This window comes from Terracoccus luteus (genome assembly GCF_003635045.1).
Taxonomy (GTDB): domain Bacteria; phylum Actinomycetota; class Actinomycetes; order Actinomycetales; family Dermatophilaceae; genus Terracoccus; species Terracoccus luteus.
In genome coordinates, this window is the sequence record NZ_RBXT01000001.1 from 3,368,298 (window position 1) to 4,023,595 (window position 655,298).

Genomic DNA, 655,298 nt, shown 5'->3' on the forward strand with positions numbered 1-655,298 from the left:
TGAGCAGATAGCCGGAGGCACCGGCCATGACGGCTGCGAACAGGGCCTCGTCGTCGTCGTAGCTGGTGAGGATCAGGCAGCGCGTGGCCGGGGACGTGGACCTCACGGCCCGGCAGACGTCGATGCCACTCCCGTCCGGGAGTCGGGCGTCGAGCAGGGCGACGTCCGGCGCGGCGGCGGGGATGCGCCGTAGGGCTTCGGCGGCCGTCGACGCCTCTCCGACGACGAGGAGGCCGGGGTGGGAGTCGATGAGCTCGGTCAGGCCTCGGCGCACGATCTCGTGGTCGTCGAGGAGGAAGACACGGATGGGGCCGGTCTCGGCAGGCGAGGATGTGCGGCTCCCGGTCATGGCGCGGTCCCGGTGTCCGGACCCGCAGCCGTCGCGCCGGAGCCGTGCCCGCCCGCACGGTCCGGGCGTGCCTCGACTTCTCCGCCCGCCACGACCACCAGGCCGGCGGGTGGACGGTCCTGGGCCATGCCGGCGGCTTTCACGACCGATGGTGGCGCGAGTGTCGCGGTCCAGCGCAGCGTGGTGCCCGGCCGTGGCGCCGTGTCGTCGCCGGCGGCGACGGCACAGGTTCCTCCTCGAGCGACGGCTCGGGCGGCGAGGTTGGCGAGACCGGACCGTCGCTCGGCCTCATGACGGGTGAGACCGACGCCGTCGTCGCTGATCCGGACCGTGACGTGGGTGGGTTCGATGGTGATGGTCACGGTGGCGGCGGTGGCCCCTGCGTGTCGGGCGACGTTGGTCAGTCCTTCCCTGACGACCGCCTGCACGTCCGCCAGCAGCGCCTCGTCCGTCAGCAGGTGGCTCGGCCCGTCGACCTGGAGGGTGGGCTCGAACCCGAGCGCGGTAGCAGCAGAACGGACCGTGGTGGCAACTCGTCCGGCCAGCCCGTGGGGCTCGACGTGCTGCAGCTCGAAGATGGTCTCGCGAATCTGCCTGATGGTCAGGTCGAGGTCGTCGACGGCACGGATGATGAGTGGACGCAGGTCGTCGGGCGCACGTTGAGCGGCCGACTGCAGGCTCAGCCCGGTCGCGAAGACCTGCTGGATGACGTGGTCGTGCAGGTCGCGCGCGATGCGGTCGCGGTCCTCGAGCAGCACGAGGCGTTCGTTCTGTGACCGTGACTCGGCGAGGTCGAGGGCGATGGCGGCGTGTCTCGTGAACGACTGCGTCATCTCGAGGTCGGTGGTCGTGAACGACCTGGACCCCTTCACCCGGCCGACCATGGTCACCCCCAGCATCTCGCCGCTGCCGATGAGTGGGCACGCCATGACAGGCCCGACCTCGATCGCGTGCTGCAGATGGACGGGGTAGGAGTTGCGCGCTGAGGACGGTGACCGGAGTGGCGGCGCGACGGCTCCGTCCTCGTCGTGGCTCCGGGTGCCGTCGTGGTCGAGGATGACCGGGCGCCCGGCGTCCAGCACGGTTCCGGCCAACGAGCCCTCTCGCGGGTAGACGAAACCGACGAGCTCGTCGGCCTTCTTCCCCACGGCCACCCGCACCTCCAGCTGCGCCCGTGCGGGCGTCGTCATCGTCGGCCGGGCGTACCGGTGGTGGGGAAAGACGACGGTGACGAGGTCGGCGTCCGCGAGACGGAGGACGGCGGAGGCGATGTCGCGCAGGACGAGGTCGGGGGGCTCTTGCCGAAGCAGCGCCCGAGAGGTGTCGGCGGTGGCCAGCAGCCACTCCTGCCGGTGACGGGACTCCTCGTAGAGGCGTGCGTTCTCGATGGCGATGCCTGCGGTGGCCGCCATTGCGGTCAGCAGCTGTTCGTCCTGCTCGCTGAAGTCGCACCCGTCTTCGCGGTCGGCGAGGTACAGGTTGCCGAACACCTCGCCGCGGACGTGGACCGGCACCCCCAGGAAGGTCCCCATCTGAGGGTGACCCGGGGGGAAGCCCACGGCTCGAGGGTCCTCCTGGATCCGGTGCAGCCGGATGGGGGTGGGGTGCCGGACCAGCGCGCCGAGGACTCCGCGCCCCGAGGGAAGGGCGCCGACGCCGGCGACGGTCGCCGCATCCATCCCGGCGTGGATGAACTCATCGAGCACTCCGTCACGTCCGATGACGCCGAGGGCGGCGTACCGCGCCGAGGCGACCTCCCGGGCGGAGTCGACGATGCGGCGCAGCACCGCGGGGAGCGACAGCTCGGAGACGATGGACTGTGAGGCGTCGAGCAGGACCTGGAGACGGTGGTCGTCCCGCGGAGGCGTGGCCGGCAGCGGGTTGCTCGACACGCCGGAGAACGGCTGGTCCGTCGGTCCGCTGGCGCGGGGACGGTGACCTCGGGTCACGGGCTCAGGCTACTGGGGGCATGCCCCGCCCGTACAGTCCCGACTGGGTGCACATCGTCCGTCAGTGCGGGCGTGAAGGCCGGCCTCTGCGGGGCGAAGACCCGACCCGTCAGCTGGTCGACCGCGATACCGATGAAGAGGTTGCGAAGACCCGGCGCCCACGGGTCGACGCCGTCGACGGTCCACAGGCGGGTGAGCTGGGCAGGCGAGGCGATCGCGCCGGCCTGCCCGCGGGCCAGGACGCTCCATCCGGTGTGACCGTCCATCTGCAGCTCGTCGATCTCGAAGACCACGGAGGTGCGTCGGGTCAGCTCGGACAGGATCCCGGTCGGAGAGGTGCGGAACACGATGAGGTCGTCGCACCAGGCGTAGCTGACCGGGAACAGCTGCGGCCCGTGCGCGGAGTTCCAGGCCACGCGGCCGACCTCACCGGCCCTGATCTTCTCCTCGCACCTGCGGTCGGAGAGCGTGCCCACCCGGACCCGATGGGCGTTGTGTCGCGCCGCGTCGGATCCCACCCAGGAGGGCTGGTCCGCGCCCCCGCTGCGCTGCCGCGGGTCTGTCGCCGAGCGCGGCCTCTCGGTCATCGCAGCCACGGGAGCCGTCGAACCAGCCGCGTGTTCTGCCAGCGGCGTCCGAGCCCCCAGCTGTGGCCGGCGAAGGTGGCGGCCAAGGTGATGGCGGTCACGGCGTAGATGAGGTGGTAGTCCACGAGCGGGTTGACCGAGCCACTGGGTTCACCGGCGCCGGTGAACCGAGCCGGTGGCCACTCGGCCGCCCACATCATCACCATCATGATGCTCGTGGCCCAGGCGGTGACCACCATGGCGACGCCGCCCAGCAGCGCCAGCCCGATACCGAGCAGACCGAGCATGAACAGCCAGTCGACGAGCGCGTTGCCCGCCAGGGTGTGGAAGGTGTCGGTGAAGGGGCCCACCTCGACGTTGGCGAGGAAGCCTCGTGTGGGTGAGCCGCCTCGGATCCACGCCCGTTCGGAGGGAGTGGACCAGCCCAGGCCGAGGGTCTTGTCCGCGAAGGCCCACAGGAACACCAGCGCGAGGGCGATCCGGGTGACGGCGAGCCAGCGTGCCCCTGCGCCCGACGCGGGAAGGGCGGTGGTGACGAGCGTCTCCGGCGGGGCCGCGGTGGCCGTGGGTGCGTGGGTCACGGGAACCTCGTGACCTGTGGGTCCGTGCACGTGCCCGCCGCGTCTCCGGTCGGTGCGGCGCATGGCCCCGTCGTGATCGGCGCCGTGGGCGCCAGGGTTGCCGGTGGTGTGGCTGGTGGTGGACATGACGTGGTCCTTCCTTCGGGGTGAGGCACCGACGGGTCGTCGGAGCCCCGGTCACCATCAGCGTGGATGCCGTCACCTGGCCGGCGCCACGGCCGGTCGACCCGGGATGTGTAGGACCTTGGTCCCGGTTTTCCAGGGACGAAAAGACCTGTCACCGGTGACTACTCGACGCCACGCTTGATGACGTGCACCAGCAACCGGCAGCAGCCACCCCGGCCGTCCCGCTACGAGCCAGGGTCGATGACATGGCCGAGTCGGCCCTGTCGCGACAGCCCGAGCCGGAGGCCGAGTCAGCTCTGGGCGCCGCGCCGTCGCCCCCATGGAAGGAGAGACGAATGAGCACCGAGGCAGGCGAATCCACACTCACCCCCGCATCAGTTCCGGAGGTGAGTGACCTCAGCCTCGGCGTCCTCGTCGGGGTCGACGGCTCACCCGAGAGCCGGCTGGCGTTGGCGTGGGCGATGGACGAAGCACTGTCCCGAGGAACCGGCCTCACCGTGCTGGCGGTGTGGCACGTGTACCCGCTGGCCGAACCCACCGACGTCGGCTCGACCACGTGGTTCACCGCCGACCCTGCGGCCGCCACCGGTCAGTACCTCAGCCACGTCGTCGAGGACGTCAGAGCGCAACGCGGCACCCCCGGAGCGACGAAGCACTCCGCCGCGGACCTGACGGTGCGCCAGCTCATCCGGTCCGGCAGGGCTGACGACAACCTCGTGGAGCTGTCCGCTAAAGCGGAGGTGGTGGTGGTGGGTGCCCGCGGGCACGGCCTGAGCGGGCTGCTGGTGGGGTCGACCAGCACCTCGCTGGTGCAACGCAGCGCCTGCACCGTGGTCGTTCCGCGCTCACCGCGCCATGCATCCCGCGATGCATCCCGCGATGCCGGACGTGGATTACCGTCACAGCCGGACGAACCGGCACCGGCACCACCCGACCCAGCCGCCGGCCCGGCCCGATCCGGGCAGGCCGGGGACACCTCCGGTGACGGTCATGACCCGGCGCGGACGGGCGCCCTCCATTCCGGTCCGGACCGGGCGCGAGTCGACGACCACACCCTGGTGGTGGGCGTGGACGGGTCGCCCGAGAGTGTCGCCGCCCTGGAGTGGGCCTGCACGGAAGCGCGTCTGCGTCACCTCACCGTGGTGGTGGTGGCGGTGTGGAACATCGTCCCGGTCACCGTGGAGCCACTCCTGGGTACCGCTGCCTACGCGGCCGCCGACGCCGAGAGGACGACGAGGCAGACGCTCCGTCGCCTCGTCGTCGAGGCCGCCGAACGGCATCCTGACGTCGAGATAGCCGGTCAGGTGGCCGTCGGCCACCCCGCCGAGCAGCTGATGGCCATCGGGGCACCCGCAGCCATGCTCGTCGTCGGAGCCGTGGGCCACGGCGGCTTCCTCGGCATGATGATGGGCTCGACCAGCCGGACCGTGCTGGCTCACAGCCACACCACCGTCGTGGTCGTGCGGTGATGGACGAGCACCCGAGCCCCGACGCGCCCGTCCGGACGAAAGGTCGGGCGTGTGGGGCGGGCACGAACGTCCTCGTCGTGCCCGCCCCAGCCGGCTGCGGTGTCCCCCACCGTCAACCGGCTCATCGTGGACCAGAAGAGGGGGGCGGCCCCTCATCACTACCCTGGCGGTCCACGACTCTCCCTCCCCGGTCACGCCCGGTCAGCCGGGCGCTTTCCCCAGGCGGGAAGGGACGATCGCCACGGGCCGGTGGGCCCCCGTCATCACCCGCAGGCTGACGGAGCCGAGCAGCAGCCCGGCGAACCCGCCACGACCACGGGTTCCCAGCACCAGCAGCTCGGCCCGGTCCGCTTCCTCGGTCAGGACGCTCACCGCGTTGCCGTGCACCAGCACGGTCCGCACGTCGACATCCGGGTACTTCTCGCTCCAGCCCGCGAGCTGCTCCGAGACCAGCCGCAGCTCCCGGTCGTGCAGGTCGGGGTCCCACCCGTACCCTTCGGCGCCGGCGAGGTAGGCCCCACCCTCCTGCCACCACCAGCACGCCACTGCCGTCAGACCGGAACTGATGCGGCTCGCACGGTCGAAGGCGAACTCGATCGCACCGGAACACGATTCGCTCCCGTCGATGCCAACCGCCACCCGGCGCGGGGGCCTGTCCACGTCCTCGACCCCGTCCTGATCCGACGGGTCGCCCGGTTCGTCAGGCACCACGATGACCGCGCACCGGCTGTGGGCGGCGACTTGTGGTGCGGTCGCTCCGACCAGGACCGCCCTGCTGGCGTGGTGTCCGTGCCCGCCGACGACGACCGTGCTGGCCCGCTCGGACAGCCGCAGCAGCCGACCGGCAGCGTTGCCGGTCCGGGTCTCGCACGAGACGTCGACGTCCGGGGCGTGACGGCGCACGTACGCGACGCCGGCGGCGGTCGTCTCATCGTCATCTTCGTCGATGGCCAGGTTGACGACGATGTCCTCCGGCCACGCGATCATGTGCACCAGGTGCACTGCTCGACGGGCCACTCGCGCCTCACGCGTGGCCCACGCCAACGCGACCCGGCTGGAGACGCCCCCGTCGTAGCCGACCGCGATGGCACCGGCCGGCATCTCGTGCTTGACGCTCATCGTGCTTCCTCTCGGTTCATGACGACCCAGGTTCCGGCGTCTCAGGCGACGACGGTCAGGCGGTTGAGGACCCCGGTCACCCCCGGGGTGCCCCAGGCCGTGTTGGCGGCCTGACGGAACTCCGACCAGGAGTGCACCGTGCCCGTCAGCACGATCTGGGTGCCCTGGACCGAGACCGTGATGGTGCTGGCGTCCGTCTCGGCGTTGCGCACCAGCGCCTCGCGGATGTGGGTCCGGGCCTGGCCGGCCGCGAACGGCAGGTCCGGTTCCAGGACGACGTCGCTGCTGACCGACAGGACCCCGGGAAGGTCCTTCACGGCCCGGCGCGCGGCCTCACGCTGGTAGTTCCACGCGACCAGTCCCGTGAGCGTGATCCGGCCGTGGTCGACCGCAGCCTTGACCGAACCCGGCGGGATCGTGACGGTCGACTCGAGCGCGCGTGCCGCCTCCCGGGCGATGTCGACGTCCTCCCGGCGCCCACCCAGGTGCATCACGACGATGTTGTTCGCGACGGCGGTCACGCCCTTGACGCGGAACGCAGCAGCCACCGCCGCGTCCTTCTCCGGATAGGTGGGCACCTCCCCGGCCAAGGTCACGGCACCGTCGGTCACCGACACGCCGATGCGGTCGGCCTTGACGTCCGGCGACCATCTCAGCTCCTGCTCGAGCGATGACTTCAGGTCGCGGTCGGTGCGGTGCAGTGTGTCGCTCATGGAGCGATGGTGACCCCGACGCGCTCCGGTCGGCAGGGCCGAACGGCCCGTACCCGCAGGACCATCGACCCTGTCGCGAGCCGGGGAGTGGCGACCATCATCGATGTATGACCGTCCACACGCCCCCGCCCCGCTCCACCCCTTCCGGTGCCCCGACGCCATCGCACTCCCGGAGCACGACGCAGCCCACCGCGCCGGCCGTCACCACAGAGGTGCTGACCGTCCCCGAGTGCTGGACGCTCCTGCGTGCCGGAGTCATCGGGCGCCTCGCGGTCGCGACCGACGACGGCCCGGACATCTTCCCGGTCAACTACACGGTCGAGCATGGCAGCGTCGTCTTCCGCACCGACGCCGGCCGCAAGCTCACCATGGCCAGACATCAGGCGGTGGCCTTCGAGATCGACAGCTACGACACCACTACAGCCACCGCCTCGAGCGTCGTGCTGCGGGGCCGCGCGGACGAGATCCGGGACACGGACGAGATCGTCGAGGCCATGGCCCTGCCCCTGCTGCCCTGGCAGGACGGCCCGAAGGCGCGCTACGTGCGCATCGTGCCCCACAGCACCACCGGGCGACGCATCCACGTCGCCGGCGTCCTGCACACGCCCTTCTCGCGCTGAAGCCGAACCACCCGCTCTCCGTGACCGCCCCCCGGTCGACGCGTCACTCCGTCGACACACCCCGAGGGCGCGATGCCGAACATCCGGGGCCTCGGACCGGCGCCGAGGGCGTCCATGTCGAGGCCGGCGTAGACGCCCGACGCCCGTCGCCCGACGCCCGACGCCGACGAGTTCGCCGATGGGTTCCAGTGAACTCAGGGGGCCGAACGACGTCCCACAGAGCCTGGACGTGGCGCACGTCGGTGCCGCAGCAGCCACCGAGCACGTCGACGTTCGGCAGGGCGGCGAGCAGCGGTCCGTGGTCGCGGGCGAACTGCACGGGGTCGCCCTCGTCGAGCTCGGTGGCCTCGTCGAGCTCGGCGTGCGAGCGGGTCGAGGCGTTGCACCGCAGCCCGGTCACCCGCGTGAGCCACACCCCACCCGCGGCCAGGGCCGGCACGACGTGGGTGGGGTGCGCGCAGTTGACGAGGTACGAGTCGGGCGGGTCGCTCTCGTCGAGGGCGGCGATCGCCTCACCGACGGGCGTGCCGTCGGGTAGCCGGCCGTCGGTCTCGACGGTGAAGGAGACCTCGACGCGGATGCCGACCTCGCGCGCTGCCCGCACGACCCCGGCCGCCTCGCCAGGCTCGGCCAACGTGTAGACCGCGACCGAGTCGGCCCCGGCCGCGGTGAGCGCCTCGACCTGCGGCCGGTGGTAGCGCCGGGCCTCCTCGGGCTCGACCGCGCCGTCGCTGCGGTAGCCGTCACCGCGCGGGCCCATGGTCCCGACCACGGTGACGTCACCGATCGCTCCCGTGTACCGCTCGCGGTACGACTCGCGCAGCCCGGCGAGCAGCCGCACGGCGTCGCCGTCGGCCTGCGCCAGCGCGGCGGCGTCGTGGCCGAGCCGCGCACCCCAGTCGGGGTTGGCGCGCCAGGTGGGGGTCTCGAGGCGCAGGCCCGCGCCCGCTCGCGCGGCCACCGCGGCGTAGCCGTCGTAGTAGTCGACGAGCAGCCGTCGCCCGCGCTCCGACTCGAGCATGGGGTATGCGGCGAAGTGCGGCAGGTCGACACCGTGGTGGAAGATCAGGTCGGTCTCGAGACCGCCGTCGGTCACCGTCCATGCAGGCATGGGGCCTCCCTCGCCGTCGTCTCCAGTGTGGTGGCAGGCGGGGCCTCCGCGATACCTCGTGACGGATGCCGGTCGGCTCGCGACGGGTGAACGGCGCCGCCAGGGGTACAGGGCCAGCGACCGGCAGGGCGCTCGCTCCCCGGACCACCGCGTCCGAAGGGGTGCACCGTGACCGAGGACCTCGACGACACCCGGGCGACTCGGCCGGCCGATGGCCGGGGCGCAGCTGCGGACGGTTCGCCCACCGGCGCTGCGGTCGCGTCCGGGGCGCCGACCCCTGGCCCGACGGTCGCACGAGCCCCAGCAACGGGGTCACGGCGCCTCTTCCCCGACCTGCTCGGCGACGCCGGTGACTGACCGGACAGCTGGCCGGTGACCGGCCGGCGCGCGAAACCGGTTGACCCGCGACCGCCCGCCGTGATGAGGATGGTCTACCGTCCGCGACCGCGGGCGGCTCGTCACGAGGAGCGCGACCCGCGCGGAGAGCGAGGCTGCCATGAGGGCATGCTCAGCGACCACCGCCCCCGCACACGCCTCGCGCGGTCTCTGAACCGCGCCCCACGGCATCCGACGTCGTGGCGGACGGCCCTACCGTCACGCCCGCGCCCGCCGTGGCCGAGCCGACCCGGAGCGGGCTGCCCCCGGTCCGCGGGTGCGTGATGCGGGAGACGCCGCCACTCCCGACCCGGCGACCGGCCGACCGGTCGACCCCGCCAGGCACCCTCCGACGAGAACGAGACCCTCATGCTCCCCCTGACCGAGGTGCAGATCCGCGCCAGCTTCGTCAACTGCTCCCGCCGTGAGGCGGCCCAGGCCCGGGCCCCGGCCGACCTCGAGAACCTCCCGTGGGACGACCTCGACCTGCTCGGCTGGCCCGACCGGCACAACCCCGACCGCATCAACCTCGTGCTGCCGGTCGACGACGGGGCGGTCGGCATCGTGCTGCGACCGGCCGCCGCCGGCGCGAAGAAGCGCGCGCTGTGCTCGTGGTGCGAGGACGTCGTCGCCACCGGCAACGTGCGCCTGCTCGTCGCGCGTCGCGCCGGGGCGGCCGGTCGCAACGGCAACTCGATCGGCGTGCTCGTGCACGACGACCTCAGCTGCTCGGCCCACGTGCGGCGCCCCCCGACCACGCTCGAGGGGGGCGTCGACGCCGAGGCCATGGTCGAACGCCGGGTGGCCGAGCTGCGCTCTCGCACGAGGGCGTTCGCCGAGCACGTGCGCTACGGCTGACGTCCCCGGATGCCGGTGGGTCGTGTGCGGTGGCACGGGTCGGGGCGCGGACCGACGCACTCAACCCCACGGCATCCGGCACCCTGCGGCACGGTTGACGGGTCGGTGCCCCGTCAGGTGCCCTGCGTGGGCGGGGCTCCGCCGGGCCCGCCGCCACCGGGGGCACCGCCACCTCCGCCGGGGGCGCCACCCCCGGTGGTGGTGGTTCGGGTGTCGACCGGGACGGTGAGCGAGACCGTGTACCCGGACGTGACGTCGCCGCTGACGGTGGCGAGCTGCCGCGCCCCGCCGTCGTCGCCGAAGACGTTGTCGCTCGTGAGGCTGACCTGCTGCAAGTTCGCGACGGACGCGGAGTACCCGTCGGTGGCATATACGGTCTCGCACGTGGACTGCGGCAGGGCCACCTGCGACGTCGCGACGAGGCTGGCCGTGTCGGTGATGGAGGCCTGGTCGGGGTAGACCTCGAAGTGGATGTGCGGCCAGCGGCTGGAGTAGCAGGCGGGGACGATGCTCGTGAACCTCACGACGCCCGAGTCGTCGGCCACCTGCACGCCGCGCAGGTAGTTCTCGCCGGTGATGCCGTCGGAGTAGAGCGAGTAGCGCCCCTCGCGGTCGCAGTGCCAGACGTAGACGGCCACGCCCGCGAAGGGGGCCCCACCGTTCGCGAGATCGGTGACGGTCAGCTCGAGGGTCATCGGCACCCCCTCGGCCGTCCCCGTCGCCCCGCCGAAGCTCGAGCGGATGTCCTGCCGTACGACGCCGCTCTGCTCGAGCACGTCGGCGCCGTTCGAGCCGTCACCGGGATAGGGGCCGGCGGTCTCGTCGGGGATCTCCGTCGACGTCGAGCCGGACGTCGACGAGGCCGAGGACGCAGACGACGCAGTGGTGCTCGGTGTGCCCCCGACGGCCGTGCTGCAGGCGGCCAGGCCGACGGCCGACGCGCCGAGCCCGAAGAGGCGAAGGGCGTTGCGACGACTGACGATCGTCACCACGTCGAACTGCAGGCCCTGGTCGACGAGCTCCTCGTCGGGCTTGGGCAGGCGCCGGCCCTCGTAGGTGGGCGGGCTGGTGACGTCGATCGGTCGAGCGTTCATGGCGGGTACTCCATCGGTCGGGCGTGGATCACTGGTGGGTGGCTGTTGACCCGACCCTGACCGTCGGCCGTGTGCCGGGTGTGTGCCCGTCCTGTGCGCCCTCTGTGGCACCCCCGGCCCGAAGTGGGCGCTACGCCATCTCCACCTACCCACCGAAATTCGGGTGAATTTTGCAAACTGCGCCAATCGGTCACGACCGCTAGTGTTCGTGGAGGCGGGTGCATCGTCGCACCATCGGGGTGACGGCGGCGCCGCCTCTTCTCGTCAGGAGAAACCGCATGCGCACCAGGACTTACCGCCTCGCCGGTGCCACCTTCGCCTCGGCCGCAGTTCTGGCCCTGACCGTCGGGCCGGCCTTCGCCGCCGACAACGCCTGGGTCAGCGCCAACCTCAAGCCCGTCGTAGAGAACGGCGTCAAGGGCAGCGGCACCGCCATGGTCGAGGTCGACGGCACCACCATCACCGTCACCATGGCCGCCATGGGCCTGCTGCCCGACGCCCCCCACGCCGCCCACATCCACTTCTCCGCCGCCGCCCGCCACGAATGCCCCGCCGTCACCGACGACAAGAGCGGCGACGGCACCATCAACACCACCGAAGGCGGCCCCGCCTACGGCGACATCGTCGTCTCCCTCACCAAGACCGGAGACACCAGCCCCGCCAGCGGCCTGGCCGTCGACCGGTTCGACACCGCCCCCGGCGGCAAGATCAGCTACGAACGCGGCAGCATCAAGGTCTCCCAGGGCGTCGCCGACGCCATCACCAAGGGCCAGTCCGTCGTCGTCATCCACGGCGTGGACCACAACCACGACGGCAAGTACGACGGCGACACCAAGAGCGACCTCGACCCCAGCCTGCCCACCGAGGCCACCGACCCCGCCCTCTGCGGAGCCCTGCGCGTCGCCCCCGCCGGCGGCATGCACACCGGCGGCGGCCAGATCACCGGCCAGACCGGACAGGACGGCACCAACACCGGCATGCTCGCCCTCGGCGGCGGCCTGCTCCTGGCCGCAGCCGGCACCGGAGCCTTCGCCGCCAAGCGCCGCAACACCGCCCGCGCCGGCGCCTGAGCCCCACCGGGGCCTGCGGTCGGGCGTGAGTCCGACCGCAGGCCCTGTCACGAGGTGACCACCGCCGCTCCACGGGGGCCGCGGTGGTCACCTCCCGCTCGGAACAGCGCAGCACCGCTCGGCTCGACGACACCGTCGCCGACGACGAGGCTGGGTCACCCCCGGGGTCGGTCCTCCCGCTCCCCCGATGAGAGAGCGCTGCGTAGGCGAGCCGCCTGCCGGGTGAGGTGGTCGCGCTCGGCGGTGTCGGTCGCGAGCCGCGCCGCCTCGGCATAGAGGTCGGCGGCGAGGGCGGTGCTGCCGTCCTTCTCGTGCACGTGGGCCAGCGCCGCCCGGTAGCGCGGCAGACCGGGGTCGAGCGCCGCCAGCGCGGCGAGACCGGCGCGCGGCCCGTCGGCCTCGGCCCGGGCGACCGCGCGGTTGAGCCGCACCACCGGGCTGTCGGTCAGCCGCACCAGCTCGTCGTACCAGGACACGATCTGCACCCAGTCGGTCTCGTCGACGTGGCGGGCGTCGGCGTGCAGGGCGGCGACCGCGGCCTGCGCCTGGTACTCCCCGAGCCGGTCACGGGCGAGGGCACGCTGCAGGATACCGACGCCCTCGGCGACGAGGTCGGTGTCCCACCGCGACCGGTCCTGCTCGCGCAGCGGCACGATCGCGCCGGCCGGCGTGCGGCGCGCGTCGCGGCGGGCGTGGTGCAGCAGCATGAGTGCGAGCAGGCCCGCGGCCTCCTGCTCGTCGGTCAGGTCGACAACCTGGCGGGCCAGACGGATCGCCTCGGCGGCGAGGTCGACCTCGCCCCCGTGGCCCTCGTTGAAGACGAGGTACAACACCCGCAGCACGGTCGCGAGGTCGCCCGGCCGGTCGAGGGGCACGTCGCGCACGGCCCGCTTCGCCCGGCTGATGCGCTGCGCCATCGTGGCCTCGGGGACGAGGTACGCCGTGGCGATCTGACGGGTGGTCAGCCCACCGACGGCTCGCAGGGTCAGCGCGACCGCCGACGACGGGCTGAGCGACGGGTGGGCGCAGAGCGCGTAGAGCCGCAGCGTGTCGTCGGTCGACGTGACGGGGCCGGCCTCGGGCTCGACCCCCACCCGCTCCTCCCGTCGACGCCTCGACGACTCCGAGCGGGCCTGGTCGACGACCCGTCGCCACGCCGCGGTCACGAGCCAGCCCTTGGGGTCGCGGGGCGGGTCGTCGGGCCACGAACGCCACGCGGAGACGAGAGCGTCCTGCACGGCATCCTCTGCCGTCGCGAAGTCGACGCCGCGACGGCAGAGGACGCCGATGACGGCTGGCGTCAAGGTGCGCAGCAGCCCTTCGTCGACGACGCCGCCGGCCGCGCTCACCCGGCCGTACTCACTCGTCGATGGTCGTCGGGTTGTCGAGGAACGGGCGCACCTCGAGCCACTCGTAGAGGGGCTCGCCGCCGCGTCCGGGCGCCGCCGACAGCTCGCCCGCCAGCTCGAGGGCGCGGTCGTAGGAGTCGACGTCGACGACCATCCAGCCGGCGATGAGGTCCTTCGTCTCGGCGAACGGCCCGTCGGTGACCGGCGGGCGACCCGGGCCGTCGTAGCGCACGAAGGTGCCCTCCGGCGACAGCGCCTGGCCGTCGACCCACTCGCCCGTGCCCTCGAGCCGCTTGGCGAAGTCATCCATGAACCCGATGTGGGCATCGACCTCCTCGGGGCTCCACTGGTCCATCGGGGCCGCGTCGCCGTAGGGGGCCGGGTTGCCGCGGTAGTGCTTGAGGATGAGGTACTTCATGGTCTGCTCCTTCGTCGGTGCGGCCGGTCCGACCGCGTACACCCCTGGGACGGGGCCGCCTCGCCGTTCTCGACATGACCCGGCGAACTCGTCGCGAGAAGTCTCTTGCGAGTCTGCGCCCGACGGCCGCCGGCCGGCCCGTCAGACCTCGAGGCCCCCGTCGCGCAGCTCGCGCCGGTAGTGCTCGCTGAGGGCCGGCTCGTAGTCGGCGAAGTCGACCGCGGACACGTCGGCACCGGTCTCGGCGGCGACGAGCCGGTCGAGGTAGTAGTCCCACCCCGGGCCCACGCTGAGGGCGAGCTCGGCGCCGGTGACCTCCTGGGCGAAGGTCAGGGTGGTCACGCCGTCGGACTCGGCGAGGGTCAGCTCCCACCGCCAGGGCGCGTCCTCACCGGGTGGCATCGAGCGCATGACGAGCCGGGTCGGGCGCTTGCAGACGTCGACCCAGATCGTCTCGTCGGGCACGTCGTCGCCCTCGGCGGTCATGCGGAAGGTCACCCGGCCGGTGGCGGGGTCGCCGGTCCACGTGCCGATCCAGCGCTCGAGCCGCTCGGGCTCGGTGACGGCGTCCCACACGTCGTCGATCGGTGCCCGGAAGGTGCGCTCGAACTCCAGCAGGGGGATGCCGGTGCGCCGGGTCAGCCGTCCGGTCGCCGTCGGGGGTGCCTGGGTGGGTGGCTGGGTGGGGGGCTGGGTGGGGCTCATGCGGTCTCCTCTGTCGTCGTCGTCGCCGCCGCCGTCGTGCGTCGGGCGGTCGGTCGGCCGTGGCGACGGTCGGCCCCGGTGCGACGCACCTCGAGGTCGAGCCCGTCGAGATGGCCCTCCGTGAAGCGAGGTCGGGGGGCCGACCCCTGCGCGGCCCGGGCGTCGGTCGACGCCGCGCCGTCGTCCGCGGCGAGCTCGTCGAGCAGCCGACGGACGGGCTCCAGACCCGCCGGGAGCAGCCGGTAGTGACGCTCCCGACCCCGGTCGTCGGCAGTCGTCAGCCCCGCCTCGGTGAGCACCCGGAGGTGGCGGCTGATGGCCGGCCGGCTGATGTCGTGGGCGGCGGCGAGGTCGACGACCCGAGCCGGACCGTCGACCAGACGACGCAGCAGGTCACGTCGCACCGGGTCGGCCACGGCCTCGAACACGTCCACCCTCGTATTGGTAACGCAATCGTTACGAGACGTCAAGGGTGGCGGTCTCGGTGACGCGACCGACCGGCATCCGGGCCGCTCGTCAGGAGGGCGGTGTGTACCGACCGTCGATCGCGGTCCACCCGCCGTCGACGAAGAGCTGGCTGCCCGTGACGAAGCTCGAGGCGTCGGACGCGAGGTAGACGACCGCGCCGGCCAGCTCGTGGGCGTGCGACCAGCGACCGAGGGCGCTCTTGCTCGCGTACGCCTCCGACCACTCGGGCACGGCCCGGATCTGCGCGGTCAGGGGCGTGTCGACGACGCCCGGGGCGACGGCGTTGACGCGCACCCCCGAGGGGCCCAGCTCGACCGCGGCGGCGCGCAGCAGCTGGACGAGGCCGGCCTTGGTCGCGGCGTAGACGCCCTGCCCGGGCTCGACGCTCACGGCGCGGATGGAGCTGAAGCCGACGATGCTGCCGCGGCCACGCGCGGCCATGCCGGCCCCGAAGGCGCGCACCAGCTCGAACGAGGCCCGGAGGTTGAGGGCGACGACGCGGTCGAACTCCTCACCCGAGTAGTCGAGCAGCCGCTTGCGCACGTTGGTCGCGGCGGTGAAGACGAGGACGTCGACGCCGCCGTCGGCGTCGAGGTCTCGGGCCGCGCGGGCGACGGCATCCGCGTCGAGCACGTCGAGCTGCAGCGCCCGCGCTCCCCCGCCGAGGTCGACGGTCGTCTGCGCCGCCGCCACGTCCCGGTCGGCGCACACGACCTCGGCGCCGTGGGCGGCGAGGGCGAGGGCGCACTCGCGGCCGATGCCGCTGCCGGCCCCGACGACGACGGCCCGCCGCCCGTCGAGGCGGAACAGCCGGGTGTAGTCGATCGCCTCGGTCGTGTCGGTGGGTTGGGTCGTGTCGGTGGCTGCGGTCGTCTCGGTCGTGGCGGTGGGCTCGCTCACGGCGACCTCCTCGTCGTCGGGATGGGTGGTGGGACGGGCGACGACGCGAGTCAGCCCGTGGTCGGCCGGATGACGGCCATGCGCGTCACGGTCAGCTCGTCGATGGCGAAGCGCGGGCCTTCGCGACCGGTGCCGCTGTCCTTGACCCCGCCGTAGGGCATGACGTCGGAGCGGAACCCGGGCACCTCGTTGACGATGACGCCGCCGGTCTCGATGCGGTCGACGGCCTCGAACGCGGTGGCGAGCGAGGCGGTGAAGACGCTGGCGTGCAGGCCGTAGCGCGAGCGGTTGACGACCTCGAAGGCCGTGTCGAGGTCGGGCACGGAGCGCACGGCGACGACGGGCCCGAAGATCTCCTCGTCCCACGCCGACACGCCGTCGGGCACGTCGAGCAGCACGGTCGGCACGATGCTGGTGCCCTCACGCGTGCCGCCGCCGACGAGCCGGGCTCCGGCGTCGACGGCCTGCTGCACCCACTCGAGCACGCGCCCCGTCGACCCGTCGTCGATGAGGGCGGAGACCCGCGTCGCCTCATCACGCGGGTCTCCGACGACGACCTCGCCCATGCGGGAGGTGAGCCGTTGCAAGAAGGCCTCGCGGACGGCATCCACGACGACGACCCGCTGCACGCTGATGCAGGCCTGGCCGGAGGCGTAGTAGCCACCGCGCACGACGGCGTCGGCGGCGGCGTCGAGGTCGGCGTCGGCGGCGACGACGAGGGCGGCGTTCGAGCCGAGCTCGAGCAGCACCTTGGTCGGCGCCGCGTCGCGGGCGATGCGGTGGCCGACGGCCGCGGAGCCGGTGAACGAGACGGCGCCGACGCGACGGTCGGTCGTCAGCGCCACGCCCACGTCGGGCCCGCCGGTGACGAGCTGCAGCGCGGCCCGGGGCGCACCGGCCTCGTGCAGCGCCTCGCGCACGACGTGGACGAGCCAGATCGTCGACAGCGGCGTCTGCGGGGCCGGCTTGACGACGACCGGGCACCCGGCGGCGATGGCCGGGGCGATCTTGTGGGTGGCGAGCAGCACCGGGTAGTTGAAGCCGGCGATGCCGACGACGACGCCGATGGGCTTGCGCACCCAGAACCCGAGCAGCCCCTCGCCGGAGGGCAGCAGGTCGAGCGGCACCGTCTCGCCGTGCAGCCGCGCCACCTCCTCGGCGGCGGTCTGCAGGGTGAGGAGAGTGCGGGCCACCTCGACCCGGCAGTCGACGAGCGGCTTGCCGGTCTCGGCGACGAGCAGTCGCTCGAGGTCGTCACGGTGCCGCTCGACGGTGTCGTGCGCCGCTTGCAGCGCGCGCCGGCGCACGTGCGAGGGCAGTCGGCCGACCTCGTCACGCACGGCGAGGGCCTCGTCGAGCGCGCGGTGGGCCAGGGCCTCGTCGCCGACCGGGGCCGTCGCGACCACCGACCCGTCGTAGGGGAAGCGGACCTCGGCGGTCGAGGGGGCGGACAGCCACCCGTCGCCGATGGGCAGTCCGTCGGGGTGGTCGAGGCGGGGCTGGCTCATGGGTGGGCGGACTCTCCGTCGTCGGTGTCGGTGGTCGCGTCGGTGGTGGTGTCGGTGGTTTCGCTGGTGGTGGTCGTGGTGTCGAGGATGCCGGTCGGCCCGGACCCCACGGACGCGAAGGCCGACGGGTAGGCGTCGCGGTACGAGAGCCACTGTCCTGCAGGGGTGCTCACCGACTCGGCTGCCAGCATGGCGTGGCCGACGGCACGGGTGAAGCAGTCACCGGCCGCGTCGAGCAGGGCGTGGAAGGCGGCGGCGTCGGGTGCGGGCGTCGCGCCGGTCGCGAGGGTGAAGACGGTGTCGCCGTCGAACATCGTGTGCACCGGGCGGATGCCGCGGGCCATCCCGTCGTGCGCGATGCCGGCGATCTTGGCGCACTGCGCCTTGGTGAGCGTGCGGTCGGTCGCGAGGACCCCGATGGTGGTGGCCCGGCCCGGGCCGAGCCCTGCCTTCGCCGCGAGCTCGGCGGCGCGGCGACGGGCCTGCTCGACGTCGTGCGCGTCTGGTCGCCGCAGCGGGGGGAACTCGCCCGGCATCCCGAACGACAGCGCGTAGAGCTCGCCCGTCTGCGGGTCGACGCACGACCCGAACGCGTTGACGACCGCGAGCGCCGCGACCGTCGTGCCGTCGGGCAGCACGACGCTGGCCGTGCCGACGCCGCCCTTGAGGCCGCCGGCCAGTGCGCCTGTTCCGGCTCCGGTGGCGCCCTGGACCACCGGACCCGCTGGCGCCGACTGCGCTGCCGTCAGGGCCTGTTCGCCTGTCGAGGCATCGGGGCGGGCGGTGAAATCACCCCCGCGGCCGAGGTCGAAGACGACGGCGGCCGGCACGATCGGCACCACCTCGCCGGGGCCGCCGACCTGCAGGCCGGTGCCGTCGGCCGCGAGGCGACGCATGACCCCGTCGGCAGCCGCGAGGCCGAACGCGCTGCCGCCCGAGAGCACGACCGCGTGCACCCGCTCGACCATGTTGCGGGGGTCGAGCAGGTCGGTCTCGCGGGTGCCGGGGCCGCCGCCGCGCACGTCGACGCCGGCGACGGCGCCGCCCGGCGGGCAGAGCACGACGGTCGTGCCGGTGAGCCAGCCGTCGCCGGTGCGGCTCGCGTGGCCGACGCGCAGCCCCTCGACGTCGGTGAGGCCGTTGGTGGGGCCGGGGCGCGCGGCGGCCGTCGCGGCATCCGTCGTGCTGCCGTTCACGTCCCCCGTCACCTCGCTGGTGAGCTCGCTCGTCACGACGCCTCCCCCCGGGTGAGGTCGGCGGCGGTGGCGCCCGCGAGGGCCTTGGACAGCGTCGGGACCGCGGCGATGAGGGTGCGGGTGTACGGGTGCTGCGGGTCGTCGTAGACGCTGTCGACCGGCCCGGTCTCGACGATCTCGCCGCGGTGCATGACGGCGACGCGGTCGCAGACGTGGCGCACGACGGAGAGGTCGTGCGAGACGAAGACGAGGGTGAGGTCGAGCTCGTCGACGAGGTCGGTCATGAGGTTGAGCACCTGTGCGCGCACCGACACGTCGAGCGCGCTGACCGGCTCGTCGGCGACGAGGATGCGCGGCCGCGGCGCGAGCGCGCGGGCGATGGAGATGCGCTGGCGCTGCCCCCCGGAGAACTGGTGCGGGTAGCGGTCGGCGGCGTCGGCCCGCAGGCCGACGGCCTCCAGCAGCTCGACGACGCGGTCGCGCGACGGGCCGAGCCCCTGGGCGACGAGCGGCTCGGCGACGATGTCGCGCACGGTCATCCGTGGGTCGAGCGAGCTCATCGGGTCCTGGAAGACGAGCTGCAGCCGGCTGCGCAGGAACCGCAGCTGGCGGTCGTTGCGGCCGGTGAGGTCGGTGCCCTCGACGTGCACCGAGCCGGTCGTCGGCTGGTCGAGCCCCGAGATGATGCGCAGCAGCGTCGACTTGCCGCACCCGCTCTCACCGACGATGCCGAAGCGCTCGCCCGGCGCCACGTCGAAGCTGACGCCGCGCAGGGCGCGCACCGGCTCGCCGGCGCGCAGCAGCGACGGCCGCGGCCGGCGGTAGTCGCGCGTCACGTCGCGCACGCTCAGGGCCGGCGCGTCGGGGTGAACGGGTGGTGCCTGCGTCGTCATGCGCGCTCCTGCTCGCCGTCGGGGGCGGATGCCGGGTGGCCGGCGGCGTCGGTCGAGCCCGCCGGGTGGAAGCAGGCGTAGCCCGAGTCGGGGCCGGTCGCGGTCCACGGCGGGCGCTGCTCGCACGCCGACGTCGCGTGCGTGCACCGGTTGCGGAACACGCACCCCGCCGGGAACGTGCCGGCCGCGGGGACCGACCCGGCGATGGTCGCCAGCCGGCCGCGGTCGTCGACGACGGTGAGGTCCGAGGCGCCGAGCAGGCCCTGGGTGTAGCGGTGCCGCGGCCGGGTGAAGACCTCCTGCACGGTGCCCGTCTCGACGATGCGTCCGCCGTACATGACCATGACCCGTTCGCAGACGGTCGCCACGACGGCGAGGTCGTGGGTGATGAAGACCATCGCCGAGCGGCGGTCGACGACGCCGCGCACGATGAGGTCGAGCACGAAGGCCTGCACCGTGACGTCGAGGGCGGTCGTCGGCTCGTCGCAGACGAGCAGGGCCGGGTCGTTGGCGAGGGCCAGCGCGAGCACGACGCGCTGCCGCTGACCGCCCGAGAGCTGGTGGGGGTAGGCCTTGGCCGTGGCGGGCGGGTCGGGCAGGCCCACCTGGTCGAGCAGCTCGACCGCCGCCGCCTCGGCGGCCTTGCGGTCCGGTCGGGTCCGGTGCACGAGCATGGCCTCGGCCACCTGGTCGCCGACGCGCATCGTCGGGTTGAGGGCGGTCATCGGCTCCTGGAACACCATGGCGATGTCGCGGCCCCGCACCCGTGACATCGACCGCTCGTTCGCCCCGACGAGGTCGTGGTCGACCCCCGCCACGCGCACGGACCCGGTCGCGGTGAGGCCCTCGGGCAGCAGCCCCATGAGGGCGAGGGCGGTGAGCGACTTGCCCGACCCGGACTCGCCGATGAGGCCGACCCGTTCGCCCCGCCGCACGCTGAAGCCGACGTCCTGCACGAGCGGCTGGCCGTGGGTGCCCACCGTGAGCCCGTCGACGACGAGCACGTCGGGCTCGCGGCCGCCGGCTTCCGCCTCGCGCACCTCGGTCTCCCGCACGTCCGTCCCGCGGGTGTCGGTCACGGTCGTGTCGGGCGTCGGTCGGGTCGTCATCGGCGGTCGTCCAGTCGGGGGTCGAAGCGGTCGCGCAGGCCGTCGCCGAGCAGGTTGAAACCGAGCACCGCGACGGCGATGGCGACGCCGGGGAAGATCGCGAGGCGCGGCGCGGAGAAGAGCAGCTCCTGGCTCTCCTGGAGCATCCGCCCCCACGAGGGGGTCGGCGGCGGGGTGCCGAAGCCGAGGAAGGACAGGGCCGCCTCGGCGATGACGGCGATGGCGAACGACACCGACGCCTGCACCGTGACGAGGCTGCTGACGTTGGGCAGCACGTGGCGCAGCCCGATGGCGAAGGGCCCACGCCCGGCGGCCCGGGCGGCGAGCACGTACTCGGTGTTGAGGACCTGCAGCGTGCCGCTGCGGATGAGCCGGGCGAAGTTGGGGATGGTCGCGATGCCGATCGCGATCATGGCCACGAGGGTGCTCGCGCCGTAGACGGCCGCGAACATGATGGCGAGCAGCAGCGCCGGGAAGGCGAGCAGCAGGTCGTTGCCGCGCATGAGTAGCTCGCCGAACCAGCCGCGGACCATGCCCGCGACGATGCCGAGCGGCACACCCACGAGCGCGGCCACCCCGACGGCGACGAAGCCGACGAAGAGCGTGGTACGGGCCCCGACCATGATCTGGCTGAAGACGTCGCGGCCGAACTTGTCGGTGCCGAACCAGTAGTCGCCCGACGGCCCCTGCAGCCGGGTGGCCGCGTTGACGAGCGTCGGGTCGTGCGGCGTCCAGACGAAGGAGACGAGGGCGAGCGCCACGACGAGCCCGACGAGCACGCCTCCGACGACGAGGCTGCCGTTCGTGCGCCGACGACGACGGCGACCGGCGCGCGCACCGGGCCCACCGGCATCCACGGCGGGTGGGGTGGGCGTCGGCACCTGGCCACTCGACGGTGCAGGGGTGGTGGTGGGCAGGTCGGTCATCGGGCACCCGCCCTCAGTCGGGGGTCGATCACGAGGTAGAGCAGGTCGACGACGAAGTTGACGACGAGCACGGCGACGACGAGGAGCATGACGACGTCCTGCACCACGATGAGGTCGCGCTGGCTGACGCTGTCGAGCAGCAGGCTGCCGAGGCCGGGGATGACGAAGACCCGTTCGACGACGACCGCGCCGATGAGCAGCGTGGCGAGCTGCAGCCCGAGCACCGTGACGACGGGCACGGCCGCGTTGCGCAGCCCGTGCCGCACGAGGGCCCGGCCGGGCGTCAGGCCCTTCGAGCGCGCGGTGCGCAGGTAGTCCTCACGCAGGACGTCGAGCACCGCGCTGCGCACGTAGCGCGTCAGCACCGCGGCCTGCACGAGCCCGAGGGACAGGACCGGCAGGATCAGCTGCTTGACGAACATGACCGGGTCCTGCGCCGGCGGGGTCCACCCGTTGGCGGGCAGCCAGCCGAGCGTCACCGCGAAGACCGTGATGAGCAGGATGCCGGCGAGGAACCCGGGGACGGCCACGCCGAGCTGCGCGACGGCCGAGAGGGCCAGGCCCGACAGCTTGCGGTGCCGTACCGCCATCACGGTGCCCATCGGCACCGCGACGACGAGGGCGAGCAGCATGGCGACGCCGACGAGGATGAGCGTCACCTGCAGCCGGTCGACCAGCTGCGGTGCGATGGCGATGCCAGACACGTACGACGTGCCGGGGTCGAACGTCACGAGACCGGTGACCCAGCTGACGTACTGCACCGGCAGCGGCCGGTCGAGACCGAAGTCGGTGCGCAGCTGCGCCACCGCCGCGTCGGACGCGTTGACGCCCAGGGCGACCCGGGCGGGGTCGCCCGGCAGCACCGCCATGAAGGCGAAGACGACGACGGAGCTGACGACGAGGCTCGCGACGAGGATGCCGAGCCGGTTCAGCAGGCGAAGGAGCATGGGCGCGACGACCGGTCAGGAACCGGACAGCCCCGTCACGTCGAAGGACTCGGAGATCGCGTTCTTCGGCAGGCCGGTGACGCCCTTGTCGGCGACGATGATGTTCGGCAGCACGAACAGCCAGTCGGCCGCCGCGGTCTCGGAGAGCAGCTTGGCGGCCGCCTTCATGTCGGTGACCTGCTCCTGCTCGGTGCCGGCGTCGGCCTTGGCGAGCAGCGCGCTGAACTCGGGGTTGGTGTAGCGCGTGTAGTAGGTCGGGTCGCCGAAGACGGCGCCCATGTCACGCGGCTCGACGTGGGCCACGATCGACATGTCGTAGTCGGCGTTCTTGAAGACGGTCGTCAGCCAGGCGGCGGGGAACTCGAGCTGGTCGAGCGCGACCTTGAAGCCGGCCTGCTCGAGCTGGCTCTTGACGACGGTGCCGCACGCGGTGGCGTACGGGAGGGTCGGGATGCGCAGGCGCAGCGTCTGGCCGGCCTCGCCCGACTCCTGCAGCAGGGCCTTCGCCTTGGCGACGTCGTAGGGGTAGAGGCCGGTGAGGTCCTCGTACCAGGGGTCGGTCGGCACCGACATGCTGCCGATGAGCGTGCCGCGGCCCGCCCAGCACGTGTCGACGAGCGCCTTGTGGTCGATGGCGTAGCGCACGGCCTGACGCATCTTCTCGTTCTTCATCGGCCCGCTGCCGTTGTTGAACGAGAGCACCACCTCGCCGTTCGTCGTGCCCTCGATGACCTGGTACTTGTCGTTGTTCTCGAACTGGCCGAGCGACTCCGGGGTCTGGACCGTGCCGATGACGTTGATCGTGCCGGTGAGCAGCGCGTTGTTGAGGGCGGTCGGGTCCTTGAAGTACTTGAAGGTGACCGTCTTGTACGCGGGCTTCGTGCCCCAGTAGGCGTCGTTGCGCACGAGCTGGATCGAGTCGCCGCGGGTCCACGTGCCGACCGAGTACGGGCCCGTGCCGACGGGCTTCGCGGCGAGGTCGTCGACCCCGGTGCGGCTGAACATCGCGCCGACGCGGGTCGTCATGCGGTACAGCCAGTCGTTGCTCGGCTTGGACAGCACGACCTTGAGCTGGGTCGGCGAGACGACGGTCGTGCTCGCGACGACGTTCATGGCCGACTTGAGCGAGACGGTCCACGCGCTCTTGACCCGGTCGATGGAGAACTTCGCGTCGTCGGCCGTGAAGGGCGCACCGTTGGTGAACTTCGCATCGGAGGCGAGGTCGAACGTGTACGTCTTGCGGTCGTCGGAGACGGTCCACTTCGTGGCCAGGCCCGGCTTGATGTCGCCGTTCTGGTCGAGCTGCACGAGGCCCTGGTAGACGTTGTAGAGCAGCACCTGCGGGATGGCGGCGCCGTCGGTCTTGGTGAAGTCGAGGTTGGCGGGCTCGGCGACGAGCCCGATGCTCAGGGCGCCGTCACCGGCGTCGCCCGTGCCGCCGCTGCCGGGGCCCCCGTTGCCGCCGGAGGTGCCGCCGGACCCCGCGGAGCAGGCGGCGAGCGCGAGGCTCCCCGCCGCCACCGCAGCCACGACGGCGAGGCTCGTCTTGCTCTTGGTGTTCCTCACGTCAGATCTCCATCCGGTCGAGAACGGCAGCCGCCAGGTCGGTTGTCGTGGCGCTCCCCCCGAGGTCGGGGGTGTGGTGGGTCGGGTCGAGCAGGGCGGCAGAGACAGCCTGCCGGATGCCGGTGGCGGCGACGGTGTGACCGAGGTCCTCGAGCAGCAGGGCGCCCGAGAGGAGGCACGCGACGGGGTTGGCGACACCCCGGCCGGCGATGTCGGGGGCCGAGCCGTGTACCGGCTCGTAGATGCCGGGCACGTCACCGCCGGGCAGGACGTTGGCGCTGGGCGCCATGCCCATCCCGCCGGCGAGCACGGCGGCGAGGTCGGAGAGGATGTCGCCGAAGAGGTTGCCGGCGAGCAGCACGTCGAGCGAGCGGGGCGACTGCACGAGTCGGGCGGCCATCGCGTCGACGAGCACCACCTCGAGCTCGACGTCCGGATGCTGCTCGGCCACCTCGCGCACGACGCGGTCCCACAGCGGGTAGCCGTGCCGCATCGCGTTCGACTTCGTCACGAGGCTGAGCCGCCCGGAGCGCCGGCCGGCGAGCTCGAAGGCGTGCCGGGCCGCGCGCTCGATGACCCGGCGGGAGTGGACGGCCACCTCGATGCCGATGTCGTGCCCGGTGCCGGCGTGGGCGAGGCCACCGGCGCCGACGTACTCGCCCTCGGTGTTCTCGCGCACGATGACGAGGTCGACCCCGTCGGTGTCGACGACGCGGGTCGGGACACCGGGGAAGGCGTGGACGGGACGCACGTTCACCGCGAGGTCGAGCTGCTGGCGCAGGCCGATGATGAGGCCCCAGACGAGTTCGTCGTCGGGGACGTCGGGGCGGCCGACGGCACCGAAGAGGACGGCGTCGTGGGCGCGCACCACGTCGGCGGCGTCGGCCGGCATAGCCGCACCTTCGCGCAGGAAACGCTCACCGCCCCAGTCGAGCTCGGTCACCTGGAGGTCGAGGCCGGTGCCCTCGGCAGCGCGCTGCAGGACCGGCACGGTCGCCGCGACGACCTCGGGGCCGACCCCGTCACCCGGGATCACGGCGAGGCGCACGGGAGCCACGGTCGTCGTCACCGTGCCTCCTCACCGCCGGGGTGGAACCAACTGGTCTGACCAGTGGACTTCCTGATGATTGTCGCTACCCTGACGACTGCGCCAGTTGTTGTCAAGGCCTCCGAGCGGGGCGGCTGGCGGCGGTCCGACCGAGGGAGCCGAATGCCCGGGGATGTTGACGTGGCCACGCTGTCCGCCACCGAGATGACGGCGGCCTTCGCCGCCGGCTCGGTCTCACCGGTGGAGGTCCACGACGCCGTGCAGGAGGTCGTCGAGCGCCGGGAGCCGGTGCTCAACGCCTTCTGGGAGCGCGACCCCGACCGCTCGCGGGCGGCGGCCGTCGGGAGCGAGTCACGCTGGCGTGCAGGCGAACCCATGGGCCCGCTCGACGGGGTGCCCGTGACCGTCAAGGAGAACCTCGCGCGAGCGGGGGTGCCGATGCCGTCCGGCAACGCCGGCGTCGAACCCGTCGTGCCGACGGCCGACTCACCCGTCACCGCCCGGCTGCTCGAGTCGGGCGCGGTCGTGCTCGGGTCGACGGTCATGCCCGACTGGGGCATGCTCTCGTCCGGTGTCTCGAGCCTTCACGGCATCACCCGCAGCCCATGGGACCCGACCCTGACGACGGGCGGGTCGAGCTCGGGCGCAGGGGCGGCCGCGGCCGGGGGCTACGGACCGCTCCACGTCGGCACCGACATCGGCGGCTCGATCCGCCTGCCCGGCACGTGGCTCGGCCTCGCCACCCTCAAGCCGAGTGCGGGCCGGGTGCCGCTCGACACCCCCTACCTCGGCCGCTGCGCCGGGCCGTTGACGCGTACCGTCGCCGACGCCGCCCTGCTCATGGAGGTCATCTCACGGCCCGACCCACGCGACTGGACCAGCCTGCCCCCGCAGGAGATCCGGTGGCGCGACCTCGACGGTGACGTCGCCGGCCTCCGGGTCGGCCTGCACCTCGACGCCGGCTGCGGCGGCGCCGTCGACCCCGACATCGCCCGCGTGGTCGAGGCGGTCGGGGCGACCTTCGCGGCCGCCGGGGCCCACGTCGAGCCGGTGCCGCCCTTCATGACCCCCGAGCTGCTCGACGCCCTCGACCTCTTCTGGCGGGTGCGCTCGTACAAGGACCTCGCAGCGCTCCCGCCCGAGCGGCAGGCACTCGTGCTGCCGTACGTGCGCGACTGGTGCCTCGTGGGGGCCGGCGTCACGGGGGCCAGGGTGCTCGAGTGCTACGAGCTCGTCATGCGCATGCAGGCGGTCTCGGTGGCGGCGACCGCGCCTTATGACGTCGTCGTGTCGCCGGTGGCGCCCGTCGCGGCGTTCGCCGCCGAGCAGCCGATGCCCTACCCCGACGACGGCCGCGGCATGCGCCACATCGGCTTCACCGCCCCGTACAACATGACGGGCCAGCCGGCCGCGACGGTCAACGCGGGGTTCCTCGCCGACGGCCGCGCCGTCGGCGTGCAGCTCTCCGGCCGCCGCTTCGACGACCTCGGGGTGCTGCGCGCCGCGCACTGGTACGAGGCCAACCGGCCGGCCGGCGCCGTACCCGACTGGCCCGACGGCATCCGGTCTGGTGTCGACAGCGGTGCCGGTGGGCGCGCGTCGGTGCCGGCACGGGTTCGGTGGGCTCGTGAGCGCCCCCGCCCCGTTCGAGCAGGTGCGCCCGGTGCGCCTGTACGAGCGCATCATCGAGCAGATCGAGGGGGCGATCGCCAGCCGCACGCTGCGCCCGGGCCAGCGGCTGCCGAGCGAGCGCGAGCTCGTCACCCAGTTCGGGGCCAGCCGCTCGACGGTGCGCGAGGCGCTGCGGGTGCTCGAGAGCAACGGGGTCATCCGCTCACGGCCCGGCGACCCCAACGGCCCGGAGATCCTGCCGTTCTCGAGCCAGGCCCTCTCGACCCAGCTGACCCGCCTGGCCCGCGTCGACGGGGTCGACCTCGGCGAGCTGATCTCCTTCCGCATGGTGCTCGACAGCTCGGCCAACCTGCTCGCCGCCCGCTTGCGCACCGACGCCGAGCTGGCCGAGATCGAGGCGACCATCGAGGTGATGCGCGGCGCCATCGACCTCGGCTACGAGGAGTTCAGCGAGGCCGACGTCGCCTTCCACGAGGCGATCGCCCGCGTCAGCAGCAACAGCCTCGTGCAGGTGTGCAACCAGGTCGTGCGCGGCGTCGTGCTGTCACTCATCTCCGACAAGATCGCCCGGTCGCGCAACAGCCAGGCGCTCATGCGCGAGTCGCTGCGCCACCACGAGGAAGTGCTCGAGGCGATCCGCGCCGGTGACGGGCCCGCGGCGGCGCGCATCTCGCGGCGCAACCTCTACGACTACTACGCCGGCTACCTGCCCAAGGCCGAGCGCGAGCCGCTGCGCGCGCTCCTCGACGCGCACTGAGGTCACGGTGCCCGGGCGCACCCGCCGCCGGACGCGTGGACCGGCGCCGCGTCGCCCCACCGCGCGTCCGGCGGTGGGGCGACGACGGCATCCGGTGTCAGCGGGGCAGCGGAGTCACCTGCAGGGCCTGGCGGGCGTCGTCGAAGAGGCGAGGGGTCATCTCCTTGGCGGGCCCGGCGGCGCGCCACTTCGCCGCCTGGGGGACGTCCGCGCACGCGGACGGGTAGCGGTCGCAGTAGCTCGTGATGCCACCGACCGAGTCGGCCGAGAGCATCGCCTTGGCGATGGCGCGGCTGAGGGTGTCGGCGCCGGCGCCGAAGATGGCGTTGAGCTGGCGGGAGTCGGCCGGGTCGTTGATGCGCAGCGGCTCACCCTGCCCGGTCGAGACCGCGAAGACGGTGTCGCCGTCGGCGAGGGTGTGGATCGGCCGGATCGCCCGGGCCATGCCGTCGTGGGCGTTGCCGGACATGCGCTGCGCCGCCGCCTTCTCGAGCGGGGCGTTGGTGACGACGACGGCGATCGTCGTGTTGAGGTCGTCGCTCTTCGCGGCACTGGCGACGGTCTGGCACTCGGCCTGGGTCGGGGCCTTGAGCCCGGCGAACTCGTCGCCGATGCCGAACTGGGCGCCGAGCAGCTGGCAGGTCTTCGGGTCGACGGGCGACCCGGCGGAGTTCACGACGACGACGGCGCCGACGTAGATGCCGTCACCGAGGTAGACGCTCGCGGTGCCGACGCCGCCCTTGAGGCCGCCGGCGCGGGCGCCGGTACCGCCGCCGAACGCGCCCTGGCGCACCGCCGCGCCCGCGACGTTGGAGGCGGCGACGTAGCCCCACTCGGGGCCGGTGCGGGCCTTGATGTCACCGCCCCGGCCGAGGTCGTAGATGTCGGCCGCGGGGACGATGGGCGCGACGCCCACCGACCCGAGGGGGACGCCCTCGCCGCGGTCCTCGAGCCAGCGGATGATGCCGTCGGTCGCGGAGAGGCCGTACATGCTGCTGCCGCCGAGCTGGACGGCGTTGACGCCGGGGTTGCTGTTGAGCGGCGAGAGCAGGTCGGTCTCCTTCGTGGCCGGCGCCCCGCCCCGCTGGTCGACGCTGGCCACGGCCATGGTCGGGAAGTAGAGCACCGAGGTGCCGGTGAGGAACGGCGAGGTGCGGTTCTGCACCTGGCCGACCTGCACGCCGGGGACGTCGGTGACGGCGTTGCGCTGGCCGGGCAGCCCCGCGGTCGGGGTGAAGGCGGCGGGCGCGGCCGGGGCGGCGGCGGGCGCCGCCACCCCGGTGACGGGGTCGGCCGCCGCACCGGCGAACCCGGCCGAGGCGAGGCCGAGACCGGCGACGAGGGCGGTGAGGCGTAGGACACGAGGAGCGCGCATGACGGATCCGTTCGGGTCGGGGGTGTGAGTCCGACCACTGTGGACCGTCGTCGGCGCCCTGTCGAGACGAATCTCGTTGTACGACAGTGGTTCTCATGCTTGACGACGGTCTCTTCAGCGCGCTCACGGGGGCGGCTGGGCCCGCCCCACGGCATCCGGGCCCTGCGGCCGTGACCGGCCACGGTAGGGCGCGCAGCGGACGGCCGGTGGAGGGTTGTCGTCGCCGGGGCGACGCAGACCCTCCACGGGCCACCCGCCGAGGGCGTCAGGCGTCGCTCGCCTTGACCGCGAGGACCGCGCACTCGGCGTCGAGCAGGATCTGCTGGGCCGTGCTGCCGGTGACGAGCTTGCCCACGGGCGAACGGCGCCGGACCCCGATGACGATGAGGTCGGCCCCGACCTCGCCGGCCACGACGAGGATCTCGTCGGCGGCCGAGCGACCCTCGGTGGGCTGGCGCACCTCGTGCGGGATCTCCGCGTTGGCCAGCTGCAGGTCGATGGTGTCCATGTCCTGCGCCGTCGCGAAGGCCGGGTCGGCGTAGTTGCCGTTGTGCCCGGTGTTGACGACGGTGACCCGCCCGCCCGTCAGGCGGGCCAGGTTCACGGCCGCCTCGAGGGCGGCCACGCCCTGGGGGGTGGGGATGTACCCGACGACGATGTTCTGCACGGTGTGCTCCTCGGTCGCGCTCGTGGTGGTCGCTGTGGTCGTTGTGGTCGTGCTGGGCGGGCTGCTGGGCTGGTGGGGGTGGGTGGGGCCGCCGTCTCGGACACCGGCCCCACCCACGTCGGTGGGCGGTCAGGCGCTCTTCGGGAGCGTCATCGCGCCGGTCATGATGCCGACGCCGTCGGTCATCGAGTGCGACTGGGGCGTGATCACCCCGGCGCGACCACCGAGCCGCTGGATGTGGATGCGGTCGGCGACGTCCCACACGTGCGGCATGTTGTGGCTGATGAGGATGACCCCGAGCCCGTTCTCGCGCAGCTGCTTGACCATCTGCAGCACCATGTTCGACTCCTTGACGCCCAGGGCGGCGGTCGGCTCGTCGAGGACGACGACCTTGCCGCCGAACGCGGCGGCCCGGGCCACCGCGACCGCCTGGCGCTGCCCGCCCGAGAGGGTCTCGACGGCCTGGCCCATGTTCTGGATGGTCTGGATGCCGAGGTCCTGCACCGCCGTGCTGGCCCGGTCGCGCATCCCCTTCTTGTCGAGCATCCGGAAGACCGAGCCGAGCACCCCGGGCCGCAGCTCCTCGCGCGCGAGGTAGAGGTTGCTCGCGATGTCGAGGGCCGGGATGACGGCGAGCTGCTGGTACACGGTCTCGATACCGGCGTCGCGGGCGTCCTGCGGCTTGCGGAAGCTGACCTGGCGGCCGTCGAGCTCGAGGGTGCCCGAGTCGGGGACGAGCGCCCCGGTGAGGCACTTGATGAGCGTCGACTTGCCGGCGCCGTTGTCGCCGATGACGGCGAGCACCTCACCGGGGTAGAGGTCGAGGTCGACCCCGTCGAGGCCGATGACACGACCGAAGGTCTTCACGAGGCCGCGGGCCGACAGGACGGGTTCCCGGGTGCCGCCGGCCGCGCCGGAGGTGTCGCGGGCGGCGTCGGGCGCGGTGCCGTGCGAGGTGGCGGTCATGCCTTCACCTTCCTGATCCACTGGTCGATGGCGACGGCCACGATGACGAGGATGCCGACCGCGAGGATGCGGTACTGCTGGTCGACGCGGGCGAGGCTGAGACCCACGGTGAACGACTGGACGATGAGCGCCCCGATGAGGGTGCCCACGAGCCGGCCGCGACCACCGAAGAGGCTGGTGCCCCCGATGACGACGGCCGTGATGCTCTCGAGGTTCGCGTTCGTGATGGCGTTGGGGCTCGCCGCCCCGGCCCGGCCGATGAGGACCCAGGCACCGATGCCGTAGATGAGCCCGGCGACGGCGTACACGCTGAGCAGGATGCGCTTGCTCGGGATGCCCGAGAGGCGTGCCGCCTCGGGGGCGTCACCGACCGCGTACACGTGCCGTCCCCACCGCGTCTGGCTGAGGACGTAGCCCATGACGAGGTAGAGCAGGACGACGATGACGACGCCGACGGTGAGGCGGAACGGCCCGACGGAGAACCCGGTCGAGGTCCAGTTGAGCAGATCGGGGAGCACGTTGTTCTGGTAGCTCTTGCTGCCCGAGTAGAGCAGGGCGACGGCGGTGAAGATGCTCAGCGTGCCGAGGGTGACGATGAACGGTGGCAGGTTGATGCGGGTCACGAGGAAGCCGTTGAGCAGGCCCGCCGCCGCCCCGAGCCCGACACCGATGAGCAGCGCCACCGGGGCCGGCACCCCGTTCTCGACGGAGATCTTCGCCATGACCATCATCGCGAGGATGACCGTCGCGCCGACGGCGAGGTCGATGCCGGCCGTGAGGATGATGAGCGTCTGTCCGATGGCGAGACAGGCGACGACCGCCGTCTGCTGGATGAGCAGCGAGAGGCTGGCCGGGTTCGCGAACCGCGGGTTGACGATCGTGAAGGCCGCTGCCGTGACGACGAGGATGAGCAGCGGGCTGATGAAGGGGTAGCCGTGCAGCAGGTGCTGCACGCGCTGAAGCGGGCTGTGTCGACGACGCGCCAGCTCCGCCGCAGCGGCCGAGGTGCCAGCGGTCATCGGTCAGCCCCAGCAGATCTTCGACGCGGCGGCCGAGTCGATGCTCTCGACGCCGTCGGCCTTCTTGTCGGTGACCAGGGCCACGCCCGTGTCGAAGAAGTCGAGACCCTCGGTCACCTTCGGCTTCTCGCCGGTGCGGGCCAGCTTGGCGATGGCCTCCATGCCGAGCGTCGCCATCTTGAGCGGGTACTGCTGGGCCGTCGCGCCGATCACGCCGTCGGTCACCGACTTGACGCCCTGGCAACCACCGTCGACGGACACGATGATCGCGTCCTTCTCCTTGCCGGCGGCCTTGAGGGCGTTGTAGGCGCCGACCGCGGAGGGCTCGTTGATGGTGTAGACGACGTTGATGTCGGGGCTGTTGGTGAGGCAGTTCTCCATCGCCGTGCGGCCACCGTCCTCGGAGCCCTGGGTGGGCTCGTTGCACGCGATCGTGTAGTCGCCACCGGTGTACGTGCCGGTCTTGTCCTCGTCGCCGTTCTTCGTCTTGTCCTTGGTGTCGATGCCCATGCCGGTCAGGAAGCCCTGGTCGCGGTTGTAGTCGACGGAGACGATCTTGTCGTTGAACAGGTCGAGCAGGGCGATCGTCGCCTTCTTGCCAGCGAGCTGCTTCTCGGCCCACTGGCCGATGAGCTCGCCGGCCTTGAAGTTGTCGGTGGCGAAGGTGATGTCGACGGTGTCGGCCGGGTCGGGAGGGGTGTCGAGCGCGATGACGAGCAGCCCCGCGTCGCGGGCCCGCTTGATCGCGTCGTTGACGCCCGGGCCGTTGGGCGTGATGAGGATGCCCTTGTCGCCGGCCGAGATCGCGTTCTCGATGGCCTGGATCTGACCCTGCTCGTCGCCGTCCTTGGCGCCGGACGCGACGGTGAGGTCGACGTTCTGCTTCGCCGCGTCGGCCTTGGCGCCGTTCTGCATCGCGACGAAGAACGGGTTGGTCGAGTCCTTGGTGATGAGCGAGACGCCGACGGCCTCCCCGCTCCCTCCACCGGCAGTGCCGCTCGCGCCGGGCGTGGTGGTGTCGGACCCGGAGTCGCCACCGCAGGCGGCCGTGCCGAGCACGAGGGCGCCGGCGGCCACGAAGGCCAGGGCGCGACGCACGGAGCGGGACCGGTGGACAGTGGTGCTGCGCTGCATGGGACAACCTCTCTGTTGCACATCGTCATCTGACAACGTTGTCAACAGACGTTATATGGTGCATCGTGTACTCACGTCAAGCCATCCAGGCCCCGGCGACCAACGAGGAAGACAACGATGTCATCACGACGGGCGGTCACCCGGTGACCGCCGCACCCCCCGGACCACGCGCCGGCGGTGTCCGGCCCCCCGGCACGGCGCGGGCCACGATGAAGGACGTCGCCGCCCTGTCCGGCGTCAGCCTCAAGACCGTCTCCCGGGTCGTCAACGACGAGCCCGGGGTGTCGCCCGACCTGCGTGAGCGGGTCCGCCGGGCGGCCTCGCGCCTCGACTACAGCCACAACGTGCAGGCCAGCAACCTGCGGCGCAGCGACCGGCGGACCGGCACGGTCGGGGCGTTGCTGCAGGACGTCGGCAACAGCTTCTCGGCCGCCCTGCTGCGTGCGCTCGAGGACGTGTCGCGCGAGCACGCCACCGCCGTCCTGGCGGCGAGCCTCGACGAGGAGCCTGACCGCGAGCGCGAGCTGGCCCGGGGCCTCGTCGCGCGCCGCGTCGACGGGCTCGTCATCATGCCCGCGACCGAGCGGCAGGACTATCTCGCCCACGAGCTGCGCTCGGGGCTCCCCGTCGTCTTCGTCGACCGCGAGCCCCACGGGGTCGAGGCCGACTCGGTCACCGTCGACAACGCCCTGGGCGGCGAGCTCGGTGCGCGGCACCTGCTGCGTCGGGGCCACCGCCGCCTCGCCTTCCTCAGCGACCTCGTCAGCATCCAGACCGCCGAGCGGCGTCGGGCCGGGTTCCGCCGCGCGGTCTCGACGGTCGCGGGCGCCGAGGTGGTCGAGCGCACCGACCTGCGCACCGCCGCGGCCGCCGAGCGCGAGGTGCTCGGCCTCTTCGCGAGCGGCGACGGACCCACGGCGGTCTTCGCCGGCCGCAACGAGATGGCCGTCGGCGCGGCGCGGGCGCTGCGCTCGCTCGGCCTCTCGCACCGCGTCGCCCTCGTCGGGTTCGACGACTTCCCTCTCGCCGACCTGCTCGACCCGGGCCTGACGGTGGTGCGCCAGGACGCCGCGAGAATCGGGTCGGAGGTGGGCCGGCTGCTCTTCCAGCGGATCCAGGGGGATGCCGGGCCGCCCCGGCGCATCGTGCTCGAGCCGACGCTCGTCGAGCGCGGCTCGGGCGAGATCCCGCCCTCGGACTGAGGGTCCGGAACTGGTCGACCCCGGCGGGTGCGGCGGGTGCGGCGGGTGCGGGCAGCTCGGCAGGCAGCTGCGCGGACCGAGGCCCGGCGTGCACCCGGAGAAGTCGACCACCCGTAGGGGTGTTGACCGCATATATCCGTTTTGTACAGTTTACGGGTATTGCGAACTGCTGCACCCCACGCCGTGACCGAACCACGGCCCTCATCAGGAGACGCTCGTGAGCCACCAGCAACCCACCCACCCCGCCGACCCCTCGCCTCGACCGCGCCGCCGACGCGGTGGACTGCTCGCCGTCCTGACCGGGCTGGTGGGCGTCGTCATCCTCGCCCTGTCGATGAACTCCACCGTCGCAGCGTTCACGGCGTCGATCACCAACTCCGTCAACAGCGCCGGCGCCGGCACCCTGATCATGCGGGAGCAGAACGCCGCCGGCACCGTCACGTGTCTCAGCACCGACGGCGCCGCCAACAACGTCACGAACAACGCCGCCACCTGCACGACGATCAACAAGTACGGCGGCGCCACGACCGTCGTGCCCGGTCAGACGGTGTCGACGACCGTCACCATCACCAACGTCGGCACCGCACCGGCGTCGACGTTCACCCTCGCGCCCGGCACGTGCACGCAGTCGGGCAACGTCACCGGCAGCGCCACCGACCTCTGCTCCCGCCTCGGCATCGTCATCACCCAGACGGTCGGAGGCACCTCGACCACCGTCAGCCCGGCCAGCTCGACCCTTGCCACCCTCGCCACCGCCGGGCCCATCACCCTCAGCTCGCCCGTCCCGCCGAACACGACGATCACGTTCACCTTCGCGGTGACGCTGGCCGCCGCGGCCGGCAACACGTACCAGGGCCTGGCCGCGTCGCAGCCCCTCGTGTGGACCTTCACCTCCTGAGGCGGCGCCCCCCGCGTCATCGCGGCGTCCGGTCGGACCCGGGCGGCAGCGCCGCCCGGGTCCGACCGTCTGCGCTCCCGTTCGTCGCCGGCGCGGTGGCCGTCGCCCTCGTCGTCCTCACGGTCGGCGCGGCGGCGGCATGGCGCCTCTCGGGCGGTCACTACGCGGTCATCGTCACGCCCTCCATGGGTGAGGCGGCGCCCGTCGGCACCCTCGTCCTCGTGCGCGCGGCCGAGGTCGACGCGGTCCGGCTGGGGGACATCGTCACCTACCGCCCTCGCAACCTGCCGGACCAGCTGGTGACCCACCGGGTCGTCTCGCGTGACGACCGCGGCCACCTCCACGTCCAGGGCGACCTCAACGGCTCCCCCGACCCGCTTCCCGTCGGTCAGGACGATCTCGTGGGCGTCGTCTCGGCGTGCTGGTACGGCGTGGGTTGGCTCGTGCGTGCTGCGCCGGTGCTGGTCCTGGGCTGGCTGGCGATCATGCTGCTGAGCGGCCGTCTCGTGCGACCCCGGTGGCGCTCGACTGTCCGGGTGCTCGGCACCTGCCTGCTCGTCGCGGTCACGTCCCTCGTGCTGCGACCGCTCGTGGCCCCGGTGATCCTCGGGGTCACGACGTCCGAACCCGCCGCGCGGACGGCGACCGCGAGCGTCGTCTCCGCCGGGCTGCTCCCGAGCCGTGTGGTCGGCGCGGACGACCGGTACGCCGACGTCCGGCTCGGTGAGACGGCGGCCCTGCCGGTCGTGTCCACGGCCCCCGGCTCGCCGATGACGGTGAGCGCGAGCGCCCACCTCAGGGGATGGTGGCTGCTCGCCGTGACGCTCTGCTGCCTCGCCCCACTGCTGTGGACCAGCACGGTGGGTCTGGCGCAGGACGGGCGGTCGACCCGTGGCTGAGCGTTTCGCGCCGGCGCCCCGCACCCGTCGGCGGCCACGCGCCATCGTCGTCGCGTGCGCGTCGGCGGCGGTGGCCCTGGGTGCACTGACCCAGTCGACCCCGCTGTCGACCGCTGCCTTCTCGGCCTCGGTCCGCAACAGCACCAACACGATCGGCACCGCGGCCTCGTTCACCACCGCCACCTGCGCCGGTGTCTACCGCGCCTCGGCCCCGGCCATCTGGTACCGCCTCGACGAGCTCACCGGCACGGCCGCCACCGACTCGTCGACCGCCGGCACCCGCACCGGGACCTACCAGGGCAGCCCCACGAAGGGGGTTCCGACCGCGTGCCCTCGCGACACCGGGTACGCGGTCACGTTCAACGGCAGCACCGACTACGTCAGCTACACGACCGCTCTCTCCACGCCGCTGACCTACAGCGCCGAGCTGTGGTTCCGGACCACGACGAACCGTGGTGGTCTGCTCGTCGGCTTCGGGGCGTCACCCACGGGGCTGTCGACCGACGTCGACCGCATCCTGTACCTGACCAACTCGGGCCAGGTCGTCTTCGGGGTCAACACTGCGCTCAAGAATGCGATCACCAGCCCGGGCACCTACCGCGACGGCGCATGGCACCACGTCATGGCCACCGCCGGCCTGAACGGGCTCCGCCTCTACGTCGACGGCACCCAGGTGGCGTCGTCGGCCCTCACCCTCAGCGTGACCTTCACCGGCGCGATGCGCGTCGGCTTCGACAACCTGGCCGGGTGGCCGTCCGCGCCGACGAGCAACTTCCTCGCCGCCACTCTCGACGAGGTGGCCGTCTACAACAAGACGCTGACGGCGGCCGACGCCGCGGCGCACTACTCAGCCGGGCAACCCTGAGAGGGATGCCGGTCGCCCCCCGAGGCGACCGGCATCCTTCTCATCGTGGGTTGTTCAGAGCACCTGCGACAGGAACCGCTGCAGGCGCTCGCTCTCCGGGGCCTCGAAGACCCGGCCGGGCTCACCGGACTCGACGACGCGGCCCTCGTCCATGAAGAGCACCTGCTGGGCGACCGAGCGGGCGAACCCCATCTCGTGGGTGACGACGAGCATCGTCATGCCCTCCGACGCGAGCTGCGCCATGGTGGCGAGGACGCCCTTGACGAGCTCGGGGTCGAGGGCCGAGGTGGCCTCGTCGAAGAGCATGACCTCGGGCTCCATCGCCAGCGCCCGGGCGATGGCGACCCGCTGCTGCTGACCGCCGGAGAGCCGGCCCGGGCGCACGCCGGCCTTGTGCTCCAGGCCGACCCGCTCGAGGTGGCGCAGGGCGTGGGCCTCGGCGTCGCCCTTCGACAGGCCCTTGAGGTGGGTCAGGCCGAGGGTGACGTTGGCCAGCACGGTCTTGTGCGGGAAGAGGTTGAAGTGCTGGAAGACCATGCCGACGCGCTGGCGCAGCCGGTCGGGGTCGTCGGTCAGTACGCTGCGGCCGCCGAGCAGGACGTCGCCGCGGTCGGGCTCGATGAGCCGGTTGACGACGCGCAGCAGGGTCGACTTGCCCGAGCCCGAGGGCCCGATGACGCACGCCGTGGTGCCGGCGTCGACGTGCAGGTCGATACCCCGGAGCACCTGGTTCGCGCCGAAGGCGAGGTGCACGTCACGGGTGGCGACGGAAACCCCTGTGACGCGGTCGGATCCGCCCGAGGCGACCGGCTCGTGATCGGGGGTGGAGGCGGGCGTCGAGGTGGTCACCGGGTCTCCTGCGTCAGGGTGAGGGGGTCGGCGGGGGTGGCGCGCTCGGTGGGCTCCGGCGCCTCGCCGCGGTCGGCGCGACGACCGTCACGCAGTCGCCGGTCGATGGCGTTGACCGCGTGGGTCAACGGGACCGTGATGGCGAGGTAGAACAGGCCGGCCAGCACGAGGGCCGACTGGTTGCCGCTGTTGGCGGCGGAGTCCTGCCCGATGCGGAAGAGGTCACGCTGGCTGGCGAGCAGCCCGAGGAAGTAGACGAGCGAGCTCTCCTTGATGAGCGCGATGAACTGGTTGACGAGCGCCGGCAGCACCCGCCGCACCCCCTGCGGGATGACGACGAGGCGCATGCCCGAGGTGCGGCTCAAGCCGAGGGCCCGGGCTGCCTCGAGCTGGCCCTGGTCGACGCTCTGGATGCCGGACCGGAAGATCTCGCCGATGTACGCGCTGGCGATGAGCGACAGGGCGAGGATGCCGAGCGGGTAGGGGTTGGTGCCCCAGATCTGCAGGCCGACGGGTGAGAGCCCGACGCCGATGAGCAGGATGGTGACCGCCGCCGGCAGACCGCGGAAGACGTCGGTGAACACTCGAGCAGGCCACCGCAGCCAGCGCCGGCTCGAGAGCCCGCACACGGCGAGCACCATGCCGAGCACCGTGCCGATGACGCCCGAGCAGATCGCGAGCAGCAGCGTGTTGCGCAGCCCGACGGTCAGCAGCTCGGGCAGCGCCTCGCGCATGGCGCCCCAGTCGAGGAACGTCTCGCGCAGGGTGTTGAGGATGTCCATGCCGTGTCCTTCGCGGTCGGTCGGCGGCGGATGCCGTCAGGGCGCGGTCGTCGAGGACGCCGCGGCCGCGGAGGAGGCGCCCTTGCCGCTGCCGGGGACGAAGTCGGCGGGGATCTCACGGCTCGGGTAGTACTGCTTCTGCAGCTTCGCCCACGTGCCGTCGGCGACGACCTCGTCGATGCCCGTGTTGATCGCCTCGCGCAGCGCGTCGTTGTCGGGCGCGACCGCGTAGGCGATGCCGCCGGGGTCGAGCTGCTTGGCGACGGCCTTGATCTTGCCGCCGGAGTCGCCGGCGGTCTTCTCGCCGATCTCGGCGGGGGTGATCCACGCGTCGGCGGTGCCGGCGCGCAGCTGGTTGAGGGCCGCGTTGTAGTCGGGGACCCGCACCGGGTCGAGGTTCTCGCGGGTGGCGTAGTCGTCCTGCACGGTGCCCTGCACGACGGCGACGCGCTTGCCGGCGAGCTGGTCGAACGAGGTGATGGCCGAGTCGGCCGGCACGTCGAGGCCGAGGAAGCCGAAGTCGTACTTGTTGGTGAAGTCGACCGTCTTCTTGCGGGCCTCGGTGATGCTCACCGACGACGACCCGATGTCGAACTTGCGGGTCTTGACCTGGGCGAGCAGCGAGCTGAACTCGGTGCCGACGAACTCGACCTTGAGGTCGAGCTTGGCCGCGACCGCGGTGAGCAGGTCGTTGTCGAAGCCGGTGAACTTCCCGTCCTTGAGGTAGACGTTCGGCGGCGCGTCGGTGAGCGTGCCCGCGCGCAGCGTGCCCGGCGTCTGCAGGCCGTACGGGTTGGTGGCGTCGGCGGTGCCGGACCCCGCGTCGGACCCGCCGCCGCAGGCGGTCAGGGCGAGGGCGACGACGGCGCCGGAGGCGAGGGCCAGGGAACGGGAGCGCAGGGTCATGGTGTCCTTCAACGGGTGGCGGTCGGGGCGTGCGGGATGGGCGGGGCGAGCGCCGACGGGCGCCCGGGCAGCGACGAGGGGCCGGCCGGATGCCGGGGGGCAGGCTCGGGGTGACGGCGGCGACGGCGTCGGTCGGACGGGGCGGGATGAGGCCCGCCGGTCACGTCAGGACGTTATAGGAACTAAAACGTCAGGTGATAATCGGTCCGACCGGTGAGTGTCTCACCCCAGGTCGACGGCGTCGGCATCCGCCCCGATGAGCCTGGCCGGTATCGCCGTGACGGGTGCGATCGGCGGTCAGCGGCGTGAGCCGCCGACCTCGGGCCAGGGCCACTCGACCTCGACGGATCCGCCCACGGCCAGCGCCTGCCACCGGGTCGAGAGCTCGTCGAGGTCGGCCAGGGCGAGCTCGAGGTCCCGGGTGTCGAGGTCGCCCTCGGGGAGGGTCGAGGTGGCCGCGGCGTGGGCGGGGTCGGGGGCGAGTCCTCGCCGGCGCAGCCACACCGGCAGCACCGCGGACGCCAGCTGCTCGGAGCGACCGATCTGCGTCCCGCGGGCGCGGTTGCGACGCTCGACCCGCCTCGCCCAGGCTCGGGTGCGCTGCTCCTGGGTCGGTACGAAGGTCCACGCGTTGCCGCCCGCGGCCAGCTGCCCGAAGATGCCGTCGCGCAGGCCGAACCGGTGCTCGACGACGAGGTGGACGAGATCGTGGGGCACGAGGTCGTTCCACCCGGGAGCGGGGCTCATGAGCAGGTCGGTGGCGAGCTCGCGGTGGACGCGCACCTCGTAGCGGCGCACCCCGATACGGGCGAAGACGACGAGCATCCCGTCACCGTAGGAGGGCAGGACGGGGCGGCGCGCGCTCTTTTCCGGGCCACGGCGCGGTTCCGGACAGCGCTCGGTGGCCGCACCCGTCCGGAACCGGGCCGCGGCTGGATTCCGAGCAGCGCGTGCACCTTTCCCGCCACGGCGCGGTTCCGGACAGCGCTCGGCGGTCGCGCCCGTCCGAAACCGGGCCGCGGCGGGATTCGGGGCAGCGGATGCCGGCCCGCCCGGCTCGCGCGCCCCTGACCTCAGCCGCGCAGGCGCGACATCGACGGGTCGTAGACCGGCTCCGCGGTGACGGTCGCCTTGACGGCATCCCCGAAGTACTCGATCTCGACGGCGTCACCCTCCTGCACCGACGCGGGCAGGTAGGCGTAGGCGATGGGCTTGCCGATCGTGTAGCCGAACGCGGCGCTCGTGACGTAGCCGACCGCCTCGCCGTCGACGCGCACCGGCTCCTTGCCGAGCACGACCGACCGGCCGTCGTCGACGGTGAGGCAGCGCAGCCGTCGGGTGGCGGTCTGCTCCGAGCGGCCCTCCAGTGCCTCCTTGCCGACGAACGCCTCCTTGGTCGCCTTGACCGCAAAGCCGACCCCCGCCTCGAAGGGGTCGTGCTCCGTCGTCATGTCGGCGCCCCACGACCGGTAGCCCTTCTCGAGCCGCAGCGCGTTGAACGCCGAGCGGCCGGCCGCGACGACGCCGTGCGCCTGACCCGCCTCCCACAGCACGTCCCAGAGCCGCTGGCCCAGGTCGGCCGAGGTGTAGATCTCCCAGCCGAGCTCGCCGACGTACGACAGCCGCATGACGGTGACGGGCACGCCGCCGATGGTGGCCTTCTTGAGCCGGAAGTACTTGAGCCCGTCGTTGCTGAGGTCGTCGTCGCAGATGGAGCCGACGAGGTCGCGGGCGAGCGGCCCCCAGAGCCCGATGCAGCACGTGCCGCCGGTGATGTCGCGCACCTGCACCCACTGCGACGGGTCGGCCTGTCGCTGGTGGCGCGCCTCGCGCGTGAGGTGCACGAGGTCGAGCTGGCCGTTGGCGCCGACCTGGTACGTCTCGTCGTCGAGGCGGGCCACCGTGATGTCGCTGCGGATGCCGCCCGCCTCGTCGAGCAGGAGCGTGTAGGTCACGGCCCCGGGCTTCTTCGAGACGTCGCCGGTGGTCAGCCGCTGGAGCAGCGCCTCGGCTCCGGGCCCCGAGACCTCGAGCCGCTTGAGCGGGGTCATGTCGTACATCGCCACCGCGGTGCGGGTCTTCCACGCCTCGGCCGCCGCGATCGGCGAGTAGAAGCGCGAGGCCCATTCGTCGCGGGGCACCGGCTGCCACTCCTCGGGCAGCTGCTCGACGAGGGGGGCGTTGGCCTCGAACCAGTAGGGCCGCTCCCACCCGGCGCCCTCGAGGAAGCGCGCGCCGAGCTCGCGGTGCCGGGCGTGGAAGGGGCTGACGCGCAGCCCGCGCGGCGACTCCTTCGGCTGGTGCGGGTGCAGGATGTCGTAGATCTCGACGAAGTTCTGCTGCGACGTCTCGCTGACGTAGGCCTTGGTCGTCTGCACGTCCTCGAAGCGGGAAAGGTCGAGCTCGGCGAGGCTGACCTGCGAGCGCCCCGTCGTCAGCACCTCGGCGACCGCGCGGGCGACGCCGGCGGAGTGGGTGACCCACACCGCCTCGGCGACCCAGAACCCGTCGACCGTCGGCGACTGCCCGACGACCGAGCCGCCGTCGGGGGTGAACGAGAAGATGCCGTTGAAGCCGTCGTCGACCTGCGCCTCGCGCAGCGCGGGTAGCAGCGACTGCGAGGCCTCCCACGCCGGCGCGAAGTCGTCGGCGGTGAAGTCGAGCCGCGAGGGCATGTGGTGCTCGTCGACCTCGTCGGGGGTGCGACCGAGGTCGGCGGCGACGACGGGCATCGGACGGTGGCCGTAGAACCCGATGCCGTAGCGGTCGCCGTGCTCGCGGTAGTAGAGGTCCTGGTCCTGGTGGCGCAGGATCGGCAGGGTCGCCCCGTTCGGCACGTCGGTGCGCCCGGCGAGCGCGGGCACGGGAGTGGTCTTGACGTACTGGTGCGCGAGCGGCAGCAGCGGCACGTCGAGCCCGACCATGGCGCCGATCTCGACGCCCCAGAAGCCGGCGCACGACACGACGACGTCGGCGGGGACGACCCCGTCGGGCGTCTGCACGCCGGTGACGCGACCGTCGGCCTGCTCGATGCCGGTGACGGGCGTCGAGCCGAGGTAGGTGACGCCGGCCTCGGTCGTGCGCTCGATGAGCAGCTGGACGGCGCGGGCGGCGAGGGCGAGCCCGTCGGTCGGGATGTGCAGGCCGCCGAGCACCTGCTCGCGGTCGAGCAGCGGGTAGAGCCGCAGGCACTCCTCCGTGTCGACGAGGCGGGCGTCGACGCCCCACGACGCGGCGTAGCCGGCCTTGCGCCTCAGCTCGGCGACGCGCTCGGGGGTGGTGGCGACCTCGAGGCCGCCCACCTGGTCGAAGCACGAGCGCCCGTCCTTCGTCAGCGACAGCAGCTTCTCGACCGTGTACTGCGCGAAGAGGGTCATCGCCTTCGACGGGTTGGTCTGGAAGACGAGACCGGGCGCGTGCGAAGTCGAACCACCCGGCATCCCGAGGGGTCCCTGCTCGACGACGGTGACGTCGGTGTGCCCGCGGGCCACCAGCTCGTCGGCGAGGTTGGTCCCGACGATGCCGGCGCCGATGATGACGATTCGTGGTGCGGCCATGGTGATCGAGCCTTTGCTGTGGTCGGGGGCGGTGGTCGGGGCTGTGGTCGGGGGCGAGGCAGGCAGGACGGGGCAGGCGGTCCGACGTCAGCGGAAGATGACGGTGCTCGAGCCGTGCAGCAGCACGCGGTGCTCGCAGTGCCAGCGCACGGCGCGCGAGAGGGCGAGGCACTCGGCGTCCTGGCCGACGGTGGCGAGGCGGTTCGGGTGGTGGCCGTGGTCGACGCGGATCACCTCCTGCTCGATGATCGGGCCCTCGTCGAGGTCGGGTGTCACGTAGTGCGCGGTGGCGCCGACGAGCTTGACGCCGCGCGCGTAGGCCTGGTGGTAGGGCTTGGCGCCCTTGAACCCGGGCAGGAACGAGTGGTGGATGTTGATGGCCCGCCCCTCGAGCGACCGGCAGAGGTCGTCGGAGAGGATCTGCATGTAGCGGGCGAGCACGACGAGGTCGATGTCGTGCACGGCGACGAGCTCGAGCAGCCGCGCCTCGGCCTCGGCCTTCGTCGCCGCCGTGCTGGGCACGTGGACGAAGGGCAGGCCCGCCGCCTCGGCCATCGGGCGCAGGTCGGGGTGGTTGGAGACGACGAGGGCGATGTCGCCGCCGAGCGTGCCCGCGCGCCAGCGGAAGATGAGGTCGTTGAGGCAGTGCCCGAACTTCGACACCATGACGAGCAGCCGCGGCTTCTCCTCACCGTGGAAGGCGAACGTCATGCCGAAACCGTCTGCGACGGAGGCGAACTCGCGCTCAAGGGTGGGCACGTCGAGCACGTCGTCGGCCGCGAAGGCGGTGCGCAGGAAGAGGGTCTCGCGCTCGCTGTCGTCGAACTGGTGGTGCTCGACGATGTCGAGCCCGTGCTCGAGCAGGAAGCTCGTGACGGCCTGGACGATGCCGGGGCGCTCGCGGCACGTGAGCGTCAGCACCCCCCGCGGGCGACCGGATGCCGCGGGGCCGGCAGCCAGGGGTGCGCTCAGGGTGGCGGTGGCGGAGTCGGTCGGCACGAGGCCTCCTCGGGATTGGTATCCATCTAATATATTTGGCCGGACCGTACACGCCTGTTCCGAGGGCCGTCAACGGGTCGACCCGCCGGGTGGACGCGGGGTGGACGCGGGGTGGACGCGGGGTGGTCGACCTCTTGACGCCGCCACCGCCGAGCCGTCATCGTTGCGCAGAACGCACGCAGTCGCACTGGATGCAACGACGCACCGCAGTGAGCACCGGCTGGCCGGGCGCCGCCCCACCACGATCCGCACCTGCTTCTCCCGCCTGTCTGCACCTCGTCTGCACCCGTCGACCCGTCGATCCCAGGAGTCCGCGAGCCATGTTCCCCGCCTGTGCACGCTCCGCCATCGAGCCGGGAGAGGGGCTGCGCATCGACGCCCCGGAGACGGACGGCATCCCCATCGCGGTCTTCCACACCGAGGACGGCGAGTTCTTCGCCGTCGACGACACGTGCACCCACCAGGACGCCTCGCTCGCCGACGGCTGGCTCGAGGGGTGCGAGGTCGAGTGCCCGCTGCACGCCTCCCGCTTCGACCTGCGGACCGGCCGGGTCGACGCCCCGCCGGCCAAGGTCGGCATCCGCACCCACGAGGTCACCGTCACCGACGACACCGTCTACGTGACGATGTCGACCGAGGCCCCCAACCTGCCTCCCGGGGTGCGTCCCGGCGCGACCGCCTCATGACGACGGCGCAGGCCCCCACGCCCACCGGCCCCGAGCACGTCGTCGTCGTCGGCGCCTCCCTCGCCGGCCTGTCGACCGCGCGGGCCCTGCGCGCCCGGGGGTTCGCCGGGCGGCTGACGGTCGTCGGCGACGAGCTGCACCGCCCGTACGACCGCCCGCCGCTGTCGAAGGAGTTCCTCGGCCACCTGCACGCGCAGGTCGAGCTCTCCCTCGAGGCCGAGGACGAGAACCTCGACGCCACGTGGCGGCTCGGCGAGCGGGCCGTCGGCCTGACCCCCCTGCCCGGCGGCGGTGCCCGCGTCGAGCTCTCGGGCGGCGACACCGTCGAGGGCGACGGCGTCGTGCTCGCCACCGGCGCGTCGGCCCGCTGCACGCTGCCCGGCGTCGGGCTGCCGGGGGTGCACGTGCTGCGCACCCTCGACGACGCCGTCGCGCTGCGGGCCGCGCTGCACGCCCGTTCCGACGACGGCGGCCGCGTCGTCGTCGTCGGTGGTGGCTTCATCGCCTCGGAGGTGGCGGCCACCGCCAGCGGGCTCGGATGCCGGGTCGCCCTCGTCGTGCCCGACGCCCTCCCCCTCTCCGCCGCCCTCGGCCCCCTCGCCGCGTCGGTCACCCGGCTGCACGCGGAGCACGGCGTCGAGGTCGTGGGCCGGGCCCGCGTCGTCGGCGTGCGACCCGCGGATGCCGCGGACGCAGCGGGGGTGGCGGACGCGGCCGAGGGCCTCGTCGTCGAGCTCTCCACCGGTGAGAGGGTGCCGGCCGCCACGGTCGTGCTCGGCGTCGGCGCCGACCCGACGACCGGCTGGCTGCGCGGCTCGGGCGTGACCCTCGACCCGGCCGCCAAGGGCGCGGTGCGCTGCGACGGCACCGGTGCCACCGACGTGCCCGGCGTCTACGCGGTCGGCGACTGCGCGGTGTGGTTCCACCCCGGCCTCGGCCACCACCACCCGGTCGAGCACTGGACCTCGGCGAAGGAACGCGGCGCCGTCGTCGCGGCCGCCCTCACCGGCGCCGACCGGCTGCCGCCCTCCCGGCCGCCGTACGCGTGGTCGGACCTGTACGGACGACGGCTGCAGCTGGCCGGCTACACCTTCCTCGCCGACGACCTCGAGACCGGAGGCGAGCTGCAGGACGGCGCGACCCTCGACGACGCCTCCTTCACCGCGGTGTTCCGTCGCGGAGGCGAGACCGTCGCCGTCGTCTCCCTCGACCAGCCCCGCGTCTTCGCCGGCATCCGTCGGCGCCTCGCGGACCCCGCGCCCGTCACCGCCCCGGCGGTCCCGGCGGTCCCGGCCGACGCGACCGTGGCCACCCCCGCCTGACCCGCTTCACCCCTGGACCGGGCCCACCGGCATCCGGACGCCTCCGACACCACGCCCGCGAAGGAGCCCACCCCATGACCATCACCGAGCCCACCGTCGACCCGGCGATCCTCGAGCACGCCGGCGAGTCGATCTCGGAGAGTCTCGTGCGCACCCTGCCGGGGAGCGCGTACTCCTCCCCCGAGGTGTTCGCCCGCGAGCAGGAGCGCATCTTCGAGCGCATGTGGTTCTGCGCGGTGCGCTCGAGCGAGCTGCCCAAGCCGGGCGACTTCAGGACGGTGCAGGTCGGCCGCGAGAGCATCATCGTCAGCCGCAACCGCAAGGGGGCGGTGCGGGCCTTCTTCAACGTGTGCCGCCACCGCGGTGCGCGGGTCTGCAGCACCGACGGCGGCACGGGTGCCCGCTCGTTCCAGTGCCCGTACCACGCGTGGACCTACGACCTCGACGGCAAGCTCATCGCCGCCCCCAACCTCACGAAGATGCCCGACGTCGGGCGCGAGCAGTACGGGCTGCACACCGCCCACGTGCGGGAGTGGCTCGGGTACGTGTGGATCTGCGTCGCCGACGAGGCGCCCTCGTTCGAGGAGACCGTCATGAGTGCGGTGCGCAGCCGGCTCGGTGACATCGAGTCGATCGACCACTACTCCGTCGACACCCTCGAGGTGGGCAAGCGGATCGTCTACGACGTCAAGGCGAACTGGAAGCTCATCGTCGAGAACTTCATGGAGTGCTACCACTGCGCGACCATCCACCCCGAGCTGACCGAGGTGCTGCCCGAGTTCGCCGACGGCTTCGCGGCGCAGTACTTCGTCGGTCACGGCGCCGAGTTCGGCTCGGACGTCAAGGGTTTCACCGTCGACGGGTCCGAGGGCGTCGACCGGCTGCCCGGCGTCACCGACGACCAGGACCGCCGCTACTACGCCGTGACGATCCGCCCCAACGTCTTCGTCAACCTCGTGCCCGACCACGTCATCTTCCACCGGATGATCCCGATGGCCCCCGACCGTACGATCGTCGAGTGCGACTGGCTCTACCTGCCCGACGTCGTCGCCTCGGGTGTCGACCTCGAGAAGTCGGTGCGCCTCTTCGACCTCGTCAACCAGCAGGACTTCGACGCGTGCGAGCTGTGCCAGGCCGCGACCGACTCGTCGAAGTACGCCGACGGTGGCGTGCTCGTGCCGAGCGAGCACCACATCGCCGAGTTCCAGGCGTGGGCCACCGAGGCGGCCGCTGACTGACACCTGGTGCGGTCGACTGCGGTCTGGTGGCGGTGTGCGGGCGTCGTGAGGATGCCGGGTGGCGGTCACGGGGTGATCGCCACCGGGCGGTGGTCAGCGGGCCGTGGTCACCCGGGCTGTCGTCACCGGGTCGCCGACACCAGTGAGGCGCTGAGACCGTCGAGGGCGCCCGGGACGACGGCGTAGTAGGCCCACCGCCCGCGCTGCTCGCGGGTGACGAGGCCCGCCTCGGTGAGCAGGCGCATGTGGTGGCTCACGGTGGGCTGCGAGAGGCCCACCACCTCGGTCATGTCGCAGATGCACGCCTCACCGCCGTCGGCGGCTGCGATGAGCGAGAGGAGCCGGACCCTCGTCGGGTCGCCGAGCGCCTTGAAGGAGCGGGCCAGCCGCTCCGCCTCGGGCGCCGACAGGAGGCCGCGGGTGACGCTCGTGCAGCACGCCTGACCTGGGGCCTCGGTGGCCGTGCCGTTGTGGCCACCCGGGACAGCCTCGCCGGTCACTGCAGTGCTCATGGGGCCAGCATGCCACGCATTGACAGCCATCGATGGATGGAGCATCGTTCTCGCATAGACGGTAATCGATGCGAGGAGTGGGGATGAGCACCGACGACGAGCTCCGCGAGCAGGTCAGAGCCCGCTACGCGGACGCGGCCCGGGCAGTCGCGGCCGGCGCGACGAACCCGTTGGCGGTCGTGGAGCAGGCAGCGCCGTCCGACTGTTACGCGCCCGTCGACAACGCGTCCTGCTGCTCTCCGGAGACGACCCCGCAGGTGGACGAGGCGTTCGGCGCTGGCCTCTACGAGACGTCGGAGCGAGGCGAGGTCCCGGCCGAGGCGTTGGCGGCCAGCCTGGGCTGCGGCAACCCGATCGCGGTCGCCGAGCTGCGCGAGGGCGAGCGGGTGCTCGACCTCGGCTCCGGTGGCGGCATCGACGTGCTGCTCTCAGCGAGGCGGGTCGGGCCCACCGGCTTCGCCTACGGGGTCGACATGACCCCGGAGATGCTCGAGCTGGCCGAGGCCAACCGTGCCAGGGCCGGGGCCACCAACGTGAAGTTCCTGCGCGGCACCATCGAGGACGTGCCCCTCCCGGACGGGTCGGTGGACGTCGTGATCTCCAACTGCGTGGTCAACCTGTCGACCGACAAGCCGGCCGTGCTGGCCGAGATGTTCCGCGTGCTGACCCCCGGGGGCCGGATCGGTGTCTCCGACGTCGTGGCCGAGGACCACCTGACCCCGGCCGACCGGGCCGAGCGCGGCTCCTACGTCGGCTGCATCGCCGGCGCGCTCTCCCGCAGCGAGTACCTGACCGGCCTCGCGGCGGTCGGGTTCACCCACGCGACCGTCGAGTACACCCACGAGGCCGCCGCGGGGATGCATTCCGCCATCGTGCGAGCCAGCAAGCCGGTCGACTCGACGGGGGTCACCGCGTGAGCACCACAGAGTCGGCCCGGCCGACCGAGGCGCCCGTGATGGGTCGGCTCTCACGGCTGGACCGCTGGCTGCCGGTCTGGATCGGGCTCGCCATGCTCGCCGGGCTGGCCCTGGGCAGGCTCGTGCCCGGTCTCGGTGAAGGGCTGGCCGCCGTGCAGGTCGACGGGGTGTCCCTGCCGATCGCCCTCGGGCTGCTCGTCATGATGTACCCGGTGCTGGCCAAGGTCCGCTACAACCGGCTCGGGTCGGTCACCGGTGACCGGCGGCTGCTGGGCTCCTCGCTCCTGCTCAACTGGGTGCTCGGGCCTGCCCTCATGTTCGCGCTGGCCTGGACGTTCCTGCCCGATCTGCCCGCCTACCGCACCGGGCTGATCATCGTCGGCCTCGCCCGCTGCATCGCCATGGTCGTCATCTGGAACGACCTGGCCTGCGGCGACCGTGACGCCGCCGCGGTGCTCGTCGCGCTCAACTCGGTCTTCCAGGTGGTCGCCTTCGCCGCCCTCGGCTGGTTCTACCTCTCCGTCCTGCCCGGCTGGCTCGGGCTGCAGCAGGCCGGGCTCGAGACCTCGACCTGGGCCATCGCGCGTTCCGTGCTCGTCTTCCTCGGTGTGCCGCTGCTCGCCGGCTACCTCACCCGCCGGTACGGCGAACGGGCCCGCGGGCGCGACTGGTACGAGACGACCTTCCTCCCCCGCATCGGTCCGTGGGCGCTGTACGGGCTGCTGTTCACCATCGTCATCCTCTTCGCCCTGCAGGGCGAGGCCATCACCTCCCGCCCGCTCGACGTCGTCCGCATCGCGCTGCCGCTGCTGCTCTACTTCGCGCTCATGTGGGGTGGTGGGTTCGCGCTCGGCGCCCATCTCGGCCTGGGCTACGCCCGCTCGAGCACCCTGGCCTTCACCGCCGCCGGCAACAACTTCGAGCTCGCCATCGCCGTCGCCATCGCCACCTACGGCGCCACCTCGGGGCAGGCCCTCGCCGGCGTCGTCGGACCCCTCATTGAGGTCCCCGCCCTCGTCGGGCTCGTCTACGTCAGCCTCGCGCTGCGCCGCCGGTTCACCACCCCTGACGAGGCCACCGACCCCCGTAGCGCCGACCGGAAGGCCGGCTCGTGACCCACGACGACGCGTCCGACCTCGGCCTCGCCGTGCCGACGGTGCTCTTCGTGTGCGTCAGCAACGCCGGCAAGTCGCAGATGGCGGCCGCCCTGCTGCGCCAGCTCGCCCGGGAGGGGCAGGTCGACGTGGAGATCCACTCCGCCGGGACCCGCCCCGGCCCCGCCCTCAACGCGGGGTCGGCCGCTGCGGTCGCCGAGGTCGGCGCCGACATGAGCGGTGGGCACCCGAAGGCCGTCGACCCGGGCCTGCTCGCCCGCGCCGACCGCGTCGTCGTGCTGGGCACCAGCGCCCGGCTCGACCCGGTCCCCGGGATGCGGTCACCCGGCATCGAGGTCTGGGCGACCGACGAGCCCTCCGACCGTGGCATCGACGGGCCCGACCGCATGCGCCTCATCCGCGACGACATCGCCGCACGCTGCCGCCGGCTGCTCGACGAGCTCGCCCGGGGGTAGCCGTCGGGCGCGGGTCACCGCGCGGTGGAGGAGCACCCCGGACTGACGGCCACGTCGGCGAAGCGGTCCGACGTCCAGGCGAGCAGGTCGGTGACGGCGGGCGAGTCGGGCGCGACGAGCTAGACGTGACCACGCCCTTCGTACGTGCGGTAGTCGACCTGGTACCCCGACCGGCAGCGGGCCCGGACGTACGCCGCCTGGGCGGTGGGCACGACGAGCGTGTCCGCGGTGCCCTGGGCGACGAGCAGGGGCGCCTCGACGGGTCCGACGGGAACGTTCTCGTGGAGCCGACGGCCGAACGCACCGGAGTCCGGGTCACCCGACCACACGGGCTTGTCCAGCGACAGGGCGGTCAGCGCCGAGACCACGACGCTCCGCTCGGCCAGGCACCGGCCAGCCATCTCGTCGACGAGGATGCGCGCCCCCGGTCGCACGACGTCGGACGACCTCACGTCGGGGTAGGTGGCGGCGTACGCGGAGACGGCGAAGCCGGCGAACAGCGCCCCGCCCGTCACCTCCCCCGGGCCGTCGACGAGGCCGGGGAGGCCGCTGGCAGGGGCGAGGGCGACCACGCCGTCCACCCGGACGTCGGGCGCGTAGGTGGGAGCGAGGATGCCGGCCCACAGCGCCGCGTGCCCGCCCTGCGAGTGGCCCCACACCACGGTGTCCTCGGCCAGGTCGACGGTCGTGAGGCGGTGAGCCGCCCGCACCGCGTCCAGGCCCGAGCGGCCCTCCCCCTGACCGATGAGGTACGGGTGGGGGCCGGGGGTGCCGAGCCCGACGTAGTCGGTGGCCACCATGGCCCATCCCCGCTCGACCACGAGGTCCTGGATCGTCATCGCGCCCGCGGCCAGGCCGCCGGTCAGGATCGAGGGGGCGCAGCCGGTCGCGAACCCGGTCGTGCCGTGGGCCCACGCGACGACCGTGGCCGGCCGGGCCCCCTGCCCTCTCACGGCGGAGACCGGGGCGATGACGAGGCCGGACGCGGTCGCCGGGCGCCCCTCGTCGCGGGTCGTGGTGTAGAGGATGCGCCATGCCGCGGCGCCGGACGGGATCTCGGCGCTGGTGAACGGCTCGCTCCGCAGCAGACGTCCCGGCTGGGCGAGCGTGGCGGCCGAGACGTCCTCGGGTGTGTCGTAGAACGCGTCCGGGTGGGGCACGTTGCGCTGGAGGGCCACGGACACGACGACGAGCACGACGGCGACCGCGGCACCGACCACCGAGCCCGTCAGTCGCAGCCACCCCCCTCGTCGGCCGGCACGCGGACGGCGGGCCGCGAGCTGCGGCACGCGGTCACCCCGGATGCCGGCGACGACGAGCCGGGCACCGGCCATCGCGACCCGGGCACCGAAGAGCACCGCGACGACCAGCACGCTGACGTCCGGCCAGGCGAGCGCCAGCACGCCGAGCACGACAGAGGTCGCGCCGCCCACGACGGCGTCGTACCGGGCCGTCGCAGTGAGGTGGCGCGCCGCGAGCAGGTCCGCCGCCCCACCGACGAGCAGGGCCGCGGCCACCGCGACCGCGATGACCCGTATCGTCGCCCCGGGCCAGGCCCGGACCACGACGGCGGCCATCAGGTGGGCTCCCGCGCCGACCCGGCGGTGCCGGCCGCCGGGAGAGTCGCGTCGGAGCAGCTCACCGCCACCCGCCACGACGAGGGAGGCTGCCACGAGGACGAGCAGCACCACCAGCGAGGCGAAGGGCTTGAGCGCCAGCGACAGGCCGAGCAGGAGCAGCAGCACCCCCACCGCCAGCCGGAGCCTGCGGGAACGAGCCCGCAGCTCTCCCACGCGACTCGATGCAGGCGTGGCGGGGACGATGGTCGGCCCCTACGCCTCGTCGCCCCAGTAGCCGAGGCGGCGGCTCAGCTGCGCGGCGGTCGCCCGCAGCGGCGCCACCTTGTCGGTGAGGTGCTCGGGGCTGAGCCTGTACACCGGCCCGGACGCGCTGAGGGCGGCGATGACGTCGCCGTCGGCCCCGCGGACAGGCACGGCCACGGCGTTCAGCCCGACCTCGAGCTCACCGTACGAGGCGGCGAAACCCTGTTGTCTGACGGCGTCGAGCTCGGCGCGCAGGGCCTCGACGTCGGTGTGCGTGCTGGGGGTGTAGCGGTCGAGGGAGCGGGCCAGCAGCTCCTCGCGCTCGGCCGCGCCGAGGTGGGCGAGCAGCACCTTGCCGCTCGACGTCGCGTGCAACGGGGTCAGCTGGCCGATCCAGTTGTGGCTGACGACCGAGCCCTGCCCGCGCGACTGCACGACGTTGACGGCGAAGTGCTCGCGCAGCACGGCGACGTTGATCGACTCCCCGAGGAGGGCTGCGAGCTGCTCGGTCAGCGGCCGGGCCTGCTCGTCGAGGTCGAGCTGGACGTTGACGCGACGGGCCAGCCGAACCAGCCCGAAGCCGAGGCGGTACTTGCCGCGTTCGGTCGTCTGCTCGACGAGGTCGCGCGCCTCGAGGGCGTTGAGCAGCCGGAAGGCGGTCGACTTGTGCACGCCGATCTCGTCGGCGATCTCACTGACACCGGCGAGCTCCCACTCGGCGAGCAGCTCGAGCACCTGGAGGGCCCGGTCGACCGACTGGAGACCGCCACCGGACTCGGAACGGGCGATCGCCATCGGTCTCCTCCCCCGCGACTCTGGTCGACGCTGTTGCGCCTGACGCACACACTCGCACACCGGGCACTGGGCGGGTAGGCCCACCCCGTGACCTCCACGAAGCCGGATGCCGGGTAGCCGAGGCGTCGCCGTCAGGTGACGGCGACGCCTCGGTCCCCACGGATGCGACGGTCAGGTGCGCTGGTCGGACCCCGACGGCGCGGTCACGGAGGTCACGTCCCCGGCATCCTTGTGCGGCTTGACCGAGAGACGGAACTCGTCGCCGTACTCCTTGGTGCCGAAGTCGACGGCCTGCTCGATGGCCGTCTCGCAGCGGACTCCGCGTCGGACCAGTGGATCCTGACGAAGCTCCTTGAACAGAGCGAGGCACATCGCGACCATGACGACCGCGAACGGCGCCGCCATGATGATCGTGATGTTCTGGATGCCGGACAGCGCGTCGCTGCCGCCGACCACGAGCATGAGGGCAGCGATCGCGCCCATCATGACGCCCCAGAAGATGACGACCCGCTTCGACGGGTGGATGGTGCCGCGCTGCGACAGCGTGCCCATGACGATCGAGGCCGCGTCGGCGCCCGAGACGAAGAAGATCGCGACGAGCGTCATGGCGATGATGCCGAGCACCGCGCCGAGCGGCAGGGTGTCGAGCAGTCCGAAGAGCTGGCCCTCGATGGGACGCTCGGCGAGGTTCGTGCCGTTGTCCTGGGCGCTGATGGCCGCGCCACCGAAGATGGCGAACCACACGAGCGTCACGGTGCTCGGGATGAGGATGACGCCGGCGACGAACTCACGGATGGTGCGACCGCGGCTGATGCGCGCGATGAACATTCCGACGAAGGGGGTCCACGAGATCCACCACGCCCAGTAGAAGATCGTCCAGCCCGAGAGCCACGTGGCGGTGGCGTCGCCGCCGGAAGCCGCTGTGCGAGAGGCCATCTCAGTGAGGTCGGAGAAGTAGTCGCCGATCATCGTCGGCAGCAGGTTGAGGATCATGATCGTCGGGCCGCCGACGAAGACGACGAGGGCGAGCACGACGGCGAGCACCATGTTCGTGTTCGACAGCCACTGGATGCCCTTCGAGACGCCCGACACGGCGGAGGCGACGAAGGCGGCGGTGAGCACCGCGATGATGATGACGAGCAGCGGTGTGCCGACCGAGGTCATGTAGCCGCCGGCGATGAGGCCGCCGCCGATCTGCAGCGCGCCCAGACCGAGCGAGGCGGCCGAGCCGAAGAGCGTGGCGAAGATGGCGAGGATGTCGATGGCGCGGCCGAAACCGCCCTCGACGCGCTCGCGACCGAGAAGCGGGGTGAGGGTGGCACTGATGAGCTGGCGGCGGCCGCGGCGGAAGGCGCCGTAGGCGATGGCGAGGCCGACGACGGCGTAGATGGCCCACGGGTGCAGGGTCCAGTGGAAGAGCGTCGTCGCCAAAGCGACGTCGATCGCCTGCGGGGTGCCGGCGGACACGGTGTTCGGCGGTGGCGAGGTGAAGTGCGCGAGCGGCTCGCCGACGCCGTAGAACATCAGGCCGATGCCCATGCCGGCGCTGAACATCATGGCCACCCACGACACGGTGCGGAACTCGGGCCCCTCGTCGTCGCGACCGAGCGGGATGCGGCCGTAGCGGCTGAAGGCGAGCCAGAGCGCGAAGACGACGAAGCCGCTCGCGACGAGCACGAAGCCCCAGCCGGCGCCGGTGATGATGCCCTTGAGCACGCTGCCGGCGACCTCGCTCAGGGTCGTGGCGCTGGTGAGGCCCCAGGCCAGCAGCGCGACGACGAGCGCGGCCGCGACACCGAAGACGACCTTGTCGGTGGGGTAGCGCTGCTCGGCCGCCTCGGCACTGGTCAGCGGCTCGGACGTCGGGTCGGTGGGGGCGACGAGCGCGGGCGGTGCCGACGGTGGGGTGACCCCGGGGACCGGCTCGGGCCCGCTCCCGTCGGTCGGGTCGGTGACAGGTCTGACGTCGTTGGCCATCGTCTGACGGCCTCCCTCCTGGTTGTCGCGAGACCGGCCCGCGCGTGGGCATGCCGCCGCACGGCGTGGTCGCCGTGGGGAGGTCTGCCTGCGGCGCTCGGCGGCTGGAGGGGCCCGCCGACAAAGGGGTCGGTGACGCGAGGCGAAGACGTGCGTTCAGGTGGTTCCGGACCTCTGGGCCGCGCTCGGTCACCCGCTGCTCGTGGCGGCCGGGCGGCCGTTTGTTGCGTATGGCGCGACCTATTGTGCTGTGGAGAACAATGCACCGCCCTCGGGATGCCGTCAAGGGTGGTTCCGCTGACGATCCGGGCACGGGCCAGCGCCGGCTCCACGACTGCGGCGCCCGGATCGGGCCGCGGCCCGGTTCCGGACACGGTTCGTCGCGCCGCCCGTCCGGAACCGCGCCGCGGCCCGATCTCGGACGTCGGGCACGCGCGATCCTGTCCATTTCCGCGCCATGGCCCGGTCAGCGCCGAGGATGCCGGGGCGTGCCCGGCCGTCGATACGTGGCCACTCGACGGCATCCGGGCTCGGGGTCAGGACGTGACCTTTCGACGGGGTCTATTTGGCCTCTCGACGGGGTGAGCGCGGGTGCGGTCAGAGGACGGAGCGGATGGCGGCCTCGAAGTCGGTGACGTGGGCGAGCGCGAGGCGGGCGGCCTCGTCGGGGTCGCCGTCGGCGATGGCCTCGAGCAGCACCCCGTGCTCGCCCACGTGGCAGGCGAGGTCGGGCAGCTTGTCGATGACGAGGCACCAGATGCGGGTGGCGAGGTTGTCGTAGCGGACGAGGACGTCCTCGAGGTGCGGGTTGCCCGTGGCCCGGTAGATGAGCTTGTGCACCGCCATGTCCTCGGCGATGAAGCCGGCGCGGTCGCCGTCCTGCACCTCGAGCCCGCGCACCTCGACCGCCCGTTCGCGCATCTCGGCGCGCATCGGCGCGGTCGCGTTCTGCGCCGCCCGGCGGGCCGCGTGCGGCTCGAGCAGCTGCCGGATCTCGCTGATCGCCCCGAGCTCGGTGGCGTCGACGCCCGTCGCGAACGTGCCGCGACGGTTGTACGAGACGACGAGGTGGTCGGTCTCCAGGCGCTTGAGCGCCTCGCGCACCGGGGTGCGCCCGATGCCGAGCTCGGCAGCGACCGCGACGTCGTTGATCGGCTCGCCGGGGCGGATGTCGAGCATGACGAGACGGTCCTTGAGCCGGCTGTAGGCGAGGTCGGCGAGGGAGACGGCGGTGCCGCGCTCGTCGTCGTGGGCGGGCAGCAGGTGGATGCTCACGGGGTCTCGCTCTCGTGCGGGTGGGCCGGTTGACAACCCTGATCGACGGCCAGCATACTCGTGATCGCCAGTTGATATACCAGTCACATACCAAGGGCCGCAGGGCCTTGAGGAGTCACCGTGGGACACGAACTGACCGCCCCGCTCGGCGAGACCGACCCCGAGGTCGCCGCGGCCGTCGACGCCGAGCTGCAGCGCCAGCAGGGCACCCTCGAGATGATCGCCTCCGAGAACTTCGCGCCCGTCGCGGTCATGCAGGCCCAGGGCTCGGTGCTGACGAACAAGTACGCCGAGGGCTACCCCGGCAAGCGCTACTACGGCGGCTGCGAGCACGTCGACGTCGTCGAGCAACTCGCCATCGACCGGCTCACCTCGCTCTTCGGGGCCGAATACGCCAACGTGCAGCCGCACTCGGGGGCCCAGGCCAACGCCGCCGTCATGGCCGCGCTGCTGCAGCCGGGCGACACCATCCTCGGCCTGTCGCTCGCCCACGGCGGGCACCTCACGCACGGCATGAAGATCAACTTCAGCGGCCGCCTCTACGACGTCGCCGCCTACGAGGTCGACCGCGAGAGCATGCGCGTCGACATGGCCGAGGTCGAGCGCCTCGCCCTCGAGCACCGGCCGAAGCTCGTCATCGCCGGCTGGTCGGCCTACGCCCGCCACCTCGACTTCGCCGAGTTCCGCCGCATCGCCGACCTCGTCGGCGCCTACCTCATGGTCGACATGGCCCACTTCGCCGGCCTCGTCGCCGCGGGCCTGCACCCGAGCCCGGTCCCCCACGCCCACGTGACGACGTCGACGACGCACAAGACGCTCGGCGGCCCGCGCGGTGGCGTCATCCTCACGAACGACGAGGCGCTGGCCAAGAAGCTCAACTCCGCCGTCTTCCCGGGCCAGCAGGGCGGGCCCCTCGAGCACGTCATCGCCGGCAAGGCCGTCGCCTTCAAGCTCGCCGCCGGGACCCCGTTCCGCGAGCGCCAGGAGCGCACCATGCGCGGCGCCCGCATCCTCGCCGACCGCCTCCTGCAGGACGACGTCGCCGCCGCGGGCGTCTCCGTCGTCAGCGGCGGCACCGACGTGCACCTCGTCCTCGTCGACCTGCGCGACTCGCAGCTCGACGGCCAGCAGGGCGAGGACCGGCTGCACTCGATCGGCATCACGGTCAACCGCAACGCCGTCCCCTTCGACCCGCGCCCGCCGATGGTCAGCTCGGGCCTGCGCATCGGCACGCCGGCGCTCGCCACCCGCGGCTTCGACGACGCCGACTTCGCCGAGGTGGCCGACGTCATCGCCACCGCCCTGCAGGCCGACCTCGGCGACGACGTGCGCGACGCCCTCCGCGCCCGCGTCACGGCCCTCGCCGCCCGGCATCCGCTCTACGCCGATCTCCCCCGCTTCTCGGGCGCCGTCGGCTCGCAGACCGAGCCAGAGACCGAGTCGGATGCCGACGTGGTGCCCGCCGCCGAGCTCGTGGGCGCCCGCTGATGGCGCCTCTGGCGGGGGCGCCGACGCAGGCGCTGCCCGAGCACCCCGAGTTCCTCTGGCGCAACCCCGAGCCGAAGAAGTCGTACGACGTCGTCATCGTCGGCGCGGGCGGCCACGGGCTCGCCACCGCCTACTACCTCGCGAAGAACCACGGCATCACCAACGTCGCGGTGCTCGAGCGGGGCTGGCTGGCCGGCGGCAACATGGCCCGCAACACGGCGATCATCCGCTCGAACTACCTGTGGGACGAGTCGGCCGCGATCTACGAGCACTCCCTCAAGCTGTGGGAGGGCCTGCCCGACGAGCTCGAGTACGACTTCCTCTTCAGCCAGCGCGGCGTCATGAACCTCGCCCACACCCTCGGCGACGTGCGCGAGTCGGTGCGGCGGGTCAGTGCGAACCGCCTCAACGGCATCGACGCCGAGTGGCTCGACCCGAAGCAGGTCAAGGAGCTCTGCCCGATCATCAACATCGGCGACGACATCCGCTACCCGGTCATGGGGGCGACGTACCAGCCGCGGGCGGGCATCGCCAAGCACGACCACGTCGCCTGGGCCTTCGCCCGCAAGGCCGACGAGTACGGCATCGACCTCATCCAGAACTGCGAGGTCACCGGCTTCGTCAAGGAGGGCGACCGCGTCGTCGGCGTCGAGACCAACCGCGGCACGATCAACGCGGGCCGCGTCGGCCTCTGCGCCGCCGGGCACTCGAGCGTGCTGGCCACGCTCGCCGGCGTCGAGCTGCCGGTGCAGTCGCACCCGCTGCAGGCCCTCGTCTCCGAGCTGCACCTACCCGTGCACCCGACCGTCGTCATGAGCAACCACGTGCACGTCTACGTCAGCCAGGCCCACAAGGGCGAGCTCGTCATGGGCGCCGGCGTCGACGGCTACACCGGCTACGGCCAGCGCGGCGGATTCCACGTCATCGAGAAGCAGATGGCAGCGGCGGTCGAGCTCTTCCCGATCTTCGCCCGCGCGCACCTGCTGCGCACGTGGGGCGGCATCGTCGACGTGACGATGGACGCCTCGCCGATCATGGACCGCACCCCCGTCGACGACCTCTTCGTCAACTGCGGCTGGGGCACCGGCGGCTTCAAGGCCACCCCGGGGTCGGGCTGGGCCTTCGCCCACACGATCGCGACCGGCGCACCGCACCCGCTCAACGCGCCGTTCTCGCTCGACCGCTTCACCACCGGCGCCCTCATCGACGAGCACGGCGCCGCCGGCGTCGCGCACTGACCCCCAGCCCAGCCCAGCCCAGCCCACGACACGACACGACACGGCACGACAGGAGAGACCGATGATCCTCATCCCCTGCCCGGAGTGCGGGCCCCGCGACGAGGTCGAGTTCCACTACGGCGGCCAGGCGCACGTCGCCCACCCCGAGGACCCCTACGCCCTCACCGACGAGGAGTGGGGCCGCTTCCTCTTCTACCGCGAGAACCCCAAGGGCCTGTTCGCCGAGCGCTGGGTGCACGCCTCCGGCTGCCGCACGTGGTTCAACGTCGTGCGCGACACCGCCACCTACCGCATCGCCGCGGTCTACCGCCTCGGCGACCCCCGCCCCGTCCTCACCGGAGGGACCCCGTGAGCACCACAGCGAGCAACACGAGCTGCACCCCCACCGCCCAGCCGAACCGCCTGGCCGAGGGCGGCCTCGTCGACCGCTCGACGACGCTGACCTTCACCGTCGATGGCGAGACCCTCACCGGCCACCCGGGCGACACCCTCGCCTCCGCCCTTCTCGCCCACGGCCGGGTGCAGGTCGGCAGCTCGATCTACCGTGGCCGGCCCCGCGGCATCCTCTCGGCCGGTCTCGAGGAGCCCAACGCGCTCGTGCAGGTGCGCCGGCCGGGGCACTCCGTCTCGGAGTCGATGCTGCCCGCGACGGCGATCGAGCTCGTCGACGGGCTCGAGGCGACCTACCTCTCGGGCGTCGGCGAGCTCGACCCCGAGCGCGACACCGCCCTGTACGACAAGAAGTACGTGCACGCCGACGTGCTCGTCGTGGGTGGCGGCCCGGCCGGCCTGTCGGCCGCCCTCCAGGCCGCGGCCTCCGGTGCCCGCGTCGTGCTCGTCGACGACCAGCCCCGCCTCGGCGGCTCGCTGCTGTCCGACCCCGGCGCGACCGTCGACGGCCTCCCCGCCGGTGAGTGGGTCGAGCAGACCGTCGAGCGGCTGCACGCCCACCCCGAGGTCACCGTGCTGACGCGCACGAGCGCCATGGGCAGCTACGACTCGCACTACGTCAACGCCCTGGAGAACCGCACCGACCACCTCGGCGCCGACGCGGCGTCACCCGACCTGACCGGTGTCTCGCGCCAGCGGCTGTGGAACATCCGGGCGCAGCAGGTCGTCGTGGCCGCCGGGGCGCACGAGCGCCCCCTCGTCTTCGCCGACAACGACCGCCCCGGGGTGATGCTCGCCTCCGCGGTGCGCACCTACCTCGGCCGGCACGGCGTGGCTGTGGGCTCGCGGGTCGTCGTCGCGACGACGAACGACAGCGTCTACCCGCTCGTGCACGAGCTCGTCGCCGCCGGCGTCGAGGTCGCGGCCGTGGCCGACGCCCGCACCGCGCTGACCGAGCCGGCGCGCGTGGCCCGTAACGCCGGCATCCGCGTCGTGACGGGTGCCACCGTCGTCGGCACGTCCGGCGACCCCCGCGTCGAGAGCGCGACCGTCAGCGCGGTCGACGACGACGGCACCCCCGTCGGTGAGCCCGAGCAGGTCGACTGCGACCTCGTCGCCGTCTCGGGCGGCTGGAGCCCGGTCGTGCACCTGCACTGCCACCGCCAGGGCAAGGTCCGCTGGCACGACGAGCTGGCCGCCTTCGTGCCCGCCGACACGGTCGAGGGCCAGCAGGTGGTCGGCGCCGCCCGCGGCGTCTTCACCCTCGACGGGTGCCTCGCCGACGGCACCCGGGCCGGCGCGGCCGCCGCCTTCAACGCGGGCTTCGTCAGCGAGAGCGGTGCCGAGGCGGCCTCGGCCGTCGTGCCGGATGCCGTGGCGCCCGGCCCCACGCGCCCCCTCTGGGTGGTGCGCGGCGAGGACGGCGAGCTCGACGGCCTCGACACGCACTTCGTCGACCTGCAGCGCGACCAGACGGTGCGCGACGTCATGCGCGCGGCCAGGACCGGCATGCGCAGCGTCGAGCACATCAAGCGCTACACCTCGATCAGCACCGCGAACGACCAGGGCAAGACGTCGGCGGTCAACGCCATCGGCGTCATCGCCACGGCCCAGGGCGGCTCGAGCCCGGGCGAGGTCGGCACGACGACGTACCGCGCCCCGTACGCGCCCGTCGCCTTCGCCGCCCTCGCCGGTCGCGACCGCGGCGACCTGTTCGACCCCGCCCGCGTCACCTCGGTGCACCCGTGGCACGTCGAGCACGGCGCGCAGTTCGAGGCGGTCGGGCAGTGGCTGAGGCCCTGGTACTACCCGCAGGGCGAGGAGTCGATCGACGACGCCGTCCGCCGCGAGTGCGCCGCCGTGCGGGCGTCGGTCGGCATGATGGACGCGACGACGCTCGGCAAGATCGAGGTGCGCGGCGCTGACGCGGGCGAGTTCCTCAACCTCGTCTACACGAACGCCTTCAAGAAGCTCGCGCCCGGATCGGCCCGCTACGGCGTCATGTGCACGCTCGACGGGATGATCTTCGACGACGGCGTCACGCTGCGGCTCGACGACAGCCGCTACTTCATGACGACGACGACCGGCGGCGCCGCCCGGGTGCTCGACTGGCTCGAGGAGTGGCACCAGACGGAGTGGCCCGACCTCGACGTCACCCTCACCTCGGTCACCGAGCAGTGGACGACGATCGCCGTCGTCGGCCCGAGGTCGCGCGAGGTGGTCTCGCGCATCGCGCCCGACCTCGACGTCGACAACGACGCCTTCCCGTTCATGACCTACCGCGAGGTGACGCTCGCGTCGGGCATCCCCGCGCGGGTGTGCCGCATCTCGTTCTCGGGCGAGCTCGCCTACGAGGTCAACGTGTCCGGCTGGTACGGCCGCCAGGTCTGGGAGGACGTCGCCGAGGCCGGGGCGGAGTTCGACATCACGCCGTACGGCACCGAGACGATGCACGTGCTGCGCGCCGAGAAGGGCTACCCGATCGTCGGGCAGGACACCGACGGCACGGTCACCCCGCAGGACGCCGGCATGGCCTGGGTGGTCAGCAAGGCCAAGGACTTCATCGGCAAGCGCTCGTATCTGCGCAGCGACACGGCACGCCCTGACCGCAAGCACCTCGTGTCGCTGCTGCCGGTCGACCCCGCGCTGCGTCTGCCCGAGGGGTGCCAGCTCGTCGAGGCCGGCGCCACCGCCGACCCCGACACCGGCATCGTGCCGATGCTCGGACACGTCACCTCGAGCTACCACAGCGTCGCCCTCGGCCGGTCGTTCGCCCTCGCCCTCGTGCGGGGCGGCCGTGACCGCATCGGCCAGACCGTCACCGCCGCCGTCGGAGACGACTTCGTCGACGTCGTCATCGGCGACACCGTGCTCTACGACCCCGAAGGGACCCGCCGCGATGGCTGACACCACGACCACCCTGACCGCCACCCGCCCCCGCCCCGACACCGCCCGACCCGGCGCGGGAACCCCGGGAGCCGACGGCCCGGATGCCGACGGGGCCGGGTCGGTCTCGACCGTGGCCGCCGCGTCGGCCCGGGTGGGCGACCCCGTCGCCCTGGGGGCGGTCAGCCCTGCGGCGCACCTGACGGAGGCGTTCACCGCCGCCGCCGTGTCGGGCGACCGCGGGGTCACCCTGCGCGAGGTCCCGTTCGTCACGATGGTCGCCGTGCAGGTGGCGCGCGGGTCGGACGTGGCCGCCGGCGTCGAGCAGGCCCTGGGCCTGCTGCTGCCCGAGCGGTGCGGCCAGGTCTCGGCGGGAGACGGTGCGTCGGTGCTGTGGTTCGGCCCGGGCGAGTTCCTCGTCGTCGCAGACGGTTTCGCGCCCGAGCTGCCCCCGCGGCTCGTCGCGCCGGTCGAGGGTCTCGCCGGCGCCGTCGTCGACGTGTCGGCCAACCGCACCACGCTCGAGCTCTCCGGCCCGTCGGCGCGCCTCGTGCTCGAGAAGGGCTGCCCGGCCGACCTGCACCCGCGCTCGTTCCCGGTCGGCACCGCGATCCTCACCCGCGTCGGCTCGGTCAACGTCGCCCTGTGGCGCGTCGCCGACGACACATGGCGCCTGCTGCCCCGCTCGTCGTTCGCCGACCACCTCGGTCGCTGGCTCGTCGACGCCATGGGCGAGTTCGGGGCCCGCCGGCCCGGCGCGCGCGGCTCGTCGTGAGGCCGCACTGATGGCGCTCAGCACGCTCGACATGTTCACCGTGGGCGTCGGCCCGTCGTCGTCGCACACGGTGGGCCCGATGCGGGCGGCCCTGCGCTTCGTCACGACGCTGCAGGACACGGGTGAGATGGCCCGCGTCGACCGGGTGCAGGCCGAGCTGTACGGCTCGCTCGGCGCGACCGGGCGTGGGCATGGGTCGGACCGGGCCGTCGTGCTCGGGCTGCAGGGCAACCGGCCCGAGACGGTCGACACCGACCGGGCCCAGGCTGACGCCGACGAGGCCCTCGTCGGCGGCAAGCTGCGCCTGGCGGGCGGTCCCACCGTCGTCTTCGAGCCGAAGGTCGACCTCGTGCTGCACCGTCGCCAGAGCCTGCCGGCGCACCCGAACGGCATGACGCTGCGGGCCTTCGACGAGGCCGGCGGGCTGCTCGAGCAGCGCACGTACTTCTCGGTCGGCGGCGGGTTCGTCGTCGACGAGGACGCGGTGGGCGCCGACCGCGTCGTGCTCGACGAGACGCCCCTGCCCCATCCCTTCACGACGGGCGATCAGCTGCTCGCGACCTGTCGTGAGACGGGGATGAGCATCAGCGACGTCATGCTCGCCAACGAGCTGACGTGGCGCACCGAGGAGCAGGTGCGGGCCGAGCTGCTGCACATCTGGGCCGTCATGAAGCAGTGCGTGCAGGCGGGCTGCACCCGCACCGAGCTGCTGCTGCCGGGCAACCTGCGGGTGCCCCGTCGCGCGCCGAGGCTGCTCGCCGCGCTCGAGGCCACCGACGACGGCACCGACCCGATGCGGGCGATGGACTGGGTCGGGCTCTACGCCCTGGCCGTCAACGAGGAGAACGCCTCCGGTGGGCGCATCGTCACGGCCCCGACCAACGGCGCGGCCGGCATCGTGCCCGCGGTGCTGCACTACTACGACACGTTCGTGCCCGGCGCCGACGACGACGGGGTGGTCCGGTTCCTGCTCACCGCCGCGGCCGTCGGCATCCTGTTCAAGATCAACGCGTCGATCTCCGGCGCCGAGGTCGGCTGCCAGGGCGAGGTCGGGTCGGCGTGCGCGATGGCCGCCGCCGGGCTCTGCGAGGTCATGGGCGGCACGCCCGAGCAGGTCGAGAACGCGGCCGAGATCGGCATCGAGCACAACCTCGGCCTCACCTGCGACCCGATCGGGGGGCTCGTGCAGATCCCGTGCATCGAGCGCAACGCGGTGGCGAGCAACAAGGCCGTCAACGCCGCGCGCATCGCGATCCGTGGCGACGGGAGCCACAAGGTCTCGCTCGACAAGGCCATCCTCACGATGCGCCAGACCGGCGCCGACATGAAGAGCAAGTACAAGGAGACCTCGCGCGGCGGCCTCGCCGTCAACGTCGTCGAGTGCTGAGGGCCGGGCGTCCGGGCCGGTGGCGCTGGGCCGACGTCAGGCGCGACGTCTTCGGCTGGGGCGGCTCAGGCTGGGGCGGCTCAGGCTGAGGCGGTTCAGGCGCGGCGGCGGAGCCGGCGCAGCTCGCGGCCGAGGTACGGCCTGGCCCGGCGCTGCCCGCCGCGGTCGCGGATGGCCCGCTCGAGCTCGAGCAGCGCGCGCAGCAACCGAGCCTCGTCGGGCTGCCAGCCGCGGCGGACGCACTCGTCGAGCCACTCGACCGGGGAACGGTGCCCGCGCTCGCCGTTGCACCGTCGGCAGGCCAGCACCTCGTTCTCGAGCCAGGACGGACCGCCCTTGACGCGGGGGACGACGTGCTCGGTGGTGGCCCGAGCGAGGGGCCCGAACGGCCGCCCGCACCAGATGCACATGGCACCGTCGCGGGCCTCGAGCAGCACGCGGCGCCGCGACCGGTCGGGCGCCGGCGAGGACACCGTCACCCCCGGCCGCACCCGCCCCGCCGTCAGCGACGGCCGAGGCGCTCCCTAACGTTGTCGACGAGGGTGCGGCCGGCCGAGACCGGGTCGAAGGCGCGGGCCGCGTCGGTCAACGCCGACTGCTCGTCGTCACGCAGCTCGAGATCGGCTGCGGCAGCGTTGAACTCGAGCTGCTCGACGCTGGACGCACCGGGGATGACGACGACCTGCGGCAGCCCGAGCAGCCAGGCCAGCGCGACCTGGGCCGGCTTGGCGTCGTGGGCGTCGGCGACCTCGCGCAGCACCCGCAGCAGGGGCTCGGCCCGGCGCAGGTTCTCGGTGCCGAAGAGCGGGTTCATCGCGCGCACCCCGCCGGGGCGGTGGTCGGCGTCGTACCGGCCGCCGAGCAGACCCTGGGCCAGCGGGCTGTAGGCGATGACGATGCGGTTCTCGCGCTCGGCGAAGGGCACGAGGTCCTCGAGCGGCCCCGGCGTGGCGAGCGAGAACTGCACCTGGTTGCTCACGACCGGCTGCCCGAGGGCGGCGTCGGCGGCCTGCCAGCGCTCGAGCGAGTAGTTGCTCACGCCGACCGCACCGATGCGCCCCTCGTCGAGCAGCCGCCGCATGCCGCGCATAATGACGGTGTCGGGCACGAGCGGGTTCGGCTGGTGCACCTGGTAGAGCGGCATCCGGGCCAGTCGGAGCCGCTTCGCACTCCCGTGGGCGCGGCCCACGACGACCGGCGGGAACGGCGCGACGGGGAAGATCTTGGTGGCCACGACCACCTCGTCGCGGCGGTCGCCGAGCGCCTCGGAGAGGATGCGCTCGCTGCGGCCGAAGGCGTAGGCCTCCGCGGTGTCGAAGAGCGTGACGCCGAGCTCGAGCGCCCGCGTGACGATGGCGGAGGCCGCCCCGTCGGCGTAGTCGTCGCCGTAGCCCCACTCGCGGGAGCCGAACTGCCACGTGCCGAGACCGACCCTGCTGACCCGGCCGAGACCGGGGACGTCGAGGTTCTTCATCACCCCACCATGCCCCCTGGGCCGCCCGGGCGAACGGGCCGGGGGGCCGGGCGGCATGCTGGCGGGATGCGCAGCGCCCTGACCCACCTCGAGTGCTCCGACTGCGGCCGTCAGCACGAGGCCGACCGACTGCAGAACCTCTGCGAGTGCGGCGGCCCCCTGCTGGCCCGCTACGACCTCGCGTCGGTGACGGCCACGCCCGAGGAGGTCGGGCGCCGGCCGCGCGGCATCTGGCGGTGGGCCGAGCTGCTGCCCGTGCACGACCCCGACCGGCGACGGACCCTCGGTGAGGGCGAGACCCCGCTGCTGACGGTGCCGTCCGTCGGCATCCCCGGTCTCGTCGTCAAGGACGAGGGCCTCAACCCGACCGGCAGCTTCAAGGCCCGCGGCGCCGCCGTCGGGGCCGCCCGCGCGGCCGAGCTCGGCGCGACGCACGTGGCCCTGCCCACCAACGGCAACGCCGGGGCGGCGTGGGCGGCGTACGGCAGACGCCACGGCCTCGGCGTGACGGTGGCCGTACCGGCATCCGCGCCCGCCGTGACCCGCCAGGAGGCGCTCGTGACCGGCGGCGAGGTGAACGTCGTCGACGGGCTCATCGGGGATGCCGGTCGGCTCGTCGGGCGTGCGGCCGCGGCCCGCGGGTGGTTCGACGTGTCGACGCTCAAGGAGCCGTACCGCGTCGAGGGCAAGAAGACGATGGGGCTCGAGATCGCCGAGCAGCTCGGGTGGCGCGCGCCGGAGGTCGTCGTGTACCCGACCGGCGGTGGGGTCGGGCTCATCGGCATCGCCAAGGCGTTCGACGAGCTGCGCGAGCTGGGGTGGCTGACCGGGCCGCGCACGCGCTTCGTCGCCGCCCAGTCGACGGGGTGCGCGCCGGTGGTGCGGGCGTTCGAGCAGGGCGAGAGCGACGTCGTGCCCTTCCCCGACCCCGAGACCGTCGCCTACGGCATCACCGTCGCCGGGCCGCTCGGTGCGCGGCAGGTGCTGCGTGCGCTGCGGGCCGGTGGCGGTACGGCGGTGGCCGTCGACGACGCCGACGCGCTGGCGACGCGCGACGAGTGCGCCGCCGTCGACGGGCTGCTGCTCTCGCCCGAGGGAGCGGTGGCCGTGCACGCCGCGCGGGTGCTGGCCGAGCGCGGCTGGGTCGAGTCGGACGAGCGGGTCGTCGTGCTCGGCACCGGCAGCCCGCTCATCCAACCCGAGCTGCTGCCCGTGCCGCACGGACTCGTCGCACGCGACGGCGAGCTGGCCTGAGGCCGCTGGGTGGAGGTAATGGGCGACCACCAGAGGTCACGCATCACCTCCACCCGCGAGAGGCCGACGCCGGTGGAGGTGATCGGCGACTACCAGAGGTCGCGCATCACCTCCACCGGCACGAGCCGTCGTCAGGCGGAGGCTCAGCCCCAGACACCCGGGGAGGTCATGGACGTGTTCGAGTAGAAGAAGCCTCGCGTCTGGTACTTGGTGCCGCTGACGCGCTTCGAGGAGCAGCTCCACGCCCTGGTCTCGCCCGGGGCAAAGGTGTGCTCGACATTGCCCTTGCAGTCCGCGAATGCACCACCGATGATCTTGTACGACCTGACCTTCGAGGTTGCCCAGTAGGAGTTGAGGTTCTGCACGAGTGTCTTGTGCTCGATCTGCGTGGACGAGATCGCCTTGGTGCAGGCCCGGGCACGGAACCCACCGCCGTACTGGAACGAGCTGCACTGCCACTCCGCCGCCTGGGCCGGCGCGGCGGAGACGGTGAGCATCGTGCCCATGGCGAGCGCCGTCGTGGCGACCGCGGCTCGAATTTTCGTGGTGGCCCTCATGGTTGTCCCCTGTCATCGAGGCACGGCCTCCCGACCGCACCGCCAAAGCCTTTGTGGCAGCAGGACCCTAACAACGACATGGCCTCGGACGGGGCTGACGCGTGGAGGTGATAGGTCGCGGCGGGGCGCGAGCGAATACCTCGAACCGCGCTGTCCGGCATCCGGTCGAGGTGTTCCGTCGCGGCAGGGCGCGAGCGATCACCTCGACCCGGGGCGGTCACTCGCGGCCGCGCTGCTCCCACCAGTCGACGAGCTTGGCGCGGGCGGCGTCCTTGCCGATGGGACCGTCGTCGAGGCGCACCGACAGCAGGTACGTGTAGGCCTCACCGAGCACCGGCCCGGGCTTGATGCCGAGGGCCTCGGCGATCTCGTTGCCGTTGAGCTCGGGGCGCACGGCGGCGAGCTCCTCCTCCTGCTGCAGGCGGTCGATGCGCACCTCGAGGTCGTCGTAGGCGCGCGAGAGTCGCTGGGCCTTGCGGACGTTGCGGGTGGTGCAGTCGCTGCGGGTCAGGCGGTGCAGGCGCGGCAGCAGCGGACCGGCGTCGGTGACGTAGCGGCGCACGGCGGAGTCGGTCCACTGCCCCTCGCCGTAGCCGTGGAAGCGCAGGTGCAGCTCGACGAGGCGGGCGACAGCCTTGACCGTCTCCTTGTCGTAGCGCAGCTCGCGCAGGCGCTTGCGGGCCAGCTTGGCTCCGACGAGCTCGTGGTGGTGGAAGCTGACGCCGCCCGCCGGCTCGAAGCGACGCGTGGCCGGCTTGCCGATGTCGTGGAGCAACGCGGCGAGACGCAGCACGAGATCGGGCCCGGGCACCGACTCGGGGGGTCCGTCGGCCGGTCCCTCGAGGTCGATGGCCTGCTCGAGCACGATGAGCGAGTGCTCGTACACGTCCTTGTGGCGGTGGTGCTCGTCGACCTCGAGGCGCAGCGCCGGCAGCTCGGGCACGAAGACGTCGGCGAGCCCGGTGTCGACGAGCAGGGTCAGCCCCGCCCGGGGCGCCGGGGCGAGCAGCAGCTTGCTGAGCTCGTCGCGGATGCGCTCGGCCGAGATGATCTCGAGGGTGCCGGCGCGCTCGGTCATCGCGGCGCGCACCTCGGGCGCCACCTCGAAGCCGAGCTGGGCGCTGAAGCGCGCGGCGCGCAGCATGCGCAGCGGGTCGTCGGCGAACGACTCCTCGGGCGCCGAGGGGGTGCGCAGGCGGCGGGCGACGAGGTCGTCGAGGCCGCCGTGCACGTCGACGAACTCGAGGCTCGGCAGGCGGATGGCCATGGCGTTGACGGCGAAGTCGCGGCGCACGAGGTCGGCGGCGAGGTCGTCGCCGAACATCACCTCGGGCTTGCGCGACGTCCGGTCGTAGGTGTCGGCGCGGTAGGTCGTGATCTCGACGACGTGCGTGCCCTTGCGCAGCCCGATGGTGCCGAACTCCCGCCCGATGTCCCAGTGGGCGTCGGGCCAGCCCTTGACCGCGGCGAGGATGTCGTCGGGGCGGGCGTCGGTCGTGAGGTCGAGGTCGAGCGACGTCCGGCCGAGGAAGGCGTCACGGACCGGCCCGCCGACGAGCGCGAGCTCGTGCCCCCGCGCGGCGAAGCGCTCGCCGAGCTCGGTGAGCAGCGGCAGCACGGGCGCCAGCCGCGCGACGGCCGACTCGAAGAGCGGTCGGCGGTCACCGGCATCCGGGCTGGTGGCGGGGGTCGCGTCGGGCACCGCACAAGGGTAGTGAGCGACGACCGGATGCCGTGAATCGCGAGCGCGCGCTTGCCGGACCGGCAACAGGGCATGCTCACGAGGCAAGGTCCGACCTACCGTGTCGGCATGACGGACGAGCAGACGCAGCGGCAGCACGACGGGCACGCACATGGGCATGGGCATGGGCATGGGCACGGTCACGGCCACTCGCACGGCGGCGGGGCCGACGGAACCGGCGAGCTGAGCGACCTGCTCGACCTCGACGGGGCGGTGCTGCACGACTACTGGCACGCCGCCCTCGACCTCGTCACCGCGACGGCTCGCGGCGTCGCCGAGCCGCACGACGGCCCCGACCTCGTCGTCGACCTCGGCGCGGGCACCGGCACCGGTGCGCTCGGCCTGGCCCGCCGCTGGCCCGATGCCGACGTCGTGGCCCTCGACGTCGAGGCGGAGCCGCTCGCGCGCATCTCCCGGAAGGCGACGGATGCCGGCCTGCCGGGCCGGGTGCGCACGGTCGTCGCCGACCTCGACACGGGGTGGCCGGCCGAGCTGTCACCGGTCGACGTCACCTTCGCGTCGATGTCGGTGCACCACCTCGCCGACCCGTCGCGCTCGTTGCGTCAGCTGCGCGCGCAGACCCGCGAGGGCGGTGTCGTGGCGCTGGCCGAGTTCGACGAGCCGCTGCGGTTCCTGCCCGACGACCTCGGCGTCGGCGAGCCCGGCTTCGAGACGCGGGTCATGGAGGTCATGGGCCGGGCGCACGAGGAGTCGGTGCCGGCCATCGGGTCGCCGTGGGCCCGCCTGCTGACGGAGGCGGGGTGGACGGTGCTCGTGCAGGAGGACCTGCGCATCGACGACCGCGCCCCCCGGCATCCGCTCGCGGGGCGGTACGCGAGGGCGTGGTACGAGCGCCTGTCGGAGGGGGTCGGCGACCGGCTGTCGGCCGACGACCGGGCCACGCTCGCGGCGCTGCTCGACGACGACGGACCGCACGCGCTGCTCACCCGCGGGGACCTGCACCTGCACGGGGTGCGCACGGTGACGGTCGCGCGCGCCTGACCCCCACCGGGCGGTGAAGGCGGGCGAGGGCAGGCGTCGGTCGGGACGGGGCAGGGGTATGAGACGGGTGCGGGCAGCCGTCCGCGACAGCGACTCGACGAGGAGCCACGATGTCCAGCCAGGTGCCCATGCCCCCCGACCTGCCCGCGCACGACGACGAGTTCGACGACCGTCAGACCGACCAGGGCGTGCCGGTGGGTGACGCCGACGTCGAGGCCGACCGCCGCAACGCCTCCGGCGACGAGGACGGCTCGGAGGGCGTCGACCTCGCCGCGCTCGACGAGCAGACCGAGAGCGACGGCGGCCCGCTGCACGACGCACAGGCCGTGAGCTCGGACGACGGTGACGCCGTGGGCCGCGCCGACCTCGACGCCGACCGTGAGGCGGGGTCGGGCGACCGCTGACCGACCGGCCGTCCCGGCCGAACACACCGAGCAGTGTCGAACCCACCGAGTTGCAGCTCGGTGGGTTCGACACTGCTCGGTGTGTTCGCGAGCCGGGTGGATGCCGGGTGGATGCCGGGCGGCGGGGTCGGGCGGGGCGGCTCAGTCGTCGACGGGCCGGCGGCCGAGGAAGGCCATCGTGCGGGTGGTCTCGTCGGCGTCGGCCCAGGCCTCGACCTCCGGGCCGAAGCCACCGGGCGAGCGGGCGAGGTCGGCCATGCGGGTGACGAGACCGCGGGCCCAGGCGAGCTGGTCGCGAGGGACCGTGGCGTCGAGCCCGGCCGCCTGGGCGAGGTCCCACCCGTGCACGACGAGGTCGATGCTGTGGAACATCCCGACGGTGTCCTCGAGCGGACCGCGGCCCGCCCGACCCGGCACCTCGCGGCGGGCGCGGGCGGGGTCGTCGAGCACCTGCTGCACGCCGTCGCGGGTCGCCGCCCAGGCACCCGCCGGGTCGTCGTCGACCCACGGTCCGGCCGGCAACGGGTCCCCGGCGCCCTCGAGGAAGCCGCGCTGCGACTGCACGACGTGGGCCACGACGTCCCGGGCGGACCAGCCGTCGCACGGGCTCGGCGATCCCCACCGGTCGTCGGACACGGCGCCGACGATCTCGGTGAAGCGGGCGGCGAGCGCCCGGTAGCGGTCGGCAGGCGGGAGGTCGGCGATCGGACTGGTCATCGGCTCATGGTGGTCCGTGGGGCCCGACCGTGTCGACGGGCCCCACGTGGCACCCGCGGTTACGCCGGCATCCTCTCGCCTTTTGGAGGACCGTTGTCATAAGCCCGTCCACTCTCCTACGCTCGGCCGCACCGCGACCCGCGCCTCCCTGCCGGACCACGTCGTCGGTCCGCACGTCACCGCCGACGAGGAGCCCGCCATGTCCGTCGTGGACGACCCTTCCCTCCCGACCACCACGGCGCCCGACCGCGCCCACAGACCGTCGACCCGACCGTCGACCGTACCGCGAGGCACGCGACCCGGCCGCCGGGCCGACACCCGCCCGAGCGGCCTGTTCCGGGCGTTCTGGCGCTGGCACTTCTACGCCGCGGTCGTCGTCGTCCCCGTGGTGCTGACGCTCGCGGTCACCGGCCTCGTCTACCTCTTCCGCTTCCAGATCGAGCCGATGGTGCACGGCGACCTCATGCGCGTCGAGCACGCACCCGGCCAGCTGCTGCAGCCCTACGAGACCCAGCTCGAGCAGGTCGAGGCAGCGAACCCCGGCGCCACCGTCGTGTCGATGACGGAGCCGAAGACGGCCGACGAGTCGACCCGCTTCACGATCGAGACCGCCGAGGGTGCGACCCGGGACGTCTTCGTCGACCCCTACACGGTGCAGGTGCTCGGCTCGCTCGACCCCGACTCGACGATCAGCGGCACGGCCGTGCGCATCCACGCCGACTTCATGGCCGGGGTGGTGGGCGACACGGTGATGGAGCTCGGGGTGTGCTGGGCGATCGTCATGGCCATCACGGGCTACGTCATGTATTTCAAGGGGCTCAAGGCGCGGAGACGCCAGCGGGCGGCCGGCGCGCCGTCGGCGAACCTGCGCACCACCCACGCGCGGGTGGGCGCGGTGCTCGGGGGCGGCATCCTGCTGCTCGTCGTGTCGGGTCTGCCGTGGACCGGCATCTGGGGGGCGCAGACGCAGAAGCTCGCGACGAGCGCGGGCACGTCGTTCTGGAGCGAGGACCACGGCGCGCTGTCGAACCCGACGTCGACGCTCGACGAGTCGCTGCCCCACAGCCACCACGTCGTGCCGTGGGCGCAGGAGAAGACGCCGGTGCCGGGCTCGACGCTGCCGGCCGACCTCACCGACGGCGCGAACGACGCGACCGTCGACACGGCCGTCGAGGTCGCCGACCGCGAGGGCCTCGCGCACCCGCTCACGATCGCCCTGCCCGCCGAGGAGACCGGCGTCTACTCGGCGATCGGCTACGCCTTCGACGACCCGGGGCAGGAGCGCACCGTGCACGTCGACCGGTTCGGCGGCCAGGTCGTCAGCAGCTACGGCTACGACCAGTACCCGACCCTCGCCAAGGTCGTCGCCCAGGGCATCTCGGTGCACGAGGGACGCCGGTTCGGGGCCGTCAACATGTGGCTGACGACCGCGTTCTGCATCGGCGTCATCGTCTCGTGCGTCACCGGCCCCCTCATGTGGTGGCGCCGCCGGCACCGTGGCACCGGTGACGTCGGCGCACCCCGGGGCCGGATGCCGCTCGCCACCTCGCCGTTGCTCGCCGTGGCCGTCGTCGCGCTGGCCGTCTTCCTGCCGGTGTTCGGGGCCTCCCTCGTCGTCGTGCTGCTGCTCGACCGGTTCGTCGTCTCGCCCAACGCGCGCCTGCGCCGGTTCGTCGGCTCGACCGCCCGGACCTGAGGCGTCGCTGCCGCCGCGCGGCTCGGGCTGCGGACCTGAGACGCTAGGGGGGTGAACGAGCAACCGCTGGTGCTGGGCATCGAGTCGTCGTGCGACGAGACGGGGGTGGCGGTCGTGCGCGGCCACGACCTGCTCTCGAACGTCGTGTCGAGCAGCCTCGACGAGCACGTCCGCTACGGCGGGGTCGTGCCGGAGGTCGCGTCGCGCGCGCACCTCGAGGCGATGGTGCCCGCCGTCGACCGCGCCGTGCGCGAGGCGGGCGTGGCCCTGCGCGACCTCGACGCCGTCGCTGTCACCGCCGGCCCCGGTCTCGCCAGCGCGCTCATGGTCGGGGTCGGGGCGGCCAAGGCGCTGGCCGTCACCCTCGGCACGCCGCTCTACGGGGTCAACCACCTCGACGCCCACATCGCCGTCGACGTGCTCGAGCACGGCCCGCTGCCCGAGCCCACCATCGCCCTGCTCGTCTCCGGCGGTCACACGTCCCTCGCCCTCGTGCGCGACATCACGAGCGACGTGTCACTGCTCGGCGAGACGCTCGACGACGCCGCCGGCGAGGCGTTCGACAAGATCGCCCGCCTGCTCGGGCTGCCCTACCCGGGCGGTCCGATGATCGACCGCGCCGCGGCCGACGGCGACCCGACGTCGCTGACGTGGCCGCGCGGGCTCGCAAACGCCCGCGGTGGCCACCGGCCCTACGACTTCTCGTTCTCGGGCCTGAAGTCGGCCGTGGCCCGCTGGGTGCGCGAGCGCCGCGAGGCCGGTCTCGACGTCCCGGTCGCCGACGTCGCCGCGTCGGTGCAGGAGGCGATCGCCGACGTCCTCACCTCCCGCGCCGTGCAGGCCTGCCGCGACCTCGGCGTCGCCCACCTGCAGGTCGGCGGCGGCGTGGCCGCCAACAGCAGGGTGCGCGCCCTCGCCGAGCAACGCTGCGCCACGGCCGGCATCGAGCTGCGGGTCCCCCGCCGCGGGCTGTGCACCGACAACGGGGCCATGGTCGCCGCCCTCGGCAGCGAGCTCGTGCGCAAGGGACGCCCCGCCAGCGACCTGTGGCTCGGCACCGACCCGTCACGCCCCATCGGCGAGGTGCACGTCGTGCCGGCACCCCGCGAGCGTGTCACCGCCTGACCGCCGCTCGGTGGGCGGGTCGAGCAGCCCGACGAGGTCGGCGAAGGCGCGGTCGACACGGTCGCGGTCCCCCGTCGCCGCGAGGTCGAGCAGCAGCCCTCGGATGCCGGCCAGCACGAGTGTCGCGAGCCCCGGCCGTTCCAGCGTGGCCAGCCCATCGGACAGCGGCTGCAGCCAGTCGGTCGTGGCCTGCCGGGCGAACCCCGGCCACCGCTCGTGCACCGGGGTCTCGGGCGTGCGGCCGAACATCCGGAGGTAGGGCTGCCCGTCGGCGCCGGAGATCGTCCGCCAGGCGCGAAAGAGCGTCGTCGCGTACGGCTCCCCCGGCCGCGCCCGCAGCACGTCAGTGAAGAGGTCGAGCTGGCGTTCTCGGGCCTGCTCCAGCACGGCGCGCAACAGGGCGTCGCGCGTGCCGAAGTGGTAGAGCAGCATCCGGGCCGACGTGCCGGTCGCGCTGACGAACGGCTCGAGGCGGTCGGGCAGGCCGTGCGCGAGGGCGTGGTCGGTGCAGGCGTCGAGAAGCCGGGTGCGGATCTGTGGCTGCGGTCGTCGTCCCACCATTTGATTTTTTCGCGTAACTGTCGCTACGTCTACCGTCAGGACGGACGAACCAGGGCGAACGACGGAGGCGTGATGAGAGTGGTGTTCGTGCACGGGGCACGCGTGCGGGACGGTCGGTGGTGGTGGCACCGGACGGCCGCGCTGCTGGACGAGCACGGGATCCAGAGCGTGGCGGTCCCCCTACCGAGCTGCGGCGAGACGGGCGAGTCCCCAGGGGCGGACGGCCCCGGGCTCGTCGAGGACGCCGCCGCCCTCGCGTCGGTGCTGAACGGCGGCGCGGGGGACGAGCCCACGGTCGTCGTGGCGCACAGCTACGGCGGCATCGTCGTGGCGCAGGCCGCCGCGACCGTCGACCCGTCGCGGAGCGCGGTGCGCCACCTCGTCCTCGTCTCGAGCTACCTCCCGACGGTCGGCCAGAGCCTGGGCGACTTCGGGGGCGAGGCGCCGGCGCCGTTCCTGCACCTCGACCTGGTCGGCGGGACGTTCGGGGTGGTTCCGGACCTGCTCGCGTCGACCTTCCTGCAGGACTGCGACGACGACGTGAGGGGCGCCGCGCCCGGCCGGCTGGCCCGGCAGAGCCTGCACGTCGTCACGACGCCGGTCGCGTCGGCGCCGTGGCCGGACGTGCCCACCACTTACGTCGTCTGCGCCGACGACCGGGGCACCCCGGCAGCCGCGCAGCGCGAGTTCGCACGACGGGCCGACCGCATCGCCGAGGTGGAGGCCGGCCACCACCCCTTCCTGTCGCAGCCCGAGGTGGTGCGTGACCTCCTTCTCGGGCTTGACACCGCGACGGCGTCCTGACCATCGCAGCGACGGCGCGCACGACGCGTACGGCGCCGGGTCGCCGAGCGTGGGTCCGCCGGGAGCGGGCACACCGGCATCCTCAGTCGATCGTCTCCCCGGCGAGGGCGCGCGCGGCGAGGCGCTCGTCCTCGCTCGCCTCCCAGACCTCCCACGCCGCGTGCAGCCCGAGGGCGATGATGGCGGCGCCGAGCACGAGGTCGGGCCACCCGGAGCCCGTGGCGGCGGTGACGACACCCATGACGATCACCGCGACGTTGACGACGACGTCGTTGCGTGCGGACAGGAAGGCGGCCGCCGTGAGCGAGCCGCCATGACGCCGGATGCCGGTGAGCAGCAGTGCGCTGGCACCGTTGACGACGATGGCGCCGAGCGAGGCGAGGACGACCGGGGCGACCTCCGGCGGGCGCGGGTCGCCGAAGCGCTGTACCGCCGCCCACCCGGCGGCCACCGCCGGCACGAGCAGGACGAGCACCATGAGCCGGCCCACGACCGCCCGTCGGCGCAGCGACCACCCGAGCGCGAGCGCGATGAGCAGGTTGATCGCGGTGTCCTCGAGGAAGTCGACGGAGTCGGCGAGCAGGGCCACCGAGCCGGCCGCGAGCGCCACCGCCGCCTAGACGAAGAAGTAGGCGAAATTCAGGGCGCGACGTCGAGCACGACCCGCCGCAGTCGGCGGGTGTCGAGGGGGGCCCTCGGGCCGGGGTCGGTGGTCACGCGATGCTCACCCGCTGATCCTGACAGGCGCGGCGGCGCAGGGGGCGACACTGGCACGGTGGGACGACGGGACGCGCTGCCGCAGCCGCGGGTCGACCCGAACGTGGACGTGCTGCTGGCGTCGGCGCGCGAGGTCGCACGCTCGCTCACCCCGGGCGACTGCGACACCCTCGGCCAGGCCGCCGCCGCATACCGCGGGGAGACGGCTGACGACGACTGGGCCGAGCGTGGGGAGGCCGTGGCGTCGCTGCGCGACGCCCTGCTGACCGGCATCCGGGCGGCGGAGGGGCACGCCACCGGGCACGACGCTACGGCCTGACCGTTTTGTCGGATACCAGGGCAGGAGTGGGTACGGGCCCGTCGTCCCGCCCCACCACGCAGAGGAACCCCGTGAAGCTCACCCGGACCGCCGGCCTGCCCCTCGCCGCCGTCGCCCTGTCCCTGTCCCTCGCCGCCTGCGGTGGTGGCTCCGACTCCCCCGGCGGCTCGGGGGGGAGCACGCCGAGCGCGTCGTCACCGGGCTCTAGCCAGCCGCTCGGCGGGTCGACGATGACGAGCAGCGACGGTATGACCGCCATGCCCACCGAGAGCATGACCGAGAGCATGACGTCCACCATGACCGGCGAGGCCACGCCCACGGACATGATGACGAGCAGCGACGGCGCCACCGCGTCGTCGTCGGCTCCCGGCTCGGCCCTGGGCACCCCGGCACCCGAGGGCGCCGTGATCAAGGCCGGCGCGTCCGGCTCGCTGCCGGCCGAGGTCAAGGGCTGGGCCAAGCAGTCGGGCTCGGGACCGGCGACGATCTACAGCAAGAACGGCGCGCTCATCTCGATCAGCTTCCTGTCCGGCTCCAAGGTCGACTCGCTGGTGTCGAGCCTCACCGCCGAGCAGACCCGCGCCGGCACCGGCCAGTGCGGCCAGGCCGGCAGCGCCGACAACCTCACCTGCTACCTCGGCGCGGCCGACGGTGTCTACAACCTCAGCGCCGACGCGGGCGAGGTGTCGCTCGGCGACCTCGTCGCCTTCACGAACGCCATGACCGAGGCGGCCGGCACCAGCTGACCCGGCCACCCGGCATCCGCGACGAGGTGTGCGCGGATGCCGGGTGGCTCGGCGCCGAGGGCACGCCGAGGTCGGCGCCACCCACTGCCGAGGCCGTTATGGTGACAAGGTGAGTGCGCAGCCGGCCCCCGACCCCGCCCCGGGTCGCCGCCTGCCCTCGGTCGAGGAGCGTTCTGCCGGCGGCATCGTCGTCGACATCCAGGGCGGCCGGGCCCTCATCGCCGTCATCGCCCGACGCAACCGGGCCGGTCGGGTCGAGTGGTGCCTGCCCAAGGGCCACGTCGAACCGGGCGAGACGCTCGTCGAGACCGCCGCCCGCGAGGTGGCCGAGGAGACGGGCATCGAGGGGCGCGTCCTCATCGAGCTCGGCACCATCGACTACTGGTTCGCGACCTCGACGAAGCGGGTGCACAAGTTCGTGCATCACTACCTGCTCGAGGCCACCGGCGGCGAGCTCTCGATCGAGAACGACCCCGACCACGAGGCCATCGACGTCGCGTGGATGGCGCTCGACGAGGTGCACCGCCGCCTCACCTTCCCGAACGAGCGCCGCATCGCGCAGGCGGCGTGGAACCGGTTGGCGGGCACGGCGTGACCCCTCGGCGGTCCGGCCGGTCGGCCCCCGGCCGTCGGCCTCGCCCTGCCGTGCGGGCCGGGCTCGTGCGTGCCCTCGCGGCCGGTGCCGTGGTCGCCGCGACCGTCGGCCTGACCGCCGTCGTGCCCGCGGTGGGAGCGCCGGCGACCGCCCGGGCCGTCACGAGCGCCACGCCGGCCACCCTCACGCCCTCCCTCACGCCCGCCGCGACCCCCGACCCGACCCGCGCCGTCGTCACGCTGCGGACCGTCACGCCCGCCGTCGTCGCGCCGGGCGACACCGTGACCGTCGCCGGGACCGTCACCGCCCCGAGCAGCGGACCCCTCACCGGGGCCACCGTCCGTGTCGTCGTCGACCGGCAGCGCCTCGACGAGCGGGCGCAGGTCGCCACCTGGGCGGCGAGCACCGACCCCTCCGACGGCCGTACCGTCGGCACGGTCGACATCGCCGACGTCCCCGCCTCGGGCCGGACCACCTTCACCCTCACGATGGATGCCGGGGCCGTCCGGAGCGACCGCGTGTTCGCCGCGCTGCCGGTGTCGGTCGAGGTCGTGCAGGAGGGCGCGAGCACCCCGGTCGGCGTCACCCACTCCTTCTTCTCCTGGCACGTGCGCAAGGAGTACGACCGGCTGCAGGTCGCGACCGCGGTCCCACTCACCCTCGACCCCGACGTCGACCTGTACTCCGGCGACCCGACGACCCGCGACGCGGCGTGGACCGAGGTCATCGGCCCGACCTCGCGCGTGCAGCGCATCGTCGACGGGACCAAGGGGGCGCAGGCGACCCTCGCCGTCGACCCCTCCCTCTTCGGCCCGGAGACCCCGCCCGCCATCGGGACCCCGTCCGGCAGCCCGTCAGGCACCTCCACGACACCCACCCCTTCCACGTCGGCCCCGTCGGCCCCGTCGACACCGCCGCCGTCCGGCGCGACGAGCCCACCGGCATCCGCAGCGCCGACCGGCACCTCCACCGGCACCGCGACCGGCGGCGCCGACGGTGGCGAGGGGGCCCGTTCACGCACCGAGGCGGCGCTCACGTCGGCGCTCGCCGGCAGCCTGCGCGGGCGCGAGCTCTGGGCACTGCCCTACGCCGACGCCGACATGGCCGCGACCGTCGACTCCGACGACACCAACGGGCTCGTGCGCGACCTCGTCGACCGGGCCCGCATCGTCTCCGACACCGTGGGGCAGCCCGTGCGCGACGACGTCGTGTGGCCCGTCGACGGGCTGCTGCCCCCGGGGCGCGAGGCGGCGCTGCGCACCCTGCTGTCGGGGACGGCCGTCGGCCGGGCGGCCGGGGTCGTCGTCGACGAGCGTGCCGTCACCTCCGACAGCACCCCGACACCGTCGGCGCGGCGGGTGGCGTCCGGCGGCACGCGACTGCTCGCGTACGACCCCGTCCTGTCGTCGCTGCTGCCGACGCGCGCCGACGCTGGGTCGGCCCTGCCCGTGCAGCGCTACCTCGCCGAGACGCTCGTGCTGCTCGGGGAGCGCCCCGGCACCACCCGGTCGGTGTTCGTCACCGCCCCGCGCACCTACGACCCGGACCCCGCCACGCTGAGCGCGTTCCTCGCCGCCGTCTCGAGCGCGCCGTGGGTCGACCCGGTCGACCCGGCCGCCCTGCTCGAGGACTCCGGGGGCGACCAGGCGTCGGCCGCCGAGACGCCCGTGCAGCCGGTGGCCTCGGCCGCCCCCAAGCCCACGCTCTCGGCCGGTCGCCTCGCCAACCTCGCCGCCCAGCGCTCCCGGCTGCAGGACGTCGCCGCCGTGCTCGCCGACGGGCAGGCCTTCGAGCGCACCTACCGCGAGGTGCTCGACGAGCTGGCCAGCACCCGCTGGCGGTGGCAGCCCGACTCGTGGGACGTGCTGAGCAACACCGTGGCCCGCGAGACGACGGCCGCCACGAGCGCCATCACGGTCGCCGACCAGAGCGTCAACTTCCTCGCCGAGCAGGGCAGCCTCCAGGTCACGGTCGAGAACGGCCTGCCCTTCGCGGTCGCCGGCGTGCGGCTCGTGCTCGCGCCGACCAACCCCCGCATGCAGGTCGTCGAGCAGCCCGGCGCCATCACCGTCGCCCCGGGCTCGAAGCGGACCGTGCGGGTGCCGGTCGTCGCCGTCGCCGCCGGCCGCGCCGACATCCGCGCCTACCTCACGACCGAGGACGGCACCCCGATCGGCTCCCCGGCCGTCATCTCGGTGTCGGCCAACCCCTTGGACGGCCGCATCTACTGGGTCGGCGGCGCCGTAGTAGCCCTCGTGCTCGTCGCCGGCGTCGGGCGCGCCCTGCTGCGCGGCACCTCCCGCATCGACGAGATCGCCGACGAGGCGGGCCCCACCCCGCCGACCGGCCCGACCGGAGGGTGACGCGAGCGCGGCGCGGCGTGCCGCGGGTGCAGCCGGGTATCGGAGCGGTCTCCGCCTAGGATGACCCGCAGAGTCCGGATGCCGGGCCGTGCCGTGAGCGCGTCGACGCCGACGACGTGCCGGCGACGACAGCGGGAGAGGTGGCGCACGTGCAGGGGGTCGGGCCCGGTTCCACGCTCGGCGGACGGTACGCCGTCACGCAGCGCATCGCCGTGGGGACGCACCACGAGCGGTGGCGTGCCGACGACCGCACCCTCGACCGCGAGGTCGTGCTCGTCTGCTTCACCACCGGCACGTCGGTCGCCGCGGGCGCGCTCGACGCCGCCCGCCGTGCCGCCGGCATCGAGGACCAGCGCCTCACCCGGGTGCTCGACGTCGGCGCCGACGGTGACGTCTCGTTCATCGTCGAGGAGCCCCTCACCGACGCCGCCACGCTCGGCGAGCTGCTCGACTCCGGCGGCCTGCCCGCCGAGGAGGTGCGCCGCCTCGTCGGTGAGACCTCGAGCGCGCTCGACAAGGCCCGCCACCGCGGCCTGCACCACCTGGCCCTCACCCCCGACAGCGTGCTGCGGATGCCGGACGGCGCGGTCAAGGTGCGCGGGCTCGCCACCGACGCCGCCCTCGTCGGCGTCGACGACGCCAGCGACGCCGAGGCCTCCCGGCGCGACGCGCTCGGGCTGGTCAAGCTCGTCTACGCCGGCCTCACCGCGCGCTGGCCCGTGGCCCGCGGCGAGCGCGCCGCCCTCGCCTACGACCGGCTCGAGGGTGCCCCCTCGATGGTGGGCGGCCCCGCCGCCCCGTCGGAGATCGTCGTCGGCGTCCCGAACGACCTCGACCTCATCTGCCGGATGACCCTGCGCGACGACCGTGGCCCGGTCTCGCCCGGTGACCTCGCCGTGCAGATCGCCCCGTGGCCGTCGCGGCCGCCGGCCGGTGACGGAGCCGGGGGCCTGCAGACCTCGGCTTCGCCGCGGTCCGGCAGCCGACGGCCCGCGGGCGACCGCGCCGGTCGGGCCGGTGCCGCTGGAGTCGGTGGTGCCGCCGGTGCGGCCGGGGTCGCCGGTGCCGCCGCTGCGGGCACCTCCGACCGCTCGTCCTCCGGCGACCGGGGCGACGGCACCCGGGAGCTGGAGCCCATCACGGCCGAGCACGGTGTCGACGTCGCCCCCGGCGCCGTCGCCGTCGGCGAGGGAGCCGGCCCCGCCCCCACCGACGACGACGCGACCCGCGACGACGGCATCCGGGCTGGTTCGGACGGCAACGAGAGCACCAATGGCACAGACGTGCACGGGGTCGACGAGGTCGACACGCGCTCGCGCACGGGGGGCATCGCGGCCGCCGGGGCCGCCGCGGCCGGGGCGGCGGGAGCCATCGGCGACCGGGTCGGCTCCTTCGCGCGTGCGGCGGCCGAGCGGGCCCAGGCCCGGGCGGCCGAGCGACGCGCGTCGCACGCCGAGCGTGACGGCGGCCGTACCGACGACCCCGACGACGACGGCTACGACGACGACATCTCGTTCGAGCAGGCGCTCGACGAGGCTCCGCAGACGGAGATCGACCCGCCGCTGCCCGTGTTCCACAACGACGCCCCCGAACGGCCGTCGCAGGCCGGCTCGCGCATCGCCCTCGCGGTCATCGGCGCGCTCGTCGTCGTCGGCGGCGTCATCGGCGTGCAGAACGTGCTCAAGATCGGCCAGAGCGACGCGGCCGCACCCACCCCGGTGCCGACCGTGACCTCGACCCGGCCGACGGCCCCGGCCCCTAGCTCGTCGGCGGCGCCGACCACGACGACGCCCGCGGCGGCCAGCGAGGTCGAGATCGCCGGCGGCACCGGCTTCGACCCGCAGGACGACGGCACCGAGGCCGACCAGAACGTGGGGCGCGTCTACGACGGCGACGACAGCACCGGCTGGCGCTCGCGCTGGTACGGCACCGACGACTACAACGGCAACAAGGACGGCGTCGGTGTCGCCCTCGACCTCGGGTCGTCGGTCACCGTCACCGAGGTCACCCTCGACCTGCCCGCCACGCAGGACGTCACGGTGTACGTCAACACGAAGGAGTCGCTCGACGGCGCGCAGGAGGTCGGGTCGGTCAAGGACGACGACGGCACCGTGAAGCTGACCGCACCGTCGGGGCTCAAGCCGGGCGACGTGCTGCTCGTGTGGGTGACCAAGCCGGGCCTGACCGCCGGCGAGGCGCCGAACCACTACCGGGCCCAGATCAACGAAGTGACGGTGCGCGGAACGTGACCGCGCAGGGCCACGGCGCGACGGGGACGGCGCTGCGGCTGGCCGAGCTGAGCGACGCCGAGCTGCTCCAGCTGCACGTCGACGGCGACGACACCGCGTTCGGCGAGCTGTTCCGGCGGCACAAGGACCGGATGTGGGCGGTCGCCCTGCGCACGTGCCGCGACCCCGAGCTCGCCGCCGACGCCGTGCAGGACGGCTTCATCGCCGCGTTTCGCCGGGCGTCGTCGTTCCGGGGCGAGGCGGCCGTGACGACGTGGCTGCACCGCATCGTCGTCAACGCCTGCCTCGACCGGCTGCGCCGCCGCAAGCCGACGAGCGAGCTGCCGGAGTTCGAGCTGGCCGACCGCCACGACGACCACGCCTCGACCGAGGTGCGCCTCGACATCCAGGAGGCGCTGGCCGCGCTGCCCGACGGCCAGCGCGCGGCCCTCGTGCTCGTCGACATGCATGCCGTGCCCGTCGCCGAGGCCGCGGTGATCCTCGGCGTCGCGGAGGGGACGGTGAAGTCGCGCTGCTCGCGCGGTCGGGCCGCCATCGCCGCCCACCTGGGCCTGACCCCCGGCCGCCGCCCGCCCGCCGAACCCGACTGAGGGCATGGTCGTACGCCACGACGGCGTCCACACCGTCTCCCGTGGAGGGTCGTCGCTGCCCCGACCACCGAGAACCTCCACAGGCCCGCGAAAACGGGTCGGGGCACCGTGGAACCGGACGGCCGACACCGCACGTCGGAGGTTCCGCGGCCGGTCTACCCACCGCCCGGCACCGCCGAGTTACCCCCCAGCACCACCGCAGCGCCACGCCAGCACCACTGCCGAAGGACCCCGATGAGTCCGTCCGACCCGACCGCGCCCGACGCCCGCGAGAACGACGTCGAGGCCGTCGGCGACCCCACGGACGAGCACAACGATGACCCCAGGGACCAGCTCACCGACGAGCTCACCGCCGACCTCGGCCCCCTCGACCCGGCCGTCGAGGCCCGCATCACGGCGCTGCTGGCTGCGGCCCCACCGGCCGGGCCGATGCCGACCGACGTCAGCGAGCGCCTCACCGACGCCTTGGCCCGCGAGGCCGACCTGCGCGTCGACCGCGCCCCCACCGCGGCCGGATCCGGCGCCAGCGTCACGCCGCTGTTCCGCCAGCCCCGCGAGCGCCGCCCGTGGATCGCCGTCGCCGCGGTCGCCGCCGCGGCGGCCATCGTCGCCGTCGGCGGCTCGGCCCTGCACCTGACGAAGCGCACCGACGGCGCCGCGGTCATCGGAGACGGTCGGGTGACCGGCTCGGCCGGCCCCACGGCATCCACGCCGACGACGAGCACCCCGCCGGGCACCCCGACCGTGCACATCCAGGTGAGCACGACCAACTACACCGAGCGCACGTTCGTGCCCCAGGCCACGACCCTGCTGCAGAGCCCCGGCCCGACGCTCGACCCGCTCGCCGCCGAGGCCCCCGCGATCGGCCCCATCGGCACTGTCACCGGGCTCGAGTCGTGCCTCACCGGGCTGGGGGTCGACGCCGCCGGGCTGATGGCGGTCTCCACCGACATCGCGAACTGGCAGGGCGCGCCGGCGGCCGTCGTCGTCGTGACGCAGGACGGCGCCCGCCGCGCATGGGCCGTCGAGCGCAGCTGCTCGCGCGACGCCCCCGGCCTGCTCTCGGGCCCCACCGACCTCCCCTGACCCGCGGGTGCGTCGACGAGGCTGGCTGCCGCCCGGCCCCCACGGCGCGACCGGATGCCGGGAACAACCGGCCCGTAGGATCGGTTGAGAAGCGTGCACCGGCCCGCACACGCCCGACGGGGCGTGACCGCGTGGCCCACGCACCGGCATCCGCCGGTCGACCACCCCGTGTGCTGAGGAGCAGAACCACCCATGTCGGACGTCCGCAACGTCATCATCATCGGTTCGGGCCCGGCGGGCTACACCGCCGCCACGTACGCCGCGCGCGCCAACCTGCACCCGCTCGTGTTCGAGGGTGCGGTCACGGCCGGCGGCGCGCTGATGAACACGACCGAGGTCGAGAACTACCCCGGCTTCAAGGACGGGATCATGGGCCCCGACCTCATGGACGGCATGCGCGCGCAGGCCGAGCGCTTCGGTGCCGAGCTCGTCACCGACGACGTCACCGCGGTCGACCTCAGCGGCGCCGTGAAGACCGTCACCGACGGCTCCGGCACCGTGCACCGCGCCCACGCCGTCGTCCTCGCGATGGGCTCGGCCTACCGCGAGCTCGGCCTGCCCCGCGAGAAGGAGCTGTCGGGCCACGGCGTCTCCTGGTGCGCGACGTGCGACGGGTTCTTCTTCCGCGACCAGGACATCGCCGTCGTCGGCGGCGGCGACTCCGCCGTCGAGGAGGCCACCTTCCTGACCAAGTTCGCCCGCTCGGTGACGATCGTGCACCGCCGCGGCGAGCTGCGCGCCAGCAAGATCATGGCCGAGCGCGCCCACTCGAACGACAAGATCCGCTTCGCGTGGAACTCCGAGGTCGCCGAGATCCACGGCGAGGGCAAGCTGTCGGGCGTCACGCTGCGCGACACCGTCACCGGCGAGACGCGCGAGCTGGCCGTCACCGGCCTCTTCGTCGCCATCGGCCACGACCCGCGCAACGAGCTGCTGACCGCCGAGGCAGCAACGGGCCCGGATGCCGGTGGGCTCGTCGAGCTCGACGACGCGGGCTACGTGCTCGTGCAGGGCCGGTCGACGCGCACCAACGTGCCCGGTGTCTTCGCGTGCGGCGACCTCGTCGACCACACCTACCGCCAGGCCATCACCGCCGCCGGGTCGGGCTGCTCCGCGGCCCTGGACGCCGAGCACTACCTCGCCGCGCTGGCCGACACCGCCACCCCGGAGGCCGCCCAGCAGGAGGCCACCGAGATCGACGAGGCCGACCCCGTCGAGACCCCGGCCGAAGGCAGCCTGCCCACCGAGCCTGTCGGTGCCCGCGCCTAGTCTCGGCGCACCACCGGCGCCACGGGGGTCGCTCCGCCGACCGGCGGACGGCCCGACCGGCGCCCCACCCGCACCACCGCCCCACCCCGCAGGAGAACAGGAAAGACCATGGCCCTGAAACAGACCACCGACGCCACCTTCGCCGACGACGTGCTCATGAGCGAGAAGCCCGTGCTCGTCGACTTCTGGGCGACGTGGTGCGGCCCGTGCCGCAAGGTCGCGCCGATCCTCGAGGAGATCGCCGAGCAGCACGGCGACAAGATCGAGATCGTCAAGCTCGACACCGACGCGAACCAGGACACCGCCGCCCGCTACGGCGTGACCTCGATCCCGACGCTCAACGTGTACGTCAAGGGCGAGGTCGTCAAGACCATCATCGGCGCGCACCCCAAGCCCAAGCTGCTGCGCGAGCTCGAGGACTACATCGGCTGACGGGCCGACCGAGCCACCCGGCATCCGCCGCGGTGACGGTGGGGGACGCCCTGATCGCGCCCCGACCGCCATCAGCGGCGGTGCCGACACACCGATGGCGCGCACGCCCGCGGGCCTGCGCGCCGTCGGCGTACTAGCCTGAGCCCGGCTCGAGGGCGTGTCCCGTCGTCGGGCTGCGCCCGGCCCGGAAGGAGTGACCGTGACGCCACCGTCTGCCATCGCCATCCGCCGCGGCGACCGCGGTTCTGCCGTCGCCGCCGTGCGTGAGCGCCTCGTCATCGTCGGCGAGCTCGACGCCGACGGCTCCGACGACGTCTCCGAGGACGCCGTCCTCGAGTTCGACGACCGGGTCGAACGCGCGGTCAAGTCGTTCCAGCAGCGACGCGGCCTGCTCGTCGACGGTGTCGTCGGCACCGCGACCTACGCCGCCCTCGACGGCGCGCGCTACGCCCTGGGCGACCGCGTCCTGCGGCACCAGCCCGGTCATTTCCTGGAGGGTGACGACGTCGCCACGCTGCAGGGGCGGCTCGTCGAGCTGGGGTTCCGCCCGGGCAAGGTCGACGGCATCCACGGACCGCTGACCGACGAGGCGGTGCGCGCCTTCCAGGCCGACGTCGGGCTGGTCGGTGACGGCACCGTCGGCCCGGAGACGATGCGCGCGTTCCAGGCCCTGCGCCGCTCGGTGCGCGGTGGCTCGGCCAACGCCCTGCGCGAGCGCGAGCACATCCGCCGCTCGGGCCACAGCCTGAGCGGGCGCACCATCGTCATCGACCCCGGGCACGGCGGCGACGACCGCGGGGCCGAGGGGCTGAAGGGCCTCGTCGAGGCCGACCTCTCGCTCGAGCTGGCCCGCCGCATCGAGGGGCGCCTGTCGGCCCACGGAGTCAACGTCGTCTTCACGCGTACGAACGCCACGACGGCCGGCACCGACGACGACCGGGCCGACTTCGCGAACGGTGTCGAGGCCGACCTCGTGCTGTCGCTGCACTCCGACCACTCCCCGTCGGGGTCGGCGCACGGCGTCGCGACGTACTTCTACGGCCACGACGCCCGCGGCGCGACCGGTGCCAACGGGTCCGGTGGCTCGGGAGCGCACGGCGCGCGCTCGCTCATCGGGGAGCGCTTCGCCGACGTGCTGCTGCGCGAGGTCGTGGCCCGCACCGGCCTGACCGACTGCCGCACCCACGCCCGCACGTGGACCCTGCTGCGCCGCACCCGGATGCCCGCCGTGCAGCTCGACGTCGGCTACCTCGACCACGAGGGCGACGCCGGCCTGCTGTCACGCCCCGAGACGCTCGACCGGGTCGCCGAGGCGACGGTCGTGGCCCTGCAGCGGCTCTACCTCGGCGAGAACGACACCGCGCAGACCGGGGTGCTGCACCTCGGCGACCTGCGCCGACACCTCGAGGCGCTGCGGTCCGGGTCGACCGGGGCCGAGGTCGGCGCGACCGGCTGAGGTCCGGCCAGGTCCATGCACTCGGCGGCCCGGTGGACCGGCAGGCCGGCGGCCGGTGCGAGCCGCTACTCGTGCCGACGCCGGGCGCGGGTCGCTCCGTCGGGCCGGGTCTCGGGCGCCGGCCGCAGCCCGGGCAGGCGGGCGAGCCGGGACGCGACGTAGGCCGCCGCCTCATCGCGGATGGTGACGACGGTGCGCAGGTCGAGCCGCAGCCGGGGGTAGGTCGGGTGGTCACGCTCGACGTGGAAGCCGAGCCGGTCGAGCCCGGACACCTCGAGCACGCACCCGTGCCGCCCGACGGCCAGCGGCCGGGCCGCGACGACGTCGATGGACCGGGCGCCGTGGGCGAGCGCCTCCTTGGCCGCGGCCTGCATGAGCAGTCGCCGCTGCCCGTTCGTGCCGAGGGCGGCCGTGACGAGCACGACGGCCGCCGGGTCGGACGGCGCGGTGGCGAAGGTGGCGAGCCGCGGCACGAGCCGGGCCGGCGCGAGCACGACGTGCCCGACCGGGGCGTCGTCGACGTAGAGCACCCGTCCCGGGGGCCCCCACTCGGCGCCCACCTGCTCGACCCACGCGCGGAGGGCCTGACCGGCATCCGACCCGTGACCGCCGTCGCCCTGCGGCCCCGTCTGCCAGAACGCGCACGGCGAGCACGCACCGAGCAGGTCGCCGACGCGGTCGGGCGTCAGGGGGTGCAGCGTGCGCATGCCGCCATTCTGGTGCGTGGACGGATGCCGTGGACAGCCGGGTGAACGCGGCCCTGAGGCTGCCGGCCGACGCGACGGTGCCAGACCATCTAAAGTTCAACCATGGGCGACAGCAGCGGTACCGACACGGACGAGCGTCAGGGCGAACAGGGCTCGTACGTCGAGGAGAGCTTCGAGCGCGACACGAACTACATCACGACCCGCATCACCCGTGACGCCCGTGACGGCCACCGGGTCGAGGCGGGGCGCTACCGGCTCGTCGTCGCCCGCGCGTGCCCGTGGGCGAACCGCACCATCATCGTGCGTCGGCTGCTCGGGCTCGAGGACGCCATCTCGATGGGGATCTGCGGCCCGACCCACGACAGGCGCAGCTGGACCTTCGACCTCGACCCCGGCGGCGTCGACCCGGTGCTGCAGATCCCCCGCATCCAGGACGCCTACCTCAAGCGGTTCCCCGACTACCCGCGCGGCATCACGGTGCCCGCGTTCGTCGACACGACGACGGGCGAGGTCGTCACCAACGACTTCAAGCAGATGACCGTCGACATGGAGACCGAGTGGCGCGAGTTCCACCGCGAGGGCGCGCCCGACCTCTACCCCGAGCACCTTCAGGACGAGATCGAGAGCGTCAGCAAGCCGATCTACACCGAGGTCAACAACGGCGTGTACCGCTGCGGCTTCGCGGGCACCCAGGACGCCTACGACAGCGCCTACGAGCGGCTCTTCACCCAGCTCGACGTGCTCGAGGAACGCCTGCGCACGCGCCGCTACCTCGTCGGCGACCACATCACCGAGGCCGACGTGCGGCTCTTCACGACCCTCGCGCGCTTCGACCCGGTCTACCACGGCCACTTCAAGTGCAACCGCAGCAAGCTCGACGAGATGCCGGTGCTCTGGGCCTACGCCCGCGACCTCTTCCAGACCCCGGGGTTCGGTGACACGACCGACTTCGCGCACATCAAGGCGCACTACTACGTCGTGCACCGCGACGTGAACCCCACCGGCATCATCCCGTCGGGTCCGGACCTGTCGAACTGGGCCACCCCTCACGGTCGTGAGGAGCTGGGCGGCTCGCCCTTCGGCGACGGCACCCCGCCCGGACCGCCGCGCGAGGTCGTCCCCGCCGACCACAACCCGGTGCTCGCGCTGCTCTGACCCGGCCCTGGGGCGGTAGGCCCCGCGCTGCCCCAGATCTCCCCGGTCGGCGACCGGGATTCTCGTCCGGTGATCAGCCGGTTCGCTTGCGGGAGAACACCTCTCGGCGTTCGTCCTCGGGGACGGCGGCCAGGTACTCGCGGACGGCGTCGGTGAGGACGGCCCACGTCGGGTGGTCGGTCACCGGTGCCACCGTGCTGACGACGTCGTCGGGGTAGACCTCGACGAGGTTCCACGACTGCGGCCCGTCGACCCCCATCATGAGCTCGGGTGGGACCGCGATGTCGTCCGCGTAGCTGACCCCACCGGCGACCAGCACCGGGATGCCGGCCAGCGTGCCGAAGCTCGTCACGTGGAGGTGGCCGCTCAGCACCGCCCGCACGTCGGTGCCCGCGACCGCGGCGCCCAGCCGGCCGACGTCGTCGAAGTCGAGCAGGGTCATGGTCGGGGAGCGGTACGCGATGGGCGCGTGGTGCACGACGAGGAGCGTGCCGTGCTCGGCCGGTTCGGCGAGAACCGTTGCGAGCCAGGCGTACTGGGCGTCGTCGAGGCCCCCGTGGTGGTAGCCCGGCACCGCGGAGTCGAGGGTGACGACGCGCAGCCCTCGGACGTCGTGCACGCGGTCCTGCGGGGCGTCGGTGTCGAGACCGTGCAGCGCCGCCGCGAGCGGGCGGCGCTCGTCGTGGTTGCCGCCGGTCGTCACGAGCACAGCTCCCAGCCGTTCGACGACGGGGTCGACGATCTCGCGGAACAGGGCGTAGGCGCGGGGGTCGGCCGTGTCGGTGAGGTCGCCCGAGACGACCAGCGCGTCGATCGGTTCCGCCGACTGCTCGACGCGCGACAGCGCCTGTCGCAGCTGGGCGCCCGTGTCGACGCGACCGTGCAGCAGCTGTCCCGGTGCGAGCAGGTGGGTGTCGCTCAGGTGGGCGACGACGTGGGTGCGCGAGGCACGACGGGTGGACGCAGCCATGACGTCAGCGTAGCCGCGGGCCGCAGCGCTCCACGGGGCCGAGGTCGTGCGCTCGGCGCCTGGCGACACCGACGACGGAGGGCGCTGATACCGCCCGAATCCCACTGGGACACAACGGCATCCGGGCCGATGCGCACACCCGGCTCAGTGTCGGCGCTGGCAGTTGGCGCACCAGTAGAGGCGCCGACCGGCCACCTCCTGCTCGCGCACCGTCTTGCCGCACCGGGGGCACGCCTGGCCGGTGCGCTTGTACACGGCGAAGCGACGCTCGAAGTAGCCCCCGAGACGCTCGCCGGTCGAGCCCTCCGTGATGGGCCGCGCCGAGCCGTCGGCCACCATCCGCTGCGCCTCCTCGACCTGGTCGTCGAGGGTGAGGATCTGTGAGAACGCCACCCCCAGGGGGAGCAGGCGGACGAGGTCGTCCCAGACGAGACGCCACGAGGCGGGCTTGAGCTCGACACCGAGGGTGAAGGGGTTGATCCGGTGCCGATGCAGCACCTCGCACCGATAGACGTTGCCGACCCCGGCGACCATCGACTGGTCCATGAGCAGCTCGGCGACCGACCGGCGGCGGGTCCTGATGAGCTGCCACGCCCGGTCGCCGTCCGCCTCGACGTCGAGGGGGTCGGGGCCGAGGGCGGTCTCGATGCGGCCGACGCGCTCGTCGTCGACGAGCTCGCACGCGATGGGCCCGCGGAGGTCGGCGACGTGGTGCTCGGTCAGCAGGCGCAGCCGCAGGGCTCCGCGGGGCTCCGGTGGCAGCGCCCCGTGCAGCGGCAGCACCGGCAGGGAGCCGATGAGACCGAGGTGGATGTGCAGCGTCTCGTGGGGGTACTCGACGAAGAGGTGCTTGCCGTTGGCCCGGGCGTGCTCGAGCACCTGCCCGTCGATGCGGGCCGCCTCGAAGGCGAACCGACCCTGAGGGCTGCTCGCCTGCACCTCCAGGCCGGCGAAGGCCCGGTTCAGCCTCGCCGCGAGGGCGTGGATGGTGTGACCCTCAGGCACGACGGCTCACGATGCCGGACCGCGGCTGTCGCCCGGTGGCGTTCACGGCCGCGCGAGGGCGTGCCCGTCGATGGTCGCCCCGTCCGAGGCCCCCTCACGCTCACGCTCGTCGATGCCCATGAGGGCCAGGATGCGCTCGAGGTCCTCGACGGAGGCGAACTCGACGGTGATCTTGCCCTTGCGTCGACCGAGGGCGATGGCCACGCGCGTCTCGAGGTGGTCGGCGAGGTGGGCCGAGAGGTCGTCGAGCTGCGGGTGGCGCGCACCGGCTCGGGGGCGACGCTGACGGGCGGGCGTCTCGTCGTCGCCGAGCGTGACGATCTCCTCGACGGTGCGCACGGACAGCCCTTCGGCGACGATGCGCTGCGCGAGCCGCTCCATTGCGGCGGCGTCGGCGAGGCCGAGCAGGGCACGGGCGTGTCCGGCGCTGAGCACACCGGCCGCCACGCGCCGCTGGACGAGCGGCGGGAGCCGGAGCAGCCGGAGCGTGTTGCTGATCTGGGGGCGGGAACGGCCGAGGCGGCCGGCCAGCTCGTCGTGGGAGCAGCCGAAGTCGTCGAGCAGCTGCTGGTAGGCCGCTGCCTCCTCGAGCGGGTTCAGCTGGCTGCGGTGCAGGTTCTCCAGCAGCGCGTCACGCAGGAGATCGTCGTCATGGGTCTCCTTGATGATGGCCGGGATCGTGGCCAGCCCGGCCTCCTGTGAGGCGCGCCACCGACGCTCACCCATGATGAGCTCGTACCGGACGCCGTCGTCGCCATCGGTGTCAGCGGTGGACGGCGTGGCGGGGCGGACGACGACGGGCTGCAGGACGCCGATCTCGGCGATGGAGTGGACGAGCTCGGCGAGCTGGTCCTCGTCGAAGACGGTGCGCGGCTGCCGCGGGTTCGGCCGGATGGCACTGATGTCGACCTCGGCGAAGGTCGCACCGGGGACGGGGGCCAGACCTGAGCTGGCGCTCTCGTCGACAGCGGGGGCCGACTGCTCGGATACGGCGATGTCGTCGCGCTGGCCGTCGGCGGCGTCCGAGGTCGCCGGGCTCGCAGCGCCGTTCGACGCGTCGGTGAGATGGGTCCGGCTGTCGTCTGTACTCTGCGTCACGGCCGATCGGGTGGCGGCGAGGTCGTCGGCCGCCGGCGAGGCTCCGGGCGTCCCCACCTGGTCGGGCGTGGGCGACACCTCGGGAGCGGTCGACTCGCGCGGGGCCGTGGGGGCGGCGGACCGGTCCCTAAAGAAGACGTCGACGGGTCGGTCACCCGGCGTGGCCGGGGCACTTGGGATGAGTGCTCCCAGACCGCGGCCCAGGGCTCGTCGCTTCTCCGCCATGACACTCCTTCGTAGTGGTGCTGTGAGTCGTGCTCAGTGGTCGTGCCCGGTGAGTCCGGGTGGCGGCCACGTCGTCTTCTGTCCTGCCCGCTTGGCTGACCGGGTTCCGTGTTTCACGTGAAACCCTGGTGTTTCGGTGGACAACGCGTGATGTCTCACGTGAAACGCCTCACCCCTTGTTTCACGTGAAACGCGTAGTCACGTGCCGCCCTGCGCCCCACGGTCGGCGATTTCGCTCGCGGCCTCGAGGTAGGCCAAAGCTCCCGTGCTCGCGGCGTCGTACGTCATGACCGTCTCGCCAAAGCTCGGTGCCTCACTGATGCGCACCGACCTCGGGACTGTGGTGCGCAGCACCTCGGCCGGAAAGTGGGCGCGCACCTCGTCGGCCACCTGTGCCGACAGCCGGGTGCGGCCGTCGTACATGGTAAGGAGGATCGTCGACACGTGGAGATCAGGGTTGAGGTGTGACCGGATGAGCTCGATGTTCTTGAGCAGCTGCGACAGACCTTCGAGGGCGTAGTACTCACACTGGATCGGGATGAAGACCTCGCTCGCGGCCACCATCGCGTTCACCGTGAGCAGGCCGAGGCTGGGCGGGCAGTCGATGAACACGTAGTCGAAGGCCAGCCCGGCTCGGGTGGCGGCCTGGAGGGCACGGCCGAGACGCATCTCGCGCGCCACGAGGGACACGAGCTCGATCTCTGCGCCGGCCAGGTCGATGGTCGCCGGAGCACCGAAGAGTCCGTCCACCGTGGGGCACGGCTGGACGACATCCGCGAGTGGTGTGCCTTCGACGAGCACGTCGTAGATCGAGGGGACCTCGGCGTGGTGCTCGATACCGAGGGCCGTGCTCGCGTTCCCCTGGGGGTCGAGGTCGATGACGAGCACCCGGAGGCCGGACTGCGCCATCGCCGCGGCGATGTTCACGGTGGTCGTCGTCTTGCCGACGCCGCCCTTCTGGTTCGAGACCGTCAGCACCCGAGGTCCCGTGGGCACGGGGAAGCGTCGTCCGGTGAGCGCGATGCGGCGGCGGGCGTTGTCCGCGAGCTCGCGGGCGAGCGGGGTGTCACCGTCCATGGGCGGGATGACGGAGGCCACCGCAGCGCGGGACGTGTCGTCGTCGGGCGCCGCCGGGTCTACCGACGCGGGGACAGGCTCGGCGGGCGAGGATGCCACCGGCTCGACAGCGGTCTCCGCGACCGCGGACGCTGCGGCGGGACGCGCATCGCCGACGGCAGTGGTCTCCGGTGCGGTCACCATCGTCGTGTTCACCGTCGTCAGGGCCGGACCCGGCTCAGCCGGCCTCGCTGCGTTGTCTCGTGACGGCTCGACATCGGCCACGGTCCCCTGGGGCGTGGGGGCCAGAACGCGGTCGCCGTCCGAGGCACGGTCGCTCACACTCGGCGCCACGACATCCCCGGCGTCGTCCGCGGCGGTCGGCGACGCCGTGTCGGTGGTGAGGTCGGACGTCTCGTCCGTCGCGGCCCGACTGGCGGGGCTGTCCACGGCCCGCTCCCGTTCATCCGTAGGCGGCATCGACGACACGACCGACGACACCACCGACGACACCACCGACGGCACCGCCGGGTGCGAAACGTCGGTGTCCGCGTTGTGGCGAGCGGTGTCTCCGGCGGCCGACGTCTCCGTGACGAGCCCTCGGTCGCGTGTTTCACGTGAAACCGCCCGCAGGGACCACCCCAGCAGCCGCCGTGCCTCGTCGGGCTCCGGCTCACTGAGCCACCCCAGGCGCTGCTGCTCACTCACGTCGGTGCTACCTCCGGTCGACTGCGATCGGGTGCCACGACAGCGCCCGCCCGTAGCCTTTCACGGTGACGAGCAGGCGCGCCAACGCGGTGCACACGCGGCGACCGGGACGGCCCTCAATCACCGTCCGGTCGGACGCACCATTGGCGACGAAGGGTCTTCGCCGGGCTGTCCCCGGGGAGAAACGCCGTCAAGACGACGTACCCGGATCGCCTTTCGGTCGTCGACCGGGCGACGTCGAACCGCCGCGGGACCGCCCGGAGCCGCGGGTCCCGGCGGGGCGGTCCGCCCGACGCCGCGCGGACCCCGCGCTTCCTGGGGCCTCACGAGCAAGCCGGACGCGGTCGACCGCGGCGCCCACCCGCAGGGTCACGAGGTGCGTCGGTTCGATCAGCTCCTGTCCGACGAGCTCCGACGACATCTCGACGACGCCCAACGCGGCGAGGGAGGCTCGGTGCTCCTCCAGCTCCGTGGCGGCACGCTCACCCTTGAGGGCGAGGAGCCGGCCCTGCGGTTCGAGCAGCGGTAGGCACCACAGCGCGAGCTGACGCAGGTTGCTCACGGCGCGTGCCGTCACCCACGGGGCCGACACCTGGCCCCAGAGTGACTCAGCCCGAGCGGTGTGCACGGTCGTGTTGTCCAGCCCGAGCGCGGTGACGGTCTCGGACAACCACGTCGTCCGGCGCGCCAACGGTTCGACGAGGTGCACGTGCAGGTCCGGTCGGGCGATGGCGAGGACGACCCCGGGCAGCCCGGCGCCCGACCCCACGTCGATGAGCGGCTGCGTGGTGTCGGTCGTGGGGATGACCCGTTCCACGACGGCACAGTTGAGGACGTGCCGCTCCCAGAGCCGGGGTGTCTCGCGGGGCCCGATGAGCCCGTGCGAGGTCCCGGTGTCGGCGAGGATCTCGACGAACCGTTCGGCCAACGACAGACGCCCGCCGAACACCAGAGCGGCGTCGGCGGGCGTCGGGGGAAGTTCCACGTGAAACCAGCGACTCGGGGTCCGGCCTCAGGCAGGCAGGATGACGATGTGACGGCGGGGCTCGACGCCCTCCGACTCGGAGACGAGACCGGCTGCCGACACCTCGTCGTGGACGACCTTGCGCTCGAACGCGGTCATGGGATCGAGGCTGCGCCGCTCGCCCGTCTCCTTCACCTCGGCGATCGAGCGGTGGGCCAGCTCAACGAGGGCCGTGCGGCGCTCGGCCCGGTGGCCGGCGACGTCGAGCATGAGGCGGCTGCGCTCGCCCGTCTCGACCTGGACCGCGAGCCGGGTCAGCTCCTGCAGGGCCTCAAGGACCTTGCCGTCCGTGCCGACGAGACGACGGGGTACGCGCCCCTCCTCGGAGTCGACGATGGCCACCGCGGCGCGGTCACCGTCGACGTCCACGTCGATGTCGCCGTCGAGGTCCGCGATGTCGAGCAGCGTCTCGAGGAAGTCGGCGGCCACCTCACCTTCGCGCTCGAGCTGCTGCACCCGGGTCTTGCGCTTCGAGGGGGCGGTACCGTCCACGCCCGCCTCGGCGTCTTCCCCGTCCGCAGCGTCGTCGTCCGCGTCGTCGAGATCGCCGGCGGCCGGGCCCGCGGAGTCAGCGGCCTGCGCCGACTCCGCTGACTCCGCTGACTCCGCCGAGATGGTGTCAGTCTGCTCCGGCTGCGGCGTCGCGTCCGTGGTCGGCGACGTCGGGCTCGCCGCCGAGTCGGTCAGGTCGACCGGCTCGGCCGACGACGTCTGCTCTGCCGCGGGTGACTGGGTGTCCGTCACGTTCGTCTCCTTCGTTCACACGCCGTCCACATCCTGTGGAGAACCGCTGCGCTGCGGTGCCGGCCTGTCTGATGCGTCCTCGTCACCGAGGTCGCGGGTGGTTGGTGGGGGTCGGTCGGGGCCGCAGGCGCCGGCAGCAGACACTGCCGCTCCGCCCGGGGCCACCGGCCCAGGGGTCAGCGCGGGCTGGAGCCGCGCTTGCGCTTGCGGCCCGCCTGCGACTGGCGGGGAGACGTGGCCGTGCCGGGCCGAGCGGCACGCGAGCCGGGCGAGGTCGCCGAGGTCGCCGAGCCACCGGACCGGGATCCCGAGCTCCCCGTCGTCGCTCGGGCGCCGGCGACGGCCCCGTCACGGGTCGGGTCGGGCGCGGCGCCGTCGGCCACCAGGTCGGCATCCTGGCCGGCATTCTGATCGACGGCCACGTCAGCCCCGTCGGCATCCGAACTGGTGTTCGACGAACCGTTGGCGCCCACGACACCGGGGCGGGCCCCCTTGGCGCGCTTCTTGCCCTTCGGCTGCTGGCGCTGACCCGAGCGGGGCGCGTCGTCCTCGACCTCGTCGACGGCGGTGCCGAGGCCCGGGACGACGAGCTCCTTGACCGTCTTGCCCTTGCGCTTCATCCGCTCTCGCTGGGCCTTCTCCGCCTCCGAGCCGGGCGCCGGCATGTTGCGGATGACGTAGAACTGCTGGCCCATGGTCCAGAGGTTGGTGGTCAGCCAGTAGAGCAGGACACCGATGGGGAAGTTGATGCCGGAGATCATGAAGAAGAACGGCATGAGGTACAGCAGCACCTTCTGCTGCTTCGCGAACGGGTTGTCGAGCGCCGCCGCGGGCATGTTCTTGCGCATCAGCTGGTACTGCGTCGTGAACGTCGTCGCCGACATGAGCACGATGAGCACCGCGGTGAAGATCTTGACGTTGACGTCGGGGCTCGTCATGAAAGCGTCGGACAGGCGGGCGCCGAAGATCGTCGAGCTCTCGATCGTGCGCGCGACCTCGTTCGTGATCGGGCCGATACCGGGCTGCTTGCCCTCGGACTGCGCGCGCAGGTTGTTGAGCAGCTGGAAGAGGCCGAAGAAGAACGGGCTCTGGATGAGGATCGGCAGACAGCTGCTGAACGGGTTCGTCCCCGTGCGTCGGTAGAGGTCCATCATCTCGGCCTGCTGGGCCTTCTGGGACTCCGGGTCGCGCTTGCCCTTGTACTTCTTCTGGATCTTCTGCATCTCCGGCTGGATCATCTGCATCCGCCGTGAGCTGTGGATCTGCTTGACGAAGAGCGGGATGAGCAGCAGACGCACGACGACCGTGAGGCCGACGATCGACATCGCCCAGGCCCAGCCCGTGGGCAGCCCGACGAGGTCGAAGAGCCAGTGCCAGGCGTACATGACCCACGCCTCGCCGAGCTTGATCGGGTAGAGCAGGGTCTGCAGGAAGTCGAGCAAGGTCAGTCCTCTGTCGTTCGGCGGGCGGCCGCGCCGCTCACCACTGTGGGCTCATCATGCCGGATGCCGGTGGGCTCGCTCGGCGGAGCGGCCGCACCGGGCCGGAAGTCCTCGGGGTGGACGTCGTGACGTCCGGCCCACGTCGAAGGAACGGGGTCGACCCCGCCCGGGTTCCACGGGTGGCAGCGCCCGATGCGCCGGGCCGCCAGCCAGGTGCCGCGCACCGGTCCGAAGCGGGTCAGGGCCGTCACGGCGTACGCGGAGCAGCTCGGGTAGAAGCGGCAGGTCGGGGGCCGCATCGGTGAGATGACGCGCTGGTAGGACCGCACCCCGAGCACGAGGGGGCGGGCCAGCAGCCTGCCGACCCGGCCGGCGCCGTCATGGGCACCGACCTCCGGGGCCCGGTCCGCGCTCATCCGGCCGGTCCGGTCGCGGCGCGTCCATCCAGGCTGGTCGTCCGGCTCGTCGCCGGGCCGGCGGCCCGCGTCCGCTGCTCCAGCTTGCGCACCGCCGACTCGAGCTGCGTCGCGAGCGACGCCTCCAGCTCGTCCCAACCGGCTTGCGCCGAGGCGGGGTTGGCCCGCACGACGACGTCGACCCCGTGGGGGATGCCGGTCAGCCGGCTCGCGGTGGCCGCGCGCAGTCGCCGCTTGGTGCGGTTTCGCACCACGGCGTTGCCGACGGCCTTGGACACAACAAAACCGACGCGCGGCGGAGAGTCCGCTCGCGCATCGGCTCGGTTGGCATGCACGACGATGAGTCGCCCGCCTGCTCTGACGGCGCCACTCCCACGCACCGCCGACGTGAAGTCCGCCCGCTCACGCAGACGGTGCCGCGCCGGCAGCACGCCGGGGGCTCAGGCCGAGAGCTCGGCGCGACCCTTGCGGCGGCGGGCGCCGAGGATGGCACGGCCCGCGCGGGTGCGCATGCGCAGGCGGAAGCCGTGCGTCTTGGCGCGGCGGCGGTTGTTCGGCTGGAAGGTGCGCTTGCTCACGAGGTTCTCCGTAGTCTTCGTGCGTGTCTCGGTCCGCGTCCGACGCGAGCGGGTGCTGCTGCTCGCCGGAGCCTGGAGACGGGGGCTGTCGCGTTCGCCTGACGGATCGTCCTCCACCCGTGACGCGTCCCCGGCCCGACGGTGTCGGATGCGGTGGCTCCGTGTCGGAGCGCTGCGTCGCGGGCATGCGGAAGCCGCAGACACGCTGGGGCCACGATACGGGAGCCCGGGAAGGGGGGTCAAACCAGCCGTCCGGAGCCGAGGCCACCGCGGCCCGTGCGTCCCCGACTCTCGCCCGACAGCCGGCCGTCGCCCTCCGGTCGGCCGCGGCGGCGCGTCGACGAACCGCCCACCGTGACGCATCCTCGCCAGGACACAAGCCGACACGCCGGGAGGTCGCGAAATGATCACGGCACGCGGTTGTCACCGGCGCCCGGGTGTTGTTAGGTTCTGTCCTCTTGCATCGGGACGGTTCGTACACAGGTGTGGAGAAGCTTGTGGACAACTCTCGGTCTCGACGATGCGACCGGCATGATGTGGTCACCGGCCACGCCGGTCGTGCTCGCCTCGGGCGGTGAGGCGGTACCCGGTGGATGACGTGTGCCGACGCAGCGGCTCCCCCGGGGGCAGCCGGTCCGTCGTCGTTGGCCGCTACCCGTGGGTGGTCGGCCGCCGGGGACGTACCGTGTCGTGGGGCAGTCGCCGGGACGTCGTGGAGCCGGCGCTCGTCAGGATCGACGACAACGACAGCCACCACCGGCAGGGGCACGAGCACGACCGATCGACCGCAGGGCCAGGACGGACCCGGACCCGCGCAGCACGGCAACACAAGCAGCAGTCAGGGACAGGTGACCAGGTGGCAGAAGGGGACGTCGACTACGCAGACGTCTGGCGACAGACGATCGGCACCCTCGAAGCCGTCGGGGTCTCCAACCAGGAGCGCGCCTTCGTGCGCCTCTGCCGGCTCGTCGGGGTGCTCGACGGCACCGCCCTCGTCAAGGCACCCAACCCGATGACGAAGGGCGTGCTCGAGACGAAGGCCCGCGAGGCGGTCGTGCGCGCGCTGTCCGACCAGCTCGGCGGGCCGATGCAGCTGGCCGTGTCGGTCGACGAGTCGCTCGAGGTCGACGCGCACGCCGCCCCCGGATTCGACGGACTGCGCCAGCAGACGGGCGGCCGGTACGACGACGCCCCTCGCGACCGTGGGGGCCTCGACCCGGCCGACACCCGCGACCCGCGTCCGCTCTACGCCGTCGGTGGCGCCCAGGACCGGTTCGACCAGCAGTCCCACCAGCAGTCCCACCAGCAGTCCCACCCTGGCCAGTTCGGTCACGGGAGCGGGCCGGCCGGCATCCCCGGTCAGTCGAGCCCGGTCAGCGACCCGCTGCGCGACCTCGCCGACTCGGCCCCCGACCTCGACGGGGCGGACCTCGACGGCGCCGACGTCAACGGTTTCCACGGGTTCGGCGGCCACGGCTACCTCTCCGACCGCCACGACGCCCGCTACGGACAGCAGGGCCAGCCCGGCACGAACGGCTACGGCGACGGGAGCCGGCAGGGCGGCATCCCCGACGGCCGTGACCCGCGGTTGCACCACCTCACCGGCAACCCCCTCGACGACCGCCTGCGCGGCGGCGAGAGCGGTCCGTTGCGGCACCGCCCCGAGCCCTCGGCGCCGGCCGACACCCGGCTCAACCCGAAGTACACCTTCGACACCTTCGTCATCGGGGCCAGCAACCGCTTCGCCCACGCCGCCGCGGTCGCCGTGGCCGAGGCGCCGGCGAAGGCGTACAACCCGCTCTTCGTCTACGGCGAGTCGGGCCTCGGCAAGACGCACCTGCTGCACGCGATCGGGCACTACGCCCGCTCGATGTTCCCGAACGTGCGGGTGCGCTACGTGAACTCCGAGGAGTTCACCAACGACTTCATCAACAGCATCCGCGACGACAAGGCCAGCGCGTTCCAGGCGCGCTACCGCAACGTCGACGTGCTGCTCATCGACGACATCCAGTTCCTCCAGGGCAAGCTGCAGACCCAGGAGGAGTTCTTCCACACCTTCAACACGCTGCACAACGCGAACAAGCAGATCGTCATCACGAGCGACCTGCCGCCGAAGGAGCTCTCGGGCTTCGAGGACCGCATGCGCACTCGCTTCGAGTCGGGCCTGCTCACCGACGTGCAGCCGCCCGACCTCGAGACCCGCATCGCGATCCTGCGCAAGAAGGCGATCCAGGACCGCATGTCGGTGCCCGACGACGTCCTCGAGTACATCGCGACGAACTTCAGCACCAACATCCGCGAGCTCGAGGGCGCGCTCATCCGGGTCACCGCGTTCAGCAACCTCAACCGCCAGCCGGTCGACCTGCCGCTCGCCGAGATCGTCCTCAAGGACGTCCTGCCCAACGAGACGCCCAACCAGGTGACGGCGGCGACGATCATGGCCGTGTCGGCCGCCTACTACGCCGTGACGATGGAGGACCTCTGCGGCTCCTCCCGCTCGCGCCAGCTCGTCACGGCGCGCCAGATCGCGATGTACCTGTGCCGCGAGATGACCGACCTGTCGCTGCCGAAGATCGGTCAGCTCTTCGGCGGCCGCGACCACACGACGGTCATGCACGCGAACAAGAAGATCCGCGAGCTCATGAGCGAGAAGCGCGCCATCTACTCGCAGGTGACCGAGCTGACGAACCGGATCCGCCAGCAGTCGCACTGACCTCCCGCGCTCGGCACGACGTGCGGATGCCGGGTGGCCGGCGAGGGGCGGACGCCCCGTACCGTGGGGGTGTGAGCATCGTCGACGTCACCGTGAGCGAGAGCCCGATCCGGCTCGGGCAGTTCCTCAAGCTGGCCGGGCTCGCGGAGCACGGCGGCCACGCCAAGGCGCTGCTCGAGGCGGGCGAGGTGCGCGTCAACGGCGAGATCGAGGCGCGCCGCGGCCGGCAGCTGCAGCCCGGTGACGTCGTCGACGTCGGTGGCCAGCAGGCGCGACCCGTCGCCTGACGCGGGAGAGACGGCCGAGCCGGCCGAGCCGGCGTCAGGCGCCCGACGCCGCCCGCTCCCTGCCGACGAGCGCCTCCGGCCCGACCCGGTCGGCGATCGTCTCGGTGAGCACCTGCTCCCACGGGGTCGCGGTGAACCCGAAGACCCGCTCCGCCTCCGACGCGTCGAGCACGAACGGGCGCTCGAACTGGTGCCGGGTCTCACGCACCTCGCGGAAGAAGGGGATGACGAGCCCGAGCGCCGTCCCCACCGGTCGCGGCAGCCGAAGCACCCGACGCGGCCGGTGACCCGTGAGCCGGGCGACGTCGTCGGCCGCCTCCTGCACCGTGCGCGCCGCCGGGCTGGGCACGTGCCAGGGCCGGCCGAACACCTCCGTCCCCGAACCCGACTCCGCTCCGGACCCCGCTCCCTCGCCCGCCCGGGCGCACACGAGGGCGGCGAAGCGTCCAACGTCCGGGATGTAGGTCCACGTGTGCGGGACGTCGGTGCGACCCACCGGCATGAGCGCCCGCCCGCCCGCCGCCACCCGGTCGACGACGACGTCGCCGAGGTAGCTCGTCATCCGCGTCGCCCCCGGGCCGACGTAGTCGCTCGAGCGCAGCTCGGTGACCCGCACCCGACCGGCGCGCTGGGCCTCGAGGGCGGTCAGCCACATGTCGGCGCGCAGCCGGCCCTTGCTGCCCGTCGCCGCGAGGGGCGTCCACTCGGTCATCGGCCCGGCGACCTCCCCGTACTGGTAGAGGTTGCCGATGACGACGAGGGCGGCGGCGGTGCGCTCCGCCGCTTCGAGCAGGGCGGCCGCGACCGGCGGCCAGTCGGCGTCCCAGCGGTCGTAGCTCGGGGGGTTGACGGCGTTGACGATGCTGTCGGCCCCCCGCGCCAGCTGGACGAGCCGCTCCGCGTCGCCGGCGTCGGCGGCCACGACGGTGACAGCCTCAGTACCCCCGGGCTCCTGCTCCCACGGTCGCTGCGTCACCCGCCCCGAGCGGGAGGCGAGGGTGACCGTGTGGCCCAGCGCGACGAGGTGGGCGGTGACCGACCGGCCGATGCCGCCGGCCCCGACGACGAGGTGGTGTCCCATGACTGCTCCTTGAATAAGTGTGAGCACCGCTCACACTTTGATCATGCACCCCGGACCGACGAAAGACAAGAGCACTGCTCACATTCACTGGTCGGATGCCGGTCGGTGTGGCAGCGTGGCCGCGTGACCGACGACGACGCGCAGACCTCCCCCGCCCCGGGCAAGCGCGCCCGACAGCGTCTCGAGATCGAGGCCGGCATCCTGCGGGTGGCCCGTGAGCACCTCGCCCGACAGGGGCCGGCGGGCCTCAGCCTCCGCGCCGTCGCCCGGGACCTCGGGATGGTCAGCTCGGGCATCTACCGCTACGTCGAGAGCCGCGACGACCTGCTCACGCGCCTCATCGTCGACGCCTACACCTCGCTCGCCCACGACGTCCTCGCCGCGCACGACGCGGTCGACCGCGACGACCTGTCGGGCCGGTGGCACGCCATCGGCCGGGCCCTGCGCGCCTGGGCGCTCGCGCACCCCCACGACTTCGCCCTCGTCTACGGCACCCCGGTGCCCGACTACGTCGCCCCCCGTGAACGCACCGTCGAGCCGGGGACGGCGGTGCTCGCCGCTCTCGTCCGGCTGCTCCACGACGCCCACCGGGCGAGGCGGCTCGACACGTCCGGCTGGGGCCGGCCTCCACGGGCCCACCCGGACGACGCCGACGCGCCCGGCGACCTGCCCCGTCGGGCGGTCGGCTGGATCCTCGACGACCCGATGCTGGCGGAGGTGGACGTCCCGGCCGCCGGCCTCGTCCGGGGGGTCGCCGCCTGGACCCTGCTCATCGGGGCGGTGACGGGAGAGCTCTTCCACCAGCTCGGCCCGGTGCCCGATCCCGAGGCCCTGTTCCACTGCCAGCTCGACGTCGGGGAGCAGCTCGTCCTCACCCCACCCCCATGATCCACAACGTTCTCCACAGTTGTGTGGACAACGTTGTGGACGGCGTCTCAGGCCGTCGTGAGCGGGACGACCGCCCCGACGACCCCCACCTGTGGACAGACCCTGTGGACGGCTGAGCGTGACGACCCCGTCGACGGCCGCGGCGCCGTCCACACCCCACCTCCTCACCGCAGGCGACGCACGCGACGGCCACCCACGAGTCCCCACACCCCGTGGGGACCGCCTGGGGCCGACCCCTCCCTGCCTGTGGAAAACCCGAGCCGGGATGGGGAGCCACTGGGGGCGACGACTCGCCGTCCACAACCCGACCCGGACACCGGTCCGTCGTCCACACCCGCATCCACAGGGCGAAACGCGACGCGACCTGCGACGACGGCACTTCTCCCCACCGTCCACACCACCGATGACCACGACGAGACCCCAGAGATGGAGCGAAGCCCCGAGAACGACACCCGACCGACCCGACATGACCCGACCCAGCCGCAAGCCATGACGACGACCCCGCCTGGACAGCCGCCTGACGGCCGACGAATGACAAACGAACGCCCGACGAGGGTGGACGCCCGTCCACGCGTTGCCGCGGTCCCGTGGTGCGCGTGCTCCCGCACCGGATAGGGTCTGAGCCCCATCTGTCGTTGTCGTGAAACGAGTGCACCGTGAAGTTCCGCGTCGAGCGTGACGTCCTGGCCGAGGCCGTGACCTGGGTCGCCCGCGGGCTGCCCGCCCGCCCGCCGGTGCCCGTCCTCGCCGGCGTGCTCATCGAGGCCTCCGACGACGGGTCGCTCACCCTCTCGGCCTTTGACTACGAGGTGTCCGCCCGCATCACCGTCGCCGCCGACGTCGCCGAGAGCGGCACGGTGCTCGTCCTCGGGCGCCTGCTCGCCGACATCTCGCGCAACCTGCCGAACAAGCCCATCGACATCGCCACCGACGGCACGAAGGTCAACGTCACGTGCGGCAGCTCGCGCTTCAGCCTGCGCGAGATGCCGGTGTCCGACTACCCCACCCTGCCCGCCTCGCCCGAGGCGAGCGGCACCATCGCCGGTGACGTCTTCACCCAGGCGGTGGCCCAGGTCTCCGTCGCCGCCGACCGCGGCGACACCCTGCCGATCCTCACCGGTGTGCGCATGGAGATCGAGGGCGAGAAGGTCACCCTGCTCGCCACCGACCGCTACCGGCTCGCGATGCGCGAGCTGACGTGGAGCCCGTCGGCCACCGACGCCAGCCACGTCGCGCTCGTCCCGGCCCGCCAGCTCTCCGACACGGCCAAGTCGCTGGGCGCCTCCGGCTCGGTCGAGCTCGCCCTCGGCCAGAACGGCGACGGGCTCATCGGCTTCGAGGCCGGGCGTCGTCGCACGACCACCCGCCTGCTCGACGGCGAGTACCCCAAGGTCACCTCGATCTTCCCGACCTCCGTCGACACCGAGGCCGTCATCGAGACCGCCGCCCTCGAGGAGGCGGTCAAGCGCGTCGCCCTCGTCGCCGAGCGCAACACGCCCGTCCTGCTCAAGTTCACCGACGGCCAGGTCGCGATCGAGGCCGGCACCGGCGACGACGCCCAGGCCTCCGAGGCGCTGGAGGCGACGTTGACCGGCCCCGACATCCAGATCGCGTTCAACCCCCAGTTCCTCCTCGACGGCCTCCACGCCGTCGGCACCCCGTGGAGCCGGCTCTCGTTCACCCAGCCGAGCCGCCCCGCCGTGCTCACCGGCCAGGCGGAGGCCGACTCCGAGGCCGACGCCTCCTACCGCTACGTCCTCATGCCCGTCCGCTTCGCCAGCTGACCGGCGTCCACTGCTCCCACCAGCGATCCCACCCAGCCGCCCACCCACCGTCACCGACGCACCCGCGCAGCTCCCGGCATCCGACACCGACGCCCCGTCGGTCCGGATGCCGGTGGGCTGGGTAGCCTCGGGGGCACAGTCCCGCGCGAAGGAAGGCACCACGATGCAGCTCGGTCTGATCGGTCTCGGCAAGATGGGCGGCAACATGCGCGAGCGGCTGCGCCGCGCGGGCCACGAGGTCGTCGGGTACGACCGCAACCCCGACGTCGCCGACGTGCGCACCCTGCCCGCCCTCGTCAAGGCGCTCGAGGCGCCCCGCGTCGTCTGGGTGATGGTGCCCGCCGGCGACCCGACGCGCGAGACGGTCGCCAAGCTCGGCGAGCTGCTCGAGCCCGGTGACCTCGTCATCGACGGCGGCAACTCCCGCTTCACCGACGACGTCGAGAACGCGAAGATGCTGGCCGCCAAGAAGATCGGCTACGTCGACTGCGGCGTCAGCGGCGGCATCTGGGGCCTCGAGAACGGCTACGGCCTCATGTGCGGCGGCGACAAGAAGTGGGTCAACCGAGCCATGCCCATCTTCGACGCGCTACGCCCCGACGGCCCGCGCGACGAGGGCTTCGTCCACGCCGGAAAGGTCGGCGCCGGGCACTACACGAAGATGGTGCACAACGGCATCGAGTACGGCCTCATGGCCGCGTACGCCGAGGGCTTCGAGCTGCTCGAGAAGAAGGACATCGTCACCGACGTCCCCGGCGCGTTCAAGGCGTGGAGCCGCGGCACCGTCGTCCGCTCCTGGCTGCTCGACCTCATGGTCGACGCGCTCGAGGAGAACCCGCACCTCGACGACGTCTCCGACTACACCAACGACTCCGGCGAGGGCCGCTGGACCGTCGAGGAGGCCATCGCCCTCTCGGTGCCGATGCCGGTCATCAGCGCCTCGCTCTTCGCCCGCTTCGCCTCGCGGCAGCAGAGCTCGCCGACGATGCAGGCCGTCGCCGCGCTGCGTGGCCAGTTCGGCGGCCACCAGGTCATGTCGGTCGCCGAGGGCGAGAGGCTGCGTCAGGGCGAGGTGCCCGCGACCGCGAAGAAGTCGGCCGCCAAGGAGTCGCCGACGAAGCAGGCGGCCAAGCGTGGCTCGGCCAAGCGCGCGAGCAGCAAGGCCGCGGCGACCGCCTCGAAGGCGAACGTCGCGACCGCGCGCAAGAAGGCGTCGACCCGCGGCGCGACGTCGACGCAGCCCACCGACACCGTCGACTCCGCCCAAGGGCAGAAGCGCGCGGCGAAGCAGGCCTGACCGGGGGCCTTCGCCGCGCAGCCGACCGTGCACGTCCGTCACCTCACGCTCAAGGACTTCCGCAGCTACCCCGAGGCCGAGCTCGCGCTCACCCCGGGGGTGACGACGCTCGTCGGCCTCAACGGCCAGGGCAAGACGAACCTCGTCGAGGCCGTCGGCTACCTCGCCACGCTCGGCTCGCACCGCGTCGCCACCGACCAGCCGCTCGTCCGCTTCGGGGCGGCGCAGGCGATCGTGCGCGGCGCGGTCGTGCGCGACGGCCACGAGACGATGGTCGAGCTCGAGATCACGCCCGGCCGGGCCAACCGGGCCCGGCTCGGTCGCTCCCCGGTGTCGCGGCCGCGTGACGTCCTCGGCACGGTGCGCACCGTGCTCTTCGCCCCCGAGGACCTCGCCCTCGTCAAGGGCGACCCGTCCGAGCGGCGGCGCTTCCTCGACGAGCTGCTCGTGCAGCGCCAGCCCCGCTGGGCCGGGGTGCGCGGCGACTACGACAAGATCGTCAAGCAGCGCAACGCCCTGCTCAAGTCGGCCGCGCCGGTGCTGCGCCGCGGTGGGCGCCGCGGCCCGGCCCGCCCGCCCCGCCCCGACGAGCCACCCGTCGACGAGGCCCGCGCCTCCGCCCTGCACACCCTCGACGTGTGGGACGACCACCTCGCCACCGTCGGCGCCCAGCTCGTCTACGCCCGGCTGCGGCTGCTGCGCGACCTCGTCCCCGACCTGTCCGAGTGCTACGACCAGGTCAGCGCCGCCGCGTCGAACGCCCGCGCCACCTACCGCAGCTCGCTGCACGAGCAGCTGGCCGCGCGCATCGCCGACGGCGAGGTGCCCGAGATCGACGAGCTGCGCGCGGGCATGATCGAGAGCCTCGCGCAGGTGCGGGGGTCCGAGATCGAGCGGGGCATCTCGCTCGTCGGCCCCCACCGCGACGACCTCGTGCTCTCGCTCGGCGAGCTGCCGGCCAAGGGCTACGCCAGCCACGGCGAGTCGTGGAGCTTCGCGCTCGGCCTCAAGCTCGCGGCCTACCGGCTGCTGCGCCGCGACCTCGGCGACGACCCCGTACTCGTGCTCGACGACGTCTTCGCCGAGCTCGACTCCGGTCGCCGCGAGCGCCTCGCCGCGCTCGTGTCGGGGTGCGAGCAGGTGCTCATCACGGCCGCCGTCGGGGCCGACGTGCCCGACGTGCTGCGCGAGCAGGGCTCGACCTTCGAGGTCGTGCTCGGTCAGGTGCAGTCGGCGGGCGGGCTGGACGACGAGGTCGTTGAGGGTGTCGACGTCGACGCCGACGCCGACGCCGACGGCGCGGAGCCGGTGGACGGTGACACCGGTGCCTAGGCGCCCGGATGCCGGTGGGCCGCCTCCCGAGGGCGGTCCCGCCGACGACGGGGCGGTGCCCGAGGCCACCGGACCGGACGCCGGCTCGGCCCCCGCCGACGACGGGGGCGCCCCGGACGGCGGGCCGGGCGGACCGGCATCCGACGAGGCGACCCGCATCTCCGACGCGGCGGCGTCCGCCCTGGCCCGGGCGCGTGCGTCGGCGGCCGAGAAGGGCCTGCGGCCCGGCATGCGGCCCAAGAAGAAGAAGTGGGCCCCGGGCGTCGCGCCGATGCTGTCGGGGTCGGCCCGTGACGGCCGTGACCCGGCGCTGCTCGGCGACCAGCTCGACCGGCTGCTGCTCGACCGCGGCTGGAAGGTCGACGTCGCCGTCGGGTCGGTCATGGGGCGCTGGCCCGACATCGTCGGGCCCGACGTCGCCGGGCACGTCGAGCCGCTCAGCTTCACCGACGGCGTGCTCACGTTGCGCGCCGACTCGACCGCGTGGGCCCAGCAGATGCGGCTGCTCGCCTCCTCGGTGCTCGCCCGGGTCGAGGAGGAGATCGGGCCCGGCCAGGTGAGCGAGCTCAAGGTGCTCGGGCCGAGCGCACCCTCGTGGCGGCACGGCGCGCGGCGCTCGCCCGACAGCCGCGGGCCCCGCGACACGTACGGGTGACCGGTGCGCGTGGGCCGGCCGCGGCCCACGCCGCTCGTCCACAGGGGCAGGGTCCGCTCCCCGCCGATTGTCGGTGAGTCGGAGCAGACTGCTGCCATGACGACGACGAGCCCGACCCCCGCGACCGGCCACGAGGCACCCCACAGCTGCACGATCGTGCCGCCCTACGTCCTCGAGGCGCTGGCCTCGAGCGACGAGCCGGCGGTCGCCGAACGGGCCCGCGCGGCGCTCGAGCGCGACCGGGCCATCCGCTCGGCCCGGCGCTCGCCCGAGGCGGGTCGCGGCACGGCGACGGGGGCGCCCACCCCGGCCGACCAGAGCGGCGAGGGCCCGTCGGAGGGGGCCGCGGGCGAGGGCCCGAAGCGCACCATCGGCGACGCGAAGAGCTCCGAGACCACGCCCGGCACGACGGTGCGCGCCGAGGGCGGGCGGGCGACCGGCGACCCCGCCGCCGACGAGGCCTACGACGGTCTCGGTGACACGTGGCAGCTGTGGTGGCAGGCGTACGAGCGTGACAGCCTCGACGGCAAGGGGATGCCGCTGCTCGCCACCGTCCACTACGGCACGAACTACGACAACGCCTTCTGGGACAGCACGCAGATGGTGTTCGGCGACGGCGACGGGGTGATCTTCGAGCGCTTCACCAAGAGCATCGACGTCATCGGCCACGAGCTGGCCCACGGCGTCACCGAGCACACCGCCGGCCTCATGTACTCCGGCCAGTCGGGTGCGCTCAACGAGTCGGTCAGCGACGTCTTCGGCAGCCTCGTCAAGCAGTTCACCCTCAAGCAGGATGCCGCGTCGGCTGACTGGCTCGTCGGGGCCGACCTGCTCGCGCCCGGCGTGAAGGGCCGCGCGCTGCGCGACATGCGCAACCCTGGCACCGCCTACGACGACCCGCGTCTGGGCAAGGACCCCCAGCCCGCCCACATGCGCGACTACGTGCGCACGAGTGACGACAACGGGGGCGTGCACATCAACTCCGGCATCCCCAACCGGGCGTTCGTGCTCGCGGCCACCACCATCGGGGGCAACGCGTGGGAGGTCGCGGGCGCGATCTGGTACGCGGTGCTGAGCGGTGACGGCATCAGGGCCGACTGCGACTTCGCCACCTTCGCCGGCCTCACCGTCGACGCCGCGGCCGCGGCCCACGGCGACGGTTCGGCCCAGCAGGGCGCCGTGCGTCAGGCGTGGGTCGAGGTGGGCGTGCTCGGCATGGACGGTACTGACGATGCCGCCGGTGGCGCCGCGGTGCCCGGGTCCGCCGACCCGTCGAGCGAGACCCCGAGCGGCGAGGCCCACGGCGACGTGCCGTCGGCCGACACCCAGGTGCAGCTGCGCCGCACCGGTGGCTTCGCGGGTCAGGTGCGTGAGCGGCAGGTGCTCATCGGCGAGCTGCCCGAACCCCTGGCCCGCGGTTGGCAGAGCCTGCTCGTCGAGCCGACCCTGCAGCGCATCGCCGCCGTGGCCGACCAGCCCCGGCCCGACGCGTACTGCTACTCCGTCGTCTGCCAGCCGGTCGACCTCGACGTCACCGTGGCCGAGCCACACCTGCCCGAGTCGATCCACCAGCTCTTCGAGCGCACCCTCGACATCGACTGACGGTCGCGCCGCACCAGGCCGAGGCGCGAGCCCATCCGACGGGCTCCGGAAGGGGCCCGCAGACCCGCTGGAGGGCCCGGTCCCGATCCCCCACACGGATCACGGGGTGGCACGACGGGAAAATGGCCGTGTGGGGCCTCCTGAGGCGGGTTCTCGGCCCGGGGACCGGTACGATGGAGGCAGAAACGGCTCGACCCCACCCACCCCGGGTCGGGCCGCATCGCTGCCCATGAGGAGAGACGTGTCCGAGGCCGACCTGCCCGACCAGCTGCGCACCGACACCGAGGGAGGCGCCGCCCCCGAGAGCGTCCTCGATGACGCGCCCCCGCCCACCGGCATCCCCCAGACGAGCGAGCCCGCTGGGCCCAGCACCCCGATCGCCGACGACCGCCCCAACGGGGTCGACTACGACGCGAGCGCGATCACCGTGCTCGAGGGCCTCGAGGCCGTGCGCAAGCGCCCCGGCATGTACATCGGCTCGACGGGCGAGCGCGGCCTGCACCACCTCGTCTACGAGATCGTCGACAACGCGGTCGACGAGGCGCTCGCCGGCTACGCCGACACCATCGACGTCACCCTCCAGGCCGACGGCGCCGTCCGGGTCCGCGACAACGGCCGCGGCATCCCCACCGACATCCACCCCGTCGAGAAGATCAGCGCGGTCGAGCTCGTGCTCACCCAGCTGCACGCCGGCGGCAAGTTCGGTGGCGGCGGCTACAAGGTCTCCGGCGGCCTCCACGGGGTCGGCAGCTCGGTCGTCAACGCCCTCTCGACCCGGCTCAAGGCGACGGTGCGTCAGAAGGGCCACGTCTTCCGCATGAGCTTCAGCAACGGCGTCCCCGACGGGCCGCTGGAGCAGCAGGAGGCGACCGACGAGACCGGCACGACGATCACGTTCTGGGCCAACGCCGACATCTTCGAGACGGTCCACTACGACTTCGAGACGCTGCGCGCCCGTATGCAGCAGATGGCCTTCCTCAACAAGGGCCTGCGCATCAACCTCGTCGACGAGCGTGTCGAGGCCGCGGACGCCGGCGAGGTCGACCTCGACGACCTCGACGGCGAGCTGACCGAGGTCGAGAGCAGCGCGGCCGACGACGACGGCGCCGCAGCGGGCACCGAGGCCGGCGACCCGGCATCCGGGAAGAAGACCGTCACGGCCAAGAAGGTCAGCTACTGCTACGACGACGGGCTCGTCGACTACGTCAAGCACCTCAACAGCAGCAAGCGCAGCGAGCCGGTGCACCCCGACATCATCTCGATCGAGGTCGAGGACGAGGCCCGTTCGCTCAGCCTCGAGCTGGCGATGCAGTGGACCAACGCCTACAGCGAGTCGGTCCACACCTACGCCAACGCCATCAACACCCACGAGGGCGGCACGCACGAGGAGGGCTTCCGGGCAGCGATGACCAAGCTCGTCAACGAGTTCGCGCGCAAGCAGAGCCTGCTCAAGGACAAGGACGAGAACCTCACCGGCGACGACGTCCGAGAGGGTCTCACCGCCGTCATCAGCGTCAAGCTCGGCGAGCCCCAGTTCGAGGGCCAGACGAAGACGAAGCTCGGCAACTCGGAGGTCAAGGGCTTCGTCCAGCGGGCCATGACCGACGAGTTCGGCCACTGGCTCGAGGCGCACCCGAGCGAGGGCAAGGACATCGTGCGCAAGTCGGTGCAGGCCGCCGCCGCACGCATGGCCGCCCGCAAGGCCCGTGAGGCGACCCGGCGCAAGGGCCTGCTCGAGTCCGGCGGCCTGCCCGGCAAGCTCAAGGACTGCCAGAGCAAGAACCCGGCCCTGTCCGAGGTCTTCATCGTCGAGGGCGACAGCGCCGGCGGCTCGGCGACGCAGGCGCGCAACCCGCACACGCAGGCGATTCTCCCGATCCGCGGCAAGATCCTCAACGTCGAGAAGGCGCGCATCGACAAGATCCTCGCCAACCTCGAGGTCCAGGCCCTCATCTCCGCCTTCGGCACCGGCATCGGTGAGGACTTCGACATCGAGAAGGCCAGGTACCACAAGATCGTGCTCATGGCCGACGCCGACGTCGACGGCATGCACATCCGCACGCTGCTGCTCACGCTGCTCTTCCGGTTCATGCGCCCGCTCATCGAGGCCGGCTACGTCTACCTCGCGCAGCCGCCGCTGTTCCGCCTGCGCTGGAGCAACGCCGACCACCAGTTCGCCTACAGCGACCGCGAGCGCGACGGCCTGCGCCAGCTCGGCGAGAGCAAGGGCTGGCGTCTGCCGAAGGACAACCCGATCCAGCGCTACAAGGGTCTCGGCGAGATGAACTACCAGGAGCTCGGCGAGACGACGATGGACCAGAGCACCCGCACCCTCCTGCAGGTGACCCTCGACGACGCAGCCAAGGCCGACGAGGTGTTCGCCGTCCTCATGGGTGAGGACGTCGAGAGCCGCCGCAGCTTCATCCAGAAGAACGCGCGCGACGTGAAGTTCCTCGACATCTGACCCACCCTCCCGGATGCCGGTGGGCCCGTTCCACGTGAAACGAGCCCACCCCCGGCGGGGCGACGCACCCGCGGAGCCGACCGGCATCCACCCGCACGACCGAGTACTGCCTGCACCGCCTGCACCGCCTGCACGACCTGCGAACTCGACTGACACGACGAAGGATCCGACGTGAGCGACGACCTGCCCCCCATCGACGGCGACGAGCCCGAGCAGCCCGACCTGCCCGACGGTCTCAGCGACATCCTCGGTGACGACGACGCCACGGGCGACGACAGCGACCTCGACGCCCTCGGCTCCTCGTCCGGTGACGACGCCGCAGCCGGTGGCGGCGTGCTCGCCTCCGACGAGGGTGACCCCGACGCCCGCGCCGTCGTGCCGGTCGACCTCCCGCAGCACGACCGCGTCGAGCCGATCGACCTCAACACCGAGATGCAGCGCAGCTACATCGAGTACGCGATGTCGGTCATCGTCAGCCGTGCGCTGCCCGACGTGCGCGACGGCCTCAAGCCCGTGCACCGCCGCATCGTCTACGCGATGTACGACGGCGGCTACCGTCCCGACCGCGGCTACAACAAGTGCGCGCGCGTCGTCGGCGACGTCATGGGCCACTACCACCCGCACGGTGACACGGCGATCTACGACGCCCTCGTGCGCCTCGTTCAGGACTGGTCGCTGCGCTACCCGCTCGTCGACGGCCAGGGCAACTTCGGCTCGCGCGGCAACGACGGCGCGGCCGCCCCCCGGTACACCGAGTGCCGGATGGCCTCGATCGCCATGGAGATGGTGCGTGACATCGACCAGGACACGGTCGACTTCGTCCCCAACTACGACGGCAAGACGATGCAGCCGGCCGTGCTGCCGAGCCGCTTCCCCAACCTGCTCGTCAACGGCTCGGCCGGCATCGCCGTCGGCATGGCCACGCAGATCCCGTCGCACAACCTGCGCGAGGTCGCCGAGGGGGCGCAGTACTACCTCGACCACGCCGACATCGGGCGCGAGGAGCTGCTCGAGGCGCTCCTCGGCATCATCAAGGGCCCCGACTTCCCGACCGGCGCGCTCATCATGGGCCACAAGGGCATCGAGGATGCCTACCGCACGGGCCGCGGCTCGATCATCATGCGCGCGGTCGTCGAGGTCGAGGAGATCCAGAACCGGCAGTGCCTCGTCGTCACCGAGCTGCCGTACCAGGTCAACCCCGACATGCTCGCCCTGAAGATCGCCGACCTCGTCAAGGAGGGGCGCGTCTCCGGCATCGCCGACATCCGCGACGAGACGTCGGGCCGCACCGGCCAGCGCCTCGTCATCGTGCTCAAGCGCGACGCCGTGGCCAAGGTCGTGCTCAACAACCTCTACAAGCACACGCAGCTGCAGACGACGTTCGGCGCCAACATGCTCGCGCTCGTCGACGACGTGCCGCGCACGCTGCCGCTCGACGGCTTCATCCGGCACTGGGTCGACCACCAGATCGAGGTCATCGTCCGGCGCACGCAGTTCCGGCTGCGCAAGGCCGAGGCCGACATCCACGTGCTGCGCGGCTACCTCAAGGCCCTCGACATGCTCGACGAGGTCATCGCCCTCATCCGCGCCTCGCGCACGGTCGAGGACGCCCGCACCGGCCTCATGTCGCTGCTCGACATCGACGAGGTGCAGGCCCAGGCCATCCTCAACATGCAGCTGCGCCGCCTCGCCGCCCTCGAGCGCGAGCGCATCCAGGAGGCGCACGACGAGCTGCAGCGGATGATCGACGAGTACCACGCGATCCTCGCCTCGCCGCAGCGCCAGCGCGACATCGTCTCCGAGGAGATGGCCGGCATCGTCGAGAAGTACGGCGACGAGCGCCGCACGACGATCCTGCCCTTCGACGGCGACATGGCGATGGAGGACCTCATCCCCGAGGAGGACGTCGTCGTCACCATCACCCGGGGCGGCTACGCCAAGCGCACCCGCGTCGACCAGTACCGCTCGCAGCGGCGCGGCGGCAAGGGTGTGCGCGGTGCGAGCCTGCGCGGTGAGGACGTCGTCGAGCACTTCTTCACGACGACGACCCACCACTGGCTGCTCTTCTTCACCAACCTCGGCCGGGTCTACCGGGCCAAGGCCTACGAGCTGCCCGAGGGCTCGCGCGACAGCAAGGGCCAGCACGTCGCCAACCTCATGGCCTTCCAGCCCGGCGAGCAGATCGCCCAGGTGCTCGCCATCCGCGACTACACCTCGGCCGACTACCTCGTGCTCGCCACGCGGGCCGGCCTCGTCAAGAAGACCCGCCTCGGCGACTACGACTCGCCGCGCTCGGGCGGGCTCATCGCCGTCAACCTGCGCGACGGCGACGAGCTCGTCGGTGCCGGCCTCGCCAGCAACCGCGACGACCTGCTGCTCGTCTCGCGCAAGGGCCAGTCGGTGCGCTTCACGGCGACGGACGCCGTGCTGCGCCCGATGGGACGGTCGACCTCGGGCGTCACCGGCATGAAGTTCCGATCCGGCGACGACCTGCTCGCGATGGCGGTCGTCGAGGAGGGTGAGAGCCCCGACGTGTTCGTCGTCTTCGAGAACGGCCTGGCCAAGCGCACCCCTGTCAGCGAGTACCGGCTGCAAGGCCGCGGCGGCCTCGGCATCCAGGTGGCCAAGCTGAGCGACAAGGGCGGCGACCTCGTCGGCGCCCTGACCGTCAGCGACACCGACGAGGTCATGGTCGTCATGGAGCGCGGCAAGATCGTGCGCTCGCGGGTGAGCGAGGTGCGCCACACCGGCCGCTCGACGATGGGCGTCATGTTCGCCTCGCCCGACAAGGGCGACTCGATCGTCGCCGTCGCCCGCAACGCCGAGACGGTCGTCGAGGCCGAGCTGGCTGAGGCCGAGGGCGAGGCGGGTGACGGTCCGGACACGGGTGCGTCCGAGCAGGGTGCGCCCGCTACGGTTCCGGCGACGGATGCCGTACCGTCGGACGGGACCTCATCTGAGCAGGGCACTCCGCCCGAAAGCGACAACGGAGATGACGAGTGAGCACGACCAGTTCCCGCAGTTCGGTCGGCACGTCCGGCTCGTCCGGCTCGTCTCAGTCCGGTGACGGCGGCACGGCTCTCTCCCGCGGTGCGATCACCAACCGCACCGCGCCGCAGCCCCAGGTGAGCAGCGGCTCGGGCTCGTCGGGGTCGTCCGGCTCCTCGTCGGCCTCCGGGACGCAGACCGCGCCCCGTCAGGGCACGGCCAAGGGCTCGTCGGCCCCGCGTCGCAAGGGCCCGCGGCGCGTCCGCCTCGCGGTCGCCCGGGTCGACCCGTGGTCGGTCATGAAGATGAGCTTCCTGCTCTCGGTCGCCCTCGGTATCGCGGGCGTCATCGTCACGGCCGTGCTGTGGATGATCCTGTCGACGATGAACGTCTTCAACGACGTCGAGACGGTGCTGCAGTCGCTGCAGAGCACGACGACGTCGGCGCCGTTCTCGATCCGCGACTACGTCGGCTTCGGCCGAGTCGTGTCGCTCTCGATCGTCATCGGGGTCATCGACATCATCCTCATGACGGCCGTCGCGACGGTCATGGCCTTCCTCTACAACATCTGCTCGGCCCTCGTCGGAGGCCTGCAGCTCACCCTCACCGACGACTGACGCACCACCCGCCGAGGCCTCGTCAGGGCCCCGGTCACCCGCCGACGGATGCCGTCGTGCCCACCCGGGCGCGACGGCATCCTCGCGTCACGGGCACATCACGGGGACCTCAGGACGGGTGGGCGGGGCCGTTTTGGAACCGGCCCCGGGCATCGGGTAACGTTGCGCCTCGCGTCGGGCTTTCGGGCCCGGTCGTGCAAGGGTGCGATGGGCCTATAGCTCAGACGGTTAGAGCGCTTCCCTGATAAGGAAGAGGTCGGAGGTTCAAGTCCTCCTAGGCCCACCATCACCACCCACCGAGAGGGATGCCGATGCTCAAGCGCCTCGTGCTCGTGGCCGCCACCGCCGCAGCGGCCGTGTTCGTCCGGCAGAAGGCCAAGCAGCAGCAGGCCGAGCAGGACCTCTGGACGCAGGCCACCGACGACGTCCGGGCCAGCTCGACGCCGACGCCCATGTCGGCACCTACCCCGTCGCCCGCGCCCACCGCGCCGATCGACGAACCGCCGGCTCACTCCTGAGCCACCGGCCCGCCCCGGCGGGCCACCCGAGGGGCCATGGCGCAATTGGTAGCGCACCTGCTTTGCAAGCAGGGGGTTAGGGGTTCGAGTCCCCTTGGCTCCACCACTCATTTCCCACGGCACCGAGTTGCTTGTGGCGCGGTCATCCCACCTACTTTCGCGATCACCTTGATGGCGTTCATGTTCCGTCGGCGTCGCTGGACCATTGCCATGGCGCCGCACTGATGATGGTCGGCGGCCGGCGTCGCGTTAGCTTCTCGCCGATGCGACTGCGAAGCTTCGTCAGTGGACGGCTACCGGCGGCATGCGCAGACGATGATTCCTACGGAATATGCGCTCGAATTGGCCGCCGTCGACGCCCTCGCCCTTCGCTTGGCCAGCCACATCACCGAGACGCGCGACGATATCGCAGCCATCCACGTCCACAACGCCAAGAGCCTGGCGGTGCAGTCCCACTTCTCCAGGCTCCTGCGTCTCGAGATGGGGTTCGGTGAGGAGGTCGTGCTGACGCCGCAGAGCGGCTTCGTTACCCAGGCTCGACCGGACTTCTTCTTCCGCTTGTCACCGGGCAGGGGGGTCATCGCCGAGGTGGAGCGGGGTGGTACGACCACCAACAACCACGACCTCAAGGACTTGTGGAAGGCACACCTGTCGCCGGATTCGCACCACCTCTTCCTCATCGTCCCGTGGAACAACTGGAAGGCCGACGGTACGGCCCGAGAGCGACCATTCCAGCTGGTCGCACGTCGCATCGGCGCCTTCTTCGGTGACCCCCGAAGAGAGATCGACGTCCTGAGTGCTCACATATTCGCGTATTAGTCGTCGACTTTCGTCACCGGAAATGGGGCTCATGCATGACGGTGAAAGATCGTGGTCACCTCATCTCACTTGACGAGAGGGACCCCGCAGCACTGTCACGGCAGATGGAAGGTGATCGTCTTGCTCTCCCCGCGACCAAGGGTGACGGGCGTGGCGTCGTCCTGGGACGTCGCACCGTCGTACCAGTAGTTCTGACCGGTGGCGGGGTCCTGCAGCTGGATGACGAAGGAGCCCCCGGGCAGGGCGTTCGACGTGCACATGCTCGAGTTGTAGATGTCGAAGTCGCCGATGTACTCGCCGCTGCCGAGCCTGACGAAGCCGATGAAGGTGCGGGTGGTGGGCCGACCGTCGGCCTCGATGACGGCCACCGTCAGATGGCCACCCGGGGCGACCTGGAAGTCGACCGTCGCCTGGCCGCCACTCGTGACCGTCACCGGTGTGGCAGAAGCCAACGAGTCCGCGTCCCCCGCCCACTCCGGGGCGAAGGCTTCGTAGTCGGCCGCGTACACGAGAGGACGGTAGGTGCCGGGCTCGACCCCGGTCTTCGTGAAGCGACCGTCGGCATCCGTCTCGACTGCCAGTGGTCCCTCGCCCGCGCCCGCGCGCCCAGGGAACCGTCCGGTGAGGTCGACCCAGGCGTTCGCGACCGGCTGCCCCGCCGCGTCGGTGACCCGGCCGGTCACCGTGCCCGCCGAGGCGAGGGCGACGTCGCGGACCGTCCTCGTGCGACCGACGCCCACCCCGATGAGCGTGGCGTCGGCCTGGCTCGACGCGCCGAAGGCCCACGTCGTGTAGCTCGTCCCGCGCAGGTTGAACGCAAGGGCGAAGCGACCGGCGGGCAGACCGGTGAGCCGCCAGCGCCCGTCGGCACCGGTGCACGTCGAGACAGCCGTCACATAGTCGCCGGCCCACCCTCGCAAAGCGGACGCGCAGACTCCCGCCAGCGGGCTCCCGCTCGCCGCATCCACCGCTCGCCCGGTGAGGGTGGCGCCGGGCGCGAGCGAGGCGTTGAGGGAGGTCGACCGGTTGGCCCGTACCGCGAAGGTGGTCGCACCGCCCAGGGTGATGCGGCCGTCGTAGAACTCCTCGGCGAAGCGGCCGGCGTCGTCGGTGAACCGCGCGGTGTAGCGCCCGGTGGGCACGTCCGCCGAGAAGGTGCCACTGGCATCCGTGCACCCTCCCCAGAGCCCGTTCCACAGCTGTGGGTCCGGCAGCGCGAACAGGGTCACGCACACCCCGCCGACCGGTCTGCCGGTCGCGTCGGCGCGCACCACACCCGTGACCGTGCCGGTCGCCGGGGTCGCCGTGTCCTCCGCGTGAGCGAGGGTGGGGGCGGCCAGGCCGGTGGCAGCGAGCAGGGAGGTGACGACGGCAACCCCTGCCCGCCTCAGTGCTGTGCGCATCGAGGCGTCCTTCATGTCGACGGTGACAGCCCGACGGTCCCGACGAGCGAGCCGAAACGTAGCAGCGGAGGGCGCCTCAGCGACAGACCCACGACACACACACGGGAGACGAGCGACGGATGCCGTCATGCCGTGACCCCCACGCACCGCCAACTGTCGGTTGTGTCCGGTTTTCAGACACCTCGACCTGAGAATCCGCGGCGAGGTCGTACAGATTTCACTGAATATCTCGCGCAGTCGTGTGACTCCTGCGTATAGTCGTGCCTGCGAAGGGTTGGGCCCGCACGAACCGCGCCCAGCCCTTCTGCATGTGTCGGCTCGCACTGCTCCCCTGTCTGTGCGAGCCGGCTCATGCGAAGAGAGGGCCCGGATGCCGTTGGCATCCGGGCCCTCTCTCTGTCTCGGCCGGTTCAGCCGGCCCTGCTCGTGACGAGCGTCAGTTGGGCTTGACGTCGCCGAACTCGCCACCGACCCGGCGGGGGGCCGCGTCGCCGGTCACGGCGTCGGCGCCGGTGTCGCCGGGGGCGTCCGTCGTCTCGCCCTCGGTCACGTCGTCGCTGGGGTCCGACTGCGCCTTCGCCTTGGCCTCCTCGGCCTTCTGCTTGGCGTCGGCCGCCAGGTCGTCGACCTTGTCGTTCGCGTCGTCCACGAGCTCTCCTGATCGGTCCTTGGCGTCGGCGAGCGCCGACTGCCCCTTGGCGGCCAGGTCGCCCGCCTTGTCCTTGGCCTTGTCGGCCGCGTCGCCCAGCTTGTCCTTGGCGTCGTCGAGGGCTGAGCCGGCCTTGTCCTTGAGCGACGCACCGGTGGTGGCCGTCGAGTCGCCGGCCGAGCTCCACGTGCCCGACCCGTTGTCGAGCGGGGTCGCCCACGGGTCGTCGGCCTGACGCTGCTTGCGGAACGCGGCCGCGCCGGCGAGCAGGGCGGCGCCCAGACCGATGACGATGAGCCACTTGCCCTTGCCGGAGCGCGGCTTGGCCACCGCGTCGCCCTTGAGCACGTGGTACGCGCCGCGGGCGCGGTCGGAGCCGACGTGCGCCGTCTCGCGCGCGAGGTCGAGGCGGGGGGCCGCCACGTCCTTAGCCTGCTCGGCGCCGGCCGTGAAGGCGGTCACCGCAGCGGTGGCAGCGGCGCCGAGCCGGGGCACGACGCCCTTGCTCCACGTCGACTGCGCCGAGTCACGGGCGTGCTCGAGCTTCGGCTTGGCCCGGTCGGCGGCCTCCTTGGCCCGCTCGGCCGCCGCCTCACGGGCGGCCTCGCTCGCCGCGGCGAGCCGCTCCCTGGCCGCCTCGGTCGCGTCGTGCAGCGCGGGGCGGGCGTTCTCGCGCACCAGCTCATAGCGCTCCTTCGCCGCCTCGGCGGCGTCGTGCAGCACGGGCCGGGCGGCGTCGCGGGCCGCCTCGTAGCGGTCGCGGGCGAGGTCCGCGGCGTCGTGCAGGACGGGCTTCGCGGCATCCTTCGCAGCGTCCTTCGCAGCGCCGTAACGGTCGGCCGCGGCCTCACGGGCGTGTGCGGCCTCGTCGGCCGCCAGCCCCTTGAGCGCGTCGTACCGGTCAGCCGCCGTCGAGCCGAGGTCGGACGCGGCGCTGCGCACCTGGTCCGCCGCGGCCTCGGTGCGGGACTGCTTCTTGCCGAACATAAAGCCTCCTAAGGTCTGCTCGTTGATACCCATCCTGTCAACAACGGTCACGCGCCGCCGTCACGGGTCGACCCTCGGTCGGTCGGGTCCGACCGGGCCGTGGGCCACCCCCGTGACGGGGCGCGCGTCGTCTCAGGCGCCGGCCGGCGGCCGCGGCGCCAGGGGGTCGGATGCCGGGGGAACCTCGGTCAGCGGGTCGGTCACCGGGTCGGCGAGCGGGTCGGTGCGCGGCGCCGTCTCCGGAGGCAGGTCGTGACCCGCGACGGGCTCGGACACCTCGGGCGGGTTGACCGAGCTCGGCGTCGCCCCGGCATCCGTCATGCCGGCACCGGTCGCCCCGGCGGCGCCCGGGGCGGTGTCGCCCTCGGCCACCTTGTCGACGCCCTTGCCGATCTGCTCCTTGGCCTTGGCGATCTTGTCCGTGTACTTGCCCTCGGTGCGCTGGTCGATGGCGGCGCCGGCCTTGTCGACGACGCCGTCGATCTTCTCGCGGTTCTCGGCGGCGAGGCTGGCCGCCTTCTCGCGCGCCTGCTCGGCCTTCTCGGTGAGGCCCATCTCGTCGGCCTTCTGCTTCATCTTGTCCAGGAACGACATCTCGGTTCTCCCATCGTCGGTGCTGGTCGTGACGACCCGATCCTTCACCCGCACCAACGCCCGGTCCACCCCTGCCGTTCCGAGCCGCCGCCGTACGGTCCACAGGACGAGCCGCCGCCCCACCGCAGGGCGGGCAGGCCGGCCCTCCCGTGCGAGGATTGGGCCATGAAGGCAACCCTGCACACGAACCACGGCGACATCGTCGTCGACCTCTTCCCGCACCAGGCGCCGAAGACCGTCGAGAACTTCGTCGGCCTCGCGAAGGGCGAGAAGGAGTACAAGGACGACGCCGGTCGCACCAACCCGACCCCGTTCTACGACGGCCTGATCTTCCACCGCATCATCCCCAACTTCATGATCCAGGGCGGCTGCCCGATGGGTCAGGGCTTCGGTGGCCCGGGCTACACGTTCGACGACGAGATCAGCCCCGACAAGGACTTCACCAAGCCCTACGTGCTCGCCATGGCCAACGCCGGCAAGCGCATGGGCAAGGGCACCAACGGCTCGCAGTTCTTCATCACCACCGCCGCGACCACGTGGCTGCAGGGCAAGCACACGATCTTCGGCGAGGTCGCCGACGCCGCCTCGCGCGAGGTCGTCGACACGATCGGCGCCGTCGCCACCGGTGCGAACGACAAGCCGGTCCAGGACGTTGTCCTGGAGTCGGTCACGATCGAGGACTGACCTCCCGCAGCCGGTCTCGGCTGCACCCACCAGCACCACCGCCTGACCCCGGGCCGCCCCGGCGGCCCGGGGTCAGGCGTACCACCACCCGGTCGAGCTGTGCGAGCCGCTCGCCGGACCATCCGACCCAGAAGGACGAGCGTTGTCCGACAACGGAACCGGCGGCCAGCCCCCGACGGGCGACGGGAACACCGGCCCCGGCGTGCCCGCCCCCGCCCCCTCGGTGTGCCCCCGTCACCCCGACCGCGAGTCGTACGTGCGCTGTCAGCGCTGCGGCCGCCCCGCCTGCCCGGAGTGCCAGCGCCCGGCCCCCGTCGGCATCCAGTGCGTCGACTGCGTGCGCGAGGCCGCCCGCACCACGCCCGGCACGACGACCGTCTTCGGTGGCCGCGTCACCGACGGCCGACCCGTCGTCACCTACGCCATCATCGCCGTCTGTGCCGTCGTCTACCTGCTGCAGCGGGTCGACCCCGGCATCACCGACCGCTTCGCGTTCCTGCCCGCCCTCGGCTGGACCGAGCCGTGGCGCTTCGTCACCGCGGCCTTCCTCCACTCGCCCTTCACGTTCTTCCACATCCTGCTCAACATGTTCGCGCTCTGGTCGCTGGGCCAGTACCTCGAGCCGATGCTCGGGCGGGCCCGCTTCGCCGCGCTCTACCTCATCAGCGGCATCGGGGGGCAGGTCGCCGTGACGCTGCTCGCCGGATCCCCGACCATCGACGGCCTCAACGCCGGCATCGACCAGTCGTGGCTCACCTCGGTCGTCGGTGCCTCGGGCGCGATCTTCGGCCTCTTCGGCGCCCTGCTCGTGCTCAACCGCCACCTCGGCCGCTCGTCGTCGGCGATGTACGTGACGATCGCCATCAACGCCGTCTTCGGCTTCCTCTACCCGGGCATCTCGTGGCAGGCCCACCTCGGCGGCTTCGTTACCGGCCTCGCCTGCGCCGGCGTCATCGTCGCGCTGCGGTCTCGGCAGGTGCGACACCTCGTCTGGGCCGCGCTCGGCGGGGTGCTCGTGCTGCTCGTCGTCATCACCGTCGGCAAGTACCTCACCCTGCCCGACGCCGTCCGCCTCATCAGCAGCCGCGACTTCTCCTGAGTCGTCGAGGCTGTGCCCACAGCCTGTGGACAACCGTGTGCACCGAATGACACCGGTGTCGTTCGTGCACAGGTTGTGCACGACCTGGGGATAGTTACACCCGTGTCATTCGTCCCCAGCTGTGGATGGGTCTGTGGACAACCCGGGGACGCGCGAGACCCCGCCGACCGGCCGCCACCGCCCCGCAGGGGTTGACGACGACCGCTCGACGGGGCCGGGCCCTCGGTCGCGAGGACTCGAGGGAAAAGGTGCGGGGCGTCAGCGCCAGCGCATCGTCATGATGAAGCCGCCCATGAGCAGCACGAACCCGATGCCGAGGTTCCACACGCCGATCGAGCCGATCGGGTAGCGGTACTCCGACACGTAGTAGACGACGATCCAGAGCAGACCGAGCACGAGCAGGGTGATGAACGTCGGCGCCCACCAGGTCGGGTTCGGCTCGGCGGCCTTGCTCCGGGGCGGGGGCGTGTACGCCGCGACCTTGCGGTCACGACCCTTGGACTCAGGCACAGCGCTCTCCTTGCGTGGCGTTTTGCGCCAAGGGTAGCCGCCGCGCGCGCCACGCCCACCCGGGGCGTCCGGTCGTGGGCATTTCGCAACCTGTCCGGTCCCGACGAGAATGAGGGCGGATGCCGGTGAGCCCGGTCATCGAGAAAACGCGAGAGACGCGAGGGACGCGAGAGGTGGTGACGCAGGTGGAGGGCGAGGAGACGACCCGCGGCGCACGACACCGACGCCGCGCCCGGCCGCTGTGGACCGTGCTCGTGCCCGTCGTCACCGCCGGCGCCGGGCTGATGTTCGCGATGAGCTTCCAGGCCGCGCAGGGCAGCGACCTGCGCGCCGACCGCGACCTGCCCCAGCTCATCGTCGCCGGCGACGCCCGGGTCGAGCAGCGCGCGCAGCAGCTCGACGCGCTGCGCCGAGAGGTCGACGCCCTGACCAAGGCCGACGCCCCCACCGACACCCGGCTGGCCGGGCTGACCTCGACCGCGGAGCGGCTCGCCTCCACCGCCGGCACGACGGCCGTCAGCGGCACCGGCATCGAGGTGACGCTCGACGACTCGAACCGGTCGCTCGACTCGCTCCCGGGCTTCACCGGCGACGACGTGGTCGTGCACCAGCAGGACGTCCAGGGCGTCGTCAACGCCCTGTGGCGGGGGGGGCCGAGGCGATGATGATCCAGGACCAGCGCGTCGTCTCCACGAGCGCCGTCCGCTGCGTCGGCAACACCCTCATCCTCCAGGGCCGGGTCTACGCGCCGCCGTACACGATCAGGGCGATCGGCGACGTCGGCGCCATGCAGCGCAGCCTCGACACCGACCCCACCGTGGCGCTCTACCAGCAGTACGTCGAGGCAGTCGGGCTCGGGTACGACGTCCAGACCCCCGGCACCGTCGAGCTGCCCGCCTACTCCGGCTCCGTCGACCTGCAGCACGCGACGCCCCTGTCATGACCGCCCCCGACCCAGACCAGGACTCCTCGTGAGCGACACCAGCGACACCACCACCGGCGCCACCACCGCGCCCCGCATCCTCGTCGTCGACAACTACGACAGCTTCGTCTACACGATCGTCGGCTACCTCGAGCAGCTCGGCGCCGACTGCCACGTCGTGCGCAACGACGCCGTGTCGGCATCCGAGGTCGGCGGCTACGACGGCGTGCTCGTCTCGCCCGGCCCCGGTACGCCCGAGGACGCCGGGGTGTCGACGGACGTCATCCGCGAGTGCGGGCGGCGCGGCGTGCCGATGTTCGGGGTGTGCCTCGGCCACCAGGCACTCGGGGTCGTCACCGGCGCCGTCGTCGACCGGGCGCCCGAGCTGCTGCACGGCAAGACCTCGCTCGTGCACCACGACGGCACGGGCGTGCTCGCCGGGCTGCCCAGCCCGTTCACGGCGACGCGCTACCACTCGCTGACGATCGACCCCTCGACCCTGCCGCCAGAGCTCGTCGTGACGGGCCGCACCGACTCCGGCGTCGTCATGTCCGTGCGGCACCGTGACCTGCCGCTGCACGGGGTGCAGTTCCACCCCGAGAGCGTGCTCACCGAGGGGGGCCACCGGATGCTGGCCAACTTCCTCGAGCTGTGCGGAGACACCGGGGCCGTGGCCCGCTCGGCCGGTCTCAGCCCGCTCGTCACCGCCGGCTCCTGACGCGGCCCGGGAGCGTGAAGGGTCCGAGCCCCTCTGGGGGCCCGAACCCTTCACGACCTCGGTTCCGGCTACTGCTCGTCGTCGCCCTGCGGGTCGGTCGTGCGGCCGAGGCTCGGCGTCGGGCTCGGCTCGTCGACGGCCTGCTCGCCACCCTGGCCACCTGAGCCACCCTGCTGACCGGTCGGGTCGGCGGCCGGCGGCGGGGTCGTCGGCGTGTCGGTCGACGGCGGTGGGGTCGTCGTCGTCGAGCTCGGGGTCTCACTGGGGGTGTCGCTCGAGGTCGGCGTCTCGGTCGGCGTCTCGGGCGGCGCGGTCACCGTCGTCGTGACGGTCGTCGGCGGGGTCGTCGGGGCGGCCGCGACGGTCACCTCGATCGTGCTCCCGACCGGTACGACCTTGCCGGCGTTGGCGACCTCGAGCACGGTGCCGGCGGCCGTGTCGGCCGCCTCCTTCTCGACGCGCGAGTACTTCAGCTTGAGGTCGTTCAGCTGCACGGCCGCGACCGAGAAGTCCTGGTCGACGAGGTTGTCGGGCACCTGCACGTTGCCGGTGGCGACGAAGAGGGTCACCTCGGCGCCCTTGCCCACCGTCTCGCCGGCGGCCGGGTCGGTCTTGGTCGCCACGCCCTTGGCCTGGTCGGGCGTGTTCTCCTCCTGGACCTCCTTGACCGACAGGCCGGCGTCGGTGAGCAGCTTCTGCGCCGCGTCCTGCTTCTGGCCCGCCACGGCGGGCACCGACACCGAGTCGGGCCCGGTCGACACCTGGTACTCGACGACGCTGTTCTCGGCCACCACCGCGTTGGCCCCGGGGTTCTGCTCGACGACGTCACCCGCGTCGACGTCGGCGCTCGCCACCTTCGTCGCCTCGCCGCGCAGCTTGCGCTCGGTCAGGGTGCGCGCGGCCGTCTGCTCGGCCATCCCCCGCAGGTCCGGGACGCTCACCTGCGCGACCTCCGGCGTCTGGTTGCCGAGCAGCGTCACCCCGCCCCAGCCGGCCAGGGCGAGCAGCCCGAGCACGAGCGCGGTGATGAGGGCGATCTTCCCGCCGCGGCCCCTGCGCTCCTCCGGCTCCTCCTCGCGCCCCACCGCCGGCATCCCGGCCGTGTTCTCCCAGCGAGCAGCCCCCGCTGCGCCCGCTGCGCCCGCCGCGAGCGACGGCTGCACGACCGTGGGCGCGCCGGCCTGGGCGTACGGCGCCGGCATCGTCTGGGTGGGCGCGGCGCCGACGGCGTCCGCCGTCCCGAGCGCGGCGTCGCTGATGGGCCGGCCGAGACGCACGTTCTCGAGGTCGCGACGGAACGACCCGGCATCCTGGTACCGGCGCTCGCGGTCCTTCGTCAGCGCGTGCAGCGTGACGGCGTCGAGGTCGCCCGCGACGGCGTCGTTGAAGATGCTCGGCGGCTGCGGGGTCTCCCCGACGTGCTGGTAGGCGATGGCGACGGGCGAGTCGCCCTGGAACGGCGGCCGGCCCGCGAGCAGCTCGAAGAGCAGGCAGCCGGTCGAGTAGATGTCCGAGCGCGCGTCGACGACCTGCCCCTGCGCCTGCTCCGGCGAGAGGTACTGCGCGGTGCCGACGACCGACTGCGTCTGGGTCATCGTCGCGGCGGTGTCGGCGATGGCGCGCGCGATGCCGAAGTCCATGACCTTGACGACGCCCTCGCGGGTCATCATGACGTTGGCCGGCTTGATGTCGCGGTGCACGATGCCCATGCGGTGGCTGTAGTCGAGCGCGTCGAGGATGCCCTCGGTGACCCGCAGCGCCTCGGTGGGCTCGAACTGGCCGCGCTCGGTCAGCTGCTCGCGCAGCGTCTGGCCGTCGACGTGCTCCATCACCATGTACGGCAGCCGCGAGACGCGCCCGTCGCTGCCGGGCTCGAGCGTCTCCTCCTCGCCGGAGTCGAAGATCGCGACGATCGACGGGTGGTTGAGGCCCGCCGCCGACTGGGCCTCGCGGCGGAAGCGCATGAGGAAGCTGGGGTCGCGGGCGAGGTCGCTGCGCAGCATCTTGATGGCGACCTGCCGCCCGAGGCGGGTGTCGTGGCCGAGGTGCACGTCGGCCATGCCGCCGTGGCCGATCAGCTCGCCGACCTCGTAACGGCCGCCGAGGATCCGGGTGTGACTGCTCACTGCTTCAACCTCTGGTCGGTGGTGCGGTCGATGGTCCCGACGGGGGTGCGGGCGCGTGACGCGCCGCCCCCCGTCTCCCCGAAGCTCGTGTCGTGCCGGATGCCGGTCACTGCAGCACCGCCTCCATGACGGCCTTCGCGATGGGCGCGGCCACCCGACCTCCACCGACCTCACTACCCGTGACGCCGCCGTCCTCGACGACGACGGCCACGGCCACCTTCGGGTCGTCGGCGGGGGCGAAGCTGATGAACCACGCGTGCGGCGGCTTGCCGGGGTCGTGCTGTGCGGTGCCGGTCTTGCCCGCGACGGCGACGCCGCTGATCTGGGCGCGGGCGCCGCTGCCGTTCTCGACGACGCCGACCATCATCGTGGTGAGGATCTGAGCGGTGCGCTCCGACACGGCCTGGCTCAGCTCGACCGGCTGGGGGCTGCCGCTGATCGTGTCGAGGTCGGCGCTGCGGACGCTGTCGATGAGGTACGGGGTCATGACGCGACCGCCGTTGGCGATGCCGGCGGCCACCATGGCCATCTGCAGGGGCGTCGTGCGCACGTCGTACTGGCCGATGGCCGACTGCGCCGCCTGCGGGGCGTTGAGGTCGGCCGGCACCGAGCTCGGCGTGACGCGCAGCGGGACGTTGAGGGTGTCGCCGAACCCGAACTTCGCGGCCTGGGCGCGCAGCTTCTCGCCACCGAGCTCGAGCCCGAGCGAGCCGAAGGCGGTGTTGCACGAGATCTCGAGGGCGCGCAGCAGCGTCGTGCGGTCGTCCGGCCCGCACGCCTGGCGGTTCTCGTTCGGCAGGTTGGTGTCGGTGAGGGGCAGGTCGAGGGTGGCCGGCCCGGGCACGCTCGAGTTCTCGTCCTGCACGAGGCCGTCCTCGAGGGCGGCGGCGGCGGTGACGACCTTGAAGGTCGACCCCGGCGGGTAGAGGTTCCCGCCGATGGCCCGGTTCGTGTAGGCCCGGTCGGGGTCGGTCGACAGCGTCTTCCACGCCGAGGAGGCGGTGCCGAGGTTGTGGCTCGAGAGCGGGTTCGGGTCGTACTCGGGGTGGCTGACCATGGCGAGGATGGCGCCGGTGCGCGGGTCGAGCGCGACGACCGCACCGCGGCTGTCGCCGAGCGCCTCGTCGGCCGCCTTCTGCGCCTTCGCGTTGAGCGTCAGCTCGATCGTCGCCCCGGCCGTGCGGCGGCCGGTGAGCAGGTCGGTCACCCGGTTGACGAAGAGGCTGTCGGAGTCGCCCGAGAGCAGGTCGTTGCTCGCGTGCTCGAGGCCGTAGGGGGCGCCGACGACGTAGGAGTAGAAGCCGGTCACCTGCGAGTAGAGCGGGCCCTGCGGGTAGCGGCGCAGCCACTGGTACTGGTCGTCGACCGGCACCGACTCGGCGATGTTCTGGCCGTCGACGACGATGGCCCCGCGCTCGCGGGAGTAGTCGTCGAGCAGGGTGCGCTTGTTCGCGGTCATCTGGCCGAGCGAGCGGGCTTGCACGGCCTGCAGCACGGTGGCCGAGACGAGCAGCGCCGTGAAGAGCAGCGCGATGAGCACGGAGATGCGGCGGATGGGGGCGTTCATCGCATCCTCACCACCTCGGTCGGCGCGGCGGCCGAACCGCTGGCCGACCCGCTGGCCGACCCGGCAGGCGTCGTCTCCGGCTCGGGCAGCGGCCGTCGGGCCTGGTCCGAGATGCGCAGCAGCAGGGCCATGATCATCCAGTTCGCGAGCAGGGACGAGCCGCCGAGCGACATGAACGGGGTGGTCAGGCCCGTGAGCGGGATGACGCGGGTGACGCCGCCGACGACGATGAACAGCTGGAAGGCGACGGAGAACGACAGGCCGAGCGCGAGCAGCTTGCCGAACCCGTCGCGCACGCCGAGAGCCGTGCGGATGCCGCGCTCGCAGAAGACGAGGTAGAGCAGCAGGATCGCGATCGAGCCGACGAGCCCGAGCTCCTCACCGAGGCTGGTGAAGATGAAGTCGCTCTCGGCGAACGAGGTGAGCCACGGCCGTCCGGCGCCGAGGCCGGTGCCGGTCAGGCCGCCGGCCGCCATCCCCCACAGGCCGTTGGCCAGCTGGTTCGACTGGTCGAGGTTGGCCTGGGTGAAGGGCTCGAGCCAGAGGTCGACGCGCCGCTGGAAGTGGGCGAAGGTCGACAGCGCGAAGGCCACGGCGGCGGCGAAGAGCAGCAGCCCGATGGCGATCCACGACACCCGCTCGGTCGCGACGTAGAGCATGGCGACGAAGAGGCCGAAGAAGAGCAGGGCCGAGCCGAGGTCCTTCTCGAAGACGAGGATGAGCAGGGCCAGCACCCACGCGACGAGGATCGGCCCGAGGTCGCGCCCGCGCGGGAAGGTGAACCCGAGCACCTTGCGGCCGGCCAGCGAGAGCACGTCGCGGGTCTGCACGAGGTAGCCGGCGAAGAACACGGCGAGGGCGACCTTGGCGAACTCGCCGGGCTGGAAGCTGAGCGGGCCGACGCCGATCCAGATCTGCGAGCCGTTGACGGTGCGCCCCAAGCCGGGCACGAGCGGCAGCAGCAGCAGCACGAACCCGGTCGCCATCGACACGAAGGTGTAGCGGCGCAGGAACCGGTGGTCGCGCAGCACGACGAGCACGGCGACGGCGAGCGCCACCCCGAGGGCGGTCCACACGACCTGTCGCGCTGCGTCGCTGTCGACGCCGCTCTGGCCCTTGGCGAGGTCGAGCCGGTGGATCATGACGAGCCCGAGCCCGTTGAGCACCGTCGTGATCGGCAGCAATAACGGGTCGGCGTAGGCCGCGCGCCACCGCACGACGAGGTGCATGACGACGACGAGGGCGGTGAACCCGCCCGCCACCGGCACGATGTTGGCCGGCACGGTGCCGCGCAGGTTGAGGTCGACGCTCACCCACGCGAGCAGCACGATGCCGACGGCGAGCAGCAGCAGCAGCAGCTCGAGCCCCCGCCGGGTGGGCGGGCTGAGGCGTTCGACGATCGTCGTCATCGCGCCACCGCCGCCGCGGTGCTCGTGGGGCCGACCGGGCGGGTGGATGCCGGTGAGCCCGGTGCCGTCGTCGCGCCCGGCGACGTGGTGGCCGGGGTGGTCGCGGGTGTCGTCGGCAGTGTCGTGGGCGCTGTCGTCGGCGAGGTGGAGGGGGTGGCCGGGCTCGTCGCCGTCACGGGGACGGAGCCGCACGGGGTGCCGGTCGAGGCGACGACCCGGCAGCGCACGGCCTCGGCGCGCAGCATCTCGACCTTGAAGCGGGCGTCGGTCAGGTCGTCGGCGACGATCGACCGCTCGACCGAGCCCTGCAGGTCGGTCGGCAGGTCGGCGACGAGCACCGAGGTGACGTCGTCGACGCTCGACAGGCGCAGCGGGCCGACGTCCTGGGCCACGCCGCGGTAGATGGCGACCCGGCCGTCGTCGGCGGCGACGTAGTACTGCGTCTTCGTCCACGCCCAGGCGGCGTAGGCGCCGATGCCGAGCACGGCCAGCACGACGAGGCCGCCGAGGGTGCGCCGCACGATGCGCGCCCCACGCCCTCCTGTGCCGTTCTCGGCGATCTCGACCCCGTCGGCATCCGGGGCCGGCTCGCCCCCGCCACGCGCGGCGGCGGCCTCGCGGGTCAGGGCGGCGGCCTTCTCGGCGGGGCTCGTCGGGATGGCGCGGGTGCGGGTGCGCAGGCGCTTGGCCGCGGCGCCGACGACCTGGGGCGCCGTGCTCGGCAGGTCGTCGCCGTCGGCGTCGACGACGTCGGCCACGATGACGGTGACGTTGTCACGGGTGCTCGCCTTGAGCGCCACCTCGATGCACCGGTCGGCCGCCGCCTCGGGCGTGGGCGCCTCGCGCAGGATCTCCTCGATGACGTCGGCGCCGACGAAGTCGGACAGCCCGTCGGAGCAGAGCAGGAAGCGGTCTCCGAGGCGGGTCTCGCGCAGCGACGTGTCGGGCTCGTCGTCGGGCTGGCCGGTCATGACGCGGGTGACGACCGAGCGCTGCGGGTGGGTGCTGGCGTCCTCGGGCGAGAGCCGGCCCTCGTCGACGAGCTGCTGCACGAAGGAGTGGTCCTTCGTGATCTGGCTGAAGCCGTCGCCGCGCAGGAGGAAGGCGCGCGAGTCGCCGATGTGGGCCATGGCGATCTTCGTGCCGGTGCGCAGCATGGCGATCGTCGTGCTGCCCATCCCGGCGAGGTCGGCGTTCTCGCGCATGGCCGCGGTGAGGCGCCGGTTCGCCTCGTGCAGCGCCCGCTCGAGCACCGCGACGGCCTGGTCGGCGCCGACGTCCTCGTCGTCGAGCGGGGCCAGCTCACCGACGATCATCGAGCTGGCGACGTCGCCCGCGGCGTGCCCGCCCATGCCGTCGGCGAGCACGAGCAGGTTCGGGCCGGCGTAGCCGGAGTCCTCGTTGCGGGCCTTCGGGCCGAGGCCGAGGTCGGAGCGCGCCGCGTAGCGCAGGGCGATGGCCATCTCAGCCCCGCAGCTCGAGGACCGTCTTGCCGATCCGCAGCGTCGTGCCCACCTCGACGGGCTGGGGCGAGGTGAGGCGGTCGCGGCCGATGAACGTGCCGTTGGTCGAGCTGAGGTCCTCGACGAGCCAGCCGTCGCTGCCGGGGAAGAGGCGGCAGTGGCGGCCGGAGGCGTAGTCGTCGTCGAGCACGAGGGCGCACTCGGGGTTGCGCCCGATGAGGATGCCGTTGCCGCGCAGGGGCAGGGACGTGCCGGTGAGCGGTCCCTCGGTCACCGTCAGCGTCGTCGGCACCCGACGACCGCGCCGCCGCGGCGGGTGCGCCTCGATGGGGCTCGACGGGGCGGGGCCGGACGACGCGGCGGCCGCCGCGACGGGGGCGAGTGGCTGGGCGGGAGCGGTCCGGGCGGCCTGCCTGGCCTGCTTCTCCTGCGCCTTCTGGGCCCGGCGCTGGGCGCGGCGCGACACCGTCGTGCCGTAGATGTCGGTGCGCAGCACGCCGACGACGCTGAAGACGAACAGCCACAGCAGCGCGAGCAGGCCCAGCCGCAGCAGGGTGAGGGTGAGCTCAGACATCAGGCACCGGCATCCGGCTCGTCGGTGGTCAGGCTGCGCGACGGGGCGCCGGCGGACGGGGGCACGGGGTCACCGCCGCCCGGCGCGGAAGACCGCCGAGGTGCGCCCGATCGTCACGCGGTCGCCGTCGTGCAGGCGCTGGCTCGTGATGCGCTCGCCGTTGACGAAGGTGCCGTTGGTCGAGTTGAGGTCGCGGATCGAGCTGACGAGGTGCGGGCCGTCGGTCGTCACGCGCACCTCGCTGTGGTGGCGCGAGACGCCCGGGTCGTCGACGACGACGTCGGCGCTCGCGTCGCGCCCCAGCGTCGTCAGGCTGCCGATGAGCGGGTAGCGGTCACCGGCGATGTCGAGCCACGGGCGAGCGGAGGGGTTGACGCGCGGGGCCGGCGCCGCGACGGGGGCGGCAGCCCGGGTCTCGGCGGGCTCGCGCGACCACGCTTGCTGCTGCTGACGGTCGGCCTGACGCTCGGGCTGGCGGGGGGCGGCCTCGCGCGGGGCGGGCTGGCGCGCCGCGGGGCGGTGCACCGGCTGCTGCGGCGCGGGCTCGGCGCTCGTGCGGCGCGCGGTGGCCGGGCGCACCCGGAAGACGCCGGTCTCCAGGCCGTCGCCCTCGACGAGGCTGACCTCGAGCGGCCCGCCGGGCTGGTAGCCCTGCGAGTCGGCGTGCTCCTGCGCGGCGGCGACGAGGTCGTCGGACAGGTCGTCCTCGTAGTCGCCGAGCCGCGCGTAGTCGGTCTCGCTGAGCTCGATCGTGTAGACGTTCGGCACCATGGCGCGGCCGTGGCCGAGCAGGGCCGCGCGGTCGTCCATGGCCCGGCGGATGGCGGAGGCGATCTCGACCGGCTGCACCTCCGACTTGAAGGCCTTGGCGAAGGCGCCGTGCACCGCCTTGGCGAGCCCGTGCTCGACCCGGTTGATGAGTCCCACGCCTGCCTCCCTCGGTGTTGGTCGGTGTTGGTCGGGTGGTCGTGCCGCTGGTCTGTCGTCGGTCGTGCACGCCGGTCGCGTGCCCGCCGACGGGCGCTTCATCGTAACCGGGTCGCCGCGGCCCGATCCCCTCCGACGGGCCGGGCGGGCCGACCTTGAGCAGACCTTGAGGCGCTGCGCGTGACACGATGCCTGCTGCTCCGCGCACGGTCACCGACCGGCGCGGGGTGGATACCCGCAACCCCGAGGAGCCCCGATGAGCGACGACCACGTGCCCGGTGACGAGACCGGCACGCCGACCGGCATGCCCGGCGTGGCGTCGAACCGGTCGGTGCCGGGTGGGTTCGTGCTGCCCCTCCCGGGGGCGTCCGACGAGCCCGAGCCGACGCCCGACGAGGGCACGGACGCCGCCGCGGCGGCCGACCCGTGGTCGTCGGCCTGGGACGATGCGTCGTGGGCCGAGACCGAGGAGCCCCAGCCGGATCCGGAGCCCGAGCCGGCGCTCGAGCCGGAGCCCGAGCCGGAGCCCGCCGGCTGGACCCCGGCCACCTCGCCCCGCCGGTCGACCCGCGGCAGCGCCCCCTCGAGCACGTCGAGCACGTCGAGCACGTCGAGCACGTCGGACACGCCCGAGACCGCCGCCGACGAACCCACCCCTGAGGCGGCGTCCGAGCGCCCCGAGGCGCAGACCCGGACCGAGGCGGGCACCCGGTCCGGCGCGCGGGCGGGAGGCGGCTCCCCGGCATCCGTGCGACCGAGTGCCGACACGCTCATGGCGGCGCGCTCCACGGGGGAGCGGCGGCGCACCAAGGCGACGACGGGCTGGCGCAAGGCGCTGGGGCTGGGCCCGGGGGCGGCCGAGCGGCTCGAGCGCGAACGGCTCGACCGCATCGGGCGGCCGCTGCAGGGGCGCAAGACCGTCATGGTCATCAACACCAAGGGTGGTGGCGGCAAGACGCTCGTCACGCTGCTGCTGGCCAACTACCTCGGGCGCTACCGCTCGGGCTCGGTGCTCGCGTGGGACAACAACGAGACCGAGGGCACCCTCGGCATGCGCGCCCCGTCACAGCCGCACCACCGCACCGTCGTCGACCTGCTCGGGGCGCTCCCGACGATCACCGACGACCCGAACGTCGGCACGTCCGAGCTCGAGCACTGGGTGCGCGAGCAGCGCGGCCTCTCGTTCGACGTGCTCGCCTCGGCCGACGACGACGAGGCGATGCGCATCATCGGCGAGGACGAGTTCGAGAACCTCCACACGCAGCTGTCGCGCTTCTACCGGATGATCGTCATCGACACGGGCAACAACCGGCTCGCCCCGAACTGGCTCGCGGCGGCGGCGCGGGCCGACCTGCTCGTCTTCGCCACCTCACTCAAGGACGACACGTCCGTCGTCGCGGCGAAGAACCTCGACGCCCTCGTGTCGATGGGCCGCGAGGACCTCGTGCGCAACGCGGTCTGCGTCATCTCCCACACGGCCGCGCGCGGTGTCGACCTCGGCGCGGGCGTGCACACCCGCGAGCACTTCGAGCAGTGGGTGCGCCAGGTCGTCGACATCCCCTACGACCCGGCGCTCGCGCCCGGTCTGCACCTCGACCCGAGCAAGATCGACAGGCGCACCCACGACGCCTGCCTCGAGCTCACGGCCGCCGTCGTCGACGGCCTCTGACCCGTCGAGAAGGCGCTTGGGGGTCGTCGAGTGGTCACCCGGGGTCGGGGGCGGGCGGCGTGGGTCGCCGTCACGCTCGCGGTCGTGGCCGGGGTGGCCGGGTGCACGGGTGCGACCGACGCCCCGGTGCCGCCGGTGCCCACCGGCTCCCTCCGTGACGGGTCGGTGACGGCTGCGCCCACGGCGACGACGGAGCCCACGCCCGTCCCGTCGCTGACCCCGGTCGACACCCTGCGGTGCGCCCGCGAGGTGCAGCGGCCGGGGCCGGGTCCGCTGCCGGGCAGCGTGCTGCAGGACGCCGTGCCCGCCGTGCGTTGGGGTGGTGGCCTCTCCGGTGCGGTCGAGACGGTGCCCGGGCCGGATGCCGGTCGCTGCGCCCCGGGGCTCCCCGCGGTGCGGTGCGCCGACCGGCCGCCGTGGCTGTACCCGCCGACCACCGACCTCTTCACCGCGTCGGGGGCGACGCGCGCGCTGCGGGGTCAGGTGATGGGACAGGTGCGACGCACGACGTCGGCCGGGGCGACCGTGCTCGACCTGCAGTCGGCGACGTGGGCGAGCCTGACGCTGGCCCCGGCCGACGCGGCGAGGGCCGCGACGTACCTGCGCAGCACGGTGGAGCGGTGCGCCGACGGCTCGCCGCAGACCCTCGGTGGCCGCCGGGTCGACGTCGGCATCGCGCCGTCGCAGTACCGACAGGGCCCCGCCACCGTCGTCGTGCTCACCGGTCCGGCCGCCGTCGGCTGGCTCGTGCTCGACGGCACGACCGCCCTCTCGACGTCCGAGCTGGCCCGCCTCGTCGCTGCAGCGGCCCCCCGCCTCGTCCCCACCCGCTGACCCCCACCACCCGTCGAAAGGCCAGATAGAGGTCACCGAGAGGCCAACCGGGCGGCACGGCATCCGGTCGGCCGAGGCCGCCCTCGGACCGGGCCTCAGGACTCGGCGGCGTACCGCGCGTAGGCGGCCGTGGCCGCCTCGACGTAGCGGAGGATGGCCGCCCGCTCGGCGTCGTCGAACTCCTCGGTGATGGCGTCGAGGGTGTCGAGCAGCTCGGCGAGCTGGCCACGGACCTCGGTGGTCGCGGCGTCCGTCGGCACGAGCTGCACCCGACGCCGGTCGGCGGTGTCGCGACGGCGCAGCAGGTGCCCCGCGGTCTCGAGCCGGTCGACGACGTCGGTCATCGCGGCGGGGGTGATGCCGAGCCGCGTGCTCAGCTCACGGGGGCCGAGGGGGTCGCGCGCGTAGGCGATGTGGCTCATGGCGGCGAGGTCGGTGGGGTGCATCCCCATCCGCCGGGCGAGCGCGCCGGCCGCCTCGTCGGCCGCGGTCCCGAGCGCCCGCAGGGCCCGCGTCTCGGGCTCGTGCGTCGGGTGGGCCCGCGCTGACGGTCGACTTGCCATGGCGTCATCGTACTGCTTCCATATAGTTAGACCACCGAAAGATATGGAGGGCGAGAGATGACCACTGACAGCCGGCCGGATGCCGGGCAGCCGGGTGGGCGTGGAGGTGAGCGCCGCCGGTGGTTCGGGCTCGTCGCCATCAGCGTCGCGGTGGCGCTGATCATCGTCGACTCGACGATCGTCAACGTCGCCATCCCGAACATCGTCGGCGAGCTGTCGCTGACGAGCTCGCAGGTGCAGTGGGTGCAGGAGAGCTACACCCTCGTCTTCGCCGCCACCCTGCTCATCTGGGGCAGCGTGGCCGACCGCATCGGCCGCCGCCGGATGCTGCTCATCGGCGTCGTCGTCTTCGTGCTGGCCTCGGGCCTGGCGGCGGTCGCCGGCTCGGGCGGCGCCCTCATCGGGGCGCGGGTCGTGCAGGGCTTCGGCGGGGCGATGATCCTGCCGACGACCCTGTCGCTCATCAACGCCGGCTTCACCGGCCGCGACCGCGGCATCGCCTTCGCCGTCTGGGGCTCGACCATCGGCGGCATGGTCGCCGTCGGGCCGCTGCTCGGCGGCTGGTTGACGACGTCGTTCTCGTGGAGGTGGGCGTTCGGCATCAACCTGCCCCTCGGCATCCTCATCGTCGCCGGCGTGCTGCTCTTCGTCGACGAGTCGCGCTCGCGGGCGAAGGAGCGCATCGACCTCGTCGGCGCCGCCCTCTCGGCCGTCACGTTCGCCACCCTCGCCTTCGGCCTCATCGAGGGCCGCACGTACGGCTGGTGGTCGCTGCGCCGCCCGTTCGAGGTCGGCGACGCCGCCTGGACGTGGTCCATCTCTCCCGTCGTGGTCGCCTTCGCCGTCACGTTCGTCGCGGGCGCGGTCTTCGTGGCCCGCACGCTGCGCCGCACCCGCCGCGGCCTCCCGACGCTGTTCCGCTTCGACCTGTTCTCGATCACCTCGTTCCGCAACGGCAACATCGCGGCGATGATCGTCAGCCTCGGTGAGTTCGGCATCGTCCTGTCACTGCCGCTCTGGCTGCAGAACGTGCTCGGCTACTCCGCCTTCCAGACCGGCCTCGTGCTGCTGGCGCTGGCGATCGGGTCGTTCGCCGCGAGCGGCCTGTCGGCCTCGGTGCTGAGCCGCACGATGACCCCGGCGGCGGTCGTGCGCATCGGCATCGTCGCCGAGATCGTCGGGGTCGCCGGCCTCGGCCTCGTCATCGGCCCGTCCACCTCGTGGCTCGCCGTCACCCCGTTCCTCTTCGTCTACGGCTTCGGCGTCGGTCTCGCCACGGCCCAGCTGACCGGCGTCGTGCTCGTCGACGTCCCCTTGCAGCGCAGCGGCGAGGGCTCCGGGCTGCAGAGCACCGCCCGCCAGATCGGTTCGGCCCTCGGTATCGCCGTACTCGGCACCGTCCTGTTCACCACCGCGGGTGCCCGCCTCGAGAGTGGACTCACGGATGCCGGTGTGCCCGCCACCGCGCAGACGCAGGTCGTCGACGCCGTGGTCGAGAGCTCGGGTGGCGCCATCGCCGGGCTCGCCGCCGACCCGGCGACCGCGCCCGCGGCCACCGTGGCCAGGCAGGCGTTCTCCGACGCCACGCAAGCCGCCGCCTTCACCGCCGCCGGGTTCCTCGTCCTCGGCCTGCTCGCCTCGCTGTCCCTCGGCGGGTCCTCAGCGGCGCCCGCCGGTCGGGGGCGGGAGGACGAGAAGGCCGGCGTCCGCACCACCTGAGCCGACCGGCATCCGTGCGGCCCACCCGGTTTGGCGATCGGGTGGGCCATGCACCACACTGTCTCCTTGTCACTGCGCGAGTGGCGGAACGGCAGACGCGCTGGCTTCAGGTGCCAGTGTCCGAAAGGGCGTGGGGGTTCAAATCCCCCCTCGCGCACCAGAACCCCCGAGCCCCCGGCTCGGGGGTTTCGTGTTCGCACGGCATGTGCCAACGTCGGCAGATGGACGAGACCGACCACGCCGCCGACGACACCCGACTGGCCCGGGGCATCCTCGACGCCGCCACCTACGTCGTGCTGTCCACCGCGGATGCCGACGGGGTGCCCTGGGCGACGCCCGTCTGGTTCGCGGCCGAGCGGTACCGGTCCCTGTGGTGGGTGTCGCGGCCCGGTGCACGACACTCGCTCAACCTGGCCGCCCGACCCCGGTTCGCGGCGATCGCCTTCGACGGTGCCGCGCGACCGGGCACCGGGCAGGGCCTGTACCTCGCCGGTCGGGCGACCGTCGTGACCGCGGCCGACGACGCCACCCACGGGCTGTCCCTGTTCACCGCCGAGCTGGCCCGGCAGGGCGCCGACCCCTTCGACCCCTCGCTCGTCGGCGAGGGCGCCGCGTTCCGGCTCTACCGGGCGGTCGTCGAGCAGGCGTGGATCCTCGACCCCCGCACCGGCAGCGACGTGCGCGTGCCCGTGACCCTCTGACGGCCCCGCGGCACCGGCGGCGCCCCGACGCGAAACCGCTGCGGATGCGAGACTTGCTGTGTGCCAGAGCTGCCCGAGGTGGAGAGCGCCCGAGCGGCGATAGAGCGAGCCGGTCTCGAGCGGCGCATCGCCGACGTCGACGACGCCGACACGTACGAGTGCCGACCGCACCACCCGGGGGAGATCCGCGAAGCCCTCGTCGGTCGCTCCCTCACGGCGGCCCACCGGCAGGGCAAGTCGATGTGGTGCGACACGTCCGGCACCGGGCGCTCGCAGACACCGGGCCCCGAGCTCGGCATCCACCTCGGCATGAGCGGCCGCATCGTCATCACCCCGCCGACCGTCGCCGACGCGGACGCCGACTCCGTCGTGGCCAGGTCGACGACCGGCGGCGACTACCAGGGGACCCGCAGCTCGAAGTCCGTCGTCAGCCCGCGCAACCCGGCCTGGAACCGCTTCACCCTCTTCTTCGAGGACGGCGGCGAGCTGCGCCTCTTCGACAAGCGCCGGCTCGGGCGGGTGCGGCTCGACCCCGACCGCTCCGACCTCGGCCCCGACGCGCAGGACATCACCCTCGCCCAGTTCCGCCAGCGCATCGGCAAGGGCAAGGCGCCCCTCAAGGCCCGCCTGCTCGACCAGTCGGCCATCGCCGGCATCGGCAACCTGCTCGCCGACGAGACGCTGTGGCAGGCCCACCTCTCACCGCTGCGGCCCTCCGGTGAGCTCGACGACGACGAGCTCGCGGCCCTGCGCCGGGCCCTGCGCACCGCGACCCGGGCCGCCATCAAGCACGGCGGCGTGCACACCGGCACCTTCATCCGGCACCGCAGCCGCGACGGTCACTGCCCCCGCTGCGGTGCCGAGGTCAAGCGCGCCACCGTCGGCAGCCGCACGACCTACTGGTGCCCGGACGAGCAGCAGTAGAGCCCATCGCACCTCGGGCGCAATCGACTGCAGCAGAGGCGAATCAGGACAACCCCGCCCCAGTCGACCGCGCTGGTCGACGATGCATCCGACCCTGCGAAACAGCCCCGAACTGGCTGGGTGAAACCTGCCAATATTGATTCCCTATACATCTGTTCAGAGGCCGATCGCGCGGCGTAGGTTCCGAGAGCCGGGCCCCCACCAGCGGGCCCAGGGGCGGCCGACCACGCCGCCGGAACGACCTGAGGAGATGCATGTGAAGCGCGTTTTCGGCAAGGCGGCGATCGGCTCGATCGCCTGTCTCGGACTGGCGGTCACGACCGTCGGCATCACGGCGGCAGGGCCCGCCGGCGCCGCCACCAGCAGCACGAACGGCACGAGCGGCGCGAACGCGGGTGCCCGAAAGGTCGTCGGCGCCGCCCCCTCGTGGACCGCCCGGGCCCGGCGCACCGGCGCCACCCCGAGCAGCACCCGGCTGCACCTCGCGGTGGTGCTCAACCTCCGTGACGCCGCCGGCGCCGAGGCCCTCGCCGCCGCGGTCTCCGACCCGAGCAGCTCAGCCTACGGCCACTACCTGACACCGGCCCAGTGGCGTTCGCGCTTCGCGCCGACGGATGCCGACGCGGCCGCGGTCAGTGCGTACCTGCGCTCCCAGGGCTTTACGGTCACGGGTACCCCCGCCAACCACCGCTTCATCGACTTCGACGGCTTTGCGGCACAGGCGAACTCGGCCTTCGGCGCGCAGCTGTCGACGTACGCCGTCGGCAGCGGCGACGCCACCGCGCCGAGCGCGACGGTGAGCGTCCCGGCATCCATCGGCAGCCTTGTCGTGGGCGTCACCGGGCTCGACAGCACGGCCGTCGCGACCCCGCTGCACGTCGGCGCGGGCGGCGACGTCGCGCCTGACCACGCCCTCACCGACTTCTCGAAGGTGACGACGGCACAGGCGAACCCGGCTCCGTCCGACACCCTGCCCCCGCCCCCCGGCGTCTTCAAGAACGCCGGACCGTGCTCGGCGTACTACGGCCAGAAGCCCGCCACCGGCCTGCCGCAGATCGTCAAGGACCCGCAGTCGTACGCCGTCTGCGGCTACAAGCCGGCGCAGCTGCGCGGCGCCTACGGCACCGACCAGGCCCTCGCGCAGGGTGTCGACGGACGCGGTGCCACCGTGGCCGTCGTCGACGCCTACGCCTCGCCGACCATCGCCGCCGACGCCAGCACGTACGCGAGCCGCAACGACCCCAGCCACCCGCTGCGCGGCTACCAGCTCGCGCAGTCGACGCCGGCCACGTACACGTACACCGACGAGTGCGGCGCCTCCGGCTGGTACGGCGAGGAGACCCTCGACGTCGAGGCCGTCCACGCGATGGCCCCGGCCGCGAACATCCTCTACGTCGGCGCGCAGTCGTGCCAGAACGACGACCTCGCCGCCGCCGTCAACACGGTGCTCGACAACGGCCTCGCCCAGGTCATCACCAACTCGTACGGCAGCACGGGCGAGCCCGGCTCCGTCGCCGAGGTGCAGGCCGAGCACCAGTCGGCCCTGCAGGCGGCCGCCCAGGGCGTGTCGCTGATGTTCTCCTCGGGCGACTCCGGTGACGAGGTGCACGCCACGGGCACCCGCCAGGTCGACTACGAGGCCTCCGACCCCTACGTCACGGCCGTCGGCGGCACCGCGCTCGCCGTCACCGCCTCGAACGGCTACGGCTGGGAGCAGGGCTGGGGCACCGGCAAGTCCGTCCTGACGAACGGCGCATGGTCGCCGAACCCGCCCGCCTACGTCTACGGCGGCGGCGGTGGCACGAGCCGCCTCTTCACCCAGCCCGGCTACCAGAAGGGCGTCGTCCCGAGCAGCATCAGCGACTACTTCGGCACCGGCGCCCACCGCGCCGTCCCCGACGTGGGCATGCTCGGCGACCCGCAGACCGGCTTCCTCGTCGGCCAGACGCAGACGTTCCCGAACGGCACGGCGAAGTACGCCGAGTACCGCATCGGTGGCACGAGCCTCGCCAGCCCGCTGTTCGCCGGCGTCATCGCCCTCGCGAACCAGAACCGGGGTGCCTCGCTCGGCTTCCTCAACCCGCGCCTCTACCGCAAGGCGGGCACGTCGGCCTTCCGCGACGTCACCCACACCCGCGGCGTCACCGACGCCGTCGTGCGCGTCGACTACGCCAACGGGGTCAACGCCAAGGACGGCACGATCACGTCGCTGCGCACCATCAACCAGACGCAGTCGATCTGGGTGCGTCCCGGCTACGACGACGTCACCGGCGTCGGCTCGCCCAACGGGGTCGCCTTCCTCGCCGCGATGGCCCGCTGACCCACCCCGGTAGCGCCGTCCCCCGACCCGGCCGACCGGCATCCACGCGGATGTCGGTCGGCCGGCTCGGGTGTCCAACCATCGTGACCGCGCCGCAACGTCGGTCACCGCGCGGTAAGGGGTGGGCTCCCTAGGCTGGGGTGATGGCGTCCCTGCCGCTCTTCCCGCTCGGGACCGTGCTCATGCCCGGTGCCCAGCTGCCCCTGCAGATCTTCGAGCCGCGGTACGTGCGCATGCTGCGCGACCTCGTCGACGCGCAGGACGAGCGGCCCCCGGTCTTCGGGGTCATCGCCATCCGCGAGGGCTTCGAGGTCGGTTCCGACGGGGTGCGGGCCCTGCACCCGATCGGGTGCGCCGCGCGACTGACGCAGGCGGCCGCCATCGCCACCGACCGCTTCCTCGTGGTGTGCCGCGGTACCGACCGGTTCACCCTCGAGGGCATCGAGCCCGCGGGCACCGACTACTTCACCGCCTCCGTCTCCTACCTCGACGAGTCCGACGGCGACACCGACGCGGTGCCGGCCCTCGCCGACCGGCTGCGCCGCGAGGTGGCCGCCTACCGGCGCAGCACCGCCTCCGCGATGTCGTCCGCCGTGTCGCCCGACGGGGAGCAGGGCGAGCCGGGCGAGGTGGCCGAACCGCCCGACGACGGCCGCGAGCTGTCGTACTGGCTGCCCGAGGCGGTCAACCTCGACCTCGCCGAGCGGCAACGGCTGCTGGCCTGCCCCGACACCGCCGCCCGGCTGCGGCTCGCCCTCGGCATCGTGCGCCGGGAGCGCGCCCTGGCCGACACGCTCGGGGCCTTCGCCCCGCCGCCCGACCGGCCGTTCAGCCTCAACTGAGCCGCTCAGCGCAGCACGAGGGCGACCTCGCGCACGACCACGGCCGTCGACACCGCGCAGACGAGCACGAACGAGGCGTTCCACACGACTCGGGGCACGTGGGTGAGCGCCGCGAGCACGCCGGGGTCGCTCGAGCGGCTGCGGTCGCGCAGCACCGCGGCGAGGTGGCGCCAGGCCCCGACGACGAGCACGACGCCGGTGCCGACGAGCACCTGCTGCTGCACGACGTCGTCGCGCCGCCACCACAGCAGACCGGTCGCCGCGATGGCGACGAGCACCACGAGCAGGGTGAGGGGCGAGCGCACCCGTGCCACGGCGAGCACGAGCACGACGAGCACGACGGATACCACCGTTGCGGCCCACCCTCGCCCCGCGAGCCACACGGCGACGGCGCCGACCACCGCCGGGGCCGGGTAGCCGAACCACGTCGAGGCGACCCGACCGACGCCGCGCGCCGGCCCGTGCGTGACGGCGTGGCCCGACATGTCGCCGCGCAGCACGAAGCCGGTGAAGCGCCGCCCGACGAGCACCCCGACCCCCGCGTGCCCGAGCTCGTGCACGAGGGTGACCGCGAGCCGCACGACCCGCCAGACGGGCGGCACCGCGACGGCCACGAGGGCGAGGGCCAGCACCGTGAGCAGGGCCGGCACCGTGAGCGACGACGCGGATGCCGTGGGGGCCAGTCGCGCGACGAGCGCGTCCGCCCAGCTCACGTCGTCTCGGCCGAACCGGCCCGGCCGGTCGAGGCGGTCAGGTGCATGCGCTCGCCCTGCTTGCCGAAGAGGACGAGGCACTCGGCCCCGTGGTCGTCGGCGGCGCCGAACCAGTGCGGCACGCGGGTGTCGAACTCGGCCACCTCGCCGCTGCCCATGACGATGTCGTGCTCGCCGAGCACGAGGCGCAGCCGGCCCGCGAGGACGTAGAGCCACTCGAAGCCCTCGTGCGTCTGGGGCGTGGGGGTGGCGCGGGAACGGGCGGGCGGCAGGATGAGCTTGTGAGCCTGCAATGGGCCCGGCATCTGGGTCAGCGGCACCTGCGTCATGCCGTGGCGGCGCACCGGCCGCAGGTGCACGCGCGGGTCGCCGGTGGCGGGGGCGCCGACGAGGTCGTCGAGCGGCACCCGGTGGGCCTGGGCGAGCGGGAGCAGCAGCTGCAGCGTGGCCCGGCGCTGGCCCGACTCGAGGCGCGACAGCGTGCTCACCGAGATGCCGGTCGCCTCGCTCAGCTCGGCGAGGGTGACGCCCCGCTCCTGGCGCACCCGGCGCAGCCGCGGGCCGACCGCGGCCAGGGTCGCGTCGACGTCGCCGCCGGTGGCGGGGGGCTCGGGGACCATGCGGCATCCTCTCGTTCGCCGTTCTGGCAAACAATCTTGCCATGTGTTCGTGGCGTGTCGCATCGTGCGGGGGACGAGCGGCCGCATCGAGCTGCACCGAGGACGAGGACCAGCCATGGACGACCTGACCACCACGAGTGGACCCATCGAACCCGCCGACCCGACGGGTGATGGCGTGGCCACCGCCGCGACCCGCACCGAGTACGACGTCGTCGTCGTGGGCGGCGGCGCCGGAGGCCTCAGCGCCGCCCTCACCCTGGGCCGGGCGCTGCGCAGCGTCCTCGTCGTCGACGGCGGAGAGCCCCGCAACGCCCCGGCGGCGCACGCGCACAACTACCTGACCCGCGACGGCGTCCCCCCGCTCGAGCTGCTGCGCCTCGGGCGGGCCGACGTGGCCCGCTACGGCGGCGAGGTCGTGCGCGACGACGTGGTCGAGGCCCACCGGGTGGGCGCCGACCTCGCGGACGGCTTCGTCGTCCGCCTCGCGCGCGGCGGCGAGGTGCGGGCCCGGCGCGTCGTCGTCGCGACCGGCCTGCGCGACGTGCTCCCCGACGTGCCCGGCCTCGCCGAGCACTGGGGCACGGGCGTCCTGCACTGCCCCTACTGCCACGGCCACGAGGTGCGTGGGCAGCGCATCGTGCTGCTCGGGGCCGTGCCCGCCTCCGCCCACCAGGCGCTGATGTGGAGCCAGTGGACCGACCACCTCACCTACCTCGAGCACGACGCCCCCCTCGACGCCGCCCAGCGCGAGCAGCTCGAGGCCGTCGGTGTCACCGTCGTGGCCGGTCGGGCGCTCGAGGTCACGGGCGCACCCGGCACGCTCACCGGCATCCGCACCGGGTCGGGGCACCTCGAGGCCACCGCGGTCGTCGTCGGCGCGCGTGTCGAGGCGCGGCTCGGGGGCCTCGACGGTCTCGGGCTGGAGGTCGTGCCGTTCGTCATGATGGGCGCCGACATGGGGTCCTACCTGCCCGCCGAGCCCACCGGTGCGACGGACGTCGCGGGCGTGTGGGCGGTCGGCAACGTCACCGACCCCGCCGCCCAGGTCGTCTCGGCCGCGGCGGCCGGGGTGCGCACCGCGGGGATGCTCAACATGAGCCTCATCGTCGAGCACGCGGATGCCGCCGTGGCCCGGCGTCGCGCTGGCTAGGCTCGGGTCGTGACCGAGACGTCCGCACCGGGGACCCTGCCCAGCCTCGACGCGGTCGAGCAGCGGGTGCTCGGCAGCCTGCTCGAGAAGCAGGTGACGGTGCCGGCGAGCTACCCGCTCACGGCGAACGCGCTGCGCACGGCGTGCAACCAGACGAGCAGCCGCGAGCCGGTGACCGACCACGACGAGCCGACGCTCGAGCGAGTGGCCCGGGCGCTGCGCGACCGGGGTCTCGTGCGCATCGTGTGGTCCGACACCGGTCGCCGCACCCTCAAGTACCACCAGACCCTCGACGAGGTCGTGCCGCTCGACGCCGAGGAGCGGGCGCTGTTGACGGTGCTGCTGCTGCGCGGGCCGCAGGCGCCGGGCGAGCTGCGCAGCCGCACGGAGCGGCTGCAGGCCTTCGCCGACCGTGACGCGGTCGAGGAGGCTCTGACCCGCATGGCGTCGCGGCCCGACCCGCTCGTGCGCCGGCTCGAGCGGCGTGCGGGCGAGCGCGACCACCGGTGGCTGCACCTGCTCGGCGACGACGCGTCGACGGAGGCTGCGGCGCGTGTGGCGGGCGCGGTAGGAGCGGCGGGGGCCGACGGCCGGTCCGGGGTGACCGCCGTGGGGCAGCGCGACCACGAGCTGCCGCTGCGCGACGGAGCGGCGGCGCGCGACGAACGGGTCCGTCACGCGTACACCGCGATCGCACCCGCCTACGCCGAGGCGCTCGCCGGTGAGCTCGACGACCTCCCGTTCGAGCGCTGGCTGCTCGGGCTCGTGGCCGAGCGCGCCGGCGGCCTGCCGGTCGTCGAGGTGGGCTGCGGTCCCGGCCACGTCACCGCCCACCTCGCCTCGCTGGGGGCCCCGGCGACCGGCGTCGACCTGTCGCCGGAGATGGTGCAGCAGGCGCGCACCCTCTTCCCGGCCGGCCACTACGAGGTCGGCGACCTGCGACGGCTGCTGCGACCGACCTCGGCGCCGGGCTGGGGCGCGGTGCTCGCGTGGTACTCCCTCATCCATCTGGCTTCGTCCGAGCTGCCCGAGGCGATGGCGTCGCTGACGCGGCCGCTCGCTCCCGGGGGGTGGCTCGTCATGGCGGTCCACTCGGGCACCGGCACGCTGCACTCCGACGAGTGGTTCGGTGAGCAGGTCGACCTCGACGCCGTGCTGCACGAGCCGGCCGAGCTCGCCGCTCTCGCCCGGTCGGCGGGCCTCGTCGACGCCGAGTGGTACAGCCGGGGGCCGGTCACCGGTCGGGGCGAGACCACCGAGCGGCTGTACCTGCTTGCCCGCCGCCCCGACTGACGGTCGGCGGTGCGGCGCAGGTGCGGGTGCTCCCGTCAGTGGGCGGGCACCGGTGCCGTGACGCCGGGGGTGGCGGCCATGGTCGTCACTTCGGGGTCGGTCGCCGGGTCGATGAACTCGCGCAGCCACAGCTCGACGTTGACGAGCCGCCAGAAGACCATGGAGTCGAGGTCGTCAGAACCCTCCACCCACCGCTCGAAGGCCGCGAGCACGGCCGGCTGGTCGAAGTAGGGGCGGCCCGCGAACGACGCCGAGGTGAGGACGTCGCGCAGCAGGTCACTCTGCTCCCGGAACCAGTCGTGCTGGGGCGTCGTGAAGCCGATCTTGTTGCGCCGCAGCCGGATCGAAGCGGGTAGCCGACCGGTCATGGAGTCGCGGAGGATGCGCTTGTTCCAGCCGTGGTGGATCACGGCGTCGTCGGGCAGGGCGAAGACGGCCCGCACGAGGTTCGGGTCGAGGAAGGGCACCCGGCCCTCGATCGAGAAGCGCATGGTGTTGCGGTCCTCATAGCGCAGCAGTGCCGGCAGCGACCCGACGTAGAGGTCGTGCACGAGGCGCGAGCGCAGGTCGTCCCCCTCGACGCGGTACCCGTCCTCGCGGTGCGAGGCGGTGAATCGCGGCGCGAGGAGGTCGGTCACCCCGGTTCGCCTGCGCCGCAACGGGTTCGGGCGGGTGGCCAGCAGGTGGCCGACGACGTCGCGCGAGGACCACAGGGCCGGCAGCGCGGCCCACCGGTGCGTGCGCACGAGGGAGCGCAGGTGGACGACGAGCTGGGGCACGTAGCCCGCGAGTAGCTCGTCGGCGCCCTGGCCGTCGAGCATCACGGTGACGGCGCAGCTCGCGTCGCGCATGACGCGGTACTGGGCGTACGGGCCCGTCGAGATGACCGGCTCCTGCTGGGTGCGCACGAAGTCGAGCAGGTCGCGACGCAGCTCGTCCGAGGTCGGGCGCGTCTTGTGGGCCGCGATCGGCCGGGTGCACGACGCCACGGCGTCGTCGACGTAAGACTCCTCGTCGTTGCGGTAGCCGGGGAAGACGGCGGAGAAGGTCGACTGGCGCGGCCCGACGGCAGCGGTGACGTGGTCGGTGCGAGGCCCTGCGTCACCGCGGCCTGCGTCACCGCGGCCTGCGTCGCCGTCGCGCTCGTGCAACAGCCGGTCGATGGTGACGACGACGGCCGAGCTGTCGAGGCCGCCGCTCAGCGACGTGCCCACGGGAACGTCCGAACGCAGCCGCAGCGCCACGGCATCCGTGAACCGCGCACGGAAGTCGCGCACCGTCTCGTCGTCCGTGCCGTGCTCGGCCGGGCGGGTGCGCGTGAGGTCGTCGCGCAGGGTGCTGAAGTTGCGGCGCTCGACGCCCGTGGGGGAGATCGTCACGACCTCGGCGGGCAGCAGCCGCTCGACGCCGGCGAAGAAGGTGGGGCGTCCGTCGTCGTGCACGCGGTGACGCAGGTAGCGGTAGACCGTCGTGTCGTCGGGTGCGGCGGGCACGAGCCCGGTGGCCAGCAACGCGGGGATCTCGCTCGCGAAGAGCCAAGCGCCGGAGGCGGTTCGGGTCACGTGCAACGGCTTGATGCCGAAGTGGTCGCGGGCGAGCGTGAGGGTCTGCGTGGCGGCGTCCCAGACCGCGAGGGCGAACATGCCGTTGAAGCGGTCGAAGGCGTCGGCCCCCCACTCGGCGAACGCCTCGAGAACGACCTCGGTGTCGCACCGAGTGCGCAGGTGGTGGCCGAGGTCGGTCAGCTCGGCCCCCAGCTCGGCGTGGTTGTAGACCTCGCCGTTGTAGACGATGGTGTAGCGGCCGTCGGCCGTCGTCATGGGCTGCGCGCCGGCGTCGAGGTCGATGACCGACAGTCGGCGGTGCGACAGGCCGACGGGGCCGTCGACGAAGATGCCGTCGCCGTCGGGCCCCCGGTGCGCCTGCGCCCGCCCCATGCGCTCGAGCAGGTCCGGGTCGGGCGCCAACCCGAGGTACCCAGCGATGCCGCACATGCCGTGCCTCCCACGTGCCGGTGGGCGTCGCTGGTCGACGCCACACCCCAGTTATCGACCGTCGAGTCGAAGGTCGGCTGGGGGTCGGCCGGGAGGACGCTGGGGGCGGTCAGTCCTCGTCGTCGAGCGACTCGACCCAGCGCCGCCCCGCGTCGCCGCCCCACGCGTCCCAGGCGACGCGACCGGCGCTCGGGTAGCCCTCGTCGCCCGACGAGAAGCCCTTAGCGTCCGTGTCCTTGTGGTGCCGCGAGAAGTAGGCGCGCATGCGCTTCACGACGTCGTCGCTGACCTTCTCGCCCTTGGCCAGCTGGGCGGCCCGCTGGCGGCCGACGTCGGTGAAGCTGTCGCCCGCATTGCCCTCGTCGATCCACGTCTGGGCCCGCTGTGCGGCCTGCTGCACACCCTTGGGCGGCTCGTGCGTGCTCATCGCGACCTCCTCGGCGGGCCCGTCCGTCGCGCCCGGTGCTGCCGTCGTACCCGCTGCGCCGTCGGATGCCGTGTGGCCCGGTCGCGTCCCGTGGATCGTTCGCGCGTCGGCGGGTTTCCACCGGGTGGCGGTATGGGACGGGTGCCGTCGTCACCGGTCGATCGGCCGTCGGGCACCGCTGCGCGGCAGTGAGTTTCGGCTGTGGATGGCTCTGGCGTGGATGCGTGGATTCGGCTAGAATAGAACACATGTTCGACGACGATGCGGCGGTGACGGCGGGAGGGCTCGAGGGCCTGCTCGCGGTTCTCGACCGCGTCGAACCGGCGCGTGGCGCCGAGGCGACCGCCGACGGTCCGCAGGCCCCAGCTGCGACCGCGCCGTCGATCGGTTCGACGTGTCTGAGCGACGTGGAGCGCATCGACGTGCTGTCGGCGTTGGAGCGGGTGAAGGCGGCGGTGGGGGCGGCTCAGGTGCGGGTGACGGCGGGGTTTGTCGCGTCGCAGGAGCGGGTGTCGCTGGCGTGGCGGTCGGAGGCGGAGGCGGCCTCCGGGGCGGGGGATTTCGACGGGTGGCGGGCGGCGCGGGAGAAGGCTGACCTGGCCTCGTGGGCGGCGGCGCTGGAGTTCGGCGCTCACCCCGACGCCCGCTGGAAGGGCACAGCCGACCCGTCCGACTCGGGCTCATCCAACACCGGCAGCTCATGCGGCGACACCGACAGCGGCGGCGGCGGCGGCGCCGGTGGCGCGGCGCCGAAGACGCGAGGTTCGGGGGAGCCGGAGCGGCCGGTGTCGTCCTCGCGGCGTAACACGATCGCCAAGGGCGGCGTCGCGGCGCAGGTGGCGTTGGCGCGGCGGTTGTCGCCGTTCAAGGGCGCCGAGGGCGTCCGCTTCTCCCTCACCCTGACGCACGACATGCCGCACACCCTGGCGCTGCTCGAGGCGGGCGTGTTGAGCGAGTGGCGAGCCCTGTGCATCACGAAGGAGGCCGCTGTCCTCTCTCCGGAAGACCGGCGCCGGCTCGACCAAGAGCTGCACGACACCTACGGCGACCGCCTCGGCAGGCTGGGGGACCGGGAGCTGAACCGTCTCGTCCGGGCCGTCGCGTACCGCCTCGACCCCGAGAGCGTGGTCCGGCGGGCGCGGAAGGCAGAGTCCGAACGACGTGTCACCTTGTGCCCCGCCCCGGACACGATGGCCTACCTGACCGCGCTGCTCCCGGCCGCCGAGGCCGTCGCGGCCTACGCCGCCCTGACCGGTGCTGCTGCCAGTGCGAAGGCGGCCGGGGACGAGCGGGGCAAGGGCCAGGTCATGGCCGACACCCTCGTCGACCGCATCCTCGGCCGCGCCAGCAGCGAAACTTCCACCCCCGACGCCACCAGCAAGTCGCACGCCACCAGATCTGACGCCGCCGCCTGCGGCGGCGAGGCAGCCGATGAGGCGGGTTCCGCCGGGTCGTCCAGCCCGACGGACGGCGTCGCTGATCAGGGCACCGGCGCGTACGCCGCGACGGATCCCGGCGTGGAGGTCCGCGACGACGCAGCCCACGAGCCCATGCCCCAGGACACTCAGGCCACCGCCACCAGTGAGCCTTGTCCAGCGGCGAGTCATGACGGTCGGGTCGATGACCCGGCCGGTAGGGCCGGGGTGGACGTCGAGGTGCAGCTCGTCATGGGTCTCGACGCACTCTTTGGTACCGGCGAGGGCGCAGACACGCCGGCGCAGCTCCTCGGCTACGGCACCGTGCCCGCCGGGTGGGCCCGCGATTTCCTCCGACCCGACGACGATGACGTCGCAGACGCAGCCGCTGGCGCGGGGGCTGCCGACGGACGGGGCGGCAGTCCGCCGCCTGAGCGTGGGGGTGGTCTGTCCCGCGCTGGGCGGGTGTGGATCCGCAGGCTGTTCGTCCGGCCCGGCACCGGTGAGCTCGTCGCCATGGACTCCCGACGACGCCTGTTCAGCGACGGGCTGCGACGGTTCGTCCTGACCCGCGACGCCGCGACCTGCCGCACCCCCTGGTGCGACGCCCCCGCCCGACACATCGACCACGTCACCCCCCACGCCGACGGCGGCCCCACCTCGGCGGCCAACGGACAGGGCCTGTGCGTGGCGTGCAACCTGACCAAGGAACACCCCGACCTCACCAGCACCACCCTGCCCCCGAACCGCCACGGAGCAGGCGGCCGCACAGGCCGAAACACGCACAGCGGACACACCGTGCGGGTCACCACCGGCACCGGACACACCTACGACTCCGAAGCCCCACCCCTGCTCCCCGGCGCCCCGCCACCCCCACCGAAGCGACCCCGCGACTCGGGGCACCCGTTCCCGACCCTTCTGTGGCCGTTGCCCGTCGACCCCACCCGGTTCACGACCGCACCCGAGAGCGGCCTCGAGCGATGGCTCGAGCAGCTCATCGCGGCGGCGGCGCACAACCGAGGCTGACCGCCGCACAGGCGCGGCCTCCGGCGCCGGAATGACGACCCTTGCCCCGTCGTTGTCCCGACCATGAAGGCCATCAGCTACGCCGAGTACGGCGACCCGAGCGTCCTGTCCCTGACCGAGGTCCCCGACCCCAAGGTCGGTCCCGGCGAGGTGCTGATCCGGGTACGCAGCGCATCGGTCAACCCGGTCGACTGGAAGATCGTCGCCGGCTACCTCGACCCGCTGATGAACGTCGACCTCCCCGCCATCCCCGGCTGGGACGTGTCGGGCGTCGTCGAGCAGGTCGGTCTCGACACCCCCGAGTTCGAGGTGGGCGACGAGGTCATGGCCTACGCCCGCAAGGACTGGGTCAAGGGCGGCAGCTACGCCGAGCTCGTCGCCGCTCCCGTCCGCACGGTCGCCAAGAAGCCCGCCGCCCTCGACTGGCACCAGGCAGCCGGGCTCCCGCTCGCCGGCCTCACCGCCTACCAGCTGCTCACGCGTCTGGGCACGAAGTCCGGCGACACTGTCCTCGTCCACGCGGCCGCCGGCGGCGTCGGCATTCTCGCCGTGCAGATCGCCAAGGCGCTCGGCGCCCGCGTCATCGGCACCGCCTCCGAGCGCAACCACGACGTCCTGCGCGACCTCGGCGTCGAGCCCGTGACCTACGGCGAGGGCCTCGCCGACCGCGTCCGCGAGCTCGCTCCCGACGGCGTCGACGTCGTCACCGACTTCGTGGGCGGGGTGCTCGACGTCACCACGGCCGTGCTGGCCGAGGGTGGCCGCCACGGCTCCGTCGTCGAGGGCGAGGTGCAGCAGAGCGGTGGCCTCTACATGTGGGTCCGCCCCGACGCCGACGACCTCGCCGCGCTCGGTGCGCTCGTCGACGAGGGCAAGCTGACCGTCCCGGTCGCGTCGGTGTTCCCGCTGGAGCGGACGGCCGACGCCTTCACCGAGAGCGCCACCGGGCACGTGCGCGGCAAGGTCGTCATCTCCGTCAGCGAGTGACGACGAGTGACGACGAGTGACGACGCTGGTGACCCGACCGCCCGGTCGGGTCACCAGCCCCAGGAGCCCGGCCCGCCCTTGAACGGCCCGACCACCCGGTCGGTCACCCAGCCACCGTAGAAGCCGCCCTCCTGGGGCCGCACGACCTCGCCGTCGACGGTGCACACGTCCATCTCGCCCGGCATGACCGCCACCATGTCGCGCAGCCGGGCGTACGCCGCCACCGGCTCGGGGTAGCGCCACGCGGCCCGCGCCGCCCGGCGGCCGCCGGCGACGACGTCGAAGTAGGCGGCCCGCCCCTTCCACTCGCACACGCTCGAGCCGTCGACCGGGACGAGCACGCCGTCCGAGAAGGCCTCCAGCGGTAGGTAGTAGGTCGGCGGGTGGCTCGTCTCGAGCACGCGCACGGTCGCCCGGCTCGAGGCGACGAGCACGCCGCCGAAACGGATCTCGACGAGCTCGTCGCTCTCGTCGAGGGCCGGGGGCCGGGGGTAGTCCCACACCGACTCCTGCCCGGGGCCGGCGGGGAGGGGGGTCACGGGCGGTCGCGGTGTCACCGCCCCATGACACCAGAGACGGCCGACAGCCGCTCGCGGCCACTTGTTGCCACGTCACCTTTTGCCTGTGCCCACGCCAGGCCCTCTGCCACTGTGTGCCGGGACGGGGCCCACCGCCTCGGGTGAGGGAGCGAGAACCTCCCTCACGCAGTCAGCACAGGGCAGCGGCCGCCCGTCCGGGTGGCCGGCGAAACAGGGGAGAACGACATGCGCAAGATCACGGTTGCAGTGGTGGTGGCGGTCCTGGGGCTTCTGGCCGTACCGGGCGCGGCTCAGGCGGGTCAGCACGACCGCCCCAATTCGCACAAGCCGTGCATCGAGTGCTGGTGACCCGCCGCCGGCCTCGACCGGCACGGGCGCACCAGCGCTGAGGCAGGGCAGGAGGGGGTCGCTCGGGGCGGCCCCCTCCTCGCGTGTCCGCCGCCGGGCGGCCCCTCAGCCCGCGGTGTGGTCGCCGTCGGGCAGACCTGCCAGGTGGATGCCGGGGGGCTGGGTGTCGACCAGGGCGCTCGCCACCGCACGGAGCCCGTCACCGCCGTCGTCCGGTCGGCGCAGCGTGGTGGCGGCGTCCCCGGTGCCCCAGAGCCGCCCGTCGCGCACGAACGTCACGACGTCGCTCGCCGTCGCCGCCCAGCGCAGCTGGTCGGTCGCGACGAGCACCGCGGAGCCGGCGCCGACCGCGGAGCGGAGCGCGGCGGCGAGGGCGTCACGGGCCTCGGGGCCCAGCATCCGGGTGGGGTCGTCGGCGAGCACGACGACCGCGGGGTGGTCCCCGAGTGCGGCGGCCAGTCCCTCGGCGCCGTGGGCGCCGCCCTGACCCAGCACGACGACGGGCAGGGCGAGGCCCACCTCGCCGCCCAGCGGGGGGTGCCGCCCCGAGACCGCGTCGAGCACGGCGGTCGCGTCGGCACGCACCGGGCCGAAGAGGACGTGCACCGTCCCGGCGGCGACGTCGAGGTCGAACGGGCCGACGGTGCCGGCCGGGCCGGCGACGACGCAGTCACGCAGCCGGACCACCGGCTGCTCGTCCGCGGCCTGCGCCTGCGTCCCGGCCGTCCCCTCGGTGTCGCCACCCATGCGTCCGCCTCCCGTACCGGGGGCGCCACCCGACGTGGGCCCGGTCCGACTCTCGGGTCCACGCCGGGGCGGGGTCAACGACCGCCGTCGGGCAGTAGTGGTCGTGGCAGCAACTGCTGCTCAGGAGGCCCCGCACAGCTCGTCGAGGGCGTCGGCGAGCCGGTCGACGTCCGCCTCGTCCGTGTATGCGGCCAGCCCCACCCGCACCCCGCCGGTCGTGCCCAGGCCGAGGTGGTGGCTGCACTCCCACGCGTAGAAGTGGCCGGCCGGGGCGCTGATGTCGCGCTCGGCGAGAGCGGCCCGCAGGTCCTGGGGGTCCCGGCCCTCGACGGTGAGCAGCAGGGTGGGCGTGCGCCGGGCGGCGCGGCTCCACACCGTCAGCCCCGGCACCCGGGCGAGCCGCGACTCGAGCCGCGCCAGCAGGCCCGCCTCGTGCTGCTCGATGCGCTCGTAGGCGGCAACGAGGCGCTCGCGACGGCCACCCTCGGCGTCACCGGCCAGGCCGGCGAGGAAGTCGACGGCGGCGGTCGTGCCCGCGAGCAGCTCGTACGGCAGGGTCCCGAGCTCGAAGCGCTCCGGCACGGCGTCGGACGACGGCACGAGCTTGGCCGGGCGCAGCGTCTCGAGCAGCGCCGGGTCGGCGGCCAGCACCCCGAGGTGCGGGCCGAGGAACTTGTACGGCGAGCACACCCAGAAGTCGGCCCCGCTCGCGACGAGGTCGGTGCCGACGTGGGCCGTCGCGTGCACGCCGTCGACCCAGAGCATCGCCCCGACGGCGTGCACGACGTCGGCGACGGCCCGGACGTCGGGGCGCGTCCCGATGAGGTTGCTCGCCGCGGTCACCGCGACGAGACGGGTGCGCTCGTGCACGACGTCGCGCACGGCATCCGGACCCAGCTCGCCCGTGGCGGGGTCGAAGTCGACCCAGCGCACCGTCGCGCCGACCGCGTCGGCGGCGAGCACCCACGGGCGCACGTTGGCGTCGTGGTCGAGGCGGCTGACGACGACCTCGTCGCCGGGCCCCCACGCGGACGAGAGCGTGCGCGCGAGGTGGAAGGTGAGGTCGGTCGCCGAGCGTCCGAAGACGATGCCGCGCGGGTCGGCGCCGAGCAGGTCGGCCATGGCGGCGCGCGCGCCGGTGACGATGTCGTCGGCGCGCCGTTCCGCGGCGGTCACGCGCCCCCGGTTCGAGATCGACGAGGTCATCGTCGCGGCCACCGCCTCGGCCACCGGCGCCGGCGTCTGCGAGCCCCCGGGACCGTCGAAGTGGGCCACGCCGGAGCGCAGCGACGGGAAGTGGGATCGGACGGTCTCGACGTCGTAGGACATGGCCCCGATTGTGCCCCTGTGGATCTCGCCTCGCCGCCGTGGGTGCGCGGTGGTAGACCTGCACCGTCACCCTGACGACAGGTCGGTGGCGCGGTCGCACTCGAGGACGAGGTTCGCAATGACACGCAGGCTGCCCGGCACCCGCTCACGCCTCGCGGCGCTCGCCGCCACGGTCCTCGCGCTCGCGGTGGGGGTGGTCGGCTCACCCGGTCCCGCGGGGGCTGCGCCGGGGTCACCCGACGAGGGGTCGGATGCCGGCCGGCTCGCGATCGTGTCCGTGAGCAACCCGCGGCCGCAGCTCGTCAGCGGCGGCGACGTCCTGCTGCGGGTGACCCCACCGACGGACGTCGCCCCGGCCGACGTCCGCGTCGACGCGGGCGGGCGCAACGTCCGACCCCGCTTCGTCGCGCAGCCCGACGGGTCCCTGCTCGGCCTCGTCACCGGTCTGCCGCTCGGGTCGACCCGCGTCACCGCGCGTCTCGCCGACGACCCGGCCACGACGGCATCCGTCGACGTCGTCAACCACCCGCGCACCGGTCCGGTCTTCTCCGGGCCGCAGCAGAAGCCGTTCTACTGCCAGACCACCGCCTTCGGGCTGGCCCCGGCGGTGCAGCCGCTGTGCTCGGCGCCGACCGTCGTCACCTACCAGTACCGCACCACCGCAGGGCAGTTCGCGCCGCTGGACGACCCGACGTCGCGCCCCGACGACCTCGCCACCGCGCTCGTGGACGGGCGCCGGGTGCCCTACGTCGTGCGGGTCGAGCGCGGCACCATCGACCGCGCGGTCTACGAGCTGGCCGCCCTCTACGACGGGCGCGACCCCAGCCCGACGCGGCCCGACCGGTCGTGGAACGAGCGGCTCGTCTACACCTTCGGCGGGGGCTGCAACGCCGGCTACCACCAGGGCGCCTACACCGGTGGGGTACTCGACGACCTCTTCCTCTCGCAGGGCTACGCCGTCGCCAGCTCGACCCTCAACGTGCTCGACACGAACTGCAGTGCGGTCATCTCCGCCGAGGCCGCGATGATGGTCAAGGAGCACGTCGTCGAGACGTACGGGCCGGTGCGCCACACCATCGGGTGGGGCGGGTCGGGCGGCGCCATCCAGCAGTACACGATCGCCGACGCCTACCCCGGCATCCTCGACGGGATCATCCCCGGCATCTCCTTCCCCGACCCCGTCTCGGTCATCGGCGTCGTCAGCGACTGCCGGCTGCTCAAGCGCTACTTCGACGCCGGGGCGGGGGAGGCGGGCACCTTCACCGACGCGCAGCGCACCGCGGTGTCGGGCTTCCGCTCCTTCAGCTCGTGCGCGTCGTGGGACGCCACCTTCGCCAGCCGCGCCACGGCCACCGACAGCTGCGACCCGGCCGTCCCGGTCGCGGCGCGCTGGGACCCGGTCACCAACCCCGACGGCGTCCGGTGCAGCTTCCTCGAACAGCTCGTCAACCAGATCGGGCGCGACCCGCGCACCGGTTTCGTGCGCAGCCCCCTCGACAACCGGGGGGTGCAGTACGGGCTCACCGCGCTCGCGTCCGGCGCGATCACGCCCGAGCAGTTCGTCGACCTCAACGAGCGGGTCGGCGGGCTCGACGTCGCCGGCCGGCCGTCGGTCGCCCGCACGGCGGCCGACCCGAAGGCGCTCGCCGCGGTCTACCGCGACGACCTCGTCAACAGCGCGTCGCAGGGGCTGCGCACGACGCCGGTCATCGACCAGCGCACCGACCTCGACCTGCTCTCGAGCGGGTTCGCCGACATCCACACGACCGAGTGGTCGTACGTCATGCGCGCGCGCCTGCTGCGCGCGAACGGCACCGCGGCCAACCAGGTCATCATCGAGACCAGCCCCGACCCGGCCACCGCCGGTGCGGCCGCCGCGTACCAGCTCGACGCGATGGACCGCTGGCTGACCCGGCTCGACCGGCCGGCGGCCGACCGGCCGACCCTTCGCCAGGTGCTGGCGGCCAAGCCGGCCGACCTCGGTGACGGCTGCTACCTCGGCCCGACCCAGCGCATCACCGAGACGCTGACCTACCCCGCCTCGGGTCGCTGCGGCGCGCTCTTCCCGGTCGCGGCGAACCCCCGGTTGGCGGCCGGGGGCGACCTCACCCTCACCGCGCTGGCGTGCCGGCGCACCGCGTTCGACCCGCGCGACTACCCGGTGGCCTTCACCGCCGAGCAGCAGCAGCGGCTGCGTGCCGTCTTCGCGACCGGGGTCTGCGACGGTCGCCGACCGGGTCTCGGCGAGCAGCCCCCGCTGCGGCCCTGGCTGCGCTACTGACCGTCGGCCTGCAGCCGCAGGCCGGCGAGCAGCAGGTCGAGACCGGCCCGGAACTGCTCCGCGTCGTCGTGGGTCGCGAACTGGTCGATGACGTGGTGCACGAAGGGGTACTCGGCGGGGTCGAGGGACCGCCACCCCTCGACCGCGGCGGCGAGGTACTCCTCGCGGTCCATCTGCCCCGACGACACCTCCTCGGGCGGCACCTGCCCCATGTCGGCGGCGGTGCCCACGACGAAGCCGACGACGGCCGAGACGGCGTGGAAGGACTGCTGCGGGGTCAGGTGCAGCCGTAGGACCTGCTGGCCGATGAGCTCGTAGAGGCGCATCGAGTTCGGCTGCACCCCGGTGTCGCGCAGGAAGTAGGCACCGAGCCACGGTCGGTCGACGATGTGGTCGAAGAGGGTGACGCCGATGGTGCGGGCGTCGTCGATCGGGTCACCACCCACCTCGCCCACCCCGTCGAGGGCGGTGAGCACGTCGGCGAGGACGTGGTCCGCGGCCCGGTCGAGCAGCTCGTCCTTGCTCGAGACGTACCAGTAGATGCTCGCCACCCCACCGCCGAGGCGCGCGGCGAGGGCCCGGAAGGTCAGGGCCGGCTCGCCCGCCTCGTCGAGCAGTGCGACGGCCTCGGTGAGCACCGACTCGAGGGAGTGCGAGGTGCGCCGCCGTGGGCCACGCACGTCGGCCCCGGGGGTGCGTCGGGGCTCCGGACCGGTTCTGCGGGCGGGGGGCACGACCCCATGGGACCACACCCGAGGCGGCGGGTTGTCAATCGTCGAACGCCGTTCTACTATCGAACAGCGTTCGACAATCGAACGACGTTCGAGAAAGGAGGGCGCCATGACCACCCAGCCATCGGCCCCCGTCACGACCAGCGGCCCGACCACCGCGACCGGTCACACCTACCCGTCCCTACGCGCGGCCTGGGTCCCGCTCGCCGCCCTCTGTATCGCCTTCTTCGTCGAGATGGTCGACAACACGCTCCTGACGATCGCCCTGCCGACCATCGGCCGCGACCTCGGCAGCGACACCACCGCCCTCCAGTGGGTCACGGGCGCGTACTCGCTCACCTTCGGCGGGCTGCTGCTCACCGCCGGTTCGGCCGCCGACCGCATCGGCCGCCGACGGGTGCTGCTCGTCGGCCTCGCCACCTTCGGCCTCATCAGCCTCGCGGTCGCCGCCGTGACGACGACCGGTGAGCTCGTCGCCCTCCGCGCCCTGCTCGGGGTGACCGCGGCCGCCATGGCCCCCATCACGAACTCGCTCGTCTTCCGGCTCTTCGACGACCAGGCCCTGCGCCTGCGGGCCCTGACGGTGATGATCGTCGTCGGCATGTCGGGCTTCGTCCTCGGGCCCCTGCTCGGCGGCACCGCCCTCGCCCACGTGCGCTGGGAGTGGCTCCTGCTCGTCAACGCCCCCATCGCGCTCGTCGCATGGGTCGGCGTGCGGCTCGGGGTGCCGGCCGACCGGCCCGAGGGCCTGACCCACGACCGGCTCGACCTCCCGGGCGCCGCCCTGAGCATCGCCGCCATCGGCCTCGGCTGCTACGCCCTGACGAGCGGCGTCGAGCACGGCTGGCTGTCCCTGCCGACCGTGGGCTGCGTCGTCGGCGCGACCGCTGCCGTCACCGCCTTCGTGCGCCACGAGTTACGCTCCGACGCCCCGATGCTCGACCTGTCCCTGCTGCGCCGCGGCACGGTGCGCGGCGCCGCCGTGGCCCAGGCCGGCACGTCGATCGCCATGGCCGGCGTCATGTTCGCGCTCATCCTCCACTTCCAGTACGCCTACGGCTGGAGCCCCGTGCGCGCCGGTCTGGCCAACCTGCCGATGATCGCCACGATGGTGCTCGCGACCCCGCTCTCGGAGCGGCTGGTCGCGCGCCTGGGCCACCGGGTCGCCTGCCTCGTCGGGGCCGGTCTGCTCACGCTCTCGCTCGTCGGGCTCGCCTGGGGCGTCGAGCACGGCTACCCCGCCATCGCCGCCTCGATGGTCGTCATGACCGTCGGCCTGCGCACCGTCATGACCATCTGTGCGGTCGCGCTCGTCGAGGCGATGCCTGCCAACCGCACCTCGATCGGCGCGGCGCTCAACGACACCGCCCAGGAGGTCGGCACGAGCGTCGGCACCGCGGTCGTCGGCACCCTCGTCGCCGTCCTCGTCACGACGACCCTGCCGGCCGGCACGTGGGGGGCCGACCTCGTCGCCCGCTTCTTCGCCGGTGAGCGGGTCGTCTTCACCGTCCTCGCCGTGCTCGTCGGCGCCGTGGCCACGTGGGGCGCGCTGTCGCTCACCGACAGCCGGGCCACCGACGAGCACGACACCCGGCCCACGGACCAACCCACCACCCGGTCGGGTGCCGGTCTCAGCACAGGTCGAGGTCGCGACACCTGACGCCGAGCTCGAAGCGGCTCTCGGCCCCCAGCCGCTCGCTGAGGGAGGCGATGACCCGGCGCACCGAGCGCACCGACAGCCCCGTCGCGCGGCTGACGCTGAGGTCCTTCGCGCCGGTCGCCATGAGCCGGATGACGGTCTGCTCGAGCTCGTCGAGCTCGAGGTCGTCGGTCGCCTGCCGCCGTCCGGTCCCGCTCCCGACGGCCGGCACGGCGCCCTGCCAGACGAGGTCGAAGAGCGACACGAGCAGGGTCACCAGGCCGTCGGTCCGCACGATGACGGCGCCGGGAGCGGCGTCGTCGGACTGGATCGAGACTGCCGCGACCGAGCGGTCGAAGAGCATGAACCGCGACGGGAGCGTGCCGGCCACGCGCACCTCCGCGCCGAGGCCGGTGAGCCACGAGAGGTGCTCGCGCAGCGCGGGCGACTGTCGCCGGTGGCTCTCGAGGTAGAGCCCGCGCACGACCACCCCGCGCTCGAGCAGGGTCAGGTCACCGCTGCGCGCCTGCTGGAGGGCGCGGTCGGTCGGGGGCGAGGTCATGACCGTGCAGACCTCGTCGCGGACGTCGCCCAGCAGCTCACTGACCCGAGCCAGGGCGGCGTCCCGACCGCGCAGCACCTCGTAGTCGCTGGCACCGCCTTCGGCCCGCTGTCGCTCGAAGCTCTCGGTGAGGGATGCCGTCAGCGCCCTGAGGCGACCGACGTACCGGGTGCGCTCGAGCAGGTCGTCCTCGGCCCGGCCGGCGACCCGGCCCAGGCCCACGACGGGCGGGACGGGGACGAGCCGGGTGTCGTCCTGCTGCGAGACGCGCAGCAGCTGACGGTCCACGAGCCGCTCGATGAGCAGGTCGGCGTCGCCCACCTCGCGCCCGAGGGCGGCGGCGAGGGTCTCGCGCGACCACGCGACCGTTCCGACGACGTGCCCGTAGGCGGCGAGCTCGTCGTCGTCGGGCATGGTCGGGGGCGGGTCGCCCCGCTCCGTCGTGGGTGCGCCGTCGCCACCGGTTACCATCCGTCGTCCTCCCGAGACCGCGGACGGAGGGCGCCCGGACGGCCCCTCCGTGCGGGTGCCGGCCGACCGGCATCCACCGTGGAGGCCACCCTAATCAGGTCGGGCGACCCACCGGGGCCGGGGACGCGAGGAGGGCGCGGGCGAGCACCCGCCCGTCACCGAAGACGGGCAGCAGGAGGACGACGTGGGCCACGAAGGCCCAGCACCAGGCGGTGGGCAGCGCCACCACGGGGGAGAGCGCCGCCGCGACGAGCAGGCCGAGGCCGCCCACCGCGACGCACGCGAGCGGGCCGGCGAGGGCCGCGACGACGACGGTGCGACCGTCGGCCCGGCCGATGGGCACGACCGACAGCCGCAGCCACGTCTGCTCGAGGCCGACATGGGTGATGCCCCGGCCCGGGCGCAGTGCCACGACGTGGGCGCTCTCGTGCAGGGCGAAGGACCCCACGACGCCGACGACCGCGAAGCCGGCGAGCTGGGCCAGCACCCCCAGCGGCACGGCGTCACCGGTGGCCACCGCCCACGCCGCCGCCGCGGCCAGCAGCACGGCCAGGAGCACGAGCAGGGGACGGACCTGCCGCAGGACGGCGAGCGGGACGACCCACCACGGCATCCCGTCCCGCGGCAGGACGCGGATCTCAGCCATGCGCACGTTCGGCGATGAGGCCGGCGCGGTACTGCTTGAGCACGAGGAAGGTGAGCTGCACGAGGAGCATCAGCACGACGAAGATCGCGAAGACCCCGACGATGCCGGCGATGCTGTCGACGCCCATCTCGGCGCCGGTGACGCCGGGTCGGACCTCCCTGGTCTGGAAGAACACGCCGCCGAACAGACCCTCCCGACGGATGGTCTCCTCACCGGTCGACAGCATGAGGAACAGCAGGGTGGCAGCGGCCGTGACCACCGTGAGCACGGCGGCCCCCACGATTGTGTTGACCACCAGCAGTGACTTCTTCATGACGTCTCCTCGACTCGTCGATGCGGATGCCCTGGACGCTGTACCAGACGAGCAGGGCGAGGGCGGCCACGACGGTCGCCCCCAGAACGGTGGGGGGTGCCTGGAGCACCCCGAGGGAGATCCCGATGATCCCGAGCACAGCCGCCGTGACGGCGAGCCCGATGAAGACCGAGAACGGGTTGTCGTTCTCCGCGGGGAAGACGACCCCGATGGAGATGGCGACGACCGCCCCGCCCGCAGCGCCGGCGAGCGCCAGGGGCGCGTCGGCCAGGCCGTCGGGAGAGAGCACCCACAGCAGCAGCAGGGCGGGGGCGGCGACCGCCGCCACGAGGCCGAGCTGCCCGCGCAGCAGCAGGGTGTACACCCGGCCGGGAGGCTGGCGGTAGGCGGTCATGAGGCGGAGCGGCGCGGTGGCCGCGAACTGGTAGAGCCCGCCGATGGAGAGCAGGGTCAGCGCCCAGAGGGGACTGGCCAGCCCGGACAGCAGCAGGAAGGCGTAGAGGGCGACGGTGACGGCCAGCCCGAGCCACGTCTGCGTGCTGCGCAGGAGGCACAGGTCGTACGGGCTGAGCAGTGCGCCGAGGCGACGCCCCGTCGGGACCGTGACGAAGCGCGAGTGACGCACGTGCTCGTTCGGGGTCAGCGCCACCGCGAGGGCGGCCAGCACCACGAGCGCGGCCACCACCGCGAGGGTCGTGACCCAGCCCCCGTGGGTGCGGCTCAGCCACGACAGGGACGTCACCCAGACCCACGACGTGCGCCCGTCGAGGTAGTCGTCGGACACCTGGGCGCTCAGGGGCACGAGGCGTGACGAGTAGGCGAGCAGCAGCCCGAAGACGACGAGCACGAGCACGACGCCCCGCAGGCGGCCGAGCCGTACCGCGACGAGCAGGCGGCTCAGGGCGAGGTGCACGACCGTGAGGGCCCCGTACGTGAGCAGCATCGGCGCGAAGACCGACTGGAAGAGGCTGGGCAGCACCTCGGGCCCCCGCAGGAGCAGCGCCGAGCCGATGAGCGAGGCGAAGCCGGCGGCCGACACGACCGTCGCCATCGTCACCTCGTAGAGGAGGAAGGCGAAGCTGCGCTCGCGGTTCGTCACCGGCAGCTGGAAGCTGAGGTCGAGCAGCCCGTCGGCGCTGAGGAAGAGCACCTTGACGAGCAGGAAGGCCATCATCGCCCAGAGCACGACGGACACCGTCGCGATGTCGAAGAGCAGGCCCCAGGCTCTCTCGTCGGCCAGCATGGGCTTGAAGAAGACGTAGCCGCCACCGACGCCCGCGGCGCCGACGAGAACGATCGCCACGAGGGCCAGCACGCGGACCGCCTTCGAGCGCAGCACCCCGAGGCGCAGCACCTTGCGGGTGAAGAAGCGCAGCAGCATGCCGGCGATGACGAGCGCGTGGCGAGGTCTCACGACGCCCTCGTCTCCGAGTCGAGACGGTCGAACACGAGCTCGGCGAGCGAGCCGTGCTCGGCGACGAGCTCGGCGGTCGGGCCCTCGGCGACGATCTCGCCGAGATCGAGGAAGACGATGCGCTCGGCGAGGCGCTCGAGCAGCGAGAAGTCGTGGGTGCACAGCAGGACCGCGTGGCCCTCGTCGCGCAGGCCGCGCAGCTGCTGCTCGGCCAGGTGCAGCGCCTCGAGGTCGATGCCGTTGAGCGTCTCGTCGATGATGGTGAGCGGCCGGCGCAGCAGCAGCGCCGAGACGAGCTGCGTCTTCTTGCGCATGCCGTGCGAGTAGTCCTCGATGAGGTCGTCGTAGCGACCCTGCATCGAGAAGCGCGAGAACAGGTCACGGGCGGCGTCGTCGTCGACGCGGACACCGTAGAGACGGCCGAGGGTGTGGACGTACTCGCGCGCGGTGAGGAACTGGGGGAGGTAGTCGTTGCTCGCGAGGTAGGCCGCCTGCGCGGTGGCTGCCGGCGACCCGTGGGCGTGCCCTCCCACCGTGACCACGCCCGCCTGCAGGCTGAGCAGGTCGAGCACGGTCTTGATGAGCGTCGACTTGCCGGAGCCGTTGGGGCCGATGAGCCCGACGATGCTGCCGGCGGGGACGGAGAAGCTCACGTCCCGCAGCACGGTCGCGATGCCGTCGTACGAGTACCGGAGACCGGCGACGTCTAGTATGGCCATGTCGTTTTCCTTCCGTGACGACGGCGAGCCTGCGGCCGGAGCAGCACCGTGACGGCGGTGCGCACCGGCCGCAGGCTCGAGGACGTGGTTTCCGTCAGTGACCTACGGGTGTCAGGAGCACTCGAAGTAGACGCTGAGGCCGAAGTTGCGGAACGACCAGCGACCGGTGAACCGCTTGCCCTTCTTGACGACGCACCAGACGGCCATGCCTGCCAGCAGCACCGCGCCGAGGGCGAGAATGACCGCGACGAAGACGAGGAACCAGGCGTCGTAGCGCACCAGCGCGTTGTCGAAGCGGGTGCGGGCGGCCATGACCGCCTCGGTGGACTTCTCGTAGGCGGAGATCGACAGGGTGTCGGAGACCGTTGCGAGGGACATGATGAACTTCCTTCCGTGAAGTTGCACTGACCTGCGTGGGATGTGCATGGACCCTCCCGGGGGAGGGAGGCCTCGTGCGGTTCGGCTGACCGGCCCGTCGACGTCCTCGGGACGACCTTCCGGCTCGGCACCCTGTGGTGACAAGGGATCCGCGCCCGTCACAAGGTGCCCCGGCAACAAGTGACCGCGGTCGGCCGGTGACATGCTGGGGGCATGAGCCAGAGCCCCGACGCCGCCCGTGACCTGCTGCGAGACGCCTTCGGCCGCATCGCCGAGGGGGTGCCCGACGTCGTCGACGGCCTGTCTGTCGACGAGCTGCTCTGGCGTCCCGACGCCGCGTCGAACCACGTCGCGTGGCTGCTGTGGCACCTCACCCGCCAGCACGACGCGCAGGTCGCCGACCTCGCCGGGGCCGAGCAGGTCTGGCGGTCCGGTGGCTGGGCGGAGCGCTTCGCCCTGCCGTACGAGCCGGACGCCCACGGCTACGGGCAGTCGGATGCCGACGTGGCCGCCTTCACGGTGAGCGACCCGTCGCTCTTCGGCGCCTACGCGGCGGCGGTGCACGACGAGACCGTCACCTACCTCGGCACGCTCGACGACGACGCGGCCTACGAGCGGGTCGTCGACGACGCCTGGGACCCGCCCGTCACGGTCGCGGTGCGGCTCGTCTCCGTCGTCGACGACGCGGCCAAGCACCTCGGTCAGGCGCAGTACCTCAAGGGACTCGTCGAGCGTCGACGGTGAGCCGTCGCCTGGAGGAGATCGACTGGCAGAGCACGCCCCTCGGCGACCTCATGCTGCGCCGGCGGCGTGAGCCGACGACCGGGCGCGAGATCTACGAGGTGAAGCTCGGCGAGGAGTTCCTCATGTCCAGCCTCTTCACGGCCGCCGAGATCGAGCTCGCGCACCTCGGGCTGGCGGCCGCCCGCCCGACCGGGCCGACCGGCATCCACGACGCCCCCGACCTCGACGTCGTCGTCGGCGGGCTCGGCCTCGGGTACACGCTCGTCGCCGCTCTCGAGAGCGACCGCGTGCGGTCGGTCCGGGTGATCGAGGCGCTCGCCCCGGTCATCTCGTGGCACGAGCGGCACCTGCTGCCCGACACGGTCGCCGCGACCGACGACCCGCGCACGACGTTCGTTCACGGCGACTTCTTCGCCTGGGCCCGGCGGGGCGGCCCGCCCGGCGTCGACGTCGTGCTGCTCGACGTCGACCACACGCCCGAGCACCACCTGCACCCCAGCCACGCCGACCTCTACACGCCGGACGGCCTGCGCTCCCTCGCCGGGCACCTGAGGCCCGAGGGCGTCTTCGCCCTGTGGTCCGACGACCCGCCCGACCCGGCCTTCGTCGGGGTGCTGTCCGAGGTGTTCGTCGACGTCGAGGGCGTCGTCGTCGACTTCGCCAACCCGATCACCGGCTCGACCTCGTCGAACTCGGTGTACACCGCGCGGTGGCGCCCGGGCCACGCACCGGCATCCGGCCCCACCGACTGACAGGACGCGCACAGACCCGCGTGCCACACTCGGTCCGATGTCGAGCCACGCCCTGACACAAAGACCGACGGATGCCGTGCGCCCCCCGCGCCCGCTGCGCCCCCGCCGTCACGTCACCGCGACGGTGCTCGTCGTGCTCGCCCTCGTCGGGCTCAACGTCGCCGACCACGTGCTGCACTGGGACACCCTCTGGCTCGGTCCGCTCGGCGCGGTGGGGCTGCTCGCCTTCGCCCGGTGGACGGGGCTGACGTGGGCGCAGCTCGGGCTCTCGCGGCGCACCCACGCGGCCGGCGTGCGCTGGGGCCTCGGCGTCGTCGGGGTCGTGGGCCTCGTCTACCTCGTCGGGGTGCTGCTACCGGCCACCCGCACCGCCTTTCTCGACGTGCGCTACCACCTGCCGCCCGCGGGCGCTTTGCTCACGGCCTTCGTCGTCATCCCGCTCGGGACGGTGCTGCTCGAGGAGGTCGCGTTCCGCTCGGTGCTGTGGGGGCTGCTCAGCCGCCACGCGCGAGTCGGCTGGGTGCTGGTCGGCTCGTCGGTGCTCTTCGGCCTGTGGCACGTGCTGCCGGCGCTCGGCTCGGCGGGCAACGCCGCCGTCGGGGCGGCCGTCTCGGGGCTCGGGGCGCTCGCCCCAGTGGCGGTCACCGCGGGGACGGTGCTCTTCACCGCCGCCGGCGGCCTCGTCGCGGGCGAGCTGCGCCGCCGCAGCGGCAGCCTGCTCGCGAGCGTCGGGATGCACTGGGCCACCAACGCGCTCGGCGTCCTGTTCGGTGTGCTCGCCTGGCGACTCGCCGCGTAGATGCGGCTGCTGCTCACCTTCGTCGGCGGCTTCGGTCACCTCGCGCCGCTGCTGCCCGTCGCGCGAGCGGTCCAGGAGGCCGGGCACGTCGTCGCCGTCGCCGGCTCGGGGGGGCTGGTGCCCGACATCGAGGCGGCCGGGTTCACGGCCTTCAGCACGAGCCGACCCGCCCACCACGGGCGGGGGCCGGACGTGCCCCGCACGCCACTCGAGGTCGCCGACGAGCACGCGGCCGAGGTCGAGTTCGCCCGCAACTTCGGCGACCGCGGCGCGCGGCGCATGGCCGACGCGCTGCCGGCCGTCATCGAGGCCTTCCGCCCCGACCTCGTGTTGCGCGACGAGGCCGACCTCGGCGCGACCGTGGCCGCGGAGCTTGCCGGCGTGCCGGTCGCCACGCACCTCGTCCTCGCGTCCGGGCTGCTCGTTCGTCCCGAGCTCGTGGCGCCGCGTCTCGACGCGGTGCGCGCCGACCACGGGCTGGCCCCGGACCCGGAGCTGGCGGGTCTCACCTCGGGCCTCGTGCTCTCCGACGCGCCGCCGTCGTTCCGCAGCCCCGACGCGCCGCTGCGACTCCCGGCGGTCCTGTCCTACCGTTCGGCCGCGACGGGCCGGTCCGGCACGTCCGCGCGCGACCCCGGTCGGCCGCGGGTCTACGTCACTCTCGGCACGATCTTCACGACCACCTCGGGCGACCTGTTCGAGCGGCTCGTCGCCGGCGTGGCCGCCCTCGGCGTCGAGGTGGTCGTCACGGTCGGCCGGCGCAACGACCCCGCCGACCTCGGTCCGCAGCCGGCCACCGTGCGCGTCGAGCGATTCGTGCCTCAGGAGCATCTCCTGCCCGGCGTCGACCTCGTCGTCTCCCACGGCGGCTCCGGCAGCCTCATGGCGGCGCTCGCCCACGGCCTGCCCTCGGTGCTGGTCCCGCTGGGGGCGGACCAACCGCACAACGCCCGCCGCGCCGCAGAGCTGGGAGTCGCGGTCACGCTCGACGCCGCCGCCGTCACCGTCGAGGAGGTGAGCGCCGTCGCCGAGGCAGCCCTCACGGCTGCCGACCTCCGGCGACGGTGCGAGGCGATGGCCGACGAGCTGGCCGCCCAGCCCGACGTCGGGGTGGCGGTGGCCGCGCTCGAGCGCGCGGCCCTGGGCTGAGGGTCGACGCCGCGTTGTCAGGGGCGGCGCAGGCGTCGCACCCGCTCGGCGAGGTCGCGCACCGCGGCGGCCGGGGCGGGGTCGACGCCGGCGTACCGCTCGAGGGTCTCGAGCACGAGCAGCGCGGCTCCCGCGTTGTCGTCGACGCCCGGGTTCAGCCGCGCCAGGTCGAGCACGCGGCCGAGACGGCGCTCGGCGCCGCGTTCCACGGCGAAGAGGTCCTGCGGGCGCCCGTCGCCGACCTCGAGGAGGTCGAGCACCGTCAGCAGGCGGTCGACGGCGAACACCTGCACGAACCGGGTCGCGCTGAGGCGCTCCCCGCGCAGGTCGCGGTGCAGGCCGACGTAGAGGTTGGTGACGGCCTCCCCGACCTGGTGCCCGAGCGAGGGCGCGGCGGGCAGGTCGAGGCGCGACGTCTCGAGGTCGGCGGGGGCGTCGGCGCGGGCCCAGACCGTGCGCGCCGGCGGGTAGGGGATGCCGCGCAGCTCGTCGAGCGTGAACACCGCGTACTCGGCGAAGCGCCCGTCGGCGAACAGCACCTTGCGGCCGTCGTGCGTGTGGGCGAACGACCACGCCACCGGGTGGGCGGCCTCGAGCCAGTCGGTGTCGGCGAGGTAGCGCGACACGCAGCCGTCGTCGACGACGACGAAGAAGTCGGCGTCGGAGTGCTCGTCGAGCCGGTGCCGGTCGCGGCCCACGGAGCCGAGGCCGAGCAGGGCGACGGCGTCACCGCGGCGGTCGAGCACCTCGCCCAGCCGGTCGAGCACGGCGAGCAGCGGGTGGGTGGGACGGGTGGGGTCGGGGGACGCGGTCACGGACCACTCCTTCACGAGGACGGTCGACGTGTCGTCCCGCCCGGCCGGATGCCGTCGGGGTCGCGACGGGCAGCAGGCTAGCCCCGGCGCGGGGCGGGCGTCCAGGGTCACGCGCGCCGGCCCGAGGGGTCGTCTCAGACGACGGTGACCGTGACGGGCGTGAGGTCACCGGCGTGCGGGCCGGTGAGCAGCACGACCTCGCCGCGGTCGACGCGCGCGGTGCCGTCCCGGCCCGCGTACGTGAACGCGTCTGTGCCGACGTCGAACTCGACGACGCGGCTCCCGCCCGGAGGCAGCGTCACCCGACGCCAGTCGAGCAGCTCGGCGACCGGTCGGGTCACCTGCGCCACGGGGTCGCGTAACCACAGCTGCACGAGCTCGGGGGCGGGTCGGTCGCCGGTGTTGCGGACCTCGACCCGCACGGAGACCGAGCCGCCGAGCGGCGCGGTCGCGGCCGACACGGTCGGGGCGGCGTAGGTGACGCTCGTGTACGACAGGCCGAAGCCGAACGGCAGACGCGGCCCCGTCAGGTCGTCGAGGTAGCGGCCCTCGCGGCGGTCGTGGGCGGCCGGGATCGGCCGTCCCGTCGGTCGCTGGTGCGTGCTCGTCGGCACGTGGCCCACCGAGCGGGGGAACGTCACGGGCAGCCGGCCGCTGGGCTCGACGTCACCGAACAGCACCGAGGCCAGGGCGTTCCCGGCCTCGAGGCCCGGATGCCAGACGACGGTCACGGCGTCGGCGAGCTCGAGCACCGCACCGAGGTCGAGCGGTCGGCCCGTGTACACGACGACGACGAGCGGTCGACCGACGGCGGCCAGGGCGCGCAGCACGTCGAGCTGGCCGGGCGGCAGGCCGAGGTCGGTGACGGAGTTGGCCTCGCCCGAGCGCCACGGGTGCTCGCCGACGAGGGCGACCGTGACGTCGCACCGGCGGGCGCGTTGCTGTACCCGGTCGGCGAAGCGGCCGTCGTCGACCCACAGCCGTTCTCCCGTGGCGTCGTCGGCGATGCCGAGCCGGTGCCGGAACGCGGCCGAGGGGGTGACGACGTCGTCACCGCGACCGTCGAGGGTCCACGTGCCGAGCAGGGCCTCACCCTCCTCGACGAAGGGGCCGGTCAGCAGGTACGAGGTGGCGTCGGCGCGCAGGGGGAGCACCCCGTCGTTCTTGACGACGACGTGGGCGGCGCGGGCCGCCTCCAGGGCCACGGCGCGGGTCGCGTCCGTCGGCTCCGAGGTGGCCGGGTACGGCGACGAGGTCGCGGCGTAGGGGCGCTCGAAGAGCCCGAGCCGCAGCTTGAGCCGCAGCACCCGCCGCACGCTCGCGTCGAGCACCTCCGTCGCGACAGTGCCGTCGTCGACGAGCGACTCGAGGTGGGCCGCGTACGCCCCGCTCACCATGTCGACGTCGACGCCGCTCGTGATCGCGAGCGCCGCGGCCTCCCGGGCATCGGCCGCCACCCCCTGGTCGACGAGCTGTGCGACCCCCAGCCAGTCGGCCACGACGACGCCGTCGAAGCCCCACTCGCCGCGCAGCACGTCGCGCAGCAGCCGCGGGTGGGCGTGCATGGGCGTGCCGTCGACGTCGTTGAAGCCGGCCATGACCGTGGCCACCCCGGCGTCGACCGCGGCGCGGAACGGTCGCAGGTGCAGGTTGCGCAGGGTGTTCTCGCCGACCGACACCGTGTCGTAGTCGCGGCCGCCCGCCGCGAGGCCGTAGCCGACGAAGTGCTTGGCGCACCCGGCGAGCCGACCGGCATCCGCGAGGTCGTCCGCCGACGGACCCTGCAGCCCGCGCACGAAGGCGGCCCCGAGCCGCCCCGACAGCACGGGCGACTCGCCGAACGACTCGGCGACGCGGCCCCATCGCGGGTCCTCGGACAGGTCGACCATCGGGGCGAAGGTCCAGCGGACGCCGTCGGCTGCGGCCTCACCGGCCGCCACCGCCGCGGCACGCTCGACCAGCCCGTCGTCGAAGGACGCGGCGAGGCCGAGGGGGATCGGGAAGACGGTGCGGTGGCCGTGCACGACGTCACGGGCGACGAGCACGGGGATGCCGAGGCGGCTGCGCTCGAGCGCGACGCGCTGGGCCGCCTCGACCGCCTCGCGGCGCACCCCGGGGTCACGCTCGTTGCCCGCGGTCGCCCCGGACGCGTAGAGGCTCGAGCCGACCCCGCCGGCGACGAGGGTCGCGACGTCGTCGGGGTCGTCGGCGTCGAGGTTGGCGACCTGGTGCAGCTGCCCGACCTTCTCGGCGGTCGTCATCACCGCGAGCAGCAGCTCGACCCGGGTGTCGACGGGGAGCGCGGCGTCGAGCCACGGCCGGGCGGTGGGGTCGGTCGCGGGCACGTCCTCATTCCTACCAGCGGGGCCCGTGGAGGGTCTTCGTCGTCAGGGTGACGAGAACCCTCCACGGGGGTCCGCCTGCCTAGACCCGGCGTGGCGACGCGCCCGTCGGGCAGGATGGCCGCATGCGCGTCGACCTCAACGCCGACCTCGGCGAGTCGTTCGGGGCGTGGCGGCTCGGTGACGACGAGGCGCTGCTCGAGCTCGTCACGAGCGCCAACGTCGCGTGCGGCTTCCACGCCGGCGACCCGACGACGCTGCGGGGCACCTGCCGCGCCGCCGCGGCGCGCGGGGTGACGGTCGGGGCGCAGGTCGGCTACCGCGACCTCGCCGGCTTCGGCCGGCGCTTCGTCGATGTCGCGCCCGACGACCTGGAGGCCGACGTGCTCTACCAGCTCGGCGCCCTCGAGGCGATGTGTCGCGTGACCGCCACCCGCGTCGCGTACGTCAAGCCGCACGGCGCCCTCTACAACGCGGTGGTGCACCACGAGCGGCAGGCCGCGGCGGTCGTCGCCGCGGTGCGGGCCTACGACCCCGGCCTGCCACTGCTCGGCCTGCCGGGCAGCCGCCTGCTCGCCCTGGCCGAGGAGGCCGGGCTGCCCACGCGCACCGAGGCGTTCGCCGACCGTGGCTACCGCGCCGACGGCACCCTCGTCCCCCGCTCCGAGCCCGGTGCGCTGCTGCACGACGCCGACGCCATCGCCACGCGGGTCGTGCGCCTCGTCACCGACGGCGTCGTCGAGGCGGTCGACGGCAGCGCGGTGGCCGTGCACGCCGACTCGGTCTGCATCCACGGCGACACCCCCGGCGCCGTCGAGGTCGCGCGGTCGGTGCGTCGCCACCTCGAGGATGCCGGGGTGCTCGTCGCGCCGTTCGCGACCTCCGCGCGGGGCTGAGCCCGTGTCCGCCTCGACGACGGGTCGGGCGACGCCGCGACTGCTCGACGTGGGGCTCGGGGCCGTGCTCGTCGAGCTGGGCGACATCGACGAGGTCCTCCCCCTCGACGCCCGCGTGCAGGCGCTCGTCGTCGAGCGGGTCCCGCCGTGGGACACCGTCGTCGACGTCGTGCCCGGTGCCCGCACCCTGCTCGTGACGGTGGGGACCAGTGACGGGGCGCCGCCGACCGGTGCGCTCGTCGGCATCCGGTCGGCGCTGCTCGAGCTGGCCACGGGAGGCATGGGGGCCACCATGGGCGAGCCGGTCGTGACGAGGCATGACCACGCGGCGGTCGAGATCGAGGTCGTCTACGACGGCCCCGACCTGCAGGACGTGGCGGTCGCGACCGGGCTGGCCGTCGACGAGGTCGTCGCGGCGCACCAGGCGACGCCGTGGCGGGTCGCCTTCGGCGGCTTCGCGCCCGGGTTCGCCTACCTCGTCGGCGGCGACCCGCGCCTGCGCGTGCCACGACGGGCGCGTCCCCGGCCGACGGTGCCAGCCGGGTCGGTCGGGCTGGCGGGGGAGTTCAGCGGTGTCTACCCGCGGTCGTCGCCGGGCGGCTGGCAGCTCGTCGGGCGCACCGACGCCGTGTTGTGGGACCTCGAGCGCGACCCGCCGGCCCTGCTCGCCCCCGGCACCGTCGTGCGCTTCGTGGCCCGCGGAGCCCGCGTAGGCCGCGACCCCCGCGAGGACCGGCCGACGCCGGGTGCGACCGCGACCACCGCGGACCGCCACGCCCCCGACCCGCGCCTCGGCCTCGAGGTCGTCGACCCGGGACCGCTGACCTTCGTGCAGGACCTCGGCCGCCCCGGTCTGGCCCGGCTCGGGGTGAGCGGGTCGGGGGCCCTCGACCGCGCCGCCCACCGGCTCGGCAACCGGCTCGTCGGGCAGCCGGAGGACCGGGCGGGCCTCGAGGTGCTGCTCGGCGGACTCGTCGTGCGCGCCGTCGGGGACCTCACCGTCGCCGTCACCGGGGCCGCGGCCCAGGCCCTCGTCGACGGACGGCCGGCGCCGCACGCCGCGCCCTTCGAGCTGCGCGACGGGTCGGTGCTGCGGCTGGCCGCACCCGCCCGGGGACTGCGCACCCACGTCTGCGTGCGCGGCGGCATCGACGTCGACCCGGTGCTCGGGTCGCGGTCGACCGACGTGCTGTCGGGGGTCGGCCCGCCGCCGGTCGGCCGCGGCGACCGCCTGCCCGTCGGGCCGGCCCCGACGACGTTCCCCACGGTCGACGCCGCGGTCGTCGCGCCGGCGCCGGCGGACGCCTCGCTGCGCCTGCTGCCGGGGCCGCGCCTCGACTGGCTCGGTGACCCGGACGCCCTCGCCGGTCCGACGGTGGTCTGGCGCGTCTCGCCCGACTCCAACCGCGTGGCCCTCCGGCTCGCGGGCGGGCCGCTGCGGCGGGCGCCCGCGGTCGAGGGGGTCGAGCTGCCGACCGAGGGCCTCGTGGCGGGGGCGGTGCAGCTGCCCCCCGGCGGAGAGCCGGTGCTCTTCCTGCGCGACCACCCGGTCACCGGCGGCTACCCCGTCGTCGCCGTCGTCCACCCCGACGACCTCGACGCCGCGGCCTTCCTGCGGCCGGGCGACGAGGTGCGCCTGCGCTGGGTGCAGCCCTCACCCCACCGTCTCCGGCAGGGCCCGGCCGGGTAGGTGGGGTTGGAGGGACGGGACCGAAAGCAGCTCGGTCCCGTCCCTCACCCGTGCTCCGCGGGCTCGGCCGCAGTCGATGCGGACACTAGGCGCGACCACTGACAGTGCCCTGCGCGTCGACCGGGCGAACCGGTATCCGTGCTGGTCGGGGTCGTGTCGGTCAGGGCCGGGCGGCACCCGCCAGGGTCGTGAGGGCCTCGCCCTCGACCCGGTACGTCGTCCAGTCCGACAGCGGGCGCGCGCCGCGCGACTCGTAGAAGGCGATCGACGGCGCGTTCCAGTCAAGCACGGTCCACTCGAACCGGGCCCAGCCGCGCTCGACGCAGACCCCGGCCAGGCGCTCCAGCAGCGCCGCCCCGATGCCCGACCCGCGGTGCGCGGGCTCGACGAAGAGGTCCTCGAGCCACAGTCCGGGGGTGCCCGTCCACGTCGAGAACGTCGTGAACCACAGGGCCATCCCGACGACGCGCCCGTCGACGACGGCCACCTCCGCGGATGCCGTGGGGGCACCGTCGGCGGGGAAGAGCGCGGCCTCGAACTGGGCGGGCGTCGCGGTCGCGGACTCCGGCGCCCGTTCGTAGTCGGCCAGCTCGCGGACGAGGCGGATGAGGTCGGGGACGTCGGCCACGGTGGCGGCGCGGAGGCTGAAGGTGCTCATGGGCGCAGCCTCCCACCCGGGCGAACTCCCACAGGACCGGTGGGGAACGATCGGATTCTGGACCGGCCCCGACAGCCGATAAGTCCGCGTTATACATTCGATTACATGACCGTCACCGACCACTCCGCCGCGGACGCCCGCCCGGCCACCCGCCCGCCCCGCGCCGGCCGCTCGAACGGGCAGTGGAAGGTCGACGGCACGACCCCGCTCAACGGCAACGAGGAGTGGAAGCAGCAGGACGGCGGCCTCAACGTCCGCGAGCGCATCGAGCAGGTCTACTCCCGGGAGGGCTTCGCCTCGATCCCGCCGCAGGACCTCAGCGGCCGCTTCCGCTGGTGGGGCCTCTACACGCAGCGCAAGCCGGGCATCGACGGCGGGCGCACCGCGCAGCTCGACGACACCGAGCTGTCCGACGAGTACTTCATGCTCCGGGTCCGCCTCGACGGCGGCGCCCTCACGCTCGAGCAGCTGCGCACCGTCGCCGAGCTGAGCCGCGACTTCGCCCGCGGCACCGCCGACATCAGCGACCGGCAGAACATCCAGTACCACTGGATCCGCGTCGAGGACGTCCCGGAGATCTGGCGCCGCCTCGAGGCCGTCGGTCTGCAGACGACCGAGGCGTGCGGCGACACCCCGCGCGTCATCCTCGGCAGCCCGCTCGCCGGGATCGCCAAGGACGAGATCCTCGACCCCACCCCGGTCATCGACGAGATTCTGCAGCGCTACGTGGGTGACCCCGAGCTGGCCAACCTGCCGCGCAAGTTCAAGTCGGCCATCACCGGCCACCCCAGCCTCGACGTCGTGCACGAGATCAACGACATCTCGCTCGTCGGCGTGCGCCACCCCGAGCTCGGCGCCGGCTACGACCTGTGGGTCGGCGGCGGCCTGTCGACCAGCCCCCGGCTGGCCGAGCGCCTCGGGGTCTTCGTCGCCCCCGACGAGGCGGCGGAGGTGTGGCTCGGGGTCATCTCGATCTTCCGCGACTACGGCTACCGCCGGCTGCGCAACAAGGCCCGCCTCAAGTTCCTCCTCGCCGAGTGGGGCCCGAAGCGCTTCCGCGAGGTGCTCGAGACCGAGTACCTCGGACGCGCCCTGCCCGACGGCCCGCCACCGGCGCCGCCGACCGGCCCCGGTGACCACGTCGGCGTCCACGAGCAGAAGGACGGCCGGTTCTACGTCGGCGCCGCCCCCACGGTCGGGCGCATCAGCGCCGACGTGCTGCTCGGCCTCACCGACCTGCTCGAGGCGGCCGGGTCGCAGCGGGTGCGGCTCACCCCGCACCAGAAGCTCGTGGTGCTCGACGTCGCCGCCGACCGGGTCGAGGCCCTCGCGGCCGGCCTCGAGACGCTCGGCCTGACGACCGACCCGAGCCCGTTCCGCCGCAACACGATGGCGTGCACCGGCATCGAGTTCTGCAAGCTCGCCATCGTCGAGACCAAGGCGACGGCCGCCACGGCCATCCGCGAGCTCGAGCAGCGCCTCGCCGACGTCGCGCCGCAGCTCGACACCCCGATCACCCTCAACGTCAACGGGTGCCCGAACTCGTGCGCCCGCATCCAGGTCGCCGACATCGGCCTCAAGGGCCAGCTCGTCACCATCGACGGCGAGCAGACCCCCGGCTTCCAGGTGCACCTCGGCGGCGGTCTCGCCTCCGTCGACCGCGACGAGGCCGGCCTCGGTCGCACCGTCCGCGGGCTCAAGGTCACCGCCGACGACCTGCCCGACTACGTCGAGCGGGTCGTGCGCACCTTCCTGTCGCAGCGGGAGAGCGGCGAGTCGTTCTCCACCTGGACCCGTCGAGCCGACGAAGGAGCCCTCCAGTGAGCACCGTCTCCCTCCCGATGCCCGCCCTGCCCACCCGGCGTCGCGCCCGCCGACGCCGGGCCGAGCTCGAGGCGCTCGCCGCCCAGGGCGCCCGCGAGCTCGGCGAGCACGCCACCGCCGAGGAGGTCGTGCGCTGGGCCGCCGAGGTCTTCCCCGACACGATGGCCGTCGCGTGCTCGATGCAGGATGCCGTCCTGCCGCACCTCGTCTCGCGGCAGGTGCCGGGCGTCGACGTGCTCTTCCTCGACACCGGCTACCACTTCAGCGACACGCTCGTCACGCGTGACATCGTCGCCGAGGACCTCCCGATCAGCCTCGTCAACGTGCTGCCCGAGCTCACCGTCGCCGAGCAGGACGCGCAGTACGGCCCCCGCCTCTACGAGCGCGACCCGGCCGCCTGCTGCGCCATGCGCAAGGTCGCCCCGCTGCAGCGCACCCTCGAGGGCTACGAGGTGTGGGTCACCGGGGTGCGCCGCGAGGACGCCCCCACCCGCACGGAGACGCCGCTCGTGTCGTTCGACGCCAAGAACGGCCTCGTCAAGATCAACCCCATCGCGGCCTGGACCTTCGACGAGGTCGTCGACTACGCCACCGAGAACGCGGTCGAGGTCAACGCGCTCGTCACCGACGGCTACCCCTCGATCGGCTGCGAGCCGTGCACCAAGCGCGTCGCCCCGGGCGAAGACCCTCGCTCGGGCCGCTGGGCGGGCTTCGCCAAGACCGAGTGCGGGCTCCACGTCTGATGTCGGCCGGATGCCGGTCGGCGGCGCGGGTGGGCCGGTGAAGTCGGCCACGCCCCTCGTCGTCGACCTGACAGGCCGCCTCGCCGTCGCCGTGGGCGGCGGCCCCGTCTCGGCCCGGCGCGTCCGCGGCTTCGTCGACGAGGGCGCGCTCGTGCGGGTCGTCGCCCCGTGGGTCTGCGAGGACCTGCTCGACCTCGTACACGAGGGCCTCGTCGAGTGGCACGCCCGCGACTATGCCGGGCCCGCCGACCTCGAGGGTGCCTGGCTCGTGCACACCGCCACGGGCGACCGGCAGACCGACACCGCGGTGGCGGCCGACGCCGAGGCGAGCCGGACCTGGTGCGTCGACGCGTCCGACGCGGCGGCCACCCGGGTCAGCGTCGCGGCCCGCGCCGACGTGACCACTCCCGCCGGGCGCCTGACCGTGGCGACCTACGCCGCGGGTGACCCGACCCTGGCCACGACGGCCCGCGACGGGGTCGTCCGAGCCCTCGCCACGGGCGGTCTGGACCTGCGCCGCGGACGCCGCTCACCGGCATCCGACGGTCGCTCGGGGTGGGTCGCCCTCGTCGGCGGCGGGCCCGGTGTCGACGGGCTGCTCACCGCGCGCGGTCACGAGCTGCTCGCGTCGGCCGACGTCGTCGTCGTCGACCGCCTCGCGCCGCGCGGCGTCGTCGACCGGCTGCCCGCCGGGGTGCGGGTCGTCGACGTGGGCAAGACGCCTGGCCACCACCCCGTGCCGCAGTCGCGCATCAACGACATCCTCGTCGAGGAGGCGTCACGCGGGCTCGGCGTCGTGCGCCTCAAGGGTGGCGACAGCTACGTCCTCGGCCGTGGCGGCGAGGAACGGCAAGCGTGTGAGGCGGGCGGGATCCGCGTCGAGGTGGTGCCGGGCGTGACGAGCGCCGTCGCCGTGCCCGCCGCGGCCGGCATCCCCGTGACGCACCGTGGAGTCGCTCGCGGGTTCACCGTCGTCACCGGCCACGACGACGTGCCGACGCTGCCGACCGGCGGTGACCACACGCTCGTGCTGCTCATGGGCGTCACCCGGCTGCGGCGCACCGCCGAGCTGCTGCAGGCGCACGGCCGCAGCGGCACGTGCCCCGTCGCGGTGGTGGAACGTGGCTTCGCGCCCGACCAGCGCACGACGCTCGGTACCCTCGCCACCATCGCCGGCCTCGCCGAGCAGCGGGGGGTGCAGGCGCCGGCCGTCGTCGTCGTCGGTGACGTCGTGCGCCTCGCGCCCGGATGGCGGCCCGGTAGCCGCTGACGGGTCAGACCGGCGCGAACCGCCAGACGACGACCACGACGGTGACGACCGACAGGGCCAGGGCGAAGACGCGCTGCGCCACCGGGGCGACGGGCCGCGCCAGCCAGAGCAGCACCGCCCCGACGACGGCCACGACGCCGACGACGACGGTCTCGGCCGGGTACATCTCGACGGTGCGGTAGGCCGCGGTCGAGCCGGAGCCGCCGCCGGCGAGGAGCGACGTCAGCCGGATCACGAAGAAGAGCCACCAGCCGACCGTGATCCACAGCAGGGCGCGGCCCACGGCCCCGAGACCCGGCGCGGCTCCGAGACCCTGTGCGGGGCCGGCTGCCGGGGCCTGGCCCCACATCGGCGAGGCCGTGACGGCCGGGAGCGGTGTCGTGTGCTCCACCAGCGGGATGACCTGGGTCGGGTCCGCCTGTGCCGCAGGGCGGTTCGACCCCGACCCCGACACCGACTGCGACCCCGACACCGGCGGCACCGGGACGGTGAAGCGCAGGTCGTCGCCGGGCGCCGGGCCGGGTTGGTTCGTCATGGCGTCACGGTACCCGGGTGGGTGCTGCCCGCTCCGCACACTCAGTCGGCGGCGGCGCGACGCTGCTCGGCGTCGAAGGCGAGGGAGGCGGCGGCCTGCTGCGGGGTGGCCCCTCCGGCGACGGCGGCGCGGGCGCGACCGACGTTGCGTGACGTCGCGGCCATGACGGCGTCGACCCGGCCCCGGCTGTAGGTGAGCGAGCGGTCGGCGGCGACGCCGAGGCTCGTGCCGACCTCGATGGCGTCCTGGTCGGCGCCGAGATAGAGGAACTGCCACGAGAACTCGTGCGTCTGGCGCTGCACCATCGCCTTGACCTGGGCGTGGGTCAGCTCGCGGGACGCGTTCTCGAGGCCGTCGGTCATGATGCCGACGATGACGACACCGGGCCGCTCGTGCTCGGGCAGGGCCGCGAGCCGGGCGCCGGCGTCACCGACGAGGCGGCCGACGGAGTCGAGCAGCGCCGTCGTACCTCGCGGCTGCAGCGACAGCGGGGGCACGTCGGCGACCGGGACGTCGCGGTAGACCTCCTCGTAGCGGTCGTCGAACTGCGCGAGGGTGACGCGGCACGAGCCGGGCTGGGTGCGCTGCTCGGCCATGAAGGCGTCGAAGCCGCCCTCGGTGTCGCTGCGGATCGACTGCATCGAGCCGCTGCGGTCGAGCAGGAAGTAGAGGTGGGTGAGGTTCGGGTCGGTCATCGGGGCTCCTCAGTCGGGTCGGCGCGCACGGAAGCGCAGGGGGCGGGAGGTGGACGACTCGTCGGCCGGCCGGTGGCGTCCCTGCTCGAGGTCGTAGCGAGCGCGCTCGACGCCGCCCGCCGTGACCCGCCCGCTCTCGGACCCGTAGGCGCCGAGCAGCGACGTGCGGGCGAGACGCGGCCCGACGGCGTTCTCGCTGAGACCGGCCAGGGCGCCGGCGGAGCGGATCGTGCCCGCGCCGTCGACGAGCACGGCGGCCATGGCCTCGTCGACGGCCCGGGTCACCTGCTCCTGCGCCTGGCGCAGCAGCGGCAGGGCGTCACCGGGCAGGGCGGCGTCGACCCGCTCGAGGGAGGTTCGGGCCGCCTCGACCGCGGCCGCGAGTGGCGCCACGGCGCGGCGTCCGTCGGGGGAGGAGGTGGGTTGGCTCATCGTCCGACGCTAACGCAGCAACTGCGGCAACGCAACGACTGCGCTCTTGGCTGCACCCGTCGAGAGGCCACTTTCCGACGCGCCGGAGAACGTCGAGAGGCCACGTCCCGACGCTTTCGCGTGACGGGACGTGGCCTCTCGACGGGTGGGTCAGAAGCTGTAGAGCGCGAGCGGGGTCGTCGTCGGCTGGGTCGAGCCGCCCGACGGCTCGACGGTGATGCCGGCCCCCGTCGCGGTGTTCGCGTCGCCCTCGAGCACGACGGTCTGGTTGCCCGCCCCCGGGACGAGCCCGGCCGACGTGAACGCGGAGCCCTTGGCCAGCCACAGCTGGTAGGTGCGGTCGGACGGCACCGCCGGCAGGTCGCTCGCGACGAGCACAGCCTTGCCGACCGACGCGGAACGCACGATCGTCGCCGTGCCGCCACCGGGCAGGGTCTTCTCGACCCGGGTCGCGTCGGAGGCGTCGAGCACCTGGCTGGCCACGCTCGGCGAGCCCTGCTGGCCGCCACCGTCGATGGAGCGCCAGACGCCGAAGGCGCCGAGCGCCAGCACCGCGGCCGTCCCGGCGGCCACGAGCCCGCGCCAGCGGCTCGCCCGGGGCGCCGTGTGGCGACCGGGCCGGTCGATCGAGGTGACCGTCGCCCCGTTCTCGTCGGTCGTGTCGGATGCCGTGTCGCCGGCCTGTGCGGCCGGGGCCTCGTCGGCCACGTCGGGCACGTCGGCCTCGTGACCGGGCCGACCGGCATCCGGGCCGGTCTCCTGCGCGGGCAGCGGCGGCAGCTGAGCCACCGAGCCGAGTCGGCCGAGGACGCCCGCCCGCAGGCTGGCCGGCGGCGTCATCTCGGTCGTGAAGAGATCGGCCGCGACGAGCGCGAGGCTGTCGACCTCGGCGCGGCAGTCCGCGCACGTGGCCAGGTGTCGCTCGAACCGGACTCGTTCGAGCTCGTCGAGCGCGTCGACGGCGTAGGCGCCCGAAAGCGCGTGCATCTCGCCGTTCACGATGTCACCCCCATGGTGTCTCTGAGTCTGATGAGGCCGTCGCGTATTCGCGTCTTGGCCGTTCCGAGGGGAATGCCGAGCATGCTCGCCACCTCGGTGTGCGTGTAGCCGGCGATGTACGCCAGCTCGAGAGCACGTCGTTGGGCCTCCGTGAGGGTGTCGAGGGCCTGGTGGACGTGCTCTGCGTCCAGCTTCTGCACCGCCGCCTCGGCGGTGCTGTCGTGCGCGACGTCGAGGTTCGTGACGCCGTACACCTCGTCACGACCGCGCGCCGACTCGGCCGACCGGACCCGGTCGACCGCCTTCCGGTGCGCGATGGTGAGGATCCACGCGAGCGGGCTGCCCTTCGCAGGGTCGAACCGTGCCGCGTGGCGCCAGATGTCGAGGAAGACCTCCTGCGAGACCTCCTCGGACTGCGCCGGGTCACGCACGACACGCCGGACCAGGCCGTACACCCGGGACGACACGAGGTCGTACAGGCGGGCGAAGGACTGCTCGTCACCCCCGGCCGACTCCGTGAGGAGCCGGCCGAGGGCGGCGGGGCCCCCCGGCTCGTCGGGCGTCAGGTCGCCCGACGAGGCCACCGAGAAGTTGGACATGAGGTCCATTGTGGTGGGTCGGAGAGGCATTGGTCCGCAGCTGTCGTGTGGTCGCCGGTCTGGCGGGTCGGGCGGGTGGCCCGAACCGTCAGGGAAGCAGGACCCCGTCGATGATGTAGACGGTGGCGTTGGCGGTCTGGACGTTGCCGCAGATGACGTTGGCCTTGTCCTTGCCGACGGTGAACTTCTCGCCCGAGCCCGCGACCGTGATCTCGGTGCCGGCGAGCGTCTTGTGCGTGCCGGCGAGGTCGGCCGGGGTCAGCTTGCCCGCGACGACGTGGTTGGTCAGGACCTTGGTCAGGGTGGCCTTGTCGTCGAGGACCTTCTGGAGGTCGGCGGACGGGATCTTGGCGAAGGCCGAGTCGACCGGCGCGAAGACGGTGATGTCCTTGGCCGAGTTGAGCGTGTCGACGAGGCCGGCGGTCTTGACGGCGCTCACGAGCGTCTTGAGCAGCGGGTTGTTGCTCGCGGCGGTGGCGACCGGGTCGGTGGCCATGCCCGAGAACGAGCCGGAGCCGCTGGCCGGGACCTGGGCGCAGCCCTCGCCGAAGACGGCGGTGGAGGCGTCCATGGACTCCGAGCCCATCGAAGACGAGCTCATCGAGTCGCTGGGGGTGGGCTCCGAAGAGCTCATCATCGGGCTCGAGCTGCTCATGGCGCCGCCGGCCGCGGGGGTCGAGCTCGTGGTCGAGTCGCTGCCACAGGCGGCGAGGCTGAGCGGCAGGGCGATCGCCAGGGCGACGAGGCCGGTGCGGGTCTTGTTCATCATGCTGGACTCCTTCGATGTCCGACCCGAGTGGGCCGGTGGGAACTGGGGATGGTGCTGCGATGCGGTTCGCTTGGGCGACAACGCTTTCGGCGTCGGATGCCGTCGTGGCCGCTGGTGGGCCGCGCGTCGCGCTGTCATCTGGTGTTCGTCGCCCCCTGCCCCCCGGATTGGGGGTCGTACGGGGGAAATGCGAGGTTCCCGCCACCGGCAGGGGCCGGTGACGGGAACGACGGGGCAGGAGGGGGTCACGCGACCGTGACGACGACCTCCTGGATGCCGCTCGCGCCGGAGGGGAAGGGAGTGGCCCGCTCGTTCGACTGCACCTGGCCCTCGCGGTCGACGGCGCGCACGGCGATGCGGTGCAGTCCCGGCTTCGCGTCCCAGGGCAGGTACCACTGGCGCCAGTAGTCGATGTTGACGTCCGGGCCGAGGCGGGTCTGCTGCCAGTCGCCGCCGTCGATCTGCACCTCGACCTTGCCGACCCCGCGATGCTGCGCCCAGGCGACGCCGCCGATGGCGGTGCGGCCGGCCTTGATGGTCGACAGCGGCGCCGGGGTGTCGATGCGGGCGCTCGTCTTGATCGGGGCGTCGGTCACCCACTGCCGCTGGGTCCAGTAGGCCTGGTCCTGCGCGTAGGTCGTCAGCGTCAGCTTCGTCAGCCATTTCGTCGCGCCGACGAACCCGTAGAGGCCGGGCGTGATGAGCCGGGCCGGGAAGCCGTGGACGTCGGTGAGCGATTTTCCGTTCATGCCGATCGCGATCATGGCGTCACGGCCGTCCTGCACCACCGAGAGCGGGGTGCTGATCGTGAAGCCGTCGACCGCGGTGCTGAGCACTTGGTCGGGCCGGCCCCTCAAACCAGCCCGACCAAGCACATCCGTGAGTCGGACACCGAGCCAGCGCGCGGCTCCGACGTAGCCCCCACCGACCTCGTTCGAGACGCACGTCATGGTGATGTCGCGCTCGATGAGGGGCATCGCCGACAGCTCGGCGAAGGTGAGGGTGAAGGGGTTCTCGACCATGCCGTCGACCTCGAGGGTCCACGTGTCGACGTCGACCTGGGGGACGGTGAGGTTGGTGTCCACCCGGTAGAAGTCGGCGGTCGGGGTCTGCAGCGGGGAGATGCCGGGGACCGTGCGGTCGAGCCCGGTGGGCAGCGCCTCCGCGGGGCTGGCGGGGCGCGGCAGCACGAGGCTGCGCACGCGCTGGGCGCCGATGCGCACCTGGCCCGCCGTGGCGACGAGGCCTGCCGCGACGGCCACTCCCACGGAGGCGAGCACGAAGCCGCGACGGCTCGGCCCGGCATCCGGTCGGCCCGTGCTCTGCACGGTGTCGGCGACGGGACGCGAGGCGGCCAGGGCGCGCCACCGCAGCCCCAGCAGGGTGGCGACGCCGACGACGAGGGTCGCGACGGCGGGCAGCAGGTCGACGGGCCGGAAGGCCGGGCGCGTGGCGGCGGCGAGGCCGGCCAGCACGACGAGGGCCGAGATGAGCGCCACGCCCACCCAGCGCCGGGTCCGCGACAGGATGCCGGCCACGGCGGCGAGCGCGAGGGTGACGACGACGACCGACCCCTGCAGGACGAGCTTGTCGTTCGTGCCGAAGTGGGCGATCGCCCACTCCTTGAGCGGTGTCGGCGTCAGGTCGATGACGGTGGAGCCGATGGCGAGCACCGGCGAGGCGGACGGGGCCGCGAAGGCGGCGACGAGATGGCCGACGGCGATCCCGGCCACGGCGGCGAGGACGCCGGTCAGGGCGAGACGTAGTCGGGTCATGAGCGTCCATTCGGTGCGGGCCGCCGTCGGGATTGTCGGGAGGGGGCGGTGAGGGTTCGTCGAGGGGTTGCACAACCTCTGTCCGTTTTGCACTATATGGGGGTATCCACGTTGTGGTGGACGATCCACCCGCGGGATATCCGCCCCACCGCCCGACCCACCCCTGCCCCCGGTTCCTCGCTCCGGCCGGGGCCGGCCCGGACCCTTCACGCCCTCCCGCCCGCCCGGGTCGAAGGGCCGTCCGCGCCTGCCCATCCGGTCGATGCGTCGCGCCACCGATCGGAGAGCCATGCGCACCACCCCGTCCCCGCGGTCGTCCACCCAGCGGCGTCCGCTCAGCCCCTCTGTCGCGGCCCTGGCCGCCCTCACCGCCGCCTCGGTGGTGAGCGCGACGGTGTCCGCCCCGGCTGCCGCTGCGGCCGCCTCTGTCACGGTGAAGACGACGCCGCGACCGGCGAAGGGCGCGCCCGGCCCGGTGAAGGGCGGCGTCGTCGACGTCAGTACGTCGACTCAGCTGCACGCTGCCGTGAAGTCGGCCAAGCCCGGCGACACGATCCGGCTCGCACCCGGCACCTACACCGGCCCGCTCGACATCAGGGCGTCCGGCACCGCCGAGGCGCCGATCACCCTGACCGGCGACGGCACCGGCGAGGTGCGGCTGACCGCCGACCTGCGGATGCCGGCGTGCAACGCCACCGCGCCCGACCCCGACCGCACCATCCGCTTCACCAAGGGGGCGAGCCACTGGACCATCACCGGACTGTCGATCCGTGGTGGCGTCATGATCATGGGGGGCAACGCCGGCAACGTGCGGGACTGGCTCAACCGCAACGCCGAGAACTGGCAGGCCCGCCGCGCGGTGCCCGGCCGCGCGAGCTACGAGCCGACCTCGACCGCCGCTGCGCTCGAGCACCTGCAGGGTCAGGTGCGGGTGCCGCTGCGGCCGTCGGTCGGCATCCGCATCGTCGGCAACGACCTGACCCTCAAGGGGATCCACTCGGCGATGAACGACTTCGGGCTCATCTCGGGCAACGAGATCCACGACATCGCCTGCGGCACCGGACCGGGCGTCTGGCTCGGCACCTTCAGCGACGGCTGGCGCATCAGCGACAACGACGTGCACGACATCGCCCCGTCGACGTGGAAGCACTACATGCAGGAGGGCATCCGCGTCGGTGGGTCGTCGGCCTACAACACGGTGACCGGCAACGTCGTGCACGACCTCCCGGGTGACGGGCGGGCCTTCACGACGGACGAGGACGGGTCATGGAACACGATCTCGTTCAACACCGCCCGCGACGTCGCCATCGGCCTCAACGACCAGAAGGCCGGGTGGGGCAACCGGTGGGTGGGCAACCGCGTCGAGAACGCGCGGGCCGCCGCCATCAGCCTGCGGGCCATGGACTCCCGGCTGACGTGGCCCTCGATGAACAGCAGCACCCGCCTCGCGACGGTCGCCTGCAACACCGTCTCCGGGAGCGGTGTCGTCTTCCAGGCGGGGGCCACCATGAGCACGACGGTGTCGGGCAACACGATGAGCGGCGCGGTGCAGCTGGCCAAGCCGCTGCGGTCGTACTGGCCGTCGGTGGGCAACACGTGGAACGGCTCGACCGCCGCCCCGGGCACCCGCGTCGACGAGTCGGGCGGCGCCTGCTGACCGCCCGAGCGGCTCAACCCCGACGGAGCAGGCGCTTCAGCGTCGTGCCGTAGGCAGCACGTGCCACGACCGCGACGACCGGGTCCAGCAGGGCCGGCACGCCTGCCACGCGGATCTCCTGACGCCACAGCACGGTCGACCCCCCGGGGCGCGGTGAGACCTCGAGGTCGATGGTGCCGTGCACGAGGCGCCCCTCCTTGTGCAGCCGAGCCGACCCCCGGCCGTCGTCCGAGCGGTCGGGGTGGGTGAGGGCGTCCACGACCATGACGTCGTCGAAGCCGACCGGGCCGACGGCAGTGCGGGCGGTGAACCGCGAGCCCACCTCGAGCTCGGCGGCTCGCAGGTGCTCGCCGCTCAGCGTGGTGAGGGGGATGACCTCCGAGTGCGCGCGCAGGTCGAGCACGCGGTCGAAGGCGACCGTCGGCGACACCGGCGGGGTGAGGTGGATCGTGAAGCGGGCCATGAGGACAGTCTGGCTCCACCCCACGTCACGGTGGGTCGCCGGTCGCCCGGACGGTGCTCAGGCCCCCGGGGTGGGCGTCGCCGATGCCTCGTCGATGAGCTGCTGGAGCCATCGCTCGACGGCGCTGTCGCTCGTGATCGTGGGCCGCTGCGTGGGGTCGACGGGCAGCGGCCACAGGAGGGTCGGGAACGGGTGCCCCGAGTCGTGGGGTCGCTGGGGCGCCGATGGTTGAGGTGATGGAGCGCCGGGCAGCAGGACCGGGGCCACGGACTCATAGCTGTGCCCGGTGCCGGTCGTGACCCGCACGGTGTGACCGTTCCCGCCGTCGTTCACACTGCGGCGGTTGCGAGGCAAGGTGGTGCTGGTGAGGTCGGGGTGCTCCTTGGTCAGGTTGCACGCCACGCACAGGCCCTGCCCGTTGGCCGCCGAGGTGGGGCCGCCGTCGGCGTGGGGGGTGACGTGGTCGACGTGCCTGGCGGGCGCGTCGCACCACGGCGTCCGGCACGTCGCGGCGTCGCGGGTCAGGACGAACCGGCGCAGCCCGTCGCTGAAGAGCCGTCGTCGGGAGTCCATGGCCACGAGCTCACCGGTGTCGGGCCGGACGAACAGGCGCCGGATCCAGACCCGCCCAGCGCGGGACAGACCACCCCCACGATCCGAGACCTGCCCGCCGCCGGGATCTGCGAGGGGGTCGTCCGGGTCGTCTGGGTGGTGGGTGTCCGCGGGTCGGAGGTACTCGCGGGCCCAGCCGGCGGGGACGGTGCCGTAGCCGAGCAGCTGCGCGGGGGTGTCAGCTCCGTCACCGGTGTTGAAGAGGGCGTCGAGGCCCATGACGAGCTGCACCTCGACGTCCACCCCCGCCCGACCGGTCGGCTCCTGTGCCGGGGCCGTCGAGCCCCGGACGGGGTCAGACTCGCCGGCCGTGCGAGAGCCGTCAGTTGAGCCGGCCGAGCCAGCCGGCTCTGCGGCGGCGCCGTCGGCGGGAATCTCGTCGGTGGTGGTGGCGTCGGGTTCGCTGGCGGCACGGCCGGTGACGCGGTCGACGAGGGTGTCGGCCATGACCTGACCCTTGCCCCGCTCATCCCCGGCTGCCTTAGCCGACGCTGCCGCCCCGGTCAGCGCCGCGTACGCGGCGACGGCCTCCGCGGCCGGCAGCAGCGCGGTCAGGTACGCCATCGTGTCCGGGGCCGACTTCATCGTGACTTTTCGCTCGGACTCGGCCTTCCGGGCCCGCCGCAGCACACTCTCAGGGTCGAGGCGGTACGCGATCCCCCGGACTAGACGGCTCAGCTCCCGGTCGCCCAGCCCGCCGAGGCGCTCGCCGTACGTGTCGTGCAGCTCCTGGTCCAGCAGACGCCGGTGCTCCGGGGACAGGATGGCTGCCTCCTTGGTGATGCTCAGGGCCCGCCACTCGCTCAGCACCCCCGCCTCGAGCAGCGCCAGCGCGTGGGGCATGTCGTGCGACAGGGTGAGGGAGAACCGGATGCCTTCGGCGCCCTTGAACGGCGACAGGTGCCGGGCCAGCGCGACCTGTGCCGCGACCCCGCCCTTGGCGATGAGGTTGCGCCTCGACGACGAGGGCCGCCGCTCCGGCTCACCCGCACCAGCCGAGCCGGCCGAGCCATCAGACCCAGCCGCACCGAGGTCCGAGTCGTCGGACGCCGTCTTGCCGCGGGTGTCGGCGTGGGCACCGAACTCCAAGGCCGCCGCCCACGAGGCCAGGTCAGCCTTCTCGCGGGCGTCGAGCCAGCCGTCGAAGTCGTTCGCGTCCAGCGCCGCCTCCGACTGCGCCCGCCAGCCGATCGAGGCCTGCTCCTGCGAGGCCACGAACCCGGCCGTCACCCTCACCTGCGCCGCACCGACCGCGGCCTTGACCCGCTCCAACGCGGTCAGCACGTCGATGCGCTCCGCGTCGGACAGCAGCCGTGCGGGCGTGGACTCCCTCATCGGGGCCGGGGGCGTGGGTGGTGCCGTCGTGTCGCCGGTGCTCGTGTCGCCGGTGCTCGTGTCGCCGGTGCTCGCACCGTGCGAACCAAGGCCCACGTCGACATTGTTCGACTCAGGCCCGGTACCGGCCACCGCACTGCCGCCGCCGGCTGCTGGCTCGGTCTGCTCGACGCCCGCGAGCGCCACCAGCAGGGCGTCGAGCCCTCCTGGTGTCAGCAACGCATCGCTATCGAACATGTGTTCTATTCTAGCAGGTCTCCGCATCCCGGGGCAGTGTTCTCCACAGCCGAGTTCACGCGTGTGCCAGCCGACTCATGGCGAGACCGGGCATCCGAGAACGGTTGCAGCAGATGCAGGTGCACAGAAGCGGGACGGAGCGACACTCTGATCCGGGAGGCCTTGAGTCGGCGCTGTGTACGGGCCGAGCGAACCACCTCTGAGTTGTGACACGGCTCCACCGCTGTCGTCCTCGGTGATCGACGGGAAGGGCGACCAGGAGGGGTGTGTGACAGGGGGGGGCGCGAAGAAAGTGCGGCGCGACATCCGTCCGACCGCGGGCCGTCAGGCGGGGGTCACGCGTCCGAGCCACTCGACGAGCAGGGCGCGCTCGCCCGGGGTGAGCGCCTGAAGGTCGGCGGCAGCCGCACGCAGGGTGACGGCCGCCGTCGCCACCGGGTCGTCCACGTCGCCGGGCGTGCCGGCATCCTCATCGACGAGGCTGTCCACGGGGTTGTCGACGGGGTTGTCCACGAGGTCACGGGTGAGGATGCCGGTGAGGAGCGTCTCGAGCATCGCCTCGGCGAGTCCGGGGTCACGACGGTCGGCGGGCACCTCGAGCAGGGCCTGCACGACGCCGACTCCGGCGGCGTGAACGAGGTCGACGGCTCGAGACTCGGTCACCCGCAGGCGCCCGGCGAGCGCGACCCGGTGCACGCGTGCTGCGAGGACCCCCCGTCCGGTCGCGGTGGCCTGCGAGGAGTGGGCCCGGGTGGGGTCGCCGAGGAGGCGGAACACGTCGGGGTTGGCCAGCCCGAACTCGATCTGGCGTCTCCAGCCGGCGACGAGATCCGCCACGGGGTCGGTGTCGTCGGCCGCGGCGGCGGCGACGTCACCTCGCTTGCTCGCCACGTGCTCGGCCAGGACGTGCTCGGCGACGGCTTCGAGCAGGCCGTCCTTGTCGCCGAACAGTCGGTAGAGGGTCGGCGCCTGCACTCCGGCGAGCTCGGTGACGGCGCGGGTGGTGACGGCGGCGGACCCGTGTTCGCGCAGCAGGTCGGCCGCGACGGCCGTGATCGCGGCCCGGGCCTGTTCGCGGGCGTCGCTCGGCGGGTTCATCGGCACAGCGTAGGGGTAGCGCCGCTAACACCCCCTTGTCAGCGCCGGTTACCGGCACTACGGTCGAACTGGTAACAGCGTTAACAGGCCAGAGAGACCCCCCCAGGAGGAACCATGATCGTCGTCACCGGGTCGACCGGAGCGCTCGGCGGCGCCGTCGTCGACCGGCTGCTCGAGCACCTGCCGCCCGAGCAGGTCGTCGCGACGGCTCGCGACCCACGTCGGGCCGCGCACCTGTCCGGCCGCGGGGTGGTCGTACGGCACGCCGACTACGGCGACCCCGCGTCGCTGCGGACGGCCTTCGCCGGCGCCGAGCAGGTGCTGCTCGTCTCCTCGAACGACCCGACGGGCGACCCCGTCGAGCAGCACCGGGCGGCGATGGACGCCGCCCGTCAGGCCGGGGTGGGGCGGGTGCTCTACACGAGCCACCAGGGGGCCGCCCCCGACAGCCCCTTCGTGCCGGCCCGCACCCACCACGCGACCGAGCAGCTGCTCGAGACCTCGGGCCTGGCCTGGACGTCACTGCGCAACGGGTTCTACGCCCACACCCTGCCGGCCGTCGTCGGGCCGTGGACGACCACGGGCGTCATGACGGTGCCGGCCGACGGGCCCGTGTCGTGGACCTCCCGCGACGACCTCGCGGTCGGCGCCGCCGAGGTGCTGCTGTCGACCCGGCCGTACGACGGCGTCGTCACCCTCACCGCCGGTGCCGCACCCACCTTCACCGACGCGGCCGAGCAGGCCGCCGCCGTGGTGGGTCATCCGGTTCGCCTCGAGGTGGTCGACGAGGAGACATGGGTGGCCGCCCTCGTGGCGGCCGGCCAGCCCGAGATGCGGGCCCGCTTCACGCTGGGGATCTTCCGCGCCGCCGCGGGCGGCTTCTTCGCCGGCACCGACCCGCTGCTCGGCCGGCTGCTCGGGCACGAGCCGGCCACCGCCGCCGACGCCCTCACGGCGGCGACAGCGGCGGCGGCCGGGCCGAGGGCAGGGGCGACGGCGGCCGCCGGTCGCTGACCCGCGCGGGTCAGCGCGAGTCAGCGTGCGGGGCCGGCCGGGTCGAGCAGGCGCCACCCCTCGGGGCCGTTGTGCACGACGCGGTCGGCCCGGGCCAGGCTCGGGGCGACGAGGTCGGCGTTCGGCTGGTCGGAGGTCTCGACCCACGTCCGGGCGGCGTGGGGCTGCTTGCCGAACGTCACGTGCCGCGCCACGAGCCGCTCGTGTCGCAGGCCCTCGTCGACCGTGACGAACCAGACCTCGTCGAGCGCGGCCCGGGCCCGCGGCCACGACCCGCCCGGCAGCAGCAGATAGTTGCCCTCGGTGACGACGAGGCGGGTGGTCGGCGGCACGACCATCGCTGCCGCGAGGGGCTGCTCGAGCGTGCGGTCGAACCCCGGGGCGTAGACCCACCCGTCGCGCTCCTCGCGGATGCGGCGGAGCAGGTGGGCGTAGCCGTCGGCGTCGAAGGTGTCGGGAGCGCCCTTGCGGGACAGGGCGTGCAGCCGTTCGAGCTGGACGTCGGCGAGGTGGTAGCCGTCCATCGGGACGTGGGCCACGAAGCCCTCGCCGTGCTCGGCGGCGACCTGCGCGACGAGCGCCTCGGCGAGCGTCGTCTTGCCCGCCCCGGGTGCTCCGGCGATGCCGAGCAGGGCCCGGCCGCCCTCGGGCACGAGGGCGGCCGCCGCGGCGGCCAGCGCGGCCACACCTTCCGGCCCCCCGGCATCCACCGTCTGCGCCCCGCTCACCTCACGCACCTTGCTCACCGTCGTCACCTCAGCCGACGCGGGCGGGCTGCGCCGACCGCGCCGACCGCGCCGACCGCGCCGCCTCGAGCTGCTCGACGATGAAGGCGTGGGCGCTGCGGGCGAGGTCGCCGCCGTCGTCCCAGAGGTTGCGCCAGATGGCGAGGTCGTTCGACAGGCCGGGCGCCAGCACCGCCGAGGAGAACGACTCGAACGTGACCGGGCCGCGGTACGAGACGCGCTCGAGGGCGGCGAAGAACGACTCGAAGTCGAGGTGGCCCGAGCCGAGGTAGCCGCGGTGGTTCTCGCCGATGTGCACGTAGCCGAGGCGGTCGCCGAGGTCGAGCACGGGCTGCACGAAGTCGTCCTCCTCGATGTTCATGTGGTAGATGTCGAGGTGGACCATGACGTTGTCCGACCCGATGTCGTCGGCCAGGGCGAGGGCATCGCGGGCGGTGTTGACGACGTTGGTCTCGTACCGGTTGCAGACCTCGAGGCCGAGGGTGACGCCGCGCGCCGCGGCGTCGACCGCGAGCTCCTTGAGCACGCCGACGACGTTGTCGCGGCCCCGCCGGCTCAGCGGCTGCGCGGCCTTGCCGAAGGCGCTGTAGAGGGCGCCGGTCAGCACCGTGGCACCGATGTCGGCGGTCACCGCGAGCGACTCCTGCAGCAGTGCGGCGCCGCGCGCGACGACGGCGGGGTCCTCGCTCGAGACGTCGGCGTCGGGGGCCAGGCCACGCGAGCACGCGGCGCCGAGGCCGGCCCGCGTCAGCGCCTCACGGGTGGCGGCGCGATCGAGGTTGACGGCGTCGTGCAGCGAGAACTCGAGCAGGTCGTAGCCGGCGGCCGCTGTCTGCGTCACGGCGCTCTCGACCGAGGCGGGCGAGGTGTCGCCCACCCAGACGAGGGCGTGGATGCCGATGGGGTTCTCCGGGCGCGCGCCCTCGGTGCTCGAGGTGGCCGGGTCGGTCGCCAGGGTGGTCGTGAGAGGGTTCGTCATGGTGGGGTCCGTCGTCTCCGTCGTGTCGCTCGGGTGCGTCATGGGTCAGTCGTTCTCGGTGGTGTCGCCCGCCCGGGCGCCGGTGATGAGGGCGACGATCTCGTCGCCGTTCGTCTCGGCGGTGCGGCGGCCGGCGACGCAGCGCCCGGCCCGCATGACCCACACCGCGTCGCTCAGCTTCAGCACCTGGGCGAAGTTGTGGCTGATGAGCAGGATGGCGTGGCCCTCGTCGCGCAGCCGCTCGATGAGCTGCTCGACCCGGGCCGTCTCCTGCACGCCGAGGGCCGCGGTGGGCTCGTCCATGATGATGAGCTTCGAGGTGAATCCCGCTGCGCGACAGATGGACACGGCCTGGCGCTGGCCGCCGCTGAGGCGACGCACGCGGGAGGTGACGGCGGGCACGTTGACGGCGAGCGAGGCGACCATGGAGGAGGCCTCCTTGCGCATCGCCTTGCGGTCGAGCACCTGGAAGGGGCCGAAACCGCGGGTCAGCTCGCGGTTGAGGAAGAGGTTCTGCCAGACGGTGAGGTCCTCGACGAGCGCGAGGTTCTGGTGCACCGTCTCGATGCCGGCCTCGCGGGCGTCCTCCGGCGAGCGGAACGACACCGGCCGGCCGTCGAAGGTGATCTCGCCCGAGTCGGGCCGGTGCACGCCGCTGATGCAGCGGATGAGGGTCGACTTGCCGGCGCCGTTGTCGCCGACGATCGCCGTGACCTCGCCGCGGCGGGCGTGCATGGCGACACCCTTGAGCGCACGCACCTGGCCGAAGCTGAGGGTCGCCCCCGTGACGGTGAGCAGCGCGTCGGCGGGCACGTCGTCGGCGAGGGCGCGACGGGCGGTGGTGTCGGGTGCCTGGGTCATTTCTGGAACCTCGTGAGGAAGGCCGCGAGGACGACGACGACGCCCACCGACAGCGGTTGGTAGAACTGCGAGACCCCGAGCAGGGTCAGGCCGTTGACGAGTGCGGTGAGCAGCAGCGCGCCGATGACGGGGCCGATGATCGTGGCGCGACCGCCGAAGAGGCTGACCCCGCCGAGCACGACCGCGGCCACCGAGTTGAGCAGGAACGAGGTGTTGGCCGCCGGCTCAGCGGCCCCGACGCGGGCCACGAGCAGGATCGAGGCGAGACCCGCGAGCAGGCCGGAGATGACGTAGACCGCGGTCTTGATGCGGGCCGTGCGCACGCCGGTGGCGTTGGCCGCCTCGCTGTTGCCGCCGGTCGCGAGCACGTACGTGCCGAACCGGGTGTGGAAGAGCACGACGTGGGCGACGACCGCGACGACGGCGGCGATGATCACGGAGTAGCCGAAGATCCCGACCGTGCCGGTCGACAGCTTGAGCAGCGGGGCGCTGATGACCGTCTGGGGCTTGCCGTCGGCGATGACGAGGGCGAGGCCCGACGCGGCCGACAGGGTGCCGAGCGTGACGATGAAGTCGGTGATGCGGCCGCGGGCGACGAGCAGCCCGTTGACGAGACCGACGAGGGCGCCGGCGACCACCGCGAGCAGCATCGACGCGACGAGTCCCCAGCCCGCCGTGAAGGCGGTGCCGAAGGCGACGGCAGCGAGCGTCATCGTCGAGGCGATCGACAGGTCGATGCCCGACGTCGCGACGACGAAGGTCTGGCCCACGGCGAGGATGATGAGGATCGCCGACGCGACGAGCATCGAGCGGATGTTGCCGCTGCTGAGGAACGTCGGGTTGAGGGCCTGGAAGACGACGACGAGCACGACCAGGGCGATGAGGGCGGCCCACTCGGCGAGGTTGCCGAGGCTGGCCGCCCCGCGCAGGCGTGAGGATGCCGACCGGTCGCCGCCCGCGGGACCCGTCGGGCCCGCGGTGGTGGCGCTCGTGGCGGTGGTGCCGGTGGCGGTGGCGCCGGTGCTCGAGGTGGCGGACGGGTCCGCGGGACGTGTGGTCACGGAGGGGCTCACTTCAGCAGGGCGGCGAAGGGGTCGTCGTAGCTCTCGCCGGGCTTGGGCGCCGCGGACAGCGCCTTGTCGACGTTCTCCTTGGTGACGACCTGGACGGGGGCCTTGACGTTCTCGGGCAGGGTCTTGCCGGCCATCGCGGCGCGGCAGGCCTCGAGGCCCATCGAGCCGATGACGAACGGGTACTGCGCGACGACGGCGTCGATGCCGCCGGACTTCACGGCCTCGAAGGCGTCCTTGTTGCCGTCGACGCTGATGACCTTGATCTGGCCGGTCTTGCCGGCGTTGGCGATGGCACGGGCGACGCCGAGTCCCATGTCGTCGTTGGCGGCGAAGAAGCCCTTGATGTCGGGCTTGGCGGCCATGATGTCGGTCGCCTTGGTCAGGGCGGTCTGGCGGTCCCAGTCGGCGGCGACCGTCTGCGCGACGGTGACGCCGGAGCCGAGGCCCTTCTGGAAGCCCTCGAGGCGGGCGCCACTCGTGGCGTCACCGGAGATGCCGCCGATGAGGGCGACCTCGCCGCCGCCCGGCAGCAGCGTCGACATCTGCTTGCCGGCCAGGGTGCCGGCCTCGACGTTGTCGGTGCCGATGTAGGTGCTGATCTTCGCACTCGCCGCCTGTGCCGCTGCCGCGTCGATCGGGCTGTCGATGTTGACGATCGGCACGTCCTTGGCCGACAGCTGCGCGATGCCCTGGACGAGGTTGGTGCCCGAGATGGGGTTGATGATGAAACAGCCGAAGTCCTGGCCGGCCAGCCCCGACAGCTTGTCGGCCTGGCCCGAGGTGTCGGTGATCGAGTTCGCGGCCTGGATGGTCACCTGGGTGCCGCCGGTGCTCGCGGCCTCCTTGATGCCGCTCTCCATGGCCTGGAAGAAGGGGTTGTCGAGGCCCTTGATGACGGCGCCGACCGGACCGGTCGAGCCCGAGGCGCCCGAAGCGGCGGAGGTGCCGCCGGCGGCGGGGGAGGAGCCGGACGTGTCGTCGCTGCCGCAGGCGGCCAGCGAGAGGGCGACGCCGGTGATGCCGAGCGCGGCGATGGCGCGACGTCCGGGGCGGGTGATGGATGCCATGGGGTGTCTCTCTCCGTTGAGGCCGGCAGGGCGCCGGACGACTTATGGCTAGTAGAAGACAGATATATGTCTACTGTCAAGCAGAAAAGCGGAACCCGGCTGCTATAAAGGGGTCCGGGGCCTCCGCCGGAGGCCTCCATGATCGAGACGCGAGGGGCCGACCGGGTCCGACGAGCGACGGACAGGGGTGAGCGCGAGGTGTCGTTGAACGCGTCCGCGCCCGCCTCGAGCGCGCTGCCGTGGGCGCCGGCCGCGGGTGAGACGGGGTCGGCCGGTCAGGTGCTCGCCCTCATCCGGGCGGCCGGAGCGCTCACCCGCGCCGACATCGCGGCCCGCACCGGGCTGGCCCGGCAGACGGTGGGCAACCGGCTCGACGCCCTGCAGGCCGCGGGCTACGTCACGCTCGCGTCGACGACGAGCACGGCGCGGGGCCGCCCCCCGGTCCAGTTCCGGTTCCGCCCCGACGGCGGGGTGCTGCTCGTCGCCGAGGCGGGTGCGACCGGCATCCGGGCCGCCGTCACCGACCTCGCCGGCGCGGTGCTGCACGACGTGCGCTCGGCCCTCGACGTCACCATCGGGCCGCGGCGGTGGCTCGCCGCCCTCGACGTCGTCTTCGACGACCTGCTCGGGCGGGCCGGCCGGGCGGCGACCGACGTGCGCGGCATCGGCCTGGCCCTGCCCGGGCCCATCGACTTCGAGCGGGCGGTCGTCGTCTCCCCCCCGATCATGACGGGGTGGGACGAGTACCCCATCCGTTCGTGGTTCGAAGGCCGCTACCCCTGCCCGGTGCTCGTCGAGAACGACGCCAACGCCATGGCGGTCGGGGAGTACCGCGCCTTCCACACCCACCGGTCGTCGGTGCTCATGCTCAAGCTCGCCACCGGCGTCGGCGCCGGCATCATCGCCGACGGTCGGCTCTACCGCGGGTTCGACGGGGCGGCCGGCGACATCGGCCACATCCAGATCACCCCGCCCGACGACGACGGCGACCCGCCGCTGTGCCGGTGCGGCAACCGCGGGTGCATCGAGGCGTACGCGGGCGGCTGGGCCATCATCCGCGACCTCAACGCCGGCGGTCGCGCCGTCGGGTCGGTGCGTGAGGTCGTCGGCCTCGTCAGCGCTGGCGACCCGCTCGCCACGGCGCTCTCCCGGCGGGCGGGGCGGCTGGTCGGGATCGCCCTGTCCGACGCCGTCAGCCTGCTCAACCCCGGTGTCGTCATCGTCGGCGGGGCCCTGTCGGCGGCGGCCAACGAGCTGTTCGCCGGCCTGCGCGAGTCGGTCTACGCGCGGTCGCTGCCGCTCGCCACGCGGCGCCTCGAGATCGTCGCCGCCCGGCTGGGCGACGGCGCCGGCGTATCCGGGCTCACGACGACCGTGACCGACCACGTCTTCGACCCGGCCAGGGTCGACGCGGCCCTCGCCCGGTCCGGCGGCTGACCGGGGTCGCGACCCCGGTCAGCCGGCGCGACTCACCCGATGGGGGCGAGGAGGCGGGCCCGCACGTCGGCGTCGGCCTCCGTCGACGACCCGGTGTCGCCGAGGCGGCGGGCCACCTCGGCGACGACCTGCGTCACCGTGGTCTTGCCCTGCGCGGCGAACTCGTCCTCCCGGTCGGGCCAGTGCAGCGACTCGGCGACGTCGAAGGTGACCTGCGGCTCGGGCGCCGAGATCGACAGCGGCGAGAAACGCGCGTAGGGGGCGAGGACGCGGTCCCACACGGCGGCCCGCTCGGCGAGCTCCGCCCCGGCGCCGGCGGCGTCGTCGTCGTCGACCGGGTCGTCGCCGGACGCGAGGGGGTAGGCCTCGATGCCCCGCAGCTGGAGGAACACCTCCTCGAGCCGCTCGTGCTCGGTGCCGAAGAGGACGTAGGTGTAGCGGCGAACGGGGTCGTCGCGGTCGTCCATGAACTGCGCCCGGCAGCGCAGGTCGAGGCGGGGCGGCAGGGGCAGCGCCGACGGGCGGTGCATGATGCCGTGACCGACGTCGAGGAACTCCGCCGCCCGGTGCAGCAGGCCACGCCGGTTCGCCGCGCTGACGACGAGGTCCTCGTCACCGACCTGCCCGTGCGACAGCTTGCGGAACACGGTGTCACGGTCGTCGTCGGCGAGCAGCTCGACGCACACGGCGGCGACGGCCCGGCGGATCTCCACCTGCCAGAGGGGCCAGCCGAAGCGCTCGAGGGCGCGGCTGACCGACGTCAGGCTCGTGTCGGTCGAGAGGCGGTAGCCCCTGGGCTGGCTGTAGGTCATGAGGGGCCTTCCTCGGGTCGGTCGCGGGTGGAGGGGTCGGGTTCGGCTCGGTGGTGGGAGGGCGAGGGCGCCGGCACGTCACTCGTCCCAGATGGTCGGCAGGCCCGCCTGGCCCTGCCGGGCGAGCAGCATCCACGTCGTCGCCGCGACGGCCGGGTGCCGACCCATCCCCATGGCCTCGTCGTCACGGGTCGCCTCGGGCCATGAGCCGTCGCCGCGCTGACCGGCCGACAGGGCCGAGAGCCGGGCGGAGGCGTCGGGGCGACCGAGGCGGTGGGCGGCCAGCGCCACGCCGGCCGACCCCTCGAACCACACGGGCCCGCCCGCCGCGGACGGCGGCCGCGGCGCCCACCCGGCCACCCCGGCATCCGTCGTCGCGAAGGTGTCGGCACCGTCGAGGGACGTCCCGGCGAGGTCGTCGCGACCGGTGCGCTCGAGCCACAGGGCGCCCCAGCTGGCGAGGTCGAGCATCGGGGTCGGGTCGGGGCCCTCCGGCTGCAGGCCCTGGAGGAACCGGCCCACGGTGGGGTCCCACAGCCGGGTGGCGACGGCGGCCTCGAGTCGGGTGGCGGCCGCCCCCGACGCGGTGGCGGCCTGTCCCGTCAGCACCCGGGCGGCGAGGGAGAGGGTGTGCCAGGCGTCGAGGTTGTGCTCCGCCCCGGCCCACGGCAGCTCGACGTCGGCGTCGAAGCCGCCGTCGGGGCGGGTGGCTCCTCGCCCGCCGGTGACGAGGCCGTCGAACGTGCCGGCGGTCCGCTGCCGGTCGAGCAGCCAGCCCACCGCGCGCACACCGGCGTCGACGAGCGCCGGTCGCCGAGGGTCGTCGGCGGGCAGCGACCGCAGGTGGCGCAGCAGCGCGTAGGTGGCGACGGCGTGGTTGCCGGTGCGGTACTCGGGCAGCGCGTAGGCGGGCGCGAGGGCGGCCGCCGAGCTGACGAACCCGCCGTCCTGCGACCCGCCCCGGGTCTGCAGCGCGAGCAGCCCGCGCACGAGGGTGGCGGCGGCGCCCTCGTCACCGAGGCTGTCGGCGGTGACGAGGGCGAGCGCCTGGTCGTAGGTGAAGCTGCGCCCGGCGGACGGGTCGGTGGCGGGCACGTCGTACGAGCGGACGAGGCCGGTGTCGGGGGCCGCCTCCGCGAGCACCGACCCGTCGCCGGCGTCGACGAGCTGGAAGACCTTGGCCCCGGGACGGCTCGAGTCGAAGGCGAAGGTGCCGTCGGCCCGGGCGGGCACCTCGTCGACGGGGTAGGTCGTGTCGGTCACGACGAGGGCGCGCACGACGAGCCCGTCGAGGATGCCGGGGTGGGGCCAGGTCGCGCCCTCCTGGCGGTAGCCGTGGTTCGCGTCGAGCAGCTGCAGCCCCCACTCGCCCGGAGGCACCGGCCCCGCGGCGGCGAGGTCGAGCGTGAAGGTCCCGTCGGGGGCGACGAGGGTCTGCAGCCCGGCCTGGGCCGGGCCGGTGGCGGTGAGGCGGACGACGTTGACGATCCAGCGCCCCGGCGTGGGTGCGACGGTGACCCGGCCCGCCACGAGCCCGCGGTACCCGCCCGACAGGGGGGCGGGCGAGGTGACGACGACGGGCGTCGCGGCGACCACGGGTGGCGTCGGACGGCCCCGCAGCGTGAAGCTCCCGCCGAGGGGGCCGGTCCATGCGGCCGGGTACTCGCGGTCGGGGGCGATGGTCGAGCCGCTCGTCACCGTCGTCCCCGAACCGAGCTGTGAGAGCACCCAGCCCCACGCGGCGGCCGACGAGGCCGACGCGGCCGACGCGGCCGACGAGACCGACGCCGCGGACGGAGAAGCCGAGGCCGGGGCGGCCGCGGCGAGGGCGAGGCAGCCGAGGGCACCGACCGCCACCCAGGTGGCGACGAGCGCCCGCAGGGGCGACGGGCGGGTCACAGCCACCACCGGGCCCGGGCCCAGCCGACGGCGACGACGAGGGCGGCGACGGCGAGGCCCTTGACCGGCATCCACCGCTCGGCGCGGACGTCGGCGTCGAGCCACGCGCGACGTCCCTGCTCGTCGGTGACTGCCGCAGGCGTCTTCTGGTCGCTCGGGTCGCTCACGACACCGCCACCTTCCCGGTCTTCTCGGTCTTGTCCCACGTCGTCGCCTTGCCGCGCGCCTGGGCGACGTAGGCGGCGAACGTGATGGCACACAGCAGGGGGCCGAAGCCGACGAGGAGCACGAGGGCCGGGACGAGCGGGCGGGTCAAGCGCCACCGGTCGAGCCGGTAGACCGCCCAGGCGGCGAGCATGCAACCGGCGCCCCAGACGTAGGCGGTGAGGGCCAGGAGGCTGCGCGACTGCTCGGTCCAGCCGAGGCCGGTCCCCTCGGCGACGCCCCTCACGAGGGCGTGCATCGGCCCCGGCACGAGCACCCACGCGAGGATCGCGAGGTTGACGAGACCGGGGAAGGCGACGGCCTGGCGCCAGCTGCGGCGGGCCACGCCGCGGTCGAGCAGCAGGGTGTAGGTGGTCGTCAGCACGAAGGCGAAGGCGCTCGCGCTCCAGTAGGCGCGGAAGAGCAGGTGGGCGTCGCCGGCGTCGAGCAGCCACAGCACGACGAGGGCGGTCGAGGCGAGCACCATGAAGGCGGGCAGCAGCAGCGTGGCGTACCACTGGAGGCCGAACCAGACGTTGCCGAGGTGGTGAGTCCGGCTGGGGCGGAAGAAGACCGAGCGGAACCGCCGGCTCACCTGCAGGTTCCCGCGCGACCAGCGCAGGCGCTGCTTCCACAGCCCGGTGACGCTCGCGGGCTCCTCGGCGTAGCACTGGGCGTGGGGGTCGAAGACGACGCGGCGGCCGCGCAGCTGGGTGAGCAGGGTCGTGACGGTGTCCTCGGCCAGCGTCTCGGTGTCGATCCGGCCACCGAGGGCCTCGAGGTTCTCGCGGCTGAGCAGCTGCGCACCACCGGCGAGGCAGGCCTGCGCGCCGACGACGTTCTGCGCGCGCCGGGCCGCCAGCTGGGCCGTCGCGTACTCGTAGCCGATGTAGCGGCTCATCCAGTTCGGCGGCTGGCTCGCCTCGCGGATGAACGCGGTCACGGCGCCGACCTCGGGGTCGGCGAGATGGCGGGCGAGCCGGGCGATCGCGTCGGGGGCGAAGACGACGTCGGCGTCGGTGATGAGCACCGCCTGCGCCCAGTCGTCGTCGAGCAGGGCGGCCAGCCCGTGGTTGAGGGTGTGGGCCTTGCCCTGACCGCCCTGCGCGCGACGGAGCACGAGCAGGCGCCCGGGATGACGGGCGCCCTTGTCGGCCAACAGCTCAGGGGTGCCGTCGGTGCTCGCGTCGTCGACGACGACGAGCCGCAGCCGGTCGGGCGGGTAGTCGAGGGCCATCATCCGGTCGACCGAGAAGTCGAGCACCGCCGCCTCGTTCCAGGCGGGGACCAGCACCGCCACCCGGGGCAGGTGGGCGGGGTCGGCCCGGTCGTAGTGCGACCGCCGCCCGTGCAGCGAGACGAGCACGAACTGCCAGACGGCGCAGAGCATCGGCAGCGCGCCGACGAGGATGAGCACGCTGAGCAGCCAGCCCGTGGTCGTCGTCGGCGTGTCGACCGCGGTCACGGTGACCGCCGCGCGCCGGCCTGCGCGGGCCGGCCGAGGGCGTCGAGCAGCCGGTCGAACCGGCCGACGTCGGCGGCGCGGTGGGCGTCGCTCCCCGCGACGATGCGCACACCGGCATCCGCGAGGGTCACGAGCACCCCGGATGCCGGGCAGCCCCACTTCTCGTTGGCCTCCACCGCCGCGTCGGCCGCGCGACAGGCGGCCGCGAGCTCCGCGAGGAGGTCGGCGAGCAGCGAGGGCTCGAGGTCCTGCTCGTCCACGGCGCACTTCGGCAGCAGGCTGAAGAGGTGGGCGACGACGGTCGGCGCGGGGCTGCGGCGCACGGCGGCCGCGGTCGCGAGCACGACGCGCTCGACGACGGCCGCCGCCGGGGTGCGCCCCGTCGTGACGGCGCTCGCCACCTCGCGCGGGTGCACCGGCCCGTCGACCCCCGGGAACTGGTGGTCGGCGACGAGGACGAGGTCGAGCGGCGGCAGGTCGGCCGGCAGGTCGAGGTGCCCACGGTCGTCGAGCATCTTGACCTCGACGCCGCACCGCACGGTGAGGCCGTCACGGTGCAGGGCGCGGACCTCGGCCACGTACTCGGGCAGCCACGTGGAGTCGGTGCGCACGTGGTCGCTGATGCCCCACGTGTGCAGGCCCGCCGCCACGGCCGCGTCGGCCATCGACCCGAGCCCGTCGGCGCCGTCGGTCCACGTGGAGTGGGTGTGCACGTCGCTGCCGAGGTCGACCGCCTGCAACCGCAGCTGCGGCGCGGGGCGGGCCGTCACGTCGCCGCCCCGAGGGCCGCCGGCACCGGGTCGGCTGAGGGCACGTCGCAGTACTCGGCGACCGGCACGAGCACCTCGTCCCAGTGGCGCACGACGGCGACCTCGGCGAACTCGACGTGGTCGGGCACGGGGTCGCCGAAGGCGGCGGCCACGGAGAGACGCGGCATGTCGACCCCGGCCGCGACGGTCAGGGCCATGGTGCCGGGGAAGCGCGGGTTGACCTCGAGCAGGGCGGGCGTGCCGTCGACCGCGCGGCGCACCTGGACGTTGACGACGCCGACGACGCCGATCGCCTCGGCCACCGTGCGGCCGAAGGTCACGAGGGCCGGGTCGGCGACGGTGCGCCCGGCCACCGCGATGCCGGAGTCGACCTTGTCGCGCCGCCTCGGGACGGCGGCGACGACGTGCCCGTCGGGCCGGGCGAGCACGTCGACGGAGAACTCCTCGCCGGGCAGCCACTCCTGCAGGATCTGGCTGCCGTCACGGGGCACCCCGTCGAGGTGCGCGGCGTCGGGCAGCACCGCGAAGCCGCGGCCGCCGGCACCGCTGCGCGGCTTGACGATGAAGGGCGTGCCGAGCGCGGCGACCTCCTCGTCCGTCGTGCCGCCCTCGAGCAGCACCGTGGCGGGCACCCGCACGGTGTCGGCGCACGCCTGCATGAGGGCCCACTTGTCAAGGCACGTCCCGAGGGTGGTCGGGCGCTCGACGAGCAGTCGGATGCCGTGGGCCGCGAAGTCGTCGGCCCGCCGGGAGACCTCGAGCAGCTCGACATCGACGGTGGGCACGACGAGGTCGGCACCGTGGGCGCGGGCCGCCTCGAGCAGGGCGTCGACGAAGCGGGGGTCGTCGCCGCGGGGGAGCAGCACCCGGTCGCCGGGGTCGGCGAGGTAGAGGCCGACGGCGTGGGGGTCGATGTCCGCGGCGACGACGCGGTACCGGTCGCGCAGCGCGCGCAGCAGCGTCACCGCCGCCGCCCCGCCGGCGCCGGTGACGAGGACGGTGCGGGAGCCGGGTGCGCCGGTCATGCGTCGACCGCCGTCCGCTGGTGCAGGTCGAGCACCGGCGCGGTCGGCCCGCTCTCGTCGACGACCTGGCTCACGGCGCGCTGGAGCGGCCGGGTGAGGCTGCGCACGATCTCGAACGGCTCGGCGTAGCGGGCCCGGGGCGCGAGGCTGCGCGCCCAGTAGCGGGCGGCGGCGATGACCATCTCGGGCTCGAGGTAGGAGCGGTCGCGCTGCGAGTCGAACAGGCGCAGCAGGTCGACCTTTCGCACGACGACATCGTCGATCGCGACGTACTTGGTCGGAGCGAACTCGTTGGTGGCAGAGGGCGACTGGAAGGCGAAGACCTGCGGCACGTGGCGGCTCGCGCTGATGACGGCGGTGTGCACCGAGCGGTGGTCCTGGTGCTGGTCGTGGCGGGAGTGGGTGTAGATGATCGTCGGGTCGACGAGGCGCACGACGGCCTCGAGCAGCCGGATGGTGTCCACGCCCCCGTCCAGCCGGGTGTCCGGCAGGTCGGCGAGCATGAGCTCGGCGCCCATGGTGGCGGCGGCCGCGGCCGCCTCGAGCATGCGGTCCTGCTGGTCGCCACCGACCGCACCGTGGCTGAGGGTGAACACGGAGACCGTGTCGCCGCGGCGGCGGTGGTCGAGCAGCGTGCCACCACAACCGATCTCGACGTCGTCGGGGTGGGCGCCGATGGCGAGCACCCGGTCGGCGCGGGCGCTCGCCTGCCGCAGGACCTTGGCGATCGTGGCGTCGAGGGCCATCGCGTCGTCGGGGTCGACGACGTCGCTGATGCCGGCGCGCATGGCGACGACGAGCAGCGGCGGGCTGAGGTCGTCGGGGCCGGCGAGCAGCAGCACCCTGGCGTTCGGGCTCACGGCGTGCAGCTCACGCACGAGCCGCACCCCCTCGTCGTCGGTCACGGCGTCGGCCCCGACGAAGAGCACGTGGAAGGCGGGCAGCTCCGAGACGCCGGCGAGCACGTCGACGGTGCGCAGGTCGGTGCACGCGCACCCGTGCCGGTCGAGGGCGGCGCGCACGGTCTCGGACCTCGACCGGCCGAGCAGCAGCGCGAGCGGCGGCGGGGCCGAGAGCCGGCGCTCGACGCCGACGGGGAGGTCGTCCTCCGCGGACCCGCCCGTCGACCCGGCCGCGCCGGTCATCCCGGTCATCCCGGCCATCGCCGGTAGGGCGGACACGGAGCTCGTGGTGGACGTGAGGGTCAGCGCTGCGGGTGCGGCGGCGACCGTCTCGTCGGGTCGGTCGACACCGGTCACGGGCGGCGTTCCTCCCAGGTCGTGCACCGGCATCCCCCACCGGCGCTGGAACAAAGCGTATTTTACGGACAGTAAACCGGACGATATGCCATGTTCCGCCCGAGCGGGAAGGGGCTCAACGCCCCCGGGCCGTGATTTCAAAATGCCCGATACATCCGCTTGACCGTAGTATGCGCGTCGGACGCACGTCACCGGCACGCGCTCCGACCGGCCTGGTCGCCCCCGCGGCCCGGCCGACACCCGCCGGACGCCCGATGCGAGACGAGGACGAGCAGTGGAGCTTCGCGACTACCTGGACGTGGCCCGGAAGAGGTGGCGCGTCATCGTGGCCGTCACCCTGGCGGTCGTCGCCGCGGCCGCCCTCTGGACGGCGACGACGACGCGGACCTACGCCTCGACGACCCAGTTCTTCGTCTCGACCTCGGGGGGTGACAACGCCGCCTCGCTGCAGCAGGGCAACACCTTCACCCAGGCCCGGGTGAAGTCGTACACGCAGCTGCTCGAGTCGCCGAAGATCCTCGACCCGGTCATCGCCGCGACGGGGCTCGACACGACCGCCGCCGCCCTCGCCGGCCAGATCAGCGCCACCGTGCCGCTCGACACCGTCGTCATCGAGGTCACCGTCACCGACACGAGCGCCACCCGGGCCGCCGACATCGCGCGGGCCATCGCGGGCACCTTCCCGAAGGCCATCGCCGACATCGAGCAGGTGCAGTCCGACCAGCAGAGCCCGGTCAAGGTCACCGTCGTCAAGCAGGCCGCGGTCGACCCGACCCCGGTCAGCCCCCGCCCGGCCCGCAACCTCGCGCTCGGGCTGGCCCTCGGGCTGCTGCTCGGCGCGGCCGTGGCCGTGCTGCGCGACGTGCTCGACCAGCGGGTCAAGAGCAGCCGCGACCTCGAGAGCGTCACCGACGCCACCGTCATCGGCGGCATCGCCTACGACGCCGACGCGGGCGACCACCCGCTCATCGTGCAGGTCGACCCCCGCTCACCGCGGGCCGAGGCCTTCCGCTCCGTGCGCACCAACCTGCAGTTCATCGACGTCACGGACGCACCGCGCACCATCGTCGTCACCTCGTCGGTGGCGGGCGAGGGCAAGTCGACGACGGTCGCCAACCTCGGGCTCACCCTCGCCGAGACCGGGCACAGCGTCGCCATCATCGAGGGCGACCTGCGCCGCCCCCGCCTGCTGGAGTACCTCGGCTTCGAGGGCGCGGTCGGCCTGACCGACGTGCTCATCGGCCGGCTCGAGGCGCACGAGGCGATGCAGCAGTTCGGCCGCAGCGACCTGTGGCTGCTCGGTGCCGGGCCGATCCCGCCCAACCCGAGCGAGCTGCTCGGCTCGCCGAGCATGGCCGCCCTCATCGAGCGCCTCGGTCAGCGCTTCGACCACGTCCTCATCGACGCCCCGCCGCTGCTGCCGGTGACCGACGCCGCGGTGCTCTCGACCCTCGTCGACGGGGCGGTCGTCGTCGTCGGGGCCGGCGTCGTCACCCGTGACCAGCTGCGCCACGCCCTCGACTCGCTCGAGGCGGTCAACGGCCGGGTGCTCGGGGTCATCCTCAACCGCCTGCAGGCGGGTGAGGGCGGCGCCTACGGCACGTACGCCTACGACTACTCGGCCGACACCGAGCGCACGACCGCTCGTGGCCCCGGACGCCTGCCCGCGTGGCTGACGCGGGGCTCGCGCGGGTCCGCGCGCCCGGGCCGGTACGGCCGCGGCCGTACCGGCACCGACGCCGCCGAGGCCGTGACGGGCGGTGCGGATGCCGTCGCGCCGGCCCGGGCGACCACGCGCACGGGCGCACCCGCGGGGCGGACCGGCATCCGGCCGACGCCTCCGCGGACCGACGACCCGAGGGCGGGCGACGCGGACGCCGCGGCGCCGCGGCCCGAGGTCGCCCGACGCTGACCGCGCGACCCGGGAGGCGCCCGCCCGCGCGGCGGCCCTAGCCTGTCGGCAGACGCGCCGCGCCGGGTGCGGCGCCGACGGTGACGGCGGGAGCGGCGCATGCAGCAGGGGCACCACGGCGACGACGGCACACGCCGTACGGGCGGTGCGCCGTGACGGCGGCCATGCCGCTCGACCCGCGCGAGGAGCGCGCCTACCGCCTGGTCGTCGGCCTCGCCGGCGCGCGGTCGGACCAGCTCGCCGAGGTGGCGGGGACGACGACGTCGGACGCGGCCGACCTGCTCGCCCGCCTGCACGCCAAGGGTCTGGTCAGCCGGCGACCGGGCGGTGAGCCCGAGTTCGTCGCCCTGCCGCCCGAGGTCGCTCTCGCGACCACCCTGCTGCGACAGCAGGAGTCGCTCGACGCGGCCCGTCAGCTCGTCTCCTCGCTGAGCGACGAGTACCGCGCCGCGAGCCGGCGCCGCGACGCCCACGCGGCGGTCGAGGTCGTCGTCGGCAGCCGGGTGCTGCGCGACACGCTGCGCGGTCTGCAGGACTCGGCCACGAGCGAGATCCTCTGGTTCTGCCGGGCCAACCCCCTCGCCATGGCCGGGTCCGAGAACCTCGAGGAGGAGGCCGCGCTGCGCCGCGGCGTGCGCTACCGGGCGGTGTACGAGCGGGCGCTCGTCGAGGCACCCGGCGAGCTGGACGGCATCCTCGAGGCGGTCGGGTGGGGCGAGGAGGCGAGGGTGACGCCGACGCTGCCGGTGCGTCTCGCCGTCGTCGACCGCTCGACCGCGGTGTGCCCGCTCACGTACGACGGCGACCGCGCGGTGGGCGAGCCGTCCGCCGCCGTCATCGGGCGGGGCCAGCTGCTCGACGCGCTCCTCGCGCTGTTCGAGGGCTGCTGGGAACGGGCCACCCCGCTCGTCGGCGAGGTGGACGGCGCCGCGGCCGCGACGGCCGGCGCCCCCGAGGCGGTGACCGAGGCGGGCGACGCGGTCACCGCCCAGGACCGCACCGTGCTCTCGCTCGTCGTCGCCGGTCTGCCCGACAAGTCGATCAGCTCGCAGCTGCGCGTCAGCCGTCGGACGGTGCAGCGCCGGCTCACCCGGCTCATGACCATCGCCGGGGTCGACACCCGGACCGCCCTGGCGTATCAGGCCGCCCGCCGCGGCTGGGTCTGACGCGCCCGACCTCCCCCCGACCGTCGTGTTCGCGACGGCCGGGGGATGGTCGATCGGCTGCGGCTCAGCGCCTCCCGTAGGCGTCGACCACCGTCTGCTGCACAAGGCTGCCGCTGCGGTCCGCGGCGTCGACCCGCAGCGAGACGGGGTCGCTGCCGGCCGGGACCGAGACCTGGAACCCGTCACCCACCCGGCGGACGGGCAGGCTCGACCACGTCGTGCCCCGGTCGCCCGACGACGACACCGCGAGGGTGGCCCCGGCCACGGACGAGCCGTCCTGCCGGCGCACCTCGATGCCCACCGTGTGGGCGCGGGCCGTGACCCGGCCGTCGGCGGCAGCGGGCACGTCGTACCGCACCTGCAGCAGGTCGAGGTCGGCCCCCGCCTCGGGCGTGTGCGCGGAGCGGAACGACCACGACGTCGACGTGCGCACGCCCCACTGCCACTCCGGCCCGCGCCGGGTCGTGGCGAGGTGGAGTCGGTAGCGCGCCTCTCCCGGGGTGGTGATGACGTCGGCCTGGCCGTACGGCAGCTCGGCCACGAGGCTGCCGTCGCGGTACAGCCGGGCCTGCTGCTCACCGTCGTAGCCCACGGCGACGTGCCCGTCGGCGTCGACGAACTCGGCGACGCGCAGCTCGAGGCGGTCACCGACGCGGCGTGAGGGGACCCCCGGTGCGGCCGCCGGGCGGACGACCGGCGCGTACCAACGCTCGGTCTCGCGGCCGGGAGGGTACGAGGTCGGCAGCTCGCTGAGGCCGCTGTCGAGCGGTCCCTGGGCCCAGCCGTCGCGCAGGTGCGAGACCCGGTGCTGCCAGAGGGTGTCGCCGGTCGAGACCCACTCCTCGCGCTGGCTCGGGGTGGCGACGAGGCGCCGGGTGTCGTTCCACGCGTAGTCCTGCCACGGACGCCAGCCGAACCGCTGCTCGTCGGCCCAGCCGCCCGAGCCCATGTCGCCGTAGGTCGTCGTGATGCGGCGGCTGTTCGACGGCGAGACGACGTGCACGACCTGGTCGGGCACCCGGCCCGTCGCCACCGTGACGACGTCGTAGAGGTACGGGCTGGTGCGCCGCAGGTCGAGCGTGACCCGGGCCCGGCCCTGCTGCGCCCGGGCGACGAGGCGGTCACCGTCGGCGGTGGTCGTCACCATCGAGGGCACCGCGGCCGGGCGGGCGGTGGGCTGGAACACGGTGCGGATGGAGTAGTCCGGCGGGCGCACGACGACGATGCCGGCGACACCGACCTTCGCGGCGCGGCGCAGCAGCACCTGCTCGTCGTCCCACCCGGCCGACCTCACGACGGCGACCTTGCCCGTCGCGCCGGCCAGCGAGGGACCAGGGGCGACGAGGTCGTAGGTCGTCGGCTCGGGCAGCACCGGGGAGTCCGGCAGCAGGTTCACCTGCGGCCGCTCGCCGAGGCCCGGGACGGTGAGCAGCGCGGAGGGCCGCACGAGCTGCCACCGGGTCGAGAACTCGAACGTGCCGTCGGCGGGCGCGCGCGTCGGCGTCACCCAGATCGTGTTCTCACCGAACTCCATGACGCCGTGGCTGACCCGGCGACCCGTGCCGAACTCCCGGTGTGCGTAGAGGCTGAGCACGGTCTGCTGCTGCGCGGGCTGTGGCGTCTGCACGAGCACCTTGCGGGTGAGCCGGGCGTCGAGCACGATCTCGGTGTCGCCCGTGATCGTCAGCGCCGGGTCCAGGATCTCGCCGAGGCGCTGGTCCTGCGGGTCGTACTGGTTGACGAGGGCGTGCAGCAGGTAGGTGCCCTCCTCGACGTCCATCTGCAGCGGGTCGCCCTCGCTGACGTACTGGACCCAGTCGGTGCCGGGCCGGTCGCCGAAGAGGGTGAGCACCGGAGCGCCGGTGTCGCGGCCCTCGAAGTCGACGGCCCGCACCGTGACCCGGTGTCGGGGCCCCGACCTCAGGGCGCCGACCGCGGTGCGCGTGACGTCACCGTCACCGGCGCTCGCGACGAGGGCCCCGCTCCACCGGCCGCGTTCGAGCCGCGTCGTGTCGAGCGTGACGACGACGTCGGCGCTGCCCCGGGCGGGGACGGTGACGGCCGAGGGCGCGGAGAACGCGTCCGTCGTGCGGCCGGCCACGTCGGCATCCGAGACGTCGAGGCGCAGCGCGAGCTCGGCCGGGACGTCGCCGTCGTTGCGGTACGTCACCGTGCGGGTGACCGGTCCCTCCTCGGTCGGGCGGGCGAAGTCGGCCGTGGCAGAGGCGAACACGCTCTGCGACACGGCGCGGGCGAGGTCGACCCGACCGGCCCCCTGCTGCCACACCGACAGGGTCGGGTTGGGTCGGGCCGAGCTGACGAGGGCGTCCTTGAGGCGCGCGCCGTCCCAGCCCGGATGCTGCTGGGCGAGCAGCGCGGCCGCACCGGCGACGTGCGGGGTGGCCATCGAGGTCCCGGAGGCCGTCGTGTAGCGCTCGTCGACCGGCGTGCCCATCGTCGTGCCGGCGGCGCGGGCGGCGACGATGTCGACGCCGGGCGCGCTGATCTCGGGCTTGAGGCCGCCGTCGCCGAGGCGCGGGCCGCGGCTGGAGAACTCGGCGAGGTTCTCGTCCCGGTCGACCGCGGCGACGGTCAGGGCGGCGGGGGCGGCGCCGGGGGCACCGACGGTCTCCTCCTCGCCCTCGTTGCCCGCGGCGACGACGAACAGGGCGCCGGTCTGGGCCGAGAGGCGGTCGACGGCGAGGCTGAGCGGGTCGGAGCCGTCCGTGGGGCCGCCGCCGAGGCTCATGTTGACGACGGTGGCGCCGCTGGCGGTCGCCCACTCCATCCCGGCGATGATCCACGAGTCGTAGCCGGAGCCGTCGTCGCCGAGCACCTTGCCCGAGAGGATGGTGGCCTCGGGCGCGACGCCCTGCAGGCGACCGCCGCTGGCGGCGCCGGTGCCGGCGATGGTCGAGGCGACGTGGGTGCCGTGGCCGAAGTGGTCGGTCGGCCCGGAGGCGCTCTCGCTGAAGTCGCGCTGCTCGGTGACGCGGTCGGCGAGGTCGGGGTGCGTCGCGTCGACGCCGGTGTCGAGGACGGCCACCTCGACACCCTTCCCCCGGAAGCCGGCGGCCCACGCTGCAGGGGCGCCGATCTGCGGCACGCTGTGGTCGAGCGAGGGGCGGACGCGGCCGTCGAGCCAGACGTGCGAGAACCCGCCGAGGGTGGTCGGGGCGGGGTTGGTGGCGCGCGCACCGGGCGTCGAACCCGACGCGGAACCCGGCGTGAGCGAACGCCACACGTCGTCGAGCTCGGCGGTGGTCGCGGTCAGGGCCGCGCCACCGATGCTCGGCAGGGCCCGCGTCGTGCGGGTGCCCGTGACCGGGGCCCGGCGGGCGGTCGGGTCGGGGTCGGCGTAGGCGACGACGAGCGGCAGGCTGTCACGTCCGGCGTAGCCGTCGTCGACGAGGCTGCTCACCTCGAAGAGGTCGTCGTCGAGCACGCCCCGGGCGACGTAGGGCACGGCGTCGCTCGGCAGCACCATGAGCTCGCCGTCGACCTCCGTCGTGCTGAAGGTGACCGTCTCGCGCCCCGCGCCGGGCTCCACGGACGCGGTGCGGCGCCCGCCCCCGGCATCCGTGACCGTGACGACGTCGCCGGTGATGAGGGTGACGCGGTCGCTGCGACCGGGGACGGCCGTGGTCGTCGGGCCCGACGCGGTCGGCGGCGCCGGCGGCGACCCCGGAGTCGGGTCTGCCGCGGCGGAGCCGGTCGGCGCGAGGGCGACGAGCGACGCGGTGAGGGCGGTCGAGAGGGTGGCGGCGACGGCGAGGCGGGCGGGGTGCGGCCGGCGTGACAACGGCATGAGGCTCCTCGAGCAGGTGGGGGGTGCCGTCAGTATGGGAGCGCCGTCACCGCCGCCCCCCGGTCCGCCGCTGCCGCATGTGCGACATGGCGCAAGCGCGTCACCGATCCATCACGACGGCGCTCGGGAGGCGGAGCGGCGCTCGGACTGACACGATTGTCCGGGCCACCGCGGCCTCCCTTCCGCCGCGGACGGCACTCGGGCGCGCGCCCGTCACCGGCCGACCGACTCCTTCCGGTCCGTGGCAGCCGCACCGCGGTGGGGGGTCGGGCACGGAACCCGGCCCCTCACCACCACCCGCCGAGCGGGCACCGCACCCCGGGGACGCCGGTCAGTCGCGTCCTACGAGCGCCGCGGCCACGGGTGCCAGGTCGGCCTCGATCTGCCGGGCCATCTGCTCGTAGACGCCGCGCCCCCGCCGGTACGGGTCGACGACGTCGGAGTCGGCGGCCGACCGGGGCGGCACGGTGCCCCGCAGTGAGGCCGCCGCGGCCGCCACGGCGGACGGGCGGTTCTGGCCGGCGGCGGCGAGCGCGTCCGCGGCCGCCGACAGCTGCCCGCCGCGGGCGAGGTCGGCGAGGTCGCCGAGGGTGAAGGTCCGGTTGAGGGCGCGGGGCAGGAGCGTGACGACGGCGGCCCGGTGCTCACGGGCGGCGCAGACGACGAGGTCGGCGCCGGCCACGATGTCGGCGGTGAGCCGGCGGGCGACGAACCCCGACGGGTCGCCGCCGTGCTGCGCGAGCAGGGTCGCCGACTCCGGGTCCATGTCCGAGCCGACGAGCGCGCCGGTGCCGGCACTGACGACCTCGGTCGTGCGGCCCGCGTCGCCGAGCAGCCGCCGCAGCCGCCGCTCGAGGTAGGGCGAGCGCGCGACGTTGCCCGTGCAGACGACGAGCACCCGTCCGTCGGTGCCTCCGGGAGTGGCGTCCGGACGGTCGGTCGGGGAGTCCGGCTGCGCCGGCCACGAGGTCATGGTGCCGAGCCTAGGGGCTCCTTGATGTCACTATGTAACCGCTTTGCACGATTTAGACCTTTGGTCCCGTAGGGTGAACGCACCAGCCCGGCGCGACGAGCGGAAGGCCCATGCGACTCCTCATCACCGGCGGCGCCGGCTTCATCGGGTCGACCCTCGCGACGCTCGCGGTCGAGGACGGCCATGACGTCACGGTCCTCGACGACCTGTCGACCGGGCACCGCGACAACCTGCGCGACCTGACGGTCCGGCTCGTCGAGGGCTCCGTCGTCGACCGTGCGGCCGTCGACGACTCGATGACCGATATCGACTCCGTCGTCCACCTCGCCGCCCTCGGGAGCGTGCCGCGCAGCATCGCCGACCCCGTCGCCACGCACGTGGCCAACGCCACCGGCACGCTGACGGTGCTCGAGGCGGCGCGGGCGGCCGGCATCCGTCACCTCGCGTACTCGTCGTCGTCGTCGGTCTACGGTCTCAACCCGGCTCTGCCGAAGCACGAGCGGGAGTGGGTGCGCCCGCTCAGCCCGTACGCGGTCACCAAGCTCGCGAGCGAGCAGTACGTCCTCGCCTACCAGCAGTCGTTCGGCCTCTCGACGCTCGCCTTCCGCCTCTTCAACGTCTACGGGCCGCGCCAGCGCCCCGGGCACGCCTACGCCGCCGTCGTCCCCGTCTTCCTCGACCGCCTCCTGCGCGGCGAGCCGCTGCGGGTCAACGGTGACGGCCTGCACTCGCGCGACTTCACCTACGTCGGCACCGTCTGCCGCGTCCTGCTCGACGCGGCCCGGCGCCGGGTCACCCACCCCGAGCCGGTCAACCTCGCCTTCGGCACGAGCACGACGCTGCTCGAGCTCGTCGCCTCCCTGGAGCGGGCCGCCGGCATCGTCGCGACGGTCGAGCACGTCGACCCGCGGCCCGGGGACGTGCTGCACTCGCAGGCCGACGACGCCTCCCTCCTGCGCCTCTTCCCCGGCATCCGCGCCACCCCCCTCGACGAGGGTCTCGCCGAGACCGTCGCCTACGTCAAGGAGCACCTGTGAGCAGCACTCTCGTCGTCGTCGGTCAGGGGTACGTCGGCCTGCCGATCGCCCTGCGGGCCGCGGAGACCGGCCGACGCGTCGTCGGTCTCGACACCGACGCCGCCACCGTCGCCGCCCTCAACGCCGGCACGTCGCACATCGGTGACATCACCGACGACGAGCTGCGCCGCGGCCTCGCCGCGGGCTACCGCGCCACGACGGATGCCGGGTGCATCGCCGAGGCGGACACCGTCGTCGTGTGCGTGCCGACCCCGCTCGCCCCCGAGGGTGGCCCCGACCTCGGTGCCGTCGAGGGTGCGGCCCGGGCCATCGGCAGCCACGTCTCGCCGGGCACCCTCGTCATCCTCGAGTCGACGACCTACCCGGGCACGACCGAGGAGATCTTCGCCCCGCTCGTGCTCACCGACCGCTTCACCGTCGGCGTCGACCTCAACATCGCCTTCTCGCCGGAGCGCATCGACCCGGGCAACACGACCTACGGGGTGCGCAACACCCCCAAGGTCGTCGGTGGCGTGACGCCCGAGTGCACCCGCCGGGCCCGCGACTTCTACGCCTCCTTCATCGACACCGTCGTCGAGGCCAAGGGCGCCCGCGAGGCCGAGATGGCCAAGCTGCTCGAGAACACCTTCCGACACGTCAACATCGCCCTCGTCAACGAGATGGTGCGCTTCTCGCAGGAGCTCGACATCGACCTGTGGGACGCCATCGACTGCGCCGAGACCAAGCCCTTCGGGTTCATGGCCTTCCGGCCCGGCCCGGGGGTCGGTGGGCACTGCATCCCGGTCGACCCCAGCTACCTGTCCCACCGCGTCAAGGCCAAGCTCGGCTACGCCTTCCGCATGGTCGAGCTCGCCGAGGAGATCAACCACGCGGCTCCCGACTACGTGGCCGCCCGGGTGCGCGACATGCTCAACGACGCCTCCCTGCCGGTTCGGGGCTCGACCGTCCTGCTGCTCGGGGTCACCTACAAGCCCGACGTCGCCGACTGTCGCGAGAGCCCGGCCGACCCGCTCGCGGTGCGCCTGCGCTCGTGGGGCGCCGACGTGCGCTACCACGACCCCTTCGTGCCGGTGTGGCACCCGCACGGGAGCGACGAGACGTTCCACCGGGAGGCCGACCTCGGGGCCGCCGTCGCGGCGGCCGACGCCGTCGTGCTGCTCCAGGCGCACGCCCGGTACGACCTCGAGGCCCTCGCCGACAGCGGCGCGGTCGTGCTCGACACGCGCGGCCGGCTGACCCCGAGCAAGGTCGTGGCCCGCCTCTGACGAGACGGCCCGTCCATGCCCTTCCCCTCGGCTCGCCGGTTTGGTTGAATAATCCGACTTGTCCGTTTAGACCAAGGGGAACGATCATGCGGAGATGGACATCATGGCTGCGGCTCCGGACGGCGGCGGTCGCCGTGCTCGGGGCCGTGGCCGTCGTGGCGGTCGGGGCCGGCCCGGCCCAGGCCGCCACGGCCGGGAACAAGGCGTTCGCGGGGTACGCCCACGACCTCAAGTCCTACGTGCTGGCGACGGGGGCCGTCTCGGCGGGCCCGGTCGTGGCCGCCGGGGTGGGGTGCTCCGACCGGGCCACCCTGTTCTACCAGGACAGCGCGGCCAGCTCGTCGCTGCTGGGGCTCACCCTCAACGGCGTGCAGACGAGCAGCGGCGGGTTCAAGAGCGGCACGGTGCAGGAGAACCGCTCGACGTTCTCGACGACGAACGTCAACCTGCCGATCGGCACCGCCTCGCTGCGGGCTGACTCGATCTCGGTGACGACGAGCGTCTTCTACGACACGTCGACCCGTACCTTCTCGCAGAGCTCGACGATGACGGTCGCCAACCTCAGGGTGCTGCTCACCCCACTCGGCCCGACGATCGTCAGCATCAACGGCACCGTGCAGCCGAACTTCGGCATCACGGTCCCCGGCATCGCCACCCTCGTGCTGCACGGCAACCGCGTGTCCGGTTCGGCGAACAGCAGTGCCATGGGCACCCTGTCGACGGCCGTTCAGGTCGACCTGCTCGGCGGCCTCAGCTCGACCCGCGTCGGTGAGGTCTCCGCCTCGCTCTACGGCACGCCCGACCAGACCTTCATGTACGGTCAGGGTGAGGGCGTGCGCGTCGCGGCCTCCGACCAGCTGCTCACCGTCGGGCCACTCGTCACCGCCCAGCTGCCGTGCGTCGGCAACGGGGGCGCGGCATCGTCCGTCGCCGGCACGAACGGGTTGCCGGCCCTGCTCGGCAACCTCGGCGTCGTCACCTCCACGGCGACAGGCAGCCGCTCGGACCTCCAGGCCGACGCCCGCACCACCAGCCAGGTCGCCTCGGTGAACCTGCTCGGTGGTCTCGTCACGGCGGATGCCGTGGGGTCGACCTCGCGGGTCACGAGCACCGACGGCGCGGAGACGGTCGACCGGTCGGCGTCCGCCTCGACCTTCACCGGGCTGACGGTCGCCGGGGTGCCGGTCTCCGCCGACGCGGCTCCGGGCACGACGATCTCGCTCGCCGGCATCGGCCAGGTGGTGCTCAACGCGCGCACCGCCTACCCGACCGGCGTGGAGGTCATCCCGCTCACGGTGCGGGTCAACCCCGGCAACACCCTCGGGCTGCCGTCGGCGACGATCGTCGTGGCGCGTTCGTACGCCTTCCTCACCGGCCCGGAGACGACCCCGGCGGCGCTCAAGGCCGCCCGCTCCTTCATGACGAAGCAGTCGGACGAGCCGGCCGAGGCGGTGAAGCCGGCTCCCTCGAGCCCGGTGACCGGCCTGCAGAAGCAGGCCGCGACCTCGAGCGCGAAGCGCACGTGGAGTGACGGGGGCACGCACCGCGTCGCCGTCGCACCGACCGTGAAGGCGCCGACGAAGGCGCCGACGAAGGTGACGGCGAAGGGCTGACGCCGGACACGCGAAGGGCCGGGGCACGTGCCCCGGCTCTTCGTCGTCCCCCCTCGAGGTCGCTGACACGAGGGTCGAGCGTCACGGCAGCCGGTGGCGCAGCTCGCGCGCCGGGACGCCGCCGACGACCGCACCCGGGCGCACGTCGCGGGTGACGACCGCGCCCGCGGCGACCGCGGCGCCACGACCGATGACGACGCCCGGCAGCACGGTGACGCGGGCACCGATGAAGACGTCGGCCTCGACGACGATGGGGGCGCTGCGGGCGGGCTGGTCCCAGAACCGCCCCCCGTCGGGCGGGACGGGGTGGTCGTTCGTGACGAACAGGCACTGCGGCCCCATGATGAGGCGCTCGCCGAGCTCGATCCGGTCGGGCCCCGTGCAGACCGTTCCCGCCCCGATGCCCGCGTCGTCGTGCAGCCGCAGCCCGGGCGCCAGCCGCACCCCGGGAGCGATGTTGACACGCGACCCGACCCCGTCGCACAGCCCGCGCGCGAGGGCGGCGCGCAGCGCCCGCCCACCCGGGAGCAGCGGGTGCAGGCGTGACGCGAACCCGTAGTACGCGACGGCGCCGAGGCGTCGGCGCCCCGCCGTCACGAGGCGCGACCGGATGCCGTCAGCCACCGTCACCCCCCAGGGCGCGGGCCGGCACGCCCACCACCGTCGACCCCGCGGCGACGTCCCGCGTGATGACAGCGCCGGCGCCGGCGGTCGAGCCGTCGCCCAGGCTGACGCCCTTGAGGACGGTGACCCGGGCCCCGAGCCAGCAGTGCGCCCCGACCGTGACCGGAGCCGAGTCGTGGGCCACCGGGTCGATGGTGCCGTCGGAGGCTCGGGCGTGGTCGGAGTCGCGCAGGACGCACATCTCGGCGACGAGCGTGCCGGGCCCCACGCGCACCGACCGGCGGGCGACGACGACGCTGCCGGGGCCCACGAAGTCACCGAGCAGCTCGAGCCGGCCGGCGGGTCCGACCTCGATGACGGTCCCGCCCGCCACCGCGCAGGGGCCGAGGACGAGGCGACCGCCGGGCGCGACGTCGACCCGCACGCCGCGGGCCAGGCGGGCCCGGGGGTGCACCCGGACGCCCGCGAACCGCAGCGTCAGGGCCTGCGCCCGAGCCTGCTCGAGGCGCACGCGCAGGCGCGTCGCGGCCCTACGGCGCAGCGACCGTGCGTCCATCGGTCCCCTCCTTCGTGGCTGGGTGGTGCTCGGTTCCGGTCAGGCTGGCTGCGACCGAAGACACGGTCGACATCTCGGGGGGCCTCGAGCGGTACAGCAGGAGACAGGCCGCCGACACCCCGGCGTAGACGAGCAGCGACGCGACCGCCGCCCCGAGCATGCCCCCGACGGTGATCGCCACCCAGTAGACGCCGGCGCTCGCGACGAGCGCACCGGCCCCGACCACGGCCGAGAGCCCGACCCGGCCGCCCCCGAGGACCATGCGCATGACGACGTCGAACGGCACGAGCAGCAGCTCGCCCACGAGCAGCAGCAGCAGGGGCACGACCGCCCCGAGGTAGACGGGGTCGACGGCGTGGACGAACAGGAGACCGGCGACCGCCGCCAGGGCGACCGCGGGGAGGCTCCAGCGGTAGGCCCGCACGAGGTGCGGTCGCACCGGGGTGCGACCGCGGTCGTTCGCGGCCTCGGCGTAGGCCACCTGGCCGAACGAGGCGGGGACGAAGCGCGGCATCTCCGCGAAGCTGCCGGCCAGGCTGTAGACCGACACGGCCACCGGGCCCACGATGACGCCGAGCAGGATGCGGTCGAGGCGGAAGGCGAGCGCGAGACCGCCGGTGAGGACGAGGCTCGGCGCCCCGACCCGGACGAGGGTCCGCGCCGAGGGCGGCCCGGTGGCGACGTCACCGGTCGGGACCTCACGAGCCGGACGGGCCTCACCGGCCCGGCGCCCTCGCAGGTGCAGCAGCTGGACGACGTTGACGGTGAGCATCGCGCCGGCCTGGGTCGTGACGGCGGCCCCGAAGGTGGGGGTGATCAGCGTCGCCACGGCGGCGGCGACGGTCGTCAGCGCGTTGGCGGTCGCGTACACCGCCCCGGTGCGGAAGTCGCTGCGGGCGAACCACAGCTCGACGAGCTGGGCCGTGAGCACGAGACCCGTCCCGAGGGCGGCGACCGCCGCGGCGTCACGGAGGCCGCCGACGGCATCCGCGACCCCGAGCAGCCCGAGCACGGCCGAGGCCAGCACCCCGTGCGCGACCGCGCACCCGAGCGTGAGGCGCAGGTAGGCGTGCTCGAGGGCGCCCGGGTGGTCGGAGTGGGGCAGGAGGCGGCGCAGGCCGACGCTCGAACCGAGCCCGGCGAGCGGTGCCGTCAGCGCGAGGGCGGTGACGAGAAAGACGTAGCGGCCCCGCTCGTCCGCGGGCAGGGTCGCCGAGGTGGCGAGGTTGGCGACGGCGGCGAGGCCGAGCTGTCCCGCGCTGCCCGTGGCGACGGCGAGCACACCGCCCCGGCGTGCCGTCGTCACGACGCACCCCGTGCGGCGCCGACCGGCCGGGCGGTCCGGACCGGTGGCGGCCCGGCGGCGGCCCGGCGACCCGCGCCGGCACTCTCGTGCTGCACCCGGGCCCACAGGTGCACGGCGAGCACGACGGCCAGTCCGATCGCGACCTGCGGCACGACGGCGGCGAAGCTGTTGCGCACCGCGATCGTGAGCGGCAGCGCGACGACCGGGAAGACGGCCAGGCGCGCCGCGGTGTCGAACGGTCCGCGGCTGAGGCGGCACAGCACGACGGCGAGCCCGACCATGACGACGACGACGCCCGCCACACCGGCGGCGTCGTAGCCCTCGGCGACCGGCGAGCCACCGATGGCGCCGACCAGCTCGTTGACCTTGACGTTGAAGAGGCGGGGGTCGTCGACGGGTGGGCCGCCGTGCCACCCGGTGAGGCCCTCGACGACGCGGAGCGGCACGGCGACGAAGCTGACGAACCACGTCGGTTCCTGGCCGGCGCTCGACCAGCGCATCACCTCGGCGGTCGGCCGGATGGAGAAGCCGAGCTCGGTCACGGTCGAGACCACCCCGTCGAGCAGGCCGCCCGGGCCGGGCTGCGCCCCCACCCGCGTCAGGCGCACGACCGACGCCCCGCCCAGGGCCGCGACGGCGGCGACGCCGATGAGCAACGCGGGCACCCGGCGCCCCACGAGGGTGCGCGTCGCGAGCAGCACGCACGCGGGGAACAGCACCGAGCCGCGCAGCCCCAGCGGGAACAGCACGAGGGCGAGCACTGCGAACACGACCAGGCCCCACCGCCGCGCGGTCGTGTCGCCGAGCTGGGTCAGGCTCGAGCCGACCCCGAAGGCCCACAGGGCGTAGCCGGTCGTCTGGTCCTGCGCCGCCTCGAGGAAGGCGAGGTACCCGCCGCCCACGAGCCCCAGGCCCCCACGTCCGACGATGGCGACGGCGAGGACGAGCACGCCCAGCCCCTGCAGCGCGAGCCCCGTGGCCGCGACGGCGTCGCAGAGGCGTCGTTGTCCGGGGGCGAGCGCGCGCCCGTGGACCTCGGCCCGGTGTCGCGCCCGGTGTCGCGCCCGGTGTCGGGCCCCACCCCCCGACACGCGACCTGACACACGACCCGAGCCGGAGGGGGCAGGACGCCGGGACGACCGTCGTGCGCGCCACCGGCCGCCGAGGTACTTCGCCCGGTGACGGGCGCGGTGGGCCGGCGAGCGCGGGGCGAGGGCGAGGGCGATGACGGCGAAGACGAGGGCGCCGACGGAGGCCACCGTGACGGCCGGGCGCAGCCACGGGGTGGCGACCCAGTAGACGGCGGTCGTCGTGACGTCGGCCAGCGTCGTGACGCCGAAGACGCCGAGGGTCCAGACCATGCCGAAGTGGAAGAGGCAGAACAGGCCGAGCCACAGCACGGGCGCCGCGGTGAGGTCGCCACCCCACCGCAGGGCGACGACCCCGACGCAGCCCACCGTGACGACGAGGGTCGCCGCGGCCATCGTCGTCAGGTCGGGCTCGTCACCGCGGGCGAGCACGACGACGGCGCTGACGACGCAGGCGAGGGCGGCGAGCACGAGCAGGGGTCTCACGCCGACGCCCCGCACACCCGTCTCCACTGCTCCAGCACGCGCTCGAGGTCGTGCGATGAGCCCACCATCGTCGCCCGCACCCGGTCGGGCGGGACGGCGTCGTCGAGGGTGCGTCGCACGGCGGCGGCGAAGGCGGCCGGGCCGGCGGCCGGCGCGACGAGCGTCACGCCGTCGAGGTCGCCGCAGGCGGCCCGGATGCCGGGGAGGTCGCTCGCGACGACCGGACGTCCCGCGGCCAGGGCCTCGAGCACGACGAGGGGCAGGCCCTCGCGCACCGAGGGCAGGACGAGGACGTCGGCGGCGGCGACGGCCGGGCGGACGTCGTCGAGCAGCCCGAGGTCGTGCACCCGGTGGCGCACGTCGTCCCCGACGGGGCCGAGGTCGCCCGCGTCGGCCGCGCCGGCGAGCAGCAGGACCGCGTCGTCGTCGAGCTCGCGAAGCAGCGGGACGAGGGCGGCCCGGTTCTTCTCCGGCGACCCGCGACCGACGTGGAGCAGCACCCGCCCCGACGAGGGGAGGCCGAGGGCGCGACGCGACGCACCGGCATCCTCGGGGGTGAAGCGGGTGAGGTCGACGGCGTTCGGCAGCACGACGGCGGTCGGCCCCGGGCGGCGGCCCGAGAAGGCGAGGGTGCTCGGCGTGACCCCGACGACGGTCGTGGCGCCGAGGCGGAGCAGCACGCGGGAGACGGCGCGGTAGGCGCGGCGGACGCGCGAGCCGGGGCGGCCGTCGCCGTCGCTGTGCATGACCGCGACCCGGCGCCGTACGCCGACCGCGGCCGCGACGAGCAGCACGAGACCCGACGCGAGCGACACGTGCGAGACGACGACGTCGGGCCGCAGGCGCCGCAGGGTGAGGGCGAGGCGCACGGGGAAGGTGGCCCAGGGGGTGGTCGCACAGGGCACGTCGGGCACCCCCGCGGCGGCGAAGTCACCGGTGAGGCGCCCGTGACGACCGCTCAGCGCGACGACGGTGTGGCGGCTGTGGCCCTCGGCGACGAGCCGTCGCGTCGTCTGCAGCAGCATCCGCTCGGCCCCGCCGACGTCGAGGCACCCCATGACGTGCACGACGGATGCCGGCCCGTCCGGGGTCGCCGGGGTCGCCGGGGTCGCCGGGGCCGTCACGTCGCCGCCCGTCGGCGGGGGCGGGCGACGTCGAGCACGGCGCCGACGAGGTCGTCGACACCGTCGCGACGGTCGAAGACCCGACCGGCCGCCTCGAGGTTGTGCCGCACCGAGAGCCGCCACGCGTCGGGGTCCGCGACGAGGGCGGCGAGGGCGTCGGCCAGCGCGGCCGGGTCCCGGGGCGCCACCGTGCGGTGCGGCTCGAGCAGCTCGGGGACACCGCCCACGGCCGTGGCGACGCACGCCATCCCGTCGGCCATCGCCTCGACGAGGGCGCGGGGCAGCCCCTCGGTCCACGAGGCGAGGACGAAGACCTCGTGGCGGCGCAGCTCGTGCAGCAGGTCCGCGGCGTACAGGTGCCCGGTGAAGGTGACCCGGCCCGGCGCGTGGCGCTCGGCCGCCTCGCGGAGCCGTTCGCGCAGCCGCCCCTCACCGACGACGGTGAGGCGCACGTCCAGGCCCCGGCCGGCCAGCAGCCCGACGGCCTGCGTCAGCTCGTCGACGCCCTTGTACGGCTGCTCGAGGCTGGCCACCGTGACGAGCGAGACCGCCGGACGGGCGGGGGCGGGGCGTGGGTCGGGCCGGGGCGCGAGGGCGCGGGCGGTCGAGATGGCGAACGACCGGCCCGGGCCCGTCGATCCGGTCGGCGGGTAGCGCCGTTGCAGCGCCTCGGCCGTCACGAAGTTGGTGACGGCGGCCCGGCGGGCGGCCCAGCGCTGCACCGCGGGCAGCAGGCGGTGTGCGACCTGGCCGCGCAGCCCGGGCACGACGTCGGGGACGACCGACTCGGCCGGGTCGCCGACGACGTTGACGACGAGGGGCCGTCGGGCGAGGCGGCCGGCGACGAGCGCGAGCCCGCCCACGACACCGGGCTGGTCGGCGTAGACGACGTCGGAGCGCCGGACCGCTGCGACGGCGCGCGCGGCGTTGCGGGCGAGCTCGAGCACGGACGCCTGCAGGCCGGTCCCGCCCGACACGAGGGGGACCGCTCGCGCGCCGGGGGCGAGCACCGACCCGCCCGGCTCGGGCGGGCCGACGCGCACGCCCAGCTCGACGTCGGCCCGCTCCGAGAGGGCGGCGACGAGGGCGAGCGGCGTGCGCCCGAGCACGACGGAGCAGGCGCCGTCCGGAGTCGTGGCGGTCCAGCCGCGCTGCTCGCAGAACGCGGCGACCCGGACGCGCGCCCGCTCGTCCGGCCCGTCGGGGACGTGCACCACGTCGAGCACGACGTCGCGCACGGCGGCGACCGCCCGGTCGCGGTCGAAGCGCCGGCGCACGTGGGCGCGGGCCCGTCCACCGCGGTCGGCCAACGTCCCCGCCCGTCGTGCGGCGGTCGCGGTCAGCAGCGCGACCGCGAGGGCGTCGACCGAGCCGGCGGCGACGACCCACCCGCTGTCGGGGGTGACCGCCTCGGGGAGGGCCCCGGCATCCGAGACGACCGACGGCACGCCCATCGCGGAGGCCTCGAGGGCGGCGCCGTGGTTCTCCGAGAGCGACGGCGACACCGACAGGTCGGCGGCGGCGTAGTACGGGCGCACGTCGTCGACGCTGTCGAGCCACGTGACGGTGGGGTCGTTGTCGAGGGCGAACCGCTCGACGAGAGAACGACGGTGGCGTTCACCCTCCGCGTCGAAGCCGTGTCCGACGAGAACGAGCCTGGCGCGGGGCTCGGCCTCGACCACCTGCGGCCAGGCCTGCAGCAGCACCTCGTGACCCTTGACGCCGACGCCGGGGAAGACGCGCGACTTCGGGGCGTAGACGTAGGCCACCATGACGACGACGAAGTGGTCGTCGCCGAGCCCGAGGGTCGTGCGCAGCGGGGCCCGGTCCGCCGGCCGCGGGCGGAAGTGCTCCAGGTCGACGCCGTAGGGCACCGCGCGCAGCCGCTCGTCGGGCATCCCCAGCTCGCGGTACCGGTCGGCCGTGTGGCCCGAGCCGGCGATCAGCCGGGTGTCGAGGTGCATGAGCAGGCGCTCGGCCGTGCGGATGACGGGGCTCTCGAGGTACAGCGGGCCGGCCACCATGTGCACCCGCGGCACGTGCAGGCGCAGCGTCGCGAGCCGGGTCGCGAGGGCGCTCGCGTACAGGTGGTAGAACACGACGTCGGGTCGGGTCTCGCCGATGAGCCGGCGCAGACGCAGCAGCCCGATCGCGGTGCGCGGACCCGGCCGCAGCCGGAAGTCGAAGGGCGTCTCGGCCACCGCGATGCCCTGCCGGTCGAGCGCGCGACGTAGCCGCCCGGGCCCGGGCGGCAGCACCGCCGTCACGCCGACTCCGGTCTCGCGCAGCGCGACGAGCTGGGGGACGACCCACAGGCCGCCCTCGTTCGTCTTGAGCACGAGCGTCACCCGCGGCATCACGGCTCCCGGGCCGTCGTGCCGGCGAAGACGGGCATGGTCGCCTCGCCGTCGGCGCTGATCCCCTTTCGCAGCAGGACCGCTCGTGCGGTGGCGACGAGGATGCGCAGGTCGAGCAGCAGGCTGCGACGGTCGACGTACTCGACGTCGAGGGCGAACTTCTCCTGCCACGTCAGGGCGTTGCGGCCCGAGACCTGGGCCAGGCCGGTCAGGCCCGGCGCCACCTCGTGCCGTCGTGCCTCCGCGGGCGAGTAGAGCGGCAGGTACTGCACGAGCAACGGCCGCGGGCCGACGAGCGACATCTCGCCCCGCACGACGTTCCACAGCGTCGGCAGCTCGTCGAGGCTGCTCGCCCGCAGCCACCGCCCGAACGGCGTCAGCCGTGACGCGTCGTCGACCAGCCCCCGAGACGGGTCGACGTCGCGCATGCTGCGGAACTTGCGCATCGTGAAGGGGATGCCGTCCCGGCCGGGTCGCGCTTGCGCGAAGAGCACCGGGCGCCCGAGGTCGGCGGCCACCGCGGATGCCACGACCGCCTGGACGGGCAGGGTGAGCAGCAGCAGCGGCACCGCGACGGCGAGGTCGAGGGCGCGCTTGGCCGCAAGGGAGGCGGTCACCGGCCCAGGTACCCCACGAGCTCGTCGACGACCCGCTCGACCTCGTCGTCGCGCAGCGAGGCCCCGCTCGGCAGGGTGACGCCGGTGCGGAAGAGCTCGTCCGAACCGCCGGTGACGAAGGCGCGGTCGCAGGCGAAGACCGGCTGCCGGTGCATCGGCTTCCACACGTGCCGGGCCTCGATGTCGGCGGCGGTCAGGGCCGTGACGAGGTCGTCGGCCACGGTGGCGCCGGGGCGGTCGAGCACCACCGTCGTGAGCCAGCAGTTGTCGTCGGCGTCGGTGTCGCCGTCGGAGCGGCCGAGCAGGCGCACGTCGTCGAACGGCGCCAGGGCCTCGGCGTAGCGGGCGCGGATGGCGCGGCGCCGGTCGATCATCGACGGCAGCCGCTCGAGCTGTCCCCGGCCGAGGGCGGCGAGCAGGTTCGACAGACGGTAGTTGTAGCCGACCTCGGTGTGCTCGTACCAGGGCACGGGGTGGCGCGCCTGGGTCGAGAGGTAGCGGGCCCGGGCGAGCAGCTCGAGGTCGTCGCTGAGCAGCATGCCGCCACCCGAGGTCGTCATGATCTTGTTGCCGTTGAAGGAGATCGCCGCCGACCGGCCGAACGACCCGGCGCCGCCACCGGCGTGCCGGGCCCCGAGCGCCTCGGCGGCGTCCTCGACGACGACGACCCCTCGCCGGTCCATCGCCGGCAGCAGGCGCGTGTAGTCGACGCACCGGCCGAGCAGGTCGACGGGCAGCACCGCCGGGACCCGGTGGCCCTCCGACCGCAGGGTGTCGACGGCGTCGACGAGCAGGTCGACGTCGACGTTGCCGTCGCTCGCGCGCGAGTCGACGAAGACCGGGCGCGCACCCGTGTAGACGACGGCGTTGACCGTGGCGGCGAAGGTGAGGCTCGAGAGCGGTACGACGTCGCCGGGGCCGACCCCGGCGTCGAGCAGGGCGAGGTGCAGGGCCGCGGTCCCGGACGAGAGGGCGAGGGCGCCGGCGACGCCGACGAGCTCGGCCACCTCGGCCTCGAAGGCGTCGACGTGGGGCCCGAGCGGCGCGATCCACCCCGACCGCAGGGCGTCGAGGACGTAGGCCTCCTCGACCTCGGTGACCTCGGCCTTGGACAGGTGGATGCGACCGACCGGGGGAGTCGCGGACGGTGCCGTGGCGGGGGCCGGCGACAGCAGGGAGGCGGCGAGCGCGGGCGTCACCACCGGGCCGGCACCCCCGTGGCGACGACCCCGGCGGGGACGTCCTTCGTCACGCAGGCGGCGGCGCCGACGACGGCGCCCCGACCCACCTTGAGGTTCTGCAGTACGGTGCTGTGGGTGCCGAGCAGCGCCTCCGTGCAGACGTGCACGCCGCCGGAGACGGCGACCTGGGGGTTGACGGTCACGTGGTCCTCCAGCGTCGCGTCGTGCGCGATGGTCGAGTTCATGTTGATGTGGGTGTGCCGACCGGTCTCGACGCCGCCCTCGATGCGGGCGCCCGCGCAGACGACCGTGCCGTCACCGAGGTGGACGTCGAAGCCGACCGTCGCGGCGGGGTGCACGAGGGTGGCGGCCTGCTTGCCCGCCGCCGTCAGCCGCTCGTCGATCGCCCGCTTGACCGCCCCCGAGCTGATGCCGATGACGTAGCGCACCGGGGCGTCGGAGGCCGCGAGCCACGCGGTGTCGCCGAGCAGACGGGCACCCCGGCGGGCGAGGGCGGCCCGGCTCGCCTCGGAGGGGTGGTCGTCGACGAAGCCGAGCAGCCGACATACGCCGTCCTGCGCCTCGATGCCGTCGACGACGTCGAGCACCTCGCGGCCGAAGCCGCCGCACCCGACGACGACGAGCCCTTCGGAGTCCACGTCAGACCACCGGCCCGGTGCCCTGGGGCACGGCCGTGGCCCCGCTGCGCACGAGGGAGAGCCCGGGCCGGGACGGAGCCGGCCCGGCACCGACGGGCAGCAGCGACGGGTGGAGGCTCAGGGCATCCGGCACGGTGGGGTCGACGCCCGACTGGCGGCGCAGGCGCGAGTGCGCCGACCGGTGGCTCGTCGGCGCGTACCGGCGCACGGCGTCGGTGTCGAGCGGTGCGACCGTGACGGCGCGGATGAGCGCGTTGTCGGTGAGGGTGGCCGCCTCGTGGTCGGAGAAGAGCTCCTCGGCGATCTTCTCGCCGGGGCGCAGACCGGTGAACGCGATCTCGACGTCGGTGCGCCCGCTCATGCGGATGAGGGTCTCGGCGACCTCGAGGATGCGCACCTGCTCGCCCATCTCGAGCACCATGACGTCGCCGTCGGAGCCGATGGCCGCCGCCTCGAGCACGAGCTGGCAGGCCTCCGGGATGAGCATGAAGAAGCGGCGCACGTCGGGGTGGGTCACGGTGACGGGGCCGCCACGCTCGATCTGGGCGGTGAAGGCGTGCACGACGCTGCCGCGCGAGCCGAGCACGTTGCCGAAGCGCACCGACACCCAGGTGCCGGGGTGCGTGCCGGCGAAGTGCGACGTCACCCGCTCGGCGACGCGCTTGCTGTACCCGAGGACGCACGAGGGGTTGGCGGCCTTGTCGGTCGAGATGTTGACGAAGGTCGAGACGCCGACCGCGGCGGCGGCCGTCAGCACGTTGAGGGTGCCGACGACGTTGCTCTTCCAGGCCTCGAGCGGGTGGGCCTCGAGCAGCGGCAGGTGCTTGAGGGCGGCGGCGTGGAAGACGACGTCGGGGCGGGTGCGCTCGAAGACCTCGGTGAGGGCCCGCTCGTCGCGGATGTCGGCGAGCACGAGCTCGTCGGAGTCGAGCAGACCGTGGCCGGCGATGGACATCTGCGTCGCCTGCAGCCCCGACTCGTCGCGGTCGAGCATGTAGAGCCGCTCGGGGCCGAACCGGGCGATCTGGCGGCACAGCTCGGAGCCGATGGAGCCACCGGCGCCGGTCACGAGGACGCGACGGCCGGCCAGCTGCTCGGCGATGACCCGGCTGTCGAGCTGGACGGGGCGGCGCCCGAGCAGGTCGGCGACGTCGAGGTCGCGCAGGTCGTGCGCCGTGGGGCGGCCGTTCACGATTTGGCTCATCGGCGGCAGGCTGAGCACCTGCAGGCCGGCGGCGTCGGCGCGGGCGGCGAGGTCGCGCAGGAGGCTCGAGTCGGCGTTCGGCAGGGCGATGACGAGCGTGTCGGCGTGGTGCTTCTGCGCCACGGCGGTGAGGCTGTGGCGGTTGCCCCGCACCCGCACGCCCTCGATGCGCAGCCGCGACTTCGACCGGTCGTCGTCGAGCAGGGCCACGGGCACGAGCGTTCCGCTGCCGTCGTGGGCGACGCTGCGCAGCAGGCGCCGGCCGGCCTCCCCGGCGCCGAAGACGACGACCCGGCGGGTGGCGGCGACGCCGTCCGACGCGCCGGCCGCTACCGCTGCGATGCGCCGGCGGCGCTGCGGGCGGGTGCGGGCCGTGCGCCAGACGAAGCGCAGCGCGTACATGAGGAGCAGGGCCACGGCCCCGGCCATGACCGGCACCCCGCGCGGCACGGCGTACGGGCTGGTGAGCATGACCCAGATGAGCAGGCCCGCGCCGACGACGCTGACGGTGACCCCGAGGTCGACGACCTCCTCGAACGAGCCGCGGGTGTGCCCGACGGCGTAGGGGCCGATCGCGTAGCCGACGACGGTCTGCAGCAGCACGGCGGCGACGGCGGCGAGCACCGCCCCACGGAGCATGTCGGGCTCGACGCTGAAGTCGAGGCGCAGCCAGACCGCGCCGATGATGGCGGCGACCCAGACGGCCCCGTCCGTGGCCGCCCACATCGCTCGCGTGATGTGCGCCCGTCGTCTGCTGCGCGGTGTCACGGCGCCCCCCGAGGTGTCGTGTCGTACGTTAAAGGTGACTTGTCCGATGTGACCATATATGGAGGTTTGTCCCCTGTCGCGCCGAGTTCGTGGGGCGGACGAGGTCGACGACGGGTCCTACGACGACGACCGGGGCGGCCGCGCGTGCGCGTGTCACCGCCGCGCGAAAGACTGGGGGGATGGACACCGCACGACCCAGCGCCCCCTCGAGCACCGAGCCCGACGATCCGGCCACCCCGACGACCCCGCCACTGCGCCGGCCGGTCCCGACCGACGACCGCTCCGCCACCGAGGAGGCGGCCGACATCGTCTCCGAGTTCCTCGACCGCCAGACGACCCGCGCGCACTGGCTCCTGCTCGGACACCGGGGCCCCGAGGCCGACCCCGCCCGCCGCCCCCCGATCGACACCGGCATCCTCGGCGTCGCCGTGACGATGGGTCTCGACGGCATCCCGAGCACCGTGGGCTCGAGCACCGGGGCCGCCCGTGAGATCGACGAGGTGCAGTACGAGATCGGGCAGGGCCCGTGCCTCCACGGGCTGCGCACCGGCGAGGGGCGCTACGTCCCCGACCTCGGGCACGACGACCGCTGGGGGCCCTACGGACCCGAGGCCGCCCGGCGCGGTGCCCGCTCGTGCCTGAGCATGCCCGTCCTCGACGACGGCGACCGGCCGGTCGCCGTCGTCAAGGTCTACGCGACCGAGGTCGACGGCCTCGACGACGAGCAGCGGGGCATCGGCTCCCGGCTCGCCCACGAGATCGCCGGCAGCATCGGCCTCGCCCACGCCCTCGCCGGGGCGGCCTCCGAGCTCGACACCCGCATCGAGGTGATGAACACCCGCCGCGTCATCGACCTCGCCCTCGGCGTCGTCATGCACCGCGACGGGGTCGGCCCCGACGACGCGTTCGCGCGGCTGCGCAGGGACTCGCAGGACTACAACGTCAAGCTGCGCGACGTCGCCCGGGCGCTCGTCTACGGCATCGCGCCCGACGCGGTCGAGACCGTCGAGGCGGCGCCCTACCGCTCGCGCCGGGGCTGACGCGCAGCCACCGTCGGGTGGTCCTGCGTCACGCCTCGGACGTGAAGCGCCGCGGCTTGCCCGGCCCGAGGTCGCGGATGCCGGTCAGCGCGGTCGCGGTCACCGGCTGGTCGAGCAGGGTGGCGAGGGCACGCCCGGCCGCGTCGGCGTCGCCGCCGACGCAGCGCGCGGTGACGCCGCCGTCGGCGGACTGCCCGACCGCCCAGGCGAGCACGCCGTGCCGCTGCATCTGCTGGGTCAGCTCGACCGACTGGACCCGGCGCCCCGACCCGGCGGTGAAGAGCACGGCCTCCCGGCCCTCGAGGCCGACGAGACGACGGTCGGCGCCCGTGCCCACGAGGGCCGCGCGGTCACCGGTGCGGTAGCGCAGCAGCGGCAGGTACGGGTTCTCGACGCTGCTGACGACGACCTCGCCAGGGGTGCCGTCCGGCACGGGTCGCCCTGCGGCGTCGACGATCTCGACGTGGGTGCGCCGGGGGACGAGCCGGTGCCCGCCGTCGGCCGACGTCGCGACCGCGACGGGCCCGACCTCGCGCAGGCCGTAGAGGTCGAGCACGGGGCAGCCGAGCACGCGTGAGAGCTCGTCGCGCGCGGGGCCCGACAGCTCGACGGCCCCGGAGACGACCGCGAGGGGCCGCAGGCGGCGGTCTGCGGAGCCGCTGAGGTCGGCGCCCACGACGGCGGCGAGGGCGAGCAGGCTGAGGGCGGAGCCGGTGACGACCTGGGGCCGGGCCGCGGCGAGAAAGGCGGCCCGGTCGGCCCGTGGGTCCGCTCCGCCCCACGCCGACGGGTGCAGGCTGACCCGGGCCATGGTCTGGTCGCCCCGCGTCGTGAGCAGCGACGCGTAGGTGAAGGCCTGCTCCTGGTCGACGACGCTGAGCAGCCCCATCCGGCCGGCGTCCGGCCGCCAGTCGACGTCCTCGCGACGCAGCAGGTGCTCGAGCAGGGGGACGTCCTTGGCGATGTCGACCGGGTGCCAGGGGATGACGAGGGCCGAGCCGGTGCTGCCCGAGCTCGTCCCCTGCACGACGCGGTCGAGGGGGACGTCGACGGGGACGAGGTCGGCGACGGCCCGCACGAGGTCCGCCCGTGACAGCAGCGGCACGTCCTCCCACCCCCGGACGCCGAGCCGCCGCAGCAGGGGGACGACGTGCCGCAGCCGGTCGAGCTCGGCGAGCAGCCAGTCGGGCGGCTCCGGTCGGCGGTCGCTCTCGTGTTCGGACAGACGAGCGGACCACTCCTGCAAGGCGATCCGGTCGTCGTCGGTGAGCAGGTCGCCGCACGCGTGCGTCCACCTCGGGGCGTGGGGATGGTCCCGCAGCGCGGCAAGGCGGTCCCACCCCGCCGCGTCGAGGCCGGGCCACCGCTCGGTGTCGGGCCGGACGGCATCCCCCATCGGCTCGTACCCGGGGAGCGCGGTGAGGCCGGCGGGGCCCGGCAGGCCGGGGGACTCAGACATGGGTGTACTGCGCGGCGGCCTCGCGCGCCCGCTTCTCGGTGAGACGGCGGGCCAGCTCGTCGGCTCGGGCCTGCTCGACCGCCGCGCGGCGCAGGGCCTCGCCGCGGCGGGACGTGCTCGTCGCGGCCCAGGCGTCCTCGGCCACGTCGTGGGTCTCGTCGCGCGGCCGCAGGCCGAGACACCGCAACCAGGCCCGGGCCACCTCCTCCTGGCGGTCGGGGTCGTCGCCGAACCACTGCGCGAGGGGCAGGGCGTCGACGAGGGTCGCGAACGCGAGCAGGGAGGCGAGCACCTCGTCGCCCGAACGGCGCCCGAGCTGCGTCGACCACGCGCGCTCGGCCAGCAGCCAGGCACCGACCTGCAGGGCGAGGCGATGGGCGATCGAGAGGGAGCCGAGGGCCGACCAGTCGCGGGCGGGCCGTCGCCCGGCCAGCTCGAGCGCGTCGGCAAGCAGGGCGCGGGTCACGATGTCGGGGGAGCGCACCTCCGCGGGCGTGCGCAGCAGCCGGGCCACGACCGCGGTGAGAGGTGGCCCGGCGTCGGTGCCCGGCAGGGGGCGGTCGAGCGGCGCACCGGCCGGGGCGGCGGGCGGGGTCGCGCGGGGCGTCATCGGTCGGCCCCCCACCGTCGTGCGGCGAACGAGCGTGCGAGCCCGACGATGTCGTCCGCCTCCTGCACGCCGACGACGGACCAGTCGCCGGCCCGGGCCCGGGTCCGCTCGGCGACCCCCGGAGGCACCTGCAGCACGAGCGTCCCGCCGCCACCGGCGCCGGCGAGGGCGGTGTGCGCCGCGTCGTGCAGCTCGGGTGGCTGGCCCGTGCCGAAGAGCGACTCGACGCCGTCGTCGGAGATGACGGCGACGTGGCAGCGCCGGTCCCCGGTGGAACCGCCGCCACCGCCGCCTCCGCCGCCACGGCCGGCGCGGCGGGGGTGGGCGTCGGCCAGCTGCGCGAGGGGGAAGCTCGTGCCGCCCCCGTGGTAGGTGAGCAGGGCGGCGAGGGCGGCCGGCTCGTCGCGGGCGAGCCCGCCGCTGCTCGTCACCTGACCCGGTCCCGACCAGCTCGTCACCCGCACCCTCGCCCCGACGCGCAGCGCCGACAGCACGAGCACCGCGCCGCCGAGCACGGCCGGCGACACGAGGCCCCGCGGGTCGGGCATCGAGCCGGAGGAGTCGACGTAGAGGTCGAGGTCGACCGGCCGTGGCCGCGGGTCGGACCCGCGGTCGCTCTCGACGACCCGGCGCACCGTCGTCATTCCGGGCAGCACCGTCGCCGAGCGCGACGTCGTGCCGATCCAGTCGACCTCGGCGAGGTCGTCGCCGACCTCCCACGTCTCGAGCCCCTGCAGCTCGGGCTCGCCCTCGGGCGCCTCCCGGTCGACCGGGAAGGGCACGAGGTGACGCCGCGCCCGGGCCCGGTACCAGTCGACGGCGGCGTCCCGGTCGAGGTCGAGGGCGGTGTAGAGGGTCGCGAGGTCGGAGGGCCCGAAACCCTGCCCGTGGACACCGGTGCGCACCGCGTCACCGTCGGGTGCCCGGCCGTGCCCGCCGGGAGTGTCGTCCTCCCTCGCGAGGGGGTTGACCCGGGGGTCGCGGGCGGGGTGCACGACCGGGGCGGTGAGGTCGTCGGCCTCACCGACGTCGGGGGCCTGCGACCCGTTCGCGACGACGCGGCACGGGCCGCTCGCGACGAGGGGGCCCGACGGGGCCACCGCGTCGGGGGCGGCGGGGTCGGGCAGGTAGCGGCGCACGAGGGCGGCGAACCCCGCCGCGCCGCCGACCGGGTCGCGGGCGAAGACCCGGGCGTGCCGGGCGAGGAAGCCGGCGTCGAGCTCGACGTCGCCGGTGCCGGCCGCCCCGGCCAGGTCGACGAGGCTGCCCCGGGGCAGCGACCAGAGCCGCTCGTAGGCCCGCAGGTAGACGTCGAAGTAGGAGGTGGGGGCTGGGTGCGGATCGCCGGCCGCGCCGCGCCGGCGGCGGGCCACCGGGGTGGCGGCGAGACGGCGGGCCGCGACGTACGGCCCGGTGAGGTCGAGGCCCCGGAGGCGGTGCAGCCGGTCGTTGATGAGCAGGTCGGTCCAGAGGTTGCTGACCAGCGCCGCCTGCTCGGGCCGGTCGCCGAGGCCGCGTCGGCACCGCTCGACGATGCGGGCCCGACCGGTGGCGTCGGCGGGCGCGAGCACGTGGTGGCCGATCTCGTGGGCCAGCACGGGCAGCGGGTCGTCCTGCAGGCCGAGCCGTACCACCGTGCGCAGGTCGACCGTCGCCCGCACGTCGTCGAGGTCGAACCACGCGAGGGCGGCGGGTGCCCCGGCAGCGGTGACGAAGACGGGCTCGGCGAGGCGCAGCGACGGGCCCCAGCAGTCGAGGGCGTCGGGCCACGCGGCCCGCCACCGTTCGGCGATGACCCCGAGGTCGAGGTCCTGGTCGACGTCGGCGCTCATCCGCCCACCTCGCCGCCGGCGCTCTCGTCGGGCCGCAGCGTGAGGCGGTGGCTCCAGCGGGTGCTCATGAGCACCGCCCCGGCGGCGCGGGCCGCGCCGGTGACGTCCTCTCCGTGTCGAGACCACCAGGGCTCGGGGGCCGGTGCCGGGTCGACATCCCCGGCGGGCCCGGCCGGCAGCACCGTGTCGCCGAAGGCGTCGGCCACCACGGTGAAGGCGTCGCCCCCCGCGCGCACGTCCCAGCGCAGCCCGTCGCCGCCCACGACGACCGGAGGGGCGGTCCACGCCCCACCGAAGGCGCGGAAGGCCCCGATGCGTCGGTCACCGCCGCCGTCCGGCCACCACACGGGGTGGGTCGCGTTGCGCCGCAACGTCTCTCGGACCTCGGCGTCCACCTGGAGCGTCGCCGTCAGCACGACGTCCGGCAGCGCCTCGGCCGCCTGCGACGCGGCCGCCCGGAGCCGGACGTGGCCGGCGCGCCAGGCCGCCACGGCGCCGAGGGCACGCAGCCGGTCGTCGGTGAGGCTGGTGTCGGTGGGCCAGGCCCGGAGGCCCGCTTCGAGCCCTCTGGCCCACGCCGTCAGGTCGGCGTGACCCCAGAGCCGCGTCGCCGACTCGACGAGGTCGCCGACGACGGAGGGCGACAGGTCGCGAACGTCGGCCACGAGGGCCGGCACCACCCAGTCGACGACCCAGCGGGCGAGTGACCCCTCGGCGTAGCGACGGGCGGGCACGAGCCGCAGCACGACGGTCGCCCAGCCGAGCGCCCAGGCGTCGGTGGTCGCGGTGGAGGCCGCCACCGCGGGCTGGCGGTCGAGCCAGCGCTCGAAGGCCGGCCCGGTCGCCCGGAGCGCCTCGGCGATCTGCGCGTCGGACGCGCCGCCCGCCCGCGCGGTGGCCACCGACCGGGCCAGCCCGTCGGCCGACCGCGCCACCGCGGCCGCCCACCGGGCAGCGGCAGGGGGCTGACCGGCATCCCTCGCGCGATCGGTCACGGGGTCGACCTCACCCCGACCACCGCAGCCACGCCAGGTAGTTGGTGTAGCGCTGGTGCAGGTACTTGAGGGCGAGGACGTCGTCGTAGAGGTGGCCGTAGAGCTTGCGCTGCGAGGCGACGTCCTCGAGCACCCGCTCGACGTCGGTGAGCCGGGTCCGCACGTCGGATGCCGACAGCCCGTCGAGACCGCGGTCGAAGAGGTCGAGGGCTGCGCCCACCGGGTCGTCGGCGTCGAGGCCGTCCGCGTCGTAGAGCCGGCACGTCGTGTCGAACATCGCGCGCAGCCACGAGACGCGGTCGGTGCGCAGCTCGGCGCCACCGGGGGCGTCGAAGGCGCGGGCCTCGTGGTCGACCGGCAGCTTCTGCCACAGCACGAAGGGCAGCACGGCGCGCACGTGCTCGACGGCGACCTCGGTGTCGCCGCGGAAGTAGGCCATCGCCTTGGCGTAGAGCACGATCGACTGCAGGGCGCGCACCGACAGGCCCGCCGTCGTCTGCGTGCCGACGTCGCTGCGGGGGTCGCGCCCGGTGTCGTCCTGCTGCACGAGGTGGGGGTCGACGCCGGCGAGGCGGGCGGTGTCCTTCGTCCGGTACTCGAACTGCCGACCGGCCCGCTCGAGGTACTCGAACTGCCCGGCGAAGTGCTCGACGCGACGCAGCACCCGCCGCGGCAGGGGTACGGCCAGCACCTCGCGGTGCAGGCGGTCGTGCTCGGCCTCGCTGAAGACGATGCTCTCGGGGACGACGTCCTCGGGGCGCACGCGGCGCTCCTCCCGCGCCACGAGGGCGGGAAGGAAGCGGTTGTTGAAGGGCAGGGCGGCCACGACGACGTCGATGCGGTCGCGCAGGGCGTCGATGACCTGGTAGGTGCCGCCGCCGGCGTCGTCGTTGGCGGTGAGGTACCAGGCGCTGCGGCCGGTCTCGTAGACCTGGTCGAAGCTCTCGACGTAGCCGTCGGCGAGCACCGTGAGCAGCGCCGACTGGGTGCGGGTCGGGATGCGGTTGTACTCGTCGACGATCTTGACCCGCATGCCGAGCCACGACCGCCAGGCGACGTCGACGTCGGACAGCTTCTCGGCCTCGACGAGATCACGGGGCAGCGGGGTGCCGAACAGGTCGGAGACCGTCAGCTGCGGGTGACCGTGCTGCATGGCCCGGCGCATCTCGCGCGGGGTGTAGCCGGCGAGCACGCCCATGAGCAGCGAGCTCGCCGTCTTGCCGCGGCCCGGCCCGCCGACGAGCAGGCAGCGGCCGCGCACCATGAAGGTGAGCAGGGGCATGAGCACGAAGCTCGAGTACGACTGACCGCTCGGCAGCACGAGCTCGCCGCCGCTGTCGCCCAGGCGGATCCGCCGGCTCGGGCCGTCGTCGAACTCGACGTCGTAGTGGGGGCTGATGATGGCGTGGTTGGTGACCCAGAAGTACGCCTGGCGCAGCTTCTCGTCGAGGGCCGGCCCACCGGCATCCTCGCCGGCCCCCGTCGACGCGGTGCCGTAGAGGTCAGTGAGGTCGAGCTCGTCGGGCGCGCGGCCCCCGGAGTGCGGGCGCGTGGGTGCGTTCGAGACGTGGCCGAGCGGGCTGCGGCTGGGCTCCCCGGGCGTCGTCACGTCCGCGATCATGCCATCGACAGGCGCAGAGCCTCGGCTCAGATGACGATGCGCACCTTGGTCACGTAGCCCACCCCGTGCGTGAAACGGCAATAGCTGATGATCGAGACCTGACTACCCTGAGCTGCTTCGTAGCCGAGGCCAGCGGCGGTGGCGGCTGCACACCGGGACTTCGTCGAGCCCGTCCACGACCCGTAGATGACGCCGGCGGAGGCAGGCCCGGCTGCCGCGACCGCCCCTCCGGACACGAGGGTGGCTACGGCCAGCGCGGTGCCCATACGTGTGAACTTCACGGGGTGTTCCTCTCAGGTCGACCTGCTGCGGATGAGCCGCCGAGCCTAGGTGATGACCTGCGCGCACTGCGGGACGTGGCGCTCATGAACTCTCGTCGAGCGGTGCATCGGCTGGTCACGCGAGGGTGGTCGGTCAGCCGAGCGGGGCGGCGAGGTCCCAGCCCGCGGCGACGACCTCGTCGACGGCGGCGACGGCCACCTCGAGGCGTTGCTCCGGCGTGCCGTGAACCTCCACCCACGGGACGCCGCGGTTGGCCTCGACCTGGCGCAGCACCTCGCGGAAGCGCTGCTGCATCGACTCGCGCACGTGCTCGCCGTCGCGCATCCCGTCCTGCACGAACGGGATCTCTTCGCCGGTGAGCAGGTAGAGCGACGGCACCGGTCGGCGGTGGGCGAGGGCCACCACCGTCTCGGACGCGCGGCCCACGTACCGCTCGTGCCACAGCGTGGTGGCGAGCACGTCGGTGTCGCAGATGAGCAGGGGGCGGGCGACGCGCCCGGCAGCGCCGTCCTCGAGCTCGGCCTGCACCCGCGCCACGAGGTCGAACTCGGCCGACTGCCAGGGCGCCTCGAACCCGCCGGGCCGCTCGGCCGTCCACTCGCGCCCGTACTCGGGCACGACCGCGGTGTTGTAGTGCTCGCCGAGGGCCGTCGCGAGCGTCGTCGACCCGGTCGACTCGGCCCCGAGCACGACGACGCGGCGGGTGAACCACCGACGCACGGGGGTCGGCAGCGCCCACCAGTTCGCCGCCGGGTCGGCGCGCACCGCGGTGCCCGAGATCGGCGTCGACGCGCGCCCGGGGTCGACCTGAACCCACGTCGCGCCGAGCCGTCGGGCCATCTCCCGCCCGTACTCGTCACTGGTGAACACCGCGTCGACCGGGCCGTCGAGGTGCGACTCGATGACCTCCATGTGCAGGTCCCAGACCTCGGGGGAGTCGAAGTCGACCTCGTGCTCGTCGGGCGCCGCGACGACGCGCGCGTCGGGGTGCTCGCCGGCCACCCACGCCACCCGGGTGTCCACGTCGATCGACTCGACGGCGTGCGCCATCACCTCGACGGTGACGCGGTCGCAGCTCGAGGTCGCCGCGCGCACGAGCGCCTGGTGCCCGGCGTGGAAGGGGTAGAACTTGCCGATGACGAGACCGTGCCCGAAGCGCCGGCCGCTTTGCGTGTCAGCAGTTTTCACGGATGCCGTCGTGCCCGGGTCGCTCACGCCGCCACCTCCCGCGCGGGTACGGGTGCCGGCCGGACGGCATCCTCGCGGGCCCGGCGCCACTGGCGCAGGCCGACGACGCACAGGGCGAGGAACCCGACGTAGAGCACGGCCGTGAGGGCCAGGCCCTTGTGCAGGTAGAGCGGGACGTAGACGACGTCGGCCGCAATCCAGAAGGCCCAGTTGCCGACCCACTTGAGGCCCAGCATGACCTGCGCGACGAGGCTGAGCGAGGTCGTCAGCGCGTCCCACGTCGCGACGTCGGAGTCGGTGTGGCTCGTCAGCACCGACCACACCGCGAGGGTCAGGATGCCGGTCGCCACCACCGCGGCCACCCACCCCCAGCGCGGGGTGGCCCGCACCCGCAGGGCCGTGCGGTCGGGGCCGCCGCGCAGCCACCAGAACCAGCCGAGCAGCCCGAGCACGATGTAGACGACCTGCAGCGCGGCGTCGGCATAGAGCCCGGCGCCGACGAACAGGACGATGAAGAAGACGTTGTTGACGATGCCGACGGGGAAGTTCCAGATGCTGCGGCGCACCGTCAGCCAGACGCACAGGCCGCCCGTGACGAAGCCGACGACCTCGGTCCAGTCCATGGGCGACAACGTATCCCGTGGCCGGGCAGGGGGCCCGACCGGCCGTTATGCGCCCGCCCTGAGCCCGACCCTGACGGATGTCATGGGTGGGTCGTGACGACCGCCGGAGGCCGGAGTGGCCGAAGGCGGGCAGGGTGGTCGTCATGGACAGGACACGGAACGGCGCACCGGCGGTCGAGCTGGCGGGCGTGACGAAGAGCTTCAAGGGCCCGCGCGGCAGCCGGGTCGAGGCGGTGCGGGGCATCGACCTGCGCATCGACGCGGGCGAGGTCGTCGCCTTCCTCGGCCCCAACGGCGCCGGCAAGACGACGACCCTCGACATGGTGCTCGGCCTGACGATGCCGACCGACGGCACCGTGCGGGTCTTCGGTGACGCGCCGCGCGCCGCCGTCGACGCCGGCCTCGTGTCGGCCGTGCTGCAGACCGGCGGCCTGCTGCGCGACCTCACCGTCGTCGAGACGGTGCGGATGCTCGCCTCGACCTACCCGTCGCACACCCCCGTCGCCGAGGTGGTGGAGCGGGCCGGCCTCGGGCCCCTCGTCGACCGCAAGGTGTCGAAGTGCTCGGGTGGTGAGCAGCAGCGGCTGCGGTTCGCCCTCGCGCTGCTGCCCGACCCGCGGCTGCTCGTGCTCGACGAGCCCACCGCCGGCATGGACGTGACCGCCCGCCGCGACTTCTGGGACACGATGCGCGCCGACGCCACGGCCGGGCGGACCGTCGTCTTCGCGACGCACTACCTCGAGGAGGCAGACGCCTTCGCCGACCGCATCGTCCTCGTCGCCGACGGCCGCCTCGTCGCCGACGGCAGCACGGCGCAGATCCGCTCGCGGGCGAGCGGCCGCACCGTGTCGGCGACCCTGCCCGACGGTTCCGCCGGCGACGGGGCCGACCCGGGCGGCGTCGTCGCCCGGCTGCGGTCGGAACCGGGCGTGCACTCCGTCGAGCAGCGCGGCAGCCGGGTCGTCGTCACGGCGACCGACAGCGACGCCGTCGCCCGGCTGCTGCTCGGCGAGCTCGGCGGACGCGACCTCGAGATCGTCACCGCCAGCCTCGAGCAGGCCTTCATGGCCATCACCTCCGACACCACCTCCGACACCACCCACGACTCGATCACGGAGACCGTCCGATGAACCCGACCTACACCCTGCTCGAGATGCGCCGGGTCACGCGCAACTACACCGGCATGTTCTTCACCGCCGTGCTGCCCGCGTTCCTCTACCTCGTCTTCGGCTCGACGGTGCAGGCCAAGGACGAGACGGTCGGCAACGGCAACGTCGCCATGTACGTGATGATCAGCATGGCGGCCTACGGCGCCGTGCTCGCGACGACGAGCGTCGGGGGCAACGCGGCCCTCGAGCGCCAGCAGGGCTGGGGCCGCCAGCTCGGCCTCACACCGCTGCGCGACTCCGGCTACATCGGCATGAAAGCGATCATCGGGATGACCGTCGCCGCCATCCCGATCGTGCTCATCTACCTGCTCGGCGGGCTCACCGGTGCCCGGGGCGACGCGGGGGCCTGGGTGCTCAGCGCCCTCATCTGCCTCGCCGGCTCGTCGATCTTCTCCCTCTACGGCCTGCTCATGGGCTCGGCCTTCCGCTCGGAGGCGGCCCTCGGCGCCGCGACCGGCTCGGTCATCATCTTCGCGTTCCTCGGCAACGTCTTCGTGCCACTCTCGGGGGTGATGCTGACGATCGCCAAGTTCACGCCGCTCTACGGCTACGTCGGGCTGGCCCGCTACCCCGTCACCGAGGGCAACCTCGCCGACGGGTCGTTCGACCCGCTCTGGGTGCCGCTCACCAACGCCCTCGTCTGGCTCGCCGTCTTCGCCGTCGGCGCCGTGTACTTCACCCGCAAGGGCCGGGAGCGCCAGTGACCCAGGCCGAGCGCGACGTCCGGCGGGCGGCACCCCCCGACCCGCCGGCATCCGCCGCATCCACCCCCGTGACGGATGCCGGTGGGCCGGCCGGCGACGACACCGTGCGCAACCCGTGGGAGCGGTTCGGCGTCGTCATGCGCTCGGTCTGGCTCGTCTTCCTCATCTACCCGCTGCTCGCGGTGCTCGGCGTGGACTCTTGGATGGCCAAGGCGTACGGCGTGCTGCTCATCGCCGCCTTCGTCGTCGTCTACGTCTTCGGGATGGAGCGGCTCGACGCCCGACAGGAGCGCCGCTACGTCCCCGCCTCGTGGTCGCCCACGCGCAGTCTCGTGCTGCTCACGCTGCTGGCGCTCGCGGAGGCGCCCGTCATCGGGCTCGACGCCCTCGGCTTCGCGCCCTTCGTGCTCTCGTTCGCGATGTTCGCCCTGCCGGTGCGCTGGGCGTTCGCCGTCTGCGGCGTGTGCGTCGCCGTCGTGCTGCTGCTGCCGCTGGCGCTGGGCCGGCTCGAGGAGTGGTGGTCGTTCGGCGTCGTCGTGCTCTCGGTGGGGGTCGCCGTCGGCCTCGTCCGCGTCGCGACCGAGGCCGGCGAGCGGTTCGAGCAGGTGCGGGACCGGCTCGCCGTCGTCGCCGAGCGCGAACGGGTGGCACGCGACGTGCACGACGTGCTCGGCCACTCGCTCACCGTCGTCACCCTCAAGGCCGAGCTCGCCGAGCGGCTCGTCGACCGCGACCCCGAGCGGGCCCGGGCCGAGCTCGTCGAGATCCAGACGCTGACGCGGCAGGCGCTGGCCGAGATCCGCGAGACGGTCGGCGGCCTGCGCGCCGCCCGGCTCGACCACGAGCTCGACTCGGCCCGGAGCGCGCTCGCCGCGGCCGGCATCGCCTCGAACCTCGCGGCCGACGGGGCCCTCGACGTCGGCGTCGTCGACCCCCGGCACCGCATGGTCCTCGCCTGGGTGCTGCGCGAGGCGGTGACGAACGTCGTGCGCCACAGCGACGCCGACCGGTGCGACGTCGAGCTCGGCACCGCCCGCCTCGTCGTCACCGACGACGGCCGCGGGGTCGAGGGCCGACCCGAGGGCAACGGCATCCGGGGGCTGCGCGAGCGCGTCGCGGCGGCGGGTGGCACCGTGTCGCTGCAGACCGGCCGTGACGGGCACGGCACCGTGCTGGAGGTGACGATGTGAGCGGGACCATCAAGGTGCTGCTGGCCGACGACCAGGCCCTGGTGCGAGGGGCGCTGGCCGCGCTGCTCGACCTCGAGACCGACCTCGAGGTCGTCGCCGAGGTCGGTACCGGCGACGCCGTCGTCGACACCGCCCGGTCGTCGGGCGCCGACGTCTGCCTGCTCGACATCGAGATGCCCGGGCTCGACGGCATCGCGGCCGCAGCCGCCGTGCGCGCCGCCCTGCCTGGGGTGCGGACCCTCATCGTCACGACTTTCGGGCGGCCGGGCTACCTGCGCCGGGCGCTCGAGGCGGGGGCGTCGGGGTTCGTCGTCAAGGACACCCCGGCCCGCCAGCTCGCCGAGGCCGTGCGCAAGGTGCACGCGGGGCTGCGGGTCGTCGACCCGTCGCTCGCCACCGAGTCGCTCGCCGACGGCGCCAACCCGCTCACCGAGCGCGAGCAGGACGTGCTGCGGGTCGCGCTCGACGGCGGCACCGTCGCCGAGATCGCCGGTCGCGTGCACCTCTCGGCCGGAACCGTGCGCAACCACCTGAGCAGCGCGATCGGCAAGACGTCGACCTCCACCCGGGCGCAGGCCGCGCGCGTCGCGCAGGACCGCGGCTGGTTGTGAGCCGCGACCCCTCGGTGCACCGCGTCAGGGGCCGCCGCTGAGGGAGTACTGCGCCACGGCGGCACCGTCGCGCACCCACACGACGACGGGGACGGCATCCGGCACCCGGGGCATCGGCTCGCTGAGGATCGCGCCCCCGCCGGAGGTGGTGCCGACCTCGCGGGCGGTCGCCGGGAGCGGGAGCCCGCCGGTGGCGCGCAGGTAGTCACGGTCGGCCAGGTGCACCTTGGGCGGCGCGGGCGACGGCGTGAGGCCGGCCTCGCCGGTCTCGGCCCGCACCCAGGCCAGCCGCCCGCACAACGCGGTGACGGCCACGAGCAGCACGATGACTGCGAGGGCCGCCGGACTCCCGTGTCGAGGGCGATGCACGGCCCCGACCGTAGCCCTGGCGGCCCCCGGGTGTCACCAGTTCGGCGTCAGACCCGCCGGGTGTGTCGGCAGCGGCACGTCGGACGGGTGGATGACGTAGGTGACGCCGCCGGTGGCCTCCTGCCAGACCTTCTCGAAGTTCGCGCGCGTGTAGACGTGCCGCACGGCCGCGTCGGAGGGCGAGGCGGGGTCGTTGATGACCGGGTCGCCGTCGGCGGTGAAGCCGACGAGCACGAGCAGGTGCCCGTTCGTGTCGTAGCCCGCCTCCGGCATCTCGTCGAGATCCCACGACGCCGAGAAGACGAGGGGGATGCCGGCGGAGACGAACCGCTCGGCCTCGGCCAGTGAGCGCAGCCGTGTCACCTGCGCGTCGAGGCCGAAGCGGTGCGCGTAGGCGGCGTTGAAGGGCCAGTTGCCGGAGCCCTCGTACGTGTAGTCCCACGTGTTGATCGCGGCGTAGGGCACCTGCGGGTCGCCGTTCGGCGAGACGACGTCGGCGAGCTCGCGTGGCGGCACCCGGTGCTGCCGCCCCCAGAAGTACTGGACCATCGACGTCGACGTCGGTGAGCACCACACCTCGCCGCCCCCGCCGTACTGCGGGTACTCGCCGCGGTGGATGTTCTGCGAGAAGCGCGGCACGGGCAGCTCGGTGGCCCGCCCGAGCGTGAAGGTGCTCGTGCCCGGGTACTCGCCGAGCAGCTCGTTCGTCATCGTGCTGATGCCGTCGAGCTTCGGGCTCGCGTTGGTGCCCTCGGGCTTGAGCAGGGTGACCCGCGTCTGGAAGGCGACGGGCTCGTGGCCGGTGCGGGCCGAGAACGTGTCGGTCCAGATGTTCGCGTTCTCGTCGCCCTGTCCGTCGACGGACGTGCGGTGGATGTCGCCCTCGGCGTAGTCGTCGCCGGAGGTCCAGCGGCCCATGACGTACCACTTCGTCCACGTCCCGTCGGCGAGGCGTCCGCGGAAGGTGGTCTCGACGAAGGTCCCCGTCGGCGTGCGGGCGTTCCACGACGAGATCGACTCGTCGACGGCGTAGCCGGGTGTGACGACGGGCGAGGTCCAGCTGCCCGTGACGTAGCGCCGGGCGGTGCCGTCGCCGAAGGGGTCGGTGTAGGTGACGCGGGCGCCGGCGCGGTTCGAGTCGATCGTGAGCGCCCCGCTGCCGTCGGGCCACACGTTGTCGAAGGTGCCCCGGTTCCAGTCGCGCAGGTCGTCCCAGTGCGTGACCGTGATCTTGGCCGTGTCGCCCTCACCGGATGCCGTCGTGGCGGGGTCGGCGGCGGCCGCACCTCCGGCCGCGACCCCGGCCGCCGGGACGGCGAGCAGGGTGACCACGGCGGCCACGCTGAGCGGGCGACGCAGGCGACCGGTCGTGTCGCGTCGGAAGGCGGGTCGGACGGTGCTCGTGGAGGTGGGCCGGGTGGGGCGCATGGGCGAGGCCTCGTGGGGTGCGGGGGCGCGGACCCGCTCCACTCTGCCCCTGCCCCCGTGACCCCGCGACCCGAGAACCGCGGCGCCGCACGGAGAGCCGGCCGACCGGCATCCTCTCGTCACCGTCGCGGCGCGTGGCGGGGGCCCACCCCGACCGATAGCGTCGGGCCCGTGAACATCATCTTCGTCGAGCCGAACTTCCCGGCGAACCAGCGCCGCTTCGTGCACGCCCTGGCCTCGGTGGGCGCGAACGTCTACGGCGTGGGCGAGTCCGACGACCACGAGCTCGGTGACGAGCTGCGCGGGGCGCTCGCGGGCTACTACCGCGTCGGGTCGGTGACGAACGTCGAGCAGATGGTCGAGGCGGTCCGGTTCTTCCAGGGCCAGACGTGGATCGACGCCCTCGAGGCGACCGTCGAGGCCCACACGATGCCCGCCGCGCAGGTGCGCGAGCAGACCGGCATCCCCGGCACGAGCGTGCACACGACGTGGCTGTGCCGCGACAAGCCGTCGATGAAGGAGGCGCTGCGCCGCGCCGGGGTGCCCACCGCCGCCAGCGCCGCCGTCGAGTCGGCCGAGCAGGCGCACGAGTTCGCCGACCGCGAGGGCTACCCCCTCATCCTCAAGCCGCGCGCGGGGGCGGGCGCGCAGGGCACCGTCCGCGTGAACGACGAGCACGAGCTCATGCACGCCCTGCAGGGCTACGCGCGCGAGGGCGCCACGAGCATCGCCATCGAGGAGTTCGTCGAGGGGCACGAGGGCTTCTACGACACGATCACCCTCGACGGGCGGGTCGTGCACGACTGGGCCACCCACTACTTCCCCAACGTCCTCGAGGCGATGCGCCACCGGTGGATCTCGCCGCAGTTCATCACGACGAACCGCATCGACGACCCGTCCATCGGGTTCTACGACGAGGTGCGCGAGCTCGGCCGCCGCGCCATCGAGGTGCTCGGCATCGAGACGTCCGCCACCCACATGGAGTGGTTCTACGGCCCGAAGGGCTTGCGGTTCAGCGAGATCGGATGCCGGCCGCCCGGCGTGGGTGCGTGGGACCTCTACTCCGCCGCGAACGAGGTCGACGTGTACCGCGAGTGGGCGCACGTCATCACCCACCGGTCCGTCGAGCAGCCGATGCGCCGCACGTACTCCGCCGGCATCGTCGCGCTGCGTCCCGACCACGAAGGTCACATCCGCGGCTACAGCGGCATCGACGATGTGCAGGACCGCTACGGGGAGTGGCTCATCGACGGTCACTTCCCCCCGGTCGGGCACGGCACGCAGGCGGTCGAGGCCGGCTACATGGCCAACGCCTACGTGCGTCTGCGCCACCCCGACTACGACACGGCCCGGTCGATGCTCGACGACATCGGGCGCACCGTCCACGTGCACGCCGGCTGACCGGGTACTGCCAGACCCATGACGACGATCCTGCTGGGCCCCCAGCGCTTCACCGTGACCGTGGCCGCCGTCGTGCGCTCGCTCGGGCTCGACGGCCCCGTCGCGATGATCAACTCCGGGTGGGAGGAGCGCGAGGACGACGACGGCGAGCTGAGCGGCCACTTCGCCGGCGCCGCCCGCAACCTGCGACTGCACCACCGGCTGCTCGACGCGATCGAGAAGGACCCGCAGTTCGCGGCCGACGCCCGCACCTTCCGCAACCGGCACGACGAGCTGCGCGCCTTCTACGGCATCCGGCTGCAGGCGGCTGTCGACGCCGTCGACGCGGTCCGTCACCGGACCTCCATCGAGCGGGTCGGCCCGGCCGCGGAGCAGGCCGCGGTCGAGGCGGTCCGTGACGTCGACGCCTGGTACACGTACGAGCTCGAGCAGCTCTACGCCGACGTGGCCGCGTCGTCGGGTGACCAGAGCGGCCCGATCGGCTGGCACCGCGGCGAGGTCGGGGCGATGCTCGACGAGTGCGCCGCGGTCGTCATCGCCGGGGGCAACGTGCGTACCCTGCTGCGCACCCTCCGGCTCTTCCGCGTGACGCTGCCGGCCGACCGCCCCGTCGTGGCGTGGTCGGCGGGGGCCATGGCCCTCACCGGCCGGGTCGTGCTCTTCAACGACTTCGCCTCGCAGGGCATCGCGGCGCCCGAGCTGCACGACACCGGGCTCGGTCGGCTGCCGAACGTCGTCGCCCTGCCGCACGCCCGACGACGCCTCCGGCTCGACGACCGTGAACGGATGTCGTTGCTGGCCAGACGTTTTCGCGATGACGACCTGCTCCTGCTCGACGACGGCACCGTCGTGCGCATCCCCGACGAGGATGCCGGTCTGCCGGCCGGTGCGCGCACCATCGGTACCGACGGCGCCGTCACGACGAGCGGCACGGTCCCGGTGGGGGCGGCGTCGGGGGCGACGGCCGCGTCGACCGCGCCCGACAGGACGGGGTCAGACGCATGAGCGCTGCGCGTCGACTGGCGATCAACCGCCTGCGTGAGGGAGGCCCCCTCGACGGCCCGGCCATCGACCGGTTCGTCGACCGGTACGGCTCGCCCATCATCGAGGGCGAGCGGGCGACCTTCCTCTTCCGCGGTGACGTCGACGAGGTGTGGGTGCGTCACCGTGTCGTCGGGCTGCCGGACGGCCTGCCGCTCAAGCGGATCGGTGAGTCGGACCTCTGGGCCGTGACGACGGTGCTGCCCGAGGGGTCGCGGGTGGAGTACCAGATCGAGATCCGCAAGGGTGAGAGCTACGAGCGCTTCAACGACCCGCTGAACCCGCGGGTGGCCCAGAGCCCGATGGGCTCGTCGTCGGTGTGCGCCGCCGTCGGGTACCGCGTGCCCGAGTGGGTGCACCACGACCCGGAGGCGCGCCCGGGCGAGCTCGTCGAGGAACAGGTGCGCAGCAAGGCGCTGCGCCGCGACCAGCCGATCCAGATCTACCTGCCGGCCCGGTTCAACCGCGCCCAGAGCTACCCGCTGCTCGTCGTGCACGACGGCACCGACTACCTCCAGTTCGCGGCGATGAAGACGGTGCTCGACAACCTCATCCACCGCCTCGACCTCGACCCGCTCGTCGCCGTCTTCGTGCCGCCGCGCGACCGGCTCAAGGAGTACCCGAACCACGCCCCGCACGCGCGCTTCGTCGCCCGCGAGCTGGTGCCGCTGCTGACGGAGCGGCTGCCCCTCATCGACACCCCCGAGGCGCGCTGCCTCATGGGCAGCTCGTTCGGCGGCATCGCGGCGTTCTCGACGGCAGTGCGCTACCCCGGGTTCTTCGGCTCCCTCATGCTGCAGTCGGCCTCGCTCGTGTTCACCGACATCGGCTTCGACCACGGTGGCGGGCCGGCGTTCGACCCGGTCGTGAAGTTCGTCAACGCCTTCCGGGAGAAGCCGCGTCAGGTCGTCGACCGCATCCACATGTCGTGCGGTGTCTACGAGCCGCTCATCACGCCGAACCGCTCGATGGTGCCGGTGCTGCGCCACACCGGGACGCGGGTGCGCTACGTCGAGTCGCGCGACGGGCACAACTGGGAGAACTGGCGCGACGGGCTGGGGGTGGGTCTGCCGTGGCTCTTCCCCGGCCCGCAGAAGTACGTGTACGAATGAGCCGCACCACCGAGCGCCGGGAGGCGAGATGAAGGTGACCGACCGCTGGTACTCCGAGCGGATCCACGAGGACGTCACGGTCGCCCGCTGGGGCAGCTACGGCGCTCCGGTCCTGCTCTTCCCGACCGCCGGCGGCGACGCCGAGGAGGTCGAGCGGCACCAGATGATCGAGCACCTCGCCCCGCTCATCGACGCGGGGCGGGCCAAGGTCTACTCCGTCGACAGCATCGCCGGTCGGGCCCTGGCCCAGCGTCGCGGCAACGCCGAGTACCAGCTCGCGCTCTTCAACCGGTTCCACGACGTCATCGCCCACGAGGTCATCCCGGCCATCCACTCCGACCTCGGCGGCCAGCCGATACCGGTGACCGTGGCCGGCGCCTCGATCGGGGCCTTCAACGCCCTCGCCATCACGTGCCGCTACCCCGAGCTCGTCCACTCCGCGGTGTGCATGAGCGGCACCTACGCCATCGAGCAGTTCCTCGGCGGCTTCGTCAACGACGACCTGTACTTCTCGTCGCCCCTGCGGTTCCTGCCCGGCCTCGAGGGGTCGCAGCTCGACACCCTCCGCCGGCGCATGGTCGTGTTCGCCTCCGGCAGCGGCCGGTGGGAGGACGTCGGCGAGTCGTGGGCCGTGGCCAAGGTGCTCGGCGAGAAGGGCGTCCCCAACCGGGTCGACGACTGGGGGCCCGGCTACGACCACGACTGGCCGACGTGGTGGGCCATGCTGCCCGTCTACCTCGACGACCTCCTGCCCTGAGTCACCCCCACCCCCGTCGAGAGGGCTCTTGGGCCCCCTCGAGTGGTCACCCTGAGTCGTCGTGCCGGCGCGTCGCCCATGAGACGGATGCCGTGCAGCCTCCCTCGCGTCGGACGTCGACCGCTGTGTGATGCCAGCCCCGGTCACCGCGACCCTCTGTGATGCCAACCGCGGCACATACGCCGCGTCTGGCATCACACAGCCGCTCGTCTGCTGCGTCTGGCATCACACAGCCGGCCCTTGGCCGTATCCGGCATGACCGCGTCGTGCGTCTGGCACCCCTGACGACCCAGAGGTGTCAGACGCACGTCAGGTCGCGCGTTCGACACCCGCGGGGCCCCAGAGGTGTCAGACACACACCGGCTCGGACGCCCGTGACGTCGCCGCTGCCCAAGTGCGGCGTATCAGGGGCGGTCGGGGTGTCTCCGACAGACGAGAGGCCGCCGCGACCGGTGGCCGGGCCTGGCGGAGGGCGACCATGGGCGTGACCGACGTGCTGCCGTTGATCAAGGCACCGGAGAGCTGGCCGGTGCCCGTCGTCGCGACCCTCGCCATGGTCGCGCTCGCCGGCCTCGACCTCGGCGGGGCGGTGCTGGCCAAGGAGTGGGCGGAGCAGGGCAGCGTGCGCGCCCTCGTCGTCGGCGCCGGCACGTTCCTCGTCCTGTTCTGGGTCTACGCGTCGTCGCTGCGCTACGCCGAGCTCGCCGTCGTGACGATGGGCTGGGTCGTCATGCTCCAGGTCGGTCTGCTCCTCATCGACCGCTGGCGCTACGGCGTCGAGCTGCCGCCCGGCAAGTGGGTGGCCGTGGCCGTCGTGCTCGCCGCCCAGGTCTACCTCGTGCTCGGCCCGAACACCGAGCGCATCCCCCCGGTCTGAGCCCACCGGCATCCGGGCAAGCAGGTCGGAGGTCGGGGAGCACCGATGCGCCCCGGGACCGGACGGTCCCGGGGCGCGAGACGGTGCGACCCCTCAGCGACCGAGGAAGTCGATGAGCACCCGGTTGAACTCGTCGGCGTGGCTGACGTTGAGCCCGTGCGGCCCACCGTGGACGACGTGCAGCTCGCTGCCGGCGACGGCCTCGTGGGTCCGCTTGCCGGACCCCTCGAACGGGACCGTGCCGTCGGCGTCGCCGTGGATGACGAGGGTGGGCACCGTGACGTGGGGCAGGTCGTCGCGGAAGTCGGTGGTGGCGAACGCCTCCATGCACTTCAGGGCCGCGTTCGTGTCGGCCTGGTGGGCGAGGGCGATGGCCTGCTGACGCTGCTCCTCCGTCACCTTGAGCTCGCCGTCGGCGGAGAAGAAGGCCGTCGTGAACTGGTCGTAGAAGGCGTCCTCGTCCTGCTTGAGACCCGACTCCATGCCGTCGGCGGCCTCCTGGTCGAGCGGCCCGTCGGGGTTGTCGTCGCCCTTCATGAGGTACGGCGGCACGGCGGCGGCGAAGACGACGCTGCGCACCCGCTCGGAGCCGTACTTCGTGGCGTAGCGGGCGACCTCGCCACCGCCCATGGAGAACCCGACGAGCGTGACGTCCTGCAGGTCGAGCTCGGTGAGCAGGGTGTGCAGGTCCTCGGTGAGGGTGTCGTAGTCGTAGCCCGACCCGGGCTTGTCGCTGCGACCGAAGCCGCGACGGTCGTACGTGACGACGCGGTAGCCCGCCGCGGTCAGCGCCGGGACCTGCTCGGACCACGACTCCCCGGAGAGCGGCCACCCGTGGATGAGCACCACCGGGCGGCCCGCGCCACCGGTGTCGTCGACGTGCAGGTTCGTGCTCCTGAACAGCCCGTGGTGGGCGGTGATCTCGGTCATCGCTGCTCCTTCGTCGTGCGTGCCGGACGGCTGTCGCGGCGCCTCGCCGGGATGGTTCGAGACGCGGGGCCGTGACGGATGGTCAACGGTTCAAGTACCCGGACAGCCGGGCGAACGGTCACGCCGCCGGGAGTGTGGCCCCGCCGGCGGTCTGGCACCGTGGGGGTCGTGACGGAGATCGACCCGACGCGAGCGCGCAGCTTCGGTGACCTGGCCGAGGCGTACGACCGCGCCCGGCCCGGCTACCCGGACGAAGCCGTCGACTGGCTCGTCCCGCCGGTCGCCCGCGTCGTCGCGGACGTCGCCGCGGGCACGGGGAAGCTGACCGGGTCGCTGCTCGCGCGGGGGCTCGTCGTCGAGGCGGTCGAGCCCGACGGCGCGATGCTCGCGGTGCTGCGCACCCGGCATCCGCTCGCTCGGCTGCACCAGGCCCCCGCCGAACGGCTGCCGCTCGCGACGGCCGGCGTCGACGCCGTCCTCGTCGCGCAGGCCTGGCACTGGCTGCGGCCCTACGACGCGACGAACGAGGTGCGGCGGGTGCTCCGGGGTGGTGGGAGCCTCGGTCTCGTGTGGAACACGCCGGACCCGCGGTCCGCGTGGGAGTTCGCCGCCCACGGGCTCGACCCGGCGGCGTGGGTGCCTCCGCGCGTCGCCGTGCCCGACGACGACCTGCCTTTCCCGACCGGCGAGGTGCAGACCGCGGAGTTCGCCTGGACGTGGACGGTCACCGCCGAGGAGTGGGTCGCGGCCGTCGCGACGCAGTCCGCGGTGTCGACCCTGCCGGCTCCCGAGCGGGAGGCGCTGCTCGCGGAGCGCCGGGCCGTGGTGCTCGGCCGCATCGAGGCGACCAACGCCCCGACCGTGCGCCTGCGTCACCGGGCGATGTGCCTGCGGTGGACCCCGGGCGTCGACGCCTCGTAGGCCGTCGGCCGCCACCCCTGCCACCATCACGACCACCACCACGGATGCCGTCGCGCAGCCACTCGCGAACGTCGGATTCCGCAGGCTTATGAACACATATGGTCGGTTTAACACTCAAAGACCGCACTCTCGGGTAACGTCGACGGAGGCCGGACACCCGGCCGCCCGCTGGGGGGCGGGTGCTCGAGCCGACGTTGGGGACTGTTCATGAGTAAGGGATTCGATGCTGAACCGCTGCTGACTCCGCGGGAGGTGGCCGCGATCTTCCGGGTGGACCCGAAGACCGTGAGTCGCTGGGGTGAGGCGGGCAAGCTGTCGACGGTGCGCACCCTGGGTGGCCACCGCCGCTTCTACCAGTCCGAGGTCGAGTCGCTGCTCGACTCGCACATCGAGAACGGTTGACCGACCACGGCCGGTCGAGACCGGCTGGTCGTCGCGGGCCGGGCGTTCCGACGCCAGACGCCGCCGCGCCCTAGGGTGAAGGGATGACCTTCTCCCGCAGGCTCGCTCGACCCGCCGCCCTCCTCCTCGTGGCAGGAGTGCCGCTGCTCGCCGCGTGCGGCGGAGACGCCTCTACGCCCTCGACCGGTGCGGGAGGGGCCATGTCGTCCTCCTCGATGGCGTCGATGACCCCGTCGAGCACGATGGCCGAGCCCTCGTCGAGCGAGCCGAGCATGGCGACGAGCTCCGAGACCGGCACCGCGTCGGCCCAGGACGCGCCCTACTGCTCGGCACTGAAGACCGCCGAGAAGGAGATCAGCAACCTCACCCAGGGCTCGCCGACGCCGGACGTGCTCAAGAAGTTCGTCACCGCGGTCAAGAAGGTCGAGGACCAGGCACCCTCCGACGTCAAGGGGGCGTGGACCGACTTCCGCGAGCTCATCCAGAAGGCGGCCGACGGCGACGCTGCCGCCCTCAAGGAGGGTGGTGCCCAGGTCAGCGCCCTCGGCGACACGGTGTCGGCCGACGCCAAGAAGCGCTGCGGCTTCACGTTCTGACGCGTGCCCTCCACGCGGAGGCTCCCACCCCGGTCGGGGTGGGCGCGGTCGGCCGGTAGCCTCCCGGCGTGACCACGCCCCGGATGCCGTTCCCCCGAGTCCCGCACGTGCGTGGCCTGCTGCTCGCGGCAGGGTCGGGCCGTCGCATGGGTGGGCCGAAGGCCTTGGTCCGCATGGGCCCCGACCGGCCGACGCTCGTGGAGCACGCGGTGACGAGCCTGCTCGACGGCGGGTGCGACGGGGTGACCGTCGTCGTCGGGGCGGCCGGGCCCGAGGTCACGGCCATCGTCGCCGCGCTCGGCCGTGACGTCGACGTCGTCCAGTGCATCGACCACCTCGAGGGCATGGGCGCCTCCGTGCGCTCCGGTCTGACCTCGGTGACGACCGCGAACCGGGAGGGCCGCGACCCCGTCGACGCGGTGCTCGTCTCGCTCGTCGACCTGCCCGACGTCGGCCCGGAGGTCGTCGACCGGCTGCTGCAGTCGTCGGCGCCCGCCGCCGACAACACTGACACCACCGGCGCCACCGACAGCCCGGCTCGGGGCGCAGCGGTCGACGCCACCCCGGACCCGACGGCAGCGCAGTCGGACGCCGGCCGCCCGGCATCCGGGTGGCGGTCGGTGCTGGCCCGCACCGCCTACGAGGGCACCCCCGGGCACCCCGTCGTCATCGGCCGCGACCACTGGGCCGCCGTCGCCGAGGCCGCCGTCGGTGACCGCGGTGCCCGCGACCACTTCCGCACGAACGAGCACGTCCTCGTCGAGTGCGGCGACCTCGCGACCGGCGTCGACGTCGACACCCCGGACGAGCTCGCCTCACGCGGTTGACCGTTGCACTGTCGCGCGCGGCCGATATGGGTGATGCTCGGGTGATGCAGCCCGCCGCACCCGATGAGACCGACGCGACCGCCGAGCCCGTGCGCGACCTCGCCTCGGCCTTCGACGACGCCGACGACGTCGCCCGGGTGCTCGCCCGCACCGGCTACCTCGCCGACGACGCCCTCGCGACGGTGACCTTCCTCGCCACCCGGCTCGGGCGTCCGCTGCTGCTCGAGGGCGAGCCCGGCACCGGCAAGACGGCGCTCGCGGAGGCGGTGGCGCAGGCCCTCGACCTGCCGCTCGTGCGGCTCCAGTGCTACGAGGGCATCGACGCCACGCAGGCGCTCTATGACTGGGACTTCCCCCGGCAGATCCTGCACCTGCGCACCCTCGAGGCCGTCGGGCGCCCGGACGGCGCAGCCGGCGGCGATGACGCGGTCGCGGCCGCCGAGGCCCAGCTGTTCGACGAGCGGTTCCTGCTCGCCCGCCCGATCCTGCGGGCGCTGCGCGAGGCGCCGTGCGTGCTGCTCGTCGACGAGGTCGACCGGGCCGACGACGAGTTCGAGGCCTTCCTGCTCGAGGTGCTCTCGACGTGGCAGGTGACCGTGCCCGAGCTCGGCACCATCGCGGCCGCGACACCGCCCCTCGTCGTGCTCACCTCCAACCGCACCCGCGAGCTGCACGACGCCCTCAAGCGACGCTGCCTCTACCACTGGATCGACCACCCCGGCCTGGCCCGCGAGCTCGACATCGTGCGGAGCCGCCTGCCCGAGGTGTCCGAGGCGCTCGCCACCCAGGTCGTCTCGGCGGTGCAGCGCCTGCGTGAGACGGCCGGCCTCGTCAAGCCGCCCGGCGTCGCCGAGACCCTCGACTGGGCCCGTGCGCTCGACACGGTCGGCGCCACCCGCCTCGACGCCGAGACGGCCGCTGCCACCCTCGGTGCGGCCGTGAAGTACCGCGAGGACGCGGAGCGGGTGCGGGCCATGCTCGACCGGGTCCTCACGGCCTGACATGGTCCCCGTCCCCACGGCGCCGTCGCCGTCGCCGGCCGGCCCGACCCGCGCGACCGGGCCGGTACCCGTGCGCCTCCCCGCGGATGCCGTGTTCCTCGGTCTCGCGCGCGCCCTCCGGGCCGCCGGCCTGGCCGTCACGGCCGACCGCGAGCGCGTGTTCCTCACGGCGGTGGCCGCCGGTGACGCCGGGTCCCGCCGCCACGTCTACTGGGCGGGCCGGGCCACCCTCACCTCGTCCCCGGCCGACGCCGAGGCGTACGACGCCGTCTTCACCGCGTGGTTCGCCGACGACACACCGACGACGGCCAACCGGGCGCAGCACCCGCCGAGCGTGACTCGGCAGGCGCCGCTCGGTGGCGACGGTGACCTCGGTGTGGCCGCCGACGAGGGGGAGGCGCTGCGGGCCACCGCGAGCGAGCAGGAGGTGCTGCGGCACCGCGACGTCGGCTCGCTCACCGCCGACGAGCGACGCACGCTCGCCGACCTCTTCGCGACGCTGCGGCCGATGCCGCCGACGCGACGGGCACGACGACCGGTCGCGGCGCGCCGTGGCCGGGTCGACGGGCCCGCCACCCTGCGCGAGCACGTCCGCCGTCTGGGCGAGCCGGGCCGGATCGTCCACCGCCGCAACGGGGTCCGCCCCCGCCGCGTCGTCCTGCTCATCGACGTCTCGGGCTCGATGAGCCCCTACGCCGACAGCCTGCTGCGGCTCGCGCACGCGTACGTGCGCTCCACGGCATCCGGCACCCGGGCCGTCACCACCGAGGTCTTCACGATGGGCACCCGCCTCACCCACGTCACCCGGGCGCTGCGTGAGCGCGACCCCGACCGGGCGCTCGTCGCCGCGGGTCGGGTCGTGCCCGACTGGTCGGGCGGCACCCGCCTCGGCGAGGCGCTCGGCGCCTTCCTCGACCTGTGGGGGCGGCGCGGCATGGCGCGGGGCGCCGTCGTCGTCGTGTTCTCCGACGGGTGGGAGCGTGAGGGGCCGGAGCTGCTCGCCGAGCAGATGCGTCGTCTGGCCGGGCTCGCCCACCGCGTCGTCTGGTCGAACCCCCACCGGGGCAAGGTGGGCTACCAACCGGTGCAGCAGGGCATCGTCGCCGCCCTGCCGTTCATCGACGACTTCGTCGCCGGGCACTCGCTCGCGGCGTTCGAGCAGCTGATCGAGGTGGTCGCACGTGCGTGAGGTGATGGACGAGCTGACGGGCTGGTGGGAGCGCGGCGAGACCGTCGGCATGGGCACCGTCGTGGGGACGTGGCGCTCGGCGCCGCGCCAGCCGGGGGCGGCCATGCTCGTCGGGCCCGGAGGCGAGGCGGTCGGGTCGGTCTCCGGCGGATGTGTCGAGGGCGCCGTGTACGAGCTGGCGCAGGACGTCGTCGCCTCCGGCCGGCCGGCGTTGCAGCGCTACGGCGTCAGCGACGACGACGCGTACGCCGTGGGCCTGACCTGCGGCGGCATCCTCGACGTCTTCGTCGAGCCGGTCAGTCGCGAGGCCTTCCCCGAGCTCGGCGAGGTGGCGCGGGACGTCGCCGCCGGGCGCCCGGTCGCCGTCGCCACCGTCGTGGAGCACCCCGAGCCGACGTGGGTCGGACGCCGCATCGTCGTGCGCCCCGAGGACGGCGACGTGGGCGGTGACGCGGTTGCGACCGCCGCCCGGACGGCATCCATCGGCAGTGCCCGCGCCGACGACGCGGTGCTCGACGACGCCAGAGGGCTTCTCGCCCAAGGTCGTTCGGGTCTGCTCACCTACGGCCCCGACGGTGAGCGGCGCGGTGAGGGGATGCGCGTCTTCGTCTCGGCCTTCGCGCCCAAGCCGCGCATGCTCGTCTTCGGCGCCATTGACTTCGCGGCCGCGGTCGCGCGGGTGGGCTCCTTCCTCGGCTACCAGGTCACGGTCTGCGACGCGCGCCCGGTGTTCGCGACGACGACGCGCTTCCCGGGCGCCGACGAGGTCGTCGTCCGCTGGCCGAGCGACTACCTGCAGGACCAGGTGGATGCCGGTCGCGTCGACGCGCGCACCGTCGTCGCCGTGCTCACCCACGACCCGAAGTTCGACGTGCCGCTGCTCGAGGTGGCGCTGCGGCTGCCGGACGTCGGCTTCGTCGGCGCGATGGGGTCGCGCCGCACCCACGACGACCGGCTCGCCCGGCTGCGCGAGGCCGGGCTGACCGAGACCGAGCTGGCGCGGCTGTCGTCGCCGATCGGGCTCGACCTCGGGGCCCGCACCCCGGAGGAGACGGCCGTGTCGATCGCCGCCGAGATCGTCGCCCTGCGGTGGGGCGGGGCCGGCGAGCGCCTCACCGCAACGGACGGGCCCATCCACCACCACCACCACACCGACGCCCCCACCTCCTGACCCACCGAGAGGGCGCCAAGACCCCGTCGAGTGGACGCGTGGAGCCCGTCGAGAGGTCACCGGGGCGGGCCGCGGCTAGGGTCCGGTCCATGCCTGCCGTCGCCCCCCGCCGTCGCCGCCGATGAGCGCGCCCGCGCACCGCGGTGTCGCGCCGGATGCCGGTGCGCCCGCCCGCGTGCCGGTCTGGGCCCTGCTCCCGCTGGCCGCCGTGGCCTGGTCCGTCGGACTCGGGCCGTGGCTGCTCCTGCGCTCCCGGGTGGGCACGCTCGGCACGCCGTACAACCCCCGCAACGACGTGCGCGACGCCCTGCTGCCGTTCGTCGTCGACCGCCTGAGCCTGCTGCTGACCCTCACGCTGGCCGGGGGTGTCCTCGCCGGGCTCACCCCCCTCGTGCGCGGTGCCGCGAGACCCCAGCGGACGGCATCCTCGGCGCTGGTCGTGCTCGGAGCGCTGGTCGCCGCCTCGACAGCGGTGCTGCAGACGTTGGCACCCGAGCCCGACCTCGGGGGGTCGGCGGCCCAGGCCGGCACGGTGCGGCTGGCGTTCGTCGCCCTCACGGCGGCCGGCACGGTCGTCGGCGTCGTGCTCGGTCTGCTCGTCTCGCTCGGCGGGCCGGCGCTGCGGGTCATGGCGGCCGCCCCGGCGTCGATCGTGATCGCGGGCTGGGCGGGTCAGCTGGTGCTCTCCGCCCGCAGCGACCTCGACCCCGCAGGCGTGCCGGCGTGGGTCTCGCCGGGGCTGTCCGTCGTCGCGGCCGTCGGCGTCGGTGTGCTGCTCGCCCGGCTCGGCCTCGGCAGCGTGGGCCGGGTGCTCGCGTGGGCGGTCACGGCGTTCCTGCTCGTCGCCACGCCGGCGGCGCTGACGACCGCGCGCTACCTCCTCGAGGCACTGCCGCGCACCCCGATGCGGGTGGACGCCGTCACCGAGCTCGTCACCGACGGGCTCGCCCTGCTCCGCCTCGCCACGGCCCAGAACCTCACGGTCGTCGCTCTCTGGAGCCCGGCCATGCTGGCCCTGCTCGCCCTCGCCGTGGGCGCCGTGGGCGCCGGGGTCAGTGCGAGGAGGAGGTCTTCCAGAGGTTGATGCCACCCTCGACCGCGTGCTGGTCGATGCGCTCCAGCTCGTCGTCGCTGAAGTCGAGGTTGCCGAGGGCGCCGAGGCTGTCCTCGAGCTGACGCACCGACGACGCGCCGATGAGCACCGAGGTCACCCGCGGGTCGCGCAGCACCCACGCCAGCGCGAGCTGGGCCAACGACTGGCCACGCGACTGCGCCATGTCGTTGAGCGCACGGATGTGGGTGAGGTTCTGCTCCGTCAGCAGGTCGGGCGAGAGCGACTTGCCCTGCGCCGCGCGCGAGCCCTCGGGCACGCCGTCGAGGTACTTGTCGGTGAGCATGCCCTGCGCCAGCGGCGAGAACGCGATGCAGCCCACGCCTTCCTCGCCGAGCACGTCGAGCAGGTCCTCCTCGACCCAGCGGTTGAGCATCGAGTAGCTGGGTTGGTGGATGATCAGCGGCGTCCCGAGCTCACGCAGGATGCCGACCGCCTCGCGGGTGCGCGGGCCGGAGTAGCTCGAGATGCCGACGTAGAGCGCCTTGCCCTGCCGCACCGCGGTGTCGAGGGCGCCCATCGTCTCCTCGAGCGGGGTCGTGTCGTCGAAGCGGTGGCTGTAGAAGATGTCGACGTAGTCGACACCCATGCGCTGCAGCGACTGGTCGAGCGAGGCGAGCACGTACTTGCGGCTGCCGCCGCCCTGGCCGTACGGCCCGGGCCACATGTCGTAGCCGGCCTTGCTCGAGAGGACGAGCTCGTCGCGGTAGCGCCGGAAGTCCTGCGCGTAGATCGTGCCGAAGTTGCGCTCGGCACTGCCGTAGGGCGGTCCGTAGTTGTTGGCGAGGTCGAAGTGGGTCACGCCGAGGTCGAAGGCGCGGCGCAGCGTGGCGCGCTGGCTCTCCAGCGGCACGTCGTCGCCGAAGTTGTGCCACAGCCCCAGCGACACGGCCGGCAGGTCCAGCCCGCTGCGGCCGGTGCGGCGGTAGGTCATCGAGTCGTAGCGCGAGCGGTCGGCCTGGTAGTCGTCGGCGTGCATCGTCATGACCCCAGTCTCCACGCCGCCCCGGGAGCCCGCCCACCGGCATCCGGACCGGTCCGCCCCGCTCCGCCCGGCGAGCCCCCGGCCGGGCGAACACACCGAGCAAGGTGCAGATCCGCGAGTTGCAACTCATGGATCTGCACCTTGCTCGGTGTGTTGCGCGGGAGCCGAGCAGGGACCCGGCCGGCCACCGACACGACCCGCGCCGATACGACGCCCACCGGCATCCGACCGGGTTCGGCGATACCCCTTGTGTCAGTGCAACTTTTGACAAAGACTGCGACCACCGGGGGAACGTCGGCTGCAGTGTGGCAGGAGGACATTTCGCATGACTCGTATCAGTGTGACCGTCGACGGTGTGAAGTACACCGACGAGGTCGAGCCCAGGACCCTGCTGGTCCACCACCTTCGCGAACGGCTCGGCAAGACGGGGACCGTCGTCGGCTGCGACACGAGCAACTGCGGCGCCTGCACCGTGCACCTCGACGGGATCAGCGTGAAGTCGTGCAACGTGCTGGCCGTGCAGGCCGACGGTCACGAGGTGACGACCATCGAGGGTCTCGCCAAGGGCGGCGAGCTGCACCCGGTGCAGCAGGCGTTCCACGAGTGCCACGCCCTGCAGTGCGGCTACTGCACGCCGGGCATGATCATGCAGACCTGCAGCCTGCTCAGCGAGAACCCCGACCCGAGCGAGAGCGAGATCCGCGAGGGCCTCGAGGGCAATCTCTGCCGGTGCACCGGCTACCACAACATCGTCAAGGCGGTGCAGCAGGCGGCCAAGGCCGGCTCGGGTGCCTCGTCGCAGGGCACGGATGCCGGTGGGTCGGGTGTCGCCGACGGCAGCCCGGCCGAGACGGCCGAGGCCGAGCAGACGGTGGGGGCGACGGCATGACCATCACCGACGACCGCCCCGACACCGCGACCGACGGCCCCGGGAATGAGGTCGGCAAGGCGCGCCGCCGCAAGGAGGACCAGCGTCTCATCACCGGTCGCACGCGCTGGACCGACAACATCACCCTGCCGGGCATGCTGCACCTCGCCATGGTGCGAAGCCCCTTCGCACACGCGACGATCCGCTCGATCGACACGTCCGAGGCGAAGACGGCATCCGGTGTCGTCGACGTCGTGACCGGGGCCGACATCAAGGACGTCCAGGGCGTCAACGCCAACGCCTGGCCGATCACCCCCGACCAGGTCACGCCGACGCACCTGCCGGTCGCGGTCGAGCGGGTCGCCTGCGCCGGTGAGATCGTCGCCGTCGTCGTGGCCCGCAGCGCCGCCGAGGCCCGTGACGCCGCCGAGCTGGTCGACGTCGACTACGACGAGCTGCCGGCCGTGCTCGACCTCAAGGAGGCCGCGAACGACACGGTGCTCGCCCACCCCGACCTCGGCACGAACAAGTCGGCGTTCTGGCAGCTCGACTCGGCCGAGCAGGGCTCGGGCGGCGACGTCGAGGCCGCCATCGCGGAGGCCCGCACCGACGGGGTCGTCATCGAGCGAGAGTTCCGCCAGCAGCGCCTCATCCCCGCCTTCATGGAGCCGCGGTCGGTCGTCGTCGACCCGACCGGCGAGCAGATGACGGTGTGGTCGTCCACGCAGATCCCGCACATCCTGCGGTTCCTCGTGGCCGCGACGATGGGCATTCCCGAGTCGAAGGTGCGCGTCATCGCGCCCGACGTGGGCGGCGGGTTCGGCGGCAAGCTGCAGACGACGCCGGAGGAGTTCGCGACCATCGCGATCTCGCGCCGGCTCGGCAAGCCGTGCAAGTACACGGAGACGCGGTCGGAGTCGCTGCTCAGCGGGCACCACGGCCGCGACCAGTGGCAGAAGCTGACCCTCTCGGCGAAGAAGGACGGCACCGTCACCGGTCTCAAGGTCGACCTGCTCGCCGACATGGGCGCCTACGTCGCCATCGTCGGTGGCGGCGTCCCGGTGCTGGGCGCGTGGATGTTCAACTCGATCTACAAGTTCCCCGCGTACCAGTTCAACTGCCAGACGGTGCTGACGAACAAGACGTGGGTCGACGCCTACCGCGGGGCCGGCCGCCCCGAGGCGACGTTCGGCATCGAGCGGATGATGGACGAGCTCGCCGCCGAGCTGGGGCGCGACCCGCTCGAGGTGCGCGAGCAGAACTGGATCCGCCACGACGAGTTCCCCTTCACCACGGTGGCCGGGATGACCTACGACTCGGGCAACTACGAGGCCGCGACCGAGAAGGCCAAGCAGCTCTTCGGCTACGACGAGCTGCGCGCCGAGCAGAAGCGGCGCCGCGAGAGCAACGACCCGGTGCAGCTCGGCATCGGCGTCTCGACCTTCACCGAGATGTGCGGGCTCGCCCCGTCACGCGTGCTCGGCCAGCTGAACTACGGCGCCGGCGGGTGGGAGCACGCGAGCATCCGCATGCTCGCCACGGGCAAGGTCGAGGTCATCACCGGCGTCTCACCGCACGGGCAGGGCCACGAGACGGCCTGGAGCCAGATCGTCGCCGACCGGCTCGGGGTTCCCTTCGACGACGTCGAGGTGCTGCACGGCGACACGCAGATCGCGCCGCGCGGTCTCGACACCTACGGCTCGCGCTCGCTCGTCGTCGGGGCCGAGGCGGTCGTGCGCGCCGCGGACAAGGTGATCGAGAAGGCCAAGGTCTTCGCCGCCCACCTGCTCGAGGCGAGCGAGGACGACCTCGAGTTCAAGGCCGGTCGCTTCGAGGTCAAGGGCACCGACAAGGGCGTCGGCATCGCCGAGATCGCCCTCGCCACCTTCGCGGCCCACAACCTGCCCGACGGGGCCGAGCCGAGCATCGACGCCGACGCGACGTACGACCCGGTCGCGTTCAGCTTCCCGCACGGCACCCACCTGTGCGCGATGGAGGTCGACACCGAGACCGGCGCCTCGAGCATGCGCTCGTACGTCTGCGTCGACGACATCGGCACCATCGTCAACCCCCTCATCGTCGAGGGGCAGGTGCACGGCGGCCTCGTCCAGGGCATCGCCCAGGCGCTGTGGGAGGGGGCCGAGTACGACGAGCAGGGCACCCTCGTCACCGGCTCGTTCGTCGACTACACCCTGCCGACGTCGGCCGACACCATCAGCTTCGTCACCGACCACACGGTCTCGCCGTCGACGACGAACACGTTGGGCACCAAGGGAGTCGGCGAGGCCGGCACCATCGCCTCGACGCCGGCGGTCGTCAACGCCATCGTCGACGCGGTGCGCTCGTTCGGCATCGACGACATCACGATGCCGTGCACGCCCGAGCGCGTGTGGAAGGCCATCCAGGCCGGCAAGCGACCCCCGGTGGAGGGCGAGCGCGACGCGCAGCCGCACTTCGACGAGGGCCTGCCCAACCAGGACGACCCCGGCACGTCACCTGCGACCGGCTCCACGGCATCCGGCTCGGTCTCCGGCTCCGGCTCCGACTCCACGGAAGGTGGTGCGCGGTGATCCCCGCATCCTTCGACTACCTCGCCCCGACGACGGTCGAGGAGGCGCTCGCCGCCCTCGCCGAGCACGGTGACGAGGCCAAGGTGCTCGGCGGCGGGCAGTCGCTGCTGCCGATCCTGCGCATGCGCCTCAACGCCCCCGGGGTCGTCGTCGACCTCGGGCGCGTCGAGGCCCTGCGCGGCATCCGTGAGGAGGGCGACGAGGTCGTCATCGGCTCCATGGCCACCTACGCCGACGTGCTCGCCTCGGACGTGGTCAGCACCCACGCGGCGCTGCTGGCCAAGGCGGTCAAGACCGTCGCCGACCCGCAGATCCGCCACCGGGGGACCGTCGGCGGCGCGCTCGTGCACGCCGACCCGGCGGGCGACGTGGGCGCGCCCGTGCTCGCCCTCGGTGCCCGGCTCGTCATCGCCGGCGAGGGCGGTCAGACCCGCACGGTCGAGGCCGACGACTTCTTCGAGGACCTCTTCACGACGGCGGTCGGCGACGGCGAGCTGCTCACCGAGGTGCGCATCCCGAAGCACACCGGGTGGGGCGCGCACTACGAGAAGTTCGTGCGCGTGAGCCACCAGTGGTCGATCGTCGGGGTCGCCGCCGCGGTGCGCACCGACGGCGGCTCGATCGCCGAGGCCCGGGTCGGCCTGACCAACATGGGCTCGACCCCGTTGCGCGCCAAGGCCGTCGAGGCAGCGCTCGTCGGACGACCGGCGACCGACGAGGCGGTGCGTGAGGCGGTGGCCGCGGTCACCGACGGGACGAACCCGCCCTCCGACCTCAACGGCGACGCCGACTACCGCCGGCACCTCGCCACGGTGCTGACCCGGCGGGCCGTCCTGGCGGCGGCGGGCGCGTGACCGGCTGATGGACCTCACGCACTCCTTCACCGTCCCCACCTCCGTCGACGAGGCCTGGAGCCTCTTCATGGACCTCGAGAAGGTCGGCAGCTGCTTCCCCGGCGCGACCGTCACCGAGGTGCGCGACGACGGCTTCTCGGGCACCGTCAAGGTCAAGCTCGGCCCGATCGCCATGCTCTACAGCGGCAGTGGGTCGTTCGTCGAGCGTGACGACGACGCCAAGATGGCCGTCATCGAGGCCAAGGGCAAGGACAAGCGCGGCAACGGCACCGCCGGTGCGACCGTCACCATCCAGCTCTCGCCCGACGGCTCGGGCGCCCGTGCCGACGTCGTCACCGACCTCGCCGTCACCGGCAAGCCCGCGCAGTTCGGCCGCGGCGTCATGCAGGACGTCAGCGACAAGCTGCTCCAGGCCTTCGTGGCCTGCGTCGAGAAGCAGCTCGGCGGCGGCGAGGCGTCGGGGGGCGGTGTCACATCGACCAGCCCGGATGCCGGTCAGCCGGCTCCGGCGCCCACCGGACCCCCGCCGTCGGCGGGCGAACCCGCCTCCGTCATGGAGGAGGAGAGCGAGTTCGTCGAGACGGCGAGCGACGCCCTCGCGAGCGACACGGCATCCACCGCGGCTCCGGCCGCACCCAAGGCCGTCCCGACGGTGGGTCGCGTGGCAGCGCTCGCCGATGACGACGACGGGGCCCTCGACCTCGGCTCGGCCGTGATCCCGGTGCTCGCCCGTCGCTACGCCCCGCTCGCCGGGGCGGCGGTGGCCGGCATCCTCGTCGGCTGGCTCGCCGGACGCCGTCGCTGACCACTCGACGGGGGCGTGGCGCCCTCTCGACGAGGTGGTAGGACAGGGGGTGGGGCTCCGGTGACCGCCGGAGCCCACCCGATCGAAGGAGCACCATGTCTCGCGTCGTCGTCATCGGTGGCCACGGCAAGGTGGCGTTGCTCGCAGCGCCGCTGCTGTCGGAGGCCGGCCACGAGGTCATCTCCGTCATCCGCAACCCCGAGCACGAGGCCGACGTGCGGGACGCCCGCGCCGAGCCCGTCGTCGCCGACGTCGAGTCGGCGTCGACCGGGCAGATGGTCGACCTGGTGCGCGGCGCGGACGTCGTCGTGTGGTCGGCCGGTGCCGGCGGGGGCAGCCCGGAACGCACCTACGCGGTCGACCGTGACGCCGCGATCCGGTCGATGGAGGCCGCGCGGCAGGCCGGCGTGCAGCGGTACGTCATGGTCAGCTACTTCGGTGCCGGCCCCGACCACGGCGTGCCGGAGGACAACTCGTTCTTCGCCTACGCCGAGGCCAAGACGGCGGCCGACGAGCACCTCGCCTCGACCGAGCTGCGGTGGACGATCCTGCGCCCGAGCGGCCTGACCCTCGACGAGCCGACCGGGCTCGTGGAGTTCGGTGACGACGTCGAGGCGGGGCACGTGTCGCGCGCGAACGTGGCGCGGGTCATCGCCGCCGTCGTCGACGCCCCCGACTCGACGTCCGGCCGCGAACTCGCCTTCAACGACGGTGACCGCCCGATCTCCGAGCTCGTCGGCGGCTGAACGCGACCGGCCGTCCGGTCGACGGAACTGCTGACACGACAGGGCGCTCCGGTACCTCGGTATCGGAGCGCCCTGTGCCGTCTCGTCTCCGGCTCAGGCCTGCGCGGCCGCCTGGGTCGGGCGGTGCAGCAGACGCAGCACGGAGCCGCCCATCGTCAGCAGGGCGAACGCCCCGACGATGGTCCAGCCGGTGGCGGTGGGTTCGGACAGGGCGACGACGCCGACGCCGGCGGTCGTGGGGGCGGCGAAGGCGAACGAGTTGCTGTACATGTCAGGCTCCTTGCGTGGTGAGGGGGGTCAGGGAGGTGTCGTGGTGCCAGACGGCCTCACGACGGCGCACGGTCTGCAGCAGGGCGCGGACGAGCGTGGCCTGGAGGAACAGGTCGTAGACCAGCTCCGGGACGAGGAGGGCGGCGAGCAGCCGCCCGCGGGGGCCGGCGCCCCAGGCGGTGACGAGCTTCTCGGCCCAGAACACGGCGCCGAGCAGCATCCACCAGGGCGACAGGCCGAGGGTGCCGGTCACGGCTCCCTGCACGGTGAGCAGCAGGTAGAGGCTCATCATGAGCGTGCCGAGCGCGAGCATCGCCTGCTGGCCCCAGTAGCGGCGGGTGGCCGTGGTGAAGCCGTAGGTGAGCAGGTCCTCCATGGCGCCGCGGTACCAGCGGAGGCGCTGCCGGTGCAGGGGGCCGAAGCCGGGCATGAGCTCGGTCGTCGAGACGCACTCGCGGGGCGACTCGACGGTCAGGCCGAGCGTCTTGACGGCGAGGGTGATCTCGTTGTCCTCGGTCAGCGCGTTGGTGCGGTAGAAGTCGCCGCGGATGCCGGGCAGCGTCGTTCCACGGGCCGCTCGGACCGCCTCGATGGTCGTGCGGCGGAAGACGGTGGCGGTGCCCGAGAGCACCATGACGCGTCCGGTGCGGCCGAGCTCGCGGGCGTAGCGGGCGTACTCGTTGGCCTGCGCGGTCTCGACGAGGCTCGTCGGCTGCGGGCCCTGGAAGATGCCGCCGATCGCGGCGATGCCGGCGTCGGTACCGAGGCGCTGCACGGCCGCCTCGACGAAGCGCGGGGCGAGCGTGGTGTCCGCGTCCATGACGAGGACGTGCTCGGGCAGGTCGGTCATCGAGCCGAGAGCCTGGTTGAGAGCCCCGGCCTTGCGGTCGGTGTTGCCGACCGTCGTGAAGACGGTGGCGCCGGCGCTATCGGCGACGGCCGCCGTGTCGTCGGTGCAGTTGTCGGCGACGACGACCACTCGATCCGGAGGCGTCGTCTGCCCCAGCAGCGAGGCCACCGTCGCGGCGATGTTCGCGGCCTCGTCGTGGGCCGGGATGAGGGCGAGGACGCTCATGCCCGGCCCCCGTCCGGGCCGACTGACACGGCTTCGCCACGAACCGGTTCGACGCCGATCTCGTTGTCGCGCAGTGACATCGGGCCGTCGACGACGACGGCGAGCGTGGTGCGGGCGTGCGCGGGCACGCCAAAGGACCGCATCCGCGGCATGGTTTTTCCCCCGTTGGATAGAGCTGAAGCGCCCGACGCCCCACGCGTCCGGCTGACCCGGCACCCCAAGCGCCCGGTCGTTTCCCCGGACAAACCGTAAGGGGTTCTCACCGAAGAGGTACCGAATCCGCAGAAACGGTCGTTCAAACGTCAAATACTTCGCCCCATCCGTCAGGCCGCGTCCGGTTGCGCCCGTTTGGGCCATGACGTGCACCACATCCGGCGTCTCAGGAACTGAGACGATGTCCGGTCCGGCGGGCCGTGCTCCTGCCCGTACAGTGAGACGCCGGGGAGGCGCGGACGGCGTCGCTCCGTCGTCGTTCTCGTGACACAGGCAGGCAGCAGCAATGGCGCTCAGCGTTTTCGACCTCTTCTCGGTGGGCATCGGCCCCTCGAGCTCGCACACCGTCGGCCCGATGCGGGCGGCCGCGACGTTCGCCGAGCGCCTGCGCGACGAGGGGCTGCTCGACCGCGTCGAGCGGGTGCACGCCCAGCTGTTCGGCTCGCTCGGCGCCACCGGGCACGGTCACGGCAGCGACAAGGCCGTGCTGCTCGGCCTGACCGGCGAGCGGCCGGAGACGTGCGACCCGCGCGCGGTCGAGAGCCAGCTGGCCCGGATGCGGGCCGACAAGCGGCTCGCCGTCCTCGGTGAGCGGGAGATCCGCTTCGACGAGGCCACCGACCTCGTCATGCACCGCCGCCGCACGCTTCCGCTGCATCCGAACGGGATGACGTTCACGGCATCCGACGGCGCCGGCCAGGTGCTGAGTGAGCGGACGTACTACTCCGTGGGCGGGGGCTTCGTCGTGGGCGGCGACGCCGACGGCGGCACGAAGATCGTCGAGGACACGACCCCGGTCGCCCACCCCTTCCGCACCGGCGACGAGCTGCTCGCCCTGTGCGCAGCCGAGGGCAAGTCGATCGCGCGCATCATGCTCGAGAACGAGCTGTCGTGGCGCACCGAGGCGCAGGTGCGTCAGGGGCTGCTCGACATCTGGGCCGTCATGAAGGAGTGCGTGGCCAACGGCATCGCCAACGAGGGCGTGCTGCCCGGTGGACTCCGGGTGCGCCGGCGCGCCCCCGAGCTGGCCCGACGGCTCAGCCTCGAGGCGGCCAGCGTCGACCCGTTGCGCGGCATGGACTGGATCACGCTCTACGCCCTGGCCGTCAACGAGGAGAACGCGTCCGGCGGCCGCGTCGTCACGGCCCCGACGAACGGCGCCGCGGGCATCATCCCGGCGGTGCTGCACTACTACTGCGACTTCGTCCCCGGGGCCGACGACGACGGCGTCGTCCGGTTCCTGCTCACTGCAGGCGCCATCGGCGTCATCTACAAGGAGACGGCGTCGATCTCGGGCGCCGAGGTGGGGTGCCAGGGCGAGGTCGGGTCGGCGTGCTCGATGGCTGCCGGCGCCATGGCCGCGGTGCTCGGTGGAACGCCGCGCCAGGTCGAGAACGCCGCCGAGATCGGCATGGAGCACAACCTCGGCCTCACCTGCGACCCGGTCGGCGGGCTCGTGCAGATCCCCTGCATCGAGCGCAACGCCATCGCGTCGGTCAAGGCCATCAGTGCCGCCCGCACCGCCCTGCGTGGCGACGGCTCGCACGTCGTCAGCCTCGACAAGGTCGTCAAGACCATGCGCGAGACCGGTGCCGACATGAAGGTCAAGTACAAGGAGACCGCCCGCGGCGGTCTCGCCGTCAACGTCATCGAGTGCTGACCGGGTACGACCTCCCTCATCACAGCAGAAGTGCCCGGGCTCCTGATGGCTCCGGCCGGGCCCGTCTCGGAGGCGGTACGCGATGGGGGAGACTGACGCGGTGCCGCACCTGTCCGTCGACGCCCACCGGGCAGCGCTGAGGCGACTGGTCGGCCCCGGGCGAGCCGTGACGGTGCCGCTCGACCGCGCGGCGTGCGGCCGTCGTCTCGCATCCGACCTCGTCGCGACCGACGACCTGCCCCGCTTCGACTCCTCGGCAATGGACGGCTACGCCCTCGGCCCGGGCGACGGCCTGACGTGGGCCGTCGTCGACGACGTCCCGGCGGGAGCCGTCCCGCGGGTCGCGTTGCGCACTGGCGTCGCCGCCCGCGTCATGACCGGGGCCCGGATGCCGGTCGGTGCCGTCGCCGTCGTGCCCGTCGAGCTGACCGACGCCGCCCGGACCGGCCCGGCGCCCGACTCGGTCACGGTCTCGGCCGTGCCGGAGGCCGGCCGCCACGTCCGCCGCGCCGGCGAGGACGTGCGCACCGGTGACGTCCTCGCCACGAGCGGCACCGAGGTGACTCCGGGGCTGCTCGCCCTGGGCCGGTCCGCCGGCTGCGCGGACGTCGAGGTGTGGGCGAGCGTCCGCGTCGCCGTCGTCGCGACGGGGAGCGAGCTCGTCGACCCGACGCGCACGGCCGGGCCCGGCGGCATCCACGAGTCCAACTCCGAGATGCTCGCCGCGCTGGCGGCCGACGGGGGGTGCGAGGTCGTGGAGGTGCTCACCTGCGACGACGACCCCGACCGCCTGCGGGCCCTGCTCGACCGGCTCGACGCGTCGGGAGGGGTCGACCTCGTCGTCACCACCGGTGGGGTGAGCGCCGGCGCCTTCGAGGTCGTGCGCCAGGTGTGCGAGCCGCTGCCCATCTTCTCGTTCGACCACCTCGCCATGCAGCCGGGCGGGCCCCAGGGCCAAGGGCGCTGGGGCGACACGCCCGTCGTGTGCCTGCCCGGCACACCCGTCGGGGCCTTCGTCGGCTGGCGGGTGCTCGTGCTCCCGGCGGTCGACGCCGGGCACGGCGTGCCGCCGCGCCCGGGTGTGGACGCGGTCTACGACGGGCCCGCTCGCACGTTCCGGCCGCGCACGACGCAGTTCGTGACCGCCGTGCACCACGCCGACCGGGGGACGGTGACGGTGCCCGACTCGCGCCACCTGCGGGCGCTCGCCGAGGCCGACTGCCTCGTCGAGGTCCCGCCCGAGGTCGACCGCCTCGAGCCGGGTGACGCCGTCGTCGTGCACCTCCTCGGGCGGCCCTAGGCTTCGCGGGTGACCGCCACGCTCGTCGCCAAGGACCTCTCCGGGGGTCACGCGCACCGCACCCTGTTCGAGCACCTCGACCTCACCGTCGCCCCGGGCGACGTCGTCGGCGTCGTGGGGGCGAACGGGGCGGGCAAGACGACGTTGCTGCGTCTGCTCGCCGGTGACGTCGTGGCGCTCGCCGGCACTGTCAGCACGGCCCCGCCCGACGCCTTCGTCGGCTGGCTGCCGCAGGAGCACGAGCGGCTCGAGGGCGAGACGGTCTCGGGCTACCTCGCCCGTCGCACCGGGGCGGCCGCGGCCACGCTGGCCATGGAGGCAGGGGCGGCCGCGCTGGGCACGGACCCCGCCGCCGACGAGGCCTACGCCACCGCTCTCGACCACTGGCTGGCCAGCGGCGCCCCCGACCTCGACGACCGTGCCCCCGCGGTGCTGGCCGAGCTGGGTCTCGACGTCGGCGGCGAGGCCCTCATGACCTCGCTGTCCGGTGGGCAGGCCGCGCGGGTCGCCCTCGCCGCGCTGCTGCTGAGCCGCTTCGACGTCGTGCTGCTCGACGAGCCGACCAACGACCTCGACCTCGCCGGCCTCGAGCGGCTCGAGTCCTTCGTGCGGGGGCTGCGGGCCGGGGTCGTGCTCGTCTCGCACGACCGCGAGTTCCTCGCCCGCTGCGTCACCCGGGTCGTCGAGCTCGACCTCGCGCAGAACGCGGTGTCCGTGCACGACGGCGGCTACGAGTCGTACCTCGACGAGCGCGAGGTGGCCCGCCGGCACGCCCGAGAGGCGTACGAGGAGTTCGCCGACACCAAGGCCGACCTCGAGCGCCGGGCGCGCACCCAGCGAGAGTGGAGCAGCAAGGGCGTGCGCAACGCCATGAAGAAGAGCCCCGACAACGACAAGATCCGACGGGCGGCGAGCATCGACTCGGCCGAGAAGCAGGCCCGCAAGGTGCGGCAGATGGAGTCGCGCATCGCCCGGCTCGACGAGGTCGACGAGCCACGCAAGGAGTGGAAGCTGCGGTTCTCGATCGGGTCCGCGCCGCGGTCGAGCTCGGTCGTCGCGACGCTGAACGAGGCGCGGATCCGGCTGGGGGAGTTCGAGTTCGGGCCGGTCTCGGCGCAGGTCGACGCCCGCGACCGCATCGGCATCACCGGCCCGAACGGGGCGGGCAAGACGACGCTGCTGCGCCTCCTGCTCGGACGCCTCACGCCGGATGCCGGGTCGGCCGGCCTCGGTGCCAGCGTGGCCGTCGGCGAGATCGACCAGGCCCGGACCGGGCTGCGGGAGGACCTGTCACTCGGGGACGCCTTCGGCGAGGCCGTGCCCGACCTCGTGCCCGCGGAGCGGCGGACGCTGCTGGCCAAGTTCGGCCTCAAGGCCGACCAGGTGGGCAGCCTCGTGAGTCGGCTCTCACCCGGCGAGCGCACCCGCGCGGCCATGGCCCTGCTCCAGGCGCGGGGCGTCAACCTGCTCGTGCTCGACGAGCCGACGAACCACCTCGACCTGCCCGCGATCGAGCAGCTCGAGCAGGCGCTGGACTCCTACGACGGGGCGCTGCTGCTCGTCTCGCACGACCGCCGGCTGCTCGAGAACGTGCGGCTCGACGCGCGCTGGCACGTCGACTCCGGCCGCGTCACCGTCGGCTGACCCGGCATCCGGCGCGGGTCGTGACGTCCCGCCCTCGACACCCTCCCTGACAAGGGTGTCGAGGACGGGACCACGGTCGGCGCTCGGCTGCGGGAAGGGCGCAGCGCTGCCACCCGAGGCGCCCGCCGGGCCACCCGTCACGGCGCCGGCGAACCTCCGCGCACACCATCGCGCACAGGGCCTGGATCTGGGCCGCCCGTTGCACGAACACGCAACGCGAAACCGCCCATACACGGACGTCTGAAACCGTCGAGAGGCCAGTTCGTGACGTCGGGGGTGCGTCGAGAAGTGGCCTCTCGACGGTCAGGGCACGTCGAGTGGCCAGTTCGTGACGTCGGGGGTGCGTCGAGAAGTGGCCTCTCGACGGTCAGGGCACGTCGAGTGGCCAGTTCGTGACGCCGAGGGGGTGTCGGGTCAGGCGCCAGTGGCCCAGGGCCCGAGCGGCGGGTCCCACTGGCGCACGACGCGCCGCAGGATGTAGCCGTTCTGCCAGTAGGGGTCCTCGTCGAAGGTCGTGGTGACGTCCTCGAGGCTGTCGGCCTCGACGACGATGAGGCCGCCGTTGACCGGCTCCTGGGAGGTCGGCTCGCCCTCGGACACCTCGTCGAGCGCCGGCTGGTACGCGCCGGCGACCCGTAGACCCGGCAGCTGCGCGAGCCAGTCACGGTGCTGCGGGCGGATCGTCAGCATCTCGGTGTTGTCGTCGGGGTAGGTGTAGTGGATCGCGAAGACGGGCACGTCGGCTCCTGCTCGGTGAACGGCGGTCGGGTGGTCGTGGGGTCAGCTGGTCGTGACGCGCTCGGCGCCGGCGTAGACGTTGAGGCGCGTGCCGCGGACGAACCCGAGCAGGGTGAGGCCGGCATCCTCCGCGGCCTCGACGGCGAGTGACGAGGGCGCGGACACCGCTGCGAGACAGGGGATCCCGGCCATGACGGCCTTCTGGGTCAGCTCGAACGACGCCCGGCTCGAGACCATGAGCACGAGACCCGTGCCGGGCAGGTGCCCGTTGAGGGCGGCCCAGCCGACCACCTTGTCGACGGCGTTGTGGCGGCCGACGTCCTCGCGCGCGACGAGCAGGTCGCCGTCGGCGGTGAACAGCCCCGCCGCGTGCAGCCCGCCCGTGCGCTCGAACGACCGCTGGTGGCGCCGCAGGGTGTCGGGCATCTCGACGACCACCTTGGCGGCTATCTCCGTGCGGTCGGACCGGATGTCGTGCGCGCTCGTCGTGCGCAGCTGTTCGATGCTCGCCTTGCCGCAGACGCCGCACGAGGAGTTCGTGAAGAACGACCGCGCCGCGGAGGCCGGCGGCAGCGCCACGCCCTCGGCGAGCGTGACGTCGACGACGTTGTACGTGTTCTCGTCGACCCCGGTCTCGCCGGAGACGACCGCGCCCTCGCAGTACCGCGCCATGCGCACGTCGTCAGCCGAGCGGATCAGCCCCTCACCGAGGAGGAAGCCGTGCACGAGCTCGATGTCGTGACCGGGCGTGCGCATCGTCACCGTGAGGGCCGAACCGCCGACGCGCAGCTCGAGGGGCTCCTCGACGCTGATGGTGTCGGGGCCGGTGCTCGTGGTCGCCGCCTCGACGTCGATGCGGGTGACCCGCCTGCGAACCGTGACCCGACCCATGGCTCCAGCGTGCCAGACTCGCCGCATGGTCGGCAGCGCGGGCACCCCCGGCACCGCGCCCGGCCACCCCGGCGCCGCCACCGTGGCCGTCGTGCTCACCGGCGGCCGCTCGAGCCGCATGGGCACCCACAAGCCTGCCCTCGACGTGGGTGGACGCACCGTGGTCGACCGGGTCGTCGCCGCCGCGGCCCCGTGGCCGGTCGTCGTCGTCGGCCGCAGCAAGGGGGTCCCTGCGGGCACCCGGGTGGTCGCCGACGCGCAGCCGGATGCCGGGCCGGTCGCCGCACTCGCGACCGCGCTGCCGTACGTGCTGGGGTCGACGGCCGACGTGGTCGTCGTCCTCGCCGGTGACCTGCCGCTCGTCAGCCACGAGCATCTCGAGCGGTTGCGGGAGCACGCTCTGCAGACCCCGCCCTCGCCGGCGGTCACCGCCGACCCGGACGGGCGTCTCAACTGGCTCTGCGCGGCATGGCCCACCGCCCTCCTGGCCGGTCGGCTGCGCGCGCTCGCCGAGGGCGACGGCGTGGTCGGCCGCAGCGTCCGCAGCCTCGTCGGCGACCTCGAGGTGCGACCGGTGCCCCACGACGGCGACGTGGTGGACGTCGACACCCCCGCCGACCTCGCGGCCGTGCGCGCCCTGCTGTCCGAACTGTCCAGATCCGATCCGGTTCAGCCGCAACGGGATTCGCGGCCTGGTGACGAGGCCGAGTCTGGGAGTGCGTCCGCAGACCGGTAAGCCCGACGTCGCAGAGCGGGAAAGCGCCGGCCAAGTCTCCACCTCCGGTTGGCAAAGAAACGGCAAGGCCGTTGACCCTCGCTCGTGACGGCTGCCAACGTCGCCCCCGGCCTCAGGGCGGTCGCCGACCACGCGATGTCCGGGCCCACGTCGAGCGGCGAGAGGCCGCTCCCTTCCAAGGAGAGACACGTGAACCGACTGAAGTCCGGGCTGGCGACCGGGGGCCTCATGGCCCTGGCGCTGGCCGTGTCGCCGGCGATCCCGGCCGGTGCCGCCACCAGCGCGACCGCCAGCACCGCCGGCACCGCGGCCGCCGCCCCCGCGGCCGGAAACGAGGCGACGCTGAAGGCGGCCGAGCAGGCGAAGGCGCCTGCGACGGCATCCGCCCTCGGCCTCGGCTCCGACGAGAAGCTCACCGTGCGCTCGGTCGTCACGGACGCCGACGGGGCCACGCACGTGCGCTACGAGCGCACGCTCGGCGGGCTGCGCGTCATCGGCGGCGACCTCGTGGCCCACCGCGACACGTCAGGCACGCTCACCGGCACGACGTACAACCTCCGCAAGGCCGTGCGGCCGGCCAGCCTCACCCCCCGCATCGACCGGTCGCGCGCCGAGGCGACCGCCGCGGCCACCTCGCGCGCCGCGGGCAAGCGCACCGGCGCCGGCGAGCTCGTCGTCTTCCAGGGCGCGACCGGGCCCCGCCTGGCCTACGACGTCGTCACGACCGGCGTCCAGGCCGACCAGACGCCCTCGCGCCTGCACACCGTCGTCGACGCGACGACCGGCGCGACCCTCACGAGCTTCGACGAGATCAAGCACGGCACCGGCCAGGGCATCTTCGTCGGCACCGTCAGCCTCGGCACGACCTCGAGCGGGGGCAGCCACCAGCTGCGCGACTCGATCGGCAACTACACGACCGACCTCAACGGGGCGACGTCCGGCACCGGCACGACGTTCACCGACGCCGACGACCAGTGGGGCAACGGCTCGGTCAGCAGCCGCCAGTCGGCCGCCGTCGACGCGCACTACGGCGCCGAGAAGACGTACGACTACTACAACACGCAGCTCGGCCGCGCCGGCATCTGGAACAACGGCACGGGCGCCCGCAGCCGCGTCCACTACGGCAGCAACTACTCGAACGCCTTCTGGGACGGCACCCAGATGACCTACGGCGACGGCGCGAGCAACACCCACCCCCTCGTCGAGCTCGACGTCGCCGGGCACGAGATGAGCCACGGCGTCACCGAGAACACGGCGAACCTCACGTACTCCGGCGAGTCGGGCGGCCTCAACGAGGCGACCTCCGACATCTTCGGCACCGCCGTCGAGTGGTACGCCAACAACCCCTCCGACACCCCGGACTACCTCATCGGCGAGGAGGTCAACCTCAACGGAAACGGCACCCCGCTGCGCTACATGGACAAGCCGAGCAAGGACGGCGCGTCGAAGGACTGCTGGAGCAGCTCGCTCAAGGGCCTGGACCCGCACTACTCGTCGGGCCCGCTCAACCACTGGTACTACCTGCTCAGCGAGGGCTCGGGCGCCAAGACCATCAACGGCGTCAGCTACAACAGCCCCACCTGCAACGGCGGCACCGTCACCGGCATCAGCCACCAGAAGGCCGAGAAGATCTGGTACCGCACGCTGTCGACGTACCTGACGAGCTCGAGCACGTACTCGAACGCCCGCACCGGCGCCGTCCGCGCGGCGAAGGACCTCTACGGCGCCGGCAGCGCCGAGTGCTCCTCGGTCGAGGCCGCGTTCTCGGCCATCTCGGTCGTCGCGACGAGCGAGACGTGCGGTGGCGGCACGACGCCTCCCCCCACCACCGGCACCGGCGTGACGAACGGCGGCTTCGAGTCGGGGCAGACCGGCTGGACCGGGAGCAGCGGCCCCATCACGAACGACTCCGGGCGCCCGGCGCACGGGGGCTCGTGGAAGATGTGGCTCGGCGGCAACGGCACGACCGCCAGCGAGAACGAGGCCCAGACCATCGCGGTCCCCTCGAGCGCGACGTCGCCGACGCTGACCTACTGGGTGCGCGTCGACACCGCGGAGACGACGACCTCGACGGCCTACGACAAGGCGACGGTCTCGGTCGGAGGCACCGCCGTCAAGAGCTACTCGAACCTGTCGTCGCCCAAGGCGACGTGGTCGCAGGTGACGGTCGACCTCAGCGCTTGGAAGGGCCAGTCGGTCTCGCTCAAGTTCGCCGCGACCGAGGACTCCTCGGCCCAGACGAGCTTCGTCTTCGACGACGTGGCCACCTCGTTCTGACCCGCCACCGTCGAGAGGCCGCGTCCTGACGCCGGCCCACCCGGCCGACCAAGCCGTCGACAGGCCACGTCCTGACCCCCGTCGGGACGTGGCCTCTCGACGTGCCGGCGAACACACCGAGCAATGAGGAGGTCCGCGAGTTGCAACACGCGGATCTGCTCATTGCTCGGTGTGTTCGCCAAGCCGAGCCGAACCGGGCCGAGCCAGGCAGGGGTGGATGCCGGGTGGCCCGGCCGGTGCCTCAGCTCGCGGGGGGCGTGGTCGGCGTGGTGCAGCTGGTGACGGCGGGCGTCGTCAGGGTCACGTCGGTGAGCAGGCCGTTCACCATGGTGCTGACGGACCCGAGGGAGGCGTCGGAGAGGTCGACGACCCGGCCGTGGTGGTCGGTCACCGTGACGACGATGGGGTCGCTGGGTCCGTTCGAACCGTCGAGGTCGCCGCCACCGGCAGGCACCCCGTCGTCGCTGCCCTGCCCGCTCACGCCGAGACCTCCGGGGGCCAGCGGGTCGACCTTCAGGATCTCGAGCGCCGTCATCATCTGCGAGCGCGTGGCGCCGCTCAGGGTGCACAGCCGGTCGTGCACCGACAGGGTGTTGACGATGACGCGGCCGTCGGCTCGCAGCGTGAGCCGGTCGTCGAACCCGGCGATGCCGCCGGTGCGGTGCACGGTCAGGGGGAAGATCGGGGCGGCCGACCCGCGACCGGCTCCGCCGACGTCGCCGCCCTGCACCCCGCCCACACCCGGGTCCCCGAGCCCGTCGAGACCGCCCACGCCGCCGCCGGCGGTGGGCGACCCGGACCCGTCGGACCCGTCGGGGTCGGCCGGCGCGGTGCTCGCGGTGTCGCCACCGGGCGCGCCGGAGCCGTCATCGGGCAGCACGGAGGCGCACCCGCCCAGAGCGAGTGCGCACACGGCCAGCCCTGACGCCAAGCCCTTCGCCCCCATGCCGTCCATAGTGCGCCATCGCCGCGCCCGATGCACGTCCGCGGCGTGGCGAATCGACCACCGCCGGCCGAACTTCGGGTGGCGGGCCGGCGTCGACGGGTGAAGGCTCGACGAGGCCCGGCAACCGGACCGGGCCTGATGCGACTGCGACGAGAGGGCGTCACGACGCCCGGAAGGAGGGGCTCGCGTGACAGACGACCTGAGCCCGACACCCACCCCCGACGACCCGGCCGGTGGCCCCAGACCCCCACGCAGGCGAGGACGGACGGCGGCCTTCGCCGTCACCTCGGTCACCTGCGCCGTGACCCTCGTGGCCGGCCTCGCCGCCTCCGGCTCCGCCGTGGCGGCCGCCGACTCGGGCGCCAGCGGTGCCCCGTCCGCGGTGAGCGTCGGCAGCGACGCCGGGAGCCGCGAGCGGGCCTTCGCCGCCGCCTCCCGCGAGTTCGGCGTGCCCCGGACCGTGCTCGAGGCGGTCTCGTACGCCCAGACCCGGTGGGACTTCCACCCCGGTCACAGCACGACCGGCGGCTACGGCCCCATGCACCTCGTCGACGCCGCCCTCGGCTCGCCCGCGGAGGGCAAGGGCCTCGGCACCCTCGGCACCCTCGGCACGGCGACGACGACAGCGACCGCGGGGGCGGACGGCACGGCATCCGGTGACGCCCGCCTCGCCGACACGCTCGGCCGCGCGGCCCGGTTGACCGGCCTGACGAAGGACGCGCTGCGCACCGACGAGCTGGCCAACATCCGCGGCGGCGCCGCGCTGCTCGCCGACACCCAGCGACGCCTCGGCCACCCGACGGGGGCCACGAGCGACGCGGGGCAGTGGTACGCCGCGGTCGCCGACGCCTCCGGCACGGGCGACCGGGCGGCGGCCGAGGGCTTCGCCGACGACGCGTACGCCGTCATCGCCTCGGGCGCCTCCCGCCAGACCGTCGACGGCAAGCGCCTCGGCCTGCTGCCCGCGAAGGTGACGCCCCAGCGGGGTCAGCTCGCCGGGCTCAAGCTGCGCGCCGGCGCGACGAACGGCCCGGTCGACTGCCCCAAGGCACTCGACTGCGAGTGGATCCCCGCGCCCTACGAGAAGACGGGCGAGGGGGCCGGCGACTACGGCAACCACGACCTCGCGAACCGGCCCAAGGCGCCGAAGATCACGAACATCGTCATTCACAACACGGAGGCGAGCTACGACACGACCCTGCAGCTCGTCACCGACCCGACCTACCTGGCCTGGAACTACACGCTGCGCTCGTCGGACGGCCACGTCGCGCAGCACCTCGCGCCGCAGGACGTCGGCTGGCACGCGGGCAACTGGTACGTCAACATGCACTCGATCGGCCTCGAGCACGAGGGCTACGCCGCGACGGGTGCCCTGTGGTTCAGCGAGCCGATGTACCGCTCGTCGGCGCGCCTCGTGAAGTACCTGGCGCGGAAGTACGACATCCCGCTCGACATGCAGCACGTCTTCGGCCACGACCAGATCCCGGGCGTGACACCGGCCAACGTGCCGACGATGCACTGGGACCCGGGTCCCTACTGGGACTGGGAGCACTACTTCCAGCTGCTCGGGGCGCCGCTGCGCCAGACGAGCGCGGCCGACCGCAAGGCCACCGACCTCGTGCGGATCCTGCCCCGCTACGAGAGCAACAAGCAGCCCGTCACCGGCTGCGAGACGACGTCGTCGCCGTGCGCCCCCCTCGGCACCAACTTCGTCTACCTGCGCTCCGACGCCAGCCCGACGGCCCCGCTCGTCAACGACGTCGGCCTCAAGCCCGACGGCTCGCCGGCCACGACGCAGGTGAGCGACATCGGCGCCCGCGCCCAGGCGGGCCTCGAGTTCGCCGTGGCGGAGCGCCGCGGCGACTGGACCGCCATCTGGTTCAACGGCGTCAAGGGCTGGTTCTGGAACCCGCGCAGCGCCCCGACGGCCCTACCCGTCAAGGGCAAGTACGTCACGCCCAAGGCGGGCCTCGCCTCGGCGCCGGTCTACGGCCGGGCCTATCCGGAGGCGTCGGCCTACCCGGCCGGCATCCCCGTCCAGGCCCTCGCGCCGCTGCAGTACACGGTCGCCGCGGGCCAGCGGTACGCCGTCGGTGACCTCACCGTGCCGACCGACTACTACCGCGCGACGACGTTCAGCACCGACACGCCCGACGACCACGTCGACGTCGTCGGTGGCGACCGCTACTACCAGATCAGCCTCGGCCACCGGTTCGCCTTCGTGCGCGCCGCCGACGTCGACGTCGTCCGGGCGAAGTAGCGCGGGCACGACCCGGCCACGACGCGAGGATGCCGGCACGCCCACCCGGGCGTGCCGGCATCCTCCACGTCACGCCCCGTCGAGAGGGCGCGTAGCCCCCGTCGAGAGGGCGCGTGGCCCCCGTCGAGTGGGCACGGCCGGCCCCTGAGGCCCGCCGCTCAGCCCTCGTAGCGCTTCAGGAAGTCGATGATGAAGGGGGCGGCGTCGGTCGTGCCGCTCTCACCCTCCTCGTTGTAGGCGGCGACGGCGATGTCGCCCGTGCCGGCCACCATCCACGCGTGGGTCCGCGGGGGGTTGGTCGTGCCGAACTCGGCGGTGCCGGTCTTGGCGTACTGCACCCCGACCTGGGCCAGCACCTTGCCCGACCCCTCCGTGACGACGGCCCGCATCTCCTGCTTGAGCACGGCGGCCTCCGCCGGCGTCAGCGGCGTGGCGGGCGCCGGCAGGGCCGGGGCCGACTCGACGAGCGTCGGGCGCACGGTCTCACCCTTCATCACCGAGGCGACGACGAGCGCCATCGTCAGGGGCGAGGCCTCGACGCGACCCTGACCGATGAACGACGCGGCGTGCTCGACGACGTCGTCGGTCGGCGGCACCGAGCCGAGGAACCCGGTGAAGGGCAGGTCGAGCTTCTCGCCCACTCCGAGCGACTGCGCGGCGGAGATGAGCTGGTCCTGCGACACCTTCCGGTACTGGCTGATGAAGGCGGTGTTGCACGAGTAGGCGAGCGCGGTCTGCAGCGGGATCTGTCCCAGCTTCGCGGTCGGGTAGCCGGTGTAGTTGCCGAAGCGACGCCCGTTCACGGTGAGTGTCGGGGTGCACGACAGCGGCGTCTGTGCGGTGGCGCCCTGCCGCACGAGGGCGAGCGAGCTGATGATCTTGAACGTCGAGCCGGGTGGGTTCTTGCCCGCCAGCGCCAGCGTCGAGCCGTTCGCGCCCGGCCCGACGGCGGCGGCGAGCACCTCACCCGTCGAGACCCGCACGGCGACGAGGGCGGTGGGCCGCTCGGTCTGCTCGGCCAGGGCCGCCTCGGCGGCCGTCTGCGCCTTCTGGTCGAGGCTCAGCTCGAGCGGGGTGCCGTCCTTGCTCGCCTCGGCGAACACCTCGCGGCGGTCGACGACGCTGCCGTCGGCGCCCGTCGTCACGGCCTGCACCGCGAGCCCGGGGGTGCCACGCAGCTGCCCGTCGTAGCGGTACTGCAGCCCGTTCTGTCCGACGTCGTCACCGGCGGCGAGCACGCCCTTGCTGTCCTTCACCTGCTCGGCGGTGGCCTCGGCCACGGTGCCGAGCACCGGGGCGGCCCACGTGCGCGTGGGCCCGAGCTGGCGCAGCTCGGGCTGGCGCAGGGCGCCGTCGACGGCGTCGATGCGGGCCACGTTCCTCGTCAGCGCCGGGTCGGTCCGGCGCAGCGTGAGACCGGGCACGAACGCCTTGGCCCCGGCCGTGGCCACCTTCTTCGCGAAGGCGTCGGGGTCGATGTCGAGGATGCCGGCCAGTGCCTTCGCCGACGCCGCGGCCTGCGCTCCCGACACCCGGGTCTTGTCGATGCCGACGACCGTCACCTCGCGCTCGGTGACGATCGGCTGCCCCAACGCGTCGACGATGTCGGCGCGCTTCGGCCACGTGCGCGAGAGGCGCAGCGTCTCGTCGGCCTGTAGCTGCGGGGCGACGAGCGAGGGCGACCACGCCACCTGCCACGCCCCGTCGACGAGCGTCATCGAGGCGGTCGTGTCGTAGGTCCAGTCCTGGCCGGTCTTCGCGACGTCCCACGTCGCACGCAGCGTGGCCTTCGCCGTGTCGGCGCCCTCGTCGCGGGTGACCGACGTCATCGTCACGGCCGGCTTGAGCCCGCCCATGCCCTCGTACGCGTCGGTGACGAACGTCGACGCCCCCGCCGGGGTCGATCCGCTGAGCGGCACCCCCGCGAGGTCACCCTTGGCGAGTCCGGCCGCGAGCGCCTTCGCCGGGTCGGACGGGTCGGGGTCGCTCTCGAAGAGCGAGCAGCCCGAGGCCACCGAGACGGTGAGCACCGACGCGAGGGCGAGGGTCGTCGTGGCACGGCGGGGGCGGTGGGTCATGCGCCCCACCGTAAGGGCCACGGCTGTCGGCATCCTCACGACGACGACGACGTCGCAGCCGTGACGATGCCGTGAGGATGCCGGGTCGCGGGCTCCGCGCCGCGCGCGCTCAGTGCGGGGCGAGGTGACCGGCGAGCCGCTCGTGGCGGGCGCGGCTGGCGGGGTCGAGACCGGTGATCGTGACCGTCGTGCCGCGGGCGGCGTAGCGGGTCGTGATGGCGTCGAGGGTGGCGACGGTGGAGGCGTCCCAGACGTGCGCGCGCGAGAGGTCGATGACGACGTTCGCGGGGTCGGCGGCGTAGTCGAACTGGGTGACGAGGTCGTTGCTCGAGGCGAAGAACAGCTCGCCCTCGACGGCGTAGACACGGGTGTCCTCGTCGGGGTGGGCCACCTCGACGACGCGGGTGAGGTGGGCGACCCGGCGGGCGAAGAGCACCATCGCGACGAGCACTCCGACGACGACCCCGATGGCGAGGTTGTGGGTGACGACGACGACGGCGACGGTGGCGACCATGACCGCGGTCTCGCTGAGCGGCATCCGGCGCAGCGTGGACGGGCGCAGGCTGTGCCAGTCCATCGTGCCGACCGAGACCATGACCATGACGGCGACGAGGGCGGCCATGGGGATGACCGCGACGACGTCGCCGAGGCCGACGACGAGCACGAGCAGGAAGACACCGGCGAGGAAGGTCGAGATGCGGGTGCGGGCCCGAGAGGCCTTCACGTTGATCATCGTCTGGCCGATCATGGCGCAGCCGCCCATCCCGCCGAAGAAGCCGGTGACGACGTTGGCGACGCCCTGGCCCCACGACTCGCGCGTCTTGTTCGACGGGGTGTCGGTGACGTCGTCGACGAGCTTCGCCGTCATGAGCGACTCCATGAGGCCGACGAGGGCCATCGCGAGGGCGTAGGGGGCGATGGTCTGCAGCGTCTCGAGGGTGAACGGCACGTTCGGCACGAGCAGCGTCGGCAGGCTCTCGGGCAGGCGGCCCTCGTCGCCGACGGTCGGCACGGCGAGGGCCGTGAGCACGGTGACCGCGGTGAGGGCGACGATGGCGACGAGCGGCGCGGGGACGACGGTGGTCACGCGCGGCAGGAGGACGATGACGGCGATGCCGACGGCGACGAGCGGGTAGACCGCCCAGGGCACGCCCACGAGGTGCGGCACCTGCGCGAGGAATATGAGGATGGCGAGGGCGTTGACGAAGCCCACCATGACCGAGCGCGGCACGAAGCGCATGAGCCGGGCCACCCCGAGCAGGCCGAGCACGACCTGCAGCAGGCCGCCGAGGATCACGGTCGCCAGGAGGTAGTCGAGGCCGTGCTCCCGCACGACCGGCGCGATGACGAGGGCGACGGCACCGGTGGCGGCCGAGATCATGGCCGGCCGGCCGCCGAGGAAGGCGATCGAGACGGCCATGGTGAACGAGGCGAAGAGGCCGACGCGGGGGTCGACCCCGGCGATGATCGAGAACGAGATCGCCTCGGGGACCAGGGCGAGGGCCACGACGAGGCCGCCGAGCACCTCGGTGCGCAGGCGGGCGGGGGAGCGGAGCGCGGCGCGCACCGACGTGACGTCGGCGTCGGCGCGGGGGCGGACGGCTGTGGACATGGGGCCTTCTGTGGGCTGGGGGCGCGACGGGGCGCACCGAGGGACGGGGACGTCGGCGGACGTGCGGGGAAGTGAGGGTGGACGGGGCCGGTGGGCCGGTGGGCCGGTGCGGCCGCTGTGGCCGCGTGGGTCGGTGCGTCGCCGGCGGGCGGCGGATGGGTGCCGGGTCCGCTCAGGGAGCGGTCTCGGACGTCAGCTGGTCGTGGAACGCGCGGGCGGTCTGCACCCGCTGCTCGAGGGTGTCGAGCTTGTGCTCGACGAGGCTGCGGTAGGTGTGCACCCGCTCGAGCAGCTGCGTCCGGGTGCGCTGGGAGAGCCGCGGTGACGCGAGGCGGTCACGGACCTCGATGAGGTCACGCATCTCGTCGAGGCTGAAGTCGAGTGGCTTCATCTGCTTGACGAGCAGCAGGCGCTGCACCGCGGCCTCGCCGTAGAGGCGGAAGCCTCCGGGGCTGCGCTCCGACTCGGGCAGCAGCCCGACCTCCTCGTAGTGACGGATCGTGCGCAGGCTCAGGCCGGTTCGCTCGGCGACCTCACCGATCTGCATGAGACTCGTTGCGGTCGAACGGTTCTCGCGCACGTGGTCCTCTCGGCCGGGAGTCGGGCATGGCCCTGTCGTGCGGCCGTGGTCGACGTTCATGCCGGCCGTCGCAAACCCTACCCTCACGTGAGGGTAGGGTCCAACTCGGGCCAGCGGGACGGCATCCGTGGGGCGGCTCTGCGTCAGCCGCGGGCGGGGTGCCACAGCTGCACCGAGGCCACCGGGACCCATCCGGCGCCGAGGAAGGCACGCAGGGCGCGGGCGTTGCCCGGGGCGCAGGCCGCGACGACCACCTCGCCCTCGGGCACGAGCGTGAGGGCGGCGGCGGCGAGGTCGGCGCCCACGCCCTCGTGGCGCGGGTCGGCCTCGACGCCGACCTCGGGGAGGCCGCCGATGCCGCGCGAGAGCGTGACGAGGGTGTGGTCGTCGACGGCGACGTGGCCGAACGTGGCCACCTCGCTGCGCACCGACGTCGCGTGCTGGGCGCGCGGGTGGTTGCGCAGGTCGCTGCGGGGCACGAGGCCGGGTTCGCCGCCGACCCCGCCCGCGACGAGGACGATGTCGAGCGCGTCGATCCACCCGGTGCCGGCGAGGCCGGCGACGAGCCGCGGGCCGCTCGCGCCGCCGAAGCCGTTGCCGCCCAGGGCCTCCACCTGCTCGGCCGTCACGTCGCCGCCCACCGCGAGCAGCGCGTGACCCGTCATCGCGAGCACGCCCTCGACCCCGTCGCGCCAGGGGGCGACCCGCTCGACGACGCCGTCGACGGGCGGGAAGTCGCCGTTGGCGGCACGGGTCAGGGCCTCTGCGATGGGGTGCACGGCCCCATCCAACCGTCGTCGCCTCCCGTTCGCCGGGGCGTCCGCGCAGCGACCCCTCCGGGACCTGCCCGTGGCGTAGGTTGACTGCATGTCCCGACCGCACGCGGCCGCCCTCATCGAGGATGCCGTCAACGCCCAGGTCGAGCGCGTGCTGCGCGGGCGGGGCTGGGGCAACCGGGTCATCACCCACATCGGGTACGGCTCGACGTCGTTCGTGCGCGTCTTCGCCCGGGTCGTGCTCGGACGCCGAGGCGCTGCAGGCCCGCCCGAGCGCCAGGACGCCACCGGCGCGCTCGCTCCCTCGGAGTCGGAGCGCGGCTGGCGGGTCTTCGTGCAGGCCAAGGCCAGCCACGTCCCGGTCACGGTGACCATCGGCGAGCGCGAGATCTACGCGCGCAGCGACCGTGGCGGCTACATCGACCTCGTCGCGACCGACCACGGGCTGCCGCCCGGGTGGCAGCAGGTCGTCGTGCGCGCCCAGAACGCCGACCCCGTGGCGGCCGACGTCTTCATCGTCGGCGACGACGTGACGTTCGGCCTCGTCAGCGACATCGACGACACCGTCATCACGACGTCGCTGCCGCGCCCCCTCATCGCCGCGTGGAACACCTTCGTGCGCCGGGGCAACTCGCGGCACGCGGTGTCGGGTATGGCCCCGATGTACCGGCGGCTGCTCAGCGCGCACCCGGGGGCGCCCACGGTCTACGTGTCGACCGGGGCGTGGAACACCGCCCCCACCCTGACCCGCTTCCTCGCCGAGGGGGGCTACCCCCTCGGGCCGCTGCTGCTCACCGACTGGGGGCCGACCAACACCGGCTGGTTCCGCAGCGGTCTCGCCCACAAGCGGCAGTGCCTCGACCGGCTGGCCCGCGACTTCCCCGGCATCCGGTGGCTGCTGGTGGGCGACGACGGCCAGCACGACCCGAGCATCTACGCCGACTTCGTCGAGGCCCGCCCCGACGTCGTCGAGGCGGTCTGCATCCGCCAGCTCTCGCCGACCGAGCAGGTGCTCGCGCACGGCCTCCAGCTGATCGACCTCCCGTCGCGCCCGGCGATCCGCTCGGTGCCGACGTACACCGCGCCCGACGGCCACACGCTGCTGCGGCTGCTCGACGAGGCCGGTTCGGTGGGCCCGCCCGTCGCGGCGGCGGAACAGCCCTCGCGACCCGGGCTCGAAGGGGTCCGCCCCGACGTGGCCCCCCGGCATCCGCGCGATCTGGGAGGCTGACGCCATGCCCGAGCTGCCCGAGGTGCAGGCGCTCGTCGACTTCCTCGCCGAGCGGACGGACGGCCTCGCCGTCACAAAGGTCGAGCTCGCCTCGATCAGCGTGCTCAAGACGTTCGACCCCGCGCCGCAGTCGCTCGAGGGCGCCCCGGTCGACGGCGTGAGCCGGCACGGCAAGTTCCTGGACATCGACGTCGACGGCACGCACCTGGTCTTCCACCTCGCCCGCGCCGGCTGGCTGCGGTGGAGCGACCAGCTGCCTGCGACGGTCGTGCGCCCCGGCAAGTCGCCCATCGCGCTGCGGGTGCGCCTGTCCGACGGGTCGGGGTTCGACCTCACCGAGGCCGGCACGAAGAAGTCGCTCGCCGCCTACATCGTGCGCGACCCGGCGGAGGTGCCCGGCGTGGCCCGGCTCGGCCCGGACCCGCTGGCCGACGACTTCACGCTGGACCGCTTCCGCGAGCTGCTGGCCGGCCGCCGCACCCAGATCAAGGGGCTGCTGCGCGACCAGGAGTTCATCGCCGGCGTCGGCAACGCCTACAGCGACGAGATCCTGCACGTCGCGAAGCTGAGCCCGTTCGCCATCGCGGGCACACTCGCGCCCGAGGTCGTCGAGCGGCTCTACACCGCGCTGCGCGAGACGTTGAAGAGCGCCGTCGCGACGGCGTCGGGCAAGCCGGCCAAGGAGCTCAAGGACGCCAAGCGCGCCGGCATGCGGGTGCACGCCCGCACCGGCGAGGCGTGCCCGGTGTGCGGCGACGTCGTGCGCGAGGTCTCGTTCGCCGACACCTCGCTGCAGTACTGCGCGACGTGCCAGACCGGAGGCAAGCCGCTCGCCGACCGGCGCATGTCCCGCCTCCTCAAGTAGGCCCCGCCCCCGCCCCCGTCGAGAGGCCAGATAGACCACGTCGAAAGGCCAGATAGACCCCGTCGAAAGGCCACTTCGCGTCGGCCTCAGCCGGATGCCGGGCGGCCCCGACACCGTCGAGTGGCCAGTTCCCGACAGCGCGAGCCGGATGCGGGGTGGCACCGACATCGTCGAGTGGCCACTTCGCGTCGGTGCCAGCCGGAGGCCGCACCGCCGACGACGTCGCTCTGCGGGCACTCCACGCGTGACCACTCGCCGGGGTCTACGCGCCCTCTCGACGGGGGGTGGGCGGGGAGGGGGCGGGCCGGCATCCGGACTGCGACGCGAGCGATTCGTCGACCGGGGAACAGATCAGGCAGGCTGAGAACTTGCAGGGAATGCACGTTTCGATGTCGATGTCAGGAGTAGCCGTGCCAGAGACCCACCCGCTGCCGCAGGCCGAGGGGCCCGCGACCGACCGGACGGGTTCGACACCCAACCTCCCGCCGGGAGCGGGGCGGCTCATCGCGCTGCTCGTCGGCTCGGCGTTCGTCGTCATCCTCAACGAGACCATCATGAGCGTCGCGCTCCCGCGCCTCATGGAGGAGTTCTCCATCGAGGCGACGACGGCGCAGTGGATCACGACGGCGTTCCTGCTGACGATGGCCGTCGTCATCCCCGTGACCGGCTACCTCATGAGCCGCTTCACCCTGCGGGCCCTCTTCACCGTCGCGATGTCGGTCTTCACCGCCGGCACCCTGCTCGCGGCGCTGGCGCCGACCTTCCTCGTGCTCGTGCTCGCCCGCGTCCTGCAGGCGTCGGGCACCGCGATCATGATGCCGTTGCTCATCACGACGGTGCTCAACGTCGTGCCGGCCGAGCGCCGCGGACGCATGATGGGCACGATCTCCATCGTCATCTCGGTCGCGCCGGCGATCGGCCCGACGATCTCGGGCGTCGTGCTGCAGCAGCTGAGCTGGCGCTGGATGTTCTGGATCGTCCTGCCCATCGCCGCGCTCGCCCTCACCCTCGGCCGCGTGTGGGTCCGTGACCTCACGACCCCGGTCCGTGTGCCGCTCGACGCCCCGTCGGTCGTGCTCTCCGCCCTCGGTTTCGCCGGCTTCATCTACGGACTGAGCAGCATCGGCGAGAGTGCCGCGGGCGAGGCGCTGCTGCCGCCGTGGATCCCGCTCTCGATCGGGGCCGTCGCCCTCGTCGCCTTCGTGTGGCGCCAGCTGCGGCTGCGCGAGCGCGCCCTGCTCGACCTGCGCGCCTTCTCGTCGCGGCCGTTCTCGGTCGCCGTCGGGCTCGTCGTCGTGGCGATGATGTCGCTCTTCGGCACGCTCATCCTGCTGCCGATCCTGCTGCAGGGCACGCTCGGCCTGACGACCCTGCAGACCGGCCTCGTCCTGCTGCCGGGCGGTGCCGTCATGGGTCTCATGGCCCCGCTCGTCGGCCGCGCCTTCGACCGGGTCGGCCCGCGGCCCCTCGTGGGGCCGGGCGCCGTCCTCACCAGCGTCGCCCTCTGGTGGATGAGCACCTTCGGCGTCGGCACGACCGCCGGAACCGTCGTCGCCGCGCACGTGACGTTGAGCATGGGCATCGCGCTGATGTTCACGCCGCTGCTGACCTCGGCGCTGGGCTCGCTGCCGCAGCACCTCTACTCCCACGGCAGCGCCATCGTCAGCACCGTTCAGCAGGTGGCGGGCGCCGCCGGCACCGCCCTGTTCATCACCGTCATGACGCGGGGGGTGGCCGCGGCGGGCGGCGACGGCAGCCCCTCCGCAGCGGCCGGCGCCACGGCATCCGGCGTCCAGGACGCGATGCTCTGGGGCGCCGTCATCTCGACCGTCGCCGTGCTGCTGTCGCTGGCCGTGCGTGGCGGCCCCGGCGGGACGCACGACACGCAGCGGTCGGATGCCGACGTGGTGGCCTCGCGTGACGACCACCCGGTCGAGGTCGCGCAGGCCGGCTGACCGCCCCCGCAGACCTTCACCTCGGCGGCCGGACGTGCAACGTTCGACCGCCGACGTGTGTCTGGATGGTCATGAGCACCCGCCGCCGTCTCCTGCCCGCCCCCGCCGCGATCGCCGTGATGGCGGCCGGGCTCGCGCTCGGCGCGTGCGGCCAGCCGACCTCCGCCCCCGCCCCGGGAGCGGCGAGCGAGGTCGGGGCGACGACGCAGGAGGGTTCGAGCGTGCCCGCCGGCCCGGCGGGGACCGACGCCCCGACCGCCACGCTGGGCCCGACGGCATCCCCGACGGCATCCCCGTCGGTGGCCCTTCCTACGGTGGCGACGACGAAGGTCGGTGACCTCACGTTGACCGCGTCGATGGCGCGGGTGCTGCACGGTGTAAGTGACGTCAGGGGCACGCGGCAGCGGCCGGGTCTGCAGGTCGAGTACACCCTCGTCAACGGCGGGAGGCAGTCGCTCACGGCGTACGACCTCGTGCCCGCGCAGCTGGGCTCCGGCACCCTCGGCGACGTCGACCCCGAGCACGCGTGGGTCTACGCCGCCGACGGCGTCGTGCGGCTGAGCAAGCAGGCCTTCGACCCGGCGCCCAACGTGCGCTTCGCGGCGCCGCCGGTCACGGGGGCTCGCCCGCTGCCGGCCGGGGCGACCCTGACGGGCCGGGCGTGGGCGCCCTGGCCGCCGGTGCTCGACGTGCCCGGGACGACCTTCACGGCTCCCCGCGGACCGCTCCCGACGGATGCCGGGTCGTGGCAGTTCTGCGTCCAGGTGACCGGTGGCGCCGAGCAGGTCGGGCCGGCCCCCGACGCGGTGGGCGGCCGGGAGTCGCCGTCGACCGCGAGGGCCCGGGCCCCGCAGGGCGACGAGCTCGTCTGCACCGACCCGGTACCGCTGCCGACCCCCTGACCCACGCTCCGGCGCCCGACCCGCCTGGCCCCTGCCCGGGCCCATCCCTCCCGTCGAGAGGCCGATTGGACACCGTCGAAAGGCCAGTTGCCGACGCGGAAAGCCGTCACGAAGTGGCCACTCGACGGGATGTGGCGACGTGACGGGACGTGGCCCGTCGCCGGGAACTGGCCTTTCGACGGGGTCTAGGTGGCCTCTCGACGGGGGAGGCGGGCGGCGAGGGCGGTGCGGCTGCTCTCGAGGTGCTGCGCGAGGACGCGGGCGACCGCGTCGGCGTCCTTCTGCGCGAGGGCGTCAACCACCCGCTGGTGCTCGTCGTTCATGACGGTCGGGGCGGCGTGCTGGCTCAACATCCAGGCGAGCCGACCCGCGACCGGCTCGACCACGGCCGCGAGCACGGGGCTGTCGGCCAGCTCGACGAGGACGTCGTGGAACTCGGCGTTACGGGCCACGGCCTGCGCCGTGAGACCCGCGCGCCCCAGCCGGTCGGTGTCGTCGACGACCGCCTGCAGCCGGGCCAGGTCGTCGTCGGACACCACCTCGACGAGCCGCCGGGACAGCACGTCCTCGAGAGCCGACCGCACCTCGAACAGCATCGCCACCTCGGCGGCGTCGAGGTGTCGCACGACGAGCCCCCGCGGGGGCCGCTGCTCGGCGAAACCCTCGCGCTCGAGCGCCTGCAGGGCCTCACGGACGGGCACCCGCGACACCCCGAGCCGCTCGGCCAGCCGCCGCTCGACGAGCCGGTCCCCGGGGGCGAGCTCACCGTCGACGATGAGCTGCCGCACGGAGCTCGTCACCGACGCACGCAGCGACGGCGCGGCATCCGATGCCGGTGAGAAGACCATTGACGACCCCCTGAGGTTGGTATACCAATACGGTACCGCGCCCGGCGCCGATGCCGACGACGTCCGGGGCGGCCACGACAGGAGCCCCACCATGTGCCTGCACGACCACGACGCCGTCGACGCCAAGCCCACGTCCGCCATGACCCGTCGCGGGGTGCTTGGGGCCGCCTCCGTGCTCGCCGGGGTGACGGCGGTCGGCGTGGCCGGGGTGGCGGGGGCGGGTTCCGCGGCCGCCGCCGAGACCGACGCCACCGCAGCGCGCTACCCCGGGCGCCCGACGACCGTCGCCCCCCTCGTCATCGAGGGCGGCTCGCTCGTCGACCCCCTGACGGGCCACGTCGTCGAGGATGCCGTCGTGGTGCTGCGAGGCGGCAAGGTGCTCGCTGCCGGCACGCGCGCCGCCACCCGGCACGCCGTGGCCGCGGTCGGCCCGGGCGCCCGTCGCATCGACGTCACCGGTCGGTTCGTGCTCCCGGGCCTCGTCGACGTGCACGTGCACGCCAACGCCCTCGCCGACGCCAAGGCGCTCCTGTCGGCGGGCGCGACCTCGGTGCGCAGCGGCTCGTCGTCGTTCTACCAGGACGTCGCGATGCGCTCCCTGCCGACGTGGGCCCCCGGGCTCGCGCCGCGCATGCGGGCGGCGGGCATGTTCGTCTCGCCGCTGCTCGGTGACTCGGTGCTCGCCGACCCCGACCTCGCCCCGCTCGCGGCCCTGCCGACCGGCATCCAGTCGAAGCAGGACCTGCGCTACCTCGTCAAGGTCAACCTCTCGCGCGGGGTCGACGTCATCAAGACCCGGGCCAACCCGCGCGCCGGGCTGCCCGAGCAGGACCCCACCGAGCTCGTCTACGACAAGGAGCAGTTGTCGGCGGTCGTCAACGCCGCCGCGGGGCGTCCGGTGCTGTGCCACGCCTACAGCGAGGTCGGCATCGACGGGGCCGTGCGGGCCGGGGTCAAGAGCATCGAGCACGGCGTCTTCGTCGGCGACGCGACGATCGACCGCATGCAGGGGCTCGGCACGAACTTCACCCCGACCATGTCGGCCATCGTCGGGCTGCTCGAGTCGCCCGACCCCGTGCTCGCGGCGCGCGGCCGCGAGTACGTGCCGGTGCTCAAGGCGGCCGTCAAGGAGGCGCACGACCGTGGGGTCACCGTCGTCGCGGGGACCGACTCGTTCGGCACCGACGTCGACCCGATCGGCAAGGAGATCCGCCTGCTCACCGAGGCCGGGCTCAGCCCGCTCGACGGACTGCGTGCCGCGACGACGAGCGCCGCGCGCCTGCTCGGCTGGGAGCAGCAGGTCGGCCGCCTGCGCCCGGGCTCGCTCGGTGACGTCGTCGTCACCTCCCGCGACCCGCTCGCCGACGGTGGCGCCTGCGAGGCGCTCGACCTCGTCGTCGCCCAGGGTGTCGTCGTGCGCGACGACCTCTGACGGGCCCGGCGCCGCGGCGTCGATGCCTCGCTCGACGTCGCGGCGTGACGCCCGGAACGTCCAGCACGCCCGGCTCTACACCCCTTTGGCGAGCTGGCGCCATGGACCTGCCTGCACGCGGCGGGTGGAGCCAGCACCCCAATCCGCGGGGGCGGGCCGGCATCCGTTGACCGCGTCACGCCCGGCCGACGATGCTGGCGAACGCCCGCAGCCGGTCGCAGCCGTCGACCGTCGGGTCGGAGCAAGGGGGAGCGCCATGAGCGCCCAGGACGACTCGGTCATCGCCCACCTCGACGTGCTGCACGAGATGCAGCTGGAGGGCATGGGCGCCGAGGAGCGCGTCGACTGGCAGACGAAGATCACCCAGGTCAAGGCCGACTACGAGAAGGCCCGGGCGATCGAGAAGAGCGACAAGAGCGACGCCGACCAGCGCAAGCGGGCCAAGGACGTCGGTGACGCCATCGCCAAGGCGGCGCCGGCCGTCACCAAGAGTGTCATCGCAGCCGTCGCGGCGTTCAGGAAGGGGGATGCCGTCACCGGCTCGGCCGAGCTGATGGACATCGTCGCGTCCCTGGCCCCCCTCGTCAGCACCGTCCTCAGCGCGGCCGGTCCCGAGGTGGCCCTCGTGGGGGCCCTGTTCTCCGTCGTGGCACAGATCCTGCGGTGCTTCGGGCCGAAGCAGGAGTCGGAGGGGGCCACGTTCGAGAAGCTGCTGCGTCAGCTCGAGTCGCAGACGCAGGTGCGCGACATCAAGCAGGTGCACGACCAGGTGCTCGTCGACGCGGTCGTCATCATGCAGCAGTCGTCCACCCTCCGGGTGCTCGCGGCGCACGAGCCCCGGACCCACGCCGACTACACCCACCTGCTCGCCGAGCTCGAGGCCTGTCAACGGGCGCTCGACGGCACGAGCCCGTTCAAGAACGCCAAGACCTTCCAGAGCTGGGGCGTCGTCGAGTACCTGCGCTCGCCCGAGAACCAGGACGTCGACCTGTGGCCGACCGTCCTCGGACTGTTCTGCAAGACCTACGCCGACCTCGTCTCGTCGTCGATGACCCTGACCCTCATGGCCCACAGCGACGACATGGCCACCCTCATGGCCTCCGTCGACCCCGGGTCGGCCAACCCGTTGGGCGCCGACGACAAGCGCGACCTCGAGAAGGCCCTCATCTCGATCCGCGGCATCGCCGAGGCGAGCAAGCAGGCCTACGAGGTCGCCAACGCCCTCGTCCTCGACAAGCTGAGGGAGCTGAGCGGGACCGCGCAGCGGTGGGGCCTGTTCACCCACATCGGCACCAACCACTCCTTGTGGTTCGTCAGCGGTCCCGGCAAGGTCAAGCGCGGCGAGTGGGTCGACCGGAGCGACCGCAACTACTTCCACGACGTCGTGCTCGCCGAGGACGCCGGTTCGCGCATCGAGAAGGGCGACTCGTCGAGGACGTTCGACTTCACCCCTCGACACCACTGCTTCGTCCTGAAGTCGTCGAGCAGCAGCTACCCCGGCTCGAACCACTGGGTCGACCACGGCTGGGTGCGCACCGACACCCTCACCTTCGAGCGGTACCGCGACGTCCTCGACAACTTCGAGGCGGCCTTCACCGGCGCGTGGGTCGCCGGGCAGGACGAGCACGGTCTCGACGTCGTGGCCGGCTCCGGCCGCAACCCCGGCGGAGTGGGCAGCGTCATGCGCTGGACCCTGCCCGCCGCCGGTGACTTCGACGATAAGGCGCTGGAACGGGTCGACTGGTGGCCCCAGGTGCCGGCGCCCGTCACGGGCATCGGCGCGGTCTCGACGCCCCGCCACTCCGCGGCCGACCCCGACCAGCTCCTCGTCCCCGTCGAGCGCACCCCGTGGATGCTGTACGCCTCCCTCGAGGGGCATGGTGACCTCTACGTCAACGTCGACAACGCCGACCACCAAATGCCGGGGCCCGAGGGCTGGGCCGCGTGCTCCGGGGTCGCCGTCGACGACACCCACGTGTGGGTCCACCGACCGGAGGGCTTCGCCGTCGCCTCACACGCCTCGGTGCTCGCCCACCTCGCCGGCCGGCTCCCGTCCCCCCGCTGGCTGGCGGGGCCCGAGCTGGGCACCGAGCTGCTCGGCGACAACCTTTATCACGGGGATCCGGTGCCCGCGGGCAGCAGCATGACCCACGACGGGGAGTCGGTCACCCAGCCGCCGCCATTGCTCGGCGTGACGTCGTTCAGCGCCTGCGCCGACGGCACCGTCGTCGCCTCCGTGCTGCGTCGCAGCGTCGGCGTGGTCCGGGTGCCCTACGGCACCGGCCCGAGCGGCTTCGACCGGTGCGACTTCCGCGACGAGTGGACCATCCGCACCGCACCCGTCCAGGTCGACCTCGCGTCCGGGCGGGTCACGGCGGGCCAGTGGCTGCGCATCCCGGGCGAGGCCCGGCACGTGCAGAAGCTGCCGATGCCGGGGTGGGCGCTCTACGACAGCCTCGTCGCCCGACTGGCCTGACGTCGGACCTCGCGCGAGGGCGACGACGGGCTGACCACTCGAGGGGGGGCTCTCTGGCCCTTCGACGGGGGCTATTTGGCCTCTCGACGGGGGCTAGTTGGCCTCTCGACGGGGGAGGGGTGGCGCGTCAGAGGACGTGCGGGGTGCCCTCGCCCTCGAGCGGCTTGCCGGCGCTCTCCCACGCCTTCATGCCGCCGTCGAGGTTGGCGACGTCGTAGCCCTGCTGCGTCAGCCAGGCGACGGCGCGGCTCGAGCGGCCGCCGCTGCGGCACGTGACCGCCACCGTCCCGGCATCCGTGTCGGGCAGGTCGGCGAGCCGCGAGGGCAGGTCACCGAGGGGGATGTGCACGGCGTTCGGCGCGTGGCCGGCCGCCCACTCGTTCGCCTCGCGCACGTCGATGATGACGGCGTCGTCGGCCACCTCGGACACGGTCGTCGTGGGCTGCTCGCTCATGGCGCCAGTCTCGCACGCGGGTCGTGCGGGTCGTGCGGGTCGGGTGGGCCCGGCACTAGGTTGGGGCGGGTGAGAATCCTGTCCATCCAGTCGCACGTCGCCTACGGCCACGCCGGCAACTCGGCGGCCGTCTTCCCGCTGCAGCGCCTCGGGCACGAGGTCTACCCCGTGCTCACGGTGACCTTCAGCAACCACACGGGCTACGGCTCGACGCGCGGGCCGCTCATCGCGCCGAGCGACGTCGCCGCGGTGATCGACGGGGTCGAGGAGCGTGGCGCGTTCCCCGACATCGACGCGGTGCTGTCGGGCTACCAGGGCGCCGAGGCCGTCGGGCAGGTCGTGCTGGATGCCGTGTCGCGGGTCAAGGCGGCCAACCCCCGGGCCGTCTACTGCTGCGACCCCGTCATGGGTGACGTCGGGCGCGGCTTCTTCGTCCGCGAGGGGATCCCCGAGTTCATGCGCGACGAGGTCGTGCCGCAGGCCGACATCGTGACGCCGAACCAGTTCGAGCTCGAGTACCTCGTGGGCTATCCGGTCACGACGTCGGCCGAGCTGCTCGCCGCCGCCGACGAGCTGCGGGGCCGCGGGCCGTCCGTCGTGCTCGTCACGAGCACGCTCGTCGACGACACGCCCGAGGGGAGCATCCAGCTCACCGCCGTCACGGACGACGGGGCGTGGGTCGCGACCACCCCGCTGCTGCCGATGACGGTGCAGGGCGGTGGCGACGTCACGGCCGCCCTCTTCCTCGCCCATTTCCTGACAGACGGGGCGAAGACGGCGCTCGCGCGCACGGCCGGGACGATGTTCTCCATCCTCGAGCGCACCCACGCCGCCGGCTCGACCGAGATGCTGCTCATCGACGGCCAGGACGCGATCGCCTATCCGCCGACGAATGTGGCCATCGCCACGCTTCGTTGAGCCTTTCACGACCCGAGACCGGCTCCGACCGGTTATGCTTCACGAGCGCCGTTCCGCATGACCACCCCTGACCGTGCGGAACGGCGCTTTTTCATGCCCCCCAGCGGTTTCGGCCACGGTGCGGACGACCGCCAGGGCTCGCCGGCCGGTCGTCAGCGGCGGCCGAAGACGACCTGCTGGTCGATGGCGTAGGTGAACGCACCCTCCGAACGGGCGTCCGTCGCCTCCGTCGTGGTGCGCTCGAGACGCGTGCTGACCCAGCCGGTGAGCGACATGCGGGCTTCGCCGGTGGGCACCTCGAACCAGGCCGTGATCGTGGGCGGCCGGCCCTCGAAGGCCTGCTCGACGACGAGCTGCCGGGGCAGGTAGGTCGTGCCCGCGACGGTGAGCTTGGTGCCGAACGAGAAGTAGCTGGTGTCGTACGTGGCCTCACGGGGGTCCGGCCCGCCGGTGCGGTAGGTCGTCAGCTCGGTCGGGGTGATGACGGCCGTGACCCACGTCCGACCGGCCGCCGCACGGCCCTCGACCCGGCGGCTGGAGGCCTCGCCCGCCGGCGGAAGCGTGGTCGTGCGGGTCAGCGTCGTCGTGCACGTGAACGCCTGGCGCCAGCCGGATGCCGTCCCGCTCGGGGCCGTGACCGCGGGGCACTCCCCGGCCGCGGAGGTCGCCAGCCCGTCGTCGGGGGCGTCCGCGACCCGCGGCGAGGCCGACGGCGTGGGCCGTGCGGCCGGTGCGGACGTGGCGGATGGGGCGGGGGCCGAGGTCGAGGGCGTCGACGTGCGGGTGGGCGACGGGGCCGAGGTGCTGCGGCTCGCGCTCGGCGTGCCGGTGGCGCGCGTCGTGGCCGGGGCGGTCGCCGACGGGCGGCTCGTGGTGCGGGTGCCGCTCGGGCGGGCGGTGGCGGTCGAGACGCCTTCACCCCGGGGGGCGGGCAGCGTGTCGCCGAAGAAGGCCGGCGTGCCGTCGGCGCGCACCGTGCGCAGCTCGGGGTCGGGCTGGGCGTGCGGCTGGAAGTCGCTGCCGCCGGTGCCCGCGGACGTCGTGCCGGTCGTGTCGGCCGTGCCGGTCGTCGTCGCCGTGGTCGACGTCGCGGTGGCGGAGCCGCCACCCCGGGCGAGCACGAGGCGCACGCCCCCGCCGGAGCCGGGAACCGCGTCGACGGGGTGGCTCTGCCAGCTCGTCTCGATGTCACCGGCCACCCGCACCGGTCCGCAGAGGATGCGGTTGGCGACCTCGCCCGCGTCGTCGACCTGCAGGAAGCAGCCGGAGTCGAGGGCGAAGGTCGCGGCCCGGCCGCTGTTGGCGATGGCGCCGCGCCACGTGGACTCGAAGCCGGCCAGTGACTGCTGGGCGTCGACGAGACGCGTGCCGTCGAAGCGGAGGTCGCCGTCCGTGGGCACCGACGTCCCCACGCAGGCTGCGGTGCTCGCCGTCAGCACGACGGCGCCGGCGATCGACAGGGCTCTGTGGGTGCGGTGCATGTCTCTCCAGCGATCGAGGGACGACGTCCGCCGGGGCGACCACGCACTGCGTCGGCTGCAGGTCGTGGGTGACCCGGCGAGGGGGTCGGATCATGGGGTTCGGGGCCACCCGGCATCCGGATTGGGCGACCCGACCTCGTGACACGTGTCAACGGGCACCGGTGACGGCGGCTCATGGTGGCGCCGTCGGCGCCTTCCTAGCGTTATGGCATGAGCACAGACACCGTCATCCAGGTCGACGACCTCCGGGTCGACTACGGCGCCACCACCGCCGTCGACGGCGTGAGCTTCTCGGTGCGCCGCGGCGAGGTCTTCGCCCTCCTCGGCACGAACGGGGCCGGCAAGACGACCACGCTCGACGTGCTCGAGGGCTACCGCGAGGCGACCGCCGGCAGCGCCACCGTCTTCGGTCTCGACCCGGTCTCCGGTCGCGACCGCCTCGCCCCCCGGCTCGGCATCATGCTCCAGGACGCGGGCTTCTTCGAGACCCTGACCGTGCGTCAGACCGTCACCGCCTGGCGCCGGTTCTACCACCGGCCGCGCTCGCTGGAGGAGACCCTCGGCCTCGTCGGTCTCGGGCACCGCGCCGACACCCGGGTCGCCTCCCTCTCCGGTGGAGAGCGTCGCCGGCTCGACCTCGGGCTGGCCCTGCTCGGCCACCCCGAGCTGCTCTTCCTCGACGAGCCGACGACGGGCATGGACCCCGAGGGCCGCCACCAGAGCCTCGAGCTCGTGTCGCAGCTGGTCCGCGAGGGCCTGACCGTCGTGCTCACCACGCACTACCTCGAGGAGGCCGAGCAGCTCGCCGACCGCGTCGCGATCATGCACCGCGGCACCCTGCGTCGCCTCGGCACCCTCGAGCAGGTGCTCGCGGAGTCCGGCGACTCCCGCATCACCGTGGGCCTGCCGACCGAGGCGGCGGCGTTACTGCCCACCGACCTGCACGCGACCGTCGCGCCGCGCCACGGTGGGTCCCACGTCGAGATCCGCACCGGCGACCCGGAGTCGGCCCTGCGCCGGCTGCTCGCCTGGGGCGAGGCGCACGGCATCCCGATGCCCGACCTCGAGGTGCGCCGCGGCAGCCTCGAGGACGTCTTCCTGGCGCTGCCCGACGAGGACGACGCCGCCCGGATGCCGGGTGGTGGCCGAGCCGGTCACGGCTCCGGTGGCGCCCGTCCCGACGACCGCGTCGGCGACACCCTCTCCTCCCGGCGCGGACGACGTCCGTCCGGGGACCCCGAGCGCGACGTCCGCGTCGCCGCCAGCCTCACCTCGACAGGAGCCTGACATGAGCGTCGACACCCCCCGCTCGGTCGTCAGCTGGCCGCGCTACGTCTGGCCGCAGGTCGCCCTGTCGCAGCGGGTCTACTGGCAGGACATCGCCTTCGCCCTCGTCGGGGCGGTCATGCCGGTGGCCATGGGGATCTTCCCGATGGTCCAGGTGCGTGACGCCGACCCGCTGCCGGGCGGCATCCGACCCGTCGACGTCCTCGCCCCGTCGGGGCTGTGCGTCTCCGTCATCTGGATCGCCTACGCCGTCATCAACTCCGCCGCCCGCCGCCGAGAGACACGGACGTACAAGAGGCTGCGCGCCACGCCGATACCGCAGAGCGCCATCCTCGTCGGCGAGGCCACGAGCGCAGCCCTACCGGCCCTCGCGCAGAGCGCCGTCGTGCTCGTCGTCGCGATGACGGTCTTCCACGTGGCCGCACCGGTGCACTGGCTGCTCGTCGTGGCCGGGCTCGTCATCGGGGCCGTGACGATGGGCCTGCTCACGTTCGGGGTCTCGGGGCTGCTGCCCTCGAGCGAGCTGTCCACGTGGATCGTCACCCCGTTCGTCATCGGCATGTGGTTCCTCAGCGGGTCGCTCAGCGTCGCCGGCGGGGCCGCCTCGACGGTCGACCGCATCGCCGACTACCTGCCCTCGACCGCCTTCGTCCAGATCGTGCGCACCGGCTACTTCGGCCAGGACTTCGTCAGCCACGACCTCACCGACCGTCCCCGCCTCTCGCTGGGGCAGGCGCTCGACGTCATCCACCAGCCCCTCGGCGTCCTCATCCTCTGGATCGCCGTCGGCTACCTGCTCTTCCGGTCCTGCTTCCGCTGGGAGCCGCGCACGTCGCGGCGCGGGCGCCGGTCGGCGAAGCAGGCCGGCTGACGACCTCGGCCGGCCCGACGACCACCCGACCACCATCCCGACGACCCCCGACCACAGGACAGGAGCGAGACGACATGGACCCCAAGGACGTCCGCGAGAGCGTGCCGCTGCTCGAGATCGAGGACCTGTTCTCCGCCGAGGGCGCCGGCGCGTGGATCCACGGCTGCCAGGGCGTCACCGTCGGCTCGGTCTCGTGCCCCGCCACCGTGGCCTCGTCGTTCAGCTTCACCTAGAGACTCCCGGGCCCACGACGGGTCCGGGCGGCACGACCCACCGGGTCGGCCACCAGCACCACCCAGCACCACCCCAGCACCACCCCAGCAACACCGACCGCTCCACCCTCACGAAAGGAAACACCATGAGCGACAAGGACATCCAGAACGCCGACCAGGCCATCGACGAGGTCGAGCTCGAGGAGCTCACCGAGGACGGCGGCGCCGCGACCCTCGGCACCGCGAGCTCGCTCGGCTGCCCGTCGTCGCTGGCCACCTTCGGCTCGCACTGACCGTCACGACGGACACCGTGCCGCACGCCGCGAGGCGGACGGCGCACCGCAGGACCCGCAGCACCGCACGACCAGATCGCACCATCCGACAGCACGACCACAACCGAGAGGAACGACCATGACCGACAAGGACATCACCCCCGCCGAGGAGCTCGACGCCGTGGAGGTCGACGAGCTCGACGAGGAGGCCGGCGCCGGCTGCCTCAGCTCCGCCGGCACGGCCTCGTGCCCGGCCACCTTCGGCACCGCAGCGTGCTGGTGAGCTCGGCCTCGCGCCCCGCCACCACCAGCCGCACACGCAGAAACGACCCGAGGTCGTCCCTCGAGTCGCTTCGCACCTCCCACCAGAACCGCTAGCCGCCGAACCGCCAAGAACGTCAGCTACGCGAAAGCTCCGGTCACGGGCGGCTCTCCTGCACTCGCGTGCGGGACCGCCCGTGACCGGAACAGTACCCCACCCACGGCCTCTTCGGAAGGAGGACGACATGACGACCGTCACCCCGTCGGCCCCCGGGCCCGCCGGCCCCACGATCGCGGCCCGCGACCTCACCGCCCGGGTCATGGACCACATCCGCCACCCCACGGGCGGCAGCCAGGCCGCCGTCTTCCGTGAGCTGCCCAGCGTCGCACCGGTGCTGCTCCTGCCCCTCGGGATGGTCCTCGTGTCGTCGGCCGAGCTCGTCCGTCGCGCCGCCGCCGCGCCGCAGCTCGTCATCGGCGAGGTCGACTTCCCCCAGCACGTCCGCGACCAGAACCCCGAGTTCGTCGCCTTCTTCGCCTCCAGCCTCAGCTTCCTCGACCGCGCCGACCACCACCGGCTGCGGCGGGTGCTGTCCGAGCACTTCACCCCGCGCGGTGTCGACGCGCTTCGTCCGACGGTCGCCGGCATCGTCGACCGGCTGACGGCCGAGGTCGTGTCCGCTGCCCGGACCGACGGGGAGGTCGACCTCGTCACCGCCTTCGCCAACGAGCTGCCCCCTCGGGCCATGGGTGCGCTGCTCGGGCTGCCGGAGCACGAGTGGGCCTCCGTGGCCGCCAGCGGACGCGGCATGCTCGCCCGGATCGCGAGCAGCTTCCCCAACCTCCAGGCGCAGGACGCGCCGATCACCGACGACGGGTTCGTCGCGCTGCGCGACCGGGTCGCGCGGCTGCTCGACGAGCCCGTCGCCGACCACACGCTCGCGGCCAGCCTCCAGGGCGCCCGCCGCCGCGATGAGCTGAGCCGCGAGGAGGCGGTGAGCCTCATGCTGCTGCTGTTCATGACGGGGGTCGACACCGTGGCGGCCGCCCTCACCAACGTCGTCGTCGCGCTGCTGCGCCGGCCCGAGGCCCTCGCCGACTGGCTGGCCGGACGCACCGCCACCGACGCGGTCGTGCACGAGGCCCTGCGCCTCGACGCGCCGCTGCCGTTCGGGATGCGCGTCGCGCGGGAGCCGCTGACCCTCGGCGACGTGCAGATCCCGGCCGGCTCGACGGTCATGCTCGCCACCGCGGCGGCCAACGTCGACCCCGCGCGCCACGACCACCCCGACCGCTGGCAGCCCGGGACCCGGCCACCGGCCCAGACCTTCGGGCACGGCACCTACCGCTGCCTGGGCGCGCTGTTCGCGGGGCTGCAGTGCGAGCTCGCGCTCGACGCCCTGCGCCCGCTCGGGGTGCGCGTGACCGACCACCGCCGCGTGCAGTGGCGCAGTGACATCAGCTTCCACACCCCGACCCACCTGCCCGTCGCTTTAGGCGGCGGATGGGTGGCGATCGACACCGCGACGGACACCGCGACCGACACCACGACCGACACCACGACCGACACCGCGACGGCTGCCGACGGTGCGTCGGAGGTGACCCGGTGAAGACGCCCTTCGTCCCCCAGCTCGGCGACGTCGACTGCGGACCCGCCTGTGTCACGGCCGTGCTCGCCGCCCACGGCCGGCACCTGCGGGTGAGCGAGGTCGCCCGGGCCTGCGCGACCGGGCGCGACGGGACCACCGCGGCGTCCCTGGTCACCGGGGCCCGGTCCCTCGGTCTCACCGCCCGTCCGTACCGCCTCTCGACCGGTACCACGGGAGGTGCCGACGACCACCCCGTGCGCGTGCTCGACCGCACCGGGCTGCCCGCCGTGACCCTCATGCGGGGCCACCACTTCGTGGTCGCGGAGGAGGTCACCCGCCGCGGCGTACGGGTCAACGACCCCGCCCGGGGGCACGTGACCCTCACCGACGACGAGTTCGCCGCCGACTGGACGGGCCTGGCGGTCGTCGTCGGGGCCGGCCCCGACCTCGTCGAGGGCGGCGAGCCGCCCGTCGGGACGCTGCGCGCCTGGTGGCGGGGGGAGGACACCGTCGGCCGCGTCCTCACGGTCTTCGGCGCGATCTTCGCCGTGCTCGTCTCGGTCGCCTCCATCGCCGCGGTGCTGCTCGTCCGCGGTGTCGCGGGACCGGTCGCCGGGGCGGGGACGTCGACGGCCGTCGGCCTCGAGCGCCTCGTCGGTGACGTGCCGCGCGCTCTGGTCGCCCTCGCGGTGGCGTCGTGGCTGGCCGGCTGGGTCGGGGCCCACCTGCGCTCGCGCCTGCTGCACCGCACCGTCACCCGCAGGTCGACGCAGCTCGTCCACCACCTGCTGCGCGTCACGCCGGCGTTCCTGCAGCACCGGTTCAGCGGCGAGGTGGCCATGCGCCCCCAGCGCATCGACGGCGCGGCGATGCAGATCGTCGCGCTGCTCGTCGACGGGGCCGTGGGGGTGCTCACCGTCTCGGCGGCCCTCACCGGCATCCTGTTCGCCTCGCCCGCCGCCTTCGCCCTCGTGCTTGCGGGGCTCGGCGCCAACGCCTACGCCATCGGCCACCACCTCGAGGAGTTCGAGGAGGCGCAGCGCCGCGCGGTGTCCGAGCAACAGCGCCGCGACGGCGAGATCGTGGCGACCCTCACCGCCATCGAGACCATCCGCTCGGAGGCCTCGCCCGCGCACCTCGTCGCGCGGTGGTCGGCCGCCCAGGAGCGGGTGGCACGGCTCGAGCGACGGGCCCACACCATCATGCTCGGGCGCACGCGCCTGTCGCTGCTCGTCGACGCCGGCACCACCGCTCTCGTGCTGCTCGTCTGCCACACCGACCGCGTGCCCGCGTCGACCGCGCTCGTCCTCGTGCTGCTCACCGGCATCTGCCTCACGGCCGGCCGACGCGTCGTCTCACTCGGCGCCTTCGACCTCACCCAGGTGCGAACCGCGCTGCGCCTCGTCGACGACGTCCTGCTGGAACCGGCGGACGGCACGCTCGTGCCGGCCGACGGGGAGGCGGACGGGCTGCACCTGCGGGGCATCGCCTACACCCGTCCCGGCGCGCGTCAGCCCCTCTTCGAGGACGTCGACCTCACCGTCGAGGCGGGCGGGACGTGCTTCGTCGTCGGCGACAGCGGGGCCGGCAAGTCGACCCTGGCCCGCATCGTCGTCGGCGCGCTCGCCGCGACCCACGGCGAGGTGTGGCGACCCGAGAGCCTCGCCTACGTGCCGCAGCGGGCGCTCTTCCTCGAGGGGACCGTCGCGTCGAACCTCACGCTCGGCCGACCGGTGCCCGACGGAGCCGTCGCCCACGCCCTGTCGTTCGTGCGCATGGACGACGTCGTCGGGGCCCGGGGCGGCGCCGACCGGGCCGAGGTGACCCAGGGCGGTCGCAACTTCAGCGGTGGCGAGCGGCAGCGGCTCGCGCTCGCCCGGGCCCTGCTCCACCGGCCCTCCCTGCTCGTGCTCGACGAGGCCTTCAGCGCCATGGACGACGAGCTGACCGACGAGCTGCACAGGCGCCTCCGGGGTCTGCGCCTCACCATCGTCTCCGTCGCCCACCACCTGCCGACCCGCGCCGAGGGTGACCGCGTCGTGCGTCTCGGCGGCGGCCGACTCACCCACGAGGACGAGACGGATGCCGACGCCGGCTCACTCGTGCAGGCGGTGGCGTCGTGAGCGTCGACGTGCTCGCCGCAGGCGACCTCAGCGATGTCGGCGACACCCGCGCACCCGGCGCATCCGGCGCACCCGGTGCACCCGGTGCACCGACCGGCATCCTCGCCCGTGGCGCGCTCGTCGTGCTCGCCTCGCTCGTCTGCACCGCCGGGCAGGTCGGCGGCATGTTCGCCGCCTTCGTGGCCTACGCCGACCCGCAGCGTGCCACGCCCGCGGTCGTCGTCGGCCTGGCCCTCTTCGTCATCGCCTACCTCGCCGGGACGGCGTCGGACCGACTGGGCCTGCGCGTGCAGGAGGAGGTGGCGGACCTCGCCGAGCGCCGGGTGTGGAGCCGGCTGCTGTCGCTCCCGGTCGCCTTCTACGCCGAGCGCTCGCTGCGCGACGTCATCGGCTACGCCAACTGCGTCGGCATGACCCGCTCCCTGCTCGGGGCGCTCGGGACCGAGAGCGCGCTCGGCGCGTTGACGGCCGCCGTCGCGACCGTCCTGCTGTGCCTCGTCGACCTGCGCCTCGGCCTCGTCGCGCTCGGTGTCGCGACCACCGTGCTCGTGGCGGCGGTGCTGCTGTCGTGGCGACAGCAGCAGCACGACCACGTCGTCATGGAGTCCGTCGACGCCGCCCACGCCACGCTCTACCCCGCCCTCACGGGTCTCGAGGAGCTCACGGCCTACGGGGCCCAGGGCACCGTCGAGCGCGCGTGGCAGCGGATCTTCACCCGCCAGAAGGATGCCGACCTGCGCGGGCTGCGGTACGCCGACGCGGGAGAGAGTCTGCTGCTCTCGACCCAGACGGTGATGCTGGCCGTGCTCTGCCCCCTCGCGCTGCTCTGGTCGAACGGGCTGCTCGCCCTCGGCTCCGTCACGATGATCGTGCTGCAGCTGGCCGGGGCGCTCGGCCGCCTCGCCGGGGTGCTGCCCGCCGTGTTCTCCATGGGCCTCGCGCGCCGGCGGCTGACCCCCGTGCTGACCGCCGCCCCGGAGCAGACGTCCGCCGCGCGTCCGCACCGGGCGCTGCGGGGGCGCATCGAGCTCGACCACGTCGGGTTCGGCTACCCCGGCAGCACCGAGCCCGTGCTCGACGGGGTCTCCCTCGTCGTCGAGCCGGGGTCGATGGTCGCGGTCGTCGGTCCGTCCGGGGCCGGCAAGTCGACGCTGCTGCGTCTCGTGCTGGCGCAGCTCGAGCCGACGAGCGGCCGGGTGCTCGTCGACGGGGTCGGCACCGCCGACTGGGACCACGAGGACCTGCGCGACCAGATCGGCTACGTCCCGCAGTCGGCGGCGCTGCTGCGCGGGACCGTGCGCGACGCCGTCGTCGGGGTCCGGGACGACGTCGACGACGACGACGTGCTGGACGCCCTGCGCACCGCCGGCCTCGGTGACCTCGTCGCCACGCTGCCGATGGGCCTGGACACCCGCATCTCCGACGGGGAGTCCGGCTTCTCCGGTGGGCAGGAGCAGCGGTTCCTGCTGGCCCGGGCGCTCGTGCGACGCCCCTCCCTGCTCGTCCTCGACGAGGCCACGAGCGCCCTCGACGAGACCACCCAGGAGACGGTCGCCACCGCCGTCGCCGGCCTCGGCATGACCCGGCTCGTCGTCGCCCACCGGCACAGCACGATCCGGATGGCCGATCAGGTGTACGTGCTCGACGGCGGTCGCGTCGTCGAGCACGGCCGCCACGACGAGCTGCTGCTGCGCCAGGGCCGCCTCCATGCGCTCACCCGCACCGCCACCTGAACCGACCCCCGCCCTCGGCCCGACCCGGGGCCTGACCCACCGCCCGACACCCCAGACCGACACCCCAGACCGACACCCCAGCCCGACCCACCGCCCGACCCACCGCCCGACCGACCAGGAGCCCGCAGATGAGCCAGTCAACGACCACCCCGGCCACCGCCGTCACGCCGGGCGCCACCCGGGTACTGCGGTTCAAGCGCAGCTCGACGGTGACCCTCCTCGACGGTGAGGGCGTCTACGTCAGCACCGAGCGGGGGGCCCGGAGCCGCATCCACGGCCGTCTCGTCAGCGACCTCTACCCCCTGCTGGACGGCACCCGCGACCGCGGGGCCGTCGAGGACGCCCTCCTGCGGGCGGGTCACCGTGACCCCGCCGCCGCGATCGACCGGCTGCTGCGCTCGGGGCACGTCGTCGAGGTCGACCCCGACGTCGACGTGCGCTCCGCGGGGTACTGGGAGCAGTGCGGCCTCGACGGCGACGCGAGCGTCGAGGCGACCGCGAGCACCATCGGCGTCCTCGTCGTCGGCGACGACCTGCCCGACCGGCTCGCCGAGACGGCCGCGGAGCACGGTCTGCGCGCCCGCGTCATCGACACCGTCGACGACCTGCCCGCGACCGAGGAGGCGCAGCTGCGTCTCGTCGTCGTCCTCACCGACGACTACGAGCGGCCCGAGCTCGCCGCCGTCAACGCCTGGTCGCGCCGCACCGGCTCCAGCTGGCTGCTCGCCAAGCCGATGGGTGTGCGGCTGTGGATCGGCCCGACCTTCACGCCCGGCCGCACCGCCTGCTACGAGTGCCTGCGGGTGCGGCTGGAGTCCAAGAGCCTCACCGAGTCGTACCTGCGCCAGCGGGGGGCGCTCTCCCAGACCTTCGTCGAGTCGGTCACCGGACTGCCGAGCACGCGACGCCTCGGCGTCGACCTCGCCCTGCAGAGCGCGGCCACCTGGCTGGCCGGTGTCGTGACCGTCGGACCGGACGGGGTCGACCTCGCCCGAGCGGGCGACGTCGTCACCCTCGACACCGTCGACCTCACCTCCGCGCGCCACCACCTCGACGCCCGCCCCCAGTGCTCCGTCTGCGGCGACGGGGGGCTGCAGGCCCGCCTCGTCGAGGCGCCGGTCCAGCTCGTGCCCCGACCCAAGGCCCGCACGAGCGACGGCGGCCACCGGGCGCTCACCCCCGACCAGTTCGTGCAGCGCTACGAGAGGTTCGTCAGCGACATCACCGGACCGGTCAGCCACCTCGTGGCCCTGCCCCTGGAGGTGCCGGGCCTGCACGTCTACTCGGCGGGCCAGAACTTCGCCATGCCGATGCAGTCGATCGCCGACCTCAAGGCCGGCCTGCGCAGCGCGAGCTGCGGCAAGGGCAAGAGCCCCGAGCAGGCGAAGGCGAGCGCCCTCGGTGAGGCGATCGAGCGGTACTCCGGCGTCTTCCACGGCGACGAGCCCCGGGTGGTCGCCTCCCTCGACTCCTTCGCCTCGGACGAGGTCGTTCACCCCAACGAGCTGCACCAGTACAGCGACTCGCAGTTCGCCGAGCGGGCCGCCTGGAACGCCCGACCGAGCCACTTCCACTGGGTCGGCGACGCCATCGACCCGGCGGAGCCGGTGGAGTGGACGCCGCTGTGGTCCCTCAGCGAGCAGCGCCGCAAGTGGGCCCCCACCTCGGTGCTCTACTACAACTACTCGACGACGCGCAGCCGCTACAACGGGGGCGCGAACTCCAACGGCTGCGCCGCCGGCGCCTCCCTCGAGGACGCGGTGCTGCAGGGCTTCATGGAGCTCGTCGAGCGCGATGCGACCGCGGTCTGGTGGTACAACCGCTCGCGTCGTCGCGCGGTCGACCTCGCCTCCTTCGAGGACCCGTACTTCACGCACTGGCAGGAGCAGTACGACGCCCTCGACCGGCGCTCGTGGGTGCTCGACATCACGACCGACCTCGGCATCCCCACCTTCGTGGCCATCAGCCACCGCACCGACAAGCCCGCGCAGGACATCCTGCTCGCCCTCGGCAGCCACTTCGACGCCTCGGTGGCCATCGGCCGGGCCCTCAGCGAGATGAACCAGTTCCTCCCCGCCGTCATCGGGATGCCGTCGGACGGCTCCGGCACGTACGCCTTCACCGACCCCACCCAGGTGCACTGGTGGAGCACGGCGACGATCGAGAGCGAGCCGTACCTCGTGCCCGATCCCGACGTGCCGGCCGCCACCCCGGCCGACTTCGTCGACCTCTCCCGCGACGACCTCGCCGAGGACGTCGACGTGGCCCGGGGCATCGTCGAGCGGGCCGGCATGGAGATGCTCGTGCTCGACCAGACCCGCCCCGACATCGGTCTGCCGGTGGCGCGCGTCGTCGTGCCCGGCATGCGCCACTTCTGGCCGCGCTACGCCGCCGGCCGGCTTTACGACGTGCCCGTCGCGCTCGGCCTGCAGTCGGCCCCGACCCCCGAGGCCGACCTCAACCCCATCGCCATGTTCCTGTGAGAGGACGAGAACCATGACAGTCATCGACAGCATCGTCGCCCAGGGTGGCGAGCGCCGCCCCGAGGCCCAATCCAACGAACAAACCGGTGCCGCAGGCGGTTTCGAGGATGCCAGTGGGTTGGGTACCGCTGCCGCGCCCGTCGACGCGGTGCGTGGGCTGCGCCTGCGCGACGGCGTCGCGGCCCTCGTCGAGGACGGCCTGCTCGAGCTGCGCTACGACGGGTCACCGGTGCTGCGGGTCAAGGGTCTGCCGGCCCCGGTGTCCGGACGCTTCACCTCCCTCGGGGAGCGCGCGACGGCCGAGCCGCTCACCGCGCCCGACGCCGCGGTGTTCGACCGCGTGGCGTCGGCGGTGGGTCGGTGCCTGGCCGAGGGGGTCTGGCAGGACGACGCGCTCGTCGTGCAGGCCGAGTCGGTGCGCCCGGGTCGCGTCGTGCGCCCGACGTCCCTCACCGCCGACGACGAGGTGCGCCTGTCCAAGTTCGCCTACCTGCACCGTCGCGACGAGCGGCTGCACGTGGAGTCGCCGGTCCAGGGGTCGCGCGTCGTCGTGCACGACACCCGGGTGCTCGACCTCGTCGGGCGGCTGGCTGAGCGCACGCGCGTGGGCGAGCTGACCGACGCGACGGGGCTGCGACCCACCACGGTGCACGCGGTGCTCGAGCTGCTCGTCGGCGCCGGTGTCGCCGACCTGGCCGACGCCGACCACGACGGCATCCTCGCCTCGGACACGGACGTGCAGCGACAGTGGGACTTCCACGACCTCCTCTTCCACTCGCGCTCGCGGGTCGGGCGTACCGACGAGGCCTTCGGCGGGGTCTTCCCGTACCGCGGCGAGATCAAGCCTCTGGCACCCGTGCGGCCGCACCACGACGGCCTCCACGTCGACCTGCCCCGCCCCGACCTCGACGAGGTCCGCGAGCGGGACGCCCCACTCGTGACCGTCATGGAGGGACGCACGTCGGTGCGCCACTACGGCGAGCAGCCGCTGACGGCCGCGCAGCTCGGGGAGTTCCTCTACCGCACCGCACGGGTGCGCGGCACCTACGGGCCGATGCCCGAGAGCGGCATGCCCTACCCGGCCAGCAGTCGCCCCTACCCGTGCGGTGGCGCGGGCTACGAGCTCGAGCTGTACCTCACCGTCGCCCGGTGCGAGGGCGTCGACCCCGGGTGCTACCACTACGAGGCCGACACCCACCGCCTCACTCTGCTGCCGACCCCGCCGTCGCTGAGGCAGCAGCTGCTCGACACCGCGTCGCTCTCGGCCGGCGGGGACGTGCGGCCCGACGTGCTCGTCACGATGACCGCGCGGTTCCAGCGGATCTCGTGGAAGTACCGCTCCATCGCCTACGCCGTGACCCTCAAGCACGTGGGGGTGCTCTACCAGACGATGTACCTCGTCGCGACGGCGATGCACCTCGCGGCGTGCGGCCTCGGTAGCGGCAACAGCGACCTCACCGCGGACGCCTTCGGCCTCGACTACCTCGAGGAGTCGGGCGTCGGCGAGCTCATCCTGGGCTCGCTGCCCTCACCGTTCGCGGGCGCCCCCGTGCCCGGTGGCAACCCGATCGGCAAGATGGGCGCGGACCCCACGTGGGAGCCGCACCTCGACCCCGGCTGGTACGCGTCGAGCCACGCCCGGCTGAACGGCTACGGGTCATGAGGGCCGCGACGTGGGGGCCTCTCGCGCCGGTGTCGGCGTTCGAGGACCCGCTGGCCCCGGTCCGCCGTCGACGCCCCCGCCTGGACCCCTCGCCCCTGTCCGACGTCGAGCGCCCGACGAGCACCTGCCTCCTCGGCGGTGCCCGGCTCGGCGCCACCGGCCGACGCGTGGGGGCGACGACGTGACCGCTACGGTCCCGGTCACGACGGGGTCCGCCGTCGCCGGCGTCGCCGCCGTCGTCGACGGCGCGACCGCCCGCACGATCCTGGCCCGGCAGTGCCGGTTGCCCGCCGCCACGCTGGACGCCCTGCGGGACGACGCCACGGCGGCTGCCGCCCGTGAGCTGCTGGGATCCCGCCGCACGATGCAGGCGCTGCGCGACCGCGTCGAGGACGTGTTGCACGGGTTGGTCGGTGGCTGTGACGACACGGGCCGCCGGCGCGAACTGCTGGGGGCGCGACGCAACGTGCACAAGGACGTCGTCGCGGCCCGGCACGAGGCCCTGCTCGACGAGGTCGCGACCGAGAACCCCGACGTCGCCACCTGGCTCGCCGCCGCCCGGGCGAGCCGCGAGCTGTCCGGACCCGACGACGCCGCCCGGGCACGTCTCGCCTCCGCGGCCGGGCGGGTCGTGCGGCTGCTCGACGACCCCGGCCTGCGGCGGGGGATCGCCTTCGCCTCGACGGCCTTCGCCCGCGAGCTCGACCAGCGCCCGTCGGGCCCCGTCGACCCCGACGGGCGGCTGGCCCGGACCGCGGTGAGCTACGCCGTGCGGGCCGCCCTCAAGCCGAGCCCGTTCTCCAGCCTCGCCACCCTGCACGCGGTGCGGTCGTCGGACGTCGGCGTCCGCGCCGACGACGGGGAGGGATGGAGCCGGGACCACACGACGTTCCGCCCGCTCGCCGTCGAGCTGCACGGACGCTGCGTGCAGCGTCCGTTCGCATGGGCGGGCCCGAAACCGGTTCGAGCGCAACGGATCCCGTCGATGCAGATGCGCAGTGGCACGTACGCCTTCCTGCCCCACTACGCCCACCAGGGCAGCCTCTACTACCGGACCGACGAGCTCACCGAGCTGACGTCGGAGGCCCCTCCGCTCAACGCTGCCGACGGCGTCGCCACCGGCCGTCTGCACGCGCGACGGCCCTGGGCGCTCACCGACGGTCACGAGCTCGGCCTCCTCGCCGGTGACGGACGGGACCGCGGCTGGCCCGCCGAGGTCGTCGACGCGCTCGGTGGGGCGGCCGAGGCCGAGGGACGGGTGCACCGGGCGCAGCGGCCCGACGAGGTCGTCGACGCCATCGAGGCGCTGCACGACGGCGCGCGCGACGCGCTGACGGCCGTGGGCTCGCGGGCCGGTTCGTGGCTGCTGCGCGAACCCCTCGTGCACGAGTCGGTGTCGGGCCCGGCGCTCGCGGCACCCGCCGCGCTGCCGTCCGAGCTGGCCCGGGTGCTGTCCCGGCGGGTCGTGCCCCTCGCCTTCTACGACACCCTGCGCCGCCTCTTCTCGGCGTTGCACGGTTCCGGCTCCGCGCCGCTCGTGGCCTTCTGCGCCGAGGCGACGCTCGCGCTCGAGCGCGCGCTGGTCGGCACGCCCGACCGTCACGAGCTCGACGACCTCCCGCGCGGGCACCTCAGCCTCGCGCGGCCGGCCAGTGTCGTCTACCACCAGCACAGCGGCGGTCGCGTCGTCGTCAACACCGTCATGGCCGACTACCTCGGTTCACGGTCGCGCTGGGGCCGGCTCGCCACCCTGACGGGTGACCTCGTCGCCGACGCGGTCACGACGGCCACGACCCGGCATCCGGGCACGGTGGCCTACCAGTTCTCGGCCTCGACCGACTGGACGACGACGCAGCGACCCGGTCCCGGTCTCCCTCTGGCCGAGTGGGGTCCGGCCCTGCTCGACCACCCGGGCGCCCACGACCTGGCGGCGTTCCGCATCCACCTGGACCCCGACACGCGCACGCTCCAGCTCACCGACCCCGACGGCGCGCCGGCCGCGCTGCTCTACGGCGGGGCCATCCCGCCGCACCTGCTCAAGGGGGTGGAGGGAGTGCTCGCGGTCATCGCCTCCCCGTGGGCCGTGCTGCCGCCGACGGCGCGCGCCGTCGAGGTCGACGGGGGTCTCGTCACGCCACGGCTCGAGGGCCCCGACGTCGTCTGGGGCCGACGGACGTGGTCGCTGTCGCCGGAGGTCGTGCCGACGTGGGCGCGCGGCGGCCACGTCACCGACGTCCTCGCGCGGGTCGAGGCGATGCGGGAGCGGTTCGCCATGCCGGGCGAGCTCTTCGTCGCGACCGTCGAGGCGGGCAGCGCCCGACCCGTCGGCAAGCCGACGTGGCTCAGCGTCGGCCACCCGCTCACCGTCCTCACCGCGCTGCGCGACCCGGGGCCGCGCGTACGCCGCTGGGTCTTCACCGAGGCCCTGCCCGCCCTCGCGGAGGCGGGGTCGTCCGTGCACGGGGAGGGCGGCTGCGTCACCGAGTTCGTGGCCGTGGTCGACCATGGCTGAGCACTGGCACTACCTGCGCGTCTACGTCCTCGACTTCGACGAGATCCCGGTCGTGCTCGAGCAGGTGGTGCGCCCCTGGCTCGACACCCGTGCCGACGAGATCGAGCGCTGGTTCTACCTCCGCTTCATGGACGCCACCGGCGTGCACCTGCGGCTGCGGCTGCAGCTGGTCGACCCGTGGTCGAGCACCGGCCACGACCTCGAGGACCGGCTCTGGGACTGGTGCGCGGCCGCCACCCTCGCCGACTCACGCTGCGTCCGCTTCGTGCTGCGCCGTCACTACGCGCCGGAGCACGCGAAGTTCGGCGGCGCCGCCGGCCTCGAGCTGGCCCACCGCATCTCGCACCTGGGCAGCGTGGCCGCCGCCGACCTGCTGCCCCTGCGCGACCGGATGCCGGTGCTCGCCCTCGGGGCCGGACACCTCACCGTCATGAACGCCACCTTCGCCCCCCTGCTCTCGAGCACCTTCATGTACCAGTACGGCTGGTACTGGACGGGCCGCGGCACGGTGGGAGACGGCTGGGCCACCGTCGTCGCGGACTCGCTCGCCCGACCCGAGGCCATCCGCTTCGACGCGGTGAGGGCCGTGGACGTCGCCCGCCGTGTCGTCGACGACGCCTGGGCCGGGCCGGTGCTGCGCACCTACGCCGACGCTGTGCTGCGCGAGGTGCAGACGCTGCGGCCCGAGATGTGGAACCACTCGGTCGCCCTCGTCGTGCACCACCACCTGCACCTGATGAACAACCGGCTGGGCGTCCTCCCGCTCCAGGAGGCCCACCTCGCCCGCATGCTCTACCTCGGGCACCGCATCGAGGCGGCCGCCGCCGCCAGAGCTGCCGCAGAAGCGGCCGGGACGGCCGCTGCCGCCGCTGCCATTGCTCCCGTTGCCGGTGCCCCGGCGTCGGGTACGACCCTGCCGGCGGGGGCGCTCCCCCCGCAGGAGGTGCCCGAGGCCGGCTGACGCCCGGACCCCCCCACATGACACGTGTCATCCGATCTCGGTGACACGGGTCTGCTGACCCCACCGCCCGGCGTGCGTACTGTCCGAGGCGTCGTCCCGGAAGCGCGGGACCACAGGTGCTGGTTCCAGTGCTGATTCAGGGGGATGCACACATGAACGACGCCGCGATCTATCTCGCCCTCGGCGACCGGGATTTCTACGACAACCCGTGGGCGTCCGTGGCGGGACGCTCCGGTCCCGAGCTCGCCCCCGCGGCGACGCCCCCGGGCTGGCAGCGTCGGCGGCACGGTCCGTGGGTGCAGTTCCGACCGGAGGGCGCCCTGGCCCGGCCCCTCCCGGCGTCCGGCTGGAAGGTGCACGTGTCGGCCGTGCCGGGCCACGCGGAGGAGGTCGTCGCCCTCGTCGCCCGGGAGTGCTTCGAGAACGGGGTGGCCTGGAAGGCGCTCGCGACCCGCCGCCTCGTCGCCGTCACCCAGAGCAAGTACGCGCCGCGGGAGTCGAGCGGCAAGGTCTGCACCGTCTACCCGCACGACGAGGTCAGCCTCACCGCCCTGCTCGAGCGGCTGCCCCGGGTGCTCGAGGGTCGGCCGGGGCCGTCGGTGGTCGGCGACGCCGGTGATCCGGGCTCACCCGTGTCGGTGAGGTGGGGGGCGTTCCGCTCGGGATGGCTGCGCGCCTCCGGTGGCGAGCCGGTCCCCTCCGTCACCGACGGTGACGGGGCGGCGACGCCGGACCGCCGCATCGGTGGCGGGTCACCCGGACGACCGCCGGCGGTGGTGGGCCGTTGGCTCGAACGGGCTGCGGCGCACGACCGCGAGCAGTCCCTCGACGTCAGCGACGTCGACCTCGTGCACCGCACCAACGCCGGTGCGGTGTACACGGCGCGGCACCGGGGCCGCCGGGTCGTGCTCAAGGAGGCACGCGCCCACAGCGGGCTGACGACGGACGGGTCGGATGCCGTGGCCCGCCTGCGCCACGAGCACCTCGTCCTGCGTCGGCTGGCCGGCCACGGCGTCGCGCCCGCACCGCTCGACTACCTGCGCTGCGGCGGCTCCGAGTTCCTCGTCATGGAGCAGCTCGTGGGCCAGATGCTCTCGCACCGGGTCACCCGGGCCCACCCGACGACGTGCACCCGCGAGCCGGGTGGGGTCGGTGACTACTACCGCTGGGCGGCCGAGGTCGACGAGCGGCTGACCGACCTCGTCGCGCGCATGCACGCGCTCGGCGTCGTGCACCGCGACCTGCACCCCGCCAACGTCATCGTCCTCGACGACGGCTCGCTGCGTCTCATCGACTTCGAGTGCGCCGCCCTCGACGGCGCCCGGGCGAGCGACGCGGGGGGCGCGCCGGGGTTCACCTTCGGGACCGACGGCGAGCCGCGGGACCGCGACGCCTGCGGCCGGCTCTCGCTCATGACGCGCAACCCCGTCGTCATGGTGCTGGACCGGCGCCCCGACCTGCTGTCACGACTGGAGCGGGCCGGCGACGACGACCGCGCCTTCGCCCTGACGGGTGACGTACCGGGGACGAGCGGCACCGGGCCCTCGACGCAGGCGCTCGTCCGCGGCATCCTCGCCGCCGCCACGCCCGACCGGGAGGACCGGCTCCACCCCGGCTCCGTCGAGCAGCTCTGCGTCCCGGGTGGGGCGACCGGGCTGTGGACCGGCGCGTCCGGGGTGCTGTCGGCCCTGGCGGTGCTGGGGGAGGTGGTCCCGGAGCGGCACCTCGACTGGTTGGCCGAGCGGGCCGTCGGCGAGCCCGCCGCCCACCGCGGGCTGGCCCACGGCAGCGACGGCGTCGCGCTCGCCCTGGCCCGGACGGGCCGGCCCGAACAGGCGCTCGCGGTGATCCGCGCCTCACGGGGTCGCGACGCGCTCGCCGCCTCGGGTGTCTCGTGGGGCCACGGTCACGCGGGCGTCGCCGCGGCCCTCTCCGAGACCGCCCGGCTGACCGGGTCGGACGAGCCGCTCGAGGAGGCCGAGGCGGCGGCGCGAACGGCCGTCGCTCTCGTCGCCCGTGACATCGCCGGGGCCCGCTCCGGGGACGGGGCGGCGGTCCGGCCGGGCCTCCTGCACGGGTACGCGGGCACGGGGCTGGCCCTGCTCCGGGTCGCCGACGCGTGGTGGGCGGCCCACCTGCGGCCGGGGCTGCTCGAGGCCGCGGACCGCTGCGTCGAGCACGAGCTCGCGCTCTGCGCGGTCCACGACGGTCACCTCCTCGGTCGTGACCCGCGCGGCCTGCTGCCCTACCTCGGCAGCGGGTCGGCCGCACTCGCGCTGCTGCTCAGGGCGACCGGGCGCCTCGACGACGACCTCGGGTCGGGCACCCTCCGCGACGCGCTCCTGCGGGTGCTGCGCAAGCCGACGCTCGGCGCGGCGGGGCTCGGGGAGGGACGCGCCGGCATCCTGCTCGCGCTCGAGACGCTCGCCCCGCACGACGCAATGGTCGCCGTGCACCGCGACCGGCTCTCGTGGCACGTCGCACCGCGGACCGGCGGCAGCGCCGACGAGCTCTACGTGCTGGGGGAGATGAACCACCGACTCTCGACCGACCTCGCCACCGGCTCGGCAGGGGTCCTGGTGGCGCTCGCGGGGCCGGCCGTCGCGGGCGAGCTGCTGCTGCTGCCGGCCGGTGCGGTCTCGTGACACCTGTCACGCGGCTCCGCTTACCGCCGCCCCTGCCGCCACACCGCCGCCCGGCGAAGACTGAGGTCGTCGCAGTGACCTCCGTCCGCACGACGAGACCCACGACGACAGCGGCCCGGACCACGTCCCGGCCACGACCCGGACCGGGCCCCACAGCCACCGCACCATCCCACCGAAGGAGTCAGACCCATGAGCTTCAACCAGTTCCAGCACCTCGAGAAGACCACCGACCCGACCGTCACCCCGATGGCCTTCACCTGGCTCTCGGTCATGGGCTGGTGCGCCTGACGCACGAGCCCCCGCCGGCCCCGCGCGCGTCCTGCGTCGCCGGGCCCGGCACCAGCCGTCCGGGCGCCGCCCCGACCACCGCGGTCGGCGCCTCCCGACCCATCGACGCCGGAAGGAGAAGAGCCGTGGATGCCGCCGTCCCCCCGACGCGTGACCTCGCCACCGCGATCTCCGTCCGCCGTCTGTGCACGACCGGGGCCGGCGCAGCCGGGACCCCTCGGGGACACGCCCTGCGCGACGTCGACGTCGACGTGGCACCGGGGACCCTGACCCTCGTCGAGGGGGGCCCCGAGGACGGGGTCGGTGAGCTGCTGCGCTGCCTCGCCGGGCGCGCCACGCCGGCGTCCGGCACGGTGCGCGTCTTCGGCGTCGACGTCACCGCGATGCCCGGCACCGAGCGACGGCTGTGGCTCGACCAGCACGTCGGGGCGGCGCTCGGGGCCGCCCCGATGCTCGACTACCTGACCATCGGCGAGAACCTCGACCTGGGCCACGACGCCGCGCGCAGCCGTTCGGTGCTGACCCGGCTCACCTCGCCGGCCCTGCTCGACCTCATGCCCGGTGACGCGACGCCGCTCGAGCGGTGGGTGGTCGAGCTCGCTCGGGCCCTCTCGTCGCAGCGCGACGTCACGGTCGTCGACGTGCCCGCCACGGGTGTCGGCGACCCGCGGTGGATGCCGCAACTCCGGTCGGTCGTCGACCTCTACAGCCGCACCGTGCTCGTCGGCATGAAGGGCCGGGACCCCCGACTGCCGTGCGACGCCGTCGTCGTCATGCGCAGCGGGATGGTCGAGAGCGCCCGTCCGCTCGACAGAGAGGCAGGTCCGTCATGACCACGGTCGGAGTCGTCGTCCTGCGCCGCCTGACCCGCCCCGAACGGGGAGACCCGTTCCGGGCGCAGCAGCTCACCGTCGTCGCCGTCGGCGTCACGACGGGCGTGCTCGGAGCTCTGGCCGCCGCAGGTCGGTGGCAGCTCGCCGGGCTCGTGCTCGTCGTGTGCCTCGTCGTGCTCGTCGTCGCAGCCCGGTCCCTGGCGAGTCTCGTCCGGCGCCTGCGCGCGGTGCGGGCCCGGGAGCGCCTCGTCTTCGAGGCCTTCGGCCGACCCCGGGCCGAGCTCCGGTTCCACCGGCGCCAGCGGCTCGCCGCCGACGTGCCGACCCTCGCGCTCGTCGCGGTCGTCGCGCTCGCCCTGTGGGCGACGCTGGGTCGTCCCGACGGCTGGACGGGGGGTGCCCTGTGTGTGTCGTCCGCCGCGGTCGGTGTCTCGGTGGCCGAGGCGGCCTGGGTCGCGACCGTGCACGGCCACCGCTCCGGGTGGAGGGACGACGATGGTCGCGACTAGCCTGTCGACTACCGCGCGCCCCGTCGGGGTGGGACGTGCGGACCCGGTCGAGGAGCGCAGACGGATGATGGCGAAGGAGGCCGGACAGCCGCTGGGCGGCTTCGGTTCTCGCCTGCCGATGTACGCCTCGTGGGCGATCATCGCCGCTCTCGTCGCGCAGGAGAGCCTCACCGACCTCATCCCGCTCAAGCCCGGCCACCTCACCGCCGGCCTGCTCGGCATCGTGCTCGCCGTCGGCGCGTCGGTCGTCTACATCGTGTGGCAGCTGCGCGTCGTCCGTGGGGCCGCCCCCGAGTCGACGCGACGGCTCGTGCTGCTGCTCACCGCCGCCGCGGTCGGGGCGCTCGTCGTCGACGACCTGTGGGCGCCGCTGCCGCTCGCGATGTCGGCGGTCATGCTCGTCCTGCCGACGTGGCGGGCCGCGGTCGGGGTCGGCGCCCTGCTGCTCGGCTTCGGCGTCTTCGTCTTCGCCCGGTGGAGCGACCGGTACGCCGTCGTCATCCCGCTCGGCATCTTCGCCCTCGCCCTCGTGCTCTACGCCTTCACCCGGCTGTCGGTCGTCATCCGCGAGCTCCAGCTGACCCGGGAGGAGCTGGCCCGCACCCGCGTCGACCAGGAGCGCGAGCGCATGCAGCGCGACCTGCACGACATGCTCGGTCGCACCCTCGTGACGGCGTCCCTGCGCAACCAGGTCGCGTTGCGCACCCTCGACACCGACCCCGCCGCCACCCGCGAGCACCTCGAGCAGCTGCACGCCGTCGTCACCGACGGCCAGGCGCGGCTGCGTGCGGTCACCTCCGGTCCCGTCATCGTCAGCCTCGCCGACGAGCTCGACTCCGCCACGACGCTGTGCCAACGGCTCGGCATCGACCTCGAGGTCGACGCGGACCCGCTGCCCGAGCACGCGCCCGAGCGCACCATCGGCGCCATCGTTCGCGAGTCGGTGACGAACATGCTCAAGCACAGCCGGGCCCAGAGCTGCACCGTCGCCATCCGGGTCGAACCCAGCTCGGTCGTGCTCACGGTCGTCAACGACGGGGCGATCCGCCCCGCCGGCGACCAGGGCGCAGACGGCACCGGCGTGGCCCACCTCCGCTCCGTCGCGGAGGGCCAGGGCGGCAACCTCACCGCCGAGTTCCTCGACGGGTCGCGCTTCCGTGTCTCGGCGCGCCTGCCCCGCCGGGATGCCGACGCCGCGGGCTCGGCTGCCACGGCTCGGACGTCGGGCCGCGAGACGACCACCGCCCGCCGTGGTGACCGACCGGCATCCACCCCCACCCCGCTGACGCAGGAGCCCCGATGAGTGACCCGCTGCGCATCCTCATCGCCGAGGACGTCGACCTCGTCGCCGAGGCCTTCGCCGCCCTGCTCGGCACCGAGCCCGGTTTCGAGGTCGTGGCCCGCGTCGGCCGCGGAGACGAGGTGGCGGCGGCCGCAGAACGCACGAACCCCGACGTCGCCCTGCTCGACGTCGACATGCCGGGGGCGACGGGCATCGAGGCGACCGCCCAGCTCTCGCGGGTGCGGCCCGACTGCAAGGTGCTGCTGCTGACCTCGCTGCCCGGCAGCGGGCACATCCCGCGCGCCCTGGCGGCGGGGGCCTCGGGCTACGTCGTGAAGTCGATGTCGGCGACGCAGCTCATCGACGCCATCCGCTCGGTCGCGTCGGGCCGCACCGTCATCGACCCGCAGCTGGCCGCCGACGCGCTGCGCAGCGGCCCGAGCCCCCTGACGGAGCGGGAGGTGCAGCTGCTCCGGCTCGTCGACCGTGGCCTCGACACCGAGACGATCGCCCGCGAGATGTTCCTGACCAAGGGGACCGTGCGCAACTACCTGTCGACCGTCATGACGAAGATGGACGTGACGACGCGAGGCCAGGCGGTCGCGACCGCACGTGGCCACGGATGGCTCTGACCGGGGCGGGCGCAGGCCATGCGCTCGCGGCGCCCTCGGCGACGCGCTGCCGCTGCCCGCGACACGCCGATCGCGCTGTCTGCCGATGTATCGGGTGACGACTAGAGGCGCGTATAGCCTCCGATCGTGGACCCCGTGACGAACCCCTACGCCCCCGGCGCCGGCCAGCGGCCGCCCGAGCTCGCCGGCCGCGACGAGCAGCTCCGCACCTTCGACGTCGTGCTCGAGCGCATCGCCCGCGGACGGTCCGAGCGCTCGATCGTGCTCACCGGGCTCCGCGGTGTCGGGAAGACCGTGCTGCTCAACGCCCTTCGCGGCTCGGCGGTCCGGGCCGGATGGGGGACGGGCAAGTTCGAGGCACGCCCCGACCAGCGACTGCGCCGTCCGCTCGCCGCGGCGGCGCACCAGGCGGTCCGCGAGCTCGGCCACCCCCGCGGCGCCGAGGTCGACCAGGTGCTCGGCATCATCAAGTCGTTCTCGCAGCGCGACGCCCCGACGGGCGCGAAGCTGCGCGACAAGTGGCAGCCCGGTATCGACGCCCCGGCGGTGACCGGTCGTGCCGACTCGGGCGACATCGAGATCGACCTCGTCGAGCTGTTCACCGACATCGGCGGTCTCGCGGCCGACGTCGGCAAGGGCATCGCCTTCTTCGTCGACGAGATGCAGGACGTCCACCCCGACGACGTGTCGGCGCTGTGCGCGGCCTGCCACGAGATCTCGCAGTCGGGTCTTCCGGTCATCGTCGTCGGGGCCGGGCTGCCGCACCTGCCGGCGGTGCTGTCGGCGTCGAAGTCCTACAGCGAGAGGCTCTTCCGCTACTCACGCATCGACCGCTTGCCCCGCGACGCCGCCGACCGGGCCCTCGTCGGACCGGCCTCCGAGGAGGACGCCGAGTTCACGCCCGAGGCCCTCGACGAGATGTACGCCGTGACGGCCGGCTACCCGTACTTCATCCAGGCCTACGGCAAGGTCGTCTGGGACGTCGCCCCGCGCTCGCCCATCACCGCCGACGACATCCGCGTCGCCGCCCCCGAGGCCGAGAGCGAGCTCGCCGTCGGCTTCTTCGGCTCCCGCTTCGAGCGCGCCACCCCCGCCGAACGCGAGTACCTGCGCGCCATGGCCGACGCGGCGCTGCACGCGGGGGCAGAGGCGGCGGATGCCGACGTGGCCGGCGCCGACGCGGACGGTGACGTGCCCGCGGGGCCGGGCTCACCGGCATCCGACCCGGCGGGGGAGCGGGAGGCGGTGCCGACCTCGGCCGTCGCCGAGGTGCTCGGCCGCAAGCCGCAGTCCCTCTCGCCCGCGCGTGACGCCCTCATCAAAAAGGGCCTCATCTACAGCGGCGAGCGCGGACGCATCGCCTTCACCGTCCCCCACTTCGGACGCTACCTGCGCACCCAGGCCTGACCCCGGGCGTCGAGGTGGGGGGTCGCGCCAGAGCGCGATCTTTCACCTCGACCCGCACGCGCGGCTGCCGCGTCGAGGTAGGCGGCCGCGCTCGAGCGCGACGAGATACCTCGACCCGCCGGGTCGCCGTGGTGGTGGTCTCAGTGGTGGCGGGCGCGGTGCCGGGCCAGCACGTCGAGGCCGAAGTCGTTCGAGGGGTCGCGCCAGACCGAGTGGGCGTGGTTGGCGCCGCGCTGGGTGTTGTCCCACTCGATGAGCAGCCCCGGCCCCTGCAGCCGGTAGTAGTGCGGGGCGCCGGGCTCGGTCGGGCCGGCCCAGGCGAAGTGGATGCCGTCGAGCGCGGCGTCGTCGACGCGCGCCATCGGCGAGACCCCGGCCGGCACCCGGTCGAAGTACGTCGACAGCAGCAGACGCAGGGTCTCGCGCTGTCCGGCGTCGAGGTCGCCGCCGGCCACGCCCCGCGGGTCGAGCGTGTACTGGACCGCTTCGTGGTCGGCCTCCTCGTACGCCGCCGCCGCGTCGATGGCGTCGCTCAGCGCCTGCAGCTTGCCCTGCTCGACGTCGTCGGGGAAGCGGGCGTCACGCCAGATCCCGGCCAGCGGGATGACGCGGTCGCCGTGGTTGATGCGCGTGCGGTTGGCGGTGACGAAGTCGGACGGGGCGGTGGCCCGCAGCAGCGCCCGGGCGGCGGTGTCGGGGTCGAGAGAGCGCATGAGCTCGCGGCCGAGGTCCTCGACCCGGCCGAGCGGTCGGTTCACCGCCCCGCCGAGCAGGGGTGAGGATGCCGGGTCGGCCCCCATGAAGCACGGCGTCGTCGAGACGAGCACCCCGTCGACGACGAGGTTGTTGAGCGAGACGTGGTGGCCGCCGAACCGCCACGCCCACGCCCCGGTGTCGCCCGGGGTCCCGAAGACACTCAGGTAGTACATGCCGGGGTCGCGCCCCCGCTCGCGGTCGAAGATAGTGACGAAGCCCTCGTGGGCGTCGAGCACGTTCTCGAGCCCCATCGTCGTGGCCACGGTCACGTAGCCGGCGGTCGAGAGCCCGGAGGCGACGAGCCGCATCGCCCCGCGCTGCTGGCGCGGCCGCTGCTCGTGCAACGTCAGGCCGCCGTGGTCGGTCGGCGTGTAGAACCACCGCCGGCGCTCGTCGTCGGTGGCGTCGTCAGCGGGTGCCGCGCCCTGGGCCTTCCGCCGCTGCGCCTCGTCGAGGCCGTCCAGCCACGCGCGTGCCGCGTCGGCCATCGCGGCGGCGACGACACGCCGTGCCGAGACCTCGTCGTCCACCGGCCGGCTGCCCAGGTCCGTCATGTCGCGAATCTAGTTGACAGTGGTGTGACTTGGGCGGAGGCGTTACGTTCGGGACGGATGCCGCCGGCTGTCGGTGGCGCGACGACTGGAGACACCGTGGCCACTCCCACCGACGACCGTCGAGACCTGCTCACCGTGATCGCCTACATGACGGCGGCCGAGGGCAAGGCCGACGAGCTGCGGGCCGAGCTCGAGGCGCTCATCGAGCCGACGAGCCAGGAGGACGGCTACGTCAACTACGACCTCCACGAGAGCGTCGAGAACCCGGGCTCGTTCTTCCTCTACGAGAACTGGGAGTCGGGTGAGCAGCTCGACACCCACCTCGCCGCGCCCCACCTCGTGCGTTTCGCCGGCCTGCTCGGCGACCTCGTCGACGAGAAGGGCCTGAGTATCAACCGGGTCCGTCGCATCGCCTGACCCGGCGGGTCACGGGCCGGACCGCTCGCCTCAGACGAGCGGGGACAGCTCGCCGACGAGGTCGACCGACAGCAGCCGGCGCACCTCGTCGGCAGGGTGACGGTCGAGCAGCGCCATGAGCTTGGTCAGCGCCGCCTCGAACGTGAGGTCGGCCCCGGCGACGGCACCAGTCTCGAAAAGCGCTGCGCCCGTTGCGTACTGGCCTGCCCGTACCGCACCGCTGTCGCACTGGGTCGTCACGAGCACGACGACACCGGATGCCGTGGCCGCCTCCAGGGCGCGCAGGAACCACGGCTCGGACGGGCCGTTGCCGGCCCCGTAGGCCTCGATCACCACGCCGCGCAGCCCGGGCCGGGTGAGCACGGCGGTCAGGGTGTGCTCGTCGAGCGCGGGGTGCAGCTTGAGTGCCGCGACGTCGGCGCACAGGCCACCGGTCCGTCGCAGCCCCCCGGCACCGGGCGGTCGGACGAGCGACGCGGTCACCTCGAGCGAGACGCCGGCGTGGGCGAGCGGCGGCAGGTCGGGGGAGGCGAAGCCGGAGAAGCGGTCGGCGCTCACCTTGCGCGACCGGCATCCGCGCAGGAGCAGGTCGCCGAAGGCGACCGTCACCTCGGGCACGACGGGTGCGCCGGTGCCATCGCGGAGCGCGGCGAAGGCGCCTGCGGTGTAGAGGTTCCGGTCGGCGTCGGACCGGCGCTCGCCCAGCGGACGCTGTGACCCGGTCAGCACCACCGGCCGGTCGACACCCTCGAGGAGGAAGGCGAGGGCGGACGCGGAGTAGGCCATGGTGTCGGTGCCGTGCAGGACGACGACCCCCGTGTGGTCGCCGGCGAGCTCGACGACGGCGTCGGCGATGTCGAGCCACCGCCCGGGTCGGATGGCCGAAGAGTCGATGGGGTCGTCGAACGCCGCGATGGTGACGCCGACGGGCAGCTCGTCGGGGTCGCGCAGGTGGGCGGCGAGGCGGCCGAAGTCCTGCGGCACCAGGGCCCCGTCGGCGCGCGTCGTCATGCCGATGGTGCCTCCGGTGTAGAGCAGCAGCAGGCGCTGCTCGGCGTCAGGTGGTCCCACGGTCCCGTGGACGTGGAGCGAGGCCCCCCCGGACGTCGTCACGCCGCCCCCTCAGCCGTCACGGCCGCGTCCCATGGCGCCGTTCTGTGCGGCGACCACGCAGTCGCTCATGTCGGTCGCCGTTTCTTGGGGCTCGTCGGGCGCGGTCGTCGGCTCGCTCGTCATCGTCGTCGCTCCTGCCCCTGGTGGTGCGCCCCTGCGCACGCTGGGGGTCAACGTACGCCCCGCGCGGTGGTCCCGTCAGCGCGACACCGGTGCGGGCGCGGAGAGCGCCGCCGACGGCGAGGCCGTCGTCTCCGGCCACCAGTGCGGCGCCGCGGCGACCCGGTGCGCCGGCACCCCGGCATCCGCCCAGTGACGCCGGGCCGCGGCCACCGTCGGCGCGCCGCCGATCGCGCACGCCCACAGTCGGGTTCGCCTCTCCCGGGGCAGGTGGCTCAGCAGGTCGGCGACCACGGTCGAGCCGCCGCGCCCGTCGAAGAACCCCCGCCGCACCACCCACGTGACGTCGACACCTGCGGGGTGGGTGAGGGCTCGACGGTCGTCGGGGTGGGCGAGCTCGAGCACGGCACGGCCGGTCGCGCCGGGGCTCAGAGACGCGAGGATGCCGGCCGCCGCGGGCAGCGCGCCGGCGTCGGCGACGATCTCGACCTCCCGGCACGACGGGTGCGGCAGGGCACCCACCCCGGCGTCGACGACCGTGACCGGGTCACCGATGCCGCACTCGAGGGCCCACGTCGCCAGCGGTCCGCCCGCTCCCGTCGTCGTGAGGCCGTGCAGGTGCACGTCGACCTCGAGGACGGCGGCCGGGGTGCCGGCGTGACGGACCGCGCGCACCGTCAGCGTGCGGGTGACGGGCAGGAGGCTCGGGTCGGGCACGGCGCCCACCGGTCCGAGCACGGGGATGAGCGCGCGGACGCGGTGGTCGGCGCCGAGTGGCGTGAGGTGGCGTAGGTCGTCGCCGGCCAGAGAGACGCGCACGAAGGACGGCGAGAGGCGGACCGCGGCACAGACCTCGAGGTCCATCACGGTGCAGCGGCTGGTCGGGTCGGTCGGGTCGGCGGCCATGTCACCCCTGTCGGCGGCTCTCGGTTAGGTGAGGCAAACCTAACCACGTCGCAGGTGTCCGGTCCAGACGTGTCCACCTCGTGGTGGCGGGTACCCCGTCAGCCGCGGAAGGGGATGCTCGAGCGACGCACCGGCACGTCGTAGCCGCGGGCCGCCAGCAGGGCCGCCAGCGACGCGGTGGCGGCCCGGCCGTTCGCGGACGGGGAGATGGCCACCTCCCGGATCGGCAGGGGAGCGGCCGACGTCGTCAGGGCGGCGTGTCCTCCGGCGCCGGTCCCCGCAGCGTCCGGGGCGGACCCGGTGAGCCAGAGGTGGGGCGCGATGCCGTAGCGCGTCGGTCGGTAGCGCACGACGCCTCGCCAGCCGCCCAGGCCGGAGCGGTGCAGCAGCGAGGTCGAGTGGCGGACTTCGCGCTCGTCCACGAACCCCGGGTGCTTGATGAGCACGAGGGCCTGCTCGACGTCATCGAGGGTCGAGGCCATCGCCTCGACGACACTGGCCGTCGGGCTCCCGGCGGCCAGCCGGCGGCGGGCTTCCGCGACGTCGTCACCGAACCCGTCGAACACCGCCCGGGCCAGTCGGCGCTGCTCCTCCTCGCCGTACCGCACCGGGGCCCAGGGGCGCTGGCGCACGTAGCCCACGTCGGCCGTGGCCGCGTCACCGGGCGCCGCGGGGCTCGACAGCAGCTCGGCCGGCAGCGCGGCATCCTCGTCGGTGAGCACGAGAAGGGGGGCGGTCGGGTCGAGGCCGACGGCGTACGACTCGCCGAGCCCGCCGTAGGTGCGCCACATGGCCAGCAGGTCCCAGTGCCGGGCGGCGCTGAGGATGAAGAAGGTGCTGGGCGACGGCCCGCCGTCACCGGTCTCTGCGTCACGGGTTCGCGAGCGCAGCAGCCGCGCCAGCGGGTCGCCGGCCGCGGCGGACGCGTCCAGCTCGGCCGCGATGCGGCTGGCGCCGAGGCGCACCTCGGCGTTGTCGTTGAGAAACTCCGACGCGGTCGCCCACAGCACGTGGTCGGTGAGGATGCCGAGCAGACCGGCTCCGTCCGTGTAGTGCCAGACCAGCTCGTCGGGGGGCATGGCCCTCACGCTAGACCGCGCGGGCTCAGGCGATGGCCGACGCCTGGTACTCCTCGCCGGTCGACGGGCGGTCGACCATCGGCCGGACGGGCAGGTAGCGCCCGGTCATGAGCGGCGAGCTGATCATCATGTCGGCGGTGGCGAGGTTGGTGGCGACCGGCACGTTCCACAGCGTCGCGAGCCGCAGCAGGGCCTTGACGTCGGTGTCGTGCGGCTGGGGCTCGAGCGGGTCCCAGAAGAAGATGAGGACGTCGATGTCGCCCTCGGCGATCTTCGCGCCGATCTGCTGGTCGCCGCCGAGCGGCCCGGACAGGAAGCGGTGGACGGGCAGGCCGAGCTCGAACTCGAGCATCGTCCCGGTCGTGCCCGTCGCGGACAGCCGGTGGTGGCGCAGGTGCTCGGCGTTGAACTCGGCCCAGCGCAGCAGCTCGACCTTCTTGTTGTCGTGCGCGACGAGCGCGATGTGCCGGCGGATGAGCGGGGCGATGAAGTCGGTCATGTCGGTGCGGTCCCTGGTCGGTGGTGGCGGGTGGGTCACCACGACTGCGGGGTGGGGCCGGCGACCGTGTCGGCACGTCCAGTGTGCGCACACGCGCGCGACGGTGTCCAACAGGGCTCAGCGGTCGGCTTTCTCCTCGTCACCGTTCGACATTGGCCTCCGGCTGTCCGAGCCGCCGGGGCTGTCGGCCTTTCCGGCACCGTCCGGGTCGTCGTCGGAGTCAGCGTCGGCGTCGTCACGGGCGCCGTCCCCGGTCTGCAACGAAGCCAGCTCGGGGAGCAGCTCGTGCCGCTGGCGGAAGGTGTTCATGATGGCGAGCGCCACTGCGGCGACGGGGATCCCGATGAGCGCCCCGATGGGGCCGAAGAGCGCGGCCCCGGCGATGACGGAGCCGAGGGCGACGGCCGGGTGCACGTCCATCGTGCGGCGGCTGATGCGCGGCGTGAAGACGTAGTTCTCGATCTGCTGGTAGACCGTGGCGAAGGCGGCGATCCACAGGGCGTTGATCGGCTTATCGAGCAGCGAGAAGAGCGCGGGCAGGGCCACGCCGATGTACGTGCCGACCGTCGGGATGAACTGGCCGACGATGCCGGCGAACACGCCGAGCGGCAGCCAGAACGGCACGTCGATGAACCAGAAGAAGGCGACGTGGAAGGCCGCCGACAGCGTGGCGAGCAGCAGCTTGGAGATGACGTAGCCGCCGGTCTTCTCGACCGAGATAGTCCACACCGTGACGAAGACGCGTTGGTAGCGCTGGGGCAGCCACGAGCCGATGGTCTGGCGCAGGCGCGGGCTGTCGGCGGAGAAGTAGAACGTGAAGACGAGGATGGTCAGCGAGTCGAAGACGAACGTGACGACCGATCCGAAGATCCCGAGGATGCCGCCGCCGTACCGTCCCGCGAGCTCGGCCAGCTTGTCGGGCGTGACCGACAGGGCCGACTGCATCTGGGCGATGTCGAACTTCGTGCCGAAGGTGTCGTTCACCCAGTCGACCGCCGTGGAGAACGTCCCCGGCAGCTGCGCCCCGAGCGCGCTGAGCTGGGAGACGAAGACCGCGCCGAAGAGCTCGGCGAGACCGGCGATGAGCAGCAGCAGGGCGATCATCGTCAGGCCGGTGGCGAGGCCCCGCTTGACCTTGTGCCGCGAGAGCCAGAGCACGACGGGCTCCATCGCGATCGACAGCAGCCACGCGAGCAGCAGCAGGAACAGGAAGGGCCCGGTCGCGCTGAAGGCCCACATGAGGATCCACAGCAGGACGATCGAGGACAGGACGATGAGCACGGTGCGCCGCACGTTCTGGGAGGTGACGGCCACCCACTGCGGGTTGTCGTGCGAGCCGACGGGGCCCGACGGCCGTCCGGTGGGCTGGTCGGGTGTCTTTGACCTGCGCTCTGCCGTCACCGTCGGAGCCTAGTGCTCACGTCGTCCTCCCTCGTCCACCCCGTCATACCCGTGCCCGACCGGAGTCGTCGGTGTGCGTCCGTCGTCGGGGCCGGTCTCGGCGCCCTCGCCGGGTGGCGCCGGTCAGCGTCGCGCGACCGGTACCTCGGCCTGCACCTCGCCCGCCTCGACCCCGATGCCGAGCGGGTCGGGGGAGGTGATGGCCTCCGGCCGCCAGCCCGCGCCCTTGACGTCGCCGACGGCCTCGTCGAGCAGGGCGAGCTGTTCCTCGAGGGGGGCGCGTCGGTCGTCGTTGACGTGGTCGAGCAGGTCCTCGAGGGCGGCGCGCAGCCGGCGGGAGACCTGCAGCGACCCGGCGCCCGACGTGCGCATCTCGTCGAAGCCGAGACGGACGAAGGCGGCCCAGTCCATCGACGGGATGACGACGCGGACCTGTCCCCGGTCGTCGCACTCGATGCCGTCGGGCAGCCGACGCCGGGCGAGCTGACGCAGCACGTCGTGGACGCGGTCGATGACCTGCACGGTGGTGGTGGGGTCGGCGTGCGGGCTCTCGCTTATCGCCTTCGTGCCCATGTCGACGAGCATGCGCAGGCCGTAGGCGACGTCCTGCTGGAGGCTGCGCTCGAGGGTGAGGTCGACGGCCTTGTGCAGCTTGTCGAGGTCGACGTCCGCGACGGTCATCCCCGCGAGGCGGACCAGGGGTGCGCCCGCCGGCACGAACTGGCCGATGGCAGGCACGAGCTGGAGGCGGCCGCCTGCCGCGCTGGCCACCTCGACGAGCGCCTCACGGTCGACGAGGCTGAGCACACCGGACGCGGACGCGGTCACGAGGTGGGGGTCGTCAGGCTCGTCGACGTCGAGCCGTTCGGTGTAGAGCTCGTCCATGAGGTCGCGGGTGTCCTTGCCGACGAGCTCGATGAGCGCCGACACCCGCAGCGAGCGTCCGATGTGGTGCACGTAGATGACGAGCACGACGATGTCGACCACGACGAGCAGGAACGTGACCGCCACCGACAGCCCGGGCACCACGGGGTCGTCGTCACTGACCTGCACCTCGCGCATGGAGAGCATCGCCTGCACGAAGGTGGCGACGAAGAGGCCGATGGCGTTCTGGCTGGGCCGGTCCTGCAGGAAGGTCTGCACGATGCGGGGCGAGAACTGCGCCATGGCGAGCTGCACGATCACCATCGTGATGGCGAGCACCGTCGCGACGAGGCTGATCATCGACGCCGCCACGGTGCCGAGGATCGCGAGCGCGGCGTCGGGGCCACCGATGAGCGTCTGCGGGATGAGCTCGAAGTCGAGGGCGCGGTCGGTGAACGTCGTCGCGACGTTGATGACGAGACCGACCACGGCGTAGAGCAGCGGGATGAACCACAACCCGCTCCGCAGGCTGCTCAGCACCTTGGTGAACTTCATGACGGCCCAACCCCTGACGACTCCGCGCGGGCTCGGCCCGCGTCGCGGGCGGCTGGCGGTCAGCGCCCGGGGGTCGTCACCGGCGAACCGGCTCCGACCTGTCGGGGCCCGTACCCGCAAGGGGGCGCGTCCCGTCGGCCCCCGCGGGCCCGGCCCCGCGGCATCCGGCCCGTGCGGTGCCGTGGGTCAGGAGGCGCGCCGGCGCTCGCGGCGCTCGGCCTTCGCGGCGCGGTGGGCGTCGACGCGGGCCCGGTGGTCGGCCTCGAGCCGCATCTTCGGGTCGTTGTGCGACTCGAGCTGGGCCGGCCCGAAGAGGGTGAGGCCCGCGAGGCGCAGGCGGTACCAGAGGCGGTGGCCGATGGTGAGACGTGCGGGGCGTCGGGCTGCGCTCATGGGTTCCGTCCTGATCGTTAGTGCACTAATGGTCAGGGTACTCCATGATGGGACCATGGCGAGAGCGAGCAGCAGCACGGATGCCGTCGGGGCGACCGCCGACCCGGACGTGACTGTGAACGTGTCCGAGGACGTGGCCGACGTGACGGGCGACGCGGGCGAGGACCTGCTCAAGCTCGACCAGCAGGTGTGCTTCGCGCTCGCGGTGGCCGCCCGCAACGTCATCGGCCTCTACCGACCGATCCTCGAGCCGATGGGCCTGACCCATCCGCAGTACCTCGTCATGCTCGCCCTGTGGGAGCGCTCGCCCCGCCAGCTGCGCGAGGTCGCGTCGGCGCTCAGCCTCGAGCCGGCCACCCTGTCGCCCGTCGTGCGCCGGCTCGAGGCGCAGGGCCTGCTCACCCGGGCCCGCCGTCCCGACGACGAGCGCTCGCTCGACATCGGCCTGACCGCCGAGGGGCGGCGACTGCGCGACCGGGCCCTCGAGGTGCCGCCCCAGGTGATGGACCGCCTCGGCATGGGGGTGTCCGACCTGCGCGAGCTGCACACGGCCCTGACCCGCGTCATCGCGGCGACGGCCACCGAGGGCTGAGCCGCCGGGTCAGCGGGGTCAGCCGGGTCAGCCGCGCCGCGACCACTCCGGGTCGACGACGGACGGCGCTGCCGGGTCGGCCCCCACGGCCGCACCGTCGTGGTCCTCGTCGAAGGGTGTGAGCGCCCGTTCGACGGCCGCGCGGAGCGGGGTGGGCCGCTCCGGCGCGAGGCCGAGCCGGGACGCGCGGTCGTCACCGGCCACCATGTCGTGACGCAGGCTGGCCATGAGCGACTCGACGGTCTGGGTCGGGACGTCCGTCAGCTGGCCGGCCAGCCACCCGGCGAGGGACTCGGGCAGCGCCGGCAGCGGCACCTGCACCCGGCGGAGGCCGGCGACGTCGGAGAACACCTGCAGCAGCTCGGGGTAGGTCACGCGGTCGGGGCCCGCCACGTCGACGTGGCCGACCACGTCGCCACGCTCGACGGCCTCGCCGAGGTGGTGCACGGCATCCGAGACGGCGACCGGCTGCACGACCGTCGCCCGCATCCACTCGGGGATGCCCTGCACGAGGGGCAGCCGCTGCGAGAGCTGACGGATGATCTCGAAGCTCGTCGAGCCCGAGCCGACCACGACGGCCGCGCGCAGCGAGAGGGCGGTCGCGTCGCCGTCGGCGAGGATGCGCTCGACCTCGAGCCGAGAGGCGATGTGCTCGGACAGCTCGCTCTCGGGCACGTCGGGCACGATGCCGGAGAGGTAGACGACGCGGCCGACCCCGTTCTGCGACATGGCCGCCCGCACGTTCTCGGCCGCCTCGCGGTCGGTCTGGCGGAAGTCCGTCTCCGACAGCCCGTGCACGAGGTAGACGACGGCGTCGACGCCGGAGACGACCTCGAGGGCCTGCCGGGGCTGCAGCACGTCGAGGCGCCGCCACTCGACGCGGTCGCTCCACGGCGTCGGGCGTGGCGTCTCGCTCGTGTGCGTCGCCACCACCTCGTGGCCACGTCCGAGCAGCTCGGGCACGGTGCGCGAACCGATGTAGCCGGTGGCGCCGGTCACGAGCACCTTCACGAGCATCTCCTCCGTCGGGACGGCCCGTGGAGGGCCTGTCCACCCGCTCGTACCCGCGGGCGGGCTCCCGCGGCGCAAGCGACCCGGCATCCCGGATGCCGTCATGGCGGGGTCAGCGTCGGCGGGCCCGGTTCGCGGCGTGTCGCGTCGGGTACCCACAGACCATGACGACCGTTGCCGAGCTCATCGTGACCGCCCTCGCCGACGCCGGGGTGAAGCAGGTCTGGGGCGTCGTCGGTGACGCCCTCAACCCGGTGACCGACGCCATCCGCCGCGACGACCGCATCGAGTGGGTCGGTGTGCGCCACGAAGAGGTCGCGGCCTTCGCCGTCAGCGCCCAGGCCCAGCTGACGGGCACGATCGGCGTCTGCATGGGCACCGTCGGCCCGGGCTCGATCCACCTGCTCAACGGCCTCTACGACGCGAAGAAGTCGCACGCCCCGGTGCTCGCCATCTGCGGCCAGGTCCCGACGCAGGAGATCGGCACCGACTTCTTCCAGGAGGTCGACAACGACCATCTCTTCGCCGACGTCGCGGTGTTCGCCGAGACGCTGACCTCGCCGGTGCAGCTGCCGCAGCTGCTCGAGCAGGCCGTCAACGCCGCCTACGCCCAGCACGGGGTGGCGGTGCTCACCCTGCCCGGCGACGTCGGCGACCTCGAGGTCGACCCGGACGTCGCCACCCCGCGCTTCGCCCCCGCGGCCGAGCCGGCCCCGGCCTCGATGGCCGAGGTGACCGCCGCCGCCGAGGTGCTCACCGACGGGCGGCCGGTGACGCTGCTCGTCGGCTGCGGCGCCCGCGACGCCCGCCACGAGATCCTCGAGCTGGCCGACCTGCTCGCCGCGCCGATGGTGCTCACCCTCAAGGCGAAGGAGGGGCTCGAGCAGAAGAACCCCTACGAGGTGGGCCAGTCCGGCCTCATCGGCAACCCGGCCGCGGCGAAGGCGCTCGACGACAGCAAGGTCCTCTTCCTCGTCGGCACCGACTTCCCCTACCGCGACTGGATCCCGACCGGCAAGACCGTCGTGCAGCTCGACGCCCGCGGCGAGCACATCGGGCGGCGCACGAGCGTCGACCACGCCCTCGTCGGCGATGCCGCGACCACGCTCGAGCTGCTGCTGCAGCGGGTGCGCCGCCACGGCCGCCGCAAGGACCGCTCGCACCTGGACGATGCCGTCGAGTCCTACCGCTCGTGGCAGGAACGTCAACAGTCGCTGCTCGACCCGGGCCACGACTCGACCCTGCTCGGGCGGGCCCGCGCCGTCTTCGACAACCCCGACAGCCGCATCCGTCCCGAGGCGCTCGCGGCCGCCGTCGACCGCGCCGCCCCCGACGACACGGTCTTCACCGCCGACACGGGCATGTCGACGGCGTGGCTGTCGCGCTTCGTGACGATGCGCGGCGGCCGCCGCCTCCTCGGCTCGTTCAACCTCGGCTCGATGGCCAACGCCCTGCCGATGGCCCTGGGTGCGCAGGCGCTCGACCGCTCGCGCCCGGTCGTGTCGTTCAGCGGCGACGGCGGGCTCATGATGCTGCTCGGCGACCTGCGCACCGCCGTGACCTACCAGCTGCCCGTGCGCGTCGTCGTCTTCGACAACGGCAGCCTCGGCATGGTCAAGCTCGAGCAGGAGCAGGGTGGGCTGCCGGAGTTCGGCACCACCCTCGACAACCCCGACATCGCCGCGGTCGCCGCCGCCCTCGGCCTGCCGAGCCGTCGGGTCACCGAGAACGACGAGCTCGAGGATGCCGTGCAGTGGGCCTTCGGGGTCGACGGTCCCGTCCTGCTCGACGTCGTCACCAACCCCGACGAGGTGGCCGTGCCACCCCAGCCCACGCTGTCGCAGGCGTGGGGCTTCGCCATCGCGAAGAGCAAGGAGGTCATCGAGAGCCGGTGACCGTGGACCGGCCGGGTGCTCGTGAGCCGGTCGGGATACAACTGGGTCATGGGGAGCCTGCTCGTCGCGGTCGCGCTGCTCGGGGTGTTCTGGGTCTCCTGGCGCCGCGAGCCCCGTCGGCTGCGCCTCGGCGTCTACCTCGTGCTGGCCGCCTGGTTCGCCCTTGGCGCGCTGCTGCAGCTGACGCGCGACCTCTGGCCCACCGACGGCGTCTGGGCGTTGCTGCCCCTGCTGCCGGTCCCGCTCACCGTGCTCGCCCTGGCCGGTTTCCTCGTCGCGAACGGCCTGACGATGGTGCGCAAGGAGGGCCGGAGCCTCGGCAACCTCCTCTCGCTCGTCGTCGGGGTGGCCCTGGTGGCCGCGCCCGTCGTCGCGATCGTGCTGCTGCGCACCCACGACGGGCCGTTCATCGCGGTGGCGGTCTTCGCCTTCTTCGTCTGCGTGCAGCTCGGGGCCAGCTTCGCCGCGTTCCTCGCCTACACGCTCGCCTACCGTCGCGTCCGACCCGGTGACGCCGATGCTGCCGCCGTCGTCGTGCTGGGCTCGGGTCTCGTGCGGGGGCAGGTGCCGCGCCTGCTGGCCGGTCGCCTCGACCGGGCGGTGACGGAGTGGCGGCGCCTGCGCGCCCTCGGGTTCTCGACGCCGCTCGTACCGTCGGGCGGTCAGGGTCCGGACGAGCCGCGGGCCGAGGGCGACGCGATGGGCGACTACCTCACCGACCGCGGCATCCCGGCATCCGACGTCGTCGTCGAGGACGCCGCCCGCACGACGGAGGAGAACCTCGAGCTGTCAGTCGCACTGCTGCGTGACCGGGGGCGCGAGGGCCGCCTCACCGTCGTGACGAGCGGCTACCACGCCCCCCGCGCCGCGCTCATCTCGCGCCGGCTCGGGATGGACGCCGTCGTGCTCGGCGCGCCCACCGCGCGGTACTTCGTGCCGAGCGCCTACCTGCGCGAGTTCGTGGCCGTGCTGACCTACCACCCGTGGCTGCACCTGCTGCTCGTCGCACCGTCGGCCGCCTTCGCAGTCCTGCTCGCCCGCGCCTACTGATGTCACGACCGGAGCCCAGCGCCTCGTCGGCGGTGGGGGATGTCGGGGTCGGCATCCGCCACGCCCGGGCCGACGAGCTGCCGGCCCTGGCCCGCCTGGAGCGTAAGGCCGACCGGGCCTTCGCCTCGGTCGGGCTCACCGTCGTCTCCCGGGCCCCGGCACCCTCGCCGCAGGAGTACGAACCGGCCCTGACCGCGGGCCGGCTGCTCGTCGCCGTGGCCGACGGTGGTGCGGTCGCGGGCTTCGTGCGCATCGACATCGTCGACGGGACGGCGCACCTGCACCAGGTGAGCGTGGCGCCCCGGCACGGCGGTCGGGGGCTGGGTCGTGCACTGGTGGCCGCGGCCGAGAGGTGGGCGGTGCGCCACGGGCACCGGCGTCTGACGCTGACGACCTACCGGGACGTCCCGTGGAACGGGCCCTTCTACGCGCGCCTCGGCTACGTCGTGCTGCAGCCCGACGCGCTCGGTCCCGGGCTGCGGGCCCTGCGTGACCGCGAGCGCGCCGACGGCCTCGAGGTGCGTCCCCGGCAGGCGATGGTCAAGGAGCTCGACGTCCCCGGCGGGCCGAGCTGACGGTCGGCCCTTCTTCGGGCCGTGGCGCGGTTTCGGACGCCGGTGGATGCCGGGTGGTGTCTCTTTTCGGGCCGTGGCGCGCTCAGGGGCGGGCGGGGATGCCGTCCGCCGCCTCGAGGAGGTCGCGCAGCCGGGCGAGGTCGGTGGCCACCTGGGCGGCGTCCCGGTCGAACTCGTCGTCGGTGAGGCCCTGACGACGCACCGTGAAGACGACCTCCGCACCGTCCGGGTGGGACAGCACCCGCATCGGGTTGGTCACGACCGTGCCGTCGGGGAGAATCACGTCGTGGTCGAGCACGCCGAGGTCGTTGCGCGGCACGAACCGCACCGTCACCGTCCCCATCGGGGAGTCGACGACCAGCACGTCTCCCTCGCGGTGCACGGCCGCGCGGGCCAGCCCGGCCGCCCACTCGGGCAGGTGGTCGGGGTCGACGGCGTACGCGTAGACCTCCGCGGGTGGCCGGCGCACGACCTGCGCGACGTGACGGCTGGAGTCGTCCGACTGCTTTGTCGCCACGGCTCAGCCCGCCTCGGGGGAGCCGTCGCCCGTCGACGCGAGGTGCGGGGCCGTGACGAGGGCGTCGGGCGACCTGCCGGCCACCACATCGGTCATCGGGTCGCTCGCCACGAGGTCGGCCACCGCTCGCCACTGCCCGTCGACGGTGCGCGCACCGGTGACGGGGTCGCCGAGCAGGTGACGGGCGCCACCCACCTCGCGCGGGTCGTCGGTCGCGCCGGGGCCGGCGACGTACACCGTCGTCTGCTCGGACATCCTGCGCAGCAGGGCGCCCTTGGCCGTGAAGGCGGTGCTCCGGTGCGACGTCAGCACGACGGCATCCGGGCCCAGCGACCCGACGGCGAGGGCGACGTCGGCGGTGGGGGTGTCGGCGCCGAGGTAGCAGGTGCGCCAGCCGAGGCGTGACAGCACGAGCGCCATGGCCATGAGCCCGAACTCGTGCTTCTCGCCGGGCATGCAGGCGAGCACGGCCAGCGGGCCCGACGACCGCATCTCGTGGTGCAACGTGAGCGACAGCCGTGTCCGGATGACGCTCGAGGCGAAGTGCTCCTGCGCCACCCCGATGTCACCGGTCTCCCACCGCGACCCCACGCCGTGCAGGTAGGGCAGCACGACGTCGGCGAGCGCCACGTCGAGCGGCACGGAGTCGAACAGGGCGCTCAGCGTGCGGTGGCCGCCCGCCTCGTCGAACGACTCGAGCGTGCCCTGCAGCCGGGCGCACCACTCGTCGGACGTGAGGGTGCCGGATGCCGGGAGGCTGCGTGAGCGCGCCACCGACCGTTCCGCGGCGCGGGCCCGGGCAGCGTGCCTGGCCGCCGTCGCCCGCGGCGTCCGACGCTCGTCGGACGAGGCGCGGCCGGCGGGGGTGTCAGGGGTGTGAGGGGTGACGAGGGTCGTGAGGCCGGACGAGGCCGGCACGGCGAAGGGCGGTGCCGGGGGTGTGGACTCGGGACTGGTCTCGGGCGTCGTCTCGGATGTCACCGAGCTCTCCGATCATCGAGCGTCACGTCCGCCTGGCGGTCGCAGCGATGAGTGGTCCCGTTGCTCGAGTCATCTGACGCTGTGCCCCCAGTCTACGCCCGGTACGGAGGCGGGATCCCCGTCCGTGATCGCTGCCCGAGGGGCGGGCCGCCTCGGAACCCGGTGGACCGATGCGCGGCCGCGCCGCACGATGGGGCGGTGCCCTATGCCGTCGCAGCCTCTTCGACCGGCCCGGCCCCGGTGGGGTCGGCGACGGTGGTCGTGGCCTGCGACGAGTCGGGGTCGGAGGGCGAGAAGCTCGTCGGCGGCAGCACCGACGTCTTCGCCCACGCGGGCGTGCTCATCGGCTCCGACGAGGCGAGCGAGGTGCTGCGACGGGTGCGCGCCGGGACGCGCTCGCCGGCGGTCGAGGTCAAGGCCAACGTCGTGCTGCGGCCGCAGAACCGCCGCACCCTGACGTGGCTGCTCGGCGACTCGGGCCCGCTGACGGGCCGCGCCAGCGTGTTCCTCGTCGACAAGCCGCTCCTGCTGACCGTGCGTCTCGTCGGTCTCTGGGCGGCCGGGACGGCCGATGCCGAGCGCGCGGCGTGCGACCTGCACCGGGTGCTGACCGCCGACGCGGACCTCGCGCCCGTGTGGGCCGTCGCGCTCGACGAGACGAACGGGCTGCTGCGCGCCCGTGACCTCGTGACCGCCCGGGCGCGGCTGGAGAGAGTCCGCGCCGCGCTGACCAAGGTGCTCGCCGGCCTGTCCGACGCGTCCGACAGGCTCTCCGGCGAGGCGGGCACGACGACCGTGGCGACGACCACGCTGGCGGCGCTGGTGGCCGGCCTCCCGGCATCCGACGGCGGCCCGGAGACGGACACCGCGCTCGGCGAGCTCACCGGGCCCGAGCGCAGCCGTGCGCCGCTCGACCCCCTCGAGCCCGGGCTCGTCGCGACGGTGCTGCGGTGGGCGGGGCCGGCCGGTGGCGGTCCGCGACGGCCGGGTGGGCGGAGTGGGCCGGTCGAACTCGTCCACGACGCGCAGTCGTCGCTCACCGACGACCGGCTGGCGCGCGTGCGGGCCGCGGTGGGGGAGGACGTCTCGTCGCGGGTGCGGTTGCGCTTCGTCGACTCACAGCTGGACGCCCGGGTACAGGTGGCCGACCTCGTGGCCGGGGCGGCGCGGAGGCTGGCCGAGGCGGCCCTGCACGGGCGACCCGACCCGGGCCTTCTCGAGCTCGTCGCCGCGCACGTCGACCCGACGTCGACGTGGGCCGACGAGCGCAGCTGGGCGCTGCTCGCGCCCCCCGACGACCGCCGGGGGGCGCGAGCGACCGGTGCGCCGGTGACCGGCGACGCGGCTCAGACGGCCTTGAGGCGGGTCACCCAGTAGGGCGCGGTGTCGGGCGACGGCACCCCGAAGCGGGCGTTGACGGCGAAGAGGTTGCTGCCGACCAGCGTCGCCGTCGACGGCACGGACAGGTCGTCGCTGCTCAGGGCGCGCAGCCAGCGGGCCGTCCAGCCCGACGGGGTCGGCTGCAGTCGGACGACCGCGACCGACGCGTCGTCGGAGCCACGCACGACGTACAGCGTCGTGCCGCGGATCTCGAGACCGTCACCCGCGACGATGCCCGGACCGCCGGCGACCGGGATCTCCCGGGTGCGGCCGGTCGACGGGTCGACCTGCCACAGCCCGCCGACCCGGCTGTTGTTGAGGACGAGGTCGCCGCCGGGCAGCTCGCGGATGCCGTTGGCGTTGATCTCCGAGCCGCCGCCGGCGGGCCAGGCACCGCGCAGCCGCAGGAAGCGGACGGGTGCGCCGGAGGGGGTGCCGCCACGCGTGAGCCGGAGGACGGCGAGGCGGTCGACGTTCGAGTCGGTGACGTAGACGGCGTCGCGGGTGACGACGAGGTCGTTGAGGAACACGGCCCCGTCGATCACCGTGTCGCCGGCGACCGCCCCGGTGTCACCGTCGACGGCCCAGACGTGTCCCACTTCGCCGACGTTGCCGACCGCCCAGACGAGGTTCGTGCGCCGGTCCCAGTAGAGGCCGCGCAGGTTGCGGCCCGTGGCCCCGGGCAGCAGCACGGTCGTCCTCCCGGCGCGCACGTCGCCGGTGACGATGCGCCCGTCGGCGAGCGAGCCGACGTAGAAGCGGGTGCCCGGACCGGAGGTGATGCCCTCGGGCCGGATGCCGTCCGGCAGCGGGATGCGCGGGCTGCGACGCTCCGCGCCGGCTGCGGTGAGGGGCGAGGCGAGAGCGGCGCCGGGGGAGGAGAGCGTGACGGCGCTGGTGACGACTGCGGCGGCGGCCGAGCCGAGGACGAGGCGACGGGAGACGGGGGCGCTCGACAGCGAGCCGGCCCCCACAGAGAAGTGAGTGTCCATGACCCATCCTGCGCACAGGTGCGCCACGGCGTCGACCGTCACGGCGACGGCGGACGACGAAAAGCGGTGCGCCGCCGGACAATCCGGTCAGCGCACCACCGATCCGTCTGCGGGGCAGCCGTCCCGACGAGCCGTCAGGCCTTGGCCTTGGTGAAGTCACCCAGCCGGCCGAAGTGGTCGGCGAGCAGGTAGTACACCGTCACGCGGTTCTTCGTCCGGTCACCGGCGAGGGCGGTGCGGACCCCGGCGAGGGCGGCGTCCATCTCCTCGTCGGAGACGGTCAGGGCCAGCTTCTTCTTGAGGAAGTTGTTCTTGACCCGGTCGAGCTCGGTCTTGTCGCTGAAGGAGACGAGCGCGGAGTCGCGCTTGTGCAGGGCGATCCCGCAGTAGCGCACGATGCCCTTGATCGCGTCGTCGTCGGCGTCGGGTGCGTACTTCTTGACGTCTGCTGCCCAGTCCTCGGCCATGCTGCCTCCTCGGTGCTCGAGATGCTCGCGTCGTCGGTGGTCCCGGCGGCACTGCCGACGCTAGTGACCGGAGCCGGGCGTGACCAGAGTCGACGCCGAGAAGACGGTGGGTGTCGACGGTGCACGGCGGCGGGCGACGCCGGGCGACGGCGGGCGACGGCGGGCGGCGGGCTCAGCCGTCGGCGGGGTCGAGCAGGCCGCGGTCGTGGGCGATGGCCGCCGCCTCGGTACGCCCGGCGGCCCCGAGCTTCACCAGGACGTTGGAGACGTGGACGCTGACGGTCTTCGTGCTGATGAAGAGCCGCCGCCCGATCTGGCCATTGCTCAGGCCCCGGGCGACGAGCCCCAGCACCTCCCGCTCGCGCGCGGTCAGGGGAGCGGTGGGGCCGGACGGGCGACGGGTTGCGACCGGACGCGGACCGTCGACGCCAGTCAGGCCGCTCGACCGCGCACCGTCGAGGCGGGCGAGGCGGTCGAGGCGGTCCAGCAGCGGCCGCGCACCCAGGCGCTCGGCGACGACGCGGGCGCTCGCCACCTCGTCCCGCGCCGCGGCGGTGTCGCCGGCCGCGACGAGTGCGGACGCGAGTCCGGCACGCGACCGGGCGGTCTCGAAGACGTGGCCGTAGCCCTCGAACGCCGTGACCGACTCCCGCCAGGCGGCCACGAGCGTGGCGGGCGAACCGGCATCCTCGCCGCCGATGAGGTGGTGCAGCCACGCCGACTCCGCCTCGAGGCGCGCCGCCCAGGCCCACGTCTCGCGGCTCGTGGCCTCGAGGTCGTCGGTGCTGCCCTGGTCGGCGACGACCGTCCGGGCCCGCGCGGTCAGGTGGTCGACCGTGGCCACGGCCTCGCGCAGCGCGACGGTGGGCAGCCCGTCGACCGACGCGGACACCTGGCCGGCCAGCAGCGCGGCGAGGCGAACCTGCGCGTGGAAGTCGTCGCCCCAGACCGACTCGAGCACGGCGACACCGTCACGGGCGAGCGCGACGGCGGCCCCGGCATCCTGCGGGCCGAGGAGGTCGATGCCGGCCGTGAGGCTGAGCACCGCGCACAGCCCGTCGACGTGCCACCACGACCGCAGCTCGTCGAGCAGGCCCGCAGCCGGGGCGACACCGCGACCGGCGTCGACGGCGAGGGCGGCCGCCCGGAAGATCGCGCGACCCGGCTGCGGGGCGTCGGGCGGGGCGAGCAGACGGTGCGCCGCGTCGTCCCACTCGCCGAGCTCGTAGGCGACGAGACCGCCGAGGAGGCGGCACTCCTGACCCCACGGGGCCCAGCCGCGGTGCAGGCGGTGGGCGACGGCGGCGCCGAGGTCGAACTCGTGCTGAGAGGCGCGCAGCTCGCCGCGGCGGTGCAGCACCGACCCCAGCTGGTGGTGCACGCGCAGCTGCGTCGGGTCGTCGGGGGCGAGGTCGGCGGCCACCGTGTGCAGGTGGCGCTCGACCGCGCCGAGGTCGTGCCGGGCGTCGATGGCCCACGCGATGATCGTGCGCACCTCGGTGAGCGCCATCGTGAGGCCGAGACCGTCGGCCAGCTCGACCACCTCGTCGGCCACCCCGGCCGCCTCGGAGAACTCGTCCGCGTCGACGAGGGCCTGGAGGTGCGCGCTGAGCACCCGCACCCTCCGTTCGTCGGGGGTGCCGTCGAGCAGGGCGACCGCCTGTCGCGTCAGGGGCAGGCCCTCGAGCGGCACGTCGAGGTTGCGGGCCCGGGTCGCGAGCGCGGCCAGCAGGTCGGCCCGGTCGGGGTCACTCTGACCGTCCGGGTGGTCGAGCCGGTCGCACAGCAGCTCGATGCCGCGCAGCGGGTCCCCCGCGAGCGTGGCGGCGTCTGACGCGCGACGCGTCACCCCGTCACGTCGCGGGTCGTCGGGCCGCAGCCACTGCAGGGCCTGCTCGAGGTGGCCGAGCGCGTCCTGCGGGCCGCCCACCGCCGTCGCCGACTCCGCCGCTGCGAGGGCGGCGTCGACCGCGGTGTCGAGGTCACCGACCGCCGCCGCGTGCCGGGCCACCTCGGATGCCGGTGCCGTCCCGGGCTCGGACGTGAGCACGGCGACGAAGGACCGGTGCAGCCGCAGCCGCTCGCCCGGCAGCAGCCCGTCGGCGACGGCCTCGGCGAGCAGGGCGTGACGGAACCCGTAGGCCGGAGGCCAGGCCGTGACGAGGACGTGGTGCTCGACGGCGGCGGCGACCGCCCGGTCGAGACGGTCGTCGGGCAGCGCGCTGACGCGGGACAGCAGGTCGTGACCGACGCGGTGACCGGCGAGCGCGACCACGCGCACGACGAGGCGCGCGTCGTCGTCGAGGGCGTCGATGCGTGCTCCGAGCACCCGGGAGACGCCACCGCCGAGGGCCCGTCCGGCGGCGGCGTTCGCGGCGAGCTCCTCGGCGAAGAAGGGGTTGCCACCCGCCCGGCGCACGACCTCGGCCCCCGTCTCGCGGTCGACGTCGGCCGACCCGGCGACGATGTCGCCGATCGCGTCGTCGGGCAGCGGGGCGAGCTCGACGTGCTCCACCCCGGCGATGCGGGCCCACACGGCGAGCGTCTCGTGCAGGGGGTGGCGGCGGTGCAGGTCGTCGGAGCGGTAGGAGACGACGAGGGCGAGGGGTCCGGCGAAGCCGCGCGTCAGCAGCAGGGTGATGAGGTCGCGGGACGAGTGGTCGGCCCAGTGCACGTCCTCGACGACGACGAGGGTCGGGCAGTCCCGGCCGAGGGCCGACAGGAAGGCGTGGACGGCCTCGGCGACCCGGCCGGGAGAGGGTGGGGTCGCCGGCAGGGGCGGTTCGTCCGGGTCCCCGCCCGCGGGGGTCGTGACGCCGGACCCTCTCGCCCCGCCGGCGGTCCGGGTCTCTCGCGGCAGGAGATGGGCCAGAGCGGGGTGGGCGCCCAGCGTCGCCGCCGCGACGTCGGGTACCTGCTCGGCGAGGGCGCCGACCAGCTCGACGAACGGCAGGTACGCGAGGGCGCTGCCGGCCTGGCCCACGCAGTGGCCCACACCCGTACGCCACCCCGCCGCGTCGGCATCCTCGACGATGGCCGTGACGAGGCGCGTCTTGCCGATGCCGGCGTCGCCGGACAGGACGGCCACGCCCCCACGCGCGGTCTCGCGGTGGGTGCGTGTCGAGCTCGTGCCCGTACCGGTCGTGGGGCCGGCCAGGCCGAGTGCGTCTGCGAGCCGGGCACGGTCGTCGTCACGGCCGACGAGCAGGGCGGGGCGCGACGGCATACCGGTGATTATCGGGGAACGCACGGCTCAGCGGGTGCCCGGACGCAGCTCGCGGAGGGCGTTGCGGCGCATCGTGCGCCGCAGCACCTCGAGCGAGGAGTCGCGGCGGGCGTGACCGCGGGCCCGGCCGTAGCGGGCCTCGATCTCGAGGCGGACGAACGAGGGGTCGATGTGCATGGCGTTCATGGCTGGGCCTCCGGTGGGGTTCGTGCTGACTCCTCCACGGTCGGCCGCTGAGGTAGGGCGTCACATCGGGCGAGCGCCCTATCCGTGGGACCGACCCCCCGGGGCACGACCACCTCAGGCGGTCGGGCCCTACCTCAGACGCGGCGCCGTCGCGTCGGCCCGGCCACTCCCGTCGTCGCCCCGTGTCGCCCCTCGCCCTCGCTCAGGCGGAGAGCAGCAGCGTGGCCGCGATCGTCACCATGACGACCGCGATGACGACGTCGAGCACCCGCCAGGTGACCGGTCGGGCGAAGAGCGGAGCGAGCAGGCGTGCCCCGAAGCCGAGGGACCCGAACCACAGCACGCTGGCGGTCACCGCCCCGGTCGCGAACCACCAGCGGTCGGCACCCTGCTGGTTGGCGACCGAGCCCAGCAGCAGCACCGTGTCGAGGTAGACGTGCGGGTTGAGCCAGGTCAGGGCGAGCACCGTGAGCAGCGTCCCGCGGCGGGTGCCGGCCCGGCCCTCGGCCTCGAGCGCGCCGGGGCGAGCGGCTCGCCGCAGGGACTGCACCGCGAAGGCGATCAGGTAGGCCGCGCCGACCCAGCGGACCACCGTGACGACGGCAGGGTGCGCGGTGATGACGGCGCCGACGCCGGCCACCCCCGCCACGATCAACGCGGCGTCAGACACCGCGCACACCGCGACGACGAGGCCGACGTGTCGACGGGTCAGGCCCTGGCGCAGCACGAAGGCGTTCTGGGCACCGATCGCGACGATGAGCCCCAGGCCGGTGAGCAGGCCGAGCAGAGTGGTGGACAGGGTGATGGGCACGGGCCGACGCTAGGTGAGACCGAGCCAACAGTGAAGCGACATGATCTGATGGATCATCAGTATCTCTTCATGAAGGAACCGTTGTGTCCGTGAGTCCGGAGCAGCTGGCCGCCCTCGTGGCCGTGGTCGACGAGGGGACCTTCGAGGCGGCCGCACGCGCGCTGCACGTCACCCCGTCCGCGGTGAGCCAACGCATCCGGGCCCTCGAGGTCGAGGTGGGGCGTGTCGTCGTCGTCCGGTCGGTCCCGTGCCGGCCCACCGCCGCCGGGGAGTCGGTGCTGCGCATGGCCCGCCAGCACCGCCTGATCGAGCTGGAGCTGGCGGCCGAGCTGCAGCTCGGCTCGGGGGGTCCTGTCGAGCTCGCCGTGGCGGTCAACGCCGACTCGGTGGGCTCGTGGTTCACGGCCGTGCTGGCCGCGTGTGCGCAGTGGCCCGAGGTCACCCTGCGTCTGCACGTGCACGACCAGCAGCGGTCGGCCGAGCTGTTGCGGACCGGGACGGTGCTCGGCGCCGTCACCGCCGACCCGACTGCAGTACAGGGGTGTTCGACCACACCGCTGCTGACCGTGCGATACACCGCAGCGGCCACGCGGAGTCTCGTCGACCGGCACCGCCGCGGCCGGTCGGTCGACCTGGCGACCATGCCGTTGGTCCGCTTCTCGGCCGACGACGACCTGCAGCAGCACGTCCTCGACCGCCGTGGCATCACCGTGCGGCCGCCGACCCACGTCGTCCCCGACTCCGCGGGCTTCGAGGCAGCGGTCCTCGCGGGCCTCGGGTGGGGTGTGCTGCTGCCCGACCAGCTGCGTCGGCTCCGCGACGACGACGTCGTCCCGCTCGGGCGTGACGACCACGTCGACGTGCCGCTCTACTGGCAGCGGTGGCGGCTGCCGTCGAGCCACCTCGACCGGCTCACGGCCCTCGTCACCGAGGCGGCACGTGCGTCGAGCCGGCCCGCAGCTCGCGCCACGCGACGAACCCCCCGATGACGTCGGTCGCGCGGTGCACGCCGAGCTGCCGCAACGAGGCGGCGGCGAGGCTCGAGGTGTACCCCTCCTGGCACAGCACCACGACCTGCAGGTCGTGGTCGGCCTCCGGCAGGGCGGCGTCGCTCTCGGGGTCGAAGCGCCACTCGAGGACGTTGCGCTCGACGACGAGGGCCTCGGGCAGCTCACCCTCGTGCTGCCGTTGGGCCGCGGGTCGGATGTCGACGACGACCGCCCCGTCGTGCAGGGCCGCCTCGGCCTGGGCCGGGGTCAGCCGCTGCAGGTGCGCGCGGGCCTCGGCGAGCATCTCGTCGATCGTCACCAGTCGGAGCCCATCCTCGTCTGCTCGATGACCTCGAGCAGGCCGTCGTCGACCTCCTCGTAGTTGTTCATCGTCGTCAGCTTGGGGGCGTAGACGTGGAGGCTGACGGCCGGGTCGGGCCCGTGGTTGGTGACCCGGTGCAGGTGGCGCGGGCCGAACGTGCGCTGGTCACCCGTGCCGAGGATGACCGCCGGCCCGGTGGCCCGGCGCTCGTCACCGGGGCGCGGGCCGGCCTGGTAGCCGGCCACCTCCTCCGTCAGCACGCCCTGGAGTACGACGAAGGAGCCGGCGCTGCCGCCGTGGTCGTGCCACGGCGTGCCCTGGCCCGGCAGCCACGTCAGCAGCCATGCCTCGTGCTGCTCGTCGGCGGCGAGGCGGGCGTAGTAGCGGGTGACCGGGTCGAAGTCGACGAGCGGCTGCCAGAGCGGGCGCTGGCGTGCGAGGGTGCGGGCCGTCTCGGCGAGCACCGCCGGCTTCCACGTCGCGCGCGGGCGGGAGGCGGAGGAGGGCGACGGGAACGTGGCGGGAGAGGGGTCGGTCGTCGCAGGCGTGGTGTGAGTGGTCATGGGGCTGGCCTTTCGAGGGGGCGGGGAGTCGGGCTGGTGCGTCGGGCGACGTCAGGGGTGGCGTCGACAGCGACAGCCCGGCATTCGTGCCGGCTCTCTCGAGGTGGTGCTGGCAGCGGGGGCGATGGTCGCGACACGCAGCGAGGTGCCGGTCGCAGTCACATAACCGATGGTTGCCATACACAGAACGCTAACTTATGGATGTCGATCGCGCGAGTGAGCGTCTCGCCTTACGGTCCGCACCCCGTGGTGTCGGCCCCACGCCTTGCCCCACGCCCCCGTCGCCGGGTCGCCAGCGGTCCTCGCTGACGCTCTATCCCCGGATATCGGCCTCTGACTAGAGACGGGTAGACGACACGATCGACGCCGTCAGGCCACGCACCGCTCGGTGTCGCTCAGCAGGTCTCGGTCCGGCGGCTACGCCGCTCCAGAGTCTCCAGCCGCTGCGTGGGGAGGGCCCACTCGATCGTCTGCCCGTCTCGCGTCGAGAACCGGACCGCGAGGTCGGCGTCCAGGGCCATGACGAGGCTCTCCCACCGGGACGGGCCGGCGGCTGCTGGCCCGGTCCGAGTCCACCGCCCGCATGGAGCAGGCGAAGGCCACACCGGGACCAGGCCGGCGTCGCCCTCGCTGCGTCATGCCGCCGACCGCGTGACCCACCATCCCGCCGATCGTCTCGGCAACGATGTCAAGCCTGGCCGGAGGCTATGCCCACCCATGACTCTCGTCGTCCGAGCATGGGTGGCGGCGGGTGGCTCAGCCCCGCGGGTTGCGGCGGGCGATCGCCGTGGACAGCACGGTCGCGAAGGCGCACCACGCCGCGTACGGCGTCAGGGCGACGCCGGCCGCCTTGTGCTGCTGGGCGGTCCGTCGGGCGAGGTCGGCCGAGCTGATCGTGAGGGCCGCGCACTCGAGGGCCGCCCACGCGGGCCGCTTCGAGCGCCAGAACAGCCAGCTCCAGGCGGCGTTGAGCACGAGGTTGGTCGCCACGGCGCCCTTGTACGTCGTCGTCGCCTTCTCGTCGGTGTGCCGCTCGTGGGACGTGATGCCGGCCGCGGTCATGACCGCGACGTCGGCGTAGAGGGCTGTCCAGACGAGGGGGAAGGCGACGGCCGGGGGCTGCCAGTCGGGCAGGTCCAGGCTGCGGTACCAGCGGGACTCGGGCTTGGTCGCGAGGGAGCCCACGACGGCCGTGGCGACGACCGCGGCGCCCGTGATGGCCAGGTTGCGCATGGCGTGGTCGGGCTCGGCCGTCTCCATGGCCCCGCTCACGGCGTCGTCGAACGAGGTGAACTTCCCGGTGTGCGGGATGAGGTCGAGGATGTCGTCCTCCTTGACGACGACCTCGTGCACGAGGCTGCCGACGAGGGGCTTGGCCAGCCCGGCGGAGATGGGCGTGACGAGCCCCACCCAGTGGCTGGCCAGGCGCGGGGTGAGCACCGGGATGGTGACGACGACGGGGGGCCGCCGGCCGGTGACCTGCGAGAAGCGCTTGATCATCTGGCGGTACGTCATCACCTCGGTGCCGCCGACGTCGAAGGTGCGGTTGACGTCGGCCGGCAGGTCGCCGGCGCCCGCCAGCAGCGTCACGACGTCGTCGACGGCGATGGGCTGGATCTTGTTGTCGAGCCACTTCGGCGCGACCATCGCCGGCAGCCGGGTGGTGAGGTAGCGCAGCATGTCGAAGCTGGCCGACCCGTCGCCCAGCACGACCGCCGCCTGCAGCACCGCGGTCGGCACGCCCGACGCGAGCAGCGTGCGGCCGACCTCGACGCGCGAGGCCAGGTGGGGCGAGAGCACCTCGTGGTCGGGGTGGATGCCGCCGAGGTAGACGATGCGCGAGACGCCGTTCTCCTTCGCGGCCCCGGCGAAGGCCTCGGCGGCCGCCCGGTCGCGCGCGGCGAAGTCGGGCTTGTCGTCCATGGAGTGCACGAGGTACCAGGCGGCGTCGACGCCCTTGAGCGCCTGCCGCATGTCGTCGGCCGAGCCGACGTCACCCTCAGCGACCTCGACCCGGTCACGCCACGGCTTGTCGTCGAGCGAGCTCGCGTGGCGGGTCAACGCGCGGACGGTCCACCCGGCATCCAGCAGCGTGGGCACGAGGTGGCCTCCGATGTAGCCGGAGGCGCCCGTGACGAGGGCGGTACGGCCCTCGGTCGGGGGCGGGGTGGTGGACATGGGTGTCACCTCGAGAGGATCGGGGGCAGGAACAGGAGCATCCCCGACGACCACGTCACGTGCGTGATCATCGGGCCGAGGAAGCCGCCGGTGACACGGCGCTGCAGCGCGGTCACGAGGCCGATGAGGGCGCCGGCGAGCACGAGCAGCGGGATGCCGCTGCCGACGGTCGTCAGCGCGTAGAGCACCGTCGTCACGAGCACCTGGTGCCGGCGCAGGGCGGCGTAGAGGGCGCCGCGGAAGAACAGCTCCTCGACGATGCCGTTGACGAAGGTGATGGCGAGCACGATCGGGAAGGACCCGAAGCGGGCGTGGTCGAGCAGCTGCATGACCGGCTCGCGCAGGAAGGGGACCTGGGCCACGGCGAGGGAGCCGAGCAGGAAGATCGCGAGCAGCAGCACCCCGAGGGCGAGCGACTGCACGATGGGTCGCGCGGTGCGGTCGCCCCGGCGCGTGTGGCCCATGCCCGCGTGCAGCGGCCCGGAGACGAGGGCGCCGACGAGCCAGATGGCCGCGAGCACGATCGTCGCGACGTAGAAGCTGGGGTCGCCCGGCTCGATGCGCAGCGCCCAGGCGAGCACCGCGCTGCCGACGACGAAGGTCACGGCGACGACGACGCGCCGGCGGCGGAAGGTCTGGGGCGGGTCCCAGTGCCTGCGCTCGACCGGCTGGATGAGGGCGGCGGTGACGAAGGCGCGCAGCTCGGCGATGGGGCCGTTCTGGGTCATGTCCGTCCCGTCGCTTCCCTCGTGCGTCTCGTGCGTCTTGTACGTCCCGTGTGCGACGACCGTGGCGATGTCCCCCGGTCGGTCAGCGCCGAGCCCGTTCGTACCGGCTCAACGCCTCCTTGCGCTCCTCGTCGTGCTCGACGATGCGCGTCGGATAGTCGTGCTCGTACCCATCCTCGTGGTCCCAGGGCTCGTGCGCAGCCTTGCCCGGCAGGTGCGCGAGCTCGGGGACCCAGCGCCGCACGTACTCGCCGTCCGGGTCGAACTTCTTGCCCTGGGTGACGGGGTTGAAGACGCGGAAGTACGGCGAGGCGTCGGTGCCCGTCCCGGCCACCCACTGCCAGCCGTGGTTGTTTGACGAGAGGTCGCCGTCGAGCAGGTGGTCGAGGAAGTGGCGCGCCCCGACCGGCCACCACACGTGGAGGTCCTTGGTGAGGAAGCTCGCCGTGATCATGCGCAGCCGGTTGTGCATCCAGCCCAGCTCGAGCAGCTGGCGCATGCCGGCGTCGACGATGGGGTAGCCCGTCCGGCCGGCCTTCCACGCCTCGACCAGCTCGTCGGTGGCGGTGCCGGAGTCGTAGGCGAGACCGCCCAGCTCGGGGCGCAGGTCGTGCCACGCCGACTCGGGCTGGTGCCAGAGCACGTCGGCGTAGAACTCGCGCCAGATGATCTCGGTCTCGTAGGTCTCGACGTCCTGCGTCGGCACCCCCGTCACCGACGCCAGGTCGGCGAGCAGGGTGCGCGGGTGGATCTCGCCGTACTTGAGCGGCGCCGACAGCTTGCTGGTCGCATCGAGGTCGGGCCGCTCGCGACCGTCCTTGTAGCCCTCGAGGTCGTTCTCGAGGAAGGCCTTCCACCGCGTGCGGGCCGCCGCCTCGCCGGCCTCGATGTCGCCGACGTCCTTCGCCTCGGGCAGGTCGTCCGACCGGATGCCGTGGTGCCAGGGGATGCGTGTGGGCCGCTCGGCCGGCTCGGGCGCGCCGTGCCGGCGCCACGCCCGGCTGAAGGGGGTGAACACCTTGTAGGGGCTGTCGGAGCCGTTGACGATCGTGCCGGGCCCGATGGCGTACGGGCTGCCGGTGCGCACGAGCTCGCGGTGGTCGTCGGCGAGCGCCTTCTCGACCGCCTCGTCGCGCTCGCGGCCGTAGGGCGTCGTCTCCCGGCTGACGTGCACGGTGCGGGCGCCGGCCTGCTTCGCGACGCGGGCCACGACCTCGACCGGGTCGCCGCGGCGGATGACGAGGGTGTCCCGGGTGTCCTTGCCGAGCGCGGCGAGCGACGCGAGCAGCCGTTCGGACCGGGGCGTGCCGCGGCTCATGAGGTGCGGGTCGATGACGAAGAGGGGCAGCACCTCGTCGGCCGCCTCGATCGCGGCGAGCAGGGCGGGGTGGTCGTGCAGGCGCAGGTCGCGCCTGAACCACAGGATCGCGACGGTGCGGTCGTCGGCCATCGTCCTCGGTCCTCCTCACGTGCGGGGGCCACGGAATCGTCGACCGGGCCACCCGGCATCCGGGCTTCTCTACCCGGTGGTCGTACCCGATCGCTCCATGCGGATCTGCGCCACGTCGAGATAGCCCGTGGCGAAGCCGGCTTCGCAGTAGGCGAGGTAGAACTCCCACTTGCGGCGGAAGGTCTCGTCGAAGCCGAGCGCGGCGACCTGCGGCCACGCGGCGAGGAAGCGCTCACGCCAGCGACGCAGGGTCTCGGCGTAGTCGGTGCCGAAGGCGCGCACGTCGGTGACGCGCAGGGCGGTGTGCTCGCGGGTGGTGGCGTCGATGGCCTCGAGGCTCGGGATGAGCCCTCCGGGGAAGATGTGCTTCTGGATCCAGCCGTACGAGTGCTTCGTCGCCTGGAGCCGGTCGTGCGACATGAGGATCGACTGGACCGCCGCGATGCCTCCGGGCACGAGCCGCTCGTCGATGGTGCGGAAGTAGGTCGGCCAGTACTCCTCGCCGACCGCCTCGATCATCTCGACGCTGACGACGGCGTCGAAGCGGCCCTGCACCTCGCGGTAGTCCTGCACCCGGATGTCGACGAGGTCGTCGAGACCCGCGGCCCGCACCCGCTCGGCGGCCAGCGCCGCCTGCTCGCGCGAGAGCGTGACCGTCGTGACGTGGGCGCCCCGCCGGGCGGCCTCGATGGCGAGCGTGCCCCAGCCCGTGCCGATCTCGAGCACCCGGCTGCCGAGGGTGACCTTCGCCTGGTCGAGGATGCCGGCCACCTTGCGCAGCTGTGCGGCCTCGAGGTCCTGGGTCGTGACGGGGCCGGCCTCCGGCGAGCGGTCGAAGAGGGCCGAGCTGTAGCTGAGGGTCTCGTCGAGGAACAGCGCGAACATCTCGTTGCTGAGGTCGTAGTGCGCCTCGATGTTGCGCCGCGAGCCGAGCAGCGAGTTGCGGGTCGCCGTCGGGATGCGCCGGTCGACGAGCGCCCGGAGGGCGAGCAGCCCCGGCGGGACCGCCGTCGTCATCCGCTCCGCGAAGGGCCGGAGGACGTCGGCGAGGTCGGTGCCGGGCGCGGCGCGCCAGTCACCGGCCATGTAGGCCTCACCGATGCCGATCTTGGGGTGATGGGCCAGCCGCTCGAAGAGCGCCGTCGGGCGGACGACCTCGAGCACCGGTCGCCCCGTCGTGGCGGGCTCGCCGGTGAGGGTCGAGCCGTCGGGCAGGCGGACCTCGACCGGCACCCGTCGGGCCACCGACGCGAGGATGCCGCGGGCCACCCGGGCGCGCAGGCACAGCACCCGCAGGGCCGGGCGCCGCAGGCACAGCGGCTGCGTGACGGGGGTGGGGGCACTGGTGGTCATCGGACCGCCTCCTCGGGATGGGTCGGACGGGGGAGCACCGGCAGCCGGCGGAGCCAGAGGCGGACGCCGTGCAGCCGGATGAGCGCGCTGACGCGCTGGGTCATGAGGCCGTGGCGGCGCACGGCCGCGGCCAGCGCGTGTCTCGTGGCGGGCGTCGGCACGCCGGTCGTCACGGCGTCGACGACGCGCTCGCCCTCGCGGTCGAGGTGCACGCCGACGGTGACGCGCTCGGACCCGAGGGTGAGCGCGACCCGGTAGGTGCCCGTGACGTCGTTGAAGGGTGAGACGTAGAAGGCCTTGTCGACGCTGGTCTCACCGGCGGAGTCGGGGTCGAGCAGGTAGGCGTGGCGCTCGCCGTACGTGTTGTGCACCTCGAAGACGACGGCGACCACCTCGCCGGTCGGGCGCAGGCACCAGAAGACGGTGAGCGGGTCAAAGACGTGCCCGAGCACGCGGGCGTTGGCGAGCATGACGACCCGGTCGTCAGGGCCGAGGACGCGACCACGGGCGGCGAGGAAGCGTTCGACGTCACCGCGCAGCCCGCCGCCGAGCCGGCCGCGGTCGAGGTGGTCACGCGCGTCGAAGCGGGCGAACAGGCTGTGCGGGAACGGCATCCGCGGCAGGTCGTCGACGTCGACGAGCCACTGGTAGGTCGCGTGGGTGAAGCGGTGCACGAGCGGGCGGCGTCGGGTGTGCGTCACGGTGCCGTCGACGAGGGCGGGCAGCGGCGGGAGCGCGACCCGGGCGCTCACCACGTCACCCCGAGCGAGGCGGCGGCCTCGACACCGGAACGGCAGCCGTCCTCGTGGAAGCCCCACCCGAGGTGCGCGCCGGCGAAGGCGAGGCGGTCGCCACCGGCACCGCGCAGGCGGGCCGCGGCGGCGACGGCGTCGGTCGTGAAGACGGGGTGCTCGTAGCTCATGCGCGCGATGACGGTCGAGGGGTCGACGTGGCCGGCGGCGTTGAGGGTGACGACGTGGTCGTCGGTCGCGGTCCCGTCGCCGTCGGCCCCGAGACCGTGCAGCCGGTCCATCCAGTAGCTGACGAGCACCTCGGGGGCGGGGGCCGCGCAGGCCTGCATGCGGTAGTTCCACGACGCGCGGGCGCGAGGGGCGCGGGGTAGCACCGACGCGTCGCGGTGCAGCCAGGTCTCGTTGCGCGAGTAGCGGATCGCGCCGAGGTCGCGCTTCTCGTCGGGGGTGGCGTCGACGAGCAGCTCGAGCGCCTGGTCGGCGTGCGTGGCGACGACCGCCCGGTCGAAGGTGGCGGCGCTGCCGTCGGCACTGCGGACGTCGACCCCGTCGTCGTGGCGCGTCACGGCCTCGACGCGGCTGCTGCGGCGCACGTCGGGCAGCCGGGCCGCGAGGCGCTCGACGTAGGTCGCCGACCCGCCGGTGACGGTGCGCCACTGCGGCGAGCCGGTGACGGTGAGCATGCCGTGGTGCTCGAGGAAGGCGAAGAGGTGGCGGGCCGGGTACGAGCGCGCGTCGAGGTCGCCGCACGACCACACGCACGAGACGAGGGGCACGGCGAAGTGCCGGACGAAGTACGGCGAGAAGCGGTTCTCCGTGAGGAACTCGCCCCACGTCGGGTCGGGGCCCATGGCACCCGCGTCGTGGCCGGCATCCGCAGTGGTCGTCTCGCTCGTGGGCTCGCCCGCGAGGACGCGGCGGGCGGCGCGGTGGAAGCGGGGCACCTCGGTGAGCAGGCGCACGAAGCGGGGGTCGGCGACCCGCCGCGGCTGGGCGAACATCGCGGCGAGGCCTCGGCCGCCGGCGTACTCGAGACCGCAGCCGGCGCACGAGATGCTCATGCTCATCTCGGTCGGCTGCGTCTGCACCCCGAGCTCGGCGAAGAGGCGCAGCAGGTGCGGGTAGGTGCGCTCGTTGTGCACGATGAAGCCGCTGTCGATGCGCAGGGCGCGGCCGTGGTCGTCGACGTCGTGGGTGTGCGCGTGCCCGCCCAGACGGGCGTCGGCCTCGTACAGGGTGACGTCGTGCGTGCGTGAGAGCACGTGCGCCGCGGTGAGCCCGGAGACGCCGGCGCCGACGACGGCCGCGGTGGGCCGGGCGGCTCGTGACGGCTGGGTCACGGTTACCTCCTCCGGGGTGGTGTGTGGACGGCCGGGGTTCGGTAGGCGACAGCCGACGGATTGGAGGATAGGGCCGGGACAAAGCGGACGCGCGGTGAGTGCCGCCGAGGATGCCGGTCGGCGCGGCGCCGCGGGTGTCGCCCGGGTCACGCCTCGGCGCGTTGTTCGCACGGGTCCGTCGCCGTATCGTGATTGTCGAGAGTGTGTAGAGGGTTTGCAGAAGGGCTGCGTCGTCGGCGCGGCCGGGCGGTCACCAAGACGCGCACGCACCGACGGGGTATGTCAGACGGGTCCCCGGTGGTGTGGTCGGGCGACGCCCAGGAACGACGGGGATGAGATGTACACGATCAAGCGAGCGGCAGAGCTGACCGGCATCAGCGTGGCGACCCTGCGCGCGTGGGAGCGGCGCTACGGCGTCGTGGCCCCGGTGCGGTCCGACGGCGGGTACCGCCTCTACGGCCCCCAGGACGTGCGGGCGCTCGCGATCATGAACTCCCTCGTCAACGAGGGCTGGTCGGCCAAGGAGGCCGCCAAGGAGACGCTGGACCGTCTCTCGCGCGACAGCTTCACGACCGACGGCCCGTGGGAGCCCGGCCTGCCCCCGGCGCTGCCCGGCTCGCACCTGACCCTCATGCCGCCGCCCGAGGGCGCCGAGGCGCTCGTCGAGGCGGCCCGTCGGCTCGACGGGAGCGCGGCGGCCCAGGTGCTCGACGCCAGGTTCGCGCTCGGCAGCTTCGAGTCGGTCGTCGACGACTGGCTCATGCCCGCGCTCGGGCGGGTCGGCGAGGCGTGGGCCCAGGGAACCGTCACCGTGGCCGGCGAGCACCTGGTGTCGTACGCCGTGCAACGCCGGCTCGCCGCCGCGTACGAGGCGGCGGCGAACCTGCCGGGCGGCCCGGTCGTCGTCATCGGCCTCGCGCCGGGCGTCCACCACGAGCTCGGGCTGCTCGCCTTCGCGGTGGCGGCACGGCGGGCGGGGTTCTCGACGGTCTACGTCGGGGCCGACCTCCCGGCCGACGACTGGGTCGAGATCGTCCGCGCCCGCAGCGCGGTCGCGGACGTCATGGCGGTGCCGCGCGACATCGACGTCGAGCCGACCCGCGCCATCGTCGAGCGCCTGCGCGCCAGCACGCCCGGGCTCGTCGTCGGCATGGGTGGTCGCCAACAGGGTGCGATCCCCGGCTGCGTGCACCTCGGTCACGGCATCGGACAGGGTGTCGGAGAGCTGGCCCGCCGGCTGCGCATCCCGGCGTGACCCGTGCCGTGACCCGTGCCGGGACACGCACCCGGGTGCTCGTGCTCGGTGGCACGGGCGAGGCGCGCGAGCTCGCCGCCCGCCTGACGGCGGACAGGGTCCCGGTCGTCTCGAGCCTCGCCGGCCGGGTGTCGAGGCCGGCCCTGCCCGAGGGCGACGTGCGGGTCGGTGGCTTCGGGGGCGTCGACGGGCTGGCGACCTACCTCGGTGACGAGACGGTGACACACGTCGTCGACGCGACGCACCCCTTCGCCGATCGCATCAGCGCCAACGCGGCGGCCGCCTGTGCCCTGGCCGGCGTGCCGGTCGTGCGGCTGCAGCGGCCCGGCTGGACCCGGCATCCGCTCGCCTCGTCGTTCTCGTGGGTCGACTCCGTCGACGCGGCGCGCGAGGCGACCGACGGTTTCGTTCGGCCGTTCGTCACCACGGGCCGCCAGCAGCTGCAGTCGTTCTCGTCGTGGGACGACCGGTTCGTGCTCGTCCGCGTCGTCGAGCCGCCGGGGTGGGACGTCCCCGCCTCGTGGGAGGTGCGGCAGGCGCGCGGGCCCTTCGGTCTCGACGAGGAACTCGACCTCATGCGCTCGCGGCGGGTCGACGCGCTGCTGACGAAGGACTCCGGCGGCGCCCTGACCGAGCCCAAGCTGCGGGCTGCGCACGGGCTCGGGATGGAGGTGGTCGTCGTGCGGCGGCCCCCGGTGCCAGACGGGCTCGAGGTCGTCGAGACCGTCGACGAGGCCCACGACTGGGTGAACGCCTGAGGCGCGAGGACAGACCGGCCTGTTCTTCAGTCCTGCTCGACCTGGGAGCGCGCACCGCGCTCGACGCCCGATGTCATGTCGCGGGTCATGTCGCGGTTTCGGGTGTGTGCACCCCACTCCGCGCGACATGACCTGCGACGTGACCTGGGCCGGGCGCGCGTGACCGGTCAGGTCCGGGGGCCGCGGCGCTCGACCAGCGACGCGACGAGTGCCGCGACGGCGAGGGAGGCGAGCCCGACCCGGGTGGCGAGGCGCCGGGACGGGTCGATGTCGCGGGCGGTGGCGGCGGGTCCGCGACCGAGCACGCCGCGGTTCTCGACGCGCCCGTCGTAGACGTTGGTGCCGCCGATCGACACCCCGAGGATGCCGGCGAAGGCACCCTCGACGACGCCGCCGTTGGGGCTGGGGTGGGCCGGTGCGTCACGCCGCACGACGTCCATCGCCTCGCCGCGGCTGCCGCTGCCGAGCCCGGTCCCGAAAGCGACGGCGGCCACGCCGGCCACCCGGGCCGGCACCCAGTTGACGACGTCGTCGAGCCGGGCCGCGGCCCAGCCGAAGCGCAGGTACCGGGGCGACCGGTGGCCGACCATGGCGTCGAGCGTGTTCACGGCGCGGTACGCCAGCAGCCCCGGCAGGCCGAGCGCCCCGCCCCAGAGCAGGGGGGCGGTGACGGCGTCCGACGTGTTCTCGGCCAACGACTCGATGCACGCGCGGGCCACCCCGTCGGCGTCGAGCCGTGAGGGGTCGCGCCCGACGAGGTTGCGCACCTGCCGCCGGGCCGCGCCGAGGTCGCCGGCGCCGAGCTGGGCCGAGATGGTGCCCGCCTCACGGTCGAGCGACCGCCCGCCGAGCGCGGCCCACGTCACGGCCGCGGTCGCCGCCGTGTGAAGCACCGGATGCCGTTGGAGCCGACCCTCGGCGACCGTGCCGACCGCGGCCAGCGGCGCCACGAGGGCCAGCACGTGCACGACTCCGGCGACGCGTGCGTCGCGGTACACGACCTTCTCGACGGCCGCTGCAGCAGAGCCGAACCCGGCGACCGGGTGCCACCGACGCGGGTCGCCGAGCGCACGGTCGAGCAGCCAGCCCGCCAGCAGGCCCAGCGCGCGGCTCACGCCAGCACGTCGAGGGCGGCCACGTCGCCGACGACGACCACGGCGGGGGCCCCGAGCCCGGCCGCGGCGCTGGCCGCGGCGATCTCGGCGAGCGGGGCCCGCACGGTGCGCATGCTCGGCAGACCGGCATCCGCCACGACCGCCGCGGGGGTGTCGGCGGCGCGGCCGTGCGCGACGAGCTCGGCGGCGACCGCGGGCAGCGTGGCCACCCCCATGAGCACGACGACCGTCGTGCCCGACCGGGCGATACCGCCCCAGTCGAGGGTGCTGCGCGGGTCGCCCGGTGGCACGTGCGCGCTGACCACGGTGAAACCCTGCACGAGGGTGCGGTGCGTCACGGGGATGCCGGCCAGCGAGGGCGCGGCGACGCTCGACGAGACACCGGGCACGACGCTGACGGGTACCCCGGCGACGGCGCACGCCTCCGCCTCCTCGCCGCCCCGGCCGAAGACGAAGTTGTCGCCGCCCTTGAGGCGGCACACCGCCCGACCGGCGAGGGCGTGCTCGACGATGACGGCGTTGATGCGCTCCTGCGAGGTCGACTCACCCCGCGGGATCTTGCCGACGTCGACGACGACCGCGTCGGGCCGGGCCTGCCCCAGCACGGCCAGCGGGGCGAGGCGGTCGTGCACGACGACGTCGGCGGTGCGCACCGAGTCGAGGCCGGCCACGGTGATGAGGCCGGGGTGACCGGGCCCGCCCCCGACGAGGGTCACCGTCCCGGGGGTCGGCCGCCCGGCCTCCCCGCCGGGGGAACGGCCGGGCGCGGTGTCACGCACTCGACCGTCGGGCGCGTCGTCCGTCGCGCCGGAGCGGGCCCGGATGACGACGTCGTGGTGTTCCGGCTCGCCGGGCTGGCCGGGCTGGTCGACCTCGACGAGGGTGACGAGACCGCGCTCGACGAGGTCGGTCACCGACGTCGGCAGCGGTACACCGGGGGCGGGGCGCAGGGCCACCAGTGCGCCGTCGCGGCGCAGCGCGTCGATGGTCGCCGCGGTCCGGTCGTCCACCCCGTCGAGCAGGACGCGGCGGCCCCGGAAGCTGAGGTCAAGCGGCACGGTGGCTCCCCAGGGTGGAGTGGAGCGCGGAGACGAAGCGCCGCGACGTGTTCTCGTCTCGCACGGCGACCCGGAGGTGGGCGGGCAGCAGGCCGGGGAAGGTCTCGCCCCGGCGGACGGCGAAACCCAGATTGGCCAACGCCTTTCGCCGGCTGTGCGCACCGGCCGCGGAGGTGTCGAGCAGCACGAAGGGAGCCACCGACGGCGCGGCGGGCCGGATGCCGAGCCGCGCGAGCTCGGTGACGAGCACCGCCCGTCGGGCGTCGAGCTGTCGGGCCCCGCGGTCGGCCTCGGCCACGGCCTCGTCACTCAGGCAGGCCACGGTGGCGGCGAGGGCCGGCCCCGAGACCGCCCACGGCGGCTGTACCGCGCGCAGCGAGGCGACGAGCTCGGGGTCGCCGACGACGTAACCGGCCCGGAGCCCGGCCAACCCCCACGTCTTGGTGAGCGACCGCACGACGAGCAGCCCCTGCAGCGACGCGCCGGGGGTGAGCAGGGTCTCCGGCTCACCGGGGACGGCGTCCATGAAGGCCTCGTCGACGACGAGGGTGCGGCCCGGCCGGGTGAGTGACCGGAGTGCCCCTGCCTCGTGCAGCACCCCGGTGGGGTTGGTCGGGTTGCCCACGACGACGAGGTCCGAGTCCCTGTGGTTGCGCTCGAACGTCCCTGTCGTGAAAGCGAACCCATCGTCCTGCACCAGCACGTGACGCAGGGGCCGGTGACCGGCCGCCCGGAGGGCCGCCTCCGGCTCGGTGAACTGGGGGTGCACGACCACCGGCCGGCGCACCCCGAGCCCGCGGGCGACGAGGGTGAAGGCCTCGGCACCTCCGGCCGTGGGCAGCACGCACGCGGGGTCGACGCCGTGACGGGCGGCGATGGCGGCCACCGCCGCGGTGTCGTCGGGGTAGGCGCCGAGACCTGACAGCGAGTCGACGAGCACGTCGCGCAGCCACGCCGGCGGGGTCGTCAGGCGCACGTTGACGGCGAGGTCGACCAGCCCGTCGCCGAGGTCGCGGTCGCCGTGGTGGTGCAGGTCGTGCTCGTCGCCCGCGTCGTACGCGTCGTGCGGGTGTCGCATCACGAGGTCACCGCCGCAGCGACCGGTCGCCGTGCGTGCTCGTGCACCGCGGTCGCGAACCGCGCTGCAAGAGCGGGGTGCCCGGCCCAGTGCGTGTGCAGGTAGGAGGCGTGCACGGTGGCCCGCCCGGTCCCCGCCGGGTCGAGCGCGAGACCGTCGGGGATGCCGTCAAGCCGCCACCCGGGGGAGGGCTCACCGGCGGCCCGGGAGAGGGCCGTCACCGTGGTGCGGTGGAACTCGTGACCGGTGACGCGCTGCCCGTCGACGGCGACCACCGAGTCGGTCACCGAGACCGCCGTGCGGTAGCCGAGGGTGAGCCGCGGCCCCATCGCCGCCGACAGGGGCAGGGCACCGACCATCGGCACGCCGTCGACGGTGCGACAGAGGTAGAGCATGCCGGCGCACTCGGCCACGGTCGGCATCCCGCCGGCCACCGCGCGCGAGATCGACTGCCGCATCGACCCGTTCGACGACAGTGACTCGGCGTGCACCTCGGGGAAGCCGCCGCCGAGGTAGAGGCCGGCGGTCCCCGGCGGCAGGGCCTCGTCGTCAAGTGGGTCGAACACGACCGGGTCGAGGCCGGCGGCTCGCATCAGCTCGTCGGTCTCGGTGTAGCGGAACGTGAACGACCGGCCGCCGGCGACGGCCACGACGGGCCGCGGGCGGGTGGGGCCCGCCGCGTACCCGGCTGAGCTGATTGCGGCGGCCGGGCTCCACGGCATCCCGCCGAGTGGTGGGGCGGCGTGGGCGACGGCGAGCAGCGCGGCGAGGTCGACGTGCTCGGCGACGCGCTCGGCGAGGTGGTCGACGGTGGCGGCGGCCTCGGCACGCTCCTGGGCGGGGACGAGACCGAGGTGGCGCGAGGGTGCCTCGATGCCGGCGTCACGCGGGAGCACGCCGAGCACGGGCACGCCGGTCGCCTCGAGCGCCGACCGCACCTCACGGGTGTGCCGGGCGCTGGCCGCCTTGTTGAGCACCACCCCGGCGACGTGGAGGCCGGGCTCGAACGTGGCCAGCCCGTGCACGATGGCGGCGGCGGTGCGGGAGAGGTGGCTGACGTCGACGACGACGACGACGGGGCTGCGGGTCAGGGAGGCGACGTGCGCGGTCGAGGCGAAGCCGTCGTGGTCGATGCGCCCGTCGAAGAGGCCCATGACCCCCTCGATGACGGCGACGTCGGTCGGCCCGTGCGCGGCGGCGCCGTGCAGCAGCAACGGTGTGACGAGCGACTCGGAGGTGAGGAAGGGGTCGAGGTTGCGGCCGGGCCGGCCGGTCGCGAGCGAGTGGTACCCCGGGTCGATGAAGTCGGGGCCGACCTTGAACCCGCCGACGGCCAGGCCCTCGCGGCGCAGTGCGGCCATGATCCCGGTGGCGACCGTCGTCTTGCCGTGACCCGACGCCGGGGCGGTGACGACGAGGCGGGGCAGGTGGGTCACCACTCGATCCCCCTCTGCCCCTTCTGGCCGGCGTCGAACGGGTGCTTGACCTTGGTCATCTCGGTCACGAGGTCGGCGAGCTCGAGAACGGCTGCAGGACAACGACGCCCGGTGATGACGACGTGCTGCTGACCCGTCCGTGACCGCAGGGTCTCGACGACGTCGTCGACGTCGACCCAGCCCCATGCCATCGGGTAGGTGAACTCGTCGAGCACGTAGAGGCCGTGCGTCTCGGCGGCGATCCTGCGCTTGATCTCGGCCCAGCCCTCGCGCGCCTCGTCGGCGTGGTCGGCCTCGCTGCCCTCCTTGCGCGACCACGACCAGCCGGCGCCCATCTTGTGCCACTCCATCGGCCCACCGGTACCCCGCTCGCGGTGCAGCTCGCCGAGGGTCTCGACGGCGGTCTGCTCGCCGATGCGCCACTTCGCGCTCTTGACGAACTGGAACACGCCGACCGACCAGCCCTGGTTCCACCCGCGCAGGGCGAGCCCGAAGGCGGCCGTCGACTTCCCCTTGCCGTCGCCCGTGTGCACGATGACGAGCGGCCGGTTGCGCCGCTGCCGTGTCGTCAGACCGTCCTCGGGGGTCGTCTGTACCTGCCCCTGCATCAGGCGGCCCGTCCGCGCGACGCCTCGACGATCGTCGACGCGGCGAGCTCGCCCACGGGCAGGTGCTCGGCGCCGAGCTGGGCGGCGAGCCGGCCGGCGAGACCGAGACGGAAGCGGCCCGACTCGCAGTCGACGACGACGCTGTCGACACCCTCGTCGGCGAGGGCTCGGGCCACGAGGGCGCTTCGTTCGAGCGGTGACGCGCCGGCGGTGGCCCGGCCGTCGGTGACGACGACGAGCAGCGGTCGGCGCCTGGGGTCGCGGATCCGCTCCAGCCGCAACGTCTCCCGCGCGACGAGGAGCCCTTCGGCGAGCGGGGTGCGACCTCCGTGGGGGAGGTCCTGCAGGCGGCGGGCGGCGACGTCGACCGAGCCGGTCGGTGGCAGCACGAGCTGCGCGCCCTCGCCGCGGAACGTCACGAGACCCACCTTGTCGCGGCGCTGGTAGGCGTCGAGCAGCAGGGACAGGACCGCCGTCTTGACCGCCTCCATCCGCCGCCGGGCCGCCATCGACCCCGAGGCGTCGACGCACAGCAGCACGAGGTTCGACTCGCGGCCCTCGGTGAGCGTGCGTCGGACGTCAGAGCGCTCGAGCAGCACCCGCTCGGGGCCGCGCCGCCCACGCGTGCGCTGGTGCGGTGCGGCCGCCCGCACCGTCGCGGCGAGGTGCACCCGACCGGATGCCGCGGTGCTGGCACCGATCGCGGCCCCGGTCGAGGTGACGGCCCGGCTGCGACGGCCGGCGGCGCCCTGACCCACGCCCTTCGCGACGAGCAGCCGCGCGCGGGTCGGTGTCCCCGCACCGGCGGTGCCCACGGTGGCGGATGCCGTGCCGGTCCCGTCACCGGTGTCGCCGGTGTCGCCGGTGCGGTCGGCCCTCCCCACGTCGGTGGCCTGGTCCTGCCCGGGTGACTCGTCGGTGGCGCGGGCCGGCTCGGGCTGCCGCGGAGGCGTCGCCCCGGACGAGTCGTCGGCGGAGCGGGTGTCAGAGCCCCGGTCGGTGGGCTCTGCCCCGTCGCCCGGCCCGCCGTCGCCGTCCTGCGCGTCGGGGCGCTCGGTGCCGTCGGGGTCGGTGTCGTCGGGTCCGTCGGGCTCGGGCTCGTCGTCGCCGAGGACGCGGTCGAGCAGCTCCTCGTCGAGGCCCGGCGCGTCGAACGGGTTGCGACGGCGCCGGTGGGGCAGGGCCAGCCGGGCGGCGGCCCGGACGTCGTCCTTGGTGACGCGGTCGCGCCCGGCCCAGGCGGCGTGCGCCATGGCCGCACGCGCGGTGACGATGTCGGCCCGCAGCCCGTCGACCTCGAAGGCGGCGCACACCTCCGCGACGGTCGTCAGCATCGCGTCGGAGAGCTCGACCTCGCCGAGGCGTGACCGCGCGTCGGCGATGCGGTCGCGCACGGCATCCTGCTCGTCGGAGAAGCGGGCGGTGAAGGAGGCGGGGGAGGCGTCGAAGGCGAGGCGACGGCGCACGACCTCGGCCCGGAGGGCGGGCTCACGCGGTGCGGCCACCTCGACGGTGAGGCCGAAGCGGTCGAGCAGCTGCGGTCGCAGCTCGCCCTCCTCCGGGTTCATCGTGCCGACGAGGACGAGGCTCGCGGCGTGCGAGACCGAGACGCCGTCGCGCTCGACGGTGTTGCGGCCCATGGCCGCCGCGTCGAGCAGGAGGTCGACGAGGTGGTCGTGCAGCAGGTTGACCTCGTCGACGTAGAGGATGCCGCGGTTCGCGGCGGCGAGCAGGCCGGGCTCGTAGGCCGTGACGCCGCGCCCGAGGGCCGCCTCGAGGTCGAGGGAGCCGGTCACCCGGTCGTCGGTGGCACCCACCGGCAGCTCCACGAGGCGGGCGGGCCGGGTCGCCCACGCGGCGTCGGGCCGGTGCGGCCCGTCGGGGCACGTGGGGTCGGCGGCCTCGGGGTCGCAGCCGAAACGGCATCCGGTGACGACGTGCTGGTCGGGCATGACGTCGGCGAGGCCACGGACGGCGGTCGACTTGGCCGTCCCCTTCTCACCGCGCACGAGCACGCCGCCGATGGCCGGTGAGACGGCGCTGAGCGTCAGCGCCAGGGAGAGGTCGTCGCTGCCGACGACGGCGCTGAACGGGAAGACCGCCGGACGCGCCGTGGTCGCGCGCGCAGGGTCGGGTGAGGGGTGGGTCATCGGAGCCTCCTGCGGGTGCCTCGCCCGCGTGGGTTCTGACCGGGCCCGATGGGGCTCGGCCGGCGGCGGGAGATGTCCTGGCTTCCACCCGGGGGTGGTTCACAGTGGCGGGACCGCTCCGGACTCTCACCGGATTCCTCTCCTGTCGCCGCTCGCAGTCTGCCAGACGGGCGACGAAGCCGCCCCCCGGTGGGCACTAGGGTCGGCCGCGTGAGCGACGGGGAGCAGCCGGTGGACGTCGTCGGTGTCGGCGTGGACGGCTGGGCCGCCCTGTCGGGCCGGGCGCGGGCGCTGCTCGACACCGCCGAGGTCGTCGTGGGCGGCCGCCGCCATCTCGAGGGGCTCGTGGTCGGCGCCGGGCAGCAGCTCGTGACGTGGCCGTCGCCGATGCTCGACGACCTGCCCCGACTGGTCCGGACGTGGGAGGGCCGGCGCGTCGTCGTGCTCGCGAGCGGCGACCCCCTCGTGAGCGGCGTGGGCACCACGCTCGTCGGCCTGCTCGGGGCCGAGCGGGTGCGGGTGCACCCCGCGGTGTCGTCGGTCTCGCTGGCCCGGGCGCGCCTCGGCTGGTCGGCCGAGGGCTCGGATGCCGTGACGCTCGTCGGGCGCGACGTCGACCGTCTGCGCCGTGACCTCTCACCGCGGGCGCGGTTGGTGCTGCTGGTGTCCGGGGCCGAGACGCCGCGGAACGTGAGCCGCCTGCTCGTCGAGGAGGGCTACGGCGACAGCGTCGTGACGGTGCTCGGCTACCTCGGTGGGGTGGACGAGACGCGGGTGGAGGGACCGGCCTCGGAGTTGTCCACGTCGTGGGACGCAGGTCTCACCCCTCGGCTGTACGTCCTGGGGGTGGAGTGTCGGCCGGCGGCCGGTGCGTCGGTGTCACCCGCGGTGGTGCCGGGCCTGCCCGACGAGTCGTTCGAGCACGACGGGCAGCTGACGAAGCGGCTGGTGCGGGCGGCGGCCCTCGCGCACCTCGCACCGCGGCCCGGTGACGTCATGTGGGACCTCGGCGCCGGGGCGGGGTCGGTCGGCATCGAGTTCGCCCGCGCCCACCCGCTCAACGAGGTGCACGCCGTCGAGCGCGACCCGGTGCGTGCGGAGCGCATCGGACGCAACGCCCGCCGACTGGGCGTCCCTGCGCTCCGGGTCGTGACGGCATCCGCCCTGTCGGCCATCGACACGCTGCCGCCCCCTGACGCCGTCTTCGTCGGCGGCGGCGCCGACGCCGAGGTGGTCGAGCGCACGTGGTCGGCGTTGCGGCCCGGCGGGCGGCTGGTCGTGCACGCCGTGACGGTCGAGACCGAGCTGGTGCTGCACGCGGCTCGTCGTGCCCACGGCGGGTCGCTGGTGCGGCTGTCGGTCGAGGAGGTCGGTGACCTCGGGTCGTTCACCGGGTGGTCGCCGGCGCGGGCGATCGTGCAGTGGAGCACGAGCAAGCCGTGGGGGCAGTGGGATCCGAGCGGGGCGACGGAGGGGGCAGGGACGTGACGGTGCACTTCATCGGCGCCGGTCCGGGCGCCGCCGACCTGCTGACGCTGCGGGCGGTGCGGCTCATCTCGCAGTCGCCGGTGTGTCTCTACGCCGGCACGTACCTCGACGAGGCGGTGCTCTCGCACGCTTCGGCCGGGGCGCAGCTCGTCGACACCCAGCACCTCGACCTCGACGCCATCGTCGAGCACTGCGTGCGGGCGCACGAGGCCGGGCACGACGTGGCTCGGCTGTGCTCCGGCGACCCGTCGCTCTACTCGGCCGTCGCGGAGCAGGCGCGCCGACTCGACCGCGCCGGTGTGCCGTGGGACGTCACGCCGGGGGTGCCGGCCTACGCCGCCGCGGCCGCGCTCGTGGGCCGCGAGCTGACGGTGCCGGAGGTGGCACAGTCCGTCGTGCTGACCCGGGTGCACGCAGGCTCGACGCGGATGCCCGACGGCGAGAGCCTCGAGCACTTCGCGGCGTCCGGTGCGACGTTGGCGGTGCACCTCGGCATCCGCCGGGCCCGCGAGATCGCCGAGCGCCTGACGCCGTTCTACGGGTCCGACTGCCCGGTCGTCGTGGTGGCCGAGGCCGAGCAGCCCGGCCAGGTCGTGCTGCGCGGCCGGTTGGCCGACATCGGCGACCAGGTCGAGGCGGCGGGGCTGCGCCAGGCCGCGGTCATCCTCGTCGGTCCGGCGCTCGACACGGGCGGCTTCACCGAGTCTCACCTCTACGGCACCCGCCTGCGCGACCCCCGCTGACCCGGTCTGGTTCAGGTTTGCCGCTGCTGGGGCGACGAAGAACCTCCACGGGGCATGCTTCGGTCGTGAAGGGTTCGGGTCTTAGGAGGGCCCGAACCCTTCACGACCTCCACCGGTTTGTGCCCCTCCACCGCGGTCCGGCCGTGGCAGCATGTCGTGATGTCGTATGACCTCGCAGTGTGGAACGGGCCACGACCCGCCTCGGCAGCCGAGGCCGGCGTCGAGTACGAACGCCGCATGGAGGCTCTGTACGCCTCGCTCTCCGACTCGGCGGGGCGCACGCCCCCGAGCGCGCCCATCAGGGCCTTCGTCGACGCGGTGGTGGCCCGCTTCCCCGAGCTCGACATGGACTCGGGGCCCGAATGTCCGTGGGCAAGTGCGCCACTCATCGACGAGGCCGTCGGAGACATCATCTACTTCCCGATGACCTACTCGGGTGCAGAGTTCGCCCGCGACCCGGTCGCCGAGGTCGCAGCCTCCCTCGGACTGGTCTGCTACGACCCGCAGGCCGAGCAGCTGTTGCCCGAAGTGGCTGCGTCCCAGTCCGAGCAGCCGTCGCCCGAACCGAGGGAGACGCAGCCGACGGCTGGATGGTGGCGCCGCATCCTCGGCCGCGACTGACGCGACGGACCTGCACCTCCACGGCCTCACGGTGCGGCCAGCCAAACGGCTGGACCGGGGCGGTGGAGGGTTTGCGTCGTCCTGGCGACGAGGACCCTCCACGGGGGTCGGGCGCGTGGTCAGGCGGGGACGAAGCGCGGCGTCCAGACCTGACCGGTCGGGGTGACCCGGGTGCCGGTCGCGCCGGCGATGACGAGGCGCCACCTGTCGATGGATGCCGGGATGACGAGCTTGAACGATGTACCCCCGTGCCGGACGGTCCCGGGCCGACACCGCTTCGGCCGACAGATGCGTGACTTTGGTCAGTGCCTTGTAGAAAGTGGCGTGGTGTTCCTAGGGTGGCGGTCACGCCGAGCAGCTCACCCCGTCCGGCGCCAACGGTAAGGGCGCCGTCCTCAGCGGAGGCTCTGACCCTGTCCGCGCGGCCACGGTCGCGCGCAAGCGAAGGAGACACGTTGAACAGCACCCACAGCCGCCGAGCCCTCCTGGGCGGAGGCGCAGGAGCCGCCGCCGCCGGTGCTCTCGGCCTCGTGCTCAACCCCACCTCGGCCTCGGCCAGTCCGCTGGCCGCCGACCGCACCCCGAACACCGTCCCTCCGAGCCGCGTCGGTCTGCAGCTGTGGACCGTCCGCACGCTCATCGGTGCCGACTACGCCAACCTGGAGCTCGTGTTCGAGGCCGTCCACGACGCGGGCGTGCGCGAGCTGGAGCTCGCCGGCACCTACTACGACAAGACCACCCCCGAGCTGAAGCGGATCGCCGAGGCCCATGGCCTGCGCATCACGAGCAACCACTTCGGTCCCCGGGCGGTCGACCTGCCCAACCCGTGGCTCAGCTACGAGGGCCGCATGCAGATCTTCCAGGAGGCGCAGAGCCTGGGCCGGTTCCCCTACGTCGGGACGGGCAGCACGTTCGGCTTCGACGGGGCCGACGACGGTGTCGAGGGCTACAAGCGCCTGGCCGAGGCGTTCAACGTCGCAGGCGAGCACGCGGTCAAGGAGGGCTTCAAGGGCTTCTTCTTCCACAACCACGACCGCGAGTTCGCCCTCGTCGACGGCCGTCCGCTCTTCCACACGCTGCTCGAGAACACCGACCCGCGGCACGTCAGCTTCGAGGTCGACCTCGGCTGGGTGGCCGTCGCCGGCGAGGACCCGTACTACTGGGTGCGCCGCTACGGCGACCGGTTCATCGCCTTCCATGTCAAGGACGTCACGTGGGACCCCAACGGCAACCGCACCGCCGCGGTGGGAACCCGGGCGGCGGGGCAGAAGTACCGCTTCGCAGACCTCGGCAAAGGCGACATCCCGTGGACCCGGACGTTCTCGGCCATCAAGGACCTGCGCAACTACCGCTACTTCCTCGAGCACGACGACGCCGGTGACGCCGCCCTCAACCCCGCCGGTTCGCTGAACACGGTGTGGCGAGGCTGCAGCACCCTCGAGGGGATCGACACGTCCAGGCGTCGCTGAGTCCCGCCCGTGGAGGGTTTGCGTCGTCCTGGCGGCGAGGACCCTCCACGGGGGTCGGGCGCGTGGTCAGGCGGGGACGAAGCGCGGCGTCCAGACCTGACCGGTCGGGGTGACCCGAGTGCCGGTCGCGCCGACGATGACGAGGCACAGCATGTCGATGGATGCCGGGTCGAGCCCTCCCAGCGTCGTGACCGTCAGCGACTCCTGGGCCCGGCCGACGTCCCGGCCGACGACGACGACCGTGTCGGCGGGTCGTACCTCGAGGAGCACCTCGCGCGCCCGGGCGATCTGCGTGGTGCGTGAGCGGGAAGCCGGGTTGTACAGCGCGAGAACGAGATCGGCCTCGGCGGCTGACCGCAGCCGCTGCTCCACGACCGCCCACGGCTTGAGCCGGTCCGACAGTGACATGACGGCGAAGTCGCCACCGAGAGGGGCACCGGCGCGGGCCGCGACCGCCTGGGCCGCCGAGACCCCGGGGAGCACCCGGATGCCGACGTGGCGGCGGCCCGGCGCCTCGGGCGCCTCCGCGGCCTCGAACACCGCTGCCGCCATGCCGAACACGCCGGCGTCACCGCCGGACACGACGGCCACCCGCTCGCCACGGGCGGCGAGGTCGAGGGCGAGCCCGGCGCGGTCGACCTCGACGGTGTTGCCCGACGCGTGCCGGGTCAGCCCCTCACGCTGCGGCACCCGGGCGACGTAGGGGGCGTAGCCGACGACGTGGTCGACGTCGGCCAGCGCCTGTGCCACCTCGGGGGTCAGCCACCGGTCGGGCCCCGGGCCCAGCCCGACCACGACCACCTCACCCGCAGCACTCACCGATTCGTCAGTGACACAGTCAATCTCGCTGTCAGCACCAGCCCCCGGCGCGAGGTCGGCCGACGCGGCGGCCCGCCCCGCGGCATCCGCCCGCTTGTCGCGACCGGGCACGACGACCATCGACATGTACGGCACCGTCGAGGCGTCCACGTCGGCCACGGCCAGCACCCGCTCGTGCTCGCTGCTGGCGCGCTCGACGTAGCGGGCGTCGTCGAGCCGACCCGCCTGCCGCAGCGCCTCGCGGACGTTCTCGAACGTGCGTCCGAGCTTCATGACGACGGCGGCCTCGGTGTCGGCGAGGCGACGGGCGAGCTCGGGCACGGGCAGCGTCCCGGGCAGGATCGTCAGGACGTCCTCGTGCCGGCACAGGCCGGTGGCCACGGCGGCCGCCGAGCCGCTCACCGACGTCACCCCGGGGACGACGGCGCTGTCGTACCGGGACGACAGACGGTCGTGCAGGTACATGTACGTGCCGTAGAAGAGCGGGTCGCCCTCGGCGAGCACGACGACGTCGCGGCCGGCGTCGAGGTGGGCGGCGAGGCGCGCGGCCGACTCGTCGTAGAAGTCGGCCATGAGCCCGTGGTAGCCGAGGGGGTGGTCGGTGGCGCCCGTGGTGACCGGGTAGACGAGCAGCTCCTCGATCACACCGTCGCCGAAGTACGAGGCGGCGATGCGCCGGGCGATGGAGTCGCCCCGCGTGCCGCTGTGGAACGCGACGACGTCGGCGGCGCCGATGAGGCGCGCCGCCTTGACGGTGACGAGCTCGGGGTCGCCGGGCCCGACGCCGACGCCGCGCAGGCGACCGGGGGCCACCGCGCTCACAGCTCGTCCTCGCGTGCGAGGGCGTTGACGGCCGACGCCGCGAGGGCGGAGCCACCGCGCCGTCCGTGCACGACGAGCCACGGGATGTCGTACGGGTTCTCGGCGAGAGCGTTCTTCGACTCGGCCGACCCGATGAAGCCGACGGGGATGCCGACGACGGCGGCCGGCCGCGGCCCGCCGTCGGCGACGGTCTCGAGCAGGTGGAACAGCGCGGTCGGGGCGTTGCCGATGGCGACGACCGCGCCCTCGAGCCGCTCGTCCCACAGCGACACCGCGGCGGCCGACCGGGTCGTGCCCCAGTCGCGGGCGAGGTGCGGCACGCGGCCGTCGCGCAGCGTGCAGACGACGTCGTTGTCGCGCGGCAGACGTGCCCGGGTGATGCCCGACGCGATCATCTGGGCGTCGGCGAAGATCGGCGCACCGCCCTGCAGAGCGGCCCGAGCGGACGCGACGAGTCGCGGATGCACCGCGATGTGCTCGGTCAGGTCGACGTCGCCACTGGCATGGACCATCCGCACCGCGACGACGCGGGCATCCTCGGGCAGGTGGTCGAGTCGGGCCTCCGACCGGATCGTCGCGAACGAGCGGCGGTAGATCTCCTGTCCGTCGCGCACATAGTCGTAGCGAGGGGTGGGCGGGGCCAGCGTCGGGCGGACCTCGGTCGTCATGGGCGTTCCTGTCGGGTGGCGGATGCCGGTGGGCGGGCCGGGTGCGTCGCACCCGTCGTCGGGGTGGCGGGATCGGCGGTCGGGGCGGCTGTGGGGTAGGTGCGGGCGGAGGCGTCGGCACGGCGGACGATGGCCAGCGCCTCGTCGAGCGAGCCGGGCGCCAGCACGTCGACGAACGGCGTCGACGGCGTGCCGCACCGTCGCTCACAGCCGCTGACGTGGACGGGCCGGGCGGTGCGGTCGGCGCCGGGTCGGCCCGGGGCGGGGGCAGATTCGAGATTGGGGGCCAGCTGACTCGCCATGGCCCGCGTGTCGATCGCCGAGCGGCGGCAGCCGGGCAGCCCGGTGCAGGCGTGCAGTCTGGCCCACGGCGACCCCGCGTCCACGACGAGACCGGCCTCGCTCAGGTCGGTCAGGCCGCCGGCCCCGTCGACCACGACGAGCGAGCGCCAGGGCGTGACGAGGACGTGGTCGGTGACCCGGGCCAAGCCAGCGACGTGGCCCCGCGTCAGCAGCCCGAGCGGTACCCCGACGACGGCGTGGGGGCCGACGGCACCGAGGGGCCGGTGCGCCACGTGGGAGACCGTGGCCTGATGGCTCGACGCTGTGGGTGCCGGGCCCAGCGGTGACGCGAGCTCGTCGACGTGCCAGACGCTTTCGCCGCGCGCGCGGCGCGTGACGAACTCCTCGGCCAGCTCGACCAGCATCGGTACGACGCGCTCGAGCGGTAGCCGCCAGCCCCGACCGGACGACCCGGCCGTGACCACCGCCGCACCATCCGGGAGGGCGACCACGCCGAGGTCGGACGCCTCCCCGGCGACGTCGCCACGGCCGTCGTCGACGCAGAAGAGGAAGCGCCCGCCCAGGTCGGACAGCGCGGGGGTGGCGCACAGGGCACGGTCCAAGGTGACGACCAGGGGGCGCACGTCGGCGTGTCCGCGGCCGTCGAGGCCCGAGAGCGGCGAGGCGACGACGTTGCGCACGAGCTCGTGGGTCGTCGACGGCAGCAGCCCGGCCTCGCGCACGACTGCGACGGCCTCCGGGGGCAGCGGGTCGGGTAGACCGCGCAGCTGCAGCGCCGCACGCGACGTCAGCTGGATCGACGGATCCGGTTGCCCTGCAACGAGGTCGAGCAGTCGGGCCAGTCCGGTCACGCTGACCGGTCGGCCGGCCGGACGCAGCCGGACGAGTGAGCCGTCGGCGGCCGCGAAGGGCCGCCCGACGCCCGGGCAGACGTCGGCGGTCACCCGCGCAGGAGTCGTCGAGGCCGTCACGCGGCACATGGTAGGCCCGACCCGAGCGCGCCCCCACCCGCGCGGGCGGCCCTCGAGACGGCGCCACCCGGCATCCGCCATGCCGTCGGGAGGCCACGTCCCGACACCCTCCCGACCGTCGGGAGGCCACGTCGCGACACCCCGGCCTGGGCGCCCGTGGGCTCCGGCGCGCCACCCGCCCGGGCACCGGCTAGGGTGGGCGCACGCTGTCGACCCAGGAACCCGGTGCGAGTCCGGGACGGTCCCGCCACTGTGAACCGACGCCCGTGAGGGCCCGGTGAGTCAGGAACTGCCGACAGCGCTTCTTTTCCTTTCGACCGCGGGGCGCGGACACCCCGCCGAGGAGTCCCCGTGACGCGCATCGCGCTGTTCTCGACGTCTGACACCGACCTGCTCTGTGCACGCGGCAGCGGCGCCGACTACCTGCTGGCCAACCCCTCGCGGCCCGGCCACACCTCGATGACCGACGCCGTCGACGCGGCCGACATCGTCGTCGCGCGCATCCTCGGCGGCCCGCAGGACCTCTGCGACGGCTTCCGTCGGCTCCGCTCGGTGGGCAAGCCGATGGTCGTCCTCGGCGGCGAGCAGGCCCCCAACGCCTCGCTCATGGACCTCTCGACCGTCGCCCCCGGCGTCGTCGCCGAGGCGCACCGCTACCTCTCCGAGGGCGGGGCCGCCAACCTCCGCGAGCTACACGCCTTTCTCGGCGACACGCTGCTCATGACCGGCGAGGGCTTCGAGCCGCCCGCGGTGCTGCCGACGTGGGGCGTTCTCGAGCGCCCGGTCGTCGAGCAGTCGGATGCCGGCCGGCCGCGCCCGCGCGTCGGGATCCTTTTCTACCGGGCACAGTTCGCAGCCGAGAACACCGCGTACGTGCACGCCCTCGCCGACGCGGTCGACGCGGCGGGCGGGGTCGGCGTGCCGGTGCACGCGGCCTCGCTCCGCGACGCGCCGGCCGACCTGCTCGAGCACCTCGGCGGCTACGACGTCCTCGTCACGACCGTGCTCGCGGCCGGTGGCACCCGCCCCGGCACCGCCGGCGCCGGTGAGGACGACGAGGCCTGGGACGTGCAGGCGCTGGCCGCCCTCGACGTCCCGATCATCCAGGGCCTGTGCCTGACGTGGAGCCGTGAGCAGTGGGCGGGCAGCGACGACGGCATGAGTCCGCTCGACGTCGCCACCCAGGTGGCCGTGCCCGAGTTCGACGGTCGCATCATCGGCAACGCGTTCTCGTTCAAGGAGACCGACGCGGACGGGCTGCCCCACTACGTGCCCGACACGGAGCGCTGCGACCGGCTGGCCCGGCTCGCGGTCGCCCACGGACGGCTGCGGCACGTGCCCCCGGCCGAGCGCCGCGTCGCCGTGGTGCTGTCGGCGTACCCGAGCAAGCACTCGCGTATCGGCAACGCCGTCGGCCTCGACACGCCGGTGTCGATCATCCGGCTGCTGCGGGCGATGCGTGACGCCGGCTACGACCTCGGCGAGCCGGGTGAGATCCCCGGCACCGGCCCGCTCGACCCGGTCGACGGCGAGAGCGCCGACACGACGGCCGGCAACGCCCTCATCCACGCGATCATCGCGGCCGGGGGCCAGGACGAGGACTGGCTGACGCAGGAGCAGCTGAGCGGACAGCCGGTGCGCATCCCGGCGGCCCGCTACCGCGAGCACTTCCGGGCGCTGCCCGACAAGCTGCGTGAGGCCGTGACTCAGCACTGGGGCGAGGCACCCGGTCAGGTCTTCGTCGACCACCACGGCGGCAGCGGCGACCCCGACGGCGAGCTCGTCGCGGCCAGCCTGCGGGCCGGCAACGTCGTCGTGCTCGTGCAGCCGCCGCGCGGCTTCGGCGAGAACCCGATCGCGATCTACCACGACCCCGACCTGCCGCCCACGCACCACTACCTCGCCGTGTACGACTGGCTCGCAACGGAGTTCGGTGCCCACGCCGTCGTGCACATGGGCAAGCACGGGAACCTCGAGTGGCTGCCCGGCAAGAACCTCGCACTCTCGGCGGCGTGCGGTCCGGACGCCACCATCGGCTCGATCCCGCTCGTGTACCCGTTCCTCGTCAACGACCCCGGCGAGGGCAGCCAGGCCAAGCGCCGCGCCCACGCCACGATCGTCGACCACCTCGTGCCGCCGATGGTGCGGGCCGAGTCGTACGGCGACATCGCCCGCCTCGAGCAGCTGCTCGACGAGTACGGCAACGTCTCCGTCATGGACCCGGCCAAGGCGCCGGCCCTGCGCGCCGAGATCTGGTCGCTCATCCAGGCGGCGCAGCTGCACCACGACCTGGGCCTCGACGAGCGGCCCGACGACGACGCCTTCGACGAGTTCGTCATGCACGTCGACGGCTGGCTCTGCGAGGTCAAGGACGTCCAGATCCGCGACGGCCTGCACACCCTCGGCGAGGCGCCGAGCGGTGAGGGGCTGCGCAACCTCGTGCTTGCGATCCTGCGGGCGAACCAGGTGTTCGCCGGCGCCGTGGGCGCCGTGCCGGGGCTGCGGTCGGCGCTCGGAGTGAGTGAGGGGCAGTCCGAGCGCACGACCGTCGACCGCGTCGAGGCGCAGGCGTCGGCTCTCGTCGCCGCCCTCGACGAGGCGGCCTGGCGTGAGGATGCCGTCGAGTCCGTCGTGCGTGACGCCGGCCTGACCGGCGCGACCGACCCCGCCGGCGCGACCGACCCCGCCGACGCGGCCGTCGACCTCGCCGGCGTGGTGGCGTCCCTGCGCTTCGCGTGCCGCGAGGTGGTCCCGCGCCTCGCCGCGACGACGGGCGAGATCGACGCCGTACTGCACGCGCTCGACGGCGGCTACGTCCCCGCCGGGCCCAGCGGGTCACCCCTGCGCGGCCTCGTCAACGTGCTGCCGACGGGCCGCAACTTCTACTCCGTCGACCCCAAGGCGATCCCGTCGCGCCTCGCGTGGGACACCGGCGTGCGCCTCGCCGACGACCTCCTCGCCCGCCACCGCGCCGACACCGGCGAGTGGCCGCGCTCGGTGGGCCTCTCGGCGTGGGGCACCTCGGCCATGCGCACCTCCGGCGACGACATCGCCGAGGTGCTCGCCCTGATCGGCGTCCGCCCCCGGTGGGACGAGATGTCGCGCCGGGTCGTCGGCCTCGACCCCGTCCCCCTCGCCGAGCTGGGCCGGCCCCGCATCGACGTGACGGTGCGCATCTCGGGCTTCTTCCGCGACGCCTTCCCGCACGTCATCACCCTCATCGACGACGCGGTGAGACTCGTCGCCGGCCTCGACGAGTCGCCGGAGGACAACTACCTCAAGGCGCACGTGGCGGGCGACCTCGCCGACCACGGTGACGAGCGGAGGGCCACGACCCGAATCTTCGGCAGCAAGCCGGGCTCGTACGGCGCGGGCATCCTGCCCCTCATCGAGGCGGGCAACTGGCGCACGGACGCCGACCTCGCGGAGGTGTACGCCACGTGGGGTGGCTTCGCCTACGGGCGCGACCTCGACGGCATCCCGGCCCGGGGTGACATGGAGCGCACCTACGCGCGCATGGACGTCGCGGCCAAGAACATCGACACCCGCGAGCACGACATCGCCGACAGCGACGACTACTTCCAGTACCACGGGGGGATGATCGCGACGGTCCGCGCGCTCACGGGCCGCGAGCCGCGCGCGTACGTCGGCGACAGCACGACGCCGGATTCCGTGCGCACCCGCACGCTCGCCGAGGAGACGTCCCGCGTCTTCCGTGCTCGCGTCGTCAACCCGCGCTGGATCGCGGCCATGCGACGCCACGGCTACAAGGGGGCGTTCGAGCTGGCGGCGACCGTCGACTACCTCTACGGGTTCGACGTCACCGCAGGGGTGGTCGGCGACTGGATGTACGAGCAGCTCGCGCAGACGTACGTGCTCGACAAGGAGAACCGCGACTTCCTGCAGCACGCGAACCCGTGGGCGCTGCAGGGGATGATCGAGCGGCTGCACGAGGCGGTCGACCGCGGCCTGTGGGAGCAGCCCGACCCCGACCTGCTCGCCGAGCTGCAGCAGGTCTACCTCGACGTCGAGGGCGAGCTCGAGGCCTGAGCGGTTGGGCCGCGCGCCGCGCGGGCATGATGTGCCCGTGGTGCGAGCGACGCGGGAGGGGGAGGCCTCCGCCCTGCCCGCCGCCAGGTCGGCCGAGCTGTGGGGGGCGGACCTGACGTACGGCGAGGTCGGCGCGACCGCGGGTGACCTCCCCGACGGCTACCACGGCATCCGGCGCAGTGCTGTCGTCGGGGCCGGCGCGAGCCAGTTCCGCTCTGCCTCAGTCGCGTTGATGGGCTGGCAGGTGCAGCTGCGCGCCGGAGTCCGCGTGTCCGCGTCGCACCAGACCGTCGAGCGGGATGCCGTGGCCGACCTCGGTCTCGGCGTCGGGCCCCTCCGCGTGACGGCACCGGTGCGGGTGGTGTCGGTGGTCGACGAGCCGACGCGGCGCGGGTTCGCCTACGGCACCCTGCCCGGCCACCCGGAACGGGGGGAGGAGCGCTTCGTCGTCAGCCTCGAGCCCACGGGCCTCGTGCTGCTCACGATCACCGCGTTCTCGCGGCCGGCCTGGCGCCTGGCGCGGCTGTCCGGGCCGGGCGACGACATCGTGCAGGCACTCGTCACGCTGCGGTACCTCGCGGCACTGCGACCACGCGGCTGACCGGCGCCCCGCGCGGCGCGGAGTGGCTCCGGGTTCAGCAGCGGGGTCAGCCGAGGCCGACGGTCTGGTGCTCGGGCTCGACGAGGAACGCCACCCGCTCCGGGTCGCGAGGGTAGTCGGCGCCGGTGTACTTGCGGGCGATCTCGTCGACGAGGGCCCAGCCGGCCTCCCCGTCACGCACCTCGACGACGCGCCCCCGCACGAGCAGCGGCGTGTAGGGGTCGTCGGGCGGCGTCGTCGAGATGGCCACGCGCGGGTCGCGCTCGATGTTGCGCGCCTTGCGGGCACCCGGGCCGGTGAAGAAGACGACGTGGTCGCCGTGGGTGCCGATCCACAGCGGCACCACGTGGGGTGAGCCGTCGGGCAGCACGGTGGCCAGGTGGGCGGTGGGGGTGCCGTCGAGCACCTCGCGCACCTTCGGGTCGAGCATGGCGTCCTCCTGGGTCGGGGGGGGTGGGGTCGCCCTCCCAGAGTCGCACCGGGCCGCGGCCATGACCACCGGCCTTGACCACTCGACGGGGTCCACGCGCCCTCTCGACGGGTGGGGTGGGGTCAGCCGGCGAACGTGAGTGGGGGCAGGCCGGGGTCCACCCCGGTGACGTGGAAGAGCGAGCCGGCGAGCGGGTCGTCGCCGTCGTCGAGGCCCTCGCGCGACGTCGTGACGAAGAGCTCGGCGAGGCCGGCGCCGCCGATGGTGCACGCGGTCACCTGCCGCGCCGCGACCTCCACGCGTTCGTCGAGGATGCCGGTGGCGTCGTAGTGCCGGACGTGGCCGCCGCCGTTCGCAGCCACCCAGACGCCGCCGGCCGCGTCGACGGTCAGACCGTCGGGCGAGCCGGCGCCGTCCTCGAAGGTGACGAAGGGACGACGGTCGTGCAGGCCGCGGGAGGTGTCGTAGTCGAGGACGTCGACCCGACCGGTCGGCGTGTCGACGTAGTAGGCCCGCGAGCCGTCGGGCGACCAGGCGAGGCCGTTCGAGATGCTGACGTCGCGCCAGGCGACGTGCACCGAGCCGTCGGGGTCGAGGCGGTACATCGACGCCGCGCCCTCGCTTTTGTCGTAGGCCATGGAGCCGCACCAGAACCGGCCGTCGGGGTCGCAGCCGCCCTCGTTCATGCGGACCGGCCCGTCCCACAGGGGCTCCAGCGTGACGAGACCTCCGTCGGCATCCTGCAGCGCGAAGCCCTTCTCGACGGCGAGCACGGCCCCGCCGGAGCGTCTCGGCCGCAGGGCGGCCACGACGGCACCGACCGAGCGACGGCCGACGGACCCGTCGGCCGTGAGCGACAGCACGTCGCCGGCGAGCATGTCGACCCAGCGCAGCCCGCCCCACGAGGCGCTCCACACGGGCCCCTCACCGTGGTAGGCGACGGGACCGGTCAGCTGTTCGGCTCTCACCCGGCGAGCGTAGGCTGGAGTGCCCTGCTGGGCGCGGTCGGGGCGCGGTGGGGGCGCTCAGGACGCAGGCGGACGCAGCAGGTAGGTGTCCATCACCCAGCCGTGGCGCTCCCGGGCGGCCGCCCGCACCGTCGACACCTCGTCGACGACGTCGGCCAGCCGACCTCGCAGGAGCAGCTCGTCGGGGGTGCCGAGGTAGGCGCCCCAGAGCAGCTCGAGGTCAGGATGCCGGTCGACGAGCCCGCGGCACGCGAGGTGGCCGTCGAGCATGACGACGACGTCGCCGAGCCCCGGGTGGTACTCGTCGACGAGCCGCCGGCCCGTCGTGACGTGCACCGGCGCGCCGATGCGGTTGAGGGGGACGCGGTGCCGCGCCGCGAGCAGCTGCGGCGCGCTGATCCCGGGGATCACGTCGTGCGAGAACGGGATCCGCTCGGCGAGGGCGTCGACGACGCGCAGCGTGGAGTCGTAGAAGGCCGGGTCGCCCCAGACGAGGAAGCCGGCGGTCGTCTCATCGGGGCCGAGGCCCACGAGCACCTCGGCGTAGGCGTCGACCCGGGCGGCATGCCAGTCGCGCACGCCGGACCCGTAGGCCGTGGCGTCGCGCTCGGCGTCCGGTCCGCGCCGGGGGTCGGCCACCTCGAGGAGGCGGTACCGGCGCCCGGCCGGGATGGCGAAGTCGCACACCGCCTGCCGCGCGCGCACGAGGTCGGCGGCGCGCTCGCCCTTGTCGGCGACGAGGAAGACGTCGACGCTGCGCAGCGCCTCGACGGCCTGGCCGGTGAGCAGCTGCGGGTCACCCATCCCGATGCCGATGACACGGATGCGGTCGATCACGGCACGACCGTCCGGCCCACCCGCGTCAGGGCGAGCAGCGCGTCGAGGTCGACGTGGCGTTCGAGGGCATCGGCCAGGGTGTCGAGCATGCGGTCACGGCGGGCGGCGAAGCCCTCGGCCCCGGCCTGCGGTCGCCACGTCGACCCCGCCGCCATGGCCACCTCTTCGAGCCAGGCGCGCCGGAAGCCGTCGTTCTCGAACGCGCCGTGCCACATGGTCCCCCACACGGCGCCGACGGCCCACCCGTCGAGGAACCGTTGTGCGACAGGCTGGTCGGGCTCGTTCGTGTCGACGTGCGAGGCGATGCCGTGGTGGATCTCGTAGGCCCGCACCGGATGCCCGCGCCACTCGCCGTCGGGGCGCCCCAGCGTCTTGTCGGCCGCGAAGTCGACGCGAGTGGGCAGCAGCCCCAGCCCGTCGACCGTCCCGTCGCCCGACTCGAAGTCGTCGGCGATGGTCGCGGCCAGCATCTGGTAGCCGCCGCAGATGCCGATCACGGGACGCCCGAGGGCGGCTCGCCGTAGCACGACGCCGGCGAGTCCGCTTTTGCGCAGCCACGCGAGATCACTTGTCGTCGAACGCGATCCGGGCAGCACGACGAGGTCGGCCGCCTCCACCGTCGCGGGGTCGACCGTGACGAGCACGTCGACGCCGGGCTCGGCGGCGAGGGCGTCGACGTCGGTCGCGTTCGAGATGCGGGGCAGCCGTACGACGGCGACGGTGAGCCGACGGCTGCCGGGGCCGGACCCGGCAGCGGCGGCCCGCCAGTGGCCCACCTCGAGGGTGTCCTCGCTGTCGAGCCAGACGTCGAGCAGCCACGGCAGCACCCCGAGGCAGGGGATGCCGGTGCGCCGGGTGATCTCGTCGAGGCCCGGCCGCAGCACGGCCTCGTCACCGCGGAACTTGTTGATGACGAAGGCCTTGAGCAGCGCGCGGTCGTCGTCGTCGAGCAGGGCCCAGGTGCCGTAGAGGGAGGCGAGCACCCCGCCGCGGTCGATGTCGCCGACGACGGCGACCGGCATCCGGAACTCGCGGGCGAGCCCGAGGTTGACGTAGTCACCCGCGCGCAGGTTGATCTCCGCGGGGGAGCCGGCGCCTTCGCACACGACGACGTCGTACTGCGACTCGAGCTCGCGGTAGGCGTCGAACGCGGCCGCGCGCAGGTGGGCGCGGCCGGTGGCGTACTCGCCCGCCTCCAGGGTGCCGGCGGCGCGACCGCGCACGACGACGAAGGAGCGACGGTCGGTGCCGGGCTTGAGCAGCACGGGGTTCATGGCCGTCGTCGCGTCGAGGCCGGCGGCCTGCGCCTGAAGGTACTGCGCCCGGCCCACCTCGCCCCCGTCGACGCAGACCATGGAGTTGTTCGACATGTTCTGCGCCTTGAAGGGCGCGACGCGCAGGCCCCGGCGGGCGAAGGCGCGACACAGCCCGGCCACGACAACCGACTTGCCGGCGTCGGACGACGTGCCGGCGACGAGGATCCCGGAGGCGCTCACCGCGTCATCGTGCCTGAGCGCGGCACGACGGCGCGCCCCGGGTCGCCGGTCGGGTGACCCGGGGCGCGCCATCCCGTCAGCCGGTCGTCGTGGACCGGACGGCTCAGCTCGGGTCGCCGTCGGCGAGCAGGCCGTAGAGGCGTCGACGCGTCTCGGTGAGGATCTCGGCGGCTTCGGCCCGCTGCTGCGCGGTGCCCGTCGTCGAGATCTGCCACATCGCGCTCAGCACCTGTCCGGTGATGGGCATGAGGCGGCTCGCGTCGTCCTGGCCCTGGTCGGCGCCGCCCGGCCCACTCTCGTCGGGCCGCTCGAAGGGCCGCCACGTGGCCGCCATCTCCTCGCCGTGCTCCTCGACGTAGTGCCGGCCCGCGTCGGTGAGCCGCAGCAGGCGTCGGCCGTCGACCTCGCGGCCCTGGACGAGGCCCTCGTCCTCGAGCTGCTGCACGGTCGGGTAGACCGAGCCGGGGCTCGGCTTCCACTGCCCGTCGGTGCGTTCGGCGATCTGCTGGATGAGCTGGTAGCCGTTCATCTCGTCGCCCGCGAGGACGTCGAGGATGGCGGCCCGAACGTCTCCGCGACGGGCGCGGGGTCCGCGACGGCCACGCTCGCCGCCCGGCCCGCCGAAGTGCTTGCCGAACTCGCGCTCGAAGGCGGGCCCGCCGAACTGCTGGCCGAGCTGGCGCATGAGGTGCATCCACGGCGGCATGCCGCCGTGCCGGCCGGGGTCGCCCGGGCCGCCGGGACCTCGGGGACCACCGGGCCCGAACCCGAGGCCCTGCAGGCCCGCGCCGAAGCCGGGCAGCGAGCTCGGGTCGAAGCCGCCCGGGCCGAAGCCTCCGGGCCCGAACCCGCCGGGTCCGAAGCCGCCGCGCGGTCCGCGGCCCCGTCCACCGCGCGGCCCGCGGCCGCCTCCGCCGCCGTCCGGGCGGTGACGCCCGCCCCACGCGCCCTCGTCGGCGGGCTCGTCGTGGTCGTGACGCCCGTGGTCGTGACGCTCGTGGTCGTGGTGCCCGTAGTCGTGGTGCCCGTGGTCGTGGTGCCCCTGGTCGGCGTCGGGGCGCCGGGCCTCGTCGTGCACGTGCCCGTCACCCTCCGCACCCGTCGGCCGCGGCGGCGTCACCGGCGCTTCCGGGGTCTCAGGGGCCGTTGCGGTCTCCGGGATGTGCGGCGCCTCCGGGGTCGCCGGGGCGGGCGGAGTCGGGGCGCCTGTCTCGAGGGGCTGCCCGAGCCGGCGCGCGACGCGCTCGGCGGTCTCGTGTTCGAAGTCGTCGGTCATGGTGCCGTCCTTCCGTTCGCGCGATCCACGAACGATCGCGATACATCGACGATATATCGCTAACTCGACACCGGCAAGGCCGCGGCGCCCTCTCGGACGCACCCGTACGCACCACACGCACCCGCACGGGCTCCCATCCGCGGTCCCCGTCACTCCGAACCACGACCACAGCACGCCATCTGACGGGCGTCGTGCCCCCGCCGCGAGTCGGCGGGCGGCGACATCAGGCGTCTCCATCGGGCGTTGTCCACAGCCCCGAGCGCCCACCCACCGCCGGCCGAGGTGCCCCGCCGAGACCGCCGTGACCGCCGTGACCACCCGTACCGCTTCCGCGCCGCCCGTGAGAGGGGCGTGACGAACGCCCGTCACCGGGTTACCGTGCAATCCGCACCGGGGGAGTGCATGCCTGAAGGAGGCATCAGCGTGAGCACCGACACCGACAGCAGGGCCACGAGGGCGGGGGCGCCCTCGGGGGAGAAGCGCACCGTCCGCATCCCGTGGGCGCCGTCCGCGGCCCCCCTCATCCGACGCGAGCTCGTCGACGACCTCGCCGCGCGGGGTGTCACCGAGGACGTCGTCGAGGAGGCGGAGATCGTCGTCAGCGAGCTCGTGGCCAACGCGGTGCGCCACGGTCGTGCCCTGGCCGACGGCAGCATCCGGGTGCACTGGAAGGTCAAGAACAACGTCGTCGAGGTCGAGGTGACCGACGGTGGCGGCCCGACCGTGCCGCGCCCGGCGCCGCAGACGACGTGGGCGCCCGGCGGTCGCGGCCTGCGCATCGTGCGTTCCCTCGCCCACGAGTGGGGCGTCGTCGACGAGACCAACGGTCGGACCGTGTGGGCCTCCCTCGGCGGGCCCTCGCGCCGCCGCTCGCACTGAGCCGACCCCCGACCCTGTCGGCAGCGCCCGGTCGACCCACCGGGTGGCGCGTCCGACGTCCCGAGCACAGGGGCGCCGAGGATGCCGTGACGGCGGGCCGGGCGACCCGGCATCCGCCCACTAGGGTTGCGGCCATGGGTAAGGCATCGAGGCGCTCACGCGACCGTTCTGCACGCACGACCGGCAGCGACAGGGCGGCGCCGGCCCCGTTCGTGGCGCGGCCCTTCGAGGGGCTGCCGGGCGAGACCGACTGGGTCGCGATGCGCGAGATCGTGCCGTCGGCCACCGCGCGGGTCCGCTTCGCGGACGGCCGGGCCCCCGAGGGTGCCCCCGACGAGGTCACCGTCGCCACCGTGCTGCCGCTCGCGTGGCCGGGGCTGCACCGCGACACCGGTGAGGTGCTCGTCGGCATCCAGTCGGGCAACGCGAGCGGTGACACGAGCCGCGACATCGCCGCGGCGCTGCTGCTGGCCGTCGAGGCGCAGCCCGGCTCGCCCGTCGAGTCGCTGCCGGTCTCGACGGCCGACACCCCGCGGCTGCAGGACCTGCTCGACCTCGACGCACCCCTCGAGATCGAGGTACACGAGGGCTTCGACTTCTGGGTCGCCGACTCCGAGCTCGACGCCGACGGCAAGGAGTCGCTCGAGCGGGCCAACGACTCGGCCATCCCGACCGTCAAGCTGACGTCGGCGCCGTCCGCCTACTGGTGCCGCATCGGCGACCGGGCCTACGTCCGCTGGGTGCTGCCCCACGCCGAGGACACCTCGACCAACGCCCTCGCCCGCCTCCACGCCGCCGGCGACAGCCGCCTCGGCGACGGCGGCCGCCTGCTCGGCTGTTTCCGCTCGAGCGGCCTGCTCATCCCCGTCTGGGAGGTCGACGTCGACGCCGAGCCCACGTCATTCGAGGACGCCGTCGGCGAGATGCGCACTCGCATCGAGGCCGCGGCCGCGTCGTCGGAGCCGCTCACGGCGGCCGAGCGCGGCGCCAAGGCCGGTCTCACCAACCGCCAGGTGACCCTGCGCTGAGGTCGCGATGACGGCGGCGACGGACGGTGAGCGGATGGATGCCGTCCGTCGCGCGCCCGTCGCGGTCGTCGTCCCCGCGAAGGACGAGGCGGCCCGCATCGGGGTCACCGTCCGTGCCCTCAGAGGGCTGCAGGGCGTCGCCGCCGTGGTCGTCGTCGACGACGGCTCGAGCGACCGCACGGCCTCGCTCGCGTCGTCGGCCGGCGCCGAGGTGGTGCGCCTCGAGCGCAGCTACGGCAAGGCCGACTCCCTCATGAGCGGTCTGGGTCGCGTGGCCGGGCTGCAGCGGGTCGGACGTCTCAGCCCGGATGCCGTCGTGCTCCTCGCCGACGCCGACCTCGAGACCTCGGCCGGTGACCTCGGCGTGCTCGTCGACCCGGTGGCCAGGGGCGAGGCGGACCTCACCATCGCGGCACCACCGAGCCGGGAGACCGAGGGCGGCGGTCTCGGACTCGTCATCGGCCTGGCCCGCCGCGGCGTCGAGGAGCTCACCGGCGTGGTCGTCGCGCACCCGCTCTCGGGCCTGCGGTGCCTGTCGCCGGCGGCCGTCACGGCCGCGACCCCGTTCGCCCGGGGCTGGGGCGTCGAGGTCGGGATGACGGTCGACGTGCTCGACGCCGGGCTCGTCGTGCGTGAGGTGCCGTGCGACCTGCGCCGCCGCGTCACCGGCGGCGACTGGCGCGCCCAGGTGCACCGGGCGGCCCAGTACCGCGACATCGCCCTCGCGCTCGGCGTGCGGCGGCTCCGTCGGCGCCTCGGCCCGACCTGACGCGCGACCACCGGGTGGTCGAGACCGAGACCGAGACCGAGACCCAGGCAGAGACCGTGACCGGATGCCGGGTGGCTCAGGCCCAGGCGCGCGCCGCGCGCCGCTGCCAGTAGCGCTCCGCCGGCTCGGCCCCGGCGAGCAGACCGTCCACCGCTCCCGCCGGCAGCACGAGCCCGGCGGCGCCGACGTTGCTGCGCAGCTGGTCGGGGGTCACCGCGCCCGAGAGCACCGTGCCGGCCCACGGTTGTGCCAGCACCGCCGCGAGCGCGAGCCGGTCGAGCGGCACCCCGAGGTCGTCGGCCACCCACTGCGCCGCCCGTGCGGGTTCGTCTGCAGTGTGGGCGGACTCGTCATCGACCTCGTCATCGGGTGCGGCGTCGGCGGGGGCGAGCCGCCCGTTGGCCACGCCCTCCTTGACGACGACCCGCACCCCGGCGTCGGCCGCCTCCTGCAGGGCGGGGCCGACCGACGGCTCCAGCAGGTTCCACGTCGACTGCACGACGTCGAAGAGACGCACGCCGTCGACCTCGATCGCCAGCGCCTCCCGCACGACGTCGGCCTGCCTCGGCCCGGACGTCGAGAAGCCGACCCGCACCTCGGCGTCACGCAACGCGCCCAGCCGGCGGTGCACCCCGGCATCCGTCAGCGCGGGGCTCTCGGGCGTCAGCGAGTGCACCTGGTAGACGGCGAGGCGGTCGCCCAGCTCGGCGCGGGTCTCGGCGAGCTGGGTGTCGAGCGCAGCGGCGGAGTGGTCCTTGACCTCGTGCACGTCGGCGTCGGCGCGCCACCCGCCGACGTAGCGGTAGCCCCACTTCGACGCGACCGTCACGTCGTCGACCTCGGGTCGGTCGCGCAGCCACGACGCGAGGAAGCGCTCCGACAGGCCGTACGAGCGCGCGCAGTCGACGTACCGGATGCCGGCGTCGTACGCCGCGTCGAGCACCTCGGCAGTGCGCGCGGCGAGGTCGTCGATGGAGCGGTGGCTGCCGAGGTCGGCGTCGCGCCCCGCGGTGATGTAGACGGGTCGGCCGAGGGCGGCGAGACCGAGGCCGAGCCGGTCGACACCCGGGGACGTGCCGGACGAGGCGGCCGTGACGGACACGGTGGTCGGCGCGGGCGGGGGCCGTCGGGTCACATGAGCATCCTACGAACCGGCCCGCCCGGCCCGTCCCGCTCGGGAGCACACGTGCGGCCCGACCGTCACCGACCGGGCGGCGAGCCCCAGCCAGAGGTAGACCGGCCACAGGGCCAGCCGCTCGAGCGCGCCGGACAGGGAGGTGCCGGGGTCCGGCGCACCACTCGCCGCGAGAAGGAAGGCCACGGCCGCGAGAGCCGTGACGACGGCCAGGACCATGCCGGCTCGGCCGACCCGGGGGTGGGTGGGGGCCAGCCGACGGGCGGTGAGCATCAAGGCCAGTGGCTGGAGCACGAAGACGGGGGTGGCCACGAGGACGTGCGCCGTCGGCATCCGGTCGACCGGCGCGAGACCGACCGCGGCGGCCGACAGCCCCGACAGCACCCAGGCCCACGTCGCGACGTCGCGCCACGACGGCCGCAGCGCCACGGCGCCGACGACGCGGACGAGGCTGAAGACGATGAAGACGACGTTCATCGCCGGGTGCCACGGGGAGCAGAGGGACGTCGTGCACGCCGATGCCCCGAGGTCGCTCACCGTGTCGCCCAGCAGGCTGTAGGCGGAGGCGCCGACGGCAGCGGCCGCCACCACCAGCTCGGCGACGACGTAGAGCGGCTGCACCGACCAGCACGCCCGGCCGATCCCCTCGCGCGTCGCCATGGGACGACCCTAGGCTCGCCCACCCGGGAGCGCACCGGCATCCCGGCTAGCCTTGCCCCGCCGCACCCGCGTCGACCCGCCCAAGGACCCCTCGTGACCCCACCCCGCTCGCCCGACGAGCTGCACCGCATCGGCTACCTCGGCCCGCGCGGCACCTTCACGCAGATGGCGCTCGAGGCCTGGGAGGGCGCCGCCGGCCGGGAGCACGTGCCCTATGGCAGCGTCGACGCCGCCCTGTCGGCCCTGCGGTCCGGTGACCTCGACGCGGCCATGGTGCCGATCGAGAACAGCGTCGAGGGCGGTGTGTCGGCGACCCTCGACGCACTCGCGACCGGCGACCCCCTCGTCGTCATCGGTGAGGTCCTCGTGCCCATCACCTTCGTGCTGTGCGCCCGAGAAGGGCTGTCGCTCAGCGAGATCCGCGCCGTCGGCACCCACTCGCACGCGTGGGCGCAGGTGCGCGGGTGGATGGGGGAGAACCTCCCGGATGCCGTCTACGTCCCAACGCTGTCGACGGCCGCGTCGGCCGTGGCGCTCGCCGCCGGGCCGGACACCCCCTTCGACGCCGGCGTGTGCGCACCGGTCGCCGCCGCCCAGGAGGGCCTCACGGTGCTCGCCGAGGACATCGGCGACAACCACGGCGCGGTGACACGCTTCGTGCTCGTGGCGCGACCCGGCATCCTGCCCACGCCGACGGGCGCCGACAAGACGACCGTCGTGCTCTTCCAGCGCACCGACCACTCCGGCGGACTGCTCGAGCTGCTCGAGCAGTTCGCCGTCCGCGGGGTCAACCTCACCCGCCTCGAGTCCCGCCCGACCGGCGCCGCGATGGGCAGCTACTGCTTCTCGATCGACGTCGAGGGCCACGTCGCCGACGCCCGGGTCGGCGAGTCGCTCATGGGTCTGCGCCGCGTGTGCGCCGACGTGCGCTTCCTCGGCTCGTACCCGCGCGCCGACGGCATCCGGGCGCAGCCCCACCAGGGCACCGGGGACGCCGACTTCGCCGCGGCCCGCGCGTGGCTCGACGGCCTCACCACCTGACCGACGCCCTCTCAGCGCTTAGGGGCCCATTAACTCGTGCACGGAATTCCCCACACCAGTTGAAAATTTAATCGTGACCGGGTTCTCAACTCGGCTCACCCCGGCGCTGGTCCCCGAGGCGCCCCTGCCCACCGGCGCAATTGGCCGACTGCCCGGAGGAGCGTCCTGACTTCGCGCGGCCGGTACGAGAACGTGGCGCTACCAGCGGCGCCAGTCCAAGGCGACGGCGCTGTTCATGAATAGTCGAGCCCGGGTGCCGTCTGGTTTGTTGAACCAGATGTTGGAGTCGAAACCTTTGCGGTAGGCGATGAGGTTCGTGGTGGGTGAGACCACAGGCCCTTCGGCGCTCAGCTCGGTGTCGTCTGTCTGATCGGGCGTGACCTCCGTGCACCTGGTCTGTGAGGTGAGGCACCAGCGGATGTTTGAGAAACCGCTTTGGTCGTTGTCGGAGGCGTTGTCGGTGGCGAGGGCGGTGCCGTTGCCGTTCCAGTCCCAGGAGTAGGCCAGTCCGTATTCGCGGGTGGGGACGCCCTGGGGGGTGATTCCGATGGCGATGAAGTCGCCGTACCAGTTGTCGATACCGCAGTAGCCTCCGACGACGATCTCGTTGCCTCGGGGGCTCCACTTGGGGTTGTGGTAGCGGAACGAGTCGCATCCGTTGGGGATGACGCGTGAGTCTGTGATGCGCTTAGCTTTGCCGTACGGGACGGTTGAGTTGAGGGTGTAGACGTCGCACGTGCCGGGTGGGCGGCAGGACTCGAAGGCCAGTTTCTTGCCGTCGGGGGACCACGTTGGGGTGGCCTCGTACGTTGCGGCTTTGGTCACGCGGCGCAAACTGCCGCCGCGATCATCAGTGATGTAGACGTCGGTGTTCCCGTCCACAGTTCCTGACCACGCGATGAGCTTGCCATCTGGGGAGAACTGACCCCCTCGCAGCCACGTCGACACCAAAGTCTTGCGTGAGCCGTCGGGATAGATGGTGTAAACCCCGTCTTCTGCCGAGATGAGAAGGGCACCGTTATTGAGGGTGGACGCCCGCTCGTGCATCTCAGACGCTCGCGCAAAGCCCGGCACCGACACGGTCGCGACCGCCGTCAGCGCAAGTAATACTCGAATCGCTCTTCGCGTCATCCACGGAGCGTACGGTTTCCTTTTGAAGCGTGCTCTCCGAATGTCTTCCAACTGGCGAGGGCATCACACTTGTAACGCGCACAGGCGGCTGGGTTTCGCGACTCACGAAAGGCGGGGTACGCGGACGAACGGTGGGGCGTCGGCCCACCCGGCCGACGCCCCACCCCGACCTGTGCGGGCCCCTGCGCCGCACCGGTCGTTCCCCATCCGTCCGAGCCCGTCGTCCCCCGACGTCCCCGTGTCCGCTCGGTTCCCCTGCGACGGTCGGTGCGGGCCGCCCGGGCGCTGATACGTCCCCGCGTCAACTCTTTTCCCCGGCCTTTCGGTACGACCCGGGTCTTGTGGACCGGGTGCTCCGACCGGTACGTATCAGGAGGCCCACGACCGGCTCTGCTCGGTGAGAGACCCGCGAGCCGTGGGTCCGCCCGTCCACCCCATCGCGCGTCGCTCCAGGAGGCAGTTCCATGGCAGATGCAGGCGACACCACCCCCGTCGAACCCTCGTCGTCCGACGAGGACGCCACACGACGACGCCCGGTGCCGGGCGACGACCGTGGGACCCCCCGCGCGTCAGACCCCGACGACGCCCGGGGCGTGCGCGACGCCACCGGCCGTCTCGTGGCTCGCTCGCCGATCCGCGCGCTCGACCCGGCGTCGGACAAGCGCCGCACGAACGGACTCGCGGCTCTTCCCGCCCTCTACCTCACCGACCGGCTGCTCGAGCGGCGTGGTGACGGAGTGAAGAAGAGCTCTGACGCCCCGGACTCCACCGACACCCCTGACACCCCTGAGACCGGACGCCGTCGCGGCGACGATGTCTCACTCTCCGAGGCGCTGGACGAGATCGGCCTCGACTTCGAGCCGACGGTCGACCCTCCCTCCAGCGATCAGGAGTTCATCCCCCCGCGGTGGGGACGGAGCATCACCCTGCGGTCCCGCGACGCGATCGAGCCGGTCGACGCTTGGTCGGTGCTGCAGGACCTGCGCGTGCGGGCCCCGCAGGTCGCCGCGCGCCTCAGCCTCGAGCACGTGCTGCGTCCGGCGGGCGGGTACTGGGGCGGGATCGGCGGCTACTGGGGCGGCATCGGCGGGTACTGGGGCGGGATCGGCGGCTACTGGGGTGGAATCGGCACGGGTGCCGACGCGCTGCAGGAGTACGCGGTCGCCGGCCGTGGTGGTCGGATGCCGGTCAGTCTCGCCCTGCCCGACCCCGCACTCCGCGCCCGCGCCCTCGCGCGCCCGCCGGTCGTCGTCGTCCCCGACACGGGCGTGGCACCGCACCCGTGGTTCAAGGACGAGGGGGTGGTCCGTCTGCGCTACCGGGACGGGCGGCTCGAGCCCGACACCCGCGAGCTGCACGTCGCGGACACGGGGCAGCCCGGGGCCGGTGACGGCGCCGGCGGTGACGAGAGCGCCCCGAGACCGTCGGATCCCGCCGGCCTGCTCGCGGGGCACGCCACCTTCATCGCCGGGCTCGTCCGGCAGGGCTGCCCCGAGGCCACCATCGTGTCCATCCCCGTCATGGGCGACGACGGCGTCGTCGACGAGGGCTACCTGCTCGACGTGCTCGAAGCGCTGCTGCGCCGTCACGAGGGGGGGCAGGGCGGGGGAGAGCCGTCGGACGTCGTCGACGTCCTGTCGCTGTCCATGGGCTACTACGCCGAGGACTCGACCTACCTCTCCGGCCCCGTCCACGCCATGCTCGACCGCTTCGCCGCTGCCGGCGTCGCGGTCGTGGCGGGTGTCGGCAACGAGGGCACGACCGACCCGTTCGTGCCCGCGTCCCTCGCTCCGACGATGACGTGGCCGGCCGTGCCCGACGACCAGCCGCCACCGGTCGCGAGTGTCGGCGCCTGCAACCCCGACGGCACGACCGTCGCCCTCTTCTCCAACGACCTCGCCGTCGTGACGGCGGTGCGTCTGGGGGTCTCACTCGTCAGCACCCTGCCGCTGACCAACGGGATGGGCCAGCCGTCGGCCAAGGTGCAGAGCGGCGACACCGTGCGCTGCACGGTGGACCCGGACGACTACACCGGCGGCTTCGGCGTGTGGAGCGGGACGTCCTTCGCCACCCCGGTCTTCTCGGCCGAGCTGGCCGCCGCCCTCGTGGATGCCGGTGGACTCGACGATGTCGCACCCGACGCCATGCGTCGCCGCGCCGTCAAGGCCCTTGATGTCTGCACCCACCGGGGGAAGAAGCCATGACCCCGACCCCGACCGCACCCGACGGCCTCGGTGTCCGTGCGGCGGCGGCCTTCACCGCCTACCGCGACGGTGAGCGGGAACGACTCTCCGAGCTCGTCGACCTCGTCACCCCGGTCCTGTGGAACGCCGCCCGCGCGCAGGGCGGCAGCCACGCGGTCTGCGAGGACGCCGTGCAGAACGCCTTCCTCCAGCTCGTCGACCGGGCGGACGGCATCCACGAACCCGCGGCGGTGCTCGGGTGGCTCGTCGTCGTCGTCAAGCGCGAGGTGTGGCGCGTGGGCCGCGGCGCCCGTCGGGAGGTCGACGTCGACGAGGTGCCCGAGGCCCCGACGCAGCAGATCGACCCGGAGGCGCACGCCATCCTCGACGAGCGCCAGCGGGTGCTGTGGCACCACATCGAGACGTTGACCCCGCGGTGCCAGGAGCTCATCCGCGTCATCGCCTTCGCCGACCGGCCCGACTACGCGTCCATCGCGGACGCGCTGGGGATGCCGGTGGGCAGCATCGGCCCGACCCGTGGCCGCTGCCTCCAGAAGCTGAGGGTCGCCCTCGGCTCCGACCCAGGATGGGCGGTCTGACATGACCTCGCACACGGATGCCGTCGACGCCCGTGACCTCGCCACGCTCGCCGCGGTGCGCGGCCTCTACGACCGGGCCGACCCGGTCCCGCCGGACCTCGCCGAGCGGGTGAAGTTCGAGATCACCGTGGCGGCCCTGCAGGCCGAGGTGGCCGAGCTCGTCGACTCGGCGCTGCTCTCGACCCGGCACGCGACGCCCCGCCACGAGCCGACGCCGACGGAGTCGGTGACGTTCACCGCGGCCTCCGTCAGCCTCATGGTCACCGCCACGAGCGACCCCGACCGCGACCGGGTCACCGTCGACGGCTGGGTGACGGTGCCCGGCTCGTCGATCGAGGCCGTGACGGCCGAGGGCTCACGGGTCGAGAACGCGGATGCGAACGGGCGGTTCGTGCTGGATGATCTGCCCCACGGGCCCGTGCACTTCGTCATCCGCACCCGCCCCGACGACCCCGACGCCCGGCCGGTCATCACCCCCACCGTCACCGTCTGACACCCCCAGCACCGGCTGGCGAGGACGGGTGGGCCGCCGGTCGGTGACGGCGGGCCCACCCGAGACGAGGCCACCATCGACCTGCTGCAGCGAGCCCGCGAGCTGCGCGACCAGGGGGCGGCCGACAACGCCGCCGGCCGGCCGGCGGAGGCGGCGCTCGCCCTCGGGGAGGCGCTGCAGCAGCTGGACGCCCTCGACGCGCGGGACGGTCGCGACTCGCCCGACCACGACTCGCCCGACCACGACGGGTCGGCGGACGCCCACGGCGACGGTGCTGTCCACGGTGACGGTGACGACGGCATCCGGGCCCGGCTCACCCTGCGGGCCAACACCCTCATCACGCTCTCGCTCACCGAGTTCCTCGTCGGGGGGCTCGCGCCGGCGACCGCCCGGCTCGAGCAGGCCCGCCGCGTCGTCGAGGAGGCGGCCGACGCCGACCTCATGGCCCGGCTCGAGTACCAGCGCGCCAACATCCTCGGCCGCTCCGGCCAGCTCGCCGCCGCCCTCGACGGCCTCGAGGCGGCGCTGCGCCGGCTCAGCGCGTTCTCCCCGCGGGAGCAGTGCTCGGTGCACCTCAGCCGCGGCATGCTCGCCTTCGAGCTGGGCCGGGCCACGACCGCCCTCGAGTCGTTCGAGCAGGCGGCGGGCATCGCGGCCGAGCACGGCCTCACCGCCCAGGAGCACATGGCCCGGCACAACAGCGGCTACGCGACGTACCTGCTCGGCGAGCTGCCGCGCGCCCTCGCGCTCATGGACCGCGCGCAGGACCTCGCCGACCCCGACACCTCGCGCGGCATGGAGCAGCTCGACCGGGCGCGCGTTCTGCTCGAGGCGGGCCTGCTCACCGAGGCGGTCGAGGCCCTGCGGTCCGGGGTCGCCGAGGTGGCGGGAGCGGGCAACGACCTGCTCGAGGCGGAGTTCGACCTCGAGCTCGCCCGTGCCCACCACCTGCTCGGCCGGGCCGACGCGGCGACCGTCGCGGCCGAGTCGTCGGCCGCCGCCTACGCCCGGCTCGGGGCCACGGCGTGGGAGGCCCGGGCCACCCTCACGGCGCTCAAGGTCGACCTCGACCGCCACCGCCGGGCGCTGGTCGATGCCGGGGTCGTCGACGCCACTGACGCGCAGGCCGGGGCGCTGACCGCGACGGGGCGGGCGGCCCTCACCGCGGCCGCCGCCGCGACGGCCGACGACCTCGCCCGCCGCGCCGTCGGCCTGGGCGACCCCGAGCTCGCCGACCAGGCGCGGGTCGTCGCTGGCGAGGCGCTGCTGCTCGCCGGGGACGTCGACGCCGCGCGCGACCGGCTAGTCGGGCCGCGCCGGTCCGCCCCCGGGTCGCTGGCCGACGAGCTGCGCCTCGCCGCCGCCACGGCTGAGCTGCACGTCACCGAGGGGGAGCCCCGGGCCGCCCGGCGCGTCCTGGCCGGCGCCGTCAAGCGGCTCGCGGCCGGTCAGCAGGGCAGCGCCAGCCTCGACCTGCGCACGGCCCGCGCCGTCCACGGGGTCCGGCTCGCCGCCCTAGACCTCGACCTCGCCGTCCCCCGGGGCAGCGCCGCGGTGCTCGAGACCCTCGAGCGCTGGCGCAGCGCCACCGACCGGCTGCCCTCCCTGGCCCGACCCGACGACGAGCGGCTGGCCGAGCTCACCGAGACGCTGCGCTCGGTGCGGGCCCAGCAGCGCGCCGCGGCCGGCCAGCCCGGCCCCGCCGGCCCCGAGAGCCCCGGAGCCGACCCCGGAGCCGACCCCGCTCTGCTCGAGCTGCACCGGCGCGCCACCCGCCTCGAGCAGCAGATCCGCGCGCGCGACTGGGCCCTCGGCTCGCGCGACGGCGCTGCCGCAGCGGTACCCGTCCGGGTCCGCGAGGCGCGCTCCCTGCTCGACCGGGCCGACCGTGACCTCGTCTGGCTCTTCGCCCATCGCGGCCGCCTCTGCGGCGTCGGGGTCGTCGGCGGCCGGGCGGCCCTGCGCGACCTCATGCCGCTCGCCGAGGCCCGGGAGGTCGCCCGCCGCATCCGGCTCGACCTCCGCGCGGCGGCGACGCAGCACCTCGGACCCCTCGCCGGCGTCGTGTGGCGCTCGCTCGAGACCGACGTCGCCCGGCTCGACGACGCGCTCGTGCGTCCGTGGCGGGCGCAGCGGGCGGGTCTCGTGCTCGTGACGAGCCCCGAGGTGTCGGCGCTGCCGTGGGCGCTGTGCCCCTCGCTCGTCGCCCGCCCGCTCACCGTCGCACGGTCGCTCACCTCCTTCGCCCGTCGCGCCGTGGTGCGCGAGCAGCGCCCCGACGGCCCGCCGACGGTGCACGTCGCCGTCGGCCCCGGCCTGACCCGCGCGGGTGACGAGGCCCGGGCCGTCGCGGCGACGTGGCGTGCCGCCGGCGCCGAGGTCGAGGTGGCCGACCCGTCGACCGGCCGGGGGCTCGTGCAGGCCCTCGCGCACGGCCGGGTCGTGCACGCCGCCGCCCACGGCACCCACGCGGTCCAGTCGCCCCTGTTCTCCAACCTCGAGCTGCACGACGGACCGGTGTTCGCCCACGAGCTGCAGCCTGTCGGGGTCACCGCCGAGCACGTCGTGCTGTCGGCGTGCGACGTCGGCTCGGCCACCTTCCGCCCCGGTGACGAGCAGCTCGGCCTCGCCGCCTCGGTGTTCTCGCTCGGCGCGCACTCGGTCGTCGCGTCGACCGCGCCCATTCCCGACGACGTCGCCGCCGCGACGATGACCGCCCACCACGAGGCCCTCGCCCGTGGCTCCGCGAGCGACGAGGCGCTGGCCGCCGCCGTGGCCGCCACCGACCCCGTGGCCGCGGCCTTCCTCAACCTCGGCGGGCGCTTCGTGCCCTGAGGCACCCGCCGCGCCACCCGGCATCCGACACGGCTCGTGACGTCGCCGACCGCGCCCGCCTAGAGGGGGATGCCGGTCAGTTCGCGCACGCGGTCGTCCTTGGCCAGCGCCATGGCGAGGGAAATGCGACGGGCGTCGAGCCGGATCTCACGCAGCATCCCAGAGATGGGGTTGGTGTACCCGAGGAACCAGAGACCCGGAGCAGCGGGCGGGGTTCGGCCGCCCGACGCGATCGGGTGGCCCCTGGCGTCGAGCACGCCGAGGTGGCCGACGAGCGGCTCGAGGCCCCGCGTGTAGCCGGTGGCGAGCACGACGGCATCCGGTTCGAGTCGGGTGCCGTCGGCGAGCACGACCGCGCGACCGTCGTACGCGGTGAGCGCGGACACGGGCTCGACGGCGCCGTGGCGCACGGCGTCGACGATGCCGACGTCCTGGACGGGGATGGCGTTGTCGTCCTGCACGCGGGTGAGCAGCCCGGTCGTCGGGCGGGGCAGCCCGTGCGCGGACAGGTCGGGGGTGGTCAGCCGACCGACGACGTGGGCGGCCCGGTCGACGACCGCGCGGGGCAGGTGACGCACCGCGATGCCGGTGTACTGCGCGGCGTACGGTCCGGCCGAGCGTCGCAGCACGTGCGGGGCGGTGCGGACCGCGAGGCGGACCCGCCGCGCACCCTGCTCGGCGAGGTCGACGGCGATCTCGGTGCCGGTGTTGCCCGTGCCGACGACGAGCACGTCCTGACCCGCGAAGGCGGCCCCGCTGCGGTACTCGCCCGCGTGGAGGACGCGGCCCGTGAAGGTGTCACGACCGGGCAGCGTGGGCTCGCGGGGAGTGTGGTTGAAGCCGGTGGCGACCACGGCGTAGGGCGCGGTGGCGACGGATCCGTCGTCCAGCGTCAGAGACCAGCCGCCGGCCTCGCCCCGGTCGAGGCGACGGACGCCGGTGCCCAGCCGCACGTCGAGGCGGTGGTGTTCGGCGTAGAGCTCGAGGTAGCGCACGACGTCGTCGCGGGCCACCCAGCGGCCCATCTCGCGCGGGATGGGCAGCCCCGGGAGCGCGGACAGCTCGCGCGGGGTGTGCAGGTGCAGCCGGTAGTAGTGGCGGCGCCAGGCGCTGCCCACGGCGGGCTCACGGTCGAGCACGACGGCGTGCAGGCCGCGGGCCCGCAGGGCCGCGGCGACCGCGAGCCCGGCCGGGCCGGCCCCGACGACGAGGGCGTCGACCGCCACGGGAGGGGCGCAGGAGGGGCGTCGGCGGCTCACCGGGCCAACCTAGCGACGGGTCTCCACACCCCGGTCGGTCCGTGTGGGCTGCGTCTCACACGGGCCTCCCAGAGTTGTTAGGCAAGCCTTGCCTGTGCTTTCCTGACATCGGCGATCCGACGCGCTCCAGGGCGCGCCACCCGACCGCTGCAGCGAGCCGCACCCGGCCCGGCTGCCGGGGCCCGAGACGGGCCGTCGAAGTGGCAGAAGTGGAGACACCCATGCTCGTGAGCAACGCGCTCATCGGTCTGCGTGAGGGACTGGAGGCGGCCCTCGTCGTCGTCATCCTCGTGGCCTTCCTCGTCAAGACCGACCGCCGCTGGGCCCTGCGCCACGTCTGGACGGGCGTCGGCGCGGCGGTGGCCCTCGCCGTCGTGCTCGGCGCGGTGCTCACCTTCGGCACCAAGCAGCTGACGTTCGAGGCGCAGGAGCTCATCGGAGGGTCCGCCTCGATCGTCGCCGTCGTCTTCGTCACCTTCATGGTCTTCTGGATGCGCAGCGCCGCCCGCACGATCTCGGGCGAGCTCAAGGGCAAGCTCGACCGGGCCCTCGAGATGGGGCCGCTCGCCGTCGCGCTCGTCGCCTTCCTCGGCGTCGGCCGTGAGGGCCTCGAGACGGCGATCTTCTTCTACGCCACGACCGAGGCCGCCGGCCAGGGCAACAACCAGCCCCTGCTCGGCTGGGTGGTCGGCCTCGGCGGCGCCGTCGTGCTCGGCTGGCTCATCTACCGCGGGGCCGTCCGCATCAACCTCACGAAGTTCTTCCGCTACACGGGGGTCCTGCTCGTCATCGTGGCCGGCGGCATCCTCGCCTACGGCATCCACGACCTGCAGGAGGCGCAGTTCCTCCCCGGCCTCGGCGCGCTCGCCTTCGACGTCAGCGCCGCCGTCCCGCCGGACAGCTGGTACGGCACCCTGCTCAAGGGCATCTTCAACTTCAGCCCGGCCACGACGTGGCTGCAGGCCATCGCCTGGGTGCTCTACGTGGGCGTCGTGCTCACCCTCTTCCTGCGCCCGGTGCCCGCCCCGGTCGCGCCGGCCGCGGCCCCCCGCGCGTCCGTCCACGCCTGACCCGCCCTCCTCACCCGACCTCGCCGCGGGACGGCGCCGCGCCACGGCGCGCGCCTCCCGTCCCCCTGACGCCGACCGACCGGCATCCTCACCACCGACCAGGAGCACCATGTCCCGCCCCGCCCGTCCGACCCGGCGTGCCGCCGCCCCACTGGCGCTCGTCGCCCTCGCCGCCCTCGGGCTCTCGGCCTGCACCGACAAGGCCGACGCCTCGGCGAACGCGTCGGGTGGCGCCGGCGGGCCGATCACCGTGCAGGCGGACGACACGACGTGCGCCCTCAGCGCGACGACGGCCAAGGCCGGCACCGTCACCTTCGACATCACCAACGCGGGCACGAAGGTCAACGAGTTCTACGTCTACGCCGCCGGCGACCGCATCGTCTCCGAGGTCGAGAACATCACGCCCGGCCTCAAGCGCCAGCTCAAGGTCGAGATCACCGAGCCGGGCACGTTCCAGACCGCGTGCAAGCCCGGGATGGTCGGCGACGGCATCCGTGGCGACTTCACCGTCACCGGCACCGCGGTCGCCGGCAGCGCCGACCAGAAGGTGGCCAAGGCCATCAGCGACTACCGCGCCTTCGTTGCCACCGAGAGCGACAAGCTGCTCGCCGGCACGCAGGAGTTCGTCGCCGCCGTCAAGGCGGGCGACGTGGCGAAGGCCAAGCAGCTCTATCCCACGGCCCGGCTGCCCTGGGAGACCATCGAGCCCGTCGCCGAGAGCTTCGGTGACCTCGACCCGCGCATCGACGGCCGCGAGGGCGACAACCCCACCTTCAGCGGCTACCACCGCCTCGAGAAGGACCTCTGGGTCTCCGGCCTGCAGAAGGACTCCGGGCAGGTGGCCGACACGCTGCTCGCCGACGTCAAGCAGATCGTCACCAAGAGCAAGGGCGTCACGCCGACGGCGCTGACCATCGCGAACGGCGCCAAGGCGCTGCTCGACGAGGTGGCGACCGGCAAGATCACCGGCGAGGAGGAGCGCTACTCGCACACCGACCTCTGGGACTTCCGCGGCAACCTGCAGGGCTCGCAGTCGGCCCTCGAGACCCTGCGCCCCGTCGTCACCGAGCGCGACGCGGCGCTGCAGAAGGCCCTCGACTCGCGCTTCGCCGAGCTGAACCAGCTGCTCGAGTCGCACCGCGTCGACGGCCGCTTCGTCTCCTACACGACGCTCACCGACGCCGACCTCAAGGCCCTGACCGTGTCGCTCGACGCGCTGTCGGAGGAGGTCTCGAAGGTGCCGGCGGTGGTGGAGACCAAGTGACCGCGACGCCGCCGCAGCCGCCGGAGCCGTCGTCGGAGGCGCCTGCCGAGGTCCCCGGCGTCAGCCGTCGACGGCTGCTCGGGGTGTCGGGCACGGCGGCGGTCGCCGGCGTCGTGGCGGGGGCCGGGGGCCTCTGGGCCGCCGAGCGTGCCTCCGGTTCGACGACATCGGATGCCGGTGCGCTCGCTGCGCCGTCGGGCGCGGCCGCGCTCGACGCCGCCATCGACTTCAACGGCGAACACCAGGCCGGCATCGTCACCCCGGCGCAGGACCGGCTGCACTTCGTCGCCCTCGACGTCGTGACGAAGGACCGCGCCGAGCTCGTCGCCCTGCTCAAGACGTGGACCCGGGCCGCCGAGCGCATGACGGCCGGGGCGGAGGCCGCCCCCGGCGGGCTCGTCGGTGGCGGACCGTTCGCGGCGCCCGAGGACACCGGCGAGGCGTACGGGCTGCCGGCGTCCGGCCTGACCGTCACGATCGGCTTCGGTCCCTCGCTCTTCGACGGCCGCTTCGGCCTCGCCGACCGGCGCCCCGCCGCGCTGGCCGACCTGCCCGCGTTCCCCGGCGACCAGCTCGAGGCGGCGCGCTCGGGGGGCGACCTGTGCATCCAGGCCTGCGCCAACGACCCGCAGGTCGCCGTGCACGCGGTGCGCAACCTCGTGCGGCTCGGCTTCGGCACCGTCTCAGCGCGGTGGAGCCAGCTCGGCTTCGGGCGCACGTCGTCGACCTCGACCTCCCAGGCCACGCCCCGCAACATGTTCGGCTTCAAGGACGGCACCGCCAACGTCAAGGCCGAGGACACCGAGGCGCTGGCGCAGCACGTGTGGGTGGCGTCCGACGACGATGCGTCGGCCGGCTGGATGACGGGCGGCAGCTACCTCGTCGCGCGGCGCATCCGCATGCACATCGAGGTGTGGGACCGCACGAGCCTGCAGGAGCAGGAGGACGTCATCGGGCGCGACAAGAAGGAGGGCGCGCCGCTCGGCGGCGCGAAGGAGTTCGACGCCCTCGACTTCGCCCGCAAGGCGCCCGACGGTCAGCCCGCGATCCCGATGAACGCGCACGTGCGCCTCGCCCACGAGAGCAACCTCAAGGGCGTGCGCCTGCTGCGCCGCGGCTACAACTTCACCGACGGCACCGACGGGGTCGGTCACCTCGACGCGGGTCTGTTCTTCGTCGCCTTCATGCGAGACCCTCGTCGGCAGTTCGTGCCGATGCAGCAGGCGCTCGCCGAGAAGGACGGGCTGAACGAGTACATCGAGCACAACGGCTCGGCCGTCTTCGCCTGCCCTCCCGGGACGCAGCCCGGCCAGTTCTGGGGCCAGCAGCTCTTCGCCTGACCGTCGACGTCGGCCGGAGCGGACGACGGGCTCGGTCGGGCCCGGTCGGGCTCGGTCGGGCTCGGTCGGGCTCGGTCGGGCTCGACCCGGTCTGGCCGGAATCGGCAGGGCGCTTCGTGTCGTATCGGCCCGCTCCTGTTCGTAGCGTGGGTAGCAGCCCGCGCTGGGCGGGCCGACGCGAAGGAGCAGCCATGCCGCAGTACCTCGTCTACTTCAACCAGCAGTGGGTGGGCGACCACGACGAGGCGTGGTTCCGGTCCCGCGTCGAACCGTCGACCGCAGTCGTGCGGGACATGCAGCGGCAAGGCGTCCTCGTCTACGCCGGCGGCCTCGTCGAGGAGCTCGAGGAGGCGGCCAGCGCCGACGCCACGAGCGGCGAGGTGATCGTCACCGACGGGCCGTTCGCCGAGACCAAGGAGTGGCTGGGCGGCCTGACCATCATCGACGTGCCCGACGACGAGTCGGCCCGGGAGTGGGCCGGTCGGGTGGCCGAGGGGTGCGGGTGGCCGCAGGAGGTGCGGCGCTTCAAGGACGGCTCGTTGCAGGCGGTCACCCGCCAGGGCTGAGCGACGGGCCCGCAGGATCCGCTCGTAGGGGCTGCCCTCGACGCGTCCGGCCCGGTCAGGCGCCGGCCTCGATGAACGAGGCGGGGTCGGCGACGACCCGCTCGAGCACCCGCAGCGCGGCGCCGGTCACGGCCGAGCCGGGGCCGGCCACGGCCCGCTCGACGGCGACCGGCGCCCAGCGCGCGGCGAGCACGCGCTGGGCGACCTCGGCCTCGATGCCGGCGGCCAGGTGGTCGAAGAGCTCGGCGTACACCCCGCCGAGCACGACGCGGTCGACGTCGACGATGTTGAGGGTGCTGGCCACGGCGACGCCGATCGCCTCCGCCGCCCACCCGAGGGCGCGTCCGGCCCGGACGCCGCGCGGCACGCGGGTGAGCAGGTCGGCCGGGGTGGCGCCGAGACCGAGGCCGGCCCGGCGCCGGATGACGTCGAGGCCCGCGTACTGCTCGAGGCAGCCGGTGGCGCCGCACGCGCAGCGCGGGCCCGAGCGGTCGACCACGACGTGGCCGATCTCGCCCGACCAGCCGTGCCGTCCGCGCGTGGTCTCGCCGCCGATGACGACGGCCCCGCCGATGCCGACCTCGCCGGCGAGGTAGAGGAAGCTCTGCTCGCCCCGGGGGGAGCCGTCGGCCCGGGAGCGGGCCCGTGTCTCGGCCAGGGCGGAGAGGTCGGCGTCGTTGCCCACCTCGACGCGGATGCCGGTGAGCGGGGCCTGCCGGTCGAGCAGGGCCGCGAGGTCGACGTCGGTCCAGCCGAGGTTCGGGGCGAGCTGCACGACGCTGCCGCCGGAGCGCAGCAGCGCCGGGACCGAGACGCAGGCGCCGAGCAGCCGGGTGCGGGTGGGGAGGGTCTCGAGGGCGCGGCCCGCGAGCCGGGCGAGCTCGCGGGTGACCCGCCGGGGGTCGCTGTCGCGGTGGTCGCCGGGGGCCTGGGCGCGGCCGAGCACGGTGCCGTCGAGGGCGAGCACCTGCGCGGTGAGGTGGTCGACCTGGATCTCGAGCCCGAGGGCCGCGACCCCGTCGGACGACGGCGCGACGACGACCCCGGGCCGGCCGGGGGTCGTGGCCGCCTCGGGTGCCAGCTCGTCGACGAGGTCGGCGTCGACGAGGCGCTCGACGAGGTCGGAGGCGGTGGCCCGCGTGATGTCGAGGGCTGCCGCGACCCTGGCCCGGGTGGTCGGCCGGGTGGCCTCGTAGATCTCCCCGAGCACGAGCGCGAGGTTCTGCGAGCGCAGCGAGGCCTGGCGCACACCACTACGTCCGCCCGGCATCCGCTGGCTCGTCACCCCTTGACCTTAGCGTGCCGACGACCATATGTTGATTCAACAAACAAATGGCTGGACCGTTGTTCGCCGCTCGAGGAGGAGCCCCCATGCCCGTCAAGCCCACCCCTGCAGACAAGTTCTCGTTCGGACTGTGGACCGTCGGCTGGGAGGCCCGCGACCAGTTCGGTGACGCGTCCCGCCCGGCGCTCGACCCGATCGAGTCCGTGCGCCGCCTCGCCGAGCTCGGTGCCTGGGGCGTCACGTTCCACGACGACGACCTCGTGCCCTTCGGCAGCTCCGACGCGGTGCGCGACGACATCATCAAGCGCTTCCGGGCCGCCCTCGACGAGACCGGCATCGTCTGCGAGATGGTGACGACGAACACCTTCAGCCACCCGATCTTCAAGGACGGCGCCTTCACCTCCAACAACCGCGAGGTGCGCCGCTACGGCCTGCGCAAGGTCATCCGCAACGTCGACCTCGCCGCCGAGCTGGGCGCCGAGACCTTCGTCATGTGGGGTGGCCGCGAGGGGTCGGAGTACGACGGCGCCAAGGACGTCAACGCCGCCCTCGACCGCTACCGCGAGGGCATCGACACCGTCGCCGCCTACATCAAGGAGAAGGGCTACGGCCTGAAGATCGCGCTCGAGCCGAAGCCGAACGAGCCGCGCGGCGACATCCTGCTGCCGACCGTCGGCCACGCCCTCGGCTTCATCGCCGAGCTCGAGCACGGCGACATCGTCGGCCTCAACCCCGAGGTGGGCCACGAGCAGATGGCCGGGCTCAACTACACCGCCGGCATCGCCCAGGCGCTGTGGGCCGAGAAGCTCTTCCACATCGACCTCAACGGCCAGCGCTCGATCAAGTACGACCAGGACCTCGTCTTCGGTCACGGCGACCTGCTCTCGGCCTTCTTCACCGTCGACCTCATCGAGAACGGCTTCCCGGGAGGTGGGCCCCGCTACGACGGGCCGCGCCACTTCGACTACAAGCCCTCGCGCACCGAGGACGTCGACGGCGTGTGGGTCTCGGCGGCGGCCAACATGAGCACCTACCTGCTGCTCAAGGAGCGCGCCCTCGCCTACCGGGCCGATCCCGAGGTGCAGGCCGCCCTCGAGGCGAGCAAGGTGCTCGAGCTGTCGAAGCCCACCCTCGGCGAGGGCGAGAGCCTCGCCGACCTGCTCGCCACCCCGGCCGCGTTCGAGGAGCTCGACGTCGACGCGGTGGCCGCCGAGGGCTACGCCTTCGTGCACCTGAACCAGCTGGCCGTCGAACACGCCCTCGGCGGTCGCTGAGCACAACCCGAGGCGACCCCGACCGCTCACCCGGCGGTCGGGGCCGCCCCGGTCCCGACCCTCCCGTCGAAAGGCCGGATAGACCACGTCGAGAGGTCACCGGCCGGAGTCGGTCGACGCTTCTGCGCTGTGCCTCGCAGTGGCACCATGGCTCATGGACCGACCCCGCCCGGATGCCGCGGACGTGCCCGACGACCCGGCGCTCGTACGGCTCGTCGAGCAGGCCGCGGCGCGGGCGGCCGGCCTCTGGTCGTCGCACCGCGGGCTCGCCTGATCAGGGCCGCGCCGGGCCGCGCTCCCGGCCCTCACGGCGTCCGGCACCGACTTGCCGCACAGCCCCTTGACGCGTGACCACTCGACGAGGTCCAGACGCCCTCTCGACGGGGTGGGGCGGGCTCAGATGAGCGCCTCGCAGACGTCGTGGACGAGGCGCTCGTCCTCCCCCAGCACGAGGGTCGGCGCGCGCCCGGGGATCCACGTCACCCACATGTCCTCGACGGGTTTCGGCACGTACTGGGCGTCCTGCAGCGCGGGCGCGGTGAACGGACGGTCGCTGACGTAGACGACGACCCGCTCGCCCGAGCCGGTGCGGTAGCGGAAGGCCGAGACGGGCTGCTCGGCCAGGCGCCCGCCACCCGACGCCTCGACGGATAGTCCGAGGCCGCGCAGGTCCGGCGCCATGGCCGCCGGGCGACCGGTGACGGGCAGACGACCCGAGCGGTAGTCGGCGACCGCGGTCTCGAGCACCCCGGCGCCGTCACCCACGCCACCGTCCGCGCCACCGACGCCGGAGGAGGCCCCGGTGCCGGGTCGGCTCGTGACCGGCGTCTCGCCGCCCCCGGTCGTGCGGCGCACCGCCTCGACGCCGGCCGCGGCGACGACGAGCCCCGCAGCCGCGACGAGCAGCCCCCGGCGCGAGAGGCCTCGCTGCGACCCGGCCGCACTCCCGCCCCCGTCCGTCGCCTGTGCCCGGGCGGCGGCCGGCAGCCGCGCCATCAGCCGATCGTGCAGCCCTGCGTCAGAGGCCTCGACAGCGTCGGGCCCGGCGTCAGCCCCGTAGCCGGCCCCGTCGGCCGGTCGGTCGAACCTGCCCCGGCGCCCGACCTCGCGACCGAGGCGCGCCAGCCGGACCTCGGCCGTGCACGCCTCGCAGGTGGCCACGTGGGCCTCGACCTCGCGGCGCCGCGGCGCCGGCAACAGGCCCTCGACGAGCTCGGCGAGCGGCTGCCCGTGGCCCCCGGACGGGGTGGTGCGGTCGTCGGTCACCATCATCACGAGACCTCCTGGGTCTGGAGCAGCAGCAGGGCGAGGGCCTGCCGTCCGCGGTGCACGCGCGACAGCACCGTGCCGCGGGGGACGTCGAGGATGCCGGCGCTCTCGGCCGCGGTGAGGCCGCACAGGTCCATGAGCACGAGGGACTCCCGCTGCGCGTAGGGCAGTCGGCGCAGGGCGGCCCGCACCCGTCCGGTGTCGAGGTTGCCCAGCACGCGGTCCTCGACGTCGCCCGCGGTCACCTGACGCACCACGTCGGCATCCAGGACGGCCCCGACGTCCTCGGGCGTCAACGGCAGCGACGAGGTGCGACGGCGACGTGACCGGGCCTGGTTGAGGCAGATGGTCACGAGCCACGGGGTCACCCGGTCGGGCGGCCCCGACCGCTCCCACGAGCGCCAGGCCAGCAGGTAGGTGTCCTGCAGCAGGTCCTCGGCGTCGTGGGAGCTGTCCGTCAGTCGCCGGGCGAGCCGGTGCAGCCGCGCCGCGTCGGCGCGCACGGCCTCCTCGAAGTGCATGGTCCTCCTGCGTCGGGCCCGGCGGTGCGGGTCGCACCGGGATGCAATCACACGGGCTGCTGTCGCGTCCTCGTAGGTGGGAGATCCGAGGAGACGGAGGAACGAATGCGACTGTACCCGAGGCAACGGCGCCACGGACGTGCGCTCAGGACGTGGCTGGGAGTGGTGCTGGCCACGCTGGTGCTCGCCCTCGTGGCGACACCGACCGTGTCGGCATCCGGTTCGGCAGGGCCGCCTGGTGCTGCGCTGACGGTGCCGGCCACGGCCGCCCCGCCCGGTGCGCGCACCCCCGCGTCGGTGGCCCCGCCCGCCCCGGCGCCTGCGCGCCTGGCCGACGGGGCGGTCGGCGCCCGGGTCGTGGTGGGCTTCCGCCACACGTGCGTGCTCACCCGTACCGGCGGCGTGCAGTGCTGGGGCGACGACACGTACGGCCAGCTCGGTCGTGGCACGAGCGGGGCGTCGTCCGCCGTGCCGCAGTGGGTGAGCGGACTGCGGTCGGGCGTCGCATCGCTGTCGGCGGGGGAGGACCACACCTGCGTCGTCACCACCGCTGGAGCCGTGCGCTGCTGGGGGAGCAACACGTGGGGCATGCTCGGTGACGCGACCACGGTCGACCGGTCGACGCCCGTCACCCCGACCGCTCTCACCTCGGGTATGAGGTCGGTCTCGGCCGGAGCCCAGCAGACGTGTGCCCAGCGGACCATCGGCGCCGTGCTGTGCTGGGGGTGGAACGGCTCGGGCGGTCTCGGGGACGGCACGACGACCGACCGGCTGAGCCCGGTCACCGTCAAGGGACTGCCCTCCGACGTCACCTCGGTCTCGGCCGGTTTCACCTACGCGTGCGCGCTCACCAGCGGGGGGCGCCTCTGGTGCTGGGGAGGCAGCCGCTGGCTGGCCGGCGCCGGCGAGTACTTCGCCCTGACGACGCCGCGACTCGTGGGGCTGACCGGGGTCAGGCAGATCGCCGCCCGCCTCGACCGCACGTGTGCCGTGACGACGGCGGGGGCGACGTGGTGCTGGGGCGGGCCGGGCGAGATCGGCGACGGGCGCAACTACGTCCCCGACGCCCCCGTGCCCTCCCGCGTCGAGACCCTCGGCGACGGCAGCACGAGCGCCGTGGCACCCGGTCAGGCCAGCACGTGCGTGCTCACCCCCGCCGGTGCGGTGCGCTGCTGGGGCACCAGCGACCTCGATCTCGGCGACCTGCTCTACGGCAACAGCCGCACCATCGGCGCATGGCGTCCGCAGTCCGTCACCGGGCTTGCCTCCGGAATCGTGCAGGTGGAGGACAACTACGACCACCGCTGCGCGCTGACCTCCGCCGGGGCCGTGCTCTGCTGGGGCCGCGGCGCCGAAGGCCAGCTCGGACGCGGCAGCGCGACGGCTGCGGCTCCGAGCCCCTCGAGGGACCGGAGCGACCGATCGGCGTCGGGTGCATGGCGCACCGATGCAACGACGTTCATGGATGCCGTGCAGCGCGGAGTGCGTACCGGTGCCCGCCCCGGCGGTGCCGGGTCCGGCCCGGAAGGCGCACCCACCGGCAACCTCTCGTCGGAGGTCTCCGCCGTGCTGCCCACGGTGGCACAGGTCGCGACCGGCGCGACCCACGCGTGCGCCCGCACGACGACGGCACGCCTGTGGTGCTGGGGTGACAACCAATACGGCCAGGCGCCGGGGGCGCAGGGCCCGCTGACGACGACGCCCACCGAGGTCACCGCGCTCAGCGGCGTGACCGACGTGGGTCTGGGTGATGACACGACCTGCGCCGTGGTCTCGTCGCGCACGTGGTGCTGGGGGCTCAACCTCCAGCACCAGGTCTCACCGAGCGACGAGGAATGGTACGTCGCCACGCCCACGCGGTACGACGCCCTTCCCGTCGACGTGACCCAGGTGGGCAGCGGACTCGCCCACTCGTGTGCGCTGCGCACCGCGGGCGGGGTCAGCTGTTGGGGCAGCAACTTCCAGGGCGGACTGGGCGACGGGACGTCCGACGACTCGGCCACGCCGGTCGTCCCCGTCGGGCTCGGGTCAGGCGTCGCGTCTCTGGCCGAGGGCACGCCGAACTGCGTCCTCATGACGTCCGGGCAGGTGCGCTGCTGGAGCTTCGCGTCACCCACCCGCGACAGTGCGACACCCGTCGTCGTGCCGCTCCCGGCCGCCGCCACGTCGGTGACGGTGGGAGAGGCCGCCTGCGCGCTGCTCACGACGGGGGCCGTCTACTGCTGGGGCGACAACCGGTTCGGCTATCTGGGCGACGGGACGCTCACTCCCCGTACCGGGATCCGCCTGGTGCGTGGTCTCGAGTCGGGTGTCACGGCGATCTCGTCAGGCGGCAGTGTGACGTGCGCGGTGCTCGCCGCCGGCCCGACGAGGTGCTGGGGTGGCAGCTCGGCCGGCCTCGGCAACGCCTCGGTCAACTGGTCGTCGGTGCCGAAGCAGGTCGGGTCGACAGGGGCGGCGGTCCGCCGGGTGGCGGTCGGCAGCGGGTTCGCCTGCGTGCTCGACGCCCGCCCGTCGGTGTGGTGCTGGGGCGACAGCTACCACGGGCAGCTGGCACTGCCGCCGGAAGCGGTCAAGCGGTACTCCCGGCTGCCTCTGCGCATCGGCTGACAAGCCCACCCACCGGCATCCACATCGCCCCGTCGGGAGGGCGCTCAGCTCCCGTCGAGTGGTCACCGTGACCACTCGACGGGGGTTACCCGCCCTCTCGACGGGAAGGGTGGGGTCGTCAGGCGGGGCCGACGCGGACGGTCAGCACTCCTGGGCGCACGACCGCGCGGACGGTGCGGGCCTCGCCGATCACGTCACCGTCGATCTGCACCGGCAGCGGGCGGTCGCTGCGGACCGTGACCTCCCGGCAGGTGTGGTGGTCGAGCGTCGGGTGTCCCTTGCGCTGGCGGGTGGCGACCCGGGTGGCCACGGGCACCCAGCCGACGACGCCGCGGGGGGAGGCGATGACGGCGTCGAGCTGCCCGTCGTCGACCCGGGCGTTCGGCATGAGCACGAGCCCGCCCAGCAGGCGGCCGCAGTTGCCGATGACGACCATGCGCGCCCGACGCCGGAACGCCGGCTGGCCGTCGACCTGCACCCGCACCCGGAACTCGGGCGAGACGAGGTGCTTGAGCCCCGAGACCATGTACGCCGGCCAGCCGACGCGCGCCTTGAGGATCTCGTTGGTGCCGGCCATGATCGCGGCGTCCATGCCCATCCCGGCCATGACGAGGAAGTGGTGGGTCTCCACCGTGCCCGTCACGCCAGCGGCGCTCACCGCCGTCGCCGCTCCCGAGGCGTCGGCGTCCGCCCCCGCCACGGACTCCTCGTCGCCGACGACGAGGTCGCCGACGTCGATGCGCCGGTTGCGCCCGGTGAGGGCGACGGTCACGGCAGCGTCGAGGTCGTCGACCGGGAGGTCGAGGTTGCGGGCCAGAAGGTTGCCGGTGCCCGCGGGCAGGATGCCGAGCGGGGTGTCCGAGCCGAGCAGCGCCGACGCGACCGCCCGCACCGTGCCATCGCCGCCGAGACTGCAGACGAGGTCCACGCCGTCGCGCAGGGCGCGCTCGGCCTGGCCCTGGCCCGGGTCCGCGACCGTGGTCTCGGCGAGCGTGGGCTCGGCCCAGCCCGCCGCGAGGAACGCCGCCGTGAGCCGCTGCCGGGTCGCGACGAGGTCGGTGAACTTCGTCGGGTTGACGATGACGGCGGCGCGCTTCAGCGGGGCCGGTGGTTCGTCGTCGTCGGGGCGGAAGTGGTCGCGCGGGGGACGCGCCCGCCCCCGGCGCAGCAGCCCGGCGTAGGCCTGCGAGTCGGTGCGTGAGAGCACCACGCCCCCCACGACCAGCGCCAGCACGACGATGCCGGCGATGATCCACGGGAGGTGTTCGGTGAGCACTGGTGCACGGTAGCCGAGCAGGCCGGACGGGCCCGAACCGGCGGCCCTAGGCTGGCCCCATGCCCTCGGTCGCACCTCCGCGTCCCGACCCGGCGGCGTCCGCCGCCGGTGTCGCCACCGCTGCCACCGCCGTCGCCACCGTCTTCATCGCCCACGGGAGCGTGGCCGCATGAAGCTGCCCGAGACCCGCGTGCCCGACCCGCACGAGGCGCCCGGCATCCGCTGGGGCGTGCTCGGGCCGGGCGGCATCGCCCGGTCGTTCGCGGATGCCGTCGCGGTCGGCACCGCGTCGAGGGTCGTGGCCGTGGGGTCGCGCAGCCTCGACCGGGCGCAGGTCTTCGCCGCCGACTTCGACGTGCCGCGGGCGCACGGCAGCTACGAGGACCTCGTCGCCGACCCCGAGGTCGACGCCGTCTACGTCGCCTCGCCCCACAGCGAGCACCGCGACCACGCGCTGCTCGCCCTTCAGGCCGGCAAGGCCGTGCTCGTCGAGAAGGCCTTCGCCCGCAACGCCGCCGAGGCCGCCGAGGTGTTCACCGCGGCCCGTGCGGCGGGCGTGCTCGTGTCCGAGGCGATGTGGAGCCGCCATCTGCCCCAGTACGACGTCGTCGCGCAGGTCGTCGGGAGCGGGCTCATCGGCGAGCTCGTCACCGTCTTCGCCGACCACGGCCAGCCCCTCTTCCCCGACGGCCCCGAGCGGCTGGCCCGACCCGAGCTGGCCGGTGGCGCCCTGCTCGACCTCGGGGTCTACCCGATCAGCTTCGCCGACCACGTGATGGGGCCTGCGACCGAGGTCATGGCGTCGGGCACCCTCACCGACCTCGGCGTCGACGCCCAGTCGAACGTCCTGCTGCGCAACGACGCCGGCGCCCAGGCGGTGCTCTCGTGCACCATGCTGGCCGCCACCCCCTGCACCGCCGCCGTCGTCGGCACCCGCGGGCGGCTCGAGCTGAGCGGCGCGTTCTACGGGGCGGCCGACGTGCGCCTCGTCGACGGCGAGCACCGGGTGGTCGACGAGCGGCCCGGGGGGTTCCCCGACGACGTGCGCGGGTTCAGCTACGAGATCGCCGAGTTCGCCCGCGCCCTGACCGCCGGTGAGCCGGAGACGGCCGTGATGACCCATGCCACCACGCTGCGCGTCATGGAGACCATGGACGAGGTGAGGCGCCGCCTGGGCATGACCTACCCGGGCGAGTGACGGGTACGCAGCGACGAGGGCGCGACACCGGCGCCCGATCCGGGACGAAGGGCGGGACGCCGAATGGCCGGCTCCCGCCGGACAGCGCACGACGACGAAGGAGCACGCGATGAGCACGCCGAGCAGCACCCCCACCGACGCGACGACGACCGAGGCCTGGGGTCGCCTGCAGCAGCTGGCGGACCGCAAGGTCGACCTGCGCCAGGCGTTCGACGCCGATCCGCAGCGCGCCGAACGGTTCTCGTACGACGCTGCCGACCTCTTCGTCGACCTGTCGAAGAACCTCGTCGACGACGAGGTGCTCGCTGCGCTCGTCGACCTCGCCGGCCAGGTGGGCCTCACCCAGCGTCGCGACGCGATGTTCGCGGGCGAGCGCATCAACGTCACCGAGGACCGCGCGGTGCTGCACACGGCGCTGCGCGACCCTGAGGGCGTGCGCGTCGAGGTCGACGGCGAGGACGTCGTCCCGGTGGTGCACGAGGTGCTCGACAAGGTCTACGCCTTCGCCGAGAAGGTGCGCAGCGGCGAGTGGGTCGGCGTCACCGGCAAGCGCATCACGACGGTCGTCAACATCGGCATCGGCGGCAGCGACCTGGGGCCCGTCATGGTCTACGAGGCCCTCAAGCCCTACGTGCAGCCGGGTCTGAGCGCGCGCTTCGTCTCGAACATCGACCCGACCGACGTGGCCGAGAAGACGCGCGACCTCGACCCCGAGCAGACGCTGTTCATCGTCGCGTCGAAGACGTTCACCACTCTCGAGACCCTGACCAACGCCCGGCTGTGCCGGGCCTGGCTGCTCGACGGCCTGCGGGCCTCCGGCGCGATCGCCGACGGTGACGACGCGGCATCCGAGGCCATCGCGAAGCACTTCGTCGCGGTGTCGACGGCCCTCGACAAGGTGGCCGACTTCGGCATCGACCCGGAGAACGCCTTCGGCTTCTGGGACTGGGTCGGCGGGCGCTACTCCGTCGGCTCGGCCATCGGCACGTCGGTGGCCGTCGCCGTCGGCCCCGAGAACTTCTCCGCGTTCCTGGCCGGCATGCACGCGATGGACCGGCACTTCGTCGAGAGCGACCTCGCCGAGAACGTGCCGGCGCTCATGGGCCTGCTCAACGTCTGGTACGTCAACTTCCACGACGCTCAGACGCACGCCGTGCTGCCGTACGCCCAGTACCTGCACCGCTTCCCGGCGTACCTGCAGCAGTTGACGATGGAGAGCAACGGCAAGAGCGTGCGTTACGACGGCTCGCCGGTGACGACCGACACGGGCGAGGTGTTCTGGGGCGAGCCCGGCACCAACGGGCAGCACGCGTTCTACCAGCTCATCCACCAGGGCACCCGGCTCATCCCCGCCGACTTCATCGCCGTCGCCACGCCCGCGAACCCGCTCAAGGACGGCGACGCCGACGTCCACGAGCTGTTCCTCGCCAACTTCTTCGCGCAGACGGCCGCACTCGCGTTCGGCAAGACGGCCGACGAGGTGCGCGCCGAGGGCACCGACGAGGCGATCGTCCCGGCGCGCGTGTTCAGCGGCAACCGCCCGACGACCTCGATCATGGCCCCGGCGCTGACGCCGTCGGTGCTCGGCCAGCTCATCGCCCTCTACGAGCACATCACCTTCACCCAGGGCGTCGTCTGGGGCATCGACAGCTTCGACCAGTGGGGCGTCGAGCTCGGCAAGCAGCTGGCGAAGCAGGTGACGCCGGCGGTGGGCGGCGACGAGAGCGCCATCGCCGAGCAGGACGCCTCGACGCAGTCGCTCGTGCGCTGGTACCGCGCCCACCGCGAGGGCTGACCCCTCCGTGGTCCGCGGCTGGCTCCACCTGCTCGCCCCGCGTGGGGTGCGCGGTCAGGCGACGTGGGCGGCGGCCGTCGTCGTGGCGGTCGCCCTCGTCGCCGGGGGCACGGGCCTCGTGCTGCTGCTGCACACCTCCCTGACGAGCACCGTGCAGTCGACGCTCGAGGCCGTCGTGGACGAGGATGCCGCGGTGCTGGCCGACCGGGGTGTCGCGGGGCTGCGCGCGAGCGAGGTCGACCGCGGCGCGGACGGCATCCTCGTGCAGGTGGTGGCCGCCGACGGCACCGTGGCGTACACGTCGGCCGGCCGCACCGGCACCCCGGTCTCGGCGTTGCGGCCGGGCCCGGGGGAGGAGGCCGTGAGCGGGCGCAGCCCGCTCCCGCTGCCCGACGCGCTGACCGAGCCGATGGTCGTGGCGCGGGGCGCCACCGTCCCGGGTGGCGGCGACGTGGTGGTGCTGGCCCGTCGCGACCTCGAGGCCCAGGAGGAGGCGGTCGAGGTCGTCGGGGGGATGCTCGTGGTCGGCGTGCCGCTGCTCGTGCTCGTTGCCGCCGTCGTCACGTGGTGGCGGGTGGGGCGGGCCCTGGGCACCGTCGAGGACATCCGGGCGCAGGTCGAGCGCATCGGCGGCGGTCGTCTGGCCGAACGGGTGCCGGTGCCCCCCTCCCGCGACGAGGTCGCCCACCTCGCGACGACGATGAACGAGATGCTCACGCGGCTGCAGCGCAGCGACGACGCCCGCCGGCAGTTCGTCGCCGACGCCAGCCACGAGCTGCGCTCGCCCCTCGCCACCCTCACGGCAGCGGTCGAGGTCGCCGACGCCGACCCCGGCGGGCGGGGGTGGCACGAGCTGGGGCCCGTGGTCGCGGCGGAGTCGGCCCGCATGCAGCGCATGGTCGACGACCTGCTGCTGCTGTCGAAGGCCGACGGTGACGCACTGGGCGTGGCCCACGACGACGTCGACCTCGACGACGTCGTCGGCGACGTGGCCCGGCGGGCGCGACGCGGGTCTGCCGCGTCCGTCGAGGTGGATACGGTCCCGGTACGGCTCGTGGGTGACGCCCACCGGCTCGGTCAGCTCGCACAGAACCTCGTCGAGAACGCCACCCGGCTGGCCGGCCGCGTCGAGGTGCGGGTGCGTCCCGGTGACGACGGCGGGGCCGTGCTCGTCGTCGACGACGACGGCCCCGGCATCGCGCCGGACGACCGGGAGCGGGTCTTCGAGCGCTTCACCCGGCTCGACGCCAGCCGGGCGCGCCACTCGGGTGGATCGGGGCTCGGCCTCGCCATCGTGCACGAGATCGCCGCGGCGCACGGCGGGACCGTCCGGGTCGAGACGTCCCCGCTCGGGGGCGCCCGGTTCGTCGTCACCCTCGCCGCCGCACCCTCGGCGACGGTGCCGGCTCAGCCGGCGACGAGCCGGTAGCCGGCGCCGCGCACCGTCTCGATCGTCGTCGCCCCGAACGGCACGTCGATCTTGCGGCGCAGGTAGCCGACGTACACCTCGACGACGTTGACGTCGCCCTCGTAGGCGCCGTCCCACACCTGGTCCAGCAGCTCGGTCTTGCCGACGACCTGGTCGGGGTGGCGCATGAGGTGGTGCAGCAGGGAGAACTCCCGGGCCGTGAGCCGGATCGGGGTGCCGGACCGGTCGACGCGGTGGGTCGCGGGGTCGAGGCGCAGCGTCCCCATCTGCAGCACGGCCGGTCGTCGGGGCGCCCCACGTCGGACCAGGGCCCGCAGCCGCGCGGCGAGCACGACGAAGCTGAAGGGCTTGGTGAGGTAGTCGTCGGCCCCGAGGTCGAGGGCGTCGGTCTGGTCGAAGTCGCCGTCCTTGGCGGTGAGCATGACGACGGGGGTCCAGACCTCATGCGCCCGCAGCTGCTCGAGCACGCGGTAGCCGTCGAGCCTCGGCAGCATGATGTCGAGCACCATGGCGTCGTAGGCGTTCTCGGTCGCCGCCCAGAGGCCGCTCTCGCCGTCGTGCTCGACGTCGACGACCCAGCCCTCGCCCTCGAGGCCCCGCTTGACGACCTGCGCCAGCGCGACCTCGTCCTCGACGAGCAGCACCCTCATACGCCCATCCTGCCGCGTGTCCACGGTGCCCGCCGACCGGACGTCAGGGCGTGCTGCGCACGGGCGCGGTGCGCCGGCGTGCTCGCCACCAGTGGACGGCCGCCGGCACCAGGGACACCGCGACGACGACCAGGACGAGGGCGTCGAGGTTGCGCTGCAGCCAGGCGATCCCGCCGAGGAGGTAGCCGGCCACGACGAGGGCGGTCACCCAGAGCACCGCCCCGACGAGGGACCACGTGTAGAAGACGCGCCGCGGCATCCGACCGACGCCCGCCACGACGGTGACGAAGGTGCGCACGACGGGGACGAACCGGCCCAGCACGAGGGCCGCCGGGCCGTGCCGCTCGAAGAACTCCTGCGTGCTGTCGAGGTGCTCGACGCGGACGAGGCGACGCGGTCGCTCGCGCAGCGACGGACCGAGGCGGCGCCCGATCTCGTAGCCGCTGACGTTGCCGGTGAAGGCGGCTGCGGACAGCAGCACGCCGGCCAGGGGGAGGGGGAGGTCGAGCCCCGGCTGTCCGAGCTGGGCGCGGCGCACGAAGAGCCCCACCGCGAAGAGCAGCGAGTCACCGGGCAGGAACGGGAAGAGCAGCCCGCACTCGACGAAGACCATGAGAGCGGCGACGGCGACGAGCTGCTGTCCGAAGCGCGTCAGCAGCCACGAGGGGTCGAGCCAGCCGGGGCCGAGCGAGGGCGTCATCATGCCGCGACCGTATGGCGGGCCCGCTGAGAGGGCCCTGAGAGCGGTCGCTCAGCCTCCTCTCAGTGGTGTCGGGGGAGCCTCGCACCATGGACACCCTCGTCACGGGCATCGCACAGCTGTTGCCCTTCGCCTTCCCCCTCGTGGCAGCGGTCGTCTGGCTGGGCCTCGACCGACGCGGCAGGCTGGACCTCTCGGTCCGGGCGGTCGCGGCGCTCGCGCTCTGCGGGCTGCTCGTGCTCGTCGCCGGGCTGCTGCACTACGACCCGCGACCGTTCGTGGAGACCCCGTCGCTGCGCCCGCTCTTCCCGCACCCGGCCGACAACGGGTTCCCCTCCGACCACACGGCGTTCACGGCCGCCATCGCGCTCCTCGTCATGATCGTCCGGCGCCGCGTCGGCCTCGTGCTGCTGGTCGGGTCGGTGCTCGTGGGCGCCGCCCGGGTGCTCGCCCACGTGCACCACCCCGTCGACATCGTCGCCGGGGTGGTCGTCGCCGTGCTCGCCGTCGGGGCCACGCTCGCGGTACGACCGCCGTCCGCGCGGGCGACGACCGACGCGGACCTCCCTCAGCCTCGCCTCAGCGAGCGCGACCTACGTTCTCGCTCATGATCGCTCCCGCCGAGGACTCAGGCCTCTTCTCCGCCATCGCGGGGCTCCCCCTGCACCCGCTCGTCGTGCACCTCGCCGTCGTCGTCCTCCCGGCGTCGGCCCTGGCCCTCGTCGGCCTCGTGCTCGTCCCACGGTGGCGCGCTCGCTACGCCACTCTCACCGTCGCCGCCGCACTGCTCGGGACGGCGGGCGCGTTCGCTGCCAAGGAGTCGGGTGAGGCCCTCGCCGACCGCGTCGGTCTGCCGGCGGAGCACGCGGAGTGGGGTGACCGACTCTTCCTCGTCGCCGTCGTCTACGCGGTCGTCACCGTCGTGTGGTTCGTGCTGCACCGTCGCCAGGCCCGTCAGACCGTCGCCGCGGACATCGGCCGTGACTCGCGTGACGACCGTGACGGCCGTGACGGCCGTGCGACGATACCGGATCGCCGGGCCCGACCCACCGGCATCCTGAGCGCCGTCAATGCTGTGGCGGGCATCCTCGCGGTCGCCGTGCTCGCGCTCACCGTCGTCGTCGGGCACACCGGTGCCACCGCGGTCTGGGGCGACACTCCTGCCGCGAGCACCTCGAAGGGTGACGACGAGGGAGCGGCCGCTCCCGACGCGCCCTCCGGGACGGCCACCGCCGGGACCGCCGGGACCGCCACCGCCGGGTCGACTGCCACCGGGTCGACCACCGCCGGGTCGGCCACCTCGTCGGGGACGCGGACCGGCTCTCCCGCCAGGCCGAAACGGGCGGCATCCGTGGCCCACACGTACACGCTCGCCCAGGTGCACCGGCACGGTGACCGCTCGTCGTGCTGGGTCGCGGTCGACGGCTCCGTGTACGACCTCAACCGGTGGGTCGGCCGGCACCCCGGCGGGCCCGAGGCCATCCTCGGCATCTGCGGCTCCGACGCGACGTCGGCCTTCCACGCCCAGCACGGGCAGCAGCGGCGGCCGGCCGCCGAGCTGGCGACGTTCCGCATCGGCGCCCTGCGCTGACAGGCGGACCCGGTCGGGCCGCCGCCCTCCCCCGCCGTGCCCCCTCGGGGCCGGGTGCCGGGGCGGTGGCCCGACCCGCGGCGACACCCTCCCTGGGCACATGCCACCGCGGGCCGTGCTGCTCCCCCGGCGGGGAGGTTACGTAGTTCCTCTATGCACCTCAACCCCCTCAGGGGTGACCCCGACCAGACGTCGCCGTTTCGTGACCTGTTGTGGTGTCGTGTCGGCCGAAAGGCGCCCATCGAGTTCGGGCGCTCGCGTTCGGCGAGACGGCCGACGAGGTGCGCGCCGAGGGCACCGACGAGGCGATCGTCCCGGCGCGCGTGTTCAGCGGCAACCGGCCGACGACCTCGATCATGGCCCCCGCGCTGACGCCGTCGGTGCTCGGCCAGCTGCTGGCGAAGCAGGTGACGCCGGCGGTGGGCGGCGACGAGAGCGCCATCGCCGAGCAGGACGGCTCGACGCAGTCGCTCGTGCGCTGGTACCGCGCCCACTGCGAGGGCTGACCCCGGACCGCCATGGTCACGGACGACGGCGCCGCGGTCTCCTAGCCCTCGGACCGTCCGTCGGCGGCCTGCCCGCCGGTGGACGGACCCAGCCGTCGCAGCCGTTCGACCGAGGTCAGCCCGTCCGCACGGATGGCCGGGTCCCGCCACGGAGCGCCTACGCTGAGCCAGGCCTCCCGGAACCGCGCGGCCACGACGGGCGAGGAGTCCTGGTAGCCCCACTCCACGCCGCAGCAGGGGCAGAACGCGAACGACGGGGTGCGCCCGTCCGCACCCCACGGCAGGTCGAGGTCCTGGTAGCCGCAGACGCGGCAGAGTCGGGACCGTTCGAGGTCGCCGGGGGGCAGGTTCGTCGAGCCGGGGAACGCGGCCCGGACCGCGGCCAGCAGGCCCTCGTCGTCAGCGCGCACCTCCCACTCGTCCCCGCGCACCGAGACGAAGACGAGGAACGGCACCTCGTCGTCCGCGACGAAGCAGGTGACCTCGCCGCCGACCAGCTGCACCCGTCGTCCACCACGTCGACCAGCTCGGGGGTCGTCAGGCGCTCGGAAGTCGTCGCCAGCCGGGCGTCAGCCCAGCTCGAGGCGCAGCGCGACGGACCCTGCGTCGAGCACACCCCATACGTGTCGAAGTCCAAGTGGGAGCCCTTCGGCGCGGAGTCGATCTCGACGCGGAGCATGCGTCCGGGGTCGAACCGGCTCGCGACGCCCCGGCTCGCCGAGGGTGCGACCACCTGCTGCGTGACGTCGCGCAGGTCACCGTCGTCGTGGTGGGTGGGTGCCACGGAATACCCTCCGGGAGTGGGTGGGTTCGCTGGTCGAGTGCCGTACGAGCCAGGGTGGCGGTCCCCCGATCGTCGAGGGCGTCGCTCCCGGCGGTTCGGCCAGACCGAGACGCCAACCTAACCCGCGGGTGACCGGGTCCGGGCCGACGACGTCATGACGTGGCCTCGGGCATCAGGACGCGGAGAGCGACTCGTCGTCCCACTCGACGAGGTCGTCGACCGCGGACCTGAACCACCCGTAGAAGGTCGCGTGGGTCTCTCCCTGCTCGTAGCCCGGCACCTCGTAGTCGCCGACCACGCAGATGGGGGCAGCGCCGGGCTCGAGATCCCAGCACGCGACGTCGTCACGGTCAGTACGCCGGGCGAAGGGCACGAGGTGCCGAGCCGGATACCGCGTACGCAGCCCATGGTGGAGCGCGAGCAGGGGCTCGCCCCGCAGGACCAGCCAGGGCTCCAGGTCGACCAGACCCAGCCGGAGGATGCGCAGCAGCTCGGGCGGGTAGGCGAAGCCCACGGGCAGGGCGTCCTCGGGCAGCAGCTCCGGGATCGGGCCTACGCTTTCGGACCCGGTCGGCTCGGTCACGCCGCGTCCCACGCCGTCAAGCCCTCGACCAGTGCCCGTCTCAGTCCGAGCGCGTCGAGATCGACCGTTGCGTCGAGCCCGCCCAGTGTCGGTTTGCCGAGGTCGGCGATCAGACGAAGCGATCTCACGGTGCTCACCCTAGATCGATGGCGCGGTCGGCGGGGCGGTCAGACCGCCTTCGGGTGGGCCAGCACCCGGTTCAGGTGCAGTGTCACGGCTCGTCCGACGACGTGGGGTGGTCGCTCCCCCACGGTGTCCACGAGCAGGATCCCGCCGGCCGACAGGTTCAGCGTCGCCACGCCGTGCTCGTCGACGTCCGACACCCTCGCGCGCACCGTCAACCCGTCGGTCGGCCCGGGGTCAGACGCTCCACCCGCATCGTCGTCGTCGACCTCGACGTCGTCCCATGCCACCTCGCCCGGGACGTCCAGCTCGACGTCGACGACCGCGCCGGCGGCAGGTGCGTCAGGCCAGACGCACCAGCCCGACAGGCCGGGTGCCTCGACCCGGACGAGGTCGGAGACGTCAGCGCTGGCGGCCAGGATCTGCAGGTCCACCGGCAGGCACCTCTCGGTCGGGGACGCGGACGAGTCGGTCGGCCCAGTTGGGCGTCCGGTCACCGGAACGACGAGCTCGTCGAACCCACCCGGCCTCGACCTGCCGTGCGCACACGGGTACACGTGCTGCGCGCGGTCGTCTCGCACGCTCAGGCGAAGTCATCGGCGACCTCGCGCAGGACTGCTTCGTCAGAGGTGGAAGCGGCCGCGAGCAGCACCGCGAGAGCCCCCGAAGCGCCGGCGGACCTCAGCAGCTCGGCCAACCGGCGGTACGCCTCGTCGTCGCTGCCGGTGTCGGCGATCACCCGGGCGGTCAGGCGGTCGAAGCACGCCGTGCGCTCGGCCGGCGGCAGCCGCAGCACGAGCGCTCGGCACTCCACCAGAGCCGAGTGCGAGACCAGCAGGAACGGCTCCAACGCCGGAAGCACGGACACCGTCAGCGACGGGTCGGCCGAGCCCAGGATCCTCAGCGCCGTCGGACGCGACGCAAAGTCCCCGAGCGCCCAGCCCAAGGTCGCCTGCAGCTCGCCCCGCGGGATCCTCAGAACAGCCTCGCGGAAGCGGGCGTCGGCCTCGACCACAGCCGGCCACACCTCGCTGGGCGGCACCGGCCCCGTCACCCGATCGGCCCCGTCCGCCACGACTGCGGATCCTGGGGGCGGCTCGGCGCCGGCCCGGGTGCGGTGGTGGACACGGCTCCGGCCACTCCGGGCCGGGTCTCCGGACGTTGACGCGCCGCGCGGCACCAGCCCTGACTCGACCATCCCATCACCACCCACCTCGACGTCGACGCGGCCCGCGGCGGGGGCGGACCGGATGCGTTGCCGAACGCGTGGAGCTCGGCATCGGTACGGGCATTGTGCACCAGCACCCCGAGCCCTCGGTCCCGACGTGACGGCTGTGCAGGCGGTCGACGTCCAGGTTGCGGCCGGCCGACATCCTGCGGCTCAGGCGCCCGTCGAGTTCGGGTCGCGCCACCGCCGCTCGAACGGCAGGCGCCACGTGAAGGGCGAGACGAGCTGGTGGATCTGGTTGGGACCCCACGTGCCCACGTCGTAGGGGCGCACGATGGGCGGCTGCTCGAGCAGCGGCGACGAGATCTCCCAGAGCCTCTCGATGCCCTCGGCCGACGTGAACAGGGTGCGGTCGCCGCGGGCGGCGTCGTAGATGAGGCGCTCGTACGCCTCGAGCACGGCGCCGGCCCAGTGCGTCTCCTGCATCGAGAACTGCATCGAGAGCTTGTCGAGCTTCATGCCGGGGCCGGGCCGTTTGCCGTAGAACGACAAAGACATCCGCGCCTTGTCGGCCAGGTCGAAGGTGAGGTGGTCGGGGCCGTTGTCGCCGACTCCGGAGCCCGGCGGGAACATCGAGCGCGGGGGCTCCTTGAAGGCGATGGAGATGATGCGCGCGCCCTCGGCCAGCCGCTTGCCGGTGCGCAGGTAGAACGGCACGCCCGCCCAGCGCCAGTTGTCGACGTAGCACTTGAGAGCCACGAACGTCTCGGTCTGCGACTCGGGGCTCACACCGGGCTCGTCGCGGTAGCCGACGTACTGTCCGCGCACGACGTCGTGGGGGTCGATCGGCAGCATCGACCGGAAGACCTTGTTCTTCTCCTCGCTGATCGCCCCCGGCTCGAGGGCGGTGGGCGGCTCCATCGCGGTGAAGGCGAGCACCTGGAAGAGGTGGGTGACGACCATGTCGCGGTAGGCGCCGGTGCCCTCGTAGAAGTCGGCGCGCTGCGAGAGGCCGAGCGTCTCGGGCACGTCGATCTGCACGTGGTCGATGTGGTTGCGGTGCCAGATCGGCTCGAAGAGGCCGTTGGCGAAGCGGAAGGCGAGGATGTTCTGCGCCGCCTCCTTGCCGAGGAAGTGGTCGATGCGGAAGATCTGCTCCTCGTCGAACACCTGGTGCAGCTCGGCGTTGAGCGCCCGGGCGCTGGCGAGGTCGGTGCCGAAGGGCTTCTCCATGATGATGCGGCTGCGCTCGACGAGGCCGGCCTCGGCGAGCTGGTGCACCACCGCGAGGGCGGCCTTCGGCGGCACGGACAGATAGTGCAGCCGCCACGCCTCGGGCCCGAGGATCTTCTCCGACTCCTCCACCGCCGCCCGGATGCCCTGCGGCCCGGCGCTGCCCGGCACCCAGTGGATGCGGTCGGCGAACTCGCGCAGGTCGTCGTCGGTGACGTCGCGGCTGCTGAACTCCCGCACCGAATCGAAGGCGATCTCGAGGAACTCGTCGCGGCTCAGCTCGTCGAGGCTCGTGGCGACGACCCGCAGCCCCTCGATGAGCTGCGACTCGTGCAGGTGCAACAGTCCGGGCAGCAGCTTGCGGCGAGCGAGGTCACCGGTGGCACCGAACAGGACGACCGTGGTGGCTGACATGCACCCACCCTTTCGCACATCGCCCGCGGGGGCGAGGGGCCCCACCGCCCGGAGGGGTGGACGTCCTTCTGGTCACAGGGACTCGACGTGCACCCGCCCACGGTCGACGTGCCACCGGTGGGTCAGCCGGATGCCGTCGAGCAGCCCGACGTCGTGGCTCACCACGAGCACCGTGCCCGAGAACGCCGCCACCGCCGCCTCGAGCTGCTCGATGGCGTCGACGTCGAGGTGGTTGGTCGGCTCGTCGAGCACGAGCACGTTGACGGCCCTCCCCTGGAACAGGGCCATGCACGCCCGGGTGCGCTCGCCCATCGAGAGGCTGCGCGCCGGACGAGCGACGTGCTCGGCGCCGAGACCGAACTTCGCGAGCAGCGTCCGCACGTCGGCGGGCTGCCACGGTCGACCGGTGCCGGATGCCGGTCCGAGCGCCGTGCGGGCCAGCTCGGTCAGCGGTTCGTCGGAGTCGAGCTGCGAGCGGCGCTGGTCGAGCCGGCCGACCGTCACCCGCGCGCCGAGCGACCGTCGCCCGGCGTCGAGGGGCAGGTCACCGAGCAGCGTGTCGAGCAGCGTCGTCTTGCCGCTGCCGTTCTCACCGACGAGCGCCACCCGGTCACCGCGCCCGAGACCGAGCGTCACGGGTCCGAGCGTGAACGCGTCACGGTGCACCACAGCATCCGACAGCGTGGCGACGACGTCGGCGGAGGGCGGGCCCTCGCCCACGGTGTAGCGCAGCCGCCACTCCTTGCGGGGCTGCTCCACGGCGTCGAGGCGGTCGGCGGCCCGCTCGAGGCGGGCGCCCCTGGCGGCCTGGCGGTCGGCGCGGGCCAGGTGCTTCTCACGGATGTGCTTGTCGGCCTCGTCACCCCGGGCGACGTTGCGCCGGCCCCGCTCGGCCCAGTCGCGGCGCTGGCGGCTCTGCGCCAGCAGGCCGTCGCGCTCGGTGGCGTACTGCTCGTAAGCCTGCCGGGCGTGGCTGCGCACGACCTCGCGCTGGTGGACGAACTCGCTGTATCCGCCGGTGTAGTGGCCGATGCGCTGCTGGTGCACGTCGAGCTCGAGCACCCCCGTCGCCACCTCGTCGAGCCACCGGCGGTCGTGCCCGGCGACGAGCACCGGGCCCGGGTGGGTCACCACGAAGTCGGCCACGAGGTCGAGGCCGCGCACGTCGAGGTCGTTGGTCGGCTCGTCGAGCAGCAGGACGTCGTGGCGGCTCAGCAGAACGGCGACGAGGGCGGCCCGCGCCGCCTGCCCGCCCGACAGCGAGCCGAGCTGCCGGTGCGGGTCGACGCCGAGGCCGACCCGGGCGGCCACCTCCGGCAGCCGCTCCTCGAGGTCGGCGGCGCCGAGGGCCAGCCAGTGGTCGAGGGCCGCGGCGTAGGCGTCCTCGTCGGCGCGCTCGGGGTGATCGCCCGCCGACGCGAGGGCGGCACTCGTGCGCTCGAGGGCGCGGTCGGCATCCTCGACGCCGGTGCGGCGCCGGGCGTACGTCAGCAGCGTCTCGGACGGGTCGGGGATGACCTGGGGCAGCCATGCGATGGTCGCGTCGGCCGGGGCGAGCTTGACGGCGCCCGGACCGAGCGCCGGGTCGACGCCGAGGTCGCCGGCGAGGGTGCGCATGAGGGTCGACTTGCCGGAGCCGTTGGGGCCGACGACGGCGAGCACGTCGCCGTCGGTGACCGTGACGTCGAGGCCGGTGAAGAGGAGGCGGGCGCCGTAGGCGACGTCGAGGTCGCGGACGCGGAGGGTCGTAGACATGGGTGTCCTGGGGGTCGAGGCGGCGGGTGGGCGGCTCAGGACAGGTCCATGGTCGCGACGCTAGCCGCGCACCCCGAGCGACCTCAACCGATTTCCGGCGCACCTGCAAGCGACCCGGATGCTGCTCGGCCGGGCTCGGGCCCTCGAAACAGGCCGCCCCACCCCGCCCCACCCCGGCTTGGTCGAACGAACCGTTCGAGGTCGAACTCACTGCTGGATGCCGAACGCCGCGGTGCACCGGCGCGTTCGGCCGCGAACAGCGCGGCCGACCTCGAACGGTTCGTTCGGCGCAGTCGCCCGGGGGCGTGGGGGCCCGGGGGGGGGCCGGGGGGGGTCGACCACTCGACGGTGCCAAGCGCCCTCCCGACGGGGGGAGGGGGTCAGCTGAGGCCGGCGTCGTGGACGGCGATGGCGACCTGCACCCGGTTCTCCGCCTCGAGCTTGGCCAGCACCCGGGACACGTGCGCCTTGACGGTCGGCACGGAGAGGAAGAGGTCGCGGGAGATCTCGGCGTTCGACAGGCCCCGGCCGATGGCGAGCGCCACCTCGCGCTCGCGGTCGGTGAGGCACTCGAGCCGGCTCACCGCCTCGGCCCGCCGCAGCGCCTCGCCGTCGGTCTCACCGGAGGCCACATGGCTCATGAGCGTGGCCGTGACGCTGGGGCTGAGCATGGGTTCGCCGCGTGCGACCGCGCGCACCGCCTCGACGAGCCGCCGCGGCTCGGTGTCCTTGAGCAGGAAGCCGTGCGCCCCCGACCGCAACGCCTGCACGACCATCTCGTCGGCGTCGAAGGTCGTCAGCACGATGACCCGGAGACCGGGCCGCCCGGCACCCGCAGCCCGGTCCCCCTGCAGCAGCATCCGCGTCGCCTCCAGCCCGTCGCGCCGCGGCATGCGGATGTCCATGAGCACGACGTCGGGCCGCTCGCGCGCGACGACCTCGATCGCCTCCACGCCGTCGCCGGCCTCGGCGACCACCTCGAGGTCGGGCGCCCCGCCGAGGATGAGCCGCAGCCCCGCCCGCACCAACGCGTCGTCGTCGACGAGCACGATGCGTGTCACCGACCCACCCGCCGCCTCGCTCATGCCGACCACGGTAGGCGGGCCTGCACGACGAAGTCACCGCGCCGGTCGGGACCGTACGTCAGCTCGCCACCGGCGAGGACCGCCCGCTCGGTGATGCCCACGAGCCCGAGACCCGAACCCGTCGGCGCCGCAGTGCCTTTCGCGGTGTCACGACCCACGAGCACCGGGATGCCGTTGCGCACCGTGAGGCTGACGGCCCCCGTCCCCGTGTCGCCACGACCGCTCCCGTGCCCGTCGTGGGCCGACACGCGCACCGTCACCTGGACCGGCATCCGAGGGGCGTGCTTGCGGGCGTTCGTCAGACACTCCTGCACGATGCGGTAGCAGCTGCGCGAGACCCCGGACGGCACGAGAGCGGTGTCCCCGTCGACCGTGCACCGCACGTCGGCCCCCGACGAGCGGGTCTCCTCGACGAGGGCGTCGAGGTCGCAGAGCGTCGGCTGGGGGGCGTCGGGCGCGGCTCCGGCGGGCGACGGGTCGGTGGTGGTGGGCACGTCGCGCAGCACGCCGAGCACGGCCCGCAGCTCGGTCAGGGCCTGGTTGGCGTTGCTGCGTACGACCTCGGCGGTCGCCGCGACCTCGTCGGGGGAGAGGTCGGTGCGGTAGGTGAGCGCGCCGGAGTGCATGGCCACCAACGAGATCCGGTGGGCGAGCACGTCGTGCATCTCCCGGGCGATCCGCGCCCGCTCGGCCACCTGCGCCTGCACGACTCGCATGGCCTGCTCGCGCTCGGCGGTGATGGCGCGCTCCTGCAGCGACGCCACGAACGCCCTGCGCTCGCCGATGGCCCAGCCGATGCCGATGGCGGCGACGTACGTCAGCACCCCGATCGCGACGTTGGTCAGCGTCTCGTCCTGCCGGGCGGGGTAGACCACCTGGTTCGCGTAGCCGGCGGCCATCCACGGCACCACCATGACGACGAGCTCGCGCCAGCGCCGGCGGGTCGCGAGCGAGACGAGGGCCACCCCCGAGGCGCCGATCGCGCTCGCCCCGAGGCCGCTGGCCAGGGCGGTGCCCAGGGCGGTCGCGACGGGCCACCGGCGCCGCACCGGCAGGGCGGCGACCGCGAGCAGCCCGAGCGCGAGGTCGACCCAGAGCCAGGAGCCGCCGAACCGGGCCGACAGGTCTCCGCGGTCGAGGCCGAGCCACATGAACCACCACACGAGCAGACCGAACAGCAGGGCGACGAGCAGGCGCCACGTCTCGCCCCACACGTGGCCCGACCGGGTGCGGGCGACTCGGGGCAGGGGCACCCGCCCAGCGTAGGAGCCTCGCGGGCCCACCGGCATCCGCCCGGGGTAGGGGTCTCGGGGTCGCCACCCTGACCCCGGTCAGGGTCGGACGCGACTTTGGTAGGGGTCAGGATCAGGCTGATGACTGATGTGCGCGCACCCCGGCGCGCGGCAGGGTTGAGCCATGATCACAGTGGAGCGTCTCACCAAGAGGTACGGGCCGTTCACGGCCGTCGACGACATCTCGTTCGAGGTGAAGCCCGGCCTCGTCACCGGGTTCCTCGGGCCCAACGGCGCGGGCAAGACGACGGCCATGCGCATCATGGCCGGCCTCACGCCGCCGACCTCCGGCTCGGCCACCGTGCTCGGCCGCCCCTACGCCGAGCTCCCCGACCCGGGCCGGCACGTCGGGCTCCTGCTCGACGCGTCGGCGCAGCACGCCGGACGCACCGGTCGCGAGGTGCTCACCCTCGGCGCGATGCTCATGGGCATCGACCGGAAGCGCGTCGACGAGATGCTCGCCGTCGTCGGCCTCACCGAGAAGGAGGCCGGTCGCCGCGTCCGCAACTACTCCCTCGGAATGCGCCAGCGCCTCGGCATCGCCCACGCGCTGCTCGGCGACCCCGAGGTGCTCATCCTCGACGAGCCGGCCAACGGCCTCGACCCCGCCGGCATCCGCTGGATGCGTGACCTGCTGCGCGGCTACGCCGACGAAGGCGGCACGGTGCTGCTCAGCTCGCACCTGCTCAACGAGATCGAGCGTGTCGCCGACGAGCTCATCGTCATCGGCAACGGCACCATCGTGGCCCGCGGCACGAAGGACCAGCTGCTCGCCGGGGCCGGCACCCTCGTCCGCTCGACCGACGACGAGGCCCTCATGGGCGCGCTCGCCGAGCGGGCCGTCGTCGCCCACCGCGCCGCCACCGGCGGCCTGCAGGTCGAGGCCGAGCCGCTGCAGGTCGGCGAGGTCGCCGCCGCCCGCGGCATCGTGCTGACCGAGCTGCGCAGCGGCGACAGCCGCGGGCTCGAGGAGATGTTCCTCGAGCTCACCGCCACCAACGCCCGAGAGGAGGTGGCGGCATGAGCACCCAGAGCACCACCGCCCCCCACCAGAACGTCTCCGCCAAGGCCGAGTCGGCCCTGCCCACCGTGGCCCGGATGCCGTCCCGCCTCGCAGGTGCCCGCCCGACCTCGGGCGTCCCCTTCGCCCGCCTAGTGCGGGTCGAGCTGCGCAAGCAGCTCGACACCCGAGCCGGCCAGTGGCTCGTCGGGGCCATCGGGCTCGTCGTCGTCGCCGCGCTCGTCATCATGTTCCTCACCGACGGCGGTGACCACCCGTTCGGCGACTACCTGCAGGCGACGGCCATGCCGACCGCGATCATCCTGCCGGTCGTCGGCATCCTCGCCGTGACGTCCGAGTGGAGCCAGCGCACCGGGCTCGTCACCTTCGCGCTCGAGCCGCGCCGGGCCCGGGTCGCCTGGGCCAAGCTCGTCTCGTCCCTGCTCATCGGCGTCGCGGCCGTCGTGCTCTCGCTGGCCCTCGCCGCCCTGGCCCACCAGGCCGCCATCACGCTGCGTGGCGCCGACGGCAGCTGGAGCATCGAGGGCCTCGCGGTCGTCGGCGCGGCCCTCTACGTGCTGCTCGGGCTCGTGCAGGGCGTAGCGTTCGGCATGCTCTTCCGCAACACCCCGGCCGCCATCGTCACGTACTTCGTCCTGCCGACCGTCTGGACGATCCTCGGGGCGCTCATCAGCTGGCTCGAGAAGCCGGCCCAGTGGCTCGACCTCAGCCGCACCATGCAGCCCCTCTTCGGTGGGTCGCTCACGGGTGAGCAGTGGGCCCAGCTGGGCACGTCGGCCGCGGTCTGGGTGGCCCTGCCGCTCGCCGTCGGCATCTGGCGCCTGACCCGCGCCGAGGTGAAGTAGCACTCACCCACAGACGAGGGATGCCGCTCACCGGACGGGGGTGAGCGGCATCCCTTTGCCATTTCTCGGCTCGGCGGCCGAGTCAGGGGCCAGCGGGCGTCGGTGGCGCGTCAGTGTGCGGCGTGCGTCGCGCTCTCGCGGACGGGCTCCGTCACGACCTTGGCGTCGTCGGCCATGCCGCCGGGGTTGTCGCCCCCGAGACCGGCCCGCACGAGCTCTTCGATCTGGGCGCCGGTGCCCGCGTCGACGTTCTTCCAGTACTGGAAGGCCTTCTCGAGCACCGGGCTCTTGACGCCGCCGAGCAGGTGCCCGGCCACGGTCTCGACGAATGCCTCGCGCTGCGCGTCGTCCCAGACCTCGCGCACGAGGGCGCCGGCCTGGCTCCAGTCGTCGTCGTCCGGGCGCAGCGTGTAGGCCTGACGCACCATGGCCCCGTCGGCCTCCCAGCCGTCCTCGACCTCACCGACGTTGTCGGCGTAGCCACGGCCCATGCTGTTCGGGGCGTAGACCGGCGCGTCGCCGTTGTGGTCGAAGGCCATCGGGCCGTCCTGCGTGTACGTGTTGAGGTTCTCCACGCGCGGGCGGTTCACCGGCAGCTGCAGGTAATTCGGGCCGATGCGGTAGCGGTGGGTGTCGCTGTAGGCGAAGGCGCGCCCGAGCAGCATCTTGTCGGGGCTGAACCCGATGCCCGGCACGACCGAGCTCGGCTCGAAGGCCGACTGCTCGATCTGGGCGAAGAAGTTCTCGGGGTTGCGGTTCAGGGTCATCGTGCCGACCCTGATGAGCGGGTAGTCGCTGTGCGGCCACGTCTTCGTCAGGTCGAACGGGTTGAGGTGGTAGCCCTTCGCGTCCTCGTACGGCATCGCCTGGATCGACAGCGTCCACGTCGGGAAGTCGCCCTTGTCGATGGTCTCGTAGAGGTCGCGACGGTGGTGGTCGGCGTCCTGCCCGGCGATGCGGGTGGCCTCCTCGCCGGTGAGGCCCTCGACACCCTGGTCGGAGTGGAAGTGGTACTTCACCCAGTGCTTCTCGCCCTCGGCGTTGACCCAGAGGAAGGTGTGGCTGCCGTAGCCGTTCATGTGGCGGAACGTCTTGGGGATGCCGCGGTCGCCCATGAGGTAGGTCACCTGGTGGGCCGACTCGGGGTTGAGGGTCCAGAAGTCCCACTGCATGTGGTTGTCGCGCAGGCCCGAGCCGCCGAGACGCTTCTGGCTGCGGATGAAGTGGGGGAACTTCATCGTGTCGCGGATGAAGAACACCGGGGTGTTGTTGCCGACGAGGTCGTAGTTGCCCTCGGTCGTGTAGAACTTCAGCGAGAAGCCGCGCGGGTCGCGCCACGTGTCGGGGCTGCCCTGCTCGCCGGCGACCGTCGAGAAGCGGGCGAGCATGTCGGTCTTGACGCCGGGCTGGAACAGCGCCGCCTTGGTGTAGCGCGAGACGTCCTCGGTGGTCTCGAAGAATCCGAAGGCGCCCGAGCCCTTGGCGTGGACGTTGCGCTCCGGGATGCGCTCGCGGTTGAAGTGCGCCATCTGGTTGAGGAAGTGCACGTCGTGGAGCAGGATCGGACCGTCCGGCCCCATCGTGAGCGAGTTACGGTCGCTGGGGGCCGGGGCACCGTTGTCGGTGTGCGACCCGAGGTGCGCCTCCTCGCTGGGTGCGGTCTTGACCGACTGGCCGTCGCGGATGGTGTCCGTCATCTCTTCACTCCTGGGGTGTGGGGTGCTCGGCCGTGACGTCACGACCGGTGCTTCCTTTTCGTCCCTACCCCGTCGACCGCCCTCCTGCGCGCGACGCGCCGGAATCACGGCGGGCACCCAGCGAGGATGCCGGTGGGTGGCCCGAATGCGGTCGAGGCCGGCAGCCGCCCGCCGTTAGGCTGGCCCGCGTGATCGACATCAAGCTCGTGCGTGACGAACCCGACCGGGTGCGGGCCTCGCAGGCCGCCCGCGGGGAGGACCCGGGGGTCGTCGATGCCATCCTCGCCGCCGACGAGCAGCGCCGCTCCGCCCTCGGGGAGTTCGAGTCGCTGCGCGCCGAGCAGAAGCTGGTCAGCAAGTCGGTGGGCGCCGCCATGGGCGCTTTCCAGAAGGCGCGCAAGAGCGGGGCCGACGACGCCGACGCGCTGGAGAAGGCGGCCCACGAGGCCCGCGCCCACGCGGCGACGCTGAGCGAGAAGGTCAAGGGCCTCGAGGGTCTGGCCGACGAGGCCGGTACCGAGCTCGACCGTCTGCTGCGCACGGTCGGCAACGTCATCATCGACGGCGTGCCGGTCGGGGGCGAGGACGACTACGCCCTGCTCGAGACGGTCGGCACCCCGCGTGACTTCGCCGCAGAGGGCTTCGAGCCGCTCGACCACCTCGCCCTCGGTGAGCGCCTCGGCGCGATCGACATGGAGCGCGGGGCCAAGGTCGGTGGCGCCCGGTTCTACTACCTCACCGGTGTCGGGGCCCTGCTCGAGCTGGCGCTGCTCAACATGGCCATGGCCCAGGCCACGGCCGCCGGCTTCACGCCGATGATCACGCCGACGCTGGCGCGGCCCGAGGTGATGGCCGGGGCCGGCTTCATCGACGCCCACGACGACGAGGTCTACAAGCTCAAGGACGACGAGCTCTACCTCACTGGCACCTCGGAGGTGGCCCTGGCGGGCTACCACGCCGACGAGATCATCGACCTGTCGAAGGGCCCGAAGCGCTATGCCGGGTGGTCGGCCTGCTACCGCCGCGAGGCGGGCTCGCACGGCAAGGACACCCGCGGCATCATCCGCGTGCACCAGTTCCACAAGGTCGAGATGTTCAGCTACTGCCGGCCCGAGGACGCCGAGGCCGAGCACCAGCGCCTCCTCGCCTGGGAGCGCGAGATGCTGGCCAAGATCGAGGTGCCCTACCGCATCATCGACACCGCCGCCGGTGACCTCGGTGGCCCGGCCGCGCGCAAGTTCGACTGCGAGGCCTGGGTGCCCACCCAGGGCCGCTACCGCGAGCTCACCTCGACGTCGAACTGCACGACGTACCAGGCCCGTCGTCTGAACACGCGCGAGCGCGACCCGCAGGGCTCGGGCACGCGCGCGGTGGCCACCCTCAACGGCACCCTCGGCACGACGCGCTGGCTCGTCGCCATCCTCGAGAACCACCAGCAGGCCGACGGGTCGGTCCGCGTGCCCACCGCGCTGCAGCCCTTCCTCGGGCGCGAGGTCCTCACCCCCGTCGACTGACCTGCCTGTGAGACGTCGCGCCGGATGCCGGGTCGCCGGGTCCACGCGGACGGTCACGCCGCGCCCGGTGCGGCCCACCCGGCATCCGGGCTTTGACTTCGAGCACTCGAAGTTCCTAGCGTCGTGTGGGTGAGCCAGTCGACCACGAGCCGTACGTACACGATCAAGGAGGCAGCCGCCCTGACCGGGCTGCCGGCCTCGACGCTGCGCTACTACGAGCAGATCGGCGTCATCCCGCCCGTGGGGCGGGGGGAGAGCAGCGGCCACCGCGTCTACGACGAGGCCACCCTCGACAAGGTCATGTGGGTGGCCTGCCTCGCCGCCACCGGGATGTCCGTCGGTGACATGCGCCGCTACGTCGCCAACGGCGCCGCGGGGGCGGCGGCCGCCGCCGAGCAGCTCGAGCTCATGCAGGCCCAGGCCGCGCGGCTCGAGCTCGAGGCCCGACGCCTCGAGCTGCGCACGCGCTACGTGCGGCTCAAGGTCGACTACTGGCACGCCGTCGCAGCGGGCGACACCGAGCGGGCCGAGCTCATCGGGGCCGAGGCCCGGTCGCTCGCCGACGCCCTGCACGGGACGCGCGAGGCCTGACCTCGTCGACGGGCCGACGAGGCGCGCTCCCTGAGGTTTGGCTGACAACGGCCACCGGGTACCTCCCGGTGGCCGCCCGAGAGAGAGGACACCGCCGATGCAGATCACCCGCAGCTCCGTCGCCACCGCGAAGGGCCCCGCCGACTGGTTCACCGGCGACGTCTGGATCGACGCCGTCGCCGCGGCCCCCTCGCCCTCGCGCGTGTCGGCGAACCTCGTCCACTTCATGCCCGGTGCCCGCACCCACTGGCACCGCCACGTGCTGGGCCAGACCGTCTTCGTCACCGAGGGCGTCGGCCTCTGCCAGCGCCGCGGCGGGCCCGTCGAGGTCATCCGGCCCGGTGACCGCGTCCTCTTCGAGGCCGACGAGGAGCACTGGCACGGCGCGGCTCCCGACCGGCTCATGGTGCACGTGGCCATCAACGAGGGCGACGACGACCACGACGTCGTGCAGTGGCTGGCGCCGGTCACCGACGACGAGTACCTGGCCGCGTCGGCATCCGACTGACGTCACCCCCGGGCGTGACCGACGCCCGACAGGAGACCCGGGGCCGCACCGGCCCCCGTACCGAGAAACCCATCCCCAGAAGGAGATCCGACATGCGCGTCAACGCGTACGCCGCCCCCGCGGCCGGCGAGCCCCTCGCCCCCACCACCGTCGAGCGCCGCGAGGTCGGTGCCAACGACGTCCTCATCGACATCGAGTGGGCCGGCATCTGCCACTCCGACATCCACACCGTCAACGGCGACTGGGGCCCCCAGCCCTTCCCCGTCGTGCCGGGCCACGAGATCGTCGGCACGGTCTCCGAGGTCGGCTCCGACGTCAAGCGCCACCAGGTCGGCGACCGCGTCGGCGTCGGCTGCATGGTCAACTCGTGCGGCGAGTGCGACAACTGCCGCAACGGTGACGAGCAGTACTGCGTCAAGGGCATGGTCGGCACCTACGCCGCCACCGACCACGACGGCACGACGACGCAGGGCGGCTACTCGACCCACGTCGTCGTCGACGCCGACTACGTGCTGCAGGTGCCGAAGAGCCTCGACCCCGCGGCGGCCACCCCGCTGCTGTGCGCCGGCATCACGACCTACGCGCCGCTGCGCAAGTGGGGCGCCGGGCCGGGCAAGAAGGTCGCCGTCGTCGGCCTCGGCGGTCTCGGCCACATGGCCGTCAAGATCGCCCACGCCCTCGGCGCCGAGGTGACCGTGCTCTCGCAGTCGCTGAAGAAGCAGGAGGACGGTCTGCGACTCGGGGCCGACCACTACTTCGCCACGTCCGACCCCGACACGTTCGAGCACCTCGCGAACAGCTTCGACCTCATCGTCAACACGGTGAGCGCGAAGATCGACGTCGACTCCTACCTCGGTCTGCTCGCGGTCGACGGCACCCTCGTCAACGTCGGCGCGCCCGGGGAGCCGCTCGCGGTCAACGTCTTCTCGCTGCTGACGAACCGCCGCTCGTACGCGGGCTCGATGATCGGCGGCATCGCCCTCACCCAGGAGATGCTCGACTTCTGCGCCGAGCACGAGATCGGGGCCGAGGTCGAGGTCATCCCCGTCGACAAGGTCAACGAGGCCTACGAGCGCGTGCTCGCCTCCGACGTGCGCTACCGCTTCGTCATCGACGCGAAGACCATCGCCTGACCCGACCGGTCGTCACGGTGGTGCGGGCGGCGGATGCCGTCTCCCGCACCACCGCAGGCCGGGCCCCTTCCCCCCGGGGCGACGGCACGCAAGGCTGGGGGGCATGAGCGACGACACGACCTTCGACATCATCGTCATCGGCCTCGGGCCCGGAGGTGAGGACGTCGCCGGGACACTGGCCCAGGGCGGCCTGTCCGTCCTCGCGCTCGACCACCGTCTCGTCGGGGGCGAGTGCCCGTACTGGGGCTGCATCCCCTCCAAGATGATGATCCGCGCCGCCGACGCGCTCGCCGAGGCGAGGCGGGTACCCGGCCTCGCCGGCACGGTGGGTGCCGTGACGCCGGACTGGTCGGTCGTCGCGCAGCGGGTGCGTGACGAGGCCACCGACGACTGGGATGACACGGTCGCCGTCGAGCGGCTTGAAGGCAAGGGCGTGACCTTCCGCCGGGCCACCGGCCGCATCGTCGGACCCGGCAAGGTCGAGGCCGACGGCACGACCTACACCGCCCGCCGGGGCATCGTCGTCAACACCGGCACGACCCCGGCCGTGCCGCCCGTCGACGGTCTCGAGACGGTGCCCTACTGGACCAACCACGAGCTCATCGAGGCCAAGCAGCTGCCCGCCTCGGTCGTCGTGCTCGGGGGCGGGGCCATCGGGTCCGAGCTGTCGCAGGTCATGGCCCGCTTCGGCACGACCGTGACGGTCGTCGAGGCCGCGCCGAGGCTCGTCGCCGCCGAGGAACCCGAGTCGGGCGACCTGCTCAAGGAGGTCTTCGAGGCCGAGGGGATCACCGTGCACGTCGGGGTGGGCGCCGACCGTGTCGAGAAGGCCACGCTCGACGAGGGTGCCGGCGGCGGCGAGGGCGTCAAGGTTGTGCTCGCCGACGGCACCGAGGTCGTCGCCAAGCGGGTCGTCGTGGCGACGGGCCGCCGGGCCGACCCCGTCGCCGTGGGCCTCGACACCGTCGGCGTCGCGTCGGGCGCGCGGTTCGCCCCGGTCGACGACCGCTGCCGGGTCGAGGGCGCCGACGGCGTATGGGCGATCGGGGACCTCACCGGCAAGGGCGCCTTCACCCACGTCTCGATGTACCAGGCCGGCATCGTGGCCCGGGACGTCCTCGGGCAGGAGGGGCCGGCCGCCGACTACGAGGCCCTGCCCCGCGTCACCTTCACCGACCCCGAGATCGGGGCGGTCGGGCTCACCGAGAAGCAGGCCCGCGACCGGTACGACTCGGTGCAGGTGGGCCTGACTCCCCTGGCCGAGACGACCCGCGGCTGGATCCACGCCAAGGGCCACGAGGGCTTCATCAAGGTGGTCGCCGACGCCGACCGCGGTGTCGTCGTCGGCGCGACGACGATGGGACCGGCCGGAGGCGAGGTCATGGGGGCGCTCGCGGTGGCGGTGCACGCCGAGGTGCCGCTCGACACCCTGCGCTCGATGATCTACGCCTACCCGACCTTCCACCGTGGCATCGAGGACGCCATCTCTCGGCTCGAGTGAGCGGCGGCTAGCGTTGGGGCATGGCCCAGCGTCTGCTCGCCCTCGACCTCGACGGCACCACCCTCAACCACATGGGCGAGCTCTCGCCCCGGGTCCGTGACGCGGTAGCGGCCCTGCCCGACGACTTCGAGGTGGTCATCGCCACCGGGCGCTCGATCCTCGCCACGACCCCGGTGCTCGACCAGCTCGGGCTGAGGCATGGGTTCGCCGTCTGTGCCAACGGCGCCGTCACGCTGCGTCTCGACCCCGACGAGCCGCTCGGCTACGAGGTCGTCGACCAGGTGACCTTCGACCCCAAGGCCGTGCTCGAGAAGATGCGCATCGCCCTGCCCGACGCGCTCATCGCCGTCGAGGAGCTCGGCGTCGGCTTCAAGGTCAGCGCCCCGTTCCCCGACGGGGAGCTCATGGGCGAGTCGCGGGTGGCGACGTGGGACGAGCTCGTCGAGCACCCGGTCACCCGCGTGACCCTGCGCCAGCCCGAGTCGAGCGCCGAGGAGTTCATGGAGCTGGTCGAGCGCGCCGGCCTGCACGGCGTCTCGTACGCCGTCGGCTGGTCGGCCTGGCTCGACATCAACCCGGAGGGTGTCTCCAAGGCGTCCGCCCTCGAGCTCGTGCGCCGGCGCATCGGGGTCGAGCCGACCCACACCGTCGCTTGCGGCGACCAGCGCAACGACGTCGAGATGCTGCACTGGGCCGCGTGGGGCGTCGCCATGGGCAACGCCCCCGACGCGGTCAAGGCCGTCGCCGACGAGGTGACGGGCGACGTCGACGACGACGGCCTCGTGCCCGTGCTCGAGGCACTCACGCAGTCGGTGCGGTCGGGGACGCCGTTCCGCGAGAACGTCGCCTCCCAGGCCACGTCCCGCGTCGAGCTCTGACGGGGGCCGGCCGTGCCCATCGTCTACGTGCACGGCGTCGCCGTCCGCGACGACGACCCCGACCTCGCCCGACGGGCCAAGCCCCTCGGTGAGGTGCCGTGGCCGACCATCGAGGCCCACCTGCGCGAGCACGTCGCACCGGCGGTCAGCGACGACCCGGAGGGCGTACCCGTCCTCCGGGTCCACTGGGGCGACCTCGGAGCCCGGTTCGCGTGGGGTGGGCGCTCGCTCGTCTCGCGCCCGGGCAACCCCACCGGGGTGCCGGCCGCCGCCCTCGAGGGCGTCGCCCGGGCGCAGGATGCCGTGGCCGACCTCGCCGATGAGACGACAGACGGGCCAGGGTCGGGTTCGCCTGCCTCAGAACTTCCAGCGTCTTCGGCGGGTCCGTCCGCCGGGCAGGCCGACCCGCCGGCATCCGATCGGATCGGGCTGCGCGAGCGCGGGATCCGCGGTCTCAGCCGGACCGTCACGGCGCTGAGGCGGCCGTTCGAGGACTTCGTGCCGGTGTTCATCGGCGACGTGCTGACCTACGTCGCGACCCGCGGTACCGCCGAGGCCCCCGGGCCGATCGTGCAGCGGGTGCTCGACGGTCTCGAGGTGGCCTCGTTCGCCGCCCACAGCCGGGGTGAGCCGCTCGTCGTGCTCACCCACAGCATGGGCGGGCAGATCGTCTACGACGTGCTCACCCACTTCCTGCCGCGGATGCCCGAGCTGCACGACGTGCGTGTCGACTTCTGGTGCGCCGCCGCCTCGCAGGTCGGCTTCTTCGAGGAGCTCGGGCTCTTCCTCGAGAGCGACCCCGACCGCGGTCCGCACGAGGGAGACCCGTCCGGCGGGCTGACGCCGATGCCGTCGGAGCAGTTCCTCGGCGGCTGGTGGAACGTGTGGGACCACTCCGACCTGCTCAGCTTCCGTGCGGCCGGCATCATCGACGGGGTCGACGACTCGGCCTTCTTCGCCTCGGGCTCACTCGCCACCGATCACAACAAGTACCTCGTGCAGCCGGAGTTCTACCGCCTGTTCGCCGAGCGGGTCCGGGCGAGCCTGGCCGCGGGGGAGCGGTAGCGAGAAAAGATGGGGACGTCGTGTCGAGGGCCTCAGCCCCCGTTCGACGTGAGGGTGAGGCAGGGCAACGGGCCCGGCCGACGACAGAGGAGAGACCCATGCGATTCATGCTCATCGTCCCCGCCACCGCCGACTCCGAGGCCGGCCGCATGCCGACCGAGCAGGAGCTCGCCGCCATGACGAGCTACAACGAGGAGATGCTGCGCGCCGGTGTGCTCGTCGCCGGCGAGGGGCTCCACCCCACGAGCCGGGGCGCCCGCGTGACCTACACCCCCGACGGCGAGGTCAGCGTCACCGACGGCCCCTTCGCCGAGACCAAGGAGCTCATCGCCGGCTTCACCATCATCGACGTCTCGTCGAAGGAGGAGGCGCTCGAGTGGCTGCGGAAGTGGCCGCGCAGCGCGAGCGACCCCGAGTTCACCATCGAGCTGCGTCAGGTCTTCTCGGCCGAGGACTTCGGCGACGAGCTGACGCCCGAGCTGCGTGAGCGGGAGGACCGCATGCGCGAGGAGGCGGCCCGCAACGCCGCCCAGGGCTGACGGGGCCGACGGGGCCGACGGACGTGACGGACGTGACGGACGTGACGGACGTATGACCGCGAGCCCCGAGGAGGTCCGGCGCACCGTCGAGGCGGTGTGGCGCATCGAGGCGGCCCGGGTGACCGCCGTCGTCGCGCGGCTCGTCGGGGACATCGGCCTTGCCGAGGACCTCGCCCAGGACGCCGTCGTGCAGGCCATCGAGCAGTGGCCCCGCGACGGCGTCCCGGACCGCCCCGGGGCCTGGCTCACCGCCACCGCGCGGCGCCGGGCGGTCGACCGCATCCGCCGCGACGTGACGCTGGCCCGCAAGCTGCAGCTGCTGGGCCCGGCCGAGGAGCTGCGGGTGGCGGCGCTGACCGAGGGCGACCTCGACCTCGCACTGGAGGACGTCCGCGACGACGTGCTGGCGCTCGTCTTCGCCGCCTGCCACCCGGCGCTCGGCGCCCAGGTGCGGATCACGCTGACCCTGCGCATGATCGGAGGTCTCACGACCCGTGAGATCGCCCGCGCCCTGCTCACCCCCGAGTCGACCGTGGCGCAGCGGGTCTCGCGGGCCAAGCGCACACTCTCGGCCGACGGGGTGCGGCTCGAGATCCCCACCGGGGCCGACCTCGCGCCGCGTCTCGCCTCCGTGCTCGAGGTCGTCTACCTCATCTTCAACGAGGGGTACTCGGCGACGACGGGCCGCGACTGGGTGAGGGGCGACCTCATGGAGGAGGCCGTGCGCCTCGGCCGCGTCCTCGCCTCCCTCACGCCGCGGGAGCCCGAGGTGCACGGGCTGCTCGCCCTCATGGAGATCCAGGCCTCGCGCACCCGTGCCCGCCTCGGCCCGCGCGGGGAGCCGGTGCTCCTGCTCGACCAGAACCGCACCCGGTGGGACCGTGCCCTCGTGCGGCACGCGTTGGCGGCCCTCGACCGGGCGGCCGAGCTCGTCGGCGTGCCGGAGGGCGGCGGACTACCCACCCGGCCGATCGGGCCCTACCAGCTTCAGGCCGAGATCGCGGCCGTGCACGCGCGGGCCGCCACCGCCGACGCCACCGACTGGCAGCGCATCGTCGGCCTCTACGACCTGCTGCGGGAGTCGCGCCCCTCTCCCGTCGTCGACCTCAACCGGGCCGTCGCGCTGTCGTACGCCGTCGGGCCCGCCCCTGCCCTGGAGGCCGTCGACGACCTCATGGCCGGCGGGGCGCTCGACGGCTACCACCTGCTGCCGAGCGTGCGCGCCGACCTGTTGCTGCGGCTTGACCGGCCGTCCGAGGCACGGGCCGAGCTGGTCCGTGCGGCGGCGATGACCTCGAACGAGGCCGAACGTGCCCTGCTCGAGCGTCGGGCCGACGCCCTGGATGCGGCTCCGCCCGAGGCGTGAGGGCCGCTCGAGCAGATCGGGGCGCCGTCGTCGCCGGTCCGAACACGACCCGAACACGACTCTCGCCCCACGTTGACCTGCGCGGCGCACAGTGGTGAGTGCGGCCCGAGCCGGGCCGCCTTCGTTCTCGACGAGAAGGACCGCACCACCATGAGCACGACGCGCACCACCCGCAGCCGCCTGCTGGCCCTCGGCCTCGCCGGCGCCACCGCCCTCAGCCTCTCCGCCTGCTCCAAGACCGGCCCCGCCGGCCCGCTCGCCGACGCCAAGGTCACCACCGCCTCCTCGGACGCGGTCGCCGGAGCCGGCACCACCGCATCCGGACGCCCCGGCACCGTCGTGGACGCCGACACCGCCGCGCTCGTCCCGGCGATGGCCGCGGCCGACCCGGGCCCAGCGGGCAAGGCCGGCCGGAAGGGTGACGCCCGCGACCGGCTCATCCGTGCGCTGCACGCGACGTGGGTGACGATGAGCAAGCAGGGGCCGGTGACGCACCAGGCGATCCGCGGCGAGGTGACGGCCGTGACCGCGACCTCCGTCACCGTCAAGGCCAAGGACGGCTACTCCCTGACCTTCACGGCGAACTCCGCCACGATGGTCAAGCAGCGCGACCTCTCGGCACCGAAGGGCCAGCGCAAGCCGGTCGACTCGTCGCTGTCGACGGTGTCGGTCGGGGCCCGGGCCCTCGTCGTCGGTACCGGGGCGACGGGGCCGACGGCCACGAGGGTCGTCTCCCTGACCGGCCAGCGGCCGGCGAAGACGGCGCAGCCGTCGGCCCCGTCGAGCCCCTCGGCCCCGTCGGTCAGTCCTTCGACCGGGGCGTCGTCCTCGACGAGCTGACCGAGGCCGCCTCGACCTCGGCGACGTCGGGCTCGCCGCCGCCTTCGCGCTCGGCGCGACGGGTGGCGGCCAGGCTCGTGAAGGTCACGACGACGAGCACGCCGATGATGACACCGAGCGAGGGCAGGGTCGGCACCTCGGGCACCGACGGCCACACGCCGTGGGCCCAGTGCAGCACGAGCTTGACGCCGATGAAGGCGAGGATGATCGCCAGGCCGTGGCCGAGGTGCACGAGCTTGCTCAGGGCGTTCTCGAGCACGAAGTAGAGGGCGCGCAGGCCGAGCAGGGCGAAGGCGTTGGTGGCGAACACGAGGTAGGGGTCGCCGGTGATGCCGTAGACCGCCGGCACCGAGTCGATGGCGAAGACGATGTCGGTGCCGAGGATGGCGACGGCCACGATGGCGAGCGGCGTGAGCCAGCGCTTGCCGTCACGCTTGACCGTGAGGTTGGCGCCCTCGTAGTCGTCGGTGACGGGGAAGAAGCGGCGGAGCAGGCGGACGCTGCGCATCGTGCTGACGTCGACGGAGTGGTCGGCGTGCGAGAGGGCGTCACGGCCGACCTTGACGGCGGTCGCGAGCAGGATGGCGCCGAAGAGCAGGAAGGTCCACGAGAACGACGAGATCATCTGCGCGCCGACGGCGATGAAGATCGCCCGCAGCACTAGGGCGCCGCCGACGCCGATGAGCAGCACCCGCTGGCGCAGCTCACGCGGCACGGCGAAGGCCGAGAGCAGGATGATGAAGACGAAGAGGTTGTCGACCGACAGCGCCTTCTCGACGATGTAGCCGGTGTAGTACTCGACGCCCTGCTGCGAGCCGTACTGCGACCAGAGGTAGCCACCGAAGGCGAGCGGGATGGCGATGTAGAACGCCGACCAGCCGACCGCTTCGCGCATGCTCGGGTCGTGGGGCTTGCGGGTGATGAGGAAGTCGATGACGAACAGGGCGATCACGCCGACGATCGTCACGGTCCAGAGCGTCGGGCTCGCGATCGAGGCCGTCGACGTCACGGGCTGCTCGGCCGTCGACCAGACGGCGGGCAGGGTGGAGGCAGAGAACATGGGTCTCCTCAGATCATTGCGGTCTGAGGTCTCCTTCACCGGCGACTGCCGGCCCCGCACCGGGGTGGTCGCGGGACCACCGTACTGACCGGAACGAGCGAGGAAGTACTCCCCTCACTTGAAGCGTAAAGCAGGTCGGCGCCGCCTTCAACTCCACCCCACGTCACCGGGGACGGGCACGGATGCCGGGTGGCCGGCATCCGCGCCCACGTCGGCCCGGCGAGGCGGCGGGGTCAGCCGCCGATGGACGTGCCGACGAGCGCGCCGACGGCGTAGGTCACGCCCATCGCGAGCAGGCCGCCCGCGACGTTGCGCACGGCGGCCGGCACGACGGGGCTGCGACCGAGGCGGGCGCTCACCCAGCCGGTGAGCGCGAGGGCGATGGTCACGGCGACGACGGTGACGACGGTGCGCACCGACTCGGGTGCCAGGCCGATGGTGAGCAACGGCAGGAGGGCACCGACCGTGAACGCGAGCATCGAGGCACCCGCGGCCTGCCAGGGGCTGGTCAGCGCGTCCTCGTCGAGACCGAGCTCGGCGTCGAGGTGGGCGGCGAGCGGGTCGACGGCGGTCAGCTCCTCGGCGACCCGGCGGGCCGTCTCGGGGGTGAGTCCCTTCGCCTCGTACAGCTCGGTGAGCTCGGCGAGCTCGCCCTCGGGGTCCTCGGCGAGCTCTCGCCGCTCGAGGGCGATGAGGGCCTTCTCGGAGTCACGCTGCGTGCTCACGGAGACGTACTCGCCCGCCGCCATCGACATGGCGCCCGCGGCGAGCGCGGCCACGCCCGCGACGAGGATGGCGCCGTGGTCGCTCGTGGCGCCGGCGACACCGACGACGACACCGGCCGTCGAGACGATGCCGTCGTTGGCCCCCAGCACACCGGCGCGAAGCCAGTTGAGGCGGCGGGCGAGGCTGCCGTCGTGCGGCTCGGTGGACGTCACCGCGGCCGTGGCGTCGGACATCGTCTTCTCCTCGGTCGTGGCGTGGGCCGCTGCCCGTGGGCCCGGGCGCAGCCGTCACGACGATGGTGGCACCGAGGCCACGACCTGTCATCGCAGGTGAGGCTCACCTTCCCCTGGGCAGAGAGGGCCTCAGGCCTGGTCGCGGTACCGCTGGGCCTGGGCGACCTTCTCGCGCACGGCGTCGGCGGATGCCGGGGAGGCCCCCTTCGTGGGGTCGCCCGCGTCGGCGGCGTAGGGGGTTACGTAGACGGCGGTGTCGCGCTGGGTGCGCCATCCCTCCGCCAGCGGGCCGAGGTCGACCACGTCGTAGCCCAGGCGGTCGAGCGCGTCCGTCACGGTCGCCTTGGCGTCGGCGTCGTCGCCCGCGATGGGCAGGGACGTGCGCTCGGGGTCGCCGGACGGGCGACCGAGTACGGCGAGGTGCTGGAAGAAGATGTTGTTGAAGGCCTTGACGACCTTCGAGGTCGGCAGGTGCTGCTGCAGCAGCTCGGACGTCGTGCTCGTCTCGTCGTCGAGCTCTGCGATCTGCCCGTCGCGCTCCGGGTAGTAGTTCATCGTGTCGATCACGACCTTGCCGGCGAGCTCGTCGACGGGCACCTCGTCCCTGTTCTTGAGCGGGATGGTGACGACGACGACGTCACCGGCCGTGGCGGCCTCGCTCGTCGTCGCGGCCCGGGCGTTCGGGCCAAGCTGCGCGACGAGGTCGCCGAGCGTCTCCGGCCCTCGACTGTTGCTGATCACGACGTGGTCGCCGGCGTCCACCGCCAGACGGGCCAGGGTGCTGCCGATGTTTCCGCTTCCGATGAGTCCCCAGGTGGTCATGAGGAGGCCAACGTCGTTGCGGCGGCGGTCATTCCGTGCCGCAGGGACGGGCGACCGCAGGGTGGCCGCAGGGTGGCCGCCGGGTCAGGCGGGCAGGGTCACCGTGAACCGGGCGCCGCCCTCGTCGGCGTGGCCCGCCTCGACGGTGCCACCGAGCAGACCCACGAGACGGCCGACGATGGCGAGGCCGAGACCGGTGCCGACCGGCCGCAGCCCGCGGTAGCGCTCGTGCAGCACCGACGGCTCGAAGGCGACGCCGAGGTCGTCGTCGGTGAGGCCAGGGCCGCCGTCGCGCACCTCGACGACGGCGTGCCCGGGCGCGCCGGGCCGGACCTCGAGCACGACGGGCGCCTCGGTCGGCGTCACCCGCAGCGCGTTCTCGAGCAGGCCGTCGACCACCTGGCGCAGCCGGGCCGGGTCGGTTGTCGCCCACACGCCGGCCCCGGGCACGGCGAGCCGGAAGGGCACCCCGACCTCGGCGCACCGGCGCGACCAGACCGCCTCGACGTCGCGGGCGACCGCCACGAGGTCGACGAGCCGGGGCTCGACCCGCGGCTGCTGGGCGTCGAGCCGCGCGAGGTCGAGCAGGTCGGCGACGAGGCGGTCGAGGCGACGGGCCTCACCGGCCATGACGCCACCCACCCGGGCCGTCTCGTCGGCGGGGACCACGCCCTCGGCGAGCGACTCGGCGTAGCCCCGGATGCCGGTCAGCGGGGTGCGCAGGTCGTGGCTCACCGAGAGCAGGAAGTCACGCTGGCGACCCTCCGACCGGGTGAGCGAGCCGGTGAGGCGGTTGAGGGCGCTCGCCACCTCGGCCACCTCACGCGGGCCGGTGACGGGGACGGCGACGTCGCGCCGTCCGGCGGCCAGGGCGTGGGCGGCGTCGGCCGTGCCGCGCAACGGGCGGGACAGCCGGCGGGCGAGCAGGGCGCCGACGGCCACGGCCACGGCCGCGGCCACGAGCAGGGCGAGGAGCACCCGGCGCACGAGCTGGTCCGACTCGGCGGTCGCGTCGGAGCGGCGCTGCACGAGGATGATGCCGCCGGCGTCGGTCGGGCGACCCTCGATGAGCACCGCCTGGCCGTCGACGTCCTGCCGGTCGGACACCGCCGTGCCGCCCAGCAGCAGCTGCCGGCGCTCGGGGGTCAGGGCCTGACGGGCGAGGCGGCTCGTCGAGATGATGCCCCCGCCGCGCCCGACGCTGGCCGACTCGACGTTGAGGGCCCCGAGCAGTCGCACGGCCCGGGTCTGGGCGGCGACGGTCGACTGGTTGTCCGCCCGCGCGGCGGCCCCGTCGGCGATGCGGGCCAGCGTGCTGCGCGCGGCCTCGTCGGCGGACGACCGCGTCAGCCCGACGGCGAGCACCCCGGCGAGGGTCGCGGTCAGCACGGCGATGGCGACGGCCAGGCCGATGACCTGCGTCGAGAGGCTGGTGCGGCGCCACCCTGTCCGGTTCACGGCCGCTCGCCGTCCCGCCGCTCGGCGGCGTAGCCGACCGAGCGCACGGTGCGGATGGGGCTCGCCCCGCCGAGCTTGGCCCGCACCTGCGCGACGTGGACGTCGACGGTGCGGGCGCCGGCCGTGGCGGCGTAGCCCCACACGTCGCTGAGCAGCTGCTCCCGGGTGAAGACGACGCCGGGGCGGCGCATGAGGTGGCTGAGCAGGTCGAACTCGGTGGCCGTCAGCGCGACCGGCTCGCCGTCGACGGTCACGGTGTGGCTCGTCGGGTCGACCGTGAGGGTTCCGCTGCGCAGGACGTCGTCGTGGTCGGTCGTGCCGCGCGACCGTCGCAGCACGCCGCCGATGCGGGCCACGAGCTCACGGGGCGAGAAGGGCTTGGTGACGTAGTCGTCGGCGCCGAGCTCGAGGCCGAGGATGCGGTCGACCTCGTCGTCGCGGGCGGTGACGAACAGCACCGGGGTCCAGTCGTTCTCGGCGCGCAGCCGTCGGCACACCTCAATGCCGTCGATGGTCGGCAGCCCGATGTCGAGCACGACCGCCGACGGTCGCAGCCGGCGGACCCGGTCGAGGGCGACGGCCCCGTCACCGACGACCTCGACGCCGTAGCCCGCGGCGCGGAGGTTGAGCCGGAGCACGTCGGCGATCGCCGGCTCGTCCTCCACCACGAGCACGAGGCCACGGCTGACGGCATCCGCGGGGCGCTGGTCGGCGGGCACGCTCGCACTCTAGACGCGGCGGCTCACGGCTCGGCCGCGCCGATGTCAGGGTCGTGTTCGGGTGCGGCGGCGGCCCACCCACCACGCCAGCGCGGCGACGGCGACGAGCCCGACGACGGCCACGCCCCACCACGAGCCCGCCTCGGCGGCGACCCAGGCCTGCACCACCGCGATGCCGACCGTGGCGTAGAGCGCGGCCCAGGCGCAAGACCCCACGACGGCGGCCGGGAGGTAGTGGCGCAGCGGCATGCGGAGGGCGCCTGAGGCGAGGTGCACCGCCGTCTGCACGCCGACCGTCAGGTAGCTGAGGGTGACGGCGACGGGCCCGAGCCGGCGCACGAGGGCGGTCCCGCGGTCGAGGTGTCGGTCGGTGGTGTCGGGGTCGGTGGTGTCGGGGTCGGTGGTGTCAGGCTCGGCGGCGTCATTACGGGTGGGTGGGCTGGGAGGGGGCGTGCCAGCATCCGGCCGGGGGGTCCGCGTCGGCGAGGCGGCGCGGGCGGTACGCCGACGGCGCCAGCCCGCGACGGCGCCGCGGCCCACCCAGTACGTCGCGTTCGACCGGGCGAACACGATGACGAAGAGCGCGGCGAACGCCTGCCAGAACGGCAGCTCGGCCAGCCTGTCGAGCATGCCCACACCCTAGGTGGACCCGACAGCGGACGACCGGCGTGGCTCAGGCAGGGGTGAGCTCGACCTCGGCGGCGGTCTTGACCTCGCCCGTGCGGCCCGGCGCCTCCGCCCACGACCAGTAGAGGTTGGTGTGGGCGATGACCTGCTCGGCGCTGGCCCCGGCGCCCCACTCGCGGAGGTCCTCGGTGGTGTGGGCGTCGGAGACGAGCGTGACGTCGTAGCCGCGGACGAGGGCGCCGTGCAAGGTCGAGCGGATGCACATGTCGGTCTGGGCGCCCACGACGACGATGCGCCCGACACCACGCTCGGCGAGCCGCTGCTCGAGGTCGGTGCCCTCGAAGGAGTCGCCGTAGCGCTTGTGCACGACCGGCTCGCCGTCACGCTGCTGCAGCTCGGTCACGTACTGCCAGCCGTCGGACCCCTGCGCGAGGTCGTCGTCGGAGTGCTGCACCCACACCACGGGGACGTCGCTCGCCCGGGCGCGGTCGACGAGCGAGGCGATGCGCTCGACCACGCCGTCGCGGTCGTGCGACTGGGCCACGACGTCGCGCTGGACGTCGATGACGACGAGAGCGGTGCCGGGTCGGTTGGTCAGGGTGGTCATGGGTCCTCCTCGTCGAGGTGCGGCCGGGGCTGCCGGCGCCTCCGAACCTACGACCGCCCGCCGACACTGTCACCACCCCGCCGTGGCGGGAAAAGGAGCGCGCCCGGGCCGGATGCGTGTCCGGAACCGGGCCGTGGCGGGAAAAGGTGCGCGCCCGGGCCGGAGGCGTGTCCGGAATCGGGCCGTGGCGGGAAAAAGTGTGCGCCCGGGCCGGAGGCGTGTCCGGAACCGGGCCGTGGCGGGAAAAGTGTGCGCCCGGCCGGGAGTGGGATGCTGGGGCCGCCATGCCCGACCTCGTCATCACCTCCGCCGCCAACCCGCGCCTCAAGAGTCTGCTCGCCCTGCGCCGTCGCCGCGCCCGCGAGGAGAGCGGCCAGACCCTCGTCGAGGGCCACGAGGAGATCGGCCTCGCCCTCTCGGCCGGGGTGCGACCGGCGACCGTCTACGTCTGCACCGAGCTCTTCAGCCCGGCCGGCCGGGCCGGCTCGCAGCAGATCGGTCACCAGGACGACCTGCTCGCCGAGCTGCGCACCGCCGGCACCGAGGTCGTCCGGCTGAGCCGGACCGCGTTCGAGAGGGTGAGCTACCGCGAGGGTCCCGACGGGCTGCTCGCGGTCGTCGACCGGGTGGGCGGCACGCTCGCCGACCTCCCGGCTCCCGGCGCCGAGCACCTCACGCTGCTGAGCCAGGGCGTCGAGAAGCCCGGCAACCTCGGCGCCATGCTGCGCACCGCCGACGCCGCGGGCGTGGATGCCGTCGTGGCCGCCGACCCCGTCACCGACTGGGGCAACCCCAACGTCGTGCGCGCGAGCAAGGGCACACTGTTCGCGCTCCCGGTCGCCACGGCATCCACCGACGAGGCCGTGCAGTGGCTGCGCGACCACGACGTCGCGCTCGTCGTCACCACCCCCGAGACCGACCTGTTGCACACCGACGTCGACCTCACCGGTCGTGTCGCCATCGCCGTCGGCAGCGAGAAGCACGGTGCCGACGACGTCCTGCTCGGGGCGGCCACCCACCGCGTGCGCATCCCGATGAACGGGCGGGCCAACAGCCTCAACGTCGCCGCGTCGGCGGCCATCGTGCTCTACGAGGCGGTGCGCCAGCGGGGTATGAGCGGCCACCGCAGCGGGTAGCGGCCCACTAGTCGAGCGGGGCGGACCCGGTCAAGAGCCCGTCCGCGCGTGTGCCACGATTGAGGGCATGCGCGTTGACCATGTCTCGTATGCAGCAGAACCGGATGGGCTCAGGGCGACGGCCGAACGGCTGTCGGCGCTCATCGGTGTGGCCCCGGTCGACGGCGGGGTCCACCCCCGCTTCGGCACCCGCAACGTGATCCTGCCCCTGGCCAAGGACCACTACCTCGAGGTCGTCGAGGTCCTCGACCACCCGGCATCCGACAAGGCCCCCTTCGGCCAGGCCGTCCGCGCGGCCTCGTCGCACGGTGGCGGCTGGCTCGGCTGGGTCGTCGCGGTCGACGACATCCACCACGTCGAGCAGCGCCTCGGCCGCGAGTCGGTGCCCGGCAACCGGCACCGCCCCGACGGCACCGAGCTGCGCTGGCGCCAGCTCGGCATCAAGGGTCTGCTCGCCGACCCGCAGGTGCCGTACTTCATCCAGTGGGACGACATGACGCTGCACCCGTCCGCGGGCAGCGACAGCACCGTCATCATCGACAACCTCCAGATCGCCGGTGACCCCGGGCGCGTGCGCGAGTGGCTCGGCCCGGAGGACACCTTCGACAAGGAGGGCATCTCCTTCACGTTCGTCGCCCCGAAGGGCACCCCGGGCCTGCTCGCGGTCACCTTCGACACCCCCGACGGCAAGGTCACCATCTGACCCACCGACCGACCGGTCACGCGCAGACGAAGGGCCACGGACGTACGCGTCCGTGGCCCTTCGTCGTCCGCCGGGGTGGGCAGCGAGGATGCCGGTCAGCTCCCGAAGCGCTTGAGGCGCAGTGAGTTGGCCACCACGAGCACCGACGACAGGGCCATCGTGGCGCCGGCGATCATGGGGTTGAGCAGCCCGAACGCCGCGAGCGGGATGGCGGCGGTGTTGTAGCCGAAGGCCCAGGCGAGGTTCTGCTTGACGACCTTGAGGGTCTCGCGGGAGAGCTCGATGGCGTCGCCGACGGCGTCGAGGTCGGCCCGCACGAGCACGATGTCGGCGCTGTCGATGGCGACGTCGGTGCCGCTGCCCATGGCGAGGCCGAGGTCGGCCTGGGCGAGGGCGGCGGCGTCGTTGACGCCGTCGCCGACCATGGCCACGACCTTGCCCTGCTGCTGCAGCTCGGCCACCACCCGGTGCTTGTCGGCCGGCAGCACGTCGGAGACGACGCGGCTCTCGGGGATGCCGACCTGCTCGGCGACGCTGCGGGCCGTCGCCGCCCCGTCGCCGGTGAGCAGGTGTGCGGTGAGGCCGAGGCGGCCGAGCCGCTCGATCGCGGCCCGCGACGACTCGCGGACGGTGTCCTCGACCGTGAGCGCGGCCTGGGCCACGCCGTCCCAGCCGACGAAGACGGTGGTGCCGCCGTGGCTGCGGGCGTGCTCGAGCAGGCTCTCGTCGACGGACTCGAAGAGCGCCGCCTTGCCGACGATGACCTCGGTGCCGTTGACCCGGGCCGTCGCCCCCTCGCCGGGGTTGGTGGCGAAGTCGCGGATGGCCGGGAGGGTGATGCGGGCCTGCCGCGCACCGTCGACGACCGCCCGGGCGATCGGGTGCTCGCTGCCCTGCTCGACGGCGGCCGCCGCCGTCAGGGCCGCCTTCTTCGACAGGCGGCCGCGTACCCGGATGCTGCGCAGGCGCAGGTCTCCGGTCGTGACGGTGCCGGTCTTGTCGAGCACGACGGTGTCGACGCGGCGGGTGTCCTCGAGCACCTGCGGACCCTTGATGAGGGTGCCGAGCTGCGCGCCGCGGCCGGTCCCGACGAGCAGCGCGGTCGGGGTCGCGAGACCGAGGGCGCAGGGGCAGGCGATGATGAGCACGGTCACCGCGACGGACAGGGCGCGGGAGAAGTCGTGGCCCGTGACGAGCCACGCGACGAGGGTGACGAGCGTGATGCCGAGCACGACCGGCACGAACACGGCCGACACGCGGTCGGCGAGGCGCTGGATCGCGGCCTTGCCCGTCTGGGCGTCCTCGACGAGGCGCTGGATGCCGGCGAGCATCGTGTCACTGCCGACCGCGGTCGCCTCGACGACGAGCCGCCCGGTCGTGTTGACCGAGCCCCCGGTCACGGTGTCGCCCGGCGCCACGTCGACGGGCGTCGACTCGCCCGTGACGAGGCTGGCGTCGATTGCGCTGGCGCCGTCGCGCACGACGCCGTCGCTCGCGACCTTCTCACCGGGCCGCACGACGAACTGGTCGCCGACGACGAGCTGCTCGACGGGGATGCGCTGCTCACCGGTGACCCGCGTCGCGGGGTCGATGCGCAGCACGGCGACGTCCTTGGCCCCGAGGTCGAGCAGGGCCCGCAGGGCGTCCTTGCCGGAGTCCTTGGCCCGGGCCTCGAGGAAGCGCCCGACGAGCAGGAACGTCGTGACGACGGCGGCCACCTCGAAGTAGAGGTGCTCACCACCGGTCAGCAGCTGCCCGATCGAGTAGAGGTAGGCCGCGCCCACCCCGAGGCTGACGAGGGTGTCCATCGTCGAGGCGCCGTGGCGGGCGTTGATCGCCGCGGCCCGGTGGAACGGCCACGCGCACCACAGCACGACCGGGGTGGCGAGCAGCAGCTGCAGCCAGCCACTCCCGGTGAAGGCGGGGATGACCATCGCAAGGAGGAAGACGACGACGGTCAGCGGCACCGCGACCGTCAGGCGCGGGCGGATCTCGTCGGCCGCCGGCCCGTGGCTCATGTGGTCGGCCGGGTCCATGCCGTCGTGGCTGCCGGGGGCGACGCCGTCATGGGAGCCGCCGTGGGCGTCGTCATGGGTGCTGTGGTGGTCCGCCGGGTGTGTCCCGGCCGCGGCCGGCCGCTGGCCGGGCAGGGCCGAACGGAGGGTTCCGAGAAGGGCGGCGGCGTCGGGTCGCCGACCCCCCGGCATCCGGTCGATGACGGAGGCGCGGTAGCCGGCCTTCTCGACGGTGGCGACGATCTGCTCGACCGTGACGGGGGCGGTGAAGCTGACGCGGGCCTTCTCGGTCGCGAGGTTGACGGTCGCCTCGCGCACGCCGTCGACCTTGCCGAGCTGGCGCTCGATGCGGGCCGAGCACGACGCGCACGTCATGCCGCTGACGGCGAGCTGGACGTCCTGCACGTCGGCGCCCTGCGGCGAGCCGGCGGCGGTGGGGGTGCTCTGGCGCGGTGTCATCGGACCTCGTACCCGGCCTCCGCGACCGCGGCGCGGACGGCATCCGCGTCGAGGGGGGCCTCGCTCGTGATGGAGACGGGGGAGTCCTCGCCGGGGTGCAGGTCGACGGCGACGGCGGTGACCCCCGGCAGGGCCGACAGCTCGCCGCTGACGGCCGCCGAGCAGTGGCCGCACGTCATGCCGGCGACGGTGATCTCGGTCGTGGTGGGGGTGGTGCTCACGCTGTCTCCTCGGGTTGCGGTCGTGCGTTCTGCGTTCGGTCTGGCTGGGTGGGGGCGCGGTTCAGCTGCGCACGAGGCGGGCGATGGCGTCGGCGGCCTCGCGCACCTTGACCTGCGCCTGCTCGTCGCCCTCGCGGGCGGCGTCGACGACGCAGTGGGCGACGTGGTCCTCGAGCAGGCCGAGGCTGACGGCCTGCAGGGCCTTCGTCACGGCGCTGACCTGGGTGAGGATGTCGATGCAGTAGGTGTCGTCGTCGACCATCCGCTGGAGCCCGCGCACCTGTCCCTCGATGCGCCGCAGTCGCTTCAGGTAGTCGTCCTTGCTGCCGCTGTACCCTGCCATGTCGTTCCTCCTCACCGGTGACAACAGCATACCCCCCTTGGGTATTTCCGCCGCAGTCACCGGACAGCCGCCGGACGTGCGGCGCCTGCGTGATGCCAACTGCGGTGTCGGGCGGCCTCGGTGATGCCAACCGCGCGACATGGCCGTGGTTGGCACCACACAGCCTCGCGGGGCCGTGCGTTCGACACCCCTGGGCCGACAGGGGTGTCAGACGCTCATGACGACGCGCGTTCGGCACCCGTGGGCGTTCGGAGGTGCCGAACGCACGGGGTGGGGCGGCCGGCTGCCTCAGCCGCGGGCGAGGAAGTCGGCGGCGAGCCGCTTCGGCGCCTTGGTCAGCCAGGCGTCGGTGACCGCCTCGCGCAGCTCGGCCACCCCGACCCGGACGAGGTCGCGCTCGAGCAGCAGCACCGCGGCGTACCCGTCCCAGTGCGGCGTCGTGAACCACGGGCTGTCCGGGTCCCCGACCATCGCCTCCTTGTCCTGCGCCGTGCACGAGAAGACGAGGACGTCCTCGTACCGCTCGCCCGTCCCGGGGTCCACGGCATCCTTGCGCGGCTCCCGGGCGAACACGAAGGCCTTGCCGCGCACAAGGTAGCTCGGCCGGCCTCCCGTCGCGGGGTCGCGCGTCACCTCGGGCAGCGCCAGGGCCGCCTCGTCGATGGCGCGCAGCCCGGCCGCCCGTGATCGAGCCATGGGCGCAACGGTAGCGACGCCCGGACCGTGTCGGGAAGTGGCCTCTCGACGGTGAAGGCGGCGGATGCCGGGGGGCCCGGCGGGCGCGTCAGGCGAGGTGGTCGTCGACGAGGCGGGAGGCCAGCGCGGTGTACGTCTGCGGGGTGAGGGCGACGAAGCGGGCCTCGACGTCGGCGGGCAGGCCGAGGCCGCGGACGAACTCCCGCAGGTCGCCCCCGTCGATGCGGCGGCCGCGGGTCAGCTCCTTGAGCCGCTCGTAGGGCTCATCCATGCCGGGGACCCCCTGGGCGCCGAGGGCCCGCATCGCCGACTGGATCGGCTCGCCGAGTACCTCCCAGTTGCGCTCGAGGTCGGCGGCCATCGCCTCCGGCACGGCGTCGAGCCCCGACAGGCCGCGGGCGACGTTGTCGAGGGCGAGCAGGCTGTGCCCGAAGGCCGTCCCGATGTTGCGCTGCATCGAGGAGTCGGTGAGGTCGCGCTGCAGCCGGCTCTGCACGAGGGTGCTGCCCAGCACGTCGAGCAGCGCGTTGCTGACCTCGAGGTTGGCCTCGGCGTTCTCGAAGCGGATCGGGTTGACCTTGTGCGGCATCGTGCTCGAGCCGACGGTCCCCTGGCCGCGCACCTGGGCGAAGTAGCCCATCGAGATGTACGTCCAGACGTCCGTGCAGAGGTTGTGCAGGATGCGGTTGAAGCGCGCGACGTCGGCGTAGAGCTCGGCCTGCCAGTCATGGCTCTCGATCTGGGTGGTCAGCGGGTTCCACTCCAGGCCGAGGCCTTCGACGAACTCACGCGAGACAGCGGGCCAGTCGACGTCGGGCAGGGCGAGGGCATGGGCGCCGAACGTGCCCGTGGCGCCGTTGAACTTGCCGAGGTACTCCTGGCCGTCGATGCGCCGTAGCTGACGACCCAGGCGGTGGGCGAGCACGGCCAGCTCCTTGCCCATCGTCGTCGGCGTCGCCGGCTGGCCGTGGGTGTGCGCGAGCAGCGGCACGTCCTTGAGCTCCCGGGCCATCGACGAGACCTGCTCGACGAGAGCGCGCGCCTTCGGCAGCCAGACCTGTTCGACGGCGCCCTTGACCATGAGGGCGTACGAGAGGTTGTTGACGTCCTCGCTCGTGCAGCCGAAGTGGATGAGCTCGGCCAGCCCGCGGTCGGTGTCGGCCGGGGCGATCCGGGTCAGGCGCTCCTTGAGGAAGTACTCGACGGCCTTGACGTCGTGCACGGTGACGCGCTCGATCTCGCCGAGCTCGGCCACCTCCGCCGGCCCGAAGTCGGTGACGACCGCACGGAGTGCCTCCACCTCGTCGTCGGTCAGCGACCGCACGCCAGGCACCACGCCGTGCGTCGTCTGGAACACGAGCCACTCGACCTCGACGTGCACCCGCCGGCGGTTGAGCGCCGCCTCGGACAGGTGGTCGACGAGCGGAGCGACGGCGCCGCGGTAGCGGCCGTCGAGCGCCCCGAGTGCGATGGGCGGGTCGGCGTCGGCGAGGGAGACCATGCGGTCATCCTCCCAGAGCGTCGGCCCCCGGCTCGACCGTCGCCACGTGCAGCAGTGAGAACGTCTCGCCCTCCGGTCCGGCGACGAGGGCCACCCGCCCGCGTACCGCGTCCGCGGGCGCGACGACGACCGTGCCGCCGAGCTGCTCGACGCGGGCCGCGGCCTCGTCGCAGTCGGCCACCCCGAGGTAGGTCATCCAGTGCGACGGCACGTCCGTCGGCGTCGCAGAGGGGATGCCGCCCACCCCGGCCACGTGCGTGGGTTCGCCTGCCGTGTGGGCGGGCTCACCGGCATCCGCCGTGACGGTCGAGCCGGGGGCACCGGTGTCGTCACCGGTGTCGTCGCCCTTGTCGTCGTCACCCTCGTCGGCCTCGGCGAGGGTCGCCAGGCTGTACTGGTACGTGCGGTCGCCGACCTCCTCGAGCTGCCAGCCGAAGACGTCGCGGTAGAAGGCGAGGGAGGCGGGGTAGTCGCGGGTCAGCGTCTCGCTCCAACAGACGGAGCCGGGCTCGCCGACGAGGCTCGCGCCCCGGTGGGAGATGCCCTTCCACAGCCCGTACACGGCGCCGGCCGAGTCGGCACCGAGCGCCACCTCGGCCAGCTCGAGCACCGCACGGGGGTCGACGTAGAAGGTGCCACCTGCGGCGCGGGCCGCGCGGGCCGTCTTCTCGGCGTCGGTCGTGGCGAGGTAGGTCGTCCACGTCGACACGGTGCGCCCGCGTGACGGGTCCTTCTGCGACAGGCCCGCCACGGCGTGACCACCGAGGGTGGCCGTGACGTACGGCCCGGCGTCACCCGGTACCGGCTCGAAGACCCAGCCGAAGAGCCCGCCGTAGAAGCGCTGGGCCCGCTCGAGGTCGTCGACGAGCACGTCGGCCCAGCACGGGGTCCCCGGGGCGGAGGCGTCGGTGTCGACCGGCACGGTGGTCTCCTCGTCGTCTCGTCACGCTGGGGCCGCCACCACGACGGGGACGGTTGGGTTGGTCTTGGCGTCGGCGCGGATCGTTCGTCGCCGCAACGCTACTCAGTCGTCGGTGACGAGGAGGGAGAAGGTCTCGCCCTCGGGCCCGCGCACCACGGCGGCGACCCCGAACGGGCCGTCGTAGGGGCCCTGCACGAGGCTACCCCCGTGCTCGAGCACCGCGGCGACGCTCGGCACGACGCTGGTCGTCGCGAAAGCGACGAGCCAGTGCGCGCGGATGTCGGCGGGGAACTGCGGACCGATCTCCGACAGCCCGTACGCCGGGTTGCCGTCGCTCGTGCGGGCCAAGGCCCACCGGGGGCCGGTGGGCTCGCCCTCCTCCTCGAAGCGGTGGTCGAAGGCGGCGCCGGCGAAGGCCTGCACCGGCTCGTACTCGCGGGTGAGCAGCTCGTTCCACGCCAGGGCACCGGGCTCGTCGAGCACGCCGCAGCCGCGCAGGGTGCCGGCTTGCCACAGCCCGACGTGAGCCCCACCGGGGTCGCGGACGATGGCGGTGGTGGCCAGCGGGCCGAGACGGGCGGGCCGCCCGAGGACCCGCCCACCGGCATCCGCGACGGTGCGCGAGCTGGCCTCGAGGTCTCGCACCGCGAGATAGGTGGTCCACTGGCTGGGCACCGGGGCGTCGGCGGGGCGGCGGCTCAGGCCGGCGACGGGGTGGTCTCCGAGCATGGCGAGCGTGTACCCGCCGGTCCGGTCGTCACCCTCGCGCCACTGCCAGCCGAGCACGGCGGAGTAGAACTCCCGCGCCCGGGACACGTCGGTGGCGAGCAGGTCGAGCCAGCAGGGGGCGCCGGGTGGGTAGTCGGGGGCGCCGAGGTCGAGGTCGTCGGCCATGGGTCAGGTCCGTCCCGAGGGTGAGGGGCGCCCGCTGTCCGCCCCGCGGGACGGCTCGTCGGCCAGCTGCTGCTCGAGGTGCTCGAGCACGCCGCGGCAGGCCCGCTCGACCTCGGCGAAGCAGCGCGCGAACTCCGGCTCTCCGCCGTACCAGGGGTCGCTCGTCTCGAGCGTTCCCTCGGCCACGGCCGTGGGGTCGAACTCGCGGGTGAGGTGGATCTTCGCGCGGTTGTGCGGCGTCCCGGCGGCCCGCTGGAGGAAGCGGACGTGGCCCTCGTCGGAGGCGAGCACGAGGTCGAGGTCGTCGAACTCGGTGACGTCGAACTCGCGGGCCCGGTGACCGGTGCCGTCGTAGCCGTGCTCGGCCAGCACCTCGATGGTGCGGGGGTCGGCCTGCTCGCCGACGTGCCAGTCGCCGGTGCCGCTCGAGGTGATCGCGACCCGGTCGGCGAGGCCGGCGTCGTCGACCAGCCGCTCGAGGATGACGTGCCCCATGGGTGACCGACAGATGTTGCCGCTGCACACGAACGTCACGCGGATGGGGCGGGCGGGCATGGCCCCCATTGAAACACCGACGCCACCGCGCGTCTCGACCTGGTCTCGTGACGGCTCGCCGTGTTGGCCCGGCGTCGCCCGCCGCGGTCCGGATGCCGGTCGGCGGGCAGGGCGGTCGGCCGTGCGGTCGGCCGTGCGGTCGGCCGTGCGGTCGGCAGAGTCGTCGGCTCTGTCGGTGGCCGGTGCCATGGTCTGCGCATGAGCACGACAGCCCTCGAGAGCCTCTGCGAACGACTCTGCGCCGCGGTCGCCGCCGGTGACCTCGACGCCGTCGTCGACCTCTACGCCGCCGACGCCGTCGTCAGCCTGGCGCACGGGCGGGAGGCGGCGGGCTCGGCCGCCATCCGCGCGGCGTGGGCCGCCGCCCTTGCCTCCGGGCTCGACCTCACCGGCGGCGGGGTCTCGTCCACCCGCGTCGTCGTCTGCGGCGCGCTGGCCATGACCTCGGCCACCGGCTCCGACGGCGTCGTCCGCACGCAGGTGGCCCGGCTCGTCGACGGGCGCTGGACGTGGTGGCGCGACGGCAGCCACCTCGCCCACGTCGAGCTGCCGCCCGCCGGCGAGGTGGGAGCAGAGGTGGGCGCAGAGGTCGCCCTCGAGGTGGCGTAGGTTCGAGCGAGTGACACCTCCGCCCGACCCGGGGACCGACCCGCTCGTCGACCCCTTCGGTGACCCGCTCGGTGACCCGCTCGGTGACCCGCAGACGCTGCCCGGTCCGGGTGGCACGCCCACCCCTCGTCGGTCGCACTTCGTCGACGTCACGCCCCTGCGGGTCAGCCCCGCCTTCGCGCGGCTCTGGTTCGGCAACTCGCTCGCGGGTGTCGGCACCTTCGTGACGACGACGGCGGTCGGCCTCAACATCTACGACCTGACCGGCTCCACCTTCGCCGTCTCGCTCGTCGCCACCTTTTCGCTGCTGCCGATGATCGTCGCCGGTCTCTATGGCGGCGCCATCGCCGACCGGTTCGACCGTCGGTCGGTCGCCCTCTCGAGCTCGCTCGTCGCGTGGCTGGCCACCGTGTCGCTCGCCCTCATCGCCTGGGGCGACGTACGGGTGCTGTGGCCGTTCTACGTCATCACGACCGTGCAGGCCGTCGCCGCCACCATCGCCTCGGCCACCCGCCAGGCCATCACGCCCCGGCTGCTCCCCAAGGAGCTGCTGCCCAAGGCGGCGGCCCTCATGGGCATCTCGTCGGGCTTCATGGTGACGGTCGGCCCCGGCATCGCCGGCGTGCTCGTCGCCCACGTCGGGTACGCGTGGACCTACTCGGTCGACGTCCTGCTCTTCTTCGCCGGTCTTTTCGGCCTGTGGACCCTGCCGCGCATCCGGCCCACCGGCGACCACCTGCCGGCGGGCGGCTTCCGCTCGGTCGTCGACGGGCTCTCGCACCTGCGTCGGGCGCCGAACGTGCGCATGAGCTTCGTCGTCGACATCATCGCCATGACCTTCGGTCAGCCCATGGTGCTCTTCCCGGCCGTCGGTGCCGTCGTCATCGGCGGCGGCTCGGTGACCGCCGGCGTGCTGCTCGCCTCCTTCGCCGTCGGCAGCATCGTCTCGAGCCTCGGCTCCGGCCGGGTCACCGACCTGCGGTGGCAGGGGCGGGCCATCCGCAACGCCATCGCCGTCTACGGCCTCGCCGTGCTCGCCCTCGGTCTCGTGCTCGCCGTCGTCATGCTCGGCGGGCACTCCGTCGACTCGAGCGACTTCGCCGACGTCAACCGCCCGGCCCTCGCCCTCGCCGCCGTCGCGCTCGCGGTCGCGGGCGGGTCCGACAACATCAGCGCCATCTTCCGCCAGTCGATCCTGCAGGCGGCCGTGCCCGACCACCTGCGCGGCCGCACGCAGGGCGTCTTCACCGTCGTCGTGACGGGCGGCCCGCGCCTCGGCCAGATGTTCGCCGGCTCGCTCGCGACCCTGACGGCCACGTGGGTGCCGCCGGTCGTCGGTGGCGTCCTCGTCGTGGTGCTCGTCGTCTGGTCGGTGTCGCGGGTCGCGAGCTTCCGCGACTACGACTCCCTGCACCCACAGCCCTGAGCCACCGGCCGTCACTGGTCGGTCTCGTCGGTCTCGTCGTGACGCATCGGCCCGCCTGACAGGATGCCGGGGTGGTGACGAGGTCGTGACGGCAGCCTGGGCGGGGGTCGGCGCGGCGTACGCGCGCTCGTTCGCATCGCTCTGCGAGGGCACGGTGCCGCTGCTGCTGGACCGCACGCCGGACGGCGACCACCTCGACGTCGGGTGCGGGGCGGGCGCCCTGGCCCGGGCGGCCGCGGGGCGGGGTCGCCGGGTGCTCGCCGTCGACTCCGACCCCGAGATGGTCGCCCTCGCGCGCGAAGCCACCGTGGGTCTCGGTGTGCGGGTCTCGCAGGCGGCCCTGCCCACCCTCGCGATCGCCTCCGGGTCGGCCGACGCCGTTACGGCCAACTTCGTCGTCAACCACGTGCCCGACCCGTGGGCCGCCGTCGCCGAGCTGGCCCGCGTCGTGCGCCCCGGCGGCCGGCTCGCGGTGACGTCGTGGACGAGCGCCCCCACGGCGCAGGCGGTCCTGTTCCGACGGGCCTTCGAGGCGTCGGGGGCGCGCCCCGTGCCCGGTCAGCGGCTCCCCGAGCACCTCGACTACGACCGGTCGGCCGACGGGCTCGTCGACCTGCTCGCGGGCGGCGGCCTGCGGGTCGTCGACGGGGGCGAGCACCGCTGGGACTGGCACGTCGACGAGCAGGCCCTGCTCACCGGCATCCGGGGCGGGGTGGGTGCCGTCGGGCAGACCTACCTGGCCCAGAACGAGGAGGTCCGCCGCCGGTTCGAAGGCGAGCTGCACGTGCTCGCGGCCGGCCTCGACGCCGACCCGCAGGGGCGGGTCGTGCTGCCGAGCGTGGCGGCGTACGCGGTCGCCGCGGCCTGACGGGCGGTCGGCTCAGCCGTCGGAGTCGGGGTAGCCGTTCGGGTTGCCGCTCTGCCAGCGCCACTGGTCGACGCAGATGTCGTCCATGGTGCGGGTGGCGGTCCAGCCGAGCTCGCGGTTGGCCTTCGACGGGTCGGCGAAGCTGGCCGGCAGGTCGCCGGGTCGCCGGGGGGCGACCTCGTAGGGGAGGGTGCGCCCGGCCGCTCGCTCGAACGCGTGCAGCACCTCGAGCACGCTCTGCGGCTCGCCGGTGCCGAGGTTCCACGTCGACACCGCGTCGTCGGTGCGGCCGAGGGCGGTGAGCGCCGCGAGGTGCCCGGCCGCGAGGTCCTCGACGTGGATGTAGTCGCGCAGACACGTACCGTCAGGCGTCGGGTAGTCGTCACCGAAGATCATGAGCTTCTCGCGCCGCCCCACGGCCACCTGGGCGATGAACGGCATGAGGTTGTTCGGGATGCCGGACGGGTCCTCGCCGATGGTGCCGCTGGCGTGGGCGCCGACGGGGTTGAAGTAGCGCAGCAGTGCGATGCGCCACGACGGGTCGGAGACGGCGACGTCGCGCAGGATCTGCTCGATCATGACCTTGGTCCAGCCGTACGGACTCGTCGCCGACGTCGCGAGGTCCTCGGTGAACGGGGGCTCGTTCTCGCCGTAGACGGTGGCCGACGAGCTGAAGACGAGCTTGCTCACGCCGTGCCGGCGCATCGCCCGCACGAGCGAGAAGGTGCTCTCGAGGTTGTTCTCGTAGTACTCGAGGGGCAGCTGGACGCTCTCGCCCACGGCCTTGAGGCCGGCGAAGTGGATGACCGCGTCGACGGGCTCGTGGGCGAAGAGGTGCTCGGTCTTGTCGACGTCGCGCAGGTCGAACGAGTGCACCGGTAGGTGCGCGCCGGTCAGCGACTCGAGCCGGTTGACCACGGTCGGCTTGCTGTTGGCGAAGTTGTCGACGATGAGCACGTCGTGCCCGGCCGCCACGAGCTGGACCACGGTGTGCGAGCCGATGTAACCGGCCCCTCCACTCACGAGTACGCGCATGCCCGCAGCCTAGCCACGTGGCCGCGAGGTCCACGACCGTCGGCGGCAGGCCTGTCCCGGCCCTCGGGGTCTGACCGCGCTCACGCCAGCTCGGCGGACCAGGCGACCGTGAGCAGGGCCACCGGAAGGGCGAGCACGAGAGCCGCGGCGAGGTACACCAGGCCCGCGGCGACCCGCGGTGGCAGGCCGACCACCGGTCCGCCCTCGAGCAGCCCGATGCGCACCGCGGCGTCGGCCGCCGTGTCGGTCATGCCGAGGGTCCCGTCGGGCCGGCCGGCGCCCACCATGGCGACGATGGCCCGCGCGGTCGGCACGACACCGACCGCCTTGACGGCGGCGCGGTCGGCGAGCACCTCGATGAGCAGCGTCACCGACCGCAACGCGGACTCGCACCGCACGAACGCGGGCACCGCCTCGTGCGCGACGGTGAAGAACTCGAGGACGAGGTCGTGCCGGGCCACGAGGTGAGCCCGCTCGTGGGCGAGCACGGCGTCGAGCTCGACCGGTGCGAGCGACTCGACGGCTCCGCGCGTGACGACGACCCGGTGCTGCAGGCCGGGCACGCAGTAGGCGGTGGGGGTCTCGGCGGCCAGGACCCGGAGCCGGTCGCGGCGCGCCTGCTCGGGGTCGACGGCATCCGTGATGTCGGGGGTGGCGAGCAGGTCGACGAGCTCGCGCTGGCGACGCCGGCTCGCGCGCAGGCCACGCCCGACGCGGTCGCCGGACAGGGCCAGCCGGGCCGCCACCGACCCGCTCACGGCGGCGGCCAGCAGCACGGGCCAGACGCTGTCGACCCGGCTCGGCCCGGCGACGAGGCCGAGGACGGCGGCCGGGGCGGTGAAGAGCGCGGCGACGACGGCGGCGAGGGCGGTCGACTGCCACAGCACGAGGGCGGGTCGGGGGACCCGACGCAGCGCGGTGGCACGGGCCAGCAGCCGCGGGACGGGCCACGCGAGCACGACCGCGAGGACGGCGAGGACTGCGACGTGGACGTTCAGCGACGACCCTCGGGGTCGGCCGCCTGCCGCGCCTCGAGGTCGGCCAGGGCGGCACGCAGGGCGGCGACGTCCTCGGGCGTGGAGGAGTCGACGAAGTGCAGCAGGGCACCGCGGCGCTGCTCGCCCGCCAGCTCGCCGAGGGTCTGGTGCAGCGTGTCGGAGGTGAGCTGCTCACGCGACGCGGCGGCGAGGTAGCGCCAGGCGCGACCGTCGCGCTCGCGCTGCACGAGGCCCTTCTTGGCCATCCGGTCGAGGACCGTCATGAGGGTCGTGTAGGCGAGGCCGCGCTCGACACCGATCGCGTCGTGCACCTCGCGCACGGTGACGCCGCCCGCCTGCTCGGCCTGCGCCCAGAGGTGCTCGATGACCGCGCGCTCGAGGTCGCCCAGCACGGTGCGTCGCGAGGTCTTCATGGTGCGTCCACACTATCCGGCGCGGTCGGGTGGCCCCGGCCGAGGTCGACGACCCGGTCGAACAGGTCGGCGCCGTCGGGGCGGTGGGTCACCATGACGACCGTGCGGTCGGGCACGGCGAGCAGGTCGACGAGGACGGCCCGCGCGGTCGGCGCGTCGAGGTGGGCGACCGGCTCGTCCAGCAGCAGCACCGGCCGGCGGCTCAGCACGGCACGCGCGACGGCGAGGCGCGCACGCTCGCCGCCGGAGAGGCCGCGGCCACCGGTCCCGAGCACGGTGTCGAGCCCGTCGGGCAGCCCGGCGAGCAGGGGGGCGAGGCCCGCCGACGTGAGAGCCGCGGTCAGGGCGTCGTCGTCGGCCTCGGGGCGGGCGAGCAGCAGGTTGGCGCGCAGCGTCGAGGCGAAGACGTGCGGGTCGTCGTCGACGAGGGCGACCTGCGCCCGCACGGACGACAGGGTGAGGTCGGTGACGTCGACGCCGTCCCATGCGTACCGACCGGCGACCGGGTCGAGGTGGCGGGCCTGCACCGCGAGCAGCGTCGACTTGCCACTGCCGTTGGGGCCGGTGACGAGCACTCGCGAGCCGAAGGGGAGATCGAGGTCGACCGGTCCGAGGTCGGGGGAGTCGCGACGGATGCCGTCGGAGTCGTCAGTGCCGTCAGTGCCCCACGCCGCGGCGACCCCGTCGAGGCGCAGGTGTGGCCGGGCCTCCGGGCCGCCGTCGGCGTCCTCGGCGGCCTCGATGACGGCGACCGCGACGGCGACCGCGACGGCGCCGGGACGCTCGACGACGGCGGGTGGCATCGAGGTCAGGGCCCGCACCCGCTGCGACGCCGCGCTCGCCCGGGCCCGGGCCCGCATCGCGTCGACGAGCGGCGCGACGGCGTCGGCCACGGCGACCGGGGTGACGACGAGCAGGGCCGTCACCGGGGTGGGCAGCCCCAGTCCTCCCACGACGACCGCGACCCACGCCACGGTGCCCGCCACGGCGACGGGGAACAGGGCGGAGGCCGTCGCCCGGCCACGGCTCGTGCGCCGGGTGGCTGCGGTGAGCACCGCCTGCGCCGCGTCGAGACGTCGGAGAACGGTGGGCCACGCGCCCACGGCCTGCAGCTCGCTCGCCTGGGTGGTGGCGAGCTGGGTCAGCCCCGTGACGTCGGCCCGGGCGTCGAGCAGCGCTGTGAGGGAGCGGCTCTCGAGCCGTGCCGCGACGAGGCACCCCAGCACGACGACGACGGCGAGGGTCACGAGGGCCAGACCCGCAGGCGGGGCGAGGGCGGTCGTCAGGGCCACCGTGGCCACGCCGGCGACGGCGGTCGACACGACGGGCACGGTCACCCGCACCTGCGCCTCGACCTCGTCGGTGAGGTCGTCGACGACCCCCGTGAGCACGTCGCTGCGGCGGCGCCGGCCGAGCCGGGCGGGCGTCAGCGGGACGAGCGCCCGGTACACCGCGGTGCGCCGCTCGGCGAGGGCGCCGAGGGCGGCGTCGTGGCTGAGGAGGCGCTCCCAGTAGCGGAACACCGGGCGCGCCATGCCGAACGCCCGCACGGCGACGATGGCGGTGAGCAGGGTGAGGATGACCGGGCGCTGGTCGGCGCGCACGATGAGCCAGCCCGACGTCGCCGTCAGGGCGATGCCGGATGCCGTGGCCACCCCGCCGATGAGCCCTGCCTTGGCGACGGGGCCCGGGAGGACGTCGCGGACGGTCCGGCGGCGTCGGCCGGCCGGCCGTTCCTCGCGGGTGGCGGCGCCGGCAGGGCCGTCCGGGCCGTCCGGGCCGGTGTCGACCGACGGTCGGCCGGCGGTGGTCGGGTCGGCGGGGGTCGTGGTCATGCCGTGGCCGCCTCTCGGGCGAGGTGCAGGCGCACGACGTGGTCGGCGCGGGCGAGCAGCTCGTCGGTGTGGGTGACGACGACGACGACGGCGCGGTCGCGGGCGAGGCCGACGACGAGGTCGACCAGCGGCGCCACCGAGTCGGCGTCGACGTGGGCCGTGGGTTCGTCGAGCAGCAGCACCGGTTCGGGTGCGAGCACCGCCCGGGCCAGGGCGAGACGCTGACGCTGCCCGGCGCTGAGGCCGGCACCGTCGTCTCCCAGCGGCGTGTCGAGTGCCCGGGGTAGCGCCGCCACGACGCCGTCGGCCCCGACGGCGCGCAGCGCCGACCAGAGCTCGCCGTCCGTCGCGGGGTGGGCGACGGTCAGCGACTCGCGGACGGTGCCGGCGGCGAGGAAGGGGCGCTGGGTGAGCAGGTGCGCCGGGGCCGCACGCACGGCCCCTGACACCGGTCTCCGCAGCCCGGCGACGAGCTCGAGCAACGTCGACTTGCCGCAGCCCGACGGCCCCACGACGACCGTGAGACCCGGCCCGGCGTCGAGGTCGAGATCACGCAGCACCGCGACGCTGCTGCCCGGGTGGGCGTACGTCACCCCACGCAGGCTGAGCCCGCCGCGCGGGTCGGGGCGGGCGGCGCCCGCGGGCTCACCGGCATCCGGTGAGAGCTCGTCGAGGATGCCGGTCAGCGCGACGGATCCGTCGGCGGCCGTGTGGAACTCGGCGCCGACGCGACGCACCGGCCAGTACGCCTCGGGGGCGAGGAGGATGGCGACGAGGCCGGCGCCGAGGGGCATGGAGCCGTGCGACAGGCGCAGCCCCACGGTGACGGCGACGAGGGCGACCGAGAGGGTGGCGAGCAGCTCGAGGGCCGCCGAGCTGAGGAAGGCGAGGCGCAGGGTGCGCATCGTCGCCCGGCGGTGGCGCGCGCTGACGTCGTGGACGACCTCGACCTGGCGCTCGGCGCGGCCGTACCCGACGAGGGTCGGCAGACCGCGGACGACGTCGAGGAAGTGGCCGGACAGGCCTCGCAGGGCCGCCCAGCGGCGGTCGGTGGCGTCGGCGGTGGCGCGTCCGATGAGGGCGGCGAACAGCGGCAGCAGCGGCAGGGTGAGCGCGACGACGACGGCGCTGGGCCAGTCGACGACGAGGAGGGTGGCCACGGCGAGACCGGGCACGACGGCCGCCGTGACGAGGGCGGGCAGGAAACGGGCGGCGTAGGGCTCGACGGCCGACGCGCCCGCGGTGGCGAGGGTGGCGGCGGCCGTGGGGTCCGGACGGGAGTCGGCGTCCAGGTGCGACCAGCGACGCAGCAGCGCCGAGCGGAGGGCGGTCGAGACCCGGACGCCGGCCATGGCCCCGACCGACTCGGTGGCGGCGGAGAGGGCGGCGCGCGCGGCGAAGAGGGCGAGCAGCCAGAGCACCGGACCCGTCACGGGCCGCCGCTCGACGACCGCGACGACGACGGCGGACAGGGCGAAGGCCGTCGCCACGGTGGCGACGCCGGACGCGACGCCGACCGCCCCGAGGGCGAGCACCGGTCGCCGGCTCTCGGGGACCTCGCGGAGCAGCCGCAGGTCGAAGGGGCGCACGTCAGGTCCGGACCGGGCCGGTGACGCCCGTGGCGTCGCCCGCCGGGGTGGCCGGCGCGACGTCGTCGGGGATGTGCCGGGTGGTGAGGCGCTTGCGGAACACCCAGTATGTCCAGCCCTGGTAGAGCAGCACGACCGGCGTGAAGACGACCGCCACCCACGTCATGACGGTGAGGGTGTACTCGGTGCTGGCCGCGTTCTCGGTCGTCAGCGACCACGCCGGGTTGCTCGTCGACGGCATGACGTCAGGGAAGAGCATGACGAAGTACGTGGCCACGGTGAGGCCGATGGCGGCCGCGGTGCCGATGAAGGCACGGCCCTCGCGGCCGACACGGTTCGCCGCCAGCGCCGTCACCAGGGCGAGGGCGGCGGCGCCGCTGGTCACCCATGTGACCGGCTTGCCGTGGGCCGACCCGAGCACCGCGAGCAGCGCCACGGCGAGCCCGGCCGCGGCGACGCCTGCGACCGCGGCGACGGTGCGGGCCTGGGCGCGCACCGGTCCGTCGGTCTTGAGGGCGAGGAAGATCGCGCCGTGGGTGACGAAGAGGGCGGTGAAGGCGAGCCCGCCGAGCAGCGCGGTCGGGTCGAGCAGCGACAGCACGTCGCCGGTGAACTCCATGTCAGCGTCGATGGGCACGCCGCGCACGATGTTCGTCAGCAGCAGGCCCCAGACGAAGGCGGGCACGAGGGAGCCCCAGAAGATCGCGAGGTCCCAGCGGGCCTTCCACTGCGCCTCGGGGCGTTTGTGCCGGTAGTCGAAGCCGAGGTTGCGCACGATGAGCGCGACGAGCACGAGCAGCAGTGGGAGGTAGAACCCGCTGAACATCGTGGCGTACCAGTTCGGGAAGGCGGCGAAGGTGGCGCCGGCGGCGGTGATGACCCACACCTCGTTGCCGTCCCACACCGGGCCGATGGTGTTGAGCAGCACCCGCCGACGTTTCTCGGCGTCAGCGGCGTCACGTGACAGTCGGCGCCCGCCGAGCACCGGCAGCAGCAGCCCGACGCCGAAGTCGAAGCCCTCGAGCACGAAGTACCCGGTCCACAGCACGCCGATGAGGATGAACCAGAAGGTGGTGAGTTCCATTGTCCCGTCGCTTTTCTCGCGAGATCCGGATGCCGGGTGGCCGGCTCAGTAGGCGAAGGCGAGGGGGGCGTCCTCGTCCTGCTCGGCCGGGTCGACCGGCTGCTCGAACGGGGCCGCACCCTGTCGCACCGTGCGCAGCAGCAGCTTGACCTCGACGACGGCGAGTGCCCCGTAGAGCAGGGTGAACACGGTCATCGACGTGACGACCTCGCCGAGGGAGACGCCCGGAGACACGCCGCTCGCGGTGGTCATGAGGCCGAAGACGACCCACGGCTGGCGACCGACCTCGGTGAAGACCCAGCCGGCGCTGTTGCCGAGCAGCGGCAGCACCGGTGCGGCCACGGCCAGCCACAGCAGCCAGCGGCCGGTGGGGGTGCGGCCTCGGCGCGTGGCCCACAGCACGACGAGCGCGACGGCGCTGGCGGCCATGCCGAGCCCGATCATGAGGCGGAACATCCAGTAGGTCGTCGGGATGTTCGGCACGTAGCCGGTCGACGGGTCGGCGAGCTCGGCCATGCCTGCGGTGCCGTACGTCTGGGCGTACTCGGCCTTGAGATCGTTGATGCCCTTGACGGCGCCGTCGAAGGAGCCGGTGGCGAGAAAGCTGAGCAGGTTGGGCACCTCGATGAGGGGCCGGGCGCGTTCGCCGTCGAGCGAGCCGATCGTCAGCACCGAGAAGGGTGCTCCCTCGCCCGCCGGCACCGACTCGTAGAGGGCCTCGGCCGCCGCCATCTTCATCGGCTGCACCTCGGTCATGATCTTGCCCTGGACGTCACCGCTCGCGGCGACGCCCATCCCGGCCACGAGCGTGACGACGGCCCCGAGGCGGGCGGCGCGACGGTACATGGGCACGTCGGCGGCGCCACCGGCATCCTCGTCGTGGATCTCACTGCAGCGGAGCCACTCCCGCCGCATGAGCTGGAGCGCGACGCCCATGACGACGGCCCCACCGACGAGGTAGGCCGACAGGATGACGTGCGGGAAGGTGACGAGCTGCACCTTGTTGAGCAGGATCGCGACGAAGTCGGTGAGCTCGGCGCGGCCCGTCTCGGCGTTGAACCGGAAGCCGACCGGGTTCTGCATGAAGGAGTTCGCCGACAGGATGAAGTAGGCCGACAGCAGCGTGCCGACGTGCACGACCCACATCGTGGCGGCGTGCAGACGCTCGGGGATGCGGCCCCAGCCGAAGATCCACAGGCCGAGGAAGGTCGACTCGAGGAAGAAGGCGAGCAGGGCCTCGACCGCCAGGGGTGCGCCGAAGATGTCGCCGACGAAGCGGGAGTAGCTCGACCAGTTCATGCCGAACTGGAACTCCTGCACGAGCCCGGTGACGAGCCCGAGGGCGAAGTTGATGGTGAAGAGCTTGCCGAAGAACCTCGTCAGCCGCAGCCACTCGGGGTTGTGCGTGCGTACCCACGCGGTGTGGAAGCCGGCGACGATGGCCGACAGCCCGATCGTGATCGGGACGAAGAGGAAGTGGTAGACGGTCGTGATGCCGAACTGCCACCGGGCGAGGTCTGTCGCGTCCATCGGGGTCTCCCGGGCTGGTAACTACGTTACGTAGTAGATACTACGACGCGTAGTTGACAGGTGGCCAGCGGGACCGGGCCGGTGTGGTGGCTCTCACTCCGGTCGGGAGGTGGCGGCGGGTGGGGTGGTCGGGGCCGCCGGTCTCGGCGATGCTGGGCCCATGCCGTCGCCCTCGGATGCCGTGTCGCTCCCGGTCGTCGTCGACGCCGGATCGGGCGTGGCCCCCTTCGAGCAGCTGCGCGTGCAGGTGACCGCGCTCGTCGAGCAGGGCCGACTGACCCCCGGCGACCGGCTTCCGCCGGTGCGGGCCCTGGCGGGGACGCTCGGGCTGGCGGCCAACACCGTCGCGCGCGCGTACAAGGAGCTCGAGGCCGACGGGGTCGTGACGACGAACGGGCGCGCGGGCACGACGGTCGCGGCCGGTGAGCACGCGGGGCGGGTCGCGGTCGAACGCGCGGCGGCCGCCTTCGTGCGGCTGGCCCGCGGGTGCGGGTTCACTGACGCCGAGACGCTCGACCTCGTCCGCGCCGCCCAGCACCCCTGACCTCTCGACGGTCGTTAGGCTGCGGGGATGGTGTTGTCCCGGGGCTGGCTCACCGACCTCGCGGTGCTGCAGCACGGCGGCTCGAGCGTCGAGGAGCACCACGACCACCTCGTCGTGCGCACCCCCGCGAACCCGACCTTCCACTGGGGCAACTTCGTGCTCGTCACCGACGTGTCCGCCGTCGACGACGCCGGGCGCTGTCGCTCGGTCTTCGCCGACGCCTTCCCGGCCGCCGAGCACGTGGCCATCGGCCTCGCCCGGCTTCCCGATGCCGAGCCCTGGCGTGCGGCCGGGCTCGTCGTCGAGACCGACGACGTCCTCTTCACCGAGACCCTGCCCGAGCAGCGCCCCCTCGCCGACGGCTACGTCGTGCGCGAGCCGGACCCGGGGCCGGAGGGCGACGCCGAGTGGGAGGCGCTCGTGGCCCTCGACCTCGCCGAGAACGCCCGCACGAGGGAGCACGAGCCTCAGGGCTACGAGGTCTTCGTGCGACGCCAGGTCGCGGGCCGCCGCCGGCTGGTCGCCGGCGGCGTCATGCGCTGGTTCACCGCCGTCACCGACACGGGCGCGCCGGCCGCCTCCCTCGGAGTCGTGCTGTGCGGCGACCTCGCCCGCTACCAGAGCGTCGGCACCCACGCCGACCACCGCCGGCAGGGCCTCGCCGGTCACCTGCTCGGTGTCGCGGCCCGGTGGGCGCAGGCGCGGGGCGCGACGGCCTGGGTCATCGTCACCGAGACGACCAACCCGGCCGGCCGCCTCTACCGGAGCGTCGGCTTCCACGAGGATGCCGTGCAGGTGGCGGTCACCCGCGCCTGACCTGCGCCCGCCCCGTGTGGGCCGCGCCTGACGCCGGCGCTGGGCTTCCCGGCATCCGGACAGGTGGTCTCAGTTCTTGGGACGCTCGTCGACGATGCGGCGCGCCTTGCCGATCGAGCGCTCGATGGTGCCGGGATCGCGCACCTGCACCCGGCACGTCGTGCCGACGTGGGTCTTGACCGCGCGCTCGAGCTCGCGGGCGATCGCGTCGGCGGCCCCGGCATCCAGCTGCTCGAGGGGCTCGACGAGCACGGTCAGCTCGACCATGCGGCCGGGCTGCGTGAGCACGCACTGGAAGTACGGCGACAGGCGGGGCTCGGCGAGGACGTGCTCCTCGATCTGCGTCGGGAAGACGTTGACGCCGCGGATGATCATCATGTCGTCGGTGCGGCCGGTGATCTTCTGCATGCGGCGCATCGACGGCACGGCCGTGCCCGGCAGCAGCCGCGTGAGGTCACGCGTGCGGTAGCGCAGTACCGGCATCGCCTGCTTCGTCAGCGACGTGAGCACGAGCTCACCCAGCTCGCCGTCGGGCAGCACCTCCTCGGTGACCGGGTCGATGACCTCGGGGTAGAAGTGGTCCTCCCACAGGTGCAGGCCGTCCTTCGTCGTCGCGGCCTCCATGGCGACGCCCGGGCCCATGACCTCGGACAGGCCGTAGATGTCGACGGCGTCCATGCCGGTGCGGCCCTCGATCTCCTGGCGCATCGCCTCGGTCCACGGCTCGGCGCCGAAGATGCCGACCTTGAGGCTGGTCGTGGCGGGGTCGATGCCGGCGCGCTCCATGCCGTCGAGCAGGCTGAGGAAGTAGCTCGGCGTCACCATGATGACGCGCGGCCCGAAGTCGGTGATGAGCTGCACCTGGCGCTCCGTCATGCCGCCGCTGACCGGCACGACGGTCGCGCCGAGCCGTTCGACCCCGTAGTGCGCGCCGAGCCCGCCGGTGAACAGGCCGTAGCCGTACGCGACGTGCACGATGTCGCCCGGGTGCCCGCCCGCGAGCCGGATGGAGCGGGCCATGAGGTCGGCCCACGTGTCGATGTCGGATGCCGTGTAGCCCACGACCGTCGGACGCCCGGTCGTGCCCGAGCTGGCGTGCAGCCGCACGATGCGCTCGCGCGGCACGGCGAACATCCCGAACGGGTAGTTGGCGCGCAGGTCGGCCTTGGTGGTGAAGGGCAGGCGCGCGAGGTCGTCGAGCGAACGGACGTCGTCGGGGTGCACGCCGTTGTCCTGCAACGCCGCCCGGTAGTGCGGCACGTTGTCGTGGGCGTGGCGGACCGTGGCCTGCAGGCGGCTCAGCTGCAGCTCGCGCAGCGGCCCCACCTCGATGGTCGGGATCTCGTGGTCGGGCAGGGCGGGTGCCGGGCCGGTGGTGCTCGCGGGTGACTCCGTCGTCATGGCTGCCATTCTGCTCGCTCCCGTCGACAGGTCGCGCAGCCCCCGTCGAGAGGCCAGCTGGACACCGTCGAGAGGCCAAATGGACACCGTCGAAAGGCCAACGGGGTGGACGGGAGAGGCCAGCCCGGTCACGGACTGGCCTCTCGATGATGGCTATATGGCCTTTCGACGGGCTGGGGAGGGGGTTCAGTCGATGATGTTGTGCTCGGGGCCGAAGGGGAAGTGCGTGACGTTCTCGGCGCCGTCCTCGCTGACGACGAGGATGTCGTGCTCGCGGTAGCCGCCGGCGCCGGGCTGGCCGTCGGCGACGGTGATCATCGGCTCCATCGACACGACCATGCCGGGCTCGAGCACGGTGTCGATGTCCTCACGCAGCTCGAGGCCGGCCTCCCGCCCGTAGTAGTGCGAGAGCACCCCGAAGGAGTGGCCGTAGCCGAAGGTGCGGTTGGGCAGCAGGCCGTGCGCGACGTAGATCTCGTTGAGCTCGTGTGCGATGTCCTTGCACACGGCGCCGGGCTTGATGAGCTCGAGGCCGCGGCGGTGCACCTCGACGTTGATGTTCCACAGCTCGAGGGAGCGCTCGTCGGGTTGGCCGAGGAACAGGGTGCGCTCGAGGGCGGTGTAGTAGCCCGACGTCATCGGGAAGCAGTTGAGCGACAGGATGTCGCCGGGCTGCAGGCGCCGGGTCGTGGCCCAGTTGTGCGCGCCGTCGGTGTTGATGCCCGACTGGAACCACACCCACGTGTCGCGGATCTCGCTGTCGGGGAAGGTGCTGGCGATCTCGTGGACCATCGCCTCGGTGCCGACGAGCGCGACCTCGTACTCGCTGACGCCCTCGCGGATGGCGGCCCGGATGGCCTCGCCACCGAGGTCGCCGATGCGGGCGCCGTGGGTGATGACGGCGATCTCCTCCGCCGACTTGACCATGCGCTGGCGCATCGCGGCCTGGGCGACGTCGACGAGCTCGGCGCCGTCGAGGGCGGCCTGCAGCTTGGCGTGGGTGTCGAGCGAGACGGTGTCGGTCTCGATGCCGACGCGGCGCGGCCGCACCCCCCGCTGCCGCAGCACCTCGGCGACGCCGTGCTGGAAGTTGTCACGCTGCCAGTCGGTGTAGACGACGTTCTCGCCGTAGCTGCGCCGCCACGGCATCCCGGCGTCGATGTTGGCGGTGACGCTCACCTGGTCGTCGGCGGTGACGACGAGCGCGTAGGAGCGGCCGAAGTAGGTGAAGAGGAAGTCGGAGTAGTACTTGATGCCCTGGTAGGAGGTGAGCACGACGGCGTCGAGCTGCTTCTCGGCCATGATGTCGCGCAGCCCGGCCAGGCGGCGCTCGAACTCGGCGTCGGAGAAGGTCAGCGCCAGCTTCTCGCCGTTGTGCAGCACCTTGAGGCGCTCGAGCTCGGCGAGGTCACGGGCCGAGCCGTGCAGGGACTGCTGCGAGGGCTGTGCGGGGGCGGCGGTGGTGAGGGTCATGTCGGTGCCTTTCTGGGCAGGGTGGGTCGCCACGCCGGCCGGGTGCCGCGCGACGGAGTGGGCTCGGTCGAGCCGGGGAGGGTGGTCTCAGGAGGCGACGGGGCGACCGTCGCGGGTGATGCCGGTGTCGGGGAAGCCGGGGACGGCGTACCGGGCGTGGGTCCTCGTCTCGGTGACGACGGATGCCGCGTGGCGGGCGATGTCCTCGAGCGTCGTCACCCACATGCCGTCGAGGGCCTTGACGCCCTCGACGAGCTGCTCGAGCGCGCGGGCCCGGGACGGCCGGCCGGAGATGAAGGGGTGGTTGGTCAGCACCCAGCAGCCGCCCTGCTCGTGCTGCGCGTCGGCCTCGAGCTGCCACATGTCGCGGGCCTTGACGGGGCTCTCGATGACGCCGCTGCCCGTCCAGCCCGGGTAGAAGGCGTACTGCTCCCAGTCGTCGAGGGCCCAGTCGACGGGGATCTCGATGAGGGTGTCCGCCGTGCCGGGGGCGGTGAACCGGTAGGGGGCGTCGCCGTCGAGCAGGCTGGAGTCGTAGAGGAACCCGCGCTCGGCGAGCAGGGCCGGCGACTGCCAGTTGAGCTCCCACCACGGCGCGCGGTAGCCGACGGGGACGACGCCGGCGACCTTCTGCAGCGCCTCGAGGCCGCGGTCGAGGTAGCGGGCCTCGGTCTCGCGGTCGATGCCCTGCATCTGCTCGTGCAGGTACCCGTGGTGGCCCACCTCGTGCCCCGCGTCGACGATGGCGCGCACCGTGTCGGGGTGGCACTCGGCGGTGAACCCGGGCACGAAGAAGGTCGCCCTGACGTCTTGACGCTCGAGGATGCGCAGCAGCTTCGGGACCGCGACGAGCGGACCGTACGACTGGTGCGACATGAGTGACATGCGCGAGACGGATGCCGGGTCGTGGGCGAGCACGCACGACTCGGCGTCGACGTCGAAGGTGAACGACGCCGCGGCGCGGTAGCCGTCGGGCCAGGTGAAGATCGGCTCGTCGGTGGCGGCGGGGGAGGGGGTGGCGGTCACGAGTCGGCTCCGATCTCGGCGGGCGTGGAGGAGGTGTGCGCCGTGCTCGACGTGGCGCTCGATGGGGCGGTCGACGAGGCGGCCGCGAGGTCGGACTGGGCTGCGGGAGTGAGCGACCCGGCATCCGGGCTCGGCGCGGGGACGGCGCCGTCGACGCGCGACTCGGCGCGGCGGAGGGCGGCGTACCTCTCGAACGGGCGGCGACCGACGACGGCGTAGACGGCCGCGGAGGTGAGGCCGCCGGCCAGCCACGAGAGGTCGAGGCCGCCGAGCGCGCGGGCGGCGAAGCCCTGCAGCGGCGGGACGAGGCCGTAGAGAAACATCCACGTCGCGACGATGCCGACGACGAACGAGAACATCGTGGCCCAGTTGACGTCGGGCAGACGGCGGCTGCCGACCGGGTCGAAGAGCACCTGAGCGTCGATGTCGCGGCGGGCGAAGCGGAAGTAGTGCACGAGCATGATGCCGGCCCAGGCGGCGATCCAGGCGACGATGCCGATGAGCCACGTGTCGAGCACGGCGGCGAGGTCGCCGGCGTAGATGAAGAACACGACCGCGACCATGGCGAAGGCGCCCACGACGAGGCTGAGGGTGTTGCGCTTGATCTTGACGTCGAGCGCCTGCGCGGCCACCGAGAACGTGTAGATGTTGAGGATGTTCGTCGCGATCGGGCCGTGCACGACGAGCAGGAGGACGGGGATCGCGAGCGCACCGAAGTTGTCGACGATGAGGGCGCCCGGGTCGACCGAGCCGTTCTTCGTCGCGAGGGTCGCGCCGAGCACGCCGAGCCACACGACGGGCACGAACTGGCCGAGCACGCTGGCGGCGTAGAGCTTGCGGCGCGGCATCGCGCGGCTGACGAAGCGTGAGTAGTCGGCGGCGTAGGTGAACCACGTGATGCCCCAGCCGATCCCGATCGCGGTCATGACGCCCGACATGACGACGATGCGCTCGGAACCGGTCAGCACCTGGCCGGCGGGGCCGGCGTAGCCCCAGTCGACGTCGAGGAAGAACCACGCGACGACCGACATGGCGACGAGCACGACGATGGTGGGCGGCACGGTCCAGCGCTCGAAGGCGGCGATGGTGCGGTAGCCGCGCCACGAGATGGCGACCTGGGTGCCCATGATGACCGTCGCGACGAGGATCTTGGCCAGGTGGTTCTCGGCGGCCGGGTCGACGAGGCCGACCTTGCCGAGCAGGGCCATGACGAGGTCGAGGATGATCCACGTGTTGACCGCGCACCACCCGACCGCGAGCGTGGCCTGGATGCCGGCGGGGACGTAGGCGCCGCGGCGGCCGAAGGCGGCCCGCGAGAGCACCATGCCGGTGACGCCGGTGCGCTGGCCCATGAGCACGAAGAGCCCGAAGAGGGCCATGCCGATGAGGTTGCCGAGCACGAGCACGATGAGGGTGTCGCGCAGGCCCAGGCCGAGGCCGATGCCGAGCGCCCCGAGGATCCAGTTGATCGGGGCGATGTTGGCCCCGCACCAGATCCAGAACTGGCCGGAGACGTCGTTCGTGCGGGCCTCGTCGGGGACCGGCTGGAGGACCTGCTCGACCTCGAACACCGTGTGGGACTGGTTCGCAGAGCTCATCTGCGCCTCCATTTCGTCGGATGGTGGGAACCAGAGTGATCCCCGTGCGGGGGGTGCGACAAGGTACGTTGTGTCAGTCGTGTGAGCCTGAGAACGGACGAAGTGTCATGCCGATGCCGGTGAGCGAGGTCCTGTGCGACCCGACGATCCGCGCTGCGGAACCGGTCGTCCTCGCCGGCCAAGCGGGCCTGGACAACGCGGTGACGTGGGTGCACACGAGCGAGGTGCTCGACATCGCGCCCCTGCTGCGGGGCGGTGAGCTGCTGCTCGTCGGCGGCGTCGGGCTGGCCGACGCGAGCCCGACCCAGCGGGCCCGCTACGTGCGCGAGCTGGCCGAGCGGGGCGCCTCCGGCATCGCCATCGAGACGGGGGCCCGCCTGCGCCGGGTGCCGCCGGAGATGGTCGAGGAGGCCGAGCGGGTCTCGTTGCCGCTCGTGCAGCTGCGGCGCGTCGTGCGCTTCATCGAGGTCACCCAGGCCGTCAACGGGCTGCTCGTCAACGAGTCGGTCCGGCGCCTCCAGCTCGCCGACGAGGTGTCGCACGCGCTCGCGCTGGCCCTCGCCCGGGGCGCCGAGCTGCCCGAGCTCATGGCCGTGCTGGCCGAGCGGACGCAGGCCGACGCACGGCTCACCGCCCCCGACGGTGAGCTGCTCGCCGAGGCGGCCGCGCCGGCCCTTGGGGTCGGGAGCTTTTCGACCGCAGAGGCCGACGACCCCGCCGGCGACCCTGCCGACGATGTCGTCACCGGCCCGTCGACCGCGGCCCCCGTCGGGATGCCCCCCGTCGTCGCCCCCGTCGACAGCGCCGGCGTGACGGTGGCCCTGCTGACGCTGACGCCCCGGCCGGGCGCGAACCTGCTCGTGCTCGACGCCGCCCTCGACCGCGCCCCGGAGGCACTGGGCCTCGCCATGCTGCGATTCCGCCCGCTCTCGCGCCGGCAGCGTGACACCCACGAGCTGTTCGAGCTGGCCCGCGCCGGCGAGCGCGCCTCGACGCGCCGGCTGCGCGAGGTGGCCACCCGGCTGGGGCTCGCGGGGCACGACGCGTGGGTGGTGACCGTCGCCCGCATCGGCCCCGGGCCGTCGCTGGCGACGGGCATCGAGGCGGCGGTCGGGCGCACCGGCCGCACCCTCGTCAGCGAGGTCGACCGGCACGTGCACACGTGCGTCGTCGGCCTGTCCCTCGGCGGACGGTCGCTCGAGCAGGCGCGCCAGGACGTCGTCACCGAGCTGCGGTCGGTCGCGCTGCCGGCCCACGTCACCGTGGCGGTCGGCCCCGGCGCGCGCAGCGTCGAGCGGCTGCCGCACACCCTCGCCGAGGCCGAGGGCACGCTGGCGCTGACCGACGAGTCGCACCAGGTGGTGGCCGACTCCGTCGCCCTCGGCATCACCCGGCTCGTGACGGCGGTCGACCGCGACGACCTCCTGCAGGCGTTCGTCGACGAGCAGATCGGCGACCTGCTCGCCCTCGACCGCGACCGCGCCGGCAGCCTCTTCGAGACCCTCGCCCTCTACCTGCGGCACTCGGCCAACAAGACCGAGACGGCGGCGCGGCTGCACGTGCAGCGGCAGAGCCTCTACCAGCGCCTCGAGCGCATCATGGCGGTGCTGGGCCACCCGCAGCCGGGCACGAGCCGCTGGGCCGCGATCGCCCTCGCGGTCGAGCTCGAGACCGCGCGGCGCACCGTCGCCGGCGAGGTGCGCGGCTTCGGCGGACTCGACGCCGCCGACCGCCGGGCCACCCGGCGCGCGCGCCGCCCCGCCGACTGAGCCCACCGGCATCCACCCCCCGTCGAGAGGCCAGATGGCGACTCGAAAGGCCAACGGGGACAACGCGAGAGGCCAGCCCGGTGACGGACTGGCCTCTCGGTGCTGTCTATTTGGCCTTTCGACGGGGGAAGGGGCCGCCGGGGCAGGCCCGCTCAGTCGTGGTGCTCGCTGCGCATGCGCTTGAGGAAGCTCTTCGTGCGCTCGTGCTGCGGGTTGCCGATGACCTCTGCGGGCGGACCCTGCTCGACGACGACGCCACCGTCCATGAAGACGACGTGGTCGGCGACCTCACGGGCGAACCCCATCTCGTGGGTGACGACGATCATCGTCATGCCCCGGTCGGCCAGCTCGCGCATGACGCGCAGCACCTCGCCGACGAGCTCGGGGTCGAGCGCCGAGGTGGGCTCGTCGAAGAGCATGAGCTTGGGGTCCATGGCGAGGGCGCGCGCGATGGCGACCCGCTGCTGCTGGCCGCCGGAGAGCTGCGCCGGGTAGGCGGCCGGCTTGTCGCCGAGGCCCACCTGCTCGAGCAGCTCGGTGGCGCGGGCGCGCGCCTTCTTGCGGGCCACGCCTTTGACCTGCGTGGGCGCCTCGACGACGTTCTGCAGGGCCGTCATGTGCGGGAAGAGGTTGAACCGCTGGAACACCATGCCGATCTCGCGCCGTTGGGCCGCGATCTGCTTGTCGGTGAGGTGGTGCAGCTGTCCGCCCTCGTCGCGGTAGCCCATGAGGTCGCCGTCGACCCAGATGCGGCCGCCGTCGATCGTCTCGAGCTGGTTGATGCACCGCAGGAACGTCGTCTTGCCCGAGCCGCTCGGCCCGAGGAGGCAGACGACCTCGCCGCGACCGACCTCGAGGTCGATGCCCTTGAGCACCTCGTTGCCGTGGAAGCTCTTGGTGACGTTGACCGCCCGCACCAGCGGGGCCTCGCCCCCGGTGCGGGAACCCCGGTCGGATGCCGTCGTGCTCGTCTCGCTCATCAGGCGCCTCCCGCCCCGCCCGGCCTCGCGAAGCGTCGTGAGGGTGCACCGGTGCCGAAGCCGCGGCCGAAGCGGCGCTCGAGGAGGTACTGGCCGACCATGAGCACGGAGCCCACGATGAGGTACCACGCGGTGACGGCGACGAACGCCGGCATGATCTGCAGGGTCCGGGTCCCGATGGCGCTCGTCTGGTAGAAGAGCTCGGTGATGACGGGGATGGCCGACAGCAGCGAGGTGTCCTTGACCATGGCGATCGTCTCGTTGCCGGTCGGCGGCACGATGACGCGCATCGCCTGCGGCAGCACGACCCGGCGCATCGCCTTGCCGCGGCTCATGCCCAGCGCGGCTGCCGCCTCACCCTGGCCCTTGTCGACCGACAGGATGCCGGCGCGGGCGATCTCGGCCATGTAGGCCGCCTCGGAGAGGCCGAGGCCGATGATGCCGGCCAGCAGCGTGCTGCTGAACTGGTTGACGTTGAGGGTGAAGAACGTGAAGTCGCTCGACAGCCCCAGCCACGACGCGAGCTGCTGGCCGAAGGGGAGGCCGAAGTCGACGCGGTTGTAGAGGAAGCCGATGCCGCTGCCGATCATGGCCAGCAGCACGAGGCGCGGGATGCCGCGGAAGAACCACGTGTAGACGAACGACACGAAGCGCAGCACGGGGTTCTGCGAGAGGCGCAGCACCGCGATGAGCACGCCGAGCACGATGCCGATCGCCATCGAGCCGAGGGTGCCGACGATGGTGCCCTTCCACAGGCCCTCGAGCACGGGGTTCTGCTGCATGATCTCGAGGGCGGTCGAGAAGCCCCAGCGCTCGTTGGTGACGAACGAGCTGATCATCATCGCGACGAGCACGAGGATGACCACGAGCGCCACCCAGCGCCCCGGGTGGCGGACCGGCTTGGCGTCGATGGCCCCCGGCCGTCCGTCGGCCGGCGTGCCCGGGCTCCCGGGCATGCCGGCGTCGGTGGTGGTCTGGCTCATCGACGGCTCAGGGGTTGACGGCGAAGTCGTCGATGGCGCCGGCCTCGACCGCGTACTTCTTCAGCGCCGCCTCGTAGCTGCCGTCGGCCTTGGTGGCCTTGAGGGCCTCGACGAGCAGGTCGGCCAGCGCCGTGTCGTTCTTCGGCACGACGATGCCGTAGGGGGCCGAGTCGTAGATGTCGCCGAGCGCCTCGAGCGCGCCGCCGGTCTGCTTGACGGCGTAGAGGCCGACGGGCGAGTCGGCGAGCATGGCGACCGTCTTGCCGCTGGCCAGGTCGGCGGTGACCTGGTCCTGGCCCTCCTGCACGATCGGGTTGATGGCCTGCTTGCCGGCGTCCGTGCACTTCTTGCTGCGGGCGGTCAGGTCGTCGACCTGCACGGTGCCCTTCTGCACGCCGATGCTCTTGCCGCAGGCGTCGTCGGCGTTGACGTTGTCCGGGTTGCCCTTCTGCACGACCCACTGGGTGCCGGCGCTGTAGTAGCTCACCATGTTGACCTGCTTCTTGCGGTCGTCGTTGATGGTGAAGCTCGAGACGCCGACGTCGTACTTGCCGCCGGTGACACCGAGGATGATCGAGTCGAAGCCGGCCGGGACGTACTCGGTCTTGAGCCCCAGCTTGGCGGCGACGGCGTCGAACAGGGCCGGGTCGAAGCCCTCGACGGTCTTGCCGTCGGAGGCGAGCATCTCGTTGGGGGCGTAGGTCGGGTCGGTGCCGACGACGATCTTGCCGGCCGACTTGAGGTCGGCGGGCACCTTGGCCGCGAGGGTGGCGTCGGCGCCGCCACCGGCCGCCGAACCGCTCCCGACGGGCGTCGAGCCGGCGCCGGGCGACGTCGACATCGAGTCGGACCCGCAGGCCGACAGGGACAGGCCGGCGACGGCGACGCCCGTGAGGGCGATGAGGGACATGCGGCGCATGTGGGGAGTCCTTCCAACGAACGCTCCGCGCGGACGAGCCGCGCGGACGGGGTGGTGTGCGGGCGACCGGGCGGCGGTGCGGCGGTCGACTGGGGGCGATCCTGCCACCTCCGGCCGTACGCACACGTGATTGCGGCCGAACCGTTGCCTGAGGCGCCCCGCACCCGGGCCCGACCGCCCGCGGGCGCGCCCAGGACCACGCGCGCGCACGACGACGCCCACCGGCATCCGGGAGGGCGTGGATGCCGGTGGGCGCGGTCGGTGGGTCCGTGCTGCCCCGTACTGCCCCGTGCTGCCCCGGGGCGACCCCGTGCGGGTGGGGACCCGGGCGCGAGGGCTCGGTCGGAGGACTCGGGTCAGAGGATCCAGTACGAGCGGATGCTGCCCGGGCCGTCGACCTGGCCGGTGCTCATGTCGATGTCGGCGAGGGTGCCCGCGTAGAGCGTGCCGCCGCGCACCTCGAGGGAGAGCGGGTTGGCCACCTTGGTGAAGAGGCTCTTGCGGCCGCTCCAGTCGACCTTGGTGATCCTGCCGGCGAAGAGCTCGGCGACGTAGACGCCGTCGGGGCCGATGGCCGCGTTGGTCGCCCCGAGGAAGCCGGTGGCGAGCCGCTTGAGGGCGCCGCTCGTCGGGTTCAGCGTCCACACCGACCCGCGGGCGCCGAGGGCAGGGCTCTCGGGGCCGCCCGGCAGGGTCGTGACGACGAGGTTGCCCCGGTAGTCGACCTCGACGTCGGTGGGCACCGACTCGAAGGCGTAGGTCACGCCGACGACGCAGTCGGGCGCCCCGACGGCGGCCGCCATCTCGGCGGTGAAGGTGATCGGCTGCGCGGGCAGCACGGCGAGGGTCGAGATGGCGCCCTTCGCGTCGACCTTGAGCAGGTCGTTGCCGGCGGCGTCGGCGACGATCCAGCCGTCGCCCCAGCTCGCGACGGCGTAGGGGTGGGAGTCGAGCAGCCCCTTGTACGTGGCCGGCCCACCCGTCAGACCTCTGAGGGCCTCGCGGGCGCAGGGGTTGCCGTTCTTGACGATGCCGTAGGTGACGTCCCGGTCGGGGTTCATCGTCTTCTCGTACTTGCCGAGGTTGGCGACGACGTCCTTCTTCCCCTGGGTGCGGATGGTGATGGAGGAGCTGAAGCTCTCACCGGGGCCGGAGGGGAACGTCGTGCTGAGCCAGGCGATGGACCTGCCGTCGGGGCTGGCGTCGACGCCGCCGATCTCGCTGCCGGTGCCCGTGGCGACGACGCTGAGGGAGCCGTCCTTGCGGAGGAGGCTGAGGGTGTTGGTGAAGCCGTCGGCGACGTAGGCGCCCTTGGCGGTGGCCGCCATCTGGTAGGGGGCGATGACGTCGGTGGTGAGCACCCGACCGCGTGAGGTGTCGGAGCTGCCCGTGGAGCCGGCCGCGCCGGCGCCGGGCGCCGAGACGAGGCCGATGGTGGTGAGGGCGGCCGCGGCGGTCGCGGCCGTGATGAGGCGGGTTCTGCGCATGCGTTCTGTCCTTGTGGAGGAGAAGCAGAGGTGACGCGCCCCGTCGTGTCCCCGTCGGGAACCTCGTCGCCCCGCGCCGTCCCTGTGACGACGGTCACACCACGGTAGGGACCCCGGGCGTCCCGCGCATGCGATTTTCGGAAACTCGTGATAACGGAGCGCTCGGGGAGCCTGGGGACGACGTAGTCGGCGGTGCCGGTGGCATGCCGTAGACTGGTGCGGACGGCCCGCCCAGTTCTGCCTCGGGCCGTTCTTCTAGGTCCGGCTCACGCCGACCCCGTCGATTCGCTCTTGCGCCGCGACCACGTCCACCGACGAACGGGCTCGCGCCGGGCAGAACGACCCTTTCCAGCTCTTGGAGTACATCACCCGTGTCCATCGACACCTTCGCCGCTCTCGGCGTGCCCGCCGCCCTCGTCTCCGTCCTCGACGCGCAGGGCATCACCACCCCGACCCCCATCCAGGCCGCGACGCTGCCCGACTCGCTCGCCGGTCGTGACGTCCTCGGCCGCGGCCGCACCGGCTCGGGCAAGACCTACGCCTTCCTGCTGCCGCTGCTCGCTCGGCTCTCGGCCGCCGGCCGCACCCGCCAGGCCCGTCGGCCCCGGGCCCTCATCCTCGCCCCGACCCGCGAGCTCGTGACCCAGATCGACACCGCCATGGCGCCGCTCGCCAAGGCCCTCGGCCTGCGCTCGCAGACCGTGTTCGGCGGCGTCGGGCAGAACCCGCAGGTGCAGGGCCTCCGGGCCGGCGTCGACGTCGTCGTCGCCTGCCCCGGTCGCCTCGAGGACCTCATGCAGCAGGGCCATGTCTTCCTCGACGCCGTCGAGGTCACCATCCTCGACGAGGCCGACCACATGGCCGACCTCGGCTTCCTGCCCGGCGTCCGTCGCATCATGGACAAGACGCCCCGCGACGGTCAGCGCCTGCTGTTCTCGGCCACGCTCGACGGCGCCATCAACGTCCTCGTCAAGCGCTTCCTCACGGATCCCAAGACGCACGAGGCGGACTCGGCCCAGTCGCCGGTCTCGACGATGAGCCACCACGTGCTGCACGTCGCCTCCGACGCCCACCTGCCGGTCATCCTCGACCTCGCCGCCGCGCCGGGTCGCAAGGTCGTCTTCACCCGCACCAAGCACCGCGCGAAGAAGCTGGCGAAGCAGCTCAACGCCTCGGGCGTGCCCGCGGTCGAGCTGCACGGCAACCTCAGCCAGGGCGCCCGCACCCGCAACATGGACGACTTCCACGCCGGCCGGGCCCAGACCCTCGTCGCGACCGACATCGCCGCCCGCGGCATCCACGTCGACGACGTCGCGCTCGTCATCCACGCCGACCCGCCGGTCGAGCACAAGGCCTACCTGCACCGCTCGGGCCGCACCGCCCGCGCCGGCAACGACGGCATCGTCGTGACGATGATGATGGACGACCAGGTCCGCGACGTGCGCGACCTGACCCGCAAGGCCGGCATCAAGCCGACGACGACGCGGGTGGCCCTCGGCCACCCGCTGCTCGCCGAGCTGGCACCGGGCGAGCGCAGCTTCGCCGGTGGCCTCGTCCGCGAGGAGCCCGTGGCGGCCGCCCCGCGCTCCGGCGGCGCGTCCCGCGGCACCTCGTCCGGTGGCGGCCGCGGTCGTGGCCGTGGCCGCGGCGCGAGCGCCCCGGCATCCGCCTCGGCCCCGTCGCCCACGGGCTCGCCCCGTCGCGGTGGTGCGGGTCGCGGTCGCGGTGCCGCCGGTGACGGCCAGTCGGCCGGTCGCCGTCAGGGTGGCGGCCAGTCCCGCCCCCGCGGTGGCAGCTCGACGGTCTACTCGACCACCTCGGGCGGCAGCGCCGCCTCGTTCTCGGCCGGCACCCGCGCCGGCGGCCGCCGCTCCCGCTGACCCGCTGGCGCCCTCCCTCGGGAGGGCGCCCCCCGGAGGTCGAGTGGTCACGACCTCGGCCGTGCCGGCGGCCGGTGACCTCTCGACGGGGCCAGGCGTCCTCTCGACGGGGGCTACGGGCCCTCTCGACGGGTGTCAGCGGGGCACGAGCGTGCGGCTGCGGCCGCGGAACTCGGCCACGACGAGGCCGTCGGCCTCGCGCGTCACCGTGACGTCGGTGAGCCCGCTGCGGCCGAACGACGCCCGCACCCGTCCCTCGGCGACGAGCACGTCACCGAGCCGGGCGGATGCCGTGAAGGTGACGTCGGCGCCCGCCGCCACCGTGAGTGCCCCCTGCGAGTTGCAGGCCAGGGCGAAGCACGAGTCGGCGAGGCTGAAGACGAGACCCCCGTGGCAGATGCCGTGACCGTTGACCATGTCGGCCCGCACCGGCATCCGGACGACGGCGTGGTCACGCTCGACGACGGTCGCCTCCATGCCCAGGGCCCGCGAGGCGGCGTCGTCACGCCACATGCGCCGGGCGAACCCGACGCCCTCGGCGACCTCGACGTCGTCGGTCTCGCCGTCGTCGGTGCCGCTCACGTGAGCCCGCCGTCGCGCAGGGCGGGGCTCGGTCGGTAGCGACCGCCCGGGAACGCTGCGTCGAGCGCGACGATCGTGCGCTCGACGGTGTCGAAGCCGAGCTCGCGGCCCCACGCGATCGGCCCCTTGGGGTAGCGCACGCCGAGCACCATCGCGGTGTCGACGTCCTCGGCGGTCGCCTCCCCGCGGTGCACGAGGTCGACGGCCTCGTTGACGAGCATCGCGAGCGTCCGCGCGAGCGGGTCGGTCTCGACCGGACCGCCGACGAGGCGTGCGGCGAGCTCGAGATCGGGCTGGTCGAGCACCGCCCGGCCGCCCTCCCAGCGGTAGACGCCGCGACCGGTCTTGCGGCCGAGGTCGCCGCGCTCGACGAGCTGCTGCTGCAGCCGCGTCGGCGCGTAGCGCTCGTCGCGACCGGTCTGCTCCCACACCGAGGTGCCGACGGCGAGGTTGACGTCCTGGCCGATGAAGTCGGTGAGCTCGAGCGGTCCCATCGGGAAGCCGCCGTGCTCGCGCAGCACGTGGTCGACCGTCGCCGCGTCGGCCACCCCGGCCTCGACGAGGCGCTGGGCCTCGCCGTAGAACGGGCGCGCGACGCGGTTGACGATGAAGCCCGGCGTCGAGCGGCACCGCACCGGCGTCTTGCCCCACGCCTGTACGAGGCGCACGGCGTGCTCGACGAAGGCTCTCGACGTCTGTGAGCCCTGCACGACCTCGACGAGCCGCATCGCGACGGGCGGGTTGAAGAAGTGCAGCCCGAGCACGCGCTCGGGGTCGGCCACCGCATCGGCGACGGCGTCGACGTCGATGCTCGACGTGTTCGTGGCGAGCATCGTCGACGGCGGCTGCGACTCGGCCAGCGCGCCGAACACCTCCCGTTTCAGCTCGAGCGACTCAGGCACGGCCTCGACGACGAGCGCGCACTCGGGCAGGTCGCCCACCGATGTCGCCACCTCGATGCGTTCGAGGATGCCGTCCGCCTCGTCGGCGCCCAGCCGCCCCTTCGCGACCCGTCCGTCGAGGGCCGTGCGGGTGCTCGCCACGGCCCGCTCGGCCGCGCCGGGAGCGGCGTCGACGAGCCAGACGCGGTGCCCGGCGGCGGCTGCGACCTGGGCGATCCCCGCCCCCATCGCCCCGGCCCCCACCACGGCGACGTGACCGAGGGTGTCGTCGATGTCCGTCTCGTCGTCCATGCCCCCATCCTGCCCGCCGCCGGGCACCGCCTGGGGTGGGAGGGCCCTGCGGGCGGCGCGGCTAGAGTCGGGGCCGTGATCGCACCGGCAACGACGCCCACTCACCCGCTGCTCGAGACCCACGCGACGGCCCTCGACGAGGCCCGCGCGGCGCTCGCCGGCCGCACCTGGTTCTCGCGCTACCCCGAGTCGCCCAGCCCCCGGGTCTACGGCGAGGAGGCGGCGGGCGCTGGCGTGACGGCCCACGAGGCGCACCTCGGTCACCCCTACGCGGCGCTCGACGACCAGCCGGGTGACGGCAGCCACGTCGGCGGCGAGGTCTCGCCCTACGGCCCGCGGCTCGGCGTCACCTACCCGGTGCTCGACCTCGACCGGGGCCTGGCCGCCGCCCGGGCCGCGCTGCCCGCCTGGCGTGACGCCGGGCCCCAGGTGCGCGCCGCCGTGTGCCTCGAGATCATCGACCGCATCAACGCCCGCAGCTTCGAGATGGCCAATGCCGTCATGCACACCTCGGGCCAGCCCTTCGTCATGTCGTTCCAGGCCGGTGGCCCGCACGCGCAGGACCGCGCCGTCGAAGCGGTCGTCGCCGGCCTCGTCGAGCAGGAGCGGGTGCCCACCTCCGTCGTGTGGGAGAAGCCGGGCCGCGACCGGCAGGGCAACCCGGCCCCGACCCGGATGCAGAAGGACTACCGCCTCGTGCCGCGCGGGGTCGCGCTCGTCATCGGCTGCAACACCTTCCCGACGTGGAACGCCTACCCCGGCCTCTTCGCCTCGCTCGTCACGGGCAACCCCGTCGTCGTCAAGCCCCACCCGCGCGCCGTCCTGCCCCTCGCCGTCACGGTCGAGGTGGCGCGCGAGGTGCTCGCCGAGGCCGGCTTCGACCGGGCCCTCGTGCAGCTCGCCCCCGAGGCCGACGGCGAGGGCCTGGCCAGGACGCTCGTCGAGCGGCCCGAGATCGTCGTCGTCGACTACACCGGCGGCCCCGGTTTCGGCTCGTGGCTGGAGGAGAACGCCGCGGCGAACGGCATCCTCGTCTACACCGAGAAGGCGGGCGTCAACACCGTCGTCGTCGACTCGACCGACGACCTGCGCGGTGCCCTCGGCAACCTCGCCTTCAGCCTCACCCTCTACTCGGGCCAGATGTGCACCGCGCCCCAGAACATCTACGTGCCCGAGGGCGGCGTCGACACCGACGAGGGCCACCTCGGCTTCGACGAGTTCGGCGAGCGCCTCGCGGCCGCCATCGGCCGGCTCACGGGCGACGACGCCAAGGCCGTCGAGCTGCTCGGGGCGACGGTCAACGACCAGGTGCGCTCGAACGCCGACTCCCTCGGCCGCATCGCCGACGAGGCGGGCGGGCGGGTCGTGCTCGAGTCGCGCCGGGTCACGCACCCGACCTTCGCGGATGCCGTCGTGCGGGCTCCCGGCCTCGTCGCCCTCGACGTGTCGCGCGAGGACGTCTACACGCAGGAGTGCTTCGGCCCGGTCGGCTTCCTCGTGCGCACCGCCTCGACGGAGCAGTCGCTGGCCCAGCTCGCCGACACCGTCCGTGAGCACGGGGCCATGACGGCGGCGGTGTACTCGACCGACGAGCGGGTGCTCGACGCCGCCCGCGACGCCGCCGCCGACGCGGGGGTGGCGCTGTCGGAGAACCTCACCGGTCAGGTCTTCGTCAACCAGACCGCCGCGTTCAGCGACCTGCACGGCACCGGGGCCAACCCCGCGGCCAACGCGGCGTACACGGACGCCGCGTTCGTCGCCAACCGGTTCCGCGTCATCACCTCGCGCCGGCACGTCGCCTAAGGCATCCGGTCGGTCTGGTGGGCGACGGGGGCGTGGACGCGGTGAGGGCGACGTCGTGACGACGGGTCGGGCGCTGCACGAGCAGGCCGGCGCCGTCACCGGCCGCGCGGCCGTGCAGCGACGCACCGTGCGCGTGCTCGTGCTCTCGCAGGTGCTGAGCGGGCTGGGCATGGCGAGCGGCATCGCCGTCGGCGTGCTGCTCGCCGAGCAGCTGTCGGGCTCGGCCTCGCTCGCGGGGTTCGGCACGACCTTCCAGGTGCTCGGCGGCGCGCTCATCTCGATCCCGGTGGCCCGGCTCATGGCCGCCCGGGGACGCCGGCCCGGCCTGCAGCTGGGCTACCTGCTCGCCCTGCTCGGGGCGGCGCTCGTCGTCGTCGCCGCGGTGGCCGGCTCGTTCGTGCTGCTGCTGCTCGGCATGCTGCTGTTCGGCGGTGGCACCTCGGGCAACGGCCAGGCGCGCTACGCCGCCGCCGACCTCGCCGCGGAGGGACGCCGGGGCCGCGACCTGTCGGTCGTCGTCTGGGCCACGACCATCGGCTCGGTGCTCGGCCCCAACCTCGTCGGGCCCGGGCGGGCGTTCGCGACCGCCGTCGGCCTGCCCCCGCTCGCCGGGTCGTACGTCTTCGCCCTCGTGGGCTTCGTGCTCGCCTGGCTCGTCATCAACCGGCTGCTGCGCCCCGACCCCCTGCTCGTCTCACGACGCCTCGAGTGCGAGGGACGCGTCGCCACGGCGGCCGCGGCCCCGGACGCGAGCCGACCGGCATCCGGTGTCGTCGACCCCGTCACCGAGGCGACGGCAGCAGCGGAGGGTCCGGCGGCGCCGGCGCTCGCGAGCACCCGCACCGGAGGCACCTCCGACCCGGACCCCGACGACCACGACGGGTCGCTGACCCGCGGGCTGCGGGTCGTCCGGGCCAACCCCACGGCACGGCTCGGGCTGCTGACGACGGCGCTCGGGCACCTCGTCATGGTCTCGGTCATGGTCATGACCCCGTTGCACATGAGCCACGGCGACGCCGACCTCGAGGTGATCGGGTTCGTCATCTCGATGCACATCGTCGGCATGTACGCCCTCTCGCCCGTCGTCGGTCTCGCCGTCGACCGCGTCGGCGGGCGCCCCGTCGCCGTCACCGGCGGCGTCGTGCTCGCGCTAGCCGGCGTCCTGGCCTCGCGGGCCCACCTCGGGTGGTCGGGGCTGCTGCTCGCGGCGCTCGTGCTGCTCGGGCTGGGCTGGTCGTGCACCCTCGTGTCGGGCTCGACGCTGCTCACGTCGTCGGTCGGCGCGTCCGAACGGCCCGCCGTCCAAGGTCTCTCCGAGCTCGTCATGGGGCTGGCCGGGGCGGGCGGCGGCGCGGTGGCCGGCGTCGTCGTCGGGCGCTTCGGCTACGCCAGCCTGGCCACGTCGGCGGCCCTCGTCGGGGTCGTCGTCGTCGCGCTCGTGACGACCACCCACCGGTCGCGCCTGCGGCCGGCGGTCTGACCGCCGGCGCCTCGTCGGGCGTGCGCCGCCGGCCCTGCCGGCAGGGGGACGGGTGGCGCCACCGGAGCTGTTGGCTCAACCTCGGTGACGCCACCCTGGGTGCTAGATACCCGGGATGCCCTGTCGTGCGTGCGGCGAGCGGCCCGGCCCACCCCTCAGGGCGAGGTCGCGCGCACCTGGCGCCGTCAGCGGGTGGCCGGGGTCACACCCCGAACGGCGGCGTCGGGCGACTGCGACGGGGGCGCGAGGGTACGCAGACGGCGACGAGATGGTGCAGCGCTGGACTCTCTCCGGGCGCTGCGAAGTGGAGGTGTGTCATGACGATCGAGTTCGCTCCCTTCCGAGGCGAGGTCGCAGCCCTGCCCGACGGCCACGACCAGGTGTCGTGGCGTGACGAGATGGCCGGCTACCTCGGCGCGACGAGCTTCCCCGGGCGTCAGGACGAGCTGCTCGCAGCTCTGGTCCGCGCCCACGCGCCGAGCCGGCTGCTGTGGCGCCTCGGAGCGCTGCCGCGTGAGGTCCGCTTCGGCTCGCTGACCGAGCTGTGCGACTTCGTCGACGCGCACTCCGCCGCCCCGGCGCCGCGCGAGCCGATGTGACCTGACGCCGGGCAGGCCCGTTCGCCCGTCGGACGCGGGGACGTCAGACGAAGAGGAAGAGCACGAAGCCGATGAACGGCAGGGTGCCCTGGGTGAGCGCGGCCCGGAGGTAGCTGCGTCCGGTGGTGATGAGCACGGTGGCCGCCAGCCACATGGATGCCGTGGAGAACAGCACGAGCGTGCGCCCGGCGCTCTCGTGGCCGGTGGCGTACAGGACGACCCCGAGGGCGGCACCGACGCCCAGGAAGAGGTTGTAGAAACCTTGGTTGTAGGCCATCGAGGCCGTGGTGTCGGCATCCTGCTGGCTCGCGACGCCGAAGCGCTGCCACGTCGCGGGCTCCCGCCAGCGCACGCTCTCGAGCACGAAGATGAAGACGTGGAGCAGGGCGGCCAGACCGACGAACACGCTCGCGACGACGCTCATGTGCCGACGATAGGCCCGCCGGACCGCGCCCGCTCGGCGGCGCGACGTGAGGGGGGTCAGGCGGTGACGCGCAGGGTGGAGGTGCGGTCGGGGCGCACGAGCACCTCGACGCGGTCGGCGACCCGGGCCTTGAGCTCGCTGACGTGGCTGACGATGCCGACCGTGCGGCCTCCCTCGCGCAGCCCCTCGAGGGTGTGCATGACGTCGTCGAGCACGTCGGGGTCGAGCGAGCCGAACCCCTCGTCGACGAAGAGGGTGCCGAGGTCGACGCCGCCCGACTCCGCCCGCACGACCTCGGCCAGGGCGAGGGCGAGGGAGAGCGAGACGTAGAAGGTCTCGCCGCCGGAGAGCGTGCCGACCTCGCGCACCTGGTTGGTGTGCATGTCGTGGACCCGCACCCCGAGGCCCGACTTGAGGTTGCCCTTGCGCGCGTCGGTGTGCTCGAGGCTGTAGCGGCCACCCGAGAAGCGGGCCAGCTCGGTGTTGGCGGCGGTGAGCACCTCGGTGAAGCGGCGGATGAGGACGTAGTTGGCGAGGTCGAGGCGCAGCTGGTTCTCGCCGCCCCCGGCGACGAGCTGGCCCACGCGCACTGCGTCGGCCGTCTCGGCCAGCACCTCGGCGTTGCGGTCCACCGCCTCGATGACAGCGGTGAGCCGGCGCCGGGTGCGGGCCACCTGGTCGCGGAGACTGCCGTGCTCGTGGGTCGCGGTCTCCATCTCCTTCTTCGCCGCCTTCTCGAGCGCGGCCATCTGCTCGATGTCGTCGAAGAGGGCGTCGAGCTGCACGTCGGCGAGCTCGGGGCCGCTGAGGCCGGCACGCACCCGGGTGCAGGCCGTCTCGAAGTCGGCGATGCGGGCGGTCGCCTCGCTGATCCACTCGCTCGACCGGTGGGCGGCCAGCCACGCCCCGAGGTCGGTGAACCCGAACTGGACGAGGTCGGCGTCGCGGACGGCGGTGTCGTCGGCGACCGCGGTGGCGGCCGTGTCGCGGGCGGCGATGGCGTCGACCGCGGCGTCGAGCAGGCGGGCGCTCTCGCCGAGACGGCGACGTCGGTCGGCGACGCTGGGGTGGCCGTCACGGGCCTGTTCGACCAGCGCGGTCTCGTCGTCGACGCGCGACCGGAGGTCGACGAGGGCCTGCTGCGTGCGGGCCAGTCGGGAGCCGAGGTCGGCGGCGACGGCCGTCAGCTCGTCGCTGCGCCCGCGCAGGGCAGTGAGCCGCGCCGCGCCGGTCTCGACGTCGGCCGCCGCCTGCACCGACACGGCGAGGGCGGCCGCGGCGGCCTGCGCCTCGGCCCGGGCCGCGTCGACGTCGAGACCGCCGGCACCGACCGTCAGGCCGGCGACCTCGGAACGGGCCTCGACGAGGGCGGTCGCAGCCCGGTCACCGGCGGCGCGCAGGCGCACCACGGCCTGCTCCTGCTGCTCGACCACCTCGGCGGTGACCGCACCGTCGGTCGGTCTGGCCGGCACCGGGTGCTCGCAGGAGCCGCACACCGGGCAGGGGGCGCCGTCGACGAGCGCCAGCCCGAGCTCGCCGGCGATGCCCTCGAGCCGGGCCGTGCGCAGGGCGGTGAGCTCGCGTTCGCCGGTCGCGACGGCGGCCAGGGCGTCGGTCGCGGCGGAGGCGAGCGTGTCGGCCCGTCGACGGGCCTCGGCCAAGGCGACGGATGCCGTGAGGCGGGCCGCCGCGCGCTCGCCGTCGGCGGTGCGGTCGTCGAGCAGGGCCGCGCGGCGACGCGACTCGGTGAGGGTGGCCTCGTGCTCGGCGACGACCGCGGGCAGCGCACCGAGCTCGTCGACGGTCTCGGCTTGCGAGCGGGTCAGGGCCTGCACCTCCCGCTCGAGCCGGGACACCTCCTGCTGTCGCTGCGGCAACGTGGTCTCGAGAGCGGTCGCCGCGGAGAGGGAGCCGACCACCTCGCGGGCCGCCGTCGCCGCCTCACGCAGGGCGGGCGCCCCACGGTCGCGCAGGGCGGGGTCGAGGCGGGCCAGGGCGGTCGTCACCGTGGCCTCGGCCTTGCGCAGGCTCGCCTCGGACGCGGCCAGCGTGCGCACCGCACCGGCGACCGGGCGGGCCTGCTGCGCCGCGGCGACCTCGTCACGCAGGGACTGGAACGCGACCGCCTGCTGGCCGAGGTCGTGCTCCTGCTGCTGCAGCTGGCGCAGCCGCTCGCGGCGCTGCATGCGCAGCCGGGCGTCGCCGACCATGTCGGCCATCTGCCGGTGGGTCTCGATGGCCTCGCGGCTCGCCTTGCCCGCATGACGCTCGCGGGTGCGCAGCTCGTCGAGCACCTCGGCGAGCTCGTCTGGCAGCGTCGGGCGTCCCGGCGCCGTGGCCCCGGCGGCCGATCCGCCCGACGCGGCCGAGGGCACCACGCTGCGGCCGAGCACCGACAGCCGCTCACGGCGCTCGTCGTCGAGGTTGGCCGAGACGGCGAAGGCGTGCACGGCCATGGCGATCTCGTCGGCGGCGGTCTGACGCCGGGCCTGGGCGGCGCGCCCGGCCTCGATGAGGGAGTCCTGCACGCGGCGGAAGAAGGCCGTGCCGAAGACCTTCTCGAGCAGCTTGCCCTTGTCCTCGGACCGGGCGCGCAGGAAGGTCGCGAACTCACCCTGGGGGAGGATCACCGTCTGCACGAACTGGTCGCGGGTGAGCCCCACCGCCCGCGTGATCTCGTCGTCGCAGTCGCCGATCGAGGTCGAGAGCAGCTCACCGTGCTCGAGGTCGTCGACGGAGCCGAGCCGCCACAGCTTCACGCTCGGCTGCTGGACGGTCGTGCCCGTGCCGCGCGACTTCGGCCGCTCGAACCGGGGCGTGCGCTGCACGCGGTAGAGGCCCGACTGCGTCTCGAAGACGAGGGTGACGACGGGGACGGCGCGGGGGTCGGCGTGGTGCGAGTGGATCCGCTCGGCATCCGCCGACGCCTGCGCGAGGCGCCCGTAGAGGGCGAAGGTGATGGCGTCGATGATGGTCGACTTGCCCGACCCCGTCGGCCCCTCGAGCAGGAACAGGCCGGCCCGGCCCAGCCGGGAGAAGTCGATGCGCTCGGTGCCGGCGTAGGGCCCGATGGCCGTCATCTCGAGCAGGTGCAGCTGCATGTCACGCCACCTCCTGCGCCTCGGCGGCCTTCTGCGCGCGGACGGCGGCCTCGTAGCCGGCGGTGAAGACGGCCACCTCGCCGTCGCTCGCCTCGGCCTTGGTGACGTGGGCGATGAAGTCGGAGCCGAGCTCGCGCGGGTCGCGCTCGCTGACGGCGGTGGTGCCGCTGCGCCCACGGTCGACCGCACCCTCGGGCTGGTGGAACGTCTGCAGGACGTGCGGGAAGCGCGAGCGGAGCCGGTCGACGAGGCGGTCGGGCCGCACCCGGTCGGTGACGGTGGCCCGCACCCACGACGCCTCGTGCACGGTGAGCGCGGGGTCGGCGAGCAGGTCGTCGAGGCGCCCGGAGATGCTCGCCATCGGCCGCGGCTGCTCGATCTCGACGGGGGTGGCGACGGCGGGGCCGGTCGCGGGGAGGTCGACGAGCAGCACGACCTTGGTGTGGTCCTGCTCGGAGAAGGAGTAGCGCAGGGGTGAGCCGGAGTAGCGCACGACCGAGCCCTCCGCGCCGACCGGTGCCTGCGGCCCGTGCAGGTGGCCGAGGGCGGCGTAGTCGATTCCCTGAAAGACGGTGGCCGCGACCCGGTCGACGCCGCCGACCATGATCGAGCGCTCGGACTCGCTCGGCTCGGCGCCGGCGACGAACGCGTGCGCCAGCACGACGCTGCGCACGCCCCCACGCCGCGCGAGGTCGGCGCGCACGAGGTCGCACGCCGCCGACAGCACGGCCTGGTGCGAGCGGGGGAGCGGCTCCCGCCCGCCCAGCGCGACGCGGGCGTGGTCGGGGTCGAGGTACGGGATGCCGTAGACGGCGGCGGTGACGCCGTCGCTGCCCTCGACGACGACGGGCAGGTCGAGCCGCCCCGTGTCGGTGAGCAGGCGGATGCGGTCGCGGAAGAGCCCGGCGCCGTAGCCGAGCCGGATGGCGGAGTCGTGGTTGCCGGAGGTGACGACGACGGTCGTCATCTCGGAGAGCCGGGCCAGGGTCCACTCGAAGAGCTGCACCGACTCGACCGGTGGCACGCCGCGGTCGTAGACGTCGCCGGCGACGAGCACGGCGTCGACCGGGACGCCGTCGGGCGGGTTCTCGACGAGCTCGCAGATGCGGTCGAGGACGGCCGACTGTGCCTCGTGGAGGTTCACGCCGTGGAGCGTGCGCCCGAGGTGCCAGTCAGAGGTGTGGAGCAACCGCATGCGACGACGGTAGGCGCCCCCACCGACACCGCCCAACCTGCCACTCCGTGGGGCCCCCGACGGCGCGGTCGTGAGGGCGGGACCGTCACTTCTCGGGCTTGAGGAAGCCGAGCAGCATCGAGACGAAGGTGATGATGAGGGCGCCGAGGACGGCATCCCAGAAGAAGTGCTCCACGTGGAACGCGAGGTCGAACTTGTCGGCCAGCCACGAGGTCAGCTGCAGCATGAGGGCGTTGACGACGAAGACGAACAGCCCGAGCGTGAGGATGATGAACGGCAGCGTGAGCACCGTCAACAGCGGTCGCACGAGCGAGTTGACGACGCCGAAGATGACGGCGACGACGAGCACGGTGAGGAACACCGAGGACGCCGGCATGTCGCGGCCGAACGTGATGCCCGGCACGGCCCACGCCGCCACCCAGAGGGCGATGCCGTTGATGACGGTCTTGATGGCGAAGTTGGCGAGCATGGCTCAGTGTTCCACGCGGCACCCACCCGGCGCCCCGACCGGCATCCGTCAGCCGTCGGCGTGCAGCAGCTCCTGCTCGGCCCGCCCGAGGCGGTCGCGGTGCCCCTCTGGCATGCCGGGGTGCTCGTCGTCGGGCAGCCGCGGCTGGAACATGGTGTTCAGGCGCAGCAGATCGGGGTCGACCATCTTGAGCGAACCGATGGCCTCGGCGATCGGCACCCGCTCGATCTGGCCCTTCTGCAGCGCGACCATCTGACCCCACGCGCCGTCGAGGGCGGCCTCGACCGCGGCGACGCCGAAGCGGGTGCCGAGGACGCGGTCGAAGGCGACGGGCGACCCACCGCGCTGGATGTGCCCGAGGGCCGTCATGCGGCTCTCGATGCCGGTGCGGCCCTGGATCTCGCGGGCGAGGATGCTGCCGATGCCGCCGAGGATCTTGTGGCCGTAGACGTCGACCTCGGGCTCGGGGATGACGAACGTGCCCTCACGGGGCAGCGCGCCCTCGGCGACGACGACGATGGTGGCGAAGCGGCCCTTGCGGTGCCGGTGCACGATGCGCTCGCAGACCTCGTCGATGTCGAACGGCTCCTCGGGGGTCAGCGTGATCGCCGCGCCGCCGGCGAGGCCGGACCAGATGGCGATGTGCCCGACGTGCCGCCCCATGACCTCGACGACGAGGACGCGGTGGTGCGACTCGGCGGTGGTGTGCAGGCGGTCGATGGCGTCGGTGCAGACCTGCACGGCGGTCTGGAACCCGAAGGTCATCTCGGTGAGGGCGATGTCGTTGTCGATCGTCTTGGGGACCCCGATGACGGGGAAACCCTTCTCGTGCAACCGGTTGACGACCCCCATCGACCCCTCGCCGCCGATGCCGATGATGGCGTCGAGGCCGTGGCGGTCGTAGGCCTTGCGCACCCGCTTGAGGCCGTCGTCGTGGGCGAAGGGCTGGTCACGGCTCGTGCCGAGGATGGTGCCGCCGAGCGGGAGGATGCCGCGGCAGCGGTCGACGTCGAGGATCTCGTAGTCGTTCTGCATGACGCCGGTCCAGGCACTGCGGAAGCCGATGACGGTGCTGTCGTAGGTGGCCTCCGCGGCGCGGACGGACCCGCGGATGACGGCGTTGAGGCCGGGACAGTCCCCGCCCCCGGTGAGAATGCCGATGCGCATGTGGCGACGTCTTTCGGTGAGTGACTCGCGAGCAGTGGCGAGGTGGTGACGAACGGTGGGTGAGGGGTGGCGCCCGGCGGCCCCTCAGGGCTCCCGACGCACCCCGACGAGACCGTCGCGGCGACTGTGGCACGACGGCGCAGAGCCTAGCCAGTTCGACTGTATGCCGACAGGGCCGCGTCCACCGAACGGTCGCGGGCGTGAGACGGCAATAGAGTGACGGGCATGAGCGAGAACGCGTCGAGCGCGGACGGCCAGGGCACCCCGACCCGGGAGGCCGGTGGCGTGCGACTGCGCCAGGTGCTGTCGCAGCTGCCCGCCTACGTGCCAGGCAAGCCGGCCAGCGCCCCCGCCGGGGTGACCCCGTACAAGCTGTCGTCGAACGAGAACCCCTACGGCCCGCTGCCGTCGGTCCTCGCCGCGATCGGGCAGGGCGCCGCCGCCGTCAACCGCTACCCCGACATGTCCGTGGCCGCGTTGACCGAGCGCCTGTCGCGCTTCCTCGACGTGGATGCCGAGTGCCTCGCCTTCGGGACCGGCTCGGTCGCCGTGCTGTCGCACATCATCACCGCGGCCTGCGACGAGGGTGACGAGGTCGTCTTCGCGTGGCGCTCGTTCGAGGCCTACCCGATCGCCACCCGCCTCGCCGGCGCCGTGCCCGTCATGGTCGGGCTCGACGAGCAGCAGCGTCACCGCCTCGACGCGATGGCCGCCGCCGTCACGGACCGCACCCGCGTCGTGCTCGTGTGCACGCCGAACAACCCGACCGGCCCGTGCGTGCACGCCGACGAGCTCGAGGCCTTCCTCGACCGCGTGCCGAACGACGTCGTGGTCGTCGTCGACGAGGCGTACGTCGAGTTCGTGCGCGACGGCGACGCGGTGCGGGGGCTCGAGGTGTGGCGCCGGCATCCGAACGTCGTCGTGCTGCGCACGTTCTCCAAGGCGTACGGCCTCGCCGGGCTGCGGGTCGGCTACGCCGTCGCGCACCCGCCGGTGGCCGCGGCGCTGCGCCAGACCGCGACCCCGTTCGGGGTCAGCTCGGTCGCGCAGCTCGCCGCCATCGCCTCGCTCGACGCCTACGACGAGCTGGCCGAGCGGGTCGCCGGCATCGTCGCCGAGCGCGACCGCGTGGCCCAGGGGCTGGCCGACCAGGGCTGGAAGCTGCCGGCGTCCGACGCCAACTTCGTCTACTTCCCCCTCGGCACCGACTCCGCCGACTTCGCCCGGGCGTGCGAGGAGGCCGGCATCATGGTCCGCCGCTACGGCGACGACGGCGTGCGGGTGACGATCGGTGAGACCGAGGCCAACTCGCGCCTCCTCGAGGTGGCCGGGGCCTTCGGGGCCCGCTGAGCGGCCGTCACGTGCGCGCTCGGATGCCGTCGTGGCCCGGTCCGCGGCCCGGCCCACGCCCGCTGGTGGCGGGGGCAGCCGTGCTCGGCCTGGCCCTCGCGGGGCCGGCGGTCGTGGCGCCGACCTACCGGCTCGCGATCGCCGACCCGGGCCGTGGGGTCGTCATCCAGGCCCAGGAGTCCTTCAGCTACGGCGCGACCCGGATCCGCCTCGCGGGTGGGCGCGAGGACCTCGTCGACAACGTGCCGGGGCGGGTGCTGTTCGTCGCCGTGCTCGTCGTGGCCCTCGTCGCCGTCGTGGGGTGGGCATGGCGACGTGGCCCGGGCGCGACCCTGGTCGGGGTGGTCGCCCTCGCCGTGGCGACGACGCGCGTGGTCGACTCCGCCGTCGAGCGGCTCGGGCGCTCGTCCGACATCGACCGCTACGCGCTGACGGGCCTCGACGTGCGCTCGTACACCCCGGCGGCGGGTGCCGCCGAGAACGCGGCCGCGGTCGTGCTCGTGCTGGCGCTGGCCGGCGTCGTCGTGCTGTCGGTGCGGGGTCTCGGGCCGAGGCCGGGTGACGACGGCCCGGTGTCGGGCATCGGGGTCGCCGACGCCGCAGACACCTCGGACGCCTCGGCCGTGACCCGGCCCCGGCGGGCGACGGACGACGGGCTGCAGCCGCCCGGCCGACACCTGGGTGGCCCGGAGGTGGGCCTGCGCGCCGAGGAGCCCGACCGGTGAGGACCGGGCGCCCGCCCGTCCCGGTGGTCCCTGTGGCGGCGGCGGTGCTCGCGGCCGCGGGGTCGCTGCTGTCGGTCGCCCAGCTGGTCTGGCCGGTGTCGGCGATCGTCTACGACCCGCCCGAGGGCGACCGGTCGACGTCCGGGCTCGCCCTCGACCCCAGCCCGGTGCGGACCCTGCTCTGGACGTGGGGCCGCTCGCGGGTCGAGGGGCCCGACCTCGGCGGGGTCGACTTCACCGGTGCCGGCAACGTGCTCCTCCTCGTCGGGCTGGCGGTGGCCGTCGCCCTCGGGCTCGGGGGAGCCGCCCTCTTCTGGTGGGTGCGGCGCCCGGGGGCCCTGCCCGTCGGGGCGGTCGGGGTCACGGTCGCCGCCACGGCGGTGCTGGGCCAGGCCGCCGAACGGGTCGGGCAGCAGCAGGTCTTCGGGCCGGGCGCCCGGGTCGAGACGACGTGGGCCGGGCACGTGCAGACGGTCGCGGCGTTGCTGCTCGTGGCCGCGGTTGTCGTCGCCCTGTGGCCGGCGGGCCGGTCGCTCGTGCTCGAGGGTGTGGGCCGGGTCCGGGCCCGTCGTGGCCCCCGGCCGGACGAGGGGTCCTCGGCCGACCTCGCACCGGACGCAGGTGCGGACGCCGGGCCGGGACGGCCCCGGGTCGGCGTCGCCCGGCTCGACCCCGCGCCCACGGGCGACGGCGCACCGGCCCGTCCGGACCGACGTCGTGGGCGCGTCGTCGACGGGCCGCCGGTCGGCTTCTCCGACGACGAGGCGTACGGACCCACCGACCGCGCCCCCCGGCATCCGCGACGCTGACCGGCATCCGTTGCCCCTCGGCCCCGGGGGACGGCCACTGTCGGAGGCCACCCCTACCGTCGTGGGGCATGGAGACGCGACACGTTCCGGCCCACCCGACCCACCCGACCGACGCCGAGCACGGGGGCGGCGACCCGTTCCGGTACGGCGGCTGACGGGCGACGGGGAGAGGTCGGGGGAGCGGGTGCTCACGTGCGTGGCGGTGTCCGGGTACCGGTCGCTGCGCGACGTCGTCGTGCCGCTGCACGGTCTCGACGTCGTGCGCGGCCCCAACGGCAGCGGCAAGTCGAGCCTCTACCGCTCGCTGCGGCTGCTCGCCGGGTGCGGGCGGGGTGACGTCGTCGGCGCCCTCGCGCGCGAGGGGGGTCTGCAGTCGGCGCTGTGGGCGGGCCCGGCGACCCTGGGCGGGACGCGGCGCGGCGGGCACGCCGTCGAGGGGACGCGGCGGCGCGGCCCGATCAGCCTGCGGCTCGGTTTCACCACCGGCGAGCTCGGCTACCTCGTCGACCTCGGGCTGCCGTCCCAGTCGCCCGACAGCCCCTCCGCCTTCGTGCGCGACCCCGAGATCAAGCGGGAGGTCGTCTTCGCCGGCCCCGTCATGCGGCCGGCCGGCGTGCTCGTCCGACGACAGTGGTCGGTCGTGCAGTCACGCTCGGGCGACGACGACTGGGACGACGGCGGCGGCGGGGGCTTCGACGAGTGGGAGTCCGATCCCGCGGAACCGGGGCACGTCCACGCCCCGGGTGGGCGGGCGCCGTCAGGCCGGGCGCGGCCGACACCGAAGGGCTGGACCGAGCTGACCCGGTCGCTGCAGCCCTGGCAGAGCATGCTCACCGAGCTGGCCGACCCCCATCGCGCCCCCGAGCTGCTCGCGCTGCGCCGGATGATCCGTGGCTGGCGGTTCTACGACGGCTTCCGCACCGACGTCGACGCGCCCGCCCGCCGCTCACAGGTCGGCACCCGCACGCCGGTGCTCGCCGACGACGCGTCCGACCTCGCCGCCGCCCTGCAGACCATCCGCGAGAACGGCCGGTCGCAGCTCGACGCGGCCGTCGCCGACGCCTTCGACGGGGCCGTGCTCGACGTGGCCGTGACCGACGGCCGCTTCGACGTCCAGCTGCACCAGCCCGGCATGCTGCGGCCCCTCTCGGCGGCCGAGCTGTCCGACGGCACGCTGCGCTACCTCATCTGGGTGGCGGCGCTGCTCACCGTCGACCCGCCGCCGCTCATGGTGCTCAACGAGCCGGAGACGTCGTTGCACCCCGACCTCGTCCCGCCCCTCGCCCGGCTCATCCGCACCGCCGCGACCCGCAGCCAGGTCATGGTCGTGTCGCACTCCGACCTGCTCGTGCGGGCCCTCGGCGCCGAGGGGGACGACGGGGACGCCGAGGAGGACGGCCTCGACGAGGACGACCGGGAGACGGGGCTCGGCACCGCGCCGCGCACGGTGACCCTCGGCAAGGACCTCGGCGAGACGTTCGTGCAGGGGCAGGGTCTGCTCAGCACCCCGCCGTGGAGCTGGGGCTCGCGCCGGTAGCCGCCTTCGGCATCCGCCACGTCGGCGCGTCCAAGCGTCCCGCATTGTGAGATCCTCCGAGGGCTCCGGTACGTTACGAAGCGAGGACCCGTCCGTGTCCGCCGTCACAACGGCGGGCAGCGACGCCACCCCCAGCCGATGCGCGGGAGACCCCCGCGAGCGGCCCGAACCACAGCCGGTTCGTACCGGTGAAGGAGCCCGAGTGAGCGACAAGGTAGTCGCCGAGCTGCAGGAGCCGACCCCCTCGGTCGGTGACGGTGGCCCGGACATGATCCAGCTGCTGACCCCTGAGGGACAGCGCGTGTCCCACCCCGACTACGACCGGTACGTCGAGAACCTCTCGGCCGACGACCTGCGCAGCTTCTACCGCGACCTGGTCCTCATCCGCCGCCTCGACGCCGAGGGCTACGCCCTGCAGCGCCAGGGCGAGCTGGGCCTGTGGCCGAGCCTGCTCGGGCAGGAGGCCGCCCAGGTTGGCTCCGGCCGGGCCCTGCGGCCCCACGACTTCGTCTTCCCGACCTACCGCGAGCACGGCGTCGGCTTCGTGCGCGGCATGGACCCGCAGAGCAGCCTCCAGCTCTTCCGCGGTGTCAGCCAGGGCGGGTGGGACCCGCAGGAGAACAACTTCCACCTCTACACGATCGTCATCGGGGCCCAGGCGCTGCACGCCACCGGCTACGCGATGGGCGTGAAGATGGACGGCAACGTCGGCACGGGCGACCCCGACCGCGACACGGCGGTCATCTGCTACTTCGGCGACGGCGCGAGCAGCCAGGGCGACGTCAACGAGGCCTTCGTCTACGCCGCGAGCTTCGACGCCCCCGTCGTCTTCTTCTGCCAGAACAACCAGTGGGCGATCTCCGAGCCCGTCACGAAGCAGACCCGCATCCCGCTCTTCCAGCGTGCGGCCGGGTTCGGCTTCCGCGGCATCCGCGTCGACGGCAACGACATTCTCGCGACGTACGCCGTGACCCAGCACGCTCTCGACGAGGCCCGCTCGGGCAACGGCCCGCTGCTCGTCGAGGCGTACACCTACCGCATGGGTGCGCACACGACCGCCGACGACCCGACGAAGTACCGCGTCTCGGCCGAGGTCGAGGAGTGGAAGTTCCGCGACCCGATCCTGCGCCTGAAGACCTACCTCGCCCACGAGGGCATGGCCGACGAGTCGTTCTTCACCGCGGTCGACGCCGAGGCCGACGTCTTCGCGGCCGAGCTGCGCGAGGGCTGCGTGACGATGAAGACGATGCCGGGCGAGACGATGTGGGACCACGTCTACGCCGAGGACCACCCGGTCATGGAGGCCGAGCGCGCCGCCTTCAAGGCCTACCAGGCGAGCTTCGAGGAGGCGATCTGATGGCGGTCGAGAAGGTCACCCTCGGCAAGAGCATCACCTCCGGCCTGCGCAAGGCGATGGAGCGCGACCCCAAGGTCGTGCTCATCGGTGAGGACATCGGCAAGCTCGGCGGCGTCTTCCGCATCACCGAGGGCCTGCAGAAGGACTTCGGCGAGGACCGCGTCATCGACAGCCCCCTCGCGGAGTCGGGCATCGTCGGCACGGCGGTCGGCATGGCCCTGCGCGGCTACCGGCCCGTCTGCGAGATCCAGTTCGACGGCTTCGTGTACCCCGCCTTCGACCAGATCGTCAGCCAGGTCGCCAAGCTGCACGCCCGCGGGCTCGGCGCCGTGAAGATGCCGATGGTCATCCGCATCCCGTTCGGCGGCGGCATCGGCAGCCCCGAGCACCACTCGGAGAGCCCGGAGGCGTACTTCGCGCACACCGCCGGTCTGCGCACCGTCGCCTGCTCGAACCCCGAGGACGCCCACTGGATGATCCAGCAGGCGATCGAGTGCGACGACCCCGTCATCTTCTTCGAGCCCAAGCGCCGCTACCACGACCGCGCGGAGTACGACACGGATGCCGGGAGCGCCCCCCGGGGGCTGTTCGACGCGCACGTCGTGCGCGCCGGCACCGACGTGACGTTGCTCGGCTACGGACCCGTCGTCAAGACGATGCTCGAAGCTGCCGCGGCCGCCGAGTCGGAGGGCACCTCGATCGAGGTCATCGACCTGCGCTCGCTGTCGCCGCTGCCCATCGCGACGGTCGTCGAGTCGGTGCGCAAGACCGGCCGGCTCGTCTGCGTGCAGGAGGCGAGCAGCTTCCTCGGCATGGCCTCCGAGATCTCGGCGCAGGTCACGGAGCAGTGCTTCTACGACCTCGAGGCGCCCGTCATCCGCGTCGCCGGCGCCAACATCCCCTACCCGCCGAGCCGGATGGAGGACGACTTCCTCCCCGACCTCGACCGCATCCTCGACGGCGTCGACCGCGCCCTCGCGTACTGACACGCGACCGGCTGAAAGCGAACCTGCATGGCTATCAAGACGTTCAACCTGCCCGATCCCGGTGAGGGCCTCGTCGAGGCCGAGATCGTCGAGTGGAAGGTCGCCGTCGGCGACTCCGTCAAGGTCAACGACATCGTGCTCGAGGTCGAGACCGCGAAGTCGCTCGTCGAACTGCCCATCCCGTGGGCCGGCACGGTGAGCTCGCTGCTCGTCGAGGTCGGTGACACCGTCGACGTCGGCACCCCGATCATCGCCGTCGACGACGGCACCGGCGGCGCGGCCGACGACGCCCCGGCGGTCGGTGGAGCGGGCGCGGTCGCGACCGGTGCCACCGGCGCGCCGGTCGACGCCACCCCGACCGAGGCCATCCTCGTCGGCTACGGCGCCAAGGCCGGAGCCACCGCACGCCGACCGCGCAAGGGCGCCCAGGCCGCCGCCCCCGCGGGCACGCCGACCGAGACCGAGCAGGTCGCCGCGGCGACGCCGACACCAGAGCCGGTCACCACGACGCCCCGCACCGAGCCCGCCCCGGCCGCGCCGCCGGCCACGTCCGCACCCGCGGGCGCACCGGCATCCGACGGTGGTCGCCCGCGGGCCAAGCCGCCCGTGCGCAAGCTGGCCAAGGACCTCGGGGTCGACCTCACGACCGTCACGGCCACCGGCCCCGAGGGCGTCATCACCCGCGACGACGTGACCGGGCACCACGCCCGCCCCGCCGCCGCCCATGCCACGTCCGCGCACGAGTCGCAGCCGGTCGCGGCGAGCGGTCACTCGGCCGCCGCCCAGACCACGGGAGAGGTCCGGATGCCGTTCGGCTCGGGCGAGCGTGAGACGCGCACCCCCGTCAAGGGCGTGCGCAAGATGACGGCGCAGGCAATGGTCGGCTCGGCCTTCACCGCGCCGCACGTCACCGAGTGGGTGACGCTCGACGTGACCAGGACGGTCGAGCTCGTCGAGCGGCTCAAGGGCTCGCGGGAGTTCCGCGACGTCAAGGTCACGCCGCTGCTCGTGCTCGCGCGGGCGCTCGTCGTCGCGATCCGCCGCAACCCCGGCATGAACGCGACGTGGGACGAGGCCGCCCAGGAGATCGTGCAGAAGAACTACGTCAACCTCGGCATCGCGGCGGCCACCCCGCGCGGTCTCGTCGTGCCGAACATCAAGGACGCCCATGCGCTCACGATGCTCGAGCTGGCGCAGGCCATCGGGGCCCTCACGGCCACGGCCCGCGAGGGTCGCACCCAGCCCGCCGACATGTCCGGCGGCACGATGACGATCACGAACGTCGGCGTCTTCGGCGTCGACAGCGGCACGCCGATCATCAACCCCGGCGAGTCGGCCATCGTCTGCTTCGGGGCGATCCGCAAGCAGCCGTGGGTGGTCACCGACGCCGCGGGCCACGACGAGATCGTCGTCCGGCACGTCACCCAGCTCGCGGTGAGCTTCGACCACCGGCTCATCGACGGTGAGCTGGGCAGCCGTTTCCTGTCCGACCTCGCGGCGCTGCTCGAGGACCCGGCCCAGGCGCTCGTCTGGGGCTGACGCCGCGACGGTCCACGCGACCACGGGACAGTGGGCACCTCGCCACCGGCGAGGTGCCCACCGTCGTTCTCACGGGGTCGTCACACCGTCATCAGTGCTCCGCGCAGCACGAGTGCTTCGCCGACTCGAGCACCTCGGGGGCGTTCCACCAGAACCCCTGCGTCGACGGATGCCGGGGCACGGGTGCCAGCACGCGGTTGCGTCCCGCCGGGGCGGGCGTCGCCGACCGGGCGGCCGAACCGCCGGCGGCCGAGCCGTCGGTGCTCGACTGACCCGTCACCGTCGTCGCCGAAGGGTTGGTCGAGGTCGGCCCGGCCCAGGGGGCGAGCAGCTGCTCGACCGTCCAGTGGCGACCGTTGCTGACGACGGCGGTGACGTTCGCGGCATCCGCGATGTCCGACAGCGGGTCGCCGTCGACGATGGCCAGGTCGGCGTACCAGCCCGCCTTGACCTGCCCGAGCTGCTCCCCGAGGTAGGCGCCCGAGTTGCGCGTCGCGGTGACGAGCGCCTCGTAGGGGGTCAGGCCGAACTTCACCATGGCGCGCAGGTTCATGTGCGTGCTGATGGCGAGGTGGTCGATGGGCGAGTCGGTGCCGGCCGTGACGAGGCCGCCGCCCCGGACCATCGCCTTGACCTGCTCGACCTGGTTCTGCAGGTTGGCGAGGGTGACCGTCTGGTCGGTCGTCTTGGCCGTCGCCACCGTGGCGGCGAGGGCGGCCTGGCGCCAGAGCGGGTACATCCGCTTGACCCTCGGGTCGTCGGCGAGCGAGGTGTCGTCGCGGTAGAGCGCCGAGCTGACGAACAGCGTGGGTGTGCGGGCCATCCTGCTGTCGTTGAACATCGAGATGACGTCGCTGTAGCCCGACCCGACGTTGGTGACGGTGCGCGAGTAGCCGAAGCGGTTGGTCGCCCCGATGTGCTCGGTCCCGTCGCCGCCGAAGGCCATCGCCGGGTAGTGGTAGTGCGACGTCACCGGCAGACCCCGCGGGTGGGCCCACTCGATGACCCGCTTGTGCCACACCGTGGGCAGCCGGACGTAGCACTTCATGAGGTCGTAGTCGAGGGCGCCGGCGCGCGACAGCTCGAGCCCGAGCTGCCGGTTGCCAAAGGTCGGCCGCATGAAGTTGTAGTAGATGCGGCGGCCGTCGATGGCCTCGCCGGTGCCGTAGAACCGGGGCGCCACCCGCTTGCCGGCCTGCACCGCCTCGCGCTCCTCGACCATCTGGTAGGCCGGGTCGCCGGGCGAGCGGGTCGTCGTGATGCCGAGCGAGAGCCACAGCGGGCCCTGCCGGTTGCCGTACGAGTAGCCCTGCATCTGCCGGTGGTGGTGGATGTCGATGAGCCCGGGCATGACGAGCTTGTCGCTCGCGTCGACGAGCGTGCCCGGCCGGCCCTCGCGGTGCGGCTGGATGCCGGTGATGCGGTGACCCGAGACGAGGATGTCGACGTCGCGCCGCACCCGCTCGCTCGAGCCGTCCCACAGCCGGCCGGCGTGGATGACGAGCCGGTCGGGGCCGGGGGCGTTGCGCCACGTCAGCGGGAGGGCGACGGCCCGGTCGCGCCGGGTCCCGCGGGCCGAGACCTCGACGGTGCGCAGCGTGCCGTTGCTGAGGTAGAGCACCGTCTTGCTGTCACCCGCCCACGTCGGGGCGTCGCTGACGAGGTCGGTGACCTGCCGCGGGGCCCCGGTGGGGCGGCCGTCGCGACCGACCGGGAGCACCCAGAGCACGCTCTCCATCGCGTAGAGCAGCTTCGAGCCGTCGGGCGACCACACCGGGCCGTCGTCGCCGCGGGTCTGCAGCGACCGGTCGGGCCCGGGGTCGACGTAGGTCGCTTCCCCGGTGCGCCGGTTGACGAGCAGGATCTTGCTCAGGCCCTCGCGGTAGCGCCGCGAGTACGGGCGCACCGCCGCGAGGGCGATGACGGTCCCGTCCGGCGACCACGTCGGCCGCCCCGGCTCGAACGTCGCCTCGAAGACGCGCTGCACGTCGCCGCTCGCGACGTCGACCGTGTAGAGGGCACCGTTCTGGTCGAGGTAGGCCAGCTCGCGCCCGTCGGGGGACCACCGGCACGACTGCGCCGCGAGGTCGGTGAAGAAGGTGACCTGGCGGTCGGCGCCCGAGGAGAGGTCGCGCACCCAGAGGTTGAGGGTGCCGCTGCGGTCGGTCGCGTAGGCGAGGCTCTTGCCGTCGGGCGAGAAGTCGGGGTCGGCCTTCCACCACTGGTCCTGCACGAGCGGGCGGACGCGCCCGCCGATGACGAGCTCGTGGAGGTCGCCGAGGGCACGGAACGCCACCCGCCTGCCGTCAGGGCTGATGGTCGGGCTGCCGATGCCGACGACGGGGTTGGCCTTCGTGCTGTCGAAGTCGCGGCGCTTCTTCGTGTACTCGGGCGTGACGAGCGAGACCGCGGCGGTGAAGCCGACGGTGCCCACGGCATCCGAGCCGGTGCGACGCACGTGGATCTTGCCGTCGGACGTGTAGAACCAGCGACCGTCGGGGCCGGGTGAGGCCCGGAACGGGAAGACCTCCTCGCCGGTGACGAGGGGGGCGGTGCCGACGTAGTACTCGTTGAGCCCGGCGTGGAACCAGTGGTAGGCGACGTCGGTGCCGTTCAGCCACTGCGGCTGGTGGATGACGGTGCCGGTCGCCTGCGTGACGTAGGTCGAGCGGGCGGCGGTGCGCACGTCGACGACGTCGATGCGGGTGTCGGCGACGACGAAGGCGACCTTGGTGCCGTCGGGCGACCACGTCGGCTCGTACTCCTCCTCGGTGCCGTCGACGACGGCCGCGATGTTCCCCGTCTGCGTGTCGTAGGTGTAGATGCCGTAGCTGCCGCGGGCGTCGCTCGAGAAGGCGATGTGCCGGCCGTCGGGCGACCAGCGGGGCTCGCGGTGGTCGTAGGGACCCTGGGTCAGCTGGCGCAGCTGCGACCCGTCCGGGCGCACGGTCCAGATGTTGAAGACGCCGTCGCGGTAGCTCTGGAAGGCGATCGTCTCGCCGTCGGGCGACCAGTCGGGCTGGGCGATGTCGAAGAGGTCGCTCGTGAGGCGGCGCGCGGTGCCGCCCGACGCCGAGGTCACCCACAGCACGCCGAGCAGGTCGAGGGCGAGGCGCCGACCGTCGGGGGAGACCCGCACGGAGAAGTCGGTGCCCGCGCCGAGACGGGTGCGGGCGGTGCCGTCGGATGCCGTGGGGGCCGGCGCCGCGGCCGGGTGGCCCGCTGCGTCGGCTCGGGCGATCCCGACGAAGGGCGCGACCGCCGCGACCCCGGCGGCAACGCCGAGGACGGAGCGCCGGGTGGGCCCGGCCTGGGACGGGTCGTCGGCGCTGGTGGGGGCGGGGGCGGACGAGCGGGTGGGGGGCGATGCCATGGGTTCCTCCGGTCCGGGGGCGCCCGCGACGTTGCGGGCACCCCCGGTCTACCCCGGCCCGGCGGGGGCGGCAACCCGAGATCGGTTACCCACCAGTCGGATTGAACCGTCGAGAGGCCACTTCCCGACGCCCGCGTGGCCATGGCAGGTCACCACCCGGCATCCTCACAGCGTCGAGTGGCCAGTTCGTGACGGGGTGTCGTGACGGCACGTGGCCTCTCGACGTGGTTGTGCCGTCGAGTAGCCACTTCCCGACGCCGGCCGGGACGCTCGGGTCAGCACACGCCGGGCGCGGGGGCCGGCGGGCGGAAGCGTGGGGGCCGCGGCTTGCCGTCCCACGTGTTGCCCTCGGCCGCCCAGTAGCTGCGCACCCACGTCTGGCCGTCGGCGGGCGAGCCGAGCACGGCCGTGGTCAGCGTGTTGTTCGCGAACGTCGACGACTTGGCGGCGCCGATGCGCAGGCTGCCCCCGATGGCGGGGTCGGTCGGGCCGCCGACGGCGGTGTTGCACGTGACGACGGCGAGGTAGGGGCTGCTGTCGAGAGAGGGCAGCGTCAGCGCGGAGTCGAGGCCGCGCAGGTTGATGCCCCAGACGCGGAAGCCGGTCGCGACGTTGTGGTCCCAGACGTTGCCCCACCCGGACATCTGGTCGTTGTAGCCGATGGCGACGTCGTTCGCCGTGTTGCCGCGGAAGGTGTTCCAGCTCGCGTCGACGTCGGTGTTCATCGCGCGTCCGTCGCCGGGGAGGTGCTCGACGAGGTTGCCGGTCACGACGTTGTACGACGACGCGGAGCCGAGGCGGATGCCCTCCTGCATGTAGTGCTTGTGGGTCGAGGCGGCGATGTCGTGGACGTGGTTGCCCGCGACGGTCCAGCCGTCGCTGTAGACGTTGATCCAGACGCCGGGGCCGGTGCCGCAGTCGATGGGTCCGATCTCGTTGCCGCTGATCTCGCCGTAGCGCGACGCGATGACCTGCACACCGCGGCCGGTGATGGTGTTGCCGACGATGCGCAGCCCGTCGGAGGGGTCGATGCGCTTGCCCGTCCTCTCGGCCAGGTACGCGAAGGCGGAGGACGCGGCCGCCGGGTCGTCCGCGCCGCGGCCGGGCACCTGCCGTCGGGTCTGCCAGTCGTCGGTGTTGACGAGGCGGGTGAGGTAGCTCATCGCCGCGCCCGCGCCGAGCCCCTTGATCGTCACGCCGCCGACGACGGTGAGGTCGGAGAGCGTCACGTGGTCGACGCCGCCCGAGAACTGCACCGTGCGGTCGAGGGCGGGTGCGTGGGCGTCGCACGGACGGGTTCCGAAGGACGCCGTGAGGGTGGCCGGGCCGTCGCCGGCTGCCGTGACGGTGATGGGCGCGGTCGCGGTGCCGCTGCGGGTGACGCGGACGATGCCGTTGTAGGTGCCGGCGTGGATGCTGACGGTGTCGCCCGCCCGGGCCGCGTCGACCCCGCGCTGCACCGTGCGGAAGGGGCGGGTCGCCGTGCCCGTGCCGCTGTCGCTGCCGGTCGTCGAGACGTGCAGCACCCGACCGGCAACAGCCGCAGAAGTCGGGGAGGTCACGGCCGCGGTCGTCACGGCGGAGGCGCTGCCCCCTCCGAGCGTCAGGGCGCCGGCCGCGAGAGCGGTGACCGCGGTGCAGGCGAGTGGGCGCAGAACGGGCATGGTGCCTCCCCGGCGGCCGGTGCCGACCACGCCGCCCGCGGTCGACCACCTGTCGGTGACGGTACGCGCCATGGTGATGCCGGCGGAAGACCCCAGTCTGCCCATGCGCCTCGTCGACAGGCCATCACCTGTCGCCCGTCGGGTGACGGGAACTGGCCTCTCGACGGTGCGAGGTCAGGGGGCGTGTCGACACGTGGCCTCTCGACGGGGTGGGGCGTCGGGAGGTGGCCTTTCGACGGTGCATGCGCGTGGGGCCCGGTCCAGATGGACCGGGCCCCACGGCATCCGTGCGGGAAGGCGCGTCAGCGGGCGGACGCGGCCGCCTGCTCCTCGCGGCGCGCGTTCTGCCGGTCGACGAGGTACGCGGCGGTCAGGTCGTCACCGACGACGCCGAGCACCCGGATGTCGATCGCCTCGTGCCGCTGGGCGACCGTGGGCTCGACGCCCGTCATGACCGCGTCACCGTCGCGCTCGGCCACCGCGGTGACGAGCTCGCGCTTGAGGTCGGCGTCGAGGATGCCGCCGGGGGCCTTGGCCCGGGCCGCGACCTCGACGGCGAACCGCTCGGTCTCGGCCGCGATGGCGTTGTCCTCGGTGGTGAGCATCCGCGACGTGCGGTGCAGCAGCGCCGCGCCCTCGTCGAGGTCGCCGTTGCCGAGCTGGGCCACGGCCCGCGTCAGCAGCGGGCGGTCGCCCCGCAGGGCGGAGTCGGCGAGCAGCCCGAGGCGCAGCCCGAGCAGCCGCTCGCTCGTGCGGGTGTTGCCGCTCTCGCGCCCCAGCGGCACGGCCAGCTGCTCGTCGCTGTTCTGCGACAGGGTGTCGAGCATCTCGCGGCCGGCCTCCTCGGGAGTGTGCACGGTGTCGCGCAGCGGGACCTCCTTGATGAAGATCGTCGCGACGAGCGCGAGCACGAACGGCACCAGACCCCAGACGAAGACGTTGTGCAGCGAGTCGGCCAGGCCCTGCTTGACGCCCTCGGCCACCTGCGGCGGCAGCTGGGCCAGCGCGGACGGGTCGAGCACCGAGCCGGCGCTCACCTGCTGCCCCGAGGCCTCGAGCTGCGCGGCCACCGAGGCCGGGAGGTGCGAGGCGATGTTGCCGGCGAGGCCGCTCGTCATGATGGTGCCGAACACCGCGGTGCCGACGGTGCTGCCGACGTTGCGGAAGAACTGCGTCGAGGCGGTCGCGACGCCGAGGTCCTTGCGCTGGGCCCCGTTCTGGATGATGAGGGTGAACACCTGCAGGGCCATGCCGAGCCCGACGCCGAAGACGATCATCGCGAGGGTGAGGTCGAGCTGGCTCGAGCCGTAGTGCATCTGCGTGAGCAGCCAGTAGCCGACGCCCATGATGAGGATGCCCGCGACGGTCTGCAGCTTGTAGCGCCCCGTCTTGGTGATGACGAGACCGGCGATGATCGACAGCCCGATCATCGCGACCGACATCGGCATGAGGATGAGGCCGGAGTTCGTGGCCGACGCGCCGAGCACGCCCTGGGCGTAGACCGGGAGGTAGATCATCGCGCCGAACATCATGACCGAGACCATGAACGCGGCGATGTTGCTCAGGGTGAAGAGCGGGCTGCGGAAGAGGCGCAGCGGCAGCACGGGCTCGACGGCCCGGCGCTCGACGGCGATGAACGCGGCGAGGCCGACGAGGCCGGCGACGTACATGCCGATGATCGCAGGCGAGCCCCAGGCGAGCGTCGTGCCACCGAGCGAGGTCGGCACGAGCAGCAGGATGAGCGTGGTCGACAGCAGCGAGATGCCGGCCTTGTCGACGACGGTCTCGCGCGGGGTGTGCTCGAGGTGCAGGAACTTGCTGATGCCGAAGAACGCGAAGACGCCGACGGGCAGCGTGACGAAGAAGAGGTAGCGCCAGCCGAAGTTGTCGGTGACGAAGCCGCCGACCAGCGGGCCGAGGATCGACGAGAAGCCGAAGACGCCGCCCATGAGGCCCTGGTACTTGCCTCGCTGACGCGGCGGGATGATGTCGCCGATGATCGTCTGCGACAGCGGCATCAGCGTGCCCATGCCGGCGCCCTGGATGGCGCGGGCCGCGATGAGCCACCAGAAGTTCTGGGCGAAGCCCGACAGGATCGAGCCGACCATGAAGACGACCAGGCCGCCGAGGTAGAAGCCGCGACGCCCGTAGAGGTCGCTCATCTTGCCGACGATCGGCACGGTGATCGCGCTGACGAGCATGGCGGCGGTGGCGAGCCACGAGTAGTGGTCGATGCCGCCGAGCTCGGCCACGATGCGCGGCATCGCAGGGCCGACGATCGTCTGGCTGATCGACGCGACCAGCATGCCGAGCATGAGGGCGACGAAGATGTTGCGGGTGGCCCGGTCGAGGCCCTTCGTGGGCGCGGATGCCGTCGTGTCGCCGTCGACGGTGGTCCCCTGGGTGGTCTGTGGCATGGGTCCCACGGTACGCCTGTTGTGCAGTCACTGCAAAATTGCAGTCGGTGCACGGTGCGTGAGAACATGGGGCCATGCCCAGCACGTACGCGCCCGTGTCCGCCGACGAGTCCTGCGGCCTGCGAGAACGCAAGAAGCGCGAGACCCGGCGGGCGATCAACCTCGCGGCACTCGACCTCGTCGAGGACCGCGGTTTCGTGGCGGTGACGACCGAGGAGATCGCGTCCCGAGCGGGCGTGAGCGCCCGCACGTTCTTCAACTACTTCCCGTCGAAGGAGGCCGCGGTCATCGGCACGACGGCCGACGAGCTCGAGGCCTACGCCCAGCAGCTCGAGACCGCCGAGCCCGACGAGGGCCCGTTGCAGGTGCTGCGGCGCATCCTCGCCGGCATGCTCGCGCCCGCGTCCATCGACCGTCAGCTACGCGCCAAGCGTCGGCGCATCCTGCTCGGCGAGCCGGCCCTCGCGCCTGCCCTGGTCGGCAACAACATCCGCATCGAGAACGCGCTCACCGCGGCGCTCGAGCGCCGCCTCGGTCTCGCCCCGGGCGCGAGCATCGAGGCGCGCGTCACCGTGGCGGCCGCCATCTCCGCCGTGCGGGCCTGCATCGAGCACCAGCAGAACGGCGGCGGCGGTCGCCTCGAGCGCAACATCGACGCCGCCTTCGAACAGCTCGCCGCCGGGGTGCGCTGAGCCCTGTGCCCGGGCCTGCGCCCCGAAAGCGTCGGGCCATGCGGTGGGGTCGTCCATGCGGCGTCGCGACGCCGATGGGCGGGGATCATCGCGTGCTGTGTAGACGATTCAGTCTACGCCGGCGTACCGTGACGCCATGGCCGAGACGACGACGATCCGTATCAGTCGGGGCACGCATGCCCGAGTGACCCGACTGGCGGCCGAACGCCACGAGACGATCGACGAGACGGTCAGCAGAGCGATCCAGGCTCTCCGGCAGGACGTCATGGCACGAGACCTGGCGACGGAGCTCACCGACGACGAGACCGCGTGGCTGGATGCTGACGCCGGGTGACGTCGTCCAGCTCGATCTGGGGATGCCGACAGGCAGTGAGGCGGGACCTAGGCGACCAGCCGTCGTGGTCACAGCACGTCGGGTCCTGAGGGGTCGGCCGAACGTCGTACACGTCATTCCGTTGACCCGGACGATCCGGCAGAGCAGCACCGAGGTGGTCATCGATCCGGACGAGGGCAATGGTCTGGCCGCTCCTTCGTCCGCACTGTGCCAGCACATTCGCTCCGTGGCCACGACGCGCATCCACGGGTGCACGGGAAACGTCGGGCCGGTCGTGCTCGGCGAGCTTCGCGAGGTGCTCGCGCTGCTCATGGACCTCTGACACGACGCGCTCGACTGCCGAGGCCGGCGACCGCACGAGCACCTCGGTCCGAGGTTCGCTACCGACCCGACCCTGTCTCGTGCCGTCTCGAACTCGCGCGAGTGACCGCGGCCGGCTCGTGTCAGCGGCGTCGGCCCCGGTCGGCGTGGTCGATGCAGGTGCGCGCCGTCGGTCGTGCCTCGAGCCGCCCCGGTGCGATGGTGACGCCGCAGACGACGCAGCGGCCGTAGGTGCCCTCGTGCACCCGGGCCAGAGCCTGCTCGACCTCGTCGAGGTGGCCCTGCGCGGCCGCCGCCAGCGCGCTCAGCTGTGACCGCTCGTAGGCGATCGTCGAGCCCTCGGGGTCGTGCTCGTCGTCGGCGTTCGCCCCGTCGGCCGCCTGCACGACGACGTCGAAACCCCTCTGCAGGGCGGCGACCCGCTCGGTCGTCGCCTCGCGGTCGGCGACGAGCCGTACGACCGCGTCGTCGAGGCCGCCCGGCTCGCCGTCTGAGTCGTCACGCGCGTCGCCACGCACGTCGGCACCCGGCTCGGGGAGGGGGCGTTCCGGCATCCGGCCATTGTCGCGGGTGGCACCGACAGCGCCGACGCGTCCGTGCCCACCACCGCGCCCGGCAGGATGGGCGCATGAGCGAGCCACGCGGAGTCGTCTTCCCCCTCGACCCCGGGACGGGGCGGCGCAGCACGACGGCGACCGGCCGGTCCGTCGTCGCCGACGCCCTGCGGGGGGTCGACCCCGTGGGCGCCGCGGCCGTCGAGCGCGAGACGGGCTGGCGGCAGGGCTACGTGCCGCACTTCCGTCGCCTCGTCGAGGCGGGCCTGCCCTCGCGCGACGCGGCCCTCGACATCGCGCGGCGCGGGCTGGTGTCGACGCACGAACGGATGCGCTGGGCCGACGAGGCGGGCGAGCACCCGCTGCGGACGGCCGTCGAGACGGTCCCGGATGCCGGTGGGCTCGGTCACGAGGTCGTGCGCGGCTCCGGGGTGGCCGAGACGGCGCTCAGCCTGCCGTACCAGGGGCGGCGGCTCGCGGGGGCCGAGCTGCGCGAGCGGCTGGACCGGTGGGTCGAGGGCGGCGTCATCGAGCCGTCGTGCGCCGAGGCCGTCGGTCGGGTGGTCGACCACCCGGAGTGGCTGCGGCTCGACGGCACGACCGTCGTCGTGCTCGGTGCGGCGGCGGAGATGGGCCCGCTGCGCTCGCTGCTGCGGTGGGGGGCCACCGTCGCGGCGGTCGACCTGCCCCGCCGGCCGCTGTGGGACCGGCTGCTCGACGACGCCGCGGCCTCGGCCGGCACGCTCGTCGTCCCCGTCCGGGCCCCGTCGGGTGCGGGTTCGTCCGTGAGCTCGGGGTCGGCGTCGCTGGCCGAGCGGGCCGGGGCCGACCTGCTGCACGACGTCGGCGCCGTCGCCCGCTGGGTGGAGGCGCTCGACGGACGGCTCGTGCTCGGCAACTACGTCTACGCCGACGGGGCGACGAACGTGCGGCTGTCGACCGCGGTCGACGTGCTGGGCGAGCACGTCGTCGAGCGGCGCGGCCGCGGCGAGGTGGGCCTGGCCTTCCTCGCCACGCCGACCGACGTCTTCGCGGTGCCCGGGTCGGTCGTCGAGCGGTCGGTCGACGCCTACGCGCACCGTCGGACCTCGAAGGTGCTGCGGGTGCCGCTGCGCGGACTGAGCGGCGGGCGGCTGCTGCGGCGCAACTACGCCCCGGGGACCAGCCCCGGGATCAACGACAGCGTCGTCACCCAGCAGGGGCCGAACTACCTGCTGGCCAAGCGGATCCAGCGGTGGCGAGCCGCGACGCACCGTGCCGAGGGCGGGCTCGTCTCGTTCGCCGTCGCGCCGCCGACCCGCACCCGCTCGGTCGTCAAGAACCGGGCCCTGGCCGCCGCCTACGCCGGGGCGCACCGGTTCGGCATCGAGGTCTTCGAGCCCGGCACCGCCAACACCCTCATGGCGGCGCTGCTCGTGCACGACCTCCACACCGGGGGCTCGTCCTCCCACGGTGCGTCCGGCCCGACGGCGACTCCGGCCACGCCATGGGAGGACGAGGCGCGGGCCGCGGCGCACGGCGGCCTGTGGACCTGCGCGTACGACCCGCGCAGCGCCCTCGGCCTCGCGGCCCTGCTCGGCCTCGCCTCGGCCCGCCCCTGACCTTGCCGGCCCGGCCGGCCTGGGTGGACGGGAGACGGTCCGCACGCGTGAGGATGCCGGCCCGCCCGAGGAGGCGGACCGGCATTCGGGCGCCCCCCGGACCGTCCCCGACCTCCCGGCTGACGTCGTCGAACGAACCGTTCGAGGTCGAACGCGCTGTCGGGGGCCGAACGCGCCGGTGCACCGATGACGTCGAGCGTCACCGAGGTGCTCGACCTCGAACGGTTCGTTCGAGCGCGCAGGCCGGGCGGGCAGGCCCTGGGCGGCCCGGGGCGGCCCGGGGCGACGAGCCCCGGGCCGCTCCGACGGTCAGAGCAGGCCGAGGGCCCGGCGCATCGTCGTGTTGAGGTCGGTCTGGTTCGTCACGCCGAGCACGTTGGCCGCCTGCGGACCCGCGGCCGCGATGCGGACCTCGGTGCCGGTGTGCTGCTGCGACCCGGGGACCGCCGTGGTCGCGTAGCTGACCGTCATCGGCGCGCCGTCGTGGGTCGTGAGGGTGGCGGTGACGCCGGTCGTCGTCGAGCCGGCCTCGACGATCTGGCTCGTGTGCCCGTGGTCGGCCGTGACGACGACGAGGGTGTCGGGGTGGGTGCGCTGGTAGCCCAGCGCCACCTTGACGGCCTTGTCGAACTCGACCGTCTCGCCGATCTGGCCGCACGGGTTGGCCGCGTGGTCCTGTTTGTCGATCGACGCGCCCTCGATCTGCAGGAAGAAGCCCTTGCGCTGCCCCGCGCTCTGCCGGTCGAGGGCCTTGATCGCCGTGTCGGCCATGTCGCTCAGGTGCGGCTGGGTGGCCGTGCGGGCGGTGTTGACCGCGCACTCCTGCGCCGGCGTGTTGGCCGGGGTCGGCGTCGGGCCGACCCACTCGAGGTCCATGTTGCCGGTGGCGAAGGTGCCGAGGATCGGCTTGCGCCAGCTCGCCGCGGCGAGGTCGTCGGCGGTGCGCACGACCTGGTAGCCGGCGACCTGGGCCTGCTGCGCGACGGTGAGCCCGCGGAAGCGCCCGGCCTTGACGGTCTGGTCGAAGTAGGCCGAGCCGCCGCCGAGCATGAGGTCGGGGCGGGTCTGCACGAGCTGCTCGGCGATGGAGCCGGCGCCGCCGTTGACCTTGTCGTTCGTCGGGCACTCGGCCATGGCGTCGGGCCCCTTGCAGTCGCGGCTGACGACGTGCGCACCGAGCACTGCGGGGGTCGCGTCCTGCAGCTCGGCCGTCGTGACGTCACCGGTGCGGTAGCCGGCCGCCTTGGCGCGCTCGAGCACCGTCGTGACGGGCTTGCCGTACGCGTCGACGGAGATGGCGCCGTTGTACGTCTTCGTCCCGGTCGCCCACCCGCTGCCGGATGCCGCGGAGTCGGTCACGTAGTCGGGCCGGCTCGGGTCGCCCTGGGTCACGGCGTAGGTCGTGTACTCGCCGGTGAGGGGCAGGGTGTCCATGGCGAGGCGGCCGGCCGCGCCGACCTGGTAGTTGCGGGCGATCGTGATCTCGCTGTCGCCCATGCCGTCGCCGATGAGCAGGATGACGCTGCGGGCCTTGCCGCCGACGACGGCCTGCCGGGCTGCCTGGGTGTCGTCGGTGGTGGTGCTGCCGGCGATCGCGGGGACGGCGGCGACGGCGAGGGCCGTGGCGGGGACGAGCGCGAGCAGGCGGCGCCGGGTGCGTGTGGACATGCGGTTCCTCCGGAGGGAGACGGGTCGGGCGGGCGGCGGGCCGCACGCGCGACGGTGGTCGACGGTGCGGGTGCCGGTGCGGGTGCCGGTGGCCGTCGAGGGCGGTCACCGGTCAGTCCACGCCCGGGGCCGCGGGCGCCGCCAGCGGCCTGCGGCTGGACATCTCGTGAACAGTGCGTCCGGAGGGGACGAACCGGATGCCGTCTGGGAACCGGCTGCATGTCGGCTGGGCATCCGTGGGCACCGTTGCGACGCAGTGAGTTCCGGCGAGTCGGTGGCGCGTGCCTCCACGAGCACTGATGCTGGGGCCATGGGAGACAGAGCGGCGGGTGCGCCGGCGACCTCGCCGACCGGCATCCACCGGCTCGGCGGCACGGCGCGCGCCCCGCGGACCCTCGTCCCGGCGCTGCTCGCGGCCATCGCCTACGTCGACCCCGGCAACTTCGGCGTCAACATCAGCTCGGGCAGCGAGCACGGCTACGCGCTCGTCTGGGTCGTCGTCTTCGCCAGCCTGTCGGCGATGGTCATCCAGTACCTCGCGGCCAAGCTCGGGATGGTGACGGGGCGCAGCCTCGCCGAGCACAGCGCCGCGCGCTACCCGGGGGTCGGTCGGGTGCTGCTGTGGGCGCAGGCGGAGGTCGTCGTCGTCATGACCGACCTCGCCGAGATCGTCGGCGGGGCGATCGCGCTGCGGCTGCTCTTCGGCGTCCCCCTCGTCGTCGGCGCCGTGGTCGTCACCGCCTTCAGCCTCGTCGTACTCGCCCTCACGGTGCGCGGCCGCAGCCACTTCGACTCCGTCGTGCTCGTGCTGCTCGTCGTCATCGTCGCCTCGCTGGTGTGGCAGGTGGGGGTGGCCGACGTCGACAGCGTCGCCCTGCTGCGCTCGGTCGTGCCCGGTCCGCTCGAGGGCTCGGCCGCCCTGCTCGCCGTCGGCATCGTCGGCGCCACCGTCATGCCGCACGCCCTGCACTTCCACTCGGCCGCCACCCGTGGGACCGACACCGGGCGCGAGCCGCAGGACGCACGGCTCGACACGGCGGCGGATGCCGGTGGGCCCGGTCCGCGCGTCGGCCAGGCCGAGCGGCTGCGCGCCGGTCGCCAGACCGTGCGCAGCGTCGTCGTCGCGATGACCGTGGCGGGTGCGGCCAACGTCAGCCTCGTCGTGTTCTCCGCCGGCCTGCCGGGCGGGTCGGGGGCGAGCATCGACTCGGCCTACGCGGCCCTGCAGGCGAACGCCGGTCAGGTCGCGGCCACCGTGCTCGCCGTGGCCCTGCTCGCCTCCGGCCTGGCCTCGACGCTCGTCGGGGTGCAGACCGGCGACGTCGTCATGGAGGGCTTCGGCCGACGCCCGATCAGCCCGCTCGTGCGGCGTGGCCTCGCGGTCGTGCCCGCGCTCGCCATCCTCGGGCTGGGGGTCGCGCCGACGACAGCGCTCGTCTGGAGCCAGGTCGTGCTCTCGTTCGCCCTGCCCGGCACCCTCGTGCCGCTGCTGCTCTTCACCCGCGACCCGCGCCTCATGGGCGCGCTCGCCAACCGGCGCCCGACGACGGCCGTCGCCGCCGTCATCACCGCGGTCATCGTCGGGCTCTGCGCCTACCTCGTCGTCAGCGGCGGCTGAGCCCACCCCACGACCGGGGTGACGGCGTGCCGGGCCACCCGGCATCCGCCACGGGGCTGTGCGAGAGTGACGCCGGGCGCCTCCACGACGGCGACGCCGAGGTGAGGTCAGCAGGTCGGGGCAGGACGAGGCACGCGCGACGGAGGAGGCCGGCATGACGACGTCCGCCGGGGCGCCACCCTCGCCGCCCGCCTCGCGCACGCTCGTGCCGCCCGTCGTCACCGAGGCGCCGGCACTGCGCGAGCTGCGGCTGCAGGTGCGCGGCTGGCTGGGTGAGCAGGTCGCCGCCGGGGTGTTCGTGCCGCACGTCGACACCTGGCTCACCCGGTGGGACCGCGACTTCTCGCGCGAGCTGGGCCGGCGCGGCTGGCTCGGCATGGTCGTGCCTCGGGAGTACGGCGGTCAGGGGCGCACCTACGTCGAGCGGTTCGTCGTCACCGAGGAGCTGCTCGTGGCGGGGGCTCCCGTCGCCGCGCACTGGGTGGCCGAGCGACAGATCGGGCCGACGCTGCTGCGTCACGGCACGGAGGAGCAGAAGCGGGCGTTCCTGCCCGGTATCAGCCGCGGCGAGCTCGTGTTCGGCATCGGGATGAGCGAGCCCGACTCGGGCTCCGACCTCGCGAGCGTGCGCACCCGGGCCGAGCGTGACGTCGTCGAGGGCCGGTCCGGCTGGCGCCTGACCGGGACGAAGGTGTGGACCTCCGGCGCCCACGAGGCCGACGCCTTCTTCGCGCTGGCCCGGTCGGCGCCGCTCGACCCGGCAGACCGGCACGCCGGGCTCAGCCAGTTCGTCGTCGACCTGCACGACCCGGCGGTCGAGGTCCGGCCCATCGTGTCGATGAACGGCGAGCACCACTTCAACGAGGTGCACCTCGGCGGGGTCTTCGTGCCCGACGACCGGGTGCTCGGCGAGCTCGGGTCGGGCTGGCGCCAGGTGACGGGCGAGCTGGCCTTCGAGCGCAGCGGTCCGGAGCGCGTGCTCTCGACCTTCCCGTTGCTCGCCGCGGCGGCCGGGGCGACCGCCGCCGGTCGGCTGCCCGACGACGCCGGCCTCGGCCGGCTCCTCGCCCGCACCGCCGGGCTGCACCACATGTCGCTGGCCGTCGCCGCGGCGCTGCAGCAGGGCGACGACGCCGACAGCGCCGCGGCCGCGGTCAAGGTGCTCGGCACCACCCTCGAGGGCGACGTCGCGGAGCACGTCGACCTGCTGGCGGGCCGAACGGGCCGTGCTTCAGGTGGCGACGACGAGCTGTCGCGCCTGCTCGACGCCGCCCTGCTGCAGCGACCCGGGTTCACCCTGCGCGGCGGCACGAACGAGGTGCTGCGCGGCGTCGTGGCCCGCGCCCTGGGGCTGCGCTGATGGCCGTAACCCCGGACCCGCTCGCCGACCTCGCCGACCTCGCCGGCCTCGTCGGGGTGGCGCAGGCGGATGCCGACGTGGTGCGCCTGCTCACCGACGTCCTCGCGGACCGGCGGGCGGGCGGCCCCCGTGCGGTCGACGGGGTGACGGTCGACCTCGACGCCGACCTGTGGTCGCGGCTCGACGGGCTGGGCCTGACCCTCCTCGCCTCGCCCGAGAGCGCCGGGGGCAGCGGGGCGACGTGGCGCGAGCTGTCGGCCCTGCTCGGGCTCGCGGCCGGTGCGGCCGCTCCCGTGCCGCTGGCCGAGCACCAGCTGGCGGCCTGGCTGCTCGAGCGGGCGGGACTGCCGCACGACGGTGCCCTGCGCGTCGTGGCCCGGGTCGACGGCGGTGGCTCCGACCGGCCGGGGCACTCCGGGCGCACCGCGCCCACCGCGCACCGGGTGGCGTGGGCGTCCGCCGCGACGTCCGTCGTAGCCCTGGTCCGGGTCGACGGCAGGTGTCGGGTGGCCGACGTCCCGGTGACGGACCTGACGGTCTCGCCCGGCCGGGACCTGGCCGGACAGCCCTGTGACACGGTGCGCTTCGCGGCCGCCGACCTCGCCGAGGGGGTCGTCGTCGACGCGTCGGTGGCGCAGCGGCTGCACCTGCTCGAGGCGCTGGCGCGCTGCGCGCAGGTGGTCGGGGCGATGGAGCGCGTGCTCGAGCTCGTACTGACCCACGCGCGGCAGCGCGAACAGTTCGGCCGGCCCATCGGGCGGTTCCAGGCGGTGCAGCACCTCGTCGCCGACGTCGCCATGGAGACCGCGCTCGCCCGCGCCGCGACCGACGCCGCGGTCGCCTCCGCCTGTGACGCGGCCGACCACGACGGCGGCCGCGCCGGCCTCGACGGTCGTGACGACACGGGTGCCGACGACCGGCGCCTCGAGGTCGACGTCGCGGTGGCGGCGTCGTGTGTCGGCCACGCGTCGTCCGTGGTCGTGCGCGCCGCGCACCAGGTGCTCGGGGCGATGGGGACGACGGCTGAGCACGAGCTGCACCGGCTGACCCGACCGGTCCTGGTGTGGCGCAACGTCGCCGGCCCCGTGCACGAGTGGGACCGGCGCCTGACGCGGCTCGCCGCCGCTGCCGGTCGCGACGGTCTGTGGCCCCTCGTCACGACCGACGGCCCGGCACCACGACCCCAGCCCGACGGAGAGGACCGGCATGAGTGACGAGATCGGCTACGCGGTGCAGGACGGGGTCGCCGTCCTGACCCTCGACGCACCGGCGAGGCGCAACGCGCTGACGGTGGCGATGGCGCGGGCGCTCGCCGACGCGGCCCGCACGGCCGAGGCGGACCCCTCGGTGGGCGCCGTCGTCATCACCGGCGGTCTGAACTTCTGCGCCGGCGCCGCCCGCGACGTGCTGGCCGCCGCGGGTGCCGACCCGGTCGGTGACCGGTCGTACCGCGACCTCGAGGACGTCTACGCCGCCTTCACGACCGTCGGCGGCATCGGCGTGCCGACGGTCGCCGCGGTCCGTGGCGCGGCCGTCGGGGCGGGCCTCAACCTCGCCCTCTCGACCGACCTGCGGGTGGTCGCGCGCACCGCCCGGCTGCTGCCGGGGTTCGCGCAGATCGGCATCCACCCCGGTGGCGGCCACTTCACCCTGCTGCAGCGCGTCGCCGGTCGCGAGGCCGCGGCGGCGATGGGCCTCTTCGGCCAGGAGGTCGACGGTGAGCGGGCCGTCTCGCTCGGGCTGGCCTGGTCGTGGCACGAGGATGCCGACGTGGAGCCCGCCGCGCTCGCGATGGCCTCCGGGGTGGCCCGCGACCCCGACCTCGCCCGGCGGGTCGTGACGAGCTTCCGCCGCGAGACGGCCCCCGGTGGCGTGCCGTGGGACGTCGCCGTCGAGCTCGAGCACGCGCCCCAGCTGTGGTCCCTGGCCCGACGCCGCGCCGCGGCCACCGACTGACCGACCCGACGGGCCCGCGGGACGCGGCCGACCGGCATCCGGCGAGCGGGGCGAAGGGATGTAAGGATGGGTCGGTTGGCCGCTGCCGCGAGGCGGTGCCGCGCCCCCGACCGCGAAGGAGCTTCTGTGCTGGCGACCTACCGACCTCTCTTCGAGGTGCCGGGGGCCCGCGTCTTCATCACAGGGGGAATGATCGCGCGCTCGGCGGGCGCGATGTTCGGGGTGGCGACCGTCGCGATGGTGGCGGCCCGGCGCGGCTCGTACGAGCTGGCCGGCGCGGTGCTCGCCGTCGGCATGGTGGCGCTCGCGCTCTTCGCACCGGTGCTCGGCCGGCTCGTCGACCGCTACGGCCAGCGGCGCATCGCCATCCCGTTCTTCATCTGGTCGGGCTTCTGGGCGCTCATGACGGTGCTCACCTCGCTGCTCGACTGGCCCGCGTGGCTGCTGTTCATCACCTACCCGCTCATGGGCGCCATCCCGAACCTCGGCACGATGGCGCGGGCGCGGTGGTCGCACATCTTCGCGCACGACCCGCGGCGGCTGCACACGGCGATGTCCTTCGAGCAGGTCATGGAGGAGGTCACCTTCGTCATCGGCCCGGTGCTCGCGGTGTGGCTGGCGACGACGCTCTTCCCCGAGGCCGGGTTCGTCTTCGCGGCGCTCTGCTACGGCGTCGGCGTCGTCGTCTTCATCTCGGCCCGCTCGACCGAGCCGCCCGTCGTGCCACACCACGAGCGGCCGACCCTCTCGGCCCACCGCGTCCCGGGGCTCGTGCCGCTCGCCTTCATCATGGTCATGACCGGCGCCATCTTCGGCACCAACCAGGTCGTCACCCTCGCCGTCTCGGAGGCGGCCGGGGCCAAGGACGCCGCCGGGCCGATCCTGGCCCTCTACGCCGTCGGGTCGGCGCTCGCCGGCCTGTGGTTCGGCGGCCGGTCGCACGGCCGCAGCCTCGTCAAGCTGCTCGTCACCGGCACCGCCGGGATGGTCGTGCTCGAGTCGCCGGTGCTGCTGGCGGGGGAGAACATCGGCCTGCTGGCCTTCTTCATGCTCTTCGCCGGCATCGCGACGGCGCCCACCCTCATCACGGTGATGAACCTCATCGAGCGCATCACGCCGAAGGCCCAGATGACCGAGGGCATGACCATCGTGCTCACCGGTCTCATCGTCGGTATCGCCGCCGGGTCGGCGGTCTCGGGCGCTGTCGTCGACCGGGTCGGCGCGTCGGCGGGCTACGGCGTGGCCGTCGTGGCCGGCCTCTTCGCCCTGCTCATGGCGCTCGGCACGCGGCAGTTCCTCACCCGCAAGGACCTCGCCCACCTGCGCTGACGGCGCGGCCGGCCGGGCCACCCGGCATCCGGACGCGGGGTGCCGGACGCACGCACCCCTCCGGCCCGAGCCGCGTCGGGTGCGGTGGGGCAGACTCGCGAGGTGGCAACCTCCTCCTCCTCCTCGCCCCGCCGCGCGCTCGGTCCGTCGTCCCGAGGCGTGGTCCCCCCGTTCCAGGTGATGGACGTGCTCGACCGCGTCGCCGTCCTGCGGGCGCAGGGCCGCGACGTCGTGTCGCTCTGCGCCGGCGAGCCCGCGGGCGGGGCCCCGACGCTCGTGTCGGAGGCCGCGGCCGCCGTGCACGCCTCCCGGCGGCCACTGACCTACACGTCGGCCCTCGGCACCCACGAGCTGCGCGCCGAGATCGCGGCCCACTACCGGCGCTGGTACGGCCTCGACCTCGACCCGGCCCGCGTGGCCGTCACGACGGGCTCGTCGGGCGGCTTCGTGCTCGCCTTCCTCGCCGCCTTCGAGGCGGGCGACCGGGTCGCGCTGGCCCGGCCGGGCTACCCCGCCTACCGAAACATCCTGCGCGCCCTCGGCTGCGAGGTGGTCGAGGTCGACTGCGGCCCGGAGACCCGCTTCCAGCCCACCCCCGAGCAGCTGGATGCCGTGGAACGTGGCGGACCGCTCGCGGGCCTCGTGCTCGCCTCGCCCGCCAACCCGACGGGCACGATGGTCGACCGCGACGAGCTCGCGGCGCTCACGACCTGGTGCCGTGACCGGGGGGTGCGCCTCGTCAGCGACGAGATCTACCACGGCGTGACCTACCCGGAGCCGGGCGCCGCCACCGTCGACCCGCGCGGCGTCTGTGCGCTCGAGGGCGACCCGACGGCGGTCGTCGTCAGCTCGTTCTCGAAGTACTGGGGCATGACGGGGTGGCGGCTCGGCTGGCTCGTGCTCCCGGAGGACCTCGCCCGGCCGGTCGACGCCCTCGCCGGCAACGTCGCGCTGTGCCCGCCGGCCCCGGCCCAGTACGCGGCGGTGGCGGCCTTCGCCGAGGATTCGTACCGCGAGTGCGACGCCGCCGTGGCCGAGTTCGCCGCGACGCGGGCGCTGCTGCTGGCCAGCGCCGACCGTCTCGGCTGGGGCCCGGCGGCCCCGCCCGACGGCGCCTTCTACTACTGGGCCGACCTCGGCCCGCAGCTCGGGCGCTGGGGAGGGTCGGCCGCCTACGCGTCGGCCCTGCTCGAGCAGGCCGGCGTCGCCGTGACGCCCGGGGGCGACTTCGACGACCGCACCGGCGGCCGCTACGTGCGGCTCAGCTTCGCCGCCGGCCCGTCCGCCGTGGCCGAGGCGGTCGCCCGCATCGAGGCGTTCCACGCCGCCACGTAAGGGCCCGGATGCCGGAACCGCCGCGCCCCCGGGGAACAGCGGGGGCGCGGCGGTCGATCGGGGTGGCGACTGACCTCTCGGTGCGGTCTATCTGGCCTTTCGACGGGTGTCAGGCGGCGGCCGGGGCGACGACCGGGGCGTCGGGACGCCGCGACCCGGCATCCATGTGCCCGTCCTGCTCCGGCGTCGGCCGGGTGGTCGCCCCGCCGTGGCGGCGCAGCGCGCCCCGCAGCCGCCACGCGCCGTAGACGGCGGTGAGGCTGATGACGACGTGCATGACGAGGAAGCCGTTCGCGAGGCCGGCGCCCAGCAGCGCCCCGGCGACGAGCGGGCCGAGGGCCGAGAACGTCGTCTGGATGGCGGTGAACGTGCCGAGCGTCGTGCCGACCATGCCGGCCGGCGCGAGGCTGGCCGTCAGCGGGTTGAGCACCGGGGCGTACATCGTCTCGCCCACGGCGAAGATGCCGAAGGTCGTGACGAAGAGGGCCGAGGCGATGGCCGGCTCGAGCTGGGCGACCGACAGCACGACCCACGACAGGGTCCAGATGCCGCCGACGACCATGAGCAGCGACGGGGCGCTGCGCTTGGCGGTGAGGCGCACGACGACGACCTGCAGGGCGACGATGACGAGGCAGTTGACGGCGGCGGCGAGGCCGATGGTCGACTCGCGCACGTCGAGGACGGTGAGGGCGTACGCCGGCAGCCCCGACTCGAACTGGGCGTAGAAGCCGAGGGCGAGGGTGACGGTGACGAGCGCGGTCCAGCGCAGCGCGGGCACCGCGAAGATGCGGCGCAGCCCGTCGAGCACGCCGACGCGGTCGACGGCGTCGCCGGCCGACCGCCCGGCGGTGGCCCCAAGCTCGCTGTCGGCGAGCGACGGCGCACCGACGCCGGCGACATAGATGAGGCCGGCCGACAGGGCGAAGCCCACGCCCGCCGCGACGAAGGCCCACGTCATGCCGTCGGGGCGCGAGAGGTCGACGAGCTGCCCGGCGACGAACGCACCCACGGCCATGCCGACCGCCTCGGCGGTGAACTTGTAGGCGAACACCTTGCGACGGTCCTCGGCGCGCACCCAGCGCAGCACGAGCACGGATGCCGCGGGGGTGGCCGCCGTGAGGCCGAGCCCGAAGACGAACATGCCGGTGAAGAAGGCCGCCGGCGAGTCGGCGAGCACGAGGCCGCCCACGCCGACGGCCGCGACGAGCTTGGCCGTCACCGCGACGACGACCGGGTCGAAGCGGTCGGCGAGGCGGCCGCCGATGGGGGCGGCGACGAGCGCCCCGACCGAGAACAGGGTGCTGGCCAGGGCCGCCGCGAGGGCGCCCCAGCCGCGGGTGTTGGCCGCGTACGCGTACTGGTAGGGCAGCACGGTGCCCCAGCCGAGCATGCCGATGGCGGAGGCGAGGATGAGGATCTTGGTGCGCACGGGTCTCACACCCTTTCGTGGTGTCGGGTCGGTGGTGTCTGCGGTGTCTGCGGTGTCGGCGGCTGCGTCGGGCCGGAGGGCTCCGGGCACGACGACGGCCCGGCCTCGGCCGGGTGGCTGTCGACGTCGCGGTCAACGGTGGCGTCGGCTCGATTATTTCGATATCGAACTTCGCTTTCGAAATATTAGCATTCGAAGCGAGCGTGCGACAATCGCGTATGGCCGCTGCCCGTCGACGCTCGATCCGGGACCAGCACGCCCAGGACGTCGCCACCTACGTGGCCGCCGGTGGCGAGGAGTCGGTGCAGCGGGTCATCACCGGCCTCTACGCCGTCACGCGCAAGCTCGACCAGTGGTACCAGCGCCAGTTCGTCGACCTCAGCCTCAGCCAGGGGGAGTGGGCGGTGCTCTCGGCCCTGGCCCGCGCCCCCGAGGGGTGCCTGACGCCCAGCCACCTCGCCGACCGCTCGAGCGTCGCGCCCTCGTCGATGACGCACCGGCTCGACAAGATGAGCGCCCGGGGCCTGCTCGAACGACGCCCCGACGAGGCCAACCGCACCCGCACCCTCGTCTCGCTCACCGACGACGGGTGGGCCCTGTTCAGCACGGCCATCCGCGAGGCGAACGTCGTCGAGAGCGAGACCCTCGCCGCCCTGAGCGACGCCGAGCGGCACGAGCTGGCCCGGCTGCTCGAGGCGGTCATCACCGGACTCGACGACTCCGAGGGCTGAGCCCGCGCGGCGTCGCGCGTACGGTCGGGACATGAGCACCCAGGCCGGCTCACCGGCATCCGAGCACCCCGTCACCCTCGTCACCGGCACGTCGAGCGGCATCGGCCTGCACGCCGCGGTCGAGCTCGCCCGCCGGGGGCACACCGTCGTCGCGACGATGCGCGACACGGCCCGGTCGGGGGCGCTCGAGGAGGCGGCCCGTGCGGCGGGCGTGACCCTCGACGTCCGGGCGCTCGACGTCGTCGACCACGAGGCGGCGCGGGCGTGCGTCGAGGCCGTCGTCGCCGACCACGGGCGCCTCGACGTGCTGCTCAACAACGCCGGCCGGGGGGCCGTCGCCACCGCCGAGCAGCTCACCGTCGAGCAGGTGCGCGACCAGCTCGAGCTCAACTACGTCGCGCCGGTACACCTGACCCAGGTCGCGCTCCCGCACCTGCGGGCCCGGGGCGGCGGTCGGGTGCTCACGGTCACGAGCGTCGGCGGGGTGGTCGGCCAGCCCTTCGCCGACGCCTACTGCGGGGCCAAGTTCGCCGTCGAGGGCTTCATGCAGTCGCTCGCGCCGGTCGCCCAGGCCCTCGGGGTGTGGGTGAGCGTCGTCGAGCCGGCCGCGGTGGCCAGCGACTTCGTCGGCAACGTCGACCGGCCGGCGGCGGGGTCCGCCGACGGGAACACCGACGGGAACACCGACGGGGGCGACGCCGCCGATGTGGGCGACCCCTACGCCGGGCTGCTCGGGGCCTACCTCGAGCGCACCGCGGGGGCCTTCGACTCCGCCCAGAGCGCGCAGGACGCCGGTGTCGCCGTGGCCGACGCCTGCACGGCGACGGCCTACCGGTTCCGCTGGCAGACCTCCGAGGCGGCTGAGCGCTTCGTCGGCCTCTCGCTCGGCGACCTCGACGGCGAGCGCGTGCTCGGCGCCACCCGCACCTGGCTGGGGTGACGGGCATCGGGTCGGGCATCGGGTCGGGCTCACGGTCGGGCTTCTCCTAGGCTCGGCGGATGAGCTACGCCCGACCGGTGCCGACGATCGGTGACCGCTCCTCGGCCGCCGAGCGCGCCGGTGCCCCCGACGGGTGGGCCCTGCCGGCGGCCGACGTCGCCGCCCTCGAGCGTGTGGTCGCCGCCCGACGCGACATCCGTCGCTACCGTCCCGACCCCGTCCCGGATGCCGTCCTGCGCGCCGTGCTCGAGGCCGGGCACCGCGCCCCGTCCGTGGGTCACTCCCAGCCCTGGCGCTTCGTCGTCGTCACCGAGCAGGCGACCCGCGACGCCGCCGCAGTCCTGGCCGACCGCTGCCGGCTGCAGCAGGCGGCTGGCATGGCGCCGGAGTCGGCGCGGGGGCTGCTCGACCTGCGGCTCGAGGGCATCCGGGAGGCGCCCCTCGGGGTCGTCGTCGCCTGCGACCGGCGCACCGCGGCGGCCGGCGTGCTCGGGCGCGCCACCTTCCCGGACGCCGACCTGTGGTCGTGCGCGGCCGCCATCGAGAACATGTGGCTGACGGCCCGGGCCCACGGCCTCGGCCTCGGCTGGGTCACCCTCTTCGAGCCCACCGACCTCGCCGGGCTGCTCGGCCTGCCCGACGGCGTCGAGACGCTCGGCTGGCTGTGCCTCGGCTGGCCCGACGAGCGTCCGCCCGAACCGGGCCTGCAGCGAGCCGGGTGGTCGCGGCGCCAGCCCCTCGACGACGTCGTCATGCACGAGCGGTGGCGCGAGGCCCCCGCGCCGGTCTCCCACCTGCGCGCACCCGGACCGCAGGAGGTCGTGCACGCCCGCGACCGGGCCGACGACCTGCTCACCGCGCCCGGCTCGCTCGGCGTGCTCGACACCGTCCTCGACCGGGTCGAGGCGCTCGGCGCCGCGCCCGGGCCGGGGACCCTCGTCGTCGCGGCCGCCGACCACCCGGTCGTCGCCCACGGGGTCAGCGCCTTCGCCGCGTCGGTCACGGCCGACGTCGTGCGCGCCACCCGGGAGGGGGTGTCGATGGGGGCCGTCGCGGCCCGGGCGTCCGGCCTGTCCGTGCGCCTCGTCGACGCCGGGGTGGGGGAGGCGGCCGCCGGGCGCGGCGACCTCGTGCACGCCGACGCGCTCGACGTCACGACCGCCGACGCTCTCGTCGACCGGGGCCGCCGGCTCGGGGCCGAGCTGGCACCACAGGGCCTCGTCGCGCTCGGCGAGGTGGGCGTCGGCAACACGACCGTCGCGGCGGCGGTGGCGGCCGCGCTGCTCGACCTCCCGGCATCCGAGGTCGTCGGGCGGGGCTCGTCGGCCGACTCCGACATGGTGGCGCGCAAGACCGACGTCGTCCAGCACGCCCTCGCGCGTGTGGCCGCCACCGGCGGTCTCGGGCACCCCCTCGACGTGCTGCGACGGCTCGGCGGTGGTGAGCTCGCCGTGCTCGCCGGCGTCACCCTCGGGGTGGCCGAGAGCGGTGGGGTCGTCGTGCTCGACGGGCTCGCCACCGCCGTCGCGGCGCTCGCCGTCGTGCGCGCCGAGCCGGCGGTCGCGGCCCACCTCGTCGCGGGCCAGCGCTCGCGCGAACGGGCCCACGCCGCGGTGCTGCGCGAGCTCGGTCTCGAGCCCCTGCTCGACCTGCGCCTGCGCGCCGGCGAGGGGGTGGGGGCCGCCCTCGCGGCCGGGCTGCTGCACTCCGGCCGGGCCCTGCGCGCCGACGTCGCGCGCACCCGGCCCGCCACCACGCATCCCGCCACGGGTCTCGCCGTCGATCGCGCCCCGGCCCCCTCGCCGGGCACCTCCTCGGGCGACTGACTGGGCCCCCTTCGACCGGCCGGCGCACGGCCGGCGCGGCGGGGGCGGAGTTGAGGCACGCCCGGGCCCGGCCTAGGTTGCTGTGGCGACTTGGCGCCGATGCCCCGCTCGGGGGCCGATGGGAGAGACATGTCCGCCAGCACGCAGCCACGCCCGCCGGGTCCGCCGGCCGGCACCGATGCGGCTCCGGGTGACCGGGCCTTCTTCGGCCACCCCAAGGGACTCTCGACCCTCTTCTTCGTCGAGCTGTGGGAGCGCTTCTCCTACTACGGGATGCGCGCCATCCTGCTGTTCTTCCTCACCGCGACCGCGGCGGACGGCGGGCTCGGCATCGACGAGACGACCGGTGCCGCCGTCGTCGCCATCTACGGCGCGTCGGTGTACCTGCTGTCGATCATCGGCGGCTTCACCGCCGACCGGCTGTTCGGCGCCCGGCTCTCGACCCTGTACGGCGCCGTCGTCATCATGGCCGGCCACCTCTGCCTCGCCGTGCCGGCGACCGCGACGGCGTGGGTCGGCATCGCCCTCGTCGCCCTCGGCACCGGCCTGCTCAAGCCGAACGTCTCGGCGATGGTCGGCACGCTCTACAAGCCCGAGGACCCGCGGCGCGACGGCGGCTTCTCGATCTTCTACATGTCGATCAACATCGGCTCGTTCTTCTCCCCGCTCGTCGTCGGGGCGCTGCGCGAGGCGTACGGCTTCCACGCCGGCTTCTCGGCCGCCGCGGTCGGCATGGCCATCGCCATCGTCTTCTTCGTCGTGGGCCGCAAGGCGCTCGGCCGCCGGGTCGACGACGTCCCCAACCCGCTGCGCCCCGACGAGCGGCGCCAGCTGGGTCTCGTCGTCGTCGCGATCCTCGTCGCCTTCGCCGTGCTCGTCGTGCTCGCCGGCCTGTGGCGCGACACCGTGCTCGACCAGGTCATCGACGCGATCTCGATCGTCGCGGTGCTGACGCCCGTCGCCTACTTCACGATGATGTTCCGCAGCCCGAAGGTCGAGCGCGAGGAGAAGTCGCACCTGCTCGCCTACCTGCCGCTGTGGATCGGCGCGATGCTCTTCTGGATGATCTTCGAGCAGGCCGCCGGCAAGATGGCCCTCTTCGCCCAGAACAACACGGTGAAGGAGACCGCCGGGGTCGGCGTCAACCCGGAGTGGTTCCAGTCGATCAACCCGCTCGCCATCGTGCTGCTCGCGCCCGTCTTCGGCTGGATCTGGACCAGGCGCGCCGGCCGCTCGCCGTCGACGCCGATGAAGTTCGTGCTCGGCGTCACGATCATCGGGCTCTCGGCCCTCGTCATGTCGTGGGCCTTCGCGACCTTCCAGGGCAACACGGCGCCGGTCTACATCCTCGGTGGCGTCTTCGTCATGCAGACCGTCGCCGAGCTCTGCCTCTCGCCCGTCGGGCTGTCGGCGACGACCCGGCTCGCGCCCAGGGCCTTCGCGAGCCAGGCGATGGCGCTGTGGTTCCTCGGCACGGCGGCCGGGCAGGCCATCGCAGCCCAGCTCATCCAGGCCTTCGCCGGCCTCAGTGACGCGACCTACTACCTCGTCAACGCGGTCATCACCCTCGTCGTCGCGGGCGTGCTCTTCGCGCTCGTGCCGTGGATCCGCCGCAGGATGGCCAGCGCCGAGGTGCACACCGGGGCCGTGACGACCTCCGCCCACTGACCCCGCCCCCGGCCGGCCTGCCGGGTCGCCGGGCGAACACACCGAGCAATGTGCGGTTCCACGAGTTGCAACACGCGGATCTGCTCATTGCTCGGTGTGTTTCGCGGGTGGGGCGCGATCGGGCAGGGCGGCGGATGCCGGGGGGCCGGCCTGTCAGCGGAAGCGGGCCGCGAACCCGCCGGGTGTCAGGCCGGTCGCGAGGCGGAAGTCGCGGGTGAAGTGGGCCTGGTCGGCGTACCCGAGCTCGGCTGCGATCGTGGCCAGCCCGGCATCCGGGTCGCGCAGGCGGTCGGCGGCCTCCTGCAGCCGGCGCCGGCGGATCAGCCACTTCGGCCCCAGCCCGATGCGCTTGTGCAGCAGCCGCTGCAGGGACCGCTCACCGAGTCCGAACCGCTCGCACAGCTCGTCGACGCGCAGCAGCCCGGGCGAGGTCTCGACGTGCTCGACGAGGGCGTTGACGAGCCGGCCCTCGTCGTCGACCGGCAGCAGCGGCCGCAGCGCGTCCTCGACGAGGTCGCGGGCCTCCGCCTGGGCCGACGGGTCGGTGGGGTCGGGTGACATGACCTGGCGCAGCCGCCCGGTCAGCCGCGCGCCGTCGACTGCCGGCACGAGCGACCGATCGGCGAGGTCGACGTGCCGGTCGGTGAGCCGCCGCACCGGCACCCCGCTGACGAGGTGGCCGGCCGCCGGCTGCAGCATGACCCCGACCGCCCAGCCGCGACCGGTCAGTGTGGTCGCCGACGTGCCCCGTGAGACGCCGTAGAGCCGCGCGTACGTGTTCGACACGACGACGAGGCAGACGGGGTACTGCAGCACCCGTTGCTCGGAGGCGGCTCCGTCGGGGACGTCCCACACCGGCATCCAGAAGCGGCGCACGAGGTCGGCGACGTCGGGCGACGGACCCGACCGCGCGATCTCGAAAGTGTGGTCGGCGGGGTCGACGAGGTGGGCCCGCTCGACGTCGTCGCGGGTCGACACGTGCCCCGCGCCGGCCGGTGTCACCACGTGTCGGAAAGTATCAAGACCGCGCGCCCGGCACGGCCCTAGCGTCACCGGCATGACGACAGACACCACCGAGACCACCGAGAAGACGCCGCCGACGCAGCCGGATGCCGGTGTGCCGGCCGAGTACGGACGCCTGGCCGACCCCTTCGGCGCGGTCGTCGAGCGCGTGCCCGACGGGACGTGGTCGGCGCCCAGCCCGTGCGACGGCTGGACCGCCGCCGACGTGCTCGACCACGTCGTCGGCACCCAGCGCGACTTCCTCACGCAGCGGGGCGTGCTCGACGACCCGACGGCCGACCACGTCGACGGTGGGCCGGCGCGACGCTGGCGGGCGCACGACGACCTCGTGCGCGGCCTGCTCGCCGACCCGGGGGTGGCCGGCCGCGAGTACGACGGCGTCTTCGGACGCACCACCGTCGGCGCCTCGATGCTCGCGTTCTACGGCTTCGACCTCGTGGTGCACCGGTGGGACATCGCCACCGCCGCCGGCCTCGAGGCCCACCTCACCCCTGACGAGATCGCGCTGCTCGACCGGGCGGCCGACGGGTTCGGCGAGCACCTGTACGACGACGGCGTCTGCCGCCCGGCGCTCGACGTGCCGCCCGACGCGACGGCGGAGCAGCGCGTCCTCGCCCGGCTGGGCCGCCGCGCCTGAGCCCGACAGGGGAGGGGCCTCAGCCGGTCCAGAGGTACTCGACCTCGGGGCGCCCGGCCCCGGCGTAGCGCGACCGGCGCTCGGCCCGCCTGGTCTCGCAGAGGTACTCGGCGTAGCGCCGGGCGGTGACCCGGCTGACGCCGAGGGTGTCGGCGAGCTCGGAGGCCGACCGGCCGGCATCCGCCCCGCTCAGGGCCCGGGAGGTGCGGGCCAGCAGCTCCTCGCCCATGCCCTTCGGCAGGCGGGTGTCGGCGGCGGTGCGCGCGCCGGCGAAGACCTCGTCGACCTCGGCCTGCGTGCCGAGGCGGGCGCCGTCGGCGAGCTGCTCGCGGTAGGCACGGTAGGCGAGCAGCCGGTCGCGCAGGGTGGCGAAGACGAAGGGCTTGAGCAGGTACTGCACGACACCGAGCGAGACCGCGGAGCGCACGACGTCGAGGTCGCGGGCCGAGGTGACGGCGATGACGTCCGTGCGGTGGCCGGCCGCGCGCAGCGCCCGCACGATGTCGAGGCCGTGCCGGTCGGGCAGGTTCATGTCGAGCAGCACGACGTCGACGGGGGAGCCCGGGGTCTGCTCCGACAGCACCCGCATCGCGTCGCGGTTGGTGCCGACCGTGGCCACGACGGTGAAGCCCTCGACCCGTTCGACGTAGGCGGTGTGCGCCTCGGCGGCGATCGGCTCGTCCTCGACGACGAGCACCCGGAGGTCACCTGCGGGCACGCTCGGCCTCCGGTCGCCGGGTGACGGGCCAGGATGCCGGCGTGGCGCCCGCCGTCGGCGGTGCGGGCAGGCGCACCGTGAACACGGCGCCGGGCGGGCCGCCGACCTCGAGCCGGCCGCCGAGCCGGGCCACCGACTGCGCGACGAGGGCGAGGCCGAGCCCGCGGCGCCCGGCGACGCCGTCCGCCTTCGTCGAGAACCCCCGCCGGAAGACCTCGTCGGCCGCCCCGGGCGGCAGTCCCGGCCCCGAGTCGGCGACGACGAGCACCGCGGTGTCGCCGGGGCCGCCGAGCCCGTCGTCGACCGGGCCGGCCACGACGTGGGCGTCGAAGGACACGCGACGCGGCCGACCGGCATCCACCTGCGCCACCGCGTCGAGGGCGTTGTCGACGAGGTTGCCGACGATGGTGACGACGTCGCGGGTGGGCGCGACACCGGCGGGCCAGTGCGCGCCGGGGGCGATCTCGAAGTCGATGCCGCGCTCGTGCGCCTCGGCGGCCTTGCCGAGCAGCAGGGCGGTGAGGGCGGGCTCGTCGACGGCGCCGACGACCTTGTCGGTCAGGCCCTGCGAGACCTGCAGCTCGTCGGTCGCAAAGGCGAGCGCCCGCTCGGTGTGACCGAGCTCGATGAGGCTGACGATGGTGTGCAGCCGGTTCGAGGCCTCGTGCGCCTGCGAGCGCAGCGCCTCGGTGAGGCCCCGGGCCGAGTCGAGCTCACCCGTGAGCGCCTCGAGGTCGGTGCGGTCGCGCAGGGTCGTCACGTGCCCGAGCAGGCGGCCCTCCCACCGGGCCGGGCCGGTGTTGACCACGAGCACCCGGGCGGCGGTGACGTGCAGCTCGTCCTCGTGCTCCCCGTCGCCGGCCAGCGCGGCGGCCAGCGGCTCGGCGAGGCCGAGGTCGCCGACCGGCCGACCCACGGCCGCGTCGGGCAGGTCGAGCAGGCGGCGGGCCTCGTCGTTGGCGAGGCGCAGCCGCCCGTCGAGGTCGGTGATGACCAGGCCCTCGCTCACGGCGTGGAGCACGGCGTCGTGGTACTCGTACATCTCACGCAGCTGGCGCTCGTCGAGCCCGTGGGTCTGTCGGCGGATGCGCCGCGCGACGAGGGCGGTGCCCAGCCCGGAGACCATCGCCGCGGCGAGGCCGGCGAGCAGCAGCCCCGGCAGCTGGGCGCTGACCTGCTCCCCGACCGCGGCCTTGCGGATGCCGACGGAGACGAGGCCGTCGACGGCGCCGGCCGCGTCGCGCACCGGCACGACGACGCGGGCCGAGGGGCCGAGCGTGCCGGTGTACTCCTCCTGCACGACGCCGCCCTGCTGGGCCGCCTCGATGTGGCCGAGGAAGCGACCGCCGATCTGCCTCGGGTCGGGGTGGGTGTAGCGGATGCCGTCGCGGCTCATGACGACGACGAAGTCGGTGTCGGACTCGCGGCGCACGGTCTCGGCGTACCCCTGCAGGACCGCGCTCGCGGTCGCCGGCCGGGTCACGGCCTGGCGTACCTCGGGGGTGGCGGCGACGGTGTCGGCCACGGCGACGGCGCGGGCGAAGGCCTCGTGGTCGGCGGCCCGGTTGGCCTGCACCCACACCCCGACGAGGCCGGCGACGACGACGACCACCGCCAGCCCCACCTGCAGCGCGAATGTCTGCCGGGCCACGCTCCAGCGCGCCGGGGTCACGCCGACCCGCGACGCGCCGAGAACTCAATGAACACAACCGTGAATCTAGTCACCGGGAGGGGCACTCTGGTCAGATCAGATCGGTGGGGCCGCTCGACGGGCCCACCCGGACCATGGAGGTCTCCGTGAGCAGCACCGCCGACAGCGCCGTCGACACCTCGACGAAGCGCCGCGACAGAACCCACTTCCTGTACATCGCCGTCATCGCCGCCATGGTGCTCGGCATCATCACCGGGGCGCTGTTCCCCGAGCTCGGCAAGAACCTCAAGCCGCTCGGCGACACCTTCGTCAGCCTCATCAAGATGCTCATCGCCCCGATCATCTTCTGCACGATCGTGCTCGGCGTCGGGGCGGTGCGCAAGGCGGCCCAGGTGGGCAAGGTCGGCGGTCTCGCCCTCGGCTACTTCATCGTCATGTCGACCTTCGCGCTGGCCGTCGGCCTCGTCGTCGGCAACTTCGTGCAGCCCGGCGAGGGTCTGACCATCCCGACCACCCCCACGGCCGCCCCGGCCGAGAGCAAGACGACGGTCGAGTTCCTGCAGGGGCTCATCCCCGACACCCTGCTGTCGTCGCTGACGTCGGGCGAGGTGCTGCAGGCCCTCTTCGTCGCCCTGCTCGTCGGCTTCGCGCTGCAGAAGATGGGCAAGGCGGGCGAGCCGATCCTCACCGGCATCAAGCACATCGAGCGGCTCGTCTTCCGTCTCATGGCGATGGTCATGTGGGCCGCCCCGATCGGTGCCTTCGGCGCCATGGCCGCCCTCGTCGGCGCGACGGGCCTCGGGGCGCTGAAGAACCTCGCCCTGCTCATGATCGCCTTCTACGTCACGTGCATCGTCTTCGTCTTCCTCATCCTCGGCACGGTGCTGCGCATGGTCACCGGCTTCGGCGTGTGGTCGCTGCTGAAGTACCTCGGCCGCGAGTTCCTGCTCATCCTCTCGACGTCCTCCTCGGAGTCGGCGCTGCCGCGTCTCATCGCCAAGATGGAGCACCTCGGCATCTCCCGCCCCGTCGTCGGCATCACGGTCCCGACCGGCTACTCGTTCAACCTCGACGGCACGGCGATCTACCTGACGATGGCGAGCCTGTTCATCGCCGAGGCCATGGACAAGCCGTTCAGCATCGGTGAGCAGATCTCCCTGCTCGTCTTCATGATCATCGCGAGCAAGGGCGCGGCCGGCGTCAGCGGCGCCGGCATCGCGACCCTGAGCGCGGGCCTGCAGTCGCACCGGCCCGACCTCGTGCCCGGCGTCAGCATCATCCTCGGCATCGACCGCCTCATGAGCGAGGCCCGTGCGCTCACGAACTTCGCCGGCAACGCCATCGCCACCGTCGTCATCGGCACGTGGGTCGGCGAGATCGACAAGGAGAAGGCGGCTCGCGTGCTCGCCGGCCAGGACCGCTTCGACGAGGCGAGCATGCTCGACCACGAGGACGACCCGGCCGTGGGCGACGACGGCGTCCCGCCCGACCGCGAGCCCGCGCTCTCCGGCGGCCCGCGCTGACCCGCCCGCACGTCGCACCGACGTCGGCGGTGACGAAGCGGTAACGCTTCGACTGTGTCGCACCTCACGCCCCCTCTTCGGAGGGGCGTGAGTCGTGTTGCGGCACAACCGAACTCGAGGATGCCGCGTGGTGTGCCGTCGCGCCGACGCGGGCGTGGGTACGGGGTCCCGCTTTGCGCGACGGAGGCCGTCGTGGGCACAGTGGTCAGCTGAGAGACACCGCACCTGACTGATGTGAACCGCGACGTGAGGAGAAGGGCGCCGCTCGGCGGCGCCCGTGACCGTATGCCTGAGACGACGAAGCAGCACCCCGTGAAGGACGCCCTGCGCCACCGGCTGCGACTGCCGGAGCCGCGCCACCCGGCCCTCGAACCGCCACCCGTCGACCACGAGGAGACCGGGCACCCGAGGCTCGACAAGGTCGTCTTCGGCGTGGCCGCCGCGGTCGCGGTCGGGTTCGTCCTCTGGGGGGCGCTGTCGACGCAGACCCTCGCCAGCAGCGCCGAGTCCGGCCTCGACTTCGTCGTTCACAACACCGGCTGGCTCTTCTCGCTCGTCGCCACCGGGTTCGTCGTCTTCGTCATCTGGCTCGCCGCCAGCCGCTACGGCAACATCCCGCTGGGCGGCGACGGGGAGCGCCCCGAGTTCCGCACCTCGTCGTGGATCGCGATGATGTTCTCCGCCGGCATGGGCATCGGCCTGATGTTCTACGGCGTCACCGAGCCGCTCAGCCACCTCGTGACCCCGCCCCCGGGTACGGGCGGCCCCGGTGAGGACGCCGTGCAGACCGCGATGGCGACGACGATGTTCCACTGGTCGCTGCACCCGTGGGCGATCTACGCCGTCGTCGGGCTGGCCGTGTCCTACGGCGTGTTCCGCAAGGGCCGCACCCTGCTCATCAGCTCGGCGTTCGCGCCGCTCATCGGGGCACGTCGGGCCGCCGGCCCGGCCGGCCGCGTCATCGACATCTTCGCGATCTTCGCGACGCTCTTCGGCTCGGCCACCTCGCTCGGGCTCGGCGCCCTCCAGATCAGCTCGGGCCTCGAGATCGTCGGTGGCTGGGGCCCGCTCGGCAACGGCGCCCTCGTCGGCATCATCGCCGTGCTCACCGTCTGCTTCATCCTCTCGGCCGTCTCCGGCGTCGCCAAGGGCATCCAGTGGCTCTCGAACATCAACATGGTGCTCGCGCTCGCCCTGGCCTTCTTCGTCTTCGTCGTCGGCCCGACCGTCTTCATCCTCAACCTGCTGCCGACGACGATCAGCGCCTACGTCAGCGACCTCGCGGTCATGTCGGCCCGCACCGACGCCTCGAGCGCCGAGGGGGTCCGCGACTGGCTCGCCACGTGGACGATCTTCTACTGGGCCTGGTGGGTCAGCTGGACCCCGTTCGTCGGCATGTTCATCGCCCGCATCTCGCGCGGCCGCACCATCCGGCAGTTCGTCTCCGGCGTCCTGCTCGTCCCGTCGGTCGTCTCGCTCGTGTGGTTCGCCATCTTCGGAGGCACCGGCATCGAGCAGCAGCAGAACGGCCTCGACCTGGCCGGCGCCGCCAGCTCGGAGGGCACGCTCTTCGCCATGCTGGCCAACCTCCCGTGGTCGACGCTCACCTCGATCGTCGTCATGGTCCTCGTCGCCATCTTTTTCGTGTCCGGGGCCGACGCCGCCTCGATCGTCATGGGCACCCTCTCGGAGCGCGGCGTCCTCGAGCCGAACAAGCGCACCGTCGTCTTCTGGGGCGCGGCCACCGGTGCCGTCGCCGCGGTCATGCTGCTCATCGGCGGGTCCGACGCGTTGTCGGGCCTGCAGAACGTCACCATCGTGGCCGCGCTGCCGTTCCTGCTCGTCATGGTCGGTCTCGCGGTGGCGCTCGTGAAGGACCTGAGCCACGACCCGCAGGTCGTGCGTCGCCAGTACGCCGCCGCGGCGGTCGAGCACGCCGTCGTCGCCGGTGTCAGCGAGCACGGCGACGACTTCTCGCTCACCGTGCAGGAGACCGCCCCCGGGGAGGGCGTCGGCGAGCTGGTCGCGACCGAGCCGGTGAGCGTGGAGAGCGTCGACGAGGTCCGCGGCCCCGAGCAGCGGAGCGGTTCGCACCGCCCGGACGCGTCGGCCGAGGCCGGATCGCCCGGTCAGGTGTCGTCAGCAGTGTCGTCAGAGGGGTCGTCGGAGGAGTCGGAGCCCGTCAGGGCCTGATGACCCGCCGCTCGATGGCGGCGGCCACCGCACCGGCCCGCGTGTCGACGCCGAGCTTGGCGTAGACATGCGAGAGGTGCGACTTCACGGTGGCCTCCGACACAAGCAGGCGGCGCGCCATCTCGCGGTTGCCGAGCCCCTGCGCCAGCAGCTCGAGCACCTCGACCTCCCGCTCGGTGACGGCGGGGGCGGGGGAGGCAGCCCGCCGCACGAGCATCCGGGCCACCGTCGGGGCGAGCACCGTCTCGCCCCGGGCGGTGGCCCGGATGCCGTCGAAGAGCTCGCGGGGCGGGGCGTCCTTGAGCAGGTAGCCCGTCGCCCCCGCGTCGAGCACCCGCAGCACGTCGGCCTCGGTGTCGTACGTCGTCAGCACGAGCACGTGCGGCGCCGGGTCGAGGGCCCGGACGCGGGCCGTCGCCTGCACGCCACCGGTGGCCCCGCCCGGCCCGTCGCCGAGGCTGAGGTCCATGAGCACGACGTCGGGCCGCTCGAGGGTGGCGGCCCGCACCGCCTCGTCGGGGGTGGCGGCCTCGCCGACGACCTCGAGGTCGTGCTGGCCCTCGACGAGCGCCCGCAGCCCGGCGCGCACGACCGGGTGGTCGTCGACGAGCACGATGCGCACCGTGGGGGGCAGGGCGTCGGCGTTCACGAGGCCGCCGGCGCGAGAGGCAGGGCGACCGACACGGTCGTGCCGTCGCCGGGGGACGACTCCACGGCGACGCGCCCGCCGAGCAGCTCTGCCCGTTCCCGGATGCCGAGCAGCCCGTGGCCGCGTTCGCCGGCCGGGTGCGTGGCGGGGCCGACGACGCCCCCGGGCAGCCCGCGCCCGTCGTCACGCACGTCGAGCAGCACCTCGTCGGGCAGGTAGGTGATGCTGACGACGGCCCGCGCCGCACCCGAGTGCTCGACGACGTTGGCCAGCGCCCCGCGGGCGGTGCGCAGCACGGCGGCGGCCACCTCGGGCGGCACCGGCACGACGTCCCCGTGCACGCGCACGTCGACGGCGACGCCGTGGCCGTCGGTGCGGGCCACCCGATCGAGGGCCGCCGGCAGTGCCGCCCCGGTGTCGTCGTCCGCGAGCTCGGCGGGGGCGAGGTCGCGGACGACACGCCGCACCTCGTCGAGGCCCTCACGGGCGGTCGCCGCGGCGGTGCCGACGTGGGCCCGGGCGGCGTCGGGGCGGTTCTCCCAGCTCTGCTCGGCCGCCTGCAGCAGCAGGTTGATGCTCGAGAGGCCCTGGCCCACGGAGTCGTGGATCTCCCGGCTGAGCCGGGTGCGCTCGGCCAGCGCGCCAGCACGCCGTTGGGCCGCGGCGAGGTCGGCCTGGGCGTCGGTGAGCTCGTCGATGAGGCGCTGACGCTGGCGCGCCTGCGTCTCGAGGGCGCGGAAGGCCATGACCGTGACGAGCGCGATGCCGACCGGGCCGGCGACGACCGTCGGGTCGAGCGCGGTCGTGATGCGCGACCACGCGACCCCCACGAGGGCCGTCATCGCGACGACTACCACGAGGGCCGCGGAGAAGGGCAGCACCTGCAGCACCGCGAAGGCGATGGGCACGGCGGTCCAGGCGAAGGACGGGGCCACGACCGTCAGGGCGGCCCAGAGCACGACGAGGAGCACGACCCAGCCGGTGGGCCCGCTGCGGTGCCGGGCGGCGAGCGGCCGCGCCGTGTACGCGACCGCGAGCCCGGCGGCGCCCGCGAGCACGAAGGCGGCCGACGCGTCGAGGCCGTGGCGGTCGACGTAGCGCAGCGCGCAGACGAGCAGCAGCGCGACGAGCACGCCGTGCAGGAGCCGGTCGAGCCGGGCGTCGGGCACGAGGATGCCGTGGGCACCCGCCCGCCCACCGGCATCCGGCCGCCCGGTCGTCGTCGCCATGGTGACCCAGCGTACGGACGGGGCGGCGACCTCGGCATCATCCGATCGGCTACCGAGGTCGAGCCGATCGCCCGACGCCACGGTCGTCTGTCGAGGCGAGGCTGGTGGTGACCCGATCGACCGACCGAGAAGGACCGCCATGAAGCGCCTCACCGCCGCCCTCGCCCTGCCCGTCGTCGCCGCCGTGCCGCTGCTCGCCGCGCCGACGACGACCTCCGCCGCCCCCGTGTCCACCGCGACCGCCGCGACCATGACGACCGCGACCACCGGTGGCCTGCCGACGACCTACCGCCTGCAGGGCGACGAGGGGGGCTCGAAGTTCGAGGGCATCGGGGCCGACCCGCGGAGCGGGCTGTTCTACGTCAGCGAGACGACCGGCGGCGAGATCCACCGTGGGCACGCCCTGCGCAGGGGGACGCAGCAGTGGCTGACCGGCGACGGGACCGACGGTCGCCACACCGCCCGCGGTGTCACGGTCGACGGCGCCGGGCGGGTGTACGTCGCCGGCGGCCCGAACGGCATCGGCACCGGTCGGCCCGACCTGTGGGTGTACTCGCCCGACGGCACCCTCCTCGCGGCGCTGCGGGCGCCCGCCGACGACGTCTTCCTCAACGACGTCGTGATCGGGCCCGACGGTGCCGCGTACTTCACGAACTCGAACGCGCCGCAGGTGTTCCGGGTCGCCCGTGGGGCCGACGGCTGGGGGGTGGAGCTCTGGGCCGACGCGACGGGCACCGTTCCCCGGGCCGACGGCTTCAACCTCGGCGGCCTCGTCGTGACCGCCGACCGGCGCGCCCTCGTCGTGGCCCAGGGCTACACCGGGGCGCTCTGGCGCGTCGACCTGCGCTCGCGCGCCGTCACCCCGGTCGACACCGGTGGCGCCGACCTCGTCGACGCCGACGGCCTCGTGCGCCAGGGCGGCCGGCTGCTCGTGGTGCGCAACTTCTCGCGTTCGCTCGCGACCCTCACGCTGTCGGCCGACGGACGCCGGGCCCGTCTGCTCTCGCAGCAGGCCACCGACCCGACACGGGTGCTGACGACGGCGGCGAGCCTCTGGGGCCGGGTGCTCTACGTCGACAGCAAGTTCGACGAGTCCGTGGCCGCGCCGCCCTACGAGGTCGTCACCCGGCCGGTGGCACGATGAGGCGCGTGACGAGGGCAGCGGTGGCCGCGGGCGCGCTGACGGCGACGCTGCTCGCCGGCTGCTCCACCCCGACGCCCGACCCCACCGCCGGAGGACCCGTGGGCACCGCCTCGGCGCCGGACCCGACCCCCTCGACCGCCTCGACCTCGGCCGTCCCCTCGAGCTCGGCCGTCCCCTCGCCGTCGGCGACGGCCACGTCCCCGGCGGCGCCCGGCGCGACGGCATCCGCGACGTCCGCTCCCGGTGCGGAGCTCTCGGCGGCCGAGCAGGCGGCCCTCGACGGCAGGCTGCGCGCCGCCGCGTGGAAGGACGACGTGCGGGCCGCGCGTGACCTGGTCCGGCGCGGCGCGGACGTCGACGCCAAGGACGACACCGACCAGTCGGCCTACCTCGTGGCGGCGAGTGAGGGGTACCTCGACCTGCTCGAGCTCACGCTGGACGCCGGTGCCACCGTCGACGACAAGGACGGTTGGTACGGGACCGCGCTCATCCGCGCCGCCGAGCGCGGCCACGCCCTCGTCGTCGGCCGGCTGCTGCAGGCGGGCATCGACCGTGACCACGTCAACCGCATCGGGTACCAGGCCGTGCACGAGGCGGTGTGGCTGGGCGAGGACACGCCGGGCTACGTCGACACCGTGCGGGTGCTCGTCGCCGGCGGGGTCGAGCTCGAGACCCCCTCGCGCACCGAACGGCTCACGCCGCTGCAGATGGCCCGTGAACGTCGCTACCCCACCCTCGAAGGAGTGCTCGTGAAGGCCACCGACGACGACCGTGACGTCAGCGCCGCCGACGCCGACCGCGTGCTGCTCGAGGCCGCGGCGTCCGGCGACGCCGACCGCGCCGCCCGCGCGCTGCGCGCCGGCGCCGACCTCGAGACGCGCGACGACCGCGACCGCACGCCGCTGCTGCTCGCGGTGACGGGCGACCACGTCGAGGTGGCCCGGGTGCTCGTCGCGATGGGCGCCGACCCCGACGCCCTCGACGACCGGCACGACACGCCGTGGCTCGTCACAGGCGTCACCGGCAGCGTGGCCATGCTCCAGACCCTGCTGCCCGCCGGGCCCGACCTCACGGTGCGCAACCGGTACGGCGGGGTGTCGGTCATCCCGGCCAGCGAGCGCGGCCACGCCGACTACGTCGAGCGGGTCGTCGAGACCGGGATCGACGTGGACCACGTCAACGACCTCGGCTGGACCGCCCTGCTCGAGGCCGTCATCCTCGGCGACGGCGGCCCGGCCCACCAGCGCATCGTGCGCACGCTGCTCGCCGCCGGGGCCGACCCCGGTCTCGCGGACCGCGACGGGGTCACGGCCCTGCAGCACGCCCGGTCGAAGGGCTACGCCGAGATCGTGCGCATCCTCGAGGGGGCCTGACTCCGTCTCGGGTCGGCCGACGGCTCAGGCGAACTCGTCGGCCAGGGACCGGTCGACCTCGCGCAGCAACGCGTACGCCCGCTCGAGCTCGAGGTCGACCACGTCGTAGTGCTGCGACCCGGCGGCGGTCGTGGCGACGAGGGTGGCCACGCCGGCCCGACGTTGGAAGAACGAGCGGCGCACGGTCCAGCCGATGACCCCGTCACGGCGCAGCAGCACCCGCCGCCGGTCGAGCGAGCCCCACCGGGTGACGAGGTGGCGCGGCGTCACGAGGTGCCCGAGGCCGGCGTACCGGTCGACGCCGAGGGCGACGGCGGCCAGCGCCACGACGGGCACGGCGAGCCAGAGCCACGGTGTCGAGTCGAGCAGCGAGACGACGGCCCACACCCCCGCAGCCACGACGGGCACGGCCACGAGAGCTCGGGTGAGACGGCGGCGACGCGCGGCCGGGCCGTGGGGCACGACGGGGGCCTCGACGGCATCCTCGTCGTCGCTGATGCGGCGGGCCAGGGGGGTGACGACGTCACGCGGGGCGGGCGGGCACAGCCAGTCGGAGCCGCCGCGCTCGTCGCCGAGGCCGGTCGTGACGACCTTGAGGCGGCGCCCGCCGGCCAGCCGAAGACCGAGCGGCTCGTCGAGGCGCAGCCCGCGCACCCGGCCGTGGTCGATGCTCGTCTCGCGGCTCGTCAGCAGCCCCCGACGGGTGTGGAAGCTGCCGAGCCGGTTGCGGGTGAGGCGGAACCCCCAGAACGTCAGCACGTAGGCGACGACGGCGAGCAGCGAGACGACCGCGAGCGCGGCGACGACGTCGACCCAGATCGCGAGCTCGCGCACCCGGCGCGCGCCGCTGACGATGGTGCGGCTCTCGTCGCCCACGGTGCGTAGGGCCTGGAGGGCGAAGCCGACGACGGCCGCGGCCGACGCGAGCCCGGTCAGGGTGAGCGGCGCGTAGCGCACCCAGCGGGGGTCGAGTCGCACGAGCACCTCGTCGCCGGCGTCGGGTGCGGGTGGGGCGGTTGCCGTCGTGGCGGGGTCACCGACCGCGGGGCCCCCGACCGAGGGGCCGGTCGGCGGGGGCAGGTCGAGCACGCGCGAGTCGATGCGGTGCAGCAGCTCGGCCCGGAGCCGACGGCCGTCGGCGAGGCGCAGCGAGTCGAGCACGATCCGTTCCTTGGCCGAGCTGCCGGTCGAGATCTCGACCTTCGTCAGCCCGAGGAGGCGGTGGTAGACCTTCGCGGTGAGGTCGACGGCCCGCACCTTGTCGAGGCGCGCGGTCGTCGTCTGCTTCGTCAGCACCCCGCGGCGCAGCTCGATCTGCCCGTGGTCGATGCGGTAGCGGGTGGTCAGCCAGCGCAGTGCGCCGAAGGCGAGGATGACCGGCACCGCGAGCAGCTCCCACCGGTCGTCGCTCTCGCTCGTGGCGCGGGCGAGCACGATGGCGATGACGGCGGGCAGCGCGCGGATGAGCGTCTCGAGCGGGTTGACGAGCAGCATCCGGGCGTCGAGCCGGCGCCACGGCGTCTCGGGCGGCGGCGCCGCGGATGTCGTCGCGGAAGTCGTCGCGGAAGTCGTCTCGGATGCCGTCCCGGCGGGGTTCGCCTCGCCGGCCACCTCCGCGGGTGGCTCGCTCACGTCGCGTCACCCTCGTCGAGCACCGCGGCGGCCGTGAGGCCCTCGACGAGCCGCTGCGCCACGGGCAGGTCGAGCCCGGAGATCTCGAGCGGCCCGGCGGCCGAGGCCGTCGTCACCGTCACGGTGGCGAGGCGGAACAGGCGCTCGAGCGGCCCCCGCTGCAGGTCGACGGTCTGCACCCGGCTGAGCGGGGCGATGCGCCGCTCCTGGGTGAGCCAGCCGCTCTGGGTGTAGATGGCGTGCTCGGTCGACTCCCAGCGGTGCACGCGGTAGCGCCACACCGGCATGACCGCGGTGTAGGCGACCGCCACGACGAGCCACACCGCGAAGACGACCCAGTGCGTGGTGCGACCGCCGTCGTCGAGGAACCACCAGACCACCTGCCCGGCGAGGACGACCAGCTCGCCGAGCACCGCCTCGAGCGCCCACATCCGGCGGGCGCGGGGCGAGACGCGGTGTGCGGGGTCACGCAGCACGGCCGTCGGCGGGGTCTCGTCGAGGTCGTCCACGCCACCAACCTGCCACACCCCCCGCCCCACCCCGTCGAAAGGCCAATTGGAGGGCATCGAGAGGCCAGCGCCCTCCCGCCGCAGCGGGGGCACTGACCTCTCGGTGGTCCCTATTTGGCCTTTCGACGGGGGGTTGGGTCAGGCGGCGAGGGCGGATGCCGGGACGCCCTCGTCGCGCGCGGCGACGAGCCGCGCGTAGCGGCCCCCGCGGGCGAGCAGCGCGTCGTGGTCGCCGAGCTCGGCGACCCGGCCGTGGTCGAGCACGGCGATCTGCTCCGCGTCGCGCACCGTCGACAGGCGGTGGGCGACCGTCAGCGTCGTGCGGCCGGCCATGAGCCGGTCGAGGGCGGCCTGCAGCTCGCGCTCGGTCTCGTTGTCGAGGGCGCTGGTCGCCTCGTCGAGCACGAGCACGCGCGGGTTGCGCAGCAGCGTGCGGGCGATGGCGAGGCGCTGCTTCTCACCCCCGGAGAACCGGTGGCCGCGGGCACCGACGACGGTGTCGAGCTGGTCGGGCAGGCTCGCGACGAGGGCTGAGACCTGGGCCGCCTCGAGGGCGAGCCACAGCTCGGGCTCGGTCGCCCCGGGGGCGGCGAGCAGCAGGTTCTCGCGGATCGACGCGTGCACGAGGTAGGTGTCCTGCGACACGACGCCGACGATGCGGGCGAGGTCCTCGGGGGCCAGGTCGCGCAGGTCGACCCCGTCGACGGTCACCCGGCCGAGGCTCGGGTCGTGCAGGCGGGACAGCAGCCCGGCGAGGGTCGACTTGCCGGAGCCGGTCTCGCCGACGAGGGCGAGCGTCGTCCCCGCGGGGATCGACAGCGTGACGTCGTCGAGCGCCCGGGTGGGGCTCACGGCATCCTTCTCGTGGGTGAAGGAGACACCCTCGAACCGCACGTCACCGCGGACCCGGTCGTGGTCGACGGCGACGGGGTGGGCCGGCGGTGCGATGTCGACGGGCAGGTCGAGGTAGCCGAAGATGCGGCTGAAGAGGGCCATCGAGCTGACCCACTGGACCCCGACGTCGAGCAGGCCCATGAGGGGCCGGAAGATGCCGGCCTGCAGGGTGGTGAAGGCGATGAGGGTGCCGATGCTCATGCCGTTGCCGGTCACGGGCAGCCCGGCCGAGAGGTAGATGACCGCGGGGATCGCGGCGAAGATCATCTGCATCGTCGCCATGCGCCAGCGGCCGGCCAGTTGCGAGCGCAGCTCGAGGTCGACGAGGTCGCGCGAGGTGGCGGTGAAGCGGGCGGCGGTCGCGCTGCCGGCGCCGAGGGTCTTGACGAGGGTGGCGCCGCTGACGGTCAGGCCCTCCTCGACCTGCGAGTGCAGGTCGGCCATGCGGCGCTGCCGGGCGGCGGTGATGTCGCGGCGCAGCAGGGCGACGCGTCGCGTCATGAGCACGGCGGGCGGGACGACGACGAGCGAGAGCAGCGACAGCCGGGGGCTGAGGGCGACCATGGCGACCGCCGTGGCGACCGCGGTCGTGAGGTTGCTGGCGACCGACGTGGCGGTCGTCGTGATGACGGTCTGCATGCCCGCGATGTCGTTGGTGAGGCGCGACTGCACCTCGCCGCCGCGGGTGCGGGTGAAGAAGGCGATCGACTGCCGCTGCAGGTGGGCGAAGACGTCGGTGCGCAGGCCGTGCATGACGCGCTGGCCGACCGAGGTCGTCATCCACGTCTGCACGACCCCGAGCAGCTGCGTCACGACGGTGACCGCGAGCATGCCGCCGACGGCCCGGAGCAGCAGGGGGACGTCCTGGTGGGGGAGGGCGTCGTCGATGACGGCCCGCAGCAGGAAGGGCTGGGCCATCGAGATGACCGAGACGGCGACGATGATCGCCGTGACGACCGCGACGGTGGCGCGGTGGGGGCGGAAGAGGGCGGCGACGCGGCGCAGGCTGACGGGTGACTCCGCGAGCTGGGCGCGGTCACGCGGGTCGAGCTGCTGCGGGGGGCGGCCGCCGTGGGTGCCGGGGGTGTTGCCGGGGGTGTGGGTCCGTGGGCTGGTCAAGGGCTACTCCGTTCGTGGGCTCCTGTGCATAATGCTGAGGTTACCTCACAATGAGGTAGGCAGTCAAAACGGTAGGATGCCGTCATGGCCGCGCCCCGCGACGACGCACCCCCCGCCCCCTCCGTGACGTCGGTGACGTCGGTGACCTCGATGACCCCTGAGAGCTCCCAGGTCGACGACCGCCCGCTCGACGAGCTGCTCATGGGCGCCGCCCGGGCCCTGCGCCACCACTGGGCCGACGGCCTGCAGGAGGCCGGGCTCTCACCGCACGACGCCCGGGCCCTACGGGTCGTGGGGCGTCACGGGCCCTGCCGGCTCGGCGTCGTGGCCGAGCACCTGCGCATCGCACCGCGGTCGGTCACCGACGTCGTCGACCGCCTCGAGCAGCGCGGTCTCGTCGAGCGCGTGCCGGACCCCGACGACCGGCGGGCGACGACGGTGCGGCCGACCCCGACCGGCGAACAGGTGCTCTCGACCGTCGACGCCGCCCGGCGCGTCGGCGCCGCGGAGTTCTTCGGCCGGCTCACCGACGACGAGCGAGCCGCCCTGCGCACGATGCTCGTCACGTTGGAGGGCTGAGGTGGCCCTGCAGTCGGTCGACGCCCGGTTCGACGCCGCCACCGACGACCTCGTGCGCGGCTGGTGGGGCCACCTCGCCGACGCGGGCCTGCCGAGCCAGGCCGACCACGCGAGCGAGTCGAACGCCCCGCACGTCACGCTGTCGGCGCTGCCGTCCGTGCCCGCGTCGGTGGATGCCGGGTGGCCGGCCGTGCTCGACGCCGCGGGTGGGCTGCCCGTCGAGTGCCACCTCGGCCCGCTCGTGCTGCTCGGGGGCCGGCGCCTCGTCGTCGCACGCCTCGTCGTGGCCTCGCAGAGACTGCTGCGGCTGCAGGCCGCGGTGCACGACGCGCTCGTGGCCGCCCTCGACGACGAGGCGTCCGAGGCGGCCGAGGCGGCTGAGGCGGCTGAGGCGGCTGAGGCACTGCCCGAGGTGGTGCGCCCGGGACGGTGGACGCCGCACGTGACCCTCGCGAGCGGGGTGCACCCCGAGCAGCTGCCCGACGTGCTGGCCGTGCTGCGCGAGGTCGGTGGGTCCGGTGGGTCATCGGGGTCCGGCGGCGTCGACGTGCCGGCCCGGATCGAGACGGTGCACCGCTGGGACCCGGACGTGAAGCGGGTGTGGGACGTCACGGCATCCGACCCGCAGGGCCCGGCAGGACCCGAGGACCCGGGGGCCCCGGGCGGCTGAGGCCACCGTCGACCGGCGAACCTACGATGGGGGCATGACGCTCGAACTCGGCCTCGACACCTTCGGCGACGTGGCCCTCGGCGACGACGGGACCCCGCTGCACCCGGCCGTCGTCGTGCGTGAGGTGCTCGCGGAGGGCGAGCTGGCCGACCGCCTCGGCCTCGACTACTTCGGCATCGGCGAGCACCACCGGCGCGACTACGCCGTCAGCGCCCCCGACGTCGTGCTCGCCGCGCTCGCAGGCCGCACGGAGCGCATCCGCCTCGGCACGTCGGTGACGGTGCTCAGCTCGGACGACCCGGTCCGGGTCTTCCAGCGCTTCTCGACCCTCGACGCCGTCTCGCGCGGGCGGGCCGAGGTGACCGTCGGGCGGGGCTCGTTCATCGAGTCGTTCCCGCTCTTCGGCCTCGACCTGCAGCAGTACGAGACGCTCTTCACCGAGAAGCTCGACCTCCTCGCGGCGCTCGTCTCCGAGAAGCCGGTGCGCTGGGAGGGCAGCACCCGCGCGCCGCTCGACGTCGACTACGTGGCGCCCGCGACCGAGTCCGGCCGCCTGCCGGTGTGGGTCGGCGTGGGCGGCACCCCCGCCTCCGTCGTGCGGGCGGCGCAGTACGGCTTCCCGGTGGTCATCGCCATCATCGGCGGGTCGTCGCGCCAGTTCGTGCCGCTCGCCGACCTGTACCGCCGCGCGCTCGGCGAGCTGCAGCAGCCCCCGCAGCCGATCGGGGTGCACTCTCCCGGCTACGTCGCCGCCACCGACGAGCAGGCGGTCGAGGAGTTCCTGCCCCACTTCGTCGGCTACATGAACATGCTCGGCCGAGAGCGTCGCTGGGCCCCCATGACCGAGGCGCAGGCCCGCGCACAGTTCGGGCCCGACGGCGCCGCCTACGTCGGCTCGCCGGAGACCGTGGCCGCGAAGATCGCCGAGACGGCGCGGCTGCTCGGCCTATCGCGCTTCCAGCTGAAGTACTCGTTCGGCACCCTGCCGCACGCCCAGCGCCTCGAGTGCATCCGCCTCTACGCCGAGGAGGTCGCGCCGCGCGTGCGCGAGCTGCTCGCGTGAGGGTGCTCCTGCTCGGCATGGGCTCGCGCGGCGACGTCCAGCCCTTCGTCGCCCTGGGCCAGCGCCTGGCCACGCTGGGGTACGACGTCGGGGTGGCGGCGGCGCAGGACTTCGGCGGTCTCGTGACCGCGCACGGGCTGCGCCACGAGCCGTTCTCGTTCGGTCTCGAGGAGGGGGTCCGCTCCGAGGTCGGCCGCGAGTGGCTCGGCGGCTCGAGCACCAACCAGGTGCGGGAGGCCCGGCTCATGAAGACGGTCGTGGCCCACGTCGCACCGGCCCTCGCCGACGACCTGCAGCGGATGGTCGGGCGGGCCGACGCCGTGGTCTCGAGCGCCCTGAGCGTCGACGCCGCCTCGTCGCTGACCGCCGCGGCCGGCATCACGCACGCGCACGTCATGCTGCAGCCGACGTGGCCGAGCCGGCACGGCCCGTCGTCGACGTTCGCCCTGCGCCCACAGGCGGACTCGCTGCTCAACCTCGGCTGGAGCGCCCTCGCCGGGCGGGCCGCCTTCGACATCGTCCGGTCGACCGGCGACCTCCTGCGCGCACGACTCGGCCTGCGCCGTCGGTCGCTGCCGGGGTTCGTCGCCGCGCTGCGCGCCACCCCGACGGTGCTGGCCGCGAGCCCCCTCGTCGTGCCACGGGCCCCCGACTGGCCGGTGTCGCTGCGCCAGACGGGCTTCTGGTTCCGCGACACGGAGGGCGCCGACCCGACCGAGACGGATGCCGGCCTCGCCACCTTCCTCGACGACGGCCCGCCCCCGGTGTACCTGGGTCTCGGGTCGATGCCGACGGGCCGGCCCGACGACGTCGTCGACGTCTTCATCCGCGTGCTGGCCCGGCTGGGCCGGCGCGGGGTCGTCTCCGCCGGGGTCGCCGCGCTGGGGTCGGGCGTCACCGACCGTGACCTCGCGCATGGGGGTGACGGTCGGGTGCACGTCGTCGCCGGCCCGGTGGCGCACGAATGGCTCCACCCCCGCTGCGCGGCGGTCGTGCACCACGGTGGGGCCGGGACGACGGCCGCGGCCCTGCGCGCCGGTGTGCCCCAGGTGACGGTGCCCCACATCGCCGACCAGCCCTACTGGGGGCGTCGCGTCCACGAGCTCGGAGTCGGGGCAGCACCGTTGCCCCGCAAGCGGTTCGGTCCGGAGGCGCTGGAGGCCGCGCTCGAGGTGGCGCTGTCGCCGGAGGTCGGCAGAGCGGCATCCGCGCTGGGCCGTCGGGTGCGCTCAGAGGACGGTGCCGGTGACGCGGCGGCCGTGCTCGACGCCCTCTTCCGCGGTCGGGGGCGGACAGCATGACGGGCGGCGCGACCGAGCACCTCGACGTCGTCGTGGTGGGCGGCGGGCTCTCTGGAGTCGACGCGGCGTACCGCCTGCAGACCGAGTGCCCCGACCGGACCTACGCGGTGCTCGAGGGGCGCGACGAGGTCGGTGGGACGTGGAGCCTGTTCCGCTACCCCGGCGTGCGCAGCGACTCCGACATGCACACCCTCGGCTACCCCTTCGAGCCGTGGACGGGGGAGGCGGCGATCGCCGACGGCGCCGGCATCCTCGACTACGTCCGCCGGACCGCCGACAGGCACGGCATCACTGAGCGGATCCGCTTGAGACACAAGGTGGTCGCGGCCGCGTGGTCCAGCGACGAGGCCAGGTGGACCGTGACCGTGCACCGGCCCGACGGCCTGGTCCGGCTCACGTGCTCGTTCCTCTACCTCTGCAGCGGCTACTACGACTACGACGCGGGCCACACCCCCGCCTTCGACGGCCTCGGGACGTTCGAGGGTGTCGTCGTGCACCCCCAGCACTGGCCCGAGGGGCTGGACGTCGGTGGCCGTCGTGTCGTCGTCGTGGGGTCGGGTGCGACGGCCGTGACCCTCGTGCCCGAGCTCGCCGCCCGCGGCGCGGACGTGACGATGCTGCAGCGGAGCCCGACCTGGGTCATGTCGCTGCCGCGGGTCGACCCCGGCGAACGCCGGCTGCGACGGGTGTTCGGTCCCGGCGTCGCCGCGCGACTGGCCCGGTCGCGCAACGTCGTCACGTCGTCCGCCTTCTACCGGCTCACCCGGCGCTGGCCGGCGGCGTCCAGGCGCTTGGTCACCTGGTCGATGGAACGCGCGTCCGGCTCGAAGTCGCTGGTGTCAGAGCACTTCTCACCCCGGTACGACCCGTGGGACCAGCGGCTGTGCCTGGCCCCCGACGGCGACCTGTTCACCGCGCTGGCCGGCGACCGGGCCCACGTCGTGACCGACACGGTCGAGCGGTTCACGCCGACCGGCATCCGGCTCGGGTCGGGTCGTGAGCTGCCGGCCGACGTCGTCGTCACCGCCACCGGGCTGACGCTGCTCATCGGTGGTGGCATCGACATCACCGTCGACGGCGTGGCCCGCAGCACGGCCGACCTCGTCGTGCACCGCGGCTGCATGTTCGACGGGGTGCCCAACCTCGCCGTGTGCGTCGGCTACGTCAACGCGTCGTGGACGCTGCGGGCCGACCTCACCAGCCGCTACGTGTGCCGGCTGCTCAACCGCATGGCCCACGACGGGCTGCGCCGGGCGACGCCGAGGGTGCCGCCCGACCTCGGGCGCCGTCCGCTGCTGCCGATCACCTCGACCTACGTGCGGCGCGCCGGGTCGACGCTGCCGCAGCAGGGCGACCGGGCGCCGTGGCTCATGCGCCAGAGCTACCTCGCGGACCGCCGCGAGATGCTGCACGGGCGCCTCGACGACGACCTCGAGCTGGCCCGCTGACAGCGGGCGACGCCGGCCCCACGGCGGTGGGCTAGCGTCGGGCCGTGGCCGACGACGGAGCAGCAGCGACCCCCGCCGGCCCACGACCGGCGTCGGACGAGTCACGACCCGGCCCCGACGCCCCGTACCGCGACCCGGCCCTCGGGGTCGACACCCGGCTCGACGACCTCCTCGGCCGCATGACGCTCGCCGAGAAGGTGGGCCAGATGCTCCAGCTCGACGCCCGCGACGACCTCGAGGACGTCGTGCAGGCCCGGCTCGCCGGGTCGATCCTCCACGCGTCGCCCGAGCACCTCGTGCGGGCGGTCGAGCTCGCCGCCGACACCCGGCTGGGCATCCCGTTGCTCACGGCCGACGACTGCATCCACGGTCACTCGTTCTGGCCCGGGGCGACGATCTTCCCCACCCAGCTCGGTCAGGCGTGCACCTTCGACCCGGGGCTGGTCGAGCGCGCCGCCCGGGCCACGGCCGTCGAGGTCGCGGCGACCGGCATCCACTGGACGTTCTCGCCGGTGCTGTGCATCGCCCGCGACCTGCGGTGGGGTCGCGTCGGCGAGACGTTCGGCGAGGACCCGCACCTCATCGGCGAGCTCGGCGCGGCCATGGTGCGCGGCTACCAGGGTGACGGGCTCGCCGACCCCACGGCGGTGCTCGCCTGCGCCAAGCACTTCGCGGGCTACTCCGAGACCCAGGGCGGCCGCGACGCGAGCGAGGCCGACCTCAGCCCGCGCAAGCTGCGCTCGTGGTTCCTGCCGCCCTTCGAGCGGGCCGTGCGCGGGGGCTGCCGCACCGTCATGCTCGGCTACCAGGCCATCGACGGCGTCCCCGTCACGACGAACGGGTGGCTGCTCGACGACGTGCTCAAGCGCGAGTGGGGCTTCTCGGGCACCCTCGTCACCGACTGGGACAACGTCGGCCGCCTCGTCTGGGAGCAGCAGGTGCACGCCGACGACGTCGACGCGGCCGTCGCCGCCGTCACGGCCGGCAACGACCTCGTCATGTCGACGCCCGCGTTCTTCGAGGCCGCCCAGCAGGCCGTGAGGACAGGGCTGCTCGACGAGGCGGCCGTCACCGCCGCGGCCAGGCGGGTGCTGCGCCTCAAGCTCGAGCTGGGGCTCTTCGAGGACCCTCGCGCCCCCGACACCGCCCGGCAGGCCGAGGTGGTCGGCTGCCGCGAGCACGCCGCGCTCAACCTCGAGACGGCCCGACGCGGCCTCGTCCTGCTCACCAACGACGGCACCCTCCCGTTCACGCCGGCGCCCGAGGGCGGCCAGCGCACCGTCGCCGTCGTCGGGCCGAACGCCGACGACGTCCAGGCCCACCTCGGCGACTGGGCGGGTGCCTCCGGGCAGGTCGACTGGATGCCGGACGGCCACCCCCGCGAGACGGTCGAGACCGTGCTCGACGGCTTGCGGGCCGTCGTGCCGTCCGGCTGGACCGTCACCACGGCCCGCGGCGCGGAGATCGGGACGCTCCACGACGACCCGGAGGGGCCGACCTTCCCCGACGGCCAGCCGCGGCCGAGGCTCTTCCACGCCGCCGGCACCGACGACGCCCTGCTGGCGGAGGCCGTCGCCCGCGCGAGCGAGGCCGACCTCGCCGTCGTCGTGCTCGGCGACACGATCGACCTCACGGGGGAGGGCTGCTCGACGGCGACCCTCGAGCTGCAGGGCGGTCAGGTCGCTCTCCTCGACGCCGTCGTGGCCACGGGCACCCCGGTCGTCGTCGTGCTCGTCCACTCCAAGCCCTGCGTCCTGCCGCCGTCGGCCCTCGCGGCGGCGGCCGTCGTCGAGGCGTTCAGCCCCGGCATGCGGGGCGGCCGCGCCGTCGCCGAGCTCGTGCTCGGCCTCGTCGAGCCCGCCGGCCGGCTGCCCCTGTCGGTGCCGCGCCACGTCGGCCAGCAGCCCACGTTCTACAACCAGGTGCGGGGGCAGCACGGCTCCCGCTATGCCGACCTCACGCAGGAGCCGCAGTTCCCCTTCGGCCACGGCCTGACCTACACGACCGTGGAGTGGTCCGACCTGCGCCTCCTCGGGAGCGACCTGTCGCTCGACGACCCGGGCGCCACCGTCGTGGCCGAGGTGACGCTGACGAACACCGGGGACCGCCCGGCGCACGAGGTCGTGCAGGCCTATGTCTCCGACCTCGTCACCAGCGTCACGTGGGCGAGCAAGGAGCTCAAGGCATTCCGTCGCGTCACGGTCCCCCCGGGCGAGCGGGTGACGACACGCGTCGAGGTGGCCGTCGCCGACTGCACCCTCGTCGACGCCCGGGGCCACCGCCGTGTCGAGCCGGGTGCGTTCGACCTGCTCGTCGGCCCGTCGTCGCGCGACGCAGACCTGCTACGAGCCCGCTTCACCGTGCACCCGGCCGGTGCCCCGATCCCTGCCTGAAGGAGAGCCCGTGCGTGCTGCCCGAGTGACGTCCCTCGACGGACCCCGTGCCGTCACCGTCGCCGAGACCCCGGTGCCTGCGCTGCGCCCGGGCCACGTCCTCGTCGACGTGCACGAGGCGGGGGTGAGCTTCCCCGACGTGCTCATGACGCGCGGGCAGTACCAGGTGCGGCCCGAGCTGCCCTACGTCCCGGGCGCGGAGTGCGCCGGCGTCGTCCGCGAGGCGGCCGAGGGCAGCGCCTTCGCCGTCGGCGACCGGGTGGCCGCCTTCCCGACGGCCGGCGCCCTCGCCGAGACCGTGCTCGCACCCGAGACGCTGACCTTCCCCCTGCCCGACGCGGTCTCGTTCCGTCACGGCGCCACCCTGCCGATGAACCACCTCACCGCGCACTTCGCCCTCACCCGGCGGGCGCGGCTGGCACCGGGCGAGACGGTGCTCGTGCACGGCGCCGCGGGCGGGGTCGGCACGGCCGCGGTGCAGCTCGCCCGCGCCCTCGACGCCCGGGTCGTCGCCGTCGTCTCGACCGCCGACAAGGTCGCCACCGCCGAGGCCGCCGGCGCCCACCACGTCGTGCTGGCCGAGGGGTTCCGTTCCGCCGTCGACGATCTCACCGGGGGCCGCGGGGTCGACGTCGTCGTCGACCCCGTCGGGGGCGACCGGTTCACCGACAGCCTGCGCTGCCTCGCTCCGGAGGGCCGCCTCCTCGTCGTCGGCTTCACCGCCGGCGAGATCCCGCAGGTCAGGGTCAACCGGCTGCTGCTCACCAACGTCAGCGTCGTCGGCGTCGGGTGGGGCGCCTTCTGGATGCCGGCCGACCCGACCTACCCGAGGCGGCAGTGGGACGAGCTGCTGCCCCTGCTCGAGGCGGGCGCGCTGCCCGCGCTGCCCGGCACCCGGCATCCGCTCGACGACGTCGCCGAGGCCCTCGCCGAGCTCGACGAGCGGCGCGCCCGCGGCAAGGTCACCGTGACGGTGCGGCCCGACCCCGGTGCCACCGACGGGGTGGGCACGGCATGAGGGCCGACGACCGCCCTGCCACCAGACGGGTGCTCGTCACCGGCGCGGCGTCGGGTCTGGGACTCGCCCTGACCCGGCTGCTCGTCGAGCGGGGCGACGAGGTGCTCGCCACCGACACGGCCACCGAGCGACCGGCCCCCCTGCCGACGGGGGCGCGGTACCACCCGCTCGACGTACGCGACGACGACGGGTGGGCGGCGGCGCTGGCCGAGGCCGACGGCCACTGGGGCGGCCTCGACGTGCTCGTCAACAACGCCGGCGTCGCCGCCGGTGGTCGCATCGACGTCGAGACGATGCAGGAGTGGACCCGTCTCGTCGACGTCAACCTCCTCGGTGTGGTGCGCGGCTGCCGGGCGGTGACGCCGGCGTTCAAGGCGCAGGGGAGCGGGCACCTCGTCAACGTCGCGTCGCTGGCCGGGCTCGTGCACGCTCCCGGGATGTCGGCCTACAACGCCGTCAAGGCCGGTGTCGTCGCCCTGAGCGAGACCCTCGCCTTCGAGCTCGCACCCCACGGCATCGACGTGACCGTCGCCTGCCCCTCGTTCTTCCGCACCGGGCTCGGCTCGTCCTTCGCGGGCGCCGACACCGGCCTCGCCGAGACCGGCCGCCGCCTCGTCGACGGCTCCCGGCGCGGGGCCGACGAGGTCGCCGCCACGGTGCTGCGGGGCGTCGACGCCCGTCGTCACCTCGTGCTCACCGACCGCGACGGCCGCATCGCCTGGCGCGCCAAACGCCTCGCCCACCCGGTCTACGCCGCGGCCATGCGGCGGGCGGGCCGCCGCCTCGCGCGGTGACGCCGCGAACCGCTGCCGGCGGCCGACACGCCCCGCTAGCCTGACCGGATGCCGACGTGGATCGCCCTGCTGCGCGCCGTCAACGTGGGCGGCCGGTCCTACCCCATGGCCCAGCTGCGGGCGGTGCTCACCGAGGCCGGCTACGGCGACGTCGAGACGCACATCCAGACCGGCAACGTGCGCCTCACCTCGCCGCTGCGCTCCCGGGCGAAGCTCGAGTCCGAGCTCGAGCGGCTGCTGAGCGACGACCGCGGCTTCACCGTCGAGGTCGTCGCCCTCACGCCGGCCGAGCTGGCCGAGATCGCCGCCGACGCCGACGAGCTGAGCGAGGCGGACCCACCCTCGGGCGGGCACTACGTCAGCGTCCTCAAGACCGCCCCCACCGACGCCGGCCGCCGCACCATCGAGACCGACCCGCCCGAGGGGGAGCGCGTGCACGTGCGCGGCCGGGCCGTGCACCTGCTCTACGACAAGCCGTACCACGAGGCCAGGCGCTCGAACGCCGCCGTCGAGAAGGCGTTGGGGACGTCGACGAACCGCAACGCCACGGTCGTGCGTGCCCTCGCCGCGAAGTGGGGCGCCTGACCGCCTCGCCATGTCCTCCCCGCCCACCACATGGGCCCGGTGCGCCGGCAGCCTGTGGATGACGGACGGCGCTGTCGGTGGGGCCACCTACAGTTGAGGTCATGGCGTGGAGCGTCGGGCGGGCGACGTGGGTCGGTGACCTGAGCGACAGCTCGATCGAGCAGCAGGTCGGCTCCCGCACGTTCGAACGCGGCCAGGCCTACGCCGCCCAGCGCCGGGTGCGTTCCATCGCCTCGCGACCCGAGGGCCGGATGCTGCTCGGCACCGTCTCGGGGTCGCGCTCCGACACCTACCAGGTCATCGTCGAGTCGACGAGCGCCGAGCGGCGCGCCCGCGGCATCGACTGGTGGGCCCGGTGCAGCTGCCCCGTCGCCTCCGACTGCAAGCACGCCGTCGCCCTGCTGCTCACGGCCCGCGACGTCGCGCAGGGCGTCGACCCGTCGCTCGACCCGTCCGCCGACGCAGCGGCGGAGGCGGGCGCCGGGGCCGCGGCCGGTCCGGGTGCGACCGACGCCGGTGGCACCTCGGCTGCCGGTGACGCCGCCGCCCTCGGGGGCGCCGACGCGGGCGCGCGAGCCCGCCGACCGGCATCCACGGTGCACTGGTCCGACGTGCTCGGTCACGTGCGACCGAGGGCGACGACGAGCCAGCCGACCCTGCCGGTGCCGCAGCCGCGCGGCGACCTCATGCCCGGCGCGCTGTACGTCGACACGATCTACCGCGCACCCGGAGGGCTGCGCGACCAGGCCGACCTCAGCTACGGGCTGCGGCCGACCCGACTGACCCGCACGGGGGCCTGGCACCAGAGCCTGTCGTGGCACGAGGCGCTGCCGCAGTGGCGGGCCGGCATCCGGCTGCTGCCCGAGCACGAGCGCCTCTTCACCCGCCTGCGCGACGCCGCCCGACACGGGTCGGGGGGCACGACGTACTTCACCCAGTCGCCGCCGCTCGCCCTCGACGCGAGCGCCGAGGTGTGGCCGCTGCTGAGGGAGGCCCGCGAGGCCGGCGTCGAGCTGCTGCCCGGTCACGGCGTCGCCGGGCCGGTCACGGTGGCCGACGAGCCCGCCACGCTGTCGATGGCCCTGCTGCGCGCCGACGACGGCAGCGGCGACCTCGTGGTGCGCCTCGACGTCGAGCTCCCCCCGGGCCTCGGGGCCCTGGACGAGGGGCAGGGGCCGCGGTCCGACGAGCTCGTCGCGCTGGGCGACCCCGTCCACGCGCTCGCCCTCGAGCGGGAGGCGGGCGACGTCGTCTTCGTGCCCGTCGAGCAGCAGCTCGGCCTCGACCCCCGCGCCTTCACCCAGGCGCTGGCGGGGCTGCGCGTCCCGGCCGGCGAGCGGGCGACGTTCCTGCGCACGACCGTGCCGGGGCTGCGCGAGCGGGTGCGGCTGCGCAGCGACGTGCCGCTGCCGGTGTCGCAGACGCCGGCGGGTGGCGCCGACGGTGCGGGCGGCGAGGCCGACGCCGAGACGGGTGGCGCGGCCGTCACGGTGCACGTGCGCATCGCGGCCGACGTGCCCGGCGAGGTGCGCCTCGACCTCGGGTACGCCTACGACGGCGAGGCGCGGCGCTTCAGCACGGCCCGCTTCGGCGGTGGCGACCGCGACCGGGCGGCCGAGGCGGCGGCCGTCGCCGGGGCGACGTCGGTGCAGGCCGTCCCCGGAGCCACGCGCACCGACGCCTCCGGCGGGGTGCACCTCGTCTCGCAGGTCGTGCTCACCGGCATCCGGGCCACGACGTTCGTCGCCGAGCACCTCAGCGCGATGGAGGACGACGAGCACGTCACCGTCGAGTTCGACGGCGTGTTCCCGGCCTACGACGAGGTGACGAGCGCGCCGGTCGTGCGGCTCGGGGTCGGCGCCGACGACGTTCCCGTCCCCGGCGTGGGCGGCCGTGGCGACCGCGACCCCGACGCCGAGCGCACCGACTGGTTCGACCTGCACGTCTCGGTCGAGGTCGAGGGTGAGGAGGTGCCCTTCGAGCCGCTCTTCGCCGCCCTCGCCCGCGGTGACGAGATCATGCTGCTCGAGTCGGGCACGTGGTTCCGCCTCGACCGCCCCGAGCTGACCCGGCTTCGCTCGCTCATCGGCGAGGCGCGCGAGATCGCCGACCCCGACTCGACTGAGCTGCGCCTCAGCCCGCACCACGCCGACCTCTGGGACGAGCTCGTCTCGCTCGGTGTCGTCGACCGGCAGAGCGCCCGGTGGGCGGCCACCGTCGAGGCGCTCGACGGCACCGCGCCCGAGCAGCCGGTCGTGCCCGACACCGTGCGCGCCACGCTGCGCCCGTACCAGCTCGACGGGTTCCGCTGGCTCTCGCGGCTGTGGGACGCCCGGCTCGGCGGCATCCTCGCCGACGACATGGGCCTGGGCAAGACGCTGCAGGTCATCGCCACCCTCGCCCGGGCGCACGAGCGCGGCGACCTCGGCGGCGACCGGGGGCCGGTGCTCGTCGTGGCACCGACGAGCGTCGTCGGGACGTGGGTCTCCGAGCTGGCCATGTTCGCGCCGCACCTGTCCGTCGCCACCCTCGCGGCCACCTCGCGCAAGCGCGGCACGACGATCGAGGATGCCGTCGCGGGCGCCGAGGTGGTCATCACCTCCTACGCCGTGCTGCGGCTCGACGACGCGCAGTTCCAGTCGCTGCCGTGGTCGGGGGTCGTGCTCGACGAGGCGCAGTTCGTCAAGAACCGGCAGGCCAAGACCCACATCGCCGCCCGCAAGCTCGACGTGCCCTTCACGCTTGCGGTGACGGGCACGCCCCTCGAGAACTCCCTCATGGACCTCTGGTCGCTGCTCTCGCTCACGGCTCCCGGCCTCTACCCCAGGCCCGACCAGTTCACGAAGAACTACCGGCGACCCATCGAGTCGGGGGACCGGCCCGAGCTGCTCGACCTGCTGCGCCGGCGCATCCGCCCCCTCATGCTGCGTCGCACCAAGGCCCAGGTCGCCCTCGACCTGCCCCCGAAGCAGGTGCAGGTCATGCCGGTCGCCCTGCACCCCGTGCACCAGCACGTCTACGACCAGCACCTGCAGCGCGAGCGCCAGCGCGTGCTCGGGCTGCTCGAGGACCCCGACGCCAACCGGGTCGCGATCCTCGCCTCCCTGACGCGGCTGCGGCAGCTCGCGCTCGACCCCGCACTCGTGTCGGAGACGTACGCGGGTCGGGCGACCGCCGCGAAGGTCGAGCTGCTCGTCGACCACCTGCGCGAGCTCGCGGCCGAGGGCCACCGGGCCCTCGTCTTCAGCCAGTTCACGGGCTTCCTCGCGGTGGTGGCGCGCGCCCTCGACGCGGCCGGCATCCGGCACTCCTACCTCGACGGATCGACGACCGACCGGCAGCGCGTCGTCGACGATTTCAAGGGCGGCGACGCCCCCGCCTTCCTCATCAGCCTCAAGGCCGGTGGCTTCGGCCTGACCCTCACCGAGGCCGACTACGTCTTCGTGCTCGACCCGTGGTGGAACCCGGCCGCCGAGTCGCAGGCCATCGACCGCACCCACCGCATCGGGCAGAGCCGGCCCGTCACGGTGTACCGGCTCGTCTCGGCCGGCACGATCGAGGAGAAGGTCGTCGCGCTCCAGGAGCGCAAGCGCGACCTCTTCGAGCGCGTCGTCGACGAGGGTGGGTCGCTGTCGGGCGCGATCACGGCCGCCGACGTGCGCGACCTGCTCGGGCTGCCCTGACGGGGGCGGTCAGCCGGCGTCGTCGCTGACGTCGCTGACGTCGTGGCCGTCGGTGTGGCTGTCGACGCTGGCCGCGGCGTGGGGGAGGTCGTCGACGCCGAGGAAGCGGCGCAGCACGGCGGCGCCCTCGACGGTGACGGGCTCACCCGGCCGCACGACGGTGTCGCGGGTGACGACGACCCGCTGCTCGTCGGCGCCGACCGCCCCGGCGGCCGAGCGCTGCACGACGCGGTGCCGCCCGTTCTCGCGGTAGCCGACCTTGCGGCTCACGGCGGCCGAGGCGTGGTTGCCGACGATGTAGCCCGACTCGCACTGGGCGGCGCCGAGCTCGTCGAGGGCGAGCACGACGGCCAGCCGGCGCATCAGCGTGCCGGTGCCGACGCCGTGGTGGGCGCGGCCCAGCCACGAGCCGGTGAGCACCGAGCGCCGCTGGGGGAAGGCGACGGCGTGGAGGTCCTGCATGCCGACGAGCACACCGTCGCGGCGGACCGTCAGGGCCAGGCGCCACTCCTCGGGGCTGCACGTCGCCCGCTGCGTCCACCACCAGCGCAGCGAGGACGTCGGGAAGCCGTCGGGGGCACCGGGGGTGAACGGCTCCTCGTGCCACGCCTGCAGGAACGGCATCGGCAGCGCCGGGTCCGTCACGCCACCGCGCACGAGCTCGACGAGCTCGGGCACGTCGTCGTCACGCAGCACGCGCAGCTCGACCGGGCCGCAGGCCACGCGCAGGGCGAACGGGGGGAAGATCTCCTCGAGGCTGAGCATGCGGACAGTCTCGGGGTGGGCGGTCGCCCCGCGCCTGCTCTTTTCCCAGCCGCGGCGGGGTTCCGGACGGTTGGGCCCGTGAGCGGCCGCTCCTTTCCCAGCCGTGGCGGGGTTCTGGACCGGACCTGCTCCTTTCCCAGCCGTGGCGGGGTTCCGGACGATCGGGCCCGGCCCCTGTCGGCTTGACCTCAAGCCCGCGTGAGCTCGGATGCTGGTGGCAGCGGGTACGAGTGACGTGCCCGACCGGCTCCACCCGACCCCCGCGGGCACCCTGCCCGACGCGAACGCACGCGTCCTAGAGTGGGACGAGCCGGATTGGTCCCCAGAGAGGAACGACACGTGGCTTACACCCTGCCCGAGCTCGACTACGACTACGCGGCCCTCGAGCCCCACATCAGCGCCCGCATCATGGAGCTGCACCACAGCAAGCACCACAAGGCCTACGTCGACGGCGCCAACGCCGCGGTGGCCAAGCTGGAGGAGCTTCGTGAGTCGGGCGACTTCGCCGCCGTCAACGGCGTCGAGAAGAACCTCGCCTTCCACCTCGGCGGTCACACCAACCACTCGGTGTTCTGGAAGAACATGAGCCCCGACGGTGGCGGTGAGCCCGAGGGCGAGGTCAAGGCCGCGATCGAGGAGTACTTCGGCGGCTTCGAGAAGTTCAAGGCGCACTTCGACGCCAACGCCAACGCCATCCAGGGCTCCGGCTGGTCGATCCTGGCGTGGGACACCATCGCCGCCCGCCCGCACATCATGCAGCTCTTCGACCAGCAGGGGAACATCCCCGTCGGCCAGATCCCGCTGCTGCAGCTCGACATGTGGGAGCACGCCTTCTACCTCCAGTACGAGAACGTCAAGGCCGACTACGTCAAGGCCTGGTGGAACGTCGTCAACTGGCAGGACGTCGCCGCGCGTCTCGAGCGCGCCAAGGCGACGGCCGGGCTCATCATCCCCGCCTGAGCACCGCACGGAGCGCCGACGGCGCCCACCCACGGATGCCGTCCAGCGGCGTCCCGCATCACAGGAGCGGCCGACCCCGGCGGGGTCGGCCGCTCCTGTGCTGAAGCCCCGCTGGCACGCCGAGGTCACGCTGCCGGCACGGTCAGGCGCGCTCCGCCTCGTCGACGTGCACCAGCTCGAGCGAGCCCACGAGCTCGGCAGCGGCGACCCGGCCGCGCGACGACAGGGCGTCGTCGGTGACGAGCAGGTCGACCTCCGCCAGGTCGGCGAAGGTGCTCAGCCCGACGTTCCCCCACTTCGAGGAGTCGGCGAGCAGGCACACCTGGCGGGCGGTCCCGACGAGGGCCCGGTTCGTCTCGGCCTCGACGAGGTTCGGTGTCGTCAGGCCCGCACGACCGTCGACCCCGTGGGCGCCGAGGAAGAGCAGGTCGACGTGCAACGAGCGCAGCGAGCCGACCGCGACCGGCCCGACGAGGGCGTCGCTCGGTGTACGGACCCCACCGGTCAGCACGACGGTCTGGCCCGGTGCCCCGGTGTCGTGCAGCAGCTGGGCGACGGGAACCGAGTTGGTCACCACCGTCAGCTGCGGCACGTCGGCCACCGCCACGGCGAGCTCGTACGTCGTCGTCCCCGCCGAGATGCCGATGGCGATGCCGGGCTCGACCCGCTCGGCGGCCGCGCGGGCGATGGCCCGCTTCTGCGCCTGCTGCAGCTTCGACTTCGCCGAGAAGCCCGGCTCGTCGCTCGCCCGCTCCGAGCCGACGGCGAGCGCACCGCCGTGAACTCGCTGCAGCCGGCCCTCGGAGGACAGCCGCTCGATGTCCCGGCGCACGGTCATGTCCGAGACGCCGAGCCGCTCGACGAGCTCGGAGACCTTGACCGCCCCGTGGTCCTCGACGATGTCGAGGATGACGGAGCGTCGCTGGCTGGCGAGCACTAGTCCTCCCGGACGACGAGGACCTCGCCGGCGGGCAGGTCGACGGATGCCGTCACCGGCACCTCGCGCACGAGGTCGAACCCCGCGGGGAGCGAGACCGACTGCGTCTCGTCGGTGTGGTTGAGCACGAAGAGCCAGGCCCGGTCGTCGGCGACGCGCCGGGTGACCTCGACGCCCGTCGGGAGGGCGTCGACGACCGGGCGCACCTGCGCCGCCTCGAGCACACCGTCGAGCAGGGCCCCGAGCCGGTCGTCGTCGGGCAACGTGCTGACGTACCAGGCGGTTCCGTCACCGACCGCGTTGCGGGTGACGGCCGGCCGGCCCGTCAGCGGGCCGGACGTGTAGGTCTCGACCACCTCGGCCCCGGTCAGCTCGACGTGCTCGCTCCACCACGTGCCGGTGCCGCTTTCGAGCGCGACGGTCTCGACCGGGCCGAGCGGGAAGAACTCCTCGACGCGCACGCCGAGCAGGTCGCGGAAGGCGCCCGGGTAGCCGCCGAGGCGCACGTGGTCGTTCTCGTCGCTGATGCCGGAGAAGTAGGTCACGACGACCTGCGCGCCGCGACGGGCCGCAGCGGCGACGGCATCCGCGTGCTCGTCGGTGACGAGGTAGAGCTGGGGCACCACGATGACGTCGTACTGCTCCAGGTCGGTGCCGGGGTGCACGACGTCGCACGTGACGCCGCGGGCGTGCAGCGCCCGGTGCACGGCGTGGGCGGCCTCGAGCGGGTCGAGCTCGGACGACGGCATGCACGGGCCCTCCGCGGCCCAGATGGCCTGGTAGTCGTGCAGCACCGCGACCCGTGACTCGACCCGGCTGCCGACGAGCTCACCGAGCCGTCCGGCCAGGGCGCCGAGCTGCTCGACCTCGCGGAAGCGTGCGCTCTCGGGGCCGGCGTGGGGGACGAGCGCGCTGTGGAACTTCTCCGAGCCGGCGCGCGACTGCCGCCACTGGAACCACGCGACGGTGTCGGCACCCCGGGCGACGTGGGCGACGGCGTCGCGCAGCGTCTGGCCGAAGGCCTTGGCGTGGTTGGTCGGCTGCCAGTTGACCGCGCTCGTCGAGTGCTCCATGAGCATCCACGGCGCCCCGCCGGCGAGACCGCGCGTGACGTCGCCGCTGAAGGCGAGCTCGGCGCGCGGGTGAGGCAGGGCGTCGACGATGTAGTGGTCGGTGCTGACGACGTCGACGGTCTCGGTCCACTGCGCGTAGTCGAGGTGCCGGAAGTGCTGCAGCGTCATGAAGTTCGTCGTCACGGGCACCCCGGGGGAGAGCTCGGTGATGACGGCGCGCTCGGCGCGCATGAAGTCGAGCAGGGAGTCGGACGAGAAGCGCTTGTAGTCGAGCACGTGCGTCGGGTTGTTGAACGTCGTGGACCGGCGCGGCGGCAGCACCTGGTCCCAGTCGGTGTAGCGCTGGCTCCAGAACGCCGTGCCCCAGGCCTCGTTGAGGGTCTCCAGCCCGTCGTACCGGCGGCGCAGCCACGAGCGGAAGTGCCGGGCGCACTCGTCGCAGTAGCAGGGCAGGTTGTGGCACGCGTACTCGTTCGAGACGTGCCACATCGCGAGGGCCGGGTGGTCGTGGTACCGGGTCGCCATCTGGCGGGTCAGGGCCAGGGCGTACTCGCGGAAGACGGGCGAGGTGGGGCACCAGGTCTGCCGGCTGCCGGGCCACAGCGTGTGGCCGTCGACGTCGACGGGAAGGATCTCGGGGTGCGCCGCCGACAGCCACGGGGGAGGGGTGGCCGTCGCGGTGGCGAGATCGACCGCGATGCCGCCCGCGTGCAGCTTGTCCATGATGGTGTCGAGCCACTCGAAGTCGTACTCGCCCTTGGCCGGCTCGAGCCAGCTCCACGAGAAGATCCCGAGACTGACGAAGGCGACGTTCGCGCGCTGCATGAGGGCGACGTCGTCGTCCCACACCGGCCGCGGCCACTGTTCGGGGTTGTAGTCGCATCCGAGGGCGAGGGTCTTCGTCGGCCATTCACGCATGGGGTGAAGAGTGGTGGGTTCGCCGCCCGTCTGTCAACAGAATCGAACAGATCCGACCAGAGTCGGGATGCCGGTGGCCGACGTCTCGGCTCAGCCTTCGTCAGGGGTGCGCGGGCTGGGCAGCACCGCCCACAGGCGGGATTCAGGCGACGCACAGCGGCAGGGGTGCCGGGACCCCACCCGGACGGGTGTGGTGCCGGGCACAGGAGGGAGATGTTGCTTTTGCTTGACACGCGTGTTCGTTGCCGTCATTCTCTGTCCATTGCTGACCGGTTGTGGTCGTCGGTGTGCGTCTCGGCACCCACGCATCCGGTCTCGGCCGTCAAAGGAGACCCTGCCATGTCCCGTCCCGAGAACGAGGCGCAGTACCTCGCCAGCCTCGTCCCCCCGTCCGTCCGCGGCGTCGACCGCCGTACCGTCCTGCGCGGTGCCCTCGGCATCGGCGCCCTCCTCGGCACCGGCACGCTCGCGGCCTGCGGTGGCGGCGACACCGGTTCCGGCGGCGTCCCCACCGGTCCGGTCAGCGGCACCGTCACGGTCGGCTCGAACCAGTCGGACGCCGTGCCGAAGGCGGCCGTGCAGTCGCTCATGGACGCGTTCCAGAAGGCGAACAGCGGCACGACGGCCAAGATCAACACCGTCGACCACAACACGTTCCAGGAGAACATCAACAACTACCTGCAGGGCTCGCCCGACGACGTCTTCACGTGGTTCGCGGGCTACCGCATGCGCTTCTTCGCGAGCAAGGACCTCGCGGGCGACGTCTCCGACGTGTGGTCGGGCATCACCGGCATGAGCGACGCGCTGAAGAAGAGCTCGACCGGCGACGACGGCAAGCAGTACTTCATCCCGGCCACGACCTACCCGTGGGCGGTCTTCTACCGCAAGAGCGTCTTCGAGCAGCGCGGCTACGAGGTGCCCAAGACCCTCGACGACCTCAAGGCCCTCGGCACCACGATGCAGAAGGACGGCCTGGACCCGATCGCCTTCGGCGACAAGGACGGCTGGCCCGGCATGGGCACGTTCGACCAGCTCAACCTGCGCATCAACGGCTACGACTACCACGTCTCGCTCATGGCGGGTCAGGAGTCCTGGTCCAGCGACAAGGTCAAGAAGGTCTTCGACACCTGGGCCGGCCTGCTCCCGATCCACCAGGCCGACCCGCTCGGTCGCACCTGGCAGGAGGCGGCCCAGTCGCTCCAGCAGAAGAAGTCCGGCATGTACGTGCTCGGCTCCTTCCTCGCCCAGCAGTTCGAGAAGGGCTCGGAGCAGGACGACCTCGACTTCTTCACCTTCCCGGAGATCGACAGCACCATCGGCACCGACGCCATCGAGGCCCCGATCGACGGCTGGATGATGAGCAAGCGCCCGAAGAACGAGGCCGCGGCCAAGAAGCTGCTCGCCTACATCGCCTCCCCGCCGGCGCAGGACATCCTCGTCAAGGCCGACCCGAGCGTCATCGCGACGAACGACGGTGCCGACACGGCGAGCTACACGGCGCTGCAGAAGAAGACGGTCGAGTTCGTCAAGGGCGCCAAGTCGATCGCGCAGTTCATGGACCGCGACACGCGCCCGGACTTCGCCAGCACCGTGATGATCCCGGCGATCCAGCAGTTCCTCAAGAACCCCAAGGACATCGACGGTCTCGTCAACAGCATCGAGGCCCAGAAGAAGAGCATCTTCGGGTCCTGACCGGCTGCCACTCGGCACCTGAGCGAAACGGACGGCGGCATGGCCACCACGTACAGAGGCATCAACCAGCTCTCGGGCAGGGACAAGGTCATCGTCGGCCTCATGGTCGTCGTGCCCACCCTCGTGGTGGTCTGGCTCGTCTGGCTCCCGGCGATCGGCTCGGTCCTGCTCTCGTTCACCAACTGGGACGGGATCGGGCCGATCTCCGGCATCAAGACGGTCGGTCTGCAGAACTACCGCGACATCACGACGATCTACCCGCCGTTCTGGCCGGCGATCCAGCACAACCTCATCTGGCTCGCCGTGATGTTCTTCGTCGCGACGCCGCTCGGGATGTTCCTCGCCGTGCTCATCGACCGCGGCGTCAAGGGCACGAAGTTCTACCAGACGAGCATCTACCTGCCGGTCGTGCTCTCGCTCGCCCTCGTCGGCTTCATCTGGCAGCTCATCTACTCGCGCGACCAGGGCCTGATCAACACCCTCACGGGCAGCACCGTCGACTGGTACGGCGACCCCAGCGTCAACCTGTGGGCCGCGCTCGTCGCGGCCACCTGGCGCCACTCCGGCTACATCATGCTGCTGTACCTGGCCGGCCTCAAGGGCGTCGACCCGTCGCTGCGTGAGGCGGCCAAGGTCGACGGCGCCACGGAGCGCCAGACCTTCTTCCGGGTCGTCCTGCCGGTCATGCGACCGATCAACGTCATCGTCCTCGTCGTCACCTTCATCGAGTCGCTGCGGGCCTTCGACCTCGTGTGGGTCATCAACAAGGGCCGCAACGGGCTCGAGCTCATCTCGACCCTCGTGACGCAGAACGTCGTCGGGGAGGCCAGCCGCATCGGCTTCGGCTCGGCCCTCGCGACGATCATGCTGCTCATCTCGAGCGTGCTCGTCTTCTTCTACCTCCGCATCGTCATGAAGGAGGACTGACCGTGTCGGACCTCGCCGTCGCCCCCCGCTCCGGCCGCCGCTGGCTGCTGCCGGTGTTCCTCACCGTCGTCTCGCTGGTCTACCTGGGCCCGCTGCTGCTCGCCCTCGTCAACAGCTTCCGCGACTACGCCTACACGGCGCAGAACGGCTACATCTCCTTCGGCGGATTCACCTTCGACAACTACAAGAACGCCTGGGAGCAGGCCGACTTCGGGCTGCACTTCGCCAACTCGGCGATCATCACGATCCCCGCGGTCATCCTCACGCTGTTCCTCTCCTGCTGCGTCGCCTTCGTCGTCGCGCGGTTCTCGTTCAAGTTCAACATCGCCCTGCTCGGGCTCTTCATGGCCGCGAACCTGCTGCCGCCGCAGGCGCTGCTCATCCCCGTCTACCGGATGTTCCGCGCCATCGAGGTGCCGTTCTGGGTCAGCGACTCGGGCACGCTGCTCAACAGCCACCTCGGCCTCATCCTCGTCAACGTCGCCTTCCAGACCGGCTTCTGCGCGTTCGTGCTGAGCAACTACATGCGGGCGCTCCCGCGCGAGCTCTACGAGTCGGCCGTCATCGACGGGGCCGGGGTGCTGCGCCAGTTCTTCACCATCACGCTGCCGCTGTGCCGCCCGCCGCTGGCCGCGCTCGCGGTGCTGCAGACGACGTGGATCTACAACGAGTTCTTCTGGGCCACCGTGCTGCTGCAGCAGGGCGACAAGTTCCCGGTGACGAGCTCGCTCAACAACCTGCGCGGCCAGTTCTTCACCGACAACAACCTCGTCGCCGCGGGCTCGATGATCGTCGCCGTGCCGACGCTCGTCATCTTCTTCGTCCTCCAGCGTCACTTCGTCGCGGGCCTGACCCTCGGCGCCACCAAGGGCTGACCACCGACCACGGCTGCGGGCGACCACCGTCCCCCGCGGCCGTGGCGTGTCCGGTGCACGCCCTGCCCCGACCCGCCCCACCACCACACCAGAATGAGAGCGATGAGCCCCAGCGCAACCGTCGTCGTCGAGTCGGCCGGCACCGCCCTCGTGGTGCGGCCCCGTCCCGGAGGCGAGGGCGACGCGGATGCCGGCCTGCCGGAGGTGCTGCACTGGGGCGCCTCGCTCGCCGGTGGTGCGGCCGCCTACGACGCCCTCGTGCTCGCCACCGAACAGCCGATGCCGCCGAGCTCGCTCGACACGCCCTGGCCCCTCACGCTGCTGCCGGGGGAGTCGGACGGCTGGCAGGGCACGCCCGGCTGGGCCGGTCACCGTGACGGCGGGGCGGCCGCGGTGCGCTGGGTCGACGCGACGTGCGAGGTCGAGACCGAGGGCGCGCCCCACGGCGAGACCCGCACCCTCGTCACCCGTGCCCGGAGCACGAGCGGCCTGACCCTCGAGCTGCGCCACGCCCTCGACCCGTTCGGCGTGCTGCGCGTGCACGCCACCGTCACCAATGCCGTCACCAATGCCGTGACGAACGCCGTGACGGAGGCCGCCGCCGACACCGACACCACCGTCGAGGGGGCGCCGCTCGACGTCGCCGCCCTGCGGGCGCTGCTGCCGCTGCCCCCGCGCGCCGACGAGGTGCTCGACCTCACCGGCCGCTGGTGCCGGGAGCGCTCGCCGCAGCGCAGCCGGCTCGACCACGGCACCCACCTGCGGGCCAGCCGCCGCGGCCGCACCGGTCACGACGCCACGCTGCTGCTCGTGGCGGGCGAGCAGGGCTTCGGCTTCCGCCGCGGCGAGGTGTGGGCCGTGCACACCGCGTGGAGCGGCAACCACGAGCACCTCGTCGAGTCGCTGCCCGAGGGCGCCGGCCGGCTCTCCGCCGTCCTCGGCGGCGGCGAGCTGCTCGCCCCGGGCGAGGTCCGCCTCGCCCCCGGCGAGTCGTATACCACCCCGGCGGTCGTCTTCGTCCACGCCACCGACGGTCTCGACGGGCTCTCGCGGCGCCTGCACCGCAGCCTGCGCGCGCGACCGGGCCACCCGGCATCCGAACGACCGACGGTGCTCAACACGTGGGAGGCCGTCTACTTCGAGACCGACCTCGCCCACCTGACGGCGCTCGCCGACACGGCGAAGCGCATCGGCGTCGAGCGCTACGTGCTCGACGATGGCTGGTTCGGCGGCCGTCGCCACGACCGCGCGGGCCTCGGCGACTGGGTCGTCTCGCGCGACGTGTGGCCCGAGGGCCTGCGCCCGCTCGTCGACCACGTCAAGGGCCTCGGCCTGCAGTTCGGGCTGTGGTTCGAGCCCGAGATGGTCAACGCTGACAGCGACCTCGTGCGCGTGCACCCCGAGTGGGTGCTGCGGCCGGCCGACGGCGACCCCCGCACCTGGCGCTACCAGCAGCTGCTCGACCTCACCGACGAGGGCGCGTTCGGCCAGCTGCTCGAGCGGGTCAGCGCCCTCGTGGCCGAGTACGGCATCGACTACATCAAGTGGGACCACAACCGCGACCTCCTCGAGGCGGTGCACACGACGAGCACCCCGTGGGGCCGGCGCGTCGACGCCCCGGCCGTGCACGCGCACACGCTCGCCGCCTACCGCCTGCTCGACGAGCTGCGCGACCGGCATCCCGCACTCGAGATCGAGTCGTGCAGCAGCGGCGGCGCGCGCGTCGACCTCGGCGTGCTCGAGCGCACCGACCGCATCTGGACGAGCGACTGCAACGACGCCCTCGAGCGCGCGAGCATCCAGCGGTGGACCTCGTTGCTCGTGCCCGCCGAGCTCATGGGCAGCCACGTCGGCGGACCCGTCGCGCACACGACGCACCGCGCGGTCGACCTCGGCTTCCGCCTGCTCATGGCGCTGCAGGGCCACGCGGGTCTCGAGTGGGACATCACGACGTGCGACGACGACGAGCTCGCCGCGCTCACCGCGTGGACCGGGCTCGTGCGCGAGCTGCGCGGGCTGCTGCACTCCGGCGACCTCGTGCGGGCCGACCTGCCCGACGACGCCCTGCAGCTGACGGGCACGGTCTCGCCCGAGCGTGACCGCGCCGTCTTCACCGTCGCGCGGCTCGTCTCGTCGGCCTCGACGCGGCCGGGACCCCTCCCGCTGCCCGGCCTCGACCCGGAGCGCACCTACGTCGTGCGCGTGCGCCCCGAAGCCGGGCTCCCCGCGCTCGTCGAGCACCGCCCGTCCCCGTGGTGGGAGGCCGCCCTCACGGATGCCGGGGTGCGGGTCCCCGGGTCGGTGCTCGGTGGCGTGGGCCTGCACGCCCCGGTGCTCGCGCCGGCGCAGGGGTACCTGCTCGACGTGCGCGCCGTCGACTGAGCCGAGCGCGGCCCCGGACCGGCCGCCCACCTCGGGGTGGCAGACTGCCGCCGTGCGCGCACTGACGAAGCTGACCGCCGGACCGGGCCTCGAGCTCGTCGACCGCCCCGAGCCGCAGTGCGGCCCCCGTGACGTCAAGGTCCGGGTGCTGCGCGCGGGGCTGTGCGGGACCGACCTGCACCTCGCCGGGTGGGACGACTGGGCCGCCGCGACGGTCGTGCCCCCGCTCGTCATCGGCCATGAGTTCTACGGGGAGGTCGTCGAGGCCGGCCCCGCCGTCGTCGGCGTCAAGGTCGGCGACCGGGTCTCCGGCGAGGGGCACGTCGTGTGCGGCCGCTGCCGCAACTGCCGTGCGGGTCGCCGCCACCTCTGCATCCGCACCAAGGGCGTCGGCGTCAACCGCGACGGAGCCTTCGCCGACTACGTCGTCGTGCCGGCCACGAACGCGTGGGTGCAGCCCGCCGACCTCGACCCCGACCTCGGCGCCGTCTTCGACCCGCTCGGCAACGCGACGCACACCGCGCTGCAGTGGCCGCTCATCGGCGAGGACGTCGTCATCACCGGCGCCGGACCGATCGGGGTCATGGCCGCCGCCATCGCCCGGCACGCCGGGGCGCGCTACGTCGTCGTCAGCGACGCGAGCGACTACCGGCTGGCCCTCGCCGAGAAGGCCGGGGCCGACCTCACCGTCAACGTCACCCGCGAGACCCTCGGCGACGCCCAGCGCCACCTCGGCCTCAAGGAGGGTTTCGACATCGGCCTCGAGATGTCGGGGGCCGCGCCCGCCGTCACCGACATGATCGAGAACATGAACCACGGCGGCCGCATCGCGTTGCTCGGGCTGCCGCACGCGAGCTACGAGCTCGACTGGGGCAAGGTCATCACCCACATGATCACGCTCAAGGGCATCTACGGCCGCGAGATGTACGACACCTGGTACGCGATGTCGCAGATGGTGGCGACGTCCGAGCGGCTGCGCAGCGCCGTGACGCAGGTCATCACGCACCGCTTCCCGGCCGAGCAGTGGGCCGACGCCTTCGAGACGGCCCGCTCCGGGCAGTGCGGCAAAGTCGTCATGGACTGGAGCTGACGCGCGGTGCCGGACCCCCGTCCGCGCCCGCTCGTGCTGCTGCACGGCCTCGGCCAGTCACCCATCGCGTGGCAGGACTTCGTCACCGCGTACGGCGCCGGGCGGCCGATGTCGGCGCCGTGGCTGCGTGGCCTCAAGCCGAAGGATGCCGTGGGCTTCGACCTCGGTGACGCGGCCTCGGGCGTCGCTGACGAGCTCGAGCTGCAGGGCGTGCGCCGGGCCGACTTCGTCGGCGTCTCGGTCGGGGCCAGCGTGGCGCTGCGGCTCGCGGTGCAGCGACCCGAGCTCGTCGGGCGCCTCGTGCTCGGCGGCGCGCTCGTCCGCCCGTCGCGGGGCTCGCTGCGTATGCAGAAGCTCGCCCTGCGGCTGGTGCCCGAGAGTCGCCTCGTCGACGCCGGCGTCTCGCGGCCGCGCATGCTCGCCGTGCTCGACGGCCTGCGCGACTTCGACGGCACGACCGAGCTGCGGTCGGTGACCGCGCCGACGCTGCTCGTGGCCGGTTCGAAGGACAAGGCCGGCGTCGTCGCCGCGCAGGCGCTCGCGAAGGAGCTGTCCGGCGCGCAGGTGCAGGTGCTCGACGGCGCCGGTGCCCTGCTCAACACCGAGTCGGCGACCGCGCTCGCCGACCTCACGCACGCCTTCCTCGACACCGAACCCCCGCCCCACGACCCCCGTCGAGAGGGCGCGTAGCCCCCGTCGAGAGGGCGCTCGGCCACCGTCGAGAGGGCACCACCCGCGTCGCCACCCCCGCCACGAAAGGCACCCGATGACCGGCCCCACCACCCCTGACACCCACGAGACGCGCCTGGTCACGACGCCGGACGGACGCACGCTCGAGGTCCTCCTCACCGGGCCGGAGGACGGGCTCCCTCTCGTCTTCCACCACGGCACCCCGCAGGCGGCGGTGCCGTTCGGCATCCTCGAGCGCCCGGCGACGCAGCGCGGCCTGCGGGTCGTCCAGTGCTCGCGGCCGGGCTACGGGCGGTCGACCCCGCGCGCCGACGTCGCGACCACCGCCACCGTCGCCGACGACGCGGCCGACACCGCGACGGTGCTCGACGCCCTCGGCCACCGCGAGTTCGTGACCCTCGGCTGGTCGGGCGGCGGCCCCCGTGCCCTGGCCTGCGCCGCGCTGCTGCCCGGCCGGTGCCTCGCCGCGGTCTCCGGTGTCGGCATCGCCCCGCCGGATGCCGTGGGGCTCGACCCGCTCGACGGCATGGGTCCGGAGAACGTGGCCGAGTACACCGCCGTGGCCCAGGGCGCCGACGCCCTCACCGCCTTCCTCGAGGAGCACGGGACACCCGTGCTCCAGGCGACCGGGGACGACATCGTCCGCGAGCTGGGCGGGCTGCTGCCCCCGGTCGACCGCGCCGCCATGACGGGCGAGCTCGGCGAGTACCTCGCCGCCGCCTCCCGGCACGCCGGGGCCCAGGGCATCGTCGGCTGGCGGGACGACGACCTGACGCACACCCGGCCGTGGGGCTTCGACCTCCACGACGTCACCGTCCCCACCGCGGTGTGGCAGGGGACCGAGGACCTCATGGTCCCGTTCGCGCACGCGCAGTGGCTGGCGACGCACGTCGCGGGTACCCGCGCCCACCTCGTCGAGGGCGAGGGGCACGTGTCGCTGCTCATGCGCATGGGCGACGTGCTCGACGACCTGCTCGACCTCGCCGGCCGCGGCACGGCGACGCGGTAGCGACCGACCGGCCTCCGCGACGGCGGCCGCGGGCAGTCAGGGACAGCAGCGGGTTTCGGCGAGCGGTGGCCGCGCACCGGCGTTAGCGTCGGTGCGCGGCCACCGCCGCGCTGCTCGCCCTGCCGTCGCCGTCGTCCGAGAGGCCTGCCGATGCCCGCCCTGTCCCGAACCGCCGCCTCACTCTCCGCGGCCGCCCTGATCGTCACCGGTCTCACCGTGACCGGACCCGCTGCCGGCGGCGCCCTCGCCTCGCCGGGCACGCCGGCCAGCACGTCGGCCAGCACGTCGGCATCCGCGGGGGTGACGGCATCCGACGACATCCTCGACCGCATCCGCGCCGTCCCCGGTGTCACCTCGGTGTCGGAGGGGAGCGTGCCCGCCGGGTACCGCTTCTTCCTCATCTCCTTCCGCCAGCAGGTCGACCACCGCGACCCCGCCAAGGGCACCTTCGAGCAGCGACTGACGCTGCTGCACAAGGGAACCGACCGGCCCACGGTCATGTACACAAGCGGCTACGGCGTCTCGCAGAGCCCCGGGCGTGCCGAGCCGACGCAGATCGTCGACGGCAACCAGCTGAGCATGGAGTACCGGTTCTTCAGCCCCTCGATCCCCGCGTCGCCGAGCTGGCCGACCCAGCTGACGATCTGGCAGGCGGCCACCGACCAGCACGACATCATCGAGGCGTTCAAGACCGTCTACGACCAGAGCTGGCTGACGACCGGCGGGTCGAAGGGCGGCATGACCGCGACCTACCACCGGCGCTTCTACCCGGACGACGTGCAGGGCAGCGTCCCCTACGTGGCGCCGAACGACGTCGTCGACACCAAGGACGTCTACAACGAGTTCCTCTCGCAGGTGGGCGAACCCGCGTGCCGTGACGCCATCACGGCGGTGCAGCGGCGCGCGCTCGGCCCCGCCCGCGACGGCATCCTGCGCACCTTGCGTTCCGTGAGCGCCGAGCAGGGTCTGACGTGGAAGACCGTCGGCAGTCTCGAGAAGGCGTACGAGTCGGCGGTCGTCGACACCTACTTCGCGTTCTGGCAGTACCAGCCCGAGTCAGCCTGCGGCTCGGTGCCGGACGCACGCACCGCCACCCGCGACGAGATCTACGCCTTCCTCGACGGCGTCGCCGGGCTGACGTTCTACTCCGACCAGACGCTCGCGTACTACGCGCCCTACTACTACCAGGCGGCGACGCAGCTCGGCTCGCCCGAGCCGTACGAGAACCGCCTCGGCGACCTGCTGAAGTTCCCGGGCGCCGACGTCGCCAAGACGTTCGTGCCGCGCGAGCTCAAGCCGCTGCCCCGCTTCGACCGCGCGGCCATGCCCGACGTCGACCGTTGGGCCTCGCACCGCTCGACGCAGATGCTCTACGTCTACGGCGAGAACGACCCGTGGAGCGCCGAGCCCTTCGACTGCGGCCCCGCCGCCTCGGCCGCCCGCCGCGACTGCTTCCGCTTCTACGTCCCCGGTGGCAACCACGGCTCGTCGATCTCGCAGCTGCCCGAGGCCGAGCGCGCCGTCGCCGTGCAGCAGGTGCGCGAGTGGGCGGGAGTGGCCACCGCCGACGCGTCCGCCCGCTCGGCCGCGGCCGGCTCGTGGTCGTCGGTGCCTGCGCTCGACCACGCCCCGGAATGGACCCAGCGCCGCACCCCCTGAGGGCGGACCGGATGCCGGGCCCACCGGCATCCGGTCTCACCCGTTCTCAACCGGTCACGCTGAACGTGACCCACGTGTCCGGCGGGAGCTCGGGCCGGCCCGGGACGGGGCGTCGTTCAGAGGTCCACCCCGGGTCGAGGCCCGCCGCCACGGCCGGCCAGAAGGCGGCCGCGGCGGCGTTGCGCTGCTGATGGGCGACGCTCCACCGTCCCGGTCGGGTGGCGACCACGCTGCCCACGAGTCGGCGCCCCGCCCCCGTTCGTCGGGCGCCGGCCACCACGAAGAAGCTGCTGATGACGGCGACGGGCTCGTCGAGCGCCCGGGCGACGGCGAGCCCGACCGGGTGGGGCCCGGACTCGAGCAGCCTCGCCTGCCAACCGGTCTCACCCGCGAGGGCGCGGTCGAGGCGCTCGGTGCGGTACCGGCCGTCAGACCCCGGGAGTGCGCCGGTGACGGCGCTGAGGTCGTGTCGGAACAGCTGCCACAGGCGGTGCATCACGTCGTGGTCGGCAGCGGTGGCCCGGCGGGCCACGAGGGCGGCCGGCTGGAGCGGTGGGATGTCGGGAGTCGTCATACGCAAGAGCCTCGGACGCAGGACGCGTACCGAGGCTCACGGTGATTCTCCCACGTCGTCACCCCCGGCATACGCTGGTGGGTGCCACCAGCACCCGAACGTGAGGACCCCGATGTACGGCACAGTCAAGGACGAACTCGCCGCGACGCTCCGGGAGATCGAGGATGCCGGCCTGTACAAGAACGAGCGCGAGCTGACCTCACCGCAGTCGGCGCACGTCACGACTCTCAAGGCCACGGCGCTCAACTTCTGCGCCAACAACTACCTGGGCCTGGCCAACGAGCCGGCGGTCGTGGACGCGTCCAAGGCGGCCCTCGACGAGTGGGGCTTCGGCATGGCGTCGGTGCGCTTCATCTGCGGGACGCAGACGCTGCACACCTCCCTCGAGAGCAAGCTGAGCGAGTTCCTCGGCACCGAGGCGACGATCCTCTACTCGTCGTGCTTCGACGCCAACGGCGGTGTCTTCGAGGTGCTCTTCGGCGCCGACGACGCCATCGTCAGCGACGAGCTCAACCACGCCTCGATCATCGACGGCGTGCGGCTGTCGAAGGCGAAGCGGTTCCGCTACAAGAACGCCGACATGGCCGACCTCCGGGTGCAGCTCGAGGCGGCGCGCGAGGCGGGGGCCAAGCGGGTCGTCGTCGTGACCGACGGCGTGTTCTCGATGGACGGCTCGTACGCCCCGCTCGACGAGATCTGCGACATCGCAGAGGAGTTCGGCGCGATGGTCTTCGTCGACGACTCGCACGCCGTCGGGTTCGTCGGTGACGGCGGGCGCGGCACGCCCGAGCTGTTCGGCGTCATGGACCGCGTCGACATCCTCACGGGCACCCTCGGCAAGGCCCTCGGCGGCGCGTCGGGCGGCTACGTCGCGAGCCACCGTGAGGTCGTCGACCTGTTGCGCCAGCGCTCGCGCCCCTACCTCTTCAGCAACTCCGTCGCGCCGGCCGTCACCGCCGGCTCGATGGCGGCGCTCGACCTCGTCGAGGGCTCGGCCGACAAGCGCGAGACCCTCAAGGCCAACACCGAGCTGTTCCACCGGCTCATGACCGAGGCCGGCTTCGAGCTGCTGCCGGGCACGCACCCCATCCGCCCCGTCATGTTCCCGGGTGAGGACGGCGCCCGTCGCGCCGCGCAGATCGCCGAGCACATGCTCGGCAACGGCGTCTACGTCATCGCCTTCAGCTTCCCGGTCGTGCCGCGCGGCAAGGCCCGCATCCGCGTGCAGCTCTCGGCCGCGCACTCGGAGGCCGACGTGCGCGCCTGCGTCGACGCCTTCGTCGCCGCGCGCGACGCCGTGGGCTGACGGCACCCGTCCACCGCGTCACGCGCCGGTCGGATGCCGGTGGGCGGGGCTCTCACCGGTCCGCACCACCCGCCGTGCCCACACGACGGGGTTCACGCGCTCTCTCGACGGGGGAAGGCGGGCCCGTGGATGCGGTGGTGATCGCCGGGTGGAGCCGTAGATGATGATCTAGGGTGCTGTCCGTGCCGAAGATCAGGATCCGTGACGCCGCGGCGTTCCTCGCCGTCAGCGACGACACCGTTCGCCGGTGGGTCGACGCCGGGCAGCTGCCCGCCGAGACCGACGCGAGCAACCGCAAGGTCATCGACGGGCGCGACCTGGCCCGGTTCGCCAAGGAGCACGCCGCCACCCCGATGGCCGACCCGTCGGGCGTGCAGCGCTCGGCCCGCAACCGCTTCGTCGGGCTCGTCACCGACGTCGTCACCGACACGGTCATGGCGCAGGTCGAGCTGCAGTGCGGCCCCTACCGGGTCGTCTCACTCATGAGCAGCGAGGCGGTGCGCGACCTCGGTCTCGAGGTCGGCGCGGTCGCCGTCGCCGTCGTCAAGTCGACGACGGTCATCATCGAGACGCCCGCAGGAGTGTCATGACCCGCCACCGCGCGACGTCCCGGACCGCCCTTTCCGCCATGGGTGCCGCCGCCCTGATGGCCACTGCCGCCGGCTGTGGCTCCGACGCCACCACGACGCAACCGGGCGCGGGCGCGCCGGCCGGCTCCACGGCATCCGGTACGACGTCGGCGGCCTCGGGCACCCTCACCGTCTTCGCGGCCGCGTCGTTGAAGAAGACCTTCACGCAGCTGGGCCAGGACTTCGAGGCGAGCCACCCGGGCACGACGGTCACCTTCAGCTTCGCCGGCTCGTCCGACCTCGTGACGCAGCTGCAGCAGGGCGCGCCGGCCGACGTCTTCGCCTCGGCCGACACGAAGAACATGGACAAGGCCACCGGCGACTCGCTCGTCGAGGGCAGCCCCGTCGACTTCGCCACCAACACCCTCGAGATCGCCGTGCCGCCGGGCAACCCGGGCAGGGTGACCGACCTGAAGAGCCTCGCGAACCCGGCGGTCAAGGTCGTGCTGTGCGCGCCCGAGGTCCCGTGCGGCACGGCCGCGCAGAAGGTAGAGACCACGGCCGAAATCGACATCAAGCCCGTCAGCGAGGAGTCGTCGGTCACCGACGTCCTCGGCAAGGTGAGCAGCGGCGAGGCCGACGCCGGGCTCGTCTACGTCACCGACGTCGAGGCGGCCGGCGACACGGTCGAGGGCGTCACCTTCGACGAGTCGTCGGCGGCGGTGAACCGCTACCCGATCGCGACGCTCGCCGACAGCCAGAACGTCTCTCTCGCCGAGGAGTTCGTCGCCCTCGTCACCGGCGCGCAGGGCCAGCAGGTGCTCGCCGCCGCCGGCTTCGGCCAGCCCTGACCGGCGCGCCGGTGACCCGCACGTACTCCGGCCTGCCGCGGTGGGTCTTCGTCCCGGCCCTGCTCGGGGCGGTCTTCGTCGTGCTCCCGCTCGTGGCCATGACGACGCGGGTCGACTGGTCGCAGTTCGGCGCGCTCGTCACCTCCGACAGCTCGGTGGCGGCGCTCGAGCTGAGCCTGCGCACGTCGGCCGCCTCCACGGCGCTGTGCCTCGTGCTCGGCATTCCGCTCGCCCTCGTCCTCGCCCGCACGAGCTTCCGCGGGCAACGGGCCCTGCGGTCGCTGCTGCTGCTCCCACTCGTGCTGCCGCCCGTCGTCGGTGGCATCGCACTGCTCTACACCTTCGGCCGTCGCGGCCTGCTCGGCGAGTCGCTCGACCTCCTCGGCATCCGCATCGCCTTCTCGACGACGGCCGTCGTGCTGGCCCAGACCTTCGTCGCGCTGCCCTTCCTCGTCGTCAGCCTCGAGGGCACGCTGCGTGCGGTCGGCCAGCGGTACGAGGTCGTCGCCGCCACCCTCGGGGCCCGCCCCACGACAGTGCTGACGCGGGTGACGGTGCCGCTCGTGCTCCCCGGGCTGCTGTCGGGCGCGGTGCTGTCGTTCGCCCGTGCGCTGGGGGAGTTCGGCGCCACGCTGACCTTCGCCGGCAGCCTGCAGGGCGTCACCCGCACGCTGCCGCTGGAGATCTACCTCCAGCGCGAGACCGACGCCGACGCCGCCGTCGCCCTCTCGCTCGTGCTCGTCGTCGTCGCCGTGCTCGTCGTCGCCCTCGCGCAGGGCCGGGGGCGGCAGTGGGGCTGACCATGAGCGCGGTCGTGGCCGCTCGCGGCCTCGACGTCACCCTCGAGGTCGCCGCCGGGGAGCGGGTGGCCGTGCTCGGCCCCAACGGGGCGGGCAAGTCGACGCTGCTCGCCGTCCTCGCGGGGGTGGTCCGACCGGATGCCGGTGAGGCCGTCCTCGACGACCGTGTCCTCTACCGCCAGGGGGGACCAGACACCCGGTGGGTGCCGCCCCATGCCCGCGGCATCGCCCTGCTGGCCCAGGACCCGCTGCTCTTCCCGCACCTCACCGCCCTCGACAACGTCGCCTTCGGCCCGCGCTCGGCCGGCGCCCGCACCCGGGCCGCGCGTGAGGAGGCGCGGCGGTGGCTCACCGAGGTCGAGGCGAGCGAGCTCGCCGACCGTCGGCCGGCCCAGCTCTCCGGAGGTCAGCAGCAGCGGGTCGCCGTGGCCCGGGCCCTCGCCGCCCGCCCCCGGCTGCTGCTGCTCGACGAGCCGATGGCGGCCCTCGACGTGGCCGCCGCCCCGATGCTGCGTCGCGTGCTGGCCCGGGTGCTCGCCGACCGCGCCGCGGTCATCGTCACCCACGACCTGCTCGACGCCGTGCTCCTGTCGACCCGGGTCGTCGTCGTCGACCACGGCCGCGTCGTCGAGTCGGGCCCCACGGCCGAGGTCGTCGCCCGGCCGCGCACCCCGTTCACGGCACGCCTCGCCGGGCTCGACCTCGTGCGCGGCGTCGCCGTCGACGGCACCCACCTGCGCGACGGGGCCGGGCGGCTCGTCGAGGGGACCCCGAGCGGCGACCTCGTCGCCGGCGCCCCGGCCCTCGCCGTCTTCAGCCCGACGGCCGTCGCCGTCCACGTCGCGGCGCCGAGCGGCAGCCCCCGCAACACGTTCGCCGCCACCGTCGTCGAGCTCGAGCCGCGCGACGCCCAGGTGCGGGTGCGGGCCCACGACGCGCACGACGGGGTGCTGCTCGCCGACGTCACCGCCGGCTCCGTCGGCGAGCTCGACCTGCACCCCGGCCGCGAGGTGCACCTCGCGGTCAAGGCCACGGCCGTCACCCTCTACCCGGCCTGAGCCGCCCGACCGAGGCCGAGGCAGCCGAAAGCACGGGCCTCGCGCACCGGTGTGATGCCAGACGGGCGTCCGCGCTCCTGTGTGATGCCAGACGCGGCCCATGTGCCGCGTCCGGCATCACCGACGCCGGTCGACACCGCGGTCGGCATCACCCGGGTCCGGGTCAGGTGACGTTGAACGCCTTCGCCAGCCGGGTGACGCGCCGCAGCACGAACCGGTCGAGCAGCAGCACGACGAGCAGGGACGCCCCGAAGACCGGCAGGAACAGACCCAGCGCGACGACACCGACGGCGAGCAGCGGCGAGGCCGCGACCGGCATCCGGCCCCGGGGGGCGCCGACGGAGCCGCCCCCCCGCGGGCGGCGGCGCCACCACATGAGCGGGCCGGTCACGCACGACACGACCACCGCGACGCAGAAGGCTGCCGTCAGCCAGAAGTTGAGCGTGCCGAACCGCCTGCCCTCGTGCACCGAGATGCCCTGCGCGACGACCTTGGCCAGCGCCGGGTAGTCGTCGTAGCCGTAGCTGCTCACCACCTGCCCGCCGTACCGGTCGACGTGCACGGTGCGCTCGGCCGCCGGGTCGTGGAAGGCGTAGCCGATGGCCGAGTACACGCCGCCGTCGTCGGCGGGCAGGGCCACCGTCAGCGGGTGCGCGAGCCCCTCACGGTCGGCGACCTCGACGGCGGTGTCGAGGTTCGCGACGCTCTCCTCGTCGCCGGCGGCGCGTGGGGTCGACCGGGGCACCCCGCTCTTCTCCTGGCCCCACGGCACGGCGTGGTGGCTGTGTGGCAGCGACTCGTCGAGGGTCGAGGCCGGGTTCGACAGCGCGCCGGGGTCCTCCGCCCACATCGAGCTGCTGTTGTCGGTCGCGACCTTCTGCACCGCGCCGCCCCAGACCTCGGTCCACGGCAGGCCGGTGACGAGCAGGGCCATGAGCCCCACGCCGACGACGGCCCCGACGCGGGCGTGCGTCCTGCGCAGCCGCGCCGACCGCGCGTGCCGCTCGCGCTGACGCCGCCGGGCCCGCCGACCGCGCACGAAGAGGTAGTAGCCCGTGATCGTCATGACGATCGCCCAGCTGGCGCCGAGCTCCATGACGGTCTCGCCGACCCGCCCGGCCATGAGGTCGGCGTGCAGCCTGACGGCCGTCCCGCTGATGGTCCCGTCGGGGTCGAGCGAGCCCAGCACGTCGAGCGTGTACGGGTCGACGAAGACGTCGCGGGTGGCGCCGTCGGCGGTCGTCACCGTGAACCGGCTGCTCTCGTCGGGGGCCGAGGGCTCCGTGTACGACACGACGGTCGCGCCCGGGTCGGCCTTCTGCACCATCTCGAGCTGAGTCTCGGCGGGCTGGGTCAGCTGGCCGGCGACGTGCTCGACGCGCATGAGGTCGCCGTGCACGAGCGGCTCGATCTGGAAGCGGAAGAGGTAGACCAGCCCCGTCACGGCGAGCACGAGCAGCACGGGCACGACGACGACGGCGCCGTAGAAGTGCCAGCGCCAGAACGCGCGGAAGAGGCCGGATGCCGGTCGGCCCGGTCGGTCGGACCGGCCCGGTCGGTCGGACCGGTGCGGTCGGTCTGGCCGGCCGGGACGGTCGGGTCGTGGCGAGGTGCCTTCGGGGGTGGGCGGGTCGGTGCGGTGGGCGCGGTGGTTGCGGTCGGTGCGGTCGGGGGACGGGGTGGGACCAGGGCGTGCGGGGTCGTCGACGACGGACATGCGGGGGTTCTCCTCGGGCATGACGGAAGGGGGCAGCGACCGCCGGACGGGCGGGCTGCGTGGGTGTCAGACGCTGAGGAGGCGAGGGGGCCCGCGGCGGGCGGGCGAGGGGGAGCACCAGACGTCGTGGGGACGTCGTCGAGCGGGTGGGGCGCTGGTCGCGCGGGCGGGCGCACCGGCATCCGCCGAGAGGACGCCGGCGAGCAGGGCGGCCGCGGCGGCGACGCGCTCGAGCGCCCCGGCGACGTGACCGACGGCGACCGCGAGCAGGCGGGAGGTGAGCCGCCACGAGCGCTCGGCCGCGGCGAGCAGGCTGCCGACGGCGACCGCCGCGAGGACGTGGGCGAGCAGCATCACGGGTGAGGGCAGCAGGCCGGCCACGCCGACCGCTGCCTCGGAGCCGTGGCCGGCGTGCTGGCCGGTGGTGGCCGATGAGAGGGCGGAGGCGTCCGCCCCGTGGGCGTGCCCCCCGGTTACGGAGGTCGTGGCCGGGCCGCCGACGAGGGCGGCGAGCGAGTGCACGACGTGGCCGCCGACCTGCAGCAGCGCGAGCAGGGTGACCGTGCGCCCCGTCGTCGGCTCGTGGCGCACGAACGGCAGCGCGAGCCCGGCCAGCACGAGCGTCGCGACGACTGCGCTCGTGGCCGAGACGAGGTGCCCGCCGCCGACGGCGTGGGCGACCGTGGCCGCCCCGGACGCGACGAGGGCCAGGACGAGGGCCCGCGCTGACTGGGCCGACCGGGTCGGCTGGTCCGACCGGTCCGACGGCGCCGGCCGTGCCGCCGGAACTCGCGAGCCCCCGGGTGCCCGGGGCACGTCGGGGCTCGGCGCGGGCGGCATGCCCACAAGGGTAGACGGCGTGGCGGGCGACCCGTGCGGTTGACTGAGGCCATGGACTTCTGGAGCGCCTACCGCCACGGTTTCGCCCGGGTGGCCGCCTGCACGGTGCCCGTCGCACCGGCCGACCCCGAGCGCAACGCCGACACCGTGCTGGCGCGGGTCCGCGAGCTGCACGACCAGGGCGTCGCCCTCGCCGTCTTCCCCGAGCTGGGGCTGACCGGCTACGCGATCGACGACCTGCTGCTGCAGGACCCCTTGCTCGACGCGGTCGACGACGCCATCGCCCGCCTCTGCGAGACGACGGCCGACCTGCGCCCGGTCGTCGTCGTGGGGGCGCCGATCGCCCGCGGCAACCGGGTCTACAACTGCGCGGTCGTCATCCAGGGCGGCGGCATCGTCGGTGTCGTCCCGAAGTCGAACCTGCCCACCTACCGCGAGTTCTACGAGCGGCGGCACTTCGCGTCCGGCGACGACCAGCGCGGGCTCGACGTCGAGGTCGCCGGGCAGTGGGTGCCGTTCGGGCCCGACCTGCTCTTCCGGGCCGTCGACGTGCCGGGGTTCGTGCTCCACGTCGAGGTCTGCGAGGACCTGTGGGTGCCCATCCCGCCGAGCGCCGAGGCGGCGCTCGCCGGGGCGACGGTGCAGGCCAACCTGTCCGGCTCACCCATCACGGTCTCGCGCGCCGACGACCGCCACCTGCTGTGTCGCAGTGCCTCGGCCCGGCACGTCTCGGCCTACCTGTACGCCGCCGCCGGCGAGGGCGAGAGCTCGACCGACCTGTCGTGGGACGGGCAGACGATGGTCTACGAGAACGGCGTCCTGCTCGCCGAGACCGAGCGCTTCCCCGATGGCCCGCGCGACTCGGTCGCCGACGTCGACCTCGACGCCCTCCGTCAGGAGCGGGCGCGGCAGGGCACCTTCGACGACAACCGCCGCACCCACGAGGCGCGCACCCGGCAGTTCCGCACCGTCGACCTCACCCTCGACCCGCCGACCGACGACATCGGCCTGCTGCGCAAGGTCGACCGCTTCCCGTTCGTGCCCGACGACGCCGACCGGCTCGCCCTCGACTGCTACGAGGCGTACAACATCCAGGTCTCGGGCCTGATCCAGCGGCTGCGGGCCATCGGTCAGCCGAAGATCGTCATCGGCGTCAGCGGCGGGCTCGACAGCACCCACGCCCTCATCGTCGCCGCCAAGGCGATGGACCGGCTCGACCGGCCGCGCACCGACATCATCGCCCTGACGATGCCGGGCTTCGCGACGAGCGAGCACACGAAGGCCAACGCCGTGGCGCTCATGGAGTCGATCGGCGTCACGTGGGAGGAGCTCGACATCCGCCCCGCCGCGACGTCGATGCTCGAGGCGATGGGTCACCCGTTCGGTCGCGGCGAGGAGGTGTACGACGTGACCTTCGAGAACGTCCAGGCCGGCCTGCGCACCGACTACCTCTTCCGCATCGCCAACCAGCGTGGCGGCATCGTGCTCGGCACGGGCGACCTCAGCGAGCTGGCCCTCGGCTGGTGCACCTACGGTGTCGGCGACCAGATGTCGCACTACGGCGTCAACGCCGGCGTGCCGAAGACGCTCATGCAGCACCTCATCCGCTGGGTCGTCTCGTCGGGCCAGTTCGAGGAGCACGTCGGCGAGACCCTCACGTCCGTGCTCGACACGGAGATCAGCCCCGAGCTCGTGCCGGCCAAGGCGGGGGAGCGACCACAGAGCACGCAGGCCAAGATCGGCCCGTACTCGCTGCAGGACTTCACGCTCTACCACGTGCTGCGCCGCGGCTACCGGCCGTCGAAGATCGCCTTCCTCGCGCACCACGCGTGGAGCGACGTGGATGCCGGTGAGTGGCCTCCCGGGTACCCCGCCGACGAGCGGGTGGCTTACGACCTCGCCGAGATCCGCCGCTGGATGGTGCTCTTCCTCACCCGGTTCTTCGCCAACCAGTTCAAGCGGTCAGCCCTGCCGAACGGTCCCAAGGTCGTCGCGGGAGGGTCGCTCTCGCCCCGCGGCGACTGGCGGATGCCGTCGGACGCCGCGGCCACGACGTGGCTCGACGAGCTCGAGGCCAACGTGCCGGAGTCGGGGTCCCGGCGGCGCTGACTGGCGGTCCCCGGGTCCCCGGGCTCGCCACGTCACTGCTCACCCGGAGTGAGCAGTGACGTGGCGCCGGGGTGGGTGGTGTGGCCGAGCCCGTCAGTACCCGCGGTCGGCGGTGATGGCCTCACGCAGCAGCTGCAGGAGCGCCTCGAGCTGCAGGGTGTCCTCGCTCGTGACCTCGACGTCGCTGCCGTCGAGGGCACGCGCGGCCAGGCCCTGCTTGCTGTCGATGAGCTCGCTGATCTTGGAGTCGATGGTGCCGGCGGCGAGGATCCGCCACGCCGTCACCGGCTCGTCCTGACCGATGCGGTGCACGCGGTCGATGGCCTGCTGCTGCTCGGCAGCGGTCCACGACAGCTCGGCGAGCACGACGTTCGAGGCGGCGTGCAGGTTCAGGCCGACCCCGGCGGCGGTGAGCGAGCAGACGGCCACGGCCACGTCGGCATCCTGCTGGAAGGCGTCGATGGCCTCCTGCCGCTGGCGCCCGGTCTGCTCGCCACGAACCGAGACGGTGCGCAGGCCGGCGTCGGCGAGGACCCGCTCGGCGGTGTCCATGACGTCGATGTGCTTGGCGAAGAAGACGACCTTGCCGACCGAGTGCGAGAGCTGGGCGGCGTAGTCGGCGGCGAGGTTGGCCTTCGCCTGGCCGATCTTTCGCACGAGCGTGAAGACGTTGTCGCCCGTCTTCGCGGCGGTGGCCCGCAGCTCGCCCGCGGCCACGCGGCGCATGACGGCGGCGTCGGGCTCGCCGTCGGTCTCGTGGCCCTCGCCGGCGTCGATGAGGGCGCGGTACTTCTGCAGCAGACGCTTGCCGAGCAGGGTCTCCGCCTGGCGCACCGAGCGGGCGGCGTCGTCGTCGAGCTGCACCGGGATGTCCGCGACGCGCTTGTCGGGCAGGTCCTTGGCGACGTCGACCTTGCGGCGGCGCACCATGCCCATCCCGACGACGACCTTGCGGGCCTCGCGGTAGAAGCCGCGGTCGGCCGGGGTCATCCCGGTCTCCTCGAGTCGGCGCACGATCTCCGAGCCGGGCTTGTCGCCCTTGACCCAGCCGAGGAAGCGCCAGATCGCATGGAAGTCCTTGACGTCGTTGATGAGCGGCGTGCCGGTGAGGGCCATGAGCAGCGGGTCGCCGCCCGGCGTCAGCTCGCGCATGCGGTCGGCGAGCGCGAGCACCTGCTGCGAGCGCTGCGACTTGAGGTTCTTGATGAAGTGGGCCTCGTCGACGACCATCGAGCGCAGCCCGAGGCTCGAGAGCCACGAGAAGTGACGGTCGAGGATCTCGTAGTTGACGACGAAGACGTCCGCGAACGCGTCGACGTCGAGGCCGTCACCCTGGATGACGGCGACGCGACGCTGCGGGGTCCAGCGCTCGACCTCGCGGGCCCAGTTGATCTTCACGACGTTCGGCACCACGGCGAGCATGGGGTAGGCGTCGGCGACCGAGGCCGCCAGCACCGACTGCGCCGTCTTGCCGAGGCCTGGCTCGTCGGCGAGCAGGAAGGTGCGGTGGCCGGCGCGGACCTCCTCGAGCAGGCGCGACTGGTGCGCCATGAGGTGCAGCCCGGGCGGCGAGATGCGGTCGAGCTTCGGGGCCGGGGGCAGCGGCATCGAGGCCGCCTCGCCGCCGGCGCCCTCCTCGAAGGCGCGGTAGAGCGGGTCCATGAGGTCCCAGCCGGCGAGGCGGCCGGGCTGGTGCTCGGGGCGCAGGGCGCGCTCGATGTCGGGCGGCAGGAACGGGTTGGCCATGACGCGGGCCTTGACCGAGCGGGGCATGACGGCGCGGTCGGCGCGCTCGGCCACCCCGGCCGGGACGAGCGGGGCCGGGCGCGAGGGCGCCTGGATGACGAGCTCCTCCGGGCTCAGCTGGGCCCCCGACTCGAGCAGCCAGTCGAGGCGCAGCTGCTGCGCGGCCGGCCCGGGCGTCGTCGCCTCGAGCAGGTTGAGCAGGCTCGTGTCGCGCGACGCGACCTGGGCGAGGATCGTGGCGATGCCGTCGAGGCGCTTGAGCAGCTCGGCCCGGGTCGCACCGGCGATCTCGGGATCGGCCTTGATGCGGGAGCGCTCGGAGCGCACGAGCAGGGCGATGACCTGGAACTTCGTGCGGTTCGCCGGGCTCATCTTGCCCTTGCCCATCTTGGCCTCCACCTCGCGCACACGGCGGGCGAGGATGGGGATGATGGGCGCCGGGTCGTCAGGGCGCGCGACGACGGTGCGGGCACCCGACCGGCCGGTGGGCCGACGACGGACGTTGGACGACATGCTCCTCCTGGAGACGAGGTGGTGACCTCGAGCCGCTGTCCTCGCGGCGGCACCGGACCGGTGCCGGGCGACGGCCCGACGGAGAGCGAGCTGAGAACGTGCGCGCGTCGCCCCTGTGGGCGACGTCCCCCGGCGACGGTTGCGCCGCGGCTGGACGCACGCCGGGCGTGAGCTCTTCTGTCGCCGAGTCTAGCGGATGCCGGTCGGCGCGCCGCGCGATCACCGACCTCGGCGTGGGCGCACGCCGAAGGCCCACCAGCACGGGGTGCGGGCGGGCCGTCGGGAGGGTGGGGCTCAGGTGGTCTGGGCGCCCGAGCCGCTCTGGGCGGGGTCCTGACCGGGCAGGCCGTTCTGCAGGTCGGGCAGCTGGCTGCCGTCCTGTCGGCCGCCCTGGCCGCCGAACTGCTGGCTGCCCTGGCCGCCGAACTGCAGGCTGCCCTGGCCGCCGAACTGCTGGGCGCCGTTCTGCTGCGTGCCCTGCTGGCCGCGCTGCCCGAGACCGGTGCCGGGCTGGAAGGTGCCGCGGCCGCCGCCGAAGCCCCCGGCATCCCGGGTCGTGCTGCCCGACGGGAGGGCGGCCGCGGCGCCGATGGCTCCCGCCGAGGTCAGGACGAGCGCGAGGCCGGCGGTGACGGCGGTCTTCCTGGCGCTCCACCGCGGGCCGGTCGCGGCGTCGGGCGGGCCGGCGGCATGGGTGACGGTGGGGGTGACGGCGTACGTGTAGGTCGTCGTCGGCGCGATGGTGGGGGCGGGGGCGCCGGGGTCGAAGGTCGGCAGCTCGCGCGCCGCCGTCGGTCCCTGCTCGTCGGTCTCGTGGCTCATGGTCCGACGGTCGCGCCGGCGACTGTGGCGGCGCTGTGCGAGGGGGATGGACGTGCTGGGGATCCCGGGCGCCCCCGGCCGGGCGAGTCGACGCCGACGATCGGCGACAGAGGATGCACAGGAAGTGCACAGGGACATACTGGTGACGACACAGTCCCCACAGGTCAACTGGTGAGCATGAACGAGAAGAAGGCCGCCGCCCGCCTGCAACGCCTCGACGGGTCGCCCGTCCGCGTGCTCGTCGTCGACGACGAGCCGAACCTCACCGAGCTGCTGGGCATGGCCCTGCGGTACGAGGGGTGGGAGGTGCGCGCCGCCGGCACCGGCATGGAGGCCGTGCGGGCCGCGCGCGAGTTCGACCCCGACGCGGTCGTGCTCGACATGATGCTCCCCGACTTCGACGGCATGGAGGTGCTGCGTCGCATGCGCGCCGACAACGCGAGCGTGCCGGTGCTCTTCCTCACCGCGAAGGATGCCGTGGAGGACCGGGTCTCCGGTCTCACCGCGGGTGGCGACGACTACGTGACCAAGCCCTTCTCGCTCGAGGAGGTCGTGGCCCGCGTGCGCGCCCTCATGCGTCGCACCACCGTGGCCATCAGTGCCAGCGACTCGACGCTCGTCGTCGGTGACCTCACCCTCGACGAGGACAGCCACGAGGTGCGTCGGGCGGGGGCCGAGATCCACCTGACCGCAACGGAGTTCGAGCTGCTGCGCTACCTCATGCGCAACCCCAAGCGGGTGCTGTCGAAGGCGCAGATCCTCGACCGCGTCTGGAACTACGACTTCGGCGGCCAGGCCAACGTCGTCGAGCTGTACATCTCCTACCTGCGCAAGAAGATCGACGCCGGTCGGGACCCGATGATCCACACCATGCGAGGTGCCGGGTATGTCCTCAAGCCCGCGGTCTGAGCAGGTCGAGAACCCGGCCGAGCCCGCCGACACCACTGACACCGACGGACCCGCTGACCCCGACGGACCCGCTGACCCCGACGGCCACTACGGTCCGCCCGAGCGCGCCGACCTGCCGGTCGCCGACCCCGACGACGAGCGACCCGTCGTGCCGTCGGGCCCGGCCGACGACGTGCGTGGGCCCGCCTCGGCGCCCTCCGCATCCTCCGTGTCCCCCTCACCCTCCGGGCAGGGGGAGCCGGCCGAGCCGGACCTCCCGTCCCCGCCCGCCCTCGCGTGGCGCGAGCGCGTCCGACCGTGGTCGGCCTGGACGCTGCGGGCCAAGCTCGTGGCCTCGATGCTCGCCCTCTTCTCGGTGCTCAGCCTCGCGACGGGCGCCTTCACCGTCGTCGCGCTCGACCGGCAGCTGACGAGCCAGGTCGACGACCAGCTGCGTGCGTCGCTGAGCCAGTACGTGCAGGGCAAGCCCATCCGCATCCCGAGCACCGGCTCCGACGACAACGGCCCTCGCGGGCCTGGCGACGAGGGCCTCGTCGCCGTCTTCCCGGCCAGCGGCCTCCAGGTCTTCGGCACCGCGTCGAGCGACCAGCGCTCGACCGACCTCACTGCGGCCCAGCTGACCCAGCTGTCCCGGGCCGGCCTCGGCCCGCGCCCGACGACCCTCACGGTCTCGGGCCTCGGCACGTACCGCCTCGTCGCCACCCAGGGGGTGTCGCAGGACTACAACTCGGTCGCCGTCACCCTCGTCGTCGGCCTGCCCATCGACCAGCAGCAGCGCACGGTGCAGCGCATGGTCGTCATCGCCATCGGCACCGCGCTCGCCGGCATCACCCTCGTGGCCCTCGTCGGCACGTGGATCGTGCGGCGCAACCTCGAGCCGCTGCGCCGCGTGGCCGGTACCGCCACCCGCGTCTCGCAGCTGCCCCTCGACTCCGGCCAGGTGGCGCTCGCCGAGCGCGTCGACCCCGCCGACACCGACACCCGCACCGAGGTCGGCCAGGTCGGCGCCGCCTTCAACGAGATGCTCGTCCACGTCGACAGCGCGCTCAACGCCCGACACCAGAGCGAGCAGCGGGTGCGCCAGTTCGTCGCCGACGCCTCGCACGAGCTGCGCACGCCGCTCGCCTCGATCAAGGGCTACGCCGAGCTGTCGCGACGCGAGCCGGAGCCGGTACCCGGGTCGGTCTCGCACGCGATGGGCCGCATCGAGTCGGAGGCCAACCGGATGAGCTCGCTCGTCGAGGACCTCCTGCTGCTCGCCCGGCTCGACGCCGGCCGCCCCCTCGACCACACGACCGTCGACCTGTCGATGCTCGTCATCAACGCCGTCAGCGACGCCCACGCGGCTGCCCCCGACCACCGGTGGGGTCTCGACCTCCCGCCCGAGCCGGTCGAGGTGCAGGGTGACCCCGCCCGCCTGCACCAGATCGTGGCCAACCTGCTCGGCAACGCCCGGACGCACACCCCCCGCCACACGGTGGTGACGACGGCGGTCCGGACCGAGGGCGACTGGGTGCGTATCTCCGTCCACGACAACGGCCCGGGAGTGCCGGAGTCGTTGCAACAGAACGTGTTCGAGCGCTTCGCCCGTGGAGACGACGCCCGCAACCGGGCCGGCGGCAGCACCGGACTCGGCCTGTCCATCGTCACCGCGGTGGCCAAGGCCCACGGCGGTCGGGTCGAGCTCGACAGCCGCCCCGGGGACACGACGTTCTCGGTGCTGCTGCCACTCACCACCGCCCCCCAGCACTGACCTAGGAACGGCACAGCCGCGGGCCGGACCGTGGTGCCCATGAACACCATGAGCCTCACCACGACCGGCCCCGGCGCGTCCGTGGCCACGGCCCCCCGGTCGACGGACGACCACCGCGACGCGCCCGGCGCCCCGGCGACGGGTGGGGGCCGACCGGCCAGCACCGGCCGGCTGCGCCGTCTCTGGCGCGGGCACGCCGACGACCCGGGCTGGGCCCGCCCGGCCCTCCTCGGCCTGCTGCTCGCCACCCTGGTGCTCTACACGTGGAACCTCACCGCGAGCGGCTACGCCAACTCGTTCTACTCCGCGGCGGTGCAGGCGGGCAGCCAGAGCTGGAAGGCGTTCTTCTACGGCAGCTCCGACGCCGCCAGCTCGATCACGGTCGACAAGCCCCCGGCATCCCTCTGGGTCATGGCGCTGTCGGTGCGGGTGCTCGGGCTCAGCTCGTTCGCCATCCTCGTCCCGCAGGCGCTCATGGGCGTGGCCACCGTCGGCGTCGTGTACGCGACCGTGCGACGGCAGTTCGGCGCCATGGCCGGGCTCGTCAGCGGGGTCGTGCTGGCCCTGACGCCCGTGGCCGCGCTGATGTTCACCTTCAACAACCCCGACGCGCTGCTCACGCTGCTCATGGCCCTCGGGGCGTGGGCGACCGTGCGGGCGGTCGAGAAGGCGTCGGCGCGCTGGATGGTGCTCGTCGGCGTCCTCATCGGCCTCGGGTTCCTCACCAAGACCCTGCAGGTGCTGCTCGTCGTGCCGTTCTTCGGGCTCGCCTACCTCATCGCCGCCCCGACGACGCTGCGTCGCCGGATCACCCACTCCCTCATGGCGATCGGGGCGCTCGTCGTCAGCGCCGGGTGGTGGGTCGCGATCGTCGAGCTCGTGCCGGCCTCGATGCGGCCGTACATCGGCGGCAGCCAGGACAACTCCTTCCTCGAGCTCACCTTCGGCTACAACGGGCTGGGCCGTCTCAACGGTGACGAGACCGGCTCGGTCGGTGGCGGGGGAGTCGGCGGGGGAGGCGGCGGTGGCTGGGGCTCGACCGGCCTGCTGCGCATGTTCAGCACGAGCGTGGGCGGCCAGATCTCGTGGCTCATCCCCAGCGCCCTCGTCCTGCTCGTCGTGGGGCTCTTCCTGCGTGGTCGCCGCCCCCGCACCGACCGCCGTCGCGCCGCCTACCTCGTCTGGGGCGGCTGGCTCGTCGTGACGATGCTGACCTTCAGCCTCATGGCCGGCATCTTCCACGAGTACTACACGGTGGCGCTCGCGCCCGCCGTCGCGGCCCTCGTCGGCATGGGCGCCGCGGAGGCGTGGGAGAACCGCTCGCGTGCCGTCGGCACCGTCACCCTCGCGGTGGCGACCGCGGCCGCCTCGGTGTGGGGCTTCGTCCTCCTGTCGCGCACGACGGCCTACGGCGACTGGCTTCGGGTCTCCGTGCTCGCGGTCGGCATGGCCGCGGCCCTGCTCGTCCTCGCGGTCCACTGGGTGCACGCGAGGGCGGTCCCCGCCGTGCTCGTCGCCGCACTGCTCGCCGGCGTCGCCGGCCCGGCGGCCTTCACCCTCTCGACCACCGCTCAGGCGCACACCGGTTCCATCGTCACCGCCGGCCCCGCCGGTACCGGTCGCGGGGGGATGCCGGGTGGCGGCGGCGCGCCCGGTGGTGGCTTCGCGCCGGGCGGGGGGATGCCGGGTGGCACCGTCCCGGGTACCGGTGCCGGTACCGGTACGGCCACGCGGGGTGGGGGCACGGGCGGTCTGCTCGACGCCTCGACACCGAGCACCGCGGTCGTCTCGGCCCTGTCGCAGGACAGCTCGCGCTACACGTGGGTCGCCGCGGCCGTCGGGTCGCAGACCGCGGCCGGGCTCCAGCTCGGCACCCAGCTGCCGGTCATGGCCATCGGCGGCTTCAACGGCTCGGACCCCAGCCCGACGCTGGCGCAGTTCCAGTCGTACGTGCGGGAGGGCCGCATCCACTGGTTCGCGGCCGGGGGCGGCTTCGGCCGCCAGAACGGCGGCAGCAGCACCGCCTCCGAGATCAGCGCCTGGGTCGAGCAGGGCTACACCGCCGTCACCATCGACGGCTCGACGTTCTACGACCTCACGCAGCCGCTCACGTCGGGGGCCGCGGGCTCCGGCTCGTCCGGCACGACGGTGTCGTGACCCACGCCCCGGCCCCGGTCGGCCGTCGTGCACTGCCGGCCCAGCTCGGCCGCTTCGCGGTCATCGGGGCCGGGTCGACCGCCCTGCACCTGGCGCTGTTCGCGGCGCTGCTGCAGGGCGGTGTGACGACGATGGTCGCCAACGGGATCGCGCTGGTGGTCGCCACCGTCGCGAACACCGCTGCGAACCGGGCGTGGACGTTCGGCATCTCCGGTCGCCGACGGCTGGGCGTGCACCACGGGCAGGCCCTGGTCGTCTTCGCCATCACGTGGACGGCGACGACGCTCGCCCTCGCCGTGCTCGCCCGGCTGCAGCCCGACGCCGGTACGACGACCCAGACCGTGGTGGTGGCCGTCGCCAACGTGTTGTCGACGGCGGCCCGGTTCGTCGCCATGCGGCGCTGGATCTTCACGGACCGCGGGCCGGCTGCCTGACCGGCGGCCTGACCGGCGGCGGAGCCGCTCGCCGGGCCGCCAGAATGGCGGGCATGAGCGACGTCGGCCTGCCCACCACCTCGCCGGCCGGAGTCCGCCTCGCGTACGACGTCGTGGCCGCCGACTACGCCCGGCACCTGCCCGACCTGCGGGCGGAGTCCGCCCTCGACCGTGCCGCCATCGACGACTTCGCGGACCGTGTGTCCGAGACCTCCACACCGACCGTCCTCGACGCCGGCTGCGGGACCGGGCGGGTGGCCCGCGTGCTCGGGGCCCGCGGCCTCCGGGTGGTCGGCGTCGACCTGTCGCCGGGGATGCTGCGCGAGGCGACGGCGGGAGATCGCGAGATCGCCTGTGCCGCGGCGTCGTTGACCCACCTACCGCTCGCTGACGGGTCGGTCGACGGCGTCCTGCTCTGGTACTCCCTCATCCACCTCAACCCCGACCTCGTGCCGGTCGCGGTCGGGGAGGCGGCCCGGGTGCTGCGGCCCGGCGGGCACGTCCTCGTCGGCTTCCAGGCCGGGGTGGGCTCCCGCGACGTCGCCCCCTCCTACCGTCGGCTCGGGCACGAGGTGACCCTCGTGCGCCACCTGCTCAACGTCGACTCCGTCGTGGACGAGCTCGCCCGGGCGGGCCTCGTCGAGGAGGCCCGCGTGGTCAGACGAGCGCAGGGCACCGAGCGCGACGACCAGGCGATGGTGCTGGCGCGGTCCGACGCCGACTCGTCCGCACCCTAGAGGCGCCCGGCCGTGCGGCCGAGCCGCCCCGGGCTCAGTCGCGGTCGTCGGGGGCGGCGCAAGCCGCCCACCAGTCCGCCTGATGGGGCGACACGGCATCCGTCACGTCGTCGACGTCGAGGTCGACCCGCGCCCCGACGAGCGGGTAGACGACGGGGACCCCGGCGGCGGGCGCGACCCGACGGAGCCAGCGCACCGGCTCGGACCACCAGTGCCGGGCGAGGTTGAAGGTCGCCCAGTGGACGGGGAGCATGACCGAGCGTGACGCGGCATCCTCGCCCTCGGCTGTCGTGTTGACGGCGACGTGGGCGGCCACCGCCTCGGGTGGGTTCATGTGGATGTCGTGCCAGAACTCGTCGTAGGCCCCGACCGGGACGATGGTGAGGTCGAACGGGCCCACCCGCTCGCCGATCTCGCCGAAGCACGCCGACTCGCCGCTGTCGCCGGCGAAGTAGACCGCGTGCCCCGGCCCACGCATCGCCCACCCCGCCCACAGCGTCTGGCTCTCGACGAAGCCGCGTCCGGAGTTGTGCCGGGCGGGGGTGCACGTCAGTCGGATGCCGGCCACCTCGGTGTGCTCCCACCAGTCGAGGGCGGTGACCCGGTCGGCGGGCACCCCCCACGCCAGCAGGTGCTGGTCGACCCCGATCGGCACGACGTAGTGCGGCCGGTGGGTGCGCTCGAGCTCGGCGACCGACGGCTCGTCGAGGTGGTCGTAGTGGTCGTGCGAGATGACGACCGCGTCGAGGGTGGGGATGCCCGCGATGGACCCCGGGGTCGGGTGCAGGCGCTCGGGGCCGGCGAGCGACACGGGGGAGGCACGGTGGCCGAAGACCGGGTCGAGCAGGAAGCGGCGGCCGTCGAGCTCGACGAGCGTCGTCGCGTGGCCGTACCAGGTGACGGCGAGGACTCCCGGCACGGCGGGCGGCGCGGCCGGCACGACGGGGACGTCGGCGACGGGCTTGCCGCGGCCGCGCTGCTGCCAAGCCGCGGCGGCGATGCGCGGCAGGGAGGCCGACGTGGGTCGGCGCGTCGGTTCGGGTGACCGGAACCGACCGTCGCGGTAGTTCGGGGAGCCCGACACCCTCCGGTTGATCGACTCGGCGTCGGCCCCCATGCGACGCAGAGGAGGCAGCACACCGCCGGCGCGCATCGTGACCGTGCGGACGAGGCTCGCGCCGCCGTCCGAGGTGGTGCCGGCGGCGTCCGGCGTCGGGGCGGTGGCCTCGGGACGAGTGGTCATGTGTGGCTCCCTGTCGGGCGGTGGGCTCCCACCGATGATGCGCCGGTGAGGGTCCGGCGGCGGCTTCCTGACGTCCTCAACGCACGGATGTCACCGAATGTTCTCCGTCGGCCGCCGACGGTCGGGTGGCCCGGCATCCGGGCTCGTCCCTCGTCGGGCCGTGGTGGGGTTCCGGACCGGCGGGTGCCGGGTCGGGCGTCCGTTTCAGGGCCGTGGCGGGGTGCGTGGCGGGGTGCGTGGCGGGGTGCGCGGCGGGGACGGATCGGCGGGGGTGACGAGGCGTCATGTCAGAACGGTGTTGACGTGACATCACTATGGTGTCATTGTGATGTGCATGGACATCACCGAACACGTCGAGGCCCTCCGCCGCGACTTCACCAGCACGGCCCGGGCCATGGGTCCGGAGGTCGAGGACGTCGCGCAGCGCATCGGCTTCGCCCTCGACTCGGCCGCGCGCCTCGCCCTGCTCGACGCGCTGTCGCACGCCGCGGCCGAGATCACGACCGCCCTCGAGGGCGCCTCGGTCGAGGTGCGGCTCGACGGCCGCGAGCCGGTCTTCGTCGTCGTCGGTGCCGGGCCGTCCGCCCTGTCCGACGAGACCGCGGCCATCCCGGCATCCGGTGACACGACGGCCCTCGCCGTCGACGCCGAGGGCGCCGAGACCGCCCGCATCACCCTGCGCCTGCCCGACGCGCTCAAGACGCGGGCCGAGGAGCTGGCCGCGGGCCGGGGCCAGTCGCTCAACACGTGGCTCGTCGGTGCCGTGCGCGCCGCGACCACCGCCGTCGGCCCGGCCACGACGCAGGGGCCCGGCGCCCCCGGCCGCAACCGCCGCTCCAACAAGCGGGTGCAGGGGTGGGTGCGATGAGCGCCGCCCCGACCGGCACCACCACACCCACCAGCACCGACACCGACACCACCACCGACCACAGCAGGAGGACGACCATGACCGACATCGAGAAGCGCTTCGAGACCCCCGGCGCCGCGACGCTCACCGTCGAGGTGCAGCAGGGGGACGTCACGCTCACGGCGGGCGACCGCACCGACACCGTCGTACGACTGGTCCCCCACGGCCGCAACGGCGAGGAGATCGCCGAGCGGTACACCGTCGAGGCGCACGGCAGCGACGTCACCGTGACGGCGCCCAAGGGCCGCGACGGTCTCTTCTCCGGGCTCGGCTGGCGCGGGCACGTCGACGTCGTCGTCGAGCTGCCCACCGGCAGCCGGGTCGACGCTCGCACCGGGTCGGGGGACGTCAGCGCCCACGGGCTGCTCGGTGACGTCCGGGCGCACACCGGTTCGGGCGACCTCTCGCTGCAAGACCTCGACTCCGCCGACCTCAAGTCAGGCTCGGGCGACGTCGTGGCCCGGGCGGTGGCGGGCGGCGTCTCCGCGAAGACCGGCTCCGGAGACATCACCCTCGAGTCGGCCGGGGGCCACGTCGACCTCGTGTCGGGCAGCGGCGACCTCATGCTCCGCCGGGCGGAGGCGACGGCGCGGCTCAAGACCGGCTCGGGCGACGTGGTCGTCGGGTCGTCGGCGGGGGACCTCGACGTCATGACCGGCACCGGCGACGTCAAGCTCGAGGGCGTGCACGGGGGCGAGATCCGTGCCAAGACCGGCACCGGTGACGTCGCGATCTTCGTCGCGGCGGGCGTCGCGGCCTACCTCGACCTCAACACGGTCACCGGCGACGTCGACGTGCACCTCGACGAGACCGACGGCCCCGACGGCTCGGAGTCGCAGGCGAGCCTGGCCGTGCAGTCGGGCAGCGGCGACGTGCTCGTCAGCCGGGCCCGGGTGAGGGTGTCGTGAGCGCGCTCGTCGACCTCAACCAGGCACTCGCCCGCGAGCGCATCACCGGGATGCTCGCGCAGGCCCGCGACGACCACCAGTACCGCTCCGTGGTCCGCCGCCACCCGCGCACCGCCGAGGTCCTGCGTCGCCTCGCCGACCGCCTCGACCCGACCACCACCCGCTGACCCGCCCGCCGGCCCCGATCAGATCCACCAGCCCATCAACCGGCAAATCAACCGGCGGCCGGTGTCGCCCGAGCAGCACCGCACGCCCACTGATCCGCCAGTTGATGACGCGCAGATGGGTCTCGCGCGCCGAACGGGCTGTGAATGGGGCGGTGGTGTGAGCCCGATTCACTGGCGGTGCGGCAGCAAGCGTCGTCCGCGGGACCGGCCGGGGGTGGGGCGGTGGTGTGAGCCCGATTCACGGGCGGTGCGGCAACACAGCGGCGTCCGCAGGAGCAGATCCGGCAGCACCGCCCGTGCTCCTGAGGGCGAGCACCTCCGCCCCACCCACGGCAGCCGACGTAGGCGGTGCCCACCCGTACCGACCTCATCACCGGCGCAGCGGATCGTCACAGACCACCCACAACCACGGCCGAGAACGTCAAGCCATGAACACGAACCCGCGCCTGGCCATCGTCCCCTCTCTGCGCCGCGGCCTCGGTGCCGCCGGAGCGGCCGTCGTCGTCGCCTTCGTCGGTACGGCCGGCCTCGGCGCCGCGCAGGCGCACGCCGCCGGCATCAGCACGGGCCACGCGCACCAGCAGGATGCCGGTCAGCCGGGTCAGCAGCGCCCGCCGCGTCCCGCGGCGCACCCGGCCCACCTGCCGCCGGCCACGACGAGCGCGGTGCGCTACCTCTTCACCGACGGGCGGCTGAGCCGCCTCACGACCCCGGTGTGACTTCGACGCTCACCTGTAGCGGTCCATTCATTGCGTGAGATTGCCACACCCGGTGCCACTTGACTGCCGCAACTAGCAGTGTTTATTGCATGACGGTTGTCGATTTGCTTTGGCTGTAAATTCCTTATCTCGGGACATTCGTCCAGTGAGCAAGGTCCGGGATAATCGCTGGCGACAAGGGACCGTTCACGACGACAAGCGCAACTGGCCGAGAAGAACCACCTCTGAGTGAGCCAAGAAATCGGTGATTCCCGTCAAGGCATAGGAGAGAACCCCCGACGAGTGGATATGCGACGACCAGTAGAGGGCTCGCTTCCTTTAACGCCAATACGTGTGGGCAGAGGCCAGTCAGCTCAATGTCGCGCATGCTGACTGGTTTCCCGGACGGTGAGTCATAGGGCACTTCCGAACCACTGTTGAAATACCAGGGTGGGTAAACACAATCAGCGAAGTTTTCAACCGTCCCCCATCGAAGGCTGACTGTGGGATTGAGCCCATCCAAAGCTTGTCGATTCACCAGCACTCGTACCGTGCTTGGATCGAGCAGTCCCTTGAAGTCAAGAAGCCGCCCTATGTCGCTACCAGTCGTCCCGCCTTCTAGTGTCATTTAGCCGCCGACCTCATCGCCACGTCAAGGATGATGTTGCGATAAGCTTCTTTTCGCTCGGCAACCCGAAGATCCCTCAAGTTGTGCGTTATCACACCTACTATCATGGCAAATATAACTACGACGGCCAAGCGGCCGACGAGGCCGACATCTTGCACCATCACGGCACCCGCGAAACACATTGTCGGGACATAGCATGCCGCCAGCACATTTATCTCGAATTCCATAGAGTCGATGTTTAGAACCGGAGCATAGCGTCGAAGCCAGAGTTTGGAATATACGAACGCGTCATTAAGCGTGTCGTGAATCAGTGGCGTGCGGTCATCTAGAACTTCCAGTGATTCTCGAAGGTGCGGATGTACCCCGGTCGTCGTCTGCAAAGTAGTGGAGCCCAGCCTCTCCACAATCTCCTCACGGAATTCACCAATTGTCGATTGGCTGCCGCCACGACTTGTAAGCCATCTGAAGGCCACGAAACCGATGTACCGTGCTACATAACCGACCAGATATGCAGAACTAAGCCCAGCCAGTATGACGAAAAACCGACTTTCGCCAGCTTGAGAGCCCGTGGCAGCCGCCAACGCTGTGATTGGCGCCTGCTGCCCGGTGACGACAATAAGGCAACCAATGATGATGGTCCCGGGTGCTATCACGCTCGCAACGGTAACCAAGAAATAGAAGGCGATTCGTCGCCAACCGGAATCGTCCGTCTCCTTGACGCTCATGTCTCCCCAGATGCTCCTGAACGGCTGCCTGACGGCAAGGCCCCATCGTTGAATGGTTAGGAGTGTAACTGCACGCCGGCCGTTGGGCTCGTATATACCTCAGCGAGGATGTGGCACTTTTTCGCTTGCACATGCGGTCCATCAAAATCTCTGAAAAGGGACGAATGAACCTGGAGGTCACCTTGTCGTTGGCTCGGACCCGACGCATTGTCCCAGAAGCCAGGTCTCTTGCCGGTGCGGCATTTCACCCACCTCCTTTTCTACTGCGTGGCTCCGCAGCTGACAGACGTGGCCCAGAAGTCAATTCATTGCACATGGGGGCAGGTCTCGCGAAGTCACGAGCCGGAGGTGAAGCACATTGGGCGTTGCCAGCAGGCGTGTCAGCGAGAACGATTCAGGAACCATGGCCGGCCCTCGCTGCGGGTCCCCCGTCGACATGGTGGGGTTCGGCGCCACCGCGGTGCTCGCGGAGGGTGAGCCACAGCCGGTGCGCCGTGATGACGGCGAGCGCCCACGCGAGGCCGATGGCCCAGCCGGCGACGACGTCGGTGAGCCAGTGGTGGCCGAGGTAGACCCGGCTGAGGCCCATCGTGACGACGAAGAGCAGGCCGAGCGTCACGCTGAGCGTCCGCTGCCAGCGGGCGGTCGTCTCGATGAGGACGAGGTAGACGACGACGGTCGTGAGCACCGTCGCGTTGAGGGTGTGGCCACTCGGGAACGAGGGCGAGACCTCGAGCGGCGGCACGGCGAGTGAGGCCGGCGGGCGGGCGCGCCCGATGAGGTCCTTGCCCACGACGGTCATGAGCACCGAGCCGGCGGCGGCGATGAGCGCGACGACGAGCGGGGTCCAGCGTCGGCGGCGCAGGGCGATGACCAGCACCGCGGCGGTGGCGAGCAGCGGCATGCCGACCGGGCCGCCGACGTCGGTGTAGGCGGTGACCACGGTGTCGAGGGTCGGGTTGCGCACGGACACCATCGCGTCGAGCACCGGCCGGTCGACGACGGTGAGGCCGTCGCTGCCGACGACGCCCTCGTAGACCTCCTGGGCGCCCTGCACGAGGAGGGTGATGAGCACGAGCGAGACGACGGTGAAGACGACGAAGGCGAGATGGGCGAGCGACCACGCCGCCGCGCGACCGAGCCGACGACTGACCCGGGGCGGCACGGCCTCGACGAGCCGGGTGGCGACCGTCACGAGCCACCGCCCGAACCGGGTGTGCCAGTGCGTCAGGTCGCGCTCGCCGATGCGGTCGTCGGGTCGGGACGGCCCGCGCGTCGGGGTCGTTTCGGTCATGCCCCATCCTCGCAGAGCGAGGGAGGGCGGGCGTGCGGCTCAGTCGCCGGGGTCGAGCCAGCCGTGCACGAGCGGCACGACCGAGGCGCCCTCACCGCTCGCGGCGGCGACGCGCTTCATCGAGCCCGCGCGGATGTCGCCCGCCGCGAAGACACCCGGCACCGTGGTGGCCAGGCTCTCGGGCGGCAGGGCCCCGGACCAGTGCTCCGCCGGGACGTCGCGGCCGGTGAGCACGAAGCCGCGCCCGTCGCGGATCACCTCCTCGGGCAGCCACTCGCAGTGCGGCTCGGCGCCGAGCAGCAGGAACAGCCCACCGCACGTGCGTCGCTCGGTGGTCCCGGTGCGGGTGTCGCGCACCGCGACCCACTCCAGCCGGCCGTCACCGCCCGCGTCGACGACCTCGGAGCAGGTCTGGACGGTGATGCGCGGGTTGTAGGCGATCTCGCCGACGAGGTAGCTCGACATCGTCGCCTCGACCGTGTCGCGCCGCACGAGGATGGTGACCGACCGGGCGAAGCGGGCGAGGTGGATCGCGGCCTGCCCCGCCGAGTTGCCCCCGCCGACGACGACCACGTCGTAGCCCTCGGTCTCGCGGGCCGCCGTCATCGCGCTGCCGTAGAAGACGCCGAGCCCGACGAGGGCCTCGACGGCGGGCACCCGCAGCTTGCGGTAGGTCACGCCGGTGGCGACGACGACCGAGCGCGCCCGCACGTGGCCGCCGTCGGTGAGCAGCGTGTGCGGCTCGCCGTCGACACCGGGCTCGAGGCCGGTGACCGACCACCCGGTGAAGAAGCGGGTGCCGAAGCGGATGGCCTGGTTGCGCGCCCGCTGCGCGAGCCGCATCCCCGACACCCCGCGGGGGAAGCCGAGGTAGTTGCGGATCATCGACGACGTCCCGGCCTGCCCGCCGACGGCCTCCGACTCGAGCACGACGGTGGACAGGCCCTCCGAGCTCGAGTAGACGGCGGCGGCCAGCCCCGCGGGGCCCGCGCCGACGATAGCGACGTCGACGACGGCATCCACCTCGATGTCGGTGGGCTGGCCGTAGATGCGGTGGGCGACCTCGCGCACGCTCGTCACCCTGACGGGCACGCCGTCCATCGCCTCGACCACGGGGTACGCCGGCTCGCCGTCGGCGGGCTCGAGGTGCGCGACGATGTCGCGGCCGACCTCGCTGTCGGGGGCGAAGACGCGGTTGGGCATCCCCATGCGGTCGAGGAAGTCGCGTACGGACAGGGTGAGGGCGTCGGATGCCGGGGCGACCAGCCGCACGCTCGTGACCTCGGGCGTCGCCACCGTCGAGCCCCAGTCGGACAGCAGCTCGCAGACCGCGGTGTGGAACTCCTCGTCGCGCACGCCGCGGGGCATCAGCAGATAGGCGTCGTACTTGCCCTTGGCCAGCCCCGTCCGCAGGTTCGGTGCGTCGGTGAGGAAGACCGACCAGTGGGCGGCGATGAGGCGCCGGGCCGTCGGCACGACGGACCGCCACCGGCCGAAGGCGGCGAGGACGTTCGCGTCGGGCAGGCGCGACTCGGCGACGAACATCGCCACCTGGCCGCCGCGCGAGGCGACGTCGGCGGCGACCTGCTCGGCCTCGTCGGTGCTGCCCGCCTGCAGGATCTCGTAGTCGCGGGCGTACCGGCCGAACTCGCCGGCCAGCTCGTCGGGGTGCTCCGGAGCCACGAGGATGATCGCGGGCATCGCTGCTGTCACGGCCACGATCCTAGGCTGGGCGGCATGACGGTGAGGCTGGCATGACGGTCGTCGGCGACGACGGGCTCACCCGCCCGGTGTGGGCGGCGACCGACCCGCTGCTGCGCGAGTACTACGACACCGAGTGGGGCATGCCGGTGCGTGACGAGCGCGGTCTCTACGAGCGGATCTGCCTCGAGGGGTTCCAGGCGGGGCTGTCGTGGGTGACGGTGCTGCGCAAGCGGCCGGCGTTCCGGGCGGCCTTCGCCGGGTTCGAGCCAGACGTCGTGGCGCGCTTCGACGACGGTGACGTGCAGCGCCTGCTCGGCGACGCCGGCATCATCCGCCACCGCGGCAAGATCGAGGCGACGATCGCGAACGCGCGGGCGACGATCGCGTTGCGCGACGAGGGTGGGCTGGTCGACTTCGTCTGGAGGTTCCAGCCCTCCGACACGCCACGGCCGCGCGACTTCTCCGAGGTGCCGACGGTCTCGCCGGAGTCGGTGGCGCTGTCGAAGGCGCTGCGGCGCAAGGGGTTCCGCTTCGTCGGGCCGACCACGATGTACGCGCTCATGGAGGCCGTCGGCATCGTCGACACGCACCTCGTCACGAGCCACCGGCGGGGCAGCTCGGGCGTCTGGCCCGACTGAACGGTCCGCGCGGACCGGGCCGGCCGGCATCCGCTGCCCGGGGTCAGCCCTGCAGCACCGCCCGGGCCGCGTTGTGACCGGGGATGCCGCTGACGCCGCCCCCCCGACGGGCGCCGGCCCCCGCGACGAGGACGTGCTCGTGCGCCGTCTCGACGCCCCAGCGCCCGACCTCGTCGGAGCGCTCGGCCCAGGGCCACTGCAACGGCCGGTGGAAGATGTTGCCGCCCGGCAGCCCGACCGCCGCCTCGAGGTCGACCGGGCTCTTCACCTCGAGACAGGGCCGACCGTCGGCGTCCGTCGCCAGGACGCTCTCGATCGGCTCGGCCAGCACCGAGTCGAGCGAGCGCAGCGTCGCCTGCAGGGCCGCGGCGGTCACCTCGTCGTTGCGCCCGCGGAACAGCCGAGCCGGCAGGTGCAGCCCGAACAGCGTCAGGGTCTGCGTCTCCGACTCCGCGAGCGACGGCCCGAGGATCGACCGGTCGCTCAACGTGTGGCAGTAGATCTCGCACGGCGGCACGTCAGGCACCTGGCCGGCCTCGGCCTGTGCCCACGCCGCCTCGAGCTGCTCCGCGCCCTCGTTGACGTGGAAGGTCCCGGCGAACGCCGCGGCCGTGTCGACCGACTCGTCGCGCAGCCGCGGCAGCCGGGTCAGCAGCATGTTGACCTTGAGCTGCGAGCCCTCGACCGGCTCCGCCGTGTCGGCGCCCGACGCCGCGGCCCCGGCGGCCGCCAGCAGGCGGTCGAGCACGGTCGGTGCACACCCGGCCAGCACGGTGCCTGCTGTCACCCGACCACCGGCCCACGACACCTCGCCCGACGACGGGTCGACCGCCGTCACCTCCACCCCGGTGCGGATCTCGGCCCCGGCCGCCACCGCGGCCCGGGCCAGCGCCCCGGTGAGCGCGCCCATGCCGCCCACGGGTACGTCCCAGTCGCCGGTGCCGCCACCGATGAGGTGGTAGAGGAAGCAGACGTTGGCCCGCAGGTCGTCCCCGGCGAGCGACGCGAAGGTGCCGATGAGGCCGTCGGTCGCGACGACCCCGCGCACCGTGTCGTCGGTGAAGTGCCGCTGCAGCAGCGACAGGAGCGGCCGAGTCGTCACGGCGTCGAAGAGGTCGTCGTCACCGACGAGGGCCCGCACGTCGGCGCGCGAGCGCAGCGGCTCGAGCACCGTCGGGAACAGCCGTGACGCGAGCGAGCCCATGCGGGAGTAGAACTCGGTCCACGCGTCGAAGGCGGACGGGTCGCCGGTGACCGCCGAGAACGAGGCAGCCGTCGCCTCGGGGTCACCGTGGTCGACGAGCAGACCACGCCCGGGCGAGCCCGGCACCGGGGTGTACGACGAGTACCGGCGGCGCACGAGGCGCACGTCGAGGTCGAGGTCGGTGACGACCGCGCGCGGCAGCAGCGAGACGAGGTAGCTGTAGCGCGACAGCCGCGCGTCGACCCCGGGGAAGGCGCGCGCCGACACGGCGGCGCCGCCCACCTCGGCCGAGCGCTCGAGCACGAGCACCCGGCGCCCGGCCCGGGCGAGGTAGGCGGCGGCCGTCAGTCCGTTGTGGCCGGCCCCGATGATGACGTCGTCGTAGCGCACGCCCTCACCCTAGGCACCGGATGCCGGGTGGTCGGTCCCGGTGACGACGCGACCACGTGGGCCCGCGACCACGGGACCGGGCTCAGCGCAGCGACGCCGACCGCACGGCATCCTGCTGCGCCTGCACCTGCCGGTCGACCCGGTCGATGCTCGCGCGGCTGCCCAGGTCGACGCCGGCGCGGGCGGCCGCGGCGCGCGCGGCGGGGGTGGTGAGGTCGGGCGCGACGAACCGCTCGGGCGTCACCGTGCGGTCGACGGCGGCCCAGCGCGCGTTGCCCTCCACCAGCGCGGGTCCCGACGCCACGGCGGCGCGGACCGCGTCGGAGCCGGTGCGGGTGAGGCCGAGCCCGAACGCCGGCCGGGTCGCGACCGCGTATCCGCTGGCGTGACCGCTGCGGTTGGGGTGGAAGCTCTCGCTGACCGGGAACGAGAGGTTGTTGATCCACTCCGGGCTGTCGCAGACGGCGTGCCCGGTGAAGACGGAGGTGGGGTTGACGAAGGTGAACCCGGCGGCCGCGGCGGCCGTCGCGGTGCGCGCGTTGAGCAGGTCGGCGGTGGCGTTGAGCCGCGACTCCTCGCTCGCGGAGAACCACGTCAGGGCGCTGCAGTCGTCACCGTTGAAGATGCGCGGGTAGCCCACGACGACGACGCGGGCGTTCGGGGCCTTGGCGCGGATCGAGCCGTAGAGCGTCGTCAGGCGTGACGGCAGCGTCGAGCCGACGAAGGCCTGGGCCTTGTCGACGGCGGCGTTGCAGTTGCTCAGCCAGCTCGGCTGCGCGCACGTGGTCAGCACGCTCGCGAAGCCGGCGTCGTTGCCGCCCACCGAGATCGTCACGTACGAGGTCGAGGTCGACAGCGCGGACAGCTGCGTCGAGGTGACGTCGGCGACGGTCGCGCCCGAGCAGGCCCGGAAGGTCAGCGAGAGCCCGAGCGACGCGGCGTCGAGGGCGGGGTAGGCGTAGACCGAGCGCTGGCACGACGTGCCGTCCTCGAGGTAGGCGCGGGTGCCGGTGCCCGAGCTGTAGGAGTCGCCCAGCGCGACGTAGGCGGTCCCGGCCGCGCCCGCGGACGGGGGCCCGGCGAGACCGGCCCCACCGAGGATGCCGGTGAGCGTGGCCACCGAGGCGGCCGCCCACCGCATCGGTCGGGTGAGGCGAGGGCTCCGTCGGTGGCGGCCGGAGGGGCCGGAAGGACCGCCGGCGAGGGCCGAGGTCGGGGCGGTGGACGCGTGCAGGCGGATTACGGGCGGCACGACACTCTCCTTCGAGTGGAGGTCGCTCGCGGACGGCCCGCGGAGCGTCCCTCGTGGAACGTAGGACCAGCAGACCCGCGACGCCACCCGAAACGGACCGGGAACCGGTGGCCGCACCTCCTAGTCTGGGTTGACGGACCCCGGCCCCGCCGGCCGGGGCGATCAGGCCAGGAGGTCGACGTGGGGTTTCCCGAGAACGTGCTCGCCCGGGGTGAGCGGGTCGAGCGCAGCATCCACCCGCACTGGCTGACCGTGGCGCTGCCGACGGTGCTCGGGGTGCTGCTCATCGCGCTCGCGGTGTTCGTCGCCGTCGTCACGCCCGACGACAGCACGGGCAACGCCGTGCAGTGGGTGAGCGTGGCGGTCCTCGCCGTGCTCGCGGTGTGGCTCGTCGCCGTGCCGTTCCTGCGCTGGCGCACGACCCACTACGTCGTGACGACGCACCGCGTCATGGTGCGCCGCGGGGTGCTCAACAAGAGCGGCAAGGACATCACCCTGTCGAAGATCACCGACGTCAGCTTCGGGCAGACCCTGTTCGACCGCATCATCAACTCGGGCTCGCTGCGCATCGAGTCGGCGGGCGACAGCCCCGACGAGCAGTTCTCGAACATCCCGGACAGCAACGAGGTGCAGCAGCTCGTCAACCGCCTCATCGACGAGGACGACCTGCGCCGCCGTCGCCACGGCGCCGGCCGTTCCGACCACGACGACGAGTACGAGGAGTACGACGGCCGGTACGACGAGGACGCGGACGGGGCGTGGGAGGACGAGGCGGATGCCGGCCGGCCGAGGCTCGCCGAGGAGCGGCCCCGCCGGGGTCGGCGCGACGGGCGCTGATCCGGAGGGCCGCGCCCGCCCGCCGGGTCGTAGGGTCGGCCCATGCACGAGGTGAGCGACGACGCGACCACGGCCACGACGGCATCCGACCGAGCCCACGCGGCGTACCGCGCGGCCCGCGACCGCCTGCTCGCCCTGCGCGGGCAGCACGAGGAGGCCGTGGCGGGCCACGTGCCCCCGGACGTCGGTGACCGGTTCAACTGGGCGGTCGACTGGTTCGACGGCATCGCGCGCGGGGTCGACCGGCCGTGCCTCACCATCGTCGACGACGCGGGCACGCCCGACGAGCGCGTCACGAGCGTCACCTTCGACGCGATGGCGCGCCGCTCCGACCAGGTGGCGGCGTGGCTGACGCAGGTCGGGATGCGCCGCGGGGACGCCGTACTGCTCATGCTCGGCAACCAGGTCGAGCTGTGGGAGACGATGCTCGGGGTGATGAAGATCGGTGCGGTCATCATGCCGACGACGACCGCCGCCGGGCCGGGCGACCTCGCCGACCGCATCGCTCGCGGGGCCGCGCGGGTGGTCGTGGCCGACTCCCGCGAGGCCCACAAGTTCGACATGGTCGAGGGCGCGGACCTGCGCATCGCGGTGCCGACGGGCGCCGACACGACGGCGCCAGAGGGGTGGCACGACCTGCACGACGCCTACGCCCTCGAGACCGGCCCGGCCGCGCATCCCGGGACCGCGCCCGACGACCGGCTGCTGCTCTACTTCACCTCGGGCACGACCAGCCGCCCGAAGCTCGTCGAGCACACGCAGGTCTCCTACCCGGTGGGTCACCTCTCGACGACGTACTGGCTCGGCCTCAAGCCCGGCGACGTGCACCTCAACATCAGCAGCCCGGGCTGGGCGAAGCACGCGTGGTCGTGCTTCTTCGCCCCGTGGATCGCCGAGGCGACCGTGTTCGCCTACAACTACACGCGGTTCGACCCCGCCGCGCTCCTGCGCGTGCTGCGCGTGCACGAGGTGACCTCGCTGTGCGCGCCGCCGACGGTGTGGCGCATGCTCATCAACGCCGACCTGTCCGGTGGGCCGGGCTCGTTGCGCGAGGTCATCGGGGCGGGGGAGCCGCTCAACCCCGAGGTCATCGCGCGGGTGCACGAGGCGTGGGGCCTCACGGTCCGCGACGGCTACGGCCAGACCGAGATGACGGCGGTCGTCGGCAACACCGTCGGGTCACCCGTCAAGCCCGGGTCGATGGGCCGTCCGCTGCCCGGCTGCCCTGTCGTGCTCGTCGACCCCGTGTCGGGCGAGCGGGTGGAAACGCCCACGTCGCAAGGTGACTCGGCCGAGGGTGAGATCTGCCTCGACCTCGCCGAGCGACCGGTGCCGCTCATGACGGGCTACCAGGGCGACGACGAGCGCAACGCCGAGGCGATGGCCGGCGGTTATTACCACACGGGTGATGTCGCGAGCGTCGACGCCGACGGCTACGTCACGTACGTCGGGCGCACCGACGACGTCTTCAAGGCCAGCGACTACAAGATCAGCCCGTTCGAGGTCGAGTCGGTGCTCATCGAGCACCCCGCCGTCGCCGAGGCGGCCGTCGTGCCCGCGCCGGATGCCGTCCGGCTCGCCGTGCCCAAGGCGTACGTCGCGCTGGCGCCGGGTCACGAGCCCGGGCCCGAGGTCGCGCGGTCGATCCTCGCCCACGCCCGGGAGCGCCTGGCGCCGTGGCAGCGGGTGCGACGCGTCGAGTTCTTCGAGCTGCCCAAGACCATCTCGGGCAAGATCCGGCGGGTCGAGCTGCGCGGTCGCGAGACCGAGCTGTCCGACACCGGCGCCGGCTCGCCCGAGCTCGAGTGGCGCGACGACGACTTCCCCGAGCTGCGCGGCGGCGGGCCCGGGCGCGCCTGACGCGCCCCGCCGAGGCCCCGGCATCCGGCGCCGGTCGGTGGCAACCGTCGCGCGACGGCCACCACGGGCACACCCCCCGTTCACCCTCGGCTGGTCGGATGAGGTGCACGAGGAGGTGCACGATGAGCGCGACCCGGCGCAAGGCCGTCGTGGCGACCCTGGCGGTCGCCTACCTCCTGCTGCTCGTGTTCGGCGGTCGCCTCCTCGGGCCGAGCGCCGCCGTCGTCTCGATGGTCGGGGTGTTCGTCGTCGGGTTCGCCTGGCTGTGGCTGCTCGTCGCGCCGTGGGCCACCGAGGGCCGCGATCGACGCCGCGAGCCCTGAGCGCCGCCGACACCGCCGTCCGGACCGCCGGCCGCACCATCCCCACGCCGGCCCACAGCCGCCCTACGCTGGCCCGCGTGAGCCTCGAGAACCGCCCGACCCGCATCGTGCTCGTGCGTCACGGTGAGTCGCAGGGCAACGTCGACGACACCGTCTACGAGCGGGTGCCCGACCACCGGCTCGGGCTGACCGAGCGCGGTGTCGAGCAGGCCCGCGCCACCGGTGCACGGCTGCGCGCCCTCATCGGTGACGAGTCGGTGGCCGTGTACGCCTCGCCCTACGTGCGGGCCCGCCAGACCTTCGAGCTGCTCGGGCTCGACGTCGACGAGCGGGACGTCCGGGTCGAGCCACGCCTGCGCGAGCAGGACTGGGCCAACTTCCAGGACCCCGCCGACATCGCCGCGCAGCGCGAGGCGCGCAACCGCTACGGGCACTTCTGGTACCGCTTCACCCACGGCGAGTCCGGCTCGGACGTCTACGACCGGGTCTCGACCTTCCTCGAGTCGATGCACCGCAACTTCGAGACCCCCGACGCTCCGCGCAACGTCGTCATCGTCACCCACGGGCTGACCATGCGGCTGTTCTGCATGCGCTGGTTCCACTGGAGCGTCGAGTACTTCGAGTCGCTCGAGAACCCCGCCAACGGTGAGCCGGTGGTCCTGCTGCGCCAGCCGGACCTGCGCTACAAGCTGTCGAAGCCGTTGCTGCAGTGGGACGCCGGTGTCACGCCGTCCGCGCGGGAACGCGCCAGCTGGCTCTGAGGCCAGTCGTCGTCGGTGGTGCTTACCCGGTCGCCGTCAGAGGTACTGGCCGGTGGGCCCGCCGTCGCCCGGCTGCCCCTGCATCGGATGGGCTCCCGCCCCGGCGGGGCCACCCGGTACAGCCTGGCCGCCCTGTCCGCCGAGCCCGGGCGGCAGGGCCCGCATCTGCTGCAGCTGCTGCTGGGCGGCCATCTGCTGGGCGACGAGGGCCGTCTGGATGCCGTGGAACAGCCCCTCGAGCCAGCCGACCAGCTGGGCCTGGGCGATGCGCAGCTCGGCGTCGCTCGGTGACTCGTCGCGGAACGGGAGGGCGATGCGGTCGAGCTCCTCGACGAGCTCGGGGGCGAGGCCGTCCTTGAGCTCGCCGAGCGAGCGGTGGTGGATGTCGGCGAGCCGCCGGCGACCCGCCTCGTCGAGGGGCGCGTTGCGCACCTCTTCGAGCAGCTGCTTGATCATCGAGCCGATGCGCATCACCTTGGCCGGCTCCTCGACGAGGTCGGCCGGGTTCGTCTGGTCGTGCCGGCGTCCGCCGTCGTGGTCGCCGTCGCCGCCGCGGTCGTCACGGTCGTCGCCGGGCGAGGACACGCCCATGCCGTCCTGGGTGACGACGACGATGCGGCGGTCGTCGTCTCCGGGCTGCTGGGGGGAGTCGGGGCTCATGCCGACCATCCTGCCCCACGGCGCCTACGCTCAGACGGTGGCCGTCACACGCAGGCACGTCGGGGGCACCGTCCCGTCGGCCGCCGCGCGCGCAGGGCTGGCCGTCCTCACGGCGACCGCCCTGACCGCCGGTGCGGCCTCGTGCACCACGACGGATGCCGGTGTGCCCCGTGAGCCCGGCCCCCCGGCATCCTCGGTGGTGACCGCGGAGCCGCGGCCCGAGCTCACGCCCGTCGACGGGAGTCTCGAGAGCGAGGCGAGCGACCCGCTGGAGGTGGGTCTGGGCGTGCCGGCGCGGGTGCCGTCCGAGCTCGCGCGGGTCGTGCGGGGCCGCGGCGCCACCGAGTGGGACAGCGGTGACCTCGGGGCGTCGTCGTCGGGCGCGACCTTCGCCGTGCGGGTCGCGTGCGTCGCCGACGGCGGCCCGGTCTCGACCGTCGTCGTCGTCACGCGCGGGCCGGTGGTGCCGGGGGAGGAGAACACCGACCGTCAGCGGCTGCTGCAGCGGCCCGTCTCGTGCGACGGCAAGCCCGTGAGGCTGGCCGTGGGGCGGCTGCCGGTCGGCGACGTCGGCATCGAGCTCGTCGAGCCCCCGGACACGGCGGTGCGCGGCTACGCCCTGCTCGTCAGGTCGTGAGCAGGATCTTGCCGATGTGGGTCGAGGCCTCCATCTCGCGGTGGGCCTCGGCGGCGTCCTCGAGGCGGTGGCGCGAGTGCACGATCGGGCGCACGTCGCCCGACTCGACCAGGGGCCAGACGTGCTCGCGCACCGCGGCGACGATCGCGGCCTTCTCGGTGGCCGGCCGGGAGCGCAGCGAGGTGGCGATGACGGCACCGCGCTTGGCCAGCAGCACGCCCATGTCGAGCTCGCCCGTGCGGCCGCCCATGAGGCCGATGGTGACGAGGCGGCCGCCGGTGGCGAGGAGGTCGACGTTGCGCGAGAGGTACTTCGCGCCCATGTTGTCGAGGATGACGTCGGCGCCGTGGCCGTCGCTCAGCGCGCGCACGCGTTCGACGAAGTCCTCCTCGCGGTAGTTGACGAGCATCTCGGCCCCGAGGTCGCGGCAGACGTCGAGCTTGGCCTGGCTGCCCGCGGTGACGGCGACGTGGGCGCCGACCGCCTTGCCGAGCTGGATGGCCATCGTGCCGATGCCCGAGCTGCCGCCGTGCACGAGCAGCACCTGGCCGGGCTGGATGTTCGCGACGAGGAAGACGTTCGACCAGACGGTGCAGGCGACCTCGGGCAGGGCCGCGGCGTCCTCGAGGCTGACACCGGAGGGCACGGGCAGCAGCTGCCCGGCGGGCACGACGGCCTGCTCCGCGTAGCCGCCGCCGTCGAGCAGGGCACACACCTCGCCACCCACGGTCCAGCCCTCGACGCCGTCACCGAGGGCGGCCACCCGGCCGCTGACCTCGAGGCCCGGTAACGGGGAGGCGCCCTCCGGCGGCGGGTAGTGACCGAGGCGCTGCATGACGTCGGCCCGGTTGACGCCGGCAGCGACGACGTCGACGAGCACCTCGCCCGGCCCCGGGGTGGGGGCGTCGACGTCGGCGGGGACGAGGGCCTCGGGCCCACCGGGCTGGGGCAGGGTGATCGCGCGCATGGTCCGACTCTATTGACCGGCGGCGAGCCGCCTGACGGTGACCGGCGCGTCCGGTGCGTCGGGTGCGGAGGCGGAGGCATCCGGCGCCCGGTCGACGTGCCACACGTGCCCGGCCCCGACGACGCGCCCGCCGGGGTGCAGCGCGGTGTCCTCGTCGATCGCCACCCCGTGCGGGGCGAGGCCGGCCTCGACGACGGCGACGAGGCGCGAGAGGTTGCCCCACTGCGCGGCGTGGACGTCGACGGCGCCTGCGACGAGACCGATGCCGGGGACGACCGTGACGGGGTCGAGCCCCTCGTTGCCGTCCTCGGGGCATACGGGGCGGCCGGCGAGACGCCAGCCACCGATGACGGCGTGCTCGGCCGCGATGGCGGCGCCCGCCGAGAACCCGGCGTACGGCATCCCGCCCTGCACGCGCTCACGGATGGCGTCGAAGGCGGGGGCGAGCGACGCGTGGTACTCGGGCGTCGGGCCGCCGCCGACGAAGAGGCCGTCGGCGCCGTCGAGCGCGGAGGCGTCGACGGCGGACCCCTCTGCTACCCGGACGACGGACAGCTCGTGGCCACCGACGAGGTCGAGCAGGTGCACGTACCGCGCGTGGTACTCGAGCGAGTCCGGGCCGGTGCCCATCACGACGAGCGTGACGGTGGGCGTGCCCCCGGCGCGGCGGGCCGCGGCGTCGACGAAGGCCCGGTAGAGCGCGGCGGCGTGGGAGTCGTCCCACCCGCCGCCCACGAGGTGGACGTCCATGGCGCCACCCTAGGGACGCCGGGGCCGCGACGGGTCGCTGCGCGGCGGGCTCACCCGCCGGGCGATCTCGGCGGCAGCCGCACGGACGGCATCGACGAGGCAGAGCAGGTGTTCGGCGGTGGCGTCCTGCGCGCGCACCGTGACGGCGATGGCGGCGACGGGGCGGCGGGACCGGTCGGTGACGGCGACCGCGACCGAGGACAGGCCGGGGGTGACGGTGTCGTCCTCCCGGGCGAACCCCTCGGCACGGGTTCGCGCGAGCAGGCTGCGCAGCTCGGTCAGCGACCGCGGCCCCGCCTCGTGGCGCCGGGTGAACGAGGCCCGGTCGGGGTAGAGCGCGCGCACCTGGGCCGCGGGGAGGGCGGCGAGCAGGGCGAGCCCGCTGGCCGTGAGGTGGGCCGGCAGGCGCACGCCGACGTCGGTGACGAGGGTGGGCTGTCCGGGCGCGCGCTCCTCGAGCAGGTAGATGACGTCGCGGCCGTCGAGGGTGGCGAGGTGGGCGTTGCGGGCCGACCGGTCGACGAGCCGGCGCACGGCCGAGCGCGCGAGCCGCGCGAGCGGGGCCTGACGCTGGTAGGCCGAGCCGAGCTCGTAGGCGGCCTGGCCGAGGCCGTAGCGGCGGTCGTCGGCGTAGTGCGTGACGTAGCCGCGCGAGACGAGCACGGTGAGCAGGTGGTAGACCGACGACCGGGGCAGGCCGAGGTCGCGGGCCACCGCCGCCGCGGGCAGCGGCTCGGCATGGCTTGACAGGTGCTCGAGCACGTCGAGGGCGCTCGCCGCCGCCGGTGCGTTCGCCACCCCACCACCCTCCGTCCCCAACCCCGTCGAGAGGGCGCCAAGACCCCGTCGAGACGACGCTTGGACCCCGTCGAGTGGTCACGCCCCGCCGTGGCCCACCCGCACGGATGCCGGTGAGCCGGGTGGCGCGACCGCCTCTCGTGTGTCTCGTATCCGAGACGATACCTTGCGGTGATAGCTCTCGGGCCCGACCGGGCCGCGATTCGATGGGGGCATGACGAGGACGGCCCCGATGCAGCACCCGACGCAGCCCCAGACAACCGGCACGGTCACGGTGGGCACCGGCCCCCTGACGATCGAGGACGTCGTCGCGGTGGCCCGGCACGGGGCCGGGGTGCGCCTCGGCGACGACGCGTGTTCCGCCATCGAGGCCAGCCGCACGGTCGTCGAGGCCCTCGCCGACGACGTCGTGCCGCACTACGGCATCTCGACGGGGTTCGGCGCCCTCGCCACCCGCCACATCCCGACGGCGATGCGCGCCCAGCTGCAGCGCTCGCTCGTCCGGTCGCACGCGGCCGGCAGCGGCCCCGAGGTCGAGCGCGAGGTCGTTCGGGCGCTCATGCTGCTGCGCCTGTCGACCCTCGCGACGGGGCGCACCGGCGTGCGGCTCGAGACGGCCCGCGCCTACGCGTCGCTGCTCGACGCCGGCATCACCCCCGTCGTGCACGAGTACGGCTCGCTCGGCTGCTCCGGCGACCTCGCCCCCCTGGCCCACTGCGCGCTCGCCGTCATGGGTGAGGGCCCGGTGCGCCTCGCCGACGGCACGCTCACCGATGCGGGGACGGCACTGCGCGACAACGGCATCCGGCCCGTCGAGCTCGCCGAGAAGGAGGGGCTCGCCCTCATCAACGGCACCGACGGCATGCTCGGCATGCTCGCCCTCGCCGTCACCGACCTGCGCGACCTGCTCGTCGTCGCCGACATCACCGCGGCGATGAGCGTCGAGGGGCTGCTCGGCTCGGACAGCGTGTTCGCCGCCGACCTGCACGCCCTGCGGCCGCAGCCCGGCCAGGCCCGCTCGGCCGCGAACATCGTTGCCGTCATGGCGAACTCACCCATCCGCGAGTCGCACCGCACCGACGCCTGTACGCGTGTGCAGGACGCCTACTCGCTGCGCTGCGCGCCCCAGGTGGCCGGCGGCGCGCGGGACACCGTCGAGCACGCCGCCCGGGTGGCCGGGTACGAGCTCGCCTCGGCCGTCGACAACCCCGTCGTCACCCCCGACGGGCGGGTCGAGAGCAACGGCAACTTCCACGGCGCCCCCGTCGCCTACGTGCTCGACTTCCTCGCCATCGTCACCGCCGACGTCGCCTCGATGAGCGAGCGGCGCACCGACCGCTTCCTCGACGCCGCGCGCAGCCACGGCTTGCCGCCCTTCCTCGCCGACGACCCGGGCGTCGACAGCGGCCACATGATCGCGCAGTACACGCAGGCCGCCATCGTCAGCGAGCTCAAGCGCCTCGCGGTGCCGGCGAGCGTCGACTCGATCCCGAGCTCGGCCATGCAGGAGGACCACGTGTCGATGGGCTGGTCGGGCGCCCGAAAGCTGCGGCGGGCGGTCGACGGGCTGACCCGCGTGCTCGCCGTCGAGCTGCTCACGGCCGCCCGCGGCATCGAGCTGCGCGCCCCGCTCGCACCCGCGCCGGCCACGGCATCCGTCATCGCGGCGCTGCGCGAGACGGTGCCCGGCAGCGGACCCGACCGCTTCCTCGCCCCCGAGATCGAGGATGCCGTCGAGCTCGTGCGCAGCGGACGCGCGCGGGCGGCGGCCGAGGCCGTCACCGGCCCCCTCGCCTGACCACTCGACGGGGCGTGAGCGCCCTCTCGACGGGGGCGGGGAGCCCACCACCGCAGGACCGACCGATATCACCGAGGATCACCGAGGATCACCGAGGATCACCGAGGATCACCGAGGATCACCGAGGATCACCGAGGATCACCGAGGATCACCGAGGATCACCGAGGATCACCGAGGATCACCGAGGAGGAGACGACCATGGACGGTGCACGACCGGTGCGCGCCGCGCGCGGCACCACGCTGACGGCCCAGTCGTGGGCCACCGAGGCCCCACTGCGGATGCTCATGAACAACCTCGACCCGGAGGTGGCCGAGCGACCCGACGACCTCGTCGTCTACGGCGGCACCGGGCGGGCCGCGCGTGACTGGCGCTCGTTCGACGCCATGGTGCGCACGCTGACGACCCTCAAGCAGGACGAGACGATGCTCGTGCAGAGCGGTCGCCCCGTCGGCGTCATGCAGACGCACGAGTGGGCGCCGCGGGTGCTCATCGCCAACAGCAACCTCGTCGGCGACTGGGCCACGTGGCCGGAGTTCCGCCGTCTCGAGCACCTCGGCCTGACGATGTACGGCCAGATGACGGCCGGCTCGTGGATCTACATCGGCACCCAGGGCATCGTCCAGGGCACGTACGAGACCTTCGCCGCCGTCGCCGAGAAGCGCTTCGGTGGCACGCTCGCCGGCACGCTGACCCTCACCGGTGGGTGCGGCGGCATGGGCGGCGCCCAGCCGCTCGCCGTGACGATGAACGACGGCGCCTGCCTCGTCGTCGACGTCGACCCGGCTCGCCTGCACCGCCGCGTCGAGCACCGCTACCTCGACGAGGTCGCGAAGGACCTCGATGACGCCATCGAGAAGGCGCTCGCCGCGAAGCGCGAGCGTCGCGGCTGGTCGGTCGGCGTCGTCGGCAACGCGGCCGAGGTGTTCCCCGAGCTGCTGCGGCGCGGCGTCGAGATCGACATCGTCACCGACCAGACATCGGCCCACGACCCGCTCAGCTACCTGCCCGTCGGCGTCGACCTCGACGACTGGGCCGAGTACGCCGAGAAGAAGCCGGAGGACTTCACTGACCGTGCACGCGCCTCGATGGCGCAGCACGTCAAGGCGATGGTCGAGTTCCAGGACGCCGGCGCCGAGGTCTTCGACTACGGCAACTCGATCCGCGACGAGGCCCGGCAGGGCGGCTACGACCGCGCCTTCGCCTTCCCCGGCTTCGTCCCGGCCTACATCCGCCCGCTCTTCTGCGAGGGCAAGGGCCCCTTCCGCTGGGCCGCGCTCTCGGGCGACCCCCGCGACATCGCCGCGACCGACAAGGCCGTGCTCGACCTGTTCCCCGACAACGACCGCCTGCACAAGTGGATCCGCGGCGCCCAGGAGCGCATCGCGTTCCAGGGCCTGCCCGCCCGCATCTGCTGGCTCGGCTACGGCGAGCGCGACAAGGCCGGCCTGGCCTTCAACGAGCTCGTGCGCACCGGCGAGGTCAGTGCCCCCATCGTCATCGGTCGCGACCACCTCGACTCCGGGTCGGTGGCCAGCCCCTACCGCGAGACCGAGTCGATGGCCGACGGGTCGGACGCCATCGCCGACTGGCCGTTGCTCAACGCCCTCGTCAACACGAGCTCGGGCGCGAGCTGGGTCTCGATCCACCACGGCGGCGGGGTCGGCATCGGCCGCAGCCTGCACGCCGGTCAGGTCAGCCTCGCCGACGGCACCGACCTCGCGGCGCAGAAGCTGGCCCGCGTGCTGACGAACGACCCCGGCATGGGCGTCATCCGTCACGTCGACGCGGGCTACGACCTCGCCGACGAGGTGGCCCGCGAGCGAGGGGTGAGGGTGCCGATGCACGAGCAGCCCACCCAGCCCGAGCAGCCCACTGCCTGAGCGGATGCCGGTGAGCCCCCTTCGTGTTCCGCGCGCGTCAGCGTCGGCCGGCCCGGCCTCCGGCGCCGCCGGAGCGGCCACCGCTGCGACGGGGGCCGCCGCGGGCCGCGCCGGTGGCGGGGGCACCGCTCGACCGGCGCCAGGCCGTGAAGCTCGAGACGGGGCCGGAGCGCGGCCGCACGAGCCACGGCCACGGGTGACGCTCGACGTCGAGGCCGGCGGTGAGCCGGCGCCAGCCGGGCACCGGGGCGGCCGTCGACGCGACCGGCCGGTCGCGCAGCACCTCGGCCGGTCGGCCGAGGTGCACCTCGACGTCGCGGCGGGTCGCGAGGTCGGCGAGGGTCTCGGCGACGAAGACGAGCCGCTTGCCGGACAGCCGCCGGCGGGCGAGCAGCCGCTCGTCGAAGACGAGCACCGCCGGGAGGTCGGGGTGGGCCTCCAGCGCGGGGTCACCGTCGCCCAGGGACTCCCACGTCAGCCACACGGCATCCGGTCGGGTTCCCGTCGTGAGGGGCTCGACCTCGGCGGGGCCGGCGGTGACGCCCGGGTCGGGGTCGCTGCGCAGCAGGCCGGTGGGGTCGGGCACCGACGGTCCGCCCGACGAGTCGGGCCACCCCGAGATCGGGCACGCGTCGACGAGCGGGCACTGCTCGCACAGGCCCGGTGCGCGCTTGCGCACCTGCCACTGGCTGAAGCCGTAGGGCTTGCCGGTTCCGGTGCCGACGGTCCACTGCCAGCCGAGCAGGTTCGCCGCGGCCGAGCCGTCGAGCAGATGGCGTTCGAAGTGCTTGGCGCCGTCGCGCCAGTCGTGCCCGGCTCGCACGGTCCACTGCGAGGCCAGCCACATGCGCGTCTGGTTGACGAGCCAGCCGTCGGTCTCGAGCTCGCCGACGGTCAGGTCGACGCACGCCATGGAGCGGTCCCAGCCCCACTCGCCGACCTGGTCGCGACGGGGAGGCTCGTGGCGCAGCGGCCGCCGCATCCCCTCGCCGACGCGGGAGTGCAGGTGGCGGGCGTACTCCTGCCAGAGCAGCTCGTCGCGGTACTTGTCGCGGTCGCGCGGTGGCCCGTCGGCGACGTGCGCCCACAGCGTCGGCAGGTCGATGAGCCCGTGGCGGACGTACGGGCTGAGCCGGCTCGCCCCGCGCGAGCGCTCGGGCAGCACCTCGCTGCGCCGACGGGCGTACCCGGTGACGTCGAAGGTGGCGAGGGCGACGTCCGCCGCGCCCTGCCCGCCGCGGAACGCGGGGCTGGCCGCGACGGCATCCTCGAGGCTGAGGTGACCGAGGTGGTGCTGCACCCACGCGACCTCGTCACCCTCGGTCGGGGTGGGCAGCCGGCTCGTGTCGCTCATCGCGGGCGGCGTACCCGGATCGGCCCCTTGGCCCGGCTGGGGTCGATGACCTGCCCGCCCTGGGTCACCTCCGCCTTGCCGGCGGCGACGAGGCGCCGGGCGGCGTTGCGGGCGGGCTCCATGAGGTCGCGCCAGTCGTCGCCGCCGACGGCCCGGGCGGCCTCGGACGGGCACAGGGACGACGAGCGCGACCTCGCGTCGAGCATCCGCTCCATCGTCGCCTCGAGCTCACGGTCGGTGTCGTTCACGCCCGCCTTGCGGCAGGCCGACGAGCACCAGCGCACGGACTCCCAGTCGCGTTCCCACGCCTTGCGCCACGTGATGGTGCGACCGCAGCGGTCACACGTCTTGGTCGGGAGAGGAGGTCGGCCCATGGCACCGGTCTGCGTCGCCTCAGCGACGCTCGCCGACCTCCTCGTCGGAGATGTCGGCCACGGTCGCGTCGAAGAGGCGCACGACGTCGTCGCCCGACACCGTGAGGCCCACGCCGTGCCCGCCGCCGCCGAGCGAGATGCGCCGACCGACGATCGCCCGGTCGGCCACGACCGGCAGGGTCGTGCGCGAGCCGAACGGGGTGATGGTGCCGCGCTCGTAGCCGGTGACCTCGAGGGCCTCCGCGGCGTCGGGCATCGAGAGGCGGTTGGTGCCGAGCAGGGCGCGCACCTTGGGCCACGAGAAGGTGCGGTCGCCGGGGACGAGCACGAAGACGTGGTCGCCGTCGCCGCGCCGCACGACGAGGGTCTTGATGAGGTCGCAGGGCTCGATGCCGCGCGCCGCGGCGGCCTCCGCGAGGCTGCCGACCCGACCGTGGCGGGTGACGGTGAACTCGATGCCGGCCGCGCGGGCCGCCTCGACGGCGGGCGTCGACGACTCGTCGGTCCGGGCGGGGTCGTCGGTGGGCATGACAGAGACGCTATATCGGAGGGACGACAGACGTGACGGATGCCGTGGGGGCCACCCCCAGCGAGGACGCCGCCGCCGTGGCGGGCTGGGCCGCGACGAGCGCGTTCGACCGCATGTGGGCCGCGCTGGAGCCGATCGGCCGGGAGCCCTCGACCGGTGGGTACCGCCGGTTCGCGTGGACCCGCACCGACCACGACCTGCGCGAGTGGTTCGCCGGAGAGTGCGCCGCCCGCGGGCTCGACCTCGTCGTCGACCGCGCCGGCAACCAGTGGGCCTGGTGGGGCGACCCGGACGCGACGCCGGGCCGGGCCGTCGTCATCGGCTCGCACCTCGACTCGGTGCCCGACGGTGGCGCCTTCGACGGCCCGCTGGGAGTCGTCAGCGCGCTCGCCACGGTGGACGCGCTGAGGGCGGCCGGGGTCGTGCCGCGTCGGCCGCTCGCCGTCGTCAACTTCGTCGACGAGGAGGGGGCCCGCTTCGGGGTGGCCTGCGCCGGCTCGCGCATCGTCACCGGGGCGCTCGCCGCCGAGCGCGCGCTCGGCCTCACCGACACCGACGGGGTGTCGATGGCCGAGGCCTGGCGCGCCGCGGGACGCGACCCCGAGCTGCTCGGCCCCGACCCCGAGACGCTGCGACGGGTCGGCTGCTTCGTCGAGCTGCACGTCGAGCAGGGACGGGCGCTCGCCCTGCCGCCCGACGGGGAGGGTGGGGGCGCCGAGGCCGGCCCGGTCGAGCGCGCCGTCGCCGTCGGCACCGACATCTGGCCCCACGGGCGGTGGCGCATCGACGTGCCCGGCGAGGCGAACCACGCCGGCACGACGCGCCTCGACGACCGTCGCGACGCGGTGCTCGGTCTCGCCGCGGTGGTGCAGTCGGCCCGGGCGCACGCCCGTCGCCACGGCTGCGTCGCCACCGTGGGCAAGCTCGCGGTCGAGCCGGGCGGGGTCAACGCCATCGCGAGCCGGGCCACGGCGTGGCTCGACGCCCGGGGCGCCGACGAGGGGGCGGTGCGGGCGACCGTTGAGCAGGTCCGTGACGAGGCCGCCGCGTCGTGGGGCGCCACGACCCGGGAGGAGTCGTGGACGCCGACCACCGCGTTCGACCCGGCTCTGGTCGAGCGCCTCGGCCGGGCCCTGCCGCACGCTCCACGGCTGGGGACGGGCGCCGGTCACGACGCCGGCATCCTCGCTTCACACGGCATCCCGAGCGCGATGCTCTTCGTGCGCAACCCCACCGGTGTCTCGCACTCACCCGCCGAGTGGGCCGGCCCCGACGACTGTCACCATGGGGTCATGGCCCTGACGACCGTCGTGACCGACCTGCTCGACGCCACCACGCCGGGCGTCGACGCCCCTCCCGGGGTCGGGTCATGACCAGCTTCTGGTGCGAGTCGGCATGGTTGACAGGCGGATTCGCGCGCAACGTCCGTCTCACCACGGCCGACGGCTTCATCCGAGACGTCCACGTCGGGGCCGAGCCCCAGCCGGAGGACGTCCGCCTGCACGGCGTGACGCTGCCGGGGATGGCGAACACGCACAGCCACGCCTTCCACCGCGCCCTGCGGGGGCGTGTCAACGGTGGCGGTGGCAACTTCTGGAGCTGGCGCGAGCAGATGTACGCCGTCGCCGCCGAGCTCAACCCCGACACCTACTTCGCCCTCGCGAGAGCGGTCTTCGCCGAGATGGTGCTCGCCGGGGTCACCGTCGTGGGCGAGTTCCACTACGTCCACCACCGCCCGGGCGGCAAGCCGTTCGGCGACCCCAACGCCATGGGTCTGGCGCTGCGGCACGCCGCCGAGGAGGCCGGCATCCGGCTGACACTGCTCGACACCTGCTACCTCGAGGGCGGTCTCAACGGCGGGGGGCACGTGCCGCTGCACCCCGGCCAGCTGCGGTTCAGCGACGGCACCGTCGACGCCTGGGCCGAGCGGATGAGCAGCCGTCGCCACGCCACCGACATGGTGCGGCTCGGGGCGGCCATCCACTCCGTGCGCGCCGTGCGACGCGAGGACCTGCACCGGGTCGTCGAGGCCAGTGACGGCCTGCCGCTGCACGTGCACCTCTCGGAGCAGCCGGGCGAGAACCTCGCCTGCGAGATGTACTACGGCCTGACCCCGACCCGACTGCTCGAGGAGGCCGGCGCCCTCGGCGACCGGCTCACCGCCGTGCACGCGACCCACCTGACCGACGACGACATCGCCCGGCTCGGCGGCTCCCGGACCGGCGCCTGCTTCTGCCCGACCACCGAACGCGACCTCGCCGACGGCATCGGACCGGGCCGGGCGTTGCACGACGCCGGCTCGCCGCTGTCGCTCGGCTCCGACCAGCACGTCGTCATCGACCCGTTCGAGGAGCTGCGCGGCCTCGAGATGCACGAGCGCCTCGTCACCAACGAGCGCGACCGGTTCGCCGCGAACGACCTGCTGCTCGCGGCGTCGTTCAACGGCTACCGGGCCCTCGGCTGGGGCGACGGTGGGCACCTGAGCAAGGGCGCGCTGGCCGACTTCGTCACGGTGGCCACCGACACCGTCAACACCGCGGGCTCGCTGCCGGAGCAGATCATCTACTCGTGCGTCGCCTCGGACGTCTCGAGCGTCGTCGTCGCCGGCGAGCCGGTCGTGCGTGACGGGCGGCACCGCATCGGCGACGTGGGCCGGCTTCTCGGACAGGCGATCTCGCGCGTCCTCGAGCCCTCGACGTGAGCGGGCCGGTGACCGACGGCACGGGCCGCGCGACGGTGCTGACCGGCATCCGTGAGCTCGTGACGAACGACCCCGCGCAGGGAGACCTGCACGCAGACGCGGGCGACCGGCTGCTCGGCCTCGTGCGCGACGCCGCCGTCGTCGTGCGGGACGGTCTGGTCGAGTGGGTCGGACCTGCCGCCCACGCCCCGGCGGCCGACGGACGCCACGACCTCGCGGGCCGGGCCGTCGTGCCCGGCTTCGTCGACAGCCACACCCACCTCGTCTTCGCCGGTGACCGCTCGGTCGAGTTCGCCGCGCGGATGACCGGGCAGACCTACGACGGTGGCGGCATCGCCGTCAGCGTCGCCGCGACGCGCGCCGCGAGCGACGACGAGCTGCGCCGTCTCGTGGCCGCGCGGGTCGGCGAGATGCGCGCCCAGGGCACGACGACGGTCGAGATCAAGACCGGCTACGGGCTCACCGTCGACGACGAGCTGCGGGCCCTGCGCCTCGCGCGCGAGGTCACCCCCCACACCACGTTGCTGGGCGCCCACGTCGTGCCGCGCGAGTTCGCCCACGACAGAGGGGCGTACGTCGACCTCGTCACCGGCCCGATGCTGGATGCCGTCGTGGCCGGGGGAGGGCCCGCGCTGGCCGAGAACGTCGACGTCTTCTGCGAGCCGGCCTCGGCGCACGCCTTCGACGGCGACGAGGCCCGCACGGTGCTGGAGGCCGGGCGGCGCGCCGGGCTCGCCCTGCGGGTGCACGGCAACCAGCTCGCCCCCGGCCCCGGCGTCGCCCTGGCCTGCGAGCTGGGCGCGCGGAGCGTCGACCACTGCACGTTCCTCACCGACGCCGACGTCGACGCCCTGGTCGGCGCGCGCGGCACGACCGTGGCGACGCTGCTGCCCGGGGTCGAGTTCTCGACCCGCTCGCCCTACCCCGACGGCCGCCGGCTCATCGACGCCGGCGTCGACGTCGCGCTGGCGACCGACTGCAACCCGGGCACGTGCTACTCGTCGTCGATGCCGTTCGTCATCGCCCTCGCGGTGCGCGAGATGGGGATGACCCCCGCCGAGGCCCTCCACGCCGCGACGGCCGTGGCCGCCCGGTCGCTCGGCCTCGACCGCCGCGTCGCACCGGGGATGCCGGCCGAGCTGGCCGTGCTCGACGCGCCCAGCCACCTGCACCTCGCCTACCGGGCCGGGGTGCCGATCGCCTCGGCCCTGTCGCTGCCCGGCTGACCACCGCGCAGTCTGCTGCCTCGACCGGGTCGAGGTAGAAGGTCGCGCCGGGCCGCGACTGATTACCTCGACCCGCCTCGGTCTCGGTCGGGTGGAGGTGGCTCGTCGCGCCGGGCCGCGACCTCATACCTCGACCCGACCCGACCCGACCCGACCCGACCCGACCCGACCCGACCCGACCCGACCCCACCCGACGCGGCCGGGTCGGGAAGCGAGGCGACCGCGAGTTCTGCGCCGCCTCAGCCACAGGAGGGACTGGAAACCACCAGACGTCCGGGGCAGCATGACCTGATGGATACCGAGGCCGACCTCGCGCGCTCCGATGCAACCCCCGTCGGTGTGGGGGTTCTTCACGGTGTCGTGGTCGACTGCGCGGACCCCGACAGGCTCGCCCGCTTCTACGAGTCGCTGCTGACCATGGTGCGCGTCGTGGACACGCCCGACTGGGTCGTCATCGGTGACGCCGCGGACCGACCGGGCCTCGCGTTCGCCCGGGTCGCTGACCACGAACCGCCAACATGGCCGACGGGGCCGCGGCCGCAGTACCGCCACCTTGACGTCCGGGTGCCCGACCTCGACGCCGCCGAGCGGGCTGTGCTCGCTCTCAGTGCGACCCGACTCACTGGTGGCGGGGAGGGATACCGGGTCTTCGCAGACCCCGCCGGCCACCCGTTCTGTCTCGTGACGACCACCTGAGTCGGCCGACGGGTCGGGACGCGGGGCGACCGAGGTGCTCCGCACGGGGGACCCCGCGGCATCCGGATGCGACCACGGTCTGACGCGTCGCAGCCACGAACCCCCGTAGGCTCGCGGCGTGCGTGAGGGCTCCGTCTACGACTGGCTGCAGCGCCGGCCCTGGCTGCTCGACGTCCCCGTGGCCGGCTTCGTCGCCCTGCTCACCTTCGGGGGCCTGCTCGACCGGGTGTCCTTCCTCCCGCTGCTGCTGCTCTCCGGGGCGCCGCTCGTGCTCGTGTGGCGGCGCACCGAGCCGGTGACGGTCTTCACCGTCGTGTGCCTGTCGCTGGCGGTCCGGGCGCTGCTCGTGCGCGAGATCATGCCGGGCGACCTGTCGTTCCTCGTCGCCCTCTACTCCCTGTCGGCCTACGTCCCGCGCCGACGCCCCGTGCGCTTCGCCGGGCTCGGCGTCGCCGTGCTGGCCGCGCTCGTCGCCACCCTCCTCTTCGGCTACGTCGGCTACGGCCAGTCGAGCCTCACCTACCTCGCCTTCACGTTCTTCGCCCTGCTGGCCGCGGCCGTCGCGGCGTGGACCCTCGGCGACCTCAAGCGCGCGCGGCTGCAGCGGCTCGAGGACCTGCGCGAGCGGGCCGAGGCGGTCGAGCGCGAGCGGGAGCAGGAGCTGCGCCTCGCCGGTCAGCAGGAGCGGGCCGCCATCGCGCGCGAGATGCACGACGTCGTGGCCCACGCCCTGTCGGTCATCGTCGTCCAGGCCGACGGCGCCGCCTTCGCCGCCCAGCGCCGGCCCGACGACGCCCGCGCCCTCACCCTCTCCGCCCTCGAGACCATCGGCGCCACGGCCCGCGACGCCCTCGGCGACACGCGTCGCCTCGTGGGGGTGCTGCGCGACCCCGAGTCGGGTGCCGAGCTCGCCCCCCGCGGCGGCCTCGACCAGCTGGGCGAGCTCGTCGACCGGGTCCGCGGGGCAGGGGTGCCCGTCGAGCTGCACGTCGACGCACCCGGCCCCGCCCTGCCGCTGCCGGTCGACCTCGCCGCCTACCGCGTCGTGCAGGAGTCCCTGACCAACATCATCAAGCACGCCGGGCCGTCCGCCCGGGCCCGGGTGCTCGTCGAGCGTGCCCCCGGCCTCGTGCGCATCGCCGTCGTCGACGACGGCCTCGGCGCCGGTGCCACGTCCGACGGACGGGGCCACGGCATCCACGGCATGCGCGAGCGGGTCGCCGTCCACGCCGGCACGCTGACCGCGGGCCCCGCGGCCGACCGCGGCTTCGAGGTCCGTGCCACCATCCCCGTCCCCGAGGAGAGCCCGCTGTGAGCGACCCGACCGCCGACGTCAGCGACGACCCGAGCGGGCCGGTCCGCGTCATGATCGTCGACGACCAGGCCCTCGTGCGGGCCGGCTTCCGGCTCGTGCTCGACTCCGAGCCCGGCCTCGAGGTCGTCGCCGAGGCCCCCGACGGTCAGGCGGCCGTCGACGGCCTGCGCGGCCGCGCCGTCGACGTCGTGCTCATGGACATCCGGATGCCGCGCCTCGACGGCATCGAGGCCACCCGGCGCATCCTGTCGGGCCGGCCGCCGCACCCCAAGGTGCTCGTGCTGACCACGTTCGACCTCGACGAGTACGTCTTCGCCGCGCTGCAGGCGGGGGCCGCGGGCTTCCTGCTCAAGGACGCCGGCCCGGCCGAGCTGCTGTCCGCCATCCGGGCCGTGCACACCGGCGACGCCGTCGTGGCCCCGGGGCCGACCAAGCGCCTGCTCGACCGTTTCCTGCCCGTGCTCGCCGAGCCTGCCACCGCCGGACGCGAGCGGCTCGAGGTGCTCACGGAGCGCGAGCTCGAGGTGCTCGAGGCGGTCGGCAAGGGCCTGAACAACGGCGAGATCGCGGCGGCGCTGTTCGTCGCCGAGGCCACCGTCAAGACCCACATCGGCCGCGTGCTGTCCAAGCTCGGGCTGCGCGACCGCGTGCAGATGGTCGTGCTCGCCTACGAGACCGGCCTCGTGCGCATCGGCGACCGCTGACGCCCCACCGCTGACGCCCCACCGCTGACGCCCCGCACACCGCTCCCGGGCCTCCTCGAGGAGGCCGGGACGGGCGGAGCCGCGCCTCAGCCCGGGAGGCGACCGGCGACGGCATCCTTCGTGTCCTTGGCGGTGCTGCCGACGGCCGACGTGGCGCGCTCGACGGCGCGACCGGCACGGCTGCGTGCCTTCTCGAGACGGCGCGCGGCGCGGCGCTGCTTGCGGCTGGGGCGCGCGTCGACGAGCGCCTTGGGCAGGTGACCGGTCGACTGCCGGTAGTAGTCGGCGGCCTTGCGCTCGGCGGCGATCCGGGCGGCGGTGACGAGCATCGCGGACAGGGCGGTGAAGGCGACGACGTCGCGCGTGCGCTCCTTCTCGTAGTCGCCCTGGATCGGGACCGGCCGGCCCGTGACGGCCTGCCAGCCCTTCGTCGCGACGAGGGTCGCGAGGCGGCTGGCACCGAGGGTGGCGACGATGCTCAGCACCTTCCACACCGCCCCGCCGAGGGGAGAGGTCTTGACGGGCGCAGGGGTCTTCTCGTCACGGCCGGCGGGGCGGGCCTTGCGCGAGCGGATGCCGAGGGGAGCCATGCCGCGAATCTGCCATGCGCCGGGGGTAAAGTCATCTCCGCACCACCGGCACCACCACGTACCACCCTGGACCACCCGGCATCCGCGTCGCCACGACGGCGAACGACCCGCCGGCACAACTGAACACGTACCACCCATCACGACAGGGGAGCGCCCTTTGCGCTGAGAGTGCGGCACGTCGACCCGACGCCGCAGACCCTCGAACCTGCTCCGGTTAGCACCGGCGAAGGAAGTCGGTATTTCTCAGGCCACACCCGTCACGCCGTCGCGGCGTGCCTCGGTGTGGCCTCCCCCGGAATCCATCGGACCCGGGAGAGAGACATGAAGAACATCACCGCGTCAGGCCCGCTCATGCGCTGGCGCACTATCGACCTGCTCACCTGCGCCTTCCTCGGCGTCGCCTTCGGCGTCGCGTTCTGGGCGTGGGGCCTGGTGTACCAGGCCCCCTCGAACGCCGTGTCGGCCGGCTTCCCGCCGCTCAGCGCGCTGTTCGCGTGGCCGTGGCTCGTGGCCGGCATCGTCGGCATCCTCGTCATCCGCCGCCCCGGCGCGGCCTTGTTCACCGAGACGCTCGCCGCGGTCGTCTCGGCGCTCATCGGCACGCAGTGGGGCATCACGACCCTCGTCTCGGGGCTCGTCCAGGGCCTCGGCGTCGAGCTCGGTTTCGCCGCGTTCGGCTACGCCGTCTACCGGTGGGCGCCGCTGCTGCTCGGTGGCTTCCTCGGCGGCGCGCTCGAGGCCGTCTACGAGTGGTACTCGTACTGGACCGACTGGGGCTTCGGCTACAAGATCGCCTACCTGCTGCTGCTCGGCGGCTCGGTCGCCGTGTTCGGCTCGCTGCTCGCGGTCGGCATCACGAGGGCGCTCGCCAGCTCGGGCGCGCTCAACCCGTTCCCGCCGGGCCAGGAGATCCGTGAGCGCCAGCTCGTCTGAGCTCGCACCGCCCCTCGGCGGGCCGTCAGGTGGGGGCGCGCTCGTCGAGGTGCGTGCCCTCACGTGGCGCCCCTTCGGGCGCACCCGGCCGGTGCTCGAGCGGCTCGACCTCCGTGTCGAACCCGGGCAGCGCGTGCTGCTCGCCGGGCCGAGCGGCTCGGGCAAGTCGACCCTGCTACGCGGCCTCGCCGGCCTGCTGCTCACCGCCGACTCGGGTGAGCTGTCGGGGGAGGTGCTCGTCGACGGTGCGCCGCCGCAGTCGAGACCGGGGGCGGTGGGCCTCGTGCTGCAGGACCCGGGCGCCGGGGTCGTCGCCTCCTCCGTGGGCCGCGACGTCGCGTTCGGCCTCGAGAACGTCTCGACCCCATGCGACCGGATGCCGGCACAGGTGGCCGCCGCGCTCGCGGAGGTCGACCTCGACCTGCCGCTCGAGGCCCCGCCGCACACCCTGAGTGGCGGTGAGTCGCAGCGGCTCGCGCTCGCCGGTGCCCTCGTCATGGCGCCGGGCCTGCTGCTGCTCGACGAGCCGACCGCGATGCTCGACCCGGTCTCGGCCGCGACCGTGCGGCGCACCGTCGAGGAGGTGTGCCGGCGCCGGGGCCTGACCCTCGTCGTCGTCGAGCACCGCCTCGACGGCTGGGTCGGCCTGACCGACCGGCTCGTCGTGCTCGACGCCCGGGGCGCGGTGGTCGCCGACGGCGACCCGGCCGTCGTTCTCGCCGAGCGCGGTGACGAGCTGACGGCCCAGGGCATCTGGGTGCCCGGCCGGGCCGACCCGGAGCCGCTGCCGGTCGACCTCACCCCCCTCGACGGGGTGGCGACCGGGCACGTCCCTTCAGGCGAGGTGGTCGTCAGCGCCCGCGGGGTGACCGTCGAGCACCGCGGGGCCCGGCTCGGGTTCGACGTGCGCTCGGTGGTGGCGGTGCGCGACACCGACCTCGACGTCGCCGCCGGGGAGTCCGTGGCCCTCGTCGGGCCGAGCGGGGCGGGCAAGTCGTCGCTCATGGCGGCGGTCGGCGGGCTCGCGAGTCCGGCGCGTGGCGAGGTGACGCTGGCCGACGGGCTGTCGCCCGACCGGGACGGGCGCGCCGCCACGCGAGGCGCTGGGCGGGGCGGCGCCGCGACGGCCGACGTGAACGACTGGCCGTCACGCGACCTCGCCCGGGTCGTCTCGTGGGTGCCGCAGCGGGCGGCCACGGCCGTCGTCGGGTCGACCGTGCGCGACGACGTGCTCGTCACCGCCCGCGCACTCGGCCTCGACGCGGAGCAGAGCGCCCGGCGGGCCGACGTCCTGCTGCAGACCCTCGGCCTCGCCCACCTCGCCGGCGTGGACCCGCGACTGCTGTCGGGCGGGGAGCAGCGGCGGCTCGCCCTCGCCTCGGCCGTGCTGCACGGGCCCGCACTGCTGCTCGCCGACGAGCCGACGGTAGGGCAGGACCGGCTCACGTGGTCTGCCGTCACCGGCCTGCTCGACGCCGCCCGGCGCGGCGGGGCCGCCGTCGTCGTGACGACCCACGACGAGGGCGTCGTCGCCCGGGCCGACCGCACGGTGCGCGTCGAGCGCCCGGCGGCGCCGACCGCGCCCGACCTGCCCGAGCGCCGGACCCTGCTCGCGCACGCGGGTCCGCTCGCGCTGCTCGTGGCGGCCCTGTGCGTGCTGCCGCTCCCGGCCCTGCTCGACTCGTGGCGCCAGGGTCTCGCCGTGCTCGGGGTCGAGGTCGCGCTCGGCCTCGTCGGCCTGCTCGCCCCCCGCCCCCGGCACCGCCCCTCACCGTCGAGAGGCCAGCTCGTGTCGGGGGAGGGGCGTCGGGAAGTGGCCTCTCGACGGGGGGAGGTGGGGGAGGAGACGCGGGCGCCGCAGGGTCGGCTGTCCGGGCTGGCGCGACGTCTCGCCCCGGCCGGCCTGGCCGTCGTCGGCGTCGCCTGGTCCGCGTGGCTGCTCGGCGGGCGCGACCTCGAGGTCGCCGCGGGCGCCGCCCTGCGGGTGCTCTGTCTCGTCGTGCCGTCCGCCTTCGTGCTCGGTTACGTCGACCCCGACCGGCTCGGCGACCACCTCGCCCAGCGCGTGCGCCTCCCCGCGCGGCCCGTGGTCGCCGCCACCGCGGCCCTGCAGCGCCTCCAGTCGTTCGACGCCCTGTGGTCCGAGCTGATGACGACGCGACGGGTCCGTGGCGTGCGGCCCGACCACGGCGGCCGGCTCTCCCGCGTCGTCGGGCGCGGGCGCGAGGCCGTCGTCGTCACCGCCGGCCTGCTCATCGGCGCCCTGGGCCAGGCCGCGGCCCTCGCCCTGGCCATGGACGCCCGGGGCTTCGCCGACGCCCGCCGCCGCACGTGGGCCGGGGCCGCGCCGTGGCGGCGGGCCGACACGGTCGTCGTCATCGGCGGGCTGCTCGTCGTCGCGACGGCGGTCGCCGCGCGCCTGCTCGGGCTCTGAGCCGCCCGGCGGCACAATGACGCCGTCGACGGGACGGACGGGAGCGATGACGATGACGCGACGGCGTGGCAGGAGGGACAGCGGGTGGGCCACGGTGCCCGCGCTCGCCCTGCTCACCGGCATCCTCGCCCTGTCGGGCTGTGGACAGCCGACCGCGGGCGACCCCGACGACACGGTGGCACCGACCGTCGAGGTGCCCGTGCAGCCCACCCTCACCGCCGACCCGCCCGAGACGTCGACGCCGAGCGCGCCGGTCTCGGCGGCCGGGCCGGGCGGGCTGTTCGACGCCTCGCAGAGCCTCACCGACGTCACGTGCGCCGCGACGGGTCGGACGTGGAGCTTCACCGCCACGTTGACGAACTCCGACGCCGACGCGCACGAGTTCACCGTCGCCGTCGCGGTGGTGCGCACGTCGGACTCGAGCGAGCTCGTCTCGAAGGAGATCGTCGTGCCGCTCGCGGCGGGGGCGTCCGCGCCCGTCACGGCCGACGCGTTCTGGACGGGACCGTCGACCGGGGTCGAGTGCCTGACCGGCGCGACGGTCAAGGAGGATGACTGAGTGCGCCTCTACCTCACCCGCCACGGCCAGACCGCCTCCAACGTCGGGCGGCTGCTCGACACCGCCGCCCCCGGAGCCGACCTCACCGACCTCGGGCGGCAGCAGGCCCGCGACCTCGTCGAGCGGGTCGCGACGATGCTCGCCGGTGAGGACCTCGGTGCGGTCTACGCCTCCGACCTCGTGCGGGCCCGGCAGACGGCGACCCCGCTCGCCCAGTCGCTCGGGCTCGACGTCGTCGTGGTCGACGGGCTCCGCGAGATCCAGGCCGGCGACTGGGAGATGACCGACGACTGGATGCCGTTCGTCGAGGCGGTCACCCGCTGGGGCGACGACCCGACCGAGCGGATCCCCGGCGGCGAGACCGGGGTCGAGTTCATGCAGCGCTACGAGGACGCGCTGCTGCGCATCGCCGGCGACGGCCATTCCGCGGCGCTCGCGGTGAGCCACGGCGCCGCCATCCGGTGCTGGACGACGGCCACCTTCGGCCTCGGCACCGACTTCTTCGCCACCCGCAACCTCGACAACACCCTCGTCGTCACGCTCGAGCACGAGCCGTCGACCGGCTGGGGGCTCGTCGCGTGGGGCGACGAGCCGGTCGTCGACGCCTGACCCGCTCGTCGGCACGCGCCGAGGCCCTCCCGCGGGGGCGACGCAGGGCACACTGTCGGGATGCCAGTCTCGGCCTTCGGTGACGACGACGAGGACGACACCGACTTCAGTGACGTCACGGGCGACCCGCGCGCCACGGGCGGTCGGAGGCGGCGCTCCCCCCGTCGTCCGCGGCTCGTCGGCGCCCTCGTCACGCTGCTCCTGCTGGCGGTCGCGACGGGTGGCCTCTGGCTGGTCGGCAACCGCCAGTACGTCGACGACGTGGCGGCGTACGACCAGCTCGCCGGCGACGTCGAGCTCGTCGACCGCGGCCTGTTCTACCTCCAGCACAGCGAGGTGCCGCCCTGCCGCGACGGCTCCGACGGCACCGTCACCCGCACCTACCCGCCCTCGACCGGACCGTCGGCCGCCGAGCTCGTCGGCGCCCTCACCGCCCTCGGGTGGACCAGGGCGTCGGATGCCGACGTGGCGGCGTCGGGTGGGCTCGCGGGCACGCCGTCGGGGCAGGGTGGTCCGACGACGCTGGCCACGATGACGCGGGGCGTGGTCGGTCAGCCCGGACGCGTCGTCACCGTCGTCGTCACGGGTCGCTCGTTGTCGGCGCTACCCGACCGGCTGGTCGGCACCTCGACCGGCTCGGCCGTCGGGTGCCTGTTCCACTGACGGCAGCCTGAGCTGACGGGCCGCTCCACATCCCGGAGTCAGGGGTCGATGGCCCGCCACGCCGACCGGATGTGCGCCTCCATGAGGCGCTGCGCCGTGGCGGCGTCGCCGGCGGCGAGCGCGGCGAAGATCGCGGCGTGCTCGTCACGCAGCTCGCGCACGACGTCGTCCCACTCGTCGAGGCGTCGGAAGCGGTCGAGGATGGGCAGCCGCATCGACTCGCGGATGGCGACGGTGAGATCGGTCGCGACCCGGTTGCCGGCGGACGTCGCGATGGCGACGTGGAACTCCGTGTCGTGGTCGTTGAACCGTTCGCGCGCGATGTCCGGGTCGTCCATGACGTCGAGCAGCGTGCGCAGACGGTCGAGGTCGGCCGGGCCGGCGCTGGTCGCGGCGAGGCGGACGCTCAACCGCTCCAGGGCGATTCGCACCTCGATGACGTCGGGCAGGGGAAAGTTGGCGAGGGCCACGTGCAGCCGCAGCAGTCGGGCGAGGGCGTCGGAGGGGACCGCGGTGATGGTCGTCCCCCCGGCCGCCCCGGCTCCGACGGCCGAGCGGACGACGCCCTGGGCCTGCAGGGTGCGCACCGCCTCGCGCACCGCCGAGCGGCTCACCTCCAGGGAGGCGGCGAGCTCACGCTCGGCCGGCAGCTGGTCGCCCACCCGCAGGTGCCCACCGAGGATCTGCTCGTCCACCCACTGCAGCACGACCTCGTAGGCGCGCAGACCGGAGGACGCGGCCCGGGGGGAGGGGACGGCCGGGGTGTCGCCGGGGTCCGGTGCGGGGGCGTCGCTCACGTCGTCATCGTAAATGGTCAGACCTCTTGACGCCGGCACCGGGCGGCTCGTAACCTCAGCGCTCAACAAATGGTCTGACCATTGATCCCGGCTCGACCCACCGACGTGTCCTCCCTGGAGAAGCCATGACCCCACCACTGCTTTCGCCCGCGCTGACGCCGCTGGTCGGCCCGCTGCTGGCACCCACCTGGCCCACCGCCTACCGGCCCGAGCTGGACCCCGTCGCCGGGAGCCTCGCCCTGTCGGCCCTCGTCGCCGCCCTGCCGCTGCTCACCGTCTTCGTCACCCTCGGGCTGCTGCGGTGGAAGGCGCACTGGGCCGGGCTCAGCGCGGTCGCCGTCGCCGTCGTCGTGGCGGTCCTCGCCTTCCGGATGCCGGCCGGCCAGGCCCTCCTCGCCGCGTCCGAGGGTGCGACCTTCGGGCTGTTCCCCATCATGTGGATCGTCTTCACCGCGATCGTGCTCTACCAGGTGACGGTGCGCTCCGGCCGGTTCGAGGACCTCCGGGCGACCTTCCACCTCATCTCCGACGACCCCCGCATCCAGGCCGTCATCATCGCCTTCTGCTTCGGCGGGCTGCTCGAGGCGCTCGCCGGCTTCGGCGCCCCGGTCGCGATCACGGGCGTCATGCTCATGGCCGTCGGTTTCTCGCCGCTGCGGGCGGCCGCCGTCGTGCTGCTGGCCAACACGGCGCCCGTCGCCTTCGGTGCCATCGGCACCCCGATCATCACGGCGGGCACGCTGACCGGCATCCCCTACGCCGAGATCGGCGCCTACGTCGGTCACCAGACCCCCGTCGTCGCCCTCTTCGTGCCGCTCCTGCTCGTGCTCATGGCCGACGGACGACGCGGCGTGCGCCAGGTGTGGCCGCTCGCGGTCGTCGTGGGCGCCGCGTTCGCGGTCGCGCAGTGGTTCAGCGCCACGTTCCTGTCGGTCGAGCTCACCGACATCGTCGCCTCGCTCGTCGCCCTCGCTGCCGCCGTCCTCTTCCTGAGGGTGTGGCAGCCGTCGGGACGGGAGGAGGCGCTCGTCTCGCTGGACCGGGAGCGCGAGCGTGACCTCGTCGGTGCCGGTGCCGGTCTCCGTGACTCTGCGGATGCCGGTGAGCCGGCGGGCGCCGGACGTGACCCGGGCGCGGGCACGGTCGCCGCCGCAGCCCCGCGCGCGGTGGACGCCGACGAAGGCCGTGACGACCTCGACGGCCGTGCCTCCCGACTGACCCCCGGCTGCATCGGCCTGGCGCTGTTCCCGTACCTGCTCGTCATCGCCGTGTTCGCCGTGGGCAAGCTCGTGCCGGCGGTCAAGACGTGGCTCGCCGGCACCGACGTCAAGATCCCGTGGCCGGGCCTCGCGGGCGAGGTGCTCACGAGCGGCGGCACGCCGAACACGTCCGCCACCTTCACCTTCGCCTGGCTCAGCTCGCCCGGCACGATGCTGCTGCTCAGTGCGCTCGTCGTCGCCCTCGTCTACGGCGTCGGGGTGCGGGGCCTCGCCGCCGAGATGGCAGCGACGGCGACCAAGATGCGCTTCGCCTTCCTCACCGTCGCCTCGGTGCTCGCCCTCGCCTACGTCATGAACCTCTCGGGACAGACGATCACCATCGGGACGTGGATCGCCGGCACCGGTGCGGCGTTCGCCTTCCTCAGCCCGCTGCTCGGGTGGCTCGGCACCGCCGTCACCGGGTCGGACACCAGCGCCAACGCCCTCTTCGCCACCCTGCAGCAGACCGCGGCCCGGGGCGCCGGCATCGACCCGACGCTGCTCGTCGCGGCCAACACCTCCGGCGGCGTCGTCGGCAAGATGATCAGCCCGCAGAACCTCACCATCGCCGCGACCGCAGTCGGCCTGCTCGGGCGGGAGTCGGACATCCTCCGTAAGGTGCTGCCGTGGAGCATCGGACTGGTCCTCGCGATGTGCCTGCTCGTCGGGCTGCAGTCGACCGTGCTGTCGTGGATGCTCCCGTGAGCGCCGTCGCCGCCGACCTGCGGGTCGCGCTCTTCGCCACGTGCTTCAACGACACGATGTGGCCCGGCACCCCCAAGGCGGTGGTGCGACTACTCGAGCGCCTGGGCGTGCGGGTCGAGTTCCCCATGGCCCAGACCTGCTGCGGCCAGATGCTGACGAACACCGGGTACGCGCGCCGCGCGGCGCCGCTCGTCGAGCACTTCGTCGACGTCTTCGAGGGCTACGACGCGGTCATCGCACCCTCGGGCTCGTGCGTCGGCTCGGTCCGTGAGCAGCACCCGATGATCACCAGGCTGGCCGGCGACCCGGACCTCGAGAGCCGCGTCGAGGCCGTCCGCCCGACGGTGTTCGAGCTGTCGGAGTTCCTCGTCGACGTCCTCGGCGTCACCGACGTCGGGGCGTACTTCCCGCACCGCGTCACCTACCACCCGACCTGCCACTCCCTGCGGATGCTGCGCGTCGGCGACCGCCCGCTGCAGCTGCTCCGCGCGGTGCGCGGCATCGAGCTCGTCGAGCTGCCGGGCGCCGAGGAGTGCTGCGGCTTCGGCGGCACCTTCGCCCTGAAGAACGCCGACGTGTCGGTCGCCATGGGTCAGGACAAGGCCGACCACGTCCTCGAGACGGGGGCCGAGGTGCTCGTCACCGGTGACAACTCCTGCCTCGCCCACATCGGCGGCATCCTCGGCCGTCGCGGCTCGACCGTCAGGCGCCTGCACCTCGCCGAGGTACTGGCGTCCACTGAAGGAGACGTCGCGTGACCACGAGAAGCCATGCGGCACAGTCGGACACGGCCGGCCTGACAGTGGGTGGACCGGTGCAGCGCACGTCGGCCACCTTCGTCGGGATGCCCGCGTTCCCGGCATCCGCCCGTTCCGCACTGGCCAAGACGCAGCAGCGCGCCAACCTGCGCGGGGCCACCCACACGATCCGGGCCAAGCGCGCCCAGGTGGTCGCGGAGGTGCCCGAGTGGGAGGCGCTGCGCGTCGCGGGCGCCGACGCCAAGGACGAGGCGCTGACCCACCTCGCCGACTACCTCGAGCAGCTCGAGGAGAGCCTCACCGCGCGCGGCGCCGCCGTGCACTGGGCGCGCGACGCCGAGGAGGCCAACCGCATCGTCGTCGACCTCGTGCGCGCCAAGGGGGTTGACGAGGTCGTCAAGGTCAAGTCGATGGCAACGCAGGAGATCGAGCTCAACGAGGCGCTCGAGGCCGCCGGCATCGGGGCGTGGGAGACCGACCTCGCCGAGCTCATCGTGCAGCTCGGGCACGACCGTCCCAGCCACATCCTCGTGCCGGCGATCCACAAGAACCGCAGCGAGATCCGCGACATCTTCACCTCCGAGATGGGCAAGGTCGGGCGGCCCGCGCCCGACGACCTCACCGACGAGCCGGCCCGGCTGGCCGAGGCCGCGAGACTGCACCTGCGCGAGAAGTTCCTGCGCGCCAAGGTCGCGGTGTCGGGCGCGAACTTCGCCGTCGCCGACACCGGCACCCTCGTCGTCGTCGAGTCGGAGGGCAACGGGCGGATGTGCCTCACCCTGCCCGAGACCCTCATCTCCGTCGTCGGCATCGAGAAGGTGCTGCCGACGTGGGGCGACCTCGGCGTCATGCTGCAGCTGCTGCCCCGCTCGAGCACCGGCGAGCGGATGAACCCGTACACGACGATGTGGACCGGCGTCCACGACGACGACGGCCCGCAGGAGGTGCACGTCGTGCTCGTCGACAACGGCCGCAGCCACGTGCTCGCCGACCCGGTGGGCCGCCAGGCGCTCCGGTGCATCCGCTGCTCGGCCTGCCTCAACGTCTGCCCGGTGTACGAGCGCACCGGCGGGCACGCCTACGGCTCGGTCTATCCCGGCCCGATCGGCGCGGTGCTCAACCCGCAGCTGCGCGGTACGACGAGCGAGATCGACGCCTCGCTGCCGTACGCCTCCAGCCTCTGCGGGGCGTGCTTCGACGCCTGCCCCGTGCGCATCGACATCCCCGAGCTGCTCGTGCAGCTGCGCGGTACCGTGGTCGAGCAGGGGGGCCACCGCGCCGAGTCGGCGGCGATGCGCGCGGCCGCGTGGGTGCTGTCCGACCCCAAGCGGCTCGCCATCGCACAACGCGGGGCCACCCTCGCCGGGCGCATCGTCGGCGACCGCACGGTGCGCCGGGTGCCGGGGCTCGGAGGGTGGACCGACGCCCGCGACCTGCCGACGCCCCCGACGGAGACGTTCCGGCAGTGGTGGGCCCGCGAGCACGCCGACGGCCACGCGGGCGACGAGCAGGGAGGCGGGCGATGAGCCCCACGAGCGCCCGCGACGAGATCCTGGCGCGCGTGCGGGCGGCCACGGCCGACGTGACCGCCCCGGTCGGCGACCGGGGGGCCACCCCGGTCGTCGAGGTCGCCTCACCCGGCGCCCACGAGACGGTCGAGCTGTTCGCCGAGAACGTCGCCGACTACCGCGCCGTCGTCGTGCGCGTCCCCGCCGCCGAGGTCGGCGCCGCGGTCGCCCGGGCCCTGCGCGACGCCGGATGCCGGTCGGTGGCCGTCCCCGACGGGCTCGACGCCGCGTGGGTGGCCGCCCTCACCCAGGGCATGCCCGAAGCCACGGACGCCACCGCCGACGGGTCGCACCGGCTCCGGGTGGTGCGCGAGAGCGACGCCACCACGGCGCAGGCGCTCGACGAGATCGACGGGGTCGTCACGGCATCCGCGGTCGGGGTGGCGACGACGGGGACGATCGTGCTCGACCACGGGCCTGACCAGGGTCGACGGGCGCTGACCCTCGTCCCCGACGTCCACGTCTGTGTGGTCCGGGCGGACCAGGTCGTGCACGACGTGCCCGAGGCGGTGGCCCGTCTGCGGCCCGGTGCGTCGCCGCGGCCGCTCACGTGGGTCAGCGGGCCGAGCGCGACGAGCGACATCGAGCTGCAGCGGGTCGAGGGCGTGCACGGGCCCCGCACCCTCGTCGTGGTCGTCGCCGAATGAGGGGACGGCGTCACAGCAGGGTGGTGAGCACCCCGCCGTCGGCGCGCAGCGCCGCCCCGTTGACGGCCGACGAACGAGGGCTGGCGAGGTAGGCCAGCAGCCCGGCCAGCTCGTCGGGCTCGATGAACCGGCCGAGCAGCGAGGTCGGTCGCTCGGCGGCCAGGGCGGTGCGCAGGGCGGCGGGGTCCAGGCCCTGCTGCCGGGCGAGGCCCTCGACCGCGTCGGCGACGCCGTCCGACCACGTGGGCCCGCCCAGCACCGTGTTGACGGTGACGGCCGTGCCGCGGGTCAGCTTCGCCAGCCCGTTGCCGAGCGCGAGGAGCGCCGCCTTGGTCACGCCGTAGTGGACCATGTTGGCGGGGACGTCGACCCCCGACTCGCTGCCGACGAAGAGCACCCGGCCCCAGCCGCGTTCGAGCATCGGGGGCAGCAGGTGCCGCGAGAGGCGCACGGCGCTCATGAGGTTGACCTCGAGGTAACGGTGCCACTCGTCGTCGGCGACGTCGGTGAACGCGGCGACGCCGAAGAGGCCGACGTTGTTGACGAGGACGTCGACCGGCCCGAGCGCGTCGAGCTCGGCGAGCAGCCGGCCGACCTCCGTGCGCTCGGCGACGTCGGCGGCGATGCCGTGCACCCGCACCGCGGGCGACGGAGCGGCGGCGACGAGGCGCGCGACGGCATCCTCGACGCGGCCGGCGTCGCGCCCGTGCACGACGACGGACATCCCCTCGGCCACGAGGGCGGCGGCGACGGCGTGGCCGATGCCCTGGGTGGAGCCGCTGACGAAGGCGGTGCGGCCGGTGAGGTCGAGGTCCATGGTGATCCTTCCATTTGCTTGCTTGAGCAAGTGAATCTAGGTTGGTTTGCTTGCTCAGGCAAGTCATGGACGGGGCTGGCCCTAGGCTGGTGGGCATGGCCGAGACCCGTTCCGACCCCGGGCTGCAGGGCGACGACCTGCGCACCTGGGTCGCCCTCGCGACCGTCATGGAGTGGCTGCCCGTCGCCCTCGACGAGCAGCTGCAGCGCACGGCGGGGCTCTCGCACTTCGAGTACGGCGTGCTCTTCGCCCTGTCGCAGGCGCCCGAGGGCCGTCTGCGGATGAGCGTGCTGGCGGGCTACGCCAACAGCTCGCTCTCGCGTCTCTCGCGCGCGGTCACCCGGCTGGAACGCCAGGGCTGGGTGCGTCGCGAGGCCGACCCTGCCGACGGGCGCTCGACCCTCACCGTCCTCACCCCGGAGGGGAGGGCGCGCTACGACCTCGCCACCCCCGGCCACGCCGACACCGTGCAGCGGCTCGTCCTCGCCCCGCTCACCCGGGCGCAGCAGCGGCAGCTGCGCGAGGTGGCGGGTCGCATCGCGGCCGCGGTCCGTGACGAGCCCGGCTGGACGCCGCCGGTCGCCTGAACGCGGGCCGGGCCGACCGGCGACGCGCCCGGGTCACATGGTGGGAAATGCCCGGCTCCCGGCATCCTCGGGTGACACGCTGGTCGCCATGCGCCCGGTCACCCAGTCCCGCAAGCTCCGCGACGTCTGCTACGAGATCCGCGGACCGGTGCTGGCCGAGGCCAAGCGGCTCGAGGACGAGGGCCAGCGCATCCTCAAGCTCAACATCGGCAACCCCGCCCCGTTCGGGTTCGAGGCGCCGCAGGACATCCTCGTCGACGTCATCCGCGAGCTGCCGACGGCGCAGGGCTACAGCGACAGCAAGGGCATCCTCTCGGCCCGTCGCGCGGTCGCCCAGCACTACGAGGTGCGCGACTTCCCGCCCGTCAACGTCGAGGACATCTACCTCGGCAACGGCGTCAGCGAGCTCATCGTCATGGCGATGCAGGGGCTGCTCGACAACGGCGACGAGGTGCTGCTGCCCGCCCCCGACTACCCGCTGTGGACCGCCGCGACGAGCCTCGCCGGCGGCAGGCCCGTGCACTACGTCTGCGACGAGCAGGCCGACTGGGCGCCCGACGTCGACGACATCGCGAGCAAGATCACCGACCGCACCAGGGCGATCGTCGTCATCAACCCCAACAACCCGACCGGGGCCGTCTACCCGCGCCCGGTGCTCGAGGCCATCACCGAGCTCGCCCGGCGCCACGACCTCATCCTCATGGCCGACGAGATCTACGACAAGATCCTCTTCGACGGCGCCACGCACACCTCCGTCGCGGCCGTCGCGCCCGACCTGCTGTGCCTGACCTTCAACGGGCTGTCCAAGGCCTACCGCGTCGCCGGCTTCCGCTCGGGCTGGCTCGCCATCACCGGCCCGAAGGAGCACGCGCGCAGCTACATCGAGGGACTGACCATCCTCGCCAACATGCGCCTCTGCGCGAACGTGCCCGCGCAGCACGCCATCCAGGTCGCCCTCGGCGGCTACCAGTCGATCAACGAGCTCATCCTCCCCGGTGGGCGGCTTCTCGAGCAGCGCAACGTCGCCCACGAGCTGCTCAACCAGATCGAGGGCGTGTCGTGCACGAAGCCGCAGGGGGCGCTCTACCTCTTCCCGCGCCTGGACCCGGACGTGTACGCCGTCGACGACGACGAGAAGTTCGCCCTCGACCTGTTGCGTGACCAGAAGCTGCTCATCGTGCAGGGCACCGGCTTCAACTGGCCGACGCCCGACCACTTCCGCCTCGTCTTCCTCCCGCGGGTCGAAGAGCTCGAGGATGCCGTGGGGCGCATCGAGAAGTTCCTCGCCACCCACGCGCGTCGCTGAGTGTCACCCGGTCCCATCCCGTGACGGCCGGCGGGTCAGCCGCGGGTGGAGGCCCACCACTTCAGCAGGGCCCCGAGCGCGACGGCCCAGACCACCGTCAGCACGAGCGCGATGCCGATCGCGAGCCAGGCCTGGCGTCGGCCCGCCCGCTCGCGGCGCGCGAGGCTGAGACCGGCCAGGGCGAGGGCGAGCAGCTGGGGCACGAAGCAGAAGCCGAGCAGCACGCCGGCCACCGCCGACACCACCGCGCCCCGGGCGAGCGGCGCCTCCGAGGCGAGCCGTACGTCGTCGGGGCGCAGCCTCGGGGGACGATCGGGGTCGGTCACGCGTTCAGGGTAGCGATGAGCCGTTCCCGTCTCCGCCACGCGACCGTGACGCTCGCCGCCCTCGCCACGCTGGCGACGGTGGCCGCGTGCGGCGGCGACCCCACGGCATCCGACCTGCCCTCGGGGGTATACCAGGCGCGGCCGGGCATCACGACCGAGGAGGCCGACTTCGTCATCGCCGCCGGCAAGCTCGGCGTGACGGTGACCGGCGAGAGCGTCGACGACGACATCGAGACCGGCACGACGACGTGCTGGGCCCTCGACAGCGGTGGCGCGACGCTGGCGCAGGTGGCGGTCGATGACGGCGGGCGCCCGCTCGGCAACGAGGGCGACGCGCTGCGCACGAAGCGGCTCATGGCCGCCGGCGTGCAGACGTTCTGCCCCGACCACGACGACCAGATCCCGTCGCTCGAGCTGCCGTGAGGGGTCCGCCCGGTGGCGGCGGCGGAATAGCCCACGACGGGGATGCCGTTGGCCTGGGTGTGAGCACCCCGACCCGACCGCAGCTGAACATCCTCGACCTCGTGCCCGTCCTCGAGGACGGCACCGCCGCCGAGGCAATCGCCGCGACGGTCGACGTCGCGCAGCACGCCGACCGGTGGGGCTACGGGCGCTACTGGATGGCCGAGCACCACAACATGCGCGGCGTGGCGTCGAGCTCGACGGCGGTGCTCATCGGGCACGTCGCCGACAAGACGGAGCGCATCCGCGTCGGCTCCGGCGGGATCATGCTGCCCAACCACGCGCCGTACGTCGTCGCCGAGCAGTTCGGCACGCTGGCCACGATGCACCCCGGACGCATCGACCTCGGCCTCGGCCGCGCCCCGGGCACCGACCCGCTGACGAGCCGGGCCCTGCGCCGCAACGACATGGCGGCGATGAACTTCGCCGGCGAGGTCGAGGAGCTGATCGGCTACCTCGGCGAGCCCGATCCCGACGCCAGGGTGCGGGCCATCCCGGGGGAGGGGACGCACGTGCCGGTGTGGATCCTCGGGTCGAGCCACGGCGGGGCGCAGGTCGCGGCCTCGCTCGGGCTGCCGTACAGCTTCGCGTCCCACTTCGCGCCGGCCATGCTCATGAGCGCGCTGCAGGTCTACCGCGACCGGTTCGTGCCCTCGACCGAGCCGGGCGGGTTCGACGCGCCCCGCACGATGGCGGCGGCCAACATCATGGTGGCCGACTCCGAGAAGGAGGCCGAGCGCCTCTTCACCAGCGTGCTCAGCCGGTTCCACGGCATCATCACCGGTCGCCGCGGCGGCGTGCTCAAGCCGGAGGGCGACATCGAGAGCCTCATGGGCTCGTGGTCGCCGGCCGAGCGGCAGGCCGTCAGCGAGATGATCCGGGTGTCGTTCGTCGGCACACCCGACCAGGTGCGCGACCGGCTGCAGGAGTTCACCGACGCGACGGGCGTCGACGAGGTCGTCGTCACGTGCGGTGCCTACGACCACGACGACCGGCTGCGCAGCTTCGAGCTGCTCGCCGACGCGTGGAGCTGACGCTCCGCCCGGAGCCGACCACACCGCATCCCCTCCCGCCCACCTCATCTGGAAGGCTGCCGCCATGACCGCCAGCGACTCGACCGGGCGCGACGAGCGCCGCGTCACCCTGACCCGCGACTCCGAGGGCCACTACACCGTGCGCAACGACCGCGGTGGCTCGGTCACGACGAGCTCGGGCACCGACGAGCTCTCGCCCGTCGAGCTGTTGCTCGCCGGGATCGCGGGCTGCACCGCCGTCGACGTCGACACCGTGACGACGCGACGCGCAGAGCCGGAGTCGTTCGAGATCGAGGTGAGCGCCGACAAGGTCAAGGACGAGCAGGGCAACCACCTCAAGGACATCGAGATCACCTTCCGGGTGCGCTTCCCCGACGACGAGGGCGGCGACAAGGCCCGCGCCATCCTGCCCAGCCTCGTGCGCCGCAGCCACGAGGAGTTCTGCACCGTCAGCCGCACGGTCATGCTCGGCGCCGACGTCACCGCCACCATCGAGTGACCTGACCGCCACCGTCGAGTGGCCACGTCCCGACGCCCCCTCGACCGTCGAGGCCACTTCCCGACGCGCTGGCGTCGCTCAGCGGGTCGCGGCCGGGGCGTCGACCCAGTCGATCGGGTCGCCCCAGCCGAGGGCGCCGACCCCGTGGTGGTCGAGCGCCCGCACGGCGAGGGTCCGCCGGTGGGCCGCGAAGGTGAGCACGTGGGCGACCATCGCCCCGTACGTGCACGTGCGCGGTGGGTCGCACTCGGCGTCGACGAAGACGTCGTCGAGCCGCCCCTGCTCGACCGCCTCCCGCACGTGCCCGACGAAGACGGGCGCCGCGTCCGCGAGCCGTCGGCGGGCCGAGGTCATCGACTCGCGCTCCTCGAGCGACCAGTCGTAGTCTTCCCCGGCCATCCGCGCGTTCCACATCGCCATCTGCCCGACGAGCCGGCTGACGAGGGTGCGCAGCGTCGACGGGTCGGGGTCGTCGTCGATGCCGACGACGATCGGCTCGTCGAGCTGCGCGTCTGTGAGGCGGGAGGCCTCGTCGGCGATGCGGCCCGTGAGCCACACGTGGTGGGCGACCATGCTCTGCAACAGGTCCATGGCTGTCACTCTCTGCTGGGCCGGCAGCCGGATGCCGCTCGGCGGGGTGAAGTGGACACCGCTCGCGCCCTCGAGGCGCAGGATGCCGGGTCGCTCGCGCCAGGCGCTGGGCGTGCGGCCGTACGCGCGTCGGAAGGCGCGGGTGAACGCCTCGTGCGAGCCGTAGCCGGCTTCGACCGCGACGTCGACGACCCCGGTGTCGGGGCTGGTCGCGAGCCGGTGGGCGGCGCGTTCGAGCAGCACGCGGCGTCGCAGTGCCGCCGCGGTCTCGCCGGCGATGGCGCTGACGACCCGGTCGAGGTGGAAGCGCGAGAGGTGCACGCGGGCGGCGACCTCGTCGCCGCCCAGGTTCGGCTCGTCGAGGGTGTCGACGAGCACCGCGAGCCAGGCGGCGAAGGCGTCCCTGCCTGCTGCACCGGTGGTGGTCATGTCGACCATCGTGACGCGGTCGACCCCGCCGTGGCTTGATCCCCCTTGCTCACCCGCCCCCTCACCGTCGAGTGGCCACTTCCCGACGCCACCCACCCCGTCGAGTGGCCAGTTGCTGACGCCACCCACCCCGTCGAGTGGCCACGTGCCGACTCCTAGGCTGGCCGTCGTGAGCAGCGCCACCGACCAGCCCTACGTCCTCGACGAGACCACGCCGGCCTACTACCGTCGGCTCGACGGGACGACCTTCGCGCCGACCGTGCACGCCCAGGGGGCCTGGCGCACCGACGAGCAGCACATGGCCCCGGTTAGCGGACTGCTCGCCCACGCCATCGACGCGCATGAGCCGCGCGAGGGCATGCACGTCGGGCGCATCACCTTCGACATCCTCGGCTTCATCCCCGCCCGGCCGGGCGTCGTCGCCGTGCGAACGACCCGGCCCGGTCGCACCATCGAGCTCGTCGAGGCCGAGCTGCAGGTCGACGGTCGCGCCGTCGTGCGCGCCACCGCGTGGCGTCTGGCCCACCACGACTCGGCGGACGTCGCCGGCCTTGAGCTCGAGCCGATGGGAGCACCCGAGAGCTTCCCCCTCTGGCACGGCGCCGAGACGTGGGGCGGCGGCTACATCCGCGGTCTCGAGATCCGCATCGCGGAGGGTCGCCGCCCGGGGCGCGCGCAGGCGTGGCTGCGCACCGACTTCGCGCTCGTCGACGGGGAGACCTCGAGCCCGACGACCGACCTCGTCCGGCTCGTCGACACGGCCAACGGCGTTGCGGTGCGGGCCTCCCCGCTCGAGTGGATGTTCCCCAACGTCGACCTGACCATCCACCTGCTGCGCGAGCCGGTACCCGGCTGGGTGGGCCTCGACACCCGCGTCAGCATGGGCGCCGGCGGCCTCGGCATCACGTCGACCACCCTGCACGACGTCGACGGCCCGGTCGGACGCGCCGAGCAGATCCTCACCGTGCGGCGGATGCCGGGTCGCTGACTCCCATCAGGAAGTGGCCTCTCGACGGTTCCAGGGGCGTCGGGACGTGGCCTCTCGACGGGTCAGGTGGGGGTGGTGCCGGGGAGGCCGAGGCCGACGACGACCATCTCGACGAGCCGCGGGCCGATCGCGGCGACGAACTCCGGGCCGAGGTCGCGCAGCGGCCCCTCGAGCGTGAGCATGGCCAGGCCGTGCACCGTCGACCACGCGAGGGCCTCCGCGCCCGGCCGCTGCGAGGCGGGCAGCACCCCCGAGTCGAGCATGGCGTCGAGGGCGTCGCCGAGCAGCTGGTACGGGGTGCGCCCGCCGAGCCCCGCGGCATCCGGCGAGGCGGCGCGACGCAGGTCGGTCGGAACGGCGAAGGCGGCGCGGAAGAGGCCCGGCTGCTCCATGGCGAAGCGCAGGTAGCCGATGCCGACGGCCCGCAGCCGCGCCTGCGCCCGCTCGCCCTCGTCGGCGCCCTCGTGAGCGCCCCCCTCGGCGACCGCCCCCACGTGCCGGTCGACCTCGTCGGCCATGGTGTCGGCCGCGAGCGACTGGGCCATCGAGACGACCTCGTCGAGCAGGGCGTCGCGGTCGGAGAAGTGGCGGTAGGCGGCGTTGGCCGACACGCCGACGCGGCGGGTCGCCTCGCGCAGCACGACGGCGTCGGGCCCTCCCTCGCGGGCGAGGTCGAGGCCGGCGTCGAGCAGCGCGCGCCGCAGGTCGCCGTGGTGGTAGGTCGAACGGGTCGCCGGCTCCGGTCTCTCGGGGAGGGGGGCGGCCGCGGACATCACCTGCTCATTGTGCTCCCCGGCCCCCGAGGGTGGGGGCGAGGGCGGGTGCCGGCGGGGGACGGGCGGGGCAGGGCGTGCCCGGCGGGTCGGATGCCCTGTGAAACCCTCAGGTATGCCGGTGCCGCCCGAGGTCGTCGACGCCGCACGCGGCGCCGCCCGGGTCGTCGTCGTCACCGGGGCCGGCATGTCGGCCGAGAGCGGGGTCGCCACCTTCCGCGACGAGCAGACCGGTCTGTGGGCCCGCTACGACGCGGAGGACCTCGCGAGCGTCGAGGCCTGGGAACGGGACGCGCCCTTCGTGTGGGCTTGGTACGTCTCGCGGTTCGCCTCGCTCGCGGTCGTCGAGCCCAACGCCGGTCACCGTGCCGTCGCCGCATGGGCGGGGCTGTCGGGGGTGTCCCGGGTCGACGTCGTCACCCAGAACATCGACGACCTGCACGAGCGCGGCGGCAGTGACGAGGTCGTGCACCTGCACGGGTCGGCCACGGCGTTCCGGTGCGAGTCGTGCGACGCCCCGTGGCCCGGGACGGTCGCTGCGCCCGACGTGCCCGTCGCCCGCATCGAGCCGCCGACGTGCCCCGTGTGCGGCGCTCGGGTGCGCCCCGGGGTCGTCTGGTTCGGGGAGCCGCTGCCCACCGACGCGTGGGACCGCGCCGTCGACCTCGTCTCCGCGGCCGACCTCGTGCTCGTCGTCGGGACCTCGGGCCTCGTCTTCCCGGCGGCGGGCCTGCCGGCCGTCGGGCGGGCCGGTGGCGCCGTCGTCGTCGAGATCAACCCCGTCGAGACGGAGACCTCCGACGTCGCCGACCACCGGTGGCGAGAGACCGCGGCGGTGGCCCTGCCGGCCCTCGTCAGCGCCCTGCGAACAGCTCGCTGACGCAGTCGTCGAACATCGTCGTGTGGGCCGCGACGTCGGCGGCCGTCGTGGCCGGTGACATCAGCGCCATGTTGTGGAACGGCGTCAGCAGGATGCCCCGATTGAGGGCGTAGAGGTGCAGGTACTGCTGCAGCTCGAAGTCGTCGCTCTCGTGGGCCTCCTGGCCGGTGCGCGGCGGGCGGGGCACGAAGGTGTACTCGGCTCGTGCGCCGAGCCGGGTGACGTTCCACCCCGCCCCGACGCGGTCGACCGCGGCCTGCACGCCGTCGGCCCAGGCGTCGGCGAGCGGCACCATGTGCTCGAAGGCCGCCGGGGTCATGACGTGCTCGAGGGTGGCCCGCATGGCGGCCGACGAGAGCCCGTTGCCGGCCAGCGTGCCGCCGACACCGCCCACGTCGATGTCCTCCAGCTCGACGGACCGTGCGATGCGGTCGGCGATGTCGGCGGTGAACCCGAAGGTGCCGCAGGGGATCCCGCCACCGATCGACTTGCCGATGACGAGGAGGTCGGGTTGCAGCCCGTGGGCGCCGGTGTAGCCGGACGGCCCCGCGCAGACCGTGTGCGTCTCGTCGTTGACGAGCAGCGCGCCGTAGCGGGTGGCGAGCTCGCGCACGCCCTCGTTGTAGCCGGGGTCGGGCAGCACGATGCCGATGTTCGTGAGCGCCGGCTCGACGAGCACGGCGGCGACGTCACCGTGGGCCAGGGCCCGCTCGAGCGCCTCGAGGTCGTTGAACTCGACGACCCGAGTCGTCTCCGACACCGGGACGGGCGGGCCGATGGTGCTCGGCCGGTCGATCGTCTCGCCGTGGTCGTCGAGCGTCGCGAACGTCTCGTCGACCGAGCCGTGGTAGCACCAGTTGTGCACGACGACCTTGCTGCGGCCCGTCAGCAGGCGGGCGTAGCGCAGGGCGTGCCGGTTGGCGTCGGTGGCCGTCAGGGTGAACTGCCAGTAGGGCAGCCCGAAGCGCTCGGCCAGCCCCTGCGACACCGCGATGGCGTCGTCGGTCGGCAGCATCGTCGTGATGCCGCGCGACAGCTGGCGCGTCACCGCCTCGACGGTCGCGGCGGGGGAGTGGCCCATCATCGCGCCGGTGTCGCCGAGGCACAGGTCGACGTGGTCGATGCCGTCGACGCACGTGAAGTGCGCCCCCTCGGCGCTCTCGACGAAGACGGGGAAGTCGCCGGGCCACTTGACCATCCAGCTCATCGGCACGCCGCCGGGCATGTGGGCGCGGGCCCGTTCGGCCAGGGCCGCCGACCGGGGCCGGGCCGCCCGGAAGGCCTCGCGTTCGCGCTCGTGCAGCCGGGCGAGCCGGTCGCGGTCGAGGGGGGTGACGTCGGTCGTCCGGTTGCTCACGCCCCCGATTGTGTCGAATGCCGGTCGGCGAGGGAAGCGGTCGCCTGATGGGAGGTCGACGACGGGTTCCGTAGGCACCCGGCTCCGCTACGACGGCATCCGTGGCGACTGCGGCTCCCGCGACGACGCCGACGGGGCATACTCGGCGGCATGGCGACCCTCGACCCGCGCTCGCTCAGCCTCTGGCACGACACCCTCGACGAGACCGTCGTGCCCCGGCCCGCGCTGCTCGGCGACGTCGAGGCCGACGTCGCCGTGGTGGGCGCCGGCTACACCGGGCTGTGGACCGCGCTGCACCTCGTGCGCACCGACCCCTCCCTGCGCGTCGTCGTGCTCGAGAAGGAGTTCGCCGGGTTCGGCGCCTCGGGCCGCAACGGGGGCTGGTGCTCGGCGCTCTTCCCGACGTCGCTGCGCCGGCTGGCCCGTGAGGGTGGGCGTGAGGGTGGGCGTGAGGGTGGTCGCGAGGGTGCGGTGCGGCTGCAGCGCATGCTCCACCGGACCGTTCCCGACGTCGGACGGATCGCGGCCGAGGAGGGCATCGACTGCCACTTCGACCAGGGCGGCTACCTGTCGGTCGCGCGCAACGCCGCGCAGCTGCAGCGCGAGCACGCCGACGTGGAGGAGTACCGCTCCTGGGGCTTCGGCGACTCCGACCACCGGCTGCTCGACCCCGGGGAGGTGGCCGAGACGACCGGCATCGCCGGCGCCCTCGGCGGGGTGTACACGCCCCACTGCGCGGCGATCCACCCGGCGCGGCTCGTCCGGGGCCTGGCCCGAGCGGTCGAGCGGCGCGGCGTCGTCGTCCACGAGGGGACCCGGGCGACGCAGGTCGCCTCCGGCCGGGTCGTCACGCCGCACGGCACGGTCCGGGCCGAGCACGTCGTGCTCGCCACCGAGGGGTACACGCCGACCGTCCCCGGGCGCCGTCGCGCGGTGGCGCCCGTCTACTCCCTCATGGTGGCCACCGAGCCCCTGGCCGACGACGTGCTCGAGCAGGTCGGCCTGCGCGACCGCACGACCTTCAGCGACAAGCGCCACCTCACGATCTACGGGCAGCGCACCCGCGACGGGCGCCTCGCGTTCGGCGGTCGCGGCGCGCCGTACCACTTCGGCTCCCGGGTGCAGCCGGCCTTCGACCGTGACGACCGGGTGCACGAGCACCTGCGCGGCATCCTGCGCGAGCTGTTCCCGGTGCTGCGTGACACCCGCTTCACCCATGCCTGGGGCGGCAACCTCGGGGTGCCCCGTGACTGGTTCCCCTCGGTGCGGCACGACCGGCGCACGGGGCTCGGGTTCGCCGGTGGCTACGTCGGCGACGGCGTCGCGACCGCGGCGCTCGCCGGTCGCACCCTCGCGGCGATGATCACGGGCGAGGACCCCGACGACCTCGCCTCGCTGCCGTGGGCGAACCGCTCGTCCCGCTCGTGGGAGCCCGAGCCGCTGCGGTGGCTCGGCGTCAACGCCGTCACGGCGCTCATGACCGCGGCCGACCGCCAGGAGCAGCGCACCGGCCGGCCGTCCCGCCTCGCGTCGACGTTCTGGTCGGCCGTCGGCCAGTGACGCCCCGGCCGTCGCGCAGGTCAGGATGCCGGGTGGTCAGGATGCCGGGTGGCCGGCCCCAGCGGCGGCGGACCCCGTCGCGTCGGTGAAGGCGCCGTCGACGAGCAGCGGGACGAGGTCGCTGGCGTCGAGCTCGGCCGCCACGTCGACGTCGTCACCGAACCCGGCCTCGACCAGCTCGACTCCGCTCGCGCTCGCCCGGAGCGCCGTCCCGACGTCGTCGGCCACGACGTCCCAGGCCGCGAGCGCGGCGCGCGCCTCGGGGCTGAGCAGCAGCGGGCCGGCCCGGTGCTCGAGCTCGTCGACGACGGCGGCCACGACCGCACCGGCGCCCCAGAGGTCCTCGACGGCGGGTCGCAGCGAGCCGTCGGCCCAGCGCTCCCCGGCCGGCACGACGACGAGCGCCGTCGGGTGCCCGGCAGAACGCACGAGGCGGTCCACGAGCCAGCGACCCACCGCCGCACGGGTGCGCAGCGAGGCCGCGACGACCTCCGCGCCGGCGTCGGCGAGCAGCCCGGTGACGGTGCTGCCGTTGGGTGAGGGCAGCACCACCGCGTCGAGCCACTCGGCCCGGCGGACCGAGCCCGGTGAGAGCGAGACCGCCGCCGGGTCGCCCGCTGCCTGACGACGCCCGACCGCGAGTACCGCACCGTGCTCGGCCGCGAAAGCCGCGGCGGTCCCGTCGGCCCACCGGTACGGGTGCACCCGGGCGCCGCGGTCGAGGGCGACCGACACGGTGGTCGTGAAGCTGAGCACGTCGACGACGACGGCGAGCACCCGCTCACCGCGCGCCACGGCATCCGCGACGAGGGCGACGGAAGGCGGCCCCCACTCGAGACGGACGGTGTTGGCCTGCTGCAGGTGCGCCGAGTTCGCCCGTGGTCCAACGGGTTCCATCATGTCAGCCACGATCGCCCCGGGCGTCGAGCGCCGCCACGAGCCGCTTGGGGGCGGTGAGGCGGTAGGAGGCGTCGAGCAGCTCGCCCACCTCGGCCCAGTCGACCGCCTCGACGGACCCGGCCGGGCGGAAGTCGAGGCCCAGCCAGCCGGAGGGCCCGAGGTAGGCCGGCTCGAACACGCGCTCGTCGTCGAGCAGCGCCGGTCGCTCGTCGGGGTCGGGCACGAAGAGCACCGAGCAGCCGTACCGGTCGGAGCCGTGGTCGCCCTTGACCGAACCGCCGTAGTAGGCAAAGACCTTGACGGTGTGGAACGTCGGTCGCCCGTGGGCGACCTTCTCGGCCGCCTCCGGCAGGGCGAGGCAGAGCCGGCGTAGACGCTCCAGGTAGGGGTCGTCGGGGTCGAACCGTCGCGGGTGGCTCACCGGCCCAGCGTAGGGCCCGGTCAGCTCGCGCAGGCCCCGGCGCAGCCGTCGGGTCCGCACCCGCCACCGCAGCCGGTGGCGACCGGCTCGGCGACCTCGTGCCGGTGCTCCCACGCGGTGGCGAGGGCGTCGGCGAAGACCTGCGTGGGCTGGGCGCCGGAGACGCCGTACTTGCGGTCGAGCACGACGAAGGGGACCCCGGTGATGCCGATCATCTTCGCGGTGGCCTCGTCGCTGCGGACGTGGTTGCCGTAGTCGTGGCCGGCGAGGGCCTGCACCACCTCGTCGCGGTCGAGGCCGACCTCGGCGGCGAGGTCGGCCAGCACCTCGCGGTCGCCGATGGCCAGGCCTTCGGCGAAGTAGGCCCGCAGGAGGCGGGCGTGCATCTCGCCGCCGAGGCCGTGCTCGGTGGCGAGATGCACGACGCGGTGGGCGTCGAAGGTGTTGCCGTGCCGGGCCCGGTCGAAGTCGACGGGCAGGCCGAGCTCGCGCATCTGGGCGGCGAGCGACTCGTGCTGGGCCACCATCTGCTCTCGGCTGGCGCCGTACTTCTGGGCCACGAGGTCGACGACGGTCTGCTCCGACACGGCGGGGGCGTCGCGGTCGAGCTCGAAGCTGTGCCACACCAGCTCGACCTCGTCGCGGTGCTCGAAGCCGGCCACCGCCTCCTCGAGGCGGGCCCGCCCGAGGTAGCAGAACGGGCAGACGATGTCGGTCCAGATGTCGAGTCTCACGCCTGCGCAACGCCCGGGCCCCCGGCTCTCTTCCCGGTCGCGCCCGGTCGCGCCCGGCCCGGCCACCCGGCATCCGGCGAACCGTACGTATCAGACGGCCGTCGACGCCCTCTGCTCCGTCGAGATCGGTCGCACCGGGCGACCGAGTCGGGGGAAGGACGGCCTGTCATGGGCACTCTCACCACCAAGGTCCGGTCGCCGCTGGCGCTGGGCCTCGGCATCCTCGCCGCCGCGAGCCTCTCCGTCGGGTCGGCCACGGCCGCCACGCCGGACGCCGCGACGACGAAGGCGCCGGCCAACACGACGAGCACGGTCGGGCTGACGGGCGACGCCCGCAGTGCCGGCGTCGCGAAGTTCGGGTCGGCGGTCACCGACGCCCAGGCGCTCGACGCGTACTGGACGCCGGCCCGCATGAAGGCGGCGACGCCCGTCGAGGACAGCAAGGCCTACGAGGCGCAGGTCGCGGCCTTCGTCGCCAAGCAGGCCGTCCAGCAGCGGTCGGGCGTCAAGACGACGAGCAACGACGGGCCGGCCCGTAGCGTCGGTGGCGCGACGAGCAAGGTGTTCACGGGCAAGGGCGCGGTGGGCACCAACGCCTACAACCCGAACCTGCCGTACTACGTGCCGACCGCCTACACGATGGGCAAGGTGTTCTTCACCAACGCCCTCGACGGCCGCACGTACGTCTGCTCGGCCACCATCGTCAACAGCGAGGGCAAGGACTCGGTCTGGACGGCCGGGCACTGCGTCCACGGCGGCTCCGGCGGCACGTGGCACCGCAACTGGGCGTTCGTGCCGGCGTACGACGACGACCTGTCGAACCCGCGGCCGTACGGCACGTGGACGGCGGCCTACCTCAGCTCGCGCAGCGCCTGGACCGGCAGCTCGGACTTCAGCCAGGACATCGGCGTCGCGACGATGAACACGAACTGGGGCTGGCACATCGTCGACTACTTCGGCGGCCAGGGCATCACGGTCAACCGGGGCAAGAACGTCTACGACTACGCCTTCGGCTACCCGGCCGAGTCGCCGTTCGACGGGGGCAACCTCATGCGGTGCTCGGGGACGACCTCGCCCGAGTGGGACGCGGTGTTCTTCTGGTCGCAGACGGTCAAGATCCCGTGCGACATGACCCGTGGCAGCAGCGGCGGTGCGTGGCTCTTCGGCTACGACGGCAACTGGGGCTGGCTCAACGGCGTCAACAGCCGCATCGACCGCATCGTCGGCCCGAGGATCATGCTCTCGCCGTACTTCGACGACGACGCCTGGTCGCTGTACAACTTCACCCGCTACAACTGACGGCCGGGCGCTCCGGCGCCCTCCCCGTCACCAGCCGCTACGTCACTGCTCACCGAGAGTGAGCAGTGACGTAGCGCTGTGTGTGTCCGAATCGTGGAGTTCGAGGGGGGATGCGCGTCCTACGTCAGTGCTCACCCAAGGTGAGCAGTGTCGCGGGCGTGGGCGTGGGGGGTGGCCGAGGGGAGTGGCCCCACGGGGTCCCGAACCTCGGTCCGGATGCCGGGCAGCCGGGTGGGTGGGTCAGTCCGCCGCCGCGACGCGCGCGACGACGGCCGCGGCCGACTCCTCGGCGCGGGTCTCGGGGAGCCAGTGACCGGCATCCACCTCGACGAGCTCGTAGGGGCCGGTCACGTGCTCGGCCGTCAGCGACGCGGCGCGGCGGCCCAGGGCGAAGTCGCGGCTGCCCCACACGTACGTCGTCGGGACCGTCACGCGGTGGGCGCCGAGCGTCGACGAACGCGTCGCCCGGTACCAGCCCAGGGGCCCGCTGAGGTCGCGCGGCCGACCGAGGTGGGCGGCGTAGCGGCGGGCGTCGTCGAGCGGCAGGCCGGTGTCGGTCAGCACCGACGTGAGGCGCCGCGCGAGCAGCTGCTCGGGCAGCCACGGCACCTGCACGGCGGCCATGTACCACGAGCGCCGGCGCTGGTCCCACCCGTCGCGCAGCGCCCGCGAGAGGGCGGCCGGGTGGGGTGTCGACAGCACGGTGAGCGAGGCGACCCGGTCGGCGTGGTGGGCGGCGAGCAGCCACGCGACGGCACCGCCCCAGTCGTGCCCGACGACGTGGACGCGGTGGTGGCCGGTGGCCGCCTCGACGGCGTCGGCGAGCGCGACGACGTCCGCGACGAGGTGCTCGAGGCGGTAGGGCGCGACCCCGCGGGGTCGGGCGCCGGGGGAGTAGCCCCGCTGGTCGGGCGCGAAGGTACGCAGGCCGGCTGCCGCCAGCAGCCGCGCGACCGGGCGCCAGCTCGTGCGGTCGGTCGGGAAGCCGTGCAGCAGCAGCACGGGGATGCCGTCGAGCGGCCCGTCGTCGGTCACCTCGAAGCGCAGGCCGTCCCGCCCGAACCCGGTCAGCCGCTCGTCCACCATGGGCACAGCCTGCCACCCGCCCTGGCGCGTCCTCCTACCCTTGTCGCCATGACCGCCGTGCCCGCCCTGCCCGCCCACAGCACCGAGGTGCTGCTGCGGCGCCGGACGCCGTGGTGGCACCTGTCCCGCTCCGGCCTGTTCTTCGCGGCGGCCTACGTCCTCATCTCGATGTCGCCGTCGCTGCTGCCGCGCACCTGGTACTTCCAGGGCCTCATCACCGGGCTCTGCGCCGCGGCGGGCTACGGCGTGGGCGTCCTGCTCGGCTGGCTCTCACGCCGGGCGGCGCGGGCGGTCGGGCTGCATGTCTTCGTCAGCGAGCAGGCCGGTCACGTGCTGCGCATCGTCGGGCCCACCCTCGTCGCGGCCGGCGTCGTGCTCGTCACCGTGTCGAACGTGCGCTCGCAGGCCCGCACGGCGTCGGTCGTGCGGCTCACCCCGCTCAGCCCGCTCGACTGGGTGCTCGCGCTCGGCCTCGCCGCGGTCATCGCCGTCGCCTTCCTCCTCGTGGCGCGCGGGCTGCGGGGGCTGACCCGACGGCTCGCGGTCGCGGTCGGCCGCGTGCTGCCGCGCACCATCGCGTCCGTCGTGGCGGTCGTCGTCGTCGCCACGGGCACGGCCTGGGTCTCCGACAGCGTCCTGTTCCGGCGGGGGATGCAGCTCATGGCCGCTGCGGCGTCGCAGGTCAACGACGAGACCACCGGGCGGCCGGCGCCGACGTCGTCGCTGCGCTCTGGCGGCCCCGGCTCGCTCGTCGGCTACGACAGCCTCGGCTACCAGGGCCAGATGTTCGTCACGAGCGCACCGACGACGGCCCAGCTCACCGCCGCCACCGGCCGGGCGGCGACCGAGCCCATCCGGGTCTACGCCGGCCGCCCCGACGACGAGGACATCGCCCAGGTCGCCGGCCAGGTGGTGGCCGAGCTGCGCCGCACCGGCGCCTTCGACCGCAAGGTGCTCGCCGTCGTCACCTCGACCGGCACCGGCTGGGTCGACGACTACTCGGTGCAGGCCATCGAGTACCTCAGCGACGGCGACAGCGCGGTAGCCTCGATGCAGTACTCCTTCCTGCCCAGCGCGCTCGCGGTCATCACCGACCGGCAGACCCCTCGCGAGGCCGGTGCCGCCCTCTTCGACGCCGTGTACGCCGAGTGGTCGAAGCGCCCCGCGGACAGCCGCCCGCGCCTCGTCGTCGCGGGCGAGTCCCTCGGCTCCTACGGCGCGCAGGCCGCCTTCACCGACGTCGACGACATGATGGCGAAGGCCCAGGGCGGCGTCTTCGTCGGTACGCCGAGCTTCAGCCCGATGCACGAGCGGCTCACCGAGAGCCGTGTCCCTGGGTCACCGGAGATCGCCCCGGTCGTCGACGACGGGCAGCACGTCCGCTTCGCGACCCGCGGCAGCCAGCTGCTCACCGACTACTACGGGCGGCCCTACGGCGACTGGGAGTTCCCGCGTTTCGTCTACGCCCAGCACCCGTCCGACCCGGTCGTGTGGTGGAACCCGGCCCTGCTCGGCTCGCAGCCCGACTGGCTGCGCGAGCCGCGCGGCAGCGACGTCAACCCCGACGTCACGTGGATCCCCTTCGCGACCTTCTGGCAGGTGACGACCGACATGGCCGTCGGCCACGACCCCTCCGACGGCTTCGGCCACCGCTACGGGGCCGAGCTCGTGCCGGAGTGGGCGGCCGTCCTCGGGCTCCCGCTCGACGCCGACCTCTCGCGCATCGTCGACGGCGTCGAGAAGACGGTCAACCGGGTGGCGTGAGCGGCGTGAGCCCGAACCGGGCCATGAGGTGCCAGACCCGCTTGAGGTCCTGCTCGTCGTACCGCCCGGTGCGGGCAGCGTCGCCGATCACGCGTGGGGTGAGCACGCCGCCCTCCGCGAGCCGTTCGCCGAGGTCGACGTACTCGGGCCCGCGGTAGGCGGGGTGCCGACGTAGCTCGTCGACCGTGAGGCGGTAACCGGGGTGCCACTCGACCCGGATGCCGGTCGCCGCGGCGAGCGCCTCGACCTGCGTGCCGCGGTGGCTGGGGTCGAGCACGAGCGCCTCGGCGTCGGCGGGCAGGCGGACGGGGCCGTGGACGTGGGCCTCGACGTAGCCGTCGAGGGGGTCGGGCCCCTCCTCGTCCGTCGAGTCGGCCGCGGCCTCGTGCACCGCACGCTGCAAGGGTTCCACACCGTAGGCGTCGGCCGTGGCGAAGTGCTGTGGCTCGAGGGCGCTGTCGGGGAAGCAGAAGGTGGAGCGGTCGAGCGCCGCCTCGGTCAGGCGCAGGTGCGCCGAGCCGAACCGTGGGGCGGGACCGGCGGGTCGCCCGCCGGTGTCGAGGCCCCCGTACTTCGGACGCAGCTCGGCGGGCGCGTCGTCGTAGGCCCCACCGAAGATGCGGCTCTCCCAGCGCCAGCGGTCACCGCCGGGGTGGGCGGTGAGGCCGCCGTTGCTCGTGCCGGTCTCGAACTGGGAGCGGTACCGGCCGTCGGCCGCCATCGCCGCGAGGATCGGCCGTCCGTCGACGAGGCGGTCGGGGTGGAAGTGCAGGACGACCCGGGCGGTCCGGGGCAGCGGCGCTCCCGACGACAGCGCGCGCACGTGAGCGATCGCCAGCTGCACCGCATCCGGCCGCGAGCCTCCGACCGCCCCGGTCACGCCGGGCTCACCCCTCGTCGGGGACGGGCTCGGAAGCGGGCCCGCGCAGCAGTGCGGTCGCCTGGGTCAGCTTGAGCAGCTCGCCGAGCAGCGGCGCCACGGAGTCGCGCAGCACGTCGTTGGGCACGAAGGTGCCGTCGGTGACGAACTGGGCGACGAAGGGGATGCTGATGGCGTCCGCGATCGGGATCATCCGCAGCGGCAGGACGTTCGTCTTGAGCGCGGTCGCCGCTCGCAGGCCGGCCGAGACCCCGCCGTAGCTGACCGTCGCCATCGGCTTGTACGCCCACTCCTCGTTGAGGTAGTCGACCGCGTTCTTCAGGGCCGGGTTGACGCCCCAGTTGTACTCCGGCATGACGAAGACGACCGCGTCCCCGCGGGCGACCCGGGCGCTCCACGCCTCGGTGTGCGGCTGGGTGTACTGGTGCATCGAGGGGTGGTTGGGCTCGTCGAACATCGGCAGCGCGATCTCGGCGAGGTCGAGCACCTCGACGTCGAACCGGCCGTCCTGGCGCGCGGCCGTGGCGAACCACTCGGCGACGTGGATGCCGACGCGGCCCGGTCGGGTGCTGCCGACGATGACCTGCAGCAGGGGTGCGCTCATGGGGATGCTCTCCGTCGTCTCGTCCTGGTACCGGACACCTAGCATCGACCCATGACCTCACCGGGGCCCGACCGCCCCCCACCCGACGAGACCGACCATCGATCGCGGCGGCGGCGCTTCCGCGGGCAGATCGCCGGCGTGGGCTCGACGAGCGGGGTGCGCGTCGTCGTCGGCCGGTGGGTCGACACCCCGCTCGGTGCCTTCGGGGACGCCATGGTCGAGCGGCCCGACGGGCACCGGGTGCTCGTGGCGCCGTCGGACGCGGTGGCCGACTTCATCACCGCCACCTACGGCTTCGACGAGGTGCGGGTCGAGCCGGTCACCGTCGAGCAGCGACGCGGCCCCGACGGCATCCTCACCTGGCGGGTCGACAGCGCGTCGCTCGAGCTGGACCTCACCCTGGGCGGCCGGCGGCCTCTCGGCCGGCTGCTGCGGCTCGTGCCCCGCCCCGTGGCCACGAGCCCGGCCTGGGCCACCCTCGTCGACCCCGTGGCGAGCATCGTGCTCGACGGGGTCCGCACCCGCGGGACGGCGCTCGCGGGCCGCCGCGAGTACTACGGGGCGACCGACGTGCACGCGGTGACGTCCGCGCGGGGTCGCTTCGACGGCATCCGGCTCGGTGAGCTGCGTCCGGTCGACCCGCCGTGCCGCTTCGGGTTCTCGTCGACCCCGCGGGAGCCGTCGGTGACCGACGTCGTGACGACGGTCACGGTGCGCTGACCCGTGGCCGGCGATTCGGACGAAGCGCGCAGGTCCCGGCCGGTCACAGCACCCGCACACGCGACGGATGGGCGGGGCATCGCTACCGGGTGGTAGAGATGGTGGATGCACCCTGCTCAGCCCGTGTTCGACCCCGCCCACGCGATGGGTCTGCCGACCGACTCCCCGCTCGTGCTCGGACCGATGCTGCGGTACGTCGGCGAGACCTCGGCGACGGTGTGGGCACAGACGGCCGAGCACTCCGTGGTGACGGTCACGGCCGGCGACCGGGAGTGGAGCGCCCCCACCTTCCGGGTGCGCGAGGGCCACTACGCCCTCGTCGTCGCGGACGGGCTGCCCGTCGGCAGCGACGTCGAGTACGAGCTGCGGGTCGACGGCCGGCTGGTCTGGCCCGAGCCCGACACCCCCTACCCGCACCCGCGGCTGCGCACCCTGGACCACGACCGCCCGACGCGGCTCGCCTTCGGCTCGTGCCGCGTCTCCGAGCCCCACGACGCCAAGGCGAACAAGAAGAACGGGGTCGACGCGCTGCGCACCCTTGCGCTGGCCCTCGTGCGGGGCGAGGAGGAGTGGCCCGACCTCATGGCCTTCCTCGGCGACCAGGTCTACGCCGACTGGACCTCAGACGAGATGCGCGACTTCATCGCCTCGAAGCGCGACATCGACGAGGACCCGGGCGTCGAGATCAAGGACTACGAGGAGTACGCCCACCTCTACTGGCTCGCGTGGAGCGACCCCGCCAACCGGTGGCTGCTCTCGACCCTGCCGAGCTGCATGATCTTCGACGACCACGACATCCGCGACGACTGGAACACCTCGTGGACCTGGCACGAGCAGATCAACCGCACGCGCTGGTGGCACGACCGCCTCGTCGGCGGGCTCGCGTCGTACTGGGTCTACCAGCACATCGGCAACCTCGCCCCCGACGAGCTCGCCGCCGACGAGATCTACGCCCGGGTGCTCGAGCACGCGGCCGCCCGGGACGCCGGTCCGTCGGGGCTGCGCGACCAGGACGAGCTCGACCTCACGGATGCCGTCTTCGACCTCGTCGAGCGCGTCGACCGGCATCCGGAGGTGTACCGGTGGAGCTACCGGCGTGACCTCGGCGACTGCCGGCTCGTCGTCGTCGACTCCCGCGCGGCCCGCGTGCTCGAGCCGGAACGCCGCTCGATGCTCGACGAGCAGGAGCAGCGCTGGCTCGACGAGCAGCTGACCGGTGACGTCGACCACCTGCTCATCGGCACCTCGCTGCCGTTCCTGCTGCCGCCCGGCCTGCACGACTTCGAGGCGATCGACGAGGTGACCGCGCAGGGTGCCTACGGCCGGCCCCTCGCCGCGGTCGGCGAAAAGATCCGGCAGGTCGTCGACCTCGAGCACTGGGCCGCCTTCAACGACGGCTTCGAGGCGGTCTTCGACATGGTCATGGACGTCGCGCGCGGCAACCGCGGGCGGGCCCCGGCGACGGTCACGTTCCTGTCCGGTGACGTGCACAACTCCTACGTCGCCCACGTCACCGACGCGGCCGCCCGCCACGGCGCCCGGTCGACCATCGTGCAGGCGGTCTGCTCGCCGATCCGCAACCCCATGCCGATGGCGCTGCGGGTGCTCATGTCGGGCATGGCCAAGAGCCTCGTCAAGCCGATGAACGCGTGGGCCCGCCGCAGCAAGCGCGTGCCCGACCCGGCCTACCCGTGGACCGTGACCCACGGACCCTGGTACGACAACTGCTTCGCCGAGCTCAACGTGCAGGGCCCCGACCTCGTCGTGGTCTGGCGCGGCGGCGAGGTGCGCGGCGGCGACGACGAGAACCCGGCCCTGACGACGGTGGCCGAGGTGAAGATCGCCGGCTCCCGCTGAACGGCCGGACGGCCGGACGGCTGAGCCCGGCCGGGCGTCAGGTGAGGTTCGACAGCCCGGCGGCGACGGCGAAGCCGAGCACGGTGACGAGCCCGGCCCGACGGCCGGCCTTGCGACGGGCCTCGGGGACCATCGAGTCGACGAGCATGACGAGCAGCGCCCCCGCGGCGAAGCCGTCGATGCCGGCCTTGAGTGAGCCACCCGCGACGTCGGCGAGCGCGTAGCCGCCGAGTGTCGCGAGGGCGCAGACGACCGCCACCGCGACCCAGATCAGCACGATCTGGCGGCGGCTCTTGCCGCCGGCGCGCATGTCGCTCGCGCTGCCGATGCCCTCGGGGAGGTTGCTGACGAAGATGGCGACGAGCAGGGCCACGCTGACGCCCTCGCCCGCGGCCAGCCCGATGCCGAGCACCGCCTGCTCGGGGATGCCGTCGAGCAGGGCTCCGAGCGCGAGGGGCAGTCCTGACGCCCCGCCACCCGATCGCCCCCCGATGCGCTCGACCGCCCGGTCGGCGACGAAGAAGGTGACGGCGCCGAGGGCGAGCCCGACGGCGACCGGGACCGGCCCGCCCTTCTGCAGCCCCTCCTGCGCGAGCTCGAAGGCCACGCTGGAGATGAGCGCGCCCGCGCCGAAGGCGAGCACACCGCCGACGAGGCCGTCGCGCCACGAGCGGGCCACCCCCAGCACCGCCCCGATGACGAGCGAGAGGGCGGCGACGACACCCCAGACGACGGCCTCGACCACGCGTCAGTCCGTCCAGGGGCCGCGCCAGCCGCCGACGTCGGCGGCCAGCCGATCCGCCGCCTGCGGTCCCCACGACCCGGGGGCGTAGGCGTCCGGCTGCGACGGCAGGTCGAGCACCGGGCCGAGCACCCGCCACGTCTCCTCGACGACGTCCTCGCGCGTGAAGAGGGCGGCGTCCCCGGCGAGGGCGGCGTGCAACAGCTCTTCGTAGGGCGTGGGCACGTCGTCGCCGCCAAGGTCGACCTCGAGCTCGACGGTGCGCACCGTGTCGTCGTGCGTGCTCTGGCTCTGGACCACGAGCTGGGCCCCGGCCGTGGGGTCGATGCGCAGCACGACCTGGTTCGGGTCGTGCACGCCGTCGTCGTCCTCGAAACCCAGGGGCGGGGGAGGCGTGAGCACGAGCCGCACCTCCGTCGCCGTGACCGGCAGCGACTTGCCGGCCCGGACGAGGAAGGGCACGCCGGTCCACCGCCAGTTGTCGACGTACAGCCGCAGGGCGCAGAACGTCTCCGTCGTCGAGCCGTCCTGCACGCCCGTGGTGTCGAGGTAGCCGTCGTACTGCCCCCGCACGTAGTCGTGGGGGTCGGCGGTGCGCATCGCGGCGAACACGTCGCGCCGCCGGTCCGAGAGCGCGTCGATGCCGCCTCGCGCCGGGGGTTCCATGGCGACCATGGCGATGACCTGCATGAGGTGGTTCTGCACGACGTCGCGCAGCGCGCCGACCTTGTCGTAGAACGAGCCCCGGTCGGACACGTCGAAGTCCTCGGCCATCGTCACCTGCACCGACTGCACGTAGGTGCGGTTCCACAGCGGCTCGAACATCGTGTTGGCGAAGCGCAGCCGCAGGATCTGCTGCACCGACAGCTTCCCGAGGAAGTGGTCGATGCGGTACAGCTGCGACTCGCGCAGGTGCCGGCGCAGCGCGGTATTGAGCTGCTGCGCCGACTCGAGGTCGTGCCCGAAGGGCTTCTCGACGACGACCCGGGCGCCGTCGAGCAGGTCCGCCTCCGCCAGCCCGTCGACGACCGTCTGGAACAGCGACGGCGGGATCTCGAGGTAGTAGACCGGATGCCGGGCGCCCCCGAGCGCGTCCTTCACCGCCGCGTACGTGGTGTCGTCGCCGAAGTCGCCGCCGACGTAGGTCATCCGGCCGACGAGGCGCTCGAGCACGTCGTGGTCGACGCCGTCACCGACGACGTCCTGCACCGAGGTGCGGGCCCGGTCGCGCAGGTCGTCGTCCGACCAGCTCTCCGCCGCCACCCCGACGACCGGGCACTCGAGCCGTCCCGCCTTCTCGAGGCGGTAGAGCGCGACGAACGTCATCTTCTTGGCCAGGTCGCCCGAGACGCCGAAGGAGACGAAGACGTCACCCTGGTGCTGGTCGTCGCTGCGCTCCTGCTGCTGCGGTTCTCGGGTGGCGCTCGTGTGCCGCCCCTCGTCGAGCCGCCGCGACCCGGCATCCTGACCCGTCTGCTCGCTGCTCGTCATGGACGTGTCGTACCCGCGCGGGGCGGTGCGGCCACGGCGGTCTCTCCAGGCTGGGAGCTTCATGCATGAAGGCTGAGCACAGCCTGCCAATTTTGTTGTCGCGCAACGCGATCGACAAGTTCGCGGGTCATCAGCGCCCACTTCGTCAGGCTGCAGGTGCATGCTGACGACGGTGCCGTCGCCGGGGGGCGACGGCCGGTACCAAGGAGTGCGGTGTGACCAGCTGGACGCGTGACCGAACGTCGCGGCTACTGGCGGGGGTCGTCGCGACTCTCGCCGTGGCGGCCCTGCTCCTGACGGGCGGTGGGCCGGCCGCCGTCGCGGCGTCGACGCCACCCGGCCTGGCTCCGGGCTTCCACCCCGAGTCGATGTCGTGGGTGTCGGGCACCGACGGCTTCGTGCTCGGGCGCGACACGTGCGGCGCCGCGACCTGCACGCGGGTGTGGCGTACGACGGATGCCGGGGCGACGTGGAGCCTCGCCGGCCGGGTGCCGCTGCCGCTGGCCCCGTCGGGCGAGCACGGCGTCACCGGCCTCGCCATGGTCGACGACACAGTGGGCTGGGCGCACACCCCCGATCTCGAACGGACCGGGGACGGGGGGCGCACGTGGGCGGCCTCGCCCCTGCCCGGCGGCGACCGTCAGGTGGTCACGCTGACCACGACCCCTGGGGCGACCTACCTGCTGACGTCGCACTGCGAGGTCGGCACCGGCATCTGCGACGACACGCCCCTGCACCTCTGGCGCACGACCGGCCCCCGTTCGACGACGTGGCGGCCCGTGCCGGTCGACGTGCCGGCCGACTGGCACGTCAGCATCTCGTCGGCCGGCGCGAACACCGTCGTGCTCGCAGCCCCCTTCACCGGGCCCGGCACCCTCACCGTGCTGCGCGACGGCGCGTCTCCGGTGCGGCGCCAGGCGATCTGCCCCGACCCGGTTGGCGACAGCCTCCTCGTCGCGGTGGCCGCCACGGCCCCTCGCCGCTTCGCGATGCTCTGCGACGGCACGGTGGGCATGGGCAGCTCGGACAAGACCGTGCTGACGACGAGCGACCTCGGCGCGACCTTCTCGTACTCGCCCATCCCGGGCCGGCTCGGCGTCGGCAGCCAGCTCGCCGCCGCGCCGACCGGCGGTCTCGTCGTGTCGACCGTGACCGCGAACCTCGTCTTCGCGCGCCCCCCGCTGCGCAAGACCTGGGTGCCCACCGACACCTACCTGCCCGGTGACCTCGCGGTGCGACAGCCGACGTTCACCCGCGGCGACACCGTGTGGGCCGTGCTCGGCGACGCCCAGTACCAGGACTCGCTGCTCATCCGCTCGACCGACGCCGGCCGCACGTGGTCACCGGCGCCGATGCCCCCGTCGGCGACGGGGTCGACGCACCCCGCGACGCAGCCGTCGCGGCCGTCGCAGCCGACGACCCCCTCCCCGCGCCGGGTCGCCCAGCGCGACACGACGCCGGTGTGCGACAGCGCCCCGAGCCCGGGGCAGTTCACCTGCTTCGCCCTGCGGCGCACCGACGTCGCGACCCGGACGCCGGGACAGCTGCGCGCCCTCGCCGCGGCACCGGCGGGCTACGGGCCCGCCGACCTGCGCTCGGCCTACGGCATCCCCGCCCTGGCGGGCACGCGCGGGCAGCGCGTGTACGTCGTCGTCGCCTACGACGCCCCCACCGCGGAGGCCGACCTGTCCGTCTACCGCAGCCAGTTCGGCCTGCCCGCGTGCACGACCGCGAACGGCTGCTTCCAGAAGGTGAACCAGCAGGGCCGTTCCACCCCGCTGCCGGCACCGTCGGCGG

General features: G+C 73.6%; 579 protein-coding genes, 3 tRNA genes, 4 pseudogenes and 3 riboswitches (1 of these 589 only partly in view). Of the genes and pseudogenes, 299 read left to right on the forward strand and 287 right to left on the reverse strand.

All coding sequences use genetic code 11. From position 1 onward, the window contains the following. The 4 genes in view from DFJ68_RS15170 to DFJ68_RS15185 are tightly spaced (each overlapping or abutting the next) and all read right to left on the reverse strand, a layout consistent with a single transcriptional unit that may run on beyond the window. A protein-coding gene (locus tag DFJ68_RS15170) for a response regulator (protein WP_121034456.1) crosses the window boundary here: on the reverse strand, positions 1–349 show its 5' portion. 335 nt of this gene lie to the left of the window's left edge; 349 of the gene's 684 nt are visible here — the first part of the coding sequence; its start codon is at positions 347–349; its stop codon lies off the left edge, out of view. Continuing rightward, positions 346–2,298 (reverse strand): sensor histidine kinase, encoded by a 1,953-nt coding sequence (locus tag DFJ68_RS15175; RefSeq protein WP_121034457.1) that lies wholly within the window; start codon positions 2,296–2,298, stop codon positions 346–348. Before DFJ68_RS15175 ends, DFJ68_RS15170 begins: the two co-directional genes overlap by 4 nt. After that, positions 2,295–2,885 (reverse strand): pyridoxamine 5'-phosphate oxidase family protein, encoded by a 591-nt coding sequence (locus DFJ68_RS15180; RefSeq protein ID WP_147431611.1) that lies wholly within the window; start codon positions 2,883–2,885, stop codon positions 2,295–2,297. The genes DFJ68_RS15175 and DFJ68_RS15180 overlap by 4 nt, the downstream gene beginning before the upstream one ends. Further along, complete coding sequence (locus DFJ68_RS15185) at positions 2,882–3,466, reverse strand: hypothetical protein (RefSeq protein ID WP_147431612.1); 585 nt, start codon at positions 3,464–3,466, stop codon at positions 2,882–2,884. Before DFJ68_RS15185 ends, DFJ68_RS15180 begins: the two co-directional genes overlap by 4 nt. A gap of 371 nt (positions 3,467–3,837) precedes the next feature. Here DFJ68_RS15185 and DFJ68_RS15190 point away from each other — a divergent pair, with 371 nt between their 5' ends. Next, positions 3,838–5,061: a universal stress protein gene (locus DFJ68_RS15190; protein ID WP_121034460.1), complete on the forward strand. Its 1,224-nt coding sequence runs from the start codon at positions 3,838–3,840 to the stop codon at positions 5,059–5,061. Positions 5,062–5,262: 201 nt separating this feature from the next. Here DFJ68_RS15190 and DFJ68_RS15195 read toward each other — a convergent pair whose 3' ends face one another. Together DFJ68_RS15195 and DFJ68_RS15200 are read right to left on the reverse strand one after the other, a co-directional pair. Continuing rightward, positions 5,263–6,180: a universal stress protein gene (locus DFJ68_RS15195; RefSeq protein ID WP_121034461.1), complete on the reverse strand. Its 918-nt coding sequence runs from the start codon at positions 6,178–6,180 to the stop codon at positions 5,263–5,265. Positions 6,181–6,221: 41 nt separating this feature from the next. Beyond that, positions 6,222–6,893 (reverse strand): BON domain-containing protein, encoded by a 672-nt coding sequence (locus DFJ68_RS15200; RefSeq protein WP_170165791.1) that lies wholly within the window; start codon positions 6,891–6,893, stop codon positions 6,222–6,224. A gap of 107 nt (positions 6,894–7,000) precedes the next feature. Between DFJ68_RS15200 and DFJ68_RS15205 the strand changes: the two genes are divergently transcribed. After that, a complete protein-coding gene (locus tag DFJ68_RS15205) occupies positions 7,001–7,513 on the forward strand; it encodes a pyridoxamine 5'-phosphate oxidase family protein (RefSeq protein ID WP_121035426.1) in 513 nt (170 codons plus the stop codon). A 43-nt stretch (positions 7,514–7,556) separates the two neighbouring features. Here DFJ68_RS15205 and DFJ68_RS15210 read toward each other — a convergent pair whose 3' ends face one another. Next, positions 7,557–8,624, reverse strand: coding sequence for a homocysteine S-methyltransferase family protein (locus tag DFJ68_RS15210; protein WP_121034463.1), 1,068 nt, complete (start codon positions 8,622–8,624; stop codon positions 7,557–7,559). 744 nt (positions 8,625–9,368) lie between these two features. Between DFJ68_RS15210 and DFJ68_RS15215 the strand changes: the two genes are divergently transcribed. Further along, positions 9,369–9,857, forward strand: coding sequence for an FBP domain-containing protein (locus DFJ68_RS15215; RefSeq protein ID WP_121034464.1), 489 nt, complete (start codon positions 9,369–9,371; stop codon positions 9,855–9,857). Between the two features lie 113 nt (positions 9,858–9,970). Here DFJ68_RS15215 and DFJ68_RS15220 read toward each other — a convergent pair whose 3' ends face one another. Continuing rightward, a complete protein-coding gene (locus tag DFJ68_RS15220) occupies positions 9,971–10,951 on the reverse strand; it encodes an intradiol ring-cleavage dioxygenase (RefSeq protein ID WP_121034465.1) in 981 nt (326 codons plus the stop codon). 278 nt (positions 10,952–11,229) lie between these two features. On the opposite strand from DFJ68_RS15220, the gene DFJ68_RS15225 reads away from it, so the two are divergent. Beyond that, a complete protein-coding gene (locus DFJ68_RS15225) occupies positions 11,230–12,021 on the forward strand; it encodes a hypothetical protein (protein ID WP_121034466.1) in 792 nt (263 codons plus the stop codon). Between the two features lie 155 nt (positions 12,022–12,176). Here the strand turns inward: DFJ68_RS15225 and DFJ68_RS15230 are convergent, their stop codons facing one another. The 13 genes from DFJ68_RS15230 to DFJ68_RS15290 all read right to left on the reverse strand — a co-directional run bounded on the left by DFJ68_RS15230 (position 12,177) and on the right by DFJ68_RS15290 (position 25,075). Further along, a complete protein-coding gene (locus DFJ68_RS15230) occupies positions 12,177–13,370 on the reverse strand; it encodes an RNA polymerase sigma factor (protein WP_121034467.1) in 1,194 nt (397 codons plus the stop codon). A 10-nt stretch (positions 13,371–13,380) separates the two neighbouring features. Then, entirely contained in the window at positions 13,381–13,788 is a 408-nt protein-coding gene (locus tag DFJ68_RS15235; RefSeq protein ID WP_121035427.1) for a YciI family protein, read from the reverse strand. Between the two features lie 141 nt (positions 13,789–13,929). Continuing rightward, positions 13,930–14,493 (reverse strand): SRPBCC domain-containing protein, encoded by a 564-nt coding sequence (locus tag DFJ68_RS15240; RefSeq protein ID WP_121034468.1) that lies wholly within the window; start codon positions 14,491–14,493, stop codon positions 13,930–13,932. Beyond that, complete coding sequence (locus DFJ68_RS15245; protein WP_245963683.1) at positions 14,490–14,921, reverse strand: ArsR/SmtB family transcription factor; 432 nt, start codon at positions 14,919–14,921, stop codon at positions 14,490–14,492. Before DFJ68_RS15245 ends, DFJ68_RS15240 begins: the two co-directional genes overlap by 4 nt. An 88-nt stretch (positions 14,922–15,009) precedes the next feature. Then, entirely contained in the window at positions 15,010–15,786 is a 777-nt protein-coding gene (locus tag DFJ68_RS15250) for an SDR family NAD(P)-dependent oxidoreductase (protein ID WP_121035428.1), read from the reverse strand. 125 nt (positions 15,787–15,911) lie between these two features. Continuing rightward, complete coding sequence (locus DFJ68_RS15255) at positions 15,912–17,369, reverse strand: aldehyde dehydrogenase family protein (RefSeq protein WP_121034470.1); 1,458 nt, start codon at positions 17,367–17,369, stop codon at positions 15,912–15,914. Beyond that, the gene (locus tag DFJ68_RS15260; protein WP_245963684.1) at positions 17,366–18,601 is read right to left on the reverse strand and encodes a P1 family peptidase; all 1,236 of its coding nucleotides are present in this window, start codon (positions 18,599–18,601) and stop codon (positions 17,366–17,368) included. The genes DFJ68_RS15255 and DFJ68_RS15260 overlap by 4 nt, the downstream gene beginning before the upstream one ends. After that, positions 18,598–19,458, reverse strand: coding sequence for an ATP-binding cassette domain-containing protein (locus DFJ68_RS15265; RefSeq protein ID WP_121034471.1), 861 nt, complete (start codon positions 19,456–19,458; stop codon positions 18,598–18,600). Before DFJ68_RS15265 ends, DFJ68_RS15260 begins: the two co-directional genes overlap by 4 nt. Next, on the reverse strand, positions 19,455–20,567 hold the full coding sequence (locus DFJ68_RS15270) for an ABC transporter ATP-binding protein (protein ID WP_121034472.1): 1,113 nt from the start codon (positions 20,565–20,567) through the stop codon (positions 19,455–19,457). The genes DFJ68_RS15265 and DFJ68_RS15270 overlap by 4 nt, the downstream gene beginning before the upstream one ends. Next, on the reverse strand, positions 20,564–21,493 hold the full coding sequence (locus tag DFJ68_RS15275) for an ABC transporter permease (RefSeq protein ID WP_121034473.1): 930 nt from the start codon (positions 21,491–21,493) through the stop codon (positions 20,564–20,566). Before DFJ68_RS15275 ends, DFJ68_RS15270 begins: the two co-directional genes overlap by 4 nt. Next, entirely contained in the window at positions 21,490–22,440 is a 951-nt protein-coding gene (locus tag DFJ68_RS15280; RefSeq protein WP_121034474.1) for an ABC transporter permease, read from the reverse strand. Before DFJ68_RS15280 ends, DFJ68_RS15275 begins: the two co-directional genes overlap by 4 nt. Positions 22,441–22,455: 15 nt before the next feature. Next, positions 22,456–24,006, reverse strand: coding sequence for an ABC transporter substrate-binding protein (locus DFJ68_RS15285; RefSeq protein ID WP_211333389.1), 1,551 nt, complete (start codon positions 24,004–24,006; stop codon positions 22,456–22,458). A gap of 1 nt (position 24,007) precedes the next feature. Continuing rightward, positions 24,008–25,075 carry an isocitrate/isopropylmalate dehydrogenase family protein gene (locus DFJ68_RS15290; protein ID WP_121034475.1) on the reverse strand — a complete coding sequence of 356 codons (1,068 nt, stop codon included), beginning with the start codon at positions 25,073–25,075 and terminating at the stop codon, positions 24,008–24,010. Between the two features lie 183 nt (positions 25,076–25,258). Here DFJ68_RS15290 and DFJ68_RS15295 point away from each other — a divergent pair. Next, positions 25,259–26,551 (forward strand): annotated as a pseudogene (locus DFJ68_RS15295) (amidase); the annotation flags it as partial. A 130-nt stretch (positions 26,552–26,681) separates the two neighbouring features. Further along, entirely contained in the window at positions 26,682–27,443 is a 762-nt protein-coding gene (locus DFJ68_RS15300; RefSeq protein WP_121035431.1) for a FadR/GntR family transcriptional regulator, read from the forward strand. A gap of 97 nt (positions 27,444–27,540) precedes the next feature. On the opposite strand, the gene DFJ68_RS15305 is transcribed toward DFJ68_RS15300, so the two are convergent. The 5 genes from DFJ68_RS15305 to DFJ68_RS15325 all read right to left on the reverse strand — a co-directional run bounded on the left by DFJ68_RS15305 (position 27,541) and on the right by DFJ68_RS15325 (position 32,604). Next, on the reverse strand, positions 27,541–28,818 hold the full coding sequence (locus tag DFJ68_RS15305; RefSeq protein WP_121034476.1) for a P1 family peptidase: 1,278 nt from the start codon (positions 28,816–28,818) through the stop codon (positions 27,541–27,543). Between the two features lie 265 nt (positions 28,819–29,083). After that, positions 29,084–29,485, reverse strand: coding sequence for a universal stress protein (locus DFJ68_RS15310; RefSeq protein ID WP_245963685.1), 402 nt, complete (start codon positions 29,483–29,485; stop codon positions 29,084–29,086). A gap of 129 nt (positions 29,486–29,614) precedes the next feature. Beyond that, positions 29,615–30,451, reverse strand: coding sequence for an ATP-binding cassette domain-containing protein (locus DFJ68_RS15315; RefSeq protein WP_121034477.1), 837 nt, complete (start codon positions 30,449–30,451; stop codon positions 29,615–29,617). Next, complete coding sequence (locus DFJ68_RS15320; RefSeq protein ID WP_121034478.1) at positions 30,448–31,470, reverse strand: ABC transporter permease; 1,023 nt, start codon at positions 31,468–31,470, stop codon at positions 30,448–30,450. Before DFJ68_RS15320 ends, DFJ68_RS15315 begins: the two co-directional genes overlap by 4 nt. A 3-nt stretch (positions 31,471–31,473) precedes the next feature. Continuing rightward, the gene (locus DFJ68_RS15325) at positions 31,474–32,604 is read right to left on the reverse strand and encodes a substrate-binding domain-containing protein (protein ID WP_121034479.1); all 1,131 of its coding nucleotides are present in this window, start codon (positions 32,602–32,604) and stop codon (positions 31,474–31,476) included. Between the two features lie 65 nt (positions 32,605–32,669). On the opposite strand from DFJ68_RS15325, the gene DFJ68_RS15330 reads away from it, so the two are divergent. The 4 genes from DFJ68_RS15330 to DFJ68_RS15345 all read left to right on the forward strand — a co-directional run bounded on the left by DFJ68_RS15330 (position 32,670) and on the right by DFJ68_RS15345 (position 36,468). Continuing rightward, entirely contained in the window at positions 32,670–33,806 is a 1,137-nt protein-coding gene (locus DFJ68_RS15330) for a LacI family DNA-binding transcriptional regulator (protein WP_245963686.1), read from the forward strand. 217 nt (positions 33,807–34,023) lie between these two features. After that, positions 34,024–34,704: a hypothetical protein gene (locus DFJ68_RS15335; RefSeq protein WP_245963687.1), complete on the forward strand. Its 681-nt coding sequence runs from the start codon at positions 34,024–34,026 to the stop codon at positions 34,702–34,704. 95 nt (positions 34,705–34,799) lie between these two features. After that, a complete protein-coding gene (locus tag DFJ68_RS15340) occupies positions 34,800–35,603 on the forward strand; it encodes a signal peptidase I (protein WP_121034480.1) in 804 nt (267 codons plus the stop codon). Continuing rightward, positions 35,596–36,468: a LamG domain-containing protein gene (locus DFJ68_RS15345; RefSeq protein WP_121034481.1), complete on the forward strand. Its 873-nt coding sequence runs from the start codon at positions 35,596–35,598 to the stop codon at positions 36,466–36,468. Before DFJ68_RS15340 ends, DFJ68_RS15345 begins: the two co-directional genes overlap by 8 nt. Positions 36,469–36,522: 54 nt before the next feature. Here DFJ68_RS15345 and DFJ68_RS15350 read toward each other — a convergent pair whose 3' ends face one another. The 6 genes from DFJ68_RS15350 to purU all read right to left on the reverse strand — a co-directional run bounded on the left by DFJ68_RS15350 (position 36,523) and on the right by purU (position 43,561). Further along, positions 36,523–37,221, reverse strand: coding sequence for an amino acid ABC transporter ATP-binding protein (locus DFJ68_RS15350; protein WP_170165867.1), 699 nt, complete (start codon positions 37,219–37,221; stop codon positions 36,523–36,525). 92 nt (positions 37,222–37,313) lie between these two features. Further along, the gene (locus tag DFJ68_RS15355) at positions 37,314–38,099 is read right to left on the reverse strand and encodes an amino acid ABC transporter permease (protein ID WP_121034483.1); all 786 of its coding nucleotides are present in this window, start codon (positions 38,097–38,099) and stop codon (positions 37,314–37,316) included. Positions 38,100–38,135: 36 nt separating this feature from the next. Next, positions 38,136–39,005: an ABC transporter substrate-binding protein gene (locus tag DFJ68_RS15360; RefSeq protein ID WP_121034484.1), complete on the reverse strand. Its 870-nt coding sequence runs from the start codon at positions 39,003–39,005 to the stop codon at positions 38,136–38,138. 297 nt (positions 39,006–39,302) lie between these two features. Next, positions 39,303–39,830 carry a hypothetical protein gene (locus tag DFJ68_RS15365; protein WP_121034485.1) on the reverse strand — a complete coding sequence of 176 codons (528 nt, stop codon included), beginning with the start codon at positions 39,828–39,830 and terminating at the stop codon, positions 39,303–39,305. A 248-nt stretch (positions 39,831–40,078) separates the two neighbouring features. Continuing rightward, complete coding sequence (locus DFJ68_RS15370; RefSeq protein ID WP_121034486.1) at positions 40,079–42,562, reverse strand: GcvT family protein; 2,484 nt, start codon at positions 42,560–42,562, stop codon at positions 40,079–40,081. Positions 42,563–42,649: 87 nt separating this feature from the next. Continuing rightward, entirely contained in the window at positions 42,650–43,561 is a 912-nt protein-coding gene (gene purU, locus DFJ68_RS15375; protein WP_121034487.1) for a formyltetrahydrofolate deformylase, read from the reverse strand. 320 nt (positions 43,562–43,881) lie between these two features. On the opposite strand from purU, the gene DFJ68_RS15380 reads away from it, so the two are divergent. The 3 genes from DFJ68_RS15380 to DFJ68_RS15390 all read left to right on the forward strand — a co-directional run bounded on the left by DFJ68_RS15380 (position 43,882) and on the right by DFJ68_RS15390 (position 46,807). Beyond that, positions 43,882–44,247 (forward strand): bifunctional 3-phenylpropionate/cinnamic acid dioxygenase ferredoxin subunit, encoded by a 366-nt coding sequence (locus DFJ68_RS15380; RefSeq protein WP_121034488.1) that lies wholly within the window; start codon positions 43,882–43,884, stop codon positions 44,245–44,247. After that, positions 44,244–45,569, forward strand: coding sequence for an NAD(P)/FAD-dependent oxidoreductase (locus DFJ68_RS15385; RefSeq protein WP_121034489.1), 1,326 nt, complete (start codon positions 44,244–44,246; stop codon positions 45,567–45,569). Before DFJ68_RS15380 ends, DFJ68_RS15385 begins: the two co-directional genes overlap by 4 nt. 74 nt (positions 45,570–45,643) lie before the next feature. Then, positions 45,644–46,807, forward strand: coding sequence for an aromatic ring-hydroxylating oxygenase subunit alpha (locus tag DFJ68_RS15390; RefSeq protein WP_121034490.1), 1,164 nt, complete (start codon positions 45,644–45,646; stop codon positions 46,805–46,807). A gap of 122 nt (positions 46,808–46,929) precedes the next feature. Here DFJ68_RS15390 and DFJ68_RS15395 read toward each other — a convergent pair whose 3' ends face one another. Next, positions 46,930–47,319, reverse strand: coding sequence for an ArsR/SmtB family transcription factor (locus DFJ68_RS15395; protein WP_121034491.1), 390 nt, complete (start codon positions 47,317–47,319; stop codon positions 46,930–46,932). An 83-nt stretch (positions 47,320–47,402) separates the two neighbouring features. Between DFJ68_RS15395 and arsM the strand changes: the two genes are divergently transcribed. The 3 genes from arsM to DFJ68_RS15410 are packed head-to-tail and all read left to right on the forward strand — an operon-like array spanning position 47,403 to position 49,806. Further along, entirely contained in the window at positions 47,403–48,236 is an 834-nt protein-coding gene (gene arsM / locus DFJ68_RS15400; protein WP_121034492.1) for an arsenite methyltransferase, read from the forward strand. A gap of 38 nt (positions 48,237–48,274) precedes the next feature. After that, entirely contained in the window at positions 48,275–49,351 is a 1,077-nt protein-coding gene (gene arsB / locus DFJ68_RS15405; RefSeq protein ID WP_121035435.1) for an ACR3 family arsenite efflux transporter, read from the forward strand. Continuing rightward, positions 49,348–49,806 (forward strand): arsenate-mycothiol transferase ArsC, encoded by a 459-nt coding sequence (locus DFJ68_RS15410; RefSeq protein WP_276330709.1) that lies wholly within the window; start codon positions 49,348–49,350, stop codon positions 49,804–49,806. The genes arsB and DFJ68_RS15410 overlap by 4 nt, the downstream gene beginning before the upstream one ends. A gap of 119 nt (positions 49,807–49,925) precedes the next feature. On the opposite strand, the gene DFJ68_RS15415 is transcribed toward DFJ68_RS15410, so the two are convergent. The 4 genes from DFJ68_RS15415 to DFJ68_RS15430 form a co-directional block, all read right to left on the reverse strand. Next, positions 49,926–51,557: a lipase family protein gene (locus DFJ68_RS15415; RefSeq protein ID WP_245963688.1), complete on the reverse strand. Its 1,632-nt coding sequence runs from the start codon at positions 51,555–51,557 to the stop codon at positions 49,926–49,928. Between the two features lie 81 nt (positions 51,558–51,638). Then, entirely contained in the window at positions 51,639–52,424 is a 786-nt protein-coding gene (locus tag DFJ68_RS15420; protein WP_121034493.1) for an IclR family transcriptional regulator, read from the reverse strand. A 171-nt stretch (positions 52,425–52,595) separates the two neighbouring features. Continuing rightward, the gene (locus tag DFJ68_RS15425) at positions 52,596–54,401 is read right to left on the reverse strand and encodes a BCCT family transporter (RefSeq protein WP_121034494.1); all 1,806 of its coding nucleotides are present in this window, start codon (positions 54,399–54,401) and stop codon (positions 52,596–52,598) included. 597 nt (positions 54,402–54,998) lie between these two features. Next, on the reverse strand, positions 54,999–55,670 hold the full coding sequence (locus tag DFJ68_RS15430; protein WP_420823674.1) for a GntR family transcriptional regulator: 672 nt from the start codon (positions 55,668–55,670) through the stop codon (positions 54,999–55,001). Positions 55,671–55,796: 126 nt separating this feature from the next. Here DFJ68_RS15430 and glyA point away from each other — a divergent pair, with 126 nt between their 5' ends. The 6 genes from glyA to DFJ68_RS15460 all read left to right on the forward strand — a co-directional run bounded on the left by glyA (position 55,797) and on the right by DFJ68_RS15460 (position 63,840). Next, on the forward strand, positions 55,797–57,164 hold the full coding sequence (gene glyA, locus DFJ68_RS15435) for a serine hydroxymethyltransferase (RefSeq protein ID WP_121034496.1): 1,368 nt from the start codon (positions 55,797–55,799) through the stop codon (positions 57,162–57,164). Further along, the gene (locus DFJ68_RS15440) at positions 57,164–58,402 is read left to right on the forward strand and encodes a sarcosine oxidase subunit beta family protein (RefSeq protein WP_121034497.1); all 1,239 of its coding nucleotides are present in this window, start codon (positions 57,164–57,166) and stop codon (positions 58,400–58,402) included. The genes glyA and DFJ68_RS15440 overlap by 1 nt, the downstream gene beginning before the upstream one ends. Positions 58,403–58,463: 61 nt before the next feature. Further along, complete coding sequence (locus DFJ68_RS15445) at positions 58,464–58,754, forward strand: sarcosine oxidase subunit delta (protein ID WP_121034498.1); 291 nt, start codon at positions 58,464–58,466, stop codon at positions 58,752–58,754. After that, positions 58,751–61,699: a sarcosine oxidase subunit alpha family protein gene (locus tag DFJ68_RS15450; protein ID WP_121034499.1), complete on the forward strand. Its 2,949-nt coding sequence runs from the start codon at positions 58,751–58,753 to the stop codon at positions 61,697–61,699. Before DFJ68_RS15445 ends, DFJ68_RS15450 begins: the two co-directional genes overlap by 4 nt. Further along, positions 61,692–62,453: a sarcosine oxidase subunit gamma gene (locus DFJ68_RS15455; RefSeq protein WP_121034500.1), complete on the forward strand. Its 762-nt coding sequence runs from the start codon at positions 61,692–61,694 to the stop codon at positions 62,451–62,453. Before DFJ68_RS15450 ends, DFJ68_RS15455 begins: the two co-directional genes overlap by 8 nt. A gap of 10 nt (positions 62,454–62,463) precedes the next feature. Next, positions 62,464–63,840, forward strand: a complete 1,377-nt coding sequence (locus DFJ68_RS15460) for an L-serine ammonia-lyase (protein WP_121034501.1) — start codon at positions 62,464–62,466, stop codon at positions 63,838–63,840. Positions 63,841–63,935: 95 nt separating this feature from the next. Here the strand turns inward: DFJ68_RS15460 and DFJ68_RS15465 are convergent, their stop codons facing one another. Together DFJ68_RS15465 and DFJ68_RS15470 are read right to left on the reverse strand one after the other, a co-directional pair. Continuing rightward, positions 63,936–64,319 carry an HNH endonuclease gene (locus tag DFJ68_RS15465; RefSeq protein WP_211333390.1) on the reverse strand — a complete coding sequence of 128 codons (384 nt, stop codon included), beginning with the start codon at positions 64,317–64,319 and terminating at the stop codon, positions 63,936–63,938. Positions 64,320–64,342: 23 nt separating this feature from the next. Beyond that, positions 64,343–65,314 carry an aldo/keto reductase gene (locus DFJ68_RS15470; RefSeq protein WP_121034502.1) on the reverse strand — a complete coding sequence of 324 codons (972 nt, stop codon included), beginning with the start codon at positions 65,312–65,314 and terminating at the stop codon, positions 64,343–64,345. Between the two features lie 66 nt (positions 65,315–65,380). On the opposite strand from DFJ68_RS15470, the gene DFJ68_RS15475 reads away from it, so the two are divergent. Further along, positions 65,381–66,568: a threonine synthase gene (locus DFJ68_RS15475; protein ID WP_121034503.1), complete on the forward strand. Its 1,188-nt coding sequence runs from the start codon at positions 65,381–65,383 to the stop codon at positions 66,566–66,568. A 143-nt stretch (positions 66,569–66,711) separates the two neighbouring features. Here the strand turns inward: DFJ68_RS15475 and DFJ68_RS15480 are convergent, their stop codons facing one another. Together DFJ68_RS15480 and DFJ68_RS15485 are read right to left on the reverse strand one after the other, a co-directional pair. After that, a complete protein-coding gene (locus tag DFJ68_RS15480) occupies positions 66,712–67,125 on the reverse strand; it encodes a hypothetical protein (RefSeq protein ID WP_147431613.1) in 414 nt (137 codons plus the stop codon). 217 nt (positions 67,126–67,342) lie between these two features. Beyond that, complete coding sequence (locus DFJ68_RS15485) at positions 67,343–68,827, reverse strand: CCA tRNA nucleotidyltransferase (protein ID WP_121034505.1); 1,485 nt, start codon at positions 68,825–68,827, stop codon at positions 67,343–67,345. 108 nt (positions 68,828–68,935) lie between these two features. Here DFJ68_RS15485 and DFJ68_RS15490 point away from each other — a divergent pair, with 108 nt between their 5' ends. Next, on the forward strand, positions 68,936–69,868 hold the full coding sequence (locus tag DFJ68_RS15490; protein WP_170165792.1) for a class I SAM-dependent methyltransferase: 933 nt from the start codon (positions 68,936–68,938) through the stop codon (positions 69,866–69,868). A 110-nt stretch (positions 69,869–69,978) separates the two neighbouring features. After that, entirely contained in the window at positions 69,979–70,272 is a 294-nt protein-coding gene (locus DFJ68_RS15495) for a hypothetical protein (protein ID WP_121034507.1), read from the forward strand. 141 nt (positions 70,273–70,413) lie between these two features. Here the strand turns inward: DFJ68_RS15495 and DFJ68_RS15500 are convergent, their stop codons facing one another. After that, complete coding sequence (locus DFJ68_RS15500) at positions 70,414–70,989, reverse strand: TIGR03086 family metal-binding protein (protein ID WP_121034508.1); 576 nt, start codon at positions 70,987–70,989, stop codon at positions 70,414–70,416. A 199-nt stretch (positions 70,990–71,188) separates the two neighbouring features. Here DFJ68_RS15500 and DFJ68_RS15505 point away from each other — a divergent pair, with 199 nt between their 5' ends. Together DFJ68_RS15505 and tsaD are read left to right on the forward strand one after the other, a co-directional pair. Next, a complete protein-coding gene (locus DFJ68_RS15505; protein ID WP_121034509.1) occupies positions 71,189–72,685 on the forward strand; it encodes a PepSY-associated TM helix domain-containing protein in 1,497 nt (498 codons plus the stop codon). 51 nt (positions 72,686–72,736) lie between these two features. Continuing rightward, the gene (tsaD, locus tag DFJ68_RS15510) at positions 72,737–73,810 is read left to right on the forward strand and encodes a tRNA (adenosine(37)-N6)-threonylcarbamoyltransferase complex transferase subunit TsaD (protein WP_121034510.1); all 1,074 of its coding nucleotides are present in this window, start codon (positions 72,737–72,739) and stop codon (positions 73,808–73,810) included. Here the strand turns inward: tsaD and DFJ68_RS15515 are convergent. Further along, positions 73,751–74,368, reverse strand: a complete 618-nt coding sequence (locus DFJ68_RS15515; protein ID WP_211333391.1) for a TetR/AcrR family transcriptional regulator — start codon at positions 74,366–74,368, stop codon at positions 73,751–73,753. The two genes, tsaD and DFJ68_RS15515, sit on opposite strands and share 60 nt — an antisense overlap. Positions 74,369–74,458: 90 nt before the next feature. Here DFJ68_RS15515 and DFJ68_RS15520 point away from each other — a divergent pair, with 90 nt between their 5' ends. Beyond that, the gene (locus tag DFJ68_RS15520) at positions 74,459–75,175 is read left to right on the forward strand and encodes an alpha/beta fold hydrolase (RefSeq protein ID WP_245963689.1); all 717 of its coding nucleotides are present in this window, start codon (positions 74,459–74,461) and stop codon (positions 75,173–75,175) included. Positions 75,176–75,257: 82 nt separating this feature from the next. Here DFJ68_RS15520 and DFJ68_RS18855 read toward each other — a convergent pair whose 3' ends face one another. Next, positions 75,258–75,785: a cation efflux transmembrane domain-containing protein gene (locus DFJ68_RS18855; RefSeq protein WP_245963690.1), complete on the reverse strand. Its 528-nt coding sequence runs from the start codon at positions 75,783–75,785 to the stop codon at positions 75,258–75,260. Positions 75,786–75,950: 165 nt separating this feature from the next. Between DFJ68_RS18855 and DFJ68_RS18860 the strand changes: the two genes are divergently transcribed. From DFJ68_RS18860 to DFJ68_RS15570, 10 genes are all read left to right on the forward strand, one after another. Further along, on the forward strand, positions 75,951–76,211 hold the full coding sequence (locus tag DFJ68_RS18860) for a hypothetical protein (protein WP_245963691.1): 261 nt from the start codon (positions 75,951–75,953) through the stop codon (positions 76,209–76,211). 71 nt (positions 76,212–76,282) lie between these two features. Further along, entirely contained in the window at positions 76,283–76,957 is a 675-nt protein-coding gene (locus tag DFJ68_RS18545; RefSeq protein WP_211333392.1) for a hypothetical protein, read from the forward strand. A gap of 109 nt (positions 76,958–77,066) precedes the next feature. Continuing rightward, a complete protein-coding gene (locus tag DFJ68_RS15535; protein ID WP_121034512.1) occupies positions 77,067–77,552 on the forward strand; it encodes an NUDIX hydrolase in 486 nt (161 codons plus the stop codon). A 65-nt stretch (positions 77,553–77,617) separates the two neighbouring features. Beyond that, entirely contained in the window at positions 77,618–79,915 is a 2,298-nt protein-coding gene (locus DFJ68_RS15540) for a DUF6049 family protein (RefSeq protein ID WP_147431614.1), read from the forward strand. Between the two features lie 149 nt (positions 79,916–80,064). Further along, positions 80,065–82,164 (forward strand): protein kinase family protein, encoded by a 2,100-nt coding sequence (locus DFJ68_RS15545; RefSeq protein WP_147431615.1) that lies wholly within the window; start codon positions 80,065–80,067, stop codon positions 82,162–82,164. Beyond that, the gene (gene sigM / locus DFJ68_RS15550) at positions 82,161–82,754 is read left to right on the forward strand and encodes an RNA polymerase sigma factor SigM (protein WP_245963692.1); all 594 of its coding nucleotides are present in this window, start codon (positions 82,161–82,163) and stop codon (positions 82,752–82,754) included. The genes DFJ68_RS15545 and sigM overlap by 4 nt, the downstream gene beginning before the upstream one ends. Positions 82,755–82,988: 234 nt before the next feature. Beyond that, positions 82,989–83,840 carry a hypothetical protein gene (locus DFJ68_RS15555; RefSeq protein WP_121034515.1) on the forward strand — a complete coding sequence of 284 codons (852 nt, stop codon included), beginning with the start codon at positions 82,989–82,991 and terminating at the stop codon, positions 83,838–83,840. 192 nt (positions 83,841–84,032) lie between these two features. Beyond that, positions 84,033–85,109 carry a thioredoxin-disulfide reductase gene (trxB, locus tag DFJ68_RS15560; protein WP_121034516.1) on the forward strand — a complete coding sequence of 359 codons (1,077 nt, stop codon included), beginning with the start codon at positions 84,033–84,035 and terminating at the stop codon, positions 85,107–85,109. Between the two features lie 108 nt (positions 85,110–85,217). Then, positions 85,218–85,541: a thioredoxin gene (gene trxA, locus DFJ68_RS15565; protein WP_121034517.1), complete on the forward strand. Its 324-nt coding sequence runs from the start codon at positions 85,218–85,220 to the stop codon at positions 85,539–85,541. Between the two features lie 199 nt (positions 85,542–85,740). Beyond that, complete coding sequence (locus DFJ68_RS15570; RefSeq protein WP_121035439.1) at positions 85,741–86,997, forward strand: N-acetylmuramoyl-L-alanine amidase; 1,257 nt, start codon at positions 85,741–85,743, stop codon at positions 86,995–86,997. 65 nt (positions 86,998–87,062) lie between these two features. Here the strand turns inward: DFJ68_RS15570 and DFJ68_RS15575 are convergent, their stop codons facing one another. After that, positions 87,063–87,704 (reverse strand): N-acetyltransferase, encoded by a 642-nt coding sequence (locus tag DFJ68_RS15575; protein WP_121034518.1) that lies wholly within the window; start codon positions 87,702–87,704, stop codon positions 87,063–87,065. 102 nt (positions 87,705–87,806) lie between these two features. On the opposite strand from DFJ68_RS15575, the gene DFJ68_RS15580 reads away from it, so the two are divergent. Beyond that, positions 87,807–88,859, forward strand: coding sequence for a glutathione S-transferase family protein (locus tag DFJ68_RS15580; RefSeq protein ID WP_121034519.1), 1,053 nt, complete (start codon positions 87,807–87,809; stop codon positions 88,857–88,859). 73 nt (positions 88,860–88,932) lie between these two features. On the opposite strand, the gene DFJ68_RS15585 is transcribed toward DFJ68_RS15580, so the two are convergent. The 10 genes from DFJ68_RS15585 to rpmH all read right to left on the reverse strand — a co-directional run bounded on the left by DFJ68_RS15585 (position 88,933) and on the right by rpmH (position 98,125). Next, positions 88,933–89,829 carry a metallophosphoesterase gene (locus DFJ68_RS15585; RefSeq protein ID WP_121035440.1) on the reverse strand — a complete coding sequence of 299 codons (897 nt, stop codon included), beginning with the start codon at positions 89,827–89,829 and terminating at the stop codon, positions 88,933–88,935. Positions 89,830–89,973: 144 nt separating this feature from the next. Beyond that, positions 89,974–90,834, reverse strand: coding sequence for an Fpg/Nei family DNA glycosylase (locus tag DFJ68_RS15590; RefSeq protein ID WP_121034520.1), 861 nt, complete (start codon positions 90,832–90,834; stop codon positions 89,974–89,976). 42 nt (positions 90,835–90,876) lie between these two features. Then, positions 90,877–92,157 (reverse strand): ParB/RepB/Spo0J family partition protein, encoded by a 1,281-nt coding sequence (locus tag DFJ68_RS15595; protein WP_121034521.1) that lies wholly within the window; start codon positions 92,155–92,157, stop codon positions 90,877–90,879. 198 nt (positions 92,158–92,355) lie between these two features. Beyond that, positions 92,356–93,417, reverse strand: coding sequence for a ParA family protein (locus tag DFJ68_RS15600; protein WP_245963693.1), 1,062 nt, complete (start codon positions 93,415–93,417; stop codon positions 92,356–92,358). A gap of 694 nt (positions 93,418–94,111) precedes the next feature. Continuing rightward, positions 94,112–94,906 (reverse strand): 16S rRNA (guanine(527)-N(7))-methyltransferase RsmG, encoded by a 795-nt coding sequence (gene rsmG, locus DFJ68_RS15605; protein WP_121034522.1) that lies wholly within the window; start codon positions 94,904–94,906, stop codon positions 94,112–94,114. A gap of 27 nt (positions 94,907–94,933) precedes the next feature. Further along, positions 94,934–95,437, reverse strand: coding sequence for a Jag family protein (locus DFJ68_RS15610; protein ID WP_245963817.1), 504 nt, complete (start codon positions 95,435–95,437; stop codon positions 94,934–94,936). Positions 95,438–95,865: 428 nt separating this feature from the next. Then, complete coding sequence (yidC, locus tag DFJ68_RS15615) at positions 95,866–97,131, reverse strand: membrane protein insertase YidC (protein WP_121034523.1); 1,266 nt, start codon at positions 97,129–97,131, stop codon at positions 95,866–95,868. A 2-nt stretch (positions 97,132–97,133) separates the two neighbouring features. Then, positions 97,134–97,547, reverse strand: coding sequence for a membrane protein insertion efficiency factor YidD (yidD, locus tag DFJ68_RS15620; RefSeq protein WP_121034524.1), 414 nt, complete (start codon positions 97,545–97,547; stop codon positions 97,134–97,136). Next, a complete protein-coding gene (gene rnpA, locus DFJ68_RS15625) occupies positions 97,544–97,978 on the reverse strand; it encodes a ribonuclease P protein component (RefSeq protein WP_121034525.1) in 435 nt (144 codons plus the stop codon). The genes yidD and rnpA overlap by 4 nt, the downstream gene beginning before the upstream one ends. 9 nt (positions 97,979–97,987) lie before the next feature. Continuing rightward, the gene (gene rpmH / locus DFJ68_RS15630; protein WP_121035443.1) at positions 97,988–98,125 is read right to left on the reverse strand and encodes a 50S ribosomal protein L34; all 138 of its coding nucleotides are present in this window, start codon (positions 98,123–98,125) and stop codon (positions 97,988–97,990) included. A gap of 1,351 nt (positions 98,126–99,476) precedes the next feature. On the opposite strand from rpmH, the gene dnaA reads away from it, so the two are divergent. Both dnaA and DFJ68_RS15640 read left to right on the forward strand, forming a co-directional pair. Further along, complete coding sequence (dnaA, locus tag DFJ68_RS15635) at positions 99,477–100,838, forward strand: chromosomal replication initiator protein DnaA (RefSeq protein WP_245963818.1); 1,362 nt, start codon at positions 99,477–99,479, stop codon at positions 100,836–100,838. Positions 100,839–100,909: 71 nt separating this feature from the next. Then, positions 100,910–101,125 (forward strand): RNA-binding S4 domain-containing protein, encoded by a 216-nt coding sequence (locus DFJ68_RS15640; RefSeq protein ID WP_372498853.1) that lies wholly within the window; start codon positions 100,910–100,912, stop codon positions 101,123–101,125. 34 nt (positions 101,126–101,159) lie between these two features. On the opposite strand, the gene DFJ68_RS15645 is transcribed toward DFJ68_RS15640, so the two are convergent. Continuing rightward, complete coding sequence (locus DFJ68_RS15645) at positions 101,160–102,206, reverse strand: NAD-dependent epimerase/dehydratase family protein (RefSeq protein ID WP_121034528.1); 1,047 nt, start codon at positions 102,204–102,206, stop codon at positions 101,160–101,162. A 123-nt stretch (positions 102,207–102,329) separates the two neighbouring features. Here DFJ68_RS15645 and DFJ68_RS15650 point away from each other — a divergent pair, with 123 nt between their 5' ends. The 13 genes from DFJ68_RS15650 to DFJ68_RS15710 all read left to right on the forward strand — a co-directional run bounded on the left by DFJ68_RS15650 (position 102,330) and on the right by DFJ68_RS15710 (position 117,170). Beyond that, positions 102,330–103,094 (forward strand): TetR/AcrR family transcriptional regulator, encoded by a 765-nt coding sequence (locus DFJ68_RS15650; RefSeq protein ID WP_121034529.1) that lies wholly within the window; start codon positions 102,330–102,332, stop codon positions 103,092–103,094. 656 nt (positions 103,095–103,750) lie between these two features. Beyond that, entirely contained in the window at positions 103,751–104,878 is a 1,128-nt protein-coding gene (gene dnaN, locus DFJ68_RS15655) for a DNA polymerase III subunit beta (protein WP_121034530.1), read from the forward strand. A 163-nt stretch (positions 104,879–105,041) separates the two neighbouring features. Beyond that, positions 105,042–106,175 (forward strand): phosphogluconate dehydrogenase (NAD(+)-dependent, decarboxylating), encoded by a 1,134-nt coding sequence (gene gnd / locus DFJ68_RS15660; RefSeq protein WP_245963694.1) that lies wholly within the window; start codon positions 105,042–105,044, stop codon positions 106,173–106,175. A 27-nt stretch (positions 106,176–106,202) separates the two neighbouring features. Further along, on the forward strand, positions 106,203–107,507 hold the full coding sequence (gene recF / locus DFJ68_RS15665; RefSeq protein WP_121034532.1) for a DNA replication/repair protein RecF: 1,305 nt from the start codon (positions 106,203–106,205) through the stop codon (positions 107,505–107,507). After that, positions 107,500–108,162: a DciA family protein gene (locus DFJ68_RS15670; protein ID WP_308331523.1), complete on the forward strand. Its 663-nt coding sequence runs from the start codon at positions 107,500–107,502 to the stop codon at positions 108,160–108,162. Before recF ends, DFJ68_RS15670 begins: the two co-directional genes overlap by 8 nt. A gap of 96 nt (positions 108,163–108,258) precedes the next feature. Then, entirely contained in the window at positions 108,259–109,764 is a 1,506-nt protein-coding gene (locus tag DFJ68_RS15675) for a protealysin inhibitor emfourin (protein ID WP_121034534.1), read from the forward strand. A gap of 229 nt (positions 109,765–109,993) precedes the next feature. After that, on the forward strand, positions 109,994–112,228 hold the full coding sequence (gyrB, locus tag DFJ68_RS15680; protein WP_420823663.1) for a DNA topoisomerase (ATP-hydrolyzing) subunit B: 2,235 nt from the start codon (positions 109,994–109,996) through the stop codon (positions 112,226–112,228). 171 nt (positions 112,229–112,399) lie between these two features. Beyond that, on the forward strand, positions 112,400–115,231 hold the full coding sequence (gene gyrA / locus DFJ68_RS15685; protein ID WP_121034535.1) for a DNA gyrase subunit A: 2,832 nt from the start codon (positions 112,400–112,402) through the stop codon (positions 115,229–115,231). Next, positions 115,228–115,833, forward strand: coding sequence for a DUF3566 domain-containing protein (locus DFJ68_RS15690; RefSeq protein ID WP_121034536.1), 606 nt, complete (start codon positions 115,228–115,230; stop codon positions 115,831–115,833). Before gyrA ends, DFJ68_RS15690 begins: the two co-directional genes overlap by 4 nt. Before the next feature lie 209 nt (positions 115,834–116,042). Continuing rightward, positions 116,043–116,119 (forward strand) — tRNA-Ile (locus tag DFJ68_RS15695). A 25-nt stretch (positions 116,120–116,144) separates the two neighbouring features. After that, positions 116,145–116,351, forward strand: coding sequence for a DLW-39 family protein (locus DFJ68_RS15700; RefSeq protein WP_121035445.1), 207 nt, complete (start codon positions 116,145–116,147; stop codon positions 116,349–116,351). Between the two features lie 30 nt (positions 116,352–116,381). Continuing rightward, positions 116,382–116,457 (forward strand) — tRNA-Ala (locus DFJ68_RS15705). Positions 116,458–116,636: 179 nt separating this feature from the next. Continuing rightward, positions 116,637–117,170 (forward strand): hypothetical protein, encoded by a 534-nt coding sequence (locus DFJ68_RS15710; RefSeq protein WP_245963695.1) that lies wholly within the window; start codon positions 116,637–116,639, stop codon positions 117,168–117,170. A gap of 95 nt (positions 117,171–117,265) precedes the next feature. Here DFJ68_RS15710 and DFJ68_RS15715 read toward each other — a convergent pair whose 3' ends face one another. The 3 genes from DFJ68_RS15715 to DFJ68_RS15725 all read right to left on the reverse strand — a co-directional run bounded on the left by DFJ68_RS15715 (position 117,266) and on the right by DFJ68_RS15725 (position 120,803). Then, positions 117,266–118,573 carry a carboxypeptidase regulatory-like domain-containing protein gene (locus DFJ68_RS15715; RefSeq protein WP_170165793.1) on the reverse strand — a complete coding sequence of 436 codons (1,308 nt, stop codon included), beginning with the start codon at positions 118,571–118,573 and terminating at the stop codon, positions 117,266–117,268. Between the two features lie 436 nt (positions 118,574–119,009). Beyond that, complete coding sequence (locus DFJ68_RS15720; RefSeq protein ID WP_121034538.1) at positions 119,010–120,209, reverse strand: hypothetical protein; 1,200 nt, start codon at positions 120,207–120,209, stop codon at positions 119,010–119,012. A 132-nt stretch (positions 120,210–120,341) separates the two neighbouring features. Continuing rightward, positions 120,342–120,803: an antitoxin gene (locus DFJ68_RS15725; RefSeq protein WP_121034539.1), complete on the reverse strand. Its 462-nt coding sequence runs from the start codon at positions 120,801–120,803 to the stop codon at positions 120,342–120,344. A gap of 165 nt (positions 120,804–120,968) precedes the next feature. Here DFJ68_RS15725 and DFJ68_RS15730 point away from each other — a divergent pair, with 165 nt between their 5' ends. Both DFJ68_RS15730 and DFJ68_RS15735 read left to right on the forward strand, forming a co-directional pair. Next, positions 120,969–121,487, forward strand: a complete 519-nt coding sequence (locus DFJ68_RS15730) for a peptidylprolyl isomerase (protein ID WP_121034540.1) — start codon at positions 120,969–120,971, stop codon at positions 121,485–121,487. Between the two features lie 142 nt (positions 121,488–121,629). Further along, positions 121,630–122,586 carry a rhomboid family intramembrane serine protease gene (locus DFJ68_RS15735; protein WP_245963696.1) on the forward strand — a complete coding sequence of 319 codons (957 nt, stop codon included), beginning with the start codon at positions 121,630–121,632 and terminating at the stop codon, positions 122,584–122,586. A 258-nt stretch (positions 122,587–122,844) separates the two neighbouring features. Here the strand turns inward: DFJ68_RS15735 and DFJ68_RS15740 are convergent, their stop codons facing one another. Further along, entirely contained in the window at positions 122,845–123,096 is a 252-nt protein-coding gene (locus DFJ68_RS15740) for a cell division protein CrgA (RefSeq protein ID WP_121034541.1), read from the reverse strand. Between the two features lie 293 nt (positions 123,097–123,389). Here DFJ68_RS15740 and DFJ68_RS15745 point away from each other — a divergent pair. Together DFJ68_RS15745 and DFJ68_RS15750 are read left to right on the forward strand one after the other, a co-directional pair. Then, a pseudogene (locus tag DFJ68_RS15745) lies at positions 123,390–124,039 on the forward strand (DUF881 domain-containing protein). A 28-nt stretch (positions 124,040–124,067) separates the two neighbouring features. Then, positions 124,068–124,736, forward strand: coding sequence for an aminodeoxychorismate/anthranilate synthase component II (locus tag DFJ68_RS15750; protein ID WP_121034542.1), 669 nt, complete (start codon positions 124,068–124,070; stop codon positions 124,734–124,736). Between the two features lie 68 nt (positions 124,737–124,804). On the opposite strand, the gene pknB is transcribed toward DFJ68_RS15750, so the two are convergent. From pknB to DFJ68_RS15780, 6 genes are all read right to left on the reverse strand, one after another. After that, positions 124,805–126,862: a Stk1 family PASTA domain-containing Ser/Thr kinase gene (pknB, locus tag DFJ68_RS15755; RefSeq protein WP_121034543.1), complete on the reverse strand. Its 2,058-nt coding sequence runs from the start codon at positions 126,860–126,862 to the stop codon at positions 124,805–124,807. Positions 126,863–126,968: 106 nt separating this feature from the next. Beyond that, the gene (locus DFJ68_RS15760; protein WP_121034544.1) at positions 126,969–128,429 is read right to left on the reverse strand and encodes a peptidoglycan D,D-transpeptidase FtsI family protein; all 1,461 of its coding nucleotides are present in this window, start codon (positions 128,427–128,429) and stop codon (positions 126,969–126,971) included. Continuing rightward, positions 128,426–129,838 (reverse strand): FtsW/RodA/SpoVE family cell cycle protein, encoded by a 1,413-nt coding sequence (locus DFJ68_RS15765; protein WP_121035448.1) that lies wholly within the window; start codon positions 129,836–129,838, stop codon positions 128,426–128,428. Before DFJ68_RS15765 ends, DFJ68_RS15760 begins: the two co-directional genes overlap by 4 nt. Continuing rightward, positions 129,835–131,301, reverse strand: coding sequence for a PP2C family protein-serine/threonine phosphatase (locus tag DFJ68_RS15770; RefSeq protein WP_121034545.1), 1,467 nt, complete (start codon positions 131,299–131,301; stop codon positions 129,835–129,837). Before DFJ68_RS15770 ends, DFJ68_RS15765 begins: the two co-directional genes overlap by 4 nt. A gap of 1 nt (position 131,302) precedes the next feature. Further along, entirely contained in the window at positions 131,303–131,875 is a 573-nt protein-coding gene (locus DFJ68_RS15775) for an FHA domain-containing protein FhaB/FipA (RefSeq protein ID WP_121034546.1), read from the reverse strand. Between the two features lie 69 nt (positions 131,876–131,944). Next, positions 131,945–132,802, reverse strand: coding sequence for an FhaA domain-containing protein (locus DFJ68_RS15780; protein WP_121034547.1), 858 nt, complete (start codon positions 132,800–132,802; stop codon positions 131,945–131,947). Positions 132,803–133,058: 256 nt separating this feature from the next. Between DFJ68_RS15780 and DFJ68_RS15785 the strand changes: the two genes are divergently transcribed. Next, on the forward strand, positions 133,059–134,471 hold the full coding sequence (locus DFJ68_RS15785) for a MinD/ParA family ATP-binding protein (RefSeq protein WP_121034548.1): 1,413 nt from the start codon (positions 133,059–133,061) through the stop codon (positions 134,469–134,471). Between the two features lie 30 nt (positions 134,472–134,501). After that, positions 134,502–135,305 (forward strand): hypothetical protein, encoded by an 804-nt coding sequence (locus tag DFJ68_RS15790; RefSeq protein WP_121034549.1) that lies wholly within the window; start codon positions 134,502–134,504, stop codon positions 135,303–135,305. Positions 135,306–135,400: 95 nt separating this feature from the next. Here the strand turns inward: DFJ68_RS15790 and DFJ68_RS15795 are convergent, their stop codons facing one another. Then, positions 135,401–135,868: a MarR family winged helix-turn-helix transcriptional regulator gene (locus tag DFJ68_RS15795; protein ID WP_121034550.1), complete on the reverse strand. Its 468-nt coding sequence runs from the start codon at positions 135,866–135,868 to the stop codon at positions 135,401–135,403. Between the two features lie 57 nt (positions 135,869–135,925). Here DFJ68_RS15795 and DFJ68_RS15800 point away from each other — a divergent pair, with 57 nt between their 5' ends. The 6 genes from DFJ68_RS15800 to DFJ68_RS15825 all read left to right on the forward strand — a co-directional run bounded on the left by DFJ68_RS15800 (position 135,926) and on the right by DFJ68_RS15825 (position 142,374). Then, positions 135,926–137,587 (forward strand): DHA2 family efflux MFS transporter permease subunit, encoded by a 1,662-nt coding sequence (locus DFJ68_RS15800; RefSeq protein WP_121034551.1) that lies wholly within the window; start codon positions 135,926–135,928, stop codon positions 137,585–137,587. Between the two features lie 74 nt (positions 137,588–137,661). Further along, a tRNA-Leu gene (locus tag DFJ68_RS15805) sits at positions 137,662–137,747 on the forward strand. Positions 137,748–137,808: 61 nt separating this feature from the next. Continuing rightward, positions 137,809–138,288, forward strand: a complete 480-nt coding sequence (locus tag DFJ68_RS15810) for a pyridoxamine 5'-phosphate oxidase family protein (RefSeq protein WP_170165794.1) — start codon at positions 137,809–137,811, stop codon at positions 138,286–138,288. A 60-nt stretch (positions 138,289–138,348) separates the two neighbouring features. After that, positions 138,349–139,212, forward strand: coding sequence for an Fpg/Nei family DNA glycosylase (locus DFJ68_RS15815; RefSeq protein ID WP_121034553.1), 864 nt, complete (start codon positions 138,349–138,351; stop codon positions 139,210–139,212). Positions 139,213–139,468: 256 nt separating this feature from the next. Next, positions 139,469–141,532 (forward strand): S53 family peptidase, encoded by a 2,064-nt coding sequence (locus tag DFJ68_RS15820; protein WP_211333393.1) that lies wholly within the window; start codon positions 139,469–139,471, stop codon positions 141,530–141,532. A 143-nt stretch (positions 141,533–141,675) separates the two neighbouring features. Next, positions 141,676–142,374, forward strand: a complete 699-nt coding sequence (locus tag DFJ68_RS15825; RefSeq protein ID WP_121034555.1) for an LON peptidase substrate-binding domain-containing protein — start codon at positions 141,676–141,678, stop codon at positions 142,372–142,374. Between the two features lie 5 nt (positions 142,375–142,379). Here DFJ68_RS15825 and DFJ68_RS15830 read toward each other — a convergent pair whose 3' ends face one another. Both DFJ68_RS15830 and DFJ68_RS15835 read right to left on the reverse strand, forming a co-directional pair. After that, on the reverse strand, positions 142,380–143,087 hold the full coding sequence (locus tag DFJ68_RS15830) for a M50 family metallopeptidase (protein WP_121034556.1): 708 nt from the start codon (positions 143,085–143,087) through the stop codon (positions 142,380–142,382). Beyond that, the gene (locus tag DFJ68_RS15835; RefSeq protein WP_121034557.1) at positions 143,084–143,707 is read right to left on the reverse strand and encodes a helix-turn-helix domain-containing protein; all 624 of its coding nucleotides are present in this window, start codon (positions 143,705–143,707) and stop codon (positions 143,084–143,086) included. Before DFJ68_RS15835 ends, DFJ68_RS15830 begins: the two co-directional genes overlap by 4 nt. Positions 143,708–143,822: 115 nt before the next feature. Between DFJ68_RS15835 and DFJ68_RS15840 the strand changes: the two genes are divergently transcribed. After that, positions 143,823–144,857: an NAD(P)/FAD-dependent oxidoreductase gene (locus DFJ68_RS15840; RefSeq protein WP_121034558.1), complete on the forward strand. Its 1,035-nt coding sequence runs from the start codon at positions 143,823–143,825 to the stop codon at positions 144,855–144,857. Between the two features lie 9 nt (positions 144,858–144,866). After that, positions 144,867–146,150: a DUF480 domain-containing protein gene (locus DFJ68_RS15845; RefSeq protein ID WP_211333394.1), complete on the forward strand. Its 1,284-nt coding sequence runs from the start codon at positions 144,867–144,869 to the stop codon at positions 146,148–146,150. Between the two features lie 35 nt (positions 146,151–146,185). Here the strand turns inward: DFJ68_RS15845 and asnB are convergent, their stop codons facing one another. After that, positions 146,186–148,144, reverse strand: coding sequence for an asparagine synthase (glutamine-hydrolyzing) (gene asnB / locus DFJ68_RS15850; protein WP_121034559.1), 1,959 nt, complete (start codon positions 148,142–148,144; stop codon positions 146,186–146,188). Positions 148,145–148,253: 109 nt separating this feature from the next. Continuing rightward, positions 148,254–148,571, reverse strand: a complete 318-nt coding sequence (locus DFJ68_RS15855) for a hypothetical protein (RefSeq protein ID WP_121034560.1) — start codon at positions 148,569–148,571, stop codon at positions 148,254–148,256. Between the two features lie 248 nt (positions 148,572–148,819). Between DFJ68_RS15855 and DFJ68_RS18865 the strand changes: the two genes are divergently transcribed. Both DFJ68_RS18865 and DFJ68_RS15865 read left to right on the forward strand, forming a co-directional pair. Beyond that, the gene (locus DFJ68_RS18865; RefSeq protein ID WP_121034561.1) at positions 148,820–151,012 is read left to right on the forward strand and encodes an HNH endonuclease; all 2,193 of its coding nucleotides are present in this window, start codon (positions 148,820–148,822) and stop codon (positions 151,010–151,012) included. Between the two features lie 63 nt (positions 151,013–151,075). Beyond that, positions 151,076–151,999 (forward strand): NADP-dependent oxidoreductase, encoded by a 924-nt coding sequence (locus DFJ68_RS15865; protein ID WP_121034562.1) that lies wholly within the window; start codon positions 151,076–151,078, stop codon positions 151,997–151,999. 50 nt (positions 152,000–152,049) lie between these two features. Here the strand turns inward: DFJ68_RS15865 and DFJ68_RS15870 are convergent, their stop codons facing one another. The 3 genes from DFJ68_RS15870 to DFJ68_RS15880 form a co-directional block, all read right to left on the reverse strand. After that, positions 152,050–152,538, reverse strand: a complete 489-nt coding sequence (locus DFJ68_RS15870) for a DUF427 domain-containing protein (protein ID WP_245963697.1) — start codon at positions 152,536–152,538, stop codon at positions 152,050–152,052. Between the two features lie 453 nt (positions 152,539–152,991). Beyond that, complete coding sequence (locus DFJ68_RS15875) at positions 152,992–153,633, reverse strand: hypothetical protein (RefSeq protein ID WP_121034564.1); 642 nt, start codon at positions 153,631–153,633, stop codon at positions 152,992–152,994. A 120-nt stretch (positions 153,634–153,753) separates the two neighbouring features. Beyond that, the gene (locus DFJ68_RS15880) at positions 153,754–154,962 is read right to left on the reverse strand and encodes a cysteine desulfurase-like protein (RefSeq protein WP_121034565.1); all 1,209 of its coding nucleotides are present in this window, start codon (positions 154,960–154,962) and stop codon (positions 153,754–153,756) included. Positions 154,963–155,080: 118 nt separating this feature from the next. Here DFJ68_RS15880 and DFJ68_RS15885 point away from each other — a divergent pair, with 118 nt between their 5' ends. After that, positions 155,081–157,243: a DUF6351 family protein gene (locus tag DFJ68_RS15885; protein ID WP_121034566.1), complete on the forward strand. Its 2,163-nt coding sequence runs from the start codon at positions 155,081–155,083 to the stop codon at positions 157,241–157,243. On the opposite strand, the gene DFJ68_RS15890 is transcribed toward DFJ68_RS15885, so the two are convergent. Beyond that, positions 157,237–157,923: a TetR/AcrR family transcriptional regulator gene (locus DFJ68_RS15890; RefSeq protein ID WP_245963698.1), complete on the reverse strand. Its 687-nt coding sequence runs from the start codon at positions 157,921–157,923 to the stop codon at positions 157,237–157,239. The genes DFJ68_RS15885 and DFJ68_RS15890 overlap by 7 nt on opposite strands. 160 nt (positions 157,924–158,083) lie before the next feature. On the opposite strand from DFJ68_RS15890, the gene DFJ68_RS15895 reads away from it, so the two are divergent. Then, positions 158,084–159,634, forward strand: a complete 1,551-nt coding sequence (locus DFJ68_RS15895) for an MFS transporter (protein WP_121034567.1) — start codon at positions 158,084–158,086, stop codon at positions 159,632–159,634. Here DFJ68_RS15895 and DFJ68_RS15900 read toward each other — a convergent pair. The 6 genes from DFJ68_RS15900 to DFJ68_RS15920 all read right to left on the reverse strand — a co-directional run bounded on the left by DFJ68_RS15900 (position 159,606) and on the right by DFJ68_RS15920 (position 164,116). Further along, the gene (locus DFJ68_RS15900) at positions 159,606–160,589 is read right to left on the reverse strand and encodes a hypothetical protein (RefSeq protein ID WP_147431616.1); all 984 of its coding nucleotides are present in this window, start codon (positions 160,587–160,589) and stop codon (positions 159,606–159,608) included. The two genes, DFJ68_RS15895 and DFJ68_RS15900, sit on opposite strands and share 29 nt — an antisense overlap. A gap of 151 nt (positions 160,590–160,740) precedes the next feature. Continuing rightward, a complete protein-coding gene (locus DFJ68_RS15905; protein ID WP_147431617.1) occupies positions 160,741–161,292 on the reverse strand; it encodes a hypothetical protein in 552 nt (183 codons plus the stop codon). Further along, complete coding sequence (locus tag DFJ68_RS15910) at positions 161,285–161,560, reverse strand: hypothetical protein (protein WP_170165795.1); 276 nt, start codon at positions 161,558–161,560, stop codon at positions 161,285–161,287. The genes DFJ68_RS15905 and DFJ68_RS15910 overlap by 8 nt, the downstream gene beginning before the upstream one ends. Beyond that, positions 161,502–163,019 (reverse strand): hypothetical protein, encoded by a 1,518-nt coding sequence (locus DFJ68_RS18155; RefSeq protein WP_147431619.1) that lies wholly within the window; start codon positions 163,017–163,019, stop codon positions 161,502–161,504. Before DFJ68_RS18155 ends, DFJ68_RS15910 begins: the two co-directional genes overlap by 59 nt. Further along, complete coding sequence (locus DFJ68_RS15915) at positions 163,016–163,738, reverse strand: ATP-binding cassette domain-containing protein (RefSeq protein ID WP_121034571.1); 723 nt, start codon at positions 163,736–163,738, stop codon at positions 163,016–163,018. Before DFJ68_RS15915 ends, DFJ68_RS18155 begins: the two co-directional genes overlap by 4 nt. A 111-nt stretch (positions 163,739–163,849) precedes the next feature. Beyond that, a complete protein-coding gene (locus tag DFJ68_RS15920) occupies positions 163,850–164,116 on the reverse strand; it encodes a hypothetical protein (protein ID WP_211333395.1) in 267 nt (88 codons plus the stop codon). A gap of 213 nt (positions 164,117–164,329) precedes the next feature. On the opposite strand from DFJ68_RS15920, the gene DFJ68_RS15925 reads away from it, so the two are divergent. Genes DFJ68_RS15925 through DFJ68_RS15940 form a run of 4 tightly spaced genes read left to right on the forward strand, consistent with a single transcriptional unit; the run spans position 164,330 to position 167,560 of the window. Next, the gene (locus DFJ68_RS15925) at positions 164,330–164,860 is read left to right on the forward strand and encodes a mycothiol transferase (RefSeq protein WP_121034572.1); all 531 of its coding nucleotides are present in this window, start codon (positions 164,330–164,332) and stop codon (positions 164,858–164,860) included. After that, positions 164,857–165,612, forward strand: coding sequence for a polyamine aminopropyltransferase (locus DFJ68_RS15930; RefSeq protein ID WP_121034573.1), 756 nt, complete (start codon positions 164,857–164,859; stop codon positions 165,610–165,612). The genes DFJ68_RS15925 and DFJ68_RS15930 overlap by 4 nt, the downstream gene beginning before the upstream one ends. Before the next feature lie 37 nt (positions 165,613–165,649). Next, positions 165,650–166,411, forward strand: coding sequence for a CPBP family intramembrane glutamic endopeptidase (locus DFJ68_RS15935; RefSeq protein ID WP_121034574.1), 762 nt, complete (start codon positions 165,650–165,652; stop codon positions 166,409–166,411). Further along, a complete protein-coding gene (locus DFJ68_RS15940) occupies positions 166,412–167,560 on the forward strand; it encodes a glycosyltransferase (RefSeq protein ID WP_121034575.1) in 1,149 nt (382 codons plus the stop codon). 17 nt (positions 167,561–167,577) lie between these two features. On the opposite strand, the gene DFJ68_RS15945 is transcribed toward DFJ68_RS15940, so the two are convergent. Together DFJ68_RS15945 and DFJ68_RS15950 are read right to left on the reverse strand one after the other, a co-directional pair. Then, positions 167,578–168,375 (reverse strand): hypothetical protein, encoded by a 798-nt coding sequence (locus tag DFJ68_RS15945; protein ID WP_121035452.1) that lies wholly within the window; start codon positions 168,373–168,375, stop codon positions 167,578–167,580. Positions 168,376–168,509: 134 nt separating this feature from the next. Next, positions 168,510–170,720 (reverse strand): glycoside hydrolase family 3 N-terminal domain-containing protein, encoded by a 2,211-nt coding sequence (locus DFJ68_RS15950; protein WP_121034576.1) that lies wholly within the window; start codon positions 170,718–170,720, stop codon positions 168,510–168,512. Between the two features lie 122 nt (positions 170,721–170,842). On the opposite strand from DFJ68_RS15950, the gene DFJ68_RS15955 reads away from it, so the two are divergent. Together DFJ68_RS15955 and DFJ68_RS15960 are read left to right on the forward strand one after the other, a co-directional pair. Beyond that, positions 170,843–171,613, forward strand: coding sequence for a LamB/YcsF family protein (locus DFJ68_RS15955; protein WP_121034577.1), 771 nt, complete (start codon positions 170,843–170,845; stop codon positions 171,611–171,613). A gap of 4 nt (positions 171,614–171,617) precedes the next feature. After that, positions 171,618–173,303, forward strand: coding sequence for a 5-oxoprolinase subunit B/C family protein (locus tag DFJ68_RS15960; protein ID WP_245963699.1), 1,686 nt, complete (start codon positions 171,618–171,620; stop codon positions 173,301–173,303). Between the two features lie 160 nt (positions 173,304–173,463). On the opposite strand, the gene DFJ68_RS15965 is transcribed toward DFJ68_RS15960, so the two are convergent. Next, the gene (locus DFJ68_RS15965) at positions 173,464–173,961 is read right to left on the reverse strand and encodes a GNAT family N-acetyltransferase (protein ID WP_121034579.1); all 498 of its coding nucleotides are present in this window, start codon (positions 173,959–173,961) and stop codon (positions 173,464–173,466) included. 105 nt (positions 173,962–174,066) lie between these two features. On the opposite strand from DFJ68_RS15965, the gene DFJ68_RS15970 reads away from it, so the two are divergent. From DFJ68_RS15970 to cobA (DFJ68_RS15980), 3 genes are read left to right on the forward strand one after another with little or no spacing between them, the layout of a single operon-like run. Continuing rightward, positions 174,067–175,785 (forward strand): nitrite/sulfite reductase, encoded by a 1,719-nt coding sequence (locus DFJ68_RS15970; RefSeq protein WP_121034580.1) that lies wholly within the window; start codon positions 174,067–174,069, stop codon positions 175,783–175,785. Positions 175,786–175,802: 17 nt separating this feature from the next. Next, entirely contained in the window at positions 175,803–176,528 is a 726-nt protein-coding gene (locus DFJ68_RS15975; protein ID WP_121035453.1) for a phosphoadenylyl-sulfate reductase, read from the forward strand. Positions 176,529–176,565: 37 nt separating this feature from the next. Next, positions 176,566–177,798: a uroporphyrinogen-III C-methyltransferase gene (gene cobA / locus DFJ68_RS15980; protein ID WP_245963700.1), complete on the forward strand. Its 1,233-nt coding sequence runs from the start codon at positions 176,566–176,568 to the stop codon at positions 177,796–177,798. A 4-nt stretch (positions 177,799–177,802) separates the two neighbouring features. On the opposite strand, the gene DFJ68_RS15985 is transcribed toward cobA (DFJ68_RS15980), so the two are convergent. The 7 genes from DFJ68_RS15985 to DFJ68_RS16015 all read right to left on the reverse strand — a co-directional run bounded on the left by DFJ68_RS15985 (position 177,803) and on the right by DFJ68_RS16015 (position 183,602). Then, positions 177,803–178,333 carry a hypothetical protein gene (locus tag DFJ68_RS15985; protein ID WP_121034582.1) on the reverse strand — a complete coding sequence of 177 codons (531 nt, stop codon included), beginning with the start codon at positions 178,331–178,333 and terminating at the stop codon, positions 177,803–177,805. A gap of 41 nt (positions 178,334–178,374) precedes the next feature. Beyond that, positions 178,375–179,028: a vWA domain-containing protein gene (locus DFJ68_RS15990; protein WP_121034583.1), complete on the reverse strand. Its 654-nt coding sequence runs from the start codon at positions 179,026–179,028 to the stop codon at positions 178,375–178,377. Positions 179,029–179,037: 9 nt separating this feature from the next. After that, complete coding sequence (locus DFJ68_RS15995; protein WP_121034584.1) at positions 179,038–179,460, reverse strand: hypothetical protein; 423 nt, start codon at positions 179,458–179,460, stop codon at positions 179,038–179,040. Between the two features lie 150 nt (positions 179,461–179,610). Further along, complete coding sequence (locus DFJ68_RS16000; protein WP_245963701.1) at positions 179,611–180,447, reverse strand: anti-sigma factor; 837 nt, start codon at positions 180,445–180,447, stop codon at positions 179,611–179,613. Positions 180,448–180,455: 8 nt separating this feature from the next. Then, positions 180,456–181,058 (reverse strand): ECF RNA polymerase sigma factor SigK, encoded by a 603-nt coding sequence (gene sigK / locus DFJ68_RS16005; RefSeq protein WP_170165796.1) that lies wholly within the window; start codon positions 181,056–181,058, stop codon positions 180,456–180,458. 88 nt (positions 181,059–181,146) lie between these two features. Further along, positions 181,147–181,827, reverse strand: coding sequence for a fasciclin domain-containing protein (locus DFJ68_RS16010; protein WP_211333396.1), 681 nt, complete (start codon positions 181,825–181,827; stop codon positions 181,147–181,149). Between the two features lie 245 nt (positions 181,828–182,072). Further along, entirely contained in the window at positions 182,073–183,602 is a 1,530-nt protein-coding gene (locus DFJ68_RS16015) for a molybdopterin-dependent oxidoreductase (protein WP_121034587.1), read from the reverse strand. 289 nt (positions 183,603–183,891) lie between these two features. Here DFJ68_RS16015 and DFJ68_RS16020 point away from each other — a divergent pair, with 289 nt between their 5' ends. Beyond that, positions 183,892–185,259 (forward strand): chondroitinase-B domain-containing protein, encoded by a 1,368-nt coding sequence (locus DFJ68_RS16020; RefSeq protein ID WP_211333397.1) that lies wholly within the window; start codon positions 183,892–183,894, stop codon positions 185,257–185,259. Between the two features lie 13 nt (positions 185,260–185,272). Here the strand turns inward: DFJ68_RS16020 and DFJ68_RS16025 are convergent, their stop codons facing one another. The 3 genes from DFJ68_RS16025 to DFJ68_RS16035 all read right to left on the reverse strand — a co-directional run bounded on the left by DFJ68_RS16025 (position 185,273) and on the right by DFJ68_RS16035 (position 189,004). After that, entirely contained in the window at positions 185,273–185,722 is a 450-nt protein-coding gene (locus tag DFJ68_RS16025; protein WP_121034589.1) for an SRPBCC family protein, read from the reverse strand. Positions 185,723–185,779: 57 nt separating this feature from the next. After that, a complete protein-coding gene (locus tag DFJ68_RS18355) occupies positions 185,780–187,906 on the reverse strand; it encodes an HNH endonuclease (RefSeq protein WP_245963702.1) in 2,127 nt (708 codons plus the stop codon). Positions 187,907–188,230: 324 nt separating this feature from the next. Then, positions 188,231–189,004 carry a TetR/AcrR family transcriptional regulator gene (locus DFJ68_RS16035; RefSeq protein ID WP_121035455.1) on the reverse strand — a complete coding sequence of 258 codons (774 nt, stop codon included), beginning with the start codon at positions 189,002–189,004 and terminating at the stop codon, positions 188,231–188,233. 114 nt (positions 189,005–189,118) lie between these two features. Here DFJ68_RS16035 and DFJ68_RS16040 point away from each other — a divergent pair, with 114 nt between their 5' ends. After that, on the forward strand, positions 189,119–190,018 hold the full coding sequence (locus DFJ68_RS16040) for an NAD(P)H-binding protein (protein ID WP_121034591.1): 900 nt from the start codon (positions 189,119–189,121) through the stop codon (positions 190,016–190,018). A gap of 20 nt (positions 190,019–190,038) precedes the next feature. Here the strand turns inward: DFJ68_RS16040 and DFJ68_RS16045 are convergent, their stop codons facing one another. From DFJ68_RS16045 to DFJ68_RS16065, 5 genes are read right to left on the reverse strand one after another with little or no spacing between them, the layout of a single operon-like run. Next, a complete protein-coding gene (locus tag DFJ68_RS16045) occupies positions 190,039–190,764 on the reverse strand; it encodes a nucleoside/nucleotide kinase family protein (RefSeq protein ID WP_338067428.1) in 726 nt (241 codons plus the stop codon). Positions 190,765–190,774: 10 nt separating this feature from the next. Beyond that, positions 190,775–191,785 carry a sugar phosphate isomerase/epimerase family protein gene (locus DFJ68_RS16050; protein WP_211333398.1) on the reverse strand — a complete coding sequence of 337 codons (1,011 nt, stop codon included), beginning with the start codon at positions 191,783–191,785 and terminating at the stop codon, positions 190,775–190,777. A 3-nt stretch (positions 191,786–191,788) separates the two neighbouring features. Continuing rightward, a complete protein-coding gene (locus DFJ68_RS16055) occupies positions 191,789–192,604 on the reverse strand; it encodes an ATP-binding cassette domain-containing protein (protein WP_121034593.1) in 816 nt (271 codons plus the stop codon). Further along, entirely contained in the window at positions 192,601–193,665 is a 1,065-nt protein-coding gene (locus DFJ68_RS16060; RefSeq protein WP_211333399.1) for an ABC transporter permease, read from the reverse strand. The genes DFJ68_RS16055 and DFJ68_RS16060 overlap by 4 nt, the downstream gene beginning before the upstream one ends. A gap of 8 nt (positions 193,666–193,673) precedes the next feature. Then, positions 193,674–194,744, reverse strand: a complete 1,071-nt coding sequence (locus DFJ68_RS16065) for a substrate-binding domain-containing protein (RefSeq protein ID WP_121034594.1) — start codon at positions 194,742–194,744, stop codon at positions 193,674–193,676. Between the two features lie 138 nt (positions 194,745–194,882). Between DFJ68_RS16065 and DFJ68_RS16070 the strand changes: the two genes are divergently transcribed. Beyond that, a complete protein-coding gene (locus tag DFJ68_RS16070; RefSeq protein WP_121034595.1) occupies positions 194,883–196,181 on the forward strand; it encodes an ROK family transcriptional regulator in 1,299 nt (432 codons plus the stop codon). Between the two features lie 32 nt (positions 196,182–196,213). On the opposite strand, the gene DFJ68_RS16075 is transcribed toward DFJ68_RS16070, so the two are convergent. From DFJ68_RS16075 to DFJ68_RS16100, 7 genes are all read right to left on the reverse strand, one after another. Beyond that, the gene (locus DFJ68_RS16075) at positions 196,214–196,993 is read right to left on the reverse strand and encodes a hypothetical protein (protein ID WP_121034596.1); all 780 of its coding nucleotides are present in this window, start codon (positions 196,991–196,993) and stop codon (positions 196,214–196,216) included. A gap of 78 nt (positions 196,994–197,071) precedes the next feature. Further along, positions 197,072–198,892, reverse strand: a complete 1,821-nt coding sequence (locus tag DFJ68_RS16080; RefSeq protein WP_121034597.1) for a hypothetical protein — start codon at positions 198,890–198,892, stop codon at positions 197,072–197,074. Continuing rightward, positions 198,889–199,059 carry a hypothetical protein gene (locus DFJ68_RS18360; RefSeq protein ID WP_170165797.1) on the reverse strand — a complete coding sequence of 57 codons (171 nt, stop codon included), beginning with the start codon at positions 199,057–199,059 and terminating at the stop codon, positions 198,889–198,891. The genes DFJ68_RS16080 and DFJ68_RS18360 overlap by 4 nt, the downstream gene beginning before the upstream one ends. Then, entirely contained in the window at positions 199,056–200,561 is a 1,506-nt protein-coding gene (locus tag DFJ68_RS16085; RefSeq protein WP_245963703.1) for a glycosyltransferase family 2 protein, read from the reverse strand. Before DFJ68_RS16085 ends, DFJ68_RS18360 begins: the two co-directional genes overlap by 4 nt. Beyond that, entirely contained in the window at positions 200,558–201,331 is a 774-nt protein-coding gene (locus DFJ68_RS18365) for a PHP domain-containing protein (protein ID WP_170165798.1), read from the reverse strand. Before DFJ68_RS18365 ends, DFJ68_RS16085 begins: the two co-directional genes overlap by 4 nt. Continuing rightward, entirely contained in the window at positions 201,328–202,356 is a 1,029-nt protein-coding gene (locus DFJ68_RS16095) for an ATP-grasp domain-containing protein (protein ID WP_121034599.1), read from the reverse strand. The genes DFJ68_RS18365 and DFJ68_RS16095 overlap by 4 nt, the downstream gene beginning before the upstream one ends. Then, positions 202,353–203,615, reverse strand: coding sequence for a PIG-L deacetylase family protein (locus DFJ68_RS16100; protein WP_170165799.1), 1,263 nt, complete (start codon positions 203,613–203,615; stop codon positions 202,353–202,355). Before DFJ68_RS16100 ends, DFJ68_RS16095 begins: the two co-directional genes overlap by 4 nt. Positions 203,616–203,889: 274 nt before the next feature. Between DFJ68_RS16100 and DFJ68_RS16105 the strand changes: the two genes are divergently transcribed. After that, positions 203,890–205,527 carry a tyrosine-protein kinase domain-containing protein gene (locus DFJ68_RS16105; RefSeq protein WP_121034601.1) on the forward strand — a complete coding sequence of 546 codons (1,638 nt, stop codon included), beginning with the start codon at positions 203,890–203,892 and terminating at the stop codon, positions 205,525–205,527. Positions 205,528–205,679: 152 nt separating this feature from the next. Next, a complete protein-coding gene (locus tag DFJ68_RS16110) occupies positions 205,680–206,693 on the forward strand; it encodes a LuxR C-terminal-related transcriptional regulator (RefSeq protein ID WP_211333400.1) in 1,014 nt (337 codons plus the stop codon). A 64-nt stretch (positions 206,694–206,757) separates the two neighbouring features. Here DFJ68_RS16110 and DFJ68_RS16115 read toward each other — a convergent pair whose 3' ends face one another. Further along, on the reverse strand, positions 206,758–210,501 hold the full coding sequence (locus DFJ68_RS16115; protein WP_121034602.1) for a S8 family serine peptidase: 3,744 nt from the start codon (positions 210,499–210,501) through the stop codon (positions 206,758–206,760). Positions 210,502–210,832: 331 nt separating this feature from the next. Continuing rightward, entirely contained in the window at positions 210,833–211,474 is a 642-nt protein-coding gene (locus DFJ68_RS16120) for an arsenate reductase/protein-tyrosine-phosphatase family protein (RefSeq protein ID WP_121034603.1), read from the reverse strand. 110 nt (positions 211,475–211,584) lie between these two features. Between DFJ68_RS16120 and DFJ68_RS16125 the strand changes: the two genes are divergently transcribed. The 3 genes from DFJ68_RS16125 (at position 211,585) to DFJ68_RS16135 (ending at position 215,389) form a co-directional block, all read left to right on the forward strand. Further along, the gene (locus tag DFJ68_RS16125) at positions 211,585–212,511 is read left to right on the forward strand and encodes an NAD-dependent epimerase/dehydratase family protein (protein WP_121034604.1); all 927 of its coding nucleotides are present in this window, start codon (positions 211,585–211,587) and stop codon (positions 212,509–212,511) included. Then, positions 212,508–213,776, forward strand: coding sequence for a nucleotide sugar dehydrogenase (locus DFJ68_RS16130; RefSeq protein WP_121034605.1), 1,269 nt, complete (start codon positions 212,508–212,510; stop codon positions 213,774–213,776). The genes DFJ68_RS16125 and DFJ68_RS16130 overlap by 4 nt, the downstream gene beginning before the upstream one ends. A gap of 86 nt (positions 213,777–213,862) precedes the next feature. Continuing rightward, on the forward strand, positions 213,863–215,389 hold the full coding sequence (locus DFJ68_RS16135) for a choice-of-anchor P family protein (RefSeq protein WP_147431621.1): 1,527 nt from the start codon (positions 213,863–213,865) through the stop codon (positions 215,387–215,389). Between the two features lie 81 nt (positions 215,390–215,470). Here the strand turns inward: DFJ68_RS16135 and DFJ68_RS18995 are convergent, their stop codons facing one another. The 10 genes from DFJ68_RS18995 to DFJ68_RS16185 are packed head-to-tail and all read right to left on the reverse strand — an operon-like array spanning position 215,471 to position 227,317. Then, the gene (locus tag DFJ68_RS18995) at positions 215,471–216,013 is read right to left on the reverse strand and encodes an acyltransferase (RefSeq protein WP_276330710.1); all 543 of its coding nucleotides are present in this window, start codon (positions 216,011–216,013) and stop codon (positions 215,471–215,473) included. Next, positions 216,006–216,569: an acyltransferase gene (locus tag DFJ68_RS16145; protein WP_121034607.1), complete on the reverse strand. Its 564-nt coding sequence runs from the start codon at positions 216,567–216,569 to the stop codon at positions 216,006–216,008. The genes DFJ68_RS18995 and DFJ68_RS16145 overlap by 8 nt, the downstream gene beginning before the upstream one ends. Continuing rightward, positions 216,544–217,875 (reverse strand): lipopolysaccharide biosynthesis protein, encoded by a 1,332-nt coding sequence (locus tag DFJ68_RS16150; protein ID WP_147431622.1) that lies wholly within the window; start codon positions 217,873–217,875, stop codon positions 216,544–216,546. Before DFJ68_RS16150 ends, DFJ68_RS16145 begins: the two co-directional genes overlap by 26 nt. Then, positions 217,872–219,449: an O-antigen polysaccharide polymerase Wzy gene (gene wzy / locus DFJ68_RS16155; protein WP_147431623.1), complete on the reverse strand. Its 1,578-nt coding sequence runs from the start codon at positions 219,447–219,449 to the stop codon at positions 217,872–217,874. Before wzy ends, DFJ68_RS16150 begins: the two co-directional genes overlap by 4 nt. Beyond that, the gene (locus tag DFJ68_RS16160) at positions 219,446–220,573 is read right to left on the reverse strand and encodes a glycosyltransferase family 4 protein (RefSeq protein WP_121034610.1); all 1,128 of its coding nucleotides are present in this window, start codon (positions 220,571–220,573) and stop codon (positions 219,446–219,448) included. The genes wzy and DFJ68_RS16160 overlap by 4 nt, the downstream gene beginning before the upstream one ends. Beyond that, complete coding sequence (locus tag DFJ68_RS16165; RefSeq protein WP_147431624.1) at positions 220,570–222,930, reverse strand: glycosyltransferase; 2,361 nt, start codon at positions 222,928–222,930, stop codon at positions 220,570–220,572. The genes DFJ68_RS16160 and DFJ68_RS16165 overlap by 4 nt, the downstream gene beginning before the upstream one ends. Continuing rightward, positions 222,930–223,547 (reverse strand): sugar transferase, encoded by a 618-nt coding sequence (locus DFJ68_RS16170; RefSeq protein WP_121034612.1) that lies wholly within the window; start codon positions 223,545–223,547, stop codon positions 222,930–222,932. Before DFJ68_RS16170 ends, DFJ68_RS16165 begins: the two co-directional genes overlap by 1 nt. Then, a complete protein-coding gene (locus tag DFJ68_RS16175) occupies positions 223,544–224,719 on the reverse strand; it encodes a DegT/DnrJ/EryC1/StrS family aminotransferase (protein ID WP_121035461.1) in 1,176 nt (391 codons plus the stop codon). Before DFJ68_RS16175 ends, DFJ68_RS16170 begins: the two co-directional genes overlap by 4 nt. Before the next feature lie 23 nt (positions 224,720–224,742). After that, a complete protein-coding gene (locus tag DFJ68_RS16180) occupies positions 224,743–225,387 on the reverse strand; it encodes an acetyltransferase (protein WP_121034613.1) in 645 nt (214 codons plus the stop codon). A gap of 1 nt (position 225,388) precedes the next feature. After that, positions 225,389–227,317, reverse strand: coding sequence for a nucleoside-diphosphate sugar epimerase/dehydratase (locus tag DFJ68_RS16185; RefSeq protein WP_121034614.1), 1,929 nt, complete (start codon positions 227,315–227,317; stop codon positions 225,389–225,391). 221 nt (positions 227,318–227,538) lie between these two features. Here DFJ68_RS16185 and DFJ68_RS16190 point away from each other — a divergent pair, with 221 nt between their 5' ends. Next, positions 227,539–228,399: a GAF and ANTAR domain-containing protein gene (locus DFJ68_RS16190; protein ID WP_121034615.1), complete on the forward strand. Its 861-nt coding sequence runs from the start codon at positions 227,539–227,541 to the stop codon at positions 228,397–228,399. A 28-nt stretch (positions 228,400–228,427) separates the two neighbouring features. Here DFJ68_RS16190 and DFJ68_RS16195 read toward each other — a convergent pair whose 3' ends face one another. The 8 genes from DFJ68_RS16195 to pnuC all read right to left on the reverse strand — a co-directional run bounded on the left by DFJ68_RS16195 (position 228,428) and on the right by pnuC (position 237,009). Further along, the gene (locus DFJ68_RS16195; RefSeq protein WP_121034616.1) at positions 228,428–229,858 is read right to left on the reverse strand and encodes an AMP-binding protein; all 1,431 of its coding nucleotides are present in this window, start codon (positions 229,856–229,858) and stop codon (positions 228,428–228,430) included. Then, positions 229,851–230,468 carry a hypothetical protein gene (locus DFJ68_RS16200; RefSeq protein ID WP_147431625.1) on the reverse strand — a complete coding sequence of 206 codons (618 nt, stop codon included), beginning with the start codon at positions 230,466–230,468 and terminating at the stop codon, positions 229,851–229,853. The genes DFJ68_RS16195 and DFJ68_RS16200 overlap by 8 nt, the downstream gene beginning before the upstream one ends. Continuing rightward, positions 230,465–232,300 (reverse strand): hypothetical protein, encoded by a 1,836-nt coding sequence (locus DFJ68_RS16205; RefSeq protein ID WP_121034618.1) that lies wholly within the window; start codon positions 232,298–232,300, stop codon positions 230,465–230,467. The genes DFJ68_RS16200 and DFJ68_RS16205 overlap by 4 nt, the downstream gene beginning before the upstream one ends. Further along, the gene (locus DFJ68_RS16210; protein ID WP_147431626.1) at positions 232,297–233,295 is read right to left on the reverse strand and encodes a hypothetical protein; all 999 of its coding nucleotides are present in this window, start codon (positions 233,293–233,295) and stop codon (positions 232,297–232,299) included. Before DFJ68_RS16210 ends, DFJ68_RS16205 begins: the two co-directional genes overlap by 4 nt. A gap of 10 nt (positions 233,296–233,305) precedes the next feature. After that, positions 233,306–234,904 carry a MoxR family ATPase gene (locus DFJ68_RS16215; RefSeq protein ID WP_245963705.1) on the reverse strand — a complete coding sequence of 533 codons (1,599 nt, stop codon included), beginning with the start codon at positions 234,902–234,904 and terminating at the stop codon, positions 233,306–233,308. Positions 234,905–234,942: 38 nt separating this feature from the next. Continuing rightward, the gene (locus tag DFJ68_RS16220; RefSeq protein ID WP_147431627.1) at positions 234,943–235,197 is read right to left on the reverse strand and encodes a hypothetical protein; all 255 of its coding nucleotides are present in this window, start codon (positions 235,195–235,197) and stop codon (positions 234,943–234,945) included. A 133-nt stretch (positions 235,198–235,330) separates the two neighbouring features. Next, positions 235,331–236,413, reverse strand: a complete 1,083-nt coding sequence (locus DFJ68_RS16225) for an AAA family ATPase (protein ID WP_245963706.1) — start codon at positions 236,411–236,413, stop codon at positions 235,331–235,333. Then, positions 236,410–237,009: a nicotinamide riboside transporter PnuC gene (gene pnuC / locus DFJ68_RS16230; protein ID WP_121034622.1), complete on the reverse strand. Its 600-nt coding sequence runs from the start codon at positions 237,007–237,009 to the stop codon at positions 236,410–236,412. The genes DFJ68_RS16225 and pnuC overlap by 4 nt, the downstream gene beginning before the upstream one ends. Before the next feature lie 143 nt (positions 237,010–237,152). Here pnuC and DFJ68_RS16235 point away from each other — a divergent pair, with 143 nt between their 5' ends. Genes DFJ68_RS16235 through DFJ68_RS16250 form a run of 4 tightly spaced genes read left to right on the forward strand, consistent with a single transcriptional unit; the run spans position 237,153 to position 240,683 of the window. Then, positions 237,153–238,139 (forward strand): ABC transporter ATP-binding protein, encoded by a 987-nt coding sequence (locus DFJ68_RS16235; protein WP_121035463.1) that lies wholly within the window; start codon positions 237,153–237,155, stop codon positions 238,137–238,139. Beyond that, positions 238,136–238,882: an ABC transporter permease gene (locus tag DFJ68_RS16240; protein ID WP_121034623.1), complete on the forward strand. Its 747-nt coding sequence runs from the start codon at positions 238,136–238,138 to the stop codon at positions 238,880–238,882. Before DFJ68_RS16235 ends, DFJ68_RS16240 begins: the two co-directional genes overlap by 4 nt. Then, a complete protein-coding gene (locus DFJ68_RS16245) occupies positions 238,879–240,072 on the forward strand; it encodes a sensor histidine kinase (RefSeq protein ID WP_211333401.1) in 1,194 nt (397 codons plus the stop codon). The genes DFJ68_RS16240 and DFJ68_RS16245 overlap by 4 nt, the downstream gene beginning before the upstream one ends. Continuing rightward, positions 240,069–240,683 (forward strand): response regulator transcription factor, encoded by a 615-nt coding sequence (locus tag DFJ68_RS16250; protein WP_121034624.1) that lies wholly within the window; start codon positions 240,069–240,071, stop codon positions 240,681–240,683. The genes DFJ68_RS16245 and DFJ68_RS16250 overlap by 4 nt, the downstream gene beginning before the upstream one ends. Positions 240,684–240,707: 24 nt before the next feature. Here the strand turns inward: DFJ68_RS16250 and DFJ68_RS16255 are convergent, their stop codons facing one another. Together DFJ68_RS16255 and DFJ68_RS16260 are read right to left on the reverse strand one after the other, a co-directional pair. Then, complete coding sequence (locus DFJ68_RS16255) at positions 240,708–241,052, reverse strand: hypothetical protein (RefSeq protein ID WP_147431628.1); 345 nt, start codon at positions 241,050–241,052, stop codon at positions 240,708–240,710. Between the two features lie 33 nt (positions 241,053–241,085). Next, positions 241,086–242,480: a C39 family peptidase gene (locus DFJ68_RS16260; RefSeq protein ID WP_121035465.1), complete on the reverse strand. Its 1,395-nt coding sequence runs from the start codon at positions 242,478–242,480 to the stop codon at positions 241,086–241,088. A gap of 171 nt (positions 242,481–242,651) precedes the next feature. Between DFJ68_RS16260 and DFJ68_RS16265 the strand changes: the two genes are divergently transcribed. The 5 genes from DFJ68_RS16265 to DFJ68_RS16285 all read left to right on the forward strand — a co-directional run bounded on the left by DFJ68_RS16265 (position 242,652) and on the right by DFJ68_RS16285 (position 247,668). Continuing rightward, positions 242,652–243,881 carry an ATP-grasp domain-containing protein gene (locus tag DFJ68_RS16265; RefSeq protein ID WP_121034626.1) on the forward strand — a complete coding sequence of 410 codons (1,230 nt, stop codon included), beginning with the start codon at positions 242,652–242,654 and terminating at the stop codon, positions 243,879–243,881. An 18-nt stretch (positions 243,882–243,899) separates the two neighbouring features. After that, positions 243,900–244,886, forward strand: coding sequence for a Type 1 glutamine amidotransferase-like domain-containing protein (locus DFJ68_RS16270; RefSeq protein ID WP_121034627.1), 987 nt, complete (start codon positions 243,900–243,902; stop codon positions 244,884–244,886). Further along, positions 244,883–246,034 (forward strand): alpha/beta hydrolase-fold protein, encoded by a 1,152-nt coding sequence (locus DFJ68_RS16275; RefSeq protein WP_121034628.1) that lies wholly within the window; start codon positions 244,883–244,885, stop codon positions 246,032–246,034. The genes DFJ68_RS16270 and DFJ68_RS16275 overlap by 4 nt, the downstream gene beginning before the upstream one ends. Before the next feature lie 28 nt (positions 246,035–246,062). Continuing rightward, positions 246,063–246,791 (forward strand): esterase family protein, encoded by a 729-nt coding sequence (locus DFJ68_RS16280; protein ID WP_121034629.1) that lies wholly within the window; start codon positions 246,063–246,065, stop codon positions 246,789–246,791. A 484-nt stretch (positions 246,792–247,275) separates the two neighbouring features. Continuing rightward, a complete protein-coding gene (locus DFJ68_RS16285) occupies positions 247,276–247,668 on the forward strand; it encodes a hypothetical protein (RefSeq protein WP_211333402.1) in 393 nt (130 codons plus the stop codon). A 93-nt stretch (positions 247,669–247,761) separates the two neighbouring features. Here DFJ68_RS16285 and DFJ68_RS16290 read toward each other — a convergent pair whose 3' ends face one another. Next, positions 247,762–248,598 carry an alpha/beta fold hydrolase gene (locus tag DFJ68_RS16290; RefSeq protein ID WP_121034631.1) on the reverse strand — a complete coding sequence of 279 codons (837 nt, stop codon included), beginning with the start codon at positions 248,596–248,598 and terminating at the stop codon, positions 247,762–247,764. 168 nt (positions 248,599–248,766) lie between these two features. Here DFJ68_RS16290 and DFJ68_RS16295 point away from each other — a divergent pair, with 168 nt between their 5' ends. The 8 genes from DFJ68_RS16295 to DFJ68_RS16335 all read left to right on the forward strand — a co-directional run bounded on the left by DFJ68_RS16295 (position 248,767) and on the right by DFJ68_RS16335 (position 255,789). After that, entirely contained in the window at positions 248,767–249,519 is a 753-nt protein-coding gene (locus DFJ68_RS16295; protein ID WP_170165800.1) for a class I SAM-dependent methyltransferase, read from the forward strand. A 207-nt stretch (positions 249,520–249,726) separates the two neighbouring features. Continuing rightward, positions 249,727–249,921 carry a BldC family transcriptional regulator gene (locus DFJ68_RS16300; RefSeq protein WP_121034633.1) on the forward strand — a complete coding sequence of 65 codons (195 nt, stop codon included), beginning with the start codon at positions 249,727–249,729 and terminating at the stop codon, positions 249,919–249,921. A gap of 83 nt (positions 249,922–250,004) precedes the next feature. Further along, positions 250,005–250,517: a hypothetical protein gene (locus tag DFJ68_RS18160; protein WP_147431629.1), complete on the forward strand. Its 513-nt coding sequence runs from the start codon at positions 250,005–250,007 to the stop codon at positions 250,515–250,517. Positions 250,518–250,585: 68 nt separating this feature from the next. Then, positions 250,586–251,344, forward strand: a complete 759-nt coding sequence (locus tag DFJ68_RS16315; protein ID WP_211333403.1) for a nucleotidyltransferase family protein — start codon at positions 250,586–250,588, stop codon at positions 251,342–251,344. A 44-nt stretch (positions 251,345–251,388) separates the two neighbouring features. After that, positions 251,389–252,345, forward strand: coding sequence for an AAA family ATPase (locus DFJ68_RS16320; protein WP_121035466.1), 957 nt, complete (start codon positions 251,389–251,391; stop codon positions 252,343–252,345). 1 nt (position 252,346) lies between these two features. After that, positions 252,347–253,534: a vWA domain-containing protein gene (locus tag DFJ68_RS16325; RefSeq protein ID WP_121034637.1), complete on the forward strand. Its 1,188-nt coding sequence runs from the start codon at positions 252,347–252,349 to the stop codon at positions 253,532–253,534. Then, a complete protein-coding gene (locus DFJ68_RS16330; protein ID WP_121034638.1) occupies positions 253,527–254,705 on the forward strand; it encodes an XdhC family protein in 1,179 nt (392 codons plus the stop codon). Before DFJ68_RS16325 ends, DFJ68_RS16330 begins: the two co-directional genes overlap by 8 nt. A gap of 121 nt (positions 254,706–254,826) precedes the next feature. After that, positions 254,827–255,789, forward strand: coding sequence for a hypothetical protein (locus DFJ68_RS16335; RefSeq protein WP_121034639.1), 963 nt, complete (start codon positions 254,827–254,829; stop codon positions 255,787–255,789). On the opposite strand, the gene mgrA is transcribed toward DFJ68_RS16335, so the two are convergent. Next, positions 255,758–256,801: an L-glyceraldehyde 3-phosphate reductase gene (gene mgrA, locus DFJ68_RS16340; protein ID WP_121034640.1), complete on the reverse strand. Its 1,044-nt coding sequence runs from the start codon at positions 256,799–256,801 to the stop codon at positions 255,758–255,760. The genes DFJ68_RS16335 and mgrA overlap by 32 nt on opposite strands. A 325-nt stretch (positions 256,802–257,126) precedes the next feature. Between mgrA and DFJ68_RS16345 the strand changes: the two genes are divergently transcribed. The 5 genes from DFJ68_RS16345 to DFJ68_RS16365 all read left to right on the forward strand — a co-directional run bounded on the left by DFJ68_RS16345 (position 257,127) and on the right by DFJ68_RS16365 (position 262,644). Further along, positions 257,127–257,690, forward strand: coding sequence for a (2Fe-2S)-binding protein (locus DFJ68_RS16345; protein WP_121034641.1), 564 nt, complete (start codon positions 257,127–257,129; stop codon positions 257,688–257,690). After that, entirely contained in the window at positions 257,687–260,239 is a 2,553-nt protein-coding gene (locus DFJ68_RS16350; RefSeq protein ID WP_121034642.1) for a xanthine dehydrogenase family protein molybdopterin-binding subunit, read from the forward strand. Before DFJ68_RS16345 ends, DFJ68_RS16350 begins: the two co-directional genes overlap by 4 nt. Then, positions 260,236–261,093: an FAD binding domain-containing protein gene (locus tag DFJ68_RS16355; RefSeq protein ID WP_121034643.1), complete on the forward strand. Its 858-nt coding sequence runs from the start codon at positions 260,236–260,238 to the stop codon at positions 261,091–261,093. The genes DFJ68_RS16350 and DFJ68_RS16355 overlap by 4 nt, the downstream gene beginning before the upstream one ends. A gap of 7 nt (positions 261,094–261,100) precedes the next feature. Next, positions 261,101–261,898: an SRPBCC family protein gene (locus tag DFJ68_RS16360; protein WP_121034644.1), complete on the forward strand. Its 798-nt coding sequence runs from the start codon at positions 261,101–261,103 to the stop codon at positions 261,896–261,898. Positions 261,899–261,993: 95 nt separating this feature from the next. After that, positions 261,994–262,644, forward strand: coding sequence for an SDR family oxidoreductase (locus tag DFJ68_RS16365; protein ID WP_121034645.1), 651 nt, complete (start codon positions 261,994–261,996; stop codon positions 262,642–262,644). A 93-nt stretch (positions 262,645–262,737) separates the two neighbouring features. Here DFJ68_RS16365 and DFJ68_RS18370 read toward each other — a convergent pair whose 3' ends face one another. Then, positions 262,738–262,914: a hypothetical protein gene (locus DFJ68_RS18370; protein WP_170165802.1), complete on the reverse strand. Its 177-nt coding sequence runs from the start codon at positions 262,912–262,914 to the stop codon at positions 262,738–262,740. A gap of 1 nt (position 262,915) precedes the next feature. Beyond that, a complete protein-coding gene (locus DFJ68_RS16370; RefSeq protein WP_170165803.1) occupies positions 262,916–263,989 on the reverse strand; it encodes a glycosyltransferase family 2 protein in 1,074 nt (357 codons plus the stop codon). A 499-nt stretch (positions 263,990–264,488) separates the two neighbouring features. On the opposite strand from DFJ68_RS16370, the gene DFJ68_RS16375 reads away from it, so the two are divergent. The 3 genes from DFJ68_RS16375 (at position 264,489) to DFJ68_RS16385 (ending at position 268,806) form a co-directional block, all read left to right on the forward strand. Beyond that, complete coding sequence (locus DFJ68_RS16375; protein WP_121034646.1) at positions 264,489–265,862, forward strand: L-serine ammonia-lyase; 1,374 nt, start codon at positions 264,489–264,491, stop codon at positions 265,860–265,862. Positions 265,863–265,944: 82 nt separating this feature from the next. Continuing rightward, complete coding sequence (locus DFJ68_RS16380; RefSeq protein ID WP_245963707.1) at positions 265,945–267,162, forward strand: molybdopterin molybdotransferase MoeA; 1,218 nt, start codon at positions 265,945–265,947, stop codon at positions 267,160–267,162. A gap of 9 nt (positions 267,163–267,171) precedes the next feature. After that, positions 267,172–268,806, forward strand: a complete 1,635-nt coding sequence (locus tag DFJ68_RS16385; protein WP_121034648.1) for an ABC-F family ATP-binding cassette domain-containing protein — start codon at positions 267,172–267,174, stop codon at positions 268,804–268,806. Between the two features lie 414 nt (positions 268,807–269,220). Here the strand turns inward: DFJ68_RS16385 and DFJ68_RS16390 are convergent, their stop codons facing one another. Together DFJ68_RS16390 and fdhD are read right to left on the reverse strand one after the other, a co-directional pair. Beyond that, entirely contained in the window at positions 269,221–269,544 is a 324-nt protein-coding gene (locus DFJ68_RS16390; RefSeq protein WP_121034649.1) for a YciI family protein, read from the reverse strand. 42 nt (positions 269,545–269,586) lie between these two features. Beyond that, complete coding sequence (gene fdhD, locus DFJ68_RS16395; RefSeq protein ID WP_121034650.1) at positions 269,587–270,435, reverse strand: formate dehydrogenase accessory sulfurtransferase FdhD; 849 nt, start codon at positions 270,433–270,435, stop codon at positions 269,587–269,589. A 25-nt stretch (positions 270,436–270,460) separates the two neighbouring features. On the opposite strand from fdhD, the gene mobA reads away from it, so the two are divergent. Continuing rightward, on the forward strand, positions 270,461–271,171 hold the full coding sequence (gene mobA, locus DFJ68_RS16400) for a molybdenum cofactor guanylyltransferase (protein ID WP_170165804.1): 711 nt from the start codon (positions 270,461–270,463) through the stop codon (positions 271,169–271,171). 189 nt (positions 271,172–271,360) lie between these two features. Beyond that, positions 271,361–273,448: a M4 family metallopeptidase gene (locus DFJ68_RS16405; RefSeq protein ID WP_245963708.1), complete on the forward strand. Its 2,088-nt coding sequence runs from the start codon at positions 271,361–271,363 to the stop codon at positions 273,446–273,448. A 241-nt stretch (positions 273,449–273,689) separates the two neighbouring features. On the opposite strand, the gene DFJ68_RS16410 is transcribed toward DFJ68_RS16405, so the two are convergent. Further along, a complete protein-coding gene (locus DFJ68_RS16410) occupies positions 273,690–274,361 on the reverse strand; it encodes a hypothetical protein (protein ID WP_211333404.1) in 672 nt (223 codons plus the stop codon). A gap of 220 nt (positions 274,362–274,581) precedes the next feature. On the opposite strand from DFJ68_RS16410, the gene DFJ68_RS16415 reads away from it, so the two are divergent. After that, positions 274,582–276,654, forward strand: a complete 2,073-nt coding sequence (locus tag DFJ68_RS16415; protein WP_245963709.1) for an N-acetylmuramoyl-L-alanine amidase — start codon at positions 274,582–274,584, stop codon at positions 276,652–276,654. Positions 276,655–276,812: 158 nt separating this feature from the next. On the opposite strand, the gene DFJ68_RS16420 is transcribed toward DFJ68_RS16415, so the two are convergent. The 4 genes from DFJ68_RS16420 to DFJ68_RS16435 all read right to left on the reverse strand — a co-directional run bounded on the left by DFJ68_RS16420 (position 276,813) and on the right by DFJ68_RS16435 (position 281,703). Further along, the gene (locus DFJ68_RS16420; protein ID WP_121034653.1) at positions 276,813–278,732 is read right to left on the reverse strand and encodes a penicillin-binding transpeptidase domain-containing protein; all 1,920 of its coding nucleotides are present in this window, start codon (positions 278,730–278,732) and stop codon (positions 276,813–276,815) included. A gap of 109 nt (positions 278,733–278,841) precedes the next feature. Beyond that, on the reverse strand, positions 278,842–280,344 hold the full coding sequence (locus DFJ68_RS16425; RefSeq protein ID WP_121034654.1) for a SulP family inorganic anion transporter: 1,503 nt from the start codon (positions 280,342–280,344) through the stop codon (positions 278,842–278,844). 172 nt (positions 280,345–280,516) lie between these two features. Next, on the reverse strand, positions 280,517–280,891 hold the full coding sequence (locus DFJ68_RS16430) for a MerR family transcriptional regulator (RefSeq protein WP_121034655.1): 375 nt from the start codon (positions 280,889–280,891) through the stop codon (positions 280,517–280,519). A 176-nt stretch (positions 280,892–281,067) separates the two neighbouring features. Continuing rightward, complete coding sequence (locus DFJ68_RS16435; protein ID WP_121034656.1) at positions 281,068–281,703, reverse strand: N-acetyltransferase; 636 nt, start codon at positions 281,701–281,703, stop codon at positions 281,068–281,070. An 88-nt stretch (positions 281,704–281,791) separates the two neighbouring features. Between DFJ68_RS16435 and DFJ68_RS16440 the strand changes: the two genes are divergently transcribed. The 4 genes from DFJ68_RS16440 to DFJ68_RS16455 all read left to right on the forward strand — a co-directional run bounded on the left by DFJ68_RS16440 (position 281,792) and on the right by DFJ68_RS16455 (position 286,653). Next, a complete protein-coding gene (locus DFJ68_RS16440) occupies positions 281,792–282,931 on the forward strand; it encodes an App1 family protein (RefSeq protein WP_121034657.1) in 1,140 nt (379 codons plus the stop codon). A 4-nt stretch (positions 282,932–282,935) separates the two neighbouring features. Next, the gene (locus tag DFJ68_RS16445; RefSeq protein WP_121034658.1) at positions 282,936–283,796 is read left to right on the forward strand and encodes an Fpg/Nei family DNA glycosylase; all 861 of its coding nucleotides are present in this window, start codon (positions 282,936–282,938) and stop codon (positions 283,794–283,796) included. Between the two features lie 389 nt (positions 283,797–284,185). Next, entirely contained in the window at positions 284,186–285,751 is a 1,566-nt protein-coding gene (locus DFJ68_RS16450) for a DHA2 family efflux MFS transporter permease subunit (protein WP_211333405.1), read from the forward strand. 71 nt (positions 285,752–285,822) lie between these two features. Next, positions 285,823–286,653, forward strand: coding sequence for a hypothetical protein (locus tag DFJ68_RS16455; protein ID WP_147431632.1), 831 nt, complete (start codon positions 285,823–285,825; stop codon positions 286,651–286,653). Positions 286,654–286,838: 185 nt separating this feature from the next. Here the strand turns inward: DFJ68_RS16455 and DFJ68_RS18165 are convergent, their stop codons facing one another. After that, the gene (locus DFJ68_RS18165) at positions 286,839–287,501 is read right to left on the reverse strand and encodes a GntR family transcriptional regulator (RefSeq protein ID WP_170165805.1); all 663 of its coding nucleotides are present in this window, start codon (positions 287,499–287,501) and stop codon (positions 286,839–286,841) included. 91 nt (positions 287,502–287,592) lie between these two features. On the opposite strand from DFJ68_RS18165, the gene DFJ68_RS16470 reads away from it, so the two are divergent. Both DFJ68_RS16470 and DFJ68_RS16475 read left to right on the forward strand, forming a co-directional pair. Beyond that, the gene (locus tag DFJ68_RS16470) at positions 287,593–288,933 is read left to right on the forward strand and encodes an amidohydrolase family protein (RefSeq protein WP_121034660.1); all 1,341 of its coding nucleotides are present in this window, start codon (positions 287,593–287,595) and stop codon (positions 288,931–288,933) included. Positions 288,934–289,189: 256 nt separating this feature from the next. Then, positions 289,190–291,409, forward strand: a complete 2,220-nt coding sequence (locus DFJ68_RS16475; protein WP_121034661.1) for a hypothetical protein — start codon at positions 289,190–289,192, stop codon at positions 291,407–291,409. Between the two features lie 127 nt (positions 291,410–291,536). Here DFJ68_RS16475 and DFJ68_RS16480 read toward each other — a convergent pair whose 3' ends face one another. After that, positions 291,537–291,863, reverse strand: coding sequence for a rhodanese-like domain-containing protein (locus DFJ68_RS16480; RefSeq protein WP_121034662.1), 327 nt, complete (start codon positions 291,861–291,863; stop codon positions 291,537–291,539). A 69-nt stretch (positions 291,864–291,932) separates the two neighbouring features. Between DFJ68_RS16480 and pdxY the strand changes: the two genes are divergently transcribed. Then, on the forward strand, positions 291,933–292,781 hold the full coding sequence (gene pdxY, locus DFJ68_RS16485; protein ID WP_121034663.1) for a pyridoxal kinase PdxY: 849 nt from the start codon (positions 291,933–291,935) through the stop codon (positions 292,779–292,781). Between the two features lie 152 nt (positions 292,782–292,933). Here the strand turns inward: pdxY and DFJ68_RS16490 are convergent, their stop codons facing one another. Continuing rightward, positions 292,934–294,262 (reverse strand): hypothetical protein, encoded by a 1,329-nt coding sequence (locus tag DFJ68_RS16490; RefSeq protein WP_121034664.1) that lies wholly within the window; start codon positions 294,260–294,262, stop codon positions 292,934–292,936. Positions 294,263–294,472: 210 nt separating this feature from the next. On the opposite strand from DFJ68_RS16490, the gene DFJ68_RS16495 reads away from it, so the two are divergent. From DFJ68_RS16495 to DFJ68_RS16575, 18 genes are all read left to right on the forward strand, one after another. Further along, positions 294,473–295,549, forward strand: coding sequence for an ABC transporter ATP-binding protein (locus tag DFJ68_RS16495; protein WP_121034665.1), 1,077 nt, complete (start codon positions 294,473–294,475; stop codon positions 295,547–295,549). Between the two features lies 1 nt (position 295,550). After that, positions 295,551–296,420 (forward strand): ABC transporter permease, encoded by an 870-nt coding sequence (locus DFJ68_RS16500; protein ID WP_121034666.1) that lies wholly within the window; start codon positions 295,551–295,553, stop codon positions 296,418–296,420. A gap of 74 nt (positions 296,421–296,494) precedes the next feature. Further along, on the forward strand, positions 296,495–296,653 hold the full coding sequence (locus tag DFJ68_RS18375; protein ID WP_170165806.1) for a hypothetical protein: 159 nt from the start codon (positions 296,495–296,497) through the stop codon (positions 296,651–296,653). A gap of 125 nt (positions 296,654–296,778) precedes the next feature. Next, positions 296,779–296,925 carry a thiocillin family RiPP gene (locus DFJ68_RS16505; RefSeq protein ID WP_121034667.1) on the forward strand — a complete coding sequence of 49 codons (147 nt, stop codon included), beginning with the start codon at positions 296,779–296,781 and terminating at the stop codon, positions 296,923–296,925. Between the two features lie 118 nt (positions 296,926–297,043). Beyond that, a complete protein-coding gene (locus DFJ68_RS16510; protein WP_121034668.1) occupies positions 297,044–297,187 on the forward strand; it encodes a thiocillin family RiPP in 144 nt (47 codons plus the stop codon). A 223-nt stretch (positions 297,188–297,410) separates the two neighbouring features. Beyond that, complete coding sequence (locus DFJ68_RS16515; RefSeq protein ID WP_121034669.1) at positions 297,411–298,775, forward strand: cytochrome P450; 1,365 nt, start codon at positions 297,411–297,413, stop codon at positions 298,773–298,775. Next, complete coding sequence (locus DFJ68_RS16520; RefSeq protein ID WP_170165807.1) at positions 298,772–300,877, forward strand: cysteine peptidase family C39 domain-containing protein; 2,106 nt, start codon at positions 298,772–298,774, stop codon at positions 300,875–300,877. Before DFJ68_RS16515 ends, DFJ68_RS16520 begins: the two co-directional genes overlap by 4 nt. Then, positions 300,874–302,610 carry a peptidase domain-containing ABC transporter gene (locus DFJ68_RS16525; RefSeq protein WP_121034671.1) on the forward strand — a complete coding sequence of 579 codons (1,737 nt, stop codon included), beginning with the start codon at positions 300,874–300,876 and terminating at the stop codon, positions 302,608–302,610. Before DFJ68_RS16520 ends, DFJ68_RS16525 begins: the two co-directional genes overlap by 4 nt. Before the next feature lie 128 nt (positions 302,611–302,738). Then, positions 302,739–305,093, forward strand: a complete 2,355-nt coding sequence (locus tag DFJ68_RS16530) for a TOMM precursor leader peptide-binding protein (RefSeq protein ID WP_147431634.1) — start codon at positions 302,739–302,741, stop codon at positions 305,091–305,093. Positions 305,094–305,106: 13 nt separating this feature from the next. Further along, the gene (locus DFJ68_RS16535; protein ID WP_211333406.1) at positions 305,107–306,756 is read left to right on the forward strand and encodes a SagB family peptide dehydrogenase; all 1,650 of its coding nucleotides are present in this window, start codon (positions 305,107–305,109) and stop codon (positions 306,754–306,756) included. Positions 306,757–306,937: 181 nt separating this feature from the next. Then, on the forward strand, positions 306,938–309,268 hold the full coding sequence (locus DFJ68_RS16540) for a hypothetical protein (protein WP_121034672.1): 2,331 nt from the start codon (positions 306,938–306,940) through the stop codon (positions 309,266–309,268). Further along, the gene (locus DFJ68_RS16545) at positions 309,261–310,229 is read left to right on the forward strand and encodes a thiopeptide-type bacteriocin biosynthesis protein (RefSeq protein WP_121034673.1); all 969 of its coding nucleotides are present in this window, start codon (positions 309,261–309,263) and stop codon (positions 310,227–310,229) included. The genes DFJ68_RS16540 and DFJ68_RS16545 overlap by 8 nt, the downstream gene beginning before the upstream one ends. Positions 310,230–310,381: 152 nt before the next feature. Further along, a complete protein-coding gene (locus DFJ68_RS16550; protein WP_121034674.1) occupies positions 310,382–312,874 on the forward strand; it encodes a class III lanthionine synthetase LanKC N-terminal domain-containing protein in 2,493 nt (830 codons plus the stop codon). A gap of 413 nt (positions 312,875–313,287) precedes the next feature. Further along, complete coding sequence (locus DFJ68_RS16555; RefSeq protein WP_121034675.1) at positions 313,288–313,995, forward strand: ATP-binding cassette domain-containing protein; 708 nt, start codon at positions 313,288–313,290, stop codon at positions 313,993–313,995. Further along, complete coding sequence (locus DFJ68_RS16560) at positions 313,992–314,504, forward strand: hypothetical protein (RefSeq protein WP_121034676.1); 513 nt, start codon at positions 313,992–313,994, stop codon at positions 314,502–314,504. The genes DFJ68_RS16555 and DFJ68_RS16560 overlap by 4 nt, the downstream gene beginning before the upstream one ends. Before the next feature lie 64 nt (positions 314,505–314,568). After that, entirely contained in the window at positions 314,569–315,807 is a 1,239-nt protein-coding gene (locus DFJ68_RS16565; protein ID WP_121034677.1) for a sensor histidine kinase, read from the forward strand. Then, complete coding sequence (locus DFJ68_RS16570; protein ID WP_121034678.1) at positions 315,804–316,418, forward strand: response regulator transcription factor; 615 nt, start codon at positions 315,804–315,806, stop codon at positions 316,416–316,418. Before DFJ68_RS16565 ends, DFJ68_RS16570 begins: the two co-directional genes overlap by 4 nt. Positions 316,419–316,544: 126 nt before the next feature. Next, positions 316,545–317,825, forward strand: coding sequence for an ATP-binding protein (locus DFJ68_RS16575; RefSeq protein ID WP_121034679.1), 1,281 nt, complete (start codon positions 316,545–316,547; stop codon positions 317,823–317,825). 140 nt (positions 317,826–317,965) lie between these two features. On the opposite strand, the gene DFJ68_RS16580 is transcribed toward DFJ68_RS16575, so the two are convergent. Beyond that, the gene (locus DFJ68_RS16580) at positions 317,966–319,135 is read right to left on the reverse strand and encodes a DUF3500 domain-containing protein (protein WP_121034680.1); all 1,170 of its coding nucleotides are present in this window, start codon (positions 319,133–319,135) and stop codon (positions 317,966–317,968) included. A 96-nt stretch (positions 319,136–319,231) separates the two neighbouring features. Here DFJ68_RS16580 and DFJ68_RS16585 point away from each other — a divergent pair, with 96 nt between their 5' ends. Next, on the forward strand, positions 319,232–319,552 hold the full coding sequence (locus DFJ68_RS16585; protein WP_121034681.1) for a putative quinol monooxygenase: 321 nt from the start codon (positions 319,232–319,234) through the stop codon (positions 319,550–319,552). Positions 319,553–319,582: 30 nt separating this feature from the next. On the opposite strand, the gene DFJ68_RS16590 is transcribed toward DFJ68_RS16585, so the two are convergent. The 7 genes from DFJ68_RS16590 to DFJ68_RS16620 all read right to left on the reverse strand — a co-directional run bounded on the left by DFJ68_RS16590 (position 319,583) and on the right by DFJ68_RS16620 (position 326,482). Continuing rightward, entirely contained in the window at positions 319,583–320,623 is a 1,041-nt protein-coding gene (locus tag DFJ68_RS16590; protein WP_147431635.1) for an asparaginase, read from the reverse strand. Positions 320,624–320,863: 240 nt separating this feature from the next. Continuing rightward, positions 320,864–321,691 (reverse strand): siderophore-interacting protein, encoded by an 828-nt coding sequence (locus DFJ68_RS16595; protein WP_121034683.1) that lies wholly within the window; start codon positions 321,689–321,691, stop codon positions 320,864–320,866. A gap of 98 nt (positions 321,692–321,789) precedes the next feature. Further along, a complete protein-coding gene (locus tag DFJ68_RS16600; RefSeq protein ID WP_121034684.1) occupies positions 321,790–322,770 on the reverse strand; it encodes a hypothetical protein in 981 nt (326 codons plus the stop codon). Positions 322,771–322,795: 25 nt separating this feature from the next. Further along, entirely contained in the window at positions 322,796–323,269 is a 474-nt protein-coding gene (locus tag DFJ68_RS16605) for a methylglyoxal synthase (protein ID WP_121034685.1), read from the reverse strand. 117 nt (positions 323,270–323,386) lie between these two features. Further along, entirely contained in the window at positions 323,387–324,670 is a 1,284-nt protein-coding gene (locus DFJ68_RS16610; RefSeq protein WP_147431636.1) for an AI-2E family transporter, read from the reverse strand. Between the two features lie 123 nt (positions 324,671–324,793). Beyond that, positions 324,794–326,089, reverse strand: coding sequence for a DUF2254 domain-containing protein (locus DFJ68_RS16615; protein WP_121034687.1), 1,296 nt, complete (start codon positions 326,087–326,089; stop codon positions 324,794–324,796). A 186-nt stretch (positions 326,090–326,275) separates the two neighbouring features. After that, positions 326,276–326,482, reverse strand: coding sequence for a hypothetical protein (locus tag DFJ68_RS16620; RefSeq protein ID WP_121034688.1), 207 nt, complete (start codon positions 326,480–326,482; stop codon positions 326,276–326,278). Between the two features lie 55 nt (positions 326,483–326,537). On the opposite strand from DFJ68_RS16620, the gene DFJ68_RS16625 reads away from it, so the two are divergent. Beyond that, positions 326,538–327,074, forward strand: coding sequence for a MarR family winged helix-turn-helix transcriptional regulator (locus DFJ68_RS16625; RefSeq protein ID WP_121034689.1), 537 nt, complete (start codon positions 326,538–326,540; stop codon positions 327,072–327,074). A gap of 27 nt (positions 327,075–327,101) precedes the next feature. Here DFJ68_RS16625 and DFJ68_RS16630 read toward each other — a convergent pair whose 3' ends face one another. Next, positions 327,102–328,085, reverse strand: coding sequence for an NAD(P)H-binding protein (locus DFJ68_RS16630; protein WP_170165808.1), 984 nt, complete (start codon positions 328,083–328,085; stop codon positions 327,102–327,104). 164 nt (positions 328,086–328,249) lie between these two features. Between DFJ68_RS16630 and DFJ68_RS16635 the strand changes: the two genes are divergently transcribed. From DFJ68_RS16635 to DFJ68_RS16645, 3 genes are read left to right on the forward strand one after another with little or no spacing between them, the layout of a single operon-like run. Next, entirely contained in the window at positions 328,250–329,980 is a 1,731-nt protein-coding gene (locus tag DFJ68_RS16635; protein WP_121034691.1) for a thiamine pyrophosphate-dependent enzyme, read from the forward strand. 48 nt (positions 329,981–330,028) lie between these two features. Then, positions 330,029–331,030: a YdcF family protein gene (locus DFJ68_RS16640; RefSeq protein WP_147431637.1), complete on the forward strand. Its 1,002-nt coding sequence runs from the start codon at positions 330,029–330,031 to the stop codon at positions 331,028–331,030. Next, positions 331,030–331,605 (forward strand): GNAT family N-acetyltransferase, encoded by a 576-nt coding sequence (locus tag DFJ68_RS16645; protein ID WP_121034693.1) that lies wholly within the window; start codon positions 331,030–331,032, stop codon positions 331,603–331,605. The genes DFJ68_RS16640 and DFJ68_RS16645 overlap by 1 nt, the downstream gene beginning before the upstream one ends. Before the next feature lie 82 nt (positions 331,606–331,687). On the opposite strand, the gene DFJ68_RS16650 is transcribed toward DFJ68_RS16645, so the two are convergent. Both DFJ68_RS16650 and DFJ68_RS16655 read right to left on the reverse strand, forming a co-directional pair. Beyond that, on the reverse strand, positions 331,688–332,122 hold the full coding sequence (locus tag DFJ68_RS16650) for an SRPBCC family protein (protein ID WP_121034694.1): 435 nt from the start codon (positions 332,120–332,122) through the stop codon (positions 331,688–331,690). A 3-nt stretch (positions 332,123–332,125) separates the two neighbouring features. Then, a complete protein-coding gene (locus DFJ68_RS16655) occupies positions 332,126–333,103 on the reverse strand; it encodes a cobalamin B12-binding domain-containing protein (RefSeq protein ID WP_121034695.1) in 978 nt (325 codons plus the stop codon). A gap of 198 nt (positions 333,104–333,301) precedes the next feature. Here DFJ68_RS16655 and DFJ68_RS16660 point away from each other — a divergent pair, with 198 nt between their 5' ends. Further along, positions 333,302–334,480, forward strand: a complete 1,179-nt coding sequence (locus DFJ68_RS16660; protein ID WP_147431638.1) for a hypothetical protein — start codon at positions 333,302–333,304, stop codon at positions 334,478–334,480. On the opposite strand, the gene DFJ68_RS16665 is transcribed toward DFJ68_RS16660, so the two are convergent. From DFJ68_RS16665 to DFJ68_RS16680, 5 genes are all read right to left on the reverse strand, one after another. Further along, complete coding sequence (locus DFJ68_RS16665) at positions 334,450–335,475, reverse strand: NHL repeat-containing protein (RefSeq protein WP_121034697.1); 1,026 nt, start codon at positions 335,473–335,475, stop codon at positions 334,450–334,452. The genes DFJ68_RS16660 and DFJ68_RS16665 overlap by 31 nt on opposite strands. A 134-nt stretch (positions 335,476–335,609) precedes the next feature. Beyond that, positions 335,610–335,942 (reverse strand): DUF2853 family protein, encoded by a 333-nt coding sequence (locus tag DFJ68_RS16670; protein WP_121034698.1) that lies wholly within the window; start codon positions 335,940–335,942, stop codon positions 335,610–335,612. 172 nt (positions 335,943–336,114) lie between these two features. Then, entirely contained in the window at positions 336,115–339,168 is a 3,054-nt protein-coding gene (locus DFJ68_RS16675; protein WP_121034699.1) for a helix-turn-helix transcriptional regulator, read from the reverse strand. Positions 339,169–339,195: 27 nt separating this feature from the next. After that, positions 339,196–339,354 (reverse strand): hypothetical protein, encoded by a 159-nt coding sequence (locus DFJ68_RS18380; RefSeq protein WP_170165809.1) that lies wholly within the window; start codon positions 339,352–339,354, stop codon positions 339,196–339,198. Between the two features lie 202 nt (positions 339,355–339,556). After that, positions 339,557–340,165, reverse strand: a complete 609-nt coding sequence (locus tag DFJ68_RS16680) for a LysE/ArgO family amino acid transporter (RefSeq protein WP_245963710.1) — start codon at positions 340,163–340,165, stop codon at positions 339,557–339,559. 89 nt (positions 340,166–340,254) lie between these two features. Here DFJ68_RS16680 and DFJ68_RS16685 point away from each other — a divergent pair, with 89 nt between their 5' ends. Next, entirely contained in the window at positions 340,255–341,154 is a 900-nt protein-coding gene (locus DFJ68_RS16685; RefSeq protein WP_170165810.1) for an ArgP/LysG family DNA-binding transcriptional regulator, read from the forward strand. On the opposite strand, the gene DFJ68_RS16690 is transcribed toward DFJ68_RS16685, so the two are convergent. From DFJ68_RS16690 to DFJ68_RS16725, 8 genes are all read right to left on the reverse strand, one after another. Then, positions 341,090–341,473, reverse strand: coding sequence for a rhodanese-like domain-containing protein (locus DFJ68_RS16690; RefSeq protein ID WP_338067430.1), 384 nt, complete (start codon positions 341,471–341,473; stop codon positions 341,090–341,092). The genes DFJ68_RS16685 and DFJ68_RS16690 overlap by 65 nt on opposite strands. Continuing rightward, a complete protein-coding gene (locus DFJ68_RS16695) occupies positions 341,470–342,039 on the reverse strand; it encodes a cysteine dioxygenase (RefSeq protein ID WP_121034701.1) in 570 nt (189 codons plus the stop codon). Before DFJ68_RS16695 ends, DFJ68_RS16690 begins: the two co-directional genes overlap by 4 nt. A gap of 756 nt (positions 342,040–342,795) precedes the next feature. Next, positions 342,796–344,217, reverse strand: a complete 1,422-nt coding sequence (locus DFJ68_RS16700; RefSeq protein ID WP_121034702.1) for a tryptophan-rich sensory protein — start codon at positions 344,215–344,217, stop codon at positions 342,796–342,798. A 5-nt stretch (positions 344,218–344,222) separates the two neighbouring features. Continuing rightward, positions 344,223–344,945 carry a CPBP family intramembrane glutamic endopeptidase gene (locus tag DFJ68_RS16705; protein WP_121034703.1) on the reverse strand — a complete coding sequence of 241 codons (723 nt, stop codon included), beginning with the start codon at positions 344,943–344,945 and terminating at the stop codon, positions 344,223–344,225. A gap of 82 nt (positions 344,946–345,027) precedes the next feature. After that, positions 345,028–346,395, reverse strand: coding sequence for a cryptochrome/photolyase family protein (locus tag DFJ68_RS16710; protein WP_121034704.1), 1,368 nt, complete (start codon positions 346,393–346,395; stop codon positions 345,028–345,030). Between the two features lie 69 nt (positions 346,396–346,464). Continuing rightward, on the reverse strand, positions 346,465–347,748 hold the full coding sequence (locus tag DFJ68_RS16715) for an SAM-dependent methyltransferase (RefSeq protein ID WP_121034705.1): 1,284 nt from the start codon (positions 347,746–347,748) through the stop codon (positions 346,465–346,467). Beyond that, positions 347,745–348,500: a DUF1365 domain-containing protein gene (locus DFJ68_RS16720; protein ID WP_245963711.1), complete on the reverse strand. Its 756-nt coding sequence runs from the start codon at positions 348,498–348,500 to the stop codon at positions 347,745–347,747. Before DFJ68_RS16720 ends, DFJ68_RS16715 begins: the two co-directional genes overlap by 4 nt. Next, positions 348,497–349,840, reverse strand: a complete 1,344-nt coding sequence (locus DFJ68_RS16725; protein WP_121034706.1) for an NAD(P)/FAD-dependent oxidoreductase — start codon at positions 349,838–349,840, stop codon at positions 348,497–348,499. The genes DFJ68_RS16720 and DFJ68_RS16725 overlap by 4 nt, the downstream gene beginning before the upstream one ends. Positions 349,841–350,177: 337 nt before the next feature. Here DFJ68_RS16725 and DFJ68_RS16730 point away from each other — a divergent pair, with 337 nt between their 5' ends. Together DFJ68_RS16730 and DFJ68_RS16735 are read left to right on the forward strand one after the other, a co-directional pair. Further along, positions 350,178–351,095, forward strand: a complete 918-nt coding sequence (locus tag DFJ68_RS16730) for a MerR family transcriptional regulator (protein WP_121034707.1) — start codon at positions 350,178–350,180, stop codon at positions 351,093–351,095. Further along, complete coding sequence (locus tag DFJ68_RS16735) at positions 351,092–351,853, forward strand: cobalt-precorrin-6A reductase (protein ID WP_245963712.1); 762 nt, start codon at positions 351,092–351,094, stop codon at positions 351,851–351,853. The genes DFJ68_RS16730 and DFJ68_RS16735 overlap by 4 nt, the downstream gene beginning before the upstream one ends. 167 nt (positions 351,854–352,020) lie before the next feature. On the opposite strand, the gene DFJ68_RS16740 is transcribed toward DFJ68_RS16735, so the two are convergent. From DFJ68_RS16740 to DFJ68_RS16760, 6 genes are read right to left on the reverse strand one after another with little or no spacing between them, the layout of a single operon-like run. Then, positions 352,021–352,968: a cobalamin biosynthesis protein gene (locus tag DFJ68_RS16740; protein ID WP_121034708.1), complete on the reverse strand. Its 948-nt coding sequence runs from the start codon at positions 352,966–352,968 to the stop codon at positions 352,021–352,023. After that, positions 352,965–354,026, reverse strand: coding sequence for a uroporphyrinogen-III C-methyltransferase (cobA, locus tag DFJ68_RS16745; protein ID WP_121034709.1), 1,062 nt, complete (start codon positions 354,024–354,026; stop codon positions 352,965–352,967). Before cobA (DFJ68_RS16745) ends, DFJ68_RS16740 begins: the two co-directional genes overlap by 4 nt. After that, positions 354,016–355,104, reverse strand: a complete 1,089-nt coding sequence (cobC, locus tag DFJ68_RS18875) for an Rv2231c family histidinol phosphate aminotransferase CobC (protein ID WP_121034710.1) — start codon at positions 355,102–355,104, stop codon at positions 354,016–354,018. Before cobC ends, cobA (DFJ68_RS16745) begins: the two co-directional genes overlap by 11 nt. After that, positions 355,104–356,540, reverse strand: a complete 1,437-nt coding sequence (locus tag DFJ68_RS18880) for a cobyrinic acid a,c-diamide synthase CobB (RefSeq protein ID WP_245963713.1) — start codon at positions 356,538–356,540, stop codon at positions 355,104–355,106. Before DFJ68_RS18880 ends, cobC begins: the two co-directional genes overlap by 1 nt. Beyond that, positions 356,537–357,148, reverse strand: a complete 612-nt coding sequence (gene cobO, locus DFJ68_RS18560) for a cob(I)yrinic acid a,c-diamide adenosyltransferase (protein WP_211333407.1) — start codon at positions 357,146–357,148, stop codon at positions 356,537–356,539. Before cobO ends, DFJ68_RS18880 begins: the two co-directional genes overlap by 4 nt. After that, positions 357,148–359,298: a VWA domain-containing protein gene (locus DFJ68_RS16760; RefSeq protein WP_121034712.1), complete on the reverse strand. Its 2,151-nt coding sequence runs from the start codon at positions 359,296–359,298 to the stop codon at positions 357,148–357,150. The genes cobO and DFJ68_RS16760 overlap by 1 nt, the downstream gene beginning before the upstream one ends. A gap of 73 nt (positions 359,299–359,371) precedes the next feature. Beyond that, a riboswitch (cobalamin riboswitch) is annotated at positions 359,372–359,435 on the reverse strand. A gap of 73 nt (positions 359,436–359,508) precedes the next feature. On the opposite strand from DFJ68_RS16760, the gene cbiE reads away from it, so the two are divergent. The 4 genes from cbiE (at position 359,509) to DFJ68_RS16780 (ending at position 363,619) form a co-directional block, all read left to right on the forward strand. After that, positions 359,509–360,786, forward strand: coding sequence for a precorrin-6y C5,15-methyltransferase (decarboxylating) subunit CbiE (gene cbiE, locus DFJ68_RS16765; protein WP_121034713.1), 1,278 nt, complete (start codon positions 359,509–359,511; stop codon positions 360,784–360,786). Continuing rightward, positions 360,783–361,529, forward strand: a complete 747-nt coding sequence (locus DFJ68_RS16770; protein ID WP_121034714.1) for a cobalt-precorrin-4/precorrin-4 C(11)-methyltransferase — start codon at positions 360,783–360,785, stop codon at positions 361,527–361,529. The genes cbiE and DFJ68_RS16770 overlap by 4 nt, the downstream gene beginning before the upstream one ends. A gap of 237 nt (positions 361,530–361,766) precedes the next feature. Next, positions 361,767–362,150: a hypothetical protein gene (locus tag DFJ68_RS16775; RefSeq protein ID WP_121034715.1), complete on the forward strand. Its 384-nt coding sequence runs from the start codon at positions 361,767–361,769 to the stop codon at positions 362,148–362,150. Positions 362,151–362,605: 455 nt separating this feature from the next. Continuing rightward, entirely contained in the window at positions 362,606–363,619 is a 1,014-nt protein-coding gene (locus tag DFJ68_RS16780; protein ID WP_170165811.1) for a sugar phosphate isomerase/epimerase family protein, read from the forward strand. A 66-nt stretch (positions 363,620–363,685) separates the two neighbouring features. Here the strand turns inward: DFJ68_RS16780 and DFJ68_RS16785 are convergent, their stop codons facing one another. From DFJ68_RS16785 to DFJ68_RS16795, 3 genes are read right to left on the reverse strand one after another with little or no spacing between them, the layout of a single operon-like run. Then, positions 363,686–365,260, reverse strand: coding sequence for a precorrin-2 C(20)-methyltransferase (locus DFJ68_RS16785; protein ID WP_121034717.1), 1,575 nt, complete (start codon positions 365,258–365,260; stop codon positions 363,686–363,688). Next, positions 365,257–365,928, reverse strand: coding sequence for a precorrin-8X methylmutase (locus tag DFJ68_RS16790; RefSeq protein ID WP_121034718.1), 672 nt, complete (start codon positions 365,926–365,928; stop codon positions 365,257–365,259). Before DFJ68_RS16790 ends, DFJ68_RS16785 begins: the two co-directional genes overlap by 4 nt. Then, complete coding sequence (locus DFJ68_RS16795) at positions 365,925–367,202, reverse strand: precorrin-3B synthase (RefSeq protein WP_211333408.1); 1,278 nt, start codon at positions 367,200–367,202, stop codon at positions 365,925–365,927. Before DFJ68_RS16795 ends, DFJ68_RS16790 begins: the two co-directional genes overlap by 4 nt. 215 nt (positions 367,203–367,417) lie before the next feature. Continuing rightward, positions 367,418–367,494, forward strand: a riboswitch (cobalamin riboswitch). A gap of 59 nt (positions 367,495–367,553) precedes the next feature. Here DFJ68_RS16795 and cobN point away from each other — a divergent pair. Together cobN and DFJ68_RS16805 are read left to right on the forward strand one after the other, a co-directional pair. Beyond that, entirely contained in the window at positions 367,554–371,252 is a 3,699-nt protein-coding gene (gene cobN, locus DFJ68_RS16800; protein ID WP_121034719.1) for a cobaltochelatase subunit CobN, read from the forward strand. A 37-nt stretch (positions 371,253–371,289) separates the two neighbouring features. Further along, complete coding sequence (locus tag DFJ68_RS16805) at positions 371,290–371,853, forward strand: DUF1990 family protein (protein WP_245963714.1); 564 nt, start codon at positions 371,290–371,292, stop codon at positions 371,851–371,853. A gap of 46 nt (positions 371,854–371,899) precedes the next feature. Here DFJ68_RS16805 and DFJ68_RS16810 read toward each other — a convergent pair whose 3' ends face one another. From DFJ68_RS16810 to DFJ68_RS19000, 5 genes are all read right to left on the reverse strand, one after another. Next, positions 371,900–372,283, reverse strand: a complete 384-nt coding sequence (locus DFJ68_RS16810) for a pyridoxamine 5'-phosphate oxidase family protein (RefSeq protein ID WP_121034720.1) — start codon at positions 372,281–372,283, stop codon at positions 371,900–371,902. Between the two features lie 122 nt (positions 372,284–372,405). After that, positions 372,406–373,251 (reverse strand): SMP-30/gluconolactonase/LRE family protein, encoded by an 846-nt coding sequence (locus tag DFJ68_RS16815; protein WP_121034721.1) that lies wholly within the window; start codon positions 373,249–373,251, stop codon positions 372,406–372,408. 57 nt (positions 373,252–373,308) lie between these two features. Continuing rightward, positions 373,309–374,088 (reverse strand): precorrin-6A synthase (deacetylating), encoded by a 780-nt coding sequence (gene cobF / locus DFJ68_RS16820; protein ID WP_121034722.1) that lies wholly within the window; start codon positions 374,086–374,088, stop codon positions 373,309–373,311. Further along, complete coding sequence (locus DFJ68_RS16825; protein ID WP_245963715.1) at positions 374,085–375,584, reverse strand: cobyric acid synthase; 1,500 nt, start codon at positions 375,582–375,584, stop codon at positions 374,085–374,087. Before DFJ68_RS16825 ends, cobF begins: the two co-directional genes overlap by 4 nt. A gap of 103 nt (positions 375,585–375,687) precedes the next feature. Then, complete coding sequence (locus tag DFJ68_RS19000) at positions 375,688–376,860, reverse strand: PadR family transcriptional regulator (protein ID WP_211333409.1); 1,173 nt, start codon at positions 376,858–376,860, stop codon at positions 375,688–375,690. Between the two features lie 423 nt (positions 376,861–377,283). Between DFJ68_RS19000 and DFJ68_RS16835 the strand changes: the two genes are divergently transcribed. The 3 genes from DFJ68_RS16835 (at position 377,284) to DFJ68_RS16845 (ending at position 379,536) form a co-directional block, all read left to right on the forward strand. Then, positions 377,284–377,739 carry an ATP-binding protein gene (locus tag DFJ68_RS16835; RefSeq protein WP_245963716.1) on the forward strand — a complete coding sequence of 152 codons (456 nt, stop codon included), beginning with the start codon at positions 377,284–377,286 and terminating at the stop codon, positions 377,737–377,739. 134 nt (positions 377,740–377,873) lie between these two features. Then, positions 377,874–378,767, forward strand: a complete 894-nt coding sequence (locus tag DFJ68_RS16840) for a DUF5926 family protein (RefSeq protein WP_121034725.1) — start codon at positions 377,874–377,876, stop codon at positions 378,765–378,767. A 34-nt stretch (positions 378,768–378,801) separates the two neighbouring features. After that, entirely contained in the window at positions 378,802–379,536 is a 735-nt protein-coding gene (locus tag DFJ68_RS16845) for a glycosyltransferase (protein WP_121034726.1), read from the forward strand. Between the two features lie 76 nt (positions 379,537–379,612). Here the strand turns inward: DFJ68_RS16845 and DFJ68_RS16850 are convergent, their stop codons facing one another. Continuing rightward, positions 379,613–380,671 (reverse strand): aldo/keto reductase, encoded by a 1,059-nt coding sequence (locus DFJ68_RS16850; RefSeq protein ID WP_211333410.1) that lies wholly within the window; start codon positions 380,669–380,671, stop codon positions 379,613–379,615. A gap of 9 nt (positions 380,672–380,680) precedes the next feature. After that, the gene (locus DFJ68_RS16855; RefSeq protein ID WP_121034728.1) at positions 380,681–381,331 is read right to left on the reverse strand and encodes a DUF998 domain-containing protein; all 651 of its coding nucleotides are present in this window, start codon (positions 381,329–381,331) and stop codon (positions 380,681–380,683) included. Between the two features lie 93 nt (positions 381,332–381,424). Here DFJ68_RS16855 and pheA point away from each other — a divergent pair, with 93 nt between their 5' ends. Beyond that, positions 381,425–382,372: a prephenate dehydratase gene (gene pheA, locus DFJ68_RS16860; protein WP_276330711.1), complete on the forward strand. Its 948-nt coding sequence runs from the start codon at positions 381,425–381,427 to the stop codon at positions 382,370–382,372. Positions 382,373–382,570: 198 nt separating this feature from the next. Here the strand turns inward: pheA and DFJ68_RS16865 are convergent, their stop codons facing one another. Further along, positions 382,571–383,503, reverse strand: a complete 933-nt coding sequence (locus DFJ68_RS16865; protein WP_121034729.1) for a TolB family protein — start codon at positions 383,501–383,503, stop codon at positions 382,571–382,573. 464 nt (positions 383,504–383,967) lie between these two features. Here DFJ68_RS16865 and DFJ68_RS16870 point away from each other — a divergent pair, with 464 nt between their 5' ends. The 4 genes from DFJ68_RS16870 (at position 383,968) to DFJ68_RS16890 (ending at position 389,613) form a co-directional block, all read left to right on the forward strand. Continuing rightward, complete coding sequence (locus tag DFJ68_RS16870) at positions 383,968–385,707, forward strand: S8/S53 family peptidase (protein WP_147431640.1); 1,740 nt, start codon at positions 383,968–383,970, stop codon at positions 385,705–385,707. Continuing rightward, on the forward strand, positions 385,704–386,285 hold the full coding sequence (locus DFJ68_RS16875; RefSeq protein ID WP_121034731.1) for an RNA polymerase sigma factor: 582 nt from the start codon (positions 385,704–385,706) through the stop codon (positions 386,283–386,285). Before DFJ68_RS16870 ends, DFJ68_RS16875 begins: the two co-directional genes overlap by 4 nt. A gap of 1 nt (position 386,286) precedes the next feature. Continuing rightward, positions 386,287–386,778 carry a hypothetical protein gene (locus tag DFJ68_RS16880; protein ID WP_121034732.1) on the forward strand — a complete coding sequence of 164 codons (492 nt, stop codon included), beginning with the start codon at positions 386,287–386,289 and terminating at the stop codon, positions 386,776–386,778. Between the two features lie 441 nt (positions 386,779–387,219). Then, on the forward strand, positions 387,220–389,613 hold the full coding sequence (locus DFJ68_RS16890) for a CHAT domain-containing protein (RefSeq protein ID WP_121034733.1): 2,394 nt from the start codon (positions 387,220–387,222) through the stop codon (positions 389,611–389,613). A 59-nt stretch (positions 389,614–389,672) separates the two neighbouring features. Here DFJ68_RS16890 and DFJ68_RS16895 read toward each other — a convergent pair whose 3' ends face one another. Beyond that, entirely contained in the window at positions 389,673–390,872 is a 1,200-nt protein-coding gene (locus DFJ68_RS16895; protein ID WP_121034734.1) for a flavin-containing monooxygenase, read from the reverse strand. 221 nt (positions 390,873–391,093) lie between these two features. Between DFJ68_RS16895 and efeU the strand changes: the two genes are divergently transcribed. The 4 genes from efeU (at position 391,094) to DFJ68_RS16915 (ending at position 395,112) form a co-directional block, all read left to right on the forward strand. Then, complete coding sequence (gene efeU, locus DFJ68_RS16900) at positions 391,094–391,942, forward strand: iron uptake transporter permease EfeU (protein ID WP_121034735.1); 849 nt, start codon at positions 391,094–391,096, stop codon at positions 391,940–391,942. Positions 391,943–392,051: 109 nt separating this feature from the next. Continuing rightward, the gene (gene efeO, locus DFJ68_RS16905) at positions 392,052–393,206 is read left to right on the forward strand and encodes an iron uptake system protein EfeO (protein ID WP_121034736.1); all 1,155 of its coding nucleotides are present in this window, start codon (positions 392,052–392,054) and stop codon (positions 393,204–393,206) included. Beyond that, the gene (efeB, locus tag DFJ68_RS16910; protein WP_121034737.1) at positions 393,203–394,546 is read left to right on the forward strand and encodes an iron uptake transporter deferrochelatase/peroxidase subunit; all 1,344 of its coding nucleotides are present in this window, start codon (positions 393,203–393,205) and stop codon (positions 394,544–394,546) included. Before efeO ends, efeB begins: the two co-directional genes overlap by 4 nt. Before the next feature lie 191 nt (positions 394,547–394,737). Continuing rightward, positions 394,738–395,112 carry a YciI family protein gene (locus tag DFJ68_RS16915; RefSeq protein ID WP_121034738.1) on the forward strand — a complete coding sequence of 125 codons (375 nt, stop codon included), beginning with the start codon at positions 394,738–394,740 and terminating at the stop codon, positions 395,110–395,112. 55 nt (positions 395,113–395,167) lie between these two features. On the opposite strand, the gene DFJ68_RS16920 is transcribed toward DFJ68_RS16915, so the two are convergent. Next, positions 395,168–396,397, reverse strand: coding sequence for an ROK family protein (locus tag DFJ68_RS16920; RefSeq protein ID WP_147431641.1), 1,230 nt, complete (start codon positions 396,395–396,397; stop codon positions 395,168–395,170). A gap of 86 nt (positions 396,398–396,483) precedes the next feature. On the opposite strand from DFJ68_RS16920, the gene xylA reads away from it, so the two are divergent. Continuing rightward, a complete protein-coding gene (gene xylA, locus DFJ68_RS16925; protein WP_121034740.1) occupies positions 396,484–397,671 on the forward strand; it encodes a xylose isomerase in 1,188 nt (395 codons plus the stop codon). A gap of 396 nt (positions 397,672–398,067) precedes the next feature. On the opposite strand, the gene DFJ68_RS16930 is transcribed toward xylA, so the two are convergent. Together DFJ68_RS16930 and DFJ68_RS16935 are read right to left on the reverse strand one after the other, a co-directional pair. Beyond that, the gene (locus DFJ68_RS16930; protein WP_121034741.1) at positions 398,068–398,943 is read right to left on the reverse strand and encodes an anti-sigma factor family protein; all 876 of its coding nucleotides are present in this window, start codon (positions 398,941–398,943) and stop codon (positions 398,068–398,070) included. Continuing rightward, positions 398,943–399,461, reverse strand: coding sequence for an RNA polymerase sigma factor (locus tag DFJ68_RS16935; protein ID WP_121034742.1), 519 nt, complete (start codon positions 399,459–399,461; stop codon positions 398,943–398,945). Before DFJ68_RS16935 ends, DFJ68_RS16930 begins: the two co-directional genes overlap by 1 nt. A 165-nt stretch (positions 399,462–399,626) precedes the next feature. Here DFJ68_RS16935 and DFJ68_RS16940 point away from each other — a divergent pair, with 165 nt between their 5' ends. Beyond that, on the forward strand, positions 399,627–402,071 hold the full coding sequence (locus DFJ68_RS16940) for an RCC1 domain-containing protein (protein ID WP_170165813.1): 2,445 nt from the start codon (positions 399,627–399,629) through the stop codon (positions 402,069–402,071). 118 nt (positions 402,072–402,189) lie between these two features. Here the strand turns inward: DFJ68_RS16940 and DFJ68_RS16945 are convergent, their stop codons facing one another. Beyond that, positions 402,190–403,347: a diacylglycerol/lipid kinase family protein gene (locus DFJ68_RS16945; protein ID WP_121034744.1), complete on the reverse strand. Its 1,158-nt coding sequence runs from the start codon at positions 403,345–403,347 to the stop codon at positions 402,190–402,192. Positions 403,348–403,516: 169 nt separating this feature from the next. Between DFJ68_RS16945 and DFJ68_RS16950 the strand changes: the two genes are divergently transcribed. The 3 genes from DFJ68_RS16950 (at position 403,517) to DFJ68_RS16960 (ending at position 407,769) form a co-directional block, all read left to right on the forward strand. Next, the gene (locus DFJ68_RS16950; RefSeq protein ID WP_121034745.1) at positions 403,517–404,545 is read left to right on the forward strand and encodes a Gfo/Idh/MocA family protein; all 1,029 of its coding nucleotides are present in this window, start codon (positions 403,517–403,519) and stop codon (positions 404,543–404,545) included. Positions 404,546–404,654: 109 nt separating this feature from the next. Then, complete coding sequence (pgi, locus tag DFJ68_RS16955; protein WP_121034746.1) at positions 404,655–406,340, forward strand: glucose-6-phosphate isomerase; 1,686 nt, start codon at positions 404,655–404,657, stop codon at positions 406,338–406,340. Between the two features lie 7 nt (positions 406,341–406,347). Next, positions 406,348–407,769: a sensor histidine kinase gene (locus DFJ68_RS16960; RefSeq protein ID WP_121034747.1), complete on the forward strand. Its 1,422-nt coding sequence runs from the start codon at positions 406,348–406,350 to the stop codon at positions 407,767–407,769. Here the strand turns inward: DFJ68_RS16960 and DFJ68_RS16965 are convergent. Next, the gene (locus DFJ68_RS16965; protein ID WP_121034748.1) at positions 407,748–408,419 is read right to left on the reverse strand and encodes a response regulator transcription factor; all 672 of its coding nucleotides are present in this window, start codon (positions 408,417–408,419) and stop codon (positions 407,748–407,750) included. The genes DFJ68_RS16960 and DFJ68_RS16965 overlap by 22 nt on opposite strands. 43 nt (positions 408,420–408,462) lie before the next feature. Next, positions 408,463–409,122, reverse strand: a complete 660-nt coding sequence (locus DFJ68_RS16970; RefSeq protein WP_245963717.1) for a DedA family protein — start codon at positions 409,120–409,122, stop codon at positions 408,463–408,465. 86 nt (positions 409,123–409,208) lie between these two features. Between DFJ68_RS16970 and DFJ68_RS16975 the strand changes: the two genes are divergently transcribed. From DFJ68_RS16975 to DFJ68_RS16985, 3 genes and pseudogenes are all read left to right on the forward strand, one after another. After that, entirely contained in the window at positions 409,209–409,730 is a 522-nt protein-coding gene (locus DFJ68_RS16975) for a phosphatase PAP2 family protein (protein ID WP_121034749.1), read from the forward strand. Further along, positions 409,727–410,710 carry a cytochrome b5 domain-containing protein gene (locus DFJ68_RS16980; RefSeq protein ID WP_121034750.1) on the forward strand — a complete coding sequence of 328 codons (984 nt, stop codon included), beginning with the start codon at positions 409,727–409,729 and terminating at the stop codon, positions 410,708–410,710. The genes DFJ68_RS16975 and DFJ68_RS16980 overlap by 4 nt, the downstream gene beginning before the upstream one ends. Before the next feature lie 242 nt (positions 410,711–410,952). Next, positions 410,953–411,216, forward strand: a pseudogene (locus tag DFJ68_RS16985) (glucose-6-phosphate isomerase); the annotation flags it as partial. A gap of 41 nt (positions 411,217–411,257) precedes the next feature. On the opposite strand, the gene DFJ68_RS18570 reads toward DFJ68_RS16985, so the two are convergent. From DFJ68_RS18570 to DFJ68_RS17025, 9 genes are all read right to left on the reverse strand, one after another. Then, complete coding sequence (locus DFJ68_RS18570) at positions 411,258–411,719, reverse strand: hypothetical protein (RefSeq protein ID WP_211333412.1); 462 nt, start codon at positions 411,717–411,719, stop codon at positions 411,258–411,260. Positions 411,720–412,172: 453 nt separating this feature from the next. Beyond that, positions 412,173–412,583 carry a hypothetical protein gene (locus DFJ68_RS16995; RefSeq protein WP_211333413.1) on the reverse strand — a complete coding sequence of 137 codons (411 nt, stop codon included), beginning with the start codon at positions 412,581–412,583 and terminating at the stop codon, positions 412,173–412,175. Beyond that, a complete protein-coding gene (locus tag DFJ68_RS19005) occupies positions 412,580–412,711 on the reverse strand; it encodes a hypothetical protein (protein ID WP_276330712.1) in 132 nt (43 codons plus the stop codon). The genes DFJ68_RS16995 and DFJ68_RS19005 overlap by 4 nt, the downstream gene beginning before the upstream one ends. A gap of 39 nt (positions 412,712–412,750) precedes the next feature. Next, a complete protein-coding gene (locus tag DFJ68_RS17000) occupies positions 412,751–413,140 on the reverse strand; it encodes a hypothetical protein (RefSeq protein ID WP_121034751.1) in 390 nt (129 codons plus the stop codon). Positions 413,141–413,289: 149 nt separating this feature from the next. Next, positions 413,290–413,781 (reverse strand): hypothetical protein, encoded by a 492-nt coding sequence (locus tag DFJ68_RS17005; protein ID WP_147431642.1) that lies wholly within the window; start codon positions 413,779–413,781, stop codon positions 413,290–413,292. A gap of 306 nt (positions 413,782–414,087) precedes the next feature. Then, positions 414,088–415,521, reverse strand: coding sequence for a glucose-6-phosphate dehydrogenase (gene zwf, locus DFJ68_RS17010; RefSeq protein WP_121034753.1), 1,434 nt, complete (start codon positions 415,519–415,521; stop codon positions 414,088–414,090). Between the two features lie 72 nt (positions 415,522–415,593). Then, entirely contained in the window at positions 415,594–417,276 is a 1,683-nt protein-coding gene (locus DFJ68_RS17015; RefSeq protein WP_121034754.1) for an ABC-F family ATP-binding cassette domain-containing protein, read from the reverse strand. A 380-nt stretch (positions 417,277–417,656) separates the two neighbouring features. Then, entirely contained in the window at positions 417,657–418,361 is a 705-nt protein-coding gene (locus DFJ68_RS17020; protein WP_121035482.1) for a response regulator, read from the reverse strand. Beyond that, complete coding sequence (locus DFJ68_RS17025; RefSeq protein ID WP_170165815.1) at positions 418,358–419,614, reverse strand: sensor histidine kinase; 1,257 nt, start codon at positions 419,612–419,614, stop codon at positions 418,358–418,360. The genes DFJ68_RS17020 and DFJ68_RS17025 overlap by 4 nt, the downstream gene beginning before the upstream one ends. A 163-nt stretch (positions 419,615–419,777) precedes the next feature. Here DFJ68_RS17025 and DFJ68_RS17030 point away from each other — a divergent pair, with 163 nt between their 5' ends. Both DFJ68_RS17030 and DFJ68_RS17035 read left to right on the forward strand, forming a co-directional pair. Further along, positions 419,778–420,677 (forward strand): ABC transporter ATP-binding protein, encoded by a 900-nt coding sequence (locus DFJ68_RS17030; protein ID WP_121034756.1) that lies wholly within the window; start codon positions 419,778–419,780, stop codon positions 420,675–420,677. Next, positions 420,674–421,519, forward strand: coding sequence for an ABC-2 transporter permease (locus DFJ68_RS17035; RefSeq protein ID WP_121034757.1), 846 nt, complete (start codon positions 420,674–420,676; stop codon positions 421,517–421,519). The genes DFJ68_RS17030 and DFJ68_RS17035 overlap by 4 nt, the downstream gene beginning before the upstream one ends. Before the next feature lie 110 nt (positions 421,520–421,629). On the opposite strand, the gene DFJ68_RS17040 is transcribed toward DFJ68_RS17035, so the two are convergent. Further along, entirely contained in the window at positions 421,630–423,216 is a 1,587-nt protein-coding gene (locus DFJ68_RS17040; protein WP_121034758.1) for a catalase, read from the reverse strand. 188 nt (positions 423,217–423,404) lie between these two features. Between DFJ68_RS17040 and serS the strand changes: the two genes are divergently transcribed. From serS to DFJ68_RS17100, 10 genes are all read left to right on the forward strand, one after another. After that, entirely contained in the window at positions 423,405–424,730 is a 1,326-nt protein-coding gene (gene serS, locus DFJ68_RS17045) for a serine--tRNA ligase (RefSeq protein ID WP_121034759.1), read from the forward strand. Between the two features lie 129 nt (positions 424,731–424,859). Beyond that, a complete protein-coding gene (locus tag DFJ68_RS17050; RefSeq protein WP_121034760.1) occupies positions 424,860–425,321 on the forward strand; it encodes a MerR family transcriptional regulator in 462 nt (153 codons plus the stop codon). Between the two features lie 97 nt (positions 425,322–425,418). Further along, positions 425,419–425,829 carry a (R)-mandelonitrile lyase gene (locus tag DFJ68_RS17055; protein WP_121034761.1) on the forward strand — a complete coding sequence of 137 codons (411 nt, stop codon included), beginning with the start codon at positions 425,419–425,421 and terminating at the stop codon, positions 425,827–425,829. Positions 425,830–425,921: 92 nt separating this feature from the next. Then, a complete protein-coding gene (locus DFJ68_RS17060) occupies positions 425,922–426,962 on the forward strand; it encodes an NAD(P)-dependent alcohol dehydrogenase (RefSeq protein ID WP_121034762.1) in 1,041 nt (346 codons plus the stop codon). A 103-nt stretch (positions 426,963–427,065) separates the two neighbouring features. After that, a complete protein-coding gene (locus DFJ68_RS17065) occupies positions 427,066–428,463 on the forward strand; it encodes a dihydrolipoyl dehydrogenase family protein (RefSeq protein ID WP_121034763.1) in 1,398 nt (465 codons plus the stop codon). 20 nt (positions 428,464–428,483) lie between these two features. After that, a complete protein-coding gene (locus DFJ68_RS17070) occupies positions 428,484–429,341 on the forward strand; it encodes an HAD family hydrolase (protein WP_121034764.1) in 858 nt (285 codons plus the stop codon). A 12-nt stretch (positions 429,342–429,353) separates the two neighbouring features. Continuing rightward, positions 429,354–430,406, forward strand: coding sequence for a hypothetical protein (locus tag DFJ68_RS18390; RefSeq protein ID WP_170165816.1), 1,053 nt, complete (start codon positions 429,354–429,356; stop codon positions 430,404–430,406). 98 nt (positions 430,407–430,504) lie between these two features. Beyond that, a complete protein-coding gene (locus DFJ68_RS17090; protein ID WP_121034767.1) occupies positions 430,505–430,945 on the forward strand; it encodes a YciI family protein in 441 nt (146 codons plus the stop codon). A gap of 52 nt (positions 430,946–430,997) precedes the next feature. After that, complete coding sequence (locus tag DFJ68_RS17095) at positions 430,998–432,311, forward strand: RNA polymerase sigma factor (protein WP_121034768.1); 1,314 nt, start codon at positions 430,998–431,000, stop codon at positions 432,309–432,311. A gap of 150 nt (positions 432,312–432,461) precedes the next feature. Next, complete coding sequence (locus DFJ68_RS17100) at positions 432,462–433,151, forward strand: hypothetical protein (RefSeq protein ID WP_121034769.1); 690 nt, start codon at positions 432,462–432,464, stop codon at positions 433,149–433,151. On the opposite strand, the gene DFJ68_RS17105 is transcribed toward DFJ68_RS17100, so the two are convergent. The 7 genes from DFJ68_RS17105 to DFJ68_RS17135 form a co-directional block, all read right to left on the reverse strand. Continuing rightward, entirely contained in the window at positions 433,114–434,211 is a 1,098-nt protein-coding gene (locus tag DFJ68_RS17105) for a TerC family protein (protein ID WP_121034770.1), read from the reverse strand. The two genes, DFJ68_RS17100 and DFJ68_RS17105, sit on opposite strands and share 38 nt — an antisense overlap. A gap of 233 nt (positions 434,212–434,444) precedes the next feature. Next, positions 434,445–435,170, reverse strand: coding sequence for a VIT1/CCC1 transporter family protein (locus DFJ68_RS17110; protein WP_121034771.1), 726 nt, complete (start codon positions 435,168–435,170; stop codon positions 434,445–434,447). Positions 435,171–435,299: 129 nt separating this feature from the next. After that, positions 435,300–435,992: an NADPH-dependent F420 reductase gene (locus tag DFJ68_RS17115; protein WP_121034772.1), complete on the reverse strand. Its 693-nt coding sequence runs from the start codon at positions 435,990–435,992 to the stop codon at positions 435,300–435,302. Between the two features lie 84 nt (positions 435,993–436,076). After that, the gene (locus DFJ68_RS17120; RefSeq protein ID WP_121034773.1) at positions 436,077–437,450 is read right to left on the reverse strand and encodes a sensor histidine kinase; all 1,374 of its coding nucleotides are present in this window, start codon (positions 437,448–437,450) and stop codon (positions 436,077–436,079) included. Then, complete coding sequence (locus tag DFJ68_RS17125) at positions 437,447–438,169, reverse strand: response regulator transcription factor (RefSeq protein ID WP_121034774.1); 723 nt, start codon at positions 438,167–438,169, stop codon at positions 437,447–437,449. The genes DFJ68_RS17120 and DFJ68_RS17125 overlap by 4 nt, the downstream gene beginning before the upstream one ends. 45 nt (positions 438,170–438,214) lie before the next feature. After that, positions 438,215–438,799, reverse strand: coding sequence for a DedA family protein (locus DFJ68_RS17130; protein ID WP_245963718.1), 585 nt, complete (start codon positions 438,797–438,799; stop codon positions 438,215–438,217). Between the two features lie 43 nt (positions 438,800–438,842). Continuing rightward, positions 438,843–439,403, reverse strand: a complete 561-nt coding sequence (locus DFJ68_RS17135) for a cysteine hydrolase family protein (protein WP_121034775.1) — start codon at positions 439,401–439,403, stop codon at positions 438,843–438,845. 284 nt (positions 439,404–439,687) lie between these two features. Here DFJ68_RS17135 and DFJ68_RS17140 point away from each other — a divergent pair, with 284 nt between their 5' ends. Then, entirely contained in the window at positions 439,688–440,539 is an 852-nt protein-coding gene (locus tag DFJ68_RS17140) for an RNA methyltransferase (RefSeq protein ID WP_121034776.1), read from the forward strand. A 67-nt stretch (positions 440,540–440,606) separates the two neighbouring features. After that, positions 440,607–441,242 (forward strand): VOC family protein, encoded by a 636-nt coding sequence (locus tag DFJ68_RS17145; RefSeq protein WP_121034777.1) that lies wholly within the window; start codon positions 440,607–440,609, stop codon positions 441,240–441,242. Positions 441,243–441,337: 95 nt separating this feature from the next. On the opposite strand, the gene DFJ68_RS17150 is transcribed toward DFJ68_RS17145, so the two are convergent. From DFJ68_RS17150 to DFJ68_RS17185, 8 genes are all read right to left on the reverse strand, one after another. Beyond that, entirely contained in the window at positions 441,338–443,716 is a 2,379-nt protein-coding gene (locus tag DFJ68_RS17150; RefSeq protein WP_121034778.1) for a heavy metal translocating P-type ATPase, read from the reverse strand. Beyond that, positions 443,713–443,895 (reverse strand): cation transporter, encoded by a 183-nt coding sequence (locus DFJ68_RS17155; RefSeq protein ID WP_121035485.1) that lies wholly within the window; start codon positions 443,893–443,895, stop codon positions 443,713–443,715. Before DFJ68_RS17155 ends, DFJ68_RS17150 begins: the two co-directional genes overlap by 4 nt. 103 nt (positions 443,896–443,998) lie before the next feature. Next, a complete protein-coding gene (locus tag DFJ68_RS17160) occupies positions 443,999–444,280 on the reverse strand; it encodes a metal-sensitive transcriptional regulator (protein ID WP_121034779.1) in 282 nt (93 codons plus the stop codon). 288 nt (positions 444,281–444,568) lie between these two features. Then, a complete protein-coding gene (locus tag DFJ68_RS17165) occupies positions 444,569–444,976 on the reverse strand; it encodes an MmcQ/YjbR family DNA-binding protein (RefSeq protein ID WP_121034780.1) in 408 nt (135 codons plus the stop codon). 88 nt (positions 444,977–445,064) lie between these two features. Then, complete coding sequence (purB, locus tag DFJ68_RS17170) at positions 445,065–446,477, reverse strand: adenylosuccinate lyase (RefSeq protein ID WP_121034781.1); 1,413 nt, start codon at positions 446,475–446,477, stop codon at positions 445,065–445,067. Between the two features lie 4 nt (positions 446,478–446,481). Continuing rightward, complete coding sequence (locus tag DFJ68_RS17175) at positions 446,482–447,399, reverse strand: VOC family protein (RefSeq protein WP_121034782.1); 918 nt, start codon at positions 447,397–447,399, stop codon at positions 446,482–446,484. A gap of 102 nt (positions 447,400–447,501) precedes the next feature. Then, a complete protein-coding gene (locus DFJ68_RS17180; protein WP_121034783.1) occupies positions 447,502–448,293 on the reverse strand; it encodes a VOC family protein in 792 nt (263 codons plus the stop codon). A gap of 3 nt (positions 448,294–448,296) precedes the next feature. Continuing rightward, complete coding sequence (locus DFJ68_RS17185; protein ID WP_121035486.1) at positions 448,297–448,848, reverse strand: low molecular weight protein-tyrosine-phosphatase; 552 nt, start codon at positions 448,846–448,848, stop codon at positions 448,297–448,299. 198 nt (positions 448,849–449,046) lie between these two features. Here DFJ68_RS17185 and DFJ68_RS17190 point away from each other — a divergent pair, with 198 nt between their 5' ends. The 3 genes from DFJ68_RS17190 to DFJ68_RS17200 all read left to right on the forward strand — a co-directional run bounded on the left by DFJ68_RS17190 (position 449,047) and on the right by DFJ68_RS17200 (position 451,751). Further along, positions 449,047–449,457 carry a nuclear transport factor 2 family protein gene (locus DFJ68_RS17190; RefSeq protein WP_121034784.1) on the forward strand — a complete coding sequence of 137 codons (411 nt, stop codon included), beginning with the start codon at positions 449,047–449,049 and terminating at the stop codon, positions 449,455–449,457. A gap of 97 nt (positions 449,458–449,554) precedes the next feature. Continuing rightward, positions 449,555–450,883 carry an MFS transporter gene (locus tag DFJ68_RS17195; protein WP_121035487.1) on the forward strand — a complete coding sequence of 443 codons (1,329 nt, stop codon included), beginning with the start codon at positions 449,555–449,557 and terminating at the stop codon, positions 450,881–450,883. 85 nt (positions 450,884–450,968) lie between these two features. Continuing rightward, the gene (locus DFJ68_RS17200) at positions 450,969–451,751 is read left to right on the forward strand and encodes a class I SAM-dependent methyltransferase (protein WP_170165817.1); all 783 of its coding nucleotides are present in this window, start codon (positions 450,969–450,971) and stop codon (positions 451,749–451,751) included. Between the two features lie 12 nt (positions 451,752–451,763). Here the strand turns inward: DFJ68_RS17200 and galE are convergent, their stop codons facing one another. From galE to DFJ68_RS17235, 7 genes are all read right to left on the reverse strand, one after another. Next, positions 451,764–452,786 carry a UDP-glucose 4-epimerase GalE gene (gene galE / locus DFJ68_RS17205; protein ID WP_121034786.1) on the reverse strand — a complete coding sequence of 341 codons (1,023 nt, stop codon included), beginning with the start codon at positions 452,784–452,786 and terminating at the stop codon, positions 451,764–451,766. Between the two features lie 80 nt (positions 452,787–452,866). Next, on the reverse strand, positions 452,867–453,745 hold the full coding sequence (locus tag DFJ68_RS17210) for a M56 family metallopeptidase (protein WP_245963719.1): 879 nt from the start codon (positions 453,743–453,745) through the stop codon (positions 452,867–452,869). A 35-nt stretch (positions 453,746–453,780) separates the two neighbouring features. Continuing rightward, positions 453,781–454,197: a BlaI/MecI/CopY family transcriptional regulator gene (locus DFJ68_RS17215; RefSeq protein ID WP_121034788.1), complete on the reverse strand. Its 417-nt coding sequence runs from the start codon at positions 454,195–454,197 to the stop codon at positions 453,781–453,783. After that, positions 454,194–456,032: a thiol reductant ABC exporter subunit CydC gene (gene cydC / locus DFJ68_RS17220; RefSeq protein ID WP_121034789.1), complete on the reverse strand. Its 1,839-nt coding sequence runs from the start codon at positions 456,030–456,032 to the stop codon at positions 454,194–454,196. The genes DFJ68_RS17215 and cydC overlap by 4 nt, the downstream gene beginning before the upstream one ends. After that, the gene (cydD, locus tag DFJ68_RS17225) at positions 456,029–457,621 is read right to left on the reverse strand and encodes a thiol reductant ABC exporter subunit CydD (RefSeq protein WP_121034790.1); all 1,593 of its coding nucleotides are present in this window, start codon (positions 457,619–457,621) and stop codon (positions 456,029–456,031) included. Before cydD ends, cydC begins: the two co-directional genes overlap by 4 nt. A 1-nt stretch (position 457,622) precedes the next feature. Beyond that, entirely contained in the window at positions 457,623–458,705 is a 1,083-nt protein-coding gene (gene cydB / locus DFJ68_RS17230; RefSeq protein WP_121034791.1) for a cytochrome d ubiquinol oxidase subunit II, read from the reverse strand. 45 nt (positions 458,706–458,750) lie between these two features. Then, positions 458,751–460,235 (reverse strand): cytochrome ubiquinol oxidase subunit I, encoded by a 1,485-nt coding sequence (locus tag DFJ68_RS17235; RefSeq protein WP_121034792.1) that lies wholly within the window; start codon positions 460,233–460,235, stop codon positions 458,751–458,753. A 160-nt stretch (positions 460,236–460,395) separates the two neighbouring features. Here DFJ68_RS17235 and DFJ68_RS17240 point away from each other — a divergent pair, with 160 nt between their 5' ends. Together DFJ68_RS17240 and DFJ68_RS17245 are read left to right on the forward strand one after the other, a co-directional pair. Continuing rightward, on the forward strand, positions 460,396–460,779 hold the full coding sequence (locus DFJ68_RS17240; RefSeq protein ID WP_121035488.1) for a GntR family transcriptional regulator: 384 nt from the start codon (positions 460,396–460,398) through the stop codon (positions 460,777–460,779). 27 nt (positions 460,780–460,806) lie between these two features. Beyond that, on the forward strand, positions 460,807–461,595 hold the full coding sequence (locus DFJ68_RS17245) for a GNAT family N-acetyltransferase (protein ID WP_121034793.1): 789 nt from the start codon (positions 460,807–460,809) through the stop codon (positions 461,593–461,595). 69 nt (positions 461,596–461,664) lie between these two features. On the opposite strand, the gene paaK is transcribed toward DFJ68_RS17245, so the two are convergent. The 4 genes from paaK to DFJ68_RS17265 form a co-directional block, all read right to left on the reverse strand. Further along, entirely contained in the window at positions 461,665–462,996 is a 1,332-nt protein-coding gene (gene paaK, locus DFJ68_RS17250; protein ID WP_121034794.1) for a phenylacetate--CoA ligase PaaK, read from the reverse strand. A 186-nt stretch (positions 462,997–463,182) separates the two neighbouring features. Next, positions 463,183–464,469, reverse strand: coding sequence for an aminopeptidase P family protein (locus tag DFJ68_RS17255; protein WP_121034795.1), 1,287 nt, complete (start codon positions 464,467–464,469; stop codon positions 463,183–463,185). 87 nt (positions 464,470–464,556) lie between these two features. Beyond that, positions 464,557–465,495 (reverse strand): polysaccharide deacetylase family protein, encoded by a 939-nt coding sequence (locus tag DFJ68_RS17260; RefSeq protein ID WP_170165818.1) that lies wholly within the window; start codon positions 465,493–465,495, stop codon positions 464,557–464,559. Continuing rightward, on the reverse strand, positions 465,492–467,093 hold the full coding sequence (locus tag DFJ68_RS17265; protein WP_121035490.1) for a purine-cytosine permease family protein: 1,602 nt from the start codon (positions 467,091–467,093) through the stop codon (positions 465,492–465,494). The genes DFJ68_RS17260 and DFJ68_RS17265 overlap by 4 nt, the downstream gene beginning before the upstream one ends. Positions 467,094–467,200: 107 nt before the next feature. Here DFJ68_RS17265 and DFJ68_RS17270 point away from each other — a divergent pair, with 107 nt between their 5' ends. Then, complete coding sequence (locus DFJ68_RS17270; RefSeq protein ID WP_211333415.1) at positions 467,201–468,862, forward strand: PucR family transcriptional regulator; 1,662 nt, start codon at positions 467,201–467,203, stop codon at positions 468,860–468,862. Between the two features lie 152 nt (positions 468,863–469,014). Here the strand turns inward: DFJ68_RS17270 and DFJ68_RS17275 are convergent, their stop codons facing one another. From DFJ68_RS17275 to DFJ68_RS17290, 4 genes are all read right to left on the reverse strand, one after another. Next, positions 469,015–469,842 (reverse strand): amino acid ABC transporter ATP-binding protein, encoded by an 828-nt coding sequence (locus DFJ68_RS17275; protein WP_121034797.1) that lies wholly within the window; start codon positions 469,840–469,842, stop codon positions 469,015–469,017. Continuing rightward, the gene (locus DFJ68_RS17280) at positions 469,842–470,825 is read right to left on the reverse strand and encodes an amino acid ABC transporter permease (RefSeq protein WP_245963720.1); all 984 of its coding nucleotides are present in this window, start codon (positions 470,823–470,825) and stop codon (positions 469,842–469,844) included. Before DFJ68_RS17280 ends, DFJ68_RS17275 begins: the two co-directional genes overlap by 1 nt. A gap of 7 nt (positions 470,826–470,832) precedes the next feature. After that, positions 470,833–471,744: an ABC transporter substrate-binding protein gene (locus DFJ68_RS17285; protein WP_121034798.1), complete on the reverse strand. Its 912-nt coding sequence runs from the start codon at positions 471,742–471,744 to the stop codon at positions 470,833–470,835. Between the two features lie 356 nt (positions 471,745–472,100). Continuing rightward, positions 472,101–473,231, reverse strand: a complete 1,131-nt coding sequence (locus DFJ68_RS17290; protein ID WP_121034799.1) for a ScyD/ScyE family protein — start codon at positions 473,229–473,231, stop codon at positions 472,101–472,103. Between the two features lie 371 nt (positions 473,232–473,602). Here DFJ68_RS17290 and DFJ68_RS17295 point away from each other — a divergent pair, with 371 nt between their 5' ends. After that, positions 473,603–475,111, forward strand: a complete 1,509-nt coding sequence (locus DFJ68_RS17295) for a DEAD/DEAH box helicase (protein ID WP_121034800.1) — start codon at positions 473,603–473,605, stop codon at positions 475,109–475,111. 135 nt (positions 475,112–475,246) lie between these two features. Here DFJ68_RS17295 and paaI read toward each other — a convergent pair whose 3' ends face one another. Together paaI and DFJ68_RS17305 are read right to left on the reverse strand one after the other, a co-directional pair. Further along, positions 475,247–475,693: a hydroxyphenylacetyl-CoA thioesterase PaaI gene (gene paaI, locus DFJ68_RS17300; protein ID WP_245963721.1), complete on the reverse strand. Its 447-nt coding sequence runs from the start codon at positions 475,691–475,693 to the stop codon at positions 475,247–475,249. Further along, entirely contained in the window at positions 475,690–476,886 is a 1,197-nt protein-coding gene (locus tag DFJ68_RS17305; protein WP_121034801.1) for a 3-hydroxyacyl-CoA dehydrogenase NAD-binding domain-containing protein, read from the reverse strand. Before DFJ68_RS17305 ends, paaI begins: the two co-directional genes overlap by 4 nt. A gap of 75 nt (positions 476,887–476,961) precedes the next feature. Here DFJ68_RS17305 and paaN point away from each other — a divergent pair, with 75 nt between their 5' ends. From paaN to DFJ68_RS17320, 3 genes are all read left to right on the forward strand, one after another. Further along, a complete protein-coding gene (gene paaN / locus DFJ68_RS17310) occupies positions 476,962–478,689 on the forward strand; it encodes a phenylacetic acid degradation protein PaaN (RefSeq protein ID WP_121034802.1) in 1,728 nt (575 codons plus the stop codon). Positions 478,690–478,744: 55 nt separating this feature from the next. Beyond that, positions 478,745–480,169: an MFS transporter gene (locus tag DFJ68_RS17315; protein ID WP_245963722.1), complete on the forward strand. Its 1,425-nt coding sequence runs from the start codon at positions 478,745–478,747 to the stop codon at positions 480,167–480,169. Between the two features lie 317 nt (positions 480,170–480,486). Then, on the forward strand, positions 480,487–480,768 hold the full coding sequence (locus DFJ68_RS17320; RefSeq protein WP_121034803.1) for a DUF2795 domain-containing protein: 282 nt from the start codon (positions 480,487–480,489) through the stop codon (positions 480,766–480,768). Between the two features lie 43 nt (positions 480,769–480,811). On the opposite strand, the gene DFJ68_RS17325 is transcribed toward DFJ68_RS17320, so the two are convergent. The 5 genes from DFJ68_RS17325 to DFJ68_RS17345 all read right to left on the reverse strand — a co-directional run bounded on the left by DFJ68_RS17325 (position 480,812) and on the right by DFJ68_RS17345 (position 487,124). Next, positions 480,812–481,192, reverse strand: coding sequence for a DUF1304 domain-containing protein (locus tag DFJ68_RS17325; protein WP_121034804.1), 381 nt, complete (start codon positions 481,190–481,192; stop codon positions 480,812–480,814). Between the two features lie 56 nt (positions 481,193–481,248). Next, complete coding sequence (locus DFJ68_RS17330; RefSeq protein WP_121034805.1) at positions 481,249–484,293, reverse strand: AAA family ATPase; 3,045 nt, start codon at positions 484,291–484,293, stop codon at positions 481,249–481,251. A 1-nt stretch (position 484,294) separates the two neighbouring features. Beyond that, the gene (locus DFJ68_RS17335) at positions 484,295–485,437 is read right to left on the reverse strand and encodes an exonuclease SbcCD subunit D (protein WP_338067432.1); all 1,143 of its coding nucleotides are present in this window, start codon (positions 485,435–485,437) and stop codon (positions 484,295–484,297) included. A gap of 136 nt (positions 485,438–485,573) precedes the next feature. Next, the gene (locus DFJ68_RS17340; RefSeq protein WP_121034807.1) at positions 485,574–485,957 is read right to left on the reverse strand and encodes a phage holin family protein; all 384 of its coding nucleotides are present in this window, start codon (positions 485,955–485,957) and stop codon (positions 485,574–485,576) included. A 48-nt stretch (positions 485,958–486,005) separates the two neighbouring features. Then, complete coding sequence (locus DFJ68_RS17345; RefSeq protein ID WP_121034808.1) at positions 486,006–487,124, reverse strand: 6-phosphofructokinase; 1,119 nt, start codon at positions 487,122–487,124, stop codon at positions 486,006–486,008. Positions 487,125–487,349: 225 nt separating this feature from the next. On the opposite strand from DFJ68_RS17345, the gene hisC reads away from it, so the two are divergent. The 7 genes from hisC to DFJ68_RS17380 all read left to right on the forward strand — a co-directional run bounded on the left by hisC (position 487,350) and on the right by DFJ68_RS17380 (position 495,427). Then, complete coding sequence (gene hisC, locus DFJ68_RS17350; RefSeq protein ID WP_121034809.1) at positions 487,350–488,474, forward strand: histidinol-phosphate transaminase; 1,125 nt, start codon at positions 487,350–487,352, stop codon at positions 488,472–488,474. Positions 488,475–488,539: 65 nt separating this feature from the next. Beyond that, entirely contained in the window at positions 488,540–489,199 is a 660-nt protein-coding gene (locus DFJ68_RS17355) for a hypothetical protein (RefSeq protein WP_121034810.1), read from the forward strand. Further along, entirely contained in the window at positions 489,196–490,008 is an 813-nt protein-coding gene (locus tag DFJ68_RS17360; protein WP_147431643.1) for a hypothetical protein, read from the forward strand. The genes DFJ68_RS17355 and DFJ68_RS17360 overlap by 4 nt, the downstream gene beginning before the upstream one ends. 184 nt (positions 490,009–490,192) lie before the next feature. Further along, positions 490,193–491,545 (forward strand): AAA family ATPase, encoded by a 1,353-nt coding sequence (locus tag DFJ68_RS17365; protein ID WP_211333416.1) that lies wholly within the window; start codon positions 490,193–490,195, stop codon positions 491,543–491,545. Positions 491,546–491,747: 202 nt separating this feature from the next. Beyond that, positions 491,748–492,902, forward strand: a complete 1,155-nt coding sequence (gene pdhA, locus DFJ68_RS17370) for a pyruvate dehydrogenase (acetyl-transferring) E1 component subunit alpha (RefSeq protein WP_121034812.1) — start codon at positions 491,748–491,750, stop codon at positions 492,900–492,902. Next, positions 492,902–493,888 carry an alpha-ketoacid dehydrogenase subunit beta gene (locus tag DFJ68_RS17375; protein ID WP_121034813.1) on the forward strand — a complete coding sequence of 329 codons (987 nt, stop codon included), beginning with the start codon at positions 492,902–492,904 and terminating at the stop codon, positions 493,886–493,888. The genes pdhA and DFJ68_RS17375 overlap by 1 nt, the downstream gene beginning before the upstream one ends. Positions 493,889–493,915: 27 nt before the next feature. After that, positions 493,916–495,427, forward strand: coding sequence for a dihydrolipoamide acetyltransferase family protein (locus tag DFJ68_RS17380; protein WP_121034814.1), 1,512 nt, complete (start codon positions 493,916–493,918; stop codon positions 495,425–495,427). A gap of 91 nt (positions 495,428–495,518) precedes the next feature. Here the strand turns inward: DFJ68_RS17380 and DFJ68_RS17385 are convergent, their stop codons facing one another. The 3 genes from DFJ68_RS17385 to DFJ68_RS17395 form a co-directional block, all read right to left on the reverse strand. After that, positions 495,519–498,800: an amidohydrolase family protein gene (locus tag DFJ68_RS17385; RefSeq protein ID WP_121034815.1), complete on the reverse strand. Its 3,282-nt coding sequence runs from the start codon at positions 498,798–498,800 to the stop codon at positions 495,519–495,521. 275 nt (positions 498,801–499,075) lie between these two features. Further along, on the reverse strand, positions 499,076–500,464 hold the full coding sequence (locus tag DFJ68_RS17390; RefSeq protein WP_170165820.1) for a DUF1565 domain-containing protein: 1,389 nt from the start codon (positions 500,462–500,464) through the stop codon (positions 499,076–499,078). Between the two features lie 302 nt (positions 500,465–500,766). Further along, a complete protein-coding gene (locus DFJ68_RS17395) occupies positions 500,767–502,881 on the reverse strand; it encodes an MDR family MFS transporter (RefSeq protein WP_121034817.1) in 2,115 nt (704 codons plus the stop codon). Positions 502,882–502,955: 74 nt separating this feature from the next. Here DFJ68_RS17395 and DFJ68_RS17400 point away from each other — a divergent pair, with 74 nt between their 5' ends. From DFJ68_RS17400 to DFJ68_RS17410, 3 genes are all read left to right on the forward strand, one after another. Next, entirely contained in the window at positions 502,956–503,573 is a 618-nt protein-coding gene (locus DFJ68_RS17400; protein ID WP_121034818.1) for a TetR family transcriptional regulator, read from the forward strand. 136 nt (positions 503,574–503,709) lie between these two features. After that, positions 503,710–503,907 carry a hypothetical protein gene (locus DFJ68_RS17405; RefSeq protein ID WP_121034819.1) on the forward strand — a complete coding sequence of 66 codons (198 nt, stop codon included), beginning with the start codon at positions 503,710–503,712 and terminating at the stop codon, positions 503,905–503,907. Positions 503,908–503,929: 22 nt separating this feature from the next. After that, a complete protein-coding gene (locus tag DFJ68_RS17410) occupies positions 503,930–504,229 on the forward strand; it encodes a type II toxin-antitoxin system PemK/MazF family toxin (RefSeq protein WP_245963827.1) in 300 nt (99 codons plus the stop codon). 121 nt (positions 504,230–504,350) lie between these two features. Here the strand turns inward: DFJ68_RS17410 and DFJ68_RS17415 are convergent, their stop codons facing one another. Beyond that, entirely contained in the window at positions 504,351–504,782 is a 432-nt protein-coding gene (locus DFJ68_RS17415) for a TraR/DksA family transcriptional regulator (RefSeq protein WP_121034821.1), read from the reverse strand. 74 nt (positions 504,783–504,856) lie between these two features. Between DFJ68_RS17415 and DFJ68_RS17420 the strand changes: the two genes are divergently transcribed. Beyond that, positions 504,857–506,383 (forward strand): hypothetical protein, encoded by a 1,527-nt coding sequence (locus DFJ68_RS17420; protein ID WP_121034822.1) that lies wholly within the window; start codon positions 504,857–504,859, stop codon positions 506,381–506,383. Between the two features lie 309 nt (positions 506,384–506,692). Here the strand turns inward: DFJ68_RS17420 and phoA are convergent, their stop codons facing one another. Beyond that, positions 506,693–508,051: an alkaline phosphatase gene (phoA, locus tag DFJ68_RS17425; RefSeq protein ID WP_121034823.1), complete on the reverse strand. Its 1,359-nt coding sequence runs from the start codon at positions 508,049–508,051 to the stop codon at positions 506,693–506,695. Positions 508,052–508,361: 310 nt separating this feature from the next. On the opposite strand from phoA, the gene DFJ68_RS17430 reads away from it, so the two are divergent. From DFJ68_RS17430 to DFJ68_RS17455, 6 genes are all read left to right on the forward strand, one after another. Continuing rightward, positions 508,362–509,669: an Nramp family divalent metal transporter gene (locus DFJ68_RS17430; RefSeq protein ID WP_121034824.1), complete on the forward strand. Its 1,308-nt coding sequence runs from the start codon at positions 508,362–508,364 to the stop codon at positions 509,667–509,669. Between the two features lie 154 nt (positions 509,670–509,823). After that, positions 509,824–511,029 carry an acyl-CoA dehydrogenase family protein gene (locus DFJ68_RS17435; RefSeq protein WP_121034825.1) on the forward strand — a complete coding sequence of 402 codons (1,206 nt, stop codon included), beginning with the start codon at positions 509,824–509,826 and terminating at the stop codon, positions 511,027–511,029. Then, on the forward strand, positions 511,029–512,243 hold the full coding sequence (locus tag DFJ68_RS17440) for an acyl-CoA dehydrogenase family protein (RefSeq protein WP_121034826.1): 1,215 nt from the start codon (positions 511,029–511,031) through the stop codon (positions 512,241–512,243). The genes DFJ68_RS17435 and DFJ68_RS17440 overlap by 1 nt, the downstream gene beginning before the upstream one ends. Continuing rightward, the gene (locus tag DFJ68_RS17445) at positions 512,236–512,985 is read left to right on the forward strand and encodes an enoyl-CoA hydratase-related protein (RefSeq protein ID WP_121034827.1); all 750 of its coding nucleotides are present in this window, start codon (positions 512,236–512,238) and stop codon (positions 512,983–512,985) included. The genes DFJ68_RS17440 and DFJ68_RS17445 overlap by 8 nt, the downstream gene beginning before the upstream one ends. Before the next feature lie 126 nt (positions 512,986–513,111). After that, positions 513,112–514,314 carry an MFS transporter gene (locus DFJ68_RS17450; protein ID WP_121034828.1) on the forward strand — a complete coding sequence of 401 codons (1,203 nt, stop codon included), beginning with the start codon at positions 513,112–513,114 and terminating at the stop codon, positions 514,312–514,314. A gap of 180 nt (positions 514,315–514,494) precedes the next feature. Next, complete coding sequence (locus tag DFJ68_RS17455; RefSeq protein ID WP_121034829.1) at positions 514,495–515,649, forward strand: aminotransferase class I/II-fold pyridoxal phosphate-dependent enzyme; 1,155 nt, start codon at positions 514,495–514,497, stop codon at positions 515,647–515,649. A 109-nt stretch (positions 515,650–515,758) separates the two neighbouring features. Here the strand turns inward: DFJ68_RS17455 and DFJ68_RS17460 are convergent, their stop codons facing one another. Then, positions 515,759–517,078: an MFS transporter gene (locus tag DFJ68_RS17460; RefSeq protein ID WP_121034830.1), complete on the reverse strand. Its 1,320-nt coding sequence runs from the start codon at positions 517,076–517,078 to the stop codon at positions 515,759–515,761. A gap of 218 nt (positions 517,079–517,296) precedes the next feature. Between DFJ68_RS17460 and DFJ68_RS17465 the strand changes: the two genes are divergently transcribed. The 4 genes from DFJ68_RS17465 to DFJ68_RS17480 all read left to right on the forward strand — a co-directional run bounded on the left by DFJ68_RS17465 (position 517,297) and on the right by DFJ68_RS17480 (position 522,243). After that, positions 517,297–517,809, forward strand: coding sequence for a MarR family winged helix-turn-helix transcriptional regulator (locus DFJ68_RS17465; RefSeq protein ID WP_121034831.1), 513 nt, complete (start codon positions 517,297–517,299; stop codon positions 517,807–517,809). Positions 517,810–517,840: 31 nt separating this feature from the next. Further along, a complete protein-coding gene (locus DFJ68_RS17470; RefSeq protein ID WP_121034832.1) occupies positions 517,841–518,749 on the forward strand; it encodes an SDR family NAD(P)-dependent oxidoreductase in 909 nt (302 codons plus the stop codon). A gap of 59 nt (positions 518,750–518,808) precedes the next feature. Beyond that, positions 518,809–520,575, forward strand: coding sequence for a 5,6-dimethylbenzimidazole synthase (gene bluB, locus DFJ68_RS17475; RefSeq protein ID WP_121034833.1), 1,767 nt, complete (start codon positions 518,809–518,811; stop codon positions 520,573–520,575). 129 nt (positions 520,576–520,704) lie between these two features. Further along, positions 520,705–522,243: a peptide MFS transporter gene (locus DFJ68_RS17480; RefSeq protein WP_121034834.1), complete on the forward strand. Its 1,539-nt coding sequence runs from the start codon at positions 520,705–520,707 to the stop codon at positions 522,241–522,243. 153 nt (positions 522,244–522,396) lie between these two features. On the opposite strand, the gene DFJ68_RS17485 is transcribed toward DFJ68_RS17480, so the two are convergent. Continuing rightward, the gene (locus DFJ68_RS17485) at positions 522,397–523,248 is read right to left on the reverse strand and encodes a helix-turn-helix domain-containing protein (RefSeq protein ID WP_245963723.1); all 852 of its coding nucleotides are present in this window, start codon (positions 523,246–523,248) and stop codon (positions 522,397–522,399) included. A 52-nt stretch (positions 523,249–523,300) separates the two neighbouring features. Here DFJ68_RS17485 and DFJ68_RS17490 point away from each other — a divergent pair, with 52 nt between their 5' ends. Continuing rightward, positions 523,301–523,903, forward strand: a complete 603-nt coding sequence (locus tag DFJ68_RS17490; protein WP_121034836.1) for a TIGR03086 family metal-binding protein — start codon at positions 523,301–523,303, stop codon at positions 523,901–523,903. Between the two features lie 19 nt (positions 523,904–523,922). Here the strand turns inward: DFJ68_RS17490 and DFJ68_RS17495 are convergent, their stop codons facing one another. Together DFJ68_RS17495 and DFJ68_RS17500 are read right to left on the reverse strand one after the other, a co-directional pair. After that, positions 523,923–524,621: a response regulator gene (locus DFJ68_RS17495; protein WP_121034837.1), complete on the reverse strand. Its 699-nt coding sequence runs from the start codon at positions 524,619–524,621 to the stop codon at positions 523,923–523,925. Continuing rightward, positions 524,608–526,272: a sensor histidine kinase gene (locus tag DFJ68_RS17500; protein WP_121034838.1), complete on the reverse strand. Its 1,665-nt coding sequence runs from the start codon at positions 526,270–526,272 to the stop codon at positions 524,608–524,610. Before DFJ68_RS17500 ends, DFJ68_RS17495 begins: the two co-directional genes overlap by 14 nt. A 134-nt stretch (positions 526,273–526,406) precedes the next feature. Between DFJ68_RS17500 and DFJ68_RS17505 the strand changes: the two genes are divergently transcribed. Further along, entirely contained in the window at positions 526,407–527,795 is a 1,389-nt protein-coding gene (locus DFJ68_RS17505) for a cation:dicarboxylate symporter family transporter (RefSeq protein WP_121034839.1), read from the forward strand. 312 nt (positions 527,796–528,107) lie between these two features. Further along, entirely contained in the window at positions 528,108–529,988 is a 1,881-nt protein-coding gene (locus DFJ68_RS17510; protein WP_420823664.1) for a BCCT family transporter, read from the forward strand. On the opposite strand, the gene DFJ68_RS17515 is transcribed toward DFJ68_RS17510, so the two are convergent. Together DFJ68_RS17515 and DFJ68_RS17520 are read right to left on the reverse strand one after the other, a co-directional pair. Then, positions 529,978–530,637 (reverse strand): response regulator, encoded by a 660-nt coding sequence (locus DFJ68_RS17515; RefSeq protein WP_245963724.1) that lies wholly within the window; start codon positions 530,635–530,637, stop codon positions 529,978–529,980. The genes DFJ68_RS17510 and DFJ68_RS17515 overlap by 11 nt on opposite strands. Further along, positions 530,634–531,866, reverse strand: a complete 1,233-nt coding sequence (locus DFJ68_RS17520) for a sensor histidine kinase (protein ID WP_121035496.1) — start codon at positions 531,864–531,866, stop codon at positions 530,634–530,636. The genes DFJ68_RS17515 and DFJ68_RS17520 overlap by 4 nt, the downstream gene beginning before the upstream one ends. Before the next feature lie 139 nt (positions 531,867–532,005). Here DFJ68_RS17520 and DFJ68_RS17525 point away from each other — a divergent pair, with 139 nt between their 5' ends. After that, positions 532,006–533,010, forward strand: coding sequence for an SMP-30/gluconolactonase/LRE family protein (locus tag DFJ68_RS17525; protein WP_211333418.1), 1,005 nt, complete (start codon positions 532,006–532,008; stop codon positions 533,008–533,010). Between the two features lie 5 nt (positions 533,011–533,015). Beyond that, positions 533,016–534,383 carry an ankyrin repeat domain-containing protein gene (locus DFJ68_RS18895; protein WP_245963725.1) on the forward strand — a complete coding sequence of 456 codons (1,368 nt, stop codon included), beginning with the start codon at positions 533,016–533,018 and terminating at the stop codon, positions 534,381–534,383. A gap of 24 nt (positions 534,384–534,407) precedes the next feature. Here DFJ68_RS18895 and DFJ68_RS17535 read toward each other — a convergent pair whose 3' ends face one another. From DFJ68_RS17535 to DFJ68_RS17550, 3 genes are all read right to left on the reverse strand, one after another. Beyond that, positions 534,408–536,015: a PH domain-containing protein gene (locus tag DFJ68_RS17535; protein ID WP_245963726.1), complete on the reverse strand. Its 1,608-nt coding sequence runs from the start codon at positions 536,013–536,015 to the stop codon at positions 534,408–534,410. Next, positions 536,012–536,524: a PH domain-containing protein gene (locus tag DFJ68_RS17545; protein ID WP_245963727.1), complete on the reverse strand. Its 513-nt coding sequence runs from the start codon at positions 536,522–536,524 to the stop codon at positions 536,012–536,014. Before DFJ68_RS17545 ends, DFJ68_RS17535 begins: the two co-directional genes overlap by 4 nt. Positions 536,525–536,662: 138 nt before the next feature. Then, complete coding sequence (locus DFJ68_RS17550; protein ID WP_121034842.1) at positions 536,663–538,537, reverse strand: ABC transporter ATP-binding protein; 1,875 nt, start codon at positions 538,535–538,537, stop codon at positions 536,663–536,665. Positions 538,538–538,621: 84 nt separating this feature from the next. Here DFJ68_RS17550 and DFJ68_RS17555 point away from each other — a divergent pair, with 84 nt between their 5' ends. From DFJ68_RS17555 to DFJ68_RS17600, 10 genes are all read left to right on the forward strand, one after another. Beyond that, a complete protein-coding gene (locus tag DFJ68_RS17555) occupies positions 538,622–539,116 on the forward strand; it encodes a MarR family winged helix-turn-helix transcriptional regulator (protein WP_245963728.1) in 495 nt (164 codons plus the stop codon). A 1-nt stretch (position 539,117) separates the two neighbouring features. Next, positions 539,118–539,786 carry a 2'-5' RNA ligase family protein gene (locus tag DFJ68_RS17560; protein ID WP_121034843.1) on the forward strand — a complete coding sequence of 223 codons (669 nt, stop codon included), beginning with the start codon at positions 539,118–539,120 and terminating at the stop codon, positions 539,784–539,786. Between the two features lie 34 nt (positions 539,787–539,820). Beyond that, the gene (locus tag DFJ68_RS17565) at positions 539,821–540,849 is read left to right on the forward strand and encodes an LLM class flavin-dependent oxidoreductase (protein ID WP_121034844.1); all 1,029 of its coding nucleotides are present in this window, start codon (positions 539,821–539,823) and stop codon (positions 540,847–540,849) included. After that, complete coding sequence (locus DFJ68_RS19010) at positions 540,846–542,150, forward strand: glycosyltransferase (protein WP_121034845.1); 1,305 nt, start codon at positions 540,846–540,848, stop codon at positions 542,148–542,150. The genes DFJ68_RS17565 and DFJ68_RS19010 overlap by 4 nt, the downstream gene beginning before the upstream one ends. Continuing rightward, entirely contained in the window at positions 542,147–543,598 is a 1,452-nt protein-coding gene (locus DFJ68_RS17575) for a flavin-containing monooxygenase (protein WP_121034846.1), read from the forward strand. The genes DFJ68_RS19010 and DFJ68_RS17575 overlap by 4 nt, the downstream gene beginning before the upstream one ends. A 44-nt stretch (positions 543,599–543,642) precedes the next feature. Beyond that, on the forward strand, positions 543,643–545,991 hold the full coding sequence (locus DFJ68_RS17580; RefSeq protein WP_121034847.1) for a glycoside hydrolase family 3 N-terminal domain-containing protein: 2,349 nt from the start codon (positions 543,643–543,645) through the stop codon (positions 545,989–545,991). Between the two features lie 10 nt (positions 545,992–546,001). Next, positions 546,002–547,009, forward strand: a complete 1,008-nt coding sequence (locus tag DFJ68_RS17585) for an NADPH:quinone oxidoreductase family protein (protein WP_121034848.1) — start codon at positions 546,002–546,004, stop codon at positions 547,007–547,009. Beyond that, entirely contained in the window at positions 547,006–547,803 is a 798-nt protein-coding gene (locus DFJ68_RS17590; protein ID WP_121034849.1) for an SDR family NAD(P)-dependent oxidoreductase, read from the forward strand. Before DFJ68_RS17585 ends, DFJ68_RS17590 begins: the two co-directional genes overlap by 4 nt. 48 nt (positions 547,804–547,851) lie before the next feature. Further along, positions 547,852–548,388, forward strand: coding sequence for a DUF1697 domain-containing protein (locus tag DFJ68_RS17595; protein ID WP_121034850.1), 537 nt, complete (start codon positions 547,852–547,854; stop codon positions 548,386–548,388). Positions 548,389–548,489: 101 nt separating this feature from the next. Then, on the forward strand, positions 548,490–552,071 hold the full coding sequence (locus DFJ68_RS17600; RefSeq protein WP_121034851.1) for a DEAD/DEAH box helicase: 3,582 nt from the start codon (positions 548,490–548,492) through the stop codon (positions 552,069–552,071). Positions 552,072–552,080: 9 nt separating this feature from the next. Here the strand turns inward: DFJ68_RS17600 and DFJ68_RS17605 are convergent, their stop codons facing one another. Beyond that, positions 552,081–552,836: a GNAT family N-acetyltransferase gene (locus DFJ68_RS17605; protein WP_121034852.1), complete on the reverse strand. Its 756-nt coding sequence runs from the start codon at positions 552,834–552,836 to the stop codon at positions 552,081–552,083. A gap of 339 nt (positions 552,837–553,175) precedes the next feature. On the opposite strand from DFJ68_RS17605, the gene DFJ68_RS17610 reads away from it, so the two are divergent. Beyond that, the gene (locus DFJ68_RS17610; protein ID WP_121034853.1) at positions 553,176–553,796 is read left to right on the forward strand and encodes a superoxide dismutase; all 621 of its coding nucleotides are present in this window, start codon (positions 553,176–553,178) and stop codon (positions 553,794–553,796) included. A 142-nt stretch (positions 553,797–553,938) separates the two neighbouring features. Here the strand turns inward: DFJ68_RS17610 and DFJ68_RS17615 are convergent, their stop codons facing one another. Continuing rightward, a complete protein-coding gene (locus DFJ68_RS17615; protein ID WP_121034854.1) occupies positions 553,939–554,733 on the reverse strand; it encodes a DeoR/GlpR family DNA-binding transcription regulator in 795 nt (264 codons plus the stop codon). Continuing rightward, entirely contained in the window at positions 554,733–556,724 is a 1,992-nt protein-coding gene (locus tag DFJ68_RS17620) for a beta-galactosidase (RefSeq protein ID WP_121034855.1), read from the reverse strand. The genes DFJ68_RS17615 and DFJ68_RS17620 overlap by 1 nt, the downstream gene beginning before the upstream one ends. 339 nt (positions 556,725–557,063) lie before the next feature. Between DFJ68_RS17620 and DFJ68_RS17625 the strand changes: the two genes are divergently transcribed. From DFJ68_RS17625 to DFJ68_RS17660, 8 genes are all read left to right on the forward strand, one after another. Beyond that, a complete protein-coding gene (locus tag DFJ68_RS17625; protein WP_121034856.1) occupies positions 557,064–558,416 on the forward strand; it encodes an ABC transporter substrate-binding protein in 1,353 nt (450 codons plus the stop codon). Between the two features lie 39 nt (positions 558,417–558,455). Further along, positions 558,456–559,343 carry a carbohydrate ABC transporter permease gene (locus DFJ68_RS17630; RefSeq protein ID WP_121034857.1) on the forward strand — a complete coding sequence of 296 codons (888 nt, stop codon included), beginning with the start codon at positions 558,456–558,458 and terminating at the stop codon, positions 559,341–559,343. A gap of 2 nt (positions 559,344–559,345) precedes the next feature. Beyond that, positions 559,346–560,218: a carbohydrate ABC transporter permease gene (locus DFJ68_RS17635; RefSeq protein ID WP_245963729.1), complete on the forward strand. Its 873-nt coding sequence runs from the start codon at positions 559,346–559,348 to the stop codon at positions 560,216–560,218. A gap of 102 nt (positions 560,219–560,320) precedes the next feature. Beyond that, a complete protein-coding gene (locus tag DFJ68_RS17640; RefSeq protein ID WP_121034858.1) occupies positions 560,321–562,600 on the forward strand; it encodes an alpha-galactosidase in 2,280 nt (759 codons plus the stop codon). A 52-nt stretch (positions 562,601–562,652) separates the two neighbouring features. Then, complete coding sequence (gene tdh, locus DFJ68_RS17645; protein WP_121034859.1) at positions 562,653–563,690, forward strand: L-threonine 3-dehydrogenase; 1,038 nt, start codon at positions 562,653–562,655, stop codon at positions 563,688–563,690. Positions 563,691–563,696: 6 nt separating this feature from the next. Beyond that, a complete protein-coding gene (locus DFJ68_RS17650; protein ID WP_121034860.1) occupies positions 563,697–564,380 on the forward strand; it encodes an alpha/beta fold hydrolase in 684 nt (227 codons plus the stop codon). Between the two features lie 76 nt (positions 564,381–564,456). Continuing rightward, on the forward strand, positions 564,457–565,389 hold the full coding sequence (locus DFJ68_RS17655) for an alpha/beta fold hydrolase (protein WP_121034861.1): 933 nt from the start codon (positions 564,457–564,459) through the stop codon (positions 565,387–565,389). A 150-nt stretch (positions 565,390–565,539) separates the two neighbouring features. Then, entirely contained in the window at positions 565,540–567,048 is a 1,509-nt protein-coding gene (locus DFJ68_RS17660) for a S28 family serine protease (protein ID WP_121034862.1), read from the forward strand. Positions 567,049–567,094: 46 nt separating this feature from the next. On the opposite strand, the gene DFJ68_RS17665 is transcribed toward DFJ68_RS17660, so the two are convergent. Further along, positions 567,095–567,622 (reverse strand): GNAT family N-acetyltransferase, encoded by a 528-nt coding sequence (locus tag DFJ68_RS17665; RefSeq protein WP_245963730.1) that lies wholly within the window; start codon positions 567,620–567,622, stop codon positions 567,095–567,097. A gap of 112 nt (positions 567,623–567,734) precedes the next feature. On the opposite strand from DFJ68_RS17665, the gene DFJ68_RS17670 reads away from it, so the two are divergent. From DFJ68_RS17670 to DFJ68_RS19120, 6 genes and pseudogenes are all read left to right on the forward strand, one after another. Continuing rightward, positions 567,735–568,928, forward strand: coding sequence for a glycine C-acetyltransferase (locus DFJ68_RS17670; RefSeq protein WP_121034863.1), 1,194 nt, complete (start codon positions 567,735–567,737; stop codon positions 568,926–568,928). 182 nt (positions 568,929–569,110) lie between these two features. Then, on the forward strand, positions 569,111–569,518 hold the full coding sequence (locus DFJ68_RS17675) for a TOBE domain-containing protein (protein ID WP_121035503.1): 408 nt from the start codon (positions 569,111–569,113) through the stop codon (positions 569,516–569,518). Next, positions 569,515–570,348 carry a molybdate ABC transporter substrate-binding protein gene (gene modA, locus DFJ68_RS17680; protein ID WP_121034864.1) on the forward strand — a complete coding sequence of 278 codons (834 nt, stop codon included), beginning with the start codon at positions 569,515–569,517 and terminating at the stop codon, positions 570,346–570,348. The genes DFJ68_RS17675 and modA overlap by 4 nt, the downstream gene beginning before the upstream one ends. 11 nt (positions 570,349–570,359) lie before the next feature. Then, on the forward strand, positions 570,360–571,148 hold the full coding sequence (locus DFJ68_RS17685) for an ABC transporter permease (protein WP_245963731.1): 789 nt from the start codon (positions 570,360–570,362) through the stop codon (positions 571,146–571,148). Between the two features lie 56 nt (positions 571,149–571,204). Continuing rightward, positions 571,205–571,570: pseudogene (locus DFJ68_RS19115) on the forward strand (ATP-binding cassette domain-containing protein); the annotation flags it as partial. An 84-nt stretch (positions 571,571–571,654) separates the two neighbouring features. Next, complete coding sequence (locus tag DFJ68_RS19120; protein ID WP_420823675.1) at positions 571,655–572,206, forward strand: TOBE domain-containing protein; 552 nt, start codon at positions 571,655–571,657, stop codon at positions 572,204–572,206. A 163-nt stretch (positions 572,207–572,369) separates the two neighbouring features. Here the strand turns inward: DFJ68_RS19120 and DFJ68_RS17695 are convergent, their stop codons facing one another. After that, a complete protein-coding gene (locus DFJ68_RS17695) occupies positions 572,370–573,923 on the reverse strand; it encodes a PepSY-associated TM helix domain-containing protein (RefSeq protein WP_121035505.1) in 1,554 nt (517 codons plus the stop codon). A gap of 66 nt (positions 573,924–573,989) precedes the next feature. Beyond that, positions 573,990–574,763, reverse strand: coding sequence for a hypothetical protein (locus DFJ68_RS18395; RefSeq protein ID WP_170165821.1), 774 nt, complete (start codon positions 574,761–574,763; stop codon positions 573,990–573,992). A gap of 51 nt (positions 574,764–574,814) precedes the next feature. Here DFJ68_RS18395 and DFJ68_RS17705 point away from each other — a divergent pair, with 51 nt between their 5' ends. Further along, the gene (locus DFJ68_RS17705; RefSeq protein WP_121034867.1) at positions 574,815–576,872 is read left to right on the forward strand and encodes an NAD(+) synthase; all 2,058 of its coding nucleotides are present in this window, start codon (positions 574,815–574,817) and stop codon (positions 576,870–576,872) included. A 93-nt stretch (positions 576,873–576,965) separates the two neighbouring features. On the opposite strand, the gene DFJ68_RS17710 is transcribed toward DFJ68_RS17705, so the two are convergent. Next, the gene (locus DFJ68_RS17710) at positions 576,966–579,131 is read right to left on the reverse strand and encodes a DEAD/DEAH box helicase (protein WP_121034868.1); all 2,166 of its coding nucleotides are present in this window, start codon (positions 579,129–579,131) and stop codon (positions 576,966–576,968) included. A 294-nt stretch (positions 579,132–579,425) separates the two neighbouring features. Continuing rightward, positions 579,426–579,953: a hypothetical protein gene (locus DFJ68_RS17715; protein WP_121034869.1), complete on the reverse strand. Its 528-nt coding sequence runs from the start codon at positions 579,951–579,953 to the stop codon at positions 579,426–579,428. 177 nt (positions 579,954–580,130) lie between these two features. On the opposite strand from DFJ68_RS17715, the gene DFJ68_RS17720 reads away from it, so the two are divergent. The 5 genes from DFJ68_RS17720 to DFJ68_RS17740 are packed head-to-tail and all read left to right on the forward strand — an operon-like array spanning position 580,131 to position 585,943. Beyond that, complete coding sequence (locus DFJ68_RS17720) at positions 580,131–580,862, forward strand: response regulator transcription factor (protein WP_121035506.1); 732 nt, start codon at positions 580,131–580,133, stop codon at positions 580,860–580,862. Beyond that, positions 580,840–582,615 (forward strand): sensor histidine kinase, encoded by a 1,776-nt coding sequence (locus DFJ68_RS17725; RefSeq protein WP_245963732.1) that lies wholly within the window; start codon positions 580,840–580,842, stop codon positions 582,613–582,615. The genes DFJ68_RS17720 and DFJ68_RS17725 overlap by 23 nt, the downstream gene beginning before the upstream one ends. A gap of 39 nt (positions 582,616–582,654) precedes the next feature. Further along, positions 582,655–584,772 (forward strand): glycosyltransferase family 39 protein, encoded by a 2,118-nt coding sequence (locus DFJ68_RS17730; RefSeq protein WP_121034870.1) that lies wholly within the window; start codon positions 582,655–582,657, stop codon positions 584,770–584,772. Then, on the forward strand, positions 584,769–585,206 hold the full coding sequence (locus DFJ68_RS17735; protein ID WP_170165822.1) for a GtrA family protein: 438 nt from the start codon (positions 584,769–584,771) through the stop codon (positions 585,204–585,206). The genes DFJ68_RS17730 and DFJ68_RS17735 overlap by 4 nt, the downstream gene beginning before the upstream one ends. 53 nt (positions 585,207–585,259) lie before the next feature. After that, positions 585,260–585,943, forward strand: coding sequence for a class I SAM-dependent methyltransferase (locus DFJ68_RS17740; protein WP_121035508.1), 684 nt, complete (start codon positions 585,260–585,262; stop codon positions 585,941–585,943). 34 nt (positions 585,944–585,977) lie between these two features. Here the strand turns inward: DFJ68_RS17740 and DFJ68_RS17745 are convergent, their stop codons facing one another. Beyond that, complete coding sequence (locus DFJ68_RS17745; protein ID WP_245963733.1) at positions 585,978–587,186, reverse strand: MBL fold metallo-hydrolase; 1,209 nt, start codon at positions 587,184–587,186, stop codon at positions 585,978–585,980. A 334-nt stretch (positions 587,187–587,520) separates the two neighbouring features. Here DFJ68_RS17745 and DFJ68_RS17750 point away from each other — a divergent pair, with 334 nt between their 5' ends. The 4 genes from DFJ68_RS17750 to DFJ68_RS17760 all read left to right on the forward strand — a co-directional run bounded on the left by DFJ68_RS17750 (position 587,521) and on the right by DFJ68_RS17760 (position 589,887). Then, positions 587,521–588,054 carry a hypothetical protein gene (locus DFJ68_RS17750; protein WP_121034872.1) on the forward strand — a complete coding sequence of 178 codons (534 nt, stop codon included), beginning with the start codon at positions 587,521–587,523 and terminating at the stop codon, positions 588,052–588,054. 77 nt (positions 588,055–588,131) lie between these two features. Beyond that, positions 588,132–589,001 (forward strand): DUF4097 family beta strand repeat-containing protein, encoded by an 870-nt coding sequence (locus DFJ68_RS17755; protein WP_170165823.1) that lies wholly within the window; start codon positions 588,132–588,134, stop codon positions 588,999–589,001. Next, the gene (locus DFJ68_RS18400) at positions 588,998–589,168 is read left to right on the forward strand and encodes a hypothetical protein (protein WP_170165824.1); all 171 of its coding nucleotides are present in this window, start codon (positions 588,998–589,000) and stop codon (positions 589,166–589,168) included. Before DFJ68_RS17755 ends, DFJ68_RS18400 begins: the two co-directional genes overlap by 4 nt. A 428-nt stretch (positions 589,169–589,596) precedes the next feature. Continuing rightward, a complete protein-coding gene (locus DFJ68_RS17760; RefSeq protein ID WP_121034874.1) occupies positions 589,597–589,887 on the forward strand; it encodes a hypothetical protein in 291 nt (96 codons plus the stop codon). 603 nt (positions 589,888–590,490) lie between these two features. On the opposite strand, the gene DFJ68_RS18170 is transcribed toward DFJ68_RS17760, so the two are convergent. The 3 genes from DFJ68_RS18170 to DFJ68_RS17770 form a co-directional block, all read right to left on the reverse strand. Further along, positions 590,491–591,219: a hypothetical protein gene (locus DFJ68_RS18170; RefSeq protein WP_147431645.1), complete on the reverse strand. Its 729-nt coding sequence runs from the start codon at positions 591,217–591,219 to the stop codon at positions 590,491–590,493. A gap of 394 nt (positions 591,220–591,613) precedes the next feature. Further along, positions 591,614–592,513: a phosphatase PAP2 family protein gene (locus DFJ68_RS17765; RefSeq protein ID WP_121034875.1), complete on the reverse strand. Its 900-nt coding sequence runs from the start codon at positions 592,511–592,513 to the stop codon at positions 591,614–591,616. 39 nt (positions 592,514–592,552) lie between these two features. Further along, positions 592,553–594,226: an NAD(P)/FAD-dependent oxidoreductase gene (locus tag DFJ68_RS17770; RefSeq protein ID WP_338067433.1), complete on the reverse strand. Its 1,674-nt coding sequence runs from the start codon at positions 594,224–594,226 to the stop codon at positions 592,553–592,555. A gap of 41 nt (positions 594,227–594,267) precedes the next feature. Between DFJ68_RS17770 and DFJ68_RS17775 the strand changes: the two genes are divergently transcribed. Further along, positions 594,268–594,855 carry a DNA-3-methyladenine glycosylase I gene (locus DFJ68_RS17775; RefSeq protein ID WP_121034877.1) on the forward strand — a complete coding sequence of 196 codons (588 nt, stop codon included), beginning with the start codon at positions 594,268–594,270 and terminating at the stop codon, positions 594,853–594,855. Positions 594,856–594,898: 43 nt separating this feature from the next. On the opposite strand, the gene DFJ68_RS17780 is transcribed toward DFJ68_RS17775, so the two are convergent. Further along, complete coding sequence (locus DFJ68_RS17780; protein WP_121034878.1) at positions 594,899–596,449, reverse strand: phytoene desaturase family protein; 1,551 nt, start codon at positions 596,447–596,449, stop codon at positions 594,899–594,901. A gap of 82 nt (positions 596,450–596,531) precedes the next feature. Then, complete coding sequence (locus DFJ68_RS17785; RefSeq protein ID WP_245963734.1) at positions 596,532–597,569, reverse strand: SGNH/GDSL hydrolase family protein; 1,038 nt, start codon at positions 597,567–597,569, stop codon at positions 596,532–596,534. Between the two features lie 312 nt (positions 597,570–597,881). Between DFJ68_RS17785 and DFJ68_RS17790 the strand changes: the two genes are divergently transcribed. The 4 genes from DFJ68_RS17790 to DFJ68_RS17805 all read left to right on the forward strand — a co-directional run bounded on the left by DFJ68_RS17790 (position 597,882) and on the right by DFJ68_RS17805 (position 601,482). After that, a complete protein-coding gene (locus DFJ68_RS17790; protein WP_121034880.1) occupies positions 597,882–598,538 on the forward strand; it encodes a PH domain-containing protein in 657 nt (218 codons plus the stop codon). Between the two features lie 42 nt (positions 598,539–598,580). Further along, positions 598,581–600,398 (forward strand): AMP-binding protein, encoded by a 1,818-nt coding sequence (locus tag DFJ68_RS17795; RefSeq protein ID WP_121034881.1) that lies wholly within the window; start codon positions 598,581–598,583, stop codon positions 600,396–600,398. Positions 600,399–600,520: 122 nt separating this feature from the next. Further along, positions 600,521–600,721: a hypothetical protein gene (locus tag DFJ68_RS17800; RefSeq protein WP_121034882.1), complete on the forward strand. Its 201-nt coding sequence runs from the start codon at positions 600,521–600,523 to the stop codon at positions 600,719–600,721. Between the two features lie 77 nt (positions 600,722–600,798). Beyond that, positions 600,799–601,482, forward strand: a complete 684-nt coding sequence (locus DFJ68_RS17805; protein ID WP_121035510.1) for a histidine phosphatase family protein — start codon at positions 600,799–600,801, stop codon at positions 601,480–601,482. A 36-nt stretch (positions 601,483–601,518) separates the two neighbouring features. On the opposite strand, the gene DFJ68_RS17810 is transcribed toward DFJ68_RS17805, so the two are convergent. Beyond that, positions 601,519–602,142 (reverse strand): proteasome activator, encoded by a 624-nt coding sequence (locus DFJ68_RS17810; protein ID WP_170165825.1) that lies wholly within the window; start codon positions 602,140–602,142, stop codon positions 601,519–601,521. A 37-nt stretch (positions 602,143–602,179) separates the two neighbouring features. On the opposite strand from DFJ68_RS17810, the gene DFJ68_RS18405 reads away from it, so the two are divergent. Beyond that, positions 602,180–602,779, forward strand: coding sequence for a hypothetical protein (locus tag DFJ68_RS18405; protein WP_170165826.1), 600 nt, complete (start codon positions 602,180–602,182; stop codon positions 602,777–602,779). Here DFJ68_RS18405 and DFJ68_RS17820 read toward each other — a convergent pair. From DFJ68_RS17820 to DFJ68_RS17830, 3 genes are read right to left on the reverse strand one after another with little or no spacing between them, the layout of a single operon-like run. Beyond that, on the reverse strand, positions 602,769–603,746 hold the full coding sequence (locus DFJ68_RS17820; RefSeq protein ID WP_121034884.1) for an NAD(P)H-quinone oxidoreductase: 978 nt from the start codon (positions 603,744–603,746) through the stop codon (positions 602,769–602,771). The two genes, DFJ68_RS18405 and DFJ68_RS17820, sit on opposite strands and share 11 nt — an antisense overlap. A 9-nt stretch (positions 603,747–603,755) precedes the next feature. After that, positions 603,756–604,496: a Type 1 glutamine amidotransferase-like domain-containing protein gene (locus tag DFJ68_RS17825; protein ID WP_121034885.1), complete on the reverse strand. Its 741-nt coding sequence runs from the start codon at positions 604,494–604,496 to the stop codon at positions 603,756–603,758. Between the two features lie 9 nt (positions 604,497–604,505). Then, positions 604,506–605,294, reverse strand: coding sequence for an IclR family transcriptional regulator (locus tag DFJ68_RS17830; protein WP_121034886.1), 789 nt, complete (start codon positions 605,292–605,294; stop codon positions 604,506–604,508). Positions 605,295–605,508: 214 nt separating this feature from the next. Here DFJ68_RS17830 and hutH point away from each other — a divergent pair, with 214 nt between their 5' ends. Continuing rightward, entirely contained in the window at positions 605,509–607,092 is a 1,584-nt protein-coding gene (gene hutH, locus DFJ68_RS17835; protein ID WP_420823665.1) for a histidine ammonia-lyase, read from the forward strand. Between the two features lie 198 nt (positions 607,093–607,290). After that, entirely contained in the window at positions 607,291–608,973 is a 1,683-nt protein-coding gene (gene hutU / locus DFJ68_RS17840; protein ID WP_121034888.1) for a urocanate hydratase, read from the forward strand. Between the two features lie 37 nt (positions 608,974–609,010). Here the strand turns inward: hutU and DFJ68_RS17845 are convergent, their stop codons facing one another. The 3 genes from DFJ68_RS17845 to DFJ68_RS17855 are packed head-to-tail and all read right to left on the reverse strand — an operon-like array spanning position 609,011 to position 611,230. After that, positions 609,011–610,327, reverse strand: coding sequence for an FAD-binding domain-containing protein (locus tag DFJ68_RS17845; protein WP_121034889.1), 1,317 nt, complete (start codon positions 610,325–610,327; stop codon positions 609,011–609,013). Beyond that, a complete protein-coding gene (locus tag DFJ68_RS17850; RefSeq protein WP_121034890.1) occupies positions 610,324–610,701 on the reverse strand; it encodes a DUF2256 and DUF3253 domain-containing protein in 378 nt (125 codons plus the stop codon). Before DFJ68_RS17850 ends, DFJ68_RS17845 begins: the two co-directional genes overlap by 4 nt. A 19-nt stretch (positions 610,702–610,720) precedes the next feature. Then, entirely contained in the window at positions 610,721–611,230 is a 510-nt protein-coding gene (locus DFJ68_RS17855; RefSeq protein WP_121034891.1) for an aminoacyl-tRNA deacylase, read from the reverse strand. Between the two features lie 77 nt (positions 611,231–611,307). On the opposite strand from DFJ68_RS17855, the gene DFJ68_RS17860 reads away from it, so the two are divergent. The 6 genes from DFJ68_RS17860 to DFJ68_RS17885 all read left to right on the forward strand — a co-directional run bounded on the left by DFJ68_RS17860 (position 611,308) and on the right by DFJ68_RS17885 (position 617,872). Continuing rightward, on the forward strand, positions 611,308–612,603 hold the full coding sequence (locus DFJ68_RS17860; RefSeq protein WP_276330725.1) for an allantoate amidohydrolase: 1,296 nt from the start codon (positions 611,308–611,310) through the stop codon (positions 612,601–612,603). Continuing rightward, positions 612,600–613,931: a formimidoylglutamate deiminase gene (locus DFJ68_RS17865; protein WP_121034892.1), complete on the forward strand. Its 1,332-nt coding sequence runs from the start codon at positions 612,600–612,602 to the stop codon at positions 613,929–613,931. Before DFJ68_RS17860 ends, DFJ68_RS17865 begins: the two co-directional genes overlap by 4 nt. Before the next feature lie 8 nt (positions 613,932–613,939). After that, the gene (hutI, locus tag DFJ68_RS17870; RefSeq protein WP_211333419.1) at positions 613,940–615,157 is read left to right on the forward strand and encodes an imidazolonepropionase; all 1,218 of its coding nucleotides are present in this window, start codon (positions 613,940–613,942) and stop codon (positions 615,155–615,157) included. Between the two features lie 291 nt (positions 615,158–615,448). Then, on the forward strand, positions 615,449–615,853 hold the full coding sequence (locus DFJ68_RS17875; RefSeq protein WP_170165828.1) for a VOC family protein: 405 nt from the start codon (positions 615,449–615,451) through the stop codon (positions 615,851–615,853). Positions 615,854–615,971: 118 nt separating this feature from the next. Continuing rightward, positions 615,972–617,168: a sensor histidine kinase gene (locus DFJ68_RS17880; protein ID WP_121034893.1), complete on the forward strand. Its 1,197-nt coding sequence runs from the start codon at positions 615,972–615,974 to the stop codon at positions 617,166–617,168. A 50-nt stretch (positions 617,169–617,218) separates the two neighbouring features. Then, positions 617,219–617,872 carry a response regulator transcription factor gene (locus DFJ68_RS17885; RefSeq protein WP_121035514.1) on the forward strand — a complete coding sequence of 218 codons (654 nt, stop codon included), beginning with the start codon at positions 617,219–617,221 and terminating at the stop codon, positions 617,870–617,872. 86 nt (positions 617,873–617,958) lie between these two features. On the opposite strand, the gene DFJ68_RS17890 is transcribed toward DFJ68_RS17885, so the two are convergent. After that, entirely contained in the window at positions 617,959–618,462 is a 504-nt protein-coding gene (locus tag DFJ68_RS17890) for a DUF4235 domain-containing protein (RefSeq protein WP_121034894.1), read from the reverse strand. A gap of 134 nt (positions 618,463–618,596) precedes the next feature. After that, positions 618,597–618,711: riboswitch (TPP riboswitch) on the forward strand. Positions 618,712–618,783: 72 nt separating this feature from the next. Between DFJ68_RS17890 and DFJ68_RS17895 the strand changes: the two genes are divergently transcribed. From DFJ68_RS17895 to DFJ68_RS18585, 5 genes are read left to right on the forward strand one after another with little or no spacing between them, the layout of a single operon-like run. Continuing rightward, positions 618,784–619,395: an ECF transporter S component gene (locus DFJ68_RS17895; protein ID WP_121034895.1), complete on the forward strand. Its 612-nt coding sequence runs from the start codon at positions 618,784–618,786 to the stop codon at positions 619,393–619,395. Beyond that, positions 619,376–621,829, forward strand: a complete 2,454-nt coding sequence (locus tag DFJ68_RS19015) for an ATP-binding cassette domain-containing protein (protein ID WP_121034896.1) — start codon at positions 619,376–619,378, stop codon at positions 621,827–621,829. Before DFJ68_RS17895 ends, DFJ68_RS19015 begins: the two co-directional genes overlap by 20 nt. Positions 621,830–621,881: 52 nt before the next feature. Beyond that, positions 621,882–622,388, forward strand: coding sequence for a hypothetical protein (locus DFJ68_RS17905; RefSeq protein ID WP_147431646.1), 507 nt, complete (start codon positions 621,882–621,884; stop codon positions 622,386–622,388). Then, on the forward strand, positions 622,389–622,997 hold the full coding sequence (locus DFJ68_RS18580; protein WP_211333420.1) for a histidine phosphatase family protein: 609 nt from the start codon (positions 622,389–622,391) through the stop codon (positions 622,995–622,997). A gap of 60 nt (positions 622,998–623,057) precedes the next feature. Further along, a complete protein-coding gene (locus DFJ68_RS18585; RefSeq protein WP_211333421.1) occupies positions 623,058–623,660 on the forward strand; it encodes a hypothetical protein in 603 nt (200 codons plus the stop codon). A gap of 38 nt (positions 623,661–623,698) precedes the next feature. Here DFJ68_RS18585 and DFJ68_RS17915 read toward each other — a convergent pair whose 3' ends face one another. Continuing rightward, positions 623,699–624,457: a FadR/GntR family transcriptional regulator gene (locus tag DFJ68_RS17915; protein WP_121034898.1), complete on the reverse strand. Its 759-nt coding sequence runs from the start codon at positions 624,455–624,457 to the stop codon at positions 623,699–623,701. Positions 624,458–624,582: 125 nt separating this feature from the next. Here DFJ68_RS17915 and DFJ68_RS17920 point away from each other — a divergent pair, with 125 nt between their 5' ends. From DFJ68_RS17920 to DFJ68_RS17935, 4 genes are all read left to right on the forward strand, one after another. After that, positions 624,583–626,421, forward strand: coding sequence for an L-lactate permease (locus DFJ68_RS17920; protein WP_121034899.1), 1,839 nt, complete (start codon positions 624,583–624,585; stop codon positions 626,419–626,421). Further along, complete coding sequence (locus DFJ68_RS17925; protein ID WP_276330715.1) at positions 626,418–627,179, forward strand: (Fe-S)-binding protein; 762 nt, start codon at positions 626,418–626,420, stop codon at positions 627,177–627,179. The genes DFJ68_RS17920 and DFJ68_RS17925 overlap by 4 nt, the downstream gene beginning before the upstream one ends. Positions 627,180–627,265: 86 nt before the next feature. Beyond that, on the forward strand, positions 627,266–628,705 hold the full coding sequence (locus tag DFJ68_RS17930) for a LutB/LldF family L-lactate oxidation iron-sulfur protein (RefSeq protein ID WP_121035516.1): 1,440 nt from the start codon (positions 627,266–627,268) through the stop codon (positions 628,703–628,705). Then, positions 628,702–629,394, forward strand: coding sequence for a LutC/YkgG family protein (locus DFJ68_RS17935; RefSeq protein WP_121034900.1), 693 nt, complete (start codon positions 628,702–628,704; stop codon positions 629,392–629,394). The genes DFJ68_RS17930 and DFJ68_RS17935 overlap by 4 nt, the downstream gene beginning before the upstream one ends. Positions 629,395–629,404: 10 nt before the next feature. Here the strand turns inward: DFJ68_RS17935 and DFJ68_RS17940 are convergent, their stop codons facing one another. Further along, entirely contained in the window at positions 629,405–630,211 is an 807-nt protein-coding gene (locus DFJ68_RS17940) for an SDR family NAD(P)-dependent oxidoreductase (RefSeq protein ID WP_121034901.1), read from the reverse strand. A 95-nt stretch (positions 630,212–630,306) separates the two neighbouring features. Between DFJ68_RS17940 and DFJ68_RS17945 the strand changes: the two genes are divergently transcribed. Together DFJ68_RS17945 and DFJ68_RS17950 are read left to right on the forward strand one after the other, a co-directional pair. After that, positions 630,307–630,798 carry a MarR family winged helix-turn-helix transcriptional regulator gene (locus DFJ68_RS17945; RefSeq protein WP_121034902.1) on the forward strand — a complete coding sequence of 164 codons (492 nt, stop codon included), beginning with the start codon at positions 630,307–630,309 and terminating at the stop codon, positions 630,796–630,798. A gap of 88 nt (positions 630,799–630,886) precedes the next feature. Further along, entirely contained in the window at positions 630,887–632,104 is a 1,218-nt protein-coding gene (locus DFJ68_RS17950) for a pyridoxal phosphate-dependent aminotransferase (RefSeq protein WP_121034903.1), read from the forward strand. Positions 632,105–632,139: 35 nt separating this feature from the next. Here the strand turns inward: DFJ68_RS17950 and DFJ68_RS17955 are convergent, their stop codons facing one another. After that, positions 632,140–632,430, reverse strand: a complete 291-nt coding sequence (locus DFJ68_RS17955) for a hypothetical protein (protein WP_121034904.1) — start codon at positions 632,428–632,430, stop codon at positions 632,140–632,142. A gap of 15 nt (positions 632,431–632,445) precedes the next feature. Here DFJ68_RS17955 and DFJ68_RS17960 point away from each other — a divergent pair, with 15 nt between their 5' ends. The 3 genes from DFJ68_RS17960 (at position 632,446) to DFJ68_RS17970 (ending at position 634,425) form a co-directional block, all read left to right on the forward strand. Continuing rightward, positions 632,446–632,853 carry a DUF732 domain-containing protein gene (locus DFJ68_RS17960; RefSeq protein ID WP_121034905.1) on the forward strand — a complete coding sequence of 136 codons (408 nt, stop codon included), beginning with the start codon at positions 632,446–632,448 and terminating at the stop codon, positions 632,851–632,853. A gap of 59 nt (positions 632,854–632,912) precedes the next feature. After that, complete coding sequence (locus DFJ68_RS17965; protein WP_245963735.1) at positions 632,913–633,926, forward strand: LLM class flavin-dependent oxidoreductase; 1,014 nt, start codon at positions 632,913–632,915, stop codon at positions 633,924–633,926. Positions 633,927–633,990: 64 nt separating this feature from the next. After that, entirely contained in the window at positions 633,991–634,425 is a 435-nt protein-coding gene (locus DFJ68_RS17970) for an OsmC family protein (protein WP_121034906.1), read from the forward strand. Between the two features lie 78 nt (positions 634,426–634,503). Here DFJ68_RS17970 and DFJ68_RS17975 read toward each other — a convergent pair whose 3' ends face one another. Then, positions 634,504–635,445 carry a helix-turn-helix domain-containing protein gene (locus tag DFJ68_RS17975; RefSeq protein ID WP_121034907.1) on the reverse strand — a complete coding sequence of 314 codons (942 nt, stop codon included), beginning with the start codon at positions 635,443–635,445 and terminating at the stop codon, positions 634,504–634,506. Between the two features lie 169 nt (positions 635,446–635,614). On the opposite strand from DFJ68_RS17975, the gene DFJ68_RS17980 reads away from it, so the two are divergent. Then, a complete protein-coding gene (locus DFJ68_RS17980) occupies positions 635,615–636,433 on the forward strand; it encodes a thioesterase family protein (protein WP_211333422.1) in 819 nt (272 codons plus the stop codon). Between the two features lie 62 nt (positions 636,434–636,495). On the opposite strand, the gene DFJ68_RS17985 is transcribed toward DFJ68_RS17980, so the two are convergent. Continuing rightward, the gene (locus tag DFJ68_RS17985; protein ID WP_121034909.1) at positions 636,496–637,206 is read right to left on the reverse strand and encodes a TetR/AcrR family transcriptional regulator; all 711 of its coding nucleotides are present in this window, start codon (positions 637,204–637,206) and stop codon (positions 636,496–636,498) included. Between the two features lie 115 nt (positions 637,207–637,321). Between DFJ68_RS17985 and DFJ68_RS17990 the strand changes: the two genes are divergently transcribed. Further along, positions 637,322–638,086 (forward strand): NAD-dependent deacylase, encoded by a 765-nt coding sequence (locus DFJ68_RS17990; RefSeq protein WP_121034910.1) that lies wholly within the window; start codon positions 637,322–637,324, stop codon positions 638,084–638,086. Here DFJ68_RS17990 and DFJ68_RS17995 read toward each other — a convergent pair. Beyond that, positions 638,061–639,443 carry an aspartate aminotransferase family protein gene (locus DFJ68_RS17995; RefSeq protein WP_121034911.1) on the reverse strand — a complete coding sequence of 461 codons (1,383 nt, stop codon included), beginning with the start codon at positions 639,441–639,443 and terminating at the stop codon, positions 638,061–638,063. The genes DFJ68_RS17990 and DFJ68_RS17995 overlap by 26 nt on opposite strands. A gap of 150 nt (positions 639,444–639,593) precedes the next feature. On the opposite strand from DFJ68_RS17995, the gene DFJ68_RS18000 reads away from it, so the two are divergent. After that, positions 639,594–641,003: an NAD(P)/FAD-dependent oxidoreductase gene (locus DFJ68_RS18000; RefSeq protein WP_121034912.1), complete on the forward strand. Its 1,410-nt coding sequence runs from the start codon at positions 639,594–639,596 to the stop codon at positions 641,001–641,003. Between the two features lie 36 nt (positions 641,004–641,039). On the opposite strand, the gene DFJ68_RS18005 is transcribed toward DFJ68_RS18000, so the two are convergent. Genes DFJ68_RS18005 through DFJ68_RS18015 form a run of 3 tightly spaced genes read right to left on the reverse strand, consistent with a single transcriptional unit; the run spans position 641,040 to position 643,058 of the window. After that, positions 641,040–641,903: a 2-phosphosulfolactate phosphatase gene (locus DFJ68_RS18005; protein WP_245963736.1), complete on the reverse strand. Its 864-nt coding sequence runs from the start codon at positions 641,901–641,903 to the stop codon at positions 641,040–641,042. Position 641,904: 1 nt separating this feature from the next. Continuing rightward, positions 641,905–642,324 carry an MmcQ/YjbR family DNA-binding protein gene (locus DFJ68_RS18010; RefSeq protein ID WP_121035519.1) on the reverse strand — a complete coding sequence of 140 codons (420 nt, stop codon included), beginning with the start codon at positions 642,322–642,324 and terminating at the stop codon, positions 641,905–641,907. Positions 642,325–642,344: 20 nt separating this feature from the next. Beyond that, complete coding sequence (locus tag DFJ68_RS18015) at positions 642,345–643,058, reverse strand: DsbA family oxidoreductase (RefSeq protein ID WP_121034913.1); 714 nt, start codon at positions 643,056–643,058, stop codon at positions 642,345–642,347. A 168-nt stretch (positions 643,059–643,226) separates the two neighbouring features. Here DFJ68_RS18015 and DFJ68_RS18020 point away from each other — a divergent pair, with 168 nt between their 5' ends. Beyond that, entirely contained in the window at positions 643,227–644,357 is a 1,131-nt protein-coding gene (locus DFJ68_RS18020; RefSeq protein ID WP_121034914.1) for a trypsin-like serine peptidase, read from the forward strand. A gap of 240 nt (positions 644,358–644,597) precedes the next feature. Here DFJ68_RS18020 and DFJ68_RS18025 read toward each other — a convergent pair whose 3' ends face one another. Further along, the gene (locus tag DFJ68_RS18025; RefSeq protein ID WP_121034915.1) at positions 644,598–645,443 is read right to left on the reverse strand and encodes an alpha/beta fold hydrolase; all 846 of its coding nucleotides are present in this window, start codon (positions 645,441–645,443) and stop codon (positions 644,598–644,600) included. Between the two features lie 48 nt (positions 645,444–645,491). Here DFJ68_RS18025 and DFJ68_RS18030 point away from each other — a divergent pair, with 48 nt between their 5' ends. Continuing rightward, on the forward strand, positions 645,492–647,207 hold the full coding sequence (locus DFJ68_RS18030; RefSeq protein WP_121034916.1) for an alpha/beta hydrolase: 1,716 nt from the start codon (positions 645,492–645,494) through the stop codon (positions 647,205–647,207). Here DFJ68_RS18030 and DFJ68_RS18035 read toward each other — a convergent pair. Continuing rightward, positions 647,191–648,087: a DUF3626 domain-containing protein gene (locus DFJ68_RS18035; protein ID WP_211333423.1), complete on the reverse strand. Its 897-nt coding sequence runs from the start codon at positions 648,085–648,087 to the stop codon at positions 647,191–647,193. The genes DFJ68_RS18030 and DFJ68_RS18035 overlap by 17 nt on opposite strands. A gap of 7 nt (positions 648,088–648,094) precedes the next feature. Continuing rightward, on the reverse strand, positions 648,095–648,691 hold the full coding sequence (locus DFJ68_RS18040; protein ID WP_121034917.1) for an NADPH-dependent FMN reductase: 597 nt from the start codon (positions 648,689–648,691) through the stop codon (positions 648,095–648,097). 51 nt (positions 648,692–648,742) lie between these two features. Here DFJ68_RS18040 and DFJ68_RS18045 point away from each other — a divergent pair, with 51 nt between their 5' ends. Beyond that, entirely contained in the window at positions 648,743–649,411 is a 669-nt protein-coding gene (locus tag DFJ68_RS18045; RefSeq protein ID WP_121034918.1) for a hypothetical protein, read from the forward strand. 105 nt (positions 649,412–649,516) lie between these two features. Then, positions 649,517–651,268, forward strand: a complete 1,752-nt coding sequence (locus DFJ68_RS18050) for an alkaline phosphatase D family protein (RefSeq protein WP_245963737.1) — start codon at positions 649,517–649,519, stop codon at positions 651,266–651,268. A gap of 37 nt (positions 651,269–651,305) precedes the next feature. Here DFJ68_RS18050 and DFJ68_RS18055 read toward each other — a convergent pair whose 3' ends face one another. Further along, a complete protein-coding gene (locus tag DFJ68_RS18055; protein ID WP_121034919.1) occupies positions 651,306–652,013 on the reverse strand; it encodes a ZIP family metal transporter in 708 nt (235 codons plus the stop codon). A gap of 3 nt (positions 652,014–652,016) precedes the next feature. Further along, positions 652,017–653,501: a glucose-6-phosphate dehydrogenase gene (gene zwf, locus DFJ68_RS18060; RefSeq protein WP_121034920.1), complete on the reverse strand. Its 1,485-nt coding sequence runs from the start codon at positions 653,499–653,501 to the stop codon at positions 652,017–652,019. Positions 653,502–653,716: 215 nt separating this feature from the next. Here zwf (DFJ68_RS18060) and DFJ68_RS18065 point away from each other — a divergent pair. Further along, a partial coding sequence (locus DFJ68_RS18065) for a WD40/YVTN/BNR-like repeat-containing protein (RefSeq protein ID WP_211333424.1) occupies positions 653,717–655,298 on the forward strand: 1,582 nt, incomplete at its 3' end.

Excerpts from the sequence above, each read along its gene's own strand:
- DFJ68_RS15180 (WP_147431611.1), bottom strand. The coding sequence starts at position 2,885 with ATGACCGAGAGGCCGCGCTCGGCGACAGACCCGCGGCAGCGCAGCGGG.
- DFJ68_RS15190 (WP_121034460.1), top strand. The coding sequence starts at position 3,838 with ATGGCCGAGTCGGCCCTGTCGCGACAGCCCGAGCCGGAGGCCGAGTCA.
- DFJ68_RS15195 (WP_121034461.1), bottom strand. The coding sequence starts at position 6,180 with ATGAGCGTCAAGCACGAGATGCCGGCCGGTGCCATCGCGGTCGGCTAC.
- DFJ68_RS15200 (WP_170165791.1), bottom strand. The coding sequence starts at position 6,893 with ATGAGCGACACACTGCACCGCACCGACCGCGACCTGAAGTCATCGCTC.
- DFJ68_RS15205 (WP_121035426.1), top strand. The coding sequence starts at position 7,001 with ATGACCGTCCACACGCCCCCGCCCCGCTCCACCCCTTCCGGTGCCCCG.
- DFJ68_RS15210 (WP_121034463.1), bottom strand. The coding sequence starts at position 8,624 with ATGCCTGCATGGACGGTGACCGACGGCGGTCTCGAGACCGACCTGATC.
- DFJ68_RS15215 (WP_121034464.1), top strand. The coding sequence starts at position 9,369 with ATGCTCCCCCTGACCGAGGTGCAGATCCGCGCCAGCTTCGTCAACTGC.
- DFJ68_RS15220 (WP_121034465.1), bottom strand. The coding sequence starts at position 10,951 with ATGAACGCTCGACCGATCGACGTCACCAGCCCGCCCACCTACGAGGGC.
- DFJ68_RS15225 (WP_121034466.1), top strand. The coding sequence starts at position 11,230 with ATGCGCACCAGGACTTACCGCCTCGCCGGTGCCACCTTCGCCTCGGCC.
- DFJ68_RS15235 (WP_121035427.1), bottom strand. The coding sequence starts at position 13,788 with ATGAAGTACCTCATCCTCAAGCACTACCGCGGCAACCCGGCCCCCTAC.
- DFJ68_RS15240 (WP_121034468.1), bottom strand. The coding sequence starts at position 14,493 with ATGAGCCCCACCCAGCCCCCCACCCAGCCACCCACCCAGGCACCCCCG.
- DFJ68_RS15255 (WP_121034470.1), bottom strand. The coding sequence starts at position 17,369 with ATGAGCCAGCCCCGCCTCGACCACCCCGACGGACTGCCCATCGGCGAC.
- DFJ68_RS15265 (WP_121034471.1), bottom strand. The coding sequence starts at position 19,458 with ATGACGACGCAGGCACCACCCGTTCACCCCGACGCGCCGGCCCTGAGC.
- DFJ68_RS15270 (WP_121034472.1), bottom strand. The coding sequence starts at position 20,567 with ATGACGACCCGACCGACGCCCGACACGACCGTGACCGACACCCGCGGG.
- DFJ68_RS15275 (WP_121034473.1), bottom strand. The coding sequence starts at position 21,493 with ATGACCGACCTGCCCACCACCACCCCTGCACCGTCGAGTGGCCAGGTG.
- DFJ68_RS15280 (WP_121034474.1), bottom strand. The coding sequence starts at position 22,440 with ATGCTCCTTCGCCTGCTGAACCGGCTCGGCATCCTCGTCGCGAGCCTC.
- DFJ68_RS15305 (WP_121034476.1), bottom strand. The coding sequence starts at position 28,818 with ATGCGCGCTCCTCGTGTCCTACGCCTCACCGCCCTCGTCGCCGGTCTC.
- DFJ68_RS15315 (WP_121034477.1), bottom strand. The coding sequence starts at position 30,451 with ATGACCGCCACCTCGCACGGCACCGCGCCCGACGCCGCCCGCGACACC.
- DFJ68_RS15320 (WP_121034478.1), bottom strand. The coding sequence starts at position 31,470 with ATGACCGCTGGCACCTCGGCCGCTGCGGCGGAGCTGGCGCGTCGTCGA.
- DFJ68_RS15325 (WP_121034479.1), bottom strand. The coding sequence starts at position 32,604 with ATGCAGCGCAGCACCACTGTCCACCGGTCCCGCTCCGTGCGTCGCGCC.
- DFJ68_RS15355 (WP_121034483.1), bottom strand. The coding sequence starts at position 38,099 with ATGGACATCCTCAACACCCTGCGCGAGACGTTCCTCGACTGGGGCGCC.
- DFJ68_RS15360 (WP_121034484.1), bottom strand. The coding sequence starts at position 39,005 with ATGACCCTGCGCTCCCGTTCCCTGGCCCTCGCCTCCGGCGCCGTCGTC.
- DFJ68_RS15365 (WP_121034485.1), bottom strand. The coding sequence starts at position 39,830 with ATGCTCGTCGTCTTCGCCCGTATCGGGGTGCGCCGCTACGAGGTGCGC.
- DFJ68_RS15370 (WP_121034486.1), bottom strand. The coding sequence starts at position 42,562 with ATGGCCGCACCACGAATCGTCATCATCGGCGCCGGCATCGTCGGGACC.
- DFJ68_RS15380 (WP_121034488.1), top strand. The coding sequence starts at position 43,882 with ATGTTCCCCGCCTGTGCACGCTCCGCCATCGAGCCGGGAGAGGGGCTG.
- DFJ68_RS15385 (WP_121034489.1), top strand. The coding sequence starts at position 44,244 with ATGACGACGGCGCAGGCCCCCACGCCCACCGGCCCCGAGCACGTCGTC.
- DFJ68_RS15390 (WP_121034490.1), top strand. The coding sequence starts at position 45,644 with ATGACCATCACCGAGCCCACCGTCGACCCGGCGATCCTCGAGCACGCC.
- DFJ68_RS15395 (WP_121034491.1), bottom strand. The coding sequence starts at position 47,319 with ATGAGCACTGCAGTGACCGGCGAGGCTGTCCCGGGTGGCCACAACGGC.
- arsM (WP_121034492.1), top strand. The coding sequence starts at position 47,403 with ATGAGCACCGACGACGAGCTCCGCGAGCAGGTCAGAGCCCGCTACGCG.
- arsB (WP_121035435.1), top strand. The coding sequence starts at position 48,275 with ATGGGTCGGCTCTCACGGCTGGACCGCTGGCTGCCGGTCTGGATCGGG.
- DFJ68_RS15420 (WP_121034493.1), bottom strand. The coding sequence starts at position 52,424 with ATGGCGATCGCCCGTTCCGAGTCCGGTGGCGGTCTCCAGTCGGTCGAC.
- DFJ68_RS15425 (WP_121034494.1), bottom strand. The coding sequence starts at position 54,401 with ATGGCCAACGACGTCAGACCTGTCACCGACCCGACCGACGGGAGCGGG.
- DFJ68_RS15440 (WP_121034497.1), top strand. The coding sequence starts at position 57,164 with ATGGCGCCTCTGGCGGGGGCGCCGACGCAGGCGCTGCCCGAGCACCCC.
- DFJ68_RS15445 (WP_121034498.1), top strand. The coding sequence starts at position 58,464 with ATGATCCTCATCCCCTGCCCGGAGTGCGGGCCCCGCGACGAGGTCGAG.
- DFJ68_RS15455 (WP_121034500.1), top strand. The coding sequence starts at position 61,692 with ATGGCTGACACCACGACCACCCTGACCGCCACCCGCCCCCGCCCCGAC.
- DFJ68_RS15460 (WP_121034501.1), top strand. The coding sequence starts at position 62,464 with ATGGCGCTCAGCACGCTCGACATGTTCACCGTGGGCGTCGGCCCGTCG.
- DFJ68_RS15470 (WP_121034502.1), bottom strand. The coding sequence starts at position 65,314 with ATGAAGAACCTCGACGTCCCCGGTCTCGGCCGGGTCAGCAGGGTCGGT.
- DFJ68_RS15475 (WP_121034503.1), top strand. The coding sequence starts at position 65,381 with ATGCGCAGCGCCCTGACCCACCTCGAGTGCTCCGACTGCGGCCGTCAG.
- DFJ68_RS15480 (WP_147431613.1), bottom strand. The coding sequence starts at position 67,125 with ATGAGGGCCACCACGAAAATTCGAGCCGCGGTCGCCACGACGGCGCTC.
- DFJ68_RS15490 (WP_170165792.1), top strand. The coding sequence starts at position 68,936 with ATGACGGACGAGCAGACGCAGCGGCAGCACGACGGGCACGCACATGGG.
- DFJ68_RS15495 (WP_121034507.1), top strand. The coding sequence starts at position 69,979 with ATGTCCAGCCAGGTGCCCATGCCCCCCGACCTGCCCGCGCACGACGAC.
- DFJ68_RS15500 (WP_121034508.1), bottom strand. The coding sequence starts at position 70,989 with ATGACCAGTCCGATCGCCGACCTCCCGCCTGCCGACCGCTACCGGGCG.
- DFJ68_RS15505 (WP_121034509.1), top strand. The coding sequence starts at position 71,189 with ATGTCCGTCGTGGACGACCCTTCCCTCCCGACCACCACGGCGCCCGAC.
- DFJ68_RS15555 (WP_121034515.1), top strand. The coding sequence starts at position 82,989 with ATGAGTCCGTCCGACCCGACCGCGCCCGACGCCCGCGAGAACGACGTC.
- trxB (WP_121034516.1), top strand. The coding sequence starts at position 84,033 with ATGTCGGACGTCCGCAACGTCATCATCATCGGTTCGGGCCCGGCGGGC.
- trxA (WP_121034517.1), top strand. The coding sequence starts at position 85,218 with ATGGCCCTGAAACAGACCACCGACGCCACCTTCGCCGACGACGTGCTC.
- DFJ68_RS15575 (WP_121034518.1), bottom strand. The coding sequence starts at position 87,704 with ATGCGCACGCTGCACCCCCTGACGCCCGACCGCGTCGGCGACCTGCTC.
- DFJ68_RS15580 (WP_121034519.1), top strand. The coding sequence starts at position 87,807 with ATGGGCGACAGCAGCGGTACCGACACGGACGAGCGTCAGGGCGAACAG.
- DFJ68_RS15585 (WP_121035440.1), bottom strand. The coding sequence starts at position 89,829 with ATGGCTGCGTCCACCCGTCGTGCCTCGCGCACCCACGTCGTCGCCCAC.
- DFJ68_RS15595 (WP_121034521.1), bottom strand. The coding sequence starts at position 92,157 with ATGGCGGAGAAGCGACGAGCCCTGGGCCGCGGTCTGGGAGCACTCATC.
- DFJ68_RS15600 (WP_245963693.1), bottom strand. The coding sequence starts at position 93,417 with ATGGTGACCGCACCGGAGACCACTGCCGTCGGCGATGCGCGTCCCGCC.
- yidD (WP_121034524.1), bottom strand. The coding sequence starts at position 97,547 with ATGAGCGCGGACCGGGCCCCGGAGGTCGGTGCCCATGACGGCGCCGGC.
- DFJ68_RS15645 (WP_121034528.1), bottom strand. The coding sequence starts at position 102,206 with ATGGGACACCACCTCGTCGTCGGGGCCGGCGGCATCGGCCGGTCGGTC.
- gnd (WP_245963694.1), top strand. The coding sequence starts at position 105,042 with ATGCAGCTCGGTCTGATCGGTCTCGGCAAGATGGGCGGCAACATGCGC.
- DFJ68_RS15675 (WP_121034534.1), top strand. The coding sequence starts at position 108,259 with ATGACGACGACGAGCCCGACCCCCGCGACCGGCCACGAGGCACCCCAC.
- gyrB (WP_420823663.1), top strand. The coding sequence starts at position 109,994 with ATGAGGAGAGACGTGTCCGAGGCCGACCTGCCCGACCAGCTGCGCACC.
- DFJ68_RS15700 (WP_121035445.1), top strand. The coding sequence starts at position 116,145 with ATGCTCAAGCGCCTCGTGCTCGTGGCCGCCACCGCCGCAGCGGCCGTG.
- DFJ68_RS15715 (WP_170165793.1), bottom strand. The coding sequence starts at position 118,573 with ATGCGCACAGCACTGAGGCGGGCAGGGGTTGCCGTCGTCACCTCCCTG.
- DFJ68_RS15720 (WP_121034538.1), bottom strand. The coding sequence starts at position 120,209 with ATGTTCGGCAAGAAGCAGTCCCGCACCGAGGCCGCGGCGGACCAGGTG.
- DFJ68_RS15725 (WP_121034539.1), bottom strand. The coding sequence starts at position 120,803 with ATGTCGTTCCTGGACAAGATGAAGCAGAAGGCCGACGAGATGGGCCTC.
- DFJ68_RS15730 (WP_121034540.1), top strand. The coding sequence starts at position 120,969 with ATGAAGGCAACCCTGCACACGAACCACGGCGACATCGTCGTCGACCTC.
- DFJ68_RS15760 (WP_121034544.1), bottom strand. The coding sequence starts at position 128,429 with ATGAACGCCCCCATCCGCCGCATCTCCGTGCTCATCGCGCTGCTCTTC.
- DFJ68_RS15765 (WP_121035448.1), bottom strand. The coding sequence starts at position 129,838 with ATGACGACGATCGTCGAACGCCTCAGCCCGCCCACCCGGCGGGGGCTC.
- DFJ68_RS15770 (WP_121034545.1), bottom strand. The coding sequence starts at position 131,301 with ATGGCCATCGCCCTGCGCTACGCGGCGCGCTCCGACCTCGGCCTCGGC.
- DFJ68_RS15775 (WP_121034546.1), bottom strand. The coding sequence starts at position 131,875 with ATGTCTGAGCTCACCCTCACCCTGCTGCGGCTGGGCCTGCTCGCGCTG.
- DFJ68_RS15785 (WP_121034548.1), top strand. The coding sequence starts at position 133,059 with ATGAGCGACGACCACGTGCCCGGTGACGAGACCGGCACGCCGACCGGC.
- DFJ68_RS15795 (WP_121034550.1), bottom strand. The coding sequence starts at position 135,868 with ATGGCAAGTCGACCGTCAGCGCGGGCCCACCCGACGCACGAGCCCGAG.
- DFJ68_RS15800 (WP_121034551.1), top strand. The coding sequence starts at position 135,926 with ATGACCACTGACAGCCGGCCGGATGCCGGGCAGCCGGGTGGGCGTGGA.
- DFJ68_RS15810 (WP_170165794.1), top strand. The coding sequence starts at position 137,809 with ATGGACGAGACCGACCACGCCGCCGACGACACCCGACTGGCCCGGGGC.
- DFJ68_RS15825 (WP_121034555.1), top strand. The coding sequence starts at position 141,676 with ATGGCGTCCCTGCCGCTCTTCCCGCTCGGGACCGTGCTCATGCCCGGT.
- DFJ68_RS15835 (WP_121034557.1), bottom strand. The coding sequence starts at position 143,707 with ATGGTCCCCGAGCCCCCCGCCACCGGCGGCGACGTCGACGCGACCCTG.
- DFJ68_RS15840 (WP_121034558.1), top strand. The coding sequence starts at position 143,823 with ATGGACGACCTGACCACCACGAGTGGACCCATCGAACCCGCCGACCCG.
- asnB (WP_121034559.1), bottom strand. The coding sequence starts at position 148,144 with ATGTGCGGCATCGCTGGGTACCTCGGGTTGGCGCCCGACCCGGACCTG.
- DFJ68_RS15855 (WP_121034560.1), bottom strand. The coding sequence starts at position 148,571 with ATGAGCACGCACGAGCCGCCCAAGGGTGTGCAGCAGGCCGCACAGCGG.
- DFJ68_RS18865 (WP_121034561.1), top strand. The coding sequence starts at position 148,820 with ATGTTCGACGACGATGCGGCGGTGACGGCGGGAGGGCTCGAGGGCCTG.
- DFJ68_RS15865 (WP_121034562.1), top strand. The coding sequence starts at position 151,076 with ATGAAGGCCATCAGCTACGCCGAGTACGGCGACCCGAGCGTCCTGTCC.
- DFJ68_RS15875 (WP_121034564.1), bottom strand. The coding sequence starts at position 153,633 with ATGGGTGGCGACACCGAGGGGACGGCCGGGACGCAGGCGCAGGCCGCG.
- DFJ68_RS15880 (WP_121034565.1), bottom strand. The coding sequence starts at position 154,962 with ATGTCCTACGACGTCGAGACCGTCCGATCCCACTTCCCGTCGCTGCGC.
- DFJ68_RS15885 (WP_121034566.1), top strand. The coding sequence starts at position 155,081 with ATGACACGCAGGCTGCCCGGCACCCGCTCACGCCTCGCGGCGCTCGCC.
- DFJ68_RS15895 (WP_121034567.1), top strand. The coding sequence starts at position 158,084 with ATGACCACCCAGCCATCGGCCCCCGTCACGACCAGCGGCCCGACCACC.
- DFJ68_RS15900 (WP_147431616.1), bottom strand. The coding sequence starts at position 160,589 with ATGCCCGACGACGACGAGCTCGCCGCCTACGGGCACGTCGTCGGAACG.
- DFJ68_RS15905 (WP_147431617.1), bottom strand. The coding sequence starts at position 161,292 with ATGGCTGAGATCCGCGTCCTGCCGCGGGACGGGATGCCGTGGTGGGTC.
- DFJ68_RS15915 (WP_121034571.1), bottom strand. The coding sequence starts at position 163,738 with ATGGCCATACTAGACGTCGCCGGTCTCCGGTACTCGTACGACGGCATC.
- DFJ68_RS15920 (WP_211333395.1), bottom strand. The coding sequence starts at position 164,116 with ATGTCCCTCGCAACGGTCTCCGACACCCTGTCGATCTCCGCCTACGAG.
- DFJ68_RS15925 (WP_121034572.1), top strand. The coding sequence starts at position 164,330 with ATGAGCCAGAGCCCCGACGCCGCCCGTGACCTGCTGCGAGACGCCTTC.
- DFJ68_RS15935 (WP_121034574.1), top strand. The coding sequence starts at position 165,650 with ATGTCGAGCCACGCCCTGACACAAAGACCGACGGATGCCGTGCGCCCC.
- DFJ68_RS15940 (WP_121034575.1), top strand. The coding sequence starts at position 166,412 with ATGCGGCTGCTGCTCACCTTCGTCGGCGGCTTCGGTCACCTCGCGCCG.
- DFJ68_RS15955 (WP_121034577.1), top strand. The coding sequence starts at position 170,843 with ATGCGCGTCGACCTCAACGCCGACCTCGGCGAGTCGTTCGGGGCGTGG.
- DFJ68_RS15965 (WP_121034579.1), bottom strand. The coding sequence starts at position 173,961 with ATGAGCACCTTCAGCCTCCGCGCCGCCACCGTGGCCGACGTCCCCGAC.
- DFJ68_RS15970 (WP_121034580.1), top strand. The coding sequence starts at position 174,067 with ATGACCGTCACCGACCACTCCGCCGCGGACGCCCGCCCGGCCACCCGC.
- DFJ68_RS15975 (WP_121035453.1), top strand. The coding sequence starts at position 175,803 with ATGCCCGCCCTGCCCACCCGGCGTCGCGCCCGCCGACGCCGGGCCGAG.
- DFJ68_RS15985 (WP_121034582.1), bottom strand. The coding sequence starts at position 178,333 with ATGACGAACCAACCCGGCCCGGCGCCCGGCGACGACCTGCGCTTCACC.
- DFJ68_RS15990 (WP_121034583.1), bottom strand. The coding sequence starts at position 179,028 with ATGACCGACCCGAACCTCACCCACCTCTACTTCCTGCTCGACCGCAGC.
- DFJ68_RS15995 (WP_121034584.1), bottom strand. The coding sequence starts at position 179,460 with ATGAGCCAACCCACCTCCTCCCCCGACGGACGCCGCGCCGTGGCGCCA.
- DFJ68_RS16000 (WP_245963701.1), bottom strand. The coding sequence starts at position 180,447 with ATGCACGCGCTTTCGGGCGCCTACGCCGTCGACGCGCTCGACGAGCTC.
- sigK (WP_170165796.1), bottom strand. The coding sequence starts at position 181,058 with ATGTCCAACTTCTCGGTGGCCTCGTCGGGCGACCTGACGCCCGACGAG.
- DFJ68_RS16010 (WP_211333396.1), bottom strand. The coding sequence starts at position 181,827 with ATGATGAACAAGACCCGCACCGGCCTCGTCGCCCTGGCGATCGCCCTG.
- DFJ68_RS16015 (WP_121034587.1), bottom strand. The coding sequence starts at position 183,602 with ATGACCCGACTACGTCTCGCCCTGACCGGCGTCCTCGCCGCCGTGGCC.
- DFJ68_RS16020 (WP_211333397.1), top strand. The coding sequence starts at position 183,892 with ATGCGCACCACCCCGTCCCCGCGGTCGTCCACCCAGCGGCGTCCGCTC.
- DFJ68_RS16025 (WP_121034589.1), bottom strand. The coding sequence starts at position 185,722 with ATGGCCCGCTTCACGATCCACCTCACCCCGCCGGTGTCGCCGACGGTC.
- DFJ68_RS18355 (WP_245963702.1), bottom strand. The coding sequence starts at position 187,906 with ATGTTCGATAGCGATGCGTTGCTGACACCAGGAGGGCTCGACGCCCTG.
- DFJ68_RS16035 (WP_121035455.1), bottom strand. The coding sequence starts at position 189,004 with ATGAACCCGCCGAGCGACGCCCGCGAACAGGCCCGGGCCGCGATCACG.
- DFJ68_RS16040 (WP_121034591.1), top strand. The coding sequence starts at position 189,119 with ATGATCGTCGTCACCGGGTCGACCGGAGCGCTCGGCGGCGCCGTCGTC.
- DFJ68_RS16050 (WP_211333398.1), bottom strand. The coding sequence starts at position 191,785 with ATGACGCACCCGAGCGACACGACGGAGACGACGGACCCCACCATGACG.
- DFJ68_RS16055 (WP_121034593.1), bottom strand. The coding sequence starts at position 192,604 with ATGACCCAGGCACCCGACACCACCGCCCGTCGCGCCCTCGCCGACGAC.
- DFJ68_RS16065 (WP_121034594.1), bottom strand. The coding sequence starts at position 194,744 with ATGGCATCCATCACCCGCCCCGGACGTCGCGCCATCGCCGCGCTCGGC.
- DFJ68_RS16070 (WP_121034595.1), top strand. The coding sequence starts at position 194,883 with ATGATCGAGACGCGAGGGGCCGACCGGGTCCGACGAGCGACGGACAGG.
- DFJ68_RS16075 (WP_121034596.1), bottom strand. The coding sequence starts at position 196,993 with ATGACCTACAGCCAGCCCAGGGGCTACCGCCTCTCGACCGACACGAGC.
- DFJ68_RS16095 (WP_121034599.1), bottom strand. The coding sequence starts at position 202,356 with ATGACCGGCGCACCCGGCTCCCGCACCGTCCTCGTCACCGGCGCCGGC.
- DFJ68_RS16115 (WP_121034602.1), bottom strand. The coding sequence starts at position 210,501 with ATGCCGTTGTCACGCCGGCCGCACCCCGCCCGCCTCGCCGTCGCCGCC.
- DFJ68_RS16120 (WP_121034603.1), bottom strand. The coding sequence starts at position 211,474 with ATGACCTCGTGGCCGGCGCAGCCGGACTCCCCGACCGACCGTCCGGAC.
- DFJ68_RS16125 (WP_121034604.1), top strand. The coding sequence starts at position 211,585 with ATGCGACTCCTCATCACCGGCGGCGCCGGCTTCATCGGGTCGACCCTC.
- DFJ68_RS16135 (WP_147431621.1), top strand. The coding sequence starts at position 213,863 with ATGCGGAGATGGACATCATGGCTGCGGCTCCGGACGGCGGCGGTCGCC.
- DFJ68_RS16145 (WP_121034607.1), bottom strand. The coding sequence starts at position 216,569 with ATGGACGCACGGTCGCTGCGCCGTAGGGCCGCGACGCGCCTGCGCGTG.
- DFJ68_RS16165 (WP_147431624.1), bottom strand. The coding sequence starts at position 222,930 with ATGCCGCGGGTGACGCTCGTGCTCAAGACGAACGAGGGCGGCCTGTGG.
- DFJ68_RS16185 (WP_121034614.1), bottom strand. The coding sequence starts at position 227,317 with ATGTGGGCGGCCACGGACGGGGCCGTCTGGGTCGCCGCCATCATCGGC.
- DFJ68_RS16190 (WP_121034615.1), top strand. The coding sequence starts at position 227,539 with ATGGACACCGCACGACCCAGCGCCCCCTCGAGCACCGAGCCCGACGAT.
- DFJ68_RS16195 (WP_121034616.1), bottom strand. The coding sequence starts at position 229,858 with ATGTCTGAGTCCCCCGGCCTGCCGGGCCCCGCCGGCCTCACCGCGCTC.
- DFJ68_RS16200 (WP_147431625.1), bottom strand. The coding sequence starts at position 230,468 with ATGACGCCCCGCGCGACCCCGCCCGCCGCCCCGGCCGGTGCGCCGCTC.
- DFJ68_RS16205 (WP_121034618.1), bottom strand. The coding sequence starts at position 232,300 with ATGAGCGCCGACGTCGACCAGGACCTCGACCTCGGGGTCATCGCCGAA.
- pnuC (WP_121034622.1), bottom strand. The coding sequence starts at position 237,009 with ATGGACTGGACCGAGGTCGTCGGCTTCGTCACGGGCGGCCTGTGCGTC.
- DFJ68_RS16235 (WP_121035463.1), top strand. The coding sequence starts at position 237,153 with ATGGACAGGACACGGAACGGCGCACCGGCGGTCGAGCTGGCGGGCGTG.
- DFJ68_RS16240 (WP_121034623.1), top strand. The coding sequence starts at position 238,136 with ATGAACCCGACCTACACCCTGCTCGAGATGCGCCGGGTCACGCGCAAC.
- DFJ68_RS16260 (WP_121035465.1), bottom strand. The coding sequence starts at position 242,480 with ATGCGCCCCACCCGGCCCACCTCCACGAGCACCGTCCGACCCGCCTTC.
- DFJ68_RS16270 (WP_121034627.1), top strand. The coding sequence starts at position 243,900 with ATGACGACGATCCTGCTGGGCCCCCAGCGCTTCACCGTGACCGTGGCC.
- DFJ68_RS16275 (WP_121034628.1), top strand. The coding sequence starts at position 244,883 with ATGAGCGCTGCGCGTCGACTGGCGATCAACCGCCTGCGTGAGGGAGGC.
- DFJ68_RS16280 (WP_121034629.1), top strand. The coding sequence starts at position 246,063 with ATGAAGGTGACCGACCGCTGGTACTCCGAGCGGATCCACGAGGACGTC.
- DFJ68_RS16290 (WP_121034631.1), bottom strand. The coding sequence starts at position 248,598 with ATGACCGAGATCACCGCCCACCACGGGCTGTTCAGGAGCACGAACCTG.
- DFJ68_RS16300 (WP_121034633.1), top strand. The coding sequence starts at position 249,727 with ATGAGTAAGGGATTCGATGCTGAACCGCTGCTGACTCCGCGGGAGGTG.
- DFJ68_RS18160 (WP_147431629.1), top strand. The coding sequence starts at position 250,005 with ATGACCTTCTCCCGCAGGCTCGCTCGACCCGCCGCCCTCCTCCTCGTG.
- DFJ68_RS16320 (WP_121035466.1), top strand. The coding sequence starts at position 251,389 with ATGCAGCCCGCCGCACCCGATGAGACCGACGCGACCGCCGAGCCCGTG.
- DFJ68_RS16325 (WP_121034637.1), top strand. The coding sequence starts at position 252,347 with ATGGTCCCCGTCCCCACGGCGCCGTCGCCGTCGCCGGCCGGCCCGACC.
- DFJ68_RS16335 (WP_121034639.1), top strand. The coding sequence starts at position 254,827 with ATGAGCGCGCCCGCGCACCGCGGTGTCGCGCCGGATGCCGGTGCGCCC.
- mgrA (WP_121034640.1), bottom strand. The coding sequence starts at position 256,801 with ATGACGATGCACGCCGACGACTACCAGGCCGACCGCTCGCGCTACGAC.
- DFJ68_RS16345 (WP_121034641.1), top strand. The coding sequence starts at position 257,127 with ATGACTCGTATCAGTGTGACCGTCGACGGTGTGAAGTACACCGACGAG.
- DFJ68_RS16350 (WP_121034642.1), top strand. The coding sequence starts at position 257,687 with ATGACCATCACCGACGACCGCCCCGACACCGCGACCGACGGCCCCGGG.
- DFJ68_RS16360 (WP_121034644.1), top strand. The coding sequence starts at position 261,101 with ATGGACCTCACGCACTCCTTCACCGTCCCCACCTCCGTCGACGAGGCC.
- DFJ68_RS16365 (WP_121034645.1), top strand. The coding sequence starts at position 261,994 with ATGTCTCGCGTCGTCGTCATCGGTGGCCACGGCAAGGTGGCGTTGCTC.
- DFJ68_RS18370 (WP_170165802.1), bottom strand. The coding sequence starts at position 262,914 with ATGTACAGCAACTCGTTCGCCTTCGCCGCCCCCACGACCGCCGGCGTC.
- DFJ68_RS16370 (WP_170165803.1), bottom strand. The coding sequence starts at position 263,989 with ATGAGCGTCCTCGCCCTCATCCCGGCCCACGACGAGGCCGCGAACATC.
- DFJ68_RS16375 (WP_121034646.1), top strand. The coding sequence starts at position 264,489 with ATGGCGCTCAGCGTTTTCGACCTCTTCTCGGTGGGCATCGGCCCCTCG.
- DFJ68_RS16380 (WP_245963707.1), top strand. The coding sequence starts at position 265,945 with ATGGGGGAGACTGACGCGGTGCCGCACCTGTCCGTCGACGCCCACCGG.
- fdhD (WP_121034650.1), bottom strand. The coding sequence starts at position 270,435 with ATGGGTCGGGTCACGGTTCGCAGGCGGGTCACCCGCATCGACGTCGAG.
- mobA (WP_170165804.1), top strand. The coding sequence starts at position 270,461 with ATGGTCGGCAGCGCGGGCACCCCCGGCACCGCGCCCGGCCACCCCGGC.
- DFJ68_RS16420 (WP_121034653.1), bottom strand. The coding sequence starts at position 278,732 with ATGACCCACCGCCCCCGCCGTGCCACGACGACCCTCGCCCTCGCGTCG.
- DFJ68_RS16425 (WP_121034654.1), bottom strand. The coding sequence starts at position 280,344 with ATGTCCACAGCCGTCCGCCCCCGCGCCGACGCCGACGTCACGTCGGTG.
- DFJ68_RS16430 (WP_121034655.1), bottom strand. The coding sequence starts at position 280,891 with ATGCAGATCGGTGAGGTCGCCGAGCGAACCGGCCTGAGCCTGCGCACG.
- DFJ68_RS16440 (WP_121034657.1), top strand. The coding sequence starts at position 281,792 with ATGTCCCGACCGCACGCGGCCGCCCTCATCGAGGATGCCGTCAACGCC.
- DFJ68_RS16445 (WP_121034658.1), top strand. The coding sequence starts at position 282,936 with ATGCCCGAGCTGCCCGAGGTGCAGGCGCTCGTCGACTTCCTCGCCGAG.
- DFJ68_RS16450 (WP_211333405.1), top strand. The coding sequence starts at position 284,186 with ATGTCGATGTCAGGAGTAGCCGTGCCAGAGACCCACCCGCTGCCGCAG.
- DFJ68_RS16455 (WP_147431632.1), top strand. The coding sequence starts at position 285,823 with ATGAGCACCCGCCGCCGTCTCCTGCCCGCCCCCGCCGCGATCGCCGTG.
- DFJ68_RS18165 (WP_170165805.1), bottom strand. The coding sequence starts at position 287,501 with ATGGTCTTCTCACCGGCATCGGATGCCGCGCCGTCGCTGCGTGCGTCG.
- DFJ68_RS16470 (WP_121034660.1), top strand. The coding sequence starts at position 287,593 with ATGTGCCTGCACGACCACGACGCCGTCGACGCCAAGCCCACGTCCGCC.
- DFJ68_RS16475 (WP_121034661.1), top strand. The coding sequence starts at position 289,190 with ATGAGCGCCCAGGACGACTCGGTCATCGCCCACCTCGACGTGCTGCAC.
- DFJ68_RS16480 (WP_121034662.1), bottom strand. The coding sequence starts at position 291,863 with ATGAGCGAGCAGCCCACGACGACCGTGTCCGAGGTGGCCGACGACGCC.
- DFJ68_RS16490 (WP_121034664.1), bottom strand. The coding sequence starts at position 294,262 with ATGCACCGCACCCACAGAGCCCTGTCGATCGCCGGCGCCGTCGTGCTG.
- DFJ68_RS16495 (WP_121034665.1), top strand. The coding sequence starts at position 294,473 with ATGAGCACAGACACCGTCATCCAGGTCGACGACCTCCGGGTCGACTAC.
- DFJ68_RS16500 (WP_121034666.1), top strand. The coding sequence starts at position 295,551 with ATGAGCGTCGACACCCCCCGCTCGGTCGTCAGCTGGCCGCGCTACGTC.
- DFJ68_RS18375 (WP_170165806.1), top strand. The coding sequence starts at position 296,495 with ATGGACCCCAAGGACGTCCGCGAGAGCGTGCCGCTGCTCGAGATCGAG.
- DFJ68_RS16505 (WP_121034667.1), top strand. The coding sequence starts at position 296,779 with ATGAGCGACAAGGACATCCAGAACGCCGACCAGGCCATCGACGAGGTC.
- DFJ68_RS16510 (WP_121034668.1), top strand. The coding sequence starts at position 297,044 with ATGACCGACAAGGACATCACCCCCGCCGAGGAGCTCGACGCCGTGGAG.
- DFJ68_RS16515 (WP_121034669.1), top strand. The coding sequence starts at position 297,411 with ATGACGACCGTCACCCCGTCGGCCCCCGGGCCCGCCGGCCCCACGATC.
- DFJ68_RS16530 (WP_147431634.1), top strand. The coding sequence starts at position 302,739 with ATGAGCCAGTCAACGACCACCCCGGCCACCGCCGTCACGCCGGGCGCC.
- DFJ68_RS16535 (WP_211333406.1), top strand. The coding sequence starts at position 305,107 with ATGACAGTCATCGACAGCATCGTCGCCCAGGGTGGCGAGCGCCGCCCC.
- DFJ68_RS16545 (WP_121034673.1), top strand. The coding sequence starts at position 309,261 with ATGGCTGAGCACTGGCACTACCTGCGCGTCTACGTCCTCGACTTCGAC.
- DFJ68_RS16550 (WP_121034674.1), top strand. The coding sequence starts at position 310,382 with ATGAACGACGCCGCGATCTATCTCGCCCTCGGCGACCGGGATTTCTAC.
- DFJ68_RS16560 (WP_121034676.1), top strand. The coding sequence starts at position 313,992 with ATGACCACGGTCGGAGTCGTCGTCCTGCGCCGCCTGACCCGCCCCGAA.
- DFJ68_RS16565 (WP_121034677.1), top strand. The coding sequence starts at position 314,569 with ATGATGGCGAAGGAGGCCGGACAGCCGCTGGGCGGCTTCGGTTCTCGC.
- DFJ68_RS16570 (WP_121034678.1), top strand. The coding sequence starts at position 315,804 with ATGAGTGACCCGCTGCGCATCCTCATCGCCGAGGACGTCGACCTCGTC.
- DFJ68_RS16580 (WP_121034680.1), bottom strand. The coding sequence starts at position 319,135 with ATGACGGACCTGGGCAGCCGGCCGGTGGACGACGAGGTCTCGGCACGG.
- DFJ68_RS16595 (WP_121034683.1), bottom strand. The coding sequence starts at position 321,691 with ATGGCCGCCGACCCGACCGACCCGACCAGCCGCTGCACCGTGATGGAC.
- DFJ68_RS16600 (WP_121034684.1), bottom strand. The coding sequence starts at position 322,770 with ATGCCCCCCGACGAGCTGGTCTGGCACTACACGGACGGAGCCGGTCTG.
- DFJ68_RS16605 (WP_121034685.1), bottom strand. The coding sequence starts at position 323,269 with ATGACCGACTTCATCGCCCCGCTCATCCGCCGGCACATCGCGCTCGTC.
- DFJ68_RS16615 (WP_121034687.1), bottom strand. The coding sequence starts at position 326,089 with ATGAAGTTCACCAAGGTGCTGAGCAGCCTGCGGAGCGGGTTGTGGTTC.
- DFJ68_RS16620 (WP_121034688.1), bottom strand. The coding sequence starts at position 326,482 with ATGAGCGCAGCCCGACGCCCCGCACGTCTCACCATCGGCCACCGCCTC.
- DFJ68_RS16625 (WP_121034689.1), top strand. The coding sequence starts at position 326,538 with ATGGCGAGAGCGAGCAGCAGCACGGATGCCGTCGGGGCGACCGCCGAC.
- DFJ68_RS16635 (WP_121034691.1), top strand. The coding sequence starts at position 328,250 with ATGACGACCGTTGCCGAGCTCATCGTGACCGCCCTCGCCGACGCCGGG.
- DFJ68_RS16640 (WP_147431637.1), top strand. The coding sequence starts at position 330,029 with ATGGGGAGCCTGCTCGTCGCGGTCGCGCTGCTCGGGGTGTTCTGGGTC.
- DFJ68_RS16645 (WP_121034693.1), top strand. The coding sequence starts at position 331,030 with ATGTCACGACCGGAGCCCAGCGCCTCGTCGGCGGTGGGGGATGTCGGG.
- DFJ68_RS16665 (WP_121034697.1), bottom strand. The coding sequence starts at position 335,475 with ATGGACACTCACTTCTCTGTGGGGGCCGGCTCGCTGTCGAGCGCCCCC.
- DFJ68_RS16670 (WP_121034698.1), bottom strand. The coding sequence starts at position 335,942 with ATGGCCGAGGACTGGGCAGCAGACGTCAAGAAGTACGCACCCGACGCC.
- DFJ68_RS16675 (WP_121034699.1), bottom strand. The coding sequence starts at position 339,168 with ATGCCGTCGCGCCCCGCCCTGCTCGTCGGCCGTGACGACGACCGTGCC.
- DFJ68_RS18380 (WP_170165809.1), bottom strand. The coding sequence starts at position 339,354 with ATGAACGCCATGCACATCGACCCCTCGTTCGTCCGCCTCGAGATCGAG.
- DFJ68_RS16695 (WP_121034701.1), bottom strand. The coding sequence starts at position 342,039 with ATGACCACTCACACCACGCCTGCGACGACCGACCCCTCTCCCGCCACG.
- DFJ68_RS16700 (WP_121034702.1), bottom strand. The coding sequence starts at position 344,217 with ATGTCCACCACCCCGCCCCCGACCGAGGGCCGTACCGCCCTCGTCACG.
- DFJ68_RS16705 (WP_121034703.1), bottom strand. The coding sequence starts at position 344,945 with ATGACCCAGAACGGCCCCATCGCCGAGCTGCGCGCCTTCGTCACCGCC.
- DFJ68_RS16710 (WP_121034704.1), bottom strand. The coding sequence starts at position 346,395 with ATGGCCGACGACCGCACCGTCGCGATCCTGTGGTTCAGGCGCGACCTG.
- DFJ68_RS16715 (WP_121034705.1), bottom strand. The coding sequence starts at position 347,748 with ATGACCACCAGTGCCCCCACCCCCGTCACGCAGCCGCTGTGCCTGCGG.
- DFJ68_RS16730 (WP_121034707.1), top strand. The coding sequence starts at position 350,178 with ATGTACACGATCAAGCGAGCGGCAGAGCTGACCGGCATCAGCGTGGCG.
- cobC (WP_121034710.1), bottom strand. The coding sequence starts at position 355,104 with ATGCGACACCCGCACGACGCGTACGACGCGGGCGACGAGCACGACCTG.
- cobO (WP_211333407.1), bottom strand. The coding sequence starts at position 357,148 with ATGCAGGGGCAGGTACAGACGACCCCCGAGGACGGTCTGACGACACGG.
- DFJ68_RS16760 (WP_121034712.1), bottom strand. The coding sequence starts at position 359,298 with ATGACCCACCCCTCACCCGACCCTGCGCGCGCGACCACGGCGCGTCCG.
- DFJ68_RS16775 (WP_121034715.1), top strand. The coding sequence starts at position 361,767 with ATGGAGGCTCTGTACGCCTCGCTCTCCGACTCGGCGGGGCGCACGCCC.
- DFJ68_RS16790 (WP_121034718.1), bottom strand. The coding sequence starts at position 365,928 with ATGACGACCGAGGTCCGCCCGACGCTGGCCCCGCCCACCCCTCGCTAC.
- DFJ68_RS16810 (WP_121034720.1), bottom strand. The coding sequence starts at position 372,283 with ATGCTCGACCCGAAGGTGCGCGAGGTGCTCGACGGCACCCCCACCGCC.
- DFJ68_RS19000 (WP_211333409.1), bottom strand. The coding sequence starts at position 376,860 with ATGACCGACGACTTCGAACACGAGACCGCCGAGCGCGTCGCGCGCCGG.
- DFJ68_RS16840 (WP_121034725.1), top strand. The coding sequence starts at position 377,874 with ATGGGTAAGGCATCGAGGCGCTCACGCGACCGTTCTGCACGCACGACC.
- DFJ68_RS16845 (WP_121034726.1), top strand. The coding sequence starts at position 378,802 with ATGGATGCCGTCCGTCGCGCGCCCGTCGCGGTCGTCGTCCCCGCGAAG.
- DFJ68_RS16855 (WP_121034728.1), bottom strand. The coding sequence starts at position 381,331 with ATGGCGACGCGCGAGGGGATCGGCCGGGCGTGCTGGTCGGTGCAGCCG.
- DFJ68_RS16865 (WP_121034729.1), bottom strand. The coding sequence starts at position 383,503 with ATGACGCGAAGAGCGATTCGAGTATTACTTGCGCTGACGGCGGTCGCG.
- DFJ68_RS16870 (WP_147431640.1), top strand. The coding sequence starts at position 383,968 with ATGGCAGATGCAGGCGACACCACCCCCGTCGAACCCTCGTCGTCCGAC.
- DFJ68_RS16875 (WP_121034731.1), top strand. The coding sequence starts at position 385,704 with ATGACCCCGACCCCGACCGCACCCGACGGCCTCGGTGTCCGTGCGGCG.
- DFJ68_RS16880 (WP_121034732.1), top strand. The coding sequence starts at position 386,287 with ATGACCTCGCACACGGATGCCGTCGACGCCCGTGACCTCGCCACGCTC.
- DFJ68_RS16890 (WP_121034733.1), top strand. The coding sequence starts at position 387,220 with ATGGCCCGGCTCGAGTACCAGCGCGCCAACATCCTCGGCCGCTCCGGC.
- efeU (WP_121034735.1), top strand. The coding sequence starts at position 391,094 with ATGCTCGTGAGCAACGCGCTCATCGGTCTGCGTGAGGGACTGGAGGCG.
- efeO (WP_121034736.1), top strand. The coding sequence starts at position 392,052 with ATGTCCCGCCCCGCCCGTCCGACCCGGCGTGCCGCCGCCCCACTGGCG.
- DFJ68_RS16915 (WP_121034738.1), top strand. The coding sequence starts at position 394,738 with ATGCCGCAGTACCTCGTCTACTTCAACCAGCAGTGGGTGGGCGACCAC.
- xylA (WP_121034740.1), top strand. The coding sequence starts at position 396,484 with ATGCCCGTCAAGCCCACCCCTGCAGACAAGTTCTCGTTCGGACTGTGG.
- DFJ68_RS16930 (WP_121034741.1), bottom strand. The coding sequence starts at position 398,943 with ATGATGGTGACCGACGACCGCACCACCCCGTCCGGGGGCCACGGGCAG.
- DFJ68_RS16935 (WP_121034742.1), bottom strand. The coding sequence starts at position 399,461 with ATGCACTTCGAGGAGGCCGTGCGCGCCGACGCGGCGCGGCTGCACCGG.
- DFJ68_RS16950 (WP_121034745.1), top strand. The coding sequence starts at position 403,517 with ATGAAGCTGCCCGAGACCCGCGTGCCCGACCCGCACGAGGCGCCCGGC.
- pgi (WP_121034746.1), top strand. The coding sequence starts at position 404,655 with ATGAGCACGCCGAGCAGCACCCCCACCGACGCGACGACGACCGAGGCC.
- DFJ68_RS16965 (WP_121034748.1), bottom strand. The coding sequence starts at position 408,419 with ATGAGGGTGCTGCTCGTCGAGGACGAGGTCGCGCTGGCGCAGGTCGTC.
- DFJ68_RS16970 (WP_245963717.1), bottom strand. The coding sequence starts at position 409,122 with ATGATGACGCCCTCGCTCGGCCCCGGCTGGCTCGACCCCTCGTGGCTG.
- DFJ68_RS16975 (WP_121034749.1), top strand. The coding sequence starts at position 409,209 with ATGGACACCCTCGTCACGGGCATCGCACAGCTGTTGCCCTTCGCCTTC.
- DFJ68_RS16980 (WP_121034750.1), top strand. The coding sequence starts at position 409,727 with ATGATCGCTCCCGCCGAGGACTCAGGCCTCTTCTCCGCCATCGCGGGG.
- zwf (WP_121034753.1), bottom strand. The coding sequence starts at position 415,521 with ATGTCAGCCACCACGGTCGTCCTGTTCGGTGCCACCGGTGACCTCGCT.
- DFJ68_RS17015 (WP_121034754.1), bottom strand. The coding sequence starts at position 417,276 with ATGTCTACGACCCTCCGCGTCCGCGACCTCGACGTCGCCTACGGCGCC.
- DFJ68_RS17020 (WP_121035482.1), bottom strand. The coding sequence starts at position 418,361 with ATGAGCGAGGCGGCGGGTGGGTCGGTGACACGCATCGTGCTCGTCGAC.
- DFJ68_RS17030 (WP_121034756.1), top strand. The coding sequence starts at position 419,778 with ATGATCACAGTGGAGCGTCTCACCAAGAGGTACGGGCCGTTCACGGCC.
- DFJ68_RS17035 (WP_121034757.1), top strand. The coding sequence starts at position 420,674 with ATGAGCACCCAGAGCACCACCGCCCCCCACCAGAACGTCTCCGCCAAG.
- DFJ68_RS17040 (WP_121034758.1), bottom strand. The coding sequence starts at position 423,216 with ATGACGGACACCATCCGCGACGGCCAGTCGGTCAAGACCGCACCCAGC.
- DFJ68_RS17055 (WP_121034761.1), top strand. The coding sequence starts at position 425,419 with ATGCAGATCACCCGCAGCTCCGTCGCCACCGCGAAGGGCCCCGCCGAC.
- DFJ68_RS17060 (WP_121034762.1), top strand. The coding sequence starts at position 425,922 with ATGCGCGTCAACGCGTACGCCGCCCCCGCGGCCGGCGAGCCCCTCGCC.
- DFJ68_RS17065 (WP_121034763.1), top strand. The coding sequence starts at position 427,066 with ATGAGCGACGACACGACCTTCGACATCATCGTCATCGGCCTCGGGCCC.
- DFJ68_RS17070 (WP_121034764.1), top strand. The coding sequence starts at position 428,484 with ATGGCCCAGCGTCTGCTCGCCCTCGACCTCGACGGCACCACCCTCAAC.
- DFJ68_RS17090 (WP_121034767.1), top strand. The coding sequence starts at position 430,505 with ATGCGATTCATGCTCATCGTCCCCGCCACCGCCGACTCCGAGGCCGGC.
- DFJ68_RS17095 (WP_121034768.1), top strand. The coding sequence starts at position 430,998 with ATGACCGCGAGCCCCGAGGAGGTCCGGCGCACCGTCGAGGCGGTGTGG.
- DFJ68_RS17100 (WP_121034769.1), top strand. The coding sequence starts at position 432,462 with ATGAGCACGACGCGCACCACCCGCAGCCGCCTGCTGGCCCTCGGCCTC.
- DFJ68_RS17105 (WP_121034770.1), bottom strand. The coding sequence starts at position 434,211 with ATGTTCTCTGCCTCCACCCTGCCCGCCGTCTGGTCGACGGCCGAGCAG.
- DFJ68_RS17110 (WP_121034771.1), bottom strand. The coding sequence starts at position 435,170 with ATGTCCGACGCCACGGCCGCGGTGACGTCCACCGAGCCGCACGACGGC.
- DFJ68_RS17115 (WP_121034772.1), bottom strand. The coding sequence starts at position 435,992 with ATGACCACCTGGGGACTCATCGGAAGCGGAAACATCGGCAGCACCCTG.
- DFJ68_RS17130 (WP_245963718.1), bottom strand. The coding sequence starts at position 438,799 with ATGCTCGACAGGCTGGCCGAGCTGCCGTTCTGGCAGGCGTTCGCCGCG.
- DFJ68_RS17135 (WP_121034775.1), bottom strand. The coding sequence starts at position 439,403 with ATGACCACCCTGACCAACCGACCCGGCACCGCTCTCGTCGTCATCGAC.
- DFJ68_RS17140 (WP_121034776.1), top strand. The coding sequence starts at position 439,688 with ATGCCCGACCTCGTCATCACCTCCGCCGCCAACCCGCGCCTCAAGAGT.
- DFJ68_RS17145 (WP_121034777.1), top strand. The coding sequence starts at position 440,607 with ATGCGCGTTGACCATGTCTCGTATGCAGCAGAACCGGATGGGCTCAGG.
- DFJ68_RS17150 (WP_121034778.1), bottom strand. The coding sequence starts at position 443,716 with ATGACACCGCGCCAGAGCACCCCCACCGCCGCCGGCTCGCCGCAGGGC.
- DFJ68_RS17155 (WP_121035485.1), bottom strand. The coding sequence starts at position 443,895 with ATGACGTGCGGCCACTGCTCGGCGGCCGTCAGCGGCGAGCTGTCGGCC.
- DFJ68_RS17160 (WP_121034779.1), bottom strand. The coding sequence starts at position 444,280 with ATGGCAGGGTACAGCGGCAGCAAGGACGACTACCTGAAGCGACTGCGG.
- DFJ68_RS17165 (WP_121034780.1), bottom strand. The coding sequence starts at position 444,976 with ATGGCTCGATCACGGGCGGCCGGGCTGCGCGCCATCGACGAGGCGGCC.
- purB (WP_121034781.1), bottom strand. The coding sequence starts at position 446,477 with ATGGTCTCCCTCGCCGACGCCGACCCGCCCATCGCACTCGGGGCGCTC.
- DFJ68_RS17180 (WP_121034783.1), bottom strand. The coding sequence starts at position 448,293 with ATGGCCGACGACCTCGACCTCGGCGCCCCCGACTACCCACCCGGCGCC.
- DFJ68_RS17185 (WP_121035486.1), bottom strand. The coding sequence starts at position 448,848 with ATGCCCGCCCGCCCCATCCGCGTGACGTTCGTGTGCAGCGGCAACATC.
- DFJ68_RS17190 (WP_121034784.1), top strand. The coding sequence starts at position 449,047 with ATGAGCACGACAGCCCTCGAGAGCCTCTGCGAACGACTCTGCGCCGCG.
- galE (WP_121034786.1), bottom strand. The coding sequence starts at position 452,786 with ATGCGCGTACTCGTGAGTGGAGGGGCCGGTTACATCGGCTCGCACACC.
- DFJ68_RS17215 (WP_121034788.1), bottom strand. The coding sequence starts at position 454,197 with ATGAAGACCTCGCGACGCACCGTGCTGGGCGACCTCGAGCGCGCGGTC.
- cydC (WP_121034789.1), bottom strand. The coding sequence starts at position 456,032 with ATGACCACGACCCCCGCCGACCCGACCACCGCCGGCCGACCGTCGGTC.
- cydB (WP_121034791.1), bottom strand. The coding sequence starts at position 458,705 with ATGGAACTCACCACCTTCTGGTTCATCCTCATCGGCGTGCTGTGGACC.
- DFJ68_RS17235 (WP_121034792.1), bottom strand. The coding sequence starts at position 460,235 with ATGGACGCGACAGACCTCGCCCGGTGGCAGTTCGGCATCACGACCGTC.
- DFJ68_RS17240 (WP_121035488.1), top strand. The coding sequence starts at position 460,396 with ATGCCGTCGCCCTCGGATGCCGTGTCGCTCCCGGTCGTCGTCGACGCC.
- DFJ68_RS17245 (WP_121034793.1), top strand. The coding sequence starts at position 460,807 with ATGGTGTTGTCCCGGGGCTGGCTCACCGACCTCGCGGTGCTGCAGCAC.
- paaK (WP_121034794.1), bottom strand. The coding sequence starts at position 462,996 with ATGACGACGGAGTCACCCGCGAGCACCACCGGCCCGGCACCCGCCCTG.
- DFJ68_RS17255 (WP_121034795.1), bottom strand. The coding sequence starts at position 464,469 with ATGACCCTCACCACCGCCGCCCCCGCACAGCCCTCGCAGCAGTCCCTG.
- DFJ68_RS17265 (WP_121035490.1), bottom strand. The coding sequence starts at position 467,093 with ATGAGCTCTGCGAACCAGTCCCACACGGTGTTCGAGGTCGAGCAGGTC.
- DFJ68_RS17270 (WP_211333415.1), top strand. The coding sequence starts at position 467,201 with ATGCCGATGCCGGTGAGCGAGGTCCTGTGCGACCCGACGATCCGCGCT.
- DFJ68_RS17275 (WP_121034797.1), bottom strand. The coding sequence starts at position 469,842 with ATGAGCGAGACGAGCACGACGGCATCCGACCGGGGTTCCCGCACCGGG.
- DFJ68_RS17280 (WP_245963720.1), bottom strand. The coding sequence starts at position 470,825 with ATGAGCCAGACCACCACCGACGCCGGCATGCCCGGGAGCCCGGGCACG.
- DFJ68_RS17285 (WP_121034798.1), bottom strand. The coding sequence starts at position 471,744 with ATGCGCCGCATGTCCCTCATCGCCCTCACGGGCGTCGCCGTCGCCGGC.
- DFJ68_RS17290 (WP_121034799.1), bottom strand. The coding sequence starts at position 473,231 with ATGCGCAGAACCCGCCTCATCACGGCCGCGACCGCCGCGGCCGCCCTC.
- DFJ68_RS17305 (WP_121034801.1), bottom strand. The coding sequence starts at position 476,886 with ATGGACGACGAGACGGACATCGACGACACCCTCGGTCACGTCGCCGTG.
- DFJ68_RS17320 (WP_121034803.1), top strand. The coding sequence starts at position 480,487 with ATGACGATCGAGTTCGCTCCCTTCCGAGGCGAGGTCGCAGCCCTGCCC.
- DFJ68_RS17325 (WP_121034804.1), bottom strand. The coding sequence starts at position 481,192 with ATGAGCGTCGTCGCGAGCGTGTTCGTCGGTCTGGCCGCCCTGCTCCAC.
- DFJ68_RS17330 (WP_121034805.1), bottom strand. The coding sequence starts at position 484,293 with ATGCAGCTGCACCTGCTCGAGATGACGGCCATCGGGCCCTACGCCGGC.
- DFJ68_RS17340 (WP_121034807.1), bottom strand. The coding sequence starts at position 485,957 with ATGCTCGCCAACTTCGCCATCAAGACCGTCATCAACGGCATCGCCCTC.
- DFJ68_RS17345 (WP_121034808.1), bottom strand. The coding sequence starts at position 487,124 with ATGCGCATCGGCATTCTCACCGGGGGCGGGGACTGTCCCGGCCTCAAC.
- hisC (WP_121034809.1), top strand. The coding sequence starts at position 487,350 with ATGAGCGAGAACGCGTCGAGCGCGGACGGCCAGGGCACCCCGACCCGG.
- DFJ68_RS17375 (WP_121034813.1), top strand. The coding sequence starts at position 492,902 with ATGGCGGTCGAGAAGGTCACCCTCGGCAAGAGCATCACCTCCGGCCTG.
- DFJ68_RS17380 (WP_121034814.1), top strand. The coding sequence starts at position 493,916 with ATGGCTATCAAGACGTTCAACCTGCCCGATCCCGGTGAGGGCCTCGTC.
- DFJ68_RS17385 (WP_121034815.1), bottom strand. The coding sequence starts at position 498,800 with ATGGCATCGCCCCCCACCCGCTCGTCCGCCCCCGCCCCCACCAGCGCC.
- DFJ68_RS17390 (WP_170165820.1), bottom strand. The coding sequence starts at position 500,464 with ATGCCCGTTCTGCGCCCACTCGCCTGCACCGCGGTCACCGCTCTCGCG.
- DFJ68_RS17395 (WP_121034817.1), bottom strand. The coding sequence starts at position 502,881 with ATGCCACAGACCACCCAGGGGACCACCGTCGACGGCGACACGACGGCA.
- DFJ68_RS17400 (WP_121034818.1), top strand. The coding sequence starts at position 502,956 with ATGCCCAGCACGTACGCGCCCGTGTCCGCCGACGAGTCCTGCGGCCTG.
- DFJ68_RS17405 (WP_121034819.1), top strand. The coding sequence starts at position 503,710 with ATGGCCGAGACGACGACGATCCGTATCAGTCGGGGCACGCATGCCCGA.
- DFJ68_RS17410 (WP_245963827.1), top strand. The coding sequence starts at position 503,930 with ATGCCGACAGGCAGTGAGGCGGGACCTAGGCGACCAGCCGTCGTGGTC.
- DFJ68_RS17415 (WP_121034821.1), bottom strand. The coding sequence starts at position 504,782 with ATGCCGGAACGCCCCCTCCCCGAGCCGGGTGCCGACGTGCGTGGCGAC.
- DFJ68_RS17420 (WP_121034822.1), top strand. The coding sequence starts at position 504,857 with ATGAGCGAGCCACGCGGAGTCGTCTTCCCCCTCGACCCCGGGACGGGG.
- phoA (WP_121034823.1), bottom strand. The coding sequence starts at position 508,051 with ATGTCCACACGCACCCGGCGCCGCCTGCTCGCGCTCGTCCCCGCCACG.
- DFJ68_RS17430 (WP_121034824.1), top strand. The coding sequence starts at position 508,362 with ATGGGAGACAGAGCGGCGGGTGCGCCGGCGACCTCGCCGACCGGCATC.
- DFJ68_RS17435 (WP_121034825.1), top strand. The coding sequence starts at position 509,824 with ATGACGACGTCCGCCGGGGCGCCACCCTCGCCGCCCGCCTCGCGCACG.
- DFJ68_RS17440 (WP_121034826.1), top strand. The coding sequence starts at position 511,029 with ATGGCCGTAACCCCGGACCCGCTCGCCGACCTCGCCGACCTCGCCGGC.
- DFJ68_RS17445 (WP_121034827.1), top strand. The coding sequence starts at position 512,236 with ATGAGTGACGAGATCGGCTACGCGGTGCAGGACGGGGTCGCCGTCCTG.
- DFJ68_RS17455 (WP_121034829.1), top strand. The coding sequence starts at position 514,495 with ATGGACGTGCTCGACCGCGTCGCCGTCCTGCGGGCGCAGGGCCGCGAC.
- DFJ68_RS17465 (WP_121034831.1), top strand. The coding sequence starts at position 517,297 with ATGGCCGCTGCCCGTCGACGCTCGATCCGGGACCAGCACGCCCAGGAC.
- DFJ68_RS17470 (WP_121034832.1), top strand. The coding sequence starts at position 517,841 with ATGAGCACCCAGGCCGGCTCACCGGCATCCGAGCACCCCGTCACCCTC.
- bluB (WP_121034833.1), top strand. The coding sequence starts at position 518,809 with ATGAGCTACGCCCGACCGGTGCCGACGATCGGTGACCGCTCCTCGGCC.
- DFJ68_RS17480 (WP_121034834.1), top strand. The coding sequence starts at position 520,705 with ATGTCCGCCAGCACGCAGCCACGCCCGCCGGGTCCGCCGGCCGGCACC.
- DFJ68_RS17490 (WP_121034836.1), top strand. The coding sequence starts at position 523,301 with ATGACGACAGACACCACCGAGACCACCGAGAAGACGCCGCCGACGCAG.
- DFJ68_RS17505 (WP_121034839.1), top strand. The coding sequence starts at position 526,407 with ATGGAGGTCTCCGTGAGCAGCACCGCCGACAGCGCCGTCGACACCTCG.
- DFJ68_RS17520 (WP_121035496.1), bottom strand. The coding sequence starts at position 531,866 with ATGGCGACGACGACCGGGCGGCCGGATGCCGGTGGGCGGGCGGGTGCC.
- DFJ68_RS17525 (WP_211333418.1), top strand. The coding sequence starts at position 532,006 with ATGAAGCGCCTCACCGCCGCCCTCGCCCTGCCCGTCGTCGCCGCCGTG.
- DFJ68_RS17555 (WP_245963728.1), top strand. The coding sequence starts at position 538,622 with ATGGCCGCGCCCCGCGACGACGCACCCCCCGCCCCCTCCGTGACGTCG.
- DFJ68_RS17565 (WP_121034844.1), top strand. The coding sequence starts at position 539,821 with ATGACGCTCGAACTCGGCCTCGACACCTTCGGCGACGTGGCCCTCGGC.
- DFJ68_RS17575 (WP_121034846.1), top strand. The coding sequence starts at position 542,147 with ATGACGGGCGGCGCGACCGAGCACCTCGACGTCGTCGTGGTGGGCGGC.
- DFJ68_RS17590 (WP_121034849.1), top strand. The coding sequence starts at position 547,006 with ATGAGGGCCGACGACCGCCCTGCCACCAGACGGGTGCTCGTCACCGGC.
- DFJ68_RS17595 (WP_121034850.1), top strand. The coding sequence starts at position 547,852 with ATGCCGACGTGGATCGCCCTGCTGCGCGCCGTCAACGTGGGCGGCCGG.
- DFJ68_RS17600 (WP_121034851.1), top strand. The coding sequence starts at position 548,490 with ATGGCGTGGAGCGTCGGGCGGGCGACGTGGGTCGGTGACCTGAGCGAC.
- DFJ68_RS17605 (WP_121034852.1), bottom strand. The coding sequence starts at position 552,836 with ATGCTCAGCCTCGAGGAGATCTTCCCCCCGTTCGCCCTGCGCGTGGCC.
- DFJ68_RS17620 (WP_121034855.1), bottom strand. The coding sequence starts at position 556,724 with ATGCGTGAATGGCCGACGAAGACCCTCGCCCTCGGATGCGACTACAAC.
- DFJ68_RS17625 (WP_121034856.1), top strand. The coding sequence starts at position 557,064 with ATGTCCCGTCCCGAGAACGAGGCGCAGTACCTCGCCAGCCTCGTCCCC.
- DFJ68_RS17630 (WP_121034857.1), top strand. The coding sequence starts at position 558,456 with ATGGCCACCACGTACAGAGGCATCAACCAGCTCTCGGGCAGGGACAAG.
- DFJ68_RS17640 (WP_121034858.1), top strand. The coding sequence starts at position 560,321 with ATGAGCCCCAGCGCAACCGTCGTCGTCGAGTCGGCCGGCACCGCCCTC.
- DFJ68_RS17655 (WP_121034861.1), top strand. The coding sequence starts at position 564,457 with ATGACCGGCCCCACCACCCCTGACACCCACGAGACGCGCCTGGTCACG.
- DFJ68_RS17660 (WP_121034862.1), top strand. The coding sequence starts at position 565,540 with ATGCCCGCCCTGTCCCGAACCGCCGCCTCACTCTCCGCGGCCGCCCTG.
- DFJ68_RS17665 (WP_245963730.1), bottom strand. The coding sequence starts at position 567,622 with ATGACGACTCCCGACATCCCACCGCTCCAGCCGGCCGCCCTCGTGGCC.
- DFJ68_RS17670 (WP_121034863.1), top strand. The coding sequence starts at position 567,735 with ATGTACGGCACAGTCAAGGACGAACTCGCCGCGACGCTCCGGGAGATC.
- modA (WP_121034864.1), top strand. The coding sequence starts at position 569,515 with ATGACCCGCCACCGCGCGACGTCCCGGACCGCCCTTTCCGCCATGGGT.
- DFJ68_RS19120 (WP_420823675.1), top strand. The coding sequence starts at position 571,655 with ATGCTGCGTCGCGTGCTGGCCCGGGTGCTCGCCGACCGCGCCGCGGTC.
- DFJ68_RS17695 (WP_121035505.1), bottom strand. The coding sequence starts at position 573,923 with ATGTCCGTCGTCGACGACCCCGCACGCCCTGGTCCCACCCCGTCCCCC.
- DFJ68_RS18395 (WP_170165821.1), bottom strand. The coding sequence starts at position 574,763 with ATGCCGCCCGCGCCGAGCCCCGACGTGCCCCGGGCACCCGGGGGCTCG.
- DFJ68_RS17705 (WP_121034867.1), top strand. The coding sequence starts at position 574,815 with ATGGACTTCTGGAGCGCCTACCGCCACGGTTTCGCCCGGGTGGCCGCC.
- DFJ68_RS17710 (WP_121034868.1), bottom strand. The coding sequence starts at position 579,131 with ATGTCGTCCAACGTCCGTCGTCGGCCCACCGGCCGGTCGGGTGCCCGC.
- DFJ68_RS17715 (WP_121034869.1), bottom strand. The coding sequence starts at position 579,953 with ATGAGCCACGAGACCGACGAGCAGGGACCGACGGCGGCGCGCGAGCTG.
- DFJ68_RS17720 (WP_121035506.1), top strand. The coding sequence starts at position 580,131 with ATGAACGAGAAGAAGGCCGCCGCCCGCCTGCAACGCCTCGACGGGTCG.
- DFJ68_RS17725 (WP_245963732.1), top strand. The coding sequence starts at position 580,840 with ATGTCCTCAAGCCCGCGGTCTGAGCAGGTCGAGAACCCGGCCGAGCCC.
- DFJ68_RS17730 (WP_121034870.1), top strand. The coding sequence starts at position 582,655 with ATGAACACCATGAGCCTCACCACGACCGGCCCCGGCGCGTCCGTGGCC.
- DFJ68_RS17740 (WP_121035508.1), top strand. The coding sequence starts at position 585,260 with ATGAGCGACGTCGGCCTGCCCACCACCTCGCCGGCCGGAGTCCGCCTC.
- DFJ68_RS17745 (WP_245963733.1), bottom strand. The coding sequence starts at position 587,186 with ATGACCACTCGTCCCGAGGCCACCGCCCCGACGCCGGACGCCGCCGGC.
- DFJ68_RS17750 (WP_121034872.1), top strand. The coding sequence starts at position 587,521 with ATGGACATCACCGAACACGTCGAGGCCCTCCGCCGCGACTTCACCAGC.
- DFJ68_RS17755 (WP_170165823.1), top strand. The coding sequence starts at position 588,132 with ATGACCGACATCGAGAAGCGCTTCGAGACCCCCGGCGCCGCGACGCTC.
- DFJ68_RS17760 (WP_121034874.1), top strand. The coding sequence starts at position 589,597 with ATGAACACGAACCCGCGCCTGGCCATCGTCCCCTCTCTGCGCCGCGGC.
- DFJ68_RS18170 (WP_147431645.1), bottom strand. The coding sequence starts at position 591,219 with ATGAGCGTCAAGGAGACGGACGATTCCGGTTGGCGACGAATCGCCTTC.
- DFJ68_RS17765 (WP_121034875.1), bottom strand. The coding sequence starts at position 592,513 with ATGACCGAAACGACCCCGACGCGCGGGCCGTCCCGACCCGACGACCGC.
- DFJ68_RS17775 (WP_121034877.1), top strand. The coding sequence starts at position 594,268 with ATGACGGTCGTCGGCGACGACGGGCTCACCCGCCCGGTGTGGGCGGCG.
- DFJ68_RS17795 (WP_121034881.1), top strand. The coding sequence starts at position 598,581 with ATGCACGAGGTGAGCGACGACGCGACCACGGCCACGACGGCATCCGAC.
- DFJ68_RS17800 (WP_121034882.1), top strand. The coding sequence starts at position 600,521 with ATGAGCGCGACCCGGCGCAAGGCCGTCGTGGCGACCCTGGCGGTCGCC.
- DFJ68_RS17810 (WP_170165825.1), bottom strand. The coding sequence starts at position 602,142 with ATGAGCCCCGACTCCCCCCAGCAGCCCGGAGACGACGACCGCCGCATC.
- DFJ68_RS17820 (WP_121034884.1), bottom strand. The coding sequence starts at position 603,746 with ATGCGCGCGATCACCCTGCCCCAGCCCGGTGGGCCCGAGGCCCTCGTC.
- DFJ68_RS17825 (WP_121034885.1), bottom strand. The coding sequence starts at position 604,496 with ATGGACGTCCACCTCGTGGGCGGCGGGTGGGACGACTCCCACGCCGCC.
- hutH (WP_420823665.1), top strand. The coding sequence starts at position 605,509 with ATGACGAGGACGGCCCCGATGCAGCACCCGACGCAGCCCCAGACAACC.
- hutU (WP_121034888.1), top strand. The coding sequence starts at position 607,291 with ATGGACGGTGCACGACCGGTGCGCGCCGCGCGCGGCACCACGCTGACG.
- DFJ68_RS17845 (WP_121034889.1), bottom strand. The coding sequence starts at position 610,327 with ATGAGCGACACGAGCCGGCTGCCCACCCCGACCGAGGGTGACGAGGTC.
- DFJ68_RS17850 (WP_121034890.1), bottom strand. The coding sequence starts at position 610,701 with ATGGGCCGACCTCCTCTCCCGACCAAGACGTGTGACCGCTGCGGTCGC.
- DFJ68_RS17855 (WP_121034891.1), bottom strand. The coding sequence starts at position 611,230 with ATGCCCACCGACGACCCCGCCCGGACCGACGAGTCGTCGACGCCCGCC.
- DFJ68_RS17865 (WP_121034892.1), top strand. The coding sequence starts at position 612,600 with ATGACCAGCTTCTGGTGCGAGTCGGCATGGTTGACAGGCGGATTCGCG.
- DFJ68_RS17875 (WP_170165828.1), top strand. The coding sequence starts at position 615,449 with ATGGATACCGAGGCCGACCTCGCGCGCTCCGATGCAACCCCCGTCGGT.
- DFJ68_RS17885 (WP_121035514.1), top strand. The coding sequence starts at position 617,219 with ATGATCGTCGACGACCAGGCCCTCGTGCGGGCCGGCTTCCGGCTCGTG.
- DFJ68_RS17890 (WP_121034894.1), bottom strand. The coding sequence starts at position 618,462 with ATGGCTCCCCTCGGCATCCGCTCGCGCAAGGCCCGCCCCGCCGGCCGT.
- DFJ68_RS17895 (WP_121034895.1), top strand. The coding sequence starts at position 618,784 with ATGAAGAACATCACCGCGTCAGGCCCGCTCATGCGCTGGCGCACTATC.
- DFJ68_RS17905 (WP_147431646.1), top strand. The coding sequence starts at position 621,882 with ATGACGCGACGGCGTGGCAGGAGGGACAGCGGGTGGGCCACGGTGCCC.
- DFJ68_RS18585 (WP_211333421.1), top strand. The coding sequence starts at position 623,058 with ATGCCAGTCTCGGCCTTCGGTGACGACGACGAGGACGACACCGACTTC.
- DFJ68_RS17920 (WP_121034899.1), top strand. The coding sequence starts at position 624,583 with ATGACCCCACCACTGCTTTCGCCCGCGCTGACGCCGCTGGTCGGCCCG.
- DFJ68_RS17930 (WP_121035516.1), top strand. The coding sequence starts at position 627,266 with ATGCCCGCGTTCCCGGCATCCGCCCGTTCCGCACTGGCCAAGACGCAG.
- DFJ68_RS17935 (WP_121034900.1), top strand. The coding sequence starts at position 628,702 with ATGAGCCCCACGAGCGCCCGCGACGAGATCCTGGCGCGCGTGCGGGCG.
- DFJ68_RS17940 (WP_121034901.1), bottom strand. The coding sequence starts at position 630,211 with ATGGACCTCGACCTCACCGGCCGCACCGCCTTCGTCAGCGGCTCCACC.
- DFJ68_RS17945 (WP_121034902.1), top strand. The coding sequence starts at position 630,307 with ATGGCCGAGACCCGTTCCGACCCCGGGCTGCAGGGCGACGACCTGCGC.
- DFJ68_RS17950 (WP_121034903.1), top strand. The coding sequence starts at position 630,887 with ATGCGCCCGGTCACCCAGTCCCGCAAGCTCCGCGACGTCTGCTACGAG.
- DFJ68_RS17960 (WP_121034905.1), top strand. The coding sequence starts at position 632,446 with ATGAGCCGTTCCCGTCTCCGCCACGCGACCGTGACGCTCGCCGCCCTC.
- DFJ68_RS17970 (WP_121034906.1), top strand. The coding sequence starts at position 633,991 with ATGACCGCCAGCGACTCGACCGGGCGCGACGAGCGCCGCGTCACCCTG.
- DFJ68_RS17975 (WP_121034907.1), bottom strand. The coding sequence starts at position 635,445 with ATGACCACCACCGGTGCAGCAGGCAGGGACGCCTTCGCCGCCTGGCTC.
- DFJ68_RS17985 (WP_121034909.1), bottom strand. The coding sequence starts at position 637,206 with ATGTCCGCGGCCGCCCCCCTCCCCGAGAGACCGGAGCCGGCGACCCGT.
- DFJ68_RS17990 (WP_121034910.1), top strand. The coding sequence starts at position 637,322 with ATGCCGGTGCCGCCCGAGGTCGTCGACGCCGCACGCGGCGCCGCCCGG.
- DFJ68_RS18000 (WP_121034912.1), top strand. The coding sequence starts at position 639,594 with ATGGCGACCCTCGACCCGCGCTCGCTCAGCCTCTGGCACGACACCCTC.
- DFJ68_RS18005 (WP_245963736.1), bottom strand. The coding sequence starts at position 641,903 with ATGATGGAACCCGTTGGACCACGGGCGAACTCGGCGCACCTGCAGCAG.
- DFJ68_RS18020 (WP_121034914.1), top strand. The coding sequence starts at position 643,227 with ATGGGCACTCTCACCACCAAGGTCCGGTCGCCGCTGGCGCTGGGCCTC.
- DFJ68_RS18025 (WP_121034915.1), bottom strand. The coding sequence starts at position 645,443 with ATGGTGGACGAGCGGCTGACCGGGTTCGGGCGGGACGGCCTGCGCTTC.
- DFJ68_RS18030 (WP_121034916.1), top strand. The coding sequence starts at position 645,492 with ATGACCGCCGTGCCCGCCCTGCCCGCCCACAGCACCGAGGTGCTGCTG.
- DFJ68_RS18040 (WP_121034917.1), bottom strand. The coding sequence starts at position 648,691 with ATGAGCGCACCCCTGCTGCAGGTCATCGTCGGCAGCACCCGACCGGGC.
- DFJ68_RS18045 (WP_121034918.1), top strand. The coding sequence starts at position 648,743 with ATGACCTCACCGGGGCCCGACCGCCCCCCACCCGACGAGACCGACCAT.
- DFJ68_RS18050 (WP_245963737.1), top strand. The coding sequence starts at position 649,517 with ATGCACCCTGCTCAGCCCGTGTTCGACCCCGCCCACGCGATGGGTCTG.
- zwf (WP_121034920.1), bottom strand. The coding sequence starts at position 653,501 with ATGACGAGCAGCGAGCAGACGGGTCAGGATGCCGGGTCGCGGCGGCTC.